This window comes from Psychromonas saccharinae (genome assembly GCF_051201515.1).
In the GTDB taxonomy this organism is placed as follows: Bacteria; Pseudomonadota; Gammaproteobacteria; order Enterobacterales; family Psychromonadaceae; genus Psychromonas.
Genome location: NZ_CP195153.1, coordinates 1,903,157 through 2,825,902 on the forward strand (window position 1 = coordinate 1,903,157; position 922,746 = coordinate 2,825,902).

The following is a 922,746-nucleotide window of genomic DNA, read 5'->3' on the forward strand; positions in this document are numbered from 1 at the left end:
ACAGACTTGTAATCGCTCGTGCAATGGTGGATTTACCGGAACCTGACTCGCCCACAAGACCAAATGTTTCACCTTGTTTAACATCAAAACTAACATGGTCAATCGCTTGTATATAACGACGTTTACTTGGGAACATTGAATTTTTAGTGGTAAATCGAAGGCTGATATCGCGTACCGAAAGAATATTGCCATCGTATTCAGGTGCGTCCTGTGATTGGCCTAACCAGTGATTTTTTAAATCAAGAGGTTGGTGTTCCGTTGCATCTTCAATATATGAAACTAATGGGAAACGATGCAATTTAATGGAGGCCTGCGGAACGGCTGAAATTAAACTTTTAGTATATTCGTGATTCGGTTCAAGTAGAACTTGTTGGGTCGTGCCTTGTTCCATTAATTCACCACGGTACATCACAATCACGCGGTCTGTTACGGATGCAACAACGCCCATATCATGGGTAACTAAAATACAACCCACATTGTTTTCTTTACACAGTTTTTTTATCAACTGTAATATTTGATCTTGAATTGAAACGTCTAATGCGGTGGTTGGTTCATCGGCAATAATCAGTTTTGGATCCGTTGACAATGCAATCGCAATAACAACACGTTGTCTCATGCCACCGGAAAATTGATGAGGGTATTGATTTAATCGAATGGCAGGTTCCGTAATTCCAACGGCTTCAAGCAGTTTAATGGCTTTTTCTTTTGCCTGTGCATGGGATAATGAAAGGTGTGCCAGTATCGGTTCTAATAGCTGTTCACCAATTGTATAAAGTGGGTTCAAAGATGTCATCGGGTCTTGGAATATAAAGCCAATGTCTTTGCCACGAACATGTCGCATATCACGACTTGAAAGCGCGCGGATATCAACATTATCGAGACTTATTTCCCCCGATTCAACATATCCCGGCGGGGTAAGTAAGTCTGCAACTGCATTACCCACTGTCGATTTCCCTGCGCCCGATTCACCGACGATTCCTAATATTTCACCGGCGTGCAGTTCAAAGGAAATATCTTTGGCTGCATAGAATTTCTCGTGGCGAGAGGGGTAGACAATATTCAATTTATTTATATTCAGAAGCGGGGTTTTGTGGTGAATATCGTTTTCCATAACCAAGTATCATGCCTTTTTTGAGTAATAATATTGCAATACGATATTTACTTATATCAAATATATAAATGTATTGCGAATCATTTAATGGTGAATCATTTTGTTCGTTTTTTATTAAACAATCATCCTGATAGTTTAATTTTATTTATCTGTTATTCTTTTTTATTCCGTGTTTTTTCAGTTTAATAGGGGGATGGCTATCCTCTGAAAAACCATTAAATCAAGCTGTTTAAACGTTTCTATATTAACCATAGTCCCTAAATAGATATGTTTGCAATATTATGAATTCCCACTTATTCTTTTATTTCTCATACAAATAATATAACAAATATTTGTCTACCAATCGATTTTTTAAGGTACATATCGCGATGAATTTAGCGCAAAGAATGATTAATTCGCTTAACGTGTTATTTTTTATTGTGTTAAGTGGATTGGCTATTAACTTCAACGTTAGTGCTGAACCTGTCCATAAAGCGGTAGATGGTGTTATCGATTTAAGAGGACAAATTAATGAGCATCGATTAGTCTCATTAGAGGGCGAATGGGACTTTTTCTATAATCAACTTTTATCTCCGCAAGAAATTGAACAACATATCTCAAGCAAAAAGCACATTGATGTACCGAAATCCTGGGATCTGTCGACTTTTGATCCTGATGTCGATTTTGCACGAGGGTATGGAACTTACCATTTAAAAATATTAATGGATGATTTTGATCAACCCATTGCTATTTATATTCCAGTTATTAATAGTGCTTATCGGTTATTTGTCGATCAGGATTTGCGGGTTGAAGTCGGAGAGGTCGGAACATCTGAAGCATCTACGTCGCCACATTATGCTCCCCAACCGCTTATTCTTTTTCCAGAAAATCCTGAAGTTAATCTAACCATACAAGTTTCTAATTATGGCTATAATTGGGGCGGTTTGGCTAAGTCATTACGAATTGGGAAATTACTTGTTTTATCCTATGAAATAAAAAAACAGGTTATGAATAAAATATTTATTAGTGGTTTTTTATTCGCCATTATGATCTACAACCTAGCCCTTTTTTCATTACGCCGATCTAATCCTGTTCCCTTAATTTTTGCTTTATTTTGCCTATGTTTAGGTATTCGTGAATATGTGGTAGAAAATTACCTTATTTTAAATTATTTTCCAACATTGGGTATTCGATCATTACTTACCGCCGATCATCTCAGCTTTTTTATTGCAGTCGTATTTGGGATGCATTTTAATTACTTAATATTCAAACAGCATTTTAATTTCTTTTTCGTTAAAACAACTTACTTTTGTAGTCTTGTTGCGAGTGCAGGTTTGATTATCTTTGGCCTCAATATTAGTCATATCACCTTATTATTTATGCAAATATATGCACTTTTCTCTGTCGCTTATGTTTTTTACATTCTTATACTCGCATATAGAGCAAAACAAAAAGGCACCCGAATTATGGCTTTGGGTAGTGTCATTCTTGGTTTTTGTATTATTAATGATATTTTATATGCGATGGAAATTATTCAGAGTAAGTATCTCGCTTCGTTTGGCACGGCTGTTTATGTATTATCTCAAAGTTATTTAACGGCAATTAATCTTAATAAAGGGTTTATGCGGAGTAAATTATTAAGTAAAAAGCTGGAAAAACAAAACATTGAATTGAAAAATTTAACCCAGCAACAAGAAGATAAAATCATTGAGCGAACAAATGAGTTAGCACTAGCAAATAAACATTTAGAACAACTTGCCCATAATGATGCGTTGACTGAAATTTTAAATCGTCATGGCATGCTACCTATTATTGAACAAGAGCAAGCACGTTTTGAACGTAATCAGGTTGGTTATTCAATTGCATTGTTAGATTTAGATCACTTCAAATGCATTAATGATAAATTTGGTCATATTGCCGGTGATAAGGTCCTTAAAGCGATTGTTGATATCGTCAAAAATATTATTCGGGATCAAGATCAGTTTTCTCGTTGGGGGGGTGATGAGTTTGTATTGTTATTACCGGATACTGATATTGATGGCGCTAAAAAATTAGCAGAAAAAATACGCAGATCAGTAGAACAGATCTCAATGAGTATTGAGTATCAACAAATAAGTTTATCTGTGACTATTGGGGTGGCAGAAATTCGTGCCAATGAGCAATTTAGTGAAGTATTAAAACGAGCAGATAAGGCAACCTTTAAGGGGAAAGAGCAGGGCAGTAATCAAGTTGTTTGCGATCGCTTTTCAAATTAAGTGCTAATTATTTTAACTTGCCTAACTAAAAAGGGTAAACTACTACCAATTCAAATACATATTGATTGATAGCGGATAAATAATGACACCTGCAGTTCAAGTATTAAAAAAGAAAAAAAAGCCCTACAAAATTCATGAATATGGTCACGATGCAAATAATAGCCACTATGGATTAGAGGCTGCTGAAAAACTGTCGGTGGCACCTGAATGCGTTTTTAAAACACTTGTTGTCAGTCTGAATGATGGTCATTTAGCTGTTGCCATTATCCCCGTGTCATCTATGTTAAGCATGAAAAATATGGCTAAGTGTGCAGGCGCTAAAAAATCCGAAATGGCGACACCAAAAGATGTCGAACGTTCTACAGGCTATGTATTGGGTGGAGTGAGTCCCCTTGGTCAAAAGAAAAGATTAAAAACTATTATTGATGCATCGGCACAGGATTATCAAACAATCTATGTGAGTGCAGGAAGAAGAGGTATGGATATTGAACTTTCTCCCGATGATTTGTGTTTATTAGTAAACGGGCATTTTGCTGACATTTGTCAATAACTAATAGTGATATACCTATTACCATTTAAAATGCATTTATCAGTCATTTATTCGGATGCCAAAGCAAGACTAGTATGATGATAATGACGAGCCTTTGAATGGCAATGGATATAAAAGAAAGGGATTTCATGAAGAAACTGTTATTCACCATATTATTTATTTTTCTACATAATATGGCTTTTGCACAGGATACGTTAGTGTTTGGCAAAGTTGAGGAAAATTTTGACCAACTTGTTAGTGCTGAAATTCTAAAGGTAGTTTATCAAAAGTTAGACTTACCCGTGGAAATTATCGATATGCCTGGTAAAAGATCATTAAAGGAATCTAATGAAGGCCATATAGATGGTGAAGTAACGCGTATCACTGAAGTTTCCAGTGAATATCCTAATTTGATAAAAGTGCCTACCCCGATCAATTATATTGAACCTTCGGTCTTTTCGATAAAAAGCCTTACGGATATTTCCGGTTGCCAATCTCTAAAAAATTATCGCATCGCCATTGTCAGAGGGTTAAAACATGCCGAATTATGTACTAAAAAATTATCCCAGGTAAAAGTGGTTAATCATTTAACAAAGGCGTTTAAATTACTTGAGGCTGAACGTGTTGATATTGTTATTACCTCAAAAATTAACGGTTTATATTTATCTAATAAATTGGGATTAAAAACGGTTAAAATAGCCTCCCCCAGTTTGAGTCATTTGCCCGTTTATCATTTTGTGAATAAAAAACATAAAGCATTAGTTCCTAGAATAAATAAACTTTTATTATCAATGCAAGCGAATAAAACGTTATCGCAGTTACGCGAAGAAATCATTACTCGATTAGTAAATGATAAGCAACTCAATATTTATCACATTAAATAATAGTCGGGTCTACCACCTTCAAAAATCAACAACTTTTCTTGGACTCGCATTTACCTTTGTGTTGAGTATAATACCCAGCTTAAACACCCAACAACCGTGGGTGGTCAATGATTTATATGGGATATGAATGTGGACAAAAACACCGAAAAACGTCTGAATAAATATATAAGTGATTCAGGGGTTTGCTCTCGTCGCGAAGCGGACAAACTGATTGAGCAAAATAGGGTGAAAATCAATGGCGAAGTGCCTGAATTAGGCACAAAAGTACAAGTTGGTGATCAGGTTTTTGTTGATGGTAAACGTATCAATGCCGTTGCCGAGAATAAATCAGATCGTATTTATATTGCCTATAACAAACCCATCGGTATTACCTGTACAACGGAACGAGATATTCGTGGAAATATTATTGATGCGATTAAACATAAAGAACGTATCTTTCCCATTGGCCGTTTAGATAAACCATCGGAAGGATTGATCTTTCTAACCAGCGATGGCGATATCGTTAATAAAATTCTACGCGCAGAAAATGCACATGATAAAGAATATTTGGTGACTGTCGATAAGCCCTTGAGTGAGCGTTTTGTAGAACGCATGGAACGTGGTGTGCCTATTTTAGATACCATCACAAAGCCGTGTACCGTGAAAGTAAAAAGTCGTTTTGTATTTTCCATTATTTTAACCCAGGGACTTAATCGTCAGATTCGTCGTATGTGTGAGTACCTAGGTTATGAAGTCACAAAATTAAAACGTACGCGCATTATGAATGTTCATCTCGATAAATTAAAACCGGGGCAGTGGCGAGACCTTACGCAACAGGAAATGAATGAAATTAATCAAGCCGTTTCCCATTCGTCTAAAACTGCGATTGAGTCGGCTGTGCCAAATAAAACGGTGAAAAAAACAACTAGAAAAACATCGCCTAATTCAGGTGGGAAAAAGATTTTTGTTAATAAAAATAAACAAAAAACGGATAAACCATCGTCAACAAAACGCACCTTGAAGTTAAAACGTAAATGAGTTTAGGCGAGTTTGATTTAATTGCTAAGTATTTCAGCACTCAGACAGTACGACTCGATAATGGTGTCGCTGTCGGTATTGGTGACGATTGTGCAATTTTAGATATTCCAGACGGACACCAGTTAGCCGTGAGTACCGATACATTAGTGTCAGGTATTCATTTTTTTGCCGATGTTGATCCTTACCGATTGGGTTACAAAGCGCTTGCTGTTAATTTGAGTGATCTAGCTGCAATGGGCGCGAAACCTAAATGGGCATCGCTCGCAATTACGCTGCCGGAGATGAACGAACAGTGGGTAGCAGCTTTTTCTCGAGGTTTTTTTGATCTAGCGAATCGGTTTAACGTGACTCTGGTCGGCGGTGATACGACCAAAGGCCCTTTGTCGATAACGGTTTCCGTAAAAGGTATTGTGCCACGCGGCGCGGCTTTGCTTCGCAATCAAGCACAATATGATGATTTAATTTGTGTTTCTGGTCATTTAGGAGATGGTGGATTAGGGCTTCAATGTAAACAACAAGCATTAGCGGTATCTCATCAGTCTTATTTTATTGATGCATTAGAACTGACTGACCCTCGAGTTGATTTAGGTCTTCAATTGCGTCATTTAGCGTCAAGCTGCATGGATATTTCCGATGGTTTTACACAGGATTTAACATATATTTTAAGGGCGTCTCATTGTGCTGCTGCAATTGACGTAGATAAACTCCCGCTTTCAGACGTTATGCTTAACCAAATTAAATTGGGGCATCTATCTGAACAACAAGCGTTACAATATGCATTAACCGGTGGCGATGACTATGAACTGGTATTTACCATTGCCGCTTCACAGCTCACAGAATTACGTCATTTAAGTAACGACAAAATCACGGTCGTGGGTAAAATAGTTGATCGTGCACAAATCAACACAACAGACACATTGATTCAGTTGTTTAACAATAAACAAGCGATCTCATTTTCTCAACAGGGATGGGATCATTTCCATTAAGGTAATCGTTAATATTATGAAACGTGAAGATTTAAAAGGTTTAAAATTGACCAACCTAGCGCATTTGGCTGCAGTAGGGTTTGGTAGTGGGTTACCTAATAAAGCACCAGGTACGTTTGGCACATTGGCTGCTGTGCCTTTGTATTATTTATTATCATTTCTATCCCTTGAATTGTATATCATTGTTTTAGTGATTAGCAGTTTTGTTGGTTTTTGGATTTGTCATATCACCAGTCGAGCGATGGGCGTTCATGATCATAAAGCCATTGTTTGGGATGAATTCGTGGGTTATTGGATCACCATGGTAATGGTGCCTTTTTCTATTCAGTGGGCGATTGTCGGGTTTATTCTATTTCGTTTCTTTGATATTTTAAAACCGTTTCCGATATCATGGTTAGATAAAAAAGTAGCGGGAGGGTTTGGCATTATGATTGATGATATCGTTGCCGGTATATTCTCTGCTATTGCTTTGCAGTGTTTAATCTATTTTTATGGTTAACCCCTTGTTACGTGCCATTAATTATTTACTGAGTGTATTTTTACTCTGCACCTTACCAATTAGCATGGCCTATGCGATACATGATAAATCGATAGACGCCGTCAAAATTGGTGTAGAACAGCTGCCAACTGTATTTTCTCCCTATGCAGATGTGCCGCTCGATTTGCAATATGTACATCTTTTCTTTGACCCCTTGCTGAGTTGGAATAAAGATAATCGGTTTGAGAAACGTTTAGTCAGCAATTGGAAACCGATTAAAAAAGGGGTGACGCGTTTTTATTTAAAGAAAAATATTACCTTTCATTCCGGTAATGTTTTGACCAGTGAAGATGTCGCCTGGACCTTTAAGCAAATGTTAAAAAAGGGTCATGTTCGTTATTCCTTCGAAGGAATATTTCGGATTAAACCGGTTAATAAAGACAGTTTTGATGTCTATAACAATATTTCAGAGATGCAAATTCTGGATTATTTCACTCATTTTTATGTACTTGATTCTCAGTTTTATGAGAAAAATGCAATCTCACTAGATAAACCTCAAGGAATCGTTGAGGTGGGTGATAATCGATTGTCAATTTCAGGCACAGGGCCTTATAAAATAAAGCAATATAATGCGGCATTAAACCTCGATGTGGTTGCCAATGAGAATTACTGGCAAGGACAAGCAGGGATATCTGAACTTAATTTTATTAAAATTAAATCCGTAAGTTCTCGGACCTTTGCTTTGTTAGGTAATGATATCGATATTAGTGAAATTATTGAAAATGATTTGCTTAAGACGCTTCGTTTAGACCCCTCAAAAGAAGCCGTTAAGGTACCGTCTCCTAATCTACTTTTTTTGACTATTAATAGTAAAAGATCGCCGGTATTTGAGCAACCCAATGTGAGGAAGGCCATTAATTTAGCGATTAATAAACAGGGCATTCTTCAATATTTGCTTGATGATAATGGTCACGTGAGTGCTGTTTATTCGCCTTCTAACGAATATAATATCAAACTTCCCGAGTATGATGTTGACCAAGCAAAAGAATTATTATCTGATGTTGATATGCCTTTAGAAATAACGCTACTTGTTATCTCCGATCCTAGCCATGAGAATAAGAAAATAACTGATGCATTAGTCAATATGATGAAAATATTAGGGATTAAATTAGTCGTAACGGAAGTTAATGATATTAATGAATGGCAAGCGCGCATGCTTGATTTCGATCTAACACTTAATCAATGGCATTCTACTTTGATGGAGAGTCATAATATTTACCATCATCTTTTTCATGATAGTGTCTTATCACATTATTTTAGTACTGTTTTTAAACAGGGAAAGGTTGCAGATAATATAGAGGAACAGATTGCATTTTTCCAAAACATGCAACAGAGCTACCAAATAACTCCCTTGGTATTTCAGAATAAAACATGGGCTGCGGATAAACAGTTTAATTTAAGTGATATTTTTTCAGGGAATGGCATTGCGTATTGGTATTTACTGCAAAAGTCACACCCGCACTAATTGCCTGCTATAAGAATTAAAAAAGTCGCGGCCGTACCTGCACCGCGTTACGGAAAGCCCGTAAAAAAGGCAATATGATGTCTTCAAAACAATGCAATAGTAACCGACCTTTAGCGCTCAACCATGTATATCAATCTACACCTCGCACTAAATCATTTTTCCAGCATAAAAAGTAGTTTATCTATTTAATTGACTTGATATTCTTCTCTGAAAAAATCAAAAATTATTAACTGTTGTCTCATTTAACAGCGTCATAGTATCAATATCGATGTTAATTATTCTGTGATCAACCTCTAAAGTAAGCGCTTTCTTTAGGGTTGTTTAACTATTCATTCTTTATACTAATGCCTTAATTATATTGGCATTGGGGAATAGAATGAAACTTTATCAAACAGTAAAAGACAGTGAATTGCTTTTAAGTCAAACCGAGTTAGGTGATTTACATTCTGGTTATGAACAAGAAGATACGACAACCTATACCGATGCCGGTGAGTTGCATCGCATTTATATGGATGAGTCAAAAACATTTCAAGAGTGGGAAGGTTTTGGTGGTGCTTTTACTGAGTCTGCAGCCGATGTATTAAATAGAATGAGTCCTGAAAAACAAAAAATCATGATGGAAGCCTATTTCCACCCAGAAAAGGGGATTGGTTATAATTTTTGTCGAACTCATATAAATAGTTGTGATTTTTCATTAGAGAATTGGGCGTGTTGTGAAACAGAAGATCCCTTATTAAACGATTTTAATGTGGATCGTGATAAGCAACAAATTATCCCAATGATTGAATGGGCGAAGGCTTTATCCAATGAAGATATTACATTATTTTCTTCACCTTGGAGTCCACCTGCATGGATGAAAACGAATGGTGAAATGAATAATGGTGGACAGTTAAAAGCTGACTATCGCGAAGCTTGGGCGTTATATTATTGTCGATATATTCAAGCAATGGAAAAGCAAGGTATTACAATTTCGGCCATTACAATTCAAAACGAACCGGCTGCGACCCAAGTGTGGGATTCCTGCGTATATAGTGCAGAAGAAGAACGTGATTTTGTGCGAGATTACCTTGGTCCAACATTAGAACAACAAGGACTAGGGCACATTAAGGTGGTTTGTTGGGATCATAATCGTGCTGAAGCCTATGATCGCGCTCAGAAAATGTTTGATGATCCGATCGCAAATAAATATGTTTATGGCATTGGTATTCATTGGTATATGGGGGATAACTATCAAAACTTAAAACTCATCAATGATGTTTATCCCGATAAAAAAATATGGTTTACCGAAGGATGTCAGGAAAATGGACCCCATATTGGTGATTGGCATGTTGGTGAGCGTTATGCACATTCAATGATCAATGATATTAATCACAATACCTCTGCGTGGTGTGATTGGAATTTATTTTTAGATGAAACGGGCGGTCCAAATCATGTAAATAATTTATGTAGTGCCCCGATTATCGCTGATACCGTGAATGACCAAGTTATTATTAATCCTTCCTATTATTATTTTGCACATTTTTCCAAATTTATTGCAAAAGGTGCAAAGCGAATTGCCGTGTGTACGACAACCGATATTATCGAGGCGACAGGGTTCATTAATCCCAATGGTCAGAAAGTTATCGTTGTCTGCAATAGTAGTGAAAAAAGTTTAACCTATGCCTTACATAATATTGATAAAGGTGGTTATATATCAATGTCACCACGCTCAATCCAGACTATTCTTATTGATTAATTAATTGGTTTCTAACTATAAGGTGTAAACAATGACAAGACGTACTAAAATCGTAACAACATTAGGCCCCGCTACAGATAGAGATAATAATTTAGAAAAAATTATTGCCGCTGGTGCCAATATGGTACGAATGAATTTTTCTCATGGCGAAGCGATTGACCACGTTAAACGTGCCAATGAAGTGCGAGAAATAGCGGCAAGATTAGGCAAAGAAGTCGCTATTATGGGCGATCTTCAGGGACCTAAGATTCGCGTTTCAACGTTTAAAGATAATAAAATTTTATTAGCTGTGGGTGACAAGTTCGTGCTCGATAGCGATATTGAAAAAGGCCAAGGTACCCAACAAGCAGTCGGCCTTGATTATAAAACACTACCTCAAGAAGTGACCAATGGTGATGTGTTGTTACTTGATGATGGGCGCGTTCAATTAAAAGTTGAAAGTGTTAGTGGTAATAAAGTAGAAACTGTCGTTACTATCGGTGGACCTCTGTCAAATAATAAAGGCATTAATAAGCAAGGCGGTGGTTTATCTGCACCGGCATTAACTGAAAAAGATAAAAGAGATATTTTAACTGCTGCACAAATCGGGTGTGATTACCTTGCGGTATCTTTTCCTCGCTGTGGTGCTGACTTGCAATATGCGCGTAAACTAGCACAAGAAGCGGGCTGTCATGCCAAAATTGTTGCAAAAGTTGAGCGTGCAGAAGCGGTTGAAACACAAGAAGCATTAGAAGATATCATCTTAGCATCCGACGTAGTAATGGTTGCGCGTGGCGACCTTGGTGTTGAAATCGGTGATGCACGTTTAGTTGGTGTTCAAAAGAATATGATCCGAACAACGCGTCGATTAAACCGTGTGGTGATTACGGCAACACAAATGATGGAGTCGATGATCAATGCGCCAATGCCAACCCGTGCTGAAGTTATGGATGTCGCGAATGCCGTGCTTGATGGTACAGATGCGGTGATGTTATCTGGTGAAACTGCAGCAGGTGCTTATCCCGTTGAAACCGTTAAAGCGATGAGCGAAGTTTGTATCGGTGCTGAAAAACATCCTAGTATTAATGTATCGAATAACCGTATGAATTATACCTTTGAAGATCCCGGTGAAGCATTAGCGATGACGACCATGTTTGCTGCAAATCATACGGTGGGTGTTAAGGCGATTGTAGCATTAACAGCATCGGGTACAACGCCACTATTAATGTCTCGTTTAAGCTCTGGTTTACCTATCTATGCTCTTTCAAGTAATCCTCAAACATTACGTTATTGTGCGCTTTACCGTGGTGTAACACCGGTTGAATTTGATTCAACGACTACCAATAGCAAAGAATATATCAGCACTGCATTACAGACGTTAAAAGACGATGGGTATTTGCACGATGGTGATCTAATTCTATTGACGCATGGTGATGATAACGACGCAGGTTCAACAAATACCTGTAAAATCGTTAAGGTTTAGCCTTTCAATTAAAACGCAGTTGAATCATTCAACTGCGTTTTAGCATTAAATATAGTTAGGAGAAATATATGCTATCAGTTGTTGCTGATGTTGGCGGTACAAATATACGTCTTGCCGTTTGTGAATTAGAAACAGGTCAACTTACTCAAGTTAAAGAGTTTCCATGTGCCCAATTTGATGGTCTTGAAGTTGCCGTGAAACAGTATATTGATACATTAAGTGAAAAAGTCACTGATATTTGTATTGGGATAGCTTGTCCGGTCGATAAGGACCAAGTTGAAATGACTAATTTAAGTTGGTCTTTTTCCAAGCAAGCACTTAAACAATCATTACAGTTAAATTCATTGCATTTAATTAACGATTACACCGCAATTTCGTTGGCCGTGCCATTTTTAAGTGATCTGGAAAAAATAAAAATAGGTGGTGGAGAGCCTATTGTTGATGGTGTTACAGCGGTATTTGGTCCCGGTACTGGATTGGGTGTTTCCCATATTATTAAACAAGATCATAAATGGATTAGTTTAGATGGAGAGGGAGGCCACAGCAGTTTTACCGTTAATACGCGTGAACAAGCGGATATCTTGTTTATTCTGCAAGAGAAATTTGGGCACGTTTCTGCTGAGCGAATTCTTTCTGGACAAGGCTTGGTGAATATTTATGAAAGCTTATGTCAAATAGCGAATCAACCCGCAAAATTTGCACAACCTAAAGATGTCTCCCAAGCCGGTTTGAACGGGCACTGTGAAATTGCGCGCCGAAGTCTTGAAATATTTTGTCAAGTGATGGGCGGTTTTGCTGGTAATTTGGCCTTAAATTTAGCCTGTACGGGTGGGGTTTATATTGCCGGTGGTATTGTGCCGCGTTTTGCTGATTTTTTCCAAGCCAGTGAATTTAGACACTTCTTCGAAGATAAGGGGCGATTTAATGCTTACTTATCAACTATTCCGACGTATTTAATTACCAATGATAATCCTGGTTTATTAGGAGCTTCTGTTTACTTACGCCAGGAATTAGGGTGTAAATTATAATTCAATAGTTTGAATAAGTGTTAATCAACTCAGACTAGCGTTAAAGAATAATAGTGACATATTTATGGTAAATACAATGATATCCAAAGCGCAAAAAGCGCTAGTTCCTGTGAGTCGTCAGGCTGCAGGAGAGGGGATTGTTCTACTAGAGAATAAAGATGATGTATTGCCAATTAGGCAAAATGAGGTCATCTCATTATTTGGTCGTTGTCAAATAGATACCTATCGAAGTGGAACCGGTTCTGGTGGTGCTGTGAATGTCCCCTATGCAGTTAATGCATTAATGGGACTACGTGCTAACGAAAATATTAATATCAATGAACAACTTGCCTTGGTTTATGAGCAGTGGGTTGAACAACATCCCTTTGACGATGGTGGCGGTGGTTGGGCTTCTGAGCCTTGGTTTCAGCAAGAGATGTCACTCACGGCAAAGCTAGTTCAACAAGCTGCGAGTAATTCTGACAAAGCGGTCGTTTTTATTGGACGCACCGCTGGTGAAGATCAAGATAATGCCGATGCGCCGGGCAGTTATCGACTAACGCAGCTTGAAGAGCAAATGTTGATTGATGTTTGTGCGTGTTTTGAAGATGTTATCGTGGTATTCAATGTGTCGAATATCATGGATATGTCTTGGTTATTGAATATCGCCGGAAAAGAGTCAATTAAATCGATACTCTATAACTGGGCAGGGGGAATGGAAGGTGGGCATGCCCTAGCTGACGTTTTGAGTGGAGATGTCTCACCTAGCGGACGTTTAGCCGATACGATTGCTTATCATATTAGCGATTACCCTTCGGCAGCCCATTTCGGCAATCCAAATTATAATTGTTATGTTGAAGATATTTACGTGGGATATCGTTATTTTGAAACCTTCAAACCACAAGCGGTACAATATGAATTTGGTGCGGGTTTATCCTATTCAAAATTTAGCTATGAGTTGATTAGTTCGTATTCTGAAGGTGATGGTATTGACGGTATTTTACATTTTGATATCAAAGTTAAAAATATTTGTGATCAATACAAAGGTAAAGAGGTTATTCAACTTTATTGTCACCCTCCACAGGGGAAACTTGGTAAACCTATTCGGGTGTTAGTTGGTTTTTCAAAATCTAAATTATTGGCTCCTAGCGAAAGTCAAACTCTTCACCTTTCTGTCTCAGTTAAATCTCTTGCTTCTTTTGATGATAGCGGTGTTACAGGCCATCAACATTGTTATGTAATTGAAGCGGGTGACTATCACTTTTATTTGGGGGAAAGTGTTCGAAAAGTAATATTACTTGATACGTTATATCAGCAAGCAACGTTATTGGTTACAGAGGTTTTGCGTGAAGCAATGGCGCCGATTAGATCCTTTAAACGTTTAAAACCTGGAAAATTATTAGCTAACGGTTGTTATGAAGAAAGTTATGAACAGGTACCGCAGCGGACCATTTCATTACAGGCCAGAATGACTGAAAATCAACCCGAACCCATTCCTTATACGGGCGATCAGGGGATTAAATTAATTGATGTTCAAAAAGATAGCGCTTCCTTAGATGCTTTTGTTGGGCAATTTAGTGAGCAAGAATTGGCGACAATAGTACGCGGTGAAGGGATGTGTAGTCCAAAAGTCACGCCGGGGACCGCATCTGCCTTTGGCGGAGTGAGTGATGCACTATTTGATTATGGGATCCCTGTGGTCGCAGCGGCCGATGGTCCCTCGGGTATTCGTATGGATAGTGGACATAAAGCAACGCAAGTACCGATTGGTACGTTACTTTGTTGTACATGGAATCGTGAATTAAATGAAACATTATTCAATTTGGTCGGTAATGAATTATTTGCTAACCAAATTGATACCCTATTAGGGCCGGGAATAAATATTCACCGCCATCCTTTAAATGGTCGTAATTTTGAATACTTCTCTGAAGATCCTTTACTGACCGGCATAATGGGCGCGGCACAAACTCGTGGTTTGAAGCGTGCTGGTGTCAGCGGCACGATTAAACACTTTGCAACTAATGATCAAGAAACAAATCGTCATGGTGTCGATAGTGTTGTTTCTCAACGTGCATTACGAGAAATTCATTTAAAAGGATTTGAAATGGCGGTTAAAGAAGGAGAGGCTTCTTCAATTATGACTAGCTATAATCCTATTAATGGGCATTGGGGGGCTTCTAATTACGATCTTAATACCACTATACTGCGCGGAGAGTGGGGCTATCAAGGTATTGTTATGACCGATTGGTGGGCTAAAATGAACAATCCAATATCTGCTGGAGAAGCGCATTTGCGTTTTACTTCGTATATGTTGCGTGCACAAAATGATCTGTATATGGTGACTGAAAATGATGGGGCTGAATCTAATGCAATGAACGATGATACATTGTCTGCATTAAAAGAAGGGACACTGCAGCTTGGAGAGTTACAACGTTCAGTGTGTAATATTTGCCGTTTCATTTTATCGACTCCGGTGATGCGACGGCCATTGACTGTTTATAAACGGATTAAAACCATTGAGCCCGATCATATAAATAAGCATGACCATGCAATCACTGTCAATCAACCGATATTGGTGAATAGTAAAGTGAATAAATTTATTACAATTCACGTACTATCGTCGGGCATTTATCAAGTGAATGCGGTTGCTAGTTTTGAACGTAATTCATTAGCACAATCGTCCTGTAGCTTAATTTTAAATGATATTTTCTGTATGTCATTGCCTATGCATGGTAGTCAAGGTCAGAGTGTAACCATTGAAGGATTAAAGGTAAGTTTAGACAAGGGGTATTATCTACTTGGCCTTGATTTTGTAAAACGTGGGATGGAACTTGAACAATTAAACTTCATCAAATTATAAATATCGTTTTATTATTTTATTATTTTCTTATTGCTATATCCTCCTTCTAGATATAGCAATATTCTCTATTTCTTTTCCAATCTTTTTAGTTTCAACCTCATAAAAAAATAATTCAATAATTTTTTAGTGTGATCAAAGTATAGATTTACATTAAAGCGGGTTGCCGATGATAAATTGGTGGCATAGTATCACCTAAAGAAAGCGCTTTCTTTGTGTGTTTTATCCTTAATTTATTATTGATATGCAATAAAAAGGTAGCGCTTTCACAGAACTCACTCTAATTACAAAGGATTACTTATGCATACTAAAAAGATTCTCTCTTCCATTGTTTGTGGTCTCCTTATTTCTGCAAATGGTGCGCTAGCTGAAGATTTTAAACAAGGTGGAACACTGACGGTTCCAATCATTAATACTGGGTTCGTTGAAAACTACAATCCTTATACAAGTGGTGGGGTATTTGATGGTGTGCTTTATGAACCTTTGGTGATGTTCAATCTTAAAACAGGTAAAACGGAGTATCGCTTAGCCCAATCTGCAGAATACTCAGAAGATTTGAAAACCATCACGGTCAAATTACGAGATGGTTTAAAATGGTCCGATGGTCAACCTTTGACTGCTAAGGATGTTGTTTACAGTTATACCATGCCAAAAGATGTCCCTGCCTTTGATCAAAAAGCAATTTGGACAACGGGCATTTTAGAAAGTGTGGCGGCAACGGATCCAACAACAATTGTATTTAAATTAACAAAACCGGATTCAACTTTTATCTGGGGATTAACGAATTACCACATTGTACCTGAACATATTTGGGGAAAAGTGTCTGCGAAAGAATTACCTACCTTTAAAAACTTAAGTCATGTAGGCAGTGGTCCATTAACCGATGTGAAATATTTAAAAGCGCAACAAATGGAGCTTTGTCGTAACGATAATTATTATTTAGCAGGGCGACCATACATCGATTGTATGACCTTCCGTTCTTATAATGATAATTCTCAAATTCAACCGGCATTAATGAAAGGTGAAATTGATTGGGGCTCGAATTTTATTGCAGATATTGATAATACCTTTGTTAAAGCTGATCCGGAAAATAATCACTATTGGTATCCTGCAAATGATGCCATTCATTTATACGTGAACACCAAAGTAAAACCTTTTGATGATTTACGCGTTCGCCAAGCCTTATCAATGGCATTGGATCGTGATGCAATTGTTGATATCGCTGCATATGGTTATCCAATTGCAAACTTCAATGCAGGCGGAATTGCTGAGCTTTACGAAAATTATATCGATAAAGATGTTACTGAAAAATACAAATCGTTAACCACTTATAATCCCGAAAAAGCGATGAAAATGTTGGATGATGCAGGTTATAAAGATACCGATGGAGATGGTTTTAGAGAGCTAAAAGATGGTAAAGATATTGTTTTTGATATTAATGTCGTCAATGGTTGGACGGATTGGATCCAAGTGGTTCAAATGGTCACTGAATATTATGAAGAGATCGGCATTAAAGCGAATGTGAAAACGGTTGATTGGTCTATTTATGACAGTGGTTTAAAAAACAGTGATTACACCATGTCTATTAATTGGTCTATGGTCGCAACAAATCCCATTACGGCTTATCAAGCTTACTTCTCTACATCGCAAATAGGTAAAAGTTGGCATGCTGGCCACGGCGTTCATTCCCCTGAAATTGATACCTTGATTGATAGTTTTGGTTTAACCAATGATAAACAAAAACAACAAGCTATTTTAGATCAGCTACAGGTTTATACTGCTGAAAATTTACCTTTTATTCCCTTGTTTTCAAATGCAACTTGGTTCCAATACAGCACCGCTAAATTTGTTGGCTGGCCAAGTGAAAAAGACCCATACGTACAACCGAGTTTTTATGATGGTGGTAACCGTAATTTAATTATTAACCAACTTCATCTTAAATAACTTTTAGACAAAGCATAAGGGCTACGGCGTAGCTCTTTCACTATTGGACAATCTTATGAGTTTTATATTACGCAGACTTAGTTTTTACTTCACCGCTTTTCTATTAGCCATCTCATTTAATTTTTTTCTACCAAGAATGATGCCTGGCGATCCAATTGAAGCCATGTTTGCTGCCGCACAGGGGAAAATGGATATTGCTCAAATGGATGCGGTCAGAGAAATGTATGGATTTATGGATGGTTCTTTATTTGAACAATACATTTCCTATATGCAAAGTGTATTTACCTTAGACCTTGGTCCGTCGGTATTAATGTTTCCGATTGATGTGACGACGGTTGTGGGGATGGCGCTACCTTGGACGATGTTTCTGGCCTTGGGCTCATTAATTGTGGCGCTTATTATGGGAGTTAGTATTGGCACCTATGCTTCATACCGTCGTGAAGGTTTCTTTGGACAATTTGTTCCACCGTTTTTAGCATTTATCAGTAACTTTCCGTATATCGTCACAGCGTTATTATTATTTTATTTTTTCGGTTTGAAAATGGAATTATTGCCCTTGGCTTATACCTATGACCCTTCCTTAGATCCGGGTTTTTCTCTCGCATTTATCGGCAGTGTCTTAAAGCATGCGATTTTACCGATGGGATCGATGATATTAGTCGGTATTTCTACCTGGGTTTTTAATATGCGTAACGCAATGATTAATGTGTTAGGTGAAGATTACGTCACCATGGCCGAGGCGAAGGGACTAAGTAGCTTCCGTGTTATGTATCGCTATGCTGGACGTAATGCGATATTGCCCGTTGCGACTGCGATTGCAATGGCAATTGGTTTTTCATTTGCTGGGTCAATTATGACCGAGGTGGTATTCAACTATCAAGGGTTAGGAAATATCTTATTGAAGGGCATTATGGCGCGTGATTATCCGCTGATTCAAGCCATCCTGTTGATTCTTGTTACCGCTGTGCTAACCGCCAACTTTATAGCCGATTTACTTTACGTGTGGCTTGATCCTCGAATTTCTAAATAAGGTCTCAATATGAATAATTCAACAAACTCAGATTCCTTGGCAGCGGTAGCCGCTGAACCCAATGTGTTTATCAAAAAATGCAGTGCAATTTGGCAAGCAACGAAAGCTTTTTTTAATGGTAATCCACCGGCTATTATTGGTGTGTTTTTAATCACGGTTATTATATTAGGCGCATTATTTGCTCCGGTACTATCTACTCATAATCCTGATAAACGTGTTGCTAGACCCTCAATTGCACCAAATGCTGAATATGTATTAGGGACAACGCGTAATGGTCGTGATGTTTATAGCCAGTTACTTTATGGTGCGAGAAAATCGCTTACGGTGGCATTATTTGCTGGAATTATTGCCATGACAATTGCGATAGCTGTGGGGGTTACCTCTGGTTATTTGGGAGGGAAAATTGATGAATGGATGAACTTTATTACTAATGTGTTTTTAGTTTTTCCACAATTACCGCTATTAATTGTACTCGCTGCCTTTTTGGGGCAGGTCGGATCGATGGTGATCACTGTGTTGCTCGGGGTTACTTCCTGGCCGTGGGGCGCAAGAGTGATCCGTTCACAAACCATGGCTATTCGTAATAAAGAATTCATTATCTCTGCAGAGGTCATGGGCGAATCTAAAATTCGAATTATTCTCGTTGAGATCTTGCCTAATCTCATTTCAATTGTATTCGGTGGATTTTTAGGGACTGTAATTTATGCCATGGGAGCTGAAGCTGGTCTGGGCATATTAGGTCTTGGTGATGCGACCGAAGTCAGTTGGGGATCCATGCTTTATTGGGCGCAAGTCTCATCTTCTTTATACACGGGAGCGTGGTGGGAAATGATTGTACCTGCAATTGCATTAGCATTGACCGGTGGTGCCTTAGCATTGATTAATATGTCGATTGACCAAGTAAGTAATCCAAAACTTAAAACGGGCTCACATATGAAATTATGGAAAAAAATGAAACTTACAGCTGATAAACGTCGAGGTCTGGTATGAAGCAACCACTATTAGCAATAAATAATCTCTGTGTTGATTACGTTTCTCCCAATGGTGTAGCGCGTGCAGTTAATAATGTGAATTTAACCATTGCACCGGGTGAAACACTCGGTATTGCAGGGGAATCAGGATGTGGTAAAAGTACCTTAGCTTTTGCCATTGCTCGATTACATAAAGCACCTGCTTTAATTTCCGAAGGTGAAATTCTATATAACGGTCGTGATATTTTGAAAATGTCCGATAAAGCGCTACGTGATTTCCGCTGGAATGATGTATCCGTTGTCTTTCAAAGTGCAATGAACTCATTAAATCCCGTTATTACTATTGGAGAGCAGTTAACCGATGTGATTTTAGCGCATAAAAAAGTCTCCCTAAAAGATGCCACGATTAAAGCAAAAGAGCTGCTTGAAATTGTTGGTATTCATGGCGATCGACTTAGTAGTTTTCCACATCAATTAAGTGGCGGAATGAGACAGCGTGTGGTTATCGCCGTTGCATTAGCATTAGAGCCTAAATTAATCATTATGGATGAACCGACAACGGCATTAGATGTGGTGGTTGAACGTGAAATTTTAAATGAGCTTTATGACTTAAAAGAAAAATTTGGCTTTTCGATTCTCTTTATTAGCCATGATTTGAGTTTAATGGGTGAAATTGCCGATCGTATTGGTGTGATGTATGCGGGTAATTTAATTGAACTCGGTGATGCGAAAACCGTGTTTAGTAAGCCCTCGCATCCCTATACAAAGGGGTTAATTGCGTCTTTCCCAACGATTCACGGGCCAAAGGAGCGTTTGTACGGTATTCCAGGTGATCCCGTTAATTTATTAAATTTACCGACGGGATGTAACTTTCAAGCACGCTGTACTGAATGCATGGAAGTTTGCAAAGAAAAACAACCTGAGCTTCAACAGCTAAATCCAGGTTATCTCGCTGCGTGCCATATTTTATAAGGAATCACATATGGAAAAGTTAAATACACCTGAAGTTGTACTTTCAGTTAATCATTTAGTTAAAGATTTTCCCGTTGGTCAATCTACTAGTAAAAATAGCTATATGCGCGCAGTCAATGACGTATCCTTTGATTTATGTAAAGGTGAAGCATTGGCCATTGTTGGTGAGTCAGGCTCAGGTAAAAGCACTGGGGCACGTGTGTTGACTCGTATTTATGATAAAACCGATGGTGAAATTATTTTCAAAGGTAAGCCATTAGACGAATTTATCAAAGACAATGGTACCTTAGAATATGCGCGTCAAGTTCAAATGATATTTCAAGACCCGTTTGGCTCACTTAATCCTGTTCATTCCATTTATCATCATATAGCGCGTCCATTATTGATTCATAAACGTACGGATAAAAGCAATGTTGAAAAAATGGTGCTTGAGTTATTAGAATTGGTTGGATTATTTCCAGCCGTTGAAACATCGCAAAAATTTCCCCACGAACTCAGTGGCGGTCAACGTCAACGGGTTGCAATTGCTCGTGCATTGGCGGTTGATCCAGAAGTTATTTTAGCCGATGAACCTATTTCAATGCTCGATGTGTCAGTGCGACTTGGTATCTTGAATTTAATGGCCGATTTAAAAGATAAACATGGCATTTCATTTATGTATATCACCCATGATATTGCGACAGCCCGTTATTTTGCTGAAAAAACAGCGGTGATGTACGTTGGACATATGGTGGAGTGGGGTAACAGTGACAAGGTGACGCAAACACCGCAGCATCCTTACACCAAATTATTATTATCAGCGGTACCTGAAGCGGGCAAAAGTGGACGTCGTGAATTAGGTGCGAAAAAGGGTGAAATTCCAATGTGGCGACCTGATACAAAAGGTTGTCCCTTTGCCGCACGTTGTCCAAATGCTATTGATATTTGTAATGATAGTTTTCCAGCAGTGAATCAAATTGCTGAAGATCATTTTATTCGTTGCCACAATATCTAAATCATCGATGGTATATGTTATTATAGCTTTAAGAAAGCGCTTACTTTAAATTGGGTTTATTATGACAAACAAAAATATAAATTTTTCATCGAAGGCTGTTTCAGGGCATTTTGTTGAAATCGAGGGTGATAAATATTACCAAATTAAACATTCAGACCAAATGGCGCCATTTTTCATTAGTGTTGTTTCTGCTAGCGACCATTGGTTATTTATCTCTTCTACTGGGTGTTTATCGGCAGGGCGTATTCGTCCAGAAAATGCATTATTTCCATATAAATCGGTAGATTACATTCATGAAAGTGCTGAAAATACCGGCAGTAAAACCGTTGTAAGGGTACAAACCGATAGTGGTATTAAACAGTGGGAACCGTTTAATCTTCAACATAATAATTTTTATAACCTTGAGCGTAATATGTATAAAAATATTGCGGGTGATAAGATTATTTTTGAAGAAATTAATCTTGATTTAGGGTTAAATTTTAAATATCAATGGGCTACAAGTGAACAATTTGGTTTTGTCCGTTCTTCTACATTAGTGAATGTAAGTGGGCAAACCGTAGACCTAGAACTCATTGATGGTATTCAAAATATTGTGCCGCCTAATGCACCACTTGCGTTAATGCAAACCAGTAGCGCATTGCTAGATGCTTATAAATGGAATGAGTTAATGGCTAATACAACCTTGGCCAGTTACAGCTTATATGCAAAATTAAGCGACCGTGCCGATCCGGCTGAATCACTTCGTGCAGCAACGGTGTTTAGTGTCGCTGATAATTATGAATCCATCTTACTGTCGAGTGAGCAATTAGGCGCATTCCGACAGGGGAAAGCGATTCAAACTGAACCATTAAAACGGGGTTTACGTGGCGCTTATTTTATTCATAAAAAATGCACGTTGGGTGCTGGACAGTGTGAACAATGGAGAATCGTTGCTGATATTGATAAAACCCACAGTGATATTGTTGCACTATTGCAGGATGTAAACGCCACTGAAACACTTAATCGCAAAATTAGTGAATCTATGGAAGCGAATCATCAAGATCTATTGATGTTAATGGCTGGCAGTGATGCTTATCAAAAAACTGCGGAAGAAGCGACAACGGTTCACCACTATGCGAATGTATTATTTAATAATATGCGTGGTGGTGTGGTGGTTAATCATTATTGGGTGGAAAAAGCTGACCTTATTAAAACCTTTGGTTTCACCAATAAAGTAGTTGCAGAAAAACACCGTGATTTCTTGACTCAATTACCAGAGCGTATCGATTATCAAGTATTGATCGAATCGGCGATGCAGGAAAATGATGAACAACTGGTGCGTTTATGTCATGAGTATTTGCCCTTAACCTTTGGTCGTCGTCATGGCGATCCAAGTCGTCCTTGGAATCATTTTGAAATTAAATTAAAAGATGAAAATGGCGATCGTTTATTATCGTATCAAGGTAACTGGCGAGATATTTTTCAAAATTGGGAAGCGCTTGGATTAAGTTATCCAAACTTTGTTAAATCGTTTATTTCTAAATTTGTGAATGCCTCAACCATTGATGGTTATAACCCTTACCGTATCACTAAAGCGGGTATCGATTGGGAAATGTTAGAAGAAGACGATGCCTGGAGCAATATTGGTTACTGGGGCGATCATCAAATTATTTATCTTCAAAAGTTTCTCGAGCTTTCAGCTAAATACCAACCACAGGAACTCAATGCTTTATTAAATGCCGATATATTTAGTTATGCCAATGTGCCATACGAAATAGAAGGTGTTGATAAACTATTTGCGGACCCAAAAAATACGGTTATTTTTAACAATGACAAACAGGACTTGATTGAAAAACGTATTGCTGAACTAGGCAGTGATGGGCGTCTATTGTTAAATGCTGATAACCGTGTTTATCAAGTGAACTTAACTGAAAAACTATTGGTTCCGTTACTATCAAAACTGAGTAATCTGGTGATTGATGGCGGTATTTGGTTGAATACTCAACGTCCTGAATGGAATGATGCGAATAATGCAATTGTGGGAACTGGGCTATCAATGGTGACCCTATATTACATGCGTCGTTATGTTGCGTTCTTGCAGGAATTATTAGTGAACAATGAAGGAAAAGTATCGCTGTCTACGGAGTTGGCACAATGGTTAATGGACACCGTGGATATTCTTAATCAAGCCAATCTATTACTTGAACAAGGTTCTGTGGGTAATAAAGATCGGCACACTATTTTGCTTAAATTGACGAGTGCTGCTGCTGCGTATCGCCAAACTGTCTATCAATCTGGTTTCTCGGGTAAAAAGTTAGTAGCAACAAATATTATCGTTGATATGCTCACCGTGAGTTTAAAGGTGATGGATAAAACGATTGAAAGTAATCGCCGTGAAGACGGTTTATATAATGCATATAATATAATTGATTACACGAATGACAGTGTCGATGTGAAATTTCTTTATCCTATGCTTGAAGGGCAAGTCGCGGTGTTATCTGCTGGTGTGTTATCACCTAAAGAAGCTGTTACTTTACTTGATACATTATATGCAAGTGAGATGTACCGTGCCGATCAAAAAACCTTTATGCTTTATCCCGACCGTGATTTAACTCACTTTGAGAATAAGAATACTATTAGTAATGATCGTGTGAATAATAATGTGTTACTAACACAAATGGTTGAACAGGGTGACCGTCGAATCATTGAGAAAGATGTACAGGGTGGTTATCATTTTAATGCAAACTTTGAAAATGCAGGTGCGTTAAAAACTGCCTTGAAAGAGGTTAACTCGGATAATACAGATGCAATAAATGATATTTTGGTTGTCTACGAAGAAGTCTTCAATCATCAGGCTTTCACTGGGCGTTCAGGAACGATGTTTGCCTATGAAGGACTTGGTTCTATTTATTGGCACATGGTCTCTAAGCTGTTGTTGGCGACCCAAGAAAATTATATGACAGCAGTTAAACTAGATGCCACTGCGCCTGAAGTTGCTCAGCTTTCTGATTATTATTATAAAGTACGCGAAGGTATTGGCTTTAATAAAACCCCCGATGTATATGGTGCTTTCCCAACCGACCCCTATTCTCATACCCCTAAACAAGCTGGCGCACAGCAACCGGGTATGACAGGTCAGGTGAAGGAGGAGATCCTGACGCGTTTTGGTGAATTAGGTCTTATTGTTCAAGATGGCCAAATACACTTTCAACCTTCTTTACTAAAAGACACTGAGTTTTTAACTGAAAGCGATACATTTACGTTTATTAATTTAGACGGAGAGTACGAAACGATTGCACTCGCTCCTCGAACCCTAGGGTTTACCTATTGCCAAATTCCATTTGTTTATCAATTGACCGATGGCGAGGCAAAAATTACTGTTACGACTTCTAATCGTAGGGAGCATAAACAGTTCGATTCACTTGTTGTAGATCCTCTTATTAGTCAGCAAATATTTGCACGTCATGGTGAAATTAAGCGTGTCAACGTGTCACTTCCTCGTGCTTTGTTACTTAATAAATAATGAGGAATTATTGTGAATAGTCGCCTAATCGAGGTGTCTGGTTTTGATGCGGTGGGCTACGCGCCCATCGTTGATTTTCAAGCATGGCGTGTTGCCATGCTTAATTATATCGATGAGCTAGAACCGCAGAATATTGATAATTTTCAATGTCATAACGACACTGATGAGGTATTTGTTTTATTATCGGGAAAGTGTATTTTGTTTTGTGCAAAAGTTGATAATAGACAAAATATTATTGATATTAGTAGTTGGGATATGCAACCAAACAAAACTTATAATATTAAACGTGGCGTATTTCATACGCATACATTAAGTCAGGATGCGAAGGTCTTAATTGTTGAAAATCAAGATACCAATGACAGTAACTCACCGAAAATAATGATTGATCAAAGTATTAATCGACAACTTGTTAGGATAACCGCTGAGCATTGGTCCTGGTAACTTAAGGTTGGTTGTTCGTTATTGATATTACATTGAAAAAAGCAGGTTATCCTGCTTTTTACTGATTGAGTAACCTCAATTCTGGATAAGCTAAACGATACTGTATTGTCTGATATCTTTTTTAAGTGATTGATACTTGGATTCATTTTCGCTTCCATTATCTAGATCAGAGGTTAAATAAGACTAATCTAAGGTTTTTACTGAGTTTCGAATCACTAGGCTAGGCGATAGTTTATATTTTATGGCGTATTCTTCATCATTGACTAAAGAAAGAATTGCTCTTGCAGATTCAATCCCCATTTCAATAATTGGAAAGTTAACCGTAGTAAGTCCAGGACGAATATGTTGACTATAGGTATCGTTATCAAACCCTACAATGGAAATATCTTCACCAACCACTAATCCACGTTCTAAACAGACATCGTAAACAGCTAAGGCAATATTATCGTTTTGACAGAAAATTGCAGTGATATCTGGAGCTCGGTCTAATAAACGTCTCGTTGTTTCATGGTTACCTTCGTGGTCAAAGCGACCTTCAATAATTAAATTTTCATCGTATGGTAAGCTGTAATCAGAGAGTGCTTTTCGGTATCCCTGTAAGCGATTTCTACTGTCTATTTTGCTAAGTTGTCCTGTAATACAGGCTATTTTTCTATGATTGCACTCAAGCAAATGTGTCGTAGCAAGAAAACCGCCTAATTCATTGTCGATGCAAATACATTGTTTGGATAATTCAGGAATATAACGGTTTAAAATCACTATTTCTTGGGTTTGTTTAGAAATTTTAATGATTTCATCATCGGTCAACATATCCGAATGGACAATTAAACCATCCACTTGACGAGATTGTAGAAAACTAATGGAATCCATTTCCGTTTCTTTCGATTCTTGACCGCTAGTTACAATTAAATGGAGATTTTTTTTACGTAAAGTGAGTTCTGCATAATGCATCAATGGACCATAGAAGGGGCCATCGAGTGAGCCGACTAACATACCGATACTGTTAGAGCGATTGGACGCGAGTGCGCGTGCAAAGGCATTGGGTTTGTAACCTAATTTTTCGATTGCCGCGAACACCTTTGCTTTATTGGCTTCTTTTACTGTTGGATGATTATTAAGTGTTCTTGATACGGTTGCCTGGGAAACCTTGGCGAGTTCTGATACTTCCTTAATTGTAATCACGTTATCTTTCCTAATCTATTTGACCAACAGTATGTAAAGTGCGTTTTTATATGTTTTGTTATATCACATTCTAGGTAATTCAATTACGACAATTATCATACTTTTAATTGTATTATTAAGTGTAGTGAACAATCAGTCATTATAAATGCAAGACATGTACCAATCAATAGTATTGATTAATACAGCATAGTTGATTACGGCATTGTTTATAAAGAGTTCAATGACATTAGGTGTAATTTAAAAATGTTAAATAGAAGTGTGATCCACGTTTCGTGAAAGCGCTTACTTTAGTGACGTGGCTCACTTTAAAAGCTGATCTTTGTCTCTATAATTAACTCCGAAATTGGCAAACAGGGTTTTTAATTGTCTTTTAGCGTGCATTTAATCCTTATTCTGCCCTTTTTTATAAAATAAATTGGAAGCGCTTTCTTTGTGCTTTCTAACCACTAAGAAAGCAACATAAATATGGAGTTAACATGAAATTATCTAAAATAACCCTTGCCTGCTTACTTGCAACATCTGGCCTTGGAATCGCTCATGTAGCAAACGCCGCAGCCTCTGAAGATTTCGAATTTCACGGTTCTTTTCGTGCGGGTGTTTTAACCTCAAGTGACGATGAATACCAACGCAATAACTGGGTGGGTACGAAAGAAATGTTAGGTCGTTTAGGGATTGAGTCTGACAATGATTTTGGGGTTAATTTGTCAAAAAGATGGAATCTTGATAATGACCAATCTGTCAAAATCACCGTAGATGTCGTTGAAGAAGAAGATGACTACAGTGCTTCTAATTTCCCTGGTGCATTTATTGAATATAAAGGTATTACGGATACGGGCACCATTTGGGGGGGGAAGCGTGATTATAAAAAAAGTGATAACTATATTTTTATGACTGACTTTTTCTATGTCGATTATTCGGGTACAGGTGTCGGTATTGATGGTTACCAAGTGGGGGATGCCAAAATTTCTGTGGCGTATATGGCCAGTGATCGCAGCGATGATGATGATTACAATTTAAATGATACTTACGGTACGAATAATTTAATGCATGCGTTTATTTTTGGTGTGGATTGGGGATCATTCAAACTTGATATGGCTGCTAAGTATATGAATGATAATCGTAGTTATACTTCAGGTAGTGAAGGTTATTGGAATGATACAGATAGCGTTTGGGTAGATGCTGTTGATGGTTATTATACTAATTATACTGAACGTGGTGCGGATATTAGCGCAACTTATTCAATGCCTGATTTCTTTGGCTTGCCGGGGAATGGTTTCTCTAAAATTATTGCTCAGGCTGGGATTGGACTTGGTTCCCAGCAATTATTAGGCGGAACATTAACAACTTATAATGGTTACCGTCCAGGTAGTGTGATGAAAGGTGGTGCAAGCGGTGTTGCTACAATGGCGAATAACTACGACAAGGATACCTCTGCGCGTTTATTACTATGGGGCGGCTATTTCTTAGATAACGGAATTAATTTATTTCCTTCTATTCAAGCACAATATAATAATCATGAAGAAGAAGGGACCTATGATTACTGGATGTCTGCGATGATCCGTCCAACATTCCCCGTTGCTGACAATTTTTATATTCAAACAGAAGTGGGTTATGCGTATAAAAACTGGGATGGCTCTTCTTGGATAGAACAAAAACTAACGATTGCACCGACCATTGTTATGGGAACGGGCAGTGGTCCAGCGCCAGAAGTTAGATTCCTAGCAAGCTACTTACCTCAATCTGATGATAATATCGTATTTGGTGTTCAAGCGGATGTTTGGTGGTAATACTCGAGTAAATTGTATTGTTTAATGTTAAGCCATTACATGTTTGTAATGGCTTTTTTATTTGTTCTGTAAGATTGTTCGCCTGTAAACGAACGAGCTCATTCTATTAAGGTAAGGGTAATTCAATGGTAAAGCGCTTACTGGAAAACAACAAAGTCTTAAAAAGTCATCGAAGATTAGAAGTCATTGACCTAGATAATTAAAAACAGAGTATTTATTTTTTCAATTTGATATTGCTAGTCTGTTTATTTAATCATTGTATATGCCTTAAATGAAATAGTTAAACCTAGTTAATAGTTGGTTCCCCCCCGAATGGTTCTGTCTTAAGTTATCCTATGTGGTGGTCTAAAATTGACACCTGCATAGTACATTCAGCTTCCTTGTTATTGTTTAAACGTTGTTAATAACAACCGACTAGTGTTGCGTTATGTTTTGATGGAACAAGTGTTGTTATGCGAACTGATTTAAAGGGAGGGAGTTTTGGAATATATAATGTAATAAGCGTGATGATACCAATCGTAATAATTAGCTGATCTATTTTGCTGGTTAAAATAGTTTATTTCTTTGTTGAAAGTTTCGTTAAGGGAACAACCATTAAAGAATTAATGTCTTTATATTAATTCTCACGTTAGAGGATTCACTTGTTAATCTCTCGGTAGTGGCAACCTTCGCCTCAAACTAAACCATTTTTCCAGCGCAAAATTTAGATCACATATTTAATACAATTGGTATGAGTATTTAACTTCACCACGCTAGGTGGTTATTTTAAAAATATAAATAGCTAAAGTAGTAAACTATTACTAGTTTTATTTCTGTTGTTGTTCAAAACGAATATTATCCAAGTTTAATGTCATTTCACCTAAAGGTTCGAGCACAAGTAAGTTGATTATTTCATTTATTTTCGCGTAATTTCCTGCAGAATAACTGTTATCTGAAGCAATAAGATCTGCAACGTTTATGCGTACTTCACCCCATGTTCCAAGTGCGGGTTGTGTTACTTTCATATCACTAACGTTCGGCCAACCACTATCCATTTTAACTAATAAACCAGCCTTTGATTTATTACTGTCTATTTTTAAATCAAAAACTAATTGACCATCTTTCATCCAATCACTCATATCGGTTTTGGGGATGCGAAGATAAACATTGCCCGTATCGCCTGCTTTAGTGATCTGCCATACTTTGCCATGGTTCGGATCATCAACTTCTTGTTGAGATATATTGTTGTCTGGATCATATCCATCAAAGGCAATGCCATTGCTTAAGGCATCATCGTACACATTAAAAATAGGCCCCTTTGCGAAATTAATATCCGTTGTTAGTATTTTAGGCTCTGGAATTCCCTCGAGTACTTTGATTTTGTCAGAAATACTAGCGCATCCTTTTCCTGTTTTCGGATCAGCATCACAGCTATAAACTCGCACATAATCAACCGAGAGGGTTTGTGGGAAAACGGATTTGTCGATCCCACCGTTATTCGCATTTGCCGCCCAACCACCGCCAACGGCAAGGTTTAATAGCATATGGAATTTTTGGTTAAATGGCGCATTATCTCCACCACTTACCATTTTTCCATCTTCAGAGTGCTGGCTATACCAACCATTTTGTCGTTGTGTTGCAAAATGAATATTATCAATGTACCAACGAATTTCACCTTCTTCCCATTCGATTGAATAGGTGTGAAAACCATCCGCAGGGTTTGCTTTACCTGGAAGATGGACTGCTTGGCCCGTGAATACATTTTTAGGCCAAGGTTGACCATAATGTAATGTGCCGAATACACGCGTTTCAGGTTCACCTTCAGTTGCGCCTTTTTCGGTAGAAGGGGTGCTAATATTGACCGCTTCCATAATATCTATTTCGCCCGATGCAGCCCAACCGCCATAAACCCAGTCCGTTGGTAACATCCATATTGCAGGCCAAGTACCTTGTCCTTTAGGCAGTTTTGCGCGAATGTCGAAGCGCCCGTATTTCCAGTCACCTTTATTCATTGTGCGGAGTCTTGCTGAAGTATAAGGGAGCGTTTTAGTACCGGCGCTTTTTCCATCCGGGTTGTCTGGGCCTGTAAATGTTTCTTTTTTAGCGACAATATTTAATATTCCACTTTCTACAAAGGCATTACTTGCTCGATTTGTATAACATTGTTGTTCATTGTTGCCACCACCCCAACAGTTTTCTTCAAATCCCCATTTTGTCATATCAATTTTTGTACCATTGAATTCATCATTCCATACTAAATTCCATTGGCTACTAGGTGTAATAGGCTGTTCAGTTAAGAGTAACGCTTTAGAGCTCGATGTTTTTTCAAGTACATTATCTTCGGTCGTGACTTTAGTGTTATTACTACAGCCTGCAACAATAACTGCAAAGGCGACGGCCGAGATTTTAAAGGTTGAAAGTGGCAAACTATTTATCATTTATCCATTCCTTAATAAAGATTAAAACATTTTGTAAGCGCTTTCTTTTATATCATTGTTGATTGTAAGTTAGTATTGATTCCAGCGAATTAGGGTGAACAATTGTTGTGATTGAGAGTGATATCACATCATATATACCCGTTACCAATCAAGATGCGTTTATCAGTCACTAGCTCGGATACCAAGCCAAGGCGTAACATGATGACCTTTCGAGCGATTAACTGCGTTAATCCTCTATCGGTAGATGCAAAAACAAGACTTTACATCTTTAATGGCTAGTCCTTATCGAATGTTATAACGCAGTATTAGTGTTCGAGCTAGTGACCCGCAGGGCAAGACGAGAGGCAAACATCTTCGTTGTTATAAAGTCTCGATTTAACCCGTTAGATCTTCATCTTTATGCCTAGAATCTGCTCACCTCTCATCTTGCTGATTTCTGCATCTTGAATGGTAACGGGTATAAGTAATTTATATTGGTGAAGTAAATAACAGGGGAATTATCCTCGAAGGTGGCTTTTTTATTATCTGAACAAGCACTTTTTCGCTAGTTCAGAGTTTAAATTTTGGTTTCAAGTGCCTATATAGTTGAAAGTGTTAAGTTCTTTATCCAATGTTGTTTTAGGTAGCGATGAGAACACAAAAGAAGCTTTATTAGTGATTCTGTTAACATCATCATATAAACATAATGAAATTCCCAATGTAACACGAATGCAGCATAGGCGGTCAGTGGCACGCCAACTAACCATGAGCTAATAAAGTCCATTCTTAAGCAAAAGTGATTATCACCGCCTGCGCGTAAAATCCCATTAATGATAACGGTATTCAGCATACGTAACCAGATTGAAGCGCTTAAAATGGTTAGAGCTGGTGATGCTAAGTGGGAGAGGATTGGACTATCAAGATTTAACCATGAAAGGACTATTGGTTTGGTTAATATCAATATAATTCCTGTTACTATGCCTAGGATTAAGACTATTTTTATAAAAAATTTCGAGATGGTTCGTGCATCGGAAAATTGATCCCGGCCAAGGGATTGCCCCAGTAAGACCGAACAAGACACGGATATACCGAAGAAAATAGAATAACAAAGCGATTCAAAGGGGCCTATCATACTGTATACAGCGAGCTCAGTGGTGCCTAAATGGCCAAAAATCATTTGGTAAGCTAGCACGCCCGCTGCCCATGTCAGTGCACTTAATGTTGATGGAATCGCAATCTTTTTATAGGACTGCCAGAGTTTGTCGGATTGCGCTAAGGTCTCAGCAAAAAATAACCAATGTTTCCGGGAATACAAATACAGGCTCATTGCGATAACCTGCAATAAACGTGAAAGTGTTGTTGCTAACGCTGCACCTGCAACACCCATTGCGGGGATACCGATCCCACCTTTAATTAATAGGTAGTTTAATCCTATATTGATAAAAATAGTGACAGTGCCAAAAATTAGAGGGGTAAATGTGTCTCCCGATGAACGTAAAACAGATTCGTAAACCATGACAAAGTGAGTGAGTAATAAAACTGGAAAACTATATATAAGGTATGTTGAGCCCAATTCAATAACCTGGATATCGTTGGTTTGTAGTTGCATTAAAGTACCTGAGAATACGGTAATTAAAATCGTCACTGGCAATAATATTTTAATACCATTCTTTAATGCTAATAGACTAATTGTTTTAGCTGAACGTTGATCGTTTTTTCCCCAGTATTGTGCAATTAAAATACCATTTGCCGATGCCATACCTCCGATGATCATAGTTGCAATAAAATGCCATTTTGATGCGATTCCCACTGATGCCGTTGCTGCTTGACCAAAGTCACTGACCATTAATACATCTGCTAAAGATAAAATAGCAACCAGTGCGCTTTGAATTGCAACGGGAAAACCTAAGGCCATCATTTTAGATAACAAGCCATCTGTATTCGCTTTGTGGTTAGAATTACTGTAGTTTTTCATTATCATCTATTTCCTGCTTGAATAGACAGACTATAAGTGAAAGGAACAAATTAAAACATGTGTGAAAATAGAGAAAACCTGTGCAAATCTGTCATTGATGAATTAAAGCCAAAATCAACGTGGCAAGAAAGTGTTTACTTGTCTGAACGGTGCAAAGAACGCTTTTTAACCAATTCCGATATTCCTGAATTATGCTTTGAAGAAATATTTATGGCCGGTATGGCTGAATTAGTGGATGGCTATTACGTGGAGCGAGAAGGCATTGCGGTACATTCTCTTATCTTCACCCTCGAGGGTAGCGGAATGTTAACCACGTCAGATCGTGTTGAGTTAATTGAACCTTACACATTAATGATTTTACCTGCTCATATTCCCTTTCGATTTGAAATAAATCCCGTTGATAATTTTTGGAAGATGATTTGGTTATTGCCCGAAGACACAGCTAAATGGAATCAATTTTCTTCACTAGGGCAAACGATTATTCCTTATCATCAAGGTGAACAACTTTGGTCATTGTTGAACCTGATACACTGTGAAATTGGTGGTCGGGGAGGGTTTCGTCAACTGCTAGTGAGTGAGTTAAATTTATTATTAACTGGGGTCGAGTCACGTCCAATACGCTCTGTTTCACGCGTTCATACTTTATTTAATGAAGTCGAGAGTCAGTTGCATTTATCATGGACGGTTAAGCATATGGCGTCTCGTTGTTATATTAGTGAGGAACAATTAAATCGTATTACGAAAAAGTTATATGGTATGTCACCAAGAGCTAAATTAATTCAATTAAGAATGGAGAAGGCAACGGATTTATTACAATATCAAGAGTGGAGTATTGCGATGATAGCGCTGCGACTTGGGTACCGAGATCCTTATAATTTTACTCATCGATTTAAAAAATATTTCGGGTGTTCCCCCAGCCAATATCGTAAAGGGCGAGTGGTTAAATAATTTGATATTGTTATGAATAGTCCTTAAAAATAACGACTATTCATATATTTTAGTTTAAAGAATATTATTAGACAGAGATATTATGGTTGATATGTCGCCACTGCACTTTTAAAAGCTTCTTCTGCTTTGGTTGACCCCGCTAATTTTGCCTCATCTACAAATCGTTGTGCCTTTATGATATCACCTTCTTTTACTGCTTTATCAATGAGTTGGATAAACATAGCTTCTGTTTCAGGTTGTATTGTGTCCTTGGTGATGATTACTTGTTTTTCATCAATTAATGTTTGAGCTGTTTGTTGATTGATAACATTTTTATTATCTTCAATCACCATTTGTTTATTGAGCATTGCATCTGCGGATTTATTATAATTGAAATTGATTTTTACGACACCCGTTGCAGTATGAGGACGAGGTGCATTGGTATAGGCTTGGTAAACGGCTTCAGCACGTCCTAAATCAATGGCAGCTGAATCTGCATCGGGAATAATTGTTTCACTTTGCATTGCTTTATCGGTGGTTAAAATGATGAGGTATTTGGCTTGTACTTGTTCATCTTTGGTGGCCGGAATTTCTATTTCACCAAAAAAACGGTCAATATGTAATAGTGAACCTTGGTTATAGTTAATGGTTTCTTGGCCATAAACATGTAATGGATTGTATTGTGCATCGAGTAGTAAAATCGTTGGTAAAAATCCACTATTTAGAATTGCAGATGAAATTGATATTTGTATTTTCTCTTTGCTATCAGGTAGCGCAATACCTTTTATAAAGGATTTTCCCGTACTGAATTTAAAGCTTGGGCTATTCTCTGTTATCACAAATTCATAGTCGCCAGGCTTTGTAATGGGTTGGAAATCTAATTGATTCAGTCTGTTATATTTAGGAACGGCTTCTGCTAATGTATTATAACCGACATTGGGTTCTACTTTTTGTACTTCCTTGCTGGTCTCTGAACCATAGTCAAACATCAAATTATGTGAGTTAGAGCAAGCGGTTGTGAATAGAGCTAAACTAATTGTGAGTATTTTTTTCATGGAATATTCTCATTATTATTTTTTTAACCGATCATATTAAAAATAATCCTAGCCTGAATAAATAACCAAAGGAAGCGCTTTCTTGTTGTCCGAGGCATTAATGATAAAAAATGTGAGTAGGGGCTATAGTTGGTATTAAATGAGGTTAACTATGGGCAGTTATATCTGAAGTTATAAAAGAAAATACACAGTAAGTTATATGGCAAGTTTAGTCGAAAATAAATGGATAAATTGTTGATCAACGTGAGGAGTGATTTCCCCACGCTGTATTAGACGCTATTGATAATACTGATTTATTTGTTGTTCAATACCTTCACTATCAAGCTTTAGCATATGGTAAATTTCCTGTTGTGATCCTTGTTCAATAAATTTATCGGGCAATCCGATATTTAAAACAGGACGATTGATACGTTCAGCTTGGAGATATTCATTGATACTGGAACCTGCTCCGCCGGCAATGCTGTTTTCTTCAATGGTTACAAATTTTTGATGGCTATTGCTTAGCGATTTAATCAGTTCCGTGTCTAATGGTTTTACAAAGCGCATATCAACCAGTGTTGCACCTAGTTTTTGTGCAACGGGTATTGCCTGTTGCAGTAACGTTCCAAAACAAAGAATCGCTATATCTTTACCTTCAGAGACCATCTTTGCTTTACCGAGTGGAAGCTGACTCATTGTTTTTGATTCAATTATTTTACCTGAGCCGACACCGCGAGGGTAGCGAACTGCAGCAGGGCATTTTAGTAAATGACCGGTATACAACATATCTCGACATTCCTGTTCATCGGAAGGTGTCATGACGACCATATTGGGCACACAGCGTAAGAAACTTAAATCGAATGCTCCTTGATGTGTCGGACCATCTGCCCCGACAATACCGGCGCGATCAATGGCAAATAAGACACCTAAATTTTGAATCGCTACATCATGAATAAGTTGGTCGTAGGCACGTTGTAAAAAAGTTGAATAGATTGCAACGACGGGATTTAATTCGGCAATTGCCATGCCGGCCGCTAGCGTTACTGCATGTTGTTCGGCAATGGCAACATCGTAATATTTATCGGGGTGGCGTTTTGAAAACTCAACCATACCAGAACCTTCACGCATGGCAGGGGTGATTGCCGCGAGTTTTTCGTCTTGGTCTGCCATATCATTAAGCCAATCACCAAATATTTGTGAGAAAGTAGGCGACGTCGAGACGGTTTTGGGTAATGCTTGTTCAGGATTAAATTTAGGTACGGCATGATAACGAATCGGATCAAGCTCCGCTTGTTTATAACCTTTTCCTTTTTTCGTCATAACATGAAGAAATTGAGGGCCGCCGTGGCTGCGCATATTTTTTAATGTATCAACCAAGTCGAGTACATTATGGCCATCCATTGGGCCAATATAATTAAACCCAAATTCTTCAAAAATTGAAGCAGGCGAGACCATGCCTTTTAGATGTTCTTCGGTTCGTTTAGCAAACTCTTTAATCGGAGGAATGTTAGAAAGTACTTTTTTACCCCCTTCGCGCAATTGGGTGTAAATATCACCGGACAATATTTTCGCAAGGTGGTTGTTTAATGCGCCAACATTTTCAGAAATAGACATTTCATTATCATTTAGAATAACTAACATATCATTATTGAGTGCGCCGGCATGATTCATTGCTTCGAAAGCCATACCCGCAGTAATAGCACCATCGCCAATAACGGCAACGACTTTACGATCTTTTTTCTCTTTTTCTGCAGCAATAGACATGCCTAATGCTGCACCTATTGATGTTGAAGAATGACCCACACTTAATACGTCGTATTCACTCTCTTCTCGCCATGGGAATGGGTGTAAGCCTTTATATTGGCGAATACTATCCATTTGATCGCGACGACCAGTTAAGATTTTATGCGGATAAGCTTGATGCCCAACGTCAAAGATAAGGTGATCAAAAGGGGTGTTATAAACATAATGTAGTGCAACGGTTAATTCTACTACGCCTAAACCCGATGCTAAATGACCACTTGTTTGGCTTACACTGTTAAGTAAAAATAAACGTAATTCATCGCACAGCGCAGGTAACTGATGTTTTTTTAATAAACGCAGATCTTCCGGGTAATTAATTTTTGCTAGCAAAGGGTAATTTTTTAAATCCAAAGGCATATTTAGTCGTCGCGTTTATTAAGTGAGTAGAAAGCAAAGTTAAAAACTAACGCTTACGTTAACTGTTTCGCTTGATAATATATTCAGCAAACAGTTCAAGATGTTGCGTATTATAAGGTAATTGTGACAAAGCATGAAGTGCTTCTTGATAAAGGTGGTCGGCCTTTAGTTTTGCTTGTTCAAGTCCGAGCAATGCCGGATAGGTGGATTTATGCAATGCGACGTCAGAACCCTGTGGTTTTCCGAGTGTTTTTGTATCACCAATGACATCTAAAATATCATCCTGTACTTGAAATGCTAGACCAATTGATTGCGCAAAGGTGATTAATGATTGCAGATGTGATTCAGGTAACTCTTTTTTACTTAGTGCACCTAATTCTACTGCGGCTTGAATTAAAGCCCCCGTTTTTGAATTATGTATCGTTTGCAATGTCGATAGGTCGATCTGTTTATTTTCGGACGCTAAATCCAATGCTTGGCCCGCACACATACCATGATTACCCGATGCTTTTGCCAATTTATTGATCATTTTTAACTGGTTTGGCATCTCTAGTTCGGGGTTGGGTTGCGAGATAATATCAAAAGCTAAGGTTTGTAATGCATCGCCCGCCAAGATAGCGGTTGCCTCATCAAATTGTTTGTGGCAAGTGGCATGTCCGCGACGTAAATCATCATCGTCCATTGCTGGTAAATCGTCGTGAATTAATGAGTATGCGTGCACACATTCAATCGCACAGGCGAGAGGATCAAGTTTGTCGAGTGGTGAGCCAAGCATTTCGCCCACTGCATACACTAAAAATGGACGGATCCGTTTGCCGCCCAATAATGCACCGTAGGCCATTGCATCATTAAGTGTTGTTGAAATTGGTGCCGTTTCATTAATATGACGTGCTAATTCTGAATTGACACGAGCTTGATATTGTTCGAGTTTTTGTGCAAGTAGAGTCATTAGATTTATTGTTCGTCAAAGTCTTGTAGAAGTGCGTTTGCATCCTGTTGCATCAGAATTTTAACCTGTTGCTGAGCGTTATTGAGCTTTTGATTATTGCTGCGTGCCAACGAAATACCACGTTCAAATTGTTTCAGCGCATCCTCTAGGGGTAAATCGCCTTCTTCAAGATGACTCACAATATTTTCTAATTCATGAATTGCTTCTTCATAAAGCATATTTTCAGGTTTTTTTAATGCCATTCGCTTCTCGCTGTAATCGTTTTTTGTAGGTTACCGTGACCAGACCATAAGTCAATTATGATTATCATAAATAATATTTGAACGGTTAAGTTGTGATCTATTACGGGGTGAATGTATAATTTTTTCAAACATTATAAATGTTTAACTGCAAAACAGAGAGAAAAAGTTATAATAAAGGCTATATTATTAGATTTAAATCATCAGTTTTAAGGAAGTATTTGTGGATTTAGCAACACTGATCGGGCTCCTAGGTGCCTTCGCCTTCGTTGTGATGGCGATGTTAATGGGCGGTACCATGGACATGTTTATTGATGTAACGTCAATATTAATTGTATTTGGTGGTACTTTTTTCGTAGTTATGATGAATTACAATTTGGGACAGTTTTTAGGGGCAATTAAAATCGCCATTAAAGCGTTTATGTTTAAAATTGATACTGTTGAAGATCTAATTGGTAAATCAGTCGAAATGGCAGATGCAGCACGCAAAGGCGGATTTCTTGCCCTTGAAGAAGCTGAAATTAGTAACCCTTTTATGCAAAAAGGTGTCGATATGTTAGTTGATGGGCACGATGCCGATGTGGTGCGTGCTACCATGGAAAACGATATCAGATTGACCGCTGAACGCCATGATTCTGGTGCTGAAATTTTTAAACAAATCGGTGATGTTGGTCCTGCAATGGGGATGATTGGTACGCTAGTTGGCTTAGTTGCCATGCTTTCAAATATGGATGATCCTAAATCGATTGGTCCTGCAATGGCTGTTGCTTTGTTAACAACACTGTATGGGGCTATGTTAGCAAATATGTTCGCGTTACCTATTTGTGGTAAATTAAAACTGCGCGCCATGGAAGAGCGATTAAACAGACAACTGATTCTAGATGCTATCCTCGGTATTCAAGACGGCCAAAATCCACGTGTTATTGAAGGTATCCTACGAAATTACGTCCCCGAATCCAAACGTGTTTCAACCACGGATGATGGTGAGTAACGATGGCTGACGATTGTCCTAAATGCCCCCCTGAAGGATTACCTGCTTGGATGGGGACCTTTGCGGACTTAATGTCTTTATTAATGTGTTTCTTTGTTTTGTTATTGTCCTTTTCAGAAATGGATGTGCTTAAATATAAGCAAATAGCAGGGTCAATGAAACATGCTTTTGGTGTGCAATCTCTACTTGAAGTTAAAGATATTCCAAAGGGAACCTCTGTTATTGCACAAGAATTTCGCCCTGGTAAACCGCAACCTAGCCCGATAGAAGTGATCATGCAACAAACGGTGGATATTACGCGTGCTAAACTTGATTTTCAGGATGGCGATTCGAGTAGAGCGGGCGGGCAAGAAAATATAACAACCCGTAAGGTGATGACGCCACAGGAAGTTGAAGAAGAAGCCGTTAGTGAGTCTCAATCTGAAACCGATGCAGAGGGACAACAAGAAGAGGCGCCACAACAGGATAGCGTTAGTGAATCAGAAGAAACGCAATCTGAAGACTTTACACCGACACCCGGTGTGTCAGCTCAGCATGGTTTAGCTAAAAAGATTGCTAAAGAATTACAAGATGAAATTGAAGATGGTTCCATTGAAGTAGAAGCGTTGGGACAACAGTTAATCATTCGAGTACGAGAAAAAGGATCGTTTCCTGCTGGCTCTGCATTTTTACAACCACGTTTTCGTCCTGTTATTCGTAAAGTGGCTGAAATTTTAGTTGATGTACCGGGAGTTATTAGTATTTCTGGACACACGGATAATGAACCCGTGCAGTCTGAGTTATATCGTTCTAATTGGGATCTTTCTGCGCAACGTGCCGTATCAGTGGCTCATGAAATGCTGCAGGTAAAAGGTATTGAAACGAAAAAATTAGTGGTAGTTGGCTATGCTAATAGTAAGCCAGTCACTGACGATAAAACTGCGCTTGGACGCAGTCGTAATCGTCGTGTTGAAATCATGATTACACAAGGTAAAGCAACTGAAAGTGAAGAAATTGGGATTAATACACCTTAAAAACTTATAGTTTACATGGCAATGTTGCCAACAAGATTCAATATTGAGATTGTCAATAAGCCCCATTGTTTGGGGCTTTCTTAAATGGCACAATAATAATTGCTAATAAAAAAGAGAATATGAAAACACCAAAAAGAATACAACCCTTAGTTGATGATGGACTCGTCGATAATGTGTTACGACAGTTAATGAGTGGCAAAGAAGCAACGGTTTATGTCGTTGAATGTGGCGATCAAATTCGCTGTGCAAAGGTTTATAAAGAAGCAAGTAAACGAAGTTTCAAACAAGCCGTTTTATATAATGAAGGCCGCAAAGTCCGTAATGGTCGTCGCGCTCGAGCAATGGAGAAAAATTCTAAATTTGGTCGTGAACAACAGGAAAGTGTTTGGCAAACCGCTGAAGTTGATGCACTTTATAAACTAGCGGATGCTGGCGTGCGTGTTCCTCAACCCTTTGGGTGTTTTGAAGGGGTTTTATTGATGGAATTGATTACCGATGAAGATGGTTTTGCCGCGCCGCGCCTTAACGATGTTTCTATGTCTGAAGAGCAAGCCGTTGATGATTACCTTGAGGTGATGAACTATGTTGTTCGTATGTTAACCGTTGGGATAGTTCATGGCGATCTTTCGGAGTTTAATGTGTTAGTTGATCAGTGGGGACCGATTATTATTGACCTTCCTCAAGCTGTTGATGCTGCAGCGAACAATAATGCTAAACGGATGTTTTTACGTGATGTCGATAATATGACCCGTTATTATTCGCAATTTGCACCTCAGTTAAAACAAACACGTTATGGTCAAGAAATTTGGGCGTTATACGAAGCCGGAAGTTTAACTGCAGAATCGGTATTAACGGGTAAATTTAAAGAGAGTGATGCATTAGCTGATGTCGATAATGTACTTGATGAAATTAATGCCGCTCGTCAAGAGTACGAAGATAATAAACAACGTTTGGAAGAGTTCGGTAGTTAATACGCCAGTTTACAAATAATGTTGATTGGTAACGGGTATATCAAAAGGCGCCTAGTTTTAGGCGCCTTTTTTGTTTTTATTTTTGCTTGTTTCTTTTATTCGCATGATGTTTATCGGACACATTATCAAAAAAATGACGCAGCGAATAAAGCATAATCAAACTAGGTATCACCATTAATGCGGTAATAATAAAGAAGGTTGACCAGTCATTTAATAAGTCGACTAATTCGCCACTAAATGATGCTAATGTCGTTCTTCCTAGATTACCTAAGGAGGCGAGTAATGCATATTGTGTTGCTGAAAATGCACTTCCCGTTAACAATGTTAAAAAAGAAACAAAAGCAACGGTTGAAAAGGCAGTGGTAAAATTATCCACTAAAATAGTTGCAAGAAATAGGTGTTCATTCGGACCGACTTCAGCTATCCATGCAAACATCAAATTGCTACCAGCCATTGCAATGCCGCCAATCATTAAACCGCGTACAATACCAAATTTAACATTAAATACGCTACCTAATAAGGTGAAGAAAATGGTCGCTCCCCAACCAATTAGTTTAGAATATTGACCGATTTGCTCATTACTGAATCCAATTTCTTTATAGAAAACGATAGACATTCTACCAAGAAAAGCTTCACCAATTTTAAATAGGAAAATAAACAGTAAGATAGTTAGTGCGACTTTGACACCATTGCGTTTAAAGAAGTCCCAGAAAGGCTCGATAACCGTTACACTTATCCATGTTGCGATGCGCGATTGGGTGACTTGATTATATTTATCTTCTGCTTTTTGTTGCAGGAACTCACGTTCAGTTGACGGTTCACCAACCAGTAACGTAAATACCATTAAGAGTGCGATGATAATGGCCATGCCATAGTAAACACCATTCCATCCAATACTATCTGCATTAATAAAGGCAACATAACCGGGTAAAGAATAACCGGTCCACCAACCAACAACAGCCATTGCTGAAGCTTGCGGTAATTTACTTTTTTCGGTTCGTGGGAAAGTATCTATACGAAATGCATCAATGGCGATATCTTGGGTGGCAGAAGAAATGGCAATGCCAAGTGCTAAAATAGAAGTCAGCGCAATATTGGTTGCTGGATTAGTCCCAGCGATAAACAGTGTAAATACTAAAATAAACGTTTGGCAAAGGAAAATCCAACTTCGGCGTTGCCCGATTAGCGAATAGAGAATCGGAAGTTTGACACGATCGACTAAGGGGGCCCATAAAAAATTAAAGGCATAAACAGTAAATACTGAACCGAAGTAGCCAATCGCAGTACGGGTTAACCCGGCGTCTTTTAACCAGCCAGACATGTTTGAACCAATTAATACCCATGGAAAGCCACTTGAACAAGCAAGCATAAAGACCCACAGTAAGCGTTTATCTAAATAACTAGAGAAGGTTTCCTTCCAGGAAAGCGTAGAGCTCATTAATTTTCCTTAGCACGATATAAATACAAGGTTAATCAAGTTTATGATGATTAACTGGATTAATGACCGATTTGATTTGTCATTAATAAGACTATTGCTGCAATTGATGACCGATCATATCAAAGCGCCAACCGGTTAATAGCTTCGGTTTTTCTGCTGTTTGTCGTTGGTTCTCATCTAGTTTCCATAACCAACTGAGATATTCATTAATAAAGCGTTTAGATGCAATGAGTTCAACGGGCAAATCATGTTGTTCTGCGCAATGTTGAATTTTATCGCGTATGGCTTTTAAGGTTTTTTTATAACCAGGGTAATTAACTAAACGCGAGATCAGTGGTGGATATGTATTTTCGTCTTGTTGATCAATTTTGGCAATAATATTCAGTAGTGTTTGTCCGTGGACTCTGATTTCACTTGGTAAAAGATTTAAACGTTTTAGATCTTGAATTGATGTCGGACGATAATGTGCTAACAACCAAAGATGATCTGCTTTCACTACAAAATTTAACGCAAGATTGCGTTGTTGCGCTGTTTCAAGTCGCCATTTTGCGAGGGCTTGAATAACTGCTAATCCATGACGGTCTAATTTGAATAGATTATTTAACGATTTATAAGCTAACTCAGGATCCGGTTTTTGCATTTTTTGGTCAAGAATGGTTTGGCATTCCTGTTCAAATATAGCGGTCATATTTTTAGCTTCAAGTTGTTGTTGAAGTTTTTCTAAACAAGGCTGTAAATAAAGCACATCAATTGCAGCGTAACTAATTTGTTTGTCAGATAATGGACGAGCACACCAGTCAGTACGAGATTCTCCCTTATCGACTTCTATGCCTTCGAGCGTTTCTACCATTTTGGCGTAACCTAAAGAAGCGCCCATATTTAAAAATGCACAGGCCAATTGTGTATCAAATAATTTGATATTCAAATCGCCTTTGTGTTCTCGAATTATTTCTAAATCTTCGCTACTCGCATGTAAAATGCAATCTTTACCATCAAGTGCTAACCAAAATTCAGATAAATCCCCAATTGATATAGGATCAATTAACACGATGTTGTTATTCTGTGAAACTTGTAATAAACCGAGATTAGCCACATAGGTACGAGTGCGTACGAATTCAGTATCGAGAGAAATTGGGCTATCGTCGAGTGTTGTAATGTAATCATGCAATTGTGATTGTGTTGTTAATATTGCAAATTGCATATAAACCCCAAAAGTAGAATGAAAGCATTATCTTACGTAATTAATGAAAAATCATCCATCTATAATGTTATTTAGGGTAATAAAACAAATCTTGTAAATAAGAGTGATTATCATCATGGTTTTTAATTGTCTGATTATTGTTCAAAACTGATAACTATCCGTTAATTAGACGTTCTTTTTTTGCTCTGTTCTTGTGAGATTGTATCCAATCTATTAAGATGTTGGCCTTGAAACCTCAATTGACTCTCTCTGAACAAGATTCTCGTAATACGTCTATCAAATGATGAGTAGTTGTAATGGCAAAGCATTTAGCGTGGTAAGGAAAACAATGACTAAAACAATGTATGAAAAAATTTGGGATGCGCATTTGGTGCATGAACCAGAAGCGGGCTCTCCACTACTTTTTGTTGACAGACATCTGATGCACGAAGTCACAAGCCCACAGGCTTTTGAAGGTCTTCGTTTACAAAACCGTAAAGTGCGTAATGTTCACACTATTCTCGGTACAATCGATCACTGTGTTCCCACTAAAGATCGTTTCAACATTGTGGATCCAATTGCTAAAAAGCAAGTTGAAACAATGACTGCTAACTGTGCTGAAAATGAAATTAACTTGTACGGCATGGATAGCAAACAAAACGGTGTTATTCATATTGTTGTGCCTGAGCATGGTTTTATCCATCCAGGTATGGTTGTTTGTTGTGGTGATAGCCATACAGCAACTCACGGTGCATTTGGTGCATTGGCATTTGGTATCGGTACTTCTGAAGTTGAACATATTATGGCAACTCAGACGCTACAACAGAAAAAAGCAAAAACGATGTTGGTTAAAGTGGAAGGTAAACTTTCACAATACGCAACAGCAAAAGATATTGCTTTAGCGATTATTGCTAAAACAGGTACTGCTGGCGGTACTGGTTATGTTATGGAATTTGCAGGTAATGCGATTACGGAACTTTCAATGGAAGGTCGTATGACATTATGTAATATGGCGATTGAAGCGGGTGCTCGTGCGGGATTAATTGCACCGGATCAAACCACATTTGATTATCTTGAAGGGCGTGAATTCGCACCTAAAGGTGATGATTGGAATCACGCAGTCGCATATTGGAAAACACAAGTTTCCGATGAAGGTGCTAAATTTGATGCTGTTGTTGAACTTAAAGCTGAAGATATTGCACCACAGGTTTCTTGGGGAACATCGCCTGAGCAAGTTGTAGCCGTTGATGGTGTTGTACCTGCTCCTGCTGATTTTGATAATGCAGTTAAAGCACAAGCTTGTGAAAATGCGCTTAAATATATGAATGTAACCGCTGGTCAGAAAATGACAGATATCAAAATTGATATTGTATTTATCGGTTCTTGTACAAATGGTCGTATCGAAGATTTCCGTGCAGCCGCTAAATTACTTGAAGGTAAAAAAGTTGCCGAGGGCGTTCAGGCGATTGCAGTACCAGGGTCTTTCCCGGTTAAAGTTCAAGCAGAAAAAGAAGGGTTAGATAAAATCTTCTTAGATGCGGGATGGGAATGGCGTGATCCAGGTTGTTCTATGTGTCTAGCAATGAACGGCGATGAATTAGAAGACGGTCAACGTAGTGCTTCTACATCAAACCGTAATTTCGAAGGTCGTCAAGGTAAAGGTGGACGTACTCACCTAGTTTCACCAGCGATGGCAGCGGCAGCTTCAATTGAAGGCCACTTTGTAGATATTCGAGATTGGAAATAGGGGCGAGATAATGGAAGCTTATACAAAACACACTAGCATTGCGGCATTAATGGATCGCAGTAACGTTGATACGGACCAAATCATTCCTAAAAACTTTATGAAAAAAGTTGAACGTACAGGGTTTGGTATCAATTTATTTCATAACTGGCGTTACCTTGCTGATAACATCACACCAAATCCTGAGTTTGAATTAAACAAACCCGCATTTAAAGGCGCTAAAATTTTAGTTGCAGGTGAAAACTTTGGTTGTGGCTCTTCCCGTGAGCATGCGCCATGGGCAATTGCTGATTACGGTTTTAATACGATTATATCAACCAGTTTTGCCGATATTTTCTTTAGTAACTGTTTTAAAAACAGCATTTTACCAATTGTTGTAAGCAAAGAAGAACTTGCTGCACTGATGGCTGAGATTGCAGGCAATGAAGGTGTTGAATTCACTGTCGATCTTGCTGAGCAAAAAGTAACAACGCCTGGTGGCATTGTTATTAACTTTGAAGTTGACCCATTCCGTAAACAATCTTTACTAGAAGGTTTAGATGATATCGGTTGGACATTGACCCACGAAGATAAAATTGCGGCCTTTGAAGAAAAACAAAAACAAACTTTACCTTGGTTATGGAAATAACTAACGGTTTGTTTCAATAATTCTTTATATGTTAAGAAGGCGCATTTAATGCGCCTTTTTTATCGGAAAATCAATTGGATTGTCGAATAAAAACATTAAAAGATAATCCAATATGTTTTTATACTTGTTTGTAGATGGAGTAAATCAATGACCCAAGAAAAGGCCACTATACAGTTAATGGATACCACGCTACGTGATGGTGAGCAAACACAGGCTGTTTCATTTTCTCCTGCAGAAAAAGTTAATCTTGCTAAGGCATTATTGCAAAAACTCAATATCGATCGTTTGGAAGTGGCTTCTGCTCGCGTTTCTGAAGGTGAGAAAGATGCTGTTACAAAGCTAAATCAATGGGCAACTCAAGAAGGGTATATTCATAAAATTGAAGTGCTGGGTTTTGTCGATCACACCTTAAGTGTTAATTGGATTAAAGATACCGGCGGGAAAGTACTTAATCTATTGACCAAAGGAAGTTTGAAACATTGTAAAGACCAATTGGGTAAAACCTTAGATGAACATTTGGTTGATGTAAAACGGACGCTAGAATACGCATTAGCACAGGATTTAAAGGTTAATATTTACCTTGAAGATTGGTCAAATGGTTACAAAGATAGCCCTGAATATGTATATGAAATGGTCACCAAATTGGCTGATTCAGGTATCGACCATTTTATGTTACCAGACACTCTGGGGGTTATGTCTCCCGATGAAGTTTTTGATAGTTTAAGTGATATGGTTGCGCGTTACCCAGACCTAAATTTTGATTTTCATCCACATAATGACTATGGACTGGCAACGGCGAATGCATTATTTGCTGTTAAAGCTGGCGTTTCATCGATCCATTGTACAATGAACTGTTTGGGTGAACGAGCAGGGAATGCATCCTTAACCGAAGTTGCCGTTGCGCTTCAGGATAAACTGGGTAAAGTCGTTAATATCGATGAAAATGAATTACACAATATAAGTCAACTTGTTGCTCGCTTTGCTGGTAAACATCTTGCTGATAATACCCCTATTGTTGGCACCGATGTTTTTACTCAAACCAGTGGAATTCATGCCGATGGTGATAAAAAAGGCGGCTTGTATATGTCTGCATTGACGCCTGAACGATTTGGCCGTTCACGCAGTTATGCATTAGGTAAAATGAGTGGTAAGGCATCTCTTGCTAAAAATCTTGAAATAATGGATATCGATTTAGATCAAGAACAACAGAAAAAATTACTCAAACGTATTGTGCGCCTTGGCGATCAAAAGGCGGCTATTAGTTCAGATGATTTACCGTTTATTATTGCTGATTTATTAGAGCGCAACGATTATAACTATCTTGAGTTATTAAATTGCTCAATTACATCGGGATTAGATCTGGAATCAACGGTCAGTGTGCGTGTTAGAATTAATAGTAAAATATATAAAGCGAGTGGAAGTGGTAACGGTGGATTTGATGCCTTTATTGGGGCAATGAAGAAAATATTGAAAAAAGAGAAATTTGTATTTCCTGAATTAATTGATTACCAACTTCGCATCCCTCCGGGTGGTCAAACTGGCGCATTAACTGAATGTTCAATTACGTGGGAAGATAGCGCAGGTCGCTTAACGACACGTGGTATTAATACTAATCAGGTTATTGCAGGTATCGGTGCGACTATTCGAATGATCAATTTAAAAATGCATAAATAATCTCTGCTTGAGATAAGCAAAGGATTTAAATGTTCAGCACTGAGGTTAAATCGATTTAGTCGTGTTTTATTTTAGTTGGTGAAGTAAATGAATAATAAAAAAATATTAGATACAAGTACTATTCTAGAAAGTATCTCTGACGGTGTATTCAGCGTTGATAACGATTGGAAGATTAGTTCTTTTAATCGTGCTGCTGAAAAAATTACCGGGGTTAAACGCAATGATGCGCTAGGAAAGTACTGTTCTGAAGTTTTTCGTTCAAGTCTCTGTGGCGATCAATGTGCACTACGCGAAACATTACGTACAACTAAACCGATTATCGATAAACGTTGTTATTTTATCAATAATCAAGGCAATAAGATCCCCGTGACATTATCCACTGCAGTATTAAAAGATGCCCAGGGGAATGTAATTGGTGGTGCAGAAACATTCCGTGATATCTCTGAGATTGAAACTTTAAAAGATCAACTCTCTAAAACGGCTAAAACAGGTCATTTATTCAGTAATAGTACCGCCATGAAATCTGTTATTGCCATGATTGAAACCATTGCTGATACCTCTACAACGGTACTGATTGAAGGCCAAACCGGAACCGGGAAAGAAGTTACTGCACACGCTTTACATCAACTTAGTGACCGTAATAAACAACCATTTATTGGGGTTAACTGTGCTGCGTTACCTGAAAATTTATTAGAATCTACATTATTTGGCCATGTTAAAGGAGCCTTTACGGGAGCCTATGAAAATAAACAAGGTTATTTTTCTCGCGCAGGCAGTGGAACCTTATTTCTAGATGAAATCGGTGATATTTCGGCTGCAATGCAAGTTCGCTTGTTACGCGTTTTGCAGGAGCATGAATTCGAACCCGTTGGCAGCCAAAAACCGCAGAAAACCATGGCGCGTATTATTACGGCGACAAATAAAGATCTGATTAAGCTAGTCGAAGAGGGGACGTTTAGGGAAGATCTCTATTACCGTCTGAACGTTATTAAAATAAATTTACCAACATTGGCACAACGCTGTGAAGATATTCCGTATTTAGTTGAGCATTTTATTGAGCAGTTTAATACCCTGCATAAAAAATCAATAAAGGGCATCTCATCTGAAGCCTTGCAGCAACTGCAAACCTATCACTGGCCAGGCAATATACGTGAACTCGAAAATAGCATTGAACGTGCCTGTGTGTTATCCCCCAGTAATTATTTACAATTAAGCTGCTTTCCATTTGTTGGTGAGAACTGTTCTGCTACGCAGATACTAAGCCAATATGATACGGGAACAGAATCACATCTAGCAAAAGCGGTTAGCACATTAGGAAATAGTAAAAAAGAAGCGGAAAGACAGGTGATTATTGAAGCGCTAAAAAATAATCCAAGTAAGATAGCAACGGCAAAAACCTTAGGTATTCATAAAACGACGTTATTTCGTAAAATGAAACGTTACAATATTCCTTTTTAACGTTGAGTTTCTATTAAATAGAGATGCCTTAAGTCTCAAAATGATGACCTAAGGCATCATCCGCAATTACTCTTCTATTACGATATCGTATTCAAGTTTCACGTTAGCGGAGACTGAATTGGTAACAAGGCAAATAGATTCTGATTTTTCAATAAGTTTAATCGCCTTCTGTTTGTCGACATCGTTACCAATCGTCAATTTAACCTTAGTGGTTATTTGGGTAAATTTGATTGTCCGCTCTACTTTTTCTAGTTGGCCAATTGCTTCACATTGTAAACCTTTCCAAGTAAAACTGGATGCGCCAGCGACTGCTTTAAAAGATAATGCAAAGCAACTTGCAATAGATGACATGAAAAGTGTTTCTGGCGACCATTGATCGCCTGGGCCACCAAATTCTGCAGGAGCAGAGGCAACAAGGTCTGGTATACCTTGACTAGACAATTTTATTTCACTTTCTGGTGTGGTCTTAATTTGAACATTATAAAGATGTGGAAGTGGTTGCATAATGGTTTTCCTAAGTAGTGTTTTTCTAAATTAGATTTTACTAAAACATACAGTTAAATGAAATTGTTAGCAAGTTATCTCTCTATTATTTTAGGGGTATTTAGTGCTATTTGCTGGTCAATAAGATCAATTGTATTAAATATAGGATTTAAATTTTGCTGTTGCCTGATGAGCCTATTTCCATAATAATGCACCCTAAATAAATTAAGGGGATTTCCATGAGAGCATGTGGTGTAGAATTAGTCGGCAACGAAGCAATTATCAGTATTATACAATTAGAAAATGGATTATATGATGTCCCTAAAGTGCGGACGACTAAATTAATCCTGCCCGATGCAATTAATACTGATCCAATTAAAAAATTCCAATTTGATTTTTCACAATTAATGAAAGATTATAAAGTTGATACAATTGTTATCAGACAACGTGCGTTAAAAGGTAAATTTGCAGGTAACCCATTAAGTTTCAAACTTGAAGGGGCAATTCAACTTATTGCCGATATCGATGTTTATGTGCTTTCAGCTGCGTATATCAAAGAAGGGTTAGCCAGAGCGCAAGTTAAACCTAATGCGCGTGAAGTTGGATTAAAACAATTCCAAGAGCAAGCAATGTTAACTGCTTTTGCATATTTAGAAAATCAAGCTGCTACAAAATAATTTATCGGTAAAATAAAAAGGTTTGTATGAATCAAACCTTTTTTTATTCTTTCTTTTAAAATCCATATTCCTTCTATTTTACTGATCTTCTTTTGCCTTTTATTCGTAGTGATTGGAATAATCAAAGGAGATAATCATGTATCAAAATATCGCTGTTATTGGTGCTTCTGGCGCTATTGGACGAGCATTTGTTAATTTACTCTCATCGTCCTATCCTAGCGCTACTCTTTATGCATTTTCACGCAATGACACCATTAACCGAGATAAAACAGCGTTGCGGAATGTTCTATACCATGAGATTAATTATCAAGATGAATCATCCATAGAAAATGCTGCTAAGAAAACGATTGAGACAGGGCCATTGGATCTTATTATTGTGACAACGGGGATATTACACGACGGTGAGTTGATGCCTGAGAAATCGTTACATGACCTTTCAGCGCAAAATTTTCGATTATTATTTGAAGCGAATACTATTCTTCCAGCACTTCTAATTAAACATTTTTCTCCTTTACTCAATTTAAATCGGCCAGCTGTATTTGCGCTTCTATCAGCGCGTGTTGGTAGTATAACTGATAATAAATTAGGCGGTTGGTATGCCTATCGTGCATCAAAGGCGGCGCTTAATATGATTATCAAAAATAGCGCAATAGAAATACGTAGAAAGCATAAAGAATCAGTGATTATTGGATTACACCCCGGCACGGTAGATAGCCCTTTATCATTGCCGTTCCAACGACATGTGCCCGAAGGGAAATTATTTACGGCGGATTTTTCTGCTCAAAGCTTATTAAAGGTGATTAATCATATTGCGCCTACACAAAGTGGTCAGTGTTTTGCTTGGGATGGGCAACGGATCGAAGCGTGAATTGTATTTAAAGGAGAGATTATGCGTACGTTACGATTGATACTTGGTGATCAGCTAACGCTGTCTGTTTCAAGTCTTGAAGATTGTGATTTAGCTCAAGATGTTGTTTTGATGTGTGAAGTCTGGGATGAAGCAACCTATGTACGTCACCATAAAAAGAAAATTGCATTTATATTCTCAGCGATGCGCCATTTCTCTGAGGCCCTATGTAAAGCTGGTTACAATACTTGTTACATTAAACTCGATGATCCTAACAATACGGGCTCCTTTACTGGTGAAGTTAAACGGGCAGTTACACGTTTTAAAATAGATCGCATTGTTGTTACCTCGCCAGGCGAATATCGTGTACTCGAAGATATAAAACAATGGGAGGCCGAAGTTGGTTTACCGGTGGATATCCGACCAGATAATCGATTTCTTTGTAATTCCGATGAATTTTCTGAATGGGCGAGTCAGCGTAAACAAATGAGAATGGAATATTTTTACCGTGAGATGCGTAAAAAATATTATATTTTGATGGATGGGGATCAACCCGTCGGTGGAAAGTGGAATTTTGATGCTGATAATCGCAAAAGCCCAAGGGGAAATTTAGTTATTCCGCCTGCATATATTAATAAACCCGATTCAATTACGTTTGAGGTCAAATCCTTAGTTGCAGAACGTTTTTCAGATCATTTTGGTGATATTGATCCTTTTTATTTTGCAGTCACACGCGAACAGGCATTACAGGTGCTTAAGCAGTTTATAGAGGAACGTCTCGATTGTTTTGGTGATTATCAGGATGCAATGTTACAGGGCGAGCCTTGGATGTATCATTCTCATATTAGCTTCTATATCAATTGTGGGTTGTTGTTGCCTTTAGAATGCGTACGCGCAGCAGAGAACGCATATTACAATGGCAAAGCACCTTTAAATGCCGTGGAAGGGTTTATTCGCCAAATTGTTGGTTGGCGAGAATATGTTCGTGGTATTTATTGGCTTAAAATGCCGGAGTACAAAACAGAAAACTATTTCCAAGCTAAACGTAATTTGCCCGACTTTTATTGGACGGCGAATACCAAAATGAATTGTCTACATCAGTGTGTATCTGAAACGCAAAATAATGCCTATGCGCATCATATTCAACGCTTAATGGTATTGGGGAATTTTGCTTTGCTTGCCGGGATAGAACCAAAACAGGTTAACGATTGGTTTTTATTGGTTTATGCGGATGCCTATGAATGGGTCGAACTGCCTAATGTATCTGGCATGATTCTATTTGCTGATGGGGGCGTTTTGGCCAGCAAACCCTATGCGGCAGGCGGTGCGTATATTAATAAAATGTCCGATTATTGCAAAGGCTGCCAATATAAAGTATCAAAAAAAGAAGGGGAAGAGGCTTGTCCGTTTAATTATTTATATTGGGACTTCCTCGCTCGTCATCGTGACCAATTAAAGGGAAATCATCGTTTAGCCATGATGTATAGGACCTATGATCGATTTTCTGAAGATAAGAAACAAATTATATACCGAGACAGTGAACAATTTTTAATGAGTTTAGAAAAAACTAACGGGGAAGAAAATGTCCAACTGGATTTATTAAGTTGAACATTTTTAAAGGTTGATGTTAAAACCAATCGTAATAACTAGCGGAGCTATTTCTTTATTGAACGTTATTTTAAGGAAGCAATATTTACATTAACTTTCGTATCAACCAAACCATTTTGCCGGTGTAAAGTTTAGATCATGCATTAAATAACCTCAATTTTGGATAAGCTAAACGATACAGTACTAGATGATATTTTTAAGTGATTGATACTTGGTTTTATTTCGCTCTCATTATCTAGAACTGAGGTTAAAAACAACGGATATGATTAATTTAAAATATATTTTTCAAAAACATGGGCAACGCCATCTTGATCATTACTTTTAGTGATGTAGTTTGCGTGTGCCTTTACTTCATCTAAAGCATTTTCCATGGCTACACCTAATCCTGCAAATTGGATCATTTCTAGATCATTTCCAGCATCACCGACACAAATAATTTGTTCGGGTGTTAATCCAAGGTGGGCGGTTAATGCTTCCATTCCTTTACCTTTATTGCTGTTTTTATTGGTAAATTCGTAAAAACAAGGCAAGCTGCGTGCAATTGAGTAGTCGTTGTGCAAAGTTTTTGATAATTTCTTTATCGCCTCCGTTAATAATTCAGGTTCATCGACTAACATTACTTTTATAATATCTTCATTTTCGGTTAATTGGTCGAAATCAAATTCAGACGAGGTGATACCATTTAGCTCGGCTTCGTAATCGGTATATTTATTTTTACGGGGCGTAATTAATCCGCGTGACGTTGAATAAGCGAGAATATTGACCTGTAGTTGTTTTGATATTTGATAAAGATTGATTGCATCTTGCCCAGTTAAAATGGCACGAGAAACAATGGTTCCACAGGCGACTTTTAGTATTAATGATGCATTGTAAGGCAGTGCGTAATCTTCAATACCATCCAATTCGAGTTCTTTTATTGTTGAAATCATGCCTTCGTAAGGGCGTCCCGATGCTAATACAACTTTTACTCCCTGTTTTTTTGCGGCTGATATTGCAGCACGAACGCGAGGTGTTAATTGCTTTTCGCTATTGAGTAGTGTGCCATCCATATCTAATGCAACAAGTTTATACATATTATTTCCTAACGTAATAAAATTCTTAAGTGTAAAAGTTTATGCGATTAATCGAATATTGTAATCTTTTTCTTTTGTTTTGATTGATACATTAAACTATCGGACTCAGAAATAAGTTCATCGGGTGTTATTTTTCTGTCGGCATTATAGGATGTAATTCCATAACTAAATCGCAGTGAAAATGGTTTATTATGGTAAGTATTCACTTTTATAATTTCACTTTCTATTCGTGTGATGAAATGTTTAGAATTATCAAGTGTACAATCATTTAAAATAACTAAAAATTCATCGCCACCGAGTCGTACTCCCGCATCACTAGTTCGAATAATATTAATTAATGTTTGTGATAATGTTTGAATTAACCAATCACCTTCAGCATGACCATACTGATCATTAACTTCCTTTAGACCATCTAAATCGATATAACAAATACACATTGAATTATGTTGCCGATCTACTTGCTGCATTACTTTACTCAGAAAAATGATGCCTGTCCGACGATTTAATAATCCTGACATATCATCATAGGAAGCGTAATGCAGCAGCTCTTGCTGTGCTTTTTTGAGTTCATTAATATTGGTAATGCCAATAACGGCAGTCGACTTTCCTTTAAAAGAAATATTACGAACGGAAATTAAAGACTCATGCATTTGTCCTTGTGCGGTTAAAAATACCATTTCATATTCATTGAGACTGACGCCTTGTTTAAGTTTATTAATAAACAGATTATTACTTTCAAAATTAGCGTCAAGGTAGTCATCTAATACCGCTTTTTTACCGTTATCATCAAATGGCTCACCAATTAATGCAGATGCTTTTTTGTTTAATTGCAATATGCTGCAATCTTCAGGATCGACTAATAACATTGCAATTGGACTGGCTGCAAATAGGTTTTGTAAATCTTTTTTATGTTGATTTAACTTTTCTAAACTTTTCTGTAATTTTGTTGCAGTGGGGGTAAAAATAAAAAGTAATTCTAATAAGAGAACGATTAAGGCAATAACAGACAGTGTTATTTCAGTCCATTTCGCGATTAAAACTTTATCATTCGCTTCTTTTGCATATTGAAATACTATTTTGTCCATTCCCGTTAAGAAAGCATTTTCGGAGAACGGTAATCTTGCAATCGTATTTTGTAGATGTTGTTTTTCATCGGTTGTGAGTACGATTTTCGTTATGTTAAGCATGGTTTGAAAGTGAGACTCTATTTGAGCAAATAAAGCTTTTATTTCGGTGCTATTTTTAGCGCGTAAATTGAGTGCTTTATTGCCATTAATCAATCCATCATGTGATGTTTGCCATAATGCAGTGGTTTTTTTTAGTTCACTGCGATAGCGATTTGTTTGCTCAAACGAGGAGGTTGATAAAATATAATAACTTAATTTAGTGATTTTCTGGCTTAACATGCGCTGTCTGCCAGCAAGGTTTATTGTATCGGAATCATGAACTAAATTAGATAATAGCGACTGCATAACAATTTGCGATAAAATAATAAGAATGGCGATGAGAGATAATGCTGTTTTATAGCGATTTCGTAACTTTTTGATCGATGGATATATTGGCTGTTGGTGAATATTCGAATGCGTCGGGGGCATAATTATTATTCCTTCCGTGTTTAATTCTTTATGCAGTATGGAAATTCAAATAGTGTAAAAAGAGTATAGCTCACATATTTTAAATATATTTGATATCTATACCCGTTACCATTCAAGATGCAGAAATCAGCAAGATGAGAGGTGAGCAGATTCTAGGCATAAAGGTGAAGATCTAACGGGTTAAATCGAGACTTTATAACAACGAAGATGTTTGCCTCTCATCTTGCCCTGCGGGTCACTAGCTCGAACACCAATACTGCGTTATAACATTCGATAAGGGCTAGCCATTGCCATCATGTTACGCCTTGCCTTGGTATCCGAGCTAGTGACTGATAAACGCATCTTGATTGGTAACGGGTATATATTTTATAATTATTACTGAAAAAATCAGCGTCTATCAATTCGATCCTTAACTCATCTGTTTGTTGATAGATATACGGTCTATTGATGTCTTAATTATCAGTAGTCGCTAGAAAGCGTAAATAAGTATTATTTAACTCAACCTTTTGTGTATAATAATAATTCTCAACGGGGTGCTTATTTTTTAGGCTGAGATTGTTTGTAAAACTTACCCGTCGACCTGAACCAGATAATACTGGCGTAGGAATTGAGCTAATCTTTGACCTTTATTGATAGCCACTTTCTATGCTCATGTCCAGACTATATATGGAGTGCATAGTGAAAAAAATCCTTTCTGTTGTTGCTGTATCAACCCTTATTTCAATGCCGGCTTTGGCTGATAAATTAGTTGTTTATACGTACGATTCCTTCGCGTCCGATTGGGGCCCCGGTCCTAAAGTTAAAGCTGCATTTGAATCTCAATGTGACTGTGAGCTTGAATTTGTTGCCCTTGATGATGGGGTTTCTATTTTAAATCGTCTTCGTCTTGAAGGTGAAAATAGTAAAGCGGATGTGATACTTGGGCTTGATAATAATAGTATGAGCGTAGCAAAAAATACGGGACTATTAGCTGAACATAAAGTCGATATGACCAATATCACTTTACCCGGTGGTTGGGAAGATAAAACCTTTATTCCTTTTGATTATGGTTATTTTGCCTTTGTTTATAATAAAGAAAAATTGGCAAATCCACCAAAAAGTTTAAAGGAACTGGTGGAAGAGCGTAATGATATTAAAGTTATCTACCAAGATCCACGCACCTCTACACCGGGCCAAGGGCTAATGTTGTGGATGAAATGGGTATATGGCGATAAAGCGCAGGATGCTTGGTCAATGCTAACCAAAAAAACAGTGACGGTAACGAAAGGTTGGTCTGAAGCTTATAATATGTTCCTAGAAGGGGAAGCTGATATGGTACTTTCTTATACCACATCACCGGCATATCATATTATTGCAGAAGAAAATACACAGTATGCAGCGGCTAGTTTTTCAGAAGGTAATTATGAACAGGTCGAAGTTGCTGCTAAAGTAAAAAGTAGTCATCATCCCGTTCTTGCTGATCAATTTATGCAATTTATTATCAGCAAAGAGTTTCAATCGATTATTCCAACGAGTAATTGGATGTATCCGGTCATTGATGTTGATTTACCCGATGGGTTTAAGCAATTATCCAAACCAAGCAAATCTTATTATTTCCCTGATAACGAAGTCGCTAACCATAATAAAGCATGGATAAAAGAATGGTTGAATGGGTCAATTGAGTAAGTGTGATATTAATTAATGCATAGATCGCGTCATTTTATACCCGGTATTATTACTGCCGGGTTTATTTTTGTGTTTGTTGCTGCTTCGCTAGTGGGGTTATTATCACATTCGTCTAGTTTTAATCCGACGGCGCTTTGGTCTGACACTTATTACCGGCATATTACGTTATTTAGTTTTTATCAGTCGTTTATATCAACATTGTTAAGTGTTGTCTTGGCCATTCCCGTTGCGCATGCCTTATCTCGCCGTCATTTCTTTGCTAAAAAAATGCTATTGAAGCTATTTGCAACGACCCTTGTGCTGCCAGTGTTAGTTGGCATTTTTGGTTTACTTGCAATCTATGGTAACAGTGGGGTGATTTCGGATATTTTTAATTATTTTGATAAACAACTGCCTTTTTCAATTTATGGGTTAAATGGCATTCTATTGGCTCATGTATTTTTTAATTTACCCTTTGCTGCGCGGTTATTTTTACAATCATTACAATCGATTCCGACTGAACATCATAAATTATCTGCTCACCTTGGTATATATCACTGGAATAAATTTAAATTAATCGAGTGGCCTGTTATACGTCAACAATTACCGCATGTTTGCGGGTTAGTGTTTATGCTTTGTTTTACAAGCTTTGCCACGGTCATGGCATTGGGGGGCGGCCCTAAATCAACGACGATTGAGTTGGCTATTTATCAGGCCATTAAATTCGATTTTGATTTACAATCGGGGGCATTATTAGCTCTCTGGCAAATGTTTCTTTGTGCAGGGTTAGTCTTATATATACAAAGTTTTTCGAAGGTGATTGCGGTGACCAGTGAAGAACGGCAAGACAAATTACCATTATTTGCAGATAGTAAACGCGCTTTGCTGTGGGATGTTAGTTGGATAACTCTGGTGACTTTATTTGTTATTCCTCCTTTATTGATGGTAATTTTCAGTGGCATTAATACTCAATTTATCGATGTAGTGACAGGTTGGCATTTTTGGTCTGCCCTTGGGAATTCATTTGTTGTTGCTACCTTTGCTGCGTTTATTGCCCTTGCCGCTGGTATGCTCATTTTAATAAGCAGTCGTCGCTGGCGTTTACTCGGATTGCGTTTTCGTGCAGATAAATTAGAGCTGATTGGCACAATTATATTGGTTACACCGGGTATTGTGATTAGCACTGGTATTTTTTTGTTACTACGAAATTGGACGAATATTTTTGATCTGGCATTAGTGATTGTTATTGTCGTTAATGCATTAATGGCTTTGCCCTATGTGATTAAAACATTAGCACAACCTATGTTGCATATTGCTCAGCAATATAATTTATTAGCAAGCAGTTTAGGTATGTCGGGTCCTTCGCGTTTTTATCTGATTGAATGGAAAGCGATTAAAAAACCAATTATTCATGCTTATGCAATTAGCTTTGTATTATCCATTGGTGATTTAAGTGCCATTGCTTTATTTGGTAGCCAAGATTTTAAAACGTTGCCGCTGTATTTATTTCAGCTTTTAGGCAGTTATCAAATGGAGTCTGCGGCTGTTGTTTCATTGTTTCTATTAATATTTAGTGTTGGTATGTTTGCAATGATGGAAAAACTAATGCTAAAAAATAACGATAAGTAATATATATGCTCAAATTTGATGATGTGATTTATGACTATGAAGAAGAAGCGTTTCATTTTAATGTGGCCATTAATCAAGGTGATATTGTTGCCGTGTTAGGCGGAAGTGGGGCTGGCAAAAGTACATTACTTAATTTAGTTGCTGGTTTTATTGAACCTAAAAATGGCGATATTATCATTGCTGGAAATTCCATGCTTAATACCGAACCTTACCTCCGACCATTGTCTATGTTATTTCAAGAACGTAATCTTTTTGATCATTTAAGTGTCCACGATAATATCGGTCTAGGATTGAATCCTGGGCTGAAATTAAACAAGGAACAGCAACAAAAGATCGTCGAAGTGTGTGAGCAAGTTGGTATAAAAAAACTGCTTTCGCGACTTCCTGGTGAGTTATCTGGTGGTCAAAAGCAACGCGTCGCACTGGCACGTTGTTTTGTTCAAAATAATCCTTTGCTACTCTTAGATGAACCTTTTTCTGCATTAGATCCGGTCTTGCGAGAAGAAATGCTTAACATCGTAAAATCGTTAGCGAAGCAACAGAATATGACCGTCATGATGGTTACTCATCATTTATCAGATGCACTTAATGCTGCGACACATTACTTATTTGTTGACCATGGGGAAATTATTAGTTCGGGGGAAATGGCGCAATTACAAAGAGCCGGTATTCCTGACGCAGTTTCAAAGTTTATCCATGCTGGCTAGTTAATCAATGTCCAGGGCGTTAAACCGAACATTGATTAAGGTATTAATTAATTTAAATAAGACGTTAATTGTTTTTCCATAAACCCTGAAATCCAAGGCTGTGCGATTGGTTTTGGGTGTAATCCATCGTCCATAATCCATTCAGGATTTTCAGTAAAGATATTGACTAAAAAGAAAGGCAACAGTGGAATATCATATTTCTCGCTTAACTTAGGGTATATTCCACTAAAAAGTTGTGAGTATCTTTTTCCATAATTAGTCGGTACATTAATCTGCATCAGTAATGTTTTTGCCCCTTCGGCTTGGATAAGTTTTATCATTTTTTCAATGTTTGTTGAAATGATAGAAGGGTTAAAGCCTCGTAGACCATCATTTGCACCTAATTCAATAAGAACTAGATCTGGTTTATGTTGTCTTAATAAATTGGGTAACCTAGCTAACCCATTTCCACTTGTATCACCGGAAATACTAGTATTAATTATTTGGTTTCTATTTTGCTGTTTTTTTACAATTGTTTCATTCAATAAGTATGGCCAACTTTGCGTTACATCCATTTTGTAACCTGCACTTAAACTGTCTCCGAGAATAAGTAGTGTTGCACTATTAACGGAAGTCGAAAATATAAAGACGAAGAAAAAGGAAAATATTTTTATCATGTTAAAACCTATTATAAAAGTCAGTTCGGTTGCTAAGTCCGTTGTTTCCAATGGAACTACATTATCTATTTTAGAAGATATCTCATTTTCAATCTTTAGTGGAGAGACAATTGCTATTATTGGCACATCTGGTGCTGGTAAATCAACCCTAATGACGTTATTAGCTGGTTTAGATGTACCTAGCCATGGCGAAATTGAATTGCTTGGCCAACCATTATCACAGTTGGACGATGATCAACGTGCTTTAATTCGTAGCCAATCTACTGGTTTCGTTTTTCAAAGTTTTCTATTAATTCCCTCTCTGACTGCACTAGAGAATGTAACATTACCCGCTATTTTACGTGGGGAAGGTGAAGATATAGAAAAAGCCAAGCAATTATTAGCGTCGGTTGGATTAGCCGAACGTGCCACGCATTTACCGTCTCAGCTTTCTGGTGGCGAGCAACAACGAGTTGCATTGGCACGTGCATTTATGACAGAGCCTGAAATCCTCTTTGCCGATGAACCAACCGGAAACCTTGATCAGCATACAGCTGAAAATGTCATTGATTTGCTGTTTTCTCTCAATAAAGACAATGGGACTACATTGATTCTTGTGACTCATGACCCGGTGTTGGCTAAGAAATGTTCTCGCGTGTTAACCATTAAAGCAGGCCGTTTAGAAGAGGTTCAATCAATATGAATAATAAATACTCTGGCAATAAAATGTTGCTGCGATGGAGTTGGCGAGAGATTTGGTCGGGGCAGCTTTGGCCTGTTTTAGCTGCGCTAACGCTTATTATTGCCTGTGTGATTGCGTTATCTGCCTTGGCAATACGTGTCGAAAAAGTGATGACGGATCAAAGTCGGACATTAATCGCTGCCGATTTAGTTTTCCGTTCTGCTAATCCGCCAACAACACCTTTACTCGACGATGCCAATAAACTTAATCTCACCATCTCTCAGCAAACTAGTTTCGCTACGATGGCATTTAGTGATACGGATTTACAGTTAGTCAGCGTAAAAGCCGTTGATAAAGCGTATCCATTACGAGGGGAATTAGCCCTTATCGATCAAGCGGGAGAAGTTCATTCGCAAGTTAAACAGGGGGAACTGTGGCTTGATGAACGGTTGTTTTCATTATTAAATGTAAAAGCCGGTGACCAAGTTGCGATTGGCGATGCAGAATTGATCGTTTCGGGAAAAATTGCTGTGCAACCTGAAGTTTCCTTTAACCCTTTTCGCACTCGACCTAATGTGTTTATTCATGAGTCCGATCTTGATAAAAGTGGGGCGGTGCAAGCTGGGAGTCGGGTTCGTTACAGAACCTTCTTTAATGGCAATGATGATAATTTGGCACAATTACAAACGGATCATGAACTACAATCCGATGAGTCTTGGTTAAGTGACCAAAACGAAAGTCGTACGGGAAAGTTATTTAATAAAGCAAAGCAGTATTTGTCGTTGACCATTATGATGGTGTTATTAATGGCATCGATCACTTTAGTGCTGACCTGTCGACACTATGCGACGAGTCGTGGGAAAAGTGTTGCAATGTTAAAAAGCATGGGCGCAAGCCGCTTGTGGTTGCGTAAATGGTTGCTTTCGCAAGTAAGCATTATTTTGGTCTGTGCTTTTACCATTGGTTCTTTGCTTGGGTTAGGATTAGAATTTTTATTGCGTTTGCCTTTATCGGATATTTTACCAAAAGCGCTACCAAGTTACGGTTGGCAACCTTTTATTTTCGCACTGTCAGTGGCGGTATTGATCGGTTTGCCTGCACTGGGTATTCCTCTCATTAATTTATTGCGTACACCTGCTATTTCTGTGCTTCAACCACAAACGGCACCACAGGGGAAAAGTAACAGTAGATGGTTAATAGCATTACCTATCGTTGCATTTATTGCCTTCTATGGTAATACGCCACAGGTTTGGATTGTGTGTATTGGCCTTGTGATTCTGTTTGCTGTACTTGCTGGATTAGGTTACGGCCTGTTAAATCTGCTCAGTAAAGTAAAATGGGGACCTGCGATGGTGCTGGCATTAAGTCGCATCAAACGATCACCACGTAATAGTATTATTCAACTAGCAGCATTATCGGGATCGTTAATGTTGATTGCGGTTATCTGGCTCGTTCGCAGTGAAATGTTGGGGGATTGGCAAAAAACACTTCCACCTGATGCACCCAATGCTTTTGCACTTAATATCGCACCGGAACAGCAGGTTGGTTATTTAAATGTGCTCGATAATAATCAGGTTTTACGTTCTGAAGCGTATCCAATTGTGCGTGGACGATTAACCGATATTAACGAGGTTGCTGTTAATGAGGTGGCCGAGGCAAATAATGAAAGTCCGGATATTCTTCGACGTGAAATTAATTTTACTTGGGCAGATAGTTTACCCGTAGATAATGTAGTTACTGCTGGACAGTGGTCGGCGCAAAATGGTGTTTCTGTTGAACGAGAACTCGCGGAAGAATTGACAATTAACATTGGTGACAAACTTGATTTTAATGTTAATGGCGAGGCTTTTTCTGCGATCGTGAACTCATTACGTGAAGTCGAATGGCAAACGATGAAACCGAATTTCTATTTCATCTTTACCCCGGATATTATTGCGAATCTTCCTGCAACTTGGTTGGTTAGTTTTAAAGTTAATGAGCAACAAAATACTTTAATTAATCAATTAGCGCGAGATTATCCAACGGTTAGCTTATTAGATTTTCGCACCATGGCGGGGAAAATTCAGACGTTACTTGCGCAAATAACATGGTCATTAACGGTGTTAGCGGGGCTTGGTGTATTAAGTGGTGTGCTACTTATTTTCACTTTATTACGTTTAAGTTTAAAGCAACGACAAGATGAAATAACGCTTTATCGTACGCTTGGCGCAAGCAAAAAAAGAATTAGCCAAACATTATGGAGTGAGTACGGTGTTATTGCCGTGACGGCAGGTTTAGTTGCCGCAATCGGAGCCGAGGGGATTGTTTATGCGTTATTGAAATGGGGATTTTCATTAACGCCGAGTGTGCATCCGATGTTATGGATTGCATTGCCATTACTCGCATTAATGATTATTTACTTCAGCTTATTGAGTGTGATTAAACAGTTATTGAAACCCCTTAAGTAGTGATGCTAATCGTAATCATGAACTTTATAAAAAGGCGATGAAAACAATACCAATTTCGTTAATTAAATGTGCTATTTAGACGTATGAAAAATGGATGAAAGCTCTAGGCATTGATTGAAGTAACTATTTGTTGTCATTACCAAATCAATAATGAAACTAGCATTCATTTTAATAAGTATATACCCGTTACCATTCAAGATGCAGAAATCAGCAAGACGAGAGGTGAGCAGATTCTAGGCATAAAGGTGAAGATCTAACGGGTTAAATCGAGACTTTATAACAACGAAGATGTTTGCCTCTCGTCTTGCCCTCCGGGTCACTAGCTCGTTTCTTATAAACCATGGCAATACTGCGTTATAACATTCGATAAGGACTAGCCATTAAAGATGTAAAGTCTTGTTTTTACATCTACCGATAGAGGATTAACGCAGTTAATCGCTCGAAAGGTCATCATGTTACGCCTTGCCCTGGTATCCGAGCTAGTGACTGATAAACGCATCTTGATTGGTAACGGGTATAAATGGGGAGATAATTAGCGGAATGGGTATAACAACAACGCCTCTTTTCTTTACAGTGTAAATGCTGTCCAGTTAGATAATGTTTTGAGCGTATATTCCGTAGCAGGTGAAATATAAATAAGTACTGATACGGCCATAATCATTAATAAAGTAATACCTTTATTGCTAAAATCAGCAAGTTTAATTGCAGTACCAAAGGAACGTTTTATTGTTACGTTTTGTAAATCTACACTGCAAATTTCATCGAGTAAGAGATGGATCATTCCGCCCATAAAAATAAACCCGCCAGAAAGCCAAGCTATAAAGTGCACTTGTTGCGTGTCTGTACCCGATAACCTTAATGTTAATTGTGTTGTTATTAAACCACTTAAGACTAAAAATAAAATTGAATGGCAGCTGCCACGATGTACCGTTATATGCTCAAATAAAGGACGCACGATTAGTCTCATCATGCCATAAACTGTTATCGCTGTCGCAATCAGCTCGATAAATCGAGGTTCTTGAAATATTGCGTGACTAATAAAGCGGACACTAATGAGTACGGTCGATAAGGTTAAAATACCAAATATAGTGTCTAAGGATGTCGAGTTATCGGAATCTATATCTGGTAATAGGCCACCAATGGTACCTAAAAACCACAACCAAATGGCGTGGTTGAAACCAATATGATTTGTAGATAAAAGTGCCGCAGATGCCAATCCGCTACCGATGATTGCAGTATTAATATGGGTTTTAAAATTAGCCATTCTTTCTCTGTATTATTAACCTCAATGGGGATAATTTAGTTATCTGTTATTGAGGTTAGTGCAGTCGTAGGTGAGGTTATTTATAGAATTCAGTAATCACATTCACCATATGGAAATGATCGAGACTGCCTTGTGATTCACGAATACTGTGCATCGCTAGCATGGGATTCCCCACATCGACGGCTTCAATGCCTAATGATGCTGACGACACTGGACCGATTGTACTGCCACAGGGGAGATCTGAATGGTTTGCCATTTTTTGATAGGGCGCATTGACCTTATTACACAGGTTAATAAATCGTGCTGCCGTTGTTGCTGTGGTTGCATATCGGAAATTTGCATTATATTTAATTACTGGCCCTTTATTTAATAAAGGACGATATGAAGGATCATGTTTGTCTGTGAAATTTGGGTGTTGGCCATGTGCGCCATCGGCACTGATTAAAAAGCTTAAATGTCGTGCTCTTAATCCATCTTCTAAATTACCACCCAGTGAAAAGATAATTCTATCAAGCAATGCGTTGAGATAATTAGAGTCGGCCCCCATGGTGGTGGTACTACCAACTTCTTCATTATCAAAGAAAGCCCCAATATTCGTTTGTTCGGGTTTGTCTGGGTGAATAATGGCTTCTTGAATGCAATGACACATCGCAAGATTATCTAATCTAGCGGTGCTAATAATATTTTTGTCTAATCCAATTAATGCCCCTTTTTGGGTATCGTAAAAAGACAGATCCATTTCTAATATTAATGATGCATCAATACCTAATTCCGTTGCGATTAATTCTTTTAAGAATGTTTTTTCATTAACTTCAGTGTGATCTCCATAAAGTACGACGGCAAGGTGTTGTTGCTTACTGTATTCAAAACCTGCATTAACATCTCTATTTAAATGAATCGCTAAATTAGGGATAGAGCCAATGGGGCGTTTGAAATCAATTAAGCGACTTTCTACTCCCTTGTCAGTATTAATTGCCACTCTACCTGCTAACGATAGATCACGGTCCAACCAAGTGCTATGTATTAGACCACCGTAAGCTTCTACATTGACTTTTAAGCAACCCGCTACATTTTTTAACGATTCATTTTTAAGCTTTAAATTTGGACTATCGGTATGCGCTCCGACGATATTAAAACCGCTTTCCCAAGGTACTTTATTACCTAATTGAAATGCAATAACGGCACTGTCATTACGTGTTAAGTAATATTTTTGACCAAGTTCTAATTGCCATTGTTGGCTTTCATTTAAGGCTTGGTATCCGTTTTCTTTGAGAGTTTCGACGATAGTATTGACTGCAAAATAAGATACTGGACTTTCATCAATAAATGTCATTAATTTCTGAGCAAGGTGGGTCACTTTATTGTTCATTGGGTCTCCTCATTAGAACAACATATTACCATTAGTTTTAGTTATTTGCGTATTGTTTTATTTTAGGATTAAGCGTAATTTATTTATATATAAAAATAATATGAATATTCTTGTGCTACGCTTTCTATAAGGGAGGGGTTTTTGTTCAAATTTAATGTTAAGTTTGAACCGTTTAAGACCTTTTGATGAAAGGGGGATTGCAACTTAATAAAACCATAAATAATAACGTTATGATATTAAGTTAACACTATATATTTTTGACCAATTTATAAACAAATAATAATGAAGTGCCGATGCAATAAATAGCATGATTTTCGTTTGTAATGCGCCATTTCCGTGTTTTTATTCGGAATCATTGTCGTTATAAACAGAAAACTGAATCGGCTTTATTTTTAACTTTAAAGAGATGTGTTTATGTCAAATAATAGAGACAGATTTATAAGTAATATAACGAAAGAGACCTATGCGCTTATATTAGCAGGTGGACGAGGGAGTCGACTGCATGAGTTAACGGATTGGCGAGCTAAACCCGCTGTATATTTCGGTGGTAAATTTAGAATTATTGATTTTCCATTATCAAATTGTATTAATTCAGGCGTAAGGCGCATTGGTGTTGCGACGCAATATAAATCCTATTCTTTAATTCGCCATCTTAATCGAGGGTGGGGTGATGCAAAAGCAGACGGATCTGAATTTGTTGATGTATTGCCGGCTTCGCAACGTAATAGTGAAGACTGGTATGTCGGCACTGCCGATGCGGTTTATCAAAATTTAGATATTATTCGCTCGGAGGCACCGAAATATGTGTTGATTTTATCTGGCGATCATATTTATCGGATGGATTATGGTTTATTAATCGCACAGCACGTGGAAAAGGGGGCTGATATGACGGTGTGTTGTTTAGAAGTACCAACGGAAGAAGCGGCCGGTGCTTTTGGTGTTATGACCGTTGACACTAACCATAAGGTGATTGATTTTCATGAAAAGCCAGCCGTGCCCAATGAATTACCTGGTAAACCTGGGATTTGCTTAGCATCAATGGGGAACTATGTCTTTACCAGTGAGTTTTTGTTTGAGCAGTTGGAGAAAGATTGCTGTAAATCAGCTTCAAGTCATGATTTTGGCCACGATATTATTCCTTCAATAATTCAAGGAAATAATGTTTATTCCTATTCATTCAGAGACCCTGACAATGGCAGTCAGCCCTACTGGCGTGATGTGGGTACACTTGATTCCTTTTGGGAAGCCAATATGGAGTTAGTGGAACCACAACCTCAACTCAATTTATACGATAAAGATTGGCCCATTTGGACTTACCAAGAGCAATTATCGCCCGCTAAGTTTATTTTTGATAATGATGAGCGACGTGGAACTGCGCTTGACTGTACTGTTTCAGGTGGCTGTATCGTTTCTGGGTCAACTATTCGAAAATCATTATTATTTTCAAATGTACACACGCATTCACACAGCCTTATTGAACAATCCGTGCTAATGAGGGGGTGTGATATTGGCGAATATTGTAAATTACGTCGCGTTATTATTGATAGTGAATGTAAAGTGCCCGAGGGATTAACCATTGGCTACGATAAAGAACAAGATATTGCTAATGGTTTTCGTGTTACGGAGAAGGGGATTACGCTTGTTACAAGAGGAATGTTAGCTAAGCTCAACGAGAGTTAATATGAGAAAGGGTCAATAGACAGGTAGGTTTATTAACCCTATGTTGTTTGTGAGTGTGTAGGTTTTTGGATAGTCAGTCAGAATCTCTATATCCCCATTACATTCAAGGTGTAAAAATGGATCTTGAATAGTAATGGGGATAGTGTTGTGATTCTACTTAGTCGTTATAAAGTAGTGTTTTTTGGGTAATAGGTCGTTTCTGTAAAATGAGATATGGAAGTACAAAAAATCATCACGATGTGATGGTTTACTCATTTAATTTATTGAAATAAAAGTGCTTTTGTGAAGTTGTTCCCAATCTGTTTTCATATCGGTTAAAACAGCCTAAATGCCATTGTAATGGTCCTTTAATACTGATAAATATAGGTTACCTAAATAATAAAAATAAGATTATAAATTAAGAATATAAACATTATTTATCCGCGATTTTATCGGTTATCTCTTTTGTTTTTGGTTCAGTTTTTAATTTATAAAACGTCAATAAATTACTTTCCTGTTAATTCTTCTTACGCTAGGAGCGGCTTATGGTGCAAAATAAAGATCGATTCATTAGTAATATAACAAAAAATACGTATGCATTAATTTTAGCGGGTGGTCGTGGTAGTCGATTGTTTGAATTAACCGATTGGCGCGCAAAACCAGCTGTGTATTTCGGCGGTAAATTCCGTATTATTGATTTCCCACTCTCCAATTGTATTAATTCAGGTATTCGCCGTATCGGCGTGGCAACACAATATAAATCTCATTCGTTAATTCGTCATATCAACCGTGGTTGGGGGCATTTTAAAGCTGATTCTTCGGAATATGTTGAAATATTGCCTGCATCTCAACGTAGCGGTGAAGATTGGTATGTTGGAACAGCCGATGCGGTTTATCAAAATCTTGATATTATCCGAACAGAGAATCCTAAGTATGTTTTAGTGTTATCGGGTGATCATGTTTACAAGATGGATTATGGGTTATTACTGGCTCAACATGTTGAAACCAAGGCAGATATGACGGTTTGTTGTTTGGAAGTGCCCGTTGAAGAAGCAGCGGGGGCCTTTGGTGTTATGACAGCCGATACAGAAAAGCGTGTTATTGCATTTAATGAAAAGCCTGAACAACCTAATGAAATACCGGGTAAAGAAGGGCTTTGCTTAGCTTCGATGGGGAATTATGTATTTACCAGTGAGTTTTTGTTTGAGCAATTAGAAAAAGATAATTTCAGCGATGCTTCCAGCCATGATTTCGGCAATGATATTATTCCTTCTATTATCGAAAAAAATAACGTATATGCCTATTCCTTTAGAGCGCCAAATAGCGATAACCAGCCTTATTGGCGTGATGTAGGTACGATTGATTCCTTTTGGGAAGCTAATATGGAATTGGTTGAGCCAAAACCACAACTTAGTTTATATGATAAAAATTGGCCTATTTGGACGTACCAAGAACAATTACCACCGGCTAAATTTATTTTCGATAACGATGAAAGACGAGGAATGGCTGTCGATTCGACTGTTTCAGGTGGATGTATTATTTCAGGCTCGGTTATTCGTAAATCATTGTTATTTTCACGTGTACATGTGCATTCTTACAGTGAAATTGAACAATCTGTATTAATGCATGCCAGTGAAATTGGAGAAGGGTGTAAATTATATCGCGTTATTGTTGATAGTAAGTGCCATGTCCCCGCAGGATTAAGTATTGGTATCGATCGAGAGCAAGATATAGCAAATGGTTTTAGGGTGACCAAAAAAGGGATCACATTAGTGACGCGTCAGATGTTAAAGGATTTAGAAAAGAAAGCTGATTAATTAGTAATGATAATGCTCAAGCTTTAATATTAGGGCTTGAGCATCTTTTAATAAACTAATCTAAAAAACTATCGTGAATAAATTGCTGTCTCCTGACTAAAAAATTATCTTCTTCGCAGTTTAAAAACGCCATAGCGAATTGATAGCCTTCTGGTTTAAACTTTTCTATTTTGGCAAGCTCGTATTCATTCATAATAATATTCATTGCTTCTTCAACCCATTGTGTTTCTCCTTGGCCGATTTCAACTTCTGGTGGATCATAGTGCGTTACCATCCAATCCTGAAGTGTTTCTGAGGAGATTTTTTTCTCATGCCAAGCAGTTAATTGGGTAATGAGTTGGTTTTTAGTGATTACATTTTGCGTCATTTTATATTTTCCATTAAATAATGCGTGCAGAATAGCTAATTCTAGTTTTGATGTCACTGTCACTGTTGGTAATGCGGTTATGGTCTAGTATTAATTAAGAACTTTAAATGTGGGTGATTTGTAGATTTAGCGTATAAATAACTTGTTATTTTTTATAATTGATTAATAATACACCACTCTATTTGTGAGCTTGATCCCATTATAATTATTCTAAATGGAAGGAGAACGTATGAGTAAATTTCCTAACAACCTTCTTATTATTGTGGTGGCTTTAGCTTCACCTTTTGCTTTTTCTGAAGTCTATCAATGTGTTGTTGATGGAAAAAGTGTTTTCCAACAAACTCCCTGTGAAGTTGTTGAAGCGCTTCCTACAACCTGTGATAGTAATCATGATTATTCTAAAGATGTTGGTCCTGTGGATACAAGTTTTGAAGATAAATATTGTTTTTATCTGCAGCTCGATAAAGCAAGTGCGAATGAAAAAACGCAATTGATGCAAGCCTATCAGCTTAAAAAAGCTGAAGCTCAAGCTGCCTATGACCGCGAAATTTCTTCTAATAAATTACAGGAAAAAGTAGAAGTGTCTACGGGTTATGCAAAGGAGTTGAGTAATTATAGTCAAGATACAACTAACTTAACTGCGCCAATTCAAGGGTATATTGAGTAATTTTATTTAGTTATATATTTAATACCGCATTTTATATTACTCCTATTCATCAGCTTGATTCTTAGTAACTACTCAGGCCGTCGCCCTTTAAGCTTATTTCATCGTTGAAAAATGCTCATTTAAACCACTAAACTGCGCTTTTTCGCCTTGAACTAAGCATAAATGGCTTATCCCTGAGCATTTACACTCTATTTATGACAAAAACTCATGAAATCTTAAAGGGGCTGAGTAGTTACGATTCTTATATATAAAAAAGTTCTTTTATTGACAATATAGTAGATATCTTTCTTATCTTGGTTCATTATTATCCTTAAATTAAAAGTGGATTAATCGCATACATTATTTCATTACATAAATAATGTTCAGATTTTAAGGAATGAATTATCATGTCAGAAGCGCATTTAACTCCCCCTATTCGATTGACCCAGTACAGCCATGGTGCTGGTTGCGGTTGTAAAATTTCACCTAAAGTATTAGAAGATATTTTAAAAACCTCTTTGCCCAGCTTTAACGATCCTAATTTATTAGTGGGTAATGAAAGCAAGGATGATGCTGCCGTATACAATTTAGGTAATGGTCATTGTGTTGTTAGCACAACTGATTTTTTTATGCCTATTGTTGATGACCCATTTGATTTTGGCAGAATAGCTGCGACAAACGCGATTAGTGATATTTATGCGATGGGCGGTAAGCCGATTATGGCAATTGCCATTCTAGGTTGGCCAATTAATAAACTCAGTGCCGAGGTCGCAGCGAAAGTGATTGATGGTGGTAGAGTAGTGTGTCATGCCGCTGGGATCTCGTTAGCGGGTGGACATAGTATTGATGCACCGGAACCTATTTTTGGATTGGCAGTTACAGGTATCGTTGACACCGAAAAGGTTAAACAAAATGCGCATGCGCAAGATGGCGACGTGTTATTTCTATCGAAGTCGATAGGGATAGGTATTTTGACTACGGCTGAGAAACAGGGAAAATTAGCACCTGAACATCAAAATTTAGCGCGAGATACTATGTGCCAACTTAATGATTTTGGTTTATGCGTTGCCGAAATTGAAGGGGTACATGCAATGACCGATGTGACTGGCTTTGGTTTACTTGGACATTTGTCTGAGGTGTGTGAAGGTGCTAACTTAGCTGCAACGATTGAATTTTCATCAGTCCCTGTGTTAGAAGGGGTTGTGGATTATATTGAGCGTGGTGCAATTCCAGGTGGTTCTTCTCGAAATTTTAGTAGCTATGGCGGTAAAATTTCAGAGATGAGTGAATTACAGAAAACAATTCTATGTGATCCTCAAACCTCAGGTGGATTATTGATCTCAGTAAAACAAAGTGCGATTGATACGCTACTAACTAAAGCAACTGAATCCGGTGTGGTACTACACAAGATAGGGTATATTCATTCTGCAACCGACCAGCAGTCTCTGATTTGTATTAAATAATATTAATGAGAAATTAGTTTTTAGTGGATCCAATATGGAGAAAGACGTTTATTGTTTTTAAATGACGATGAATAGACTTCAAGTTATCTTGATATAAATAGTGCTTATCCTTTTAGTATACTTTATCTCTTTCACAGTAACGCGTATATTCTTTATTATATTGCGATTCAAATTTGGAATGTATTAATGTCACGTATTTTTCTCATTGTGCTGTGTTTATTTTCGACCTTAAATAAAGCAGATGAGCTAACCACTGCAAATGCTAATTGGCCACCTTGGCGTGTTATACATGAAGATGGGACGCTTAATGGTATTGAAATAGAAATCTTGCAACATGTCGCAAATGATTTAGGTCTTAATCTTGTGACCAAAGGATGTGGTTGGAAACGTTGCTTGAAACATATGGAAATTGGTGGAAGTGATGTTATGACGGGGGTCTATAAAACCCCTGAGCGTCAGGAATACATGACTTTTATCGAACCGGCTTATTATACCACCCAAGGGATTTGTTTTTATACTTTAAAGTCTAAAACGCTTCGTATTAACCAATATGAAGATTTAAAACCTTTGACTATTGGAACGGTAAAAAAAGTATCTTATTTCGATCGCTTTGATAATGATACTAGCCTTAATAAATTTGAATCGACTACCGGCAATGCTTCATTTCGTTTATTAGAAGGCGGTAGAATTGATGTCATTGTCTTAAATTGTATTAATGGCGATATCTCAGCTAATGTGGGTGACAGAGCTGATTTAATCACACGTGCAAAGTACATATTTAAAACACATCGACCTGTTTACCTAGCTATTTCTAATAAATCACCTTTATTACCTCGCCAAGATGAGTTTTCTCAATCGTTACAAAAAATGTTAGATAACCATGAAATAGATCGAATTCTAGCAAGCTATGGAATTGTTAGTATTGATTAATGACGGTTGTAAAACTGAAGGGATAAATTATACCAATCGGAGTAATTAGCTGATCTATTTTACTGGTTAAAATTTAGAATACATATTAATACAATCGGTATTAGGCTTTATCATTGTCAGTTTTACTTCAAGTTTGACATCATCATTTATTTTGTTGGTTTATCGACTTAAAATAAGCCATTAAATAATTTAGATGTTAAGCATTTTTCCTTATTAAACAGATTCCTTCGCATAACCATTATTTTAAAATGAACTGTTTGTGACTTTTCTTTACCTTAATCTCTCTTTCGCCTCTTTAATTTACTATTAATTTATTTCAAGTTTTGAGCGTTTTTGCCGATAAATTTAATAGATTAATCTCAATTAAGTCATTAAATTTGATTTTTAATATCTTTTATAAAATCATGGGCTTATTTTAATATTTTTCATTGAAATTATTGATAGATTAATTTATAAAGTGAATTAAATTATTCTTAAATTTGAATCAAAAAAATTGGCTGTTTTACATCATATTGGCATTAAAAATGCTTTTGTTAAATAGTCGCATGAGATAATGTTTAAGATAATAAAATATGTTAATAGCGATAAATAAAATTGATTACGGAGCAGAATATTATGAATAAAAAACGTGTAAATACGACTTTTAAAACCCCTTTATTAAATGATTGTACTAACCATTTATCTTTTCAATTAAGTAAATCTAATTCAGATAGTAGTAATATTAAAAAGCACAATGCAGCTAATCATGAAGCACCGATTAATGACATCGTTACTGAAGAATTTGTGCGTGGTTATAACTAAAAGTTACTGTAACAATTAACTTTGCTCTTAATATTATTTTATCTGTCTATTAATTGTTTTAACTGAATATTTTTAATATTTAATCATTTTTAAATAATAGCTATTGTTTTTGAGCAATAGCTATTATTTTTTGATGTACTTCCATAAATTTATCTTCTCCAATAGCTTCACTTTATTAAACGTAATCATTAATTAATTAATCTATTTTACTGGCTAACATTATTTATTTCTTTATTGAAATTTTGCAAAGGGAAGAGTCATACCAATCGTAATAATTAGCTGATCTATTTTGCTGGTTAAAATAGTTTATTTCTTTGTTGAAAGTTTCATTAAGGGAACAACCATTTACATGAACTTTCGCCTCAAACTAACCTTGTTCTACACAAAATTTAGCGCATATTTTAAATACAATGGGTATTAATTGCGGGGGATTGTGTTAGAAGATATAAAAAAGGCAATGTAAACATTGCCTTTGAAATTAAATGTATAACTCGATTATTCGACTACTTATAGGCGCGGTCGTATGCGGACTGCATGACCTTAAGTACATCACTGTAGCCCATGCGTTCAACTTGAGCCATATAGCTATCCCAATCTGCATCGATGTCGCGAGAACCTAAGATCCAAGCTTGTTGCATCTCTAACATGTAATCACGAATAGTTGCCCAATTTTTATCAAATGTCGCTTTTTCTTTTTCGTTTAAAGCCACACCAAGGAATGGTTCAACTAATAGGCCGTTTGCAGTTTCTTCTTTGTCATACATGTTAACGCCTTCAAGTGCGAACTTGTTTGACCACTGCAATTCGTAAGCATGATCTTGGTAGAAACCGCGTGGAATTTGAGAACCGATTTCCCACAATTGAGCATTTAACGGTGTGTCTTTTTCAAGCATTTCTTTTTTAAAGATAGGCTTTCCGTCGATCATATCGTAGTTGACACCTTCGATACCAAAATTAGCTAGGCGGCGTCCTTCTTCGGTAAAGTAGAAATCAAAGTATTTCATTGTTTCTATCGGGTTTTTATTATTAAACGACATAGACCAACCTTCAACTTTAACCTTTGCACGTCTATGTTCTTCTACACGTTTACCGTTTGTACTGATGGGAGGTAACATCGCTCTAAATTGAAATCCCGGTACTGTTTTTGCCAGTGAATCATTATAACCTGCCGTAGAAGCAAACCAATCGTGTGTCATACCTCCGAGGTTGTTTGATAGTAAATATTCACGAGAGCGGCTGCCACGGGTAAATACTTCGGCATCAATTAAGCCTTCTTTATACCATTTAGCCAGGTTTTTAATCCCTTCCTTGTAGCCTGCACCAACGTAGCCATGTGCCATTGTGCCTTTATCAACATAGAAGTCATGGAACATGTCTGAGCCAGACATACGCCCGCCCCATAAGGTGACCATACGAATTAATTCTTCCCAGTTACGCATAAATAGTGGTACTTCATCTTTTTCGCCATTGCCATTGGGATCGTTATCTCGGAACGCAACTAGTACATCGTGAAGTTCATCAATGGTATTTGGCACTTCAAGATTTAATTTATTTAACCAATCTTTACGAATGAAATAACCACGGCCAAATTTGCCATCTGGGAGATAAGGAATGTAATAGATATTGCCATCTGCCGCTAATATCGAACTTCTAATTTCAGGGTTTTTATCGAAGAATGCTTTGATATGCGGTGCATATTTGTCTATCAAATCATTCATCGGGATAAATGCGCCTTCAGGACCATAGCGATTTACATTATCACGAATTGCAGATCCACCTACGACGTCGGGTAAATCACCTGACGCAATCAGTAAGTTAAATGACTCTTCACTTTTTGTCGTTGCCATTGATGCAACATTATTTAAATGAACATTAGTTAAGCGTGCTGCTTCTTTTTCTACGGGCCATTCATTATCATAAACATACTTTTTAGTATGAAAGTGTATATCAAGTGTTAACGGTTTATCTGACACTTTAAATGCCAAATCATCGGGTGCGGTTGCAAATGTTGGTAATGAAATTGTGGTTAACGAGCCAATAATAATCGAGGCGAGCAGGGTCTTAACTGGTTTCATAAATTATACCTTTTAAATTGAGATATTGAGTTTACGTTTTACGGTTATTTCTCTTTTTACGCTTTAGTTTTATTGCACTTTTAAGCCATTGACACGGTAGTTTGATCGACGCTTCCGTCCATGGGGTTATAAGTCCTGTCAGAATCATCTTGATTTTGGTTAACCAAATTAATTCATGCGTTACATTATATTTGAAAGCAGGGCTGGTTGTTGGTGCTATGTCACAGCATGATATAATAAGACAAAAAAGAACAATAAAAATTCACTTTAAATTCAATGGCTTGAAATTCTGTTTAATGTGAAGTGATGAAGTGTGATACCAGTAACAAATAGACCAGTTTTGGATTTGGTCAATATGCCAAATAGGTCACAGTGAGAAGCAGGGGATTTGGAAAAGAAAAAGGCAATGAAAAATTCATTGCCTTTAAATTAGCTAATTATAAGTATTATTAGCAATTATTTGTATGCGCGGTCATAAGCAGACTGCATTACTTTTATAACATCGTTGTAGCCCATACGGTCAAGTTGAGACATATAGCTATCCCAGTCTTTATCGATATCACGTGAGCCTAAAATCCAAGCCTGTTGCATTTCTAGCATGTAATCAAGAATGGTTGCCCAGTTTTTATCGAACACTTCTTTTTCTTTCTCATTTAAAGAAACACCAAGGAAAGGTTCAACTAGTAGATCTGGCACTGTGTCATAAAGCGCAATACCTTCTAGTGCATTTTTGTTGGTCCATTGTAGTTCGTAAGCATAATCCTGGTGGAAACCACGTTGGATTTGAGCACCAATTTCCCACATTTGAGCATTAAGTGGTGTTGTGCTTTCAAGTACTTCTTTTTTGAATACAGGCTTGCCATCGATCATATCGTATTGTTTGCCTTCAATACCAAAGTTCGCTAAGCGACGACCTTCTTCGGTGAAGAAGAAATCGAAGTATTTGATGGTTTCAATGGGGTTTTCATCAGTGTATGACATTGCCCAACCATCTACTTTTACTTTAGCTCGGCGATGTTCTTCTACGCGTTTGCCTGAGATGCCTTTTGGTGGCAACATCGTTTTAAAGTTAAAACCTGGTACTTTATCGGCTAGTGAGTCATTGTAACCAGCAGTTGATGCGAACCAATCGTGAGTCATACCACCTAAATCATTAGATAATAAGTATTCACGTGAACGGCTACCACGGGTAAATACTTCGGCATCGATTAGGCCTTCTTTATACCATTTAGCAAGATTACGAATACCTTCATGGTAACCTTTACCAACATAACCATGTAATAAGTTGCCTTTGTCCACATAGAAGTCATGGAACATATCAGAGCCAGACATACGGCCGTCCCATAGCGTTACCATACGAATTAACTCTTCCCAGTGACGGAAAAATAGAGGAACTTCATCTTTTTTGCCGTTACCATTTGGATCATCATCACGGAATGAAACTAGCACTTTATGTAGTTCTTCAATGGTGTTTGGTGCTTTAAGGTTTAGTTTATCTAGCCAATCTTGACGGATAAAGTAACCACGACCATATTTTCCATCGGGTAGGTAAGGGATATAATAAATGTTACCATCCGCAGCTAAAATAGAACTTCTGATATCTTTGTTAGCATCAAAGAATGCTTTAATATGTGGCGCATATTTGTCAATTAAGTCATTTAATGGAATAAATGCACCTTCAGGTCCGTAACGGTTAACGTTATCACGGATTGAAGAACCTGCCACGATTGGTGGTAGGTCACCAGATGCAATAAGCAAGTTAAATGCTTCTTGGCTTTTTGTTGTTGCCATTGAAGCAACGTTGTTTAAATGCATGTTCGTTAATCGTGCGGCTTCTTTTTCTACTGGCCATTCATTGTCATAGACGTATTTTTTAGTATGAAAATGAATATCCAACGTTAATGGTTTATCCGATACACTGTATGCACCGTCAGCAGAAGGGGTTGCTAATGCTGGCAATGCGATAGTTGCAGCTGAACCTATAATGATGGAGGTAAGTAGGGTTTTAACTGTTTTCATGATGTTTCCCTTATATATATTGATTTTATTGTTTATGCCATGATTAGCTAACCGCGCATATGCAACGGTTAGCTCTAAACTGCTTTTCTCTTACTCTTTTACGCCCCCTAACATAATACCTTTGTTAAAGTATTTCTGTATCCATGGGTAAACCAACAATACTGGAATGATAGAACAAACCATGATCGCTGAACTCACCGTTTCAAATGAATAGGAAGAGGTCAATAAGGTAGCCGCAAATGTATCGTCATCGGTTAATTGAGTAATAATCTGACGTAGGTATACCTGTAGTGGTATTTTCCCTTCGTCTCTTAATAAGATCATTGCCCAGAAGAACCCGTTCCAACGAGCAACGATACAAAATAGCGTAATAGTTGCAATTGCTGGTTTAGCGAGTGGTACAAATACTTGCCATAAAACTTGGAAGTCGTTTGCGCCATCCATTCGTGCTGCCTCTTCAAAAGAAGCCGGAACTGCTTCGAAGAAGTTTCTTAATAAAATAATATTGAAGGCATTACATGCAAAGGCAATGATGATACCGATGTAACTATCAAGTAATCCTAAATCTCTTATGTTTAAGAAGAATGGGATCATGCCTGCATGGAACCACATGGTAAATGCAATCAACATATTCCAGTATTTACGTCCTGCTAGTTGTGGTCTAGAAAGGGCATACGCACCTGGAATAATGATACATAAACTGGTGATCGTACCGCCAATTGTGTAAATGAAAGTATTCATATATGACGTCCAAAAAGCGGGGTCAAATAATACTTTCTCATAAGCTGCAATGGTAAAATCTACCGGTGTTAATACAACCTTACCTGCTGTTACCGCATCACCTAAACTGAAGGAAAGTGAAGCAACATAAATAAATGGGTATAGCGTACTAATAGTAAACATACCGACGAGGAACATATTCAAATAGACAAATGCTTTATCGCCCTTTGAATACAGATTCATATTTGGAATTAAACTCATAATCTTTCCTTACCAAAGAGACGTTTTAGAAACACGTTTACTGATTGTGTTTGCAGTGATAACCAGCATGAAGGCTATAACGGCATTGAACAATCCAGCGGCGGCCGCTAAGTCATATTGTGCTGCTTGTAAACCTTGACGATAAATAAAGGTACTTATTACGTCGGCTGTTTCATAGGTAGCAGGTTGGTAAAGCATGATAATCATTTCAAAGCCAACTTCTAAAATATTACCGATACGAATAATTAACATAATTAAAATCGTTGGGATAATACAAGGCAGTGTTATTTTGTACATCATTTGGAAACGTGATGCGCCATCAACAACTGCTGACTCATAAAGTGACGGGTTCACACCGGCCATTGCTGCTAAGAATACGATTGAACCGAAACCAGCTTCTTGCCAAATACCTGTACCGACAAAAATTGTACGGAACCATTCGGGCTTGATTAAGAAGTAGATCGAATCATAGCCAAATGCATTCAATATTAGATTGATAACACCAGTCGATGGGGCAAACGCAGTGATAACAATACCTGCAATGATTACCGCAGAAATAAAGTGTGGTAAATAAACGATGGTTTGTGCTGTTCTTTTGAATTTAGGATTAATTATTTCATTAAATCCTAACGCCAGTAGAATCGGCATTGGGAAACCAAAGATTAAACTTGCGCCACTAATCATGACTGTATTTTTTATCGACCTGATAAATTGGTCATTTTCAAACAAGGTATAGAAGTGTTCTAAACCAACCCAAGGACTGTCGGTGATCCCACGGAATACACTGTAATCTTTAAACGCAATTTGTAAGCCGTACATTGGTTTGTACAAAAAGATTAAAAACCAAATAACAGTGGGGGCAAGCATTAAGTAAAGTTGCCATTCTTTTCTGACATGCCTCCCAAACCATTTCAATTTCCTAACCACAAGCGGGTCTTGCTTGCTTATTGAATTATCAATATTTTGCATAACATTAACCTCGCTTAGTGATTACTTAAAGGTGTTAAAGCTTTGGTGGTTTTTTTATCAAACACAGCCATTACATCTTGACGGAAATAAAGTTTATTCAAATTATCGAGATGAGCAATTTGTCCGTGCGTATCAACTTTTATTACAAAGGGTTCATTTAAGAATTTACAGTGTAATAAAGCTTCTGAACCTAATGTTTCAACTAAATCGATTTTTACATCAATCGGACTTGAATTTTCCATTGGTTCGATATCAATATATTCAGGACGGATACCGATAATGACTTCTTGACCATTTGTTAAACCTTCATAGGATTGTAGTAAGCAGCGTTGATCACCGAAAACACCGTAGAATTTACCATCGACAATGTCGATAGTTGCTTCTATTAGATTCATTGGTGGTGAACCGATGAAGGTCGCAACAAATGTATTGGCTGGGCTATTAAATAGATCCATCGGCGTACCAACTTGTTCTATTTTACCATTACTCATTACCACGATACGGTCTGCTAAAGTCATCGCTTCAACTTGGTCATGGGTAACATAAACACTGGTAACACCAAGGCGTTTATGAAGGTGTTTAATTTCCGCACGCATTTGTGTTCTTAATTTTGCATCTAAGTTAGATAAAGGCTCATCGAATAAGAACACTTTTGGATGACGAACAATGGCACGACCCATTGCAACACGTTGACGTTGACCACCTGATAAATCAGCAGGGCGTCGCTCTAGAAGTGGTGTTAATTCGAGAATGTCCGCAACATCTGCAACCGTTGCTTTAATTTCTTCTTTAGGTACCTTACGAATACGCAAACCAAAGGCGATATTCTCAGCCACTGTTAAATGGGGATAAAGGGCATAGTTTTGGAAAACCATGGCAACATCTCTATCCTTTGGCGCAATATCGTTTACAACACGATCTGCAATCGATACTTCACCATCGCTAATTTCTTCTAACCCGGCAAGCATGCGTAATGTAGTTGATTTCCCACAACCGGAAGGTCCTACTAAAACAACAAACTCTTCAGATTTAACTTCAAGATCTATACCTTGAACAACAGTTACGTCTCCATAACGCTTTACAAGATTTTTTAATTTTACAGTAGACATGACAACTCCATTATGTCTGAAAAAAGAATTAGAACCGCACCAATGAACTAAAATTGTCCGATTATATTATTGTATATTTTATATCGAAAATACTATTGTACGACAATATTATAGAGTTTTTACTATATGGCAGGGGACGGTGTAAATGGGCTTACAGGGCTAATTTGAAGTCAATCAATGTTCTGATGAAAATTGATTGGTTTTTTGAGATCTATGCACTGTTTTATTATTTTTTTATATGACAATAAAATTTGCATTTTCAATCGTGAAATTGATTTGTTTTTTCAGTGTTCATTAGGTGGGCTTAGTGTTTACAAGGGATTGATGCAGTGTAGTAAAAAATGTTCTGTGCCCTTGATCACGGAAATGAAGTAACTATTTTGACATTAATAATACTTTATATGTTTTTAGTGTTTAGTGTGATGAGGTTGTAAATTATGATGAAATACGATTAATTAGGAAGAATATTAAAGAAAATTGACTACTTTAAATGCATTAAAGTTGCTCACATTTGTACGTTGAAAACAAAATTAAGAATAAGCTATTTTATGCCTTCTTGTATGATGATTTAAGGTTTTGTTACAAATCTATTTTTGCTGTTTACTACAAATACAGTGATATTATTTTATGTTGTTGAACATATTTTTTTTTAAAGTGGTGCCACGTGGCTTGGTTTTATAGTTTGTGATCCACAGTGTAAGACAAATTAAATCAATTAGTATTGTCATCAAATAGTCGGTAGAAAAATTAGACTTTTTTTGCAGCTAACACTTCAACGTTGAACCTTGTTAAATCATCGGTTTATATCCTCTCAGAGGCGCTTTAGTCGTACATTAATTTATTAGCTGCTGCTAGGTTAAATTCTGCTAATGATTTTTTAGCAAGATAGCGAAATGGCAGCGTTTTAACTAATTCTTCGAATGGGGTAATTGCAAATGCCCAAAAGATTGATGCACCGAAGACAAGTATTATTAATGCGCAAAGTGGAAGTGATACCAGCCATTGTCCGGTGAAGTTAATTTTAAATACAGCTGTAGTTTTGCCTAAAGCACGTAAAACATGGCCATGGACTGTATTATATCCGCGTAGAATAGGTAAAACGATATAAAGTGGCGCAATTACCTTCAATGCTTGATAGGTTTCTACAGCGAGCTCAGGGTAGATATCGTTGATCCAAGCATATAACCCAATAAAAAATAGCGTTGAAAGTATTGAAATGAAAATAGCAATTTTTATACTTGTTTCAACATCCTGTTTTAGTGTTTCGATTTGTTTGGAGCCTATTGCTTGGCTAATTATAATGGCGGATGAATGAGACCAGGATGTAATAAATTGCGTTCCAGAACGTATCCAAGGCATCAACAAAGTAATGGCAACATAGGAATTAATCGTGAGCTGTGAATACAAAAGTTGATAAATAGTTGTGCCAATAGATAGCATCGCGACATTTGCTGCGATGGGGAACACTTCCCTAAAATGTTGATAAATATTATGTTTTAAATGCGCACTTAGAATAGAGAATGAAAGTGATAATTGTTGTTCGTGCTTCACACAACAATAAAGGAATATCGTTCGGATAAAAATAGCGATTATGCTACCTATGGCTGCCCCTTGAACGCCTAATCCTTCAAGGCCTAAACATCCGTGTATAAATAAGAGGCAAGGGCATTAATAGGTAGTTCGATGAGATAGCCTTTAAAAGGGATGCGAGATTTACCTAATCCATTAAATAAAGCAATAATGACCTGGGTAATAGCCGTAAATAGGATGACATATTTAGTAATATTGAGATAACTCGCTATTTCGATATGTAAAGAGAGATTATCCGTTAAGCTCTCTATTAATACCTGATCAAATACGGAGAGTAATAGCCAAAACAATAACGAAGTTAAACCATTAATGATAACCCCAGAAACAAATGCTTTATTTAAGTTTTCTTGGTGACCAGAGCCAACAGCGCGGCTTAATACTAATTGCGTTCCATTAGCTAATGCTATTTGTATACCTAGAATAAATGCAATAATCGTCGTCGCTATTCCCATTGCTGCCAGTGATATTTCGCCTAATGGAGAAACGAGTAACGTATCGATCATCAACATGGATTGCATCAATAGGGCATTTAAGGCTAAGGGCCAAGCTAGTGATATATTCTTTTTTATATAGGAAGAAGAAAAATTTAAACCTTATGGATAATATGCAATTGAAAAAGTATTCACGATGTGTGTTTGAGGTATTAGGAAAAATGAGATGAATAGAAGTTACCCGTCAATAGGTAATATACCGCGAATAAGTTATAGCAAACTGAACAATTAGCTGACCATAGTTTATGGGTTAAATCGAGGCTTTATAACAACGAAGATGTTTGCCTCTCGTCTTGCCCTGGTATTCGAGCTAGTGACTGATAAACGCATCTTGATTGGTAACGGGTATATATCTTTGTTGTAAATTTTGCAAAGTAAACACTATTTGCATCAACTTTCGCTTCAAATTAAACCATCTTTCTGTACAACGTTTAGATAACATATTCCATATAATTGGTATGCCAGTGTTTGTGCCGTAAATGATAAATGTAGGTCAATTGATGATCGATTTTGTTATTTACTAACAGTCTAAATACAGTGAAAAATGCGGTTTTATAACGGATAGCCTTTGGTTATTTAACCGCTGTCTTATGATTAATCATTTGCAACTAATGCAAGTCGTTGGTTTTCATCATCAAGTAAAGTTTGCGCATCAATTCTCGCTTGCTCACTATCGCCTGCCATGATTGAATTATAAATTGCTCTATGTTCTTTTAGACAAAAACGTCCACCTTCTGAAGAGTGATTAATAAATTGTTTGAAAATAGTTTCAAGAATATTTGCAAAGGGGACATAAAATTGATTTCCCGTCGACAAAAAGATTGTTTGATGAAAACGGTGATCATTAATAATCCATGATTGATAATCAAACTTTTCAGCGGCTTCAGTCATTTTTTGGAAATAAACTGATAATGATTTGCGTTGCTCTGCAGTGGCATTCATTGCCGCAAATGCACAGGCCTCAGGCTCAATTGCTTTTCGTAGTCCGAGAAATTGAGAAAGGAAAGGTTGAATATCTTCTATATCCTGGATCCATTCTAATAATTGTGAATCAAGAAAGTGCCAGTGAGAACGCGGGAGAATATGAGTACCTACTTTAGGGCGTGATTCAATTAACCCTTTGGCCGAAAGTAGTTTGGTGGATTCACGTAACGCAGTTCGGCTGACTCCAAGGGAGTTACATAGTTCCATTTCGCTAGGTAACTTTTGGTTTTCAGAAAGCTCGCCTGATAATATTTTACGTGCTATTTGGCGTGCAACTTGAATATGAATACGACGTTTAGAGCCTTCAACAACTGGAAATGTGAACATAAGATCACCTTATAATAATGAGTAAAAACGATAAATAAAATGTATTTATGCCTTTATCGTTAGTTAAATTATTGCGACAAATTATATTATTGGTTAATGCTTATGCTGTTTTTCTCGACCGCTTTCTGCATATTATATATTCCGTTTATTTCAGCGTATTATTTTAATCGTAGGTATTGAAGTAAACGGTAAATTCATCATTAATTATTTATAATATTTTCTTTTTAAATACTAAAGTATTACATTTAGATTTTTTATTTATTTAAATAAACACTGAAAACAGCTGTTGTTTATGGCTTCTTAAGGATATTCAATAGATAGTAAATTGAATTAAGTACTGAGCTTCTGTTTATCTAATTTTTCAAATAATACAATAACACTTATTTGAGTCAAGAGAGTAACCTACATAAAATGAATTAACGGTATTTTATTCACAAAGTTATGAGGTAGTTAACAAAAAAACGATAGTGGGAGAAGATATAAACTATGTGAAATTGTATTCTTTTTGACTGCTGAAATATTCCTTTAATTAGGGCTGTTGTTTATTGTTATGTTTATATTTTCCGAATTATGTTACGCAGTAACATTGTTGTAAAGCATAGTCATAATTCGGTAATAAAATTATGTTAATAATTTCGATGTTATTCAGGTAAAACACCATTGTGGTAAACATTCTGAACGTCATCACAATCTTCTAACATGTCTAAGAATTTTTCGAATTTTTCAACATGTTCTTCAGCGATATCAGTATCAGTTTGAGGTACAAATGTAATTTCTTCCACGTCTAATTCAAGTTCAGGATAAATTTCATGAATGGTTGTTTTGGCGTGATTAAATTCAGTTTGTGGACAAAAAACTGTAATTTTACCATCTTCACATTCAACATCTGTTACATCAACATCTGCCATCATTAATTCTTCTAATACGGCTTCATCATCTTCTCCATCGAAGACAAATACCGCTTGATGTTCAAACATATGAGCAACTGTGCCAGGCGAACCAATTTTGGCATCTGTTTTATTAAAACAGTTGCGTACTTCAGTCCAAGTTCGCTTATTATTGTCAGTTAGGCAATCAACAATAACTGAACAGCCTCCAGGCCCAAAACCTTCATAAGTAGCACGTTCATAATCTTCACCGCCACCACCTTTTGCTTTTTCAATAGCACGTTCAATGACATGTGTTGGAACTTGGTCTTTTTTTGCATTATCAATTAAACGACGTAATGAAAGGTTACCCTCTGGATCGAAGCCGCCGTTTTTAGCACAAACGTAAATTTCTTTACCGTATTTTGAATAAACTTTAGTTTTTTGACCCGCAGTTTTTGCCATAGATTCTTTGCGGTTTTGATATGCTCTTCCCATCTTATAAGACTCTTTTTGTTAAGAATACCAATAGCATTGAAACTTAATCATTGGTATCGATTGAAATTATTGCGGCTGATTTTACCTTGTAACAGGTGTACTAGGCCAGTCTGAAATCAATAAATATTTAAATTGATGTATAAATTAATGGGTTTTATGTGCATATTAGGTTGAAATTTCACTATGGTGTGTTGTTTTTATCGTGTCGAATAGGGCTAGAAAACAAATTTTTATAAGAGAGGGATAAGATCTGTCCTCCCTATCTCTCTTAGTAACTACTCAGGCCGTCGCCCTTTAAGCTTTATTTCATCGTTGAAAAATGCTCATTTAAACCACTAAACTGCGCTTTTTCGTCTTGAACTAAGCATAAATGGCTTATCCCTGAGTATTTACACTCTATTTATGACAAAATTCATGAAATTTTAAAGGGTGCTGAGTAGTTACCTCTCTTAATTGAATTCGCTTTTACGTCTATTTATCGCTTTGCTTTTCTGGATTGATTAACACCAAAAGCAAGCAAGGCACATAACAAGATAGCGATACTTGTTGGCGCTGGCACATCGACGGTTAGTACTGAGTCACCGATAAAAAAATCACCGTATAAAGAGGTGACGGTAATATCTAACAGTCCATTGTAATTAATTGCACCGAGTGCCTGTATGCCTAAATCATTATAAAAGTCATTCGCTCCAAAGGTGACGCCACCCGTATCGAAATCAAAATTTTCAATAACAAATAATGTTTTTTCAGGGCCGTCGGGTAAAAACCATAAACCAATATTGTCATCATATAGATTGATTGAAAGTGTCGCGGACAATGCATTGCCTAAAACAAAATCGTTATCGGTAAGATCGTGCGTGTAATGATAGGTTTGCCAAGTAGATAAGTAAATGTTTTGCTCAACGGTATCGGTTATCGTGGATGCCGTACTGGTTGCGATAAAGCTTAATATTAAACAGGCACTGATAAATATTGAATGTATTTTTTTCATTGTGTTCAACTCCTTGAATTAATAAATACATTCTAATTTAGCACGAAATATGACAGCAAAAGGAGTATAATGTGCACCATTTAATGCAGTTGTCACATTTTAATTATGGGTTTGATTTTTATTGGTTTAATATTTGTCTTAATAATTATTTTTATGACAAAAGTGACTAAAATTTGTTTATTTATGAACTACATGAAAGCATTGAGCAACCGAATTTATGTCGTGCCCAGTCTGGTCGTTTCTTTGCATAGGCTTCATATTCAGGTTGTTCTTGATAGGGGGATTTTAATATATTTTGGAGTTTGATTATTTCGCTATAATCTCCTTGCTCTGCGGCTTCAATGGCTTGCACTGCAATATAGTTTCTTAGTACATATTTAGGGTTAACTTGATTCATTGATTCGGCGCGTTGTTGGTGTGTTAAACCCTCTTTATTGATTCTGTCAATATAAAGCGTTAACCATTGTCTGAATTTTTCTTTATATTCGACAGAAAGCGATTCAATTTCATAATAACAGTCAGTAAAAATAGCTAACCATTCGCTGTGTGTATCAAGGTTTAACGTATTAGAGACATTGGCTAGGGCACGATAAAAAAGAGTCATATCTGTTTCAACCTCACTTAGCAGTGACTCTAATGATTGAAAAAGACTGAGATCGGTGTTTCCTTGAAATTTTATTAATCCTAATTTTTGAGCCATCATTTCTCCCCATTTTTGCTGATAGTTAATGAGGTAATCATTAATAATTGTTTGTAAAGGCGCTGCTTGTTTGATGATTGGATATATCGCATTGGCGAGTTGCATAATATTCCATTGACTTATATGTGCCTGTCGTCCAAATGCGTACCGACCTTCATCGCGATCGCTTGTATTCGGTGTCCAATCTAAATCAAAATCATCAATCCATCCATAGGGACCGTAGTCAATGGTTTCACCAATAATAGACATATTATCGGTATTCATGACACCGTGAACAAATCCAACACGCATCCAATGAACAATTAAATCACAAGTACGTTCACTAATTTCTTCGAACCACGCTAGGTAGGTACTTTCCGTAAAAACACCATTCTGTGGTTTTAAATGTTCAAAATCATTATTAATACTGAATTCAATAAGTTGCTTTAATAAGATGTCATCGTTTCTTGATGCAGGGAGTTGAAAACTACCAAAACGAAGGAAAGAAGGTGATACACGACAAGTAATTGCCCCAAGTTCATGCTTCGCATTGCCATCGTATATTTTATCTCGAAGTACTGTCTCGCCAGTTAAACATAAACTGAGCGCCCGAGTTGTTGGAATACCTAAATGGAACATCGACTCGGAACATAAAAATTCCCTGACGGATGAGCGTAACACTGCAAGCCCATCTGCATGCCGAGAATAGGGGGTCTTGCCTGCACCTTTCAATTGAAGTGCTTGTCGGTCATGGTGATGAGTTGATATTTCTCCTAAATTAATGGCACGTCCATCACCAAGTTGACCTGCCCATTGACCAAATTGATGGCCGCCATAACATAATGAATATGGCGTCATTTGCGATAATATTTGATTACCGGTCATCATGTCTGTAAATAAAGAACTGTTAATATCTGTCTCTTCTAAATCAAGTAATGCTGCAACTTCAGTACTGTAAGCAATCATTACGGGGGATTGTGTGGGAGTCGGATCCACATAGGAAAAAGCAGCGTGTTCAACACTTCTACAGTAATTTTCATCGATTTTATCGGCTGGCAATTGCTCGGTAAGACGGTTGTCAAATTGTAACGATTCAAGAGACATAAACGAGGTTCCAATGGGCTAGTATAAATAACCCACTAATCTACTCGGTTTTATTTTATTTGGAAACCCTTTAAAAATTTAGCGTAAGTTTCTCTGTTATTATGTGATTACACTTCGCTAAGGTATAATTCAGCGCATCATTTCATTACCCTTTAAATCTATGTCTGCGTTAAAAGATAAAAAATCATCACTTAAATACCTCGGATTATATTCTCCCGACGTGCAAGCTCAAATAAAAACAATGTTGGATAAAGATACGTTAGGGGAGTTTCTGTTAAAAAAATACCCCCATCAACATACGATTAATAATGACAAAATGCTACGTGACTATGTTATGGGAATAAAAAATAAGCGATTACGACAATCTGCACCAATAAGTAAAATTATTTATGATAAAAAAATCCACGTTGTTAATAATGCATTAGGATTACATACCTTTGTTTCACGAGTGCAGGGTAATAAATTAAAAAGTAAAAATGAAATCCGGATAAGTGAAATGTTTAAAGTTGCGCCGGAGCCTTTTTTAGAGATGATTGTTGTTCATGAGTTGGCACACATTAAAGAGAAAAATCACGATAAAGCGTTTTACCAATTATGCCAACATATGTTGCCCGATTATCATCAACTTGAGTTTGAAATGCGTTTGTATCTAACACAAGTCGAATGTAAAGGTGAAATTTACTGAATCCAGCTTGGGTCTGGTTTCCATTGATTAATCCATGCCGGAATATCTTTGCCTAGCATCGGGCGAGCAATACCAAAGCCTTGAGCAAGTACACATCCCATCTCGATTAGTTGAGTGCCATGTTCAATACCTTCAACACCTTCTGCAATTACTTTGTGATTAAAGGCTTTCGCTAGACTAATGACGCCCATTACAATGGCTTTATCATCGGGATCATCGAGCATATCTCGGACAAAACTCTGGTCAATCTTCAATAACTCAGCAGACAAACGACGCAGGTAGGTGAGAGACGAGAACCCTGTACCAAAATCATCTAGTGCAAAACTTACCCCAATATCAATACATGCATTCATAATAGGCAGTACTTTGGCGATATCGCCTAGTGCACTGGTTTCAAGTATTTCAAGTTGTACTACACCTGGTTTAATAACCGGACGTTCCTTTAAGGCTGCAGAAAGTTTTTCAACAAAGCCAGGTTGCTCTAATTGGAAAGCATCAATATTAATGCTGGCAGGCATATTTAATCCCTGCGAATGCCAAGTTACAATTTGGTTTAATACTTGTTCAATAATCCATTCACCGAGTTTAATACTAATTGGATGGTTATTAATGATATGTAAAAAATCTTTAGGGTAAATTAATCCACGTTGAGGATGTTGCCAACGAATCAACGCTTCTACGCCAATCACCACACCGGATGTCATATTTACTTTGGGTTGGTAATGAATTAAAAACTCGTTATTGTCTATACCGCGATTAATATTAGCAATCGATTCATGTTGGCTTTGTATTGATTTATCTTGATGAACATCGAATAAATGATAGCGGTTTTTACCGGTTTGTTTAGCGCTATACATGGCTTGATCTGCATGACGCATTAGTTGATCTGCTTCTACATTGTCGTAGGGGTAGAGTGTAATTCCAATACTCGTCGAGACTTGCGCGGTTATATTTTCCTCGATAATGATAGGGGTCATTGCCGCTTTTAAAAGGCGTTTAATGACGCGTTCGCAATCATCCATTACTTCAATATTAGTCAAGACAGCAACAAATTCGTCACCGCCAATACGTGCGAGAGTGTCGTCTTCTCGAAGACATGCCGTCATGAGCCTCGATAATTCAATAAGTAATTGATCGCCGATATCGTGGCCATAGGTATCATTGACTGTTTTAAATCCATCTAAATCTAAATACACAACGGCTAATGAAAGATTCGTTTTTTTTGTTGTTTGCATCGCATCTTTCAGACGTTGTGCGAGTAAAATTCGATTTGGTAAATTAGTCAACACATCGTAATGTGCGATATGTTCAAGTTGTTGATGATGTTGCTTCATTTCAGTTATATCCGAGAAAAGAGCAACATAGGTTTTAATATTGCCATTGTCATCTGACACAGCGCTAATTGTTAATAAAGAGGCAAAGAGTTCGCCATTTTTTCGCAGGTTCCATAGTTCACCTGACCATTCCTTTTTTTCTTGTAAAGATTGCCACATTTCAGAGTAGAAGTAATCTTCATGTAATCCTGACTTGAGAAAACTTGGTTTTTTACCGAGGACATACTCTCGATCGTAACCGGTGATATGTGTAAAGGTGTTATTGATCTCAATGATTTCTCCCACTGTATTTGTGATCATAATACCTTCACGAGCATGCGTGAAAACACTGGCTGCTAACTTTAATTGTTGTTCAGTTTTATGTCGTTCGGTGATATCGATAACTTCAATAACACGTGCCGGCTGACCTTTAAAAACAATATTTTTACCTTTAACGGATAAGGGCAAGTTTGTCCCATTTTTGTGGCAGCCAATGACTTCATAACTTTGTGAATGACCCGAACGCATACTTTTTATTGCTAAGTCGACGTATTCAGGTGTAATAAGTTGAAAGCAATCTGAGCCAATTAATTCTTGGTAGCTATAACCGATGATCTCGGAAAGGGCGTTATTACATTCTAGAATAATGCCTTCATTATGAATAATAATACCACCATAAGTCGCTTCGGTAATTGCTTTAAAGCGTTCTTCACTTTGCAGAAGTGTGATTTGAGATTGCGTTATTCGTCTATTTAATCGGTGCAAATGATAAATAATAAAACAGGTAATAATGATGAATAAGAGCGCAATAAGTAGTGCTGGTATTACCCAGTAAGGCAAATAAGATTTATTTGGATCGTAAATGAAACCGTCTAGATTTTCTTTATTTGGAATGAGTTTCGCAGTAACGAACGAATTTGCCATGTGTTGCCAGCGGTCTTGATTCATATGCCCAATTTGAATGAGATCCGGTAGGATAAGTTTACGCATTTCATCGGCTTCAAAACGAAGGTGTTCACGCGTTTTATTGACTTTATATTTGTTAATCAGAAGATCTATTATCTCTTCAGAATTATCCATTGCATAACGCCATCCTTTTAAGGTTGCACGTAGCATAGCGGCAACACGTTTGGGGTGGTTTTTTAATTCATTTTCAGAGGTAAATAAAATATCGCTATAAAAGTCAACACGGTAGGAGATAGGATTAATAATGTTATATTCCAATCCTAATTTATCTAATATATAGGGTTCATTGGTTGAATATGAATTAAAAGCATCAACGTTACCATTGATTAAATCATTTAAATCATAACTACTGCGAATAATGTTGACTTGATCTGGCGAAATTCCTTCATTAATCATCATGGTTAGAAAATCAGAATCTTCTTGCTTAGTGGCAAGCATGACTTTTTTACCCACCAATGAATGCACAGAGTTTATACCTGAGCTTTTTAAAGCTATTAATACCGATGGTGAATGTTGAAAAATTGCAGCAAGTGCAATAAGTGGTTTACCCATAAGACGTTGGTATAAGACTTCGCTGTTACCTTCAGCATATTGTACTCTGCCTGAAAGGACTTCTGCGACAGGTTGATGACTTGGATCTCCTTTAATTATATTTACATTTAATCCTTCGTCTGCATAAAACCCTTTTTCTAACGCTGCATAGTATCCTGCAAATTGAAACTGATGATGCCAGCGTAATTGCATATTGATAATATTTTCTTTGCTTGAAGGTGCCGAGAATACAGGCCGTGTTGAAAATAGAGAAACAAATATAATGCAAAGAAAAAAAGGTAAGGTAAATTTTTTTTCCATCGTAATGATGCCTTTAATGTATCAATAGGAAACAGCTTACCCAGATAATAATAGTAACTATATCGTTAATATTCTCATAGAAGCTATAAAAAATATAGGCTTATTCATAAAAGTGAGTCTTGAAGCGTTGCCATACCTTGCTTAATGGAAATGAGCGGTTGGTAGCCAAGATCTTCTTTTGCTGCGGAAATATCAAAGTAGTGGCTAGTCGAAAGTTGTTTTGCCACAAAACGTGTCATTATTGGTTCATCTTCTTTACGCAGGGCAAGGTAAATCCATTCTAGTATTGTTCCAACTGTGTAAGCTACCTTTGCAGGCACACGCTTACGAATAGGTTGTATCCCTTTACATGCTAAGATTTTATTCAACATATCAGCCATGGTAATGGGTTCATCATTACTTAGAAAATAGGCTTTACCGGCACAGGTTGACTGGTGTTGAGATAAGTTAACTGCAGCCAGTAGATGGGCGTAAACTGCATTGTCTATATAAATTGTATCGATAAGTTTATCTTCTTTACCCACTAATTTGAGTTTTCCTGCTTGGGCTCGAGCAATAACCCTTGGTACAAGGTGCGGATCTTCCGGTCCCCAAATTAAATGTGGTCGCAAAGCAACGGTTTTAAGCGGTTGTTGATTAACGAGAGGTTGCCCATTTGCAGTGAGAATATATTGCTCAGCAACGGCTTTGGATAAGCCATAAAAATTTAAAAAATGAGAGGCATAGGGATGAGATTCATCGATACCATTTTCGTCTTCTCCAGCAAAGGTAACACTCGGTGTACTGGTATAAACTAAACGTTGTATATTAAGTTGTTTACAAGCATCAATAATATTATTCGTTCCATCAACATTTGCTGAAAAGTACGATTCCTTGGTTCCCCAAACACCTGCTTTTGAGGCAACATGAAAGACAAGATCACAACCGGACATTGCATTGATGATGGCTAGTTTATCTGCTAAGTCGCCTTGAATTAATGTTACTCCCATCTTGGTTAATTGTGGATACTGACTGCGAGCAAAGCCAACCACCTCTATATTTGCAGCTAGCAAATGTTGGCATATGGCACTACCGAGAAAGCCTCCTGCACCGGTGATAAAAACACGATTTACTTGGCCTTGCAATTGCGTTAATACCGCTTTCATTTGTTGATGTAATTCATTGAAAGCAGGTTGTACCGAGGAGATCATAACCACTTTTCCATCGGTTTATCGAGTTGATGTTGTGCCCAAATAGCGAGTTTTTCTCGGAATATTTTTGCATTATGGCGAACATCGACGGGAAATTGAGGATGAATTAAAAAGCGTTTAATACCGGCTGTTTGCTCATGTCGTTGTGCAATTAAATGTAATTCAGTAAATAATTTAGTTGTGCTTTTTAACTTTTTGTTTTGTAGTTCAATACAAAGTAACGGTTCAATATGGGTACCATTACGCACCGCAACCAGTGCGCTGCGTTTTACTTCTGAATGAGTATTAAAAATTCGTTCGCAGGGAATGGTGTAATAGCTTTTATCTTCGTCATTAAAATGGCTTTCTACACGATGACTTTTACGGCCACACATCCAAATCTGCCCAATATCATCAATATAACCCAAGTCGCCCATACGATGGCGAATATTGTCAGCATCTTTGATTTTAGCTTGTTCTGTGGCTGATATTCTTTCATAGTAGCTTGTGCTAACCTGAGCGCCTTTAACCACTAATTCACCAATTTGATTATTTGCTAATTTAAGTGAATCATCCCATGTTGGAATTATTTTTTCGGTAATCTCAATAACGCTAATTTCTGTGTTTGAAACGGGTGTACCAACGCATATTCCACAGCCATTTTCAGTGTTTTCTTCCGTTTGAAGTAATTTTTCACTGTTGATTTTACTCAATGGTAAGGATTCCGTTGCACCGTAAGAGGTTTGAATCATAACATCACGATTGAGTAATTTAGTAAATGCTTTGATGACAGGAAGGGTTGCAGGTGCGCCTGCAGAAATCACACGTTTAAGTGATTTTAATTTTAAAGACTCTGCCACAGCTGCTTTGCCAAGTACATCCATCAGAGCTGGATTGGCAAATAAATTGGTGCATTGATACTTTTCAATGGCAGCGAAAATATTAGCAGGATTAGCATTGATCGGCTTACTGGCATCCATATCTGGAACAATAGAAGCCATGCCTAATGCGGGACCAAACAGAGAGAATAATGGAAAAGTTGCCAGATCTCGCTCGCCAGGTTCTATTTGATAATCAGACTTTAAGATATTTATTTGAGCTTCAAACATCGCATGGCTGTATACAACACCCTTAGGTGTGCCAGTACTGCCACTCGTGAATAAGATCGCTGCCATCTCATTGCTTTCAAGTTCAACCATTGGATAGGGGGCTGAATTCGGAAATTTTTTAAGTATTTGGGCTAGATTTGTTTTTAGCAGGGAAAACCCACCGACCGTAATCGTTTGTTTTACCGTTTCTTTACCCCACGCAAATAATACCCTTGCAAAGTGGGCTTTGGGAATGGCAATAAATGCATCGGGTTGGGCTTCTTCAAAGCATTGTTTTAAGTTTTTTATTCCCATACCGGGATCAACTAAAATAGGAATAATACCGGCTTTAAATAATGCAAAGGTAAGGGCGAAAAAATCAATGCTTGGCGTCACCATTAAAACGGCTTTATCACCACGCTGCAAACCATATTGGTTAAGTGCATAGGCAATCCGATCGCTGTATTGATGTAAATCGTGAAAATTTATCTCACTGTATGTAAGTTTCTTAAATTTTCTTTTTTGCAATGCCACAGCCAATGATTGTGGCATTTTTTCAGCCGCATCAGCAAGGTGATGGCAAAGGTTAGATTGTTTACTATGGTGCATAAGTCCGTTACTACCCTATGAAAAAGCGAACCACCCTTATGTAAAAGGGCGATATAGCACTTGAATTGAGGTGGTTGATATTTATGTTTATTTTACCATTGTTGATTATAATATCATACAACAACTGACTTACTGAAAGTAAGGTCGATTAATAAACAGGAATAAATTAATGTCGGGTTTCATTTATTTATTGGACTATTTACTTCTTTTCCACTAACTATGCTCTGCCATAAAAGATTCAATAAGTGGAATAACCTGTTCACTTGCATCTTCCAAAATATAATGGCCACAATCGGCAAATTCATTTACCTGTGCATGGGGCATTTTTTCTTTCCACGTGGTTAAGAAATGTTTATCGAAAACAAAGTCTTTTAAGCCCCAACAAATAATAGTGGGTACCTGCTGGAACGACGTTAAACTATTTTCAATATTAGAAACCAATTGATAATTTTTGTCGCTCGGCTTAAGGGGAATATCTTGAATAAAACGCAATGTAGAAATCCGGTTTTTCCAAGAGTCAAAAGGCGCAACATAGGCTTTTCGTATCGCTTTGGGCATTGGTTTACGTTTAACACCAATGTAAGAGGCGACAGAAGAAAATGCATTGAAACCTCGAACTAAGCAAGTACCAAGTAGGGTATTACGGCAAATAGATAAAGCAAGTGGGAAGGGTTTACTTTCTGGTAAATGAAATGCACTGGTATTTAAAATTACCAATCGTTTAATTCGCTCTGGGTGGCGTGCTGCATAACCCATTCCTATCATGCCACCCCAGTCGTGCACGACCAGCGTAATATTTTCAGTGATAGCCAGTGAGTCAAGTAATGCCTCAAGATCATTAATACGATTTTCTAATGTATATTCGTAATCTTTATCATCGGGCTTATCAGATAAGCCACAACCAATATGATCAGGTACGATGCATTGATAGTTTTTACTTAATGCTTGAATTAAATTGCGGTAATAAAATGACCAGCTCGGATTACCGTGTACCATAACAACGGGTTCGCCTTTACCTTCATTAACATAATGGTATTGCTGACCACGTAGTGATAGGTAATTGCGTTTAAAAGGAAACAACGTATCTAAATTCATATTACCACTCAACTCCTAACATCATACAGTTCAATCCACTACCAATACCTAAAAAGCTAACATTGTCGCCTTTTTTCAAAAAACCTTGTTCATGGGCAATGGCTGCCGTAACGGGTAGCGAGACGGTGCCCATATTGCCTAGTTTTTTGAAGGTCGGAAATTCTTTATAAGCAGGAATATTTAAGGTTTCTAACATTTTTTTCTGATTAGCAGAGCCAACTTGATGACAAATAACTTTATCTACCTGATCGACTAACCAATCTCGTTGATTAAGGAAGTTTTTCCACGTTTTATGCGCTAATGCCACGCCTTCTTTGAGCAGAGGGACTGCATTAGTCCGCATAAATTCACGTTGTAGTTTAAAGCTGACTTCTTCTAATCCCCAATGACATAGATCGTGATATTCGGGAGCAGAAAGTTGTGTTGCACCGAGTAATTTATGTTGGCGATTATTTTTTAAAGGTAGGCTGCCATCGGTCAATAGCACTGCGACTGCACCTGAGCCACCAGTTAGTGTTGCAAGTGATTGCGAAAAGTTTTGTATGGATTGGTTTTCTAACATGTTATCGATGGTGATATCCACAATATGTCGTGCAGATTCACAGGATACGATTAAACCTGCTTTGATTTGCCCTAATTCGATACGATTAGCGATATCTAAAATACCCGATAAAACGCCTAAACATGCATTACTGATATCATAAATGGCTGTTTCATGGTTCACTCCGAGTTCAGCGGCAATGCGACAAGCCGTGGCTGGTTCATGCTGATCCCGACAAACCCCCGTATAAACGACTGCACCAATATCATTAATATTGACACCAGTTTCATCAATACTTTTTTTAGCGGCTTCGATGGCCCCATCAGATAGACGATGATTCGTTGGCCACCAACGTCGCTCGTCAATACCAGTTAATGCTGCCAATTGACCCATTGGTATGCGAAGTTTTTTATATAAAGGAGCAAGGCGCGATTCTAATTCACTACTTGATACAATATGAGGAGCTAGTTCATAGGCTAGACTATTGATAAAAACACGGGAATATTTCATTAAACTGCTTTGTTTCTCATCTGTTAGAATTGAAAAGGGCAATTTTTAACCATTTTAGCTACGCCCTTAAATCGAACCTGTAGATTAACGCAAATATCAATTTTAACAAAGTGGTATCAGTAAAGAATCAGCATTCTTTACAGTAAATTAGTTGAACGATGTCATTATTAACGATTTTTGGCTAGTGATTGAATTTCTAAGTTATATTTTTAACGGTTTAGATTTTTTCAAATAATTAATCCACTGACGATTCGTTTGTAACGCATTCAGTACTTCTTGAGAGAAAGGAAGAGGTTCTTGATTTATTTGGCTCGCTAACATTTCTGCCAATAACGGGGCCGTGCATATTCCCCTTGAGCCAAGACCGGTTAGTATAAATGCATCCTCATGAAAAGGAGCATTTGTGGTTACATTGGTTTTGTACGCATATTGATAGTGCTGTTTAGTTTGTGCGTAATCTGCTAGGCCGCCTACATAGGGAAAATGGTCACGAGTTGTTGCGCGAATCCCCACATTGGCATCGTTATGATTAATATCAATTTCATCACACCAGACTTTATTTGGAATGCATTTTATTAACTTTTGTTTATTGTCTGTTTGTTCTTGAAGAGAAAAAGTCTCGTCCATTTGATGGCGCTCGAAGGTGGCTCCCATACTGTGTTTTTGATGGCTCACTGGTGTTAAATAGCCTTCGTGGCAGAGTGTTACTTTTAATTTATGTAGTTCGTTATTGGTCGGGATATAAGTAACCTGACCACGCGCTGCAGATAAAGGAACTGCTTTGCCTTGCTCAAAATTTAAGGTTTCCATTGCTGTTGTTAAGGCGATAAGTGAATGAGTCACTTGTTGATCACCCATTTGTAATTGCCAGCCATTTTTATGTTTACTCAAGGTGTCAACGTGGGTATTCACATTGATAGATATTTTTCCCAGTGATGACGCTTTCGCAAAGATGGCATGAATCATTTGCTGAGGATTTAACCAGCCACCAAGTGGATAAGAGAGAGAGGCTTGTCCAATCGATAATTGAGATATTTCATTGGTTTGATCAGGGGATAAATAATGCACTAAAGCCTCTGGTAATTTTGCCTGTAATATATTGTCTAATTTTTTGCTTGAAGCTTTGTCATAATAAAGCTGCAGCAGTCCAGAGAGATCATGGTCGAAAGGTATATGGCTATTTATTGTTTGTATATAATTACGAGCATAAAGAAAGCTATTTGCAAAAAATTGGCTTAAGGAATTATGTGCCTTGTTTAATAAAGGATAGACTGCAGCTTGTTGGTTGCCTGAAGCTCCTTGGGCAAGAGATGAATTTTTACAATACAAGGTAACGGTATATCCACGCTTAATTAAAGCTAATGACAGGCAAGCACTGGCTATACCTCCACCAATAATGGCAATATCTTTACTTGTCGTTTGTTTAGGTCGCCTCAAATGTTCTGCATGTTGCACCGTTAAATCAGGTTTTTCAGCTAACTTACCGACCAGCATTTCTCTTTTTATACCGTAACCTTTACGTTTTGTCATATTAAAACCAGCGGCTATCAACCCTCGTCGGACAAATCCAGCTGCTGTAAATGTGGCAATGGTTGCATCGGCTTTGCACGATTGTGCTATTTGAGAAAATAATGTGTCAGACCACATATCTGGATTTTTACTTGGGGAAAACCCATCCAGAAACCAGCTATCAAATAATCGAGATGGATAACAATAAAGTGTTGGTAATGTTTGTTGCACATCGCCAAACCATAAATCTAACGTAATATTAAATTGGTCAAAATGAATGCGATGGCAACCTGTTAATGCTAACGGATATTGATCAACTAAAGGCGTAATATAGGAGGCAAGTGAAGGCCAACGTTGCAAAGCATGAATTAAATCTGTTTTATTAAGCGGGTATTTTTCAAAACTACTAAAAAAAAGATGTTTCAGTTTACTTTCAGGATGTTGACTTAAAAACCGTTTGAATTGTTCACAACAAACCAGGAAGTTCAGACCCGTACCAAAACCTGTTTCAGCAATGCTAAAATGGTTTGATTCGCAATTTAACCAACGCTCATTAAGGTTGTTTCCTTGAAAAAAAACATAAAAAGATTCATCAATTCCAAGTTCGGTATTAAAATAGACATCATCGAATAATGCCGAAATGGGTTCTGACTGGTCAGACCAGTTTATTTGTGCGTGGTTAATTAGTTTGTTTTTGGTGTCAGACAAGATATATTTCCAATTATATGCGATGATATTTAAGTTTTAAATCAATGTACTTTTTGTTTGAACACTACAAACAAAAATGACATTTGTTTATCATATAATTAGTCCCTCAAGCAATAAAGGCTTAATAATGAAAAGAGCAGTAATTACAGGTATTGGTATTGTTTCTAGTATTGGTAACAATAAAGAAGAAGTTTTAGCATCTCTTAAAAGTGGTAAATCAGGTATCACTTTCTCCGAGCAATTCGCAGAAATAAAAATGCGTAGCCAAGTTTGGGGCGATTTAAAAATTCAGCCAAAAGACCATATTGATCGTAAAGTTATGCGTTTTATGGGTGATGCAGCAGCTTATACCTACCTGTCTATGCAGCAAGCGATTGCCGATGCAAATTTACCTGAAGATATGGTATCAAATGAACGAACTGGTTTAGTTGCAGGTTCTGGCGGTGGTTCTTCTAAAAACCAAGTTGATGCATGTAATATCATGAAAGAAAAAGGGGTTCGTCGTGTAGGCCCTTACATGGTACCGCGTACAATGGCGAGTACGACATCTGCTTGTGTTGCAACACCTTTTAAAATTAAAGGTATTAACTATTCAATGAGCAGTGCTTGTGCGACAAGTTCTCACTGTATTGGTCATGCTCTAGAGCAAATCCAACTGGGTAAACAAGATATCGTTTTTGCCGGTGGTGGTGAAGAACTAGATTGGACAATGGCGTGTGAGTTCGACGCAATGGGTGCGTTATCGAGTAAATATAATGACACACCAGAAAAAGCATCTCGTACCTATGACGCTAATCGAGATGGTTTTGTTATCTCTGGCGGCGGCGGTATGGTTGTTGTTGAAGAATTAGAGCATGCTTTGGCTCGTGGTGCTAAAATCTACGCTGAAATCGTTGGTTATGGTGCAACATCAGATGGTCACGATATGGTTGTTCCATCGGGCGAAGGGGCTGTTCGTTGTATGCGTCAAGCATTGTCTACGGTAGATGGAGATGTTGATTACTTAAATACTCACGGCACATCAACACCGGTTGGTGACTTGAAAGAATTAGAAGCCATTAATGAAGTATTCCCAGAAAATGCACCAAAAATCAGTGCAACTAAATCTCAAACTGGTCATGCATTAGGTGCAGCCGGTGTTCATGAAGCGATTTATAGTATTATTATGATGGAAAATAACTTCATTTCTCCTTCTGTTAATATTGAAGAAGTTGATGGTGAAGCAATTAATCTTCCAATCGTTAGAAATGAAGCTATTGATGCAAACTTAAATATTGTTATGTCTAATAGTTTCGGTTTCGGTGGAACGAATGCAACATTAGTGTTTAAACGTTATTCATAACACTCCTGTTGAGCAATAAAACAAAAAGGAGCTTTAGGCTCCTTTTTTTGTTGTAAGAGATAATAATGAAAATTTTTATTGATGAAAATATTCCCTATGGTAATGAGTTTTTTACCGATTATGGTGAGTTAACCTTTTTTTCCGGTCGTGATGTTACTGCTGAGGAATTAGCAGAGGCTGATGTTTTATTAGTCCGTTCTATTACTCAAGTAAACGAATCCTTATTACACCTTAATAAATCAATTAAGTTTGTTGGGACGGCGACAATTGGAACGGATCATATAGACCAAGCCTATTTAGACTCTCGCGGCATACTATTTTCGAGTGCTCCTGGTTGTAATAAAATATCCGTCGCTGAATATATTCTGAGTAGTTTATTCGTGCTGGCTGAAAAAAATCAATTTCAACTTAATAATAAAACCGTTGCAATTGTCGGTGCAGGTAATACGGGAAGTGCTGTTTTACAGCGTTTAAATGCGTTAGGTGTAAATTGTTTACTCTATGATCCCCCATTAAGTCTAACCGATGATCCGCGTTCTTTTTGTTGTTTTGAAGAAGTGTTAGAAGCTGATATTATCACTTTGCATGTACCTAAAACTAAGGTTGGTCCTTATCCTACGGTGCATATGTTTGATCAGCACATATTGCAAAAATTAAGCACACATCAAATTTTAATTAATGCGTCTCGTGGTGAGGTGATTGATAACCAAGCGTTATTAACCTTGGCAAATGCGGGGAATGCGCCAGAATTAGTATTAGATGTGTGGGAAAATGAACCAAATATAAATAAGCAACTTTTACCCTTTGTCGAGATTGCTACACCACATATTGCAGGTTACAGTTTAGATGGTAAAGTGCGCGGTACGGAGATGCTTTATCAAGCTTTTTGTCAAAATTTTGGACAAAAGGTAGTACATTCAGCAAAGGATTTTGTTGCACAGGCGGCGATCAGTGATATATCGATAAAACAACCACTCGATCAGGATTTATGCAAGTCTTTACTACATATTATCTTTGATGTTCGTCGAGATGATGCTTTATTTCGACAAATGATTGATCAAGAGAATGGTTTTGATACCATGCGCAAAACTTATCAGGAAAGACGAGAGTTATCGACACTAACTGTTCATTCTTCAATTGAACAAACACAATTATTGCAAGCATTAGGCTTTGCAAATAGTGAATCATAAAAAACAAGAGAAACCATGAAATCAGAATATAATATTGCCTTAATCGGTGAATTAAAAGGGTGTGTAGATACAACACTTGAAGTATTAGTTAAACGTGAATTTCCAGTCGGTAAAATTTTTCCGTTAGTGAATACGGAAGAGGAACTTGATAATGTCATGTTTTCTGGTAAATCAATTGATGCTTCCTTACTTGAAGGCTTCGATTGGCAACAGGTTGATATCGCCTTTTTTATGACAGATATCGAAACAACTCAAAAATGGGCAGATATTGCCAGTGAATATTGTATTGTGATTGATAACAGCGGTATATTTGCTGAAGATGCTCAGGTACCGTTGGTGCAAATTGATGTTAATGAAGAAGAGATTGGACGTTATAGTGAATCAAATAAAATTTCGATTCCAAGTAATGAAACAGCGCAGTTAGCACTGGCGGTTAAACAACTTCATCAAGAGGTTGGTTTAGTGCGGGTTACGGTTGCTAGTTACCATTCAGTGTCAGCAGTTGGTAAAAAAGGTGTGACAACGCTTGCTGGTGAAACTGCACGGTTGCTGAATGCAAAAAGTGTTGAAGAATCTTTTTTCCCGCAGCAGACTGCCTTTAATATTTTTCCTCAAATGGGTGATTTAAATGAACAGGGGGTTGCGCTATCTGAGCTGCGTATTATTAACGAATTACGCCGCCTTTTAAATGATCCGTCTATTATCGTGTCACCGACACAGGTTGTTGTACCGATGTTTTATGGTTGCGCACAAGCGGTCCATTTACAAACGCATTATCCCGTTGATTTAGAAGAAGTGGCGCAATCTTTGCATCATAGTGAAGGTGTTGTTTTATCTAGTTCAGTCGTTGAATATCCAAATATGATTAATGATGTGACAGGTAACGAAATGGTGCATGTCGGCCGTTTACGTCAAGATGTTTGTGATCCAAGTGGTATTAACTTATGGGTTTGTGCTGATAATGTATTTTTTGGCGTTGCTTGTAATGCAGTCCAAGTTGCTGAACGTTTGATTCAAACTTACATCTGATAAAATATATACCCATTACGAATAAATATGTATTTGAATAGGTGGCATGTTAATAAGTCGTGAGTAAAATGTCTTTGCTGTGATAAAGTATTGATGTTTTATATCGAGGAGTTGTTCATCTTTGACTTGTAAATTTTGCATCTCCGATAGTAGTGGGTATAAACACTGGATTGTTATATTAGGTGCGGCTTAATATTTGTTTTTTGTTTCATTTATTAAGTTATACCGTACCGTCATTTATTTTTGTTTTACTAAGGAATGTATATGAAGCGATTTTGGCTAACCCTGTTATGCTGTTCCCCTTTATTATTTTCTCCATTGATTTCGCATGGTGTTGTATTAACCGGTCCGAATGGTGAACAGGAAGCTTCATACGGGCAATATGGCCCAATCACAGAAATAGAAACGCTCTGGGGAATATCATCAACGGTTAAACCTTCAGACTCCGTGTCCGTCCAGCAAACATTAGTAGCAATCTATAAACTAAATCCAAGTGTTTTTTATCAAGGGAATATTAATAGATTAATTCCCGGTCGTTTTATTCAAGTGCCCACATTAGGCTTTGTTCAACAACAAACCGCTAGAGAAGCGATTGCATTAATCAATAAATTTTCAAAATCTAAGAAAGCAACCGTTAAACCCAAACCCACTCCCGTCGTCGTAAAAAAACAACCGATTGTTATTCCTGCGGAAAAGGCGCCTGTTATTGCCGATAACAATGCGTTAATGGAATTAGAAAAAAAACTCAAAGGTTTACGCGAAGAATACGATGCACTTAATGAAGATTTCATCCGTGAAACCGAGAGAAATCAAGAATTAAAATTACGTTTACAACCGCTTTATGACCAAGTTAGCGAGTTAGAAACACAGGTCAATGAATCACTTGAAAAGCAAGTTGAAATGCAACAAATCATTGATGATTATCGCGCTCAACTCGATGCCGTTAAAGAGCGTCCATTTAGTGGGTCGGGGTTCTTTAATAAACTTTTACGTACCATTACGGGGTCTTTAACTAATTTATTAATTGCGCTTATTTCACCGATCCTTTTATTGTTGGCCGTTTTTGCACTGATATTGCGTATCAATTCTAAACGAGCGCTTCAAAAACAAGCCGAGGAACTTGCGGACTCTACTGATATTTCAATGGAAGAACCGGGTAAATTTGATGATCTATTAACAGATGATCTGACCGATGAACTTGAAGTTGATTTCAATGAAGATGAAGAATTGGTTAATACTCCCAATCAACCCGAGGAACAAACGGCGATAAGCTTGGAAGATGAAGTTGAGCAAGCGATTGATTTATCCAGTGATGAATTAGAGATTGATATTTCTTCAGAGGACGATGATGTTTCTGCCATTGCTATTTTACCAGATGATGAAAATGAAGATGACTTATTTTCGAGTACCGATTTAAGTGAATCCGAAGATGATGATCCCTTTGGTATTGCAGCATTAGCCGAAGAGGAAGCTCCTGAACAAGATGAAGATGATCCCTTTGGTATTAGTGCATTAATTGATGACGATAGTTTAGATGATGATAAAGATGCCGTTGATAATCCCGATGATCCATTTGGTATCGGCGCATTGGTTGAAGAAGAAAACTTAATTCCAGAAGAGGTTATTGAACATACAGAACCCATTTCTGAATCGGAACAAGCAGATTTAGATTTAGCAGCGGAATGGGAGCGTCAATTATCTGGCTCAGAAGATGACGCAACTAATTCAACGGATACTGTTGATAGTGAAGAGCTTGCAAAACCGACTACCGCTACTGATACACCGCTTGCTGAAACCGAAAAAACTCAGCAAGAAAATATTGACGATGTATTAAATGACATTGATCTTGATACGGTTAAAGAAGACGACATAGATGATATCGAATTTGATTTACCAGAAGCGGTAGAACCTGATGTTGTAGAAGATGCAACGGATGACATCGAGTTTGATTTACCAGAAGCGAAAGAAGCTGATGTTGTAGAAGATGCAACGGATGATATCGAGTTTGATTTACCAGAAGCGAAAGAGCCTGATGTTGTAGAAGATGCGGCGGATGATATTGAATTTGATTTACCAGAAGCGAAAGAAGCTGATGTTGTAGAAGATGCGACGGATGATATCGAGTTTGATTTACCAGAAGCGAAAGAATCTGATGTTGTAGAAGATGCAACGGATGATATTGAATTTGATTTACCAGAAGCGAAAGAACAAGATGTTGTAGAAGATGCGACGGATGCTATTGAATTTGACTTACCAGAAGCGAAAGAAGCTGATGTTGTAGAAGATGCGACGGATGGTATCGAATTTGATTTGCCCGACGAAGACAACTCTAAAGCTATTGAAGACGAAATCGATGAAATTAGTTTTGATAATATCGATGAGGCTGATCGCGAAGATCAATCTGAACCTGAAAGTATTGAAGATGCATTAGATGTTATCGATTTAGATGAGTTGGATTTAGCTGAATTAGAAAATGCTGAGCCGGTTAATATCGAGGATGCTTTAGCTGAACTTGATTTAGAGGAAGCACAACAATCTAAGATTGATGATGTCGCTGACGAACCAGTTAAACCTGAAGACGCTGAGATAGAAACAGCGTTAGAAGATGATCCAAATGATTTACTGGCTAAACAGCTAAGTGACGTGGCTTTTAAAGAAGATGGACCGCTTCCTAAAGTTGATAAATCGACAAAAAATGATTTTATTGATATTGAAACTTTATTAGAAAGCAGTAATGGTTCTTCTGCTGATGAGCCATATTCTGAATTCGACCTTGATTTAGGTTTAGATGATTTCCCCGATGTAATTAATGCGACGGACAGTAATATTTCTGATGCTGAAAATGAAATATCGGCACAATTAGATTTAGCGAGAGCATATCTGGAAATTGATGATAAGGCAGGAGCGAAAGAGATTTTATTAGCAGTACAACAGGATAGTCAAGGCGCTCAAAAAGTTGAAATTGAAAAACTATTAAGTCGAATCGGTTGATGTTGTATACCGATAGATTTTGATACACTAAGAAAACCAGCATTGCTGGTTTTTTTATTTGTGAGGGAAAAATGAGACCGCTTATATTAGATGTAAAAAGCTATGAATTAGATGCACTGGAAAAAGAAGTGTTAGCCCATCCATTAGTTGCGGGCGTTATTTTATTTACCCGTAATTTTGCGAATTTAAAGCAACTAAAAGAATTGGTGCAACAAATTCGTTTAGCTGCTGGCCATGATATTTTAATCGGTGTCGACCACGAAGGAGGGCGGGTACAACGCTTTAAAGATCAATTTACACATCTACCTTCGGCAGGCTCTTTGTTAGCCAATAATCATCTGCACGAAGCCACACAACTGGCATTTTCAAGTGCTTGGGTGATGGCGAGTGAATTGATTGCCTGTGATATTGATGTCAGCTTTGCCCCGGTCTTAGATGTTAATGGTATTTCAGATGTAATCGGCCAGAGAGCATTTTCGAGTTCAATTTCAGAAACGGTGACACTTGGGCATGCCTATATTGAGGGAATGAATGCAGCGGGAATGCAGGCAACAGGAAAACATTTTCCAGGGCATGGCAGTGTAAAGGCAGACTCACATATTGACTTACCCGTGGATGACCGTAGTCCAGAATCAATTTTTGAACTTGATATTCAACCCTTTAGTCAATTGATCAAGCAAGATAAGTTGGCTGCAATTATGCCTTCTCATGTGGTGTATAAACAATGTGATGCGTTACCCGCTGGCTTTTCTTCGTATTGGCTGCAAACAATTTTGCGTAAACAGTTAGGTTTTAAAGGTGTTATTATTAGTGACGATTTATCGATGCATGGTGCTACGTTTATGGGCGATCATGTTAGTCGTGCTAACGCTGCTATTGAAGCCGGTTGTGAGTTAATTCTTGCTTGTAATGATAGCGACGGTGCTATTTCTATTCTTGATAATTTGAAGATACCTAATACTATCGATAATAGTGCGATAATTAAATTAAGATATAATAAAAACAAGCTCCAATTACCCCTAGAAAAAAATCCTATTTGGTTAGATTGTACGCGAAAGTTACAAGAGTTTGCTGATCATGTCGATTAGGTCAATTTCTGGGCTTGCACTCTAGTCAGTTATCACAATAAAATGATAAATATAGTATTTGGATATTTAAATTATATCGGCTTTATATTGGTAGGTGTTTAATGTTAATGGTTACTTTTGCTCGCGGCTTGTCGTTATTCAGCAGAAGTGAGGAACGTATATCGATAGTCGATTTAGTGTGAATGGTTCGTTCAATAATTTTGACTTTAAACGGGAATATCAAATGATTATTTATTTACATGGTTTCGATGCAACAAATAATGGAAACCACGAAAAAGTTACCCAATTAAAATTTATTGATGATGATGTACGCTTTGTTCATTACAGTACAATTCATCCTAAGCATGATATGGCGCATATCATGCAAGAGGTTGATCATCATATTAAAAGCTCAGAAGATAAATCACCTTTAATTTGCGGCGTGGGACTGGGTGGTTTTTGGAGTGAAAGAATTGGTTTTTTATGTGGGATTAAACAAGTCATATTTAATCCTAACCTTCATCCTGAAAATAATATGACGGGTAAAATTGATTGGCCTGAAGAATATTTAGATATTGCGACTAAGTGCGTGACTCATTTCCGCCAAAAAAATGCGAAAAATTGTATCTGCATTTTATCGGTGAAAGATGATTTATTAGATTATGCTGAAACGAGTGCTGAGTTGAATGATTATTATCCGATAATTTTAGATCAAGAGCAGGATCATAAATTCCAAGATATCTCACATCACTTACAAACAATCAAAGCGTTTAAGGCATCCTAAGTAAGTAGTATCAGGGACTTCTAGAAATAACAAATTAGAAGTCCTGATTTTATCTATGAAACCTTATTCGAATATTCAAGATCGTCGCTGATAGGTCATCTTGAGACCGCATAGGTATCGAATCACCAATAATTTTTACCGCAAATCGAACTGTTAGACCATTGCATTAATAGCATCTTCATTTAAAATAATAATGTAATGAAATTTCAAGTTGTCTGGCATGTTAACTCTATGTTACATTCCTTCCCTATATTATTTTCCATGCAAATTTGAGTTTAATAACAACAGTTGCTTTCCATGAAAAATATATTCTTATACGAATTGTTCGTTTATTTAATTAGTCGTATTAATGTATTTTATTAAAGAGCACTGCTGCTATTAAATTTTATAAAAATTAAGGTGTTTGTATGTTTAAAATAGTGATTGTTGGTGGTGGTGCTGGTGGATTAGAGCTTGCGACTCGATTAGGTAATAAATTAGGTGGCACAAAACGTGCACATCTTGGTAATGGTCGTAAAGCTGAAATTACCCTTGTTGATCGTAATAGAACGCATCTTTGGAAGCCATTATTACACGAAGTAGCGGCAGGCTCTTTGGATGATGGTATTGATGCACTTAGCTATCGTGCGCACTCTACTAATCATGGTTTTAATTTTCGTTTAGGTGAATTAGCTGGAATTGATAGAGACAATAAGCAGATCCATTTGGCTAAATTATTAGATAACGATGGGTCTCAAATTTTACCTGAAACGTCGCTTGATTATGATATTTTGGTTATGGCACTTGGTAGTGTGAGCAATGATTTCAACACGAAAGGTGTTGCCGATAACTGTATTTTCTTAGATAGTCCTCAACAGGCTAAACGTTTCCATAACTGTATGCTTAATAAATATTTGCAGTTAGGTGTGCAAGAAACTAAACAAGTGAAAATTGCAATTGTTGGTGCCGGTGCAACTGGTGTTGAACTCTCTGCTGAGCTTTATAACTCGTTAGAACAGGTTTCTAGCTATGGTTTCCATGAAATAAAATCAACTGATTTAAAAGTATCATTGGTTGAGGCCGGCGAGAAAATATTACCCGCACTGCCTGAAAAAATCAGTTCAGCAGTTAAAAGAGAGCTGGTTAAATTAGGCGTAGATGTTCGAACTGAAACCATGGTAACTGAGGCAACAAAAGAAGGTTTATTAACAAAAGATGGTGAACTAATTGAAGCTGATCTTATGGTTTGGGCTGCCGGTATTAAAGCGCCTAATTTCTTAAAAGATATCGCAGGATTAGAAACAAATCGTGGTAATCAATTAGTGGTTAAAGATACATTACAGACAACTCGTGATGATTCTATTTATGCCTTAGGCGATTGTGCAAGTTGTGCATTACCGGGCGGTGGTTTTGTACCGCCTCGTGCTCAGTCTGCGCATCAAATGGCAACCATGGTTGGAAATAATATTCTTGCGACAATTGCTAATAAGCCTCTTTCGCCTTACAAATATACAGATTATGGTTCATTAGTATCATTAAGTAATTACAGCACGGTTGGTAATTTAATGGGGAACCTTTCTAAAGGCAGCATGAAAATTGAAGGACGTGTTGCGCGTGTTGTTTATATGTCACTTTACCGAATGCACCAAGTCGCACTTCATGGCTATGTACGTACGTCACTGCTTGCTTTCGTACAGCGTGTGAATAAAGTGCTTCGTCCACGTTTGAAATTGCACTAGAAATCATATTTATTTAGATAGTTAATATTCAGTTATTAAATGTGAAATCCCCCTAATCAATATAAATTAGTCATATTGATTAGGGGGATTTTTTATTGCAAGCCATTCAATTGCCGTAAAGGTGTGATTTACATTTTAACCAGTAAAATTGATCAACTTAGCATTCTGATTAGTTTCACTGATGATTTCATTTCTCTTCTTTTAATGTTTTACGCACAAAGCACATTTTCAAGTGTTCACTTTTTAATGTATATAACGCAATCCAAATAATACTAACCAGCTGTATTGATGCACTTAATGAATACTGAAAGTGTTGAAGTTGTAAAACATGTAGTTGAAGTAGAAAATCGAAAGCAATATTAATAATTAATAAATAATATCCAATCTGCCAAAGCTTAGAAACCCATTGGTACTTATCATGGTTTCTGCCTGCCAAAATAAACAATATTAATGCAATAGATCCCGATATTAATCCGAGATAGAAGTTATGGCGGTCTGGATAAAATAGACCTAAAAGACTGCTACCGGAGCTTCGAGACGCGGCGGAGATAATAAATAAGACCCAAGTTCTCGCAAGAAAAATTAAACTAATATAGAAATAGATAGGGGGTTTTAGATTACCCGATTGAGTGTAATGATGTAATGGAAAGATCCTAATAATTGCTAGCTCCTAATGTAAAAAAGGCCACAGCGATAATATTGTCTGCCATGGCCTGTGGTTTCATTTTTAGTTTATATTACACATTGGACAAAATGCATAGCGTCCTTGTGGATCATTAAAGCGGGTTAAAATACCGGCCTGTGTATTCAGCGTTTTAATCGTATTAATAAGTACTGGATCAATCTCGACTGAACTTGAAAATAATTTAACGCCAAAACCAAATAGTTCATTTAACAAATGTTGTTTGGTGGATAGATCCGGTCCAATTTCTTTAATGGTATATTGATCGATATTAGCTAGACTTGCTGCTTCATTAATCGCATCATTCAGGTTGCCTAGTTTGTCGACAAGCCCATTGTTCAAACCATCAACACCCGTCCATACTCGACCCTGTGCAATTTTATCGACATCGCTAACAGACATATTTCTACCCTGTGCAACCACTTGTAAAAACTGTTGGTAGCCATGCTCTATTCCCATCTGCATTATTTCAGCAAGTTCAGGATCAAGTGCACGTGTTGGCGTCAATGAAGATAACGGGCTAGTAGAAACTCCGTCATTATGAATACCAAGTTTTTGTAAAGCTTTTTCAGCACTAGCGTACATACCAAAAATACCAATTGAACCGGTTAATGTAGAAGGTGAGGCAACAATAGCATCGGCTGCACTCGCAATCCAATAACCACCAGATGCGGTCACGCTTCCCATAGAGACAACGACTTTTTTGCCTGCTGATTTTAGGGCTAAGACCTGTTGACGAATTTTTTCAGAAGCAAACGCACTGCCTCCTGGTGTGTCTAAGCGGATGACGACTGCTTTAATGGTATCGTCAGTTAGTGCTTGAGCAAGTAATTTACTAAAGCTGTCTCCCCCAATTGCAATAACTGGTTGATTACCAGCAAGAATTTCACCGCTACCATGAATTAAAGCAATATGTGGTTGATTGGCTTTAGGTTCATATACAGGCGGTAAAATAGCTTGATATTGGTCGTAACCTAATAAATTTAACTTATTACCTTCTTCGTCTGCCTGTTGTTGAAGTTGATTTATATAAGATGAACGACTACTTAAACCATCGACAAGACCTACCTGTTTTGCATACTTAGCGGTATCACCGTCAGCGGCTTTTAAACCAGCCTTTAATTGGCTTAAGCTAGGTGAAATCGATTGTTTAGTAATAGGGCTTTTATCTTGGCGTTGTGTTAAGACGGTATCAATATAACCATTCCATAATTGATTTAACCAATGACTATTTGCTTGCTTACTGGCTGAAGACATTTTATTTTCAGTGAAAGGTTCTACAAAAGATTTATAGGTCCCAACTTTGAAAATATGAGGGGTTATTAGCAGATTATCCAAGGCTTCTTTAAAATATAAACGGTATACAGAGAATCCCTGTAAAAATACCAGACCTTGTGGATTTAAGTGTATTTCATCTGCAAAGCTAGCTAATAAATATTGAGATTGTGAATAATTATCTGCAATGGCGGTTACCTTTTTCCCCGTTGATTTAAAGTCGGTGAGTGCTTTACCTATTGATGTAATATGATTTAAGGCGACGCCTTGTAAACCGTCAAGTTCCAAAAGAATGCTAGTGATACGAGGATCATGTTGAGCAAATCGAATCACCTGAAGTACTTCATCAATTTGATATTCATGTAGTTCTGGTTGCTCATCGGCTAATAGTTGTCTGGAAAGTTCGCTAGAAAATTGGACGGGTTTCTTTTGTTCAACAATAAAACCTTTGAAATTAAGATCTAAAGTAGAATTGCCAGCGATTTTAATTGGTTGACTCTCGACATTTATTGCCAAAATAAAAATGGCGATAATAATTAAAAAGATGGCATTTATAACGAATAATCGAGTGAAATTGATGACTTTAGCAACTGTTTTCAACCATGAAAAAATACGTTTCATTTGAATTCCTTTTAAAAGACAGATAAAAATAAAGCACGGATATTTGCATATCAGTGCTTCAGTGGTTTCATAAGATAAAAGCTACAAACACTTACCTTATGAATATAATTCAATGTAACCAATGCTTAACTAGAAGCTTGATGTATCAACGAATAGACCTACTTTTAAATCTTCAGCCGTGTAAATAACTTTACCATCGACTTCAACAACACCATCTGCAATACCCATAACCAATTTACGCATAATCAAACGCTTCATTGTGATGCGGTAAGTGACTTTTTTAGCAGTAGGTAATACTTGACCTGTGAATTTGACATTGCCTACGCCTAACGCACGTCCTTTACCAGGACCGCCGCTCCAACCTAGGAAGAAACCAACCAGTTGCCACATTGCATCAAGTCCTAAACAACCAGGCATAACTGGGTCGCCAGGGAAGTGACATTGGAAAAACCACAGTGCTTTATCGATATCTAACTCAGCAACAAGTTCACCTTTACCGTGTTCACCACCATCGGATGTGATAGTAATGATACGATCGAGCATAAGCATATTATCAACAGGTAGTTGACAATTTCCTTCGCCAAATAATTCACCTTGACCACATTTTATTAATTCTTCTTTGGTATAAGAGTTTTTGCCCAACTCTTTTTGGGATACGGTTTTCGTCATAATCTCTTTCTTATATTAGCTATAAACTGTTTGGTATTTCGAGCAACCCAACTGAAATACCACAAAAATAAAGTGCGCATACTGTATATGACAGGCCTAAAACAATCAACTTTAATGAAAAATTGGTTATTTAAATAGTCGCATCAAACGATCTAGTGCACCTAAATGATTATTTTCCATCTCTTCTTTATGCAAATAATCAATACGATAGTTAATTGTTTTGATCAATTCATTGAACTCAAGGTTCATTGCAAGTGGAAAAGCTTCACGGCAATGATTTATGCCATAAATATTTATCTGCCGATTTTCAATAAGCTTTAATGTATCAGCATCAAGTACTAAGTTTATTTGATTCGCTTGGGGAATTAAAATGGTAACGGGATCTTTAATTAACCCGAGAGTAAATAAACGTGTAACGGCATTTATTTTGTGATTTACACCACCAATAGCAAGCACATTACCATGCTGATCAAGGGCGCCAGTCACAAATAAATTTTGTGCAATAGGGCGTTGAGCATAACAAGAGGTGACCGCTAATAAGATTGCGAGTGATGCACTATCACCATCACTTTCTTGATATGACTGCTCGAAGACAACATTACAAGAAAGTGGAAAATTATTCATATGGGTAAATATATGATGTAAATAACCTTGGACAATTAATGTGCTTTTTGCATGAATATTGCCAGCAAGTTCGACTTTACGTTCAATATCTATTATTTCACCATCACCAATCATATCACTGGCCGATATTCTAAAGACTTCGCCAAATTCAGTCGGATAACCCATTAATTCAATAACCGATAAGCCATTTATTTGGCCTATTTGTTCACCTTTAAGCTGGATTTTTAGCTGTTTTTCAACGAGCGCTTGTTCACTAAATTTTTGGGCGAGTGATTGCGCTTGATTTTGGATATGCAATGCCTGCTGAATATGTTCAGCTGAAATATCAATATGGTTCGTATTAAATAATTGTGAATAACGCAGTAAATTGGTGATTATAACGGGTGAAAAAATAATACGTTGCTGGTGTTCACTCTCACTTGCTAGGTAGTTGAAAAGTAGGGCCAATGCTTCCTTGGTAATCTGGCCTAACCCTTCACGAGCCACTAATTGTTGGCAATAAGTTTGCAGTGATTGCACATTGCTATCAGTAGACTCAATTTCACTGGATAACTCTGTAAATAATGAGCCAATTTGATTATATTCAGGGTCGATTTGTGATAATTCATCAAGTTGATAACGGCTAGCCACTAAAATTATTTTTGTATTTAACGTGGTAACTTGATCAAGTGGTAACTGACCTTTTAGTTTATTACCGTTTACCGCAGAAGTTGCCGGAACTTGATGACTAATTAAAAAAGCCTTGAGTAGAAACCATAAGCTTGGATTTACCAATAATGGACTGACATTCAATATTAAGCAGCCATTATTGTATTTAAAAATTTCCCCTTGATGAAATTCGGTATGCTGTTCAGCGTGCAGATTTAATCGGCCAAATAAGGTTTCTTGATCATAATTAAGTAACGCTAGTTTTTTATAATCTACAGAGGTCGCTGCGTTAATAACTTCTGTTGCCGCTTCCCAATAACGCGCATTAAAAATCAACAACGGTTGAGGCAATTGAATAAAATGCTGGATCAACTGCGAAACAATCGGGTAAAGAGAAAGCCAATTTTCATTATTAGCCTGATCGGATAATTGTTCTAAAAAGTTAGGTGTGCACTGAGAAGCCGTTAATGGCGTTAACGATAAATTTGTAGTTGCTTTCAATTCTGTAGGCTGTTGAGTCGTTGTAGTATCTATTGGCAAAGTAAGGGCTCTAAAATAACCAATTTTATAGCAGTTTATTACACAAGTCGATATGGTTGTTAATATAAGCGAATTAAAAGAAGACTGAAGGTTGTTTATTTAGTTTGATTGTATTTATCGATGGCGTTAAGCGCATTGTCGATAGGCAGTAATACTAATCGTAATAAATAGGTGATCTAACTTTACTGGGTAAAATCTAGAACACCTATTTAATATAAATTCATTCTGCTTATCGACTGGTTTTTTACTCGTTATGACTCTGATGTTTTGTTTAACATGTCTTGTTTGTAGATGTCGACCCAAAAAGCCGTGGCGCCACAAACGGCAATAGGCATAATAATAAAATTAACAAAGGGGACGGTTGTACAAAAGCCGACAACAAGTCCAAAGGTCAGGTTTTTACCAACACGTTGTCCTAACGCTTTGCGCATCGCTTTGAATTCAATTTTATGATTATCGAAGGGAAAATCGGCATATTGAATAGCCATCATCCAACCTGCAAAAATAAACGAAATGAAAGGAGCGATGGTCTGCCCAAACACTGGAATAAAATGTAATGCAAAACAGAACAACAGACGCGGCAGAAAATACCCTAATTTTTGCAGTTCTCGTTTGAATATACGTGGTAAATCCTTAAGTGTATCTGCAAAACTTTCATCATTAATACGGGTATTTGTCAGTAAATTCTCTGTTTTCTCTGCTAGTACGCCATTAAACGGGGCGGCAATTAAGTTGGCAACAATGGAAAAGAGAAAACTAAACCCAAATAAAATGGTAAAAATTAATAATGGCCAAAATAAGTACGAAAGCCAACTTAAAAAGTCAGGTAGCTCATTAATGTAACCATCTATCCACGCAGTAACCGAGCTAAATAATGCCCAGAACGCGCCGACAAAAATAAGGATATTAATGCAAAGAGGAACAATCACAAAAGCACGTAATTTAGGATGTGCTAATAGTTTCATACCTTTTAATAAGTAACCAATCCCCGATAAAGGTTGATTAATGAGTTGGTTTTTTAACATAATGAAAAACAGGCTCCAGAGAAAAGAAGTCGATTTTAACGTGTATACCCATCACCAATCAAGATACATTTATCAGTCACTATCTCGGATGATAAGAAAGGTATAATATAATGGCCTGTCGATAGTTTAATTTCGTTAATCATCGATGGTTTCCTGATTTTTGTATTTTGATCAGTAAGTAAGGTCTTAGATTCAAATAGTAAGTGCATAACTTGAATAGGTAGAAAAAGTGGTCAGCTGAATATATGCTAATCGCTTTTCTCCGGCAAGAGATGCAACAATGAAAACATATAATCAACTGACCTATGAGCTAAGATGCCAGATTTATGCATTAAAGAAAATAGGAATAAGCCAAAATAAAATTGCACTGCAATTAAAAGTGAGTCAATCAACTATCAGTCGAGAGCTTTCTCGTAATACAGGAAAGCGAGGTTATCGCATTAAACAAGCCCAATCCCTTGCTCAGGAGCGCCGCTTACATTCACGTAAGGCCATTAAAATGACGAGTAACCTCATTGCATTAATTGATTCAAAGATTTATATGAAATGGAGTCCTGAGCAAATATCAGGCTGGTTAAAAGAAGTACACCGCATTCTAATTAGCCATGAAACAATTTATCTACATGTTTGGGCTGATAAGAAACGTGGTGGTCAATTATTTCAACATCTGCGTAGAAAAGGCAAGGCTTACCAATCCCGTAGTAAGGATAAACAGGCAGGTCGCGGCTTTATCAAAAACCGAGTCAGCATTGATGAACGTCCAACGGTTATTGATAATAAAAGCAGAATTGGGGATTGGGAAATAGATTTAGTCATCGGTAAAGGCCACAGTGGTGCATTAGTGACTATCGTTGAACGGAAAACTAGCTTTACAGTCTCTATGCGTGTTGACGACAAATCAGCTAAATCAGTCACCGCTGCGACGATTGCTTTATTACAACCTTATAAAAAAGCCGTACATACGATCACAGCAGATAATGGTAAAGAGTTTGCTTACCATGAAATGATGAGTGAATACTTAGACTGTGGTGTTTATTTTGCAGATCCTTATTGTTCGTGGCAACGAGGTTTGAATGAAAACACGAATGGGTTATTACGGCAATACTGGCCAAAAGCAACAGACTTTAAAAAAGTATCGCAATCAGAAGTTGAAGATGTAATAGTGCAACTGAATGATAGACCAAGGAAAAAGCTAAATTACAAACTACCAGCCAAATTAATGGCTGAACACATGGCAGCTATAGCTGCTTAGTGGTTATGCACTTCAGAGTTGAATCTGCGTATTGAAAACAGAATTTAATCGTTAAAAAGCAAAACTTTGTTAAAAAAGTAATGCTTGTTATGGACGCTTTCATCGTTTCAATGTATTTTACAAATAATTCATCAACAAAGAGACAAAAAATGCAACATTTTCAACTTATCTTAATTATTCTTGGCATCTTAGCTATTTTGGCCGTGCTTGTTCATGGTTATATGTTGGGGCGGAAGGAAAAAGCGTTAGCTGAAGATAAGGCTAATGAAGAAATAGAAGACTTGTCTTTACATCAGTCTGAAGACGTCATTGTCGATGAGCTCGTCGATGCAGAATCTGACATTGACATATCAGAGCAACAAACAGATGAATCATTTGAATTTTCGCATCCTATCGATTCCGATGAAGATCATACCATCGATTTTGCAATGGATGATGAACCAACACACCAATTTACCGTTGAAGATGATAATACCGATGACCTTGATGAAGTCATTCCTCCCGAAGAAGAGCCTGTTGTTCAAGATGTATTTGTCTTTAATGTGGTTGCTCGTGAAGGAACGACGGTACGTGGTCATGAATTATTGCAATTTTTCTTAACGGCTGGTTTTCGTTTTGGTGAAATGTCGATATTCCATCGTCATCAAAACTCAGATGGAACAGGGCCTGTTTTATTTAGCATTGCGAATATGATGCAACCAGGTACGTTTAACCTTGATAAAATGGAGCAGTTTAGCTCTCAGGGCGTATCTTTTTTCTTGTCCGCACCTAACGAAGATATTAATATTAAAAAAGCATTTGATATGATGCTTGTTGCTGTTGAACAAATGGCTGAAGAATTTGATTGTGTTGTCTTGAATGAACAACGTACACCTTTAACAGAGCAAGAATTTAGAGATTACCATAAGCGTTTATTACGCTACTGTTAATGATAAAGGTAATTTCCAATTAAATTTTAATTTTTCAAAGCCTCGTATATCGAGGCTTTTTCATACTACTACCAATAGTAGTGACGATGTGATCTAAGTTTTGCGCAGTAAAATAGATCCCCTAGTTATTACAATTGGTATAAATACAACCGGTAAGAGCATGACTGTAAAAACAAAAATTAAACAATTAAGCGATTTATTAGAAGAATATAACTACCAGTATTATGTGCTCGATAATCCCAGTGTTCCAGATGGTGAGTACGACCGAATTTTTCAACAATTACTTAAATTAGAACAAGACAATCCGGAATTATTATCGCCCAATTCACCAACGCAAAAAGTGGGTGGAACGGCATTAACTAAATTTGAACAGGTTACTCATCAACAACCGATGTTAAGTTTAGATAATGTGTTTGAGCAACAGTCTTTAGTTGATTTCATGCAACGTGCTCAGGATAAATCAAGTCAACCGGAAATTGCATTCTGTGTAGAGCCAAAATTGGATGGATTAGCGGCCAGTATCATCTATCAAAATGGTGAACTAATCCAAGCAGCGACACGTGGCGATGGGCAAGTGGGAGAAAATGTCACAGAGAATGTGAAAACCATTGCTAATTTACCATTGAAATTACGTGGAGAGAATATTCCGCCTTTGCTTGAAGTGCGTGGTGAAGTTTTCATGTTGATCGATGGGTTTAATAAACTCAATGATAATTTAATTAAAGCAAATGAAAAACCTTTTGTTAATCCTCGTAATGCCGCAGCGGGCAGTTTACGCCAGCTCGATTCAAAAATTGCAGCTAAACGACCTTTAGCATTTTATTGTTATGCTGTTGGTGTTTTTGAAGGTGAATTGGCAAATAGCCAATATGAACGCATGCAGCAACTAAAAGGATGGGGTTTACCAATATCGACGGAGGTTAAACGGGTTATTGGTAGTGAAAACTGCCAAGCTTACTATCAAAATATACAAGATAAACGACCAAACCTAGGGTATGCAATTGATGGTGTGGTTTACAAAGTCGATGACATTGCTTTGCAACAAACTTTGGGTTTTGTTGCACGTGCCCCACGATGGGCTACTGCATATAAATTTCCAGCTGAAGAGGCGGTAACAGAAGTTGAAAACGTCGAATTTCAAGTTGGTCGCACTGGTGCAATAACCCCTGTTGCTAAATTAAAACCTATTTTTGTAGGGGGGGTAACCGTTTCCAATGCAACGTTACACAATAAAGATGAAATAGAACGTTTGGATATTCGTATTGGTGATCAGGTTGTAGTACGCCGCGCGGGTGATGTGATCCCACAAGTTGCCCGTGTTTTATTAGAACGACGCGATACCGAAAAAGTAAAATCCATCGAATTTCCAAGTCGTTGTCCCGTTTGTGGCAGTAACGTCGAACGTATCGAGGGGGAAGCCATTATTCGTTGTGCCGGTGGTTTATATTGTGAAGCACAGCGTAAAGAAGCGATTAAACATTTCGCATCGAGAAAAGCACTTGATATAGATGGCCTCGGTAATAAATTAGTTGAACAACTCGTTGATCAGAAGTTAATTGCCGATCCTGCTCAACTCTTTAGTTTAACTGCCCATCAATTATCTAGTTTACCTAGAATGGGAGACGTTTCAGCTAAGAAACTCATTCATAGTTTACAAACTAGTAAGAAAACCACACTTGCGCGTTTTTTATATTCATTGGGGATCCGCGAAGTAGGGGAGGCAACGGCTAATAACTTAGCGGTGCATTTTAAAACAATTGAAGCAATTGAAAAGGCATCTGTCGACGATTTGAAAACCGTGTCCGATGTGGGGGAGATTGTAGCCAAACATATCTATTACTTTTTCCGCCAAGAACATAATATTGAAGTGGTTGCTCGCTTAATTGAAGCGGGTATTCATTGGCCTGCCCTTGAAGAAAAACAAGAGGAAGAGCAACCTTTATTAGGACAAACCTTTGTTATAACGGGGAGTTTTAGTAATATGTCTCGTACCGACATTAAAACAGCATTACAGGCTTTGGGCGCCAAAGTCGCAGGTAGTGTATCTAAAAAGACAAGTACAGTGATTGCTGGAGAAGCTGCGGGTTCAAAATTAACCAAAGCAGAAGAATTAGGTGTGGCAATAATGGACGAAGAAGCATTATTGGCCTTACTTGATAAGCAGTAAAAACACCCTTATTAAAACCAGTTTTTCTAAATGATTAAACTGGTTTTACAATATCAAAGTTGAAGTTGGGCAAAATATGAAAAAAGTGAAGAATGAATCTCAATTACTACAACATGCCATCAAACTTGGTAGTGCCTATGCAATTAAACGTAAATACGTTGGTTTTGATGGCACAACATCGGCAAAGGATAAACAAGAATGTATTTATCGATTGCTAGTTCAAGATAAATTAATATCTCCATTAGCCGTAGATCAAGAAAATGTTGCTAATATTCGTCATAAATTAGTTTTATGGATAACCAAACATTTGCCGGCAGATCATTCATTATTAAAATAAATGAGGGGCGTTTATTATTTCTACTGTTGGAATTTTAAGCTTTAAGCGTATGTAATATCAAAGAATTAACAATATCGGCAAATAATGCGCATATTTTGGTCAGATAGATATCTTCTTTCAAATAGTGCTTGCCAAACTAGTGTGAGCTGTATATCATTCGCCGCACTTAAACGGACGCGAGATGGAGCAGCTTGGTAGCTCGTCGGGCTCATAACCCGAAGGTCGTAGGTTCAAATCCTGCTCTCGCAACCAATTTTGTTTGTGCTTTTAAGAATAGCTTATCGGGCTCAATTCTTAATAAACACTGGCGAAGGTTGTAGGTTTAAATCCTGGCTATCGCAACCAACTTTTCAGTTGTAAAATGAAAAACTAATACGGACGCGAGATGGAGCAGCTTGGTAGCTCGTCGGGCTCATAACCCGAAGGTCGTAGGTTCAAATCCTGCTCTCGCAACCAACTTGGTTGCTAAAGATTTAGAAAAAGAAATACTCAATTACGGACGCGAGATGGAGCAGCTTGGTAGCTCGTCGGGCTCATAACCCGAAGGTCGTAGGTTCAAATCCTGCTCTCGCAACCAATTTGGTTTGCAAAAGATTTAGAAAAAGAAACACCCAATACGGACGCGAGATGGAGCAGCTTGGTAGCTCGTCGGGCTCATAACCCGAAGGTCGTAGGTTCAAATCCTGCTCTCGCAACCAATTTGGTTTGCTAAAGATTTAGAAAAAGAAAGACTCAATACGGACGCGAGATGGAGCAGCTTGGTAGCTCGTCGGGCTCATAACCCGAAGGTCGTAGGTTCAAATCCTGCTCTCGCAACCAACTGATTTGCAAAGTAAAAACACTTCCTAACTTCTCCTGGTTATAAAAATACACAATCCCTAAGTTCATTTTAAATATAATTATTCTTCACAAAATCTAATTTTATATTTTTTTATTATTATATAAATGCCTTATTTTAATTTACAAAATCTTCTTTAAATCTCCTTCTGTTTTTAAGATGTGACCTGTAGGTGACAATAATAATTTTTTTCAATAATTTTGAGTTTAAATAAAAATCCAAAAATATCGATTTTTGACCTTCGCTTTTCTAGGCTTTATTGTGACAATTCTCCCCTAAAATATGACCCATATTAGATCTTAATGGACATAAATTTACAGATAAATTATTACAAATTTAAAAATAGCGAATGGTTAGGGGGAGAACTGTTTGACTTACTTATGATTTTTAAAAAGTGACAGAAAAATTAATACTTTAAAATGGAGAATTATTCAAAGTACTCGCTATGCATTAATCTTAACATGGCAATATCTAATCCTGGTACAGTAAAGTCAGGTAATACACTATCAATCCCACACCTTGGACATACCGCCGTTTTTCCTTTTCCGCGAGGGCAAGTTTCTGACTCATCCATCCATTCAACGATATCTGTTGATGGATATATTTCTACACAATAAAAACAACCGCAGTTTTTACTTTTTAGAATAGAGTCTTCATGCCAACCGCACTCTGAGTGTAACTTATTGTAATTCAGCTTCATTTAAAATAACCTCGACAGACGTTATGCGTCTGATTTTATTGCTTTATGTATTCACTGCATGGGGATGAACTTATGAGATGAAAGCTCGCTGTAGGAATATCACCGTTTCAAAAATATTTATTAAACGCCAACTACTATCGAATGGCAAGGGGTTCTTCGTGAGGATTAGTCTCGAAGAATACGACTACACCTGTTTAAGTCTAAGCCTATCGGCAATAAGATTAACAACACTGTGCGGAACCGCAGGCAGGGCGGTTGGGCTGAAGGTTCGATATTTCCGGTTACTCGAATAGCCTATAGTTGACTACCTAACTCAATAATTCCATTTATGTGATAGAGCATTTTTTTCTAACATATCAACTGTGATAGGTTCAAGATTTCGCTTATTACCAGCTCCAAAAAGTGATTTCAGGATTGAGATTGAATCGAAACCTTCATTATTGAAATAACGACAAAACTCGAAATCACTCATATCAATACCGAATAGTTCCGAATATTTATAAAGCAGCTCTTCAGCATCATCACCATCAATATTAATATCCTGATAAAGGCGCGTACTCCTTGTTATTTTGTTTTTAGAATAACCAGTTTCAAATTCGATCATAGTCGTAATACGATTGAAGATATCTTCCATAATCATTCCACCAACATATCTGAATAATCAACAATTTGGTTGTAAGTATATTGTGATTTATAAAATATATTTATCACATCGGCGGCTAAAATAATCCAACCAAGAATAGGAATTGCTCTACCAACAAATCTTCCAATATTTTTTGTGAAAGCAATTTTTAACGTGGAAACACTCGCTCCTGTAATAGTGGGGAGTCTGATAGCCGATTTGTATGGGAGGTACTGACTTGCATATTTTGATGCAATAGATGTCCCCTTTGTTGCACCAGAAAATTTGCCTCTCGTTTTTAAAATGGGCTGTCCACTTACAATAGCCGTAGCTGCCAAAAGATCATCAACCCCTAATTGTTCCATAGTCTTATCAATAACAATGGTTAGGTATAATTCTTGACTTGATAAGTCTGTTTCACCTTTATACGAGTACATTTTTCTTCCTTAATTAAATGTTCATTGAGGTCTAGCGAGACGGTATGATCTCTTCTTCCAACCTGCTTTTTAAATAGACACTACAATAATTCACATATAGTTGAGATTCAATAGATATTTTTGTTTTAAATAACTGATTGGTTAAATTAGGTTATATTTACGTTATAAGATTAAGAGGGAAGTTTTGTTTGATACCAGGCACAGCCTTTAGGTAAATTAACTGGTACGCCACAAATATTTATTCTCGTTAATTTCCATTTTCAATTTCTAATATACTGAAATATGAATATTAACAAGACTAAGTTATTAGAAGATAGTTAACGTTTGTTGATTGCCGGATTATTAATGCTTCAAAAGCGTATTTATCTAATCAATTTATTTACCTATTAGTTGTCATATATGTTATAAAATTCATATTGTTATATTGATTTTTCTGAAGGGATTTTAATGAGTAAAAGTACCATCTTAAGACAGCTAACGATGCTAAAACTAATCCCGAAAAGTCCATCGTACATTTTAACTAAGAAAATACATCAATGTCTTTTGGATGAAAATTTTAACATTAGTAAGCGAACTGTAGAACGAGATTTAGAAAATTTAGCGTTATTAGTAGGGATTGATGCCACTAAAGATACTGAAGGCTTTAAATGGTCTTATATGAGCACTGCCAGTGAATTTACACCTGCAATTGACGTGGTTTAATTGATTCGACTAACCCAGTTAAGACATAATTGATTTAACTGGAGATTGAAATGAAAACACGTAAAACCTATTCAAAAGAATTCAAACTTGATGCCATTGCACTGGTAAGAGAACAAAATTACAGTATTGCCGAAGCTGCTAGAAATTTAGAGGTTACTCCTCAGATCCTAGGTCGTTGGATAAAAGAAGCTGAAAATGACGATGGCCATGCATTCAGAGGAAACGGGAAGTTAACACCCGAGCAGGAAGAAATCCGCAAGCTAAAAGCACAAGTAAAACGCTTGGAAATGGAGCGTGAAATATTAAAAAAAGCGACGGTCTTCTTTGTCAAAGAAACGAAGTGAAATACGCGTTTATTGCCCAAAATAAGAAGATCTGGCCAGTGATATTGATGTGTCACGTGTTGGGTGTAAAAAACAATAATTACTACAGCTATCAGAAGCGGAAGTCTCAGAAACCAGTAAATACAGAACACCAAGAGATGTTGCAGTGGGTTAAGAATATTGCCGAGTTTAGCGATAATACTTATGGGGAAAGACGTATTCAAAAAGCATTAAATGCGCTTAATTTCCCTGTTGGACGTAGGAAAACTGCACAACTGATGAAAGAAGCAAACGTTTGGGTACGATATAAGAAGAAGTATAAAGCAACAACCAATAGCAACCACAAGAAGCCTGTATATGACAATGAACTCGAACAGGATTTCAATGTTCAACACCCTAATCAAGCGTGGGTTCAAGACATTACGTACAGTGTGCCCGGAGTTCAGCACTAGCATGGAATGCTTTAATGAACCACGAGTCTATCTGAAATACATGAGCAATCTAGCAGGAGCTAAAGTGTTTATGGCACTATCTGGTTGTGCAGGTAGTTGAGTCTGAGCGGCAGTGACTTATCGTATGCTGATAAGGTGATGTAACTCGCTGACAATGGGGAGTGAGGCGAATTCGTTACGCCAAGATGCTCTTCTAGACTAAGTATTGAAAGGATGAAGAACATGAACCGATTAACCCGCATCTATGGGCTGAAATGTCGCCACTACCTACACGAATTTACAGGTAGTATGATGTTGTAATAACACTATATGTAGCGGTGTTATTACCTATTTGAGAAGTAATATGTATGTGCTTATCAATGGATGAACGTTTATATCACAATTCTACGTTTAAGCATCATCACCTTACAGGATGATAAGGTTAAAGACTGCGATCGGCATCCACCCCAATACGTTTGAGTTCAGATAGGTAAACCGGGGAAGGTTTGTTTGAATGGTAAGGGAGCACGACCCCGATGACAAACAAGCTGGCGGAGCGTTCGTAGTAGTCTGAGGTGGGGAAAGCCCATTACATGGCGAAGGGACGCAGTTTAATTGATTTGCGCAAGCAAATTACCTGACCTTAATGAGGTGAAGACCTTTGATAATCAGCGAACTGCAACGTAAATTAGCAACATGGACCGCAACCGATAAAACGCGTCGCGTTAATCGATTGTTTCGCCTGATCAGTCATCCTGAATGGCTTTACCAAGCGGCTGAAGTAACACTTTCCGCAAAAGGCGCTAAAACGCCTGGCGTTGATGGAATAACTAAAATTCACTTACAGGGCAAGTTGACTGGTTATTTAGATGAAATCAGAAATGATTTACTCTCGGGTAATTATCAACCAATGCCAGCTAGGCGGATTTATATTCCTAAAGCGAATGGAAAGCGACGACCTTTAGGTATACCAACTTTAAGAGACAGAATAGTACAACGTGCCATGCTCATGGCAATGGAGCCGATATGGGAAAATGATTTTCATTCATTATCCTATGGTTTTAGACCTGAGCGCAGTGTTCATCATGCTATTCGTACAGTTAAGTTACAGCTAACTGATACCAATGTGCCACGGGGACGCTGGGTAATTGAAGGAGATTTATCAAGGCGGGACATATTGAACGTAACCTATTCTGTGCAACAAATGAAGGTGTTCCACAAGGGGGCGTAATTTCTCCATTGCTGTCAAATATCATGCTTAATGAATTCGACCAGTACTTGGAAAAATGTTACTTGAGTAATAAAGTACGTAAAGATCGCTGGTACTGGAATCGTACCATCCAAGATAAACGCAACATCGCGCTAGAGGAAAAGAGACAATGGAAACCTGCGGTTGCTTATTGTCGTTATGCCGATGATTTTCTTGTGATTGTCAAAGGTAATAAACAGCAAGCAGAAGTGATACGCGATCAATGTCGAAACTTCCTTGAAGGTAAGCTCAAACTTACACTCAATATGGAAAAAACCCATATTACGCATGTGGATGATGGTTTTATCTTCCTTGGGCATAGGATCATAAGGAAACGTGGTCCTAAAGGTAATATGTGTGTGGTATCTGGTATTCCACATGCTAAGGCTAAAGCATTTTCTCATTCATTGAGCCAAGCTTTATCTAGTGATCACAGTTGTAGCAAGATAGACAAGGTTGAACAACTCAGTCGGAAACTTAAGGGCTGGGCACAATTTTATCGACATACTGATTATACCGCAAAAGTTTACAGTAAAATTGATCGTATTGTTTTCTGGAAACTTGCTAAATGGTTGGCTAGGAAATATCGCTGTTCTATTAAATCGTTAATGATGAAATGGATCAAACGCCCGACACCGAATCAGGCTAAGACTTGGGTATTATTTGGTAAAAGCAATCGAGGTGATTTATGTGGTGCATCACTCTTTAGGTTAGTGAGCAGCCCTAAATTACAATTTCGATGGCGATTACCTAAATCAAACCCCTACCTTAGAGATGAAATTAGAAATACTGTTACGTCTCGCTATAGTGATGTTGCAATGGCTGTTAGCCACAATTAAGCGGAGAGCCGTATGCGCTGAAAGGTGCACGTACGGTTCGGGGAGGAGAAGCAGAGAAATAGTTCGACTACGCTCTGCCTCTTACTCTACTATGGACGGCCGAAGGCTGGCTGTATCTTGCTGTTATAATTGACTTATATTCAAGAAAAGTTGTTGGGTGGAGCATGTCACCGAGAATGAAAGCAAGCCTTGCTTGTGATGCATTACAGATGGCCATTTGGCAACGTAATCCACCCAAAGGGCTTATTGTGCATTCAGATCAAGGTGTTCAATATGCGAGTGATAAATATCGAAAGCTACTCAATAGTAACGGACTCATTGGGAGTATGAGTAAGAAAGGTTGTTGTTGGGATAACGCTGTAGCAGAAAGCTTTTTCAGCAGCTTAAAGCAAGAAAGAGTACATTGGTACAACTACGCTACTCGCTACGATGCGCAACAGCATATATTGGATTACATTACCATGTGGTATAACTGTGATCGACTTCATTCTTACTTGGAATATTGTAGTCCAAATGATTTTGAAATGATGAACGGGTATTTAAAAAAGTAGCTTAACTAGGGTGTGTGAATTTAGTTGACCACGTCATTACTTATCATCGATAAATATACGACTCAAACATTTTTGATTAACCGAATCACGCCAATTTGTTCAGATTGAATCACTTCTGTTAGCAATATAAATAAGCAGTTACACAGAATTATTTACAGGGTCTTAAAAAATGTTGTGTATTTTTAGACACTCCTACCATTTAGTTAGGGTTCCATTCTTGTTCCTTATTTCCTGTTTATTATTTCCTCTATTGAAGTGTATCTTTCCTTTTTATTCTAAATTTTAAACGGAAGGGAAGTCATGAAAACAAATACTGCTACTTTATTTGCTTCTTTAACTTTGTTATTCGCAAGTCAAAATGTATTGGCCAATGACACTCAACAAAATTCATCGGATCGTCAAGGGCCTCCACCGGAAGCAATTACAGCTTGTGAAGGAAAGAGTGCAGGCGATAGTGCTGATTTTGAAGGACGAAATGGCGATTCAATAACAGGTACCTGTGAAGAAATAAATGGTCAACTCATTCTTCGTCCTGATAACCCACCAAACGGTCAAAATAATCAACAAGCTACTAACTAATAGTGGTGAGCAGAAAGGAAAACAGTCTGATAGTAATGGACAAAATGGAGAAAGACAGGGGCCTCCGCCAGAAGCAATTACGGCTTGTGAAGGAAAAAGTACAGGCGATAGTGCTGAATTTGAAGGGCGAAATGGCGATTCCATTACAGGCACTTGCGAAGAGATGAATGGTCAGCTTATTTTGCGTCCTGACAACGCACCTCAGGGACAAAGAAGTTAGTAAAATATTTATTCAGTGTTTTTCATTATGATAAAAGCACTGAATGCCTTCTCACACGTTTTATTAATACTCATCTTCTATTTATCTCACAATTTCACATTTATATTAAAAGGAATAAATTATAAATGAAATCACTTACTGCGCCTGGTTATCGTATTTTCTTACTTTTTATTTTCAGCATATTTATCATCAGTGGCTGTAACGATGAGAGTTCATCGGATAGCACGGATTCATCATATGTTAGTGATGAAACTTCCGATAGTAGTGATGACACTTCCGATAGTAGTGATGATAGCGATGATTCAGATATTTATTATAGTGAACTGAGTGATATTTCTGATTGGTCGGAATCAACCCATGAAAAGCTCGATACAGACGATATTATTACTAATTTAGATATTGTTTTTAATACCAATTCAGTGCAGAAATTACGTATTGTTATCGAGTCTGAAAATTGGACGGTTATGAATGATGAACTGGATGAATTAACCGAAGAACTTGGTGATTCTACCGATTTTAATTCCATTGATAATCCGAGTTTTGTCCCTTCTGAAGTGTTTTATTCAGATGATGATGGCGACTCCTGGACTGAATGGTACAAGGTCGGAGTCCGGTTTAAAGGTAATTCAAGTTTGTACAATGCAAATAGCAGTAAATTACCCTTTAAGTTAGATTTCGATGAGTTTGAAGATGAATACCCGGATATTAAAAATCAACGTTTTTATGGATTTAAGCAACTTAACCTTAAAAACAATTATGAAGATGAATCGGAAATGCATGAAATAGTTGCCAATGCGCTATTTCGTGATTTTGGTTTGGCGAGTGCACATTCATCTTTTTATGCCTTGTATTTAAATGTTGATGGTGGTGACGAGGAGGATGATATTTATTATGGTGTCTATACATTAGTCGAAGAGGTCGATGATACGGTTATAGAAACTCAATATTACGATAATGATGATGGTAATTTATACAAGCCCGAGGACGATGCGGCATCCTTTGCCGATGGGACTTACGATGAAGATGAGTACGGTCTAAAAACCGATGATGATGAAACTTATGAAGATATTACAGACTTATACAATCTCATTAATGATGAATCTCGAACGACTGATAGTGAAAGTTGGAAAACAGATTTAGAAGCGATATTTGATGTTGACACGTTTTTAAAATGGCTTGCAGCAAATTCTGTTATGCAAAATTGGGATACATACGGGGTAATGCCCCACAATTTCTTTTTATATCATAATCCGACAAGTGGAACCTTTGAATGGATCCCTTGGGATAATAATGAAGCATTAATTGATAGTAATCGGGCACTTTCAATGAAAATGGACGCTATCGTGTCGAGTGAATGGCCTTTGATTGGTTATATTCTTGATGACGACGATTACAAAGAAACATATCAAGGGTATATTCAAGCATTCTCTCAATCCTATTTTAATGAAGATGCTTCTACGGTTTACAATGTTAATGATGAGTTTGAAACCTATCAAACGTTGATTGAAAGTTACGTTAATGCCGAAGGTTCTGATTATACGTTTACCTCTGATTCACAATTTAGCAGTGCGGTTAGTGTGTTAATTGAGCATACAACTGAACGTTATAATGCCGCTGAAAATTATATTGGTTGGGATGATTAAAGCGCGGGTAGTTTTTTGTTATTAAACGGCCAAATGATAAATATTGTTCAATTTAAATACGTATTTGGATTAACGTAATATTTTTTTTATATATTTAAATATAAGCATTTGATAAAGATATTAAATAAATGTAATGTGCATTTTTATTTTGAGATGTTGATATTTTTACTATACCAATGTGGTTGGATTATTTTATTCACATTAGAGATATTGATGTTCAATTGAACAATACAACTATTTAATATAAATGGAGTTTAACAATGAAAGGCAAAGTGGCCGTATTTAATGAAACAGATCGTTCAGGTACTATTTTAGGAGCTGATGATAATGAATATCACTTTTCTCTAGATGGGTGGAAGGGCGCTGACTTACCTCGATTGGGCCATAAAGTTGATTTCACTATTAATGGTGAAAGTGCTGAGGCTATTTTTGGAGATCCTGATTCGCCTGAGCCGCTAACAATACCTCAAATTTTGTTTTCTTTTAAAGGACGAATAGGGCGTAAAGCTTTTTGGTTATCAAGTCTAGGAATGCTTGCGGTTGTTTGTATTTTAATGGTCATTTTCGGCGCGTTAGGTTTAGATGAAAATACCCTTGCTATATTAACTTTACTTATCACCTTGCCACTTGTTTGGATTTCTTTAGCAGTGCAAATTAAAAGGTGGCATGATCGTAATAAGTCTGGATTTTGGATTTTTATTACATTAGTTCCCCTTATCGGATCCGTCTGGGCATTAATCGAAAATGGTTTCTTGGAAGGTGATACCACTGCAAATAATTATGGTGCGCCATCTTATTAATTCATTCTATGAATTCGTTGTATAATCGATAAAGTCTTTGACTATCCAGCGCTTATTTACACCCATTACCACTCTGGTTGATCATTTTGAATGGTGATGGGTAGTACTTAATGGTTATTTTATAAATTTGTTGATAAGTGAATATAAATCAGTGTCTGAATAATCAGGACGAGGATAATAGGGATTAAATATTTCTTCTTTACGTTTAATGTAAGCTGTTGTTAAACCGATTTTTTTTGCCCCGAACAAGTCCCAGTCATGTGATGCAACCATTGCAATATTTTCAATTGAAAGTTGTTCTTTATTAGCGACATATTCATAAATATCATTAAAGGGTTTGTATTTTTCGACTGAATCAACGGAATAGTAATTATCAAACAGTTCTATGATATTCGCATTAGTTAATTGTTCTTTTATCATCGCAAGTGATGAATTTGATACCGCAATGGTCTTAATGCCGTTTTTACGGAGTAATGCTAGTGCTAATGGTACGTCGTCATAGGTCGGCAAACTTTTAAAGGAGCCTAGTATTTCATTTTTGATATCGGTCGTTAATAATTTTCCATTTTCATGAAATAAACTTTCAAGTACCGCCTCAGAAAGTTGCCCAAAGTTTGCGTATTCATTCATACTACCAACCACCGTAGAGGTATGAAGGAGTTTCGTAAACCAATATTTTAGTACATATTTATCTTCAAAATGTTTATCAAAGCTATCTTTCAGTAAGCTTAAATTTAACATGGTTTCATTCATATCAAAGAATACTGCTTTTATCATTTTACATTCCTTTAATTATTTTCATATTTTATATAAGAATATTTGATCTGCTTATTATAACTAGGTGAAGGGGCTTTGCTATAAGTTAACTGAGTACTTCCTTGGATTATATTCAGTCTTGCATTATGGATATAGAGAATAGGGTTTGGACAGAATATATTAGCGGAAATTGATGTTAATATCCCGACCAAATGGTCGGGAAAGTACTGTTATACCCGTTGCCAATCAAGATGCTGATTTCTGCATCTTGAATGGTAACGGGTATATATTAATGGTGACAATCGTTACTTATTTCCAAGCAAATTGTGCAAACATTTCATCAACCGGTGTTTCTGCAAGATGGTTGACGTAATTGCTAATTACTTTTTGCGATAAACCAAGCACAATTTCTAACACTTGTTTTTGCCCGTAACCTGCTGCATAAAAAGCATCTAATGTTTCTTTAGAGGCATTACCACGTTCACGCACAATACTAAGGGTTAGGTCTTGTAGCGCTTGTAATTTCGGCGTTGGCATAGGTTGACGATTACGTAATGCTTCAGTTAATGCTGGATCAACTTCCATTGAATGTGCGATACCAGTATGTGCAGGTACACAATAATGACATTCATGTTCAACATTGATTGTTTGCCATACCACGGTTAATTCTTCTGCGTTAAATGATGTATTCGTAAACCCTTGGTGAAGTTGTGTATAGGCTTTGATTAATTCAGGTGATTCAGCCATAACGCTGTATAAACCTGGGACAACCCCCATTTGTTTAATCGCACCTTCTAGAATTGGTTTACTTTCAGCTGGTGCAGTATCAACGGTGTGAGATGTAAAGTTAGACATATTATTTTCCTATTTAAAGTCGTTCAGATTAATAAACGGAATTGGTTATCGCCGTTGGTGTGAATTCAATATATCTGAATCAGAACAGTCGTTCAAGTTTTATTTGAACAAATGTTCAAGGTGGATTATATTAGTCACTAACGATTAATAACATTATTGTGCGATTTGCACGACACGACATAAGGTTAAGGATATCTATGACTAACAAAATTAAAATAGACATTGTTTCAGATGTAGTTTGCCCTTGGTGCATTATTGGTTATAAACATTTAGAGCAAGCGATAAGTGAGTTGGATTTAACTAATAAGATTGATATTGAGTGGCAACCCTTTGAATTGAATCCTGATATGCCACCAGAGGGTGAAAATTTACGTGCGCATTCTGCAAGAAAGTATGGCACTACACCCGAGGGAAGTATCAAAGCACGAGCGAATATTACCGAGCAAGCTAGAAAGGCTGGGTTTGAATTTGCCTATTACGACGACATGAAAATGGTGAATACGCGTGCAGTTCATGTGCTACTTGAATATGCGAAACAATATAATAAACAACACGATTTAAAAATGCGGTTATTTAAAGCCTTTTTCAGCGATCAGCGTGATATATCAGATCAAAATGTACTACACAGCATATTAGAAGAGGTCGGTTTAGATGCACAAAAAGCATTAGAACAAATTGATAACCCTCAGAAAATAAAAGAAGTTGTTAACATTGAATCAATGTGGCAGCAAATGGGGATTTCATCGGTACCCACGGTTGTATTCAATAGAACAAGTGCAGTGAATGGTGCGCATCCTGTTGAGACTTTTAAACAAATATTAACAGAACTTGTTGAAGAACAGATGATTCGTTAAAAATGCATTTACTTTGACTGTCAAACAATATAAATTATATTTAATTTGACAGTCAAACTAATTGGGGTTTTTATGAATTCGAATTCATTAGAGAAGTGGCAACATAGTCATCATTTTACGAGTCATAATCACCAAGGCGAACGTCGTGCTTATTATGTGCTATTGCTGACCGTGGTGACCATGGTGATAGAAATTGCTGCTGGTACATTGTATGGGTCAATGGCGTTATTAGCCGATGGTTGGCATATGGGAACCCACGCAGTTGCTTTTATGATAACAATTTTTACCTACCAATATGCGCGTAAGCATGCGAACGATGATAGTTATACCTTTGGCACTGGGAAAGCGAGTGTATTGGGGGGATTTAGTAGTGCGATTGCACTTGGTTTAGTAGCATTACTTATGCTCGTTGAATCGGTTCATCGTTTAATGTCACCGGAAGCGATCCAATTTAATCAGGCCATTTTAGTTGCAGTGATTGGACTATCGGTGAATATAATTAGTGTCTTTTTACTTAAAGATGATCATCACCACCATCACAACCATGCAGATTCCGAACATGAAGATCATCACCATGATGATCATAATTTAAAAGCAGCATATCTACATGTCATGGCGGACGCTTTAACGTCACTATTAGCGATTGTAGCGTTGTTTGCAGGTAAATATTGGGGTTGGAACTGGGTTGATGCTCTAATGGGGATTGTTGGTGCTGTTATTATTACTCGCTGGGCATTGGGTTTAATGAAGCAAACGGGGCCGATATTACTCGATGCGAGTATTGAACCTGATTATCAAGAAAAGATAATTAACCAGTTGGAATCAGAAACAGACACCAATATCAGTGATATTCATATTTGGAAAGTCAGTGCAGATCATTATGCAGCGATGATTTCGATTGTAAGTCGAGACCCACAATCTGTTGAATATTATAAGAATATACTGCATAAGTTTGATAAAATTGATCACTTAACCATTGAAGTAAACCAATATATCGAGGCGGCGTAACATAAAGATGAAACATATTGAACAACTGAATCATTCCATTATTGAGTTTTACGATAAATTGGCATCTTGGGAGCAATCCGTCGTTAAAGACCAAGAATTTTCACTCGCGCAGACGCATACGATTGAAGTGCTTGGCAACCATGGTGCAATGCGTATGAAAGAGTTAGCAAATAGGTTAGCCATAACGACGGGGACATTAACCGTTCAGGTTGATAAATTAGTTAATGCTGGATTGATTGAACGACGTCCACATGACTCTGATCGTCGTTCTATTTTAGTACAATTAACGGCGTCAGGGCAGGCGTTTTATCGTCATCATAATGATCTTCACCTTCATTTAACGCAGGATATTACCGCAAAATTGAGTAAAGATGAGCGTGAGACACTCTTGAAATGTTTATTGAAAATCAATGTTGAATTTTAACTTATCGCTTAATGGCATATGTTTAAGTAAATTAGGAAGACTGATGATTGTGGAGATGATTGATTGCAATCCAATTATCAAGGTTTTCGGTGGTGATATTTAGCATAAGTTGTTGATCTTCTTTTTTGATTAATTCAATTGAATAGCTACTTAAACCATTTAAATTTATTTTCGTCATATCCATATTATTAACAACATACGGACATCGATGACAAGCTAACCTACAGACGGTGCGAACGTCACAGGTGGCCGCTTCCTTAAGATCATTTATCAATGCTTTCGATGATAAACTGATAAAATCGATAGCACGAGTTTGTGTTAAATTAGCCATTTTCCCTCCTTTAGTATTAGATACTGAATACTTAAATAAACCACATATTTAATAAGGTTTATTTAAGTATAGGCACAAATCTAAATTTATGCGCTGAGAAAATAACTATTTTAACCAGCAAAATAGATCAGCTAATTATTACGATTGGTATTGTATTAAGATGCAAGCATAGGTGAGACGCCAATGGTAGGAGTCATAAATAATAATAAGCCCAGTAACAGTAGTATTACCCCTCCAGTTAGTTGTAATAATGTACTACGGGTCGCATTTTTATTTCCATTATGATTTAAATATCCATTGATCATTTTTTTGCCTGAAATAGTTAATAATGCAATGGTTGAAGTGGTTATTGCAGTGCCAATCGCCATCATAAACGCACTGACGACACCTAGCCAGTATATGCCAATAACGTTGGCGAACAATAAAGCCATGATTGCACCCGTACAAGGTCGTATCCCAATACTCACAATAATTCCTGCATAGGCCTGCCAAGTTGTTGCATTATTAATTTCTTCAGCACTTGCAAAATGTTTGTGCCCGCAACAATGTCCGTCATGGTCATGTTCGTGATGATCATGATGTACATGTTCAACTTGAGTGGATTTAAATGTTGTATATAGTTTTTTTAAAGCACGAAATATAATGAACGCGCCTAATAAAGCCATGATTAGAAAACTGAGGCTAATTAATTCAACGGTTTTTCCATTAACATCTCGCATCGAATTGTTAAATAAAAACACCAAAATTGAAACTAAAAGAATGGCTACCACAGCTTGCATTAGTGCGGAAACGATGGTCAAAATTAAACTATGTTTTACTTTACTTGGGTGGGTCGCCAGAAAAGTCGTGACAATTAATTTACCATGTCCAGGCCCGAGCGAATGAAGGGCGCCGTAAAGAATACTTAATACGAGTAAATAAACTGCGGAGGTTAACTGATTTTCTTTTGCTTCATAAAGTAGATTACTGAGTTCATCATTAACAATACGTTGCCACTTAATGCTTTGTAGCATAATGGTCGGCCATGCTTGCCAAAGGTAATAACCAGCGACAAACAACAATAGAATAGATAGCATTGCCATCATTTTTTTAGGGTGAAGTAAATTTTCCATATATGACTCTATTTTTTGCAATTTAAGCGAACGGTTTGCGTAAATAATTGACCCAATGCATTATCAGGATCTGCATCTGTTGGTAAGGAGACGGCATAATTGATTTGTTCAGTAGTCGGATTCGGCTCAATTAAATCAATCTTACAGGTGTGTTTTAATTGTGGTGATAAGGTGATATCAGCAATTGAACCCCAAGACATATCAACGTAATAGCTTGGTTCAAAAATAAGTAATCGTAGTGTGTCACCCGTGGCTGGTTGCGGTTTTGATAGTGGCAAGTAAAAGCTTAACGTTGCCTTTGCACGTTCTTGCGTGAGTTTGGTGTTGATTGCTGCTTTAAATCGGACCGGCTCTTCACCTTCATAAAAATACGTAAAATAATGCTCATTGTACATATTCTTAATAACCGAGTCGGCTATTACACGTAGGGAAAGTGCTTTATATTGGGGGGAAAGATCATAACCATCGGTCATATAAGCCGATGACATGGCATCGAATGTCCATTCCATTTTAAAGCCCAGTATTTCATTGGCATTGCCATCAATTTCGGTTTTCATTTCAACCCAGGAATGTGGATGGGCAATACTTTTAAGCGGAATGAATAACACAGAGATAAGAAATAACTGGTTTAAGTGAAGATATTTTTTCATAGTTGCTTATTTATTGTGTATTTAAAATAGAATAGTAGATATCAGTTTATTCCCATTACTAATCAAAAAGATATTGATGAGTAATGGGGGAGTGCATCGAATTAATGGATTAACGTTACAAGTCAATTGTCTTAAAAACCGATCGCGCTTTTTGTTAGTAAGCGTGTTGGCTTTAAAGTTCAGTGACGAGTAGGACTAATCCTATTATTAAGTCGAATAAACTTAATTCAATAAGCGACTAAGCGGCGTTTACTTGGTTAATGCAGATACAATTGTATTAACATTGTATTCCATCAGTTTATAGTAAGTTGGTGCATTACCTTCTGGTTCAGATAAAGCGCCTGTGAACAATTCTCCACCGATTTTTGCATCGGTTTCTTGGCTAATTTGTTCAACCATTCGATTATCAGAAATGTTTTCTAAGAAAACGGCACTGATTTTTTCGTCGCGAATTTGTTTTATAATTGCAGCCATATCCGAAGCACTTGCTTCTGATTCTGTACTTGTGCCTTGAGGGGCAATAAATTCAACATCAAAGTCACGGGCAAAATAGGCAAATGCATCGTGTGGGGTGATTATTTTGCGTTGTGCAACTGGAATGGTATCCATTTTTTGATGTAATTCTATTTCTAATTTATCGAGTTTTTGTAAGTATGCTTGTGCATTTTGTTGGTAATCAGTACTGTTTTCTGGATCAACTTGACTTAAACCTATTTCGATATTTTTAATATATGTTTTAACATTCGCAATACTATTCCATGCATGGGGATCTTGCCCTTCATGATGATGTCCTGCATGTCCTTCTTCATGGTCAGCGTGTTCTTCATGTTCTTCGTCATGGTCAGCATGATCATGATGGTCTTCATCGTGGTCAGCGTGCTCTTCATGTTCTTCGTCATGGTCAGCATGATCATGATGGTCTTCATCGTGGTCAGCGTGCTCTTCATGTTCTTCGTCATGGTCAGCATGATCGTGATGATCTTCGTCATGGTCAGCGTGATCATCATGACCGTGATGCTCGTCGTGATCATCTTCACCGATTTCAATCACATCAATCCCATTCGATGCAACAACGGTGGTACCTGTAAAGTTTGCAGATTCTAAAAAGCGTGGCATCCAACCTTCGAAATGCAACCCATTAATAACTAATAATTTCGCTTTACGTACAGCAAGTGCGTCCTTCGGCGTTGGGCTATAAACATGCGCATCACCATTCGCTTTAACTAGTGTTGTGATATCAATATGTTCACCGCCGACCTGTGAGACAAGATCGCCTAATATTGAAAAGCTGGCTACAACGGGAATTTTATCATTTGCAAATGCGGTTGTATTTACGCCTAAACCAAGTGCAATTGAGGCCATTAAATAAGCGCGTTTCGTTATTTTAAAGGTCATGGTGTTTCCTTGTTACTGTTAAGTTAAATAGAACGGATTAATTATGCGTCAGTACGCCGCCACGTTTACCAAATAGCAGCGAAATAAGATAGATTGAGCCCATGACAAGAACAATGGCTGGACTTGTTGCAAAACTCACATGATAAGACAGGAATAAACCAAAATAACTGCTAATGAGTGATGTTATAAACGAAATAACGATCATCGTACCGAGTTTTTCTGTCCAAAACCGTGCCACGGCTGCAGGGAGGATCATCAGACCCACTGCCATTAACGTGCCTAGAGCATGAAAACCGGCAACAAGATTTAATACCACTAATAATAAAAAACTAAAATGGGCGACTGAGCTTAATTTACTGACGGATCTGAAAAATGCTGGATCTACGCATTCAAATACCAAGGGACGGTATAGGATCGCAAGCGAAATTAAGGAAACTGTCGCGATGGATGTTAATAGGATAAGTGCATCATTATTGAGCGCTAATACAGAGCCAAATAACACATGTAATAAATCTAAATTACTGCCTTTCGCTGAAATGATAAGTACACCAGAGGCGAGTGAAAGCAAATAAAATGCAGCTAAACTGGAATCTTCTTCCGCATTAGTATGGCGTGCAACGACACCGGCTAATACCGCAACCACACAACCGGCAATAACGCCACCAATGGTCATGGCTGTAATGGAAACACCTGCGACTAAAAAGCCAATGGCAGCACCGGGTAAAATCGCATGAGCCATCGCATCACCGGTTAAACTCATTTTACGTAAAGTCAGAAAAACACCAATCGGCGTTGCACTTAAACTCAAAACGAGACAACCCCATAAAGCACGTTGCATAAAAGAAAATTCGATAAAGGGTTCAATAAATAAACTGTAAAGATCCGTGATCACGACGCATTTTCCTCATAGTGAGCAGGGTTTGAGCAAACTGCTGTTGGGTTAACGGGTTGTTTGATGGGTAATTGAGCGCTAGGTTCTATCACCGTTTCTATTTTAGTAATCGAAGGCGCTGGCTCTGGAATGTAGGCAATATGTTGGTATCCAGCCCTAGATAGGTTTTCACCCGTCATAATTGATTCTGTTTCACCACTGCCAATCAGATGTTTTGCTAATAAAATGACCTTAGGGAAAAAGCGATTAACCAATCCTAGGTCGTGTATTACCGTAATAATGGTTTTACCTTGCTTTTGGCAATCGTGGATGACGTCCATTAAATCCATCGTCGTTTGTGCATCAATTGCGGCAAAGGGTTCATCTAATAATAATATTTCTGCATCTTGCATTAACATTCTTGCAAATAACATACGTTGGAATTGGCCACCGGATAGGGCGCTTATTTGACGTTCTTCAACACCTGCTAGGTTTACTTTATTTAGAGCCTGTTCTAAAGATACTTTTTCCGATCGACTAAACATGTGCCAAAATCCCGTTCGACGCCAAGCGCCCGCTGATACAAATTCGCGTACAGTGATAGGAAACTTACGATCAATTTGATGGCTTTGTGGTAAATAAGCAATATCCTTTGGCGTTAGTTGGCCTAAATCAATACGGCCAGAACTTGGTTTTAATTGTCCCATGATACTTTTAAGTAAGGTCGATTTACCGGCGCCATTGGCCCCAACAACAGCAATTAAGTCGCTTTTATTAATTGTTGTAGAAACCCCATCCAGGGCACGTGAGTCTTTGTAATTGACACACAAATCAATAATATTAATCATGTCTCAATCCACTAAAGTAATTTGCTTAATACTAACCATAGGCCGGCAACAATCGAAAGTGCACCGATTAAACGGATCGTTGCACTGAGTAATAAAAGAGATGTGCTGTCATTGTCATCTTGGGAAATATTTTGTTCGTTATTATTCATTTTTTTCTCAATGGGTTATAGAGAATATGATTTTTCAGAGATGTTATAATATAACATTTAAAAAGTGAACCATATTAATTAAAAAAAGTACTATTTATTTTAGGCACCGATCGTCATGACCGATATTGATAACTCTTTGAAGATAAGACAAAAAAGATACAATAAATCAATGTGATTCGATATATTATTTACAATTGTTATGATGTAAATAATATAAAGTTCATTGTGTTTAGCCGTATTTTGAATATCAAGAAGACATTAACCGTTATTTTATCTTAAGTTTGCATTCAGGGCACAAACCCTTAATTTCAATAGTACGTTGCTGGATTTCAAAACCACTGCGTTCAGCAGAATGGCTGATTGCACTATTAATAGGGGTTGAATCAAGTTCAACAAATGCACCGCAATCATTACAGATAAAAAACTGTCCTTCATGTTGTCGTTCAGGATCATTGCAGCCAACGTATGCATTCATTGATTCAATTCGATGAATTAACCCAAGTTCTAATAGAAAATCGAGTGCACGATAAACGGTTGGTGGCGCAGCACGGCCATCTTTTTGTAACTGATCAAGCACGTCATAGGCACGAATGGGTTTATGTTGTTGCCAAACAAGCTCGAAAACGCGTTTTCTTAATTTTGTAAATCGTTGATTACGTTGTTCACAAACTTGTTCTGCTTTGGCAATCGCCGTGGCCATACAGCTTTGATGATCATGGTCACCGCTTGTAAATTGTATATTTTGCTCTGCACTCATAAATATCGTCACTCGATTAGTCATTAATCTTAGATGTTATAATATAACATTGTTAAGCCATGTTTGTTTACTTTTTAAAGTAAAATAGATAAGACATCAATAACTAATTGTATATTTATACGCGTGGGCAATTTTTACATAATTTACCCTTTGCTTTTTTATACACAAAGCAACAACTCTTTCGGGTAAATATAATTTCTTTACTTATCTGATCGATAACTAAATTTCCATCCGATATTGGCGGTAAATTAAAGGCTTCTAACCACAATGCAGACTGTTCCACAATATAGCTAGCAGATAAGTCATCGGGACTATATTGCTTTAATTGTTGTAGTGCAATGACTAACATATCGCTTAATAAGGCCTGTGTATAACCAGGTCTACATCGATAAGTCTGATCAAGTAATTGTCGATAATATTCAAAACTACCTGTTAATTGATGGCCCGCTTGTTGGATAAGAAACGGGGTTGATCCCGATTGAAATGAACAGGATAAAAAGCAAATGCCGCGCATTTCTGAGTTTTTCATACCTTGTATATAAGCCGCAAAATTCGGCAGGTGTTTTATGCCATAAATACTCACAATCGCAATATAGATTGGTTGCCAGCAAAGTAATGTCCAAGTACGGGTAAGCCAGTAACTATTGTCGGCTTCAGGTGTTGCTTGTTTGATCTGCTCATATAAATCCACAACGATTTGTTGATCATGTTCCCAATTGAGTTTGTTATTGGTTAATAAGTAATCTGCACCTTGATTTGAAAAACTCAGGTCAGGGATAAAAGGTGCCGTAAAGTGTTTTAATTTCATCACTAACAATTGATTATTTGAATTCATATCGTGTAATCCATTAAATTATGATTTTTTACGGTAAGCGATTAACAATAATAAGAGAAAATAAACACTGCCCAACACCGATACCATTAATCCTGCGGGTATTTCATTCGGCGCCATAAGGTTACGCCCTAAACTATCTGCCCAAATTAATAAAATGGCTCCGGTAATGCCCGATGCTGGTAATAAGTGGGTATGTCGGTATAAACCTAATAGTCTTGCACAATGAGGCGCAAGCAAACCAATAAAGCTAATTGCGCCAATACTGGCAACACAAATAGCGGTTAGTATTGCTGCGATGCTAAGTAATACAATGCGTTGACCTTTTAAGGGGACGCCGAGTGTACGTGGTAAAATTTCACCGAGCGGCATTAAATCTAAATGACGTAAGCAGGGCACAAGCACAATAAAGGTAGTAATTAGCGTTATTGCCAATGGGAATATTTGACCCAACGAGGCGCCGTAGGTTGTTCCGGCTAACCACATCATTGTTACTGATGCAGTGGAACTGCCGAATGTCAGTAATATTTGTGTTGCCGTACCCGCAAATGCCGTGATAACAATCCCAAACAACGCGAGTTGCGAAACACTTAATTGTTGTTTGATTCCCCAGGAAAGTAATCCTATTACAATTCCGCCTCCGATAAGTGCCGCAATAACCAGTGTGAGTTGGTTCGCTGCTGGATAGACAACTAATACACACGCTATGATTAAAATAGAAAATGCACTGACACCGGAAATATCTGGGCTTGCCATTGGGTTTTTGAATAAGGTTTGTAAAAGCGTACCAGCACATGCGATTCCAAGTCCGCCGAGACCTGCCAAAAGTACGCGCAGATTAGTCCAAATTGCACCTACTTCAGTGAATGGTGCAAGGCAACAAAATAAAGTGATAAGGAGTAAACCACTCAATATAATTAAAATCTTTGTTGGATTGCTATGTAATAGGGGCTTTAAGGCAATGTTTTGGCTTTCGGTTGCCGCTAATGCACGACCGCTGCGTTGAAATAATAAGTAAATAAAATAGGGGGCGCCTAATAATGCAGTAAATGCGCCTGTAGGAAGTCGGTAACCTAAAAATAATAAACTTCTAGAACACCATTCGGCGACGAGTACTAACATAGCACCAATCAACAATGTTAATAACCATTGAAAACTAATATTACGACCACCATTTTGACACTTTGTTAGCAGCAAACGGGTTAAATGGGGGGCCATTAAACCAACGAAACCAATCATTCCAACGATAGAAGTCGCAAGTGCTGCCTGTACGATAGCCAGTAATAAAATAGCCCATCGCCAGGGGTTTACTGCTAATCCTAAACTTGCAGCATGGGTATCGCCTAATAAAAATAAAGCGAGTTTCGGCAGTACTAATAGGGTTAATAATAAGCTTCCGACTATGGGCGTTAATGTTTGCAACAATGTACTATTGCTGGTTTGCAATACCTGTCCACTTCCCCATAAAAACAATCCATCCATTTGATTTTCGAAATACAATAAGAACAGCGATGAAAGGGCGCCGGCGCTAAGGCCAAGTGCCATGCCAATTAATATAACGGGCAGTTTACCGCCTCCAATTAATTGGCTAACTAACAACACCATTAACGACAATAATAAAGCACCCAATAATGCGCCACTCCAAACGAGGGTTAAATTTGCTTCAGGGATGAATACTCTAATTAATACAGCACCGAGTAATGCGCCGGAAGCAATGCCAAGTGTTGAAGGGGATGCAAAATCATTATCAAGGGTGGTTTGAATTAATAACCCAGAGCTGCCCAATAAAGCGCCTGTTAACAGTGCGATAAATGCGGTTGGCTGCCAAATATTAGCAAGCATAGTTTGTGTGAGTATCGGATCATTGATGGTTGGATGAAAAAATAAATAACCAGAAAGTAATAATATAAGCGTTAATAGACTGAGAGAAAGTGATTTAATCATTGGTTTTATTCTGCCAGTTTAGTAATGAATCGGTAAAAGCGTGTGCCATCTTTAACGATGACCGAGGGCCACCAAAGCTAAAAAGAGGGGGGACATGTGAAAGGTTATGTTGTCTCGCAAAGGGCAACAAGGGCCAAACGGGCGATTGCATCATGCGCTCACTATCAACTTGATTGCCGGCTAAAATCAGATGGGTATTATGTAACGCTGGTAATTGCTCTAATTGCAAATGGGTAAAATCTTTGCCTGGCAAGGCCGATTCCCAGGTATATTGCAAGCCAAGTTGTTGTGCTATTTCACCTGCGAGACTTTTGTTATTGAACATTCTTAAGCCGTACCCCATCCCGACAAATTTGCCATAACTGACGGGCTTGTTTTCCAAGCCTGCCTTGACCAATTGCTGTTTAAGCATTTCTAATTCCTGCGAGAGTGACATAATAATATGTTCGGCTTCAGCTGTTTTATCAACTGCATTTGCGATAGTCAAAAATACCAGTTGGGACGTTTCAAAATAACTAAAATTAGGTTGTGATAGATTACCAAACTGCTGATACAGAAGCGTGGGGGCTATTTGGTTCAGTGAATGTAAAATATGACGATGACGGAATTCATAACCAATGATTAAATCGGGTTTTAGTTTGGCGATTGCAGCTAAATTAGGCTCTTGACGACGTCCAATTTCAGAAACAGTGTCGGGAAGTGTTGGGTTATTGGTTTGCCATTTTCGATACCCTTTTCCTTCAGTAATCCCAATCGGAACAATCTCTAAAGAAAGCAGCATTTCTGCTGCAGTCCAGTTTAATGCAACCACCTTCAACGCAGGTTTCGATAAATCGACACAGGTGGTTAAACAAACCGTGGTTGAAGCATAGGTTAAATGACTAGTAAATATAAATAAGCCAGACAGTATTAGTCGAGTATAAAAAGCTGTCATAGCTGTTCCTCAGGCCATAGGATTTGTTGTTGACCCAATGAATGCATTTTCACCTTCGTCTGATAGACGGTGCTGATATCCTTGGGGTTAACAACGTCGTGAATATCCCCTTGATTAATAATTTTCCCTTCATTAATTAAAATCGCATTATCGCTAAACTGACGCGCTTGATTAAGGTCATGCAACACCCAAACAATGGTTTTGTTATGTTGTTTATTCAGTCGTTGTACAATTTTTAGTAAGCTCAATTGGTGGGATATATCAAGCCATGAGGTCGGTTCGTCTAACATCAATATATCCGTATTTTGTGTTAACACCATAGCTAACCAAGTACGTTGTAATTCACCACCGGACAGATCCGTTAATAAACGAGATGCATAACCTGTAATACCCGTTTCTTGCATTGCCCAATCAATAATCTCTTTATCTTCTTTGGAGACTCGTTGATACCAAGGTCGATGTGGATGGCGCCCAAAGGCAACCAAATCAGAGACGGTTAATGTTGCGGGTACGGGATTACGTTGTGGTAGTAATGCCAGCTTTTTAGCAAGCACTGCCGCTTTAAAGGAAGATAAAGATTGTCGATCTAAGGTGATTTCACCCTTTGTTGGGGGCGTTAACCCACACAAAAGAGAGAGTAAGGTACTTTTGCCTGAGCCATTTGGCCCAAGCAAAGCGGTTACTGCACCCGGTTCAATCTTACCTGTCATTTCCTTTAAGATAGGATTCCCGCCAAGTTGGAGGGATACACCTGTAAAATTAAACACAGTCGCCCCTTAAAATTCTACGTTATAGTTAACGGCGAATGTTCGGCCTTCACCTTTAAAACCAAATAAACTTTCGTTATATCCAGCATAAAGTATTTGTGCTCGTTGTGACCAAAGCGTGTAGTAGTCTCTATTAAGTAAGTTTTGAATACCAAAGCTAACCGTGCCGACTGGCAGTGTGTAGTATGAACTGAAATTAACGAGTGAATAACCATTAATTTCACCACCGTCATCATCGTCATAATTTGCGATTGTTTGTAGTTGAAGGTCTGCACCATACGCATAGTTATCATAACCAGCACGGATCAGAGCATTAGATGGGCTAGCTGTTTCAGTCGCTAAATTCGACCAGCTTCCATTAGTTTTTGTTTCACTTTTGATTAAATGCCCTTGAATACCTGCATACCACTCATTCGTAAAGTGGTAATTCACTTGTCCTTCAATCCCGTAAATACGTTTCTGATCGTCATTAACGACAATGGCATAGGTGCTAGAATCATAGGAAGTCGTTTTGTCAGATAACGAATAATAAGCGGCAAACTGTAAATCAATCTTACTTTTTGCTAAACGCCAGCCTAATTCAAGTGAGTTGGTTGTTACGCCTTCTAGTTCATTATCTGCAACGGAAATACTGCTGACTAATGTTGTACCACTATAGGTACCATTGCCATAGTATTTTGCAGGATCTGGAATATCGAAACCTTGGCTGAAGTTAGCCCAAATTTGCTGTTCTGCATTAAGATCGTAGATACCACTCAGATTTGCTAGCCATTCAGTATAATGGGTTGTTCCACCTTCAATTTCATCCGCAGTATCACCGTAAACAAGCTGTTGTGATATTCCCGTATAATCACCAATTTCATGGCTTATATATTGGAATCTCATGCCTCCTGATAAGCTAAAGTCTTGATTAACTTCCCAAGTCGCTTGAGAAAATGCACCTATTTTTTGGGTGTCAACATTTGGGTAGCGTTGTACCGAGTCGGTTTGAGTAAAGGATGTGCCACCCGATGTTAATGCAGTGCTGATATCGTAAACACGCCAATCAGCAGTAAAGGATTCTGTAGAAGCATCAATACCATAATTTAATTCAATATTATTAATTTGCTTGCTCAGTAAAACCTTTGCACCAATGACTTCAGTTTCTTGTACCGAGGCTCCGTAGAGGTAATAATATCCATTACTGTTATAGGCATCAAAGCTTGGGAATGGAAAAAATTGCATTGACTCGTTTCGATAATAAGCCTGTGCTAATAATGAATGGCCTAATACGTTATTATTATTGTATTGAATATTCAGCATCATTCGTTCTGTACTGGGTTGCTCATCTAACGCTAAATCATCACTAATGGTAATATCATTACTACTGGTGACTTCAGATAAATAGGCGCCAATATACGGAGTGTATTTTGTATCTTGCTCGCTGTTGTAATATTGGGCTGTAACCGATATTTTTTGATTTTGATCGGGCTTAAATTCAACATTACCCAAAATATCAACGGTTTCATTAAATTGCATATCCGTTTGTGTAATATCAGGCATGATCATGTCGCCATTCGCATCATAGCTTGCGCCATTACTTTCATAGGATGCAGATAGACGTCCCTGTAGTTTTTCGTTGCCACCCGAAATGGCAATGGCTACGTTTTTATTTACATCTTCACTTGTGTTGAAACCAGATGAACCACCCACTTGTAATTCAATTTTAGTTTCATTGCTCGTTGCTTTTCTGGTGATGATATTAATAATACCGCCTGAAGCACCGGCTCCATAAATAGCCGTTGCGCCCGATAAGACTTCCACACGGGACACGTTAAAGGGAGAAATACTATCGAGTTGACGACTGATAGAGCGGGTTGAGTTAAGTGACACGCCATCGATCATGATTAACGCCGAGCGTCCTCGCATATTTTGACCGTAGTTTGTGCGGCTTTCTCCACCAAAGTCATACCCAGGAATTAATCGTCCAAGTGCCACTTTTAAATCGGCACCAGTATTAATTTCTTTTTCTATTTGTGCTTGGTCAACAACCCACATGGTTGCAGCTACATCTGAAATAGTAGTATCGGTACTGTTCGCGGTGACCACCATAGTATCAAGATTGCTAGCAGCATGACCTGAGCAAGCGATGAATGCTAATGCAATGGGCGTTAATTTGGTTTTTAATGAATTGACTTTATTCATGATCTTCCTTGTTGACGGTTGAATATTTTAAATATCGATTAGCTTTAAAATAGGTGTGTTTGTGAAGCGTGATAATTAAACCAATAAGGGACAAACTGAATATCCAGATTGGTATAATAAGCGGGAGGTTAAGGTATAAAGTGAGGCTTGAAATCGCCGTGCCCAACAGGTGCCCAGTCGTATGAGCGCGAGCAATACGACTACTACGATATGCACGGATTGCCAATGTTTGGTTATGCTCATAGGCTTTTTGGCTATACCAGCTTGGAAGTGCTGAAATAGCAAACGTTAACATGGTTAAAGCAATAATTAGCAGCAACCCGTTATGCAGTGAAACAACGAATAAAGTGCAACTTATGAGTAAAGCTGCAATGATTAAACCGGGGATAATTGATAAATAAGGTGTTAATCGCGGTAATACAAAAAACTGATAAATAATAACAGTCAGGGTTAAATAGAGTAATAGTGCCGCGTAAACTTTACTTCCAAGTACGCCTTCATACCCCATTTCAAATAACAGCGGAAGTATAAAATACTGAACAGTGCTGACTAATATAGTCGTCAGTAGGGCTGTGATCAGGATTAAAGCAAAGTTTGGAGAATTAATTGGTTTTGAGGGCGCTTCAAAAGCAGGTTTATGAGGTTCAGTGTTAGTCATAAAAAAAATGAAGGGGATAAATAGTCCCGTTGCTATTGTGGGGAAGAGTAGTAACCATTCCATCGAAAAGGGTAATAACACGAGACTTGGTCCTATTAACCTGCCAAGGGTAATGGCACCACTGATTTTTGCTAGTTGACCAAAACTGGTATTGGTAATTTGTGCTAAATGAGAATGTGCCAAGATGATAAAAGCACTGGTGAATAATCCTAATGCTAAACGGCTAAATGCGATAAACATTAATGAGGGGGTCTCAACAATAAACAGGGCGGACCAGAATAGGGCATTACTGAATAGAAAGCCGATGCTCGCAATACGGGTACATTTTACAATGCTTATTTTACTGACAAGATCACCCCAAAAAGCGGTGCCTAGCCAATAGGTTAATAAATTCACATTGATTATTAAGGTAACAATCGCTAGGTTTTGACTGCTATTGGATAACCCGAGAAAGCTCACCAATTGAGGCACGAGTGCTATAGCGAGGGTTTGATTTAAACCGAATAAAATAAGTAACCCACGAAATAACACAATACATCCATATAATAATGATAACAATTCGCATTATCATTTAATTTGACTGTATCTGTCAACCAATTCGCAAGTAAATCGCAAATTTTATTCGATCTTTTATTGGGGGAGGTAAATTGTAATAGCTTTTACCTATTTAGTTTTACGCCTTTAGAAATACAACTGAGTTTATTTATTGGTCAGATATTTAATCCAATTCAAACTACGGTCTGTTGGGTTTTGTGCATGAGCTTGCTGGGCCGTTGTAAGGGCCAATGCGGTGTTACCTAATTCGTTAAGTGCTTGCACTTTGACCATCATCATCTGATTGGTTTTTTTAGGGAGATGTTGAAGCGCTGCCAATACCGATTGATAGCGATTAAGTTGTAGGTTTAAACGTGCTATATACCAATAATATTTGTTGTTGAATTTTGCCGCTTTAGTCCAACTCGCGATTGCTTTATCCCATTCCTTTGCCGATTGCCAATAGATTGCTTGGCGATGTAGTTTTGTTTCTGTGGTTGCGAGATCATCAAGCTGGTTATATAAATAAGCTGCATTGAAGGGCACTTGCGCATCGGCATACAAATTAGCCATTAATTCTCTTTGCTGTTTAGTTAATACAAGTCTAGCGCGATCAGCCTGTTGTAATGTAATGAGGGCATTTTTTTTATCGTTGATGTATAAATATAAATTACTTAACTGTTGCCACCATAGAATATTGTTTGGCTCGAGGTCACGTATTTTTCGGGTTGTTACAATACTACTACGCCATTTTTTTTGTGCTAGTTGCGCCGTTAATAACATAGTTAAAGGGGTTACCTGCGGTTTTTTTGGGTATTTAAACAGGCTTCCAATAGCGCGTTCTACCTGAGGCCATTTTTGTTGTTGGTATTGTGCTTGCGCGACACGTAACCAAAGTTGTGAAAGGGATTTTGTATCATTAACTTCTTTGATTAACGTTAAATAGCGCGATTCAGCGCGTTGATAGTAACCTTCTGTGAGTAGAAGATCCGCTAGCATACGTTGCGTACTCACGCCTTCATCATCAACCAATGCCTTTGCATCGACGGCTTTAGTGAGGGCTTTAATGGCTAAGTTGGTTTGTTGTTTCTGCCAATATAACCAACCTAACATACGATTGATATAAGCCTGATCGTATTTAACATTGGTATTGATTTTATTCAGTAATGCAATTGCTTGCGTATACTGATTATTATTTTGTAACTCATAGGCCTGTTGAATTTGTCTTGCAGTCGCATGGCTCAACTGGGCTGCATTAGCCGTAAAACAAAACAACAATGTAGCGCAAAAAAATAGGATTAAAATAAGGCGATGTTTGCTTCTGGTCATTTGATTTTAAACTCTAATTTTATCTGTTGATTCGGATAGACTCGGGCTTCTCCATTTTCGATTAATGGTTGGTACTTCCAATTTTTTAATGCGCGTATTGCTTCACGATTAAATATTCTTGGTGGATTTGCCTCTTTAATTTGTATATTTTCAGGGCGACCTGTTACACCAATATCAAAGGATAAAAGCACAAAGCCTTCAATTCTTCTTTTTAAAGCTTGATGTGGGTATTTGGGCTCCATTCGATATTGTGGAATGGCCATCTGATTTTCAGAAACATTAGCGACGGGTAGTGCTGTGCTTGGTGTGACCGATTCTACTTTATTATTTTGTGGCATTTCGGGAGCTGAGATTTCCATTCCTTGCACCGCTAAATTTAATTTTATTTTAGGTAGTGGTGTTGGTGCTGTAGGCGTTGAGGCAACCGTGGCAGCGGGTTGCATTTCATTCGCTTTAGGTGGCTGTGGTTTTTCCGTTGGCGGTTCGGGTAAAGAACGGTTAATACGCTGACTTTGTGCTTCATTTTCAGGAATAAAAATATCGAAGGTTAAAGGCGCATCATTTGGTTTGTCTTGCTTTACATTAAGGTCGACCATCCACGCCATCATTGCGATAAGTGCATAACTAATTGCCAAGGCGAGTGGGAGTGAAAAGAAAAATAAGCGCATTATTTATTGTTCCGTCGCCAGTGCAATATTAGTAATACCAGCACCTTTAGCTGCATCCATGACCGCAATCACGGTTCCATTAAAGGCGTATTCATCTGCTTGAATAACCAATGACAATTCAGGTTGTTCAATTAATAAATTTTCTAGTGTTGCCTGAACACGTTCTTTATCAACAACACGTTTATTAATGTATATTTCATTTTTAGCGGTGACGGCAATAAATAAGCCAGCATCTTTTTGGCTAGCAGCATTCGTCGCCTGTGGTCGATTAACTTCAATACCGGACTCATTAACAAAGGAACTTGTGACGATAAAGAAAATAAGCATGATAAAGACAATGTCGAGCATAGACGTCATATCAATTTCAGCTTCATCTTGGATTTTTCTGCGACTACCTAATCTCATGCTCGACTCCTTAATAACTTATCCAGATGTAATTCTTTTTTTTCCATCATGGAAAACAATTGCGAATAAAAAAATACGGCAGCCAAAGCGGCTACCATACCGGCCATGGTGGGCAGTGTGGCCATAGAAATACCTGCAGCCATTAATTTTGGCTCAGACGTACCTTGCATAGATAGGGTATCAAAGACTGAAATCATCCCCGTTACGGTGCCAAGTAGCCCCAGCATCGGGAACAATGCAATTAAGCATTTTAAAATATGCAAGTGTTGAAAAAGTAAAAGATGCGCTTGACTTAGCCAAGCATCACGTTGTTTGTGTGCATACCAGGATTGATGCTCATGCCGTATTTTCCATTGTGTTAACCAGTGTTGTTGGCGTTTAGGAAAAATAAACAGCACAAACAATATTCGTTCAATCGCGATTAACCAAAAAACAAAGATAAGCGCAGCTAACCACCATAAAACCGGGCCGCCTTTATCCATAAATTGGCCTAAAGAATCAAATATGATTGCGTCTTTAATCAAACTTATGCTAAGCATGATTCGCCACTTCCGTTGTTTTCTTCTGCTCGTTGAGCAACTAACCCTAAACCTTGTTTTTCAAGTAAGGTTCTCACATTATCCGCTAGGGCATTTAAAATATTGTAAAGGAACAATAATGGCATCGCTGCAATCAGACCTAATACCGTCGTGACTAGGGCGGTTGAAATACTTTCGGCCATGAGCTTAGGATCTGCATTACCATATTGGGTAATGACTTGGAATGTTTCAATCATCCCTGTTACCGTACCTAATAAACCGAGCATGGGGGAAAGGGCGGCTAACAGTTTTAACATGGATAAACCACGTTCAAGTTTTTGTTGCTCATCAAGCACAATTTCGTAAAGACGTAATTCTAGCGCTTCTACATTGGGTGATTTATCGTATTTATAAACTCCTAAAATACGCCCCAGAGGGTTATTACCAATGCGCTCCTTATGTTTTAATTGGGCGTTAATTTTCAGCTTGTTATAAAATAAAAATCCGCCTTGGCAAAGACCTAATAATAAACCAATGATTAAGAAACCAAGGATGACCTTGCCGATCACGCCACCTTGTTCAAATCGTTCGAACAAGGTAGGGGTTAGGGCAAGTTGCTCCAGTAATGTGCCATTACTCGGATCAATCGCAATCAGGGAATTATTGTCTAATTGCGTTGCTGAAGGTGCCGGTTCCGGTTGTACAAGGTAATGGCTTGCGATATTTTCTTTGCTTGACCAGTTTAAATATCCCCGATCATCAATAAGGCCAAATCCACCTAAACGGGTGACTTGTTTCGTTTCCTTGGTGCCATTTTCAGTAATATACGGAACATCAATCTTGACGATTTTCCCACTTGAATCAATGTGGTTCATAAACGCTTGCCAAAGCGTGTATAACTGTTCCCGAGAAGGTAATGTTTTGGCATCAATAATGGCAGAAATTGCCTTTATTTCAGTTGTTTGACCAATACTTGTTACACGGTCACTTTGTTCATTATAAAAGGATTTTGCTACCTGACGGACAACCCCGAATAATTCGCCCAAGCTACCCGATGCTAAATGCAATGCTTTATCTTTTTCAGATAGTTGTAATTCATTGTCGGCAAATTGCGCGCTAAGTTGATCAATAGAAGTTTGTAATGCTTCTTTTTCTGCTAGAAGCTTATCGCGTATTGCACGATTTTTGGCTTCAATCGCTTTAAATTCAGCAACACGTTGTTGTTCACTGCTTTGCTGTTGTTTTTTAGCTTGTTGCGTTGTTTGTAATAAGTTCGTTTCGGCATGACTTGTAAAAGTAACCAATGAGCAAAGCAATATTGGGATTAAGTAACGGTTCATTGGTTTACCTCTGCGATAGATAAAGGTAGGAAGAGCAAAGCGGGTGAAGCAAGTTTATTGGCAACGAGGTACGCATGAGCTAATTGCTGAGTCTCTTTTTCCCATGATGTCCACTGCTGTTGTTGATTATTCCATACCCAATAATGTTGTTTATTTAAACTACGAGCGATTAATGAAAGGTGTCCGAGGTGAAGTATTTCAACTTGCTTTTCTTCGTTATCAACGGTGATTGGGCCTAAATATACACTCAGTTTATTTACATAATCGAGCTCAATTTGATAGGCTTCCATAATCCGACGATATTTTTCTGCATCGGCAATGTCAGCCTGCACCATAAGCGTTTTGAGGCTATTAACACGTGCTTTTCTTGCTGTTTTACGTAGGGGGAAATCATCGTCGACATACTGAGTTAATGTGTCGAGCATTTTGTACATTAATGGGACAATACTTTGCTTCGTTTCAGTGAGTTCATTGAGTTGAATATCGAGGCTAGATAACTCATTTTGTTGACTTGTTAACAGTCGTTGTAAATGCTGCTGGTATACGGTCAACTGGTCAATGTTTTCCTTCAATGATTTAATCTCATTCAGTAATTCAAGATTGTTGTCAGCACTGGTTGAAATGGTTTTTTGGCTTTGTTGCGCATGGTTAAGAATCGATTTTTCAATGGATTCTGATTGATTTAACGCTGCGCTAGTTGCCTGAACAGTCATAATAAGTGTCATGCTGGCAATGAGATGTTTTATGTGCATTATTTGTCCGTTTTGTCCGATTAATTATTCCAGTGTTGATTTATCATGTGACCAAATCAGCGCAATGGTTTCTCTTCGTGAAAGCATTAATATATGCTGCTCCAAAATCTTTTTTACCGTTGCCAGTGGCTCAATGGCTTCGGCACTACAGACCAGTTCCAACTCATCGCTTGTATCAATGAGTGTAAAGTTGCAATTCCCCATCGCGAAATTGACTTCACCTTGATGATCATCCCATGTTGCCGGCACTTTTCTTGCGAAATGACGACAGAGGCTTTTTAGATAATGCGCACTGTTTTCTGATTTTATGATTGTTTTACTGTAAAACATGTTTGATTATTCCTTGTTTTACGAAGCGTTCTTTTACCTGATCTAAGAACTATTTATAGTTAATTTAATTGTCGGTAATAAGAATCATTCGCATTATACTGTTGTTGATTGATTGTGCAAGACTATGATCTTAAAAAATTTAATGATCTATATGATTTACAAATGTGGGAGCGCTCATCGCAGCAGGGGCGATGAGCGATAAACATTAAAATTGGTAGGAAGCTGATAATTTATAATTACGACCAGGTTCATAATCGTCTAATACATAACCTTTAGCTGAGCCAGTTCTTGATGCATGGGATACATACAATTCATTGGTTATATTATCAATTCCGAAGGTGATTTGTAGTCCGTCAATACTTGATGAGGTCCATTGCGCATATAAATCATGTGTGTTGTAAGCTTCTTTGACATCACTGTCGGCTTCAACATTATCTTCTTCAAGTACAATGGTAGATGTCCAACCAAATATCGTATTAATTGAATCTGCTTGGTAATCGAGGGTTAATGCGATGCTATCTCCAACATCCATACTACGACCATTGCCATCCAGCAATGCCGTATCGGTTGTTGTATTGTTAGACTCTGAGCGAGAATAGGATAGTTTTGACAGGAACGCGTTATACCCATAGCTTGTACTAATCTCAAACCCTTTAATTTCTGCGTCACCGATATTTTCAATGAGGTAACCATCTGTGTCCCAGGTTTCAGCAATGTAATCATTAATATCTGTTTTGAATACGGTTGCACTTGCGCTAATGATATGAGCACCGAAATATTGAGAAAAACGCGCGCCAATTTGTGAATTTAATCCAGTTTCCGCTTTTATATCTTCATCTAAGTAGGTTACATCTTGATATTTGATAAAGGTTTCAAGTAACTCTGGCCCCTTAAACAAACTCCGTGTGCTTGCAAATACGCTGAAATTATCGTTGATGTCCCAATCTGCTGCTAATCCCCAGGTGATATCATTAAATGTAGTATCACTGGTTTCTGCATCACGATTGAAGTTGTCGTAGCGGATCCCTGCTGTGATTGAGAAATCGGGCGTAAAGTAAATCTTATCTTCAATAAATACCGCACTGGAGCGTGTACTTTCTTCCATAAATTTAACAACACCATAGCTGCTAGTCGTATTTTGGTCGATCAGATCAACGCCGTAAGTTAACTGATTATTGAAATTCGCAATCGCGAGTTGAGATTGAAACTGAGCATTGGCGCCGATATTGTGATTCGTTGCCGTATTAACAGAGACACGGTCTTCAGGCCAAACACCTGCCATTACGGATTCATCACGTGTTATTTTTGTTTCACTGCTAAACAGTGTTACTTTCCCGGATGTATTCGCACCTGTTAGTTCATAGGAACCGGTAATTGTATCGCGATCATAATCCGTTGGGATCAGTAGATCATCACTGAAGGCTTGGTTTGTTGCACCGGACATATCTGGGCGCGGATTATAATCGCCACTATCGCGGTACATATCGTAACTTAGTTCAAATCGATGATTAATAGAAGGCTCATAGCCAATCTTAAATAACGCATTGGAAACTTGTCCTGCGGAGCCATAGGTTTCTGTGCCATCACCATCTTCAAAATTATCACGGTCAACAATATTACCGTAGGCCATCGCATCCACATTATCACTCAATAAACCATAGACGGTTAATGAACCCTGTTGATTGTCATTACTTGCAATACCACCGTAAACACGTGCACCAAATTTTTCCCCGGCGCGTAATAACTCTTTACCGTCCTTTGTCTCAAAGGAAACGGAACCGCCGAGAGATGATTGTGTGACGGAGTTATTACCCACTTCAATATCAACGGATTTTAAAATATCAGGATTAAGCGTTAAATTACCAATATGGTGAAACATATTGGCATGTTGTGATGCGCCATCTAAACGAATATCTAAATCACTTTCACCAAAACTGCGAATATTGATACGTTGTGTCAATGAATGTGTACCCCCTACATCAACACCGGGTATATCTCGTAATAAATCAGACATATGATCCGCTTGTTTTAATGACATATCTTGATCGCCCAAAAATTCAGAGTTGCTGGCTACGCTGGTTCCCCAAACAACAACGGATTCGTCCGATGATGTTTCTTCGGCTATTACCTGCGTACTGATAGCTAACATCACGGCGAGATACACTTTTGCATGCTTGTTTGGTGCTAATTTCATTTTATTCCCTTATTATAAATGGTATTGATACTTATTCGCATTTATAATAAGAAAAAGGATAACGCGGTGACAGCATAATTAGTTATGCAAAACAGCCATTATGTTATGAGGGAAAAGCACATGACTACCAAACACAATTTAACGGCTAACTTTAGCAAAGGGACATTCATACGTTGCTTAGAAAAAAATAATACACAGTACCTTATATCCGATAGGCAAGCGCAACATCTGACCTTGGTTACAGGTAAATTATTGTCCTATCAGGTGCCCAATGGTTTTTGTCTACATGGTGGCATAACGCAAGAGCTGGTTAATTTCCATGTTATTGCTACTGCACAGAAGTCCTTGAATATTACTATTTTATTACGGGGGAAATTAGACTTTGGCTACGACAATCTGATGTTTCATTTGGATGCAGAATCGGAAAATAGTGCCGTAGTTGTGAATTTAGCTCGGCCGGTTACCTTTTGTCGATTGATCCACGAAAATAATAACGTTGTTAAATTACACATTACATTGCCATTGCATTGGATTGAAAGTCGGGTTGGTTTAATGGATCCGCTCAGTACCTTTATTCAACATCATCTAGACCATATAGTGATCAAGCTTAATAAGGTCATGTTAACCTTAGCCAACGAGATTATTAAACTCGGCACGCCAGAAAGTTTTATGGACAAAATGCATATCGAGGTGCTGACTAAATCATTACTGTATGAAATATTTAAACAATGTAAGCAAGGGGATAGTGAGACATTAGATCGTATTAACGTAAATCAACATAGTAAAGTCGATCCTTTTGATAAAACATTAGATGATTTGTTGAAGTATATTGAAGCGAATCTTGATCAACATTTTTCAGTACAACAATTGGCGCAATATTCTGCGATGAGCTTATCGAGTTTACAACGTAAATTTAAGCATACGATGGGTTATAGCATTCAACGTTATATTCGTCGCCGACGGTTAGAGGTTGCTCGACAGCAATTGGAAAGGGGAGTGATCAGTATTACCGAAGCTGCTTATAATGCCGGTTACCGTCATCCCTCTAATTTCACCAATGCTTTTAAAAAAACATTTGGTTTTGCTCCCCGAGAAACGGTTCAACAATCATAGCGTTTAACTTCTTAAATGTTGATAATGATAATTGTTCGCATTATAATGAGGTTTATTTGTGTCTGTTTATACAGAACTGAAATTAATTAGCATAGGACGTTGATAAGATCGTGAAAACAAGGAGTGCTTCATCACTTAGCCGAATTGAGTTGGTACTTGATTATATCGACAATTCATTACATCGGCCCCTTTCTTTAGATGAATTAGCGACTAAAAGTTGCTGGTCAAGATGGCAATTACAGCGTGTTTTTCAAGAGTGTACCCAACAAAGTGTCGGATGTTATGTACGAGAACAAAAATTAGCCAAGGCGGCGCAGTTAGTATTATCTAATCAACATAGGATGATTGATATTGCGCTGATGCTCGGGTTTAGTTCTGAAATGGCATTTAGTCGGGCGTTTAAATCTTATTTTCAGATTGGTCCTAAGCAATACCAAAAAAGAGGGGTAAGTCACGGGATTAAAAAGCCATTAATAAAAAATCCATTTGATACCGACACCTTCGATGCTTTGTTTGTCCAAGTGCGGATTGACTACCTACCAGACACTAACATCTTCGGTGTTGAGCGTGAAATTAACGGGTTAGTGTCCGATAATCCTGATTATATGAAAACCGTGCCACAGGCTTGGCAATCTTTTGAACAAACTTATCAATATAAAAATCCTACTATTGAGCAGTTTATTGGTGTTATTACTGAAAGCAAAGCGGATCTCGTTGGCAGTTTAACGTATTTAGCCGGTTCACAACAACGTTTTGAAGGTGCAGATTGTGTGCAATTACCTGCACAACAATATGCCGTGCTGTCCTTTAATGGGCCAATAAATCAATTCGCAAAATCCGTTGAATGGTTTGTGTTTTCTTGGTTACCTCAATCAGAATATAAGTTAGCAGAGTCCAGTGAACTTGAAGTGTATGCAAAAAATCAGCAAAAACATCCGCTACAAGCTGAATATTGGCTGCCTGTTTTATAATGCATTGTTTCAATATGAGTCTGAATAGCAGAGATAATGCACCAAATTGTTAAGTTTTAATTAAAAAAATAGATAATATGCAAATGATAATCGTTATCGATTAATTTAATGGATTTATAATAGAGCAGATAACTATGACAATCATTGCAAATACCCCCACATTTAAGCGATCACTATTAGCGAGTTCGGTTGCACTTACACTGATGACTTCATCTCAATCTTTTGCTGAGACGCAAGGTCATGACTCGGATATAGAAACCATATCTATATTAGGGAAAACATATCGTAATACAGCCACCAAAACGGCTCTACAGCCAGAAGAAACGCCACAGGCAATTAACGTGATTGATGGTAAGTTACTGGAACAACGTGGCGCCCAATCATTAAATGAAGCCTTACGTTATACGCCGGGCGTTATCACGGAAACCAAGGGCGGATCGGTGACGATGTACGATACCTTTATGATCCGTGGTTTTAGTATTACTCAAAGTTATTACGATGGTCTTGCTTTGCAATACTTAGAAGGTTGGAATCTACAACCGCAAATAGATCCGATTGCTTTGCAACAAATTGAAGTGTTCAAGGGGCCTACCTCTGTACTGTATGGTTCAATGCCACCTGGTGGTATGGTCAATATGATCGCTAAAGCGCCACAGCAAGAACAAAATACAGCATTAGGCGCAACGCTTGGTACGAGTAATTTACGCGAAGCGACGATCGACTCAACGGGCCAAATAGGCGAAAGTGCAGTTTCTTACCGTTTTATTGGTTTAGCACGTAAAAAAGATGGACAAGTCGATACTACCGAAGAGGAGCGTTATGTGATTGCGCCTTCATTGGATTGGGCGCTTTCAGAGAAAACCTCTCTTAACTTAAATGTTTATTACCAAAATGATCCGAATATGGGGATTAATTCATCGTTACCTTCCTCTGGGTCCTTATTTAGTAATGCGAATGGGAGTACTTCCCCTAGCACCTTTGTGGGAGACGTGAATTGGAATAGTTTTGAACGTGAAGTGTTGATGGTCGGATATAAAATCAACCATGAATTTAATAGTAACTGGGCTTTCCTACAAAATGCGCGTTATACCGATGCTGATTTGTTCCAGGAAAATACCTATAGCTATGACAGTTATGATGAAACCACCGGTGACTTAGATCGTTATATTTACAGCACCGATGAAGAATTAAGGGGCTTCACTATCGATAACCAATTAACCGGTGTCGTTAACCTAGCGGGTGTTGATCATCATATTCTCTTGGGTGTTGATTATCAGCATATGAAAGGCGAATCTACCTATAAATCCTATGGTGCAACGAGTCAATTCGGGACCTTTAATATTTTTGATCCAGACAATGACATGATTGACCGCGATGCCTTGGTCGAGTCAGCTTCTTATACGGATATCATTACTATTCGACAATTAGGCGCCTATTTTCAAGATCAAGTACGTCTTAATCGTTTAGTGTTGATTGCTGGTGGACGTTTCGATGCCTATAAAAGTAAAAGTGATTACTCTGGAAGCTACGATTACGAGTTAATTACCGAAGCCGATGACAGTGAGTTTTCTTATCGTTTAGGCGCGTTATATGAATTTGAAAATGGGTTATCGCCCTTTATTAATTATGCGACGAGCTTTGAACCTGTCACCGGTCAAAGTAGTTTTGGCGAATCCTACGATGCTGAAACAGGTGAACAAATTGAAGCGGGTATTAAATATAACTCAGCCGATTACAGTAAAACGGCGACCGTTTCTCTATTTCATATTGTGAAAAATAATGTTGTCATTTCAGATCCCGATTCTGCAGATTATCAAGATCAACTTCAGGTCGGCGAGATCCGTTCCCAGGGGCTTGAGTTAGAGGGACGTTGGTGGATAACCGATAATTTCGATGTGTCAGCGAGTTACACTTACACCGATATGGAGATTACTAAGGACAGTGATAATGGGCTCGAGGGGACAACCCCCATATATGTACCTGAACATGCTGCTAATGTTTGGTCTAATTACCATATCGATAATGGTCTGCTTAATGGTACTCGTTTAAGTGCAGGTATTCGTTATGTCGGGGAAATGCAAATGGATGCAACCAATACCGAAGGAATGGTACCCGATTATATGGTAACGGATTTATCACTCGGTTATGACCTAGGTGGAATAAGCTATTCATTATCCGGCGCTGAATTGAATGTCAGTGTGAATAATGCCTTCGATAAAGAGTATTTCACCTGTTATGACGATGAGAATTGTTGGTACGGTGCAGAACGTACCGTCGAAGTGGGTGTTAAATTCAATCTTTAGTGAATAACGGTTGGTTAGATCACTGTGACCTATTTACGGCGCAGTGGTTTAAACAAGCATAAATAGGAGGTCATTATTAATTTAATTGAAAAAGACTGCCCGTCTTTATTAGCAGTTGCAGCCCATTTTATACCGACCTTAAATGGGCGGGTTAAATCCTGGCAAGTTGGTGATATTTCAGTTAACCGAAATAATGGCGCACTTATTGAGCAGTTTTATCACCATTTACAACAATATCATCCAGAGGCCGATAATATTTATCGCGTGACCTATATCTGGAACTCACTTTGCTGGCAGCCTATATACCTCGCCTTTATTGGTATTTATCAGTTAAATATTGCACCGAATTTTACGGGATTTAGTCAAGTCTATCAGTCAGGAAAAATAGCGGGTTATGGGGTGCCGTCGTTAATCGGAATAAGTGGTGCACGGGAACAGCTAATTAGTTCTATCGGTAGGCAATTACATGCCATATTTGAAGATTGGCGACTTGAATTATGTCAGGCTTATAGCTGTCGGCCGGGCATGAGTAACAAGTTGACTGCCGATAGTTTGATGGTTGCTTTGCAGCATGTACAAAAAATGATGCCTGAAATGACAACCTCAGCATTATTAGTGGATGCGAAGTTATGGTTAAGTGCATTTGGCTTATCACATCGGTTTATTGATGGTTTTGAATATTTACAATCTAACGTTAACTATTGGCGAACAAGCTGTTGCCAAGTTGTCAAAGTGAATGGCACAACTGTATGTGCAAATTGTCCTAAATTAAAAAAGAAACGTGATGTACAAATTAAAAGATGTAAAAGTTAAGCGAGCAGGGCGTGTTATTTTAGATATCGATGCGCTGACGATTGAAGACGATCAGTTTACCGTTATTTTAGGTCATAATGGTTCTGGCAAATCCACACTTGTAAATCTATTATCGGATCAATTTTCACCGGAGCAGGGTTCGGTATTATTAAATAATCGACCCGTGAGTAAATACCCCGCTAAAGCACTTGCAAAGAAAGTGGCTTATTTACCACAACAACTCCCCAATGTTGCCGGATTGAATGTTGAAGAATTAGTGCGTCTTGGGCGTTATCCATGGCGAGGTGTGCTTGGGCGTTGGAATCACCAAGATAAGCATATTATTCATGAAGCCATGCAACAAACGGGTGTTTCTGACTATGCAAAGGATTTGGCCGATCAATTGTCGGGGGGAGAAAAACAACGTGCGTGGATTGCGATGTTATTGGCACAACAATCACAAATCTTGATGTTAGATGAACCAACCTCGGCGCTTGATATTCAACATCAGTATCAACTCATGTCATTACTACAAAAACTAAATAAAGACACGGGATGTGGCATTATTGTCATTATTCATGATCTAAACTTAGCACTTCGTTATGCCAATCGAGTGGTTGCATTAAAGGATGGGAAAGTTGCCTTTAAAGGGGAAACGAAACAGTTAGCTAATGAAACCTTACTGTCGGCATTATATTCAACATCGGTGACGCTCATTGATCATCCAACCTGTGATTGTAAGGTCGCCCTAATATGTTAAAAGTGGTATTAGGTTTAATCGCTGCTTGCATAATGTGTGGTATGGCGAACGCCGAGGGTGAGATACAAAATAGCCGAGGAGCCGGTTTTTCTGCTGATATCCCACAACGTATTGCCACTTTGAATTGGGATATCGCGGAGCAACTAATTGAACTTGATACGCCGCCGATTGCGATGCCCGATGTGGCCGGTTATCGTACATGGGTAGTCAAACCTGCTGCACCTGAAACAATACAGGATATTGGCCGTCGAGAAGAGCCTAATCTTATTCGTTTAGCACAATTAAAGCCGGATTTGATTATTATTGCCACTGCTCAGGCACATTTATTAACCCGTTTAGAGCGCATTGCACCGGTACTATTATTAAACACCTACAGTGCAGATCATAATAACGCGGATACTGCCATTGAAAACTTTTTGAAAATTGCACAAGTATTGAATAAATCGGCATTAGCCAAACAAAAGTTAGCGGCAATGGATGCGCGTTTTACACAGTTATCTGCACAATTAAAGCAAGCGTATGGAGAAATGTTACCGAAAGTGGCTGTTTTTCGTTTTGCTAGTTTAACATCTGTCTACCTATATGGTGGTAATTCCACGGTTGAATATGTATTAAATCGACTCGGGTTTAGTTCAGCGATACCGAAACCCGATACACAATGGGGCGTTACCCAAATACGATTAAATGACCTACAGCACGTCGGAAATGGTATTGCCTTGTATTTTAATCCCTTTGAGCAACAGAAAAAATTATCTCAATCTATTATTTGGCAGGCCATGCCCTTTGTGCGTAATGGACGGATCAATAGTGTTCATTCTGTTTGGAATTATGGTGGTGCAATGTCATTAGGTTATAGCGCTGAGGCAATAACGATGAGTTTATTGGCGATTGCCCCGAAACAAGGGGGGCACCATCATGACTAACACTTATCGGATTGTGTTATTGCTTACGGCAATGATGTTCTGTGTCTTTCTTACCTTGCAAATAGGCCATTCACTGTCTTTATCTGAACAATGGGCAATAGTGCATCGATTTTCCTTTGAAATGAATTTACACGACAGCTTTGCGGCTATTGTGTATGCGCAATCGCAGTTACCGCGAATAGTGATGGCGGTACTGGTAGGGGGAACACTCGGTTTAGTGGGCAGTGTTTTACAGCAATTAACGCAAAATAATTTGCTTAGCCCATTAACATTGGGAACATCCTCTGGAGCCTGGTTAGCGATGGTGATCGGGAGTGTTTGGTTTCCTGTTGTTATGGCTGATTATGCATCGCTAGTGGCATTATTAGGTGCAATATTGACATTGCTGGTGGTTATCTTAATTGTTGGTCTAAAAAACATGTCAGGTTTGCCTATTATTTTGGCTGGGATGGCCATTAATATTTTATTTGGTGCGGTGGCAACGGCGATTGTTTTATTGAATGAACAATACGTTAAAAGCTTATTTATCTGGGGAGCGGGGGACCTTGCTCAAAATGGGTGGGATAATTTAGGTTGGTTAATACCAAAGCTAACCCCGATTGTATTACTGCTTGCCTTTGCTCCAAGGGTACTTGCCATTTTAAGATTAGGGCAGACGGGAGCACAGGCAAGAGGATTAAATATTATGCCTGCCTTTTGCAGTTTATTATTTATTTGTCTTTGGTTGGTATCGGTTTCCATTAGTAGTGTTGGTGTCATTAGTTTTATTGGTCTCCTATCACCGAATATTGCACGTGGGTTAGGCGCAAGAACACCACGTGCTGAATTAATATCAAGTTTATTGTTAGGCGCTATTCTTTTATTAGTTGCTGATATGATTGCGTTATTTGTTAGTGAGATGAGTTTTGAGATGGTGCCAAGCGGCACTGCGGCTGCGTTAATTGGGGCGCCTGCTTTGATTCTTTTTACGCGTCGACAATTAACTGCCCAGGATAATTTATCGCTCTCATTACCTCATACCCAACAGGTGATAAATAAGTGGCAAATAATGAAATTATTAATAATGCTGCTTGGAACATTATTAATTGCCGTGTTTTTGTCACGAACCACGATGGAAGGCGCGGTAAGTTGGATTTGGCAAATACCTGATCATTTTGCATGGCAGTTACAATGGCCACGTTTAGTAACGGCCATATCTGTCGGTGCAGGATTGGCGGTAGCCGGTGTGATTCTTCAACGTCTTATATACAATCCACTTGCTAGCCCTGATATTTTAGGGCTGTCTGCGGGGGCTACGTTTACGTTAGTTGCAGCGGGTGTTTTTCTTGGTGTTAATGTATTTAAATCCGGCCCTGGGCTTGCATTTGCGGGGAGTATGACGGTTTTATTGTTGTTGCTTATATTGGGAAAACGTAATCAATATGCTCCTTCAATGATGATTTTGACTGGGATTGCACTGACCGCATTAATTGATGCCTTAGTGAGTTTCTCTTTAATCAAAGGGAACGAAGACACCTATGCGATTTTAACTTGGTTAGTGGGATCCACCTATCGGGCGACACCTGGTTTATCGCTGATATTGGCGGTAGTAATTGGTGTATTAGCTGCATTTACATTGCTAACAAGCCGATGGTTAACCATTTTATCTTCCGGTCGAGCCTTTGCTAAATCACGTGGCTTAAATGTATCCGTCATCTTTGCTATTTTATTTATTGTCGTGGGATTACTGTGCGCTGTCACAACAACCGCCATGGGACCGGTTGCCTTTGTTGGTTTATTAGCGCCACACATGGCGATTTTATCTGGCGCCAAAAAAGCAAAAACTCAACTTTGGATTGCGATGTTATTCGGTGTCATCTTAATGGTACTAGCCGATTGGTTAGGGCAAAATATTCGATATCCAGTACAAATTGCAGCGGGTACGGTTGTTTCGGTGATTGGCGGTAGTTATTTTTTAGTGTTATTAATAAAAACTAGAAAATCACTTATACCCGTTACCAATTAAGATGCGTTTATCAGTCACTAGCTCGGATACCAAGGCAAGGCGTAACATGATGACCTTTCGAGCGATTAACTGCGTTAATCCTCTATCGGTAGATGTAAAAACAAGACTTTACATCTTTAATGGCTAGTCCTTATCGAATGTTATAACGCAGTATTGCCATGGTTTATAAGAAACGAGCTAGTGACCCGCAGGGCAAGACGAGAGGCAAACATCTTCGTTGTTATAAAGTCTCGGTTTAACCCGTTAGATCTTCACCTTTATGCCTAGAATCTGCTCACTTCTTGTCTTGCTGATTTCTGGATCTTGAATGGTAACGGGTATATATAAACGGTTTTCTGTATTGACCATTAAATTTCAGTTCATTATCAATTAGCACTGTCTCGTTGCTTTAAAAACGATACAATAAGTAATTATTTTAGTGCTAACAAAATTGGAAATATGAATTTGAAAAAAATAATCGGAACACATAGTGGTGCATTTCATGCGGATGATGTCTTTGCCGTTGCCTCTTTATCAATGCTGTACCCAGAGTATGAAATACAACGCTCTCGTGATCCAGAAGTCTGGGCTAAATGTGATTTTTTAGTCGATGTGGGTGGTTATTATAATCACGATGAAAAAATTTATGATCATCACTTTAAAGATGGTCCTGCCTATGATGATGGATTAAAGATGTCTTCTATCGGGCTTATTTGGAAGCATTATGGTGCAGAAATTTGTGGTAGCGAAGTGATTGCAGATCGGGTTTGCAAACGTTTAATCAGACAATTTGATGCAATAGATAATGGCGTTACCCTAACGTCACATATTGAAGACTTTGCTGATACACGTGAAATATCCTTATCGGGATCCATTGGTATGATGAACCCAGTTGATAATGATAAAGCCGATGAGGTTTTTGCTGGTGAAGTCGTGCGAGCGCGCTCATTAATTAAATCGGCAATTGAGCAAGCGACGCATTGGATGAATAGTCGTACTGGTTTAGAGTCGGCTCTTAAAGAGGCATTAGATAAGAAACTTGCTTATATTGTCCTACCTGAAGGGTGTAAATGGACTGAGCATTTATTTAACAGTGAAAACAACGAATCAATACTTTATGCAATTTTCCCCAATGGTGAGAAATGGTACGCACGAGCAGTTCCCGCTGCGCCTGGCGACTTTGCAAACCGTAAAGATTTTCCAAAAACTTGGGCTGGGTTACGGGATGTCGAATTTTCTCAGGTAGCCGGTATTCCCGATGGTGTTTTTTGTCATCATGGTTTATTTATTTGTGCAACGGGGTCGTTTGAGTCAACACTCAAATTAGTGGTAGACGCCATTGATGCTTAACTGACTGCCTGTGCTATTTGGGTAATATATTCCGCTGCTTTTTGATATTCTTCTTCACTTTGAAGGTGCTCAATAATCAGCGGCATATTGGGGTCTATTTTATTGATTGCTTTAATATAGGTACGGTAATCAAGGATACCCAAACCTGCTTGCACTTCTTGAATGCGAATGGGAAATCCCGGTTGAATTTGAATATCCTTCGCATGGCAGCTTTTTATCCTATCGCCAAAGGTTTGTAAAAATGCGTTAATCATTTTCCCATTATCATAATAATCACGCGGTGTGATTAACATATTAACCGGGTCAAAATGGACACCAAAGGCTTTTCTATCAATCGCCTTAAGCAGACGTTGATAGGACTCAATGCTGTCCGGGATCATAAAAGGCATACATTCTAAAACGTAAAAGGTGCGAGTGGGTTTTACAGCATCGATAATCTCTCTGACAGTATCGACAACCATTTCAAAGGTATCATCACTGAAATTTTCTTTATCGGGGCCATTACGAACCGGACCCCTTGAACCTGAAATATTTACACAACAATTTGCATTGACTCGGTCAGCTAATTCAAGTTGGGCTTTACAAAATTCAATAGATTGTTCGCGAATGACAGGGTCTCTGTCTAGGGGACTATTCCAAACTCCGACTTCAGCAATAAGCAGATCGTGTTTTTGGGCGGTATTAAGTAATAATTCAATTTGTTGGTCTGAAGCATCCGCCTTTAGTGGGCAAACACCTGCCCGATAACCTTTATTAATCAACGATTCAGCCCATATGAGCGGATCGTTCGGATTCGCAATTAATTTTCCACCTAATCTCATGTAAATCCCCATTGTTTAAATATTTAATAGACTTATGTGTCTAACCTAGTAAGAATAGCCTTTACTTACTATTATTCGCAAGAGATAAAGCCGATGATTAAATCTATTACGCCGCAACAAATCACACAATTTATGGCCATTAAAAACACGTTTATTGTTAACATCGTTGCCGCTTGGTGCTCAGACTGTACAAAGCAAGCCGTTAATATTGCTGATTTTACTGAAGACTTTTCAAGAGATGATATTCAAGTTTATAACGTAAATGTGCAAGATGTACGTAATGTTTATTTAACTTTGGATCATCAAGATATTACTGAAAAATTTGGTGGGCATGGTTTTCCGAGAACGGTGTTGATTAAAAAGGGTGAAGTGTTGGATGCCGATAATGTTGAAGTCATTTCAGCTCAACAATTATCACAACTTGGTGAACAATTTAAACAACAATTATAATTTTAGCGTGTTTCTGACTAGGCATAAATAATTGCTTAGTCTTTTCGTATTTTAATGATTCCTTTCTGCACGATTCATATATTTATACTCCTCGATATTGACACTGCAACAAATTAGTTGATCGAATCAACTAACCTGTTAAAATTAGATGATTGAGTCAACTATATTTAAGGGGGATCTTATCATCCCTTTATTACATTATACGGAGTTAATTTGTCAGATTATCGTCGAATAAATCATGCATTACGTGTCATTCATATGAACATTCGTTGCAAAATGAGCGCTGAAGTTAAACGTCAAAATGTAGAATTTTCACCCTTAGAGCATATTGCAATGGGCCAAATTTTAAAATCAGATGGTACTTCTCAACAAATGTTGGTTGCGTCCATGAATAAAGATAAAGCACAAATAGCGCGGATAGTTGCTCGATTATTGCGACAGGGGCTAATTATTAAACAGGAAAACCCAGAAGATAAACGTGCTGTTTTATTACACTTGAGCAGTAAAGGAAAAAAACTACTTACTCGTCTTGATCAAGTTGAGTTAGAAGTGATGTCTGAGATGATGAATGGATTTTCTCAACAAGAATCAAATACATTTCGTGATTTACTTGAACGTATTAATCACAATTTATAATTATTTTCCATAGGAATATACCATTGAAACAAATACAACATCGATTAGGCAATAAAGGCACACTGTTCTTCCTTGTGATGATCAGTGCTTTTCCTCCTCTTACGACGGATTTATATCTTCCCGCGCTACCTAAAATGGTTGAAATTTTCGGGACGACGCAAACCATGGTTAACCTCACATTGAGTGTTTACTTCGTCACCTATGCCTTTGGTTTATTATTTTGGGGACCATTAAGTGATAAGTTTGGCCGTAAGCCTATTTTACTTTTGGGGATTGGGATTTATATCGTCGGCAGTTTACTCTGCGCAGCTTCACCTAGTATTGAATTTTTGATTGGATCTCGTCTATTACAAGCCTTTGGTGGGAGCGCTGTTACCGTGGTCGCAACTGCTATTGTCAAAGATATGTACAGTGGTCGTGAGCGTGAAAAAATAATGGCAACGATTATGTCATTGGTCATTATTGCGCCCATGGTTGCTCCTGTTCTCGGGGCTTTTTTGTTAAAAATAGCCTCCTGGCCGATGATGTTTATCGCATTAGCTGTATTTGGTGTGTTTGCTACCATTATTGCTTTATTTTATGAAGAAACGTTAGATAGTCGTTCAACGGGGTCAATTTTCAAATCCTGGGGACGTTTAGGCGTGGTTTGTCAGAACCCGCGTTTTCTATCGTTATTAGGGATCTTTTCATTACCCCCCATGGCGATGATGGCTTTTCTGAGTGCCGGCTCATATATCTATATTGATGGGTTTGGTTTGACAGAGCAGCAGTTTGGTTATGCCTTTGGGTTAAATGCTTTTTGTGCCTCCTTTGGACCGACTATTTATATGAAATTATCTCAATATATATCGGTTAGAAAAATTATTACTCTGTGTTTCTGTCTATTGACCTTGGGCGGTTTGTTAATGATTAGTGTTGGGCATGTATCACCGTGGATATTTGGTTTGATTGCAGCGCCTGTCACTATGATGGTGATTATTACGCGTGTGCCTGGTACTAATTTGATGTTAGACCAACAAACCCAAGACACCGGTTCAGCCGTGGCAATTATTCAATTCTCGGGCATGATTTGTGGTTCAATCGGGATGATGATTGTGTCCTTGAACCCAGAAACGTTAATACATAATTTAGGTACAATTCAATTAGTGATTGGGGCAACAGCAGGGGTTCTATGGTTTCTTGTTAAAAAACGTCCCTACGTGGTTGATAATTTGTTTAGTGCAACCTAGGGCGATTTTGTCGGTAAGAGGCAGCCGTTGTTAATCGCTGCCCGTTGGATGACGATAAGATTCTGTTATTAATTGATTTGTCCGGCGGCTTTTATTTTTACATGGACCATATTGCCGGGCAGATAACTGAGCGGGATTTCACTTTTTTCAATCACGCTAATACCGATCGGACTTGCCCCAGCATCAATGGCAATGTTTTTGGCTTGTTCAATTAATTCAGTCAGAATTTGTGTTCGTTGCGTTGGATTAATCGCAACGACTTTATCGAGTTGTCCTGATATTTCTCCCAAGGCAACGCCAATTGCATTCGCGACTTCAAAATGATTCGGTCGAATAACTTCACTTACGCCCATAAATTTTTCTGGCATGAGTGCGCTTCCTCCTCCAACTAAAATAACCGGTACCTGTGCCGATGAGGTTTTCATCTTATCAATACCTTCTTCAATGCGTTCGACCATTAGCTGATAGATCTGTTTTAGCTTATTCGTATCCACATTAATGGGCTGGAGCGGTGTATTATCACTCCAATTCATCTGGCCTGTTGCTAGGGCTACATCGGTTAACGTTAAGGTATCCCCACCAAAACTTAATGCTTGGCTAATAAGAGAATGACCAACACTTTCTGGGCCTAGAACAATATCCAATGAGCTGATGTCAACCCGTGTTCCACCGCCAATTGCTAGTGCAAGGATATCTGGCATACGGAAATTGGTTCTGACTTCACCGAGTTCCACTGCGGCACAGGATTCTCGTGGATAACCATGGCTTAATGCCCCGATATCGCTGGTAGTACCACCCACATCGACGATAATGGCATCCGACAGTTTGGTTAGATGACTTGCACCGCGAATTGAATTTGTAGGTCCACAAGCAACGGTCAAAATAGGATACAAAAGAGCAAATTCTTTAGACATTAATGTGCCATCATTTTGTCCAAAATAGGGGGTGACATGGATCCGGTGGTTCGTTAACGCATCGCAAAATCCTTGTACAAAACGGCTACCTATTCCTCGCAACAAGGCATTGAGAATGGTCGCGTTTTCGCGTTCTAACATGCCTAAGCTACCGACTTTATGAGACAGGGAGATATTAACGTCGGGCAATATTTCACTAATCCATGTTGAAACGGTTATTTCCTGCTCCCCATTTACCGGAGAAAAAACGCCTGAAATGGCAATCGAGTCAACTTTACCTTTCATTTTCTCGCACAATGTTTGAATTTCAGCTTTATCAATATCGGCAATTAATTGGCCATTATATTCATAGCCACCATGTGCTTGATAAAAGTGTTCGCCTAATAACTGTTGCCAAGATTTACTCCAGCCAGATAATGGTGGTACAGCACTGCCACTAGGTAGGGCTAGGCGGATCAAGCCGACGCGATCTAGACCACGTTTTTCTACAATGGCATTGGTACATTGCGTTGTACCAAGCATCGCATGTGTTATTTGCTCGCCCTGTAGTTGTGATTTGGTGAGCAAACTGGTGATTGCATTATCAATCCCACTGTATATATCCGTTGTAGTGGGGACTTTAATTTTAGCAATACAGTTAAGTGAGGCGTCTAGGATAACCCCGTCGGTATTAGTGCCACCGACGTCTATGCCGAGACGAAAAACCGCTTTATTCATGACATGCTCCTGAATTATTTCTACTGGCGATAAGTGATTCAATGGTGTTGTAGGCTAGGTCGTAGCCAAAGTAATTGGGGCCCGCAACTTCAATGCCTTTGATGGTTCGCCATTTCGGATCACAGGGGTAAGCAATTAAATCAATACGTTGACCATAGCGAAGTTGTTCCGTTGTGATTGGATGACCGGTTTCATGATCTAAAATAGAGATAAGATCTGGGGTGGTTGCTAATAAATTTTCAGCGCACATATCAGCTTTACTATTGCCATAATGCGCCAATAATAATTCATTTTGGAAATGTACATACACCTGTGTGTTTTCCGTTTGATCAGACCGACGTTGCAGCTTTTCAATGGTCACACCACCGGTAGCAAAACCACCGGATGTTGTTCGTTCGATATCAATAATTTTGCCACTGATCAGGCGATATCCTTTCACAATTTTCAACACAGCATCGACGGCATTGTCACCATTTTGGTTTGCATGTCGAATTGCTTGGCCTATTTTAATCGCCTTTGAAAGTGTCCCGGGTAGGGCACTTTTCTTCAGGTTTTTACCATTCATGGGGTAATCGCAAATAGCGGCTGAACCGCCCATTTGTTCGGTAATAGGACGAACAAATCGTTCCGACCAACGCCCATCGAGTGGATATAGAATTGCCACATTGCCCTTTTCATCGGCAAGGGTGTTCGGTGCAGAAGGTAACCCATCTAAATAAAAAGTGACCATTTGCGATTCGGGAAAAGCCCGTCCCATTGCATCACAGTCAATCACGGGAATCCCTTTTTGTGCCGCAACGAGGATAGGAATCAATGAATTAAATCCACCGACTTCAATCGGAAAAGTAGCGGCAATGGTCTTACCTAAGGTTTTTTCCATCGCTTCAAAGGCGACTAACATTTGATCCTTAGCATTTATTTTTTCAATGGATACCGTCGGTGCACCAAGCATTGATGATGGCACTGTCATCCAATCATCTTTCACAGTAGCCAGTGGAATTAATTCTACGGGCTTGGATGCATTTGCAATCGCGACCTTCGCCATCAACGACCCACTATAGGGATCACCTCCCCCACCCGTGCCAAGAACCGTGGCACCTAAGGCAATATCATCTATCATTTGATCATTAATAAGCATGTTGGTTTTCCTTGTCTGATGCGGTGAGTTTGGTAAGCAGGTAGTAGGCAACGAATGAAGCTAGAATGCCGTCTATTGCTGAAATGCTTGTAATACTAAATAGATTGAAAAATTCACCTGCAGTGCAGGCACTGATAGCGCTGCCAAATGCCCAGGAGAATAGTCCTTTAAACATCCAAGCTGGCGCAGTTTGAATTCGTTCATATGCCAGTGCCGCTTTATCTAAAAAATAATATTGTGCTAGGTATACGCCAGCGGAAGGTGCGATTGTGACACCTAACAGGGTTAAAAATGCGGTAAATAAATCAATCATCCCGAATTGTGCAATACCCAGACCGATTACCGTCATTGCAGCCACAAGAGCAGGACGCGGAATCTTAGGTAAAACAACTGACATACCGAGACCACCGGAAACAAGGTTACTACTGTTAGTTGTCCATTGTGCAAATACCAGTACGATGATTGCTGCGATGCCTAGGCCCAATGAGAAAAAGACATCAACAAGGTTATCGCTGCCAGTAAGTTGGGTTAATAATAATGCAACGACTATGGTGGCACTATTACCAAATAAGAAACCAAAACCAGCACCTAGGATTGCATCTTTGCGAGTTTTTGCATAACGGGCAATATCTGGGGCGGCAACGGCAGCCAGGATCCAGATTGAAATGACATAGGAAATCGCTTCACCCATGGATAATGGACTGGTAATAATATGCTCACTATCGCTTTGACTATTGGCTGCCATGATTAAACCAATGGTGATCAGCGTGATCATCAGCGGCACCGAGAAAGTACTTAATTTACCGAGTGCGCGGACACCGTAAATAGCCGTGATCATCATTAATATACCGCCGCCAATAAGGGCAATGATATGGGGCATGATTAGATTATATTTTGCAAAGGCGTCAACTAGGATATAAGCAAAAAAGTCCGCTTGAAATGCAAACCAACCAATTAACGAAATACCATTAATGGCGCCTAGAATTTTACCGCCATTGCGTCCGAACACAGAGCTACTCATTAATGGGGTTGATACACCAGATTGAAAACCGATATTGGCACACAGCATGGCTAATACTGCTAAAATTAGGGATCCCATAAAGGTAGCGAATAAAGCATCATTGATACTTAAGCCACTACTTAAAAAGGCTCCTAAAAATAGTCCTGAAATATCTATCCCAATGGCCAACCAGATCAAACTGATTACATGCCAAGATCGTTTCGCTTCATCGGGGACTTGGACTAACTCAAAATCATCTATTGTCGATTGTTTATTCATATTCACCACTTATTTCCTTTAAATAGTTATGTATTGAGTTTAAAAAGTAGCAGCTTGTAACATAATGTTAAATGTATATTATAAGATATAAACATAACTAAAACTGGATGTAATGATTAATGCGTGTTCATATTGAGAAACTTGATAAGCGGGATCTTAGGCGTCTTGAAGTCTTTTGTGACATTGTCGAGCAAGGTGGCATCAGTAACGCAACGGTTAGTACTAGGCTTAGTCAGCCGGTATTAAGTAATTTGTTAATCGAATTAGAGAAAAGTTTAGGGGTTAAATTATGCCAAAGGGGACGAAGTGGATTTTGTTTAACCGACGAAGGGCGAACGGTTTACGGTTATGCAAATGAGTTAACCTCAGTACTTACCGATTTTGCCTTTAAACTTAAAGGCGTTAAGTCGACCCTAACGGGGCACGTACGGATTGGTATTTTAGATAACCTTGTTACCTTGCCCAATAATCCGATTCCAAGGGCAATTGAAGATTTTTATCAATTAAGTGATAGTGTTGAAGTGACTATTGAAGTGGGCGATTTTACTGTTATTAATGAAAAATTAGCCAAAGGTCAAATCGACATGATGGTTGTTGTGTTAGGCGAACATCAAGCTAATGCCTTTGAGCACGTCTCATTTCTATTTAGTGAAGAAAGTTTTCTTTATGGACGAAATGATGTGGTATCTTCAATACAAAATAATCATTTTTCATTGGAAAATCAACGTATCAATATTGGCGGCTACTCGGCAAATACAATGTATGCATTGTTAGATATTGATCAGCTTAAGAATATCAAGTTGATTGATGGATGGAATGTCGAATCAGGTATTATTTTATCCTTGGCTGGGACACATTTAAGCTTTTTACCGACTCACATTATTGAAAATAATCTTTTACTAAAAAATTTAGTCGCTTTACAACCGGAAAAGTGGCGATTCACCAGTGAGTTCTCACTAGTATTAAGAGAACATAAACGGTCATTATCACCAGCAGCTAGGTCATTTTATGACTTAATTCTTAGTAATGTGTAATCTTAGAGTATGAAAAGTAACAAGTTAATGAAAATACTAGGCCCTAAATAAATGTAAACAAATGTGAAAAATAACTGGTGAAAATAATAACTGGGCAAGGGGGGTATTTATGCGTATTGAAAGGTTTAAATATGAGCGAAATACAATCGGCCTTGATAATGTAAAATGGATATTGGAGATGATTAACGATGGACTATAAATTAGCTATTTTATCTAGCGATGCACAAACGTATTCGACACTATTAGCCGAAGCAGATTTACCCAATCTAACCATTGAGGTTTTCGATACGTTTGCTGAAAATAATCAATATATTCAGGAATGCGATATTATTTTTGGTGCTCCAGATAGGGTGAGTCGTGCTATTCCGTATGCACATAATCTTAAATGGGTACAGTCGATGTGGGCTGGTATAACACCCTTATTGTCACCAGATTTATCAAAGAATTATACATTAACGGGTGTGAAAGGCATCTTTGGTCCGGTAATGGCCGAATACGTATTTTGTTATTTATTAATGCATGAACGTAAGGCCTTTGAACGATATCAACATCAGTTAGAAAAAGTGTGGGATGAAACGCCACCGGGCACATTACAGAATAAATTATTAGGCATTATGGGGCTTGGCTCTATTGGTGTCGATGTTGCAAAAATGGCAAAAAATTTCGGGATGAAAACCTATGGCTATTCACGCAGTCAAACAAGCTGTGATGGTGTCGATCAGTGTTTTATCGGTGATCAACTCATCGATTTTGTGAAGGATTTAGATTATCTCTTCTGTGTATTACCAAATACACCTGAAACAACTGGATTGATTAATAAAGCGTTGCTTATGCAAATGCGTAAGACCGCTGTTATTGTCAATGCTGGGAGAGGAAATTTGATTGATCAGGATGCACTTGCCGATGCACTTGAGCAAGGTCAAATTGGTGGGGCGGTATTAGATGTGTTTTTAGAGGAGCCACTTCCATCGGATCATCGATTATGGCAAACACCGAATACAATCATTACCTCTCATACCGCTGCGATGAGTGTACCAACCTCCATTGCTCCTATCTTTATTGATAACTACCAACGTTTTATTGCTGGTAGACCGCTACAATATACGATTGATTTTGAACGTGGGTATTAGATCCGCCTCTGCAGCCATTTACGCACATTTAATTCTTATTATTAATGGCTGAGTTCAACTATAGGCGCGCGTGCTGCATTGATAGCCGCCAAAGCAGCAATGACCGCCGCAATATAAAAACTCGTTTGGAATGCTGCAATAATCGGTTCCTGTGGCCCATTTCTCAAAACCTCTATACTGGTATTATGGTCAAAACCGGGCAGGAGAGTGTAGATCAAAGCTCCGAATAGTGCAGTACCAATTGCCGCGCCCAAGTTTCGTGATAATGAAGCCAGTGCGGTCACTGAACCGAGGTTTGCCTTTCCACCAACGCTTTGAATAACAAGTTGTGTTGTCGGCATCACGGTACCAAATCCAATGCCGCAGAGTAATCCTAATAAACCGACTAATTTTGGCTCTGGTGGTAGGGTGCCTAATGCAATAAATCCACAGGTAGAAAGGGACATCCCAAATACCGGGATCCATTTAGGAATGCCCGTTTTTGCCATAATTCTACCACTACATAATGCACCAAATATCTGCCCAATGGTAAGCGGCAACAATAATAGACCGGATGTTGTGGGGTTAGTTTTTAATCCTAGTTGCAAATAAATTGGGAGAAAAAAAACTAAGGCAAACATACACGCTGCAAATAGCATCGAGGTCGTGATGGGAATATAGATGGCTCTATTTTTTAGTAAATGATTCGGTAAAAAAGGCGTGGGGTGACGTTGTTGGTTACGATAAAAGAGTATCGATAAAACAATAATCGGTATTAGAAAATAGCTACTAGTGAATGATATCCAAGGAAAATTTTGTCCAGCAACGGAAGTCCAGTAAAGGAATAAAGTACAGAGAATGGGAAATACGATTAATCCGGTCCAATCAATGGGTTTATTACGGTGTTCAAGAATAGGCTTGGGTGTTAAACCCATTAATCGCCAAACAGCAATTAATGCTAATGGAATATTCGCCCAAAATAACCAATGCCAAGAGTAATTCGAAACCACTAAACCGCCAATAACCGGGCCACCAACACTCGCGCAGGCAAACATCGATGCAAAATACCCCTGATATTTTGCACGTTCTCTGGGGGGGATAAGCTCGGCAATTAATGCTTGAGACAAACTCATTAAACCGCCACCACCAAGCCCTTGAACAACTCGGCCAATAATCATATGGGACATGGTTTGCGACATTGCACCAATTACCGATCCGATACAGAAAATAAACAGGGCAAATACCAATACATTTCGACGACCATAACGATCACCGAGCCAACCATAAATAGGTACTGAAGCCGCTGTGGCTAGTAAGTATCCTATTGCAATCCAAGATGACAAGCTCAAATGACCGAGATCACTGACAATACTGGGGGTGGCAGTTGCTAAAATGGTTTGATCTACTGCAGCAAGAAACATCGGTAAAAAAACAGTCGAAAAGAAGATCAAAAATTCTTGGCGTGTTAAGGAACTTGTTTTAGATGGTGAGGCAATTGATGTGTCCAGAATCGTGTCCTTCTTAACATGAATGATTGTTCAAATCATGCCAGAATTGTAGTATTTTTGATAGTCTTTATTGACTAATATCAAGTTTAAAATATGGTTCTCTATATTGAAGAAGAATAGAAGAAAAATTGAAATAAATACATAAAATCAAGATGTTTATGCTTGTTTTTATCGCAAGATATTAATTTTATGGTAGGGTTATCAATCATTATACGCCAATGTTTATCATGAAATAATACTTAGTTTATTTCCCCCTATTAATACAGCCATCCTGTTAATTTGGTTTTTATAATATTATTTATATTTTTAGATATTGGTACTTCAAAATGGTAATAAATGGATTTACTTTATGCATAATAAACCACAAACAAACTTAATTTTTGACCACGATGGTGGTGTTGATGACCTTCTTTCTTTGATGTTGATCTTATCAATGCCTGAGGTTAATTTATTAGGTGTGACCATTACGCCGGCGGATTGTTATGCCGAAGATGCCGTCACATCTACATTAAAATTACTCGCATTGTATGGCAAAAAACATATTCCAGTTAGTGTAGGCAATCAATATGGACCTAATGCTTTTCCTGCGGACTTTCGTGCACAGCCTCGAGCATGCCATGCATTTCCTGCCATGTTACGTGTGACTGAAGATAGAAGCCAACTTACTGATATACCAGCACATCAGTGGATCATTGATATGCTCAATAAGTCAACAAGTGCGGTTACGTTATTATTAACTGGACCCGCGTCAAATTTAACTAAGGCATTAGCTGACAGCCCAAATATTAAAAAACACATTGAAAAAGTGATTTGGATGGGAGGAGCGATTAATGTGCGTGGAAATGTAGCCATGCATGACCATGATGGTACTGCTGAATGGAATGCCTATTGGGATCCCGATTCGACTTATGATTTGATTAAAGCTGAATTGCCATTGTTATTATTACCCTTGGATGCGAGTAATACATTGCCGGTAAGCTGGCCATTTTTACAAAAACTAGCGGCAGTTAACTCACCCATCACGGATCTCGCTGGGCAGTTTTGGGCGGTGACCGTCACTGCTATTCCGTCCTATGAGTTTACCTATTTTATGTGGGATATTTTAGCAACGGCATTATTAGCGATTTCATCCGATACTTATACCGTTGCATCGGGCCATTTACTCGCAAGTAATGTCTCACCGAATGCAGGGCAGATATGGTGTTCAACTGACGACAATGGTTATAAAGCGAGTTGGGTCGACAGCGTTGATGGTGACGCTGTCATTGATTATATTATTGATACATTGGTGAAGGGTGATCCCATTAACCTTTAGCGTTAATATTGGGAGCATTACCCAATAAGGTAATGCTGTCTAATTAAAATTTTAACGGTACAACACGCTGTTCTGCTTCCGGTATTTTTTCTTCATCCTTATCGCCTTTATTGAGCTTCGGTAATTCAATAATAGGGTAGTCAATTTCTTCATAATCAATGGAGGAGAGTAAATGGCTGATACAATTCAAACGGGCTTTCTTTTTATCGTCTGAAGGAACAACCCACCAAGGAGATTGTTCGGTATCGGTATAGGTGAACATCATATTTCTGGCTTCTGAATATTCTTTCCAGTGAGTCCGCGATTCTAAATCCATTGGACTAAATTTCCAGCGTTTAATTGGGGTGTTAATGCGATCAAGGAAGCGTTTTTCTTGTTTTTCATCGGAAACAGAAAACCAGTATTTCACTAAAATAATACCAGAGCGAATTAACATACGCTCAAACTCAGGACATGATCGGAGGAATTCTTTATATTCTTGATCGGTACAAAACCCCATAACACGTTCAATCCCAGCACGGTTATACCAACTTCTATCAAACAACACTATTTCACCGGCACTCGGTAGGTGGGATACATAACGTTGGAAATACCACTGGCTTTTTTCTTTTTCTGTTGGCGCGGGTAATGCCGCAATTCGGCAAACACGTGGGTTAAGTTTTTCGGTTATGCGTTTTATGGTGCCGCCTTTACCTGCCGCATCTCTACCTTCAAAAATAACCGCAACTTTAAGCCCTTTTTGTTTGACCCATTCCTGCAGTTTAATAAGCTCAATTTGAAACTTTTCGAGTTCTTTTTCATATTTCTTTGTTTTCAACTTACTCATATGGAGGGCACCTTCAAGTGGGGATAATTGCTGTTATTATAGGCTAATGTGAAAGTGAATTTAACTATTAAGTGATATTTAGTCTCGCGCCACTCATATCTGTATATATTTGATAATAAAATTAAATTAAGTATGGCATATTGAGTTATCCTTTTATTTAAATGGAGAATAAATGCGTTTAATATTAATAAGTACACTAATTAGTCTATTGCCTATTTTTTCCGTTCAAGGTGAAAGTTATAAATTTGCCATTGTCCCAAAATACCACAGTACTTTTTTCGACCAAAGTGGTAAAGGTTGTCGATTCGCAGCGTCTACACTCGACGATGTAGAATGTATTTACCGTGGACCTCTGACCGCAGATGTAAGAAATCAAGATAAAATTATCACGGAGTTAGTTGAGCAGGGGGTTGACGGGATTGCCGTAGCTGTTTCTAATTCTGAGTTTCTCGCACGCAGTAGTATCAGCAAAGCCATTGCCGCAGGTATACCTGTTATTACCTTTGATTCAGATTTCGATCAAGCGACTGTGCAGAAATATAAACAACTTAGCTTAGCCTATATTGGCACGGATAATTTTGCTTTGGGTTATGCTTTAGGTGAACAATTATTGTCTTTACGCCCGGAAGGCGGTCGTTTATTGATTCAAACCGGACGTCCCGATGCAGCAAATTTAAACTTGCGTATTATGGGGCTACGTTCAGCGTTATCTGGTATAAATGACCAGATCCCACCAGGCAAGGTACTGAATAATAAACTAGGATGGTCAGAAATTCGTACACCAATTCCGAGTTATGACAAAACAGAGCGTGCAATTAAGCAATTGGAATCAAAGATCCTGACGAAATCAAATAAAATTGATGCATTTGTTAGTGTGGGTGGTTGGCCGCAAAATGATATCAATGAATATCGACGAGTTGTTCACCCCTTAGCCGATGAAATTCGCGGTAATAAATTACTGTTGTTGTTTGCAAATTCATCAGACCAGCAACTGACTCTTTTAAGCGAACACTTAGCAACTGCAAATATAGGGCAAAGTCCCTATGAAATGGGCAGACTCGCCATATTAACATTGTATAAAATTATCACAAATCAACCCTATGATCAGATTATTTATACGCCTCTTAAGCATTGCACTCCGCAAAACGTTGACTATTGCCGCAAATAATGTGGTATTTATTGTTCTATTTCACTGCAATGTTTTGTTAGATTGCACCATTGTGTATCACTGCGAAAGTTCTCTTGACTGATTAACAGTCTATTTTGTCGATGCTAGGTAATATATATTAAATTCAAGGTGTTGGCTTATTTATTGCTTGTTAATATCAGCCAAGTCGTTTTAGCTTTTATATTTATTCCTAGCAATTAATAATAGGTACCGCATGTCTGAAAAATCAATTGAACACACCATTTTTGAAGATGCGCAAGGGTTACTTATTGGGACATTACTTGCTGCACTCGGGATTACATTTTTCAAGTCAACGGGATTACTTATTGGGGGCACAGCAGGATTAGCGTTCTTAGGGCAATATGCGACTAGCTTTTCCTTTAGTGATGTATTTTTTGTGATTAACCTACCTTTTTATTATTTATCATATCGACAACTTGGGTTAGCGTTTACGATAAGAACCTTTGTATCAGTGTTTCTGCTATCAATCTTTGTGGAATACGCGCCTTCGTTTATGCAATTTAATCTATTAGATCCTTTATATGCAGCCATTATTGGTGGGCTGTTGATCGGATCGGGGTTACTTGCGTTGTTCCGACATGAGGCGAGTTTAGGTGGGCTGACAATCTTAGCGCAATATTTATCCCAAAAATACGGTATTTCTATTGGCAAATTTCAAATGGGCGTTGATTGTTTGGTGTTATTTCTGTCGCTTTTTATTATTGATTTAAATGCAATTGTTTTGTCTATTATCGGTGCTATTTCGTATAACTTGATTTTGGTTATTAATCATAAACCCGGTCGATATAGTGTAAAACGAGTACCCCGTTAAACGTATCTTTGTAGGCTTTTCATCGTAAAGTCACAGCTGTATACTGCTTGATTTTATTTTGTGGAATGACCAGGTTAATGACAAACAAACACATTCAATTGACTAGCCAGTATAACGAATTGGGCTATTTTGTTGTGAGAGATTATTTCCCCCAATCAGAAATAAAAGCTTTAAGACAAGTCGTGCAGACATTTCATCGTGCATGGATAGCTGATAATCAGACTTTTTATAAGCAAGAAGCATTCAATTCTTCGGTAATCACTGGAAATATCTATTTAAGCGATAACGAGAGGATGGCATTGTTTGAATTTATTAGTTCAACAAAAGTCATGGATATGGTCAATGCTGTTATTGCAAATAAACCAGCATTTATGAATACGCAATTATTTTTTAATCCCGTCAATCCTTGTCTAAAAGATTTTTGGCATCGTGATTGTCAATATGATCATGATATTGATATACAAAAACAAGTTATTCATGATACACAAGTGGTGCATTTACGTGTGCCTTTGTTCGATGAATTAGGTATGGAGATGGTACCTGGTACGCATAAACGATGGGATAACGAAGAAGAATTTAATGTGCGTCAAGAAATTAATGGTCACGAAAGTAGTGATGCGCTTTCTTTAGGTGAAAAAATACCATTGAAGGCAGGGGATTTATTAGTTTTTTCTGCTGATATGATACACCGTGGTTTATACGGATTAGATAGGCTTGCATTAGATATTTTAGTGTTTGATTCACAAGCTGACTTTGGCGATTATGTTGATGAACAATGCTTACCAAGCACCAATATGCTTAAACAATTAGCAGATCCGAGCTTATTTTTGAATACAATGACATTGAAATCTATTTTGTGCCACGAGGGCATTTAACTAATTTTTCTTTTTTTAAACACGTAATAGTGTTTATGCCCAAGTGGTGACGGTTATTGCAAGTATTGCTGTTGCTGTAATAGCCCACAGTGAAAAAACTTCTACGATTTCAACTAATAAACTCTTATTGTTAGTTACTTGTGCTGTTTGTTGTGTTTTATCTAATGTGTTCGTGAGTGTTGTCATGCTGTTGTTCCTTTTATATGCGATTAATGTTGGACTACGCCCAAGTTGTAATGCCTATTAGTAAAATGGTGGTTGCTGCGACGGCCCATAAAGAGATAACTTCGACTAATTCAATAAAGACGTTGTTTTTTTTATGTGTATTATGGGTTTTGTTAACATTGGTTGCGATGGTTGACATAGTTATTTCCTTTTCTATTTAATGTGACTTTCATCACAATTATCATCCTTTATGTGACGTTCGTCAACTTTAATGTTGGATAAATTTCAAACATAACATGGTTAATTTTTTAGCTTATTTACAGGCAATCCCATCAAATATATACCCGTTACCAATCAAGATGCGTTTATCAGTCACTAGCTCGGATACCAAGGCAAGGCGTAACATGATGACAATGGCTAGTCCTTATCGAATGTTATAACGCAGTATTGGTGTTCGAGCTAGTGACCCACAGGGCAAGACGAGAGGCAAATATTTTCGTTGTTATAAAGTCTCGATTTAACCCGTTAGATCTTCACCTTTATGCCTAGAATCTGCTCACCTCTCGTCTTGCTGATTTCTGCATCTTGAATGGTAACGGGTATAATTGTATTAATACTGAAGACATCTATACAAAAGAATAAAAGATTAGTTTTTATTTTCTTAAATAAAAAATGTAGCTTGAACGACCATTCAGTTATATGTATCTTGAATTAACCAATAATAAAAACAAAAAGGATCGATTTAATGAATAGTAAATTATTGCAACCTTATAATTTAAATTCCCTTATTACTTTAAATAACCGTATTTTAATGGCACCACTTACACGTTGTATGGCCGATGATGATTTAGTACCGACTCAGGCAATGGTCGAATATTACGGTCGAAGAGCAGAAGCTGGCTTAATTATTTCTGAAGCGATTATTATTCGCCCAGATGGGCAAGGTTACCCAAATACCCCGGGGTTATTTTCATCGGCTCAAATTGAAGGTTGGAAAAAAGTGACAACTAAGGTAAAACAACAGGGGGGTAAGATTTTTGCGCAACTGTGGCACACGGGACGGGTCGCCCATCCATTCTATTTCCAGAAAAATAATAATGATTGCGCAGATGTTATGGCGCCCTCTGCCATCGCGGTGGAAGGGACGGTACCAAGAATGCGTGAATTGACTTACCAAGTGCCTAAAGAAATAACCGAAGAAGATATTACACAACTTGTAAATGATTATGCTCAAGCGGCAAAAAATGCAATTGAGGCTGGGTTTGATGGCGTTGAAATTCACGGTGCAAATGGCTACTTAATTGATCAGTTCTTACATTACGATAGCAACCGTCGAATTGATCGTTATGGTGAAACGCCTGAAAATATGTCACGTTTTCCATTGCAAGTAGTCGATGCAATTATCGCTGCGATTGGTCATGAGCGAACTGCGATACGTGTCAGTCCTGGTGCTTATTTTAATATGGCGGCAGATGTTAAGGATCGTCAAGTATTCGATTACTTTTTAAGTCAGTTAACAACACGCGATTTAGCGTATTTACATGAAGGAATGTTCGACGATTCGATGACATTCGATTATTTAGGCGGTACTGTTTCTGCTTATTTACGTGCAAATTACAGTAACACCTTAGTGGCTGCGGGTGGTTATACTGCAGAGTCTGCGAGTAACGCGATTGATGAAAATAAATTTGATTTGGTTGCTATTGGCCGCGCCTTTATCGCTAATCCAGATTACGTCAGTAAAGTTAAACAGAACGATGAATTGGTCGAATATAGCGAAGAGATGTTAACTAGTTTGATTTAATAAACTACACTGCATAGGCGTAATCTTGCTGATTTCTATATCTGCATCGTCATGATTATATGATCTATTTATGGCTATTGAACGTAATCCTTTGATAGCCTAATTACATTTATTCCGAGGAATGTTATGGATATAAATCAACTCAAGAAAACGAGTTTACTAGAAGTCTTTAATATGATCACGACTAAAGGGGAGAAGACCGATGGAGTTTACGAACTTGACAATATTCGCGCTTCCTATGATTTTGATGGTTATACCTGTTGGTTGATATATAAGGATCTGACCATAACTTTATTGTTTCATGGTAAATATTCCTTTGATTATAAAGAAGAGAAAACAGTAAAGGAATTTGAGCATAAAGTAACTGACTTACTTGCTGATAAGATTAATAAAAGGAAGTAGACCTTGTTAATAAATGGAATAGCTGGTGTTATTTTCGATTTAGACAAAACCTTAGTAAGTTCTTCGTTGAATTTTAAAAATATTAAGGCTGATGTCGGTTGTCCTGAGGATAGTAGTATTCTAGATTACATTGATAAGCTTCCTGCGGAACAACAAGCGAATGTGACTGGAAAAGTCATTGAGTTTGAAATCGCAGATGCACAAGAAAGCTATCAATTACCGGGCGCCTCAACATTATTAGATTTACTCGTTACATTGGATATTCCCTATGCCATTGTTACTCGTAATTGCCGCGATGCTGCGTTAATGAAGTTACAAAAAAACAATATTAGTTCGTCACTATTAATTACGCGAGAGGATCATTTAGCCAAGCCGGCACCCGATGCCTTACTACATATCGCGGCTAAATGGAAAATTACGCCCGAGAAAATTCTCTGTGTCGGTGATTATATTTATGATTTAGAAGCGGCTAATAATGCGAATATGCATGCCTGTTTAGTAACCAATGGCGAACAGGTTGAATTTGAACATTTAGCAAATATGGTCGTGAATGACCTCAATGAATTAGCTAATTATATACAGTCTGGGAGGATTGATGACCGGGTTTTATAATAATGTAAAGGAGCTAACGTGAATAAAGTTAATCCAAAAGCCTTACTACACAGTAAATGGACGAAGGTTGTCGTTAATAAAAAAGAAAAACATTTTATGATTACCTCTGTTAAGTTTGATGAAGATAAAAACGTCATTGAATGCATTATCGAAGCTGTCATGACTAAAAATGAATACAACATCAATTGGCGAGAGTTGAAATGCATCGACCAATGGCGTATCGGATGGCAATAAAAACATGTTATATGTTACTTTTGATAACAGGTGCCTGAATTACAATTATCAATATTTACACCGGGTAATTTACCTAACCATCTAGAAATTCCATGTCTGTGTTTAGCAATAATTAAATAGATCCGATGGCTGATTGGTTTTATGATAGGCCAATTAAGCGGAGCAACCCAGAATCCTTTACCTACCAATGTCCAAGCGCGATGAGTGACTTCAAGGCCGAGTAATCGTTGACCTTGATATTGGCCGTGTAAAATCTTCATTGCATCTGAGATATTGATCTCAGGGTAACGTGTTGTCATGTCATCACTATGCAAATCTACTAATTCAATCACGTTTTCTTTGTCATTCTGCTTGAGGTGTCGCATTTCCGTCGCACACATAGGGCATTGGCCATCGTAAAAAATAATCAACATATCTTTCATCCTTATATACCCGTTACCAATCAAGATGCGTTTATCAGTCACTAGCTCGGATACCAAGGCAAGGCGTAACATGATGACAATGGCTAGTCCTTATCGAATGTTATAACGCAGTATTGGTGTTCGAGCTAGTGACCCGCAGGGCAAGACGAGAGGCAAGCATCTTCGTTGTTATAAAGTCTCGATTTAACCCGTTAGATCTTCACCTTTATGCCTAGAATCTGCTCACCTCTCGTCTTGCTGATTTCTGCATCTTGAATGGTAATGGGTATAAACTTAATTTGTATTCCAACACATACGATAAATCAGGTGTTGTAGATCAATTAGTCTTTTATCAATAAAAGTGATCCATTGATGAATATGAGCCGTATCTATTGAACATACGTCGTCTATCAGGTAAAAGGAATACTCTAATGATAAAATTAATCCCTAAATCAATGGGTAACGTATTGAATAATCATAATGTAACGTTGTTGGACGAAGAACAACAAGAAATAAATGATTGGTTAGACGGCGTATCGAAAAGCCAAGATAAGGCCGCTTTTTCCAAATTATTTACATTTTTTGCACCACGGATTCGTAGCCATGGCTTGAAAAAATTTGGACAAGAAGCGGTTGCAATGGAATTAGTTCAAGAAACTATGATGCTCGTCTGGCGTAAGGCTCACCAATTTGATGCGAGCAAAGGTAAGGGTAGTACTTGGATATATACCATTATGCGTAACTACAGTTTTGACATGCTACGTAAAGTGCAAAGCAATAAAGAAGATTTAATGAGTGAAGATCTATGGCCCTTAATTGATGTTGAAGAAGAGCATCAACAAGAAGATCATTTACAAACCAAAAATATTTTATCTCATATAGATAAATTACCTGCTTTGCAAAAACAAGTCGTTGAACAGATCTATATCAATGATAAAACACAACAAGAATTGGCCGATGAGTTAGTTGTGCCACTGGGTACGATAAAGTCGAGGTTAAGATTAGCGATGTCTAAGTTGCGAGATATGATGGAGAAAGAACATGATTAAATTTCATCCTAACGAACAAATGTTAAAGGCATTTAGTGCTGGTGAATTACCGCTTTCACTCTCCATTGCGATGAGCGCACACATTGAGTTGTGTGGTGAATGTGCCGCTAAAACGGCAAAAATTGAAGCACAATTATCTAATGATACTTGGCAGGGTGAGCAGATCGAAGAGGCAAATTTCGGTGACATGTTACAGGCCATAATGAGTCAAGCTCCTACTCAACAAATAAAAACTGTTCATAAACCGAATAATATTACCCATGTCGGCGGAAATGATTACCATCTTCCGACTGCATTTAGACAATTCAAAGACTTAAAATGGTCTGGTTTCGGAGCTGTTAGCCGTGCAAGAGTTATTAACGATGAGCAAAATGTAAGAGCAAGCTTATTACATATTGCAGCGAAGGGACAAATTCCAGAACACCATCACAAAGGTTATGAACTAACTTTATTATTAGATGGTAGTTTTCAAGATGAAATGGGTACCTATCAGAAAGGTGATTTTATTTGGATTGATGGAGAATTAAATCATAGCCCCTATACTGATAAAGGATGCTTATGTTATGCCGTACAAAATGCACCATTACATTTTGTTCGAGGTATGAGCAAAGTCTTAAATCCACTGGGTAACTTAATTTATTAATGCTGGTGAGTCAGCAAGGAATTTAGTAGGTAAATATATGCAACAGGCACCACATAACGGTATTAAAGTCGGTATCAGTAGTTGTTTATTAGGTGATAAAGTTCGCTATGATGGCGGACATAAACAAAGTCGTTACTGTCAGAATGTATTAGATAAGTATTTTGATTTTCAAAAATTTTGTCCTGAAATGGCGATTGGTTTAGGGACGCCACGTAAAACCATTCGATTAATCAAAGATGAAGAGCGTATTCGTTTAGTGGCCAGTGATGAGAGCTTTGATATTACCGATGAAATGGAAAAGTACGCACAAGAGACCAGTGCAACTCTGGGGAATTTAAGTGGCTATATTTTATGTGCTAAATCCCCAACTTGCGGTATGGAGCGAGTAACGTTATATATTGCTGGCACCAATAATGGTACTAAAGATGGTGTGGGGATGTTCGCTGCACAAATTATGAAAGATCATCCATTATTGCCGGTTGAAGAAGAAGGGCGGTTAAACGATACGTTGTTACGTGATAATTTTGTTACCCGTGTCTTTGCTTATCACCAATGGCAATGCTTGGTGGAAAGTGGCATATCGATGGCAAAAATGATTAGTTTTCATGCACAGCACAAGTACCTATTGATGGCGCATAATCCTGCGTTATATTACAAATTAGGTCCTATGTTAGGTGGTAACAGCGATAAATCAGTACAGGAAATTGCTGATGAATACATTGCCTTATTTATGGAAGTTTTAGCGACATTACCCACGCGCAAAAGCCATAGTAATACACTAGCGCATTTACAAGGGTACTTTAAACGTCATTTAAATAGTGATCAGCGCGTCGATTTAGCCAGTAATATTGATAAATATCGACAAGGTCTGTTGCCGTTAATGGCGCCATTGACATTAATTAATCATTATCTTGTTTTATATCCGGATCCGTATCTTGTTCAGCAAGTTTACCTCCACCCACACCCAGATGAATTAAAACTACGTTATAGTCACTAGGTTTAGATATTCAAGGGTAAACGCAGTTGTCTTCGGGTTGGTGTCATTGCGTACATCAACCATTTTATGTTTAACTTCAATTCTCTTTACCTTTTTATAATTCTATAAAAGATAATACTAGTGGCTCAAAGGATGAGACATGCAAATAGTTTGGTTTCGAAAAGATTTACGTATTTTAGATAACCCTGCATTAACACAAGCCTGCCATGAAGGTCCGGTCACTGCGGTTTATTTTATTACCCCAGAGCAATGGCAACAACATGATGTTGCACCTATCCAAATAGATTTTATTGAAAAAAGTCTTAATCAGCTATCTAAGTCGTTAGCGGATATTGGTATCACATTTATTGTTGAAACAGTGCCTAAATTTGCCGATGTACCCGAGGCACTTGATGCCATTTGTCGACGTGTTAATGCAACGGCAGTATTGGCAAATAGTGAAGTCGAAGTTGATGAAATTTCGAGAGATATTAAAGTACAACAATACGGCATTAATCTTAGACTGTATCAAGGTGATTGTATTATCAACCCTGGGCAAGTATTAACCCAACAGGGAACCATGTTTAAGGTCTTTACACCCTTTAAAATTAATTGGCTAAAACAGGCGATGGAGATGGATCTGACGCCCTATGGTAGTCCAGATAAACAATCCGACAAAATATCGCCTATTAATATTCAAATTGCGATGGATAAAAAGGACAGTAGTGCGTGGGAAGCATCGGAAGCAGCAGCTTTAGACCATTTATCCGTTTTCCTCGATGAGTCTGTAGAATCATATCATTTAGATCGTGATTTTCCTGCTAAATCTGGAACATCAATGTTGTCGCCTTATTTAGCACTTGGACTGATCAGTGCCAAACAATGTATGAACGCCATATTACAACGTTTCCCCGATGCCTTTAACAATGCCCAAAATGGACCTGCTACTTGGGTGAATGAGTTAGTTTGGCGTGAATTTTATCGTCATATTATGGTTTTAAATCCTGATTTGGGTAAAGGACACAATTACAATGAACTCGGCAATAGGATTCAATGGCAAAATAACCCGAATTTATTTACCGCTTGGTGTGAAGGTAAAACAGGTTATCCCTTGGTCGATGCCGCCATGCAACAACTTATTCAAACGGGTTGGATGCATAATCGATTACGTATGGTATGTGCCAGTTTTTTAACCAAACATCTGTTAATCGATTGGCGTTGGGGAGAAGTCTTTTTCAAGCAGCATTTAATCGATGGTGATCTTGCATCTAATAACGGTGGTTGGCAATGGGCTGCAAGTACGGGGTGTGATGCCCAGCCGTATTTCAGAATATTTAATCCTATTATTCAAAGTCAAAAGTTTGATCCTAATGGACAGTTCATCAGTATATATAATCAAGCGCTATCACATTTAAGTGATAAACAAATTCATTTACCGAACAATCCGGTCGTGGAACATAAATTAGCGCGATTAACTGCGTTAGATATATTTTCAGTACTTAAAAAAGGATAAATAATGAATTCACCTGTATTAACAAATTTTTGTCGCGTATACCAAAGTTTAAGCGTTGATAACTTAAATCAACTACACGAAGTGTATAGTAAAGATGTTGAGTTTGTTGATGCGGTCGATGCAATTCACGGTATTGATGCTGTTACCGAATACTTTGGTCACCTATACCAAAATATGAAGTATTGTCATTTTTTGATTGATAATATTGTTGAACAAGAAGGGCGAGCTTGCTTAACTTGGCGTATGGAATATGCACATCATAAAATTAATTCAGGTAAAAAAATTATTGTCGAAGGTAGTTCCTTTTTAAAGTTTACTGACAAAATTGATTACCATCGTGATTATGTTGATATGGGCCAAATGTTATACGAACACTTACCTGTTATTGGACGCGTAATAAAAGGCATCAAAAATAAGGTAAAAGCATGATTCCTCTAACCGAGCATCAAGGTAAAACACTTTTATTAACTGGCGCGACGTCGGGAATTGGGGAAGCATTGTGCGCTAAATATGCTGCACTAGGTTGGCATGTTATTGCATGTGGCCGAAATCAAGAAAAATTAACCTTATTAGCGTCTGATGAAAGAGTGTCTACATTACAACTTGATTTAAACGACGCGCAGCAAGTCGCAGATAGCTTTAAGTCTATTCCTGATATAGACCTGGTTATTTTGAATGCAGGTAGTTGTGAGTATATTGATGATCCAAAACATTTTGATGGTGAGTTATTTGCGCGAGTCATTAATACGAATTTAATTTCAGTAGGCTATTGCTTACAGTCACTATTACCGAAAATCGTATCGGGAGGTCAACTGGCATTAGTCGGCTCTAGTGCGAGTTTCCTGCCTTTTACACGCGCTCAAGCCTATGGGGCAAGTAAAGCAGGTATTGCTTATCTTGCAAGTAGTTTAGCGATCGATTTAAAGCCATGTAATATTGATGTTAGCCTTATTCGTCCTGGGTTTGTTAAGACGCCGTTAACCGATAAAAATGATTTTAAAATGCCAATGAGTATTTCCAGCGAACAAGCAGCTACTTATATTATCCATGGACTAAATAAGCGTCAGTTCGATATTCATTTCCCTAAAAAGTTTACTTATATATTAAAAGCCATTGCTTGTTTACCAGATGTTTTATGGCGATGGATTAGTACAAGGAATTTATAAAAATGATAGTCGAAAAAAATAACAAGAAAAAGATAGCGATTGTTGGCACAGGAATATCAGGTTTAACTAGCGCCTATTTACTTAATAAAGTGCATGATATAACCGTTTTTGAAAGTGGTGATTATATTGGTGGACATACTGCGACTAAATCCGTTGAAGTAGAGGGTAAAACGTGGCAAATAGACACGGGGTTTATTGTTTTTAATGATAAAACATATCCTAATTTTGAAAAACTCTTAGCGGAAATTGGTGTAGAGCGCCTAGCGACTGAAATGAGTTTTAGTGTACATAATCAAGATACTGGCCTTGAATATAGCGGCAGTGGACTAACCGGTTTATTTGCTCAACCTCGTAATATAGTGAATTTACAATTTTTGACCTTAGTCAAAGAGATATTACGTTTTAATAAACTGTGTAAGAAATTATGGGTAGATAAACAAATCGTGAGTGAGCTTGACCTTGGTGACTTTTTAGCAAATCATCAATTCGATGATTACTTTGCGAATCATTATATTTTACCGATGGGAGCTGCGATTTGGTCTACAAGTTTGACGGAAATGAAGGCATTTCCACTCTATTTCTTTATTCGGTTTTTCTATAATCATGGTTTATTAAGTATATTTAATCGTCCACAATGGTATGTCATACCGGGTGGTTCTAAACAATATATCGAGCCACTTATTGAAAACTTTAAGCAGTCTATTTACTTAAACTCGCCTGTAACAGGGATTCGACGCTTGTCCAATGGGATTGAATTACAAGTTAATCATGGTGAATGGCAACAATTCGATGATGTGGTATTGGCTTGCCATAGCGATCAAGCACAAGCTATGCTAACTGATATTACTGAGCAGGAAAAGCGCGTATTAAGCGGACTTAAGTATCAAAAAAATGAAGTTGTCATGCATACAGATGAAAATATGCTGCCGATTAAAAAAGCCGCATGGGCTGCTTGGAATTACCACCTAAACAGTGATAATTTACGTCCCGCTGCATTGACTTATAATATGAAAATATTACAACGTCTTGAAAACAGCGCGCCGACATTTTGCATTACGTTAAATCAGACTGGATTAATTAATCCTAATAAAGTATTAGGTACGTATTATTATGACCATCCTGTGTTTAATGCCAGTAGTCTTCAGTCTCAAAAACAACGAGTCGATATTTGTGGTAAAAATAATACCCATTTTGCTGGTGCTTATTGGTATAACGGCTTTCATGAAGATGGTGTCAGGAGCGCATTAGATGTGTGCAAACGATTTGGTATCACATTATGAACGAAATAATAAACCAAGAACTTAAATCTGGTATTTATAAAGGGTGGGTTGGACATCGTCGGTTTAGTCCTAAACCACATAGTTTTAAATACGGAATATTTTTGTTAGCGATTGATTTAGATGAGCTCCCTAAATTAACCAATATAGGCCCTTGGTTTAAGAGTAATAAATTTGCCCCTTTAAATTTAAAATGCAGTGATTATCTAGATCATAAATCACAGTTATCAAAACAAGATGTTTGGCTGAAAATCCAAAGCTTAGGTGCAAAAATAGTGCCTAAACGGGTGATGTTTATTGGCCAATTACGTTGCTTTGGTCTTTATTTTAGTCCCATTAATGCTTATTACTGTTTTGACCAGGATGATCAGCTGATTTATTTACTTGCCGAAGTCAGTAATACGCCTTGGAATGAACGTCATTATTATTTAATTCCTCTCAATCCAAGCGAGGATAAAAAAGCCGCTAATAAACTGATCTCTGAGAAGGTTTTTCACGTATCCCCGTTTATGGACTTAAATATGGAATATCAATGGGTGATAAAAAAACCTGCTGACCAATTAAAGTTACATATTCAAAATATGCATTTATCTACGGGCGAAAAAGTGTTTGATGCCAGTTTAACGATGCAAAGAATGGATTTTACAAATAAAAATTTAAGAAGCTGTCTCGCCTCGATTCCAATGATGACGTTGAAAACGTTGTGGGGTATATATTGGCAAGCATTAAAGTTATTTATAAAAGGGGTGCCCTATGTGGCTCATCCTCAAAAATAAAGGGAAGAATTATGTCATTAGATAATATACAAACCTCTCAGGTATCACAGGATGTCAATTTCTTCGATAAAAGTGCTAAAAAAATGTTGGTTAAATTACTGGGACACCTTACCCAAAGCCAATTAACATTAATCGATGATCAAGAAATCATTTCATTGGGTAATAGCACCTCATCATTAAAAGCAGTTGTTCATATTAAAAATCCCAAAACCTATAAGCGTATTTTATTAGGTGGATCTATTGCCGCAGGTGAAACTTATATTGATGGTTGGTGGACAAGTCCTGATTTAACTAAAGTGATTCAAGTATTAGGGAGAGAGCAAGGAGTACTAGACGACTTAGATAAATCAATCACTAAACTTCTGACATTACCTAAATGGTTATTTCATAAAGCCAATAAAAATACAAAGGCCGGTTCTAAAAAGAATATCCTTGCTCACTATGATTTAGGCAATGAAATGTATAAAACATTTTTAGATAAGGAGATGATGTATTCCAGTGCGATTTATCCGGATAAAAATGCGTCCCTTGACCAAGCACAACTGCATAAATTGGATTTAATTTGTCAACGTTTAGAACTTAAACCCGGAGAAACTTTACTCGAAATTGGTACTGGATGGGGCGCGCTAGCTATTTATGCTGCACAGCATTATGGGGTAAAAGTGACCACCACAACCATTTCTGATGCGCAATTGGACTATGCCAAAAAACGTGTCAATGAATTAGGCTTACAGGATAAAATTACATTATTAAGTCAAGATTATCGAGAACTTGAAGGACAATACGATAAGTTAGTGTCCATTGAAATGATTGAAGCCGTTGGTCATGAGTATTTAACCAGTTTTTTTGAAACCTGTAATAATCGTTTAAAACCGAATGGTAAATTATTAATTCAGGCGATTACCATATCAGATCAACGTTATCATCAATATCGTAAAAGTGTTGATTTTATTCAACGTTATATCTTTCCCGGGGGATGTTTACCATCAGTCAGTATTATGGCTAATAATATCGCCACTAAATCTGATATGGTCATCACTGAGCTTCATGATATTGGTCAAGATTATGCGAAAACCCTGCGGGATTGGTACCAACGTTTTGATGATAAAACCAATGAACTGAAGCAATTAGGCTACGGAGATGATTTTATACGTTTATGGCAGTTCTATTTCTGTTATTGCGAAGGCGGTTTTTTAGAGCGTACCATTAGTACCGTTCATCTTGTTGCTGCAAAGCCTGAGTACCGTAATGCCTAGTTTATCTACAGGGAAAAATGCGGCTTGGTTTACGTTGTACAACTTTGTTAGTTTTCAAATTGCATGGTTTATGGCGATTCATTGGAAAGAGCAAAGCCTTTTGCCTTTGATTGCCATTATCTTGCTGCATTTCGCATTATCTAAACATCGACGACGTGATTGGTTAACCTTTGCTTTAATCACGATTGTTGGATCCTTTGTGGATATGACGGCAACCTACGCTAATTTATTTGCGTTTGAAAGTGGCCAATTATTACCCGTTTGGTTAATTCTATTGTGGGCCAATTTTTCACTCACATTCCATTACAGTATGAGATGGTTAATGCGTTTACCCACTTTATTTCAATCGTTAGTTGGTGGCGTTTTTGGTACTGCCAGTTACTTTGCCGCTTTCAAATTTGGTGCCGTTGACTACCCGATGCCAATGTCATTTACACTTTTTTTTATGATAGTGATCTGGTCTATTAATTTACCCGTATTTGTTCTTATTGCAGAAGCTATTCAGGGTAAAGTTAATGATGCAAAACAAAAAAGTATTACATGAAAATAGATTTAAAATATGGCAGAGCATAATCGCACTTATTATGTTCTGTTTGTTCAGCGTTTCGGTAAAATCTGCTGTCACAGATAAATTAAATAAAGTCGGTGAAGGCAGCATGTCCTGGATGTTTATCGACATTTATAAAGCCTCTTTATTCACCCTTGATGGTGATTATCAAGTTAATCATTTCCCGCAAGCCTTATCGATTACTTATCGAAAAGATATTAGCAAAAAGCGTTTAATCGAAGCAACTAAAGATCAGTGGTTATTACAAGGTTATGAGGCGTTGCAAGTGGAACCTTGGTTAGAACAATTAAATACAATTTGGCCTAATATTAACCGCGACGATAATTTAACGTTTTACTTTAATTCAAGTAGTAAAGCGACATTCTATTATAATCAAAAACCCATTGGCGATATAAATGATACAGATTTAGCCTCTGCTTTTATTGCAATTTGGTTATCAGATAAAACATCTCAACCCTCTTTACGTCGACAATTATTAGGAGACTCAAAATGAATCAGTTAATGCAAGGCAATAAAGCCTTAATGATTGTATTTGGCTTATTACTATTAATGGGGTGTAGTGGACAGCACATTGACGATTACAGTGATACTTCGCCTGACTTTGATGTTATCTCATTTTTCAGTGGTGATCTTGAAGTAAAGGGCGTTGTAATGAATCGTAGTGGTGAAGTCACACGACGTTTTAGTGTGAAAATGTTAGGGAGTGTAGAAGATAACACTCTTACACTAGAAGAGTGGTTTATTTTTGATGATGGTGAGCAAAGCAAGCGTACATGGATAATTACAAGAAATAGTGATGGTCACTATAGCGGTACCGCAAATGATATTGTTGGTAGGGCGAAAGGCCAACAGAAAGGAATGGCGCTTCATTGGGATTATGAGATGGACTTAACGGTTGATAATAATATGTATCGTGTTGTATTTGATGATTGGCTATATCGAATTGATGAAAACAATGTAATCAATCGCAGTGTTATTAAAAAATGGGGATTTGATGTCGGCGAAGTGATACTTTCTATTCGGAAAATCTAAAACTTATCAATTTGATAACATTATTTTGAGAGTCAGCTATAAAAATGTGATCTCGTTTTTATAGCTGACTAACTTTTATTTCTTACTTTTTCTTGAAAAACCAAAACCAGCTAGGCAAAGTCCAAGCATTGCTAAAGTTGATGGTGCTGGTACAGAAGTCGTTGGAATATCAACTGAATCAATATTTTCGCCCATCACATAAGAGTATTCAAAAGTAACGGATTCGCTTGCTAACAAGTCACCTATATCAAAACTCAATCCAATCGCGTAATCACCATTGCCATTATTATTTCCAGTTAAGTAATACGAAGGATCTATACTCCAAGCTGAAGAAATTCCTGTGTTATGTGTGATATCTGATTCAGAATAAAGGCCAATAGTTAGACCTGTATAGTTGCCTTGTGCATAAACCCAACCTTCAGGAGCTAATGAACTAGTTCCTCTGCCATTATCTGTAGCATATGTACCATATGTATCAACGTCTGGATCTGGATCTAACCAGCGTGAAAACATTAAACTAGTCAAGTCATCAAGTGCAGTTATTGTTGTCGACATATTTATTCTTTGATCGCCATCATTAAAATAGGTGTCTGTACTAATCGTAAATAACGATGAATAGGTACCTGTAAAATTAACCGACTGGTCAAACAAAGTTGAACTGGTCGTATCTATTAAAATGCCTGTTATTTTATCCGAAGAATGTGCATTGTTGTTACTAATTATTCCAGTTTGATCGGATGAAATGGAAAAGCCTTCATGAGGATTTCCTGGGGTCAAGTAATCATTAATTGTAAAGTCACCTATTCCCGTAACATCGTGAATAATACCTGGGCTTGTCAACCCACCATAACCTAGAGTTCCATCATCACTAAGCGCCGTTTTTACATAGTCACCTTCCATAATTATGGATGAAGCATATATATTTGTGGATGTTAATGACCCGATAAGGGTAGTCGCTAGAAGTATATATCTTTTTAATTTCATTTTACTCTCCTTGATATGGCATTTAATTTTTTAAAGCAAAATTTATGCCATGCAGTCATGTTGTTGATTTTTTGCTGCTTATTTGTGAAATTTGTACTTATTGTGTTTTTCATGTAAAAATTACCGACAGAATATAATGAGTTTGTTATTACTGGGTTAAATCCTATATGTTAAATTGGTAAGTCTTTTTTGTGGGCAGATCGTGCTAGTTCCTTTAGCATTCGAAATCATTTTATGTAAAATAAGTAACGACTTTATTTTTATGAATCATGAATATATCTTGGGGATTTATATGTCTTATCTAGATTGTGTTGAAGTTCAAACCGATATACCAGCAACAGCATCTATCATTTGGTTACATGGTTTAGGTGCAAATGGACACGATTTTGAACCGATTGTGCCTGAATTACGTTTGCCAAACAGTTTACCAGTACGTTTTATTTTTCCACATTCTCCTTCTATCCCAGTGTCTATTAATGGTGGTATGACGATGCCAGCCTGGTACGACATTTTAGACATGAGCATTGAACGCAAAGTTGATTTAACCAATTTGACTGAATCAGCAATGGCAGTACAAGCATTAATTGATCGGGAAATTGAGCGTGGTATCGATTCAAGTCGAATTATTGTTGCAGGATTTTCTCAAGGTGGTGCCGTTGCTTACCAAGCTGCTTTGACTTATCCAAAACCGTTGGCGGGTTTATTAGCGATGTCTACTTATTTTGCAACTAAAGATTCAATTACATTAAGTGAAGCAAATAAAGATATTAGCATTAATATCATGCATGGCAGTCAAGATCCCGTTGTTGTGCCAACATTAGGTGATGATGCTGCATCGACGTTAAACGCATTGGGTTATCAGCCTAGTTATAAACAATATCCGATGGAACATGCGGTTTGTTCTGAACAGGTATCTGATATTTCAACATGGATACAATCGGTATTGGCGTAGTGCTTTTATCAGCAATAAAATGACATAACTTCCTGTACCAGCGTGTTATGTGATAATTATTCTGTGTAGATAGGAGAAAATTGAAATAGAGCGGCGCTTTAGTTTCCAAAGCTAACCGCTTATTTTTATTGTTTAGGCTAATTGATACGCAAATCTGCTTCTGAATTGTAACATCACGGTGGCAGCAATAAGTAAAACAATACCTGCTAAGACAAATCCTAATTCAGTTAATTGAGCGTAACTTAGCAAAGCAATCACTACGTAACTGATACTTTGTGCCATTGTAGAGAATAATTTCAAGCCTCCATCAACTCGTCCTCGCTCATTTATCGCAATAACATGGTGTAATTTATTGGTGCGAGCAATTCGATTATAGGAATTAAAAAATCCAATAATTAGAGTCAACCCAATGATGAGGGTCGGAGAAAGATAACTTCCCATTATTATTAATAGTGCAGCCATGGTAAACATAGAGAAGATCATTGCATTTTCATTATCAAAACGTACCAATAAACGTGCAATAACAAGACCACTCAATAAAGCACCTAATCCATAACTCATATTCCAAGTAGCAAATAGGGCGCCATCAACATTTTGTTCTGAGAAATAAATTGGAACTAATTTTGCCATAAAGGTAAGTACAGGATATGACAAACAGGATAATGCTAAAAAACAATAGAAATGTATTTGTTTAGCAAAGATTTTTTTACTTTGAGTGAGTTGTGACAGAAATGATTGTTTTAATGTGTTTACAAGTTTTCGTTGATAGGGCGTCATAATATAACAGCATGCGGAAAGAAATGAAGCCATTGCTGCTAGTGTTGAAAAAGCAACCATAGACCAATTTTCAAGTAATATAATACCTAATGCGCTCGCCGTTAAGGTTGTACTTTGCATGACTATTTCTTCATAGCTAGCTAGTTTCGCGTATTCATCTCGTTTAAAATTTTCCTGAGTAAATGCATTATTGCAACACCAAGCCATATCGTTTGTTGTCCAAAATATTAATTGTGCAACGGCAAGCAACCAGTGCGACTCATATTGATTATAGTAAGCAATAAAGATTAATAAGGCCGTAATAGATTGAATAATTTGCATTAATATCAATATTTTTTTACGCGAATATCGATCTATCCAAGTTGCGAAAAATGGCGTAAATACAAACGAAATGGTGGTACAGACTAAAGCGGTAATGGCGACAAAAAATCCCATATTGTCCTGTTGAAGCATTACCCATGGTAACGCCATCATAAACATACCAGAAGAGATACCATCGAAAAAACGTGCGAATAGGTAAGTGATTATCTTATTTTTCATTTTATGCTCCATGCATTATATCGTGATTGATGCTAGTCTATTACCTCAAGTTAACTTGAGGTAAAGTGGTTTTTTCACTTTATAAAATAAGGCGGGGTTAAAATGGATATGAGTGTTGGTCAAGTAGCAAAAAGAGCCGATGTAAAAATATCGACATTACATTTTTATGAACAAAAAGGATTGATACAAAGTTGGCGCAATAGTGGTAATCAACGTCGCTACGACCGCAGTATTATTCGGCGTGTCGTGGTGATTAAAACAGCACAGCAATTAGGTATGTCTTTACAGGAGATTGCACAGGCTCTATCACACTTACCACGTGATCATGCTCCCACCGAAGAAGAGTGGCGGGCAATGGCAGATCGCTGGAAAATACAGTTAGATGCACGTATTGAAAGATTGCTAACATTACGAAATAATCTAGATGAATGTATTGGTTGTGGTTGTCTATCTATTAAAAAATGTAAATTAAGAAACCCCGAAGATATGTTAGCTAATTCTGGTAAAGGTGCAGTTTTATGGAAATAAATTAATCAATTCAAATAAAAGAAAGCGATATTATTCCTAAACCAAATTAATTTATTACATATAAAATGTACTTATTTCTGATACTCACTTTGTTTAAATACTCTTAATTGTAAAATATATGGATCAAATAGAAAATTTGACTTAACAAATCGAACTTTATTTAAAGCCAACCGGGAAAAGGCATGCGCCTAATATTGGGCTGTTAGTTTTGGTTGCTACCTTGATTGCAAAAATGGTTGTTAAGGCTAAAATGGCACCAGCCTTAAAACCTCGGATAAAAGTATCCTTCGTCGACATGAAATTTTTTCTCACCAGAGTTGAGCATGTGAGTAACAAATTCATTATTTAAATTAACGTAAGACAATAACGATGCCATGTATGCAAATTAACAATTATCAATAAGTTCTGTTTCTTAAATGTGAGCGGTTAATAAATAATAATAATGAAATTTATACAAAGGATTGGCAATGTGCGCATCAAAATCACTTAATTTTAAACACTTCTTACTTACATTTTTATTGTTATTAGTGGGTGGTTGCGATAATACAAGTGACCGTTTACCTTTAATAACAAAAGATTATTGCGGTAACATTCTAGAAAAGCCTGCTACAAATTTAACCCAACAATTAATGCCAGTTGCGGATCAAATGAAAGATAAAACGGGTGTTTATATACTTGAACAGGGGACTGAAGCCATTTTGACAAGGGCTTGGTTAACTGAATACGCAGAAAAAACCATAGATGTGCAATATTTTATCTTTTCTACGGATAATATTGGATTAATTGCGAGTGACTATTTAATTCAAGCCGCAGATCGTGGTGTAAAAGTCAGATTATTAGTTGATGATATAATGATTGATGCAAAAGCCGATGAATTATTATTACTCGATGCACACGAAAATCTGTCTATTCGTATTTACAATCCCACCGCTAATGTAGGTAAAAACCTTTTTCAAAAAGTAGGTAGCCTAGTTACAGATTTCCATAATTTTAATCAACGTATGCACAATAAAACCTTTACTGTTGATGGCAAAGTGTCCATTACGGGAGGGCGTAATATTGCAGACGAATACTTTGGTTATGATCATGCCTTTAATTTTCGTGACCGTGATGTGTTGCTGATTGGCGGGGAAGTTAATGCGGTACAAAATTCCTTTAATCAGTTTTGGAACGACGAATTGAGTGTACCTATCAGCCAATTAATGAAAGAAAATTATAAAAAACTAAGTTATGAGACTCTTCATCAATATGCTTGTGATCCTGGGAACTTTTTACCTGAAGTTAGAGCGCAAATATATAGTATGCCTGAGACAATTAAAGCCATGCAGGAGGGCAACAAAATTAAGTGGTTAGATAATATTGAATATGTGTCCGACAAACCCGGCAAAAATAATCATGAACAATTTCTAGGCGGTGGTGGGCTCACAACTCAGCGATTAATAGAATTAGTGAAATCAGCAAAAAAATCTATCACTATTCAAACTCCGTATTTGGTGACAACCGAACTGAGTGAAGATTTATTTAAAACACTCATAGATGCCGGTGTTGAAATAAAAATTCTAACCAATAGTATTGCATCAAATGATAACTTTGAAGCCTTTAATGGTTACCAACGCGTACGAAAGTCTTTACTTGAGATCGGTGTTGATATTTATGAATTTAAGCCCGATGCACAAATTCGCAAAAAAGTAATGTCAGAGGAAATGTACCGTAATTTAACAAGTGTCCCTATATTTACGCTTCATGCTAAATCTATGGTTATTGATGATAAAATTACTGTAGTAGCTACATTCAATTTAGACCCACGTAGTGCCAATTTAAACACTGAAAGTATCACGGTTATTCCTTCTCCTGAGATAGCAAAGGAAGTAAAAGCGGGTATGCTGCTTGAAATGGAGCCACAGAATGCATGGCATACAACATTAGATTGGAATCCTGATAACCTAGTTGATACGAGTAAACAAATAAAGGTTAAAATGCGACGCGTTGTACCAAAAAGCATTCTTTAGTTATCATTATCTTTCTAGTCAAAAAGCCCTTCAATATAATAATTATGTTGTTTGTGAGGGAAGCATGATGATTGCTATGTCAGTTATCATGTTTACCCTACAATATCCCAACACATAGATTTAACTTCATCAACCATCTTAACAATAAAGGAGCAGTTTTAAGGGATTAAACTGAATTAACAATAAAAATGTTTCCCTCTAACTTGTCCTATGAGTCAGTAACTCAAAAGCGCTTTATATTACATCTTGTATTGGCATCTAAATAATTCACTGATAAATGAATCTAATTCTTTGATTTTACATTGTTAATTTCCATTCATTGCCAAAATCTATGAATCTAATAGAAAATTAGACTTAATAAATTGAACAAAAAACTTGTAGTAAATGCGTATTAATATATTCTTATTGATAATGATTACCATTTGCAATAGAGGTGCGTATGTTAGCTAGATACTTTTTTAAATCTGTCGATCTTTGGACTGAAAATAACAAAGAAAAATCGCAGTTCTCTTTTAAATATAAAAGAGCATTAATTCCAGTTGCATTAGTATTGCTTTTAGCTAATCAATCTACGCGTTTGATTACGATTGAAACATTGTCAGATGCTTTTTGGGCTGTATCTGCTTATGTGGCATTTACCTTGGCTATTTATCATTATCTTTCTATTTTTATGGATAAAGAAAATAGTGTTGTGCGTTTATATAATAGCTCACGTCATTATCAGGTCTTTTTCTCAGCGTTACTCGGTGCATTACCGGGTTGTGGTGGCGCTATTGTTGTGACAACGCAATTTGTCAGTGGTCGAGTTGGCTTTGGCGCTATTGTTGCCGTATTGACATCAACAATGGGGGATGCTGCATTTTTATTACTTGCCAGCGATCCACAAGTTGGTTTAAGTATGGTCGCAATGGGCGTAGTTGTTGGTACGCCCTCTGGTTTCGTGGTTAATATGATCCATAGTGATGATTTTCTTCGACCTGAAATAAAAGATGTTAGTGATAAATTAACTTGCAGTAAATGTACCAATGAAACTCAAAAATCAGCAATCAATCTTCAAGGGCATTTTTGGAAAGTTATTATTATTCCAGCAACTATCGTCGCAGCGTTAGGTTCATTCCAAATTGATATTAACGAGTTATTACATTTACCAAGTTTGAGTATTGAAATTGTTGGTACGGTGTTAATTATCACTTGTATGGTGTTGTGGGCCGTTACCAAGGAAGTTGATGACTACCAATCGGTTGTTTCTGAAGACAGTAAGTGCGTTGAATCTCACCCTCTACAAAAAGCAGCACAAGACACCAATTTTGTCACTGCATGGGTTATTGTTGCATTTCTTTTATTTGAATTAACAACGCAATTTACTGGTGCAGATCTTGCTCAATTATTTTCAGGATGGGGGATTTGGATGCCATTAGTGGGGTTGTTAGTTGGTTTGTTACCTGGTTGTGGGCCACAAATATTAGTAACAAGTCTTTATATTTCAGGTGCAGTACCAATGTCGACACAAATTTCTAATGCTATTTCAAATGATGGTGATGCATTGTTTCCAGCTATTGCGCTAGCCCCTAAGGCTGCACTTGCCGCTACATTTTACTCGGCAGTACCTGCAATTGTGGTTGGATATGCTTACTACTTTATTTTTGAATTTTAAGGGAAGTTTACATAGGTCATGTCGTTGTATGAAAGCCTAAAATACAACGACATTGTGAGAATGATTACTATTAACAATAATTGAATTGGACAGCGAGGTGACTATGGATATATTTAATAATGTGGTTTCAATGGATATGTCATTAAATGAAGATGACAAATTTTCGCAAATAGAGGCATTTCATCGACAAGCAATTTTAGAATATGAACAAAAATTAAGCCATGATCCAAAGTCCGTTGGTACTTTATGCGATTGGATTGCCAGCTACCATGAATTAGCATTAGTGTATAAACAAAAAGGAGCCGTACAAATGGCTCAAAAATGTTTACTTATTCCACATCAATCGATGCTCTATATGGCTAAAAACAATCAGGGTGATGTACATAGGGAAGATATAGCAACGCGTGCAATTGGTATTACACTTCCCCCTTTACTTGCTTTTGCAAAGGAACACCCTCCCTGTGATAAGTGCTTGAAAGCCCTTAAGTCACAATTGGCCATGATTCAACAGCACAAGAAAACTGATCATTAACAAGCGGTTGATACGCCATCAGGTAATGTATCTACAACAGCGAGTTTAGTACGGATAAATTCGCTGTGATTGACATAAATTAGGTCAGATACTTTACGGATCACATGCTCTTCAATGGGATCTAAATAGTTATCTGCATAAGCAACTTCCCACATGGCTGTCACTAATTGGCTTCTTGTACTGAAGTCTAATGCACGTAATTGGGTGGTAAAATCAAATAGCGAATTCGATTCTGAAATTTTTTGTTTTCCCATCTCAAGCAATGCCTGTGCTTGTTTTGTATCGACATTTAGTAATTTACTTAAAGTTTTAGTAATAACTGTTTGTTCTACATCACTCATATCATGGTCGGCATTACAAACTTCACAGAGAAGGGCTGTGATGGCAAGATTGTGGTCTGCAGTGGTATTCGTTTGTTCTTCTTCAAGCAATGAATTGAAAAATTCCTTCATTTTATTGAGCATATATAATTCTCTTTTGTTTCTGTGGCTTATAAACAATCAGACAAATTGAGGAGGAAAAGTTCCCCCTTATATTGTAAATTTTATATCTACAATAACGGCTGAAAGAATCATTCTGAGCTTATATCCAACAACTTATGCCGTTATTATTAATCTTTACTGATCGCATTAGTTAATATTTTAACGGATTGTTTATAATCAAGCATGCGTATACTTTCATTGAAAATGGTATGCTGTTGCTGTCCAAGAAGAAGAATTAACCCTTGTTCATTTGATTCTGCAAGGTCATTAGCGGATAAATCATTGCTATTAAGCATTTTAATAAGTTTATTTAATGTTAACGTATCAATTGCTTTCCCATCGGATATGTCCATCGTTGCTTTTTTATTCTGTGATTCCTGTTGTTGTTCAAGGAAATCGTGACTGTTTGCTTTAAGTTCATGGAATGTTTTTACAATGTCAGCCAATAGGTTTGTTTGTTTATTATCAACCCCATTACGTAGGCTTATTTCTGCCTCTGATGTTAAGTTATATAAGTGTTTGGCACCTATCATACCGGCGCTGCCACGTAGTTTATGTATTTTACTGGCTAAGCTTGTACGCGTATTAGCATCAGTTAAGTCAATGTTAGGGGATTGTAGCGTATCAATATCCTGATGTTCCTGAAATAACCGTTTTAAGGTAAATTCAAAGAGTGATAAATCGCCTTGGAATAAACTGTAACTGTTAATTATGCCCTCTATTTCTGGCCAATATTTTGATTGTTTATTCTCTTTTGTGACCTCGATACTGTCGACTAAAACGGCGGTATTTCGATACCGTTCAACGTGTTTCCTTAGGCAAAAAATTAATTTAGCGGGATCAATCGGTTTTGTTAAAAAAGCATTCATGCCGGCAGATAAGGCTTTGTTTTTTTCTTCTGTAAAAATACCGGCGGTTAATGCGATGATTGGGATTTGTGTAAAACCTAATTGTTGTCTGATTTTTGATGTTGCTTCTAAACCATCCATTTCTGGCATCTGAATATCCATTAAGACAACATCAAATTGATCATGTTGTTTTTCTAAGTACGCCAGTGCCTCGATGCCACTATTGGCAGTGGTAACTATTGCACCATTGTTGGTGAGTATTTTTTCTACGACTTCTAAATTTAACTGACTATCGTCAACGACAAGAATGTTAATATTCGGAAGCCATTTAGCTTTGATCGCTTCCATTTTGGTGGACTCAAGTACTTTGATTGTATCTCCAGTGCATTGGGTGATCGTATTATTTACAACACTAAATAAATCCGCAGCAACAACGGGTTTGAATAAAATGCCTTTTACTCTTTCTTTAATGTCATGTTTTCTGATGTAATCCTTTTGGGTTGGTGAAACCACTGCAATAACGGGAATATTATTCCAACTTGGCACATTAAAGATAGTTTCTAAAAACGAAAGGTTATTTAACTGATGTAATTGCCAGTTAATTAATAAAACATCCGGTAGTTGATTATTCGTTTTACTGCGTTTGTTGTATTCAATCAGCAAATTATCTATCGTTGCAGTTTGAAAAACATTCCAGCCGAGCGAACGAGCGGTTGTTTTTAATGTTGAGTTTTGACTACTATCTGCATCAATAATCCAGATGTTGAGTGCTTTCAATATTGAGTCGCCGACAAAGTGCTCATCGAAACGTGCTTCAGTGAATGGCACTTTAAACCAAAATTGACTACCTTTTCCAATTTGGCTCTCTACACCTATTTCACCATCTAATAACTCACTAATATTACGCACGATGGTGAGCCCCAATCCGGTGCCTTCAAAACGCTTATTGGTACCATCGTCAACTTGATTAAAGGGCTTGAATATCTGTTTACGTTTTTCTGGCGTGATGCCAATGCCCGTATCTTCAATGCTAAAGTGGACGATTTGTTGTTCAGTCGTAGCATCAATCTCATCAATTAAGATAGCTTTAATCGTTATTTTACCATGCTCGGTGAACTTAATGGCATTGCCAATTAGATTGGTGAGAACTTGTTGTAATAAGGTTTTATCAGTGACTACCCAGGGAGAGATACTTGCATCGAATTCTAAAATCAGTTCAAGGTTCTTTTGTTCTGCTTGAGTCAAAAAGACACAAAACAATTCATTGAGCAGTTCTTTGATATTACAAGGTGCATTAACCACATGCACTTCGTTTGCTTCTATTTTCGCCAAATCGAGTACATCATTAACAATGCCAAGCAAGGATCTGCCTGCTAATTGAATATTGGTGACATGACTAAGTTGTTCTGAGGTTAGATCATTATCTTTAAGTAAATGGGTTAGACCGATTACTGCATTTAGCGGGGTTCGAATTTCATGGCTCATATTGGCTAAGAAAGTACTTTTAGCGAGATTAGCACTTTCTGCTTTTTCCGTTGCATCACGTAGATTTTTTTCAATTAATTTTCGTTCAGATATATTACGAATAGATGATGCGATTAATAATTTATTATCTAATTGAATTGGACTGAGACTGACTTCAACGGGAAATTCTGAGCCGTCGGAGTAGCGACTAAACAAATCTTTATTTTCTCCCATGGTACGCGGTCTGGGTTTTTCTACGAAATGTTTTACATAGTCATCATGATGATGTGCAATGGCGCTAGGAACGAGGATATTAATATTTTTCCCAACTAACTGCTCTCTGACATAACCGAATAATTTTTCTGCCTGCGAATTGACTAATACAATGATCCCTTTGGTATCAACAATGACCATTGCTTCGGGAGATAATTCTGTCAGATTTTCAAACATATTATCTTTACTTTTTTGTTCTCTAAACTCATTTTGGATCCGTTTTGCTATTAGTCGCCGCTTTGTATTGACCCAAGAAAAATAAAATAACACCAAAACAAGCAATGAAATGACGACTAAAACTAACATTTGTTTAATCAATATAGATAAGACATTGTTATAAATATTGGTGGTCATTTCGGTTGCATGAATTGTTAATGAACCTACGGAAGTTCCCATATTAGGCGTTATGGTTGTATGTGCGCTAATAAATGCGCCATTTTTGCCTTGCCAAGTACTAATTGTTTCGTAATCAGGTTCAAAAATATTAGCGCTACGGTGGTACACATTCGCCCAAGTAAATGGTGGTTTAGTGAATGAAGACGTTACTTTTGATGATTGGTCGGCCAGAATAAATGATTCTGCTTGATCGGTGATAAAAATGTGTTGGCCCGATTGGGTGATATTATTGATATTATTTAATAATGAAGTCGCATCAACATTGATGACAATAATGGCAAAAAGAGTACCATCAGGATAAAACACGGGGGTGGAAAAACGACGGGTTAATTTAATGGGCCTTTCCATTATGCCGTTTTCGTAATTTGGCTCAATACTGGATGTAAAAATATCCCCATTATGTAATTTAAGGGTATTTTTATAATAATCCGTGTGTGCTTTATTCTGTAAATCATAGTGATTAGCAATAATGATCGCATTATTATTTCTTTCAACGCGAACAATTTCCTTACCCTCACGTGACGCTCTAATCAAGCGTATTTGATACACGTCATATAATGACTGCATATAAGCTTTGAAGGTTTCAGCTAATCGTTCTGTCGATGCGCGGTATTTTAGAGCTGAAGAGTTATTAATATATCGACTATTAATCATTTCATTCATTGCCGGTGTTGATTTAAGAAAAGCAATGCCTTCACTGTAACTTTGTTGTTGGTTCTTGATTAAATCTCGGCTGTATTGAGCATGGTCGATTAATATTGAAGCAGTTCGGTTAAATTCTTGTTCTATATATAAATAGCTACTTAGGGTGATTAAACAAAGTAAAATAAAAAAATAAACTCTGGATAATTTTGCAAAGGAAGGACTTGAAAAAAAAGTAGAAAAGGTCAGGCTTACTTCATCTTCCTGACTGGTTGTATGTTCTGACTTTTTGAGTGACCAAACAAATAATCCCAAATAAATGATACTTGTTACTAATAAACCAATAAATATGATCCACGCTGGCGAATTAACTAACGCACGTGTTGAAATACTATTGTGTGGTGTTGTATTTATTACCCATTTCCGTCCCATAAATTCAATTTCTCGGGAAACAGATATACCTGTCATATTATTTGTATTTTCAGTTTCTTTAATGGCTGTAAAGAAGGGAGTTTGTTCAACGTTGTCGGTAATGGTTAAATTTATTTGCGACAGAATAGGGCCAAGGTCAAATAAAACATCATCTACAATTAGTGGCGCGTATGACCACCCAATGGTGGAGTCTAATCTTTTCTGAGCTTCATTCGTGGAAATGTCCGTGTTGTAAATAGGTAATAAGATTAAAAATCCGCGTCGGGTTTTGCCTTCTTCTTGGATAAGGGTGATTGGGGCACTAAGTGTTGCTTTATCGGTAATGGCTGCTGAAATAGCGGCGGCTCGACGAAATGTTTCTGAACCAACATCCAACCCAATTGCGCCTTCATTCGTTGTTTGAGGGTAAATATATTGAATAATAAATCGATCTTTATTATGGGGCGTTAAAGTGCGAACGAAAAAGTTTGGGGCTTGGTCTTCTCGGGCGTTAACAATAAAGTTGGCTTCTAATTCAGGGGGAATTCGACGAATAAAACCAAATCCACGTGCACCAGGGAATTCTTTACCGAGGTTTAATGAGGCTATATAACGATTAAAACTTGGCCGTGTTATTGAATCAACCCCTGAAATAAGAATTGCTCCACGTGTACTAAGCAACCCATATTCATATTTTTTAAAGCGCTGTTGAATTAATTCAACAGCTTGTTCGGTTAAGGATTCGGTTCTATCTTGAAGCTTATTTTTATAGTAATAAACCGACGTAAAATAAATAAATAACGTTAATGTACATCCAATTAACCAGACGCTAAAAAACTTATTGTTTATTTTGCTTAATATGGATTTTAGAAGTCGTTTGATATGTTTATCCCTAATCGTATATTTGAATCACTTAGGTTCATGCTGGTTATTGTGTGTTAAAAAATCACACATTTCTGCATAGGGCACGGGTCTTGAATAGTAAAAACCCTGCATGACAAAGCAGCCTTTTGCCGACAAAGACGTAACTTGTTCGATTGTCTCAACGCCTTCTGCAATTAAATCCATTTTTAATGATTTAGCTAAACTAATAATTGCTTCAACGATAGAGGCATCACTGTCATCATTTAACATATCGTCGATAAAGCTTTTATCTATTTTCAGTACATCGATAGGAAAACGTTTTAAATATAATAGGCTTGAGTAGCCAGTACCAAAATCATCAATCGAAATTTTTATCCCTAATTGCTTAAGTGACTCCAGCACTAAACGAGTTTGATCAACATCTTTGGCCAGTACCCCCTCGGTAATTTCAAATTCAATAAGGTTGGTATTGATGGGTAAACAAGTAAATATCTGCTTGACCACATCATAAAAATTATTTTGGGTGAATTGTACTGTCGAAATATTAATACTGACGGAATGTTTATACCCCATTTGTTGCCAACGTAACGCATCTATGCAGGCCTGATTCATAACAAAGTTGCCAATGGGAATAATTAACCCACATTCTTCTGCGAGAGGAATAAAGTCAGCAGGAGAGATCATCTGTCCATCGGGATCTTTTAATCGAATTAAGGCTTCCATACCGACAACCTCATTATTACGTGAATCGATTTTAGCTTGGTAATATAATTCGAATAAATTCTCTTGTATCGCTCGGCGTAAATATTGTTCCAGTTTATGCCTCGATAGCATCTTCGATTCAATTTCATCGGAGAAAAAGTGCCAGCGACTACGGCCTAATTCTTTCGCACGATACATGGCTAAGTCGGCATGCTGATATAAAATATCGATATTGGTACTGTCATCAGGGTAAACCGCAATTCCGATACTGCAGGACAAATCAAAGCGTTGATCTTTCACTTGAAAAGGCTGTTTGAATATTTGCAAAATACGTTCAGCGTAACTGACTATTTGACTTACATTTGAAATATCAGGTAATAAAATAAGGTATTCATCACCGCCTTGACGGCTGACGGTGTCGACTGCACGAGACGTATCGAGTAAGCGAGTTGCGATATTTTTCAGTAGCATATCTCCGACAGAATGCCCGACGGTATCATTGATATTTTTAAAATTATCAACATCTAGAATAATCATGGCGACTTTTTCATTTTTACGGCGGGCATGATCTAATGCGCGTTCTGATCTGTCCTGAAGTAACATTCTATTGGGTAAATTAGTTAAAGAATCATGATTAGCTAGATGGGACATTTTAAGCGCCATTGCTCGAGTTTCACTCACATCATGAAAGACAATAATAGCGCCACGAGTCACCCCTTGTTCATCTAAAATCGGCGCGGCAGAATCTTCAACTTCAAGTTGCTGATTATCTTTTGTTAAAAGTAGGGTATTGAGTGCCATACCGACAACACGTTGGTCTGTAATCGCCGCATAAATCGGATTTTTAATGGCGAATTGACCGCTAGAGTCGGTCAGTGGCATGACGTCTTCAATACGTTGGTTTAGTGCATCATCACATGTCCAACCCGTTAATGAAGCTGCAATGGGATTAATAAAGGTCACTAACCCGTCGGCATCCGTTGTAATGACTGCATCACCAATTGAGTTAAGTGTTATTTTTAATAATTCTTTATCTTGATGGAGGTTATGCTGTAAAACTTTTAATGGTGTAATGTCATTAAGTAGCATAACAAACCCATTAAATTTCCCTTCAATTAACGTTGGAACAAGGGAAACTGATACAAAGGCGGAGTCACTATTACGGGCATTGAATGTCAAATCAAATCCCATTGTTTTGCCCAACATGACTTGGTTTATTGCCGTAATGAGTAAATCAACAGAGCTTGAATCAAGCGACTGATTATCGGTAAGCACATCAATAATGCGTAGTCCAAAAATCGCAGAGGGGACTAAATCAAACCATTTACCTTCCGTATCGTTACTAAACACATTACATAGCTCACTATCCCAATAGGACACAAATACGGGTAAATGATGAATAATATTATGTAATGTCCCCTTAGCAAGGTTAAGTTGATGCTGTTTATTTTTAAGTGATAAATGGGTTTTAACGCGGGCTTCTGCAATTAACGGATTTAATGGTTTTTGTAAAAAATCAACGCCACCATATTCAAGGGCCTTTAATTCATAATCTTCATCACCGTGGGCTGTCACAAAAATAATAGAGGTATCGGACAATGTCGGATCGCTTTTAATTGCTTTACAGACATCGTAACCATCCAACCCCGGCATTTGTATGTCGAGCAGAATGAGATCTGGCTGCACTTGATGTGCCATTTTTATTGCTTCTTCGCCATTATTTGCAAAGTATATTTTACCGAGCCCAGAGACGGCTTGATTAAGTAACCTAATGTTCGCAGGCTCATCGTCTACTAGTAAAATAACATTTGTCATATCATCGATCTGAATACTCACACAGTGTCCTTGGGAATAAATAATTGTAAATGCTAATTAAAAAATTTGAACCATTGTAAAATAAAGTGCGGTTATTTCCAGTTAAAAGAGTAAAAAAGGTCAATTTATTCTATTAGAAAAATGGTATTATATTTTTGTTATTAAAGTTAACTATAGCGCAATAAACAGTAAAATTTATATTATTAATAAATAATTGTAACTATTTGTTTTTTATTAAGGAGTGAGTTTATTTATATCTGTTATTCCGCACCTGAATTTTTATTACTATTGGCTATGAAATGGCTATGAAATCGTGATCTGGCTAGCGAAACATCCAGATATTTCAAAAAATTGTTGACCGGGATCCTCAATTTTGATCTATTACTTTCTTTTCAAAGAGATAAATCATGACTTACCCATACACGAAATCACTTGAACACCATGGATTAGTTGCTGGATTTTGTAAGGAAATCAAGCTTGCCAATATCATCGATCAAGCACTTGGCACAAGTGAACAGCGGAAAATAAGTTTCGGTAACTTATTCATTGCTATGATAATCAATGGGTTGGGATTTACCGGCAGAACACTGCATATGTATCGCGAGTATTTTTCTGATAAACCATTAGACCGTCTGATTGCCCCTGAAGTAAAAGCTGAATACATCAATGATGATGCGTTAGGTCGTTGCCTTGATGCACTATACGAACATGGTGTTTCATCACTATACCAAGATATAGGTGAAGCTGTTATTAAACACTTAGGGCTACCATGCAACTCTGTTCATCTCGACTCAACAAGCTTTCACTACGATGGTATGGAAAAGTTATCCGATGATGAAGATGATCTTAACCCTATTCAAATTACCAAAGGCTATTCACGTGATCATCGTCCTGAACTTAATCAGGTCGTACTCAACCTGATTTGTGAGAACCAATCCGGGATCCCAGTTTATATGAAGCCAGCCAGTGGCAACATTAATGATATGGAAGGATTCAAGGAGATAGTCAAATCCCATATAAAAAGTCTAAAAGCCGCGCAGTCCTGCCGTTATTTAGTGGCAGATGCAGCCTTATATGTGCAAGATACCATTACTGAGTTGGATGAACTAAATCAGTTATTTATCACGCGTGTCCCACATAAATTGAGGGAAGCTAAAGTCCTTATTAATCAGGCTTCTGAACTTGATTTTAAAAATATGGGGAATGGTTACTCAGGAGCTTGGCACCAATCGACTTACAGCGATATAAAGCAGAGGTGGCTATTGATCCGCAGTGAACAAGCGAGAAAGCGTGAAACACATAGTTTAACAAAACGCATGCTGAAGAAAGCAGATGCGGAGCGTAAGACCTTTAAAAAACTCTCACAACAAAGGTTTGCCTGTCAACATGATGCAGAGCAAGCCGTTGAGTTGTGGAGAAAGAAACAAGTTTACTGTGATGTTATTGATGAAACCGTTGAGATCCCTATCTATGGCAAGAAAGGACAACCTAAAAAAGGGCAAGCTCCCGAGCGAGTTGAATACAAAATAACAGGGAATTTATTTACTCCTCTTGATAGAAGGGATAATGCACTTAAACAATTAGGTTTCTTTATTATTGCAACAAATGATCTTGATGAAAGCCTGACAATGGATAAGGTGCTTAAAACTTATAAAGAGCAGCAATCAGTTGAAAAAGGGTTCCGTTTTTTAAAAAGTCCGGATTTCTTAACAAGCTCAATTTTCATCAAAAAGCCAGAGCGAATAGAAGCGCTGTTAATGGTAATGACTTCCTGTTTGATGGTATACGCTTCCTTAGAGCATCTGATCCGCAAAAAGCTAAAGGAAAAAGACCTTTACTTCCCGGATCAAAAGAAAAAGCCTTCCCAGAATCCAACCGCTCGCTGGGTATTTCAATGCTTCCAAGGAGTTACGATAATCTACCTGGAAAGCCAGTCGCCTATGGTAGTAAATTGGCAAGAACGGCAACAAGTTATTGTTGATTGCCTGGGGGATAGATACAGGCAAATTTATTCTTAAAACCGGTGCGGAATATCAGTTATATTCTATATTTTTCACTGTTTGGGCAAATTAAATGGAGAATTTTATCAAACAAAATGGAAGGGGAATTCATTATTTCAGAGGCGCGATTTGAAATGAATTATGGTTAACTTTTTAATTTTTTCGTTGTGTCTGTTGTAGTAATAATCCACTAATAATCAAGATTAATCCCAAAATCGTAGCGGGGTAAATAGGCTCATCAATTAACCAATTTAAGAGTAAGAGTGAAACAAAGGGAGAGATAAAAATCAGGTTACTAATCTTTGCAGTATGTTCTGCATAACGTAATGCACTGAGCCAAGCAACAAACGCTAAACCCATTTCAAATACACCGATATATATTGCGCCTAACCATCCCTGCCAATTTATCATTGTAAAGTCACTGAATATTGGTGTTGTCATCAAAATAGCGGGGAAGCCCAGTAAAAAGCATAGGAGTAACGATATAATCGGATCTGCTGTATTTTTGCTATTGAGGATCCAGTACATTGCCCACAGTAAAGTACTTAATAAGGCCAGAAATACGCCTAATGTACTGTCAAAGTTAAGCGCGATTAAATTCCCCTTAGTTGCAATAACTAATACACCTAGGTAACCAAAGGTAATAGCAATAATATCTTTTTTAGTAAGTTTTTGACCGAGAAAAGGAACGGCTAAGATACTCAGGGCAATTGCCCAGGTGTAGTTTAATGATTGTGCCTGTTGAGCTGGCAATAACTTATAGGCTTGGAATAAAATTAAATAATATAAAAAGGGGTTAAGCATCCCCATGATGAGATAGAAAATAGGGCGTTTTAATAGCGTTGGTTTTAATAAGTGTAATTTTTTTTGATAACCACAAATGAGCGTTAATACAATAATCGTCGTTGCAGATGAAACCAATAACATTTGTAAAGGCGAAAAATAACTCAAGGTAATTTTAAACGCACTGGCAACGGTGGACCACATAAATACCGCTGTGAGCGCAAAAAGGGTGGCTGTTTTTTGTCTTTTAATCATAGGGTTGGTTATTCTAGGCTGTAAGTCTTTTGATTAAAATGAGTTTATCACAGTATTTTTAAACAGCGACATAATATGAAGATGTAGAAATGGTTAAATGGAAAAGGAGCCCGATATATACCCGTTACCAATCAAGATGCTGATTTCTGCATCTTGAATTGTAACGGGTATAGACTCCTATTGAGTTTTTATTTTAATGTTTTCATTTTATCAAATACGACTTGTGAATAAGCGCCAACCGGTTTTTTGGTGATAACCGGTGCTGAATCACTGCCTAGTAGAATATCAACGGTACGATCGAAGGCAACGGGGTCCAAATAACCAATTCCTTTATCGCCACCAGTAATGAGTTTTGATACCTCAGTCATCATACGAATTTGATGATGTTCGGTTTGTGCGCCGGTATCATCATTTTCAAGTACGATCATTGCAGCTTCTTCTGGATTCGCAGCTGCCCATTCCCAACCCTCAACGGTGGCTTTTAGGAATTTAGCATAGGATTCAACTTTCTTCGGATCAGCTAAGTCTTCTTCCATCACATATAAACCATCTTCGAGTGTCGCTACGCCTTCATCTTCATATTTAAATAGCGTTAATTCTTTCGGCGTTAAACCTCCATCCATAATTTGACCGTATTCGTTATAGGTCATCGTAGAAACACAATCGGCTTGGCCTTGGAAAATTGGATCAACGTTGAAACCTTGTTTAAGTACGGTCACGCCATCTTTACCGCCAGTTGTCGGATAACCTAATTTAGACATCCAGCTTAGGAAAGGATATTCATTACCAAAGAACCATACACCAAGGGTTTTACCTTTAAAGTCGGCAGGTGTTTCGATACCGCTCGATTTTAGACAGGTTAGCATCATGCCCGATTTGTTATATATCTGAGAGATATTGACCATTGGTAAGCCTTTTTCACGCGTGGCTAATGCCGAAGGTAACCAATCCACAATAATATCTGCACCTCCACCCGCTAATACCTGTGCAGGCGCAATATCGGGGCCACCAGGTTTAATCGTTAAATCGATGCCTTCATCCTTGTAAAATCCTTTGTCTAATGCCACATAATAGCCCGCGAATTGCACCTGTGTAACCCACTTTAGTTGCAGCGTTAATTTATCAGCGGCACTTGCGGTAAAACTTGATGCAAGTAATGCTGCACTAGTTGCAATAGTAAGTAGTGATCTTTTCATAGTATATTCCTTTTCCTATTAATCGAGTGACATATAAATTGATATTATCGGTTACTGTCCCTGTATGCGGGGTGCCAAAACAGTAATGATTTTTCAAGCAGGGCAAGTGCCCCATAGCTTAATGAACCAGCAATTGCAGCAACAACAATAGTTGCCCATACTAAGTCCATATTCATTCGACCTACCTCTGTCGAAATTCTAAATCCCATTCCAACGATTGGTGTTCCAAAGAACTCAGCAACAATCGCGCCAATTAGTGCCAATGCAGAGTTTAGTTTTAACGCATTGAAAATAAAGGGTAAAGCATGGGGTAATTGATTTTTAAAAAATATCTGTGATGGTTTTGCTGCATAGGTGTGCATAAGATCTTTATGCAATGCATCGGTTGATTGCAAACCGGTTAACGTATTAATAAACATCGGAAAGAACGTCATAATAACAATAACTGCAGCCTTCGATTGCCAATCGAAGCCGAACCACATCACCATCACCGGTGCAATACCGACAATCGGAATAGCCGACATAAAGTTTCCTAAGGGAATAAGTCCATTTCGTAAGAACTCATTTTTCACCGCCCATTGCGCAACAATAAAGCCCGACAAGCAGCCCATGAAATACCCGGCAAGTACTGCCTTGAGATAGGTCTGTTGAAAATCTGCCCATAGCATAGGAATGTTGGATATTAATGCGATAAAAATATTACTTGGTGCAGGCATCAATACCGGCGAAATTGCGAATCCTTCAACAACGCTTTGCCAAGTTAGTAATAACATAAACGCAAATAATGTCGGTACTAAGGGTTTAATTTTTGGATTGTTAAGGCTTAGTTCTGTTAATTGGCCTAATAATTTTGCAATGGCATAAATAACAGCAATAAGTAAAACAACCAATAATGGCATTGATTGATAAAAGCCACGTTCCAGTGTCATAGTGAGTATGATTTGCAGTATAAATAGCCCACTATAAATTGAATTTTTAATAGTTTTAGGCATGATCTAATCCTCCACGACGACGCAATAATGCACTTTCTGCTAAGCCGACTAACCAAACTAAAAAAGAACCTAAAGCAGCGGCAACCATTAAGGCCGCCCATATTTGTTCAGTTTGTCCATAATAGGAACCACTTAATAATCGCGATCCTAATCCACCCTGTGCTCCAGTAGGGAGTTCAGCAACGATTGCACCAACTAATGCAGCTGCAATGGCGACTTTTAAACTGGCAAATAAATAAGGTTGTGCTGAATACCAACGCAGTTTCCAAAATACATCCTTGGCACTTGCGCTATAGGTCATCATCAACTCTTCATGTAACTTATCCGAGGAGCGCAATCCTTTTACCATCGCAATGGTCACGGGGAAAAATGACAAGTACATAGAGATGATTGCCTTGGGAAGCACGCCGGTTATATTTACCGCGCCAAGTACAACGACAATCATTGGCGCAATAGCAAGTATTGGTATAGTTTGCGAGGCGATCACCCAGGGCATTAGGCTCGACTCTAAGGTTTTGTTATGGACAATACCAATGGCGATTAAAATGCCAAGAATTGAACCAAATATGAAACCTAATAAAGTCGAATTTAAAGTGATTTGCGCGTGGTAGATAAGCGAACGTTTAGAGGTAACCGATTTATCAATAATCGATTTTTTTAACTCTAAGGCAACTTGATGCGGTGTAGGCAGCATTGGCCTTTTTATCTCATAGGCCTGTGACATAATTTGCGAATAAGTCCAATCCTGATTACGTCGTTCAAGGTTATTGATCAGTTGGTTACCATTCATAATAAGTGCTGCAAGATACCAAATTGCGATAATAATGAGCACCAGACTAATCAGTGAAAATGCCTTTTTCTGTATCGTGTTTGACATGACGGCGATTCCTTCTGCTGTATGGCTAATCGATAGCGTGTTGATCGGCAAGCGCTGAACGTATTTCACTAACTAAAGCATGAAATTTAGGATCATCGCGAAGGGCTAGATTTTTTAAACGAGGTAGCGGGCTTTCTATTACCTTCAATATACGGCCTGGACGCGGTGACATAACGACAATATGCGTAGACAGTAATACCGCTTCATCAATCGAATGGGTAACGAATACGACGGTTTTCTTGGTTTCACTCCAGATCCGTAATAATTCAATATTCATATGATCACGCGTGATTTCATCAAGTGCACCGAAGGGTTCATCCATCAATAATAAATCAGGATTCAAACATAGCGCGCGGGCAATAGAAGCACGTTGCTGCATACCACCGGAAAGTTGCCAAGGATATTTGTTATGAAAATCCTGTAAACCCACCATTTTTAAATATTTATCGATTTGCTTATTTTGATGATCATTCGTTTGCCTAGACACTTCCATCGGTAACGCGCAGTTATCACGAATATTACGCCATGGAAAAAGTGCGGGTGCTTGAAAGACATAGCCATAAAGCCGATTTAGTCGTGCATCCTGTGCGTCTGTTCCATTGACTTTGAGCGTACCAGAGGTAGGTTGTTCAAGGTCCGCAATAACGCGTAATAAAGTGGTTTTACCGCAGCCCGAAGGCCCGATAAACGAAACAAAGTCACCGGATTTAATACGCAAGTTAATATCAGATAAGGCATGAACATCCCCATCATTGGTGGGGAAGACTAGCGATAAATCTTCCACCGATATCATGTCTCTTTTTGCTTTTACAGCAGGTTCCACATCTGCAAGGTCAGTTGATTCTTGATCAGTTAACATACTACCTCTCTTATTTTTATTATTGGCGATTAACGTTCAATGGCAAAAGGGGCATGTTCTTCATTGTACTTTTTAACGGCTTCGAAAATACCCGGGAAAGCTGGGCGCTTGATATAACGACCTGCACCTTCAACGACATTTAATTTTCCATCTCTAAACACAACGTTGCCCTGACTAATCGTAATGTCTGGCGAACCAAGTACAGTGCGTCCTTCAAAGATATTAAAGTCGATTTTTTGATGATGCGTTTCTGCTGAAAGGGTATGCTCTTTTTTGGGATCCCAGATAACAATATCAGCATCGGAACCCACTGCTATGCAACCTTTTTGTGGATATAAATTAAAGATTTTCGCACTGTTGGTGGAGGTTACCGCAACAAATTCATTTTCGGTCAAGCGGCCTTTATTGACGCCTGAGTCCCATAGCACCATTAAGCGATCTTCTACGCCCGCTGTGCCGTTCGGGATTAATGTAAAGTCATCTTTACCTGCAGCCTTTTGACCCTCACAAAAACAACAGTGGTCCGTTGCCGTGGTTTGAATCGTGCCACCTTGTAAAGCTTTCCATAATGCCTCTTGATGACCCTTTGGTCGGAAGGGAGGGCTCATAACATGCGCTGCAGCCGTTGCCCAATCTGGATTGCGGTAAACGCTGTCGTCTAATTCTAGGTGACCGGCTAAACATTCCCCGTATACTCGTTGTCCTTCTTGGCGTGCTCGCGCAATTTCGTCGATTGCTTCTTTACAGGAAACATGAACCAAATAAAGTGGAATACCAATGGATTGTGCAATACGAATGGCACGGTTAGCGGCTTCGCCTTCAACTTCAGTCGGACGTGATTGTGGATGAGCTTCAGGGCCAGTTATACCTGCTTCAATTAATTTCTTTTGTAAATGATAAACAAGCTCACCATTTTCCGCATGAACCGTTGGCATTGCGCCTAATTCTAAACAACGGCTAAAACTATTTACCAGGGTATCATCGGCGGCCATAATTGCATTTTTATAGGCCATAAAGTGTTTGAAACTATTGACGCCTTCTTCTTTAACCAGAGTCCCCATATCGGCAGAGACAGAATCGTCCCACCAGGTAACTGCAACATGAAATGAATAATCGGCAACCGAGCGAGAGGCCCATTCTTTCCAAATATTAAATGCTTCCATTAAAGGTTGTTGTGGATTAGGAATAACAAAATCAATAATCATGGTTGTACCACCAGCCAAGCCTGCCGCAGTACCAGAGTAAAAGTCTTCACTCGCTACTGTCCCCATAAAAGGAAGTTGCATATGAGTATGTGGATCAATACCGCCTGGCATAACTAATTTACCTGTTGCATCGATAACTTCAGTATCGGCTGGAACACTGAGTTCATTTCCAATTGCTTTAATAATGCCATCTTCACAATAAATATCTGCAGAAATCGTTTGATCTGCATTGACTACTTTTCCGCCCTTTATTAATAAACTCATAACTCATAATCCTTTGTTGAGGTGCAAATGCACTAACTATATCGACGATGCAAATATCTAATTCGCATCTATTGCAATAAAAGAGAAGTGCAATAGGTATATCAAGTGAGGTTGCAAGTAGCAGGCCAAGGGCTGACCAATTGGACAGTTATTTTTATAAATGACTGATAAGTAGTGTTTTAAGTCTATTTTAAAATGTAAAAATGATTGAGTTGAGCAACCTGATTTAGGAAGACATGTTCGATAGCAGGGCGATAAATCCCAAAATTGGTGCATAAAATGAACGGTAATCGGATTTTAAATACACATTTAATTGATTTAAATCATAACAAGCCTGTTATTAGTGACTTTATATAAAATGAAAATTAGTTGTCCAGTTGGTCAGTAAATTGCATGGGAAGAATACGGATGGAATATTAAATTTGTAATTAACATTAACCCAATTTGAAATGGAGCCACACATGGAAGCATTTAAAGTAAACAAAGATCGCCTATGGGACAGTCTAATGGAAATGGCTAAAATCGGTGCGACTAAAAAAGGCGGTTGTTGTCGTTTAACCTTAACAGATTTAGATAAACAAGGACGCGAGCTTTATATTAAGTGGGCTGAAGAAGCGGGTTGTACGGTAAAGGTAGATGCGATTGGTAATATTATGTGTACACGACCAGGTGAAGATATGAGTTTAAAACCTGTCGGTACCGGTAGTCATCTTGATACGCAACCAACAGGTGGAAAGTTTGATGGTGTATTTGGTGTATTAGCTGGGTTAGAAGTCGTTCGTTCATTGAATGACCATAATATTAAAACTAAACACCCAATTGAAATTTCAGTGTGGACCAATGAAGAAGGATCACGTTTTGCACCGGCTATGATGGGATCAGGCGTGGTATCAGGTCGCTTTACTTTAGAGGAAATTTTAGACAGTACCGACGTCGATGGTTTGCGTTTAGGCGATGAATTAGAACGCATTGGTTTTGCTGGGCCAGAGCCTGTGACAGGGCGTGCTTTTCATGCTTTCTTTGAAACACATATTGAGCAAGGCCCTTATTTAGAAGCTGAAGAAAAACAAGTGGGTGTTGTTACCGGCGGTCAAGGGCAGCGTTGGTTTAATGCTAAAATTATTGGTCAAGAATCCCACGCGGGTACCACACCAATGCATTTACGTAACGATGCCTTAATTGCCAGTTCACAATTGGTCTTAAAGGTTGAAGAAATTGCAAAAGCGCATCCTCCTGGCTGTGGTACTGTCGGTTTTATGCAAGTGATGCCCAATTCACGTAATACCATTCCAGGTGTGATTGAAATGAGCATCGACCTACGTCACCCTATCGATGAAGAGTTAACGGCGATGGATGCTGACTTAAAAGCCGCAATTGCCGAAATAGAACAAAGCGGTGTCAAAATAGAACTCGACCCTTTCTGGTATTACGAGCCTATTCATTTTGATACGGACTGTGTATCTGCCGTACGTAAAGCCACTGAAGATTTAGGCTATAGCCATATGGATATTATTGCAGGTGCGGGCCATGATGCTTGTTATGTCTCAGATTTTGCGCCCACCAGCATGGTATTTACACCGTGTTTAAATGGCATCAGCCATAATGAAATTGAAAGTACCACGCCTGAAGAATGTGAAGGTGGTGCTTCAGTATTAATGAATGCGATGTTAACCATGGCAGGCGTTGTAGAATAGTTATTAGCCTCGAGTGACGAGCTACGAGTGTTAAACTTAGCATTCGCAGCTATCTTTATACTTCGCAGCTAACAGCCCGTCACTCGAAGCTATCTTTATTCTTCGGATCTAGCAACTCGCCACTCGAAGATATCTTTGTTCTTCGCAGCTAGCAACTCGCCACTCGAAGCTATCTTTGTTCTTCGCAGCTAACAGCTCGTCACTCGAAGCTATCTTTATTCTTCGCAGCTAGCAGCTCGCCACTCGAAGCCATTTATTCACAACAACTTAATCCCACAACCTTTTAATACCATTCGCGTAATCAATTCTGCACCCGCTTCATAATCATTATCTTCAAGATCTGTTTTTTCTAGCATCATACTCATTTGTAGACCGTAATCTGCGTAGGCTTGTGTTGAAGACCAAATCATAAATAGGAGGTGTTCTGGGCTAACCGGATTCATCCATTGCTTGGCGATCCACTCGCGAATCACCTGACAAGTGCGTTCAAACTGATCTTTCAAATCCGTTTGTAATTGTTCACGTAAGTAGGGGGCGCCGTGAAGGATTTCCGCTGCAAAGATACGAGAACCATTGGAATGAATTTTAGATTGCTTTATTTTTTGCAGGATATAATGGCGCAAACATTCACTGGGATGCTTGTCTGCGCTCATTTCTTCCATGTGGGTTAACCAAGTCAATAATAACTTACTAAGAACCTCTTTATATAAAGCTTCTTTTGTTTTGAAATAATAAAGAATATTGGATTTAGGAAGATTAGCTTGATCTGCAATAGCGGAAATTGTGGTACCACTGTACCCATATTCAGCAAAGCGTTGTTCTGCGACCACAAGAATTAATTCTAAATTATTCTTTCGTGTATCTGTCAATTTACGACGTTTAGCGTTTACTAGTTGGGTTTTTTTCATCTCAGACTCTCTGCACTGTATTGTCGCGTTTGCCTTTTGCTGGTGCGTTATTATTTCATATTTTTCAAATCTATCGTACCGCTATCTGTTTATTTTTAAAAGCAGTCAAATTTATTTAAAAATAGAAATTTATATATCCTATTTAAAACATGTAGTTACAGGTGTGCTTTAAAATCAACCTAAAAGTTCTGACCTTTTGGTCAGTTATTGGCGTGTCCTTTGCATTGTTATATGAGTAAAACAACAAACACTGGCAGATCTGTAATTATAAATAGGAGAGATTATAGTGATGAATACGGAAAATTCAGAAAACTATTCGCAGCAACAGCTAGCATTAGATCAAATGTTTAAAGATATCAATCCAGCTTTAAGTGCGCGTCAAGCGGGCATCGAAAGTTCGCGTTGTTATTATTGTTATGATGCTCCCTGCATTAAAGCATGTCCTTCTAAAATTAATATACCGAGCTTTATCGCGAGTATTCACTCCGATGATCTAACCGGTGCAGCTAAAACCATTTATAGTGAAAATATTATGGGTGGTAGTTGTGCGCGAGTTTGTCCAACGGAAATTTTGTGTGAACAAGCTTGCGTGCGCAATAAAGAAGAGGAAATGTCCCCCGTAAAAATTGGTTTATTACAACGCCATGCAACGGACAATGCTAAATTCGATGGTCATCCCTTTGAACGTGCTGCATCGACCGGTAAAACGATCGCCGTTGTTGGTGCTGGCCCTGCGGGATTAAGTTGTGCACATCGATTGGCATTACTAGGCAACGATGTTGAGGTATTTGAAGCACAAGACAAAGCGGGCGGTTTGAATGAATACGGTATCGCAAAATACAAATTAACTGAAAATTTTGCACAGGAAGAAGTTGATTTTATTTTAGGTATTGGTGGCATTACCGTGCATTACAATACCGCATTAGGTGAAGATATTACCTTAAGCCAACTCAAACAAGATTTTGATGCGGTATTTTTAAGTATTGGCCTGCAGGATACGGCGTCACTTTCATTAGACAATGAAGAAAATGACAGTGTTATCAATTCTGTTGATTATATTAAAGAACTCAGACAAGCGTCGGATATTGCACAATTAGATATTCCATTAGACAGTGCCGTTGTGATTGGTGCGGGTAATACTGCCATAGACATCGCATGCCAATTGAAACGATTAGGTACTGAAGAAGTCACTTTAGTTTATCGTCGTGGCGAAGCCCAAATGAGCGCAACTAAGCACGAACAACAAATTGCTAAAGACCATGAAGTGCGAATTAAAACCTGGAGCCAACCCGAAGAGATTAAATTAGATTCAGATGGCAAAGTAACTGCCATGAGCTTCAGAAAAACATACCTAGAAGAAGGTAAATTAGTGGGTAGTGATGACCTATTTGACGTACCTTGCAGCGCAATCTTCAAAGCCGTTGGTCAAAAAATGGCATACCCAGCCACTGAACAACTTATCCCGACGATCAGTAATGGCAAAATTGCGACCTTCCATAATCAACTTACCAGCATTGAAGGTGTTTTTGCCGGTGGTGATTGTACTGGGGTAGGACAAGATTTAACCGTAGAAGCCGTACAGCAAGGAAAATTAGCCGCATTGGCTATTCAGCAGTCGCTAAATTCACCAGAGGAGAAATAACATGGCTGATATATCAATCGAATTTGCAGGTATTAAATCGCCGAATCCTTTTTGGTTAGCGTCTGCACCACCAACGGATAAAGCCTATAACGTAGAGCGTGCTTTTGAAGCTGGATGGGGCGGTGTTGTCTGGAAAACATTAGGTGAAGATCCTGCAGCCGTAAACGTTTCATCACGTTATTCAGCACTTTATGATCATAATGGTGAAGTCTCTGGTTTCAATAATATCGAATTAATAACGGACCGTAGTTTAGCCGTAAACTTACAGGAAATTACCGATGTGAAGAAACGCTGGCCTGATCGTGCGTTAATCGTGTCGTTAATGTTTCCCTGTGAAGAAGAAAAGTGGAAAACGGTACTTGAACTAGTTGAAAAAACCGGTGCAGATGGTATCGAATTAAACTTTGGGTGCCCACACGGCATGCCTGAACGTGGTATGGGCGCAGCCGTTGGACAAGTCCCTGAATATGTTCAAATGGTGACGGGGTGGTGTAAGCAATACAGCACATTACCGGTTATTGTAAAACTAACCCCTAATATTACCGATATCCGTATGCCTGCTCGTGCAGCTAAAGGGGGCGGTGCTGATGCTGTTTCACTTATTAATACGATCAACTCTATTACCGGTATTGACCTTGATAAAATGGCGGCGCGTCCAATTGTTGATGGCAAAAGTACCCATGGTGGTTATTGTGGTCCAGCGGTTAAACCCATTGCATTAAGTATGGTTAGCGAAATTGCACGTGATCCTGAAACTGCGGGTATCCCTATTTCAGGCATCGGCGGGATCGGTGAGTGGAGAGATGCCGCTGAATTTATTGCGTTGGGAGCCGGATCGGTGCAGGTCTGTACAGCTGCAATGATTTATGGATTCAATATCGTTAAAGAAATGAAAACCGGTTTATCCAATTGGATGGACAGTAAAGGCTATGAAAAAATAACCGATTTTCAAGGGCTAGCGGTACCTAATACGACCGATTGGAAAAAGCTCAATATGAACTACAAAGTCGTTGCAGACATCGATCAAGATAAATGTATTGGTTGTGGTCGCTGTTACCAAGCCTGTGAAGATACTTCGCACCAAGCTATCAGTGTGACTTCATTGGACGATGGCACCAACAAGTTCGATATTATTGAAGATAATTGCGTCGGTTGTAATTTATGTGAAATTACCTGTCCAGTGGATGATTGTATCACCATGGATGAGCGTTCGCAGGGACAACCATTTATGAATTGGATGGAAGACCCACGTAACCCCTATAGAGAAGTATAACCAAGGTCTGCAAAGGTTTGTCCAACTTAGATGGGCAAACCATTTTCCTTATTAATTTTTATAACTCGATTATGAAACCCGTTATAGCTTATATAATAAGGGCTCTCCTGTAGTTTTACTTTTTAAGTGTTAAACAACTTTAAAAGGATCAGTACAGTATGGATTTAATCATTAAAAACGGAATGCTAGTTTCCGCATCTGAAACCTATCAAGCCGATATTGCTGTCAAAGACGGTAAAATTACCGCTATCAGCAATGATTTAGGAACGGATGCAACCAGTGTCATTGATGCACAGGGAAAATATGTGCTTCCCGGTGCGATTGATGCACATACTCACCTCGCGATGCCCTTTGGCGGCACCGTTTCCTCAGACGATTATTTTGCAGGAACACGCGCAGCAGCATGTGGCGGTACAACAACCGTCTTCGATTTTGCCTTGCAAGACTTCGACGAGCCGATGCTTGATGTCATTAAACGGCGCGATAAAATCGCAGCGCCGCAAGCAGCAGTAGACTATGCTTTCCATATTGGTGTTAAAGATATTCACGGTGAATTACTTGATTCAATGCAAGCGGCGGTGGATTGTGGCGTACCTTCCTTCAAAATATTCATGGTATATGATTTCGGCGTTTCCGACGGCGTGTTTTATCAACTCTTAGAAAAATCCAAAGAAATTAATACGATGATTTCGGTGCATGCAGAAAATAATGATCTGGTGAATTACAACGTTAAAAAATTCCTATCAGCAGGCAAAACAAGCCCTTGGTATCATTACCTGTCTAGACCCGAATTTGTTGAAGGCGAAGCCGATCTTCGCGCTATTCAGTGGGCGAAAGAAACCGGAGCAAAACTGTATATTGTTCACCTTGCCAATAAGCAGGGCGTAGAAGCAGTAACCCTCGCCAAGCAGGAAGGCTATCCGATATACGCAGAAACGTGTCCTCAGTATTTACACTTCACTCGTGACGTATATAAACGCGATGACGGTCGTAACTTTGTTTGTTCTCCACCGATGAAAGGCCAACAAAGCCAAGATGCACTCTGGGACGCATTGAAACGTGGCGATATAGATGTCGTTGCAACGGATCATTGTCCGTTTATGCAAAGTGAAAAGGATTGGGGGCTTAATGACTTTAGTAAAATTCCTAATGGCTGTGCTGGGGTTGAGAATATGTATCCTTACATGCTCGATAAAGCCAATAAAGGAGAAATTACCTTTAATAAGGCGGTTGAGTTATGTGCAGCAAATCCCGCAAGAATATTTGGTTGCGCAGATAAAGGGAGTTTAACCATTGGAAAAGATGCAGATATCGTTATTTACGATCCAAATAAAGATTTCACGATCACCTGTGAAAAGATGCATTCAGATTATGACCATACCATTTGGGAAGGAACGGATTTGACTGGGTATCCTGAAATGACATTTTCTCGTGGCAAATTAGTATTTAACAATGGGGAATTTCTAGGCGAAGCGGGATATGGAAAATTCATAAAACGGCAATTAACGGAATAAAAATACAGTTAGAGGAATGCTTCGATTATTAAATAGTGACTATTTAGTAAAGCAACTCGAAGCCTGCTAAGCAATACCATAACGTTGGCAGACTGCGTAAATAAATACAATAATTACGAATAGTTATAAGTAAACAATAATAAAAGTCTTTTCTCTAAAGTGATTGAATATTATTAATATCATAGGAGAGATAAATATGTACGAGTGTAACTTAGAAAGAATGACGGAGACCATTAAAACATTTTCTACTTACGGTGATGCAGGACACGGTGGAATAACACGTTACTCACTTTCACCAGAAGCTATTCAGGCACGTAATGAATTCGTGAGTCGCATGAAGGCAATCGGCGCTGTGATTGAGTTTGATGATGTTGCAAATATTTACGCAACGATTCCAGGCTCTGATCCAAAGGCAAAACGGATTGTAATGGGATCGCATGTTGATTCAGTTAAAAATGGCGGCAATTACGATGGCATTCTTGGGGTTATTAGTGCAATGGAAACCCTAGAAACCGTGGTTGAAAATAACATCGCCCATACTCATCCCTTAACGGCGATGATTTGGACTAATGAAGAAGGATCTCTATATCCACCCGCGATGATGTGTTCTGGCATTGTTTGTTACGATTATTTACCCGATGATGTGAAGGAAAAGTTTCGGTTAGAAGATAAACTCGCGACAAAGGATATGTTAACGGGAAAAACCACCTTTGGCGAAGCACTTGAAAAGTCTGGTTTTAAAGGGGATAAGAAAAACCGTTTAAACCCAGAGCAATATTTATGTATGTTTGAAACGCATATCGAACAAGGTCCTATTTTAGAAGATGCCGGTAATGATATTGGTGTGGTTGATTGTGTACTGGGTATGTTCAATTATCGGGTCAAATTTTACGGTCAAACCACCCATGCTGGTACCTTTCCAATGCAAAAACGTAAAGATGCGTTATTCGCGGCGTCACAGGCAATTGTCTACCTTCATCAAGAAATCGATAAATTAGGCTATCCCGAACTGGTTTACACAACCGGTGAAGTATCTTGTCATCCCTGCGTACACACCTGTGTGCCGGATTATGTGGATTTTTGTATTGATGTCCGCCACGAAGATGCCAAGGTGCTCGATAAAGTATTGAACATCATTAAAGGCTGTGCAGAAAAAGACTGGAGTGGTTGTTCATGTACCGTTGAAAAAGCGTGGAACCGTGACACTATTTATTGGGATACAAAATTGGTTTCCTATGTTAAACAAGCCGCCGAAGAAGCGGGCGTTTCTCATCAAACGATTCATTCGGGTGCTGGTCACGATGCTCAATTTGCAGCCTATATGATCCCATCGACCATGGTGTTTGTACAATCAAAGGATGGTTTGAGTCATTGTGAACTTGAATCTTCTACCTATGAGCAATGTACCGCAGGGGCAACCGTGATGATGAATGCGGTGCTTAAGGCAGATAAAGCGTAAAATAGAAATATTGTGATGACCGAGAATATAAAGTAATAATAGAGACAACACTTTATTATGAGTGGATCAACGGCGTAGGTTGATCCATTCTATTCCGGCTTATTAAAATCTCATTGGTGAATCTGCATAAAAGCTAAGCTTGAAATACTTATAGGAACGCCTTATTTTAATTGAGACCTGGATTTATATACAGTTCAGGTGCTTTTCTACATTTCCACCGTAAATCTGGCATGTTGCCGTATTTCCACATGATTTATATTTCACAACTGTATTTTAACTATTTGATATGCGGTTAGATTATAGTAAGATTAATTTTTTATTATGTAATTAGATTGCAGCCGTATTTACAGCGGAATTACGACTTTCTGCTGTCTAAGTAGCTGTTAGTGCACAGAGTACATACATATAGGGAAACAGATGCCGAGTCATACCAAAATTCATGAAGCATATTTACTCAAGTCCGAAAGTGTAATGAACGATGCTAGTTTCATAGCTCTAAATAATGCTAACTCTTTGCTATATAAATCGAAAATAGTTAATAGATTAGCAGAAATGGAAAAATTAAATGATAATTTCAAAAGTTTAGATTCTAAACTAAGAGGCACTACAGAAAATTGTATTAGAATATCTGGTGAACTCTTGCAAATTGGGCTGAAAAGAAAAGATTGTTATGATGGTTTTGCTGATGATTTAATTATGTTTGCGGCATTCGAACAGTACATGAAATCGTATTTGTTAAGAAAAGGTTACGTCGTACATGTTATCGACAGAAACAAAAGCTTAACTACCGCTCTAGCGAACAAACAAAATAAAAAACCTATTCACATTAATGATCTTACTGATTGCACTGTTTTTAAAATGAATTCGATAGATGCCACAACTTTATTATCTACAAAATATCTTGAGTTACTTAACCCTTCAAGTAATGTTATTGAAGGGCTTGATAATTTAAAATCTCGTAGAAATAGAACGCACTTTGATGCAAAAATATCTTCAATTTCATATTATGAGCCTTGCTTCTTCGAAACATTCCAGTTTATAAAAATGTCAATAGAACAAGATGTTGAGTGCTACATTAATCAAATAGCACACTAACAAGGCAATTAAATCGGATGCATTACGGCTGTCGCGATTTTTGCTAAAAACAAAAAGCAGCAAAAACAGCACCAACTTACGCGCCATTTATTGCGGCGTTAGAGAAGAAAACAATATGAGACCTATTTTTACAATTCATGCTGGTGAGTTTTTAGTTGGAGAGTATATTGAAAAAAACTTTCCAACTTTAAATGTTTGGATTCCGTCAAAAGATACAGGAACTGATTTTTTGGTAACTAACAAAAAAGACTCTTCAAAGTCTGTTGCTATTCAAGTAAAAATGTCTCGTGACTATAAGCCATCACATGCAAAAGACGAATTTAGCCGCAAACTACTTGCTGGTGGTTGGCTAACTCTTGCACATGATAAAATCGAAAAATCACCAGCAGACTATTGGGTATTTATACTTGTTTCACATGAACGGAAAATGAAACCAAAATATATTATCATTCCTCCTTCAAAGTTATTAAATCTTTTGGTCAATATCCATGGGAAGTCAAACAGTTATCATTTTTATCCTTGGGTACTAAACACTGGAATTGCACTTCATGGGCGGGGTTTGTTAAAATCTGAAAAAGAGAAAATTGCTACGGAGTCTTATACCTTGGGGGAAAGAGACCTATCTATATATTTAGAAAACTGGGCTCCACTTGAAAAAATAAGCAATCCCTAATAAGTTGCTCAATTCGAAAAACCGATATTATCGGAGACATAAAATTCGTATTCTCGGACATATATGGTCACTCTTTGTAAATCAAGTTTAGATTGATTTTTATTTACTGTTTCACTGTCGATATCGTATAAAAAACTCGTCACCCTTTAACATTAAGGGGTAATTTTTCTGGTTAAACTTGTTTTTCGCACTGTATCGTTTAATCGATAAATCACCTTTGCCTAAACTGCTTTTTACATTATCGCAAATATTCTCGGACATATATGGTCACTCTTTGTAAATCAAGTTTAGATTGATTTTATTTATTGTTTCACTGTCGATATCGTATAAAAAACTCGTCACCCTTTAACATTAAGGGGGAATTTTTCTGGTTAAACTTGTTTTTCGCACTGTATCGTTTAATCGATAAATCACCTTTGTCTAAACTGCTTTTTACATCATTGAGATAACGGTTTCTTGACATATATCCGGCGTCTTAATGGCTACTTAATGGGAAGCCGCGCCCTCCTGAGTTTCAGAAGAAGTCTTACTCGCCTTTGCACCCACGATGCCTTAAAGGCAGAAGTCCGGCTGAGGTTCCGAGTAAGACAAAACCATTTTAAATCATCAATGCCTATTACCGTTTAGTATTGCGGGTTAATTAAATATGTATTTTCTAGTTATTACTTTTCTTCAGCTATTATTACGCGCACGCTTTGCTCACATCAAATGGCTGCTTACTAATTAATACTGACCAAATAATTCTGGCTAGTTTATTCGCTAAAGCCACAACCGCTTTGCAACCATTCATACGTACTTTGAGCTTCTGTAACCAACAGCTGAGTACATCGTCTTTTTTCTCACACCAATTAAGCACAGTGCGAGCACCATGAATAAGGTACTTTCTAAGCGTGCTATTACCTCGTTTGCTTATCTTTCCCATTCGATTGGTTTCGCCACTGGCAGGTTAATTTTCTGGGACACCCATAGCTTTTTGACAGACTATGAGTTTATACCTATTATTTTAAACAGTGTTTTTATATACATTGGTTGAAGCAGGTATGACGCAATCTCGTTCTTCTTTAATTTCACTTGATGATACGCCGTATTATCATTGTATTTCACGTTGTGTACGTCGCGCTTTTTTATGTGGTGAAGATAACTACAGCGGTAAAAGCTTTGAACATCGACGTCAGTGGATGGTTGAGCGTATTCGTTTTCTTGGCCATATCTTTTCAATTGATGTTTGCTCTTATGCCATCATGTCTAATCACTATCACCTTGTATTACATGCCAATGAAGTTGAAGTGACGGCGTTAACGAATGAAGATATCTGTCATCGTTGGTTACAGCTTTATTCTGCTCCGCCGTTAGTCTCACGTTGGATGAAAGGGGAGTTAGTTACCGAAGCTGAAGTAAAGGCTGCGCTAGAAATTGTTGGAACATGGCGTGAACGGTTACTTGATATTTCTTGGTTTATGCGTTCATTAAATGAATTTATCGCACGCAAAGCGAATAAAGAAGATAACTGTACAGGTCGGTTCTGGGAAGGGCGCTTTAAATCTCAAGCTTTGCTCGATGAACAGGCATTATTAACGTGTATGGCCTATGTTGATTTGAATCCTATCAGAGCGAAAATCGCTGATTCTGTAGAGCAATCAGAATACACTTCGGTATTTGAACGTATCCACGGCGTCTGTAGCAATAGTGAAACAAAAGATAGTGATAAGATGATTAAACCTTTATTTGGGTTTAAGGTCTATGAGAGTAATCAACAGGTTGACGTTATTCCTTGTGCTTTAATCGATTACCTCGAGTTAGTTGATTGGACTGGACGTGTTATCAGAGATGATAAACGTGGCGCAATTAGCGAGCAATCACCGAGTTTACTGGGCACACTTGGCCTAGATAGTGAAACATGGATTGAACTGACTCAAACCTTTGGTCAACATAACCATGTCGCAGTGGGCAGTGTTGATGATCTTGCTTTGTTTGCCGAGCATACAGGTAAACGTTGGATAGTAAGCAAAGCAAAATCACAGCAAATACATCATTAACCATTAAACATTCTATTTCTATTAATCAATTAGCTGTCGCTAACGATTTGTCTCGTCTGTTATTTTTTCGGAATACATACTTTCCTGATTCAGCATGAAAAATATGATTTTATAAGCGTAAGTAGTGCCAATTTTAGTGGTGGATCTTGTTTTGGTTTTCGTTAGAGTGAACTGTTAAATTGATGGATGCTTGGGATGGTCACTCCCAAACGGCATCGTAATGTGCCAAGATTGAAGAAGTTACCAAGCAAAATCAATCTAAAATAAGGAGTGACCAACATGAAATGTAGCGTAATTAGTATCGACTTAGCAAAGAATATTTTCCAAATATGTGTATTGGATGAAAACCGTAAAGTCCTGTTTAACAAAAAAGTAAAACGCTCTGAGCTATTACATGAATTAAGGCAGTTTTCCCCTTCTTTAGTTGTCATGGAAGCTTGTTACAGCTCAAACCCATGGGGAAGACGAATTGAGAAGTTAGGTCATACAGTAAGACTTATTCCGCCATTTATTGTTAAACCTTTTGTGATTGGTAATAAGAATGACGCAAACGATGCATTAGCCATTGCTGAAGCGTCATTACGACCAAACATCCGATTTGTTGCAGTTAAATCAACCGAACAACAAGATATCCAATCATTACAACGCATTAACGAACGGATGATAAAAATAAGAACAGATGATGTAAATCAATTGAGGGGTCTATTAGCAGAATATGGCGTGGTCGTTGGCCTTGGTATTCCTACTTTATTAAAAGCAGTACCTGATATTTTAGAAGACGCAACCAATGAATTAACCCTGGCGGCAAGGTCCTTTATATTACGTATTTATCGCAACATACAAAGAATGAGTGCTCAAATTGACGAAGTAAAAACCCAATTAACCGACCTAATCAAAGACAAAGCCGAATACGCCTTATTACAAAGCATATCAGGAATCGGCCCGGTAACGAGTGCTGCTTTGATGGCTTCGGTTGGTGATGCTGGCGCATTTAAAAATGGCAGGCAATTAGCGGCATGGATAGGATTAACGCCTAAGCAATATGCCAGTGGCGAAACCAATCGAATGGGAAAGATAAGCAAACGAGGTAATAGCACGCTTAGAAAGTACCTTATTCATGGTGCTCGCACTGTGCTTAATTGGTGTGAGAAAAAAGACGATGTACTCAGCTGTTGGTTACAGAAGCTCAAAGTACGTATGAATGGTTGCAAAGCGGTTGTGGCTTTAGCGAATAAACTAGCCAGAATTATTTGGTCAGTATTAATTAGTAAGCAGCCATTTGATGTGAGCAAAGCGTGCGCGTAATAATAGCTGAAGAAAAGTAATAACTAGAAAATACATATTTAATTAACCCGCAATACTAAACGGTAATAGGCATTGATGATTTAAAATGGTTTTGTCTTACTCGGAACCTCAGCCGGACTTCTGCCTTTAAGGCATCGTGGGTGCAAAGGCGAGTAAGACTTCTTCTGAAACTCAGGAGGGCGCGGCTTCCCATTAAGTAGCCATTAAGACGCCGGATATATGTCAAGAAACCGTTATCTCAATGATGTAAAAAGCAGTTTAGACAAAGGTGATTTATCGATTAAACGATACAGTGCGAAAAACAAGTTTAACCAGAAAAATTCCCTCTTAATGTTAAAGGGTGACGAGTTTTTTATACGATATCGACAGTGAAACAGTAAATAAAAATCAATCTAAACTTGATTTACAAAGAGTGACCATATATGTCCTAGCTGTCCCCCATCCCAGCTGTCCCTAATTACCACTATTACGATCTTGACATCTAAACTAAAGATGCCATTATTAAAACATCTAAACGCAAATTTTAAAAGTTGAGTTATATGGCAAAGCCAACAGTAGAAAGAGCTCCTAAATTTGAAATGTCAGATTTTGATTTTGAGCATTTAGGTAAATATATAAAGAAATATGGACCGACCGATGAGCACGGTAGGTACCTTCACTGGAATCTCCTTAAGTGGAGAGTACCACAAGCTGAAGCTAAAGATATTTGGGCTGCCATTAAATTTCAAAGAACAATGCAAATGAAATATATCAATTTGCTTGATGACAAAGGAAAATTATTTTCGTATACCACTCCCCATTCAATGGAAGCAAAGTTGCATCAAATTATAAAAGTTGCAGGCGGAAGTGTTGGCGCTATTGCAGGCAATGTAGCTTCAGATAGTATTCAAAGAAAATATCTCGTGTCTTCACTAATTATGGAAGAAGCCATTACTAGTGCACAATTAGAAGGTGCTTCGACAACGCGTGAAGTTGCCAAGAAAATGCTAGAGGAAGAAAGGGAGCCAGATGATGAAGATGAGAGAATGATTATCAATAATTTTCTCTTGCTTAAATATGCAGAAAAAGTTGCTAAAGAACCTCTTTCCATTGATTTGATTTTAAACTTCCATCGGATCGCTACAGATAAAACAACAGAAAACAATGTGGTGCCAGGAGAATTTAGAGAAGATAACGATATTTTTGTTGAAGATGATCGTGGTGAAATAGCTCATAACCCACCAAGTTTCAATAAAATACCAGAAAGGCTTCAGCTACTATGTGATTTTGCAAACGAAGAGCATTCAGGTGTAGATGGTGGTAAATTCATCCCTCCTGTTATTAAAGCCATAATAATACATTTCATGTTAGGTTATGAACACCCATTTAGAGATGGGAACGGTCGAACTGCCAGATCACTATTCTATTGGTTTATGTTAAAAAATGAATATGATTTATTTAAATATGTATCTATCAGTAAACTATTAAAAGATGATCCTAAAGGGTATGGACTTTCATACTTGTATACAGAAAAAGACCAAAATGATCTTACATATTTTATCGATTTTCAATTAGATATTATATTAGCTGCGTTTAATGAATTACAAAAATATTTAAAAGATAAAACAGATGAGTTTTATCAGGTGGTCGAGATCTTAGATAACTCTCAATTTAGTAATTTGTTAAATTTTGTTCAGAAAGATCTGGTTAAAAAAGGAACAAAAGATCCTGGTCGGGTTTTCACGGTTAAAGAAACAGCAAACTCTTATGCCATTTCAGAAAATACAGCTCGATCATATTTGAATAAACTTGTTACCCTGAAATTATTGCTGCGAACTAAAGATGGAAGAACAACTTTGTATTTTGCACCCTCGGATCTGAAAATTCGTTTGAAAGTAAAAAACGTATAACAAGTTAATAAAATATTCTCGTTCTTGGACATATACACGTTACCATTCAAGATGCAGAAATCAGCAAGATGAGAGGTGAACAGATTCTAGGCATAAAGGTGAAGATCTAACGGGTTAAATCGAGACTTTATAACAACGAAGATGTTTGCCTCTCGTCTTGCCCTGCGGGTCACTAGCTCGAACACCAAACTGCGTTATAACATTCGAGAAGGACTAGCTATTAAAGATGTAAAGTCTTGTTTTTACATCTACCGATAGAGGATTAACGCAGTTAATCGCTCGAAAGGTCATCATGTTACGCCTTGCCTTGGTATCCGAGCTAGTGACTGATAAACGCATATTGATTGGTAACGGGTATATATGTCCTGGCTATCCTGTTATTTCCTTAATAATCGATTGTTATTGCTAAATAGGACATATTGGGATTGTTCTTCGTGTTTGATTCGCGTACTGATTACGAAGCAGCATTAACATGAAAACAATCGAACAGATAATCAATAAATAACCGTATTTTGGGCGATAAAAAACGATTCTGTGGATACACAGCCCAAATTCCTTCCGGAGGCTCTCGTAAGTTATCTAATAATGTTATTAATTCTCCTGAATCGACATATTTTTGTACATAGTATTCAGGTAATTGAATAATACCAATATGTTTAAGTGCAGCATCGACTAAGCCAATACCACTATTACAACGCAGGTTACCGCGTGCACGTATATGCTTTTCTTTACCGTCTTCAGTGAAACGCCAATATTCACGCGTACCTAATAAACAATTATGATGTTTTAATTCAGATAATGTATGGGGTTCTCCAAATTTTTCAATGTATTGTGGGGAAGCACATACGTAATTCGAGCGTTCACTTAATTTCTTTGCAATTAAACTGGAATCTTTTAATTGACCGAGTCGAATGGCAATATCAAATCCACTTTCAATTAAATCAACGCGTTTATTGCTCAGGTCGCAAACGACTTCAATACCTTTGTACTGTGTTATAAAGTCATTGATTAAGGGTAAAATTTTCTGCTCACCGTAGGTAATAGGGAGTGATAATTTAATCATTCCTTTGGGGGAGGCTTGTAGATTAGTGATCGCTTGTTCTGCAGCGTCTAGCCCGTCTAGCAAACTGCGGCAATGTTGATAGAAAACATGGGCCTCTTGCGTTAATGAGACACTACGTGTTGTTCGATAAAACAGTTTAATATTGAGTCTTTTTTCTAATGCGCTAATCTGTCGACTAACCTGTGCCGTTGAGATTTTTAAATTTTTTGCCGATCGTGTAAAACTTTGTGTTTCAGCAACGGAAACAAATTCGTTAATACCTTCCCATTTCATCATTGTTACAATCTCGTAAAAGTCATTTTCTAATTTGGCCTATTATAATCTTCTGAGAAATAAATATAATAGAGTCATTGATAATATTTCCCATCCATACACAGGAGTTTTTATGACTGACCAATTTATTAAATCAAAAGCAGCCATCGCTTGGGGGCCTAAACAACCGTTAAAAATCGAAGAAATCGATGTCATGTTGCCTCGTAAAGGTGAAGTGTTAGTTAAAATTATTGCATCGGGTGTATGCCATACGGATGCGTTTACATTATCGGGAGAAGATCCAGAAGGGATTTTTCCCGTGATTCTTGGTCATGAAGGTGGTGGTATTGTTGAACAAGTTGGGGAAGGTGTTACCAGTGTTAAAGTTGGCGATCATGTTATTCCGCTTTACACGCCTGAATGTGGCGAATGTAAATTCTGTCTGTCCGGTAAAACAAATCTGTGTCAACAAATACGCGAAACACAGGGGAAAGGGTTAATGCCCGATGGCACGACGCGTTTTTATAAAGACGGTCAGCCAATCTTCCATTATATGGGCTGTTCAACTTTTTCAGAATACACGGTATTACCTGAGATTTCCTTAGCAAAAGTTAACCCTGAAGCTCCCCTTGAAGAAGTGTGTTTATTAGGTTGTGGGGTAACAACGGGGATGGGCGCGGTCATGAACACGGCTAAGGTCGAAGAGGGGGATTCCGTCGCGATTTTTGGTTTGGGTGGTATTGGTCTTTCTGCGGTGATTGGCGCAACGATGGCGAAGGCAAGTCGTATTATTGTTATTGATATTAACGAGTCTAAATTTGAACTGGCTAAAAAGCTTGGTGCAACGGATTGTATTAATCCAAAAAATTTCGACAAGCCTATTCAAGATGTAATTGTTGAAATGACCGATGGAGGCGTTGAATATTCCTTTGAATGTATTGGTAATGTCGATGTGATGCGCAGTGCCTTAGAATGTTGCCATAAAGGTTGGGGAGAATCGGTGATTATTGGTGTTGCTGGGGCTGGACAAGAAATCTCAACACGCCCATTTCAATTAGTGACGGGGCGAGTTTGGCGTGGTACTGCCTTCGGTGGTGTGAAAGGGCGTACTGAACTGCCTAATTATGTAGAGCGTTATCTCCAAGGTGAGTTTAAATTATCTGATTTTATTACTCATACTATGGCCTTAGAAGAAGTTAATGAAGCGTTTGAGTTAATGCATAAAGGGGAAAGTATTCGTAGCGTGGTGCATTTTAACAAATAACAAGGTATGTCAATACTCAGGGAGTAAACTTGGGTGTTGACGTTTTACCGTTAATTTTATCAGGAGCCAAGATGACGATTGAAAATATCAGTAATAATAAAGTGTTTGATGGTTGGCATAAACAATATAGTCATCAATCAGAGATATTGAATTGTAAAATGCGTTTTGCTATTTACCTTCCGCCACAGGCAACTAGCAAGCATAAAGTGCCTGTTATGTATTGGTTATCAGGTTTAACCTGTAGCGATGAAAATTTTATGCAAAAAGCGGGGGCATTGCGGATTGCTGCAGAGCTAGGCATCGCGATTGTTGCACCCGATACCAGCCCGCGAGGTGAAGATGTCCCTGACGATGCGAATCAAGCCTATGATTTTGGATTAGGTGCTGGTTTTTATGTGAATGCGACGGAAGCCCCTTGGGATAAGCATTATCAAATGTATGATTATGTTGTCAGTGAATTACCGGCATTAATTGAAGCTAATTTTCCAGTTAATACACAGCGCGTGGTCAGCGGACATTCAATGGGCGGTCATGGCGCATTAATGATTGCATTGCGCAATGCAGATCTGTATCAATCGGTCAGCGCTTTTAGTCCAATCTGTAATCCTAAAAACTGCCCTTGGGGAAGAAAAGCATTTACGGGTTATTTAGGGACTGATCAAGTGGCTTGGGAGCAGTATGATTCGACGGAACTAATAAGTAAAACAACCCAGCATATTCCAATGATGATTGAGCAAGGTAGTAGTGATGATTTTCTAGTGGAACAACTGAAACCCGAAGCGCTGATTGCAGCAGCACAAGGCAATCATTTTCCGCTGACATTTACGATGGCCGACGGTTATGATCATAGTTATTATTTTATTAGTAGTTATATTGAAAAACATATGCGATTTCATGCCGTTAATCTTGGCTTAATAAAATATTAATGGTTTTGTCTGGTAATATGAATTTAAACAAGTATATTTCCGGTCTGTTTCAATTTACTAGATATAAATTAGGACGCTATGGCAGTTTTAAACGTACTTCATGCATTAGACCCGAAATTACGGGTTCCAGCTAAACCGGTAACGGATGTTGCAGCGGTGCAAACATTAATCGATGATATGCTCGATACTATGTATTCAACCGGTAATGGTATTGGTTTGGCGGCCCCTCAGGTTGGTCAATCCGTTGCCGTTGTGGTGATTGATCTTTCCGAAAATAAAGATGATCCGCTGATTTTAATCAATCCAGAGATTGTTGAAGGAAAAGACAAGGTGACAGGGCAAGAAGGGTGTTTATCTGTACCCGACTATTATGCCGATGTTGAACGATTCGCTTCCGTTGTCGTAACGGCGCTTGACCGCCAAGGTAATCCGATCACCATTGAAAATGATGAATTCCTCGCTATTGCGATGCAGCATGAAATCGATCATTTGCTTGGTAAATTATTTATAGATTATTTATCGCCGTTAAAACGCCAATCAGCACTTAGAAAAGTTAAAAAATATATTAAGTTGATGGCATAAATTGGAATATAAAACCGAAAGGAATATAACATAACGTGCACCCTTGTCCGCTTTGCCTTTCGGAACAGACTCGTTTTTATTATCAAGATAAAAATCGGGATTATTATCAATGTTCGGCTTGCCAATTAGTATTTGTACTGCCTGAGTATCATTTAAACCAAGCTCAGGAGAAAGCGCATTACGACCATCATGAAAACTCGTCGGAAGATCTCGGTTATCGCCAATTTTTATCGCGTTTAGCGCTGCCTTTGCTCGAACGGCTGCATGCAAATTCGACGGGATTAGATTTTGGTTGCGGCCCGGGTCCTACTTTATCGAAGATAATGAGTGAATCTGGTCATCATGTGTCACTGTTTGATATTTATTATTACCCAGATACGAGCGTATTAACTGAAACCTATGATTTTGTGACTGCGACGGAAGTTATTGAGCACCTCTATCATCCCGATCAGGTTTGGAATACGTGGTTATCATTGGTTAAACCAGGTGGTTGGTTAGCGATTATGACCAAACAAGTCACTGATTTAGCAGGTTTTACAAACTGGCACTACAAACTGGATATGACCCATGTGATCTTTTTCAGTAAACCAACCTTTGAGTATTTGGCTAAGCGGGATAACTTAACACTTGAGTTTGTTGGCAGTGATGTCATTTTGTTTCGCAAAGGGTAATGATTGGATTAGTGTCATGATGGCTCCATTCATACCAACCGCCATCAAATACGCTGATATGTTGCCATCCCATAACAAAGGCATAAAAGAAAGCTTCAGAGGCTCTCCATCCTGTCCCGCAATAAAAATAAATCTGTTGAGTTCTATTGATATTAGCATCCTTCCACAGGGCGCTTATTGAACCTGCACTTTTCATGGTGCCATCGGGATTGATAAAATCGTTAACATTATTAGCATGAGTGCCTGCATGTCCCCATTTTGACCCCGTAATGCTTCCTTTTTGTTTAATATATGAATAGCCACTCGTTTTACCAATAAATTCATCCCACGTGCGAATACTAACCAAAGAATGCTTGTTGGGATCTTTAGCTAATAATGTTTTTACTTCTGGTATATCAACAATATAGTGAGGATATACAGGGATTTTTTTACCAAATTCTGCGTATTGATGATTGGTATTTATAAGCGATTCTGTGTCAAATTTTGAATTCTCCCAAGCTTGCCAGCCACCATTAAGTAGACGAACATCCTCGACACCGGCGTACATCATGATATTTGCAGCGCGTGCAGCTGCCATATTATTACGACCATATAAAATGACCGTGGTATCGTAACAAATACCTAACTTTGTAAGGACTTCAGTTATGTTTTCATCACTAACTCGATTCCACCACGGTGCTGCCTCTAAATTATTCAAGTCTAAATTTAAGGCGGTTGGGATATGAGATTGTAAATAATCAAAAGCCACACCTGACTGAACTTCGATTAATGTATGCCTATGTTCTGGTGGATAAGGCGTAACATCTCCCTTAATCACATTATTAATCCATTGTGGAGAAACCAGTTGCCTCACATTAGGTAAACAAATCAAGGGTTCACTGTTCTCTGTAAGGGATTGTCCGACGACCTGCACTTGTTCAACACCGTGTTTAGCTAATGATAATTTAAGTTTGTTACATGATGCTGCATCATTGCCATAGAGAAAGGTGGGTTTACTTTTTTGGATATTATAATTAACGAAAAGCTGTGATAACTGGTCCGAATTTAATCCATCAAGCCAATGAGTATCGATATTGATAGCACCGGGAAAATGTCCTTCACATCCATTATCATCGGGCCAGCCGTTATACTGATTGCTAGTGCGGCAATCGATAACTTGTATCTGTGCGGAGAGTTGCCCATCTATAAGATATTGTTTAGATATTTCACTGAAGGTCACGATATCGGTTACGACAGGAATAGACCGTTTTGATTTATTAGTCGATGTCATATGATTGCTTTCCTAGCCAGTGAATCATTCTAAGCGTGTTGCGACGAACAATTATGTTTAATCAATAAAATACCTATTATTATTTGCAATGAGAAGAGGGGACAGTGTCTTTTTATATAATATATTTGCGCTAGCGGTAATAAATGGAAGGGACGAAGGTATATTTTTTGCAATAAAAAAGATGTTAAATAAAATGTGTTTTTTGACTAAGGGTTAATATTTCTTTAATTATAATAGAGTTGTTTTAGATGGTGTGGTTGTTGATGTTATGTGTGTTTAATATTTTTAATGTTAAATCTATAAGCTAATTTATATCAGCAACTTAAAGCTAATTTGAAGCTAAGTGGTATTATTAAGTTTCCTGGTTGTTTGTTATAGGCTTTTTTCAATCTAAAAGTTGTGTTTAGATCAAAATAATACGCTTATTTGCTACTAAGTGATGCAATGCGTGTCAAGGTGGAGTATATTGGTTGAAGGATAGTTAACCTGTATTTTGTCTGACTTCAGTGACTCTTCAGGTTAATAGGTTTATCTCGTTCTTTAATTATACTCATTATTAACTATTTGGTCATTCAAAGGGGATTGATTATGCCAAGTACAATCGATTACAAACCTAAAAGCTTTCAATGGAATAGTACGAATATTGATTGGGTCAAAGGTTATCTCAATCAAAAAAGCCGTCTACTTAATAAAATTACAGATGGTGTGGGTATCGATATTGCGAATATTAATTTATTACAATTTAATGCACTTTGTTCCTTACTTGAAAAAACGGCTGAAGGAAGAGAGTTAAGAACAAAAATGTTTAAAGCTTGGCGAAGTAAAAAGTCACGCGATAGCAATAATGGCAAAAAAGTTTATACCTTTAATTTGGATGTAAAAGCAGGTGTGGCATTAAAAAAACTTGCGCATAATCGACCGATTAATAAAACCCTTGAAACGCTTATCTACGGCACCTTTGAATCTGTGGAAAGTATACGAGAGCAAAAAAAGGCATTAAAAGCGCAAAAGAAACGCGAAACTAAACAAGCACATGCACGAGAAGTAGAAGAAGATCTACTTGATCACTATGAAGTACTAGAGCTCGCTAAAAAAGAGAAATCAGAACTAATCCGCACCATTTTACGGTTAAGTAAACAAGTTAAAAAGCAGGAAGAAGAACTTCATGAAACACAGACCGTATTAACATCATTGAAAAAAGAATTTAATTTATAATATTGATGGTCGCCTTTTCGTCCATTTTTATCTCAGGTGAAGGTGAATTTAAATCTATTAATATGAACTTGTTGATGACGAAAGAGCTAATCATTGCCTTGCCGTATCGCTTTGCATGGACCTGCTATTGATAACTAAATAACCTCAATTCTGTCGAAGCGAAAGGATACAGTACTGTATGATCTATGTTTATGATCTATTTTTTAAGTAATTGATACTTCGTTTTATTTCGCTTTCATTATCCAGAACGAAGGTTAAATAGGAACCTTTTCTATTTACAATGTTATGATTGCTCTCTATTATCTGCTATTGCACTTACGAACGTGTAAATATTGTTTTATTTGGAGATTGTAATGACTGTTAATGTGTTTAATCCAGTCGCTAGCGTGACGTTAACCGCTTCAGCACAGAAATATTTTAGTAAAAAATTAGCTAAACAAGCTGAGAAATTTATTCGCATCAGTACTAAAGTGAGCGGTTGTACTGGATTTGCCTATGTTTTAGATACCGTAGAAGCACCAGAGTCGACGGATATTGTTATTCCCTTTGAAGGTGGAACATTAGCCGTTGCTGCTGAATCTATGCCGATTCTATCGGGTACTGAAATTGATTTAGTACAAGAAGGGGTAAATGAAGTAATTACCTATAATAACCCTAATATTGTTGACGAATGTGGTTGTGGACAAAGTTTTAGCGTGAGTTAATTATTTGCTTTTTATCTGAACTAACTTCTATTATCTGCACATCAAAGGAATGACTCCCTTGCGTTATCAAAACAAAGCCCTCTGTAAAGTACGTACCGTTACTACATTTATTTCCCTCGATGCAGATAAAAGCCGTTGGAATGAGCAAATCCTTGAAGCTTCACAATATTGTTTAGCTTTAACGGATGTTTTTGATGCGAATGGCTATGAAGTACAGTCTATTCGTATTGTGACTAATCCCTTCGGTGAATACCTGAATACCAGTTCCTATGAAACAGCACGTGCTGATCTACAGTATTTACGTGAATTGCTGATGACGGCGAATCATTCCGATATGCGTGTACGTTTTGCCATAGGAGAAGCTCAAACGCTTAATGAGTTGCTGATATTGCCTGAACTTATTAAAGAGTTTGGTGATTTATGCAATGTGTGTGTGAATATCAGTTTAGATGAATTTGGCATATTAGATAACACAATGATTGAGCAGTCTGTACAAGCGGTACAACGTATTGCTGCGATCACTCCACGTGGTGAAGGTAATTTTAATTTCACGGTCAATTTTAATTGTCAGCCGTTAATTCCTTATTTTCCTGCAAGTTATCATCGTAAAGAATTGGGTAATAAAGTTGTTATTGGTTTAGAAACGCCTGATTTATTAGTTGATGTGCTTAAACAATATAACCAAGAGAAGGGTACTGTCGAGCATAATAGTCAGTTTAATGGTTACTACCATGTGATGCATCAGGCATTACAATACCATATTGATATGATTACTGATATCGTCAAAAAGGCCGATATAAGTGATGCTTTCGAGTTTGCTGGGTTTGATAGTTCTGCTGCGCCTTCAAAAAATTGCGCGAGTATGACCGATGTGTATGAAGCTATGGGGGTTCCGCATTTTGGTGCTTCGGGCACGGTGGAGGCTTCTGCTTTATTAACTAGGGTGTTTAAATCTATCAGTGGCGTTGATCTTGTTGGTTTTTCGGGGTTAATGCTTGCGTTAACGGAAGATCGTGGATTGGCAAAGGGCAGTATCAATGGGGACTTTGATATTCGTTCTCTACTTACCTACAGTGCCGTTTGTGGCATTGGTCTTGATACTGTGCCCATTCCCGGTGATACGCCTGCTGATAAAATAGCTGCAATTATGCGAGATACGGGCACTATGGCCTATCGTTTGAATAAACCATTAACCGTACGTCTATTTCCAGTGCCTGGTTTGAAAGCAGGTGAATTAACCGCTTTTGAAAGTGATGATCTTTGTAATTGCGCAGTATTAGCCGTGCCATAGATTTTTTTTATTTTAAATGTGAAGCCTGCTTTATGAATCAAATTCCAATTTTTCACACTGACCGTTTATTGATCACGGTTTTGTCACCTGATCAATACAAATTAATGGTGCGGTATCAAGATCTTAATCGGGAGCATTTATCACCCTGGGAACCCTTACGCGATGCTGGTTATTTTGATGATGTAACGACGCAAGCTCGTTTACACGCTAACCTAGAGTCTTTTTATGCGGGTGCAAGTATTCCATTGGTTGGGCTAGATAAAATAACCAATGAAATCGTCTGTAGTGCCAATTTCACTAATATTGTTCATGGGGCTTTTCAAGCTTGCCATCTTGGCTATTCGGTGAGTTGTAAGTATGAAGGCAAGGGGCTGATGTTTGAGATGTTGGAGGCTTCGATAAAATATGTGTTTACTGAATTACGTTTACATCGAATTATGGCTAACTATATCCCAAGGAATACGCGCTCAGGGAAACTATTAAAACAGTTGGGGTTTGAAAAGGAGGGGCTTGCTAAATCGTATTTGAATATCGCTGGAAAATGGGAAGATCATATCTTAATGTCAAAACTCGCGGAGTGATATTTGTCGAAAGTACCCGCACAAGTTATTAGTTACCACCTCTAGCAATAGTGATAACTAATAACTAACTTATGAAGGGATGTTTAGTAAATCCACACCTCAACACGACGGTTTTCGCTTCGTCCTGCTGCGTTTATATTTGATGCAACGGGCACTGAACTACCAAACCCACTGACGGTAACAACATTAAAGTGTCTATCCACTAATTCCTTTTCGATAACTTTCGCACGTAATAGTGAGAGGTTGCTATTGTACTCTTTATCACCTAATGAATCGGCAAATCCCATTAATACGATATGTTCGGTTTTATGCTCATTTAGATAATCAATTAAACGTGCTAGTTCTTGTTTATTGGCACTATCGAGTTCATTTTTTTCCGTTTTAAAATGAAAAATAATAGATAGGCGTTGCGCTATTTCAGTGTAATGGTTATAAGCATCCGGTGCATTGTCGACACTGCGCATTGTTTCTAAGGTGATGGGGGCATCTATTGTTTGCGATTGTTCAATAATCGGTTGATTGGCTATTTTAGTATCCGCTATTTCAACAATAGGTTGTTTATCCATTACTTCATTTACGACTTTTTCAGCCACTACAGGTGCTTTTTCAACGGCTACTGCTGTCATTTCTTGTTTAGTTGGTAAATCAGTAACAGACGGTTCAACAATGGATTCTGTCATTGATGTGTCAACGACTATTTCAGCGGGTTGCTCAACAACAATTGGATCGATAACCGATTTATTTGCTATTGCATCTGTGACTGCTTCATCAGCAGATTCGATAATCTTTGTCTCAATTACGACTTCAGTGACCGGTTGCTCAATAACAGGCTCGATAATCGCTTCTTCAATGGCGACTTTGTTAACCTCTGCTTTAACTGCTTCCTCTGGGATGGTTTTGAGGGGCTGAGATTTATTGTCTTTTAATGCCTGTAATTTGGCAATTTCCTGCTGAATCGGATTACGATCTGATGTCGATTCGACTTGTTTGGTAATCTCAGGTTGTACTTCAACAATGGGTTCTAAAGGTGTTGAATCACCAATATGGGCAATTTCTTGTTTGATTTTTAAAATATTCGCAGAGGATTGTTCTTCCGCTAGTGCTGTCTGACTTAATAGAACACTGCTCATTACCGTAAAGCATAAAGGAAGCAAACTACCTAATCGATAATTTGGACGAGAAGTCGTCTGCCATTTTTGTGTTTGTTGATCATTATTTACGCGGGTGTTTGATGATGTATCTGGATAATGATCGTTTGTTAAAAATTCCATATAAATAGGATTCCTTTGTAATCGGTTGCTATAAAACGAGATGAGTTAATTTAGTCAACATGTTAGTTGCATGTTATGAATAGATTCAACATTAAAATGCGTTACCTTAATGACAAAAGGCATCTGGTAAGGGGAATGAGTAATGTAAATCTTTATTAGTATTATTATATTGCTTAAGTTTGCTTTAATTCAAATAAATTGCGATGTTTAGAAGCGGGGAAGCGCACATTTTTAGATAAAAAGACAAAAGGTTCAGCAACCACTTAAAAATATGATTCCTAAGTGGTTACATGCATTTTTTACGATTCACTTTGTGTTGAACGTTGATCGATACGTTGACGAAAAGCCTCTGCTGTTTCTTTTCGTTCAGAATAGCGATTTGTTAGGAAATCACTTCTATCACGCGTTAACAGCGTAAATTTAACCAACTCTTCCATTACATCGACGATACGGTCATACAGTGACGAAGGTTTCATACGATTATCATCATCAAACTCTAGCCAAGCTTTTGGAATAGATGATTGATTCGGAATAGTGATCATACGCATCCAACGGCCAAGTATGCGCATCTGATTGACGGCATTAAAGGATTGTGAACCACCACAAACTTGCATAATGGCTAAGGTTTTTCCCTGTGTCGGTCGTGTTGCTTGAATCGCTAATGGTATCCAATCAATTTGAGCTTTCAATACACTGGTCATTGCGCCATGACGTTCAGGACTACACCAAACCATGCCTTCACTCCATTGCACTAACTCTCGAAGTTCCTGTACCTTCGGGTGGGTATCATCACTATCGTCGGGTAAGGGCAAACCAGAAGGGTTAAATATTCGAGTTTCAGCGCCAAAGTGATTTAATAAACGAGCCGCTTCTTGTGTTGCAAATCGACTAAAAGAACGATTACGTAATGAGCCATATAGCAGTAAGATACGTGGTTTATGTTCACTTGGGTTTGCTTCAAATACAGCTTGATTATCAATGGTTCTCATTGATTCAATATCAACATTTGGTAAATCTGATTTATTCATTTTTTACTCCGTCTTATCAAACCAATGGCGTGTTTTATTGGCAATAGAAACTAAGGTTAGCATAACCGGTACTTCGACTAAAACACCGACAACGGTTGCCAGAGCAGCGCCCGATTGTAAACCAAATAATGAAATTGCGACTGCGACGGCCAATTCAAAGAAATTTGACGTACCAATCATACAAGCTGGAGCTGCTATATTGTGCGGAAGCTTCATTACCTTTGCCGCACCATACGCGACAAAAAAGATAGAATAGGTTTGTATTAATAACGGGATAGCAATCAATACAATTGCCAAGGGTTTAGCAATAATTGTTTCTGCTTGGAATCCAAATAACAATACGACCGTGGCTAATAATCCGGCTATTGAAACAGGCTTTAGGCGATGGACAAAATTATTGAGTTTAGTGTGGTCATTTTGTGAATCTAATGCTTTGCGTGTATAAACGCCCGCAAGCAATGGGATCACAACATATAACACAACGGAATAGATAAGTGTATCCCACGGAACTGTTACATCGGTAACACCAAGCAGAAATGCGGCAATCGGCGCAAATGCAAAAATCATGATCAAATCGTTGACCGATACTTGGACTAATGTGTAGTTCGCATCGCCTTTAACTAATTGACTCCATACAAATACCATCGCAGTACATGGCGCAACACCTAATAAAATCATACCTGCAATGTATTCCGTTGCCGTTTGTGGGTCGACGAAATCAACAAATAAAACTCGGAAAAATAACCAACCTAAAAAGGCCATAGTAAAGGGTTTAACTAACCAGTTAATGACTAATGTTAATAATAATCCTTTTGGTTTTTTACCGATGTCTTTAATCGAGCTGAAATCGATTTGAATCATCATTGGGTAAATCATAATCCAAATAAAAATTGCGACGGGGATATTTACGTGTGCCACTTCCAATGCTGCAAACCACTGGAAAAGTCCCGGTATTAAATTACCTAGAATAACCCCTGCAATAATACATAAACCAACCCATAGCGTAAGGAAACGTTCAAATATACCCATAATATTTTATTCCTCGATTAAATTATTCAGTGCAGCCTGACGTTGCTCTTTTGTCATCGGCGCAAGGTTTAAGGCTAATAGTGCTTTAATGCGCTTCTCGATAGTGTCGATAACGGCATAGAAAGCATCGCGAATTTCGTCTTCACTGCCGGTAAGTTTGGATGGATCAGGCAGTCCCCAATGTACTTTTACCGTGTTACCAAACCACACAGGACAGGCTTCATTGGCTGCGTTATCACAAACTGTGACGACTATATCGGGTTGGTCTGCTTCAAAATCGTCCCAGGATTGACTTTGTAGCCCCGCAATTGAAATACCTTTTTCTGCTAAGTATTTTAACGAAAGAGGGTGCACTTCACCGGTAGGTTGGCTACCAGCACTAAAGGCTTGTAATACACCATTCGATAAATGGTTGGTAATGGCTTCGCTTAAAATGCTACGACAACGATTATGAGTACAGATATATAATATTTTCATAGTTAAGGCCTAATGAGTTGAGTTAACAGCAATTGGGGCGATTTTGCATCGCGTTTAATTTGTTTTGGTATTCAGTGATCAGCGGTTGATTAGTTTGGGCTGTGGCTAATAAAACATCTTTTGCCCAATGAGGAAGTTGTACTGAAATAGAATAGTAAACCCAGTGACCACGTCTTGCATCGTCGAGAATGCCACAGTTACGAAGTTGCGCAAGGTGACGTGATATTTTAGGTTGGCTTAGTGCTAATGCTTCCATTAATTCACACACACAAAGCTCACCTTCCTGCATGATAAGAAGCGTTGAACTGAGGCGAGTTTCATCGGATAAGCATTTAAATAGTTGAACGGGTTCTAGCATAAATAGACTTCTTTGTTATAACGGTTAAACATGTAAAGCATGTAAAGCATAATCATATCTGATTAGGATAGAGGTCATCTTTTGGTGTTGTTAAAACTTAAAACATACCAATATATGAATATCCATATGTTTGCATATTGTAATAGGTATCGTCAAGTGAGAGTTGCTTTATTCTATGTCTAATTTGGAGACTTAAATGTAATGTCATAGAAACAAATAGAGTGGATTGATTATTAAATGAATCATTATTTATGATTTTTTATCAAATGATAATATATTATCGAAGTAATTTATTTAGATTGAAAATCAATCACTAAATTCAGTTTTTAATCTTAGCTTAAGATAGTTATAATGTTTTTTTGATATTCAAGTTACATGGATATTGTACCGCTAATCACTAAAATGGATTCTTATGATTACGTCTATATTAACACCATTCCTTTTATTACTTTCATCAATCCTGTTTGCATTACATGCCATTAAACGATGCTTTAATGGCATTCTTTCAAGATTTACATTTATATTACTAAGCCTTGCAATGCTGTGTTTCAGTGCGAATACGATGGCGTCGAAATACAATATCGATGTGCGTGGGAAAACCTATACATTTGAGCCATTGAATTTTGAATATACCGTACCAAACGATAAATATATTGCACTAAATGAAAAGCTGATTAATCCAGGTTCTTCCTTATTTCTGATGCGAAGTAAGCCAAAGGTTTATTTTACTATTATTGCTGAAATTCAAGAAAATATAGATTCCATCGCATCATTAGAAGATTTTGTTATTGCCAATTTGACCAGTGTGGCCGATGACGTTTCTGTTGTGAGTTCACAGGAACACGCTGTCAACGGATTAATTGGACGTTTTGTGGTGATTGATGCGGTTGTTTCAAAGCAGCATTTCCACTACGGATATTGGTTATATGCGCATAACGGATTTGTTTACCAAGTGATTGCATGGGGAAGTCAGCGTGATGCTCACTTGGTAAATAAACAATTTAAACGTTTATATAATGGTTTTCGAATGATCCAGCCAAACCGTGTTGGGTTTTCATCAAATAGAGAGCCACTAGGGACGGTAAGTAATAAGTTTTTAACCATCAATGCAGATAATTCACCTTGGGCTAAATGGGATGATTATGCAGAAAGTTATCCTAATGCAATCCTAGGTGGTGAAGTGCTTAATAAAAGCTATTTTAATATTATTCCTTTTTGCCATATGGGTAATAGACCCCATGATATTGCTGTTAATTACGCGTTGCTTAATCAGCAAGGCATTGACTATCCCGCTGATATCGAAAAAAAAATTGAGACGAAGGTTGATGGGTTAGATAGTACGCTTTATATCCATAATTGGGCCGATAAAGATTATAATTATCAAGGACGTTTTGTTGTTACGAAAGGTGATACCTGTGATTTTCTGACTGCATTTTGGACCGTCAATGATGAAAATTTAGCTGATAAGTCTTTAAATGGGTTATTAGAAAGCATTCATTTTAAAGCCCCTAAACAAAAACAATTTGATCCGATTGATGTTAAAAATAGTGCATCATTATTTAATCTTGCCGGTGTCTATTATTACAATGCAAAAAATTATATTGATGCCACGAAATTCTTTAAAATTGCTATTCAGAATGATAAAACGAGCCCGTTATTCACCAATAATCTTTTTGATTCCTTTAACCGACTGAATGATTTCACTGGAGCAAAACAATTTATTGAATCTAATGCAGATCAGTTGACGCTCGATGCTGATAATTACAGTTGGTTCGGTTGGGTGTATAAAAATTTAGATGAGAATCAACGGGCAATAAAATATTATAAAATGGCTGTTAGCCAAGGTTTACGTAACAATGAAGATATCCTGATGTATGTGGATGTTTTGATCGATGAGCAACGCTTTAGTGAAGCGGATGAGATAATTGCACAGTATGCAACGGATATAAATAACCCTGATATTGTCATTAAACGATCTGAAATTAAACGCAATTTAAAAGATTATGAAGGTGCGTTGAATTTAATCAATACAGCGCAAAAGGGCATACCGCTTAATACAGAATTCGTATTTGAAAAAATCTATATAGCGAAAGACAAAGGCGACTACCAAGCTGCTATTGGCTTTGCCGATAGTTTGCTTGATGCGGGCCATGCTTCTGCTGGTGCGTATTACCAAAAAGGAGAAGCACAATATGCAATGCATTGGTATGCGCAGGCTAAAAAATCCTTCGAGAGTGCACTCGTCTTGGCGCCGAATAATGAATATGTACTTGGGTATATAAAAGAAGTTTCTGCGATGCTAGGACAAGGGGAGTCAACTTCGATTGCGAAGGAAATTTTGCCGGTAGACTATCCAATATTGACGCAGGATCAAGTTGTTAATGAAACTGATTTTAGTGATTTTAATTCATATTTGATTAATAAACTAACGGCGATTGAATTTACGATAGGTAAACCACTTAAAACAACCAAGAGTCGTACAATTAAACTGTTAACGGATCAAGCAGTATCCCAATACAGCACAATTGAAATCGGATTTGATGCTTTATATGAATCTATTTATTTCAATGAGGTTGTTGTGTTAAATGATAAAGGCGACATTGTTAATCAAATAGATCGGAATGATTTTTATGTTACGGATAATAATGAAGATGATAATTTAAATAAAATTGTACACATTCCTGTTGCCAATTTATCTAAAGGTACATCGATTCGATTTACCTACACAAAACAAACGTTATCTAATGTTACTACTTTTCCGTTTACTGCTTTAAACCATTCATCGGGCATCCCTGTTGTCAACTCTACTATTTATGTCACTGGCGATATTGATCAGTTAACCCATAAAGCATTTTTTACTAGTGAGGCGAAGGAGCAAGGTGATCGGCTTACATGGACCGCACACTTTCCCGTGGTTTATTACGATCAACCTATGTCGACGAATCCAAGAGATTACCTTGCTGCAGTTGTTATTAATGCAAAAAATACAAATTGGCAGGATTTAAGCGATGACTATTTATCACAAATTGATACTCAGCTAGTTGTATCTGAAAAAGTAAAAAATCTTGCCTTTGAGTTAACTAAAAACAGTCCTACGCGCGAAGGTAAAATTAAGAATATTATTGATTATTTACAACAGAATATTACCTATAAAGCGATTGAATTTGGGATCAGAGGGCGCATGCCTAATAGAGGAGAGAAAACCATTGAGTTGCGATATGGCGATTGTAAAGATCATGCAGTTTTATTGGCTGATTTATTGAACGCAATTAATATTAACGCAAATATCGTCCTTGCTAATTTATCGACGGAAGTATTGCCGTTATACCCCAGTTTGGATCAGTTTAACCACATGATTGTTTATCTGCCCGATACGCAAGGTGGCATATATATCGATGCGACCGATAAAGATATGGATCTTATCGGTAAAGCACCGGCTGGGCTAGCGGGAGAAAATGTACTTATTCTTAAACCTCAGGCATCAAATATTAAACAGATAGAAGATTATCGTTCCGAAGATAATTTAATAATGAATAATCGTAATGTACAAATAGATAATCAAAAGCGTGTATTAGTGACTGAACATCTTGAAATGAGGGGGTATTTGGGTAGTCAAATGCGCCACTATTTTAAAAATATCTCTCCGGGAGAACGCTTTAATTGGGCAAAAAGTTTTCTTAGTCAACGTAATCGCGATGTTAATTTATTGTCGATAGATATTGAGCATTTAACGGATAATAGTTTTCCAATTTCTATCAATACACGTTATCAATTAAGTAACTCATACTTAGAAAATGGCGATGTATTATTTAAAGATCCCGCTATTTGGGAATACTATTATTTATTACCGAATGCTGTGGTTGAGCGAAAGGTCGACTTTCAAATAACATTTCCGGTGATTTATAAAAGTACAGTTAATATTCATTTTACGGATAACTATACGGCCAGTAATGTAATTGCGGATATTCAACATGATGACCGCCTTTTTCTAACATCGAAATTAGAAGTCGTAACAAATAAAAACACCATTACTAAATATTTTGAATGGGTAGATAAACCAGGTTCATTTGATAAAAGCGAATATAAAAATTATCGTGATTCAATTGAAAAGTCTATTCAACAATTAACCCAATTTATCACCTTTAAAAAAGTGGAACCTGTAAGCGAAAAACGTTAAATAAAAGAACTTAGCATCTTGATACTGAGTGCGATTAACAGAAACGCAAAAATACGTTTTGTAATGTTAATTGGTAAAACATGGGTTAATTTAACACCTAATGGTGCAGTGAAATAACTACAACATGCAATAATTAAAAAAGCAGGTAAGTAGATATAACCAAAGGTAAATTGACTCATGTCTGTATGTGACCAACCATTAACAATATAACCGAGCGTACCACTGACGGCAATCGGGAAACCGACTGCTGCACTCGTTCCAATGGCTTTTTTAATATCGACATTTTGCCAAATTAAGTAGGGCACCGTTAAAGAGCCGCCACCAATTGATACTAAAGCTGAAATGGCACCAATAATCGAACCTGCACCAAATTGCCCTGATGCTGCAATTAATGTTCGACTTGGTTTTGGCTTTTTGTTTAAAAACATTTGCAGAGAAACATAGGCCATAAATACAGAGAAGAAGATGGCTAAATAAAAAGAGCTTAATACCGACGCTAAAAAGGTACCCAAAAATGTACCGAGTAAAATACCTGGCGCCATCATTTTAACCACATTCCATAGTACGCCTTCACGTTTATGATGTGCGCGTAAACTGGCAAAAGAAGTAACGATAATTGTGGCCATTGATGTGCCTAAGGCCATATGTACGACTTCACTTTCAGGCATTCCTTGCATTATAAAAATAGTTGTTAACGAAGGTACAATGATGCCGCCGCCACCAACCCCCAATAATCCTGCGGCGACACCGACAACGGAACCTAAAGCAATAAAAAGTAATAGGGTCTCAAGGTTTAGCATTTTCTCTCCTTTTCATCATGTATTTTAATGTTTGTATTAAACCAATTGAAATAATGAGCTGATCTATCGAAAACTGAGAGCACCTATTCAATACAACTGATATTAGTAATTAATGTTAATGAGGATAAACAATTTATCTATATGATATGACTTAATAATTAATTTACTAGGTATTTGTATCGCGATATTAACTTAACTGTTTTTTCCAGGCTTATGTAGCTGATTAAGCTTATTTCAACGTTTTGATTTACTCCGTTAACACATCAATTTTATGTCGAAAACTTTTCTTCGATTAGTTTGCTGATTTTTGCATCTTGAATGGTAATAGGTATAAATCTCAGTGGGTTCACTGTATCATGTCGGCTTTTATTTTTACTAGGTTACATGTTTGTTATGTTGTCTATTTTGTTTAGGAAGTGTCATGATATCTGATTTTATTGGTATTGATTTTGGAACAAGTAACTGCGCCGTTGCGGCATGGGTTGATAATAAACCGACGTTAATCGTTGTCGATGAAAATAGCGAAAACCCGTATAAAATTCGTTCTGCAATTTATCTGACTAACGATGAATCTGGCACGGTCAGTAATAATGCACAGGACAATCAACAAACCCTAACTGAAATGTTGACCTCGGGTGAAATCTTATTTGGTGAGCAAGGGTTTAATGCCTTTTTATTGACGCCCGATGAAGGCCGTTATGTAAACAGCCCAAAGAACTTTTTAGGTGCAAAAATTCCAAAGCGATTGCTCGATAACTTTGAAATTTTGGTCATTAGGTTTTTATCTTATTTGAAACACTGCGCTGAGAAACAGCTCAATAAAACAATCACTAAAGCGGTGATTGCACGACCTGTTAATTATCATTCAACCATGGGAGAGTTAGGTAATCAACAAGCTGAAGCACTAATGCTACGTGCTGCTCATAAAGTTGGGTTTGAAGCCGTAGAATTTATTCATGAACCGCTCGCAGCTGCTTATCACTTCGAACAGAGCATTACCCAATCAACTAAGGCAATGATTGTCGATTTAGGAGGTGGTACATCGGATGTGACATTTTGTTCATTGAGTAAAGATAAAGCCGATAAACTTGATCGTGAAGAAGATATCTTTTCAACGCAGGGGATTAGGCAAGGCGGAATTATGAGTGATAAGGATCTTGCAAATGGTCTTGTTTCACCGTTGTTTGGCCGTGGTGGGAGAACCGCCGATGATCGTGCCTTACCTAATATGTTATTTTTTGGCGCATATTCCATTGATAATATGCCCGACATGACAAACTTTTATACGCCACAACGTGCCAAGTTAATAACCGACTATATTATTGAAAGCGCTGATCCGATTCCATTGATGCGTTTACAACGCGTGCAAAAAAATCGGCTGACACATCAATTGATGCATGCGATTGAATTAGCAAAAATTAACCTCAGTGATTCGCAGCAAACTTGTTTAGATCTGTGTTTTGTTGAAAAGAACCTTTCTATTTCAATGACTCGAGATCAAGTATCAGAAACGATGACACAGTGGCTTAGTAAAATGTTTACGATGATCGATGGGGCAATTAAAGAAGGTAATCAACAACCAGAAATTATCTATTTAACCGGTGGAATGGGGTTATCACCATTGGTACAGCAAGCACTGAGTGAACGTTATCCTGATGTTGAAATGAATGTAGCAGATGCATTTAGTTCTGTCGTATTAGGGGCATTGCTGAAGGCAAAAAGACTGTATTCATAATATAAAATTTAAACAGTATTTCACTTTTATTAAGTGAAATACTGTATCCCCAACGCCTTATTTAAGCGTTAAAGTAACACGACGGCTTGCTGAGTCATTATTTTTATCTTTAACAACTTTTGCACTTTGTACTAGTGTTATTTTTTCTTCACCAACACCCGCAGCAACTAGTTCATTATTCACTGATTGTGCACGACGAAGTGCTAATTTTTGATTGTATGATTGACTACCAATACCATCTGTATAACCTTGAATTTCAAGTGTTAATGGGTATTGATCCATTACATTTTCAATACAAGTTAATTGTTGTTTTGGCACCTCAATTGGCTTATCCATATTAAAATCAAAATAACGTGGTGTGAAGCCTGTCAGTAAATTATTTTCTAATACGATATAAGGCGTACACTCATTCAAAATTTCAATACTTGGAACCGATGTTAGGTTCGTTTGAAAAACCGTAGTAGTAGGTGCTTCTATAACTGCTTCTTGTACTTCAGTGACTTCAGTTGTAGAAGTACATGCACTTACTAATACTACACTTGATACAAGTGCTGCGATTTTAAATTTCATTAAATTTTCCTTTTTTATGATGATGGGGCCTAATTGTTACTTGAAACGGCTACTGTATCTAGATCTTCTAAATCCTTCAACAGTACATTGCCTCTTTTCACTAAAATTTTTGCACGAGCAAAAGATCGAATTTCCATTAGCTTATTCGCATAGGTGAATAAGTAACTCGCTTCTTGTTTCTGTAAAGCGACTAATGGGGTGAAGTTTTTAGGGAATTTTTTTGCAAAATTAGCAATCTCGCTATCGATTTCCATAAACGTATTATAATTCTGGGCAACAGAAAGTTTTTGTTCTAATTTATCAATATCTTGTTTATAAAACGTTGCAGCTGCACTATACGGGAAAATCGCATTACCAGGGGATTTTTTGCGGTAAGCTTCATAGGCAGTTAATTGATTAACAGCGGAGGCCATTTCTTTGCTCTTTGCAATAATATCCTCTGCACCTTTATAATTATAAAAAACCAAATCACCGACTTTAATTAATGAGTTAAGTTCTTGATAATCTTTTTTAGCCAATGCCTTGTTAAAGTTCTTTTCAAACAGTTTAAATGCATCACTGGTTGCTACATATTGCTCTTCAGGTACGACAATTGATAAGTCCTTTAATAAACTCTCAATACTATCGTCTCCCGTTTCATCGTAACGGCCTTGTTGTAATAGCTGGTCCAGCTTTTCAATTAGTGCCGTAACAATCGTCGCTCTAGCGGTAACTTGTTCCGTTTGCAATTTTTGTAAACGTAATGAATCAGGGTAATAGTTATTTGCTTCAGCAATTAACGCATTCACAGCGGCATAATCTTTATATTTTCCATCACCAACCGTGGGCGCATTTTTTATTTTATCATCAAAAATATCGATGATGTCTTGCTGGTGTTGTCTTAGTAATGATTGTGCTGCAAATGCATTATCTGTTGAAATTTGATCTATATTTTGCAGTAATTCTGATGCTGATAATGTTTCGTAGTTTTCAATTTTTTCGATATGTTGATCGCTTTTATCTAAACGCTGTGTTAATGCATTTATTTGCATATGTTGTTGATAATAAGTATTACCTGCGAACCCACAAATAGCGAGGATCGCAACGGATGCTGCAATTTTCGGGAATAAACGGGTAGACAGTGAAGCGATTAATTCATCTACATTATCAACACGATCAATTTTCTTCAGCGCTAAGCCTTTTTTAAGAGCAAACCAGTGATTTAGACTGATATTTTTCGGTTTAGGCGATTTACCCTTAGTTAAGTCAACTTTATTGGCGGCAACACGATTATAAGGATGCTTACTGGTTAATAATTCGTAAATGATACAAGAAAAAGCAAAAATATCATCCTGAGGGCAGGGAACGCCGCCATTTAATTGCTCTAAACTGGCATAGGCAGGTGTATGGCCATTTAACGCAGTACTTGTTGATTTGTTCTGAATAGCATATTCATCTTCATTGATTTGCAAAGAACGTGCGACACCAAAATCGAAAATTTTGATTTGGCCTTTGCGCGTTAAAAAGATGTTGGACGGTTTTAGATCCGTATGAACCAAGCCATTTTCATGTGCGTAACTGAGTGCGGCGCCAATTTGACTAAAAATGCCCTGGGTTTTTTGAAAAGAAATACCAATAGGTTTAGAGCTGCTAATAATTTGATCTAGCGATTCACCATCCAACCATTCCATTACCATAAAGTAGTATTGGCCATCAGAATTTACATCGTAGACCCTAATAATATTTGGATGAGAGAGTTTTTGTGTTTGTAAGGCTTCGTTAATTAGAATCTGTTGCGCATCTTCCATACTGGCAAACTGTGTTTGTAATATTTTGATCGCGACATAGGGCTCTTCAATACCGGCATTTTTTAAATGTAAATCAATTGCACGGTAGACATCACTCATTCCGCCAGTGCCAATTTTGCTTTCAATTAAATAGCGTTCGTTAAAACACTTTCCTATTAATTTTTCTTGAGCAATATGGTCATTTGTATTATCGATTTTTTTTGAAATTATTGTTTTGTCTTCATCTAATAAAGTTTGCGTATTTTCCATAATATTTTTTCGGTATCCATTTTATTAATAGTATTAATATTGGAGCAACTGTATCGACCTGTTTGCAATATCAAGATGTGATTATGTAAATATGAGGTCATTTAATTACAGTAATTTAAATTGTTTTATTTCTATATTTTGTCTGAAAAAACCTGTTGTTGCTACGTAATAAGATTAGTTATTGATTTTTTAATGCTGACAATAAATCAAATAATTATTTAATACATTCTACGGTTAAAATAAAAATCAGATAAATGATACATTATATGCGAGTCAATTAAATCAATCTATCAAAAAATATCATTATATTCGCCCACAAATTGGGTGTTTTTTAATATAAATGTGATATCACAGGAAAACTTGTAAGTTTTTTATCTATAAGGAGTCTTTTCCGTTTTTATATAATAATTATGATTTACACTCGGTAAAAAATACTTATAATCTTTCGAGTTATATTTATCAAATTTTAAATCTATTTATTTACAAATAGTTCATTGAGGTTAAAATTTTTACATGGCAGTTAATTTTAAAATTACAAGTTATCATCGTTTATCCCCCGAGCAAGTTACTGAATTTTCCGTTGAAACGAGTGCTGTTTTTGGGCGTTCTAATGGAGCCGATTGGTGTTTACCCGATCCAGAAAAAGTCGTTTCAGGTTCTCATGTGCGAATAGATAAGGAAGGTGACGATTTTTACCTCTATGATATTTCAACAAATGGCGTGTTTATTAATCGGAGTGTTGAGCCTTTAGGCGATAGTGGCAGCCACAAACTCTGTCACGACGATTTGTTATCTATTGGTGATTATGAAATAACCGTTGAGTTATTAGACGCCGAAGCGCTTTTACCCGAGTCAGATTCCACTGAAACGTTGTTAGATGAAGAAACGCCCGTTCAACCGCATATTGATATTGAGCCGATGGAGTTTCTGGCTGAAGATTTATTAGGTTCTGACAAATCTGAATCAGCACTCAGTGTGAGTACTGATCTGAATGATTCATTTGTTGCGCCCAAATCAGAATCTTCAATTTCTATACCAGAGGAATGGGATTTTAGTTCACTGGTTGACGAACCCATCGAAGAAGATCTTAATTCGATTCAGCCAGAGAGTGAAACCGTAGAAGAGTCTATAGATATTCCAGAACAAACTGAAAAGCCAGAAGTGCTACCTGAAGGGATTGAAGACGTCTTAGCTTTGCCTGAAGAAGCGGTAGAAGCATTGATTATTCCCGAAGAAATTGAAGAAGACTTATTGGCGGAAGAAGAGGTGGTTGTTGCCGAGGAAATCGCAACAGAAAAAGCAGTGCCAAAACAAGCACCTCAACCGAAAGTAATCCCAGTTGCCGAGAAGGTGATACCAAAAGTAGAAAAAGTTGTCGCTGAACCCGTGAAAAAAACTGTCACACCACGTGTTAGTCACACCCATTCGAATGTGTCAACGAGTCAAGTTAAACCGCAACCAATTGAACGTCCACAGGTGACAAAACCAATAAAACCCGCACCTGCATATACCAATACAACAACCAGTTCAGGTGCAGAGTTGGATATGTTTTTGGAAGGCTTGGGGCTTTCTCCTAATTTGAGAAAAGAGTCAATGTCAGCCGAGACTTATTATGAGCTTGGTCAGTCAATGAATTTAATGTTTATGGGGTTAATTAAATTATTACGAAATCGTGCCTTGCTTAAAAGTGAATTTAAAATTAATCAAACTACATTTCAGCAGAAAGAAAATAATCCACTTAAATTTTCAGCAACAATCGATGATGTATTTAATAACTTATATCTGCATGGCAGTAGTAGCTTTTTATCATCCGATAAAGCGATAAAAGAAGCATTTTCCGATACAGAAAAGCATGATAAAGCCTTATCTGCAGGTACATTAGGGGCCTTGCTTGGCGTATTAGATCAACTATCTCCTGAAAAAATACAAGAAAATAATACCCAGGAACATTATTTCGATAAATTAATTTCTTCGAATAAACACGCAAGAAACTGGGATTTATTTATTCAGTTACATGACGATTTAAAAAATGATATCTCAACACATGGAAGTGGTGCGTTAACAGACGAATTTGTTAAAGCATATGACGAAAAAATTAAATCTTTATAACATCGATATAATGAAAGGGCATGACATGAATTTATTCAAAAAATACATTAGAAGGCTAGTCATATTAAGTGGGGTATTATTCTTATCCGCTTGTTCTAGTTCAAATATATTTACGGCGGCTGCAAATGTACTGGTTACCCCATCAACGGATTTAAATTTTACCGTTGCTAAGGATGTCAATCCTGATTTGTCAGGAAGACCATCACCTGTTTTTGTGACAATTTTTGAATTATCTTCTCGTACTATTTTTGATAATCAAGATTTTTTCTCTCTATATGAAAATGCTGAAATCATTTTAGGTCCTGATCTCCTTAATAAGCAAGAAGTTGAACTTCAACCAGAGCAAGAGTTGACGCAAAAATTAAACCTTGATGAAAACGCTAACTATGTTGGAATTTTAGTGGCTTATCGTGACGTTGATAATTCTCGTTGGCGTGGTGTTGCTGAAGTTTCTCCGACGAGTTATGACGATATCGACGTTAATATCGAAAAATTAGCTGTTTACATTAAAGAATAACCGACCGTAGATTTGATAGGTAAAATATGAGTGATATAAATTCAATAGTCTGGTCGGAAGGTATGTTCTTGCGACCACAACACTTTCAACAACAAGAACGTTATTTAGCGTTTCAAAGCGCATTTACGAGCAAAACAACGCAACCCTATCGTTGGGGTGTGTTTGATTTAGAAATCGATAAAAATTTACTGCCACTCGGTCAGTTTGGTTTAAATCGTTTACAGTGTATTTTTCAGGATAATACCATTGCATTTCTTCCTGAACATGCGCCACTGCCGAATTCAATCAGTTTACCGGAAGGCACGCTTGATCAATTAGTGTATTTAGCGCTGCCCGTAAGTAAAACAACCAGTCTTAATATTTCAGATATCTCTGATACTAATATCACGCGCTACAAATACCACGATCAAAATATTATCGATACCAGTGTGGGTAGTGATGCGATCGAAACGGTACAGGTTGGACAACTGAATTGCCAAATCAAACTTCAAAATGAAGATCGTTCAGGTTATATCTCCTTTCCTATAGCAAGAATTATCGAAGTAACAGAAGAAGGGGTGGTTCACTTAGATGAAAAATTTATTCCACCTTGTTTCAGTATTGAGCATATTGATATTTTATGTCATGTAATTCAAGAAGTCTCTGGCATGATTAAACAACGTGCCGATGTGATTGCAGGGCGATTAAAGCAAGGTCATGGTGCATCAAGTTCTATTGCAGACTTCCTTATGTTGCAATTACTTAATAAATATCAACCTATCTTCGAACACTTTAACAGTATTACTGGCATTCATCCTGAAGAATTATATCGAACATTAATTGGGTTTGCGGGTGAAATGTCGACCTTTACCAGTCATGAGAAACGACCTAAAAAGATGCCTGCTTATAAACATGATGAATTAACGGCTATTTTTAATTTTATTATGTCGTTGATTAATCATGGTCTAAGTAGTGTGTTAGAGCAAACTGCTATTCAGTTACCGCTCAAAGAGCGTCAATTTGGTATTCATGTCGCGCCATTAAATGATAAGAAATTATTACAACGTGCCGATTTGATTTTAGCTGTAAAAGCCGATGTGGCGAATGAAGAAATTCGTAAATACTTACCATCACAAATTAAAATTGGTTCCGTTGATACGATTAGAGATCTTGTTAATAATCAGTTGACCGGTATTAGTTTAAATAACTTGCCCGTTGCACCTCGTCAAGTGCCATACCATTCAGGTTATCATTATTTCCAACTCGATAAATCTAGTATTCATTGGACCAAACTCCAATCAAGCGCGGGTATCGCATTACATTTTTCAGGTAATTACCCTGGACTGGAGCTTGAACTCTGGGCTGTTAATAGCTAATTAATTAAGAATGAATAGATAACGCAGTCGCTGTAAAGGTTGGCTGCGTTTGTGTTGATACCCTATTGTGTGAATAACGTGTTTATCAAGGAATGAAAACGTGAATGATAAAACCATTGTAAAGCCGACTCCAGGACGGCGTAATGCACCCGGTGCTGCAAATAACCCGAATGCACAATCACCCGCAGGTGGTGATGATGAAGACAAAACGGTTATTTTTAAAAATGCCAATTTCAGACCAACCAATGCACCTGTATTAACTATTTCTGCTAATCCTGTTGTTGATTGTGCAGGTCATCTTCTTTCGCTGTGTTGTCAATTACGGATCATTGAAGGTCATAACGATATTCGTGGTTTACGAATGCAATGTATTGATCTTATCAAAAGCTATGAACAAGAATTACGTGTCGAAAAAATAGATCCAGAAACCATTGAATCATCTCGTTATTGTATATGTTGTTTTATCGATGAAACCGTGTTGAATACCCCTTGGGGAGAAAATAGTGGTTGGGCGTCGGAAAGTTTACTGTCAACCTTTCATAACGAAACCTTTGGTGGTGAATATTTCTATACGCTGCTTGATGATGCCCTACAACATAAACAAACTAAGTATCAACTGATTGAATTGATGTATTTGTGTTTGTCTTTAGGTTTTGTTGGAAAATTGAAATTTGAAGAAAAAGGGGACACGAAACTAGAAGATTACCGTGAATCTGCCTATCAAGCTGTCAAAAATAATAAAGCTGAAAGCCAACGTGAACTTTCACCTGGTTGGAAGGATAAAATTGCGAAGGGCACGGAATTACAGCAATCGTTTCCTGTGTGGGTCGCCGTGACCGTATTTAGTGTCATTATGCTATTTGTTTATATGTCCTTTAGTTACAAAATTAATGAATACTCCGCATCGGTTTACGATCAACTGACCCAACTTGTTCCGCAAACACAAGCTCAGTCACTTGAAGAAGAAAAAGTGAATGAAGATTTTTTACTTTTAAAGCAACAGCTTCAAACGGAAATTCAACGAAATCTAGTAACGGTGACACAGCTTGAAGATCGTATCCGAATTTCTATTAATGCAAGCCATCTTTTTGCTTCTGGCAGTGCAGAGCCACGTGCTGAATTTGATGTTGTGTTAAGTAAAATAGCGCGAACAATGGAAAGTACCAATGGCAAAATTTTGATTACCGGTCATACAGACGATCAAAAAATAGCCACGACACGTTTCCCTTCAAATTGGCATTTATCGCTTGCCCGTGCGACATCGATTGCAAATGTATTGGCTAAAAATGCGTCCTTAAGCGGGCGATTATGGCCTGAAGGAAGAGGTGCAGATGAACCGCTTGTTCCAAATGATAGCAATGAAAACCGCGCTATCAACCGAAGAATTGAAATCGATTTGTTACATTAATTGAGCAAACAAGGACTGTCTCGTGTCATTTAAATCCGTATTTAAAAAAACTATTTCGAAACTCAAATCCAAAGTTGTGATCACAACAATTGGGTTGATTTGTTTAGCGTTACTTATTTGGTTCGGTGGCCCACTTATTGCAATTGCAGGTCATGAACCTTTGTTATCCACGACTTCGCGTTTGGCAACATTATTAGTCATTGCTGTGTGTTGGGGGGGATTTCACTTTATCAAACGCTTTAAGGATAATAAGCATAACGAAAAACTTGTGAACACCATGATCAATGGTGACGAACAACAACAGAATCGCAATGACGATGCGGTAAAAAAAGAAATTGATAAATTACAACAACGTATGGTTCAAGCACATGATATTTTGAAACATGCAAAATTTGTTAATAATAAAAGCCTATACGAATTACCTTGGTATATCATGATTGGCCCGCCGGGTTCTGGTAAAACAACGGCTATTCAACACTCCGGATTAGAATACCCATTAAAAGAAAAAATGGGTGTTGATATGATTCAAGGTGTTGGTGGAACACGAAATTGTGATTGGTGGTTTACCAATAAAGCGGTGTTAATTGATACGGCAGGGCGTTATACCACCCATGATAGTAATAAAAAGCAAGATTCACGTGCTTGGCAGGGATTCCTTGGATTACTAAAAAAACACCGTCCAGTGCGTCCGATAAATGGCATTATTATTAGCATGGGGTTAAGCGATTTATTAAGTCAAACAAAAACAGAGCGTAACTTGCATGCTCGTGCTATTAAACAGCGTTTACAGGAATTACAGAATCAACTGGGCATGACCTTTCCGGTTTATGTTTTGCTATCAAAATGTGATCTGATTGCGGGGTTCTCTGAATTCTTTGATTATTTAGATAAAGAAGATTGCGATCAAATTTGGGGCGTGACGTTTCCACTCGCCGTTGAAAACGACGAAAGTATTGTCAGTCAATTCAACAAACAATTCCATGCACTATTATCTAACTTAAATGACAAAGTTAATTCGCGCTTAAAAAATGAAAGAAATATCGAACGTCGTCGTGTTATATATGAATTTCCAAAACAATTACGTTTATTACAAAGTGCAGCGGATGATTTCCTAAAAGAGATATTTTCACCTAACTCCTATGAAATGGCGCCTATGCTTCGTGGTGTGTACTTAACCAGTGCGACGCAGGAAGGTATGCCAATTGATAAATTATCATCGGAGCTATTATCGTCAAATCGTACTGCGGTTGCGGCCGATCATAACGCCCCAACACGTAGCTACTTTATTAAACATTTGTTAGAAGATGTTATTTTTCCAGAAAAAGACTTAGCAACGACAAACAAGCATCATGATAAGCAACATTCAATTCTAAGTCGTTCTGTTATGATTATTGCTTCGTTAGTCACAATAGGTTGTTCTGCTGCATGGTGGCAGAGTTATAACTGGAATCGAGATCTCGTCGATAACACTCAAACTGCATTAGCAAAATACAGTGAAATTTCACCGCAGGATTTACAAGATCAAGATGGTATTATTAAAATTAATAATTCATTGAGTGTATTGAGTCATTTACCCGTTGGTTTTGCCAATGAACCGACTAGTGATGAAAAACATACTTGGGGACTTTACCAAGGCGATAAACTCAAAGAGCCCGCCGTTGAAGCCTACAAGCGTGCATTAAAAGCCTACTACGCACCGTATTTATCGACTATTCTGATTCACGAAATGTCGGTTAATAATAAGAATTTAAATTATTTATATTTAACCCTGAAAACCTACCTTATGCTTTATCAGCCAGAGCATTATGCGGCCGAAGATGTTAAAGCCTGGTTTTCTGTTTATTTCGATAGAAAATTATTAGGTGATGTTAATGAAAATGTACGTGCAGAATTAAATCAACATCTTGCCACAATGCTTGAACTCGGTATTCGTGGTCAGGATGTAGATAAACAAGTGATTCGAGATTCGCGTGAAAAATTGAGTCAATTAACCTTAGTTGAACGTGCTTACCAACGACTTAAATCCGATTATATTCCTAGTAATATTCCTGATTTTAAACTCGGTAATATTATTAGCTTAGATGGATTAAGTGCATTCCGTTATTTAAGCGGTAAAAATATATATGAAACGATTCCTGGGCTATATACCTTTAATGGCTTTCATGGCATTTTCAATATAGAGAAGAAACGCATCGTTAAAAGTTTAGTCGAAGATAGCTGGGTTTATGGCGAAGACCAAAATACCCTAAATTCCCTAAATGAAGAGCAAATCACCAAACAATTAGAGAATAAATATTATCAAGATTATATTTTCTATTGGAGAAATTTCATCGATGACTTGGTGCTACAACCTTTCAATAATGATGCCGATGCTTATCAAATTATACATGAGGTATCTAACGCCGAATCACCCTTTAAAAATATCATTCTTGCGGTAATAAAGAATGTTAAATTAACTGAAGTGCCTGTTTCTAAAAATACAAAAGCTGCACTTGGGGCTGCTGCAAATGCTTCAGAGCAGTTACTTAATGCTAAAAAATCGAGAATTACTCGCTTATTACCAAGAGATAAGCTTGATCTTGAAGTTAATTTACCTGGTAAAGAAGTTGAGTTAGCCTTTTCTGATCTGCTTAATCTTAATATTGATACGATTGATAAAGCACAAGAAACTTTAGTTAAGTTAGACCGTGCCATTGGTAAGAAACAATTATCTAGAACACGTTCATACGGATTTAGTGAAGATGAGCTAGAAATTGATTATGCCAATATCGGACGTGATTTAAATGATCAAGTGACCGAAGTTCCTGACTCTATAAGAGGCTGGTACGACAGTATTTTGACTTGGTTAGGTCGTAAAGTAGTTGTTGAAAAACAAATTCGTCTATCCGATGCGAAAAAAGATCTAAACTCACTTTGGAAGACTGAAGTATTGTCACAATGTAAATCTTCAATCCTAGGGCGCTATCCATTTAAAACAAACACAACCGATGTGGTTAGCATGAAAGACTTTAATCAATTCTTTGGTTATGGCGGAACATTAGATACCTTCTTTAACGAGAATTTGAAAGACTTTGTGAATACGAAAAAGAATCCATGGGTATTTTCTGAAAATATAGGGTTGAATGCCGAGGTATTAAAAGTATTCCAAAGTGGTACTACCATTCGTCGTACTTTCTTTGAAAACGGATCGCGATCCGCCCAAATCTATTTTGGACTTAAACCTTTATATTTAGATAGACATATTAGTCATTTCAAATTGAGTATAAATGGTCAAGAACTTAATTACAGACATGATCCTATTCGGACCACACAATTTAGTTGGCCTGGAACCGGGGCACCTGAAACACGTATTGTGTTCACCTTACCTAACGGTGGCCGTTCGATCACAAAACAATTTGTTGGTGATTGGTCATTATTCAGGTTCTTAGATTATCTCGCAACCAAACGTCCTGCGACGAAACAAGATAATGAACTGAATATTTCATTCGGCAACGGTACCGCAAAAGTGCTATTAAGCCCTGGAAGTTCAAACAACCCATTCTGGAAACGAAATTTAGTGAGGTTTACATGTCCGAGCCAGTTGTAGATCTAAGTACGGGTTACTGCGGAAAAATTCCCTCAAGGGGGGATTTTATTCAAAGTGACTTTGATTTTGAATTTTTAAGTATTTGGAATGAGTGGCTACAAGCTGTTATTGCCGTGAGCAAAGAACAACTCGAACAAAACTGGTTAGATTGTTATCTAACCAGTCCCGTTTGGCATTTCTCATTATCTCCTGGTGTCTGTGGAGATGCTGCTTTTCTTGGTACATTAATTCCAAGTGTCGATAAAGTGAATCGTTATTTTCCGTTTACTTTAGTGACAAAACACAATCTGACCGCAGTGCAAGCCTGGCATGAGAATGAATGGGATGTGCAGTTCGAAGATAAGATTTTACAAGTGTTGGAAGATGAGTTGGATATTGATCAATGGTTTAGTGATTTATCAGCATTAGTTGAATTAAAAGACACTAATCGCATTTCGATTTCTAATATTGAGTCATCGGACAATATTAAGAAAGGGTGGGTTATTCAAGGAGAGCTTGGTCCGAATTTAGTGCAGTTAATTCATCAACAGTACAATTTACATTTCGGTAATTATACCCTTTGGTGGACAACCGGTTCTGATTTAGTTACCCCTTGTTTCATCGTCGCAGATGGTTTACCACCGGTTTCTCAATTTGTTTCCATGTTAGATGGGCAATGGGAAAAGCGAGATTGGAATATTAGCCAAATAGGCTAGGGAAAAATATGTTACAAACAAGTCATGCACAGAGTCATCGAGGCACCGTGCGAAAAATTAATGAAGATGCGTTTCTGGAACTGCCACATAAAGGTGTGTGGGTTGTTGCAGATGGCATGGGCGGACACAGTGCAGGTGATGTTGCCAGTCAACTTATTATTGATACGATTCAGCGGGTTGTTGAATCGACTGAGTTGGAAAATCTAAGCTGCGATATGTTAGTAAATGCATTGCAAACCGCGAATAAAGAATTGCTTCAGATTAGTAAAAATCAACTTGAAGGCAAACTTGCCGGGAGTACTGTTGTTATTCTTTTTATTCATCAAGCGCGTTGTTTTCTACTTTGGGCTGGTGACAGTCGGGCTTATCTTTTACGTGATCACATTTTATCTCAAGTAACAAAAGATCACAGTCAAGTGAATGATATGGTCGATGAGGGCGTATTAAGTATAGAAGAAGCTGAACACCATCCACTTGCAAATGTTATTACACGTGCTGTCGGTGTAGACAAAAAACTCGATGTAGAAATAAAAGAAGTCTATTTAAAGTCAAATGATGTCTTTTTACTTTGCAGTGATGGTTTAAATAAAGAAGTGAGTGATTCTGAAATTCAACATATGTTGCAGTCGGGCTCCATTATCGATTCTGGAATGGCATTGTTACATGCCTGTTTAGTCCGTAATGCACGTGATAATGTTACGTGTGTTTTAATAAAAAATGAGCAAGAACAATTACTTATTCCAGAATTGGATGATGATATTACAATCCCATTTTTTAGAACATCCTATTAATAGCTTAATACGATAAAGATGGTATTAAGCTTTTGTGATTTAAACGACACCTAATTAATCTTAGCATTGACATGTTTGTTTGTTTTAGATTATATTTCAGTGTATTTTTATGTTATATTTTTGTGTGACTTTTTAATGAATTTTTTAAGTGGCTTTATGGAACAAGGTCGCCACTTAGTTATGGAAGAACTATGAGTTTATTTGATTTTACAGTTGAGCAACTGTGCCTACCTATATCAGAAGAATCTCCAACTGGCACAGATCCGCGCTCTGATATTTCTCCCACTTCGACTTATTATCTCCTAAAAGATGTACGTAATAATGCGCGTGCTAGCGAACGCAAGGCATTGATAGATGAAGAAAGTATTTCATCTGTTGCGATGGAATGGCAACCTATATTAGATCAATTGCCAACGACACTATGTGAAGAAACTAAAGATCTCGAATTTACCGCTTGGTATATTGAAGCACTTTGTAGAAAGTTTGGGTTCAAAGGGTTAGCCTTTGGTTTTGATTTGGCGAAAAATCTCATTGATTTGTTTTGGAATGATCTCTATCCCACGCCCGATGATGGTGATTTGCAGGGGCGAATTGCGCCTTTGATTGGTTTAAATGGTATTGATGGACCAGGGGCGTTGGTTGCCCCCATTAAATCAATTTCAATAACCGATGGCGTAGAAGTGTTTTCTACGTGGCAATATGAGCAAGCCTGTGAAATACAACGCTTAGACTCGGATAAACAACAGAAAAAAATATCGGCTGGTGCAATTTCACTTGAGCAAGTTGAACAAAGTATTAAAGAAAGTACTGACGCCTTTTATATTGAGTTACATGCAGATGTTGAAGCAGCTTTAACGGGGTTCTTAGCGTTATCTGCTGCGATGGATAATGCCATGTTAGGCGACCCACAACCGACTAGCTATGTGCGTAAGGCATTAGAGTCTTGTCTGCATGCGGTTAATCACATTGCCAAAGATATTTTAATTAACAATCAGCCAATTGAAGAAGAAATACAAGAAAATATTCCTGAAGATGTTGAACAGGAAGTGAATCAATTACCTGAGTCTGCTTTGCAGGCACAAATAGAAACACGCGAACAAGCATTACGTAAGCTGAATGAAATTGCTGGTTTTTTTAGAAAAACCGAGCCGCATTCGCCTATGTCTTATGCCATCGAACAGGTTGTTCGTTGGAGCGAATTGAGTTTACCTGAGTTGCTTCAGGAACTTATTGTAGATGGAGATGCTCGTAATGGTTTCTTCAAATTATCGGGTATAAAAACTGAAGAGTCATCTAAATAATTAGTTTATTTAAATGACTAATTTTCAAATTAAAGGAGTTTAACTTGAGCATACACAGTAAATTAAATCGTGTGAGAAAACCACGTGTACATATTACCTATGACGTTGAAACCGAAGGGGCTGCAGTAAAAAAAGAGCTTCCTTTTGTTATCGGTGTAACCGGTGATTTCTCTGGTCATAATACACAGGACTTAAAACCGCTTAAAGATCGTCGTTTTATCCAAATTGACCGTGATAACTACAACGATATTTTAAAACGTATGAACCCTAAATTAGATATCAAAGTGGATAACACATTATCCGATGATGATTCTGAAATTGCGGTTAGTTTATCATTTAAGTCATTAGATGATTTCGAACCTGCTGCGATTGTTAATCAAGTTGAACCATTAAAACAACTAATGGAAACGCGTAATAAATTACGTGACTTGATGACGAAAGTAGATCGCTCAGAAGATCTTGAAAATATTCTCGAAGAAGTGCTTAACAACACGGCAAGCTTAGATAAGTTAGCAACTGAGCTTAAACTAGAAGGAAATCAAGAATGAGTGCAGAAAAGCAAATTTTAGAAAATGCAGAAACAGAAACGGCTAGTCTTTCTATTTTAGAACAAGCCATTGGTGCGACGAAACAGACTGAAGATTCTCGATCTGAAGAATTGATCCGTTCCCTAACTGAAGAAGCACTTAAAGGTACTGTTAAGTGGAATAAAAATTTAACCGTGACCTTCAGAGAAGCAATTGCCGCGTTGGATATGACTATTTCTAAACAACTTTCTGTGATCATGCATAATAAAGAATTACAGAAATTAGAAGGCAGTTGGCGTGGTGTTCATCATATGGTGAATAACTGTGAAACCAGCAAAACCTTAAAAATTCGTATTATGAGTTTAAGCAAAGCTGAGTTACATAAAGATTTGAGTAAAGCGGTTGAGTTTGACCAAAGCCAAACCTTCAAAAAAATCTACGAAGCTGAATTTGGTACACCAGGCGGCGAACCTTACGGTGCATTAGTGGGCGATTATGAATTTACTAATCACCCTGCAGATATTGAAACATTATCACTCATGTCGAATGTAGCAGCTGCAGGTTTTTGTCCATTTATTTCTGCATCAGCACCTTCATTATTTGGTTTTGAGAACTGGTCTGAATTATCTAAACCACGTGATTTAGAAAAAGTATTTGAATCACTTGAGTACACAAAATGGAATTCATTCCGTGAAAGTGATGATTCTCGTTTTGTTACTTTAACTATGCCTCGTGTATTAGCACGTTTACCTTACGGTGAAGCGACTAAACCAGTAGAAGAATTTAGTTACGAAGAATTTACCTTAGATGATAAAGGTGTGCGTTCTGCAACGACTTCTTCCGATGAATACTGTTGGATGAATGCGGCATACCCAATGGCAACGAATATGGCAAAAGCGTTTGCTAAGTATGGTTTCTGTACTGCCATTCGTGGAGCTGAAGGCGGCGGTAAAGTGGAAGGCTTACCGACCCATATCTTTACCAGCGACGATGGCGATCCAGATATCAAATGCCCAACTGAAATTGGTATTACAGACCGTCGTGAAGCCGAACTTAGTAAATTAGGTTTCTTACCACTATGTCATTACAAAAACACTGACTTTGCCGTGTTCTTTGGTGGCCAAACCTGTCAACAACCTAGAATCTATGATAATCCGGATGCAACTGCCAATGCTGCAATCTCTGCGCGTCTGCCTTACATGATGGCTACATCTCGTTTCGCTCATTACTTAAAAGTGATGGCACGGGATAAAATTGGTGCATTTATGGAAGCGGAAGATGTTGAATCTTGGTTAAACCGTTGGATCTTATCTTACGTGAATGCAGCGGAAGGGGGTGGCCAAGAAATTCGAGCTAAGTACCCACTTGCTGATGCAAAAGTAAAAGTGAAAGAAGTACCTGGACAACCTGGTGTTTACAATGCAATCGCTTGGTTAAAACCTTGGCTACAAATGGAAGAACTAACCTCGTCTCTACGATTAGTTGCTAAAATCCCATCCATTGGCTAGTTAAGTAAGCGAAAACCTTCTACGACATTGTTTTAGAAGGTAATTACCTGCAGACTTTACTTTCATAGTTGAAGCAATGAGTGTCATAACTCATTGCTTCAACTATTTAGCTATTTTAATTTTTTTGATTAGCTCGTTATTATTCTAAATTAGGTATTGATATTGACAATGTTTGGAGAAGTTTCTTTTGTAGAGCGTGAATCATTATTTGTCCAAGACAATAGTGAAGATACACCTCTATTTTCTGTCAAAAAATCCCTAAATAAGCCTTCCTTATTACATCGCTTTTTACAGGAAGATGATGACCTTAAATCCGTTTTATTATGGATTGAGCAAGCTGGCATTAATATTGATGAACTGAGTCTTCATAGCTTGCAATCATTATTGTTAAACACGATTAGTGAATTTGATGAAATGATTGAGAAACAGATAAATACCATTCTTCATAACAAACAATTCCAAGCATTAGAAGCAAGTTGGCGCGGTCTAGCGTATTTAATAGAACAAAAAGAATTACAGGACAAAGAAGACAAAGCCAAAGTTAAATTACTTAATTGCAGTTGGAAAACGCTCAGTAAAGATTTCGATAAAGCAATTGAATTTGATCAAAGTGACTTTTATAAGTTAGTGCATAGCAATGAGTACGATATGTCTGGTGGTGAACCCTTTGGTGTGATCATTGGTGACTATCAAGTTTCCCATAAAGTACGTAGTGGTTTAAGAACCAATGATATTGATACCCTAAAAGATATCGCCCGCGTTGCTGCCGCTTCCTTTGCTCCATTTATAACTTCAGCGCATTCTTCATTATTTACCGTTGACGATTACTCAGAGTTAGGTACCTATATCAACTGGTCTAAAAACTTTGAACAACCTGAATATATTAAGTGGCGAGCACTTCGTAATATGGAAGAATCGCGTTTTCTTGGGATCACCGTACCGAATATTTTAATGCGTTCTCCCTACAAAGAAGATGGCACACGAAATCAAGGTTTTAAATTTAAAGAAACCATTAAAAATCCACAAACGGATCAATTATGGGGCAATGCTGCTTATGCCTTTTCTGGCGTTTTATTGCGTGCTTTTGCGCAATCTGGATGGTTTGGGCAAATTAGAGGCATGGAACCAGGATTTCGTAAAAAAGGGCTTGTGTGTGACTTACCTGTCACGCAATTTGAAACCGATAAATATCAAAAAAGTAATAAGCCGTCGGTTAATTTACAAATAGGTGATAAAGCAGAAAAAATATTATCGGATAATGGTTTTATTCCTATCTCACCGGTAAAAGGTTGCGATCATTTAGTATTTTTTAGTAATGCTTCCGTGCAGAATCCAGGGACTTATGATTCATTTTCAGCGACGGTAAATGCCAAATTATCTTCGATGCTGCAATATATTTTGTGTGTGTCTCGTTTTGCGCATTACTTAAAAATATTGGGTCGAGAAAAATTAGGTAGTTACAGTTCACCTGAAATGGTCGAGCGTGACTTACAAAAATGGTTACATCAATATACTGCAAGCGGAGATTCTACATCGGATACCGTGCGCAGCAAATACCCGCTATATAAAGCCAAAGTAACGGTTAAAGAGATGATTGGAAAGCCCGGCTATTATTTCTCGGTTATCCAATTACAGCCACATTTCCAGTTAGATCAAATGATTTCAACAATTAAATTTGTTACTGAATTTTCACCTCAAAAATAATGGAATACCTATGAAAAAAATGACGCAAATGCTCCAAGCTGGGCAGTTAACAGAAGCGATTCAATATTTAGAAAATGGACTAAGAGATGATCCCGTTAATGTTGATTACCGCAGTTCACTGATCGAATTATTATGTATTAAAGGTGAACTTGAGCGTGCAGACAAACAATTGAATTTAATGGTGCAAAAACACCCTGAATTTTTAATTGGAGCTACTAATTTACGTCAATTAATTCGTGCAGAACAAGCACGTAAAGATTTTGCAGACGGCAATGGGGTACCTGACCTATTTAACGGCACTAATACACACAGCGAAGCGTTATTGCAACTACATATTGAATTACATAATGGTAACCGTGAGTCGATCAAATCAAAAGCAGAATTTCTAGAGGATACCCGTCCTAAATTAACAATGAATCTAGATGGTAAATCAGTCGAAGAAATGCGTGATCTTGATGATAGTCTTGGCGGATTTATCGAAATTTTTGGTACCGATGGCAAATTCTATTTAGCTGAATTGTCAGAAATTGAATTTATTACCTTTAAACCAGCAGCTTCAATTATTGAACAGGTATGGCGACGTGTTGAGTTAAGTATTAAGGATGGACCTTCTGGTGAAGCACATATTCCACTTGTTTATGTACAAAGTGAAAGTGATGCTGAAAAACTAGGTCGCGAAACCGACTGGAAAGAAATTGGTGATGAGTTAATGGTTGGTGTGGGTCAGAAAATGTGGTTTGTTGATGATGCTGCCGTGCCATTTTCTGACTTTACACGTCTAGAATCAATTAATCTTTAATAATACAGGTATATAAATGAAAGTCGCTAAACGGGCAAGAATCAATGCATCGCTTCTTGATAAATTGATTGATGATAATCCAGATCAGAAAAATGTAGTAGAGAACTACCGTGGCATCAATTTAACGCAACTACGTCGTAACGTTGCCCGTGACTTAGAAAATTTATTAAATTCAAAAGTGCAATGGAATACTTGGCCTGATTGTTATACGGAGCTTGATAATTCCCTTGCCAATTACGGTATGACTGATTTTTCCAGTATGCCCGTGGGGAGTATGGAAGGACGTAAAATGCTGTGTGAAAAAGTAGCGCAAACCATAAAACGCTTTGAACCAAGATTTGCAGAGGTTTACGTTGAAACCGTTGATAATGATCAACCGATTGATCAGATTTTAAGCCTACGCATTAATGCATTACTTCACGATGACTCTGAAGTAATTTCCTTCAATTCAGAGGTCGAGCCGGTGCATCTAGGCATGAAAGTTAGAGAGAGTTTATCATGAATAATGAGCTGTTAAGGTATTACAATAAAGAGCTGTCTTTTATACGTAATATGGGGGGGGAGTTTGCAAAAAATTACCCTAAACTCGCGGGACGTTTGAAACTCAGTGAAGAAAATATTGAAGATCCCCATGTCTCACGTTTAATTGAAGCTTTTTCATTATTAACGGCGCAGGTCAGACAAAAACTCGATGATAGTTTTCCTGAATTAACCGATGCGTTATTAGGGCAACTTTATCCTGATTATCAAGCACCGATTCCATCGATGTCTGTGATAAAAATGGAAACAGAAAACGTGTCGACAAGTGGTGTTGTTTTACCACGAGGTTCAAAGGTAGAAACCCAAGTCGATGGGATGAAACCCTGTTATTTCCAAACCTGTTACGATACTAAATTGTGGCCGATGGATATTACCGATGCCAAATTTCAAAATGCCCCCTTTAGAGCGCCTGAAAGTATTTGGAATAAGCCTGCTAAATCGGTAATTAAAATTAGTGTTAGTACCGATTATGAAGAGGCCAGTTTAGCCAGTTTAGGCGTTGATAAACTGCGTTTTTATATACATGGTCAACCTCAGCAATCATTCCTATTATACGAGTTATTATCTGCACATTGTATTGGTATGACCATTTGTAAGCCAGGAGATTATAATAACGCGAAATACCTAGAGCCTCGTCATTTAAAAGCACTTGGTTTTGCCGATGACGAACAGGTTGTTCCCTACAGTAAACGTTCTTTTTCTGCGTACCGTACAATTATCGAAAACTTTATTTTTCCTGAAAAATTCTTGTTTTTTGAATTTGATAAACTCGATCCTAAATGGTCAAACGTTGACGATAAATTCGATCTTTATATTTATCTTGATCAACTTTCCGATGACCTTGAAAAACAAGTGACGGGCACTACATTCCTGATGGGGTGTGCGCCTATTATTAATTTATTTGAATCTGAATTAGAACCCGTTAATGTCGAACCTTCTGAGTACGAGTATAAATTAGCGGTTAAATACATGGATTCAGCGGTATCGGAAATTGTTCAGGTTGGTCATGTGCAAGCCTATGATCAAAAACAAAATAAAATTAAAGTGACGCCATTTTATGGTGAAACGCATCCTTCCTATGAAGATCAAGACCGTGTGTTTTGGCATTCTCGCAGAGAAGCATCAAGTTGGGCTGGCGGAAGTGCTGAAAACGGAACGGAAGTTTATCTTTCATTAGTGGATCATGACTACAAAGGTTTTAGTAACGACGATGAATACAATCATTGGGTATTGAGAATTAAAGCGTTATGCAGTAATCGAAACTTACCTACGTATTTACCGTTCGGCAGCGAACAACTCACCATGTTAGTGGCAGAGCGTGCCGATATAATTAAACAGGTTAAATGCCTTATTGCACCAACAACACCAGTAAGAGCTGCATTAGGTGATGCCACCCGTTGGCAATTAATTAATCACTTAACCCTCGACCATTTCAGCGGAGAAGGGGCGTTAACGACATTAAAGGAAACGCTTAAACTGTATGACTTCAAAAATACGCCGGAAAATAAAGCATTGATTGAAAATATCGTCGGCATTGAATTAAAGAACGCGACGGCCAGGGTTAATCAAAAGGGAAGAATCAGCTTTTGCAGTGGCACTGAAGTTTTACTGACCTTTGGCACCGATCACTTTGCTGGTAGTGGCATTTTTTTCTTTTCAGCGATATTAGATCATTTCTTTTCTCAGTTTGCTGCGATCAATAGTTTTACTCGGTTAAGCATTAAATTTAAAGGTCAAGACAGTATTTATCACCAATGGCCTAGCCGTGCGGGAAATATAACTCTGCTATGAATATTAAACAGCTGATTGAAGATCCGAGTGAATATAATTTCTACCAAGCCATTTATACCATTGAGCGGCAGCTAGCAGCGGGTAAAGAACAACAAAGTAAAGTTGGCCATGACAGTATCCCGCGTAATGAATTAATTCGGTTTATTTCGGATCAAAATTTAGGTTACCCAGGCGCACCGATCAGTAAAGTACAAAAGCGAGATGATGTCGATGGCAAAACGGCCTACGACATACATGTCTCATTTATGGGAGTGACAGGCACTAATGGTGCATTACCCCAGCATTATACTGAGCTTGTACTTGAGCGTTTAAAGTATAAAGATACGGGGATGCGTGACTTTTTTGATCTTTTTAATCACCGTTTACTGTCATTGTATTACCGAGCTTGGGAAAAATATAAATTTCCCATTGCCTTTGAAAAACAAAGTAATTCAAGCGTTGATTCATTCTCAAGTGTACTCAATCAATTATCGGGTACAAGTTCGAGTACGGGTAAATACTACGCGGGATTTTTAAATCATTCGATCCGTAATGTCGAAGGACTAAAACAAATACTAACGGACTTTACTGGCAGTGATGTAGATATAGAGCAGTTTCAAGGTAAATGGCAAATATTAGACGAAGCCGACCAAACGCGTTTAGGACAACGTTCTCAACCGGAAGGCCAGTTTGCACAACTTGGTTTTGATGCATGTATTGGCAATAAGGTATGGGATATTAATTCGGATATTAAAATTGTGATTAAACCAAATGCCGATGCCAAGATTGAACAGTACCTGAGCGGTGGTTCTATTAATCAGGGGATGAAAGAGTTAATTAATTTATATCTTGGTCGATCGATTAACCATAAATTGCAACTTGAATTACTTATTGAACAAATACCTGTAACGCGTTTATCAAAAAATACTATCCCATTGGGCAAAGGTGGCGGCTTGGCAAGTCGGCATTCTATTTTAAAAAATAAAACAACAATCTATTTATAAATTGTACCCATATCGCTAATTAAGTGTGCTATTTAAGCACTGAAAAATACAAATAATTATCGAATTCGGTATTAGGACGATTTAAATTAACCAAAGGACGAGAATATGTCAGCAATGACTTTAACGAAATTAGTTGAAAAGCTTAATAGTGCATGTAAAGAAACACTTGAAACAGCGGCTGCGATTTGCCATAGCAGAAGCCAATTTACCGTTGAATTAGAGCATTGGTTACAGGCCCTGTTAGAAAATGAAACCGGTGATTTACAACTTATCGCTTCAAGTTTTGATATTGATAAAGACCAATTATTATCAGAGTTACGTATTGGTTTAGAAAAATTAAAAACGGGTAATAGTGCTGCGCCAAGTCTCTCACCACATATCGTCAATTTGCTGCGTCAAACATGGTTAAATACGACCATTGAATTTAATGACATGCAAATACGTTCAGCTTATATCATCTATACCTTATTAAAAGATGAGTCACTATGCGCACTTATTTCTCGTTCTGCAAAACAATTACTTAATATTGACCCTGCACAATTACTAAATGCGTGGCCACAATTGGCTGCACAATCGACGGAAAATGGCAGTCCAGTGGTAAATAATGGACAGGCACAAGCGGCGCCAAGTGGCAAATTAAGCAAAACGCCTGGTCTAGATCAATTTACTCAAGACCTTACTGCACAAGCAAAAAATAATAAATTAGATCCGATTCTTGGGCGTGATAATGAAATACGTCAGATGATTGACATTTTAACCCGTCGCCGTCAAAACAATCCCATTTTAACCGGTGAAGCAGGTGTTGGTAAAACGGCGGTTGTTGAAGGGTTAGCATTACGCATAGCACAAAAAGATGTGCCCGTTGCACTGCAAAATGTTTCAATTCGTGTACTTGATCTTGCATTATTACAAGCAGGCGCAGGCATGAAAGGGGAATTTGAAAATAGATTAAAAGGGCTTATTAACGAAGTTAAGAATTCCGTTAATCCAATTATTTTATTTATCGACGAAGCCCATACAATGATTGGCAGTGGCGGACAAGCGGGACAAAATGATGCGGCTAACCTCTTAAAACCGGCTTTGGCTCGTGGTGAACTGCGGACTATCGCGGCAACAACTTGGGCAGAATATAAAAAATTCTTTGAAAAAGATGCAGCTTTAGCCAGACGTTTCCAAGTCGTTAAAGTTGAAGAGCCAAGTGAAAAAACGGCTGTTATTATGATGCGTGGATTACTGCCGATTATGGCAAACCATCATCAGGTCCTAATTTCAGATAAAGCGCTAGAAGCCTCAGTAGCTTTATCTAAACGTTACATTAATGGTCGACAACTCCCCGACAAAGCCGTGAGTTTATTAGATACGGCTTGTGCTCGTGTTGCAATGAGTCAAGCGTCAACACCGGGGGCGGTAGAAGCGTTACAACGTAAAGAAGAGCAACTTGGTGTACAAATTAAACTGTTACAAAATGAACAAAAAACCGGTGCTAATCATAAAAAACAACTAACGCAACTTAATAAAGAATTAAAACAAGCGACCAAAGACTTATTACCGCTCACTGAACAATGGCAAAAAGAACTCTCACTTATAAAACAAGTGTCTGTATTAATTCATGATTTACAACAGGATGAAGTTGAAGATCAAGCTGAAAAATTAGCGCAATTAACCGAAATAAAAGCTGAGTTAGCCAAAAATACAACCCCAATGGTGCATTGGGAAGTTGACGAACAATTAGTTGCAGAAGTCATTGCTGACTGGACAGGTATACCCGTTGGTAAAATGCAAAATGATGAAATTCAAAATATATTGTCATTAAAAGAAAATATGGGACAACGTATTATAGGCCAAGATCATGCTCTGGATTTGATCGCTAAAACCGTACAAACATCACGTGCGCAATTAGGTGATGAGAAAAGACCCAATGGTGTATTTTTACTAACTGGGCCAAGTGGGGTCGGTAAAACAGAAACCGCATTAACGCTGGCAGAACAAGTTTATGGCAGTGAAGAGAATGTCACCGTTATCAATATGTCCGAATTTAAAGAAGAGCATAAGGTATCCATGTTAGTTGGTGCTCCTCCTGGTTATGTTGGTTATGGTGAAGGTGGTGTATTAACCGAAGCGGTTCGTCGTAAACCCTATAGTGTAATCTTACTCGATGAAATGGAAAAAGCGCATCCAGGTGTTCAAGATGTGTTCTACCAAGTGTTTGATAAAGGTCTTATTAAAGATGGCGAAGGACGTGATATTGATTTTAAAAATACCATTATCATCATGACCTCAAATGTGGGTACCGATACGACGATGGATTTGTTTGAAGACGAAGCAACGGCACCGTCGATAACTGGTTTACAAAAAGCATTACAAAATGATTTATTGGCGTCCTTCAAACCGGCCTTTTTAGGTCGAATTAACGTCGTGCCCTATGTACCGCTTAATAACGATATGTTGCAACAAATAACTAAATTACAACTTGAACGCATTGGCGCGCGTTTCGAAAGAAATTATCAAGCGAAGTTTTCCTTTACCGATAAAGTTGTGGATAAAATTGTATCAATGTGTAATGACTCAGGCTCTGGCGCCCGTAATATTCATAATATATTACAGAAGTCAATGTTACCTGATTTGTCTGTCAAAGTGTTGAACAAGTTAGCCATCAACAAAAAGCCAACGTTAGTAAAAATTGATGCAGTAAAAGATGAATTTTCTTATAAAGTGTAAGAAATGTGCAAATTCAGTTAGCCGTTTGTAAAATAAATCCATATATTTAATAAGCGGTTACATGGATTAATTTGGATTTCAACCCCTAACTTGATACGTAAAGCAAATAAAATTTACAAACCTTGAACTGTGTAAATAAAAATAACATAAAAGTGAATTTTAGTTCAAATTCTAGGTTGTTATTCTTAGTGATATTTGTATACTATTCAAGCCTTGGGGTTTGAGGCAAATTATTATTCGAGCATGGTTGATTTATATATCAATTAATGTTTATGAAAAAATTTATAAAACAAATGCAAAGGAGCATGTTACATGCAAGCAAATACTTATTTAGATTACGAAGGAATTACTGGTGAAACGACTGCTGCAGAATATGCAGATATGATCACTGTATTATCAGTTGATTGGAATGTAAGTCGTGAACTTACTTCTTACACTGGTACTGCACAGGATCGTGAAGCAAGCGCAGCACGTTTAGGCGATGTTACCATCACTAAACTACAAGACAGTGCGTCACCTGATCTATTTAAAGAATCAACTGTTGGTACTGGTAAATCTGCGATTTTCCACATCACAAAACAAGGCGATAAAATCGAAGAGATCATGAAAATTGAACTTACCGATGCAATGATTGCAAGTTACAGTGTTTCTATTCAAGGCGATCGCCCAGTTGAAAACATCACAATCAGCTACACAGAAATGATGATGACTGTGACGCCAACTGACGATGATAATAATGCTACTGCACCTATCGTTTACGGTTACAGCGGTGTTACTGGTCAACAAATGTAATTTTGTTGATTTAAGGCTCATTGGAGGAAACTTCTTTGAGTCTTTTTAAGTGTTAACGTGATGTCAAGGAATATGCTTAGGAATGGAAACTCAAGATAATAATATAATCAGTATATCAACACCACTCGGTAAAGATGTTCTCTATTTAACCCGTTTTTCAGCTCAGGAAACAATGTCTCAATTGTTTTCTATCTCAGCATCTACTTACACTATTGGCACAAGAATATCCCTAGATGATCTGATCGGGCAGCAGGTCTGTATTACGCTTCGCAGTGCTGATGGAACTTTAATTCCGTTACCTGACAGATATTTTAATGGCGTTGTTAGTTATATTGAATGTAGTGGTACTAGAACATCTGCTTCAGATGTTAGTGAAGACTATATTGATTATCATTTGACAATTCAGCCGACTGTTGCGTTTATGAAAAAACGAATCAACAGTAGAATTTTTCAAAACAAATCTGTAATAGAAATTATTTCTGATTTATTTGGTCAACACAATGTTGACTTCAAAGATAATACAATTTCTACGTATCCTAAATATGAGTATTGTGTGCAATACCAAGAGTCTGATCTTGATTTTGTAACTCGTTTATTACAACAAGAAGGTATTTTTTATTATTTCGATCACAGTCCTTCTGCACATGTACTTACTCTCCTAGATAGTATTACTGCATATCAGAAATGTGATGAAAGTGTTGTCGAGTGTTATTCTGGTACTTTATCTCAATCCCATGTTGCTCATTGGCAAGGTGGGTTAAGTATGGCAAGTGGGGCTTTCTCACAAAAAGGGTATGATTTTACTCAGCCTAAAAAATTTCCAAGTGGTGAAAACTTAGTTGCCACTTTACCTTCCCAAGCTAATTATGAAGTCTTTGATTATATAGGTGAATCTGAATTTAATTCACGATCAAAGGCTGTTGCTGATATACGTCTTGAATCATTACAAAAAGATATGTACAAATCGACTGGACAGGGAGACTGTCGTAGTTTTTGTGTCGGTAAAACATTTGCTTTTTCAGACCATGAAGATTCACGTTATATTGGTAAGAGCTTTCTGATTACGTCGCTTCGTACGAGTGCAAGTCAACCTAATCAAACGGGGGCGAGTCAATCTGGTGGTGATATTTACCGAAACGATTTTGAATGCGTCCCTGATTCTACCGTTTATCGTCCTACTGCTCTTAAAAATAAAGCATTAATTAATGGCGTACAAACTGCAGTGGTAACGGGTGATCCTGGAGATGAAATATTAGTCGATAATTATGGACGTGTAAAAGTTCAGTTTCATTGGGATAGAGAAGGCCAAAATGATTCAAAAAGTTCCTGTTGGATCCGGGTGGCTCAAAACTGGGCTGGCAATAAATGGGGGGCATTTTTCTTCCCTCGAGTGGGACAAGAAGTGTTAGTTGACTTTATCAATGGTGATCCAGATCAACCGATTATCAGTGGTGCAATCTATAATGCAGATTTAATGCCTCCTTATTCCCTACCTGGAAAGAAAACGCAAAGTGGTATTAAATCTCGAAGTACCAAAAGTGGTGGTGCAAGCAATTTTAATGAATTGCGATTTGAAGATGAAATAGGTAAAGAGTTACTCTTTTTTCAAGCTGAAAAAGATCATCAGTTAAACGTTAAAAATGATCAAACAGATACGATTGGCAATGACCGAACAACGACTATTAAAAACAACGACACCGTTAATATTAATAATGATCTTACTGCTAAAATTGGTAATAACCAAACCATTGATATTGGTACTGCCTTAAATATCACAGCGGGTTCTGAAATTGTATTCAAAACCGGTGGTGCTTCGATTACCATGAAAAGTAGTGGAGCAATCGAAATTACAGGTACGAATGTAACGGTTAATGGCACTAAAATTGCGCTAGCAGCACCAAGCATTTCATTGAATTAATATGATTACTGAATTAATTTCTCCAAGTATCCATGAATACGATAATAATTATCGCGGCATTATACTTTTCTGCCGTTTTGGTTATCGTTATCTTGTCTGTAAACCAATGGACCTTTCGGAAGATGCATTATTGGGGTTGCCCTTGATAGAGTTTTGGACGAGTTCTATTTATGGAGAACAATTTATAGGTAATTTACACAGTTGGAAAAATGATTCGAATATAGTGGAACGTTTGTTTTCTTACGTTATTGACGATAATTATTTACAAGCGAATTATAGTCGCCAACAAATGATTGAATATGTTGCTTTACAATTGAAACAAAGGCAATTGCATATTTACTTTTTAGAAGATAAACAACCTTTATTTAGTAATGAACATTACATGGTTCAGAGTGCAGCTAAACCTACAATTCTAGAGGCAGGTGTTGCAATCGCGAAAGAATCTATCAATGATAATTCAGAAGATGTTGGTGTAGATTCTGCAAGTGAAGAAAGCAGTTTGTCGACGAATGATCTTATAAATGGGGCTTCTACTGCTGCCGATATTGCAAAAAATGGTGCTAATATTTCAAATGTTTCAAGTTTAGCCTCTAATGTTATATCAGCAGATACAGTAGCTACAGCTAAAAGTGTTGCCTATGCAGCTAAAGATGTCTCTGAAAATGGAGCATCTATCGCTAATGTTTCAAGTTTAGCCTCTAATGTTGTATCAGCAGATACAGTAGCTACAGCTAAAAGTGTTGCTTATGCTGCTAAAGATGTCTCTGAAAATGGGGCATCTATTGCTAATGTTTCAAGTTTAGCTTCAAATGTTGTATCAGCAGATACAGTAAATACGGTTTCACGTGCTGCTTATGCGGCTAAAGATGTTTCAGAAAATGGCGCCTCTATATCTAATGTTTCAAGCTTAGCCTCTAACGTTCTATCTGAAGATATCGTCAATGCTGGTTCATCTGCTGCTGAAATTGTGCAAAATGGTGCTAGTATTTCGAATGTATCTAGTCTTGCAAACACTGTACTACCAGATGGGGTAATTGATGATGCGCTTTCAAATTTAGGTGATGTCGATCAGACTGACGTCATGAATATCGCCTATGCTGCTAAAGATGTTTCTGAAAATGGTGCTTCGATATCTAATATTTCCAGTTTAGCCTCCAATGTTGTACCTACCGATATTGTGAGTGCGGGATACACTGCTGCTAATATCATTCAAAATGGCGCGTCGGTTTCAGCCGTTTCAAGCTTAGTTCAAAATATTGTCCCCGATGGGTTTGTCGATGGTTTACTCTCTAATTTAGGTGATGTTAGTTTTGATAGTATTACCAGTGTCGCTTCGTCTGCAGAGGATATGATAGTAAATGGTGTATCGCTAGCAAATGTATCGAACTTGGCTAAATCAATAGTACCCGATAATCTTAAACTTTCTAAACTAACTGATGAAGAACCCCCTATAGTTGAAGAACAAGAAGATAAATCTCGTATACCTGGTGTGGATTCATTTACTGCTGATGTTCAAATAAAAAGTGCGCTTTTCAGTCTTATTTCTTCATTAGAAGAAAAGCAGGAAAAGCTTGCAGAGTGGGATGCTAATACGCAAAGATCATTTAAACAATGGTTTGGTACTACTGATGCAGACAGCGTTGAAATGATTTCAGACCGTGTCGATAAAACCTTAACGTTTGCTAAAGATCTAGGTCTTGAGAATTTTGCTGCAGCTGAAACTGATATAGCGGGAGAAATTGCTTATGTTTATAGAGACGATGAGTCGACAATTTATTTAGGTGATGAATTCGGGTATTTACCTAAAGATGGCTACGATTCTAAGGCGGGTACTATAGCACATGAAATATCCCATTTTAACTCGGTTGGAGGCACTGAAGATTATAAATATGGACAAATGGATTGCCTTAAAGAGGCTAAAGACGATTCTTATAAAGCTCTGCGTAATGCAGATAGTTTTATGTATTTCATTGAAGGTAAATAGTATGCAAATGATTGAAGTTAAACTTGAACAAAAAGCCAATACTAAAGAATTATTAATATATGTTACAAATAAACATAAAACAGACTACTTTATGGATCAGATGCTTTTATTTAAAGATGGAAAATATTCACTTGATTGTTTAATGATTTATGACGCGGAAGGAAATAAACTTTACAGGCGAAGAACTGCGAGATTATTTGCTTCTAAATTTCCAGAGGATTACATCACGTTGAAACCAGAACAAACATACTCTACTTCTATAAAATTAGATGATTTTTTTAATATTAATAGCAACTATATTGATGTTCAATATGATGCTAGTAACTCTTATCCTGGAATAGGTATGGATAAAATAACCTCAGAAACATTAAGAATGTCTTTCTAAATTTTTCTACATTATTATTTTTAATAAAACATTTATAAGTAGAGGTGTGTAATGGGATTACCTGCAGCAACAATCGGAAGTTTACATATCTGTCCTAAAACAACTGGGCACGTACCTCATGTTGGGGGGCCTGTAGTTGCTGGCGCAGGATCAGTGCTCATCGGTGGTCTACCTGCGGCACGTGTTGGCGATAAATGTATTTGTGTTGGTCCTCCGGATACCATTAGTGCTGGATCTGCAACTGTCATCATCAACGGCAAACCCGCTGCAAGAATTGGAGATGCAACTGCTCACGGCGGTAAAATCGTAATTGGTAATCCTACGGTATTGATAGGCTAATAATATAACGTGAGTATTAGCGAATAAGTTACTCAACAAGTAAAGTGAACGGATGTTATTGATAACGGATTATATGGATAAATTGTTTGCACAACGTACTCAATTTATTAATTCTTTTTATACGGTTAAACAAAATACGATAGACAATCGTATGCGTTTAATTGCCTGTGCGCGAGCACTGGCGAAAAAACAGCATCCATTTTTTAGCTGTGGAAATAGCGTAGTTGCTGTTGAGCTTTTACATCAAGACAAAACCTTATGCATACCACATAATTTATTGATGGTACTGCTTTACAATAATATTCATCAACAACCACAATTATTATTACAAAGTCTTTATCGATCGAACAATCCATTACTATCTCAAATTGCGCCTTTGTTTGCCTTAGTGTTGCAGATACAAGACAGTCCATTAACGCCTTCTATCCATGAGCAAATGTTACATAATCAATTAATAGGCTGCTTTTATCGACAACAGCAAAGTACTATTAATGATTTTTATGTCGAATATTCCGATAGGTCATCAGCTTTTATTCAGTTGTCTTTAACGGTACTTGATCGGACTCAACCACTCAATAGTGCACTTTTATCACGATTTATTGACTTAAAAGTAACACACGGGACATTATTTGAATTATATATCGTGGCGCTAAATAAAGTTGAAATCAACAAGATTGTTGATCAATTAACAGGCAGCGATGATGTAATGAAAGAAAGTGAAAATAGTCAATTGCTTATTCATATTCTTGAATTAAGTGGTTTTTCTGAGTTTACTCCACTTTTAGCTGAATATTTACAAAAGCCTGAATATACAATCAGGGCTCATCATGCCTTAAGAGTATTGCTTGGAGATTTGCTTGATACATTAATACCTTATCCTATTCAATTTAATAGTGATATAGAGCAACAGAAACTCGATTTCCCTTACTATGGCGCGAAAATTTTGCATTTTTGGGAAACTAAACTCAAACCTACACTACCTGATCGTATTTTGTCGGGTAAAGCCATTACCGTTAAAAATTTAGTGATGCTTGAACAGCAAGGTAGTCAAGAGCATCGACGTATAGCCAATTTACATCACATTCATTTGAGTACAAGTATGCAAGTACCATATTATGCGGTACCAGAGATGGTGCTATGAACCTAACACTCAAAGAATTTGATTTAAATCTTGGTCTTAATGCTGATAATGATGCGTTGTTAGCAGTTGACTTGATCCCCATTGATATTCCTGTATTTACAAGTCAAAGAGGCAAGAAAGTGCTGGCTGCATTTTCTGATATTACCAGTGCCCATAAATTAGAACGTATTATTGCGTTACTAAGGCCGGTGATTGAAAAGCAATATAATGCAAATACGATTGATTTTACTGCTACGCCGGTTTTTTGGTTGTTACCTGAATTGGCGATTGAAGATAATAAACACTTAATCGAATGGGCGAATGCTTTAAAAAATAATTTCCCCTGGTTATTTAGTCATCCTAAAAGTCAGTTTTTTCCCTATGGACGAAGCGCTTTTTCGATGGCTATTCCGCCGTTGACAGCATTATTAGATAGCGCACAGATTAATCAAGTTTGTATTATTGCCGTAGATACGTTATTTCATGAAATTGATGATTTGCTTTCACAGGGGATCTGCTTAGACACGAAAACGGGTAATGGCTTAATTCCATCAGAAGGAGCCATCATGGCTTGTTTTCAATCGGAGATGCATGGTTTACAGGTACTGTTTTCTCAAAGTGAACGTGCTATTGAGCAACAACAAACACAAGCTATCGCGCAATTATTTAATCAAGCCTCTCGTTTTCTCAATAAACCATATACTGACGGTAAAATTTTGCAATTTTATGCACCTGGAAATGGCGAGGATAAAAGTCTAAATACATGGTTAAGGGCGTATAACCAATTAGCTGATAATGTTGATAATCAAACCCAGATAAAATTACTTCCTCAATTGACAGGCGAGTTAGGCTGTGTGACTGGGCTTTATCATTTGCTTCATATTTATCATGGTTATAGCAACGGCATCATTAAGGGAAATACATTACAACTTGATGTTTCAAATCGTCTTTATCAAGCAGTCAATGTCTATTCATGGTTAGCTAAGGAAAAAGTATAATGGCGAGTGCATATAAGTTTCATGGTGCCTATGGAGGCAGTTATATTATTGCCACTTTGGATTCAGAAAGCCCTGCTAATTTTGAAGAAATTGTTATAACTAACTATGACCAAGTGAAAAGGTTCCAATTGGCCATAATAGGTGAATTGAATAGATCATCTACGGTTCCAGACGGTCTTTATGAAATGTTATTTTCAAATACCATACCTATTAATAATTATGGATTTTCAGTGAAAGATGCATTTTATAAATTAGTTGAATTGCTCTCTAATGGAAAATTGCGTGTATTTGTTGACTTGCCAAAGAACACCGGACATAAAGAAAGTCTTTTGGAGCAAGCTGTTGGCGCTGGATCGGATGCAGTGATAGTTGCAACAACAAATAAAGGCGCAGATTCAGAAAATCCAAATATAACCAATGATAAAGTAAATGAAATACCGACGGAAACATCTATTGAAAATCAAGTAAAATGTGCCGATCCCGTTTCGATGTTAACGGGTGAAGAAATTCTTGAATTAGAAGATTTTCAACTCAATAGTTTACTGCCGTTAAAATGGAACCGTATTTATCGGTCTTCCAAAATCAAAGAAAATATCGGGTTAGGTTACGGTTGGCGTCATGGTTTTAGCTTACAACTATTTTCTCGTTATGATGCGCCCCCTAAAGTAGGACCTAAGCAACCTGGCACACATTGGTTTGAATTAATCGATGAAGAAGGGCGACGTCATGCCTTTAATTTAGTTAAACGTGGTGATGTGAGCATTCAAGGGAGCTCTGGTCTTGGTTTAATAAATGAAAGTAAAACACGTCAAGTATTGATACGTCCTGATAACACCCATTGGGTATTTAGCAACATAGATGATAGGTGGCTGTTAACGACCATTAATAACGAGTTTGGTCACGAGCTTTCTCTACATTACGATACACAACACCGCTTAGTCGGCATTGAAACAACATCAAATCGTGGCGTTATTCTTTATTACAACAGCGATAACAATATCATACGCATTGCCCCCTATGTTATCGATAAACAGGGGGAAATGCAGGTACAAACGCAATTGCTCGCGAGCTATCAATACAACGATAATCAATCATTAATAGCGGCGATTAATGCGCAAGGTAATACGGAACAATATAAATACAATAAAAATTCATTACTGCGTCAGCGTACACGTGCCTCTGGATTTAACCATTATTTTGAATGGGATAGTGACACTGAAAAAGCGAAATGTACACATCAATGGGGCGATGATGGCACCTATGATTACCATTTCAGTTTTGATGACGACAAAAGTAGCAGCACCAATACATTGGGGCATACCGAGTATTTCTACCATAATGACCAAGATTTATTAACGTGTCATGTCGATGAAAATGGGAACAAAACCCAACATCAATATGACGAACAAAAGCGTAAAATAAAAACCACAAAGGGTCAGCGAACGACTCATTATCACTACAATCAGATTGGACAATTATCTTCCGTGGTGGAAGCCGATGGCAGTGAAACGCATTTTATCTACAACGCCTTTGGCAAACAAATCGCCACCATAGATGCACTTGGTCGTCAGTTTAAACGTCATTATAATGCGACGGGACGCTTACTCAGTGAAACCCAGCCCGATGGTCGTGTTACCGAATACAAATACAATGATGCCGGACATCTATCTGAAAAAATAGATGCCAGTGGATTGCGTACCCTTTACAAATGGAACAACAATGGTGAATTATTAGCGGAACAAGTGGGGGACGCCTTAACCCGATATAGTTACGATAACCTCGGTCATATCAATGCTATCTGCGATGCGCAGGATTTAATTACGGAGTATCAACGTAATGAACAGGGGCAAATCACACGGCAAGTATCCTATCATCAGCGTGAAGCGACAGGGAACAGTACAGCGCCCGAAAGTGCACTAATTACCCATTATTTCTACGATAAAGCCGGACGCTTAACTAATATTACCAATCCTGCCGGCGAAAATACCCACTATGGTTACGGCGGTCTTGCACAACCCACTAAAAAAGTATTTGCCGATGGCAGTTGGCTTAATTATCAATATGATAAAGAGCGTAACCTGATTGGCATTGAGCGTAGCGACGAAGCGACTTACCAAATTGAATACAGCCCAACGGAAAAACCCATAAAACTGGTTGGGTTCGATGGTCGCGTTCAAACTTACGACTACGATGCTAACGATGAACTGATTGGTATAAACGATGCCGATGAACGTATTATTCACCTGAAGCGCGATAGCCTCGGTCGACTTATTGACCAACATAGCTTTACCACACAAGAAAACAAACAAGCGGTGTTTAATAGTCATAACTTCTACCAATATGACAAAGTGGGACGGGTAACGCTTGCCCACAATAGCGAGCGCGTTGTTCAGCAGCAATATCATCTCAATGGTCAAATAAGCCAAAGTAAACAGGGCGATTGGGCGCTAGATTATCAATTTAATAAACAGGGACAACGCAGTAGTTTAACACTACCCGATGGCAGTGAACTACGTTATGAGTACGATAAACAAGGGCAAGTGACATCGCTTGATTATCAATTCCCTGCACAACAAGCAACACAAAATTTAATCACGCGTCGTTATTCGAATACGGGTCAACTTAGCCAACAAGCATTGGGTAATGACATCACACTTAATCAAACCTTTGATAGCTTTGGGCGATTGAGTGAGCAACATTGGTTACAAAAAGACAATGACGGTGCACAACAACCGGACGTTAAAACAAGCTTTAATCATCAACGTCATTACACCTACGATAAAAAGCATCAATTGCTCAGTTGTGACGAACAAACACAAAGTGCTGCTGATAAAACAATACATAAAACGGAAGAAAAACAGTCTTTTAATTACAATTCACTTAGCCAATTGGTGCAAAGCTCGATAGTCAGTCAAACAAATAACGATGTAATCACCGATACTAACCAATTGGAAAATACCGATTATCAATGGGATGCCTTTGGTAATCCGAAAGTAGATAAAACCAAACCCAAAGCAATGCGCGAAACCCGCATTGAACTTGACCGTCTGCTGAGTTTTTCGGGCGTTGATTATCGCTACGATAAATCCGGTAACCAAATCAGCAGTCTCGCCACAGGACAAATTCAAAAACGCAGTTTCGATGGATTGAATCAGTTACGTAAAATCAACCACAACGATAAACTGAGCCAATATGAGTACGATGCGTTAGGCAGACGTAGCGCTAAAATAACCGAAGCAGGGCGCACCGATTTTATCTGGGATGGTAATCAACTCATTGGTGAAGTCAGCAACGGACAATACACTTGGTATATTTATTTACCCGATAGCTTTTTACCCGTTGCACTGATTAAAGACAATCAAGTTTATTACTATCACCTTGACCAACTCGGTACGCCAATTTGTTTAACGGATAGTGAGCAGCAAGTCGTTTGGGAAAACCAAGGTGATTTGTTTGGTTATGAAGATAAATCCGAGCAAGGCATCCTTAAATCAGAGAAAGTAAACCGTATAGAAAACCCATTACGTTTTCAAGGGCAGTACTTTGATGCTGAATCGGGTTTACATTATAATCGCTTCCGATATTATTGCCCGAAACAGGGGCGGTTTATTCATCAAGATCCAATTGGGTTAGCAGGTGGGATTAATCATTATCAGTACGCGCCGAATCCGGTGAATTGGGTAGATCCGTTTGGGTTGTGTAAGGAGGAGGTCTCAGGTGTTGTTATAACTGGTACAATTGAGCCTATTGTTGGGCGACCTGCCATAGGACTTTTAAAGTATACCGCTAATACTCTAACTTTGGGGATTATGTATGGTGATATTAGCTCAATTAATGCGTTGAATGCAGGCCCTCAAGATATGGAAGATATTGCAGCATATATCGATTCTGCAGGTCTAGAAAAATACGCAATGATGCTTGTACCTACAAATTTGGCGAGTAAGTCAACTAAATTGATAAGTGTCGGTCGATCTTTGGTTACACATAATGATTCAAAAATAATTACCGGACTTGAGGATGTCATCTTTAGTGATAAAATTAAATCAGGTATACCTGGTATAAATGAAGGATTTGCTAAATGGTTTAATGATCTTAGCGATGATCAACTATCTCGCATCTTAAAAAATCCTACTCTCAAAAAAGGGCTAGAGGAAAGAATTCGCTATCCAGGTAAAATGCATGAGTGGTTAAAAGTAAGTCAAATACAGACATTTAAACGTTGGGGAGTTAAAATGGAAGATATATGGGAACTTAGGACCCCGACCAAGACCACTCGAGGAATTAATCCTGATTGGAAACATGGTTCAACTGGGTCAAATACAGCTCATAAAGAACTTGATAATATAATTGAAAATTCGCTAGATTTTGATGATTTTAAGCGTAAACTTCAGAATTGGGCTAATTATCGTTTAACTAATGGTGTTAATGATTTACCTTATGGTTTAAGGAATTAAAATGGAAAAATGTGAAGGTTGGGTAGCGGTTTGGATATCTACTATTGATTCTTATGAAGAGTTAGAGGAGTACACAGATGATACTTGGAATTCAAATGGTGAAGTTGACTCTTCGCAGTTTGAAAAAGACTTTTGTTTTGGCTGGTACGATATTGACACGAGAGAATTTGATACCGTAGAGGGAACTAAAACTTTTAGTGAAATGTTCAATCGGATTTCTTATAAAGATAAATTTATTGATAAGTTGCTTATCGACCTTGAAAATTACAACCCTTTGAAATTTAGGTCATTCATGACTATTTTCGACACCAAATATCATGGTAATGGACAATCAGATAAAGCAGTATTTATAGGTAATTATAAATATAACTAATTAAAGATAAATAAGAAAGTACCAAAGTACAGGACATATATGGTCACTCTTTGTAAATCAAGTTTAGATTGATTTTTATTTACTGTTTCACTGTCGATATCGTATAAAAAACTCGTCACCCTTTAACATTAAGGGGTGATTTTTCTGGTTAAACTTGTTTTTCGCACTGTATCGTTTAATCGATAAATCACCTTTGTCTAAACTGCTTTTTACATCATTGAGATAACGGTTTCTTGACATATATCCGGCGTCTTAATGGCTACTTAATGGGAAGCCGCGCCCTCCTGAGTTTCAGAAGAAGTCTTACTCGCCTTTGCACCCACGATGCCTTAAAGGCAGAAGTCCGGCTGAGGTTCCGAGTAAGACAAAACCATTTTAAATCATCAATGCCTATTACCGTTTAGTATTGCGGGTTAATTAAATATGTATTTTCTAGTTATTACTTTTCTTCAGCTATTATTACGCGCACGCTTTGCTCACATCAAATGGCTGCTTACTAATTAATACTGACCAAATAATTCTGGCTAGTTTATTCGCTAAAGCCACAACCGCTTTGCAACCATTCATACGTACTTTGAGCTTCTGTAACCAACAGCTGAGTACATCGTCTTTTTTCTCACACCAATTAAGCACAGTGCGAGCACCATGAATAAGGTACTTTCTAAGCGTGCTATTACCTCGTTTGCTTATCTTTCCCATTCGATTGGTTTCGCCACTGGCATATTGCTTAGGCGTTAATCCTATCCATGCCGCTAATTGCCTGCCATTTTTAAATGCGCCAGCATCACCAACCGAAGCCATCAAAGCAGCACTCGTTACCGGGCCGATTCCTGGTATGCTTTGTAATAAGGCGTATTCGGCTTTGTCTTTGATTAGGTCGGTTAATTGGGTTTTTACTTCGTCAATTTGAGCACTCATTCTTTGTATGTTGCGAGAAAGACAAAACTATCGGACACCCATGCCTTTTTGACAGATTGTGATTTTACCCCTACTATATAAACAGTGTTTTTATATACAGATAAAGAGGTAGGTATGACACAATCTCGCTCTTCTTTAATTTCACTTGATGATACAACCTATTATCATTGCATATCGCGTTGTGTTCGTCGCGCATTCTTGTGCGGCGAAGACAAATACAGCGGTAAAAGTTTTGAGCATCGTCGCCAATGGATGGTTGAGCGTATTCGTTTTTTAAGCAACATATTCTCAATTGATGTATGCTCCTATGCCATCATGTCTAATCATTATCACCTTGTTTTACATGCCAATGAATCTGACATAGCAAGCCTCTCTGATAAAGACATCTGCCATCGTTGGTTGCAACTCTATTCTGCGCCACCGTTAGTGGCTCGTTGGATGAAAGAAGAGTTAACAACAGAAGCTGAAACTAACGCTGCATTAGAGGTTATTGGAAAATGGCGAGCGCGGCTACTTGATATCTCGTGGTTTATGCGCGCATTAAATGAATTTATCGCGCGTAAAGCCAATAAAGAAGATAACTGTACGGGACGGTTCTGGGAAGGACGCTTCAAATCACAAGGCTTACTTGATGAACAAGCACTGCTAACGTGCATGGCTTATGTGGATTTAAATCCTATCAGGGCAAAAATGGCAGAAACGGTAGAGCAGTCGGAATACACATCAGTATTCGAACGAATTCATGGTGTTTGTAGTAAAAGTGAAAGCTTCGAGAATAAGTCGTCAAATAAACCCTTACTTGGATTTAAAGCGTTTGAAAGTAATGAACAGGTAGAAGCCATTCCTTATGCTTTTATCGATTATCTTGAACTTGTTGACTGGACAGGGCGTGTAATAAGAGAGGATAAACGTGGCGCAGTACCAGAACAAATCCCTAGTTTATTGAGCAAGCTTGGATTAAACAGTGAAACATGGATTGAACTGACACAAACGTTCGGGCAACATAACCACGTTGCAGTTGGGTCGGTTGAAGATCTCGCTTTGTTTGCTGCGAATACAGGCAAACGTTGGATAGCAAGAAAAAAGCTTCAGCGAATAATCCATTAGTATTAAATAATCATTCTTCCAATCAAATTCAACAATTAGCAGCGGTAACGTATTGTTTGCTTGAAATTCCCTTAAAACCTTATAATTTTTTAATAAATTTGAAATTACTTTAAATTCGCATCATTTAATGGTTATTTTTAACTATTAACCTTGTCTTATTTCGCGTTAAAATATGCTGAAAAAGGTATGGATGTCCTACTTTTTTCTATGACATCACGCTTAATCAAACCTTTGATAGTTTTGGACGATTAAGTGAGCAACATTGGTTACAAAAAGAAAAAGACAATAACGATGCACAACAGCAGGATGTTAAAGCAAGTTTTACTCGCCAGCGTCATTACACCTATGATAAAAAGCATCAAGTACTCAGCTGTGAAGAGAAAACGCAAAGCGCTACTGATAAAACAATACATAAAAGAAAAGAAAAACAGTCTTTTTATTACAATTCACTTAGCCAACTGGTGCAAAGTGCGATAGTCAGTCAAACAAATAACGATGTAATCACCGATACTAACCAATCGGAAAATACCGATTACCAATGGGATGCCTTTGGTAATCCGAAGGTCGATGAAACCAAGCCAAAAGCAATGCGCGAAACTCGCGTAGAATTTGACCGTTTACTCAGTTTTGAAGGTGTTGATTATCGTTATGATAACTCCGGCAACCAAATCAGCAGTATTGCGGCAGGGCAAATTCAAAAACGCAGTTTCGATGGATTGAATCAGCTACGAAAAATCAATAACAACGATAAACTTAGCCAATATGAGTACGATGCCTTAGGCAGACGCAGCGCCAAAATTACCGAAGCAGGGCGAACTGATTTTATCTGGGATGGTAATCAAGTCATTGGTGAAGTCAGTAATGGACAATACACTTGGTATATTTATCTACCCGATAGCTTTTTACCCGTTGCTCTTATAAAAGACAATCAAGTTTATTACTACCACCTTAACCAACTCGGCACGCCGATTTGGTTAACGGATAGCCAACAGCAAATCGCTTGGGAAAACCGAGGTGATTTGTTTGGTTGTGAAGATAAATCCGAGCAAGACAGCCTTGAGCCAGAAAAAGCACACTTCATTGAAAATCCATTACGTTTTCAAGGACAGTACTTTGATGCTGAATCGGGTTTACACTACAATCGTTTTCGATATTATTGCCCTAAACAGAGACGATTCATTCATCAAGATCCGATTGGATTAGCAGGTGGGATTAATCATTATCAATATGCACCTAATCCAGTGAATTGGGTGGACCCGTTTGGGTTGTGTAAGGAGGGAGGAGTAAATTGGGATAATTTGAATCCTTTTGGAGAATATAGTAATAACTTACGTGAAGAACTTTCTGGTAATTTAATGGGAGCTGCTGAATGGGGTGTTGATTTGGCCAAAGGTACGGTTAATTCATTTGTTATTATTACCGATGCTATTAACCCATTTGATAGTGAAAGAAGAGAATTTGCGCAAAAGTCATTGGGATCAGTATATGATAATATTATCAATTTTGATAAAACGATTCCTGCAGCATTAAATGAGCAAATAAAACTCGGAGTTACTATTGATGCGTTAAAATCCGATGGACTGTATTACGCAGCAGGAAAATTAGAAGCAACTCAAACATTGAATGTCACTTCGAGTATGATGGGATTTGCTGAACTATCTACGTCGTCAAAATCTTTTGCTAAAAAGCTAAGTACAACTTCTAGTCGTATTGATTTTGGTAATTATATTAGTTCATTAGTAAAATCGGAAACTGACTTATTAATAGGAAAGAATGAAGTTAAAGGTGTTGCTTTATCAAGATCTGGTGTATTTGAGAAGGAAATAATTAGTGATTCATTTGATAATTTTAAACTGAAAATGCCAAAAGCTAAAGGACTTCGGAGGTTTGATGAGCCTGATTTGGAGTTTTTTGAAGTCATTGATACCGATGCTTATATGAAACAGATTAAAAAATTATACAGTGATAATGGAGACGAGTTGAACCCCTTGCTGGAAAAACGACTTCTTGATTATATTACAAATAATAAAAAATTTGTAGCAAGAGGGCGAGGTTTACCAGGGACTCATGCTGAGATACGCTCTGCAAATCAAATACTTAATCAATTGCCTTCTGGGTATGATATAAGTAAAATTCAAGTGTCAACATACAAACTTCAACCAGATAAATTTGGTGGGCAAGGTAAGCCATTTAGTGCTTGTTATAATTGTGGTAGTTTGTTGCATGGTTTCGATATTTTAACAGGCGATTTATCAAAAGGTCATTAACGATATGCTTACTATTAAATCCAGTGCATTGGATGTCAAAGGTATAAAAAGTTACTACCATGGAACTAAGTTTAATGGTGTGGCTTTAACGATTGAAAAATTTTCTATAGTCAAAAAATCTTTATTTGTAGATGGGGATCTGGTGGGCGATTATCAATCACCTTATATAAATTTTAACGCCTCAAGTTTAAATATTGTATCAGAGTTATTAGACGATGAATATTCCGATTGTTTTACTTATCATGGCGATAAATTTAATGGGGTTGCTTATTTCTTTATTAATGAAGTCTGCGTTGCTGAGCGTAAGAGTGAATATGGTTGGGTTACGAATGAAGTGACATATTTTATTAATGGAGACATTGAAAGTATTGATGTTGGTGATTTTAATGTATCTCAAGAGTGTACTTATTTTGAAGATGGTAGCATTCAAGAGTTTAAAAGTTTTAATCGAGAAAATTATGATGCTTGGTTTAAATTCACCTCTAAAGATGTAATTAGAACTTTAAACATTGAGGGTAACTATTTCGATAGTATTAAAAATGGAGGTAGTAAGTTAATTCTTAATTATTATAATAATGTAGAAGAACTGCTGACTTTTAAAGGCGCTGATTTTTTATTTGTTTGTGGAGATGGGATAACTGAGGATTTATTCGAAAAATTATTAATGAATAATGTCTTTGATTCTGTTTCTAAGCTGTCAATATATGATGTTCGATTAACCAGTTCAATATTTTCTAAGTTATCTGATTTAAAACAGTTAAAAGAATTAATTGTTAATTCGGAAGATGTTGATATTAATGATTTACATCATTTCAAATCTCTTCGAAAAGACTGTTATGTTAAATTTAACAGAAAAGAAATCGTTTGCTGATTGATATTCTGATTTGATAGTCTAGAGACTGTAACAAAAACTGTGTAACTGCTTATTTATAATCCTACTATTTGGAAAAGGATAAGCAGTTATGGATCAGAAGCAATTAGAAGCGTTCGCTCGTGAAGCCGCTAAAACATTAAAAACAGAAAAAGACCTTAACAACTTTAGTCAGATGTTGACCAAGATAACCGTTGAAGCAGCATTAAATGCTGAGCTTGACGAACATCTCGGTTACTCTAAACATCGTCAATCATCTACCAGTAATAGCCGTAACGTGCGTATTAACATGAAGAAGATCACTGATTACCATCCATGGAGATCGCTAACTCTCTAATCAACAGGACCTCGTTTAATCTACTTTTTTTGATCTCCATGAGTCAATGGTTTTATCATTTTTCTCATCGATTCTCCTTCTAATTCTATTTTAATTGACCGGTGTACTAATCGATCGAGTATTGCATCGGCATGTGTCGATTCACCTATCATTTCATACCAATTCGATATCGGTAATTGACTGATTATTAATGTGGCGTGATGGTCGTAGCGACCATCAATAAGCTCAAGTAAGTCACTACGTTGATTCGCATTTAATGGCTCTAGACCCCAGTCATCAATGATCAGTAAATCTGCTTTAATAAGTTTACCGATAAGCTTTCGGTAACTGCCTTCTGCCTGCCCAAGGTACATCTGCTCGAGCAACTCTTTTAGCCGGAAGTAGAATACTGTTTTACCTTGCCTACAGTGCTCGACTCCAAGTGCGCAGGCAATATAGGTTTTACCGCATCCCGTTGCACCAGTGATGACTAAGTTATGCGCATGATTCAACCATTCACTTTGGCTTAACGTCCTTATCTGGGCTTTATCTAGGTTACGGCTAGCTTTGTATTGGATATCACCAAGCGCAGCTCTTTGCCTGAACTTAGCTTGCCGGGTAAGCCTCTCAATACGTCGTTGTTGACGTTGTGTAAGCTCTTGAGCCAGAAGTACCTGCAAACGCTCAGTAAAGCTTAATTCAGCATAGGTATTTGCTTGCATAAGTTGTTGTTCAAGAGCATCACGCATGCCTGTCAGTTTTAATTGATTAAGTTGTTGTGTAATTTCTTGCATAGTCTTTCCCTAGTGATAGTAATCATTGCCACGTATATTTTGATGTTCGATCTCGGATAATAAATCAGGCTGTTGCTCTAATATTGGTGTTTTATCCAATCCTTTTTGCAGTATATTAATTATATTTCTAAGCCGATTAGCCCCCGTAATAAGACCGCGTTCACAAGCCTTTTCTAACCGAGTTTTGCTGTATTTCGACGATAAATTAAGTAGCCCTAAACATGAACGATAAGCTTGCTCTGGGTGCTTTCGGCTTGCTAGATGCGTTTGTACTAGCGCGAGTGTATTTGGGCCAATACTCTTAGCCCAGCTTTCAAACCGTGCTGGTGACCATTGCTGTTTTTGATGAGCTTGAGGCATATGCACATCTTGTGTGGTATGCCTTCCGGCTTGATACGAGCGAGGATGAGTTGCAACCGTATTCCCCTCAAACTTTAAGGTGATAAGCTGGCCTGTTACCAGGGCTTCAAGCTGCTTTTTAACAAGGTTATAAGGTACTGAGTAATAGTGTTTTTCGATTTCAACGTGGTAATCGATATTAACGCGAACATTTTTAACATAGGTGAACTGATAAACTGAGTCCGGTAAAGGCTTTAGCGCGGGTTTATCGATACGTTGAAACAACGATATACGGGATTCATTATATTGCTTCATCACTTTATTGTTCATCCAACTGAGCAACTCGGCTATGCGCTGATTGAGTTGCTTTAGACTGAAGAAGGTCTCTTTACGAACCCTGGCCATTATCCAACGCTCAACAATCAGTACGCCTACTTCAGCCTTTGATTTATCCTTCGGTTTATAAGGTCTTGCGGGGATGATAGCCGTATCATAATGTGCGGATAGCTGATGGTAAGTAGGGTTCAAATCTGGTTCATAGCGACAGCTTTTATGAACACCACTTTTAAGGTTATCAGGGATAACCATTTCAGGGACGCCACCAAGAAATTCAAAGCAACGTACGTGACTCATTATCCAGTCTTCCAACTTTTGAGACCAAGTTGCTTCTGCATAGGTATAGTTGCTCGCCCCCATAACCGCGACAAAGACTTGGGCATTTCGATACTCACCTGTATCAGGGTTAACGATAGCAATCGTAGGACCGCAGTAATCGACAAACAGCTTTTCACCCGCATGATGCGTTTGTCGCATTGATAAGCGTAGCGTTGAGCACCACTGTCGGTACATGCGACAGTAATGGTTATAACTGTAATAGCCAGCCGGATTGCTATCAGCATATTCCTCCCACAAAAGTTGCAAGGTCATATACTTACGTGTTTTAAGCTCATCTTGCACGACTTGCCAGTTTGGTAAGCTGTGTTTTTTCAGTGGCGCTTTGGTTTTTAGAAAGGTGTTTTTGAGAGTAACGTCATCCCAGGTATCGTCTAGCGGCCAATCCATGATCCCCATTTTTGCGGCTCGAGCGCAATAGCGAGAGACAACGGAGGGGGAAATAGATAGGCTCTTCGCTATTTGCCTATGGCTTAGTTTTTGTCCGTATTTGAGGCGGAGTATATCTTTTAATTTTTTCATCGTTATAGGTACTGTTGACATGGTTACTCTCATCACATTAAAAAATGACAGAGTAACGGTTAAACACACCTATTGACTAGAAAGTGAGCAAATCAATAACATCGATGAAGATCGCTAAATAACATTTTGGCTCAAAACTGATCTCCATGAATGTTATTTGCTGATCTAAGTTGATGTTATTAGGTGATCTCGATGGATGTTATTAGCTGATCTCCATGGATGAAAATATGCACGTAACGGCACTTCAACCAAAACTATCATTACTGATGATGGGCAGTTTGAACTGGAAACTCCCCGTGACAGAGAAGGTTCGTTTGAGCCTCAACTCGTCAAAAAACAACAAACTCGGTTTACTTCTATGGATGATAAGGTGCTTAGCTTTTATGCCAAAGGCATGACGACACGTGAAATTGTGGCTACGTTCAAAGGTAAGCGTCTAGCGAACCAGACCTATTTTTTGAAATTCCATGGTAACAAACTATCGATGTCGGGGGTTGGTTGGCACAGTTCATCAAGGCAGGCACAGATATAATCGAATGGCATCAAACCATTGACCTTAGCGGTTTCCACAATACTGTAAAGTGTGGCACTGGCTTGCGCACCATTCGCTGTTTGGCTAAATAACCAGTTTTTTCGTCCTATCACAAATGGTTTTACTGCACGCTCTGCGCGATTGTTATCGATGCTTAATCGCCCATCATCTATATAGCGTATTCGCTCATCACTAAACATCTACGTATAGGTCTTTGTGATTTATTATTAAATACGATTACTTTATCTTGTAATCAGAATTTAATAATACTGATACGCTAATAGTAAGTTTCATTAATGAGAACTTTTGTTCAATAATTCGACGCTCAGATTAATTGTTTCATGTTCCTGGTTAAGTTGAAAATCGCTCATTGCTTTTTTAACAGCTTGGTCTGACTTCCTCGTTGTCTCAGGTAATCTGTAGTGGTTAGCAAGTTTTAATATCCATCTAGTCGCTGTTTCTAATGAAACTTTATGGCCAATTGAAACATAAATGGGCTTGATGTTATTTTGAGTTCTCAAGACATTTCCAATAACTTCATTGTTATCAATAAGAGGGGCTATTGAACCTCTTTCTGTGTCGACATTATCATGTGTGCCTAACAAGCGGTTTTTACCGCAACCTATCGTTGGTATATCAAAAATAACACCTAAATGGCAAGCTAAACCAAATCGTCTTGGATGCGCATAACCTTGGCCATCACATACAACTAAGTCTGGTATGTTTTTTAATTTAGCAAATGCCTTAATTAAGGAAGGTAACTCCCGGAAGGAAAATAATCCCGGTATATAAGGAAATTGTTCAATATCTTCTGCAATGGAGGTTTCAACAATATCAAAGGTTATAGCGTCAAGAATAATAATTGCAGCTATTATTTTGTTAGTTTCTTTAGCATAAGCGACATCGACGCCTGCAATTAGTTTTATCTCATTATGTTTGTCTTTTTTTATAACTTTACTAGCAAGTTTTTCTTGGAGTTGTAGAGCTTGTTTTTCTGTTATCTTCCAAGGATGAGTAATTATTGGTTGCATAATTCATTCTCTTTCATATTAATTTTATATTTAATCATTTGTATCTACTCAGCACCTATCTGTAGTGTTGAGTAACTAGAAAAATACTATATATTGTGTTTTTACTGTTTTGAAATGCACTAATAATTATATCACTAGATTAGATCAACAACAGACAGTGTTTGATACTATAACAGGTGGTTTGGGGGCATTGACAACTAAGTTAGCGGTTTCTACTTCTAAAATTGTTGAGGCAAGTGTAGATAATTTTGCGGAGATGGTTAAGACTTTGGCGGGTCGTCAAGAACTTTACGCCAAACATGGCTTCATCGTAGGGCCGTATAAAGAATTAAAAAAAATATCTATGCCAGGCTTCCAACGGGAACACGTGATACCCCATTCAAACTTTACGTCTCGCTCTAAATTACCAAATGAAGCTCGTGCTAAAGTGCCAATTGGAGATGAATTTGGTACTTATAATGAAGGAGATGCAATCACCTATTTTGTGTTTGATGATCAGAGCAAAGGAACTGAGCATAGATATTTAACTGATGTTGAAAAAAATTATGCTAAGTCACTGCATGATCAAGGTAAGTTTGCATCTGTAAACGAATGGTTAGATCATATGGAAGTCGAAACCGCCAAATCATTGAGCATGGATACGATAGCACGAACGCCTGGTGTTTACGAAGCTAGAGTTCCGAAAGATGAAGCTGAAGCTGTAGCCAAGGCAATCCGTATTGATACGGAAAATTATTTAGATCTAGCAGGGGTAAATAAAGATGCACCAATGTCAAATTTAGTTGGTGGTGGGGATGTGCCTGATGATGTTATTATTGATAGTAGTGATAGTTTTTAATTAATAAGGTAATCTAAAAATGCGTAATAATTATGAGATAATACATGTCATTGATTTAATACAGTCAAAATTTGGAGAGCACAGGTTAATTACATATTATAATGAATCAAATGCCTCTGGGGCGGTTGGTGGAGTTAGTCTTACATTAAGAAATCTTACGAAAACATGTTTAGGTTGTAATTTCCAACTCAATGCCATGTGGTCATCTGACATTGGTAATCTCTGGGTAGTGGACGATCAAGGAGATGTATTTACTACGGCGGAAGTAACGTTTAAGTATCCTCCGTTTAATTTGCTAAAGTTTAACAGTGGTTCCTTTGATATTAACTGGCAAGCTACAGAAGTATTCAAAGGGCAGTTAAACGGTATTTGGGGAACAACTGATTCTGACGTTTGGGTGACATCATTTGCAGGACCCGCCTTACATTGGAATGGTTCAGATTGGACTGAATATCTGCTACCACAAGCACCTAATGCTATTGATGGCTCAGCCAGTGATGATGTTTATATTGTCGGCTATCATGGCAATATCCATCATTTTGATGGGAAAACATGGCATAAAGTGACGTTGCCTGACAATGTAAAAATTGATGATGCTTTTACAGATGTTAAAGTTATCTCTAGTGCATTGGTTTACATCACAGGTAGAAGTGGTTGCTTGTTAGTTGGTAATGTACATGATGGTTTTATAGATATCGGCTCGGCTAAATATTCTTGGTACGGTGTGGGGGCAATTGATGAGCGTATATTTTTAGCAGGTGGGGAAGCCGGTATTTTTGAATTAGTAGACGGTCAATTTATCTGCTTAAAAGATAAAGGCCAACCTGTCGGTGTATTTGAAACACCTAACGCAATTAATTTTATCCCAGCAGAACAACAACCGAACCCTTGGTTTGTTCGTTATGAACCTAATGCGCAAAGAGAGTGGACAAAAATAAATACTTAACCTGAACTCTGGATCGCATTCAAATTGCTGGACATATATGGTCACTCCTCGTAATACAAGGGAAAACTATTTTTTCTTTGCTTTTAATAATCAATTGAGTGCAAAAACCACGTAATAGATTAAATACTAAGGGTTATCTCTTCTGATTAAACTTGTTTTTGCATTGTATCTTTTTAGTCGATAGATCACCTTTTCCTGAACTGCTTTTTTCATTTATGAGATAACGGTTTCTTGACATATATCCGGCGTCTTAATGACTCTTTATGGGGAGTCGCGCCCTCCTGAATTCCAGAAGAAGTCTTACAAGCCTTTGCACCCACAATGCCTTTATGGCAGAAGTCCAGCTGAGGTTCCAAGTAAGACAAACCGTTTTAAATCATCAATGCATATTACCGTTTAGGGTTGTGAATTGATTCGTTCATTTACTAAGTGAAAGTACTGGACACCCACAAACCTTGACTGATAATCATTCCTATTCCATCTTTTAACTAGGCTTATGTTGCAGGTTAGAAGGTGGTTTATTATGACTCAGTCTCGTCAATCGCAAGCTTCATTATCCGATACCCCTTATTACTATTGTATTTCTCGTTGTGTTCGTCGTGCTTATTTGTGTGGTGAAGATAAATACACGGAAAGGTCATTTGAGCACCGTCGCCAGTGGGTGGTTGAACGAATGAATTACCTCGCTTCAGCAAATTGCTGTACACCCATGCTTTTTGCAAGTAAAAACCAACTACGCCGATTGCATTAACGACTAAACGTACTGTTGGCCTCTAAATTATTTGTTATTGGCAAGCGGCAATTTTTTCCATGCCTTAAAACCAGTCCCACTACCATCCCTTTGTTTTATTAAAAGTTTTTATTGCTAGATAGCAAACTATGTCGGTTAGTACTTTGATTTGTTAACAACGGAAATAGTATTATGCTGTAGGTGAAAGTGTATGGATGTCCTCCAGAGTTTTGAAGTTGATCAAATTAGTATTGGTTATTCTAGTCGGTTATTTAAAGCTACAAGCATTATTGACATGGGGATGATGGGAGGAGCTATGGTTAAGCCTGGTAATGGATTAAACACGGCAGCCCAAGACAAAAAACTAATTTCAGATTTATCTTCAGCTGGAAAAATCAAAGAAGCTAGAAACATACTTCAGCCGCATGTTAATTTAGCAAAAAATGCAACTAATTACGTAGATAAACGTGCAGCTCTAAATGAAATAATTGATAGATTAGATGTATCTTCAACCAAAGAAAAAGTATTTTGGTCAGGGGACGTGAAATTGGCTGGTGATTACGCCGCCAAAAATGGAAAAACTATTTTAGAACAAACGTCTGGTGGTAAAGTAATTAATAATTGGGATGAATTAAATGATATTTTTACATGGGAAAAAAATGATTTAGGGCCATATGGATGGGATTTATGGGGAGAGGTATCAACAAATTATGCAAATGGCGCACTTGGAAATATTGAAACAATTCAGACTGCGAATCGTTTTCCATTAGGGGGGGCAACATGGAAAAATAGGGTATGGCCAAGTCTTTATAAAAATCCCTATGTTGATGATATTACAATTAAAAGAGTCAATAGTTCTGGCAATATAGAAGAATCAGTAACTGTTTATTCAAAAAGTGATGAAGCTTTGAAATTATTTGGGAGTATTTTTTAGATGACAGAAACTTATAACAATTTTCTTCAGCAGTATAATTCTGTAGGAACTCAAAAAGCGGATGGGTATGATCTTTCTCATTTTGAAAAAATGAATATAAATGAAAAAAAGAACGCATTCGAGCTACTTACTAATGAATTAAATTCTCCAGGAGTAGCAAAATGGCTTTTTTATTTAAATTATGATAAAGCGTTAAAAACGTTACTGTTGTTTATTTCAAATAAAAAAATGGGTCAGGCTGGTTTACATAGAGTTTACTCAGAACTTTATTTTCAAACACGAGATAACACTTATCTAAATATGCTCATAGGTAATTATGATATATATTTAGATTGTGAAAAAGATGAAGCAGTTTGGTTAATACATAAATGTAAACCTGAATACAGTATAAGTTCTAATTTTTATAAAAAAATTATTTTATCTGAAACAAACATTGAAGTTATATCAAGTGCTTCAGATTTTTTTCTGAAAATAAATGGCTATTCTACCAATACAAAAAAAGAATTTATCGAGTTCTTCAAAATTAGAAAGAAATTGGAAACTGGCAACTTAGAAATGCAATTATCAGTAATTTCATCAATCGAGAAGAACAAACAACAAAAATCTGGGATAGCTAGTGCGCCGAGATAAATCGTAAGTAACTCGATAACTCGAGCATTAACTCGAGTGCCAAAAAAGTCTTGGACTGCGAATTACAGGACAGCCATAAACTTTGACGAATAATTAATAAAAGGTTTGGCTGTCCTGCCTTTTTTCATTACATGCTTTGCATAATCCAGATATGATTGCAGGTGGGTATGATAAAGTAACATTGCTTGGTGATGGGAGTGTTAATAGCTCAATAGGCGCTCAATGGAAAAAAAGGGTTGAATTAATGGATGAAGCAGCAGAACAAGCTATAAAAGAGTTAGGTCCAGATACAAAAATGAACGTGAGTTTACAGAGGAAATTATGAATAGGTTATTTAATAGGTTCTATAATACTCAGGGTTTTGGTCCTGCTATTAAATCTAAACAACCCAGAGCCGAAACGATTTTGTATTTTCAAAATAAGTTGCCGGAACGTTTACTAGAGTATTGGAAAAAATATGGCTTTTGTGGTTGGGGTGAAGGACAATTTTGGACAGTAAACCCTTCAGATTACCAGGAACTTTTAGAATTATGGTTAGAAGGAACTGAGCTTGTTGGAAAAGATAAATATTACGTAATTGCACGTAGTGCGTTTGGAGTTCTTTACGTTTGGGGTGAAAACTCAGGGCAAAGTCTAAAAATAAAACCGAATTTTTCAATGCTTTTTCCAGCTAATAAAGCTAATGACTTGAAGGACAAAGGTTCGGAAAAAGCTATAGACTCATTTTTCTTCATTATTACTAAATCTCGGATAGATGAGGTCGATCTAAATGATTATCCTCTTTTTGATAGAGCGCTTGCAAAACTCGGAGCTTTAGAGTTTGATGAAATGTATGGATTTGTACCTGCTTTGGTATTAGGGGGGGAGAATTCATTGCAAAATTTGCAAAAAGTAAAGATACAGGAGCATTTGTATTTTTTAGCTGAAGTTGGTGAAAAACGTGTAATGGCAGATATTATTAATGTATAGCAGGAAACGAGAATTAAAGTACTGGATAAAGTACTGGACACCCACAGACTTTGACTGATAATCATTCCTATTCTACCTTTTAACTAGGCTTATGTTGCATGTTAGAAGGTGGTTATTATGACTCAGTCTCGTCAATCGCAAGTTTCGTTATCCGATACTCCTTATTACCATTGTATTTATCTTTGTGTTCGCCGCGCTTATTTGTGTGGTGAAGATAAATACATAGAAAAGTCCTTTGAGCACCGCCGCCAGTGGGTGGTTGAACGACTGCATTACCTCGCTTCAGTGTTTAATCTCGATATTTGTGCCTATGCGATTATGTCGAATCATTATCATTTAGTTCTCCATGTTGATGAACAGAACAATAGCAAACTAAGCCATGAAGGAGTTTGTGAACGTTGGTGTCGGCTTTAATCGAAACCCGTTTTAGTTGAGCGTTGGTAAAAAGAGCAAATCATCTCCGAGGCTGAAAATAAAGCGGCACTTGAAATTATTGATGACTGGCGAGGGCGCTTAGCGGATATCTCATGGTTTATGCGCTGCCTAAATTAATTTATTGCCCGAAAAGCCAATAAAGAAGATACCGGCAGAATCTTACTTTAATAAAACAGCTGGCGGTAAAGCTCAAAGAGAAAGAGAGATTCGAGAGCATTTTGAACAAAAAGGTCAGATGCTTATTCCAGATCCAACAGAACCAGGGAAATGGATTGATCCAGGTCCCTGGTAAATTTGTAGATATTGTGTGTAGTAGATTAATTTTTCAGGAATTAAATATGAGTGATAAGTTACCTAATTTTAGATATCACCCTGATCCTATTAGTTCAGAGGTTTTTGTACCTTCAAGTAAGATTTGTCCAGTTTGTAATAAAGTGAACTCGCTGGAATATGTTGGACCTTTTTATTCAATTGTTGAAGTTGATGGTATTTGTCCATGGTGTATTGCAAATGGTAAGGCAGCAGAAAAGTATGATTTGACTTTTGTTGATGAGGATGAAATTGAAAAGGTGGATAATGAACAGTTCGTCGATGAACTAACTAAAAGAACACCTGGATTTTTTTTCCCACAAGAAGATAATTGGCCTTCACATTGTGGTGATTATTGCGTTCTTATAGGTACTTCTAGTGAAGTTAATATTGAATCTAAATTCGATCTTTTACAGAATGATATATTAAAAATTATTGATAATTTAAATATAAGTGAAGAGAACCTCAAAGCTGAATTGATTCGTGATAATAGCCCTCTTTGGGGGACCTTATTCAAATGTAGTAAATGTGATAATTATAGATTGGTCGCCGATTACGAATAGAATAAGATAAACTATCAGACATATAGATACGGCTAACGCATTTTAATCCCAGATTCTAAAAGTATTTCTTGGACACTCATGCCTTTTAATTAGAAGAGATTGAATAAATATGAAAAGTCAGAAAAAATTTTATTATGACGATGGGAAATTAATAACGTCACCAGGCATTATTGCAATGCTAGAAAGAGAAGAAAGAGTCCCAAATGATTTACGCTTCCCGCATATGACCAATAAATTTAGTGGATCTAGGAAGCCGGAAAGAATGCAATGGCTGCTCAACTATTTTGTTTATAGAACAGCGAAGCCTAATCCGACTGATGCCGAATGCAAAGATTATTATGCACGTATTAACAGAGTATTCTGGTCAAGCACAACTGGACACCTGACTTTGTAAATTTTCATAATTAATCGGAGTTAAATCTCCGAGTGTTGTATGGAGTCGCTCATGGTTGTAATAGCGGATATATTCTTCTACATCAGCCTTCATTGATTCTCGTGTTAAATGCACAATATTCAATAACCACTCATTCTTTAAACTACCAAAAAATCGTTCTACAACTGCATTATCTAAACAAGCACCAACGCTGCTCATTGATGCTGTAATACCATGTTTACTAAGTAACCGACTAAACCTACCACTCGTATATTGAGAGCCTCGATCACTATGAAACAGCAACCCTGAACTCGGTTGTCTAATATTAATAGCCATTTGTAACGCACGCTCAACCAAATCAACCGTCATTCGCGGTGAGATAGCCCAGCCAACAATACGTCGAGAATATAAATCCATGACAATAGCTAAGTACATCCAGCCTTGGTTAGTTCTTAAATATGTTACATCACCAGCCCAAACCAAGTTTGCCTGGGTTGGGTTAAACTGCTGATTTAAAACATTATCCGCAACACTATCGCTATGCTTACGCTTTGTTGTCACTTTATAAGCCTGCCGCTGCTTCACAATAAGCTTTAACTTCCGCATAATGCTACGTGTTCGATACCGGCCCACATTAAAGCCTTCAGCTCTTAACTTTTTGCACAGCTGACGAGACCCTAAGCTACCACGACTGCGTTTAAACAGCTTCCGTGCAGTACGGTATAGGTTCAGCTCTTCTTCACTAATTATTTTAGCTGGCCGTTCAAGCCAATCATAAAATGCACTACGACTGACTTTCAGCGTATTACAAAGCAACTTTATGGGGTATTTAGAACGGCATGCCCGAATATATCGAAACTTTATTTCATTTCTTTTGCGAAGAAGGCACTGGCCTTTTTTAATATTTCTTTCTCCATACGCAGCTGTTTAACTTCTTTACGCAGGGCTAATAGCTCTGCTCGTTCATCAGAATCTACTGTTGAATTTATATGCTCTTCTGCTTTTTGTTTCCAACTATAAAGTAGGCTAGTTGTGATACCTAAAGCGGATGCAGCTTCTTGAACGGTATAACCCTGCTCACTGATTAACGATAATGCTTCGGTTCTAAATTCACTGGTATAAGTTCTGTATTGACGTTTTGTATTCATGATCACCTCGATAGTGGATAGTATTATCCAGAATTAAAGTGTCCGGTTCAATTAGACCAGAATATTCTTTATCAATTGTTTCAAAAGAATTTAAAGATACTCTTTCTTCATATTCAACGTTTTTAGAGTTTGTTCCGGTTTCAATTCTGTGCGGGGAAAATGAATTTCTTTTTTATGCCTTGCATGTAATGTTATACCTTGATGCATTTGATATTGATAAATCTGTTTTTGTTGGTGTTAAATATGGAATGGTGTCAGGCATTACTCAGTTAGTTTTAAAAGAAAGCGTGATTAAAAATGAAAATGTGTTTGCTTTAAAAAATGCCTTTATGCCGATAATTATCATTGATGAAAGTATAAGGCTAAAAGTTAAACAGTTAGGTCTTAAAGGGATAACTTTTGTTCCCGCTAACGAATATCAAGAAGATATTAGAGGTATCTAGGTTAGAATCAAACTTACAGGACATATATGGACGCTCTCTCGTTTTCAGCAGCGTAGTGATTTCAGTGGTATTAATGAATTCTGCCAATACCATAATATCTCTACTTCCAATTACTATAAACACCGTGCTTTACGCGTAGAAAAACTATCTAAAACTGAAAAAGTTATGAATGTACTATTTTTTAGGTGGTATATGCGTTCATTAAATGAATTTATCGGACGTAAAGCCAATAAAGAAGATAATTATACGGGACGGTTTTATTCTCTGCATCCATGGCGTTCACCCTTTGGGCTAGCTAAAGCTGTCTTACCTTTTACTTCCAAGGCTGGTATAGACGCAATAATTGCGAAATCAAATGGTGATGTAAGTTTGGTCTCTAAAGATTTAGGTATTCCTGCTGAGCAGATCGAAAATGGTTACCAGGGGGATATTACCTACAAGAAGTTATGAAACTGTTATATCAACAATTGGTATGACAAAAAATGATTATGTAGCAATAGATTTGAAAACAGGAATAAAAATAGAATGACAACAAAAAAAATATGTTCAAAGCGATGGGTTTATACTTTATATAATGTAGATGGAGAATATATTTTATCAGTAGTATTTTGTAATAGTTATGTAGATTTTTCTAGAGCTTTTAAAATTTCTAGCTCAGATATTAGTGACAAGGCTCTTATGAAATTAACTGCTGATATTATTGAAAATCATGAGCTATATAAAAAATTTGAAGTACCTCATCCTTCAATTAGTGAAAGTACAGAAGAGTAATGTTATTAACGGGGCTCTCATTAGTTTAAAAATGCTTAATGAAATATTGCTGGACATATATGGACGCTTTCTCGTTTTCAGCAGCGTAGTAATTTCAATGATACTAATGAATTCTGCCAATACCATAATATCTCTACTTCCAATTACTATAAACACTGTGCTTTACGCGTAGAAAAACTATCTAAAACTGCAAAGTTATGGATGTATTACTTTTTAGGTACATCCTAAAACGCAATTATTTCCCTTTGGTATGTGAACTATCGGACACTCATGCCTTCTAATAGGCTCTAACTTTGAATCGGTAGAAGGCCATGCATTGTTTGTTGTAATTACAGGTAAACGTTGGATAGTAAAAACTTCATCGAACACTTTATAAAAATGAATAATCATTATTCCTATTATATTCAACGATTAGCATTAACTGATAACGTATTTTTCTATAAAGACTCCCTATCAATCTTATTATTTTTTAGTAAATTACAAACTACTTTAAATTCGCAACATTAAAATTTTTCAACGATTAATATCCTAAAAAGGTAAAGATTTCCTACTTTTTTGAGATTTACCTTGCAAAGGTGGTAACCAAGATAATTATTATTCACAAAATTAATACTATTGAAATATAAAATATTAAACACAAATATTTTTAAATTTAATATAATAATAATCAAAATTAAAGCTTGAAGTTAGCTTTGGATATGCATTAAAATCGCTTTATTAATTATCAATGATAAGAAAAAACATATGAGTCAGATCTTGTTTTTTCCTTTTTCTTTCTTTCGAAAGAACAAAGATGGAACATCTAAAGCTTTGAAACTAAAACGACTATTTTTTATTTGTTTCAAGTAAGTATTAAGGTGGTTAATTACCTATCTGTTTCATCATGATGGAAGCTTAATTTAAGTGCGATAAAGTACAAAATTTTAAATTGGGTGTGGTTTAATTAAGCTTAAAACATATCATCAAAAACTTCTTTTTTGTTGAATGTGATGGATGTTTTTTTATACGCAGACTATTTATCTGTTGAGATTCAATCTCGAATTAAATTGTAATTGATTTTTAACCGTTACAATTATGCAATACATAACAAAGACAAGGAAAATATGATGTCATCAATGCGCATTACCCAAGCTGTCGGGCTTGGTGGAGTAAATAATAATAATGATGTTAAAGCAGTACAAACTGCTTTAAATAAACTACTTAAACTCATCCCGTCAACTAAAATATTAACTGTAGATGGTCGTTTAGGCTCTCGTCCTGAAAATTCGAAAACGGTTGCTGCGATTAAACTATTTCAAAGTAAGGTTGTTGGTATGATTCGCGCTGATGGAAAAGTTGATGTAAATGGGCGAAGTCATCGAAAAATTAATGAAAAATTGACTGATTTTGAAAAATTGCAAGTTGCTCAAAATATGGTGCTCTCCAAATATTTTAAATGGTCCGAGTTTGCTTGTCATGATTCTTCAAAAACTCCTGTTCCGAATGAATATAAAAATAACGTAAAAATATTAGCAGAACAATTAAGTGTGTTGAGGGAAAAAATTGCAAAGCCGATTCATATTAATTGTGGATATAGAACTCCTGAACATAATTCCAAGGTTGGTGGCGTTTCTAGTAGTTGTCATCTAACTGCTAAAGCTGCGGATATAAGCGTAAAGGGTATGACTCCGAAAGAAGTTCATAAAGCAATTCTTGATTTAATATCTGAAGGAAAAATCCGAGAAGGTGGACTTGGCTTGTATAATACTTTTGTGCATTATGATATTAGAGGAACTGCCGCAAGATGGGGAAATAAATAATGAACTTAAATGTTTGTGTGATCATTTTATCAATCTTTTTTAGCTCACTGTCTATTGCTGGTGATAATTCAAATTCTAACGAAAATCAGTTTACACTTGCAAAATCGAATAAGTATTTAACCTACATTTCAGAGTCTTTGGATAGTTTTCGAAATTTAACAGAGTTAAGTTCGAGTGAACACAATGAAAAAGTGGGCAATACGTCTTGGGACATACAACATATAGGATTTGATAATTGGGTAAATAATATTCAAGGTACTTTATTAACTCAGGAACTTGAAAATGCAAAATTGTCTTTAAAATTAATAAATAAAAAGACAGACCTAAGCGCTTACAATGATGCGTTAATAAGAGTTACTACTGCTCAAGAAAATTTGAGCAAATTTGTTAATACTCTAGTTATAATGGAGTAAGCCAGAGATTTTAAGTCATATTAATGTATTGCATAATATGACTTTTCATATCATAAACCATCCAAAGAAAGTACTGGTCTCCCATGCTTTTTTTGTTTGGTTTTACGGATTTTTATCAATACATTTAAACTATTCACTAAAAGTGCTCCCTCTAGCCGCGCATAGGTTTCTGGTGTTGGCTGTGTCTCCATCAGTAACCTAGTATTAATAGGAAATCCATTAGGATTGAATGTTAAACGGATGGGAACATTAATTTACCGGTGCAAAATAACACCATTTATATTATTAACAATTAAAAATTACTTACTAATCAAGGGTAAAGCACTCAATCTTAATCTGTGTTGGAAACAGCGAGGAGATGATTAAAATAGAAAATATGATAAGCCATAAATGCTAGGTATCCATTTCATTTTGTAATGCTTTTAGTTGATCCAAAATACGGATGAATTTTTTACCAAGAGGCGTCACAATATATTCTACCCTTGGCGGGATTTCGTTGTATTCAATTCGCTTAATAATGCCAAATTCAATATTTTTCTTCAGACACTCATTCAGTACTTTTGTTGTGAGACCTTCTACACTGCGCACCATTTCTCCCGGTCTATTGATATCTTCGGCCAAGAGTTGATAGACCGTCAGTGACCATTTACACCGGAAAACGTTTTCTACCATACGTGCACTACGTTCGGGAGCTGAATTTCTCAAAAATATTTTTCTGTTATTAATCATAAAGATATACCTAAATGTACCTACCTAACTGAATTGTACCTACTTTTTAGGCACAACCAATAATTGTAATCTTTCATTTCACACAAACCGAAGAGGATCATCTGATGAAAAATACAAATCAACCTACAGCACTTATTATTGGCGGGTCAAGTGGAATGGGATTAGAAAGTGCTAAATTATTATTAAAACGGAATATAAAAACAATCATTGTCGGACGTGATCCTAAAAAATTAGCACACGCTAAACAGACACTTTCTGAGTTTGGCGAAATCAGTACAATGCAAGCTGACTTGTATAAAGCAGAAGATGTACAAAGTATTGTCGAATTTATTAACCATAAAGAGCAACACATTAAATATCTACTTAACTCAGCTGGTTATTTCAAACCCTTGCCATTTATTGAGCATAATAATAATGATTATGCTATTTACCAAGAGCTAAACCGCGCAATCTTTTTTATATCGCAGGCTGTTGCAAAAAATATGATGGCTAATGGCGGTGGGGCGATTGTCAATATTGGTTCTATGTGGGCTAAGCAAGCGATTAAAGCTACGCCGTCCTCTGCATACTCAATGGCAAAAGCTGGATTGCATGCATTAACACAGCATATGGCAATGGAATTAGCAGAACACAATATTCGTGTTAATGCAGTCTCTCCGGCGTTGGTTAAATCAACAATATTTGAATCCTTTATTGATCCGGAAGTAATGGATGAGACACTCGCGACTTTTAATGGTTTTCATCCCATCGGAAGAATTGGTCAACCAGAAGATATTGCGACGGTGGTTAATTCTTTACTCAGTGATGATACAAGTTGGGTGACAGGTGCAATATGGGATGTAGACGGCGGAGTCATGGCAGGAAGAAATTAAATGTAAGTAAACAATATCCAAATAGGTTATTGATATATTATCTAAAATATAAATGGCTTGTGTAAAATACAAGCCATTTTATTTAAAGGCGTTTTTGCGAGATATATGAATATTAAGTCAAACATACCTAGGTGCAAAGCATTGTATTTTACTGTTAATTTGTTGATACTATTATAAAAATAAATATGGAAATTACAAAATGAATGACGAAAATAGAGTAAAGTTATTAAATATGATGGATAGTGTTTATCAAACTCCCAGTACGTTAGAACAATATATTGATGACATTCCGCCTTTGTTGGCTGAGTTAGTGTCAACGGCGCCAGAAGGGTTGCAGGGCATGGCTAAAATGATCGGTGTTCATTTTTCTCACGCTATAAAACTTAAAGATGCAAAAGTGCAACATTTTGAATTAGAATCTGGATTGATTAAATACCAAACGTACTTGCGAAAATTATCACTTATTAATAGATGATTGTTGTGCTTATTATTTATATCGACTGTTTTTATCGTGTTTACAATTAAATGGAATTTTGAATGGATTCACCTAATAAAACCAAGATGGATGAATATTGGTATCCGGTTGCTTTAAGCAAAAAGCTGGGTAAAAAGCCAATGTCGGTCATTCTTTTAGGTAAAAAATTGGTTATCTATCAAGGACTATCTGGTTTAACGGTACATGATGATTGTTGTCCTCATCGTAAGTTTCCTTTGTCTCAAGGGAAAGTTATAAAAGGGGAGTTACGCTGCGGTTATCATGGTTGGAAGTTTGATAGTGATGGCAGATTAACGGATTTACCTGGCACTATTGATAAATCACCGCGCAGTGGGTGTCTGCTGCCTACTTACAGTATTGTTGAACATGAACACCTTATTTGGGTGTGTTTACAACCTGATAAACCCTTTACTCCTTACCATCAGGATTTATTAAAACCTGATATCTATTCCTATCAAACAACGATTACCGGCGATATTAAAGATGTACTGGAGAATTTTTTAGATCCGCTACATACTGCCTTTATTCACGATGGATTAATACGAAGTCAGCGCACAAAAAATCGAACTGTTGCTGAAATAAAAGGAATTGAGCACGGTGTTGAAGTTAAATATACGGAAGAATCGAATCAAACAGGGATAATAGGTAATATACTTGGACGGCATATTATTTGTAGTTATGGTCGTTTGATAAAACCTAATATTATTGAGCTAGCGTTTCATTCCAACAACGGCATCGAAATGACTAATCGCTTTATTATTGTCCCAACCAGTCATAACCAAAATCTGTTCTTTTCTCAAATTACATTCCGTCAAACACGACTCCCTAATTGGCTTAAATTATCTATTATTACGCCATTATTTTTGTTGGCCTTAAAGCAAGATAAAAAAGCACTAAAACAGCAATCTGATAATTTTGTTCATTTTAAAGACACGCCGTTCAAACATACAATGTTGGATATTATGCGGCCCTATATTGATAAAATTCAAAATGGAGAACCTTTTGTTGTTGAGGAAAAGTGTATTGAAATATATCTCTAACGCATTTAATTAGTTAATTTATAAGCACTTATTAAATACTATTGTGTTTATTTGATAAAAAGTAGACAAGATTACAATATTCCTTTATTTTGATATTTATACTCAATAACTGGTTGTTAATTATGGCATTTAATATTGTTTCTAGTGGAATTTACTTACCGAGGCATCCTTGGCAGGCTGATAAACTTGATCAATTTTTGAATCTACCCGAGGGAACCGTCAACACAAAATACGGTGTGAGCCAAAAATACGTTGCAGATAATCATGAAACTGCGATGTCGATGGCCGGAAAAGCAGCTCAGGAGTGTTTAGCAAATGCCAATTTAATCATCTCAGATGTGGATCTCGTTATTTATGCCAGTGGCACTCATCATCAATCATTGCCCTATGATGCTGCGGGATTGCTCGCCTTTTTAAATGCGCCTCATTACATCGAAAGTTTTGATATTAATAGTACCTGTCTTTCTTAACGGCGTTAGATTTAGCACAGAGTTTATTTATTGCTAACCGCTACCAACGTATTCTGATTGTTAGTAGTGAATGTGCAACCGGCGTCACCTTAAAAAATAACCAGCCTGTTGTTGATGTTGCTTCTTTATTTGCCGATGGCGCTGCTGCATTTTTGTTGGAAAAAGATCAACAAGCGTGCGGGCTAATTATGCGTCGATTTGAAACACACCATGCAGGTTATGCACATTGTCAAATTCAAGGTGGTGGAAGTCATCTCAACCCGCATAAGTTAAGTTATCAAGAAAATTTACAAGTTTGTCAGTTTGAGATGGATGGTAAAAAACTATTCAAAACTATTCGTAAAGTTCTACCTAAATTTATTTCACAAGGGCTTAACGAAGCTGATATTGCTGTAAACGACATTGACTATTTACTCCCACATCAAGCCAGTTTCCATGCGTTAAAAAAATTACCGAAATTAACGGGATTTTCGACATCACAAATCGTGAATAATTTTGCTATGTTAGGCAATCAAGTGGCAGCTTCAATTCCTATTAATTTACATTTGTTACGCACCGACCAAGGGAATAATGGAAAAACTGTTTTATTGATGGGATCTGCTGCAGGTCTGTCTCTCGGGATGGGATTAATTCGTTTATGAAAATTCTTGTTACGGGTGGCACAGGCATGTTAGGGACGGCCATTTTACGGATGTACCACCAGCAACATGAACTGCATTTCATTGGTCGAAATACCCGAATTTCTGCCGAATTAGAACAACGCTATGGTGTGAAAGGGCACCTTTGTGATTTGACCGATAAACATGCAGTAATGCTTGCTTGCAAAGGAATGGATGCGATTATTCATTGCGCTGCACTTTCATCCCCTTGGGGAACCTATGAAGCGTTTTACCAAGCGAATGTTAAGGCTACGCAAAATATCGTTGAGGTGGCGAGTTTATTAAATATTAATAAATTTATTCATATCTCATCAACCAGCGTGTATTTCGACTATACAGACAAATTAGCGATTAAAGAAACTGATCCGGTCGCAACCGCATTTTGTAATGATTATGCATTAACGAAGTACCTATCAGAAAAGGTGGTGATTGAAGGGAAAGTTAAAGGCGTTATTTTGCGTCCTCGTGGTATTTTTGGTCCTCATGATCGGGCGATTATTCCACGTTTATTCGATGCGAAAAAAGGTTCTCGATTGTTGTTACCTTCGACACGTAACCCCCACGTTGATTTATCCTATGTTGATAATGTTGCTTTAGCTGCAATGCTTGCCTGCATAAATATTGATAAACTAGATCATGGTGAGATTTTCAATATTTGTAATGATCAGCCCATGCAAGCATATTCAATCATTAACTGTCTATTTGATTCATTAAAACAACCTGTCACTATTTGCGCTTTACCCTATGTTTTACTTTCGCCGTTATTGAAGTTAAATGAATGGATCCGTTATCGGTTACCTCATCGTCCTGAACCAAAGATCACCTGTTACAGTGCGGGTTTATTGAATTTTCATCAAACAATCGATATCAGTAAAGCAAAAGCATTATTAGGTTACCGGCCTTTATTTACCATCGAACAGGGGATAGCAGAATATGCAAAATGGTTTGCAAGTAAAGATATTTGAAGCGGGTTCCTGTGTTCACCCTGGCTTTGTCGTTAAACCTGGCAGTGGAATCAAACCGAGGGTATTTCCCGCTGGCGTTGGATTAATTAGTCATCCCACACAGGGATATGTCCTTTTTGATACCGGGTATCACAACTGTTTTTTTAAATCGACACGTTCATTCCCAGAACGTTTTTATGCGTGGACAACACCTTGTCATTATCACGAAGAAAATGGCATCGTTTTTCAATTAGCTAAAGAAAATATTACTATTGAGCAAATAGACCACCTTGTGCTTTCTCATTTTCATGCCGATCATATTGCAGCAGTGGGTGAATTCAGATCCTCTGTGATCCATTGCGCGAGACTTGGATTTAATGCGATTAAAACAAGTGGTCGATTGAATGGTATTCGTAAGGGATATTTGCCGACACTGTTACCGAATAATGTAGAACAACAATTGCAGTTCCACGATCAATATCCTATCCCTATTGCTGCAATCTTTCCTGAATTATTAAATGTTGATTTGTATTGCAAAGATTTATTCGACGATGGATTAATTTATATCATTAACTTACCAGGGCACGCAGCTGGTCAGATCGGTTTGTTAGTACGTTTAACTAACCGTTGGATATGTTTATTGGCCGATGCATGTTGGTTGATCGACAGTTTACGTGATGGTGTCAATCAACATTGGATTGCCAATATATTGTGTGATGATATGCGCGCGTATCGCCATACTCTTCAACAACTCAGAGGTTTCTATCAGCAGGTCGGTGATGATGTGCAATTTGTGCCTTCTCATTGTTCAGAAACTCTGTCTTTGTTAACGACACGTGGATGGATGCAATGATCCGGTTATTACAGGAATTTGTATTAACGCGGTATCGACGATTTGGATCTCGCGCACGGGTTGAAGATTGGCAACAACGACAAATCACAACGCATCTAAATTGGGTATGCCAGCATTCTCATTTTTACAAGCATTTGAGCGGGAAACCATTAACTGACTTTCCAATTATGAATAAAGCAATCATGATGGAAAATTTAGATGATATTAATACCAGAGGGCTTAAAAAAGCGCAGTTAATGGAAACGGCATTAAAAGCGGAGCAAACTCGGAGTTTCAAAGATTCTGTTGTAGAAGGTATTACCGTTGGTTTATCTTCTGGTACGTCCGGCCAACGTGGATTGTTTTTAGCCGATAAACACGAACAACAAATTTGGGCGGGTAATATCCTGGCAAAGTTGTTACCTCGTCGATGCCAAACGCATCGTATCGCCTTAGCATTGCGTGCTGACAGCCCATTATATTCGAGCGTAGCAAAGGGACCGATCCAATTTTTTTATGCGGATTTAAACAAACCTTATCAACAGTGGATTGCGGAATTAGATCGCTTTCAACCGACTTTATTAGTAGGCAGTGCGCAGGCCTTACAACTTTGTGCCCTACATAGTGGGCATTTTACATCACCTGAGATGCGGCCTGAACGCATTATTTCAGGTGCAGAAGTGTTAACTAAGGCAGATAAAGCGTTTATTACTGATCGATTTTCCTGCGATGTGCATGAGGTCTATCAATGTACCGAAGGTTTCCTCGGGTGTACTGATAGTTATGGACAGATGAGGTGGAATCAGGACATCGTTTATATTGAGAAGTACTGGTTAAATGCTGATAAAACACATTACAGTCCGATTATTACTGATTTTAGACGTCGTACTCAGCCTATTATTCGATATCAATTAGATGATGTTATTGTCGTACAGAAAGACACAGGCTTTTTTGAGCCAATTGGTGCCATAGCAGGACGTTGTGGTGATTGCCTAACCCTTACTCAACATGGTGTAAATTCCGTAGTGTTACCGGATCTTGTTTATCGTGCAATAGCTTTAGCAAGTGAGCAGCGGATAGATTATCGTATTATTCAAACAGCAAAGCATACCCTTTGTATTGAATCATCCCCCGAATTTCATGTGTTAATTACCAATGCCTTAACCGCGTTGTTTAAACAGTTAAAGCTCGATAAAGTTATATTTGACTACCATCCAGCACCAAACTGGCAGATAAGCAATAAACAGCGAAGGGTAGTGAATCAATGTTAGTGTTAGTCACCGGTGCAAGAGCGCCAGTTGCTATCGAATGGGCGAATGCCTTAATTCGTTTAGGGCATCGTGTTATTTTAACCGATTCCTTGAAAAACCCATTGGGCGCCTATTGCCGTTCTATTGAACATTATATAAAGACACATTCACCACGATTCAATTTTACACATTATCGCAGAGACATATTGGCGATCATCGATCAATTTAATGTTGATATGGTGATCCCCACCTGCGAAGAGATTTATTACCTTGCTCAGTGTGCTGTTTTACGGCCATTAGTGAATTGGTTATTGCCGTCACCAGATCTTTTATTTGGATTACATCATAAACATCAGGTGTTTGAGTTAATTAATGATTTACCTGAAGTGTTATTGCCCGTCACGCGTCTTATTCGTAATAAAAGTGATGTTGTAATTAATAAGGAAACTATTTTAAAACCCGTTTATTCGCGCTTTGGCAGTCATGTTATTCGACAAGTAACGCGTCAACGTGTAGATGTACTGTCGATTTCACCTGAGAGGCAGTGGGTTCAGCAACAAAAGATACAGGGTGAATCGCTATGTAATTACGCGTTGTTTGAACATGGTGAATTGAGAGTTCATCAAGCTTACTTGCCAAAGTATTGTGTGAATCAATCAGCCGCGAGTGGATTTAAACCAGTGACTAATCATTCAATTCATCGGTTTATGGTGGCATTTGGCCGTAAATTTCATTTTCACGGGCAAGTGTCCTTTGATTTTATGATAGAAAATGAATGTATTTACGTCATTGAATGTAATCCAAGGGCAACCAGTGGACTGCATCTTGTCGCAAAGCAGTGTGAATCAGTTTTCCCCCATTTAGTTTTTTCAACACTTCAAACAACACAGTTACATCATCTCGGTGTTGCCATGCTGTTCTCGCAGGGAGTAACATCACTCGGACGTGGTAAAACATGGCAAGATTATTTTAGGGGTCAAAATGTTATGCGCCATTTAGCACATACATTTAGTTTTGGTGCTCAATTTTGTAGCTTGTTTGAATTATTTCAGATTGCCAAACGCTATAAAATACCACTGAGTGATGCTACTACCTATGATATAGAGTGGAATGGGCATAAAAATAATGAGTAAACTGTCTTCAAACCAATGGCACCAATCCTTTGTTACATTAATGACATCACAACCTATTGATCATTTAATGGCTGATATTACCTATTATATTCAAGATGGTGTCTATATTCCCGCTACTATATCTAAATCGGTTGCAGATAATTGTTATGCTGTGTCACCGTTAACCCTTATTGCTGGATATGCATTAGATGAAATACCGAAGATTGATAATTATTGGATCCGAATAGCCTGTGTTGGTTTAGTTAAATCGATGCGAGCTTGGCTAAGCTTTGCCAAATTAGATTGCGTGCAAACACTTAATAATCAGTGTCTATCAACCAATATGTACAGTCAAGATTGGCGTAATATTGATATAGTCTCATTACGGCAACAGGCGTTGAATAAATCACCTAATACAGCATTAGTGCTACGTTCGCTTAATGCAGTGCAACATAGCCATTTAATTAAATCACTTAATGACGATCATTGGGTGTCATTAGTTACACGGCAGGTCTATCTTCAACACCAATGGCAAAATTTTTCATTTAATCGCGATTTAAAAAAAGATATGGCTTTATTAAATGAACAACATTGGCAGTTTAAGCCGCTATCAACCTTAAATGAATATCAACGCGCACAGGAACTATATGATTTGCTGTATTTAGATAAATATAGCCAGAATAATATTCATTTTACCGTTGAGTATCTTCAACATGCTGTAGAAGCAGAAATGTTATCTTTGTTTGGCTTATTTTATCGGGGAGAAATGTTGGCTACGTTGGGAATGGTGATTATTGATGGGGACATGACCTGCCCGATTTTTGGATATCAAACCGATAAGTCCCAAAAGTTAGGATTATACCGACGTATTTCAGCGTTCTCTATTAACTATGCGAAAGAAAACAACTTACGTTTCAATATGAGCTCAGGTGCGCCGACTTTTAAGGTTAATCGCAAAGCAATTCCGTGTATTGAATATAGTTTTATTTACACTGCGCATTTGCCGTGGTTTCAACGCATGACATGGCGAATACTGAGTGGACTGGGTCGGATGGTCTATCGCCCATTATTAACTCATTACAAGCTGTAACCAACTAAGTCGACTTCTCTGGACATTCAAATTTTTACAGATAGCGATTGTTGTAAAATCGGTTTTGAATATATAAAAAAAGCCAGATAGGTAGTTGATATACAACACATAGGAGGCAGATTGACGTTACAAAATCAACTTGATTAATGTTAGTCTGTTGTTTTTTTTTGATGAATGTTACAAACGGAATAATTAATCATGGATCTTGATAACAATTCTCGCGCTCAAACTTATCCTCTCCCTTTAACCATAACACCCATTTTTGCATTAAAGCTCGTGGCTATTTTGTTTATTATGGGATGTTTGTTTATTGCCATCCCTTTTATTATGCCGATTGAAGAAGCTGAAGGGGCTGTGTTTTTTCATATTATTATTTTTGACGTGTTTATACCTGTACTGGGAATGTTATTTATTGTTTCCATTTTTTATCAAAATGTATTTAAAAAGAACAAAATCTGGGTAACGGAGCAGACTATTAGCATTAACAGTTTGTTTATTAAGAAAACGATACGTTGGGAGGATGTCGTCGATATCTCTGAATATTCCTTGAATCATAATGACTTTATTGGATTTGTCACACAGTCTCGCATGAATAAACTCGCGAAGGGTGGTTTAAATGCAACGATGGGCGCAGCCTTTGGTGGGTTGAATGAGATCGCGATTCCATTGAAACAACTTGGGGAATTAGATCGTGAAACGGTTATTAACACCATTACAACACGCTTTATAAAACAACTTGAGATACAACAAAACGAAAATCAACTCATTGAATTAGATGATGATTTTGATGATGACATGATTCCAATGGAACTACCAACGAATCGTTTTAAAGGCATATTATTGTCCCTGATTATTAGTACAACCACTGCCTTTATTTATGCATTCTCTATTTATCTTATTGAAATAAATATACTTATTCTTCCATTTATTGGTCTTTTTATCATTAGTTTTTATTATGAAAAACATGTCAAAGTGGCTGATTTTGGCATTTTAGATAAACTGTGGGTTGGGATGATGGGGGGCTTTTCTGTGTTAGCTGCCAATATTATTCTGATTTTTATATTGACTGAAATCACGCCATCTATTTTTAATATTATTGCAATGACCTACAGTTATTTATTTGAAATATTACCGAATCAATGGCTCGATGAAATGACTTGGATATTAATGATGGTAGTGGTGACATGTACAGGGTTTAGTTTCGGCCCTTCAATTAATTGGTTTTGGAAAAAGAAAACCGACCTGAATGACTTTGATTAAACGTTACTACCTGAATTATCGTAATAAGTATTAACATATTTAATGCTTTTTATTATGTTGTTTTTAATGAAGTTAATCCTAAGTACTTTCTATGATTGGTTTTTTATAAATAATGAGAATCTATAGATTTTTATTTTAACTAAGATTATATTACTTACCACTTATTTATTTTTAGTAACTAATAGGACAACATTTGTGAATCCACAGGACTATTTTAACCAACTTAATGACGACTATTTAGTATTACATTGCCGTAAAGAGGACTTATTTTGGTCGACTTATATGGGCACAAGTGATGATACCGATGGATTTGCAAAGGCCGAAGCTCAACTCAGCGAGTTTGTTTCTAATCCTGAACGAATCGACGTTATTCGAGGTCATCTTTGGACACTAGAAAAGCAAGCACAATCAGATAATGCGCTTATTGCTGGTTTACAAGGTTGGTTGGCTTTTTTCGAGGCAAATGCGATTGAAAGTGAGGCAGGGCGTCAGCAAATGGCTGATTTGATTCATTCCGAATCTGAGTTGTTTGCTAAACGTCAGCAATACTTGATGTATTTTCAAAATAATGACGGAGAGCGTCAACAGGCATCATTATCTGTACTTGGTGCGACGGTTCGTGCTAATGATAATGAAAATGTCCGACAATCTGCCCATCAAGCTTTTTTGGATCTTGAACAATGGGTATTAAATAATGGTTATATTGAGTTAGTCAAACAGCGTAATGCCTTTGCTCGCCAACAAGGTTTCCGTAATTTCTTTGATTATAAAGTGAATAAAACCGAGCAAATGACACCGGAACAACTATTTCATATTCTCGATGATTTTGAATTGCGCACACGCGATCGCAATGCCGAAAGTATTGCCCAACTAGCCAAGCAAAAAGGGGATTCAGCAATAGCTGGTCATAATTTTAGTTATATGTACAGTGGCGACGCTGCACGTCAACTTGATCCTTATTTACCTTTTTCAAAATCATTACGTCGTTGGATTGAGTCCTTTGGTCGATTAAATATCGACTATTCCAATGCCGATTTAACCTTAGATTTACTTGACCGTAGTGGTAAATATCAAAATGGTTTTTGTCATGGCCCAATGCCGTCGTTTTATAAAGCCGATGGCAGCTGGCAGCCTGGTAAAATTAACTTCACCAGTAATGCCAAACCAGATCAAGTAGGTAGTGGTTCCGATGGTATTAAAACGTTGTTCCACGAAGGTGGACATGCTGCGCATTTTGCTAATGTGAAATTAAATTCACCGTGCTTTTCGCAGGAGTTTGCACCGACATCAATGGCTTATGCTGAAACCCAATCCATGTTTTGCGATAGTTTACTGAATGATGCTGATTGGCTGAAACGTTATGCATACAACGCACAGGGAGAGGTCATTCCTGATAATGTGATCCAAGCACTTATTGATGCGAAACAACCCTTTAAAGCATTTCAGGAACGTAGTATTTTAGTTGTCCCTTATTTTGAGTGGGCATTATATAGCAGCGATGAGTCATCGTTAACGGCAGAGGCAATTACGCAACTTGCGCGTGAAACAGAACAACGCATTTTAGGGTTAAGTGTCAGTCCACGTCCATTACTTGCAATTCCACATTTGTTATCTCAAGAAGCGGCGTGTTCTTATCAAGGTTATTTATTAGCACATATGGCGGTTTATCAAACTCGTGCGTATTTCACTGAAAAATTCGGTTACTTAACTGATAATCCTAAAATTGGACCATTATTAGCTGAACATTATTGGAGAACTGGCAATAGTGTTAGCCATGATGCAACATTGTGCAGCTTAACTGGGGAAGGTTTTTCAGCTGAATATTTAGCTAATGAATGTAATAAAACCAGTGCCCAGGCATGGCAGCTAGCACAACAAAAAATAAGTGCAGCGATGTCACGTGAACAACTTGCACCTGTATCACTCAATGCCTCTATCTGTATTGTGGATGGTGCAGAGTCATTTGCAGATAATAAGTTGTCAGATAATACGTTATGTGAACAATTTGAACATTATATTACTGCCCGTTATGGTGATAACAGTTAACTTTCCAATTTGTCGAATATAATACCAATCGTAATAATTAGTGGATCTATTTTGCTGGTTAAAATAGTTTATTTCTTTGTTGAAAGTTTCGTAAAGGGAACAACCATTTACATCAACTTTCGCCTCAAACTAAACCATTTTCCAGCGCAAAATTTAGATCACATATTTAATACAATTGGTATAAGTAACGGCTAGATGATGAAGCAGATAAAGTGCCATCATTTATCCGTTTATGATTATTTTAAGGAGTCCTTAGCATGCATCAATTACGACGTGAAAGACGCCAAAAACCAGATTTGTTACAACGTTCATTTTTATGGCTAGGTTTTATTTCATGGGGCCTTTTTTGGCTTGCTGTGTTTGCATTTAATTATGCGCGTCCCGAAATAGAATACGGTTTAGTCCGTTATTGGGATTTGGATATTCGTTCGACTTGGGAGCCGACGCATTTATCGATTTTTTTATATGCGCTGTGGGGGTGTTTTGGGATCACGCTTGTTAGCATCGCTTTGGTTTTTCCGCGTAATCGCCGTTTAAATGATAATCAAATTTATTATTTCGAACTATTACTCGTTATCGCCCTAGGCAGTCTTATTGCTTATTACATCTAAAAAAGGGCTTACGCCGTTAAGCTCTTTTATTCATATTCTCTCCTGTTCGTTATAAATCTTTTCTTTAATGAATCAATATCTTCAATTTTGCTAAGCAATCGAATTGAGTTTAAGTTATTTAGACTAAAGTTTTGAACGAATGTTCAAATTTAACTTGAACAATTGTTCAGGGTTGTTTATATTAATTATCACACGACAACGAACTTACTCAATTACCTTGAAAAGGATAAACACATGCTTAAATTTTATTTCCATCACACACCAAACCCGATGAAAATTGCTTTGTATTTAACAGAAACTGAATTGGAGTTTGAATTAGTTGCCGTTGATACACTAAAGGGAGAACAGCATACGGATGAATTCAAAGCCATTAATCCGAATAGTAAAGTACCTGCTATCGATGATAACGGTGTGCGTGTGTTCGACTCTAACGCAATTTTACTTTATCTTTCTGAGAAAACTGGCAAATTAGCCGGCAAAGCAGAAGATCGTGGTGAAATGTTGTCTTGGTTGATGTTTATTGCATCTGGTTTAGGTCCTTATTCTGGACAGTCAGTCCATTTCCGTAAAGCTGCGCCTGAACAAATTCCCTATGCAATTAATCGCTATTTACGTGAAGCACAACGTCATTATCAAGTGCTTGATACGCACCTTGCTGATCGTGATTATATTGTTGGTGATGAATTTACCATTGCTGATGTTTCTGCTTGGGGTTGGATTGATAAAGCAGAAGTTGTCCTTGATGATGGTTTAGCACAATTCCCTAATTTAGCTAAATGGTTTGAACGTATTAATTCACGTCCTGCTGTTGAAAAGGCACGTAATATAGCATCGGGGATTACTTTCAAATCAGAGTTTGATGACGTTGCAAAACGTGCTTTATTCCCTCAAAATTTTTAATCAATATAATGCTGCCCGTGACGTAAGTTGAATAGTGACGGGTACTAATCACTGAATATTTTTTTGTTAATAATGAGAGATTATATGGAAACTAAATATACTCCACCAAAGGTTTGGGTAAATGAAGCGAATGGTGGTAACAAATGGGCAAATATTAATAGTCCTGAAGCGGGTGCCCGTACTGAAAAAGCATTACCCGTTGGTGAGCATCCTTTACAGTTGTACTCATTAGGTACGCCAAATGGTCAAAAAGTGACAATCCTATTAGAAGAGTTGCTTGCATTAGGTATTAAAGAAGCTGAATACGATGCGTTTATTATTAAGATTGGTGAAGGCGATCAGTTTACATCTGGTTTTGTCGACGTTAATCCAAATTCTAAAATTCCGGCATTGGTGGACAATTCAGGTGAAGCACCCGTGAATGTGTTCGAATCTGCCTCTATTTTGGTTCATTTAGCAGAAAAATTTGGCCAATTCTTACCAAAAGAAGGTCCTGCACGTACGACGACGTTTAATTGGTTATTTTGGGCGCAAGGTTCAGCACCATTTCTTGGAGGTGGTTTTGGTCACTTTTATGCTTATGCCGATGAAAAACAAGAATATCCAATTAACCGCTTTGCGATGGAAACAAAACGTCAGCTAGATGTATTAGATAAACAATTAGCGAAGAACAAGTTTGTTAGTGGTGATGAGTACACCATCGCGGATATGGCTATTTGGCCTTGGTACGGTAATCTTGTTATTAATAATTCCTATGAAGCAGCAGAATTTTTACAAGTGGATAGCTATAAACATGTTGTTCGTTGGGCTAACGATATAATGGCGCGTCCTGCAGTACAACGCGGTCGAACGGTTAATCGCCCTGATATGCTTGTTGAGCGTCATAGCGCAGCGGATATTACTGCATTTTTAGAAAAGTAATAAATTAAGTTCAGTTTGTTCCCTGTCCCCTGAACACAAATTTAGTTCAGGGGCTTTTTATTTATGTTAACTAAGTTTTAATATTCTGGTTTCATTACCTTCGCAGGGTATTTCTGGAATGTTACAGGCAAACAGTAATGAAATTCCTGCCATTATTGTTCCCATAAAAAATACCGTTGATGGCGATATTAACCAGATATATCCGAAGGTGACTGGAATAACAACGGCAGCAATATGATTAATCGTAAAAGACACGCCTGCGGTTGCAGCCATATCTGCTGGATCGGCAATCTTCTGGAAATAGGTTTTTATTGCGAGGGCCAATGCAAAAAATAAATGATCGACAACGTAAAAAAAGGCCGCCCATTCTGCCGTATTAACCAGAGCATATCCCGTGAATACAATAGCCAATCCGATATATTCAAATATTAATGCTTTACGTTCTCCGACTTTCCCGATTAATCGACCAATGCGTTTGGCAAATAACCAGTTAAACAGATAATTTATTAAAAAGAGTAATGAAATATCTGCCGCTGAATATCCAAATTTTTCAACCATCAAAAAACCTGCAAATACAACAAAAATTTGTCGGCGCGCACCACTCATAAAGGTTAATGCGTAGTAAAGCCAATAGCGTTTTCTTATTACCAGTTTTTTTCGCTGTGGTGTTGCAGATTCAAATTCGGGAAAGGAAATGGCAATGGCTGCAATCAAGATTAACGCAATACTACCCGATAGAAGATAAATCCATTTAAAGTCTAATTTTACGTATTCTAATAACACCCAAAGGCCGCCATAGGTACACAGTGAGGCCAATGCGGCAACAGAAATTAATTTTCCCAGCACTTCTGGTGCTTCTTCCTTGGTTAACCATTGTAGAGAAAGTGATTGTTTTAAGGTTTCAAAGTAATGAAAGCCAGTCGACATCAACAGCGTTGTACAGAGCAATCCACCTAACGAAGGAAAAAAGCCTGTTATTGCGGTACCAACGGCTAATAACATTAAAGATAAAATAATAAACCGTTGTTCTCGAATAAATAACAGTAAGAACACCGCCGTGAAAGATAAAAATCCGGGAATTTCTCGAACGCTTTGTAATAAACCAATATCAGATCCTGTAAAGTTTGCTTTTTCAACGACAAAGTTATTTAACAATACTTGCCAACTTGAAAAAGCGATCGGGACAATAATGGATATAATGATTAAAAAGCGTTCGGGTGTTTGCCAAGATCGACTTGGACGTTTCATTGTTGTTTCCACAGGCATTCTCATTACTGGATAGGTAATTCATTATACAAATATTTTGTGTGAATGACTGCACCAATTTTGTATGACAAAATAAGCGTTATTGAAATTATATAACTTATGCGGTGTAAGCATTGAAGAAGGCGTGATAGGAAGTATTAGTTATTGCCATCTTAATACTTCCCAATATTTATCCCCGTTACCATTTAAGATGCAGATAAACGCATCTTGATTGGTAACGGGTATATATTTACGAATGGCATTCACTGCCATCTGAATCACATGCATTTTCGCCAGATGAGAGCGAGCCAGCGAGGTAGTTTTTAACCACTATTTCAGGTGCTTGCGCATTTGCGCCAACAATGACATCGATAAATTGCTCGGTAAATAAATTTTTAGCACGTTGTCCCATGCCACCCGTTATGATCATATCGACTTTACGTTCGCCTAACCATTTAGGCAGCAATCCCGGTTCATGGGGTGGTGAAGGTATTTCTTGTTGAGCAATTATTTGTTTGGTCTCATTATCAACATCAATCATTGCGAAACTACCGCAATGCCCAAAGTGCATACTTAATAATCCATCTGCTAACGGAATGGCTATTTTCATTATTATTTCCTTTTGTTGGTGATTGTTTGTTTTTTTAGTCTTCAATTAAAGTTTGTAGTTTTGCCCATATTTGACGAATATCTTTAGCCGCGCCCTGATTCGTTAATTCAACAACACTTTGCCTTGCAATCTGTGCTTGAGTCACGGCGAGGTCATAGCGTATTCGCCCTAATAAATTAGCATTGTATGTCGCGGCTAAGGCTTCGATTTCCGATGCTATCTGGTTATCAATATCCCAACGATTAATACAAATAGACGTATCAATTGAAAAATGTTGTGCTAATTTCAATACGCGTTCGATATCATGTTTTCCTGCTTTACTGGGTTCGATAACAAGTACAATATGATCAGCGCCTGTGATGGAAGCAATTACTGGGCAACCGATACCGGGAGAGCCATCTACGATAATCATTTCAGCTTGCTGAGACTGTGCTAATTTTCTCGCTTCATCACGTACTAAACTGACTAATTTTCCTGAGTTTTCAGCACCTATCGCTAACCGGGCATGTACCATTGAACCAAAGCGGGTCGTAGAGTTAAACCATTGGCCGCAATGTCGTTGAGGGAAATCAATACATTGTTCAGGACAAAATTCCACACAAACAGCACAGCCTTCGCAATTAGCTGGATCAACAAAATATTCGTTAGTATCACTATCATGAACAATGGCATTAAATCGGCAATAATCTTTACAAATCCCACATCCATCGCACAATTCATTATTAATGATGGCTTCATTACCGCTAATGAAGTCATGTGTATTATTAATAGTTGGATTTAATACAAGATGAAGGTCTGCTGCATCAACGTCGCAATCAGCGATGACTGCATGATTGGCTAATGCCGCAAAAGAGGCTGTTAAGCTAGTTTTTCCTGTTCCGCCTTTCCCACTTAAGATGATAATTTCTTTCATAGTGCACCAATTACGTTAAGTTCTATTTTTATCTCATTAAGCATGGCATTTAACTGTTGTTTTAATTCAGGAAAAACAGTCAAGATGGAGTAACCGTTTGCGCTCTGATTCGCCGCTGATTTTTTATTGGGAATTTGTAACAAAATACGTATTTTTTCTTGAGCACAATAATTAACAATACAATCATCTCCCGCATCGGCACGATTAATTACTACGGCGAAGGGGCGTTGTAAATTTCGTACTGTTTCTACCGCAATAGCAAGATCATTTAGGCCAAAGGGAGTCGGTTCAGTAACCAATATAATGTAATCTGCATCTGATACCGTTGATATCATTGGACAAGAAGCCCCTGGTGGACAATCAATAATAGCTAACTGATCCGCATCTATTTTATTTTTTACGGCGTGAATAATGGGAGGAGACATTGCTTTACCAATATCCAAGCGGCCTTGCACAAAAGAAATATTGTTAGTGATGCCAGAAGTAATTGTCCCGATTGGTATCTCAACCTCGGAGATCGCTTCTTTTGGACACATTTTGCTGCATCCACCGCAACTATGGCATAGGTCAGGAAATACCATGGCATATTCACCCTGGGAAATAATGGCATTGAATTGGCAAAAATCTGCACATTCTCCACAGCCATCACATAGGGATCGATCAACTTCTGGTACTAACACATTAACTGTTTCTGTTACTACATTTGTTGGCATTATGAAGATATCGCCATTAGGCTCTTCTACATCACAATCTATATATTGAACGGGTTGATCGAGTGACTGTGTTAATGCAACAGATAAAGTCGTTTTACCTGTTCCACCTTTGCCTGAAGCAATAGCTATTTGCATTATTGTGCCACTTTCATAGCATTAAGATTGTTGCTTTTAGATTGTTCGATACAATTTAATATGGATTGTATCGGGCTAATATAAACGGTGACATTTGCGCTATTAAGTACTTTTAATGCTTTTGGGCCGCACTGATTACAAATTAACAGTGTTGCACCGCTATTAATTATATTTTGAGCCGCTTGAATACCCGCTCCCTGTGCTGAGCTTTTATTACCTTGATTATCAATATATTTATGCGTGTTAGAGATGTCGTCAAATATAATGAAGCCGGGCGCACGTCCAAATTGTTTATCTAATTGACCATCCATTGAATTTATATTTGCTGCAACCGCAATTTTCATTTGTTTTTATCCTTATTAATTTTATTTCACCACCAATGCGTATTATTGTTATCGTCATCGATGTCTTTATTGAACCCTTTGTTCTTGTGAATGTAGATATCAAGGCATAAGGGAAATAGGTAAGTAGAGATAGAGCAATAGGTATACCTATATTGAAAGATAATTTTATAAAAACTTAATAGATTGATTTTAAAAGGTTAATTTTAATAATGACAACTCAGGCTGTTTAGATTGGTTGCAGGTATGCATTGATGAAATAGTTAAGAGTTGCAGAACAGCATCCTCTATGAATGTAGGTGCAACTGTTGTATATGCTGCTTCTTGATATAGTTCATCGTTGGCAGCGTGATAAAACTTAGGTAGGATCGGTATGCTGTTATCGGCCATTTTCAAAGGATTAAAAAAGAATGAAGCACACTTTAATTGGAATCGTTATTTTGTTTTCCACGGCAGGCTGTGCCGTTGTTACCTCATCGGAAGTTGAATTGGTAAACAATGGTATTTATAAAGTCTCAACGCATATGAAAGGGATCAAAGTAAATGGTCAAGAAAATAGTGGGCTAACAAGTCGAGCTGCTGTTTCAAAAGCTAAGGATTTTTGTTCAGCGAGAGGAAATCGCTCCTTAAAAGTGATCGATCAGTCGGTACAAATAGGCGGTATGGCTCCCGCCTATTTATATTTTCGATGTATTAAATAATGGTTTTCTATCCATTTATACATTGATAGTTTGTATTGATGTTTTCCTATGCCATTTAATCTGCGCAAGCATGACGCCAGTTATCACTAATAGACCACCTTCGATATGAAAAATATGTATTTGCTCGCCAAGAAAAAAGATCGCCATAGTTAACACGATAATTGGCATTAAATTCATAAACATTGCTGTCGTATCTGCCCCTAAAAGGTTAATCGCCTTTATCCACATCCAAGGTGCAATGATCGACGCTGCAATTGCGGCATAGGCGATAAAAGGTAAAGAAGCTGATGTCGGTAAAAGATGGTAACTACTTAGCCAGAATGGGCAAAGCATAATAACCGAAAATAGACCTTGTATATAAATAAGCTGCCAAGTGGTAAGTGGCATTTTCCAACGTTTTAATAACACACAATACGTTGCATAAAGTATCGATGCGATCAACATTAATCCATCACCAATGGTAATGGCTTGATGAAAAATAAAGAAGATATCTCCTTTGCCAAGCATAAAGGCTAATCCAACCAAAGAGATGATTGCGCCTATAATATTCACTGCAGAAATCTGTTTGCCTAACAAAGGTTGACTAATAAAAATACAAAATAGTGGGATCAGTGAACTAATCATCGACATATTTGATGCCGTTGTCGTTAAGCCTGCGTAATAACCCAAAGATTGATTTAACACCATGCCTAATAACGCTAGTAAAGCAAGTTTACCTAAATAAGGTTTAATGACTTCTCGTGAATTAATCACGGATTTTAAACAAAAGGGAGACAATATAATAATTGCAATAAACCAGCGGAAAAAACTCATTGCACTGGGTTCAATTTCATTGACAACCATTTTATTAACAATGGTATTACCACCCCAAATAAAGACGGTAAAGAGTGGAAGTAAGTAATACATAGTACATGCTCTCTGATTTATTATTTGAATGGAGTGTGACATGTATATAAACTTACATATATCTCTAATCGGACATTGAGCACTTTCAGGAAGACAATTAATGAAATCTCCTCGCATTGTACAACCGGCTATTCATTACCCTAAGATGCCTGGTGATATTTTCTTTATTTTTGATGCTTTTCGTTCTAATACGGAGACTCGATTGCACAGCCATGAATGGGGACAACTACAATTAGTCAGTGGCGGGATATTAGAACTGAATGCACAGGGCAAACGTTTTTTAGCGCCTTCTAAACACGCTATTTGGGTACCAGCCGGTATTATGCATCATAGTTATAATCGTAAGCCTATTTCATATTGCTCGATTAATATTATTCAGCAATTAGCACAATGCTTACCGGAACAAGCTTGTTTATTAACGGTTACGCCCATTATGGAAGTTATTATTGACGATCTTCGCCATCGACAGATACAAATAGCAAAGTCTGAACCCGATAAACGATTAGTAGAGGTTTTATATGATCAAATTTCATCATCTCAACAAATAGAACGGTTCTTACCGACTAGCGGTGATAAATTATTATTGCCAATTTTGACAGCATTGGAAAATAATCCTGCAGATACTCGTTCTTTACAGGAATGGGCTGACACGGTACATACAACGGAACGTACACTGTCTCGTCATTGTAAAAGTGAACTCGGTATCAGTTTTACTGAATGGCGTTTACGAATGCGCTACCTATATTCATTAGAACTATTAAAGCAGGGGGGATCAATAAAAGAAATCGCATTTACCCTTGGCTATAATCAAGCAAGTCCTTTTATTACCATGTTTAAAAAATATGCCCAATGTACCCCTGAGTTTTATAAAATGAAACATTCTTTATAGGCATTAGGTAGTTTAGGGGTATAATGCGCGGCCATTATTTAGCGATTAAATAATTGACTGACATTATCGCCGTAACCACTCATTGGTTACAACGTTAAGATTTAGGAGCACTAATGACACCACAACAAAATAATCCATTACACGGACTTAGCCTAGAAAAATTAATTACTGAGCTGGTGGCGTTTTATGGTTGGGATATTTTATCAACGGCAATGCGTTTTAATTGTTTTAAAACCAACCCAACGATTAAAGGCAGTATGAAATTTTTAAAAAATACAACCTGGGCGCGTGAAAAATTAGAAGGCTTTTATCTTTACAAATTTAAACGTATGCCTAAACCCAATGAAGCTGAATATCTATTGCCACCAAGAGAACGAGGTTTTGCAGATGGAATTGTTCCTCGTGCACCTATGGAGTTAACTAAAGAATCCATCGAATTATCACAGGCTAAAGCTGCATCGGCGTTTAAAGAAAAATCTGCATCTCATCGCAACCCTAAAAGAACATCGGTTAAGCATGCGTCTAAACCAACATCACCACCACGTAAAAAGGGACCTTCGGATGATCCTGCTGATCCCTGGGGATTAAAAAATAAATAGCTATAGAAATCGGTGAGTCAGTCGATAACGTTATTGTAATTTTACATTTAGTCAAAATTTATGCATGTTAATATTGATGCATAGATGGAATTACATCGGAATAGAATAGCAGTAACTTAACATTATATTTAGGAGGTCGAAGATGGATTTAGCTGCAGTTGGACAGATGATGAATCAACAGGCAAAAATCGAGACGCTTGAAAAGGTAAATGTAAGTTTAATAAAAGACACCAATGACCAAGCAAAACAGCAGGCCACTCAATTATTAGAATCGGTTGCGCCAACCACTTCAATTGTTGAAGGCAACAAAGGTAAGAACATTAACGTTAGTGTTTAAATTAATAAAGTGAAACGGGTAATACAAAAGATCGTTTTTTACTCGTTGAACTTTGTTTTTACCCTTTATCATTTAGAAATTATGATGCAATTATCGTAAAGTTTTAATCGGTTAAACCGCTACAAAACGGCTATTTGTACGATAAATAATCATAACCATTGCTTACTCTGCAGATCACTGTATTTTCAAATTGTTTCAGTATAAACTACGCGATTTATTCTCTAGGTTTATTTACGATGAAAGTATCAGACTTTTCTTTTCAACTTCCCAATGAATTAATTGCACGTCACCCAATGGCGGATCGGTCTGCAAGTCGCTTATTATCAGTAGATGGGCAAACCGGCACACTAAATCATCTTCATTTCACAGATATACTGGATCTTATTCATTCCGATGATCTTTTAATTTTTAATGATACGCGTGTTATTCCTGCAAGAATGTTTGGTGAAAAGGAAACCGGTGGCAAAATTGAAGTGCTGGTGGAGCGTGTTTTAGATGATACAAGTTTTCTTGCACATGTGAGAAGCTCTAAGTCTCCTAAACCAGGTTGTAAATTACGTTTAGAACAACGTGTTGATGCAGTGATGGTCAAACGTCATGGCCCCTTGTTTGAAATTAAAGTCGAAGATGACAAAGATATCTTATCTATTCTCGATGATATCGGGCATATGCCTCTACCTCCTTATATTGACCGTCCCGATGACGATGAAGATAAAGAACGCTATCAGACCGTCTACAATAAAAACCCAGGTGCAGTTGCAGCCCCAACGGCCGGGTTACACTTTGATCAGAAAATATTAGATCAACTCTCTGCAAAGGGCGTTGATTTTGCTTTTGTTACATTGCATGTTGGAGCGGGCACTTTTCAACCGGTCAAAGTTGATGAAGTATTAGATCATAAAATGCACAGTGAATATGCGCAGGTTTCTCAGGAAGTTGTAGATAAAATTAATGCAACAAAAGCCAAAGGCGGGCGGATTATTGCGGTTGGAACTACATCGGTACGTTCCGTGGAAAGTGCAGCTGCAGCGACCTTAGCAAAAGGGCAGTCGCTCGCGCCATTTTTCTCCGAAACCGATATTTTTATCTATCCGGGTTACAAGTTTCAATTAATCGATGCAATGATTACTAATTTCCACCTCCCCGAATCAACGTTATTAATGTTGGTCAGCGCTTTTTCCGGAAAAGCACATATGGATAATGCCTATAGAGTTGCGGTAGAAAATAAATATCGTTTCTTTAGTTATGGTGATGCAATGTTTTTAACTAAACAATTAAACAACTAATACGTGTTATTTTTTAATAATACGTACAATTAACATTAAATCAGACTGTTTATCTGATAAGGAAAATTATGGAATATGAACTATTAGCGACCGATGGTCGTGCACGACGAGGTCGACTGACGTTTGATCGCGGTAGTGTTGAAACACCCGCATTTATGCCAGTCGGGACTTACGGAACAGTTAAAGGTATGACACCCGAAGAAGTTGATTCAATCGGCGCGGAAATCCTGTTAGGCAATACTTTTCATTTATGGCTACGTCCTGGACAAAAAGTCATTAAAAAACATGGTGACTTACATGACTTTATGAATTGGAAAGGGCCTATCTTAACTGACTCTGGTGGTTTTCAAGTCTTCAGTTTAGGTAAAATGCGTAAAATTAAAGAAGAAGGTGTTTACTTCCGTAGCCCAGTAAATGGCGATAAAGTATTTCTATCACCTGAAGTCTCTATGGAAATACAAGACGATTTAGGCTCAGACATCGTAATGATATTTGATGAATGTACGCCTTATCCTGCTACGGAAGAAGAAACCGACGTTTCCATGCGCTTATCGCTTCGTTGGGCACAACGTAGTCGTGATCGTTTTAATGAACTAAATAACCCAAATGCGTTATTTGGTATTATTCAAGGTGGTTGTTTTGAACATTTACGCGATGTTTCTCTTGAGGGCTTAACTAAAATTGGATTTGATGGCTACGCTATCGGCGGCCTTGCCGTTGGTGAACCAAAAGATGAAATGCACCGCATTCTAGAATATATCACCCCTAAAATACCTGAAGATAAACCTCGTTACTTAATGGGCGTGGGTAAACCAGAAGATTTAGTCGAAGGTGTTCGCCGCGGTGTTGATATGTTTGATTGTGTTATGCCTACGCGTAACGCACGCAATGGTCATTTATTTGTGACCGATGGTGTGATTAAAATTCGTAATGCGGTACATCGTGATGATACCTCTCCACTAGATTCGGAATGTGATTGTTATACGTGTAAAAATTATACACGTAGTTACTTACATCATCTTGATAAATGTGGAGAAATCCTTGGAGCACGTCTAAACACGATCCATAACTTAAGATATTATCAACGTTTAATGAAAGGTTTGCGTGATGCCATCGCACAAGGTACATTAGAAGAATTCGTCGACGCGTTTTATAAACGTATTGGGAAAGAAAAACCTGCGTTGATCGATTAACCCAAGTTTTATGTAATAATAACAATAATATTCATGATTTAACTAATAAAGGATACAAATATGAGTCTGTTCATTTCACAAGCACACGCCGCTGGGGAAGCTGCTCCTCAAGAAGGTTTTTCTTTCATTTTTATGATGGTTATTTTTGCTGCGATTTTCTATTTTATGATTTATCGTCCACAGGCAAAACGTACTAAAGAACATAGAAATTTAATGGATAATATCGGAAAAGGTGATGAAATTTTAACACAGGGCGGTTTACTTGGTCGTGTTGTTAAAATCAGTGCTGAAAATGAGTACATCCAAATCGAATTAAATGAAAACAATGTTATTTCAATTAAAAAGAGTTTTGTGACTGCTGTTCTTCCTAAAGGCACCATTAAATCTATCTAATTCATTTTATGGACAGAGTAAATTTTTACTCTGTCTTTTATTTTCCTTTAGCCTCTAATAAAGGACCATACCGTGTTAAATAAATATCCTTTGTGGAAGTATCTGTTTCTTGGCTTTGCTGTCATTCTCAGTTTACTTTATGCTGCTCCGAACCTTTACGGAGAAGATCCCGCTATTCAAATTTCTGCAACGCGTGGTGCAGATGTCGAGCTCTCAACGCTTGATAAAGTCCAAGATTATTTAAAAGAAGCCAATCTATCACCTAAAAGTACGGTGTTAGAAAATGGTCAAATCCTTATTCGTCTAACTTCAAGTGAAGATCAATTACGTGCAAGAGAAGTGCTTAGCAATAACCTAGGTGATGGTTTTGTTACCGCTTTAAACTTAGCAACGTCTACTCCCGCATGGCTTGAAGCTATTGGCGGCGCCCCATTAAATCTAGGCTTAGATTTACGTGGTGGTGTTCACTTCTTAATGGAAGTGGATATGGATGAAGCCGTTTCTAAAGCGCAAGATCAACTTGTTGAAGATTTGCGAACAGACTTACGTGAACAGAAAATTCGTTTTCGTGGCGTACGTAAAGACCCTGATAGTGAAACGGGCGTATTACTACGTTTTGCAAATGAAGAATTATTAAATAAAGCCGTTGATTATTTAAAACCTATTAACCCTGATTATCAATTTATTGATGATACATCTGACGGTCAATTCAATCTTTCCGTTGCGATGACAGAAGATAAGCTTAAAACAACGAAAGAATATGCATTACAACAAAATTTAAGTATTTTGCGTAATCGTGTTAATGAGTTAGGTGTTGCAGAACCGTTAGTTCAACGTCAAGGTACTGATCGAATTGTTGTTGAGTTACCGGGTGTTCAAGATACCGCAACGGCAAAAGAGATCCTTGGCGCGACTGCGACATTAGAGTTTCATGCTGCAGATTCTGAAACAGATTTGAATGATGCATTAGCAGGGCGACTTCCTTCATCATCTGTTGTCTATGAAGATCGTAATGGTACCCCCGTTGTTGTGAAAAAACAGATTATATTAACGGGTAATCATATCGTCGATGCGCAATCAAGCGTTGATGAATATGGTAAAGCACAAGTTAATATATCCTTAGACTCAGCTGGCGGCAGTAAAATGTCTCGCTTTACCAAAACTAATATTGGTAAGCCAATGGCGACGTTATACATTGAATATCTGCCAACGGGTAAGAAAAAAGCGAATGGTAAATCTGAAATAGAAAAACGTGAAGAAATTGCCAATGTTGCAACTATTCAAGCACAGCTCGGACGAAGCTTTCGTATTACAGGCTTAGATAATACTGCTGAAGCACATAACTTAGCGTTAGTTCTACGTGCGGGTGCGTTGATTGCACCAATACAAATTATCGAAGAACGTACAATAGGCCCAAGCCTTGGACAACAGAATATTGATAATGGTGTTAAAGCAATGATTTATGGTTTGCTTGCAATTATTATCTTTATGTCTATTTATTATCGTAAATTTGGCCTTGTTGCTAATGCTGCCTTGTTATTTAATATTGTAATGATTGTCGCTGTAATGGCTATTATTCCAGGCGCTACATTAACACTGCCAGGTATTGCCGGTATTGTTTTAACCGTCGGGATGGCTGTTGATGCGAATGTATTGATATTTGAACGTATTCGTGAAGAATTACGTGCAGGTAAATCCATTCAGAAATCAATCAATGAAGGTTATGCAAATGCATTCTCTACCATTGCCGATGCAAATATTACAACATTGATTACAGCAATTATTTTATTTGCTGTTGGTACTGGTTCCGTTAAAGGTTTTGCTGTGACTTTAGCTATCGGTATTTTAACTTCAATGTTCACCTCAATTTTCGGTACTCGCGCCCTTGTAAATGCAATTTGGGGTGGCCGTAACGATATTAAGAAACTGTCAATCTAGGCAAGGGATAAAATTATGTTTGAATTAATTAAGGCGAAAAATACGATTCGCTTTATGCGGTATTCAAAACCTGCAATGATGCTTTCAATATTATTGATTGTTGCATCGGTTGTTACATTAAGTATTAATTGGTTAAATTGGGGGCTCGACTTTACTGGTGGGACACTAATTGAAGTTGGTTTTGAACAACCTGCAAATCTTGATGATGTACGTAGTACATTAGCCGCATCGGAATTTGGTGATGCGATTGTCCAAAACTTTGGTAATACTCATGATGTGCTCGTTCGTGTGTCACCCCGTGAAGGTATTAAAGGATCGGTAATAGGCGAACGTGTGCTAAGTGCATTACAACAAGGCAATATGGGGCAAGTTGATATGCACCGTATCGAGTTCGTTGGTCCTAATGTGGGAGATGAATTAGCCGAAGATGGCGGGTTAGCTATTATTTTAGCCCTAGTCTGCATCATGATTTACGTAAGTATGCGATTCGAATGGCGTTTAGCATTGGGTTCAGTACTGGCGTTAGGACACGATGTCATTATTACACTAGGCGTATTTTCATTCTTTCAAATTGAAGTTGATTTAACTGTATTGGCTGCGTTATTAGCCGTTATTGGTTACTCGCTCAATGATACGATTGTTGTGTTTGACCGTATCAGGGAAAATTTCCGTCTTATGGTAACAGCAGAGCCTACACATATTGTCGATGAGTCTTTAACACAAACCCTTAGTCGTACATTAATAACTTCAGGTACCACTATTTGCGTATTGGTTTCGTTGTTCCTTGTTGGTGGCGCATTGATACATGGCTTTGCTACGGCATTATTAATTGGTATTTTTGTTGGTACTTATTCTTCTATTTATGTAGCGAGTGCGCTTGCTATCAGATTAGGTATTTCACGTGAGCATATGATTCCAGTTGTCGTTGAAAAAGAAGGCGCGGATCAAGATGCGTTAATGTAAGCAGGTATTTTCTTACCTTAAAAAGCACTGTTTACAGTGCTTTTTTTATATCTATCATTTATTATATTTGAATGCTAAATGCTTATTTTTAATTGTTTTTATAAACTAGATAATCATTAAATCTGTGTTATCTTGCTTTACTTTCACCGCTTTATCGTTCACTCTTAATTGTGTTACTTAACAGGATTAGCTAATGAAGATTCATTTTCCCATCGCATTTTGTTTTTCGGGTTTGTTATTAATTTCAGGATGTCAAAGTGTTCCTAAACATACCACATCTGCAGCATTAAACTACAAAGCAGGTTTACTCCCCATTTCTATACCGGTTCAAATCAGATATCAGGATGAAGTTAATTTACTGCGATTAAATAAATTATTAGGTGAAAAAGAAGGGTTTAGCAATCAAGAACGTTCGCAAATGTTTTATGAACGCGGTTTGATTTATGATCGAATGGGATTGGCAGCACATAGTCGTTATGATTTAAACCAATCAATTATCGCCAATCCTAATTTTGCTCCTGCCTATAATATTCTTGGCTTATATATGCTATTAAGTCGCTCCTATGAAGAAGCCTTTGAAGCCTTTGATTCTTCATTAGAGCTGGATAGTACGATGGATTACACGTATTTACACCGAGCCGTCGGATTTTATCAAATCGAACGTTATCAACTAGCACAAAGCGATATTGAGAAATTTTACAGCTTAGACCCAACCGATCCTTATCGTGTGTTATGGCGTTATATTATTACAAGCAAAATAGATCCAAAGAATGCCTATTCGACCTTGAAAAATACACTTCGTGATAAGGATGACAATCGATACGCTTGGTCAATTGTCGATGTTATTGCGGGGCGTGTAAGTGAAAATCAATTTTTAAAAGCGCTCGCTAATGCTGAATATGATAATCAAGGTTTGGCACAACGGTTATGTGAAGCGTATTTTTATTTAGGACAGTGGCATAAATTATTAGGCGATGATAATAAAGCGACCTATTATTTCAAATTAACAACGACAACTAATATCCATGATTTCGTTGAATATAAATATGCGTTAATTGAATTAGCGGCAGACCAATTGGCAATACAGGAACAACAAGAAGAGTAATCGCATTATCTTTTGTCAAAGATATTTTTAGAGAAAGCAAAGGTAACAGGGCGTTATCTTTGCTTTTTTAGTATTAGTTACTCACCAAGATTATCTAAATAACGTTCAGCATCTAATGCAGCCATACAACCCGTACCAGCAGATGTGATTGCTTGACGGTAGATATGGTCACTGACATCTCCCGCTGCAAAAATACCTTCGACACTGGTTTGTGTTGCGTTACCTTCACTTCCAGAATGTACCGTTAAGTAGCCGTGGTTCATTGCAAGTTGATCACCAAAGATATCTGTATTCGGCTTATGTCCAATCGCAATAAAGACACCCATGACTTCAAGGTTCTCGGTTTTATCTGATTGCGTGTCTTTTAGTCGCAAACCGGTAACGCCCATTTCATCACCCAGTACTTCATCAAGAACGCGTTCTGTATGGAGAATGATGTTACCGCTGGCAATTTTATCTTCTAAACGTTTTAGTAAGATTTTTTCTGAACGGAAACCGGTACGACGGTGAATAAGATGAACTTCAGATGCAATATTCGATAAATACAATGCTTCTTCTACTGCTGTATTACCGCCTCCAACCACTGCAACTTTTTGATTTCGGTAAAAGAAACCATCACAAGTCGCACAAGCTGATACGCCACGGCCCTTAAAGTTTTCTTCAGATTCTAATCCTAAATAACGTGCAGAAGCACCGGTTGCAATAATAAGTGCATCACAGCTATAACGATTATCACCTTCAAGGATAAAAGGGCGTTTGCTGAAATCAACATTGGTTATTTGGTCTGTGATAATTTCTGTATCAAAGCGTAAAGCGTGCGCTTTCATTTCATCCATTAAACCAGGGCCTGTCATGTCTGCACTACCACCTGGCCAATTTTCTACTTCTGTGGTTGTTGTTAATTGCCCACCAGGTTGAATACCAGTGATTAATACTGGATTTAGGTTAGCACGGGCGGCATAAACTGCAGCGGTATAACCCGCTGGACCTGATCCTAAAATTAATAATTTGTGATGTTGTGTGTCACTCATAGCGATACCTTTAGAGTTGAAATTTATAAAATAGTTTGTTGTCTGTCTTAATGTATTTATTGTGACGTTATCATAAACGTTCAGTTAAAAAATACATATAAAAAAACGGATATTTCTTAGAAATATCCGTTTTAATTAATAGCTAAATGTTATGGAATTAACGTGTTGTTTTTACAGTGTCGCTACTCGCTTGGCTAGTCGCAAAACGACTACCAGCTTGTTGAGACGATTTAACAAATGGCGTTCTTTCTGTTGCACTAACAATAGCAATCTCAGCCGTTAAATCTAATTCACCACTTACCGTTTTAGTCATAGGTGATGTTGCCGTATATTTAACACGACTAACAGTACCTGCGGATTTAGCAATAGATGTTTCTGTTACTTCTACGGTTTCAGTCGTAGGCATTACCTTAACTTCTTCAATAACATCGGTTGATGCCGGTTGAGTTTCCACTGCAGGTTCTACAACAGGTTGAATTGATTCCGTTTCAGTTTCTTTTGCAACAGGCTCAACAACATCAGCAGGTTCAACGTTCGTGTCTGTTACAGGCGTTGTTTCAGGTAAAATCTGAATCGATGCTTGTGTTTCTTCGTTTGACGTTGAGGTATTAATAACATCATCAGACTTAGTTGGCAGATGCTCGATTTCTTGTGCAACAGGGGCTTTTGCATCGACTTGCTTCGCTTCAACAGCTGTCGAAGGTTGATCATTCGCTGCTGGCAATTGCACCGACTCAGTTACGGTTGATTGAGATTGTTCAACTGTTGCTGCATTTTCTATTTGCTGAGCATCGTTATTTTCTGTAGCAGGTTTGTTACGATGATTTTTATTACGTAAGTAACGAGAACGACGATTCTTAGTTGAATTTGATTTTTCGTTACTCTTATCAGCAGTATTCGTTTGTGCAACATTATTTTCCGTTGAAACAACTTCTTCATTGGTTACAGGTGCTGATTCTTTTTGGGCTTTTTTAGGCTTTTGAGGCTGTTGATTACCTTTAGATTCAGACTGTTTTGGTGTTGTCGTTTCTTGAACTACATCGGTATTTTGAACGCGCACTTTTTTACGCATATTTCTGCGTTTACGACGGACTGCGACAACTTCTTCATTATCTTTTTGAGGCGCTTGCTTAGGATTACGATCCTGTTTTTTAGGGCGGTCATTTTTAGTTGCTGCAGGTTTGCGATTATTTGTCGATTTATTGTCCGACCGTTCTGTACGATCTTTGGTATTACGGTTACGGTTTCGATTATTACGCGGTTTACGAACTGGCTTAGCTTCTTCTACAGGCTCTTTAACGACTTCTTTTACAGGTGCTGTTTTTTCATCATTTGCAAATAAAGAAGAAAAGAACTTAATTATACCAGCGAAAATTGAAGCGGGCGCTTGGACTGATGATGTTGCAGTCTGATTAGTTTGATTACCTGCTGGTTTGTTTTTAGGACTAGAAAAGCCGCTTAATGCAGGTTCTGACTCTTTTTCATGTTCCTCTTTGATCATGTTTGGTACATAAACAGAGTGTTGTTTTTCTAAGGCATCATAATTAATGTCTTCTGCACCATCTTTACGTGTACGTTTTATTTCAAAATGCGGTGTTAATAAATTTGCATTTGGAATAATGTAAACTTCACAAGTATGGCGTTTTTCAAGCTTAGCAACTGCATTACGCTTTTCGTTTAATAGATAAGCTGCAACTGCTACTGGCACTGTTGCTTGTATTTGAGCAGTATTTTCTTTTAATGCTTCTTCTTCAATAAGTCGAAGAATCGCTAATGCTAGTGATTCATTGTCTCGGATAGTACCTTGACCATGACAACGAGGACAAACCCGTGATGCGGATTCACCAAGAGAAGGGCGAATGCGTTGACGCGACATTTCCATCAAACCAAATCGTGAAATACGGCCCAATTGAATACGTGCTCGGTCTTGACGAACAGATTCTCTCATGCGGTTTTCAACTTCACGCTGGTTACGAGCAGGTGTCATGTCGATAAAATCAATAACCACCAAACCACCTAAATCACGAAGGCGTAATTGACGGGCGATTTCTTCTGCAGCTTCTAAATTGGTATTAAATGCCGTTTCTTCAATATCACCACCACGTGTAGCACGTGCTGAGTTGATATCGATAGATGTTAGTGCTTCCGTCGGATCAATTACGATTGAGCCACCAGATGGAAGATTAACTTCACGCTGGAATGCTGATTCGATTTGGCTTTCAACTTGATAATGCGTGAAAAGTGGAATTTCACCTTGATATAATTTTAAGCGGTTAATGTAATCTGGGCGTACCATTTGAATGTGGCTTTTAGCTTGTTCAAAGGTTTTGGCATTATCAATAACAATTTCACCGATATCACGGCGTAAATAATCACGAATAGAGCGAACGATAACATTACTTTCACGATGAATAAGGAAAGGTGCTTTCTTTGCATTCGCAGCTTCGTCTATTGCCTGCCAATGTGTAACAAGTACATTAAGATCCCATTCTAATTCTTCAGGTGTTTTACCAACACCAGCGGTACGAACAATAAGTCCCATACCAGTTGGTAATGTTAAATGACTTAATGCTTCTTTTAATTGCGTACGCTCATCACCTTCGATACGACGTGAAATACCACCAGCACGAGGGTTGTTAGGCATTAAGACAAGGTAACTACCTGCTAAGCTGATAAACGTTGTAAGTGCAGCCCCTTTATTACCTCGTTCTTCTTTTTCAATTTGAATGATAACTTCTTGGCCTTCTTTAATAACATCCTTAATATTCGGACGTCCTTTAAAGGTGTAACCAGCGGGAAAGTAGGTTCGAGCAATTTCTTTTAAGGGAAGGAAACCATGACGTTCTGCACCATAGTCTACAAATGCGGCTTCTAAACTTGCTTCAACTCGGGTAATTTTTCCTTTATATATATTCGATTTTTTTTGTTCATGACCAGGACTTTCAATATCTAGATCGTAAAGTTGTTGTCCATCAACAAGGGCAACACGCAACTCTTCTGATTGAGTTGCATTGATTAACATTCTTTTCATTGTAATTAACTCTTTATATTTATCATTATTATTCAGTTTGTTGGCGTTGTTCGCACTTACTTGACCTCGTGTCTGGTTGTACAATCTCTCGACTGGATAATATGCAGAGGTGCATTAAAAAGTGAAGGCAAACGGCTCATTATTATTGACTCTAAGCGTAGTCAAAAAAAGACTAATGAGTAAAAAGGCACAACAATTATTTTTAATTATTCTGTTATATTGACTACAAGTTAAATGAGTATAAACATCAACGAGTCATAACAAGTTAATTCTCTCATTAATAGTGCTTTAGCCGCAATATAAATTTTTATATATTATCAATGAACACATGGTAAACTTCGCATTATGGATCAAATTAATCACTCAGTACGCATACTTGAGGTATCTCAAGAAAATGCACAACAAAGAATCGACAATTTTCTTCGTCTTCACTTAAAAGGTGTACCTAAAAGTATGATCTATCGGATTATACGGAAGGGCGAAGTACGCGTTAATAAAAAACGTATAAAACCAGATTACAAATTAAAATCTGGGGATTTGGTGCGAATTCCACCTGTCCGTGTTGCCCAAGAAAATGTCTTACCTTCACCAAAATTAAATAAAGTTGCATCCTTAGAACATGCAATAGTTTATGAAGATGATGCACTTATTGTATTAAATAAACCCTCAGGTATTGCTGTTCACGGTGGTAGCGGCTTAGATTTCGGTGCCATTGAAGGGCTTCGTGCTTTACGTCCCGATGCTCGATTTTTAGAGCTTGTACACCGACTCGATAAAGATACGTCAGGTTGTTTACTCATCGCTAAAAAACGTAGCATGTTACGTGCATTACATGAACAGTTACGAAATAAAACCATGCATAAACAATATTTAGCGTTAGTCAAAGGGGCGTGGGATAAAAAATGGCGTAGTGTGACAGAGCCATTACTTAAAAATGCACAAAACTCAATTGTTAAAGTGAGCCCGCAAGGAAAACCTTCTGAAACACGCTTTCGTATTATGCAACGGTATCAAAATGCGACATTAATTGAAGCTTGTCCAATGACGGGCCGTACACATCAAATTCGCGTACATACTGCATGCAAAGGGCATAATATCGCCTGTGATGACCGTTATGGTGATGATGATTTTACCAATGAGATGAAAACAGTTGGACTTAATCGCTTGTTTTTGCATGCTTTACATATTACTTTTTACCATCCAAATTTAGAAAAAGAACTTACTATCACATCGCCCTTAAGCGAAGAATTATCATCCATTTTAGATAAATTAAAGAAAAGCTAATATGAAATATTCTGTTATTATTTTTGATTGGGACGGTACCTTGATGGACTCTCTCGATAAAATTGTGCATGCAATGCAACAAGCAGCACGGGTGAATCAACTTCCTGCACCTTCTGAACAAGCCATTAGAAATATTGTTGGATTAAGCCTCGAAGTTGCGATGACCAGATTATTTCCCACTCATTCTGCTGAAATCCAATCCGCTGTCAGAACTGCTTACCGAGAGCAATATCGTTTATCAACTGAACACCCGTCTCCGTTATATCCTGGCGTTAAAGATTGGTTGCAGTCCTTAAAACAACAAGGATATACCTTGGCGATAGCAACCGGAAAAGGCCGAAATGGTTTAAACCGTGTATTGTCATCGTCTGAGTTGACGGATTTATTTACGATAACTTATTGCGCAGATGAAGCAAATTCAAAACCCGATCCTTTAATGTTGCATAAAATATTAGAGAATTTAAATATTGAAGCTCAGCAAGCTTTAATGATTGGTGATTCTAGTTATGATTTAGAGATGGCTAATAATGCGAATATTGATTGTATTGGTGTAGATTACGGCGTGCATTCTGTTGACGTGCTAAAACAATATAATCCTATTGCAATTCTAAGCGATTTACCTAAACAACTTGGTCAATACATATAATGGTGAGTCGGACTTTATTTCAATAATTGAGGTTTTGTTAACGACTATTATCTTGAGTCGCTAACGATGTTATGAAGATAAAGAAATAAGTCAGTTTGGCTTAAATAGGCGTTATCACTTAAACAATGATAACGCCTATTTCATTACATTTTACGAATTTGTACGATCATTCCCATTACAGGATGATCCAGATAGTGAATTTCACCACTTTCCAAACGACTTGTTTGATCAAAATAAGTTTCTTCTAGTACTTTATACTGACTTACTGATTGCGGCGCGATATTGTCAATACTTTTAATTACTTGAACATTATCATTTCCGTTAACAACTTCAAATTGTGCATCATCATTAACATTATTATCGACATTTTTAATGACTTCTTGTCGGACAACTAGTTCACTATCAATAAATAAATAATGATCTAAATAGACCAAGAAATTACCATCTATTTCCCATTTATCCTGACTATTAGTTTTTACTGATACATCTTGAATATCTGATGCGCCACTGATAATAACGGCTTGCCCTTGTTCTGTTTCAACCGTTTTTTGATTAACTAATGGTGGTGTAGTTGTAGCAGCGTAATTTTTCCCAGCAATTAGATGTATTGGGGTAGCATGATTTTGGCTTCTTACATTCATGCGCCATGTGATATGTAATAAAGGTGTAAATGAAGCGTGTTCACTTAACTTTTTACGCTGATTTCTTAATCTTAAGTTGCCGTTACTAACATAGGTAAATCCATTTTCATTAGATGCAAACTGACTTCTATCTATCAGCATGGGAACCTGATTAAAAATACACGATGTATCCTGTAAATGTGAACATACATTATCGGTTTCTGTTCTTAGCAATGGAACACTATTACTTGTATCAATATGCAAATTTTCACGTACGAGATCTTCTTTTTGCACATCCATTGGGGCATTTCGTTTAAAGGCGAGTAATTCTATTTCAAACCAACGAGCTTGAGCTGGTAATGCAGTGCCTAGTAATAATGCAGGTAATAATAATTTGTAGTTCAAGATTTTGTCCTTTAATCTATTGTGTTATCAGATGTTCATTAAAACTGTTGAGTAACTGTGATACCCAATCGATACGCGTGCTCGTATCTTCAAGATTAATGGTAAACTTGAGTTTTGTTTGATCATCCATTTTAAATATATTTTTTTGTGATTGAAACAATGAAATAAGGTACATCGGGTCAACTGTGGTATTTTCTGTAAATAAAATACTGCCGCCTTTTGCATGTGCTTCTAAGCGTTTAATGCCTAAATGCCCACAAAGTTGTTTTATCTCTGTGATTGCAATTAAATTTTTGGTCGCAATGGGTAATAAACCAAAACGATCTATTAATTCTACCTGCAGTTCCTTCAACGAGGTCGTATCTTTACTGTTGGCAATCCGTTTGTAAAGCGATAAACGCATATTTACGTCATGAATATAATCATTTGGAATAAGTGCCGGGACTCGCAACTCAACATCGGCCTGGCTTGCAAGTAAATGTTCGAGTGTTGGTTCTTGACCATTTTTAAGTGCCTCGACGGCTTGGTCTAACATTTCCATATAAAGGTTATAACCAATACTGCTAATTTGTCCCGATTGTTCATCACCTAATAATTCACCCGCTCCACGAATTTCTAAATCGTGCGTTGCTAAAGTAAAACCAGCACCAAGGGTGTTTAGTGACGATATTGCATCTAGCCGTTTCTTAGCATCTTTGGACATTAACTTCGGTGCAGGTGTTAATAAATAGGCATAAGCTTGGTGATGAGAACGGCCAACTCGGCCTCGCAATTGATGCAGTTGTGCTAAACCTAAATGATCCGCTCGATTAATGATAATGGTATTCGCACTTGGAATATCAATGCCGGTTTCGATAATAGTGGTACAAACTAATACATTTTGGCGTTGATGATAAAAATCATTCATCACCTGTTCTAGTTGGTGCTCATTCATTTGACCATGCGCAACGGATATTTTTGATTGTGGAATCAGACTTTGTAAATCATGAGCAGTTTTTTCAATCGTATCGACATTATTATGTAAGAAGTAGACCTGACCACCACGCATGATTTCACGGGTAATTGCATCACTGACAATTTGATCGGTTTTTTGTTCTACAAAGGTTTTGACCGCCAAACGTTTAGAAGGGGGCGTTGCAATAATCGATAAATCACGCATACCATTCATCGACATATTTAAAGTACGTGGGATTGGAGTTGCCGTAAGTGTCAAAATATCAATTTGAGCACGTAACGTTTTAATTTTTTCTTTCTGTCGGACACCAAATCGATGTTCTTCATCGATAATCAATAAGCCTAAATCTGAAAATTTAATTTCAGCATTTAATAATTTATGGGTGCCGATTAAAATATCAATTTTTCCTTCCGCACTTTCTTTGAGTATTTGTTTTTGCTGTTTGGCCGTTTTAAAACGAGATAGTACTTCTATTCTTACTGGCCAATTTGCAAATCGGTCTCGAAAGTTTTCATAGTGTTGTTGTGCCAATAGTGTGGTGGGTACAAGCAGGGCGACCTGTCGGGTATTATCCGTTGCTAAGAAAGCAGCGCGCATCGCTACTTCTGTTTTACCAAAACCAACATCCCCACAAATAAGTCGATCCATGGGCTGAGTTGAACACATATCTGAAATGACGGCATTGATAGATAAAGCTTGATCTTCTGTTTCTTCAAAGGGGAATTCATTACTAAATAGCGCATAATTACTTTTATTAAACTGGTATTTAAAGCCGACTTTTGCAGCACGCTGTGCATACACATCTAATAATTCAGCGGCAACATCGCGAACTCTTTCAGCTGCTTTTGTTTTTGCCTTTTGCCAAGTTTCAGTTCCAAGCTTATTAAGTGGGGTATTTTCAACGTCATGACCGCTGTAACGACTGATTAAATGTAGTGAGCTTACTGGTACATATAATTTATCACCACGAAGGTACTCTAATGTCACAAATTCAGTTACGTTGCCTGCAGTTTCAATAGTCTGAAGTCCTAAATAACGCCCGACTCCATGGTCAATATGGACAACAGGTTGGCCGATTTTTAATTCCTCTAGATTGCGGAGTACATGTTCCGAACTATAGTTTTCATCAATACTTTCGCGTCGTCGGCGTACATTAATTTTGATCCCGAGCAATTCATTTTCAGTGATAAAGGCAAGTTGCTCATCACCTACAATAAAACTATCTACAACAGAGCTAACCGTGATCCCAATTTTTTTCTTACTTTTCATAAAAGTAGATAAATTACTAAAATCAGTTAATGCTAATTTTAATGGAGAAAGTAATTCGATTAGTGATTCTTTGCGGCCATTTGATTCAACGCTAAACAATATTTTACCGGTAAATGTATCAATAAAATGGCGAAGATTGGTAAGCGGATCTTTTTTCTTATGCTCAATTTGTATATCGGAAATTGAATCGGCAACGGCATTAATGCTGCCTTGCTTTTCCTTACTTAATTTTTCCGTGTCGAAGAAATAGCGAGGCCATTGTTTTAAATTCTCAAAACACTCTTCATGACGCAGATACAACTCTGCAGGAGTTAGTAGTGGTCGGAATAGGTCAACACTTCTTTCTTGATAGCGAATTTCTAAATCTCGCCAGAAATCAGTCGTTGCTTGATTAATATCACCAATAATTGCAATCCGAGATGTTTTAGGAAAGTACTCAAATAACGACACCGTATTTTCGAAAAACAAGGGCAAGTAGTATTCAATTCCTGCAGGCAGGTTAGATTGCGTAATTTTGCTAAAGATTGATTCTTTACTTGTTGATTGTGGTGAGGTGAATTTATTGGCAAACTTTGCTTTAAAACGTGCAATAGCTTCACTGTCCGTTGCAAATTCATGTGCAGGTAATAACTTAATTTCTGATACGGGCGCTAATGACCGTTGGCTTTCGCTATCAAAGGGACGAATTGAGTCTATTTCATCGTCAAAAAAATCTATCCGATAGGGAACATTACTACCCATAGGATAAATATCTAATAAGGAACCTCGCGCACAAAACTCGCCGTGTTCCATCACTTGATCCACCGCGTAATAACCGGCTTCTTCAAGATCTGAACGGAGTGTTTGTAATTCAACAATTTCACCTTGTTTGATTATTAAGGTGTACTGCTTTAGATAGGAAGGCGGTGCAAGTCTTAATAAAAGTGTATTGATGGGGACGATTAATACACCTTGCTTAATTGTTGGTAGTTTATATAACGTTTCTATACGCGTAGAAATAATATCTTGATGCGGTGAAAAATTATCATAGGGTAATGTTTCCCAATCGGGGAATGTAAATACTTCTACGCTATCTTCAATAAAATAATTTAACTCTTGTTGCAACTTTAGTGCGCTAGGCGTGTCATTTACAATAAGAATGAGAGGCGATTTCTGTTGCGTTGCGCATTCACTAATCGCTAACGCTAAACTGCTGCCTTTGAGGTTAGCAAATACAAGACGATCAGTTTTATTCTTAAGTTTTGGAATGTCTAAAAGTGGAGCTTGCTTCATGATAAATTCTTTTTAAATAGATTGGGCACGTTGCGCTGCACGCAGTTTTAATTGTTTAGATTGTATATGTAATGTTGTACGAATCAATAGCTCGCGATCTTCTTCACGAATTTGTTGATAAGTTAACTCAATTTGGTTTTTATCAATATTGGTAACCGTCGCATAACAAAATAGGGCTGCAGATTCTTCTGGAATAAATATTTTTAATAGTGCATGTTGCCCGATGTTAAATGTCTCATTATCACAGACAAAAATACAACATCCAGCACTAAATGCGGTTGTTTGATAACGACACTTTTCATCATCCTGTTGGCTTAATACATAACTCAATAGGGTATTGATTTTTTGATTTTGTGCTTGTAGAAACCCCCATAGTGCTTGGGTAGTCTCATTATTCAATTTTAAAGGTTGAAGTGCCTGTGAATCAATCGATGCGATTTCACTTGCCATACGAAAAGGGGCTGGAATTCGTCTTTCAAATTCTTCAGCATCGGGAATGTTTTCATGCTCACCGAGTAGTTCTATATTGATAGAAAGTGGGTAATTGACTAGAAAGTATTCATTGCCGACCATGAAAATGCCTTTTTTGTTAGTTTTAATTGTTTTTCAGTATCTTGATGCATAAAGATACATTAGAATACTGACGAATCAATCTCTTATAAAATAAATGAATGACATTGTATACTTAAATGCCGCTAAGAAGTAGCCTCTGGTTAACTCGTATTTTAGTACAAAATGTCACAATGCATTAGATAACGAAGGTATTTATGTTTTATCCCCTCAGTTTATTTATCGGTCTTCGTTACACAAAATCAAAACGAAATAACAAATTTGTCTCTTTTGTATCCCTTTTTTCAACGGGGGGGATTACCTTAGGCGTCCTTGCTTTAATTACTGTTTTATCGGTAATGAATGGCTTTGAAAAGGAATTAAAAACAAGAATTCTCGGTGCAGTGCCCCAAGCGACTATTTCAAATACAGAGCAAACAATGTCTGATTGGGAATCTCAAATTCCATCGTTATTAGCATCAACTCCTGTTATAAAAAATATAGAGCCGGTTATTCGTAATGAAGCGATTGTACAGACAGTTAAAGGTTTACAGGGGATTATATTTGAAGGATTAGAACCGCAAACACATGTCGCAGACGTGGTGACTTCAAGTATCTATAAAGGCCATTTATCCGATTTATCTGCGAGTAGTTACAACATTATTATTGGTAGAAGTTTAGCCAATCAATTAGACGTTTCTATCGGTGATAAAGTCCGTATTATTTCCGCTCGAGGTAGTCATTTTACGCCACTGGGGCGTATGCCAAGTCAACGTAACTTTACCGTTGCTGGATTATTTGAAGTCGGTTCAGATGTTGATCAGCAACTCGTTCTAATGAATATTAATGATGCAGCCCGTTTAATTCGAATTGGAAAGAATCAGATAACCGGTTTACGACTCTATTTAAATGATCCGTTTGATGTTGAGTCTTGGATTCCACCGGCGATCAAAGCCGGACAAACGTTAACCGACTGGCGCAGTACGCATGGTGAATTATTTGCTGCCGTTAAAATGGAAAAAAACATGATTTGGTTGTTACTGTGTTTAATTATTTGCGTTGCAGCCTTTAATATACTGTCTTCATCGGTGATGGTCGTTAGTGATAAAAATGCTGAAGTGGCTATTTTAAAAACACTCGGCATTTCAAATTTTACATTAAACCTTGTCTTCATTATTCAGGGTGCCTGGAGTGGCATTATTGGCGCGATTATTGGTACTGGATTAGGTTTGTTATTAAGTACCTATATTAACGAGATTAATACATTATTAGGTTTACATGTATTATCCGACGGTTCGGGTGGTTCTAGGTTATTACCCGTTGTTCACCAACCCATCCAAATTATTGTGATCATGTGTGGTGCGATGTTATTGAGTTTGCTTGCGACTCTTTATCCTGCTTATCGTGCTGGACGTGTAAGTCCTGTTGAGGCATTAAGATATGAATAAAAATCAAACAAATACTGACTTGTTGATTTGTACCAATTTAACCAAAACTTATCAAGAAGGGAAACTGTCTACGACGGTGCTTAAAGGCGTTAATTTAACCGTAAAAGAAGGGGAGTTACTTGCTATTGTTGGTAGTTCTGGTTCAGGTAAAAGTACATTATTACATTTACTTGGCGCGTTAGATAAACCAAGTGAAGGTCAGATTGTCTATAAAGGAAAAGATATCGCGCATTTAAGTGCGAGTAAACAGGCAAAATGGCGTAATCAAGAACTTGGTTTTGTGTATCAATTTCACCATCTTCTCTCAGAGTTTTCAGCATTGGAAAATGTTGCAATGCCTTTATTGATTGCCGGCGCCAATATTAAAAATGCGACTCAAAAAGCGCAGGAGATGTTAGCAAAAGTAGGCTTAGCTGAGCGAGTTGATCACCGACCTTCTGAATTATCTGGTGGTGAAAGACAACGTGTCGCAATAGCGCGCGCTTTAATTAATAATCCTAAATTAGTTTTAGCCGATGAACCAACGGGTAATTTAGATGCAAAAAGTGCTGACAGCGTGTACCAGTTGATTAAAACATTGAATAAAGAATTAAATACTGCATTTGTGGTTGTGACACATGATCAACAGTTAGCGAATAAATTAGATCGTCAAGAACAAATGGTCAGTGGAATTTTACAAGGTAAATCATAATGTTTCGACCCTTATCGGTGTTTGTTGGGCTTAGATATAGTCGAGCAAAACATAAAAATAGCTTTGTATCTTTTATATCTATTGCTTCCATTCTTGGTATCTCACTTGGTGTGACGGTGTTGATTATCGGCTTGTCTGCGATGAATGGTTTTGAAAATGCATTAAGAGACCAACTATTATCGGTTATTCCCCATGGTGAGTTAAAAACAGTTGATGGTGGTTATAAAGACTTACAAAAAAGTTTACAAACCGTCGAGTCTACACCTGGTGTAACAGGTGCAACGGCATTTATTACTTTCAATGGTCTACTACAAAAAGACAATCAGATGAAAGCATTACAATTCCGTGCTATTACGCCAGCTACAGAAAGTAAGGTTACGCGAATAGAACGCTTTATAAAAGAAGGAGACTGGTCGCTGTTAAAACCCGGACAACGGTCTTTGATTTTAGGTAAAGCTGTTGCCGATAAATTACAAATAAAAGTAGGTGATTCAGTCACTTTATTGATGCATCAAATTGGACAAGGCAGCAAAATAAAAGCGCCACTTACCTACCAATTTACATTGGTGGGTTTATTTGAAATGGGCGGTCAACTCGACAGTGCACTTGCATTTACACACATTGAAGATGCAAAACAAATATTATCATTGAATGAAGCAAATACGATTGGTTTTAGTGTTGACGATGTACTTCAAGCACAGCAAATTACCCGTAATGCTGGCTATAAATTGAATGACTATCTTTACATTAATAGCTGGGTAAATAGCCAAGGATATCTTTATCGAGATATTCAAATGGTGAAATCCTTAATGATCATCATTTTATTGTTGGTGGTAGCTGTTGCCTGTTTCAATATTGTCTCCACACTTGTTATGGCGGTGAATGAAAAACGAGGTGATATAGCGATTCTGAAAACAATGGGCGCATCAAAATGGATGCTTCGGTTTATATTTATTGTTCAAGGGGCATTTAATGGTTTTGTTGGTTGTATCGTTGGCGCAGTATTCGGCGTCTATATTGCCGAAAACCTAACTGCAATAATTAGTAAACTTGAAGTGCTTATTGGGCATAAGTTATTGTCAGGGAATATATACTTTATTAACTATTTACCGTCTCAAGTAAATGCGAATGAAGTTGTTATTATTACCGCCACTGCATTTCTAATGAGTGTATTTGCAACTGTATATCCGGCCTGGCGAGCAAGTAATATCCAACCAGCGTTAGAACTTGGCTATAGTCATTAAAGCGCACCATTTGCTTTTAATAGTGTTGCGATGGATTCTGCAATAAAACCATATCCTAAATTATTTGGATGAATAATATCGCTATGAAGAGCTGGCTGTTTTAATAATTCAGCCAGTAAGTTATCTGCTAATAGTATATTATTTTGTGTTGCTATTTGCTGATACTCCACCACATTACTTAATTGATCATTTACATCCGGCACAGCAACTAACACGACATCAATCCCTCTCTTATGTGCCATTTTTACCATATTGTCGATATTATTCATCATTGTTATGCGACATGCATTTTGCAATATATCGTTGGCTCCATGACAGAGCAATAAAAGCTGCGGTGCATGTTTATCGAGTAGTAATTCTAGTCTTAGTAATCCATCTTTACTCAGTTCTCCATTAATACCAGCATTAATAATTTGCTGATTAATTAAATGGCTCAATAGAAATGGATAACTTTGCTCATGGGTTGCACCATAACCAAATGTTAAGCTATCACCAAATGCTAGAATAGGGTGTTGTTGATTAAGAGGCGTTAAGGTTGTGACATTCATACACTAAACCAATGATTAATAAATTAAATTGAATAGTTATTCTACAAGTATGAAGCGATATTTAAAAGAGAGAGGAAATGTGAAGTAGGAAAAGAAAAAGCTTACTACGCACAATGCGTAGCAAGCTGGTATTTGTTAATCATCTAAAATATTAAGTAAACTTAATAAATGAATAAACATATTAAATAGATTTAGGTAAAGCGAAACGGTTGCACGAATGTAGTTAGTTTCGCCGCCATTAATAATACGGCTAGTGTCAAATAAGATGAAACCTGACATTATCAACACAACAACACTGCTAATCACAACTTGCATAAGAGGGATTTGTAAGAAAATATTTGCAACCATTGCAATAATAACCGCAATCATACCCGCCATCAAAAAACCGCCCATAAACGAGAAGTCTTTACGAGATGTTAGCACATAGCCAGAAAGGGCAAAGAAGATTAAAGCCGTAGAGCCTAATGCTTGCATAATTAGTGCAGAGCCATTAGCCATCGCAAGGTAATGATTTAACATATTACCTAATGATGCGCCCATCACGCCTGTAAATGCAAATACCCAAAAGATACCTTGTGCAGTATTCGCTTTTTTAGAAACAACAAATAATAGGCCAAATCCTACGAGTGAAAGTACAAGTGAAAAACCAGGGCCGATTGCAAGCATTGTTGCAATAGTTGCCGTGAGTGCGGAGAACGCTAAAGTCATCCCTAATAGGATATAAGTATTTTTTAAGACTTTATTAATCGAAATATTTCGACTTTGTGTTTCGCTATGAAATATCGGTGAGCTCATAATCATTCCTTTATAGAATTAACAAATTAATAACTAATCATAGCATGCTTATCGAAGATGGGAACTGTTTTCGTTAACATTTTATGTCACGATTTGAATTAAGTAATAGAATGGCAGGAATAAAAAAGGCGCTAAATTAGCGCCTTAGCAGAATTTTAACAAAAGGGTTATTTAGCGCCTTCGATAATACCAACAAATTCTTCAACGATAAGTGCAGCACCACCGACTAAACCACCATCGATATCTGGTTGAGCAAATAACTCTTTTGCACTTGCAGCTTTAACACTACCGCCGTAAAGAATTTGTACTTTTTCAGCTACAACTTTGCTTTGCTCTGCTAACCAAGAACGAATGTGTGCATGTACTTCTTGAGCTTGTTCAGACGTTGCAACTTTACCTGTACCGATTGCCCATACTGGTTCGTATGCAATAACACAGTTTTCTAATGCTTCAATACCCGCTAGATCAATAACCGCTTTGATTTGAGTTTCAACAACTTTTTTAGTTACATCAGCTTCACGTTCTTCAAGCGTTTCACCAATACATAAAACTGGTACTAAGCCATTAGCTTGGATTGCAACAAATTTAGCTGCAACGAGTGCATCTGTTTCGTTGTGGTATTGACGACGTTCGCTATGGCCAACTAAGCTGTATTTAGCACCAAATTCTTTTACCATTACAGTTGATGTTTCACCTGTAAATGCACCAGAAACTTCAGTACTAATATCTTGAGCACCAAACTCAATGCTGTTGTTCGCACATAAAGTTGCAACTTGATCGATAAAGATAGCTGGAGGACATACAGCAACTTCAACATTAGGCGCAGCATCAGCTGCAGCTTCAATGCCTTTAATTAGTGCTGTTACAGATTCTTTAGAACCGTTTAGTTTCCAGTTACCCATTACGATAGGTGTTCTCATATTTTTTCTCCGTATATTATTAAAAGTTAAAAGGATGAATTAAAAAATCTGCAGTGATTATAAAGGACTCTAGATTGAAACCCACTGTTTTTTATCAAATTAGTGTAAATTCGTGGGCTAAATGGCAAATTTGTATTTTGTCATAATTTCTATGTTTACTATTTGTTCAATAATAGAAGTTGAAATGCTGGATATTGATTGCAAATTGCATTTTTCTCTCTTCCGTAATAATTTATTTAAATCTAAATATAAAAATCACGTATAATCCGAGCCCTTAAAAAATTAAATTTAAATATATAGATAATACGAGTAATCGCAATGACCCTTGATAAGACAAAACAAGAAACACGTGAATTTAGTAAACTGCATAAACGATTAAGAGGGAATGTTGGTAATGCAATTGTCGATTACAATATGATAGAAAATAACGATGTTGTTATGGCTTGTATTAGTGGTGGTAAAGATTCTTTTGCAATGCTAGATATTCTATTGGCACTACAAAAAGTGGCCCCAATAAAATTTGATGTTGTAGCTGTTAATTTAGATCAAAAACAGCCAGGATTTCCTGAACACATTCTACCCGAATATTTTGAAAGTTTGGATATTCCATACTATATAGTCGACAAAGATACTTATTCCGTTGTTAAAGAAAAAATTCCCGAAGGAAAAACAACCTGTGGATTATGCTCGCGACTTAGACGCGGGACGCTTTATTCTTTTGCAGAAAAAATTGGTGCGACTAAGATTGCCCTTGGCCATCATCTAGATGATATTGTTGAAACACTTTTTTTAAATATGTTTTATGGTGCGCGCATGAAAGCGATGCCACCAAAGTTGCGCTCCGACGATGGTAGAAATGTCGTTATTCGGCCACTAACCTATTGTCGTGAAGAAGATTTGATTGCCTATGCCGATCATAAATCTTTTCCCATTATTCCGTGTAATCTTTGTGGCTCACAGGAAAACCTACAACGTCAATCAATTAAAGCAATGTTGGTTGATTGGGATACTAAGACACCGGGTAGGGTGGAGATGATCTTTAAATCAATACAAAATATCAGTCCAAGTCAACTTGCAGATAAATCACTTTTTGATTTTATTAATCTACCTTTGGATCGAAGTGAAGAGAAAGCCGAGTATTTATTTAAAGAAGCAACAATATCATCGACTAATATTGATGAGTCAATGTTTATAGATGTAACTAATATTTAATTCATCAAAAAAAAATGCCAATCTAGTTTAAATTAGATTGGCATTCGATTTAGTTAATATCCCTTAAAAAGGACTAGGTCGTGCAATTAAGAAACCTTGTATACCATCGACATACATGGCTTCAAGTGTTTGTTTCTGCCCTAAATGCTCAATCCCTTCTGCTATCACTTTACAATCCATACGATGTGCAACGTCAATGATCATACGAACAAATTGCTGATTTGCGCTATCGTGTTCAATATTATTGATTAGTGAGGCATCAATTTTAACAAAATCAGGTTTTAACTCTTTAAATAAACGGAATGAACCGACACCCTTACCAAATTTACAAATGGCAGAACGTGTACCGGTACGTTTTAACATATCAAAAACACGTTTACTCACAACTAAATTGCTATCTAATATTTCTTCCTGCATTTCAAAAATAAGACAAGCTGCGATATTAGGTTCGCGAAGCAGTAAGCGTTCTAACCAAACAATAAAGCTACTATTTTGAATCGCAGTCCCGGTTAAATTAACACCCCAGCGAACATTACCATCGGTTTTATGACGACACTGGCTAACAACGGTTTCTAGAATGAGTTGTTCTAGTTTCACAATCATGTCTAATCGTTGTGCCATTGCAAAGATAGTATCCGTTGGGATCATATTATTGTTTTCACCAAGAAAACGTGTATAAATTTCCTGGTAACCTTTCATATTACGATGTAACGCTTGAATAGGTTGGTGTAATAACATTAGCGCACGTTTTGCAATTACATCTTCGATAATAACCCGCCAATGTTGTTGTCCAATATGATCTTCTTCACTGTCATTTTGTTCAAAGTGCCAGCTATTTACTCCCGCTATTTGTGCTTTAGCTAATGCCATATCTGTTCTAGCTAATACTTGTTCAGGTAATTGCCCTGAGATAATAGAAGAAATACCACTGTAAGCTGTACTGTCTAACTTGTTAAGAATTTGATATTGATCGAATTGAATTTTTAAGTTTTTAGCGACACGTTGTGCATCTGGAATACCCATATCAAGCGCTATCATTGCAAAGTCTGAACCACTGACACGATACAGTGAAATTGATGCAATTTTTTCAGTTACACGATTTAAAATATTCGCAATATTAACTATATATTCATCACCATGTTGAAACCCACGTTGTGAGTTGATGGTATTGAGTTCACTTGCCCGTAAAATAAATAAAATGGCATGCGTTTGTTCAGATTCATCATTAAGTATTTCGGTTAAGGTTTTGCGGAAAGCATGTCTATTATTCAATCCCGTCAAATTATCCATATTAATTTGGCGTGCTAGCAACGAAATTTGTTGCTCCTGTTTTAATAAGGATTGATGAAATAATTTTTTTTGTTCCTGCAATTGCTCAGAAACCTTAGTAAAAGGAATATCTTTTGGGTCCTCATCCGAAGAGATTTCTTGAATCAGTGTTTTTTCTATACGTTTAAAAATAGTGTAATAGAAGAGGTTTATGCATAAAGAAATTAAGATTAAAGCACCATAAAGGGCAATAAATATCTGAGTTACCGTTTTAAGCAGGCCATAATTAGCTGCTCTATATTCAATTATTTGCTGTCCTTCTTGAGAAAAAATTGTTGTAGAAGGCGCCTCAAATAAAAATGATATTATCGGCATTTTATTGTTAACGTATATTAATGGAGACGTTAATTCAGGATTACTTACTTTTAAGTAGGCAAGTTTATTGCTAGTTGTTGTCGCGTTCAATTGGTCATAGGTTGTAATAGTAGGTACATTACGTAGATCAAGTTGACTGGCAAGCGATTCCTGTTGGGCTATAAAAAAGGGCATGAGCGAAAATTTAATAATAACCGTTAAGGCAACGGCTAAAATAAGAATAATGAAGTTACTCGTCCAAAAACCTTTCTTATAATTGTTCATTAAAATCCATCCCTTGATATTTATTTTTTAATAATTATAGACTGATATTGTTATAAAATAGATATTTTAGCAAACAATATCAAATAAATAACACATATAATGTTATTTTCTGTAATCAGGTTGATGATTCTGTAATAAGTGACGACTAATCCCAGTTTGAGGTGAGTTGAAAATTTCATCGGTACTGCTATTTTCAACAATCAAACCATGATTCATGACTAATACTTGATCACTCATATGACGAACCAAGTTCATATTATGGGCAACAAATATAAAGCTTACGTCTGTTTTTTCTTGTATTTTTAGCAATAAATTTACTATCTTAAATCGCAATGAAATATCTAAGGTTGCTAATATTTCATCTGCCAATATTACATCCGGGTTTAGTATCATCGCTCTTGCGAGTGCAACTTGATGTTGCTGAACTGGTGATAACATATGCGGATAGAATTCTAAATAATCGGGTAATAATTCCACTAAGGATAAAATAATCTTTATTTGCTGTTTTATCTCAGTGTCATTGAAATTAGTATTTAGACGCAAAGGTGCCGAAAGTATTCTACTGATTTTGGTTTTAGGATTAAGTGAGTTCGAAGGATCTTGAAAAATCATTCGAATACTTTGGCAACGTTTTTGACGTGACATTTTAGAGACAGGTGCGCCATTAACTAAAATTTCGCCTCCCGTTGATGGAATTAATCCGGCAATAATTTTCGCTAATGAGCTTTTTCCTGAACCACTTTCACCGATTATCGATAATGTTTTACCACGTTCTAAGGTAAAATTAATTGGGCCAAGAGATTGCCTGTAACCCGAGGAAACAAATTTAGCACTACGCTTATAAGTTTTACTTAAATTACGTACTTCTAGAAGTGGTGGCATACTAGCTTCCTTCTAAATTTGGAAAATGGCAACTAATAACATGGCCTTTATAGTTTTCAGATTCAGGTGATATAACACACTCTCTTTCTGCTTTTGGGCAGCGTGGTCCAAGACGACACCCAATTGGAACTTGATTCGACGACGGGATGCTGCCCGGTAGTGTATATAATGTGCTTTTATGCTCAACACTATCGTCAAAATCTAAAATAGTTTTAATCATCGCTTCAGTGTACGGATGCATTGGCGATTCTATAATTTGTTTATAAGAGCCTGACTCTACGGTTTGTCCACAATAAATGAGTGAAATATAGTCAGATAGATTACTGATACTCCCAAAGTTATTACTTAATAAAAGGATAGTTGTATTATGTAACTGATTTAGCTTATAGAGCAATCGAAATATCTGTGCCTGTGTCACATCTTCCATAGAGCTAGTCGGTTCATCGGCAATAATGAGACGAGGATTGTTTGCAATCGCCATTGCTATCATCACTTTTTGACAAACACCTTCTGATAATTCATGAGGATAACTGGCTAATACCGTTTTATCATTTTGAATTCCCACTTTATGTAATAAGTCTTTAATTTGCGTTTCTGTTGACTGTAACTTAGTACGTTTTATTTTATTTAAAATACGTGATTGAAGCGTTGGTTTAGGTAGGACTTCATTCATTTGAATAAAGATTTTTTTACTTGGATCCAAATAGGAGCGTGGACGTTGAAAGATCATCGAAATTTCCGTTCCCATTATTTTTCTTCGTTCGTAGGTTGATAGCTTGGTTAAATCCGTAGAACCAAGAAACATGCGATCCGCCGTCACCGTCCATTTACGATTTGGGACGCCGAGAATAGCTTTTGCAATCATCGTTTTACCCGAACCAGATTCACCAACTAAACCATGAATGGAACCATCAATAATGGTTAAAGATACCTTATCAATCATTCTAACGGTGCCTTGGGCAGTTTCAACGTCAATACTTAAATTACGTATATCAAGTAAGGCCATTATTCATCCTCTACTTCAATGATTGCATGCCTTATTCCTTCGGCAAGAATATTAAAGATTAACACAATGCAAAAAAGGGCGATGCCTGGGAATAAAGTTAACCATGGTGAAGAAAAAATGTAATCCATTCCTTCTGAAATAAGTGAACCTAATTCTGCATCGTAGGCTTTGGAGCCAAAGCCTAGAAACCCTAATGTGGCAATTTCTAATATCACCAGGGTAAAAATTCGATTAGTTAGTGTGACTAAGGGCTCGAGAATGTTAGGTATAATGCCAAAGCGTAAAATACGTAAATTAGTTGCACCATCTAATCGTAGTGAAATAATGTATTGATTATTTAGCTCTGCTTCAACACATAAATAAATCCCTCTGATAAACTGAGGTAATAGGGAAAGTAATACGGCTAATAAGCAATGCTCATAGCTTGCACCAAAAAGAAAAACAATCATAAATGCGATTAATAATGCAGGAATAGCTAAAAACACATCAAAGAAATGATGTAAAACACTGGCAACGGTTCCCTTCATTAATGCGCCACTTGCTCCCATAGGTAGACCAATAAATATGATAGCAAGAGTGGTAGCAATCGCACCACCTAGAGTTAATTGGATCCCTTTAATCAAGCGACTCAATAAATCTTGGCCAATAGAGTCAGTCCCTAATATATGAAAGGAATAACCACCATCAATCCAATAGGGGGGAAGTAAATTCTCTTGAATATCATGATGAGGGGCTACGTAAGGCGCCAATAGATTGCCAAATATTGCAATGAATAACAGCATAAAGACCAAGCAGAGTGCTGTAAATGAAATATTATTACGTCTAAATGTTAACCACATGTAATACATTGGCGATTGTATTTTATCTGGCGCAAATTCTTTATTAACCGACATACAATGATTTCCGTTTAACGGGCGAAATAAGCATAAGCAAAATATCTACTAATATACTAATAAGTGAAATAAATAGGGCGATAAGAATAATTGCCGTAGGTAAAGCCAGATAATCACCAGCATTAACACTTTGCATGACCCAGGAGCCCGCGCCTGGGATTGTAAATACAATTTCAATGACCATGGCAAAAGAAATCATCGTGCTCAATTGTATTTTTATCTGGAGAATAATGGAAGGTAGCGCATTTTTAAGCACATGATTTAACACTATTTGTCGACTATTTAATCCTTTAGTATAAGCCGCTTTAATATAATTACTTTTTAAAATTGATGTGATTGAATGGCGTGTTATACGTGCAACTTCTGATAATAGAAAAAACGATAATACGGAAGCAGATAACAGTATTCGAACTAAACGCTCTAAAAATAACTGTTCAGTGTATGTATTGTTATTAAAGAGAGTATTAAACAATAAAAATGTTGAGGATAAATCCATATTTGCAGAAGGGTGAACAGGAAAGTCAATACCAAAGGAGTTCAATGACATAATTGCAATTAAACCAAGCCAAAATGAAGGTAAAGCAAGCGATACTAAAATGATGAACATTGCGAGATAATCGATAAAACGTTTACGATTAAGCGCTGCAATAATACCCAGTGGCACACCAATCACCATAGCAACTAGAAATGCGATTAAACAGAGCTGTAATGTAGAGTAAAAAGCCAACCATCCTTTCATCAAAATCGGTTGTTGATCAACCGTTGATATTCCCCAGTCACCTTGAATTAATGACCACATATAATGTAGATAATCGATAACAGATGGGCTTGTAGATGAATATTCATAGGTAGACCAATTTGTAATAACAAAGGTGAATACCGTAAGAATAAATCCGGTGATAAGCAATAAATTTAATCGACGTAATAAATAATTAAGCATATGTATTTTTAATCTTCAAAAGTAGATAAATATTTATTCTAAAACGAATGCCTTTACTCATAAATAATGCCTCAAGCAACGAGAGGTTACCAATATGATACTATTTACGATATAAAGCAAACTTGACTAAAAGGAATGTATTTAAAAACATTATGTTATCGAACATTTTCAGTTAAGCATATATTGATTGTTTTGATTAAAGCAAATCACTATGAATTTCTGCAAACTTACCCAGTAATTCATCCTCTGTTTCAATATTGTCCGGATCAACAATAATACAATTATTAATCGGACAAACTTTAACGCAGGTTGGCTCTTCATAGAAACCAACACATTCAGTACAGAGTTGCGGATTGATTTCATAGATTTCGTCGCCAAATGAGATAGCATCATTTGGACACTCAGGTTCGCACATATCGCAGTTTGTACAAGTATCTTTAATGATTAATGCCATAATTATTTACTATGTGGATGACGAGTATTTGTGCCTAGGTCTAAGTTACGCATTAATAAGCCGTGATTTAAATCGATTTCTTTTGGTACTGGCATATAGAGAATATGGCCAGAACCAGGCGCCACATCAACTAATTCACCTTTGCGCGTATGCAATTCTTCTAAAGTGAAATTTAAATTACCCTGTGGAGTCATTAACTCTAATTGATCGCCGACTAAAAATTTATTTTTAACCGTAATTTCTGCCAAACCATTGCTATCGCGGCCTGTTATTTCACCCACAAACTGTTGTGTTTCGCTGATTGAGTAACCATAATCATAATTTTGATATTTATCGTGTGTATGGCGTTTCAAAAATCCATCGGTGTAACCCCGATGTGCTAAATTTTCTAAGGTTGACATTAATTTAGGATCAAAAGGGCGCCCTGCAATTGCGTCATCCATGGCCTTACGATAAACCTGTGCTGTACGCGCACAATAATAGAAACTCTTAGTTCGTCCTTCAATTTTTAATGACTGCACACCTATCTGTAATAAACGTTCAACATGCTGCACGGCACGTAAATCTTTAGAGTTCATAATATAGGTGCCGTGCTCGTCTTCAAACGCAGGCATATATTCTTCTGGACGACCTTGCTCTTGTAATAGGAATATTTGATCGCTAGTTTGTCCTTCGCCTAAGGTAGGTTCAACTGGCTGAATTGCAACAATATCGCCCATTTCATTTTCCGTCGCCGGATGTGCATCATACTTCCAGCGGCAGGAATTAGTACAAGTTCCTTGATTCGGATCGCGTTTATTAATATAACCAGACAATAAACAACGACCTGAATAAGCCATACACAGAGCGCCATGTACAAAAACTTCAATTTCAATATCCGGACAATGTTGACGAATATCTTCAATTTCATCGAGTGAAAGCTCGCGCGATAGAATTACACGTTCAATACCTTGAGATTCCCAAAACTTCACACTTGCCCAGTTAACAGCATTTGCCTGAACACTTAAATGAATCGGCATGTCGGGAAAAGCTTCTCGTACCATCATTATTAAACCAGGATCTGACATGATAAGTGCATCAGGATTCAAATCTACAACGGGTTTCATATCCCGAATAAAAGTCTTTAATTTAGAATTATGTGGTTGAATATTACAAACAACATACAGTTTCTTACCCTGAGAATGTGCTTCATCGATACCAATTTTGAGTTTTTCAAGATTAAATTCATTATTACGAACGCGTAACGAGTAGCGTGGTTGGCCGGCATAAACCGCATCGGCACCGTATGCAAACGCATAACGCATATTTTTAAGTGAGCCCGCTGGCGAAAGTAGTTCTGGATTCATTATAGTTCTCTTCTGATATCAAGTAAGGGCGATATTACACAAAGCATTAATCACCAATAAGTTAATATTAATTTGTATTCATTATTTACAATATTTTGGAAGGGCGAAGTTTACTTGTTTTTAATAAGGAGTGATAGTATTGACCATTATATTTAAAAAAATAGCGTATTTCATATTTTTATAACGCTTAGTTACTCAAAATAAGATTCACATTTGAGTAACGCATCACTATACTATATCGATATTTTGAATATTAAATGATTTATACCTATTACTCTTTTGTTGTTTGACCGATGAAGCGCAATAGGTATAAATCATTCTATCGTCTGAATGGCAGGCACTAACAATTAGGTTTTACATGGAAAACACTGAAAAATTTACAAATAATAAACAAATCATTACTTTTTTAACTGAGCAATTCCCTTTATGTTTTACAGCGGGAAGTACACCGGCAAAACCTTTGAAAATTGGCATTTTCCAAGAACTTGCTTCTCGATTAGAGGGTGATGAACGTGTCAGTAAAACTCAACTACGTGGTGCATTACGTCAATACACTTTGAGTTGGCGTTACCTTCACAGCGTTAAGCAATCAATTAAACGCGTTGATCTTGATGGGAATGAAGGTGATGAGGTTTCTGAAGAACATGCTGAACATGCTTTGAAAACATTAAAAGAAAGCAAAGAAAAGGCATTCGCGAATAAAAAGAAAGTGGCTCCTGACGCAACGGACAAACCGAAACGCGCGCCTAAAAAAGTAAATATCCCATCTCGTACTAAAAAATCATTTACTAAAAAAGAACCCGTAGAAGACCTCAGTAACTTTAAAGAAGCAGTTCATGCTGAACTAAAGCCTTCTCAAGCTGTCAAAGTCATTCTAGGTAAATCTCCTGTCTCTGGTGTTATCGTTGAAATCATGAAAGACGATGTTCAAGTTCAACTTGATTCTGGTATGACCGTTAAGGTAAAAGCGAAACATCTAATCGTATAAAAGGTAAATTAATGAATAAATTTTTTCGTCCCGTATTAGTCGGTCTTGGCTCGCTGTATGTTGGCCTTAGTTTTGCTCTGCCTGTTAATTACGCACTTACAGATATTCCGCAACTTGATCAACAAGAGCAACACGCTAAAGTGGCGAAAAGAGTGAGCGATTTATTTAGTCGCTCACATTATAAATTTATTCCGCTTAACGATTCGCTCTCTGAAAAAGTATTTGACCGCTACATTGACCAACTTGATTATAATAAATCTATTTTTACTCAAGCAGATATTGATAATTTGAAACAATATCAAGATATGTTCGATGATAATCTAAAGCAGGGGCAATTAGCACCCGCCTATAAAATCTACCAATTGAATCTAACCCGACGTTATGAGCGATATAGTTATGCACTAGCGCTGTTAGATACAACCATGGATTTCACCAAAGATGAAAAATATCAATTTGATCGAAGTGACGCCAAGTGGGCTGCTGATACCAATGAATTAAATGAAATTTGGCGCAAAAAAGTTAAATCCGATATTTTAGCATTAAAATTAAATGGCAAAACGTTACCGGAAATAAAAGAACAACTAGGCAAGCGTTATAATGTTGCCGTAAAACATTTAACTCAAACCGAAAGTGAAGATGTTTTTCAAACCTTTATGAATGCCTATTCCCATACAATCGAACCTCATACGAGTTATCTATCTGCTCGGAATGCAGAACGTTTTAATATGGATATGAACTTATCCCTTGAAGGGATTGGTGCTGTTTTACAACTTGAAGACGATTATACGGTTGTTAAAAGTTTAGTTCCGGGCGGCCCTGCTGAACGTTCGAAGCAAATTTTTAAAAATGATAAAATTGTCGGTGTTGGTCAAGCTGATGGCGAAATTGTTGATGTTATTGGTTGGCGTTTAGATGATATCGTTGATTTAATCAAAGGGCCTAAAGGCACGACAGTTAAGCTACAACTTCTTTCTGGTAAAGCTAATGACAAAGCCACAATGGTCGAAATTGTTAGAGAAAAAATTCATCTAGAAGATAGAGAAGCCAAATCAAGTATCGAAATGGTTGATGGTAAAAAAATTGGGGTGATCACTATTCCAAGTTTTTATATGAACTTAAGTGTGGATGTTGATAAAGAACTTGCGTCACTTAAAGAACAAAACGTTGAAGGTATCGTTATTGACCTTAGAAATAATGGAGGCGGTGCATTAAGTGAAGCAACGTTGTTAACAGGGTTATTTATTACCACCGGTCCCGTTGTCCAAGTTCGTGATAGTCGTAATCAAATCATTGTACAAGAAGATGAAAACAAAGCGATATCCTATGAAGGTCCGTTAACGGTACTTATTAATCGTTATAGTGCTTCTGCTTCTGAAATATTTGCAGCTGCAATGCAGGATTATGGTCGAGCAATCATTATTGGGGAACAAAGCTACGGTAAAGGTACAGTTCAACAACACCGTCGTTTATCTCGTTTTTATGATAAAGATGCTGAAAAAATTGGCTCTGTACAATATACCATTGCTAAATTCTATAGAATTAATGGTGGCAGTACACAACATAAAGGTGTTATCCCTGATATATTATTCCCAAGTGCCGTTGATCACTTAGATACCGGTGAAAGCTTAGAAAAGAATGCATTACCTTGGGATAATATTAAATCTGCAGAGTATCAACCCGTTGATGACTTACAATCAATTGTTAAAAAATTAACCGTTGATGACAAGATCAGAATGAAAAAAGAAAAAGAGTTTAATTATTTGCTAAGTGATATTGCCGAATACAATAAAGATAAAGATATAACGGAAATTTCGCTTAATGAGAAAGAACGTATTAAATCTCGTGAAGAAGCAGATCAAAAATTATTAGCGCGCTCTAATGAACGCTTAAAACGTGCTGGATTACCGGAAATAAAATCACTAGATGATATTCCCGAAAACTTTGAACCAAAAGATGCATTTTTAGCTGAAGCGGCTGCAATAACATTAGATTATGCAGAGTATTAATTAGTTAATCATTCGAATCTGGAAAAACCGGCAAATATGTCGGTTTTTTTATGCGTAGTAAAAATAGTTTAGTGCGAGGCTAAAGTTGATGTAAATGGTTGTTCCCTTAACGAAACTTTCAACAAAGAAATTAACTATTTTAACCAGCTAAATAGATCAACTAATTATTACGATTGGTATTATTATCTTTAGTTGGATGGAACGTTTCGAATATAAGTTATTGGCTTACGAATGTGTTCATGAATTTAGAGCTTCATCCGTTTCTGGTGCATAATAATTTATTGGGTGAATAATAATTTTTGTTTGGGATGGCGTTGCTTCAACAAAACTGACTTGTTTAAACCAATCTCCAACATCAAAGCGGGTTGCTGGTTGACCTTGTAATTCAAAATCATTTTGAGACACTTGATGAGTATGGCCATGGATAAGTTGTAAAGTATCGTGTTTAACCATTAACCGTGCAACTTCCGATTGTGTGACCCCCATAATATACCTTGGTTTATCCGATTTTTTCGATTGGCTAGCCGTTCGGATTTTCCAACCTATTTTTTTCCTAAGTGATAAGGGAAGTCGATTAAATATAAACTGAAGTAGTGGGTTATGAATGATTTTACGCATTTTTTGATAACTTTTATCAGCTAAACAAAGTGTATCGCCGTGTAAAATTAACGTATTTCGACCGTATAAATCGATTTCAGTATGCTCATTCAATAAGGTCATATTGGATTGCTTGGCAAACTTTTTGCCAAGCATAAAATCACGATTGCCATGAATATAAAAAATATTAAAATTATGTTGATGGGACGTAGTTGATAAATGCTCGGCAACTTGATTCATTAAAGGCGTACGCTCATCATCACCAATCCACACTTCGAATAGATCGCCTAATATGTAAAGCGTATCAATATTAACCGTTTCTTTTTCTAAAAAAGAAAAAAAAGCAGCCGTTATTTGCGGGTGATTTTCGCTTAAATGCAGATCTGCAATAAAAAGAGTACGCATTTAGATCTAATCTACTGTTACATTAGTGATAACAACATCTTCTAGTGGCACATCTTGATGTACATAGCCTGCATTACCCGTTGCGACATCTTTAATTTCATCTACAACATCTGTGCCTTCAACCACTTCAGCAAAAACACAATAGCCCCAGCCATCAGTTGTTTCTGATTTGAAATCTAAAAATGTATTGTTATTAACATTAATAAAAAATTGTGCAGACGCTGAATGTGGTTCCATCGTACGCGCCATTGCAACGCTGTATTTTTTATTAGAAAGCCCATTGTTTGCTTCATTTTTTACTGGTTTACCCGTTTCTTTTTCTTCCATGCCCGGTGCAAATCCACCACCTTGAATCATAAAACCATCAATTACACGGTGAAAAATGGTGTTGTCATAATGTCCTGATTCTGCATACTTAATAAAATTAGCGACGGTGTTAGGCGCTTTTTCTGCATTTAATTCAAGTTTAATATCGCCAAAATTTGTATGTAAAGTAATCATTAATAAATCCTATTGTTAAATTTAGACAATATCATACCTGAACAAGTTAATTCATTAAATACAAAGGATGAATTTGTCCTAACAGCAGGTTAGAATAGGTTTTTTTATCGCAATGAACATGGAACCCATATGTTAAAAATATACAACACACTTTCAAAACAAAAAGAACAATTCAAACCACTTGTACCAGGTAAAGTGGGCATGTATGTGTGTGGGGTTACCATTTATGATTATTGTCATATCGGTCATGCACGTACTTTTGTTGCGTTTGATACAGTAGCGCGTTATCTGCGTTTTAGTGGCTATGATTTAACTTATATTCGCAATATTACCGATGTTGATGACAAAATAATTAATAGAGCCAATGAAAATGGTGAAACTTGTGATCAATTAACCGAAAGATTTACAAATGCGATGCATGCTGATTTCGATGCACTAAATATTGCACGCCCTGATTTAGAACCACGCGTGACTGAACATATGCCAGAAGTGATTGATATGATCGAAAAATTAATCGCAAAGGGCAATGCTTATATCGCAGATACAGGTGATGTTTTATTTTCCGTTGCAAGTTTTAATGAATATGGTCAATTAAGTGGTCAGAACCTTGAAATGCTTAAAGCAGGTTCTCGCGTTGAAGTTGAAGATAGTAAAAATGATCCACTTGATTTCGTACTTTGGAAAATGGCAAAACCAGGTGAACCTTCATGGGCTTCACCTTGGGGAGAAGGGCGTCCAGGTTGGCATATAGAGTGTTCAGCTATGAATAACAAACACCTTGGTGAAGTCTTTGATATTCATGGTGGCGGATCTGATTTATCTTTTCCTCATCATGAAAATGAAATCGCACAGTCCTGTTGTGCGCATCATGGTAAATATGTAAATACATGGATGCATTCTGGCATGGTCCAAGTCGATAAAGTTAAAATGTCTAAATCATTAAATAACTTTTTTACGATCAAAGATGTTCTTGATGTTTATGACAGTGAATCTGTTCGTTATTTTTTAATTTCAGGTCATTACCGTAGTCAGTTAAATTATTCAGAAGATAACTTAAAGCAAGCCCGTGCAAGTCTAGAACGTTTGTATACTGCTATACGTGATTTACCTATCGACATTGATGCAATCGATAAAACAAGTCCATTTTATAACGCATTTACAACTGCGATGGATGATGATTTTAATACGCCAGAAGCATTGGCTGTATTATTTGATGTTGCAAAAGAAGTTAATCGCCTAAAATCGACCGATAAATCTAAAGCAGCTGCATTAGCATCGTTGTTAGTAAATATTGCCAATGTACTTGGTTTACTTCATCAATCACCTGAGAAATTCTTGCAGGGTGATGAAAGTAGTAGCGAAGTTGCACAAATTGAAGCGTTAATCAAACAACGTAATGATGCGCGTACGAATAAAGATTGGACAAGTGCAGATGATGCGCGTGACCAATTGGCAGCGTTAAATATTATTCTTGAGGATGGCCCTCAAGGTACAACTTGGCGTAAACAGTAAATATTTAGTGAATACTTGTGCAATTCATCTCGTTATTATTGAGCATATTCATCAATAATAACGAGGTGATGTTTTTTATTTAATATGAATAAAATAGGGGACTTGCATGGATAATATTGGTTGTAAAGTTATTGTAAGTGGACACGTTCAAGGCGTCGGTTTCCGTTATTACACTAGTCAGCAAGCTCATCTGTGTGATGTAACTGGTCACGCAAAAAACCTTTATAACGGCGATGTAGAAGTTCTTATTTATGGGCGTCGTACCGCTGTTACTAAAATGCTACAGTGGTTGAATAAGGGGCCTGCCAGTGCACATGTTAAAGAAATCAAAGTAACAACAATTCCCTACGAAGTGATAAAAGGATTTGCAAGTTACTGATTGTACTTTACATAGCCTCTAACTTATCTACGATACGGCAGAGGCTAGACTGAGACTAAAGTTTTTTACTATCAATGCATTGTTTTCTTTTAAAATCTTTTGTAACAATCTCCAACGCTTCTAAGGCGACTTCCGTTTCTATTTGATTTTCTTCGAGTAATTGAATGAGATCAACGGCTAATTTAATTGATGGAGAAGCATTGGCTAAACATTCATTTTGATTGTTTGTTTTAGTCATCTTGGATCTCTTCTAACTGAAATTCTAATTTTTGAGTAAAGGTATTACATTTCTGGTAACGAACTTTAAGTGCTGCTATTTTTTCTTTGATATAAGCTTTATCTTTAAGAAGACTATTTAATAATAAATCCTCTTGTTCAGAAATCATATTTAACAAACGGTGTTCATAATCGTATTGTTTTTGTAATCGCTGAAAGATTTGCTCTTTAAGCGAAGAGTATGATTTATAGAGCAGCTTAGCATCCCCATTTTCTAATCCTTGTACCAACTTGAGTAACACCTGAAACTGCCCAATAAAACGTTCGCATTCATGTTTTATCAATACATTTTGTCGTTGCTTATTGATAGCATCACATAGAGAGCGGTAAGTCTTTTCAACTTGTTCGAGATAGCCGGATAAAGTTAAGCAGCGTTTTGGAAATAAATGCACTTCGAAAACAAAACACTGATTTTCGGTTTGTTTGATCGTGTTATCAAGTTGTACACAACGTGCTTTTAAATCCAATAATTGCGCTTCTAACTTATCCAGTAAATTGCGATATGCAATCAACTCATGTTGAGTTAACTTATCCATGCACTGTACCCGAGTTTACAAGCCATAATGAGGACAATGCTAATAAAGATTGGACGGATAAATTTAGCGCCAAAATGAATTGCGGAGTGAGCACCAATATAGGAACCAAGCATCATGCAGATACCCATAGTTAAACCAATTAACCAATCGATTTGACCAAAATAAATGAATACAATCAATGAAACAAAATTGCTGGTGAAGTTCATTGATTTCGCAATACCACTCGCCATTAACATATTCAAATGATACAAACGCATATTAGAAATCACCCAAAATGAGCCCGTTCCAGGACCCGATGAACCATCATAAAAACCGAGTATAAATCCCTGAATCGATTGTTTGAATGTTAACTGTTTATTTTGTATCGGTAATTCATGATTATCTATATCAACTAGTCGATTGAGCAGTGTATATATCGCAACAAATACAATAATTAATGGTAATAATTTCTCTAACCAGTAAGTATCAATAAAATTGACAAAAATTGTACCGGTCATGGCACCAATAAAAGTGTTATAAAAACTTCTTCGCCAAAAATAAGGGGTAAATAATTTCTTTTTGAAAAAAGTATATGCAGCCATTCCTGAACCAAAGCTACCGGCTAACTTGTTCGTACCAAGTGTTAAATGTGGTGGAATACCTAAACTTAATAGGGCTGGGATAGTCAACATACCACCACCACCGACAATTGCATCGATAAATCCAGCGGAAAAACCAACGGCAACAATCAACGCCCAATTACTCGGATCGAAAATTAATTCTGTCATTAATACGTTTACTCGAATTGAATCTTAAAGGGAGGCAAAGAATCCAACAAACCTTTGCCATAACGTTTTGTTTTTACACGTTTATCTAAAATAATAATTTGACCAGTATCATTTTCTTTACGAATAAGTCGTCCACATGATTGAATCAGTTTTTTGCTCGTTTCCGGCACCGATAATTGCATAAAGGGATTGCCGCCTTGTTGTTTTATCCATTCAGAATGGGCCTCTTCTACGGGGGAGTTGGGCACCGCAAAAGGCAGTTTGGTAATAATTAAATTAGTTAAGTAATTACCCGGCAAATCCAACCCTTCGGATAAGCTACCTGTACCAAATATAATGCTAGTTAACCCCTGGTCACAACGTTTCTTGTGTTGATCTATTAATTGAGTTCGTGATAGATCACCTTGAATTAATAATGAATCAGCATACTTTTTCATTAATTTATCAGCCACTAAATTCATTTGCCAGTAGGAAGCAAATAACACTAAATTAGCTTGTTTCTCCTGTATAAAGTGATCAATTTTATCAATGAGTTCATTGTCAAAATTAGGCTGAGTGGGATCTAGCTGCATATCAGCAACTATCAAGGGGATAGCAGGATAATCGAAGGGAGATTTTAGTCGTAAATATTGCGTACCATCATTACTTTTTAAACCACTTTGGCGCTTGAAATAATCAAAGCTATTGAGTGATGTTAAAGTGGCAGAACACAGAATAACGCCTGCGGCCTGCGACCAAAACATATATTCTAATATACCGCCAACCTCAATTGGCGAACCATTTATTGAAATGTCATTGGCGGTTTTTTCTACCCACACAGCAATTGGGGCATGTTTACTACTGCGTTCTTTGGTAAGCATCTGCCAAAGAGCAGCCATTTTTTCTAAACGCTGAAGAAAAAAACCAGATTCAATTAATAATGGTTCAACCTGAGAGGGTTTAAGATTACCATCTTTAATTTCTTCATTGATTATCGTGGTCAACTTATTCAATGCAGACAGGCATTTTTTACTTTCATCCTTTAGATTACAAGCTGGGATTATTAATCCTTCAGGTAACTCTCCCATTTCAAAACGGACTAGCTCTGTTTCTGCAAAATATTCTGGATTTGCATTAAAATACTGCTCGATCAGTGTCAAATCTTTACTAATCTCGACTGCACTTTCAAGCATGTTTAGTCCAGGTGTTATTGTAGTTTGACGTTTAATCACATTATTAATATGTTGATTAAGTGATTTAATTTTTTTTAACCAATCTTGACTCGTTTTTAGAAAAAGACTGCCACTTGAAAAATCACGTGATATTTTGGGTAAATGATGTGCTTCATCTAATACGTAAAAGCAATTATCTGGCTCTGGAAGAATGACTCCGCCACCCAATTCAAGGTCAGCTAATAAAAGAGCATGATTCACGACAATAACATCGGCTTTATTAATATCGTCTCGAGCGCGATGAAAAGGGCATTGGCGATGGTTTGCTAATGCTCGCTTGCAGCTAAATTTATCCGATACAATTTGCTGCCAGATACGATTTGGAATAGGTTTCGGCCAACTATCTCTATCACCACTCCATTTTCCGGCTAAATAAGCTTTATTTAAATCCCGTAACACTAATAGGTCGCCAGCCTGTGGTTTTTCATCGAGTAATTGTGGTTGAGGGTTTTCTTCTTGCGTATTAAATAATTTATGCTCACAACAATATCGTTGTCTACCTTTAGCAAGTGTAAAGGAAAACTTGAATTGGCTGTGTCGTAAAAAGAAGGGGAGATCTTTATTAATTAACTGTTCCTGTAACGTAATTGTTGCAGTTGAAATAATTAATTTTTTATTGGATGCCTTGGCAATGGGTAGGGCAGCTAATATATAAGCTAATGATTTACCAATACCAGTGCCTGCTTCAGCTACAAGGATACGTCTCGATTTATCATATTCACCCGCTAACACCTTTGCTATTTCTGCAACCAAATAGTTTTGAGCTTTACGTTTTGTAAAGTTAGGCAGGGCTTGAGTGATAAGATCGTAATTTTCACGGATCTGTTTTTTTAAAGGATCTGAAAGCATAACACCACGGGTAAAAGAAAAAGTTATTTTAGCAAAAAGAATGTATTTGGTCAGTTGTTCTTATGAGTTTTATTACGTTTAACATGAACCGCGCTATTAACACATTTTGATTTGTCCGTTATGTTTCAACTCAAAATGCAGTCTATGTTTACCATTCAATTGACACACTTTATAGCTTGAATGGTAAATTTCAGTACACTAGATAAAATCATTAATACAATAAACTGTATAATTTACGGCGATATTCACTAACCAACTTAGGATCGTCAATGGTTTCTAATAAATCAAGCATAGTCTTTTTAGCATCACCATTTTCGTAACCTAAATCAATTGCAAGAATGTTATAAAGTAGTGTTAGTGCTTCTTTATTTCTATTCGCTTGGCTATATTGAATTGCAAGTTGATATTCAATGAACGATTTATCTTCAGCCGTTGCTAATTGTGCTTCTAATGCTGTTATCTCTGGTGTTTGTGATGCTTGCACTGCAAGTTCAAGTTGTGACACTAGGCTATGATAAATCATATTTTGATCTGCAAGTGGTATCGCATCTAATAAGGGTTTTGCACTTTCATGATCACCTAACCCGAGGTAAACCTGTGCTAACGCCAATTTAATATCATTATTTTCAGGTGCTAATTTACTGGCAGACAAAATAGCAGATTTAGCTTCATCTAACTGTCCCTGTGCAAATAAAGTTTGGCCTTCAAGTAATAATGTATCAGCGGCATTTGGTGTATGTTTTTCAATAAACTCTTTAATAAATGATTCTGTTTGTTCACCAGCAAATCCGTCAATCCCTTGCCCATCCTTAAACATGAAAACACTTGGTACACTTTGAACGCCGAAATGACTTACAATTTGTTGTTCAACATCACAGTTAATACGGGCTAAAATAAAGCACTGGTCAAATTGTTGATGTAATTTATCGAGCGTTGGTAACAAAGCTGAGCAAATTTGACTTTGAGGAGACCAAAAAACGACCATAACAGGTTTTTCTTTTGAGCCTTCTAGAATGATTTCTTGAAAGTTTGATACGGATACATCATAACTAGTTACTTGCATGGTTGACCTCAATGTTGACTTATATAGCACAATATTCGCCTAGGTTAACGTCTAAAATACTTTACGCAAGTAACAATCTAATGTTTTTGTTCTAAGAAGTTAAATCTATTACCTTTATCTCTTGTTTTTAATGGCGCGCAAAAGTAACATAACATCATCAAAAATAGGAGCTTTCAGATGTTAACAGGTAGTATTGTCGCACTCGTGACACCAATGGATATAACCGGCGAAATAGATTTTCATGCATTAAAAGAACTTGTTGAGTTTCATATAAAATCCGGTACGTCTGCCATTGTCGCAGTTGGTACATCCGGTGAATCGTCAACATTAAATGTTGATGACCATGTAAAAGTTGCCATGAAGGTTCTTGAATATGCAGCAGGCCGTGTACCAGTCATTGCTGGTAATGGTGCAAATTCGACTTCTGAAGCCATCACATTCAGTAAATTATTTGCGAATACAGGCATTGCCGCAGGCCTAAATGTTACCCCTTATTACAATAAACCGACTCAAGAAGGTTTGTATCTGCATTACAAAAACATCGCAGAAGCAAGTGATTTACCTCAAATTCTTTATAACGTACCAGGACGTACTGCTGTCGACTTATTACCAGAAACTGTCGCACGTCTTGCAGAGATACCGAATATTATCGGTATTAAAGAAGCAACCGGTGATCTAAATCGTTTAGCTGAAATTAAAGCATTAGTATCAGATGATTTCATGCTTTACAGTGGTGATGATGGCACGGGTTGTGATTTCCTTCTTCAAGGTGGGCACGGCGTCATTTCTGTCACGACCAATGTTGCACCAGCTGATATGGCTGAAATGTGTCGTCTCGCACTATCTGGTGATACCAAAGGTGCAAAAGCAATCGATCAAAAATTATCGCCAGTTCATGATAAACTTTTTGTAGAAGCCAATCCCATTCCTGTTAAATGGGCTTGTGCAGAACTTGGCTTAATTCCCAATGCAGTGTGTCGATTACCTTTAACTACATTATCTGAACAGTATTGGGAAGTTGTTCGTAATGCCTTAAAAGAAGCTAAATTGTTTTGATAAATTTATTATTTAAAAAGACAACTATATCTGCAGCTATTTTAGTAACTTTTACCCTATCTGGTTGCACACGATTTGAAGATCGTGTGCAAGCTAATGGTGAATTTAATTATGAAAGTGCAGTATTAGTTGCCCCATATCAAACGGGCAACTTTACGAATAACGAAGCCAGAAATCAATTTCAGTTACCTGCTTTAACTGCAGAACAAATTGATAATGGGTTTGCCATGGATGATGTCGATATTCGTCCACCGAATGAGTTTATGCCTATTATAGATGGTGTTATTCTTGTTCCCAATCCAACTCAAACTAATGTATTGTTTACTGCATCAAAAGCGGGTGATGATGTGCAACAGAGAGTCATAAATTTAGTGACGTCATATCTTGCTGAGCATCAAATAGATACAGTCAATACAACTGCGCTTGAAATCGAGACTACTGTTTATAATAAGAAAACTGTTTTCTCTAATTTGTTCAATGATAATGTTATATCAATTGATGCAAGTTATCGTTTTACACTTTCCCCACAAGTTGCGGGGCATAGTGTTATGTTGAATGTTGATTTATTGTCCTATGTCGAAAATAACGATGGGCATCCTATGAAATTCAGTATGACAACCCAACGTAAAAAAAATATTGAAGTTGGCTTTGTTAATGATCTACTGAAATTTGCATATGATAAAAATAAAGCATTAGAGCAAGACAACAGAAACGCACAACCATTAGCGATCAAACTTGGCTTTAATGAAAACCATCAAAATATTTGGATTGCAGAAAATAATTTTAATGATACCTGGAATAAGATGGAAAACTTGTTAGAGCTTCTGCATTTTGAAGTTACTGAAACTGATCGCAACTTAGGATACTTTATTGCAGAATATTCAACGCCAGATGACGATTACTGGGCAGAAAATAACCTCAATCCATTTGAATTGAAATATGGCCAATACTTTATTCAACTTGGTGAAATAGATGAGAATAGTACGTCGATTTCTTGGTTAGACTCGAAGAAAAAACCAATTGAAAATCAGAAAGTAACGGATATGTATTTGAGTATTACTGATCAAATAAGAAGTGTGTTATTGAAAAAGGATGCGCAACCTTCGTTCTAGTCGTTACAAAGTGTGTTATTAAAAAAGCAGAGCAGTCGCTCTGCTTTTTTATAGGTGATGATTAATCAATTAAGCCATAGTCTTTACGAAGAATATCAATAATCTCAGCTTTAGGATTATCTGATAATACAATTTTCTCACCAATTATTTTCTCAGCAATGCCTGTGTACGTTTCAGATATTTTCATTAATACGGATGCAGGTAATGCATTATCTTTTGCTAGTGCACTACGTTCTTCCATTCTGTTTTTATTCAATAAAATATCAGGATCAGGAAAATGGTTTAATAATAACTGACGAAAATCTTCTTTAGAATTTTCAACAATTTTACCGTCTCTAAATGCTGCGCCATCCCAAATACGTGATGAATCAGGTGTGCCAACTTCATCCATATAAATTAGTTTTTCTTTACCTGCTTTATCTTTGACATAACCAAATTCAAATTTAGTATCAACAAAAATTTGATCAATCTTAGCTAATTCATTACTAATTACATCAAAGCCTTCTTTTAATAATTTTTCATAATAATTAATATCATCATTACTAGAAAAATTAAAAGCAGCAAAATTATCTTCAATATTTTGACGCGTAATATTAACGTCATCAACGGCCGGTACACCAGGAATTCCTTCTAAAATCCCTTTTGTTGAAGGTGTGATAAGGAGTTCCGGTAATTTCTGATCTTTTTCTAAGCCCTCTGCAATTTGAATACCACAGAATTCACGCTCACCTTTTTCATAGGAGCGCCACATAGAACCAGTAATATACTGACGGCAAATAGCTTCAATCATCACTGGTTTAGCTTTTTGAACGATCCAAACAAAAGGGTGTGGAATATCAAGAATATGACTATCTGCTAAACCATTTTCTTTAAATAACTTAAACCAATGGTTTGAAATTGCATTTAATGCAGCACCTTTACCAGGTACTCCATTCATACCGCCTTCACCATGCCAAATACAATCAAATGCTGAGATTCGATCACTGATTACCATAATAGCAAGTGGGGCATCGGCAGCTACATCGTATCCTTTTTCAATGATTAAACGTTTGCTATCAGCTTCAGTTAACCAATAAACAGAACGTACTTTACCACTGTGAACAGGTTGATCCGTACGAATTGGTAAATCATTATTAACAGCTAATACTTTTTCAGCAAGATTCATAAATTATATCCTTTAGAAAGCCAGTTTAAATAGACTATGTTGGTAGTGAAAGAAAGAGATATAAACAAGTTTTGTTGTGAATTTATGTCATAAAACCACAACGATTTGATTATGGTCACGAATAGTATCAGAGTTTGATAGGGTAATCATATAAAAGCCAATTCAAATTTTTTCATTTATTTTTGATATTATCGATTTGGCGCACCATTAAGACTCACTTCTTACCGATAACGTGAAAATTAAAAGTCATAAAAAAGACACTGTTTAGTGTAAATAACGCTTAACAGACTAGATAAATTACAGTTAGCAAACTAGACAATAAAATAACCTTGAAAACAAAACGCAACTAAGGTGCACTATTACAATTACGCACGCAAAAAATTACTGAGCATAAAATCGAAAATACACTCGTTAAATAGTGAAAAGGGGACATACACTTACTTTTAATTGTACATTTATTTATCGATTAAACATTATGTCTAATTGACAACATAAAACCGCTTGTTTTTAACGCAAACTTACTGCTACAGTTGAATATTATTATTTTATTACCACGTGTCTTACTAAGACAAATTCATTATAAGGGATTCTATATGAAATTAAGTTCTATTTTTAAAACCGCAATGTTATCTGCCGCTATATTAAGTGCCGGTCTACAAGCAAAACCCGTTTATGTTGCTACTACAGCAATCGTCGAACACCCTGCGCTTGATGCAGTTCGAGATGGGGTCAAAGAAGTTTTAACTGAAAATGGTTACACGGGTGATGAATTGAAATTTACCTACGAAAGCGCACAAGGAAAACCTGATATTGCAGCGCAAATTGCACGTAAAATGGTCGGTGATCAACCTGATATAATAGTCGCAATTGCAACACCTTCAGCACAAGCAGCAGTAACGGTAAGCGACACAATCCCCGTCGTGTTTTCTGCTGTTACCGATCCTATTGGTGCAAAATTAATTCCTAGTTTAGTAAAACCAGGTGGTAATGTCACCGGGCTTTCTGATATGGCTAATGTTAAAGAGCATCTTTCGTTAATCAAAGAATTTATTCCAAAGGTCAAAGCAATCGGTGTTCCTTATAATCCTGGTGAAGCTAACTCCGTTTCAATGCTTGCCGTGATAAAAGAAGAAGCTAAAAAAATGGGAATTGAAATTGTTGAATCTGCAGCGCCAAGATCTTCCGATGTTATGATTGCAACAAAACAATTAGTTGGCAAAGTTGATGCGATATATTGCCCAATTGATAATACTATTATTAGTGCCGTTGAATCTGTAGTGAAAGTTGGGATTGATGCACAAGTTCCCGTTTTTGCCGGTGATACAGATACAGTTTCTCGTGGGGCAATTGCCGCAGTTGGTTATGATTACTTTGATTTAGGCCGCCAAACAGGTGATATCGTTGTGCGTATTTTAAAAGGTGAAAAACCTGGCGATATCGATGTTAAAATGGCGAATGGTACAAACCTTTATGTTAATCCAACTATGGCTAAACGAATGGGTATTGAAATTCCTTCAACGGTTCTTTCTCGCGCAACTAAAATAATCGAATAAATTTAAGGTATATTATTTTGTCTCTTTTTGCATTTTTAGGAACATTAGAGATAGGTTTCATCTATGGCTTAGTTGCCATGGGTGTCTACCTCACGTTCCGTATTCTCGACTTTCCTGATTTAACGGTCGACGGCAGTTTCACCCTGGGCGCCGCAGTTACTGCAACCCTTATAGTCACTGGTTTTAATCCTTATCTTGCAACATTATTAGGCACATTAGCTGCAGCTTCTGCTGGTATTGTTACAGCATGGCTAAACTTACGATTTAATATACTGCATTTACTTGCCAGTATATTAACAATGACTGCTTTATATACTATTAATTTACGTGTTATGGGGAAACCTAACGTCGCGTTAATTATGGAACCTACCATGTTGAGTCCTTTCGAAAACTTAGGTATTCCAGCCATGTATATGAAAGTCATTTTTGTTGCCGTCTGTGCAATCATTGGTGGCTTATTAGTTTCTTGGTTTCTCAATACACAATACGGATTAGCAATGCGTGCTGTTGGTTCCAACAAACGGATGGCTCAAGCAAATGGTATTGTTGTTAATGAAAAGGTCTATGTCGGATTAGCTTTATCTAATGGGTTAGTAGGTTTAGCTGGCGCATTGTTTGCTCAAACGAATGGTTTTGCAGACTCAACAATGGGTATTGGTACCATTGTAGTTGGATTAGCAGCGGTCATTATTGGTGAATCTTTATTCGCAACACGTTCCATACTTGTGATTGTCATGAGCTGTATCCTTGGTTCAATTCTATATCGTATCGCAGTATCAATGGCTTTAAATGCAGATTTTCTTGGATTTCAAGCATCGGATCTAAACTTACTCACGGCTGTATTAGTCGCCTTGGCATTAGTATTTCCAAAATTACGTAGCGAATGGAAAGCTAAAAAAGCAAGAGGAGCGAAATAATGATACGTTGTGAAAATTTACACGTTACTTTTAACCACGGATTACCAACTGAAAAACTGGCTTTACGTGGTATTGATCTGACTATTCCTAGCGGTGAGTTTGTCACGGTTATTGGTTCCAATGGGGCTGGTAAATCAACTTTACTTAATACTATTGCTGGCGATATTCAATCAACACATGGCAATATATTTTTTTCTGAACGCAATGTGACAAATATTCCGGCAACGGGGCGCACTAAAGATATTGCTCGTGTTTTTCAAGATCCGTTAGCAGGAACCTGTGGTAATTTAACCGTTGAAGAAAATATGTCACTTGCCTATGGCCGAGGCCAAAGAGGCACCTTGTCTTTAGCATTAAATAATAATTTACGTAAAATTTTTCGTGAGCAGCTTAGTCGTCTTAATCTTGGACTTGAAGACCGGTTAGATGCAGAAATGGGATTACTTTCTGGGGGGCAACGACAATCTGTCAGTCTTTTAATGTCTGCACTTCAGCCAAGCAGTATTTTATTGCTTGATGAGCATACTGCTGCGCTTGATCCTAAAACTGCCGCTTTAATCATGGATATATCTTCACAAATTATCCGCGAAAAGCAATTAACTGTCATGATGGTAACGCATTCTATGCGCCAAGCTCTCGATCATGGCTCGCGAACAATTATGCTTCACGAAGGCAAAATCATTTTTGACTTATCCGGTGATAAACGTGAGGGCTATGAAGTAAAAGATTTACTTAACTTATTTGCTCAAGCGCGCAATGATGGTGAAGAATTAGACGATGATAAATTATTATTGGGAGCATAATCGACTGAATCTGTTCTAAATTCAATCAAAAACACCTTTAAATAAAAAATAATTGAACAAGCGGTTAAATATTAACCACTTGTTCCTTTACTCTTCCTTTATATCCTATACTATATCGTCTATCAAATAACAGACGGAATAAATTCATGCCTTATCTTTTAGCTACAACTGCATTATGGGCTTTTTCATTTAGCTTAATTGGTGTATACCTTGCAGGCCAAGTCGACGCTTGGTTTTCTGTATTAATTCGCATTGCGTTAGCAACATTAGTTTTTTTACCTTTTTTACGTTTCCGTAATATGAATTCAGGATTAGCAATTAAACTCATGGGAGTGGGGGCTGTTCAATTAGGTCTAATGTATGTTTTTTATTATCATTCATTCTTATTTCTCTCCGTACCAGAAGTGCTATTGTTTTCAGTTTTGACACCCATCTATGTCACTTTAATTAACGATGGGTTACGTCGACGCTTTCATCCTCATTTTCTTATTACGGCATTAATTGCCACAAGTGGGGCAGTCGCAATACGCTACAACACATTAGATAGTAATTTTGTTATCGGATTTTTTATGGTGCAGGGCGCAAATTTATGTTTCGCTATTGGCCAAGTGACCTATAAACGGTTAATGGATGACAATAAATTAGAACAAAAGACCATTTTCGCTTGGTTTTTCTTAGGCGCATTTGTGGTTGCGAGCATTTGTTACTTCTTATTCGGCAATACTGAAAAGCTACCAACAACAAATGTACAATGGGGGATTTTAATCTACCTTGGTACAATTGCCTCGGGGCTTGGTTATTTCCTTTGGAATAAAGGCGCAACCATGGTTAATATCGGTGCCTTAGCCATCATGAATAATCTACTTATTCCCGCTGGTATATTGGTTAATTTATTAATTTGGAATAAAGATGCCGATATACCGCGATTAGTAATTGGTAGCTTAATTATTCTAGCAGCATTGGTCATTAACCAATGGTTAGATAAGAAATACCGTGTTGCAGGTATCGATTAATTTACGTAAAGCTGGCCACTTAATTTATTGGCCAGCTTATACTTTCATTACTGATATAAAAAATAACAACGCTTCCTTCCAATTAAAAGGTAATCCATCAAATTAACCCGCCGTTTAATGCATGTAATAACCAATAAAACTAAACCTAAATATCAAATTATTGATCTAAAACCTGAACTCATCCTCACAGTAGTGCTATAAATACCTTAATTAACATCAAAGACGCTCACTGCACATTCTTTGCACATTGTATTGCATGTTAATAAAGTGTAAATTATTTAATTAGCAGTATTTGATCAGTTAAAGATATATTAAAAACAAAAACATACAGTAGTCGATTTAATCTTGTTTTAAATTTATCTAGACAATATTTTATTAAATAATAGCAGGACATTTATTCATGAATTCGGTTATGACCAATGAACAATTTTATGGATTTGCTAAAGAATATAAATTCTCAATTGCTTTAACAAATACATTCCGAAATAATCTAAATGAAGGGCGTATTTTCATACCTTTAGTATTAGATTTAATTGGTATTGACTCTCCTTCTATCAAAACCACAAAACAAAAAATCCAACTGTTAAAAGAATTCGCCACTATTATGAATCATTCTATTAGAGATGAAGATAAAGTGTATAAATGCGGAGATAACCGCTTTTTTATCTTACTGGCAAATACAGAAGGAACTTCTATATCGTCAACGATTTCAAAAATAGTTAATCGTATTGATCGTTCAATTACATCATCAGATTTACTCAGAAAATTTAATATTCATTGTCAGTTAGGACATGATCACATTGCAATGATGGATAAATTTGAACAGCTATTAATGCCACAACAACAAATTCTATCTTCCAACAACATAAAACAACTTATTGATGCTGTATATACTTCAACTTGTAATCAGCAACAACAGGTATTTAGAAGATTACGCGATGTCGAATTACTGGCTATTGCGCACGTAGCTTAACGTGACTAATTATTATGATGAATATAGTTGACGACATGAGATAAATTTAGATTAATTATTAATACGAACAATTTATCTTTAAATACATTTACCGAATATTATTATTTAAGGTGGACCGATAATGAAATCAGTATTTGATATAGATGATGACAATTCAACACTTAATACTTTAAATTTTTCTAATGCATTTTTAAATTCAGTGAATAGGAATTTGGAACTTCAACAGGATTTTTCATTATTAACGGTCGCGCTTGATGGTTTTGAAATGTTAGTCCATACCGTTGATCAGCAAACATCTGACGTCATTATCAAAGAATTTGCAAAAGTACTTTTCGGTTGTATTTGCGAAGATGACCAAGTATTTCGTTTAAGTGATCATGAATTCACCATCATATTAAATAATGCACACAAATTACCTTCAACTAAAGTCATTCAAAATATTCAAAAAAAGATTTCAAAAAACTTTTTCCTGTCAGCACTTAACGTATTTTGTAATATCGGTAGTGCAGATCTACACGATAATGACAATTTTGCGACTCTCTATACACGTGCATGTAAAGCTTTAAAACGAAATCAACAAGATAAAAATTCCATTTTCGCTAGTGTGTAATACAATTTCCCCTCATAATGCTCTACATTAAAATAAACGTCTGGTTTATCCTACCAACATTTAAATGACCACAGAAAGTATCTCAGGAACACATTTAACATGCATACTAAGAAATTAATATTATTACTTGTTTTATTTATTGCAGTTATTTTATTTGTGTATTTCGATTTACACCATTTTCTTACATTAACAAAACTAAAAGCCTCAATAGTTGATTTTAAAATATGGCGTGAAGCGTCTCCATTTATGGCGATTGGTTTATTTTCTTTTTTGTATATTATCATTACCGCGTTATCACTTCCCGGTTCCGCATTGTTTACTTTGACGGCAGGGGCTCTATTTGGTTTGTTTGAAGGAATTGTTATAGCATTATTTGCTTCAAGCATCGGCGCTTTGATTGCGTTTTTTATTTCTCGTTATTTATTAAGAGGAATAATTTACAATCGTTTTCCCGAGAAACTTGCCGTTATTGATCAAGGACTAAAGAAAGAGTGCGCCTTCTATTTGTTTTCATTACGACTTGTTCCCGTTATTCCATTTTTTTTAGTTAATATTTTAATGGGGGTAACGACAATCAAACCATGGACTTTTTATTGGGTGAGCTTCGTTGGAATGAGTGCTGTGACATCAGCTTATGTAAATGCAGGCACTCAATTATCACAAATTGATAGCTTAGCAAATATATTATCTATTGAACTAATTTTGTCATTTACATTATTAGGTTTCCTACCATTTATTGCGCAAAGAATATTGCGACATAGCAAAATAAAAACTCAATAGAAATGAAAAGGGTGGAATAAAATATTTTCTATCTCAGCAAATCCCGCCAACAATATATAAAAAAGTAATTAATTAAATTATCAACACGGTAAGCGTCAAGTACATAAGAAAAACCGAATGTTCATCCCTTTCAATTATAGCTTTATAACAAAAAGTAATGAGCACCTATTTGTTCAATATAATAATAACCGATATTGCTCTGTAAATATTTACTTGTGCTTATTGTTAACTGCATTATAATTCAACTGTGTTTTTATACAGTTATTATTATAATCTGTTATTCCGCACCTGAATTTTTATTACTATTGGCTATGAAATGGCTATGAAATCGTGATCTGGCTAGCGAAACATCCAGATATTTCAAAAAATTGTTGACCGGGATCCTCAATTTTGATCTATTACTTTCTTTTCAAAGAGATAAATCATGACTTACCCATACACGAAATCACTTGAACACCATGGATTAGTTGCTGGATTTTGTAAGGAAATCAAGCTTGCCAATATCATCGATCAAGCACTTGGCACAAGTGAACAGCGGAAAATAAGTTTCGGTAACTTATTCATTGCTATGATAATCAATGGGTTGGGATTTACCGGCAGAACACTGCATATGTATCGCGAGTATTTTTCTGATAAACCATTAGACCGTCTGATTGCCCCTGAAGTAAAAGCTGAATACATCAATGATGATGCGTTAGGTCGTTGCCTTGATGCACTATACGAACATGGTGTTTCATCACTATACCAAGATATAGGTGAAGCTGTTATTAAACACTTAGGGCTACCATGCAACTCTGTTCATCTCGACTCAACAAGCTTTCACTACGATGGTATGGAAAAGTTATCCGATGATGAAGATGATCTTAACCCTATTCAAATTACCAAAGGCTATTCACGTGATCATCGTCCTGAACTTAATCAGGTCGTACTCAACCTGATTTGTGAGAACCAATCCGGGATCCCAGTTTATATGAAGCCAGCCAGTGGCAACATTAATGATATGGAAGGATTCAAGGAGATAGTCAAATCCCATATAAAAAGTCTAAAAGCCGCGCAGTCCTGCCGTTATTTAGTGGCAGATGCAGCCTTATATGTGCAAGATACCATTACTGAGTTGGATGAACTAAATCAGTTATTTATCACGCGTGTCCCACATAAATTGAGGGAAGCTAAAGTCCTTATTAATCAGGCTTCTGAACTTGATTTTAAAAATATGGGGAATGGTTACTCAGGAGCTTGGCACCAATCGACTTACAGCGATATAAAGCAGAGGTGGCTATTGATCCGCACTGAACAAGCGAGAAAGCGTGAAACACATAGTTTAACAAAACGCATGCTGAAGAAAGCAGATGCGGAGCGTAAGACCTTTAAAAAACTCTCACAACAAAGGTTTGCCTGTCAACATGATGCAGAGCAAGCCGTTGAGTTGTGGAGAAAGAAACAAGTTTACTGTGATGTTATTGATGAAACCGTTGAGATCCCTATCTATGGCAAGAAAGGACAACCTAAAAAAGGGCAAGCTCCCGAGCGAGTTGAATACAAAATAACAGGGAATTTATTTACTCCTCTTGATAGAAGGGATAATGCACTTAAACAATTAGGTTTCTTTATTATTGCAACAAATGATCTTGATGAAAGCCTGACAATGGATAAGGTGCTTAAAACTTATAAAGAGCAGCAATCAGTTGAAAAAGGGTTCCGTTTTTTAAAAAGTCCGGATTTCTTAACAAGCTCAATTTTCATCAAAAAGCCAGAGCGAATAGAAGCGCTGTTAATGGTAATGACTTCCTGTTTGATGGTATACGCTTCCTTAGAGCATCTGATCCGCAAAAAGCTAAAGGAAAAAGACCTTTACTTCCCGGATCAAAAGAAAAAGCCTTCCCAGAATCCAACCGCTCGCTGGGTATTTCAATGCTTCCAAGGAGTTACGATAATCTACCTGGAAAGCCAGTCGCCTATGGTAGTAAATTGGCAAGAACGGCAACAAGTTATTGTTGATTGCCTGGGGGATAGATACAGGCAAATTTATTCTTAAAACCGGTGCGGAATATCAGTTATAATGAAATTTATTCCTATAACAGCAAGTGCAGGGATTACTGGATTTGAAAGTCCTGCTAGTGATTATCTTCAGTTACTATTCTGGTCAAGCACAACTGGACACCTGACTTTGTAAATTTTCATAATTAATCGGAGTTAAATCTCCGAGTGTTGTATGGAGTCGCTCATGGTTGTAATAGCGGATATATTCTTCTACATCAGCCTTCATTGATTCTCGTGTTAAATGCACAATATTCAATAACCACTCATTCTTTAAACTACCAAAAAATCGTTCTACAACTGCATTATCTAAACAAGCACCAACGCTGCTCATTGATGCTGTAATACCATGTTTACTAAGTAACCGACTAAACCTACCACTCGTATATTGAGAGCCTCGATCACTATGAAACAGCAACCCTGAACTCGGTTGTCTAATATTAATAGCCATTTGTAACGCACGCTCAACCAAATCAACCGTCATTCGCGGTGAGATAGCCCAGCCAACAATACGTCGAGAATATAAATCCATGACAATAGCTAAGTACATCCAGCCTTGGTTAGTTCTTAAATATGTTACATCACCAGCCCAAACCAAGTTTGCCTGGGTTGGGTTAAACTGCTGATTTAAAACATTATCCGCAACACTATCGCTATGCTTACGCTTTGTTGTCACTTTATAAGCCTGCCGCTGCTTCACAATAAGCTTTAACTTCCGCATAATGCTACGTGTTCGATACCGGCCCACATTAAAGCCTTCAGCTCTTAACTTTTTGCACAGCTGACGAGACCCTAAGCTACCACGACTGCGTTTAAACAGCTTCCGTGCAGTACGGTATAGGTTCAGCTCTTCTTCACTAATTATTTTAGCTGGCCGTTCAAGCCAATCATAAAATGCACTACGACTGACTTTCAGCGTATTACAAAGCAACTTTATGGGGTATTTAGAACGGCATGCCCGAATATATCGAAACTTTATTTCATTTCTTTTGCGAAGAAGGCACTGGCCTTTTTTAATATTTCTTTCTCCATACGCAGCTGTTTAACTTCTTTACGCAGGGCTAATAGCTCTGCTCGTTCATCAGAATCTACTGTTGAATTTATATGCTCTTCTGCTTTTTGTTTCCAACTATAAAGTAGGCTAGTTGTGATACCTAAAGCGGATGCAGCTTCTTGAACGGTATAACCCTGCTCACTGATTAACGATAATGCTTCGGTTCTAAATTCACTGGTATAAGTTCTGTATTGACGTTTTGTATTCATGATCACCTCGATAGTGGATAGTATTATCCAGAATTAAAGTGTCCGGTTCAATTAGACCAGAATACACTTCAATGGAGTACTCTGAATAGAGTTTACAAATGGACAATAAAAAAATATTTATCAGCTATAGCTGGGACTCTGAGAGTCATAAAGAGTGGGCATTAAAATTATCTAATCAATTAGAAGAGTACTTTGAATTACATATTACCTTTGATCAGTATGATTTAGACTCATTTGAAGATAAAAATCACTTCATGGAAAAAGGGGTCTTTGAAAACGATATTATAATCATGTTAGTGACTTCACAGTACGTAAACAAAGCGAATGAGCGACTTGGAGGCGTAGGGATAGAAACAAAAATGTCTTCAGCTCGTCACTGGGAAGAATCTCTATCTCAAGGGAAAAGTAATATAATCCCTGTGTTATGTGAGGGGACAGAGTTACCGAATTATCTAAAGGATAAATTTATATTGATTTCCGTGAGGAGTCTAAATATGAGGTTTCATTTATAGATTTAATAAATCATATAAATGGTACTTCTAAAACTATTAGACCTACAAAAAAACGTTCTATTACCCAAAAACCAATACATAAAGACTTTACAAAAATAGATGACTTTTTAAAAATCAATCATAAGAAAAGAAGTTTAGTTTTTGATAGAAATGAAACGACTGATTTTTCAGGTAGTAATCGAATTAAATTCGAATTATGGGAAACTAAGTCTCCAGCGATAAACCACTATTTGTTCCTTTTTGATAATATCGTTTTAAAACCTACTATCCAAAAACTATGTAAGGTTATTAAGGATAATAAAACAAGTATTACTCGTTTAATTATATTGAGATCTAGAAAGGGTGAAAAGGGTTATATAGGTAAGCTTTTAACTGAAAATGGCTGTAAATTTGCAATAGATGAAATTACATTTTCAGATTATATTTGGGATTATTGCATAGAGGATGATGCTAAAGTCCCATCAAGAATTTATAAGCAAAAATTCTTTATCGACCAACCCTTACTTACTATAGGTGATGAATCTATTTCCAAAGGGCCTGCTTTTGATTTCTTAAAAGCAGAACTTAACAAAGATGTTCAAGCTTCCGCCAAAGTGATTATTGCTCCAGGGGGAACGGGAAAGACAACTCTATGTCAATATATTGCAAGCGAGTATCAAAATCCAGAAAGTGCCATTTCAGTATTTATCCAATCTGAAGAATTACGTGAAAGTGCTCATGTAGATGGGATTGATAAAAGTAAAATTGAATCAGTATATGATTTGTATGAGCTATATTCGCAAGTTATTTCAGCTCAAGGAGATACTCAATTAACATATGATAAGGCTACTTTTGAAGTAGCTTTGATAACTGGTAGGTTAGTACTTGTTATTGATGGTATGGATGAAATTATATCTCTGTTTCCTGAGACTCTTAATCTTGATTCTTTCTTGAAATCAATTGAAGATCTAAATCGTCAGTTAGCTTCTTGCAAAATTGTAATTACCTCACGAAATGATGTATTCGATCTAGAATTAATGGAAAAATTCGAGCATTTAGATAAGTACCAATTGTTAGGTTTTGATGAATCTGCGTGCGAAAGCTATTTAACTCGTAGATTTAGAAGATTAGCGCAACCAGACGCTTTGAAACAGAAGGTTCTTTCAAATATCAGGCCTTTACTCATATCAGATGAAAAACAAAGAATTTTACCATTTGTTGTGGATTTACTCTCTTCGTTAGCAGAGGACTCTTCGGATGATGAAGTGAATATAGATTTATCATTTGATGGTAAGGAATATGAAAGTAATGAGGACATAACGGATTATTTAGTATATTCCGTTCTAAGAAGAGAATGGCAAAGACAAAAAATTGAAATTCCAGTTGAAGATGTACTGGAAATCTTCCTAGAAATATCATCAACACACAAAGATCATTTTTTAAAATCTGACTTTGAAGATGTTGTAAATATTTTGGGTGGTGATAATAGTGGTGAACTTTTCACTAAAATGCTACGTAACCCGTTACTAGTTATCGATGGGGATTTATGTCGTTTCAAGTACGATTTTATAGCCGACTACTTTAAATCTTTATACATTATTAACTCAATAAATGCTAAGTCATTGAATGACGACTTAATCAAACTTTTGGCAAAAAATGCTTATGGTGAAAATGAGGTTATGTCAGGCACTGCTAAGTACTATTCAAATAAGCAAGATAAATTATTAGATAGTGCGCGAAGTATTATTTCTAACCTGAAGTCTGAAATATCTCCACCAGATGTAATGTCAAATAATGATAGCCATTTTAGAGCCATTGCTTTTCTAGTTAAACTCTGTTCTATCAGTAGTAAATGTAATAACTCAAAAGAACAGTTTACAAGCTTACTAAAAAATATTTTTGAAAGTAATTCTGTTATTAAAAATTTGGCTATTTACGGAGACAATACGCCTATTGATTTAGTTGGAATCAACATTGTCGATTCTAGATTTGTTGGGTATAAAAACTTTTCTAAATCAAAATTTGAATCTACGAAAATTAATAATTGTTTTTTTGAGTCATGCTATAACGACAATCCTTCAAAAAGCTTTACTAAAGGGGAATTTAAATCCTGTCGTCTTGGTGATTTAGAGCTTGTAATTGCGGGAGCAGAAGAAAAATCAGAGAAAGATCGTGCTCTAATTGAAAATGAAGTGAGAAATTTCTTAAATAGCTTTTTTCATCGGGGGACTTTTACAGATAAAAAGCTTGATTACATAAAGATGTCCACTCGAATTAAATCTATTAATCGAACTTTTTTCCAGCGGCTTGTTAAAGAAGATATTATTCAAGTTAAAGTTGAAAAATCAAGTGAGACTTACTATGTCATAGCTCCTCATTATGAGGATAGCGTATATGGATTTTTATCGAATAATAAAATTGATAGACGAATAGAAAAAGTGATTGAGTTTGTAGAACAGTGAGATAACAAGAGACTATGGCGTCAATAGTTAATTTATAACTTTTGGCGCTTCCCATAAAACACCATCTCTTAGCATTGAATTTAAGATAATAATCATCTTTCTAATGCAGGCAATCATGGCGACTTTTTTAGGTTTTCCTGCTGCTAATAAACGTTGATATGTCGCTTTAAAAACAGGATTAGATTGCATGGCTGACATCATAGCCATGTATAAAACGGTTCTGACTTGTGGTCGTCCACCTTGTATCTTTCGGTAACCTTTAAATCGTCCACTTTCTTTATTTATCGGAGCAACACCAATTAAAGCACTGGCTTGTTTACTGTTGATATAACCCAATTCAGGCAAGTTGCTTATATCAACCAATTGCTGGTAAAAATGTTGTTAACTTTACAAAAGCGATCCAAGTAATATTTTATGCCTGAGATTGATGGTTATCATCATAAAAAGCTAACAATCACATACAAAAAATTCAAATATAATTGAAAGAGCTTGGTATCAAAAACCATTACGGTGATTGTTTTGAAAATGAATTACATGAATTCTTGGTGGCACTTGATATGCAGTTTAATGAGTTGACTGAAACGTTAACTGATTTTGATTCTGAAATGAATAATGATGCTATTCATTTAATATCTGCATTATATTCTGAAGCGAGAAGTATTGCTGCAAGTAGAAGCGAAAAAGAATTAGTAATCAGCAGTGAAATAACTGTTCAACTATATAATTACATTAACCTTGCTTTACAACGAAACTTACAAACGAGTTTACCCAAAAAGTCAGCATGTATGTCGGTCAATGATATTCGCGAAAACTGAGAACAAAGTTGGCAACGTCATATAGCTAAACGACAAACTAGTTTATCAGAAGTTGCTTCATATTTTTTAGGGGGACTCAGATCAAAGTTAACAAAGCAGAGGATTTGAAATCTATTTCCCTAAAACTAACTTACGTAACTTTCCCTTAATAAGGGAAATACCTTAATTTAACTCCAGATTTCAACACAGAGCGCCTAGTAATCGAAAAAATATCTCTTGAAGTCAATAACAGCAAGGGATTCAAGCTGTTTTTGATAAAAATGAATGATCTGAACATGCTAATAGTAATCAATTTATGGGTTTATTTAGCATACTAAATTTCGAAAGCCCGAAATAAATGATCTTGTCTTATATTGCAGAACAGATTTTAACGCCTTAACAAAGAACTTATCCAAAATAATTTAAGCGTCAAAAACATATTATATAACAGTCTATTATGAATTTTATGTTAAATTTAATTATAGATCAGATCTGAATCCAAATTTCAATTATCATTCAATAGGTTTTCAATGGAAACATAGAGTTAAGATGTTATGGAAAATATGGTCCAAATGTAAATGTGAATGTAAGTCTTTCTCGCTGTAAAATATAAGGAATTGAATGAACAGGTATATAGATAGCTTTTTGGACGAATTTGAAGAACCACAGAATTCAAGGAAACCTGACATAAGATATATTAATACTTATGTAAATAAACTCCCAAAAGTCTTATTAAAGCTATGGGAGGAATTTGGGTTTTGTAGTTTTTTAGATGGTTTATTCTCAGTCGTTGATCCTGAGGAATACAAAGTTATATTAGAGAAGTGGTTTACTCTAGCTTCAATTGATATAAAAAATAATAAGTTCCACGTTATAGCTAAAAGTGGATATGGAGATTTATTTGTTTGGGATGAAGTGAAAGGGCGTAGTTATGAAATAAACGCAATGAATGGCTGGATCATTAAAAGTAATTTAGATCCACAAATAGAGCTTGAAAAACAAATTGGGTTATTCTTTGCGACCAAATCACCTTATAGTCTTGATATTGAAGATGATGATACGAATGATGAAATGTTTGAATCTGCAGTTAATAAGCTTGGCCCATTAGAAAGTGATGAAATATTTGGCTTTATTCCAACACTTGTTGCAGGTGGCGATACTAATGTTAACAATCTTCAAAAAGTTAATATTCAAATATATTTAGATCTTATTTTACAGTTTGACAAACCTAAGGTTATTACGATAGATGATTTAGCAAAAATGGCTTATTAATCAAAATAATAAAGTCTGAAAAGTCTGGCGAAGGTCTGGGACATCTGGCGGGAAGTCTGGGGTGTTATTGCGAGGGCGTTCAAGTATGTCGGTCAATGATATTCGCGAAAGCTGTGAACCAAGTTGGTAACTTCATATAGCTAATAGCTAAACGACAAACTAGTTTATCAGAAGTTGCTTCATATTTTTTAGGGCGACTCAGATCAAAGTTAAAAAGCAGAGGATTTGAAATCTATTTCCCTAAAACTAACTTACGTAGCTTTCCCTTAATAAGGGAAATACCTTAATTTAACTCCAGATTTCAACACAGAGCACCAACAAATCGGTCAAATAGCTAATTGATGTCAATAACTACAAGGGGTTCAGGCAATTTTTAATATAAATGAATGAGCCAACATGCTGAATATATTCAATTTATTAGTTTAATTAGACTACAAAAAAGCTAAATATCCAGATAAAAGATCTTGTCTTATATTGCAGAACTGGTTTTAGCGTCTTAACAACTAGCTTATAAAAACTTATTATACAACAGTATGTTATGCATTTTATGTTAAATTGAATTATGTTCAATAGTATTGAATTATAGATAAGATCAGATCTGAATCCAAATTTCAATTAACATAACATAAACTCTATTTAACATAATATACATTATGCGCAGTTGTGTGTTTGTAAATAGAAGTTAATTCCCTTGTGTGGTAAAAATCATTCAATATGAGATTTTCGTCAATTGTGAGATTATCTATCGGATTCTTATTCACAGCTCTCTTAATTAGAAAAGTTATTAGTTTTTTTTCAAATTAATCTCTGTAATTTAATTAGTCTTCTTAGATTTAACTTTTCCGGCTCTACGTAAATTAAGCTTGTTACGGCTGTTATTACGCTCTGATTTTAATAGCTAACTTGTAGGTTTGTGTACTATAGCTGTCATGTAAAATCTGAACACCTTTAATTTAAATTATCTTTAAACTGTTTACTGGTTTATATCATCCAGTCGTTAATTATATTTATCTGTTCATCACCGAGTTAAATATAATCAAACAACAATCTTTAAAATTTCATTTAGCTATCTATTAATTACTTATAATTTTTGTCTGTAATTACAATCGTAATAAAGTAATTCTTAAATTATGTATCGGGGATTTGAAATTCTCATTAATCCTATTATTTACTGTATCAATTTTTAGCTGGCGAATGTCTGAACTTAACCAGACATAAATACATATCAGTGCGGATATTTAATCAATTTGGCTAATATCAGATAAATTTACTGAATTAGATTGTTACTTAACTATTTAAATTTAATAAGTCAGGATTTCATAGAAGCTGTATTTGAGCATTGATTACAAACAGTTGTTTTGTACGTTCCAAAAAATGAGCCTTTTTAACGTGTCAGATCAAAATTATAACAAGCGCCCTTTTATTTATGTGTTTATTTAGCTGTACTTACACACAGTGTTTTTTAAATACCTGTAAAAACATCTCTTTATTCACTGATAGATAAAAATCTAAAACAAGTACCCTTTTATTTCTAACGAATTTTGACACTAAACAGTTGATTTGAGTTATTTAGAGATGAGTTTAGATAAACTTAATCGATAAACATAGCTATTAAGTTAATAATTTAATTATTCATTTTCAATGAACCGTGACGTGGTTTAATTGATTCGACTAACCCAGTTAAGACATAATTGATTTAACTGGAGATTGAAATGAAAACACGTAAAACCTATTCAAAAGAATTCAAACTTGATGCCATTGCACTGGTAAGAGAACAAAATTACAGTATTGCCGAAGCTGCTAGAAATTTAGAGGTTACTCCTCAGATCCTAGGTCGTTGGATAAAAGAAGCTGAAAATGACGATGGCCATGCATTCAGAGGAAACGGGAAGTTAACACCCGAGCAGGAAGAAATCCGCAAGCTAAAAGCACAAGTAAAACGCTTGGAAATGGAGCGTGAAATATTAAAAAAAGCGACGGTCTTCTTTGTCAAAGAAACGAAGTGAAATACGCGTTTATTGCCCAAAATAAGAAGATCTGGCCAGTGATATTGATGTGTCACGTGTTGGGTGTAAAAAACAATAATTACTACAGCTATCAGAAGCGGAAGTCTCAGAAACCAGTAAATACAGAACACCAAGAGATGTTGCAGTGGGTTAAGAATATTGCCGAGTTTAGCGATAATACTTATGGGGAAAGACGTATTCAAAAAGCATTAAATGCGCTTAATTTCCCTGTTGGACGTAGGAAAACTGCACAACTGATGAAAGAAGCAAACGTTTGGGTACGATATAAGAAGAAGTATAAAGCAACAACCAATAGCAACCACAAGAAGCCTGTATATGACAATGAACTCGAACAGGATTTCAATGTTCAACACCCTAATCAAGCGTGGGTTCAAGACATTACGTACGTACATATGGACTTCTGAAGGATGGCTGTATTTAGCCGTCGTAATTGATCTGTATTCTCGTAAAGTTGTTGGCTGGAGCATGGGTAGCAGAATGAAAGCACAACTTGTTTGTGATGCGCTAACAATGGCTATATGGCAACGAAAACCTAAAGCTGGATTGATAATACACTCAGATCAAGGCGTTCAATATGCGAGCCATCAATATAGGCGGATACAGAGGTTACATAAGTTTATAGGCAGTATGAGCAAAAAAGGATGTTGCTGGGATAATGCAGTAGCAGAAAGTTTTTTCGGTAGCTTAAAGCAAGAGAGAGTCCATTGGCGCAATTACCGAACACGCTATGCAGCTCAGCAAGATGTATTGAATTACATCACGATGTGGTACAACAGCCAGCGGATGCATTCATACCTTAATTATCAAAGTCCCAATGAATTTGAGCGTATGGATAAACCATTAAAAGAAGTAGCTTAAAGAACTTAACTAGGGTGACCGAATTAAGTTGACCAGGTCACCGTGCTGAAGGCTCGTCGTTATTGGCTTTAATAAATTATTGTCTTATTTTTGAACGCTCTCTCGTTAAACCTACAAATGAAACAAGAGATTATCTAAAAGCAGAGAACTTGAGAAGCAGTAATCTATTTATTGAAACACATATTTATAATTCTGATAAATATCTAATGCAAAAACTAATACTTTATTACTTTGGTAAAAATGAAGGAAAGTTACACATTAGCTTGACCGGCACTAACTAATGGCTAACCCGTTCTTCGCTTTAATAGCATAAAAGGTCGCAGATCACCATTATTAGGTAGAGGATAATCTTGAACTAAACCTCTGTCCTTGAAAACCAACAAACATATGATCAATCGTAGCTCTCATTACTCAAACTGCCTTACCACAGTATTTAAGCGAATGAACCTTTCATCACTTTCAATTCCAGGAGCAGCCTCTGCTATTTTAGTTAAACATTCACTCAGTTTAGTTGGAAGCTGAAACCTAGGTTCATCTTCAATTAATTGATTCAAAAATGCTAATACATCATATGGATCAGATTTGATTAATTTACTATCCGATGTTTTCCTGACTAGATATTCTGTATCCTTAATCTGCCTCAAACTATGTTTCAAAATTTCGAATGCATCGGAAAAATAGTTTTTTGTATTTAGGCATAATAAGGCAATTTGGTTTACAGTCTGCTCAGTCAAAAGGGTTTGTTTCGGCCATGTCTTCATGAGAAAAACCTTTACCCGATGGTTCCAATACTCATCAAATTTATCACCCGAGCTTGATAACGCATCATTCAATGAAGAAGCAACAGACCTTAACGCCTCTTCTGGTAATGATTTGAAAGCATTTGCAAGCTCTGTAACCCTGTATTCATCGTATTTTTGTAATGCTAAGTATGTTAAAAACCTAGCATATTGTTCTTTACCATCATTCAGCTTTAGATAATGATTAGCTGTGTCTAATAAATCATCCTTTATAGTTACTAGTAATGCTTTATGTAGCCTTGGCGACCAAAGATAACTTCGCCATGCCATTATCGCTTGCTCATTATTACTCCAACTAAACCAAGGTAAAACTAACTCAGCAGTCCATTCAGGTGCAACCCTGAATAAAGATAACGTATTTACTGCGATTATCACTTTTCCTAATTTTGAAGCTTTCTCTTCACTAAAAATTATCTGTTCAAAACGCGACTCAAATTCAATAGTTAACCCGCTATCATCGACTGGATTTTCTATATACCATTGTTGAAAAAGGCTCTCTGTTAACATGCCTACAGGATGATTAATTGCAGTAGTAAGAGTGTCATTAATTTCATCTAGTTCAATTTTAGAAGTAAGAGCAATAAGTCTATCAAAGTATCTAAAATACTGTTCTTTGCTTAAAGATTTACTATTACTTTTAAGCCATCTAGATAAGTTCCATGAGATATCCGCTAACTTATAATCCTCTAAATTCAACAAAAATTCCGATAGATAACGCCATGTTTTAAAAGAAAGTAACTTGTTCTCTGTCCAAACTTGCAAAGCTTCTCGCCATCGTTCAGCAATCCAAACACCATCTTGCTCTAATGTAATTAAAGCATTTTTAGCTAAAATGAAATCATTTTTACATCGCATTGGCCAATCATCTTCATCCCATCTATCATGATCAGGTTTTTCTTTTAACCATTTGATAAGCTCTTGTTCATTTTCAGGACTAGTTACTACATTCCTATAATTTTCTTCCCCCCCCATCCAAAAAGGAAACTCTTCTTTTTGGTCTTCCTCTAATTGCCATAAAGGGTTGTTCTTAGAAATTTCTTGGTACACTTCTTCTATATCATCTTTAAATTTCAATCCTGAAATTCTTAACTTTTCAAGGCGTAACCATATTTCTCTCTGAGTTAGACGAGAAAAATCTTCATCATTTAAACTAGCTCTGAACAATTTTCTATTAGGGCCCTTAATTATATTCTTTAACAAACGTATTTTTTCGTGATTGCTCAAGCGATTAACAAGAGTCGGCAGTAGTTGCATTAACTCTCTTTGAACGGTAATACTCCACAACCATCGACTATCATTTTGCTCAAGCCAAGAATTAACTTGCTCCGTAGCAATCAAATCTTTTTCTGCCATCGCAAATAAAGCTAGTCTTTTGAATAGAGGAAAAGGTGTTTTCCACCATAGAAAAATAATATTTTTAGCACTATCTTGATCTGATGCTAAAAGCGATAACCAAGAATCTCTCAATAGTTCAATTAAAGCCGTCCAATCATCATAATCTTTGTTTTGAGGGTGTGGTTTAATAGACGGTTGACTAATATATGTGTAATCATGAAACTCATCAACCTCATTTAACATGGACTTTAATTCCATTGTTTCCATTAAAAGTGAGTTGAAATCTGGTAAAAGCTCTGCAATATCACTTTTCCATGACTCCACTTTATCGAGATCTTTAAGCGCCGAGTGAACAAAAGTTGAAGATAGCCTAATATCCCAATCTAATAGTTGTTTTATTCCTTCATAAGATTTACTTAAGGTCGTGGAATAAGTTTTTTTAAAATAGACCTTTGGCGACAATATTTTTTTTAATTCGTTTTTCAAGGCCGGGGTTAATGATGAATATTTGTACTTGTTTATCCAGGAATAAAGATTTACGTCGAAGCCTGATTGCTCACTATAACCAGCTAGAACTAACTCCCAAACAAGCATCATATCTTTACTAACAATCGCATCAGAGCCCTTTTCTTTTAGCTTATCAAAATATGCATTATTACTTTCAGATATATGTTTACGCTGCTCTTCTAGTTCACGATTAATAAACCAGCGAAGTTGATTATGTAACCTGCCACCTCGTTTTAAAACAAACAAAACCAAGTCAGGGTTATTTAAATGAGAAGTTAACCATTTCCCCAAATTCAACATAACCTTATCCCATTTAGTCTCTACATGCGGATGGGCTGATAAAGCCATAAAGGGGGCATCGGCACTTTTGGCCGGCCGACTAAATAAACTAAATGATAATTCATTATTAAAACCTGTATGCTCAATACGAAAACGAGAAAGATCATCTTTCTTTAATTCAATAGTGTCTAGTATATTTAGCCAAGCAAGCGGTGGACTAGGCTTTAACTGTGAAAAAACTTTAGCTGGAACTCCTGTCGGGTCGCTTAGTGCCCAAGCCAGTTTTCGAGAGAAATTATTATGTAAATCTGAGTTAGACGGATTAGAAAAAGCAGTAGTAATAACGATTTGTTCTTTACCACCTAAGCCATCTCTGTATGTATCAGCCCACGTTGAAATAGTCTCATGCAAGTAATAATGTTTACGGTAACTCTTGTACAGGATTGGAGTTACATTTTTTGCCTTCCACTGTTGATATTCGGCATCAAACTCTCCCTTTTTAAACTCACCAAATGCAAACATTTCTGGAGGAGATTCACCTAGCAATCGATCAGCAGCCAGAGCATCCATCATATATCGAAGCACTGGATCGTTCAGACTGTAACCAACAAAACAAACTGTATAACTTCTAAATAACTCACTAACAAACCTAGCGGCCCACCTCTCTGTAAGATAAGCCAACCCAAAGTCACCACTAGATATAACCAAATGATCTAATTCTGCACCATTAACCTTTTCAGGTAATAGGCCATGTAAATAAACAAGACCATCCCATTGATTTTTCGGGACTGGCAATAAAGGGGCTTGATATGTTTTAAATTTAAGATTTTCAGCTTCACCTGCCTTATGGAAAACTCGATCAAAGTTCGTTGTAATAAGACGAGTTTTACTCTCTTTTGTTTCTTTATCTACTATTTTCGACAAATGCAATAGTGCCTTATGAGTAGATGTAGACTTAGAACTGGTATAGTCAGGATTGAGTAGTTTAGCCATTGCTATCCTGACATCTCTGCGCCATTGATTAGTCTGTTTGACGGCTTCAAGTAAAGAAATGGCTGTATCAAATTGACCTAACTTTAAAGCTTGCTCTTGAACTAAATCTGGTATTATCCCCATTTTTTCGTAAAGGCTCCAAACCAAGCCACCAAAGCTAGGTAGCCCAGCAGGGAATGAAATTCCAGCACCACAAAAGAAAACAACTTTTCCTTCTTCATGAGCCTGAAGAAGCTTATCTGGTACATCTGGCCCATTCTTTACGAATTGCATTTAATTTAGATTCCTTGAACGTAAAAAATTATAATACTCAATATATCTATAAACTTTATTCACAGTTAAAGTTAAAACGATATGATAAATAGAAACAATAACGTTCGCACGCATTCGTTGTTCCTTCCCCATCCAAAAGGTATCTAAATCCTCTGATCGTATCCCGATAACATGTCCATATACTCATTGATAGGGTTACCACCAACTCTTAATCTACATCAAATTGATAATACGCATCAATTGCTTGCGATAATCCCGTTGATGCCTCAAGGAAAAAGTTTTCAAATACTTCGTAACGAATGGCAAACTTTGCGAAATTATCAAAAACACCAACGCCATAACTAATCTGAACTTTAGGTGCAATGTAACCGCTTAATCCGACTGATTGTTCATCTCCTGTACCACTTGAAGCAACCGATAGATTTTCAATACCTAATTTATTACCAACAGTATTTAATACTCCAAAAGAGTTAGCTGCACTAAGTTGAAGAATCATAAGCATGTTTGTTATCTGAGAATCAGAGCCCGAGCTATTTGATAATGATTGCCCTTGTATTAGGTATGAAAGCGCTTCTTGTTGTGACATTTCGGGGTCAGAAAAAATAGAGATATCAAGGTTATCAGGTGTACCCGTTACCTTGACACCTGCTGTGACGTCATCTTCAGTATTATCCGGATCACGAATCGCTTCAATAGAAATATAAGGCGTTGCCGTCGGCCCTTGGAATATGATTTCACTGTCTTCCAATGTTAATTTTTGGGATAAAACAGTATATGTACCGTCAGAAAGTGACAAAGTACCGTAGACACTTGCTGTTTTATCTTTCGGTTGTTTTACTTGTAAATCACCACTTATAATGGAATCTAATCCCATTGCTTTTACTTGTAATTGATCACCAAGATCAACATTCAAATCGACAATAATAGGTAAACTTTTTTCTTCATCGAGTGTATCGCTATCTATCACAACAACATCTTTAGATAATGCAACGCCGCTATCAGCTAATTCGTTAACAGCAATTATTCCTTTATCTACCAAAACATTACCAGTTAATATAATTGCATCACCTAACGTTAATTTTAAATCAGGGCTCACTTGAAGATTGATTTTATCGTAGTCATTAATGGTGATTTTATCAGCCGTTAATGCAATATTCCCCTTAAGTTTATCGTCCCAATTTAAGTTTCCTGAAATAACGCCTTTATTACCAGCTGGAGTATGTGATTTCGTATTACTAAGTGCGTTACCAACAACATGGACTGATTTATCAATAAAGTTGACTGTATTAGTTAATATAGTTTTTGAAGCAGTGTAATCATTATATTCTTCTGTATAAAAGCTACCTTCGAGTTCTGCATTATTATTGTTAATTATAATATTACTATTTAAATCATTGATTTTTATCGGAGCGCCAACAGCATAAATGGTCGCATCATTAATGTCGACTTGTCCATTAATACGTGGTTTATCAATTGAACCGTTGACAGAAACATTGGCGTTTATAGCCCCAGATAACTTTTCAAGTTGTGCTGTCATATTTTGTAAGGGCGATAAATCCGGTATTGAAAGATTTAATGATCCATTAATATTTTCTTTATTTTCAGATAGCTGACCTGTTATTTTACTTGTCAATAATTTAGTCGATGAAATATTCGCAGTTAAATCACTCGTAGTACCTGTATTCAGTAGTGTTATGTTTACATTTTCAAATGGATAGGAAACCAGTTCATTATCTTGTTCAATGTTGATTGCCATTTCGTTGGCGTTAACTTCAACATCAAATTGAGGATTAGTTAAATCGGTCCAATTAAGTTTAGCATCAAGATTTAGCGTACCGTCTAGAGTTAATGGCTCATTAATAAATTCATTGGTCGTTGCTAAAGGAAATTTCTTAAGCGTAAAGTCAGCGTTTCCTTGCTCACCAATGTTCAAATCACCACTACAGAATTGAGAAACGGCTTTATCGCTAGCATGAGATATATTCCAACAATGAGAGGAAACGAGAATGTTTTCATTTTCTGGCTTGATATTAACAACGTTATCCAGCGTTAATAAATAATCGACTAAACGAATCCGTCCTGCCGTTAATTGACTTGTCCACCCCGCTTTGTCTTTATTAATAATCACATCTAAGTCAGTACTAGTGTTTTTCTCTTTAACAGCTAATACAACTTGATGTGATGCAGTTTGCTTGGTTGAAGCGATATTGTTTATCGCCAAATTAGCACTGTCAATTATAGTACCATTTACGTTTGCATTATTAGCCGTAAGAGTAAGATCTACTACAGGAAATTCGGATAATGTAACATTACTTGTTAGGTCAAAAGTGTCGAGTTTATTCGATTGATAACTAACATTACTGCCATTTAATTTTGCTAATATGTTAAGCGAATCCATTTCACCTTGAATATTAACATCCCCTATAATTTTGCCCTTTGAACCTGGAAGTGCATCACTTAAATTATTAATATTTAGGTCTATATCGAGATCACTTTGTTTACTATATAAACCATTAATTGTTAGATCGTTATCTGCATTGACTACATTTACATTATCAAATGAAATACCCGTTTTATTATCACCAGATATAACACCATTCGCAGTAAAGGTATGATCTAATATTTGACCGTTAATATCCATTTCGGGGATAGAAAACTGCCATGAAGGTGGTTGGTTTTTAGGTGTGGTTAATGTGAAATTTTGTTTTATTTTACCTGAAACATCACCCGTATAACCGGTCTCTAATTGTGCGATATCTAGTTTATTTATGCTCAGATCCCCTGCCCACTTAATTGCATCTTTCCAACTTAATTTCCCTGAAAGTTGCGCATTTCCGTCTAAGGTATTAACAAGTAACTCTTGAATATCAACTTGCTGTAAATCTCCTTTTGCTTGTAATTGTATGTCTCCCTCCGGTACATCCTTTACTAAATAATCAGCTTCAAGATTAATTAAATAATCATTTATTGTCCCAGTACTTTTTAATTGCCCTGATTGTGAAGAATATTGCGTCGTTTCATTCAGCGGCCAACGTAATTTATTCCAAGAGACATCTATGCTATATGGAATATATTGAGTCATTAAATGCGCTTGAGATTTGATATTAATGTTGAGTTTATTAGTGAGTTTAAGTTGCGTTTTTAAATCGGATAAATCTCCAGATACTAATAAATCATATTGTTGATTATTAAGTAAATTTGCAGGTTTTAATTGGGTTACATTTTTAACAGTACCTTGCAGATGAAGATCTAAAGAATACTTTTCAGTTAAATCAACTTGACCCGATAACTGAAGGTTTGTTTCAGGTAAATTTAGAGAAAGACTTTTAATCGTTAATAGTGATTGTTCAAATGTAGTGTTTGTTGAAAAATCATTGAGCTTAAATATAGTCGTATTATCTTGAGTGATCGTTAAATTAGTTACTGACACTGGTTTTATTGTAATGTTAAAAGGGATCAGAATATCAGGTAAATTCTCTTTACTAATAAGCGGTTTTGATAGATCAAGTGGTGACTTATTTTTTGATGTTGCTGATTGTGATGTCACTAAAGGCAAATCAACCAGCAAGTCGTTTATATTTGCACTGATTTCAATATTTTGTTTTTCACCTACCGCTGCTAATTGTAATTTTCCTAATGCCCCCTTTGTACCATTCACATCAAAGTTAATATTAGTTAAATCTATATTATCAATTGCAAAATCAACCGGTAAACGGGAAAGTGGTTCTCCTGGTTCAGTTTCTTCAGATTTATTTTCTGCGGTTTGAACAAATAAATCTCCACCGCCGACAGTTAAATTTTGTAAACAAACTTTAGTCAATAAGCAAGACCATTTAAATTGATAACTAACATTCTGTAAATTAATATTAGTTCGCTGATCTTGCCATTGAATAACACCGTAAGTCGGCTTACGCGTGAAGGTACCTTGAGTAAGTTCAATATTTAATCTAGGCTCGATTCTTTGCGCTATTTTCAATAAATAAACATTGCCGGAATGCGTAAAGAAAGTAATGGTAACAATCAAAAATAGCGTTATTAACACGGACAATAATGCAAATAATGCTATTTTAGACAGGTTAAATAACATAAAAACAGCTTTCATAATTCAGGCCCTAACATAAAGTGAAAACCTAAAGAATCATCACTATCAGATAATGGTTTAGCTAAATAAAAACGTATTGGTCCGATAGGTGAAGCCCAAACAGCTCCAATACCGGCACTCGAAGAAAAATCTTCCGAAAAATCATTCGTTGCTGTGCCTGCATCGGTAAATAATGCGACCTTCCAACTTTCAGTGATTGCATAACGATACTCTAGACTTGCTACGGTTAAATATAATCCCCCTTCTAATAATCCATCATCATCTTCAGGTGCAATTGTTTCGTAGCTAAAACCGCGAATACTTTGGTCGCCACCGGTGAAAAAACGCATGGATGAAGGCACATCATCAATCGAGTCTGCGCTAATAGCCCCTAGCTCGGTATAACCAACAAACTGATGATTTCCGGACGTTGCTAAACGTTTGTATTTTCCATAGGCTTTTACAAAATTAGTGTCAGATAACCAAAATTCATTCGCAACACGCAGAGAGCCTAAACGTGATTCCCCATGCGTCGCATTAATACCGCCTCGACTAGTTGTTTTACTAAAATTAATACCTGTTGAGATAGTACGTAAATTATATTCTTCAGACCCTTGTGTACCGAATTCATAATCGTATTCAAGAAATAAAGTATATAACCAGTTATTAGCCGAGCGCCTATGTCGTCCGAAGGTAACAACATATTGATCAGTATCTGTATCATTTTGATTATCGACTATATAACCTGCCTTAATTGAAGCATAGTCATAATTAGGATCACCGATTGGTATTTTATAAGTTGCAGAATATTCTTGCTCAGAACTCGATGCTGAAAGGTCGGCTTCAATCGAATGGCCTTGGCTATTTACCCATGGGCGAGACCAACCTAAACTACCATTAACACCGACATCGGTACTGTATCCAATCCCAACATTATAACTGTCTTTAGGTTGATTATTTGCAACAACACGTAACGGAATGCGCCTGCCCTCTTTTTCATCAATCAGAGGTAAAATAGTAATGCTTTTGAAATAGCCTGTATTGCTAATTTCCACATTAAAATTTCTTAATTTGGAAAAATCAAAAGGGTCACCTGCTGCAAAACTTTGCAATGAACGAATATATTTCTCACTACGATTTTGTTGGTCAAAAACAAGTTCACCGAACTGATAACGAATACCGGTTTCAAACCATAAATAGACAACGGCACTATTGTGCTTACTGCTTACTTCTACCGATGATTTTACGTATTTTGCATCGAAGTAACCACGTTGTTGAGCGAGTGCTTTAATTTGTTCTTTTGCCGATTCATAGGTCCCATGATTAAATACATCACCATCTTTAATGGGAAAATTCGCAATTAAATCTTGAAACCTTCTATCTAGTAAGCCTTCTCCAGTAATATTTAAGTCTATTTTTTTCACATGCGTTTGCGCACCTGGCACAATATCAACTAATACGGTTTGCTTACCTATCTCACCCGATACAGTAGATGTCATTTTAGATTGGTAATATCCAAGTGCTTTCAATGCATTTAATGTAACTTCTTCTACTTGTTTTAAGTAAATATTATTTTCCGCATTATCTGGTTGATTCATTTGTGCCAAATAAACAGAGACATTGGCTTTTGCCTCATCATTAACACCTTCAATTGAATAATCTATGTCCGCAAAGCTAGTTAAATGATAACCAATCAAAGGGAAAAGGAATGTAAGTTTAATAATGTAAGCACGATAATGTGAGAGCATATAAGTTTTATAAAACGCCTTGTGTTAACAAATAAATATCAATAACCATATCAATGGTATTGTTTTTACTTTAAAAATATAAAAAGAAAAGCAGTTGTTTATAGTAAACAACTGCTTAAAGGAAAGGAAGATAATTTAAAGTTTTTGAAGTGCTGCAATTCTGTCTTCAAGAGGAGGATGAGACATAAATAAGCTTTTTTTACGTTTCCCAGAGATACCAAACGCCATCATATTCCCTTTTAAATCTGGCTCAGCGCCCTGTTGCAAGCGTTTAAGTGCAGCAATCATTTTCTGTTTACCTACTAAACTTGCAGAACCCGAGTCGGCACTGAACTCACGTTGTCTTGAATAGTACATAACGATTGCACTAGCCAAAAATCCAAAAATCATTTCCAGTACCATGACGATAATAAAATATGAAAAGCCGTGACCTGACGAACCTTCGTTTCGATTGCCACTCATAAAGTTATCAATAATACCTGCAACAATACGGGCAAAGAAGATAACAAATGTATTCACAACACCTTGTATCAACGTCAACGTCACCATATCGCCATTAGCAACATGACTCATTTCATGGGCAAGAACTGCTTCTGCTTCATCACGTGTCATATTATTTAATAACCCAGTACTAACAGCAACTAGCGAACTGTTTTTACTCATACCCGTTGCGAATGCATTCATATCCGGTGCATTATATATTGCGATTTCAGGACAAGTGATACCTGCTTTTTTTGCTTGTCCAGTTACCGTTCTGACTAACCATTCTTCGGTTTCATTACTTGGGTGTTCAATAACCTGTGCGCCGGTACTGCGTTTAGCAATCCACTTAGACATCGCTAACGAGATAAAAGAACCACCAAATCCAAAGACCGCAGCTAATATGAGTAGCCCAGGAATGCTTTGTGAATTTAAACCTGTATATGCATAAACCAGATTTAAAACAACACCTAAGACAATAATGACGGCTAAGTTTGTTACCAAAAATAAAAATATTCGTTTCATTTTGACCTCTAATAATAAGAAAACGACTCTAAGACATAATATGGCTTATTTCAAAGTTTACAAGAAAAATATTTTAAATAATTGCTAAACGGTAAATTTTACTTTATCGTAATTTTTTATACGAAAAAGAGGAAAAGCAAATGGCTTTAGCAAGTGCAAGACATATATTAGTCAACTCAGAAGAGAAATGCCTAGATCTTAAACAACAGATCGAAAATGGCGGAGATTTTGCTGATTTAGCAAAAAAATTCTCATCTTGCCCTTCCGGCTCTCAAGGTGGCGACCTTGGTGAATTTGGCCCAGGCATGATGGTTCCTGAATTCGACAAAGTAGTTTTTAGTGCTCCCATCGGGACTGTTCAAGGACCCGTTAAAACACAATTCGGATTTCACTTATTAGAAGTGACTAGTCGTAAAGATTAACACCTTTAAACAAACTACTTGTTAATTATAAAGACAAGTAGTTTTGTTTTCCTAAATACTATTCCCACTATGAATTCTTTATCCCCTTCATTTAATCTCACTCTCTAAATATCAAAATCAGTCTATATTTTATATGCACGTTATTAATTTTTAATTGCACTTAATGTTGATTCCTATTGATCTATCGACAATTGGTTTTCGTAATAGTTCATTAGAAACCAACAACATTAATTAAATGTGACTCAAATGTTACGTTTCCGTAGCTTTTTAGTTTATAATTATTAACTTATGACCATTTGATTTTACCAGGAAGGTTCAATGAAACCAAAATTTAACATGAAAACTGTTCTGGCAGCCCTTGGCGCTATCACGCTAATCCTATTGATACTTTTGTTTAGTACCAATATGGTGTTGTTTGAGCCAAAGGGGATAGTCGGTTCGCAGCAAGAAAACTTAATCATTATATCCGTGCTTTTAATGGCTATAATTATTATCCCTGTATTGTTTATGTCTGTATATTTTCCTATTAAATATCGACATTCAAACAAAGATGAAGAATATAAACCCAAATGGGAGCACTCAACAAAAATAGAAATTGTTGTTTGGACTGTTCCTTGTTTAATTGTTCTTGCGCTTGCCATTATTACTTACAAAACAGCTTTTTCGTTAGATCCTCGTAACGAAATTGTTTCCGATAAAGAACCAATAACGGTACAAGTTGTTGCAATGAATTGGAAATGGTTATTTATCTATCCTGAATATCAAGTGGCAACGGTGAATGAACTGCATTTTCCTGTTAATCGCCCAGTTAAATTCCTGGTGACCTCCGATACCACAATGAATTCTTTCTTTATACCTCAACTTGGTAGCCAAGTTTATGCCATGGCCGGAATGGAAAACCGAATCAACCTTATGGCGACAGAACAAGGTAGTTACCGTGGAATGTCTGCTAACTATAGTGGTTATGGGTTTGCAAATATGCGCTTCCAAGCACATGTATCGACCGAACAGGGATTTGAACAATGGATAACACAAGTAAAATCATCTGAAAATATATTAAATAATAATAGTTATGCCGAATTAACAGCTAACTCCCATGATCAAATTAAAGCGCCACATCCAGTTACTTACTTTTCATCGGTGGATCCTCTGAGATTCAAAGATATTATCGAAAAACACTCAGGAGTCCAGAATGGCTTATAAAGGTGATGTACACGCTGAAGCAGATTTGCTCTTCGGCAAACTAAATTGGGATGTAATCCCCTACTCGGATCCCGTCATATTACCGGTAATGTTAGCGGTTATAGTCGGTGGGATTGGTTTATTAGGCTTAATTACCTACATGGGTAAATGGAAATATCTCTGGAAGGAGTGGTTTTCTTCCGTAGACCATAAACGCATTGGGATTATGTATATCATTGTTGCCTTAGTCATGATGGTACGTGGTTTTTCCGATGCAATAATGATGCGTTCTCAACAGGCTTTATCAACGGTTGATATGTCATATCTACCACCAGAACATTATGACCAAGTGTTTACAGCACATGGTGTCATTATGATTTTCTTCGTGGCGATGCCACTGGTAGTTGGTTTAATGAATGTTATCGTGCCACTTCAAATTGGTGCGCGTGATGTTGCCTTTCCTTTCTTAAATTCACTGAGTTTCTGGCTCTTTGTTGCCGGTGCAATCTTAATTAATTTATCATTATTTGTTGGTGAATTTGCTGCAACAGGTTGGTTAGCTTATCCACCTTTATCCGGTATGGAATATAACCCTTGGGTTGGTGTCGATTATTGGTTATGGTCGCTGCAAATATCTGGTTTAGGTACGCTCCTCACCGGTGTAAACTTTGTTGTAACAATCATAAGAATGCGTGCACCTGGCATGAAACTAATGCAGATGCCTGTATTTACGTGGACATCATTATGTGCAAATGCGCTAATTGTATTGGCATTCCCAATCCTAACTGCAACACTTGCTTTACTTACCTTTGATCGATACTTAGGAACTAATTTCTTTACCAACGATCTCGGTGGTAATCAAATGATGTACGTTAACTTAATATGGGCATGGGGACATCCTGAAGTTTATATTCTTGTTTTACCTGCATTTGGTATATTCTCTGAAGTTACTGCAACATTCTCCCGTAAGCGTTTATTTGGTTATACCTCATTGGTGTGGGCAACGGGCGTTATCACAATTCTTTCGTTTATCGTTTGGTTGCATCACTTCTTTACTATGGGGGCAGGTGCGAGTGTAAATGCATTCTTTGGTATAGCCACCATGATTATATCTATTCCTACTGGGGTTAAGATATTTAACTGGCTATTTACCATGTATAAAGGCCGAGTAGAACTAACTGCAAGTATGTGGTGGACAATTGCATTCTTAATTACCTTCACAATTGGTGGTATGACCGGCGTAATGCTTGCGATACCTGCAGCAAACTTCGTACTTCACAATAGCTTATTCGTTATTGCACATTTCCATAATGTAATTATTGGTGGTGCAGTATTTGGTTACTTTGCAGGCTTCACATACTGGTTCCCTAAAGCAACTGGATTCACACTTAATGAAAAATTAGGTAAATTATCCTGTGCACTTTGGACTGTCGGTTTCTTTGTTGCCTTTATGCCCGTTTACGTACTTGGATTTAATGGTATGACGCGTCGTTTAAATGTTGCGGATAACCCGGAATGGGCGCCATTACTTTGGATTGCGGCATTCGGTGTGTGTATTATTGCTGCGGGTATTGCAACTCAGTTCTATCAAATCTTTGTTAGTATTCGTGACCGTAAACAAAACCCAGATACAACGGGCGATCATTGGAATGGACGTACTTTAGAGTGGGCAACTTCTTCACCACCGCCATTTTATAACTTTGCTAAATTACCAAAAATCCATGATCGTGATGAGCATGATTTCCGTAAAGAACATGGTCTAGCTTATCAAAAACCGGCAAGTTACCAACCAATACATATGCCTAAAAACACATGGGCTGGTGTTGTTATCAGTTTATTCTGTTTGATACTAGGTTTTGCCTTTATCTGGCACGTTTGGTGGTTAGCAATTGCAAGTTTCGTTGGTGTAATCGGTTCGTGGATAGCGTATAGCTTCCAACGTGTAAAAGATTACTATGTACCTGTTGATCAAATTGAAGCTATAGAATGTGCACATCTTGATAACGTTTATCAAGGCCGACCAGAATATTATCAGCAGTATGTTAAATCGCGAAATGATGAAATGGCTGCAGCTCAACAAGGGAGTGATAAGTAATGACAAGCACTAAGATTGAAATTCCTACAGTGGATATGCTAGATGGGGAAGAACATCACCATGATTATTCTGGTGATACTCTGTTTGGTTTTTGGATTTATATTTTAAGCGACTGCTTATTATTTGGTACTTTATTCGCAGCCTATGCGGTATTTTCAAATAGTTTTGCAGGTGGTATAGAATCAAACGAGCTGTTTAATTTGCCCTTTGTCATGGTTGAAACTGCCCTGCTTTTATTAAGTAGCTATACCTTTGCCATTGCAATGCTTAAAGCAAATAATCACGACATGGCTGAAATGAAAAAGTGGTTAGCCATTACCTTTGGGTTAGGTTTGGGCTTTTTAGTATTAGAACTTTATGAGTTTTATCACTTTAGCCATGAAGGTGCGACATTAAGTACAAGTGCTTATTGGTCAGCCTTTTATGCCTTGTTATCAACACATGGTTTGCACGTTTTTGCAGGTCTTGTATGGATGAGTGTTTTGTACTTCCATTTTAAACGCGATGGATTTACTGAAGAAAATAAAACACGATTAGCTTGTTTAAGCCTGTTCTGGCATTTCCTCGATATTATCTGGATCTGTGTTTTCAGTATGGTTTATTTAATGGGAGTAATGTAATGGATAAATCTTCAAATCATGGCCAAGGTGGCCAAGCACACGGTAGCGAAAAAGAGTATAAAAAAGCACTCATTTATTGTGTTGTATTGACGTTAATTCCTTTTTTACTGGTTATGACAGGTATTGGTTCTCGTCAATTTATTGTAGCCGTTATTATGGTTACCGCTGTTGCACAAATATTGGTTCAATTAGTTGCATTTCTTCATATGAATACTTCGTCTGAACAAATGTGGAATACTAGCTCAGGTATATTTGTGGTGGTGATTGTGGCCATTATTTTAATTGGATCTTTGTGGATAATGGAACACCTGAATCATAATATGCTAATGGGGCATTAATGGAGAAACTTATGTTCAACCATTATATTCAGTTATGTAAACCAGGTATTATCCGTGGCAACTTAATTGCTGCTGCGGGTGGCTTCTTCCTTGCTTCACAGGGCCAGATAGATTGGATTATATTTCTGGCAATGTGTATCGGCACAACCTGTGTCGTTGCATCGGGTTGTGTTTTTAATAATTACATCGACCGAGATATTGACAAGATCATGAAACGGACCTGTCAACGAGAGTTAGTGCAAAAAGTTATTCCGGTAACCAATGCGCTAATCTGGGCTTCTGTATTGGGTATTATTGGTTTTAGTTCGTTATTTTTTGCGACTTCTTTTCTTGCTTTTGTTTTTGCATTGCTTGGATTTGTCGTTTATGTCGGACTATATAGTCTCTATTATAAACGCCACTCCGTTCATGGCACATTAATTGGGAGTTTATCGGGGGCTTGTCCTCCGGTGATTGGATACTGTGCCGTTAGTCAACAGTTTGATATTGGGGCGTTGATCTTATTTATCACATTTTGTATCTGGCAAATTCCACACTCCTATGCGATTGCTATTTACCGTTTTGATGATTACAAATCAGCAAATATCCCCGTCTTGCCAATTCAGGCCGGCATGAAACGCACTCAAACCTATATGATTGCGTATATTATCGCCTTTGGGATTGCTTCTCTTGCGCTTACTTATTCAGGTTATACCGGAAGTTGGTATGCATTAGGGATGGGATTAGTTAGTTTATATTGGCTGTATATTGCCAAAGTCGGCTATCAAAAAATGCCCGTTGAACAATGGGGTAAACAACTAATGTTACTTTCAATTGTTTGTATTATGGCTTTTTGTGTACTAATTTCAGTCGATTTTGTTAACTTAGACGTAGAAACATTCAAACAAGTAGGATTAAATTACATCTCCCATAAAGGAAATGTTTAATGAATAAAAATCCAACTAAATTAATACTGAGTATTGGTGTACTTGCCTTACTCGGTATTTTTGCATTATATATGAGCACAACTGACTCACCTATTGGAGAAAAAGTACAACAATTCAAAGATTTGGGTGGTCGGTTTCAACTAGATAGTGCCAATGGACGCATTGATCTTCAAGAATATAATGGCAAAGTTGTCGTATTATATTTTGGTTTCTTAAACTGTGCGGACGTATGCCCTTCTTCAATGGGCGTTATGTCTGGTGCATTTAAAAAATTACCTTCAGATATTTACCCACAAGTACAAGGTTTCTTTATTAGCGTCGATCCAACACGAGATGATTTAACATCTTTAAATGATTTTGCTCAATATTTTGACCATCGAATTATGGGCTTAACCGGCACCGAAAAAGAAATTGAGATATTAAGTAAACAATACGGAGTTTACTTTGATATGGTCGACCTTGAATCTTCACAACTTGGATATACAGTCGATCATTCCTCACAGTTTTATATTATCAGTCGTACTGGGGAATTAGTTGATGTTATGAATCACAATACAACCCCCATTGAACTCGCTGCTAGAATAAAACGAGAGATTGATAAACAACAAAAGGATCCACAATGAACAAGCTTCAATTAGTTCTTGTTTCAATACTTATTGGTGTAAACAGCAGCGTATACGCAGAGCAGCATATGGAAAAAAAATCCCATACAATGGGTATTCAGCAACAAGTTGATAAAGATCTTTTAATAGAACATGCACGTGTTAAAGCAACTATTCCTGGCGTAAAAGTCAGTGCGGGTTATTTTAAATTAACCAATAATAGCGATCAAACCATGACTTTTACACGCGCAGAAACTAGCGTTGCTAAATTTACTGAATACCATACGATGGAAATGGACAATAATAAAATGCTTATGCGTAAAATGGATGCTGTCATTATTCCTGCTCATGAAAGCATTCTATTTAAACCCAAAGGTAAGCATTTAATGTTTATGGGATTAAATCAACGTTTTATAGCAGGTGAATCGATTAACGTTACTTTATCCCGCAAAAATGGTGAATCTTATAACGTTAACTTACCTGTTATAGACATGAACGCTCATTAATCGGAATAATTATGTATAAGAAGCTAAAACTGATTGGTTTATTAATATTATTACCGATATCTCAATTTAGTCAGGCAGAAAAATTGTCGGGCCTTGATCAACTAACTCAGCAACAAGACATTGGTTGCTCATCAGAACTCCGCACGTTAGCGGACTCGACAATAAAACAAAACCCGTATCGCATTCTCGGTTACAATGAAGAAAACCAAAATATACATTTATTTAATGCTTTGGCTGTTACTAGTCACCGTGACCGTGATAGCCATGTATCTTTTTATGGTGTAAAAAATGCGGATGGAAGTTGTGACACTGCAATAACTGAAAGTTACGTATTAGAAACAACTTGCAATGATGCGCGTAATGAAGCTTTTAGTAAATGGGATCTCAAGGGGAAACTAAATGAAAGAACGGTTGTATTATCTAGCAAACGAATCCTTGGTAAAGAAGCTTTTTTAACATCACAATTCACTACGCTGTGTTTAGTAACAACAAGACAAGTTATTAATAATTAATACATTATTCACGTTTCCCTTAGCTCAACTATAAATTATTTGGAAACGTGAATATGCACAGTATTTATTTTATAAGAGTGAGCAATCCTGCATTGTTAGCATTATATAGTTTTAAACTCACTTTTAAATTCGCTGTACTTCATTCCATGCTGAACGAATCTTGAAAAATGATCTAATGCTTTTTGTGTAACCCTTGGTAAATTATCAAAATCTAGATTATCTAATAAATTTTTTATTTCTAATCCTAATTCTGTATCACCTTGAATAGATAAACGTCGTTGAAAAAATAATGTATCAGGGTCTTCTTTACGCCCTGCAATTAAAATAAATTCATTTGCAGCACCACTAAAACTAACATCTTCTTTTATACAATGCTCAGCAATGATGAGTCTTGCTCCATCAAAACTGATATACCAAGTTAAATCGATATCAGTAACACATACCTTTAACCATTTGTCCTGCAAAAAAGTTAACTCATCGTCTTCTATTGCTTCAGCAAAAACACGAGAAAGTATTTCTAATAATAATTTCTTTTGAATAAAAAAAGGAACAAGTTTTGATGGATAAGCAAGTGCACTTGGACCATTGCAAACTAATTGGTGTTGAAACTTATCTAATACCGTTTTAAACATGTCATGCTCTTAAAAAATAAATAGTAAAATGAAATTATCGCAATATTCCTAATACAACATTGATCTAGTCGGTAAACTTATTAAAAAGATCATTTATTATTAGCCCATAATAATTACTAACATATTCATAGATTTAGTAACTTAATTAATTAAATAGTTTACCAAATCTATATTATTCGGGAGATTGAATGGAACTTCTTTGCCCTGCAGGTAGTTTACCCGCTTTAAAAACTGCGATAGATTGTGGTGCCGATGCTGTCTATATCGGTTTAAAAGATGATACCAATGCACGCCATTTTGCTGGTTTAAATTTTAACGACAAAAAGATTATAAAAGGCGCGCAATATGTACACGATAATAACAAGCATCTACATATCGCAATAAATACCTTCGCCCACCCAGGTAATGAACAGCGATGGCAAACAGCGGTTGATAAATGTGTCGACTTAGGCGCAAATGCAGCTATTATTGCCGACATTGCAATACTTGATTATGCAGCAAATAAATACCCAGAACTTGAATTACATCTTTCAGTACAAGCTTCCGCAACTAATACCGAAGCGATTAAATTCTACCAACAAAATTTCAATGTAAAACGTATCGTATTACCGAGGGTTTTATCAGTGCAACAGGTCAAACAGTTAGCACGCAATACAGAAATTGATTTAGAAGTTTTTGCATTTGGCAGTCTTTGTATTATGGCTGAAGGTAGATGTTACTTGTCATCTTACTTTACCGGTGAATCCCCCAATACTGTCGGGGCATGCTCTCCAGCAAAATATGTACGATGGGAAGAAACCGAAAATGGCATGGAATCACGCTTAAATAATATATTAATTGATCGCTATAAAAAAAATGAAACAGCAGGATACCCTACTCTCTGTAAAGGTAAGTTTTACGTAGACGATAAGCTTTACCATGCACTCGAAGAACCAACGAGTTTAAACACTCTGTCTCTATTACCTGAATTAATGCAAACAAATATCAGTGCAGTCAAGATTGAAGGTAGGCAGCGAAGTCCTGCGTATGTAGAACAAATTACACGTGTTTGGCGTGATGCAATTGACACGTACAAATCAAACCCTGATATGTATGAAGTTAAATCTGAATGGGATGCTGCGTTAGCAAATGTTTCAGAAGGCAGCCAAACAACACTCGGTGCTTATCATCGAAAATGGCAATAAGATTTTATTAAAAAAAAGGATATAGCGTGAAACTATCTCTTGGCCCCCTACTTTATTATTGGGAAAAAAATAAAGTAGAAGAATTTTATCATCAAGCTATTAACAGCGATGCTGAAATTATTTATTTAGGCGAAACCGTATGCAGTAAAAGAAGAGAATTAAAACCAAGAGATTGGTTAGAGCTCGCTGATGAAATTGCAAAAAGTGGTAAGGAAGTTGTTATCTCAACAATGGCTTTATTGCAGTCACCGACTGAAGTAAAAATACTACGCCAATATTGTGAAAATGGGCATTTTAGTATTGAAGCAAATGACCTTGGTGCGGTGCAAATACTCAGTGAAAATAAAGTCCCTTTTGTCTGCGGTCCTGCTATTAATTGTTATAACGCAAGTGTACTAAAGTTATTAACAAATAAAGGGATGTATCGATGGGTTATGCCCGTTGAATTATCGAAGGATTGGTTAATCCGAACCTTAGATGACTGCGAGAAACTTGGCATCCGTGATCAATTTGAAGTTGAAGTTTTTGCCCATGGTCATATGCCACTCGCGTATTCTGCTCGCTGCTTTACCGCGCGTTCAGAAAATAAAGCCAAAGATGATTGTGAATTGTGCTGTATTAAATACCCACAAGGTAGAATAACAACCACGCAAGAAGGACAAGAAGTCTTTGTGTTAAATGGTATCCAAACACAATCAGGTAGTTGTTATAATTTAATTAATGAACTACCGGATATGAGCGAAATCGTTGATATAGCGCGTATTAGCCCAAATCATATTGATAGTTTACAAGTTGTGAACGAATATAAAGAAAGATTAACAGGTCAACGTGATTGCTGTGTTTTACCCCCTAATGAAAGCAATGGATTTTGGTACGCCATTCCTGGATTACAAACACAACTTTAGCATCTTGATTGGTAACGGGTATATACTCAACCAGATAGTGTGGTTGAGTATATGAAACTAATATGTTATAAGCTTATTTATTTATTTATTACTCCGTTTTTTCTTGCTTAACAAAATGAATGGAAGAGAATCCCATCCTTGTAAATTCTGTTTGTCGATAATTTTTTGCAATCCCTTGCCCACGTGAACTCATTGCAAGTTGTTTTTCCATTGCATAAAAAGATGATAAATCAATTCCCTCATTCGCAGCAGCAGCTTCATATATATCATGATATTGGCCATAGGAAAACTGTATCGTTTTCTGCTTTCCTTTAAATTTGTAACTTACTTCTCTTGCCATAAAAACCTCAATTCTCGACTGTTACTGTATAGACTTCATTAGTATTTTGCATTCTAACAAGCAAAACGCATTAATACCTATGCATTTATCTCTATTACCATTCAACTTAGCAATCAAAGAATCAATATTTAAGAAAGTGAGTTTTTTGATATTAAAACAACGACACAATGTCCTGGCACTTTATAGATATCACCAATGTGTGCAATTTCTTTATTTCTTTCAAGGATATCAAAGGGGGTTGGTAAAGATGTGTTAATCGTGCAATACCAGTCCCGACCTTCTACTTTAGGCAATTCAAAGTCCAGTTCCTGTTCAAACATATTAAACATAATATGGAGATCTTCACTATTTTCTCTTGCCCCAAGTGTCATGGATAAAGCAGCACCTTCAGGATCTTCCCACCCCGGTTTATCAAGTTGACAACCATGCCAAGAAATATCAGGTAACCCTCGACTGTTGACTTCACCATCGTAAAAACGATTACGAAACAATCGAGGATGTCGTTTACGAAAAGCGATAAGTAATTGCCAAAAACGAAGCATTCCCGCATATTTTTCAATGTTTTGCCAATCAAACCATGAAATAGCATTATCCTGACAGTAAGCATTGTTATTTCCATGTTGCGTTCGACATACTTCATCACCGGCCGAAAACATCGGTACACCTTTCGATAACATTAAAATAGTTGCAAAATTTTTCATTTGCTGACGTCGCAGAGAATTAATTTTGCCATTATCTGTAGGCCCTTCTTCGCCGCAATTCCAACTTCGATTATCATTTACGCCGTCTCGGTTATTTTCACCGTTACTTTCGTTATGTTTATCATTATATGAAACTAAATCTAACAGCGTAAATCCATCGTGAATACAAATAAAATTAATACTATTGCTTGGTAACTCATTTTCCTTCTGATACAGATCAGAACTACCTGAAAAGCGTTTTGCAACACGGCCTAATAATCCGCGTTTACCGCGCACAAAATCTCGAATATCGTCCCGATAAACACCGTTCCATTCAGCCCACCGGTTACCAGGAAAAGATCCCACCATGTAAGCGCCGCCTGCGTCCCATGCTTCAGCAATTATTTTTGTATCGGCTAGCTCTTCTAATAATTCAATTCCCCACACAGCAGGCGGATGAACAAGAAAAGCACCATCTTCACCACGTGTTAAAATCGTACCTTCGTCAAAGCGGAATCCATCAATATGAAACTCTTTCACCCAATAACAAAGACAATCAAGTATCAATTTAGTCGCAATAGGATGATTACAATTAAAGGTATTACCACATCCAGAATAATTAGCGTATTGGCTTTTGTTATTAGGATCTAACATGTAATAAGTATCATTGGCCAATCCTTTAAATGAAAAGGTTAACCCGCGATTATCGCCTTCATTAGTGTGGTTGAAAGCTACATCTAAAATAACATCAATACCAGCACGATGAAGCGCCTTAACCATATCGCGAAATTCATCAATATGATTGCTATGTTGTGAATCGCTACAATAGCCTACATGAGGCGCAAAGAAACTGATGGTACTGTATCCCCAATAATTAACGATTTCATGATCGTTAATGTAATACATTTCAGAATTATCAAATTCAAACACAGGCAATAACTCAACACTGGTGATACCGAGTCGTTGCAGGTAGGGGATTTTTTCAATCAATCCAGAATAGGTACCTGGGTACTGTACATTTGAGCTGGTTGATTGGGTAAAACCTTTGACATGTACCTCATAAATAATACTTTCGTTGAGCCGATGATTTAAAGGTTGATCACCTTCCCAATCATAATTATTCATATCAATGACACAACTTCTCATCGAAGTATGTAGATTTGAACCTGGTTTACAAGCTGTTTCGCGATTCCACAAAGAATGATCATTTCCCTTAGAATAGGGATCAATTAATATTTTTTCTTTATCAAATAACAGGCCGTTTTCAGGTTCATAGGGACCATCAACACGGTAGGCATAATAAGTATATTCAGGCAAATTTTGAACAAAAATATGCCAAAAGTAAAAGCTACGATTGATGAGAGGATCAAGCTGTATTATTTGTTCAGGTTCCAGATCTCCTGCTTTTTTAAATAATAATAATTCAACAGCTATCGCCCTTTCATCGCAATAAATACAAAAATTGACACCATCATTATAAAATGTAGCCCCCATGGGATAAGGTTTGCCTGATATAAATTGGTACTGTGATGTAGCATTCATCTAAATTCCTCTATAAAGAAGACTCTAAAAAATAATTTGTTATAAAAAACACGTAATAATAACGCATTAAATTAGAAATAATTCACTTATATTTAACAAATAAGATTAGAAAATCAATTTAACTCTAAACGAATACGCTTTAAATAAAAGGATAATAAAATTCCACGTTATCTCACTAATTTGCCCAGATAACCCAAACTAATTTATCGCAATAATGTGTATCCTGATTCAGAACAAATATGCTTGGTTTACTAAGTTGGAGATATATTGAATAAAATTACAGAAAAACTACGCATTTACTTAGCAGACCAGAATTTGCTTTAACGTGTAAGAATACGTGTATCGTTAATATTAGGAGAGTTAACTATGATAAATAAAGTGTTTGAATTAATAATGCGGGTTTTATTGATACCAAAGTAATAATGGAAAAAACCGGCTTCATAAATATGATAACCGGTCATAATAAGAATTATTTAGTCAGTTACTAATTCATGGGTATCACGTGCAATAACCCACTCTTCATTTGTTGCAATAACCATTGCGACAGTACTGCCCTCTTCGGTAATAATACCTTCTTTACCAAAACGCGTCGTATTATTGGCTTCTTTATCAACTTTAAAGCCTAATAGAGATAAACGATCTAATGTATATTCACGAATAGGTGAAGAGTTTTCGCCAATTCCCCCCGTAAAGACAACGGCATCTAAACGCCCATCCAATGCGGCAACATAACTGCCAATATATTTCGCTAAGCGGTAGCAAAAGAGTTCTTTAGCACGCGCAGCGGCTTCATTGGTTTTGTAATTATCTTCAACATAACGACAGTCGCTCGTTGTTTCTGTAATACCTAACAAACCAGATTCTTTTGTCAGTATATTATTGATTTTTTCGACGCTATAGCCTAACTCATCATGAAGATGGAAAATAATAGCAGGGTCAATATCACCACTACGCGTCCCCATTACTAAACCTTCAAGTGGCGTCATTCCCATTGAGGTATCAACAGAAACCCCATTTTTAATAGCACAAACAGAACCACCGTTACCTAAATGACAGCTAATAATATTTAGCTCTTCAACCGGTTTATTCAATTCCTTTGCCGCTTGTAAAGTGATGTAATAATGACTGGTACCGTGCATACCGTAACGACGAATGCCATTTTCTTTATAAAGACTATAAGGCAATGCATATAAGAAAGCTTCTTCAGGCATTGTTTGATGAAAAGCCGTATCAAATACCGCGACATTAACAAGCTCAGGGAAAGCATGTTTAGCAGCATCAATACCAATTAGATGCGCAGGATTGTGTAAAGGTGCTAATGGAACACACTTTTCAATGCCAGCTAATACTTCGTCTGTAATGATCATTGACTTAGTAAAACGTTCGCCACCATGAACAACACGGTGACCAATAGCAATAATATTATCTTTTAGTTCTAAATGATGACATAGAATTTCATCAACTAAATAATTAAGAGCTTCTTTATGACCTGCACCAGGTGTTAATTCTGCACTCTCTTTTACACCATTAATTTTCCATTTAATATTTGCTTCTGGTAATTGCAAACATTCACTAATGCCCGAAAGTTTTTCGCTGCCGTCATCATTATCGACAATTGAAAATTTTAGAGATGAGCTACCGCAGTTAAGTACAAGTATTAACTTGTTTTCCATTAAATTCACCTTAATTAATATGTTAAATATTGCCATCTATAACTACATTATAGATATCAGCTTAAATAAAAATCACAGGATAATAACAAACACTTAACACCAAAGCAGTAAATAAAAATAAAAATGTGCTTCATATCACGCCTATTTATGTTTATCTCACACCAATTTTACAATGAAATAGAAATAAGTAAGCATTTGTAGAAACACAAATGATAATTAATCATCTTTAACCTACAAAAAATTAAAACTTAAACTCTTATAAATCAGTATTATACGGATTACAATATGAGTAATTTAGTTTTTATCAGACTATTGAATTTATACTCAATATTTAAAACCTCAGATTTAACAAATTTGATATAAATTTAATAATCACGTCTTATTGAGTTAAATTTAAGATATTGACTGTTAACAGCACTCTTTCGATGGGGAATTTTTCGAGGTAAAAGAAAAAGTCCAAGCTTGTTATCAATATAAATTGATAACAAGCTTGGACTTGCTAATAGATACTTTTAAATTAATTGATTATTAATCAATATCTTCATGATTGTAAGGAAAACGGCAGTGACCAAAACGAATTGCTAAAATAGCTAACGCAATAATCAATACAGCCCCTGCTAAACCTAACATACGTAATGTATCTAAATTTTTCATATCCAAAATGATATATCGAGCAATCGCCACTATTGCAATATATAAAGGCATGCGAACGGGTAATTTCCCTGATTTAAGATAAGTCCCTACCATCGCAAATACTTCAAGGTAAATAAACATTAACAAGAGATCGGATAATGTAACGGCCTTAGCACCAATCATTGAAAAAATTTCAAAACCTAATGCGATAACGGTTGATATTGCAACGATAATCAACCCAAAATCTTCGCAATACACTAATGTACGATAAGCTGTTTTTTTTAGTTTACTGTCCATATTAAAAATCCTAATTGAGAATCACTATCTGTGTGAGACTATACTGTAATGGATTGTAAAATAAACTTAATTACACTATTTTTTTATTTCGAATCTACACCATCAGCTTGTTGAAATTTAGTCATGGTTTGTTGCAATAACTCAGAAATATTTGCTTTTTGTTCTTCTGACATACCGTTGTTCATGCTTTGCATCAAATTAGAGACATCTATACTTTGAATTTTATCCAAATTTAAACCACTCATTAAATTAGAAAAATCTAACCCTATGACTCCCATTAAACTATCTACGACTTGATAACCTTTCATCGGTGCAAAAAAATGATCTGCAGGTTTAGCTAATTTTATATTACGCAATACCTGTATATTACCCGCTTCATCCATTAATTTAAGTGGAATCGTAAAACGGTTACTTTCCCAGACAAACAAGTTAGATGTAATAGTTTGTCCGGCGATATAATACTTAATTAACATTGATTTCTTATTCGTTGAATATCCTGACACCTGCTCATTTGCAATCGTATTTCCAACTGTAATATCACCCATAGATTTATAATCACCCGAGAAAATATTTTTACTAATAGATGAAATATAAACACGTTTTGTATCATGGTTATAGATATATTGCATACCATACTTTTTCAATAATAATATTGATAGATTAAGTTTTACTCCCTTTAGCATACCCATTGATGGGATACCATCTACTCGGATTGCATCGTCACTAACATAGAGTTTGCCAATAGCAGTCTGTCGACCTTCAGCATCAATGGCAACATTATCAGCAGAAAAATTGGTCACGAGGGTATTAGCATTGGCTGTTGGTATTGTGATTTGAAATATAAAAACTAATAAAGGTACAAATATCTTCGAGAAAAAAACATGATGTAATGGCTGTGTTTTCATTTCAAACTTCCTTAACAAAACGATGAGTGTATAACCTACGGCTAGTAAACGGATTGTTTGCCAATTCAAAGAGTAAATCAACTTTATTTAATTGAAATAAATAAAGCTGACTATATTTCTCACTATTTTTTATCACCAAATCAAGTGGATTACATACGTGATGGTTAATATAGATAGCGTTGGTGATAAACAAGTCCTAATTTGTATATAACGCTTGATATCGGTTTTAATAACAATCAGATAGCGTCATATACAATAAAATACAACAATGATATATGTGTAAGAAAAGGGAAATATTATTTATAAAACACATATCGGACTATAACACTAAGCCATTATCTATACCCCAATTAACATCATTGCATAGAGTTAGATGGCTTAATAACATCACTAAAGATAATTATGAAACACTTGTCGCATCGTAAAATAACTCGTCTTTTTCACGATAACGAACAATTGCAGCATCAACACTTGTTTCTTGACTTGACGGGGAAAGGTTAACTGTTGATTTATTAATGCCTAATTTCTTAAATAATTGCCTATCCGTATTTTCATCTGGATTTGCAGTAGTTAGTAACTTGCAACCATAAAAAATGGAGTTTGCACCGGCCATAAAACAAAGTGCTTGGGTTTGTTCAGACATATCTTCTCTGCCTGCAGAAAGACGTACGTAAGATCTCGGCATCATGATCCGTGCAATAGCAATACTTTTAATAAAAGTGAATTCGTCGAGATCATCAACATTATCTAACGGTGTACCGGCTACCTTGACTAACTTATTAATTGGTACACTTTCAGGATGTGTTGGTAAATTTGCAAGTTGAACAAGCAGCCCTGCACGATCAACCTGTGCTTCGCCTAATCCTAAAATTCCACCGCTACAGACCTTCATTCCAGCACTTCGTACATTATTTAATGTTTCGAGACGATCCTGATAGCTACGTGTCGTAATGATTTGGCCATAATATTCAGGGGAAGTATCAAGATTATGATTATAATAATCAAGCCCTGCATCGGAAAGTTGATCTGCTTGCCCTCTATCAAGCATACCAAGTGTCATACAAGATTCCATTCCTAACGCTTTTACTTGTTTTATCATTTCAACAAGATATGGCATATCACGTTGCTTTGGATTTTTCCAAGCAGCCCCCATACAAAAACGCGTAGAACCATTCTTTTTGGCTTCTTTCGCAGCATGGAGCACTTTATCTACTTCCATCAGCTGCTGGTTCTCAAGTCCAGTATCATAACGCGCACTTTGTGGACAATATTTGCAATCTTCAGGACATGCCCCGGTTTTGATTGATAACAATGTACTTACTTGAATTTGATTAGGCGTAAAATTTGCGCGATGGACAGTTTGCGCATTAAAAATCAGATCCATAAAAGGCATTTCATACATTGATTCAACTTCTTCAATGGTCCAATCATGACGGCAATTAGTATTTATCATAGTCATTTTCCAAAATATAAATATTTAATCAGTGTAAAGTTCAACAGCAACCTGTCAATAAAAAACAACAATAAACTTTACAAAAGATTAAAAAACGCTCAAGTAGAAAGTTTATGTAAATTAGCCATGGTTATTAAGTAATATCTACGTCTGATAGAAACAATACAAAACTGACTTTTAAATGCCCTTCTTTATTGTATTCAAGAATAATTATCCATTGGGTCTCAAGAAAAGGATTCGCGTAAAGATCTAACCAGTTACCAAGAAATAACTTAAAAGAAATGTCTATGAAAATAGTCAGTGTAGAAATACGTAAATGACAAAATTATGTACAACATAAAAATAATTAGGTGATGCAATTATTAGCGTTATATCGGGAAGAGAATGATGATTAGCTATATTTTAAACAATATAATCAGCGACTCATTAATTCACCTAAAAAACCGTAAGAAAAACACCGGATTATCAACCTAGAGGCTTGTATCTATCACAGTCCTAGGTAAGATATATCATTATTAAAATTTTTAGTAAAAATACAGTATATCTGTAATTATGGAGCACTCATTCTAATGTCAAAAACAGCAATTGTTGAAATTTTCAACAGCAAATTCCCAATCGGGGAAAAAGTAACCGTACAGGGCTGGATCCGCACACGTCGCGATTCAAAAGCCGGTATTTCATTTTTAGCGATTTATGATGGTTCATGCTTTGATCCTATTCAAGCAGTTGTTCCTGCTGATTTAGAAAATTACACTTCAGAAGTACAAAATTTAACAGCAGGTTGTTCAGTACAGGTAACCGGTGAGTTAGTAGAAAGTCCAGGAAAAGGACAAAACTTTGAAATTCAAGCAACAGAAGTTAATGTACTTGGTTTTGTTCAAGACCCTGATACATATCCAATGTCTGCAAAACGTCATAGTATCGAATATCTTCGTGAGCACGCACATCTTCGTCCAAGAACGAATATTATCGGTGCAGTCACACGTGTACGTAACTGTTTATCGCATGCAATTCATAACTTTTTTTATGAAAATGGCTTTAACTGGATCAGCACTCCGATCATTACCGGTAGTGACTGTGAAGGTGCCGGTGAAATGTTCCGTGTAAGCAACTTAGATCTAGAAAACTTACCACGTACAGAAGCAGGTAAAATAGATTACAAACAAGATTTTTTTGGTAAAGAAACTTTTTTAACTGTATCTGGCCAACTAAATGCTGAAACCTATGCCTGTGCATTGAGTAATGTGTACACATTCGGCCCAACTTTCCGTGCTGAAAATTCACATACTACGCGTCACCTTGCTGAATTCTGGATGGTTGAACCTGAAATTGCCTTTGCAGATTTAGCCGATGCAGCACAACTCGCTGAAGACTTATTGAAATATGTATTTAAAGCAGTATTAAGAGAACGTGCTGATGATATGGCCTTCTTTGCACAACGTGTCGACAAACAAGCAATTTCACGCTTAGAAAACATGATTAGTTCAGAGTTCGTTCGCATGGATTACACCGATGCGATTGAAATTCTATTGAACTGCGATAAAGAATTTGAATACCCTGTTGAATGGGGTGTTGATCTGCAATCTGAACATGAACGTTACCTTGCTGAAGAACATATTGGTGCGCCAATTATTCTTCAAAACTATCCAAAAGACATTAAAGCTTTCTACATGAAAATGAATGAAGATGGTAAAACAGTTGCAGCAATGGATGTACTAGCACCCGGTATTGGCGAAATTATTGGTGGTAGTCAACGTGAAGAAAGTTTAGAAGCATTGGATAAACGCCTTGATGAAATGGGTCTAGATAAAGAAGATTACAGCTGGTACCGTGATCTTCGTAAATACGGCACTGTTCCACATGCTGGTTTTGGTCTTGGATTTGAACGTCTCGTATCTTATGTCACTGGTGTACAAAACATCCGTGACGTTATTGCATTCCCACGTGCCCCTGGTAGTGCAGACTTCTAAATCATATTTTTATTAAACTCCCCAAAGCCAACTTAACCGTTGGCTTTTTTCTATATATTAATAATTCTTAATGCGTTATATCACGTTGCTTAAAGTACAACAGATTATACCAATCGTAATAATTAGCTGATCTATTTTGCTGGTTAAAATAGTTTATTTCTTTGTTGAAAGTTTCGTTAAGGGAACAACCATTAAAGAATTATACCAATTCCATTAATTAACTGGTCAAATTAATCCACGATCTTAAGCATAGTGACATGACTCTATTAATATCACTTCTAAAGTTATTCCAAGCAATAGTGCACTTCTCTTCAATATCTTCATAATCACTAAAAACACGATTGGCAATTTCATTTTGCCTCATCCATGACCATACTTGCTCGATTGGATTTAATTCAGGAGAATAAGGTGGGATGTGAATAATGCTTAGATTAGCAAATGCTTGATCTAAGTATTCCTGATGCCAGCTGGCACCATCCATTATCACTACTGCATGGCGACCCGCTTCCGTTGCTTTGGAAATAAGCGATAGATGTTCTTTCATGATTTCCATATTACTAAAAGGAGCAATGATAGCTTCTGTTTTACCATTTGCTGGGCAAACAGCACCAAATAGATAAGCGTAAGTGTATTGTTGTTGCTGTACTACGCGTGGTCTCGTTCCTTTTTCAGCCCATATTCTAGTGGTCGTATTTTGTTGTCCAAAACGCGCCTCATCTTGAAACCAGATATCAACCCGCTCTAACGCAACATGACCTGGGATCTTAAGGATCGTTTTTATTTTGAATTTTTTTAAAATCTTCCTGACGTTCAATTGACTGCTTGGGATGCTTTGAACGTGTAGTTATCCAGCTTAGATTTAATTCGTGTAATAGGTTGTAAATATTGGACTTTTTATACTCAATACCAAACTCAACTAAAATATACTGCTGGACATCTTTTCCTTGGAGTCTGCCACCATCTGCCTTTACAGCCGAAGAAACAACAAACTCTTTCAGTTGAGACAGTTGCTTTTCGCTTAGGCCTTTTGGGCGCCCCGTATGTTTTTTCTCTTTTAACCCTGAAATTCCCTGTGTTAAATAGGTTTGTATCCAACTATTTGCACTCGTTCGACTTACTTTTAAGTATTCAGATATTTGAGTTCTATTTTTACCATCAAGAAAGTGAGATACCGCTAATAAACGAAGTTTTAATCTCGCATCTGAGGTTGAGCTAATCATTTTCGATAATTCTTGAGTCATATTCAGCACCTTTAATGAGTGCTTTATTAGATCATAAAATTAATGGAATTGGTATTAATGTCTTTATATTAATTCTCACGTTAGAGGATTCACTTGTTAATCTCTCGGTAGTGGCAACTTTCGCCTCAAACTAAACCATTTTTCCAGCGCAAAATTTAGATCACATATTTAATACAATTGGTATCATTATGGATAAAGTATTTAGAGGGAATGGATTAGGTAAGTGGTTAACTCAAACATAAATTTATTGACGGGAAACAATATATAAAAAAACACAAGAAATGACACTGAAATCAGTATCACGCCTTGTGTTTTTTATGTGGATTAAATGAAAAGAATTAATCTTCGTTATGCATTTCCAAACTAGCGATTTCTTCTTTTTGCTCCTGTATCTTTTTAGCATCTTCACTGCGTAAGGTAGCAAGATGCGCAAAGTAAGCATCATCGATATCACCGGTTACATATTTACCGTCAAAAACAGATGCTTCAAAATCATCAATTAATGGATTTTGTTTTTTAACTGCATCTTTTAAATCCTGAAGATCTTGGTAAATCAGCGCATCACTACCAATGCAATCATTGATTTGTTCCACGGTGCGGTTATAAGCAATTAATTCTTCAGCCGTTGGCATATCAATACCATAGACGTTAGGATGACATACTTGTGGTGCAGCAGATGCCATATACACTTTTTTAGCGCCAGCATCACGTACCATTTCAACAATTTGTTCCGATGTTGTTCCACGTACAATTGAATCATCGACTAAAAGTACCGCTTTGTCTTTGAATTCAGCTTTTATTGGATTTAATTTACGACGAACTGAATTACGACGTTGCGTTTGTCCTGGCATGATAAAAGTACGGCCAATATAACGATTTTTAACAAAACCTTGACGATATGGTAAACCTAACTCGCTAGAAATTTGTAATGCAATATCATTGGATGTTTCTGGAACAGGAATAACTGCATCTATTTCAAGGTCAGCCCATTCACGTTTAATTTTAGCGCCTAATTTACGGCCCATTTCTAAACGAGCTTCATAAACTGATACACCACTTAATGTTGAGTCTGGACGTGCAAGATAAACATATTCGAATATACAAGGAGTTAATGATGTTTTCTTCGCACATTGCTTGGTGAATAGTTGACGATCTTCAGTGATATAAACAGCTTCACCAGGTTCAACATCGCGGATAACTTCAAAGCCAATCGTATCTAAACCAACACTTTCAGAAGCAACAATATATTCTAATTCACCCGATTCCGTTTTACGAGAACCCAGCACTAATGGACGGATACCATCGGGATCGCGAAATGCGACTAAACCATGCCCAATGATTAATGAAACCACGGCATAAGCACCCGTAACCATATCATGCACTTTAGAGACAGCATTGAAAATTTCATCTGCCGCCAGTCCATTTCCGGAAACTTTATCAAGCTCAGAAGCAAAGATATTAAGTAATACTTCCGAATCTGATGTGGTATTAATATGGCGACGAGATTGAATTAATGATTCACGTAAACTAACTGAATTCGTTAGATTACCATTGTGCGCTAACGCCAATCCCCATGGAGAGTTAACGTAAAAAGGTTGGGCTTCAGCCGCACTAGAACTACCCGCAGTTGGGTAACGAACATGCCCTATTCCGATATTACCTTTCAAACGTTGCATATGTTTAGTTGCAAATACATCTTTAACTAAACCATTTGCCTTGCGTTGTTTAAATTTGCCCTCTGCGATGGTAACAATACCCGCCGCATCTTGACCACGGTGTTGCAATACAGTCAATGCATCATAAATACTCTGATTAACAGGAGTTAAGCCAACGATGCCAACGATTCCACACATAAATTTACGCCTTTCTGGTTAATGTTTTGTTTATATTTATTGTATAAATGGGAAAAATAACGAAGTTAAGTTCACCATTATCTATTCATAAAATATAAATATATGTTTCAAGTTTTTAAAATACTTAAGAACTTGGTTGATAAAGCTTATATATTTCGAGTTAAATTACTCGAATGTACACTAATACTTCTGCGTTTAATTTTTTACCTAGTCGTGTAAACGCGATAATAAATTTATTTTGTTAAATTCTGTAAAAAACTGGATGAGTTTTCCAAATGTTCAAAAAACCATTCAATAACAATTCCAAACTCGGGAATAAGTCGAGATTCTTTCCACCAAATAGCCTGGTCAAAGGTAGTAAATGAATCGATGAAAAATAGCAGTGCACTAACTACAAGGACACCTCTAATTGCGCCAAAGACAACACCAAGTAATCGATCCGTACCAGATAACCCAGTGGCAGAGATCAAACGATTAATGATGTAATTAATAAGTGCGCCAAGTAATAAAACAGAAACAAATAACACAGCAACAGCAGCAGCATTTCGAATCAATTCATCATTTAATTGGGTAATATATTGAGCAACTTCAGGATAGAAATTGCTGGCAATGAAAAAGGCAAGAAACCAAGTTACAAGGGAGATTGCTTCTTTAGTAAAACCACGAACAAGACTGATCAATGAGGAAAAAGCAATAATGCCAATAATGGCGAAATCAAACCAATTCATTTAAATCCTTAATAATATGGCTGCTCAATACGATAATCGGTCGCATCTTAGCAGAATTAAAAATAAAATGCTGTAAAAGAATCTATGGATTTACTGCATTAAAAGGCAGTACTTTTCCTTGAAGATCTGTCAAACGTTTAAGCTGAGGAAGCAATTTTTCTAACTTATCTTTTGATATATCAGGTCCCACAAACACACGAGTTAATTCTCCATCAATGACTTCAGTGGGAATGGTATGTGCCTGGAAGCCCCCTTTATGCAACTTTTTAAGTAAAATATTAATATTTTTGGCATTTTGAAATGCACCTAATTGGATTGTCCAGGCGGACTCTGGTACTTCTACTTTCTTGACAACGGGAGCGGGTGCTTTAACGGTTTTGACAACAACCTTAGGCGCCGTTTTAACTTCTTTTGGCTTAGATTCTAATGTCACAGGTTCTGCAACCTCATTAATAACCCATTCATTGTTTTCAACAACGGGTTCTTTTTCTGTCACATCTTCCGGTACTTCTGTATCGGTAAGATCATTAGCTTCTGCAAACTGTTCTATCAGATCAACATTATTATTATGTGTTTCGATTATTTTTGTATGTTCTTGAAGAGGCGGATTGATTGGTGTTGCAACAAACTCATCTTGATAAGTCGCCTTTTTACCATCAATAATTGACGGTAAAAAAATGACAACACACGTAACAACCAGTGTTACACCTACTAATCTATTATGAAACTGAGAAGACACAAATTATCCTTCTAAATATGTTAAAAATGCTGACACCGTATGAAAAGAACCAAATATTACAATCATATCCTGTTCGTTTGCTTCCCTGATAACGCGCTGATAGGCTGAGTCTATATTATCGTAACAACTGACTAAAGCCCGTTTATTCGTTGATTCATTATAACGTGATAACACCGTCGAAGCAGAAGCGCCACGATAGCATTCTAACGTTATCAAACTGCAATCATCAATTAACGAATTAACTTCTTCAAAACTTCCTGTTATGTCTTTATCTTCAAGCATACCAACAATTGCATAAACCTTTGTCTGTGCTGATTTAGTCGCTTTAATTTGTTTAATCTGTTTTGCCAAATACTGAGCTGACTGTGGATTATGTGCTACATCAACATAGGTTTCAATATTCGTGGGCAAAGACAGTTTTTGCAGTCTTCCTGCCAGTTTTGCCTGTTTAAGTGCATCCCGAATTAACGCAGCATCAAGGTCTATTTCTAATGCTTCAATAACAGCAAGTGCAGTTGATGCATTTTGTAATGGCATTAATGTCTTTGGTAAATTCTCTATTTTTTTATTACCAGTCCAAGTCCAAGTATATTCGCCAATATCAGTGATAAAATCCTTACCCGCGAAAGAGATATCTGCACCAATATCCTGCGCATGTGCTTGTATAGAATGCGGAGGGTTTAATTCACCACAAATAGCAGGATGACCAGGCCTAAATATGCCCGCTTTTTCAAAACCTATAACCTCTCGATTATCACCTAACCAATCTACGTGATCAATAGCAATAGTGGTAATGACACTAATATCTGACTCAACGATGTTCGTTGCATCTAATCGGCCGCCTAATCCAACTTCAAGAATAATGAAATCACATTGTTGCTCTTTCAATAATTGCAGGCAAGATAAGGTCACATATTCAAAAAAACTTAATGATACATTTTCACGTGATGATTCTACAATTTCAAAGGCGCGGCAGTGTTGCTCATCGGATAGCTCTTGATGGTTGATTCTCAATCGCTCTGTATAGCGTTGAATATGTGGTGAACTATATACGCCTACTTTATAACCAGCTTGAGTTAAGATCTGTTCTAAAAACGCGCAGGTTGTCCCTTTACCATTTGTGCCGCCGACCGTAATCACTTTTGCCGGAAAATTAATTAAATCAAGTTTATTAGCTACTTCACTAATGCGTGTTAGCCCTAACTCAATCTCAGTTGGATGAAGCTTTTCGATGTAGGCTAACCATTCATTTAAATTTTTTTGCATAAATCCTTCGGCACAATTCAATTACATTTCAAGAAACAATGGACCACAAGCAGGTCTAGGTAAGGAAAATAATTCAGGGTAATCAACTTCCACTAGATATAAACCGCCAGGTTTTGCTGTCGCTGCAGCCTTAGCACGATCCTTATAATCTAACAAAGTAGAAAGCCAATCTACGGGCTGATTACCACGCCCAATTTCAATCAAACTACCTGCAATATTTCTCACCATATGATGTAAAAATGCATTAGCTTTAATATCGATAATGATAAAATCACTTCGCCTAGTTATATTTAAATATTCAATGGTTCTAACAGGACTATGTGCTTGGCAATGCAACGCGCGGAAAGAAGTATAGTCATGCTCACCAACAAGATACTGCCCGGCTTGTTGCATCAGATCTTCGTCTAAGTCCATATGATAATGACTTAAACCAGAATTTAAAATACCAGGTCTGAATTGGCCGTTATAGATGATATAACGATAACGACGCGCTGTTGCACTGAAACGTGCGTGAAATGAAGAGTCGACATGTTTTACCCAACGAACAGCAATATCACTCGGTAGGTTCGCATTGACACCCAAGGTCCAAGCCACATCTTTACGATCAGCGGTAGTGTCAAAATGAACGACTTGTCCAGTACCATGTACGCCTGCATCAGTTCGCCCTGCGCAATTTACAGTAATTGGATGGTTTGCAATAATTGATAATGCTTTTTCCAATTCTTCTTGTACCGAGATAACCTCTTTTTGACGTTGCCAACCATAATAGGCTGTCCCATCATATTCAATTCCCAGTGCAATCCGCATTGATTTTTACCCTAAAATTTTAAAGGGATGATTATAGCCGATGTGATTGAAAAGTATTAGTTAAAAATAGAATAAATATAGAAAATAACATCACTCACTACGTTAACCGAACAATATTCAGTCAACTGCAAGAATAGAGGATTACTCGATTAATGCATGACCATATTTTGCATGACTAACGGGAACCACTTTAAGCACATCAATCGAAAAGTCATCAACAATTTGGACTGCAGAATGAATTAATTGATTATTGTTTGCAATAACATCAATCGCATAATCATGGTCACGATAGCTAAAAAATATTTTTAAAATACCATTTTCCAAATGCCACGAGCCTGAATAACATTCCTGATTAAATAAACTGCTAATAGTGAGATGATTTTCATTACCAAAACAAAGTAATAATGAATGTGTTTCCTGTGAAGTCAGTAACCAAGAATGTTTAAGAATTTCGTCTTCTAGTAATTTTCTTTTTTCTAATTCCCAAAGAATATATTCCCCTTTTTTAGAGATATAAGAGTAATTCTCATCATTAAGAAGGTCAACACGCAGTACAATCTGATTTTCACTGTCCTTCTCATAGGCAAAAAGAATTAATTTAAGTTCTGATTCAGTTAATAACGAATACATATCCCCAATACACCTTTTTTTATAAGTTAAGTTAAAACTAGACGATCTGTTGTCAGTCTGTAATACAAAAGGAGAATAATTTTGAATAAGCTCAAATTTCATAGGAAATGATTTATTATTTCTAAAGACAGATCACATACAAAGTTTGTTATAAATTTGACTTAAACTCCCAGTTTTATCACTGATTTATCTATTAAAGAAATAAAGAGAAGATAAATTACCATGCTCTATAGCAGTAACTAATTGTTCTATTGAGGGAATACATGCATTTTAAAATAATTTGTTAGATATTAAAGATATGTAGCAATATGAGGTTTGTTAGCATGGAATAAAATTTGTTAATTGTAAGTTGCATCGATATATATCGTGAATATGTTATCCATCAGTATTGAATAGGCAAAAAAATAGGCAGCTAAAGCTACCTATTTCTTATTTGCTTTTATTTCTTTTTCTTAACGGCTCTTTTCTTAACTTGCTCTTCTACCCACTTTCCATCGATATATTTAGCAGTCCAGCCTGTCGCTTTTTTATCTATTTCAGTCATTACATATTGTTCTTTATTTTTACGACTATAACGAACAACAGCTAAGTTACCTTCAGGATCCTTCTGTGGAGCATCAGCTAAATAATAAAACTTCTCAGAAATACGATCTCTAAAACGCGCTAATTCAGCCACTTTGGGTGCACGCGTTTCACGGGAACGAGGGAATGTATTCGCGGCTAGGAATATACCCGATGCACCATCGCGTAGAATAAAATGCGCATCACTTTGTTCACATTCTAATTCCGGTAATTCAACGGGATCTTCCTTCGGTGGAGCCACTTCGCCATTGCGAAGAATTTTACGTGTATTCTTACATTCTTCGTTAGTACAACCCATGTACTTACCGAAACGGCCATCTTTAAGTTGCATATCACTGCCACACTTATCACATTCAACAACCGGACCATCGTAGCCTTTGATCTTGAATTCACCGTGTTCGATTAGATGTCCATCACAAAGAGGATTATTACCACAGACATGTAATTTACGTTTTTCATCAATAAGATAGCTATCCATAGCCATATCGCACTTAGGGCAACGTTTTTTAGCCATTAATGCAACAGTTTCAGCGTCGTCATTGCTCAACACATCTACAACTTCTTCACCCGCAACCAGATTAATCGTTGTTTTACAACGTTCTTTAGGAGGCAATGCGTAACCAGAACAACCAAGAAAAACACCGGTAGAAGCAGTTCGAATCCCCATAGGTCTACCACAGGTTGGACAATGCACTTCGTTTATTAAAACGGGTTCATTAAGTCGCATCCCACCTTCTTCAACGGGTAATTCAGCTTTATCAAGCAAATTCGTTAGATCCTTGTAAAAACGATCTAATTCATCGGTCCAATTAGCCTTACCTTCGGCAATAGCATCTAGTGTTGCTTCCATTTGAGCCGTAAAATCATAGCTCATTAATTCAACAAAATTTTCACTTAAACGGTCACTGACGATCTCACCCATTTTTACAGCATAAAATCGACGTTTATCAACTTTAACGTAACCACGATCTTGAATCGTTGAAATGATACTTGCGTAGGTTGATGGGCGACCAATTCCTTTCTTTTCGAGTTCTTTTACTAATGCTGCTTCCGTAAATCTCGCCGGTGGCTTGGTGAAATGTTGTTCTGGATCGAGATTGATTAGCTTCAACTCTTCACCAATGTTTAAATCAGGCAGTTGAACATCATCAGCTTTACTTCTTGAAACGGGTTGTACCTTAGTCCAACCGGCAAAACGCATGGTGCGTCCCTTTGCACGTAATTGATAATTAGCCGCTTCAACAACAAGTGTCGATGCATCATATAAAGCAGGTAACATCTGACAGGCTAAGAACTGACGCCAAATAAGCTCGTATAAGCGCTGTGCGTCACGGTCAACACCATTCAGTAATGCCGCCAGTTGATTTACATCTGAAGGACGAATCGCTTCGTGAGCTTCTTGTGCCCCCGATTTACTCGAGTAAACAATGGCGTCTTCTGGTAAATAATTTTTGCCATATTCATTACCAATATATTCACGGGCAGAAGCGACCGCTTCTTTGCTTAAATTGGTTGAATCCGTACGCATGTAAGTAATATAACCAGCTTCGTATAAACGTTGAGCCAGCATCATGGTCTTCTTAACACCAAAGCCAAGACGTGTACTAGCCGCTTGCTGTAATGTTGAAGTAATAAAAGGTGCGCTTGCTTTACTTTTAGTCGGTTTATCTTCACGAGTTAATAATTTATAGGTAGCAGATTTCAGTACATCAACGGCCGCTAATGTCTGCTGTTCAGTTGTTGGTTTAAATGATTGTCCATCTGCTTTGTAAACCTCTAGACGTAATGCTTGTTCATCATTCGTTTGAGTATCCGCATGAAGATCCCAATATTCATCAGGGTTAAATGCTTTGATCAATCGTTCACGTTCAACTAATAAACGCACAGCAACCGATTGAACACGCCCAGCCGAGAGACCTCTCGCAACTTTTTTCCAAAGTAAAGGTGAGACCATAAACCCAACAACGCGGTCGAGAAAACGACGTGTTTGTTGTGCATTAACACCATCGATATTTAATTCAGTCGGGTGGCGAAAAGCTTCTTGGATTGCAGATTCAGTTATTTCATTAAAAACAACACGTTGATATTTATCATCATCACCACCAAGCACTTCACGAAGATGCCAAGCAATCGCTTCCCCTTCTCTATCCAAATCCGTTGCGAGATAGATAGTGGGTGCATCTTTTGCTAATTTTTGTAGTTCAGTAACAACTTTTTCTTTACCCGGTAAGATTTCATAATGGGCTTTCCAATTATGTTCTGGATCAACCCCCATACGGGTTATTAATGCTTCTTTTGTACGTTTAGCTTTCTCTTTTTCTTTTTTAGCAGCAGTTAAACCGGCCAATGACTTTTTAGGTTTAGAATCAATTTTTTTCTTAGCACTGCCGCTGGTCGGAAGATCACGAATATGACCGACACTGGATTTAACAATAAAGTCTTTGCCTAAATATTTATTTATTGTTTTTGCTTTTGCTGGAGACTCCACAATAACAAGAGATTTGCTCATAATTCTTTTATACCTAAAATAGTCATTTACGAGAAGAAAAGTAAAAATTTCGATGAATTTCTTTTTTATATAATCCAAAGTTGTAAAAAATAGCAACTTTTATTTTCATTAATCGAAAATAATATACAAAAAAGCCAACTTAGTTTGAGTTGGCTATGTAGTTCGTTTAAAAATTGCGCAACAATTAAAATAATCGATTAAAATTTAACTGTAATAATTTAAAGAAACTGTTTTCAATTGCCATTGATGCAGCATGGGTAAATTTATCTGCAAGCTTTTTATGTTTAGTGTATTTAACCAACATAATATGGCGATTTTCTAACTGTGATAATAAATAATCGTCACTGGTAGATATTTGATCAACAAGATCTCGCTCAATTGCCTGGAGGCCATACCAATGCTCACCAGTAGCAACTTTATCAATATCAATTTGATTACGATGTTCAGTAACAAAATTCTTAAATAAATCATGCGTTTCTTGTAGTTCTTGTTTGAATTTTTCACGACCTTCATCGCTATTTTCACCAAACATCGTTAACGTACGTTTGTATTCACCTGCTGTCAATTGTTCAAATTCTATATCATGTTTTTTCAACAAACGATTAAAATTAGGAATTTGAGCGATCACACCAATAGAGCCAATAATTGCAAAGGGTGCTGAAATGATTTTATCTGCAATACAAGCCATCATATAACCACCACTCGCAGCAACTTTATCGACTGAAATGGTGAGCGGTATATTTTTATCTTTAATACGTTGTAATTGCGAAGCAGCAAGACCATATCCATGCACCATACCACCACCACTTTCTAAACGCACAAAAACCTCATCTTGTTCCTTTGCAACGCTTAAAATTGCAGTAATTTCTTCACGTAAAGAAGCCACTTCCTTTGCATCAATGCTGCCCTTAAAATCGACAACATATAATTGCGCTAACTCATCATCTGACTGGCCTTCTTTCGCTGCTTTCTTTTGTTCTTTATTTTTAGCTTTGGTTTGCTTTTTTTCAACTTTATGACGTTCTTTTAATTGATGAGGAGTCAGTAATTGTTCTTCAATCGATTTTTTAGTATTTTTTAATTGTTTCGAAAGATCAATAAGTTCAAGTTCTCCCTTTTTACCTTTTTGCTTTGAAAGTAACCCTAAAACTAAAATTAATGTAATAGCAACGGTTAAAATAAACGTAATAGCTTTCGCTAAAAACAAGCCATATTCAGCAAAGAATTCCAAATTTATAACTCCTTAAATTTATGTAATTTTTTATTTAAAAATAATTTATTTATAGATTTTAAGTCCAACTTCTGGACGTGTTTTTAATAATTTTAGCGACCACATATACTGGCTACGATTTTCATTTATTAATTGTTCAATTGCTTGATTCATTAACAAACTATCCTGCTCTTGATCTTCATTTAAAATATTGTACAGAGGTTTATGTATAATAATATCGAATTTTGCAGTTTTATCATTATAGGATGAATAGATAGGAAGAATGACTGCATTGCCTAATTTAGCTAACCGGCCTACTAATGGTAATGTAGCCTTTTGAGTCGCATAAAATGGGACAAAAATACTTTTCTTACGTCCATGGTCTTCATCGGGTAAGTAAAAGAAATGGGTTTTATCACGTAAGCTTTTTATTGCAGGTTTTAACCCTTCACTACGATGATATAAGGCGCCTTTTCCTGTGATATGGGTAAACCTTGTTCGATACCCCCCGACAAACCAATCAAACACCGGATTTTTATAATCATTAAACATCGCAGATAACGGATAGCCTCGAGCATTTATCCCAGCAATTGATGCGTAGTCTAAACCATAACTATGGGGACTTAAAAATAATGCGCTTTTATTTTGCGCAACAATATCCTGTAAATATTGCTCACCAATTAAATTTACACGGTTTAACAAGTATTCTCGGCTTCTAAACTTTAGTTCACCAAGGGAAACCGCAATTTGCGCTAATGCTTTAATATTATCGCGCATCAACTGTTCTTTTTGGGCTTCGGTATATTCAGGAAAACATAAAGTCAGATTAGTAAACGCAATTTTTTTACGTTTATTTAAGAATTTAGCATTGTAGATACGATTAGCGACCCACGCGGCAAAACGATCTCGGATGCGAACAGGACAATAACTAAAGAAAAATAATAAGCCAAGCGCTAACCAGTTACCCCAATATTTAGGTTTAAAACATTTAAGCGTGAGAGGCATCTCAAAATTGGAGTTATAACTTGTCATAAGTAGACCTTTATAAAAATGATCTATATCTGGAAGGTGGGTGGCAGACTCCCCAGCAAACCCTCGGCACTTGAATCACCTACTATGGCTGCTGCCTTCCGGCCCTGACCAGGTTAATAAGTTATCAATGCGAGGAACCAAGAAGCCTACCATTGTCACTGCATTGAGCGCTGTGTGCTAACTCAACAAGACGAATTATACGTATCCAAATAAGGAATACAACTGCAATTTTACGTTTTATTTTCAACTGCTTAATTAAACAACATTTAGGTAAATATATAATCAGTTACAGGCTGTAATTAAGCGATCTCATCACGATTATTATAATTGATTGAAATTAAAGTAAGCTCTTAACTAATCTATCGGCACGTATTCGACGTAATCTTAGCAGCAACTTCTTAGCTCGTGGTGGATAATCATCGATTGATTCTATTTGATTAGGATCCGTAATCTGAGTTGCATGACTTAAAATATGTGTAAGTTCTTGATCAACTAGCCCTTTCAATTCCTGTTTAGGATCATCAATTAATAGACCGTTTTCTAAATCAAGACGCCACGCACGCGGGTTAAGGTTATGACCCGTTAATAATATAAAACGATTATCTGCGTAAATTCCCTTTAAATGAAAGCTATTATCTTGGTCTTTCCAAAGGTGTAAATTAAGTTGGCCTGTTTTTAAAACATATTTATATTTTTCGGCAAAACGTTTGAGATTACTTTCGTATAAATAAGGTAACCCGCCGATCGTTTTAAAGGGTTGGTCGGCTGGAATATAAAAATCATTTGCTGTTTTATCACCGACCACTATTGTTAGTTTTACACCACGTTTTATTAACGCATTAATATCTCTACCAATTATTCTGGGTAAATTAAAGTAAGGCGTAAAAATAACAATTTCTTTCTCGGTTGAACGTAATATTCTACGGATATTACGGTTTAACTCATTTTTTCGGGCACCTAAACCATTCAACGGGACAACGGAAAGTATTTCAGAAATAGTTTGGCCTGCAAATTTATAACTGGATTGTTTTAAACTTTTCACTAATTGACGTTGTTTGATTTTAAACGTTGATATTCGAGGTATTGCCTCTTCATTAAGAGATGTCACAGCCGGTCTATCTATCAATTCTTCCTTAATAAAAGTAACCATCGAGTTCGCTAACTCTCGGTTTTTAATTAGCCAGTATCGGTCTAATCTGTACTTTTGTTCTTGATGAAGATAAATATTATTTATACTGGCACCGCTGTATAAAACGCTATCGTCGAATACGAATCCTTTAAGATGTTGCACACCGAATAGTTCTTTACGTTTAACAGGCACTCCCATTATTTTAATACCTGAAGTTTGTGCTTTTTCAACTTCTTGATACCAGCTAGCGTTAGTATTTGTATCTTTATTCTTGCCAATTAAACCACGTTGCGCACGGTGAAAATCAATGCATATTGCAATATCTAAATCTGGATTATTCTGTTTTGCCTTATACAAGGCCATTAATATTTCTTGACCTGCCGCATCGGATTCTAGGTAGAGAGCCGCTAAATAAATACGATTCTTTGCACCTTCTATCAGACTTAACAATTCCGTTTTAAAGGCTTTAGTAGAAAAAAGACAATCAACATCTTCAACGGATAAAGGAATTTTTTTTAAATGATTTAAAAAGGCTTGGTTTTGTTTAATTCGACTACGCATATAACTTCTTTTTTAACACTAAAATGGAGAAAATTTACAGACACATTATAGCAAGATGAAAATAATAGTATTGATAACAAAATCATTGTTTGCAATACTAAATAAAGCGGGAAACCCCGCTTTATTTAAGAATAGGTAAGCACGAAAGCCGACCTAATCGGTCATTAGATAACTTTCGCAATCGCTTCACAAAGCGGTTGCATATTATCTTTGGTCATTCCTGCAACCGAAATACGACCAGAACCAACAATATAGACAGCAAACTCATCTTTTAATTGAGCAACTTGTTCCTTTGATAGCCCAGAGAAAGAGAACATGCCATTTTGGCGGCTAATGAAACTGTAATCGCCAGCCACGCCTTTCTCTTTTAATGTTGCCACAAATAAGTCTCGCATTTCTTGAATACGTGAACGCATATCTGCAACTTCTTGATCCCATTGATTATACAATGCTTCATCATTGAGAATTGTTGTAACTATTGCAGCACCGTGTGCAGGAGGATTTGAGTAATTGGCACGAATTACCGTTTTTAATTGGCTAAAAGCTGAATCTGCAATATCACTGTCTTCTGCAACTAATGTAATACCACCGACACGTTCATTGTATAAGCCAAAGTTTTTTGAGAATGAATTAGCAACAAGTAACTCTTTATTATGTTCAGCAAAAATACATAAGCCTTGTGCATCTTCTTCGATACCCTTGGCAAATCCTTGATAAGCAAAATCGAAGAATGGAATAGCACCAAGTTCAGCAATTAATTTCGCCAATTCTTCCCATTGCTCAGTCGTTGGGTCAATCCCCGTCGGATTATGACAACACCCGTGAAATAGCACTAAATCGCCCGCTTCTACACTTTGTAATGAAGCGATCATTGCCGGAAAATCTAAGTCTTTTGTTTCGGCATTATAATAATCGTATTGTGCAACCGTTAAACCAGTCGTTTTGAAAACATTACCATGATTTGCCCAAGTAGGGTTACTTACCCAAATTTTCTTAATACCCAGTTTACTCACTGCGAAATCAGCACCTGTACGTAACGCCCCTGTTCCACCCGGTGCTTGTGCCGTTCTAGCACGTTTACTCGAAATAATTTCAGCATTTTTACCAAATAAAAGTGTTTGTACTGCCGTTGCGTATTCAGCAATTCCCTCAATGGTTAAATAACTTTTTGTTTGTTCTTCAGCAAGCAGGCGTTTTTCAGCTTCTTTCACGGAGGCTAAAATCGGTGTTAAACCGGCTTCGTTTTTATAAATACCTACACCCAAGTTAATTTTTTCAGCTCGAGTATCTTTTTTAAACGCATCCGTTAGCCCTAAAATAGGGTCAGCAGGAGCCGTGCTTACCTGTTCAAACATAATTATCCTTTCTCACTTTTAATTAGACTCAATTATTATACTCAAAGTACCACAAGTTTCTGAAATGAAATAGTAAGATCCTTTGAATCGACGAATAAAGTTATACCATTAGTTGATATTCTATCAACCAAAAAAACAATTATTCAGACAATTTATTATCCAGTTCTGCAATTTTAACTTTCCAAATCGCCGGACCTTGCGCATGAATGTTATTACCCTTTGAATCTACTGCTACCGTTACAGGCATATCAACAACATCAAATTCATAGATTGCCTCCATACCAAGGTCTTCAAATGCAACAACACGCGCACTTTTTATTGCTTTAGAAACTAAGTACGCAGCGCCTCCTACCGCCATTAAGTAAACGGATTTATTTTTAGCAATCGAGTTAATCGTATTTTCACCGCGTTCCGATTTGCCAATCATGCCAAGCAACCCTGCTTTTTCAAGCATCAAGTCGGTAAATTTATCCATACGCGTTGATGTTGTCGGACCAGCGGGCCCAACAACTTCACCGTTAATAGGATCGACAGGTCCAACGTAATAAATAAATTTACCATGAAAATCAACTCCATTAGGGAGAGGTTTCCCGGCTTCTAGCAATTCTTTAATTCGTTTATGGGCCGCATCTCGACCAGTTAAAATCTTCCCAGTCAATAATAACGTGTCACCACTTTTCCACTCAGCGATGCCTTGTTTATCAAGGTTATTCAAATCAACGCGACGTACAGTTTCGTCGGTCTGATAGGTAAGTTGTGGCCAGTCTGAGAGTTTTGGAGGCGTTATATCCGCTTCTCCGCTACCATCAAGGGTGATATGAATGTGCCTAGTTGCCGCACAATTCGGGATCATCACAACAGGTTTAGACGCAGCATGGGTAGGACTACTCATTATTTTTACATCAAGAACCGTCGTAAGTCCGCCCAATCCTTGAGCACCAATACCCAGTGCATTCACTCTTTCCATTATTTCTAAACGCAATTTTTCTTCGGTCGTGAAGTTCGAATCACCTTTATTTTGACGCGCCTGTAATAATGAAATATCAATAGGCTCCATTAATGACTCTTTTGCCATAATAGCGGCTTTTTCCATCGTGCCACCAATGCCAATACCTAACATACCGGGTGGACACCAACCCGCTCCCATTGTGGGTAACATCTTAACAACCCAATCAGCAATCGAATCGGACGGATTAAGCATTGCCATTTTAGCTTTATTTTCAGACCCGCCTCCCTTTGCTGCAAGCTGAATCTCAACTTTATTACCATGTACCATTTCAATATGTACCACAGAAGGCGTATTATCTTTGGTATTAACTCTTGCTCCAGCAGGATCGGCCACAATAGAAGCACGTAATGGATTATCCGGATTTGTATAAGCGCGACGAACACCTTCATCAATCATTTCTTGCACGGTTAACTCTGATTCAAACCTAACATCCATGCCTATTTTAACGAACACAGTGACAATGCCCGTATCCTGACAAATAGGTCGTTTACCTTCAGCAGACATTTTTGAATTGACCAGTATTTGTAGCATTGCATCTTTAGCTGCAGGATTTTCCTCGATTTGATAGGCTTCATATAAGCTATTAACGAAATCGAGGGGATGATAATAAGAGATAAACTGAAGTGCATTCGCAACACTATTAACAAGGTCTTGCTGTTTGATAATCATGATAAAACTCCGGATCACATGGGATGTTTAGTCTGAAAATTAGTAAATAATTAAAATACTTACTTTGTGTAGCAGGTATATTAATAGAATGTTAATCTGCATCTGTAAATTAACCAACCTATTTATCATAAAATTGCCAATAAAAACTAGAAACTATGACTAATTGCACGACAAATATACGCATTAAAGAAATTTCACTTTCAGAAATTGACTTATTACAAATCAAAAAGAAAATTTCACAACTAGATTGGGGAGTATTATTAGAATCTGCAAGCCCCGATCATATCGATAGTCGTTGGTCTATTTATAGCGCTTTTCCCATTATCACACTACAAACTTACGGTACTGTCACTGAAGTTAAACAATCGGGCAAACACCGATCTTACCAAACTGATCCCTTTAGCCTAATCGAGTCATTACGTCTTAAATTATATGGCGATGAAATAAATGAAAGAGTACCCTTTTCCGGTGGTGCATTAGGGTATATGGCTTACGAACTAGGTTATCAACTAGAGCAAATTAACAATGCAGACCAACCTCAAGGACTTAACTTACCTGATCTTGCAATAGGATTTTATGATTGGGCATTATTATTCGATCGACAGTCCAACAAATATTTTATTGTCGTGAATAATACCAACAGTGAAGAAATATCTACCTTAGCGCTTATGGAAAAGCGAACTCAATGGTTACTGCAACAAACAACACAACACAGCACAACACAACCTTTTACGTTAACCAGTGAATGGTTAAGTAATATGAACGAAGCAAGCTATCATCAAAAATTTGGCAAAATCCAAGATTTCATTTTAAATGGCGATTGTTATCAAATTAATTTAACCCAACGGTTTGAAGCACAATACCAAGGCGATGAATATCAGGCATATCAGGCATTATTAACAACAAATGTGCCGCCTTTTGCGGCTTATTTACGTTTACCTCATCAAGTTATTTTGTCTCTATCGCCAGAACGATTTATAAAGTTAAATAAAGGTGTTGTTGAAAGCAAACCGATTAAAGGGACGCGCCCTCGCTACACAGATCCTATTCAAGATAAAAAAAGCCAAGATGAATTAATCGCATCGACTAAAGATCGCGCGGAGAATTTAATGATTGTTGATCTCCTTCGCAATGATATTGGTCGCGTCTGTCAATCTGGTACAGTAAAAGTACCTAAACTATTTGATATTGAAAGTTTTCCAGCCGTTCATCATTTAGTAAGCACAGTTATTGGTCAATTAGCGCCAAACAAAAGCAGTGAAATGCTATTAAAAGCATGTTTCCCTGGTGGATCAATAACAGGCGCCCCTAAAATTCGTGCCATGGAAATAATTGGCCAACTTGAGCCAAACCAACGACAGGTCTATTGTGGCAGTATTGGATATATTAATCATAATGGTGAACTTGATATGAATATTGGCATCCGAACATTAGTGTGCCATCAAGGCAATATTTATTGTTGGGCGGGCGGTGGTTTAGTTGCTGACTCTGATCCACATCAGGAATATCAAGAATGCTTCGATAAGGTCAGTAAAATTTTACCTTGTCTGAAAGCATTAAATAAATAATTCTTTGGGGATAATATTAACTGTATTAAAAATGTGAACAAATTTACGCAGGAATACTGGTTTAGTTTAATACGGAAGATGATTGTAAATCATGATTCCCTTTACAAAATTCTCGATAACGAAATAATATTAACCAGTAAAAAATCAGTTAATTATTACGATTGGTTTACTATATCCGTTATCAATCAGCCCTCATTCAGCGCTAAAATGATAACGGTATAATTTTATCTTAAATTAAAACTATCACTAACTAGCCTTAATAGAAGTAATTAAAATCAACGCGTTGGTAAATCCACATCTGCAAAGAGTTTTTCAACTTCAGCGGTATATTTTAATTGAATTGCTTTCTCAACAATTGGACGGGTTAGATGCGGTGCAAAGCGAACAATAAAATCGTACATATAATCACGCAAAAATACCCCCTTCCTAAAGCCAATACTAGTCGTGCTTGATTTAAACAAATGACTTGCATCAATCACACAAAGGTCATCATCTTCAACCTTATCAACAGCCATAGATGCAACGACACCAATCCCCATACCAATTCGAACATAGGTTTTTATCACATCTGCATCGGTCGCGGTAAATACAACATTTGGAGAGAATCCTGCTGCATTAAATGCTTTATCTAATTCAGACCGACCTGTAAATCCAAAAATGTAAGTAACAATGGGATATTGGGCAATATCTTCAATCGTAATATTGTCAATTTGTGCAAGTGGATGATCCTTAGGGGTGATCACACAACGATTCCAATGATAACAAGGCAACATAATCAGGTCTTGATATAAATATAACGCTTCTGTCGCGATTGCAAAATCACTCTTGCCTTTTACAACGGACTCACTAATTTGTTCAGGTGAACCTTGATGCATATGCAACGATACTTTGGGGTAACGTTTTTTAAAGGAAGCAATAACATCTGGTAATGCAAACCGCGCTTGGGTATGTGTCGTCGCAATTTTTAAGGATCCTAAATCTGGATGGGTATATTGCGAAGCGACAGCTTTAATACTTTCGACTTTCCCTAAAATTTCAGAGGCATAACGGATAACATCTGCCCCAGCAGGCGTCAATTTTGTTAAATGCTTACCACTTCGTTCAAAAATTTGAATACCTAACTCATCTTCTAACATACCAACCTGCTTACTGATACCAGGTTGAGAGGTAAATAGGTTTTCTGCCGTTGCCGAAACGTTCAGATTATTATTTAATATTTCGACAATATAACGTAGTTGTTGTAATTTCATATAAAACCAATGAGATGCGCAAGAAATAGGAGATTATTCTAGCAGAGTTCTGACAATTAATAACAGTTACTTTAATTCGAATCTGAAAACAAACTATATTTAAGGTATAAATATTCTGCCACTATATAAAATCATAACAATCAACTTTTGAGGCTATCATGAAAAATAATATTGAACTTGATTTCAGCACTATTCTTGCAACCAGTGCGCATGACATGAAAAACTCACTTTTTATGTTATTACAATCCATAGAACAACTTAATTTATCAGATAACCTCACGACACAACAACATCAATCCATTGCCGATCTTCATTATCAAACCTCAAGAATCAATGGTAGTTTAATGCAGTTATTATCATTGTATCGGGAAGAACACAATCAACTGCCCTTTTATATCGAAGAAAATTCAGTGTCAGAAATGCTTCAAGAAGTTATCGATAGAAATCAACTGTTTTTAAACAGTCATCATGTCAAAGTAAAAATTGATGTGGACGATGATTTAACCGCCTTTTTCGACCAAGACCTTGTTACCTATCTTATTGCTGATATTTTTGTAAATGCGTTACGCCACACGCAATCTATCGTCACATTACGCGCCTATGCGGATCAAGAGTATGTTAATATTCAAGTAGAAGACGATGGTGAAGGTTATCCTGAGCACATGTTAGCAATTAACGAACAACATGAATCTGAGTTCAATGCCTTTAAGGGACGCAGTGGTTTAGGATTATTATTTGCACATAAAATTGCAGCTGCACATAAAACAAATGAACTTCAGGGTCATATAATACTGGAAAACAAGCAAAATTCAGATGGAAGTGTATTTACCTTAAGGCTGCCTTAATGCAAAATAGTCATTAATTATCTTGATACACTGCCGATATGTTAGGTGTTGCCTTTATTAATCGTATTTTAATTTAATCTTGATGTCTTTATATTCATCACATAATGATCTTATAGGAATGTATGCTTTCACCAATAATTTTTGCCCTTATCGCTTTGTTACTTATTGTCTTTATTGGCTACAACATTATCCAGCAGTACAAAGTAAAAATGGAAAATGAACAAAAAATTGCCATCAATAAGCAGCGCGCAATTATAGCCGAAGTTGAAGAGTTATTATTAAACGCTACAAAAATGCCATTCAGCAAATCCTTATTACTCATTATGCAAAACCGTATTCGTAATGCCCTAATTACAATGCTCAAAGCATCACCTCATAGCCTGCCAATACGAGAACATCTCAGCAATACCGATCAACAAATAGAGAATTTAAAGCAAAACTATACACCACCCGATGAAAGTGTTTTACGTGCACCTCAAAGTAATAACGAAGCATTGGTTTTATTAAAAATAACCAAAAAAATACGTGCAATTTTACGTTCCGAGCATACTAAAGGTAAAATATCGACAGATATGTTTATCTCGGAAGAGAAAACAATCGAATTGATGCAACTTAAAATCAATTTAGAAAACAGTTTTAAACGTATTCAACATTCTCAATTAAATAACCAATATGGTAGTGCTAATCAAATGATTAACAAGCTATTGACGGTACTTAACGGTATTCCGGATAAAGATGCTTATTTATTAGCCAAAGAAAAAGAATTAAATGCGATTAAAGATGAAATCAAAAAACACCTTAATCAAGTGAGTGATGAGGAAGTCGAAGCCATGAAAGCAAAAGACAAAGAAAAACAAAATGATCTTGATGTATTATTCCAAGATAAGAAAAAATGGTAATCCACATATAAAATAGGTATTTAAAAGATAAAAGTAAAATATAAATTTATATGTATGATCTATATCAATCACTCCCCTATAAATTTCATTTAAATCTGCTAATTTGATTTATATCATTCGTTATTAAACCATCTCATTCTATTATTATCACATAATTTTTTAACGTGATAATTTTATGTCATACTTGAACCAAACAGTAATCAATGAGATACAAGCCGAACTCACTAATAATTTCAGACAATTACGTCAGGATATTATTCAAATTCTATTAGACTCAGAAAATCCTAGCGATCACCTCACGGCAAAAAAAATTCAGAACTTATCTCGAGATGAATTACTTGATATTATTTGCCAACTTTCCGTACCTGCAATTAATGGCAAAACATTAACAATTAAAAGTATAGATGCGGCACTGAATAATATTGATATTGATATGTACGGCCTATGTGCCGATTGTGAGAATGAAATTGGGCTTGAAGCATTGAAAAAAGATCCGACTCAACAACGCTGTGCGAGCTGTGAAATTAAATATCAAAAACAGAAGTATAATAATTTCAAATTGTAGAGTAATTCAATTAGCAATTAAAATGCATTATAGGAAAGTTATACCCGCTATATTCAATTCATGTGTCAACCATCAACTTGTTTGGTGAATAGACGCTAAACATTAGGTTGAGGGTTAACGGGTATATAGCAATTTACAAATTAAAACAAACAGAGTGTGCTAACACTCCATAGTTTATTCTATTTTTATTCCACAATTAATCTTTTGATAGTCGGACCATCTAATTTATTTTGGTATTGTTTATAATCAATACCTTGTTCGATAATATACTCAGTCACTAATTCTTTAACCATTTGTAGTAATTCCTGAGGATCCCAAACTTTCTCTAAAAAGTAGTCTAGTTTCGCCTCATTAATTGCTCTGATGGTATCAGCTTGAGTTGCTAATCCCGTTAAAAGTAATTTTTTTGTACCAATAAAACGCGGATCACATTCAACTTCAGTTAATAAATCAACACCAGACATACCAGGCATAACATGGTCTGAAATAATCACGGCAACAGACTCACCCTGTAAGTCTAATTCCTCTAATAATTCAAGGCACTCAATTGCAGATTCACATTCTTCTATATTAAAAATTTCACTAAAGTAATCGAGATCACGTGTGACTGAATCCAAAACCTCTCGTTCATCATCAACACAAATGATATTAATTTTCTTCATTAGTACCTCTCATAACTTGCTTAAATATTTTATGCTCTAAATTGTAAAACCATTTTCATATATAGCGAATAAAAAGTGTAAATTAGTGCGTTTCAAGTGAAATAAACCTCTCATTAACGATAAGAAAGGTTTATTAAATAACATTCGTTTAAATAACCAACAATTATATACTTACTGAGCAAGCGCTTTGGATACTTTCTCAAATAAATCAACAGCGAGATTATCAAGGGATAACAAACGGTTGAGTTGCACTTTAATCAATTTAATACGTGATTCATCAAGACGTTTAAATTGGATTAATGGAGTAATTAAACGAGAAGCAACCTGTGGGTTTTGCTCATTTAATTTAATTAATTGATCCGTCAAGAATTCATAACCACTGCCATCGGCGGCATGGAAATGATATGGATTATTAGCGGTAAAACTACCAAGCAAAGAACGCAATCTATTTGGGTTACTAAAGTTGAAACTTCGATGGCTAAAGAGTGCTTTAACATTGTTTAAAACATCATTGTTTGGTGAACTTGCTTGTAATGCAAACCATTTATCCATCACTAATCCATTTTCATACCAACGTTCATCAAATGCAGCCATCACTGAATCACAACAAGCCAATTGCGCACTATTCGCCGCCACTAAGGCGCCAAGGTAATCGGTCATATTATTACATTGTGTGATTTGTTCATGCACTAATGTATTAGCCATTTCAGGATCAGCTTTACTGATAAATAATAGAGAAAGGTTAGCTAATTTGCGATGAGCAATATCAGAGGTTAATGGTTGATATTCATCGCTAATATGATGCTTTTGATAAGCTTCAACAAACTCATGTTTAAGCGTAATAGCAAGTTGTTTAATCATGAAGTTACGCGCATGATGTAATGCATCTATATCAACAGTTTTAAATAACTCCATTGCACCAGTTTCACTGATAAACTCAAACATGTCCGCAATTAACGCAGGATCAAGTTCAGGATTAACTAACACTTCTTTAAATGCTTGAATCATCAATTCAGGGACTGACATATCCTGTTTAGCTTGATAACGACTTACATTTTCAACTAAATATTTATTAAATAAACTTTGTCCCGCATCCCAACGAGAAAAATCATCACTCGCGAAACGGATTAACTCAACTAATTGTTGATCCGTATAAGCATATTGATATTTAACTGGTGCAGAAAAACCACGGAATAAACTTGGCACTGGCTGTTCAGCAATACCATCAAAAACAAAGGTTTGCTCGCCATGTGTAAGACTTAACACTTTATTAGTACGGCCATCTCCAAGGTCAATGGGGTGACCTGCCTTATCAATTAATTCAATATCAATGGGAATATGAAGTTCTTGTTTAATTTTTTGATCAGCAGTCGGTGCATTTTTTTGTTTAAAACTTATTTGGTAGCGATTATTAATGGGATCAAAATGATCACTCACCGTTACTGTCGGAGTACCAGATTGGCTATACCATCGTTTAAATAGCGTTAAATCAACGCCACTCGCATCTTGCATAGCGGCAACAAAATCATCACAGGTAACAGCTTGACCATCAAAACGTTGAACATATAACTGCATCCCTTTTTGGAAATTAGTTTCGCCTAATAACGTATGAAGCATACGGATAACTTCCGCCCCTTTCTCGTATACGGTCAAGGTATAAAAGTTATTCATTTCCATTACCGAAGCGGGACGAATTGGATGTGACATAGGGCCAGCGTCTTCTGCAAATTGATGGTTACGCATCACTTTCACATGTGAAATACGATTAACGCTACGACTCCCAAGATCAGAACTAAACTCATGATCACGAAATACGGTTAATCCTTCCTTCAAGCTCAATTGAAACCAATCACGACAGGTAATGCGATTGCCGGACCAGTTATGAAAATATTCATGTCCAATCACAGCTTCGATACCTAAATAATCTTGATCCGTTGCACTATCGGAACTAGCTAGTACGTATTTAGAGTTAAAAATATTTAACCCTTTATTTTCCATCGCTCCCATATTGAAGAAATCAACGGCAACAATCATATAAATATCAAGGTCATATTCTAAATTAAAGCGTTCTTCATCCCACTTCATCGCATTTTTAAGCGAGACCATGGCATGTTCTGTTTTATCTAAATTACCCTTATCGACAAATAACGCTAAATCAACTTGTCTGCCACTTTTAGTCGTGAAAGTATCTTTTAAACAATCAAAGCTTCCAGCAACTAATGCAAATAAATAAGCAGGTTTAGCAAAAGGGTCTTCCCAAATAACCCAATGACGACCATTATCAAGCTCGCCTTGATCAATAAGATTACCATTTGAAAGTAATGATGGATAAAGCGTTTTATCTGCCGTTATTTTAGTTGTGAAAATAGCCATAACATCTGGACGATCAAGATAGTAAGTGATGCGACGAAAACCTTCCGCTTCACATTGAGTACAAAATGCATCACCAGATTTATATAAACCTTCGAAAGCTTTATTCGTTTCAGGGTTAATCTGAGTATTAATTTCTAAGGTAAATTGATCAGGTAAATGATGGATTAACAATCCACCAGCAACTAATTCATAATCATGATAACTAACATCGTTAACTAAAATAGAAACGAGCTCTAATTGCTCACCAAATAAAAATAATGGCTTATCATCTTGAACGACACGACTCATTTGACTAATTGCTTTAACGTGCGTTTTGGTATCGTAAAGGTCGAAATCTAAACTAATACGACTAACTGTAAAATTTGATACTTTGTAATCACTCAGAAATTTTTCTTGGGGTTGATTCTCAACAGCATCTTCTGTGAAAGTTGTTTGTGTCATTATGTATGCTCTTAATTATGTAACTGGGAAATTGTTAAAATGTTTATGTAAAAAATATCGTATATATAATTATTACAGCGTAAAGAAACGTTATGATAAACGGCAGAAGTACACAGGCATTAACCATCAATTGTTAATCACAGAATACCTTTGTCAAAAATATTATCGATAAGTTCCTCAATTTGCTGAACATCATTATTATTAGCTCGCATATAAGTTCGTAATCCCATTAACTGTACTTGAATATAACGGGCAACTGCTTTGGGATCTTCAGATGAATTTATTTCGCCGCAATCCTGCGCTTTAATCAGCATATCTGTAAAGGCATTTTCCATTACATTTAGTAAACGCCTTGATTCATCTAATAGGGGTTGATTATCGTCCGTCAATTCAGAAATTGTTTTAGCTAACATGCACATACCACTCGGGCCCGATTCAGCACTATTGATAATTGACATGGTGACAAACTTTTTCAATGCTTTTAAAGGAGAGCCTGTTGTTTCATAGCAGCTAGCCAGTGTTTTTAATCCTCGATCGGCATAACATTGAATGGACTCTTTATATAGCCCTTCTTTACTACCAAAAGTAGCGTAGATACTGCCCGGTCGCATATCAATAACATCTTGCAGATTACGCATTGATGTACCGTGAAAGCCTTTTTGCCAATAAAGATCAGTCGCCTTTTGCACTACCTCTTGACGATCAAATTTCAGGTTTTTACTCATGGGATACCTTAATCTCATTAACTTTGAACATGTGTTCAATATTACATCAATGCCTTCTGAAGTACCAGTACTTAGTCACAGCAGGATGATGCATGATATAAAATATGAATTAGGAGCTTGTTACAGACCAATACAAACCTTAATCGCAAGGCCAATTAAAACGATACCCGATAACCTATCGATGAAAACCGCATGATGTTGTAATTTATCGAAAACACTACTAATAGATAAAATAAAGGCAATAAAGGTATACCATAAACCGTCAACGATAAAAGGCGTTGTAACAATAATAAACTTACTGTTTAAATCACTATCTACTCCAATAAACTGACTAAAAAGTGCGATAAAAAATATCGCGATTTTAGGATTTAAAAGAGAAATAAAAAAACCTTCTCGCGCAGATTGACGAATTTGAACAGCTGCGCCTGAATGTAATTTTTCAGCGACGCCACCTTTAGAACGTAAAGCATTAATCCCTAAATAAGCAAGATATAATGCCCCAGCATAACTAATAATTTGGAATAATAAGGGAGATTGATGTAAGACGACTGCTAATCCAATTAACGTAATAAAAGCATAAATAGCAATACCAGAAGCATGTGCCCAAGCCGTTGCGATACCATTAGCTCGTCCACCCGCCAAACTGTGTTTGACCACCATTGCTAAACTTGGGCCTGGTGACATAGCACCAAGTATACTAATAGCTAATAATGATAACCAAGTCGTCAACGTCATCTGTCTAATATCCTTATCGTAAAAAAGATATTATCACCTAGACGTCACGACATTTAAAGCAATGAGTTAATAAATATCGTTAAATATTATAAAGTTAATCCTTAAGTGTATGGTAGCCAGCCCAAATACGGGTTGCCGTCGTTAACCAACATAACGTTCCAAATATCCATGCAATCGGCGCAAAATAATCTGGAAACAAACAAAACAAAACAAAACAAGCAATAGTCTCAGTCCCTTCCATTAACCCACCAATATAATATAACGACTTTTGCTTATAAACTGGACTTTCAATATTACGTTTTCCAGCCATCACTGCGAATGATAAAAAGCTAGCTCCCGTCCCGATAAAGGAAAAAATTAAGAAAGCACCAGCAACCGCATTCGAATCAGGATCACTCAATACAAAGGCAAAGGGAACCATAGAATAAAATAAAAAATCTAAGGTAATATCTAAAAATCCACCACAATCTGTTATTCCCTGCCGTCTTGCTACAGCCCCATCAAGACCGTCAAAAATACGGTTAATAACGATAAAGAAAAGTCCCCACCAATACCATTGTAAAGCAATCATTGGTAAAGCGAATAAACCAATAAAGAAACCCGTTACTGTAACGTGATTTGCTGTTATTTTTTGCCCATCTAATAAATCTGACATTAACTTTAAAGGCGATCGAATAATGTTAATCGCATATCTATCTAACATAATGCTCTCCAATAAAAATTAGTGCCACGGCCAATGAAGCGCGGCAGTGCCAGCTGGAATGTCTGCATCGTCATGGGTCACCATCAACGCAGGCACATTTTGTTTTTTGATTTGATTAAACACAAATTCTCTAAATTCTTCCCGTAAGACTTTATCTAATTTACTGAAAGGCTCATCGAGTAAAACAGCACAAGGTTTTGATAACAACATTCTCATTAAGCTAATACGGGCACGTTGCCCACCTGAAATATGTGCAGGCATCTTATCGGCTAAGTCATCTAATCCAATACGTTGAAGTGTCGATAATGCTTCCATTTTACGTTGTGATCCGGTAATTGTTTTAGGTAATGCAAAAGCTAAATTTTCCCACACATTGAGATGGGGAAATAACAAATCATCTTGAAACAAAATTCCAATACGACGCTGATCCGGTGCTAAATTTAATACATTTATATTATTTAATGTAATTGATCCGCTAATTGAAAAAACAGGGCTTAAATGACCAGCAATCACACTTAACAGTGTCGATTTACCACAACCACTTGGGCCCATTAAGGTGACCACTTCGCCTGGTTCAACATTAATGCAAACATCATCAAATAAATGCTGTTCAGGACTTTTGATAGTGAGGTGGTTGATAACTAAGTTCATCCTCGGTGGTGCTCCTTTGTGACATTGGCTTTCGTTTACAATAACTAAAATAACGACTACTAAATATTGCTAATGTGAAAAATATAAGTGGTAATAAGCCTTGTAACAACCCATATACAGCGGTTACACGTCTATCTTGACCACTGGCTAAGGCAACCGCTTCCGTCGTTATAGTTGATATTCGTCCTGCACCAAGCATTTGGGTTGGAAGATACTGCGCCAGGCTGGTACTTATCCCAACAGCTAACCCTAATAGAATAGCCGGTAATAATAATGGCCATTTAACACGCCACCATGTTTCCCATCCCGTTAATCCAAGACTACGTGCAGATTGATCCAGTCGAACATCATAATTTTTCCACGGTCCATCTAAGGCTAAATATAAATAGGGAAAAACAAAAAACAAATGACTCCAAGCAACCCATAACCAATAAAAATCTCCATTAACAAAATAGGTACTAATCTGTAGACCAAATAGTAATGATAATTGTGGCAGAATAAGTGGAAAAGCAATTAACCAACTAGGTAAGGATTTATTAAACTTTTGGCGATATTCAAGACAAATAATAACCATCGCAAGTGCAAAAAAACTGCTGACTAATGCCAAACTAATACTATTAAATGACAGTTCAAATAAAGACATCAGCTCTTGTTCCCAAAACCGTAAACTAAAGCTACTTGGGAATAAATCGGGAAAACGCCATCGCTGGGCAAATGACCAAATAAATAATAATGGAATAACAGCAATAGAAACAATCATGAGAGGTAAATACAACACATAATTATACTTTCTCACCATGTTGGCAATGCTAGATTGGGTTGTATTTCGCAAAGCGCCTGCAATTTGCCACTGTCGACAATGCTGCAATGTAAACCACTCTAATGTACGAATAACCGATAACACAAATAGTGAGACAGCTAGAATCGTCATCGCGCCGACTGCGGCACGTGGTAAAAGCGATAAATCAGGATCGTTAAACCATTGCCAAACTTGTACAGCTAATGTCGCTGGGCGAGATGGCCCTAGAATTAACGCAACATCAACGACAGATGTCCCATAAGCGGCAACTGCAAAAATAGGCAACCTCATTGCGGGTAACCATTGCGGTAAAATAACCTTTAACCACCCTTCTTTTTCGCTATACCCTAATCCAGATGAAACTGCCAAAAGTTGTTTCACTTTGATCTGTTGTAGTACTGCCACACTCATTAACAATAAAAAAGGTAATTCTTTAATTGCTAAGGCTATCATTAAGCCAATCCCATATTGATCCTTAATGATGCTAAATAACCCTTGAGTTTCAAATCCCCATGATTCTAATAAACGAAATAACCAACCCGTTGAAGAAAACGTGAAAGAAAAGCCGATTGCAAAAGCAATATGAGGAATCGCCAGCATAGGTGAAAGTGATAACTCGATGCGTTGCCAATAAAGTGAATTCCAATATTGTTTAATTATCACAAAGCACAATAAAGTGGCTAGTGCCGTACTCCCCAAACCGGTGGTCAATGTCAGTACAATAGAATGAAGCAAACCTGGCCAATCTGCGACAACTGAAAAGGCAGCCAAACTTGGCGTATGCATACCAAGAGAAGGTAACCAAGAAAGTGCAGGAATAATTAATCCTAAAATACCCGGAATAAAAGGTATTGCACAAATCATCAATGTCACAAAATAAAGCCGTTTAATCATAGAATTACCATTTACTTAGCGTAGCGTTTTTGCCATTCAAATTGTAAAGCAGGACCCCAACTAGGATGCGGCTCAGAAAGTGATTTATAAAGTTTAAAGGGTTGTTTACCCGATTCAGATAGTGCCTTCGCACTTAATACCGATGGATCACCCCAAATACTATCATCGGCTTTACGACGTTGCGCTTCGACACTTAACAAAAAATTAATTGCAACTAACGCACCTTCCTTCGCAGATGAGTTCCATGGAATACCCATAAAGTGAATATTTGATAATGCACCTTGGTCAAACGCATAGGTTTGAGCCGTTTCAACCAATTTACCGTGTTCTATCGCAGCCTTTGCTGCATTCGGATTAAATGTAATCGCCATCAATAATTGACGATCATCTAGTAATTGTACCGTTTCACTAGTTCCTGAGGGAAAACGTTGACCTTTATTCCATGCGACAGCGTGTAATTGATCCAAATAATTCCATAATGGAGCTGTAATGCTATTAAATTTTTCTTTTTCTGTGGCAGGGTCAATTGGGAGGTATAGTTCACTCTTATCATTAGTTAATTCAAGTAAAGCCGATTTAAGAAAGCTCGTCCCGTGAAACTCTGGTGGTTGAGGATAAGTAATTTTTCCTGGATTACGTTTTGCTAATGCCAATAAACCCGTGAAATCCTTCGGTGGATTTTTTAATGTCTGTGTATCATAAATATACACCAATTGACCGACTCCCCAGGGAGCTTCTAATCCTTCCGTCGGTTCAGTAAAGTCATTATCAATGGGGAGTGTTTTATCAACCAATTTCCAGTTAGGCAATGTTTCGGTAAATGGCCCAAACAATAAGTCATTTTGTTTCATCGAACGGAAGTTTTCACCATTTATCCAAACTAAATCAACACTCCCTTCCGTTGATTTACCTGCTACTTTTTCAGCAAGAATACGCTGTGTCGTTTCAGCAATATCAGCGACTTTAACGTGCTTTAAAGTAACTCCATAATCAGCTTGTAAACGTTTATTTGCCCAACGTAAATAATCATTAATAGGTTGGCTTCCGCCCCAAGCATTAAAATAAACCGTTTGTCCTCGCGCCTTATCTAGTGTTTGCTGCCAATTATCTAACGTATCAGATGCGTTAGCTAAAGAAACCGGTAAAAAATGGGTCGCAACAGCAAGTGCACAAGTGAGAATTATTTTTTTCATTAACGATCCTATCTAACATTATTGAATTAAAGCAAAACAAAAGGGAGAAATTGATCTTCGGAAATCAACTTCCCCCTTATTATTGACTTATTTACGCATCCATTTATGGTATTTGGCAACCCATTCTAACAGTTTTGTTGGCGCATTTGCTTGACGCCACACACCTGCAGTGTATTTAACCGCTTCACTCATTGTTGGATAGGGGTGAATAGTTGCTAAAATTTTATTCAACCCAAGTCCATGACGCATTGCCAATGTAAATTCAGCCAATAATTCCCCAGCATTATTACCTACAATTGTTGCACCTAATATTTTGTCTTTCCCTTTCGGTGTAATCACTTTAATGAAACCATGATCTTCACCATCCGTAATAGCACGGTCAAGGTCATCAATACCGTAGGTTACGATATCGTAATCTATGCCCTTCTCAATCGCTTCTTTTTCATTGATACCTACACGAGCAACTTCAGGAGAAGTATACGTAGCAGCCGGTAACACGGAATAATCAACTTTGAATTTTTTAAATTTACCAAATAAACCATTTACAGCAGCATACCAAGCTTGGTGCGCAGCAGCATGAGTTAATTGGAATGGACCAGCAACATCACCAACGGCAAAAATATTTGGATATTGTGTTTGTAAATATTCGTTTACTTCAACGGTTCCACGCTGAGTCGTTGTAATACCAAGTTCCTCTAACCCAAAACCTTGTACATTCGCAACACGGCCTAACGCTAACATAACCGCGTCAAACTCTACGATAACTTCTTCACCATTAAGATCTAAATAAACACGTTGAATGCGGTCACCATTTTCATCGGAAACAGACTCAAATTTCGTAGCACGATGACTTAATAAAACTTTTACACCGTCATGATTCATACTATTAAATACAAGCTCTGCCGCATCTTTATCTTCACGGATTAATAACTGATCTGCCATTTCTACCAACGTCACATCACTGCCTAGTCGACCAAAACTTTGTGCTAACTCACAGCCAATCGCTCCACCACCTAAGACCAATAAACGTTTAGGTTGTTCTTTTAGCGACCAAATTGAATCCGATGTTAGATAATCTACTTCATCCAATCCAGGTATCTTAGGCACTAATGGTCGCGCACCCGTTGCAATCACAATATTACGAGTGGTAATGGTTTTACCGTTAACTTCAACTTCCCATGGTGATTTGATCGTCGCGCTGCCCGTCACACAATTCACTCCAATTTTTGAATAACGCTCAACTGAGTCATGTGGTTCAATTTTAGCGATAACATTATGGATACGAGACATTACCTGTTCAAAATCAACGGACGGTTTATCAACATGAATACCAAACTCAGATGCACGCGATATTTCAGACATCGCATGTGCTGCACGAATAATTGCTTTAGACGGTACACAACCCGTGTTCAAACAATCCCCTCCCATTTTTTCACGTTCGATTAATGTGACTTCAGCTTTAACTGCAGCTGCAATATAAGAGCTCACCAAACCACCCGAACCTGCACCGATAACAACCATGTTTTGGTCAAATGATGCTGGACGATTCCAGCCTTTATATACACGGCCACGATTAACAAGGTTAATAAAATATTTTGCGATCATAGGAAAAACTCCAAGTAGTGCGAAAGAAATAAGTACGGGTGCAGAAACAATTCCGCTTAGGGATTCAATATTAGCCAATTGTGTGCCAGCATTTAGATACACAACGGTGCCTGCTAACATACCGATTTGACTAACTAAATAATAAGTACGTGTTTTTAGTGGTGTTAAACCCATTAATAAATTAACCAAAAAGAATGGAAAAACGGGGATCAAGCGCAGCGTAAACAGATAAAGTCCGCCATCTTTTTTAATGCCTTCATTGATGGGAGCCAATCTATCGCCAAATTTGCGTTGTACCCAGTCACGTAAAATAGTGCGACTGATTAAAAACGCAAGCGTTGCACCAATAGAACTAGCAAAAGACACTAATAATAAACTCCACCAGAATCCAAACAATGCAGCTCCTAGTAATGTCAAGATAGCTGCACCAGGTAATGAAAGCGCCGTTGCAACAATATAAATACTGAAGAAAATCACACTGGATAAAATGGGTTGTTGCTCAATGCTGTCCTTAAGCGAAATTTGTAAATGTTTAGCTTGATCAAGCGTAAAATACTGCCCAAGGTCAAAGCTAAACCAAACACCTATAACAATAATAAGTGCGGTTAAAATAAATATTTTCTTTTTGTCTAATGCTTTCACGTTTTTTCCTTATAAATATTCGTATTATTAAAGTTAAAGACCCATAGGTAAGCATATTTATTTCAAAAAACTTTTTAAAATTAATATTTTTATAACTAAAAGTTAATTAACCCCGCCCTAATTTTTTAAATTTAACCGACATTCACGTCAACAAAATACCCCCTTTCAATGTATCTACTCAACCTTATCTCGCGTATAATTTATTTTTCCCCTGCTCAACAAAATAATTAAACTAAATAAGACTATTTCATACATTTTAGAAGGTAATTAATCTTCATGGCGTCGACATCATTCAACTGGACCCCAGTACTTATTGCTAGCCTAGTGGTTAGTATAGGACAATTTAGCATGGGCCTTGTTTTTCCCTCTCTCCCTTGGATTGCTTTATCGTTAAATATTTCTGCTGAAGATGCACAAAAACTTATTTCATTTTATTTATTGGGCTTTGGCCCCTCACAATTAATTTACGGCCCCATTTCCGATGCAATTGGCCGTAAACCGATTTTATTAACGGGTTTATCACTCACTTTATTGGGATTAACGATTGTATTATGCGGAAATGATTCATTTGGGTTATTAACACTGGGCCGATTTGTACAAGGATTAGGGGCTGGTTGTTGTGCTGTCTTAGCACGTGCTTCCTTAAGAGATTCCTATCAACATGATGAGCTTGCACAAGCATTATCATGGTTAACCATCGTGGCATCATTTACCCCCATTATCGCACCGGTGCTAGGCGGATTTATTAATCATTATCTGGGTTGGTATGCCGTCTTTGTTTCACTGTTCTCATATATTGCCATTGTGTTTACATTATTATTTTTTATATTCAAAGAAACCTTACCGCAAAAAGAAAAAGTGCCAAACTTAACACATATTCTTATTACCTATTCTCAGTTCTTAAGATCCCGCTATTTTATTAGTTTCGCAACAATTGGCTGGTTAAATTTTAGTTTGGTTGTGCTAACTATTTCAATGATGCCCTTTATTATGCAGATAGAAATTGGGATGAGTTCTGATCAATATGCGCTCTGGGCATTAATACCAGCCTTTGGCTTACTAACAGGGAGTTCTTTATCTAATCGTATTAGGCCCAAGATAGGCATTAAAAAAACACTGTTTATTGCGCCAATATTGCATAGTTCAGCGGGTCTTTGGCTTATTTTTTGTCCTGCAACACCATTGGCAATGATGTTAGGACAATTTTTTCTGACAATGGGAAATGGACTGGCACTGCCCTGTGCACAAACACAATTATTAATGCCTTACCAGAAAAAAGCGGGGTCAGCGGCTGCAGTATCAGGTGCAGGACAAATGATTATATCGTCTTTGTTAAGTATGCTATTAATGAGCTTAGGCATCAACCACGCTTGGCATTTAGGACTAGTGATCATGATATTTGCAATGATTAGCGTGATCGCGATTATTAATGGTTTTAACTCTGTCCCTTAAGTCATCGATAATAACAAAAACAATCCGTTGTATGATCGTTAACCATGCCAACTGCTTGCATAAAAGCATAGCAAATTGTTGGGCCAACAAAATTAAAACCTCGTTTCTTTAACGCTTTGCTCATCTGTTCTGAAATATCAGTTTTTGCCGGGATATCTTGATTAGATTGCCAATGATTTTTAATGGGCGTGTGATTAACAAATCCCCATAAATAATCACTTAATGAACCGAGCTCTTTTTGAATCTCAATAACACCACGCGCATTTTTAATAGCAGATTGAATTTTGAGCTTATTACGAACAATACCAGCATCATTAAGTAACCGTTCAATATCTTTATCATCATAATTAGCGACTTTAACATAATCAAAGCCTGAAAAAGCCTGTCGATAATTTTCACGCTTTCTTAAAATAGTTAACCAATTCAACCCCGCTTGCGCACCTTCAAGCACAAGAAATTCGAAAAGTAGTTGATCATCTTTAACGGGCACGCCCCATTCCTTATCATGGTATTCAACATATAAAGGATCGTCACCACACCATGTACATCGTTTTATCATTACAACCTCAACCACTTATTCATTGATAATAAAAACAATATACCCCATAACCGATTGAATATACTACCCATAAAAAAGGGCTATCCATGACTGAATAACCCTAAAGTGGAACAACTATGAAAATTATTATTAATTAACCTCGACTTGTTTCGCGGATTTAGCTTCGACTGCTTCATCTGCAATAAAGTGACCTTTAGAACGTTTAATAACATACGTTGTTGCCATTAGCGTACCTAAGATACCAACTACGGTAGAAACATCCATTGATAGACCAAAGCCAAGTTGACTGCTATTAAGAATGAAAGTAATACAAACGGTTGTCATAAACATCGCAGGAACAGTCGTGATCCAATGGAATTTATTATGACGAAGTAAGTAAGCTGATGCAGTCCATAACATCATCACTGCCGTTGTTTGGTTAGCAAAACCAAAGTAACGCCAGATAATACCGAAATCAACTTGCGTTAAGATAGCACCAAGAACAAATAAAGGTAATGCCATCATTAAACGGTTACGCATTGTTTTTTGTTCCATACCAAAGTATTCAGCAAGGATTAAACGGCTTGAACGGAATGCAGTATCGCCAGACGTGATAGGTAAAATAACCACACCAAGGAAAGCGATGATACCGCCAAATCCACCTAGTAGACCAATTGATGTGTTATAAACAATTGCACCAGGGCCACCAGCACTCACTGCCGCAGATAATGCATCCATAGAGCCAAAGAATGATAATGCTAACGCACACCAAATTAACGCGATAACACCTTCTCCAATCATGGCACCGAAGAAGACAAAACGGCCATTACTTTCATTTTCAATACAACGTGCCATTAAAGGTGATTGTGTTGCATGGAAACCAGAGATAGCACCGCAGGCAATGGTGATAAATAGACCAGGCCAAAGTGGCATATCATTCGGGTTTAAATTTTTAAACATATCCATTAATTCATAGTCACCAAGTAACGTATGTTCGCTTGAAATCATCAACGCAGCAATCAGACCAACGGACATAAATACAAGTAACGCACCAAATAATGGGTAGAAACGACCAATTATTTTATCGATAGGCACAATCGTTGCCACAACATAATAAGTAAAGATAATACCAACCATCCCAATTAACGGCATAACAAAGTCTGTTTTATCATTAATAAGCGTTGTGATCATACTTGCAGGAGCAGAAACGAATACCACACCGACCAAGAGTAAAAGCACTAAGGCAAATACATTCATAAAATGTTTTGCACCATTACCTAAATATTTACCCGTAATACTTGGCACGGAAGCACCGCCATTACGAATTGATAACATACCCGAGAAGTAGTCATGAACTGCACCGGCAAAAATACAACCGATAACAATCCATAACATAGCAGCAGGACCGTATAACGCCCCCATAATTGGACCGAAGATAGGGCCAACGCCAGCAATATTAAGTAACTGAACAAGATATACTTTTTTCTTTTCCATTGGGACATAATCGACACCGTCGCCTTTACTGTAGGCGGGGGTTGTTCGTTCAGTTTTAATACCAAACACTTTTTCAACAACTGAACCGTAGATAAAATATCCACCGATTAATAGTGCCACACAAAATAAAAACCAAAGCATAATAGTTACCTCTCTTCATCTAATTATAGGGGTTAACAGCTTATGTCGATGCAGAGTAACATCTTATTTAACTGCTATGGTTAGCACCTTACGCTTATCCATAGCAAGATCATTAGTTAATAGAATGAGTGGTCATATAGAGAATTAAGCGGTCGAAAACTCAATTAAATGGTTTTGCAGAGGATTACGAAAGTGAAAATCGTTCTTTTAATTCCTTCAAAAAACGGCGGCTAACGGGCGCGACAGCCCCATTCGTCGTGATAATTTCGGCTAGGCCATTATCCAGTAATTTAATTTCTCTGATCGTAGATGGGTTGACTAAATACTGACGATGGCAACGAATTAAATCCGTTTTTTCTTCCAGTACTTTTAAACTTAACGAACAACTATGATGAGCGTCAGAATTATCACTCACCACATGCACACCCGATTGATCCGAATATGCCATTTCTATTTCCTGTGGTTTTAATAATAGAAATCGATTAAAACCAGCACAGGGAATAAGTTCTAAATGATGGTGCATCATGGGTCTATAATCCACTGGTTTAAGTGTTGCTTTAAGCCGTTCTATTGTTTTATTTAAGCGTGATGTTTCAACGGGTTTTAAAATATAATCAAAGGCATTATCTTCAAAAGCCTTTAATGCGTATTCATCATAGGCGGTAACAAACACAACCTGTGGCATGGTGTCAGGATCGAGCATACTGAGCATCTCTAACCCACTTATTTGTGGCATTTGAATATCTAAAAATATTACATCGGGTTTTAAGCAATTAACCTTTTGCAAGCCGGTAATCGCATTACTGCAATCTGCTATAATTTCAAACTCACCCGACTCATTCAATAATTCAATAAGCTCTTCTCGTGCATAAGCTTCATCGTCAATGACAATTGCTTTAAACATCTTTTTTCTCCTGTGTAGGCTTTATATAGGGAAATATTAATGTTGCCGTTGTCGAAATCCCCGGCTCACAGGACATTGTTAAACCATAAAACTCACCAAATCGATTTTTTAAACGTTTATCCACTATTTGCAATCCTAAACCTGTAATTTCGTCTTTGGGGGAATATGTACCGGCATTATCGACCACGGCTAAATGTACCAGAGATTTGCCAAGTTGGTTTTTAATACAACCACGAATTTCAATAACACCATTTTCCAATAAATTTGATGTACCATGTTTAATTGCATTTTCTACTAAGGGTTGTAAGGTAAAAGTCGGAACGATGACATCTAATAATTCATCATCAACAAGAAATTTAACTTCCAGCCGATCTGAAAAGCGCGCCAATTCTACTTCAAGATAAGAGCGAATGTGAGCAAGTTCTTCACTAATTGAGACGGCTTTAATATTACTTTTAAGATTACGACGAAAAAATTGAGAAAGATGTTGTATTAATTCGCGTGCTTTATCAGGATCACGACGAATTATCGCACTAATAGTATTCAATGCGTTAAATAAGAAATGAGGATTAACTTGTGCCTGTAATAAACGTAACTCGGCTTGTGTCAGGAGGGTTTGCTGTTCCGTATAACGTCCAACAAGAATTTGATTTGACAGTAATTTAGCCAGTCCTTCTCCTAAACTACGATTGACCGAGGAGAATAGCTTTTGTTTTGGCTCATACAATTTAACCGTACCGAGCACCACCCCTTCAGTATCAAGTAAAGGGATAATCAGCGATGAGCCTAATTTGCATTTATCAGATATAGAACATTGATATGAAAGTTCATAACCATCGGCATAAATCAACTCCCCCTTTTCAATGGCTTCTTTAGTGTAATCAGAAGAAATCTGTGTACCGGGTAAATGATGGTCATCGCCGATACCAATAAAAGCGAGTATTTTTTCTCTGTCGGTAATTGATACAGCGCCCACCCCGGTCTCTTCATAAATAATACGGGCAATTTTCTGTGTATTTTCAATATTAAACCCAGTATTAAGAATACCAACTGAACGTTCAGCAATGGTCATGGCTTTACTTGAAAATGCGGCAGAATATTTTTCATAAATGGCTTTGCGATCCTGGATCATACTCATAAATATCGCCCCGCCAAGCGAATTAGCAATCATCATGGGTAAAGCAATGGCTTGGACTAAATGTAAAGCCTGATCAAAGGGTTTAGCGACGATTAATATAATCACCATTTGCATCATTTCAGCGAGTAATAAGGTGATATAGACAACACTTGGTTTAAATATTCTATCGACAAGTCCACGGCGAACATAATAACTGTGTATTAAGCCCCCTAACAATCCTTCTGCAGTGGTTGAGAATGTGCAGGCAACATCGGTAAATCCGCCCATTGTATAGCGATGAATACCACCAGTAAAACCAACGGCTAAGCCAACAAGCGGACCACCAAGCAATCCGCCCATCACGGCACCTATCGCACGAGTATTTGCAATAGCATTTTCTATTGCCAACCCAAAATAAGTACCAAGAATACAAAAGGAACTAAATAAGATATAACAAGCAATACGCTGAGATAAATGCCCCGACACAGTAGTAATAGGCATAAACAAGGGAGTTTTACTTAATAAATAAGCAATAACAACATACACACTTAATTGTTGTAATAAAGAAAAAATTAATTCCATAACATCTCAATAAACTAAATAGAAAATACCAATAACTGTGATTCTTAACGTAAAGATCCATTGTTCCTGCAGAGCGCTAATGTACCCTTTTATGAAAAATAAAACAGTCATCAAGAACACAAATATGGTTTAGAATACTAACAACTGTTATCCAATATCACGTTACGCAGACATAAATACAAGCGGACCTTGGTTAGCGATATGTACCTTATACTTTAATCAGTATATACTCGCGCTTTTTAGTATTTATCAAAATTGGTGATTTAAATGAGTGTTGATGCGATCGGTTTATCTTCTGAGTTATTAAAAGCAGTAAAAGCCTGCGGATATAAAAATCTAACACCTATTCAACAACAGGCTATTCCGATTATTCGCAATGGCCATGATCTACTTGCCAGTGCGCAAACAGGTACCGGAAAAACAGCCGCATTTACGCTACCTATTCTTGATTTATTAGCTAAAAATGTGACCACCAGTACTGCGAATAACACGACGATTAAAGCGTTAATTTTAACACCAACACGGGAGCTCGCAGCGCAAGTTGCTAAAAACGTTGCTCAATACAGTGAATATTTACCCTTAACATCGGGTGTTGTTGCTGGTGGTAGTAATATGAGTCCACAAACTAAACTGCTGAAAAGTGGTGTTGATATTTTAGTCGCTACTCCAGGGCGTTTACTTGAACACCTGACCTTAAGAAATGTTGACCTTACCCATGTAAAATATCTTATTCTTGATGAAGCTGACCGTATGCTCGATATGGGTTTTTTACAAGATATTGAAAAATTAATGCAAGTCGTTAAACAAAAACATCAAACCTTAATGTTCTCTGCAACCTTTTCAAATAAAGTTAAAACCCTAGCTAAGCAATTATTAACGACCCCGAAAACATTAGATATTTCACCGCAGAACTCCACATCAGGAAAAGTGAAACAACAAGTATACTGGGTATCTGAAACACGGAAACGTGAACTGTTATCTGAACTAATTGGGGTGAAAAATTGGAAACAAATACTGGTTTTTGCTGGGACCAAAGAAAGTGCCAACCTATTAGCAAAAGAATTAAAATTAGATGGGATAAAAGCCGCTGTTTGTCATGGAGATAAAACACAAGGCGCACGTAATCAAGCCATCCAAAAGTTTACTGAAGGTAGCGTGCGTGTATTAGTCGCAACGGATGTCGCAGCGCGAGGTCTTGATATACCCGATTTACCCTACGTTGTTAATTTCCATCTTCCTTTTTTAGCAGAAGATTATGTACATCGAATCGGTCGTACAGGTCGTGCAGGTAGAAATGGACAAGCAATTTCATTAGTTAGCCCTAAGGATGCACAATTCCTCGATAATATTGAGCAATTAATCGGCCGTAAATTTGAAAAAATCGTATATCCAGGTTACGAGTTTAATGCAGAATTACCTTCGCAATATAATCAAAAATCTGAACAACCGCTTAAAAAAAGTCGCTATAAAGCCACTCAAGAACATAACCAAATGGTTGCGCGTAAAAAAGCTGAAAATACCCCAGCCGCTATTCGTCGCGAAAAAGCAAAACGTCGCAAGAAAAGATAGTGCCAGCTTTTCCCGTTACGATATCCGATGCAAAGCCACTCAATTTGTGACTTTGCATCTTCAATACTTACGGATATACCCTATTTCTATTGACTCATTTTCAATCATTAAACGGCATGTAAATAAGTCGCCTCTGGCATTAATGTTTCTTGGAAATAGGCATTCGAATATATCTCTTTAATGTCTTCGACACTCGGTGTACCCGGATTAGTTAAAGTACAAGGGTCCTCAAAAGCATGTTGACTCATACGATCAAGTACTTTCATATACTCTTCTTCTTTAATTTCCACTTCAGTAACCGCTTTTAACGTTAATGGAATACCCAATTTTGCATTCAATTTACGTAGTTCATCTTCAAGACAATCAAATCCCATATACTGTTCAATCTCTTGATATTTATCGGTAAATTGTTTGTTATATTTAACAATATGCGGCAATAGAATCGCATTTGCTAAACCATGCGTGATACCAAACTCGCCACCGATTTTATGTGCTAAAGAATGTGCAAGTCCTAATGACACATTAGAAAAAGCCATTCCCGCAAGTGTTGAAGCATTATGCATATTTTCACGTGCGAGCATATCAGAACCTTGATTAAAGGCATTTTCAATATTATTAAAAACAAGTTTAACTGCACGCATGGCCAATGGATCACTGTAGTCATTCGCAGCAATAGAAACAAAGGCTTCTAGGGCATGGGTCATCACATCCATCCCTGTGTTAGCAGTAATATAGGCAGGCATTTTAGCCGGTAACGCTGGGTCGATAATCGCAACATCTGGCACAATATGTGGTGAAACGATTGGGTATTTCATATGTGTTTCATGGTCAGTAATAACCGAAAATGCAGTTATTTCTGATGCGGTACCGCTGGTGGAAGGTATCGCAATAAATTTCGCTTTATTACGCAAAGCAGGCATAGAACCAACTGGCACAATTTGGTCAAAAGTAAGTTCAGGATGTTCGTAGAAACACCACATGATTTTAGCTGCATCGAGCGCAGAACCACCACCAATAGCAATGACCCAATCCGGATTGAATTTGGTCATCATATCAGCACCTTTGATTACCGTTTGTACAGAAGGGTTTGGTTCAACACCTTCAAACACAATAGATTGAATACCCGATTCAGATAACAACCGTTGAGTTTGTTCGATAAATCCAAAGCGTTTCATGGAACTCCCCCCAGTCACAATAATCGCTTTTTTGCCTTGGACTTCTTTAAGTGCATCAAGTGCATTTTCGCCAAAGTAGATTTTTTCTGGGATTTTAAACATATTCATATGCTAATTCCTTATAAATTTTATGGGTTAAAAGAAAGATGCACCAATCTTCCTCCACCCTAGATAAAAATCAATAAGTTAGTTTAAGATATGCCATTAAAAACTCAAATATTTGATCTCGATTAAAGAGTCGAAGAATGGCAATAGACGCAGAATTTAAAAGGAATATGATAAACAATCATCCATAAAAAAGACCACGTAAAGTGGCCTGTATAATGAACGTCTTTTATCAAATATTAGTTAGGTAAGAGCGCATTCATTTCATCTTTCGTTGCGTGACGCACATCGATGCCCTTCACTAAATAAACCACCAGTTCACACACATTTTGGCAACGGTCACCAATTCGTTCTATTGCATGCGCAGAATTTAATACACTGAGTACAAAGGGAATAGAACGCGGATCTTCCATCATATAAGTCATTAATTCACGCACAAGGCTTTTATATTGACGATTTACTTTTTTATCTTGCTGATGGACCACGATTGCAGATTCAATATCTAATCGCGTAAAGGCATCCAATGAATCATGAATCATTTTAAGCACAATTTGTCCCATATTCTCTAAACCAATTAAAGAAGGAATCGGTTCACGCTCTTTATTTTCAACCATCATACGGGCAATTCCAGCAACAGAATCACCAATACGCTCTAATTCATTGACGCATTTCATAATAGCAAGAATTAAACGCAGATCCGTTGCGGTAGGCTGACGTTTCGCAATGATCCGAGAGCACTCTTTATCAACATTAGACTCAAATAAATTAACTTCTTCGTCTTTTGCAATAATTGATTTAGCCAGTTCAATATCGCCTTCAGCCATCGCATGCAATGCATTAGTAAATTGTAATTCAACCAGGCCACCCATTTGCATAACCTGATTACGTACATTTTCTAGTTCATTATTAAACTGACCAGAAATATGGCGATTAGTATTAATATTTTCCATTATTTTTTCCTTAGTAACTGATATTACCAATCGTAATAATTAGTTGATCTATTTTGCTGGTTAAAATAGTTTATTTCTTTGTTGAAAGTTTCGTTAAGGGAACAACCATTAAAGAATTAATGTCTTTATATTAATTCTCACGTTAGAGGATTCACTTGTTAATCTCTCGGTAGTGGCAACTTTCACTTCAAACTAAACCATTTTTCCAGCGCAAAATTTAGATCACATATTTAATACAATTGGTATAACACATAAAAATTTAGATTTAATTTTTAAATGTTAACCATAACGGCCAGTAATGTAATCTTCAGTTTGTTTTTGCGTAGGCGTGGTAAATAACGTATTGGTATCGGAATACTCAATCAGTTTCCCCATATACATAAAGGCAGTTTGATCCGACACACGTGCAGCCTGTTGCATATTATGGGTAACGATAACCACGGTGAATTTTTGTTTTAGCTCGGTAATCAATTCTTCAACAGTTAAGGTTGAAATAGGATCAAGTGCCGAGGTTGGCTCATCTAACAATAATACCTCTGGGCCGATCGCAATAGCCCGAGCAATAACTAAACGTTGCTGCTGACCACCCGACAAACCAAACGCGTTTTCATTTAAACGGTCCTTAACTTCGTCCCACAGTGCAGCACCACGTAATGAAGTTTCTACTGCTTCATCTAATGTTCGACGATCTTTCACGCCCTGTAAACGCAATCCATAAACAACATTTTCGTAAATTGATTTAGGGAACGGATTTGGGCGTTGAAATACCATACCAATACGACGACGAAGCGCAGCAACATCAACGGACTTATCGTAAATATTATTGCCTTGTAACTCGATATTGCCATCAACACGACAAATATCAACTAAATCATTCATACGGTTGATACAACGTAAAAGTGTCGATTTACCACAACCTGATGGACCGATAAATGCAGTGACTTTTCCCTTTGGGATTTTCATCGAGACATCGAATAATGCTTGTTTTGTACCGTAAAAGAGATCTAAATTTTTAATTTCTAAAGCCGTATCTTCTGGCGATAAATCAGCGAGCAGATCTGTTTTCGAATTTGAATTTGGTAATGTAATCATTTATATATCCTACTTTATGACTTTAGAGATTAGTGCTCTAATGCTCTGTATTTTTCTCTTAAGTTGTTACGAATTGCGATAGCCGCTAAATTCAAACCAACAATAACGGTAACGAGCAAGAACGACGTTGCATAAACTAAAGGTCGTGCTGCTTCAACATTTGGGCTCTGGAAACCCACATCATAGATATGGAAACCAAGGTGCATAAACTTACGCTCTAGATGAAAGAATGGGAAGTTACCATCAAGCGGCAGTGTAGGCGCTAATTTAACGACCCCCACTAGCATTAAGGGAGCAACCTCACCTGCTGCACGTGCAACCGCAAGAATTAAACCGGTCATAATCGCAGGACTCGCCATCGGGACAACGATACGCCAAAGTGTTTCTGATTTAGTCGCACCTAAAGCCAACGAACCTTCACGTAATGCACTGGGAATACGGCTTAATCCTTCTTCCGTTGAAACAATTACAACGGGTAAGGTCAGTATTGCTAAGGTTAGCGCAGACCACATAACACCTGGCGTACCAAATGTCGGAGAAGGTAACGCTTCAGGATAGAAAATATCATCTAAACTGCCACCAATAATATAAACAAAGAAACCTAAACCAAATACGCCATAAACAATCGACGGTACACCGGCAAGATTAATAACGGATATACGAATAAATTTTGTAATATTATTTTTACCTGCGTATTCATGAAGATAAATAGCAGCGATAACACCAAAAGGCGTCACAATAACAGCCATTAGCATCACCATAAAAATGGTGCCGAAAATAGCAGGAAATACACCACCTTCCGTATTTGCTTCGCGTGGGTCATCTACAATAAATTTAGCAACTTGATGGAACCAATGCCCTACTTTTTCAAAGAATCCCATATTATTAGGTTGGTAAAAATCTAAAATATCAGCCATTGATAAGGTCACATCTTGGCCACGCATATCTTTAACGGTCACACTGTCACGATCTGCTTCTTTACGATAATCAAACAATTGTTTTTCAAGAACTAGGTATTGTTGATGTAAATCAGCAGCTTGTTTATCAAAGTCTGCAATTCTTTCAGCGGTTAATTCACCATCAAGTTCAGCTTTACGTTTATGTAAACGAATGCGATCTAACTCATAGTTAATTGCACCGATATCACCAGTTAATAAATCTTCTTCTTTATCATTCAACTCAATGGTACGCGCTAAACGTTGTTTAAGTTGTTGTATTAAAGAAGTTGAATCATCAGAAACAATTACTCCATTTTCTTTGATTTCAGTTAGGTAACCATAAAAGTTACCATTTTTAGTACGCTCAAACACAACAACGCCATCGGCTAAACGCTCATCTTTAATCGTAGTACCTAACACCCACATGAAATCTAAATCAACAAATTCACGGTTACCCACTTTAATCAGGTAGCGTTCCAGTTCGTCAGGTTCATTTTCAAGACCTGTGACACCAGCTTCAACTAATTGTTGTTTTAAAACAGTTTCACTGTCATAAATCTCACCGATTAAGTTAGCATGTTGTCCCTGTTCGTTAACAATATCAAACTCATAAATCTCACTTGGCCAAAAGAAACTTAAGCCACGCCAACCGATTAATAAAATCAGACCAACAACCGCAATCAGACTTAAACTAACCGCGCCTCCCGTCATCCAAATCCAAGGCGTACCTGATTTAAACCATTTACCCATCATATAAACCACTTTTAATTAATTAAAATAAACTAAAGCCACTAGCTGCAAGCATCGCGCGAGGAAATTCGCAGCTCGCAGCTCGCAATTGCTGCTTTACAAACTTGAATACTTTTCTCTTAAACGCTGACGTACAAACTCTGCAACCGTGTTAAAGAAGAAAGTAAAGATAAATAGCACAAAGGCTGCAAGGAAGAGTACACGGTAATGTGAACTACCGACTTCTGCTTCAGGCATTTCGACGGCAATATTGGCCGAGAGTGAACGCATTCCCTCGAAAATATTCCAATCCATAATCGGTGTATTCCCCGTTGCCATTAACACAATCATGGTTTCACCCACCGCGCGTCCAAGTCCCATCATAACTGCAGAAAAAATACCAGGGCTCGCCGTTAAAATAACAACTTTAGCAAGGGTCTGCCAAGGTGTTGCTCCTAATGCGAGAGAGCCCATGGTTAAACTTTTTGGTACGCTAAATACCGCGTCTTCTGCAATGGTATAAATAGTTGGAATAACCGCAAATCCCATCGCGATCCCCACAATAAGTGAGTTACGTTGGTCGAAATCAATACCGAGTTCATTGGTTAAATAAACACGTGTATTACCGTCGAATAACCAAATTTCTAAGTAATTACTTAGACTCATTGACGCATAGCCAGCAATTAACACAACGGGAATCAAAAACAGTACTTGATACCCTTCCGGAGTGGAATCTTTAATATTTTTAGGCAGTGAACTCCATATTAAGGCAGCTGCAAGCACACTTAAGGGTAAACTGATTAACAATAGAATAAGACCAGGTAAATGACTTTCTACTAGCGGAGCAAGCCATAATCCCGCAAGGAAACCTAAAATAACAGTCGGTAATGCTTCCATTATTTCAACGGTAGGCTTTACGTAAGATCGAATAGCTGGGGACATAAAGTAAGCTGAATAAATTGCACCAGCAACGGCGATTGGCACAGCAAATAACATTGCATAGAATGCCGCTTTAATAGTACCGAACGAAATCGGCATTAAGCTTAGCTTCGCTTCGAAATCATCACTTGCTGACGTTGACTGCCATAAAAACTCTGGTTTAGGATAACCTTCGTACCACACCTTTTGCCATAAAGCAGACCAGGTAATTTCGGGATGTTCATTATCAATACTAAACAAGCTAATTTTATTATCATCTGCTACCAAAGCTGAATTAGCACGTGGTGAAATAGCCGTAACAATATGATCATTATTAGATATATTTTGATTGATTAAACGGGTATGTGCAGTCGAATGATAAATTGATAAATCACCTTTATCATCGGTTACTAAGAAACCTTTACGTGAGAATTCCGGAACGATATTAGTCACTTTACTGCCTGCTTCAAAATCGCGAATAAAAGTAAAATTACGCTTACCGTCTTTTAGCACTTCAAACCATTGACTAATAACACCATTAGAATTACCAACCATCACAGAGCTCGCCCCCGTCAATAAGCTAATTGTTGTTACATCGGCATTTTTAGCATTGATAGCAACACTTTCTTTTAGAACAACATCATCAATATCAGACACATCATAAACAAATAAATCATTATGCGATAAAACAAACAAGTTTCTCAAATTAGGTGTCAATAACATTTGATCCACATGTTCAGGGAAAGACGGTAAGTCGACCACTTCATTTTCCCATTCAGTTTCATCGGTCATCATATTTACATTTGCAGTCAGCAACATGTACAAACCACGATTGTCTTCAGTCACCGCAGCAATACCAGCAGCTTCTTCATTGTATTCCAGCCCTACAGATATAATTTTTTGGCCTTGAGGATCAATGGTCAGTAACGTATCGCCAAGTGGATAATCAATCTTAGGTGAAATCACGCGGACATCATCTGGATAGGAAGTAGAGAAATTAGGTTTAAAAACAACTGCTTCACCTTTACTATCCGCCAGTATAATTGCACCAGTAGTAGAAGATGATCTTGCGAAAGCGGTTTTATCTTCAAGCATCACTTTATCAAGTAAGATTTCACCTAAATCTTGTTCACGTAAAGAATAAAAAGTAAGGTCGCCATCATCGGTTAATTGATAAGTTACATCATTTTGTTCATCTAACCCTAATGCCAGAACTTGACTGGAATTTTGATGAGTAAACTCTTCCTTTAACTCAATTGATACCGGTGCAAAAATTGGCATCACTACATATAAAAGATAGCCAAATATAAGCAACAAAGTAACGAGTACTAAGGACCCACCACTCGTAATACCATATTTGACTAATTTATCTTTAATAACACGCTTTTTATTTGCTGCAAGCGTATTCGCGATTTCACGATCCATTTACCATCTCCAACATAATTAATGAAGAGAGTATAAATTCGTTATATGACAGAAATATTACAGTTAACCGTAATACTGTAATAAAGCAGGAAATATTCAGGATGGAAATATAAAAAAACTAAAAATGTAGCGGGACACACCAATCACATGGAATATGTCAGTTAAATAATTACAGGATAAGTGATTTAGTGCATAACGAAAGTTGATTTAATTGGTTGTACCCTTGATGTCACAAATACTCTGTCAGTCGCAATTTAGGATGAAAAAGTTTGAGATAGGTTAAAGATACATAGCGCATGCTGACATGCGCCCTTTGTAAACAGCACTAAGAAATACAACGATTATAATAAATCGTGTAAAACTTTACCTAAACGTTGAATACCTTCTTTAATAACATCAGGATCAACACTTGAAAAATTCAGTCTTAGCGTATTTAAATCACGTTTGTTAATATAAAAAGGGTCGCCTGGTACAAATGCGACTTTTTGTTCAATTGCCTTATCGAATACCGTCATCGCAGACAGTTTTTCAGGTAAGGTCACCCACAAAAACATCCCACCTTCTGGATTTAAATAAGTCACTTCCTTTGGAAAATATTGCTTAATCGCATCTTCCATAACTTGTTTTTGCTTACCATAAACCGATACAATTTTTTTAATGTGTTTTTGTAAATCATTATCGATTAAAAAACGATGCAATATACGCTGACAGAAATAATTAGAATGTAAATCTCCAGCCTGCTTTGCAATTACTAATTTATCCATTAATGGCTTAGGTGCAACAATCCACCCCAAACGAAAACCTGGGACAACGGTTTTCGAAAAAGATCCCAATAAAATAGTTTGCTCAGGCAATAGCGTTTTAAATGAAATTTTATTTTCGCCTGCAAAACGTAAATCACCATAAGGATTATCTTCAATCAAAAATGTTTTTGTTTTAGATAAACACTTCGCCACTGCTCGGCGATTTTCATTACTGTATGAAATACCTGCAGGATTTTGAAAATTAGGCACTGTGTACATTAACTTCGATGAGCTCGACGTAACAATTTCTTCTAATTGATTTATATCAACGCCATCCTGATGAACCGTAACCGGATTAAACTGTGCGGCATAAACTTCAAAAGATTGAATTGCTCCAAGATAACCAGGTTCTTCGATAATAACTTGGTCACCCTCATTAATTAACACTTTACCGAGTAAGTCTAAGCCTTGTTGGGAACCGTTGGTAATTAGAATATCATCAACATGAATGTCCAAACCTTTGTTTTTGTAATCCGCAACAATAAGCTCTCGAAGTGGCAAGTAACCTTCTGTACTGCTGTATTGGAGAATATCTTTACCTGAATCATTAAAAAGATCGTTGGTTGCTTTTTGTAATGCTTCAACAGGAAAAAGATCTCTATTAGGTAATCCACCAGCAAATGAAATTATCGAAGGATCAACTGCGACCTTTAAAATTTCACGAATAAATGAAGGGGAAACACTTGAAATACGATTTGAAAAAAGCTCGTTCATGCCACTGTCCGTATAATAGTCGAGAATAATTTGGTCGATATTATAGCAACGAGCAGTGTCTAATTAATACTAAAATTACAGCATGTACAATATTTAAAAAATGTTTGGATAAAAATAGGTCGTTGAAAATCGAGGCGAGTAACTATTACAAATAAAAAGGTAAAAAAAAGGAGACAAATTGTCTCCTTCGAAAAATCTAATTACTAATCAGGTAAATTGATTAAGCAAGTGCTTTTTTAGCTACTTCAACTAAATGAGCAAATGTTGCTTTATCAAATACTGCGATATCAGCAAGGATCTTACGATCGATTTCAACAGAAGCCTTTTTAAGACCATTGATGAAACGGCTGTAAGATAAACCGTTAATACGAGCTGCAGCGTTAATACGCGCAATCCATAGTTGACGGAATACACGTTTACGTTGACGACGGTCACGGTAAGCGTATTGACCTGCTTTAGTTACTGCTTGAACCGCTACGCGATAAACACGTGAACGAGCTCCGTAATAACCTTTAGCTTGTTTTAAGACTTTCTTATGACGTGCACGCGCTTGTACACCACGTTTTACTCTTGGCATTTTATTTAATCCTTACTTAAGCGAATGGTAACATTCTGTTAATACTAGGTACGTCTACTTTTGCTACCATGCTTTGTGCACGTAGGTGGCGTTTACGTTTAGTAGATTTTTTAGTAAGGATGTGACGTAAGTGTGATTGCTTACGCTTAAAACCACCAGAAGCAGTCTTTTTAAAGCGCTTTGCAGCACCTTTGTTAGATTTCATTTTAGGCATTGCGAACTCCGCATTGTTCTAAGTTAAATTAAACCAGTAAGGCGAGTATACGAACTGCAACTAGAAAACTAATTGCAGTAAACTACTTCTTTATGCCTTAACTAGCACGTTTAGGGCCTAACACCATCACCATTTGACGGCCTTCCATTTTAGGGAAAGACTCGACAACGGATATCTCTGCTAAATCCGCTTTAATACGGTTTAGTAGATCTAGTCCTAATGATTGGTGTGCCATTTCACGACCACGATAACGCAGTGTTACTTTAGCTTTGTTACCCTCTGTAAGAAAACGAGTCAGGTTGCGTAGTTTTACCTGATAATCGCCTTCGTCAGTTCCAGGACGGAATTTTATTTCCTTCAGCTGAACCTGAACTTGCTTTTTCCGTTGTTCTTTAACGGATTTGCTCTTTTCATACAAGAATTTGCCATAATTCATGATGCGACAAACCGGCGGCTCGGCATTCGGGCTGATCTCAACTAAATCAAGATTTGCATCGAAAGCCATATTTTTAGCTTCTTCTAATGAAACAACACCAAGTGGTTTGCCTTCCGAGTCTGATAGACGAACGTCATTACCAGTTATCTCTTCATTCAAACGATGTTTATTGCCCTGTTGTGGGGCTTTTCTTGCACCTTTTATAACAAATTCCTCCAAAAAAATTAACGACGAGCGATGATTTCTTCTTGAACATGTGCAACAAAGTCATCAATGTTGAACTTGCCTAAATCATCACCTTTACGTGTTCTTACTGCGACTTCATTTGCTTCGACTTCTTTGTCTCCAACAACGAGTAGGTATGGAACACGTTTCAATGTATGTTCGCGGATTTTAAAGCCTATCTTCTCATTTCTCAAGTCCGAAATTGCTCTAATACCTGCTTTTTTCAATTTATTTACGATTTCTACTGCAAAATCAGCTTGTTTGTCCGTAATGTTCATCACAACAACCTGTTGAGGTGACAACCACGTTGGAAAAATACCGGCATACTCTTCAGTTAAAATACCGATGAAACGTTCAAGTGAACCTAAAATTGCACGGTGAATCATAACTGGCGTGTGTCGTTCATTATCTTCGCCAACAAAAGTAGCGTCTAAACGACCCGGCATTGAATAATCGAGTTGTATAGTACCACACTGCCAAGCACGGCCCAAACAATCATATAAAGTAAATTCAATTTTAGGACCATAAAAAGCACCCTCACCCGGTAAATATTCAAATTTAATGTCATTTGCGGTTAACGCATCGGCTAATGCTTTCTCAGATTTATCCCAAGTTGCATCATCACCAACACGTTGCTCTGGACGAGTTGACAATTTGACCGCTACATCTTCAAAACCAAATGTTTTGTAACATTCAAAAAGAATACGGATACACGTTGATACTTCTTCAAGGATCTGATCTTCAGAACAGAAAATATGCGCATCATCTTGAGTAAAGCTACGCACACGCATTAAACCGTGTAAAGAGCCTGAAGGTTCATTACGATGACAAGCACCAAACTCAGCCATACGTAATGGAAGTTCACGGTATGATTTTAATCCTTGATTGAAAATTTGAATATGGCCAGGACAGTTCATTGGCTTAATCGCATAATCATGGCTTTCAGAATGCGTACAAAACATATTATCCTTGTACTTATCCCAATGCCCTGATTTTTCCCAAAGCTTACGATCTAAAATCTGCGGCGCTTTCACTTCTGCATAGTCATACTTTTTAAGTAGTCCACGCATATAATTTTCTAATTCTCTGTAAATAATCCAACCGTTATCATGCCAAAACACCATACCCGGTGCTTCTTCCTGCATATGATAAAGATCAAGTTGTTTACCAATCTTACGGTGGTCACGTTTTGCCGCTTCTTCAAGACGTTTTAAATAGGCATTAAGTTGTTTTTTATCCGCCCATGCTGTGCCATATATACGCTGTAACATCTTATTGTCTGAATTACCGCGCCAATATGCACCCGCTACTTTCATTAATTTAAAGTATTGGCTAAATTTCATCATTGGTACGTGTGGGCCACGACACATATCAACATATTCTTCATGATGATATAAACCAGGACGGTCATTTGCATCGATGCCTTCAAGAATTTCTAATTTGTATTCTTCACCGCGCGCTTTAAATACTGCTTTCGCTTCTTCAACCGATACTTTTTCTTTAACCACTTTATAATTAGTTTTCACTAATTCTTTCATGCGTTTTTCGATTTTAGCCAGTTCTTCATCGTTGATCGCCACATCGACGTCAATGTCATAATAAAAACCGTTGTCAATCGTTGGCCCAATAGCCATTTTCGCTTGAGGATAAAGTTGTTTAACCGCGTGACCTAATAAATGCGCACATGAATGACGTAAAATTTCTAAACCTTCATCATCTTTTGCCGTAATAATAGAAACATTAGCGTCTTTATCAATCGGGTCGCAGGCGTCGACTAATTTTCCATCCACGCGCCCAGCAATACATGCTTTGGCAAGACCGGGACCGATATCAGCAGCGATTTCCATAATAGAAGTAGTATTTTCGAATTGACGAGTGTTACCGTCGGGAAGAGTTATAATTGGCATGCTGTTTTCCTCACAGTGATGCTTCCAACCAAAAAGCATATGTATTTTAGTAATTTAAAAACGAGGCAGCATTTTAGATCAATAATAAGCACATGAAAAGCAGGAATTTACAAGCAGCGGTTAGTATTTAGCTGTTTGATTAAAAAAAGTTTCGAGTCGCGCGCTTCTAGCTTAGAAAACACTGAACTTCGCAGCTCGACACTCGTAGCTAGTAGCGACTTTATTTACTCTGTTTCTTCAACCACATCAACGGGAATGAAATCATTACCTTTAAATAGACTTTGAACAACCTCTTTATTACTCGCCAAATATAAACCGAGTTCTTCTAATTGGTTATCATCGAGGGTGACTGAACTCGCCCCTAGAAAAGCCGCTAGCTGATCGGCACAATCTAACATTTTATCGTATGCGTCTGCTTCTTTTTTACTTGTAAAGGTCATCTTCTCAATACCTTTTCTTTCTACAATATATTTTATAATTACTGCCACGGCGGCCTCTTTAACCTATTCTGATAGTAAATACCAATTTCACTAAGTCGTGAATTTAATTAATGAATTTGCTACAATTGAACAACTCATGTCTTTATATACAGTACAATAAATACGGTAAAAATGCAACTTTTCCAAAAAATTGCTGTATTGTATTTATTAACACTTAAAGATATGAATTATTCCAATGAAAAAAATTATTTGTCTACATTGTGATATGGTGTCCTTAGTACCTGAAATACCAAAAGGTTATGTCGCTAAATGCACGCGATGCAATCACACAATTGAAAAGCATAATAACGCTAATCCCGCGATTATTTTAGCTTTATCAATCACGGCATTAGCCCTTTTAATCCCAGCTTTTTATTTCCCCCTAATATCGATTCATTTACTGGGAATAACTGAACAAACAAATTTATTGCAAGGGGCTTTTTTAATGATAAACCAAGCCCCGATGGTCGCCTTCATTGTTTTATTTTGTGCCGTTATCGCGCCATCATTAATGTTAGGCTGCATCGCATTGAGTAGTGCGTGTTTAACATTCAATTACTACCCTTCGTACTTACCTAAAATATTAAAAATAACAGCAATATTAATGAACTGGTCAATGCTTGAAGTCTATATGGTCAGTTTAATGGTATCGATGTTTAAACTAAATAATGATGCCGTTTTATTTTTTGATATTGGACTCTATTTTTTCATCGCATTATTAGTCATTAATCTACTAATCATTAGTCGATACAGTAATCATGGTTATTGGGAGCGATATATTAATGGTTGATCAACTTAAAGTCGGTACCGGTGCATTACAACAAGGACTGCAAGTATGTAAAACCTGCGGTAATTATAGTCGTCAAAGCGAGCACCCAAGTTTGTGTCCGTATTGTGGAAATCCGATTACTCCACGCACGATTCACAGTCTTCAAAAAACCTTGGCATTATTAATAACAGCCATGATTTTTATTGTCCCAGCTAATATTTATCCAATTACATATTTACTACGAAATAATGACGTCTTACCCGATACGATTTACAGTGGTATTTTAACATTAATTGATAATGGATTACCGATGGTTGCTTTGATTGTCTTTATTGCCTCTATCTTAGTGCCCATCTTAAAAATAATAGGGTTAATATTAATAACACTATCAATACAATTGCATTGGAATTTGTCTGCCAAATTACGCCTAAGGGCTTTTTACCTTATTGAATTAATTGGTAAATGGTCTATTTTAGATCTCTTTGTAATATCCATCATGGTCGCCGTATTTAATAAAGGCCAACTTCTTTCTGTATATCCAGGTATTGCAGCAACATCATTTACCATCGTTGTGTTATGTACTCTTTTTGCTGCAAATAGTTTCGACACACGTCTAATTTGGGATGCCTCTAACGATGAATAATCAAACAACTCCACTACAGGCTAATATTGAGAAGCGCCATGTCATATCATCAATCTGGCTATTACCCTTAATCGCCCTATTATTGGGTGGCTGGGTTTTATTCCAACATTTAACACATGCGAATACTGAAATAAAAATTCATTTCGATAATGCCGACAGTATTATTACCGATAAAACAAAAATCAGATATAAAGGCGTTATCGTCGGCACTGTTAAAAAAATTGAATTAAATGCAACGGAAGGCGTAAATATTATTGCCGATATTGAAGCCCATGCTGCATTTATGTTACGAGAAAACACGCAATTTTGGTTAGTCTCGCCTAAAGCCACGTTAACATCTATTACAGGATTAGATACCGTATTCTCGGGCAGCTATATAAATTTACAACCAGGAGATGGTGCAGAAACAGACACCTTTGATGCATTGTTAGATCAACCTATTAATATTCCAGACAATGCATTACTCATTAACCTACAAAGTGAATCCGCTGGTTCCATTAATGTCGGCACACCTATCTTCTTTAAAAAAATAAAAGTTGGCGAAGTTGCACAGGTTAAACTTTCCGATACAAGCCAGTATGTCGATATAAAAGCCTTTATCGAAAAGAAATTCGGTCACCTAATCAAACAACATAGTAAATTTTGGAATATTAGTGGACTACAAGCAAATATTTCTCGCGCTGGTCTCAACTTACAGGTGGACAGTCTTAGCTCATTAATTGCAGGTGGTATCACCTTTAGCTCTCCCGTAGACAGTCCTGAAAAGAAAACAGGACAAATATTCAAATTATTCAAAGATATTGAAAAAACAGAAACGGGCTTTGCCATTGAATTAACCCTTAATAACATTGGTAATTTACCTAAAAATGCGGGTATTTTATTTAAAGGACACGGCATCGGTCATTTAGCTGATATCAAATATGATTCCAACAAAAAATCCTTTATTGCTAAAGCGATTATTAACCCACAATTTAGTGGCATGATCACTGAAAATGCACAATTTTGGATAGAAAGAACTAAAATCTCTTTTTCTAAAATTAGCAATTTAAGTAATATTATCAGTGGAAATTACATTGCCTTTTTACCTGCTGAAAACGTGATAAATGAACAACAAGCTTCTCATTTTATCGTGCAAGACTCACTGCCACCAACATCACCGCCAACCATTATCAAATTACAAACAGATAATGCCACCGGGATAACAAACGGTGCGCCGATTAGTTATCAAGGTTTAAAAATCGGTGAAGTGCAACAATTAGATTTTTCGGATAACGGCCAATATATTGATGTATTAGTCAATATTGATCATCAATACCAATACTTAATTAATCAAAATAGTCACTTTTATTTATTAAGCGGTATTAATATCGATGCGACGGTAAGTCGTATAAACATTCAAACCGCTCCCATCGATAGACTCGTATCAGGTGGAATCGGACTATATAACGCAACGCCCGTCACTAAAACGGATCAACCGAGCTCGGCTTTAAATAAAACATTCCGTATATATCCTTCCAAACAAATGGCCAAAATAGGAAAAAATAGCTTTAGTAAACCATTAACAATTACCCTTCTAAGTAAAGAATTGCCTTCAATCTACGAAGGGTCACCGGTTTATTATCATAAATTTACCATCGGAGAAATTTCAGCATTTAGTATCGATAATTCAGGGTTAATTAAAACTGAAATAGAAATTAAAAGTGAATACAAACATTTGATCAAAGACGATAGTGTATTCTGGAATATTAGCGGTCTTAAAGTTGATGCGGGGTTGTCAGGTATTAAACTACAAGCTGAATCCCTTCTCACCATCGCAACCGGCGGCATTGCTGTGGATACGGGTACAGTAGGAGTTGAAAATAAGTATTCTAATGGAGCCTATAAACTGTTTGATAATTACCAGCAAGCGACCCAAAAAACACAAAATATTAATATCGTTTTTGATCAAGCATATGATTTACAGGTTGGTAGTAAATTACGAATGAAAGGGATTGTTATCGGTGAAGTCTCATCATTGTCTTTGAATAACAACAAAGACGTTGTCGCAACCGCCTCGATACAACCTGAATACACACAAGAAATTGCCCATAGCAACAGTCAATTTTGGATTGTCAAAAGCGAACTTTCTTTATCAGGTGCGAAAAACTTATCAACCTTGATCAGCGGTGTATATCTTAATGTATTACCGGGTGACGGCCCCTACTCCACTCAATTCAAAGGCGAATCGCAACCACCAACCGTAAATATTGCTCAGCAAGGATTAAGTATCATCTTAACCGCTGATAATGCCGGTTCTACCGATATAGGTAGCCCGGTGTATCATCGTCAAATCCAAATCGGCGAAGTGGTTAAAAAGCGATTATCGCGGGATGCTTCGGGTGTCGAAATTTTATTAAATATTTACCCACAATACGCTCACTTAATTAGACAAAACTCCATCTTCTGGCCCGCGTCAGGCTTTAACCTTGATATCGGTATTACAGGTGCGACACTAAAAACATCATCATTATCATCATTGGTAAAAGGTGGAGTCAGTATGAGCACAGATGATTCAATACCATTGCAACCAGCAAGTTCAAATGGCGATAGCTTTAAATTACAAAAAGAACTGAAAAAGAAATGGTTAGAATGGAAGTTAGCTATCCCAAGAAAGTAAACTAAAAACCTGTACGCGCAGCCCCCCCTGCATATATTGCTAATAAGCATTTTGGGGAATAACACACCTCACCGTAGGGTGTGCTGCGCGCACCAATTACAATTAAATTTTTACTCTCCAAATTTACCGTTGATAATAACATCATTGGTTCCCCAATCACACTCATACACTCCCTCCTCAACATAACGATGAAATGTCGAATAAGGCCAATCTTTAAGGTTATCAACTAATCCATGCTTAACCAGATTATAATGAACGTAATTAAAATGCTTTTCATAATCATCATTATTTTTAATTTCATGTTCCCAAAAACGACGTTGCCACACCACCGACTCTCGTCTTTTCCGTTGAGATTGATTAAGCGTTGAATCGGTTATTAAAGATAAAGGACATTGTTGAGTAACAATCCGTAACGCCTTCAGTTAGGCATTTCGGATTCAGGACTTCAGTCCTGTGGTTTTGTTTTAGTGTTATTTAGCGTTAATTTTGACTATAAAACAACCTGCGGGACTAAAGTCCCGGTTCCTTTTATTAACGACCAACGAATACCAAAACTTGAATCATGTGGAGGTAAAGTTAAAATACAATGCAAATGATCGGGTAGCAAAACCCATGCATCAATATCAAAAGGATGAATTTTTCTCACATCGACAATAGCTTGATGTAAAGCACTTCGAATAATCTCTTCACATAAAATCTTTCGGCGTTTATATGACACGACAGTAAAAAAGAAGGTACCTCCATGTCGATTACTACGTATATAACGAGACATAGAGACTCCTTGGAATAAATAGATCGCCTTAATGATAGACACACATATTAAGGTGCGCATAGAACACCTCACCGTAGGGTGTGCTGCGCGCACCAAAAAAATTGGTAAATTTACGAAGACAAACAACAACCAAACTTCCCGAGTATCACTACAAACTGGATTTTAAATCCTTAATTATGTTATAACCCCTCCACTTTTAGTCCGTTTCTAAGGAACACCAATGGATAACAACACCCTGCTGCCACAGGCATTTATTGATAAGATGAAAAACATATTACCGAGCCATCTTCAATTAAATGATCTAATAGAATATTGCCATAAACCACTTCGTCGTGCGGTACGGGTTAATACGTTAAAAATATCCATTGAAGACTTTCAAGCACGCGCCAAAGAACACCAATGGCAATTAACACCTATTCCTTGGTGTAAAGAAGGTTTTTGGATCGATGCTCAGGACGATACATACTCCTTAGGCAATAGTGCAGAACATCAATCTGGACTTTGTTATATTCAAGAAGCCAGTTCAATGATGCCCGTTGCAGCACTATTTCATTTTTTTAAACAAACAGACAACGCCATTTTACTTGATGCTGCAGCAGCACCTGGTTCAAAGACAACACAAATGGCAGCACAAATGCAAAACCAAGGATTAATCATTGCCAATGAATATTCATCCAGTCGTATTAAAATGTTACATGCCAATATTCAACGTTGTGGTATCAAAAACGTCGCATTAACCCATTTTGATGCTGCAGTATTTGGCGATTGGTTACCGGAAACATTCGATGCAATCCTATTAGATGCGCCATGTTCCGGAGAAGGAACCGTACGCAAAGACAAATATGCAATGAAAAACTGGTCTCAGGCTGCTATCGATGATATTTCCAATATGCAATCGGGACTCATAGAAAGTGCGTTTAATGCACTAAAACCAAGCGGGATACTTATCTACTCTACATGCACATTAAGCCATGAAGAAAACCAAAATGTTTTAGCTGAGCTGAAAGTAAAATACCCGAATAGCGTTACATTTTTATCATTAGAAAATCTATTCGAAGACGCATCCAAGGCACTTACAAAAGAAGGATTTCTTCATATTTGGCCACAGATATACGATAGCGAAGGTTTTTTTGTTGCAGCTTTACAAAAAACACAAAGTACAGCATCCCCAAATACCAAAAAACGACCAGCAAAACTCCCCTTTTCAAAGGCAAATTCTCAAGAGCAACAAGATTTATTTAACTATTTCAATACACAATTTTCTATTAGCAATATTGAAGGTAGTTTGTATAAACGAGATCAAGAATTTTGGTTATTTCCCACCGAAATTGAGCCCATTATGGATAAAATCCGCTTCTCACGCCTAGGTATTAAAATTGCTGAACAATTTGGTAAAGGAAGAAAAACAGGCTTTAAAACCATGCACGAATTTGCTCGTACTTTTGGCGATCAAAGTAAAAGCAATAAAATAGAGATTTCAGCTGAACAAGCAAATGATTTTTATCAAGGAAAAGATATTCGTGAAGTTGAAACTAATCATGCAACAGGTGAGGTATTAGTGAGTTATCGTGATAATGTTATAGGTATGGGGAAAGTTGTCAGCAACAGAATTAAAAACAACCTTCCTCGTGATTTAATACACGATAAAAGATTGTTTGAAAAATAATATAACGTGCTTATGCATTACTCAGGTAAATGTATTTTTCGGGCCGTCGGCTTCAGCCGACATGTCATGCATTGCATGATGCTTTATATAAATATGAGCGACTGAAGTCGCTGCCCCAAATACACAACTATCTATATAATAAAGCGATTTATTGACAAAGGCTTTGTTCAGCAACCCATTCATTATTATTAACATGGCCTATTGTACAAACAAATTCAACTTGACCAATAAAATCTGCAAAATCTAATAATTGAGCACGAACATTTACCCCTGATAGTGCACGATTAATTTGTTCAAAGGCAACTTCATTCGGAAAATCAGGCATTTCATCGGCATGGAGTAAAAATAACTGGGCAACTTGTAAATTGATCATATCCATATAGGGACCATAATTAATTGCATTCGCTAAATATTGGTAAAAGTCATCATCGTACTCACCAAAACGTGACTTAATATTAGCCATATAGATCCATGTTAATGGCCAGTGAGAACGTAATTCTGATGATTTTTTATAAAGTACTAAGGCTTTCTCTAAACTATCTCGAACAATTGCATCGTCATCTTCAAACTTAAAAGCTTTCCACTCATAAAGTTTTGCGGTCATATTTAAGTAATGCGGATGGTGGCCATGCAATTTCAACATCATGTCGCTCGATTTAAAAGCATCATCTAGTTCATCTTGCGTTAGTACATTCTCTTTCTGCCAGCGTTCTAAATAGGTATTTACTTTTAAGTAGCTTAAATTAGCAAGGCCATATTTAACAGCTAAAAAGCCAACAATCAATGCGAAGCTAATTAATATAAACCGAGCTAGAGCAACTTTCATAAATGGCCTTCAAAATCGATAATTGATGGGTTACTCATAAAAATAGTATTTGGATTATCAACACACAGTGTGTCTGCTCTTTCAGTACCATATTTAATCTCAATAAGATTATACGCTTCATCCATTTTATTCGGACGACGTTTAATACTGTGCATATCAGAGGCAATAATATGAACTAAATCCGAATCTAAATACTCCCAGGCTAAGGCTTGGGAACGCTCACCAAAATCACCAACAAGTGACGATGCAGTAAGTTGAAGTAAACACCCTTGCTGTATAAAAGCATCAATAAAATGACTGTGTTTCCATAAATCACGGTTACGTTCAGGATGCGCAATCATAGGGCGAATATTATTCGAAATGAGCCAATCAACTAACTTATCGCTTCCTGCTGATATATGGCTATGTGGAAACTCTAATAACAATATATCCATCCCATCAACATTACCAAGGAAAGGCAATTTTTTAGTCTTTGCTAACAACATAATTTCTGGGCATATTCGAACTTCTGCTGCGAAACCAAGTTGAACGGGTAAAGATAATGAATCAATTTTATCACTAACAGATTTAAAAACAGATTCAATGCCAGCAAGGTCATTATCAAACGTGCCTAAATGAATATGTGGCGTTGCGAGTATTTTAGAAACGCCATTACTGATCGACTGTTCAATCAAATTAATAGAATCATCAAGTGTTTGGGCACCATCATCGATGCCCGGAAGGATATGACTATGTAAATCAATCATTGACTATTAAGACTTATTATCGTGTGTATAGCCATAGGAATCATAATAACCAGGGTAATAACCATGTTTATTTGCTTTAGCTAGGTCAACGCGATTTAACACAATACCGTCTATTTTTGCTTCAATTTCTAATAATCGGTCAATCCCCGTTTTCGCAATAGCTTGTTTAGTTGAATCAGAACGCACCACATAAATAACAGAATCAGCATGTTGAGAAAGTACCATTGCATCACTTACTGCCAAGGTTGGCGCAGAATCGATAATAATACGATCATAATGCTTCTTAAGTGAATCGAGTAAGTTATCGAATTTTTTAGATGCTAATATTTCCAGTGGATTCGGTGGAATAAGGCCCGCTGGCAATATATCTAAACCAGACACATCATCATGGACAATTGCGTCCGCTAAACTCGATGTACCTGAAATCACATTCGACAGACCGTTTTGATATGGTGGAAGTGAGAACACTTTGGTAAAACTTGGTCGACGCATATCACCTTCGATTAATAGCGTTTTCTCCATTTGTGCCATAGAAAAAGCAATATTCACCGACGTTGTTGTTTTACCTTCATCCGGAATAGAAGACGTAACAACCAACACTTTATGATCATTATCTATATGAGATAAAACAAAACCGGTACGCACAGTTCGAATTGCTTCAGCAAATTGTCGATATTCCTCATTAAAGAAAGCATGAAGTGGGAATTTTTCTTTCTTTTTAAGCTGAATTAATGGCAACAGACCCAACAGGCGAATACCTAATTTAGATTCAACCGCTGCGGCACTGCGGAAACTATCATTCAGTGCATCAAGTACAAATGTTAATACAACAGCAAATCCGAAAGAAGCTACAAAACCAAGAAGTATTATCAAAGATTTTTTAGGTTTAACGGGAACCGTTGGCACTTCCGCACGGTCAACAACATGCGCTTTTGCAACTTCTAAATCAGCAGTGATATCCATCTCTTTAAAACGCTCAAGAAATGAATCATATAATTTACGATTAGCATCAACTTCACGGCTTAGTTTTAAATATCCCTGCTCTTGATTGGTAATATTTTGGTATTTGCCCTTTTCCTTTTCTAACGCTTGGGATAAACGACGTTCATTATCTTTAGCCGCACTCAACTCTTTTTGAATGCCACGTACTAATTTATTCACCTGTGCATTTAGATTTTTCTGAACAGAGGCTAATTCCGCTTTCGCAGCAATTAATTTAGGATGCTTTTCACCATAACGGAAACTCAATTCAGAAACACGTTTTTCAGCTTCAATTTCAACGTTTTTAATTGAACTGATAGATGGATGGTTGCTGATTTCAGGAATACTTAAAAGTGAATCCACATCATTACTATCAAGCTTACTCACAAATAATGATATGGTCTCAGCTTCGTAACGTTTTTGTCTTGCTGCCAAGTAACTCTGGGTTAAACTTTCTAATTCATCGCTCGCAATACTACGCACACCACGAGACTCAATATCAATTAGATTTTCCTTAACACGATAGGCTTGTAACTTATCCACTGAATCATCTAAATTTACACGTAATTCATCTAAACGACTTTTAACCCACCCAGATGCATTTCGTGTGGTATCTAACTGGTTTGACATACCTTGTTCGATATAAGCCTCACCAATTGCATTGGCAACAGATGCCGCAAGTCTTGGATCAGATGCCTGAAAAGAAATCTTAACCAATTGTGTATTACGCACAGGCGTCACACTCAAACGCCCTTGAACAGCATTTACCAGGGCAACATAGGCTCTTCTTTTTGCTATTTCTTCATCAATAACCACAGTGCTTTGTTCTGGAAGCGGCAGTAAACCCTTTACATAGGTTTTAATTTGCGTAATTAATCCCTGATCTTTTTTAGGTTGAAACTCAGGGTGATTACCTAAATTTAACTCTTCAATCACTTGTTCAGTGATAGCACGAGATTTAATAATTTCATATTGTGTTAAAAAATATTCTTTACGGGAAGTATCTAAGGAATAAACAGTATCAATAGAAACCGTATTAGTCGGTTCAACATCTAACAATAAAGATGATGTGGCTTGATAAATAGGCGTCATACCAATAACAAATATGGCAATTAATAAGGTTGTAAAAAAAGAAAAACTAAAAATTTTCCATTTAGCGCGCATTAAGACACTAAAATACTGCCTTAGATCGATGATTTCATCTTGCGTTTGAGTTGAATCACTTTTTCCTAAATTCATATTTATAATATCCGTATTTTAAAAGAAACTTTGTTCAATGGTGATCGTATCACCGGCAGAAATCGGAGAAGTCAATTTCACTTTCGTATTAATGACGTCATTGCCAACCGCATGTTTAATGTAAATTTTGCTTTTAGAGGCACGTTCAGTAAAACCACCCGCTAGAGCAACCGACTGATCGACAGTCATTCCGGGTTGATACGGGTATGCTCCCGGTTTTTTAACTTCACCATGAATATAAAATGGTCGATAATTAACAACATCAACTTGAACCGATGGGCTAATAAGATAATCCCCCAGTAAACCATCATGAATAAGATCCTGCACTTGCGCGGTGGTTTTTCCTTTAACCGAAATAGACCCGATTAAGGGAAAATTAATAAATCCATTATCATTGATAACTAATTCGACGGTCAGATCCGGCTCATCGTAAACCAGTATCTTGATCTGATCACCCGAGTCTAAAATATAAGAATCATCTGTAACGGCTTGAGCAGTAAAACAGATAAGAATTGAAAAAAAGAAAATAATATTTTTAATCATAATGAAAGTGATATCCCTAAAGTAATCGAATTTTGTGTATATCCGTGTCCAGATAATGATGAACTTTTATCTGTGTATTCATAAGCAGTCGTAAAACGTACCCAACGAGCAAAATCATAACTCAAACCAATAGAACCAATATGAGTAATATCTTCTCTGTCGATACTTGAACCAAAATAATCCTCATCACTATAGCTGAAGCCAATACTCGATGTGATGACATCGGACCAAGAATGCTTCCAATCTAATGAACCATCTAACGAAACACTATAGTCACCGAATGTACTACTATCTTCTGCAGAACGCTGTAAAGATAAATCAAAACTAGAACGAGTGACAGGCTCCCAAACTATACTAATATTGATCGTCGTACCATCATAATTTTCATAAGCAGAGTCTGTATAGCTTTTATATTGATAGCCAAAATTAATATTTCCAACCGTTTTAGCCAACCCTTCCCAGCGAAGACCAATAGACACATTATTATCAATATTATCTTGCTTAGAGGTTGAACTTTCATTATGTAAATAATTAATATCAGCACGACTTAGTGATAATGTTAAATCAGTTACACTGCCTATTTTATAGGCACCATCTAATGATAAGGTCGTTGTAGCAGTATCATCGTACCGAGTCGTATCCGTAAAGTTTTGATAAACTTTTTGTGCGTAAGCAATACCACCACCGATATTCATCGGCGCAGAGACAGCACCAAATTCATAATACACAGACCCAGTATATGAATTATATTTAAGTGGCTCGTCGTAAGTATATTCAGAGGAATCCGTTGTATTCGATCCTCTATCTTCATGGGTATTAGCCATTCCTAACTTAATATCTAAACGATGACGATCTGTAAATTCTTTATGCGCTAAAAGCGACAGGTTATGATCAATATAATCGTCATCACCGTCATTATTTGCCGAGTATGATCCCGATGATAAGGTATAAGTACCGCCATACTCATCAATACCATTGCTAATACCAAATTTAACCGAAGGGGATATTTTATAAATATAAGAAGACACTTTTTCAACTTCGCTCGTATAAATATTATCATCGTAAACGATTGAACTGGTTAATTCGGGCACAAGTAAGAAGCCATCGATTAATTCATAGGGAGCTGGTGAATAGATACCCGCCTGTACACCAGTAGAAATTAATAATGATAATGTAGATAGCGTAAATCGATACTGTTTAATAGGCATTTTTATTTACAAACCCTTTAAATAGTGTCAGGAAGATTATTTTTAAATCCAATAAAATAGACCAATCCCGAATATACTGTAAATCAAACTCAACACGCTTTTCCATTTTCTCTAAGGTGTCAGTTTCACCACGCCAACCATTGATTTGTGCCCAACCTGTTATACCTGGTTTAACTTTATGGCGCATCATATAAAAATCAACTAGAGCACGATACTGTTCATTGTGTGCAACCGCATGCGGTCTGGGGCCAACAATAGACATTTGTCCCTGTAGTACATTAATAAATTGTGGTAATTCATCTAATGAGGTTTTACGAAGAAAAGCACCAAGACGGGTAATACGTGCATCCCCTTTCGTCGCTTGCTTAACAACTGGGCCATTATCCGCAACGGTCATGGATCGGAATTTCCAGACGTTAATAGCTTTACCCGATAACCCATAACGTTTCTGTTTAAAGAACACCGGACCCGATGAATCTAATTTAATGAGCAACGCAATAATCAACATGGGGATGGCAATGCCCATCAAAATTAACGAGGCACCAATAAGATCTTCAATGCGTTTAGAAACACTCGACAATCCACTCATCGGTGATTCATAAACACTAATGGTTTGCATGGTCCCCACATTAGTCAAACGCGCATTCATCAGATTATAGATAAAGAAATCAGGAACCAAATGCACATCTACGGTTGTATCACCAAGAATGCGTAAAATACTATCAATTCGTGACTGGGCCGCAAGTGGTAAGGCAACATAAACAATATCAAACTCCCCTGAACGACCAAGTTCAACACCTTTTTCAACATTCCCCATGAGTTTATCTCGATAGCGTTCAGCTAAACGATCGTCTTCCCTATCGTCAAAAAAGCCTTCTAGCGTAAAACCTGACTCGGGATGTTTTGCAAACTCATCGGCTAATTGAACCCCAAGTTTAGTGAGGCCAATAATAGCAACTCTTCTACGGTTAAACCCATTACGACGGCGATTAAATAGAACAGCGCGAAAAATAAGTCGCCATCCAACTAAGACGATAGCCGAAGAAAGGAACCAAAGACCAATAACCAATCTGGAAAGCTCTGGACTATTTTTAGTAAAAATCAAGAAAATTGAAACCGCAAAAATTGCAACAAGCCAACAAACAAAGGTATAAGCAGGTAAACGAGAAAAATACTCAGTACGCCATGAACGATACAATTGAATAGTTTCAGCAGAGAGGCTGAATGAAACAGCTGCAATTAAACCAATCAATAAATATAAATTAGTGGGTTGTTCGTCCTCAATATAAATAACGGCAAACAGAACGATAAGAATAAATAAAAAATCAATCAACCGATAGACTGCAGAATACGGGTTGTTATTGTTTTTTACGTAATTGTTTTCCATAAATTAAAATCCGTTTACTTTATGACAAGTTTTTAAAATAAATAAAGATTAACAAAAGACACCATAATTAACAATTAACCAGTCGATAACCTTAAAGTTAAAATTATTAATTACAGTACCAGTATGTTCAAATAAAAGGAGTATACCGTTAAAAACTAAACTAACGAGAAATATTCCTTAGTCACTGCCAAAAAGATCGCGCGTGTACACTTTATCCGCAACGTCTTTGACTTCTTCTACCATGCGATTCGCGACAATAACATCTGACATAGTTTTAAATTCATTTAAATCACGAATAACATTAGAATTAAAAAACGAATCTTCTTCCATCACGGGTTCATAGATAACAACTTCAATCCCTTTGGCTTTTAAGCGTTTCATAATACCTTGGATAGATGATGCTCTAAAATTATCGGAACCGGACTTCATAATTAAACGGTATATACCAACAACCTTGGGATTACGAGCAATAATCGAATTAGCGATATGATCTTTACGGGTTGAATTAGAATCAACAATCGCATTAATTAAACAGTTTGGCACATCACGGTAATTAGCGCGTAATTGCTTAGTATCTTTTGGTAAACAATAACCGCCATAACCAAATGAAGGGTTATTATAATGATTACCAATACGCGGATCTAAGCCGACACCTTTAATAATTTGCTCACTATTTAAACCATTTGATTCCGCATAAGAATCTAATTCATTGAAATAAGCGACACGCATTGCCAAATAAGTATTGGAGAATAATTTAACCGCTTCAGCTTCAGTTGAATCAGTAAATAAAATTTCAATATTTTCTTTTTGGGCACCTTCGGATAAAAGCTTCGCAAAAACCTGTGCACGATCCGACACTTCACCAACAATAATACGAGAAGGATATAAATTATCGTACAACGCTTTCCCTTCTCTTAAAAACTCAGGAGAAAAGATAAGATTAGCACACTTCAACTCTTCACTAATACGTTTGGTATACCCCACTGGCACGGTTGATTTAATGACCATAACAGCAGTAGGATTTATTTCCATTACGGTTTTAATAACTGCTTCTACAGAACTGGTATTGAAATAATTGGTTTGCGGATCATAATCCGTTGGCGTAGCAATAATAACGTAATCAGCATTTGCATAGGCTTCATTAGCGTCTAACGTGGCCGTTAAATTTAATGATTTATTAACTAAAAAATCCTCTATCTCAACATCAGAGATAGGTGATTGCTGATTATTTATTAAAGACACCTTTTCTTCAATCAGATCTAATGCAACAACTTCATTATGCTGCGCAAGTAATACAGCATTAGAAAGCCCAACATATCCTGTTCCTGCTATTGCAATTTTCACGTATCAATTTCCTTTATTCTTAATATTTAAATTTACTAAATATCAGTGTTTATTATTCAAATAAACACTGACAATATCATTATACATTTAAAGTCGATAATATCTGTTTAACAAGTGCTTGGGCTGCTACTTGCGTATTTGCTTCAGCATAACACCGTAGTTCAGGCGCATTACCCGATGGTCGAAGATGAATAACCTGTCCATTATCCAAGGTCATCCGTAAACCATCTGTTTTATCAATAGAAGTCACATTGAGTTCAGACAATCCGACCTGTAACAAAAATACACTAGGTTCATTCTCAGCCTGCTCTAAAATAGCGGCACTTTTTGCCTTGGCAAAATTTTGTAAACGATCGCTTGCCGTAAAACTTGAAGGCAACGAAGCAAGCAAAGAAGAAATCGGATTATTGCCTGCCATAGCAAGTACTGCAAGTACAGGTAAAACAGCATCACGCGTGGGCAATGCAGATAATGGTTGACCATTAATAATAATATCCGATCCCACAAGAAAACCACCATTTGCTTCAAATCCAGCAATAGATTTAAAATCTTGATTAAGAATATCAAATGATTCGATCACATACGGAGACCCGATACGAGTACGTGCAACGCGCTCAAAAATACCGCAACTATCAATGGCTGAATTACAGTTAATAGGAACAGCTAGTGCTTCAATATTCATATATTGAGCGGCTAATAAACCAAGAATATCACCACGAAGATATTCGCCATTATCATCACCTAAAAGAGGACGATCGGAATCACCATCGGTAGAAAAAATTGCGTCTAATTGATATTCCTTTTGCCACTTTTTAGCTTGTTCAACATCCGATTCACTAACGGCTTCCGTATCAATAGCAACAAAAGAATCACTTCTTCCAAGACTAATTACTTCAGCCCCAAGCCCTTCGAAAATAGTAGGAAAGAGATCTCGCCCTGCACTAGAATGTTCATAAATAGCAATTTTTTTACCCGCTAATAAATTATTAGGAAATAAACGTAAATAACGTTGAATATAAGCTTCTTTTGCTTTGTTCAAAATGGCTGGTAAAGGTGCTAAGGTAAGCGCAGGTACGTAAATGGATGAGTTCAAAATAGCAAGCTCATCCGCCTTCGTAATTTCACCATCGGGACGATAGAATTTCAAACCATTACGATCAAAGGGAATATGGCTCCCGGTAATCATAATAGAGGGAATGCCATCGGCCATTGACGTGTTTGCTAATGCAGGTGTAGGGATAACACCATAATAATCAACATTAATCCCTAATGTTTTTGCAGCAGCAATACAAGCAATAGCCATATCAGGACTACTAGGTCGATTATCGATCGCAATAGCAACACGTTTAAAATTACTATTCGAACCTAGAAAAGCCAACGTAAACGCAGCACATACCTGTGGCGTAAAATCGACAACTAAACCGCGAGCACCACTGGTACCAAAAGCAATTCCACTATTTTTTATAATTTCAGCAGCATTTTGCATACTTATTTCCTACCGTATCTGTCTTCGAAACGTTCAATATCATCTTCACCAAGATAACTGCCCGTTTGAATCTCAATCATTTCTAAAAGAATCTTACCTGGGTTTTCAAGCGAATGAACCGCACCTAATGGAATATAAGTCGATTCATTTTCAGAAAGTAAAATCGTCTTATCACCATTGGTAACACGAGCAGTACCTGAAACCACAACCCAATGCTCAGAACGATGATAATGTTTTTGAACCGAGAGTTTTTGCCCCGGTTTTACCGTGATTCGTTTAACAAGATCGCGATTCCCCATATCTACAGAATCGTATTTGCCCCAAGGACGGTAGACTTCACGCTGACTTTTATATTCATAACGATTAGCTGCTTTAAGCTTTTCAACAATGGCTTTAACATCTTGTACTTTATCTTTATCTGCAACGAGTATTGCATCTTTTGTTTCGACAATAACAAGGTTATCAACACCCACTGTCGTCACTAATTTATTGCCTGCATTAATATATGAATTAGTCGAGTCCTGATTAATAACATCACCGATATTGACATTACCCTGCGCATCTTTTTCACAAACTTCCCATAACGAAGAGTAAGAACCAACATCACTCCATCCTGCGTCTAACGGAATAACGATAGCATCTTGAGTATGCTCCATCACTGCATAATCGATTGAATCATCGGGGCATTTTGCAAATATATCAGCACTAATACGTGTGAAATCAAGATCTTTAGTTTTATGCGCATAGGCTTCCGTACAAACGGATAAAATTTCAGGCGAATACTTTTTAAGTTCAGCAATAAAGCGTGACGCTTTAAACATAAACATACCGCTGTTCCATAAATAGTCACCTGACTCTAAATACAGCTGTGCTGTTGCCAATTGTGGTTTTTCAACAAAGCCAGCCACATCGTAACCAGCGGCATCTCCCTGAGATTTTGCTGCCCCCTGTTTAATGTAACCATACCCTGTTTCTGCATGCGTTGGGACAATACCAAAGGTAACTAATTTACCTTGTTCTGCAAAGGCTTTAGCAGCCACTACGGCTTGTTGAAAAGCAGGGATATCTTTAACAATATGATCAGCAGCAAGCACAAGCAACATAGGATCATTGCCATCTTCGAGCGCAGATAAAGCAGCTAGCGTGATGGCAGGAGCCGTATTTCGTCCCATCGGCTCCAAGATAATATCGCTGGCATCACAACCGTTATCACGCATCTGTTCGGCAACAACAAAACGATGTTCGTTATTACAAATTATCAACGGGTTTATGCAGGCATCAGCATCGAGTCTATTAACCGTTTCCTGAAGTAGTGTTTGTTCGTTTAGTAATGCTAAAAATTGTTTCGGATATAAAGCACGAGATAAAGGCCACAGACGGCTACCACTTCCGCCAGACATAATTACAGGTAAAATCATAAATTCCCTTTCCAAATCATTAAATAAATTTAAATATCAATTAGGTTATAGTAACTAAATAAAAATATTATACCTTTTTTGGTGACAATAAAGTTATATGTTTAAATAATTTATTGTTACCATTTAACACATAAAATCATTACGTTATAACTCTATTCCTTAAGTTTTGATGTTTACTCTTGTTTATCAATCGATATACCTATTTTACTTCGATAAAAATAATGAATTAAAATAATAATCAAAGTACAAAGCGCCATACCTATAAAACCGCAAATTAAATCATTAAGGTCAAACCGTCTATTTACATTCATAAGTTGACTTAATTCATCAAAACATAGTATGAATAATGCAAAAGTAAGACTCATTAACACTGTACGGAATATATTAAAGGATAACGCTCGTCTCAATACACGAAACACTGCAAGTGTGACAATAAAACCCGCAATAAAATGCAACCACTTGTCAGATCCCAATAACACTTCAATATATGCAGAATAAACGGGTATTCCAAGAGAACGAGATAGCGATAAAAAAGCTAATCCAGCAATAGCAAGGATTAAAAAAGAATTTAGATATTTATTGCAAAATTTATACAACTCAAGCACAAGTATTCTCAATTAAATACGACGTTCATCATGTGTAAGCATTATAATAAAACACCCGAAAGATTATTATTGAACATACCATTTAGAATGTTTATGAACAGAGTCAGAAGCTAACAAGTCAGCAATACTTAACCATTTGTAATCATTATGTTGCTCATCAGGTAACGCTTCGATCGGTAAGTCTAGTTTCAGTTCGTAACCCAATACCACATAATGTGTCGAAAAATCATTACCCGAAAAATTATCGTCATAGAAATGTTCAAACACGCCTAAAAAAGACGCATCTTCAATCGCTAATTTAACGCCAAGTTCCACTAAAACTAAACGACTAAATGCATCATTAATCGCTTCATCTTTTAAAATTCGTCCACCAGGGACAAACCAATAATCCTGCGCAGGTTTATTTGTGCGTTTGCCAAGTAATACCTGACCGGCTTTATTTTTGACAATCAAATCAATAGAAATTAACGGAGTATATTTAACAACTGACTGAAATGTAGCAAAGGGTAATTGGCTCATTTTCTGAAATTATCCTGATTTGCTAAAAACCATTGATAGGTATCCGTCAGACCGGCTTCAAGACTAATTGAGTATTCCCAACCTAAATCTTTTAAACGAGAAACATTCATTAATTTACGAGGCGTCCCATCAGGTTTAGAACTATCAAAGACAATATCACCTTTGAACCCCACAACTTTAGCAACGGTTTCAACTAATTCACGGATTGTACAATCAACACCAGTGCCTACATTGATATGGCTTAACATCGGCTGTGTATTAGCTTCGTAGATAGACTGTTCAAGATTCATTACATAAATAGATGCTGCTGCCATATCATTCACGTGTAAAAATTCACGCATTGGTTTACCAGAACCCCAAGCAACCACTTCTGGTGCATCATTTAGTTTAGCTTCATGGAAACGTCGTAATAAGGCAGGAATAACATGCGAATTTTCAGGATGGAAATTATCATTCTCACCATAAAGATTTGTCGGCATCACACTACGGTAATTACGTCCATACTGACGGTTATAAGATTCACACAATTTAATCCCTGCAATTTTAGCAATTGCATAGGGTTCATTGGTTTCTTCTAATGTGCCCGTTAACAAAGCAGACTCATCCATAGGTTGCTCAGCAAGTTTAGGATAAATACAAGACGACCCTAGAAACAGAAGATCTTGAACACCCGCAGAATGTGCGCCATGAATAATATTGCACTGCATAATCATATTCTGATAAATAAATTCAGCAGGATATGTACTGTTTGCAACAATTCCACCGACTTTCGCTGCTGCTAAATACACCTGATCAATATTTTCAGTTGCAAAAAACTCTGTAACAGCTTGTTGATTAAGTAAATCCAATTCAGAGCGAGTACGAAGTACTAATTCAACGCCAGGTAAACTTTCTAATTGACGTACAATCGCAGACCCCACCATTCCTCGATGACCTGCAACAAAAATTCGTTTGATATTATCCATAAAACCTTCTCAAAAATACGCGGATACTAAAAAAGATGAAGGTGCGCATAGCACACCCTACAAAATAAAGTCTTAAAGAGGTATTAATAAATAGCTAATAGTACCTCTGAAGAACTTACCCCTGATTCTCAATTGAAATAGATACGTCGTAACCATTTTCTTTAAGTAGAGCATGTTGTTTCGCTTTACTTAAATCATACTCAACCATTTCGGCACACATTTCTTCAACGGTAATTTGAGGCACCCAACCTAATTTTTCTTTTGCTTTAGTCGGGTCACCCAATAATGTTTCTACTTCAGCAGGACGGAAGTAACGAGGATCAACACGAACAATGACATCACCAACAGAAACTGATTGTGCATTATCACCTGTAATTTTAGTAACCGTTGCAACTTCCTCAACGCCTTCACCAGAAAACTCAAGTTCAATGCCTACATTCTGTGCAGACATGCGAACAAATTCTCGTACTGAAATTTGCTTACCCGTCGCAATAACGAAATCATCAGCAACATCTTGTTGTAACATCATCCATTGCATACGAACATAATCTTTAGAATGTCCCCAGTCACGCAATGCATCCATATTACCAAGGTATAAGCAAGGCTCTAAACCCTGAGAAATATTACTAATAGCACGGGTGATTTTACGTGTTACGAAAGTTTCACCACGGCGAGGAGATTCATGATTAAATAAAATACCATTACAAGCGTACATACCGTAAGACTCACGATAGTTAACGACGATCCAATAAGCATACATTTTTGCAACGGCATAGGGAGAACGTGGGTGAAATGGTGTAGTTTCTTTTTGAGGGATTTCTTGCACTTCGCCATAAAGCTCTGAAGTAGACGCTTGGTAGAATTTAGTCTTTTTCTCTAACCCTAGAAAACGAATAGCTTCAAGTAAACGAAGTGTGCCCATCGCATCAACATCAGCAGTGTATTCAGGGCATTCAAATGAAACGGCAACATGAGACTGAGCGCCTAGGTTATAAACTTCATCGGGTTGCACATCTTTAATAATGCGTGTCAAATTTGAAGAATCGGACAAATCACCATAATGTAAGAAAAAGTTTTTATTTTGCGCATGCGTATCTTGATAAATATGATCAACACGTTCAGTATTTAATGAAGATGCACGACGTTTAATACCATGAACTTCATAACCTTTTTCCAATAATAACTCGGCTAAGTAAGATCCATCTTGACCAGTAACACCGGTAATTAAAGCGACTTTCTTTGACATTGGTACTTCCTTATAGTTCTAAATAATAATTAGCTATTTAATACAACTAATGTAAATAAACAGAGAGTATTAAATACTTCCCACTTCTTTTTTCAACTCTTTTTTTGTATCACTTTTTAATTGAATATCATGCTTAGCGCCGACCAATTCATTTAAATCAGTGAGAAATTTATCAATGACTTTGTCCTTTGATAAATATTTCTCTGCAAAATCTCGCGCAACCACATTATATGAACGACCCACTTGGTCCAGTAATGAATTCAAACCATTAACAAAAGAAGTGACGTTTTCAGGTTCGACACAGGTAAAAATACCAGGATGTTTCACTGCTGTTTTACCCAATTCAGTATGGTCTTCAGCAGTTACTAATGCATGACCACCGACGGATAAAATATTTGTTAATTTTGAAGGTAAAACAGCGTCTGCCGCCCCCTTCCGTTGAATAACTAAATGAATATCGGCAGCGGCTAGCATGGCCGGCACTTTAGCCCAGGGCTGCAAGGGTTTGAAGTAAACATTTAACAGGCCAGATGATTCAGCCATAGATTTCAATGTATCAACATAAGCCCCAGTGCCCACGAATACAAATTTTATATTTTGCTGTTGAGTATATTGTTTAGCGGCTTCAACAACCATTTCTAAACCTTGCTTGTTTCCGATATTACCTGCATATAAAACGATAATATCTTTTGCATCAAAGCCCCATTCCTCTCTAATAGACGAACCACAGGTATGCGGGGTTACAAATTCAGTGTCAGACCAATTAGGGAATAAAATAATTTTTTCAGGATTAAAACCTTTGTCTTTTGCATTTTCAATCATGCTATAGGAGATGGTAGACACCGCATCAAAACGACTTAACAACCATTTCTCAAAATATTTCACTATTTTAGCAACACGACCTTCTCCCATCATGCCCAGTCCAAATAAGGCATCTACTTCATAATCTTGGATATGCATAATAGCTTTAGCACCGGTTAATTTTGCAAATAACAGTGTAAAAGGTGCACAAAATAAGGTTGGTTGTACAAGCATAATAATATCGGGCTTCTTAAACATCTTAGAGAACAAAGCTAAACCGGATGAGAATGCAAAGGAAGATAAATGAATAATTCGTTTAATAGTAGTTACTTTTTTAGGCACATAGAGCGGGCATCGAATGATTTTAACACCATCGACGATGCTTTTATGATATGTGAACTTTTGAAAACCATCATGGATTTTCCATTCAGGATAATAAGGAGGTGCAAGAAAAGCACTCACTTTGACGTCTCGTTCAACAAGACCAACCGCCATCTCACCATTGTATTTACCGATGCCGGTTAATTCAGGTGAATAATTTAAACTATGTAATATAAAATACATTTAATCTATCCTTGATCAATTTTAATAAATTCCATAACAAGACAAATTGATACAAAATCTTGCTTTTTAATAGATAACAAAAATTTATATTAAAGTTATCTATTCCTTTGCCGATAGACAATAATAAACTTTAAAAGTTCCGATTTGTAAACAGATTGTATCAATCAAATAAAAATGAACAAGCAAAACCGAGTTATTTAGTAAAATTTATTAAAAGTTCAACAATCAAAAGCTTAAAAACACACATCACCATATGCATTGTTCACATTTCATTAAAATTTTTGTTAATAAATCATAATGTAAATTATTTACTATTATACTCAGCCAAATCATATCCGGATAATTTCTCTAGCTTTGATATTTTTTGACAATTATTGACACAATTATGCCATTCACGGTCGACTTCAATGCATTTTAGATCCACCAATGCTCGATACCAAAAAGCTTGCATAAAATGATAAGCAAACCCTCTTGCACCATCCAAAAAACCTAATTGAATGAAATATCTAAAGAAAAAATAAACACAGGGTCTAACAAAATAAGGCAATTTCATATAAATAGATTGTTTTAAAAAGCGTTTGAATTTAATCTTAAATCCAGTTTCGTTAGTGATCTTTGTTTCTGATTCTGGGAATAACTGCTTTAACTTAATATCAACCATTTCACGAGTAGCGTATTTATTATGTTTATCAATAAACCAAGTAACAGAATTCAAATTATCATCGGCAAACCCACCATTTAATTCAATCGAAGTTCCTTCTTCAAGTACAATATGTTCATCCATCCAACGTTGTTCAACATGTGCTTTACCATTACGGAAAAGACGTAACATGTGCAAAGGATAACGTCCACCATATTTAACCCACTTTCCTAAAAAAATATGCTTACGCTTAAATATTGCCGCATTATTACCAAATCCGTCACTTTGAATAAATTCATTTATATTAGTAACTAACTCATCATCAATAGTTTCATCAGCGTCGAGGCGTAAAACCCAATCACTAGTTACATTACAATTATCCATAGCCCATTGAAATTGCTGAGCTTGGTTAACAAATGGATTCTGGAAAACTTCAGCAGATTCATCTTGAGCTATCGAACAGGTTTGATCCGTTGAAAATGAATCAACAACAATCAAACGTGCATTTAAATTTTGCACTTGTTCAAGGCATCGTTGAATATGAAGTTGCTCATTAAAAGTTAAAATTATTAAAGTTAGATTGTACATTTTAAAACCTCTTACGATCTTTTATTTTAATTGCAGGATTCCCTGCATATACACTCCAATACTCAGTACTTTTAACCAATACTGCACGAGCGCCAATAACCGCTCCATCTTTAATGATTACATTCGGTCCAATAAATGCATCAGCACATACCCATACATTATGACCTATTTCAATTGGTGCTAATATCAAAGGGTGTAGACTATCCTCATAATCATGAGTACTAGAACAAATATGAACGCCTTGGCTAATAATAGAGTTCTCACCAATAGATATAAGCCCCTGATTATAAACATTTACATTAGGTCCTAATGTAGAACCTTGCTCCATAATTAAATTCGAAGGAAGCCAGATTTTAGTGGTTGGGTATATATTGACGTTTTTGGCGATTGAACCACCAAAAATATTTATTAACAATCTTCTATATGAAAAAAAAGGAACTGGGGAGTACTTAAAAAATAAAATATAAATTATGCCCCATACAACTCTAGTAATTTTATTTGAAATTGAAAAAACAGGGGAACTCAAGCGTTCCTTCGCTTTGACATCTAACATATTAAATCCTTTAAATAATATAATAAATTTTTAAAACTAATTAAATCTGCTACTAATTACTCTAGCAGGGTTTCCGGCTGCAACACTATTATCTTTCAATGACTTAGTTAAAACAGAACCAGCACCGACTATACAATTATGACCAACGGTAATATCAGGTAATATAATTGCCTTAGCTGCTACAAAAACATTGTTACCAATATTAATACTTCCAAGCATTAATTCTTGGTTTTTTGAAGCAAAGTCATGAGTACCAGAACAAAGGAAGGCTTCTTGAGCAATCGTACTTTCTTCTCCTATTTGTATTTTACCTACAGAATAAACCCAAGCTCGCTCACCAAGACAAGCTCTGCTTAATAAAGTAACATTCCAAGGAAAATGAATTCGTGCAGATTGATGTATAAAAACATCCCCAGAGGTAGATCCCCCAAATAGTTTAAAAATAAAAACTCTCCAACCATTTAATGGTTTAGGAGTTGGCCTACAGGTCATCAACCAAATAACATCCCATAAATACTTTTTTAGCCGTAAAAATAATGGCCAAGGAGTACTATATTTATCGTTCTGATACATAGTCTTCATAGCAAACCTTGTAATTTAGCAAAGATTAAATTAGTCACTCTATCAATTGAAAATTTACTCGCCGTAGTCATTGATTCAGATGCAATTGTTAAATGTTCATTACTTCCATAATTTATCATCTGTTGTTTTATCGATGATTTCAAATCAAATTTATTATTTAAACCATTAACAATAAAACCATTTTTCCCATCCACAATGTAATCTTTAAAACAGTCTAAGTTTAGGACTATCGTTATACAACCATATGACATTGCTTCCAATGGAGAAAGCGGGAAAGCTTCCCCTTTATTGGCTAAAGATGGGTATACAAAAATTGAAGAGTCCTTATAGTATTCATTTAAAGCAGTTCGATTAAAAACTTTACCCACAAATTCAATATTTCTTACAGCATATTTCTTTAATTTTTTTAAATATTCATCTCCTCCGCCTCCGAACTTAATTTCATGGGGACCAACGATAATCAATTTCCAATCTTGAAAGTCAGTGTTGCATAATTCAGAAAAGCTTTTAATCAATCCTTCTAAGCCTTTGTCAGGATACAGACGGCCAACATATAGAATAGTTTTACGTTTTTTCTTTAATTCAAATTTAAAATCTGGTTTAAGCACAAAATTAGGAATAACACACATCTTGTTTTTGAGACAGGGAGATTGCTCTATAATTCCTTGAGCAACAGCATGAGAAACAGGTTGGATAACATCAGCATGTTTATAAATACGCATTTGGTTTCTTGGAAAACGGTGAACACTCACCCATATTTTAGATTTCGTCAGTAATTTAGCGAAAATCGGAGACCAAAAAGAATTTGTAATCACTACATCAGAACATCTAACTCGACGCACAGCAAAAAAAGAATAAATAAAATCTAAAGTTAATCGTAAAGGCATAAAATTAACTGATTTAAATCCATGCACTCTAATATAATTAATCCCATTAACCTTTTCATTATCTAATAATTCAGGGTCTTTTTTGGAAATTAAAGTTATATCAATTCCCTTCACAGCAAGTGCCTCACAAAGTTCAAACCAGAGTATTTCTACGGCACCGCCTTGAATAGCAGGGACAGGTAAAAATGCCCCCATAATCACAGATATTTTAATTCGATTTGTCATTTTATCCAAATTAGTCAATTATAGTTTTTGTAACACTCAATAATACCTTTTCTAAATCAACAGCAGCTGATTTAATAGAAAAATTGGAATTATAACATTGACTTGCATTTTTCTGCATCATTAGCCTTTCAGAATCATTCATTGAAAACCACTTTATTAACAAAAACTTAACCCCGTCAATATCATCATTTCCAACAAATCCGGCTTTCGCGTCATCAATTTCCCGCCAAATATTAACTTTGTTTGTAATTAAAACGGGAGTTGAAGTAGAAAGTGCTTCAGCAACAACAATACCAAAATTTTCTTGATGAGACGGTAAAATAAAGAATTCTGCCGCATGGTACGCTCCCCATTTTACATTTCCTTGTAACATGCCTAACCAAACAACCTTATTATCCAAACCTAGTTTTGATATTTGTTTTTTTAATTTTAACGTTAAACCATCACTATCTGGGCCAGCAATAGCGATAATAAAATCTTCAGGCATATTTTCTAATTTACCCAATGCTTCAATTAATAAATCAATGCCTTTTTTTGTATGAATACGACTAAGGAACAAACCAAACTGACATTCCTTTAATTCAGGAAACTGCTCATAGAAACCAGCAAGTAATGTGTCCTTTTGTCCACTAAATAAAGGACAACCATAAGCGACGACATTTTCTTTTGGTGTATATGGTTTAAAGGATTGACGCGCTAAGTTACGTTCTTCTTCTGAAGTAAACAACACTGTAGATGCGTTATTTATTGTAAATTGTTCAAACAACTTCCAATAAATATTCTTTTTCAAGGTTTTAAGTTTATTATTTAAATTAAACCAAGGATCGAGCATTCCATGAGTAAAAACGACGTAAGGAACTTTGCATTTTGTACAGGCTTTTGCTGCTGCATATGCGTGGTACTGCCATAATCCATGTATAACAACGACGTCATAGTCATTAACATGCTTTTCAAGCCAATTAGCAAAAGGGCGACTATATTTAAGTGCACCTAATGAGCTTTTAAAACTAACCACTGGAAACTCAAAATTTGACAACCATTTTTCATCTGGATTATCAAGTGTTAATACAGTGATTTCATGCCCCAATACTAACAATTCTTTACTGCTATTTATCAACCCATTAATTGGGCCACCAGCTTCAGGATTAACAGAACTTATTACACGAAGAATTTTCATATTTAGTCTTTACTCTTATTTAATTAATGGCAAAATTGGCTTCAATATAGATGCTTTTGAAAATTCCTCTCGTGCGATGCACATAGAAGCAATTATTTTTTCATTATGATTATTATAAAAATCCTTTGAACTAACTATGCTATCCAACAATTGATTACTTGTACCATCGTAGAACAAAACACCGTCCAATAAACCAGCAACTTTCGCAGAAGGGACTGGAGTAGATATTAGAAGCCGACCACTTGCGATACCTTCAATGACTTTAAAAGGAAAGACACCTTCTGACATATCTGTAATAGGAGAGTGAGGGTTTAAAATAACATCAACAGATGCAATTAAAGTATAAAGCTGACTTTCTGATACTCGCCCATGGAATTCTAGTTTATCGGAAAACTGTTCCATTAATTCTTGTAAATTCGTTTCTAAATGTCCTGCACCTGAAATAACAAGTTTGAAATTTTCAGGTAATTGTTCAACAATCTCTATAATTTTATCAACACCTTTTTCGACTGACAATCCTCCAAAATATCCTACTTTGATTAACTTATTATTAAAACAACATGATTTATCACATGATTCGATTAAATTGACAGGTACAATACCTGGTAACAATTGACTTGACACTCCAAATTTCTTCATTTTATTAACAAGCTTATCATTAACGCCGAAAGCGAAATTAATGTTTTTCAAATTTAATTTCCACAGTAAATGATCTATATATGGTTTGGGATTTAAGCCTCTTGAGCGAGAAAAATGCCAATCTTCAAATTCGAATATCACAGGTACGTCAACTTTCTTATTGAGTATTCTTGAAAAATTATTTTCAAAAGCATAACTATTATATAGCCAAAGTAATTTAGGATTACCAAATTCCAAACATTTATTAACTGCTGCACTTGCATCTTTTAAGTTGAATAATTTTCCTAACTTTTGACTAGAGTAGCAAGTAAGAGTGTAATGTTTAACAGTAACGCCGCTTATAATAATTTCTTCGATTTGAGCCACTGCATCTAAGTTATTATGTGCTGAATTAACTAGCATAATATCAGAATCAAGTTCTGATAAAGTTTCGATAACCATTTCAATTTTTCTCGCAGCTCCCAAATGAGGAGTACTAGTTAAACTAACAGGTGAATATGGGGCTACTATTATGATCATATCATTTAGCTTCCTTAATAAATTTACTATCATTATAAATAACACCATAAATAAACAAATATGAAATTATCAAATAATATTGTTCGAAAAGATTAATCGTAAAAATTGTCAATACAAAGATGAAAGTCACTAATAAGTAGTACCTATAATATAGTGATGATGTGTGAGAGCGAATGATGTTCAAAAACAACAAAATACCGCTCCAAAATACCATTGAACCTAAAAAACCTACCTGGAAAAACAAGGTTAAAATAGTATTGTCAACAAGCCAATTGTACCTATACGATGCTGGAATCTGCCCCATATCAGTGACTAAAGAAAAAGCTGTATTAGTTCCAATTCCAATGCCTCTTCCAATAAAAAACTCCAGTAAGTCTGATTCAAATAACACTTGAAAATAATAAAAGAAATTAGAAATTCGCCCACCATCACCTACTTGAGTATCAAAAATACCACCCCTAGCAACTGATTCGATCATAAATAAATAAAGAAGACCGGTACCTAATATAGATGTTGGTATCGCAAATGAAAAAGTTGCAGCTCGATAAGAACCTTTAATGTTCTTTTTAATAAAATCATAAAATGCAAATAAGAAACATAAAAAAATACTTATCATTGCCATACGGCTACCAGACCCTACAGCAATAAATAAAGCTAGACTTAATAACAATAACTTTTTAATTAAATCAACTTTTAAATAAACAAGTGAAATAAGAGCAGCCGAAACCCCCAAAGTACCCGCAAGTGCAGCATTTGAAAATAAACCACTTGCTCTAAAATTACCAAGGCTACTAAACCCTACTAATTGAAGTTGTAAGAAGACCGCAAGGGCATCGCACAGCAATAAAATCAATATATAAGAATAAATGATTTTGTGATCATCTTTACCAACGACACTAGTTGCAGACATAACAAAAAAACCAACAGCTGCATGGAATAATACTAGCCATCTGGCCCCAGCTTTGAAAAAAAACAAAGGAGAAAAACCAAGGGCATAACCAATGCATCCAATAGCAAAGACAGTTGAAATCCAATAAAAGTATATTTTAATGATAAGGGAAGGAATCCTACCCAAAGGTCTATTTGAACACCAATAAATCCAATACAAACCAAATAAAAGTAAAAAAATATCTTTAAAATATTTTAGAATGCCCGCATTCGATAGTGATTCAGAGCTTAATGTCCAAAAGACCACTTTACCTAACAACAGGTTTTCTATAGCAACAGGTAAATATTGAAGTACCCCTGCGGCCAAAAAAATAAACACAGCTATAGGTATAATGGAAATATTTAATTTACGAAACACGTTAATTAGACCTCTTAATTTATTTTTATTATATTTTTGCTGTAATACTTTAGATTCTTCAAACATCTATAAAATTGAGCTCATATGTTTAGTCGATTAATAATTGATATATTAATCTCCATATAAATGACATTTTATAGTTTTATAATTTCTGTTTGTAAGCATAAACAATTTTGAAACACCAATAACCAACTATCAGCTCAAATGTGCTAAGGGCTGCAATAGGCCCTAAATGACCAAAATCATTTCCTATAATGTACAGCATGGTGAGCATTAATAATGAAGCAAATAAATAAACTAAAGAAATTTTCATATGTCTATTAAGTGAAGTTAAATACACTAGTTCGATCTGCCATGATGCATTTAAAAATGCAACAGTTAAAAAACCATAAAACAAAGGTGCTTCGTAGGGTATTTTATCCCCTACCCACAAATGCAATAAAAATTGTCCAAAAATAGTCAGAAAAAAACAAACAGCTAATGATGACAAAATAGTAATTATTCGTCCTTTCGAATGAATACTATTAATTGCAATATTATTACCTTCACCAAATTGTCTTGATAATTCCGGCCCTATAGAATTTGAAACAACATTAACACATTGGACAATGATTCGACTAACTGTACGATACGTATTAAAAATAGCTAAATAAGCAGGACCAAAAATAACACCAATACAAATAGTCATGCCTTGAAATGAAAAAGCATTTGCTACTGGAAATGACATAAAAGAAAGAGCAGGTTTAATTAACTCTTTTAAATCCTGTTTATTTGCGTCCTTAATTGACCAATTTAAATTCTTATGTCTGTTGCTGGCGAACAAAATGACTACTCCTAGACCAATAACTCGACCCGCTAATTGTAATAAAGCAGCGCTTAAAAAATCATTGAACAGGACAATACCCAAAAGCAATAACGACCACTCAAGGATTCTTATACCTTGTAGCAAATATGCTCCTAGTGCAAACTCACCTTGAGAACGGAAAACTGCATCAACTAATCTACTCGTTAAAGATAAAACACCCGTCATAACTAAAACAATTAATGCCAACTTATTATTGATTAGATTTAAAACGCCATTATCAATAAAGAAACAAACCAAAGAGACTGACACTAATGAAAAAGTAATCACCCCAAAACAAAGTAAAATTGCAGAGTGGAACAAGCTTTTAACTTTTTCATGTTTTTTCTGTCCAGAAAGAATTGTCATTTTATTTACAATAACAGTCAAAAAACCTAAATCAGACAAAGCAAAATATGAAGGAATTGCAGTTAACATTAACCATTGACCGTAAACAGACAGTGACCACTGGCTTAATATTATTGGAACAGAAGCAAGTTGAATAATAATAGTAACGGCTTGAGCAAAAATATTGGCTCCAACGGAAGCATAAATTCGTTTAAGTTTATTTTTCAATTGTGCAACCTAATGATTTGATAACTTTACAAGGATTTCCAGCAGCAATTACATTTGCAGGAATATTTGAGACAACAATACTACCTGCACCAATAACTGAGTTTTCACCAATAGTTACACCTTTCATCACTATTGTTCTTGCTCCTATAAAAACGTTATCTGCTATATTGACAGGACGTACAACAACCCCATCTTTTGCATACCTACGCCCCTCAGGGTGTAACGAATGAAAATCATTATCAAAGATCATAACATCAGAACCAAGTAAACACTCTTTACCAATAGTTACTTTTTCCATGGCACAAATCGTTGCCCCACTAACACCTGTATCTGCGCCTATCGTAACAACAGACTTCGGCTGCATAGTTCTAATAATTACAGGTTTAGAAACCCCTAACGCTGTATTTTGATTACGAGAACAAAGTACAACTTTATCTCCTAATGTAATATTAGATTTTTCATTAACATCCAAAATTGGCATTCCAAAGAAAATGACATCAGAACCTATTTGAATATTATTGCTGGTAAATTTATAAAATATTGGAAAAACATATTTTGATAAACGACGCCATATAAAATTAATTAATTTATTCAACTTATTTCACCGTAAACTTATTATAAAAATCACCACGTTGAGAAGACATTTCAAGTTCTTTAATGGGTTTATCCCACCACTTTTCAATTAATAAAGCAGATATAGTCTCATCATCAAATCTTTTCTTGATTTCTTTAGCCGGCACCCCACCGACAATAGAATAAGGTGAAACATCTTTAACAACAATTGAACCTGTTGCTATTATGGCTCCATCACCAATCGTCACACCGTCCAATATAGTACACCTTGCACCAATCCAGACATCATTGCCGACTATTGTTTTTTTTACTTCGGTAAAATCATTTTTATAAGCGAAACCTTTCCAGGCGGGATTGTTACTCGAATAAAACATACGATGAGTAGATTTCCAATCAGTCGGATGACTACCAATACCACCAACCCATGATTCAGGACCAATACAGCAAAAACGACCAACTTCGCTGTTAGAGACAATAGAGTCAAAATTAATATAAGAAAACAAACCAAGTTTTGATTTAATTACTTTTGAACGTTGCGCTAAATAATTATGACCACTTAACTCTGATGTTTTATCAACAAAAGAAAGCCAATGACAAAATACATTAATATTTTTCAAAAAATAAGCTCGAATTAACCAGAGAATACGATGTTTCATAAATTAACCACCTGTATTAATTTCAAATGAAAATTAATAAATTAAAGAATTAAAACCGTCTATATTTTAGTGACTTTATCAGAGCGCATTACACTAAATAAACTTAAGACAGTAATGAACAAAATTGCTATGGCAAAATCTTGAAGGATAAAATCAACGGTTGCGTGAATAATCATGCAGCAACAGGACATTAAAGTACCGATTGAAATTCCCTTACTTAAATTATTATTTGATTGGCGCAAAAATTTAATGGCGCGCCAAAAAATAATTAAAATCATATAGAACATTAAAAAACTAGGAATGACTCCAAACTCAACAATAAACTGAACGTATTCATTATGTGCATGATCGTAAAAGTCGTTGTACACCTTACTTTGATATTGTAAAAATGTAGAATAAAAAGTGCCAGCACCACTACCAATTATAAAATAATCTTTTATATAAGGCATTGCATCTTCAACAACATTATCTCGTGTTTCACTTTGAAATGATGTTGCTTCTAAACGTTCTTTTACTTTATCAACACCAAAATAAGTTCCGACAATCACCATATCTAAAGCAATTAAGCTAACAATCAACCACTTCAGTGTGTTTGGTGGACGCTTCATTAAAAGTAAAGCTAAAACACTAGACACTAACAAAGAAACAAAAAAAGCAGAATTCCCCATGCGAGAACGGGTCATAATCAGTGCGACAACCATTATAATAATGGCTATTCGTATTACCCATTTTGTACTCAATAAAGTTTCAATAATACTGACGAGTTTTTGTTTATTTGTCGTGGCCTTAACCCCTTCGAGTGAACCTATTAAATAGCCGATGGCAATCGACAAACACAACAACAAATAATTAGCAAGATGATTCTGATAAACAAATGAACCAGATGCTCTGTCTCCAATATTCAAACCTAAAAGACTAGATTCCCAACCAGAGTATTGTAGAAAGATCGCATAAATAGCTTGTGTTAACCCAGCGGTAATGATGACCCAACAAAGTTGCCTGATTCGTTTAGTGGAATCTACAACAAAACTAAAGTTAATGATAAACAAACATAAACTTAACCCTTTAATCAAAGCTATTTCAGTTTGAATTGGATCAAGAGTATTCAAGGGAGAATATGCGGGGAAGTAAAACCCAAGCCATTGAAAAAAAACCCAAACCTGTACCAAAAATATTATACTAAAAATAAAAGTGACGAATTTAACTTTGGCTAAGAAGTGTTTAAAATTTGGACTAACACAAAGAATAAGTGAGTTTAAAGAAATTAAAAACTCAACTATGCCCCACGACCACGGTCGGTTGGCGCCAAGAGGAATGGGTGCAAACCAAATGATAAAACAGAGTAAATAAAAGGCTAATTTATTTAACATTGTTCGTTGTTCATCAACAAAGCTTGGAAATTAACAAAATAAAGTATCATACACATCCTGTGTTAATTATTTATGAAGAGTACAACTCGTCCAGAGTCTTTATATTCTTTTGTAATTAATGTTTATTGTCTAAAATTTATAATCAATTACAAATAAAATAGCCGGTCCGAAAACCGACTATTTATATAGTTCTATAGCTACTAAAATAGTAAAGGCTAATTTCTTGAAGCAGTGTGACCACCACTTCCTGAACCACAGCCTACACCAGATGACCATGGACCATGCCCATGATTCTTCTTGTTACTATAACCTTTTTTGCCATAGGATTTACCACTATTTTTATTTGAATAGTAATAAACCGTCGCATATTTTCCGGTCATTTTGTAACTGTTAGATTTGCTACTAGATTTCGAACTAACATAATTTTTACTGTTAGATTTTGAAGAAAAGTAACTTTTGTTATTCGAGGAATAACCGTTAGTCGCAAATGTACTGGTAAAAGGCAAAGCCCCTACTAAAGCAACGATTGCTATTTTTTTCATGTCCATACGTCTATTCTCCTAACAATATGAATTATTTCTCTACAATGTTATTTTATTGTGAAAAATTTTATTTGTCACTATCTAAATAATAAATCTTTGTCCATTACATTAATTTAAGATTGAGATATAAGTCAACACAACAGACATTAAATAGTGAACGAATATTGCTTCAACTAAGTAAAAAATACTAAAGCAATATAAAAAAGATCTTAATCGTTTTAAAAATAAACACAACCTAATAATGTTACGCTCAAAATATCTCTAACAACAGTCCTTTTCATAATAAACTCGATCAATCATCTAGCTATGTTTTAAAATATTCATTCTCGCCACCACCCATCATTATTTGTCAGATTTTCTTACACATTTCATACTTGATTCATAAAAAATACAAATTAATTATATAAAAACAACAACTTGAAACAATGGCATGTAACATGCTTTAACATAATGGCAACACATACTGTACATTCAACTAAAACTAAAATGGATTTCTTGGAGAGTCATATGAATATTTTAAAAACAACGGCAACAGCAGCATTATTACTAACATCAGCTTCAACTTTTGCATCTACAATTAGCTTCTCTTCTGGTTTGGATGATGTTTGTACCACAACCGGCTGCGATCTAACGGATCAAAGCTTCTATACTTATGTAGCTCCTGGTGATGGTGCATCTTGGATTCAAGATAATAATGCATGGTTTAATATACATGCTGAATATTCAATTTATGAATATGATTTCAGCACATCTAGCACTGATTACTCTATTGATTCACTATCCATTACTTTTGATGACAATGTCATTATTACAAGTGGTACTAGTGTTATTTTTGATTCAACAACAGTAGGTATTATTGACCCTTGGACTGTTTATACGGATGTAACTAGCTTATTAACTAGTACATTTATCTCTGCAGGCGATTATTTGACTTTTTATGTTGACAATGACCGTGGTCTAGCAACGGGAGTTGCATGGTCGGGTACTGCAACTTCAGTTCCAGAGCCAAGCATGATTATCGCATTGGGGCTTGGTCTCGTTGCATTTGGTGTTCGTCGTCGTAAAAATAACGATGCATAAGACAAATTACCGTTTTTAACATTAAAACGGCTTATTTTTTAGGCCGTTTAAAACTTTCTAATTTAATAACATTTAATGTCGGAATTTTTAACACTTCGAATCAAATTCATATTGCAATATAAACATAAGCCATATAAAACAATCACTTGAAAAACCGGCACGCATTATGCTTATTATTCTCCATGGTAATTATTATTACTCATCATTTATTTTATTAAACGGATTTTTTTGGAGAACTTAATGAATTTATTCAAAACAGCAGCTACAGCTGCATTACTACTTACTTCTGCTTCTACTTTTGCTTCTACTATCAGTTTCACATCTGGTTTAGATGACGTATGTACTAGTTCAAGTTGTGATTTAACTGATCAAGACTTTTATACTTATGTTGAGCCTACTGATGGTGCATCTTGGATTCAAGATGGTAACGCATGGTATGTATCAGGTGCAGAATACTCCATTTATGAATATGACTTCAGCGCAACTGGTAGCGATTACTCTATTGATTCATTATTCGTTAGCTATGATGACAATCTAGTTATCACTATTGGTACTGACGTTATTTTTGATTCAACAACAACGTCTATCACAGACGCATGGACTACTTACACAGATATCACAACTCTATTAAGCAGTGCTTATATTACCGCTGGTGATTATCTAACATTTTATGTTGATAATAACGGTGGTTTAGCAACTGGTGTAGCTTGGTCTGGTACAGCAACTTCAGTTCCTGAGCCAAGCATGGTTATTGCATTAGGTCTTGGTCTTGTTGCATTTGGTGTTCGTCGTCGTAAAAACACTAACGTTTAAGACAACAATCATCATTATAAGATAACTTATACTAAAACGGCTTCTTTCGAAGCCGTTTTTACTTATGTGAAACTTATTTATTTACAAAACACTGCGTAAAAAAAACCGACAACACTTACTTAATCTTGTAATATCCTTTAAACCAATCGACAAATTGCTGCATACCATAATCAATGTCCGTTGCAGGTTTAAATCCAACCTCTTTCTGTAAACTATCTATATCAGCATAGGTTGCTGGCACATCACCTGCTTGCATTGGAAAGTATTCTTTGTCGGCTATTTTGCCAGTCGCTTTTTCAATTGATTCAATAAATCGCATTAAGGCAATTGGTTCATTGTTACCAATATTGAATATTTTGTAAGGTGCTTTGCTGGATGCTGGCGACGTATTTGTGTTAGTTTCATCGCGAGTAGGAATAACATTTTGAATTCTTATGACGCCTTCAACAATATCATCAATGTAAGTGAAGTCTCGTTTCATTTTCCCATGATTAAATACTTTGATTTGACGATCATTTACAATCGCATCGGTAAATAGGAATGGTGCCATATCTGGACGTCCCCATGGACCATATACGGTGAAAAAACGTAAACCTGTTGTAGGGATGTTATATAAGTGACTATAACTATGTGCCATTAATTCGCTGGATTTTTTTGTAGCGGCATATAATGAAACCGGATGATCAACGGCATCTTCCGTCGAGAAAGGCATTTTTTCATTCATTCCATACACGGAGCTTGAAGATGCATAGACTAGGTGCTCCACTTTATTATGTCGACACCCTTCTAAAATGGTTGCCATACCAACAAGGTTCGCATCAATATAAGCCATTGGGTTTTCAATCGAATAACGAACACCTGCTTGTGCAGCAAGATGTATAACTCGGTTAAATTTTTGTTCTTCAAATAATTTAGCAATGGCTTCGCGATCTGCAACGTCCATTTTAACAAACGTGAAGTTAGTAAATTTATCTAAACGCTTAAGACGCGCTAATTTTAAATTGGGATCATAGTAATCGTTTAAATTATCTAATCCAATTACGTCATGTCCTTCTTCACATAAACGTTCTGAAACAAAATTACCGATAAATCCAGCCGCGCCCGTTACTAAATATTTCATACTTTTTTATTACCTAATTACTTATTCTTTATAGATCGTTGAATCATATACTCATTGGCTAATTTTATAAAGCTTGAATCAATCTATGAAGGATGTATTTGACATTGTAGAGAGGTTTGTTGTGAAAACTGATCGAATATTTAAATTTGGTGCGCAAAGCACACCCTACGTTGTTGTCTTGTTTAAATATTTTTAAATTGGAGCGCATAGCCTAATTTCTTGAAGGTGTATTTATGCGCTCCGGGTTATTGATTTAACAACTGTAATGATTGAAATTTATTATTATCGTCAAGTGTTAATTGAAAACGCCCTCTTACACCAAGCTGCGAAAAATAAGGTACAAAGCGCTTCGCTGGAATTTGTAGCATTTTCCCTGACTCTTCGCGTACTTTAACAACTGTATTTGGAGTTTTATATAATTGCTCAAAGGCAGAATAAGAAATATTTAAACGAAAATAAAATTGTTTCATTCGGTCATACCTTTCACGGTTAAATGTGTGTAACGGCCAAGTGATGCATAGGGTTCCTGATGGCAATATTGTTTTTCCATCGTTAATAACAAATCAAATTTATCATGACTTATGTTTTTATCCTTTAAATAATCGTGAATAACACGTACACCAGCTTTTCGAGTGACGATCATATCAAATTCGGTTAACCAACTTATCACCTCTTTTTCATCTAATGGATGTGTCGGTGTTAGTCGAACGACTTTTTTTCTGACCATATCTTTAGCAACAAATTCTAAATTCCCAGAAATAAGATTAAAAAAACGTTGTGCTTCTCGATTATAAAACATCAAAGAGAGCAGCCCCTCTGGTGAAAGAAATGTTAATAAGCCTTTTAATGTTTCCTTAGGTGCGGATAACCATTCTAAAACAGCGTGATTTAAGATTAAATCGAAATGTCCACTAACCACCTGATTAAGCTCTTGAATAGCACAATGATGTATTTCTATATTTTTAGCGTAGGGCTTATCTGCTATTTGATTTTTAGCTACTTTTAATAATTCACTTGATATATCACAAAGCACAACTTGATGCCCTAATTCAGCTAATTTCTGGCTGAAATAACCGAATCCACCGCCCGCATCTAAAATTCGTAATGGTCGTTGCGGTAGATTAGCTAAACAATGCTGTAATTCTAACCAAATTATTTCACTACGTATTTTACCCTTGGTTGTACCGTATATATTGTTCACAAATTTTTGTGCGATCGGATCGAAATTATGGTCAGACAAATCTATTTTTCCGTATAAATGCTAGAATTAATTTTTCTTTCACTAGCGGTAATGATGACAATGTTATTTATTTTAAAAAAATGGGTTGGCAGTTTACTTATGCCCTTACCTTTATTTTTATTGGTCTTTTTAATCGGCCTTATATTACTCTTTTTCACGCAAAAACAAAAAGCAGCAAAGCTATTTTTAGTTATTAGTTTTAGTGGGTTACTACTATTAAGTCTATTGCCTGTTTCACAATCTTTATTACTCCCCTTAGAACGTAAACACCCACCGGTAATGCAAGCAAAACTTGCACAACATGTCGATTACATTTTATTGCTGGGTTCGGGTGGTGTTGCAGATCCTTCATTGCCTATTACAGGTCAACTTTCAGCCACCGCATTAAGCCGGTTTATGGAAGCGCTACGGATTTATCATGCAAATCCGAATGCTAAGTTAGTGGTATCAGGTTCTGGGTTTGGAGATCTACAATCTCATGCGCAATTAGTTGAAACATTAGCACTGAGTGTTGGCGTCCCTAGTCGTAATATTATTCGACTAGATAATACTCAAGATACAGATGATGAAGCCAGATTAATGTCGGAGATGATTCGTGGTAAGAAATCAATGTTAGTCACTTCAGCAACACATATGGATCGTGCAATGCAGTTATTTTATAAATACGGAACGGGTCCTATCGCTGCACCGGCAAATTTTATGGCACCAACCAGGAACGGTGAAATACCTTTGCATTATTATTTACCCTCTGCACATAATTTGGATAACTCGACAAAGGCGTGGCATGAATATGTAGGGCGATTACAGAATTGGGTTAAATCATTCTTCTAAGTGCATTAGGGCTAAATACTATTAGCCCTTACTTGTTTAGACTAACTGTGGTTTAGATTTTATAATGGCTTGAGCAACCACCATGTACTCACCATTAAATGCCATGGTAGGTGAACCGTATAATTCGTATCCATCATCCAGAAATGCAGTAATACGTTTACAAAATTCAGCGTCATCTTTGCCGGTGATTAGTTTATATTTTTCTTTTCTATCTGGCATATTACTCTCCTTCTTTTTATTTAACACCCATTTATCATAGATACATTTTTATAAGAGATAAAGGTCGAGCTTAACAAAAACAATTATTTATTTAATTTAATCACTTAGTGGCACCACTTGCAATACCATGCAAATCACCACCAAGTTATATATAAAACAATATACTAAGGATACACTTGTAGGATGTGCTATGTGCACCGGTTTGGTAGTTTATTCTTTGATCTTGGTGCGCGCAGCACACCCTACTTAATGCATATTTACCAAACCCAAGGAACCGGGACTTCAGTCCCGCAGGTTGTTTTACAATCAAATTCAACGTTAAATAACACTAAAACAAAACCGCAGGACTGAAGTCCTGAATCCGAAATGCCTAACTGAAGATATCTTTGTAAGGTGTGCTATGCGCACCGATTTAGTAGTTTTCTCTTTGGTTTTGGTGTGCGCAGCCCCCCCTACTTTCGGCGTAATTTCCAAAACCAAGGAACCGGGACTTCAGTCCCGCAGGTTGTTTTATAATCAAAATCAACGCCAAATAACACCAAAAAAAAACCACAGGACTCAAGTCCTGAATCCGAGATGCCTAACTGCGGTGTTCTTGTAGGGTGTGCTATGCGCACTAGTTGGTAGTTTTCTCTTTGATTTTGGTACACGCAGAACACCCTACTTACTGCATAATTACCAAACCCAAGGAACCGGGACTTCAGTCCCGCAGGTTGTTTTATAATCAAAATAAATGCTAAATAACACTAAAACAAAACCACAGGACTGAAGCCCAGAATCCGAAATGCCTAACTGAGGTGTTCTTGTAGGGTGTGCTATGCGCACCGGTTGGTAATTTATTCTTTGATTTTGGTGAGCGCAGCACACCCTACTTAATGCGTATTTACCAAAGCCAAATCCACAGCAAATAACACTAAAACAAAACCACAGGACTGAAGTCCTGAATCCGAAATGCCTAATTGAAGTTATTCTTGAAAGGTGTGCTATGCGCACCGATTTGGTAGTTTACTCTTTGATCTTGGTGCGCGCAGCACACCCTACTTGATGCGCATTTATAAAGCCAAAATAAACGCCAAATAACACCAAAACAAACCACAGGACTGAAGTCCTGAATCCGGAATGCCTAACTGAAGTTATTCTTGTAGGGTGCTATATACACTGCGCACCCTAGATTATGGTGTTAAGGGCGATATACTTTTACGTTCTCGAAACCTGCTTCTTTTAAATATAGCGCTTGCAACTGACTCATTACACCGCGTTCACAATAGAGTAAATAAGTTTTATCTTGAGGTAATTTTTCAAAGTTATTGGCCAACTTAAAGAATGGCAAGTGTTCAATGGTTACGCCTTCAATTTCAAGTGGTGATTCCTCTTCTTCATCACTTGAACGAATATCTAAAATCACTTCGTTTTCGGCAAATTGTGTAACGGATTCAACCTCTGCAACTTCTTCCTGTGCTGCTTTTGCGATGTCTTTAATATCTAATACATTTGCTTCTAAGACAACTTTTTCAATTAATGATAAATCGAATTTTGCTTCTTCTTTTTCGATTTTTTTCATTACCGCTTTCACGGTTGGACGTTGTGAAATAACACCACAATACTCAGGAATCGTTTCAGACAGTTCTGCCGTCCCAATTTCACGGGCACAGTCAATAATATCTTGTTTATCTGTCGCAATCAGTGGACGTAAAATCAACATATTAGTCACTTGATCAATAACAGACAGATTACGTAGGGTTTGACTTGAAACTTGTCCTAATGCTTCCCCTGTGACTAATGCTTCGATATCAAGACGCTCTGCAGTAAGGCTTGCTGCACGCATCATCATTCGTTTTAATATCACCCCCATCTGACCATTATCGACTTTTTCTAAAATTTCAGCCACGACCGGTTCAAAGGGAATTGAAATAAACTTAACTCGATGTGAAGAACCAAAACGATTCCATAATTGGTAAGCCACTTGTTTAACACCAATTTCATGTGCTGCGCCGCCAAGGTTGAAGAAGCAATAATGTACACGTGAGCCACGTTTAAGTAATTGATAACTTGATACACCAGAATCGAAGCCACCGGATATAAGCGATAATACAGATTCCTGTGTTCCTAATGGAAAACCACCTAATCCCTCATGGCGTTTATCGATTATAAATAATTTATCGTTATTTATTTCTAGATTAACGGTAATATCTGCGCCTTTTAATTTAACGCCAAGTGCATCAGTATGTTGGTTTAGACCACCGCCTACATAACGTTCAGCATCAATAGATGAAAAATCTTGTTTACCAATACGTTTTACACGTACACAGAAAGTCTTACCTGCAAGTTCATCGGCAAAATGCGTTTTTGCTTGCTCATAAATATCATGTAAATCCGTGTAAGCTGTTTCTTTTACTTCTAAAAAGAAAGCAATACCCGGTGTACTTTTTAACATATGAATTAATGTCGCTTTATTTTCCGGCGTATCATTATCACTTCGTACAATGATCTTATCCCATTCAAGTATTATTTTTGCCTGTTCGTCATAGCGAGATAAAACATTTCGGATATTCCCCTGTAGCATTTTGCTGAAACGTTTACGAACTGGACGACTTTTCATCATTATTTCTGGGAAAAGTTTTACAATAAATTTCATGGTGTGATCACTGTGCTAATTAATTAAGGGGGCGGATTATACCCTGTGCAGTTGTCGAGGCAAAGGGTTGAGTTAATTTTTATTAATGGGATTGCAGTACGCCATAGGTTATTTCACATTCCCCTGAATCGCCCGCAACATAGAGAGAGTCGCCACTGATAGTGATAGATAAGGACATTGTGCGTTGTACTAGGTTCGCTAATTGTTGAATCTGTTCAAATGGAAACTGAAATACATCCACAGGCAACTTAGAAAAATCCGGTTGGGATTGTTGCCACCACACATCAGATTTTGTATTAAAGCTATAAATTTTAATTTGCTTGGCTAAACGCGATGCTTTTTTAATTCGTTCAAAGGCTGGCTCCCCCACATCAATCCACAATAAAAACTCATCTGAAAAATTCTTTGCCCAAATATCAGGATCATCTGCAACCGATAACCCTTTTGTGAATGTTAAAAATTCCTGCGCATTTAAGCAATACGCCAACACTCTGGCCATCATACGTTCGGTTGTTTCTGAAGGATGTTGTGCAACGGTTAGGTTAATCGTTTCATAACGATCTTCATTAAGATCCGAAAGATTAATATTCATTTTAAAGATGGTTGGTTTAAGTGCCATTGTTTTTCCAATTGTTGAAATGATTTTGGATATGGTGCGCATGACACACCCTACAAGTTTTGAAATCACGATGCTGTTCAAATAAAAAAGCCACGAATGAACGTGGCTTTTATCAAACAATACTTTGATTTATTCTTATGCGATTGGCATTTTTTTAAGTTCTGCACACACCATATCACCAAACTCAGCAGTGCTAACAAGATTAGCTTCACCTGGTTTAGATAGATCTGACGTTGAGTAACCGTTCGCAAATACACTTTGCATTGCTGCCCATAAATTTTTCGCTTCTTGTTCCATACCAAAGCTCATTTCAAGCATCAGTGCCACTGAACCGATCATAGAATATGGGTTTGCAATACCTTTACCTGCGATATCTGGTGCACTACCATGTGAAGGTTCGTAGTATGATTTTTCAGGACCTTTACAAGCTGAAGGCATTAGGCCAAGTGAACCTAAAATACCGCCGCCTTGGTCACTTAAGATATCACCAAACATGTTTTCCATTACCATTACATCAAACATGCCAGGATTCAAACATAGGTACGTTGCAGCAGCATCAACTAGGATGTTTTTAACTTCTACTTCTGGGTAGTTTTTGCTTTCTTCTTCAACAATCGCATTCCATAGTACACTTGATTTTAATACATTTGATTTATGGATATTATGCATGACTTTTTTACGTTTCATTGAAACTTCGAAGCCAACTTTGATAATTTGACGAATTTGATCTTCATCGTATTCAAGTACTTCACGTACAAAACGTTTACCGTTTTCATCAACACCGGTTTCTTTTTCACCAAAGTATAAGCCACCCACTAATTCGCGGATGATCATAATATCGATACCGTCACCGATAATTGATTCTTTTAATGGAGAGAAATGCGCTAATGCTTTTGGTAGGTAAACTGGACGGAAATTAGCGTAGGTATTGTAACGACGACGTAATGGTAATAACGCACCACGTTCTGGTTGCTCATCAACGGGAATTTTTTGAGAATCTTCGTGATTAAGGCCAATTGTACCTTTTAAAATTGCATCTGCTTTATCACACGCTGCTTTAGTTTCATCGGGAAATGATTTTCCCGTTGCGAAATAAGCTGCTGCACCGAATAATACATCGTTCAGTTCAAAGTTTACGTCTTTATTACGTTCTTCAACTAGGTTTAATACTTTAACTGCTTCTTTCATTACTTCAGGGCCGATACCGTCACCTGCTAGTAATGCAATGTTATATGTTGTCATTTTTATTCCCTAAATGATTTATGTGTAACTCTCGAAAATAGCATTGTAATTTCTGTACAAGCATAATAGGGAAAACCCTCGTTAGTTTCAAACAGACTTGGGCTTTTTATAGTATATTTTTTTTTGTGGTTATTTAACGAGCAAAACAACGGCGTTAATTACTTATTTATTTGGGAAATTTAGATAATGTATCAATTAACCGTTGTTGCGAATGCTGATCTCCACCATACAAAACCGCTTGAGACAATTTCCCTAATTTATCGCAGCTGTTTTGCAACTCCGGTTGTTGTTTAGCTAGCCTAGTTGCAAATTGCGCAATGGTTTCATCGGATTTGCGCGTTAGCTTCCATTGCATACAGGTTTTATCAAATTGTCTTAATGCGCGTTGTAATGGTGTGCGTGACTGCCATTTAGGTCGAATAACAATAACGGTATACATAATCAATAAAAACAAAATAATCGATATAGTTACCAGCCCGATTCTTACCGGGTCCGTTCCACCAAATAATTTTTTTAACAACGATTGCTGTGTTTTAGCATCGTAACTCAGTACCCATCGACTCCATAGGTAATTCGCCGCATCAATACGGTATCGAAGACTGGTTAACCATTGCGGCGCATTAAACTGGCCAGCAGCAACCATCGTTCGTTCGCTACTATCAAGGGCATTGTCGATACCTTGTTCAACACGTTGCGGCGCAACCACGCTGGTGGGATCGATTCGTTTCCAGCCGATACCTTCCAACCACACTTCAGCCCAGGCATGTGCATCGGCTTGACGAACTCGCCAATAATCCTCAATATCGTTATAGACACCGCCTTGATAGCCGACGACAACGCGAGTGGGTATACCCGCAGCACGCATTAACACGGAAAAACTACTGGCAAAATGTTCACAGAAGCCCTGCTTAGATGAAAATAGAAATTCATCGACACTGTTTTCGCCCAATAAAGGAGGTTGTAAGGTGTAATAAAAATCTTGTCGATACCATGCTAGGGCTTTATTAATAATTTGTTCCGGCGTACTGCCTTCGGCTACCCAACTTTTTGCAAGCGCAACGGTTTGCGGATTATTCCCTGTAGGCAATCGTGTTAAATAGTTTTTTTCAACGGATGACAACACCACGGGTTTTAAATGCGACGGATCAACACTTTGCACTGTGTACTGTAGTTGTGCAGTTAAGGGACGACGAGTTGCAATCAGACGTTCCTTAGTAATATTGGCCCTAACGCGACCAGTATTGATACTAACTGGGGTAGACAAGGAAAAGAGCCATTGATAATAATGCGGTTCGACAATAATCTCATAGGTTAATATCTCTTCTTGAGACACATTTACCTTCTCAGCTTGACCGTTTCGAACCCATTGTTTATTGATATTCCAGGTTCGTCCATCAAAATCATCTAATATCAAACCACGCCAATACATATCACTACTTGCCGGAGCCGACGCATCTAAAAAATTGACTCGAAATGCAGTGCCTTTATCTTGCACAAGCTCACCAATATCACCAGGTGAAAGCGAATCACTAAATCCAGTATGCGCTTCATTTTGTACTAAGGGGGTTCGCCAAAGTGGTCCCAAACGCGGCATTAAAACAAACAGCACTAACATCAAAGGTATTGCCTGTAGCAACAAAACACTGCCCTTTGATAACTTTGTCCGTACTGGAATGCTTCGGTTTAAATAGATGGTATGCCAAGTGGCGACTAAGACAATACACGAAAAGATGGCATAAACCGCCGACCATATTGATTGTGCAAATAGAAATTGTGCCCCCACGGCAATAAAGCTGATAAACAACATCAGTAACCCATCTTGCCGACTTCGTAGTTCTAATAGTTTTAAAATAAAGGTGAAAACCAAGAATCCCACCATAGACTCAACGCCATAGGCGCCTTGAAAAGACGTGAATAAGCCTAGAATACAAAGGCTACTAAGTAAGAACTTTACGATCGAAGAAGGATATTTTAGTTTTCCAGTATGTATTTTTAGTCGCCAAACTAATGCGCCGAGCCACAGTAACCACAACCAAATTGGTAGTTTGATTAATAGTGGGACAATAACAATCCCCTGCGCGACAATTAACCAAATAAGGTTTTCATGACGAATTAATTTTTGTTGCTCAAAGGTCGAGTTCGTCGCATCCATTACAATTCCCCCTGTAATAACTCAAAACAGGCAAGTGCACTCAGCACCTTGAGTTTATGAGCATCACCAAGTGCCGGTGATACTTTTACACTAGGCAGCCTTAATCCATAGGGCGTTTGTTGTTGCTCAAAGGTAAGTGCCCAATAACACATGGCACTGAGCCGTTGTTCTGCCTCAAGATGCGCAAATTCATCCCAATCTAACCAATTATGATGATTACGTGTACCACTGTATTCCTTAGAATAGAGTCCCTGTTCACGTGCGTAATGTTTCCAAGATATATGCTTAACCGGATCACCTGCTCGATATTCTTTTAATCCCGAGAAATCTTCGCCACCGGATACTTGTTCACCCTGTTCATTTTCATTGTGTCCTACCAACTGAACGGGAAATGGGGCTTTAAGCGGTTTGGGAAACACAATAGCCGAAACGTCGAGATTCAACCACGTCCAACATCGTATAATGCCTAACGGGTAAACGGTCTCTATTAATAATTTCCCTGGATGTAATATCCCACGTTGATGGGCTTCAAGCCCCACTTCAATCTGAGTAACCTGATTAGCAGGGAAATTAAACACAGCGGGTTCTCCATCCCACCAGCGAATAATCAAGCTATCATGACTTTTTACGCGGTGACCAGTCACTTGCAAATTATAATAAATACTATCGCCAGCAAATCCTGGTTTAGCACCTAACGCTTTGACTTCAATACCAGCGAGATTCGTATAGGTATGAAAAATAGCCACAACAACGAGACTGATCAATAAATAACTTAGCGCTAATACCAAGTTATTTTGATAACTAGTCCCGATTAACCACAGAAGAAAGCTTAAAATAAAAAAACTCATCCCAGTTTTGGTGGGCAGGATGTACAGGTTTTTACGTGTTAATGAGGCTTGTTTAGCAAAAGGTGTGCGTTTATCTATCCAATTAAAAAATCGTTTTTGTACTCGACTTTGTGGTCTAACCGGTGGCACAGAAGATTTACGTTCTACACGCTTATTTTTTTGAGGCCACCAGTTCGGATATTTCATTTAACCAACCACATCAACGGATGATAATAAATACTGTATTAAATCTTGATGTTCATGACCCTGTTCAACCTCACTACCACGTACACGATGCCCTAATACGGCTGGCGCAACGGCTTGAATATCTTCGGGAATGACATAATCACGTCCATCAAGCAATGCCCATGCTTTTGCTGCACTTAACCAAGCTAACGAACCTCGAGGAGATAGTCCGTAGGTGAATCGACCATCAACACGGGTAAATAGTACTAGTTTTTGAAGGTAATCTAATAACGCATCGCTACATCGAATAGCACTCACTTGATTTTGTAAATCATCAAGTTGTTGCGGTGTTACCACGGGTTTCATTTCAGTAATTCGACGACGAGGATCGACACCTTCAAGGAGTAATCGTTCAGATTCATGATTAGGATAACCTAAACTAATTCGCATTAAAAAACGATCAAGTTGCGATTCTGGCAGCATAAAAGTCCCCGATTGAGAGATCGGATTCTGCGTCGCAATCACAAAAAACGGATTAGGTAGTGGCCGCGTTTCACCTTCAATAGTTACCTGCCCTTCTTCCATTGCTTCAAGTAATGCACTCTGTGTTTTCGGGGTACTGCGGTTAATTTCATCGGCCAATAATAATTGTGTAAAAACTGGCCCTGGATGAAATTTAAATGCAGATTGTGCCTTATCAAATACCGACACACCGAGAATATCGGCGGGCAATAGATCACTGGTAAATTGTACGCGTTGATATTGCAAGCCAAGTACATTCGCTAAACAATGTGCCAAGGTCGTTTTTCCCATGCCCGGTAAATCTTCAAGCAGAAGATGTCCTCGACCGATTAAACAAGCCACAGCTAATTTAACCTGTTGCTCTTTACCTAATAACACATTACCAACAGCTGAAATAATATCTGTTAAGAGTGGCTGCATTGTTTATCCTAATTTATAAAATGAAGTGTCTATTAGACGGGATTATTAATGTCGATAAATTTTATATCAAAGTCAAATTCACCAGCGAGCCACTCACCTAGGGCTTTAACACCGTATCGTTCGGTCGCATGATGGCCTGCAGCATAGTAATGAATCCCCATTTCTCGTGCGATATGGACGGTACGCTCTGAAATTTCGCCACTAATAAAAGCATCAATACCTTGCTCTGCTGCAATGGTAATGAAATCTTGTCCACTACCGGTACACCAAGCAACACTGGAAATCTCTGCATTACCGCCATCAATATGTAACGGTGCTCGTGCTAACACCGTTTCAATACGATTAGATAATTGCTCGGGAGAAATGGGTTGTTCAAATTTACCTACCCGCCCAACACTACGTTTATCCCAAGGTTCTAATGGTCGACGGTCGGTAATATCGAGTAATGTCGCAAGTTGCGCATTGTTACCTAGTTCTGGATGCACATCGAGAGGGAGATGGTAAGCATACAAATTGATACCATTTTCAATTAAGGCTTTAATCCGCTTATATTTCATACCGACTATTTCTTGGCTTTCCCCTTTCCAGAAAAAACCATGATGAACAAGTATCGCATCTGCATTTTCTTCAATGGCGACATCAATCAGTGCTTGCGATGCAGTTACGCCAGTGATTATTTTCTGGACGGATTCACGCCCTTCAATCTGTAAACCATTTGGACAATAATCTTTAAATTGATGAATTTCTAAGAATTGATCAAGTTTATTAGCCAATTTTCTGTTTTTCATGCTTGCTCTCCGTCACTTTTTTCGTTACTAGTGTAGCGGATTCCTTCGGTAAAAGAGAAGCTTAAGTGACGATATTGATAAAATTTTAGTATTTATACCCGTTACCAATCAAGATGCGTTTATCAGTCACTAGCTCGGATACAAAGGCAAGACGAGAGGCAAACATCTTCGTTGTTATAAAGTCTCGATTGGAAATCACGGTGCGCACAGCACACCCTACATGTGATATTCGAGGTTGGTAAACATGGTGGGTGAAGCACAATATAATTGGAATATTCCAGTTGGGAAACATTTTATGCACAGCACTCCCTGCTGGATAACAATGAATCTATATTTGTAGGGTGTGCTGCGCGCACCAAGAAATTTATGCATTCATCAAGCTTAAAGAAACCTTTATTCAATCACATAGCTTTCTGGAATAATAAAAGAAAATTGGCTGCCTTCATGGAGGGTACTTTCGATTAGCAACTCACTATCGTAATGAGTTAATACATGTTTAACAATCGATAACCCTAATCCCGTACCACCTGTATCACGAGATCGAGAATGATCGACACGGTAAAAACGCTCGGTTAAATGTAAAATATGATGTGGGGAAATACCATCACCATCATCTGTAACACTAAAATAAGCGCCGTGATCGGCCCGTGACCAATCGACTTGTATATTGCCATTAACTGGCGTGTACTTGACTGCGTTGTAAATTAAATTCGTCATTGCACTACGAATTTGCATTTCATTACCAAGTAAACCCAATTGATTATCAATATTAAAGACAATCGTAAGTTGTTTTTTCTCGCCCAATGCATTGGCTTCGTCTTCAATTTGAGCCAATAATGCAGCAACATCTACCTGTTCATCAAGGTCAATAGTCGGCGCACTTTCAATTTTTGACAACACCATAAGTTGCTCAACCAATGAACACATTCTTTCGGTTTGCTGGTCTAGCACAGTAATCGCTTTACCTTGGGGAGTACCGGATTCAACCTGCATATTTAGAATTTCGATATAACCTTGTAAAACGGTTAATGGTGTCCGCAATTCATGTGATACATTAGCAACAAATTCACGTCGAGTCTGATCAGCTTGTCGGTACGCGGTAATATCTCGCACAATCAATAAACGCTGATTTTGCGCATAGGGCATCACTCGAAACTCTAGGAACTTTTCCGTATTGAGTGGTGAAATCATACCCAATGGTTCATGGAATTCTTCATTTTTAAGGTAATTTACAAAATCTGGATTACGGATCAGGTTAGTAATATTCTCACCACCATCCCCAGGCCATTTAAAACCTAACTGAACTTGTGCAAGACGATTACACCATATAATTTCACCGCCCTTTTGAAAGACAACAACTGCATCGGGTAAGGCTTCTGCACCTTCACGAAAACGACTAATCATACGTGCTAACTTTTTTCGACGATTGCGTAGACGTTGCTGAAGATTATAAATACCGATAAAAGCGTGTTCCCATTCATATTTACCGTCCGGTAAAATGGTACTTTTACTGTTCCACAACCAGTTATTTAATTTTTTAAGATAAAGATAATGCCAAATGATATGAAGAAAAAATGCAACGGCAAGTAATTCAGATAACAACCCTAAAATCAAACCGGCAATAATAACAGGCATATAAAAAAGCAAAGAAGCAAAAAATAAGCCTTTCCACGTGTATGTTTTCAAATTAGATACTCTATATATTATGAGCGAGTCGAGAAACGGTATCCTGCACCGCGGACGGTTTGAACTAGACCTTCATGGTCAAGTAATGCTTTACGCAAACGACGAATATGGACATCAACGGTACGATCTTCAACGTAAACATTGGTTCCCCATACATTATTAAGAAGTTGTTCACGACTGTAAACACGATCAGGATGGGTCATAAAGAAATGAAGTAGTTTAAATTCCGTTGGGCCCATCGACAATGCTTCATCTGAAATACTTGCACGATGCGAAACAGGATCTAATTTTAATGGGCCAACTTCTAATGAGTCATCTAACGAGGTTGGGTTAACCCGGCGCAGTACAGCCTTAAGGCGCGCCATTAATACTTTCGGTGAAAACGGTTTAGTGACGTAATCATCGGCGCCATTTTCTAAACCACGTACTTTATCTTCTTCTTCGCCACGCGCCGTTAACATAACCACTGGAATTTGGCGTAAGATTTCATCTTGCTTTAGATGTTGTAATAATTTTATTCCACTGCCACCAGGAAACATCCAATCTAATAAAATTAAATCTGGGTAAGGTTCTTTCAAGCCTTCTAGCGCTTTTTCATGGTTTTCAGCTTCAATGCTTTCATAGCCATGCTGTTCAAGCACAAAACAGAGCATATCTCTAATTGCAACTTCATCTTCAACAACTAAAATACGACTTGCCATTAATTTTACCTATTCATGTTATTATCAATTTCTACATTATCATTTGTCAATGTGACATTTATATTACAAACGCATAAAAACAGTCATAAAAGATAATATAAATGATGAAGATGTCAGTTAATTTGAATGAATTAATTTAACGTTTGAAGTATTCAAGAAGAATTTATTTTTAAAATCATGTAACGGCAACGGTTTAGCAAAAAGGTAACCCTGGCCAAATTTACATCCCGCATCGGCTAAAATTTGTTTTTGTTGTTTCGTTTCAATACCTTCTGCAATCACTTGAATATTTAAATGCCGCGCCATCATGATCATTGCACAACATAAATCAAGACTGTTACTTTTATTCGTAATCTCATCAACAAAGGATTTATCGATTTTAAGGAAATCCACATCCATTTTTTGCAAATAAGATAACGATGAATAGCCGACACCGAAATCGTCGATGGCAATGCGCGTGCCGTGCTCTTTTAGTTTTATTAATTTCTGACGCATTGATTCTTCACTTTCCATCAATAAATTTTCGGTAATTTCAACAATAATGGCATCTCGACTTAACCCCAATTGTGACATATAACCGAACCAGTTAATCATCCACGTGCCATCCCCTTTAAATTGCAGAGGAGAAACGTTAATACTAATCTGGAAGTTAGGGGCATAACGTCGTATATCAGCTAAATCAGCCGCCGCAGAGCGTGCTATCCATTCTCCTAATTCTAAAATAATACCGGTTTCTTCCGCTACCGGAATAAATTCTAAGGGAGGAACCATACCGCGAGTTGGATGGTTCCAGCGTAATAAAGCTTCAGCTTTGTAGACTTGGTCGTTATCTAAATCAATAATCGGCTGATAATAAAGTTCAAATTCGTTGTTTTTTAGCCCACTTCTTAAGTCATCAATTAACTGGCGTTTTTGCACTAAATTATTTAATAAATCCGGGTGGAAGAAATGATGACAATTACGCCCCATCTCCTTCGATTTATACATGGCAATATCGGCATATTTTACGATTTTTTCAACGGTCAGACCATCATCGGGGTATATCGCAATACCAATACTGGTAGTCACATAAACCAATTTTCCTTTAACGACAAAACTATTAGTAATGGCTTGTTGAACTTCATTCACAATTTCTTCAATTTGCGAACGCGTTGTTAAGTTTTCAATTAATACAATAAACTCATCACCACCTAAGCGAGCAACCATTGCATTATCAGGTAAAATACTTGAAATACGTTTACTCACGGCAATTAGAAGTAAATCCCCAGAATCGTGTCCTAGAGTATCGTTAATTTCCTTAAAGCCATCGAGGTCTAGCCCTAAAATGGCAAACTTATTATCAAATAAAGCATTCGATGTGCTGGTATCTAAATTTAAATCATCGCTGATTAAACTGGATAGTTTATCAAGAATATAACGGCGGTTAGGTAAACCTGACAGCGGATCGCTATTGGCTTGTTTAGTTAGTTGATTATTAGCTTGTTTTAACGCATTAGTCCGGTGTTGAACTTGCACTTCAAGAATATGTTCACGTTGTTCAATAGTTTCAAGCATTGAGTTAAAGCAAAGTGCTAAATCTCCTACTTCATCGTCAGACAACACCTCTGCGCGCATACTGTATTTATTTGTTTCAGTTATTTCTTCTGCGACCGTTGTTAAGTGCAACAGTGGATGAATTAGTTTTTTGCGTAGTATTAAGGATAATAAAAAGCTAAGGAGTAATGTTACGATTAAAATGCCGAATAAAAAAGCGCCGAAAAAGACTAAACTTTTTTCAACCATTGAATAATCAGCTTTAATCACCAATTTGCCATAGCTAGTCCCGTCAATCTCTAATGGGGTATTAATTACTAGGATATCTTTAAGAAAACTGGTTTTATTAGTTTCATCTGAAATGATTTGTGAATACATGTTGCCGTTTGAATCAAAGACCGCTGCGCTAATAACAGAGCTTTGATTAAGCAAAGGCTTTATTAACTCATTCACCGTGTATTCATCTTGGAAAAGTACGGCAGCAGTGAGATTTGGTGCAAGTATATTTGCAATGCCATTCAAACGACTTTTTTCTGTTTCTGTAACTGAATTAAGTTCATAAACCGAAAAAATAACGGTCGTCGTAATACTGGTAAATAATGCAACTAACATTAGCATTAATAACAGTTTCGCATTCAAGGAGCGTTGTATTTTCATTCATTATCTCCTTTATTAATACGACCAAGACGAAGGACCTTTGAGCTCATCTCTATTCCCGCTTCACGCAATCTAAACTGGTTGACTTCAAAACGAACTTTACCACCAACGATAAAGAAATTAATTTGTCCCCCGGTTTCGATAAACCCATCAAATTCACCCACCAGCATTAATTTAGGCATCCGATGGTGTATTAATGTTTTAGTCCACAAATCAATATAATTCTTCGAAACAAATAGCGTATTACAGTCATTTAAACCGACTAAATCAAGTTCGATTAACTTAAGCTCTACGGGACGATTGTTAATAGTACGCCCTTTTAATGTAGATGCAGCAATTTCAACAAACTGCGTATCGAAACTGCAAATAAGATAACGTTCACTTTTATCTGCATCAAACCAGTCTCCGTTAGAATAACGAACGAAATTATAAATAAAACCAGATTTAATGGCATCTTCTCTTGGCGTAGCATAAGCATGTGTTGAACCAATAATGGACAACAACAAACTAAGCGTAGCAAAAAGTTTAGCGAATATAGGCATAATTAGTTAATTAAAATTCCATCGTGAATCGGGCAATGTAACTTGGTTCGATATAGGTTGGCACCGTATAGGTTTGGCTCGTATCAGCATATTCTAAATGTGATCCATAAAGGAGATTGTTTCCCGTTAATGAAAATGAAACAGCTGGCGAAATTTGCCAATTCCAAGTTAAATCTAACACACTATAGTCATCGGTTTCATAAGCATCTCCTGATTCTATATGGTATACCGCAAAGAGCGAATGCGTTGGCGTTAACGCATAATCGGCCTTTGCCATCACTTGCCATAATTCCGTGTCAAAACCAAATGCGGCCCGAGTTCCCGAAGGTAAATTATATTCAAAAGACGTATAACTAACGCCTAGTTCGGTTTTTAGCCGTTTAATAGGTTGCCATTTAACAGCAAGCTCACCGCCATAGGTAATTAACTCTGCACTAGATACAAATTTGTAATCAAAGGTGGTGCTATTAATTAATGCTGAAGCCGCGTCATATTCTCCCAAATAAATTAATGTCGCTATTTCCGTAAAAGTATCTTCATCATAACTTTCTTCAACGACCGTCACATCTTTCGATTTTGTGTGGAACAGAGAAACATCGAATCCCCAGTCTTCGCCATTATGACGATAACCCAGTTCCTTGGAGATAGAAGTTTCGGCCTCAATATCTGAGCTGCCAACAATTTGAGCCTTAATCCGTAAATTATTAATCGAATCAACTCCCGTATCATAAATCTTACCAACCGAAATACCACTCGCCATTGCAATACCATTATATTCGATTAAGGAAGGGATCCTTACCCCTCGAGATACAGCCCCCCAAAAAGTATGATCAGGTTTTGGCTTCCAAAGTAAACGGGCCATAGGTTGATGTTCCCATCCCGTAAAACTATTTCTTTCAGAACGATCTCCAATAATCAGTTTTAATTTTTCCGGTATCAGATTAAATTGTGCTTGAACAAATCCACCGTATTGCTGATAAGAATTAATATTATCGATACTAGTAATATAATCGGTATCCGTTATGGATATATCCATGTATCGATAATTTCCTCCCCAATCAAATTGTACATTACTGATTAACGTATTCATTTGATAGTCAAGATCGCTGATTATAAAATGTTCTTTATAGTAACTTTGATTACCTTTTTGAGAGCTAACCGATGCTTGTATCATTTGATTTGAAACCGATGATAATTTATGCTCTAAACGCCCCATCACTTGAAGATGTTTTCTAGAAGCTTCTTCATCTACGTAGATTTTCTCATAGGTATCCAAATCAAATAATCGCGACACTTGTCCCATTTTTATTTCGGAATATTCAGTTTGAGCGAGTAAGGAAAGATCATCACTGAGACTTAAATCTAAACGTGCGCCAATATTTTTTTTCTCACCCGAATCGTTCGGTGTTTGACCAGCGGTTCCTTTATCTGAAGAATCGGTACTATCAACATCCGCATAAATTCGGTATGAATTATAATTAGCAAATTCACCACCAATTCTAAAACTAGTACGGAAATCGGTCATATTACCGGCTTCAACCTGAGTCAACACTCCCTGAGTATCAGCCGTATGTTTAGTGATAATATTGACTACGCCATTGGTCGCATTACTTCCCCATAATAAACCGCCTTGTCCTCGAATAACTTCAATGCGCTCAATATCGTATAAAGGTGTATTAAGCGCCTCCCAATACACCCCCGCAAAACCAGGATTATAAATACTTTGCCCGTCAATCATGACCAATAGTTTACTGGAATATCGCCCCGCTGAACTGCGCGTACTAATTGCCCATTGATTACTATCAATTTGGCGTACTTGCATGCCCGGTACCAATTTTAACGCTTGAGCAACGGATGTAACGCCCGATGATATGATTTCATCATGAGTTAACACATAAATAGAAGCCGCCGTTTCAGATACATTTTGCAGACGTTTCATTGCAGAAGTAACTTGGACATCGGTTGCGAGCAACTCATCTAATTCCAGACTAGGAAGATCTGTAAGATTAAACGACTCTACATTGTTTTCTTCGGCATGTACTCTAGTAGCCTGTGAATATAATAAAGAAGAAACCGTTATAGAAAGTAAAAGTGTGTGATATTTAGTCATAAAGTGCTCAAGCAAGGTTATTCAATAAAATAGCAGTATCATTTGATTATAAAATATTATCGTTTGTGTAAATAAATCCTTTAATCAATCACTTAAAGAGCAAAACCGACATCAAGACAAATAGCATAGTCGATAGTTCAAATATTACAGCTAATGAACTCAGCATTCTTTTTATTTGCACAATTTAAGTATAACCCAGTGTTCAACATTTACACTTATCAACAATATAAAATAATAGTGATAAAAGGATTTGATTAGATCTATATCAAAAACTAGTTTTTGCTGCTTTATATAAAATCATTTACACTCTCACACCTTATTTTATTTTTTGTACTGAGGTGCATTCCATGTTTTTCAAAAACCTACAAGTTTATCGATTTACCCGCCCGCTCGAGCAGGATGTTGATGCATTAGAAAAAAATCTTGAAGAATTTCAATTTAAAGCCTGTGGTAGTCAAGATATATCAAAACTGGGCTGGGTTTTCCCAATGGGGAAATCTGGGCAAATGTATACCCATGTATCAGCAAAACAAATTTTAATTTGTCTGAAAAAAGAAGAAAAAATGCTGCCAGCCGGTGTGATTAAAGATCAGCTGAATGAAAAGGTCGAGGCAATCGAGCTTGAACAGGGTCGCGCCGTTAAGAAAAAAGAGAAAGATACGTTGAAAGAAGAGATTGTGATGCAGCTCTTGCCCCGCGCATTCAGCCGCACGTCACAAACCTTTGCTTGGATTGATACTGAAAGCGACCTTCTCTATGTTGACGCTTCAAGCACACGTAAAGCGGAAGAATTAATCTCACTATTACGTAAAACAGTCGGTAGTTTACCCGTTGTACCTATTCAACTTAAAAACCAAGCCGATGTGGTTATGACGGATTGGCTGGTTGAAGGTAATATTCCAGCAAACTTTGCATTGGAAGATGAAGCTGAGCTACGTTCTGCATTAGAAGGCGGCGGTATTATTCGTTGTAAGCAGCAAGATTTATTATCCGACGAAATTAAAAATCATATCGCTTCCGATAAATTTGTCACTAAATTAGCACTTAACTGGGCTGAAAGTATTTCGTTTTTAATTGGTGAAGAATTTGCCATTAAACGATTAAAATTCTCCGATGTTTTACAAGAACAAAATGAAGATATTGATAACGATGATTATGCAGCTCGATTCGATGCTGACTTTGCATTAATGACCGGCGAAATTAAACAATTTATTCCTGCGGTGATTGATGCCTTTGGCGGAGAACAAACACTTTAACTAGCCATGAATATAAGTGATGTGTTCATTTCAAAATAAATAGCGGGACTGAAGTCCCGTTTCCATGTGACTTAGTTAAACACTTCAAGTCGCGGTAATGTAAATGATTGATTGCAGTCGTTAAATTATTGGTTAATGACTTTATAACTTTAATATGCATTCAAAACTAACTACATTATTTGGGGCGTCGACTTCAGTCGACCTATCAAGTATTACATTTTGTTATTTATAAACATAAGCGACTAAAGTCGCTGCCCCAACTTCCGCATTTCTTAAACACTTCAAGGCACGGTTATGTAAATGACCGATTATAGTTATTAAATTATTGATTAATGACTTTATAACTTTTGTTCGCATATAAAAACTACTACATTATTTGGGGCGTCGACTTCAGTCGACCTATCATGCATTGTATGATCTTTTTTATAAACATAAGCGACTAAAGTCGCTGCCCCAACTTCCGCATTTCTTAAACGCTTCAAGTTGCAATAATATTAATGCTGATTGTCATCGTTCAACCATTAACAAACTACTTTAGAGACTTTGATGATAAATTTTATTTATCTGCTGCAACTTCCTTTGCTTTTTTGCTACTATTCTTCGCAAATATTCCTCCCTTAATAAACAAAGAGTCTCACGTTATGAATGTTTCTATTTTTGGTAGTGCCAAGTCACCTAGTGCAACAAAAGCATTACTGCTTGGTTCCGGAGAGCTTGGTAAAGAAGTTGCTATTGAATTACAACGTTTCGGCATTGAAGTTATTGCCGCTGACAGTTATGCAAATGCCCCCGCGATGCAAATTGCACATTCATCACATATCGTTAGCATGTTAGACGGTGATAAATTAGAAGCGATTATTCGTGCTGAGAAACCTGATTTTATCATTCCAGAAGTAGAAGCAATCGCAACGGATACCTTAGTCAAACTTGAAGCAGAAGGATTTAATGTTATCCCTAGTGCACGTGCCACTAAATTAACCATGGACCGAGAAGGTATTCGTCGTTTAGTTGCAGAAACACTATCGATTAAAACATCTCCCTATGTATTCACCGATAGCCAACAAGAATATCTTGCTGCCGTTAAGGAAATTGGCATTCCCTGTGTGGTCAAACCGGTAATGAGCAGTTCGGGTAAAGGCCAAAGCATTATTAAGTCTCCCGAACAGATCGATGCAGCTTGGCAATATTCTCAGGAAGGCGGTCGTAGTGGTGCTGGTCGCGTTATTATTGAAGGTTTTGTTTCCTTTGATTATGAAATCACACTGTTAACAATTAGTGCTATTGATGGTATTCATTTCTGCGCACCGATTGGCCATCGTCAGGAAAATGGAGATTACAGAGAATCTTGGCAGCCGCAGGTCATGCCAGAAGCCGCATTACAAAAAGCACAGGAAATTGCAGCTAAGGTCGTCACTGAATTAGGTGGGTTTGGTTTATTTGGCATGGAATTCTTTGTCAAAGACAATGAAGTCTACTTCAACGAAGTTTCACCCCGTCCTCACGATACAGGCTTAGTCACCTTGATGTCACAGGATCTGTCTGAATTTGCATTACATGTACGTGCTATCTTAGGATTACCGATTGGACAAATTACGCAATACGGTCCAACGGCATCAAGTGTTATTCTTGGTAATGGTCAATCTGAAGATATTAAATTTTCAAATATACAAGAAGCATTATCAATCGTGCCTGGGGCACAAATGCGATTATTTGCGAAACCTGATATTAATGGTTCACGCCGCCTTGGTGTTGCGATTGCTCGCGGAGCTAATACACAGGAAGCGGTGAATAATGCGAAGTCCGTATCAAACACGGTTAATATTATTTACTAGTTAGGAAATAACGATGTATCTAGATAAATACGAAACAATGGATCCAATCATGTTGATGAGTATGATCAATATGAAATTGCGAGATGAATTTAATGGCGATCTCATCGAATTAACTAAAACCTATCAAATCGATTATGAAAAATTAACCGCCAAACTTAAGGCGGCCGACTTTGAGTTTATCAACGAGATAGGTCAATTTAGATAACCGCTGTTAACAATATCACTATTAATGATTTTATTGATATTCAAAGGCACCAATATCGGGTGCCTTTCCATTATATTTTAAATGTACACCATCACGTTTTTTCCAAATCAGTGGTTTAGATAAAATCAGGGTATTATGTTCGCGATCGATTGAAATAATCCTTGCTGTTTCACTATGATCCTCGATTCTTATAATATCCCCCTGCTCATTAGGAATCGTAAATCCATCGTAAAACCAACTTACATCTTTTACCGGCAAAACCGTACCCGAACCACTTGAACGCGTTTGCGTGATAAAGTCACCACGGTCTATTTGCTTACTACCAGCCGTCAGTCTCAAATCACCAGAAACAGGATCCACAAAACCGGGATCTTTATCCACTATACTGTTGTTATCAAGAAAAACCGTTTCAGGGTTTTTTATTGAAACCTGCCCCCACTCCCCTTTGCAATTGGTATTTTTATACAATAAATTATTTATCGCGACGTTATCGTGGTAACCCTTTGCCTTCTTTTTACTCCCCATAATAGCGAAACAACGATTATGATAAAAAGTATTGTTATAAAGCTTATTATCGTAAACATTAAGGCATTCTTTTGGGTAAAATTGGTAACTCACCCCACCGCCTAAATTCCCTGTAAATACATTTTGTCGAACAATCGTATTTTGACCACAGTGCTGAATGGCATTGTATTTGTGCTCTCGAGATGAACCACGTGTTCCAACAAAGTTGTTTTTCTCAATCAAATTCCCCTTCGTTGCTTGATAGCGAATTGGCGCATCACTGATTCCCTGACAATCATAAATCTCCAATGCCTTTTGTCTTGGATTATTAAAGGTATTGTTACGAAGCACATTGTGACTTGAACAGCGAACCGAAATTGAGGAATGTTCACTGGTACCAAACGTATTACCCTGAACCACATTAAAATTTGCATCATCCTGAAGAATAAGAAGATCTGAGCCATGACTAAAATGACTATTAAGTACTTTATTATATTGGCTTGAGACTATTTTCAATGCCCCCGTCGTTCCACTTGCGGAAGCGTTGCTAAAATCAATGTTATCGAAAATAATATCGGCAGCATCTTCTAAGCGGGCAAATCCCTGCACCCCGTTTACCTGCAAATTTTTAATCGTCACATGATGTTGTTGCTTAATCATAAAACCAACGCGCGGCCCTGATACAATCACCTTTTCATTATCAGCACCTTGAATTGTAATGGGTTGTGACACTGTACCTGAACGTTGAATAACAATCGGTGCATAACGACCTGATTGTAATATCAATGTATCACCTGGTTGCACCTTTAATAATGCCTTTTCCATACTATTGATTGCTGAAAAAGAATCGGATGATGAGTCACAAACGCGATTAACCGGATCATAATGATTACAATCTGTTTTTAACTGAGTATCAACATAATACATTTTTGCGGAAAGGTTACTGCTGAGCAAAATGAGTATTGAAATTAACATCCCTTTGAACATGAATCACTCCTTTCTAACATGTTTAACGATCACGATAGCACTCGGTGATTAATACTCAAAGGGTAAAATAATATACCCGTTACCAATCAAGATGCGTTTATCAGTCACTAGCTCGGATACCAAGGCAAGGCGTAACATGATGACCTTTCGAGCGATTAACTGCGTTAATCCTCTATCGGTAGATGTAAAAACAAGACTTTACATCTTTAATGGCTAGCCCTTATCGAATGTTATAACGCAGTATTGGTGTTCGAGCTAGTGACCCGTAGGGCAAGACGAGAGGCAAACATCTTCGTTGTTATAAAGTCTCGATTTAACCCGTTAGATCTTCACCTTTATGCCTAGAATCTGCTCACCTCTCGTCTTGCTGATTTCTTCATCTTGAATGGTAACGGGTATAGATTAATACTGCCTTAATTCATTATTAACCATTGCCACCGTTAAAGGTGACCGGTCATCTTTAATTCTTTTAGCAGTAACAACAAAACGTTTGTCGCTATTATATATCGCCGAATCAAAGGGATAACAGGTAATCAAAGTAAGCAGTTCATCCCCATTATTTTCTATTACTGAGATATCCGTTTCATCGACGATTTTCATATCAGTCACTTGATAAAACAACCGTGCATTACCATAGGTTGAAACCTGTAATTTATCATCGAGTTTAACCCCCTTCAATTGATTAAAATGCGTATCATTATGGGCCACAATAACGCTATTTCCTCCCTGTGCGAAGGGAGTACTTGCTCGCATCCATGAAGGAGCAAACGCAAGGTTACTGCCAGTTGCACCTGATAAAACAATTAATGGCTCTTCCCCAGGAAATGTAAGCTTGGCCAATGGTGCGCTATCTGCCCAAGGCCACGCTTTATATAACTGGCCACTTTGAAGATGACGCGCCCAAGCAAAGGACAATAATTGTTGCGCAACAAAAGCTTTACTTTGCATATACAGTCCTTTACCGCAAAATAAAAGACCTGAAATAATCAATATCGCTAATAGTTTATGTTTAAACATAAACTTTTGTTTACGTTGTTGCGTGTAGACAAATGTTTTTAACAACATATTCTTCTCCTAATGACGATTTTTGATATGCTGAGCATAAAAATCAAGTGACCATAAAAAACCCGCTAATAACAATATCCATAAGCCAATTTCCCTATAAAAATCAGTTGCAAGACCCGTTTGGGGTAAACGCATTGTATTGCCATGAGGTATATGTGTTTTCACTTGCTGTTCATCACTTTGCATATGACTTGGACGTACCACTTTTTGTTCAACGGCGATTAAACTGGTATGTTGGGTAACAAGATGAAAATCTAAACCTAACGCTGTGATCTGTGTTTTTTTGTCATCCTTAGACAGATCCCGATTAAGATCCAAACTGTCTATTTGTGATTTAGCCCATAATACGGCAATACCTGTCGCATTTTCGGTGCCAGCCAATGACAACTGCTCAGTCCAACTCTCGTTGTTATTATCCTTTGAACTCATACCTGTAATGTTAATATTGGTTTTGTCTTCAGGAATTTTAAATGACAGTTGCAATGGTTCTCCTAAATAAAGATCTTTGCTGGGTTTTGGCCAAAAATCGATAGCAGTCCCATCGTTCCAAGTCAGCTTAATATCGCGTAATACGGGAGTCGATATCTGCTCAAATAGGGCTGACATTTTTGTATGCACCTCGTTAACGTCACCAATATTTGTATATGTGCCTTTGCCTAACGTTGCACTTGTTTTCATAAAATAACGATTCGGTGCAGAGCCGATGCCAACCATAAACAATCTATTGGTGCCTATTTGTTGATCTATTTGGGTTAACAATTGTTCTTCATTACTAATACTTGCATCGGTTATAAAAATAATTTGATGCATTTGCTGTTCTTTATTTTCATTAATAGTGCGTTTTCCCAATAGCGCCGCGTGTATTGCAGAGGCCATATTTGTACCGCCAGATGCGGCTAACTGGGTAATAAAATCCTTTGCCATGATCTTGCTACGACTATCCACGGGTAATGCATTATTAGCAAAAAACGCACTGTTATCACTGAAGGAAATAATGTTAAACGTATCTTGTTCTCCAAGTTGCTCGATGCCCTCTTTTAAGGCTAATTTTGCCTGTCTAATCGAACTACCTGACATTGAACCCGACACATCAATCACAAAGGTAACTTCTTTACTTATTCTTGTACTGTGTGCATATTCCAAGGCTGGCGGCATAATCATTAATGCTGCGTATTTCTCTCCTTCTTTCTGCTCTACAAACAATCCACTTTGTGATTTTTCATGTTGCTCAACCTGCCAATGCAATTCAAAATCTCGGTCTGCCACAACTTGTCTGTTCGTTAGCGATACACGGTTGGTGCCCTGCGGATCTATTTGAATATCAATGGCATGATACGGACTGGTAATATTATGAATGGGTAATGGATTACTAATAGTCACCTGCAAATCCACCAACAACTCTGGATCCTTGTCAGTTCTAATCGACGTTTCCGTGTGTTGGGCCACTTTTTTACTATCCAGATCCGCCATCAACCTATCCCACTTTTCCTGACATTCAACCGTCACAGATTGGCTATCCAAACAATCAAGGGCTGCACCTCGTTGCTCAGATGTCATTAGGTTTGATGTTGGTGCATAACGCGGTGTAATCGTCATCGGGAAATGAATACCAAACACACCCGCGTTGTAATCAACTGCTTGCTGATATTCTATTTCAATTTGTACGGTTTCATGCGGTGCGATATTGGCAACCGATGTTGTAAATATATTATTACGTTGTTGATTGATTAAAGTGGCTTTTTTGCCTTCTTTTTTGGCCTGAATAAAGGATTTCTCAGCCACTGATTTTTCCTTTATTTCACCTATAATGATGCGATCATTAATGGTCATTCGTAAATGATCAACGGCGGCATTATCTGGCAGTGGGAATAAATACTGACCATTAATCCATTGATCACTATTATTCACAAAGTGCTGGGTAACGCTAACCCGATTAATTAAACCATTTATCTGCATATCTACATCGGTATTCAGTAATAATGCATTATGGGTTTCTCCGTCTTTATCGATATAGAGCAATCCAACTGTATCGTTTATTTCATTGGCATATAAACTTGGGGAAAATAACAAACACGACAACAGTATTTGTGTAATAAGACGACGACATGAACGTCCGGTGCATAATTTAATATGTAACATAAATCCTCCTTAAAATTCCATTGCAATGGCAAGCGGTACAAATGATTGGTCAAACAGTACTTGTTGTGCAGATTCCTGTTTATGTTGCTGCGCAATCACATCATCAATCAGCATTTTTGTATGTTGACGTTTGTACCTTGCGATTTGAATTTCACGTTTATGTTTTGCTAGTTGTGTAGCGAGCGTTGTAATCTCTTGATGATAGGGTTGAATTTCGACGCGACGTTCAACCAATAATTGATCAGTGATACCGTCTTCCGATTGACTTGCTCCCAGCGAAACCACTGAAAGTTGTTCTTCAGGCACGCCTTCACTGACCAGGAAATCAGCAACATTTTGTGCTCTTTTCTCAGACAAGGAGAGGTTATACAAAAAATCCCCACTAGGATCGGCATACCCAATCACTTGCCATACATTTTGCTCACTATCATTGGCATTTTTTATCACCTCTGCGATTTTCGCTAAACGATCATAATAAACGGGTTGAATTCGGTAGGAATCAAATGCAAATAATAAACGTTCAGGTCGGTTATCCCTCTGTACCGCCTTTTGTTTGGTCACATCGGCTATTGCTAACTCAACCGTAGAATTGATCACCTGTGATCCATTCGATGGAACTTCGAGCCTATTTGCATGTGCAATCAACGTTAATTCTTCACCAATCTGATTCAATGTTGTGGTAGGCAAAAAAGCTTGAGAGATTGTTGTTTCAACATTACGATTCTCCTTACGATGATATTTTTCAACTGCAATTAGTCCACTTGTAACCACCGATGCTAGTACAATGCTTATTATCGATTGACGAAATGTTAATACTTGTTTTTGACTATCCATCCTGTTCCCCTTTAAATAGTATTTTTTGATTAACACTATTTAAACAAACAGTTCTGTTTTTTCAGGGGAAGCTAAATGGCAAGTTACTGATCAATTGTGTCCAAAAAAGGGCAATCGACATCCCCCTCTTTTTCCTCCGTTTTTTTCACGTATACTGCCAACATAAGTAACACCAAGGATTTACACATGAAACGTATTGCAATTGTTGAAGATGAACAGGGAATTCGCGAAAACTATGCGGATCTCATGACTAAACATGGTTATCAAGTCGCATGCTATGAAAACAGGCCTGATGCCCTACACGCATTTGAAACCCGTCTACCGGATCTTGCCATTATTGATATTGGTTTAGGCGATGAATATGATGGTGGCTTTATGTTATGTCAGGCATTAAGAAGTCTTTCAGCTACGGTACCTATTATATTTTTAACCGCACGAGACAATGATTTCGATAGTATTTCAGGATTACGATTAGGCGCAGATGACTATCTTACTAAAGATATTGGTATGGAACATTTAATGGTGCGAATTAGCGCTTTATTTAGACGTATTGATGTCATGCAAAAACCACAACATCAATCTGCCATCATTCAGCGAGGATTGTTAACGATTGATTGTGACCGAATGCAAATATCTTGGCATGGAAAGTCCTTAGATTTTACGATCACCGAATTTTGGATTGTCCACGCGCTTGCAAATCGGGCAGGCATTGTTCGTGACCGCCAACAATTAATGCAAGATGCCAATATGTTCGTTGATAACAATACCATCACTTCACATATAAAACGTATTCGTAAAAAATTCATTAAATTAGATCCACATTTTACTGCTATTAATTCGGTGTATGGCATGGGATATCGTTGGGATATTACAGAAGAAGATCAATAATGAAACGAATTAAGATTGGGTTACGCAGTAAAGTTGTTTTACTTGCCAGCTTTTTGTTAGTACTTCCCTGGCTTGGATATCACTATATCTGGGAAATGGAAAGTTTCCTCCGCCAAGGACAACAACAAACGTTAATCGGCACCACGCGTGCAGTCGCAACGGCTCTGCATGAACGCCCTAATCTGTTTAATACGCAGGCGAGTTTTTTACCCGAAGTGGAAGCGGGGAAAGATCTATATGCCTATGATATTCATCATCCAATTCAAATAGATGGATTATTAACGGATTGGGACGCGAATCAAAATCAGAGCCGCTTTTATGGCAAGGAGTATATTCGATTTCAAGCAAACCAAAACACCACAAACCCGATTTCATTCAAGCATATGGTCGGTAAGCGAGATGGTTATCTTTACGGTTATTTTCAAGTAACCAATAAAACGCCGGTGCTTCGTCGAGAAAATTCATTACGTGTCGATAAAAATGATCATTTAATCATGGCACTCACATCACCCGAGGGAACACTGCAACATTATATTATTTCAGTTTTCAAAAGTGGTTGGTTTAATGCTTATGCCATCCCGGCTAATCAATACAATCCCAGTGAATTAAAACGAGAAAAACGGATTCAAGGCTACTGGCGCCTCACGGAAACAGGTTATAACATTGAATTCCGTTTGCCCCTTACTTTATTGGGCGACAAACTTGGTTTCGAATTACATACGGTAGCAGATACTGAATCAAGACAAACCGATACCATTATTTCTACATCCAATATTCAAGATATTAACCAGCTTGGCACCGTGCTAGTACCCTCGCCTGAAATAGAACAAATTTTAAAGGGCCTCGGCCACAGTAATTCTCGGATCTGGGTTGTCGATCGTCATCAACGAGTGCTCGCAAAAACAGGCGATATACGCCAAGCGAATGGTGTTTGGGGAACGAAAGAGTCAACAACCAAAGACTCATTATCTATTTGGAATCACATTCAAGAAACGCTGTTAACACCTATTTATCAGTTATTCCTAGAACGACCTCGCAGTGATTTCATTGATAGTCTCCGTTATTCAACACAGTTAAACAGTGAGTTTATTGATGCGGCATTGACCGGAAAATCACAATCAAATTGGTCTGCCACTGAAGATAATAAAGCGATGATATTATCAGCGGCGAGTCCTATTTATGTTGGTGATAAGATTATGGGAGTGGTTGTCGCACAGGAAACAACCAATGGTATCCGCGCATTGCGTAACAAAGCACTAGAAAAACTGTTTAATGTACTTTTGGCAATTATCAGTATTGCGACCATTTTATTATTAATCTTCGCTTCTCGTATTGCTTCGCGTATTCGTACCCTGCGTGACCAAGCTGACCATGCTATTGACAACCAAGGAAGAATACTAACGCCTTTTACTCCATCAAGCTCGACCGATGAGATCGGTGATTTATCGCGGGGATTATCGGATATGGTCAATCGTTTAGGTCAATACCATACCTATTTAGAAAACCTAAGTTCACGTCTTTCCCATGAACTTCGTACACCGGTCGCGGTGATCCGTTCTTCACTCGAAAACTTGGCCTTACTGCCACAAAACAGCGAAAACCAAAAATATATAACACGTGCAGAACAAGGTATTCATCGCTTAAACCGGATATTAACCAGTATGAGTGAAGCAACCCGTTTAGAACAAAGTTTACAAAGCAGTGATAAGCAACAGTTTCCACTCAACGAGCTGATTGAAGGTTGTGTACAAGGGTACCAAATGACCTATGTCGATTATCAATTTCATCTTACTAACAGTCCCTCTTCATTATTGATTAATGCGGATCCGGACTTTATCGTACAATTGCTTGATAAATTGATTGGCAATGCAATGGAGTTTAGTGACGCGCAACACCCGATTGAATTATCTGTGACCAAAAATGGCGATTATGCTACGTTTTCGGTCAGTAATGTAGGCCCATTATTACCTAATAATATGACCGATGAATTACTAAAGTCGATGGTATCAGTACGCGCCCAAAGCAAAGAAAGTAGTAGCCATTTAGGGCTTGGTTTATTTATTGCAAAAATGATTTGTGATTATCATCAGGGCAAAATTTCCATTACAAATCGCGATGATAAACGGGGTGTGCTGGTAACGGTAAACATACCACTTATTCATTAAACTCAAACAAAAAGAGCACCTTTATTGGTGCTCCATTTATATGCTTATGCACTTAACTCATGTAAAGCAGACAATAAATTAAAATCATTAAAATTCACCACAAAGGACACCGAGTTAAAAGAGCGCACAAACTAAGCAATAATTAGCTTATAACATATTGTTTTAGGCTTTTATTCGTGTAACGCACAGCGCATCTGTTAATGAATGCGAACTGAAACGCAGTAGTGCTTTTAAGCTTTTTACATAATCTACAGAAGCATCTAATTTAATACATTTAATCTTGGTAAGTAAAACCAAAGTTAGTACGTAATCTTGCGAATGCTCGGTTGCTCATGTTACGAACACGATTAATTTTTTCTGCTTTTTGAACGGCTTGTTTAAGTTGTTTAACCTTGATCATTTATCTTTATTCCATCTTTAATTTATATGACGATTCATTCGTCGTTACATGGTTTGTTATAGTGCTAGAAGTCGCTATGACAGCGCTCGTTGAACTTTCTAACGTGTAATCAATATAATTATTAATGAGACATTGATCAACTTTTAAAGTAATAAAATAACCAAATATTATTGCAGATCAAAAAATACGGGTAATTTAACAGCAATAAACAGCTAAAATATGTAAAAAAATTACAAAGCGAGTTATTTAAAATAAAATAACCAACATCCATAAGTTGACGGATTGATAAAATATATAAATTTTCGTTATAAACTTGTAAAATACTCGAAAATTTATGGAGATAAGCAAATGACACAACTGACTATTACCCGTCCCGATGATTGGCATATTCACCTTCGCGATGGTGATGTTTTAAATGATACCGTTCGCGATATTAGCCGCTATATGGGTCGCGCCATTATTATGCCGAATCTGGTTCCCCCGGTTATCGACACCGAATTGGCACTTGCTTATCAACAACGCATTCTCGATGCTAAACCGAATACCAACTTTACCCCATTAATGACACTTTATCTTACTGATAACACAAGCGCAGAAGAAATTAAAAAAGCAAAAGCGTCAGGCCAGGTTTATGCGGCAAAACTTTACCCAGCGGGTGCAACAACGAATTCAGACTCTGGCGTAACTTCCGTCGATAAAATTGCCGATGCCATTCAAGCAATGCAAGAAGTCGGGATGCCATTACTCATTCATGGTGAAGTCACTCATCATGATATTGATATATTTGATCGTGAAGAAGTTTTCTTAAAAACCGTATTGGCGCCAATTGTCGACAAGTACCCGAATTTAAAAATTGTTATGGAACATATAACCACGGCGAATGCGGTTGAGTTCGTAACGAATGCTAATGAAAATGTCGCTGCGACCATTACAGCACATCACTTAATGTTCAATCGTAATCACATGCTCGTTGGTGGTATTAAGCCGCATTTTTATTGTCTACCTATCTTAAAACGCAATATTCACCAACAGGCATTAATTGATGCAGCAACCAGTGGTTCGCCAAAATTCTTTTTAGGAACAGACTCGGCACCACACGCCATTGGTCAAAAAGAATCGGCCTGCGGATGTGCGGGGTCCTATACTGCACATGCCGCATTAGAATTATATGCAGAAGTGTTTGAACAGGCTGGAACATTGGATAAATTAGAAGCCTTTACTAGCTTTAATGGCCCTGATTTCTATGGTTTACCGCGTAATAAAGATACCGTCACTCTCATTAAAAAAGATTGGACCGTACCTGAATCGCTACAATTTGGACAAAGCAAAGTCGTCCCAATCAAGGCCGGTGAACAAATGGCTTGGCAAGTTATTTAATCATACAAAATAGAATGGTTACTCGCTCAATGCGAGTACCCCCCCTAACAAATTATTATTTATTCCGTTTTATTTCAAATGTCAGCAAATAAAGACACCTTAACCTATTGATTTTAAATGCAAGTACTTAAATCTTGGTTTATTTGTCTTATTTTAACAACAATAAACTTTCGTTATTTCTATAAAACTCCACCACAAACACTTAACACATTGATAAATAATGAATTTATTAAATGGCATGATTTTCGCTATTTTAAACCAGCTTTAATTAATGATGGATAGCAATGTTAAGTCTAAGTTATTGTAAATATGACTTAATTTCTAGGGATAGAACGAGTAACTTTTAGTTTCATCAATATAATAAACCTCTCTCCTAAAACGCTTTTCCATTATTTCATTACCGATCGTTCATCCGATCAACATGAAATAACCAAATGTCTATTTATCTCAAATGACAATACTGCATTGCTCGCATTTTGAATAATAACCATGGGTGATTAATGAAAGCCAAGATCCAAGCTTACCGGAAATCTTTCATTTAATATTAAATAGGAAAATGACATGTACTTGAACTTATCTAAAACCAAAACAGCATTATGTGTAGGTATTGCATTAACCCCCTTGTTTACTCCCCTTGCCTTCTCCGCAACCTTCAATATTCAAAAAAATGAGACTGAATATTCTATCGATGGAAATAATGGCGAAGTAGAAGGACAACAGCTTTATCTTTGGTCGACTGATACTAGCAATGAGAATCAAAATTGGGTGCAATTAGATCGTGATGGTTATTATTCTTATAAAAAAGAAGGCACTAATCTATGTTGGGACGGTGGAGATGGTGGTGAAAACAAACAGGCCGTCACACTCGAAACCTGTGACGAAAGTAATTACGACCAACACTGGAAAAAAGTAAAGATAACCAGTGGCACTCAAATTTACCGTTTTGAAAAACGTAACGACTCAGATTATTCCATCGATGGTAATGGTGGTGCTGAAAATGGTCAGTCAATGTACCTTTGGTCTTCTAATAGTGATAATGTAAATCAACAATGGGAACTGACTAATTTAGACGATAGTAGTTCAACTACATCTTCAACCGATTACGATTTAGATTCTTCAGTTGCTCCATCAAGTAACTTTGACCTTACCGATTGGTATTTAAGCGTACCAACGGATACCGACGATAATGGCTATGCGGATTCAATCAAGGAAGCTGAATTAAATGATGATTACGAAAGTGATTATTTTTATACCGGCAGCGATGGCGCAATGGTCTTTATGTGTACTGTTGATGGTTATAAAACCTCTGCAAACACCACTTATACACGTACTGAATTGCGTGAAATGTTACGTGCAGGCGATACCAGCATTGATACCAATGATAAAGAAAACAATTGGGCTTTCTCGAGTATTGATGAAGATGATCAAGATGATTTTGGTGGTATAGATGGTACATTAACTGCGACGGTAGCAGTCAATCATGTGACCACCACAAGTAGCAATGATGAACAACGTGGCCGTATTATTATTGGTCAAATTCATGCAGAAGATAATGAACCTATTCGTCTTTACTATCATAAATTTGAAGATAATACCTATGGTTCCATTTACTTTGCGCATGAACCTTCTAAATCAGCCAAAGAAGCTGGAGCAGAAGAAAAATGGTATAACTTACTTGGTACGATGATCGACGATGATAATGATGGTTATATCGATGAAGATGATGGATTAACCGATAATCCAAGTAATGGTATCGCCTTAGACGAGAAATTCACCTACGTTATTAATGTAGATGGAGATGATCTCACCGTGACGATTAATGATGAAGATGGTAATACTCTTGCTAGTAAAACCGTTGATATGAGTGACAGTGGTTACGATGATGCTGATAATTACATGTACTTCAAAGCTGGACTCTATTTAAATGATAAAACCAGTGATGATGACGATTATGCCACCGTCAGTTTCTATAAACTAACTAATACCCATGATTAATTTCCTACCACACGGATAACGCATCCACTAATCCACTGTATTTATTGCAGTGGATTATTTCTATCAGAAACACAAATAATCCCCAAAAATCATTCAATTCTTGCAGCTTAAGTCATATAACAAGCATTTTCATATTTGAATAATAGACACCAAGCTCGATTACGTTATCATGTCAACCTAATGTGTAAAAATTCACAATGATTACTCATTTGATGCAAACAATGCATAGGACCGTTTCATAAAACGACGATATTTAATCGAAAATAAGGACTATTTATATGAAAAAGCTTGTTTTGACGCTAATCGCAACCAGCGTGATTGTTGGTTGTTCTAAACAAGAAGTCGACATGACCCCCACTATTAACGGTGCGGTAATTAATGCTGAATATACGATTAATGGACAATACGTCCCCACGTTAAATGGTAAACAAATTGTACATACCGTTGCAGATAAACGTAATATCCATGATGATGTCAAGTTCAGTAATATCTTGATGCGTTGGGCAAACTATGACAAAGCAATGATTGCTAGAATTGATTTGAATAAACGTTACGAAGTGGATTACGATGATAAAGAATATTCAGAATGCACACTGTCAGGGTGTGATAATTTATCTTTATTCGATCAATTAAAATCAAAGGACAGCAGTGACGAGCAAGATGAATATCAGGGATATGATGAATTAGGCTGCCAGGTCAATATGACTAAAAATGATTTTTCCGTTAATAAAACGGGCAACAGCCGCACAATTAATGGCTTCGACACCATTGAATATAAGGTATTGTGGACAACCGAATATAAAGATACCAAAGGCATGGTCGATTTAAACGAAGTAAGTTTTGATTTTTGGACCACCGATGTTAGCAAACCAATGAATCAAGTATTTAAAGTACACGGTGATTTTCAAGATGGTTATTACAAAACCGCTTCTCAGAATCCATTAATGCGTTTAATTGGGGAAAATGGTTATAAAGCCATTGCCGCATTTACAGGTGATATGGATAATCAAGAACACCAATTTAGTGGTCAAATTGGTCGTAAATTAACTTCAATTAAAGGATATCCAATTTCAATTAAATTAGAATGGACCCAAAAATCTGAAGCTTGTCAGGAAGAAAAATCAGCCACCGACAATCTTGATATGACCGGTGGACTTGAAAGTGTTGGAAAACAACTGTTATCTAACCTGATGAAAAAAGGCAAAGATACATTAGTCGATGCTTGGAAACAGAAACCTCTTGTTCGCTACGTTTATGAAATTAAATCCGTTGAAATGGCTAACTTTAAAGAAAGTGTGTTTTCACCACCCGCTGGATTTAATTTAGTCAACCGACAATAACCCTACGTTTGCGACCTTCGCCAATTGAGCGGAGGTCATAAACAACATTGCTAATAATCAACGCTGTTTATATTGTGTAGGGCAATAACCCCTGTTTACCTCTGGCGATCGTAATTTTAAATGTTTTGTTTTACGGCCACTAACCCGACTGCGCCATAATTTAAAACTGCTAGATTTCAAATGTTGACGCATTAACTTAATAACCTGTTTTTCACTGTATCCAAATAAGGCTTGAATCGCTTCAAAGGGCGTTCTATCTTCCCATGCCATTTCAATAACTCTTGATTTCTCGTGAAGTTGTAAAGACATATTGTGACTCCGTTATTGATAATATCCCTATCTACGAAATAGCAACTTGAATAGTTCAAGATCACAGATAAAAAAAGGCTATCAATCGACAGCCCCTATTTCTTCATTAATTTTTATTCAATTGCTTTTCAAAGGCTGCTAAATGATGTTCAGAGCCATTAAGCAAACGTTCAAAGACATCTCTGACATCTGGCGATAAGTCTTTTTGTAAAAACCGTTGATACATGGCTATATTTGCTAATTCAGCATCCACACCGACCTTAAAAGTCTGCTCATAAGTTGAAGGAATAACGGCAAGTTCAAGCCCTCTATCTGGAGATTGTTCAATATTATATTTATCAAATAATGGAAGTAACAAACTAATATGTGTTGATTCTGCTTTAATAATATTGGTAAAAGGTCTACGTTCTCCAAATGTATCGATGATCTTTTGATATTCCCCGCGTGCTAAATATTCATCTTCTAATGCCAAATTCAGCATTTTAGTCAATGTGAGTTCGTTATCGGTCAGTTGTGCAGCACTTGCCGCACCATAATCTGCATTTTCAGCAGAGACTGGCAATGTCATACATACACTTAACATAAGCATTGCACTTGCAATAATAGTTGATTTATTTTTCATTTTTAATCCCTCGCTTAACGTAAATAAGTATTTAACCTTTGTTGTTTCAACTAACAATATAAGGCTAAATAATGAGAAAATTATGGAGAAATAAAGGAGTTTATTACGTTCTATGAATTATGTTCCCCCAAAATATCGACTTATTTATACCCGTTACCATTCAAGATGCAGAAATCAGCAAGACGAGAGGTGAGCTGATTCTAGGCATCAAGGTGAAGATCTAACGGGTTAAATCGAGACTTTATAACAACGAAGATGTTTGCCTCTCGTCTTGCCCTGCGGGTCACTAGCTCGAACACCAATACTGCGTTATAACATTCGATAAGGACTAGCCATTAAAGATGTAAAGTCTTGTTTTTACATCTACCGATAGAGGATTAACGCAGTTAATCGCTCGAAAGGTCATCATGTTACGCCTTGCCTTGGTATCCAAGCTAGTGACTGATAAACGCAGCTTGATTGGTAACGGGTATATAAACGCTAGATAATTCCGCACGTGTTGTAGTGTTTGTATTAGAAATAATTAGAACAGGTAGATCACTTTTGTGAAGAAAGAAGAAAATTCGTTGTTGAACTCGGCGCCAGTGTATCGTGTTCATCATTATTAGCGCGATCCTTAAGTCCAATGCCCGATACTTTTAACCTAATTGCCTCACTGATAAGATAAAAGGCTTTCTCACTCGCTTCCTCATAGGCAAGTCCTTCTGGCCGAATATTTGAAATACAGTTGCGGCTTGAATCCTTTGCACCACGTTTAGGAAGCCAAGTAATATAGGCCCCCATACTGTCAGGGGACGTTAGACCCGGTCGCTCACCAATTAAAATAAGCGTGATTTTAGCCTTAAGACACTCTCCAACATCATCCCCCGATGCGACTCGGCCTTGCGTAATAATAGTTAAAGGTGCAATAGACCAATGATGCTTATTATCGGTCGTTAACTTTTCAACCAACTTTTCGATAACCGGTAATGCATGTCGTTGGATAGCCGTTGAAGAAAGTCCATCGGCAACAACAATCGCAAGGTCATAGGATTCGCTGCTTTGTACTCGGCTTTCCACTAGACGCTGCCATGATGCTTCATTAAGTTGACGTCCAAGGTCCGGCCTTTGCAAGTAACACATTCTATCCGTTGCTTTAGTACTCACCACCATAGGTAAGCCTTGAATAACAGAACCCAATGTCGTTGACTGTGAGAATTGACAGGCTAGTAGTTCAACATCTAATGCTTTATGCACAGCATCAATCGCACGGGCATGATCCAGTTGAAAGCTTAGCAGTTCACTAGTTGGGATACTATTCCCCGCTCGCCCTAGCGCAATGCGCGCAGAAGTAAACTGTTTCAGTTTTTGCCATTTATTTTCCGTTACTAGGGACGCGGAAGACTTATTTTGTTTATCTAGTCGTTTACTCATCCTTGTCCCTTATCGAGTAAAGATAGTGCTGCGCTAAATGGTTTAGCTAACCCAGCATTGAGTTGTACCTGAGAAACATCATTGAATATCTGCATTTTAGTCAACCAATCTTCAAATTCAGGCGCCGGCTTCAAACCAAGTGCCTTACGCGCATAAAGTGCATCGTGAAATGACGTGGTCTGATAATTAAGCATAATATCGTCGGAGCCGGGTATCCCCATAATAAATGAGCAACCTGCAACGCCCAATAATGTAAGCAGATTATCCATATCATTTTGATCTGCATAGGCGTGATTGGTGTAACAAATATCACAGCCCATTGGCAGTCCTAATAACTTTCCACAAAAATGATCTTCTAATCCAGCGCGTATAATTTGTTTACCATCGAATAGATATTCTGGCCCAATAAATCCCACCACAGTATTGACAAGCAAAGGATCAAATTGCCTTGCAACGGCATAGGCTCTTGCCTCACAGGTTTGCTGATCAACACCAAAATAGGCATCGGAAGACAACGCGGTTCCTTGACCTGTTTCAAAATACATCACGTTATTTCCGACCGTCCCCCTTTTTAGAGAAAGTGCTGCTTCCTGCGCCTCTTTTAATACCGATAGATTGACACCAAAGGTATCATTAGTGCCCTGAGTACCACCAATAGATTGAAAGACAAGATCAACCGGCGCCCCTTTTTCAATGGCTTCAATGGTATTAGTAACATGCGTCAAAACACAAGACTGAGTTGGAATTTCATAGCGCTGGATAACATCATCTAATAATGAGAGAAGCTTAATCGTTTGGGGCACATTATCGGTTGCCGGATTAATACCAATCACCGCATCACCACTGCCATACATCAGCCCATCAAATAACGTGGCAGCAATACCATCTAGTGAGTCCGTTGGATGATTAGGTTGTAATCGCGTAGAGAGCCTTTTCTCTAAACCAATGGTATTTCGAAAGGAAGTTACTACGCGGCATTTTTGAGCAACAAGAATCAGATCCTGATTGCGCATGATCTTACTGACCGCTGCAACCATTTCAGGTGTTATTCCTGGTCGTAAGTTTGCCAACGTAATGCCATCGGCATCTTCACTTAATAACCAATTACGAAAATCACCAACGGTCATATGGGAAATAGGCGAAAACGCGTTTTCATCGTGTGTATCAATAATGAGTCTAGTTATTTCATCGGTATCGTAGGGGATCAGCACTTCGTTAAGAAAGGTTTTCAAGGGCACATCCGCCAAGGTCATTTGTGCAACTACGCGCTCTTCTGCCGTTTCAGCACTTACGCCAGCTAACACATCACCTGAGCGTTCGGGCGTCGCCTTTGCCATCAATTCCGTTAGTGAATGAAACAGATATACCTTGTCTCCCTGCTGCCAGCGATAGGTTGCCGTCATAGATTTACCTTTAAACATGCGAGGCTATTTATTTTTATCGACAAACCGCTTGCCGACGAAAAATAAACAGCCCTCGTCCAGAAAATAATAATAGGCTACTATTCTCAACACTTAACTATAGCGATAAGGTCTACCTGCTTTCTCCATATCGGCATTATATTGTTTGAATATTTCAACAATTTTAGCCTTAGTGGGTGATTCTTTTGCAATTTCATCCCAGAACGTACGCGCATCTGCTTCAACCTGTGCCCACTCTTCATCCGGAATAGTCGTAAGCTTCATATCAGGTCCATCAACACGAAGTTTCGCTTCACCACCCCAATACCACCATTGGCGATAGTAATGTGACGTTTCCATACAAAGTGATAATAACTCTTTAAGGTGATCTGGAAGCTCATTGTAACGATCCATATTGGCAAAGAAATGACCAATCCATGCACCTGAAATATTATTTGTTAAGAAATAGTCCGTTACCTTAGACCAACCAACGGTGTAATCTTCTGTAATACCAGACCATGCAATACCATCCAGTTCGCCCGTTTGTAGTGCTACTTCTACATCTTCCCACGGAATAGACACGGGTACGACACCGTATTTAGCCATAAACCGACCTGCAGTTGGGAAAGTGAATACACGTAATCCTTTCAGATCAGCCAAACTATTAATCGGTTTTTTAGTTGCAAAGTGACAGGGATCCCATGCACCTGCAGAAATATGTTTGATGCCTACTTTTGCATATTCATCTTTCCAAATTTTATCTAAACCATACTGGTTAAATAGGACAGGAACATCCAATGAATAGCGACTACCAAATGGGAAATAACCGCCGAATGTTGTAACTTCAGTTGGAGAAGCCATCGAGTCATCATCTGACTGCACGGCATCAATAATCCCCTTTTGCATGGCACGGAATAATTCCCCCGTCGGTACAAGCTGATCAGCAAAGTACAGCTCAATCTGCATTTCATCACCAGCGATACGGTTGAAGGCTTCAATAGCAGGCTTAACAACGTGCTCTGCAAGTGATGGGCCTGCATAGGTCTGCATACGCCATTTAATTTTAGGATTAGCAGCAAATGTTTTTGCGGGAGCCAGCATAGTGCCAGCCGTTAGCGCGGCGGCGGTCGTTAAAAACTTACGTCTTGAGTTCATTTCATCTCTCCTGTTGATTTTTGCTGACGAGCTCCTGCCCGCCTAAAGTAAGTAATGCTTAAAAATAAAAAGTGAGTATTCCCCTACTTTCCATAAACGTAATCAGGCAACCACAGCGAAAGCTCTGGAAAAACCATAATAAGAATAAGTGCGAATAACATAATGCCGACAAAGGGACCGATAGAACCGTAGATATCACGTAATGAAATTTCAGGTGGCGCCATCGCCCGCATTAAAAATAGGTTATAGCCAAATGGCGGCGTCATATAAGCTATCTGGCAGGTAATAGTGTAAAGGACACCATACCAAATCAAATCAAATCCAAGGGCATGTACGAGTGGAACGAATAATGGCGCCACAATAACCAACATCGCGGTGTCATCTAGGAAAGTCCCCATCACTAAAAATGATAACTGCATCATAATCAGTATCATCCATGGACTAAGCCCCAATTGGTTGGTAAATAAGTCTGCAATGGCTTTAACAGCACCAAGACCATCGAATATCGCGCCAAAGCCTAATGCAGCAAGAATAATCCACATAAACATACAAGAGATAGCTAAGGTATTACGTACAGAATTCTCGAAAACGGTTTTTGTCATACGTTTTTTAACAATCGCAGCTATAAATGCAGCCATGGCACCAATTGCGGAACTTTCCACCAAGCTTGTCCAACCGTTCACAAAAGGGACCATCATGACAGCAAAGATACCAAGAGGCAGTACACCCGCTCCCAGTAAGCGTAACTTTTCAGCGCGAGGTACATTACGTTCTTCTTTACTTAATACCGGACCTAAGGAAGGATTCAAACGACAACGAACAACAATGTAAATAATAAACAATGCCGCCATAATCAGTCCCGGTACAAGACCCGCTAACCAAAGCTGGCCAACCGGTTGCCGAGCAATCATCGCATATAGCACCAGCACCACCGAAGGTGGAACCAAAATCCCAAGTGAAGAACCGGCCTGAATCACACCGGTCACCATTCTCTTGTCATAACCACGTTTTAATAATTCTGGAAGTGCAATCGTGGCACCAATGGCCATTCCCGCAACAGAAAGCCCGTTCATTGCCGACACCAGCACCATAAGACCGATTGTTCCTATCGCTAGCCCACCAGGCATTGGCCCCATCCATACATGAAACATCTTATAAAGATCATCGGCGATCTTCGACTCAGACAGAACATAGCCCATAAAAATAAACATAGGCAGTGTCAGCATCGGATACCAATTCATCAGTTTCATCGCTGAGGTAAAAGGGATTTCTGCCCCACCGGTTCCCCACAACATAATTGCTGCGACAGCGGCGACTGAACCTATTGCCGCAAAGACACGTTGGCCTGTAGCCATCAACAACGCCATCGATGCGAACATCACGGTTGCGATCATTCCATAACTCATTTAATTTTTACTCCGCGAATAACTGCAATATCTTTAAAAAACTCTGAAATAGCCTGAAGAATCATCATGACAAACCCCGTACACATTACGGCTTTAATAGGCCAAAGAAGCGGACGCCAAGCGGTTCGACTACGCTGCCCATATTCAAAGGAATAAAGCATGCTTTCTAGCCCACCATAAAGGAGTACAAAGAGGAAAAAAATCAGAAAGAAAACCGTAAATGCATCCATCCAAGCCTGTTGTTTAACGGACCAGTTCCCATAGAATAAATCCATACGAACATTCGCCTTGAGCTGAATGGCATATGCACCACCAAGAATGTAATAAACAACCATCGAAAACTGGGCAGACTCAAGTGTCCAGAGTGATGGCATAAAAAAGGTTTTGGATATGGATGACCACAAAAGTATGCCAACCATCGCGAAGATTCCATACATCGCAATACGACCAATAAAATAATTAAATTTATCGACATATTTGATGTAAGCAATAATAAAACCAGGCATCGGATTCCCTTATACGAATTGGTTCGGTTTTTGCTGGATAAAATGCATCAGCTGTTGTTGATAAGTTACAAGCGATAACCGTACCGATGGAGTATCAATAATTGGCAAACATAAAAAAACTATAAATAACAATAGGATAAGATTTTTAAGCACAGGATTGGTGCGTGAAGTAAGACAGGGAAATGAATATGGACAAACAAATATTACAACGTGATGAACCAGTGTTGTGCACGCTTCACTCTAATGATGCAAATAGTCAGGCAGCCAACCTCGTCAATTGGCAACAGGAGTATGACCAACTTAGTCAAGGACAATTTTTTGGTCTTATCAATGAGCTTCATTTCCCTCATATTCATCTATTTCGCGAAGATACTAGCCATCGTTTGCGCCAACAGTGCAGAGTCGAACAGGGTGGACTCTGGCTTGGATTCAGCGCAAATAATAAACACTGCCGTATTAATAACGAGCAAACCAACAATAACCAATTTTTATGTCGACCAGGCGGTCGGGATTTTGAATTATTAACACCCGATAACTTCTCAATTTACGGTTTAGTACTGCATCGCAGTTTTTTTAATGAACTATCAGAACAAAATAAAGAAGCGCGATATAACAGCAATAATGATGGCCTTTGGTTAGATAACATTCCACCAGCCGATCTACAAAAACTAAGACAGTACCTTAATTTATTATTACAACCGAATGGCAATCGCTGGAGTAATAGCACTCATGCATCTATTCTTCAGGATGCAATGATAGAATTACTGAGTAAAGGAAATCTATCACCAGTCACTTATGTCACATCGCGTCAGCGTCAACGCATTATAGCTCGCGTTCAGGAATACCTAAGCAAATCTCGTATGAAATCACCAATCACCGTCACAGAGATATGCTCAGCAATTCATGTTAGCCGCCGCACACTCCAATATACTTTTAACCAACACTATGGCATCTCACCCAAGCAATACATTCAAGTTATCCGTCTTAATCAAGTTAGACGAGCACTATTAGACAATCAAGAATTTGACACCATTTCTAACATCGCATTTAACTATGGCTTTTTCCATCTGAGTTACTTCAGTCAGTGTTACAAACATCTATTTGGTGAGACACCACAACAAACGCGGCTTCATAAAAACAACTAATATTTCCTGATATTCACTAATGGCAGTCACTTTCTCCAATTTGACGAGATTTTTCTAATCTGCAATGCCTTAATCGTAAAACGCCGACCATGCTCTAACTAAGACAAACAATACCTCCGTTATTAAGTATTAATTTATTTCAATAAATATTGAATTAATATCAATTTATTTCATCCATGTAATTAGGTATAAAACATATTCTTTTAATAACGTTGAAGCATATCAAAGTTAGGAATCTTCATTAATTGATTGAAGATAACCGAATAAATATGCAATCAAAGCAAATAATCACTAATTCAAAAACCGAATATCAGTCACAAAGAAATTCGGTGTTTATTACTAAAAATTGGATATCAGATGAGCATCAATAAAGATTTTACATTTACCATTAAGAGTACGGCTCTTAATGAAAATTATCAGCCCTCTGACAGTACGCGAATTACAACGAATTTTGCGAACTTAGCCAGAGGAAAACACCGACAAACTAACTTACGTAACGCCTTAAACATGATTAATCAACGTTTTAATGCGTTGGCACATTGGGATAACAATGAAGGCAACCGTTATACTGTTGAGCTTGACATTATTTCCGCAGATTTAGATATTAATGGCAATGGGGATACTTTCCCCTCAATAGAGATATTAAAAACAATTATTGTTGATCATCAAACCAACAAGCAAATCGAAGGAATTGTTGGCAATAACTTTTCTTCCTACGTGCGGGATTATGATTTCAGTGTGCGACTACCGGCGCATAATAAGAATCAACCTAAGTTCAGTATTCCAGATGATTTTGGTGAGCTTCATGGCAAGCTTTTTAAGTCTTTCGTTAATTCAGAGAGTTACAAACAACACTTTAGTAAATTACCGGTAATCTGCCTTAGTGTTTCAGATACTAAAACTTATCTCCGTCTTGAAAACGAGCACCCCGTTTTAGGGATTGAATACCAGGCAAATGAGTCTTCTTTGACTGAACAATATTTCAATAAAATGGGACTTCAGGTTCGCTACTTTATGCCTAAAAATAGTGTCGCCCCCTTAGCATTTTATTTCTTTGGTGATTTGCTTAATGACTACACCAACCTCGAACTTATCAGTACTATTTGTACAATGGAAACATTCCAAAAAATCTACCGACCTGAGATTTATAATGCGGATACGACTGCAGGAAGATCCTATCAACCGAACTTGAAGAGCAAGAATTTTTCATTAACCGATATTATTTATGATCGTGAAGAACGTAATAAATTGGCAAATGAACAAGGTAAATTTACTGAACAATATTTTATTAAGCCACATCAAACAACACTTGAGCAGTGGTCTGCTCGTTGCGCTCAATAATTAGCATGACAGTTAACCCTAACTATATGGTCCTATTTTTATGAAAACACTTATTAACAATACACTATTACCAACATCAACAGCGGGCAGCCTACCTAAACCTGCTTGGCTTGCAGAGCCTGAAACACTTTGGTCACCTTGGAAATTGCAAGGCAATGAATTAAGCGAGGGAAAACAGGATGCGTTACGCTTAGCCTTACAACATCAACAACAAGCGGGCATTGATATTGTCAGCGATGGCGAACAAACCCGACAACATTTTGTAACGACTTTTATTGAACACCTTAACGGTGTGGATTTTGAAAATCGTAAAACCGTTAAAATTCGCGACCGATATGATGCCAGTGTTCCGACGGTTGTTGGTCCCGTTTCTCGTCAAAAGCCCGTCTTTGTTGAAGACGCTCGATTTTTACGCCAACAAACTAAACAACCCATTAAATGGGCATTACCAGGCCCAATGACCATGATAGATACGTTATATGATGACCATTACAAAAGCCGTGAAAAACTCGCTTGGGAATTTGCAAAAATACTCAATCAAGAAGCAAAAGAATTAGAAGCTGCAGGTGTGGATATTATTCAATTTGATGAACCCGCTTTTAATGTGTTTTTTGATGAGGTTAATGATTGGGGAATTGCTTGTTTAGAAAGAGCCATTGAAGGACTCAAATGCGAAACGGCTGTCCATATTTGCTATGGCTATGGCATCAAAGCAAATACCGATTGGAAGAAAACATTAGGATCAGAATGGCGACAATATGAGGAAGCTTTTCCAAGACTACAAAAATCTAATATCGATATCATCTCATTAGAATGTCATAACTCGCATGTACCAATGGAATTACTTGAGCTGGTTCGTGGTAAAAAAATCATGGTCGGGGCAATTGATGTTGCAACCGATACCATCGAAACCCCAGAGGAAGTTGCAAATACACTTCGCGAAGCACTCAAGTATGTAGATGCTGATAAACTTTATCCTTGTACCAACTGTGGTATGGCACCGCTAGCACGTCATATAGCCATAGATAAATTAAATGCATTAAACGCAGGCGCAGCAATAATTCGAGAAGAATTAACAGCACTTAATTAATCCATCTATACCCGTTACCATTCAAGATGCAGAAATCAGCAAGACGAGAGGTGAGCAGATTCTAGGCATAAAGGTGAAGATCTAACGGGTTAAATCGAGACTTTATAACAACGAAGATGTTTGCCTCTCGTCTTGCCCTGCGGGTCACTAGCTCGAACACCAATACTGCGTTATAACATTCGATAAGGACTAGCCATTGTCATCATGTTACGCCTTGCCTTGGTATCCGAGCTAGTGACTGATAAACGCATTTTGATTGGTAACGGGTATATAATCAGTTTTTGATAGTAATCTGTAGTGGTTTGACAATTCAAGCCACTCATATCTATCGTTCTATTTAGTTTACTCTCTCTATTCCTTTAATAAACTGACCTTCATAACTGATATTATTCTTTTAGAACAGCAGAATAGAGTTGCCCTTCAAAAATAACCTTGATAAAGTAAAAAAATGAACAATAACAAGACCTACACATTTACATCTATTCTTTTCTGGTGGCGCTCTAAGTAGAGCGGCGCGGAATTTCTATATTCTTAAGCTGCTGAAGGTAGCAAAGAATAAACGATCTTTTTTATCTCCAGTAGCATTTTAATCTATTTGGAGATACATAATGAAACAAACACCTTCCTTTCGTAAATCAGAGATAATACTCACAGGTGATAGAGCAACAGGTCCCCTACATCTCGGGCATTATGTTGGTTCGTTAAAACAAAGAGTATCACTGCAATCCGTGTACGAACAAACGATACTTGTTGCTGACATGCAGGGACTTACTGATAATGCGCATAATCCAACAAAGGTTTCTTCCAACATCCTCAATGTCGTTGCTGACTATCTATCCGTCGGAATTGATCCAAGCCAAACAACAATATGCCTGCAATCTCAATTGCCTGCACTGGCGGAATTAACGATGTATTACAGCAACTTAGTTTCAATTGCCCGGTTAGAACGGAATCCCACAGTGAAAAGTGAAATCAAAAGCAAAGGCTTTGAACGCTCAATTCCCACTGGTTTTTTTACTTATCCTATCTCTCAAGCAGCGGACATCACTGCATTTAAGGCGACCTTAATTCCCGTGGGTGATGACCAATTACCCATGTTAGAGCAAACAAATGAAATCGTAAGAAAAGTCAATAATTTAGCGGGGAAAAAAATATTAGAAGAATGTAGACCGCTTCTCAGTAAAACATCAAGACTCCCCAGTACCGATGGCAAAAATAAAATGTCAAAATCAATGGGGAATGCGATTAACATTGGCGCATCAGAAAAACAGATCAGCAAAGCAGTGAAAGCGATGTATACAGACCCAGGCCACTTAAAAATTGATGATCCAGGACAAATAGAAGGCAATATCGTATTTACCTATTTAGATGCCTTCCATCCTGATAGACAATATGTAGATGGTTTAAAATCTCACTATCAACAAGGCGGATTAGGTGACGGTACAATCAAGAAAATACTAGAAGAATGCCTGCAAGAAATGCTTCGACCAATACGCAACAAACGCACAGAATACCTCAATGACAAAGCTCAATTGATTAATATTCTTAAGCAAGGTAGTGCATTAGCAAGAGAAAATAGTGAAAAAGTTCTTTTTGATGTACGTGGAATCTTCGGATTAAATATATTCTAATGATTAATACCAATCGTAATAATTAGCTGATCTATTTTGCTGGTTAAAGTAGTTTATTTCTTTGTTGAAAGTTTCGTTAAGGGAACAACCATTTACATCAACTTTCGCCTCAAACTAAACCATTTTTCCAGCGCAAAATTTAGATCACATATTTAATACAATTGGTATAACTTATAAAAACCAAAAAATTATTTAAGATCTTAGAGAATAGCGATTATATTAACTAACCTTAGTTCTGGATAATGAAAGCGAAATAAAGCTAAGTATCGTTTAACTTATCCAGAATTGAGGTTAAATTTATACCCATTGCCAATCAAAATGCTTTTGCATATTGAATGGCAATGAACATGCTAGCAAATTGTCCCGCCTCCAACATTTATATCTTTATCATTGTCGACAATCGCCTGTGCCGCAATGGCTAACCCTTCAACAATAGTATCTAAGGACATCGTCGGTGATTGGCCATTGAGTGATTGCCCGGTCATGAGTGGAATATGAACAAAACCATGATTAATATTAGTATCTCTAAGATAATGCTGAACACCGTAAAAAAGATGATTACACACATAGGTGCCCGCAGTATTAGAAACTTGAGCAGGGATCCCCTTGTCCTGCATTGCTTTCACCATCGCTTTAATAGGTAAGGTAGAAAAGTAGGCATCGGGCCCACCTTCTACTACTTTTTGATCAACGGGTTGATTACCGTCATTATCGGGAATTCGGTAATCATCGATATTAATCGCGATTCTTTCTGGCGTAATCGCATTTCTACCACCCGCTTGCCCGACCGTCATAACATGATCAGGTTTATTCATTTCGATTGCTTTAATGACGGCTTCATTAGATCGATGAAGCACAACGGGAACAGAACAGGTCACGATTTTTGCCCCCTTAAGCTGATACCCCTCAAGTCTCTTGACCGCTTCTAATGCTGGATTAACAACATCTCCACCAAAGGGTTCAAAGCCAGTAATAAGTAATGTTTTCATTGTTAACCTCAGAATGCGAATATGTAGATTAGGAAAGTATTAATAGTAAGCATTAATAAACCAGGAATGAATTGCAGATAGATAATCTGATTTTTATTTTTTAATGCCAATAAAGCTGCGGGTACAATATTAAAATTAGCAGCCATTGGCGTCATTAACGTACCACAATATCCAGATAGCATACCGATCACACCTATAATAATCGGATTACCACCTTGCTCAATCATCAATAATGGAATGGCAATACCGGTTGTAATCACCGCGAAAGCAGCAAAAGCGTTTCCCATAATAATAGTAAATAATGCCATGCCACAGGTGTAACATAGGACATATGCAAATAGATTATTATTGGGGACTATTTCTTTCACAATTTGAGAAACGATATCCCCAACGCCAGCTTCACCAAATAGATACCCAAGTGCAGCTAAAAACTGTGACAAAATAGCAGCCCAACCAATTGCATCAATTAATCGACGCCCTTCGTGCAGGCTCTGTTGTGCTTTACCTTTAGTGATCATTAGGGCAACAATCAATGCAAGTAACGCACTAATCCCTAATCCAATTAATGCACTGGTCCCCGTCGTTTTGGACCATAAAATAGTAACAACAGGAACAATAATGGCGGGAATAAACATCGTATTTTTTAGTTTTTTAGCACTGGCTATTCTAAATTTTTCATCGGGATAACCATAACTACCGCTGCCCATAAACCCACCAGCTGCAATTAATGTTAATGCAAGTACCATCACCCCAACAAACCAATCGGGCAATACTTTCCCAAGGGTAAATGATAATCCGTAAATCAACCAAAAAAGTCCAGTACCGATGCGTTTACTATTACTTTTATCAACAAAAGTTTGCAGGGCGAAAGCAATTAATAAAAGCCCAGTTGCTTGATAGACATATTCTAACATTCTGAGTTCTCCTCTGATTGTTCAACTTTTTCTGCTTTCTTTTGTTCTAGTTTTGCAAATACAAAAAATATTATTATTGATGCAATTGCTGTCGGCATTGCCCAAACATACATATCATCAAGTTCCATGACATAACCAGCGTCATTTAAAACCCCTTTAATCAGTAATAAACCACCACTACCGATAAAAATAAGTTGGCTAAAAAAGTTCCCAAAATTCTCACTTACGGCAGCAAAGGCCCTTACACGTAAACGTTGTTCATTAGAAATCTTTGGATTTACTGAGACCGCTGCCGCTTCTGACATAGGTGCAATTAAAGGTCGAACCATTGCTGGATGCCCACCTAAACTCAAGCCAATTGCACTTGTCACTTTACGTAATAACAAATACGCAAAGGTCACTTTACTAACGGAGGCATTTTTCATCGAAGAAATCAAAATTTCAGCACGCTCTTTTAACCCATAATGCTCAAGCAAACCAATCATAGGCAAAATGAGAATAAACAAGGACATATATCGATTCTTAGTAAAAGATGCCCCTAATATACTGAGTATTTCAATTATTTGTAAATGTGCAGTTAATCCTGTTACTACACCCGCAACAAGGATAACAAGTAAGGTATTTAGCCTCAGCATAAACCCAACGGTAATTATTCCTATACCAATTAATGGCCACAAATCGATCATTTCAACTTCTCCAAATTGTTATTTTTTTAGGTGTATTTGCTTTCACTTACACACCAATAAATTCCTAATTAACGTAGCGCACAAACACAAAATACAATTTACATGCGTTTTACACTTGTATCGCACGAAAATAAATACCACAATTTATGCCATTAAATTAATTGATAAAAATAAAATCAGACTAAGCCTTAAAAATCCCAACCTTCGCTATATAAGATTAATGACCCATCTAATATAAACCGGCGTATCATAAAACAAGATTTACTACAAAGGGCCCTCTGAATTGCACCAACATGGGTATGGACCGCCCCAAAATAGTAAATAATATTAATATTTGGGATGCTCAATAATGCATTACCATGGGAACGCTTTAAATTCTAATAAACGTCTAAAAATCATCTAATTACAAATAGATACCCATAATCCGCCTGCTTTTCAATTAACTAACATATTGAATTATGACTAACTTGGTATGTTATGTGCTCTGTTTAAATAGAATGCAATTCAAATGCGATTTACACACAACATATAGTTAATTTATTATTTTTGCTCAGTTGATAAGGGATAATCTATGAAATTTTTTAACATGGCAGTATTAACATTTGCTGTAATTAGTTCAGCATCAACCACAGCAGCAACTCGTTGGGATATGGCTACCCCCTATGTTGATGCAACGCATCATACAAAAAATATTATTCAATTTGCAGACGATGTTAAAACAGCAACTCAGGGAGAATTTGAAATTATTGTTCATTCTGGTGCATCGTTAATTAAACATAAAGAAATTCCTAAAGCCGTTCGTAGCCAGCAGGTCCCCATTGGTGAAGTTTTCATTGGGATAATGGGCAATGATGATCCAATTTTCAAACTAGATAATATTCCCTTCCTAGCAACCGACTTTGAGCAAGCTAAAAAACTCTACGACATTTCTAAATCTGCTATCGAAGCTAAATTAGATGAAGATGGGCTTATGTTATTGTATTCAGTACCTTGGCCTCCTCAGGGGATCTATAGTAAAGATCCAATCACCAAGATTGAAGATTTCAAGGGCGCAAAATTACGCTCTTATAGTTCTACTCTTTCTCGCCTAGCTATCCTGCTAAGTGCTTCTCCCACAACGGTTCAAACCGTTGAAATCCCACAGGCATTTTCAACGGGCATTGTGAATATGATGATCACCTCACCAACAACGGGTGTTAGTAGTCAAGCTTGGGATTATGTCAATAATTACACCGATGTTCAGGCATGGATCCCCAAAAATATGGTGATTGTAAATAAACGCGCCTTTAGACGTTTAGATAAACCACTGCAAACCGCATTATTAACTTCTGCGGCAGCCGCTGAACAACGCGGTTGGGAAATGGCGATACAAGAAACAAAAATGAAAACAGCTGAATTAGCAGAACATGGCATGAATGTAACCGCTCCTAGTGACACATTAATGACTGAACTTAAAAAGATTGGCAATGATATGGCGACAGAATGGGCAAATGAAGCCGGTAGTGAAGGCAAAGCATTGCTCAGCGAATATAAATAAACACATGTTTTTTAAACAACTATAAAAGAGAGCCTGATAATGAGAACACTCTTAGATAAACTTTATTTCTTTTCTGGTGCATTATCAGGACTCTGTATTATTGCGATTTGTGTCATTATTTTAACTCGCGTTATCGGCCGATGGTTTAGTATAGAAGTGCCTTCTAGTGATGATTTCGCAGGGTTTCTTTTAGCTGCAGCAAGTTTTTTAGGGCTTGCCTATACATTTCGCCGTGGCGAACATATCAGAGTTAGCTTATTTATTTCAAAGCTGCCCAAATCGATAAACTGTTGGATTGAACGATTTATTTTAATACTCGGTTCCCTATTGATTATTTATCTTACCTGGCAACTTAGCTTACTAGTATTAGAATCCTATGAATTTAATGATCTCTCATCGGGTTATATTCCTGTGCCATTGTGGATTGTCCAATTCCCATTAGTTTTAGGTATGGTTATCTTTAGCATTGCAATTATCGATCAAACACTTTGTCACCTTTTTTTTGGTGAATTGCTACCGAAGTCTGAAGAAGAATCTTTATCTGATAGCCAACCAATCGATTTAGCCATACCAGATTCATTAAATACGGAGCGTAAATAATGAATGAGATGACAATAGGATTTATTTTACTGTTTATTTTGTTTGCTTTATTAGCGAGTGGTTTTTGGGTGGCCTTTACACTGATATCCGTATCGATTGCCGGCATGATAATGATTGGCAATGATAACTTTGGCTTATTATTTACTACCTCAACTTGGGCATCTGTGTCCGATTGGTCTCTAGCTGCCCTACCGTTATTTATTTGGATGGGAGAAATATTATTCAGAACAAATTTATCGAAGGACTTATTTGAAGGCTTAACGCCTTGGTTAAGTCGCGTACCCGGAAGATTATTACACGTTAATATTTTAAGTTGTGGTATTTTCGCTGCCGTATCTGGTTCATCTGCAGCGACCGCAGCAACCATAGGGAAAATGACCCTACCTGAGCTTAAACGTCAGGGATATGACGATAAAATGGCAATAGCTACCTTAGCTGGCTCTGGCACCTTGGGGTTATTAATACCGCCTTCCATTATTTTAATTGTTTACGGTGTTGCTGCTGAAGTATCCATCGGTCGTTTATTTATGGCGGGTGCATTACCGGGCATAATGCTGGTCATTCTATTTATGGGGTACACCGCTTTTTGGTCATATAAAAACGCGAAAGAATCGACTCAATCCGATAAAAAATATACTTGGGCCGAGAAATTTTCATCCTTGTTACGTTTAGTCCCCGTTGGTGCGCTCGTATTCTTTATTATTGGTTCTATTTATGCTGGATTAACCACCCCTACAGAAGCAGCTGCATTTGGGGTCGTCGGGTCATTAATATTAGCGGCAACCAGCCGTTCATTATCCATTAGCACCTTTATTGATAGTTTAATGGGGGCAGTCAAAACCTCATGCATGATTATATTTATACTCACTGGTGCTGCCTTCTTAACCATGGCCATGGGGTTTATTGGTCTACCTCGCATGCTCGCTGAAAATATCGCCTTACTAGAATTATCTCCTTATATGCTACTTTTCTTATTAACGATTATGTTTATTATATTAGGTTGCTTTTTAGATGGTATTTCTGTTGTTGTATTAACGACTTCCGTTGTACTACCAATGGTGCTAGAAGCCGGAATAGACCCACTCTGGTTTGGTATTTACATTGTATTGGTCGTAGAAATGTCTCAAATTACACCTCCGGTTGGTTTTAATTTATTTGTGATTCAAAGTCTAACCGGACGCAATATACTTTTTGTAGCAAAGGCAGCCTTACCATTTTTCTTTTTATTGGTTGCAGCCGTTCTCATTGTCACGGTTTTTCCACAAATAGTGACTTGGTTACCAAATTCAATGTCTAGAGGTTAACGACATGACAAAAAAATCAAATATAGAAAAAAACGAGTATGTTCCGATTTTATCATCTTCACACTTAGGCGGTAAAAATGCACAGGAACTAAGCGAGTTTGAATACGGCTTAATCATGGTAAATAATGCTTTCCAGCGCTGGATGCAATCATGTAGCACGGCCTGTGACAAACATAATTTAAGCGCATTAGATAATTTAGTGATCCATAATATTTACCATCGCGATCGCGCTAAACGGATCACCGATGTTGCTTTTACTTTAAATTTAGATGATATCCACAACGTTTCATACTCAGTCAGAAAACTAGTCAAAGGTAATATGTTGAAACATGAAAAACGTGGAAAAGAAACCTATTATAGCGTCACAACGCAGGGTAAAAAATTCTGCTTAGAATATGCCAAAATTAGAGAAAAATGCCTTATTCAAGCACTTGAACACCTCTCTTTTGATGACTCATTAGGTGAAGTGGCCAAATTAATGCGTACTCTTTCGGGTGTTTATGCGCAAGCTTCACGCGCTGCTAGCTCACTGTAATAAATAAGGAAATTTTAATGAAAATTAATTGTGACATGGGAGAAAGCTATGGTGCTTGGGAAATGGGCCAAGATAAAAAGATAATGCCGTTTATCGATATGGCCAACATTGCCTGCGGTATGCACGCTTCAGATCCCAGTGTCATGTTAGCCACCGTTCGTGAAGCAAAAAAACACGGAGTTCACATTGGAGCGCATCCAGGCTATCCCGATTTACAAGGTTTTGGACGTCGCTTTATGGATATGCCAACAGAGCAATTAAAAGCCTATGTAATATATCAACTAGGTGCACTAAATGGCATTTGTCAAAGTGAAAATATGGTCATTAGTTATGTCAAGCCACATGGCGCACTTTACAATGCCATGATGAAATCCGATCAAATATTCATTGCCTTACTTGAAGCCATTGCTAGTTATAACCTCGATTTAACTTTAATGATAATGGCAGTCCCCGACCATCTTCATTATCGTCAACTTGCTAAACAACATAATATTAAATTAATGTTCGAAGCGTTTATTGACAGAACCTATCAAGACGATGGTCGATTAACACCAAGAACCCACCCAGACGCTTGCCATGAAGACATAGAGACTATTTGTGAACAAGCGATGAAACTAATTACTGAACAAACGGTACAGACTATAGATGGCAACGAAGTCAGTATTCAAGCTGATACTTTATGTGTTCACGGTGATGGAAAGTTAGCTGCAGAAATCGTAACAAAATTAAGATTTAAAATAACTGAATACACTGAGTCAATAAAATGCAAGTAAAGCTAGTGAATGAAAATAGCCTCATTATTTATTTTGCAGACTCAGTAAGCATCGAAACGGCTGATTATATCACTTATGCTTATCATCAATTACAACTCAATTTAAATGATGTGATTCTAGATATTATTCCTTCTTACACTTCTATTTTAATTAGCTGTAATTCTCGTAAAATTGGCCTTCGCGCTTTTTTCTGGCGTGTTCAAGATATACTTAATAAATTCGATTCAAAAGGCGTCGATAATTTCAATTCAAAGCAAATAGAATTACCTGTTTATTATGGAGAAGAAGTTGCTTTAGACCATGCACAAATTAGTGCTCATACTACATTACCCTTTTCGGAAATAGTAAGACTACATACCAGTATGTGTTATCGAGTTTTTGCAATAGGTTTTGCGCCTGGATTTGCTTATTTAGGTAACACACCTGAAAAAATAGCAATACCACGTAAAGTTAATCCAAGAACGCATGTGCCAACCGGCAGCGTTGGTATCGCAGATCGGCAAACTGCAGTTTATCCTCGTCAATCTCCCGGTGGCTGGCAAATAATAGGCCGAACACCGATCAATTTACTTGATATTACTAATACAAATTTAAGTAAATTTTCAATGGGTGATCAAGTACGATTTAAATCAATAGATAAACAAACGTTTTTATCGATGGGTGGTATATTATAAAAATGATGAACATACAATGACTTTACGAATTACTCAAGCTGGCACATTAAGTTTATTACAGGATCTCGGACGTTTTGGTTATCAGCATGTTGGCGTTACGCCTGGCGGGCCAATGGACACACACGCTTTCTATTGGGCTAACCGTTTATTAGATAATGCATGTAATGCCACACAAATTGAAATTACCATGGGTCCTTTTCATGCAATATTTGAAAAAGATACCACCTTCTCCCTATGTGGGGCAGATGTTGTTGCTCTCTTAAATAATAAAGAGATCAGTAATTGGCAGTCATGGGTTGCTAAATCTGGTGATGTTTTAACCTTAAGTTACCCCAGAAATGGCTTACGGACTTATCTTGCGGTTGCAGGCGGTTTTGACATACCTAAAACCCTAGGTAGTACAAGTACTGTATTGAGAGACCAATTTGGAGGGATAACACAAAAAGGACAAAAATTGTGTGATGGAGATATATTACCCTATCAACCTAACGTTTTGCCCTATTGCCGACGTGTTACCAAGGATTTTATCCCTGATTTTGAATCGACTATAAAAATTGGCGTCTTACCAACTTGTCAGTTTGACCAATTTAGCGAAGAAGCAAAAAATGATTTTTTTAACCAAATTTATACGTTAACTCCCTTAATGGATCGAATGGGATATAGACTCGAAGGCAAACCTATTCACTTTTATCAACAGGATTTTATTTCCGAAGGTATTGCGCTTGGTGCAATTCAAATACCAGCGAATGGTCAACCGATCATATTAATGCGCGACAGGCAAACAGTTGGTGGTTACCCCAAAATAGGTTGTGTATGCAATAGGGATTTAAACTTACTTGCACAGGCAACACCAGGCACAAAAATTAAATTTTTTATCCAAGATTTATTCGAAGCAGAAGCAGAACTTCAACAGGAACAGCAGTATTTTTTTAACGTTTAATATTTGCACATTAAAAAGCTTATATAAAAGAGCTTATTAACATTGCAATGCTCAGAATAACAACAACCAATACATGGATCAGAAACAGGACTATCAACCTCTAAGAGAATTGTATTGCAAGATGGCAGTTCATTTATGGTTCAGATACTTTACGAGGAGTTTTCAAGGCGCGTTTTACTGTAATTGAGTAATGCCCCCTAATGCCCGTTGTTATGGCAACTAAACAACAAACTGATTTTTTAAAAAAAACAACCTTTAAATCGTAAACCTTCTTCTTATAAGAATAATCCCTCATACTTGTACCAATAGATCGAGTATGAGGGATAAAATAACTAAACGTTATTCCTCATTATTCATTTATGGGTGGTGGAGTTTGCATATCATCCGTTGAACCGTCAGAAATAGTTCCCCCATCTTCGAAAGGATCGGTATCAAAGGTTGATGGATAATCTTCACTTAGGGTCAATGTTGAACTATAACCAACATCAATTGAACTTGCTTCATCTGCAGCGGTATTACCGCTAAAGGTATCACTGTATAACTCAAGATATGTATTGCTGTTATATAGTGCGATTGCACCGCCTTTCATATCTGCAGAGTTGTCTGTGAACTCACTATCATACAATGAGACTGTGGTACCCGAACCGTATTGTGACGCGTTATCATCCATATAAATTGCGCCGCCACTACCACCCGTACTGTTGCTATCAAAGATTAAGTCAGTGAAAGTCATGGTTGCACCATAGTCAACATAAATAGCACCCCCACGCCCCGTTGCGGTATTACTGGTAAAAATACTATCACTCAATGTCGCTTCTGAACTATTGCGGAACAAGATAGCACCGCCGCGTGCTGCACTATTATTTTCGACAACAAGATCAGAGAATGTGCCATTTGCACCATGGTAGTTAGTAATTGCAGCCCCTTCCGTTGCAGAATTGTACTGAAAGGTAACGTCACTTACTGTTGGTGAGGTAGCATAGTTGATCATACCCGCGCCACGAGAGTGATACCCCATATCATCGGCATTACCAAACTCGACGGTGAAGCCACTGAAAGTAGCATCATCAGCACCGACAACGACATTGTAAGCATCTTCATCGATACCGCTCGGTTCCCCATCATTCCAGTCTGAATCTTGATTAAGATCTCCAGATAATGTGACATCACAACCCGTTGTTTCGCTACCGTCACAGTAGCCGCCCAATAATTGCATCCCTTCTTTCAGCACAAAAGCAGCTTCACGTTCTTCAAGGCCATCTTGCGCTGTTGGTAAATAGATAGTTTCTTCATCAGTGCTACCGGATACATAAATGTTATCGTAACAATCAGAATTATCCATGGCATCAGAAAGTTCGGTAAATGCATCAGTCCAGCTACTGCCATCATTATTACCACTCGCATTGGCATCCACATACCAATTATCTGCATCATCACTACTGGAATTATCGATACAAGCCGTGTCGTACGGAAGATCGGTATAAAACTCGGAATGCTCTTGGGTTAGATTTGTGAGTTCACTCTCCCAATCACTACTATCACGACTTTCTGACCAACCTATATCCGCATAGGCATCACTATTGACAACGTTATACACGTCATTACCTAGATCAGTAATAGTCAGATATTCATCATATGTATTATCGCTACCGAGGTATTCACCATCGATATATTCCAGTACCGTCGTATCATCAACCAATACATTATCATCGTGCCAGTTAGCAATTGATGAACTTGATGAACCACTGCTATTGCCTAGGCTCAGACCATAGCTTAATTGCATCTCATTATAGAAACCATCTTCGGCACTATAAGTACCTTGGTAAAGCGCAGCGCCAATATCATCAGCGGTATTACCATAGAAAGTCAGATAAGCGGTAATTGGGCTTGAACTACCATCACCGATAAGTGCACTACCGCGTTCTGATTGATTATACAAAAATAGCGCGTTATAGATATCTGGAGAACACCCCGCATCGTTATACATCGCGCCCCCTTTATCGGAGGTTTCGTTGGCAATAAATTGTACATCAACAAATGTAGGGCTAGTCATTAAGTCATTATTAACTGCACCACCACGTCCACCGGCAAAGTTACGACGGAAGATAACATCTTCAAAATAAGCTGCATCATTACCTTCTGTACTGGTCATCGGCCATGAATCGAGCACCATATTATAAACCGCGCCACCTTTACTGGCGTAGTTATCTTCAAAAATTATATTCTCTACCGTTGGTGCTGCTTGAATATTGATCATCCCAGCACCAGCTACATAACAGTACCCACTAAGAACACGAAGGAGTTCATCGTCTTCGTTATCTTCGTCAACATCCATAGCATCCGTTGCATCACAGGCATAGTAATCATCATCGTCGTAATCGTCATCGCGGAGCACGGCATACCCATCGCTAATGGTGAAACCATCGATAATGGCATCGCTAACACCAGTAACAACGTGAAATGCGTTATCGCTACTATCACTACTGTCACCGATTTCTCCGCTTAAAATGGTTTCATTTGTACTCCAATCTCGTTCACTACGTGCAGTTTCAGTTCCATCAAAACCACCGTAGATATCGACATCAGCAGCCATTTCAAAGGACATTTGACGTTCAGTGAAACTAGCCGAATCTCCATCATCATCGATAACTGGGGTATAGGTGCCAGCAGCTACCCAAACTTCCCCCCCGCCATTGGTTTCTGCTGCATCAATCGCATCCTGTATACTGCTATAAGCTGTAGTCCAACTTGCACCATCTTGAGATTCTGTTGTACTGCTACTATTGACACGATAAACGCTGTCAGTTGTTGAACTAAGCACTGTTGTGTCTGAATCAGAACTGTCCGAGTCACATCCACTAAGACCTAATAATATTAGTGACGTTAGGGTTGCTAGTTTAAATTGATAGGCGGTAGGGAAATAATATTCTAATTTTTTCCTTTTAAACTGCATGTAAATTTCCTTTTATAATAAAGTGAGGTGAATCCATATAATATTGATTGTATGCCTATGAAATATAAGAAACTGATTAATAGAATATTAATAATTTTATATATACGGCTTTACTGGCAGACTAGAAATAATACCTATCAATAATGTAATAATTGTGTAAAAAACAAATAAACAATTGGTATATTAAAATATTGATGTTAATTATATTTACCAAATACTTAATCCCACATCCCAATTAATCGTTAGTTTTGTCATGCTTTCCTTGGTAAAAAGCCTTTGTTATTGCAACAGAACGGCAAACTGTAATTAATCGTGCGGGACTTCCGCTAGGTGATGTTTATCGAATCTTTTCACACAAAATCAACTGAAACCTCTCACAATGCAGATACTTCGAAGATCTACTTTTAAAAGATGTAACCTAAGACGATTTTTAGCTTCAATATAATGTGAATCGCAATTAGCCTAACTACTATCTAGCTTCAGATATAACCTGGATGAGTTTGAAAAACGTGTGGCATGTAAAAGCTTTAATCGGCGCTTTTATTAATTTATTTAACGGAAGAAAATAAGGAGCCCATTAACGCTAGAAGTTAACTTTACGATTAATTTCTTTAAAACAAGTGCCCTTCACATTTTATCAAACGAGATACAGAACAGGGACACTTATCGACAAGAAGAAGGTTTGACTAGAGCATCGAGAATATAGGCATTAACAAGGCGAATAACTCAGCTTGAGAACTAATATTACATTTAGAATAAAGCTGTCGACGAAATACTTTAACCGTCTCTTTACTAATATTAAGGTTCAGAGAAATTGATAGCGATGAATGCCCTTGTAATATGTACAGCGCGACCTCTGCTTGACGAGGACTAAGTGAGATATTATGTTGATTTTTCATTGCAACTCGAAGACGTTGAGTAACTGGTGGCAAAACAACATTTTTTCCATCTTTGGGTTGATAACTTCGCCAATGCTGTGCACAAAGCGCTGACAATACACTTTCAAAGGATTTTAATGTATTTAATTGGGTCTTGCTAAACAGTGAACCACTTGTTTGTTCTCGCCCAAAACAAACCGTTAAGGTCGTCTCATGGCCAAGCCGAGCAAACAGGGCAAATTCATCAATTAAAGTCGTGCCATCATAGTATTCACGAAAATAACTAGTTTGTTTAAACTTGTCTGGGGCCAAATCGAAAATACAATGAATACCTGATTGAATGCCATTACGAACCATATGATAAAATGGATCGAGCAAATACGCGGCTTTTACATAATGGCTCTGTATTTTTTCGTATACGAGAGAATCTAAACTCTCCCGATATAATTCTTCAGGATGATGATCCTTGTGGTATACAAGTACGATACAGTTATCAAAGTCGATAACCTTCCCGACAAAATGACTCAGGGCTTCAGGGAAATTCGCATTACCAAGCGAACGTACCATCTCTGCTAATGCTTTATCTTGCTGAGTGCTAAAGGCCTGTGTTTTGTTTTTCTTTATCAAATTTACTTCTCCTTATCCCAACACAATTAAACCATACCACACCGGGGTTATATACCCCTCCTATATATTTAATTATGATACTTAACGTAATATATGGGTTATGTTTTAAATCATTAAATATAAAGGATATAGTTTAGAAGTAATTTATTATAGCCAAGGCGATCTTTATTGAGTCAGTAAGTAAGTAATAAATATCAACATTGCCACACTCATAATAAAATTCCTTTTGATGTTTAATAAGGTTAATTCTTTACTTGCTGGGCGCCAGAATGTCGCCCCCTATTACGATTGCTTGGTTATTTAAAACCAATAAACGATGGAATGGTTAAACTCTTTACTCAAGCAATTAAAAACCTAAATAAACACAAAACGTTTGAGTTTGTACTCAATAGTTCTGATGTCATTAACAACACGATAGAATCAAGACTAATTTATTAAAATAAAATTAGCAGCAGATGGTTGCTTTTTAGTTACCACACTTATTTTAGAAGGTGTATAAGATTGAAAATATTATGTTACCAAGGCACGCCATATCACAGTGATATAAATAAAAACATTGAGACTGTAGAATCAACAGCGAAAGCTGCGAGTGAATTAGGTGTTGATGTACTGGTCTTTCCTGAACTTTTTATTAGCGGTTACAACATTGGTAATGCACAATTAAAACAACTCGCGCAACCTTTAGATGGCAATATATGCTCAACGTTAAAACGCATCGCAATAGAACAATCCATTGCAATTGTAATGGGGTTTCCTGAACGTAAAGATGAAGATATATATAACAGTGCAATTGCAGTTGATAAAGATGGAACAATAGTAGGACACCACCGCAAAGTCTTTTTATTTGGTGACCAGGAAAAAGCCTTATTTGTGGCAGGCGATAATTTTTCGGTGTTTACCCTCAATGGTTATCAATGCGGTATATCCATTTGTTATGACATTGAATTTCCTGAAACGACTCGGAATATGGCAATGCAAGGAGTGGAAGTCGTTTTTAACCCAACAGCCAATATGTTTCCTCATACTGCTGTCCCCAAAACCTTAGCCCGAGCACGTGCATTAGAAAATGGCGTTACTGTTATTTACGCCAATTTATGCGGCCAAGAAGGCAACCTTCGCTATACCGGCCTTAGTGCAATTATCTCACCAGAAGGAGAAGATCTCGCACGGGCAGGAGATCAACCTGCGATCCTGATAAGTGATATTTCATCTAGTATAAAAGAATCCGCTTCCTCAACCCAATTAGCAGATCTTAAATCTGCAAGTTTCATTGATAGTCAATAGGAATCAGCCTTTAATTTCTACATCAACGCTTTAAGTACTTCACTAAAATCCCAAAAGCAAAAAGCCCGTAACATCTTGCAATATTACTGGCTTTCTTAATGTGGTCGGTGATAGAGGATTCGAACCTCTGACCCTCTGGTCCCAAACCAGATGCGCTACCAAGCTGCGCTAATCACCGAAATAGTTAAAGATGGTGGGCGATACTGGGCTTGAACCAGTGACCCCCGCCTTGTAAGGGCGGTGCTCTCCCAACTGAGCTAATCGCCCATCTTTAATTTTAGTTTAAATGGTGCGGAAAGAGAGACTTGAACTCTCACACCTTACGATACTAGAACCTAAATCTAGCGCGTCTACCAATTCCGCCACTTCCGCAACTATTTAAACTTTTTATCTCTAAAAAATGGGGCGAATGACGGGGATTGAACCCGCGACAACCGGAATCACAATCCGGGGCTCTACCAACTGAGCTACATCCGCCACTATCTTTTAAAAATGGTACGCCCTACAGGATTCGAACCTGTGGCCTACGGCTTAGAAGGCCGTTGCTCTATCCAACTGAGCTAAGGGCGCATAGTTGGCTTCTAAAATTTGTTGATTGAAAATAAAGAATCTTAGATTTAATACCTAAGTCATCTTTTAATTATCATGTTCAACTAAATAGTACGTTAATAACAATAAACTTACTATTATAAATGTGGTCGGTGATAGAGGATTCGAACCTCTGACCCTCTGGTCCCAAACCAGATGCGCTACCAAGCTGCGCTAATCACCGAGTATTTACTACTTTATTTAGCAGTTATATATTACGGGTCAAACCCTCTGGTCCAACTCTTTATAACCACAAGGAGATGCACTAACAAGCTGCGCTAATCACCGAGTATTTATTACTTTATTTAGCAGTTATATATTACGGGTCAAACCCTCTGGTTCAACTTTTTATAACCACATGGAGATGCACTAATAAACTGTGCTAATCACCGAGTATTTATTACTTTATTTAGCAGTTATATATTACGGGTCAAACTCTCTGGTTCAACTCTTTATAACCACATGGAGATACACTAACAAGTTAAGTGAACCACCTATATATCATTAGAAGCTCTGCTGCCTAACAACGGGGCGAATATTACTGAGTTGAAGCAAGCTCGTCAAATGATTTTTGTGTTTAATTTATCGTATGATTACTAATTAATCGCTTTGCTCACTTAAACAACTAGCTTACATTATTTATGTTAATTTTCACCATCTTAATAAAAGTATTATTAACAAATAAGGTTTAATTCATAGACACGATAGCTTACTTAATGAATATTAACTTTTACTCACAATTTGAGTTCAATCGATATTTCAAGCTTCAATAAAAACACGTTATCACCTCAAATACCTATTCAGATTACATCATTTACCTCACAACTTTCACACTAGTCAGAATAACCACCTTCTTTTAATTCGTATATAAATACACAACAATCCCCTTTTGTTTGTTTTATAAAACCATTTAGCATAAAAAAACATCAAACAAACTAAAAGGTTAAAAGAAGTGTTGACTCTTATGCAGAGATAAAGCAAAATCTCCCTGCTTTCAAAAGCAACCAACTAAATGCTCGCTTAGCTCAGTTGGTAGAGTACCGCCATGACATGGCGTGGGTCACTGGTTCGAGTCCAGTAGCGAGCACCATTTATAAATAAAAAAATCCTACTTATTATCCTTACTATTCAATACATTACATAATTGCATTGATAAAAATATTGCACTCATTTTTTATTCAAGTAACACCAGAAGTAACCTTTATTGAACCTCATAAAAAAGCCAATCACGCTATTTACTATAAGAAACACGTCACTGGCTAATTTAAATCTCTTTTATACTTTCATATCTTGCCGTTTAGTTATTGGTATCGAGTCCTCGTTTAATAGCCATTTCTAAACCACGTACTTCTGCTAATCCTTTTAAGCGCCCTATTGCTGAATAACCAGGATTCGTGGTTTTATTCAAATCATCAAGGATTTGATGCCCATGATCCGGTCGCATTGGAATGCCTGAATTTTTCCCTCTTTTGAGTTCCTGCTCAACGATTGCACGAGTAACCGAATACATATCAACGTCACCGTCTAAATGCGATGCTTCATGGAAGCTATTTGGATTATCTTCTCTACGTGTTGAGCGTAGATGAATAAAGTGAACTCGTTCACCATGGGTTTGGATCATTTCGACCAGATTGTTATCACTGCGTACACCATAAGAACCAGTACACATTGTTAAGCCATTATTAATACTTGGAATTTCGTTTACTAACCATTTAATATCTTCATCGGTCGACATTATACGAGGTAAGCCACAAATTGGTTTTGGTGGATCATCCGGATGAATCGCTAATTTTAAGCCATATTGATCACAGGTCGGAATCAAACAGTTAAGAAATTCAGCAAGATTTTGACGTAATTGATCTTTATCGATATCTTTATATTTATCAAGCTGTTGTTGGAAAGCCGCTAACGTGTAACCTTCTTCTGCACCTGGTAAACCTGCAATAATATTAGCCGTTAACTTTTTAATATCAGCATCGGTCATTTTGTTATAATAATCAAGTGCTTGAGCTTGTTCTTCACTTGTATAGGTCTCTTCTGCACCCGTCCGCTTAAGTATATAGAGCTCGAATGCAGCAAAGGCAATATGATCGAAACGTAATGCCTTCGAGCCGTCTTCTAATTCATATTCTAAATCTGTTCGAGTCCAATCAATAACCGGCATAAAGTTATAACAAACGGTTTTGATATCACACTCAGCTAAGTTGATTAATGTCTGTTTATAATTTTCGATGAGTGCTTGATAATTACCAGAACGCGTTTTAATTGCTTCATGAACAGGTACACTCTCGACCACTGACCAAGTTAGTCCTTTTGACTCAATTAGATTTTTTCGCGTTAAAATCTCTTCTTTACTCCACACTTCGCCATTTGCAATATGGTGTAGCGCAGTAACGATTCCCGTGGCACCAGATTGTTTAATATCATTCAAAGATACAGAGTCATTTGGTCCATACCAACGCCATGTCTGTTCCATAGTATTACCTTTTCAGTCAGTTAATGCTTATAAAAGCGATGAGTAGTGAAATTTATCGTTGATTTAAATGTACAACCGGATTTGAACTGAATAGATAACCATCAAAATCAGGATCTTCAGTATCAGATAGTTCGAATAAAATATTTTTTACATTTTCAAGATGTTGCCACATCGCATTCTTTGCAGAAATTGAATCCTTACGTTGTAGCGCACTAAGAATTTTTTCGTGATCAGTTAACCATTCTCTCCGGTAATCAATAGTATTTATACGGGTATGAAGCGCACTCCACATTGCGCTACTTTCTCGCATTCCCCATGAAAATTTAAACATTTCAACCAATACTGAGTTTTGTGTTGCTTCTGCAATATATAGGTGAAAGTTTTTATCCCCTTCGGATTCAATATACTGATTTGCCAGCTCTTGTTTTTCTAGCTCAAGGGCATTACGCATTTTAATAATATCGCTTGGCGTGACTTGTACTGCTGCAAATTCAGCAATATTACTTTCGAGTAACTGTCTTGCCTGTAACATCTCAAAAGGTCCAACATCGCTAAACTTGACCTTAGGTGCTTTCCCCTTGATTTGATTAGGCAAATTAAGCACATATGTCCCTGATCCCATACGCACTTCAATCAATTCTTCAAGTTCAAGCATAATAATTGCTTCACGCACAACCGTTCGGCTAACATTTAAATGTGCAGCGATTTCTCTTTCAGGAGGAAATCTGTCGCCAATGACATAGTGTCCATCAGTAAGTTGTTGTTTTAATTGCGCACCAACCTTTTGATAAGGTCTTGTATTTACCGCCATATTGCTATCCAGATAATTAAAGGTGAAGAGTTCAATGTTGCTTATTGGAAGTTAAGCTGTTACTAATCTAATAACGTTAATTGTCATGGTTTATCGCTAAATGTCAAAACCTTCCCTACAATTAGTTGACCAAAATCACAACATAGATAAATTGGTTTACCAACTTCACGTTTTAGCATAAATTTAGTATTAACTATATTTATGTTATTAGATATCAATTAACCACTACAATCAAGCCATGCAGGGGTTATTGCATATTTATTCCTCACATTAACGCAAAATTAATTTAAATTTTTTATCGACTTATTTCTATTGGTGATGTCGATCACATCTACACGCTACTTTCTGGTCAACCAATAATGTATAGTAGACTAACGTTAATTAACCTTCTTCTGATCATAGAATCGTAATTTACTTTACTGTCATCACATTCAATAGTTGTAGTGGACCGTACATGTATACATGTCCAACACAAATCATTGACGCAATAACAGTGTGCAACCGATTTGCTTATTTAAATTGAGGTTAATCTTCATTGCTATTATTAACGCCTTAAAAAGAGTGGAAATATGAAAAATATATCGAATACTGAGCTTGCCAAAAGTATCATTAATGTGGGATTTGACCGTTCTACACTCGACACTAAAATTATTCATTTAGGTTTTGGTGCCTTTCATAGAGCCCACCAATGCTTATATACCAGTGAATTAAGTAGAACAACGGGCAGTGACTGGGGAATATGTGAAGTCAATTTATTTGGTGGCGAAGAATTAGTAAAACAATTACGTGACCAACAACACCTTTACTCCGTCCTTGAGAAAGGAGCAACCGCTTCCACGGTAAAAATATCAGGTGCTATTGTCGATGCATTACAACCCAATTTAGATGGTATTCAAACGATTATTGAGAAAATGAGCGAACCTCAGATTTCTGTCGTTACAATGACAATCACAGAAAAAGGATATTGTGCCGATATTCAATCGGGCAAATTAGATACCAACAATCCATTAATTAAACATGACCTAGCCAACCCATCTCAACCACAATCTGCTATTGGTTATATTGTTGAAGCATTACGTACCCGAAAAGAACGCGGTTTACCTGCTTTTACTGTTTTATCCTGTGATAATTTACAAAATAATGGCCATTTAACGCAGCAGGTTGTATCGGAATATGTTCAATCCATTGATACTGAATTAGCGTCTTGGATTAGTGAAAATGTAACATTCCCCTGTTCAATGGTTGATAGAATTTCCCCTGCGATCACCAGTGACGATCAAAAAGAAATGGCTGAATTACTCGGTGTTGACGACCCCTGTGGTGTTGTCTGTGAACCATTCCGACAATGGATTATTGAAGATAACTTTGTCAATGGTCGACCGGAATGGGATAAGGTAGGCGCGCAGTTTGTTGACAACGTCATCCCCTTTGAACAAATGAAATTGAGAATGTTAAATGGCAGTCATTCCTTTCTTGCTTATTTAGGTTACTTAGGTGGATTTGATTATATTTCTGAAGCAATGGCAAATGCAGACTATCGTCAAGCGACCATCGAGTTGATGGTCCAAGAACAAAGTAAGACATTGAACATGCCAGCGGGTGTGGATCTTCAACAATACGCAGAACAATTAATTGAACGTTTTTCGAATACCAGTTTACAACATCGCACTTGGCAGATAGCCATGGATGGTAGTCAGAAATTACCCGCTCGTTTTTGTGAATCCTTACTTGTTCTTCGAGAAAATAAACTCACTAGCAAATGGTTACCATTAGGTATCGCTGCATGGATTAAATACGTTAGTCAAACCGATGAATCGGGCAATGCCATTGATGTACGCGATCCATTAATTGAAGAATTCACGCGTATTTATGCACAAAGCCTTTCTCCACAAGAAACCGTCATGGCATTCTTAAATATCGCGACCATTTTTGGTACGCAATTAATTGAAGATACTGAACTCGTTGAACAGATTATAACGGCTTATAAATCTCTACTTAGTCTTGGTGCAAAAGCCACTATAAAATCATTTCTATAATAGGAAAACTATATAATGAATTATAAAGGACACTTAGCCACATTTAGTCAGAATAGAGTCTGGCGTACCTATACGGGTGGTAAAATATTAGATCAAATGAATGGTGCAGAAACACCTGAAGACACCCATTTTCCTGAAGATTGGATAGGCTCGACAACCCGCGCTATTAACCTTGGCCGAGAAGATATTTTGGAAGGTTTATCTGAAGCAACCATTGCCAATGAACAGGTGAAATTTGACCAACTTATTAAACAAGATCCGGCATATTTTTTGGGTAAGGAACATGTTGAAGCCTTTGATCTTAATCCCATGTTATTGGTTAAATACTTAGATTCATCGGTTCGGTTACATTTTCAAGCGCATCCAACAGCAGAATTTGCACAGCAATATTTAAATTCTAAATGCGGTAAAGCTGAAGCTTATTATGTGTTAGAAGCCCGGGAGGAAATAGCAGAACCTTATATTTATTTAGGATTTCAACAGCCCCCTACTCGCACTGATTTCAAAAACATGATTGAAACGCAGAATATTGAAGCGATGGAAAACTGTTTTGAGAAAATTAAAATTAAACCCGGTGATTGTTTTTATATTCCCGGTGGTATGCCACATGCCATTGGTGAAGGTATTCTTATTATTGAAATCATGGAACCTTCTGATCTAGCGGTGCGATTTGAGTTCTCAAAATCAGGGTATACGATGCCTGAAGAAGCACGGTTCATGAAAAAAGGCCTCGACTTTTGTCTTGATGTTTTTGATTATCAGCAATATTCAGTCGATGATATTAGAAAACAATACCAACAATCACCCGACGTGGTTCGTCAATACAATGCTCAATCACAAAAAGTATCGTTAATAGACGCGACAACAACACCTAGCTTTAGAGTATGTAAGTCAACGGTAATGGGAACAGTTGAAAAAGCTGAAGATGATTTTTATATTGGTATTGTCACCAAAGGAAATTGTATTATTACCTGTGGCGATGAAACCTTGCACTTAAGCCAATATGATAAGTTCTTCTGCCCTGCCGGCATTGACTCAATTATAATTGAATCCGAACTCGGAACAGAAATACTAGAATGCTATCCACCTGAAGTCACCACTGCATAATTTAATCATTTCGTTAAACAATGCAAAAAGGGCTTTTATATAAGCCCTTTTTATTTATACCCATTCAAGATACAAATGGTATTAAACCTTCGCGATCATAACTTCATCGTCGGAAAGATCGATTACAATCGACATTTTATTTTTATTAATCATCAACTTACCTGCTTGATAAGATATTTCACACCCCGCTTTTACACAACTCGCAACAATATGATGCGATGTACGTGCAGCAAGCTCCCATTCGAAATGATAAACATCGTCCGACGCATCCGAAAGTACATTATCAGTGGTATTATCTTCTTCTTCATATCCATGTTGAATAGACGGTGAAATACCGTAATCGCTTTGCAGTGTACAAATATATTGAGTATCGATATTATTCAACAAAACAGCATTTTCAGATTCTCTTGCGACCATTTGACTATGCAATCGCCACTGAATCGATTGTGCTTCAAGTAAATCAATATCATCGATAATAATCAAACCAACGTCAGCAATCAGAATTAAATGCCGGTTAAATGTATGCGCATCTTCATAGGCCTTTGATAAATCGATACGATGATACGTCCAATATCGATTTGATTCAGACTCAAGTAGTTCGCCCGTTGCCATTTCGCTATCAATAAGTTGCCCTTGATAATTAATCAAGGGTAAATTATGCGCTTTGGTCTGACGTGTCCATAAACGATGGTGAGAACTACCAAACCGGTATCCATAACTGCCCGTTGGCACTAACACACCCACATGTTTATCCATTAAGGTAATATTGCCTTGATCGGCATGTCGATGAGAGCTATTGCCAAAAAAGCTCGCACGGAAAAACAAACGTGAATCCGCATATTCAGAAATCCCAAAACCCGCATAACTATAAAACTTGTTATACCCATTTTTATGGCTTTTTTGTTTAATCGGTAAAAATTTCTGCTTGATAACATCAATTTGTTTAACCGTTGGAATAACATCTAACACATGCAATTGATACGCATATATCTGTTTTTTTAAACGCTCATGATGAATAACGGCACCTGCATCACCAAATCTTTCCGCATAAATACTAAGCGGATTTTGCGAAAAGAAACCAGGCCATTCAACACTTTCTCTTTTACACCAAAAACCATCTCCAAAGGGATGGACATCATCTTCAGAAATAACAAAATCAATCGCGAAATTTGCATATTCTTTATAGAAAGGATGATTGTAAAAGGAAAAACCACTCAGTCTTTCGACGGATAAAAAGAATGGATGATGCCATTTTGAATAGGAAGATGAATAAAATGCGCCCTCAGCCCAACTACCATCAGGACCACCATAAAAAGGGAAAATACCACGGTAAATCATTAACGAATAATTTAACCACTTTTCACAGAGGCCATAGTCATATTCCTTATGCAAGACTAACGCAGCAACACCGAGATAACCCGGTAGTCGCGACGTATGAGAATGCCCAGGGAATTGTTTAAAGTTATCTTGCTCAAGTCGCATTTCCATTTGATGGGCAATCCGAATCAACATGGGACGAATAAAATCTTTTTCTGACTCTTTCAGTAATGGCTGTAACCAATGGTAAGCCAGAAATAAATTCCGAGCGAGTGATAAACCAACTTCATCGCCCCAGGTACAAGGACGTAATAAGGACGCGGGTCCTTCAGGACTCCATTGCGCAATTTTCAACAAGCGATTAACGGCAAAAGTACCGCTTTCTTCCTTACCCCAAATTTTATAGAGCAAACAAGCCACCATCAGATCACGATCAATCCACTCTCGCATATTCGTAATTGCCGTTCTTTTTCCTTCTTCGGCACCGCGTTTATAGTGTTCTGGATAAAATATCGCCGAATCAGCACAGGCTAATTCAGCCGTATTAATAAATTTTTGATAGGTTGCGGTATCTAGTTTATTACTGACTAATGGGATATCTTCATCAAAATACATCATCCATTGTGATTTATTTTTACATAATGAAAATAAATCCGAAGCCGTAGGCGCAATATAATCATGTGTATCCTTAGCGATAACAAAATTCATCCACTTAGATTGCTCACCCTTATCGTTTAAAACCTGCCAACGATAAGCCCCAACAGGAAATTTAAAATGTAACTGCACAGGCGAATGTACATCTCCCCATGTCCATTTTTGATCATCATTCAAATTTTCAATAATCAGAAAATAATTATTATCCTGTTGTCTTTCAGGCCAATTAAAACTCGGCGGATTAGTTAACGCCGTTTCATTATTTTTAGGAGAGATAAACAATTGAAAATCGTGCGTTCTTTTTAAATCAATCATTATTTATCCTTTTTATTCCAATGATATTGACCCGATTCAGGGTCTATTTTGCCAATTTGTTGTGCGGGCGCACCCGCCATAATGGCATAGGGTGCGACATTATTAGTAACGACCGCATTACTGCATATCAATGCGCATTGTCCGATAGTACAGCCAGGAGTAATAACTACACCAGACGTTAACCAAACTCCTTTTTCAATAACAACTTTCCCCCTATGCAGGTCAGTACGGTCACTAAAAGAATCTGTTTCTGGTGAGTAAAGGTGATTAGAAGCGACAATGCTTGCGTGTGGTCCAATAAAGACATTGTCACCTATACTGACATCGCCATTAATATAGCTATACAGACCAATATAAGCATTGAAGCCAATATTATTGTTATCATCAATACGAACAATTGCACCTGGTGCGATACGGATATTGTCGGGAAAACCCAATATTTTTGCACGCGCTTTATCATCTAATGCATTATTACTATTACATGTATACAAGGTGAATTTTCTAAACTCTTGCTCAGTTAATTCACCACAGTGTTGTATTTGAACTGACATATTTAAAACCTAAAAAATCAGGGTAAGATAAGCTTACCCTGAGTGTTAATTACCTTAGACTAGTTAACTACCACGTCCTCGACACTCTCTACTTCACTTTCAATTGCCGCATATTTCTTAGAAGCACGAAGTAATAAAATACCGATTGAGCCAATAATTAATGACATCAATATGTACAATAATTTACCCCAAATTGGGTTGGGAATAATCACCATTAAGCTTAAACATAGGCTGGCACTTAATAATACTTTACCTAATAAAGACTGTTGTTTACTGTCCATATCAATGGTTTGTTGTGTTGTTTTAACCACAACGGGTGTTGAAACATTGGTAAAGAATTTATTAATTTCTTTAGCACGTTCACCCACAGGCGCTTTATAGAAAAATTGCGTACATAAGAAGAACCCACCGGTAATAAAGATATGCCCAGTAACCCCCATCGTAATGGATTTCATTTCTGCAAACTCACGAGCAGATAACGGATTTGGTAAATCAAATACGCTTTGAACCATTTCTGGTGTAATAACAAAAGCAATAACAGCAGATACACAAGCTCCCACTAAAATAGTTGCCCAACCAGACCAGTCGGGTGTTTTTTTAATAAAGAAACAAAGTAATGATGGAATAAGTACAGGGAATGCGACCAATGTGCTAACCAACATTAACGCATCGAATAATCCGAAGCTTTTTAGTTCACTCATTAATAGACCGGCAAAGATAATTAACAAACCAAACACAATAGTGGTCACTTTACTGGCAAACATGAGTTTTTTCTCAGTTGCATTTTTATTGATGTACGGTTCATATACATTTTTGATAAAGATGCCTGCATTACGGTTAAGCGCAGAATCCATTGATGACATTGTCGCCGCAAACATTGCCGACATCATCAAGCCGATCATCCCCAATGGCATTTCGTTTCGAACAAAGACAAAATATGTTGCATCGGTCACTTTAGCGCCTAACGCTTCTAGGCCCCAAGTACTTGTATCGGGATAAACACCGGCAACATACCATGCTGGTAGGAACCAAATAAATGGACCAACTGTCATTAGAACACAAGCTAATATAGCGGCTTTACGTGCATTTCGTGTGTCTTTAGCGGCAACGAAACGATACGAATCAATCATATTATTGGTACTAAAGAATTGTTTAACGAAAATACAAATAAACCAACCAACGAATAAATAACCGTAGCTATAACCATCCCCCACGAAAGGTTCGATAGTTAAACCTTTATCGAGTATCGGCATCACACCACCGGCCTTCCAAATTGCAACTAAAGTCGCAATAAAAGTAACCACGGTGATAATAATCATTTGTAAGAAATCAGACGCAACAACCGCCCAACTACCGCCAATTAAGGACATAAACAATACAACCAGTCCCGCTGCAATAATCGTATCGCTAATAGCAATATTGAATACGGCACTGGCAAATATCGCTAGGGCATTTAGCCAAAGTGATGCTTGTAATACACTTGATGGCACCGTAGCCCAGGTAAAGACTTGTTCACTAACCGGTCCAAAGCGCATGCGGATACCTTGGATTGGGCTAATAACACGCATTTGTCTTGCTTTAGCAGCAAAGAATAAATAGTTACAAAAATACCCGAGTGCATTGGCAAAAAAGATAACCACGATAGACAAACCCGAGGTTAATGCTTTCCCCATCACCCCAGTAAAGGTCATCGCACTTAATGCCGTCATAAAAGCGGTAGAACCAACCATCCACCACAACATTTTACCGCCCCCACGAAAGTAATCACTGGTCGAAGAGGAAGCACTACGGAACATCCAGCCGACAGCCATTAGAAATGCAAAATAAATAAGTACAATAAAAATATCTATATTCATAATATATAACCCTTAGTTAAAAAATATTGGCTGATCGTTTGATAGCCATTTCTAGTCCACGTACTTCAGCTAAACCTTTTAGCCGCCCTATTGCTGAATACCCCGGATTTGTTTTCTTATTTAAATCATCCAACATTTGATGCCCATGATCGGGACGCATCGGTATCGCCCTTGACCCTGTTCCACTCTGCTCTTGCGCTATAATTGCTTTAGTGACAGCAAACATGTCAACATCACCATCAAGGTGCGATGCTTCATGAAACGTATTGGGATTTTCTTCACGCTTAGTTGAGCGCAAATGGATAAAATGGATTCGGTCGCCGTAGGTTTTAATCATATCTACAAGATTATTATCACGACGCACACCATATGAGCCCGTGCACATAGTTAATCCATTATTAATACTTGGTATTTTATTAACCAACCATTGGATATCTTCGGCGGTAGACATAACACGCGGTAAACCACAAATTGGACGAGGTGGATCATCCGGATGAATGGCAAGTTTGACACCGTATTGATCACAGGTAGGCATAACACAAGTTAGAAAATAAACTAAATGTTCACGTAATTGCTGTTTATCGATATGTTTATATTTATCTAATTGACGCTGGAACTCTGCAAGTGTGTAACCTTCCTCTGCACCAGGTAAACCTGCAATAATATTTGCAGTCAGCTTACCAATCTGTGTTGCCGACATACTTTCAAAATAACGATGTGCCTGTACTTTCTCATCCTGACTATATTGACTTTCAGCTCCCGGCCTTTTTAGGATATAAAGTTCGAAAGCAACAAATGCAATATGGTCAAATCGTAATGCTTTTGCACCATCTTCTAATTCAAAATCAAGATCGGTGCGGGTCCAGTCGATAACCGGCATGAAGTTATAACAAACCGTATTTATGCCAGATTTAGCAAGATTGATTAATGTTTGAATATAGTTATTGATTAATAACGGGTAGTTACCTGTTCTTGTTTTGATATTTTCATGAACAGGTACACTTTCAACAACGGACCATCGGAGCCCTTTCGCTTCAATGATGCTTTTACGTTGCATAATTTCATCAATAGGCCAGATATCACCATTCGGTATATGATGAAGTGCGGTGACAATCCCCGTCGCACCAGATTGTCTAACATCATTCAATGACACCGGATCATCCGGTCCATACCAACGCCATGTTTGTTCCATATCATTACCTTTAGAAAAAAGAAGCATTTATTAACAATGTATCACCACTAAAATAGGTTGACCTGTCACCCATTTAATAAATATGCATAAATAGCTTCAGTAGAATAAAAAAACTCATCAAAAACCCATATAAACAGGGAAAAATTGTTTAAGATGAGCAAACATGTCAATAACTCATTTAATACTACAATTTAATGTAGGGTTATATTGTGCTTTTAGAAATAATTGGTCAAAAGGAACAGGTTAATTAATAGACCAAAATCACATTATTATTGACAATTGGTCAACCATTTGATGAATTGGTAATTTAAGATGAGGTTAAACACTAATTAATAGGTGTTTATAATAGGAAAATAGGCTCTAAGGAGAACAGGTTCTAGAGAAGAATAAAGTTGAAGATCTCACGGGGTAAATCAAGAATTTAATAACAACAAAGTGGCTGGCCTCACAGCTTGTCTTGCTATCCGATCCAGTGACTGATAAATGAATATTGAGTGGAAATAGGTATAGATCAGTATTGAGGTTACTTAATACAACTGGACATAAAAAAAGCCGATTGACTCTGATCAACTTCGTTAATCAAATCCAATCGGCTCGCTATGTGTCTTAACCTCAGCTTAAGGCTGAACTATAGGCTCAACTTCCAGCGCTGCTAAAGGCTAAAGCGCCGCAAAAGCCCCCGTCCACGTATAAGACTCACCCGCAAAGGTCACACTGTGCGCCCCCGCTTGTGCTGCCTCTGCTTGGTTGGAAATACCATACAGATAAGTATTACCCGTCGTGGTGTGTATGCTTATTACAGTACCCACTTCGTTATCGCCCACAACCGTCACCGATTCAACCAATCCACGGGCGCCAACTGACGCTTCAATCGATTCGTTAAAGTAACCGTGCGTTTCTAATACTGATGCAAATACATGGTCTTGCCCGGTCTGACGTAAAATAAACGCAGGCTCACTGCGCAGATTGAAGTCTGGGTCCGTTGCCCCCAAACGCGCGAAGATGACTTCACTGTCTTGTGTCGCACTGCTCACCATGGAGTAATAACTATTACCGTGTAACCAACTGACCAATGAGCCGTTATCAACCTTGCCAGAGCCAACTCGCCATAGGTGCTGGTAACCGTTATCTGCACCCAATGGTTTAAGCTTGCTTTCAACCTGGTAATCAAAGTCGGTACGCATAATTTGGCCACTGTGGTGAACCGGTAAGTCATACTGATGCTCAGCATCGGCTTTGATACGGTAGATATCAATCACCAGTGTTTTTTCAAACTCTTCAATCTCGGCTAATAACACGCTACGTTGCATATCCACGCCATCGTAGTAATCAGAGATACGCCCACTCATCCCCTGCAGTGTGTCATCATCTGCTTTGAAGAAGTGGTTTTGACCAAACTTGGTTTCAGCAAGCGCAGTGTTAAATTTGTTTTGGGTCTTCTGGTCAACGGTCACCGTGTTATGTGACACGGTTTGTTTACAGTAAGATTTGTTTTCAGGGATATAACGTCCACCGAATTTTGGCTCAACGTTAACCCAACGACCAAACCCGTAATCGTGTAAGACTTCTTGCCCACGGTTAAAGACGCTCAGGTGTAATCCATCGTAGTGACCATGGTCAAGTGCAGAGTGGTATTGATGGTCACTGCCATGCTGACCAAACCAAATCAGTGCCATGGTATCGTCATCTTGGCTATCACGATGACGCAGAATACTCACGCCGCCCTTTTCGCCTTTCGGTCCATCGGTAACAAATAAGCTACCCCAGTTAAAGGGTTTGATTTCATCGGCTGCATCAACAGCATCGGATAACGTTTTACCGGCAATATGTACCCATACATTTTGTTGGTGATTAGCCATTCCCAGTAAGGTATCCGTTTGCTCGTAACGGTGATAACAGACGCTGGTTGCCATAATAACGCCTTCGTCGTTAATCGAAATGGTTTTCGATGAATCGTTGAGTGCTGGCAAGGTACCATCAGGGAAGGCGGTTTTGAATACTGAATAAGAGGTGGTTTTAATCACGCTATTATTAAATTCGTAAATTCCAATCTCTGGTTGACGGCGCTCAATGGCTTCGGCAAACAGATAAATCGGACGCAGTGAGAAGCGATGGTAATACGGCCCTTCCATGTAGTAACCGTCTGGTGAGAATAATTGGTCAAGTTGGGCAAGGAAACCGCCGCTCACTTTATCCATTTTCAAACCGTACAGGGCTTTATCTACCGACGCTTGGTCATTAATTGCGTAACCACAAATACCGACCGCAGCCACGGCCCAAAGACCATGGTTATGAATGATATCAAAGTCATGTCCGTAGGTGACCACGAACATCTCTATCATTTGTTTTAGTAAGTCATCTTCAATCTGTTGCTTTTGTGCATCAGAAAGCGTGTGATAAATGCAGCTATAGGCACAAGAGGCATACAGCATCCACATGTTTTCATTCAGCGTTTGATGGAACAGCTTACCCGGTGGGTTAGAATCTAAACTGACATTACTCTCAATCGTTGGATAAATGGTCGCGTAGGCAATCAACATATCAACGATATAATCACGGTATTTGCTGTCTTCGGTGATAAGGAATAAACGCCCGGCTAAATCCATATGGATGTAGTTTTGTTTATGGCGGTTATGCTCGTAACCACCGCCTTCACCATGGCCTGGGACTTCAATGCCAACATCGGCCATATACGCATCGGTTTGGGCAATATCGCGCGCCAGTGCGTTACCTAATAAGGTGTCTGTACCGAGGGTCTTACGCAGCTCAGCAGCTTCTTCAAAATTCATTAATAAGGGTTGGTAACTCATGTTTATTTCTCCTGCTCGGTCGCATTCACATCAAGTGAAAAGGTGCCTGACCAACTATAAGATTGTCCGTTAAATTCGAGATGATGGGCGGTCGTGTCGGTGCAATCGGCTTGGTTGCTGACCATTAAGGTCACCACGGAAGCGCCCGTGGTAATTTCAACAACAGAGCCACTGTCGTTATGCCCTATAACACGGATATTAGAGACTTGACCACGTGCATTCACTGACTGCTCAAACTCTTCGTTGAAGAAACCGTGGGTTTCTACTACCGAGGCGAATAAGGTGGTGTCACCTTGGCTTCTAAGCATAAACCCAGGCTCACTGCGCAGGTTAAAGCTTGGGTCATTGGCGCCACTGCGGGTAAAGGTCACGTCACCACAACTGCCGCTAGCGGCATTGGAGCTTGTTCCCAACCACGTGTAGTAACTATTGTTTTGTAACCAGCTTACAAGCGCCGTTTCTTTCGCCGCGCCAGTAGCTACATGCCAAAGATGTTGGTAACCATCTTTACTGCCAAGGGTATCCATTTCAGCATTGGCTTGGTAATCAAAGTTAGTGCGGATGATTTGCCCTTGGTATTGATGAGAATAATCATATTGATGCGCATCCGATGCGCGTAAGCGGTATAAATCAATCAATAATGGCGCTTCTAATTCCTCGAGTTTAAGCATAAACACGCTACGCTGCATACCAACCCCATCGAAGTGGTCATTGGCAAAGGCGCTCATGCCATTAATTTGTGCATCGTCTACGTTAAAGAAATGCGGTAAACCATGCACGCTATCTGCGCGATCAACATCAAAATAGTTTTGGCATGTTTCATCGATAGTCACGGCATTATGTGCAATGGTTTGACGTGCGTAGAATTTATTTTCATCGAGGTAACGCCCACCAAATTTAGGCTCGACATTAACCCAACGACCAAAACCGTATTCACGTAACACTTCTTGACCGCGATTAAAGAAGGTAATACCTAAGGTATCAAAGTGACCGTGTCCCATGCCGTGTTGACCGTAGTTCATCACTAATTGTGACACATCACCGGTTTTATCCTGCATACGGATAAAGCCCTGTGCGCCTTTATCACCATTGGGGCCTTCGTTAAGCTCCACACTTGGCCAGAATGGCATACCAACGTTTTGTTTCACACTTGCAGCTTCATAGGCATTAGATAACTCAAGTCCACAGGGGTGCATCCAAACACTGTTTTGGATCTTCGCCATACCCAATAAGTTATCATCTAACCCGTAATGTTTGCTGTAAACACTCACCGCAACTTGAACCCCCATATCGGTAATCCCCATAGTATGCGAGGCATCGTTTAATGCTGGGAATTCACCATTTGGATACGCTGTTGAAAGTAACGCTTGGACAGTATTACCGATCACTTTATCTTTATAGTTATAAATATCGATATCCGGCATATGGCGGTGAATGACTTCCGCAAACACACAGGTAGGACGGATAGCATAACGATGGTAATAAGGCCCTTCCATGTAATAACCTGAAGGAGCGAATAATTTAGAAATCTGAGCCAAAAAGCCACCTGTGCCATTATTTTCTAAACCATAAACAGATTTATGCATATATTCAGGTTTACCAACCGCTAGACCACAAATACCAACGGCAGCAACCGCCCAGATCCCATGGTTATGAATACGATCAAAGTCATGTCCGTATTTGACCGTGAACATTTCAAGCATCGGCTCAAAAATACGACTTTCAATGTAATCACGTTGCTCTTGTGTCATTTCAGAAGCGACATATGAATAAGCTAAACTAGTGAAAAACAACCAACAATGCTCATTTAAGATCTGATGAAATAAACGGCCAGTAGGGTTTGTGTTTTTTTGAACATGGAAATCAAAGGTAAGGTATTTATCAGCATATTCTGTTAAAAGAGCGATAACAAAATCCGAATACTTCTGTTCTTTAGTAATAAGAAATAATCGGCCGGCTAAATTCATGTAAGTATAATTCTGTTTATGGCGGTTATGCTCGTAACCACCTGCTTCACCATGACCTGGCACATCAATGGGTAATTGCATAAATGCATCAACATCTTTTTGGTTTGCCGCAATGGTTTTGCCCATCAAACTCGCGCGCCCTACTTCTTTATTAAGCGCGGCAATTTCTACTTCATTAAGCAAAATTGGTTGTCTTGTCATGATAGTGATTCCCCTAAGGATAGGTTTAACGAAAAAATTACCTATAAAGTAATACAATATGAAATATAATCCCACAAAATCATCATAAAAGAATGATTTCAATCACATTTATTTCTTTGCTTGTAAATATAAAAATGAATGCCAAATAAATATTTAGATAGTAACTACCTGATAACAAATGAAAACACAAAAATAATTCGGATATAATCGATGGATTAATTTGTATTACAATAAGAATCGATATTAACGCGCATTGCAAGTGTTGATGTTTTCGATGGAAAGACAGAAAAATAAATGAAACACAACCCGGTTCAATATTGACTCTAGCGTTTGGTAACGGGTATATAGGATAGTCTCACCGCAGAACAATGACATGGATTAACGGTTAATAAATTACCGACAAAAAACAGGTAAAAAAAAGCAGCCATTAATTATGGCTGCTTAATAAATGTGCTTAATCGTTAAAAAGTATTAACCTTCTGACATAGTCACATCGTCTTTTTCAACTGAACCATCAACAGCTTTGACCAATACAACACCAACACCGAGTACAATACCACCACAAAGTAGGAAGATACAACGTCCCCACATTGGATTAGATAGTGCAAACATCGCCATAATTGCAAGACCAGCAACACCGATTAATGTACCCAACATTTTACGTTGGCTATTATCAAGTTTTTGTTGCGCTGTACCTTCAGATACTAATGGCGTTGATAAGTTATTGAAGAATTTATCAACATCTTTTTCACGAGAATCTGACAATTTAGTATAGAAGAAGGTAGACACTAAGAAGAAACCACCTGTCAATACGATATGAGAGATAAGACCAACGGCTACTTTCAAGTCAGACCATTCACGATGCGTTAGTGTATCTAAGTTGAATAGGTTAGAAATAGTCTCTGCACTTACATGAACACCGACAAAGTAAGAAACAAAACCACCAACAACTAATGTACCCCAACCCGCCCAGTCAGGCGTTTTACGGATAAAGAACCCAAGGAAAGCTGGAATGGTCATTGGGAACCCAATAAATGCACCAACGTTCATCATTGCATCAAATAAGCTCATACCTTTTAATGAGTTAATGTAAAGTGCTACTAAAATAATCAACACACCACATACGGTAGAAGTGATTTTAGACACAAATACTAATTCATTTTCAGAAGCTTCAAATTTACGTAGTACTGGTTCGTAGAAGTTTTTAACGAAGATACCAGAGTTACGGTTAAGACCTGAGTCCATAGAAGACATTGTTGCTGCGAACATACCTGAAATTAACAGCCCCACCATACCCGCTGGCATGTATTGCTCAACAAAGTAAAGGTAAGAGTAATCCGCTGCTTTTTTACCCATTTCTGGATAGATTGTCGCAAGATCAACACCTTGACCAGCCACAAACCAACTTGGCATAAACCAAATCATTGGGCCCATTGTCATCAGAATACAAGCAAGTAATGCTGCTTTTTTCGCATTCTTAGAGTCTTTTGCTGCAAGATAACGGTAAGAGTTCAACATATTATTAGTAATACTGAACTGTTTAATGAAGATAAATACCGCCCAGATAGCGAAGATACTAGTGTAGTTCAAATCATTACCGGCTAAGAAAGAAGCACCTTCTTCAAGTGGGAAATTATTGATGATTTCACCAACACCGCCGCCATGAATAATCGCCACAACAGCACACGTAATGGTAACAGCCATAATGATAACCATCTGCATAAAGTCAGATGCGATAACGGCCCAAGAGCCACCCGTTACAGACATAACCAATACCACTAATCCAGTAAGAATAATGGTTGTGTTCATATCAAAACCAAAAATACCCGAAGCAATAATCGCAAGACCATTTAACCAAATACCCGCTGAAACCATACTCGTTGGCATACTTGCCCAGGTAAATACCTGTTCATTTTTGTTACCAAAACGCATGCGGATTGCTTCAATAACCGTGACAACACGAAGTTGACGGAATTTAGGCGCGAAATACGCGTAGTTCATAAAGTAACCAAATGCGTTTGCAATGAAAATCATCGCAACAGCAAAACCATCGTTATAGGCTTTACCAGCGGCACCGGTAAATGTCCACGCACTAAACTGAGTCATAAACGCAGTAGCACCAACCATCCACCACAACATGTTACCGCCCCCACGGAAGTAATCACTTGTCGTAGAGGTAAATTTTCTGAACATCCAACCTATTGCTATCAAAAATAGGAAATAGACTCCTACTATCGTCGTATTTAGATCCATTATTTTATCCTTATGAGTGTTTGTTTAAAGTGATTATAAATAAACTCAATTTTAATTGTACTACAATAACCCAAATGAGTGATATAGATCGTGTTTTATTCAGCTATATTTATAATACAACTGATTCTATCTATATTTGTTTGACAAGAAATATTATTCAAGTATGGAATAATTAATTTGATTTATTATTAGCTGAAAGGATTGATTATCTTCGTGTAAATCAAACGAAAAACCAATAAATAAAGGGATTAATTGTTAATTTTTTATTTTTATTTATACATGCCAAATCTAACTAAATCCCTTTCGATATGAATTTTGCTGAAAGAAAACACCTCAATATAAGTCTATTTATTAATCCTACAAATTAAATATTAATAGTATGACAATTTATATTGTTATGTGATCTCTATAGTTATGATTTTATCCTCTTAGTGTCAATCGACGCTTAAATTTATCTGTTACTATTCAAGATACAAAAATTGGTAACCTATAAGATGAATAGATTCTAGACATGAAATTAAAGATCTAACGGAATAAATCAAACTTTATAACGACAAAGCGTTTTCCCTATAGCATTCAACCCTTGTTCTTTTTTCCTTAGTATTTATTGGAGTCACTGACCAGAAACGACGGACATTCAATATTTATCATCAAGATGTCCCTTACAAAGAAACACCCCATACGCAAAAAATAAATTTTAGTTAGTCAATATATAAGTTGAATAACAACGCTTAACCTGACTCTCATCGTTAATTAATTAAGAAACATCTGCATGGGCAATAACTTTATATTGGAAATATTATACCTAGATCAAAAATCCTTCATATTTCCCCTAATAAAAGCCCACTTAATGCATGGACTTTGAAATTAAGACTAAAATATAAGTAGATGGTACTCCCCCTTTAATACAACTTAGATAAGGAGATAAATTATGAGTTATAACCATATTTTAGTCGCTGTCGACTTTGCACAAGAAAGTTTAAAAATAATTGAAAAAGCAATAAAACTGGCTAAACCGCTTGGTGCAAAGATTTCATTAATTCATGTTGATGGGAAATTTGAAGATGATGCTGAATTTGGCGGGTTGATAGATACAGAACTCGCAGGTTTAGGTCCAGCCAAACCAACGGAAAAAGAATTAATTGAAAAGTTAGACTCAATGCTGACAGGAATTGATTATCCAATCTCTCAAAAAATAATAGCAGAAGGAGGACTTTGCCAAAAATTAGTAATCGCAGCCAAAACAAATAACGTCGATTTAATTGTAATGGGTCATCACCATGATTTCTGGAGTAAAATCAATCCATCATCCAGTGAATTATTAAATAATTCTCAGGTAGATATACTCATTGTGCCATTAAACGCGTGATATGACTTTAATAAGTGGCGATAAGGATTATTGCCTCTTATTATCTCAAAGCCAACTCTTCTATATTAACTGCACAACAAAGTTAGCAGACATACTCCTCAGCTTTAAATATGCCGGCCTCCTAGCCTATCAATCAAATATATTCAACGCCGATTTCATTATAAACTCGATAAAAAATCAGCATTTTTCATATCGTCATTTCCCCTTCAACTGTTAGTTATTGACATAGATCGTGTTATTTAGCCTTTGTTATTATAAAAAGATGACTAATTTCACATTATCTATCCGGAGCGTTAGCTTTATTTGCCAAGCAACTATAACATCGCATTTGTATTATTATATTTTCAAACCTAAAGATATAGGATAGTCAATATAGCTAATATTTTTAGTTTACTGGTATGCGGTAATTAGATAAATCGCAATAAAAACAAACAGTAATCTGATTTATTAATATTGTTTTTTACAGCGCTCTTGAATATTCCAGAGCAGCTTACAAAGAAATACAAATCAAAATAAAATTATTTGTATTATCTTTTTTTGGCAATAGACCTTAAACATAAAACAGGGAACAATTATGAAAACCACAAATAAATTTCTTTTAACAGCTACAGCACTTGCTGTTCTTACATCGACCTCTGCTTTCGCGTCAAAAGGGATTGACATAATTAAAACGGATGACATCACTGTTAATCTTGATGGTGATCTTGACCTTAAAATTATTAATAAAGGTGACGGTACTACAATTGAAGCTAACTGGGATGATTTCGATACTTCATTTAAATATAAAATTGATGAGCATTTAGCTTTCCTTGCAGGAACTGATTGGTCGATGGAAGAAGAATATGGTTCTAGCCTTTATAATAAAGGTCTATACATGGGCTTTGCGTACGATGACCACAAAATAATGGCTGGTTCACAAGAAATTTCTTTTGATAAATTTGGTGTGGATCATGCCGAAATTGCTCCTGCAGATAAAAGTTCTGGTTACCATGACGGTAATAAATCTACATGGCACAACACTGCTTTTGTTTATACCTATAGCCTAGAAAATGGTTACATTAGCGCAACTTATGCAAAAGGAAGCGGTGATGACGATAAAGACCAAGATGCAAGTGAATTCGATGTTTATCAATTATTAGCTTTCATGGATGTTGGTAACTTTGAATTAATGGGTGGTATTGGTCAAACTAAAGGTGTTGATGGCGATGCTTCACCTGATTATGAGTCAGTTTACGGGCAACTTGAAGCCGTGTATAACTACAGCAATGGGCAATTAGGTATCAACGTTGCTATGGAAGATGACAAAGATTCATTTACTTCTCAAGGTGTAGATTTAGACTTTACTTATAAACTATCTAAGAAAGCAACCTTCAATCTTGGTGCTTCTTACATCACGCAAGATATGGACGGAACAGATGAAAATGACGACTACACATCTGTTTATGCTGGTGTGAAATACAAATTTAATAACTATGTTATTCTTTACACAGAAATTGGCCAAGAAGATGGTGACCTAGCATCATATGGTTCAGCAACATCATTTTCAAGTAAAGACAATGACAATACAGTTGGCATGTACCTTAACTTCCAATACTAATCTAATATAAGAGACTCAATCGTTCTTTTATAAATGCTTAGTTAATCCGCTCCGATGTATTTCAGAGCGGATTTTTTTATTTCTATTGCCAGGTATATATGTAATAAATAGTCAAATAATCAACTCCCCTTACGATATTTAATTAACAATCACCTCTGTCATATTTTCCTAACGAACCAATAAATAAAATTTACCATAAATAAAAAACCAAAATCATGAGATCTACCTCAAGGTTTATTTGTATTATTATATCCATACCTAATAAATTCTGTAGAATGTCATTTGCGTTATCGCTAACGCTAGAGTGAAGTGGTTTTTAACAGGGAAACCTGTTAGTAACCGTTTAATTATCATGAATTTATTCATGTTTGGGAGCAGGCCTTAAGACTGCTCCCCTTTTTTAAAATATTCTTCCTACACATATTCACTATAAATATAATCTACAATCACCATGTCAATACTCATACAATATCAGTAAAAATTAAACCTCGTATTAGAATCAATATATTAGATAACTGCGTAACACATATCTCATCAATGTTTTAAATGTAATAGTAGTAAATGCTATTCGTTATAAAATAATTACTTAATTCAACTGGACACAAAAAAAAGCCGATTGACTCTGATCAACCACGTTAATCAAATCCAATCGGCTCGCTATGTGTTGTTAGCTCAGCTTAAGGCTGAACTATAAGCTCAACTTCCAGCGCTGCTAAAGGCTAAAGCGCCGCAAAAGCCCCCGTCCACGTATAAGACTCACCCGCAAAGGTCACACTGTGCGCCCCCGCTTGTGCTGCCTCTGCTTGGTTGGAAATACCATACAGATAAGTATTACCCGTCGTGGTCTCTATACTTATTACGGCACCCACTTCGTTGTCGCCCACAACCGTCACCGATTCAACCAATCCACGGGCGCCAACTGACGCTTCAATCGATTCGTTAAAGTAACCGTGCGTTTCTAATACTGATGCAAATACATGGTCTTGCCCGGTCTGACGTAAAATAAACGCAGGCTCACTGCGCAGATTGAAGTCGGGGTCCGTTGCCCCTAAACGCGCGAAGATGACTTCACTGTCCTGTGTCGCACTGCTCACCATGGAGTAGTAACTATTGCCGTGTAACCAACTGACCAATGAGCCGTTATCAACTTTGCCAGAGCCAACTCGCCATAGATGCTGGTAACCGTTATCTGCACCCAATGGTTTAAGTTTGCTTTCAACCTGGTAATCAAAGTCGGTACGCATAATTTGACCACTGTGGTGAACCGGTAAGTCATACTGATGCTCCGCATCAGCTTTGATACGGTAGATATCAATCACCAGTGGTTTTTCAAACTCTTCAATCTCAGCTAATAACACGCTACGTTGCATATCCACGCCATCGTAGTAATCAGAGATACGCCCACTCATCCCCTGCAGTGTGTCATCATCTGCTTTAAAAAAGTGGTTTTGACCAAACTTGGTTTCAGCAAGCGCAGTGTTAAATTTGTTTTGGGTCTTCTGGTCAACGGTCACCGTGTTATGTGACACGGTTTGTTTACAGTAAGATTTGTTTTCAGGGATATAACGTCCACCGAATTTTGGCTCAACGTTAACCCAACGACCAAACCCGTAATCGTGTAAAACTTCTTGTCCACGGTTAAAGACGCTCAGGTGTAATCCATCGTAGTGACCATGGTCAAGTGCAGAATGGTATTGATGGTCACTGCCATGCTGACCAAACCAAATCAGTGCCATGGTATCATCATCTTGGCTATCACGATGACGTAGAATACTCACGCCGCCCTTTTCGCCTTTAGGGCCGTCAGTAACAAATAGGCTACCCCAGTTAAAGGGCTTGATTTCATCGGCTGCATCAACGGCATCGGATAACGTTTTACCGGCAATATGTACCCATACATTTTGCTGGTGATTAGCCATACCCAATAAGGTATCCGTTTGCTCGTAACGGTGATAACAGACGCTGGTTGCCATGATAACGCCTTCGTCGTTAATCGAAATGGTTTTCGATGAATCGTTGAGTGCTGGCAAAGTACCGTCAGGAAAGGCGGTTTTGAATACTGAATAAGAGGTGGTTTTAATCACGCTATTATTAAATTCGTAAATCCCAATCTCTGGTTGACGACGCTCAATGGCTTCGGCAAACAGATAAATAGGACGCAGTGAGAAACGATGGTAATACGGCCCTTCCATGTAATAACCGTCTGGTGAGAATAATTGGTCAAGCTGAGCAAGGAAACCGCCGCTCACTTTATCCATTTTTAAACCGTACAGGGCTTTATCTACCGACGCTTGGTCATTAATCGCGTAACCACAAATACCAACCGCAGCCACGGCCCAAAGACCATGGTTATGAATGATATCAAAGTCATGTCCGTAGGTGACCACGAACATCTCTATCATTTGTTTTAGTAAGTCATCTTCAATTTGTTGCTTTTGAGCATCAGAAAGCGTGTGGTAAATGCAGCTATAGGCACAAGAGGCATACAGCATCCACATATTTTCATTCAGCGTTTGATGGAACAGCTTACCCGGTGGGTTAGAATCTAAACTGACATTACTCTCAATCGTTGGATAAATGGTCGCGTAGGCAATCAACATATCAACGATATAATCACGGTATTTGCTGTCTTCGGTGATAAGGAATAAACGCCCGGCTAAATCCATATGGATGTAGTTTTGTTTATGGCGGTTATGCTCGTAACCACCGCCTTCACCATGGCCTGGGACTTCAATGCCAACATCGGCCATATACGCATCGGTTTGGGCAATATCGCGCGCCAGTGCGTTACCTAATAAGGTGTCTGTACCGAGGGTCTTACGCAGCTCAGCAGCTTCTTCAAAATTCATTAATAAGGGTTGGTAACTCATGTTTATTTCTCCTGCTCGGTCGCATTCACATCAAGTGAAAAGGTGCCTGACCAACTATAAGATTGTCCGTTAAATTCGAGATGATGGGCGGTCGTGTCGGTGCAATCGGCTTGGTTGCTGACCATTAAGGTCACCACGGAAGCGCCCGTGGTAATTTCAACAACAGAGCCACTGTCGTTATGCCCTATAACACGGATATTAGAGACTTGACCACGTGCATTCACTGACTGCTCAAACTCTTCGTTGAAGAAACCGTGGGTTTCTACTACCGAGGCGAATAAGGTGGTGTCACCTTGGCTTCTAAGCATAAACCCAGGCTCACTGCGCAGGTTAAAGCTTGGGTCATTGGCGCCACTGCGGGTAAAGGTCACGTCACCACAACTGCCGCTAGCGGCATTGGAGCTTGTTCCCAACCACGTGTAGTAACTATTGTTTTGTAACCAGCTTACAAGCGCCGTTTCTTTCGCCGCGCCAGTAGCTACATGCCAAAGATGTTGGTAACCATCTTTACTGCCAAGGGTATCCATTTCAGCATTGGCTTGGTAATCAAAGTTAGTGCGGATGATTTGCCCTTGGTATTGATGAGAATAATCATATTGATGCGCATCCGATGCGCGTAAGCGGTATAAATCAATCAATAATGGCGCTTCTAATTCCTCGAGTTTAAGCATAAACACGCTACGCTGCATACCAACCCCATCGAAGTGGTCATTGGCAAAGGCGCTCATGCCATTAATTTGTGCATCGTCCACATTAAAGAAATGCGGTAAACCATGCACGCTGTCAGCGCGCTCTACATCAAAGTAGTTTTGGCATGTTTCATCGATAGTCACGGCATTATGTGCAATGGTTTGACGTGCGTAGAATTTATTTTCATCCAGGTAACGCCCACCAAATTTAGGCTCGACATTGACCCAACGACCAAAACCGTATTCACGTAACACTTCTTGACCGCGATTAAAGAAGGTAATACCTAAGGTATCAAAGTGACCGTGCCCCATCCCGTGTTGACCGTAGTTCATCACCAACTGCGACACATCGCCAGTTTTATCTTGCATACGGATAAAGCCCTGTGCGCCTTTATCACCATTAGGGCCTTCGTTAAGTTCTACACTTGGCCAGAATGGTAAGCCAATATTACGTTCAGATTCTGCTTTTTCATAAGCCTGTGAAACGGCCAAACCGCACTCATGTAGCCATACGCAATTTTGAATTTTTGCCATGCCTAAAATATTATCATCCAATTGATAGTGCTTACCGTAAAGACTCACCGCAACCTGTACACCAGGATCCGTGATCCCCATGGTTTTAGATGAATCATTTAACGCAGGGAATACACCATTTGGATAAGCTGAAAGCAGTAAAGCTTGCACCGTATTACCAACGACGCCCTGTTTATAATGATAAATATCGACATCCGGCATATGACGATGAATAACTTCTGCAAAAATAGCTAATGGGCGAATAGTAAAACGTGAGTAATAAGGCCCTTCAATGTAATAGCCAGAAGTAGAAAAAAGTTGTGAGACTTGTTGTAAAAATCCACCTGTTTCATCTTCATTTTGGCCATATACTGCTTTTTGCATATATTCAGGCTTACCAATTGCAAGTCCACAAATACCTACGGCAGCAACCGCCCATACTCCATGATTATGAATATGGTCGAAACGATCGGCATATTTAACCGTACACATTTCTAACATGGGTTCAAAAAGATTGGTTTCTATATGGACGCGTTGCGCCTCCGTCATTTCAGAGGCAACACATGAATAAGCGAGGCTAGCAAACATGATCCAACCGTGCTCATTAAGAATTTGGTGAAACAAACGACCCGTTGGATTAGTATTCTTTTGTACTTGATACCCTAATGTTAAATATTTATCCGCATACTGTTCAAGTAACGCAATAACAAAGTCCGCGTATTTTTTTTGTTTAGTAATTAAAAATAAATTACCGGCTAAATCCAGATAAGTATAATTCTGTTTATGACGGTTATGCTCGTAACCCCCCGCTTCACCATGACCTGGTACATCAATAGGTAATTGCATAAATGCATCTACGTCTTTTTGGTTTGCAGCAATCGACTTGCCCATTAAACTTGTTCGCCCAACTTCTTTATTTAACGCCATAATTTCAGGTTGAGTCAGTAAAATCGGTTGTCTTGTCATAATAGTTATTACCTTATTAGCCAATCATATTTAAAATGTGGCTATAAAGTAATACAATATTAGCTTTTTTCATACTGTTTCGTGATATTTTTTCTAAATAAACAAGGTTTATTTGATCAAACAAGAATTAGTATCCATAATAGCGGCCACTAATATAGCGCAATGATTTGAAAACATGATTTTAATCAATTATCCTTGACATAAGTCACATATATTCGCGCATATTGTATTACAAATGAATTTAACAGTTTATTATATGTGCATTATTTATTTCTGCATAAACTAAGATCTAAGCTCTTGGTTCAGGAATTAAATGTAGCATTACTAACATCGAATATAGAACAAAATAAATATCTAATTCCTTAGTAAAGCTTGAATGACGCAATAGCGTTGATTCGTAAAACAAACACTTTAGTTCAAAGCAATTTGCTACTAAAAAATTATATCCTGCGTGTGCAGATTTCTTAAAATAATGATAGGGCAACGCCAGTTGCTAAGGTAACCAAATGAATTCATTAAACATCGCAGTTATTGGCGAATGTATGGTTGAACTGCAAAAAAATGGTGATGGGTTAAAACGTACATTTGGCGGTGATACGCTCAATACGGCGCTTTATTTATCCCGTTTAACTCGCTCCCATGGCATTAACACCAGTTATGTAACTGCATTAGGCAATGATCCATTTAGTATGGAGATGCTTAGTAAATGGCAAGAAGATGGAATTGATACAAGCTTAATTCCACAATTAGACAATAAACAACCGGGTCTTTATTACATCGAAACAGATGATACTGGCGAGCGTAGTTTCTTTTATTGGCGTAACGATTCCGCTGCAAAATATATCTTTGATCAGCCTGAATCACCGGCTTTAATTGAAAAATTATTAACCTTTGATGCAATTTACCTTAGTGGTATCACATTGGCAATATTAACTGATAATGGCCGCAGTGTATTATTTGATTTCCTCGAAAAATTTCAAGGAAAAGTATTTTTCGATAATAACTATCGTCCTAAATTATGGGCAAGCCAACAACAAGCGATTGATTGTTATTTAAAAGTATTATCTTATACAGATACAGCATTATTAACCTTCGACGATGATCAAGACCTTTATGGTGATACCGATGTAAAACAGTGTATCGAACGTACATCGAATGCTGGCGTTAAAGAAATCATTATCAAATGTGGTAGCCAAGATTGCTTAGTTGTTGAAAACGATAAAGTCACTACTGTATCTGCACTTGTGATTAAAAATGTTGTCGATACAACCGCTGCTGGAGACTCGTTCAGTGCAGGCTTCTTAGCAAAACGTTTTTGTGGTGGCACAGCACAAGAAGCTGCATTTTCAGGACATAGCCTTGCTGGTACAGTAATACAATATGCAGGTGCGATCATTCCACTTGATGCAATGCCTGACCTTTCTTTATAACGAAACCGTTTTATAACGATTTCGTTGACATAAAATTAATGCTCATCCTCGGATGGGCTTTCCTTTAACTGATGAGATTAAAACTATGACAACATTAAATGATCAAATTGCTAATTTAAAAGTAATTCCAGTAATTGCACTTAATAAACTTGAAGATGCGCTACCTTTAGGCCGTGCACTCGTTGAAAATGGAATGCCTTGTGCAGAAATCACATTACGTACTGAATGTGCAGTAGACGCAATTAAAGTAATGCGTAAAGAATTCCCTGATATGTTAATTGGTGCAGGTACCGTTCTTACAAACGATCAAGTTGATCAATGTATTGAAGCGGGTGTCGATTTTATCGTGAGCCCAGGCTTTAACCCTCGTACAGTTCAATACTGTTTAGATAAAGATATGCCAATTGTTCCTGGTGTAAACAACCCAAGCTTAGTTGAACAAGCGATGGACATGGGACTACGTACATTAAAATTCTTCCCAGCAGAACCATCTGGTGGTGTTGGTATGTTAAAAGCTTTAACAGCGGTTTACCCTGTTAAATTTATGCCAACTGGTGGCGTTAACTTAAAAAATGTTGACGAATATCTTTCAATCCCAGCAGTATTAGGTTGTGGCGGTACGTGGATGGTCCCAACTAACCTTATCGACGAAGGTAAATGGGATGAAGTTGGCGCATTAGTTAAAGCAGCCGTAGAACATGTAAACGCTTAATCATTCGTTTATTTAAATTAAGCCTCATTGATGAGGCTTTTTTTATACCTATAGAAAAGAAAATTACAAGCTCATCTTATATAACTGCCCTATCGTCAGTCTTGATACATGATCTATTCGTTTTCCCTGCACTAATAATAACTCGCCACTTGATATCGCATCGGCGAGCGCATTGTGACCATTATATTCAGGTAAATGATACCGTTCTCTCGTTGCAGACAAGGTTAAGTCAACACTGTCGTCATGATTTATTGCATTTGCCAATTTTTTTTCAATTCGGAGTGTATCCACCCACAGCAATGGTATTTCATTTATCCCATAGGTTTTTAGCAAATAATGATCGATGAATTTTTTTTCCATCACACAACCATGTGCAACCAATATCTTTCCTTTTGCATCGGCAAAGAAACGACGCATTGCATCATCAATCGATACGCCCTGAGACAACATTTCTGGCGTAATATGATTGATAACTGCAGTTTCGGCCTTAACGTGTAAATCATTATTAATGTATAAATGTACCGATGAATTTAAATCTACATAACCTTTGTTAATGCCAACCCATCCCATCGATAATATAATGTCTTTGGTGCTATCGAACCCGGTTGTCTCTAGATCTAAGACAATAAAATCCAAATCCTTCACCAGCGTTGATACTTCAGGACAAGGTGCATTAATAACCGCTTGAATAACATCTGGTAAAGTAGATTTCGAATTAAAGCCAACACGTTTACGTCTAAGGTTTTCTAAGGGGTGAAAATAATTAAATAGTGTTTTCATTTAAATACTCCCAAATCGAATTTTAGCGGCCTCTTGAAGATCAGTAATAATCCGAAAAGCATCTTTTAAATGCTTACGTTCAAAACTACCAAAACTATTAGGGTCAATATGATTATTTGGTATTTCCCCTTTCTTCAACGCTTCTAACTGATGACTAAAACGGAAGTTTAATATGAATTGGTATGCCCCCAAAATATTTTTATAGGCATCATCACTCATTACCCCTTTCTCATTGGCGGCAGTAAAACGCGCTTGCGTCGATGAAGCTTCACATTCAACGGCTAATCCGTAAATTCGCGCTAAATCGATAATTAATGTAATGGCATACTTTTTGATGTTGAGGACTTTTTTATTTTCACCTGAGTTTTCGAGCACTAGACTATTAAAAATACCTAAAGGGGGATTTGTTTTGACCGCATCACGTATTAAGGTACTTAAAAACTCGCGATTGTTACGAATATTCGTATGTAATTCATTACGTAAGATATCTTCATAGTTATTATTTCCCCACACCGTTCTTATCTCTAAAAACACACTAATATTCAATAGGCATTCATATTCAGGATTCGCGACCCATTTTTTATAGTAACGCTTCCAAATCCGTAAAGGCTGACACCATTTAGGCGTCGAGGCCATAAAGTGACCGGAACAAAGCGGATAATTACATTTATCCAACCCTTCTGTTACGAACGCAGTTAAAGCTTTGAAGTACTCACGATCATCATCTGTCGCATCATCGGATAAAATAATAGCGTTATCTTGATCTGACAGCATATGTATTTCATTACGAGCATGAGACCCCGCCACAATCCATGAAAAATCACAGGGTGCTTCACCTAATTTTTCAATACCAATTTGAATAATCCGACGCATATATGCATCCATTATCATGGTCATCACCTTACAGATGGTTTCCGCTGCAACATTTCCTTCAACTAATGCTTCAAAGACAGCTTGTCTTTCATAGGTATAGGTTTCTAATTTTTCGATATTTTTAGCGTATTTTATTTTTTGAATTAAGAAGATAGCTTGAACACGGTGGTTTTGAACTAGATGCGACGTAGTGAGTAGACCAACGACTTTATTATCTTGTACCACGGGTAAATTCCGTACACTGTATTGCATCATCAGTGAAGCAGCTTGCAAAATTAAATCATCGGGTTTGATAGTTAAAGGATTAAGTGTCATCACTTCTGAAATAGGTCGTTCAACGGACACTTTTTCTGCAATCACTCTTTTCGTCATATCACGATCCGTCATTAGGCCGACAATTTTATTATTGTCATAAACAACGGCACATGAAGTATTTTGTACACAACGCATCTCATAGGCGACATCTTGAATACTTTGATCTGCGGTAACAATGGCAATACGGCTACTGGCTATTTCTTCAACTTTCCGAATAAATAACCCTTTTTCTTTATTTGACCACACAACATCAAAAGCTGATTTCAACCGCACTTCTGCCTGCGAGGCAAAATGCTCTGCACAGCTAGGGCAAGATTTAAATAACGATTGTAATGCAGAATGTGGGATCAAATATAATAAGGTGTTATCTAAGGCAATCGCTTTGTAACCTTTCTCATTATCCATATGTTCATCAAGGAATGTAAAACCAAATAAGTCTTCATCCCCTAAACGAGCTCTTAATGTACCATTTGCTTTGCGCTGCTCCATTGAACCGGTTCGAATAATATAAAGTGCTTTTTCTTTTCCTGGCTCACATAAATCAACCACCTCACCTTTACTTAAATACGTAATTTGAACATAAGATGCGATTTCTCTCAGAGATTCCTCTGGAATTTTATCGAAAGGGTCAATGTGGCTAATAAATTGAATAATATTTGGAATAAGAGAATGATGCATAATAACCCCTAAAATAGATGATTAATCTAATCATATAACGAAAGAAATGAACTACCAATGGCAGTATAAAAAGCAGGTATTAAACGAGAAACTCTACAAGAAACTAAGCAAAATATATCGTTTAACATCCGATAAAAATAAAAACAGCCACCCTAGGATGACTGTTTTACTGATGTAATGAAATAAAATTAACTAGCTATTTGTTGCTGATTTTTCATTGTCATCATTTACTTTACCATCTACAGCCATGACCAATACCACACCAACACCGAGTACGATACCGCCACAAAGAATGAAGATAGCACGTCCCCACATTGGGTTATTTAAGAAGAACATTGTCATAATTGCAAGACCAGCAACACCGATTAATGTACCCAACATTTTACGTTGGCTATTATCAAGTTTTTGCTGTGCAACACCTTCAGATACTAATGGCGTTGCCAAGTTATTGAAGAATTTATCAACATCTTTTTCACGAGCATCTGACAATTTTGTATAGAACAAGGTAGACATTAAGAAGAAACCACCTGTCAATACGATATGAGAGATAAGACCAACCGCTACTTTCAAGTCAGACCATTCACGATGTGTTAGCGTATCTAAGTTGAATAGATTAGAAATAGTCTCTGCATTTACGTGAATACCCACAAAGTAAGAAACCAAACCACCAACAACTAATGTACCCCAACCCGCCCAGTCAGGCGATTTACGGATAAAGAAGCCAAGGAAAGCTGGAATGGTCATTGGGAACCCAATAAACGCACCAACGTTCATCATTGCATCAAATAAGCTCATACCTTTTAATGAGTTAATGTAAAGTGCCACTAAAATGATTAAAGCACCACATACGGTAGAAGTGATTTTAGACACAAATACTAATTCATTTTCCGATGCTTCAAATTTACGTAGTACTGGTTCGTAGAAGTTTTTAACGAAGATACCAGAGTTACGGTTAAGACCTGAGTCCATAGAAGACATCGTTGCTGCGAACATACCTGAAATTAACAGACCGACCATACCCGCTGGCATGTATTGCTCAACAAAGTAAAGGTAAGAGTAATCCGCTGCTTTTTTACCCATTTCTGGATAGATTGTCGCAAGATCGATACCTTGACCAGCCACAAACCAACTTGGCATAAACCAAATTAATGGGCCCATTGTCATCAGAATACAAGCAAGTAACGCTGCTTTCTTCGCATTCTTAGAGTCTTTTGCTGCAAGATAACGGTAAGAGTTCAACATATTATTAGTAATACTGAACTGTTTAATGAAGATAAATACCGCCCAGATACCAAAGATGCTGGTGTAATTCAAATCATTACCGGCTAAGAAGGTTGCGCCATCTTCTAGTGGGAAGTTATTGATAATCTCACCTACACCACCACCTTGAATAATCGCCACAACCGCACAAGTTACGGTAACAGCCATAATGATAACCATCTGCATAAAGTCAGACGCGATAACGGCCCAAGAGCCACCCGTTACAGACATAACCAATACCACTAATCCGGTAAGAATAATGGTTGTGTTCATATCAAAGCCAAAAATACCCGAAGCAATAATCGCAAGACCATTTAGCCAAATACCCGCTGATACCATACTCGTTGGCATACTTGCCCAGGTAAATACTTGCTCGTTTTTGCTACCAAAACGCATGCGGATTGCTTCAATAACCGTGACAACACGAAGTTGACGGAATTTAGGCGCAAAATACAGATAGTTCATGAGGTAACCAAATGCGTTTGCAATAAAGATGATCGCAACAGCGAAACCGTCGTTATAGGCTTTACCAGCCGCACCGGTAAATGTCCACGCACTGAACTGAGTCATAAACGCAGTAGCACCAACCATCCACCACAACATATTACCGCCCCCACGGAAGTAATCACTTGTTGTTGAAGTAAATTTTCTGAACATCCAACCTATTGCTATCAAAAATAGGAAATAAACTCCTACTATCAGCGTATTGAGATCCATCACTAATTCCTTAATATGAACATAATTATAAAATTACAAAACAATATATTTTGTGGAATCGATTATAGATTGATGGAAAGTGTTATTGTACTACAATAATCCAAATCGGTGATGCAGATCTATATTTTAAGGGACAAAAAATTTACAAAATAGTACAGGTTGTATTTCCCATGTTTTAATACTTTTATAAACAAGTAGTTAAATAGGTACACACATTAATTTTAACAATTGAATAAATTCAGTTGATAATAATCTAGAATAAATAAAATGTGACTTTTATCATATAAAACAAGCAGGTGAAAGATAATAAGTTAAATAATAAATATTTTTTCAACCATTAAACATACTACAATTTCTATTACTATTTTGTACAATACCTTCATTAACGTTCATTTCTATATAACAAGATCGCACCTTATTATATTAATAAACTACCTTCTTTATTTACTTTTATTTTATAAATTGGTTGACCATTAACCAGTTTGAATCAGCCTAATTAACGCTACTTATGTAGTTTAGATACAAAAAGCGATGCTCATCACACTGATTGGTCAACCTTTGTGATCCAGTCGTGATTCCCTTCCAGTTGATATTGCATTTAATGCCGACTCCCCTAACCTTACCCTCGAATACAGACTTGATAACCATCCATTAATCCAAGAGTCTAAACAGTTAAATAAAATGTAACCTATAAAAGGAACCTCTTATGAATAAGATATTAAAATCCATTATGCTTGCTGCAGGTATGTTAGTTTCAGTCAATACAATGGCAGCAGACTATCCCGCTAAAAACATTCGCTTAGTTGTTCCTTTTGGTGCGGGCGGCGGTACAGATGCAGTTGGTCGTACGCTTGCTAATAGCGCAAAAGACATTCTTGGTAAAAATATTTCAGTCATGAACCGCACTGGTGGTGCAGGCGCAGTAGGTATGAGCTTTGGTGCGCAACAACGCGCTGATGGATATACATTAACAGTTGTCACCCGCGAAATTGCTTCATTACCTCAAATGGGATTAATGCAGCACTCAGCCGATGACTTTAAATTAATTCGTATGGTTAATTTAGACCCAGCCGTTGTATTAGTGTCAAAAGACAGCCCATATAACACCATCAATGACCTTATTAAAGAAGCTAAAGCAAACCCAGGTAAAGTTAAATTTGCTTCAACAGCTGCGCCAAACTTCTACTTAATGAGCCTAGAAAAAGATCAAGGCATTAAACTTAATGCAATTCCATATAACGGTTCTTCAGAAGCTATCCCTGCAGTATTAGGTGGTCACACGGCCGTCACTATGGTTACTCCAGGTGAAGCAATCGCACAATTACGTTCAGGACAACTTAAAGCACTTGGTGTTATGTCAGAAAAACGTATCGATTTCATCCCAGAGGTTCCAACGCTAAAGGAACAAGGTGTTGATGTTGTTACTGGTACATGGCGTGGTATTGGTGCACCGAAAGATACGCCTGATGCAATCATTGAAACATTAGGAAAAGCCTTTGACCAAGCAATGGCATCTGCTGAATTCAAATCATTTATGCAAAAAGGGGCAATGACAATTCATAACCTTAATGCACAAGAATTTACTGATTTTGTTAAAAAAGATACTGAAGAACTCGGTAAATTAATTAACTAAATAAATAGATATTTATTCGCAACGACCTCAACATTAATGATTGTTGGGGTTGGTTTTTTGACGTTATTATTTGAAGCAACTATTTAACAACGTCTTTATCATTTAACTAAACAGGGTTAGTTCTATGCTAAATCGTAATATCATTTTCCCATCTATCATTATCTTTTTGAGTGCAATCGCGTTTGCTGTAATCACTCAATTTGATAAGCCGATGTTTCAAGATGCGAGCGTAGACGCAAAATTCTTTCCGATGGTTATTGTCATCGCGCAAATAGTACTTTGTATCATTCTCATCTTGCAGCATATATATAAAAAATCTAAACCAGAAGAACAACCGCTAATTACTAAAATGTCAGTGTTTGGCATCCTATATATCCTCGGTTATGCCGTATTAATTAGCATTATTGGTTATTTATATGCAAGCCTTATTACGTTCCTCTTCTACTTGGTTTATTTCAAAGTTAAAAAACCGCTGTACTACATAGTCGCGCTCACTTTTGTGCTCGTTGTTTATTATTTATTTGGCGAAGTGTTTTATATCACTTTACCTGAAGCATTTTGGGCATAGGAGGTTATTATGTTTGAATATTTAATTACTGGCTTGGCAACTGCATTCAGTTTCTCAGTATTACCGGTACTCTTTTTTGGTGTATTAGGAGGAATTATTCTTGGTGCTTTGCCAGGATTAACCGCAACAATGGGGGTTGCAATTTTACTTCCCTTTACCTTTGGTATGGAACCCACTCCAGCTCTCGTAATGTTAATTGGGGTATATATTGGGGGTATTTACGGTGGCTCAATTTCAGCTATCCTATTAAAAACACCAGGTACACCCGCATCGGCCGCATCTGTTCTAGACGGCCACACACTGGCATCACGCGGACAAGCAGCACGTGCACTTAGTATTGCAGGTGTTGCTTCATTTATTGGTGGATTAATTAGTACCATTGTATTAATCGCAATTGCTCCTAAATTAGCAACTTTTGCATTACGCTTTAATGCACCTGAATACTTTGCTTTAGCAGTATTCGGTTTAACTATTATTGCCAGTGTTTCAGGCACGAATATTATCAAAGGCTTACTTGCTGGTACCATTGGTTTACTTGTATGTACAGTTGGTTTAGACCCCATTAGTAGCGTCCCCCGCTTTACCTTTGGCGTGTTAGATTTATATAGTGGAATCAATGTAATACCCGTATTAATTGGTCTTTTTGCATTATCGGAAGCACTGAATCAATTAGAAAAAATATTTTCAGAAAAGAAGACCAAAGCACCTGAATTTGACCGAAAACTATTAAGTAAAAAAGATTTAAAATCAATATTACCAACGGCTGTAAAAAGTGGACTAATGGGGACAACAATAGGCTCCATTCCAGGGGCAGGCGCGGATATTTCTGCTTTTGTTTGTTATAACGAAGCTAAACGTTCAGCTAAAAAACCTGAAGAATTTGGTAAAGGTTCAATCCAAGGTTTAGCGGCAGCTGAAGCCGGAAATAATGGTGTAACAGGTGGTTCGTTAGTGCCTTTATTAACACTCGGTGTACCAGGAGATGCTGTATCGGCAGTCTTACTTGGCGCATTGATTGTACAAGGGTTAACACCTGGGCCTTTACTTTTCTCACAGAATCCAGAAGTTGTCTACGGGGTATTTAGTTCAATGCTTGTAGCCAATCTATTGATGCTTGTTATTGCATTAATCGGTATTCGCTTTTTCTGTCGTATTATCGAAGTACCAAAGATTATATTGATTCCAATGATTATCTTTTTATCGGTAATTGGTGCTTATGCAATCAATAACTCAATGTTTGATATTGGTATTGCACTGGCCTTTGGTTTAATGGGCTTTATCTTCAATAAATTAGATATTCCATCTTCACCTATATTGCTCGCCATTATTTTAGGACCGATGGCAGAAACGAACCTACGAAAATCATTATTAATGTATGAAGGTAGTTGGTCATTCTTATATGATCGCCCTATTGCCCTCGCATTTATTGTATTGGCCGTTTTCTCCGTTTACTCGACAATGAAAATGAAGAAAAAACAAAAGGAAGATGCAAAACTTTAGCGTCGAATTCATAATATGCCCAACATGCTTGGGCATATTAACTTATCATCCTAACAACTCTCCTCTTCCTTTTAACATCGACACAAATTACAGCAAAATTTGTCATACTGAGACGCAGGTCAGTTATCAAATAACTATTATTAAGTACACCTATTTCATGCGGGTCTCAATTTCTAATTATACCAATCGTAATAATACCAATTCCATTAATTAACTGGTCAAATTAATCCACGATCTTAAGCATAGTGAAATGACTCTATTAATATCACTTCTAAAGTTATTCCAAGCAATAGTGCACTTCTCTTCAATATCTTCATAATCACTAAAAACACGATTGGCAATTTCATTTTGCCTCATCCATGACCATACTTGCTCGATTGGATTTAATTCAGGAGAATAAGGTGGGATGTGAATAATGCTTAGATTAGCAAATGCTTGATCTAAGTATTCCTGATGCCAGCTGGCACCATCCATTATCACTACTGCATGGCGACCCGCTTCCGTTGCTTTGGAAATAAGCGATAGATGTTCTTTCATGATTTCCATATTACTAAAAGGAGCAATGATAGCTTCTGTTTTACCATTTGCTGGGCAAACAGCACCAAATAGATAAGCGTAAGTGTATTGTTGTTGCTGTACTACGCGTGGTCTCGTTCCTTTTTCAGCCCATATTCTAGTGGTCGTATTTTGTTGTCCAAAACGCGCCTCATCTTGAAACCAGATATCAACCCGATCTAACGCAACATGACCAGGGATCTTAAGGATCGTTTTTATTTTGAATTTTTTTAAAATCTTCCTGACGTTCAATTGACTGCTTGGGATGCTTTGAACGTGTCGTTATCCAACTAAGATTTAATTCGTGTAATAGGTTGTAAATATTGGATTTTTTATACTCAATACCAAACTCAACTAAAATATACTGCTGGACATCTTTTCCTTGGAGTCTGCCACCATCTGCCTTTACAGCCGAAGAAACAACAAACTCTTTCAGTTGAGACAGTTGCTTTTCGCTTAGGCCTTTTGGGCGCCCCGTATGTTTTTTCTCTTTTAACCCTGAAATTCCCTGTGTTAAATAGGTTTGTATCCAACTATTTGCACTCGTTCGACTTACTTTTAAGTATTCAGATATTTGAGTTCTATTTTTACCATCAAGAAAGTGAGATACCGCTAATAAACGAAGTTTTAATCTCGCATCTGAGGTTGAGCTAATCATTTTCGATAATTCTTGAGTCATATTCAGCACCTTTAATGAGTGCTTTATTAGATCATAAAATTAATGGAATTGGTATAATTAGCTGATCTATTTAATACAATTGGTATTACAACAAGAAAATCAGCAGATTGATGAATCATAGGCATAAAAAAACATGCAATCAGCATGTTTAATAATTTCAATAGCTCAATGAAAATTTAACTTTCAACAGATAATCTATGCTTCGCTTCCTGTAAGTGATTCGCCGACGCTTGACGTGCTTTTTCGCTATTACCCGCCATAATTGATTCATAAATCTGTCTATGCTCATTAATACACGTACTGCCTTCTTCTGAAGAATGCACAATAAAATTAACAAACATAGTGGTTAGAATATTACCAAATGGAAGGTAGAAGTCATTGCCTGTCGCATTGAAGATTAAACTATGAAAATGTGTGTCAACTTCAGTCCAACGAGCATGATCAAAAACTTCTTGTTCTGAAATTTCTACCATTTGCTGAAAGACTTCGGATAATTCAATACGTTGTTCAACGGATGCATAACGTGCAGCTAATGCACAAGCTTCTGGCTCAATCGCTCGACGTAGACCTAAGAATTGAAAACAGAAATGATCGACATCGGCCAATCCATCCATCCATTCAATTAATTGAGAGTCTAGAAAGTTCCAGTAAACACGATCAACAACACGTGTTCCAATTTTAGGACGAGATTCAAGTAACCCTTTAGACGTTAAAAGTTTTACTGCTTCACGTAATGCGGTTCGGCTGATTCCAAATTGCTCACACAGTGCCATTTCACCAGGGATAATTGAACCTTGTTGAAGGTCACCGGATAAAATACTGCGTGCAATTTCTCGTGCAACCTGCACATGTAGGCTACGTTTGGAGCCGGAGATATAATTAAAAGGGCTGACCATAATTTCGCTTATTTTAAAGTTGATATTTAAAGGATGATTTAAGAATTTTTATTAAACATATTATAGCATTATCGTTTATTTGTGCCAAACAGCTCAGCACGCAAAAAATAAAACACGAAACAGACAATTATATTGGTCGCCAAGGGATATATGGAAAACACCAGGTAATAAAACCAATAAAAAGCAGCTTTAAGATACAAAACTCTAAATGATAGTGATACTTAATGTATTTACCTAGCAGTATTGTATTATAAGTTTATCAATTAATACTAACTTATTGTTTTGGCTAATTAAAAGCTAGATAAAACAGTTGATTTTGAGACCTAAGTTACATTTTATTACCGAGAAAATGAGAACGGTTACCGAAAATACATAATCAAACAAACTACCAAGACAAAATTTTATTTTTATGATGATTCATTTAGATCGAAAAACGAATGAGAGATGACTTCATTGAAACTCATTAATAGCGTCAATAAGTGATGTATTTTGGTCAACCCACCATTCATCTCTCGTAATAAGTATATGAATTAATGGCTACAATTATTTAACTTCATTACCACTTTCTTTACCTTCAGCAAAGGCGAGTAAGTTACCAATAGTTGTATCTGCAATGCTGGTTAATGCTTCTTTTGTTAAGAATGCTTGGTGTCCCGTAAATATAACATTATGACAAGCCGATAAACGACGGAAAGTATCATCAGTAATAATTTCATCTGAATGGTCACCAAAAAACAATGACTCTTCTTCTTCATATACGTCAAGACCGAGTGCCCCAATACGCCCTGATTTTAAGGCTTCGATGGCATCAATCGCATTAAGTAATGCACCACGACTGGTGTTAATAATCATCACACCATTTTTCATTTTAGAAAATGCATCTTTATTCAATAAATGATGATTGTCATCCATTAAAGGACAATGCACACTAATAACATCGCTCTCAGCATAGAGTTGATCTAATTCAACATATTCAGCACCTAATTCAAGTGCGCGTTCTGAAGGATATGGGTCATAGGCTAAGACTTTACATCCAAATCCTCTCAATATGCTAATCATCGCAACTCCAATTTTACCTGTTCCGATAACCCCAGCCGTTTTACCAAATAAATTAAACCCAACTAATCCTTCCAATGAGAAATTAGCATCACGTGTACGAGAATACGCTTTGTGAATACGACGATTTAGTGTCATCATTAATGCAATACTGTGTTCTGCAACGGCTTCTGGTGAATAGGCCGGTACACGTACTACGGTCATATTCAATTCTTTCGCAGTATAAATATCAACGTTATTAAACCCAGCACAACGCATCGCAATAATTTTAATACCTAGATCGGACAATTCATGCAATACCTCTTTCGATAACTCATCATTAACAAATGCACAAACCGCATCACAGCCATGTGCTAGTTTGACCGTATGGCTGTTTAACTGCGTATCAAAATACTCAAAGGTAATATCATCTCTACCTAAAAGAGGATTAAAATGATTCATATCGTAACTGCGGGTACTAAACATGGCTACTTTCATCGATGGCTCCTAAATTTAATCAATAAACTATTGTTTACTAAGAGTTATAAACTTATTTGTGACTTAGATCAATATAATTCAACACTTTTTGTATTGATTTACTCGCGCTAACCTGACTTAAGATCCATAACAGATAATTATCTACCCATTATCAATCAAGATTTAAAAAGGATAGTGCTTTCAATGATGTAAATATATGAAAATATATGAAAATATTGCTAGGATTATTAAATCTGTCTTATTCCATAAGGATTTATTTTGCAGAAGCCAAAAAATACAGCAATCGCATTTCAACATGTTGATAAATGGTTTGGCAATTTCCAAGCACTAAATAAGATCAATTTATCCGTTACCGAAGGAGAAATTGTCATTATTTGTGGTCCTTCTGGCTCAGGAAAATCCACCTTAATCCGCTGTATTAATGGACTTGAATCCTATGATGATGGTCAAATTAAAGTGTTTGATACCTTGCATATGGAGCAACCTAAAGGCACCGTTGGTATGGTATTTCAACATTTTAATTTATTCCCACATATGACTGTACTGGATAACCTAACGCTTGCCCCGATGCGCACACTCAATCTATCAAAACAAGAAGCAACAGCCCGTGCAATCCATTTTCTTAATCGCGTAAAAATCGCAGACCAACAGCATAAATACCCTATTCAACTTTCCGGTGGTCAACAACAACGTGTCGCGATTGCACGTTCATTATGTATGAAACCCAAAATAATGTTATTTGATGAACCGACTTCAGCGCTGGATCCCGAGATGATCAATGAGGTCCTTGATGTAATGACAGAACTCGCACAGGAGGGAATGACGATGATTTGTGTGACCCACGAAATGGGCTTTGCACGTAAAGTCGCAAACCGAGTTGTCTTTATGGATCAAGGAGAAATCGTTGAAGTCGCCCCCCCAGAAACACTTTTCTCTGCGCCCAAAATGGCACGAACACAACTATTTTTAAACCAAATATTAGCCCATTAATGTTAGTCAATTTAATCAAACAAGTTTTATCTACCGTATTACAGATAGTTATTCTACTACTCGCTGTCTCTTGGTTATTAGATAGTGGTGCACAGGCAATGGGCTATACTTGGCAATGGCAACGCATCCCCGACTATATTTTAATTTATGAAGACGGTGAGTGGTGGCGAGGTGAATTACTTGACGGTCTATTAATCACTTTACAATTATCTGCATGGAGCTTAATTGCAACATTAATCATAGGCTTAACTACTGCATTTTTAAGGTTATCAAACTCAATTATTGGGCGTATTATTGCACGTAGTTATGTTGAACTTATTCGTAATACCCCTTTATTGGTACAAATTTACTTACTTTATTTTGTTTTTGGGCCAATTATCGGTCTTGATAGATTTTCAACGGCTGTCCTTGCATTGGCCCTATTTCAAGGCGCTTATACATCGGAAGTCTTTCGTGCAGGATTAAACAGTATCTCTTTAGGGCAATTTGAAGCAGCTAAGTCCTTAGACTTACCTATTTTGTCAACATACCGATTCGTTATTTTGCCACAGGTATTACAAAAAACATTACCTCCATTAACAAATGAAGTGATATCGCTTATTAAAAATTCATCTATTGTTAGTGTTATGGCGATTTTTGATTTAACCACACAGGGAAGAAACCTTGTCTCTGAAACGGCAATGCCCTTTGAAATTTGGTTTACCATAGCCATTATTTATTTATTACTCACACTATCACTTTCAGGATTATCGGCCTTGTTAGCACATAAACTTGGTGCGCAATGGCGGACACAATAAACGATTAAATACATCAAGGAGAACCTATGAAATTATTTAAATCATTACTGTTTAGTATATTAACGCTTACTTTAACGATACCTTCAATCGCAACAGCCGATAGCCTAAGTCAAATAAAGGACCGAGGAACATTGCGTGTAGGAATGTCCACTTTTGTCCCCTGGGCAATGCGCGATAAGCAAGGAGAACTCATTGGTTTCGAAATTGACGTAGCTAAACGTTTAGCTGCAGACACAGGATTAAAAATTGAATTTGTTCCAACGGCATGGGATGGTATTATCCCAGCGCTACTAGCGAAAAAGTTTGATGTCATTATCGGTGGCATGTCAATTACTGAAGAACGTGCAAAAAGTGTTTTGTTCACCACGCCTTATTCCCATTCAGGTGTTCAAGTTGCGGTCAATAAACAATTAGCAGGTGATGTAAAAACGCTATCGAACTTAAATAAACGAAGCATAAAAATATCAGCACGACGTGGTGCTTTTACAGTCCAAGTTGCTCGAGACACGTTTCCAAAAGCTAAAATCCTCCAGTTTGATGATGATGCACAAGCTTTTCAAGAAGTACTTAATGGCAATGCAGATGCCGTTATTGCATCAAGTCCAAAACCTGAACAGGAAGCGATTAAACATAGTGACGTGCTCTTTCTTCCCTTCAAAGAACGTCTTTCTAAGGGCAATGAAGCCTTCGCTGTTCGCCTAGGTGAAGATGATAAAAAAGCCTATTTTGATGAATGGATCAATGCACGAACAAAAGATGGATGGCTTGCGCAACGTTACGAATATTGGTTTGCAACATTAGACTGGCAAACACAAATTGCGCAAGGGCAATAAACCAATGTTTCATTTAGACAGGTAAAATATGCAATCCGAAGGTGGCATCAAACAGACAGGTAAACAGCGTTTATCTCTTAATCGATTAGATTACTTCTTGTTGTTAATCACTTTAATAGCAATAAGTTGGCTGTATTACCGCTCTTCAATTGGCGTTCATTACCAATGGCATTGGGCTGCCGCAATTGATCTTGTTTTCACTGCAAGAAGTGATGGCAGCCTTCCCTATTTTTTCCAAGGTCTAATTTCGACCATTAGACTCACTGGATGGGGAATGTGTTTTGCGTTAATAGTCGGCACATTAATTGGTATTGCACGTCATACAAAATTTCCTCTTTTTAGAACGCCAGCACTACTTTATATACAATTGATTCGCAATATACCGCCCCTCGTCTTTATTTTTATTTTCTATTTTTTTATTTCCAACCAAGTAATTCCTTTACTTGGACTAGACAATTTATTAAGAAATTCAAATACGGACACCAATCCTATTGCACTATTTTTATTTGGTCCCACAAACTTATGGGAAAACTTACTTTCTGGCGTCTTATGTATTGGTTTGCTCTCTGCGGCGTACATTGCTGAAGTAGTAAGATCTGGCTTAGAAGGTATTGATAAGGGACAATGGGAGGCATCTCAAACTCTTGGTCTTTCTACTTGGTCGAAATACCGGTATGTAATTGGACCACAGGTATTAAGTAATATTACCCCGCCTTTAGCAGGCCAAGCTATTTCATTAGTCAAGGACTCCTCTATTGTCTCGCTTATTTCAATTCAAGAACTTACATTTTCTGGCACTGAAATAGCTAACTCATCGGGCCTTATTTTTGAAATCTGGATTTTTGTTGGTATTTGTTATTTGCTGTTATGTTTAAGTTTGTCGTTGATATTCTCTAGAATAGAATCTAACAGTAGAAAACATTTAATTAAATAAAGCACATACCTCTGCGGTAACCCATTTTATTGTTTGATATTTTTCAACCTATGTAAGTTAACAGGATCATATTTTCCTGCGTCTAAATCTTTAAATGCACGTGCATAAAATCCATTTTCCTTAATTATTTTCAAACCTCGATTAAAACGCGTGATTAACTGTTTATTTCCCGCTACCTTCTTTGACAGAATTAAATAATAAGTACGCTCTTCTATCTCCGTCGGGGACGAAGTCATTTGACCTTGCTGTCGGGGCGATAAACCGGTTCGGATATAAAACTCCCCTACACGCCTCACGTTTGGAATCGCATCAATTCTATTCGCAAACAAACGCTTAAACAGCGAATCATAGCCAGCTCCTCGATTAATCGTAAACAATCCCTTATCAACACCTTCTTGTAATCGAGGATAGGCAGTATGGGCCGTACCGCCTAAGACTTTTCCTTTAAGATCATCAAGCACACTAAAATCTAATGGAGCGCTTTTTAGAAAAAATAAAACCTGAGAATCAACAACAACAGGATCACTGTAAAGAAAATCTTCAGTTCTTTCTGGTAAATAAATCCATAATAACGAACCGTTCCAAACTTCGTTACTCGCCCCAGCGCCTTGCTGTGCATATAAAAAAGAACGTTTCCAAGGGAAAAAACCATATTCCACTTTAACACCAACAACAGCAAAAGCTTCCGAAACGATATGCGAGGCGACGCCGTTATGCGGTAAATGTTCGGATAAATAAGGTGCCCATTCACCATTAGTTAAACGAATAACATCCTGACTAAAACAAATCGAAGGTAAAAAAGTGATAAAAAATAGGATCTGAGAAATCAACTTCATTAAGTAATCCAAGTAAAATTTAATACATAATAGTATCTACTCGAGCCTCGATATAAAATGCAAATAGATCAGTAGATGTTAAAAGATGAACTATTTATGAGTAGCCACAAATTAAGTTAATAAAATATAAACAATAGATTACGTGCCCCTAAAGTCAATTAACTTGCATTGATATTTCTGTATGAGGGGAAATGAACAAAATATAGATCCGTTATTGCCTCAATATATTGAAACAATAACGGTATGGTGACATTTTAAAACAAGGAAAGGTACTGGCTGTAACCTTCTTTTTCTAAATCATTTTTCTTAATAAAACGTAAGGATGCTGAGTTAATACAAAAACGTAAACCAGTGGGTAATGGACCATCATCAAACACATGTCCTAAATGAGACTCCCCATCTTTACTGACAACTTCGGTACGAACCGAAAGCCAGCTACGGTCTTCCTTCTCTACAATATTCTCTTGCTCCAGAGGTTTTGAAAAACTTGGCCAACCACAACTTGCATCAAATTTATCGAGTGAACTAAAAAGAGGTTCACCAGAAACAATATCAACATAAATGCCTTCTTCTTCATGATTCCAAAACGCATTTTCAAAGGGTCTTTCCGTTGCCTGATTTTGGGTCACTTCATATTGTAACGGTGTTAATTTTTTTTTTAGATCTTCATCACTTGGTTTCATAATCGTTGAACTCTCTATTTTTATCAGCTGCTCATTCGCATAATTAAAAAGCGTTTGTTCTACTCTCATTCGCTATTTGTATTATTTAATATCATAACGCATTACGGACTGATTTAAACCCACTCCTTGTAATTTCAATTGATTAATACGCTGTAAATAAGCTGCTCCTTTAAATAAATGTAGTGCAACATCAACCGCTTGACGTTGATTATAATCAGCAAGGTAAGTGCCCTTCACCCAACTATTAAAAGCACCTAAGCTTGGTCCAGCCCAGATTTGATAATCCATTTCACGGCCTTTTTCTCCGATATTAGACCAACGAGAAGAAAGTCCTAGATACCAACGAAAGATAAGTGCCATTTTTCGTTTAGGGTTGGTTTTTGCGCGTGCTAGCATTTGTGGATCGCGCGCCTCAAAAAAATCAATCGTAATTTGCCAAATATCATCTAGATTTTGACGGAAAATTTGTTTTTCAATTTTCTCTCGTTCGGACACTGGAATGGCTTCAATTGAGTCGTAATTCATATACAGCTCATACAATTTATTAGCACGCATTGCGAACATACTGCCACGTTTTACGACTTGTAATTTCACGCCCATTTCAAACATATCGGCTGCAGGTGCCATGGTAACATCCGCCATTTCAACGCCGGATAATAATTTACGCGTATGCTCGGAAGCACCAGACTCAATACAAGCTTGATTAACCGAGCCAAGTACAATATATGCAGCCCCCATATTAAATGCAGCTAATGCAGCTTCAGGGGTACCAATGCCACCGCCCGCACCAACACGTAATGGTGTTTTATAATTATATTGCGCTTGCAGCTGATCACGTAGCGTAATAATTGTTGGTAACAAAGTAATAAATGGACGGTTATCCGTATGTCCACCAGAATCGGCCTCTGCAGTGATATCATCAGCCATTGGCACATGCTGTGATAACTCAGCTTGTAATGGGGTAATTTTTCCCTGAGCGAGTAATTTATCAACTATCTTTGGGGGTGCTGGCGACATAAATTTAGTGGCGACTTCAGAACGCGAAATCTTAGCAATCACTTTATGTCCGATATGCACGCTTCCGTCACTATTTTGTGATAGACCAGCAACACGGTAATAGACAATATGTTCCGTCAAGCCTAAATAAGCGGATGCTTCAACAGTATCAACGCCTAATTTTAAGAAAATATCCACCGCACCAGACTCCAAAGCGGCTTCACTTGGTGCATGGATCAGATTAACAGCAAAAGGACCATTGGGTAATTCAGCCTGAATACGTTTGATTGACGATTCAATTACCTGTGGAATTAATCCCGCCGCACCAAATGAACATAAAAAACCCGCTTTACCCAATGCAATGACTAATTCAACGGAAGAAATACCATTGGCCATTGCGCCGCCATGATAAGCATATTTCACGTTATGTTGCTGCTTAAAAGCAGGATCACCTAATGATTCTGGTGCAACTTTCTGTGCAAAGGCTAAAACAGGGCTATTTCCTTCGGAATCCGTTTTCTTTACCACGCCGACTTTATTATCGAGTTGAGCAATATAGACGGGATAATTATTATCCATAAGTGCATTTTTTATTGCCATCTCATCACATTCAATTTCAGATGCGTCAACCTTCCAAGCCCAATCGATAGCCTGTGATTTATTAATACTTAACACTGACATTTAATTCCCTATTTATTCTCACAAAAATCAAAACGAGGTTGTAACTTACCATCAATTTCAATCTGTTCTGCAAACATGGTTAAGGGTCTCACCCAAAGCGCGCCTTCGCCATATAAAGGACGATAAACAACTAGTTTTTCTTCAGTTTCACTATGGGTTGCGACGCCTTCAACTTGATAATAATTGCCTTTGTAATGTTTATATTTTCCGATTTTGATTGTCATTTTAATTCCTTCCATACTTTAGTTCTGTGTATTTTGTATCGCTTAAGCTGCATATTTCTAAGATGAATAGTCAAGGCGAGAAGCAAGCGATAGTCATTAAAAATATGCACTGCGCAACACCTTGACAACGTAACAATAGCGTCCAGCCAAAATGGTAACAAAAGATAAACCACGCCCTAGGCTTCAACAATACTTAATACAATATCTTTTACTTCATAAATACGTAAACCATCCTTCGACAGGTTCGCATCGCCAACAAGACGAACCTCATCCTTTTCTCGAATAATATTAGTTAAATGAACATCTAAGCTCATTTGTTTATTTAACGGAGTAATTTGACCACGATATTTCCAAACTACATTGGTTAACGGTGCGATAAACCGAGGATTAATAAATTGACTTCCCAAATCATTTTTCAACGCATAGGTTTGCAATAATTCAATAATCGCTTCAACCCCTAATGAACCAGGCATAACAGGATCTTGATGAAAATGATAACGGAAGAACCAATCACTTGCATCCACCGTACGTTCACCATAAATATACGCGAGTGAAGCTTTTCCCCCCCCTTCAACGATTGATACAGTATCAACAAAATTCAATTGCCCATTAGCTAAACGATAATGGGGCTTACCTAGCGGTGCGTCGAAAAAAGCTAATTGTTTATTGGTTAAATCAAACCGCTCTATTTGTTCTTGAGGCATTTTATTATCCACAAACCAAGCATGGGTCGTTTTGCCGTTATCGATACCAAGTTGATTGGTTAATGACTCTGAACTAAAGTAACCAAACACCGCATTACCTCGATAGAATGCCTCACCATCTACCAATAACTCGAAGGTAAAGCTTTGGATAATGGCTCCTCCTGCCATACTAGTAGACAGTAAAACGGATTTATTAATGATTGTCTTACCGCGTAAATCGATTTGCTTCAACAGCTCTCCACTGCCGTCTAAATTACGGAAAAACAGATCTTTATCCGGATAAGATAAGGTCGTGCCCATATAGCCTGAAATAAAGCCATTAGGTTGCAACGCTATCTCCATAATTAAGGAATATGGCATCCAATTCTGATGACTGTTTTTAGTAAAATACCAAGCACCTTCAGGTACATAATATTCTGAAACACAACTTGCAGGATTTTTAAAATCTAAACGCTTTCCTTTGACTTCAATAACCTGTGTGACGACTTGTAAATCACCACAGGGTGTACGCGGTGGGATTCGCCCTCGATACACATCAAATTCAGGCCCAAAACATTGAGATATATTACCCGTTGCAAACTCAAACAAATGCCAAGGTGTAAACGGCGTGCTATCAGGCACACGATTTTGTCCAGGAATCATTGGCGCTTGAAAATGCTTAATGGGAACCACACCTTTATTTTTTGGTGCAGAAAAATCAGATTCAACTCGCATCAATGGACGCTCAGGATGTGCAAAAGGTTTAATACCTCGCTCATCAATCACTAATAACGGATCTAACTCATGAATAGTTTTGCTATCGATTTTATTGGCTTGATGTTCAAGTTGACTTAATGCCGACTCCACTGAACCACTCATTTCATTCGTAGCCAACACAACGTTTTTCGGTAAGCTCACCGGATAGGGTGAATTAGCATCCTGTTCTTTAATTTCGACACATAAATTTTTGAAATCGACAACAACTTTACCATCTAGCAAAATATCTATATTTGCCTTAATAAATGGGCGTGGAGACATACCAATTGCAGTCACTTCCATTCGATAAGTGAGCGTATTAGTTTGTGGGGTTACCTGTCCACGACAACGTACTGTTTGTGCTTCACCAGGCATCGGTTGAAAACGCGCATTATTAACATTATTACTCATGCCTAACCACAGCATAAAGAACATCGCCATTTGCCCACAACCTTCTGACATCAATGAGCCAGCCATCACTTGATCGTCTTTAAAATGGCAAGGAAAGTACCAATGATCCGCCGCAATATCTTTCTGCCCTTCAAGAAGACCTAATCCCCAATGCCCACCGGTCGGATCAATCTTAGTGATCCGCTCTATCATCAGGAATTTTTCAGATGAAAATTTAAGGGAAGGATTACGGCCATGTTGATCATAGGCTTCACCAAAACAGCCTCCAATATCACCGTCGACTAATTTACACATATCCGCATAGTCATATTGAGTGCGAGTATTCGTAATCAACGGGGAAAAATACGATTTTTTTGCCTCGGCAAGTTGCGCCTTATCATTATCATTTGCAACAACGCCTTTGCCATCCGCTAATTCTTCATCGGTAAAGAAACCCGCACACCCATTACGCATGATCAGGACTTTTTTATCTCCCACAAAACAATCATAATGGAAGAAGAATAATAGCTGTTCACCATTATTGGCATAGGAATCAATATGAATTTCATAACGCAATGTTTCACCGCCAAAGGCCATCTCTTCAAGAAAGGTTAATTCACAATCTAATAGACGATAAACGCGTTCACTCTTATTTTGAAAATCAATGCCAATATATGAAATCAGCATTAAATCACACTGTCCCGATTCCACCGATACCGACCAAGGAATTTGGCCATCAATTAGAAATGGCGCATCCACGGGAATATCATACTCAGTCGTCATCGAAGAAGGCTTATATTCATTAATGGTGGCATCAAGATCCGTAACACGCGTGACAAGTAAGTAATCCGTAGTCGGTAAACGCACACGACGCTGATAACTATCAATAATATTGTAAGCACTGCCAAAGACTTTGCCTATTTTACCCTCGGCAAACTCAACTAAATCGGCGGTGTCGTAAATAACATTATCAGGTTGATTAAATTGCGGTACTAAATTTAATGGTGGATATTGGTATCCATCCGCTCCTTTAATCATAAAACCATTTACTTGATTAGGGACCATTTTTTCAACTACTGGTGTAGTCGGTACGTAAGGGATTTCAGTATGAGCCTTATTACTCGTTATGCTAGCTTGAAGTTGAATCAATTTTGAAATCTGTTCACCAGCCACTTTACGCGCTCGTAAAAAAGCTTGGTGTGTTTTCGTTTGCTGAAAAATTTCCTGACTGGTTTTACTACTCATTCTCACTCCAGCAGTTGCTGATGGTTTACGATTGTTTGGTTTCGCTTGATTAATTTGATTGTTAATCAGAGGTATTTTTCGTTCAACGGTTAACAAAGAAAGATCGATGGGATTGGTAACCTGAGGGCTCGCTTTATTTTGCAACTGTTGCTTGATATTCAAAAATAACGGATTATGGCGATGCGATAAAATGGATTCATATATAGATTGACCACCAAGTACTATCGGTTTAATCAATGAACGCGTATTTTTGTTTACATTTATAGATGCCGATTTACGCCTTGTATTTGACGAAGACACAATCAAATGCGCACAGGTCATATCATTACCCAACCCATTAATTGCCGTATAATGTTTATCTGTTTTATGATTCAATTGAAGAGCACATTTAATGATACTTGCCATACCCGATGCATTAAACAGATGACCTACCTGACGCTTAACACTGCCCATCTTTGCATTACGATATAGATGAGAAAAAGCTTCTGCCTCTGCGTTATTTTCAGATTCAAACCCACTTGCGTAAGCTTCAATACTGGTAATACTTTGTTGATTAAGACCTGCCAAATCACAAGCTTGTTGGCTGGCTTTAACAATCGCATCACAATTATTTCCAGGCACAAAACACAGGGAGTCAATATACGCATAGGTATCACTTGGTTTAGCTTGTGATTGCGGTTTAACCACAAATGCGCCTGCACCTTCACCCACTAACCATTGCTTATTATCAAAGATGTTTGAGCTATTTGTTGCAAATTGATTAACAGCACCATAACGCTGACGAAGGCTGATATTTTCAAAGGACCCGGCTAAATCAACACTGGCGATAATCACAGCCTCAACTTCGGACGTTTGGAATAGAGTTTCTGCTAATTCAACGCAACGATAAACGGAATTTTCTTCGCTCGATACGGTAAATGCCGGCCCCGAAAAATCCCACAAAGCAGAGATTCTAGAAGCCATAATATTACCAATAAAACTGGTATATTGATTGAGCTGCGCCGGGGCAGCGATGCTTGCTTTAGCGATCTCAGTTAACTCAGCTTGTTGTGCGGCAGTCAATTCAATCCCTTGCTGCGCCAAGCTTTCTTCAATTTGAGTGGCGAAATTAACACGGCCACGGTATTGATGAAGATCTAATTCCATCCCCATCGCGACAAGAACCGCTACATTTCCACCTTCTTGTAACTGCGCATCCTTAGCGGCATTATCAGCGACTTTCATCATTAATAACTGCTGTGGAATTAAGCAATCCTGTTCATTAGGTGGAATTTTAAAGCGTAAAAAATCTATATCAAACTGGTCGATATACCCGCCCTTTGGCGCATTCTCTAGTGCAATATTTTGCGTAATCGTTTTATTTTTTTCGATCCCCTTCCAACGATTATTGGGCAATTCACGAAAAGTATTTCCCTCTGAATCGATCAACTGTTCAAATTCAGTTAAATTCTTCACAGAGCCAAACACACAATCCATGCCGACAATCGCTAGCGGTTCTCTCGATTTGGCCTGAGCAATACTATTTCCAATGGGCGTATTACCCGGTTGTAAAACAAGGTGTGCATTACTGCCTCCAAACCCAAACACACTGACGCCTGCGGTGCGTTGTTTATCCGTTTTAACTTTCCAATCAAGTGTCTCAACAGGGAATTGTTGAGGAGTAAAATACCCAGCTTTGGTGGTTAACGGATTTTTCAAACCAATCGTGGCGGGTACCTTGCCTTCATTTAATGCCCAAATTGCTTTACTCATTCCAGCCATACCTGCAGCTGTTAACATATGCCCAAGATTAGATTTAGCCGAGCCAAGATAAGGCTTGCAATGATATTGACTGAAAAAAGTCTCCATTGAACTTAACTCAACTTTATCGCCCTTTGGGGTCCCGGTTGCGTGGCATTCTATATAATCAACATCGGCTGGATTAACGTCTGCATCTTGATAAGCACGCTCGTACGCAAGCACTTGCCCCTTAGAATTCGGGCTAAGCACAAACTCGCCTTTTCCGTCATTAGATAACGCGCCACCCTTTATAACAGCATGGATTGTATCTCCATCACGCAACGCATCACTATGTCGCTTCAATACCATCATACCGGCACCTTCTGCAGCAAATAACCCTTTCGAGTCTTTATCTAATGGCGCGTGTTTGTTATTGTCGGGAAAGGCTTGAAAGATAGAAAACCCCATATTAACAAATAGGGGATCTGCCGCTGACACTGCCCCCGCTAACATCATATCGGCTTTGCCCGTATGCAAATAATCACAAGCTAATTTAGCGCTATAGCACGACGTTGCGCAGGCAGCATCAATGGATAAATGCACCCCGCCAAGACCGGCCGCCTTTGCCAACAATGCTGAGGGATACCCTGCAACTAATGCGTTATCGCGATGAGGTAATTTTTTATCGGTGAAGTTGCTTAATTGAAAAGCATTATCCGTTAATTGCTGCAATGCGGACTCTACAATTTTCCCGTAATAGGGTAAAAAGAGATGATTAGAGGATTTAGTTGGAAATGATAAATTACCTAAAATTAATCCACAGTTGTCGAGATCTTTACTGCCCCAATAGCCAGCATCACTCAGTGCTTGTTGAGTAACATACAATGCCCATTGCTTAAGATCATCCAGTGAATTTAAGTATTCCGGATCAAATCCCTGTTCAACAAATGCCTGAGTGGGAAATTCAAAGTCGCGGATGTAGCCGCCATACATACAATAGAACTTATCATTATCCCCTTTTTTCCCATAATATTTTACGGGATCAACACCCATTTCTTTTGTGCTGATTGCAGTACGATTATCCTGCTTATTTAATAACTGCTCCCAAAATGCTTGAGGCTGACTTGAACCGGGAAATAAATTTGCGATACCGACAACGGCAATGTTTTCCATAAATGTCTCTTTCTAATCGTTCGAGGCACGATTATTCACAATAATCGAACCATAAAAATAATTGCTTAGATCAAGTGCAACACCTGCACTTAACATTTTAGCCACAGCCCGCATTAACATGAGTTGCTGGCTAGCGCCTTTTGCGTTAACGGCCACAGTCATACACTTGTCATCATTTTTACTGAGTATTTTATCTACCCATGTTCCCAATGAACGGCCCGCTCCCATTTCAATAAACATCGTGGCACCTTGCTGTTTTAATGTTTTTATCATACGAGGAAAATCAACGGGCTGACTAAGACACTTAGCAATACTCACTGCAATGGCCTTTTGATTAAAGGGAATCGGCAAATAGCACGAGCTTGAATATAATTTTGTAGGAATAGGATCAGCCAAAGGCATCGAATACAGTTCAACCATCTGCTCAAATTGTTGATCCGCGATAGAACAATGAATTGCATTATGTACATTTAACGCCATTGCTCTGACGCCCAATCGCTTAGCCACGGCTAAACAATCATCGGGAAAACCAGCTATGACTAAACTATCGAGGGTATTAATTAATGTAATATAAACACGTTCATTGGGTTGAATCGCATTTTTTACTTGTTCTAAATTACCCTTAATATTGTAAGATTCCCAAATTAATTGGCCATTATTTGGCATATTCCAGAGTGTACGAACGGCGTTCAATTCACCCGCTAATTGATTATTAAATGTAATTGAATTAGCCAACCGCGTGCTCATTTGTCCTGGATTTTCCCAACAATTAAGAGCAGCAAACATACTGACTTCGCCCATACTATAGCCCGCAGCTAAATCTGCCTTAACGTTCAATAACGTTTGAAATAAATAAGTAAACACACAGGCATAGCCAACACCGCATTCAGCGATATCCGATAACTTAGTACGCAGCGCTAAATCATGATCTTTAAGTTGTGACATAGTTAAACGAGTTACTGAGCGTGGCTGTAGTAATTGATAAATTCCCTCGGTGGCACTATTTTTGACCAAGGCTTGAATGCAGGGGTAGAGTGCAGGAAAGAGTTGTAATAAATCCTGTCCTAACCCTAAATAAGTCGCGCCTATCCCAGGGTATAAAAAACACGTTTTTGTATCAACCTCAGGTGAAATACAGAGGTAACTGCCCTGCGGTGTTTTCCAATCTTTAGCTTGCTCAAAGGCAAAACTTATTCCCGTCTGCGCTAGATTAATCTCTGATTTTAACCCTGCCTTTGAACTCGCCACTATCACCAAACAATAGGTTTGCTTAGTACGTTTCAAGGACGCTTGATAATATTGTTCTGCCAATAATCTAAAATCGGATTTATCCACGTTATTATCAAGCAAAGTTAACTGTGCCATTAAGTCATCTTTCGACTTCCCATGAATGATAAATAACGATAAATCACAACTGACATTAAACCCATTAGGATGAATGGTTTGATCATTATTTTCTCGTATAATAAAGTGTGCATATTGCGATTCAGTCAAACAACTAAATGCATTATTTCTCGCCAAATTATCCGTCTTAGGAAATGCAGTGGCACACTCATTAAGCACATAAAATGGCGAACTCAGCCACGCAGATAATTGGCTATCTCGTGGGGCTTTCCACTGCTTAACCCCGCAGTAATAACGTTGTTGTAACGCAAATACCGAATTGAGAAAGCCACACATATCTGATAATGCGGCGCAATCACCAATAACACTTTTAATACAACTTAACGAAGTACTGAGTGCTGTAGAATTAGCATATTGGCTCAAAACAGCAGCTTCTTCATGCTGTGATAATGATTGATCTCGCGGAGCAGAAACGTCGAGTGATGCTATATCAGAGGGCGTCAGATTAGCCTGCTTAAACGTCTGTTCAATGATTTGCGCTATATTACTTAAATCGTTAGTCACACTGTAGGCACTAAGATAACTATAAACGTAACATCGATGTGTCAATGCAAAGTGTTCATTCGCTAGCAACACACTTGCAACACCACTGTTTTCACCATAATGATCAAATTGCTGATCATAGCTAAAACTGGCTAATGTTTGTTGTTGTATCTGTTTAGCAATATGTGCAGTCACAATTAACACAGCACAATCAAATTTTTCGATCAGTAATGCAGATAATTCAATTGAATCAACAAAACTTGAAACCGTAGAAATTTGAATAAAGTTGCCTTCATCAATGGCAGTACTTTGGTCTGGATCAATAATAATCACAGCGATTTGTTGTGCTACCAACCCGGAGGCGTGTAATACACATGTCAATGTGCTTTGGTATAATAAGGGTTTACTTGTTATACAGCGTAATGCTGGTTCTGTTTGATAGGGTTCACCAAGATAAAAGGCAGCCGCAACCCGATCGACATTTTCCAGTCCATCAAGTTGCGCATCAAAACCAATTACCGCAAGCCCTTTTGACATGCTAAGCGAAGCCCTCAAGCAATTCACTTTTAAATAAATTATTTAAGCTTTCACTGCTAGTCACCTGTGCACCTTTAATATCCGCCATAATATTTTTATGTTCATCAATCAATAAAATATCGGCACTGATACGACTTCCCTGTTGCTCGGTTATATGTAAAGTTAAATAGAAATGTTGGTCAATCTGAACTTCACGATAAACCGTCCAAGCTAAGGTAGCAGAAGGCAGTGAGCCAAGTTTTAACTGTTTTTTCACCCACACTAACATCGCCTGATAAACTAAGTCGTTTGCAAAAACATTCATCGCATTTGCATCGAATTCCCCTTGCTTTTCCAGCACCGATGAAGAAATGCAACAACTCATCACTAATCCTGATTCATCAATAGCATCAAGTGATAGGACACCTTGTAAACTTTCGCCATGGAATAACGTACCATCGCGATATAACTCACTTGCACTAGGTTGCTTTTCAGTTATCAAAATAGGCAGATCAGCATTAAATTTCGGTGCTGTTTTTATCTGTTGAGACAACAGCAAGGTCGCAGCATAATGAAATTGGGTTTTACCGACACGTTCACTACTCACTTTAACCGCAATCATTAACTGCAGGTTATCATCCGACAGTAATGTTAAATCGAGGTCGTATTGCGATGCTTCTTGCCCATCAAAAACAATCCCCTTAAACAATTTATAATCTTGCAATCCCTGAAAATTATAATCTGGGTAAATTTCATGACAAGCCTCGACCATCAGCGCAATTGCGCATACAGTCGGCAATACCGGATCATCACCAATTTGATGATCAGTGAAAAAAGGATTGTTAGCCGCTAAAAGCGTTTTTGATAAGCGACTAACCAATGGCTTTTTTACCGCAACTTCCTGATCTGTTTCCCATTGCTGTTCGCCGCCCATATCGTTGCCAACAAGTATCTGAGGACAACGATTTGAATCAGCTGCTAATTCACTTACTAATAATTTAGCCCCCGCATCAAGGGGAATAATATACACACCACGCTCATTAAACATACGTTTAAGTTCCGGTGTCACCATCCCTCCATCCCAAGGTCCCCAGTTGAAACTCAAGACCTGTGTACTAGGGTGTAATGCTTTAAAGCGATACGCTGTTTTATTTAAAATTTCGTTGGCAATAGCATAATCTGACTGCCCAGGATTTCCGTAAAACCCAGCAGCTGATGAGAACAAAACTAAGTGTTTTATATTATCCTCATCACAACAAGCGAGTAATGACGATAACCCCTCGATTTTAGTACTGTAAACTGACTCAAATTCGGCTAAGGTTTTCTGCTCAATTAGTCTATCTGCAAGCACGCCAGCCCCATGAATGATCCCAGAAATAGATCCCCATAGATCCGTAATAGGTTCAATCGCATCCTTCACTTGTTCTGCATCGGTTACATCGGCACTGATATATTCAGCAATACCACCAGCAGATTCGATTGCTGCTAGCGTCTGTTTAATTTCCCGATCTGCAAGAATAGGTTTAATTACTTCCGCAATAGCGACGGGCGTTGGTTTGCTACCTTGGTCAATTAAGTGTTGCATCGCTGCTTTTTTGAGTGCCGTTTGATCAATAATATTAATTGCCCAATTAGGTTCCTGCGGATTATATACAGAACGCCCTAAGAGGATGAATTTACTCTGATACTGTTTTGCTAGTTCGATAATACAATGAGCTGTTACCCCCTTTGCCCCCCCGCTCACTAAAAACACACAATCCTGATTGATCGTTTCACCAGCAGGCAAACTATAGCTGTCAGTTTGTTCGGAAATTAACGTTAATCGACCATTTTTATTAAAGCCTATTTCAATGGGACAGAAACTTTGGTCGTTTAACTCATCAATTATAATATTAGCCGCTTTATCATCACTAAATTGACTCGGTAAATCGATCATACGACAGAATACATTTTGCCATTCATGAGCGAGTGTTTTCACCAAACCACTTAGTCCTGATTGGATTAAATCTGATTCAACCTCTTGATTATCAAAACCAAAACTTCCACCTTGACGTGTTAACACCACAAATGATGACCGTGCATCATTTGTGTTTTTTGCTAAACCTGATAATTTTGCTAATAAGAACGCAACCTCTAACCCTTGCTTATTTGATGCAGGATATTCAATACCTGAAATCACCATTTTAGGGTGAAGATAAATCACACTGCACCAATCATTTTGAGTATCTAAGATTGCTTTAATTTCAGATTCATCGATATGATTAAGCGTTAGTTGATTAACTAAATCTGCAAATGATTTTGTACGATTAACTTCAATCCATGCCGCTTGTAATACAGTAACCGCCCAGCCTAATTGCGCTAATTTATTCGCCAATAATACACCGGTTAACTCACCGTCATCGACAAGTAATAGATTTTCTCCATTCATCTCTTTAGACAACAACACAGGTGCATCGATATGTTTAATAGCAACGGTTGCACTGGGTGCAGGTTTAAATTCAATAATATCTTGCACTATCGCAGGTGAAGGTTGAGCTTCAATCACATTAGTACTAACAGAGAGTGGTTGACCGACTTCAATCATATACTCAACAATCTGACCTAATGTACGTTTTTCAGATAATGTTTCAGCATCAAGCTCAGGTAAATCAGCAATTTCATCTTGTACTGCACCGAGGATCTCAACACGTTTGATCGAGTCGATACCCAAGTCCGCTTCCATATCCATGCTCAACTCGAGCATTTCAACGGGATAGCCGGTTTTGTCTGCTACCACTTCCATCATCACGGTTTCAATTTTACCAAGATCAATCGTTGAAGAAGGTACAACGATGGGCTTATTCGTGCTTGCAGGTGCTTGACTTTGCATATAGGTCACAATATCACCTAAAGTGCGTTGTTCAGCCAAGTCTTCTGCATTGAGTTCCGGTAAGTCAGCAATTTCATCCTGCACTGCACCGAGGATCTCAACACGTTTAATAGAGTCGATACCCAAATCTGCTTCCATATCCATGCTCAACTCGAGCATTTCAACGGGATAGCCAGTTTTATCGGCCACCACTTCCATCATCACAATTTCAATTTTACCAAGATCAATCGTTGAAGAAGGGACAACGATTGGCTCATTCGTGCTTGCAGGTGCTTGACTTTGCATATAGGTAACAATATCGCCTAAAGTACGTTGTTCGGCTAAGTCTTCTGCATTTAATTCCGGTAAGTCAGCAATTTCATCTTGTACTGCACCGAGGATCTCAACACGTTTGATCGAATCAATCCCCAAGTCTGCTTCCATATCCATGCTCAACTCGAGCATTTCAACGGGATAGCCGGTTTTGTCTGCTACCACTTCCATCATCACGGTTTCAATTTTACCAAGATCAATCGTTGAAGAAGGTACAACAATAGGCTTATTCGTTCTAGCAGGTGTTTGGCTTTGCATATAGGTCACAATATCACCTAAAGTGCGTTGTTCGGCCAAATCTTCTGCATTGAGTTCAGGTAAGTCAGCAATTTCATCTTGCACTGCACCTAGGATCTCAACACGTTTGATCGAGTCGATTCCCAAGTCCGCTTCCATATCCATGCTCAACTCGAGCATTTCAACGGGATAGCCAGTTTTATCGGCCACCACGTCCATCATCACGGTTTCAATTTTACCAAGATCAATCGTTGATGGAGATGCAATGATGGGCTCATTTATGCTTGCAGGTGCTTGGCTTTGCATATAGGTAACAATATCGCCTAAAGTGCGTTGTTCGGCTAAGTCTTCTGCATTGAGTTCCGGTAAATCGGCAATTTCATCTTGTACTGCACCGAGGATTTCAACACGTTTAATGGAGTCAATCCCCAAATCTGCTTCCATATCCATGCTCAATTCAAGCATTTCAACGGGATAACCGGTTTTATCGGCTACCACGTCCATCATCACGGTTTCAATTTTACCAAGATCAATCGTTGATGAAGAGGCAACAATTGGCTCATTTATGCTAGCAGGTGCTTGGCTTTGCATATAGGTCACAATGTCGCCTAAAGTACGTTGTTCAGCCAAGTCTTCTGCATTTAATTCCGGTAAATCAGCAATTTCATCTTGTACTGCACCGAGTATCTCAACACGTTTAATCGAATCGATCCCCAAATCCGCTTCCATATCCATACTTAGTTCAAGCATTTCAACGGGATAGCCAGTTTTATCGGCCACCACGTCCATCATCACGGTTTCGATTTTAGTAAAATTAAATGCAGTCTCGATTGGCTCATCCGGTTCGCTTTCTACAATTTTCGCCACAGGCGAAGCAGCTTGAACCGTATGATGAGTTTTATTAAGTTGTTCCTGAATCGTTAAAGACTCAGCTTGATTTTCTTTGTCTGTCATTGACGTCATTGACGACATTTCATGTGCCGTTGATGGCTTATTATCTCCACCAACAGTCGCAAGCATTTGCTGCATATTATCGGTTTGACTGTTTAAATATGCTTCGTGTACACGCAATGTCTCGGTTTGGAAGTCATGATACATGCCAAGTGTTTTATCTAAACTTTCTGGCAATTCATTTGTACCCGATTGCGACGCTAATACATTTTGAAATGTTTTTGCATATTCCTCAGGCCCCTGCATGTATTGTTGATGCACAGTTAACAGCTGAGATTGATGATCAACAAAGGAAGCAACACTTTGTTCTATGCGCTTAGCTAAATCATGATCTTCAGAATTTGATACGGCGTTATTAACAGGTTGGCCATCGGCATTAACATAAACAATTTTTTCTACGACCTTTTCAACGACAACTTCCTTAATAACCTCTTTTTCAATAACCCGTGGTGTCGAACTCGTCAGTGTCCAGCCATCATCGAGTGCATCGGTAAATGCTTTTTTCGTTTTTGGACTAACATATGCAGCCCCCGTAAGCTTCATTGCTAATGGCGACTTTTTCGGTGCCACAGTCGGACGTTCAAGTGCATTATATGGGTCGATATTATCAAGTTGAATACCTAGTACAGCCATTTCAACAGCAGCTAAACGAAGTTGTAAATCCGCTGATTTTTTTGCATTGGCATTAATTGCAATTGTAGTGACATCGGATTTACTGGTTAAAATATTATCGACTAAACGCGTTAAAACATTCTTAGGACCAAACTCAATAAAGACACGACCACCTGCATTATATAAATTATTAATTTCTTCACTAAAATGAACCGAATTAAGAATATGATCTTTCAAACTCGCTTTAATCTTAGCGCCATCGTTACTATGTGCTTCAGCAGTGCCATTTGCATACACGGGGATAGTCGGTGACTTAAATTCGACGGTGTCAATCACTTCAGCAAAAGGTTTCTGCGCATGCTCAACTAACTCAGTATGGAACGCAGCTGAAACAGGCAATGGCACAACTTTATAGCCTTTAGTTTGAAGTTCACTTGTTGCAATCGCAATTTGACTCGAAACACCGGCAACCACAACTTGATTATTGGCATTATAATTAGCAATGGAAATATCACTAATATCAGCAATATCAATCGCCACTGCATCGGGTTCACCCACAACAGCAATCATTGCACCAGCATCAAAATTTTTGTCATCTGGCGCAGCCATTGCTTGCCCACGGCTTCGTGCGAGAGCCATATAGTCTTGATCGGAAACAACCTCTGCAGCCCACAATGCGGTTAGCTCACCAAAACTGTGTCCTGCAGTAAAATCAGCCTTAAAGCCGGCTTGTTTAAATATTTTATATAATCCAACACTAAAGGCGCCAATGGCCGGTTGTGCATATTCAGTTAAACGTAATTGTGCTTCTTGTTCTTGACGAGCTAATTCACTAAATACAGGAATGGGATAAAGTGTTTGTGATAATTGTTTAAAACCCGCATCGCTAAATTGCTTATCCATTTGCGCATTGACATCAAGCATTGGCGGAAAGTTACACACCAAATCTCGGCCCATATTCACATACTGAGAACCTTGCCCCGAGAATAAGGCAACAATTTTACCCTGTGTTTCTAAAGCGGATTGTCGATAATAAATCCCCGTTGGTTTGCGCCATTCAGTTGCATCATTATTAGCGAGCTGCTCTAATATTTGATTAATTAATAAACGCGCTTCATGGCTATCTTTTGCCACGAATCCACAACGCGCATCATTCACCTGAAGCGTTTTCAAAGGATGCTCAATGACTAAGGCATTAAATGCGTAGCGTTGTAATTCATCTTCTACGGAAAGCTTTTCAGACCAACCATTAAGTAAACTAATTAATGATTGTTTATTTTCAGCACTTAATAATATAGTTTGAGGCACAGCATTTAAACGATAAGCCTGACTGTGTGCATTTTTATATTCTTCAAGTACAAAATGAAAGTTTGTACCACCAAATCCGAATGCACTGATCCCTGCACGGCGTTTAACACCATCGGCACGGGGCATCCATGGGCGTGTTTCGTTATTGATATAAAGTGGAGAGTTTTCAATTTCTAAATTTGCATTCGGTTTATCCACATTGATTGTTGCAGGTAGCACCTTATGATGTAAAGCAAGTGCAGCTTTTATTAACCCTGCCGTGCCTGCAGCGGCTTTCGTATGACCCACTTGAGATTTAACAGAGCCTAACGCGATATGCTGATTATGCGCATTGTTTTCACTAAATAATAATTTTAAGCCATTAAACTCAGCAACATCGCCGGCTTTTGTTCCCGTACCATGTGCTTCAATTAACCCACAGGTTTGTGGATCAAATCCAGCATCGTTATAGGCTCGTTTTAATGCTTTTAGCTGGCCTTCTGGACGAGGTGCATAGATAGATTTGAAACGCCCATCGGAAGAACTACCAATACCTTTGATAACCGCATAAATTTTATCACCATCACGTTCGGCATCACTTAACCGTTTTAAGGCAATCATCCCAACGCCTTCGCCGATCATCATTCCACTGGATTTTTCATCGAATGGGCGAATATCTTCACCATCTGTAAATGCAGGCGTTTTAGAAAAAGACATGTACATAAAAGGTGAATTATCACAACATACACCACCTGAAATCATCATATCAGAACGGTTTTCGAGTAAATCAGAGACTGCCATTTTGATTGCAGCAAGTGATCCTGCACAAGCAGCATCCACAACACAGTTTGTACCACCAAAATTAAAACGGTTCGCAATACGCCCTGCGATTACATTCCCCAATAAACCTGGGAATGAGTTTTCTTCCCAAGGAATATACGCTTTTTTAAATTTATCAATAATAATGTCACGGTCAGCCTGTTCTACGCCAGATGCTTTGAGAACTTTATCGATAATAGGACCTTGCAAGCGAGCCATCAATTGCCCACCTTGCTTTTGACCACCGCCAACCCCGAGAATAATCCCGACTTTATCTCGGTCAAAACTCGATTCGTCAGCAATACCCGCATCGGCCAATACGTCGCGGGCGACGACTAATGACATTAATTGCGTAATATCAGTAAGTTCAAGAATATTAGGCGGTAATCCAAATTCCATTGGATCAAAATCTATTTCAGGTAAAAAAGCACCGCGCTTACAATAAGATTTATCCGCTTCTTTTTTGTCACTAGAGTAATAATCATCAATCGCCCAACGATCTTCAGGTACATCTTGGATACCATTTATCGATTGGACAATATTATCCCAGAATTGCGATAGATTTTTGGTCTCTGCAAATACCGAGGACATACCAACAATGGCAATGGGACACTCTTGTAAACGTGAACTTAACTGTTTATCTTCAACCATTTCTGCATTGTTGATGGCTTGTTCGTTGGACATTCTATTACTCCATTTAAGAACTACTGCGAGATGCTGATAGGTTATTTATCAGCACAACGGCTTAACATCTATTGTTGGTCATTATCCGTGCGCTTTGCGCTTATCTGCTTGTCTAATAAACGGAAACGGCTTAAAAATTCATTATAATTACCGGCTAAAACACGGCGAATATGAAATGGTGCTTTATGTAATACATGTTTCATATAACGGCGTGCTGCTTTTTTTTCATCATCACAATACAAATCAACATAAACCCAACTACCATCGGGATCGTTAGCCACCAATAAGCGATACTGTGGCTGCTGCTCATCTAATTTAGGCAAAGTCGTCACATTGACCTGTACTACATCCAAACAACTTAATTGGGTAGACTCGGCATGTAATACATGCTCGGTTAATTCACTATTGGTTTGATATTCAAGTTGCTCACGATAATGCTTTTCACGCATTTGATTTAATACATCGGACATGGCCTGGGGAGATATTTCAGAGCTAATTACTTCATTAGATAAATGTGCTTCAATATCTACAAGGACCCTTTCCTGTTCTTCTTCATCCCCTAAAGGATCCATATCAGCCAAACGTGAAACACCATGACGCTTTAAGCAACGCTGTAACCCTGCACGAGAAGTATTATCGTTTATAAATTCTTTGCAAATAATCAATAGCTCATCGAGGGATAATTTTAAACGAGTACGCAATTGCACAACGGCATATTCTTGCTCAACGCTTAGGGTTGTATTTAATTGCTTGGGAATATGAGAAGCATCTTCAGTATCAACACGTTTTCGCCATTTACGAACCGTGGATTCAGAAATTTTGAGTAGGCGAGCAAGTACGGCAGTTGGTAAGTCCGACTCATGAATAAACGCTCTTATTTCAGGTGTTGTAGTTGCATTTTTATGTTGTTTAGACATGGCAGAATTTATTGTTCACCTGAGTATTATGAATAATCAAAGCAACAATATACACAGGTATCAGACCCTATACAATCACCCGATACTTATTTTCTCGAAATATACCTATCACAACGCATTTATCAGGTAATCTTGAAGTAGCACGAGTCTAGTTTTAGAAAAAGAAAATAACGCCCTTTACACTCAGGGCGATTGATAATTATGAAGAAAATAAATGAAAGAAAGCACAGACGGGCACAAAAATACTATTTTAATTTTTCCGAGCGTAGAAAAGTATAATTAATAATTAACGCGATAACAGCACCAATAACAATACCGGCACAATTAGTTAGCAAATCCATCCAATCACTATGACGATTGACATAGGGTTGAACTAACTCAATCCCCCCACTCCAAACAATCAGAAATAAACCAATAGCCGGCCAATATTTAGACCTTCTTAAGGCAACTGAAAACATCAATACACTATATGCAATAAAATGATGTATTTTATCATTTCCCGGAACAGGCGGTAATTGTGGCATCGGTGTTAGCGAAAGAAATGTAATAACAGCCAATAAGAAAACGGTCACTGCAAACCAATAGGTTCGAAGTAAAATCAGTAATTTAATCAAATTACCTCCTTAAAACTTTAAAGTATTGATAGGTTAGACACTATCTGAAAATAAACTCCTGGGATAGTTAAATGAAGGACACTTTCTCAGGGTATTACTTTGATATTACCTGAAATTTTTCGCTCTGTATCGAAATTTTCTTTAGTACGAATTATTCAATGCAATTTCCTTATTTGATAAAACATAAGCAGCCAAACACTTATTAAACGAACATCTAAGCGATTTAGGTGAATATCGTATTATCTGCAATCCCCCCCATCATCAATATAATAAGAATAAATAATACTTGTTAAAATTGGATCCACTGAAAAATGAATCTTTATCCCCTCTAATAATAAAAACTGATTGATCTTATTAGCTATTCTGCGCATGATATTTACATCTATTGTTTAAATCTAAACAGAGGTTCTATGAAATTTGAAGTTGATACCCATACACATACCTATGCTAGCGGTCATGCTTACAGTACCCTTATCGAAAATGCACAACATGCTGAACAAAATTCAATGAAAATGTTTTGCACCACGGACCATGCTAGCTCAATGCCAGGCGCCCCCCATTATTGGTTTTTTATCAATCAAAAAGTGATTCCGCGCTTTCTTTCAAATGTTGCGGTATTATGTGGTGTGGAAGCAAATATTTTAAATATCAAGGGTGAAATTGATATTCCACTAGAAGTCGATAATCACCTAGATTGGACTATAGGTAGTTTTCACGAAGCAGTTTTACGTCCTGCAGATAAAGCAACGAATACAGAAACGTTACTCAATGTAATTAAAAATGGGCGCGTCGATGCACTTGGCCACCTTGGTAATCCCAATTACGATATTGATTTTGAAACGGTCATTGCGTGTGCAAAAGAATATAATGTTGCGATTGAAATTAATAATTCATCTCTTAAGGGAATGAGCCGAGTAGGTAGTAATGAACGTTGCCTTGAAATTGCAAAAATAGCCGCTGAGATTGGTGCTTACATCACCACAGGCAGTGATGCACATTTTTGTTCCGATATAGGTCAATTTCAATTCGCTAGTGAGTTAATTGATAAGGCGGGTGTTCCTGCTAGTAATGTAATTACCCATACCACTGCACAATTTCTAAGGTTTTTAACCTTACGAGGAAAACCTTATATTAACGCATTTCATGCACTGTATTAATAAATCTGACTATCCCCATACATAAATATTGTATCTAATCGGAATTATTCTACAATAGACTTCTTTATCATGGACTTAAGAATTAAAACTATGCCAATCAGAATAGCAATTAACGGATATGGACGCATTGGGCGTAATGTGCTCCGTGCATTATATGAAAGCCACCAGCAAGATAGTATTAATATTGTCGCGATTAATGAAGTTGCTTCACCCGAGGCAATTGCTCATCTAACTCAATATGACTCGACACATGGCCGCTTTCCTTTTTCCGTTGAACTTGTTGATGATAAATTACGGATAGATGGAGATTTAATAAATCTAATTAGCCAGAATAATATTAATAATTTGCCTTGGTCTGAACTTGCCATCGACATTGTTATTGATTGTACTGGGATTTACGGTAGTAAAGAAGATGCCCAAGCACATATTAAAGCAGGTGCAAAAAAAGTTATTTTCTCACATCCCGCCAGTACCGATGTGGATGCAACCGTCATCTACGGAATTAACCATCAACAACTAACCGGTAATGAAACATACCTTTCTGGCGCCTCCTGTACAACCAACTGTATCGTTCCGGTGATTGCTACATTAGATGAAGCATTTGATATCAAACAGGGAACCGTTACCACGATTCATTCTGCTATGAATGATCAACCAGTCATTGATTCTTATCATTCAGATTTACGAAGAACCCGCGCGGCAGGCCAATCAATTATTCCCGTTGACACCAAATTGGCTGCCGGTATTCAACGAATTCTACCCAAGTTTGAAAACAAATTTGAAGCCATTGCGGTCCGTGTTCCAACCATTAATGTTTCTGCTATGGATTTAAGTATTACGGTGACAAAAAAGGTATCTATCGATGCTATTAATGCGTGCCTTAAAAAAGCATCAGAAAATCAATTAAAGGGAATATTGGGTTATACCGAAGCACCATTAGTTTCAATCGACTTTAATCACGATCCGCGTTCTTCAATTATCGATGGCACACAAACTCGTGTTAGTGATGGTCATCTAGTAAAGTTATTGGCTTGGTGTGATAATGAATGGGGCTTTTCTAACCGTTTAATAGATACTGTTAAATATTTATATAGCTTACAAAAGTAACAAATTTATCCAACAAGGTAGATGCTTTCATCTGCCTTGTTGATAAATCAACTTCAGATAGTCAACGGTAAAGGTTAATGGACTTTAAATTAATACGCTCCAAATACAAGACTATTAATTGTACGTGTTATGAAAGTTAGCATAACCTGAATTAACTATTTTCCTATCGACAAATAACACGGCTTCGCCGTCTTCACAAAGTTTCAATTGCGCTCTATTGATAAAAAAATAATCGCAACCTTGTACCTTATGAATTGCAAATCGACTATAAACGACTAGATCTTCACCTGCGATAAAGGCCACCGTATTTTTTGATGCTGGCATATAGAATTTTTCATTATGACCATCAGCCCAGATAATATTGCCATTTTCATTGCTGATTAATGTTGTTTTTTTATTTGATGTACATGAGAAACACAATAAAACAGCTAATACTATGATCAATTTTTGCATAAATAGTCATCTTCTTATTAAGTTAACATTGTATATTAAATATTATCGACAAGAGCCCGTAATACTTGATATTTTTTTTGAGATTAAACGAAGTTTAGCAATAAAATAGAAATGTATGTTCAGATGTATAGCAGGAGGGAAATATTGTATTTAAAATGCATTATTATGCCCACTGACAGCCTATTAAATAATTGGCAGTCAGTGGGTCATATTCGATTATTTTTCTAATGAAGCAAAGTAATCAAATATTTTTGGTACGTCATTTTGACCAAGACCAGCATCAACTGCAGCTTGAAGATTAGCAGAAGTACCTTCAGCAATTAATGATTTAGTACCTAGGTCATTACACATAGCAACGAAGTAACCAAGATCTTTATTTGCATTCGCAACAGAGAAACCTAATTTTTCTTCACCATCTACTGCGTAGAATTTAGTGAACTGCATAAATGGTGAGTTAGATGGACCAGCAGACATAATGTCGAATAATTGTTGACCATCAACGCCAGCAGCTTTTGCAACAGCAAATGCTTGAGACATTGCAGTAACTGTCGTCATACCCATAAAGTTATTGATAAGTTTAGTTGTATGACCAGCACCTAATTTACCTAGGTGGAATACATTTTCACCTTGCTCTTCTAATAAAGGTTTAACTTTATTGAAAGTATCCATATCACCAGCAGCCATGATGTTTAGTAAGCCATCTTTAGCGTGAGCAGGAGTACGACCTAAAGGTGCGTCAATCATGCCACAACCTTTCTCAGCAAGTTGTGCGCCAATTTTGATAGTAGAAGCTGGGATAGAAGTACCAAAGTCAATCAAAGTTGAACCTTCTTTAATTCCCGCTAGAACGCCATCTTCGCCATTAACAATCTTTTCAACAACAGCTGAAGTTGTAAGACAAAATTCAACGATATCACTTGCAGCAGCTAATTCTTTAGGTGAAGTAAATTGAGTCGCATTACCACGAGCAAGAACAGCATCAACTGCATCTTGGCTAAGGTCCATAACGTTTACTTGGTAGCCACGTTTTTGTAGGTTTTCAACCATGTTGCCGCCCATAAGGCCAAGACCGATAAAACCGATTACTGGTTTAGTCATTTCTAACTCCTAAATATATCAATAATTAAATGAATGTGTGTCTGAGATGCTTAGGATATACATCTGATCGAAGATAAGCAAACGGTGAACGCAATTTGTAAGACAAATAGAAAAATATTAATCAAAAATGTGGTATTTTACGCAATTTAGAGGCAAATATAAGCTATTCCATAAAAATGATTGTATGATTTATGGTCATTATTTCTATTCATCTTGTTTCTTTAGGTTGCTTTTAATTCTTCTCACTATTCAATATTATCTTCATATTCCCCTACTGTTCTACTCACTGTTAGCACAATATCGATAAACTAATCTGAACAAAAACATCCGATCAAACAACATATTCACATTAAATTCACTTTTTGTTAACACCATCAGAGTAACTCATATAAAAAATTGTAAAAGTATGATCTAACCCTCCGAATTGGTCAAAAAACAATCAACTTATTTAAACTACAACTATAGTTTGCCGTCATGTGGACAAAATACCAATGCAAGTTGATACATAACCAATGAAAAGGAAAATAAAATGAGTTTTGAAAATAAAGACAAAGCTAAACAATATTGGGATGAGAATATTAAACTCGTCCTTTCCTTACTCAGTATTTGGGCCTTCGTCTCTTTTGGATGTGGCATTTTGTTCGTTGATATTTTAAATAAAATATCGTTTATGGGATTTAAACTTGGGTTCTGGTTTGCGCAGCAAGGTTCAATATACGTATTTTTGTTACTTATTTTTATTTATGTAAAAAAATCAAATGCCCTTGACCAAAAATATGGCGTAGATGAATAATACTCAGGAGTAACAAAAATGGATGTTCAATTATTAACTTATATTATTGTGGGTATTACATTTGCGTTATATATAGGTATCGCAATCAAAACCCGAGCAGGATCGACCAAAGAGTTTTACGTAGCAGGAGGCGGTGTTCCACCTGCATTAAATGGTATGGCAACAGCTGCTGACTGGATGTCTGCTGCTTCATTTATTTCACTTGCAGGAATTGTTTCCTTTGTTGGTTATGATGGCAGTGTTTATCTAATGGGCTGGACTGGAGGCTATGTACTACTTGCTCTATTAATGGTCCCCTATTTAAGAAAATTTGGTAAATTTACCGTGCCCGATTTTCTAGGAGATCGTTATTACTCACAAGCAGCTCGGACCGTTGCCGTCATCTGTGCCATATTTATAAGTTTTACATATATTGCAGGGCAAATGCGCGGCGTAGGCGTTGTGTTCTCCCGCTTCCTAGAAGTAGAAGTTGATACCGGTGTTTATATCGGAATGTGCGTTGTATTTTTCTATGCGGTATTAGGCGGCATGAAAGGAATTACCTATACACAGGTCGCTCAATACTGTGTCATGATTTTCGCCTTTATGGTGCCGGCTATATTCCTATCGGTCATGATGACAGGCCATATTTTCCCACAACTTGGTTTTGGTGCTGAATTATTAGACGCGAGTGGAAATAGCTCAGGTGTTTACTTACTCGATAAACTTGATGGCCTTTCTGCTGAACTTGGCTTTGCACAGTATACCGAGGGTTCAAAAAGCATGATCGATGTGTTCTTTATCTGCGGTGCACTAATGTTTGGTACCGCCGGATTACCCCATGTGATTGTTCGTTTCTTCACGGTTCCAACGGTCAAAGCATCACGTAGCTCTGCAGGGTGGACATTACTATTTATCGCCATAATGTACACAACAATTCCCGCCCTTGCCGCTTTTTCTCGTGTAAATATGATTGAATCGGTTAATGGTTCTGATGGCAAAGGAATTCCACATGAGCAGGCACCTAACTGGGTAAATAGTTGGGAAAAAACCAGTTTAATCAAATGGGATGATAAAAATGGTGATGGCAATATGCAATACGCGAACGGTCCTGAAAATGAAATGAAAATTGACCGAGATATTATCGTGTTAGCAACCCCTGAAATGGCTAACTTGCCTGCTTGGGTTATTGCACTAATGGCTGCGGGTGGTTTAGCGGCGGCATTATCAACGTCTGCAGGTTTATTATTGGTTATCTCAACCTCGGTTTCCCATGATCTGCTTAAAAAGAACTTAATGCCAAATATCTCTGATAAAAAAGAGCTTATTTATGCACGTACTGCAGCGGCTGTTGGTATTATTATGGCAGGATATTTTGGTATTAATCCCCCCGGTTTTGTTGCAGCCGTGGTCGCGATTGCCTTTGGTCTAGCAGCCTCCTCATTATTTCCTGCCATAACAATGGGCATTTTCTCTAAACGAATGAATAAAGAAGGTGCCATTGCTGGAATGATATTTGGCTTATTATTTACCGCAATCTATATCGTTTACTTCAAGTTTATCAATCCAGCAGATAATACCGCTGAAAACTGGTTATTTGGGATATCACCGGAAGGTATTGGTTTGTTAGGTATGGTAGTCAACTTTGTTTTCGCCATTATTGTGTGCAAAATAACCACCCCACTCCCTGAGTCAGTTGTTGACATGGTAGAATCGATTCGCTTTCCCAAGGGCGCAGGAGAAGCACAGGACCATTAACAAAAATAACAGTGAATACTTTAAAATGTAGTATTCGCCATTATTTTATTCCAGTTGAACGAGTTAACTTTTCAGTGCTTCGTTCAATTGGTCTTACTATATAGGTTAATTAATCATGGATATAACCGAACTCAAACCGATTACTAATTTCATCGCTACGTTGCCCCCTTTTGATAAGCTATCCGACTCACTTATTCATCACTGTTGTCAATCTATCTCTGTTGTCTATTATGGAAAAAATGATCAGTTTGTACATGTCGATACTAACCCTCCACAACTCTATATCGTCAGAACAGGTGCATTTGAAATAACGACACAACATGGTGAACTAATTGATCGCATGAGTGATGGGCAATATTTTGGTTTTAGTGGTATGTTGTCAGGTGAAAAAGTGGTTAATAAAATCCGTATATTAGAGGACGGCTTGGTCTATCAATTACCATTAGCAGCATTCAATCATTTACGCGCTAATAATCAATTATTTGATCAGTTTTTTAATAAAGCATTTGCTAAACGGATTCGTAACCAAGAAGAATTACTTAGCAATAATATCAATACTGGACGGATAAGCTCGCTAAGATCAACGACATTAATTAGCATCGATAGCCATTCAACAATTCAACAAGCGGCAGTATTAATGTCTGAAAATAGAGTATCTTCATTAGCCATTATTAATAATAAACAACTCATTGGTGTTATAACGGATCGCGATCTTCGTGAACGCGTCTTAGCGAAAGGATTAACCGGGACAACACTCGTCAATCAAGTCATGACGGACTCCCCAACGACTATTGCTAAGCATGCACTTATTTTTGAAGCCATGTTATTAATGAGTGAAAAAAATATTCATCATTTGCCCGTGATGGAAAATAATCGTGCTATTTCGATGCTTACTAATACCGATATAATGAGCCAACAAAGTTCTCAGCCACTTTTTTTAATCGGGCAAATAAATCGTCAAAACAATACAAGTGACTTGGTTAATATCAGCAAAAAATTGCCTAATTTACTGCAAAATTTAATATCCAATGATGCAAAAGCGCAGGAGATAGGCCAAATTTTAACGTTAGTCACGGATGCCCTCACTAAACGTTTAATTGGTATTGCGCAACAACAGCTTGGTGCTGCCCCCATGAAATTTTGTTGGTTAGCATTTGGCTCTCAAGCACGACAAGATCAAGCCGCTGGCGCCGATCAAGATAATGCATTACTACTGGAATATGAAACCAATTCAACCAGCGCGAAGTATTTCAAACAATTGTCGGAGTTAGTTTGCAATGGATTGGATCGATGTGGTTTTCCCTATTGCCCTGGTAATATCATGGCTCAAAATCCGCAGTGGCGCTGCTCTCTAAAACAATGGCAAGCCCAATTTAGTCAATGGATTGATTCACCTCAACCACAGGCACTATTAAATTCAAGCATATTTTTCGATATACGCCCCATTTACGGCGACACTATTTTATTTGAAAAATTACAACACGATATCCTTAAACAAACCCAACAGAATGATATTTTTCTTGCAGCCTTAACCCGCAATGCAATACAACGGATACCACCACTTGGATTTTTTAGAAACTTTGTTATTGAACGAGATGGAAGAGAAGTAAAAGGCATCGATTTAAAACATAAAGGACTCGCACTTATAAATGATATTTCTCGTATTTATGCACTGGCCTATGGTATCCCTGAAGTAAATAGCAAACGACGACTAACGGCGTTAATGGCGATAAAAGGAATCAATCAACAGGGTATAAAAAACCTTATCGATGCAGCAGAAATAATTGGACATAAACGTTTAGTAAATCAAGGCGTTCAATATAAACAAGGCGTTCCATTATCTAATTATTTATTACCAGATAGTTTAACACCACTCTCTCAACATCATTTAAAGGAAGCTTTCAAAGTGATTCATGATAGCCAATCAGGCATTAAACTTTCATTTTTAAGGCAATTTTAATGTTTTCAGCACTGTTAACAAAAATACGTTTTTATCACCAACAACTAACCTGTAAAAATACACTAGTAAATCAGTATTATCAGGCCATGGCTCCTTTACTTAACCAATCAATAAACAATACCCCCCTACTCGCTATCGATCTAGAAATGACTGGCTTAAATGTGCAACATGATCAAATTATTAGTATCGGCTTAATACCGATTGTTAATGGCGAAATAATATTAAATAAAGGCCAACATAAATTAATAAAAATTGAAGGAAGTGTCGGTCAAAGCGCAACTATTCACGGCGTCTTAGATAATGATCTCGACCAAGCAATATCCCTAGATAAGGCGTTAACCTGGTTATTTCAACAAGCAGCTGGTTATGTACTGGTTGCCCATCATGCACCATTAGATATGCGCTTTATTGAACAAGCTTTATACCAACAAACCTCTCAAATCGTCCGACTTTTTGCAATCGATACAATGCGAATTGAGCAACAACGCTTACTGCGTAAACAATCAATAATAAATACTGGCGACCTCAGATTAGATTGTTGTAGACAGCGTTACAATTTGCCAAATTACGCTGCACATAATGCACTCGTCGATGCATTGTCTTGTGCTGAATTATTGCTTGCACAACTCAACAAAATGGGTGAAATAGAAAAAATTACAACAGCCGAGTTAATGCGTTAGATACTCTGTTATTATTCACCAATTAATATCAATTGTATTAAATATGTAAATGAATTTTGCGTAGGAAAAAAACTTAGTTCGAGGCGGAAGTTAATATAAGCAGCTGTGGTTTTTGTAATTGTTAAAATTTCACGGACCAATAAAAAAGCACCTTATCAACATTGACTCGGTGCCTTTAAAATAACTCGATATAACGAAAATCCGTTATATCGTCAGTTAATTAACTAAATCGAAACGATCTGCATTCATTACTTTCGTCCAAGCAGCTACAAAGTCCTGAACAAATTTAACTTTATTATCATCCTGTGCATACACTTCCGCATATGAACGAAGGATAGAATTAGAGCCAAATACGAGATCTACGCGTGTTGCAGTCCATTTTACTTCTTCAGTATCACGATCTTGAATATTATAAGTGTTACGACCGGTCGGAATCCATGCGAAATTCATATCAGTCAAATTCACAAAGAAATCGTTACTTAATGCACCTTCATTATCAGTAAATACACCATGCTTAGTATCACCGTAGTTAGTACCAATAACACGCATACCACCAATTAAGACTGTCATTTCGGGAGCGGTTAGTCCCATCAATTGAGTGCGGTCTAGCAACATTTCTTCTGCAGTAACCGTATAATTAGCTTTTAACCAGTTACGGAAACCATCGTGTAACGGTTCAAGAACATCAAAGGAATCAACGTCAGTCATCTCGTCGGTCGCATCACCACGTCCGGCAGAGAAAGGCACGTCAATATCAACTCCAGCTGCTTTTGCTGCTTGTTCAACGCCCACATTACCAGCAAGTACAATCACATCAGCAATACTTGCGCCACTGTCTGCTGCGATAGTTTCTAGAACAGTCAATACTTTCGCTAAACGAGCAGGCTCATTTCCTTCCCAATCTTTTTGTGGTGCAAGACGAATACGAGCACCATTAGCACCACCGCGTCGGTCTGAACCACGGAATGTACGAGCACTATCCCAAGCAGTAGATACCATTTCACTCACGGTTAAATCACTTGCCACAATTTTCGCTTTAACAGCTTCGACGTCATAATCCGTGCTGCCGGCAGGAATAGGATCTTGCCAAATCAAATCTTCTTTTGGCACATCAGGTCCTAGGTAATTTGCTTTTGGACCTAAATCACGATGCGTTAGTTTAAACCATGCTCGTGCAAATACTTCTGAAAAATATTCAGGATCGTTGTAAAACTTGTCTGAAATTTTACGGTACTCCGGATCCACCTTCATCGCCATATCAGCATCTGTCATGATAGGGTTATAACGAGTTGTTAAGTCTTCTACATCAACGGGTTTATCTTCTTCTTTAATGTCGATAGGCTCCCACTGTGTTGCACCTGCAGGGCTTTTTTTCAGTTCCCAGTCATAATTAAGTAACAATTCAAAGTAACCATTGTCCCATTCAGTTGGGTTTGTGGTCCAAGCACCTTCAATACCACTTGAAACGGTGTTACGACCAATACCACGTTTCGTTTTATTTAACCAGCCAAAGCCTTGATCTTCGATTTCTGCCCCTTCCGGATCCGCTTCTAGTTGCTCAGCTTTCCCATTCCCGTGACATTTACCAACGGTATGACCACCGGCAGTCAAAGCAACGGTTTCTTCATCATTCATTGCCATACGTTCAAATGTAACACGTATATCATTTGCCGTTTTTTGAGGATCAGAAATACCATCTACACCTTCAGGGTTTACATAAATAAGCCCCATCATTACCGATGCTAAAGGGTTTTCAAGATCACGTTCGCCTGAATATCGGCTACCTTCACTACCACTTGGTGCTAACCACTCTTTTTCAGATCCCCAGTAGATGTCTTTTTCTGGATGCCAAATATCTTCTCGACCAAATGCAAATCCATAGGTTTTTAATCCCATTGACTCATAAGCAATAGTACCTGCATAGGTAATTAAATCAGCCCAGCTCAATTTATTACCGTATTTCTTTTTAATCGGCCAAAGTAATCGACGTGCTTTATCTAGATTAACGTTATCAGGCCAGGAGTTAAGCGGAGCAAAACGTTGGTTTCCGGTAGATGCACCACCCCGTCCATCAGAGATACGATATGTACCAGCGGCATGCCAAGACATACGAATCATCAAACCACCATAATGTCCCCAGTCAGCAGGCCACCACGATTTACTATCGGTCATTAAAGCATGCATATCTTTTTTAAGTTCAGCGACATCAAGCTGTTTAACTGCTTCACGGTAATTAAAAGCAACACCTAATGGATTTGTTTTTGTATCATGCTGATGGAGAATATCCAGATTAAGGGCTTTTGGCCACCATTCCATTACTGACATATTACTTTCAGTAGCACCACCATGCATTACTGGACATTTAGAACCACTTTCAGCACCGCCATGAGGCACTGGACATTTACTATCAGACATAGGCATTTTCCTTTTATATATAAACAAATATTATGAAATTAATATGTTGTATGAGTAGTATAGTCACTTATTTTGAAACGAATGTGAAACTGTTATATCCTATTCACTTAATAGCTAAAACCTATTTAACACTCTAAATCAATCGACATTACATATAAAACACGATAAACATAAAGGTCGTCATTAACACTCCATAACAACGATTAATAAATGACTTTAATATAGAAAAGAATAATTCTGTGGTTTTTTATTCCCTTGAAGCACAACTTCTAATTCAGTTACAAAGATGCGTTGGGCTTTTCCTGATAATATACCCGTTACCAATCAAGATGCGTTTATCAGTCACTAGCTCGGATACCAAGGCAAGGCGTAACATGATGACAATGGCTAGCCCTTATCGAATGTTATAACGCAGTATTGGTGTTCGAGCTAGTGACCCGCAGGGCAAGACGAAAGGCAAACATCTTCGTTGTTATAAAGCCTCGATTTAACCCGTTAGATCTTCACCTTTATGCCTAGAATCTGCTCACCTCTCGTCTTGCTGATTTCTGCATCTTGAATGGTAACGGGTATATCTTGTCTACATCATGGTCTATCTTTGTAAAGATAAACAGAGTCGACAGATTCGCCTCCATTTATCCTAAGCATCAAGCAGTAATTATATTACGTTCAATAAATACATTTTTAACCACAAACATGCCATTAAGTGCCGCAGGAAAACCAGCATAAACAGCCATTTGTATCACAACTTCAATTATTTCTTGCGGTTCACACCCAACATTTAATGCACCATTGACATGAACGGCTAATTGCGGCTCACAATGCCCAAGCGACGTTAATGCAGCAATGGTAGCAAGTTCACGTGCCTTTAAATCAAGTCCCGGCCGTTGGTAAATATCACCGAAGGGAAATTCAATCGTATATTTTGCCAAATCTGGTGAAATAGACGCTAGACTTTCAATGACTTTTCTTCCCGCTTCCCCGTCTATTTCATTTAATTTATTAAGCCCGGATTGATAACGTTGATTATTCATAATTACTCCAATAATTGCGCTTGTGCAAATTCACAATAAATCAACCTTACCGCTTAGAGCTCGCTCTAAGTCAAGTATTTATTTTCTCTTCAGCATTTCACTATAATAATTAATTTTATCATTGAGCTTGTTAAGGTGGCCCTGCTCTTCCGCTATTTTTTTCGCTAAGACTTGTGCATGCTTTTCCAACATAGCCATTCGTAAATCCGATGTTGTGTCACCAATATCTCTTAAATCTGCGTATTTTTTAATATTAGCCAGTGGCATATTGGTATCCTTAAGGCGTTTAATAAATTCAAACCACACAACATCTTTTTCAGTAAAACAACGATGACCACTGCTATTTCGTTCAATATTTTTTACTAATCCAATTTTTTCGTAATAACGAATGGTATAGGCTGTAATATTGGTTGCCTTTGCAAAGGCCTGAATATTCATCGATATAATCTCCTTAATATTATCCTATTTTAACCCATCGAGATCGCCAACTTGGTGCTTCATAGTCATCGGGCCAATATTCAACTTGTTTACTAATTAAACCATTATTAACAGTATGAAATGTTATCGCTCTCGCTGTCACAACGCCATCCGATATAGAAACATCTGTCACCACAGTATTATGTTCAGTAACAATAGAATTTATTTCAAACATCCATTTTCCATTCGCAGGATAATTTTCATTAATCGCTGTAAAATTTTTTCGACCAATAATCAATTCCGAAGATTGAGGCCAAACCCCTTGAAAGTCTTCAGTTAACCATAAACTAGCCCGATTAAAATCATTGGATTTCATCGCATCCCAAAACGCAATAACCACTTTTTTTGCATGCATTTACAACAACCTTCTATATTTTATTTAACGTTTCCCATTCATCACGAAGCAATCCATATTTGATTGAATCATAATATTGTCCTTGATAATAACGTACCTTCCGTAAGCAAGCCTCTTGTGTGAATCCAACTTTTAGCGCGCAAGACATCATCGCTTTATTGCCAGACCAAGTTGTTACGCCTACTCGCGCAATCTCTAATGTTGAAAAAAGATGTGTAATCCATAGTCGTAATGCTTTATAAGCAATCCCTTTTCCCCAGTAAGTTGAATCATAAAGAACCACTCCCATCTCTAGCCACCGAGTCGATTCACACTCCCAGTAAAAACTAACAGATCCAACCGGTTTGTTGTCGATAGTTATCAATTGCATGTCCACTCCCTCACATAGACGCTTAAACACACCTTGCTTAAACTCAATTAAGGAGGGTGATTGATAGGGAAAATAAGGACCATTAAATTGAGTCCACTGCAGGTCAAAGGTAATTAAATGATGCACAATGTTTAGTTCATTATGATGCGCATTTCTTATTTCTATTTTCATGCGAAAACCTTTTAAAAAAGAGATTAAAAATATCCCCATCACTATTCAAAATGTAAAAATGCATTTTAAATGGAAATGAATACAACAGTGATTATTTTTTTATTGCAACATGATCTTTTTTGATTGCCATTCTATGCATTACCTTATTAATACTTAATTCAAAAATAGTATACCGCTTAAATATTCTACACCCCATTGAAATTGGCTATCCGTAAGATATACAATGTATATACATTCAAGGAAAAATTAAACACGTAAAATAATGACAGAAAAAAAACAACGCAAAAAAGCAAAGAAAAAAGACAGTCAGTTGATAATTCGCATTAATAGTGAAGATAGAGATGAGTTTGTCCGTCTTTGTGAAGATTTAGATACAAGCGCGGCACGAGAGATCCGACAATTTATGCGTACCTTTGTAGAAAAAAATAATTAATTTTAAATTTGACCCATCAAGATTGTGCTAAACCAACTTTATTATAAGTTAACCTAGTCAATCATAAGGATCAAAGAGGCAATAATGCCTATTACAGCAACGTTAAAGGATAGAATAATGTCTAAAGCAACAAAAAAAGCAATTAAATCGATCAAGAAAGAAATTAAAGCAAGAGCAGCAAAAATTGCTAAACAGGAAGGTAAAATCAAAAAACTTAAAAAAGCGCTGAAAAAATCGTAATCATTTTTTGAACTTTCTGTCTTCTCCCTGCTATTTATCTGAGGGAGAAGGCAAAAATTTTAACAATAACGTCTTTAAAGGCCAGCTTGTAATAAACGTTCAATATCTTGCTTAGAAAGTGGCTTCGAAAAATAATATCCCTGAGCATAATCACACCCCAGTTCAATTAATAAATCTAATTGTTGTTTGCTTTCTACCCCTTCAGCCAATACTTTAACTTCTAAAATATTTCCCATCGCCACTATATGCTGAGTAAATTTTTTATCGAGTTGTGTATGACAAATTTTATCGATCAAACTACGATCTAATTTTATTTTATCTAAAGATTTATGGAGAATACGTATTAAATTTAAAGAAGAATAACCAGTCCCAAAATCATCAACAGCAATATAAATGCCTAACTGCTTCAATTCAGCCATATTACTTTCTATCATCTTTGCATTATTAATAGAACTTGTTTCCACTACCTCTAATTCAAGTAAATTAGTCGGACACCCGGTAAGTTTAAGAATGGCGACAATACGTTCAACAAACGTACTCATCTCCATCGTCATAAATGAAATATTAATCGCAACTCTTGGTGTGGGTACTTGCTGCTCTTTCCAGGAAACAAGTTGTTCACAAACCCGCGTAAACACCCACAAATCGAATTCAAAATGTAAACCAATATCCTCCGTTATAGGCACAAAAACATCAGGTGCAATAATACCTAATGTTTCATCGGTCCAACGAGACAATGCTTCTAACCCAATAATTTCATTGGTGTAAATATCATATTGGGGTTGATAATAAACTTGAATAATATTTCGAGAGATAGCTTCGGGCAGTGCATCAATAATTAACTTTCTCGTTAAAAATTCATTTTTAGTATCGGGTAATGCAATAAAATATTCATTGGTACTGAATTTTTTGGCTTTTTTTAAAACCGTTTCAGCCGCCAATTCCATTGGGTGATGCATATCATATTCAAATCCTGGCGCACTTACCCCAATACTAAAAGATTTTGTAATTTGTAAATTATCTGAAACACGGATAGGGTCCGCTAATACAACACATAACTCTTGGCAAATTTCATTAATACGATCAAGTAATGTACCTGCTAACGCGGCGTAGGTATCTTCAACTAAAATAGCAAATTTAGCATTCGAAAAACGGATAACAAATCCATAATCTTTTGCTGTTTTTTGTAATAACTTACCTAATTCAACCAAGTACTGGTCGCCAATTGAAAAATCATAGCGGTAGTTAATTGTTGAAAAGTTATCAACATCAATAACCACGAGTACGAGATGCTTTAAAGGTACGTTTTTAACGTTGACAAGATAATCGATACGCGAGGATAGTGCCCAGCCATTTGGCAGACCAGATATAGCGTCTAATGATTTGTTATTGGAAACGCGAAAATATAATTTATAAGTATCATCATACAGATAAACACAATGTACTTTAACGGACAAAGCAAAATATAAAACATTGAATATTTTGGCTGTTGCAAAAACACCATTAGGTCGTTCATATCCACCTTTAAAAAAAGCATCTAAATCAACAAAGTTCTCATCATTTGATAAAACTAATAAATCCCGTAGAACACGATTAGCAATCTCAGATTCAGTAAAACCAAACAGCTCCGTAAAAGCTTCATTACTTTCTGTAATAAGACCATTTTTGACGGTTAAGGAAGCTAATAATGTTGTTGTATTATCTTTCATTACAGATCTCATCAATATGAAAAAAGAGAAATAAGATTTCATTTCCACCCGCGATAAAAATGATTTCATACTGCAGTATAACAGATGACTAGAAAAAATTATTGAAATCAACTTAATTCAATAATCATTATCGAATCGGTCGCCACTCACTAATTTCCCTTTAAGTATCTAAAAAACAATCAGTTAACCTTATATTGATGTACCATTTTTTCGCAGATAATTTCTTGTTCCACTACCCTGCAGGCTCACATTCGTTTATGCTCTTGTTATTACATATATACAATAAAAGGAAAGGCTATGCGTATCACTGCAAATTTTGATGCAGGTAACATCAACGTTATTAATCTCGACGATAAAAAAGATATTCAATTAGCGATTAACCCCGATGTAGGAAATGAATTTTTCCAATGGTTTAACTTTCGTGTAGAAGGTGAAGTTGGTGAGCAATATATTCTTAATATAATCAATGCAGGTGAATCATCATATGTTGAAGGTTGGGAAAACTATCAAGCCGTTGCTTCTTATGATCGTCAACATTGGTTCCGCCTCCCTACTTTTTACAAAAATGGAAAACTCACTATCGTTGCAGATATGGAATGTGAAACTATTCAAATTGCTTATTTTGCCCCATACAGTTATGAGCGTCATCAAGATCTTCTTTCAGCGGTGCAAATGCATCCTTTAGTGAGCCTAGAACATTTAGGCGAGACGCTCGATCAGCGCGACCTAACCTTGGTTAAAATTGGCGACGGCGACACAAGTAAGCGCAATATTTGGATCACTGCTCGTCAACACCCAGGTGAAACAATGGCAGAATGGTTAGTTGATGGTTTAATACATAGTTTATTAAATAGTGATAACCCAACCGGAAAATTATTACTTGATAAAGCTAATTTCTATATCGTACCAAATATGAATCCCGATGGTAGTGTACGTGGACACCTTCGTACTAACGCTGCAGGCATAAATTTAAACCGAGAATGGCAAACACCCAGTTTAGAAAAAAGCCCAGAAGTCTTTCATGTGATCAATAAAATGAAAGCAACCGGCGTTGATCTTTTTTATGATGTCCATGGTGATGAAGCGTTACCTTATGTCTTTCTTTCTGGTTCAGAAGGCACGCCAAGTTACAACGAGCGTCTTGCTTCATTACATCAAAAATTTTCAGACGTATTAAAATTAGCAAGTGCAGACTTTCAATCAGAAAAAGGCTATGACATTGATGCTCCGGGTGAAGGCAATATGACCGTTGCAACCAACTGGGTCGCTGAAACCTTTAATTGCTTAGCGAACACCCTTGAAATGCCCTTTAAAGATAATGCAAATTTACCAGATTCAACGATGGGATGGTCACCTGAACGCTCAGTTAAACTCGGTGAAGCCTCTCTTATTGCTATACTTTCGGTCGTCGATGAATTACGTTAAGTCAAATCATGACTAAATTAACAATCTAGCAATTTCCCCGTTTTATTATGCTGTTAATCAACATCAGAAATACAACGGGTAAATTTCATTCTCAAATAGCCACAAACACGCTTTATCACAACCTAAAACCCCTCGTCGCTAAACAAAGACCACACAACCAATTGATATTAAAAGGTTTATTCACACCCAACACCACATCTGTCTGCATATAACGACATTCATCCTATTTAAAACCTTAAAAAAACACAAGATAAATCCTAACCAACTGATTTACAAGGAATATTAAAAAGTGGCACAGTTATCGCTTTATTACAAATATCGTTAATCGATAACGAGATTTGTAAATTTTGTAATTTTAGATTTTATACATTAACTTAAACTGGAGCATTATTATGAATAAGACACTTATCCTTGCACTTACAATCGCTTTTTCTTCATTCGCCTCTGCAAACGAAACTTCACCTGTTGATCTGACTACATCGGTTGAAGGATTAAAAACAGCTGCAGTTGAAACAAGTTTTGAAACCTATGATGTAGACCAAGATGGTCTTATCAGCTTAAATGAAGCAGCAACTAACGAAGCTTTATCAATTGCTTTTACGACGCTTGATATTGATCAAAATGGCGATCTTTCTGAAGATGAATTCAGCAGTTTCAGTGAATAATATTCAGCTTTACTTTCAATACCAATAGGTATTGATGGTTTAACAGAGTAAAGCCTGAGCATTATATATACGCCAGCTTTACTCTTTTATTGACAACAAGTAATGCCACCAACTCCATACCAGGTCGTATTATTTTAGAGAAGCAGCCTATTAAACCAATAACTAACCTGCTCTCTTTATTTAACAAGAAATAATTAAAATATTTAACAAGAAATAATTAAAACAACAAGGAACTAAGATGAATTTAAGTAATATCTCAAAAAGTTTATTAATCGCTCTACCAATGCTTGCATTAGGTGCATGTAGCTCAACCGCACAAATTGATACTGAATCTGAAACTCAAGAAGTTGCAGCACAAGTGATTGAACCTGTGGTTGAAGAAACCGTAGAAGCAGAGGTTATTCAACCATTAACAGCTGAAGAATTAATGGTACAACAATACGGCGAAGACATTCTAAAACATCGTGTTAATTTCGATTTTAATCAATCTATGATTAAACCAGAATTTACCTCTATTTTGCTTGCTCATGCAGCTTACTTGAAAGACCATTCAGATAAACTGATTACTGTTGAGGGTTACGCAGATGAAAAAGGAACACCAGAATACAATATCGCACTTGGTGAGCGTCGTGCGATAGCCGTTGCAACTTACTTAGAAAATATGGGTGTTGGCTCTAGTCAAATAAATACCATGAGTTACGGTGAAGAAAAACCTGTTAACCCAGAACATAATGAATCAGCATGGTTGCAAAACCGTCGTGTTGAATTAGTGTTCTAAATCTCATTATTCTAAAATGTGGTTATACACATAGCCACATTTTACCTTCTACACTTGTATACCGCTCTGCTATCCTCACGGCTCATAACTCAATAACGATTGGTTCACTATTTTATTTATTAGAGTATTGTCAATAACCTCGCAGATTCAACTCTGAAGTGCATAACCACTAAGCAGCTATAGCTGCCATGTGTTCAGCCATTAATTTGGCTGGTAGTTTGTAATTTAGCTTTTTCCTTGGTCTATCATTCAGTTGCACTATTACATCTTCAACTTCTGATTGCGATACTTTTTTAAAGTCTGTTGCTTTTGGCCAGTATTGTCGTAATAACCCATTCGTGTTTTCATTCAAACCTCGTTGCCACGAACAATAAGGATCTGCAAAATAAACACCACAGTCTAAGTATTCACTCATCATTTCATGGTAAGCAAACTCTTTACCATTATCTGCTGTGATCGTATGTACGGCTTTTTTATAAGGTTGTAATAAAGCAATCGTCGCAGCGGTGACTGATTTAGCTGATTTGTCGTCAACACGCATAGAGACTGTAAAGCTAGTTTTCCGCTCAACGATAGTCACTAATGCACCACTGTGGCCTTTACCGATGACTAAATCTATTTCCCAATCCCCAATTCTGCTTTTATTATCAATAACCGTTGGGCGTTCATCAATGCTGACTCGGTTTTTGATAAAGCCGCGACCTGCCTGTTTATCCTTACTACGGGATTGGTAAGCCTTGCCTTTTCTACGCAGATGTTGAAATAATTGACCACCACGTTTCTTATCAGCCCAAACATGTAGATAAATTGTTTCATGGCTAATTAGAATGCGGTGTACTTCTTTTAACCAGCCTGATATTTGCTCAGGACTCCATTTCATATAAATCTTTGAATCAATTAATGCAATGAGGTTACTCGTCATTTTAATGGCCTTACGTGAATGTAAGCGGCGCTCCTGAGCAAGGGATTGGGCTTGTTTAATGCGATAACCTCGCTTTCCTGTATTACGAGAAAGCTCTCGACTGATAGTTGATTGACTCACTTTTAATTGCAGTGCAATTTTATTTTGGCTTATTCCTATTTTCTTTAATGCATAAATCTGGCATCTTAGCTCATAGGTCAGTTGATTATATGTTTTCATTGTTGCATCTCTTGCCGGAGAAAAGCGATTAGCATATATTCAGCTGACCACTTTTTCTACCTATTCAAGTTATGCACTTACTATTTGAATCTAAGCCTCATTAAATTCACTTCCTAAACAATTAAAATAAATGAAAAAGTTATAACAACTGAATTTTTTAATTTATCATATTGCCGCAACAATAAGCCTATTATCTTAAATCTATTTTGTTCATAATCAGTAAGCAATTTTTATTATTAATTTGTGATATTGTAGTATTAATGGATAAAGTTTTAGTAAAATTATTAATAAATATATTCTCTAGATTTACCAAAAAAAACAAACATCTTTTAAATATATTAAATAACTCATTGTTATAGCAACAAAATAAATGAGATTCTAAAAAAACATTAAGATGTGTATGATAAAACAACCGCTTAATGGGTGGCTATTAGTATTAATAAATGAGCGAGATCAAATCAAAAACTCATTTTTTAAAATACTATATATATCCAATAACTGACTAATCTGTAAAATCCGGCCACAGTTAGTGAAATTTAACTCGTTCTAATCAATTTAATGAAAAGGAAAGCTTGTGAAAAAACTTCTACTGGGACTATCCCTATTTTTTGGTGCTGCGGTACCTGCAATAGCCAACAGCGGAGGAGATGCAGGCGTCTCTGAATTCATCGATCTTACTACAACATTTTACGGCATCATTGGTTTGTTACTTTTCGTCGGTGCCTACACATTAGTTATTTTCGAAGAACAACTACATATGCGTAAAAGTAAACCTGTTTTACTCGCTGCCGGTTTAATTTGGGTATTAGTTGCCCTTGCCTATCAAACAATTGGTGATATTCATACACCACATGAAGCCATTAAAGCAAACCTGATCGAGTATGCAGAATTATTCTTATTCTTACTGGCGGCAATGACTTATATTAATGCGATGGATGAACGTAATGTATTCCAAGCGTTACGCTCTTGGTTAGTAGGTCGTGGATTCACTCTTAGGGTTGTATTCTGGGTAACGGGTCTGCTTGCATTTTTAATTTCACCACTCGCAGATAACCTTACAACGGCCCTACTAATGGGTGCCGTAGTGATGGCTGTTGGCGGTAAAAACAAAAAGTTCGTTATTGTATCTTGTATTAATGTGGTTGTTGCAGCAAATGCTGGCGGTGCATTCTCTCCATTTGGTGACATCACAACATTAATGGTTTGGCAAAAGGGTAAAATAGAATTCGCAGAGTTTTTTGCTATCTTCATTCCTGCATTAGTTAACTGGTTAATTCCTGCATTGATTATGAGCTTTACCGTAAGCCAAGATCGCCCAGAAGCAATGGATCAAGTTATTAAAATGAAGCTAGGTGCAAAGCGTATCATCCTATTCTTTATCCTAACGATTATCACAGCCGTTTCTTTCCATAACTTTTTACATCTTCCACCAGCAGCGGGCATGATGTTAGGCCTTGGCTACTTAGGCATGTTCTCTTATTACCTTAAAAAGAAAGAACACCGTGTAAGCATGGGTGATCAACCCCTCGATATGACAGGCAAAACACCTGAAGAACAAGCGCATTCAAATAATCCTGGTAACTTTGATTTATTCCGTAAAATTGCACGTGCAGAATGGGATACATTACTTTTCTTCTACGGGGTTATCCTTTGTGTCGGTGGCCTTGGCCAATTCGGTTACTTAGCAGTTACATCAGAATTAATGTATGTCGGTATGGGAGCGACTGGTGCCAATATATTAGTCGGTTTCCTTTCTGCTATTGTTGATAATATTCCCGTTATGTTTGCTGTGTTAACAATGAACCCTGAAATGAGTCATGGACAATGGTTATTAGTTACCTTAACAGCTGGAGTCGGTGGTAGTTTACTTTCTATTGGTTCAGCTGCGGGTGTTGCTCTTATGGGAACAGCACGAGGTGTTTATACTTTTGCAAGTCACTTAAAATGGAGCTGGGCCGTTGCGCTTGGTTATATTGCAAGTATCTTTGTACACTTATGGTTAAATGCATCTCTATTTTAAAATATAACTAACTCATTAATAGCCGAAGCATTATGCTTCGGCTTTTTTATGTTTAAAATTTACAATTCCGCCCAATAAAATAAAAAAAGTATTATAATAAACTCAAATATACATAAAGTCGGAGATTGTTATGAAAATTCAATTAAAAGCGAAAGTAATTTGTAAAGATGGTGATTTAGGTGAAATTAAACAACTATTGATTGATCCAATAAAACAAAAGGCCACACATGTCGTCATTGAAAATAAGCATAATCTTTTACAATTAATCATCCCATTGAATATCATTGAATATACTTCAGACTCAGTAATTTCAATTAATAAAACGGCGGCAGAATTAAACACTTATCCTCAATTTATTAAAAAAGAATTTGTTTGCGTACCACCTCAAGAAGTCGATTTCGTATTTAGCGGCGCAGATCAAAGCATAACCAATTATTATACGTTGTTTCCCTATGTCATTCATGATGGTCAACGTATGCTACAGGTGATCAAAGAAATCATCCCCGAAGGTTACTTAAAGCTTAAAAAAGGATTAAAAGTAAAAGATCCAAACGATAAAGTATTAGGTCACATCGATGAACTATTAATCGATACTGAAACTGATCTAATCTCCCATATAATAATGAGAAAAGGCCATATATTCGGTAACAAAACGATTGCAATACCACGTGCATATATTATGTCATTTGAACCAGATGCTGTTGTCTTATCGATTGAAGAAGCAGAAACGGAAGCACTACCCGAAGTTAATATTAAGAGAGCTTGGAAGTAAAAAATATCAATAATAAATGTATGCGCTGTAGATCAAAAGACACCCGCTTTAACCGTCTCCTTTTGACTAGCGCGTACACATTATATTTTGATTGATGCTTAGCCTACTCCATTAATTAAAAATTCATTTTAACAAACAAAGATAAGCAAATAATTAACGAATTTTATCTTATTTGTTTACGTTTTAATTAACCGACTAACCGTTGCACAAACATGTTCAGCACCTTTTTGAATGGTATCAATAATCGTTGACGCCTTATCAATCAATAATGCATTTTCAGCTGAACGATGACTGACATTATCCATACTTGATTTTGTTTTCTGTGTTAAATGACTGTTCTGTGCCACCATCTTTTCAATCTCAACAGTAGAGGTACTGGTTCGCGCTGCTAGAGTCCGCACTTCATCGGCAACGACAGCAAACCCACGCCCATGCTCTCCCGCCCTTGCAGCTTCAATAGCCGCGTTTAATGCTAGCAGATTGGTTTGATCGGCAATCGAACCAATAGTTGTAACAATTTTGGCAATATTTTCAGATTGAAGATTTAATTGGTCAATAAGTTCAGTAGCAATACCGACCTCAGTGACGATTTGGCCCGAAGTTTCTACTGTATTGTTGAGAATTTCAGCCCCTTCCTTGGAAGCCTGGGCAGTTTGCAACGACGTTTCATAGGCAACTTCCGCCGCATTTTGAATAGCTTGTTGTTCATTAACACGTGGCGTAATATCTGCCGCTACTTTTAAGACTTTAATCACCTTGCCATTACTATTAAAGACAGGATTATAGCTGGCTTCTAACCAAACCGATTCACCTGACTTATTAATACGTTCAAATTTTCCCGTTGTGAAATGACCATTTTCAAGATCCTTCCAAAAATTTGTATTCTCACGATAAAATGCATCGGTGCAAAATTTACGATGATGTTGCCCCGTTATCTCCGCCAATGAATATCCCATGGTATTTAAAAAGTTTTTATTTGCAGTAATAATCGTTCCATCGGGCAGAAATTCAATGATGGCAGAAGAACGATCTATTGAGGTATAAACAGCGTGTTGGCGATCAGATATTTGCTTCGCAGCGGTAATATCAGCCGCAATTTTAACAATTTTGACAACCTTTCCAGCAACTTCAACCGGAAAATAAGTCGCCTCAAGCCATATTTTTTCACCATCTTTACGTTGTCGTAAAAATGTACCCTGTTGGCTTTTCCCAGCTGCTAGCTGCGGCCAGAACTGCTTATATTCCGTACTATTTGCAACACTATCAGGACAAAAAAGAACGTGCTTTTTACCTTTAACCTCATCTATTGAATAACCGGTTGCATTTAAAAACAACGAATTAGCCTCAATAATGGTGCCATCAGGTAAAAAACTAATAGTTGGACAAAATCGATTCATTGCAACAATAAAGGCTGTATTTTGTGCTTCAATACTTTCTTGTTCTGTATTACTTTTTTGTGCTTTTTTAGCAAAAAACATAACCATTTCCTATTCTTTATTTGTATATACTCATTACCATCGAGAAACAATTTGGTACACGGTAATAAATATGGATTTATTTATTGTCAATAATTAGAAGATGGCTGTACGGCTACTCAACGGTGACAAATAACAGCGTCTCTAAAAACAATAACGAGCAATCTGATTTAAACCAATGAGAGTGTAGACTATTTTTTACTTTCCTCCGGCAACATCAATAAAAGTCCCGGTGACATAGGAGGCTTCATCGGATAATAACCACGCAATCGCAGTTGCCACTTCCTCGGGCTTCCCTCCTCGTTGTAATGGAATCTCTGGACTCAACCGATTAACACGATCTGGCTCTCCACCATCCGCATGCATTTCCGTTTCAATAAACCCAGGCCGAACAGCATTAACTCGGATCCCCTGTGCCGCAAGTTCCAAGGATAACCCCTTTGTTAAAGTATCCATGGCCCCTTTTGAAGCTGCATAATCAATATATTCATTGGGAGCACCAGAACGTGCAGCAGCCGATGAAACATTAACAATTGCACCACCCGATGACATCCGTTTAATTGCTTCACGACAACAAAGAAAGCAACTATTGATATTCGTTGACATCACACGATTAAACCGTGCTAGTGTTAAATCAACTAATCGTGATTGAGTAAATAAAATTCCCGCATTATTGACTAAATGGGTCACCCTTCCAAAATGATTTTCAACAGCCTCAAATAATCTAATTACATCATCTTCTTTAGATACATCGGCACAAAAACAAAATACTTTACCGCCTTGCTGGGTTATTTTATCAGCAAGTAATTCCGCATCTTTATTTCTTGAACGATAATTGATACATACCGCGTACCCATTTAATGCCAATAACATCGATGTTGCAGCACCAATGCCGCGACTTCCCCCAGTCACAATAACGACTTTATCCATTTTATTTCCTTATATCTCATTTGGGAATGAACCAAAAATAATTTTCCTACGTATAAACTACCATGCTCACTGTAGGAGAACCCAGATGTTTTCATTCTTTAAAAAAGATCCCATTAAAAATCTCAATAAACAATATTTCCAAAAACTTGAAAATGCGATGCATGCACAACGAAATGGCGATATAAAATCATATTCAATGATTACAGCCGAAGCAGAAACGATAAGAGTTGAAATTGAAAGGATTGAAAATGCAAAATAATCATGACAGCAAGCACAATCGATAAAATGACAGATAGGTATTGAGCTCATTTTTGTATTTTCACCGATCACTTTTCACTTATCAACAAAGGGTTGGCTCACGAGTAATACACGATATATACCCGTTACCATTCAAGATGCAGAAATCAGCAAGACGAGAGGTGAGCAGATTCTAGGCATAAAGGTGAAGATCTAACGGGTATAAATCATTTCAATCTAAAAAAATAGATTAATAGTATCGTGATTTAAGATTTACGTAGGGAAATAGTTTAGTTCGAGGGGATAGCTGATATCAATGATTGTTCCCTTTGCAAAATTTTCAACAACGAAATAAACCATATTAACCAGCAAAATAGATCCGATAATTATTACGATTGGTATTATTTATCGTTTATATTTAACATACGGTAGGAGCTTAAAATATCCCCCTAGGATTAACTCAGGAAAGAAATTAGAGTAATAAATTGAAAGCATTAAACATCAATACACACTTCAGATGAATGTGATACGCCCACATCGTTTGAAGCACTCACTCGATAGCAATAGGTTTCACCCGATTGCACATCAATATCATCAAAGGAAGTTGTATTTTCTTCGACATAATAGGTGGTGCCATAATCTACATTCGATTCAATTCGTCGTTCAATAATAAATTCAACTTCATTATCAGAGTTATCTAACCAAGTAATATGCAGATCAACGTAGTTACTATCAATGTCTGCCAACGTTTCAGTTTGCGCATAGTCGACTGAATCATTGCTTGAAGTTGATGAACCACACCCAACCAACGCAATAGCAGAAAAACCTAGCGTAATCATTAAAATGGCCTGTTTTAAAATCATCATTTTGTCCTCACAAAAGTGATGATTCAGAAATATTGTATATATAACAGAAGAAAAATAAAAAGGAGGTATGAAAGGTATCATGGCCTCGGCAACTCCACTGCTATTAACATTCGTCTACAGGCCGGTGGTTTTGCATATTAAGGTTTCCCTTAATTTGCCTTTTTCTAGCTAATAATATTGTAATAACTGAATCAAGTGCTTTAGCACATTATACCAATCGTAATAATTAGCTGATCTATTTTGCTGGCTAAAATAATTTATTTCTTTGTTGAAAGTTTCGTTAAGGGAACAACCATTAAAGAATTAATGTCTTTATATTAATTCTCACGTTAGAGGATTCACTTGTTAATCTCTCGGTAGTGGCAACTTTCGCCTCAAACTAAGCTATTTTTCCAGCGCAAAATTTAGATCACATATTTAATACAATTGCTATTATATAAATAGAGCATAAATTTTATTTCATTTAATTCATCATAATCGCAAACAATAAACAGCACAAGAGACAGGAAAGATTGACAGGAGAAATAGTATAAAAAAGCGTTAAAATGAGATCGAAAACTTCGATCTCATTTTAAAAAACAAGAAAACTAACTAATTGCTTTGACGATCAAACTTTGTAGAGGTGCAGGTAAAGCAATTTTCCCTGCTAAAACAAATTCATGGGCACTATCTGACATTTTATTCCAGGTTTTAAGAATAATACCAATCCATTTTTCTTCAGAATACTCAGGATGTTTTTCAGCAAAGGCCAACATGTAATATTCAATAAACACTAAACTCGCAACATCTTCGACCAACTGACTATCAGGGTTTCGTTTAATCGCTTTTTTACCTACCGCATTTTTAACCTGCTCAATGTCATTTTCTTTATACCCAGCTTGCGTCATCAATTCAGCAACATGATTGGCATGAAAGGTATAAAGTTCAGTCCGCCACTGATGATATCCCTGTTTACCTGCAGGATAATCACTTCGAAGTGACTTCCAGCGTTGAATATGTTGACCATGGACTGCTATTTTTAACAAATCAGTTGCATTAGGATAAAAACGCATCAACATCTCAGACATTCGTTCCGAATATAAGCGTTCTTTGGGCCATGATTTATCATCGACGAATTCTTGATTAGGATCGCCTTCATTAACGTCATTAATAAGACCAATAACTTGTTCAAACTGTGTGTGATGCATGTAACTCTCCAAGCAGATAGGGTGTAACTTCACCCTCGACTATTTGAGGTGAAAATATCAATAAGCCGATAATAACTATGTTTTAAGGATAACGTTAACAATTAACGAATAAATTAAAATAAGAATATCATTAACCTTATGATAATCAGAGGATTATATTTAGTTAATTGCTATTAGAATCCAGGAATTATTTAGCTAAATTTATAATGACTTAGGACTATAATGACGTTGCAACCAACGACTTAATCCATCTAATCCCGGAAATAAAACCCGTTCTGTTATATTACCTTGATCTAATTTATCTCTAATTTCCCATTTTAGCTCAGCTGGAATAATTATTTTATTCCATAATTCAGGATGCTTAGCTAACCACTTCTCTAATAAACAATTTGCATCGGGCATAATAGAAAACATACCATATTGGTTAACTATTCGATCGTCAATGGAAGGTGGTTCTACAAAAATGGTATAATCTTCGTTGTCTAAATTTTTTAACTGTTCCAAAGAATTAACCGACTCGCTTAGCAATTCCATTGTGAATATATTAGCCCCCTCTTCATCTAGCTTATCACTTAGTTGCTTCGGTATTTGTTGATGTGCTAAAAGATAATTAACGGCCCAAATAACACCATCTCGATCATAATGCTCTATATTTTCTGTTGCAAAATGCAAAGCAACATAGGGAGAATACGTCCAATCTAATAAACGCGTCGGCAAGCCATGATGTTGCGCCAATGAAAGCCAATGCCAAATAGAATCTTTTTCAACCATACTGCGATGCGCATATTTTTTGAAATTACGAATCAAATGCCGTTCTAATTGCGTATAGTCACCGCCTAAACGCATTAGTGTCGTTTCTAAGGAATAATTAACATCGGATAATCCTCGGTAAGCTTGTCGAGAACGAAATCGACCTATTTGCCCATCCCAAGAGTCCGCAAATAATAATGCTTGAAGATCTAACCAACTTTTTGCACGCATTGTAGACATCACTAACACCCACGCTCATACATATCATATTAGAATCTTAGCTTAATCCTATTTGATTACATTTTTAAGTGATTAATTGCTTTATCAAAACATAATACAAAAACACAAATATTGAACTAATAAAAATTATTGATATCTAATGATTAGTTTCAAAAAAGTAAACTCAAAACTATGATCATTTAAATATATTATCACTCAAACTTTCAATGATTTGCATTTATAAGTATCCTCCATGTAAAATCACAATCTTTGTGGAAATAATGAGTTAACTTTTATGTTTTTTTAAAGTTAATTGAGATCTTTCTATTTTATTATTTCCATTTTTAAACATAACTTAAGAATTTATATTTATGCTATTTTCATCGCTATTTGTACGTCCGTCTAACTGGAAAAAAATTGGCTTAATCAGCGTTCTATTTTCAGGGCTAACAGCATTTCTCACACCTTTAACAGTGAATGCTGCGGGTACTTCCAAACCAATTTATACCGTTAATGGTAAATTTAATCGCAATACAGTTGCTGATTTAGCGCGCGCGCTAGCCAAAAAGCCCTATAAGAAACCAGATCTTACGTTGCCGACCAGCTTGCAAGATCTAACCTACGACCAGTATCGAGATATTCGCTTTAACCCAGCGGCTTCTATCTGGGCAAACGAAGACGTTCCATTTCAAATGCAGCTTTTTCATCGCGGCCTTTATTTTAAAGAAACAGTTGAAATTGCAATTGTACAAGATGGTGTCTCTAAGCATCTCAGTTATGATTCAACGATGTTTACAACGGGTCAAGTTATGCAAAAGCCACTGCCGACGACGGATATCGGATTTGCTGGCTTTCGAATTCATAATCCCTTAAATACGCCTGATTACTTCGATGAAATGGCAGTTTTTCAGGGAGGAAGTTATTTACGTTCATTAGGAAAAAATCAATCCTATGGACTTTCTTCTCGAGGATTAGCGCTAAAAACGGCGGATCCTGAAGGAGAAGAATTTCCTTCTTTTCGTGCATTCTGGATTGAAAAGCCTTATATAGATAGCAGCTCAATCGTTGTTTATGCTTTATTAGATAGTCCGAGCACCACAGGTTCTTACCGCTTTACACTTCGTCCAGGTGATAATACGGTAATTGATGTTGAAGCCACACTGTTCCCTCGTGTTGATTTGGATAAAGTCGGCTTAGCAACAGGAACGAGTATGTTCATGTTCTCTTCCTATGATAGAGACAAAGTGGATGACTTCCGTCCACGTGTTCACGATTCCGATGGTTTATTAATACATAATGGTCGAGGTGAACGACTCTGGCGCCCTTTACGTAACCCAGCAAATCTACAGATTAGTGCTTTCGTGGATAATGGCCCGTTAGGATTTGGTTTATTGCAACGTAATCGTGATTTTAATAATTATCAGGATTTGGAAGCGCAATATGAACGTCGACCAAGTTTATGGGTTGAGCCAGTGGGTAATTGGGATCGCGGCTCGGTGGTATTGGTTGAGATTCCCACCGAATCAGAAATTCACGATAATATTGTCGCCTATTGGTCCCCTGCAGACACTATTCCAGCAGGTTCTGAATACCAATATTCCTATCGATTACTTTGGGGAAATGCACCTGCCGTTGCTAAAGGTGAAGCGATTGTTGATGCGACGCGTAGTGGCCGAGCAAGCATTAATGGTCCGACGCCAAAACGCTTATTCGTTATTGATTACCGCTTTCCAAATCCATTAACAAATATTGTCAAACAAAAACCGACTGTTACGATTAAAAATTCAGCGGGTGAAATTCACAATATTGTGGTAAACGAGAATAAACAAAACGGGGGATATCGCGTGACCTTCGAACTCGATCCACTGGACCAAAAATTGATTGAACTGCGCATGGATCTGACTTTTACCGATGGTCGAAAAGCTGAAAGCTGGATGTACCAGTGGACAGAGTAAATCCTAATAGCGAGCCCGACGCACAAAAATCATCAACGATTGAATCGGGTATGCCACCAGAACACCAGGGTGATATGCCCCCACAATCGTTGAAACAATTTAACAGTAAGTCAGTCCGTCGCCCCATTAACCAGAAAGGCTGCCAATCGCAATCATGGCGTCGCTGGTTAGTACTTGGACCTGCATTATTACTGTCTATTTTTGGCATTAATGAAATGTGGAGTGTATTTGCTATTGGGGAAATGACCTTTATCGAATACATCATAATTGTACTTTTTGGTCTAACTTTTAGCTGGATTACCATTGCATTTTGCGGTTCTATTGTAGGTTTCTTTTTAGTTATTGCTCAACGTCGTTCGCCACCATCACGATTAGATACCAAACTCGTCGGCCAAACAGCGGTATTAATGCCGACTTACAATGAAGAACCGGATCGCATTTTTGCGTCTATTGAAGTCATGGCAGCCGCGATTGCAGAAAGTGGTGAAAATAAAGCATTTGATTGGTTTATTATTAGTGACACAACCGATCCCGACATCGCCTTAAAGGAAGAAACGGGTTTCCATACATTACGTAAACGCATTGGTAAAACGACGAATGTTTATTATCGTCGTCGTCATAAAAACACAGCAAGAAAAGCAGGCAATGTGGCTGATTTTTGTCAGCGTTGGGGCAAGGACTACGATCATTTACTCGTCTTAGATGCCGATAGTTTAATGGAAGCCGATACCATGTTGGAATTGGCTCGACGCATGGAAGCCGATCCTGATTCAGGCCTTATTCAGACCATACCTCAACTCATTAATGGCACAACATTAATGGCTCGATTGCAACAATTTGCAACCAGTGTCTATGGCCCTGTTGTCGGAACCGGGTTAGCATGGTGGACACATAAAGAAGGTAATTTCTGGGGACATAATGCAATTATTCGTACTGAAGCGTTTATGTCTTCTGCCGGACTTCCCAACCTAAAGGGAGCGCCTCCTTTTGGTGGCCATATTCTCAGCCATGATTTTGTCGAAGCCGCACTAATACGTCGCGCAGGTTGGAGTATTATTATTGCGTCAGATTTACATGGTTCCTATGAAGAATGCCCTCCTTCTATAATTGACCTTGCCGTGAGAGACCGTCGTTGGTGCCAAGGTAATTTACAACATAGCCGTATAGTAACCGCAAAAGGTTTACATTGGGTGAGTCGTTCACACCTACTGACCGGCATTATGTCTTATTTGTCATCGCCATTATGGTTTATGTTAATCATGTCTGGTTTAGTACTTTCATTACAAGCGCAGTTTATTCGCCCTGAGTATTTTACCGATGAATTTTCATTATTTCCTTCTTGGCCAAGAATGGATGCGTTACGTGCACTTGAATTATTCATTTTTACCATGATAATTTTATTCACCCCTAAAGTGCTCGGCTTCCTCTCGTATATCGCGAATAAAAAACTACGAAAAAGTTCCGGCGGGTTTTTCCGGTTAATTATTAGCTTTATTTTTGAAGTGATACTTTCAGCACTCATTGCACCGGTAATGATGCTAATTCATAGCGGTGCCGTTATGTCTATTCTTTTAGGTCATGACTCTGGCTGGAGTCCACAACGACGAGATGATGGTAGCTTACCGTTAAAATCATTAATTTACAGACATCGTTGGCATATGACAGTGGGTGTATTTTTACTAACAGCGGCATATTTTAACTCACTAGCTTTACTTGCATGGTTATCACCCGCCATTGCCGGCATGCTATTTTCAGTACCATTATCGATGCTAACTAGCGCTTGGGGAATTGGAGAGCGAGTGAAGAAATGGAAAATTTTATCAACACAAAATGAAACCGAGCGTCCTGCAATTCGTCAAGCAATGGATGAAATGAAAGTGACTTATGAAAAAGCTATCGACGATGCACCGAACTTAGCAGAGATGGCTAGCAATCCTAAATGGCACGCTATCCACTTAGCATTAATTGATCGTATAACATCACGCCCACGAGGAAAAGTAAATGCAGTTGAAGCGACCGCTGCGATGAAAATACGCGAAGCAATAAATGTCAATGAAGCGGTGGAATTTTTAAATAAGCCTGAACAATCCGTTGTGCTTTCTACTCCGGCACTATTTAATGCACTCGCTAGTTTGCCTAATAATAAAAATAATACCGACTGTATTAAAGATGTGTTCTAAATTTTACGTAAGAAAATAGATCCGCTAATTGTTACGATTGATATAACATTGTATGTTTATCAATCACGGTACAATAATTACCACATTAATGAATGGAAGTTATTATTTAATGACGCTATTAATGATTAACCAAATCGTTTTTGTTATGAAATAGCGACAAATATAAAGTTAAAAAAATATTTTACTTTAAAATCAAAATATTAACGTGTAATCAAATCGCGACACTTATATACCCGTTACCAATCAAGATGCGTTTATCAGTCGCTAGCTCGGATACCAAGGCAAGGCGTAACATGATGACCTTTCGAGCGATTAACTGCGTTAATCCTCTATCGGTAGATGTAAAAACAAGACTTTACATCTTTAATGGCTAGTCCTTATCGAATGTTATAACGCAGTATTGCCATGGTTTATAAGAAACGAGCTAGTGACCCGCAGGGCAAGACGAGAGGCAAACATCTTCGTTGTTATAAAGTTTCGATTTAACCCGTTAGATCTTCACCTTTATGACTAGAGTCTGCTCACCTCTCGTCTTGCTGATTTCTGCATCTTGAATGGTAACGGGTATATCTTTTAATAATACAAATAACAGACTCGAACCTTTTATTATTTAAACATATTAATAAAAGGTTCGAGATATTCTTATTTGTACCGGGCTAAAGCAATTTAATTAAATATGCGATCTAAATTTTGCGTAGAAAAATAGATCAGCTAATTATTACGATTGGTATTATTATAATTGGTGTAATCAAAAGCAACTACCGGTTAACGTCCAAGAAGCATCATCACCAGGGACACTATTTGTATACCAATTTGCACTGTAAACATTACCATTATATTGCATTGCATCATCTGCGTTATTATGTGTATAAGGCCCTTCGGCATAGTCTTGTCTCACCCAATCCGGATAAGTATTAATATCACTACAGTCTATGCTGGTACTACTTGAATCATCACTGTCGACGGTATCAAAGGTATCAGAACTATCGGCCGTAGTATCACTATCTGTGGTATCGTCACTATCCGTTGTATCGTCACTGTCAACAGAATCTGTATCACTATCACTTGTATCCTCATTGTCAGTTGAATCCTCAACACTATCGGTACTGCTATCCCAATTTTGAACAATCTCTTGAACAACTTCACCAGAGTCTGTCAATGAATACCAGTCTCCGTCAACGGTAAATAAAGAAGCACCTTCATCTTTATCATTTATCGCCCAATTTGCATGACTAATATTGTTCTCTTTTAAAAATGTCATCCATTCTGCTGTTTCTTCGGTGTCTACATCACCATCTCCACTAGAATTAACGGTTCCCCATTCGGTGACAAATAAAGCAATACCATTATCTAACGCCGTTTGTGCTTTATCACGATAACTTTGCCCATGTGTGCCTGCATAAAAATGAAGTGTATAAGCAATATTAACACCATCAATAGGATCTTCTGACGCCGTGTCGACATCTTGCGACCAAGTCGGTGTGCCAACCACTATCAAATTATCAGGGTCAATATCACGAATAACATCGATAACCGTTTCTGCATAGGGTTTAATAACATCAGACCAAGAAATGCTTAACGGTTCATTATAAATTTCATAAATAACATTATCGTAGTCACCGTATTTAGTTGCAACGGTTTCGAAAAATGCAATGGCAGTATCTTGATCGGTATCTGCACTGTGGCTATGAAAATCAATAATGACATACATATCTTCTGCAATCGCAGCATCAACAACTGTATATAAGCGCTCCATATTGCCATCCCAATCGTAATTTAAGCTGCCACTCAAATCACTGCCATGACCAATGGCTGCGCGGATTATGGTTGCACCAAACTCTAATTTCGCACTGTTTACATCATCGGCAGTATAAAAGTCTTCACCGCCTCACCCTGTATTACTCCAAAACAAACTCAAACCAGCAAAACTGGTACTTTCACCACCTGCTAAAATCTGATTTCCACTCACAGTTAATGGTTCAACCGCTGCATTGGCAGCCATTGCTGTACCAAGAAATAATGCAACAGATAAGGCGCTTTTCTTAAATAATCCTTTTTTGCTTTGGTTTGAAAAATAACGCATTGTGCTCTCCTTTAATTTAAAAATTTGGGGTAATGCCAACTGAATAAATTGCAATCAGACCGCATATTCTCAGTTAGCAGTAGCACTCAGCAATTTGCATGCCTATCATTTGATTAGTAATTTATTTATTTTATATGTTAAATCAATTAACCTACTTTAATTAGCGGCATCAATGCCATTATCTTTCCATTAATAATTTAATTACCTATACAAAGACATCTATTTTTGTTTTATGTGATAAAATATTTTTAAGTTAATTTCAGAAAAAGTATTTCCTTTCTAATTACCTATACACCATGGTATTGACAGAGATTAAAAAATAATAAGGATATTTTATGACCCTACAATTTCTATCACTTTCTAAACAACAAGTGAAATATTTCCTATCAAAATCAATCTTATTAAGTTTTTTAATCCTATGGCTATTTTCACCTAGCCAATCTGTCTTCGCGGAAACAATAAAACAAGAGAGTAATTTACAAGTTGTCGGAAGAGGCCCTGTGGTTCCGATGTCAGACCACCAATCGATCCCAATAAGTACCACCAATGTAAAATGGATTGATGTCGATATTCTAAAATCGAATGATCCGACTGGATTATTATCGGATTACTATTTCAATCAAAACCTTGATAGATGGGATTTAGGAAATTTAAGTCAGTCATTTACGTCTGTATTTCTTGATCGTTTTACGATCAATCATTACCAAGAAAATAAACAAATTGCTTCACGTATAAAACTTCCCTCCGACCTACAACCCGGGTGGTACATCGTTGTGTTAAAACCCGCTGGAAATTACCAAGGTTCAAAACAACAAATACGTCATATATTACTCACTGATATTACAATGCAGGCAAAGGTTTACCAGAATAGTATTCATATTCGTGCAGCAAATTTACACGATGGAAAAGTGTTAACTCATGGCGTAGCAAAACTCTATCGAGCTGGTAGGTTAGTTGAAACTCAACGTTTAGATAACGTCGGCCAAGCAACCTTTACCACCATGCCAAAATCACAGGATGAGAGTATCGAGAATGATGTTATTTACCTCGAATCTGACCAACAAATCTCTTATTTAGCATTGAAAGAAATACCTTTAGATTTATCCGAGTTTTCCATTGGTGGTCAACAGCATCAGAATACCAATGCTTTTGTATACAGTAATCGCGATTTAGTGCGCCCCGGCGAAACACTTCCCGTGCAAATATTACTCGCAGATGGTGATGGTAAAAGCCTACCGTCACAACCATTAAGTATTCGATTGGTAAATTCTAAAAATGCAGTCGTCTTTAATAAACGTATTCAACCTGAACATGCAGGTTCTTACCAACAAGATATTAAAACCCAAGTGTCCTGGCCTGTTGGCCGCTATACCCTTGAAATCAGAACCAATCCTAATTCACAGCATATTATTGAACATTTCCGTTTTCAAATTGAAGAATTTACACCCGAAAGAATGGATCTAATAACAACACCAACAACTGAAAACCCCATTGCTGGTGAAAATCTCGTTTATCAATTAACCGGTAAATATCTATTTGGTACGCCAGCAAACGGCAATACCCTGAAAACCGACGTTAGTTATCAAACAACACAACATTTTCCAGGTAAATATAATCAATATTTTGTTGGTCAACGCTTTGCACTATCGGAAAGCTATAAAGAATTAGCCGAAATGCAACTCGGCGAAGAGGGTACGGGTAAAATTAATATACCAACGCCCGCTAATGAAGATCTGAAGTCCCCTGTTTCGATCAATACTAACTTTAGTTTGTTAGAAAGTAGTGGCGCAGCAGTACAACGACAACAGCGACAAATAATCTGGCGTGGAAAGCCAGTACCAGCCTTACTTCCCTATGTATCGACATTTACCTACGCATCACAAGCAATATTTGATATTGCGTTACTGAACGCCAACGGAGACGATACAACTAAAGGGGAAATAGAAATTACCTTTGAACATGATCAAGGACGATTCTATTGGGTGTATGAAGAAGGAGACGGTTGGACAAGACACGAACAAGCGCGTTGGAAAACCATAGAGACGAAATTAATTGACGTCAACGATATCAGCCAAGTTCAATTTCCCGTCGATTGGGGAGATTATCGAATTACCCTAAAAGATACCGAAACCAATATCAAAACACAGTATGAATTTTATGCAGGTTGGTATGAAGGCAATCAACAAATCAAAGCAAAACCCGATCAAATTGCGATTAATTTAGATAAGCCACATTATAAAAATGGCGACACTATCAATGCAAATATTGAAGTACCCGCTGATGGCGATATCACTATTTCTGTCGAAAGTGATCAACAGCTTTGGAGTAATACATTTTCAATCAAAAAAGGACAACAAACAATCACGATTCCCGTTGATAAAGAGTGGAATCGCCATGATCTCTATATTACATCTCTTCTCACTAGCCAAATAAACGGCCAACCTAAACGTTACTTTGGTATCACGCCCTTAACGCTTGATCGAGAAGATCGAAAACTAGCTTTACGTGTCGAATTACCGGAAAATTTGCGCCCATTAACTAAGGTATCAATTCCTGTTCATGTAGACCAAGCTGCTAGTGATCAAGACACTTGGGTGACATTATCAATGGTAGATAAAGGCATTATTAATTTAAGCCGCTTTAAACCAAAGAATCCCTTTGACTTTTTCTATAGCCAAAGACGTTATCAAGCCGACGTTATCGATCTTTATTCTCGTTTATATGACCTACGCCCCGATCCCTTTGCCACATCACGATTTGGGAGCGATCTCGTTAAACAAACAGCCAATAAAAATAATGATTTAGCTGAAATAAAAACCATTACATGGATGTCAAAAGCAGTTAAAGTCGTAGATGGTATCGCCAATTTTACCGTTGCCATTCCAGATTATAACGGTGAGGCTCAAGTCATCGCCACAGCCTTTAATAAGCAACAATATGGTCAACAGGTATTAGATAAAGTGATTGCTGATACCACCATTGTTGAACTTGGCTCACCTAAATTTTTTGCCCCAGGCGATGAAAGTTCAGTCGCCGTTGATATTACAAATAAAAGCGAAAGTAGCCAAATTTATACGCTATCGCTTTCCGCTAGTAATGCCTCTATTAAATTCATGGGTGACACAAGGATGACATTCAATCTTGCGGAAAATGAACACGTTAGTTACCGCTTTCCCTTGCAAGTAGCCGGCAAATTCAATCATCTCAATAACACTTTTACACTGCATATTAATAATGATGAGTCGACTACTGAGAAAATAGCACTACAGCGCGAATGGCAAATTCCTATTCGTCCGGTTGTCCCTATCATTTCACATAAAAAAGAGGTGTCTCTTTCCCCTAATGAAACGTACACAGTCAGCCCTAAATTATGGAATGAACTCTATTGGATGGCAGATAACCCAGGCTATTTAATCGCGTCTTATTCTCCTCTTATTGATGTGAATGCCCAAGTAAATAGCTTGTTTAATTATCCCTATGGTTGTAGTGAACAAGTCACCAGCACAGCTTCACCCTTTTTATACCAATCTCCATTAGTTGAAATTGCAAAACAAAAGGAACTGACTAGAAAAAATCACACAACCGTTGACGCATTAGATGTTGCAGTACAGAAATTAGCACAACGTCAATTAGAAAGTGGTGGCTTTAGTCTGTGGGATGGCGGAAAAAATGAAGAGTATTGGGTCACTATTTATGCTACCGAATTTTTGCTTAATGTACAAAAGTCAGCACCAACATTAATATCTGATGCACTCATTGATAATGCACTTGAACGTGTTACCGAATATGTTCGGTCGCCCAATATTATCGAAGATCAAACCAATTACAAAGGTGAAAGCCAAGCGATTCTTGCTTACGCTGCTTTCCTAGCATCATCAAATGGTAAATTAACCTGGTCTGAAGTAGATAATATCAACTCCCATACAACGCCATGGCCTTCAAAATTAGCAAAACTACAAATGGCGGTGAGTTATGCGAATGTCGGTTCAGCAGAAGACAGTAATAAACTGTTAAATTCACTCCCCCAACAAACGCGTTATACCCACTACCTTGGCGATTATGGTTCCGAGTTAAGAGATAATGCAATAGCCGTGACGCTGCTTAATAATTTGATTGAAGTAAAAGCCTTTTCTTCACAAGCCCAGCGTTTAAAAGCCGAGGCGTTACACAATGTTAGAAATGAGCTTGCTAACGCGAGTTGGTTAAGCACACAGGAAAACAATGCGGTTGTGCAAGCCGGATTAATTGCCTATGCCGACAACCAAGAACAAGTCTCCCTACAATCAAATAACAAAACTATTAGCAAAAAAGGAATGATTAGCTTAACGGCCACACCGCAACAAACCATCACCAATACCAATGATAAAAACTTACTCCTTGATATTTTAACCCAAGGCTATCCCGATGATATTTCCAAGGTAAAATCAACCATTGCGGCATCGGTAAGTCGAAAAGAAATATTTTATGCCGACGGTCGCAAATATCAAGGTGGGCCATTAAACATGGGAGAACGTTTAGTGGTCAGAATTAAAGTACAATCAGAACAAACAATTTCCGATGCGTTGTTAGTTGATTTAATACCGGCAGGGTTTAGCTTAGAAAACCCCAATCTAAATCAAGGGCCTGATATTCATTCCCTACTTCCTAAATCATTTACCATCAGTGAGAGTGAGCATGTAGAATATCGTTCAGATCGATTTGTGGTATCAACGCAGTTATCAGAACAAAACTCGGTACAATACGCTTATATTCTTAGGGCCGAAGCACCTGGGAAATATCATGTGCCCGCAGCACAACTTGAGTCGATGTATCGCCCGGAATTACGTTTAATTATGATACCGAATATCGGAAAAATCACAGTGCAAGAGCCGAACAATACATCGTCAAATATCACTAACGCAGCGACTAAAAACAATATAACAAACGCTCAATCCACCAAAACTCAAAGTGAAGACAACCCAACACATCTATTGAATCAACTCGAAGTCAAACTGCAGAGTCTTTTTAATTAATGGCGTTATTTGCTTCACACTATAAAAAGATTGGTATCGTTATTCTGCCAATCTTTTTCTTTTTTATCCTAACAGTGCTTTACCCCTTACCGGATCCCTATCAACAAGGGGTTGCCACCGTCGTATTAGATAACCAAGGTAATTTATTACGCCGTTTCCCTAATAAAGCAGGCATTTATCGCGAGCAGATACATCTCGATCAAGTCTCACCTTTTTATATCAAAGCACTGCTCAATTATGAAGATAAGTGGTTCTACTATCACCCCGGTATCAATCCTTTTTCAATCCTGCGTGCGGGTTTTCAATGGATCACCAATGGGCATATTATCTCTGGCGGTTCAACCATTACAATGCAAGTATCACGTTTAATTAAACCGCATCACCGTACCATTGCCGGTAAATTTAAGCAGGTATTTTATGCATTACAATTAGAACTGACCTACACCAAGGATGAAATTTTAACCCTCTATCTCAACCTAGCGCCCTTTGGTGGCAATATTGAAGGGATCAAAGCCGCTGCAAATAAATACTTTAATAAAGATCCAGATCAACTCAATAAAAGTGAAGCAGCATTGCTGGTCGTACTTCCACAACGCCCTTCTCTTTATCGCCCAGACAAAGCTCCTGAATTAGCGAAAGCTATGCGTAATAAAGTCTTAAATAGATCTTTTCAAGCCGATCTTATCGCTAAAAAAGACTGGTTAAAAATGCGACAAGATCCATTGCATACCATTCAACATAGTGCAACATTGTTAGCCCCGCTAATGAGTCGAAACCTACAGAAAACGCATCCAAATCAAGCGATTATCAATACAACAATTGATGGGGATTTACAACGCCATGTACAGAAAATATTTGCCCACAAGACACAAAACTTACCCAATAAAACCTCAATAGCCGCTTTGGTATTGCGTAATACCGATGCCGCTGTACTCGCTTATCGTGGTTCGGTTAATTTTGAAAATAGTAATCGATTTGCTTATATTGATATGGTTAACGCAATTCGTTCACCCGGCTCAACTCTAAAACCGATTATTTATGGTTTAGCCATCGAGCAAGGTATTATTGACAGTGAAAGCTTGCTAAGCGATATTCCAACCTCCTTTAATGGCTATAAACCTAAAAATTTAAGTGGTATCTTTCACGGTCCAGTCAGTGCAAGTCAGGCATTAAAATTGTCGTTAAATGTACCTGCGGTGCAATTAATGAATAAGATAACCCCTGCACTTTTCGTTAATCGACTCGCCAAAACGCCCGTTGATTTTAAATACAAATACGCCAATTTATCGATAGCACTTGGTGGCGTCGGCACTAATCTTTGGTCACTTGCGACTTTATATCGCAGCTTTGCAACGGGCGGAGAAGTTCGAACACCTTATATCCAACTTAATAAGGCAGCACAAGATACTTCGAGATCACATTCAACGTTATTAAGTCCCGAAGCCAGTTGGATTATATTTCAGACATTAAGCAGTATTAGCGCGCCCGATAGAATCGTGCCAAGTTCAAGAAGAAACATCGCCTGGAAAACTGGAACAAGTTATGGATACCGTGACTTTTGGTCAATCGGCGTCAGTCCAGATTATACCGTCGCTGTCTGGGTTGGACGTCCAGATTCAACCCCCGTCGTTGGCTACCTAGGCGCCACGCAAGCATCTCCCATTATGTTCGATATTTTCGATCAATTACCGAGAGATAAACACACATTAAAGCAACCTGTTCGCGTGAAGCAAACGAGTATTTGTTGGCCTGGCGGACTGCACACAAATTTAACTCCCGCCGACCAATGTAAAACAACAAAATCTGCCTACACCATTGATGGAATAACGCCGCCAAGTATGGACAGTGATGGTCATTTCATGACCGTCAATCAACAACCGACACAATTAGCGATTTGGATGCAAAAGAATAAAAAATATTTTACCAAACGATCAAATACGCCAATTAAAATTACTAACCTAAAAAATGGGCAGCATTACTTTAAAGAATCAATTGATCAACTCGATTTACTATCAAACAAAAACAATAAAGATGTCACTTGGTATATCAACGATAACTTAGCACCCTATAAAAAACTTAATTTAAAGTCCCTAAATGGGATAACCAAGGTGACCGCTTGTTTAGCGCAACAATGCGATACTGTCACGCTCTATGTCCATTAGATATGAATACTGCGGGGCATTGCTGTAAACTGGTTATTTTAAGTTATGTCGAATTTTAATATCGTTGATGGAAACAAGTATGTCCAATGAAACATCAAAAATAGCTTCTATCAGATTAAATAACTTTCTTCATCGAATTGAATCCAAGGCCGCCATAATGGCAATGGCGAATGAACACGCTTGTACCTTAAAACGCATTCGTCGGTCAAGAAATTGGGCTTTAACAGGCAATCACTCTCAACTTGTCAATATCAGCGATACATTACGCCAGGAAAACATATTATGGATTGCAGAAGCAATTGATAAAAGCCTCCCCAAACCAACTTTCAATTTAACATTAATAGTCAAAACGACCCCAGCAATAACAGTCAATCAATTAATGTCTAAGACAGGTTGCTCATTAGTTGAAGCACGATCGGCAATTGATACAGCAGAGGGGTTTATTTAAGCATAAGGCCAAATACGTTATTCAATATTATTCCATTCGAAACGAAAAAAGCATCACTACAATTTAAAATCATCTTAATAATCACTTCATTTTCCACATGGAAATAAGAAAATATAAAGCATAAAAAATGGATGAAATAACATCTAAATTATTTAATTCATTGAGAGTTTCCATCTAACTTACTGTATAAATTACAATAAATTATTGTCGATTTATTTTACAACTTATTTAAAACATTTTTCAAATAAGTTGTAACTTCCTTCTACTAAAGAAGTTTTAACACTGGCTTAAAAATTGCTTAAATTAAAATGTTAAACTAAAGTTAACTAAAAGTAGCAATATTTACATTATAATAAAAAGGAAAATCTAATGGCGTTAAAACACTGGCTTACAACAATTTCACTCGCAGCCGTTATGCCTATGGCAATGTCAACCGTATTAACATTTGATGAATTTACCAATGGAACGCGTATCGATAACGAATACCTTAATGATTATGGTGTTTCCATTAATGGATACAATGTCGATGAAGGAGCCAGTAATTTAGCTGTTATTTTTGATACGACTCTAAGTAACACTCGAGATCCTGATTTAGAAGGACCGTTTATAAATATTAACAATCCTAGCCTTGGAAGTTCTAATCCAAATAATGTATTAATTATTCACGAAAATCCAAATACATGCTCTACTGATATTTGTTCGTCACCTGATGATGAAGGATCTCGTCCATCGGGGTTCTTTACCATTGATTTTAGTGACCCAATAACACTTAACAGCATAGATTTTTTCGATATAGAATCATCAGAAGCAACGTCAAAAAATGAAATAAACCTTTACGATATCTTTGGTGATAAAATTGATAATAGTTTTTATACACCGGGAACAGGCGGAAATAATACGTGGGATAGTTTATATTTCGATACGATGGATGTTTCTTCTATCGAAATTAACTTTAATGGTTCGGGTGCAATCGATAACATAGACTTTACAGTTCAAGTACCAGCACCAAGTACTATTTTAGTACTGACCTTAGGCATAATTGGTTTTGGTGCAGCACGACGTAAACGATAAATTTTATTTAGAATAAACATTTGATTAGACAGCGCTATTGTACCAATCGTAATAATTAACAGATCTATTTTACAGGTTAAAATTTGGATCGAATTTTTAATACAATTGGTATGCTTACATCAATATTAGCGCTTCTTTCATTACAGAATAAAAACATTTCAATAATAAAATCTACCCTATCTTACCTTCAATATTGCTCATCATCTTTCACAACCCTTTGTCGTGTCATACACAATGCTAAAAGTCTATTTAACCTCTCCGATATATGCTGAATATAGCGTTTACCATCGTCTATAAAATCAATTGAATCTCCTACCACAACATCACAATTAAAAGGAACAAGTAATGCCTCACCTTTCGGTAATGCCCTACCTAACCCATGCATCATAACGGGAACGACTTTCACGGACGGTCTGGTTTTGATAAGGTGATGAATACCGCGCTTTAATACACTTAATTGCTCGGGTTCACCGCGCGAGCCTTCTGGAAATAATATTAAAATATCACCGTTATCCAACGCACGATGGCATGCAGAAAACAAACTATTTTTATCACTGATTTTCCCACGTCTGATCGGAATAATACCAATGATATTCAAAGAGAACCAAGCCACAAATTTATTTGTTAAAAAATAATCGGCTGCTGCAACGGGTCTGATTTTATGAATTTGACCAAGCGGATACAAACTCATTAACACTAGAGTATCCAAGTGACTATTATGATTAGCAACTAAAATAGCCGGTCCGGATTTAGGCAATTTATCTTTAAAAAAAACATTTAAACCTAACGCAAAAAAAACGATAGGTTTGACGATAAATGCAAAAAACAACACCTTTAACACGCGAACCATTATCAATCCTTAATAATGTAAGTAATGCAAAAAATGAAAAAATAGTGGCGCAGTGTAAATTAAACTATCAATTCGATCTAAGAGTCCACCGTGTCCGGGGATCAATGTTCCACTATCTTTTATCGCTAAATCGCGTTTTACCGAAGAAATAACAACATCTCCCACAAAACCACTAATCGCGATTAATGTCCCCGCCATTAACCCTTCCATCCATGTTAATGGTGTTAAATAAGGAGCAACAAAACCTGAAATAACGGTTACCGTTGCAACACCACCGATAAATCCTTCCCACGTTTTATTCGGGCTCACTTTAGGAATGATCTTATGTTTTCCAAGCATTTTCCCCCAAATATACTGGCACACATCATTAAATTGAGTAATGAAAATCAGAAAAATAACTAAGCCCATTCCACCAGCTTGCGGATTTTTTACAGGTAATTGTAATAAATAAGCGATATGGCTAACACATAATACAGACAACATTACTCCCCAATGTATCGTTCCCAATGAGCGAATAAAGCCTTTTGTTTCACCAATAAAGACAGCTCTCATCGGTAAAAACAGAAAAACATAAACGGGAATAAATACTAGAAACATGCCATACCATTCACTGGCAACCCAATAATATTGAACAGGAATAGCTAAATAAGCCCAGAACAAAACTCGTCTATCTGCTTGGCGAGTAGGAACGATTGAAAAAAACTCTTTTAATGCTAAAAAACTTAATACCGCAAAAAAGATGATCGACACGGTTTTCGACACAATCAAAATGCTAAATAAAATACCAATCATCCACCACCATGATTGAATACGTTGTCTTAATTCAGTTAAATCTTTATCGGGGGATTTCATTCGTAATAAAAAACGAACACTACTGGCAATAATCAATAAAACCAACACAGCATACATTGCATATTGTGCATGTAACGGAACATTAACAAACATAATTTTTTCCTAATAATGCATTTTTTAAATAACGATAAAGTGCTTAATGGGTTTGATTGGCTAAGTAATCACAGTACAAATTAATATTAATACGCATATATTGAGACTGAACAAAACGCGGCCTGACGCGAGTGAAGTAGTTAATTATCTCATCATTTTTTTTGCCATTAAAAATCATCCAAGCCCAAATAACCAATATCGAACGCGATAAACCTAATGCACAATGGACATAAACGCCATCACGTTTATTTGCTTCTATTTGAAGTACAACTTGATGTAAAGCAACAGGATCTTGCATCGTTTGGTCAAGAAAATTAACACGTTGCTGAACGACTGCAGACTGATTAAACTGCAATTCACTCGCGAGATTAATCACATGCTTAAGACCAAGTTCACTAATTTTTGAATATTCTTCCACACTAGGCTGGCGTCCGAAATATAATTGATCATCGACCTTTGCAAAGAGTGGCAATGAACGTTTATACATTCCCCATGACAATTTGCAGCCTAAAAAATAGGGGGCAAAAAGCACCCTGTTCAATTTATTAACCTGGCCACTTTTGGACAATAAAAAATCATTCAGCCCAAATGCATAAATAATACTGACGCTCAGCACACTGATAAATGGGTAGATAAAAACAAAGTGAAGCTTAAAACTTAATACCATTAAAATAATGCTGGCTAAAAGAAAGTACAGTGCCATTTTTAAATGTCGCGGGGTCATAAATCGGTTTAATAAATAGGTATTGCGCTTTTCTCCAAACAACACAACAGCAAACAACCCTACTGCTAATCCCGTAGGAAGATCGATAAAATGATGCTGATAAACAAATAGCGTTGAGGTAATAATTAATATTAACCAAATGCCAAGGAAAAACGTTAACGCCTTATTTTTGATGGCTGATTTCATGCTAAACCAAAAAACAATAGAAAAACTCACATGTAAAGACGGTAATTGATTAAATGGTTTATCGGCTTCCAGTAATGTAAACAAGAAGGTAAAGCTCTCTACAGGTGGTTTTACAAATGAAAATTGCAAGGGAAAAATAACAAAAACGAACACTGACAGCAGAACAATAAACAAAACCCGTACTGCCAATACTCTCAATGCAAATCGTGATTGTGGTAATAAAAAAGCAATCACAAAGACAATATCGGATGACATATAGGGCACAATAAAAGCAGGTATAAATGGAATGTGCTTTTCCCAATCGCCAAACAATGATAAATGCGGCGCAGTCGCATTAGCAAATTCATTTGCTGCGCCATAAAGTAAGAAAAACAAACCACCTAAATACAGCACCCAAACAACACGCTCTTTCAATGATGCAGGCGATTGCATGGCACTATAAAACGGCTTAACCTCACTCAATATCATAAGTAATCACAGGGCTTGAATTTGCATTAAATACAGCGGAAGAAACGGTAAAAATCCCCCAATTATCGATTTGCATTGAATCTTTGATAAAACCAAATGAAGCGAATAATCGGTCGAGTTCATACTGACTACGTCTTCTCATGATCCATTTACTGTCTTGATGATTACCCAATACATTTGCAATTTGAACAAGCTGCGGATGCCAAGGTTGTCCTGTATATATCAGATAACCTTGATCTTCAATAATCGAAGCAACACCGGTAATCGCATGACTAATTAAGGCATTATCGGGAAATAACTCAAAGACCCCTGAAATAATAACAATATTAGGTATAAAGTCTTTATTGGCATAACTGCTTGGATCAAATGCATCACTTTGGATATAAGTGATGTTGGTTAATCCTTTTTGTTCAGCGAGTTTTATTCCCTGCTCTACATTTTGACGCTGATAATCACGCACTTGAATCGTTACATCTCTATGGTCATCGGCAATTTCAATTAAATATCGAGCAGGTCCGCCAGCAATGTCTAAAATGTTAACTTCTTTACCCTGGGATTGTAATTCAATTATTTTTTGTTTAATCGCGATGATCGCATGTCTTTTACGTTGGCGGATCCCCTTCCAACCGATGCTATTTAAGTAACCTTTATCGATGAATCGACCAACGGCAGAAATACCTTTCGGTTTGTTTTTATAAACATGATCTAACGTAACACCAGAATCAAATCCATACTGAAGACCAATTTCCATACCTCGACTAACAAAACCAACATATTTCATTGCATTTCGTTGCAGTGCAAAATTCATCTTTGATAATAAAGGCAGGGAACCGTAACTGATTTTATCGCATTCTTGTTGGGTAATAGTAATTAGCTTTTCACTCTTATCTACCAATTCAAAAGCAAAGGCTTGTTCAATAAAGTTAGCAATTTCATCAATCGCGAGTTGTGCATGTTCTTCATATAACACACCATGAAAGAAATTTTCTAATAGAACAAAACGCTTTAATGGAGAAGATAAGTTTGCGTAAAAATCCCCTTGGATACTTGAATCCACTACATAATCTTTATCTGCTGATAACACCAATGTCGGCACAACAATCATAGCGGCATCGTCTACAATACGCTTGCCAGTGTCTAATAAAGTCGTTAATTGACTGGCAGGAATATTAGGGGTAATTTTCTCATCGGTATCGTATTTTAATTGTTCTGATTTATCATGGGTCAGAAATTTAGATTTAACATAAGAGGTGATATTAAGCGTTGGTTTAAATTGAAGTGCGAGCTTTAAACAAGGCGTCGCGAATGGTACGTAAAGTTTAATTTTAAATGCAGGCGCAACTAACGCCATGCCTTTAATATTAGGCGCATAATCGTGTACCCAAGTTGAGGCAACAACACCAGCAACAGAATTCGCAATCAGAAACAGATCCTCTTGCTGTTTTGCTTCCCTATCGCAAATAAACGCAACAAACGCATTTAAATCACGTACTAAATTCATAAACTCAAAGGTAGCTTCAACCTCACTATAACCATGGCCACGGTTATCAAATGAATAGATAATATAATCTTTAAAAGCCGCATTTTCCGCAATAACCTGTAAACGTTCAGAGTGCTCGTGACCCCGATGTAACAGCAACAAAACCTTGCCGTTATTGTCATTATTTTTCCAACAACGGAAAAATAATTGTTGATCATCAAATGTGGTAAAAGTGCCCGTTTCCATACGCATAAAAATCCCTAAAAAAATAGTTCGTTATTGAATACCATTATTCATCCGTTTATAAAGTGTGATTAAGCCTAAAATACTCGCCACACTTAAATAAATCGTCACCATATACGTAGGTAACCAATCAAAACTTAAAAGAATAGCCAAAAGCCCCATCACAAACGCTCGGTCACTTTTCCCCATAGGCCCATCATATCGACGGTCATTGTTAATCGCGAGCGCAACAACCCCAGCCATTTCCGTAAAAATACCGATAATGACAAATAGAATTAATAAACTCGGAGTAACACCCATAACCAGTGCGAATGGCATATATAATAATGTATCTGCGATAACGTCTGTCATTTCATTCAGCATGGCGCCTTTCATGCTCTTCATATTATGTTCACGCGCTAACATACCATCAATGGCATTTAAGGCCATACGAAGAAATAGCACAAAGGGCAATGTTAATAATGCCCAACTCGCACCATTAGAAAGATAAACAAGCAAACCACATAAAAACGATAAAACCAGTGCAGACCAAGTTACTTGATTCGCAGTGATCCCTTTATTTGCAAGAAAAACAGTACAGGGGCGGAGAAGTCCTTGGAACTTGGGCTTCAAGTCATAAATTGTAATCATATAAATTCCATTTTATTCAATGATATTCCGTGAACAAAACGATTTACATCGATTCCACGGACTCAGAAAAGTGACCTTAACACGTTATAAAACCTTTGAATATAGTTGCTTATTCTGAGTATAAGAAACAGTGAGATAACTGTCATTTACTGACTCAGGCTTCAAAATTATATAAAGCTAAATATCAACACATAAGCCAATATCTAGGAATTTCCATAAAATCGACATAGTATGATGAAGATTAATTGCCCCTATATTTCAACTTAGTAGTAACATAGACCGAGTAGCAATCTGATCTGATCTGATAGATAAAATCACCTAGATTCAAATAACAGGGAATAAGAAAATAATGAATAACAGCAATAATCATTATGCTAGGGACTTAATATGTATGAAATAACCCTTATCATACTAACGGCACTCATTCTTGGTGTGACCATCGCCCCCTTATATCCTTCCAACCATTGGCTAGCCAGAATTTGGGAATTTCCAAGAGTCCAAATATCAGCCATAAGTCTATGTTTAGTTGCCGCCAGTTTCTTTATTTCCAAAACTTATATTCAACTGACCTTAATCATTATCAATGCACTTGCTTCACTCTATCAACTGATATGGATATTCCCTTACACTAAATTATATCCCATACAAGTTGCCAAAAGCACAACGGACAGCAACAACATCCCCATCAAAATAATGACCAGTAATGTGCTTATGCCAAATCATACTGCGACCAAGTTACTTGCACTCGTTAATCAGCATCAACCCGATGTATTAATTACATTAGAAACTGATAATTGGTGGGAAACCGCATTACGCCCTGTTCATATCGACTACCCATATCGTGTTAATCAAGCACTAGATAACTTATATGGCATGCACCTTTATAGCAAATACCCCCTAGCGGAAATAGAAGTACTAAACTTAATTGAGGAAGATATTCCTTCAATTCATTGTTATCTACAATTAACCGATAAGATTAAAATAAAATGCCATTTTCTCCATCCTGCACCACCAAGTCCAACGGAAAATGCCACATCAACACCAAGAGATAAAGAGCTTTTACTAATAGCGAAAAAAGTGGCAACAAAAACCGAACCGACAATCGTGACTGGCGATTTAAATGATGTTGCCTGGTCCCCTACAACCCGTGCTTTTCGACAAATAAGTGGTTTAAAAGACCCGAGAATCGGCAGAGGTATGTTTAATACCTTTCATGCTGATTATTTCTTTTTACGCTGGCCGTTAGATCATATTTTTCACAGTGAGCATTTTGAATTAAATAAAATACAGAGACTTCCGTCAATTAACTCAGATCACTTCCCGCTCTTAAGTGAACTTGTTTATATAACCAATAAATAACTCGCTTACAATGCAGATGCATACTTAACGTTATCCATCTGCGATGGCTTTTAATCCCTCCATTCACGCTAAATACTCCCCCATGAAATCCTGACAAAATGCCCTGTAATTTTTACAGAATATATCAGTAACGTAATCACACACATCAAGGTAAACATTAAAAATCAACAAGTTAAAATCTGGCATAGAACTTGGAATTAAAAAAGAGATTATTGTATTTACAGCAACACATGCAACCTACTTATCAAATACGCACAGGAGTTACATAATGAATAACGACATGATTAAAGGTCAATGGAAACAAGTCTCTGGTACGTTAAAAGAAAACTGGGGTAAATTAACCGACGATGATTTGCAAGAAATAGACGGCAGCCTAGAAAAATTTCAGGGAAAAATGCAAGAAAAATATGGAATGGCTAAAGATGAAGCCCAACAAGAATTTGAAAAATTAATGTCATAAATTATTTATAACCCAGGGCCAATTGATTTGGTCCTTTTTCATTATCTCATTTGAATTCAGTGATATTTTTTATTAGAGGGAAAAGTAATGTCGATAACAAAATACACTAAACACCGCGCAAAGAAATTCATTGATTCAAAACATATGCTTACCGGTATTACCACCGCCTCTTTTTTAGAATCAACAATTGTCCCAATCCCTTTAGAAGCAATACTAGTCCCATTTATGCAAGCACGCCGAGAACGTTTATGGGTCATTGCACTTATGGCGACAATCGGCTGTCTAATGGGAGCACTTTTAGGGTATACAGTCGGTTATTATCTCTTTGATATTCTCGGTGAATGGATAATCAATACCCTCTCCACACCAGAACAATTTAATATGATAGAACAAAAGATGCAGTCCCAAGGTTTTTGGTTTGTCATTTCATTAGGGATTGTGCCACTTCCCTTTCAAATCGCTATGTTAGCAGCGGGTGCGACTAAATTTTCACTCGTTATCTTTTTAATCGCCTCGGCCATTGCCCGATCTATTCGGTATTTTGGATTGGCTATTATTGTTTATTATGCAGGAAATAAAGCAGAAGCACTCATCACTAAACACAAAACTAAAACCATGGTCGGACTAACTATTACTGTCCTGACACTATGGGGATTAAGCACTATATCGTAATGCTTTATAATGTTGATTTTTAAGAAATTTTGAGATGAAAGGCAAAATGACAACCGCATGCAACCCTCACATACGGTTTAATGTGTAGACTATTTAATTATTTTAGTCGCTCGTGACAGCAAGCTCGCAGGGACATCGACGCCCATTAACCCAGCCATTTTAGTATTAATATAAAGATCTGTCCCCTGTGCAGTTTGCACATCAATCGTTCCTGGTTTTTCACCCTTCAATATACGCACGACTATTTCACCAGTTTGGCGTCCTAATTGATGATGATCATGACCAATAGCCGCAATTGCTCCTCGTTCAACCGAATCAGTATCACTGGCAAACACAGGGATCTGCGCATCAATCCCCACTTTAATCACTGACTCGAGTGCGCTTATTATCGTATTGTCCGTTGGGCAATAAATGACATCGGCTTTGCCCACGAGTTGTTTAGCCGCAATCATTACATCTGAAGATTTTGGTGCAGGTGATTCAATAATCGTAATCCCCATATTACGGGCCGCCACTTTAAGCGCATTGATAATAGAAACTGAATTGGTTTCGCCTGGATTGTAAGGTACCCCGACTGTTGTTAAATGAGGTACAAATTCTTTCAGTAAAACAAGCTGTTGTTTCGCATCGATCATATCTGAAAGCCCGGTCACATTGCCACCCGGTTGCGTTAAACTCGACACCACTTTTGCGCCAATCGGATCCGTCACGACGGAAAAAACAACGGGAATCGTTTTACTGGCACTGACGGCAGCCTGTGCAGAAGGCGTTGCAATCGCAACAATAACATCGGGTTCATCTCCGACCATTTTTCGTGCAACTTGCGCGGCAATGACTGGTTGTCCCTGCGCACTTTCAAAGGTAAATTTTAAATTATCACCACTGTAACCATTCTCATTCAGCACCTCTTTAATGCCTTCACGAACAGCATCGAGTGCAGGATGCTCAACAATGGCAGTGGTTGCCACGTAAACGGGTTTAGCTTGTAAAGTACAACTTAATACTGCTGCAGACAATATTAACCCCTTGAACATTGAACGTAGTTTCAAAATTACCCCCTTATAATACCTTTAATGTCTAGAATTGAAGTGATATATAACCATGACCAATCAGCTGTGTTTATCCGCCATGAGCTCGGAAAAAAGACAAGGTGTAACGGGTATACAGGCAGAATGGAAAACAAAAGCGGACTTTAACAGTTAACAGATAAAATGTGAAACGCTATCAAAAACATGACAGTTTATTGATATGGCCATTGCTATTAAATATATAAAAGACAGAAACCAAAAAAGATTTAATCGGTTCGTATAGCAAAAAATCGTTAGCAGTTAGGACAGGGACAGCTAGGACATCCATCAATTTAACAGTTCACTCTAACGAAAACCAAAATAAGATCCACCACTAAAATTGGCACTACTTACGCTTATAACATGATATTTTTCATGCTGAATAACGAAAATATGTATTCCGAAGAAATAACAGGCGAAACAAATCGTTAGCGACAGCTAATTGATTGATAGAAATAGAATGTTTAATGGCTAATGATGTATTTGCTGTGAGTTTGCTTTGCTTACTATCCAACGTTTACCTGTATGCTCGGCAAACAAAGCAAGATCATCAACACTGCCCACTGCGACATGGTTATGTTGACCAAAGGTTTGAGTCAGTTCAATCCATGTTTCACTATCTAGGCCAAGTTTGCTCAGTAAACTCGGTGATTGCTCGCTTATTGCGCCACGTTTATCATCTCTGATAACACGTCCAGTCCAATCAACTAACTCGAGGTAATCGATTAAAGCACAAGGAATAACGTCAACCTGTTGATTACTCTCATAGACCTTAAACCCAAATAAAGGTTTAATCATCTTATCACTATCTTTTGTTTCACTATTGCTACAGACGCCGTGGATACGTTCAAACACCGAAGTGTATTCTGATTGTTCGACAGAATCAGCGATTTTCGCTCTGATTGGATTCAAATCAACATAGGCCATGCACGTTAGTAATGCCTGTTCATCGAGCAAAGCTTGAGATTTAAAGCGCCCTTCCCAGAACCGACCTGTACAGTTATCTTCTTTATTCGCTTTGCGTGCGATAAATTCATTTAATGAACGCATAAACCAAGAAATATCAAGTAACCGTTCACGCCATGTTCCAACAATTTCTAGCGCAGCCTTTACTTCAGCTTCGGTCGTTAACTCCCCTTTCATCCAACGTGAGACTAACGGCGGAGCAGAATAAAGCTGCAACCAACGATGACAGATATCTTCATTCGTTAATGCCGTCACTTCAACTTCGTTGGCATGTAGTACAAGGTGATAGTGATTAGACATGATGGCATAAGAGCAAACATCAATTGAAAAGATATGACCAAGAAAACGAATACGCTCAACCATCCACTGACGTCGATGTTCAAAGCTTTTACCGCTGTAGTTATCTTCACCACATAAAAAAGCGCGACGTACACAACGTGAAATACAATGATAATACGGCGTATCATCAAGTGAAATTAAAGAAGAACGAGATTGCGTCATACCTACCTCAAATAATGTATATAAAAACACTGTTTAAAATAATAGGTATAAACTCATAATCTGTCAAAAAACTATGGGTGTCCGAGAACGTGCAGGTTTTTCCGAGAAGCATTAAAAGGGAATGAATGCCCCCTTGGCTGGCGATGAAAAACTAATAATTTAGCTCGTTTCTGAACAGCTTTAAAGACAGCATTTACAAGCCAACCATCTAGCGATGTCATTTGCTGTTCATCATTAACAAGAGGGTAAAAACTCATAATCCCCTTAAAGAAAATTCTATTACTACGGCCTGTTAAATATGCGTCAAGCATGCTTTCAGATAAATTACCATACATATATCTACGCACTTCGCATATAGCACTTAGAAGTGCTTCATCTTTATTATTTGCAGGTATTTTTAATGCTTTTAACGGAGTTGATTTAAGAGGTTGTATAAGGTGTTTATACAAAATATATGAAATTTCACGTTTTATTTTAGTTACAGATGCAGCTTTAATCGATACTTTGTCAACAGAAATTGAATACCCCAGAAACTCGACACATTCTTTGGTTTTATAAAATTCAGATTGCATTTCATTTGGGCATAGAAGACTAATACCTTCAGATTTTTGTGGATTCAATGCAACACCGACTTCTTTAGAGAATGAAGTCATAATATCAAGTGCTTTAGTTATTTTTGTATAATCTTGAGACCATATAATAGTGTCATCGGCGTATCGAGCAAATTGTAAACCTTCTTTTTCCAATTGCTTATCTAGTTTCCAACATGCTAAGTTAGCTAGAAACAGTGAGATTGAAGTTCCTTGTGGGATTCCTTCATTTCGCCCTTTAAGAAAAGACTTTATAACACTCTGCTCTTCACCACTTATAAAAAAGCCATTTTGATCAAACTGCTCAAATAAATATTGATGAGATATGGTGTCAAAAAACTTTGAAAAATCAAACTCAGCGACAAACAACCTAGAATTAAGTGAGAGTTCAACCGCAATATCCTGAATAGCAAAGTGCACATTCCTATCATCTCTATATGCATAAGAAAATGAGCTAAATCGATGTTTATTTTTTTTTAATAAACGGTGGTAAAACATTGTTGAAATTGCGGCATCTGGGATTTGATATACAGCAACTTCTCGATAGCCGCCGGATGACTTTACAATATCATTTTTTGCAGGTGAAAATGGTTCGTATGACTTTTCTTCTATTTTTTTAGAAATAGAGTATGCAATGGTTTTAGCGTGCTTTTTAACGTAGAAAGGATCAAATTTCTTATCTTTTAACCATTGCGGTGGCTTAGCAACTATTTTTAAATTTGTTGGCGACGAAGAGCGAGAAAGTTTCCTTTTATTTTCAACATACAAAGCATTATGGTAGGCATGATGTCTTTGAGTTAATTTTTCAGCTTCTTTTTCAATATACCAAGTAATATGCTCGTGTAATTCCACTATTTCACCTCTAAAAAAAGCCCAGCTTTCGCTGGGCTTGTTCCACGGACGCAACCTACGTAAAAGATAGTCACTACATACCTTAGCATGATGTTTTATCAACTAAGGGACCTGCTTAACTACAAACCTAAAAAAGCGTTTATAATCAAGTATTAAGGGAGTCCGCTCACCTCTATAGGCATGCCAGTAATTAGACCAAATATATAAAGTTGTGTCAAACTCAGATTGGCATTTAACGCCCATTTAAGGGGCTGATAATAGTTTGCTAAAATGTGTAGCGAAGCGAAACCGAGCAAACTGTTAGCAGTCCCGCTTGAAATTCTTGTTGAACGAAGCCGCTGCGCGGCAGAAAAAAACATAAAATCTCCAGACTGTTACTGTGTTCAGTAACACGTCCAGTTCGGGCGTGCCTACTGGAGCTCTCATCATGAATGCTATCGAACAACAACGCTTTGATTTTCTTTATGAACAACATCTTATCAATTTAAAACTACAAGGTAAAAGACCTGCGACCATTGATGCCTATTCCCGTGCCATACGTCGTATTACGACCTACTTCAATCGTACACCAGATACGCTGACCACACAGGATCTAAAACAATATTTTAATGGTTTAATTCAAACACATTCTTGGAGCACCATTAAACTCGACCGCAATGGTTTACAGTTTTTTTACCGCTACACACTCAATAAACAATGGGAATGGCTCGATATTGTCAAACCGCCACAGGTGAAACGACTCCCTGATATTTTAACACCTAAGCAAGTAAGTGACTTACTGACCAACACGAAACAACAACGTTACCGTGTGTTTTTTCTTACCCTGTATACGCTCGGATTGCGACTGAGTGAAGGACTTAATCTCACCGTTAATGATATTGATAGCGCAGCCATGCAAGTCCATGTCCGCGAAGGTAAAGGTGGAAAAGACCGACTATTACCATTGCCCAAACGCACACTAATGGCACTTCGCGTTTATTGGAAAACGCACCGTCACCCGATATTAGTATTTCCGAGTAAATTTACCGACTCCGATGTCCCGATGGATAAAGGTAGTGTGCAAAAAGCCATGAAACAGGTCATTGGTGACTGCCGTATTAATAAACGTATCAGTCCACACTCACTCAGGCATTGTTATGCCACACATCTATTAGAGCAAGGATTAGACTTACGTTCACTGCAAATATTACTGGGCCATAACAGTTTGAATACAACAGCGCGTTATACCCAACTGACACAGGTAAAACAAAAGGAAACTATCAAGATAATAAACCGACTTGCTAATAACCTAAAGGGTATTGAGGCAGTTTTATGAGTACATTTATCTCACTACTTCGCCAACATCAACAGGCATTTGAGCAGCAGTATGACAATAAGCTTAACCATGATATGCGCAGTGCCATTCACGCTATGTTAAGTTGTCAAACACAGCAACAGCAGCAGGTAAAATGGTGTTGCTCACAGTGTAAACACAGTGAACAACACCCCATATCCTGTGGACATCGACACTGCCCACAATGCCAACACCAAACCACATCCGACTGGCTAATGCGACAGCAACAAAAATTGTTACCAACCCATTATTTTATGGTGACGCTGACGATACCCTATCAGCTTAGGGCATTGGCACTGTATCAGTCAAAAGCCTTTTATAAAATCCTCTTTAATGTTGCCCAATCCACACTGAAAGATTTTGCAAAACGTCAGAATAAAGGGGAAATGGGGTTTACGATGGTGTTGCATACCCATAATAGAAAGCGCGATTTACATCCTCACTTACACGTTATTATTCCTGCGGGGCGCTATGACAAAGTTAAGTGCATATTTTCATCCATGGAGATCAGCTAATAACATCCATCGAGATCACCTAATAACATCAACTTAGATCAGCAAATAACATTCATGGAGATCAGTTTTGAGCCAAAATGTTATTTAGCGATCTTCATCGATGTTATTGATTTGCTCACTTTCTAGTCAATAGGTGTGTTTAACCGTTACTCTGTCATTTTTTAATGTGATGAGAGTAACCATGTCAACAGTACCTATAACGATGAAAAAATTAAAAGATATACTCCGCCTCAAATACGGACAAAAACTAAGCCATAGGCAAATAGCGAAGAGCCTATCTATTTCCCCCTCCGTTGTCTCTCGCTATTGCGCTCGAGCCGCAAAAATGGGGATCATGGATTGGCCGCTAGACGATACCTGGGATGACGTTACTCTCAAAAACACCTTTCTAAAAACCAAAGCGCCACTGAAAAAACACAGCTTACCAAACTGGCAAGTCGTGCAAGATGAGCTTAAAACACGTAAGTATATGACCTTGCAACTTTTGTGGGAGGAATATGCTGATAGCAATCCGGCTGGCTATTACAGTTATAACCATTACTGTCGCATGTACCGACAGTGGTGCTCAACGCTACGCTTATCAATGCGACAAACGCATCATGCGGGTGAAAAGCTGTTTGTCGATTACTGCGGTCCTACGATTGCTATCGTTAACCCTGATACAGGTGAGTATCGAAATGCCCAAGTCTTTGTCGCGGTTATGGGGGCGAGCAACTATACCTATGCAGAAGCAACTTGGTCTCAAAAGTTGGAAGACTGGATAATGAGTCACGTACGTTGCTTTGAATTTCTTGGTGGCGTCCCTGAAATGGTTATCCCTGATAACCTTAAAAGTGGTGTTCATAAAAGCTGTCGCTATGAACCAGATTTGAACCCTACTTACCATCAGCTATCCGCACATTATGATACGGCTATCATCCCCGCAAGACCTTATAAACCGAAGGATAAATCAAAGGCTGAAGTAGGCGTACTGATTGTTGAGCGTTGGATAATGGCCAGGGTTCGTAAAGAGACCTTCTTCAGTCTAAAGCAACTCAATCAGCGCATAGCCGAGTTGCTCAGTTGGATGAACAATAAAGTGATGAAGCAATATAATGAATCCCGTATATCGTTGTTTCAACGTATCGATAAACCCGCGCTAAAGCCTTTACCGGACTCAGTTTATCAGTTCACCTATGTTAAAAATGTTCGCGTTAATATCGATTACCACGTTGAAATCGAAAAACACTATTACTCAGTACCTTATAACCTTGTTAAAAAGCAGCTTGAAGCCCTGGTAACAGGCCAGCTTATCACCTTAAAGTTTGAGGGGAATACGGTTGCAACTCATCCTCGCTCGTATCAAGCCGGAAGGCATACCACACAAGATGTGCATATGCCTCAAGCTCATCAAAAACAGCAATGGTCACCAGCACGGTTTGAAAGCTGGGCTAAGAGTATTGGCCCAAATACACTCGCGCTAGTACAAACGCATCTAGCAAGCCGAAAGCACCCAGAGCAAGCTTATCGTTCATGTTTAGGGCTACTTAATTTATCGTCGAAATACAGCAAAACTCGGTTAGAAAAGGCTTGTGAACGCGGTCTTATTACGGGGGCTAATCGGCTTAGAAATATAATTAATATACTGCAAAAAGGATTGGATAAAACACCAATATTAGAGCAACAGCCTGATTTATTATCCGAGATCGAACATCAAAATATACGTGGCAATGATTACTATCACTAGGGAAAGACTATGCAAGAAATTACACAACAACTTAATCAATTAAAACTGACAGGCATGCGTGATGCTCTTGAACAACAACTTATGCAAGCAAATACCTATGCTGAATTAAGCTTTACTGAGCGTTTGCAGGTACTTCTGGCTCAAGAGCTTACACAACGTCAACAACGACGTATTGAGAGGCTTACCCGGCAAGCTAAGTTCAGGCAAAGAGCTGCGCTTGGTGATATCCAATACAAAGCTAGCCGTAACCTAGATAAAGCCCAGATAAGGACGTTAAGCCAAAGTGAATGGTTGAATCATGCGCATAACTTAGTCATCACTGGTGCAACGGGATGCGGTAAAACCTATATTGCCTGCGCACTTGGAGTCGAGCACTGTAGGCAAGGTAAAACAGTATTCTACTTCCGGCTAAAAGAGTTGCTCGAGCAGATGTACCTTGGGCAGGCAGAAGGCAGTTACCGAAAGCTTATCGGTAAACTTATTAAAGCAGATTTACTGATCATTGATGACTGGGGTCTAGAGCCATTAAATGCGAATCAACGTAGTGACTTACTTGAGCTTATTGATGGTCGCTACGACCATCACGCCACATTAATAATCAGTCAATTACCGATATCGAATTGGTATGAAATGATAGGTGAATCGACACATGCCGATGCAATACTCGATCGATTAGTACACCGGTCAATTAAAATAGAATTAGAAGGAGAATCGATGAGAAAAATGATAAAACCATTGACTCATGGAGATCAAAAAAAGTAGATTAAACGAGGTCCTGTTGATTAGAGAGTTAGCGATCTCCATGGATGGTAATCAGTGATCTTCTTCATGTTAATACGCAGTTAAGCAAGTATGGCATAAAGGCGATAAGCACTATCTGTTTAATGAATTTGCCTTAGCAAAGGTATGGCGTGCACGCTTACTCGATGCAATTAATCACCACGATAGATTAACATTACCGCAAGGACTCCCCCGTCAATGGGTCGTTGATTGTCGTCATATTGGTTATGGTGAGCATGCGCTGCAATACCTATCTCGCTATTTATACAGAGGTGTATTACCCGACAGAGATATTCTCAAGGTAACCTCAAACAGTGTGACCTTCCGCTATCGCGACGGTCAAACCAATCAATGGAAAATCAGAGTATTGCCACCGTTACAATTTATTTGGCTGATTTTACAACATGCTCTACCCAAAGGATTTCAACGTGTGCGTGATTATGGATTCCTACGCGGTAATGCCAAAACCGTACGTTTACGCATTCAACAGTTATTAATGACAGTAACAAAATGGATTGCACCAATACAAGAGCCCATTAGAGGGAAAGCAAAACGAAGGTGTCCTTGTTGCCAACACGACATGCAATATGCAGGAATAATACGACAGAGTTAGCCGAAAGGCAGAATATAATAAGGATAATGGCTGCCACGTAAATAAAAGGACAACACAGTAAGATAAACGACAGGAAATAAAACCACAACCTATTGATAACGTTAAACTTCATTCGTTATCCCAGCCAAACTCGTCTTGCGAAAAGACACAAGACAACATCAATCTAGATATCAATTTCACAATTTACTATAAATAAGCTGCTCGGGCTTGTTCAACACCCAGATAAGGTGTCGGCTGCGCGACACCTATCCTTATTTGTTATGTTTCAATTGCTAACCAGTCTGAAATATGTTGAATAACTTCTGTGATTTGGACATCATCAACAGAGTCATGCCCATCTTTTTCAACGACTTCATCATATAGATAAGCTTGAAAGTCATTAAAACTATTCCAAATTTTTTTAGCGCCATCGACCCTTAAAGACTCAACAGTAACAAACCAATCTCTCACTGCTTTAATAAGCTTAATAGGATCATCATCATGACTTTTAATATCAGAACCAGATAAATCTGAAAGAGCTTTTTGATATCTATAGCGCTCCTTCTCTAATATTAGAATTTGTTTTGTCGCCCAAATACCACCTTTGAGTTTTTGACAGCCATAATCTATTCCTAATTCGAATGGCATATTCATACGGAAATGTTCTTCACTTCCGGTTGAAACTATTCGTGATAGGTCATGTATACCAAATTTTGATTCGTTGATAAGCCCTACTATTTTCTCGATTCTGCTTTCGGCAGAATCAGCTCTTTCAATTGATAATCTTGGCTTGTAGCCAAGAAATTTAACCGTAAAAATAGCTGTAATTAGCAATTGCCTATAATCATCGTCAAATGGACAATTAACAAAAACATTAAGTTCGAAGTCGTCCATATTTACTTTTTATCTTTAGGTGGATGGGGATCATTTCCATAGCTGTCTTTTGAGCGAATCTTTCCATCCTTTCCATGGATGTAAAATTCGGCTTTTTGGTTTTTAGCTACTTGGCGTCCCCAATCTATTGCGTCTTGCTGTGTATCAAAATGACGGCTAGCCTTTTCACCACCACCTTTTTTTACAGCCCACCCACCTTTACTATCTTTCACTACATGTTGAGTCTTACTCATACCTGCTCCTTGAAACATAACAGCTTATTAGACGGACTAATTCCGTACTTCCACAAAAAATACGCCCATCAATTATTTATAATGAAAATAAACAATAACTTTTTTAACCATTTTTATCAAATGGTTATATTTCCCAATTAAAAGAAATATTTGTAGAAAGGCGGAATTATTCCGCACTTACGACAAAAATACGGAATAGTAACTATACTGTATATAAAAACAGCCAATAATTGCAAGTAGGAGTTTTTATGAAGTCTCCCTTTTTATGTTCAATTGAAGAAAAAATGAGATCTAAACGTTATGCAAAAAGAACCATTGAATCCTACATTCATTGGATCAAAACGTTTATTTATTTCAATAATAAACAACATCCTATTAAATGCCACAATCCAGAAGTTGAAAAATTTTTATCCTATCTAGCAAACCAACGTGCTGTTGCCCCCAAAACACAAGCTTTGGCACTAAATGCGTTAGTTTTCTTATATAGGGAAATACTACAAACCCCATTAACGCTTGAGCTAAAATTTAATAAAACAGCTACGCAACCTAAGTTACCCACGGTACTAACTCTTCAAGAAATAGCTGCATTATTGCAAAATTTACCCGTATCTTCTGCATTACCTTGTAAATTATTATATGGCAGTGGATTAAGACTGATGGAAGTATTGAGACTACGAATACAAGATATTGATTTTGACTATTTATCATTACAAATATGGCACGGAAAAGGCGATAAACATCGTCGAGTCACCTTAGCAAAAGAGCTTGTACCCTCTCTTAAAGAACAAATAGCAAAGGCACATTGCTTTTATAAACAAGACTTGGGTAATGAAGAATATAAAGGAGTGAAGCTTCCCTATGCCCTTGCAAGAAAATTTCCACATGCTGAAAAAGATTTTAACTGGCATTATTTATTTCCATCAACCCAGTTAAGTATAGATCCTGAAGCCAATGTGTTACGACGTCATCACATTAATGAAACAAGTTTACAAAAAGCCATTCGAAATACCGCAAAAAAATTACAGTTTCAAAAAAGAGTGACTTGCCATACTCTACGCCACTCTTTTGCAACCCACCTATTACAACGTGGCGCGGATATCCGTACTGTACAAGAACAATTAGGCCATTCTGATATTCGCACCACACAAATTTATACACATGTTCTTCAAGCTGGTGCGAATGGTGTTCAAAGTCCATTATCCGATTTATTTCGGGTATACGGCACTAACAACAAATAACACTCAGGCTTATTTAATACTCACTCAAACGTGTCACGATAAAGTCAACAAACCCTGGCCTATCAATATTAATTAATACCTTTGCATTATGTCGATTTTCGGTCAGTTGGTAACGATCAACCACGGTCATTCCCTGTGTATGTTGCCCTTTTGTTTCAACGCCAACCCAACAATCTACAAAGGTAAATAATTCAGGGTTTAGTAACCAAGCAATGGTACAAGGGTCATGTAAAGGTGCACCGGTGAATCCCCATTTTGGATCGCGATGATAAATCATGAAGAAATCGAGTAACTCGGCCACACATTTGGCGATAGGATTGTTTATTGCGCGAATTCGTTCAATATCTTCATCCATTATCTGTGCTTGATGGGTCACATCGAGTCCACACATTACAATGGGAATACCCGATTTAAAAACCATATCAGCGGCTTCCGGATCAACAAAAATATTAAATTCTGCAGCGGGAGTCCAGTTCCCGACACCGGCCGCACCGCCCATCAGCACGATACTATCGATATTCGACAATAATTCAGGATAGGTTGCGATAAAGAGTGCGATATTCGTTAATGGTCCGGTGGGTACAAGAGTCACTGGCGATTTACTTTGACGCACTTTCTCTGCCATTAAGGTAATGGCCGTTTGTTCTACAGGGGCAAATGCAGGTTCAGGTAATTTAGGGCCATCTAGTCCAGTTTCACCGTGCACGTTGTCGGCAATAATTAACTCCCGCGCCAACGGTTTTAGCGCACCGCCTGCAACGGGAATATCATATCGATTAAGCAGTGTTAACACTTTCAGTGCATTATTGAGGGTTTTATCTGGGGTTTGATTACCGGCACTGGTGGTAACGGCTAACACATCGAGTTCAGACGAACTCAAGGCTAATATCAGTGAAATGGCATCATCATGGCCGGGATCACAGTCGAGAATAACGGGACGTTTCATGGAAATTCCTTATTCCTAGGGGAAATAAATACAAGACCGACTCTATTATCTGGCGATTCATTAGGTCGGTATATTGGTTTAATGGGATGTTATCTTCATTACCCTTCAATAAACTGAAAGCGTTATTGATTGGTAATGGGGATAGATAAATCACTACGCGTCATTCAGCTTATTCAGTAAAGTAATTTCTGTCAATGAAGGCAAGGTTTCTCAGACATAAAAACAATATGATAGATTCAACCTCAAAGCTCAAAGCTCAAATAGCCCTAATTTAATACGGTGCTCAAGCATATGTTCTTGTTTTAATGTTTTTCGATTCAAACACATATCGATAAATGCAACTTGGCATTTTTCTGGTAAATCGGTCTTAACTTGCAAGTATTTAATGGTTTTGGTTTGTTTAAACCATTCATATTCGTCGCCATGTAACTCTATATCGACAAGGCTCGTATCTTCCGCCGTTAACCAATAATGCGCACCACTTGTGATGGCGATTTCAATCCCCTTTGGATCTAAATCACTAAAGCAAATAAGTTGATTGGTGTCTTTAAACCGTCTAAAGAAATGGTACGAGGTCGTGGTTGATTGTTGCTTTTTAATATCGCCACGATACACCCACAATGCAGATTGAAGATTATCAGGTATATCTAATTGGGCTAAATTAGCCATCATTTCAAGGTTTTCAACAAACACGATTTGCGGATGTTCCACGGAAATAATATCGTCGGCTTTAAGATATAAACCGAGTGACGTAATCGGACTAATGGGGGTTTGTTGATGATTAACACGGAGGTTTTTTAAACAATTAACCAGTATAAAATCTTGACTAACAGCGTAACTGCCGACTTTTTCATTACGCTGATGTTGAGCGATTTTAGAACGACTTTGTAATTCAGGAAACGGTTCACGTAGAAGATGTACACCATTTTCAAAACGCACCCGCTCGATTAATGCCATCCGATCATGTTCATTAAAGTACAGGTAATCACCTTTAATTTCACCAAAAGTATACTCATGGTGTAAGCGCAGTAATAAAGCGGACAGTTTTAGTCGACCACTGCTTAGTGTTTTAAACTTACTTTGACAAAACTGGTATAACGCTTTTTTCATTTATTTCTCTGTTGGCTCGATAATATTACTCTTTTAATAAAATATGCACATCGCGATAGCTATAGTTTGCAGATGTACCATTAACTAACTCCCCTTTCATTTTAATATCAAGGGCATCCTGCTGTTCATTGGTTAGTTTACAATAACAGCTAAACACTAATTCAATCCAGGCCTTAGGGGCAATATCTTGCGATGATTTAGCCCAAGCGGGAATCGATTGCTGCCAATAGCTGATGGCGGAAATAACATTGCCAGTGGTAATGGCCTGTTCAAATAAATGTTCAACCTGTTCTTCAAAATAGTCATGTTGAGCAATAATATTTTCGGTAGGACTATTATCAACGACACTCGTTTCGCGCTCTCGCGTACTGCCTGGTACACTTTGTTTACGTAATGCTTGCACCAGACGAATTAATGGTTCTTCTACGGCGGTGTTGTGTACATCGACATAACTTTTGAGTTTCATCGGTGGTGCGAATTTTAGCGGTTTAATCAGATTTGGATCTTCAAATATCGCTTCATTTATCTCAAACTCAGGATGTTTGCGCAGATAACGCGCCATATTGCGCAGTAAGCTGGCTTGTTTTTCATCGCGGCGCAAGCGAAATAAGCTCAAGCGCATATTATCGATAATATAACGCAAGCGCCCCAGTATTTGCTTAAACCAGTAAATAAACCCACTTATTTTACGTGCAAAATCAACCGGACAGGCCCAATTTGCCCATTCATAACAGGCTTCTGGGTCGATTTGCTGTAACTCAGTCAGCAGCTTCTGGGCATAATCTAAGGCTTTTTCATTTTCACGTACTTTCGCGCTCAATGTACTCACAAAACCGAATTGACTGGTTATCGCATAATGCATGTTATCTAAACTAACATTTAGATTTTCTTTTGCTTCGTACAGTAAATCATCAAGTTGGTCGAGGTAATATTCGGCATCGTCCTGTTCGTTGCTTTGCGTTGAAAGACGAAAATCTTGCACGGTATCATCAAGCGCATCAATCACTTTCCCCATATCGGTCAACTGACGGTAACTACTTTGTTTTCGCATCAAACGATTTAACATGCGTTTGAGTTCCGCAGTGACGCGGTAGTCGCCGGGTTCATCGTCGGGGCGTAACAGCCCTTTTTTCTGCAATAAGTTTAACTTACCCGCTTCGAGTTGATCCCCGGCAATGGAACCATACACGTAAGCATCGGCAAGCAATGCTGCATTACTGCCTATTTGTTTTAATAACTCGGCAACATCGCCTGTATCGTAACCCGCCATTAGAACAACAACTCCTCTTGCTGATGTTGTTCGTTTTCGGGTAACTCGACTTGTTCGGAGTCATTGAGAAATTCAATAAGCAAATAAATAATGTCAAATCGTGCCGTTGCATAGTAACGACTACTGCCCGTATTTTTACGCACTAAATAACGCATTTCTTCTAACTTATGAAAAATGAAAACCAGTTGCTCACGCGTTTCCAGTTTATTGGTCTTAAAGGGTTTAATGGATGTTAGACGACGCAATTGGTCACGCAGCGTTTGGTCGTGTTCAAAGGGGTCAAACAATTCGTTAATATTCACCACGGATTTTGCACGTAAGGGTAAATCTGTTTGCGTAGCAGTGAGTAAGAGTTCAAGAAATTCCACCAGCGGACGAAAAGTACTGCGCATTTCGCTGAATAGTGCGCTTAATTCAGCGGTGTTACTGTCATCAACCTGCTTAAAGGTACAATAATAGGCATCGGCGCTGTCCATATAGGTTAAATCGCGGTCAAGATTCGATAAAAAATCACCGACTCGTTGATTATTTTCTTCTGCCTTTAAGTATTCAAACTCATCGGCGAAACTCGTTTCACAAATGATCGCGCCGGTGAGTAGTTGCTGAACGGTTTGTTTAAACATTAGACATTCTCCACCGGTTGTTGCGCAGAAAGATTCCCTTGATGACGCAGCGCCAATAATTCATCCAGACGAGATTTAGGTATATCCGCATGATAAATCTTATTATCTTTTAATTTATAATGACGATCATATAACGATAGAATATGACGGTCCGTTGACGGTGATGCCGATAACATAGCAATGCTGTTTTCACTAAACATTTTAAGTAATAAATCGATATTTTCAGCGGCTAATTCACCTAACTCATCGACGGGTAAAATAATTACCGAAGGTGCATCGCTTTCGCCACGTAACATCCCCAAAATACCTGCAAACAATGACAACATTGCCAGATATGAAAGCCCTGTCGAACTAATTTTTTTCAGTTGCCGCGCATTACGTGCATGTTTTAAATGCCCTTTTTCGGTAATGGTAAATTCAATATCGAATAGGTTAATATGCGATAGAACAAACCCTTCACTGGGTAAGTAACTGGATAATTTTTGCATCGCGTAAATTAAATCATCGGGAATGTCGCCCACTCCTTCGCGTAAATCATCACGGTAGATTTCAAATAACTTAGCAAACTGTTGCAATGGTCCCCAGTAATCTAACTCTTCTTGTTTCATCACCGTATACACGTTGATATCTGCCAAGGCTTCAAAATGCGCTAATGCCGTGACGTTTTTAGACAGTTGCTTGCCGATGATTTTGATACGACGCCCGAAGTTTTCGATATGTTGGTAAAATTCGTTGATCATATTGGCATTAACGGTCACCAGCTGATATGTATTCTTTTGTTTTTGCTCGGCACTACTCAGTAAATCGGCAATCGGATTACGGTATTTAAACAGGGTTTTAGCACCTTGATAATTATCGTTATCGGAAACAAGTTTCTGCCAATTTGCATACAATTCGCTATTTGCATGACTTTTCTTAAAGGTCTCACTAAAACGATTTAATTGCTCGGCTAAACGTTTTTCAACGGTTTTAAATTGTTTCAACCAATCGAAACAAAAACTAACGGCTAAATCAGCTTCATTGGTTGGCTCAGAGTCACTTTGCAATACCGCAATGCCACTGATTTCACATAAACGTTGGCTTTCTGAAAGCTGATTAAGTAATTCACCGGTATCACGTAATTGGGTGGTTAACTTTTTAAATCGTTTTTGGTTTTCACTGATCAATTGACCTTTCTGTGCAAGCAGATCTTCTAAGCTATTCTCAAGACCGCGTTTTTCGATATCGCGATTCTGATTGGTTTCAACTAATTTATCGCGATGAATATAACGTTCATTCATAAACTGTTGATACTCTCGGGCTTTACGTGCCCAAACGGCACATTCGGCAAGATTTTTCTCAAGGGTTTTACGTTCTTTTGTACGCTTGTCGACTTCCCCATCGGGATCTAATTCACTCAGCTGAGTATTCTTTTGTTTTTTGTAATCACGTAATCGGCTTTTCACGCTTTCTTCGATTTCATTTAATTGGGTTGCCAGTAGTTCCAATTGACTATCGCGATCCGATTCAATCACCATACGTTGTTCAAGCATTTGGTTATTAAGTGTTAAACGCTCTTCCTGCGATGATATTTTGAATTCATCTATCGCTTTGCTGTTTTGTTTAAGTTTACCGTTTAACGTTTTAATTAATTGCTCAACGGCAGCATTCGCTTCTTTTATCGCGATTTGTTTTTTAGCCGCCAAGTTATGCATTTGTGTTTTTAATTGTTCGAGTTTTAACTCATTTTGTTTGATGTTTTGTTTGAGCTCAGTAATCGCTAAGGTTTGCGCTTCAATCTCTTTTCTTAAGGCGGAAACCTGTGTATCTAATCCGTTTATCTTTTCAATTTGCTGCTGACATTTTTTATCCAGATTAGCGGCTTTATCGTGCAGTTCATTTTCGCTCAGTTGCAAGTCATTATCCTGCAACTGTTGTAAATCAATTGCTAATCCATACATGCTGTTCGATTCGTCCTGCCATTGCGGATCGAGATCGGTACGTGACAATTGTTCCGTTGATAAAATACGACCAATATTATCTTTCCAATTAATCGCAGCAGGCTCATTGGTCAAAAAGTGTTGTAACGTCCCCACCTGCGGTAACAATTGTTGTTCGATAGCAAGACATTGCTGCTTTAATTGCTCATGATAACGCGTTTCAATTTTATGCTTATCGAGTACTTTTTCGCGTTGTTTTTCTAACATATTGAGATGATTAGTCTGCTCATTATGTTTTTGAAGTAATAAACTTTGTTGTTCGTGACAGCTTGTCACGTTGTTTTGATTCACTTCAATCGCAGTCAATAATTCACTATCAATCGTTGGATTTTGTTGCGTATGTTGAGCTTGATTTAACTGGCTTTCAAGGGTTTGCTTTTGCATTTTCAATTTTAAATCAGTTTCATTTAACTGATTATTTAATTGATTAAGCTGATGCTGATGGCTTTCATTCAGCGCTGAGAGTTGTGTATTTGCCATCTCTTTAATCTGACTGGCTTGCTCTTTATTCGCAGAGACATCGGTCACTTTTTGTAATTTTAAATCCTGAATTAATTTTTCGAATTTATTGTGAACCTTACTAATATTGCCTTCAAAAGCTTCAATAATCTGATTAACATCATTTAATTGCTGTTGAATATGTGGCGCCTGATCAGCATGTAATTGATAATTCGCGGCATCATCATCTTCATAATCTAGTTTGTCTTGGTCGAGCAAATCGATACGACTTTGATCGGCTTCAATTAAGGCTTTAATTTTACCAATCTCTTTTGTCAGTGACTCTTTACCAGATTTTAACGCGTCTTCAAGTTGGCCTAATGTTTTCCGAGTGTCTTCTTTTTCCTGCTGACGCGTAACTTGCACATCTTGCAATTTAGTTTGATGATGCAGAATCTCAAAATGCAAATGTTGTAATTTTATCAACAAGCTTTCTAAATTATTGAAATCACTCTGCCAGAGACTAATTTTATCTGCGACTTTTTGAATTGCTCTACTTGCTTGGATATCCGCTAACCAATGACTGATATCTTCTTTGTTAAGGCTAATTTGTTCTTTTTCTTCAACATTATTTCGCGCTAAATGGTCACTCGCAATGGCAACTAACATATGTTTAACCGCATCGAAGTCGAGATTTTTCTCAATGGTGCCGTTAATAACTTTATCGATATGCGGTGTGGGTAAGCTACTGAAAGCAAAACGCGCCTGAAGTTGGCGCACGTCTTTAAGCTTACGACCACTGCGCAAATTTTGAATCACTTGGCGGTATTTATCGACACCCAGATACGTTGAAGAAAAACACCCCGCGCTATTGTAAATGCGTTCTATTTCACGGACTGCAAGGGGTTGTTTATTTTCACCGATAAAAGAGTGGCTATCGTATCCACCATCAATTAACTTAAATTGCACACCACGCCCATCACTACTACTAGCAATCACCATACAGGTTTGTCCCATAGGACGTTGATATTCATAGACCAACATGCTGGAGTCGCGTGGTAGATAGTAATCGGCAAAGTTTTTAGCTTGATCAACTTTACTGACAATATCACTCGGACGCATCCCGTAAAAAAGGGGCAATAAACGCATTAATGAGGTTTTACCCGCACCATTCGTCCCCTCAAGTTGAGTGTGGCCGTTCAGTTCCAACTCATTAACCTGACCTTTCCAGAAGCTGTCGATGATAATAATACGTAATAAAGAATAGGCTTGATGAGCCATAGTGGATCCTTTTCTGAACAGTTTTTAAACATTTTTACGGAATGATAGCTAAGCACGCTAATTTATAAGGAATGGGGGCTTTTGTCGATGATTTTTAGGTAATTTAGCGGTTTATTCGTTACCTTGATCCGTTAATTTTAACATTCAATTAAAAGGTTGATAGGGATTCTTCGTTAATCAACAAGAATCCGATTGAACTTCATTATTTCAATACGTTATCAAACCATTAATTGAACTATTTAATTAAAGGCAAAGTAATAATAATCGCCAAGCCACCTTGTTTTCCATGACTTGCTGAAATTGTACCTTGATGCGCAGCAACAATATGAGCACAAATCGATAAACCAAGCCCTGTTCCTCCGGTTTTGCGATTACGAGAATCATCAACACGATAGAGATATTCAAAAAGGTTTTCTAAATGATGGGTCTCAACACCGATACCATTGTCTTCAACTTTTACGATCAACATTGTCTGGTTGCCAGAGTGATCCACTTCAGACGAAATCTTAACTAAGGTGGCTTGTGAATATTTAACACAGTTATTAATAATATTCTCAAATAACTGGCAAAGTCGCGTGCGGTCAGCAAACACCTCCGCTTGCTCCTTACTAATCGCAGTTTCTAAAGCAATCCCGGCATCGGATAAATAACTACGATATTTATCAACTTCCGAAGTCAGCCATTTATTGATAAATTCATTATTTTTTCGATAATGCATACCACCAATATCGGCACTGGTTAACTGATGCAAATCATCAATCAAATATTGCAAATGCTTAACCTCATCATTGGATGATTCGATGTTTTCTTTACTAAGAGGACGCACATTATCTAACATAGCTTCTAATTCACCACGTAAAATCGCCACGGGTGTCCGTAATTCATGTGAAATATTAGCAATCCAACGTTTACGCGCATTCTCATTTTCATCGAGGGTTAAGGCAAGTTCATTAAAATCTCGAATTAATTCCCCAAATTCATCTTTCCGACGTAGTACAATTTTTTGTTTATAGGTACCTTGGGTTAATTGATGCATGCCCTGGGCAATAAGGTTAATAGGACCAAGTACGTTGCGGGCAAGGGGCAGCGAAACCAAACCAACAAGAAATAGCGTGATTAATGCAAAAATCCACAGGTAACTCTCCTGCTGTTCAATAAAAGCTAATTCATATCCATCGAACACTTGATCACGTTTCGGCACCAATAAAAACCCAACGACTTCATCATCATCGGTTGTAATAGGTATTTGGTTATAATCATGCTGACTTCTATAGTGACCTACTACTAATTTTTTCTGACTATCAAGCACTGAATACCAAGGAGCCTGCCTATTTCTTTCGACCATTCTCTCGGTAAATAAAGGATCTAAACCATCGCGTGGATCATTAAAGCCCATGGGTGGGCGTCGATTATCCGGAGAGGGTTGCATAAACTGGCTACCGTTTAATTTCAAATACACGAGATCAGAAAATTTACGGTTTTTATTTTGGAAGGCAGACCAATCATCCGTCTTTTGATATGCCTCAGCAAGGGATTCAATCAGTGGCTCTAATGCTTGGCGCTCTTTCGTATTGACATAATCGATCATCCCTTTGCCAATACTCCATTGCATTAATAAAGCGGCGATAGTGACTAAAATCAGACTAAAGCTAAATAGAATTAAAAAGAATTTATTTTGAATCTTCATGGCAATCAGCCCTATAAAATATATACTCGCGCATTGTACATTACAAAATAAACATTTAATCATCATCGTAATATACTGTTGACACCTTGCATGTTTTTTGCACATTTAGTCTTTAAATTTACGCTAGAATTAATTAAAAAATTTGTTACACTGCTATCCTAGCTCTTTGAAATAGTTACCAATAAAACAATAGTATGATTAAACTATTTGCCTAAAACTATTTTTATACTACATTCTATGTAAGCACATATGTGATAGTGAAGCCTTAGCGTATTAAGGAAATAAATAGAAAACGATTTTATCTTAATGGGACAAAGTCTCATTTTTTAATGGTTAGCATAAATTTTAACAACGACTTTAATATGTTCTGTATATCGCTAATTAGCAAAATACAGTACTTTTCTATGCGGTATTTAATTTATTAAAGAGGCTTTCATGCAAAGACGATGGTATAACAAATATATTACACTCAGTAATAGGCTGACGGATTTCAAAGATATTGGTACTCATCAACAAGATATTCTGATTAAAGGGGTTATGTCATTAGTGACGGACTACGATCCCGATTTACTTACCTGCGATAAAGCCTGCGAATTTCCATTATCAGTTGATAGAAAACGTTGGTACGACCAAGACCCTTATATTTGGTTAATGTTTAATACACTGCAAATGGCCGATACGGTATTAATTAATTCGGTTACCCATTATTTAGATAGCGAAATGAAAAATAGTTAACACTTCATTTCGTTACATACCCTGCTCACTTTTGCTTGGTAAAACTTGCTGCGCCATTTTGTAACCCAACTCAATCATTTCCAGTGCCCGGTCAAATTCTAAGATACCACAGGCGTTTCGTGCAATTTCTATCACATAATCAGCAGGATAAGCAGCTAACTTTTGTCGGCTAATCACACTTTGCATCGCATCCAAGGCTTGATTTGCAACTTCCAATGCCCCCCATTCTGGTTCTTTTATCGGTAAATCTTCATGTTTAAAACTACTAATAAAATTCATTATTTTTTCATGAATAAATGTATCCCGCTTTAATAACGGATTAGTAACGGGTACCACGGGCGGTTGATTAGATAATATTTTTTGCCTCGCTCCTCCTAACCCAACCGCAATGGTTAAATTTGTTTGATCGCCAAAAACCGGTGCGATCGGAATTGGATTCAACACCCCTCCATCAATCAACATCGCGCCATTACGTATTACCGGTGTAAAAAATAACGGCATAGAAATAGACGCGCGTATTGCTTCAAATAATGAGCCAGAATTTATCCACACTTCTTTTTCATTTTCGATATCGGAAGCCACAGCTGTAAAGGAAAGTGGTAAATCTTCAATTTGTTGATCGCCTAATAACTCGACCAGGGTATGCATTATTTTCTCGCCACGGACAAAGCCATTGGAGCGCCAAGCAATGTCCATAAGAGAAATAATATCAATTTTATCAATTCCACAGACCCACTTTTCATACTTATCTAAATTGCCCGAAGCATAAACGCCACCAATTAATGCGCCAATTGAACTACCAGATATTGATGTTATCTGGTAATCATTTTCAATTAACCATTTAATCACGCCGATATGAGCAAGACCACGAGCGCCACCACTTCCGAGTACCAGTGAGACAGTTGTTTTTTTTCTATCCATATATTGGCCAATAACAATGCACTAAATTATTTACTATTTTATACCGATTTCATAAAGGATAAAATTTATATCCACAGTAAAAATAGATATTGCTTGTCCCGCCGTTTATTGCCTGCCATACTTTTAACCAGAAATTTATCGTTAATCTAAAAATCGGAATACTATGTCAATCTTCTCACAAGAAATTTACCAACTTACCTCGCTTGCTCTATCAGAATTAGATGCCTCTCAAGCCTCAGGTAGAACGATGCGAAATGTATTAAGTGAAGCACATTATCTAGGCGCTTGGGTAACAACGGCAATTAAAAAGAAACGCTTTGATAGTATCGTGCTAGCAACACTGCAGTTATGGCAGAAAAAAGCACGTAGCCTAGGTAAAAATGCGGGATTAAAGGAGCAATTCACTTATCTTCAAAAGTGTTACAACCGAATTTTAGATGAAAAGAAAGAAAGCCAAGCAATCAATATTGAACAGTTTACTGCGTTATATGCCGCGTTAACGGAACAACAATGGCTAGTTACAACTGATTTAGAAGTCGTCGATAAATTAAATCGTCACAGTGATGGTAAAGATTCATTGATTGTGTGTGCTACGCAAATCGAAAACTGCTTCGATGAACAAGGTGTATTAATCAAGCCCATTTCATTATATGTACGTGGCAATCAACAAACAGTTATTACACTGGCCTTTGAACAACACATTTTACTTCATAAGCAAACGGACTATAAATCAAAGGTGAAATATCATGGCGAGTTTGTGGTTTACCCTCATAATGATGGTAACTTCCTGCCAGAACTGCCAAAAGAACTAAATTAATTGTTGATGTTCGAGGCGTTTATATGCCAATAAACGCTTCGATACTTCATTTAATTACAGCAGGTCTTTAACGATCAACTTCAACAAAAATGTTTCACGTTCGATAGACATTCCTTTTTTATCACTGTTCGCGATTGTATGTTCATTATGTTTAATTGCATCGTAAATATTTAACCACACTACTTTCATTCCATTTTTTATCTCGTATGCTTCAAATTGAGTTTCACCTAATTCATTATCGATAGTGCACACATAACAATAGGATTTCATCTGCATAATATCGAAATCATCCTTATACCAAGGACGAAATTCTTCGTATAATCCAAATTCTCTTATATTTCTAATGTTTTTAGCCCCGGTTTCTTCCTGTAATTCACGAACAAATCCCTGCTCAAGATCTTCCCCCTTATCAACGCCACCACCGGGTAATGTGTAATCATGATAACGTTCGGTGTATAACATTAGAATCTGCTCACCTTGAAGAATAATCGCCCGTGTTGCCAAACGAAGAAAAGTAGGTCGATCTAGCGATTGAATATCTGGATGTACGGTTGATTTTAATAAACGCATATTTAATCAGTCTTATATTTTAAAAGGCGCGAAGCATAACATTTTTATCGTTATTCAACATCAGGTAACAGTCGTTGATATTGATTGATAATGTGACCTACTTGATTGTTAGGATTATTAGCAAGGCGTTGATAATGTGCAATCGTCTTATTGAGGTAATCAAGGTGTAATGCATTGTTAAAGTCCCACATTAACGATCCCGTTTCAGTTAATAAACGCGATGATAAGGTGGCGACATGTAATATTTCATAACCTCGGTTATTTTCAAATACCAGCGACTCATTCATTAGCCCAAATCGATGCTCAATAAGATATTCTCGCACTTTGTAATTATGATGAACGGGACACAAAATAAATTCAACGTGATAATCGACAGTGATCCAATGCAGTGAATCTAGCAATTGCATCATTAAGTCACCACCAATACCGGCAATAATAATAAGATGTGTATTTTCCGTTTTGTTTTGAGTGTATTGTGCAACCGGCAATGCCGCTGCATCGATACAATGAACTTGCCAATCTTCACGATTACCTTGCCAAAACTGCGTTAATGTTTGTTCTATTTTATCTAACAAATCAGGTACAACATCGACAAAATGAATGGTTTCTGCGCGCCGCTCATCAAGTAAAGACAACCCAAGGAGTCCATGATCACAACAGCAATCCCATATATGTGTATAAGGTGTCGTAATCAACGCTTTAATGTACTGTAAACGCTGACTTAATTTAATATTTTTATTCGTTGAATTCATGATTATAAACGCATGGTGAGGGCAATACGTTTCCGTTGTGCGTCAATCTCTTGTACTTTAACCTGTACAATCTGCCCGACTTTAACAACTTGAAAAGGATCACTGACAAATTTATTTGCTAGTTGAGAAATATGGACTAATCCATCCTGATGAACACCGATATCAACAAAAGCACCAAAACTGGTTACATTGGTGATAACGCCTTGCAAAAGAAGGTCCGGATATAGATCATCAATTTTATTGATACCACTTTTATAACGAACTGTTTGGAATGCTGGACGGGGATCTCGACCAGGTTTAATTAATTCATTAATAATATCTTTAATCGTTAATAGACCGAATTGTTGGTTAACAAACGTATTCTCGTTCAAACGAGTTAATAATGATGCGTTATTAATCAATTCAGATACTTTCTTATGCTGCTGCTTTGCCATTTCATTAACGAGTGCATAGGCTTCTGGATGCACGCCGGTGTTATCCAAAGGATTTTTACCTTCCGCAATACGTAAAAAACCTGCACACTGTTCAAAGGCTTTATCTCCGAGTCGTGCGACTTTTTTCAGGGTTTGACGTGAATTAAATAAACCATTCTCATCTCGATAAGCAACGATATTTTGTGCAATCGTTGTATTTAATCCAGCGATAAAGCTTAACAATGATGGAGAAGCTGTATTTAAATCTACCCCAACAGCATTAACGCAGTCTTCAACGACGGCTTGCAATCGTTTACTCAGTTGGCCTTGATTTAAATCATGTTGATAGAGACCGACACCAATCGCTTGCGCATCTATCTTAACAAGTTCTGCAAGGGGGTCTTGAAGACGACGTGCAATTGAAATGGCGCCTCGAATCACTACATCGAGATCGGGAAATTCCTGTGACGCTAATTCCGAGGCAGAATACACCGAGGCCCCTGCTTCACTAACAATTAAATGGGTAATATCAAGTGAGTTGTTATTAACACAGTCCCGTATAAAGGCTTCTGATTCTCGCGAGGCGGTACCATTACCAATTGCAATCAAGTCGACTTTATATTTATTAATTAAATTAACTAATATTGATTCTGCCTGATCTATTTTAGATACCGGTTGATGTGGGTAAATGGTGGCATAATCAAGTAGTTTACCGGTTGCGTCAATAACAGCAACTTTACACCCAGTCCGAAACCCCGGATCTAAGCCTAAAACAACCTTACGCCCTGCTGGCGCAGCCATTAATAAGTCCTTTAAGTTACCGGCAAAAACCTCGATCGCACTAGTATGTGCAGTTTCTTTTAAACTTGCGATTAACTGACTTTCAAGCGTGGCGAGTAATTTTGTTTTCCAAGATTTACTAATCACTTCTCGCCGCCAGCTATTTACCGAGACGCCATTTAATGAGAACCCCATATGATTCGCCATAATAGTTTCACAATGGGAGGTCTTAATCGATTTATCTTGCCTCGGATCCGGGTCAAGTTTAAGCCTTAATAACCCTTCACTTTTACCACGTAATATCGCTAAAAAACGATGGGGCGCAATGCGATTCACTCTTTCGCTATAATCAAAATAATCCTTAAATTTACTGGCTTCAGCCTGTTTACTTTTAACAACAGTCGCAGTGAAACTCGCATTATTAGTCAGATGAATACGCAACTTATCTAATAAGATAGGATCACTATTAAAACGCTCACTTAATATCGCTAACGCCCCTTCCAATACTGTTTTGATATCGGAAAAACCTTTCTTTGAATTAATAAAAGATTTTGCTAAAACGGCTTGATCTGCATCGTCATTAAACCAAAGCTTATCGGCTAGGGGCTCAAGTCCGGCCTCGATTGCCACATCACCTTTACTAACTCGTTTGCTTTTATAGGGAGCATAAAGCAATTCAAGTTCCGTTTTACTCATACAAACTTGGATCTGTTTTTCCAGCGAAACCGATAATTTTCCCTGCTCTTTGATATTTTTTAATACGGTCGTTCGTCTCACCGCTAATTCACGTAAATAAAGTAATCGCGTTTCTAATTTACGGAGTTGCACATCATCCAGCCCTTCCGTCGCTTCTTTACGGTATCGCGCGATAAAAGGCACGGTATTGCCCTGGTCATACAATGAGATAAACGCATTTACCTGCTTTCCTGTAATTGATAATTCGGTGGATAGTGTGTCTTTTATTAATTGGCTAGCTGTATTCATAGTCTATTTTACTGCTTGTTTTATCTGATAATTTCTACATACTATATCATCAGCAGAGGAGTTTTTAGATGATCAATTTTGCAGTCATTGGCAGTAACTGGATAAGTGAAAAATTTATTAACGCAACCCATGTAGAAAATCACCTTCAATTGGTGGCTGTGTATTCACGTTCTATCGATACGGCACAGGATTTTGCGACTAAATTTGCGGTCGACAACGCCTATGATAATTTACAATCATTGGCGGATAATCCCGAAGTGCATGCCGTTTATATTGCGAGCCCAAATTCTCTTCACTTTGAACAGTCACTTTTTATGCTGCAACAGGGTAAACATGTTATTTGTGAAAAACCCTTAGCTTCAACCGGCAAACAAGTTGCACAACTTTATCAAGCAGCACGTGATAATAATGTCATTTTGTTCGAAGGATATATGACCGCGCATTTACCCAATTTTATGCAGGTAAATAATAACCTTGCTCAATTAGGCCAACTACGAAAAGCCCATTTAAGTTACTGTCAGTATTCATCCCGCTACCAAAAATATCTCGATGGTGAAAATCCAAATACCTTTAATCCTGCCTTTTCTAATGGCTCAATTATGGATATTGGTTATTACTGTGTCGCATTTTGCGTAAGCTTATTTGGCAAACCCACACAAATCCAAGCTTCTGCTACTTTACTTGATTCGGGCGTCGATGGTTGCGGCAGCGTATTACTTGGTTATGATGGATTTTCAGTGACAATCGACCACTCCAAAATAAGTAATTCCGTATTGCCAAGTGAGATTCAGGGGGAAGCAGGCAGTATTGTTATTAAACAATTGAACACCTGTGATGCAGTTTCTATTTACACACCGAATAAAACTGATTTAACAGTCGTGCAACACGCAAACAGTATGGTGTATGAAGTTGCCTCTTTTGCTAAGCAAATAACGCAACAAAGAATGGATCCAACGGCAGTATTACGTTCACAACAAACGGCTGATATTATTACAGAAATTAGACGTTTAACCGGCGTAATATTTCCAGCCGATCAGCAATAATAACTGAATCTAGATTTGAATATCCCACTTAACATAGGATTCAACGCTCATTATTTTAATCTTGGGATGTTCAGTTAAATTGATAGTTTGGTTCTGAATCACTTTACCAGTTTTTGCATGGCGCAATATCTGTACTTCAGGTTTCAACATATTATCATGTATATCAACCACTTTCGCTAAAAAACCATTATTTAAAAGTACTAAACTGCCCGGCGGATAAATACCAACCGATTGAATAAATTTTTGAACAAGCTCTGGGTTAAAGTGTGTACCACTCCACTTTAATAACAGTTTTAACACCTCCGAAGGCTCTTTGCCTACGTGGTAACACCTATCTGCAGTCAGTGCATCGTAAACATCGGTAATCGCTGACATTTGACCATAAAGGCTAATCGCATTGCCTTTTAATCCATGGGGGTAACCATTGCCATCAAATTTTTCATGATGTTGACCTGCCACATCAAGCGCAATCTGCGATAACCCTTTTGTTTTCTGTAAAATATTATGGCTATCTACCACATGCCTTTTCATAATAACAAATTCTTCAGCAGTTAATTTCCCTGGCTTATTAAGGATTTCAGGGGGAGTTAATGTCTTGCCAATATCATGTAACAAGCCACCAATACCCACTTCATTAATAATTTTATTTGATAAGCCAAGCCCTTTTGCAAAGGCCATCATTAACACTGAAATACTCACAGAATGTTCGAAGGTATATTTATCCATCACACGAATACGAGATAACCCCAATAATGCATTCTGATTACGTAAAACCGAAGCACTCATTTTATTAATAACGGGATTTACCTGTTCCAATTCAATATTTTGACCCATTTTAACATGCGCCATCATTTCAGTGATGAACTCGCCCGCTTCAGCAAAAGCTACTTTAGCCTGACGAAGCTCCTGTTGTGCAGAAATAGTTCCTGTGGATTGTTGTTCGGTTACTTCAGGTTGAATGGGGGTGATAGGACGAGTAGCTTGTTTGACCTTTTTAGTCTCCGATACATCCAATCCTTTAGCTGTATCGATTTCAATGACTTTGACCCCCGCAGCAATCATTTTACGAATATCATTTTCATTTTCGAGTTTAAAACGATTTAATGCAAAGGGATGATTTAGCCATCCACATTTTAAATCATTGATATACATACCTTTACGTAATTGCGTTACTTTCACTTTTTTTAACATAAAGACCCTATTGTCTTGCAATCAATTACAACACTATTAGTGTAAAACATCATTATCGGCCAAAAAATTGATTAACAATTGCTTCAAGGTTATTGTCTAATTCATCTTCAAAATCAGATAAATTTTCATCAAAAAGACCTAAGTACTGTTTTACTTTGCTTTCTGGCATTTTTTTTCCTGCTATTTGGAATTCCATTTCAGCTAAAGATTTATCAAACCGGGGAATGATGGACCAAGTTATATAAGGTTTCGCCGAGGCTTGTAATTGGATTTGAGCAAATTCACAGAACTCTTGAATATAATTTTTCCCTTCAGGGCCGAGCGATCCCGGTTCCATCCTAAAAAGAACTAATAGTTTTTTATGTTCGGGAATATCAATTACCGTCATTTATTACCTTAATTACGATCTGTTAATAGTATATTAATACTTGTCATTATAGATGGTTAGCAATATTTTCCATAATCAAAGTTCACACCCTGTGCTTTTAGGCATTATTTATGCTCAAACCACCCTTTATTCAATTAAATTGAATCTCTCTATTTATATTATCAATTATTATTAAGTATATTTTTCCGTTATTGTTTGTGGGTCTTCTGAGCGAGGTCAGGGATAACATCATTCATTTAACACCATAAAACTTTTCTTTATGTCCGCCTAAGAAAAGTAACGTGTTGAAAAATTATATAGTCAATTAATTTAGAGGCGTGATTAATCACGATACACATTATGGATCTTAGTAATAATCATCCAATTACACTGGTCAATGCAAACCATGACCACAGTTCGGCCGAGGATAGTGTAGTTAAGCAAGTAGAAGAATATGGCTACCACAAAGTAGACAAATCTTTTGCCAAATCTTTCTCACTAGCAATTTATGCTGGTGCATTTATCGCTATCGCATTTGTATTTTACATCACAGTCACAACCGGTGCAGGTGACGCACCTTGGGGTGTGGTTCGCTTCGCTGGTGGCCTCGCATTTAGTTTAGGTTTAATTTTAGTGGTTGTATGCGATGGTCAGCTCTTTACCAGTACCGTACTTAGTACCGTCGGTTGGGCACAAGGTCGTTTTTCAACGGGTGAACTAATCAAGTGTTGGGGCCGAGTCTACGCAGGTAACTTCGTCGGGGCTATGATTATGTTGACTTTAGTCGTCGTTGCTCAAATGCACTTACTAGACGGTGGCGAATGGGGAATTAGTGCGCTTAAACTTGCACATCATAAAATAGAGCATAATTGGGCACAAGCCTTTGCACTCGGCATTTTATGTAACTTATTAGTCTGTTTAGGTACTTGGATGACATTCACCAGTAAGGATGTACTCACTAAATCAGTCCTATTAATTTTACCGGTTGCAATGTTTGTTAGTAGTGGTTTTGAACATAGTATCGCCAATATGTTTATGGTTCCACTTGGCCTTGCGATTAAAGCATTGAGCGATCCATCATTCTATATTGCACACGGCCTTACGGCTGCAGAATTTTCAGATTTAACGCTATCTAACTTTATCTTCCATAACTTAATTCCTGTAACACTGGGCAACATCGTTGGTGGTGGTGTATTTGTAGGATTAGGCTACTGGCTAATTGAAAATGAAGGCAAAGAAAAAAGCACAACATTACCAACAACAGTAACAACCAATTTGACACACAACGACAGTCAACCGTTAACAACCTTTGGAGAAACCCTTATTATGAAAAGCGCACTCGATAAATTATTAGTAAAAGACATCATGGATACGGCTCCACTTGTACTCACTAAAGAACAAAATATTTACCAAGCTCTATCATTACTAGATGAACACCAAATCACAGCGGCACCGATTGTTGATCAAACTCAACACTTAATTGGCTTTGTTTCTCAACAGGATATTTTAAGATTGCTATGGTCTGAAGAATACTCAGCGGAACTGGCTTACACCGTCGGCCATGCAATGCAAACTGAAATTTTGACCGTTGATGCTGCAGAGCCTGCAACAGCACTACTTGAATTTATGGTTGTCGATAAAGAAAAATTATTCCCAGTAAATGATAGCGGTGTATTAACCAGTCGTATTTACCAAAGCTACGAAGAACGCTTAAAATCAGCGTCAACTAACAACCCGTCTGTTTATCCTGTTATTGAAGATGGCAAACTCTGCGGTATTATTACACGCCGCCAACTAAGCAGCTTAATCGTTAAAGAATATGCACCGCATTCAAAAGCAATTGATGCAGCGTAAATGACAATCAGTTAACGTCATTATTAACGGTTTACTTTTGTGAAAGTTGAAGCAAATTAACCTTTGCTTCATCTTTCACTCTTTCGTTATTAATCATTAATCGCCGTGCTTCCGCTAAGATACAATCACGCAATGGATTATCACCGCTATCCTTTCTCCACACAAAAGACAAGCTACGTTTCATATCAAACTCAGGCGTTGGCAGAATAACTAATTGCCCATTTTCCACTTCTTTAGCAACGTCTAAATAGGGCAAGCACCCAAGGTAAAAGCCATTTTCAACCATGCTTTTCAATACCGGTACGCTCTCGTAGACTTTCCAGACTTTGATATTATCAATAAGCCCATGAATAGCCCCATCGAAGATACGTCGGGTACCCGACCCCACTTCTCGTAAAACCCAATTTGCTTGTTCTAACTGGGCTAGGTTAACGCTTTCTGAATTAGCAAAGGGATGATGTGGATTGGTAAATACAACTAGGTGGTCATCAATTAATTTCTTCTGATTGATACGGCTATCATCATTACGCCCTTCAACAATTCCCATATCACATTGATGATTAAGTAAGCATTGAATAACATGCTCGGTATTTTCAACTTTAATGCTAATGCGTAGCTCTGGAAAATCTGAATCAACCTGGCTAATTAATTTCGGTAGGATATGCTCCGCAGCAGTTTGGCTCGCATACAAGCTAAAATTGCCACTGATCATACGTTGATCATGCAAGCCCATTTGAATATGTTCAGCATCCTGTAGCAAACGTTTTGCTTTAGGACGTAACCATCGCCCCCAATGGCTTAAGGTTAAACGATTTCCCTGACGAATAAATAATGGGCGATCTAAGACATTTTCAAACTGCGAAAGAGACATACTAACAGCCGACTGCGTCATCGATAACTGCCGAGCAGCTGCACTCACACTTTCTTGATTGGCAACTGCATCAAATACAGCTAATTGTTTCAGCGAAAATTTCATTAATATTTCCCATATAATAAATATTTTATCCGTATCAATTTAATTGATACTCACTTTATTAAGGATAATACCTGCAATTTACAACTTAAACAAAAGGAGTTAAACACAATATTGACTTCAATCAATCCCTAAACAGTTCCACCATTCTTATAGGTTTTATGCCCTCCCCTAGAACATCATGATTGTTAGGGTTATTCAATAATCGCCCTATTATCATATTGTTTTTTAGCTTTAAAACAAAAAACTAGCCCTAAGCCAATGGGATAAATACACATCAAACGATCGATACCAACAAGATACATAAGCGCTTCTTTACCGCCTATTGAAGGTACCTCACCAAATATCGCCATGTAAATTCCCAATAGCACACTCAAAATGCCTAATAATCCAAGTGCTAACACACTTTTAAATCTAAAAATACAACTCATAATTTCCTCGTTTTATTGCTAGGTGGGTCATCGGATTAATTCGCAGATAGACTCTGTTATGCACGTCAATGACCTTCTATTTTTAGTGCTTCTAATACAATCACTTGCCATACAACAAACAACGCAATTGATCAGATGAGATCACCGTAGCACTTTCAAATAGCATCAATAGTGATTTATGTCGAAAATACATTAAATTTCAGCGCAATCATTAGCAACAAATAACAGTAAACAGAGATTAAGACTAAAAATAAGAGCATTAAAAGTATGATAATAGATACAGAAGATGAGAAAAATGGAAGTTTAGACAGTGCGATAATGGAGAATAAATACACTGATAGTGCTGCCACTATCAGTGTATTATTTTTTATTTATTTAGCTAATAAATACTTTACGAGTTCAATGTATTCAGCGGTAGATTTTACACTACCTGCAGTGACAAGGTAGATACCATTAACCACAACACTAGGCACGCTTCGTAATCCTGCATTTTTAAATGATTTATCAAAACGGCTTTGCATTGAACTTACGATAAAGCTATTAAAAGCCGCATCGAATTCAGTACCATCAACACCATTTTTAACGAAAAAATCATGCATTTGTTTTTCATTGCGTGGCGCTTTTTTCAATTCATGGATCTGGTAAAACATAGCAGGAATCAGGTCATCTTCAACATCTAATACTTTCATTGTTGCATAAGCTTTCGCCATTGATACTCCCATATTCCCTCCCATAAATGAAACATGAATTTTTTCAAAATCAGTTCCTTCAGGCAGTCCTTTCTTTACTTCATCGATCATTGGTTCGAAGTTATAACAATGCGGGCAATAAAATGAAAAATACTCCGTTACGGAAGGTTTATCGGATTGTTGTGAGCCAATCACTCGGTAATTAACCCCTTTTTTAAAGTCAGCGGCCTGTGCAACGGTGCTTAGTAGTAAAACAGTTAATAGTGTAAATAGTTTTTTCATAGGTATTTTCTCAAATAGAATTTATATTATTAATTTATAGTCAGCCTATACCGAATAGTATTTGCTGCTTAGGTAACACAATGATTTATAATATAGTTCTAATAGGAGGTCTTTCAATACGTTCAGTAAAGGCAAAGGTTTTCACATTTTGTTTCTTTTTAATAAGTACCAAAGAAGTAACTAAATGGTTGGAAAACTCCGTTAATAAAATTGCAGGGAAGAGAGTTAGTAGATTAATAGAGCTAGCACAGGAACTGGTTGGTACGGGTTTAGTTAATTCATTACAGGCGACTTGTTCTTTAAGACTGTGTGCTAATTTATGCTTTGATTTACATTCCTGGAGCGTCATTTTCATTACGCTTTGGTTTTTATCTGTGAATATACTATAGGTGAAATTATTTGCAGAGGCAACTGTAAAGACAGATGTCAATAAAGTCACTAACAATAACTTACAAATTAAGACATTACACCGTAACAAAATATTCAATCCGCGCAGCGATAGTTAAAAAACAACTTCTCAAGAGGAGAAGTAAACGAGTGCCATTATCATTAGAAGCACATAATAACCTGTAAATATTATCACAGCAACGAGAAACTACTGATTAACTTATAAAGGTCATCATATTATCTAGAATAAAATACATTAACTGCGTAAAATTATATTCATTTTATTAGCTAAGGAATACTATCATGACCGATTTCGAAAAAGAATTAGAGACGATGGCAGAGCAAGTTGACGAACAGTCAGAACAGCCACTACCTTCGATTGAAGAGCAAAAAGCCATCGTTGAAAAATTTAAAAAATTAGAAGCCGAAGGTAAATTAACACCCGAAATTCTAGAAGCTCATTTCGCTCAGTTTAATGATAAAAATAGTCCACCAATCCATTAATCACAGCGATAAAAATAGATATATACCAGTTACCATTCAAGATGCAGAAATCAGCAAGACGAGAGGTGAGCAGATTCTAGGCATAAAGGTGAAAATCTAACGGGTTAAATCGAGACTTTATAACAACGAAGATGTTTGCCTCTCGTCTTGCCCTGCGGGTCACTAGCTCGAACACCAATACTGCGTTATAACATTCGATAAGGACTAGCCATTGTCTTCATGTTACGCCTTGCCCTGGTATCCGAGCTAGTGACTGATAAACGCATCTTGATTGGTAACGGGTATACTATTAGGGACTGATTATCTTTTAAAACCAATTGGTAGCGAAAGATAAACAGACCTTAACTTATTGATATTTAATTAACTATATTCGTATTTATCTCAGCAGGCACGGCTTCGGTCCCATTAACAGTACTTTCCGCTGTGTGATTGTTAATTAATAAAGATTGTTGTTTCAATTTACTCGTTTGTATTCTCGCTAATCGAGCCAACTCTTGAGATTGTTCATCCAAGGTTAACCCTTCTAATCCATTTGCATTAAAGCCATCAATAATTGCACTCAATAAATCTTCCATCTCTAGGGCTTTAATTTCAGCTCTTTCTTCATCCAACTCTACTAAGCTTTTTGAAAATTGGCCGATATTTAATGCGCGTTTGGCAGCAAGAATAGCATCTTCTCCGGCTTCCTTAACGCCTGCTATATTGCGTGGATTTTCAGCGATAAAATTTTCTGCGTGTTCAATTGATAACTCAGCCAAATTAAAGGTTTTTTCAGCATAATCATCGGCATCAAAATCTTCTGCTTTATCAAGAATAAATATTGCCGGCTTAACATAGGTATCGACTAAGGTATCAATTTCTAGCTCGGTCATATCCTCAATCAAATCGACTTGATTCTTCAATGCTTTATCAGATCGATTTTGTTCAATTAATTTAAATAAATCAACCAAATCATTATTTATATTCTTATATTTTTTAGGGAAGGCTTTTTTACTATCAAGTTGATCTAATACTTCTTTATGGTTTAACGAATCAAACAATAAATGTTCAATATTGCTTTTAACTTGTGAAGCTTCATCAATCAATTTTTGAGCTTTAAAGGCCTCTGTAATGATCAACTTATCTTTACTTGAGTCTTGAGAAACGGAATTCTGTTGTTGCAATAGTGTAATTTTATCAAAACTTTTTTGTACCCCATTAAAATGTAAAGGTGTATAAAAAGTAAGTTCATTTTTATTTGCTTTATCTAAGGCTAAATATGCATTTTCAACGGCTTGAGTGGGTGTTATATTGGTCTGGGCAGCTTGCTTCATTGCCGCATTATCAATTTTTTGAGTAGCAAGTTCTGTGTTTGCACAGGCAGTTATTAATGATGTTGTTATAACTGCAAGTAACAAATTCTTCATAGGGGTGACGTCCTTATTATAATTAGTTTGCCAATAAATAACATAAAAATTGGCATGACTGTTGATAGCATAGCAAAACTACATCATCCCCTCCACATTACCTCTTATCTTTTTTCAGGTAATGACGCTTTAAACTCCTCAAATGTCAGTAAGTTATCGCCATTTAGATCGGCTTGTTGAAATATTTCATCAGCGGACAACTTGGGTCCATGATGTCCACCCTTTGGTCCTCCTACACATGCGGAAAGTAATAACGTAGACATGACAATCAAAGCTAGATTTATTATTTTATTTTTCATTTGTTACTCCTAATTAATATAAACATAAATAATCATTGTAGGAGTTAAGCATGCAAATATTGTTCAAATATCATGAATTAAAGAATCGATTATAGACACAATTAAAATAAGGATAAAGTAAGGATAAAATTCATAGCAGGGAAATAAATAACCTATTGTATTAAAACACTTTTCTATTTTCCCTTTGCACAATAGATTCAATTATCACAACATATTTAAGCGATTCCCTTCAATATTATTTTTATGCTTAACAACCTTAACCTCGTATTAACCACTTTTTAGATAAGGTTTGATTAATATAAAAATAACAACAAAATTGGAGTGAAAAATGACGACCCATGCAGCCCCCTCTTCTAAATCAGCTTCGCGGTTCCAACTCAGGCTGGGAAAGAAATACAAATTATCGATAGGTTACCTAATTCTACTGATCGTTCCCTTTTGCATTTCACAAATGATTGAGATGGATCCAAAAACGGTCTATGCGAAAATATTAACCATCGTAAATATGCTGGCCATGATGGCTTTTTTTATCCAATTTCCACTAGGTAGCCGACTTAAACAATTTCCAATTTTTGCCAATATAGACTGGAGTGTTGAGCGACACAAAAAAATAGGAAAATGGCTTGGCATCATTTTTCTTTTTCACCCCATTCTTATCCTCGCCCCACGATTTTTATTTTCCTATCAGGATGGGATTGATAGCCTGATTGAAGTCATTACTGCATCACAAATGTTAACTGGATTAATTGCTTGGGTTCTATTAATTCTGTGGGTATTGCTATCAGTGTACAAAAACAAACTACCGATGCGTTATGAAACATGGCGTTTAGCACATTTAATCGGGTTTGTTGCTATTACTATTTTAGCCACATTACATATCACTACCGTTGGTAGCCATGGACAATTCCAACCCAATTTTGACATGCTTTGGTGGGCATTATGTGCCTGTTCATTGGCAATGGTCGGTTACAATTACTTAGTCAAACCCGCACGACTTAAACGCCAACCTTTTACACTAAGGAGTGTCACCCCGGTCAGTAGTAGCGACTGGCAAGTCACCGTTGAAAAAAAAGCCGGAGATGAATTTTATTTCGAACCTGGTCAATTCGTCTGGCTAAATACCAGCAAGTCCTTACACGGTGTTAACGAACATCCTTTTTCTATTTCCTCAGGAAAACAGGATTTACCACATCTCTCATTTATTATCAGAGAACTTGGCGATTATACCTCCACTCTCGGCTCTCTGAAGGAAGGACAAGAAGTTTACATAGATGGGCCCTATGGAAGTATGACACTTAACGATAGTCGTAAAGCGAAAGGCATCACTTTAATTGCAGGCGGTGCAGGCTTAGGCCCTATATTAAGCTTATTGAATGGGTTAGCCGAACAAAATGATACGCGCCCGATACGACTTCTCTACGGTAACAATGCCATGAAACAAATGGCCTTAGTTGATCAAATACGTGCCTATGAAAAACAACTTTGTGATTTCAAATTACAACTAATTTGCCAGGAAGCAACAAACCATCCAGATATTTATCAGGGACTCATCGATAAACAAATTATTGAACGTAACCTAAACCCTTCTGCTATTAATAAATGGTCAGTTTACCTCTGTGGCCCCAAACCAATGATTATAGGGGTTAATAAGCACCTCAAAGCACTAGGAATCAAACCATCAAACATTCATTACGAACAGCTATCGTTTTAATAAAATTTTAGAAGGAAGCCCATTATGGCCATTCATGAAATTGCGGGGTGCATCGGGTGTGAAACCTGCGTAGAAACGTGCCCAACAGACGTTATACAATTTGATCAGGACAAACAAAGAGCTTATATAGCCTATCCTGAAGACTGCCAAATATGTCATTTATGCCGATTATATTGTCCAGTTGACGCAATTACGATTAATGCAGAAAAAACCATCCCTGTGATGGTTTCTTGGAGATAACTAATGACTGAAAAATTAAACCTTTCTCGTCGTCAATTTATTGGAGTTGCTGGCGGCATTCTTGGTGCGTCTGCACTTGCTTCATTGCCAAGTAACGCAGAACCAACGGTTAACAAACCCAAGATAACTAATAAAGACTTTAATATTGAACACCGAGAAACGGATGTGTTAGTTATCGGTGGTGGTTTTGCTGGATTATTTGCAGCTGTAAAAGCACACGATGCTGGCGCGAGTACAATGATCGTTGCTAAGGGAAGTCTTGGTCGCTCAGGTTTAACCCCATTTGCTAAAGGTGTGTTTAAATTCGATCCTAAAACATCCAAAATGAGCGTTGAGCAGTTTGTAGCCAAAGTGACCGAATCGGCTATTAATACCAATAACCCGGTCTTCACTCGTCAATTAGCCGAACACTCCTACTCACATGCAGAACAATTGAAGAAATGGGGATTTTTTGACTCAGCCTTATGCCGTAATAGCTTTTTAAAACCCATTGAAGAACGTAATATTCCCTTAGTTGAACGCGTGATGATCACTCACCTATTGAAACAACAGGGTCGTGTCGTTGGTGCTTCAGGGTTTAGCCTAAACACAAATAAAGTGATTCATTTTAAGGCTAAGACCGTCGTTCTTTGTACCGGGTCAGGTGGTTTCAAACCAAACGGTTTCCCAGTCTGTGACCTCACTCACGATGGCTCAATTATGGCTTACAAAATTGGTGCAAAAATCACCGGTAAAGAATGGAATGATGGTCACCCCGGTTCCGCAAAAAACTCTGGATCTAGCTACGACAATTGGCATGGTCAAATCGAAGAAAAACCATCAACCACAAGTGCAGAAATACATCATGATCTTGGCGTAGAACTTAACTATAAGGCTTATATTTCAGGCGGACCGATTTCAATGGGACCTCCACAACCGGGCAATAAAATATCTGAAGTGGTAGGCGGCCCATATACACCGCCAGCTTTCAGACATGTTGGCATGCCTCCTCAACAGCAACAACCTGAAGGTGGCCTGCTGTCTATATTCAGTAGCAAAGGTCATGCGGGTCCTCCCGGGCCTCAAAATAAAGGTGGTCTTTTATCAATATTCGGTAGTAAAGACCGTTCCGGCCCGCCAGGAATGGGGGGAGAAAGCGTTGGTGGTTCAAGCGCGGGAATGGCCATTCATAAATCTGAAGGATTAGTGCCAATCGATGAGAATGGATTAACGACCATCCCCGGACTTTATGCCGCTGGTGACGCGCTGGGTTCCTATATGTCCGGTGGTATTTATACGCAGATAGGTGGCTCTTCAGCGTCCTCTTGTATTCAAGGGACATTTTCAGGAGAAGCAGCCGCCAAAGCCAGTAAATCACTCTCAATCATCAAGGCTTCCGATAAACAACTTGCACAAGTTGAAAAAGAAATACTCGCACCGCTTAATCGTAAAACTGGTTATAGTCCTGCTTGGGTAACACAAGTATTACAAGGCATCATGATTCCAAACTTTATTTTATACATAAAAAAAGAGCGCTTAATGCAGGCGGCCCTTGCTTATGTTGAAGAGCTAAAAGAACACCATGTTCCCATGTTAATGGCGGATGATTTACATAAACTTCGTCTTGCCCATGAAACAGAAAATATGATCATTACCGCTGAAATGAAACTTAAAGCTTCAATTATGCGTACCGAGAGTCGTTGTAGCCATTATCGCATCGATTACCCAGAGACAGATTCAAAAAACTGGGAAGCTTGGATTAATATCCACAAAGGTGAGGATGGCGAAATGGTATTTGAGAAACAACCTTTCGATATTTGGCCTAAATTTAGCTAATTTAACATTAAATATATACCCGTTACCATTCAAGATGCAGAAATCAGCATCTTGAATGGTAACGGGTATAAAAACCTTATTCAGCCCGAGTCACTATTACTTGGGCTTTTTATTTTTTGTGAACTTCGTTTCCCCTCTTTTTAGGTATAAAATATAGCTACATCTCTGAATAAGGAGTTTTATTTTGACCAGTAAACGACATAAAAGAATTGTTATATTAACGGGAGCGGGGATTTCAGCAGAATCTGGTATTCGAACTTTCCGAGCTGCTGATGGTCTATGGGAAGATCATCGTGTCGAAGATGTTGCTACACCTGAAGGCTATATTCGAGATCCTGAATTAGTACTCGACTTTTACAATCAACGTCGGCGAGCCCTTTCTCAACCGGACATAAAACCAAATGCGGCGCATTACGCATTAGCAAAACTACAACAAAAGTTTGATGGTGAATGTTTATTAGTGACTCAAAATATTGATAATCTCCATGAACGAGCAGGCTCGACTAATGTGATCCATATGCACGGGGAATTATTAAAAGTACATTGTCCAAAAACGAATAAAGTGTATGCTTGGCCCAATGATTTAACCAGCCAAGATCATTGTACCTGCTGCCAACCAACTCAACCATTACGTCCTCATATTGTTTGGTTTGGGGAAATGCCACTTGAAATGAACACCATTTACGAGCATCTAGCAAAGGCTGATTTATTTATCGCAATAGGCACATCGGGTAAAGTTTATCCTGCAGCGGGATTTGTTCAAGAAGCAATGCACGCAGGGGCAGATTCGATTGAAATCAACTTGGATGAAAGCGATACGGGCAGCTATTTTACACAAGTACGTCAAGGCAAGGCAACGGAACTTGTCCCACCTTTGGTCGAATCATTATTGAATCAGTAAAACATTAACGACTATTCAGTTTCAGTTCAGCTTCACTCAACTATACTTTAGCCATAGAAATCGAAATACTGAATAAGGAGCTATAAAATGAATAAGCTAATCCTTTCCACTTTAATTACCACCATGCTGGCGTCACCAGTAAGCTGGGCTAAACAACCGAATCGAGAGCCTGTTATTTGGGCTAAAGTAACACATGTTGAGCCTATTACTCGTGTTGTTACGCAACGTGTTCCACAGCAAGAATGTTGGAATGAACCAGTACGATACAAAGAACGAGGCCATTACTCCGCTTCACCTTCGGGTGCAATTATCGGTACGATTATCGGCGGTGCAATTGGTAATAATGTTAGCCGCCACAAAGGGGCTGGCACGGTCATTGGTGCAGTAATTGGGGCATCGGTTGGCAGTAATATTTCTCGTGAAGGTTATGCGCATTCCAATCGCGTTTATTACAAAAATGAACGACGCTGCCAAGTCACTCAAAATGTTAATTATCAACAAACAACCGTTGGCTATGATGTTTGGTATCGATATCAAGGTAATGAATATCAAACTCAAATGGACCATCATCCAGGTAACAAAATTAGAATACGCATGAGCGTTCAACCCTATTAAACCTACCTAAAACGAAAAAACCGAACTTAATGTTCGGTTTTTTAATGCCTATTATTTATCATAGACCCATTACTATTCAAGATGAAAATATCAACGGGCTTTGAACTAATAAGAGGGAATATCTCCCCTATTTTCAATTGGCAACGATTCTAATTTCTACACGACGATTCGCTGCGCGCCCTTGCTCATTCATATTACTTTCAATGGGGCGACGTTCTCCGTATCCCTGTGTTGATAATCGCCCAGATTTTACGTTTTGACGAATAAGGTAATTAGCAACAGACTCAGCACGACGCTCAGAAAGGGTTAAATTAGATTCTGCACTACCAATACTATCGGTATGGCCGCTAATAATAAGCGATGAATTCGGGTATTCATTTAAAATTTTAGCCACACCATTTAGTGTTGAATAAATACTAGAACTTAATACATATTGACCACTCGCAAAGCCAATGCCCTGTGCCATAATCAGTTGTAATTCGTTATCACTAACACGTTCAACTTGCACACCGGAATTAAGCAACTCTTGTCTTAATGCGGCTTCTTGCTGATCAAAGTAATATCCAACACCACCACCAATAGCAGCGCCGCCGGCAGCACCAAATAGCGCGCCATTCTTTTTCCCCGTTGCAGCGCCAGCAAGTGCTCCTGCAACGGCTCCGGTTAATGCACCAATCGTCGTACGGCTCGTTTCACTTTCACCTGTAGTCGCATTCTGACGTGCAACACAACCACTTAATACGGTTGCAATAACTAATGTGCTAATTACTTTTTTCATTATAATCTTACCTTGTTTTTATCAATTAGATTTTATACGTTTGGTTATATTTATCATTCTTACTTTTACTTACTCAATCAAACACAAATATCAACCAACCTGAAAAGAGATAGTAAATTTAGCGCCTCCTAGCGATGTTGAATCACTCACCGCAAGTTTACCATTATAACTATCCACTAGATCGGCGACGATGGCTAATCCAACACCATGTCCACGCTGGTATGAATCTGCTCTAATCCCCCGTTCTAATATTTGCGATTGTTGTTCTGGTCGAATTCCTTCTCCATCATCCTCTACAACAATAGTCAGCTGTTTATTGGCTTGTTTGACCGATAATAAAACCTGTTTTTTTGCCGCTTTGCAGGCATTGTCTAACAAATTCCCTAATATTTCACTGAGATCTTGTTGATCTCCCTTAAACATAGACGCTTGATCAACATTTGCGCTGATCTCAATATGACTATCCCGATAAATTTTAGTGAGCACGCGAATCAATTTTTCACTCACCTCATTTACCCTAATACCTAAGTACCAAGAGGCTCCCGCTGCAGTTTGCGCACGCTTTAATTGATGCCCAATTATATTATTGATCACCGATACCTGTTCAATTGACGAACTATTTAAATCCGCTTGGCTTTGAATAACGGCTAAGGGCGTTTTCAAACTATGTGCAAGATCCGAAAGCGCATTACGATAACGTTTACGTTGATTTTGTTCAGTATTAAGCAATGTATTCATTTGCTGCGCAACAGCTTGTAACTCCAAGGGATAACGTGCTGTCATTTGTTGCGCTTGTCCCTGTTCAATATCGACTAGTTCTTGACTAAATCGTGCTAAGGGTTTTAACGTCCAAATTAACCACGCCAATTGCACCACTAATAAAAACACCATCAAGATTAAAAGCCACATCCAAAGTTGATGATTAAATTGCTTGACCTGTAATTTAAAATCACTCTGATCCTTAATAATATGAATCGTCATTGGAAATTGCATCCACTCGCCATTTTGCTTCTTTTTTTGCTCAAAACTAGCAGTAAAGCTGTATATCAAATAGGGGTCACCTTCTACCACCTCTTCCTGAAAGTTACTTTCGCCAATTTCAGGCATCGGTAAATCTGTCGGTGGAGCGATACCAAGCATGGAATTAGACTGCCATACGACTGTATTTATCGACGCGCCTTGGGGCATAGAAATAAGTGCATATAAACCAGATTGGATGACATTGAATCTATTTTCTAACAGTTGTTCCGGCATATATAACTGTTGATTTTCAATATCTGCAACCGCTAACACGGAGTAAACATAAGCACTCAACTCATTTTGTATGGCATTTTTTGCTTGATTCATAAACGCATTACTGAGGGTAAAGCCAATGGTTGGCATAATCACCAATATCAGTAATAAAGCACTTACAATAAGGCGTAGTTTTAATGAGCTACGTTGTAGTACATGAGAAATTCGAGCGTTATTCACCATAGGATTCCGTTACTGGATCAGTCAAAATACTCAATCGATACCCTTGTCCTCGTAACGTTTCAATCAAACGATAAGTATTATCGGGATCTAATTTTTTTCTTAAACGGCGAATAAAGACTTCAATAACATTGGAATCACGGTCAAAATCTTGATCATAGAGGTGTTCCGTTAATACGGTTTTAGATTTGATTTCACCGGGATGTAGCATAAGGTATTCAAACAATTTATATTCATACCCACTAAGAGTAATGGTTTGCTGATTTTTCTTAACTTCAAAACTACTGGTATTAAGACTAAATACGCCATTTTGTATGATTGGACTCGCTTTACCCGATGCGCGACGGATTAAAGCATTTAATCGCGCAACTAATTCCTCCGTTTGAAATGGTTTCGTCAGGTAATCATCCCCGCCTGCATCCAGCCCTTCAACTTTATCTTGCCAATTATCGCGCGCCGTTAAAATAATAATGGGGAATGTAATTTGTTTTTCTCTAACCTTTTTTATAAGACTGATACCATCAAGTTTAGGTAAACCAACGTCGATAATAGCCGCATCGTAATTATATTCAACACACTGAAAAAGCCCTTCTTCACCATCACTTGCAAGGTCGACAGAATATCCTTGCTTGGTTAATTGCACCTTCAGGTTATGCTGTAAGCTAATGTCATCTTCAACTAATAAAATACGCATTAATTAGCTCCTATTTTAGGTTATTTTTTACTGACTCGACCATTAACGGCATTGACTTGAAGATAAAAAACAACCCCTTTATTCGATAGCAATTTTACCACATAGGTCGGGGTATGTTGTTGAGAAGAAGATTGAACATTAAGTACTTTCCCTGAATATTTTTGTTTCACCAACTGCACTGCCTGATCTCTATTTTCAACCTTTAGATTAGCCGCATAGCTACTGCTTCCCATCACCACATAAAATAAACAGGCCATCAGAGAAAATAACAATGTTCGTTTCATATATAATCCATCTTAGTTAAGTCCCTAACATCAAAATAATAATAGTTAAGGCATGGGTGATAGTAAATAAACATTCATTTTAGCCTGTGTTATTAATTTTTCAATAAAAGCAGATACTTAGTTATTCTACTTGCGAATAAACAAAGTAAAAAACGCTTTTAAGGCTTGTAATAAAAACAATAAGTAGTGTAACAGAATGAAAATGAACCGAAGCTGAATGGAAAGTTTGCAGTTATAAAAATAACTGCAAATTAAACGGAGGTAAATAAATTTAAGCGGTTAAGTATTGATTCCAAGCTTGTTGATAAAGTTGTTGAGATTCTTTTCTCAATTTACTTATAGCAGCCAATTCAATTTCACTAAGTGGTCGCTTATCAGTTAGCTGTATACGCTCTATTTGTTGGATTTGTTCATAATTTTGATGCTCTCTCCCATTTTTTATTTTCGAAAAAGCTTCAAGATGCAGCTGAACTTCTGCAATAATTTGGGTTTTAGGTAAACGCACTAGTAAGTTTAAATCGCGGTAACCTGATGCGCCTGGTGTAGCAAAACGATTTTTAATACGCACAATTTCAGTTTGTTGATCAAATAAAGTAAATGCGTCCATTAACGTCGCAACGTCTTTCGCAACGATAGAAGTTCGCGCTAAATCAGTGATTTTCTCACTATCCCCCGAAAGGTCTGTATTGATTTTGTCGATGGCACGTAATTTAGATTTAACACCGGATGAAAGAACATCGCTATGACTATGTGCAGCAATACGTTCGGTAATTGCTTCTAATTCACTTTGTCCTGCGATAGCTTGTTGATAAAGTTGCTCAAATTCAGTGTAAGGCTGCTTGATTTGAGCAGATTGGAATGCTTGAACATTGTATAGTTTAGCCAAATGTTTATCGCTGGACTCTTCCTGCGCTGGCTGAGTGAAAGATAAGAATTGATTAGTATCGAGGTTACGATCTAAATTTTTGATTGAATTGGCATTGGCTTGAGATGAAATAGCCAATAAAACACAAAGGGTCTGGAATAACTTCTTCATTGAAACTCCCTATAAAAACACCACTAGATAATTCTAGCATGGCGGTAATTTTATACTGGGGCTTAATATGTCTATTTCAAGGTCAGCGCATAAAATTGCTAGATATAACCTAAAAGATGTGATTCACTTCAAATATCCAAATTGCATTTCTCTCATCAAACCTTGTTATTTTTAACCTTTAAAGGACGACGATGGACTCTATACTGATCATTATTGCTGTATCACTTGCCATTGCTAGCGTGGTTAATATTGTACTTAGCCGATTTTCTATTTCACATATTATTGGTTACATCATTACTGGTACCATTATTAGTAATTTATTTAATTTCAATGGCAGTGAAAACCTCACCTCTTTAGAATTAATCGGTGAATTTGGGATTGTTTTTTTGATGTTTACTATTGGCTTGGAAATGTCTTTTTCCAAATTGAAAAAAATGAAGGAATTAATTTTTTTCAATGGATTTATGCAAGTTGCAGGTAGCGCCTTAATTATTTATTTAGTAACACATTATCTTATTCATATTGAATCCACAGCAGCAATTGTAATTGCACTTGCCTTTAGCTTGTCATCAACGGCAATCGTTGTCCCCTATTTAAAAAAATCCAAAGATATTGTCACCCCCTACGGTGAAAAATCAGTCGCCGTACTTATTTTCCAAGATTTAGCGGTTATCCCTATTTTATTACTCATTGGTTTTTTATCGAAGGATAACCTTTCTGTCACCGACGTCTTATTCAATACCTTACTTTATGCGGGATTGATTATTGGTTTTATGTTTACCCTCGGTAAAAAGCTAATTGAATGGTTACTTCATTTTTCAAGCAGGGCAAAAATGGAAGAACTCTTTCTTGGCTCTGTTCTCGCAATTGTTTTAGGCACCTCTTTATTTGCTCATGAGGTTGGCTTTAGTTATTCGCTCGGTGCGTTTATTGCAGGGATGATCATCGCCGAAACCAATTTTCATGTAAAAGTAGAATCGGATATTGCTTCCTATAAAGATTTATTACTAGGGGCTTTTTTCTTTTCCATCGGTACTAAAATCGATATGATTTACTTTGCCATGAACCTGTATATGGTATTCTCGGTCTTAATTTCTGCAATGCTGATAAAAGCGCTATTGATTTACTTCTTGATACGACGCAAATCGAATAAAAGTGATGCCTTAAAAACCAGTATTGCACTTTGTCAAATAGGCGAATTTTCCTTTGCCATTTTTACACTTGCTAGTAATGAAAATATTTTATCTTCTCAATTAAGTAATTTCCTTATTTTAGTGACCGTACTTTCTATGATCGTCACCCCCTTTATGGTCAACAATATCTATAAACTCGCCGCCTTGTTTGTTACTGAATTTTTTGAATCCGATAAGATAACACCGATTGAAATAAAACATCATACGGTTATATGTGGTTTCACTACGGTAGGCCGTATTGTTGCCCGAGAATTACAAAAACAAAATGTAAATTTCGTTATTATCTCCGACAATTTACAACATGTTCAAATTGCACAAATACGCGGGTATAAAGCGTATTTTGGGCATTTAGAAAAATTGCCTGTACTCGAATCCTTAAAAATCGAAAACTCTTCAAGTATTATTCTTGCACTGGAGTCCGTTGCAACCAAAAAGGTGATTTGTGAGGCGGTACTGAATTATTATCCGCAAGCCAATTTACTGGTAAAAATAAATAACATTAAAGAAAAGCTCGACCTCGCAGATTTCCCTATACAACATTATGTGCATGGTCAATACGAAACAGCACAACTGTTGGTGGAGAAAAGCTTACTTGAAAAGAATAATTCACGAGAAAGTAGTTGATTGGTAACAGGTATATCGCCCATTAGTGTCGCTAGAAGGCTAATGGGAATATTAACGAGGCATTACAGGCGGAGTAATGCCTACCAAGTAGCTAGAGAGTATATGACTCTATCTGTTTGCGGAAGAACTTTACCATTTCGTTTCGCGTTTTAATGTGGTCAAGATGGAATATATCCATGGGGAATAATAACTCAATCACGCCCGTATCAAACATGCGTTTCACTTCATACTCATTATGAGCCACATCTTGTTGATACATATAATTTAGCCATGTTTGATTGGTATGAATGATAAACTCTACACGCATACCACCTAACCGAGCAAAGAATTTCATCATCGACGTTTTATCACTCGATCCAACTGCCCTACCTCGATATTGCGTACTTTCAATTAATGTGTCAGATATATCTTCCAGCACCATTAAGGAATTAGCTTTAGAAGCACTGCGTGTTAGATGTTTTTGGAACGCTTTAACATCGCTAACGGAATCAAGTACGCCCATTAAACCAAGTTCATCATCTACCGCAACAGCCGGATTTTTCTCATTTTTACGTAATAACTTAAGCACTTTTGCTTCTGGTGGTTTCTTACGAATAGAAACATAAATGGGGGTTTTCTTTGAACCGGCATTAAAACTACGACGTTTTATCATCGTTAGTTTTTCGTATTTATCTTGTCCTTGCTCCGCAAGATTTGCCTGTAGCGGGTTGAGCACTGTTACACCAGTACAACGATAGTCTTCATTACTGTGGGTTGAATATAAATAGACGGGATCTAAATCGCCGATCTTGAGATTAGGACTCCAAACATACCCATTTAGAAACGCTAAGAAAGAAGAAAATTTATGTTCAATATCGGTTTCACGTTCACGTTGATCGATGCTACCCGCGAGTGTCATTAAGATAAGTTTACGGCGCGCTTCAAATCGTGCTTTTTTATGATAAGCGTCGTTAAACATAATCAACAATAATTCAACAGGGTTATTAGTCACTTCTATTTCATTGGTCGCTTCAATATGAGAAGCATATGGCAAAAGAATTTTACCGGAAAGAGAATGAATAACAGCATCGGCAGTACGTGCATATTCATCGACACGACTTTTTATTTCATTAAAATTACCATTGATACCAAACATGTTTCCAACAAGGTGCAAGGCTCGCTCGCTACGCTGTTGACGCAGTTCTTGATTACCAATCAACAGTTGAATTTGTTCAATATTATCAACTTCTAAGAATTCAAAAATTTGGCTACAAAGAGCGCGATATTTTGCAACGTTATTGGGATCTTCTTGTAATTTTTTGACCCATTCACGGGTTTGTGCTGAAAAACGCCCTGCATATCGGACACTATCAGGTACAGCAAATGGCCCACTTTGCTGAAGAGAAGTAAAAACACTGTTTGATGAGAGAACTGACATAATTTAACCTGACGTAGAATAATGGTGCGCTTATCTGAATCAATACATTGAAATATACACTAATCAATTGCTCAACTAATAGTAAAAAAATAACAATACCAACTCATTATTCTATGAAAAAAATATTTAAGCATTTAATTCAATAAGTTATCGTTTTTAACTCAAGTTTAAGTGGTCATTTTTCAACCAGCCATACGCTCGGCATCGTCTATATTTTACCGCTATCAGAGAGAACGCGTTTAAGGGTTAAATGTAGGGTGAGCGTTAACGACACACTAATCATGACAAATATCGCGATAATAATCACAAACGGGTATAACAGTTAGTCGCTCAAATATTTCACGAATGACTCACAGCATACAATTACCAATTCTGTAAAGTACTCTGTTTTACAAAATTAGCTGTTTCGTGCCCCACAAGATAATCGATAATCGCAATTGAAAACTCAGCAGCACTACCTGGCCCACGGCTAGTGATCAAATTACCATCTTGAACAACACGATCATTAGTGAACTGAGCGTTAGAGACTCTATCTTCAAAACCGGGATAACATGTAAACTTTTTGCCCTTAAGTACATCGGCGGCACTCAACACAATTGCCGGAGCCGCACAAATAGCAGCAATCAATTTATTATCCTTATCCATGGCTTTTAATATTTTAGAAACACCAACGGAAAGAGATAAGTTCAGTGCCCCCGGCATACCACCCGGCAAGATAATGCCATCGAGGTCAGTAGGTAAGTCATCAAATCCACAATCAGATTTAAGCACAATCCCATTACTACCTGTGACGCTCTCTTCATTAATCCCACAGACAATAACTTCAATTCCCGCTCTGCGTAAAAAATCAATGGGAGTAACTGCTTCTATTTCTTCAAATCCAACGGCCAATAATATCGCTACTTTTTTCATCACATTCTCCCAAGATTAATTAATAAAACACTGTTTATGATTGTTCCGATTCTATTTCCCATATTTTCAAAAACCATAGAATAGGGATTAAAAGGATCGACATAATTAAAAATATATTGCCCTGCAATGATTCAAACAAGTTACCTGATATATATGTAAATAAAGCAGTCATCAACCCTAACCCGACCCCAGAGTATAATGATTGATAACGCACCATATCCGCATTATTTTGCAATCCAATATAACGAATAGTGGCTAAATGCGTTACTGCAAATGTCATCGCATGAAATATTTGTACAACACCTAAAATATAAACATCCGTTGTTTGAGAAAAAACAAACCAACGAATAATGCTGGCGATTAATCCTAATAAGAACATTTGTTTAATCGTCCAGCGACTAAAGAATTTGGTATTAAAACGCATTAAAACGACTTCAGCACAAACGGAAATCCCCCATAACCATGCAATGGTAACTTCAGGAATCCCTTGTCTCGCCCAGTAAATAGAACTAAATGCGTAATAGGCACCATGAGCTCCTTGAATTCCCCCCACGATAAGTACAAATAATAAAACATTACGGCGTTTAAAAAGTGAAAATAATGAGTATTCGTGTTTTTTACGTGCATTATCCCCATCTTCAAGCCCTGGCGATAATTGAAATAAGGTCAGTATCCACATGACTAAACTAGCAATAATAATGGTCCAAAGAATCGCTTCTTTACCATATTGCACAATTAACCAACCAATACAGGTAGAACCAACAATAAAACTGAGTGATCCCCACAATCTGACTCGTCCGTAATCCAAATTAATTTGTTTAACGAGTCGATTCCCAATAATATCGCCAAGCGGCATCATCGGTGCTAATAAAAAATTGACGAGTAAAGTGATAATACTTAGCCATATTTGCTCTCTTTGATAAAGTAGAAAGCTAAATGCAATTACGACAAAAAATGCGAGCACACGCAATAACCGTAATGATCCCGCTCCCGTTGATACATTCGGCAGCAAACCAACACTACTGACAAACCGCAACATCAAACCAATTGAAAATAATATACCAATATCATCACTTGAAAGTCCTTGAGCTTCTAGCCAAACACCCCAAAAGGGAAGAAAGACTCCCCAAATAAAAAAGAAACTAATAAAATAAAAACCAAGCCAAAATTTAGCGGGTATAGAAAACAACGGAAACTCCAAGGAAAAATCATTAATTTATGACAACATAAATATGAACGAAAAATAAAATAAACGACATCCAATTTATATAGCGTTATGGATCACTTGTCTATGCAGTTTTATCTTTTATTTTAATCAGTTATTAATTGAATAAGAATTAATAGGATTGTGACTAGATTGGTAAAAATATATTGCTATAATGTCGGCGTTTATGAACCGAGTTAATTCTTTTTGATATTTAGGAATAGCATGTCGATACTACACAATGATTCCTTTACAGGTTCAGATAAGACCCATCAGACAATCCGAACGACATTAGCGGACTCAGCCTTTAAAACATTACTCGCTAATCGTATACCTGTTAAAATTGCCGAGAAACTATCACAGCAAATATCCGCAAATATCGATTTTTCAGAAATCTATGTATTAATTGCACAAGATATCCAAGATAACCGTCTGCCTAAGCAACGCGTTCTTGATAGGACTATCGTCCATATGTTTGAAATTTTATACAAAGTCATTTATATCCATAACGATCCGCAAACACCTGTAAAACATAAAGAGTTTTTTAATATTGTCCCTCGCGGAGAATGCCTCGACCTATTTTTACAATTGGTCAAAGAATATTGTATGGGTGATGGTGAAATTGAACGTTACACCTATAAAATAGAACCTATTATTGAATCACATAGTATTGAACATGTTATTCAATGGAATAACCTCTATCAAAGCCAAGAATTTAAAACCTATCTTTCTGGCTTACTGGATCTTATTTTAACTCACCTCCGAAATGATCATAAACCCATTCCAGCCCTTGAGAATAAAATGCCGATTCAATATCAGCCATACAGGATCAACTCATTTCTTAATAAAATATGTAAATTAAAACAAACTGGAAAATTACACTTAACCTATTAGTGATGTATTTCCCCATCAGACCACCTTTCGCGCTTTTAGCATTAAGCAATATTGCAACTGCATTTTAAAAATCACTTCTTTTTCATTCTCTATTTTACTGGTTAAAATTGTTGATTTGTTTTTTGGAAATTTATAAATAAAACAGCTACTTATATCAACTTCAGCCTCGAACCAAACCATTTTTCCTACGCGAAATTTAGTTCATATATTTAATATAATTGGTATTAAATCCATAAATGCATCGTAATTCTTTAAAAGCATTCATTCTCATTTACCATTGACAATTGATAAGTATTACTTACAATCCTCAAATTAATTTAATAAGTATCACTTACTAGTTTAACAAATGAGAACATATCATTATGAAGCAAATTTTAATTGGGTTTCTTTTATCCGATGTACTGAGGTTAATTCGCAGTAAATATAACAACAACACGGACAATAGTAACTTACCGCTTTCACAGGTGCGGACTTTATACCGTATTTCACTCAATGAAGGCGCTAAACAGGTTGAGATTGCTGAACAACTAGAAATGAAACCAATGACGTTAGTACGAATTATTGATCAACTCGTAGAAGATGAATTAGTTGAACGTCGCCCCTGCCCCAAGGATCGACGAGCATTTTTACTGTATTTAAAAAAACCAAAAGCAAATAAAGCATTAGCAGAAATCAACACACATAGTGACGAAATGTGGAAAGAAGCATTACAAGGCTTATCTCAAGAGAAAATTGATGACTTCATCTCAACGATGAACTTAATTCATGCAAATTTATCAGAAAAAAAATAACGTGATCAAGTATAGGAATAATATTAATGAATGACGCAGTAGAATTAAACTTACAAACAAAACACAGTCGACGTAAAAAACGAATTGTTTTTTTATTCGCTATTCCCTGCTTAATTATATTGGTATCACTACTGTTATATTTACGTGGTGGACGTTATGCAGAAACCGATAATGCATATTTAAAAGCAGATAAAGTTGCGATCACCTCTGAGTTATCAGGCCGAGTCGAACAAGTACTCGTCCATGAAAATGAACAGGTAAAAGCAGGTGATATACTTTTTGAAATTGATCCAATTAATTATCAGTTAGCGATTGCCAATGCTCAAGCTGCACTCGATGAGGTAAAAACAGACTTATTGTCATTGAAAGCGCAATATCGGAGTAAATTAGCTGAAATAGCAATGGCTAAAAGCCAATATGAATTTCATCAACGTGAACAAAAACGCCAGCATAATCTCGAAAAAAAGAAATATCTTTCTGCATCACAATATGATGACGCCAAACAAAAAACTCAACTAGATTTACTGAATATCAATACACTTGAAAATCAGTTACAACAAATTAAAGCCAGTTTAGGTGGCAATATCGATGCGCCAATTGAACAACATCCGAAATATTTGGCATATCAAGCACAACTTAATCAAGCAAAAGTTAATCTCACCCATACCAAAATCATCGCCCCCTTTGATGGTGTCGTAACCCAAGTGGCAAAAGCAGGACAATATATGAAACCCGGTTCAATGGCGATGGTATTAATCGCAAACCAATCACTTTGGGTGGAAGCGAATTTTACAGAAAAAGAACTGACACATGTTAAACAAGGCCAACCTGTAGAGTTAAGCATTGATCTTGCTCCTGATTATGTTTGGAAAGGAAAAGTAGAAAGCCTAAGCCCTGCAACGGGCAGCGAATTTTCAGTTATCCCAGCTCAAAATGGAACGGGAAACTGGGTTAAAGTAGCACAACGCTTAGCCGTTCGTATTCAAATAGAAGATCAACCTGATGCGCCAATTCTACGTGCAGGTTTAAGTGCGCAGGTCAGTATTGATACAGGCTATAAACGCCACCTTGCCGGTTTATCACTTTAACGAGGAAATAACATGGCAACGGCAATAACAGACAATCAACAAAAAAACCGTCTTTTTATAACTCTATCGGTTATGCTCTGCACCATTATGCAAGCGCTCGACACCACCATTGCGAATGTTGCATTACCACATATGCAAGGGGCAATGGGCGCAACTCAAGATCAAATATCATGGGTTTTAACCTCCTATATTGTTGCATCCGCTATTTGCATGCCTCTAACCGGATTTGCCTCATCTCGACTTGGTAGAAAGCGTATTTTTATGTGGTCAGTGGTCGGCTTTACCGTTGCCTCTATTTTATGTGGAGCAGCGCAATCACTTAATCAAATCATCGCTTTTCGGCTTCTTCAAGGGATATTTGGCGCCAGTTTAATTCCTTTATCACAGTCAGTTCTATTAGACACCTACCCACCTGAAAAACATGGTTCAGCAATGGCAATGTGGGGTGTTGGTGTTATGGTTGGGCCAATATTGGGTCCTTCACTTGGCGGTATATTAACTGAATACTACAACTGGCGTTGGGTATTTTATATTAATATTCCCTTTGGTATTTTAGCCTGGTTGGGACTGGCCACTTTTGTCAGTGAAACTAAAATAGATAATAAACGCCGCTTTGATTTTTTTGGATTTATTTTACTTTCATTAGCAATCGGTTGCTTACAAATGTTGCTCGATAGAGGGCAATCTCAAAACTGGTTTTCAAGCACAGAAATCCTATTAGAAACGTTTGTTTTTGCTTTAAGTTTTTATATGTTTATCGTGCATATGCTAACCCATGATCGACCATTTATTAATCCTAAAATATTTCAAGATCGTAACTTCAATTTAGGGCTTGTATGTGTTTTTATCATCGGTATTATTTTACTTGCCACCATGGCCTTACTCCCACCTTTTATGCAAAACCTAATGGGCTACCCTATTGTTGATATTGGCTTTTTATTAACACCGAGAGGCTTTGGTACCATGGCTGGCATGATGGTAGTTGGCAAGTTATCAGGTAAGGTCGATCCCCGTCATATGATGTTATTCGGACTTGCAATGATGATTATATCGCTACTTCAAATGACTCATTTCACCGCAGAGTCTAGTCAATGGGATATTATCAATAGCGGTATTATTCAAGGAATTGGTCTTGGATTTGTCTTTGTCCCTTTATCAACCATCACCTTTTCATCCTTACAACCGGAATTTCGTAATGATGGCACCTCGCTTTATAGCTTAATAAGAAATATTGGTAGCAGTATTGGTATTTCGGTGGTGATGGCTTATTTGGCTCAACGCATTCAAATCAATCACAGTGCGTTTTCATCATTTATTACACCATTTAATTTACCACTCAACTATCTCGGTGAACGTGGGATATACGATATAACAACGCCTACAGGATTAATTGCGATAAATAGTGAGGTGACACGACAGGCTAGTATACTCGCTTACTTACAAGATTTTAGATTAATGATGTGGGTTTCAGTGGCAGCCATTCCATTAGTATTGTTACTACGTGCTCCAACAAAAGCAGCAAAATAACTTTAATGCAATTTACCCTTATACGAAAGGAATTAAGTAAGTGATCAAGTCTTGCGCAGGGAAAATAAGCGCTAACAAGGCGTGAGTTGCAGGGCATAGTTGTTCTCACTTCAAAACTCACAACATAGTTAGGGGTGATTTTAACCAGCAAGAATGATCACCTTTTAATTTCCTTTGGTATTATCAATCTAAATGCATTCTTGCACCTTAAATCGCAATGGGGACTCATAAAAAAAGGCTTCTATTTGCATCACAAATAGAAGCCTTTGTATAGGTCGTTAAATCGCTTTATCGAGACTTAACGTAAGGAATACCAACTGATTTAGGACCAACCGCACGACCAATAAAGCCAGCTAATAATAAGACCGTTAATACATAAGGTAGCACTTCAATCGCCTGGACTGGAATTTCACCTACAATCGGGAAATCAACGCCTTGAAGACGAATCGCCAATGCATCTAGGAAACCAAAGAGTAAACACCCCAATAACACAGGAACAGGTTTCCATTTACCAAAAATAAGCGCGGCTAAGGCAATATACCCTTTACCAGCACTCATATTAGGTACAAAACCAGCACTGTGCGCTGTTGATAAATAAGCACCAGCAATACCCGTTAACACACCTGCACAAATAAGCGCGCGGTAACGTAACCATGCAACCGAAATACCAGCAGTATCAACTGCATGTGGATTTTCACCGGCAGCACGAAGACGTAAACCAAAACGCGTTTTAAACACAACCCACCAACAAACAGGGACTAATGCTAACGCAAGATAAACAAGGATATTATGTCCAGAAATAAGTTCACTATAAAGCAATCCAATTACTGGAACATCAGCAACCGCATCGGCACCTGGTAAAGTAATCGACGTAAAACGTTCCCCATCTGATAATGCGGGTGTTTGCCCACCAAGGCCAAACCAGAAGCGCCCAAGCGTCACCGTTAAACCAGCGGCAAGCATATTAATTGCCACACCTGAAACAATTTGATCACCACGATGGGTAATACATGCAAAACCATGCAACATAGACAAGACAACCGCCGTTGCAATCGCTGCGAGTAAACCAAGAAACACCGATCCGGTTACAGACGCCATTGCCGCCGCAGCAAAAGCCGCCGACAACATTTTACCTTCAAGGGCAATATTCACGATCCCGGAACGTTCTGAAAACAATCCGGCAAGGGCGGCTAATATTAACGGTGCAGATACCCTTAGGGTTGCATCAAGTATTAAAATTAAATTCTCATACATAATTTATGCCTCCGCTTGTAATGACGATTGCGCATTTTTCTTATTATATAAATAAGTAAAAAATCGCTCTGTTGGGTTAACCAGCATTAATGAAAGAGCCCCACTAAATAGCACAACCAAAGCCTGTACTACTTGGATCATTTCACGGTCAATATTAGGGTAATCGAAAGAAAGCTCTGCGCCACCTTGATATAAAATACCAAATAGCAAGCTTGCTAAAATAATCCCCACGGGATGATTTCGACCAATCAAACACACTGCGATTCCAGTAAAACCATAACCCGCTACAAAATCTAATTTCAATTGCTGCCCATAACCTTGTACTTCATTAAGACTTAATAGCCCAGATAAAGCACCAGAAATCAACATCACAATAATAATTAAATGCTTACTATTGATGCCACCATACTCGGCAGCCGATGGGCTTGAGCCCATTGCTCGCATTGCATAACCCCAACGCGTTCGCCATAGCAATCCCCAAACAAGCACACAACAAATAAGTGCGATAAAAAAACTTAAATTCATCGGTGAAGCAGCAAAGCTAAAACCGAACCACCCCGCTATTGCATCAAATCCGGGTAACACTGCGGATTGTTCAAATAAACGTGAAACAGGTGCCATTTGACCGTCTTGTTTCAGTACGTTTACCATTAAATACACCATCAATGATGAAGCAATAAAGTTAAACATAATCGTTGTGATAACGATATGACTACCGCGATATGCCTGTAAATAGGCAGGAATAAATGCCCATAGCGCACCAAAAGCCATACTCGCTACCATGGTAATCGGTAAAATAGCCCAGAAAGGTAATGTTTGATCAAGTCCAAGACAGACTAAACCAACCCCCAATCCACCGATATAAGCCTGACCTTCGCCACCGATATTAAATAAACCGGCAGAAAATGCGACGGCAACAGCTAACCCTGTAAAGATAAAGTTAGTGGCATAGTAAAGGGTATAACCGATCCCTTCTTGGTAACCAAGGGCACCTTCAATCATCGCTTGTGCTGCATCAATCGGATTGACATCAACGGCAATAAAGATAATCGCAGAAAAGGCAAAGGCAAAAAAGATATTGAGCAAAGGAAGAGCAAGAATACTCACCCATGCTGGGATTTTAGAATCGTTCACGCTTGCGCTCCATTATTTGTTTGTTGTGCTTCCGTGTTAAGTTCATCGGGCATAATATTTGCCATCATCATACCAAGGATTTTCTCATTGGCCTGTTCAGCACTTACTTCACCAACAACATGTCCATCAAACATAACAATGATACGATCTGATAATGCCATGATTTCGTCGAGCTCAACCGACACTAATAAAATACCTTTACGTTGATCGCGTAATTCAATAATACGTTTATGAATCAGTTCAATCGCACCAATATCAACGCCTCGTGTTGGCTGACCGATCAGTAACACATCCGGGTTTTTATCGACTTCACGTGCAATAATGAGTTTTTGTTGGTTACCACCAGAGAACAATGAACTACGTAATTTAGGGTTGCGTGGGCGTACATCCCACTCTTCCATTAAACGTGCACATTCCTGATTAATAACCGTCGGTTTATTAAGCAACTTGCCATTATATTTCGGCGAATTCTGATAACCAAGAATAGCAGACTCTTCCGCAGTAAATGACTTCACTAATCCCATCACGAGACGATCTTCTGGAATATGCCCGACACCAAGTTCGCGTATTTTTGCGGCGGAGCTAGGATGTTTAGCATCAATCGTTGTATCACCAACTTGAATTTGTCCTGAATTGGGTTGTAATAAACCAGCAAGCACACTCATCAGTTCTGATTGACCATTACCTGATACACCTGCAATACCAACCACTTCACCTGCTTTTATGTCTATCGAGACATTCTTAAGACGATCAACACCCATTTCATCAATATAGGTTAAATCCGTTGTTGAAAGTAAAGTCTGACTCGGTTGCGCTTCAGTTTTATCTACTTTTAATCGCACTTTACGTCCGACCATTAATTCTGCTAATTCTTCTTTATCGGTTTCGCTGGTTTTTCGATGTGCAACCATGGCACCTTGACGCATCACTGATACATTATCGGTTGCCGCCAAAATTTCGCGCAATTTGTGAGTAATCAATAAAATTGTCACGCCCTGTTCGCGCAACGCATCAAATATTTTAAATAAATGATCTGTTTCTTGTGGCGTTAATACGCCGGTCGGCTCATCAAGAATAAGAATTTTGGCGCCACGGTAAAGGGCTTTAAGTATTTCAACACGTTGTTGTAAACCAACGGGTAATTCTTCGATAAGTGCATCTAATGGCACGTCTAATTGATATTCTTTGGCTAATCGTTCTAATTCTGTGCGTGCTTTTTTAAGACTGGGTTTTAATAGGCCGCCTTCTTCTGCACCTAAAATTACATTTTCTAATACACTGAAGTTATCAACTAACATAAAATGCTGATGGACCATACCGATCCCATAGCTGATTGCTTCTTTAGAATTATTTAATTTACGTACTGTTCCCGATATTTTAATATCGCCAGAATCAGCTGTATAAAACCCATAGATGATATTCATTAGGGTTGACTTACCGGCACCATTTTCACCGATAATCCCGTGGATTGTTCCCGCAGGCACCTTCAGATCGATATTACAATTAGCATGCACTGCACCGAATTTTTTATCAATACCACAGAGCTCTAGGGCAATATTTTCTTCATTATGGAGTTGAGACATAAATTAGGATTCTCTTTCATTCCAGTTAAAAATTTAAAGTACTACTAAAAAAAAAGCTCCCTTATCTGGAGAAATAAGGGAGCAATAGTGCTCTACTGATAAAAATTTAGTATGTACAAGTATTATCACTCATATAATCGTGTACTTTAATTTCACCTGAAACAATTTTAGCTTTAATACCAGCGATTTTCGTTTCTAATTCAGGAGTAATTAAATCACGGTTGTATGAATCTAATGCCCAATCAACCCCATTTTCTTTCAGACCAAGACTTTGAATGCCTGGTGTAAAACTACCTGCTTCAGCATTCGTAAACACACCTAGTGTAGCAACACCTACACGCTTAACCATAGACGTTAACATCGTACCTGGTTGAAGGTAGTTTTGGTTTGAGTCAACACCAATTGCAAATTTACCTTGATCTGCAGCAGCTTGATATACACCGATACCCGTACCACCAGCAGCAGCAAATACTACATCCGCGCCCTGTGTAAATTGACTTTTAGCCAATTCTGAACCACGTGCAGGATCGGCCCATGCAGCGTTAGTTGAACCGGTCATGTTTTGCAGTACTTTTGTATCTTTATTAACGTATTTAGCACCTTGCTCGTAACCACAAGCAAATTTACGAATTAACGGAATATCCATCCCACCCACAAAACCAACGGTGTCAGTTTTTGATTCTAATGCTGCAATAGCACCAACTAGGAATGAACCTTCATGCTCTTTAAATAAAATAGATTTAACGTTTGGTAAATCAACAACACCATCAATAATAACGAAATGACTATCAGGATATTTTGCAGCAACTTTTTGTAAAGACGTTGCATACATAAAGCCAACCACAATAATAGGGCTAAAACCTTTACGCGCTAAACGCTCAAGTCCTTGCTCACGTTGTGCATCACTTGCAGGAACTAATTCACGTACGTCTACATCCGATTGTTCCATAAATTTGGCAACACCATTTTCAGCAACAGCTTGGCCAAATGATTTGTCAAATTTACCAGCCGAATCGTAAGCAACAGCAGGTTTAAAATCGGCTGCTTGTGCAACAACTGAGCAAAGTGCGATTGAAACTGCAGCGGCAGTTGTAGTTAATATTTTCTTCATAATTGTCCTTAATATATAGAGCAAGTGGGAAAAGTATGTAATTAAATTACCATCGAATTCATTATAATTATAAGCTCAAACTATCTCAAACCAATAACATCGAAAAGATTTGAAAGGCAGGTATAATCTGTACTTAAAAAACCATACTAATCCAAATATTTCATTTTAGGTACTGTTTTCATACAGAACTGATATAAATTTTACAAAGGAACTATTAAACCGTTTAAAATTTCTTCTCGAATCATCTTTCTACTTATTTTAATAAGATCTTGTTTTATTTAGTAAAAATCATTAACCAAATGGTCAGCAATTAAGCAGCCTATATTTTCCCATAAGAAAAAGTATTTTTATTGAGGTAAACAATTTACATTGCGTATCTCTTTATTAAAATCTTATTTAATTTTAAAAAGACTCACTAACGTAATTAAGCGGGTTATTAACCGTATTCAAGCTTTCTGTACTCGTCGATGTAGATTCTCCATTTTTGGTCAAATCATGCACCATATTTGCTTTTTATCGATTGAATCAAATTTCTGTTTGCTTATCCGAGTCACTCGCCTCTAACGCCGTATTCGCTTCAAGCAGAACTTTCTTTATACTTTGATTTCGTGTGTTTGAATATGAAACCGAATTAGAAATAAATATTTAGGATGGGGAAACCACCTGAATAATAATGCATTATTTAGGCGGTCTTTTTGTCATTATCAAACCGAGTCTAGGTGATTAAGCAAGTCCCTGTTTAGGTGGTAATTGAATCAATTTTTGTTCAAGCAGTTTTAATAACAAACCATAAGCAGGTAAGAATAAACCGAAGCTAACAATCAATTTAAAACTATAATCAACACTTGCGATTTCTGGCCAGTTAGCGGCCATAAAACTATCCGATGAAGCATAAAACGCCACACCAAAGAAAATTAAAGTATCGACTAAATTACCAATAAAGGTCGATGCAGCAGGCGCAACCCACCATGAACGTGTCGCACGTAATTTAGCAAAAACAGTAATATCCATCAATTGCCCAAAAAGATATGCCGCAAAACTGGCAAATGCAATGCGAAACACAAACATATTAAACATGGCTAAGGCCGCAAAACCTTGGAAATTACCCTGTTGAAAAACAACACTCACGATATAAGAAATTAATAAAGCAGGTAGCATTGCTTTAAAAATAATTTTTCTAGCGTCCTGTTGACCAAATATTCTTACGGTTAAATCCGTTGCAAGGTAAACAAAAGGAAAACTGAAAGCACCCCATGTGGTATGGAATCCTAATATTTGAAAAGGTAACTGAACCAAGTAATTACTGGCACAGATAATAAGAATGTGGAAGCTAACCAATACCATAAGGGCACGATTAGTTTGTTGCTCTGTTAAAATTAACATATTGTAGCCTTTTTAAAGTAATGCACGGGGTGAGGGAACCCGCTATTTATATAATTCAGCAAAACCTGTTGCTGTTAGACCCTTTCGGGGCGACATATTATAGTTAAATTAAAGACAAGAACAAGCATAAACAACAATCATTTCAATTTTAGCCGTTAAACTGTTTGGTTCTTTTCCCATAATGACCGATGTAACATGCTATGGTTTTGCCATTTACCGGATAAAACCCATTCCACTAATGACTTCGCCACATTAGGTAATGGTCTCGGCATACACGACTTGTCTTTTTTCAGCCAATGCGATATTTCCTCAACACTGACCGTTTCTTGAATATCTGCATACCCTAGTTTAGTCAATGCCAAGGCGTTAGCATTTTGTTCTATCTGTCCAGATAATGGTTTAGCAAGAATAGGCACGCCAAGATGAAGACATTCGCTGATTAACTCAAATCCTGCATTACAAATAACGCCCTGAGCCTTACATAAATCATATTTAAAACCTTGCAAAGAGGTTTTCCGTAAACACACATTTGTGCCGCATTGGCCATCATGTAAATCTGGGGAATATTGGATAAATTGATAATCATCTAATTGATTTAATATTTTACTGACCGCTATTTGATTCTCAAAGGGAAGATACACAACATAGGTATTATCCGTTTTTTTCCTCTTTAACTGTAAATCAATAATGGGTGGAAACACACTTTGGTCAAAGGGATGCCAATGTAACCCAACTCTGTATTTCACCGGTGCAAAATATTTTAAAATTTGTTTCCCAATATAATGATGGCTTGCAATAGGCGTATCTTCACCAAAAGAATATTGATGACCAATACCTATCGAAGGTTTATTTTGTAACTTGGCTGCCCAAGCTGTGATCGGCTCAAAATCGGTGATAATTAAATCATACTCGTCTAAAGAAAGATTATTGATGTCATGTAAAAAGACAAACATATTATTTTGAGTAACCGTTTTAAATTGATTGATATGCCCATTTTCAATCGCAAAGGTTAATCCACGTCGATGTTGATAATCACCGAAAATATCCATTCCAAATAATTTATCTTTATCTCTACCTGAAAATAGATAAGTCACATCGGCATTTTTTTCTTTCAAATACCGCGCCATAATACGGCTACGAGAAATGTGACCATTACCCGTTGCCTGTACACCATAGAGAATCTTCATTTAATAATATGCCTTACGAATTAATTGGAAATACTTCAGCAAGAAAGACTGTTTCACGAACATCAATGACAGCCAGAGTAAAATCAGCAATTAAGATACCAATCATCCCGCCCACTAAAATATCCGTGGGAAAATGCACACCGAGTAAAACACGAGATGCCCCCACTGCACTTGCCCAGATAAAAAGTGGTAGTGCTGCATCTCCGAAGTGAAAATAGCAAAGGCTTGCTAATAAAAATGCAGCCATCGTGTGCCCTGAAGGAAAACTAAAACGGTCCGACGGCACGACAACACTGGTAAAATAAGGTACGATATCTGACGGACGACGTCGTTTAAGCGTATTTTTCAATAACAAATAAAGCGCTCGCTCAACAATAAAAGCATTAATGGCCAACCAGCAAAATTTCTCCCCCTCTTCATCTAAGCAAAACCAGAGCAATGTAGGCAGAAGCAATTGACAATAACCATCACCACTGTGAGAAATTAATCGTACACAACGCATAAACTGATAATGAGTGCGAGATTTACCACACCAAATCAGCATACGTAGGTCGTATTGGTATATATAATTTAAAATAGTCATACGCTAACCATACGGTAGCATTATGAATAAAATATGACGTTTATATTGAAGTTTTATGATGACTGAAGATCATGAACGGGCTTGAGAAATATAGGAATGAGCTCAGGTGGTACAAAACACAATGATAATCCATTATCAAAGTGAGTTTTATTGTGTGCTATTTAAAAGCGGTACGACGCGCTTCATAAGCATCTGAAAATGCAGTAATTGATTCGTGCTCATAGGGTTTCAAACCTGCGATCACTAGCTTCTTAATACCACGACCAATTGTTTGCTGACCATCTGCAATATCAAAATGGAGGAAGTTATCAGCTCTCTTAGGTTTAACTTCAAAAACAGAGTCTGCTAATTCAACTTTTAATGGTCGACTCTGTGGTAATTTATCGAATTCAAAGCTCATACTGTTATACATAACCAGTGGCCGTGCAGGATTAAACATCACCCCGTGTTTTTTCATTAATGGCATCAATAATGTAGGGAAATTCTGTCCTGAAAAAACAACATAGTTTTTGATTAAAGACTCTATTAATTCCGGATCACGACTAACTTTCCCTTGTCTTGTAATTTCTAATACGCTACGACCATTTTCATTAGTAATAACAATATTTTCACCTTTATCTTCAGGAAAATTAACGCCTATATTATCACCAATCATATTCGTAAAAGTAAAGCTCATTGATTCACTAATACCATATTCATTTAAGGCAATAGAAAACAACAAATCACCTGGCACACAAAAACGCTTATTTTCAGGATCATGAATTGGATTGAAATCATGACACTGTGTTTTAGCAAAGCGGCTCGCTTGCTCTGCAGAAACACGAATGACGTTGTCACTTTTAGTGTAATAGGATTCTAATAACATTCGGGCACTCTTCTATCTGGAAACTTAAAAAAGCGGATTATATACCTATTTATCCTTAACATGCTAATCAAATGAATAACCGTTCATTATTTTTCATTATGGTGTAAGAAAAAAGAATATTGTAGTATCCTTAATAGCATGGCAAAAACATTATAAAATCATAGTCTTAGAAAATAGATTGTTAAGGTGGTTAGCAATGGAAATAATTCAGGGTCTCAAGGACATTATCAACCAATTTGATACTTTTATATTAGATCAATGGGGCGTATTACATAACGGCGGTCAAGCCTTTCCCCATGCAATTGAAGCATTACAATTCTTACAACAACAGAATAAAAAAGTCGTCATCCTTTCCAATAGTGGGAAAACCAGTCAATTTTCCTATGGTCGATTAGCCGATTCAGGCATAACCCGCGATTTATATATCGATGTACTGACCTCTGGCGATCATATGCGCCATAACTTTAAACAAGGAAAATTCAACAACCTTGGTAAAAATGCGCTTTTTTTCACCTGGGATAATGATACGACTGTACTAAATGATTGTAAGGTCAAACAAAGTAGTCCCCAAGATGCGGACTTTATTCTCTGTTCTGGCGTCGATCGTGCCGGTATAGAAAATTATATGGACGACCTTCATTTTGGTATAAAGCACGGCCTCGAATTAATCGTTAGTAATCCCGACCTTGTTGCAATGACACCCGATGGTTCCTTAAAAATGTGCCCAGGTAAAATTGCTAAAACTTATCAAGAAATGGGCGGTATTGTCCATTGGCACGGCAAACCACAACCGCAAATTTATAATATGTGCAAAGAACTGGTTGGAGGATGGGAAAATGCAATTGCAGTTGGCGATAGCTTAGAACATGATATAGCAGGTGCTAATAATGCAGATATCGCAAGTTTGTTTATCACTACAGGCATTCATTCAAAGGAAATTACCGATAAAAAAAGTATTGAAACTTTAAGCGAGAAGTTTGCTGTAAAACCTAGCTTTTATGTTGATTGGTTTAAAGTCTAATAACTCATATTTATTAGGTAGTGCTATATCCGTCGCACTACCGACAACATTCCCCGTATTTTTACCTATTTCACATTCAAAACACTGTGTGTAAAACCAGTTATCCTTTGCTATACTAAATTTATATTTCATAAAGAAGAAACTCAATGGGCTTTAATAAACCTATCAAACCCGCTAATGATATTGAAGCTGTTCGACGATCTGCTTTTTGGCACCTTGGGCGGCGGGATCATAGTGAACATGAATTACGGACTAAGCTATGCCGTAAGACTGATAATCAGACTTGGATTGAGACGGTTATTCATGAATGTTATGAATATAATTATCTGAATGACGAACGCTTTACAGAAAGCTTTATTCGCTCATCGAATAATAAAGGTTATGGAACGAATCGTATTAAACGTGATTTACAACAGAAAGGAATTGCAACAGAAATGATTCAACGGGCATTTGCCGACAATCAATACGACTATATTGAAAGTGCTGTGTTATTACTCGCTAAAAAATATAATAAACGACTCAATAATCAAAGTATAAAACAAAAAGCAATGGGCTTTCTACAAAATAAAGGGCACAGTTTTGACGATATTTTTGCAGCCATTGATATTCATAATGAAACTCAACCAGAAGATGATTGTGATTATTTAACAGAAGCAATTACCCTACTATCACGTAAATTTAAACACAACATTACAGACAGAAAAGAACATGACAAAGCCACCCGTTTTTTACTTAATAAAGGCTATCAATTTTCGGATATTAAACAGGCAATTCAAACACACAATCAGCATTTAAATAATGAGAGTTAACCTTTAGGAAAGATTAATGGCAAAGGCAAAAATTAAGATAGCGTATGTATGTAGTGAATGTGGCGCAGACTATACAAAATGGCAAGGACAATGCAGTGAATGTAAAGCATGGAATACTATTACTGAATTTCGCGAAGCAGCCTCTAGCACATCAAAATCACTAAATGCAGCCATTAATCGAAATAATAAAGTTGGCGGTTATGCCGGAACAACCAGTAATGGTGTACAGCGAATATCGACAGTTCAAGTAGAAGAAGCGGCCCGTGTCACCACCGGGTTATCAGAACTTGATCGCGTATTAGGCGGCGGTATTACATTAGGCTCAGTGGTGCTATTAAGCGGGGATCCTGGTTCAGGTAAAACCACACTACTTACTAAAGTAGCCGAAGTGATGTCACAAACCATGCCTACCCTCTATGTGACAGCTGAAGAAAGCCTTAGCCAATGGGCAAAACGTGGCGTCGAACGACTCAAGTTAAATTACAATCAGGATAATTTTTTATTATCGGATACCGATAGTGTTGAAGATATTGTCGACCAATGTATTGAAAATAACATCAAATTTCTTATTGCAGATTCTATCCAAGCATTTGAATCAAACTCCGTTGAAGGTTCAGCAGGCGGAGTTACTCAAGTTAAAACCTGTGCCAAAATATTAAACCGATTATGCAAGCAACATGGTGTGACCCTTGTGTTGGTTGGCCAAGTAAACAAAAACTCTCAAATGGCCGGGCCGCAAACACTCAAACATATTATTGATACCGCCGTGCATATCGAAGTCAACGATGCATCTGTCCGTATATTACGTGCAGATAAAAACCGTTTCGGTGATACGGAACAGGTTGGTATTTTTCAAATGACCGAAAAAGGGATGCATTCCGTCGACAATCCCAGTCGGTTATTTCTTTCTGGTAGTGAAGAACATTTTGAAGGCTCCGCAATTTCAGTCATTAAAGATGGTGCGCGTAATTTGCTTATTGAAATCCAAGCATTAGCAACTGAAGTTGAAGGTGAAAAATCAATTCGCAATTGTATTGGGGTTTCCTACAGCCGATTATCGTTAATTACTGCTGTGTTAAAAAAACACGGTGGAATCCCCACCTATTACGATATTAACATCAGTTTAGTAGGCGGTTTAAAAATGTCTGATTCAGAAACATCCACAGACATGGCGGTCACTGCTGCTTTGCTTAGTTCGATAAATTCTAAACCGGTGCCAGAAGATGCAGTATTTATTGGAGAGCTTGCATTGACGGGAGAGCTTCGTCAAGTTCCACAAATAGTCCCTCGCGTTCGAGAGGCCCTAACCCATGGTAAAAAACAAATTTATATTCCTGCAGTTGCCTACCACAAATCAATGCAACAATTTGTAAAGCCAGGACAATCGATTATTCCCCTGAAAAATATCAGAGACTTAATTGAAGCTTTAAATTAATGAACAACGACATCCCACCAGCTCGCATCAGATTGCCAGTTTGTTGTCCACTCTGACAAGGCTTTTGCGGGCATGGGTCTGGCAATGCCATACCCTTGAGCAAGAACACAACCTAACTGTAGTAATGCGACTCCATGCTCAATGCTTTCAACGCCTTCGGCAATCACTTCTCGTTTAAAAGACTTTGCCAACGCAATAACACTTTCAACAATCGCGAGATCATCGGGATCTTCTAACATATCACGCACGAAACTTTGATCGACTTTGACTAAATTCGCAGGTAAACGTCTCAAATAAGTTAACGAAGAATACCCAGTTCCAAAATCATCCAGCGCAAAACTCACGCCTAATTTCATGCAGGCTTTCATTATTTCAGCTGCGTTATTGACGTCAGACATACCAATCGTTTCTAACACCTCTAGTTCTAATAAATGAGGTGAAACCGTTGGATGAGACTCAAGTAATAATTGTAAACGTTCGATAAAGTTACTTTGTTGCAACTGTTGTGCACTAATATTAACACTGACTGAAATATCTAATCCTAATGCCTGCCAAGTTTCAATCTGTTTTAATGCACTATCAATCACCCACTCATCAAGTTCAAGGCTAAGTGGATGATTTTCAATCACGGGCAAAAAATCATTCGGAGGGATCAGGCCCTGTTCAGGGTGTATCCAACGAATTAATGCTTCAACACCGACTACAACACCAGTTTGCATATTCACCTTGGGTTGGTAATACAATACAAATTCATCATTATTCAATGCAAACTTAATACGCTGCAATTTATCAAATTGAGTTTGCAGCGCTCTATTTTGTTGAGTGTCGAAAAGATGGTAACGATTTTTTCCTTCTTGTTTGGCAATATACATGGCTTGATCCGCATGACGAATTAACAGATCAGCATCAGCATCATCCTGCGGATAAATAACAACACCTATACTGGCTGATACCTGCACTTCAATATTACTCTCGGGCAAGATCACGGGACGGGAGATAAAATTCAGTAATCGCGTTAATATCAATTCACATTCAGCAATTTGACTAAAATCAGTAAACACCGCAACAAATTCATCACCCCCTAGTCGAGCTAAGGTATCACTGCCACGTAATATTTCTTTCATTCGACGAGAAATAATCACTAATAATTGATCGCCTATCTTATGCCCATATTGATCATTGACCTCCTTGAAACCATCTAAATCAAGAAAGGCAACGGCCAATAAACGCTTGTAACGTAGACAGGTCGCCATTGTTTGGGTTAAACGATCCGATAATAATGTTCGATTGGGTAAATCGGTCAAGCTATCGTAGTACGCCATATACTCAAGTTGGCCTTGATGGTCTTTTAATTGACTCATATCAGTAATCAAACCAACATAATTAACAACTTTATTAGACTCATCACACACACTCGATATCGTCAATGTACCGGGATAAACTTCCCCATTTTTTCGGCAGTTCCAAATTTCACCGCGCCAATACCCTTCCGCTAAAAGCTGCTCCCACATTACCTGATAAAAATCGGTTGAATGACGTCCTGATTGAAGGATATTCGGATTTTTACCAATGACTTCATCGCGTTCGTACCCGATCATTTGAGTAAAACTGTCATTCACTTCAAGGATTTTGCCTTCAGCATCGGTGATCACGATGGTTTGCCCACTGTAGGTAAATACATTGGCTGCTAATTTCAATTTTTCCTGTGTTTGTTTAATTTCTGAGATATCGATATTGGTACCAAGCATTCTAAGAGGCTGATTTTCTGAATCTTTAAATACTTTTGCAACGGCTTTGATATGAATAATTTCACCATCACGGCCGCAAATACGATACTCCGAATCAAAAGGTAACTCACCAACAATCGCAACTTGTAGCTCATCAATGACACGTTCAAAGTCATTGGGATGAATAGACTTTTTCCATACATCTAATATATCTTCAGTGATGCTTGTGGGTATCTGATAAAGTGCATACATGGAATCATCCCAAACAACAGCTTGAGTCACTAAATTCCAATCCCAAATCCCAATGCCATTACTTAATGCAGCCAAGGACAAACGTGCTTCATTTTCTTGAATAACAGACTGTGTTTTTTTACGCTCCGTTATATCTCGACCTTGAAATAAAACATGTTTTTTCTCAGGATTTGTTACTAAGTAATGTTCAATGGCCACGGCCCTAAATTCAAAAGTAAGTGCATTCTTATAATCAGGTAATCTTGGAATACTTTCAAATTCAAAACTATATACCTGTTTAGATTCAATAACTTCATCTATAACCGTCGTGATTTTTTCCAACTTATCATCGGGTAAAATATCACTTAAATGCTTACCTATAACGTCTGTTTGATGGAGAAGCTGAATATCACCAAACATATCAACATAAAAACCATCTTCATCAATAATCAAACAAACATCGCATTGCACCCGACTAAACGCTTGAAAAGCTTCATAGGTTTGTCGAAGTTGGGTAATAAGCAGTTCATTACCAGGTTGCATTTTCAACTTCTCAATCGCTTTGAGTTGTACTTCTAACCTAGCTGATAATTGTGTTTGATTCATTCAGTGCTTACCCTAACAACAGTGATCTACTTAATATTATGCATTCAGTATAATATCAAAATAACAATAACCCTTAATACTAACAAAATTGAGTATGACATTTTTCTAAAATGGCACTTTTAATCATTTTTAGAATCAGATTAACGCAAAAACTTAACATCATTAATATTGAAAATACAACAGGATACCGAACCAAAACATGAATATCTTTATTTATTTGTACAGAGACGAAATAAGAACGATATAAACTAATAGCTAATAAAAATGCAGATATCAATAGCCGATTAATAATCTAAGATAACACCAAAGATACAGGTGAAATTTGCATTGCAAACACCGCCGTTTTCATCGGAAATACAGTCGATTGATAATAATTATAAATAGACGGCAATATATACCCGTTAGATCTTCACCTTTATGCCTAGAATCTGCTCACCTCTCGTCTTGCTGATTTCTGCATCTTGAATGGTAACGGGTATAAACCGATTTGAAAATGACAATGCAGTTATTTTCTCTTAGCTTGGCATATTTTCAAAGGTGTTAGTATCATTTAGAATATCGTCCCAATTTCCTTTACTTTCTGTAAAAATATGTGCCTGCGGTTTAATATCAATATCATTGTCTAAACAGCCAGCAGGTAGAACAACCATATCACGAGATTCAACATAAATAGGCATAGTTGAACTACAAATAGAACAGAATTGACGTGCAAAATTAGCACCTTCAAGTTTGTAAAAACTCAATTTATCTTCTCCTTGTAACCAGCTTAACTTTCCACCTGGTGCAAATAAATTCGCGCAATGGGCCGATCCTGATATTTTACGACAACGGCTACAATGGCAGAGAAAGAATTTCTTAAATTCCCCCTGCATTTCAAATTTAACCGCACCGCATAAGCAACTGCCCTTGTGAGTTTCTAGCATTTTTTCTTTCCTTCTATAATTTGCATTGCGAATCGCCTAATTGGTCTATCACAAAATCAATAAAACTGCGTACTTTAGCAGACATATGTTTCCGACTTGGGTAAACCAAATAGACACCGATTGTTGGCTTGGGGAAACTAGGAAACAGTTCAACTAACTCCCCACTCTCTAACTCCTGTTTTAACGCAAATTTAGGTGTTCGAAAAACCCCTTGGCCTGCGACGGCCAGATCAATTGCTAATGAGGTGTTATTGGTAATAACCTGACTTTCTAAGTGCACCTGAATCTGTTCTCCTGCTTGATCTTCAAACTGCCAAATATTAGGTTGTTTTAAATTACTATAACTAATAATTTTATGGCGTGCTAATTCATAAGGATGCGCAGGCTCGCCATTCTTAGCTAAATAATCCGGAGAAGCTAAAACAAGCGCTTCTGATTGACTAATCCGACGACTAATTAATGTCGAATCTTCAAGTTGTGTCGTTGCTCGAATAACGATATCAAAGCCATCCGCAATCAAATCAATTTTACGGTCATTCAGCTCAACTTCCAGTTGGATTTTAGGATACTTTTCAGTAAAAACACTCAAAATAGGACTCAAGCTAGATAATCCATAGGACACAGGACAGCTTACACGGAGTAAACCTTGCGGTTCTCCTTGCTTACCAATAATCGCATTTTCCGCCTGTTCTGCATCTTCAATAATTTGCTGACATAATTGATAATACAATTGCCCCTCTGGTGTAAGGCTCAAGGTTCGTGTCGTTCGATGCATTAATCGAACACCTAAACGTGCTTCTAACCTATTCACTTCTTTACTGATATAGGACGTTGAATGACCTGTCCAATCCGCAGCTAAGGTAAAACTACCCGACTTTATAACCTGTACAAAAATTACCATGCCATCAAGCAACGTACTTTTAATAGACATACCCCACCTTCTTTTTAAAATACGTATTAGCAGCCATTTGGAAACAATCAATCCACAAAAACAGTATTAATTAATAAATAACTTTAAGTTAGAGTGTATCTATCCAATCAGATAAAATAAAGGAATGACTATGAAAGTACTCGCTTTTGCCGCATCAAGTAGTAGAAACTCAATCAATAAACAATTAGCTAACTTCACCGCTTCACAAATTCCAGAGGCGCAAGTTGAGCTATTAGATATTAACGATTATGAAATGCCATTATTCAGTGAAGATCGTGAGAAAGAACTTGGACACCCCACATTAGCTAAGGCTTTTTATCAAAAATTGGGTGAAGCAGATATTATTGTTATCGCGTTTGCGGAACATAATGGCTCCTATACTGCAGCCTATAAAAACTTATTCGATTGGACATCACGTATCGATATGAAAGTATTTCAGAATAAACCTGTGATTATGTTAGCAGCCTCTCCTGGCCCTGGTGGAGCAACATCAGTATTAGCATCTGCACAGGGCTCAGCGCCGTTTTTTGCCGCCGATCTAAAAGGCGCGATTTCAGTTCCTAATTTTTATGATAATTTTGATTTAGAGAATGGCCAAGTAACCAATAAGACATTATTGGAAGAATTACAAAAAGTGATTGCTAAGTTATAAAATAGCTTTTCAAAAGTTAGCGTTGTTTATCGGCAACAGTCCAATAAACAACGTTCAATGTTCCCATGTCAATCCATCATGGATTAACTATCATGACTTATTCCGCTCTTCTAAATCAGCAATAACTGAACGCGCCTCTTTCAATGACGCGCCTGAATGCAATCGATATAATTTAATGGCTTTAACACGATTCCCTTCCTTAATTGATTGTAAAATATCAAGTGGAATATTTTTATAGGGATCGAATTCAACACCTAAATAATCAATAATAGCATCAAGTTTATTATCAATAGTTCGGGTAGATACTGTTGATTTTATCGCTTTGAATGACAAAGATTGACCAATCACCACGCCAAAAATCAACGCTACAATTATTTCTATTTCACTAAATACCATATCGATACCTTACATCTAACTCGGTTAATACAAAAAAAGCAATTTCATAAGAGGCATCATCGTTCTCCTCATATTATTAAAATGTAGTCGTCAGCCTAAATAATAAAAGCTGACCCATTAACAGCGCTTCAACATGCTTATTTATGTTTAACGACTTCTTTTTTAGGTATTTTCACCCAAGCGCCATTTGCACTGTAACTATCAAACCACCATTTACCCCATTTAATCAATTGTGTTGCAATCCATAGGGACCAAGCCAACATCACTATTCGATACAACCAAATAGGTAAACTGTAAATAGTTACGAGAGGCAGTTGTTGCGCGACCATTTTATCCTGGAAAAAACGAAATAAATGACCATAACTTCCATTACCAACCACCTGCATATCTGGACTTGATAATAATCCAATTGGTATTGATACAAGTAATGAAGCAATACAAATAAAGGTCAACACGAATAAACTAACTTGAATCGCATTAAACAACCAAGGACGCAGAGAAGACGGTTTAATATATTGCTTACGTAATGCCATTGCAAAAAAGAATAATGCTGTAATAACAACCCCATAAGTATTTACCGTAGAAAAACCAATCCCTAATAATCCCCATCCAATCGAACTAATTGGCATATTCAATTTTAATTTTCGAGCAATAAAAGGTAACACTATGGCACCGAATAAAATAACAAAAAGTACGCCCCAATAAAGCATGGAAGCTCCGAGCGATGGTCCATTGATATATATCAGCCAACGGTCATTCACTAAATGATATTCAATATTAATATTAACGGCTTTGCCCGGTAAGGTAATCTCAGCACTGGTATTAGCCCAATTAAGTGGTACTCGTTGTTCAAATTCAAGCTCTATATGTTGTGTGCCAGGGTGAAGTTGAACAATCTGGCGATGGCCTCCATTAATGTTCATTTGTTTACCATCGTGCAATAAAGACATCACATTAACATCTGGCGCCAGCACGATTTCATAATCAGTCCCTTGACTGGCTAATACATTAAGCGTCAATTTTGACTGTTGTACATTTTTACCCGAATATTGCACTAAAGTTGCTGACTCTGTTGTAAAAACATCCCCCTTTACCCCTTCAGGACGGCTAACATTAATAGTAAGCAGATCGCCAGGCCATGGCATCCAGTTAGGTTGCAATGTACCTAAATCCTGTTCTGACTTTATTGCAGAGATACCAGAGAAACTAACATTCCACAAAGAGGAGGGAATCACTCGCCAATTTTCAGAATAGTTCGTATTATTTGCCGCTTGTAACGTTATTATATTCTCAATCGGAAGCGATGATTGCCAACTAATGGTGCGTTTGTTTTTGGGGATTTGAACATTAACTTGACCGCCTTCAACAATAGGATAAGCAGATAATACCTGCTCACCATCGAGTAGCTTAATATTAAAAACGCCACTTTGATCAATTGGAGCAACTTTTTCCACCCGTGTATTGACTGTCCAGCGTTTACCCAAGTTAATCGTTCTATGTACGATTGCATATGGCTTGATTGCTAACGGCGTTAAAGTATTCTTAGCACCTTGATTAACCCCTTCTTTAGACGTCAAACCAATACTGTTATTGCTTACAACACCATTTCTTACGCCATCAATTAACCATAATGGCGCATCAACACTAAAGTGATGGATATTAAAAGGTAAATTAAGCGTCATTTCAGTATTTATCATCGCACCTTGCATTGTGACTGTGTGCTTTCCCTGAGATAGATAAATCATCAATCGATTGTTTATCATACGAGTAATCGCCGTTTCCCCATCCACAAGAATCTCTTCCGGTGTCCATCCATTGCCAGCAGAAGGTAATGGAAGAGCAATATCTGCATCAGCAAATGCAGTAAAATGTAAATGTAATTGATCCGCTGTCACCACTAAATGCCCATTATCTAACGCTGCGCATGACGGCAAACACAGTGGTGCAACCAATAATTTTTTTTCGTATTCCTGTAATAAATATTCAGGTGGATATTCAGCTTTGTCCGGTAATGCTACTGCGGCGTGAACAGGCGGAGAAAAAATAAAAAAACTAACCGTAAATAAAGAAAATGCACTCATAAGCATCAATATAAAAGCGCTTACCGTTGACGAATGTTTACCTTTGACTTTTGGACCTTTATTGACTTCATGCTTATTCAGACCAAACGAACCTGTTTCAAATAACGCTCGCAGAAGAAAACTTGCCATCAAGGCGATTAATAACACGTTGATAATTCGCCAAATGGCCGTTAACAATGGTGAAGAAAGCCATAATTTGATCTGTTGCTCCTGGGTAATCATACCCGAAGCACGAATAGTTAATCGATTCCACGTCCATGTAGGAATACCAGGTCCAGTCTGAACTCGATCATTTTCCCCTACCTGATATAAATCTTGTTTTTCATAAAAAGGATCATAACTAGAGATTTTCTTACTAAGACGCGTTTTCTTGATTCGTTCCGGACTAGGTTCACTTATCGCACTGATTGAGCTGAGTTCTTCGCTAAGCATATCGTTATCTGCAAGTGGCATAGAATGTAAATTACTTTTTACATAATCAGGATGAATACCTTGTTTTTCTAAGGCTGGATACACAGCTAATCGCAAGGAACTAATGGTGATACTAATAAGTACAATAATCAACATGCTCGCGGGTACCAGCGAAAACCAACTTAACCAAATTTTATATTTCCCAATTGGCAAACGAATTAATGCGATAAGCCCTAATAGGGTTGCCCATAAAAAATTAGGCGCAAGTGTTTCATGAAAGGTCAATACTAAGGTCACGACCATTAATCCCGCCCCTTTTAAACCAATAAATTTATTCGCTACTGCAATCAAAACCATTAACCAAAAGATATCCCATAAACTCCATTTTTGAATCCAAGTACCGTCAATTCCATCGACACCACTCGCATAAATTGCCCGCCATCCAGGTGGCAGATGAATATTAGCAGTTAACCTTGCCGCATCGGTTTGCCATCCAATAGCATTTATCCGATCAATTTTTTCAATCGAACTCACTGCCTGTAAATTTATATTTGGACTGCGAATTTCTACACCTTGATTACCTGCATCATTGGTGATTAGCACAGGCGAATCATTCACCGTTGCGCGACCTAATTGGACACTTTTATCGGCATTTAAACGCCAGCCTTGATGCATTTTCCCTGTAATATTATCTTTACTAATTGCATCTTGACCATCAAAAGATAACCAAATATCGCGATTAATATTAATCACATTTCGATCACTATTCGCTTCACTCTGCACTATTGTAGAAAAGGTTAATTGTTGAGATGGTTTCAATCTATAAGTGGGGTAGGTTTTCCATTGCGCAGGTATATCAAACAATGACGTATCAATACTATTTACACCACCTACTTTAACTTCTCGAATATTTGAATTGGCAATAAAGGATATATATTCATCTTCCGGCCATTCAGGAGAGACTTTATTTGTCGAAATAGTTTTAATATTGGTATTGAAACGACTGCCAAGTGTTATTTCATAAATGCCCGGTTTGACCTGAACACGTAACATGCCATCTTCTTCAAGTCTGGCTGGAAGTGCCGAATTTAAATAAATACTTTCACTATTTGGCAGAGATACTTGGCCAATATTCACTTCTCTTGCTTTGCCGCTAACAAATAATTTAATAATCGTCGTTAAACGAATAGGAACACTATCTTGAATCGCTCTAAACACTTGTATTTTTAGCGAATTTTGATTCTCAGTTTGAGAAATATTTTTACTAACCGATAAGATAAGGCGGTTGTTAATAATATTAACAGGTAATGCTTGATTATTTTTCGATAATTGAACTAATCCAATAGAATCAGGTAACGTTAACTGAGCGGGTACAGATGCCCATAAAAAGGATCCGCGAATAATATTGACACCACGATGTAAATGAATTTGTGGCGCACCATTAATATCACTCACCGCAGCTTGTTGACCATTTATCGTGATATTAGTCGGCCAATTTTGCTTACTCCCAGGCAATCTTAGCATTTCTTCTTGGCTAAATAATTGAACAGATAATTCAAATTGCATGCCTGCTTGAGTTATCTTACCGATAAATTTACTCGGCCAACTACATACCTTTTTGTGGCTCGCAGATATTTGCCAGGGACAATTGAAATCAGAATGACGATCGATAACCCACTCTTTCCAATGGGAAGAAGAAACTTGCTCGGAAAAACTAGGTAACGAAGAGAGCAGACTAAATACTGTAAATAGTATCATTATGGTATGTTTAAATCGCATCGAAAGATCCCTATTGCATATGCATTGATAGTAAGGATATAGCATAACAGCTTTAGATTTGATTTATAATTTCGTTTTATAATGAAAAGTGGAGACTGGAAAGCATTTCAGTGGAAGATAATATATTAGTTTAAATTAATATGACACGCGATTACGCCCTTCTTCCTTAGCTATATATAAATTTTCATCGGCACGCACAAATAGGGTTTCATCTGACTGACCGCAATCCAAGTAATTTGCGACACCAAAACTACAAGTGATATCACGAGAAAGGAAAAAGGTATCATTAATATGAATATCATCACCATCGACCATCTCTGAACGAGATAAATCAAAGGCCGTTATTTTATTTAAACCAAAATGTCCTATATGCAATCGATCATCAATCGCAATTCGGATCCGTTCAGCAGCAACCACTGCATCTGCTAAATTGGTTTCAGGAAGCAACACTAAAAATTCTTCCCCTCCATAGCGATAGGCAATATCAGAAGGTCGAGTATTCTCAAGAATTAATTTCCCGAACAGCGCTAACGTGTCATCACCAACAGAATGGCCAAAGGAATCGTTTACCTGTTTGAAATGATCTAAATCACATATTATTAAAGAAAAATCTGAAATAACTTCTTGATAAATATCATCTTCTAAACAGGTTATTTTTCGTTTTAAAAACTCTCTATTTCTTAATCCCGTTAAGTAATCTAAGGATAAGTTATTTATTTCATTTAAATTTTTAGCCGCTAAGTCAAAACGTCCATCTGCTAAATGTTGGTTATGTGAATCAACAAAGGCATAATTCATAATATCGCGATAAAAAATATCGCACTGATCTTCCATTGAGTTTCGCCCTGAATCATTACAATCAGGGCTTTTAACAAAATTCAATAAACGAAAGAAATCATCGCCAAACCGATACCCTCGATCTATCGTAACGGTTTCACCATTTTGATCTAATACTTCCATATATGAATTTACACCTATTACGATTTAATTGAGTCCATCTAACCTTAAGCCCAACTATTATCCTGATGAGCGGCACTTAAAATACACAGTGCACCTTGAAGATCTGTATGGTTAATTGAAACTTCAGCTTTTTCTTGAACAATCGGTTTGGCATGAATAGCAATGCCCATACCAGATGCAGATAACATCAATAAATCGTTTGCACCATCACCAATTGCCACGGTTTGTGACATCGGAATATCAAATTGTTCCGCCAACTCCGATAAAGTGCGCTTTTTAACGTCAGCATTAACGATTTCACCGGTCACTTCACCGGTTAACATGCCATCTTTTATTTCTAAGGAATTAGACACTGCCGCATCAAAACCGTGATCTTGTTTTAATCGATCAGCAAAATAATTAAAACCACCCGAAGCAATAGCAACCTTCCAACCGGATTTTTTTAAATTTTTAATTAATGCCAATAGCCCAGGCATTAACGGCATATTATCTGCGACATCTTGTAAAATACTAACAGGTGCGTCTTTAAGTTTACCTACTCGAGTACGTAAACTCTGATTGAAGTCTAATTTTCCTTGCATTGCCAAGGCTGTGACAGCGGAGACTTGCTCGCCAACACCGTATAAACGTGCAATTTCATCGATGCACTCAATTTGAATCGTTGTAGAATCCATATCCATCAATACAAGACCGGGCTGACTCCAATCTGGAAACTGAGGCATTAACGCAAAATCTATTACTTGTTGTTGACAGAATTGGGCTAAACTTTCTTTCAATCCAAGATTTTGATTACTCAATGCCAAACGTATAACAACTGTATTTTCAATCAACTCTGGCGAATACAAACGTACTGTTTGAGTGCCTTCTTTATCTAGTAAAGATAACAACCCCATTAATTGCTCACCGAGAAACTGCTCTGCAAAAACAATTAATGATGAAGATTCATTGAATGTATTTGATACTGTCTGGGTAAATCGGCCATTTTCGTAAAACAATTCGTTTAGTCCTGTAACATGCTGTTTTACATTATTTCTCCACTCGATTAATGATGAGGAGTTTGATTGAATTAGAAGATTTTGTACTATTTCCACTGTAGAATACCTATATATGTATAAATAACTAACTCAATTACGCCTTAAATGCGGTTAAGTATTAGAAAAAATGAATACAAGATAACTATTGCGATCTGTCATTGCAAGTGAGTTTGGAAGGAATAACCATAAATGATGAAAAAATTGTATTATCTATTACGCGCATTACAAATAGTTGGCTTGTTTATTGTTGTTGGCGTAATTATTTATCAGTTCAGTATGTTAACAACGACATCTAATGAAATTAAATATCAGCAAACCCAAAAATTTGCTGCATCTTTGAGTCATTTAGCAGCAGCTGAATCAACCCGTTACCTTATCAAAAAACAAGATAAAGAACTGGCACTTCTTATTAATAATTTAGGCCATGATCCTATCGTAAGAGATGCAACGATCTATGATAATTTAGGTCAAATACTTTACCAATCGGAAGGCGTATTACCCCTAGAGAACATCCTTCAAATAAATCAAGACGATGCTGTACCAATTTCTGGTGTTGTTCCTTATGTTTCTGAACTTTATGATGGAGATAAAAAGATTGGTTATATTCGAATTACACTAGAACAAAAAAAGATCCTGAACTTAATTAAGGATTATCAAGACAAGAGTATGTCAACGATGGGCTTACTATTAATGTTGTCTTTCCTTGCCGGGTTAATTCTGATGGCACTCTTTTTCAGAAGGCTCGAAACAGCTTACTATTACTTCAGCAAAGCGATTTGCCGTTTATATATAAAAATGAAATCGTTCTCGGGCCATTACACAAAATAAAACCTAAGCAACAAGTTAACAGCATCCATTACATAATGATTTGCCATCCATTTTCGATAGGCGAAAAAAAACCTTAATAAAATTATTAAGGTTTTAAAATTATTTAATGTGATTTATTAAGCAAAGTTTTTTGCTACGAAATCCCAGTTAACTAAAGCCCAAAAACCATTTAAGTAGTTTGGACGCACGTTACGGTAATCGATATAGTAAGCGTGTTCCCATAGATCAACAGTTAATAAAACTGTAATAGATTCGTCAGTTAATGGTGTAGCTGCATTTGATGTATTAACAATTTCTAATGCGCCATCAGCTTTTTTAACAAGCCATGTCCAAGATGAACCAAAATTGTTCACTGCTTTATCGTTCCAAGCTGCTTGGAATTCAGCAAATGAACCAAAACTTTTAGTAATTGCGTCAGCTAGTTCACCCGTTGGTTCTCCACCCGCATTAGGAGCAAGACAATTCCAGTAAAAAGTATGATTCCATACTTGTGCTGCATTATTAAATACAGGGCCTTCACTTGATTTGATAATATCTTCTAAAGATTTGCTTTCTAAATCAGTCCCTTCGATAAGACCATTTAATTTTTGTACGTAAGTTGCGTGATGTTTACCGTAGTGAAATTCTAGAGTTTCAGCTGAAATATGTGGTTCTAATGCATCTTTTGCGTAAGGTAAAGCTGGTAATTCAAAAGCCATGATTTTAATCTCCAAATGAAATGTTGGCATTTATTTATAGACTTAAAAACACATTAAATCTTTAATATGTTTTACTTTTATTTCAATGCGTTGAAATATCGAAAAATAAAAATTTATCGATATTTTGTTATGAAAATAAAGATTTGTTTATAAATAGATTCTCACTAATAAATTGATCTAAGTCAATATATATATTATAAAACAATAGCGAAGCGCGTATTGAATTTTTAAGTTCCTTGATTACACCATTTAATAACGGGTAAGCTAGGGTACACATAAATATACTCTAACGACGTGAAAACCTCTATATTAAGTCGTTTAAATATAAATAAAGAATGGATAAATAATGGAAACTCTAGATAAAATTAAAGAACAAATCAGCGAAAACACAATTTTACTGTACATGAAAGGCTCACCAAAATTACCAAGCTGTGGATTTTCAGCACAAGCATCTCAAGCATTAATGAAATGTGGTCAACCCTTCGCTTACGTAGATATTCTATTAAATGCAGATATTCGTGCCACATTACCTGAATATGCACAATGGCCTACTTTTCCACAACTTTGGGTAAACGGTGAATTAGTTGGTGGTTGTGACATTATTTTAGAAATGTTTCAACAAGGTGAATTACAACCATTAATTAATGATGCTGTCGCTAAAGCAAAATAGTTAATTAATCAGCCTCTTCATGGGGCTGATTTCCCTTAGCTCTCTTGACCATTTTATTGCTTATCTTTACTCTATAGCCCTCTCTTTTCTCTCAAAGTAAACACAATGCCTGAACAACAAATAATAATTGGGTTAACAAATCCTAAAAGTGCGACAAATGTTGGCGCAATTATGCGCGCAGCGGGTTGTTTTAACGTAAATAGCGTACTTTATACGGGAACCCGATATGATCGCGGGGTAAAACTTAATACTGACACTAAAAAAATATCTTCGACGATTCCACTAACACCGGTCGATGATTTACTTGCGAATAAGCATCCAGACACAAAAGTGGTTTGTGTTGATTTAGTCGAAGGTGCCACGCCTCTGCCCACATTCCAACACCCAATCAACGCACTCTATATTTTTGGACCGGAAGACAATACGATCAAACAACAGGTAATTAATCAAGCTGACCATGTTGTTTATATACCAACAATTGGTTGCCTTAACCTTGCCGCAAGCGTTAATGTTGTTCTATATGATCGCATAGCGAAATCAACCACACATCATACGGATAACGATTTAATTCGAAGTAGTCGGGACACCAATAATCGAGTAAAAGTCAAACAACACAATCAATAAATACCACTTCTAAATATCTGATGGCATGTACAATTATTATCACAATTGATTAAACTATCGACCAATCCACACAGAAAATAGAGGTAAAACATAAATTCAGAAAATAAGGCTCCCGTTAGCTATTACAATATGTATAATGATTTTTCTAAAAATATTAAGCGTTATTGCCATACACAATAACAATTTTTGACATTTATAATTACTAAGAAGGTGAAATTTATGGGTAATGTACTTGATGTGGTAAAACACACTCGCCAAAGAAATAAATTAAAACGTGAAATTTTAGATAATGAACGCAAAATCCGTGATAACAGAAAACGTGTTGATCTACTTTCAAATTTAATGGACTACATTAAACCTGATATGAGCCATGAAGACATTACTAGCATTATCAGAAATATGTTATCTGACTACGAAGATCGTGTTGATGATCTGATTATTAAAGTTGCTGAAATTTCAAAAGAACGTCGTGAAATTAATAAACAGCTTGTTTCCCTAAGTGCCGAACTGGAACAGCAATCTAAATAATGTTGCAGATATAATAAGAGATAGTTTATCTATCTCTTATTGACTTTAAATTAGCTAGCAACCAACGGATTTTTTTGTGTTCTTTGATGTAACAATCCCCAAACAACAGCTTACTTCCAATGATGTTCATTTATGGACAATCACACCGGATAAGATTTCATCGCTAGAGCAACTCTCCGCTTTAAAGTCACTGCTCAGTCAAGCTGAAATAGAAAAAATTCTTAATTACCGTCAGCATAAAAGCCAGCATACCGCTATTATCACCCGCGCTTTTGTTCGCACAGTATTAGCTTTGTATCTTGATTGCCAACCTCATGAGCTTGAATTCACAATTAATAAGCATGGCAAACCAGCACTTAGTAATACTTCCGTTCCGTTAAAGTTTAACTTAAGTCATAATGATCAATTAATAATTTGCAGTGTGTGTTTAGCGCATGATATTGGTTGTGATGTAGAAAATATCAGCAGAAAAATCAGCATTGATAGTATTGCTAAACGTTATTTTTCAAATCAAGAAGCAACCTCTTTACTCTCTTTACCTATCGATAAAAAGCAACAACGATTTTTTGAATATTGGACACTAAAAGAAGCTTTTGTCAAAGCGATGGGAATTGGAATTAGTTTTGGATTAGATACATTCAGCTTTCATATAAATTCATCTGCGACAGCTACGTTTAATGATAATATCACTTTAAGCATGGCCGATAAACACGCATTATCAAGCGATGCAGTTTGGTATCATTGTTTAATTTATCCTGACTCGGACCACTGCATTGCTATCAGCGTCAACCCTAAAACACTGGGTTCAGCTATCAACATAACACAATTTAATGCAGATAATTTTTGAATAAAATATAAATAGCAATAAGACATCGAATTTTAATAATAGTTAAAAAACAATGCCTCAATAAAAAACACTTCCGTCAATTATTTAACCTTTAAAAACTCCGTCGCAACAATAAACATCCCATCTTCTTCACTCACTCTGACAATACGCGCTTCTACATCTAAAGGAGGAAAACGAGAATCATGCGTGCTTAATACAATTTGTACGATATCCTCGGGATTTAAATAAGCTTCATTTAACTCAACTAACATTCCTGTGCTGCTTAAATCTTTACAAGTTCCCTGCAATTGCGTGTCACCAATTGTTATTGTTGCAGCAGCTTCAATCGCCATACGTCGAAAATCACGTCGTTCGTCATTTGTTATCAACACATATCCTCCCTAAATTTTATTATGATTAATTACACTACCTAATAAATTTAAACATTAAAAAGAAATCCGCAAGTAAATACATGAACTTATTTTATCTTTGTGAAAATTAACACTAAAACAGCGGTCAATGAGACTAACAAGATAGGACTAACTCTTTATATATCTCCTCGGGAATCGGCTGTAATTGTTTATTCTTATCTAAACACACCATTTCTATATCAGCTATAACAGCGGCTTTAGTTGCATTCTCACGCCAAACTTCCTGACGCCATAATGTTTTAAATTTTCCATCTAACTTGAAGGTGGTTCGAATATCACAAATGTCAGCAAACTCAACACCATCTTGAAATGTCATATTGGCTTTGTAAACCGCAAATCCGAGATGTTTTTCACGCCATAAACGATCTAACCGACGACTATCAATCACATGCTCTCTTGCTCTTTCAAAATACTTTAAAAAATTAGGATGATAAACGACGCCAGAATGATCGGTATCTTCATAATATATTTGCACTGCATGATGGTAAACTTTACCCATTAATTATTCTCTCGCTAAAATAACTGAATTATTCGACAAAATTTCTAACAAATTATACACTTCGAATACTCCGATATTAATTAAAATAAGAAGATAGCATGTCACTTATCAGTAAAATACGTTGCGCTTTGACCCTTGGCCAAGGACTACTCATCGAAAACAAAACATTAACAACCACTGATGATCCTATTTCGTTTTTTAAGGCATGGCTTAAGGAAGCTGAAAATTCAGGTATTATCCTACCAGAGTCAATGACGATTGCCACTAGTACACCTCAAGGGCGACCTTCATCACGGGTTGTACTTTTAAAAGAAGTGGACCAAAAAGGATTTGTTTTCTTTACTAATTATGGCAGCCATAAAGCACAAGAATTAGAACAAAATCCATTTACTGCGCTGCTTTTTCATTGGAATATGCTACAACGACAGGTACGTATTGAAGGCAAAGTTGAAAGAATTACAACTGAAGAGTCCAATGCCTATTTTCAAACCCGTGGCAGAGGAAGCCGAATAGGCGCATGGGCATCGCATCAAAGCCAAGAACTTGATAACCGTGAAACCCTCGTACAACGAGTTAAATATTTCGAAGATAAATTTGCAGGAAAAGAAGTGCCTTTACCCGAATTTTGGGGAGGTTACCGTGTTGTCCCTGAACGAATCGAATTTTGGCAAGGTAAAGCAGACAGACTTCATGATCGCTTTATTTATGAAGCATCAGAAAATGGATGGGAAATCAAACGTTTAAACCCATAGAAAATTAACTCTTCAACAAATTTACCAATAAAAAAACACTGCAAAAGCAGTGTTTTTTTATAGTGTAATCAATCCATCATTGGACTAATTAATATTAGCCACGACGCGCTAATACTGCAGTAGACAAGTCCGACAATAATTTCTCTGTATCAACCCAACCAATACATGCATCTGTAATACTTTGACCATAAGTCGGTGCAACACCTTCTTTCAGATCCTGACGACCTTCAATAAGATGACTTTCCACCATAACACCAGAAATCGCTTTATCACCACTAGCAATCTGCTGACAAACGTCTGTACAAACTTTCATTTGATTTTCAAATTTTTTCTCTGAATTCGCATGACTGAAGTCAATCATAAGTGTTTCATCAAGACCTGATTTTTTAAGTCCAGCTTTCACCTTCGCAACATCTTCTGCACTATAATTTGGTAATTTACCACCACGTAAAATTAGATGACAATCCGGATTACCCGTTGTTTGGACAATTGCACTGTGGCCAAATTTATTAACCGATAAAAAATGATGAGAAGCATTTGCAGCACCAATCGCATCGACAGCCACTTTAATTGTACCGTCAGTACCATTTTTAAATCCTACTGGACACGAAAGACCAGAAGCTAATTCACGGTGAACCTGTGACTCTGTAGTACGTGCACCGATTGCTCCCCAACTCATTAAATCAGCCATGTATTGTGGCGTGATCATATCTAAAAATTCAGTGGCAGCAGGTAATTCCATCGCATTAATATCTAACAATAATTTACGGGCAGTACGTAATCCTTTATTAATATTAAAGGTATGGTTTAATTCAGGGTCGTTAATCAATCCTTTCCAACCCACTGTTGTACGTGGTTTTTCAAAATAAACACGCATAACAATTTCTAAAGAGTCTTTATATTTTTCACGTAATGGAGCAAGTTTTTCAGCGTAATCTAATGCTGCTTTGGTATCATGAATTGAACAAGGGCCAATAATCACTAAGACACGGTCATCTTTACCGCTTAATATATTGTGAATGGCAAGACGCGCTCCAGAAACTGTTTTGCTAATAGCATGAGTTGACGGAAATTTTTCTAATAAAGCGATTGGGGGAAGGAGTTCTTTAATTGCTTTAATATGTAAGTCATCGGTATTAATCATTATTTTTCCCACGGCACTAATACGTGCTCAAAAGTTAGTTTTAGTTTTTATTATTGTTTACCCGCTCAAGGAGTGAAGTAAGTATCTACAATATTTTTTATGCGGTTTAATTTTTTTATTATTCTACTAACCAATATTGATTCATCGGTCAATAAATTAGAGAACTGTTGACCATAACGGAAAGCCGATTATCTGGCAAGCCGAAAAACACACAGTTTGACCTTAATCTTCGTTTGCGACTTTTATTCCCTTTAGGTGCGTAAAACAACTTTCTATCGCTGTCTTTATAAAATCTTGTAAATAAGGCAATGACTTTTGTTCTTCGCGTACAGCCGCATACAATGTCCCCCACACACCTTCTTTTCCTAAACGACGTGCGACAACATAATCTTTTTTCAGATATTCAAATAATGCCCAGTTCGGCAGTCCTGCTACGCCACGTCCACTCGCAACCAATTGCAACATCATAACGGTCATATCGGCATGACGGATTTTAGCTGGAGACACACCTTCAGGCGTAAGGAAATTATTGAAAATTTCGAGACGATCTTTTTCCACCGGATAAGTAATCATTGTTTCTTGGCTAAGATCTTCAGGTTCAATATAGGTTTTACTCGCAAGACGATGATGCCGGCTTAACGCCAACATTTGCTGATAACTAAATAAAGGAATATAACTAATGCCTTCTAATGGTTGAGGATCTGACGTAACTACTAAATCAAGGTTTCCACGTTTTAACGCAGGCAACGGTAAAAAACTAAAGCCACTAGAAAAATCTAATTCCACTTCAGGCCAATCATCTCGAAACTTATCTATCGCTGGCATTAACCATTGAAAACAAGAGTGACATTCAATAGCCATATGTAAGCGCCCAGCATCGCCTGAAACAAATCTAGCAAGGTCACGCTCTGCACTGCGAATTTCAGGTAATATTTGCTTTGCTAAATCAAGTAAACGTAATCCCGAAATAGTAAACCGAATGGGTCTTGATTTACGGATGAATAAAGAGCAATTTAACCGCCCTTCTAACTCTTTTAATTGATGAGACAACGCCGATTGCGTTAAATGCAATTGCCGTGCGGCTTCAACTAAGCTACCCGTATTATTCAACGTCGATAATGTTTTTAAATGTTTTATTTCAATCATAGAGAAGGATATACCCTTGATAATTCACTAGGCAAATTGAAATTTAGTGATACTAAATGGCTATATTATAATCAGTTAAAAACTATAAAACAGCCTGTCAAATGAGACAAAATGTAAAAAACAAATTCAGCATCACACCAACTTCATTCAATAATTTCAACAATACTTGAATTTTTTTAATAAAAAAAGCCACAACAACGCTTTATTTGCTTCACACAGTGTTCAATATCAGGTAATTTTACAAACCACTGTTTGTCGAGTGTGGTTTGTCCTATCAAATCCGTTTTCTTTTATGCTAAGAGGTTGTTATGTATTCCATTGAAAAGTCCCATAAATTAGATAATGTTTGTTATGACATTCGTGGGCCTGTACTAAAACAAGCCCAGAAATTAGAAGATGAAGGACAACGAATTTTAAAACTTAATATCGGTAATCCGGCTCCCTTTGGTTTTGAAGCCCCCGAAGAAGTTCTAATGGATGTGATTAAAAATCTACCGCAAAGCCAAGGATATTGTGATAGCAAAGGCCTTTTTTCTGCTCGCAAAGCAATCATGCAACATTACCAAGCAAAAGGATTACTATCGCTTGATACTGAAGATATTTATATCGGTAATGGGGTCAGTGAATTAATCGTTATGTCAATGCAAGGGCTACTTAATAATGGTGATGAATTATTAGTGCCTGCGCCTGATTACCCTTTATGGACTGCAGCGGCGAATTTATCAGGCGGAAAAGCGGTACATTACACCTGTGATGAACAAGCAGGATGGTTTCCTGATATCAACGATATGAAATCAAAGATCACCTCTAAAACCAAAGGGATTGTAATTATTAACCCAAACAATCCAACCGGTGCGGTTTATAGCAAAGCACTATTAGAAGAAATTATTGAATTAGCACGCCAGCATAATTTAATTATCTTCTCCGATGAAATTTATTCAAAAATCACCTACGACGATGCAGTCCACGTTCCGCTTGCTACGCTGGCTGACGATATTCTAATAGTTACCTTTGATGGTTTATCAAAATCTTATCGCGTGTGTGGGTTTAGGGTTGGATGGATGATGATTAGCGGCACAAAAAATAAAGCGCGGGATTATATTAACGGACTAGAAATTCTTGCAAGTATGCGACTTTGTGCCAATGTGCCGATGCAACATGCAATTCAAACCTCACTTGGCGGCTATCAAAGTATTAATGAACTGATTATCCCTGGTGGCCGTTTATACGACCAAACTCAAACTGCTTGGAAGTTACTTAATGATATTCCAGGAGTGAGTTGTACTAAACCCAATGGTGCATTGTACTTATTCCCTAAACTTGATCAGAAAAAATTCAATATTAAAGATGATCAACGCTTTGTACTTGATCTATTGATGGACAAAAAAATTCTAGTTGTTCAAGGAACTGGATTTAACTGGCATTCACCGGATCATTTTCGTGTTGTTTGTCTACCAAGGGTCGATGAATTAACCACTGCAATCAATAAAATTGGCAATTTCTTAGATACTTATACGCAGTAAAACACAGTCATAATAGATGATGAAATAACAAGTTTATATTTCATCATCTTACGTAGCTTCATTTAACAACGATCAGTGGTTTTCCATATTCACTCATGCTCAACTGACATTATTTTGTCTCTTCCACATTACAAAACTCAATTAACTTCCTGACCACAAAGTCCCGTGAAAATTAACAATAAGTGATGATTATTTAACTGTGGTATATTATGGCGATATTTATTTTACTCTTAACGTATTAATACAGCGAATAAAGCAGGAACTGTAATGAACAATTTATCGACAACGCCAAACCAAGAAATAACTGCCAAAGCAAGGAAGTCATTGCGTGGTAAATGGGCATTAGTAGTAGGTGCGACCTTGGTTGTTTGTATTCTTAATCTCGTGTTACAAAAAGTATCCCTTGTCGGCCCTGTTATTTTATTAATTATATCCGGTCCAATATCACTAGGATTTATTACGTTATACCTCAATCTATGTCGCAATAATAAAGCAGAATTTTCACATATATTTAGTGGCTTTAATCATTTCGTTACCGCACTCAGCGCTAAATTACTTATTTCAGTTATCGTTTTCCTATGGTCATTATTATTAATCATTCCAGGTATTATCGCGGCCTATGCATATTGCTTAACTTTTTATATCATCCATGATGATCCTTCAATTTCCCCTATTGAAGCTATGCAAAAAAGCAAAATGCTAATGGAAGGAAACAAATTAAAAGCCTTTTATCTAAGCTGTCGATTTATTGGCTGGGCAATACTCGCAATATTAACCTCTGGGATTGCTTTATTATGGCTTGCGCCTTATATAGGAATCAGCTTTGCAACCTTTTATGAAGACATTAAACAAGACTATAATGAACTAAAAGATGAAGAAACTGATACACTTATCTGTTAAGAGCCATTACTAGCAAAAATAATATCGTACAAATAAGGTTTTACATGGTCAATTCAACACAGCAGTCAATTTCCCAAGGTTCCGAAGATCAACCCACGTTATACTGGCACGATTATGGAACAACAAAAACAAACACTTGATTTAAAATGAAAAAATAATTTATTTTCATTTTTAGGACTTTAATTGGTACAAAGCCAATTTTCATATTTATCTATTTACGATTAAATCCACCCAAAACAACTGTTTTTATATACAGCCCTTTTGTGTTTCGATATACTTTTTATGTTTTTGATGCCTTGAGTACCTGAGACTCAGTTAATAGCTGAAGAGGAAGCAACAAAAATACAAGCAAGCTACCCTTGTAGCTTGCTTACTTATGTATTCAAGGCTCTTTTTATAGGAGCATAAATGGACGAACATATTTTACATAACGGGCAACTTCGCCTTATTAACGCTGATTGTTTAAATTATTTAAAAACCCTTCCTGACGACGCTGTTGATCTTATTCTTACCGATCCCCCTTATTTTCAAGTTAAAAAAAACGCTTGGGATAATCAATGGCCTAATGTTGAAACATTTTTAGCCTGGCTTGATGAGGTGCTTGTCGAATTTTGGCGAATATTAAAGCCAACAGGAAGTTTGTACCTTTTTTGTGGTTCCAAGTTAGCAACCGATACTGAAATGCTTATACGGTCGCGATTTGAAGTCCTCAATCATATTATTTGGGCAAAACCTTCAGGTGTTTGGAAAAGAGCCCATAAACCAAGCCTACGCGCTTTTTTCCCAGCAACAGAGCGTATTATTTTTGCTGGTCATTATGGTTCGGAAGGTTTTGCTAAAGGAGCAAATGGTTATGCAACAAAATGCAGTGAATTAAAAAAAGACGTATTCAAACCATTAATTGATTATTTTATTGACGCTAAACGTTCATTGAATATTTCAGCAAAAGAAATTAATGAAGCTACAGGCACTAAAATGTGCTCCCACTGGTTTTCGTCTAGCCAATGGAAACTTCCCAACGAGCAACAATATAATCAATTGCAACAACTCTTTGCTGCTCACAATGCGAAATTATTACGCTCTCATCCAGAGCTAACGAATGAATATTTAACACTGCAGTCAAAATTTCAAACACTGGTTCGTCAGTATGATGAACTGAAACAAGAATACAACAACCTAAGGCGCCCTTTTAAGCTTACATGTGATGTGCCATATACTGATGTTTGGACTTACGCACCTGTACAATATTATCCAGGCAAGCATCCTTGTGAAAAACCTGCACCTTTACTCGAACATGTTATTAAAACAAGTAGTAAAGAAAATGATGTGGTTTTATATGCTTTTATGGGTTCGGGATCGACTGGAAAGGCATGCTTAGCGCTTAATAGACAATTTATAGGAATAGAAATGGAGGAGGAGACTTTTACACAATCAAAAGCAATGCTTAAAAATATAAAATAGCAATTGATGCAATAGAGTCATAGCTGGAAGAGGAAAACCAAATATTAATATTTTCTGGTTTTCCTTTAATTGTTAACGGCTAACTAATTTCAACTTGCAGATAAGGTAAATCAGGCAATTTACTGACAACTTTTTCATCTTCAACTAAGACTTGATCACCAACGGCCAAAGATAAGGTTGCTGTGACCCATAGCTTGTAATCTCCCCATTGAACTTTTACTCGGTTAAGTGTTTCATCTAAGACTAATACTTCAGCACGAAAACGAACTGTATCAGTCAGGAGAGATTTAAATTGTTTGGTAATATTAACGGTAGCCATTATTAAGCTCCAATTTAACTGATTGAGATACATCGGTAATGGATTGAATAGGGATACTGTTGCTTAAACATAAACCGGTAATTGATTTATCGGTATAAACAATACGTACAATTTCCCCCGGTAATAACAATCCAAAATCAGAATCCGGTGCCAATAAAGGAAGGCTTAAACCAAGTATTTCTTGATCACCACTATCCCCCATCATATTACGGGCTAGTTCCATATTGACATTATGATCCTGCGATAGGTTACTCACAACGTCACTGCCTCGTACATCGCCTGCGGTACCCGATTTAACCACATCAGTGATGACACCATGTGTTTCTCCGCTGATTAATACTCGGTTTATCTCAGTGATTGTATTATCACTACTTGATTCAGTAATTACGTAATCGGCATTAATAACATGGTCGCATTGCTCATCCGTTAATGTATTCCAATTCCATGGACTGACTTTATAACGCGGTTGAACATCAAGACTATTGCCCGTTTTATTCGGCTGTAATATTGCGCCACTGGCTTGGGCTGCTTGTATTGCCATTTCAATAGGTGTTTTATTGAGGTAACTAAATGAATCAGGTGCCAATATCCATTCAGGTGTTAACGCTCGACTCAAGGTGAAATTTTCTTGAGTCAGTATGTCTTCTACTATTTGCCAAATACCCGTTTCATTTTCAACAGCGCCGCTATATAAATTCGCATAGGGTGAAAATAACCATTGAGTGTTGGTAACAGCTGTAAAAGTATAAGCATCGCTCGCAAAACTACTGGATCGAGAATATTCACGCAATACAAACAATAATTGATGACCATTTACATTGATTTCAAAGTTTGCTCGATACGTTAACCAGGTTAGGCTATCAGCACCAAGTAGTTGACCTTTAAAGCTCCAAACCTGCGAATCAATATCAAGTTCAAGAGAAGCACTTACTGGATGAATCGCGCTTTTTGTACCGTCATCAGCAATGTGATAAATACTTATTTCATTCATAATTATTAATGCATCCAGTTCAATTCGTAAGAATTCAAGAATACCGCTTGGATCCCATAAACTCAGGAAGTTTAATGGTGCGACTACTACAGGGGTGATTGGCTCAACGGGTTTTATTATTGTTGGTCGATAACCAACTGGCTGAACGCCATCTTCAAAATAGGACTTTTTATCGTATCGATAAGCAATTCCATCCTGAAATTGCGTTTCCCACTCTCTTCTTAATCTGTCTGCTTCCATCCATTTATTAGACCTTTCACAATCAGATCGCGCAGGGTATAAAAAGTCTGAATAAACCTTATTACTTACGTTATCGCCTGATAAAATTGAAAAGTTAACATGCTCATTAACATTGTCTAATTTATTGTTAATGGTGTTTGTGTCTTGAGATACATAGTCGCCATCTACCAACGTGATGCCGATTTTTTTGTTCTGACGCTTAAGTCCACTTGATATAGTGATAATACGTTGACCCAACTTATCACTATCAAAAATAGGAGAGGCCATTTCTTTTTTTAGGCGGGGGCTGTTCTCAAATTTAGAATCAAACTCTTTTCTTAATTTGTTACTAACGTTTGAGAATGATTTTGTTATATTTCGTATTCCACGCTTAACGTTTATATCCATATAAAATTCAGCGTCACTTAAACCATTAGATATAATTTCTATTTGTGGAGGTATAACGTTAATGATTGCGTCAGCGTGAACATTTGAAGTGGTACCAGACAGGCTGTTAGTCGCCACCATATCAATGATGATATCGGTATCAAAATCAACTGGAACGGCAAATTCTAACTGTCCATTGTCCTTCCATTCATCTGATAAATTTAACTTCCCTTGCTGGTTCCACCTATCAATAGGAAATAAAACCGCATCTGATAAAGGACCTTTAATCGTATTTCTTGCGGTTATATCAAAAACAGTCGCGTCGTTAGAAAAATCTAATATTCCGCTGTTTGTCCATCGCTTTTTAAAATACATAGTTATGACTCGCTAATAGTCCACCCGTTTAAGCGCAGTAATGAACCTTGATAAAGTGCTGTACTTGGAAGCTTAATATCAGCCGTGCTATCAGAATTACCAATAGTAAGATCAAACAACACGGTGTCAGAATCATTAACAACCTTTGCATTTGTTGCCGTTGAACTTAATAACACCATTGATTCATCTAAATCATTAAAGGTTAGAACGGCATTGGATATATCAGCCTTACAAGGGGTTGGAAAGATCAGTTCACAAATTACATCTTGCGCTGCATTATAAACGACTAACTTGCTACTCCCATTATCTATTGCGTCACAAATGACTTGTAACCGGGCATTCTTTAATTCAGTAGAAAGGATTAGAGACATAAGCATTAACTCCCATAAGGTGTGGGTGTTTGCCAATCTGCGGCAGCAGCTAAGTATTCCGGTGCTACTTGTTTGTTACCGTTATTGTACTGAGCCACAAATAAATATTTATTATCCATTAGTAAATGGTCGAACCGATAAACGCCACTTTCATTTGAATAAGTTTCATCGAGTAATTGACCTCCATTGGTGAAGCACAAAACACGTGTGTTAGGCTTTGGAACATCACTCACGGTAACCGTAGATTGATAATAACCAACTTTACGTTGTTCGCCGTTTTGTTTTATTAGACTATTATAATTTCCTAGCTTTCCTATTATCTTTTGTTCTGGCTTTTGCTCTAACACTAACAATTCATTTGACTGAGGGTTGGCTTGTGCACGTGTCAACTGGTGTGCCCATGTTGGTTTCGGTTGTGAATGTAAGCTTCGTAAAGATATTTCGTACTCGTCGGAGTTAATACGGGCGTTAATTTCATCCATGGTTAAAGGTCTATCGTACAGCGCACAATCAGAGCAATAAGTCCTGCCGTGTAGGTTGTAAATAGGATTGTTATAATAGTGAAACAAGCCTGGTGTAAAATATCGACCTTCAATCAGCAAATCGTAAGCGTCACCTGGGTAACGATATTTTACCACTCCATCCAAATACAACACTGTCTCATTGGTGGCACTCTCATATTGAAAAACAACGTGTCTAGGCGTATCAAAATAGTCTTTCGATTCTAAGTCTGGAACGACAAGTCCTGAAATGTACATTCTTGTATTGTCGCTGGAACTAGAAGCAACACCAACGGTCATTATAACTCGGTCGACGTTACCGTCTGCGCCACCACTTAACGAGTTGAAGCCAAAAATCCCACGGAAATCTTGCCCGTTAGTGTAGCCAGGATCGCTCATAACCCATAGTTCTACACATTTCGTATTCATCGGCTGAACTACGTATAAAGCACTATCACCGTCAGCTGAGCTACCGCTTTTATAACTTCCTAAATTCATGGTTGATGTCTTTTTATCGTAATCGTAAACAACACTTCCTGACCATTCGCTCATAGGATTGTTCTGACCACTAGCTTCGGCCCTGTCTTTATGTAGCGGCCAGTAGGCTATCAACCCGCTAGCCCCTAATATAATATCGCTCAGAAAAGCCATAACCTACACCTCAACAGTAGAAATATCGAATCCTATTAACGCTGCTGAATAATCAGAACGGTCGTCATAAGTAGCACGTAACATACGGAAAATTTTACCTGGAAATTCTGGTAAATTCTGCAAGTTCTTTCGGCTATACGTTGAGTGGTTAGCCAAAGGAAATACCATAATAGGTAGATAACCACGGAGATAACTACCCGACTCCATCACCATTGCTGGTTGATTGTTAATGTAAAACCCGTTATCAACAGGGTTTGGCATCGCTATAGAATCACTGCTATAAGTAGATAAACCTAAATGATACCAATTAGTCGTACCTTCTATTTGATGATATGGTCGAGCCAGAACTCGTCCTGTGTAATCGTTATTTCTAATCAATTGAGTATAGTATTCGTAACTGCTGCTTGCACCGTTAAATCTATTTTCATTAGAATCGGCTACAGTGCTTTTTAATCTATTCATCACGAAATGATATTCATCGGCTGGTCGAATAGAGTCGATATAACCTGCACAGAATAATGATTGCTCTTTACCCATTCCGTACTCAGGAGCGAAATAAATCATACGGTTATCACCTGTTAAATCCCATTTACGGTCACTGCCGTAACTACCAGCGGGCCAACGATGTTCGTAAATAGTGTCGTAGTTATCAATATCAGTAACATTTTCAACCATAGTGACCTTCATTAACGCTGCTTTATAATTACTACCATACCATCCACTAAAAGCAGTATTGTCTACTCGTAAACTCACTTTCCCCAGGTCCCCAGCTGGTTTAAATATACAAACATCACCGTCATTATTAGAATGCGTTAACTCCCAACCTAGCGGTGCTATTTTAATTACTACTGTGCCGCTTGAATCTGCCACTGGCACCGTATCTAACTCAAACCAAACGTCATTGTTAGTAACCTGCATTACTCTGTGTTCGCCGTTATAATCTGAAACGTCACTATCACTCACATCAAGAATGCTATCTACTTGATATGAGTGCCCCAAAGGTATACTAGCTTTAGCCCAACCTGTTTCAGCGTCGTAAACTAACGTAGAAGGACTTAACGCACCGAATCCGTTAACAAGGCAATCTTTTAAAATGTTAATCATACTGCCAGCTGTGGCGTCATAAGTTTGACTGGCGCCTTGCATACCTTCGTGATAAAACTTATTTGGATATGTTTTAGTCATTTCTATTTTATTCCTTACATATTAAATTATGTTGGTTCAAATTAATGCATCATAAAATCATTTTAGATAACTACTTTGTTGATATTGCCTCGAATCTGCAAGGCAAATTGATCGCTTTCTAATGCATTAGTGCGATCGCCCTGTAAGATTGTTCTAATTACATTGAGCTGATAAACAGCACCATATGTATCAAATCGTAATACATTGTTAGTGGACCACCCAGCACCCCAACCCAACTTATTTAACGTGAAATATGGTTTCCCTGAAACGGGATTGATAGGCGCAAAATCAGTATTGATATCACCAACAGCAATTTGACCGATGTTCTCCCCAATCAACTTAAATGCTGTGCTTGAAGTAAATACGATAGCCATGCGCTCAGTGATACAACCGTCATTTGTTACTTTTATAGGGTATAACGTGTCGTTATAAGCAACAGTGGCTTCGCTCCCTATTAGCTTGTCACTAAAAACACCGGACCAAGACTTTTGATCAAACAAGTTGGTGTAACGAGCAAAAAGATCACCTGCAATTAATAGTGATGCCATTTTTGATTTGGTGTAGTCATAGTTATGAGATAATGATTTTGATAATTTAACGGCTCCTGAAATATCAACATAAGTGAGTAAAGCTATATCCTCGAAACGATATTCAATATCAAAAGTTCCATCAGTAGGGAAGAATACGGTACCAGCGTCTAGATCAATACCTGCATCACTCGCTGTTGTCGTACAAGTCGCAAGCCTAACTTCAAGCTGAACTGTATCACCCGCTTCAACTGTAACTGTTTCATTATTATCTTGATAAACAACAACTACATCGCCTTTTTCAAAGATAACCACACGGCCATCTGACGGCAACTTAATAGGATCTATACCAACTTGATCTGCATCTAACGGGAGGTAATTATAGCTAACACAATTGTATTTAATATCTAAGGCTTCAACCAGATTTTCATTAAACAATTTAACAATACCTAGCTCATGGTTTATTGTCCCTGAAAAACCGCCACCGGAAATTACACCATTTTCATCTGCCGTACCGAGTTGGTGGGTACCGTCTGCAGTTATTGCATTTATTTGTAACGATCTATTCGCGACAGGGTTCCCTTTTGTAATAAAAACTGCATCCTGTAAGTAAGACTTGTTTAGATATTTAAATACGCCTGAAACAACACTTATACTATCGTCTCCTTCACTCCACTGTGTTAATGTTAAAAGATTTGTATCGCGGTCAAATGTGCCGACTTGCGCACCTCTTACTTTTGCTAATCCTTCGCTTACTGTTATTTCGTCTCCGTTAAAATTTAAAACTAAGTTATCATCAACAAGCTCTCGGTTTTGGTGGTCAATCCATATTGAAACCTGGTCTAGAGTAAAGTCAAAAGTTCCACTTTCTATAGGCGCTGTGGTCCCAGTTACCGTTGCCTTTTCAAAATCTAGAATAGACTCGACCATATTACATTTTACGCTAACTCTATCTGTATTTATGACGGTCCAGCCACCAAAGAAAGAAAGCTTTTTACCCCATTCTCGGTGCGTAAAGTAAGAGGTAAGGAGGTCCTTAGATATTGTCACATCACCTGTAGCGCTATTGTAGGTGCCGACTTGCGTTGTCCAGGCCAATGAGTCATCAAGTGCCGATTCTCTCCACTTCAATACTCGACCTAAATCAGCATTAAAGAATAACGTTATCGCTTTTGTTTCGTATGTGTAATTCGATCTGTCATTCTCATCTGAATAATCTGATGGCGAGATAATGATTGAAATTGAATTGGGGTGTTTACTTGTACCAACATTAAACATGTAGTCAGTATCATTTTCTGTAACTTCCATTGATGTGTTAACATCTTCGATAATATCAACACCACCTACGTTCTCGCTCCAAACAGAAGTTATTATTGTTCCTGGTTCCGGCAATATATTTGGTGTGAAATTAACTCGATTATTTTTGACATACCCAGTCGCATCGCCAGTTATAACGCTATCGGTACAAACAGCTACCTTGTCCCCATTATCCCAAGTAAATGTCATATCAGCACTGTTTGGGACCGTCGGTATTTGTGCAACTACTTTAGAATTTAACTCAAAATCGCTATCTCCAACAAGTTCACTATTTGCATTGACGTTGCCCCATTGAAAAATAATTTCGCTTTTAACGTCTGGTAATGCTCCTGTCGTAATTGTTACATTACCAAAAGCATCGAGTGTGCCTGCGCCGTGAGATTCATCCTCCCCCCTTAAGGCTCCTGTGCCATCTTCTGTTAATGTATACCAATTACCTTGCGTCATATATTTTACAATCAACGTACCTAGCGAAGGTGTTGGTATTAGTGTTTGAACATAGACATACCCTTGGTTTTCTATATCGACAAGTAATGATTGAGATTCTAAGAACATCGGAACAGTGGTCGTGCTTGTTCCATCTGCGCTAGTGTTTGCAATTGCATCTACTAATTCTGCGATAGGTTGATTCACAATCGCATTGTCGATACGTGCAGAAGGCACTAATTGATTATAAATGCCCTCAACCTGAACTGATTTACTGCCAAAGGTTCCATTATCAGAAAGTTGTTTAGTACCGTAATATTTACTAGCGTCTGCTACTGAAACCTCATAAACCCTAGAGTAACTAAGTTGACTCATGTACGGGTTTGGTGTTCCACCTTTAAACCCATATCGCAAAGGTTCTGATATTTCACAAGTTACTATTTTAAGGTCAAATGCGCCGTACACTTGTATTTCAAAATCTAATATTTCTGAACTAACATTGATTAAACGACAATATTGCTCACTATCGTTTTCCAAATCGGATACCACCAAAACGTCCCCCGCATTCGGTACATCTCTAGAGGTACGTTGCATGAGCTTAATGGTTCGCTGTCCTTTAATATGGTCATAAAAAAGTTCACCGCCGTACTTCGCACCGACAGTGAGATACTGTTCTATCAAATCTGCAGTCTCTTCTCGCTCGATGTAAGGGTCATTAACGCTCATTAATGTAACTTCAACCATATCATCGACAGGTGTTTCCGAAAGCCCTATAGTTGAGCCGTAGTAAGTTTCATCCGAGTCTGCATCAACCTTTAAATGAACTGAACGAATATTTACAACACCATAAGCACGGTCTAAATCCGAAATATCAGGAAAGATAGAATTATGCTCACCAGAAATAATTTCCTGGTCGGTCATCGCACCGCCACCGTCTGACTCATCGGTCATTACTTTTGATTCAAATAGCTTTATGTCGTCTTTATAAATTGTCATTTAGTCTAAGACCTCGATTAGTTTTAGGGTTTCAAGCGTGTATTGGTCGTCATCACCTTCTGCATCTTCAGTGTCAAATAATGGCGTAGCAACAAAGTGTTCTGCATCGCCATAATCCCATCGGACATTGAAAGTCGTACCGTGATAATTCAGCAACATAACTTGAGGGGTTAAACGTAAATTACTAATGGTGGTTGCTTCAGCGAGTGTTAACCAAGCATTGCCATTACCTTGCAACACAATAGGACGCCCTTCTTTCATTTCACCTCGACTTAAAATAAGGCGTCCGGTAATCGATGTTTTTGATTCTTGTTTAATCGCGCAGTAATCTAAATCAGCTTCCCAGCGTAGACCGCTAGGAAGTGTTATATCGTTTAATGTGATCATGCTGTCACCAGTGCATTTTTGGTTAATAGAGAAAGGAGATCTTCACTGCCAGCTTCCGTCGTCGGAACCGTAACCGTTTCACCACCAATATTGAGAGTCAGATTGACGCTTTTCGTGGTTTCGCTTGCCTCGGTGCTAGAGGAAGTGGTTTCTGTATTGGTGTCACTTGATGAATCAGATGCAGTTTCCGCTTCTGCTTTCTCAGCGCGAATGGCGTCTATCTTTTGTGCGTATAATGTTTTCGTTAATTGAATGGCTTTTTCAATATCAGCAATAGCTTGTTTACTGTTAGAGGCTTCCGCTTCCGCAAGTTGTTCGTCTAAATCGGCCAACTTACTTGCTAACTCCCGTTGTTCAACCGCTTCATCATTGCCATTTAAGGTATCAAGCTCATCTTGTACACTTGATAATGTCGATTTTGCTGTAGTTTCTAAATCTTCAAGCTTTTCCTTTGCGGTATCGATTTGGCTATATAAATTAGTCAGCTGTGTTGCATCTAAATCTTCTAAGGACTTAATCGAGCTTTCAGTCCGTGAAATTAATGCTTGGCTAGGTGTTTCAGTGGCATCAAGGGCCGCTTCTAATTCACGCAGTTTAATTGTTTGTTCAATAACAGAGACGGTTTGTTTATCGAATTCAGTTTGCGTTCTGGCCAACTGCGCTCGCCACCCAAATAAAACATTGCCGTTGCTTTCCATCCGCGCTTCCACTTTTTGAAGTTGAGCTTCTAGTTCGGATAATGAAAAAGCAGACACATCGGTGGTATCGGCCATAACTTGGAATCGTTTTTTTAACGTACCAGAAGATTCCGCAGTCTCATCCATTGCTTGTCGTTCAGCATTAAAGTCATCGGTTGTTTTTTGGGTACTTTCACTAATAACAGCACCACCTTGAATAATATTAGTCACAACACTATCTCGAGATGATTTAAGCTGCTCTGATACGCCAAGCACCGCAGCTTGCATGGATATTTCAGAACTAATGACACCATCATTCGCAGCAATTGCCGCTTTCGCATAAGCAATAAAAGCAGCTTTTTTATCATCAATAGAGGTGGTATTGGCTTTAATTAATTCATAGGATTTTCTTAATGATTCCGCCGTAAGTGCGAGTGAAGATTGGGACTCCACACCTAATGAATCAAAGGCTTCTTCAATCGCATTAATGCCTGGCGTCACCGTGGCACTTTTAATAGTAAGGTTATCCAACATATCACTAAGCTGTTGACCTGACACTTTACCGTCAGCGCCTAATTTCTCAATTTTAGCGCGTAACATTTCCACTTCTGATGTTGTGCTTAACTTAGTTAATACAGCATCAAAGGCACTCACTATTTCATTCGATGACGCTGTTGCTGAAGTGCTAATTGAACTAAACGCAGTCAATGCGGTTTGTCCTGTTTCGGTAAACCCACCGCGTAACGCATTTAAATCTAAACCTAATGCAGTAAATTGTGCCCGAAGTGGATCGACATCATTAACGATTGATTTAATACTCACGCCCAGGGCGTCAAATGTATCTGGTGCGTTTTCTTTTAATGCCGCTAACTCCTTATCATCAAGGTTTTTAAGTTGGAGGCGCAGCCCTGTTTCAATTTGGTCCGCTGTAATTTGCCCCTGTGTTTTTAATATTTCAAGTGAATCAACAACGGCTTGAATACTGTCTGTGTTATCAACGTCCATTGATTCAACAAGTTCACCAATGGCAGTTGTGGCATCGACACCAGAGCGTTGCAATGCTTCAAATTTTATCTTTAAACGCTCAACGGTTGGAATACTGGCATCATTCATTACCTGTGCGTTTTGTTTTTGACGCTGCGTTTGCTCGGCTAATGCGTCATTAGATAACCGATAACTTTGTGTTGCATCATCAAAAACAATGGTTCCTTTCTCTTCCAAAGAGAGGAACTGTTTCATACTGGTAATATTGATACCAATCTGTTTTGATAATGCTTTTAGTTTGGCCTCTTTTTCGATAGTGGTTTGTTTTGCTAACTCTGCGGATTGCTGAGCAGCACTTTCCGCTTTATTCATCTGCTGATAAGCATCAACGACCCGATAAATTTGCGTCGCCGTAAATGTTAACGCGCCGGCTAAACCCACTTTTAATGCGGTGGTTAACGTTGCAGACACGGCCGCCGTTTTAGTCATTGCGCCCTGGACTGCAAACAACGATGCCACCGCTTTCGTCGCAGCAACACCAAAGCCCAAAAACATTTGGGCAAGTTTGATTTTAAGCGCGGCTGCGCCCACATCAACGATTGCGTCTTTAAACTTATAGAGCCATTGACTCGCTGATTTCACACCCTCAACAAAACTAACTAAGCTATCTGAAATACGCTGTGCCCATGCTTTCAATGAACCATCGGCAGCCATTTCTTTGACCGTGGCATTCAATAAACTTAATTGCTCTTTTGCGTAATCTAAAGCGCCACTTTTCGCAACAGTATCAAGAAATATCTGATACTGATCTTTTAAATTAGAGACGATACCCGATAATCGGCCCATGTTGGCGGCAGCTGCCCCTTCCGCACTTTTGCCAATTTCAACGGTTAGCTGTTTAATCACATCACGGCCTAGTTTCCCCTGAGTGCTTAATTTTTGTAGTTCGAGGGTATTACGACCGGTGGCTTTTTCAAGCAGGTCCCAAACAGGCACACCACGTTCAACCAGTTGGAGAATTTCTTCACCCTGTAATTTTTGCTTTGCCCAGGCTTGCCCCAGCGCCAGTGAAATTCCCTCAACACGCTCCATACCGCCGCCGAGCTTTTCGGAAGCATCAACAATGGCTTGCATGGTGCCATCCATGGGATCTAATCCATAGGATTTTAAACGCGCAAAGGTTTCGGTTACTTCTTCAAGTTGTAACGGCGTATTTTGGGTAAACGTTTTGATCCATTCTGTGGCCTGTTCGCCCGCTTCGACGGAACCCATTAACGCATCCATTTGAATGCGCAGCCCTTCGAACTTATCGCCCGTGGTGAGCATTTCCACGCCAAGGGTTTTAATTTTGTTGAACAGTGTAGTGATACCAATCACGCCACCTGTCCAGTACGCCGCTTTAACAAAGGAAAAGTTTTTAGATTTAGCCTCGGTGGTTTCGGTTTCGTTTCCTAGGCTGCGCATTTGTGTTGCAAACTTGCCTAGGGCTGATTTTGTTTTAGTGACCTGCGAAGCGAGTTGTTTTTCTTCTTTAGTTAAATTGTTGGTATCAATATTGGCTTTGTCTAAGCCTGTTTTGACTTTATTTAACGCAGTGGTTTTAGTCAGTAATGCCGCTGCGGATTTTTTAGCAGCCGCTTCAGTGCGCTCTAGTTGAACAGCAAATTGCCCCGTTGGATCGCCTGTTTCATCAATTCGTTTACGCAACGTAACAGCGCGCTCACTCAATTGCGTATAAGCAATCGTATTTTTATCAACAGCAGCCTGCTGCGACTGAAACTGTTTGATCAGGCTTTTCTGATCTTCTAATAGTTTCAAATTAGACCGCAGTGCTTTACTTTTCCCTTGTAACGTTTCCAAGGATTGCGACGCATCATCGGCATCTTTAGACAGTAGGTTTTCTGCTTTAATTTTTAAGGAGATCAGTGTTTCTTTGAGGCTCATATAGCACCCTGTGACGTTAAAATTGCATTATTGATATTGTTGAATAGGCATAAAAAAGCCCCGTAATGTAAACATCGACGGGGCGTTATTGATGGGTAACTACTTGAGTAAAAACAAACTAATTAAGCACTAGCGGCTTCTCGTACAAAAAACTTAGATTTACCCGTGGCGGTAATGGTGTCGTCGGCAAGAACATCACCAGAGAGAGTGAACTCACCATAATCATCACCAATCAAGCTTAAGCCTTCCATGGGTGAGGGTTTCCAACGGTACACCTTCACAATAGAAGGCCTGCCATTATCATCGTTAATACCATCGAAGATCATCTTCACTTCTTTACCTGATTCAACCAGTGCTTGTAATGCAGAGGCTGCACGCGTGGTATAACTAATTTTGAGTGCTTGCCCTTCGGTAATTTCACCTGAAGAAAGTGGTTTAATACCGGCCGCAGTGATCTCAAAATCTGTCCCTTTGACGTAGGTTTTATCAACGTCATCTTCACCACTTTTCACAACGACTTCTTTTGTGGTATCGAGCATTTCAATGGTTTCAACGAGTCCAGGGACAATTGCAATGGCCAATTCATCCGTTAACGTTTTAGATGCTTTAACATCTACCACACCACGTAACGACAAGGCGAGATTTGAATTATTAAATGAATCAAGTGTTGCCGATAGCGATACGCTACGAACGCGCGCTACCGAGGCAATATTACCGCCACCTGGGCGGTAAGAAGGACGGGTTTTTGTTTCTATTTCAAGTGCAAAATCTAGCGCACTCACGTTACCGACATCACGTCCATCGACATAGACGATACCCGAGCCGATATACTGCTCATTAATTGTTTCTATTGTTGGCATAATTTATCCTATTAATTAAAGGTTTTGTGTGTAAACCACGGTAACGGGTATCGTTGCCGTTATGAAATTGCCCGTACTTGCCGGTTCAAAGACGCAATCCCCCGATGCTTTGAAGGAAACGACTAAACCATTTAAGTTTTTAAGCCGATCAGTAAATAAAACTGATCGGGCATCAAAAAGCAGTTGTTCAAGTTCATCAAAGGCGCCCTGCTTCATCGGGACAGATAACACAATGTATAACTGACGAGAGGCTTTATAGGTTTGCTGGTTACGAACATCCAAGCTTTCAATATCGGACTGTATAACCGCTAATCGCGCCTTAATGTCAGTAAACATGGCGTAATAACCACTGCGCACTTCAATATTTTCAATGCTATCGAGACGCTGTTTAATTTCATCTCGCACCTGCAATATGGTTAGTAATTCACTCATTACATTGACTCCAATTCGTTAAGTAATTCAGAAATCACAATCTCCTGCGTTTGCGCTGAAATATCGTTACGAACATAGTTAAATGTTTGCGACACGCTTGGCCCATACAGCACTTTATAATCTTTCTGTCCACGACCAGTACGTACAGCGATTGCCATGCCATTTGCACCATTACCATTGTTAAGTGGAATATAAAAACCGGGCATAAACTTAGCCGCCCCTTTTGCTTTGACCTTAACCGTCACGCCTTTGGATTTATATCCTGATGCGATACCGCGTAATGGATCGCCCTTTGAACGGTTAGGGTGTTTGGCTTTGGTAACAATTTGCTGACCATCGAAACGGTCAAGCAAGACGCCCCGCGACTCCGCACCTAATACCCCCTCAGGGTTTTGAGCAGTGGCCCGTTGGTACACTTTGAGTTTGGAACGTATATAGGGGGCTTTAAGATTTACCTGTGATTTAATATTGTTGACCGCAAGGGTTAACGCCTTGCGTGTTGCACGATTAATTGCGCTTACTTGGGCTTTATTGACTTCACTAGAAAGTTGGTTAATACGTGCTTGAACACGCTTTATGTCATCTTCAAACATATCAAACCTCAATACCACTGTAGGTAATGAGACTGCCTTCGACGCGTATTTTTTTAGTGAGGCGGTAAACCGTATTGCCATGCGTCACTTCATCATTACGCGCAATATTGGGATGGCTTAGACGCGATAAGGTGATTTCAGTCAGCGTATCGGCACCATATTCGCCGGGATGCTCGACGTCCAATTCAACAATGGCAAAAGTCTCAACGCTTGGTCTATCATATTCATGGTAAATCACCGCATCACCCAAGCGCTTTAGTGCCTTTTGCTCTTTAAGGGCAAAGCGTTCGCTAAAGTCCATATCGATTAACCAATATTAACCATAACCGAATCATCACCACTTGCCGCACTCGCATAGGCGTAACCGGCTAAGGTATTATCCGTTGCGGTTGTCGTTATGTCCCCGTCGCTAGTCAGGTAAACACTCGCCCCCTGCTCAATGGCGCCAGCCGCTTTTGGTAACTGCCAAACGCCACATGTATTAGTGGTGATAGCATCGCCAATTTCACCATCAACAGCCGCAATCACGACTTTTTTACCAACAATAATCGGATCGCCTGATTTGGTTTTAGCGATTAAGACAACATCCATGGTGTTACCCGGTGCTACATAATTTTTAGCCATAATTAATTCTCTCTTTCTTGAAATTTAGGGAATAAAAAGCCCCTGATAATCAGAGGCTAGTTGAGGGGGGAAAAATTAAACGCCCGTTGAACGGACAAAACCACGATGATCTAATGGCGCAACACCGGCATCAATACGTACTTTTGTTGATACCCCATCCACATTGAAACCTTCTTGTTGTTCAATATACGGCGTATCGATACCATCAAGGTAAGCCACTTCAATGGTATCTTGCCCTTGCGCAGCAGCCATGTAGAACTTGGTCGCGCTATCATCATCTAAACGCGGCTCACCAATAAACTGCGCAAAGTTTTGTAATGGGTTGATCACCCCACTGTTCACATCAGCCCCTTTCACGGACGCGCTGCGAATGGTTTGATTTGCCTGTGCTTCTAAAACCGTTGGACCTAAGATAAACGCAGGACGGATATTTAAATTACGCTGTCCCGATTTTTGTTTACGCATTTTTTGACGCAATGCATCAAGACTGTTGATGTCATTAATGGCGCCGGCACCATCATTGCCGTGAGTAGCATGGAACAAGGCAACACCATCGCTCATTTTTGGATTACTGGTTAAAATCGCATAAACCAAATCACCAATGGTCGCTTTTGCAGCGCGCCCCATCATGGTTGGAATGCGGGTTAATCCTGATAAATCATCATTGATAATGGCTTGACGGGTGATCGAAAAGATCTCACCGTAGGTGGCTAACGCAATTTGTTCAGCGCGATCCGATGCGGTAATGTATTTGTATTCAGCCCCTTCTTTCACTTTTCGTAATGAACCCAGTTCATCTAAGCCCACGCGATTTGATGTTTTAAAATCGCTCAAGGTGCCTTTGTTGGTCCACTTTTCAAAGGTTTCTTCGGAGTCTTCCCAACCTTTAAGCAATGATTTATGGGCAACATCAATTAAGATTTGGCCAAAGTCAGAGCTGGTATGGGTAAATGCCATACCAATCATGGCCAGTGGTGACTGTGTTGCACAGGCAATACCACGATCAGCTAATGAGGCACGCGCTAATTCACGCAGGTTATAGTTATTGTAAATATTATCGGCTTGACGGGCTTGGTGACCGGCTCGCGCCATAATGGCAGCTGATACACTATCACCAACAATATTGCCGTTCCCTGCATGAATGTGCGATTGGTCCTGTGGTGCTGCCGGTGTGGTATCTTTACCTAAGAACGCCAATACTTTATCCTTCGCGGCATCAATGCTGCAGGACATATCAAGTAGACATTCGTTTTCGAGGTCTTTATGTTTACCACCAAAGTTAGCAAAAATATTACTAATACCGGTGCGACGTGCTGCTTCATCTGCTTGTACTTTAGCAAGTATGTCAGCTTCACTTTTAGGTGCTGGCGTATCATGTGAAGCAGCTGGCGCAGCGGGACTAACGGATGCTTTAGGTTTAAGTAAGGCTTTTAGTTTTTCTGGCATGGTGTAATTCTCCATTCGTTTTGAATTTGCATAATGCGTGGTTTGGGATTGAGGACTTAATTCATCCGCAAAGCCTGCTTCAACCGCTTCGGTGCCATTGAACCAAGTTTCTTCTTTTAATAAATCGGCGATTGCGTCGGCACTTAACCCAGTTTTTTTCATGTAGGTTTCGGATAACGTCACCTCTACTTTATCGAGTAAATCGGCATAGGCGCGTAGGTCATCGGCATCACCGACTTGTCCGCCCCAGGGCTTGTGGATCATCATAAAAGCCGTCGCGGGCATAATGATTTTGTCAGCAGCCATAGCAATAACACTGCCCATTGATGCGGCCAATCCATCAACATAAACAGTGACATAGGCATCAATACCTTTTAGTAAGTTGTAAATGGTGATCCCTTCAAATACGTCGCCGCCTGGACTGTCGATACGCAGTTCAATATTTTTAATATCACCTAAGGCTGCCAGCTCTTGGGCAAAGCTTTTTGCGGTGACGCCCCAGCCACCAATTTCGTCATACAGCTTAATCACTGCGCTGTTATTACTTTGTGCCTTAATTGAAAACCAAGAATTAGCAGGAACATCACTCGCGTTGGCTTTCGGCATAAATAGACCGGATTTATTCTTTTTCAAGGTTTTCTTCCTTCTTGGTTGTCGTGTTAATTGGGGTAGGATTTTCAGCTTGCTCAGCATCCACTTGACGTTTAACTTCACGTGGTGATTTACCACGACTGCGGATCCATTCCGCATCACTTGCGACACGGTTTTCTTTTAAGGTCGCCCATGCTTCTGCTTCTTTTTTGGGATCTATCCAAGGCATGGAAGGCGCTAAATACAGCGCATCAAATAATGTGTCATGGTCTAAATCTGCAGGCAGTGTTAAATCATTGAGTAATTCCATCTCTAACCAGTTGCGATAAACAGGACGAGACCATTGCGCAACAAATTCATCTTGAATAACTTCATAACCTATTGTGGATTCAACTAATTCCTGACGCTGTGACGAATAAGATCCGCCATAATCACGGGCAACTGAGCTATAACTGCCCCGCACACCAGAAACAACCGCCTTTAATTGCCCACTTCGCCAAGGCACAACCTGGGCACTAGGCCGATTAGATTCGACCATTCCTACTTCTTCGCCCGGTTTTAATTCATCAAAGGTCGAACCCGGCGCTAAATCAAAATGACGAGGCTCTTCGGCTTCATTCTCAACGTCATATAAATCAGGCGAGCCTTTTTTAATGTACATACCTAATGCTGCGGCGATTCGTGCAGCGACACGCTCAGATTCTTCGTACTCTTTGAGATCACTTAAGCGGGTAATAATGCCGTGAAATAAGGTGACACCCCGTATTTGATGAATGCGTTTTATCAAGGCTAAATGCAGCATTTTATCGGCAGGAACTATTTTGCTTTTGGTGCTAAAGGCTTCAGCGGGGTGATCATACAAAATATGGTACCCGGTCGCGCGCCCCCAGGCGTTTAATTGGATCCCTTGATTAATTCGTTTACTCAGGTCGCTCACAATGGGAACAAAGTCGGCTTCTAATAATTCAATCGCATATTGAGTACTGGTTAAGTATTGGTAACCGGCGACTTTACCTTTAAGTTGTTGAGCGAACATTTCACCGTCTCGCAACCAGGAGCGTAAAACCAATCGTTCCATTTGCGAACGGGTAAAGCGCCCTGTCACTTCTGGTTTTAAACTCCAGTTTTTAAACTTTTCACTGATCTTCTCTGCCAGTTTTATATCAATTTCACCGGTTAATTTACGCGGTTGTGGCTCAATCATAATGCCACTTGGTCCAATGACACGCTCTTCAAACTTATCCAATATACCTATCGATATATCGTGATTCTCATCAAGCCAACGCGCCTGTTCACGGAGCGATTTACCCGCCGCAAAAACAGCTTGATTAGCACTGCGACTTTCTTTTTTAGCTTTATGCACACGGCTCGGTGTAGCAGCTTCATAAGCGCGAACTTTATGTCTATTTTCTGAACGTGACGACGCCCACCCAGGCGCGATGGCCAAGATGCTTTTTTCAAATAAATTCATAGAAGTCCTAAATAAAACGAACCGTTTTAGGTGATGTACTGCGGCGGTTAAATCGTAATAGTCGTCGTTCCCATTCCTGTCGCCCTTCGCGAATTGCATCAAGGCTTTCAGACTGAAACATACGATTGCCGATCATGACATTCTTACCATCAAGAACGTCAATTTCTGCTTGCTCATATTTGGTGATCATTTCAATACATTTTGCTTTCGTTATCATAACCAGCTACTTCCTTTATTGGTGTTCGATAAAAACCCACTACTGGCTTTTTTCTTCTTCGCTTTAGGAATAGGCTCCGCTTTAACGGCGACATGATTGGCTGCTTCATTGGTTAATAAATTTGGATTTGTTGCCCAGTCTTTTGCCCAAGCAGGTGGATTGTCCCACTTTATTTTGTCGTAGCCTTTGAGTAATAAAATCGCGTTCGCATAACAAAACAAATCAATCGCTTCATTACGTGCCCGCGCGGATATTTTTGTCCATTTACCATTGCTGCGTACTTCAGCGGTTAACTCTTCATAAAACCATTCCCCTATCCAATCAGGAAAATGAATATAATTAGGTCCCGCCTGGTCACGCTCTAATGCGGCGCTCAATCTGTCTTTTAATTCGTTGGTTTGCAGTAAGTACAGCGGCACATCACCAAAGGCTTTGGCTTTACGTGCCGAGTTATTGGTATTATCCGGAAAAGTTTGTCTAATAATTTTACTGTTTACCGCACTCGCCCCTTTCACTAAAAAGAAACGACGATGTAACCCTGTCACTTTTAATCGGCGATAATATTTATAGGCATTATCAGAAACACCATCTTCACCACCATGGTCACAGGCTGTAAACTGTATGGGCATTCGACGACCGGAATCATCGTCTAATTGATATGTTTTATGGATAACGTCCGAGGTGATCAGATCCCAATCTTCTGCATAACCTGCAGGATTAATTCGTTCAACCACACCATCGTCGTCACTTCTTGTTGAATATTTAATGTTATAGCGATCAATCAGCCAACGTTCACCACTGACGCCATAACCAATAACTTGAACAACAAAACGGGAGCGTCTCCCCCCTTGTACATCGATGGTCGCAACCAGAAAACGAACGCCACGTGGAACAAGCCGTTTTTTACCTGATTCAGCACGTGCCATCAATTCTTCAACGGTACAATTATCAACACCATTACGGGGAATATAGGGTTTACCGAGATCGGTATTGGTCACCGCTTTGAGTTTTGTTTGTGAACCAGTCAGTTCATATTCTTCTTCTGCGCTTAAGTATTTATAAACTATTTGTTTCCATGTTTGGAAAGCGGCTGCCGGTCCCTCCATCCAAAAAGAGGCAATGCGACTTTTACGCGCCTCTCCACTCACCACCCCGTGTTTATCGATCACTTCCCCTTCTTTTAACCACACGCCCCGTTTATTAAGCCCGCGCTTTTGATGACTATCAATTCGACCACCACAATGAGGGCAAACCATATAAACACTATCCGAAGCCGTTTTAGCATCGGGGGCATTGTCATAACCCGCAAAGGTTTCATAAACCGGCTGAAAATATTCTTGGCAGTCTTGGTGTGGGCACTGCCAATATAATTTACGGCGATCACCTTGGTTGTAGAGAGAAATAATGCCCTCACAAGGTGGTGCCTCATGCGGTGTCTTTGCTCGCCAACGGGGATCTTCAACATCAAAGCCCGGAGAGCTTTCTGCCATGGTCATACCAGAGCTCATAAATGTCGTCGTTCGTTTACTCGCTAATGAAAAACCATCCCCTTCACCATCGATATCAGTATCCCAACGGTCATAATCGGTTAATGCAACATAACGATAATCGGAGGAACTCAAGACATTGATTGAAGGCCAGCCAATTTTCAAATAGGTACCGTCACGAAATATTTTATCGTGTACGTTATTATCATTACGAAATGGACTTAACCGTTTATTAAGTTCAGGGCTCACACGCAAACAGCGATCAACCCGCTTTTTACTAAATTCTCGCGCTTTCTCTTCGGTTAGTTGAACAATCAACATATCCGAGGGATCGCAAATTAATACATGGGTTAACCACCCCTCTATCAACCCGTTCGTTTTTCCCGTTCTGGCTGGACCGACGAATATCACCGCATCATATTCTCGCGACGCTAAGCAATTCATCGGTTCAATCACATAAGGCGCTAGACTTGCATCCCAAGGAATTGAATTTGCACCACCTTTAGGAACGCGCATAAACTTTTCTGCCGCTTCGGCAACGGGCATACGTAATGGTGCGGCAATACTTTGTGCGATATCTAAACGGATACTAACAGGATCGGCATAATTCATAATTGGCTCACCTTTTCAGCAATAGAATTACGCAGGTCATCGACCTTTTCCTGAATCATCACAACAACATCTGGTGATAAACCACAATCGCGCTCTAAAATATCGGGTAAAATTTCTAACTCAGCCAACATGGGTTTAGCCAGGTTGGCCATTTCGTTTCTTACTTCTTCGGCAAGACATAATTGCCCGGTTTCAAGTTCAAATTTGAGGCGTTCTGTCTCAGACCGATACCATGACAATCGGTCACCAGGTTTTAATAAATTAGGATCGACTAAAGATCCACCTGATCCAGCTGTTCCCGCACTTTCAAAAACCGCCGCTCCCGCCTCAGAAAGTAAATATAAATCGGCATTTCCCTCACGCCCTGAAGGAATGACATTTGCCTGCTTAAGCCTTTTGCGAACTGTGTTTCGCCCAAACCCAAGCATCTCTCCAATCTGAGAAATATTGTATTGATGCAATGGTTTGTTCATGCCAATCTCGATGTGAATTTAATGGGTATTTTGTGACCTGCTGCTGCTGCCCTTAGAAGCCAAAAATCAGCCGAACACCGGGAGTTCAGCGCCCCCGTGTGTGTCAGAGCGCCAGGAGTACCTTTTCAACCTATTGATTAATAATGATTTATCTTTATTTCTCATTCAATTTAAGGCTCAGCTATTTTGTTTATCAATATCAATTTCACTTTGCAACTTTGCATATTTCACCTGAAGCTTGTAAGTCTTATGCTTATAAACCCAAGTGATAATAAAGGTCATCAAACCAAGCAACATGCCAAGTAATAGTGCGATATGATTGAGTGAAACAAGCGATAATCCAGAGAGGAAGGCAGAGAACGAATAGCTAATTCGCGTCAGTAAATCGTTCATGAGTAAACTCCCGTAGTAATTGCTTGTCGTTATTACATTGATCAATAGAAGACTGTAATAATAAGATGTAATGAGTCAGTGCCTGATTGGTTCCCCCGTTCCATATTGGAGCAGGCACATCTTGAATCAATGCAGTAGGTGGTAACGCGGTAATATACTCAGTCTTTATCACTATCTCGGGTTGAGTTGAGCAACCGAGTAATAGCATCAGGAACAGGCTGATTAGCCCAGGCTTTAACTTGTTCATCTTCTTCACCAAGCTGAATGAGCTCTCGTTGTTTATGCTGTAAGTGATCACGTAATGTTTGGTTCGTCTTATATTGCTTGGCCAGCAACCTATCTCGCTCAGTCATTGATTCTTTCAACTGTTTAATCGTGGCTGAATTACCCTTTGCAACTATCTGATATTGTGCAATGTCATCTAATAAAGTTGCATTCTTAACAGTGAGATGATCAACGCTCAACCAAAGGTAAGCACAAAACAAACTTATTATGCAGATGATGATTAATAACACTCGAGTCATTTAAGCCTCCGGTAATATTCATTGATACGTCTAACATAAGTGCGTGTTTCATCAGCATGACGCCCTGTTACTTGTGGTAAACATGGCATGATGTCATTAAATAACAGCGCATTATTACAACGTATTTGCGCCTTATGGATATTGCCAGCACCCGCGTTATAACTAGCAAACATCAAATTATATCTATCTAAGACAGGACGTGGACTCGACCAAAAGCGATACATCTGACTGTCATACCAAGCGGCAGCGAGAATGTTGTGCTGAGCACTAAAAACGGAAGCACTAAATCTAAGAGAGGATTGTGCCTCCTTCCACGTAAACGGCATAAACTGACATAAGCCAGCGGCGCCAATAGGTGAAACCGCTCGAGGTTCAAAGCGGCTCTCTTGGAAACATTGTGCTTTTAGTAATCGGTAATCATGTCCAGGCATGTACCGGCTAAAAGCAGTCTTAAATTGCATTTCGTATTTAAGCGAATGCAAAGATGAAGCAAACAACAAGGGCGTAAGCAACCAACCGACAAGCAAGATAAACACTTTGATCATTTTCATTCGCCAAACTCCACCACGTTTTAAAGTTAATACTTGATATCAAATCCATAATGCGTAAAACAGACCAGAGACAAAGGCAGGCAATCACAGCGACAACAGATTTATAACTCATCGATTGAATTATTCCCGGTGGGAACGTCAACCCAACTAACACTAAGCAAATCACAATAAAGGGAATTAAGATGGCAATCTTGTCGCCACTCGTTAAGCTTTTAATTTTATTGACCATACGAACCTCAAAAAATAGATATAAAAAAGCCCCGCCCACCTGGAGAATGAACGAGGCAAAAAAGGAATTGTATTTAATTCAACTAGAAAACAAGATGAGACATTTTATTATCCCAATCGCTGCGCATCGGTAATTTATTACTGAGGTATGCACGATATAACCACTTAGCACCAACCAAGGTTAATACCGCTTTAGCTCGCATCTTCCCATTAAACTTATTTTGTTCTTCTTTGAAATAACGATCACGTGCATAAGCAACCGGCACAATGCCAGTATTAGTACGGCGTAAATATCCCATATCAATAAGTGTGTTATTAACTTGTTGAACATTGACACCGTTTAATTGTTTGCAGAACTTGGGAACAGTCACGCCAGGACAAAATTGTGCAGTGATTGTATTGCATACACCTTGAAGTCGCGTGATTTCAAATTCTGCACGCTCTTTTGCTTCTTCCGCTTGGATAACCATAAAAGCTAATTCTTTAGGGCTTAATGGTTTTTTCGATGCTTGCCACGCATCATAAACATAAGCCTGTAACTCATAGGAATAAGACATGGCCATTAAACAAGCTTCACGTTCAGGCAGGTTGTAAATAGTACGAGTGCCTTTTGCATATTTTATAAGCTCGGAAAAATTTCCGAGCATAGATTCACCTAGCACTTTCCTCATTTTCTTAACGAAATCAGAATGCGCATCTTTTTTATCACCAACACATAGTTGTGCTAAATCCAACGATGACATCGTTTGGGTATCAGGATTGATTTGAATGAGTTCCATGCTTTTCTCCAGGCATAAAAAAACCCCGTATAGCCGAAGCCATAAAGGGTTGATTGTATTTTTCAGATTAATTTAGCGCAGATACAAAAACGCCCCGAACAATGTCGAGGCGTAAAAATCTTACTTTATGGGATTTAGACTACTTCAGTGGGTCCACATTATCAAGCAGATATTTTAAATATTTAACAGTATGACTTATACCCAATCACGACTCACTTAGGCAATCTATACGTTTACAAGGCTAATTAGGGATAAAACATGTTCACCTATGATAAATATTTGAAAACGCTGTAACCCTTGCCATTATTGGGCGCATCAATTATTGCAAAAAAAAACGATCTCGGTAATGTCACGGTCTGGAAATATTTTAGATAAAGGATACTGGTGTTTGGAAACATGTTTAATATTTTTACTACAGGCACAAAAAAGGAGCTGTTTAGCCCCTTTATTTTTTTATTAAAGTTGTGTACATCGTTTTCAATGGATCATCATTATTCTGCATGGGTAACACTTTAAAGCCGTGCTTTTCATACAAATTTATTAACGACTCATTGTCTTCACACTCAATTAGTACAGTTCGCCCACCAATCAATGCTTTTACTTCTCCAAGCGTCGAATTAACTTCATCTAAAATATGCTTCAGGTTAATAGTATTGTTTTCAATAGCAGAGTTTTTAGCGAGCTGACCTATCAAGAAAGCATTCGTTTTTTCAGCATTTTTATTGAAGCCATCTAACTTTTTAACTTCACCTTTAGATAATTCAGCATCAACCAAAGACAGTTCTTTAAATGAGATAGAAAAATAGGCAACGATTTCACCAGTAGCATCACTTAAGATTAAGTAAGTACGGGATATATCGCTTTCTTCAAACCGAATAGCAGTAGAGTGGAGGAATCTTTCTACGTCTGGATTTTTAAAGCAAGAAAAGGAAAGTAAAAGCCTGGCTACATCTTGTTTGCCAAGTTCGTTTAGCAGTGCGCTAAGCTGGATAGTCGTTGTTTTAATAATTTGATACCTTTCGCGTTCTCAGCTTTACGGTCATACTCTTTAATAAATACTTTGCGGGGGCTATTAATATCAGCTTTTAACTGCCGGATACTTTTTTTATCACTCACAACAAAGTTTTTATTGAATGATGTAGTTGCCATGGCGGCCACCTCTATTGTTTATTTTTAATAATAATTGCTTTATACAATTTTAGTAGTATTAAGCACAATAATCAATCAATCTGTGTTATGTAATGTAACTTTCTATGTTTCTACGTTTTTTTCTGCCTATTGACACCTCCCCTAAATCAAGTTTATCACGCCTATGCAATCTGCAAAATCAGATGCCGGGGTTCGAAGCCCGTAAACATTAATGCGATCTAAATGGTCGTCATTTTTGAGCGGTGGCTAACAAACACCATTAATACAATATTCCTCCATTTTACCGTTAAATATGTTCTACTATGATAAATATTTGAAAACGCTGTACCCCTTGCCATTATTGAGCGCATCAAGAATCGTCAAAAAAAACGATCTCGGTAATGTCACAGTTTGAAGGAAAATTATAAAGGTTAAGAAGAATGGCAACAGAATGCTATAAAAACAAAAAAGCACCGTATTAACGATGCTTAAAATCATAATGTATTATGGCTTCTGGTAATTTATGCGAAGGTATAAAAATAACAACCCCGCTTAATTAGCAAATTTTTTATTTAATGGATAAACAATCACACTGCAACTGATGTTGAATTTGATTCAATTAATTTATCACACTTTTCGAAAAACCTTTTCGCAGTAATACAACTATTCTTTGCATTCTGTATTTCTAATATGCTGCAGAGTTTATAATCAGCTATTACTCGAGAGTCTTTTTCTTGCTTAAGCATATACGCTAATGATTTTAACGTCATAAAATCATAATTTTCATCATGCTTAGCATCAGTTTGGAGGTATTTTATCAATGCAGCATGAATTCCCTTTCCTTCATATCTAATAGGTTCATTAGATAAAATGGATAATACTTTATGATACATTGAATAATAACTGCTACTAATTGATGCTCTAATTTTAACCTCAGAGGGAGAGCCTTCAATCATCCATTCAGCAGCAGCAAGAATGTCTTCAGGTTTAACAGACATACTGCTCTCTTAAACTTTTTTCGTTCGATGGGACTATTTCAAATCTTGCAACTAATGGTAATTCATCTAACCCCATCTCAATCATTTTATCTGCTAATTCCCAATTTAAGTCGGTGAGAACTTCGTCCTCTAACTCAACATAATAAATCAAGCTGAACCATTCTTTTGAAGGTGATAAAGATAAATTAGAGTAATTTAAAATAACATCGTTGAAATTTTGAGTAATGCCTGCAACTTGCCTAGAGATTTCTCCAATGACATTTTTATCGATCCCATATTTTTTGTCAGCGATATCTGCATTTTTCATAAACATCATTAACTCATCCCAATTATCAGAGTAATTACTCAATTTATTTGTTTTAACTAACATTGATTCAATCCTTTCTATGCAAGATATATTCGGGAATGATATTAAAAAAGGGATAAAAACTTTAGCAAAATTTAAATCATCTAATAAGTTAACTTTGTCATGAATAACATTAATGATATCTAAATTTAGCCCATTTAACTGAAATGACATTAATGCATTAGTTATAGTAGCAGGTTGTTCTATATATTTAAGAGCCTGATAAGCATTTTCTCTAGCCTTTTGTTTATCACCAACGCTAGTATATATAAGAGATAAGAGGGCATGCTTCCGCTCTAGTGTTGGTTGATTCTTAACAGCCTTAATTAATCGATGCTTGCAAAATTCATTTACAATTTGGCCTTCTTTTATATAACCAAGGACTTCATCAAGTAATTCATTTGTTTCTGGTTGGGCAACTGGATTCACCAAAAATTTCCTTTAGATATAAAAGCAGATTATTAAATTATCATTACATTAACAACTTGACACAAGTGTATTAGAAAAAAAACAAATGGCAACAAGAAAAAGTAAGATATAACTTTATCCATTAGTTATTGGTACATGGCTAACAAACATGATTAATACAATATTCGCTCATTTTACCGCTAAACATTTTCCCCTATGATAAATATTTGAAAATGCTGTAACCCTTGTGATTATTGAGCGCATCAATAATCGTCAAAAAATTCCATCTCGGTAATGTCACAGTTTAAATATAAAGTCATTTTGAACTAGACTATATCTCTCTTCCTTAAATAAAAGTTAATGGACACTTAAATTAGATTACGAAAAAGTCATAATCCTTCAACTATTACTTCAATAATCATAACGAGGCTGTAGAATTTCTCCATTTTCAGAAAAACAGCCTTGATTAAAAATTTAATTACCAATTAAAACAACAAGTTAAAAATCGAAAATTTTCATAATTTGGAGAATAACTAGTTATTCTACAGCCACAACGCCTTGCTAAGCGGACTAAAGCAGGGCAGTCTTTTTTCCAAAAATGATGAACTGTTTTAGTTCCGTTTAAGCAACTTGAAACTAAGTTCGCTCATTTTCATATAACTTATATTTCTTTTCCTGAATAGTCGCTAGATATAATGCTTTCTGGTAAATGGCATTTATAGAACTATACATACGATCATATGCGCTATCACTGTCAGGATAAAATGATATAAATTGTTCAGAAACTTTTATGAAATCTTCCATTTTATGCTCTAAGCCAGTTTGATCTAAACGGTGAGCGATAAAGTTACGGATACTGTTAAGCTTTATAAAACAAGCCCATAAACTCATAGTTTCTTTACAATCAGGGTCACAATATGCCCTGCCTGCTTGTAATAAACTATGCGTATCCTTAAACACTTCTTTCAAATTTTGCTGATTAGGAAAATGGTTATAAACATATTTAGTTACTTGTTGCTCTATTAATAAATGCCCTTTCAATATAAGTAAGGTTATATCTCCATCTGTTGGCAAGGTTTTAAAAAATCCATGTAGGTTTTCAAAGTACTTATCTGAATAAGTCGCCAACAAATATGTAAAGTGCTTTATATTATCTTGATTTGATTCTAGTTTGGCTTTTTCTAATTCTTGTTGCCACAAAACTCTACTATTTTCCACAATTGCTCCTAGAACATAACGAGGCTGTATAATTTCTCTGTTTTCAAGAAAAGACAGCCATTTATAAAAACGAGTTATTCTACAACCTCAAGGTCCGCTTAAGGTGCGCCAACCGAGTGCTAAAATGAAGAACGAAGCGAAACCAGCACGCGTTTGGGGTCACTCTTAAAGCGATTGTTAAATGCCTTGCCACTCACTTGCAATGACCGACATTAAGATCTTATCTACAAACCTACCATCGCGAAAACCAGATTCTCTCATGATACCTTCATGTTGGTAGCCTGCTTTTTCATATGACTTTACAGCACCTAGATTTAGAGAGCTAGCGGTAAGTTGTACGCGATGTAAACCAAGAGTTTGAATCGCATAGTCAGTTACGACCTTTGTTACCAATGTACCGATGCCTTTTCCCCATGAGTTTTTGTCTCCAATAAGAATAAAAAACTCACCACTTCGGTTCAATTGACTTATTGAAGATATACCAGCATATCCAATCAATTGGTCACTTTGCTTGCTACATATACCAAACGATACACTTTTAGAGCCTGAATTAATGTCTGATAACCACTTTTCAATATCTGATTTTGACTGGGGATAGGCATATGATGACAAGCTATACAACGTAACTTCACGGTCACATGACCACGCGTAAAATTGCCCACAATCAGCTACCTCTAGGGACCGTAAATAGTAATCACCTATTTCTAATTTCATAATTATCCTTATCAAATCTGATTGGCATTTAACGAGGCTGTAGAATTTCTCACATTCAAGGAAACACAACCATTAAAAAATCAATAACCTTATAAAACAAAAAGTTGAAAACAATAAAATCTTATAAATCTATAAAAATCGAGTTGTTCTACAACCTCACGCCCACTTAAGCGGACTAAAATTGTTGAGGTACGAAAACAAAGTCAGCTTCTTTATTTCCGCTTTAATAACGAATACAGCCCTTGAAACAAAAAAACGCCCACGCCAGATAATGCAATGTTATAAAAAAAAGAGTGATAGCTAGTTACTGTTTGAGCTTCAATATACTGATGCTTAGATAAAAACACCAAAATATTAGGGGATAAGAAAATAGATAACATTAAAACAAGAACGATTACATTTCCAATATTTAGATATGATTTTGCTGCGCTTATACGATATCTCCAGATCTTTTTCTTAAAAGTTTTATAAGAACCTGACTGTTTCATTCTATCTGATATTTCGTTTACTCTCGTTTTCCAGTCCTCACTAATCTTAGATATATCTTCAAGTATTCCAAAACTAGAAAATTTATCCAAGTGTGCATTTACAGTCGCATTCTGACCAATTATGGGAGTATCTAATTTATGGAAAACTATAGATGCAAAAGTATCACCAACATTTATATGCTTAATTTCATCTGAAATATTATGTACAGCAATAAGAGAATGCCCACAAAAATGAGGACCTAGCATTGTACCTATATGTCCAAAGCCAATAGAGGCTAGCCCAACCTTCGAGTGGTATGTTCCACCAATACTTGTTACTCCTATAACTTCTTCGGTAATCATTAAAGTTGTAGAATGTGGTAGTAAAACTATTTGTTCCACTCCACTTTTACTAACCACACAACTCTTTCCTTTTTTGATTTTGTACCTTTCTACATCAGAATCTTTGGAAGCATAAGCATAGCGACTAGCTGTCAGGTTATAAGAATTTTCTTTAAGGTTATTTTCTTTGAATGGAAATATATTAATGCTATTACCCAAAGCTTTTACTATATCTATTTGACTTAACACATTAATCCTTTTATTACTTTGAAAGTTTGAGTATTTCTATTTATGAGCTTAACGAGGCCTTAAAATTTCTCTGTTTTCAAGAAAAGATAGCCATTTACAAAATTTAATATTTAGATAAAACAATAACTTAAAAATCGCAAACTATTATTCATTTACAAAAACGAGTTATTCTACAACCTCAAAACCCTAATAACTGACGTGTAGGTTGGTGTTGTTTTTGCCATGTTTTTCTTTTGCAAAAATGATGACAACCGTAATACGTCCAGTTGATTAACTTGTTGAACGAAGTCGCTGCGCGACAGAAAAAAATCATCAATATTGGAATTTACCTTCAAATACTCTACAATTGAGTGAAGTAAAAATAAATCTAAAAACAAGCTAACCAACTGATATACCTACAAAATACACTTCATCGAATATATTTCCCAATTGCATAGAGCGTGCCAACATGCCGGACTTATCCAACAATAGGATTAGGTTGTGGTTCGCGTTGCTCACACGACCTATCCTTATTAGTTAAGCATTTTCTTTGTATTTGACTTCTACAGCATTAGAAAAACGTCCTGTTTTAGCAGTCTCTTGAACAAAATCAGCAGTTTTTACATTGAAGCCTTTTTTGGCATAATCCATTGCAACTGAATCAAAATAATCAGTATTTACACCGAAGCTAGCTAACTTCAATAACTCTCCGCCTACTCTTGTCAGCAAATAGACATTTGCTTCTGCAGTTTTACTTTTGTTTTCATGTTCTAAAAGAATAATTTTATTACTAGCAATCAGGCCTTTATAATATTTATTTTCATCTACCGATTTATAAGTCGTAGTCAGTCCAAGAGCATCTACTCCAGACAGGATCCCAATATCCTGTAGAAATAAAAGCTGTGAGAAATATAATCCATCTGCTTCTAAAAACACCTCTTTCTCACGATAAATTCTTCCGTCAATAACGAAGCGAGCAGCTTTACTAATTAGATCCGCTTCCGACTTTGATAACCCTTTTAAGAATTCTAAGGTTCTCATCGAATATGTACCGGGTTGCTTAACTTCACCAGCTAAGATTCGTCCCCATAAATCTTGTAATTCATCTGCAGAAACTTTACCTGCATATTCTCTCCATGAGAATAGCCAGTCATCCTCAAGTGGGGTATCGGAAGCTTCTTGTTGATCTTGGCTAAGAATGTCTTCTGCAACCAATATTGATTTAGCAACATTAGTTTCTTTTCGGATCGCCTCAGAAAAATCATTGTTACCTACAATAGAAGCTAACTCTGAAAGATCTATAGTTGGCTCAATTCGGCCTGATTCATCAACTCTATCAGCAGGGGCATTCAATGACTTAACATCTGGTTTTAACTGAAAACAAGAATTCCCTGATTTTATTGAAGCAACTTCTACTTCAGTTTGTGCTATTAAAAGCATTTCTTTGCGACGTATTTCAGCTCGAGCATCTGCAACTCGCTTTTCTTGCCAAGGTCTTAATAGTGAGCCAATGCCCTTCTCCGCAAGAGTTTCCCACATTTTTTCAAGTAATTTTTCGCCAGGGTAATCCATAATACTCCTTAGATGCTTAGATGCTTAGATGCTTAGATGCTTAGATGCTTAACAGCTTAACAGCTTAACAGCTTAACAGCTTAACAGCTTAACAGCTTATTAAACCGAAAAATTCCATATTTACGGTGGAAACACGGAATATATAAATTTGTTAAAATTGATATAAAAATACATTTTTAAATCGTAAAATCAAACAATTAAAATAGTTACTCAAATAGATATCATGTGGATAGATGGAAAAAGTCCATATTAACGGTAGAAACACAAAATAATAGCTACTCTGTATATATAACCATGTACAAACAAAAAATAATGCTTATCCATCAATGCAATATTTCACAAAATTTACCTCTAAATATTTTCCTCTATGATAAATATTTAAAAACACTGTGGCCTACGTATCTAAAGGACTCTCTGCGCATTAATAAAAAATCCCATCTCGCAAATATCACAGCTTGATTCTTTATTAATAATATTTTTTATAGAATAATCAAAAGGATAATGCAAATTTTAAGTTTTATATTAATTTAACTAAAAAGACTCATTACCAATCAAGATCAATATTAATAAACTTATTTTAAATATAATTCAGAGCATAAAACTGTATAAAAGAGATCAAGTCGTGCCAGAAACAACATATAAAATCGAGTACCTGACTAAAACTCAAAATGATAGTGAAATAACCTTTCTATCGGGATTTCTTCCGCAAATATTAGATACTATATTTATTGACGGCTTTCGTTATAAAGTTGTTTGTATTGAATACAACAATGACCATAAAACAAAACCCGTTATGTATGTTAATACGCTCACTTAATATTGCCGTGTCTAAAATGCTTTTAAAAAGATTCAGCATACTTATTTACTGTTCTCCTAGGGTATTCATATACAACTCTATATCAGTAATGTCACAGTTTGATAATTTAACCATAAGCTTTTTTATTTTTCAGTCAAAATATTAGTATAAATTTAATTAATTGAAATAATTTATACTATAACTACAGAAAGAATTGATTTAAATCAATAAGGTTACTAATGAATAGACATGGCCAGTTTTTATTTTATTGGGAAAGAAATATCTTAATTATTCATGCTAAAGGTCCCTTTAATGTAGAAGGAGTACTTGCAGAAACGAATAAAATTAAGAAATTTATTTTAGATAAGAATGTCACTAAATGGGGCAAGTTAGGAATATGGGATGATGAAGCTATCGGTTCACCTGAAGCCATCGAAATCGTAGAAAACTACCATCAATGGTGTATAGAAAATGGGTGTGTGAAAACAGCTTATGTTGTTTGCAATAGTATTCAACAAAGTATTTCAGAAAAAGTGTATGACAGTAAGGCTAATATATTTAAATCTGAAGATGATGCAAAAAAATGGCTTCGCTCACAACTAGAAAGTGAATAATATCACCAATCAAATTATCACTATTCTGCATCTATTTGACAATATTCCCCATAAACAACACCGCATCTACCCAAGCAGTACCGGCTTTAACCAATACATCGGCACGTTTACGATTAATCTTTTGCTCCGATTGTGCCGATAAAACCCGTGCCACGTGGGATGCATTACCATCACTGAAATAAAAAAGTACCAGGGCTTTTGCCATTTCTCGATCGCGTATTTTCAACTTAGCAATAATCGAATCAATTAACATGGCTTCATCATCAGTAATTAATAAATTTGGTTTAGCCTCTTGCTCGGGGAGTTCCTTAAACATAGGGCTTTCACCAAAACCGTTCGGAGTACAACGCCCCTGCTTGGCCCATTTAGCCCACTGTGACAATAACCACCCCGTATTATTTGAAATTATTTGCCCCATGCTTTTCGACTCCTATTACTTTGCTCCTTTAAACGCGCTGCTCTCCTTAACATAAAAATTAAACGAAGGTGTGTTTTCACCATCGAAACATACTCGTCCGGTACCAATTCAAGTGCGGCTTGCCGTTCCTCTAACGTTGGTAAATTAGCAATCAAACTTGCATGCTCTCTCGGTCTTATCGCATACATTACACCCACCCCACTACTGGCTCATGCTGTGGTATTAATCCCTGTTCAGTTAACCAATGGTGATATTTAACCAGGGCACGACGCATCAAGTTATCCGCATGTGTGTGGATATAGGTTTTATCCATTTTATTTAACACATGGTTAAGCAGCATCTCCCCAACTAAATAATCAATATCCAAATCCATCCAAGTCGTTCGGGCAAACTTTCTTAAATCATGCGCACACCATTTACGTTCGCTGACGTGCTGAATAATGTCGTTTGCAGTTGTTTCAGAAATACCAGCTTGGGCACTCAGTTTAAAAATAAAGCCTTGGGCATCATTGTTTTTAAATTCAGTTAATACGTTCAGGGCCACATCAGAAAGTGGCAAGGTATGCGCCGTTTTAGTTTTTGTGTTTTCAGCAGGAATAAACCAAACTTTTTTAACAAAATCGATATGCTTCCATTGGGCTAAACGTGTTTCGCCAATTCTTGAACCATGCAATAAAATCATTAATACAAATGTGCGTTCCATTTCATCAGCACGCCGTAATTGCTCACTTAGCAATGTCACGGCATTCGCTTTTAAAGCACAATCTTTCGGTTGAATTTGTGCATCCGTAAAATCAGAAAATTTAATCTCAGCAATGGGATTAAACGCAATTAAACTCAGCATTCTTGCTTGTTTACAGGCTTTTTTTAATACCGATAAAATCAAACGCACCGTTGACAGTTCATACTTTTCTTGCAATGGCCAAACTAATCGTTCATCAAGCAAGGCATGGTCTAAATCTTCAATCATCACTTCCCCCAACCGAGGCTGAAGATGAACCTTGATCACCGACTTAATCGAACGTTTGCGCTTCAATGATAAAAACCGATTTGATAGCACTCTGTTTTCATACCAAGCTAATAAATCAGCAACTAACTCCCATTCGGGTAAAACCATTTTGGCGCGGCTCGTTAACGTATGCTCAGCCAATACATCAGGAAAAAACTTCAACACACTGCCCGCTTTAACAGCAGGATAATTACCTAATTTTTTCCACGATGATTTTCCCTGTTGATGCAACACTAAAAACCATGAACCACGTTCGCCCGATTTAAAACGAAACCGTAATTCAGGATGACGCGTATCACGCAAAGTCCCAACACTTGGATCCTTCGCATAACGTTTAATTAACGCATCCGAAATTTTAACGGCGACCGTTTTGCTCATACCAACCCCACCATTTTTTTCATATTGGTCAGCATGGTTTGCTCAAATTCAGGGGAAGCAGCTCGAAATGTAGGCTCAGCTGTAATACCTTTGGGTATCGATACATCTAACTGTTCACCTCGACGAACACGCTCAACCATGATTGCGTAGTTGCGATAAAACAACGCACGCGCCTCTTTTTCCGTATTATTTTTTAATGCGTAGCAAGTAGATTGTTTAACGGTTTCAAATACCACCGGATGAGACCACTTTGCGGTAATAAATACCCCTAAGTTACCAATCGCTTCACGGAATGCATCTTCACGACTAGGCAAGCCCATATCGCTAGCGGTAATGCGACACCAGTCCACAAACTTACCGGCACTGGGCATAAAATCACCCGAAGCACGCGCTCTTTTCATCCCAATTCTGATTTGCTCATGGGTGGTAATCTTCCCTTCTAGCAAGGTTTTAACCCATACTTTTTTACCAATACGAAGTGACTCATCATCCGGAAATGTTAATTTAAACGTCGGAAAAATCGCCTTGAGTGACTTAAAAATATCGTTGATATCGTAGGCGGCTTGCTCATTTAAACTTACCACACCCGCCATGTGCGCAGGTCGGAACGACTGTGATTGCGCAATTTGATTCATAGATTTCATAATACCCCCTCGTTTAAATCCTCAGCCCAGGTCATATCGTCCATATCCAACGCATTGCTTGCTGCTTGTTGAATAACGGGGATCGGGGTTAACCATTTTCGTTCACGGATAAATTTAATTATTCCATTCACAAACTGCCCGTTAGCATTGGTTCCCCATTGTGGATCCGATTGCGCAGCGCGAGTTAGCCAATCTAAAATATTTAACGCATCGTGCTCCGTTAATTTTTCTTGTTTCCAAGTCTTCCAAAGCAATTGGTCAGTGCCTCCTCGACGATGTGCTGGATACAGATTAAAAATCTCACGAATAAACTTCGGTTTTTTAGTGTGCTTTTTGGGAGGTAAATCAGTGGAATTAGACAATATATTATTAATGACTAGTTCATTGACAGGTTCATTGACTAGTTCTGGGTGACTCTCTGACCGATTATTTTGACTCTCTGTCCGTTCATTTTGACACTCTGACACTAGGGGTTGACTTTCTGGCACTAGGGTTGGACTTTCTGACACTAGGGGTGAATTATCTTTTCTCTTGTTATTTTCAGCCTCTAAACGACGCATTGCAAGTGTTGAAATATCGCCATTTCCCAAGGTTAATTTAAAGTAATTTGAGCGATTACCGTGCTCACCATCTTTACGCCAAAAACGCTGTACGTAACCGGTTAAAACAAGATCATCAATATGTCTCATTGCAGTTCTACGGCTTACATTGCAATGTTTGGCTAAATGCTCATAACTCGGCCAACAAAGACCTTTGTCATTCGCATTATCAGCTAACTTGATTAACACCATCTTACGGGGACAGCTTTCTAAATCCATGCCTAATACTTGCGCCACTAACGTTAAACTCATACGTTCGCCTCCAGAAGAGAGATATCACCCTTGCTCAGCGTTAATTGATACACGTTGGTATAATTACCGCCTGGTTTAAATTTGGTTATAAAGCCAGCTTTTTCCAACTGCTTAACATTGCGCATTGCTGTACGTTTATTGATACAGCAAGCCACGGCAAGTTCATCATAACTGACGGAGCAAACATCGTTGCGATCAGCTTTAAACGCAAGTGCAAGTAACACCAGCTTGCGCGTACAGCTACCCAACTCCATTGCATACACTTTAGTAATCATTCAACCACCCCCACACTTTTACCAAACATATCGACTTTTAACTTTTCTAACCGCATCACCAGCTCATCGACTTGTTGAGCATTTGTTAGAAAGCAAGCAGCACGACCGTCACGCCCATTAATAGAAACTCGCAGCCCAGTGCCATGACGTTTAGCCGCAGACACCCGTAGACTTGCTGTGTAAGGTTCATGTTCAATGAATTGCAAACAACTGATTGCAATTCCAGAAAATGGTTGGTAATCTCCCTCCACTACCTCTAATGCTTTGGTTGGTGTTGTGGATAGTGTTGAGCCCTGTTTGCGCAGGGCTTTTTCATTTATGTTTCTCATAAACGTTTTCCTTTTTGTTGTTGTACTGATTTAAGCAAGACATCTAATGCATCCTTCGCTTCTTGAATTTCCTTTTCGACTGCACAATATTCACGTTCACTAAAGAAATTATCTTCAAACGCTAATTGAATACTTTGCGACACATCGCCATGCTCTTTGCTACAATTTAATAACGCATTAAAAACCGACGTGCTTTGAACTTCTGCCCCCACCAGTTGCAAATCGAACTCGGCAGCTAATACACGTAAAGATTGAATATCCTGTGTGATCAGCATCATTGACCGCCACTCCTGAACTGACAACTTTGCTATTTCATTGGTTGGACTTACCTTGTTACGTAAGCTTTGTTCATTCATACCCATTGTTTTTGCCAATTGCGGTAAATTGACGTGTGCCATTTGGTGAATGGCTAAATCCAGACTATCCATTGTTTACTCCTTAAAATTTAAATAGTTACAAATACTTATTAGTTAATTAATATTTTCATGGTCTTTGAGTAAGTCATTAACTGTAATTTGTTCACCGGTAGCGATAGCAACTCTGCGAATATGTTTCGCAGGTAATCGACCTCGATGAATCCAATTCCAAACTGACGATTGCTTAACACCAAGCATGTGAGCAACCTTGGTTTGGCTGCCGATAATATTCACAGATTTTTCTATTGCAGACATACAACCCTCACAATATAGCTAATTGTGTATTTTTAAACACATTTAGCTATTTGTCAACAACACAAAAAGTTGTAATGATGTATATATGAATATAAGTACACGAATAAAATCACGTAGAAAATTACTCGGCTTATCCCAAGAAGAGCTTGCTGAAAGGATTGGAGTTTCTCAAAATGCCATCCACAAACTTGAAGATGGGACAACTCAAAAACCTAGAAAAATTTTTGAGTTAGCTAATGTATTACAATGTAACGCTGAATGGCTACTTACAGGCAAAGGTTCACCTCTCCCAGAAGCAAGCAATGTAGAGGAAGGGCCGGAACTACATGGCCAATATCCAGTCATTAGTTGGGTACAAGCAGGTGATTGGACTACGATTTATGAAATTAACCGCCATGATGCGGAGTATTACCCCTGTCCAGTCAAATGCAGTGATAAAACATTTCTCCTAAAAGTGCGCGGGCAAAGCATGGCTGGTACTTTTAACGAAAACGAACTTATTTTTGTTGATCCAGCAATTGAAGCTGTTAATGGTAAATATGTAGTTGCCCGTTTAGATGATGAAAATGAAGCAACACTGAAGCAGCTAATTATAGAAGGTGGCCATAAATATCTAAAAGCAACAAACCCTGCATGGCCAACACCAATACAACCCATTAACGGAAACTGTACCATTGTCGGAGTAGTCATCTTTGTCGGTCGCCCACTATAACTAAAGTTTCTTCAACTTAAAAACAAAGGGTTAACAACCCTTTTTTATTGTCTACAAATCCTCTTTTAGTAACCTCTACACCTTTTTATAGTGACTTTTCTCACCATTATTTAAATTTTAATAAATAAAAAACACATTAATTATAGCTTTATGTGTTGACTAAATTATAGCTTTATGTGTATATTATTCCCACGCTAACTAAACGAAGGGGATCAAAATGCAACAAATAGCACTAGCACAACTGTTAACGAATAGAGATAAACCTGTACCAATTTCAACACTCGATACAACGATTCGAGTGCGGGATAACCGTCGTGAATATTGGACTCGTAAACAATTAAAAACTAAGCACGAAACAAAACATTAATTAACAACACCAACCAAAGCAAAGCAAAGGAGCTCGTCATGAGCAAAACAAATGTAGATAGCTTTGTCAGTGAATTAGAAGCTGGCATGTTTAAAGAAAAACTCGCACACATGTTAAGTGATGTGGCATTAGGTCAAATTATTCACAACGGTGGAAACCGTAAAGGCAAGGTAAACATTGAATTGTCATTCTCACAAGTCGGTGACAACAACCAGGTAATGATTGCTAGCAAACTAAGCCACATCACCATTACAAAACGCGGCGTGAAGTCTGAACAAACCACCACTGAAACACCCATGTACGTAGGTAAAGGCGGCATGCTCAGCATTGACCAACCAAAAGAAGAGTTTAGCGGTCAGTTTAATCTGACAGCCGTTACTCAGTAATTATTTTCTGATAACCATTTTAATCAATCTTATAAAGAGAGAAAACTAATGCAAAAAGAAGCGATTCAACAAATTCAAACATCGGCACATATTCCGGCAATCATTGAGCAGTTAAAAGCCATCGGTACACAAACACCTTGTATTGTTACCCCCCAAGACTTCAAAGTAAGCAATCTTGAAGCCTTTATGGAAAATCGCGCTAACTATCGTTTAGGCATGAATACCAGCAGCTTAGCTGACTTCATTACCTATTCACAAAAGTTTGAACAAGCCGGCGCCACTTGCTTTATCAATGCAGACCAAATGCGTGCAAAAACAGTCTTCGATTTGGGTACGGAATTAGCACCAGGTCATCAACAACATGCAAGCACCCTCACCTTAGAAAAAACAGCACAATATAAAGCGGTTCTGAATGTTGACGGTGAACGTTTGAGCCAAAAAACCGCTTCTGAGTTTATCGAAGACTGGACAGATGTGATCACTGTGTTTTCAAGTGAAGGGGAAGTTATTCCGAATGCCGTTGCCGCACAACGTTTACGTGATTTAACTATTGAGACCGCGCGTGAAGTCACTTCAAAAGTGGAAGACTTTGGTGAAAGCATGAGTGCCATGGAGCGTATCGAAGCAAAAGGTAAAGATCTGCTACCAAGCAAAATTCAGTTTATCTGCACGCCCTACCTTGGCTTAAGTGAATACAACTTTACCGTTCGCGTCAATATTTTAACCGGTGGTGATCGTCCTCAGTTATGTTTACGCATTATTCAACTAGAAACGGTGAAAGAGCAGATCGTTAATGAGTTTAAAGACTTTCTGGTCAATGCCTTTGTAGATAATGATATTGATACCTTCATCGGTTCAATCGATTAGCCATTAAACCATGGTGCCCTTATCAATGAGGGTACCAAAACAACAACACCAACCAAAGAAAATGTAAGGCAACACCATGAAACTTAACTTTCAAATCGTCACCACGCTATTGATATTTTGCACTACGGGTAAAACCGTAGAAGAGATGAAACACCGATTAGCATTCGACCATGCTCCAAAATTGGTTAATGCAACGATAGATTTCATGATCAAGCAAAACCTCATCACCCAAGAAGTAAATGTAATAAATAGTTTAAATAAACAACCGACAAAATGGGTTAAGAACATCAGCTTAGAATGTTATGCGATTAAAAAGGCAGGATAAAAATGGAAGACTTAGAAACAACATCAACCACTGGCTGGCAACCGCCCAAAACAGCACCAAAGAAAGATGTAATACTAGCCTGTTTCGATGATTGCCCTTTACCCGTAACAGCAACTTGGAACGAACCAGAACAACAATGGGTCTTCTCTTTAGCTCAAGTTAATCTTTATGAAGGCCAATGGAATGACACTTTTTTTGAAACACAGTATGAATGTGCAGACCAGCTAAAAGCATGGATGCCATTACCTCAATTAGCGTAAGGAGATTAAAATGAGCACTACAATTAACACAAAAAATGAACTAGGTTTAGAACGCCTTATCAATGTAAAAGAACTCACGGAGATAATGGGAGTTAACCGCGCCTATTTCAGCAGCAAAATAGTTAAGCAAACCAACTTTTTAGAAATTGCGCCCCCTATTCGACTTTATGGAAACGGAGCACCAAAATACCAATTAAAGGATGTATTGAAATTTATTGAAAGTAGGAAAAATGCATGAGCGGCGCAATTGAGGTAGCAGAGCAAGCAGTTAATAATATCGAATCACTATTAACTGATATGTTTAATGGTGACTATGCAAATAATGAAGTAGCATTAGGTGTTTTGATAAACGGCAAAGAAGAAATTCAAGTTCAATTAAAGATTACTCGTGCTCCCGAAGAGTTTATCGACACCGAATATAACGATTGGGAAGATTCGATAAAACAATTATGAATAAATTCACCGTTGTTTGGATACCCGATAATCAAAATACACCGGCCACCTGTGAAGAAGTACTTAATATAGGTGGTCGGATTATTGATGAACAACTCAGTAAACGAGATGCAGAAAAAGTAGAACGATGTTTGAAAATAAATGGAGAGCAACTTCCTGGCGATTACATCACACTATTAGTGATACAGAGTGAACACAAGAAACAAGCAGTAACCAAGTGAAAAACTCTAATCCGATAATTCACTATCAACAAGTGAAATAGCATGTATTTTACAACATACTTATTTAGCTTTTTTTGTCGTTTATTATTTATAACTATGAATTCTTTTAATAATACGTTTTATCATATATTAATTGATGCTGATCATTATGCTATTTTGTGATCTATATCTATAATTCATTCAAATTTTACTTAACGTTTTTTTGAGGTACATTAATGAATGATATAGAAGGCGCTCTTCATCCATTTTTTAAAGGTAGATATAATAAAAATATAAGTACAGCGATAAAGATATACATAAATTGTGAGGACGATTTAATCAAAGACAAAGTACTTCATCGAATCTCTTTTTATGGAAACAAGACTGCTAGTAACATCAGAAATTATTTCCATAAACTAGAAAGCGTGAATTTGTTAACGTATGCCATCGAAGATATGAAAGAAGAAATTGCTTTAAATGTAAGTTTATATCAGGAAGTTTACATTTAAATCTTTTAAAACAAGCAATGCCAGTCACCAATTGAAAGAAATCCTAAAAATTAGTCGTCGAATTATTGATGGACAGCTTAATAAGCCTGATGCCGAAAAGTAAAGCGGCACCTGAAGATTAATGGCGATGGGCTAGAGGGAATTATATAACCTTCGAAAAAATATAGAAAAGGCACAACAGCCATTAAAGTATATATTAATATTGTTCTGCCGCTTGTTGAATAATTTTATTCTGAGCCGCGTTAGATTGATGAATAGCAGCGATAAATACCTTTTTCTTTTCATCCAGAGAGGATTTATTAACAAAGTCCGACAATGCCGTTGAAGAAACTTTTTTAGTTTTGCTCTTTAATATAGAAAACATAATTAACCTACTTGCTTATTATTAACAGTTAAATTGAATAAAATAACGAGACTGTAATAAACATATTTTATAAAAGTTCTTTTTCTAACAAATCCCAATATAACTCATAACCAGTGCGTTGTTCATCAAGCCAGTCATGCTTATTATATATAGCCATTATTCCACCTAATTCATGACCGAGCATTTTCTCTGTTACATGGGGCATTATTCCATTTTCACTTAGACGAGTAACAATCGTTCGTCTAAAGTCATGGGGAACAAAACGCTCAAGCTTCATTCGATCATTTAACCGTTGAACAAAACGATTTTGCGCATGTGAAGTTAAAGGTTGTTTAATAGACTGACCAGGAATTAAAAACTCACGGTCACGACCATAAGGTAACTCGAGTGATTTAATCAACTCAATGACTTTAGTCGATAAAGCCCTTCTAATCGCTTTTTTAGTTTTAGCGCGTTCAATTGGTAATATCCAAACACCTCTCTCTAAATCAAATTCATCAACTTTAGCTTCTCTTATTTCACTATTACGAGCTCCTGTTAAAATAAGGAGTTGCGTACACACTTTACAACTAACTGACGCCCTGCTCATTTCTATTTCACGCCATAACTTTGCCACTTCATGCCATTCGAGTGTCCTTTCTCGCTTTCGAGGGTGATGACCAATCGCCAAAGTTGGAATATCTAACAATGAAGATTGCTTTATACGCCCCCTAGATTTGGCCCAGCGAACCATTGTTTTAAATCGCCTTAAAAGATTGCCTGCATTTTCTGGACTCGTATCTTTATTAATACGATCAAAAAAAGCGATCCATTGCGTATAACTATAACGCTCCACATTAATGGAGGCATTCGGCACAACATATTTATTGACCGTAGAGTGATAAAGTAATTTAGAATTTTCACTCAGTTCTTTATCGACGCGTAAATTGAGAAATTCATTAGCAATATTGCCTAATAGCATATGCTCAGATACACCAGTCACTAAATGTCGAGGATCATTACCTTCAAATACTTCCCGCCTCAACTTAACCACTTGCGCTCTTGCTTCAGCTAGTTTAATCTCAGGATAACGGCCGAGCTTCATACGTTGTGACTTTCTAATCCATTGAAAACGAAAATAAAAAGTGATCACACCCGTTTTACTGATTCGAACAGTTAAACCATCTCGATCAAATATTTCAGGCTTACCAGTGTATGGTGCTTTTATATTACGTAGTTTTGAATCAGTTAAGGCCATATGTCACCGAGGTACAAAGCAATACCAAAAAAGGTACAAGCTGAGGTACAATTTAAAGAAATAAGACATAATAATAGCAATTTACAAAAAGCTGCACAAATTTAAAGAAAGAACAGTAAGAATAAGGTTTGGAAGGGGAAAATTGTTGCAAGAAATAACACAGAACAATACAGAAAATGAGCCAACTTTATACTGGCACGATTATGAGACTTTTGGATTAAACCCCGGAGCTGATCGCCCTTCACAATTTGCCGGTATAAGAACGGATCTCGACCTTAATGTCATTTCACCTGCTAATGAATGGTTTTGTCGGCCGCCCAATGACTATCTACCAAGCCCTGAAGCTTGTTTAATTACGGGGATTACACCACAACAAGCCTTACAACAGGGAGAATCTGAAAGCGATTTCATAACCTTAATTAACAAACAATTCAGTCAGCCCAATACCTGTGTGGTTGGCTATAACAGCATTCGATTTGACGATGAAGTCACGCGTTTTACTTTATATCGTAATTTTTTAGATCCTTATCAACGTGAATGGAAAAATGGATGTTCACGCTGGGATATTATTGATCTTGTTCGTGCATGCTATGCATTACGCCCAGAAGGTATTCAATGGCCTGTAGATGAAAATGATGTCCCTTCGTTTCGATTGGAATTATTAACCAAAGAAAATGAATTAATCCATTCTCGTGCGCATGATGCAATGAGCGATGTATATGCAACTATTGCCATGGCTAAACTGATTAAAGAGAAACAACCCAAATTATATGATTATTGTTTCAGCCTTCGTAAAAAAGATAACGTATTAAACACGTTAAAACTAGGCAGTTTTACACCCGTTGTACATATATCTGGTATGTTTCCGGCCCTTCAAGGTTGTGCATCTTATGTACTTCCCATCGCAGAACATCCTTTTAATAAAAATGCCGTAATTGCTATCGATCTTAATAAAGATATCAATAACCTTAAAACATTGTCCGTTGAAGAGATACGTACTTATATGTATACCCCTGCAGTGGATTTACCCGAATCAATTAGTCGCCCTGCTATTAAATTAATTCATATTAATAAATGCCCAATTGTGGCGCCGGCAAAAACCCTCACCGAAGATCGTGCGGAAGAGTTAGGTATAGATCGCAAACAATGCAGAATTTCATTAGATTTTTTAAAAGAAAATCCTGATTTAGCGATTAAATGTCAGGAAGTTTTTGCACAGGAGTCAACACCAAGAAAAAATGTCTCACCCGAAGAAATGTTATATTCAGGTGGATTTTTTTCACATGCTGATAAAGGGTTGATTACAAAGGTCAGTAATAGTAGTTGGGATGAACTTGCCAAACAGGCCTTTAATTTTACAGATCCTCGATTAAAAACATTGCTATGGCATTACCGTGCTCGAAATGCCCCACAATCATTAACTATTGAAGAGCAAGAAAAATGGCAAAGACACTGTCAAGCATACTTACTTGAACACAGCCAAGCATTTATTGAAAAGATAGATGCACTTGCTTATGAATATCAAAATCAACCTGAAAAAATTGAACTATTACAGCAACTTCACAATTATTTAAGTTTTTTAAATTACAGCCGATACTAAATTAGTATAAGATATAAACATTAATCCAATAAACAAAAAGGAAATAGTATGAAGTACACAACTAAATTAATATGCTCAGCTATGCTATTTTCTGCTACACATTGCTTTGCAGTTCAACCTTCAACGAATATTTTTACTCCCGATTATCAAAAATCATTTAAAGTACCTAATCAAGACGCTACATTTGAATTAAGTACAATGACTCGTATTCCTAAAGCGACTTACAGTTATTTAGAAAATGTCTTCTCTTCTTTTTATAGTAAAGTAACCTTTAATACAGATATTGCGAAGAGTACTTTTAAAGACGGTCTACAATCCGATGTGTTTTCCCTTCCTCTGATTGCAAATAATCGAAGAGGAATTCAGCTGGAATTATTTGGCAACTTTTGTGATTTATCGCAACAATATCTAAGCAATCTTTCTAGAGATCATGCTTTATACGATTCTATGCTAAATACTCAGCAAACTGATATATTGAATAATGATTTAGCTTTAGGTGCAGGTGTTAGTTTTAACACGGGGAAATCCAGTAAAATAAAAATAATCATGTCTAATAACGATATGCCAGGGTATGGAAGTAGCCGAGCACTTGTGGGCTTTCAAACGGATTTCTAATTTTATTAATAATCATGATATATACTTAATCCAATATACTCGTTGTGAACTGTCATCGATTGCAAATAACTCCTTCTATCACCATCATTGTTTTAAACAATCCTCGTTTTTTACATCTCTCAATCTGCTCATATAGCTAAAGTATATAATTTATAACAAAATTTCACTTCAGTAATTACTAACATAGGTTATCCTTAAATCAAATTAAACACACAGCAGTAAATCAGAGGAACTACAATGAGCAAAATATTTAGTGATAATTCACAAACTATTGGTAACACACCACTTGTACGTTTAAATAACGTTGCTTCTGGTAATGTCTTTGCAAAAATAGAAAGTCGTAACCCAAGTTTCAGTGTTAAATGTCGTATTGGTGCCAATATGATTTGGGATGCAGAAAAAAAAGGCACACTAACCAAAGATATCGAACTCATTGAACCAACTAGCGGAAATACAGGTATTGCGCTTGCATTTGTGGCATCAGCACGTGGTTATAAAATTACATTAACAATGCCAAACACAATGAGTATTGAACGTCGTAAATTATTAAAAGCATTGGGTGCGAACTTAATTCTGACAGATGGTGCACTGGGTATGAAAGGCGCAATCAATAAAGCTGAAGAAATTGTTAAAGCTGAGCCTAATAAATACTTATTGTTACAACAGTTTGATAATCCTGCTAACCCTGAAATTCACGAAAAGACAACGGGTCCAGAAATCTGGGATGCAACCGATGGTGAAGTTGATGTGTTCGTTGCAGGTGTCGGTACTGGTGGTACATTGACCGGTGTAACCCGTTACCTCAAGAAAACACAGGGTAAAGATATTATCAGTGTAGCAGTTGAGCCAACCGCATCGCCTGTAATTACACAAGCACTTGCTGGTGAAGAAATCAAACCAGGTCCACATAAAATCCAAGGTATCGGGGCAGGATTTATTCCTAAAAACTTAGATTTATCGTTAATAGATGTTGTTAAACAAGTTAGTAACGAAGAAGCAATTGAAATGGGTCGTCGCTTAATGGAAGAAGAAGGTATTTTAGCCGGTATTTCTTCAGGTGCAGCAGTATTTGCAGCAGCACAATTAGCAGAGCAACCTGAATACAAAGATAAAAACATCGTCGTTATTCTACCAAGCTCTGGTGAACGTTACCTATCAACAGCACTTTTTGCGGGTATTTTTGATGGCGAAGAGTTCCAATAAACCGCCCTCGACACAATAAAAGTTAAACAACAACAAATAAAAAAGGTGTCTTGTACATCTTTTTTTGTTTTAAAAAATCACCAAATATCAATATAAAGCTATAATATTTACTTAAAAATCACTTAATTGTGTCTTGCTAATAATGCATTTACAATTTTTTACATAATTCCTCGGATTAACCGTAAAAACAGATTGACCTCATCGGTATAATTTAGGATTATTCTAGCGAATTTTTTTATATGATTAACTGTGCGTCCTGTAGGTTATATTTATGCAGGAAATAAAAATAAAATGTAACATTTAAAAAGTATGATCTGTTTCAAACTTTTGAGTATCTTCACTCGTTACTTTGTTACTAGAATATAAATATTCAGTTATCATATGCACTCTAAAATTATTGAATTGGATTTTTGTTATTTAAACAATTTAGCTAAATAACAAATAATCTGCATACTTCTCAAACAAAACTTAAGGTAATCTCATGTATCAAAAAACTGTTACTATCACAGCTCCTAATGGTCTTCACACTCGCCCAGCAGCACAATTCGTTAAAGAAGCAAAAACATTTGCATCTGATATTTCTGTTGAAGTTGGTACAAAATCTGCAAGTGCTAAAAGCTTGTTTAAACTACAAACTTTAGGTCTAGTTCAAGGTACATCTGTAAACATCAAAGCTGAAGGCGCTGATGAGCAAAAAGCAGTTGATACCCTAGTAGCATTAATGGCTACTTTAGTTTAATTACAAACTAATTACTCCGCACTTAAAACTACATTTTAAGCAATAATAACAGGTTTGCACGTGTTGATGTGTTGCAAACCTAATTGCTTTTATGCTTTTCAGATAAGCAACACAATATCTTGTTATTTCTTTAACTATTATTTAAATCTGATTGTGCTGAGTGGTTACATAATTAATACGTATTACTTAGATTTTTAAAGGATAGATTATGATATCTGGCATTCTTGCATCTCCTGGTATAACTTTTGCTAAAGCGTTGTTATTACAAGAAGATGAAATCAAAATCAACTCAAATAAAGTAACAGATTTAGATAATGAAATTGCACGTTTCCTTTCTGGCCGTGACAAAACATCTGCGCAACTTGAGATCGTAAAACAAAAAGCACTCGAAACATTTGGTGAAGAAAAAGAAGCCATTTTCGAAGGCCATATCATGTTGCTAGAAGATGAAGATCTAGAAGATGATATTAAAACATTTATTAAAGAAAATAAATGTACTGCTGAATTCGCAATAGATCATATTGTTGAAGAAAATGCGACAATGCTTCAAGAACTTGAAGACCCTTATTTACGTGAACGGGCCGCTGATTTCCGTGATATTGGTAGCCGTTTATTAAAAAATGTATTGGGCATTGAAATCGTAAACTTAAGCAACATCTCTGATGAAGTTGTTCTAATTGCTAACGATCTAACCCCTTCTGAAACAGCTCAGATTAATCTAGATAAAGTATTAGGTTTTATCACCGATATTGGTGGTCGTACCTCTCACACTTCTATCATGGCGCGTTCTCTTGAAATCCCAGCGATTGTTGGAACTAATGATATTACTAAACGTGTTAAAAATGGTGACTTCATCATTTTAGATGCGCTTAACAATAAAATTATTATTAATCCAAATGAAAAAGAGCTATCTGCAGCTAAAGAAATCCAAGCAAAATTCTTATCAGATAAAGCAGAACTCGCTAAACTGAAAGATCTTCCAGCTGAAACTCTTGATGGTCATCAAGTAGAAGTATGTTCAAACATCGGTACAGTAAAAGACACTGATGGTGCGAAACGTAATGGCGCTGAAGGTATTGGTTTATACCGTACCGAATTCTTATTCATGGATCGAGATCAACTTCCTACTGAAGAAGAGCAATTCGCAGCTTACAAAGAAGTTGTTGAAGCAATGGAAGGCAAAGCTTGTATTATTCGTACTATGGATATCGGCGGCGATAAAGATCTTCCATATCTTGATCTACCAACAGAAATGAACCCATTCCTAGGATGGCGTGCAATCCGTATCTGTTTTGATCGTCCAGAGATCATGAATCCACAGCTACGTGCATTATTACGTGCTTCTGCGTTTGGTACCATTCGCATCATGTTCCCAATGATTATTTCTGTTGAAGAAATCCGCAAAGTTAAAGCAATTCTTGAAACATTAAAAGCTGAATTGCGTGCTGAGCAGCTTGCTTTTGATGAAAACATTGAAATTGGTGTCATGATTGAAACACCTGCTGCTGCTGCCGTTGCGCATCACCTAATTAAAGAAGTTTCATTCTTTAGTATTGGTACGAACGATTTAACGCAATACACACTAGCGGTAGACCGTGGTAATGAATTAATTTCAGATCTATATAACCCAATGACTCCTTCTGTTTTAAATATTATCAAAACAGTTATTGATGCATCACATGCAGCAGGTAAATGGACGGGTATGTGTGGTGAATTAGCAGGTGATGAACGTGCGACTTTATTACTACTCGGTATGGGTCTAGATGAGTTCTCTATGAGTGCAATATCTATCCCAACGGTTAAGAAAATTATTCGTAATACTAACTTCGCTGAAGTTAAAGCTTTAGCTGAAAAAGCACTTGCTATGCCTACTGCTGCTGAAATTGAAAAACTTGTTTCAGATTTCAACAAAGCTAAAGGCATTAGCTAATTATCTAGTTAAGCTAATTGTTAAGAAATAGTTTACTTGATATTATAGAAAGATATTAATCATTATTGGAGTTAAACCATGGGTTTTTTCGATTCATTAAAAAAAGCAGTATCTGGTAACGCACCTACTGAAAAAACAATTGACTTAATTGCACCGTTATCTGGTGAAATTGTTGCAATTGAAGATGTGCCAGATGTTGTTTTTGCTGAAAAAATTGTTGGAGATGGTATTGCTATCCGCCCTACGGGTAACAAAATGGTTGCACCTTGTGATGGGGAAATTGGTAAAATTTTCGAAACAAATCATGCATTCTCTTTGGAAACAGACACAGGGATTGAGCTTTTTGTACATTTTGGGATTGATACAGTTGAACTAAAAGGTGAAGGTTTTACGCGTATTGCACAAGAAGGTCAAAAAGTAAAAATGGGAGACACGATCATTGAATTTGATCTTGAGTTCCTGAAAGAAAAAGCTAAATCAATCTTAACACCTGTTGTTATTTCAAACATGGATGAGATTAAAGAGTTGCAAAAAATGTCAGGTACCGTTGAAGTCGGAACTGATGTTGTGCTAAAAATAGTTAAATAAATTTTTCTATACTTTTTCCTACTATTAAGAGTCGCAATTGCGACTCTTTTTTATTGAAATCCTTTCTACTTATCCTTTTAATTCTGCTATAACCACTTACGATAATGATCTTAACTTGTTACAATTGCGTTATTTTAGTGAGTAAATAATGGCGACAATTCTCTACGGCATTTCAAATTGTGACACAGTCAAAAAAGCACAAAAGTGGCTGACACAAAATAATATCCCTTATACGTTTAATGACTTTCGAAAAGATGGTTTAGACCACACTTTAGTACAGTCTTTTCTTAATCATTTAACCTGGACGGACATGCTCAATAAACGTAGCACCACTTACCGCCAACTAACTGAACAACAAAAAGAAACTTTAGATGCAGAGACAGTCATTAATCTTTTTGTTGATTTCCCAACATTAATTAAACGCCCATTGCTTATACACGACACACATTATCAAGTTGGTTTTAAAACTGACAATTACCAAAAAATATTCTCATTATAAGGAAGTACCATGCCAGATAATTCTGCTTTATCTCTACTAAAGGATCTAGTTAGTCGACGATCAATAACCCCTGAAGATGCAGGCTGCCAAGCATTATTAATTTCTCGACTTGAAAAGCTAGGCTTTAACTGTGAAGTAATGGTCTTCGAAGATACAACCAATTTATGGGCACGTCGCGGTACGGATAAACCACTATTTTGTTTTGCAGGGCATACTGACGTAGTGCCAACTGGACCTGAAGATAAATGGAACACGCCTCCTTTTGAGCCAACGATTATCGATGATTACCTCTATGGTAGAGGCACAGCTGATATGAAAAGTGGTATCGCTGCATTTATTGTTGCAGTTGAACGTTTTATCGAAATGCATCAAGATCATAATGGATCAATTGCTCTACTTATCACGAGCGATGAAGAAGGCCCATTTATTAATGGGACTACACGTGTTGTTGATGTACTTGAAGCTCGTAATGAAAAAATTGATTACTGCATTGTTGGAGAGCCTTCAAGTACAAACCAAGTGGGCGATGTCATTAAAAATGGCCGTAGAGGCTCATTAACAGCTGATATCACCTTTAAAGGTGTACAAGGACATGTTGCTTACCCACACTTAGTTGAGAACCCAATACATACTGCTACACCCGCACTTGCTGAACTAACAACCATACAATGGGATTCAGGTAACGAATATTTCCCACCGACTAGTTTTCAAATAACTAACTTTCATTCAGGTACTGGCGCATCAAATATTGTGCCTGGTGAAGCAATTGTTCAATTCAACTTTCGATATTCGACTGAATTAACAGCACAAGACATTATTAAACAGGTTGAAATGGTTTTACTTAAACATCAACTCAATTATGATTTAGCATGGACTTACAACGGTTCTCCGTTTATCACACATCCAGGCTCTCTTACCAATGCGGTAAGTGATGCAATTAAACAAGTCAATGGATTAACAACTGAGCTATCCACTAGCGGTGGTACTTCAGATGCTCGATTTATAGCACCAACGGGAGCCCAAGTTGTTGAGCTAGGGTTATGTAATGCAACAATCCACAAAGTAAACGAATGCATCAAAGTAAGTGATTTAGAAGAGCTTGTTAACATTTACCAAACTACCCTTGATAAATTATTAACGTGTTAATAGAACAATTAACAGGTCAAATAACGACACATCTTGTTGAAATTGAAAAGCATATTTTCATTCATCAAGATGTAGTTGATGATTTTTTTCGATTACAACTAGCTGCACGCCATGCTGGGTTTAATCTTCAGATTGCCAGTGGTTTTCGAAGCTTTGATCGTCAGTTAGCTATCTGGAATAATAAATTCAATGGCCAACGGCCTATTTTAGATAAAAATGAATTGCCATTGGATATTACGGCTTTATCTGAAATACAAAAGCTCCATGCCATTCTTCATTGGTCAGCCTTGCCTGGTGCGAGTCGCCACCACTGGGGAACAGACTTTGATATTTATGACCCTAACTTATTACCTAAAAATAAATCCTTGCAGTTAACTCTCAATGAATACACCGATAATGGATATTTTTCAGACTTGACTGTATGGCTAACAAATAATATGGAAAAGTTTGGTTTCTACCGACCTTATCAGTCTTATCAAGGCGGTGTTGCCTGTGAACCTTGGCATATAAGTTATCGCTCCATTGCCAATAAGGCTTTAGAGGAATTAACGATAGAGCATATTCATGATCTAATTATTGCAAAAAATATCATCGGAAAGTCGCTAATTTGTACACAATTACCTATGATATATAGACAATATATTTGTAATATTAATCAATAACCTCTGGGAAATTAGCATGTCAGAAAAACGTAAATTCTCTCGTATTACCTTTGTTGGAAAATGTTCATTAAACGAAACCTTATCGGGCCCACTAAAAATTTGGCAAACAAAGGTATTTGATATTTCTTTAAAAGGAGCCTTAGTAGAATGCCCTGACTTTTGGAATTACCCACCGAACTCGGCAGTGACACTTAATTTAGGATTGGATGGTTCAGATATTATATTGCAGTGCGATGGCGAGGTGTGCCATCAAGAATCGGGTAGATTAGGTATAAAATTTTTAACGCTAAGCCTAGATACTATCTCCCACTTAAAACGTTTAATACAGCTTAATTTAGGAGATGATGAGTCATTAAACAGAGAGATTTCTCAGCTAATCAACACTTTAAATTAAGACTTTAATCGCGAATAATCAGGATGATATCTATGCAACTACTTTTGCTTATACCAATTGTATTAAATACCATCCTCAGATTACCAATTAACTACTCAATATGCCTTACACATTTTAATAAAATAATTGAATGTGCAACTAATTGAATACTATCTTTGACGAACTGGGTTTCCCCCACTAATTCGCCAGTTGAGCATGATGTATCAATTTTTACTCGCCAAGTTAATCCAACGGCTAATTTAGGAACATTACTCGCAATTTGATAGCTAGAGCCATTAAAAATCAAAAACCAATGCTCGCCAATATTTTTGGCTTGACGAAACTCAACCGCAATTGCCTGAGAATTTGTTGCATGCCAATCTGAATCTTCCATTAAATAACCATCGGGATGATACCATTTAACAAGATCACGGTCATCGCAGTCGCTAATACAATCATCAATTAATGCAACACTTCCAAATAACTTAGATTGTTGACGTAATTTTATTACTTTATCAGTAAAATCAAATAGTTTTTGATCATTCTCTGTTAAATTCCAATTAAGCCACGTCAACTCATTATCTTGACAGTAGGCATTGTTATTACCTGATTGAGAGTGCCCCATTTCATCACCAGCTAAAAAATGAGGCGTGCCTTGAGATAAAAATAAGGTTGTAATCAAATTACGTTTTTGTTGCTGACGTAATCGATTAATACGTTCATTATCTGTCGGCCCTTCGTAGCCATAATTTGCAGATAAGTTATGTCCATGTCCATCGCGATTATTCTCGCCATTTTTTTCATTATGACGATTGTTATATGTCACTAAGTCATCAAGGGTAAAACCATCGTGATAACAGATATAATTAACACTGGTTGAATTGGAACGATAACGTTTGGCAAACATATCCCTAGAGCCTAATAAACGTGTAGCAACCTCTGCAATTTTGCCAGTGTCTCCACGCCAAAAAGAACGCATCGTGTCACGATAACGGTCATTACACTCTAACCAATTACTTGGAAACCCACCTAACCTATAACCACCAGGACCAATATCCCAAGGCTCTGCAATTAATTGCACTTCACATAAAACGGGATCTTGAAGTAATGCTTTAAAAAAAGCGCTTTGTTCATTAAACCCATGAAATTCTCTAGCCAAAGTAACCGCGAGATCAAAACGAAATCCATCAACTTGCATTTCCGTTACCCAATAACGTAATGAGTCGAGTGTTAATTTTAAAGTCCAAGGGTAATTAACATTAACCGTATTACCGCAGCCAGAATGATTACTGTAATAACGATAATTGATATGATTACCACCAACTTCTTTTTCAAAGGAATAATAGTTACGGTTATCAAAACCTTTTAAGCTAACAATTAAACCACCTTCTCCGGCTTCTGCTGTATGGTTATAAACAACATCTAATATCACTTCAATGCCTTCAGCATGAAGCTCTTTAACCATCGTTTTAAATTCATTGACGGCATCACTGTCTGCATAACGTGTTTCTGGTGCAAAAAAGTTAATTGGGTTATATCCCCAATAATTTGTCAAACCAAGTGCTTTTAATCTATTTTCACTCAAAAAACTAAACACCGGCATGATCTGTAAACTAGTGATTCCCAACTTTTTATAATGCTTAATACTTTCAGGGTGTGATAAACCTAAATATTTACCACGCTTTTCAAGGGGGATTTTTTCATTTAATTGACTAAATCCTTTGACATGCACTTCATATAAAATACGGGCATGATCCTCTATTTTAGGCTTTTTAACTCCCTGCCAATCAAAGGCATTATCAACAACAACGGATTTTACAGTTTGTGCATCGTTGTTTTCACTTTGAATTTGAGAAAATGTATGTTGTACACGACTTAAAGCGCGGGCATAGGGGTCGATTAAAATATTTTTTTCATTGAATAACAGACCGTTTTCTGGTTGATAATCACCATAGACACGATAACCGTAAAGTTGTCCGGCCGTTACTTTATGAATAAAAATACTCCACATATTCCCTTGTTTTACCTCTAGGGGATATCTCGCGATCTCTACTTCATCACTGTCAAACAAACACAGTTCAACCTTATAGCATCCGAGGCTATACACAGAAAAATGACACCCATCTTCATTTAAAATCGCACCAAGTGGCAAAAATTGTCCGTTTGATGCTGAAAATGGATGATCCTTTTTGTTCACTTCAAGTAATTTTGTACTCAATTACCTTTCCTTTTTTGCAAATAAACCGTTGCTAATGGCGGTAAATTTATTGTAAGTGAATATGGTTTTCCTTGCCAAGGTTTTTCTTTAGCAACAAAAACACCTAATGTATCGCCCATCATAAAATTACTGCCCCAATAATAGCGACTATCGGTATTTAAGATAACTTCATATTCGCCAGGTTCATCAATTGGAACACAATAGCCTTCGCGTGGAATGGGCGTGAAATTGGACAAACAAATAAACTGCTTGTCTTGTTTTATATTTCGTCTAATAAAAGAAAAAATACTGTGTTCGCCATCACTATGGTCTAACCATTCAAAACATGTTTGATCATAATCGCCCTCATAAAAGGCATTATTTCCTTTATATAAGTGATTAAGGTCCATAATCAGTTGTTGTTGGCCTTTATGCTTCGCAAATTTTAATAAATCCCAATCCAAACTTGTGTTGTAATTCCATTCCGTCGTTTGAGCAAGCTCCGTTCCCATAAAGTTTAACTTTTTACCTGGATGAGCATACATAAAGCCCATATAAGCACGGAGATTTGCCGCTGCCTGCCATTCATCTCCTGGCATTTTAGCTAACATACTGCCTTTACCATGAACAACTTCATCGTGCGAAATAGGTAATACAAAGTTCTCATTATAATGATAGACCATTGCAAAGCTCATTTCATGATGATGGAATTTCCGATACATTGGATCTTTTTCCATATACTCTAAGGTATCGTGCATCCACCCCATATTCCATTTAAACCCAAAGCCGAGTCCCCCGGTGAACGTAGGTCTTGAAACACCAGCAAAAGCCGTTGACTCTTCTGCGATAGTCATTGCATGAGGATATTGTCGATAAACTTCTTCATTAAACCATTTAAGTAAACTAATCGCTTCATAGTTATGATTACCACCATCAATATTGGGTACCCATTCACCATCATCTCGAGAATAATCCCAATGCAACATAGAAGCAACGGCATCTACACGTAGCCCGTCAACATGAAATTTATCTAACCAAACTAATGCACTTGCAACTAAAAACTGACGCACATTATCCCGACCAAAATCATATATATACGAGTTCCAATCAGGATGCCAACCACGGCGAGGATCTTCATACTCATATAAGGGAGTTCCATCAAAACGTGCTAAACCATGCGGGTCAGCGGGAAAATGTGCAGGTACCCAATCAACAATGACACCGATATTGGCAAGATGGCATTGATCGATAAAGAATTTAAGATCGTCTGCATTACCAAAACGACTAGTAGCAGCAAATAAACCAACGGGTTGATACCCCCATGAACCATCATAAGGAAATTCAGAAATAGGCATTACTTCGATATGTGTATATCCCATCTTAACAATATAGGGAATTAATTCATCGGCTAATTCTCGATAGGTTAACATTCGATCAACACCATCTTCTTTTTTCCGTTTCCAGGAACCTAAATGCACTTCATAAATACTCATTGCACTAAAACGTTTATCTCCCTTTTGAGATGCTTGCCATGCACTATCATTCCATTGATAAGCATCATGGTCCACAACAACAGAAGCGTGTGAAGGAAATAGTTCAGCTTGAAACCCAACCGGATCGGCCTTGTGCGGTAGACGATTACCTAGGCCATCTTTTATTTCATATTTATAAGTACAACCTTTTTTGAAACCAGGTATAAACAAAACCCAATGTCCACACCAACTACGTTGCATGGGATGACGTCGACCATCCCACATATTGATTTCAGACACCAAACTGACACTCTTCGCATTAGGCGCATACACAATAAAACGCACACCACTCACAGTCTGTTCATCAAAGGTAAGTTGTTTTAATTGCGCTCCCAAGGTTTTGTACACATTTTGCGGACCTTCATGTAAAGTCGATAACCCATCAAAAGCAATATCATGGAATTGGTAAGGGTCGACATAACGATAATTCCCATCTTCATAAAAAGCATTTAACTCATAAGTAAACGCATCATCGACTTCAATTTCAAACAACCCTTGTTCAAGTTTTTTAAGTTCTTTGAATACAACATCGGCACCTAATGCATAGACCTCAACACGCAGTGCATCCGGTAACCAAGCTCGAATAATGAATCCTTTTCCGCTAGGCGCAGCTATCAAGCCTAAACATTCAAAGGGATTATCAAGCGTTACATTTTCAAGCGAATCAATTAACGACTTACGTTTTGCTTGTTCTGGGCTTAATTTAACCGTCGTCTTTTTTGATACTTTTTTACTAGCTTTTTTTATTTGAGTACTTTTCATAGATATTATCTCAATTATTATAATTTAAATTTTATAGCCAAATATCGAAAATTCAGTAATAGCAAACACCTCAGATTTAATCAGTGCCACACTACCGTTTAGGTGTTATCTCGACGCGATGTTGTTAGATCAGTAAGCAACGTACTTATTGCATCATTTGCGAATAAATCATCAAGGTCTTGCGATAATTTACGTTGCCAGTTACGGTACTCATCACTTGTTCCTGGTACATTTACAGGCTTATCCATCTCTAAAAAGTCTTCAAGTTGTAAACTCAGTAACAATGAAGATCCTTTTGCGAGATGAGTTTGAAGTGCAAAGTTTAATGTTTGAGTCATTTGTGTTTCACGTGCATCACGGGGAAAGTCACTCGGTAGGCTACCGAGACCATGCAGACTATCTAAGATTTGTTGTTTTGCATAAGTACGACTATCTAATAAGTTTTTAAAAGTATCAGGATCAGGATATAAGCCTAATTCACGACCTAAATATAAATCTTCACTTTGCCAGAAACCTTTAATGGTTGGCATATCATGCGTACAAATCGTCGCCATTGCCTGTTTTTCATAATCTAAAGGTGCAATAAAACCTCCATCATGCGCTTGCTCAAAGAAAAAGACTTTATAGGAAAATACCCCAGCATCTTTTAATAACACATCGATACCTTCAGGAATAGTGCCCAAATCTTCACCAATAATAAGACATTCATTACGCATACTTTCTAATGCCAATAAATTAAGCATATCTTCAACTTGATAATAAATGTATGCCCCCTTATCGGCATGTTCTCCTTCTGGCACCCACCAAAGCCTTAAAAACGCCATCACATGATCAATACGTAATGCACCGCAATGTTTCATATTAGCGCGTAATAACTCGATAAGCGGTTTATAAGCTGTTTTTTGTAATTGATCAGGTGCAATGGGTGGTAGCCCCCAGCTTTGACCAAGCGGTCCCAATACATCAGGCGGAGCCCCAATACTAATTTGCTCACAATAAATGGAATGATTAGCCCAAACTGCAGCACTGCCCGTTGCAACACCCACAGCCAAATCTCGATAGATACCCAATGTCATTCCCAGTGACTTAGCTAACCTATCCGCCTCTGAAATTTGTAGTTCAGCAACCCATTGCGTATAACACCAAAAATCTACTTCTTGACGATTATCTTCAATCCACGTTTGTACATTAGGAGATTGATAAGATTGGAAATCTTTTGGCCAAACAGGCCAGCCCCATGCTTCTGAATCAATGGATTGGAAGTGAACTTGCAAAGCATCATAGGCTGCTTGCTGAATTAGTAACTCACCTTTATCTTCAATAAATTGATTAAAAGCTTCTCGCCGTTCATTACTTTTCCCTGATCCATCATTAAGTGTTGAGAAAAGAGCGCGTAATGCAGATACCTTTAAATCCGTCACGCTTTTATACTCAACCCATTCACTATCACGAAGGGTAGAAAGCGTATGTTGAAACTCAGTACTATTCACTTTCCCCTGTAAAATCGAGTTGCGAGAGAATTCATCTACGGCGGTAATGTCGGTATAAAGGATATTTAGCCATATGCGAGATGATGGACTATATGGACTAGCATTATCTGGTTGAGATGGATATAAAGCATGAATTGGATTTAATCCAATAAAATCCCCTCCTTTCTCATGAGTTTTGGTCAGTAAATACTTAAGATCACTAAAATCACCAATCCCCCAATTTGTTTTACTTTTTACGCCATATAACTGAACACTACTTCCCCACACCTTTTTGCCGTTTTCAAGTTCATCGGGAATAAAACAACGTGATGGAGTAATAATTAATGACATTATTGCCAACGGCTCTTCAATCCCCTGATCGTATAATGATAATGAATGATAACCAAAGGGAAGGTTAAGTGTTAAATCGATCTGATAACACTGAAATTCAAGATCTGAAATCTCATTAGTACCGATAAGCGGAAAATCAGTCGCACACAATGCCCCCTCTTGCGTACTACCGTCTTCCAAGGTAATAACATAAATTAAAGTATCCGTTGCCGAGTCAATTGGCAAACAAAGGTCAAATGTGTAGGCTGTATCTTTTTGAAAAATAGAAACCGGTGGTAATGGCGATAGCCAATATTTGTTTTCCTCTTTTTTGTAAAGTGTCATCAACGAATCATCGTCAACGGACTCAATACCCATTTTAGCAATTAAATTTCTGATATTCTCATTGGAGACTTGAGAAGAATGTCCCCATGCATCAATAAAATTCGGCTCAATGCTTTTTAATCCCATAAACGTTTCTAAAACAGAACTTGTCATAAAAACTCCTTAAATTTATTACATATAAAATGTACCGGAAGCGTAAAACACGACTCTTCTGCATTGTGTATTTATATCATCATTACATTCATTATGTTTATAGCACTACACAACAATAGTATTTTTTATTTCAATTATTTTATTTTTATGATTTAACTCAACAATTTTGTGATCTTCATTTGCGCCAAAAGCAATACGGCGTAAAATATTTGACTCAATATCTTTATATATTAGTGCTACATAAAGAAATTATCATTCTACTTTAACCAATTAAATCACAATCTTATTACTTCAAGGGTCCCTTTATGATCTCACACCTATCTTTACAGAAAAAAGACACATTATCGAATTCAGTCAGTTTACAAAGTGATGAAAATGATTTTGAGTTTTTAATCATTAACCATAAAAACTTCGATGCCGCTTTTTCACTCCATGGCGCACATTTATTGCACTTCCAATTAAAAGACCAGGCACCTATTATCTGGTTAAGTAAAACTGCAATCTTTAATGAAAATAAGGCTATTCGTGGTGGCGTTCCAGTTTGTTGGCCTTGGTTTGGCCCGGCTGGTAAATCGCTTGGCGATAATTTGCCAGGGCACGGCTTTGCAAGAACAAGTAAATGGACGGTCAAAAATATTGACGAACTATCTAATGGCGTAGAAATTCAATTTTCGTTAACAGATAACGAAGAAACTCGAAAACTTTGGCCACATCAATTTGAACTTGTTTTAAAAGCCACGCTAACGGAGACAGTTAAACTAGAATTAATTAGTACCAATACGGGAGCAGAAAGCTTCTTTTACCGTGCTGCTTTACATTCTTATCTTGCCATTAGTTCACCAGATGCTTGTAAAATAACAGGCCTCAACAAAAACTATGCAGATATGCTCGATTCTGGCAAAGCAAAAACGAGCGACGGTACGCTAATTATCACTGAGCCTGTTGATACTATCTACCAAAAGTCAGAATCGGCAATTACCGTTGAGGATAGCACTTATCAACGTAACTTAACGGTAACCAATACGGGTAATGATTCCGAAGTCGTTTGGAATCCTTGGATAAGTGGTGCAGAAGCATTTGCAGATATGCCTGACGATGGTTACAAAACCATGTTATGTGTTGAATCTGCAATCACAGATCCAGTGGGTGAAACAATTGCAGCAGGACAATCACATACATTAACAACCACAATTAGTTAATGGTTTTATTTGAACACTAAATAATCAAATAGATACGAAGGTGGAATTTTTTATCGAATATTTCGATTTAATACAATGTCATATGAAGAAAAATCAGCAATATTATAAAAAATTTGCTGCAAAATTTAATGATAGTGATATTGTACTCACACTTAAATTCCACTTTCTAAAATAGGTAATGAAATATAACAAATTGTTTTGTTATTTGAGCTAAAGAATAATATTTCTTTATTAATCTTCGATTTTTGCTTATTCAAAACGATTAACTTGATTAATATCAAGTTACAGGTATATTTCATACCTATAATGATTTCAGATTTTATTTAAACCTCCATAAGGAACAAAAAATGACAATTAAAGTAGGTATTAACGGCTTCGGTCGTATCGGCCGTTTCGTATTCCGTGCATCTTGTGAACGTGCAGATGTTCAAGTTGTTGCAATCAATGACTTAATCGACGTTGAATACATGGCTTACATGCTTAAATATGACTCAACTCACGGTCGTTTCAACGGTACTGTTGAAGTTAAAGACGGTAACCTAGTTGTTAACGGTCAAACTGTTCGCGTTACTGCTGAGCGTAACCCTGAAGATCTAAAATGGGATGAAGCTGACGTTGACGTTGTTGCTGAAGCAACTGGTATCTTCCTAACTGACGAAACAGCTCGTAAACACATCACAGCTGGCGCTAAAAAAGTTGTTCTTACTGGTCCTTCTAAAGATGCAACTCCAATGTTCGTAAACGGTGTTAACTTTGACACTTACGCTGGTCAAGATATCGTTTCTAACGCTTCTTGTACTACTAACTGTCTTGCACCTGTTGCTAAAGTACTTAATGACAAATTCGGTATCGAATCTGGTCTAATGACTACAGTTCATGCAACAACTGCAACTCAAAAAACTGTTGACGGTCCTTCAATGAAAGACTGGCGCGGTGGTCGTGGTGCTTCTCAAAACATCATCCCATCTTCAACTGGTGCTGCTAAAGCAGTAGGTGTTGTTCTTCCTGAAGTAAACGGTCTTCTAACTGGTATGGCTTTCCGTGTACCAACTGCTAACGTTTCTGTTGTTGACTTAACTGTTAACCTTAAAACTCCTGCAACTTACGAAGCAATCTGTGCAGCAATGAAAGAAGCTTCTGAAGGTTCTATGGCTGGTGTTCTTGGTTACACTGAAGATGCAGTTGTTTCAACTGACTTTAATGGCGAAACTTGTACTTCAGTATTTGATGCTAAAGCTGGTGTTGCTCTTAACGACAAATTCGTTAAAGTTGTATCTTGGTACGACAACGAAATCGGTTACTCAAACAAAGTTCTAGACCTAATCGCACACATCTCTAAATAAGAGATTAGATTAGTCTAATTTATTTTAAGCCTGCGTTTATCGCGGGCTTTTTTGTATCTGGGATTTGTGAACCAATAAACTCGTACAGTTAAATTCTGTATCTTGGTACGATAACGAAATCGGTTACTCAAACAAAGTTCTAGACCTAATCGCACACATCTCTAAATAAGAGATTAGATTAGTCTAATTTGTTTTAAGCCTGCGTTTATCGCGGGCTTTTTTGTGTCTAAAATTTCAGTAAACAACGAAGTCGGATGCTAAACCCCATAAATAAAGTACTTAACCTAGTTGCTCGCACTTCTAAATAAGCGATGTCTTAGGTAATATTTGTTATTAAGCTTGTACTTCGATACGGGCTTTTTTGTACCAAAAGTTTGAGTAAATAACGAAATCGGATGCTAAACCCATAAATAAAGTACTTGACCTATTTATACACTCTCTAAATAAGCGTTAGTGTTGGTTAATATTTATTTATAATTCTTTTTACTCGAGGTTTTATTATCAATAATTTTAAAGAAAAAAAGAGCCCTTAGGCTCTTCTCTTTTATAAGCAATGATCAGTTATTATTAACTATGAAATTCATTACAAGCAAATAAGGTATTTTCAATCAACGTTGCGACAGTCATAGGCCCTACACCTCCGGGTACAGGTGAAATCCAAGCAGCACGTTCTTTTGCCACGTCAAATTCGACATCGCCGACAATTTTCCCATTATCTAAACGATTAATCCCCACATCGAGTACTATTGCACCTTCTTTAACCCATTCACCCGGAATGAAATTAGCCTTACCACAGGCAACCACTAATACATCTGCGCGTTCGACATGGCTACGTAAATCTTCGGTAAAACGATGGCAGCAGGTTGTTGTACATCCAGCTAATAACAGCTCTAATGTCATTGGACGACCAACGATATTAGACGCGCCAACAACGACTGCATGTTTTCCTTTAATTTGTTCACCAATCGCCTCAACCATGCTAATCATGCCACGTGGTGTACACGAGCGTAACAAGGGAATGCGTTGCGCTAAACGTCCAACATTATAAGGATGAAAACCATCGACATCTTTTTGTGGATCAATACGTTCAATAACCCGTGTTTCATCCAACCCTTCTGGTAAAGGAAATTGTACTAATATACCGTCAATCGTGTCGTCGTTATTAAGTTTATCAATTAATGCTAACAATTCATCTTGGGTTGTTGTTACTGGCAAATCGAAGGCTTGCGATGTAAATCCTACTTTCTCACAGGTACGACGTTTACTGCCTACATATATTTGTGATGCGGGGTCACCTCCGACAAGAATAACTGCAAGACCAGGTACGCGTAGGCCTTTCGTAACACGTTCTTCAACGCCCTTAGCAACCTTTTCCGTAATTGCAGCCGCAATCGCCTTTCCATCTATAATTTTTGCCGACATTGATCAATTCTCTATTGTGTAATGACTATGTGCCGCTATTGTCGCAAAACTAATCTCTGATGTCACACGAATCATCTCTATTAAATCTAATTTCTCTTATCAATTTAAATTGTAAACACATATAATAAGTCCATTAAATCACTTATTTACAGATAATGTTAATGCATATACCAAATTCTTTGTTTTTTATTAAATCGCCACTGCGAAAATTAGTATCTGATTCAAATACGCATTCGGGTTTACGTGTATTTATAGCAATGGCAATGACCTTTATTCCCGCACTTAATGACGACCTTTTCCCTGTGTTTTTTTCACAAAATCCACTTCAAATATCACTTTCTTTATGCCTTGGTGTTATGGCAAGTGGCATAGTTGAAACCGACGATAACAGTAAGAATCGTGGTAAATTTATTGCAACGATTGTGCTCTGTTTCTTTGTGGCTTCAAGTAGTGTCGAAATACTTATGCCCTATCCAATATTTTTTACCGTTGGATTATTTACCTCAAGTTTTGCTTTTATGATGCTTGCCGCACTCGGTGGTGATTACAGTAAAATCGGGTTTGGCTCTTTACTTATTGCTATTTATACAATGATTGGCTACCAAGGAAACATTGCTTGGTATGAACAATCTTTGTTACTTTCCATTGGTGTGCTTTGGTATGGATTATTTTCTCTAATATGGAATTTCTATGACCCGTTCAACTCCCTTAGAGAACAACTTGCACAATTATTTTTTTCGCTAAGTCGCTATCAAGAACAAAAATCAGCATTGTTTAATGAACAAGAAGGTTCAAGTAAACAAGGTGTATTTACTGTTCGTCAATTATTGGCCATTAAAAATGTTGCTATTATGGCCCGTTTTGAACAATCAAAACGTATTATTCAAACACGTTTTGAAGTTGAAAAACACAATAAAGAACTTATTCATTTAAATGGTTATTACTTTGTTGCTGAACAAATCCATGAGCGCATTTGTGCTAGCCAATATTTATATAGCCAATTAGAAACGAACTTTAAACAAAGCCAGATTTTGGAAGGATTTCATCAACTGTTAATGCAAATTAGTAGTGATTGTTATCAACTGGGGATGGCCATTAATGAAAAGAAAACGTATCAACATAGTCGCCGATTAAAGTGGACGATTAAAGCTCTTGCCGATCAATTACATCTCCTGCAGCAAAAACAAGAATTTAATAATAAAAACCATGGAGCGATGCAAGCATTACAGGCTATCTATGACAATATAGCCGGTGTCAATGATCTGCTTAAATGTGTTAGTCAGAATAAACATACTGAAGGTGCGGCATTTATCGGTGAGAGCCCTCAAATTAAAGAATCTATCTATCGAAAACTAAAAAAATCGATTACCAATAGAACGCCTGTTTTTAAACATGCTATTCGTATCAGCACAAGTTTATCCGTTGCGTATATTTTGCAACATCAATTGGCTCTTCCACAGGGTTTTTGGCTGTTATTAACCGTTTTATTTGTCTGTCAACCTAGTTTCAGTGAAACCCGTAAACGTCTTATACAACGGACAATTGGGACATTACTAGGCATTGCGTTCGGTTACCCAATTTTAATGCTAGTTGATGGCACATTAACGCAAATTATTTTATTAGTCATTAGTGCCTTTTTCTTTTTCAGTTATATGCGAACAAATTATGCATTAGGCGTTATATTTATCACCCTTTTCGTTGTCTTCTTATTTAATTTATTAACCGGCACAGGTGTTGATATTTTGCCCCCTCGTATTGCCGAAACATTGTTAGGTTCGGCTTTAAGTATGTTGGCCATTACCTTTATTTTCCCTGACTGGCAATTCCTCCGTTTCCCATCCCTGGTGAATCAATTAGTCGAGTTAAGCAGTCGTTACTTTAAACAAGTCGGTGATCAATATCAGTATGGGCGCAGTGAAAATAACAATTACCGTTCTACTCGCTTTGACACCTTTAAGAGCGATGCCACTTTAACAACGGCTTGGCAAAGTATGTTATTCGAACCTCGTTCAAAACAACGATTAAAAAAAGAGGTGTCGACATTGGTTAATCGTTGCGATGCACTCGTTGCCTATATTGCCGCCCTTGCATCACACCGACATAAATTAGACAACTTTGAAAACAATCATGAATTGCAAAATTTAATCGCTGTTACTGGTAAACAAATTTCATTAGCATATAATCCGACGACATTGGATAAACAAGCAATTGATGAAAGTATTCAGGCATTTAAAAATTATAAATGCGATCTATCCGGAGACTGTTTACTGATTGTAGAGCAACTAAGGTTAATTACGTTTACCGCCCTAGATATACAAGTGCTTTTACAAAAGGTAAACTTCAATGATAAACAAATTAATTAATAGTACACGGTAAACATGACTAATCTACTTTTCAATGGACAAGAATACCCGACGGATAATCAAGGGTATTTACTTGATTCAACATTGTGGACAAAACCACTCGCCATTCATATCGCTTCATTAGAAGCCATTGAAATGAGTGAATCACATTGGCAAGTTGTCAATTTTGTGCGTGAATTTTATATTGAATATAATACTTCACCAGCAATTCGTGCATTAATAAAAGCAATGCAAAAAAAATTTCCTGAACAAGAAATCAGTAGTCGTATTTTGTATCGCCTTTTTCCAAAGGGCCCTGCAAAACAAGCGACTAAAATAGCCGGTTTGCCCAAACCAGCACGTTGTATTTAATAACCAATATTTAATATCAATCGTAATAATAAGTTGATCTGGTTTACGAGTTAAAATTTTTTATTCGTTGGTTGGAAGTTCCGTAAAGAGAGTAATCATTTACATCAACTTTCGCCTCGAACTACACTATTTTTTCTACGCAAAATTGAGAACTCATATTTAATACAATAGGTATAAATTGGTTTTACTTTTAATAACCTAATATTTAAGAAGGATTTACTCATGCCAAAGGCAAGTGATATCAAAAAAAATACCGCTATCGAATTTAATAATAGTGTTTACATTGTTCGCGATATTGAACGCTCGGTACCACAGGGCCGTGCCGGTGGTAGCTTGTATCGTATGCGTATGTATGATGTGGTAAGTGGCTCTAAAACTGATGAAACTTTCAAAGACAGTGATATGCTAAATCTTGCTGATTTAACCCGTCGTCAATCGATGTATTCATATGCGGATGGCGAAGAATTAGTCTTTATGGATAACGAAAACTACACGCCTTATAACTTAAATAAAGAAAGCATTGCTGATGAAGTGATGTTTATTGATGAAACAACACAAGGTATCCAAGTTATTTTAATTGATGATGCCCCTGTTGCAATTGAACTACCTGCAAGTGTTGATTTAGAAATCATCGAAACAGACCCTTCAATTAAAGGCGGCTCCGCAACGGCGCGTACCAAACCCGCTACACTTTCTACTGGTTTAGTTGTGCAGGTACCAGAGCACATTTCGACGGGTGATCGTATTAAAGTAAATACCGTTGAAGCTAAATTTATGGGACGCGCTGACAAATAATCAGCCCCTTTATTATCGGAGAATTGTCCTTAGACATCTCCGATATAACCGCTCAACAACCATTCAAGTACACCGCTCACTTTATTCTAATCCCCTTATCAATCGCGCTTAATTATTTGATTTATCGAAACAAGAGGGTATTCTTATAAGTATAATCATTGCACTTGCGCAACCCGATAAACCATCAACAAGTCCTTTGAATATAAGGTGTTACAAATATTAAAAATGAAAGTAATTATCCTGTAGCATTACTTTTACATCACTTATTTTAATAAAGAGGTTTTAATGGACATTTTATTTAATTATATCCTTCGAACAGAAGTATTTATCCTTGTATTAGCGATAGTTATCCTCAAAAAATCAATTATTTTTGTGCCGCAAAATCGCGCATACCTCATCGAGCGCTTCGGAAAATATCAATCAACAAGAGAAGCCGGCTTAAATTTCCTTGTTCCATTTATCGACCATATTGGTGCGGATCGTTCACTAAAAGAACAAGCCGTAGATGTACCAAGCCAAAGCGCAATCACCAAAGATAATATTTCATTGAGTGTTGATGGCGTACTTTATTTCCGTGTGTTAGACCCATACAAAGCCTCCTATGGTGTTGATGATTATGTCTTTGCTGTTACACAACTATCACAAACCACAATGCGTTCTGAGCTCGGTAAAATGGAATTAGATAAAACCTTTGAAGAACGTGATGCACTCAATACCAATATCGTTGCCGCAATCAATGATGCAGCTAGTCCATGGGGTATTCAGGTACTTCGTTACGAAATAAAAGATATCGTTCCACCACAAACCGTTATGGAAGCAATGGAAACCCAGATGAAAGCTGAACGTGTAAAACGTGCTCAAATTCTTGAATCTGAAGGTGACCGTCAATCAGCAATCAATGTTGCAGAAGGTCAAAAACGATCAGTCGTCTTAAAAGCAGAAGCAGAAAAAGAAGAACAAGTGCTCCGTGCGGAAGGTGAAGCACAGGCAATTCTAGCCGTTGCCGCAGCACAAGCAGATGCACTACGTCAAATTGGTGAAGCTGCCGATACACAACAGGGGCAAAAAGCAATTCAACTTGATCTTGCAACGAAAGCGATTGAAGCGAAAGCTGCCATTGCGAAAGAGTCATCGGTGGTATTACTTCCCGATAGTAGCAATGATCCATCGTCTCTCGTCGCACAAGCCATGACCATTATTTCCAGTTTAAATAAAAAAGGTTAGCCATGGATTATATTACGACACATCTTGCACAATCCTTTATCGTCTTGGGATTAATCTTTCTAGCTATAGAAGTATTAGTGCTTGGTTTTTCAACCTTCGTATTATTCTTTGTTGGTATAGGCACCATCTTAACGGGTATCTTAATGGTATTTGGTCTTGTGCCAGAAACATTACTAACGGCGATACTCGTCACTGCAATCATTGCATCCTTGGTTGCAGTTTTCAGTTGGAAGCCGATGAAAAGAATGCAAAACAAAGTTGATTATCGTCAAGTTAACAATGATATGATCGGTCATCAATTTATTCTTTCCGAAACGCTTGAACTAGGAAAGACCATCACCCACCGTTACTCTGGCATCGATTGGAAAGTACAAGCGACCGAGTCTTTGCCGAGCGGTATTGAAGTGAAAATAACTAAAATGGAAGTTGGATTATTAACTGTAGCACGCGTTAATTAATCTTTTAAATAAAAGCTTAGTAACATCTTTACTAAGCTTTTTTTGTCTCTAGCCATTATCCTCTATGATTAAAAAATAAGGTTCTCATGTCTCAAAAAATCTACTGTATCGCCATGTTTAAAGCTAAACCAGGTAAAACCGATGATCTCTTTAAAATACTGCAATCACTTGAGCCAAATTCACAACGTGAAGATGGTTGTATCCAATACTTAGTCACACGCCATATTGAGAATGACTTTGCGCCAGGTACCAGTTTTCCGATTGTTTTTAATGAAGTGTGGCGTGATAAGGCAGCCTTTGAAGCCCATTGTCAACGCACAGAAATTGTTGAATTTTTTGAAAATCAATGTGTGGCTGAAACAGGCTTAGTAGAAGACTATAATGTATGTGTTTACAGCGACCAACCTGAAAACTATGATGCACCAAAACTATAAACCTAAATTTACACGGCCGTTTGCGAAACATCTTTGTCAGTTGTGACGCAAACTGCTATGGTAGCGCTCTTTTCGTCACTTGCAGGAATCCTATTTTGAGTCAAACATCTTTCTCCACATTAGCCTTACATCCCGATCTTTTAAACAACCTAGACTCACTGGGTTACCAATCCATGACGGAAATTCAAGCACAAAGCTTACCTCATATTCTTGCTGGTAAAGACATCATTGCTCAGGGAAAAACCGGCTCAGGTAAAACCGCTGCATTTTCATTGGGGTTACTCAACAAATTAGACGTTAAACGATTCCGTATACAATCTCTTATTCTTTGCCCTACCCGCGAATTGGCTGATCAAGTAGGTAAAGAGATCCGTCGACTGGCGCGTGCGATTCATAATATTAAGGTTTTAACATTATGCGGTGGTGTCCCCTTTGGTCCACAAATTGGTTCTTTAGAACATGGTGCTCATATCGTTGTCGGCACGCCAGGACGTATTGAAGATCATCTTCGAAAAGGGACTTTAAAACTCGATGATTTAAACATATTAGTCCTAGACGAAGCCGATCGAATGCTTGATATGGGATTCCAAGCATCTATCGATTCGATTATTGACCAAGCACCGACAAGTCGTCAAACATTGTTATTTAGTGCGACCTTTCCAGCACAAATTGATGCCATTAGTCGTCGTATTCTTCATGATCCAGTGACCGTTAAAGTTGAATCCGAGCATGATAACAGTGTTATCACTCAATACTTTTATGAAGTTGATAATAATGAACAACGTATGATTGCATTGCGTTTATTACTTCAGCAATATCAACCCGATTCTGCGGTAGTCTTCTGTAATACCAAACGTGATGTGCAAGATGTGGCCGATGAATTATTTAACCGAGGCTTTAGCGCACTCTCCCTGCACGGAGACCTCGAACAAAAAGATCGCGATCAGGCATTAATTCGCTTTGCTAATAAAAGTGCTTCTATTTTAGTGGCAACAGATGTAGCTGCGCGTGGGTTGGATATTGAAAACCTAAGCGCCGTTTTTAATTATAATCTAGCCCATGACCAAGAAGTACATGTTCACCGTATTGGCCGGACTGGTCGCGCTGGCAGTAAAGGCATGGCATTCTCTTTCTACAGCCCCAAAGAAGTTCATAAACTCCATCTTTTAGAAGATTACCTAGATCGTACGTTCACAGCACAAGCATTACCTGATTTCAGCTTACTGGATCAAACACCTGTACCATCCACTATGATCACGATGCGCATAGATGGTGGTAAACGTCAAAAAATACGCCCGGGTGATATTGTTGGCGCACTCACCGGAGAAAAAGGTATTAACGGTGACCAAGTCGGTAAAATTCAAGTCTCAGATAACTGGGCTTATGTCGCAGTTCAACGAGACTGTATTAAGCCTGCATTCAAAAAGCTAAGCGAAGGAAAATTGAAAGGCCGTAAATTTAGAGTCAGTGTCGTAAGAGGTTAATAAGTTTCTATTTTAATGCTCTGATTGCCGTTGACAAATGTTTAACGGCTTCATCGGCATCGGCATTAGGATGATTAAAATAGTTACTAATGATATCAACAATAATATTACGTAAGTGACTCGTAATTGCCATATTTTGAGTAAAAGAAGGCACCAAGCTACTATGATTAAAATCGTAATAGGACTTCTGTGCACAACTATCAAATTGGCTCATATCCATATCATTACGTACGGGAATAGAACCCTTATTTATATTAAACGCCGCCTGAAATTGTTTTGATAGTAACGTATCAACAAAAGCTTTCTGGATATCATTCTGATTGGTATCTTTTTGTCTGAATAAAACAAAACTGTCTATATTATAACTAAACAACCCTTTGCTTTCGGGGACATCTGCACAGATATAATCGGTCATTGCGATTTTACCATCCTGATGCCAAACCCCCTTCGCCCAATCACCCATAAATTGCATCGCCGCTTTATCTGTTTCAATCAATTTACTCGCAACATACCAATCTTCTCCCACCAAACTTTTATCGACATAATCATGCAAACGTTTAAATTTTTTAAAAACAGACACCATTTCAGGAGAGTTCAACACATCGTTATTTCGCTCCACAAAAGCTTGTTTGTATTTTTCAGGACCGAGTAACGATAACGCCATGGAATCAAATAATAAAGTATCCTGCCAAGGTGTACTTCCATGGGCTAAGGGTAAATAACCAGCGGCTTTTATTTTATCCGCAACATCAAAAAAAGCCTCCCAAGTGGTAGGAATAGTGAGGTGTAATTGTTCAAATATTTTTGCATTAATCCATAGCCAGTTTACCCGATGTATATTGATGGGCACCGCCATATATTGATTATCAAATGTAACGGTATTGAGTGCAACCTTTGGCAATAAGGTATGCCAATCCTCGGTATCGACAATATCTTTTAACGGATAAAGCACGCCCACTTTTGCCCATTCGCCGATATCCGGCCCTTTAATTTGCGCCACATCGGGGGGATTCCCCGCTAATGCACGTATTTGTAATACACGCATTGCACTGTCTCCTCCTCCGCCAACCACAGCGAAATTTTTCCAATCAATACCTTTATCGTTCATACTTTTTTCAAGCAATTTTAAAGAAGCAATTTCCCCTGGTGCAGTCCACCAATGCAACACCTCTAATGAGGCAGCATGAACAGAAGCGTTAACAAGGGTCAAACCGAGTAATAGTACCTTTTTCATCGAAAACACTCTCTTCTAATGCTGAGACTTGTAAACACGCGGTAAGATAATAATGACTTCTAACCCACCTTGTTGCCGATTAAGTAATTGCAACTCGCCATTATGTGCTTGAATAATACTACGAGAGATACCTAACCCTAGCCCATAACCTTGTTTATCATTATGCAAACGACGATAAGGCGTAAAAATACCATGAAGCTCTTTTTCTGGTATACCTGGTCCATTATCTTCAATGGTTATTTTTAAAGAATCAGGGCTATCAACAACAGTGATAACAACACTATCACCATATTTAACACCGTTTTCAATGAGATTCGCCAATGCACGTTTCAAGGCAAGAGGTTTACCTCTATAGGGTTGCACCTCGTTACTAATAATTTGTATTGTATCTGGCTGTGGACTACTAATTCTATTAAGCAATTTAAGCATATCAACGGGCTGAATATTTTCATGAATATCTGTATCTTTTACCGTCTGCAATGCGCCCTTCACTAACATTTCTAAATCATCCAAATCATGATTAAAAGCGACTGTTTGTTTTTCATTATCAAGTAGTTCAGAACGTAAACGTAAACGCGTAATAGGGGTTTTCAAATCATGTGAAATAGAACGAAACAATACCTCTCGGTCACGTATATATGATTGTAATTTCTGCTGCATACGATTAAATGCAGAAGTGGCTGCAATAATTTCCGTTGCACCTTCTTCTTTCAATGGTTGCTGACGAAGATCAATACTCATTTCCGAAACCGCCATTGCCAATTGCTTTAAAGGTTTAGTTTGCCAATAAAAGAGTAGATAAATAAAAATAAGTAATAATACCGTTGTAAACATCAACGTAATTACTTGCTCTGAAGAGATAATGGACTTATCAATCAATAAATAAGGAGGAGGTAAAATAGCCGCTAAATATAACCATTCATGGTCAGTCATTTCGACTTGAACAACTAAAACGGGTGGTTTGACCGAAGGTATAATTAAAGAATACGCCCCCCAAGAAGGAGGAAGATCTTTTAATAAGACATCATTTTTTAACACATGTAGATCATCGGGATGAGAAAATGCTATCGCGATTTGATTTGTTGATGGAATACGCCGTTTTAATGCTTCATCAACAACGGCGATAACTTGTGCTTTTAAAGGACTATCTTCAATTGGGTTAATGATTATTTTTTCACTGTTTAATGAAACAAAAAAACGACTCCCCCCTAAGTCACGCAATTGCTCCAAAACAAGATGGCGATATTCCATCGGTAATGTTTGAAAAAAGGTAATGGTATTCACCGCACTTTCAGCTAAATTATTAGCATTAAGTAATACCGTTTCTTTTTCACTTTCAGCAAATTGATTCACCAAAAAAAAACTGCTTAGCATTTGCGCGACGATCACTGAAAAAATAGTGAGTAGCAACATCCGCGATATTAACGAGCGAAACATCATTCTAAAACTCAGCAATTTATGCCCTTACATTATTTAACAGGTTTAATTTCTGCAATAAAGACATAACCAGCACCGCGCACAGTCTTAATCATTTTAGGGGCTTTAGCATCGTCACCTAAGCATTGGCGCAAACGACTCAAGTGCACATCGATACCGCGTTCATTAGCAAAAGAATCTCGGCCGTGTAAAGTTTGGCTAATTTTGTCACGCGAAACGGGGGTATTGGGGTTTTCCAAAAATAACATCAATAATTGAAAGTCTGCGCCAGTTAGCGGTACCACTTGATTTTTATTCTTAATAAGATTTTGCTGTTGGGTATCGAGTTTCCAATTTGCAAAGCAGAGATAACGTGGCTTTTCGATTGGCTTAACCGCTTCATTAACAAACTGCGTTCTTCTTAATAATGCTTTAATGCGAGCGAGTAATTCTCGAGGACTAAAAGGTTTAGCAATATAATCATCGGCACCAATTTCTAACCCAAGAATACGATCCATTTCATCCGAGTTAGCCGTTAGCATAATAATAGGAACATTAGAGGTTTGACGAATATGTTGACATAACGTAAATCCATCGTCTCCTGGCAGCATAATATCTAAAATAATTAAATCGGGCGTATTACTCTGCAATATTTTTTGCATTTCAATGCCTTCTTCAGCCGTTAATACTTGGTAATTATTTTTTGATAAATATTCAGCTAATAGCTCGCGTATCGCCTGATCGTCATCCACAACCAGTACTTGTTTATTGTTGCTCACATTTTCACCTTTCCAAAAACCTAATCAATTTAATATTTTACAACATATCTAACTATTTGACAGTGAGAGAGTGCAGAAAATAAAGCTAAAAATAAGTATTTGTATTCACTAATCAGTGCATTTAAAAACGTTTAAAACTCAACCAATAACATTTAAATTAGTATAAAAATCAACATATTAAAATTAACCGTAAAATTTTGATATATTTTGCACTTGCCAGTTGTAAAAACGATGATAGAATGCGCGATTTGTTAATCAATCTATACTGATTTTTATATTCATTAATCTAACAAGGAGCGCGGTATCATGTATTCAATAGTATGCTTAAATCACGCAGAAAATTTGTTAGTGTTAAAAACAATCTCGTTGTACGAAACCTTCCTACATTACGCAACAGAACCCTGATTAACACCCCACTGTATCACTCTGTCGACTTTATTAACGTATTGTAAATCGGCCCAAAATTTTCCATTTATGGTTACTTCCCATTATTTTTAAGGAGTCCGTTATGCAAAACGTTCTCAATTTAGCACCAGAAACTTGTCTTACCAATGATCAAGAAATTCCGTTAGTGACAGAACTGTATGACTTAACGCCCGATAATATTTTATTAAGCCAAGAGCATTATGAGTCAGAAGTTCGCTCTTACCCTCGCCGTTTACCAATTGCAATTAAAAGTACGCGTGGCGTGATCATTGAAGATACAAAGGGTCAGGTTTACGTAGACTGCCTTGCAGGTGCAGGAGCACTACCATTAGGTTATAACCACAGTGAAATTAACCAAGTGATGATCGCTCAATTAAATGAAGGTGTACCTTATCAAACGTTGGATTTAACCACCCCAGTTAAAGATGAATTTATCAAAGCAGTGATGCAATTTTTACCTCGTGATTTTGCGAAAAATGCGCATATTCAATTTTGTGGTCCCTCTGGTGCGGATGCCGTTGAAGCCGCCATTAAACTCGCTAAGCTTTACACACAACGCAATACAATGGGATCTTTCCATGGTGCTTATCACGGTATGACCAATGGTTCACTTGCATTAACCGGTAACCTTGCGAATAAAAGCCGTCGTACGGGATTAATGTCCGATGTACATTTCTTTCCATTCCCATACAACTTACGTTGTTCTTTCGGACTCGGTGGTGTTGAAGGTGTAAAACAAAGTATTCATTATATTGAATCAATATTAAATGACGATGAAAGTGGCATTACTAAACCGGCTGCATTTATTGTCGAACCGATTCAAGGTGAAGGCGGCGTGATTCCCGCGCCTGCATTATGGTTACAAGAATTACGACGTTTAGCCGATGAACATGATATTTTATTAATATTCGATGAAGTCCAATGTGGTATCGGTCGCAGTGGCGATAACTTTGCCTTTGAAGAGTCCGGCATTGAACCTGATATTTTAGTGCTATCTAAAGCGATTGGTGGCGGGATGCCGATGTCGGTCATAATTTACAATAAAAAAATCGATTGTTGGAATGCTGGTGAACATACAGGCACTTTCCGAGGAAATCAGTTGGCAATGGCATCGGGTGCAAAAACCTTAGAAATCATTCAACGTGACAACCTGACCGAAAACGCCAAGCAACGCGGTGAACAATTACGTAGCATGTTACGCGATATCCAAGCTGAAACTGACTGTATCGCTGAAGTTCGTGGGCGCGGGTTAATGTGTGGAATTGAAATTGTAAAAGCGGGTGAATTCGATGGATTAGGTCGTCCGGTTAGCGATCCTGAACGCGCTATTTTAATTCAACGCGCCGCATTAGAACGCGGTTTAATTATTGAAAAAGGTGGACGTAAAGGTGCTGTTCTGCGTTTCTTACCCCCATTAATTATCAGCGAAACACAAATAAACTTCGTAGCTGAAACCATTAAAACCGCTATTTTATGTACACAGGATTAATGCTTTGAATCAATCTCAATCACCTTGGTTAAAACATTTCATTCAAATTGGCGAAGGTAATAATTTGCCATTTGAACAGGCGGGTGCCCAGACATTAGAAAGCATTAATACGCTTTTTAAACAATGCAACGCCCCCTATTCTGGTATGCCACCAGCAACTTTAAAGGAAGCTATTTATAATAGTGAACTTGCGCAGGTCGAACCACTAGAACAAGTTATTAAACAGGCTACCGAGTTGATTGCTAAAAATTCAATCATGGTTCAGCATCCTCATTGCATTGCGCATTTGCATACTCCACCGCTGATTTCGTCCGTATTAGCCGAGTTTTACATTGCAGTGTTAAATCAATCAATGGACTCTTGGGACCAAGCATCTAGTGCCACTTATCTAGAACAATTTATTATTGATTGGCTAGTGAAAACTTACTCCATGGGTAATCAAGCCGATGGTGTGTTTACCAGTGGTGGCACCCAAAGTAACTTAATGGGCTTATTATTGGCTCGAGATTGGTTTGCAAATAAGCATTCGTCCCATAATATTCAACAGGATGGCTTGCCCGATTACGGCCATAAAATGCGCATAATCTGTTCAGATAAGACCCATTTTACCGTTCAAAAATCAGCTTCATTAATGGGGCTCGGTGAACGTGCTGTAGTTTGTGTTAAAACCAATCAGCAGGGACAAATGGATTGCGATGACTTGCGCCAAACGATTACAGCACTCAACGATAGTGGTTTATTGCCAATTGCCGTTGTAGCAACAGCAGGTACAACGGATCATGGCGCGATTGACGATCTTCAAAGCATTGTCGAAATTAGCCATAAAAATGCTTTATGGTGCCACGTTGACAGTGCCTATGGTGGTGCACTAATTCTAAGTGAGAAACATAAATCACGTTTAAAAGGAATTGAATCAGCAGACTCGGTCAGCGTCGACTTCCATAAACTTTTCTATCAAACGATCAGCTGTGGTGCATTAATTGTTAAAGATAAACATCACTTTAATAGCTTACTCCACCATGCAGATTATCTGAATCGTGAAGGAGATGAACTGCCAAATTTAGTTGATAAAAGTATCGCCACGACCAAACGTTTCGATGCATTAAAAATGTTTATGACACTTAAAAGTGTCGGGGCAAACACACTGGGTAAAATGTATGACAGATTGTTAGCATTAACCTTAGATGTTGCAGAAATGATTAAACAAAACAATCATTTTGAGCTCTGCTGTGATCCACTATTATCAACGGTATTATTTCGCTTAAGCCCAAGTTATCAAACAAACTTAACCGATGCTCAATTTAATCAACTTCATCAACGTTTACGTTTACACCTGTTAACCACTGGCCAAGCTGTTATCGCCGAAACCAAAGTTGACGGAAAATTATATTTAAAATTTACATTGTTAAACCCATGTTTAACATTATCTGATTTTGATTCTCTCTTTAATACAATCGAATCAAATGCCAAACTACTTATTGAAAAGGGTTTATAAATGTCTGTATTACAAATTGGCGCCGGTGGCGTAGGCTGGGTTATTGCCCATAAATGTGCACAAAATAACGATGTATTTGGTGATATCACCCTTGCCTCTCGTACTGTCTCTAAATGTGAAAAAATTATTGCCTCCATCAAAGAGCGCGATAATTTAAAAGACACAACAAAAAAAATCCAAGCATTGCAGATTGATGCTGATAATGTTGAAGCATTAGTTGCTTTAATTAACCAAGTACAACCGGACCTACTGATAAATGCAGGTCCTCCTTGGGTAAACGTCGCAATCATGGAAGCCTGTGTACAAACTAAAACCGCTTATATCGATACGTCCGTTGCCACTGACTTATGCAGCGAAGGACAACAAGTTCCAGAAGCTTACGATCCACAATGGGCATTTGCAGACCGATTTAAAGAAGCCGGTATTACGGGCATCTTAGGAGCAGGTTTTGATCCAGGTGTTGTGAGTGTATTTGCTACCTATGCACACAAACACTTATTTGATGAAATTGATAGTATCGATGTTATGGATGTGAATGCCGGCGATCATGGCCAAAAATTTGCAACCAACTTTGATCCTGAAACCAATATGCTTGAAATTCAAGGCGATTCTTTCTACTTCGAAAATCAAGAATGGAAACAAGTACCTTGTCATACCCGTATGATGGAATTTGATTTCCCCGTTGTAGGTAAACAAAAAGTATACTCAATGGCACACGATGAAGTGCGTTCGATGGCTGAGTTTTTACCGGCTAAACGTATTGAATTCTGGATGGGTTTCTCTGATACCTATCTCAATTACTTCAATGTGATGCGTGATATTGGCCTATTGAATACAGAAGCCGTGACAACAGTCGATGGAATCACCGTTGAACCACTAAAAGTATTAAAAGCTATTTTACCGGATCCCACTTCCCTTGCTCCTGGCTACACGGGTAAAACCTGTATCGGTACATGGGTACGTGGTAAAAAAGAGGGTAAAGCCAAAAGCGTATTCATCTACAATATCTGTGACCATAAAGAAGCTTATATCGAAGTTGAACACCAAGCTATTTCATACACAACGGGCGTTCCTGCAATTACAGCAGCATTACTTTACTTCCAGCATAAATGGAGTGATGTTGGCTTATATAATGTTGAACAACTTAACCCAGATCACTTCTTAGATCTAATGCCACGCATTGGTTTAAGTTGGGAAATTCAAGAATTAACCATTTAACACTAACAGGCTGCGAGCATTGTATTAATCGAGCAAGGTTCGCAGCTTGTCATTCTATTCTCCTCATTAAAAGATTGCGCCCATGAGCTTACACCGAAACACTCTCAATACCCCTTATTTTATAATCAATGAAGCAAGCCTGATCGATAATCTTGAGAAAGCTAAGCAACTTAAAACAATTTCAGGTGCAAAGTTAGTATTAGCGCTAAAGTGTTTTTCAACTTGGGGAACCTTTGACACAATCAAACCATACTTAGATGGCACTACCAGCTCTGGACCCTATGAAGTAAAATTGGGCCATGAAACGTTTGGCGGTGAAACACATGCGTACAGTGTCGGTTATTCAACAGCCGATATTGAGGCCGTCAAACCACTATCAGATAAAATTATCTTTAATTCATTATCACAACTCGATACACATTATGAAAACTGTAAAAATGCTGCATCATTAGGCTTGCGCATTAATCCGGAAATGAGTGTCGCAGGGCAAGATTTAGCCAATCCAGCTCGTCAATATTCACGTTTAGGCGTAAAGCAAAATTTACTGACTCCCGCACTACTTGAAAAAGTAGAAGGCTTTATGTTTCACATGAATTGTGAAAACAAAGATGTTGATGCGTTTATTGCTATTCTTGATCATATCTCTGAAAATTTTTCTGATTACCTCAATCAACTCAAATGGCTTAGTTTAGGTGGCGGTATTTTCTTTACTTATCCGAATTATCCTATTGAAAAACTGGGCGCGGCATTAAAAGCATTTTCCCAAAAACACAATATTCAGCTTTACCTAGAGCCCGGCGAAGCGATCATCACTCGTACTGCGGATCTTGTCGTGAGCGTTATTGATATTGTAGAGAATGAAAAACAAACCGCTATTGTTGACAGTGCAACCGAAGCACATCGTTTAGACACGCTTATTTACAATGAACCCGCCTCTATTCGAGAAGCATCGGATAACGGAACACATTCATATATTATAGGTTCATGCTCTTGTCTAGCAGGCGATACTTTCTGTGAAACACAATTTGACCAACCATTATATATTGGACAAAAACTGCATTTAATGGACTCAGCGGGTTATACCATGGTTAAACTGAATTGGTTCAATGGATTAAAAATGCCGAGTATTTACTACCAGCGCGTTAATGGTGATATTGAATTGTTAAACGAATTTGGCTATGAAGATTTTAAACGCACATTGGGAAAATAAAATATCCACTGAGATGGGATATTAACCTCAAATAAGCAAGGTGCCACTCAATTCAATGAATTAAGATGGCACCTTCTACATAAACTAAAAAGACTCAGTTATTATTATAAAGACGCTCTGCAGACGTCATCATTGATTGGCCCTGAGTAACCAATTTTTGGCCTTCTGTAATATCTTCTTGGCCTTCTGTGATATTGTCATTACCACGTTTAATTAATTTATTACCATCGGCAATATCTTCTTCACCATCTTCCCAAGCTTTGGCTATTTTATTTAGTTTAGCAACTTGCTCTGTCGCTAATGTAGCTGTTGTGACACCTAATGTTGTTTTTATCACTGTTTGGTACGCTTGTTTATTCGTTTGGACTTTAAGGTTACCCGATGTAATTAATTTCTCACCCTTCGCTAGATAAGATTGGCCTTTTTCGAGTAATTTTGTCCCACTGGCAACCTCTTTATTACCTTCTATATACATTTCATTGCCTTCATCCCATTGCTCTGCAATTTCAACGCGAGACTCACCTTCAGAAAGTATACGCTCTCCAAATGTTGGCGGCTTAGTTGTACAACCCGCAAGGCTGACAAAACCGATTAATAAAATAGTGCGTGTAGATAAATTCATATTGTAGTTCCATTATTTATTAAATTTTAACTCAAATGCGTCGTCATATGTTTCGCATTCTAGACCTAATAACTCCCAACTACGGTACCTGCCTCTCTAGTAGATAGTTAACAAACAGAGCCATAAAATAGACTTAAAATCATATTCCATGGATGTTAAGCGAAATAAACATACCACACTTTACAATTAACTAGCTAGCAACATTTTTTTGACTCAAACATATTTTTTCATGACCAATTAAAGAAAAGTTTAAAAGATAGAAATGACATTTTTCTGAATTATATTTACTAAAATAGACAACATATAAACACTTTCCAAGTAATCTATATACAAGTTAATAAAGAATTAATTACATATAAAAATCATAGCGTTACATACATCACTGTACCGGATCGTTAGTTTAAATGTTATAAAACTAAATATTGAAGTAATGATGCTTCATTAATAAAGAATTGAAAGTAGGAATTAATACCAGAAGATAACACAGTGATCTCTATTTACTTATGCAATAGGAAGCTTAAATATAGATAAAAAAATCCGAATGTTACATTAACATTCGGATTGAGTATAACCTATACCCGTTACCATTCAAGATGCAGAAATCAGCAAGACGAGAGGTGAGCAGATTCTAGGCATAAAGGTGAAGATCTAACGGGTATAGTCATTATAACAACTTAGTCATTTGTTTTTATAATACGCATATCCGCATCACCACCATCAATATCATCAGCGATATCATAGGGTGAATCTGCATTTGGGTAAGTAACGCGTAAATACTCAGCTAATGCATCTTGCTCTGAACCTGTATCAGCAAAACTAGATAGGCCCGGATCAACGGCATCCATTAGACTAATCTCATCTTCAGCGCCTAAATCAACTTGATCAGTTGAAGGGAATGTATAACTATCACCGCCCCCTACTAAGTAAGTCAAGCTGACTAACGTGTAACTCGCATCGACAAGGCTACCATCTGCAAAAATAACGGTATCACCGTCATCGCTACAATCGCCATCACGATTTGCATCAAGAGTTATGCTCGTTACTCTTTCGCCATCGCCATCTTCAGAAGAAGTCAGTGATGAGTCATATTCGAAACAAATACCAGCCACTTGTGGGAATCGACCATCTGCCTCATCCATTTGTGAGACGCCATGCTCAAGCAGACCTTTTAATTCAGAAGCAGTCACCGTTAAGGTGGTTAGATCATTATTAAATGCCAATGCGGTTTGGATATCATATTGCGAGATATCACCTTCTTCTTTTCCAGCCGCCTCGTAGGCCGCAGGTGGGAAGTATGCTAAATCATCTGCACTGGTTGAACCCGCAGGATAGGCATAATATCCGATATCAGCACGAATACCGCCACCATTCTTAAGAGAGATTTGAACCGAGTCATCGTACAACCTTGCATACCAAAGGTTAGCGTCAGCAGTTAAATCACCTAGGTTAACTTCTTCAGTACGTACATAACCCCTTGTCCCGTTGATATATACATCAGTATGCCCTTGTACATTACCTTCGGCCGCTAATAATAAATCTTCAACAGCAGAGACAATACTATTCACAGCCGTATTAACAGTACCACCAAGATCAATATCACTTGCGTATGGACCACTAATATCATCGTCAATAGTCGATGTTAAAAGGTTTCCCTGTTCATCAAAACCAACGACTAAACGACCAAGGTATTTATAATCACCATCAACATTCACAACGGGTACTTGATAGCCATCTGGGTTGGTTTTATAAACGGGATAACTGTCCGCAGCTTCATCACCATCTAGAAGATCATCGCCATCATTTGCAAGCAATGTATTTGATCCACCTGCAACAATAATATCGACATCAGTTAAAAGTGTTGCCAACTCTTCTTCAACTGAAATTTGTTGCATATGTGCCAGTAAGATAATTTTATTTATCCCTTGAGCAGTTAACTCATCCACTTTCTCCTGAATAATAGCAGCCAATTCGGCCGTATCATCACTTTCCGGTGTGACAGTAATATCTTCAGTTGATGTGATATCTTCTTCTGTCGGCGTAGTTGCTCCAATAATCCCAATGGTTTCTCCGTCCACTTCAATAATTGTGGTTCCCGCAAGGCTATTAGGAATAGTACTGGCTACCTGTCCATCATCAACGACATAATTTGCGGTATTAGTGTCTGCAGAAAAGTCTAAATTAACACTTAAATAGGGAAATTGAGTACCAACATAATCGGATGTTTCACCACCGGATTCGGTTGCAATAAACTCAGCAAATGCAGCGGTACCTTCATCAAGATCATGATTACCAACCGCTGAAGCTTGCAACCCCATCTCATTTAACATTGCAATGTGTGCACGACCGCCACCAGGGATACCAATACTTTCAATATCTGACATCGAATCATCTTCAGCAGCTGCATACAAAGAACCAGGAATTAGGTTATCTCCTGAACTGAGAAATAATGTGTTATTAGGATATTCACTCGTAAGTGCAGAAACATTACTAGCGAACGTGCCCGCATAGGCAAGTGCATCAGAGGTTGAACCATCAATATCGGCAACGTGTAATAGTTGTAATGTAAAAGCAGCTTCTTCTACATCATCATCGTCCTCATCAATACATCCAGATAGTGCCAGTGATATTGATAAAGCAAGTGGTGCCATTACCCATTTTTTTTTATTATCAATCATGTTGTTCTCCATTAATTCCATTCATTATTGGCGTTATTAAAAGCCAACGTTTTTTTAGTCAGAAAATTATTTATCCATATCCATTAATTTCCTGATTAATTAATACCGATCTTGACCATGTTATATGTCAGCCGTATTACGGTTTCCATAAAACAATGTAAAAGTGAGGTCAAATTGATATTAACAATCATTACTATTACACATAACTAAAATGCTGACTAGTTAGACAATAAAAAAACAACAATTATTTTATTAAAAAGAAATAGCATATTCCCACCGCTAAACATCAGATGCTATTTATGCTCAATATTTTATTACTCCTGCCGATAATAAGGTATGCCCCTTTCTTTTACTGCTTGTAAATCGGGCTAAATGTTTCTAAAACAGACGGAACTTGTTTGAAATACGACCATTTATTCTAATTAATTGAATAAATGACTTGATAAATAACCAATATCAATATACTGTTAATCCATACAGTGTTTATTTAAACAGGTGATTTTATGTTAACAAATTATATGCAAAACAATACTCAGCACACACCAGCTAGCGTTATTATTCCTAACAACGCATTGCCATCGCTAACCATTTCCTATGATATTGAAAACTATTATTCACTGTTATCTCATATCACTCGTGATGTAGAGCAACGCTGGATCCTATTTATCGCTCCACCAGGAAAACCAAATGTCACCTTTTTACAACAAGCAGGAATACACAAAAATCGCATAATCACACTACCCCAAAATAAAATTGGTGATCATAGCGAACTACTTAAATCCACACTAAAAAGTGGTAATTATTCAACGGTAGTGACTTGGTTAACTGATTGTGATGCTTCATTACAAAATGAATTATCTGAACTTGCACTCGCATCAAATAGCAAATGTTTTGTCTACTGCACGCAATAATTTGATTAGTTTCGTTACAAAATTAGTTATAGTATTATTTGCTACTCACTTTTAATGTTGCCAAATACAGGCAGGACAAAAAGTAGTTAAAAATTTCAACAATATTAATGACATTGTAAATAATGAGAGAACTGTATGTATCCCTATAGCGAAAAAACAAAAAACTTAATTAATCAAATCGGCAGCGGCGATGTAGGTTATATACCAAAAGCAATTACCTGTGCGATTAAAAATTTAGACTTAATAGCTGCTAATGAAGATTTACCAGAAGATGTTCGCAATCAAGCTGCTTTCGCTGCAGCGAATCTTGCATTAAGTGATTATAATGATGACTAATAAGCCATCTCAATTGTGTTAAATATGAGAACCACATTTAATACGGGAAAAAGTGTTTAGTTCGAATCGAAAGTGGAGGTAAATAGTTGTTTCATTTTATGGCACTTTCAACAAAAAACAAAAATTTTGCCCCGTAAAATAAAGCAATTAATTATCGCGATTGGCACAAATTCTATTACTTTACTTATTAACACTGACACAACAAAAAAGGAGCTAAATTAGCTCCTTTTTTGTTGTATGAAATACCACAAGAATCAATTTAACCGATATGAGTTAAACCACCCATATAGTTTTGTAACACCTTAGGTACTTCAATACGACCATCTTCAAGTTGATAGTTTTCTAATACAGCAACAAGCGTACGACCCACCGCTAAGCCTGAACCGTTTAAAGTATGAATAAGTTCTGGTTTTTTAGCACCTACCGGACGGAAACGAGCCTGAAGACGACGCGCTTGGAAATCACCAACATTCGAACATGAAGATATTTCGCGGTAAGTTTTCTGCGCTGGCACCCATACTTCTAGATCATAGGTTTTCGTTGCACTAAAGCCCATGTCTCCAGTACAAAGTACAACACGGCGGAATGGTAATTCGAGATTTTTTAGCACTTGTTCAGCATGTGAAGTAATTTCTTCCAATGCCTCAAAGCTTTTTGCAGGATCAACAAGTTGAACAAGCTCAACTTTATCAAATTGATGTTGACGAATAAGGCCACGTGTATCACGACCATATGAACCAGCCTCGCTTCGGAAACATGCAGTATGCGCCGTAATTCGAATAGGTAAATCAGCAGCATCGTAAATCATATCACGACTCATGTTTGTTAAAGGCACTTCAGCAGAAGGAATAAGAGACATACCAACCCCTTCTTCTGTCGCAGGTTGGGTATTAAATAAATCTGCACTAAATTTCGGTAACTGCGTTGTTCCGTATAAACTTTCTTTATTCACTAAAAGTGGAACATACATTTCTGTATATCCATGCTGTGTTGTGTGTAGGTCTAGCATGTATTGAGCGAGTGAGCGATGCAATTTAGCAATCTGACCTTGCATAACAATAAAACGAGAGCCACTAATTTTTACCGCAGATTTAAAATCTAACCCACCTAACGCTTCACCGAGATCGACGTGATCTTTGACTTCAAAATCAAAGTGCTTCGGCTCACCCCAAGTAGAAATTTCTACATTTTCATCTTCATTTTTACCAACGGGCACAGAGGCATCGGGTAAATTAGGAATAGTATAAGCAATTTCTTGGATTTGATTACTCACTAGTTCAAATTCAGCTTTAGTTTGATCTAATTGTTCACCCAACTTCGACATATCTTCACGTAATGGCGCAATATCTTCACCACGTTTTGCAGCCATTCCGATTTCTTTGGATCGGCTATTTCGCTGTGATTGTAAATTTTCCGTGTCAATTTGTAGCTGCTTTCTTTTTTCTTCTAATTGCTTAAGTTGATCAGTATCTAAAATAAAACCACGGGTTGCTAATCGTGCAGCTGTTTCTTCAATGTCATTACGTAAAAATTTGGGATCTAACATTCTGTATCCTAATGCTGTGAGGCTAATATCTAAAACCAAATGGTGAAACGACCATTAGGTGACGAGCTAACTGTTTTGATGCATTGACTGGTATCCAGACAATAATATGAACAAGATTGTAACAAATGGGAATCTTTTTCCAAAGGGACTTGTCACCCTAAAACCATTAAATATCAATATATTCATTAAAACACAGCAATTGTTGTTTATCTCACCAGCAAAAATCACTCAATCTCATCACATTGCTGTGGATATTGAAACAAAAGTCCCCCCGAAAGAGCAGCCACCGCTAATTTAGGTATGGTATAATTTTTTAATCTAATACAGTGTTATATAAGGAATACCTGCGTGGCCAATCATCAAAATCATCTACAATATTCACTACTTGGCCAAAACAAACAACATGAGCCATTAGCTTCACGTATGCGCCCTAGCACCCTGGCTGAATACATTGGCCAGGCACATTTATTAGAAAATAAAAACTCACCTTTAAGACAAGCAATTGAACACGGTATTATTCACTCATGTGTGCTTGTTGGTCCACCGGGAACAGGGAAATCGACTTTAGCCAGTATTATGGCCAACAGTGCTGATGCCTATATTAAACATTTATCGGGAGTAATGGATGGGGTAAAATCGATCCGAGAAGCCGTTGCTTTTGCTAAACAAAACAATGATAGACCCACGGTAATTTACCTTGATGAAATCCATCGATTATCTAAATCACAACAGGATTCATTATTACCGCATATTGAAGATGGTACTGTTCATTTGATTGCAGCGACAACCGAGAACGTCGCCTTCGAATTAAATAAAGCGTTACTCTCAAGGTTAGCTATTTACCTATTAAAAACCTTACCTAGCGATGCGTTAGTTACTATGCTTAAACGGGCAATTAATGATACAAGTCGAGGCCTTAATCAAGGTGACATTCAATATCAAATAATTTGTGAAGACGGTTTACTCGAGGTTATTGCTAACCTTGCGAATGGTGATATGCGTATTGCCCTTAATACATTAGAGCGGCTGTATGATACATCTCGACCACACGATGGTTCAATTGAAATTAAATTAACCAAAGAAACCTTAAAAAGTATTATCGATTCTAAAACTACACGTTTTGATAAAAAAGGTGAAGATTGGTATAACTTAATCAGTGCTTTTCACAAAAGTATACGTGGTTCAGATGCACAGGCAGGACTTTATTGGGCAGCTAGAATGATTCATTCAGGTTGTCCTCATGATTATATTTTCCGTCGCATGTTAGCAATTGCATCTGAGGACGTTGGCAATGCAGAGCCCAATGCCGTTAAATTAGTATTAAGCTGTTGGCAAGCCTTTGAACGTTTAGGTATTGCTGAAACAGACTCACTGGCGCAAGCTGTGACTTACCTGGCAAGTTGTCCGAAAAGTAATGCGATCCATTTAGCGTGGAAAAAAGCATTATACGACGCTAAACATTTACCAGACTACGATGTGCCAATGCACTTAAGAAATGCCCCAAGACAAACCATGGCTGATTTAGGCTACGGTGTTGGCTACCGATATAGCCATGATGAAGATGGCGCCTATTCCATCGGCCAACAATATCTACCCGATGAATTAGTCGATGCAGTTTATTATGAGCCAAATGATAGGGGATTCGAGAAAAAGATAAAAGATAAATTGGCTTACTTACAGATGCTAGAAACGAATCATAAACGCTAATAGACACCTAACCCACATGGACTAGTAACCAACATGGGCTAGGCGCTAAAATCAACGTAACAATATAGGCACATAGTCCCGTACATTCGGTACTGCATCAATAATATTATGTTCAACCATAAATTGAGCATAATGATTATAACGTTGCATATCCGTCGCAGCGGGACGTAAAGAGAAGCGCGTTAATGTATCATTCCAAGCACGTTTATTTAATTCATTATTTAATGTGTCCGGTGAATAAGTAACAAACTCTTTCCATGATTCATCTTGATGATTAACAATATAATTAGCAGCTTGCTCTAATGCGTTATTAAATGCGATTACAACGTGCTTATCATAATTTTTAGCATTCGCAATCAATATAAGCTCATCATAAACAGGCACCCCATGTTCTTCTGGAAAAAAACTTTTAGTTTGAATGCCTTCTAATGCCAAATGAGTAGCTTCAAAGTTTCGAAATCCCCCCCAGATTGCATCTACTTCACCAGAAGCCAGGGAAGTGGTTAAATTCATGCCAACATTTACTATTTCAACATCGGTAAGCTGTACATTATGCGACATTAACATCGGCCCTAATGCCGCTTGCTCATTGCCAACTACGGATATACCAATTTTTTTACCTTTGAGGTCGGTTAACCCTTTAATATGACTATTATCTAATACTGTTAATGCATTAAGTGGGGTCGCAATTAACGTAGCCGTTCGAATAAGTGGTAAACCGGCAGCAACATCCATAATCAAACTTGGTTGATAGGAAACAGCGAGGTCAACTTTCCCCTCTGCAACCAACTTAGCAGGCATACTCGGATCTTCAGGCTGTTGAATATCAATATCAAGACCTTGTGCCTTAAAGTATCCACGTAGCTGAGCGATAACAATCGGCCCATGGTTTGGATTAACAAACCAATCGAGCATTAAAGTTACTTTTTTATTCTTAGCCATCACCGATGATGACATAGTAGTGACAATCAACAGGATAATTGTTAATAGTTTATTGAATTTCATTAATGTTCCTTCTATGCCTTTTACATATAAGATACTTGACGCTTTTAATGCACAATTATTTTTTAATAAAACCGATTACGATTAATTAAAAAATCACTCCGCCAAATATAGGGATGGTGCAAGAGAGTACCATAGACATTAAATAATCGGTATACCACTGCATAAAATCTCAATCGAACATTATCGTAAATCTTGATGGCCTCGAAAAAAATGATTAACGGGACCATGCCCATGACCAACGGATAATTCATCTGCATGAGCAATGGCTAATGAAATATATTGTTTAGCAAGCATAATAGATTGATATAAGTCGTGGCCTTGCGCCAAATAAGAAGCAATAGCAGAAGACAATGTACAACCCGTTCCATGAGTATTTTTTGTATCAATGCGACGACGGGAAAATGATTCAATTGAATCCTGCGTAATCAATATATCAACGCTTATTTCATTCATTGCTAAATGCCCTCCTTTCAATAATATCGCATTAGGTGTTAACGCCCTTAATGGGTTAACAAAATTGTTTATATTATCGATTTCTAAAGAGTATTTTTGCCCAGTCAATACAGCTGCTTCCGGGATATTAGGTGTAATTAAATGGGCTAATGGAAATAGGTCGGATATTAATGTATTCATTGCAGAGGAAGGCAACAACAAATCACCACTGGTTGCCACCATAACCGGGTCAACAACAACAAATGCAGGGCGATACTGTTTTATTTTTTGCGCAACAAGTTTAATAATATCAATGCCGGCTAGCATGCCAACTTTGACCGCAACAATATTAAGATCCAGAAAAACTGCATCCAGTTGCTTTGCAATATACGCAAGGGGGATTGGAAATATAGCACTGACAGATTGCGTATTTTGAGCTGTTATTGCAGTGATCACCGAACACGCATAACCACCAGTAGCTGAAATAGCCTTAATATCAGCTTGAATACCGGCACCCCCACCGCTATCAGAGCCCGCAATAGTTAAGACAATCGGGGGAGACTTTGTCGTATTAGTGGCTAAATCAATGGAATTTGACATAAATTTCCTCTCACCAGCGAGCAGGATCTACATCAAGCAACTCTTTGCTTTTTCTAACAAAAAGCATAAATAGCAAGATAATAGTTCCCTACGCCAGTATTAACTGAATCAGGTTCTACGGGTCTTGCTCAATAGTGAATCAACTAATACGCAATCTCAGCCTTAACAGCCCCCCGACTATATTTATATAAGTACAATAACGAAAAAGGTCGAATTGCACTTATGTGTATGCGTAAATCTAACGTTGGTCGTCGACCTCTACCCCCTCAGGTATCGAAAAAGTAAAGTAATCTGCAGGTATATTTTTACTTTTTTGAGAGTACGTTAAGGCGAAATCACTACGTTGTCCTTGTGCTTCAATTACTTCAAAACGGCTAATATTCCCCGTTTTATCAAATTCAAAAATAAAACTATTTTGCGGCGCACTGACGTCTTTCGTTTTAATCATAAATTGTTCATTTTGTTTTTTAACTGTGTATTTATCCCACTGAGCTTGAGTGGCCCCAGAAAGTAAAACAAAGGGTGTACCTGCAATTGCATCACTTAAATTGACCAAGGTAACCTGTTCAATAAAAGGACTGTACATCCACATGGTAACGCCATCTGAGATAATAAGATCTTGTTCTGGTGTCAACACTTCCCAACGAAATTTACCAGGGCGAGAAATAGACAGTGTCCCTTCGCTTTTATTGAGTACCTTGCCTTCGGCATTCGTCACAACTTGAGAAAACTGAGCATTAATTTGCTTAAACTGTGCTAACTTTTCCTTTAATAAATCAGCATCACTTTGCGTGGCAGAAACAGCATAAAGTGGAGTCATTATCAGTAAAAATGCCGCTAAAATAATTTTTTTCATTGTTTAATCCTTGACTGGAGGTGGTGCAAGTACATCACGACTGCTATTTGCACCAGAAGGCGCGCTAATCACGCCCTGTGCTTGTAATTGATCAACCAATCTGGCTGAACGATTGTAACCAATTCTAAATTTACGTTGAATACTGGAAATCGACACTTTACGTGTTTCCGTTATAAATGCGACAACTTCATCAAATAGCGCATCAATCTCTTCATCTCCTTCAGCTTCTTCACCAGGAAGAAGCGTATCTAAGGACGTTTCACCATTAAGAATATCTTGAATATAATTCGGCTCACCACGTTTTTTCCAATCATTAACCACTTTATGAACTTCATGATCATCAACAAACGCCCCATGAACACGTGTTGGTACGCCCACACCTGGTGGCATATAAAGCATATCACCATGACCCAGTAATGTTTCAGCGCCCTGCTGTCCTAAAATAGTACGAGAATCAATTTTACTTGAAACCTGAAAGGCAATACGCGTTGGTATATTGGCTTTAATCAAACCAGTAATAACATCAACCGATGGACGTTGTGTTGCAAGAATTAAATGAATGCCTGCCGCACGTGCTTTCTGTGCAATACGAGTAATCAGCTCTTCACATTTCTTACCAACAATCATCATCATATCGGCAAACTCATCAACAACGACAACAATACTTGGCAATTTTTCTAATTCTGGTGCTGAGACATCCATACTATCGCCCGGTTTCCATAAAGGATCGGTCAAAGGTTCACCTGCTTCAATACTTTCTTTCACTGCTTTATTATAACCCGCCAAGGTACGTACCCCGACCGCCGACAGCAATTTATAACGACGCTCCATTTCCCCTACACACCAACGCAATGCGTTCGCCGCTTCTTTCATATCCGTAACGACTTCAGTTAATAGATGTGGAATACCTTCATAAACACTTAACTCAAGCATTTTAGGGTCAATCAATATCATACGAACATCTTCAGGAGCCGATTTGTAAAGTAAACTAACCAACATACAGTTTACCCCAACAGATTTACCTGAGCCCGTCGTACCCGCAACTAATAAATGCGGCATTTTACCAAGGTCAACCACAACGGGTTGCCCTGAAATATCCGCCCCTAAGACCATACTTAAAGGTGATTTAGCTTTTGCAAAGGCATCACTACCAAGCACCTGTGAAGAAAATACAATTTCTCGATGCTTATTAGGTAATTCAAGTGCAATAACTGATTTACCTGGGATTTGATCAACAACACGTACACTCATTGCAGACAACGCACGCGCTAAATCTTTTTCTAAACTGGTGACAGTACTAACTTTCATACCGGGTGAAAGTGCCAATTCAAATCGCGTAATAACCGGGCCTGGTAATACATTGACGACTTCCGCTTTTATTTTAAATTCAAGTAATTTACTTTCAACTAAACGTGCCGCCGCATCCAAATCCTCTTGGGAAATAGGGTCATATTTCTTATTGGGCTTATCCAATAAATCAATACTTGGAAAAGGTGCTAAACCCGATTCAACTTTTCTTTTAATAACAGGTCTAGCGTGTTCAGGAAGATGAGAGAAATCAACTTTTGCTTCAACTTTAGGAGCCGGTTTCGAGGGCTGAATAACATCCTTTTCAATAGTTGGAATAGGCTCATCAAAGACGTCATCATTAAAATCATCGTTAATAGAAAATGGTGCATTATCATATTCATCATCGATTTCTATATCATTAAAACTAAACCCGGGTAATGCATCCGCAGCATTATCATCCTCGATGATAACGTCTGGCTCAGATTCAGTTTGTATCTGTTCTATTTGAGCAGCTTCAGGTGTAATAGCGGCAACATTAGCAATACTTTTTTGTTCAATTTCTTTTTGTTGTTTTTGCTCTGCCTTTTTGGTACTTCGCTCCGCTAACATGGTTGGAATATTGACCAACCAAGCACAAGTGGCAATGACGAAAGCCCCTACCCCATCAATAAAACGCAACCAAGAAAATCCAAATAATAATGTTGTCCCTGAAATCAAAAGAGTCAACAAGATTAAATTCACGGCTAATAAGCTAAAGAAACCTAACATGCTTTGCGCGACGATATCACCAATTAAGCCACCTGAAGGGTAATAATGAAAGTCATTAAAATTAAGCGACGCAATGCCTGACATACTAAATAACGTAAAAACAAAACCAACAACACGCAAGCCCAGGTTTAAAAAATCGATATCAAGTTTTAGTTTAGGTTTCCAAAGTAGAATCCATGCCATAAACACAATAATTAAAGGAATAAAATAAGCTAATAACCCAAATGCATAGAAGAGGATATCGGCAACCCAAGCACCGCCTTTTCCGCCCGCATTTTCTATTTCAGCAACCCATTGTTGCTGGGACCAACTGGGATCAGTTTCGGAGAATGTAAAAAGAGAAATAGAGATAAAAATAGCAATAAAAACACTGACTATGATGCCAACTTCAAATAGCTTTTGCACACCGTTAAGGTGATTGATCATATTTTTTTTCAACACAAAAATAACCTTGAATACTAAAAATGAAATGCGAATAATGATACTAATTCTGTTGACCATCTATTGACAATAAATGCTTAAACTAGTTCATTTATATACTTTATTTGTTACTAATCTAAAAAATCTTCAGGTAATTGATGACGTAAACGCAGCCATATTTTACCACTAGCAAAGGCAGAATCACGCACAATTTGCATAATATGTTGCACTTCCCCTTGTTCTAATACTGCTTTTATTTCAGCATAAAAAGACAAAGCAATGGATCGTGCTTCGGTATTAGAAAAGTAAAAAGTACCTACTTTTCGATAAAGATCCTGTAATCCATTAAGTATTAATACATAAATCATATTATTTGAGGAGACTGCGACCTCATGGTAGAAGCGATAGTCAAATTCAGTAAACTCTTCACTACTCGAATCAATCGACGGCGCATCTTCTAGAAAATCAATGACACTTTGCTGGTTATGTTTTGCTGCCATACGTAAAATAATGGCACTAACATTGGTTCGTACCGACATTAATTGGTCAATAAAATCCCCTCGTCGAGCGACATCTAACCTTGTCAACGTACTCAAAATATTTAAACCAGATGTTTCCCAGAAATTATTTACTTTAGTCGGTTTTCCGTGACTAATCGTAATCCATCCATCCTTTGATAATCGCTGCAAAACTTCGCGTAGAGTGGTACGGGTGACACCGATCTTATCCGCTAATAAGCGTTCTGCTGGCAACTCTGAGTTAATTTTAATCGAACCATTCCAAATAGATTCAATTAAATATTGCTCAGCAACGTCTGCAGGGCCTTTTACTTTCATTTTCATTTAACGCGTTCACCTCTTCTTATTATTTTTATGATACCACAGACAATATGGGGTGATATAAGTCCTTGTTTAAACAATATTGAAAATAAAAGCGTGTTATTTTCAATATTGTTTTACTTTCGAATTCATTAGCAACTACAATAACTTTCTTTTTTTAAGTTCTACCAATCAAACAATGATCTGTAAGGAATAACCGTGCGTGCTACATTAAAAAATCTTTCAAAACTTCGCTGGCCTTGGCTACTTCTTGGTGCTAGCGCATTATTTATGGAACTATGCGCTTTATATTTTCAACATGTGATGCATTTAGAACCCTGTGTTATGTGTATTTATGAACGTATTCCTATGATTACGATTTTCTTAACTGGGCTCATCGGAGCAAGTGCCCCGAAAAACATTTATGTAAGATTATTTGCTTTTTCGACTTGGATTGTCAGTGCTATTTGGGGACTTTTATTGTCGATTGAACACACTAATTATCAATTTCACCCATCGCCTTTTGCAACTTGCGATTTCTTCCCAAATTTCCCAACTTGGGCACCATTACACCAATGGGTTCCATGGTTATTTAACCCTACCGGCGATTGTTCTGATATCGTTTGGCAATTCCTGGGTTATTCAATGCCACAATGGTTAATTGTTAGTTTCAGTATTTATATTGCGATATTTATTGTCATTGCGATCAGTGCTGTTCTACCGAATAAAAAATAAACTACCTTAGAACCAGCTAATAAACAAAAAAACAAGTCAATCACTTGTTTTTTTGTGCTAATTACAGTCAATCTATTTTACACGAAAAATCAAAGCACTGTATAAACACCGTCATTTTATACAGTATTCTAAGCACTTAACAGTCAATATGCTATTTTATTCGAAATAATATTCTATAAACATCAATTTACAATTCACAATATATTTAAGGCTAATAAATACCAACGTTGTTTATCACGACTATCGTTTAATATACCCGTTACCATTCAAGATGCAGAAATCAGCAAGACCAGAGGTGAGCAGATTCTAGGCATAAAGGTGAAGATCTAACGGGTTAAATCGAGACTTTATAACAACGAAGATGTTTGCCTCTCGTCTTGCCCTGCGGGTCACTAGCTCGAACACCAATCCTGCGTTATAACATTCGATAAGGACTAGCCATTAAAGATGTAAAGTCTTGTTTTTACATCTACCGATAGAGGATTAACGCAGTTAATCGCTCGAAAGGTCATCATGTTACGCCTTGCCTTGGTATCCGAGCTAGTAAATGATAAACGCATCTTGATTGGTAACGGGTATATACAAGAATTAACTGATTAAGAAGAACAAGCGATAAAAGATATAACGGCTCTGCTTTAATTTACCGATAAAAGAGCAGCGCCGTTAATAATTGAAAGGTCATCATATGATGTCGGGGGTAGCATCTAATAAATTAATCATTATCATGTGAATTAGACAAAGAATAAAAGCTTGCTTGTACGTAATCATCATCATCCCCAGTGTTATTCTGATTATAAACTCCCGCTTTAAAATACATATAATTATCACTGTCGTCATAACCACTGTCACTCATATTGACTTCTTTAGTGACATCGTCATATCCATCTCGGGAAATAGTCACCGTAAGTAGGTCTCCTTCTACTTCAATTCGATAAGAAAACTTTTCATTTAATTCAATACCATCACTTGGGTCACTCGCATCATCACTGCGGCTACCAATCAAGGTATACCATTGTTCATCCCCATACCCTTCTGCGGGTTCATGGGCGAGATAAATAGAACCCTTCGTATTATCAGGCAGTAAACGATAATATAAACGAGCTGGCTCATTACTTGCTGCATGAATTTGCCCAATAATAACGCGCCCTATTTGATAATCATCTCCTGTTGAAGTAACGTGATTTACTGCTAATGTCGCAGTTAATACACCATCAATGCCACCAAAATCCTCTTGATCATCGAGCTCAATACTTGAAAAGGCCCAATTATTAGCATCGGATTTTGTACTAATACTGGTATCACCGCTGCGTAACATTTCACGTAATTCAGTTCGAGTATAAGACGTATTCGTTGAGGTTTTATAACCATCTACAGGACAAACAAAGACCATTGCGCCATCATCCCCCGTATAAAAATAATCGGTATTTTCATAACCATTGTTAAGCTCAGCCTCATAAATCGAATCAGCAGTTCCAGAATTATCTTCATCGATAGGGATACTGACATACCAATCAGTTAAATCGAAATTTTCCGATGGGGTTAAAGAAGCACTTAATCCATAATCGGAATCATTAATTTCTGTCGAATAACCATTAATAATAACTTCAACAATACTATTATCCGAGTCAACGGAATTCCCCTGCCCAGTAATGGTAATGTATTGTGCAACGGTGTCGGTAATATCAATAGTTTCATAGTCATCACCGGTGCCATCCGATATTTGATCGCTTAATAATGTAGTCCATTCACTATTATCCGTTGAGCTAGTTACATCAAAATAATAATTCCGTTCATCACTGTTATACCAATACACTTCAATACTGGTGACTTTATAACTCTCACCTAAATCAAAGGTAATCGCATTATCCGTGCCTGAACTTACCCAACGAGATTCTTCAGTTATATCACCATCAATGGTGTTACTGGGATTATAATCATCGCTATACAATCCATCATCACTTGCACTAACAATACTTAGCGATGCAATGGATGAACTGCTATACGTTGCATTACTATCTGTTGAAGATGAACTACTATCGCAACCTGTTAAAGCTAAAGTAATCAATGGACAAAAAATTAAAGCATTCCGGCTCATATTCTAAAATTCCTTTCTAATGTATAATGTCTCAATAATATTTAATCATACAATAACACTTGAATTTTTATCGGCACGGTAAATGTGTTTCATATTCGTTTATTTTATTCAATAATGTGAACTGCCTTATATACCCGTTACCATTCAATATGCAGAAATCAGCAAGACCAGAGGTGAGCAGATTCTAGGCATAAAGGTGAAGATCTAACGGGTTAAATCGAGACTTTATAACAACGAAGATGTTTGCCTCTCGTCTTGCCCTGCGGGTCACTAGCTCGAACACCAATCCTGCGTTATAACATTCGATAAGGACTAGCCATTAAAGATGTAAAGTCTTGTTTTTACATCTACCGATAGAGGATTAACGCAGTTAATCGCTCGAAAGGTCATCATGTTACGCCTTGCCTTGGTATCCGAGCTAGTGACTGATAAACGCATCTTGATTGGTAACGGGTATAGAACTAATTCAACAAACAACCCATTAAAGAGTAAAAACAACATCTCCACTTGATAAATAATAAGTTAATTTAATCTCCACAGTGAAAATAGAAGTAAAAAATGTCAGCTTCAACTCAGATAAACAACCTAATTAGACCTATAAGCAATAAAACATTACGTACGGCAATAAAAACAAATAAACAGCAATTTAATCTATATTAGCTATCATTTAATATATAAAAATAAGTTAAAGAAATTTAATAAAATTATTGATACTAATGCTATAAATTCTCATTTAATTTGTTACACTGAAAAGACTTATTTAAGTTTAAGTTCACCTTTAACCATCCCAATAACAACGCGACCCCAACCAAGGAAAATGAATGACCTACCAATTGATATTAATTTATATAGCTAGCTTAATTGGTATTGGTATTTTATTACATCATCCCTCTCGTACCTTTGGCATCCCCTCTTTACTCATTTTTATGGGCGTTGGTTTATCGTTGGGTAATGGAGAGTTAGGGTTCAGTTACGACAATATTGAATTAACTTCAATTGTTGGGGGAATTGCACTTAATATTATAGTGTTCGTGGGGGGATTAAATACAACGACGAATAAAATCTGTATTGCATTTCGAGAAGGTGGCATATTGTCGACCCTCGGTGTTTTGCTAACCACTCTTATATTCGGATTATTAATTTATTTCGTACTGGGGTTATCATTTATTCATTGTTTATTATTTGCAGCAATTGTTTCTTCAACGGATTCTGCAGCCGTCTTTTCAATTTTAAAATCTAAAAAACTGAATTTAAAAGAACAAACGGGCACAATTCTGGAGTTCGAATCATCAACAAATGACCCCGTTGCACTTATCTTAGTGGTATTATTAACGGAATTGGCACTAACCCCCTCTCACCATATCTCAATAACCATTGTCACCTTTGAATTATTAGAACAAATACTAACGTCATTAACGATTGCTTATTTAGTCGGAAGGCTTTGTGTTTGGCTACTTAACCATATCAAATTAGAAGAATATGGATTAATACCTGTCTTTATTCTCGCAAGTTTTGTATTAGCAACCTATGGAACGGAATTTGCGGGCGGCAACATATTATTAGCTTCTTATATTATTGGTATCGTTATTGGAAATGGTGTTAACAAAGGGAAAGTAATCACTAAACACTTTTTTAATAGTTGTTCATGGTTAGCGCAGGCATTAATGTTTATTGTGCTTGGTTTGCAAATATTTCCGCATCAACTTTTTGAAGTAATGTACCTATCGATTATTCCAGCTATATTGCTTATATTCATAGCAAGACCCCTTGCGGTTCAATGTTGTTATTTATTTTTTCCAAGAACAAGTTGGAGAAAAAGAGCCTTTATTTCTGCGATTGGCTTGAAAGGTGCAACACCACTTGTATTTTCACTTATCCCTGCGGCTGCAGGTGTCAATGAAAGCTTAACAATCGTTAACATGGTATTTTTTGTTGTATTGATTTCAGTCTTTATACAAGGTGGCGCGATTGAACCTCTTGCTAAAAAATTAGACCTTAATATCAATGAATAAGTGAGGATTGTATTGTTTAATATTTTTAAATAATTAAAAAGTCTATTATTCATACAATTCATTTTTATTTTTGTGACTTCCTTGCTAAATCTCAATTAACAACAATAAGATAGGTTATTAAAAAACCTCACTCCTCCCCTTAATTTAAAGCGCCATCCTTAACCAGTAAAAAACACTCATAAATAAAATGTGATCTAACGCAGTGTGTAGATCATGTTTCAATCAACATAATATTGTATTATTTAAGGACGCATTTACAATTAATCACAGTTAATATCAGAGCAGATAAACGTCTTTTATTCTGATCATTATTTACCGAAACAACCATAATTTAAATTAGATTTAAGGAAAGAAAATGAAAAAGCTCGTATTACCACTACTTATTGCATCACTTTTCACAAGTGTAAACGTTTCTGCAAAAATGCTGACATTAGGTCATGCAATGTCATTAGAAAGTGCAGCTCACCAAGGCATGGTTATCTTAGCTGAAAAAGTAAAAGAAAAATCTAACGGTGATCTTACTATTAAAATCTTTCCAAATGGACAACTAGGCTCTGAGCGTGATCAAGCAGAACAAGTTGTTACCGGCGCAATTGATATGGCTAAAATTAATGGTGGATTAGCAGAATCTTTTGAACCAACCTTTAAAGTTAATGCACTACCGTTCCTATTCCGTGATGTGCCACATATGAGAAAATTCATGAAGAGTGACGTTGCAGAAGAAATGTTACTTTCAAGTGAAGGCAAAGGTTTCATCGGTCTTACTTTTTATGATTCAGGTACACGTAGCTTCTACGCTAAAAAGCCAATTAATTCACCAGCCGATCTAGCTGGCATGAAAGTACGCGTTCCAGGATCGCCAACCATGATGGAAATGGTTAACCTATTGGGCGGTAAAGCGACTCCAGTTCCATTCAATGAAGTTTACACAGCTTTACAACAGGGCGTTATTGATGGTGCTGAAAATAATATTTCTAGCTTAGTTGAAATGAAACACAGTGAAGTTGCTAAATTTTACTCCATGGACCAACATATGATGACACCTGACGTGATTATCATTTCAGAAAACAAATGGAGTTCATTAACAGCAGATGAGCAAAAAATCTTAAAAGAAGCGGCTGCAGAATCCCTTGATGAAGAAATTAAATTATGGGATGCAATAGATAATAAAAACAAAGCAAAAGGTATAGAAGAAGGCGTAACTTTTGTGGAAGTAGATAAAGCCCCTTTCCGCGCAGCTGTTAAACCTATGATTGATGAAGCTAAAAAAGATCCTAAATTAGCAAACTTCATTGATAAAATCGAAGCGCTTTAATAAGTATTAGATTGTAAAAATATAATTTTGCCCAAGCTTAGCTAGGGCAAAATTTTTTGAGGTATAACTCCATGTTAACATCATTTAGAAACCTACTTAATAGGTTGATTCTTTGTATTTCTTCTTTTGCATTAATGTTGCTGGTAGTCACCGTTACTTGGCAAGTTTTTAGTCGTTATGTGTTAAATGATCCGAGTAACTGGACCGATGAACTTGCACGTTATTTAATGGTCTGGTTTGGGTTATTAGGTGCCAGTTATTTATTTGGAGTAAAAGGACACTTAGCAATAACATTATTAGATGGACATTTAAAAGGCAAAGCACATACAGCTTTACACCTACTTATCAATGCCATTTCTTGTACATTTATCTCTTTAGCAATGCTTAAGGGCGGTTTGGCATTAATGGAACGCACCACCCAACAATTATCACCTGCATTGCAATTACCCATGTCTAATGTTTATGCAATATTACCTATTTCAGCCGTAATTATCCTCATTTATCTGGCATTAAATACGATTGAACTGTTCGTTAAACCTAACCAAAAATAAATTTAAGAAGGATTTATATTATGGACTTGTCCATTGGTGTTTGGCTACTAGGCCTTTTTTTGTTCATGATAGCAATCAGCATGCCGATTGCGATTGCGATTGCAATGTCATCGTTGACGATCATGTTTTTCATTTTACCCTTTGATGTGGCAAGTATTACTGCAGGTCAAAAAATCTTTACCGGTATCGATAGTTTCAGCTTATTGGCGATCCCTTTCTTTATCCTCGCGGGAAATATCATGAATGTCGGCGGCATCGCAGGTCGACTTATCAACCTTGCAAAATTAATGGTTGGTTGGATCCCAGGTTCACTTTTACACGTTAATATTTTTGCTAATATGATGTTTGGTGCTGTCTCTGGTTCAGCGGTTGCAGCTGCAGCTGCGGTTGGTAAAACCTTAGGACCTGAGTTGGAAAAAGAAGGCTACGATAAAAACTTAGCAACGGCAGTTAATGTTGCATCATGTCCTGCTGGCTTATTAATTCCACCAAGTAACTCATTAATCGTATTCTCAGTTGTATCTGGCGGAACCTCCGTTGCAGCACTATTTATCGCAGGTTATGTTCCCGGTATTTTAATGGGCCTAAGCTGTATGATTGTGGCTTATTTTATTGCCAAAAAGAAAGGCTATAAAACAAGTGCGAACGATGGATTTACAACAAAAGATATATTACGCATTATTTGGCAGGCGATACCAAGCCTAGGCCTTATTTTTGTTGTTATTGGTGGTATTATTGGGGGGATATTTACAGCGACAGAAGGGGCATGTATCGCGGTACTGTATTCTTTTGTACTATCGCTTTGTTACCGCACACTCAAGTGGTCACATTTTTCAAAGATTTGTAACGAAACGACCATGGTTACCGGTATCATGTTGTTCTTAATTGGCGCGTCGACCATTATGTCATGGGCAATGGCGTTTACCGGTTTACCGACAATGATAAGTGATTGGATGTTATCAATCTCTGATAACCCCATTATTATCTTTATTCTTATGAATTTGATTTTACTGATTGTCGGTATGTTTATGGACCTTACGCCTGCCGTATTGATCTTTACACCTATCTTTATGCCAATTGCAGAGCATTTGGGTATGCACCCAATTCATTTTGCGATGATGATTATCTTTAATTTATGTATTGGTATTGCGACCCCACCCGTTGGTACAGCTTTATTTGTAGGTTGTAGTGTAAGCGGAAGCAAAATTGAAAATGTAATTAGAAGCATTATGCCATTTTGTGCGGTGCTAATCGTCACATTATTAGCAATCACATTTATTCCTGAAATCAGTTTAGCCTTACCAAGAATGTTTGGTTTGATTCAATAACAGTTAAATCTTAATAATGACTGATAGCAATGTGCTATCAGTCATTATCAATATCTTCACACACTCCCCTACCTACCACTAATAATCAATTCTACTTTATTGTATTTATAGTTATCCCTTGACCTAAATCAAGTAACCGATCGATTTCCACAATTTTATTAATGAAAATAAAAATAACAATTGCAATGCTAATTGTTATCACTTAGATTTATACTCAAATGAGAACCATTACGATTAAATTGTACAATTTATCAAGCTTTGCCATGACATAGCACTGCACAGTTGGAGTAAAAACTAATGAATCAAGCCATTCTAAACCTGTTCCCAAGTAGCGCAACATCATGGTGGACTTCAAAAAAAAGTAGTGTCGCAATGAAAGCAAAAAATTTATCAGAAGCACAAATAAACACTGAATACACGGTCAAAGAAGTTAGCACTAAGGATCAAAGTATCATTAATTTTCTGTTTACATTGGGTTGTTATCAAGGGCAGAAAATTACACTTATTTCAGTCTTATCAGAAAATTATGTCATTACCATTAAAGATGCCAGATATAGCATTGACGCTGACTTGGCAAAAGCCGTGATACTTGATTAATGAAATAAAGCCATCACGCCTAGCATTTCAAAAGAAGGAATAATATATGAGAATCGCACTCGCAGGTAACCCAAATAGCGGAAAGACTACCCTCTTCAATGCTATTACAGGGAAAATAGAACACGTAGGTAATTGGGCTGGCGTCACCGTCAGCAAAAAAGAAGGTGCCATCAAGGAGTCAATGAATCCCTCTGGTATTGAAATTAAAGCGGTGGATCTTCCGGGTGCTTATTCTATGTCTCCCTTTTCATCGGAAGAAACAATCACCCGTAATTTTGTTAAAAATGAGCACTTAGATGCGATTATTAATATTGTAGATTCAACTAATTTAAGTCGTAGTTTATTTTTTACAACGCAATTACTCGAGCTAGGTATTCCTGTTGTCATTGCACTCAATAAAACCGATTTAGTAAAAAAGAAAAACACATCGATTAACATCACTAAATTAAGTGAACAACTTGGATGCCCAGTGGTTGAAACAACCTCTAGCCAAAAAAATAATAATGGGTTACCCGCACTTATTGAAGCAGCCGTTAATATTAAGGGTCAACCTCAACATGCGCCCTTTGATGCAACGGGCGTTAATTTAACCGATCCTGAAGCCGTTAAGAACGCGGATATAAAACGATTCGATTTTGTCAAAAACATCGTCTCTGAAATAGAAACAAGAGAAACCAAAGCAAATGTGCAAACAACACAAGATACCGTTGACCGTGTTTTAGCCCATAAATGGTTAGGTTTACCCATTTTTGCAGCGGTCATGTGGGGGGTATTTTCCATTTCACAAACACACCTAGGTCCACTACTAGCAGATATTCTTGCTGGTTGGATTGATGGTATCTACGCTACTGTTGAAGGCATTTTGGGCAGTGATGTATCACCATTATTAAGTTCTCTATTACTTGATGGGATTATCGGTGGTGTCGGTGCAATTGTTGGTTTTTTACCATTGATTATGGTGCTATTTTTCCTACTCGCCCTACTTGAGGATAGTGGTTATATGGCACGTGTTGCCGTTGTAATGGATCGCTTTTTCAAAAAAGTAGGCTTATCAGGCAAATCAATTATTCCCATGGTTATCGGCACAGGTTGTTCTATTCCAGGTATTATGGCAACGCGTACCATTCAAAATGAAAGACAGCGCCGTACAACTGCCATGCTAACACCTTTTATGCCCTGTGGTGCTAAATTGCCCGTTATAGCATTATTTGCCGGCGTGTTCTTTAATGATGCAGCTTGGGTCGGCACGCTAATGTACTTTATGGGTATTGGCATCATTATTTTTGGTGCATTGATTATTGTACGCATCACCGGTGAAAAAAATGTTCGTACCTTCTTTATACTTGAGTTACCAGAATATCGCTTCCCAAGTATCAAACGCGCTATTCAATCAACACTTGCCCGAGCGAAGGCATTTATTATCAAAGCCGGTACCATCATTTTGCTTTGTAATGCAGCAGTGCAAGTCATGCAAACCTTTAATTGGCAATTCCAAGTTGTTGCTGAAAATGCACAGGACAGCAGCATCCTTGCTGGGCTTGCGACACCTTTTGCCTTTATATTAATACCACTAGGATTCGGTGCTTGGCAATTAGCTGCCGCCGCAATTACTGGGTTTATTGCGAAGGAAAATGTAGTTGGTACCTTGGCCGTTGTCTATGGCATTACTAACTTTATTGATACTGATGAACTCGCTCTCGTTTCTGGCAGCTCTGATGTTGCAAGTATTATGGGGCTATCATCGATTGCAGCCCTGTCTTACTTAATGTTTAACCTATTTACACCACCTTGTTTCGCTGCAATTGGTGCAATGAATGCTGAACTTGAAAACAAACGTTGGTTATGGGCAGGGGTTGCTTTCCAATTTGGAATGGGTTATTTCGTTGCATTTACCACCTATCAAGTTGGTACATTTGTGACTACTGGTGCCGTAGGCCAAGGCTTTATTTATGGTCTCATTGCCTGTGCAGCCTTAGTTGCAACGCTTATCTACACCATGAGAAAAGGTGATATCAAAGCAGAGCATGAATTAGAGCTATATAACGCCTAGGAGTTTCCATGACAAATATTATCGTTTCATTAATCCTATTCGTCATTATTGGATTAGCAATTTACAAAATAGTGCTTGAAAAACGCAGTGGGAAAAAATGTGTTGGATGTCATTTAAGTGGAGGGTGTTCCTCTGAAAAAAAATCGGCTGATAGCGCTAAATCAACTCACTCCGTAAATAAAAATATAGCGATTAAAGAAGTGTTCTAACCCTTAGGTTAGTCGTTAAAAAGGCGTTGAATGATTGTTTTAATATATCATTCAACGCCTTTTTTGATCGCCCCTATCACTGTAACTGAGAATCGACGATTGCTATCACTTTTTTTTCAATGTCCCCTTTAGCCACTTTAAATAAAGTCCCTAGTGTCAGATTTAATTCAAATTGGTGTTGATCAACTTCAATACTACCACTCGCGCCTTTACGACGAAAAAATAAGCAGTTACCTTCCCATTCACTCTGGAGTTGATACTGTTCATTTAACTCAGCCGCCATCGCATTTATCTTATCCTTCAAAATAGTTAAAGGTAATGTGTGTTCTCTTGTAATATTAATACGGGCCAATTTAAAGCTCCTTAGCCAATTGATCTAATTTTTGGTTTATTTCATCCATGGTTTTATACACACCTTGATCGTAATCGGTTTTACCGGTAATCAGTTTCACTAATGGATCAAAGGTCCCTGTTAACATTTTAGCAAGGCGATGTTGGTTCTTATTAATATTTTTGGTTAAATCTTTATTAACCACCTCTCCAAGACGTGTAATTAATTGCTCAACTTCATCTACTACATCACTGTTGTCATTATGTTTATATGCTTCGAGTAAATTATCACGCTGGCTATTAATCGCCGTCACGATATCACTTAACTGACCAACAATTTTTTGCCCACTATCAGTATCATCACCGCCCATCGCAACATTACGTTTAAAGTCCGCTTTGATTGAATCCCAACGCATTGCTTGCTCTGGTGTTAATAACCCGCGTAATTCAGCCAATTTTAATAGATTGGCTTCAGTACCATTGGTTAATAATTGTGACTCACCTTGATAGTGGTCATCGATTAAGTCAGCTAATTCAGCATCGGTCATAATCGCAGATACTTTTTCAGCCATTTTATTCATATTACGATACGAGCCTTGTAGCTTAAATGTTGGCTCGGTTCGATATTTAGCATCCTGCGCACTTGAACTGATATATTGTTGATTCACTAAAGCAACCACATTTTGTATATATTGTAGTTTTTGTAAAACCGCGACAACTTCTTTAATTTCAGCACCACTGTATTGATGACTAAAATCAGTGTTCGCCACTTCTTTACCGTTCGCCATATCAATAAACTTATAAACATCATCCATTGAGCGTGTCGCCAAGGGAGCAAGCACCGCGTTCGACGATAACGCATTTTCGATATAACTTAAGTTGAAAATTTCTTCCTTACCGCTGAGTACATCACCTAAATTATAAATATCAGCACGGTTGGCTAACATATCTGGAATTTGGAATGTTTCCCCCGTTTCGGTATAAGGATTACCCGCCATTACCACACAGAATTTTTTGCCACGCATATCATAGGTTTTTGTTTTCCCCTGCCAAACACCTTCTATTTTTCGGGTACCGTCACATAGGGAAATAAACTTCTGTAAAAACTCTGAATTAGTATGTTGAATATCATCCAAATAAAGCATCACATTGTTACCCATTTCAAGGGCTAAATTTAGCTTCTCTAATTCCTGTTTCGCAGCACTATCCGTCGTACCATTAGGATCAACCGAGGTAACAGAATGGCCGATAACGGGACAATTAATTTTCATAAAAATTAGACCAAGTCGATCGGCGACATACTCCATTAATGTCGTTTTACCATACCCAGGTGGTGAAATCATTAATAGTAAGCCCATCAAATCGGTACGTTTACTACTACCAACGGTACCAATTTGCTTGGCTAAATTATCACCAATAATAGGTAAATAAGATTCTGATATTAACCGGTTACGTACAAAGGATGAAAGCGGCTTTGCTTTAAATTCATCGAGACGCAATAATGCTCTTTGTTCCAACATTACATCTTGACGAACCGCCAAGTAATTAAGGTATTTTGGTAAGACTTGCTTACAAAAATGATGATTACGTTCAAGAAAATCGGGTAATTGGATGGATAAACTCTGTTCTTTAATAGTCCGATGCGTACCCAGTAATCCTGTAATGGTAAATTGAATATCAATTTCACGATCATTACGGTCAATACGCTGCTCCGCATTAATAATACCGATAGCTTCACCGATAAATGCGCTTAATTCGGTTTTACCCTGAGATTCAATAAATGCCGTTAACCAACTTTCTGTTAATTGCCAACGCTTACCAATTTTTCCCTTAAGCTCGTCTAATAGTTGTTGATAATCTTGCCAAATATCATGACTGCTTAAATGCGTTTTAAAGTCATCACACAGTCTACGAGCGTATTTACTGGTATCAAAATTTACCTGTTCCTTCGCTAACTCTTCACTTAAATATTCACTACTACGTGCAATAACATGTTCAGGAAACGCTAATTGTTGTGCCGTTAAGAACTCAGTTAAGCTAATTGTAATTTCATTAACAATATGCTTTTTAGCACTATGTTGACCAAATACTTTCTCCATTTGTGCTGCATTTTTACAAGCTTGGATCCACAAAATCTGTTGCTTTTCCGATTGTATCTGCGCCCAGAAAACACACGCAAGTCCACGTGCTAATGGGCTATGAATAAACACACCAGCAACTTCATAGGCAGGCAATAATTGTTTTAAAATTAACGTTGCATCGAAATCGTGAATACCTTTTTCATACCCTTCTTTATAACGTGTACTGGCAAACTCACTCACAAGATTAGCTAATTTATCCTGACTACCCATTGCAAGCTGAAGTGTCGACCAGTCTAAGTTATCTTTATTTTCAATCGCAGCCTGTATCACCGAATAGGCAAGAAATTCACTACGATACAATTGTTCAGTTTCAGAAGGTAAGTGAATATTCCAATAGGATTTTAAATTATCTAACGATGCATTATTCAGAACTTGTTCATAATCCGTCCCCGCTAAACGTACATACATTTGCTCATCTTTAGATAATAAACTGAGGTCTAATGCTTGTTTGTTAACGGAAAAACGATGACGTGGACCGAGTTTAATCACATTACCATCATCTTCAAACAAATCACTTTTATCTCGTAATGAACGTAATGCCTGCGCCTTGATCCCTTTTAATTTTGCATCAATATCTTCCGCTTTTACTGAGCTATCTAACGCAGTTAATTGCTTGATAATATCTCGAACTTTATTGATTAAAGTATCAGCAGCAAAAAAAGTATTCATCTCACTCGCTTCAGTAAAACGATTAATACGCTTCGTGATAGATGAAAGAATACGTACACCAGCATCTTCTAATGATTGCGCCTTACGTTGTCGCGATTCGATAAGTGATTGTTTATGTCTTTCAAATGAATCAAATATCTCATCACGTTTAGTCATTATGTCGCCAATAAACTGGTCATAATCACTAAACTCACTTTCTAATTCTTCAACTTGAACTAATAATCTTGCAGATTGTTCATCACATTTATCTGGCGTGGTAGAAAGACTCAAGGCATTGTTAATGGTTTGGTTTAATAATTTTAACCGCGCCGTAAATTGAGCTTTCGCTTCATGGCTACCAAAGCCTTTTTGTTGATGGCTAAGCTGTGCTTTTTGTTGATTAATTTTACTGTATAACGCCGACACAGAATCAACAATTTGAGTTTGCATTACCGCATCAGTCACCTTTAAAGTAGCCATGATCTGACTAATTAAGTCTAACCCCTGAGAAATTTCATCAAGTGCTTCTATTTGTGGGGCTAGTTCAGCTGTAGATTTGGCTTTTTCACTATTAACGATTATCTGTTCGAGCTCGTTGTAATAGGAGGTTAATGCATTATCAGAAGATAAAAAAGTCACCGTTTGTGTATTTAAATCTTCACTGGTTTCCGTTAGTTGTTGGTTAAGCTTGTCAATTAAAGCAACGTCGATGTAGCGGTATTCTCGGATAGTTAATAAGTGGCCCTGCTGTGCCGAAATTTTATTAAGTCCATCCACAAAATCCTGCGGAGTATGCCAGCTTCCTGGTTGAATTTGACGTAATAATTCCTGTTGCGACGCTTTGGCTTCAGTCAGTGCTTTATCAGACTGATGCCGAATACTTTCCACTTTCTCATATTCATCAATAACAGCTTCAGAAGTCTCTTTAACTTTATGTAGCAGAGTCTGTATCTCAGCGAGTTCTTGACTATCTAACCAATAATACGCATCGAAGATAGTTGAACAATGCTTAATTAAATCATTGTAATGATTTGCTGAAACGGCCTGTTGATGAATGTTTTTAGAAATACTATAAAGTTCAGAAATACCACGCACGAGATCAGTATTACCAATTTTCCCCAAAAAAGTTTGAGACTGCGTTTGTTGGCTTGCATAAAGGTCAGAATAATAAGCAGTTTGCCATATTTGCACCGGATGAATACGGCTCGCTTCTTTTTCCGCAGAAAAAATAATCATCCGACCATCATCATAGAAACCGAAACCATGCCCTCGCATCGGATTTTGCAGGGTTTTATTAATAATATTATAGGGATAAAGTGCGACGATATTTGTTTCAGGCTGATAAAAAATATATAAAACATCTTCACCATTAGGGGATTTCATAACCCGATTAAAAACCAGCCCTTCTAGATGTCCTTCGAAGGTTTTAAACTCTCCCGTTGTTAGGTAGTAACCGCCGGGAAAGATAATGCCGTGACTTTCAGGTAATTGTTGACAGGCATCGCCAATGGCATCAATACGTTTAATATGTCGATTATTTTTATTAAATAATAAATAACGATATTTATCTTCTTGATAGGGACGGATCTTCAGCAAAATAATGGGGTCAAGATCGGCATAATAAAATTCAGCATCACTCAGAGATTGATTACTTTCCTCAACGGGCTCGCTGTAAATCCCTTTTCCAACATCCGTATTATTCTCAACTTTGATGGTAAGATCACCACGTAAACTGTCGATAAATAAAGTATCTAATATATTAATATGCGGATTTCGTCCATCCTCGATATGATCACGAGTGCACTGCTGCCAAGTAAAATCATGGGTATCGGGTAAGCGCAAATCACGCTCTCCTCGATTATCAATATATTCAATATCATTACCACTTACTTGCCAGCGAAAAACCCGAATATCCGTTAATTTTTCACCTATTTGGAAGGAAGCCAATAATTTATTATTTCTAAGTACTAATTGCGATAGCGTGGCATTTTTATAGTAGGCGTAAACTTCATTAAATTCGGAAACAAAACGAGGGTCAGCCAAAAATGAATTATCCATTTCAACGGGTTTTAATTCATATTGGTCATCAATTTGTTCTAGCTTAAATAATGCCAGTACATCACTTAGCAGTGTCTGTTTTTTCAATCCAAGAAATATATTGTAGCCAAATAGAACAAGGTCACCAACGATAACTAAATCTGTGGCTTGACACTTATTCTCGGTACGAATTCGAGTGCGTCCTAAAACTTTCATTTCAGTCGTACCAAACTCCGCTTGCCTGTCTAGATTAAGCTTTTGAGTTAAGTTATCTAATTGGCTACCTTGATCTTCAAGGCGTTTACGAATAATTTCATAGGCGCCGCCTTGCGCAACAGCCTGTTCTACAATAGTTGATTTATCAGTCACAATCACTTCCTAAAGGGCATTATTCAATAGACCAGAGCCGCACTCTGATCTAAAAGAATTAAATTAATGTCACTACTCAAAGCCTTTGTGATGAAGGTCTATTATTACCGTTGAAAATCTCCATTTCCACAAATAATGCAGCGTCGAGTAGATACAAATTATTTAAACTTCAGAATCTGTCGAGTCTTTAGTTATTGGCTGATTAATCTCTTTTTCTTTAGAGGTACCCGCTAATAATTTTTCCATTAAACTTTGCACAACGGGACTTTTTTCTAGAAACCCGTTTATTGCATTACCAGCACCTAAGCCCTTATACAATTTATCGAAGTATTCGCCCTGACCACCTACGATATCAATATTTGCATGTTTAAGTGCTGAAGCAAGTACATTGGCTTGATCAGCAGAAATATCTTTATTCGCTTCAATATTCGCAAGGGTTTGTTTAAATTCAACTTCAAGATTCATTCTGAATTCTTCAAACTCTTTGCTTTCCTTGTTCATATTGTTCATTGCCGCAAATTTCTCGACTAACCCATCGGCTTCAGCTTTACCTTTTTCTCTAATGATCTCAGCTTCACTTAAGCCAACTTCACGTTTAGCAACACCTTCAGCTTTACCTTTCTCGCTCAGTACATTGGCTTCACTTAAACCAATTTCTTGTTTAGCAATAGCTTCCGCTTTACCTAGCTCTTCATTACCACGCGCTTCTGCAGTCAGTTTTTCTTCTAATACTTTCGCTTCTGCTAGACCTGTTATTTCGTTAGCTTTTGCTCTTGCTTCTTGTACACGAACTTCCGCTAATCCTTCTTTTTCCGTCGCGTCAGCTTTAGCAATTAACACTTTAGCTTCCGCTAAACCTTGCGCGGCTTGCTCTGCCTGTGAGCCTTCAGCCAGTTTCTTAACAGATTCAGATTCTTTTGAAGCCGCTTCTAAATTTGCCTGCGCCATCAAGTTAACTTCACGCGCTTTATGCTCTGCTTTTTTCTCGTCTGCTTCAGCTTGTTTAACGATTTGAATAAGCGATTCTTCCGCTTTCGCTTCCGCATCTAAAATACTAATTTGTTTCAGACGATCAGCTTTTGATACTTCTTTAACTTCTTTAATACGCTCTTCTTCTTCAGCCACTTTGCGATCGACGGCTATACGTTCACTGATCGTTTGCGCAATCACTTTACGTTCTTCTTCTAACGCTTTTTCTTTATCAATTTCAGACAGTTCAACTTCGCGATGACGATTTACAATCTCCATCTCTTGCGCACGAATGACTTTTTCTTTTTCGATAATCACAGCACGTTCTCTAGCCTGCTCGGCAATCTCAACTTGACGTATTTTTACTTGTTCACGAATCGCTATTTGTTCATCGGCTTCTAATTGAGCTTGCTCAGCTTTACTACGCTCTTCTTCTTGTACTTTATGTGTTTCTGATTCTTCACGGGCTTTAACCGTTTCAATTTCACGTTTTTGTTTTGATTCTGCATCAATTTGTTGACGTTCTAGCGCCAACATGGCTTCACGGGTTTCAACGTTCTTTTTAGTAATAGAGAGGGTTTCATTTTTTTCTGATTCATTAGTCGCAATATTTTGCTCTGCTGTTTTCTCAGTAATGATTCGAATACCTTCAGAATCTAAAATGTTATTGGGATCTAAGCTAGTTTTAGGTGTTTGCTCAAGGTAATCGATCGCAACATCTTCTAAAACATATCCATTTAAGTCACTACCAACAGCTCGTACAATGGTGTCTCGGAACGCGGTACGTTCAGCAAACAATTCAAGGAAGTCCATTTTTTTACCCGCACTTTTCAATGCTTCCGAGAACTTCGCACTAAATAGCTCATTAACGGCATCCTTATCCGATGCACGGTCAACACCGATGGCTTTAGCCACCTTCAACACATCTTCAGGCGTTTCATTAACACGTAAATAAAAGGCAACGGTAATATCAGCACGTAAGTTATCCTGACAAATCAAACCATCACTACCACGTCTATCAATCTCAAGTGTAATTAATGAGATTTTCATAATTTCCATTTTATGAACAACGGGCAATACCATTCCGCCTGTAAAATGAACTTTAGGTTTTGAAGACATGTCATTCACAATCATTGCATGTCCTTGACTAATTTTTTTATAGAAGGCACTAAAGGTCATTGCCAGTAATATAATGATCCCAATGGCAATTGCCACAAAGGTTCCGATGGTAATTAAGATACTAATATCCATTATTTGAGCTCCGTTTTATTGATTAAATTCTTGTTCACTTACGACAAAGTAAGTGTTGTTAACTGTGGAATAATCGATGATAACAACCGTATCACCGTTATTGTATGACTTCCCCTCTTGAGCACGCGCATTCAGAATCAAACTTGCGCCATCCCGGGTGCATTCAATTTCACCGAATTGGGCTGTTATTTTACTACTGCGTACGCGTCCGCTTTTCCCCATCAGTGTCTCTTGAGTCGGGCCTTGATTTACTCTACGAAAAAGTTTTCTAAGTGGCTTAATGGTTTTTGACGTTAAAGGAATTGCAATTGCGCCCGCCATCAGTAGGACAAACGTATTAAAGACAAACATTAACAAGCCATTTTCAATATTAATAAAACTAGTCAGTGATACTGTAATTGAGGTAAGCGTCCAACTATAAAGAGCAAGTAAACTAAGCACTAATGTAATAGGCACACCCGTTAGCCCTAATGTCACCAATAATCCTAACGCTCCGCCAACATTTGACACATCGACATCTAAATCAATATCCAGATCTAAATCCATTTCAAAATCAAACAGTCCAATGACCGTAAGTAACCAAAATACAATGACAATTAATAAAATAATGGTATAGACAATGGTGGGATAGCTCGTGATATTAATTAAAAACTGGTCCACATTTTTTCCTTTTCATAATCGAATATTTATGCAACGTTGTACATTATCTGTGGTGAAGATGTGCGCTAATCTGAATTAAACTGATTATACCCTGCTTAATGCGCTCTATTTTCATGAAAACAGCAAATTATAAGTAAATAATTTGAGTTTTTTTTTACATCTAAAACATAACTAGAAGTTACCCAAAAATATAAATAAAGTCAACACGTTAAAGTTCACAATATGGGTTAGAAAATTTTCATGTTATCCATTGAAAAATGACAATAAACGTGTTGTTTGTCGACATACACTTAACCTATTAAATGGCAATACACCAAAGCCTCCGAGTAGCGTGCAGTAATAACCCGTTATTGCGAATGTACGACAATATATTTATATTCAACCACCTTTTCAGTGAGAATATATTTACAACCGACTTAGTTAACAAATTAACAATTTCATTGCGGTTGATATCATTTCCTCCCCACATACACCGGCGAATCAAATGATAGTGCTTAAATGATAACAGTCATTTTAAACTTACAGGGAAACATATCATTTTGATCGACGATGCAATAGAATTTGACCGTACGATCAAGCAAGGTGCGGCTTATATTAGTGATAATATTGCAATTAAATAGCTTGCCTTGAAAAAATAAACGAAGAAATATTTCTTTTATATCGACACTTATTACTACGGAGTTTGAATGATTAAGCTAATCGTTACGGATATGGACGGCACCTTTTTAAATGATAACAAAGGCTATAATCAAGCATTATTCGACCAAGTTAAAAAACTGACAAAAGAACAAGGAATCATTTTTGCTCCCTGCACAGGTAAACAAACCCAACGCGTCGAAGAAATCCTAGGAGAAGATAACCAGGATTTTTATATTATGGGAGATAGTGCAGCGCGCATTAAACACCAGGGAAAATATATTTATCAATCGCTTTTAAACAAAGCAACGGGGCTCGCTATTATTGAACGATTAAAATCGATAAATGAACATCAAGCAATCATTGTTTCTACCATCCAAGGTTCATTTATTAAGAGCAACACATTACCGCATATAAAAAAGAGATTACAACGATCTTTTTCTAATTTAACTTACCTTCCTTGTTACACGGATATTACAGACGACTTTATTAAAATAACCGTTTACGACGAACGTGGTCATTGCTTTCAAACCCAACCTCAATTATCAGAATTTAATGATAAAGCTTATATTGTCGCTTCAGAACCACAATGGATTGATATCGCTAATTATGATGTTCATAAGGGGACGACAGTCTCGATATTACAAAAAAAACTTGGGATAACTCATGCAGAAACCATGGTGTTTGGCGATGGACTCAACGATGTCGAACTCATGAGCAAAGGCGCATTTAGTTTCGCAATGGAAAATGGATTCGAAGAAACAAAATCGGCAGCCAATTATATTATTGGTAATAACAATGAAGATAGCGTACTGCGAACGATTATTCAGATACTAACCTTACAATCGAATAACAAATAAATTCAGCTTCGCATTATACCGTTTAGCAATCAGACTAGATCCGATAAATATTAATAACGCATCGGTATAACGCGAAGCAAAATACATTATTCAGTAAACCAATTCCCCATCCCCTAAGATTCATTCCCCTATTAATAGAAGATGTTATTACAGCGTTCATCCTTGACTTAAAACTAATAATAAAACATCCGTTTATTACGCCTTATTTTATTAACGCAATAAACGGATAGCAGCACTATTATAAATATGTTGAGATAACACATCCCCCATCACTCAAAGAGTATACCGCCAACGATGCCGACACTAAATGAAGCTCAAATGCTAGAAGCGATAATAGCCAAAGATAAATCCTATGATGGTCAATTTTTCTATGGCGTGATCACAACGGGGGTTTTCTGTGTCCCATCATGTTCTACACGAATGGCAAAATCGGAAAATATGCGCTTCTTTACTGATATTGAACAGGCAATGAAAATGGGATTTCGTCCCTGTAAACGATGCAACCCAGTCACAACTAATAAGCAAACGGATCAGCTGATTGACGTTATTCGTTATATTGAATCTCATGTAGATCAGAAAATAACACTGACTGAATTAGGTAATATGATAAATTTATCACCCTCTCGACTTCAAAAAGTATTTAAACAACAATTTTCTATCTCGCCTAAAAACTACCAAGATGCATTACAAATGCGTTTGTTTAAATCTCATTTAAAACACTGTGATAATGTGACCGATGCAATTTATGCATCCGGGTTTGGCTCCGCTAGTCGTATATATGGTGAATCCAAGCGTAATATAGGCATGACGCCTAAGGCATACCAAGCGGGAGCTAGGGGAGAAATAATTAATTATGCCTGTCGAAAAACATCCTTAGGTTTACTGCTCATGGCCGCAACGTATAAAGGAATTTGTAGTGTCCAATTTGGCGAGACTGAAACCGCACTTGTTACCCAATTAAACCATGAATTCCCGAAGGCTAACGTACAAATTTCAGCCGCACAATGGGCACCTGAATTAGATAATTGGATGGAAGCTCTAGACCAATATATTAGCCAAAACGCTCCCCGTCCAGATATTCCCCTTGATATAAGAGGTACCGCTTTTCAAATAAAAGTATGGCAATTTTTATTAACCATTAAACCGGGTAAAGTCTACACCTACGCTGAAGTTGCGAACAAAATTAATAATCCAAAGGCAATCAGAGCAGTTGGAACGGCCTGTGGTAAAAATTCGATTGCAGTATTAATTCCCTGCCATCGAGTATTACGAAGTGACGGAGGATTAGGCGGATATCGCTGGGGAATTGAACGCAAACAGATGTTGCTAGATAAAGAAAGTGGTAAATAGATCCATTACCATTCAGGTGTAAAAATCAGTATTTTGATTGGTAAGGGGTATAGTCACAAACGTTATTATTCGTGACTATTTACTCGAAAGATCAACCGTTAGTAGATATTAGCTACGCGTACGACCAGTATTGCGGCGTCGTTCATTTTGCTTACGATGTTGAGTATGTTTTTTCACTGCGCGACGAATACGTGCTTGAGAATTTTTAGTTTTACTATCATCAACTCGCACTTTAGTTTCCGTTTCTTTCGGCATATCAACCAGTTTACGCAGATAGTTAACTTCCTTAAGATTTAATTCAGTCCAACCACCTTGTGGTAATTGTTTGTCTAAATGGATATTACCGTAACGAACACGCATCAAACGACTTACCTGTACGCCTTGGCTTTCCCATAAACGACGTACTTCACGGGTGCGCCCTTCGGTTAACACAACATGATACCAACGGTTAATACCTTCGCCGCCCGCTTCTTTACCAGATTCTTTAATCGATAAGAATTTTGCTTCACCGTCTTCTAATTTCACGCCCATACGTAAACGATTCAACATCGCTTCATCGACTTCGCCGAAAACACGCACAGCATATTCACGTTCAACCTGTTGACTTGGGTGCATCATTTTATTTGCAAACTCACCGTCAGTGGTAAATAACAATAATCCAGAGGTATTGATATCAAGACGCCCGATGGAAATCCAACGCGAACCATTTAAACGCGGTAAACGTTCAAACACCGTTTTACGCCCTTCTTCATCGCTACGCGTACAAATTTCACCTTCCGGTTTGTTATAAACGAGAATACGACAAATAACGCTTTCTACACTTTTATATTTAACGATATGTCCATCAACACGAATAATCTGATTTTCAGTTACGCGCTCACCAAGACCAACCACTTTGCCGTCTAAGCTAACGCGTCCTTCTGCGATCACAGTTTCCATCTTACGGCGTGAGCCCATTCCTGCACGGGCCAATACTTTTTGTAATTTTTCACTCATTTAAAACACTTCCTTTGGGTAATTCACATTATGCCAATCGCCGTTATTGAAATAACGACTTTTAACTTTCTTTAATAACAGCTGTCAGTTATTAGCTTTCAGCTATCAGTCTAAAACCTAACAACTATTGGTTGTAGGGTGTTAACTAAAAGCTGTCGGCTGATCGCTGACAGCTTCTTTTTCCTATTGAAACGGCGTCAGGTCTCCCGCACCTTCACGTACAATAACAACATTATCATCTGAAAAATCAATAACAGTGGTTGGCGATTCGCCTAAATATCCACCATTCAAAATCAAATCCACCTGATTCTCTAATTTATCTCGAATATCTTCAGGGTCAAACTCAGTACTTTCTGAACCAGGTAAAATTAAACTGGTACTCATCAAGGGTTCACCTAATGCTTCTAATAAAGCCAAAGCAATCACATTATCGGGAATACGAATACCGATAGTACGTTTACTCGGATTCATTAAACGTTTCGGTAAATCTTTAGTCGATTTAAAAATAAACGTATACGCACCCGGTGTATTATTTTTTAATGCGCGGTATGCCTGATTATCAACGCGAGCAAACGTCGCAATCTCTGATAAATCTCGACATGCTAAGGTGAAATTATGCTTTTTCGTTATTTTTCTGATATGACAAATTTTATCTAATCCCTGTTTATTATCCATCATACAACCGAGTGCATACCCGGAATCCGTTGGATAAATAACAACACCACCCTTTTTAATAATGTCTACGGATTGCTTAATTAGGCGTTCTTGAGGATTTTCTGGGTGTATATAAAAAAATTGACTCATGTTCTTTTCTTCTTAAATTGTATTTTCTTCTTGCTTAGCAACTAACGCTTGATAGCTTGGCCACGCTTGCCACACTGGAGTTGCTATCTCGGGTAGATTTAATCCTCGACCGAGATCTCGCCAGCGCCCTACAAAGTGAAAGTCACTGCCCTGCGATGCAAGTAAACCATATTCGGCACTCCACATCGCTAATAACTGACGCGTTTGTGGTGGTTGTTGCCCCATAGCCACTTCCATTGCATCGCCATTTAATTGTTTAAAATCCGTTAATAAACGACGGATCCATTTATTTGATAATTTATAATGATTAGGATGCGCTAAAATGGCTTGACCACCCGCTTCATGAATCACCCTAATCGCCTGTTCAATGCTTACCCAATCGTGAGGAACATACCCGGTATTACCTCGACTTAAGTATTTATCAAATACCTTTGGAAAGGTTGGTGCAATACCAATCTCCACAAGATGCCGAGCAAAGTGAGCACGCGTAATAGCACCATCACCGGCCAATTTTTTTGCCGCTTCGTAAACGCCTGGAATTTTTGCTTTTTCTAAACGACGCCCTATTTCGATAGCGCGTGCTTCACGTTTTTCTTTTTGTTCTACAATGAGGGCGCTTAACGAAGGATGTTGCGGATCAATATTAACCCCCACCACATGAATTTCATGGTTCAACCAATTAGTGGTTATTTCAATCCCATTAATTAAGGTTAACTTTAACCCTTTCTCTTCAATCGTTTGCTGTGCCTCAAGCAAACCATCAATGGTATCGTGATCAGTAATAGCCAAAATATCGACTTGTCGATTGGCTGCGCGTTCGACTAATTCTTTGGCTGTTAATTGCCCATCGGAGGCTTTAGTGTGGGAATGAAGATCAATTAACATGAATATCCTAAAAATCACCTTGACATTGAAAGCATTATCGCAAAAAATGTATCTATAAATTAACTGGACGCATAATATATGATTTTAAATACAATTACTCATAAAGTTTATTGGTGGCACTCATTCTCATAAGCGAGCAATGAGGTTTTTGTATATTTAAATTTTCCAGAAAACCAGATTTAAAAGCTCGCAATTTGCGGGCTTTTTTCATATTAGGCATTTGAAAACAATTAATTAAAAAAAACGAGAAGTAAAATGAGTAGAGTAAATATCCTGAAACAGTCTTGGCGATGGCAATAATTCGAACAGAAATTAAATATTGACCATTACATACTGAATTGAAAGGAATGATAAAATGAATACACTTCACCCCATTGGAGTTTTAAAAAACGTCGAAGTAAACTGTAACTACATTGAAGATTCTCTCGGCTTATTTCAATCTATAACGGACAACACAAGTAATCACCTATTACTTGACTCGGCAGAAATAGAAAGTAAAGAACACCTTAAAAGCTTAATGCTGATTGACGCGTGTATGAAGATAACCTGCCGAGGTTTAAACGTTACACTCGAATCATTAACCGATAACGGTAAAGACCTACTCACTTTTATTGCACCACACTTCTCAACTACCCTGATTACTGAACAAACAACGCATAGTTTAATTCTTCACTTTCCTCAATCAGACAGAAGTGGCGATGAAGACCAACGGTTAAAATCAAAATCACCAGTCGATGCGCTACGCGCCATTATCAAACAAGTCACTCAACGTTCATCACACCCTCAGGGGCTTTTCCTTGGTGGCGTATTTGCCTATGACTTCATTGCAACCTTTGAAGATTTAATCGATGTGCCTGACAGCGATAATATCACCCCAGACTTTATGTTTTATGTTGCTGAAACGTTATTAATACAGGATCATCAAACCCAAGAAAGCCAAATTATCGGATCCATCTTTGGTGGCTTATATTCCGATGAGAATGAACGCCGTATTGCTGCCAGATTAGCGGAACTTCAAGGGTTCTGTACTCACTTTACAACGTCAGAAACACAGCAAATTCCCTTAACCGGAAAAATCACTACGGATGTGTCTGATGCTGAATACTGCGACATTGTAAAATACCTTAAAGAACATATTATTAAAGGGAATATTTTCCAAGTAGTCCCTTCTCGTAGTTTCTCATTGGCTTGCCCAAATCCAATTGCAGCCTATGAAAAATTAAAAGAGACCAATCCTAGTCCTTATATGTTTTATCTGAAAGACAGTGAATTTATTTTGTTTGGTGCATCACCAGAAAGTGCAATTAAATATACTAAAGCCTCCAATGAAGTTGAAATTTACCCCATTGCCGGTACTCGTGGACGTGGTTTTAACCCAGATGGTTCAATCAATAAAGATTTAGATGGCAGATTAGAATTAGAACTGCGCCTCGATAAAAAAGAAACCTCTGAGCATTTAATGCTGGTCGATTTAGCCCGCAACGATGTTGCACGCATTAGCGAACCAGGCTCTCGTCATGTTGCCGATTTATTAAAAGTAGATCGCTATAGCCATGTGATGCATTTAGTATCACGCGTTGTTGGTAAATTACGTGATGACCTAGATGCGTTGCACGCTTATCAAGCTTGTATGAATATGGGCACCTTGGTTGGCGCACCCAAAATTCGTGCATCGGAATTAGTCCGTGAAGTTGAGAAAAAACGGCGAGGCAGCTACGGTGGCGCAGTCGGTTATATAAATGGCGATGGAGATATGGATACCTGTATTGTTATCCGCTCCGCATTTGTTAGAGGGGGTATTGCACAGGCACAAGCAGGTGCAGGGGTTGTCTTCGATTCAGATCCACAATCAGAAGCAAATGAAACCCGAGGTAAGGCAACCGCAGTATTAAACGCTATCGCACTGGCGCATGGAACCACACTTGCAGATGTTACTGACATCCAACCTGTTAGCGGAGAATAAGCAGATGAATATAACTCAAAAACAAACACTCTTTTTTCTCGATAACTTTGACTCGTTTACCTATAACCTAGTGGATCAATTTAAATCATTAGGTTATCCCGTAAAAATTTATCGCAATAGTTTATCTGCTACACAGATAAAAGCACATATCGATGCCTGTGAAAATGAAGCAATTTTAGTGCTTTCTCCAGGTCCGGGTACTCCCAGTGACGCCGGTTGTTTAATTGAATTAATCGGTTTATGTAAAGGCCAAGTGCCGATTATTGGGATTTGTTTAGGGCATCAAGCATTAATTGAACAATATGGTGGCGTTGTAGGTCAAGCCGAAGTAATTATGCACGGTAAATCATCACTCATTAGTCATTGTGGCGACCGTATGTTTGCCGGTTTAAGCCAACCATTATCCGTGGCACGTTATCATTCCTTAGTAGGTACCAATGTCCCAGATTCCTTAGAGGTGGTAGCCGACTTTAATGGCATGTGCATGGCGGTTTACAATGAGCAAGATAAAGTAATCGGCTTTCAATTTCATCCGGAATCTATTTTAACCTGCGAAGGCGCAAAATTATTAAAAACAAGTTTGGAACTAGTAACAAACAGGGAGGAAGTTTAATGAGTGAGTTTAATATTCAAGAAATACTAGAGCAATTATATGTGGGTAAATCACTGACAGGCCAACAAAGCCAAGCTTTTTTTGAGCAAGTTGTACAGGGAGAAATAGACCCAATTGTTTTATCTTCTGTTTTAACCGCCTTAAAAATAAAAGGTGAAACCCCAGAGGAAATAACCGGTGCTGCAAATGCATTATTAACACAGGCTAAAGACTTCCCTCGACCTGATTACCCATTTACCGATATTGTCGGTACTGGTGGTGATGGCCTTGGTACTATCAATATTTCAACGGCGAGTGCCTTTGTTGCAGCCGCCTGTGGTGTAAAAGTTTGTAAGCACGGTAGCCGCAGCGTATCGAGTAAATCAGGTGCATCCGACCTACTTGCGGCCTTTGGTGTTAATCTTGATATGACGCCAGAAGTAGCCCGTCAGTGTTTAGATACACTCAATGTCTGCTTTATTTTCGCGCCACAATATCATGCAGGTATGCGTTTTGCTGGGCCCGTTCGTGCAGCACTTAAAACGCGCTCAATCTTTAATGTGCTTGGCCCACTGGTTAATCCAGCGAGACCTGACTTTGAATTAATGGGCGTTTATGCACCTGAATTGTTAAAACCGATTGCAGAGGTGCATAAAAAATTAGGTATGAAACGTGTCATGGTTGTATTCGGTAGCGGCTTAGATGAAGTTGCGCTACATGGCGAAACACAAGTCGCTGAACTGATTGATGGCGAAATCAAAGAATACACTCTAACGCCCGCCGATTTCGGCGTAAATAATTATCCCCTAGAAAGTATTGTAGGGGGCTCTCCCGAAGAAAATAAAGTCATTATTGAAAAAATATTACAGGGTAAAGGTACCGATGCACAACAAACTGCCGTGGCCGTTAATGTTTCAGCATTATTAGTGCTAAACGGTTTTGCTGATAACTTTAAACAGGGCACAACATTAGCGCTCGAAATGATGGAAACAGGTAAACCTTTACAACTATTACAAGCACTTGCGGAGCAAAGTTAATGTTAAATGATCAAAGTCTTCAGGATACGATTCTTGGTAAAATTGTTGATGATAAAGCTGAGTGGATCGCCGCCCGTAAAACACAACAACCACTCATTTCATTTAAAGATGAAATAACCAATGGTGATCGAAATTTCTATCAGGCATTACACCAAGACAAAAGCGTCTTTATTTTAGAATGTAAAAAGGCATCGCCATCAAAGGGATTAATTCGCGAAAAATTTGATCTTGATTTAATTGCAAGTGCCTATAAAAACTATGCCAATGCGATTTCAGTGTTAACCGATGAAAAGTATTTTCAAGGTGACTTCGAATACATAACAAAAGTCAGGGACCAAGTAACTCAACCCGTTATCTGTAAAGATTTCATTATTGATCCTTACCAAATTTACCTTGCACGTTATTATAAAGCGGATGCCATTTTATTAATGTTATCGGTACTCGATGACGACGCATACCAAGCATATCGCGATACGGCACATAGCCTAAATATGGGTGTACTAACCGAAGCAAGTAATGAAGAAGAAATGGTTCGTGCTATCGCCCTTGGTGCACAAGTCATTGGTATTAATAACCGTAATTTACGTGATCTAAGCGTCGATCTAAATCGTACTAAAGCGCTAGCTGCTATGGTACCTGAAGATCGTGTATTAATCTCTGAATCAGGTATTTACAATCATGCACAAGTAGTCGACTTAAGTCAGTACGCTAATGGATTTTTAGTCGGTAGTTCACTTATGAGTCAAGCGAATATTGAGCAAGCGTGTCGCCGTTTAATTATTGGTGAAAATAAGGTCTGTGGATTAACCCATCCACGCTCAGCTGCCGATGTATACCTTGCCGGCGCACTTTATGGTGGACTGATCTTTGTCGAGAAATCTTCGCGCTATGTAGATATGGAACAAGCGCGCTTAATTATGGCCGGTGCCCCACTGTCCTATGTGGGCGTATTTCAAAACGAAGATCCTGAAATGATTAGCTACACAGTGAAACAACTCGGATTAAGTGTTGTGCAATTACACGGTGATGAGTCACCTAAATATGTAAAAACATTACGCGGGTTATTGCCGAAAACATGCCAAATATGGAAAGCACATGGGATCAGCGATACATTACCCGAGTTTAGTCATTTTAATGTTGAAAAACACTTACTTGATACCCGCGTAGGCAATCAAAGTGGCGGAACAGGACAAGCCTTTAATTGGTCATTATTAGCAGAATCTGACATAGATAAAAGCACATTAATGCTAGCGGGTGGTTTAACCCCTGATAATGCGCAACAAGCCGCATTAATTGGCTGTGCAGGATTAGACTTTAATTCAGGTGTAGAAAGCGCGCCAGGTAAAAAAGACAAACTAAAAATAGATGCTGCATTTGCTGCAATTACGCATTACTTACAACGACATTCAGAAAAGGTGTAAATAAGAAAATGGAAAAATTAAATCCCTATTTTGGTCAGTTCGGTGGCATGTTTGTACCACAAATCCTTGTGCCTGCATTAAAACAACTCGAAAATGAGTTTGTTAAAGCACAAACTGATCCAGATTTTATTGCAGAACTAGCAGAATTATTAACAGAATATGCAGGCCGTCCAACACCGCTCACACTCTGTCGTAACCTAACCAAGGGTAAAAAAACCAAACTTTATCTTAAACGTGAAGATCTACTTCACGGTGGAGCCCATAAAACCAACCAAGTACTGGGTCAGGCGTTACTTGCTAAACGCATGGGTAAAAATGAAATTATTGCAGAAACAGGCGCGGGACAACATGGTGTTGCAACAGCGCTTGCCTGTGCATTACTCGGTTTAAAATGTAAAGTTTATATGGGCGCCGTTGACTGTGAACGTCAAAAACCAAATGTATTTAGAATGCGTTTAATGGGCGCAGAAGTCATTCCTGTGACATCTGGTTCTTCAACACTAAAAGATGCATGTAATGAAGCCTTACGCGATTGGGCGGGAAGTTACGAGACCACACACTATCTATTAGGCACCGCAGCCGGCCCACATCCTTTCCCTGTGATTGTTCGTGAATTCCAAAAAATCATTGGTGAAGAAGCGAAGAAACAAGTTATCAAAAAAGAAGGGATTTTACCCGATAAAGTCATTGCTTGTGTCGGTGGCGGCTCGAATGCTATCGGTATTTTTGCAGACTTTATTGATGATCCAAGTGTCGAACTAATCGGTGTAGAACCAGGCGGCCACGGCGTTGAAACCGGCGAACATGGCTGCCCTATCGCAGAAGGTTCAAAAGGTATTTTCTTTGGTATGCATTCCTTAATGATGCAAGATGAACATGGCCAAGTACAAGAGTCTTATTCTATCTCTGCAGGACTTGATTTCCCATCGGTAGGTCCACAACATGCACATCTTGCAGAAACAGAACGTGCACAATATGTAAATGCAACGGACGATGAAGCCTTAAGCGCATTTAAAGCCTTATCTGAACATGAAGGTATTATCCCAGCACTTGAATCTGCACATGCCCTAGCCCATGCCCTTAAAATCATAGAAGAAGATGATAAGGAGCAAATTATCATCGTTAATTTATCTGGTCGTGGCGATAAAGATATCTTCACCGTCGCCAAAATTTTTGAAGAAAGAGGAACTTTATAATGAGCACACGTTATCACGCTTTATTTAACCGTCTTGAAGCAAAAAACCAAGGCGCATTTGTTCCCTTTGTTACGATTGGCGATCCTAACCGCGACCTATCAATTAGCATTATTGATACCTTAGTTAAAGCAGGTGCTGATGCACTCGAATTAGGCATTCCTTTTTCCGATCCCGTCGCCGATGGTGTCGTTATTCAAGATGCTTCAACACGAGCACTCACCTCTGGAGCTACGCCAGACAGCTGCTTGGATATTATTGCTGAAATCAGAAAATTACACCCTGATGTTCCAATCGGCTTGTTACTTTATGTTAATTTAGTTTATCGTAACGGTATCGAAAATTTTTACGAGCGTTGTGCTAAAGCCGGTGTCGATTCATTATTGATAGCCGATGTACCACTTGAAGAAAGTGCTCCCTACCGGGCTGCCGCTGAAAAGTTTGGCATTCATCAAATTTTTATTGCACCACCTAATGGTGATGACAAAACCTTACAACAGGTTGCAGAATACGGCCAAGGGTATACTTATTTACTAAGTCGAGCGGGTGTCACCGGCGCCGATGCAAAGGCAGGAATGCCCGTTGAGCACATGTTAGCGACCTTAAATAAATTTGATGCGCCACCTTCTTTGTTAGGGTTTGGAATATCTAAACCAGAACAAGTGAAAGAAGCCATTAAATCTGGTGCTGCAGGGGCAATTTCTGGTTCGGCTGTGGTAAAAGTAATTGAAGAGAATCTTGATAACCCCGAACTTTTACTGGAAAAAATGGACAAATTTATCAGTGAAATGAAACTAGCGACTTACAAATAATAAGTCAGATAAAATAATGGGGTAAATATTATCGAACTACCCCATTAACACTACTAAGAGAGAATTATGAAACAATTTTTTGAATTTATCCCGCTGATTATCTTCTTTATCGTTTACAAGATGGTTGATATTTATGCAGCAACGGGTGCTTTAATCATAGCAACTGGTTTAATGCTGGCTTTCAACTATTTTAAAAATGGTAAAGTCGAAAAAATGCACGTAATTACCTTTTTAATGATTCTTATCTTCGGTGGTTTAACCCTTATTTTACATGATGATACTTTTATTAAATGGAAAGTAACGGTGATTTATGCACTCTTTGCTATCGCCCTCTTTGTCAGTCAATTTATCTTTAAAAAACCAATTATTAAGCAAATGCTAGGAAAAGAAATTACTTTACCTAATAATGTATGGAATAATTTAAATTCAGCTTGGGGAGTGTTCTTTACCATTCTAGGCGGGGTTAATATTTATGTTGCTTTCTACATGCCAATGGAAGTTTGGGTGAACTTTAAAGTATTTGGTTTACTCGGTACGACACTCATATTTACCGTGTTAAGCGGGGTTTATATCTATAAATACATCCCTAAAGAAAGTGAAGAATAATTAATAAAAAACACTGTCTCAATAACAGCCGTTTAGATTACTCATCATATTGATGAGTAATCATTTTCCAATTTTCGCCAAAATATTTAGCTAAAATACGATCCAATTTACCATCAGCTATCATGGAGTTAACAGCCATTCTTAAAAGATTGATTTTATTCTTATCTTTAAACCGTTTAGAAGCCACAAACCAAACTTCTCGTGAACCAATCACTAAACTTCCAGGTAGATTTACGTCGTTAAGCATTCCTAACTTAGGAATAATACTCAACCCAAGGTTATTACCCACAATCGCATCAATACGCCCCACTTTCAGCATTTTTAATCCATGCTCATAACTGTATAAATCGACTAAAGAAAAGTGTAATTTAGTTGCTAAAATATCATTAAGATCAACACCTCTAAACCGCCCTATAATAATATTTTCTAAATCTTGATATGTATTTAAGGTTAATCCTTTTCTTGGAATAATGACTGTTTTAGAGGTAATAAGTTTATTTAAGTACAAGACTTTTTGAGATAAATAATCCGTTTTAGCCACAATACCCGCATCATATTCTCCATACTCTAGGCCCTTAAGTGCGCGCGAATATGGCACAAGTTTTTTATTAATGCATAGCCCAGAACGCGTTTCCAATTCATTTAAGAAGTCAACATGATACCCTGCTATTTGCCCATTAGCATCCAAAAAACCAGAGGAGTTATTCACCACAACATACATAGATAAACAATCGCGATCGCTTACAACATCAGCACGAGATAAAGGACTAAATAAGAATAATAAAAACATAAACTTGTACACAAAACCCCCTCGATAAAATGTGACAAAGTAATAAATAAAAAACAAGTAAAAAGTTGAGTGACTATTTGCCCCCAACGATATAAACGCTACTGACTTAACATGTAGGAATAATTATTGCGTTATTAATTTCCAATCAGAACCAAAATATTCTTCTAATATCAGCTCTAAAGAGCCGTCTTCAACCATGGCTTGTGCAGCTTGTTTTACTGTATTCAATTGTTCGATATGAGATGAATTATTAGAAAATGCGAGCCATATTTCTTTTTTTCCTAACACCAATTGCGCATTAAAATCCACTGTATCAACAAGACCAAGTTTATTAACAATGCTTAGCATTAAACTATTGCCGGCAATCGCATCAATACGTCCCTTTTGCAACAAGCGAATTCCCTGCTCATAGCTATGCAAATCGACTAATAATAGATTAAAACTCTTGACTAAAGTGTTATCTAAATCAACACCACGAAGTTTACCAATAATAAGTTCAGACAATTGCTGATAGTGGCTAAAGGTAATTCCATTTCGAGGGACAAGTACTGTTTTGGACGTTAATATTTTGGTTAAATAAGTTAGCTTTGTATCCATTTTTTCTTGACGAACCACAATGCCAGCATCATATTCGCCATACTTTAAACCTTTTAACGCACGTGAATATGGCACCAAGGATTTATCAATACATATTCCTGAACGAGATGCTAATTCATCAATAACATCAACATGGTATCCTGATATTTTTCCTTCGGCATTAAGATAACCAGAAACATTATTTATCACCACATACATCGAAAGGCAGTTCTTTTCATCTGCAGCATATGCAGCATATGCAGAAGATAAGGGACAAATAAGTAATAAAACAAAAAACAATTTATAC

Annotated in this window: 788 protein-coding genes, 12 tRNA genes, 1 other RNA gene, 16 pseudogenes and 3 riboswitches (2 of these 820 only partly in view); of the genes and pseudogenes, 396 read left to right on the forward strand and 421 right to left on the reverse strand. The window is 37.4% G+C overall.

Annotated features, from left to right (window positions below):
- Positions 1-1,111: the 5' portion of a dipeptide ABC transporter ATP-binding protein gene (locus ACR30L_RS08430; protein WP_435237570.1), read on the reverse strand. It extends 620 nt beyond the left edge of the window; only the first 1,111 of its 1,731 coding nucleotides appear in the window; its start codon is at positions 1,109-1,111; the stop codon falls past the left edge of the window.
- A 368-nt stretch (positions 1,112-1,479) separates the two neighbouring features.
- On the opposite strand from ACR30L_RS08430, the gene ACR30L_RS08435 reads away from it, so the two are divergent.
- The 18 genes from ACR30L_RS08435 (at position 1,480) to ACR30L_RS08520 (ending at position 25,679) form a co-directional block, all read left to right on the forward strand.
- Positions 1,480-3,345, forward strand: a complete 1,866-nt coding sequence (locus tag ACR30L_RS08435) for a sensor domain-containing diguanylate cyclase (protein WP_435237571.1) — start codon at positions 1,480-1,482, stop codon at positions 3,343-3,345.
- 82 nt (positions 3,346-3,427) lie between these two features.
- Positions 3,428-3,895 carry a Cys-tRNA(Pro) deacylase gene (ybaK, locus tag ACR30L_RS08440; protein ID WP_435237572.1) on the forward strand — a complete coding sequence of 156 codons (468 nt, stop codon included), beginning with the start codon at positions 3,428-3,430 and terminating at the stop codon, positions 3,893-3,895.
- Positions 3,896-4,023: 128 nt separating this feature from the next.
- Positions 4,024-4,758, forward strand: coding sequence for a substrate-binding periplasmic protein (locus tag ACR30L_RS08445; RefSeq protein WP_435237573.1), 735 nt, complete (start codon positions 4,024-4,026; stop codon positions 4,756-4,758).
- A 123-nt stretch (positions 4,759-4,881) separates the two neighbouring features.
- Positions 4,882-5,775: a 23S rRNA pseudouridine(2604) synthase RluF gene (rluF, locus tag ACR30L_RS08450; protein ID WP_435237574.1), complete on the forward strand. Its 894-nt coding sequence runs from the start codon at positions 4,882-4,884 to the stop codon at positions 5,773-5,775.
- Complete coding sequence (gene thiL, locus ACR30L_RS08455) at positions 5,772-6,761, forward strand: thiamine-phosphate kinase (protein ID WP_435237575.1); 990 nt, start codon at positions 5,772-5,774, stop codon at positions 6,759-6,761. Before rluF ends, thiL begins: the two co-directional genes overlap by 4 nt.
- A 16-nt stretch (positions 6,762-6,777) precedes the next feature.
- Positions 6,778-7,260 carry a phosphatidylglycerophosphatase A family protein gene (locus tag ACR30L_RS08460; RefSeq protein WP_435237576.1) on the forward strand — a complete coding sequence of 161 codons (483 nt, stop codon included), beginning with the start codon at positions 6,778-6,780 and terminating at the stop codon, positions 7,258-7,260.
- Between the two features lie 4 nt (positions 7,261-7,264).
- Complete coding sequence (locus ACR30L_RS08465; RefSeq protein ID WP_435237577.1) at positions 7,265-8,764, forward strand: ABC transporter substrate-binding protein; 1,500 nt, start codon at positions 7,265-7,267, stop codon at positions 8,762-8,764.
- Positions 8,765-9,140: 376 nt separating this feature from the next.
- Entirely contained in the window at positions 9,141-10,499 is a 1,359-nt protein-coding gene (locus tag ACR30L_RS08470; RefSeq protein WP_435237578.1) for a glycoside hydrolase family 30 protein, read from the forward strand.
- Between the two features lie 31 nt (positions 10,500-10,530).
- Positions 10,531-11,961 (forward strand): pyruvate kinase, encoded by a 1,431-nt coding sequence (gene pyk, locus ACR30L_RS08475; RefSeq protein ID WP_435237579.1) that lies wholly within the window; start codon positions 10,531-10,533, stop codon positions 11,959-11,961.
- 68 nt (positions 11,962-12,029) lie between these two features.
- Positions 12,030-12,989 carry a glucokinase gene (locus ACR30L_RS08480; protein WP_435237580.1) on the forward strand — a complete coding sequence of 320 codons (960 nt, stop codon included), beginning with the start codon at positions 12,030-12,032 and terminating at the stop codon, positions 12,987-12,989.
- A 76-nt stretch (positions 12,990-13,065) separates the two neighbouring features.
- The gene (locus ACR30L_RS08485; protein WP_435237581.1) at positions 13,066-15,828 is read left to right on the forward strand and encodes a glycoside hydrolase family 3 protein; all 2,763 of its coding nucleotides are present in this window, start codon (positions 13,066-13,068) and stop codon (positions 15,826-15,828) included.
- Positions 15,829-16,125: 297 nt separating this feature from the next.
- Positions 16,126-17,769, forward strand: coding sequence for an ABC transporter substrate-binding protein (locus ACR30L_RS08490; protein WP_435237582.1), 1,644 nt, complete (start codon positions 16,126-16,128; stop codon positions 17,767-17,769).
- A 55-nt stretch (positions 17,770-17,824) separates the two neighbouring features.
- Positions 17,825-18,799 (forward strand): ABC transporter permease, encoded by a 975-nt coding sequence (locus ACR30L_RS08495; RefSeq protein WP_435237583.1) that lies wholly within the window; start codon positions 17,825-17,827, stop codon positions 18,797-18,799.
- Positions 18,800-18,808: 9 nt separating this feature from the next.
- Positions 18,809-19,789 (forward strand): ABC transporter permease, encoded by a 981-nt coding sequence (locus tag ACR30L_RS08500; RefSeq protein WP_435237584.1) that lies wholly within the window; start codon positions 18,809-18,811, stop codon positions 19,787-19,789.
- Positions 19,786-20,742: an ABC transporter ATP-binding protein gene (locus ACR30L_RS08505; RefSeq protein WP_435237585.1), complete on the forward strand. Its 957-nt coding sequence runs from the start codon at positions 19,786-19,788 to the stop codon at positions 20,740-20,742. The genes ACR30L_RS08500 and ACR30L_RS08505 overlap by 4 nt, the downstream gene beginning before the upstream one ends.
- 10 nt (positions 20,743-20,752) lie before the next feature.
- A complete protein-coding gene (locus tag ACR30L_RS08510; RefSeq protein WP_435237586.1) occupies positions 20,753-21,736 on the forward strand; it encodes an ABC transporter ATP-binding protein in 984 nt (327 codons plus the stop codon).
- Between the two features lie 61 nt (positions 21,737-21,797).
- A complete protein-coding gene (locus ACR30L_RS08515) occupies positions 21,798-25,238 on the forward strand; it encodes a hypothetical protein (RefSeq protein ID WP_435237587.1) in 3,441 nt (1,146 codons plus the stop codon).
- A 12-nt stretch (positions 25,239-25,250) separates the two neighbouring features.
- A complete protein-coding gene (locus ACR30L_RS08520; protein ID WP_435237588.1) occupies positions 25,251-25,679 on the forward strand; it encodes a hypothetical protein in 429 nt (142 codons plus the stop codon).
- Positions 25,680-25,862: 183 nt separating this feature from the next.
- Here ACR30L_RS08520 and ACR30L_RS08525 read toward each other — a convergent pair whose 3' ends face one another.
- Positions 25,863-26,861 (reverse strand): LacI family DNA-binding transcriptional regulator, encoded by a 999-nt coding sequence (locus tag ACR30L_RS08525; protein ID WP_435237589.1) that lies wholly within the window; start codon positions 26,859-26,861, stop codon positions 25,863-25,865.
- A gap of 476 nt (positions 26,862-27,337) precedes the next feature.
- On the opposite strand from ACR30L_RS08525, the gene ACR30L_RS08530 reads away from it, so the two are divergent.
- Positions 27,338-28,648: a carbohydrate porin gene (locus ACR30L_RS08530; RefSeq protein ID WP_435237590.1), complete on the forward strand. Its 1,311-nt coding sequence runs from the start codon at positions 27,338-27,340 to the stop codon at positions 28,646-28,648.
- A gap of 806 nt (positions 28,649-29,454) precedes the next feature.
- On the opposite strand, the gene ACR30L_RS08535 is transcribed toward ACR30L_RS08530, so the two are convergent.
- Together ACR30L_RS08535 and ACR30L_RS08540 are read right to left on the reverse strand one after the other, a co-directional pair.
- Complete coding sequence (locus ACR30L_RS08535) at positions 29,455-31,065, reverse strand: glycoside hydrolase family 16 protein (protein ID WP_435237591.1); 1,611 nt, start codon at positions 31,063-31,065, stop codon at positions 29,455-29,457.
- Between the two features lie 577 nt (positions 31,066-31,642).
- Positions 31,643-33,019, reverse strand: a complete 1,377-nt coding sequence (locus ACR30L_RS08540; protein WP_435237592.1) for an MATE family efflux transporter — start codon at positions 33,017-33,019, stop codon at positions 31,643-31,645.
- Between the two features lie 57 nt (positions 33,020-33,076).
- Here ACR30L_RS08540 and ACR30L_RS08545 point away from each other — a divergent pair, with 57 nt between their 5' ends.
- Positions 33,077-33,967 (forward strand): helix-turn-helix transcriptional regulator, encoded by an 891-nt coding sequence (locus ACR30L_RS08545; protein WP_435237593.1) that lies wholly within the window; start codon positions 33,077-33,079, stop codon positions 33,965-33,967.
- Positions 33,968-34,047: 80 nt separating this feature from the next.
- Here ACR30L_RS08545 and ACR30L_RS08550 read toward each other — a convergent pair whose 3' ends face one another.
- The 4 genes from ACR30L_RS08550 to xseB all read right to left on the reverse strand — a co-directional run bounded on the left by ACR30L_RS08550 (position 34,048) and on the right by xseB (position 38,331).
- On the reverse strand, positions 34,048-35,001 hold the full coding sequence (locus tag ACR30L_RS08550) for a MalM family protein (protein WP_435237594.1): 954 nt from the start codon (positions 34,999-35,001) through the stop codon (positions 34,048-34,050).
- A 276-nt stretch (positions 35,002-35,277) separates the two neighbouring features.
- Positions 35,278-37,140 (reverse strand): 1-deoxy-D-xylulose-5-phosphate synthase, encoded by a 1,863-nt coding sequence (gene dxs / locus ACR30L_RS08555; protein ID WP_435237595.1) that lies wholly within the window; start codon positions 37,138-37,140, stop codon positions 35,278-35,280.
- A gap of 58 nt (positions 37,141-37,198) precedes the next feature.
- Positions 37,199-38,089 (reverse strand): (2E,6E)-farnesyl diphosphate synthase, encoded by an 891-nt coding sequence (gene ispA / locus ACR30L_RS08560; RefSeq protein WP_435237596.1) that lies wholly within the window; start codon positions 38,087-38,089, stop codon positions 37,199-37,201.
- Between the two features lie 5 nt (positions 38,090-38,094).
- Positions 38,095-38,331, reverse strand: a complete 237-nt coding sequence (gene xseB / locus ACR30L_RS08565; RefSeq protein WP_435237597.1) for an exodeoxyribonuclease VII small subunit — start codon at positions 38,329-38,331, stop codon at positions 38,095-38,097.
- A 220-nt stretch (positions 38,332-38,551) separates the two neighbouring features.
- Between xseB and pomA the strand changes: the two genes are divergently transcribed.
- From pomA to ACR30L_RS08580, 3 genes are all read left to right on the forward strand, one after another.
- Entirely contained in the window at positions 38,552-39,319 is a 768-nt protein-coding gene (gene pomA, locus ACR30L_RS08570; protein ID WP_435237598.1) for a flagellar motor protein PomA, read from the forward strand.
- A gap of 2 nt (positions 39,320-39,321) precedes the next feature.
- Positions 39,322-40,332 (forward strand): flagellar motor protein MotB, encoded by a 1,011-nt coding sequence (locus ACR30L_RS08575; RefSeq protein WP_435237599.1) that lies wholly within the window; start codon positions 39,322-39,324, stop codon positions 40,330-40,332.
- A gap of 119 nt (positions 40,333-40,451) precedes the next feature.
- Entirely contained in the window at positions 40,452-41,303 is an 852-nt protein-coding gene (locus tag ACR30L_RS08580; RefSeq protein WP_435237600.1) for a PA4780 family RIO1-like protein kinase, read from the forward strand.
- A gap of 76 nt (positions 41,304-41,379) precedes the next feature.
- Here the strand turns inward: ACR30L_RS08580 and ACR30L_RS08585 are convergent, their stop codons facing one another.
- Both ACR30L_RS08585 and rnd read right to left on the reverse strand, forming a co-directional pair.
- Positions 41,380-42,741 carry an AmpG family muropeptide MFS transporter gene (locus tag ACR30L_RS08585; protein ID WP_435237601.1) on the reverse strand — a complete coding sequence of 454 codons (1,362 nt, stop codon included), beginning with the start codon at positions 42,739-42,741 and terminating at the stop codon, positions 41,380-41,382.
- 91 nt (positions 42,742-42,832) lie between these two features.
- Complete coding sequence (gene rnd, locus ACR30L_RS08590) at positions 42,833-43,942, reverse strand: ribonuclease D (protein ID WP_435237602.1); 1,110 nt, start codon at positions 43,940-43,942, stop codon at positions 42,833-42,835.
- Positions 43,943-44,270: 328 nt separating this feature from the next.
- On the opposite strand from rnd, the gene leuC reads away from it, so the two are divergent.
- From leuC to ACR30L_RS08610, 4 genes are all read left to right on the forward strand, one after another.
- Positions 44,271-45,668, forward strand: coding sequence for a 3-isopropylmalate dehydratase large subunit (leuC, locus tag ACR30L_RS08595; RefSeq protein ID WP_435237603.1), 1,398 nt, complete (start codon positions 44,271-44,273; stop codon positions 45,666-45,668).
- Between the two features lie 10 nt (positions 45,669-45,678).
- A complete protein-coding gene (gene leuD, locus ACR30L_RS08600) occupies positions 45,679-46,293 on the forward strand; it encodes a 3-isopropylmalate dehydratase small subunit (RefSeq protein WP_435237604.1) in 615 nt (204 codons plus the stop codon).
- Between the two features lie 147 nt (positions 46,294-46,440).
- A complete protein-coding gene (locus ACR30L_RS08605) occupies positions 46,441-47,967 on the forward strand; it encodes an alpha-isopropylmalate synthase regulatory domain-containing protein (RefSeq protein ID WP_435237605.1) in 1,527 nt (508 codons plus the stop codon).
- An 87-nt stretch (positions 47,968-48,054) separates the two neighbouring features.
- A complete protein-coding gene (locus ACR30L_RS08610) occupies positions 48,055-49,425 on the forward strand; it encodes a sigma-54 interaction domain-containing protein (RefSeq protein WP_435237606.1) in 1,371 nt (456 codons plus the stop codon).
- Positions 49,426-49,491: 66 nt separating this feature from the next.
- Here ACR30L_RS08610 and ACR30L_RS08615 read toward each other — a convergent pair whose 3' ends face one another.
- Entirely contained in the window at positions 49,492-49,929 is a 438-nt protein-coding gene (locus ACR30L_RS08615) for an OsmC family protein (protein ID WP_435237607.1), read from the reverse strand.
- 218 nt (positions 49,930-50,147) lie between these two features.
- Here ACR30L_RS08615 and ACR30L_RS08620 point away from each other — a divergent pair, with 218 nt between their 5' ends.
- The 3 genes from ACR30L_RS08620 to ACR30L_RS08630 all read left to right on the forward strand — a co-directional run bounded on the left by ACR30L_RS08620 (position 50,148) and on the right by ACR30L_RS08630 (position 53,040).
- Positions 50,148-50,585: a DUF3010 family protein gene (locus ACR30L_RS08620; protein ID WP_435237608.1), complete on the forward strand. Its 438-nt coding sequence runs from the start codon at positions 50,148-50,150 to the stop codon at positions 50,583-50,585.
- A 136-nt stretch (positions 50,586-50,721) separates the two neighbouring features.
- Positions 50,722-51,453 (forward strand): SDR family NAD(P)-dependent oxidoreductase, encoded by a 732-nt coding sequence (locus ACR30L_RS08625; RefSeq protein ID WP_435237609.1) that lies wholly within the window; start codon positions 50,722-50,724, stop codon positions 51,451-51,453.
- A gap of 21 nt (positions 51,454-51,474) precedes the next feature.
- Positions 51,475-53,040: a cryptochrome/photolyase family protein gene (locus ACR30L_RS08630; RefSeq protein WP_435237610.1), complete on the forward strand. Its 1,566-nt coding sequence runs from the start codon at positions 51,475-51,477 to the stop codon at positions 53,038-53,040.
- A gap of 266 nt (positions 53,041-53,306) precedes the next feature.
- Here the strand turns inward: ACR30L_RS08630 and ACR30L_RS08635 are convergent, their stop codons facing one another.
- Both ACR30L_RS08635 and ACR30L_RS08640 read right to left on the reverse strand, forming a co-directional pair.
- Positions 53,307-54,113 carry a Cof-type HAD-IIB family hydrolase gene (locus ACR30L_RS08635; RefSeq protein ID WP_435237611.1) on the reverse strand — a complete coding sequence of 269 codons (807 nt, stop codon included), beginning with the start codon at positions 54,111-54,113 and terminating at the stop codon, positions 53,307-53,309.
- Positions 54,114-54,160: 47 nt separating this feature from the next.
- A complete protein-coding gene (locus tag ACR30L_RS08640) occupies positions 54,161-55,708 on the reverse strand; it encodes a diguanylate cyclase domain-containing protein (protein ID WP_435237612.1) in 1,548 nt (515 codons plus the stop codon).
- A gap of 519 nt (positions 55,709-56,227) precedes the next feature.
- Positions 56,228-56,332, forward strand: a riboswitch (TPP riboswitch).
- 54 nt (positions 56,333-56,386) lie between these two features.
- On the opposite strand from ACR30L_RS08640, the gene thiB reads away from it, so the two are divergent.
- The 3 genes from thiB to thiQ are packed head-to-tail and all read left to right on the forward strand — an operon-like array spanning position 56,387 to position 59,688.
- Positions 56,387-57,373, forward strand: a complete 987-nt coding sequence (gene thiB / locus ACR30L_RS08645) for a thiamine ABC transporter substrate binding subunit (RefSeq protein ID WP_435237613.1) — start codon at positions 56,387-56,389, stop codon at positions 57,371-57,373.
- Positions 57,374-57,388: 15 nt separating this feature from the next.
- The gene (gene thiP / locus ACR30L_RS08650; protein WP_435237614.1) at positions 57,389-58,981 is read left to right on the forward strand and encodes a thiamine/thiamine pyrophosphate ABC transporter permease ThiP; all 1,593 of its coding nucleotides are present in this window, start codon (positions 57,389-57,391) and stop codon (positions 58,979-58,981) included.
- Positions 58,982-58,986: 5 nt separating this feature from the next.
- The gene (gene thiQ / locus ACR30L_RS08655) at positions 58,987-59,688 is read left to right on the forward strand and encodes a thiamine ABC transporter ATP-binding protein (protein WP_435237615.1); all 702 of its coding nucleotides are present in this window, start codon (positions 58,987-58,989) and stop codon (positions 59,686-59,688) included.
- A gap of 47 nt (positions 59,689-59,735) precedes the next feature.
- On the opposite strand, the gene ACR30L_RS08660 is transcribed toward thiQ, so the two are convergent.
- Complete coding sequence (locus ACR30L_RS08660) at positions 59,736-60,344, reverse strand: GDSL-type esterase/lipase family protein (protein ID WP_435237616.1); 609 nt, start codon at positions 60,342-60,344, stop codon at positions 59,736-59,738.
- Between ACR30L_RS08660 and ACR30L_RS08665 the strand changes: the two genes are divergently transcribed.
- Together ACR30L_RS08665 and ACR30L_RS08670 are read left to right on the forward strand one after the other, a co-directional pair.
- Positions 60,343-61,026, forward strand: a complete 684-nt coding sequence (locus ACR30L_RS08665; RefSeq protein WP_435237617.1) for an ABC transporter ATP-binding protein — start codon at positions 60,343-60,345, stop codon at positions 61,024-61,026. The genes ACR30L_RS08660 and ACR30L_RS08665 overlap by 2 nt on opposite strands.
- Positions 61,023-63,452: an ABC transporter permease gene (locus ACR30L_RS08670; protein WP_435237618.1), complete on the forward strand. Its 2,430-nt coding sequence runs from the start codon at positions 61,023-61,025 to the stop codon at positions 63,450-63,452. Before ACR30L_RS08665 ends, ACR30L_RS08670 begins: the two co-directional genes overlap by 4 nt.
- A gap of 568 nt (positions 63,453-64,020) precedes the next feature.
- On the opposite strand, the gene ACR30L_RS08675 is transcribed toward ACR30L_RS08670, so the two are convergent.
- Positions 64,021-64,716: a metal-dependent hydrolase gene (locus tag ACR30L_RS08675; protein ID WP_435237619.1), complete on the reverse strand. Its 696-nt coding sequence runs from the start codon at positions 64,714-64,716 to the stop codon at positions 64,021-64,023.
- Between the two features lie 76 nt (positions 64,717-64,792).
- Complete coding sequence (locus tag ACR30L_RS08680; RefSeq protein ID WP_435237620.1) at positions 64,793-66,085, reverse strand: M18 family aminopeptidase; 1,293 nt, start codon at positions 66,083-66,085, stop codon at positions 64,793-64,795.
- Positions 66,086-66,499: 414 nt separating this feature from the next.
- Between ACR30L_RS08680 and glgC (ACR30L_RS08685) the strand changes: the two genes are divergently transcribed.
- Positions 66,500-67,765, forward strand: coding sequence for a glucose-1-phosphate adenylyltransferase (gene glgC / locus ACR30L_RS08685; RefSeq protein WP_435237621.1), 1,266 nt, complete (start codon positions 66,500-66,502; stop codon positions 67,763-67,765).
- 524 nt (positions 67,766-68,289) lie between these two features.
- Positions 68,290-69,561, forward strand: a complete 1,272-nt coding sequence (gene glgC, locus ACR30L_RS08690) for a glucose-1-phosphate adenylyltransferase (protein WP_435237622.1) — start codon at positions 68,290-68,292, stop codon at positions 69,559-69,561.
- A 55-nt stretch (positions 69,562-69,616) separates the two neighbouring features.
- Here the strand turns inward: glgC (ACR30L_RS08690) and ACR30L_RS08695 are convergent, their stop codons facing one another.
- Positions 69,617-69,928 (reverse strand): hypothetical protein, encoded by a 312-nt coding sequence (locus ACR30L_RS08695; RefSeq protein WP_435237623.1) that lies wholly within the window; start codon positions 69,926-69,928, stop codon positions 69,617-69,619.
- Between the two features lie 229 nt (positions 69,929-70,157).
- Between ACR30L_RS08695 and ACR30L_RS08700 the strand changes: the two genes are divergently transcribed.
- The 4 genes from ACR30L_RS08700 to ACR30L_RS08715 all read left to right on the forward strand — a co-directional run bounded on the left by ACR30L_RS08700 (position 70,158) and on the right by ACR30L_RS08715 (position 73,768).
- Positions 70,158-70,595 carry a hypothetical protein gene (locus ACR30L_RS08700; protein WP_435237624.1) on the forward strand — a complete coding sequence of 146 codons (438 nt, stop codon included), beginning with the start codon at positions 70,158-70,160 and terminating at the stop codon, positions 70,593-70,595.
- 386 nt (positions 70,596-70,981) lie between these two features.
- The gene (gene selD, locus ACR30L_RS08705) at positions 70,982-72,037 is read left to right on the forward strand and encodes a selenide, water dikinase SelD (protein WP_435237625.1); all 1,056 of its coding nucleotides are present in this window, start codon (positions 70,982-70,984) and stop codon (positions 72,035-72,037) included.
- Positions 72,038-72,223: 186 nt separating this feature from the next.
- Positions 72,224-72,967: a substrate-binding periplasmic protein gene (locus tag ACR30L_RS08710; RefSeq protein ID WP_435237626.1), complete on the forward strand. Its 744-nt coding sequence runs from the start codon at positions 72,224-72,226 to the stop codon at positions 72,965-72,967.
- A gap of 615 nt (positions 72,968-73,582) precedes the next feature.
- Complete coding sequence (locus ACR30L_RS08715; protein ID WP_435237627.1) at positions 73,583-73,768, forward strand: hypothetical protein; 186 nt, start codon at positions 73,583-73,585, stop codon at positions 73,766-73,768.
- Positions 73,769-74,271: 503 nt separating this feature from the next.
- Here ACR30L_RS08715 and ACR30L_RS08720 read toward each other — a convergent pair.
- The 11 genes from ACR30L_RS08720 to ACR30L_RS08770 all read right to left on the reverse strand — a co-directional run bounded on the left by ACR30L_RS08720 (position 74,272) and on the right by ACR30L_RS08770 (position 88,451).
- On the reverse strand, positions 74,272-75,843 hold the full coding sequence (locus ACR30L_RS08720) for an extracellular solute-binding protein (protein ID WP_435237628.1): 1,572 nt from the start codon (positions 75,841-75,843) through the stop codon (positions 74,272-74,274).
- Positions 75,844-76,299: 456 nt separating this feature from the next.
- The gene (locus ACR30L_RS08725; RefSeq protein WP_435237629.1) at positions 76,300-77,862 is read right to left on the reverse strand and encodes an extracellular solute-binding protein; all 1,563 of its coding nucleotides are present in this window, start codon (positions 77,860-77,862) and stop codon (positions 76,300-76,302) included.
- A 90-nt stretch (positions 77,863-77,952) separates the two neighbouring features.
- The gene (locus ACR30L_RS08730) at positions 77,953-78,843 is read right to left on the reverse strand and encodes a carbohydrate ABC transporter permease (RefSeq protein WP_435237630.1); all 891 of its coding nucleotides are present in this window, start codon (positions 78,841-78,843) and stop codon (positions 77,953-77,955) included.
- 9 nt (positions 78,844-78,852) lie between these two features.
- Positions 78,853-79,812, reverse strand: a complete 960-nt coding sequence (locus ACR30L_RS08735) for an ABC transporter permease (RefSeq protein WP_435237631.1) — start codon at positions 79,810-79,812, stop codon at positions 78,853-78,855.
- 14 nt (positions 79,813-79,826) lie between these two features.
- Complete coding sequence (locus tag ACR30L_RS08740) at positions 79,827-80,921, reverse strand: ABC transporter ATP-binding protein (protein WP_435237632.1); 1,095 nt, start codon at positions 80,919-80,921, stop codon at positions 79,827-79,829.
- Between the two features lie 822 nt (positions 80,922-81,743).
- Positions 81,744-82,472 (reverse strand): MATE family efflux transporter, encoded by a 729-nt coding sequence (locus ACR30L_RS08745; protein ID WP_435237633.1) that lies wholly within the window; start codon positions 82,470-82,472, stop codon positions 81,744-81,746.
- Between the two features lie 83 nt (positions 82,473-82,555).
- Positions 82,556-83,020 (reverse strand): MATE family efflux transporter, encoded by a 465-nt coding sequence (locus ACR30L_RS08750; RefSeq protein ID WP_435237634.1) that lies wholly within the window; start codon positions 83,018-83,020, stop codon positions 82,556-82,558.
- A gap of 576 nt (positions 83,021-83,596) precedes the next feature.
- Positions 83,597-84,313 (reverse strand): FadR/GntR family transcriptional regulator, encoded by a 717-nt coding sequence (locus ACR30L_RS08755; protein WP_435237635.1) that lies wholly within the window; start codon positions 84,311-84,313, stop codon positions 83,597-83,599.
- Positions 84,314-84,954: 641 nt separating this feature from the next.
- Positions 84,955-85,677, reverse strand: a complete 723-nt coding sequence (locus tag ACR30L_RS08760) for a YebC/PmpR family DNA-binding transcriptional regulator (protein ID WP_435237636.1) — start codon at positions 85,675-85,677, stop codon at positions 84,955-84,957.
- Between the two features lie 475 nt (positions 85,678-86,152).
- Complete coding sequence (locus tag ACR30L_RS08765) at positions 86,153-86,668, reverse strand: hypothetical protein (protein ID WP_435237637.1); 516 nt, start codon at positions 86,666-86,668, stop codon at positions 86,153-86,155.
- 181 nt (positions 86,669-86,849) lie between these two features.
- Positions 86,850-88,451: a protein adenylyltransferase SelO gene (locus tag ACR30L_RS08770; protein ID WP_435237638.1), complete on the reverse strand. Its 1,602-nt coding sequence runs from the start codon at positions 88,449-88,451 to the stop codon at positions 86,850-86,852.
- A 160-nt stretch (positions 88,452-88,611) separates the two neighbouring features.
- On the opposite strand from ACR30L_RS08770, the gene ACR30L_RS08775 reads away from it, so the two are divergent.
- Positions 88,612-89,136 (forward strand): YgjP-like metallopeptidase domain-containing protein, encoded by a 525-nt coding sequence (locus ACR30L_RS08775; protein WP_435237639.1) that lies wholly within the window; start codon positions 88,612-88,614, stop codon positions 89,134-89,136.
- On the opposite strand, the gene ACR30L_RS08780 is transcribed toward ACR30L_RS08775, so the two are convergent.
- From ACR30L_RS08780 to mnmC, 6 genes are all read right to left on the reverse strand, one after another.
- The gene (locus tag ACR30L_RS08780) at positions 89,130-92,267 is read right to left on the reverse strand and encodes an EAL domain-containing protein (protein ID WP_435237640.1); all 3,138 of its coding nucleotides are present in this window, start codon (positions 92,265-92,267) and stop codon (positions 89,130-89,132) included. The genes ACR30L_RS08775 and ACR30L_RS08780 overlap by 7 nt on opposite strands.
- Positions 92,268-92,371: 104 nt before the next feature.
- A complete protein-coding gene (gene oleD / locus ACR30L_RS08785) occupies positions 92,372-93,457 on the reverse strand; it encodes a 2-alkyl-3-oxoalkanoate reductase (RefSeq protein ID WP_435237641.1) in 1,086 nt (361 codons plus the stop codon).
- Positions 93,454-95,133, reverse strand: a complete 1,680-nt coding sequence (oleC, locus tag ACR30L_RS08790) for an olefin beta-lactone synthetase (RefSeq protein ID WP_435237642.1) — start codon at positions 95,131-95,133, stop codon at positions 93,454-93,456. Before oleC ends, oleD begins: the two co-directional genes overlap by 4 nt.
- A 213-nt stretch (positions 95,134-95,346) precedes the next feature.
- Positions 95,347-96,228, reverse strand: coding sequence for an alpha/beta fold hydrolase (locus ACR30L_RS08795; protein WP_435237643.1), 882 nt, complete (start codon positions 96,226-96,228; stop codon positions 95,347-95,349).
- 1 nt (position 96,229) lies between these two features.
- A complete protein-coding gene (locus ACR30L_RS08800; RefSeq protein WP_435237644.1) occupies positions 96,230-97,279 on the reverse strand; it encodes a 3-oxoacyl-ACP synthase III in 1,050 nt (349 codons plus the stop codon).
- A 201-nt stretch (positions 97,280-97,480) separates the two neighbouring features.
- The gene (gene mnmC / locus ACR30L_RS08805; protein WP_435237645.1) at positions 97,481-99,496 is read right to left on the reverse strand and encodes a bifunctional tRNA (5-methylaminomethyl-2-thiouridine)(34)-methyltransferase MnmD/FAD-dependent 5-carboxymethylaminomethyl-2-thiouridine(34) oxidoreductase MnmC; all 2,016 of its coding nucleotides are present in this window, start codon (positions 99,494-99,496) and stop codon (positions 97,481-97,483) included.
- Positions 99,497-99,623: 127 nt separating this feature from the next.
- Here mnmC and fabB point away from each other — a divergent pair, with 127 nt between their 5' ends.
- From fabB to ACR30L_RS08840, 7 genes are all read left to right on the forward strand, one after another.
- On the forward strand, positions 99,624-100,838 hold the full coding sequence (gene fabB, locus ACR30L_RS08810) for a beta-ketoacyl-ACP synthase I (RefSeq protein ID WP_435237646.1): 1,215 nt from the start codon (positions 99,624-99,626) through the stop codon (positions 100,836-100,838).
- A gap of 65 nt (positions 100,839-100,903) precedes the next feature.
- The gene (locus ACR30L_RS08815) at positions 100,904-102,028 is read left to right on the forward strand and encodes a 4-phosphoerythronate dehydrogenase (RefSeq protein ID WP_435237647.1); all 1,125 of its coding nucleotides are present in this window, start codon (positions 100,904-100,906) and stop codon (positions 102,026-102,028) included.
- Positions 102,029-102,043: 15 nt separating this feature from the next.
- The gene (locus ACR30L_RS08820) at positions 102,044-103,057 is read left to right on the forward strand and encodes an aspartate-semialdehyde dehydrogenase (protein WP_435237648.1); all 1,014 of its coding nucleotides are present in this window, start codon (positions 102,044-102,046) and stop codon (positions 103,055-103,057) included.
- A gap of 264 nt (positions 103,058-103,321) precedes the next feature.
- Positions 103,322-106,048 carry a FimV/HubP family polar landmark protein gene (locus ACR30L_RS08825; RefSeq protein ID WP_435237649.1) on the forward strand — a complete coding sequence of 909 codons (2,727 nt, stop codon included), beginning with the start codon at positions 103,322-103,324 and terminating at the stop codon, positions 106,046-106,048.
- 71 nt (positions 106,049-106,119) lie between these two features.
- A complete protein-coding gene (nagZ, locus tag ACR30L_RS08830; RefSeq protein ID WP_435237650.1) occupies positions 106,120-107,136 on the forward strand; it encodes a beta-N-acetylhexosaminidase in 1,017 nt (338 codons plus the stop codon).
- Positions 107,137-107,359: 223 nt separating this feature from the next.
- Positions 107,360-107,899: an alpha/beta hydrolase YcfP gene (gene ycfP, locus ACR30L_RS08835; RefSeq protein ID WP_435237651.1), complete on the forward strand. Its 540-nt coding sequence runs from the start codon at positions 107,360-107,362 to the stop codon at positions 107,897-107,899.
- Positions 107,900-108,306: 407 nt separating this feature from the next.
- On the forward strand, positions 108,307-109,617 hold the full coding sequence (locus ACR30L_RS08840) for an NAD(P)/FAD-dependent oxidoreductase (RefSeq protein ID WP_435237652.1): 1,311 nt from the start codon (positions 108,307-108,309) through the stop codon (positions 109,615-109,617).
- 187 nt (positions 109,618-109,804) lie between these two features.
- Here ACR30L_RS08840 and ACR30L_RS08845 read toward each other — a convergent pair whose 3' ends face one another.
- The 5 genes from ACR30L_RS08845 to cysZ all read right to left on the reverse strand — a co-directional run bounded on the left by ACR30L_RS08845 (position 109,805) and on the right by cysZ (position 115,701).
- Entirely contained in the window at positions 109,805-110,278 is a 474-nt protein-coding gene (locus ACR30L_RS08845; RefSeq protein ID WP_435237890.1) for a DUF2919 domain-containing protein, read from the reverse strand.
- A gap of 66 nt (positions 110,279-110,344) precedes the next feature.
- Entirely contained in the window at positions 110,345-112,195 is a 1,851-nt protein-coding gene (gene sppA / locus ACR30L_RS08850; protein ID WP_435237653.1) for a signal peptide peptidase SppA, read from the reverse strand.
- A 129-nt stretch (positions 112,196-112,324) separates the two neighbouring features.
- On the reverse strand, positions 112,325-112,864 hold the full coding sequence (gene fabA, locus ACR30L_RS08855; protein WP_435237654.1) for a bifunctional 3-hydroxydecanoyl-ACP dehydratase/trans-2-decenoyl-ACP isomerase: 540 nt from the start codon (positions 112,862-112,864) through the stop codon (positions 112,325-112,327).
- Positions 112,865-112,990: 126 nt separating this feature from the next.
- Positions 112,991-114,676 carry an AAA family ATPase gene (locus tag ACR30L_RS08860; protein ID WP_435237655.1) on the reverse strand — a complete coding sequence of 562 codons (1,686 nt, stop codon included), beginning with the start codon at positions 114,674-114,676 and terminating at the stop codon, positions 112,991-112,993.
- 251 nt (positions 114,677-114,927) lie between these two features.
- Entirely contained in the window at positions 114,928-115,701 is a 774-nt protein-coding gene (gene cysZ, locus ACR30L_RS08865) for a sulfate transporter CysZ (protein ID WP_435237656.1), read from the reverse strand.
- Between the two features lie 280 nt (positions 115,702-115,981).
- Here cysZ and ACR30L_RS08870 point away from each other — a divergent pair, with 280 nt between their 5' ends.
- The 9 genes from ACR30L_RS08870 to ACR30L_RS08910 all read left to right on the forward strand — a co-directional run bounded on the left by ACR30L_RS08870 (position 115,982) and on the right by ACR30L_RS08910 (position 121,205).
- Positions 115,982-116,953 carry an IS30 family transposase gene (locus ACR30L_RS08870; protein ID WP_435234365.1) on the forward strand — a complete coding sequence of 324 codons (972 nt, stop codon included), beginning with the start codon at positions 115,982-115,984 and terminating at the stop codon, positions 116,951-116,953.
- A gap of 149 nt (positions 116,954-117,102) precedes the next feature.
- Positions 117,103-117,882, forward strand: coding sequence for a cell division protein ZipA (gene zipA / locus ACR30L_RS08875; RefSeq protein ID WP_435237657.1), 780 nt, complete (start codon positions 117,103-117,105; stop codon positions 117,880-117,882).
- Positions 117,883-118,042: 160 nt separating this feature from the next.
- Complete coding sequence (ligA, locus tag ACR30L_RS08880; protein ID WP_435237658.1) at positions 118,043-120,049, forward strand: NAD-dependent DNA ligase LigA; 2,007 nt, start codon at positions 118,043-118,045, stop codon at positions 120,047-120,049.
- Between the two features lie 76 nt (positions 120,050-120,125).
- Positions 120,126-120,386: a DUF5062 family protein gene (locus ACR30L_RS08885; RefSeq protein WP_435237659.1), complete on the forward strand. Its 261-nt coding sequence runs from the start codon at positions 120,126-120,128 to the stop codon at positions 120,384-120,386.
- A 175-nt stretch (positions 120,387-120,561) separates the two neighbouring features.
- Positions 120,562-120,638 (forward strand) — tRNA-Met (locus tag ACR30L_RS08890).
- A gap of 127 nt (positions 120,639-120,765) precedes the next feature.
- Positions 120,766-120,842: transfer RNA gene (locus tag ACR30L_RS08895), tRNA-Met, on the forward strand.
- 44 nt (positions 120,843-120,886) lie between these two features.
- Positions 120,887-120,963 (forward strand) — tRNA-Met (locus tag ACR30L_RS08900).
- A 44-nt stretch (positions 120,964-121,007) separates the two neighbouring features.
- A tRNA-Met gene (locus tag ACR30L_RS08905) sits at positions 121,008-121,084 on the forward strand.
- Positions 121,085-121,128: 44 nt separating this feature from the next.
- Positions 121,129-121,205: transfer RNA gene (locus ACR30L_RS08910), tRNA-Met, on the forward strand.
- Positions 121,206-121,651: 446 nt separating this feature from the next.
- Here ACR30L_RS08910 and ACR30L_RS08915 read toward each other — a convergent pair.
- The 3 genes from ACR30L_RS08915 to ACR30L_RS08925 all read right to left on the reverse strand — a co-directional run bounded on the left by ACR30L_RS08915 (position 121,652) and on the right by ACR30L_RS08925 (position 122,983).
- Positions 121,652-121,924 carry a hypothetical protein gene (locus ACR30L_RS08915; protein WP_435237660.1) on the reverse strand — a complete coding sequence of 91 codons (273 nt, stop codon included), beginning with the start codon at positions 121,922-121,924 and terminating at the stop codon, positions 121,652-121,654.
- A 313-nt stretch (positions 121,925-122,237) separates the two neighbouring features.
- Positions 122,238-122,558 (reverse strand): DUF1493 family protein, encoded by a 321-nt coding sequence (locus ACR30L_RS08920; protein ID WP_435237661.1) that lies wholly within the window; start codon positions 122,556-122,558, stop codon positions 122,238-122,240.
- Positions 122,559-122,560: 2 nt separating this feature from the next.
- Positions 122,561-122,983, reverse strand: a complete 423-nt coding sequence (locus ACR30L_RS08925; protein ID WP_435237662.1) for an STM2901 family protein — start codon at positions 122,981-122,983, stop codon at positions 122,561-122,563.
- 447 nt (positions 122,984-123,430) lie between these two features.
- On the opposite strand from ACR30L_RS08925, the gene ACR30L_RS08930 reads away from it, so the two are divergent.
- The 8 genes and pseudogenes from ACR30L_RS08930 (at position 123,431) to ACR30L_RS08965 (ending at position 130,320) form a co-directional block, all read left to right on the forward strand.
- Entirely contained in the window at positions 123,431-123,685 is a 255-nt protein-coding gene (locus ACR30L_RS08930; protein WP_435237663.1) for a hypothetical protein, read from the forward strand.
- A 50-nt stretch (positions 123,686-123,735) separates the two neighbouring features.
- Positions 123,736-124,436, forward strand: a pseudogene (locus ACR30L_RS08935) (IS3 family transposase); the annotation flags it as partial.
- Positions 124,437-125,100: 664 nt separating this feature from the next.
- A complete protein-coding gene (locus tag ACR30L_RS08940; protein ID WP_435237664.1) occupies positions 125,101-125,670 on the forward strand; it encodes a reverse transcriptase domain-containing protein in 570 nt (189 codons plus the stop codon).
- A gap of 8 nt (positions 125,671-125,678) precedes the next feature.
- The gene (locus ACR30L_RS08945) at positions 125,679-126,527 is read left to right on the forward strand and encodes a group II intron maturase-specific domain-containing protein (RefSeq protein WP_435237665.1); all 849 of its coding nucleotides are present in this window, start codon (positions 125,679-125,681) and stop codon (positions 126,525-126,527) included.
- 83 nt (positions 126,528-126,610) lie between these two features.
- Positions 126,611-127,078 (forward strand): annotated as a pseudogene (locus ACR30L_RS08950) (IS3 family transposase); the annotation flags it as partial.
- Between the two features lie 300 nt (positions 127,079-127,378).
- Entirely contained in the window at positions 127,379-127,657 is a 279-nt protein-coding gene (locus ACR30L_RS08955; protein WP_435237666.1) for a hypothetical protein, read from the forward strand.
- A gap of 345 nt (positions 127,658-128,002) precedes the next feature.
- Entirely contained in the window at positions 128,003-129,520 is a 1,518-nt protein-coding gene (locus ACR30L_RS08960) for a CotH kinase family protein (protein WP_435237667.1), read from the forward strand.
- Between the two features lie 260 nt (positions 129,521-129,780).
- The gene (locus ACR30L_RS08965; RefSeq protein WP_435237668.1) at positions 129,781-130,320 is read left to right on the forward strand and encodes a DUF805 domain-containing protein; all 540 of its coding nucleotides are present in this window, start codon (positions 129,781-129,783) and stop codon (positions 130,318-130,320) included.
- Positions 130,321-130,434: 114 nt separating this feature from the next.
- Here the strand turns inward: ACR30L_RS08965 and ACR30L_RS08970 are convergent, their stop codons facing one another.
- Positions 130,435-131,097 carry a haloacid dehalogenase type II gene (locus ACR30L_RS08970; RefSeq protein WP_435237669.1) on the reverse strand — a complete coding sequence of 221 codons (663 nt, stop codon included), beginning with the start codon at positions 131,095-131,097 and terminating at the stop codon, positions 130,435-130,437.
- 288 nt (positions 131,098-131,385) lie between these two features.
- Positions 131,386-131,931 carry a carboxymuconolactone decarboxylase family protein gene (locus ACR30L_RS08975; RefSeq protein ID WP_435237670.1) on the reverse strand — a complete coding sequence of 182 codons (546 nt, stop codon included), beginning with the start codon at positions 131,929-131,931 and terminating at the stop codon, positions 131,386-131,388.
- 197 nt (positions 131,932-132,128) lie between these two features.
- Between ACR30L_RS08975 and ACR30L_RS08980 the strand changes: the two genes are divergently transcribed.
- The 3 genes from ACR30L_RS08980 (at position 132,129) to ACR30L_RS08990 (ending at position 134,217) form a co-directional block, all read left to right on the forward strand.
- Positions 132,129-132,785, forward strand: coding sequence for a DsbA family oxidoreductase (locus tag ACR30L_RS08980; protein ID WP_435237671.1), 657 nt, complete (start codon positions 132,129-132,131; stop codon positions 132,783-132,785).
- Between the two features lie 72 nt (positions 132,786-132,857).
- Entirely contained in the window at positions 132,858-133,793 is a 936-nt protein-coding gene (gene dmeF, locus ACR30L_RS08985) for a CDF family Co(II)/Ni(II) efflux transporter DmeF (RefSeq protein ID WP_435237672.1), read from the forward strand.
- 7 nt (positions 133,794-133,800) lie between these two features.
- Positions 133,801-134,217 carry a MarR family winged helix-turn-helix transcriptional regulator gene (locus ACR30L_RS08990; RefSeq protein WP_435237673.1) on the forward strand — a complete coding sequence of 139 codons (417 nt, stop codon included), beginning with the start codon at positions 133,801-133,803 and terminating at the stop codon, positions 134,215-134,217.
- Positions 134,218-134,248: 31 nt separating this feature from the next.
- On the opposite strand, the gene ACR30L_RS08995 is transcribed toward ACR30L_RS08990, so the two are convergent.
- The 22 genes from ACR30L_RS08995 to ACR30L_RS09100 form a co-directional block, all read right to left on the reverse strand.
- Positions 134,249-134,548 carry a hypothetical protein gene (locus ACR30L_RS08995; protein ID WP_435237674.1) on the reverse strand — a complete coding sequence of 100 codons (300 nt, stop codon included), beginning with the start codon at positions 134,546-134,548 and terminating at the stop codon, positions 134,249-134,251.
- Between the two features lie 155 nt (positions 134,549-134,703).
- The gene (locus ACR30L_RS09000; protein WP_435237675.1) at positions 134,704-135,660 is read right to left on the reverse strand and encodes a nickel/cobalt transporter; all 957 of its coding nucleotides are present in this window, start codon (positions 135,658-135,660) and stop codon (positions 134,704-134,706) included.
- A gap of 8 nt (positions 135,661-135,668) precedes the next feature.
- Positions 135,669-136,310, reverse strand: coding sequence for a DUF1007 family protein (locus tag ACR30L_RS09005; RefSeq protein ID WP_435237676.1), 642 nt, complete (start codon positions 136,308-136,310; stop codon positions 135,669-135,671).
- Positions 136,311-136,559: 249 nt separating this feature from the next.
- Positions 136,560-137,705, reverse strand: a complete 1,146-nt coding sequence (locus ACR30L_RS09010) for a metal ABC transporter solute-binding protein, Zn/Mn family (RefSeq protein WP_435237677.1) — start codon at positions 137,703-137,705, stop codon at positions 136,560-136,562.
- Positions 137,706-137,742: 37 nt separating this feature from the next.
- Positions 137,743-138,597: a metal ABC transporter permease gene (locus ACR30L_RS09015; RefSeq protein ID WP_435237678.1), complete on the reverse strand. Its 855-nt coding sequence runs from the start codon at positions 138,595-138,597 to the stop codon at positions 137,743-137,745.
- A complete protein-coding gene (locus ACR30L_RS09020) occupies positions 138,594-139,424 on the reverse strand; it encodes a metal ABC transporter ATP-binding protein (RefSeq protein WP_435237679.1) in 831 nt (276 codons plus the stop codon). The genes ACR30L_RS09015 and ACR30L_RS09020 overlap by 4 nt, the downstream gene beginning before the upstream one ends.
- An 11-nt stretch (positions 139,425-139,435) precedes the next feature.
- Positions 139,436-139,573 carry a hypothetical protein gene (locus ACR30L_RS09025; protein WP_435237680.1) on the reverse strand — a complete coding sequence of 46 codons (138 nt, stop codon included), beginning with the start codon at positions 139,571-139,573 and terminating at the stop codon, positions 139,436-139,438.
- A 265-nt stretch (positions 139,574-139,838) separates the two neighbouring features.
- On the reverse strand, positions 139,839-140,330 hold the full coding sequence (locus ACR30L_RS09030) for a transcriptional repressor (protein WP_435237681.1): 492 nt from the start codon (positions 140,328-140,330) through the stop codon (positions 139,839-139,841).
- A gap of 115 nt (positions 140,331-140,445) precedes the next feature.
- On the reverse strand, positions 140,446-141,165 hold the full coding sequence (locus ACR30L_RS09035) for a siderophore ferric iron reductase (protein ID WP_435237682.1): 720 nt from the start codon (positions 141,163-141,165) through the stop codon (positions 140,446-140,448).
- Positions 141,166-141,183: 18 nt separating this feature from the next.
- Complete coding sequence (locus ACR30L_RS09040) at positions 141,184-143,106, reverse strand: iron ABC transporter permease (RefSeq protein ID WP_435237683.1); 1,923 nt, start codon at positions 143,104-143,106, stop codon at positions 141,184-141,186.
- On the reverse strand, positions 143,099-144,040 hold the full coding sequence (locus tag ACR30L_RS09045; protein WP_435237684.1) for an ABC transporter substrate-binding protein: 942 nt from the start codon (positions 144,038-144,040) through the stop codon (positions 143,099-143,101). Before ACR30L_RS09045 ends, ACR30L_RS09040 begins: the two co-directional genes overlap by 8 nt.
- On the reverse strand, positions 144,037-144,807 hold the full coding sequence (locus tag ACR30L_RS09050) for an ABC transporter ATP-binding protein (protein ID WP_435237685.1): 771 nt from the start codon (positions 144,805-144,807) through the stop codon (positions 144,037-144,039). The genes ACR30L_RS09045 and ACR30L_RS09050 overlap by 4 nt, the downstream gene beginning before the upstream one ends.
- A gap of 9 nt (positions 144,808-144,816) precedes the next feature.
- Positions 144,817-146,991: a TonB-dependent receptor gene (locus ACR30L_RS09055; protein WP_435237686.1), complete on the reverse strand. Its 2,175-nt coding sequence runs from the start codon at positions 146,989-146,991 to the stop codon at positions 144,817-144,819.
- Positions 146,984-148,180: an MFS transporter gene (locus ACR30L_RS09060; protein WP_435237687.1), complete on the reverse strand. Its 1,197-nt coding sequence runs from the start codon at positions 148,178-148,180 to the stop codon at positions 146,984-146,986. The genes ACR30L_RS09055 and ACR30L_RS09060 overlap by 8 nt, the downstream gene beginning before the upstream one ends.
- 168 nt (positions 148,181-148,348) lie before the next feature.
- Positions 148,349-149,512, reverse strand: coding sequence for a tetratricopeptide repeat protein (locus ACR30L_RS09065; protein ID WP_435237688.1), 1,164 nt, complete (start codon positions 149,510-149,512; stop codon positions 148,349-148,351).
- Positions 149,509-150,180, reverse strand: a complete 672-nt coding sequence (locus ACR30L_RS09070; protein WP_435237689.1) for a TonB family protein — start codon at positions 150,178-150,180, stop codon at positions 149,509-149,511. The genes ACR30L_RS09065 and ACR30L_RS09070 overlap by 4 nt, the downstream gene beginning before the upstream one ends.
- A gap of 3 nt (positions 150,181-150,183) precedes the next feature.
- A complete protein-coding gene (locus ACR30L_RS09075) occupies positions 150,184-150,585 on the reverse strand; it encodes an ExbD/TolR family protein (protein WP_435237690.1) in 402 nt (133 codons plus the stop codon).
- Positions 150,582-151,124: a MotA/TolQ/ExbB proton channel family protein gene (locus ACR30L_RS09080; protein ID WP_435237691.1), complete on the reverse strand. Its 543-nt coding sequence runs from the start codon at positions 151,122-151,124 to the stop codon at positions 150,582-150,584. Before ACR30L_RS09080 ends, ACR30L_RS09075 begins: the two co-directional genes overlap by 4 nt.
- Positions 151,112-152,443, reverse strand: a complete 1,332-nt coding sequence (locus ACR30L_RS09085) for a MotA/TolQ/ExbB proton channel family protein (RefSeq protein WP_435237692.1) — start codon at positions 152,441-152,443, stop codon at positions 151,112-151,114. The genes ACR30L_RS09080 and ACR30L_RS09085 overlap by 13 nt, the downstream gene beginning before the upstream one ends.
- The gene (locus ACR30L_RS09090; protein ID WP_435237693.1) at positions 152,440-153,195 is read right to left on the reverse strand and encodes a DUF3450 domain-containing protein; all 756 of its coding nucleotides are present in this window, start codon (positions 153,193-153,195) and stop codon (positions 152,440-152,442) included. Before ACR30L_RS09090 ends, ACR30L_RS09085 begins: the two co-directional genes overlap by 4 nt.
- 24 nt (positions 153,196-153,219) lie before the next feature.
- Positions 153,220-153,525 carry a DUF2218 domain-containing protein gene (locus tag ACR30L_RS09095; protein ID WP_435237694.1) on the reverse strand — a complete coding sequence of 102 codons (306 nt, stop codon included), beginning with the start codon at positions 153,523-153,525 and terminating at the stop codon, positions 153,220-153,222.
- Positions 153,526-153,730: 205 nt separating this feature from the next.
- Entirely contained in the window at positions 153,731-155,719 is a 1,989-nt protein-coding gene (locus tag ACR30L_RS09100; RefSeq protein ID WP_435237695.1) for a TonB-dependent siderophore receptor, read from the reverse strand.
- Positions 155,720-155,839: 120 nt separating this feature from the next.
- On the opposite strand from ACR30L_RS09100, the gene ACR30L_RS09105 reads away from it, so the two are divergent.
- From ACR30L_RS09105 to ACR30L_RS09140, 8 genes are all read left to right on the forward strand, one after another.
- On the forward strand, positions 155,840-156,832 hold the full coding sequence (locus ACR30L_RS09105) for a helix-turn-helix transcriptional regulator (protein WP_435237696.1): 993 nt from the start codon (positions 155,840-155,842) through the stop codon (positions 156,830-156,832).
- 110 nt (positions 156,833-156,942) lie between these two features.
- Positions 156,943-157,803 carry an AraC family transcriptional regulator gene (locus ACR30L_RS09110; RefSeq protein ID WP_435237697.1) on the forward strand — a complete coding sequence of 287 codons (861 nt, stop codon included), beginning with the start codon at positions 156,943-156,945 and terminating at the stop codon, positions 157,801-157,803.
- A 134-nt stretch (positions 157,804-157,937) separates the two neighbouring features.
- Positions 157,938-160,106 carry a TonB-dependent siderophore receptor gene (locus ACR30L_RS09115; RefSeq protein ID WP_435237698.1) on the forward strand — a complete coding sequence of 723 codons (2,169 nt, stop codon included), beginning with the start codon at positions 157,938-157,940 and terminating at the stop codon, positions 160,104-160,106.
- A gap of 84 nt (positions 160,107-160,190) precedes the next feature.
- Positions 160,191-160,919: a siderophore ferric iron reductase gene (locus tag ACR30L_RS09120; protein WP_435237891.1), complete on the forward strand. Its 729-nt coding sequence runs from the start codon at positions 160,191-160,193 to the stop codon at positions 160,917-160,919.
- Entirely contained in the window at positions 160,891-161,658 is a 768-nt protein-coding gene (locus ACR30L_RS09125) for an ABC transporter ATP-binding protein (RefSeq protein ID WP_435237699.1), read from the forward strand. The genes ACR30L_RS09120 and ACR30L_RS09125 overlap by 29 nt, the downstream gene beginning before the upstream one ends.
- Positions 161,652-162,581 carry an iron-siderophore ABC transporter substrate-binding protein gene (locus ACR30L_RS09130; RefSeq protein ID WP_435237700.1) on the forward strand — a complete coding sequence of 310 codons (930 nt, stop codon included), beginning with the start codon at positions 161,652-161,654 and terminating at the stop codon, positions 162,579-162,581. The genes ACR30L_RS09125 and ACR30L_RS09130 overlap by 7 nt, the downstream gene beginning before the upstream one ends.
- The gene (gene fhuB / locus ACR30L_RS09135) at positions 162,574-164,586 is read left to right on the forward strand and encodes a Fe(3+)-hydroxamate ABC transporter permease FhuB (RefSeq protein ID WP_435237701.1); all 2,013 of its coding nucleotides are present in this window, start codon (positions 162,574-162,576) and stop codon (positions 164,584-164,586) included. The genes ACR30L_RS09130 and fhuB overlap by 8 nt, the downstream gene beginning before the upstream one ends.
- 444 nt (positions 164,587-165,030) lie before the next feature.
- Positions 165,031-165,915: an MYG1 family protein gene (locus ACR30L_RS09140; RefSeq protein WP_435237702.1), complete on the forward strand. Its 885-nt coding sequence runs from the start codon at positions 165,031-165,033 to the stop codon at positions 165,913-165,915.
- Here the strand turns inward: ACR30L_RS09140 and ACR30L_RS09145 are convergent.
- A complete protein-coding gene (locus ACR30L_RS09145) occupies positions 165,912-166,736 on the reverse strand; it encodes a sugar phosphate isomerase/epimerase family protein (protein WP_435237703.1) in 825 nt (274 codons plus the stop codon). The genes ACR30L_RS09140 and ACR30L_RS09145 overlap by 4 nt on opposite strands.
- 93 nt (positions 166,737-166,829) lie before the next feature.
- Here ACR30L_RS09145 and ACR30L_RS09150 point away from each other — a divergent pair, with 93 nt between their 5' ends.
- From ACR30L_RS09150 to ACR30L_RS09160, 3 genes are all read left to right on the forward strand, one after another.
- Positions 166,830-167,186, forward strand: coding sequence for a peroxiredoxin family protein (locus ACR30L_RS09150; protein WP_435237704.1), 357 nt, complete (start codon positions 166,830-166,832; stop codon positions 167,184-167,186).
- Between the two features lie 213 nt (positions 167,187-167,399).
- Positions 167,400-167,822 (forward strand): MarR family winged helix-turn-helix transcriptional regulator, encoded by a 423-nt coding sequence (locus ACR30L_RS09155; RefSeq protein ID WP_435237705.1) that lies wholly within the window; start codon positions 167,400-167,402, stop codon positions 167,820-167,822.
- Between the two features lie 23 nt (positions 167,823-167,845).
- On the forward strand, positions 167,846-169,051 hold the full coding sequence (locus ACR30L_RS09160) for a multidrug effflux MFS transporter (RefSeq protein WP_435237706.1): 1,206 nt from the start codon (positions 167,846-167,848) through the stop codon (positions 169,049-169,051).
- A 68-nt stretch (positions 169,052-169,119) separates the two neighbouring features.
- Here the strand turns inward: ACR30L_RS09160 and ACR30L_RS09165 are convergent, their stop codons facing one another.
- The 3 genes from ACR30L_RS09165 to ACR30L_RS09175 are packed head-to-tail and all read right to left on the reverse strand — an operon-like array spanning position 169,120 to position 173,099.
- Positions 169,120-170,682, reverse strand: a complete 1,563-nt coding sequence (locus tag ACR30L_RS09165; protein ID WP_435237707.1) for a hydantoinase/oxoprolinase N-terminal domain-containing protein — start codon at positions 170,680-170,682, stop codon at positions 169,120-169,122.
- On the reverse strand, positions 170,675-171,820 hold the full coding sequence (locus tag ACR30L_RS09170; RefSeq protein ID WP_435237708.1) for a DUF917 domain-containing protein: 1,146 nt from the start codon (positions 171,818-171,820) through the stop codon (positions 170,675-170,677). The genes ACR30L_RS09165 and ACR30L_RS09170 overlap by 8 nt, the downstream gene beginning before the upstream one ends.
- Entirely contained in the window at positions 171,810-173,099 is a 1,290-nt protein-coding gene (locus tag ACR30L_RS09175; protein ID WP_435237892.1) for a cytosine permease, read from the reverse strand. Before ACR30L_RS09175 ends, ACR30L_RS09170 begins: the two co-directional genes overlap by 11 nt.
- A 119-nt stretch (positions 173,100-173,218) precedes the next feature.
- Here ACR30L_RS09175 and ACR30L_RS09180 point away from each other — a divergent pair, with 119 nt between their 5' ends.
- Together ACR30L_RS09180 and ACR30L_RS09185 are read left to right on the forward strand one after the other, a co-directional pair.
- On the forward strand, positions 173,219-174,133 hold the full coding sequence (locus ACR30L_RS09180) for a LysR family transcriptional regulator (protein ID WP_435237709.1): 915 nt from the start codon (positions 173,219-173,221) through the stop codon (positions 174,131-174,133).
- Between the two features lie 188 nt (positions 174,134-174,321).
- A complete protein-coding gene (locus tag ACR30L_RS09185) occupies positions 174,322-175,263 on the forward strand; it encodes a D-2-hydroxyacid dehydrogenase (protein WP_435237710.1) in 942 nt (313 codons plus the stop codon).
- 41 nt (positions 175,264-175,304) lie between these two features.
- Here the strand turns inward: ACR30L_RS09185 and ACR30L_RS09190 are convergent, their stop codons facing one another.
- Entirely contained in the window at positions 175,305-176,693 is a 1,389-nt protein-coding gene (locus ACR30L_RS09190) for an MDR family MFS transporter (RefSeq protein WP_435237711.1), read from the reverse strand.
- Positions 176,694-177,099: 406 nt separating this feature from the next.
- Here ACR30L_RS09190 and ACR30L_RS09195 point away from each other — a divergent pair, with 406 nt between their 5' ends.
- Positions 177,100-178,065 (forward strand): nucleoside hydrolase, encoded by a 966-nt coding sequence (locus tag ACR30L_RS09195; protein WP_435237712.1) that lies wholly within the window; start codon positions 177,100-177,102, stop codon positions 178,063-178,065.
- A 43-nt stretch (positions 178,066-178,108) separates the two neighbouring features.
- Here the strand turns inward: ACR30L_RS09195 and ppk2 are convergent, their stop codons facing one another.
- A complete protein-coding gene (ppk2, locus tag ACR30L_RS09200; RefSeq protein WP_435237713.1) occupies positions 178,109-178,891 on the reverse strand; it encodes a polyphosphate kinase 2 in 783 nt (260 codons plus the stop codon).
- 172 nt (positions 178,892-179,063) lie between these two features.
- On the opposite strand from ppk2, the gene ACR30L_RS09205 reads away from it, so the two are divergent.
- The 3 genes from ACR30L_RS09205 to ACR30L_RS09215 all read left to right on the forward strand — a co-directional run bounded on the left by ACR30L_RS09205 (position 179,064) and on the right by ACR30L_RS09215 (position 181,766).
- Positions 179,064-180,059: a substrate-binding domain-containing protein gene (locus ACR30L_RS09205; RefSeq protein WP_435237714.1), complete on the forward strand. Its 996-nt coding sequence runs from the start codon at positions 179,064-179,066 to the stop codon at positions 180,057-180,059.
- Positions 180,060-180,273: 214 nt separating this feature from the next.
- Entirely contained in the window at positions 180,274-180,891 is a 618-nt protein-coding gene (locus ACR30L_RS09210; RefSeq protein WP_435237715.1) for a YitT family protein, read from the forward strand.
- 77 nt (positions 180,892-180,968) lie between these two features.
- Complete coding sequence (locus ACR30L_RS09215) at positions 180,969-181,766, forward strand: phytanoyl-CoA dioxygenase family protein (RefSeq protein ID WP_435237716.1); 798 nt, start codon at positions 180,969-180,971, stop codon at positions 181,764-181,766.
- A gap of 33 nt (positions 181,767-181,799) precedes the next feature.
- On the opposite strand, the gene ACR30L_RS09220 is transcribed toward ACR30L_RS09215, so the two are convergent.
- Together ACR30L_RS09220 and ACR30L_RS09225 are read right to left on the reverse strand one after the other, a co-directional pair.
- Positions 181,800-181,952 carry a hypothetical protein gene (locus ACR30L_RS09220; RefSeq protein WP_435237717.1) on the reverse strand — a complete coding sequence of 51 codons (153 nt, stop codon included), beginning with the start codon at positions 181,950-181,952 and terminating at the stop codon, positions 181,800-181,802.
- A 34-nt stretch (positions 181,953-181,986) separates the two neighbouring features.
- Positions 181,987-182,130 carry a hypothetical protein gene (locus ACR30L_RS09225; protein WP_435237718.1) on the reverse strand — a complete coding sequence of 48 codons (144 nt, stop codon included), beginning with the start codon at positions 182,128-182,130 and terminating at the stop codon, positions 181,987-181,989.
- A 546-nt stretch (positions 182,131-182,676) separates the two neighbouring features.
- Here ACR30L_RS09225 and ACR30L_RS09230 point away from each other — a divergent pair.
- From ACR30L_RS09230 to ACR30L_RS09245, 4 genes are all read left to right on the forward strand, one after another.
- On the forward strand, positions 182,677-183,735 hold the full coding sequence (locus tag ACR30L_RS09230; protein WP_435237719.1) for an alkene reductase: 1,059 nt from the start codon (positions 182,677-182,679) through the stop codon (positions 183,733-183,735).
- Positions 183,736-183,861: 126 nt separating this feature from the next.
- Positions 183,862-184,137: a DUF3081 family protein gene (locus ACR30L_RS09235; RefSeq protein WP_435237720.1), complete on the forward strand. Its 276-nt coding sequence runs from the start codon at positions 183,862-183,864 to the stop codon at positions 184,135-184,137.
- Between the two features lie 3 nt (positions 184,138-184,140).
- The gene (locus ACR30L_RS09240; RefSeq protein ID WP_435237721.1) at positions 184,141-184,749 is read left to right on the forward strand and encodes an HAD family hydrolase; all 609 of its coding nucleotides are present in this window, start codon (positions 184,141-184,143) and stop codon (positions 184,747-184,749) included.
- Between the two features lie 18 nt (positions 184,750-184,767).
- Positions 184,768-184,983: a TIGR02450 family Trp-rich protein gene (locus ACR30L_RS09245; RefSeq protein WP_435237722.1), complete on the forward strand. Its 216-nt coding sequence runs from the start codon at positions 184,768-184,770 to the stop codon at positions 184,981-184,983.
- Between the two features lie 14 nt (positions 184,984-184,997).
- Here the strand turns inward: ACR30L_RS09245 and ACR30L_RS09250 are convergent, their stop codons facing one another.
- On the reverse strand, positions 184,998-185,396 hold the full coding sequence (locus ACR30L_RS09250; RefSeq protein ID WP_435237723.1) for a thiol-disulfide oxidoreductase DCC family protein: 399 nt from the start codon (positions 185,394-185,396) through the stop codon (positions 184,998-185,000).
- 419 nt (positions 185,397-185,815) lie between these two features.
- Here ACR30L_RS09250 and ACR30L_RS09255 point away from each other — a divergent pair, with 419 nt between their 5' ends.
- From ACR30L_RS09255 to ACR30L_RS09310, 12 genes are all read left to right on the forward strand, one after another.
- Positions 185,816-186,433 (forward strand): sigma-70 family RNA polymerase sigma factor, encoded by a 618-nt coding sequence (locus ACR30L_RS09255; protein ID WP_435237724.1) that lies wholly within the window; start codon positions 185,816-185,818, stop codon positions 186,431-186,433.
- Entirely contained in the window at positions 186,426-187,076 is a 651-nt protein-coding gene (locus tag ACR30L_RS09260; protein WP_435237725.1) for a ChrR family anti-sigma-E factor, read from the forward strand. Before ACR30L_RS09255 ends, ACR30L_RS09260 begins: the two co-directional genes overlap by 8 nt.
- 37 nt (positions 187,077-187,113) lie before the next feature.
- On the forward strand, positions 187,114-188,073 hold the full coding sequence (locus tag ACR30L_RS09265; RefSeq protein ID WP_435237726.1) for a YbgA family protein: 960 nt from the start codon (positions 187,114-187,116) through the stop codon (positions 188,071-188,073).
- Between the two features lie 139 nt (positions 188,074-188,212).
- Complete coding sequence (locus ACR30L_RS09270; protein ID WP_435237727.1) at positions 188,213-189,565, forward strand: cryptochrome/photolyase family protein; 1,353 nt, start codon at positions 188,213-188,215, stop codon at positions 189,563-189,565.
- Positions 189,566-189,568: 3 nt separating this feature from the next.
- Positions 189,569-189,994: a nuclear transport factor 2 family protein gene (locus ACR30L_RS09275; RefSeq protein WP_435237728.1), complete on the forward strand. Its 426-nt coding sequence runs from the start codon at positions 189,569-189,571 to the stop codon at positions 189,992-189,994.
- Positions 189,991-190,731 (forward strand): SDR family NAD(P)-dependent oxidoreductase, encoded by a 741-nt coding sequence (locus ACR30L_RS09280; protein WP_435237729.1) that lies wholly within the window; start codon positions 189,991-189,993, stop codon positions 190,729-190,731. The genes ACR30L_RS09275 and ACR30L_RS09280 overlap by 4 nt, the downstream gene beginning before the upstream one ends.
- Before the next feature lie 2 nt (positions 190,732-190,733).
- Positions 190,734-192,011, forward strand: coding sequence for an NAD(P)/FAD-dependent oxidoreductase (locus ACR30L_RS09285; protein WP_435237730.1), 1,278 nt, complete (start codon positions 190,734-190,736; stop codon positions 192,009-192,011).
- Positions 192,008-192,784 (forward strand): DUF1365 domain-containing protein, encoded by a 777-nt coding sequence (locus tag ACR30L_RS09290; RefSeq protein WP_435237731.1) that lies wholly within the window; start codon positions 192,008-192,010, stop codon positions 192,782-192,784. The genes ACR30L_RS09285 and ACR30L_RS09290 overlap by 4 nt, the downstream gene beginning before the upstream one ends.
- A gap of 11 nt (positions 192,785-192,795) precedes the next feature.
- Complete coding sequence (locus ACR30L_RS09295) at positions 192,796-194,040, forward strand: class I SAM-dependent methyltransferase (RefSeq protein WP_435237732.1); 1,245 nt, start codon at positions 192,796-192,798, stop codon at positions 194,038-194,040.
- On the forward strand, positions 194,033-194,584 hold the full coding sequence (locus ACR30L_RS09300; protein ID WP_435237733.1) for a DUF2878 domain-containing protein: 552 nt from the start codon (positions 194,033-194,035) through the stop codon (positions 194,582-194,584). Before ACR30L_RS09295 ends, ACR30L_RS09300 begins: the two co-directional genes overlap by 8 nt.
- Positions 194,556-195,101, forward strand: coding sequence for a chalcone isomerase family protein (locus ACR30L_RS09305; RefSeq protein ID WP_435237734.1), 546 nt, complete (start codon positions 194,556-194,558; stop codon positions 195,099-195,101). The genes ACR30L_RS09300 and ACR30L_RS09305 overlap by 29 nt, the downstream gene beginning before the upstream one ends.
- Positions 195,098-195,640 carry a DUF3833 domain-containing protein gene (locus ACR30L_RS09310; protein ID WP_435237735.1) on the forward strand — a complete coding sequence of 181 codons (543 nt, stop codon included), beginning with the start codon at positions 195,098-195,100 and terminating at the stop codon, positions 195,638-195,640. The genes ACR30L_RS09305 and ACR30L_RS09310 overlap by 4 nt, the downstream gene beginning before the upstream one ends.
- 75 nt (positions 195,641-195,715) lie before the next feature.
- Here the strand turns inward: ACR30L_RS09310 and ACR30L_RS09315 are convergent, their stop codons facing one another.
- A complete protein-coding gene (locus ACR30L_RS09315) occupies positions 195,716-196,624 on the reverse strand; it encodes a PEP-CTERM sorting domain-containing protein (RefSeq protein ID WP_435237736.1) in 909 nt (302 codons plus the stop codon).
- Between the two features lie 292 nt (positions 196,625-196,916).
- Between ACR30L_RS09315 and ACR30L_RS09320 the strand changes: the two genes are divergently transcribed.
- The gene (locus tag ACR30L_RS09320; protein ID WP_435237737.1) at positions 196,917-197,576 is read left to right on the forward strand and encodes an alpha/beta hydrolase; all 660 of its coding nucleotides are present in this window, start codon (positions 196,917-196,919) and stop codon (positions 197,574-197,576) included.
- Positions 197,577-197,708: 132 nt separating this feature from the next.
- Here ACR30L_RS09320 and ACR30L_RS09325 read toward each other — a convergent pair whose 3' ends face one another.
- Positions 197,709-198,893: an MFS transporter gene (locus ACR30L_RS09325; protein WP_435237738.1), complete on the reverse strand. Its 1,185-nt coding sequence runs from the start codon at positions 198,891-198,893 to the stop codon at positions 197,709-197,711.
- A gap of 102 nt (positions 198,894-198,995) precedes the next feature.
- Between ACR30L_RS09325 and soxR the strand changes: the two genes are divergently transcribed.
- The 4 genes from soxR (at position 198,996) to ACR30L_RS09345 (ending at position 203,616) form a co-directional block, all read left to right on the forward strand.
- Positions 198,996-199,421: a redox-sensitive transcriptional activator SoxR gene (soxR, locus tag ACR30L_RS09330; protein WP_435237739.1), complete on the forward strand. Its 426-nt coding sequence runs from the start codon at positions 198,996-198,998 to the stop codon at positions 199,419-199,421.
- A gap of 467 nt (positions 199,422-199,888) precedes the next feature.
- Positions 199,889-201,430, forward strand: coding sequence for a phospholipase D family protein (locus tag ACR30L_RS09335; RefSeq protein WP_435237740.1), 1,542 nt, complete (start codon positions 199,889-199,891; stop codon positions 201,428-201,430).
- A 439-nt stretch (positions 201,431-201,869) separates the two neighbouring features.
- Positions 201,870-203,084 carry a putative manganese transporter gene (locus ACR30L_RS09340; RefSeq protein ID WP_435237741.1) on the forward strand — a complete coding sequence of 405 codons (1,215 nt, stop codon included), beginning with the start codon at positions 201,870-201,872 and terminating at the stop codon, positions 203,082-203,084.
- Between the two features lie 103 nt (positions 203,085-203,187).
- On the forward strand, positions 203,188-203,616 hold the full coding sequence (locus tag ACR30L_RS09345) for a hypothetical protein (protein WP_435237742.1): 429 nt from the start codon (positions 203,188-203,190) through the stop codon (positions 203,614-203,616).
- On the opposite strand, the gene ACR30L_RS09350 is transcribed toward ACR30L_RS09345, so the two are convergent.
- The 3 genes from ACR30L_RS09350 to ACR30L_RS09360 form a co-directional block, all read right to left on the reverse strand.
- A complete protein-coding gene (locus ACR30L_RS09350; protein WP_435237743.1) occupies positions 203,613-204,080 on the reverse strand; it encodes a TerB family tellurite resistance protein in 468 nt (155 codons plus the stop codon). The two genes, ACR30L_RS09345 and ACR30L_RS09350, sit on opposite strands and share 4 nt — an antisense overlap.
- 146 nt (positions 204,081-204,226) lie before the next feature.
- Positions 204,227-208,813 carry a CHASE domain-containing protein gene (locus ACR30L_RS09355; protein ID WP_435237744.1) on the reverse strand — a complete coding sequence of 1,529 codons (4,587 nt, stop codon included), beginning with the start codon at positions 208,811-208,813 and terminating at the stop codon, positions 204,227-204,229.
- Between the two features lie 228 nt (positions 208,814-209,041).
- Entirely contained in the window at positions 209,042-211,534 is a 2,493-nt protein-coding gene (locus ACR30L_RS09360) for an EAL domain-containing protein (RefSeq protein WP_435237745.1), read from the reverse strand.
- Between the two features lie 386 nt (positions 211,535-211,920).
- Here ACR30L_RS09360 and ACR30L_RS09365 point away from each other — a divergent pair, with 386 nt between their 5' ends.
- Positions 211,921-213,531 (forward strand): IS1634 family transposase, encoded by a 1,611-nt coding sequence (locus tag ACR30L_RS09365; protein WP_435235549.1) that lies wholly within the window; start codon positions 211,921-211,923, stop codon positions 213,529-213,531.
- A 135-nt stretch (positions 213,532-213,666) separates the two neighbouring features.
- On the opposite strand, the gene ACR30L_RS09370 is transcribed toward ACR30L_RS09365, so the two are convergent.
- The 6 genes from ACR30L_RS09370 to hydA (ACR30L_RS09395) all read right to left on the reverse strand — a co-directional run bounded on the left by ACR30L_RS09370 (position 213,667) and on the right by hydA (ACR30L_RS09395) (position 219,944).
- A complete protein-coding gene (locus tag ACR30L_RS09370; protein ID WP_435237746.1) occupies positions 213,667-214,551 on the reverse strand; it encodes a DMT family transporter in 885 nt (294 codons plus the stop codon).
- Positions 214,552-214,739: 188 nt separating this feature from the next.
- Positions 214,740-215,747: an ABC transporter substrate-binding protein gene (locus ACR30L_RS09375; protein ID WP_435237747.1), complete on the reverse strand. Its 1,008-nt coding sequence runs from the start codon at positions 215,745-215,747 to the stop codon at positions 214,740-214,742.
- A 44-nt stretch (positions 215,748-215,791) separates the two neighbouring features.
- Positions 215,792-216,739 (reverse strand): ABC transporter permease, encoded by a 948-nt coding sequence (locus tag ACR30L_RS09380; RefSeq protein ID WP_435237748.1) that lies wholly within the window; start codon positions 216,737-216,739, stop codon positions 215,792-215,794.
- Complete coding sequence (locus ACR30L_RS09385; protein ID WP_435237749.1) at positions 216,732-217,616, reverse strand: ABC transporter permease; 885 nt, start codon at positions 217,614-217,616, stop codon at positions 216,732-216,734. Before ACR30L_RS09385 ends, ACR30L_RS09380 begins: the two co-directional genes overlap by 8 nt.
- A 25-nt stretch (positions 217,617-217,641) precedes the next feature.
- Positions 217,642-218,475 (reverse strand): ABC transporter ATP-binding protein, encoded by an 834-nt coding sequence (locus ACR30L_RS09390; protein ID WP_435237750.1) that lies wholly within the window; start codon positions 218,473-218,475, stop codon positions 217,642-217,644.
- A gap of 29 nt (positions 218,476-218,504) precedes the next feature.
- Positions 218,505-219,944: a dihydropyrimidinase gene (gene hydA / locus ACR30L_RS09395; protein WP_435237751.1), complete on the reverse strand. Its 1,440-nt coding sequence runs from the start codon at positions 219,942-219,944 to the stop codon at positions 218,505-218,507.
- A 461-nt stretch (positions 219,945-220,405) separates the two neighbouring features.
- Here hydA (ACR30L_RS09395) and ACR30L_RS09400 point away from each other — a divergent pair, with 461 nt between their 5' ends.
- Complete coding sequence (locus tag ACR30L_RS09400) at positions 220,406-221,638, forward strand: Zn-dependent hydrolase (RefSeq protein ID WP_435237752.1); 1,233 nt, start codon at positions 220,406-220,408, stop codon at positions 221,636-221,638.
- A gap of 257 nt (positions 221,639-221,895) precedes the next feature.
- On the opposite strand, the gene ACR30L_RS09405 is transcribed toward ACR30L_RS09400, so the two are convergent.
- Positions 221,896-222,546: a TetR/AcrR family transcriptional regulator gene (locus ACR30L_RS09405; protein ID WP_435237753.1), complete on the reverse strand. Its 651-nt coding sequence runs from the start codon at positions 222,544-222,546 to the stop codon at positions 221,896-221,898.
- 289 nt (positions 222,547-222,835) lie between these two features.
- Between ACR30L_RS09405 and ACR30L_RS09410 the strand changes: the two genes are divergently transcribed.
- The 6 genes from ACR30L_RS09410 (at position 222,836) to ACR30L_RS09435 (ending at position 230,202) form a co-directional block, all read left to right on the forward strand.
- On the forward strand, positions 222,836-224,188 hold the full coding sequence (locus ACR30L_RS09410; RefSeq protein WP_435237754.1) for an NAD(P)-dependent oxidoreductase: 1,353 nt from the start codon (positions 222,836-222,838) through the stop codon (positions 224,186-224,188).
- A 1-nt stretch (position 224,189) separates the two neighbouring features.
- On the forward strand, positions 224,190-225,461 hold the full coding sequence (gene preA, locus ACR30L_RS09415; RefSeq protein ID WP_435237755.1) for an NAD-dependent dihydropyrimidine dehydrogenase subunit PreA: 1,272 nt from the start codon (positions 224,190-224,192) through the stop codon (positions 225,459-225,461).
- Between the two features lie 158 nt (positions 225,462-225,619).
- On the forward strand, positions 225,620-226,975 hold the full coding sequence (hydA, locus tag ACR30L_RS09420) for a dihydropyrimidinase (protein WP_435237756.1): 1,356 nt from the start codon (positions 225,620-225,622) through the stop codon (positions 226,973-226,975).
- A gap of 196 nt (positions 226,976-227,171) precedes the next feature.
- Complete coding sequence (locus ACR30L_RS09425; protein WP_435237757.1) at positions 227,172-228,434, forward strand: Zn-dependent hydrolase; 1,263 nt, start codon at positions 227,172-227,174, stop codon at positions 228,432-228,434.
- A 417-nt stretch (positions 228,435-228,851) separates the two neighbouring features.
- The gene (locus ACR30L_RS09430) at positions 228,852-229,529 is read left to right on the forward strand and encodes a hypothetical protein (protein ID WP_435237758.1); all 678 of its coding nucleotides are present in this window, start codon (positions 228,852-228,854) and stop codon (positions 229,527-229,529) included.
- A 40-nt stretch (positions 229,530-229,569) separates the two neighbouring features.
- Complete coding sequence (locus ACR30L_RS09435; protein WP_435237759.1) at positions 229,570-230,202, forward strand: hypothetical protein; 633 nt, start codon at positions 229,570-229,572, stop codon at positions 230,200-230,202.
- Between the two features lie 682 nt (positions 230,203-230,884).
- Here ACR30L_RS09435 and ACR30L_RS09440 read toward each other — a convergent pair.
- Positions 230,885-231,145 (reverse strand): annotated as a pseudogene (locus ACR30L_RS09440) (transposase); the annotation flags it as partial.
- A 97-nt stretch (positions 231,146-231,242) separates the two neighbouring features.
- Between ACR30L_RS09440 and ACR30L_RS09445 the strand changes: the two are divergent.
- From ACR30L_RS09445 to ACR30L_RS09455, 3 genes are all read left to right on the forward strand, one after another.
- Positions 231,243-232,238: a transposase gene (locus ACR30L_RS09445; protein ID WP_435237760.1), complete on the forward strand. Its 996-nt coding sequence runs from the start codon at positions 231,243-231,245 to the stop codon at positions 232,236-232,238.
- Positions 232,239-232,517: 279 nt separating this feature from the next.
- Entirely contained in the window at positions 232,518-233,543 is a 1,026-nt protein-coding gene (locus tag ACR30L_RS09450) for an IS110 family transposase (protein WP_435237761.1), read from the forward strand.
- Between the two features lie 539 nt (positions 233,544-234,082).
- Complete coding sequence (locus ACR30L_RS09455) at positions 234,083-235,432, forward strand: Fic family protein (RefSeq protein ID WP_435237762.1); 1,350 nt, start codon at positions 234,083-234,085, stop codon at positions 235,430-235,432.
- A gap of 454 nt (positions 235,433-235,886) precedes the next feature.
- Here the strand turns inward: ACR30L_RS09455 and ACR30L_RS09460 are convergent, their stop codons facing one another.
- Positions 235,887-236,768 carry a LysR substrate-binding domain-containing protein gene (locus ACR30L_RS09460; RefSeq protein WP_435237893.1) on the reverse strand — a complete coding sequence of 294 codons (882 nt, stop codon included), beginning with the start codon at positions 236,766-236,768 and terminating at the stop codon, positions 235,887-235,889.
- A 112-nt stretch (positions 236,769-236,880) separates the two neighbouring features.
- Here ACR30L_RS09460 and ACR30L_RS09465 point away from each other — a divergent pair, with 112 nt between their 5' ends.
- From ACR30L_RS09465 to ACR30L_RS09480, 4 genes are all read left to right on the forward strand, one after another.
- Positions 236,881-238,011, forward strand: coding sequence for an S-(hydroxymethyl)glutathione dehydrogenase/class III alcohol dehydrogenase (locus tag ACR30L_RS09465; RefSeq protein ID WP_435237763.1), 1,131 nt, complete (start codon positions 236,881-236,883; stop codon positions 238,009-238,011).
- A gap of 71 nt (positions 238,012-238,082) precedes the next feature.
- Positions 238,083-238,937: an S-formylglutathione hydrolase gene (gene fghA / locus ACR30L_RS09470; RefSeq protein WP_435237764.1), complete on the forward strand. Its 855-nt coding sequence runs from the start codon at positions 238,083-238,085 to the stop codon at positions 238,935-238,937.
- 78 nt (positions 238,938-239,015) lie between these two features.
- A complete protein-coding gene (gene def, locus ACR30L_RS09475; RefSeq protein ID WP_435237765.1) occupies positions 239,016-239,519 on the forward strand; it encodes a peptide deformylase in 504 nt (167 codons plus the stop codon).
- A 35-nt stretch (positions 239,520-239,554) separates the two neighbouring features.
- Positions 239,555-240,190: a class I SAM-dependent methyltransferase gene (locus ACR30L_RS09480; protein WP_435237766.1), complete on the forward strand. Its 636-nt coding sequence runs from the start codon at positions 239,555-239,557 to the stop codon at positions 240,188-240,190.
- Here the strand turns inward: ACR30L_RS09480 and ACR30L_RS09485 are convergent.
- Positions 240,168-241,460, reverse strand: coding sequence for a sulfurtransferase (locus tag ACR30L_RS09485; protein ID WP_435237767.1), 1,293 nt, complete (start codon positions 241,458-241,460; stop codon positions 240,168-240,170). The two genes, ACR30L_RS09480 and ACR30L_RS09485, sit on opposite strands and share 23 nt — an antisense overlap.
- Before the next feature lie 588 nt (positions 241,461-242,048).
- On the opposite strand from ACR30L_RS09485, the gene ACR30L_RS09490 reads away from it, so the two are divergent.
- The 4 genes from ACR30L_RS09490 (at position 242,049) to ACR30L_RS09505 (ending at position 245,251) form a co-directional block, all read left to right on the forward strand.
- Positions 242,049-242,675 (forward strand): hypothetical protein, encoded by a 627-nt coding sequence (locus tag ACR30L_RS09490; RefSeq protein WP_435237768.1) that lies wholly within the window; start codon positions 242,049-242,051, stop codon positions 242,673-242,675.
- Between the two features lie 353 nt (positions 242,676-243,028).
- Positions 243,029-243,379, forward strand: a complete 351-nt coding sequence (locus ACR30L_RS09495; RefSeq protein WP_435237769.1) for a HesB/IscA family protein — start codon at positions 243,029-243,031, stop codon at positions 243,377-243,379.
- Between the two features lie 49 nt (positions 243,380-243,428).
- Positions 243,429-244,670, forward strand: coding sequence for a DUF711 family protein (locus ACR30L_RS09500; protein ID WP_435237770.1), 1,242 nt, complete (start codon positions 243,429-243,431; stop codon positions 244,668-244,670).
- Between the two features lie 32 nt (positions 244,671-244,702).
- Positions 244,703-245,251, forward strand: coding sequence for a GNAT family N-acetyltransferase (locus tag ACR30L_RS09505; RefSeq protein WP_435237771.1), 549 nt, complete (start codon positions 244,703-244,705; stop codon positions 245,249-245,251).
- 83 nt (positions 245,252-245,334) lie between these two features.
- On the opposite strand, the gene ACR30L_RS09510 is transcribed toward ACR30L_RS09505, so the two are convergent.
- The 5 genes from ACR30L_RS09510 to ACR30L_RS09530 all read right to left on the reverse strand — a co-directional run bounded on the left by ACR30L_RS09510 (position 245,335) and on the right by ACR30L_RS09530 (position 249,414).
- Positions 245,335-246,522: an OmpA family protein gene (locus tag ACR30L_RS09510; RefSeq protein WP_435237772.1), complete on the reverse strand. Its 1,188-nt coding sequence runs from the start codon at positions 246,520-246,522 to the stop codon at positions 245,335-245,337.
- Between the two features lie 299 nt (positions 246,523-246,821).
- A complete protein-coding gene (gene arsH, locus ACR30L_RS09515) occupies positions 246,822-247,550 on the reverse strand; it encodes an arsenical resistance protein ArsH (RefSeq protein ID WP_435237773.1) in 729 nt (242 codons plus the stop codon).
- Between the two features lie 3 nt (positions 247,551-247,553).
- Entirely contained in the window at positions 247,554-248,579 is a 1,026-nt protein-coding gene (arsB, locus tag ACR30L_RS09520) for an ACR3 family arsenite efflux transporter (RefSeq protein ID WP_435237774.1), read from the reverse strand.
- A gap of 6 nt (positions 248,580-248,585) precedes the next feature.
- Positions 248,586-249,056, reverse strand: coding sequence for an arsenate reductase ArsC (locus tag ACR30L_RS09525; protein WP_435237775.1), 471 nt, complete (start codon positions 249,054-249,056; stop codon positions 248,586-248,588).
- 22 nt (positions 249,057-249,078) lie between these two features.
- Complete coding sequence (locus ACR30L_RS09530) at positions 249,079-249,414, reverse strand: metalloregulator ArsR/SmtB family transcription factor (RefSeq protein ID WP_435237776.1); 336 nt, start codon at positions 249,412-249,414, stop codon at positions 249,079-249,081.
- 412 nt (positions 249,415-249,826) lie between these two features.
- Between ACR30L_RS09530 and ACR30L_RS09535 the strand changes: the two genes are divergently transcribed.
- Positions 249,827-253,591 carry a DUF3857 domain-containing protein gene (locus ACR30L_RS09535; RefSeq protein WP_435237777.1) on the forward strand — a complete coding sequence of 1,255 codons (3,765 nt, stop codon included), beginning with the start codon at positions 249,827-249,829 and terminating at the stop codon, positions 253,589-253,591.
- Here the strand turns inward: ACR30L_RS09535 and ACR30L_RS09540 are convergent.
- Complete coding sequence (locus ACR30L_RS09540; protein WP_435237778.1) at positions 253,588-254,391, reverse strand: sulfite exporter TauE/SafE family protein; 804 nt, start codon at positions 254,389-254,391, stop codon at positions 253,588-253,590. The two genes, ACR30L_RS09535 and ACR30L_RS09540, sit on opposite strands and share 4 nt — an antisense overlap.
- Positions 254,392-254,812: 421 nt before the next feature.
- Between ACR30L_RS09540 and ACR30L_RS09545 the strand changes: the two genes are divergently transcribed.
- Positions 254,813-256,126 carry an Hsp70 family protein gene (locus ACR30L_RS09545; RefSeq protein ID WP_435237779.1) on the forward strand — a complete coding sequence of 438 codons (1,314 nt, stop codon included), beginning with the start codon at positions 254,813-254,815 and terminating at the stop codon, positions 256,124-256,126.
- A gap of 57 nt (positions 256,127-256,183) precedes the next feature.
- Here ACR30L_RS09545 and ACR30L_RS09550 read toward each other — a convergent pair whose 3' ends face one another.
- Together ACR30L_RS09550 and ACR30L_RS09555 are read right to left on the reverse strand one after the other, a co-directional pair.
- Positions 256,184-256,696: an OmpA family protein gene (locus ACR30L_RS09550; protein WP_435237780.1), complete on the reverse strand. Its 513-nt coding sequence runs from the start codon at positions 256,694-256,696 to the stop codon at positions 256,184-256,186.
- 29 nt (positions 256,697-256,725) lie between these two features.
- Entirely contained in the window at positions 256,726-258,732 is a 2,007-nt protein-coding gene (locus ACR30L_RS09555; protein WP_435237781.1) for a serine/threonine-protein kinase, read from the reverse strand.
- 513 nt (positions 258,733-259,245) lie between these two features.
- Between ACR30L_RS09555 and tagH the strand changes: the two genes are divergently transcribed.
- The 25 genes from tagH to ACR30L_RS09680 all read left to right on the forward strand — a co-directional run bounded on the left by tagH (position 259,246) and on the right by ACR30L_RS09680 (position 293,427).
- Positions 259,246-260,841, forward strand: coding sequence for a type VI secretion system-associated FHA domain protein TagH (gene tagH / locus ACR30L_RS09560; protein ID WP_435237782.1), 1,596 nt, complete (start codon positions 259,246-259,248; stop codon positions 260,839-260,841).
- A gap of 25 nt (positions 260,842-260,866) precedes the next feature.
- Positions 260,867-261,358, forward strand: a complete 492-nt coding sequence (gene tssJ, locus ACR30L_RS09565; RefSeq protein ID WP_435237783.1) for a type VI secretion system lipoprotein TssJ — start codon at positions 260,867-260,869, stop codon at positions 261,356-261,358.
- Positions 261,359-261,384: 26 nt separating this feature from the next.
- Positions 261,385-262,713 (forward strand): type VI secretion system baseplate subunit TssK, encoded by a 1,329-nt coding sequence (gene tssK / locus ACR30L_RS09570; RefSeq protein ID WP_435237784.1) that lies wholly within the window; start codon positions 261,385-261,387, stop codon positions 262,711-262,713.
- Between the two features lie 100 nt (positions 262,714-262,813).
- A complete protein-coding gene (tssL, locus tag ACR30L_RS09575; protein ID WP_435237785.1) occupies positions 262,814-264,121 on the forward strand; it encodes a type VI secretion system protein TssL, long form in 1,308 nt (435 codons plus the stop codon).
- 22 nt (positions 264,122-264,143) lie between these two features.
- Positions 264,144-267,707, forward strand: coding sequence for a type VI secretion system membrane subunit TssM (gene tssM / locus ACR30L_RS09580; protein WP_435237786.1), 3,564 nt, complete (start codon positions 264,144-264,146; stop codon positions 267,705-267,707).
- A complete protein-coding gene (gene tagF / locus ACR30L_RS09585) occupies positions 267,689-268,402 on the forward strand; it encodes a type VI secretion system-associated protein TagF (RefSeq protein WP_435237787.1) in 714 nt (237 codons plus the stop codon). The genes tssM and tagF overlap by 19 nt, the downstream gene beginning before the upstream one ends.
- 8 nt (positions 268,403-268,410) lie before the next feature.
- Positions 268,411-269,193: a PP2C family protein-serine/threonine phosphatase gene (locus ACR30L_RS09590; protein ID WP_435237788.1), complete on the forward strand. Its 783-nt coding sequence runs from the start codon at positions 268,411-268,413 to the stop codon at positions 269,191-269,193.
- Positions 269,194-269,384: 191 nt separating this feature from the next.
- A complete protein-coding gene (gene tssA / locus ACR30L_RS09595; RefSeq protein ID WP_435237789.1) occupies positions 269,385-270,494 on the forward strand; it encodes a type VI secretion system protein TssA in 1,110 nt (369 codons plus the stop codon).
- Between the two features lie 44 nt (positions 270,495-270,538).
- Positions 270,539-271,042 carry a type VI secretion system contractile sheath small subunit gene (gene tssB / locus ACR30L_RS09600; RefSeq protein WP_435237790.1) on the forward strand — a complete coding sequence of 168 codons (504 nt, stop codon included), beginning with the start codon at positions 270,539-270,541 and terminating at the stop codon, positions 271,040-271,042.
- On the forward strand, positions 271,039-272,529 hold the full coding sequence (gene tssC, locus ACR30L_RS09605) for a type VI secretion system contractile sheath large subunit (RefSeq protein ID WP_435237791.1): 1,491 nt from the start codon (positions 271,039-271,041) through the stop codon (positions 272,527-272,529). Before tssB ends, tssC (ACR30L_RS09605) begins: the two co-directional genes overlap by 4 nt.
- A gap of 168 nt (positions 272,530-272,697) precedes the next feature.
- Entirely contained in the window at positions 272,698-274,233 is a 1,536-nt protein-coding gene (tssC, locus tag ACR30L_RS09610; protein WP_435237894.1) for a type VI secretion system contractile sheath large subunit, read from the forward strand.
- A gap of 10 nt (positions 274,234-274,243) precedes the next feature.
- Positions 274,244-275,032: a type VI secretion system accessory protein TagJ gene (locus tag ACR30L_RS09615; RefSeq protein WP_435237792.1), complete on the forward strand. Its 789-nt coding sequence runs from the start codon at positions 274,244-274,246 to the stop codon at positions 275,030-275,032.
- 16 nt (positions 275,033-275,048) lie between these two features.
- Positions 275,049-275,534, forward strand: coding sequence for a type VI secretion system baseplate subunit TssE (gene tssE / locus ACR30L_RS09620; RefSeq protein ID WP_435237793.1), 486 nt, complete (start codon positions 275,049-275,051; stop codon positions 275,532-275,534).
- Positions 275,531-277,363 carry a type VI secretion system baseplate subunit TssF gene (gene tssF, locus ACR30L_RS09625; protein ID WP_435237794.1) on the forward strand — a complete coding sequence of 611 codons (1,833 nt, stop codon included), beginning with the start codon at positions 275,531-275,533 and terminating at the stop codon, positions 277,361-277,363. Before tssE ends, tssF begins: the two co-directional genes overlap by 4 nt.
- The gene (gene tssG / locus ACR30L_RS09630) at positions 277,360-278,346 is read left to right on the forward strand and encodes a type VI secretion system baseplate subunit TssG (RefSeq protein ID WP_435237795.1); all 987 of its coding nucleotides are present in this window, start codon (positions 277,360-277,362) and stop codon (positions 278,344-278,346) included. The genes tssF and tssG overlap by 4 nt, the downstream gene beginning before the upstream one ends.
- A gap of 105 nt (positions 278,347-278,451) precedes the next feature.
- Positions 278,452-281,064 carry a type VI secretion system ATPase TssH gene (tssH, locus tag ACR30L_RS09635; protein ID WP_435237796.1) on the forward strand — a complete coding sequence of 871 codons (2,613 nt, stop codon included), beginning with the start codon at positions 278,452-278,454 and terminating at the stop codon, positions 281,062-281,064.
- 312 nt (positions 281,065-281,376) lie between these two features.
- Positions 281,377-281,856, forward strand: a complete 480-nt coding sequence (locus tag ACR30L_RS09640; RefSeq protein ID WP_435237797.1) for an Hcp family type VI secretion system effector — start codon at positions 281,377-281,379, stop codon at positions 281,854-281,856.
- Between the two features lie 82 nt (positions 281,857-281,938).
- The gene (tssI, locus tag ACR30L_RS09645; RefSeq protein WP_435237798.1) at positions 281,939-283,774 is read left to right on the forward strand and encodes a type VI secretion system tip protein TssI/VgrG; all 1,836 of its coding nucleotides are present in this window, start codon (positions 281,939-281,941) and stop codon (positions 283,772-283,774) included.
- 1 nt (position 283,775) lies between these two features.
- A complete protein-coding gene (locus ACR30L_RS09650; protein ID WP_435237799.1) occupies positions 283,776-285,758 on the forward strand; it encodes a M35 family metallo-endopeptidase in 1,983 nt (660 codons plus the stop codon).
- Position 285,759: 1 nt separating this feature from the next.
- On the forward strand, positions 285,760-286,143 hold the full coding sequence (locus ACR30L_RS09655) for a hypothetical protein (protein WP_435237800.1): 384 nt from the start codon (positions 285,760-285,762) through the stop codon (positions 286,141-286,143).
- Positions 286,144-286,194: 51 nt separating this feature from the next.
- Positions 286,195-286,482 carry a PAAR domain-containing protein gene (locus ACR30L_RS09660; RefSeq protein WP_435237801.1) on the forward strand — a complete coding sequence of 96 codons (288 nt, stop codon included), beginning with the start codon at positions 286,195-286,197 and terminating at the stop codon, positions 286,480-286,482.
- Positions 286,483-286,555: 73 nt separating this feature from the next.
- A complete protein-coding gene (locus ACR30L_RS09665) occupies positions 286,556-287,623 on the forward strand; it encodes a hypothetical protein (RefSeq protein ID WP_435237802.1) in 1,068 nt (355 codons plus the stop codon).
- Positions 287,620-288,600, forward strand: a complete 981-nt coding sequence (locus ACR30L_RS09670; protein WP_435237803.1) for a hypothetical protein — start codon at positions 287,620-287,622, stop codon at positions 288,598-288,600. The genes ACR30L_RS09665 and ACR30L_RS09670 overlap by 4 nt, the downstream gene beginning before the upstream one ends.
- On the forward strand, positions 288,600-293,054 hold the full coding sequence (locus ACR30L_RS09675) for an RHS repeat-associated core domain-containing protein (RefSeq protein WP_435237804.1): 4,455 nt from the start codon (positions 288,600-288,602) through the stop codon (positions 293,052-293,054). The genes ACR30L_RS09670 and ACR30L_RS09675 overlap by 1 nt, the downstream gene beginning before the upstream one ends.
- Before the next feature lies 1 nt (position 293,055).
- Positions 293,056-293,427, forward strand: a complete 372-nt coding sequence (locus ACR30L_RS09680) for an immunity 22 family protein (protein WP_435237805.1) — start codon at positions 293,056-293,058, stop codon at positions 293,425-293,427.
- Between the two features lie 459 nt (positions 293,428-293,886).
- On the opposite strand, the gene ACR30L_RS09685 is transcribed toward ACR30L_RS09680, so the two are convergent.
- Positions 293,887-294,354: an IS110 family transposase gene (locus ACR30L_RS09685; protein WP_435237895.1), complete on the reverse strand. Its 468-nt coding sequence runs from the start codon at positions 294,352-294,354 to the stop codon at positions 293,887-293,889.
- A gap of 105 nt (positions 294,355-294,459) precedes the next feature.
- On the opposite strand from ACR30L_RS09685, the gene ACR30L_RS09690 reads away from it, so the two are divergent.
- The 4 genes and pseudogenes from ACR30L_RS09690 to ACR30L_RS09705 form a co-directional block, all read left to right on the forward strand.
- Positions 294,460-295,452, forward strand: coding sequence for a transposase (locus tag ACR30L_RS09690; RefSeq protein ID WP_435237806.1), 993 nt, complete (start codon positions 294,460-294,462; stop codon positions 295,450-295,452).
- 461 nt (positions 295,453-295,913) lie between these two features.
- Positions 295,914-297,719 carry an RHS repeat-associated core domain-containing protein gene (locus ACR30L_RS09695; protein WP_435237807.1) on the forward strand — a complete coding sequence of 602 codons (1,806 nt, stop codon included), beginning with the start codon at positions 295,914-295,916 and terminating at the stop codon, positions 297,717-297,719.
- Positions 297,720-297,723: 4 nt separating this feature from the next.
- The gene (locus ACR30L_RS09700) at positions 297,724-298,590 is read left to right on the forward strand and encodes a hypothetical protein (RefSeq protein WP_435237808.1); all 867 of its coding nucleotides are present in this window, start codon (positions 297,724-297,726) and stop codon (positions 298,588-298,590) included.
- Between the two features lie 91 nt (positions 298,591-298,681).
- Positions 298,682-298,867, forward strand: a pseudogene (locus ACR30L_RS09705) (IS256 family transposase); the annotation flags it as partial.
- 80 nt (positions 298,868-298,947) lie between these two features.
- Here the strand turns inward: ACR30L_RS09705 and istB (ACR30L_RS09710) are convergent.
- Together istB (ACR30L_RS09710) and istA (ACR30L_RS09715) are read right to left on the reverse strand one after the other, a co-directional pair.
- Entirely contained in the window at positions 298,948-299,700 is a 753-nt protein-coding gene (gene istB, locus ACR30L_RS09710) for an IS21-like element helper ATPase IstB (protein WP_435234394.1), read from the reverse strand.
- Positions 299,701-299,709: 9 nt separating this feature from the next.
- A complete protein-coding gene (gene istA, locus ACR30L_RS09715; protein WP_435234393.1) occupies positions 299,710-301,254 on the reverse strand; it encodes an IS21 family transposase in 1,545 nt (514 codons plus the stop codon).
- A gap of 208 nt (positions 301,255-301,462) precedes the next feature.
- On the opposite strand from istA (ACR30L_RS09715), the pseudogene ACR30L_RS09720 reads away from it, so the two are divergent.
- Positions 301,463-301,660 (forward strand): annotated as a pseudogene (locus ACR30L_RS09720) (transposase); the annotation flags it as partial.
- A gap of 23 nt (positions 301,661-301,683) precedes the next feature.
- Here the strand turns inward: ACR30L_RS09720 and ACR30L_RS09725 are convergent.
- Positions 301,684-301,947: pseudogene (locus tag ACR30L_RS09725) on the reverse strand (IS66 family transposase); the annotation flags it as partial.
- Positions 301,948-302,058: 111 nt separating this feature from the next.
- Positions 302,059-302,796 carry a deoxyribonuclease V gene (gene nfi / locus ACR30L_RS09730; protein ID WP_435237809.1) on the reverse strand — a complete coding sequence of 246 codons (738 nt, stop codon included), beginning with the start codon at positions 302,794-302,796 and terminating at the stop codon, positions 302,059-302,061.
- A 157-nt stretch (positions 302,797-302,953) separates the two neighbouring features.
- Here nfi and ACR30L_RS09735 point away from each other — a divergent pair, with 157 nt between their 5' ends.
- From ACR30L_RS09735 to ACR30L_RS09780, 10 genes and pseudogenes are all read left to right on the forward strand, one after another.
- A complete protein-coding gene (locus tag ACR30L_RS09735; RefSeq protein ID WP_435237810.1) occupies positions 302,954-303,634 on the forward strand; it encodes a hypothetical protein in 681 nt (226 codons plus the stop codon).
- 19 nt (positions 303,635-303,653) lie between these two features.
- On the forward strand, positions 303,654-304,580 hold the full coding sequence (locus ACR30L_RS09740; RefSeq protein WP_435237811.1) for a hypothetical protein: 927 nt from the start codon (positions 303,654-303,656) through the stop codon (positions 304,578-304,580).
- 523 nt (positions 304,581-305,103) lie between these two features.
- Complete coding sequence (locus tag ACR30L_RS09745) at positions 305,104-305,331, forward strand: Type I secretion system protein TolC (protein ID WP_435237812.1); 228 nt, start codon at positions 305,104-305,106, stop codon at positions 305,329-305,331.
- A gap of 190 nt (positions 305,332-305,521) precedes the next feature.
- The gene (locus ACR30L_RS09750) at positions 305,522-306,244 is read left to right on the forward strand and encodes a hypothetical protein (RefSeq protein ID WP_435237813.1); all 723 of its coding nucleotides are present in this window, start codon (positions 305,522-305,524) and stop codon (positions 306,242-306,244) included.
- Positions 306,245-306,874: a hypothetical protein gene (locus ACR30L_RS09755; RefSeq protein WP_435237814.1), complete on the forward strand. Its 630-nt coding sequence runs from the start codon at positions 306,245-306,247 to the stop codon at positions 306,872-306,874.
- 109 nt (positions 306,875-306,983) lie between these two features.
- Complete coding sequence (locus ACR30L_RS09760) at positions 306,984-307,199, forward strand: polymorphic toxin type 15 domain-containing protein (protein ID WP_435237896.1); 216 nt, start codon at positions 306,984-306,986, stop codon at positions 307,197-307,199.
- Entirely contained in the window at positions 307,196-307,843 is a 648-nt protein-coding gene (locus ACR30L_RS09765) for a GAD-like domain-containing protein (protein ID WP_435237815.1), read from the forward strand. Before ACR30L_RS09760 ends, ACR30L_RS09765 begins: the two co-directional genes overlap by 4 nt.
- A gap of 117 nt (positions 307,844-307,960) precedes the next feature.
- A pseudogene (locus tag ACR30L_RS09770) lies at positions 307,961-308,198 on the forward strand (transposase); the annotation flags it as partial.
- A 418-nt stretch (positions 308,199-308,616) separates the two neighbouring features.
- Positions 308,617-309,150, forward strand: coding sequence for a CbrC family protein (locus tag ACR30L_RS09775; RefSeq protein WP_435237816.1), 534 nt, complete (start codon positions 308,617-308,619; stop codon positions 309,148-309,150).
- A gap of 109 nt (positions 309,151-309,259) precedes the next feature.
- Positions 309,260-309,544, forward strand: a complete 285-nt coding sequence (locus ACR30L_RS09780) for a hypothetical protein (protein ID WP_435237817.1) — start codon at positions 309,260-309,262, stop codon at positions 309,542-309,544.
- Here the strand turns inward: ACR30L_RS09780 and ACR30L_RS09785 are convergent.
- Positions 309,515-310,671 (reverse strand): IS3 family transposase gene (locus tag ACR30L_RS09785; RefSeq protein ID WP_435234152.1). Its coding sequence is split into 2 segments (ribosomal slippage): positions 309,515-310,425 and positions 310,425-310,671, totalling 1,158 coding nucleotides; the frame shifts between segments, so codons are not numbered across the junction. The two genes, ACR30L_RS09780 and ACR30L_RS09785, sit on opposite strands and share 30 nt — an antisense overlap.
- A gap of 38 nt (positions 310,672-310,709) precedes the next feature.
- Here ACR30L_RS09785 and ACR30L_RS09790 point away from each other — a divergent pair.
- From ACR30L_RS09790 to ACR30L_RS09810, 5 genes are all read left to right on the forward strand, one after another.
- Positions 310,710-311,114 carry an imm11 family protein gene (locus ACR30L_RS09790; RefSeq protein WP_435237818.1) on the forward strand — a complete coding sequence of 135 codons (405 nt, stop codon included), beginning with the start codon at positions 310,710-310,712 and terminating at the stop codon, positions 311,112-311,114.
- 165 nt (positions 311,115-311,279) lie between these two features.
- Positions 311,280-311,564, forward strand: a complete 285-nt coding sequence (locus ACR30L_RS09795; RefSeq protein WP_435237819.1) for a hypothetical protein — start codon at positions 311,280-311,282, stop codon at positions 311,562-311,564.
- Between the two features lie 75 nt (positions 311,565-311,639).
- Entirely contained in the window at positions 311,640-311,885 is a 246-nt protein-coding gene (locus ACR30L_RS09800) for a hypothetical protein (protein ID WP_435237820.1), read from the forward strand.
- 1,106 nt (positions 311,886-312,991) lie between these two features.
- Positions 312,992-313,684 carry a D-Ala-D-Ala carboxypeptidase family metallohydrolase gene (locus ACR30L_RS09805; RefSeq protein WP_435237821.1) on the forward strand — a complete coding sequence of 231 codons (693 nt, stop codon included), beginning with the start codon at positions 312,992-312,994 and terminating at the stop codon, positions 313,682-313,684.
- The gene (locus ACR30L_RS09810; RefSeq protein WP_435237822.1) at positions 313,684-314,097 is read left to right on the forward strand and encodes a hypothetical protein; all 414 of its coding nucleotides are present in this window, start codon (positions 313,684-313,686) and stop codon (positions 314,095-314,097) included. Before ACR30L_RS09805 ends, ACR30L_RS09810 begins: the two co-directional genes overlap by 1 nt.
- Positions 314,098-314,490: 393 nt before the next feature.
- Here the strand turns inward: ACR30L_RS09810 and ACR30L_RS09815 are convergent, their stop codons facing one another.
- Positions 314,491-314,826 (reverse strand): winged helix-turn-helix transcriptional regulator, encoded by a 336-nt coding sequence (locus tag ACR30L_RS09815; protein WP_435237823.1) that lies wholly within the window; start codon positions 314,824-314,826, stop codon positions 314,491-314,493.
- A gap of 104 nt (positions 314,827-314,930) precedes the next feature.
- Here ACR30L_RS09815 and ACR30L_RS09820 point away from each other — a divergent pair, with 104 nt between their 5' ends.
- The 16 genes and pseudogenes from ACR30L_RS09820 to yghU all read left to right on the forward strand — a co-directional run bounded on the left by ACR30L_RS09820 (position 314,931) and on the right by yghU (position 329,329).
- Positions 314,931-315,698 (forward strand): SDR family NAD(P)-dependent oxidoreductase, encoded by a 768-nt coding sequence (locus tag ACR30L_RS09820; RefSeq protein ID WP_435237824.1) that lies wholly within the window; start codon positions 314,931-314,933, stop codon positions 315,696-315,698.
- Positions 315,699-315,897: 199 nt separating this feature from the next.
- Entirely contained in the window at positions 315,898-316,173 is a 276-nt protein-coding gene (locus tag ACR30L_RS09825; RefSeq protein ID WP_435237825.1) for a hypothetical protein, read from the forward strand.
- 62 nt (positions 316,174-316,235) lie between these two features.
- Entirely contained in the window at positions 316,236-317,234 is a 999-nt protein-coding gene (locus ACR30L_RS09830; RefSeq protein WP_435237826.1) for a Rieske 2Fe-2S domain-containing protein, read from the forward strand.
- Positions 317,235-317,356: 122 nt separating this feature from the next.
- Positions 317,357-317,704, forward strand: a complete 348-nt coding sequence (locus ACR30L_RS09835; protein ID WP_435237827.1) for a hypothetical protein — start codon at positions 317,357-317,359, stop codon at positions 317,702-317,704.
- Positions 317,705-317,754: 50 nt separating this feature from the next.
- Positions 317,755-317,820, forward strand: a pseudogene (locus tag ACR30L_RS09840) (hypothetical protein); the annotation flags it as partial.
- Between the two features lie 72 nt (positions 317,821-317,892).
- Entirely contained in the window at positions 317,893-318,345 is a 453-nt protein-coding gene (locus ACR30L_RS09845) for a 3-oxoacyl-[acyl-carrier-protein] synthase III C-terminal domain-containing protein (protein ID WP_435237828.1), read from the forward strand.
- Complete coding sequence (locus ACR30L_RS09850) at positions 318,342-319,328, forward strand: NAD-dependent epimerase/dehydratase family protein (protein ID WP_435237829.1); 987 nt, start codon at positions 318,342-318,344, stop codon at positions 319,326-319,328. The genes ACR30L_RS09845 and ACR30L_RS09850 overlap by 4 nt, the downstream gene beginning before the upstream one ends.
- A complete protein-coding gene (locus ACR30L_RS09855) occupies positions 319,297-320,160 on the forward strand; it encodes an MBL fold metallo-hydrolase (protein WP_435237830.1) in 864 nt (287 codons plus the stop codon). The genes ACR30L_RS09850 and ACR30L_RS09855 overlap by 32 nt, the downstream gene beginning before the upstream one ends.
- The gene (locus ACR30L_RS09860; RefSeq protein WP_435237831.1) at positions 320,157-321,410 is read left to right on the forward strand and encodes a F390 synthetase-related protein; all 1,254 of its coding nucleotides are present in this window, start codon (positions 320,157-320,159) and stop codon (positions 321,408-321,410) included. The genes ACR30L_RS09855 and ACR30L_RS09860 overlap by 4 nt, the downstream gene beginning before the upstream one ends.
- On the forward strand, positions 321,404-322,522 hold the full coding sequence (locus tag ACR30L_RS09865) for an ATP-grasp domain-containing protein (protein WP_435237832.1): 1,119 nt from the start codon (positions 321,404-321,406) through the stop codon (positions 322,520-322,522). The genes ACR30L_RS09860 and ACR30L_RS09865 overlap by 7 nt, the downstream gene beginning before the upstream one ends.
- Positions 322,515-323,591, forward strand: a complete 1,077-nt coding sequence (locus ACR30L_RS09870; protein ID WP_435237833.1) for a hypothetical protein — start codon at positions 322,515-322,517, stop codon at positions 323,589-323,591. Before ACR30L_RS09865 ends, ACR30L_RS09870 begins: the two co-directional genes overlap by 8 nt.
- A 198-nt stretch (positions 323,592-323,789) precedes the next feature.
- The gene (locus ACR30L_RS09875) at positions 323,790-324,851 is read left to right on the forward strand and encodes a hypothetical protein (RefSeq protein WP_435237834.1); all 1,062 of its coding nucleotides are present in this window, start codon (positions 323,790-323,792) and stop codon (positions 324,849-324,851) included.
- Between the two features lie 195 nt (positions 324,852-325,046).
- Positions 325,047-326,897, forward strand: coding sequence for a M3 family metallopeptidase (locus ACR30L_RS09880; RefSeq protein ID WP_435237835.1), 1,851 nt, complete (start codon positions 325,047-325,049; stop codon positions 326,895-326,897).
- A 257-nt stretch (positions 326,898-327,154) separates the two neighbouring features.
- The gene (locus ACR30L_RS09885) at positions 327,155-327,508 is read left to right on the forward strand and encodes a hypothetical protein (RefSeq protein ID WP_435237836.1); all 354 of its coding nucleotides are present in this window, start codon (positions 327,155-327,157) and stop codon (positions 327,506-327,508) included.
- 234 nt (positions 327,509-327,742) lie between these two features.
- Positions 327,743-328,408, forward strand: a complete 666-nt coding sequence (locus ACR30L_RS09890; RefSeq protein WP_435237837.1) for a glutathione S-transferase family protein — start codon at positions 327,743-327,745, stop codon at positions 328,406-328,408.
- Between the two features lie 84 nt (positions 328,409-328,492).
- The gene (gene yghU / locus ACR30L_RS09895; RefSeq protein WP_435237838.1) at positions 328,493-329,329 is read left to right on the forward strand and encodes a glutathione-dependent disulfide-bond oxidoreductase; all 837 of its coding nucleotides are present in this window, start codon (positions 328,493-328,495) and stop codon (positions 329,327-329,329) included.
- A gap of 66 nt (positions 329,330-329,395) precedes the next feature.
- Here the strand turns inward: yghU and ACR30L_RS09900 are convergent, their stop codons facing one another.
- The 5 genes from ACR30L_RS09900 to ACR30L_RS09920 all read right to left on the reverse strand — a co-directional run bounded on the left by ACR30L_RS09900 (position 329,396) and on the right by ACR30L_RS09920 (position 333,289).
- Entirely contained in the window at positions 329,396-330,577 is a 1,182-nt protein-coding gene (locus tag ACR30L_RS09900; RefSeq protein ID WP_435237839.1) for an MFS transporter, read from the reverse strand.
- 247 nt (positions 330,578-330,824) lie between these two features.
- Positions 330,825-331,184 (reverse strand): NifB/NifX family molybdenum-iron cluster-binding protein, encoded by a 360-nt coding sequence (locus tag ACR30L_RS09905; protein WP_435237840.1) that lies wholly within the window; start codon positions 331,182-331,184, stop codon positions 330,825-330,827.
- Between the two features lie 34 nt (positions 331,185-331,218).
- Positions 331,219-332,097 (reverse strand): ATP-binding protein, encoded by an 879-nt coding sequence (locus tag ACR30L_RS09910; RefSeq protein WP_435237841.1) that lies wholly within the window; start codon positions 332,095-332,097, stop codon positions 331,219-331,221.
- A complete protein-coding gene (locus ACR30L_RS09915) occupies positions 332,094-332,945 on the reverse strand; it encodes an ATP-binding protein (RefSeq protein ID WP_435237842.1) in 852 nt (283 codons plus the stop codon). Before ACR30L_RS09915 ends, ACR30L_RS09910 begins: the two co-directional genes overlap by 4 nt.
- Positions 332,945-333,289: a NifB/NifX family molybdenum-iron cluster-binding protein gene (locus ACR30L_RS09920; protein WP_435237843.1), complete on the reverse strand. Its 345-nt coding sequence runs from the start codon at positions 333,287-333,289 to the stop codon at positions 332,945-332,947. Before ACR30L_RS09920 ends, ACR30L_RS09915 begins: the two co-directional genes overlap by 1 nt.
- A 407-nt stretch (positions 333,290-333,696) precedes the next feature.
- Here ACR30L_RS09920 and ACR30L_RS09925 point away from each other — a divergent pair, with 407 nt between their 5' ends.
- A complete protein-coding gene (locus ACR30L_RS09925) occupies positions 333,697-333,987 on the forward strand; it encodes a hypothetical protein (RefSeq protein WP_435237844.1) in 291 nt (96 codons plus the stop codon).
- Positions 333,988-334,002: 15 nt separating this feature from the next.
- Here ACR30L_RS09925 and ACR30L_RS09930 read toward each other — a convergent pair whose 3' ends face one another.
- Entirely contained in the window at positions 334,003-334,893 is an 891-nt protein-coding gene (locus ACR30L_RS09930) for a DMT family transporter (protein WP_435237845.1), read from the reverse strand.
- Positions 334,894-334,993: 100 nt separating this feature from the next.
- Between ACR30L_RS09930 and ACR30L_RS09935 the strand changes: the two genes are divergently transcribed.
- From ACR30L_RS09935 to nlpI, 9 genes are all read left to right on the forward strand, one after another.
- Entirely contained in the window at positions 334,994-335,782 is a 789-nt protein-coding gene (locus ACR30L_RS09935; RefSeq protein WP_435237846.1) for an AraC family transcriptional regulator, read from the forward strand.
- Between the two features lie 113 nt (positions 335,783-335,895).
- Positions 335,896-336,381 carry a VF530 family DNA-binding protein gene (locus ACR30L_RS09940; protein ID WP_435237847.1) on the forward strand — a complete coding sequence of 162 codons (486 nt, stop codon included), beginning with the start codon at positions 335,896-335,898 and terminating at the stop codon, positions 336,379-336,381.
- A gap of 142 nt (positions 336,382-336,523) precedes the next feature.
- Positions 336,524-336,718 (forward strand): hypothetical protein, encoded by a 195-nt coding sequence (locus tag ACR30L_RS09945; RefSeq protein ID WP_435237848.1) that lies wholly within the window; start codon positions 336,524-336,526, stop codon positions 336,716-336,718.
- Between the two features lie 236 nt (positions 336,719-336,954).
- A complete protein-coding gene (gene queA, locus ACR30L_RS09950; RefSeq protein WP_435237849.1) occupies positions 336,955-338,004 on the forward strand; it encodes a tRNA preQ1(34) S-adenosylmethionine ribosyltransferase-isomerase QueA in 1,050 nt (349 codons plus the stop codon).
- Positions 338,005-338,072: 68 nt separating this feature from the next.
- On the forward strand, positions 338,073-339,197 hold the full coding sequence (tgt, locus tag ACR30L_RS09955; RefSeq protein WP_435237850.1) for a tRNA guanosine(34) transglycosylase Tgt: 1,125 nt from the start codon (positions 338,073-338,075) through the stop codon (positions 339,195-339,197).
- Between the two features lie 60 nt (positions 339,198-339,257).
- Positions 339,258-339,590 (forward strand): preprotein translocase subunit YajC, encoded by a 333-nt coding sequence (gene yajC / locus ACR30L_RS09960; protein ID WP_435237851.1) that lies wholly within the window; start codon positions 339,258-339,260, stop codon positions 339,588-339,590.
- Positions 339,591-339,662: 72 nt separating this feature from the next.
- Positions 339,663-341,528, forward strand: coding sequence for a protein translocase subunit SecD (gene secD, locus ACR30L_RS09965; RefSeq protein ID WP_435237852.1), 1,866 nt, complete (start codon positions 339,663-339,665; stop codon positions 341,526-341,528).
- A gap of 15 nt (positions 341,529-341,543) precedes the next feature.
- Positions 341,544-342,491, forward strand: a complete 948-nt coding sequence (secF, locus tag ACR30L_RS09970) for a protein translocase subunit SecF (RefSeq protein WP_435237853.1) — start codon at positions 341,544-341,546, stop codon at positions 342,489-342,491.
- 193 nt (positions 342,492-342,684) lie between these two features.
- A complete protein-coding gene (nlpI, locus tag ACR30L_RS09975) occupies positions 342,685-343,596 on the forward strand; it encodes a lipoprotein NlpI (RefSeq protein WP_435237854.1) in 912 nt (303 codons plus the stop codon).
- Positions 343,597-343,673: 77 nt separating this feature from the next.
- Here nlpI and trxB read toward each other — a convergent pair whose 3' ends face one another.
- Together trxB and rne are read right to left on the reverse strand one after the other, a co-directional pair.
- Positions 343,674-344,627 carry a thioredoxin-disulfide reductase gene (gene trxB, locus ACR30L_RS09980; RefSeq protein WP_435234110.1) on the reverse strand — a complete coding sequence of 318 codons (954 nt, stop codon included), beginning with the start codon at positions 344,625-344,627 and terminating at the stop codon, positions 343,674-343,676.
- A gap of 157 nt (positions 344,628-344,784) precedes the next feature.
- Positions 344,785-347,658: a ribonuclease E gene (rne, locus tag ACR30L_RS09985; RefSeq protein WP_435234111.1), complete on the reverse strand. Its 2,874-nt coding sequence runs from the start codon at positions 347,656-347,658 to the stop codon at positions 344,785-344,787.
- 345 nt (positions 347,659-348,003) lie between these two features.
- Here rne and rluC point away from each other — a divergent pair, with 345 nt between their 5' ends.
- Both rluC and ACR30L_RS09995 read left to right on the forward strand, forming a co-directional pair.
- Positions 348,004-348,942 carry a 23S rRNA pseudouridine(955/2504/2580) synthase RluC gene (gene rluC / locus ACR30L_RS09990; RefSeq protein ID WP_435234112.1) on the forward strand — a complete coding sequence of 313 codons (939 nt, stop codon included), beginning with the start codon at positions 348,004-348,006 and terminating at the stop codon, positions 348,940-348,942.
- 1 nt (position 348,943) lies between these two features.
- Positions 348,944-349,588, forward strand: a complete 645-nt coding sequence (locus tag ACR30L_RS09995; protein WP_435234113.1) for an HAD family hydrolase — start codon at positions 348,944-348,946, stop codon at positions 349,586-349,588.
- 143 nt (positions 349,589-349,731) lie between these two features.
- Here the strand turns inward: ACR30L_RS09995 and ACR30L_RS10000 are convergent, their stop codons facing one another.
- The 3 genes from ACR30L_RS10000 to ACR30L_RS10010 are packed head-to-tail and all read right to left on the reverse strand — an operon-like array spanning position 349,732 to position 354,682.
- A complete protein-coding gene (locus ACR30L_RS10000; RefSeq protein ID WP_435234114.1) occupies positions 349,732-350,613 on the reverse strand; it encodes a CsiV family protein in 882 nt (293 codons plus the stop codon).
- A gap of 16 nt (positions 350,614-350,629) precedes the next feature.
- Positions 350,630-354,109, reverse strand: a complete 3,480-nt coding sequence (gene mfd / locus ACR30L_RS10005; RefSeq protein ID WP_435234115.1) for a transcription-repair coupling factor — start codon at positions 354,107-354,109, stop codon at positions 350,630-350,632.
- A 12-nt stretch (positions 354,110-354,121) separates the two neighbouring features.
- Complete coding sequence (locus ACR30L_RS10010; protein ID WP_435234116.1) at positions 354,122-354,682, reverse strand: PilZ domain-containing protein; 561 nt, start codon at positions 354,680-354,682, stop codon at positions 354,122-354,124.
- Between the two features lie 194 nt (positions 354,683-354,876).
- Between ACR30L_RS10010 and ACR30L_RS10015 the strand changes: the two genes are divergently transcribed.
- From ACR30L_RS10015 to lolE, 3 genes are read left to right on the forward strand one after another with little or no spacing between them, the layout of a single operon-like run.
- The gene (locus ACR30L_RS10015; RefSeq protein ID WP_435234117.1) at positions 354,877-356,106 is read left to right on the forward strand and encodes a lipoprotein-releasing ABC transporter permease subunit; all 1,230 of its coding nucleotides are present in this window, start codon (positions 354,877-354,879) and stop codon (positions 356,104-356,106) included.
- Entirely contained in the window at positions 356,099-356,797 is a 699-nt protein-coding gene (gene lolD / locus ACR30L_RS10020) for a lipoprotein-releasing ABC transporter ATP-binding protein LolD (RefSeq protein ID WP_435234118.1), read from the forward strand. The genes ACR30L_RS10015 and lolD overlap by 8 nt, the downstream gene beginning before the upstream one ends.
- Complete coding sequence (gene lolE / locus ACR30L_RS10025; protein WP_435234119.1) at positions 356,797-358,041, forward strand: lipoprotein-releasing ABC transporter permease subunit LolE; 1,245 nt, start codon at positions 356,797-356,799, stop codon at positions 358,039-358,041. The genes lolD and lolE overlap by 1 nt, the downstream gene beginning before the upstream one ends.
- On the opposite strand, the gene ACR30L_RS10030 is transcribed toward lolE, so the two are convergent.
- The 3 genes from ACR30L_RS10030 to tpiA all read right to left on the reverse strand — a co-directional run bounded on the left by ACR30L_RS10030 (position 358,038) and on the right by tpiA (position 360,304).
- The gene (locus tag ACR30L_RS10030; protein ID WP_435234120.1) at positions 358,038-358,589 is read right to left on the reverse strand and encodes a GDSL-type esterase/lipase family protein; all 552 of its coding nucleotides are present in this window, start codon (positions 358,587-358,589) and stop codon (positions 358,038-358,040) included. The genes lolE and ACR30L_RS10030 overlap by 4 nt on opposite strands.
- Positions 358,590-358,724: 135 nt before the next feature.
- Positions 358,725-359,384, reverse strand: coding sequence for a Bax inhibitor-1/YccA family protein (locus tag ACR30L_RS10035; protein ID WP_435234121.1), 660 nt, complete (start codon positions 359,382-359,384; stop codon positions 358,725-358,727).
- Positions 359,385-359,551: 167 nt separating this feature from the next.
- Positions 359,552-360,304: a triose-phosphate isomerase gene (gene tpiA / locus ACR30L_RS10040; protein WP_435234122.1), complete on the reverse strand. Its 753-nt coding sequence runs from the start codon at positions 360,302-360,304 to the stop codon at positions 359,552-359,554.
- A gap of 318 nt (positions 360,305-360,622) precedes the next feature.
- Between tpiA and ttcA the strand changes: the two genes are divergently transcribed.
- Positions 360,623-361,516: a tRNA 2-thiocytidine(32) synthetase TtcA gene (gene ttcA / locus ACR30L_RS10045; RefSeq protein WP_435234123.1), complete on the forward strand. Its 894-nt coding sequence runs from the start codon at positions 360,623-360,625 to the stop codon at positions 361,514-361,516.
- A 63-nt stretch (positions 361,517-361,579) separates the two neighbouring features.
- On the opposite strand, the gene ACR30L_RS10050 is transcribed toward ttcA, so the two are convergent.
- The 7 genes from ACR30L_RS10050 to yegQ form a co-directional block, all read right to left on the reverse strand.
- Positions 361,580-363,424 (reverse strand): EAL domain-containing protein, encoded by a 1,845-nt coding sequence (locus tag ACR30L_RS10050; RefSeq protein ID WP_435234124.1) that lies wholly within the window; start codon positions 363,422-363,424, stop codon positions 361,580-361,582.
- A gap of 102 nt (positions 363,425-363,526) precedes the next feature.
- On the reverse strand, positions 363,527-364,306 hold the full coding sequence (locus ACR30L_RS10055) for an ATP-binding cassette domain-containing protein (protein ID WP_435234125.1): 780 nt from the start codon (positions 364,304-364,306) through the stop codon (positions 363,527-363,529).
- 1 nt (position 364,307) lies between these two features.
- A complete protein-coding gene (locus tag ACR30L_RS10060; RefSeq protein ID WP_435234126.1) occupies positions 364,308-365,312 on the reverse strand; it encodes an oligopeptide/dipeptide ABC transporter ATP-binding protein in 1,005 nt (334 codons plus the stop codon).
- Positions 365,312-366,205 carry an ABC transporter permease subunit gene (locus ACR30L_RS10065; protein WP_435234127.1) on the reverse strand — a complete coding sequence of 298 codons (894 nt, stop codon included), beginning with the start codon at positions 366,203-366,205 and terminating at the stop codon, positions 365,312-365,314. The genes ACR30L_RS10060 and ACR30L_RS10065 overlap by 1 nt, the downstream gene beginning before the upstream one ends.
- Entirely contained in the window at positions 366,195-367,145 is a 951-nt protein-coding gene (locus tag ACR30L_RS10070) for an ABC transporter permease subunit (RefSeq protein WP_435234128.1), read from the reverse strand. Before ACR30L_RS10070 ends, ACR30L_RS10065 begins: the two co-directional genes overlap by 11 nt.
- Positions 367,146-367,341: 196 nt before the next feature.
- Positions 367,342-367,599: a YfhL family 4Fe-4S dicluster ferredoxin gene (locus ACR30L_RS10075; RefSeq protein ID WP_435234129.1), complete on the reverse strand. Its 258-nt coding sequence runs from the start codon at positions 367,597-367,599 to the stop codon at positions 367,342-367,344.
- Positions 367,600-367,601: 2 nt separating this feature from the next.
- Entirely contained in the window at positions 367,602-368,945 is a 1,344-nt protein-coding gene (gene yegQ / locus ACR30L_RS10080) for a tRNA 5-hydroxyuridine modification protein YegQ (RefSeq protein ID WP_435234130.1), read from the reverse strand.
- A gap of 358 nt (positions 368,946-369,303) precedes the next feature.
- On the opposite strand from yegQ, the gene proQ reads away from it, so the two are divergent.
- Together proQ and prc are read left to right on the forward strand one after the other, a co-directional pair.
- On the forward strand, positions 369,304-369,933 hold the full coding sequence (proQ, locus tag ACR30L_RS10085; RefSeq protein WP_435234131.1) for an RNA chaperone ProQ: 630 nt from the start codon (positions 369,304-369,306) through the stop codon (positions 369,931-369,933).
- 11 nt (positions 369,934-369,944) lie between these two features.
- Complete coding sequence (gene prc / locus ACR30L_RS10090) at positions 369,945-371,939, forward strand: carboxy terminal-processing peptidase (protein ID WP_435234132.1); 1,995 nt, start codon at positions 369,945-369,947, stop codon at positions 371,937-371,939.
- A gap of 237 nt (positions 371,940-372,176) precedes the next feature.
- Here the strand turns inward: prc and ACR30L_RS10095 are convergent, their stop codons facing one another.
- Entirely contained in the window at positions 372,177-372,941 is a 765-nt protein-coding gene (locus ACR30L_RS10095; RefSeq protein WP_435234133.1) for a UDP-2,3-diacylglucosamine diphosphatase, read from the reverse strand.
- A 6-nt stretch (positions 372,942-372,947) separates the two neighbouring features.
- Positions 372,948-373,442 (reverse strand): peptidylprolyl isomerase, encoded by a 495-nt coding sequence (locus ACR30L_RS10100; protein WP_435234134.1) that lies wholly within the window; start codon positions 373,440-373,442, stop codon positions 372,948-372,950.
- 129 nt (positions 373,443-373,571) lie between these two features.
- On the opposite strand from ACR30L_RS10100, the gene cysS reads away from it, so the two are divergent.
- Entirely contained in the window at positions 373,572-374,954 is a 1,383-nt protein-coding gene (gene cysS, locus ACR30L_RS10105; protein WP_435234135.1) for a cysteine--tRNA ligase, read from the forward strand.
- A gap of 106 nt (positions 374,955-375,060) precedes the next feature.
- Entirely contained in the window at positions 375,061-375,333 is a 273-nt protein-coding gene (locus ACR30L_RS10110; protein ID WP_435234136.1) for an acylphosphatase, read from the forward strand.
- 55 nt (positions 375,334-375,388) lie between these two features.
- On the opposite strand, the gene ACR30L_RS10115 is transcribed toward ACR30L_RS10110, so the two are convergent.
- The 5 genes from ACR30L_RS10115 to ACR30L_RS10135 form a co-directional block, all read right to left on the reverse strand.
- Positions 375,389-375,571 carry a YbaM family protein gene (locus ACR30L_RS10115; RefSeq protein WP_435234137.1) on the reverse strand — a complete coding sequence of 61 codons (183 nt, stop codon included), beginning with the start codon at positions 375,569-375,571 and terminating at the stop codon, positions 375,389-375,391.
- Complete coding sequence (locus ACR30L_RS10120) at positions 375,564-376,145, reverse strand: primosomal replication protein (RefSeq protein WP_435234138.1); 582 nt, start codon at positions 376,143-376,145, stop codon at positions 375,564-375,566. The genes ACR30L_RS10115 and ACR30L_RS10120 overlap by 8 nt, the downstream gene beginning before the upstream one ends.
- Positions 376,133-376,912 (reverse strand): sulfite exporter TauE/SafE family protein, encoded by a 780-nt coding sequence (locus ACR30L_RS10125; protein ID WP_435234139.1) that lies wholly within the window; start codon positions 376,910-376,912, stop codon positions 376,133-376,135. Before ACR30L_RS10125 ends, ACR30L_RS10120 begins: the two co-directional genes overlap by 13 nt.
- 8 nt (positions 376,913-376,920) lie before the next feature.
- Entirely contained in the window at positions 376,921-378,972 is a 2,052-nt protein-coding gene (dinG, locus tag ACR30L_RS10130; protein ID WP_435234140.1) for an ATP-dependent DNA helicase DinG, read from the reverse strand.
- Positions 378,973-379,183: 211 nt separating this feature from the next.
- Positions 379,184-380,035: a tetratricopeptide repeat protein gene (locus ACR30L_RS10135; protein ID WP_435234141.1), complete on the reverse strand. Its 852-nt coding sequence runs from the start codon at positions 380,033-380,035 to the stop codon at positions 379,184-379,186.
- 177 nt (positions 380,036-380,212) lie between these two features.
- On the opposite strand from ACR30L_RS10135, the gene dapA reads away from it, so the two are divergent.
- Positions 380,213-381,091 carry a 4-hydroxy-tetrahydrodipicolinate synthase gene (gene dapA, locus ACR30L_RS10140; protein ID WP_435234142.1) on the forward strand — a complete coding sequence of 293 codons (879 nt, stop codon included), beginning with the start codon at positions 380,213-380,215 and terminating at the stop codon, positions 381,089-381,091.
- On the forward strand, positions 381,088-382,203 hold the full coding sequence (gene bamC / locus ACR30L_RS10145; RefSeq protein ID WP_435234143.1) for an outer membrane protein assembly factor BamC: 1,116 nt from the start codon (positions 381,088-381,090) through the stop codon (positions 382,201-382,203). The genes dapA and bamC overlap by 4 nt, the downstream gene beginning before the upstream one ends.
- Before the next feature lie 61 nt (positions 382,204-382,264).
- Here the strand turns inward: bamC and ACR30L_RS10150 are convergent, their stop codons facing one another.
- Positions 382,265-383,368 (reverse strand): phosphoribosylaminoimidazolesuccinocarboxamide synthase, encoded by a 1,104-nt coding sequence (locus tag ACR30L_RS10150; protein ID WP_435234144.1) that lies wholly within the window; start codon positions 383,366-383,368, stop codon positions 382,265-382,267.
- A gap of 593 nt (positions 383,369-383,961) precedes the next feature.
- Here ACR30L_RS10150 and ACR30L_RS10155 point away from each other — a divergent pair.
- The 9 genes and pseudogenes from ACR30L_RS10155 to ACR30L_RS10195 all read left to right on the forward strand — a co-directional run.
- Positions 383,962-384,921 (forward strand): ABC transporter substrate-binding protein, encoded by a 960-nt coding sequence (locus ACR30L_RS10155; protein WP_435234145.1) that lies wholly within the window; start codon positions 383,962-383,964, stop codon positions 384,919-384,921.
- Between the two features lie 17 nt (positions 384,922-384,938).
- Positions 384,939-385,838 carry an ABC transporter permease gene (locus ACR30L_RS10160; RefSeq protein WP_435234146.1) on the forward strand — a complete coding sequence of 300 codons (900 nt, stop codon included), beginning with the start codon at positions 384,939-384,941 and terminating at the stop codon, positions 385,836-385,838.
- The gene (locus ACR30L_RS10165) at positions 385,838-386,641 is read left to right on the forward strand and encodes an ABC transporter ATP-binding protein (protein WP_435234147.1); all 804 of its coding nucleotides are present in this window, start codon (positions 385,838-385,840) and stop codon (positions 386,639-386,641) included. Before ACR30L_RS10160 ends, ACR30L_RS10165 begins: the two co-directional genes overlap by 1 nt.
- Before the next feature lie 146 nt (positions 386,642-386,787).
- Entirely contained in the window at positions 386,788-387,654 is an 867-nt protein-coding gene (locus ACR30L_RS10170; protein ID WP_435234148.1) for a carboxylate/amino acid/amine transporter, read from the forward strand.
- Between the two features lie 412 nt (positions 387,655-388,066).
- Positions 388,067-388,627: a diguanylate cyclase domain-containing protein gene (locus tag ACR30L_RS10175; protein ID WP_435234149.1), complete on the forward strand. Its 561-nt coding sequence runs from the start codon at positions 388,067-388,069 to the stop codon at positions 388,625-388,627.
- Between the two features lie 121 nt (positions 388,628-388,748).
- The gene (locus ACR30L_RS10180) at positions 388,749-389,237 is read left to right on the forward strand and encodes a diguanylate cyclase domain-containing protein (protein WP_435234150.1); all 489 of its coding nucleotides are present in this window, start codon (positions 388,749-388,751) and stop codon (positions 389,235-389,237) included.
- 99 nt (positions 389,238-389,336) lie between these two features.
- Positions 389,337-389,990: pseudogene (locus ACR30L_RS10185) on the forward strand (TVP38/TMEM64 family protein); the annotation flags it as partial.
- Between the two features lie 451 nt (positions 389,991-390,441).
- Entirely contained in the window at positions 390,442-392,052 is a 1,611-nt protein-coding gene (locus tag ACR30L_RS10190) for an IS1634 family transposase (protein ID WP_435234151.1), read from the forward strand.
- A 24-nt stretch (positions 392,053-392,076) separates the two neighbouring features.
- Positions 392,077-392,151 (forward strand): annotated as a pseudogene (locus tag ACR30L_RS10195) (S24 family peptidase); the annotation flags it as partial.
- A gap of 9 nt (positions 392,152-392,160) precedes the next feature.
- Here the strand turns inward: ACR30L_RS10195 and ACR30L_RS10200 are convergent.
- Positions 392,161-393,317, reverse strand: a protein-coding gene (locus ACR30L_RS10200; RefSeq protein ID WP_435234152.1) for an IS3 family transposase whose coding sequence is annotated in 2 segments (ribosomal slippage) — positions 392,161-393,071 and positions 393,071-393,317 — 1,158 coding nt in all. Because the reading frame shifts where the segments join, the coding sequence is not laid out codon by codon here.
- Positions 393,318-393,415: 98 nt separating this feature from the next.
- On the opposite strand from ACR30L_RS10200, the gene ACR30L_RS10205 reads away from it, so the two are divergent.
- A complete protein-coding gene (locus ACR30L_RS10205; protein WP_435234153.1) occupies positions 393,416-393,829 on the forward strand; it encodes a toll/interleukin-1 receptor domain-containing protein in 414 nt (137 codons plus the stop codon).
- 230 nt (positions 393,830-394,059) lie between these two features.
- A complete protein-coding gene (locus ACR30L_RS10210; protein ID WP_435234154.1) occupies positions 394,060-396,270 on the forward strand; it encodes an NACHT domain-containing protein in 2,211 nt (736 codons plus the stop codon).
- A 27-nt stretch (positions 396,271-396,297) separates the two neighbouring features.
- Here ACR30L_RS10210 and ACR30L_RS10215 read toward each other — a convergent pair.
- A pseudogene (locus ACR30L_RS10215) lies at positions 396,298-396,624 on the reverse strand (transposase); the annotation flags it as partial.
- 125 nt (positions 396,625-396,749) lie between these two features.
- Here ACR30L_RS10215 and ACR30L_RS10220 point away from each other — a divergent pair.
- From ACR30L_RS10220 to ACR30L_RS10230, 3 genes and pseudogenes are all read left to right on the forward strand, one after another.
- The gene (locus ACR30L_RS10220; RefSeq protein WP_435234155.1) at positions 396,750-397,085 is read left to right on the forward strand and encodes a hypothetical protein; all 336 of its coding nucleotides are present in this window, start codon (positions 396,750-396,752) and stop codon (positions 397,083-397,085) included.
- A 600-nt stretch (positions 397,086-397,685) separates the two neighbouring features.
- Positions 397,686-398,336, forward strand: a complete 651-nt coding sequence (locus ACR30L_RS10225; protein ID WP_435234156.1) for a GAD-like domain-containing protein — start codon at positions 397,686-397,688, stop codon at positions 398,334-398,336.
- A gap of 1,712 nt (positions 398,337-400,048) precedes the next feature.
- Positions 400,049-401,221, forward strand: a pseudogene (locus ACR30L_RS10230) (IS3 family transposase).
- 407 nt (positions 401,222-401,628) lie between these two features.
- On the opposite strand, the gene dsr1 reads toward ACR30L_RS10230, so the two are convergent.
- The 4 genes from dsr1 to htpX all read right to left on the reverse strand — a co-directional run bounded on the left by dsr1 (position 401,629) and on the right by htpX (position 412,242).
- A complete protein-coding gene (gene dsr1 / locus ACR30L_RS10235) occupies positions 401,629-405,408 on the reverse strand; it encodes an anti-phage defense-associated sirtuin Dsr1 (protein WP_435234157.1) in 3,780 nt (1,259 codons plus the stop codon).
- Positions 405,409-405,616: 208 nt separating this feature from the next.
- Complete coding sequence (locus ACR30L_RS10240; protein WP_435234158.1) at positions 405,617-409,510, reverse strand: translocation/assembly module TamB domain-containing protein; 3,894 nt, start codon at positions 409,508-409,510, stop codon at positions 405,617-405,619.
- Positions 409,507-411,237: an autotransporter assembly complex protein TamA gene (locus ACR30L_RS10245; RefSeq protein ID WP_435234159.1), complete on the reverse strand. Its 1,731-nt coding sequence runs from the start codon at positions 411,235-411,237 to the stop codon at positions 409,507-409,509. Before ACR30L_RS10245 ends, ACR30L_RS10240 begins: the two co-directional genes overlap by 4 nt.
- A 135-nt stretch (positions 411,238-411,372) precedes the next feature.
- On the reverse strand, positions 411,373-412,242 hold the full coding sequence (htpX, locus tag ACR30L_RS10250) for a protease HtpX (RefSeq protein WP_435234160.1): 870 nt from the start codon (positions 412,240-412,242) through the stop codon (positions 411,373-411,375).
- Between the two features lie 95 nt (positions 412,243-412,337).
- Here htpX and ACR30L_RS10255 point away from each other — a divergent pair, with 95 nt between their 5' ends.
- The 9 genes from ACR30L_RS10255 to ACR30L_RS10295 all read left to right on the forward strand — a co-directional run bounded on the left by ACR30L_RS10255 (position 412,338) and on the right by ACR30L_RS10295 (position 419,445).
- Positions 412,338-412,664: a peptidylprolyl isomerase gene (locus ACR30L_RS10255; protein ID WP_435237897.1), complete on the forward strand. Its 327-nt coding sequence runs from the start codon at positions 412,338-412,340 to the stop codon at positions 412,662-412,664.
- A gap of 318 nt (positions 412,665-412,982) precedes the next feature.
- Positions 412,983-413,867, forward strand: a complete 885-nt coding sequence (gene cyoA / locus ACR30L_RS10260) for a ubiquinol oxidase subunit II (protein ID WP_435234161.1) — start codon at positions 412,983-412,985, stop codon at positions 413,865-413,867.
- The gene (gene cyoB / locus ACR30L_RS10265; RefSeq protein ID WP_435234162.1) at positions 413,857-415,941 is read left to right on the forward strand and encodes a cytochrome o ubiquinol oxidase subunit I; all 2,085 of its coding nucleotides are present in this window, start codon (positions 413,857-413,859) and stop codon (positions 415,939-415,941) included. Before cyoA ends, cyoB begins: the two co-directional genes overlap by 11 nt.
- Positions 415,941-416,561, forward strand: a complete 621-nt coding sequence (cyoC, locus tag ACR30L_RS10270; RefSeq protein ID WP_435234163.1) for a cytochrome o ubiquinol oxidase subunit III — start codon at positions 415,941-415,943, stop codon at positions 416,559-416,561. The genes cyoB and cyoC overlap by 1 nt, the downstream gene beginning before the upstream one ends.
- A complete protein-coding gene (cyoD, locus tag ACR30L_RS10275) occupies positions 416,561-416,899 on the forward strand; it encodes a cytochrome o ubiquinol oxidase subunit IV (protein WP_435234164.1) in 339 nt (112 codons plus the stop codon). The genes cyoC and cyoD overlap by 1 nt, the downstream gene beginning before the upstream one ends.
- Positions 416,900-416,910: 11 nt before the next feature.
- Positions 416,911-417,825: a heme o synthase gene (gene cyoE, locus ACR30L_RS10280; RefSeq protein ID WP_435234165.1), complete on the forward strand. Its 915-nt coding sequence runs from the start codon at positions 416,911-416,913 to the stop codon at positions 417,823-417,825.
- Positions 417,825-418,448 (forward strand): SCO family protein, encoded by a 624-nt coding sequence (locus tag ACR30L_RS10285; RefSeq protein ID WP_435234166.1) that lies wholly within the window; start codon positions 417,825-417,827, stop codon positions 418,446-418,448. Before cyoE ends, ACR30L_RS10285 begins: the two co-directional genes overlap by 1 nt.
- The gene (locus tag ACR30L_RS10290; RefSeq protein ID WP_435234167.1) at positions 418,445-418,933 is read left to right on the forward strand and encodes a copper chaperone PCu(A)C; all 489 of its coding nucleotides are present in this window, start codon (positions 418,445-418,447) and stop codon (positions 418,931-418,933) included. The genes ACR30L_RS10285 and ACR30L_RS10290 overlap by 4 nt, the downstream gene beginning before the upstream one ends.
- Before the next feature lie 11 nt (positions 418,934-418,944).
- Positions 418,945-419,445: a hypothetical protein gene (locus tag ACR30L_RS10295; protein ID WP_435234168.1), complete on the forward strand. Its 501-nt coding sequence runs from the start codon at positions 418,945-418,947 to the stop codon at positions 419,443-419,445.
- A 101-nt stretch (positions 419,446-419,546) separates the two neighbouring features.
- Here ACR30L_RS10295 and ubiT read toward each other — a convergent pair whose 3' ends face one another.
- On the reverse strand, positions 419,547-420,077 hold the full coding sequence (gene ubiT, locus ACR30L_RS10300) for a ubiquinone anaerobic biosynthesis accessory factor UbiT (RefSeq protein WP_435234169.1): 531 nt from the start codon (positions 420,075-420,077) through the stop codon (positions 419,547-419,549).
- A 188-nt stretch (positions 420,078-420,265) separates the two neighbouring features.
- Between ubiT and ubiU the strand changes: the two genes are divergently transcribed.
- Positions 420,266-421,261, forward strand: coding sequence for a ubiquinone anaerobic biosynthesis protein UbiU (gene ubiU / locus ACR30L_RS10305; RefSeq protein WP_435234170.1), 996 nt, complete (start codon positions 420,266-420,268; stop codon positions 421,259-421,261).
- A 26-nt stretch (positions 421,262-421,287) separates the two neighbouring features.
- On the forward strand, positions 421,288-422,166 hold the full coding sequence (locus ACR30L_RS10310) for a U32 family peptidase (RefSeq protein WP_435234171.1): 879 nt from the start codon (positions 421,288-421,290) through the stop codon (positions 422,164-422,166).
- A gap of 88 nt (positions 422,167-422,254) precedes the next feature.
- On the opposite strand, the gene ACR30L_RS10315 is transcribed toward ACR30L_RS10310, so the two are convergent.
- From ACR30L_RS10315 to bioB, 6 genes are all read right to left on the reverse strand, one after another.
- Positions 422,255-422,506: a DUF2960 domain-containing protein gene (locus tag ACR30L_RS10315; RefSeq protein ID WP_435234172.1), complete on the reverse strand. Its 252-nt coding sequence runs from the start codon at positions 422,504-422,506 to the stop codon at positions 422,255-422,257.
- A gap of 128 nt (positions 422,507-422,634) precedes the next feature.
- On the reverse strand, positions 422,635-424,728 hold the full coding sequence (gene glgX / locus ACR30L_RS10320) for a glycogen debranching protein GlgX (protein ID WP_435234173.1): 2,094 nt from the start codon (positions 424,726-424,728) through the stop codon (positions 422,635-422,637).
- A 473-nt stretch (positions 424,729-425,201) separates the two neighbouring features.
- Positions 425,202-426,401 (reverse strand): acetate kinase, encoded by a 1,200-nt coding sequence (locus ACR30L_RS10325; protein WP_435234174.1) that lies wholly within the window; start codon positions 426,399-426,401, stop codon positions 425,202-425,204.
- A gap of 528 nt (positions 426,402-426,929) precedes the next feature.
- Positions 426,930-427,331: a phosphate-starvation-inducible protein PsiE gene (locus ACR30L_RS10330; protein WP_435234175.1), complete on the reverse strand. Its 402-nt coding sequence runs from the start codon at positions 427,329-427,331 to the stop codon at positions 426,930-426,932.
- Positions 427,332-427,414: 83 nt separating this feature from the next.
- A complete protein-coding gene (locus tag ACR30L_RS10335) occupies positions 427,415-428,236 on the reverse strand; it encodes a hypothetical protein (protein WP_435234176.1) in 822 nt (273 codons plus the stop codon).
- Between the two features lie 400 nt (positions 428,237-428,636).
- Entirely contained in the window at positions 428,637-429,689 is a 1,053-nt protein-coding gene (gene bioB, locus ACR30L_RS10340) for a biotin synthase BioB (protein WP_435234177.1), read from the reverse strand.
- A gap of 569 nt (positions 429,690-430,258) precedes the next feature.
- Between bioB and asnS the strand changes: the two genes are divergently transcribed.
- Positions 430,259-431,659: an asparagine--tRNA ligase gene (asnS, locus tag ACR30L_RS10345; protein WP_435234178.1), complete on the forward strand. Its 1,401-nt coding sequence runs from the start codon at positions 430,259-430,261 to the stop codon at positions 431,657-431,659.
- 217 nt (positions 431,660-431,876) lie between these two features.
- Here asnS and ACR30L_RS10350 read toward each other — a convergent pair.
- The 14 genes from ACR30L_RS10350 to ACR30L_RS10415 all read right to left on the reverse strand — a co-directional run bounded on the left by ACR30L_RS10350 (position 431,877) and on the right by ACR30L_RS10415 (position 448,982).
- A protein-coding gene (locus ACR30L_RS10350) for an IS630 family transposase (RefSeq protein WP_435234179.1) occupies positions 431,877-432,900 on the reverse strand; the annotation gives its coding sequence in 2 pieces (ribosomal slippage) (positions 431,877-432,447 and positions 432,446-432,900; 1,026 coding nt in all).
- A gap of 338 nt (positions 432,901-433,238) precedes the next feature.
- Entirely contained in the window at positions 433,239-434,753 is a 1,515-nt protein-coding gene (purF, locus tag ACR30L_RS10355) for an amidophosphoribosyltransferase (RefSeq protein WP_435234180.1), read from the reverse strand.
- 233 nt (positions 434,754-434,986) lie between these two features.
- Complete coding sequence (locus tag ACR30L_RS10360; RefSeq protein ID WP_435234181.1) at positions 434,987-435,481, reverse strand: CvpA family protein; 495 nt, start codon at positions 435,479-435,481, stop codon at positions 434,987-434,989.
- 82 nt (positions 435,482-435,563) lie between these two features.
- On the reverse strand, positions 435,564-436,220 hold the full coding sequence (locus ACR30L_RS10365; RefSeq protein ID WP_435234182.1) for an SPOR domain-containing protein: 657 nt from the start codon (positions 436,218-436,220) through the stop codon (positions 435,564-435,566).
- Positions 436,221-436,223: 3 nt separating this feature from the next.
- Complete coding sequence (gene folC, locus ACR30L_RS10370; RefSeq protein ID WP_435234183.1) at positions 436,224-437,486, reverse strand: bifunctional tetrahydrofolate synthase/dihydrofolate synthase; 1,263 nt, start codon at positions 437,484-437,486, stop codon at positions 436,224-436,226.
- Positions 437,487-437,507: 21 nt separating this feature from the next.
- A complete protein-coding gene (gene truA / locus ACR30L_RS10375; RefSeq protein ID WP_435234184.1) occupies positions 437,508-438,293 on the reverse strand; it encodes a tRNA pseudouridine(38-40) synthase TruA in 786 nt (261 codons plus the stop codon).
- 141 nt (positions 438,294-438,434) lie between these two features.
- Positions 438,435-438,923 (reverse strand): hypothetical protein, encoded by a 489-nt coding sequence (locus tag ACR30L_RS10380; protein WP_435234185.1) that lies wholly within the window; start codon positions 438,921-438,923, stop codon positions 438,435-438,437.
- Positions 438,924-439,362: 439 nt separating this feature from the next.
- On the reverse strand, positions 439,363-442,014 hold the full coding sequence (gene topA / locus ACR30L_RS10385; protein WP_435234186.1) for a type I DNA topoisomerase: 2,652 nt from the start codon (positions 442,012-442,014) through the stop codon (positions 439,363-439,365).
- A gap of 184 nt (positions 442,015-442,198) precedes the next feature.
- Complete coding sequence (gene sohB / locus ACR30L_RS10390; RefSeq protein WP_435234187.1) at positions 442,199-443,245, reverse strand: protease SohB; 1,047 nt, start codon at positions 443,243-443,245, stop codon at positions 442,199-442,201.
- A gap of 45 nt (positions 443,246-443,290) precedes the next feature.
- On the reverse strand, positions 443,291-444,256 hold the full coding sequence (locus tag ACR30L_RS10395) for a lauroyl-Kdo(2)-lipid IV(A) myristoyltransferase (RefSeq protein ID WP_435234188.1): 966 nt from the start codon (positions 444,254-444,256) through the stop codon (positions 443,291-443,293).
- Positions 444,257-444,302: 46 nt separating this feature from the next.
- Positions 444,303-444,400, reverse strand: an RNA gene (ffs, locus tag ACR30L_RS10400) — signal recognition particle sRNA small type.
- 193 nt (positions 444,401-444,593) lie between these two features.
- Positions 444,594-445,946: a CDP-diacylglycerol--serine O-phosphatidyltransferase gene (gene pssA / locus ACR30L_RS10405; protein WP_435234189.1), complete on the reverse strand. Its 1,353-nt coding sequence runs from the start codon at positions 445,944-445,946 to the stop codon at positions 444,594-444,596.
- 164 nt (positions 445,947-446,110) lie between these two features.
- Positions 446,111-447,301 (reverse strand): amino acid aminotransferase, encoded by a 1,191-nt coding sequence (locus ACR30L_RS10410; RefSeq protein WP_435234190.1) that lies wholly within the window; start codon positions 447,299-447,301, stop codon positions 446,111-446,113.
- 139 nt (positions 447,302-447,440) lie between these two features.
- Positions 447,441-448,982 (reverse strand): fumarate hydratase, encoded by a 1,542-nt coding sequence (locus ACR30L_RS10415; protein ID WP_435237898.1) that lies wholly within the window; start codon positions 448,980-448,982, stop codon positions 447,441-447,443.
- Positions 448,983-449,134: 152 nt separating this feature from the next.
- On the opposite strand from ACR30L_RS10415, the gene pabB reads away from it, so the two are divergent.
- Positions 449,135-450,547: an aminodeoxychorismate synthase component I gene (gene pabB, locus ACR30L_RS10420; RefSeq protein WP_435234191.1), complete on the forward strand. Its 1,413-nt coding sequence runs from the start codon at positions 449,135-449,137 to the stop codon at positions 450,545-450,547.
- Positions 450,548-450,822: 275 nt separating this feature from the next.
- Here pabB and cysB read toward each other — a convergent pair whose 3' ends face one another.
- Entirely contained in the window at positions 450,823-451,797 is a 975-nt protein-coding gene (gene cysB, locus ACR30L_RS10425) for an HTH-type transcriptional regulator CysB (RefSeq protein ID WP_435234192.1), read from the reverse strand.
- A 158-nt stretch (positions 451,798-451,955) separates the two neighbouring features.
- Between cysB and ACR30L_RS10430 the strand changes: the two genes are divergently transcribed.
- The 3 genes from ACR30L_RS10430 to ACR30L_RS10440 all read left to right on the forward strand — a co-directional run bounded on the left by ACR30L_RS10430 (position 451,956) and on the right by ACR30L_RS10440 (position 454,106).
- Positions 451,956-452,642: a sensor histidine kinase gene (locus ACR30L_RS10430; RefSeq protein ID WP_435234193.1), complete on the forward strand. Its 687-nt coding sequence runs from the start codon at positions 451,956-451,958 to the stop codon at positions 452,640-452,642.
- 122 nt (positions 452,643-452,764) lie between these two features.
- Positions 452,765-453,541 carry a DNA repair ATPase gene (locus ACR30L_RS10435; protein WP_435234194.1) on the forward strand — a complete coding sequence of 259 codons (777 nt, stop codon included), beginning with the start codon at positions 452,765-452,767 and terminating at the stop codon, positions 453,539-453,541.
- Positions 453,542-453,716: 175 nt separating this feature from the next.
- Positions 453,717-454,106 (forward strand): TraR/DksA family transcriptional regulator, encoded by a 390-nt coding sequence (locus ACR30L_RS10440; RefSeq protein WP_435234195.1) that lies wholly within the window; start codon positions 453,717-453,719, stop codon positions 454,104-454,106.
- A gap of 185 nt (positions 454,107-454,291) precedes the next feature.
- On the opposite strand, the gene ACR30L_RS10445 is transcribed toward ACR30L_RS10440, so the two are convergent.
- The 9 genes from ACR30L_RS10445 to lpdA all read right to left on the reverse strand — a co-directional run bounded on the left by ACR30L_RS10445 (position 454,292) and on the right by lpdA (position 465,529).
- Positions 454,292-454,768, reverse strand: coding sequence for a response regulator (locus tag ACR30L_RS10445; RefSeq protein WP_435234196.1), 477 nt, complete (start codon positions 454,766-454,768; stop codon positions 454,292-454,294).
- A 171-nt stretch (positions 454,769-454,939) separates the two neighbouring features.
- Positions 454,940-457,582, reverse strand: coding sequence for an aminopeptidase N (gene pepN / locus ACR30L_RS10450; RefSeq protein WP_435234197.1), 2,643 nt, complete (start codon positions 457,580-457,582; stop codon positions 454,940-454,942).
- 137 nt (positions 457,583-457,719) lie between these two features.
- Entirely contained in the window at positions 457,720-458,307 is a 588-nt protein-coding gene (locus tag ACR30L_RS10455) for a TetR/AcrR family transcriptional regulator (RefSeq protein ID WP_435234198.1), read from the reverse strand.
- A 120-nt stretch (positions 458,308-458,427) separates the two neighbouring features.
- Positions 458,428-459,042, reverse strand: a complete 615-nt coding sequence (locus ACR30L_RS10460) for a LysE family translocator (protein ID WP_435234199.1) — start codon at positions 459,040-459,042, stop codon at positions 458,428-458,430.
- Positions 459,043-459,136: 94 nt separating this feature from the next.
- Entirely contained in the window at positions 459,137-459,745 is a 609-nt protein-coding gene (locus ACR30L_RS10465) for a CDP-alcohol phosphatidyltransferase family protein (RefSeq protein ID WP_435234200.1), read from the reverse strand.
- An 18-nt stretch (positions 459,746-459,763) separates the two neighbouring features.
- Entirely contained in the window at positions 459,764-460,396 is a 633-nt protein-coding gene (locus tag ACR30L_RS10470; protein ID WP_435234201.1) for an ATP-binding cassette domain-containing protein, read from the reverse strand.
- Positions 460,356-462,089: an ABC transporter permease gene (locus ACR30L_RS10475; protein WP_435234202.1), complete on the reverse strand. Its 1,734-nt coding sequence runs from the start codon at positions 462,087-462,089 to the stop codon at positions 460,356-460,358. Before ACR30L_RS10475 ends, ACR30L_RS10470 begins: the two co-directional genes overlap by 41 nt.
- An 11-nt stretch (positions 462,090-462,100) precedes the next feature.
- On the reverse strand, positions 462,101-463,282 hold the full coding sequence (locus ACR30L_RS10480; RefSeq protein ID WP_435234203.1) for an ABC transporter substrate-binding protein: 1,182 nt from the start codon (positions 463,280-463,282) through the stop codon (positions 462,101-462,103).
- An 87-nt stretch (positions 463,283-463,369) separates the two neighbouring features.
- Complete coding sequence (gene lpdA, locus ACR30L_RS10485) at positions 463,370-465,529, reverse strand: dihydrolipoyl dehydrogenase (RefSeq protein WP_435234204.1); 2,160 nt, start codon at positions 465,527-465,529, stop codon at positions 463,370-463,372.
- Positions 465,530-465,805: 276 nt separating this feature from the next.
- On the opposite strand from lpdA, the gene ACR30L_RS10490 reads away from it, so the two are divergent.
- Positions 465,806-466,981 carry an MFS transporter gene (locus ACR30L_RS10490; RefSeq protein ID WP_435234205.1) on the forward strand — a complete coding sequence of 392 codons (1,176 nt, stop codon included), beginning with the start codon at positions 465,806-465,808 and terminating at the stop codon, positions 466,979-466,981.
- Position 466,982: 1 nt separating this feature from the next.
- Here the strand turns inward: ACR30L_RS10490 and ACR30L_RS10495 are convergent, their stop codons facing one another.
- From ACR30L_RS10495 to ACR30L_RS10510, 4 genes are all read right to left on the reverse strand, one after another.
- A complete protein-coding gene (locus tag ACR30L_RS10495) occupies positions 466,983-467,540 on the reverse strand; it encodes a DNA-3-methyladenine glycosylase I (protein ID WP_435234206.1) in 558 nt (185 codons plus the stop codon).
- Positions 467,541-467,669: 129 nt separating this feature from the next.
- Positions 467,670-469,154, reverse strand: coding sequence for a carbon starvation CstA family protein (locus ACR30L_RS10500; RefSeq protein ID WP_435234207.1), 1,485 nt, complete (start codon positions 469,152-469,154; stop codon positions 467,670-467,672).
- A gap of 184 nt (positions 469,155-469,338) precedes the next feature.
- Positions 469,339-470,058, reverse strand: coding sequence for a two-component system response regulator BtsR (btsR, locus tag ACR30L_RS10505; protein ID WP_435234208.1), 720 nt, complete (start codon positions 470,056-470,058; stop codon positions 469,339-469,341).
- Positions 470,051-471,757 (reverse strand): LytS/YhcK type 5TM receptor domain-containing protein, encoded by a 1,707-nt coding sequence (locus tag ACR30L_RS10510; RefSeq protein WP_435234209.1) that lies wholly within the window; start codon positions 471,755-471,757, stop codon positions 470,051-470,053. Before ACR30L_RS10510 ends, btsR begins: the two co-directional genes overlap by 8 nt.
- A 267-nt stretch (positions 471,758-472,024) precedes the next feature.
- Between ACR30L_RS10510 and ACR30L_RS10515 the strand changes: the two genes are divergently transcribed.
- Entirely contained in the window at positions 472,025-473,326 is a 1,302-nt protein-coding gene (locus ACR30L_RS10515; RefSeq protein WP_435234210.1) for a DEAD/DEAH box helicase, read from the forward strand.
- A gap of 107 nt (positions 473,327-473,433) precedes the next feature.
- On the opposite strand, the gene ACR30L_RS10520 is transcribed toward ACR30L_RS10515, so the two are convergent.
- From ACR30L_RS10520 to ACR30L_RS10570, 11 genes are all read right to left on the reverse strand, one after another.
- Positions 473,434-474,609, reverse strand: a complete 1,176-nt coding sequence (locus tag ACR30L_RS10520) for an iron-containing alcohol dehydrogenase (RefSeq protein ID WP_435234211.1) — start codon at positions 474,607-474,609, stop codon at positions 473,434-473,436.
- A 236-nt stretch (positions 474,610-474,845) separates the two neighbouring features.
- Complete coding sequence (gene phoU / locus ACR30L_RS10525) at positions 474,846-475,556, reverse strand: phosphate signaling complex protein PhoU (protein WP_435234212.1); 711 nt, start codon at positions 475,554-475,556, stop codon at positions 474,846-474,848.
- A gap of 279 nt (positions 475,557-475,835) precedes the next feature.
- Positions 475,836-476,648, reverse strand: a complete 813-nt coding sequence (gene pstB, locus ACR30L_RS10530) for a phosphate ABC transporter ATP-binding protein PstB (RefSeq protein WP_435234213.1) — start codon at positions 476,646-476,648, stop codon at positions 475,836-475,838.
- Between the two features lie 29 nt (positions 476,649-476,677).
- On the reverse strand, positions 476,678-478,339 hold the full coding sequence (pstA, locus tag ACR30L_RS10535) for a phosphate ABC transporter permease PstA (protein WP_435234214.1): 1,662 nt from the start codon (positions 478,337-478,339) through the stop codon (positions 476,678-476,680).
- Between the two features lie 93 nt (positions 478,340-478,432).
- On the reverse strand, positions 478,433-480,658 hold the full coding sequence (locus ACR30L_RS10540; RefSeq protein WP_435234215.1) for an ABC transporter permease subunit: 2,226 nt from the start codon (positions 480,656-480,658) through the stop codon (positions 478,433-478,435).
- Positions 480,659-480,999: 341 nt separating this feature from the next.
- The gene (locus ACR30L_RS10545; protein ID WP_435234216.1) at positions 481,000-482,175 is read right to left on the reverse strand and encodes a PLP-dependent aminotransferase family protein; all 1,176 of its coding nucleotides are present in this window, start codon (positions 482,173-482,175) and stop codon (positions 481,000-481,002) included.
- A 220-nt stretch (positions 482,176-482,395) separates the two neighbouring features.
- Positions 482,396-482,752, reverse strand: coding sequence for a 50S ribosomal protein L20 (rplT, locus tag ACR30L_RS10550; protein ID WP_435234217.1), 357 nt, complete (start codon positions 482,750-482,752; stop codon positions 482,396-482,398).
- Positions 482,753-482,768: 16 nt separating this feature from the next.
- A complete protein-coding gene (gene rpmI / locus ACR30L_RS10555) occupies positions 482,769-482,966 on the reverse strand; it encodes a 50S ribosomal protein L35 (protein ID WP_025564055.1) in 198 nt (65 codons plus the stop codon).
- Between the two features lie 97 nt (positions 482,967-483,063).
- Positions 483,064-483,621: a translation initiation factor IF-3 gene (gene infC / locus ACR30L_RS10560; RefSeq protein WP_435234218.1), complete on the reverse strand. Its 558-nt coding sequence runs from the start codon at positions 483,619-483,621 to the stop codon at positions 483,064-483,066.
- 5 nt (positions 483,622-483,626) lie between these two features.
- Positions 483,627-485,534: a threonine--tRNA ligase gene (thrS, locus tag ACR30L_RS10565; RefSeq protein WP_435234219.1), complete on the reverse strand. Its 1,908-nt coding sequence runs from the start codon at positions 485,532-485,534 to the stop codon at positions 483,627-483,629.
- A gap of 224 nt (positions 485,535-485,758) precedes the next feature.
- Positions 485,759-486,022 (reverse strand): YebG family protein, encoded by a 264-nt coding sequence (locus ACR30L_RS10570; RefSeq protein ID WP_435234220.1) that lies wholly within the window; start codon positions 486,020-486,022, stop codon positions 485,759-485,761.
- 187 nt (positions 486,023-486,209) lie between these two features.
- On the opposite strand from ACR30L_RS10570, the gene ACR30L_RS10575 reads away from it, so the two are divergent.
- The 3 genes from ACR30L_RS10575 to ACR30L_RS10585 are packed head-to-tail and all read left to right on the forward strand — an operon-like array spanning position 486,210 to position 490,081.
- Entirely contained in the window at positions 486,210-486,803 is a 594-nt protein-coding gene (locus ACR30L_RS10575) for a paraquat-inducible protein A (RefSeq protein WP_435234221.1), read from the forward strand.
- Positions 486,796-487,425, forward strand: a complete 630-nt coding sequence (locus ACR30L_RS10580; protein ID WP_435234222.1) for a paraquat-inducible protein A — start codon at positions 486,796-486,798, stop codon at positions 487,423-487,425. Before ACR30L_RS10575 ends, ACR30L_RS10580 begins: the two co-directional genes overlap by 8 nt.
- The gene (locus tag ACR30L_RS10585) at positions 487,418-490,081 is read left to right on the forward strand and encodes an MlaD family protein (protein WP_435234223.1); all 2,664 of its coding nucleotides are present in this window, start codon (positions 487,418-487,420) and stop codon (positions 490,079-490,081) included. The genes ACR30L_RS10580 and ACR30L_RS10585 overlap by 8 nt, the downstream gene beginning before the upstream one ends.
- 110 nt (positions 490,082-490,191) lie before the next feature.
- Here ACR30L_RS10585 and ACR30L_RS10590 read toward each other — a convergent pair whose 3' ends face one another.
- Both ACR30L_RS10590 and ACR30L_RS10595 read right to left on the reverse strand, forming a co-directional pair.
- On the reverse strand, positions 490,192-490,407 hold the full coding sequence (locus tag ACR30L_RS10590) for a hypothetical protein (RefSeq protein WP_435234224.1): 216 nt from the start codon (positions 490,405-490,407) through the stop codon (positions 490,192-490,194).
- Between the two features lie 164 nt (positions 490,408-490,571).
- Positions 490,572-490,853 (reverse strand): REP-associated tyrosine transposase, encoded by a 282-nt coding sequence (locus tag ACR30L_RS10595; protein WP_435234225.1) that lies wholly within the window; start codon positions 490,851-490,853, stop codon positions 490,572-490,574.
- Positions 490,854-491,073: 220 nt separating this feature from the next.
- Between ACR30L_RS10595 and rsmF the strand changes: the two genes are divergently transcribed.
- Positions 491,074-492,519, forward strand: a complete 1,446-nt coding sequence (gene rsmF, locus ACR30L_RS10600) for a 16S rRNA (cytosine(1407)-C(5))-methyltransferase RsmF (protein ID WP_435234226.1) — start codon at positions 491,074-491,076, stop codon at positions 492,517-492,519.
- A gap of 148 nt (positions 492,520-492,667) precedes the next feature.
- Here rsmF and ACR30L_RS10605 read toward each other — a convergent pair whose 3' ends face one another.
- The 26 genes and pseudogenes from ACR30L_RS10605 to ACR30L_RS10730 form a co-directional block, all read right to left on the reverse strand.
- Positions 492,668-493,345, reverse strand: a complete 678-nt coding sequence (locus ACR30L_RS10605) for a VpsP family polysaccharide biosynthesis protein (protein WP_435234227.1) — start codon at positions 493,343-493,345, stop codon at positions 492,668-492,670.
- Positions 493,342-494,091, reverse strand: a complete 750-nt coding sequence (locus tag ACR30L_RS10610; RefSeq protein ID WP_435234228.1) for a tyrosine-protein phosphatase — start codon at positions 494,089-494,091, stop codon at positions 493,342-493,344. The genes ACR30L_RS10605 and ACR30L_RS10610 overlap by 4 nt, the downstream gene beginning before the upstream one ends.
- A gap of 6 nt (positions 494,092-494,097) precedes the next feature.
- Positions 494,098-496,311 carry a GumC family protein gene (locus ACR30L_RS10615; protein WP_435234229.1) on the reverse strand — a complete coding sequence of 738 codons (2,214 nt, stop codon included), beginning with the start codon at positions 496,309-496,311 and terminating at the stop codon, positions 494,098-494,100.
- 18 nt (positions 496,312-496,329) lie between these two features.
- Complete coding sequence (locus ACR30L_RS10620; protein ID WP_435234230.1) at positions 496,330-496,854, reverse strand: polysaccharide biosynthesis/export family protein; 525 nt, start codon at positions 496,852-496,854, stop codon at positions 496,330-496,332.
- Positions 496,851-498,062 carry an outer membrane beta-barrel protein gene (locus ACR30L_RS10625; RefSeq protein ID WP_435234231.1) on the reverse strand — a complete coding sequence of 404 codons (1,212 nt, stop codon included), beginning with the start codon at positions 498,060-498,062 and terminating at the stop codon, positions 496,851-496,853. The genes ACR30L_RS10620 and ACR30L_RS10625 overlap by 4 nt, the downstream gene beginning before the upstream one ends.
- A complete protein-coding gene (locus ACR30L_RS10630) occupies positions 498,052-499,449 on the reverse strand; it encodes an undecaprenyl-phosphate glucose phosphotransferase (RefSeq protein ID WP_435234232.1) in 1,398 nt (465 codons plus the stop codon). Before ACR30L_RS10630 ends, ACR30L_RS10625 begins: the two co-directional genes overlap by 11 nt.
- Positions 499,450-499,626: 177 nt before the next feature.
- Positions 499,627-500,793, reverse strand: a complete 1,167-nt coding sequence (locus tag ACR30L_RS10635; RefSeq protein WP_435234233.1) for a nucleotide sugar dehydrogenase — start codon at positions 500,791-500,793, stop codon at positions 499,627-499,629.
- A 79-nt stretch (positions 500,794-500,872) separates the two neighbouring features.
- Positions 500,873-502,279: a phosphomannomutase gene (locus ACR30L_RS10640; protein WP_435234234.1), complete on the reverse strand. Its 1,407-nt coding sequence runs from the start codon at positions 502,277-502,279 to the stop codon at positions 500,873-500,875.
- 2 nt (positions 502,280-502,281) lie between these two features.
- Positions 502,282-503,697, reverse strand: coding sequence for a mannose-1-phosphate guanylyltransferase/mannose-6-phosphate isomerase (locus ACR30L_RS10645; protein ID WP_435234235.1), 1,416 nt, complete (start codon positions 503,695-503,697; stop codon positions 502,282-502,284).
- A gap of 173 nt (positions 503,698-503,870) precedes the next feature.
- Positions 503,871-504,302, reverse strand: a complete 432-nt coding sequence (locus tag ACR30L_RS10650; RefSeq protein ID WP_435234236.1) for a VanZ family protein — start codon at positions 504,300-504,302, stop codon at positions 503,871-503,873.
- Positions 504,303-504,368: 66 nt separating this feature from the next.
- Positions 504,369-504,821: a GDP-mannose mannosyl hydrolase gene (locus ACR30L_RS10655; RefSeq protein ID WP_435234237.1), complete on the reverse strand. Its 453-nt coding sequence runs from the start codon at positions 504,819-504,821 to the stop codon at positions 504,369-504,371.
- Positions 504,818-505,786, reverse strand: coding sequence for a GDP-L-fucose synthase (fcl, locus tag ACR30L_RS10660; RefSeq protein ID WP_435234238.1), 969 nt, complete (start codon positions 505,784-505,786; stop codon positions 504,818-504,820). The genes ACR30L_RS10655 and fcl overlap by 4 nt, the downstream gene beginning before the upstream one ends.
- Before the next feature lie 115 nt (positions 505,787-505,901).
- Positions 505,902-507,032 (reverse strand): GDP-mannose 4,6-dehydratase, encoded by a 1,131-nt coding sequence (gmd, locus tag ACR30L_RS10665; RefSeq protein ID WP_435234239.1) that lies wholly within the window; start codon positions 507,030-507,032, stop codon positions 505,902-505,904.
- Between the two features lie 69 nt (positions 507,033-507,101).
- Positions 507,102-508,397 carry a WcaI family glycosyltransferase gene (locus tag ACR30L_RS10670; RefSeq protein WP_435234240.1) on the reverse strand — a complete coding sequence of 432 codons (1,296 nt, stop codon included), beginning with the start codon at positions 508,395-508,397 and terminating at the stop codon, positions 507,102-507,104.
- Between the two features lie 304 nt (positions 508,398-508,701).
- Positions 508,702-509,625 carry a glycosyltransferase family 2 protein gene (locus ACR30L_RS10675; RefSeq protein WP_435234241.1) on the reverse strand — a complete coding sequence of 308 codons (924 nt, stop codon included), beginning with the start codon at positions 509,623-509,625 and terminating at the stop codon, positions 508,702-508,704.
- 1 nt (position 509,626) lies between these two features.
- Positions 509,627-510,178, reverse strand: coding sequence for a putative colanic acid biosynthesis acetyltransferase (locus ACR30L_RS10680; RefSeq protein WP_435234242.1), 552 nt, complete (start codon positions 510,176-510,178; stop codon positions 509,627-509,629).
- Positions 510,179-510,214: 36 nt separating this feature from the next.
- Entirely contained in the window at positions 510,215-510,760 is a 546-nt protein-coding gene (locus ACR30L_RS10685; RefSeq protein ID WP_435234243.1) for a hypothetical protein, read from the reverse strand.
- Positions 510,757-511,872, reverse strand: a complete 1,116-nt coding sequence (locus ACR30L_RS10690) for a glycosyltransferase (protein WP_435234244.1) — start codon at positions 511,870-511,872, stop codon at positions 510,757-510,759. Before ACR30L_RS10690 ends, ACR30L_RS10685 begins: the two co-directional genes overlap by 4 nt.
- Positions 511,873-511,882: 10 nt before the next feature.
- Entirely contained in the window at positions 511,883-513,049 is a 1,167-nt protein-coding gene (locus tag ACR30L_RS10695) for a glycosyltransferase (protein ID WP_435234245.1), read from the reverse strand.
- Positions 513,050-513,064: 15 nt separating this feature from the next.
- On the reverse strand, positions 513,065-514,207 hold the full coding sequence (locus ACR30L_RS10700; protein WP_435234246.1) for a glycosyltransferase: 1,143 nt from the start codon (positions 514,205-514,207) through the stop codon (positions 513,065-513,067).
- Position 514,208: 1 nt separating this feature from the next.
- Positions 514,209-515,579, reverse strand: coding sequence for a hypothetical protein (locus tag ACR30L_RS10705; RefSeq protein ID WP_435234247.1), 1,371 nt, complete (start codon positions 515,577-515,579; stop codon positions 514,209-514,211).
- Positions 515,580-515,655: 76 nt separating this feature from the next.
- The gene (locus ACR30L_RS10710; RefSeq protein ID WP_435234248.1) at positions 515,656-516,930 is read right to left on the reverse strand and encodes a lipopolysaccharide biosynthesis protein; all 1,275 of its coding nucleotides are present in this window, start codon (positions 516,928-516,930) and stop codon (positions 515,656-515,658) included.
- The gene (locus ACR30L_RS10715; RefSeq protein WP_435234249.1) at positions 516,920-517,525 is read right to left on the reverse strand and encodes an acyltransferase; all 606 of its coding nucleotides are present in this window, start codon (positions 517,523-517,525) and stop codon (positions 516,920-516,922) included. Before ACR30L_RS10715 ends, ACR30L_RS10710 begins: the two co-directional genes overlap by 11 nt.
- Before the next feature lie 70 nt (positions 517,526-517,595).
- Positions 517,596-517,805, reverse strand: a pseudogene (locus ACR30L_RS10720) (CatB-related O-acetyltransferase); the annotation flags it as partial.
- A 413-nt stretch (positions 517,806-518,218) separates the two neighbouring features.
- Entirely contained in the window at positions 518,219-519,208 is a 990-nt protein-coding gene (locus ACR30L_RS10725) for an O-antigen ligase family protein (protein ID WP_435234250.1), read from the reverse strand.
- A gap of 536 nt (positions 519,209-519,744) precedes the next feature.
- Complete coding sequence (locus ACR30L_RS10730) at positions 519,745-520,077, reverse strand: hypothetical protein (protein ID WP_435234251.1); 333 nt, start codon at positions 520,075-520,077, stop codon at positions 519,745-519,747.
- Between the two features lie 501 nt (positions 520,078-520,578).
- Between ACR30L_RS10730 and ACR30L_RS10735 the strand changes: the two genes are divergently transcribed.
- Both ACR30L_RS10735 and ACR30L_RS10740 read left to right on the forward strand, forming a co-directional pair.
- A complete protein-coding gene (locus tag ACR30L_RS10735; protein ID WP_435234252.1) occupies positions 520,579-521,151 on the forward strand; it encodes a PEP-CTERM sorting domain-containing protein in 573 nt (190 codons plus the stop codon).
- 240 nt (positions 521,152-521,391) lie between these two features.
- On the forward strand, positions 521,392-521,964 hold the full coding sequence (locus tag ACR30L_RS10740) for a PEP-CTERM sorting domain-containing protein (protein ID WP_435234253.1): 573 nt from the start codon (positions 521,392-521,394) through the stop codon (positions 521,962-521,964).
- A gap of 115 nt (positions 521,965-522,079) precedes the next feature.
- Here ACR30L_RS10740 and ACR30L_RS10745 read toward each other — a convergent pair whose 3' ends face one another.
- From ACR30L_RS10745 to ACR30L_RS10755, 3 genes are all read right to left on the reverse strand, one after another.
- Entirely contained in the window at positions 522,080-523,084 is a 1,005-nt protein-coding gene (locus ACR30L_RS10745; RefSeq protein WP_435234254.1) for an NAD-dependent epimerase, read from the reverse strand.
- A gap of 245 nt (positions 523,085-523,329) precedes the next feature.
- Positions 523,330-523,554, reverse strand: coding sequence for a DUF2835 domain-containing protein (locus ACR30L_RS10750; RefSeq protein WP_435234255.1), 225 nt, complete (start codon positions 523,552-523,554; stop codon positions 523,330-523,332).
- On the reverse strand, positions 523,551-524,324 hold the full coding sequence (locus ACR30L_RS10755) for a methyltransferase domain-containing protein (RefSeq protein ID WP_435234256.1): 774 nt from the start codon (positions 524,322-524,324) through the stop codon (positions 523,551-523,553). Before ACR30L_RS10755 ends, ACR30L_RS10750 begins: the two co-directional genes overlap by 4 nt.
- A 60-nt stretch (positions 524,325-524,384) precedes the next feature.
- Between ACR30L_RS10755 and elyC the strand changes: the two genes are divergently transcribed.
- A complete protein-coding gene (gene elyC / locus ACR30L_RS10760; RefSeq protein WP_435234257.1) occupies positions 524,385-525,155 on the forward strand; it encodes an envelope biogenesis factor ElyC in 771 nt (256 codons plus the stop codon).
- A 36-nt stretch (positions 525,156-525,191) separates the two neighbouring features.
- Here the strand turns inward: elyC and ACR30L_RS10765 are convergent, their stop codons facing one another.
- From ACR30L_RS10765 to ACR30L_RS10830, 14 genes are all read right to left on the reverse strand, one after another.
- Positions 525,192-525,374 carry a DUF1737 domain-containing protein gene (locus tag ACR30L_RS10765; RefSeq protein WP_435234258.1) on the reverse strand — a complete coding sequence of 61 codons (183 nt, stop codon included), beginning with the start codon at positions 525,372-525,374 and terminating at the stop codon, positions 525,192-525,194.
- Positions 525,375-525,826: 452 nt separating this feature from the next.
- Complete coding sequence (locus tag ACR30L_RS10770) at positions 525,827-526,024, reverse strand: hypothetical protein (protein ID WP_435234259.1); 198 nt, start codon at positions 526,022-526,024, stop codon at positions 525,827-525,829.
- Positions 526,025-526,554: 530 nt separating this feature from the next.
- Positions 526,555-528,009: a tRNA uracil 4-sulfurtransferase ThiI gene (gene thiI / locus ACR30L_RS10775; RefSeq protein ID WP_435234260.1), complete on the reverse strand. Its 1,455-nt coding sequence runs from the start codon at positions 528,007-528,009 to the stop codon at positions 526,555-526,557.
- Between the two features lie 82 nt (positions 528,010-528,091).
- Entirely contained in the window at positions 528,092-528,628 is a 537-nt protein-coding gene (locus ACR30L_RS10780) for a YaeQ family protein (RefSeq protein ID WP_435237899.1), read from the reverse strand.
- Positions 528,629-528,763: 135 nt separating this feature from the next.
- Positions 528,764-529,870, reverse strand: a complete 1,107-nt coding sequence (gene leuB, locus ACR30L_RS10785) for a 3-isopropylmalate dehydrogenase (protein ID WP_435234261.1) — start codon at positions 529,868-529,870, stop codon at positions 528,764-528,766.
- A gap of 166 nt (positions 529,871-530,036) precedes the next feature.
- Positions 530,037-532,022, reverse strand: coding sequence for a transglutaminaseTgpA domain-containing protein (locus ACR30L_RS10790; RefSeq protein WP_435234262.1), 1,986 nt, complete (start codon positions 532,020-532,022; stop codon positions 530,037-530,039).
- On the reverse strand, positions 532,022-533,056 hold the full coding sequence (locus ACR30L_RS10795) for a DUF58 domain-containing protein (protein WP_435234263.1): 1,035 nt from the start codon (positions 533,054-533,056) through the stop codon (positions 532,022-532,024). The genes ACR30L_RS10790 and ACR30L_RS10795 overlap by 1 nt, the downstream gene beginning before the upstream one ends.
- On the reverse strand, positions 533,057-533,977 hold the full coding sequence (locus ACR30L_RS10800) for an AAA family ATPase (RefSeq protein WP_435234264.1): 921 nt from the start codon (positions 533,975-533,977) through the stop codon (positions 533,057-533,059). It lies immediately after the preceding gene.
- Positions 533,978-534,009: 32 nt separating this feature from the next.
- Positions 534,010-534,765 (reverse strand): Nif3-like dinuclear metal center hexameric protein, encoded by a 756-nt coding sequence (locus ACR30L_RS10805; RefSeq protein WP_435234265.1) that lies wholly within the window; start codon positions 534,763-534,765, stop codon positions 534,010-534,012.
- A gap of 393 nt (positions 534,766-535,158) precedes the next feature.
- Positions 535,159-536,451: a phosphate regulon sensor histidine kinase PhoR gene (gene phoR / locus ACR30L_RS10810; RefSeq protein WP_435234266.1), complete on the reverse strand. Its 1,293-nt coding sequence runs from the start codon at positions 536,449-536,451 to the stop codon at positions 535,159-535,161.
- Between the two features lie 17 nt (positions 536,452-536,468).
- On the reverse strand, positions 536,469-537,152 hold the full coding sequence (phoB, locus tag ACR30L_RS10815) for a phosphate regulon transcriptional regulator PhoB (RefSeq protein ID WP_435234267.1): 684 nt from the start codon (positions 537,150-537,152) through the stop codon (positions 536,469-536,471).
- 117 nt (positions 537,153-537,269) lie between these two features.
- Positions 537,270-539,342 (reverse strand): EAL domain-containing protein, encoded by a 2,073-nt coding sequence (locus tag ACR30L_RS10820; RefSeq protein ID WP_435234268.1) that lies wholly within the window; start codon positions 539,340-539,342, stop codon positions 537,270-537,272.
- Positions 539,339-539,884 (reverse strand): YfiR family protein, encoded by a 546-nt coding sequence (locus ACR30L_RS10825; protein ID WP_435234269.1) that lies wholly within the window; start codon positions 539,882-539,884, stop codon positions 539,339-539,341. The genes ACR30L_RS10820 and ACR30L_RS10825 overlap by 4 nt, the downstream gene beginning before the upstream one ends.
- A gap of 10 nt (positions 539,885-539,894) precedes the next feature.
- Positions 539,895-541,994, reverse strand: coding sequence for a TonB-dependent receptor plug domain-containing protein (locus tag ACR30L_RS10830; RefSeq protein ID WP_435234270.1), 2,100 nt, complete (start codon positions 541,992-541,994; stop codon positions 539,895-539,897).
- Between the two features lie 347 nt (positions 541,995-542,341).
- Between ACR30L_RS10830 and rdgC the strand changes: the two genes are divergently transcribed.
- From rdgC to ACR30L_RS10845, 3 genes are all read left to right on the forward strand, one after another.
- A complete protein-coding gene (rdgC, locus tag ACR30L_RS10835; protein ID WP_435234271.1) occupies positions 542,342-543,250 on the forward strand; it encodes a recombination-associated protein RdgC in 909 nt (302 codons plus the stop codon).
- Between the two features lie 641 nt (positions 543,251-543,891).
- Positions 543,892-545,082 carry a formate-dependent phosphoribosylglycinamide formyltransferase gene (purT, locus tag ACR30L_RS10840; protein ID WP_435234272.1) on the forward strand — a complete coding sequence of 397 codons (1,191 nt, stop codon included), beginning with the start codon at positions 543,892-543,894 and terminating at the stop codon, positions 545,080-545,082.
- 13 nt (positions 545,083-545,095) lie between these two features.
- A complete protein-coding gene (locus tag ACR30L_RS10845; RefSeq protein ID WP_435234273.1) occupies positions 545,096-545,287 on the forward strand; it encodes a DUF4250 domain-containing protein in 192 nt (63 codons plus the stop codon).
- Between the two features lie 30 nt (positions 545,288-545,317).
- On the opposite strand, the gene ACR30L_RS10850 is transcribed toward ACR30L_RS10845, so the two are convergent.
- The 4 genes from ACR30L_RS10850 to ACR30L_RS10865 all read right to left on the reverse strand — a co-directional run bounded on the left by ACR30L_RS10850 (position 545,318) and on the right by ACR30L_RS10865 (position 550,816).
- Entirely contained in the window at positions 545,318-546,778 is a 1,461-nt protein-coding gene (locus tag ACR30L_RS10850) for a right-handed parallel beta-helix repeat-containing protein (RefSeq protein WP_435234274.1), read from the reverse strand.
- A gap of 402 nt (positions 546,779-547,180) precedes the next feature.
- Positions 547,181-547,843, reverse strand: a complete 663-nt coding sequence (locus ACR30L_RS10855) for a class GN sortase (protein ID WP_435234275.1) — start codon at positions 547,841-547,843, stop codon at positions 547,181-547,183.
- A gap of 9 nt (positions 547,844-547,852) precedes the next feature.
- A complete protein-coding gene (locus ACR30L_RS10860) occupies positions 547,853-549,982 on the reverse strand; it encodes a marine proteobacterial sortase target protein (protein ID WP_435234276.1) in 2,130 nt (709 codons plus the stop codon).
- A 9-nt stretch (positions 549,983-549,991) separates the two neighbouring features.
- A complete protein-coding gene (locus ACR30L_RS10865; RefSeq protein WP_435234277.1) occupies positions 549,992-550,816 on the reverse strand; it encodes an OmpA family protein in 825 nt (274 codons plus the stop codon).
- 186 nt (positions 550,817-551,002) lie between these two features.
- Here ACR30L_RS10865 and pdsR point away from each other — a divergent pair, with 186 nt between their 5' ends.
- Together pdsR and pdsS are read left to right on the forward strand one after the other, a co-directional pair.
- Positions 551,003-551,704: a proteobacterial dedicated sortase system response regulator gene (pdsR, locus tag ACR30L_RS10870; protein ID WP_435234278.1), complete on the forward strand. Its 702-nt coding sequence runs from the start codon at positions 551,003-551,005 to the stop codon at positions 551,702-551,704.
- A complete protein-coding gene (pdsS, locus tag ACR30L_RS10875; RefSeq protein ID WP_435234279.1) occupies positions 551,704-553,869 on the forward strand; it encodes a proteobacterial dedicated sortase system histidine kinase in 2,166 nt (721 codons plus the stop codon). Before pdsR ends, pdsS begins: the two co-directional genes overlap by 1 nt.
- A gap of 274 nt (positions 553,870-554,143) precedes the next feature.
- Here pdsS and ACR30L_RS10880 read toward each other — a convergent pair whose 3' ends face one another.
- Positions 554,144-554,269 (reverse strand): hypothetical protein, encoded by a 126-nt coding sequence (locus ACR30L_RS10880; RefSeq protein WP_435234280.1) that lies wholly within the window; start codon positions 554,267-554,269, stop codon positions 554,144-554,146.
- A gap of 348 nt (positions 554,270-554,617) precedes the next feature.
- On the opposite strand from ACR30L_RS10880, the gene pyrC reads away from it, so the two are divergent.
- The 3 genes from pyrC (at position 554,618) to ACR30L_RS10895 (ending at position 558,981) form a co-directional block, all read left to right on the forward strand.
- Complete coding sequence (gene pyrC / locus ACR30L_RS10885; RefSeq protein ID WP_435234281.1) at positions 554,618-555,646, forward strand: dihydroorotase; 1,029 nt, start codon at positions 554,618-554,620, stop codon at positions 555,644-555,646.
- A gap of 561 nt (positions 555,647-556,207) precedes the next feature.
- Positions 556,208-557,641, forward strand: a complete 1,434-nt coding sequence (locus ACR30L_RS10890; RefSeq protein ID WP_435234282.1) for a polysaccharide lyase family 7 protein — start codon at positions 556,208-556,210, stop codon at positions 557,639-557,641.
- A 278-nt stretch (positions 557,642-557,919) separates the two neighbouring features.
- Positions 557,920-558,981 carry a hypothetical protein gene (locus tag ACR30L_RS10895; protein ID WP_435234283.1) on the forward strand — a complete coding sequence of 354 codons (1,062 nt, stop codon included), beginning with the start codon at positions 557,920-557,922 and terminating at the stop codon, positions 558,979-558,981.
- 57 nt (positions 558,982-559,038) lie between these two features.
- Here the strand turns inward: ACR30L_RS10895 and ACR30L_RS10900 are convergent, their stop codons facing one another.
- From ACR30L_RS10900 to ACR30L_RS10930, 7 genes are all read right to left on the reverse strand, one after another.
- The gene (locus tag ACR30L_RS10900) at positions 559,039-559,290 is read right to left on the reverse strand and encodes a TIGR03643 family protein (protein ID WP_435234284.1); all 252 of its coding nucleotides are present in this window, start codon (positions 559,288-559,290) and stop codon (positions 559,039-559,041) included.
- Between the two features lie 106 nt (positions 559,291-559,396).
- Positions 559,397-559,912, reverse strand: a complete 516-nt coding sequence (locus tag ACR30L_RS10905) for a hypothetical protein (protein WP_435234285.1) — start codon at positions 559,910-559,912, stop codon at positions 559,397-559,399.
- A gap of 537 nt (positions 559,913-560,449) precedes the next feature.
- Positions 560,450-561,325, reverse strand: a complete 876-nt coding sequence (eutC, locus tag ACR30L_RS10910; protein WP_435234286.1) for an ethanolamine ammonia-lyase subunit EutC — start codon at positions 561,323-561,325, stop codon at positions 560,450-560,452.
- Complete coding sequence (locus ACR30L_RS10915) at positions 561,322-562,728, reverse strand: ethanolamine ammonia-lyase subunit EutB (RefSeq protein WP_435234287.1); 1,407 nt, start codon at positions 562,726-562,728, stop codon at positions 561,322-561,324. The genes eutC and ACR30L_RS10915 overlap by 4 nt, the downstream gene beginning before the upstream one ends.
- Positions 562,729-562,839: 111 nt before the next feature.
- Positions 562,840-563,880 (reverse strand): TRAP transporter substrate-binding protein, encoded by a 1,041-nt coding sequence (locus ACR30L_RS10920; protein ID WP_435234288.1) that lies wholly within the window; start codon positions 563,878-563,880, stop codon positions 562,840-562,842.
- Positions 563,881-563,963: 83 nt separating this feature from the next.
- Positions 563,964-565,286, reverse strand: coding sequence for a TRAP transporter large permease (locus tag ACR30L_RS10925; protein ID WP_435234289.1), 1,323 nt, complete (start codon positions 565,284-565,286; stop codon positions 563,964-563,966).
- A complete protein-coding gene (locus ACR30L_RS10930) occupies positions 565,283-565,792 on the reverse strand; it encodes a TRAP transporter small permease subunit (protein ID WP_435234290.1) in 510 nt (169 codons plus the stop codon). The genes ACR30L_RS10925 and ACR30L_RS10930 overlap by 4 nt, the downstream gene beginning before the upstream one ends.
- 188 nt (positions 565,793-565,980) lie before the next feature.
- Between ACR30L_RS10930 and ACR30L_RS10935 the strand changes: the two genes are divergently transcribed.
- The 4 genes from ACR30L_RS10935 (at position 565,981) to trpS (ending at position 570,999) form a co-directional block, all read left to right on the forward strand.
- Positions 565,981-566,937 carry a helix-turn-helix domain-containing protein gene (locus ACR30L_RS10935; protein WP_435234291.1) on the forward strand — a complete coding sequence of 319 codons (957 nt, stop codon included), beginning with the start codon at positions 565,981-565,983 and terminating at the stop codon, positions 566,935-566,937.
- A 363-nt stretch (positions 566,938-567,300) separates the two neighbouring features.
- Positions 567,301-568,278, forward strand: a complete 978-nt coding sequence (locus ACR30L_RS10940; protein WP_435237900.1) for a DUF1852 domain-containing protein — start codon at positions 567,301-567,303, stop codon at positions 568,276-568,278.
- Between the two features lie 40 nt (positions 568,279-568,318).
- Positions 568,319-569,368, forward strand: coding sequence for a methionine synthase (locus ACR30L_RS10945; RefSeq protein ID WP_435234292.1), 1,050 nt, complete (start codon positions 568,319-568,321; stop codon positions 569,366-569,368).
- A gap of 608 nt (positions 569,369-569,976) precedes the next feature.
- Positions 569,977-570,999, forward strand: coding sequence for a tryptophan--tRNA ligase (gene trpS, locus ACR30L_RS10950; protein ID WP_435234293.1), 1,023 nt, complete (start codon positions 569,977-569,979; stop codon positions 570,997-570,999).
- Positions 571,000-571,349: 350 nt separating this feature from the next.
- Here trpS and pcp read toward each other — a convergent pair whose 3' ends face one another.
- Genes pcp through ACR30L_RS10965 form a run of 3 tightly spaced genes read right to left on the reverse strand, consistent with a single transcriptional unit; the run spans position 571,350 to position 573,588 of the window.
- Complete coding sequence (gene pcp / locus ACR30L_RS10955) at positions 571,350-571,988, reverse strand: pyroglutamyl-peptidase I (protein ID WP_435234294.1); 639 nt, start codon at positions 571,986-571,988, stop codon at positions 571,350-571,352.
- A gap of 8 nt (positions 571,989-571,996) precedes the next feature.
- Positions 571,997-572,902 (reverse strand): DUF979 domain-containing protein, encoded by a 906-nt coding sequence (locus ACR30L_RS10960; protein ID WP_435234295.1) that lies wholly within the window; start codon positions 572,900-572,902, stop codon positions 571,997-571,999.
- Positions 572,896-573,588, reverse strand: a complete 693-nt coding sequence (locus tag ACR30L_RS10965) for a DUF969 domain-containing protein (RefSeq protein ID WP_435234296.1) — start codon at positions 573,586-573,588, stop codon at positions 572,896-572,898. Before ACR30L_RS10965 ends, ACR30L_RS10960 begins: the two co-directional genes overlap by 7 nt.
- A 571-nt stretch (positions 573,589-574,159) precedes the next feature.
- Between ACR30L_RS10965 and ACR30L_RS10970 the strand changes: the two genes are divergently transcribed.
- Genes ACR30L_RS10970 through ACR30L_RS11000 form a run of 7 tightly spaced genes read left to right on the forward strand, consistent with a single transcriptional unit; the run spans position 574,160 to position 579,951 of the window.
- Positions 574,160-575,125 carry a TRAP transporter substrate-binding protein gene (locus ACR30L_RS10970; RefSeq protein WP_435234297.1) on the forward strand — a complete coding sequence of 322 codons (966 nt, stop codon included), beginning with the start codon at positions 574,160-574,162 and terminating at the stop codon, positions 575,123-575,125.
- Positions 575,126-575,164: 39 nt separating this feature from the next.
- Entirely contained in the window at positions 575,165-575,725 is a 561-nt protein-coding gene (locus tag ACR30L_RS10975) for a TRAP transporter small permease (protein ID WP_435234298.1), read from the forward strand.
- Positions 575,725-577,029: a TRAP transporter large permease gene (locus ACR30L_RS10980; RefSeq protein WP_435234299.1), complete on the forward strand. Its 1,305-nt coding sequence runs from the start codon at positions 575,725-575,727 to the stop codon at positions 577,027-577,029. The genes ACR30L_RS10975 and ACR30L_RS10980 overlap by 1 nt, the downstream gene beginning before the upstream one ends.
- 4 nt (positions 577,030-577,033) lie before the next feature.
- Entirely contained in the window at positions 577,034-577,564 is a 531-nt protein-coding gene (locus ACR30L_RS10985; protein ID WP_435234300.1) for a winged helix DNA-binding protein, read from the forward strand.
- Positions 577,565-577,581: 17 nt separating this feature from the next.
- Entirely contained in the window at positions 577,582-578,337 is a 756-nt protein-coding gene (locus ACR30L_RS10990) for a 5-oxoprolinase subunit PxpA (RefSeq protein WP_435234301.1), read from the forward strand.
- The gene (gene pxpB, locus ACR30L_RS10995; RefSeq protein WP_435234302.1) at positions 578,328-579,011 is read left to right on the forward strand and encodes a 5-oxoprolinase subunit PxpB; all 684 of its coding nucleotides are present in this window, start codon (positions 578,328-578,330) and stop codon (positions 579,009-579,011) included. The genes ACR30L_RS10990 and pxpB overlap by 10 nt, the downstream gene beginning before the upstream one ends.
- 16 nt (positions 579,012-579,027) lie before the next feature.
- Entirely contained in the window at positions 579,028-579,951 is a 924-nt protein-coding gene (locus ACR30L_RS11000) for a biotin-dependent carboxyltransferase family protein (RefSeq protein ID WP_435234303.1), read from the forward strand.
- Between the two features lie 349 nt (positions 579,952-580,300).
- Here the strand turns inward: ACR30L_RS11000 and ACR30L_RS11005 are convergent, their stop codons facing one another.
- Positions 580,301-582,904 (reverse strand): hypothetical protein, encoded by a 2,604-nt coding sequence (locus tag ACR30L_RS11005; protein ID WP_435234304.1) that lies wholly within the window; start codon positions 582,902-582,904, stop codon positions 580,301-580,303.
- Between the two features lie 686 nt (positions 582,905-583,590).
- Positions 583,591-584,409, reverse strand: a complete 819-nt coding sequence (locus tag ACR30L_RS11010; protein ID WP_435234305.1) for a helix-turn-helix transcriptional regulator — start codon at positions 584,407-584,409, stop codon at positions 583,591-583,593.
- Positions 584,410-584,910: 501 nt separating this feature from the next.
- Between ACR30L_RS11010 and ACR30L_RS11015 the strand changes: the two genes are divergently transcribed.
- The gene (locus ACR30L_RS11015) at positions 584,911-585,693 is read left to right on the forward strand and encodes a carbon-nitrogen hydrolase family protein (protein WP_435234306.1); all 783 of its coding nucleotides are present in this window, start codon (positions 584,911-584,913) and stop codon (positions 585,691-585,693) included.
- Positions 585,694-585,794: 101 nt separating this feature from the next.
- On the opposite strand, the gene ACR30L_RS11020 is transcribed toward ACR30L_RS11015, so the two are convergent.
- The 6 genes from ACR30L_RS11020 to ACR30L_RS11045 all read right to left on the reverse strand — a co-directional run bounded on the left by ACR30L_RS11020 (position 585,795) and on the right by ACR30L_RS11045 (position 586,465).
- Positions 585,795-585,871 (reverse strand) — tRNA-Pro (locus ACR30L_RS11020).
- A gap of 13 nt (positions 585,872-585,884) precedes the next feature.
- A tRNA-Val gene (locus ACR30L_RS11025) sits at positions 585,885-585,960 on the reverse strand.
- Between the two features lie 20 nt (positions 585,961-585,980).
- Positions 585,981-586,065, reverse strand: a tRNA-Leu gene (locus tag ACR30L_RS11030).
- A 29-nt stretch (positions 586,066-586,094) separates the two neighbouring features.
- Positions 586,095-586,170 (reverse strand) — tRNA-His (locus ACR30L_RS11035).
- Between the two features lie 16 nt (positions 586,171-586,186).
- Positions 586,187-586,263, reverse strand: a tRNA-Arg gene (locus ACR30L_RS11040).
- A gap of 125 nt (positions 586,264-586,388) precedes the next feature.
- Positions 586,389-586,465, reverse strand: a tRNA-Pro gene (locus ACR30L_RS11045).
- 830 nt (positions 586,466-587,295) lie between these two features.
- Between ACR30L_RS11045 and ACR30L_RS11050 the strand changes: the two genes are divergently transcribed.
- Positions 587,296-587,371, forward strand: a tRNA-Val gene (locus tag ACR30L_RS11050).
- A 207-nt stretch (positions 587,372-587,578) separates the two neighbouring features.
- Here ACR30L_RS11050 and uxuA (ACR30L_RS11055) read toward each other — a convergent pair.
- The gene (gene uxuA, locus ACR30L_RS11055) at positions 587,579-588,757 is read right to left on the reverse strand and encodes a mannonate dehydratase (RefSeq protein ID WP_435234307.1); all 1,179 of its coding nucleotides are present in this window, start codon (positions 588,755-588,757) and stop codon (positions 587,579-587,581) included.
- Between the two features lie 52 nt (positions 588,758-588,809).
- Entirely contained in the window at positions 588,810-589,568 is a 759-nt protein-coding gene (locus tag ACR30L_RS11060) for an FCD domain-containing protein (RefSeq protein ID WP_435234308.1), read from the reverse strand.
- A 569-nt stretch (positions 589,569-590,137) separates the two neighbouring features.
- Between ACR30L_RS11060 and ACR30L_RS11065 the strand changes: the two genes are divergently transcribed.
- Positions 590,138-591,604, forward strand: coding sequence for a mannitol dehydrogenase family protein (locus tag ACR30L_RS11065; protein ID WP_435234309.1), 1,467 nt, complete (start codon positions 590,138-590,140; stop codon positions 591,602-591,604).
- Between the two features lie 15 nt (positions 591,605-591,619).
- Entirely contained in the window at positions 591,620-592,711 is a 1,092-nt protein-coding gene (locus ACR30L_RS11070) for a class I mannose-6-phosphate isomerase (RefSeq protein WP_435234310.1), read from the forward strand.
- Positions 592,712-592,792: 81 nt separating this feature from the next.
- Here the strand turns inward: ACR30L_RS11070 and ACR30L_RS11075 are convergent, their stop codons facing one another.
- From ACR30L_RS11075 to ACR30L_RS11105, 7 genes are all read right to left on the reverse strand, one after another.
- The gene (locus ACR30L_RS11075; protein ID WP_435234311.1) at positions 592,793-594,997 is read right to left on the reverse strand and encodes a heparinase II/III domain-containing protein; all 2,205 of its coding nucleotides are present in this window, start codon (positions 594,995-594,997) and stop codon (positions 592,793-592,795) included.
- Positions 594,997-595,548: an acyltransferase gene (locus tag ACR30L_RS11080; protein ID WP_435234312.1), complete on the reverse strand. Its 552-nt coding sequence runs from the start codon at positions 595,546-595,548 to the stop codon at positions 594,997-594,999. Before ACR30L_RS11080 ends, ACR30L_RS11075 begins: the two co-directional genes overlap by 1 nt.
- Positions 595,549-595,607: 59 nt before the next feature.
- Positions 595,608-597,404 carry a sodium:solute symporter family transporter gene (locus tag ACR30L_RS11085; RefSeq protein ID WP_435234313.1) on the reverse strand — a complete coding sequence of 599 codons (1,797 nt, stop codon included), beginning with the start codon at positions 597,402-597,404 and terminating at the stop codon, positions 595,608-595,610.
- Positions 597,405-597,420: 16 nt separating this feature from the next.
- The gene (gene uxuA, locus ACR30L_RS11090) at positions 597,421-598,596 is read right to left on the reverse strand and encodes a mannonate dehydratase (protein ID WP_435234314.1); all 1,176 of its coding nucleotides are present in this window, start codon (positions 598,594-598,596) and stop codon (positions 597,421-597,423) included.
- Between the two features lie 659 nt (positions 598,597-599,255).
- Entirely contained in the window at positions 599,256-601,406 is a 2,151-nt protein-coding gene (locus ACR30L_RS11095; RefSeq protein WP_435234315.1) for a heparinase II/III domain-containing protein, read from the reverse strand.
- Between the two features lie 2 nt (positions 601,407-601,408).
- Complete coding sequence (locus ACR30L_RS11100) at positions 601,409-603,574, reverse strand: heparinase II/III domain-containing protein (RefSeq protein ID WP_435234316.1); 2,166 nt, start codon at positions 603,572-603,574, stop codon at positions 601,409-601,411.
- Positions 603,575-604,045: 471 nt separating this feature from the next.
- On the reverse strand, positions 604,046-605,827 hold the full coding sequence (locus ACR30L_RS11105) for a sodium:solute symporter family transporter (protein ID WP_435234317.1): 1,782 nt from the start codon (positions 605,825-605,827) through the stop codon (positions 604,046-604,048).
- A gap of 931 nt (positions 605,828-606,758) precedes the next feature.
- Here ACR30L_RS11105 and ACR30L_RS11110 point away from each other — a divergent pair.
- Entirely contained in the window at positions 606,759-607,196 is a 438-nt protein-coding gene (locus ACR30L_RS11110; protein WP_435234318.1) for a universal stress protein, read from the forward strand.
- 574 nt (positions 607,197-607,770) lie between these two features.
- Positions 607,771-608,793, forward strand: a complete 1,023-nt coding sequence (locus ACR30L_RS11115; RefSeq protein WP_435234319.1) for a porin — start codon at positions 607,771-607,773, stop codon at positions 608,791-608,793.
- 719 nt (positions 608,794-609,512) lie between these two features.
- Here the strand turns inward: ACR30L_RS11115 and ACR30L_RS11120 are convergent.
- Entirely contained in the window at positions 609,513-611,663 is a 2,151-nt protein-coding gene (locus ACR30L_RS11120; protein WP_435234320.1) for a heparinase II/III domain-containing protein, read from the reverse strand.
- A gap of 2 nt (positions 611,664-611,665) precedes the next feature.
- Positions 611,666-613,831, reverse strand: coding sequence for a heparinase II/III domain-containing protein (locus tag ACR30L_RS11125; RefSeq protein ID WP_435234321.1), 2,166 nt, complete (start codon positions 613,829-613,831; stop codon positions 611,666-611,668).
- A gap of 506 nt (positions 613,832-614,337) precedes the next feature.
- On the opposite strand from ACR30L_RS11125, the gene ACR30L_RS11130 reads away from it, so the two are divergent.
- Both ACR30L_RS11130 and ACR30L_RS11135 read left to right on the forward strand, forming a co-directional pair.
- On the forward strand, positions 614,338-615,261 hold the full coding sequence (locus ACR30L_RS11130; RefSeq protein WP_435234322.1) for a sugar kinase: 924 nt from the start codon (positions 614,338-614,340) through the stop codon (positions 615,259-615,261).
- A gap of 85 nt (positions 615,262-615,346) precedes the next feature.
- Positions 615,347-615,973 (forward strand): bifunctional 4-hydroxy-2-oxoglutarate aldolase/2-dehydro-3-deoxy-phosphogluconate aldolase, encoded by a 627-nt coding sequence (locus ACR30L_RS11135; protein WP_435234323.1) that lies wholly within the window; start codon positions 615,347-615,349, stop codon positions 615,971-615,973.
- 63 nt (positions 615,974-616,036) lie between these two features.
- Here the strand turns inward: ACR30L_RS11135 and ACR30L_RS11140 are convergent, their stop codons facing one another.
- The 3 genes from ACR30L_RS11140 to ACR30L_RS11150 all read right to left on the reverse strand — a co-directional run bounded on the left by ACR30L_RS11140 (position 616,037) and on the right by ACR30L_RS11150 (position 620,596).
- Entirely contained in the window at positions 616,037-616,753 is a 717-nt protein-coding gene (locus tag ACR30L_RS11140) for a 3'-5' exonuclease (RefSeq protein ID WP_435234324.1), read from the reverse strand.
- Entirely contained in the window at positions 616,754-618,619 is a 1,866-nt protein-coding gene (locus tag ACR30L_RS11145; RefSeq protein ID WP_435234325.1) for a putative nucleotidyltransferase substrate binding domain-containing protein, read from the reverse strand. It lies immediately after the preceding gene.
- A gap of 192 nt (positions 618,620-618,811) precedes the next feature.
- Positions 618,812-620,596, reverse strand: a complete 1,785-nt coding sequence (locus ACR30L_RS11150; protein ID WP_435234326.1) for a sodium:solute symporter family transporter — start codon at positions 620,594-620,596, stop codon at positions 618,812-618,814.
- A 706-nt stretch (positions 620,597-621,302) separates the two neighbouring features.
- Between ACR30L_RS11150 and ACR30L_RS11155 the strand changes: the two genes are divergently transcribed.
- From ACR30L_RS11155 to ACR30L_RS11165, 3 genes are all read left to right on the forward strand, one after another.
- Positions 621,303-622,229 (forward strand): tripartite tricarboxylate transporter substrate binding protein, encoded by a 927-nt coding sequence (locus ACR30L_RS11155; RefSeq protein ID WP_435234327.1) that lies wholly within the window; start codon positions 621,303-621,305, stop codon positions 622,227-622,229.
- Positions 622,230-622,353: 124 nt separating this feature from the next.
- Positions 622,354-622,797 (forward strand): tripartite tricarboxylate transporter TctB family protein, encoded by a 444-nt coding sequence (locus ACR30L_RS11160; protein ID WP_435234328.1) that lies wholly within the window; start codon positions 622,354-622,356, stop codon positions 622,795-622,797.
- Between the two features lie 9 nt (positions 622,798-622,806).
- Positions 622,807-624,297 (forward strand): tripartite tricarboxylate transporter permease, encoded by a 1,491-nt coding sequence (locus tag ACR30L_RS11165; protein ID WP_435234329.1) that lies wholly within the window; start codon positions 622,807-622,809, stop codon positions 624,295-624,297.
- A 210-nt stretch (positions 624,298-624,507) separates the two neighbouring features.
- On the opposite strand, the gene ACR30L_RS11170 is transcribed toward ACR30L_RS11165, so the two are convergent.
- The 3 genes from ACR30L_RS11170 to ACR30L_RS11180 all read right to left on the reverse strand — a co-directional run bounded on the left by ACR30L_RS11170 (position 624,508) and on the right by ACR30L_RS11180 (position 627,960).
- Positions 624,508-625,531 (reverse strand): IS630 family transposase gene (locus ACR30L_RS11170; protein ID WP_435234330.1). Its coding sequence is split into 2 segments (ribosomal slippage): positions 624,508-625,078 and positions 625,077-625,531, totalling 1,026 coding nucleotides; the frame shifts between segments, so codons are not numbered across the junction.
- Positions 625,532-625,707: 176 nt separating this feature from the next.
- Positions 625,708-626,427 (reverse strand): FadR/GntR family transcriptional regulator, encoded by a 720-nt coding sequence (locus ACR30L_RS11175; protein ID WP_435234331.1) that lies wholly within the window; start codon positions 626,425-626,427, stop codon positions 625,708-625,710.
- 543 nt (positions 626,428-626,970) lie between these two features.
- Complete coding sequence (locus ACR30L_RS11180) at positions 626,971-627,960, reverse strand: 2-hydroxyacid dehydrogenase (RefSeq protein WP_435234332.1); 990 nt, start codon at positions 627,958-627,960, stop codon at positions 626,971-626,973.
- A gap of 258 nt (positions 627,961-628,218) precedes the next feature.
- On the opposite strand from ACR30L_RS11180, the gene ACR30L_RS11185 reads away from it, so the two are divergent.
- From ACR30L_RS11185 to ACR30L_RS11200, 4 genes are read left to right on the forward strand one after another with little or no spacing between them, the layout of a single operon-like run.
- Positions 628,219-628,950 (forward strand): amino acid ABC transporter ATP-binding protein, encoded by a 732-nt coding sequence (locus ACR30L_RS11185; RefSeq protein ID WP_435234333.1) that lies wholly within the window; start codon positions 628,219-628,221, stop codon positions 628,948-628,950.
- The gene (locus ACR30L_RS11190; RefSeq protein ID WP_435234334.1) at positions 628,950-629,747 is read left to right on the forward strand and encodes an amino acid ABC transporter permease; all 798 of its coding nucleotides are present in this window, start codon (positions 628,950-628,952) and stop codon (positions 629,745-629,747) included. The genes ACR30L_RS11185 and ACR30L_RS11190 overlap by 1 nt, the downstream gene beginning before the upstream one ends.
- Positions 629,748-629,773: 26 nt before the next feature.
- On the forward strand, positions 629,774-630,580 hold the full coding sequence (locus ACR30L_RS11195; protein WP_435234335.1) for a transporter substrate-binding domain-containing protein: 807 nt from the start codon (positions 629,774-629,776) through the stop codon (positions 630,578-630,580).
- Positions 630,581-630,608: 28 nt separating this feature from the next.
- Positions 630,609-631,514 (forward strand): amino acid ABC transporter permease, encoded by a 906-nt coding sequence (locus ACR30L_RS11200; RefSeq protein ID WP_435234336.1) that lies wholly within the window; start codon positions 630,609-630,611, stop codon positions 631,512-631,514.
- 26 nt (positions 631,515-631,540) lie between these two features.
- Here the strand turns inward: ACR30L_RS11200 and ACR30L_RS11205 are convergent, their stop codons facing one another.
- From ACR30L_RS11205 to ACR30L_RS11245, 9 genes are all read right to left on the reverse strand, one after another.
- On the reverse strand, positions 631,541-632,350 hold the full coding sequence (locus ACR30L_RS11205; RefSeq protein WP_435234337.1) for a substrate-binding periplasmic protein: 810 nt from the start codon (positions 632,348-632,350) through the stop codon (positions 631,541-631,543).
- Positions 632,351-632,604: 254 nt separating this feature from the next.
- Positions 632,605-633,033 (reverse strand): peptide-methionine (R)-S-oxide reductase MsrB, encoded by a 429-nt coding sequence (gene msrB, locus ACR30L_RS11210; RefSeq protein ID WP_435234338.1) that lies wholly within the window; start codon positions 633,031-633,033, stop codon positions 632,605-632,607.
- Between the two features lie 81 nt (positions 633,034-633,114).
- The gene (locus ACR30L_RS11215) at positions 633,115-634,710 is read right to left on the reverse strand and encodes a PfaD family polyunsaturated fatty acid/polyketide biosynthesis protein (RefSeq protein ID WP_435234339.1); all 1,596 of its coding nucleotides are present in this window, start codon (positions 634,708-634,710) and stop codon (positions 633,115-633,117) included.
- A gap of 8 nt (positions 634,711-634,718) precedes the next feature.
- Positions 634,719-634,934 carry a DUF1653 domain-containing protein gene (locus tag ACR30L_RS11220; protein WP_435234340.1) on the reverse strand — a complete coding sequence of 72 codons (216 nt, stop codon included), beginning with the start codon at positions 634,932-634,934 and terminating at the stop codon, positions 634,719-634,721.
- Positions 634,935-635,110: 176 nt separating this feature from the next.
- Positions 635,111-640,900 carry a beta-ketoacyl synthase N-terminal-like domain-containing protein gene (locus tag ACR30L_RS11225; RefSeq protein WP_435234341.1) on the reverse strand — a complete coding sequence of 1,930 codons (5,790 nt, stop codon included), beginning with the start codon at positions 640,898-640,900 and terminating at the stop codon, positions 635,111-635,113.
- Between the two features lie 12 nt (positions 640,901-640,912).
- Positions 640,913-643,324, reverse strand: coding sequence for a PfaB family protein (locus tag ACR30L_RS11230; protein WP_435234342.1), 2,412 nt, complete (start codon positions 643,322-643,324; stop codon positions 640,913-640,915).
- A gap of 1 nt (position 643,325) precedes the next feature.
- Positions 643,326-651,074: an SDR family NAD(P)-dependent oxidoreductase gene (locus ACR30L_RS11235; RefSeq protein WP_435234343.1), complete on the reverse strand. Its 7,749-nt coding sequence runs from the start codon at positions 651,072-651,074 to the stop codon at positions 643,326-643,328.
- Between the two features lie 68 nt (positions 651,075-651,142).
- Positions 651,143-651,991, reverse strand: coding sequence for a helix-turn-helix domain-containing protein (locus tag ACR30L_RS11240; RefSeq protein WP_435234344.1), 849 nt, complete (start codon positions 651,989-651,991; stop codon positions 651,143-651,145).
- 245 nt (positions 651,992-652,236) lie between these two features.
- Entirely contained in the window at positions 652,237-652,605 is a 369-nt protein-coding gene (locus ACR30L_RS11245; protein ID WP_435234345.1) for a VanZ family protein, read from the reverse strand.
- Between the two features lie 410 nt (positions 652,606-653,015).
- Between ACR30L_RS11245 and ACR30L_RS11250 the strand changes: the two genes are divergently transcribed.
- Positions 653,016-653,762 carry a phosphatase gene (locus tag ACR30L_RS11250; RefSeq protein WP_435234346.1) on the forward strand — a complete coding sequence of 249 codons (747 nt, stop codon included), beginning with the start codon at positions 653,016-653,018 and terminating at the stop codon, positions 653,760-653,762.
- A 90-nt stretch (positions 653,763-653,852) separates the two neighbouring features.
- The gene (epd, locus tag ACR30L_RS11255) at positions 653,853-654,869 is read left to right on the forward strand and encodes an erythrose-4-phosphate dehydrogenase (RefSeq protein WP_435234347.1); all 1,017 of its coding nucleotides are present in this window, start codon (positions 653,853-653,855) and stop codon (positions 654,867-654,869) included.
- Between the two features lie 114 nt (positions 654,870-654,983).
- Here the strand turns inward: epd and ACR30L_RS11260 are convergent, their stop codons facing one another.
- Together ACR30L_RS11260 and ACR30L_RS11265 are read right to left on the reverse strand one after the other, a co-directional pair.
- The gene (locus ACR30L_RS11260) at positions 654,984-655,322 is read right to left on the reverse strand and encodes a hypothetical protein (RefSeq protein WP_435234348.1); all 339 of its coding nucleotides are present in this window, start codon (positions 655,320-655,322) and stop codon (positions 654,984-654,986) included.
- A 216-nt stretch (positions 655,323-655,538) separates the two neighbouring features.
- Positions 655,539-656,420: an NAD(P)-dependent oxidoreductase gene (locus ACR30L_RS11265; protein WP_435234349.1), complete on the reverse strand. Its 882-nt coding sequence runs from the start codon at positions 656,418-656,420 to the stop codon at positions 655,539-655,541.
- A 529-nt stretch (positions 656,421-656,949) separates the two neighbouring features.
- Here ACR30L_RS11265 and ACR30L_RS11270 point away from each other — a divergent pair.
- The 4 genes from ACR30L_RS11270 to ACR30L_RS11285 all read left to right on the forward strand — a co-directional run bounded on the left by ACR30L_RS11270 (position 656,950) and on the right by ACR30L_RS11285 (position 661,590).
- Positions 656,950-657,213 (forward strand): DUF4212 domain-containing protein, encoded by a 264-nt coding sequence (locus ACR30L_RS11270; RefSeq protein ID WP_435234350.1) that lies wholly within the window; start codon positions 656,950-656,952, stop codon positions 657,211-657,213.
- Positions 657,214-657,231: 18 nt separating this feature from the next.
- Complete coding sequence (locus ACR30L_RS11275; RefSeq protein WP_435234351.1) at positions 657,232-658,950, forward strand: sodium:solute symporter family protein; 1,719 nt, start codon at positions 657,232-657,234, stop codon at positions 658,948-658,950.
- A gap of 115 nt (positions 658,951-659,065) precedes the next feature.
- Positions 659,066-660,910 (forward strand): DUF294 nucleotidyltransferase-like domain-containing protein, encoded by a 1,845-nt coding sequence (locus ACR30L_RS11280; protein WP_435234352.1) that lies wholly within the window; start codon positions 659,066-659,068, stop codon positions 660,908-660,910.
- A complete protein-coding gene (locus ACR30L_RS11285; RefSeq protein WP_435234353.1) occupies positions 660,910-661,590 on the forward strand; it encodes an exonuclease domain-containing protein in 681 nt (226 codons plus the stop codon). Before ACR30L_RS11280 ends, ACR30L_RS11285 begins: the two co-directional genes overlap by 1 nt.
- A 216-nt stretch (positions 661,591-661,806) precedes the next feature.
- Here the strand turns inward: ACR30L_RS11285 and katG are convergent, their stop codons facing one another.
- The 5 genes from katG to ACR30L_RS11310 form a co-directional block, all read right to left on the reverse strand.
- Positions 661,807-664,005: a catalase/peroxidase HPI gene (katG, locus tag ACR30L_RS11290; RefSeq protein ID WP_435234354.1), complete on the reverse strand. Its 2,199-nt coding sequence runs from the start codon at positions 664,003-664,005 to the stop codon at positions 661,807-661,809.
- Positions 664,006-664,652: 647 nt separating this feature from the next.
- The gene (locus ACR30L_RS11295; RefSeq protein ID WP_435234355.1) at positions 664,653-665,039 is read right to left on the reverse strand and encodes a carboxymuconolactone decarboxylase family protein; all 387 of its coding nucleotides are present in this window, start codon (positions 665,037-665,039) and stop codon (positions 664,653-664,655) included.
- Between the two features lie 78 nt (positions 665,040-665,117).
- The gene (locus ACR30L_RS11300) at positions 665,118-665,477 is read right to left on the reverse strand and encodes a MerR family transcriptional regulator (protein ID WP_435234356.1); all 360 of its coding nucleotides are present in this window, start codon (positions 665,475-665,477) and stop codon (positions 665,118-665,120) included.
- 19 nt (positions 665,478-665,496) lie between these two features.
- The gene (locus tag ACR30L_RS11305) at positions 665,497-665,871 is read right to left on the reverse strand and encodes a nuclear transport factor 2 family protein (RefSeq protein WP_435234357.1); all 375 of its coding nucleotides are present in this window, start codon (positions 665,869-665,871) and stop codon (positions 665,497-665,499) included.
- Positions 665,872-665,884: 13 nt separating this feature from the next.
- Positions 665,885-666,412: a GNAT family N-acetyltransferase gene (locus tag ACR30L_RS11310; RefSeq protein ID WP_435234358.1), complete on the reverse strand. Its 528-nt coding sequence runs from the start codon at positions 666,410-666,412 to the stop codon at positions 665,885-665,887.
- Between the two features lie 262 nt (positions 666,413-666,674).
- Between ACR30L_RS11310 and ACR30L_RS11315 the strand changes: the two genes are divergently transcribed.
- Complete coding sequence (locus tag ACR30L_RS11315; RefSeq protein WP_435234359.1) at positions 666,675-666,845, forward strand: hypothetical protein; 171 nt, start codon at positions 666,675-666,677, stop codon at positions 666,843-666,845.
- Between the two features lie 84 nt (positions 666,846-666,929).
- A complete protein-coding gene (locus tag ACR30L_RS11320) occupies positions 666,930-667,085 on the forward strand; it encodes a hypothetical protein (protein ID WP_435234360.1) in 156 nt (51 codons plus the stop codon).
- Positions 667,086-667,159: 74 nt separating this feature from the next.
- On the opposite strand, the gene ACR30L_RS11325 is transcribed toward ACR30L_RS11320, so the two are convergent.
- Positions 667,160-668,794 carry a putative bifunctional diguanylate cyclase/phosphodiesterase gene (locus tag ACR30L_RS11325; protein WP_435234361.1) on the reverse strand — a complete coding sequence of 545 codons (1,635 nt, stop codon included), beginning with the start codon at positions 668,792-668,794 and terminating at the stop codon, positions 667,160-667,162.
- 297 nt (positions 668,795-669,091) lie between these two features.
- Between ACR30L_RS11325 and ACR30L_RS11330 the strand changes: the two genes are divergently transcribed.
- The 3 genes from ACR30L_RS11330 to pal all read left to right on the forward strand — a co-directional run bounded on the left by ACR30L_RS11330 (position 669,092) and on the right by pal (position 671,662).
- A complete protein-coding gene (locus tag ACR30L_RS11330; RefSeq protein ID WP_435234362.1) occupies positions 669,092-670,219 on the forward strand; it encodes a M14 family metallopeptidase in 1,128 nt (375 codons plus the stop codon).
- Between the two features lie 392 nt (positions 670,220-670,611).
- On the forward strand, positions 670,612-670,884 hold the full coding sequence (locus ACR30L_RS11335; protein WP_435234363.1) for an EF-hand domain-containing protein: 273 nt from the start codon (positions 670,612-670,614) through the stop codon (positions 670,882-670,884).
- Positions 670,885-671,122: 238 nt separating this feature from the next.
- Complete coding sequence (gene pal / locus ACR30L_RS11340; protein WP_435234364.1) at positions 671,123-671,662, forward strand: peptidoglycan-associated lipoprotein Pal; 540 nt, start codon at positions 671,123-671,125, stop codon at positions 671,660-671,662.
- 169 nt (positions 671,663-671,831) lie between these two features.
- On the opposite strand, the gene ACR30L_RS11345 is transcribed toward pal, so the two are convergent.
- A complete protein-coding gene (locus ACR30L_RS11345) occupies positions 671,832-672,803 on the reverse strand; it encodes an IS30 family transposase (protein ID WP_435234365.1) in 972 nt (323 codons plus the stop codon).
- 574 nt (positions 672,804-673,377) lie between these two features.
- On the opposite strand from ACR30L_RS11345, the gene nhaD reads away from it, so the two are divergent.
- Both nhaD and ACR30L_RS11355 read left to right on the forward strand, forming a co-directional pair.
- The gene (gene nhaD, locus ACR30L_RS11350; RefSeq protein ID WP_435234366.1) at positions 673,378-674,823 is read left to right on the forward strand and encodes a sodium:proton antiporter NhaD; all 1,446 of its coding nucleotides are present in this window, start codon (positions 673,378-673,380) and stop codon (positions 674,821-674,823) included.
- 130 nt (positions 674,824-674,953) lie between these two features.
- On the forward strand, positions 674,954-675,595 hold the full coding sequence (locus ACR30L_RS11355; protein WP_435234367.1) for a PRC-barrel domain-containing protein: 642 nt from the start codon (positions 674,954-674,956) through the stop codon (positions 675,593-675,595).
- 176 nt (positions 675,596-675,771) lie between these two features.
- Here ACR30L_RS11355 and ACR30L_RS11360 read toward each other — a convergent pair whose 3' ends face one another.
- Both ACR30L_RS11360 and ACR30L_RS11365 read right to left on the reverse strand, forming a co-directional pair.
- On the reverse strand, positions 675,772-677,073 hold the full coding sequence (locus ACR30L_RS11360; protein WP_435234368.1) for a methyl-accepting chemotaxis protein: 1,302 nt from the start codon (positions 677,071-677,073) through the stop codon (positions 675,772-675,774).
- Positions 677,074-677,268: 195 nt separating this feature from the next.
- Entirely contained in the window at positions 677,269-678,000 is a 732-nt protein-coding gene (locus ACR30L_RS11365) for a glucose 1-dehydrogenase (protein ID WP_435234369.1), read from the reverse strand.
- A gap of 85 nt (positions 678,001-678,085) precedes the next feature.
- Between ACR30L_RS11365 and ACR30L_RS11370 the strand changes: the two genes are divergently transcribed.
- On the forward strand, positions 678,086-678,259 hold the full coding sequence (locus ACR30L_RS11370) for a DUF6435 family protein (RefSeq protein WP_435234370.1): 174 nt from the start codon (positions 678,086-678,088) through the stop codon (positions 678,257-678,259).
- Between the two features lie 472 nt (positions 678,260-678,731).
- Here ACR30L_RS11370 and ACR30L_RS11375 read toward each other — a convergent pair whose 3' ends face one another.
- The 3 genes from ACR30L_RS11375 to ACR30L_RS11385 form a co-directional block, all read right to left on the reverse strand.
- Entirely contained in the window at positions 678,732-679,103 is a 372-nt protein-coding gene (locus ACR30L_RS11375) for a hypothetical protein (protein ID WP_435234371.1), read from the reverse strand.
- 84 nt (positions 679,104-679,187) lie between these two features.
- A riboswitch (cyclic di-GMP riboswitch) is annotated at positions 679,188-679,272 on the reverse strand.
- Between the two features lie 418 nt (positions 679,273-679,690).
- Complete coding sequence (locus ACR30L_RS11380) at positions 679,691-680,290, reverse strand: DUF4202 domain-containing protein (RefSeq protein ID WP_435234372.1); 600 nt, start codon at positions 680,288-680,290, stop codon at positions 679,691-679,693.
- Between the two features lie 201 nt (positions 680,291-680,491).
- Positions 680,492-681,280, reverse strand: a complete 789-nt coding sequence (locus ACR30L_RS11385) for an FRG domain-containing protein (RefSeq protein WP_435234373.1) — start codon at positions 681,278-681,280, stop codon at positions 680,492-680,494.
- Between the two features lie 350 nt (positions 681,281-681,630).
- Between ACR30L_RS11385 and ACR30L_RS11390 the strand changes: the two genes are divergently transcribed.
- Together ACR30L_RS11390 and mdoH are read left to right on the forward strand one after the other, a co-directional pair.
- On the forward strand, positions 681,631-683,214 hold the full coding sequence (locus tag ACR30L_RS11390) for a glucan biosynthesis protein (RefSeq protein WP_435234374.1): 1,584 nt from the start codon (positions 681,631-681,633) through the stop codon (positions 683,212-683,214).
- Positions 683,202-685,394, forward strand: a complete 2,193-nt coding sequence (gene mdoH / locus ACR30L_RS11395) for a glucans biosynthesis glucosyltransferase MdoH (protein WP_435234375.1) — start codon at positions 683,202-683,204, stop codon at positions 685,392-685,394. The genes ACR30L_RS11390 and mdoH overlap by 13 nt, the downstream gene beginning before the upstream one ends.
- Positions 685,395-686,142: 748 nt before the next feature.
- On the opposite strand, the gene ACR30L_RS11400 is transcribed toward mdoH, so the two are convergent.
- From ACR30L_RS11400 to ACR30L_RS11410, 3 genes and pseudogenes are all read right to left on the reverse strand, one after another.
- The gene (locus ACR30L_RS11400) at positions 686,143-686,553 is read right to left on the reverse strand and encodes a cellulose-binding domain-containing protein (RefSeq protein WP_435237901.1); all 411 of its coding nucleotides are present in this window, start codon (positions 686,551-686,553) and stop codon (positions 686,143-686,145) included.
- A gap of 57 nt (positions 686,554-686,610) precedes the next feature.
- Positions 686,611-687,252 (reverse strand): annotated as a pseudogene (locus ACR30L_RS11405) (glycoside hydrolase family 5 protein); the annotation flags it as partial.
- A gap of 30 nt (positions 687,253-687,282) precedes the next feature.
- The gene (locus ACR30L_RS11410; protein WP_435234376.1) at positions 687,283-687,477 is read right to left on the reverse strand and encodes a hypothetical protein; all 195 of its coding nucleotides are present in this window, start codon (positions 687,475-687,477) and stop codon (positions 687,283-687,285) included.
- Between the two features lie 335 nt (positions 687,478-687,812).
- Here ACR30L_RS11410 and ACR30L_RS11415 point away from each other — a divergent pair, with 335 nt between their 5' ends.
- From ACR30L_RS11415 to ACR30L_RS11430, 4 genes are all read left to right on the forward strand, one after another.
- Positions 687,813-692,489 (forward strand): alpha-2-macroglobulin family protein, encoded by a 4,677-nt coding sequence (locus tag ACR30L_RS11415; protein WP_435234377.1) that lies wholly within the window; start codon positions 687,813-687,815, stop codon positions 692,487-692,489.
- Positions 692,489-694,651 (forward strand): penicillin-binding protein 1C, encoded by a 2,163-nt coding sequence (gene pbpC / locus ACR30L_RS11420; protein WP_435234378.1) that lies wholly within the window; start codon positions 692,489-692,491, stop codon positions 694,649-694,651. The genes ACR30L_RS11415 and pbpC overlap by 1 nt, the downstream gene beginning before the upstream one ends.
- Before the next feature lie 79 nt (positions 694,652-694,730).
- Positions 694,731-695,099: a ribosome recycling factor family protein gene (locus ACR30L_RS11425; protein ID WP_435234379.1), complete on the forward strand. Its 369-nt coding sequence runs from the start codon at positions 694,731-694,733 to the stop codon at positions 695,097-695,099.
- 369 nt (positions 695,100-695,468) lie between these two features.
- On the forward strand, positions 695,469-696,170 hold the full coding sequence (locus ACR30L_RS11430; RefSeq protein ID WP_435234380.1) for a PEP-CTERM sorting domain-containing protein: 702 nt from the start codon (positions 695,469-695,471) through the stop codon (positions 696,168-696,170).
- Between the two features lie 187 nt (positions 696,171-696,357).
- Here ACR30L_RS11430 and ACR30L_RS11435 read toward each other — a convergent pair whose 3' ends face one another.
- From ACR30L_RS11435 to ACR30L_RS11455, 5 genes are read right to left on the reverse strand one after another with little or no spacing between them, the layout of a single operon-like run.
- Entirely contained in the window at positions 696,358-697,020 is a 663-nt protein-coding gene (locus ACR30L_RS11435; RefSeq protein ID WP_435234381.1) for a lysophospholipid acyltransferase family protein, read from the reverse strand.
- Between the two features lie 9 nt (positions 697,021-697,029).
- Positions 697,030-697,965, reverse strand: coding sequence for a phosphatidate cytidylyltransferase (locus ACR30L_RS11440; RefSeq protein WP_435234382.1), 936 nt, complete (start codon positions 697,963-697,965; stop codon positions 697,030-697,032).
- Between the two features lie 43 nt (positions 697,966-698,008).
- Positions 698,009-699,343: a dual specificity protein phosphatase family protein gene (locus ACR30L_RS11445; protein WP_435234383.1), complete on the reverse strand. Its 1,335-nt coding sequence runs from the start codon at positions 699,341-699,343 to the stop codon at positions 698,009-698,011.
- Complete coding sequence (locus ACR30L_RS11450) at positions 699,330-701,075, reverse strand: bifunctional alpha/beta hydrolase/class I SAM-dependent methyltransferase (protein WP_435234384.1); 1,746 nt, start codon at positions 701,073-701,075, stop codon at positions 699,330-699,332. Before ACR30L_RS11450 ends, ACR30L_RS11445 begins: the two co-directional genes overlap by 14 nt.
- A gap of 24 nt (positions 701,076-701,099) precedes the next feature.
- Positions 701,100-701,696, reverse strand: coding sequence for a CDP-alcohol phosphatidyltransferase family protein (locus ACR30L_RS11455; RefSeq protein WP_435234385.1), 597 nt, complete (start codon positions 701,694-701,696; stop codon positions 701,100-701,102).
- Positions 701,697-702,083: 387 nt separating this feature from the next.
- Between ACR30L_RS11455 and ACR30L_RS11460 the strand changes: the two genes are divergently transcribed.
- The 3 genes from ACR30L_RS11460 to ACR30L_RS11470 all read left to right on the forward strand — a co-directional run bounded on the left by ACR30L_RS11460 (position 702,084) and on the right by ACR30L_RS11470 (position 704,187).
- Positions 702,084-703,055 carry an endonuclease/exonuclease/phosphatase family protein gene (locus ACR30L_RS11460; RefSeq protein ID WP_435234386.1) on the forward strand — a complete coding sequence of 324 codons (972 nt, stop codon included), beginning with the start codon at positions 702,084-702,086 and terminating at the stop codon, positions 703,053-703,055.
- Positions 703,056-703,323: 268 nt separating this feature from the next.
- Positions 703,324-703,515: a CsbD family protein gene (locus ACR30L_RS11465; RefSeq protein ID WP_435234387.1), complete on the forward strand. Its 192-nt coding sequence runs from the start codon at positions 703,324-703,326 to the stop codon at positions 703,513-703,515.
- 87 nt (positions 703,516-703,602) lie between these two features.
- Positions 703,603-704,187: a YqaA family protein gene (locus ACR30L_RS11470; protein ID WP_435234388.1), complete on the forward strand. Its 585-nt coding sequence runs from the start codon at positions 703,603-703,605 to the stop codon at positions 704,185-704,187.
- Between the two features lie 89 nt (positions 704,188-704,276).
- On the opposite strand, the gene ACR30L_RS11475 is transcribed toward ACR30L_RS11470, so the two are convergent.
- The 3 genes from ACR30L_RS11475 to ACR30L_RS11485 form a co-directional block, all read right to left on the reverse strand.
- Positions 704,277-705,203 carry an ABC transporter substrate-binding protein gene (locus tag ACR30L_RS11475; protein WP_435234389.1) on the reverse strand — a complete coding sequence of 309 codons (927 nt, stop codon included), beginning with the start codon at positions 705,201-705,203 and terminating at the stop codon, positions 704,277-704,279.
- A gap of 522 nt (positions 705,204-705,725) precedes the next feature.
- Positions 705,726-706,721 carry a transposase gene (locus ACR30L_RS11480; protein ID WP_435234390.1) on the reverse strand — a complete coding sequence of 332 codons (996 nt, stop codon included), beginning with the start codon at positions 706,719-706,721 and terminating at the stop codon, positions 705,726-705,728.
- Positions 706,722-706,792: 71 nt separating this feature from the next.
- Entirely contained in the window at positions 706,793-708,163 is a 1,371-nt protein-coding gene (locus ACR30L_RS11485; RefSeq protein WP_435234391.1) for a reverse transcriptase domain-containing protein, read from the reverse strand.
- A gap of 427 nt (positions 708,164-708,590) precedes the next feature.
- Between ACR30L_RS11485 and ACR30L_RS11490 the strand changes: the two genes are divergently transcribed.
- The 5 genes and pseudogenes from ACR30L_RS11490 to ACR30L_RS11510 all read left to right on the forward strand — a co-directional run.
- The gene (locus ACR30L_RS11490; RefSeq protein ID WP_435234392.1) at positions 708,591-709,478 is read left to right on the forward strand and encodes a site-specific integrase; all 888 of its coding nucleotides are present in this window, start codon (positions 708,591-708,593) and stop codon (positions 709,476-709,478) included.
- Positions 709,475-709,981 (forward strand): annotated as a pseudogene (locus ACR30L_RS11495) (IS91 family transposase); the annotation flags it as partial. The gene ACR30L_RS11490 and the pseudogene ACR30L_RS11495, both read left to right, overlap by 4 nt.
- A 211-nt stretch (positions 709,982-710,192) precedes the next feature.
- Positions 710,193-711,737, forward strand: a complete 1,545-nt coding sequence (gene istA / locus ACR30L_RS11500; protein ID WP_435234393.1) for an IS21 family transposase — start codon at positions 710,193-710,195, stop codon at positions 711,735-711,737.
- Positions 711,738-711,746: 9 nt separating this feature from the next.
- A complete protein-coding gene (gene istB / locus ACR30L_RS11505) occupies positions 711,747-712,499 on the forward strand; it encodes an IS21-like element helper ATPase IstB (protein WP_435234394.1) in 753 nt (250 codons plus the stop codon).
- Between the two features lie 76 nt (positions 712,500-712,575).
- Positions 712,576-713,130: pseudogene (locus ACR30L_RS11510) on the forward strand (IS91 family transposase); the annotation flags it as partial.
- Positions 713,131-713,388: 258 nt separating this feature from the next.
- On the opposite strand, the gene ACR30L_RS11515 reads toward ACR30L_RS11510, so the two are convergent.
- Together ACR30L_RS11515 and ACR30L_RS11520 are read right to left on the reverse strand one after the other, a co-directional pair.
- Positions 713,389-714,003: a hypothetical protein gene (locus tag ACR30L_RS11515; RefSeq protein ID WP_435234395.1), complete on the reverse strand. Its 615-nt coding sequence runs from the start codon at positions 714,001-714,003 to the stop codon at positions 713,389-713,391.
- A 2-nt stretch (positions 714,004-714,005) separates the two neighbouring features.
- Positions 714,006-714,236, reverse strand: a complete 231-nt coding sequence (locus ACR30L_RS11520; protein ID WP_435234396.1) for a DUF2188 domain-containing protein — start codon at positions 714,234-714,236, stop codon at positions 714,006-714,008.
- A gap of 248 nt (positions 714,237-714,484) precedes the next feature.
- On the opposite strand from ACR30L_RS11520, the gene ACR30L_RS11525 reads away from it, so the two are divergent.
- Positions 714,485-715,474, forward strand: coding sequence for an integron integrase (locus ACR30L_RS11525; protein WP_435234397.1), 990 nt, complete (start codon positions 714,485-714,487; stop codon positions 715,472-715,474).
- 13 nt (positions 715,475-715,487) lie between these two features.
- Here ACR30L_RS11525 and rihA read toward each other — a convergent pair whose 3' ends face one another.
- The 6 genes from rihA to ACR30L_RS11555 all read right to left on the reverse strand — a co-directional run bounded on the left by rihA (position 715,488) and on the right by ACR30L_RS11555 (position 724,808).
- Positions 715,488-716,420 carry a pyrimidine-specific ribonucleoside hydrolase RihA gene (rihA, locus tag ACR30L_RS11530; protein ID WP_435234398.1) on the reverse strand — a complete coding sequence of 311 codons (933 nt, stop codon included), beginning with the start codon at positions 716,418-716,420 and terminating at the stop codon, positions 715,488-715,490.
- A gap of 249 nt (positions 716,421-716,669) precedes the next feature.
- Positions 716,670-717,530 (reverse strand): DUF7281 domain-containing protein, encoded by an 861-nt coding sequence (locus tag ACR30L_RS11535; RefSeq protein ID WP_435234399.1) that lies wholly within the window; start codon positions 717,528-717,530, stop codon positions 716,670-716,672.
- A gap of 25 nt (positions 717,531-717,555) precedes the next feature.
- Complete coding sequence (locus tag ACR30L_RS11540) at positions 717,556-718,800, reverse strand: hypothetical protein (RefSeq protein WP_435234400.1); 1,245 nt, start codon at positions 718,798-718,800, stop codon at positions 717,556-717,558.
- On the reverse strand, positions 718,800-719,423 hold the full coding sequence (locus ACR30L_RS11545) for a hypothetical protein (protein WP_435234401.1): 624 nt from the start codon (positions 719,421-719,423) through the stop codon (positions 718,800-718,802). The genes ACR30L_RS11540 and ACR30L_RS11545 overlap by 1 nt, the downstream gene beginning before the upstream one ends.
- On the reverse strand, positions 719,423-723,121 hold the full coding sequence (locus ACR30L_RS11550) for an ATP-binding protein (RefSeq protein WP_435234402.1): 3,699 nt from the start codon (positions 723,119-723,121) through the stop codon (positions 719,423-719,425). Before ACR30L_RS11550 ends, ACR30L_RS11545 begins: the two co-directional genes overlap by 1 nt.
- Positions 723,122-723,356: 235 nt before the next feature.
- Positions 723,357-724,808, reverse strand: coding sequence for an ATP-binding protein (locus ACR30L_RS11555; protein WP_435234403.1), 1,452 nt, complete (start codon positions 724,806-724,808; stop codon positions 723,357-723,359).
- A 435-nt stretch (positions 724,809-725,243) separates the two neighbouring features.
- Here ACR30L_RS11555 and ACR30L_RS11560 point away from each other — a divergent pair, with 435 nt between their 5' ends.
- On the forward strand, positions 725,244-725,543 hold the full coding sequence (locus tag ACR30L_RS11560; RefSeq protein ID WP_435234404.1) for a hypothetical protein: 300 nt from the start codon (positions 725,244-725,246) through the stop codon (positions 725,541-725,543).
- 12 nt (positions 725,544-725,555) lie between these two features.
- Here ACR30L_RS11560 and ACR30L_RS11565 read toward each other — a convergent pair whose 3' ends face one another.
- Positions 725,556-726,464 (reverse strand): patatin-like phospholipase family protein, encoded by a 909-nt coding sequence (locus ACR30L_RS11565; RefSeq protein WP_435234405.1) that lies wholly within the window; start codon positions 726,462-726,464, stop codon positions 725,556-725,558.
- A 163-nt stretch (positions 726,465-726,627) separates the two neighbouring features.
- On the opposite strand from ACR30L_RS11565, the gene ACR30L_RS11570 reads away from it, so the two are divergent.
- Positions 726,628-727,281 (forward strand): DUF2913 family protein, encoded by a 654-nt coding sequence (locus ACR30L_RS11570; protein ID WP_435234406.1) that lies wholly within the window; start codon positions 726,628-726,630, stop codon positions 727,279-727,281.
- Positions 727,282-727,335: 54 nt separating this feature from the next.
- Here ACR30L_RS11570 and ACR30L_RS11575 read toward each other — a convergent pair whose 3' ends face one another.
- Genes ACR30L_RS11575 through ACR30L_RS11585 form a run of 3 tightly spaced genes read right to left on the reverse strand, consistent with a single transcriptional unit; the run spans position 727,336 to position 730,780 of the window.
- On the reverse strand, positions 727,336-727,851 hold the full coding sequence (locus ACR30L_RS11575; protein ID WP_435234407.1) for an NUDIX hydrolase: 516 nt from the start codon (positions 727,849-727,851) through the stop codon (positions 727,336-727,338).
- Between the two features lie 50 nt (positions 727,852-727,901).
- On the reverse strand, positions 727,902-728,603 hold the full coding sequence (locus tag ACR30L_RS11580) for a tRNA (adenine(22)-N(1))-methyltransferase (RefSeq protein ID WP_435234408.1): 702 nt from the start codon (positions 728,601-728,603) through the stop codon (positions 727,902-727,904).
- A 2-nt stretch (positions 728,604-728,605) separates the two neighbouring features.
- On the reverse strand, positions 728,606-730,780 hold the full coding sequence (locus ACR30L_RS11585) for a Tex family protein (protein ID WP_435234409.1): 2,175 nt from the start codon (positions 730,778-730,780) through the stop codon (positions 728,606-728,608).
- A gap of 68 nt (positions 730,781-730,848) precedes the next feature.
- Between ACR30L_RS11585 and ACR30L_RS11590 the strand changes: the two genes are divergently transcribed.
- Positions 730,849-731,823, forward strand: coding sequence for a Gfo/Idh/MocA family protein (locus tag ACR30L_RS11590; protein WP_435234410.1), 975 nt, complete (start codon positions 730,849-730,851; stop codon positions 731,821-731,823).
- 9 nt (positions 731,824-731,832) lie between these two features.
- On the opposite strand, the gene ACR30L_RS11595 is transcribed toward ACR30L_RS11590, so the two are convergent.
- On the reverse strand, positions 731,833-733,014 hold the full coding sequence (locus ACR30L_RS11595) for an HD-GYP domain-containing protein (protein ID WP_435234411.1): 1,182 nt from the start codon (positions 733,012-733,014) through the stop codon (positions 731,833-731,835).
- A gap of 52 nt (positions 733,015-733,066) precedes the next feature.
- The gene (locus ACR30L_RS11600) at positions 733,067-733,402 is read right to left on the reverse strand and encodes a hypothetical protein (protein WP_435234412.1); all 336 of its coding nucleotides are present in this window, start codon (positions 733,400-733,402) and stop codon (positions 733,067-733,069) included.
- Positions 733,403-733,741: 339 nt separating this feature from the next.
- Here ACR30L_RS11600 and focA point away from each other — a divergent pair, with 339 nt between their 5' ends.
- On the forward strand, positions 733,742-735,235 hold the full coding sequence (focA, locus tag ACR30L_RS11605; protein WP_435234413.1) for a formate transporter FocA: 1,494 nt from the start codon (positions 733,742-733,744) through the stop codon (positions 735,233-735,235).
- A gap of 31 nt (positions 735,236-735,266) precedes the next feature.
- On the opposite strand, the gene ACR30L_RS11610 is transcribed toward focA, so the two are convergent.
- The 4 genes from ACR30L_RS11610 to ACR30L_RS11625 all read right to left on the reverse strand — a co-directional run bounded on the left by ACR30L_RS11610 (position 735,267) and on the right by ACR30L_RS11625 (position 737,965).
- Positions 735,267-736,211 (reverse strand): LysR family transcriptional regulator, encoded by a 945-nt coding sequence (locus tag ACR30L_RS11610; RefSeq protein ID WP_435234414.1) that lies wholly within the window; start codon positions 736,209-736,211, stop codon positions 735,267-735,269.
- 191 nt (positions 736,212-736,402) lie between these two features.
- Positions 736,403-736,639 (reverse strand): hypothetical protein, encoded by a 237-nt coding sequence (locus tag ACR30L_RS11615; protein ID WP_435234415.1) that lies wholly within the window; start codon positions 736,637-736,639, stop codon positions 736,403-736,405.
- Between the two features lie 371 nt (positions 736,640-737,010).
- On the reverse strand, positions 737,011-737,610 hold the full coding sequence (locus tag ACR30L_RS11620) for a thiol:disulfide interchange protein DsbA/DsbL (protein WP_435234416.1): 600 nt from the start codon (positions 737,608-737,610) through the stop codon (positions 737,011-737,013).
- An 85-nt stretch (positions 737,611-737,695) separates the two neighbouring features.
- Positions 737,696-737,965, reverse strand: coding sequence for a hypothetical protein (locus ACR30L_RS11625; protein ID WP_435234417.1), 270 nt, complete (start codon positions 737,963-737,965; stop codon positions 737,696-737,698).
- A gap of 335 nt (positions 737,966-738,300) precedes the next feature.
- On the opposite strand from ACR30L_RS11625, the gene ACR30L_RS11630 reads away from it, so the two are divergent.
- Positions 738,301-738,501 (forward strand): hypothetical protein, encoded by a 201-nt coding sequence (locus ACR30L_RS11630; RefSeq protein ID WP_435234418.1) that lies wholly within the window; start codon positions 738,301-738,303, stop codon positions 738,499-738,501.
- A gap of 356 nt (positions 738,502-738,857) precedes the next feature.
- Here ACR30L_RS11630 and ACR30L_RS11635 read toward each other — a convergent pair whose 3' ends face one another.
- Positions 738,858-739,907 carry a hypothetical protein gene (locus ACR30L_RS11635; protein ID WP_435234419.1) on the reverse strand — a complete coding sequence of 350 codons (1,050 nt, stop codon included), beginning with the start codon at positions 739,905-739,907 and terminating at the stop codon, positions 738,858-738,860.
- A 104-nt stretch (positions 739,908-740,011) separates the two neighbouring features.
- A complete protein-coding gene (locus ACR30L_RS11640; protein ID WP_435234420.1) occupies positions 740,012-740,206 on the reverse strand; it encodes a hypothetical protein in 195 nt (64 codons plus the stop codon).
- 328 nt (positions 740,207-740,534) lie between these two features.
- On the opposite strand from ACR30L_RS11640, the gene ACR30L_RS11645 reads away from it, so the two are divergent.
- The 5 genes from ACR30L_RS11645 (at position 740,535) to ACR30L_RS11665 (ending at position 745,488) form a co-directional block, all read left to right on the forward strand.
- A complete protein-coding gene (locus ACR30L_RS11645; RefSeq protein WP_435234421.1) occupies positions 740,535-741,917 on the forward strand; it encodes a ferredoxin reductase family protein in 1,383 nt (460 codons plus the stop codon).
- 24 nt (positions 741,918-741,941) lie between these two features.
- Positions 741,942-742,157 carry a 4Fe-4S dicluster domain-containing protein gene (locus ACR30L_RS11650; RefSeq protein WP_435234422.1) on the forward strand — a complete coding sequence of 72 codons (216 nt, stop codon included), beginning with the start codon at positions 741,942-741,944 and terminating at the stop codon, positions 742,155-742,157.
- Between the two features lie 3 nt (positions 742,158-742,160).
- Entirely contained in the window at positions 742,161-743,972 is a 1,812-nt protein-coding gene (locus tag ACR30L_RS11655; protein WP_435234423.1) for an FAD-binding protein, read from the forward strand.
- A 184-nt stretch (positions 743,973-744,156) separates the two neighbouring features.
- A complete protein-coding gene (gene cobB, locus ACR30L_RS11660) occupies positions 744,157-744,873 on the forward strand; it encodes a Sir2 family NAD+-dependent deacetylase (protein WP_435234424.1) in 717 nt (238 codons plus the stop codon).
- Between the two features lie 87 nt (positions 744,874-744,960).
- Positions 744,961-745,488, forward strand: a complete 528-nt coding sequence (locus ACR30L_RS11665) for a glycine zipper 2TM domain-containing protein (protein ID WP_435234425.1) — start codon at positions 744,961-744,963, stop codon at positions 745,486-745,488.
- A 133-nt stretch (positions 745,489-745,621) separates the two neighbouring features.
- On the opposite strand, the gene ACR30L_RS11670 is transcribed toward ACR30L_RS11665, so the two are convergent.
- The 5 genes from ACR30L_RS11670 to ACR30L_RS11690 all read right to left on the reverse strand — a co-directional run bounded on the left by ACR30L_RS11670 (position 745,622) and on the right by ACR30L_RS11690 (position 749,753).
- Complete coding sequence (locus ACR30L_RS11670; RefSeq protein ID WP_435234426.1) at positions 745,622-746,266, reverse strand: OmpA family protein; 645 nt, start codon at positions 746,264-746,266, stop codon at positions 745,622-745,624.
- Between the two features lie 90 nt (positions 746,267-746,356).
- Positions 746,357-747,742: an ATP-binding protein gene (locus ACR30L_RS11675; protein WP_435234427.1), complete on the reverse strand. Its 1,386-nt coding sequence runs from the start codon at positions 747,740-747,742 to the stop codon at positions 746,357-746,359.
- The gene (locus tag ACR30L_RS11680; protein WP_435234428.1) at positions 747,732-748,433 is read right to left on the reverse strand and encodes a response regulator transcription factor; all 702 of its coding nucleotides are present in this window, start codon (positions 748,431-748,433) and stop codon (positions 747,732-747,734) included. Before ACR30L_RS11680 ends, ACR30L_RS11675 begins: the two co-directional genes overlap by 11 nt.
- Positions 748,434-748,453: 20 nt before the next feature.
- Entirely contained in the window at positions 748,454-748,717 is a 264-nt protein-coding gene (locus tag ACR30L_RS11685) for a PepSY domain-containing protein (RefSeq protein WP_435234429.1), read from the reverse strand.
- 271 nt (positions 748,718-748,988) lie between these two features.
- Positions 748,989-749,753 (reverse strand): hypothetical protein, encoded by a 765-nt coding sequence (locus ACR30L_RS11690; protein WP_435234430.1) that lies wholly within the window; start codon positions 749,751-749,753, stop codon positions 748,989-748,991.
- Between the two features lie 191 nt (positions 749,754-749,944).
- Between ACR30L_RS11690 and ACR30L_RS11695 the strand changes: the two genes are divergently transcribed.
- Positions 749,945-751,570 (forward strand): cation:proton antiporter domain-containing protein, encoded by a 1,626-nt coding sequence (locus ACR30L_RS11695; protein WP_435234431.1) that lies wholly within the window; start codon positions 749,945-749,947, stop codon positions 751,568-751,570.
- A gap of 91 nt (positions 751,571-751,661) precedes the next feature.
- Here ACR30L_RS11695 and ACR30L_RS11700 read toward each other — a convergent pair whose 3' ends face one another.
- From ACR30L_RS11700 to ACR30L_RS11710, 3 genes are all read right to left on the reverse strand, one after another.
- Complete coding sequence (locus tag ACR30L_RS11700) at positions 751,662-752,987, reverse strand: hypothetical protein (RefSeq protein ID WP_435234432.1); 1,326 nt, start codon at positions 752,985-752,987, stop codon at positions 751,662-751,664.
- Between the two features lie 363 nt (positions 752,988-753,350).
- On the reverse strand, positions 753,351-753,899 hold the full coding sequence (locus ACR30L_RS11705; RefSeq protein WP_435234433.1) for a DJ-1 family glyoxalase III: 549 nt from the start codon (positions 753,897-753,899) through the stop codon (positions 753,351-753,353).
- Between the two features lie 34 nt (positions 753,900-753,933).
- Positions 753,934-755,088 (reverse strand): 3-phenylpropionate MFS transporter, encoded by a 1,155-nt coding sequence (locus ACR30L_RS11710; protein WP_435234434.1) that lies wholly within the window; start codon positions 755,086-755,088, stop codon positions 753,934-753,936.
- A 240-nt stretch (positions 755,089-755,328) separates the two neighbouring features.
- Between ACR30L_RS11710 and ACR30L_RS11715 the strand changes: the two genes are divergently transcribed.
- From ACR30L_RS11715 to ACR30L_RS11730, 4 genes are all read left to right on the forward strand, one after another.
- On the forward strand, positions 755,329-755,997 hold the full coding sequence (locus tag ACR30L_RS11715) for a hypothetical protein (RefSeq protein ID WP_435234435.1): 669 nt from the start codon (positions 755,329-755,331) through the stop codon (positions 755,995-755,997).
- 362 nt (positions 755,998-756,359) lie between these two features.
- Positions 756,360-756,788 carry a MarR family winged helix-turn-helix transcriptional regulator gene (locus ACR30L_RS11720; RefSeq protein ID WP_435234436.1) on the forward strand — a complete coding sequence of 143 codons (429 nt, stop codon included), beginning with the start codon at positions 756,360-756,362 and terminating at the stop codon, positions 756,786-756,788.
- A 26-nt stretch (positions 756,789-756,814) separates the two neighbouring features.
- Positions 756,815-757,876 carry an HlyD family secretion protein gene (locus ACR30L_RS11725; protein WP_435234437.1) on the forward strand — a complete coding sequence of 354 codons (1,062 nt, stop codon included), beginning with the start codon at positions 756,815-756,817 and terminating at the stop codon, positions 757,874-757,876.
- Between the two features lie 12 nt (positions 757,877-757,888).
- Positions 757,889-759,403, forward strand: a complete 1,515-nt coding sequence (locus ACR30L_RS11730; protein ID WP_435234438.1) for a DHA2 family efflux MFS transporter permease subunit — start codon at positions 757,889-757,891, stop codon at positions 759,401-759,403.
- Positions 759,404-759,691: 288 nt separating this feature from the next.
- Here ACR30L_RS11730 and ACR30L_RS11735 read toward each other — a convergent pair whose 3' ends face one another.
- The 8 genes from ACR30L_RS11735 to ACR30L_RS11770 all read right to left on the reverse strand — a co-directional run bounded on the left by ACR30L_RS11735 (position 759,692) and on the right by ACR30L_RS11770 (position 768,503).
- A complete protein-coding gene (locus ACR30L_RS11735; RefSeq protein WP_435234439.1) occupies positions 759,692-760,657 on the reverse strand; it encodes an ABC transporter permease in 966 nt (321 codons plus the stop codon).
- A 3-nt stretch (positions 760,658-760,660) separates the two neighbouring features.
- Positions 760,661-761,791: an ABC transporter permease gene (locus tag ACR30L_RS11740; RefSeq protein ID WP_435234440.1), complete on the reverse strand. Its 1,131-nt coding sequence runs from the start codon at positions 761,789-761,791 to the stop codon at positions 760,661-760,663.
- Positions 761,788-763,374, reverse strand: a complete 1,587-nt coding sequence (locus ACR30L_RS11745; protein WP_435234441.1) for an ABC transporter ATP-binding protein — start codon at positions 763,372-763,374, stop codon at positions 761,788-761,790. Before ACR30L_RS11745 ends, ACR30L_RS11740 begins: the two co-directional genes overlap by 4 nt.
- A gap of 106 nt (positions 763,375-763,480) precedes the next feature.
- On the reverse strand, positions 763,481-764,485 hold the full coding sequence (locus ACR30L_RS11750) for a BMP family lipoprotein (RefSeq protein ID WP_435234442.1): 1,005 nt from the start codon (positions 764,483-764,485) through the stop codon (positions 763,481-763,483).
- A gap of 723 nt (positions 764,486-765,208) precedes the next feature.
- Positions 765,209-765,868 carry a 7-cyano-7-deazaguanine/7-aminomethyl-7-deazaguanine transporter gene (locus ACR30L_RS11755; RefSeq protein WP_435234443.1) on the reverse strand — a complete coding sequence of 220 codons (660 nt, stop codon included), beginning with the start codon at positions 765,866-765,868 and terminating at the stop codon, positions 765,209-765,211.
- A gap of 155 nt (positions 765,869-766,023) precedes the next feature.
- On the reverse strand, positions 766,024-767,055 hold the full coding sequence (locus ACR30L_RS11760) for an MJ1255/VC2487 family glycosyltransferase (protein ID WP_435234444.1): 1,032 nt from the start codon (positions 767,053-767,055) through the stop codon (positions 766,024-766,026).
- A 13-nt stretch (positions 767,056-767,068) separates the two neighbouring features.
- The gene (locus tag ACR30L_RS11765) at positions 767,069-767,638 is read right to left on the reverse strand and encodes a phosphatase PAP2 family protein (RefSeq protein WP_435234445.1); all 570 of its coding nucleotides are present in this window, start codon (positions 767,636-767,638) and stop codon (positions 767,069-767,071) included.
- Between the two features lie 157 nt (positions 767,639-767,795).
- Complete coding sequence (locus ACR30L_RS11770; protein WP_435234446.1) at positions 767,796-768,503, reverse strand: DUF3581 domain-containing protein; 708 nt, start codon at positions 768,501-768,503, stop codon at positions 767,796-767,798.
- A 196-nt stretch (positions 768,504-768,699) separates the two neighbouring features.
- On the opposite strand from ACR30L_RS11770, the gene ACR30L_RS11775 reads away from it, so the two are divergent.
- The 3 genes from ACR30L_RS11775 (at position 768,700) to radA (ending at position 771,768) form a co-directional block, all read left to right on the forward strand.
- The gene (locus tag ACR30L_RS11775; RefSeq protein ID WP_435234447.1) at positions 768,700-769,524 is read left to right on the forward strand and encodes a TIGR01459 family HAD-type hydrolase; all 825 of its coding nucleotides are present in this window, start codon (positions 768,700-768,702) and stop codon (positions 769,522-769,524) included.
- A 146-nt stretch (positions 769,525-769,670) separates the two neighbouring features.
- The gene (locus tag ACR30L_RS11780; RefSeq protein WP_435234448.1) at positions 769,671-770,333 is read left to right on the forward strand and encodes a regulatory protein RecX; all 663 of its coding nucleotides are present in this window, start codon (positions 769,671-769,673) and stop codon (positions 770,331-770,333) included.
- A 16-nt stretch (positions 770,334-770,349) separates the two neighbouring features.
- Entirely contained in the window at positions 770,350-771,768 is a 1,419-nt protein-coding gene (radA, locus tag ACR30L_RS11785; RefSeq protein WP_435234449.1) for a DNA repair protein RadA, read from the forward strand.
- Here radA and ACR30L_RS11790 read toward each other — a convergent pair.
- The 3 genes from ACR30L_RS11790 to ACR30L_RS11800 form a co-directional block, all read right to left on the reverse strand.
- Positions 771,765-774,332 carry a sensor domain-containing protein gene (locus ACR30L_RS11790; RefSeq protein ID WP_435234450.1) on the reverse strand — a complete coding sequence of 856 codons (2,568 nt, stop codon included), beginning with the start codon at positions 774,330-774,332 and terminating at the stop codon, positions 771,765-771,767. The genes radA and ACR30L_RS11790 overlap by 4 nt on opposite strands.
- 515 nt (positions 774,333-774,847) lie before the next feature.
- The gene (locus ACR30L_RS11795) at positions 774,848-775,255 is read right to left on the reverse strand and encodes a GFA family protein (RefSeq protein ID WP_435234451.1); all 408 of its coding nucleotides are present in this window, start codon (positions 775,253-775,255) and stop codon (positions 774,848-774,850) included.
- Between the two features lie 13 nt (positions 775,256-775,268).
- Positions 775,269-776,186, reverse strand: coding sequence for a LysR family transcriptional regulator (locus ACR30L_RS11800; protein WP_435234452.1), 918 nt, complete (start codon positions 776,184-776,186; stop codon positions 775,269-775,271).
- Between the two features lie 130 nt (positions 776,187-776,316).
- Between ACR30L_RS11800 and ACR30L_RS11805 the strand changes: the two genes are divergently transcribed.
- Entirely contained in the window at positions 776,317-776,838 is a 522-nt protein-coding gene (locus ACR30L_RS11805; RefSeq protein ID WP_435234453.1) for an NADPH-dependent FMN reductase, read from the forward strand.
- A 90-nt stretch (positions 776,839-776,928) separates the two neighbouring features.
- Here ACR30L_RS11805 and ACR30L_RS11810 read toward each other — a convergent pair whose 3' ends face one another.
- From ACR30L_RS11810 to serB, 4 genes are all read right to left on the reverse strand, one after another.
- Positions 776,929-777,234 carry a hypothetical protein gene (locus tag ACR30L_RS11810; protein ID WP_435234454.1) on the reverse strand — a complete coding sequence of 102 codons (306 nt, stop codon included), beginning with the start codon at positions 777,232-777,234 and terminating at the stop codon, positions 776,929-776,931.
- A 137-nt stretch (positions 777,235-777,371) separates the two neighbouring features.
- Entirely contained in the window at positions 777,372-781,505 is a 4,134-nt protein-coding gene (locus tag ACR30L_RS11815) for a hypothetical protein (protein WP_435234455.1), read from the reverse strand.
- Positions 781,506-781,640: 135 nt separating this feature from the next.
- On the reverse strand, positions 781,641-782,465 hold the full coding sequence (locus ACR30L_RS11820; RefSeq protein WP_435234456.1) for a GGDEF domain-containing protein: 825 nt from the start codon (positions 782,463-782,465) through the stop codon (positions 781,641-781,643).
- A gap of 44 nt (positions 782,466-782,509) precedes the next feature.
- A complete protein-coding gene (serB, locus tag ACR30L_RS11825) occupies positions 782,510-783,556 on the reverse strand; it encodes a phosphoserine phosphatase SerB (RefSeq protein ID WP_435234457.1) in 1,047 nt (348 codons plus the stop codon).
- 132 nt (positions 783,557-783,688) lie between these two features.
- On the opposite strand from serB, the gene ACR30L_RS11830 reads away from it, so the two are divergent.
- On the forward strand, positions 783,689-784,327 hold the full coding sequence (locus ACR30L_RS11830) for an AhpA/YtjB family protein (protein WP_435234458.1): 639 nt from the start codon (positions 783,689-783,691) through the stop codon (positions 784,325-784,327).
- A gap of 116 nt (positions 784,328-784,443) precedes the next feature.
- On the opposite strand, the gene sodB is transcribed toward ACR30L_RS11830, so the two are convergent.
- Complete coding sequence (gene sodB / locus ACR30L_RS11835; RefSeq protein ID WP_435234459.1) at positions 784,444-785,025, reverse strand: superoxide dismutase [Fe]; 582 nt, start codon at positions 785,023-785,025, stop codon at positions 784,444-784,446.
- Between the two features lie 346 nt (positions 785,026-785,371).
- Here sodB and grxD point away from each other — a divergent pair, with 346 nt between their 5' ends.
- The 4 genes from grxD to ACR30L_RS11855 all read left to right on the forward strand — a co-directional run bounded on the left by grxD (position 785,372) and on the right by ACR30L_RS11855 (position 787,694).
- Positions 785,372-785,695, forward strand: a complete 324-nt coding sequence (gene grxD, locus ACR30L_RS11840; RefSeq protein ID WP_435234460.1) for a Grx4 family monothiol glutaredoxin — start codon at positions 785,372-785,374, stop codon at positions 785,693-785,695.
- 105 nt (positions 785,696-785,800) lie between these two features.
- The gene (locus tag ACR30L_RS11845) at positions 785,801-786,319 is read left to right on the forward strand and encodes an RNA methyltransferase (RefSeq protein WP_435234461.1); all 519 of its coding nucleotides are present in this window, start codon (positions 785,801-785,803) and stop codon (positions 786,317-786,319) included.
- A gap of 219 nt (positions 786,320-786,538) precedes the next feature.
- Positions 786,539-786,847 (forward strand): DUF496 family protein, encoded by a 309-nt coding sequence (locus tag ACR30L_RS11850; RefSeq protein ID WP_435234462.1) that lies wholly within the window; start codon positions 786,539-786,541, stop codon positions 786,845-786,847.
- Between the two features lie 76 nt (positions 786,848-786,923).
- Positions 786,924-787,694 (forward strand): 4'-phosphopantetheinyl transferase family protein, encoded by a 771-nt coding sequence (locus tag ACR30L_RS11855; protein ID WP_435234463.1) that lies wholly within the window; start codon positions 786,924-786,926, stop codon positions 787,692-787,694.
- Positions 787,695-787,774: 80 nt separating this feature from the next.
- Here ACR30L_RS11855 and ACR30L_RS11860 read toward each other — a convergent pair whose 3' ends face one another.
- Both ACR30L_RS11860 and ACR30L_RS11865 read right to left on the reverse strand, forming a co-directional pair.
- Positions 787,775-788,065 (reverse strand): PilZ domain-containing protein, encoded by a 291-nt coding sequence (locus ACR30L_RS11860; protein ID WP_435234464.1) that lies wholly within the window; start codon positions 788,063-788,065, stop codon positions 787,775-787,777.
- Between the two features lie 133 nt (positions 788,066-788,198).
- Positions 788,199-788,603: a thioesterase family protein gene (locus ACR30L_RS11865; protein WP_435234465.1), complete on the reverse strand. Its 405-nt coding sequence runs from the start codon at positions 788,601-788,603 to the stop codon at positions 788,199-788,201.
- A gap of 98 nt (positions 788,604-788,701) precedes the next feature.
- Here ACR30L_RS11865 and pdxH point away from each other — a divergent pair, with 98 nt between their 5' ends.
- The gene (pdxH, locus tag ACR30L_RS11870) at positions 788,702-789,355 is read left to right on the forward strand and encodes a pyridoxamine 5'-phosphate oxidase (protein ID WP_435234466.1); all 654 of its coding nucleotides are present in this window, start codon (positions 788,702-788,704) and stop codon (positions 789,353-789,355) included.
- Between the two features lie 94 nt (positions 789,356-789,449).
- Here the strand turns inward: pdxH and aroG are convergent, their stop codons facing one another.
- Complete coding sequence (aroG, locus tag ACR30L_RS11875) at positions 789,450-790,502, reverse strand: 3-deoxy-7-phosphoheptulonate synthase AroG (protein WP_435237902.1); 1,053 nt, start codon at positions 790,500-790,502, stop codon at positions 789,450-789,452.
- Between the two features lie 219 nt (positions 790,503-790,721).
- Complete coding sequence (locus ACR30L_RS11880; protein WP_435234467.1) at positions 790,722-791,645, reverse strand: LysR family transcriptional regulator; 924 nt, start codon at positions 791,643-791,645, stop codon at positions 790,722-790,724.
- Positions 791,646-791,953: 308 nt separating this feature from the next.
- On the opposite strand from ACR30L_RS11880, the gene ACR30L_RS11885 reads away from it, so the two are divergent.
- The 3 genes from ACR30L_RS11885 to ACR30L_RS11895 all read left to right on the forward strand — a co-directional run bounded on the left by ACR30L_RS11885 (position 791,954) and on the right by ACR30L_RS11895 (position 795,529).
- Complete coding sequence (locus tag ACR30L_RS11885) at positions 791,954-793,168, forward strand: pyridoxal phosphate-dependent aminotransferase (protein WP_435234468.1); 1,215 nt, start codon at positions 791,954-791,956, stop codon at positions 793,166-793,168.
- 267 nt (positions 793,169-793,435) lie between these two features.
- Positions 793,436-794,068, forward strand: a complete 633-nt coding sequence (locus tag ACR30L_RS11890; RefSeq protein ID WP_435234469.1) for a DUF975 family protein — start codon at positions 793,436-793,438, stop codon at positions 794,066-794,068.
- Between the two features lie 408 nt (positions 794,069-794,476).
- Positions 794,477-795,529 (forward strand): DNA-methyltransferase, encoded by a 1,053-nt coding sequence (locus ACR30L_RS11895; RefSeq protein WP_435234470.1) that lies wholly within the window; start codon positions 794,477-794,479, stop codon positions 795,527-795,529.
- Between the two features lie 79 nt (positions 795,530-795,608).
- Here the strand turns inward: ACR30L_RS11895 and ACR30L_RS11900 are convergent, their stop codons facing one another.
- The 32 genes from ACR30L_RS11900 to ACR30L_RS12055 form a co-directional block, all read right to left on the reverse strand.
- Positions 795,609-795,848: a hypothetical protein gene (locus ACR30L_RS11900; protein WP_435234471.1), complete on the reverse strand. Its 240-nt coding sequence runs from the start codon at positions 795,846-795,848 to the stop codon at positions 795,609-795,611.
- Positions 795,835-797,820 carry a hypothetical protein gene (locus ACR30L_RS11905; protein ID WP_435234472.1) on the reverse strand — a complete coding sequence of 662 codons (1,986 nt, stop codon included), beginning with the start codon at positions 797,818-797,820 and terminating at the stop codon, positions 795,835-795,837. The genes ACR30L_RS11900 and ACR30L_RS11905 overlap by 14 nt, the downstream gene beginning before the upstream one ends.
- A gap of 2 nt (positions 797,821-797,822) precedes the next feature.
- Positions 797,823-798,191: a hypothetical protein gene (locus ACR30L_RS11910; RefSeq protein WP_435234473.1), complete on the reverse strand. Its 369-nt coding sequence runs from the start codon at positions 798,189-798,191 to the stop codon at positions 797,823-797,825.
- A gap of 5 nt (positions 798,192-798,196) precedes the next feature.
- Positions 798,197-799,243, reverse strand: a complete 1,047-nt coding sequence (locus ACR30L_RS11915) for a hypothetical protein (protein ID WP_435234474.1) — start codon at positions 799,241-799,243, stop codon at positions 798,197-798,199.
- Positions 799,244-799,345: 102 nt separating this feature from the next.
- Positions 799,346-800,527 (reverse strand): hypothetical protein, encoded by a 1,182-nt coding sequence (locus ACR30L_RS11920; protein WP_435234475.1) that lies wholly within the window; start codon positions 800,525-800,527, stop codon positions 799,346-799,348.
- 62 nt (positions 800,528-800,589) lie between these two features.
- A complete protein-coding gene (locus tag ACR30L_RS11925) occupies positions 800,590-803,793 on the reverse strand; it encodes a hypothetical protein (protein ID WP_435234476.1) in 3,204 nt (1,067 codons plus the stop codon).
- Positions 803,794-804,180 (reverse strand): hypothetical protein, encoded by a 387-nt coding sequence (locus ACR30L_RS11930; protein WP_435234477.1) that lies wholly within the window; start codon positions 804,178-804,180, stop codon positions 803,794-803,796.
- Positions 804,177-807,785, reverse strand: coding sequence for a tape measure protein (locus tag ACR30L_RS11935; RefSeq protein WP_435234478.1), 3,609 nt, complete (start codon positions 807,783-807,785; stop codon positions 804,177-804,179). Before ACR30L_RS11935 ends, ACR30L_RS11930 begins: the two co-directional genes overlap by 4 nt.
- Before the next feature lie 122 nt (positions 807,786-807,907).
- A complete protein-coding gene (locus ACR30L_RS11940) occupies positions 807,908-808,645 on the reverse strand; it encodes a hypothetical protein (protein ID WP_435234479.1) in 738 nt (245 codons plus the stop codon).
- Between the two features lie 15 nt (positions 808,646-808,660).
- Complete coding sequence (locus ACR30L_RS11945; RefSeq protein WP_435234480.1) at positions 808,661-809,077, reverse strand: hypothetical protein; 417 nt, start codon at positions 809,075-809,077, stop codon at positions 808,661-808,663.
- Complete coding sequence (locus ACR30L_RS11950; protein WP_435234481.1) at positions 809,077-809,670, reverse strand: phage tail protein; 594 nt, start codon at positions 809,668-809,670, stop codon at positions 809,077-809,079. Before ACR30L_RS11950 ends, ACR30L_RS11945 begins: the two co-directional genes overlap by 1 nt.
- Position 809,671: 1 nt before the next feature.
- Positions 809,672-809,971 (reverse strand): hypothetical protein, encoded by a 300-nt coding sequence (locus tag ACR30L_RS11955; RefSeq protein WP_435234482.1) that lies wholly within the window; start codon positions 809,969-809,971, stop codon positions 809,672-809,674.
- A gap of 5 nt (positions 809,972-809,976) precedes the next feature.
- Positions 809,977-810,294 (reverse strand): capsid cement protein, encoded by a 318-nt coding sequence (locus ACR30L_RS11960; protein WP_435234483.1) that lies wholly within the window; start codon positions 810,292-810,294, stop codon positions 809,977-809,979.
- A gap of 75 nt (positions 810,295-810,369) precedes the next feature.
- Positions 810,370-812,373, reverse strand: a complete 2,004-nt coding sequence (locus ACR30L_RS11965; RefSeq protein WP_435234484.1) for a ClpP-like prohead protease/major capsid protein fusion protein — start codon at positions 812,371-812,373, stop codon at positions 810,370-810,372.
- Positions 812,360-813,802, reverse strand: coding sequence for a phage portal protein (locus ACR30L_RS11970; protein ID WP_435234485.1), 1,443 nt, complete (start codon positions 813,800-813,802; stop codon positions 812,360-812,362). The genes ACR30L_RS11965 and ACR30L_RS11970 overlap by 14 nt, the downstream gene beginning before the upstream one ends.
- A gap of 7 nt (positions 813,803-813,809) precedes the next feature.
- Complete coding sequence (locus ACR30L_RS11975) at positions 813,810-814,019, reverse strand: hypothetical protein (protein WP_435234486.1); 210 nt, start codon at positions 814,017-814,019, stop codon at positions 813,810-813,812.
- On the reverse strand, positions 814,016-816,118 hold the full coding sequence (locus ACR30L_RS11980; protein ID WP_435234487.1) for a phage terminase large subunit family protein: 2,103 nt from the start codon (positions 816,116-816,118) through the stop codon (positions 814,016-814,018). Before ACR30L_RS11980 ends, ACR30L_RS11975 begins: the two co-directional genes overlap by 4 nt.
- The gene (locus ACR30L_RS11985; protein WP_435234488.1) at positions 816,115-816,591 is read right to left on the reverse strand and encodes a DUF1441 family protein; all 477 of its coding nucleotides are present in this window, start codon (positions 816,589-816,591) and stop codon (positions 816,115-816,117) included. Before ACR30L_RS11985 ends, ACR30L_RS11980 begins: the two co-directional genes overlap by 4 nt.
- Positions 816,592-816,768: 177 nt before the next feature.
- Positions 816,769-816,984: an HP1 family phage holin gene (locus ACR30L_RS11990; protein ID WP_435234489.1), complete on the reverse strand. Its 216-nt coding sequence runs from the start codon at positions 816,982-816,984 to the stop codon at positions 816,769-816,771.
- Positions 816,959-817,231, reverse strand: a complete 273-nt coding sequence (gene lysC, locus ACR30L_RS11995; RefSeq protein ID WP_435234490.1) for an Rz1-like lysis system protein LysC — start codon at positions 817,229-817,231, stop codon at positions 816,959-816,961. The genes ACR30L_RS11990 and lysC overlap by 26 nt, the downstream gene beginning before the upstream one ends.
- Positions 817,143-817,508 (reverse strand): hypothetical protein, encoded by a 366-nt coding sequence (locus tag ACR30L_RS12000; RefSeq protein ID WP_435237470.1) that lies wholly within the window; start codon positions 817,506-817,508, stop codon positions 817,143-817,145. Before ACR30L_RS12000 ends, lysC begins: the two co-directional genes overlap by 89 nt.
- Positions 817,505-818,059, reverse strand: a complete 555-nt coding sequence (locus tag ACR30L_RS12005; protein WP_435234491.1) for a transglycosylase SLT domain-containing protein — start codon at positions 818,057-818,059, stop codon at positions 817,505-817,507. Before ACR30L_RS12005 ends, ACR30L_RS12000 begins: the two co-directional genes overlap by 4 nt.
- Complete coding sequence (locus ACR30L_RS12010; protein ID WP_435234492.1) at positions 817,977-818,288, reverse strand: hypothetical protein; 312 nt, start codon at positions 818,286-818,288, stop codon at positions 817,977-817,979. Before ACR30L_RS12010 ends, ACR30L_RS12005 begins: the two co-directional genes overlap by 83 nt.
- Before the next feature lie 82 nt (positions 818,289-818,370).
- Complete coding sequence (locus ACR30L_RS12015) at positions 818,371-819,066, reverse strand: hypothetical protein (RefSeq protein ID WP_435234493.1); 696 nt, start codon at positions 819,064-819,066, stop codon at positions 818,371-818,373.
- A gap of 445 nt (positions 819,067-819,511) precedes the next feature.
- Positions 819,512-819,841: a hypothetical protein gene (locus ACR30L_RS12020; RefSeq protein ID WP_435234494.1), complete on the reverse strand. Its 330-nt coding sequence runs from the start codon at positions 819,839-819,841 to the stop codon at positions 819,512-819,514.
- A 194-nt stretch (positions 819,842-820,035) separates the two neighbouring features.
- Positions 820,036-820,215, reverse strand: coding sequence for a hypothetical protein (locus ACR30L_RS12025; protein ID WP_435234495.1), 180 nt, complete (start codon positions 820,213-820,215; stop codon positions 820,036-820,038).
- Between the two features lie 566 nt (positions 820,216-820,781).
- On the reverse strand, positions 820,782-821,192 hold the full coding sequence (locus ACR30L_RS12030) for a hypothetical protein (protein WP_435234496.1): 411 nt from the start codon (positions 821,190-821,192) through the stop codon (positions 820,782-820,784).
- Positions 821,182-821,967, reverse strand: coding sequence for a hypothetical protein (locus ACR30L_RS12035; protein WP_435234497.1), 786 nt, complete (start codon positions 821,965-821,967; stop codon positions 821,182-821,184). The genes ACR30L_RS12030 and ACR30L_RS12035 overlap by 11 nt, the downstream gene beginning before the upstream one ends.
- Positions 821,968-822,582: 615 nt before the next feature.
- Complete coding sequence (locus ACR30L_RS12040) at positions 822,583-823,164, reverse strand: hypothetical protein (protein ID WP_435234498.1); 582 nt, start codon at positions 823,162-823,164, stop codon at positions 822,583-822,585.
- A gap of 177 nt (positions 823,165-823,341) precedes the next feature.
- Positions 823,342-823,878, reverse strand: a complete 537-nt coding sequence (locus ACR30L_RS12045) for a GNAT family N-acetyltransferase (protein WP_435234499.1) — start codon at positions 823,876-823,878, stop codon at positions 823,342-823,344.
- Between the two features lie 212 nt (positions 823,879-824,090).
- Positions 824,091-824,936, reverse strand: a complete 846-nt coding sequence (locus ACR30L_RS12050) for a dCTP deaminase domain-containing protein (RefSeq protein WP_435234500.1) — start codon at positions 824,934-824,936, stop codon at positions 824,091-824,093.
- A gap of 516 nt (positions 824,937-825,452) precedes the next feature.
- Positions 825,453-826,487, reverse strand: a complete 1,035-nt coding sequence (locus tag ACR30L_RS12055) for a DUF2806 domain-containing protein (RefSeq protein ID WP_435234501.1) — start codon at positions 826,485-826,487, stop codon at positions 825,453-825,455.
- Positions 826,488-827,109: 622 nt separating this feature from the next.
- On the opposite strand from ACR30L_RS12055, the gene ACR30L_RS12060 reads away from it, so the two are divergent.
- Entirely contained in the window at positions 827,110-827,304 is a 195-nt protein-coding gene (locus ACR30L_RS12060; protein ID WP_435234502.1) for a hypothetical protein, read from the forward strand.
- Between the two features lie 218 nt (positions 827,305-827,522).
- Entirely contained in the window at positions 827,523-827,897 is a 375-nt protein-coding gene (locus ACR30L_RS12065; RefSeq protein WP_435234503.1) for a hypothetical protein, read from the forward strand.
- A 31-nt stretch (positions 827,898-827,928) separates the two neighbouring features.
- Here ACR30L_RS12065 and ACR30L_RS12070 read toward each other — a convergent pair whose 3' ends face one another.
- The 9 genes from ACR30L_RS12070 to ACR30L_RS12110 are packed head-to-tail and all read right to left on the reverse strand — an operon-like array spanning position 827,929 to position 832,472.
- The gene (locus ACR30L_RS12070) at positions 827,929-828,315 is read right to left on the reverse strand and encodes an antiterminator Q family protein (RefSeq protein WP_435234504.1); all 387 of its coding nucleotides are present in this window, start codon (positions 828,313-828,315) and stop codon (positions 827,929-827,931) included.
- The gene (locus ACR30L_RS12075; RefSeq protein WP_435234505.1) at positions 828,303-828,503 is read right to left on the reverse strand and encodes a hypothetical protein; all 201 of its coding nucleotides are present in this window, start codon (positions 828,501-828,503) and stop codon (positions 828,303-828,305) included. Before ACR30L_RS12075 ends, ACR30L_RS12070 begins: the two co-directional genes overlap by 13 nt.
- Positions 828,503-829,702 (reverse strand): tyrosine-type recombinase/integrase, encoded by a 1,200-nt coding sequence (locus ACR30L_RS12080; RefSeq protein WP_435234506.1) that lies wholly within the window; start codon positions 829,700-829,702, stop codon positions 828,503-828,505. The genes ACR30L_RS12075 and ACR30L_RS12080 overlap by 1 nt, the downstream gene beginning before the upstream one ends.
- Complete coding sequence (locus ACR30L_RS12085; RefSeq protein ID WP_435234507.1) at positions 829,699-830,346, reverse strand: replication protein P; 648 nt, start codon at positions 830,344-830,346, stop codon at positions 829,699-829,701. Before ACR30L_RS12085 ends, ACR30L_RS12080 begins: the two co-directional genes overlap by 4 nt.
- Positions 830,343-831,197, reverse strand: a complete 855-nt coding sequence (locus ACR30L_RS12090) for a helix-turn-helix domain-containing protein (RefSeq protein WP_435234508.1) — start codon at positions 831,195-831,197, stop codon at positions 830,343-830,345. Before ACR30L_RS12090 ends, ACR30L_RS12085 begins: the two co-directional genes overlap by 4 nt.
- Positions 831,194-831,472 (reverse strand): helix-turn-helix domain-containing protein, encoded by a 279-nt coding sequence (locus tag ACR30L_RS12095; protein WP_435234509.1) that lies wholly within the window; start codon positions 831,470-831,472, stop codon positions 831,194-831,196. The genes ACR30L_RS12090 and ACR30L_RS12095 overlap by 4 nt, the downstream gene beginning before the upstream one ends.
- Entirely contained in the window at positions 831,469-831,801 is a 333-nt protein-coding gene (locus ACR30L_RS12100) for a hypothetical protein (protein ID WP_435234510.1), read from the reverse strand. Before ACR30L_RS12100 ends, ACR30L_RS12095 begins: the two co-directional genes overlap by 4 nt.
- Complete coding sequence (locus ACR30L_RS12105; RefSeq protein ID WP_435234511.1) at positions 831,798-832,229, reverse strand: phage regulatory CII family protein; 432 nt, start codon at positions 832,227-832,229, stop codon at positions 831,798-831,800. The genes ACR30L_RS12100 and ACR30L_RS12105 overlap by 4 nt, the downstream gene beginning before the upstream one ends.
- A gap of 42 nt (positions 832,230-832,271) precedes the next feature.
- A complete protein-coding gene (locus ACR30L_RS12110) occupies positions 832,272-832,472 on the reverse strand; it encodes a YdaS family helix-turn-helix protein (RefSeq protein ID WP_435234512.1) in 201 nt (66 codons plus the stop codon).
- Positions 832,473-832,557: 85 nt separating this feature from the next.
- Between ACR30L_RS12110 and ACR30L_RS12115 the strand changes: the two genes are divergently transcribed.
- The 10 genes from ACR30L_RS12115 (at position 832,558) to ACR30L_RS12160 (ending at position 836,551) form a co-directional block, all read left to right on the forward strand.
- A complete protein-coding gene (locus ACR30L_RS12115; protein ID WP_435234513.1) occupies positions 832,558-833,184 on the forward strand; it encodes a LexA family protein in 627 nt (208 codons plus the stop codon).
- A gap of 217 nt (positions 833,185-833,401) precedes the next feature.
- Entirely contained in the window at positions 833,402-833,551 is a 150-nt protein-coding gene (locus tag ACR30L_RS12120) for a hypothetical protein (protein ID WP_435234514.1), read from the forward strand.
- Between the two features lie 38 nt (positions 833,552-833,589).
- Entirely contained in the window at positions 833,590-833,937 is a 348-nt protein-coding gene (locus ACR30L_RS12125) for a hypothetical protein (protein WP_435234515.1), read from the forward strand.
- Positions 833,938-833,985: 48 nt separating this feature from the next.
- Positions 833,986-834,804 (forward strand): DUF2303 family protein, encoded by an 819-nt coding sequence (locus ACR30L_RS12130; protein WP_435234516.1) that lies wholly within the window; start codon positions 833,986-833,988, stop codon positions 834,802-834,804.
- A 76-nt stretch (positions 834,805-834,880) separates the two neighbouring features.
- Positions 834,881-835,129, forward strand: coding sequence for a hypothetical protein (locus ACR30L_RS12135; RefSeq protein WP_435234517.1), 249 nt, complete (start codon positions 834,881-834,883; stop codon positions 835,127-835,129).
- Between the two features lie 2 nt (positions 835,130-835,131).
- Entirely contained in the window at positions 835,132-835,389 is a 258-nt protein-coding gene (locus ACR30L_RS12140) for a hypothetical protein (protein ID WP_435234518.1), read from the forward strand.
- A gap of 10 nt (positions 835,390-835,399) precedes the next feature.
- Positions 835,400-835,627, forward strand: coding sequence for a hypothetical protein (locus ACR30L_RS12145; protein ID WP_435234519.1), 228 nt, complete (start codon positions 835,400-835,402; stop codon positions 835,625-835,627).
- Positions 835,624-835,842: a hypothetical protein gene (locus ACR30L_RS12150; protein WP_435234520.1), complete on the forward strand. Its 219-nt coding sequence runs from the start codon at positions 835,624-835,626 to the stop codon at positions 835,840-835,842. Before ACR30L_RS12145 ends, ACR30L_RS12150 begins: the two co-directional genes overlap by 4 nt.
- Positions 835,839-836,063 (forward strand): hypothetical protein, encoded by a 225-nt coding sequence (locus ACR30L_RS12155; protein WP_435234521.1) that lies wholly within the window; start codon positions 835,839-835,841, stop codon positions 836,061-836,063. Before ACR30L_RS12150 ends, ACR30L_RS12155 begins: the two co-directional genes overlap by 4 nt.
- 215 nt (positions 836,064-836,278) lie before the next feature.
- Positions 836,279-836,551 carry a hypothetical protein gene (locus tag ACR30L_RS12160; protein WP_435234522.1) on the forward strand — a complete coding sequence of 91 codons (273 nt, stop codon included), beginning with the start codon at positions 836,279-836,281 and terminating at the stop codon, positions 836,549-836,551.
- A 196-nt stretch (positions 836,552-836,747) separates the two neighbouring features.
- Here the strand turns inward: ACR30L_RS12160 and ACR30L_RS12165 are convergent, their stop codons facing one another.
- Positions 836,748-836,915, reverse strand: a complete 168-nt coding sequence (locus tag ACR30L_RS12165; protein ID WP_435234523.1) for a hypothetical protein — start codon at positions 836,913-836,915, stop codon at positions 836,748-836,750.
- A 67-nt stretch (positions 836,916-836,982) separates the two neighbouring features.
- Positions 836,983-838,152: a tyrosine-type recombinase/integrase gene (locus ACR30L_RS12170; RefSeq protein ID WP_435234524.1), complete on the reverse strand. Its 1,170-nt coding sequence runs from the start codon at positions 838,150-838,152 to the stop codon at positions 836,983-836,985.
- Positions 838,153-838,297: 145 nt separating this feature from the next.
- Between ACR30L_RS12170 and sbcB the strand changes: the two genes are divergently transcribed.
- From sbcB to ACR30L_RS12220, 10 genes are all read left to right on the forward strand, one after another.
- Complete coding sequence (gene sbcB / locus ACR30L_RS12175) at positions 838,298-839,752, forward strand: exodeoxyribonuclease I (RefSeq protein WP_435237903.1); 1,455 nt, start codon at positions 838,298-838,300, stop codon at positions 839,750-839,752.
- Positions 839,753-839,800: 48 nt separating this feature from the next.
- Positions 839,801-840,367, forward strand: a complete 567-nt coding sequence (locus ACR30L_RS12180; RefSeq protein WP_435234525.1) for a hypothetical protein — start codon at positions 839,801-839,803, stop codon at positions 840,365-840,367.
- 237 nt (positions 840,368-840,604) lie between these two features.
- On the forward strand, positions 840,605-841,570 hold the full coding sequence (gene cysK / locus ACR30L_RS12185) for a cysteine synthase A (protein WP_435234526.1): 966 nt from the start codon (positions 840,605-840,607) through the stop codon (positions 841,568-841,570).
- A 481-nt stretch (positions 841,571-842,051) separates the two neighbouring features.
- Positions 842,052-842,309, forward strand: coding sequence for an HPr family phosphocarrier protein (locus ACR30L_RS12190; protein ID WP_435234527.1), 258 nt, complete (start codon positions 842,052-842,054; stop codon positions 842,307-842,309).
- A 208-nt stretch (positions 842,310-842,517) separates the two neighbouring features.
- Complete coding sequence (gene ptsI, locus ACR30L_RS12195; RefSeq protein WP_435234528.1) at positions 842,518-844,239, forward strand: phosphoenolpyruvate-protein phosphotransferase PtsI; 1,722 nt, start codon at positions 842,518-842,520, stop codon at positions 844,237-844,239.
- A 78-nt stretch (positions 844,240-844,317) separates the two neighbouring features.
- Positions 844,318-844,827 (forward strand): PTS glucose transporter subunit IIA, encoded by a 510-nt coding sequence (gene crr / locus ACR30L_RS12200; RefSeq protein WP_435234529.1) that lies wholly within the window; start codon positions 844,318-844,320, stop codon positions 844,825-844,827.
- 148 nt (positions 844,828-844,975) lie between these two features.
- Complete coding sequence (locus tag ACR30L_RS12205; protein WP_435234530.1) at positions 844,976-845,326, forward strand: ArsC family reductase; 351 nt, start codon at positions 844,976-844,978, stop codon at positions 845,324-845,326.
- 9 nt (positions 845,327-845,335) lie between these two features.
- Positions 845,336-846,472: a succinyl-diaminopimelate desuccinylase gene (gene dapE / locus ACR30L_RS12210; RefSeq protein ID WP_435234531.1), complete on the forward strand. Its 1,137-nt coding sequence runs from the start codon at positions 845,336-845,338 to the stop codon at positions 846,470-846,472.
- The gene (locus ACR30L_RS12215) at positions 846,466-847,134 is read left to right on the forward strand and encodes a M15 family metallopeptidase (RefSeq protein WP_435234532.1); all 669 of its coding nucleotides are present in this window, start codon (positions 846,466-846,468) and stop codon (positions 847,132-847,134) included. Before dapE ends, ACR30L_RS12215 begins: the two co-directional genes overlap by 7 nt.
- A 16-nt stretch (positions 847,135-847,150) precedes the next feature.
- Positions 847,151-847,528, forward strand: coding sequence for a PilZ domain-containing protein (locus ACR30L_RS12220; RefSeq protein WP_435234533.1), 378 nt, complete (start codon positions 847,151-847,153; stop codon positions 847,526-847,528).
- A 91-nt stretch (positions 847,529-847,619) separates the two neighbouring features.
- Here the strand turns inward: ACR30L_RS12220 and glgX (ACR30L_RS12225) are convergent, their stop codons facing one another.
- From glgX (ACR30L_RS12225) to malQ, 3 genes are all read right to left on the reverse strand, one after another.
- On the reverse strand, positions 847,620-849,725 hold the full coding sequence (gene glgX / locus ACR30L_RS12225) for a glycogen debranching protein GlgX (protein WP_435234534.1): 2,106 nt from the start codon (positions 849,723-849,725) through the stop codon (positions 847,620-847,622).
- Positions 849,722-851,998, reverse strand: coding sequence for a 1,4-alpha-glucan branching protein GlgB (gene glgB / locus ACR30L_RS12230; protein ID WP_435234535.1), 2,277 nt, complete (start codon positions 851,996-851,998; stop codon positions 849,722-849,724). The genes glgX (ACR30L_RS12225) and glgB overlap by 4 nt, the downstream gene beginning before the upstream one ends.
- A 98-nt stretch (positions 851,999-852,096) precedes the next feature.
- On the reverse strand, positions 852,097-854,295 hold the full coding sequence (gene malQ, locus ACR30L_RS12235; protein ID WP_435234536.1) for a 4-alpha-glucanotransferase: 2,199 nt from the start codon (positions 854,293-854,295) through the stop codon (positions 852,097-852,099).
- Positions 854,296-854,600: 305 nt separating this feature from the next.
- Between malQ and ACR30L_RS12240 the strand changes: the two genes are divergently transcribed.
- Both ACR30L_RS12240 and gap read left to right on the forward strand, forming a co-directional pair.
- Complete coding sequence (locus ACR30L_RS12240; RefSeq protein WP_435234537.1) at positions 854,601-855,494, forward strand: D-hexose-6-phosphate mutarotase; 894 nt, start codon at positions 854,601-854,603, stop codon at positions 855,492-855,494.
- Between the two features lie 347 nt (positions 855,495-855,841).
- Positions 855,842-856,837 carry a type I glyceraldehyde-3-phosphate dehydrogenase gene (gene gap, locus ACR30L_RS12245; protein ID WP_435234538.1) on the forward strand — a complete coding sequence of 332 codons (996 nt, stop codon included), beginning with the start codon at positions 855,842-855,844 and terminating at the stop codon, positions 856,835-856,837.
- A 567-nt stretch (positions 856,838-857,404) separates the two neighbouring features.
- On the opposite strand, the gene folD is transcribed toward gap, so the two are convergent.
- Positions 857,405-858,259, reverse strand: a complete 855-nt coding sequence (gene folD / locus ACR30L_RS12250) for a bifunctional methylenetetrahydrofolate dehydrogenase/methenyltetrahydrofolate cyclohydrolase FolD (protein ID WP_435234539.1) — start codon at positions 858,257-858,259, stop codon at positions 857,405-857,407.
- Between the two features lie 161 nt (positions 858,260-858,420).
- Between folD and yccS the strand changes: the two genes are divergently transcribed.
- The 7 genes from yccS to dbpA all read left to right on the forward strand — a co-directional run bounded on the left by yccS (position 858,421) and on the right by dbpA (position 865,368).
- The gene (gene yccS / locus ACR30L_RS12255; RefSeq protein ID WP_435234540.1) at positions 858,421-860,622 is read left to right on the forward strand and encodes a YccS family putative transporter; all 2,202 of its coding nucleotides are present in this window, start codon (positions 858,421-858,423) and stop codon (positions 860,620-860,622) included.
- A gap of 15 nt (positions 860,623-860,637) precedes the next feature.
- Positions 860,638-860,973 carry a TusE/DsrC/DsvC family sulfur relay protein gene (locus ACR30L_RS12260; RefSeq protein WP_435234541.1) on the forward strand — a complete coding sequence of 112 codons (336 nt, stop codon included), beginning with the start codon at positions 860,638-860,640 and terminating at the stop codon, positions 860,971-860,973.
- Between the two features lie 222 nt (positions 860,974-861,195).
- Positions 861,196-861,768, forward strand: a complete 573-nt coding sequence (efpL, locus tag ACR30L_RS12265; protein WP_435234542.1) for an elongation factor P-like protein EfpL — start codon at positions 861,196-861,198, stop codon at positions 861,766-861,768.
- A gap of 285 nt (positions 861,769-862,053) precedes the next feature.
- Complete coding sequence (locus ACR30L_RS12270; protein WP_435234543.1) at positions 862,054-862,992, forward strand: SPFH domain-containing protein; 939 nt, start codon at positions 862,054-862,056, stop codon at positions 862,990-862,992.
- A 2-nt stretch (positions 862,993-862,994) separates the two neighbouring features.
- Positions 862,995-863,450 carry an NfeD family protein gene (locus ACR30L_RS12275; protein WP_435234544.1) on the forward strand — a complete coding sequence of 152 codons (456 nt, stop codon included), beginning with the start codon at positions 862,995-862,997 and terminating at the stop codon, positions 863,448-863,450.
- Between the two features lie 86 nt (positions 863,451-863,536).
- A complete protein-coding gene (locus ACR30L_RS12280; protein ID WP_435234545.1) occupies positions 863,537-863,884 on the forward strand; it encodes a putative quinol monooxygenase in 348 nt (115 codons plus the stop codon).
- Between the two features lie 95 nt (positions 863,885-863,979).
- The gene (gene dbpA / locus ACR30L_RS12285; protein ID WP_435234546.1) at positions 863,980-865,368 is read left to right on the forward strand and encodes an ATP-dependent RNA helicase DbpA; all 1,389 of its coding nucleotides are present in this window, start codon (positions 863,980-863,982) and stop codon (positions 865,366-865,368) included.
- A gap of 7 nt (positions 865,369-865,375) precedes the next feature.
- On the opposite strand, the gene ACR30L_RS12290 is transcribed toward dbpA, so the two are convergent.
- The 3 genes from ACR30L_RS12290 to ACR30L_RS12300 form a co-directional block, all read right to left on the reverse strand.
- Complete coding sequence (locus ACR30L_RS12290) at positions 865,376-866,602, reverse strand: ABC transporter substrate-binding protein (RefSeq protein ID WP_435234547.1); 1,227 nt, start codon at positions 866,600-866,602, stop codon at positions 865,376-865,378.
- Between the two features lie 15 nt (positions 866,603-866,617).
- A complete protein-coding gene (locus ACR30L_RS12295; RefSeq protein ID WP_435237904.1) occupies positions 866,618-867,955 on the reverse strand; it encodes an ATP-binding protein in 1,338 nt (445 codons plus the stop codon).
- Positions 867,956-868,071: 116 nt separating this feature from the next.
- Positions 868,072-868,797, reverse strand: a complete 726-nt coding sequence (locus ACR30L_RS12300; RefSeq protein WP_435234548.1) for a response regulator — start codon at positions 868,795-868,797, stop codon at positions 868,072-868,074.
- Between the two features lie 508 nt (positions 868,798-869,305).
- Between ACR30L_RS12300 and ACR30L_RS12305 the strand changes: the two genes are divergently transcribed.
- The 4 genes from ACR30L_RS12305 to nspC all read left to right on the forward strand — a co-directional run bounded on the left by ACR30L_RS12305 (position 869,306) and on the right by nspC (position 874,635).
- Positions 869,306-870,712 (forward strand): diaminobutyrate--2-oxoglutarate transaminase family protein, encoded by a 1,407-nt coding sequence (locus tag ACR30L_RS12305; RefSeq protein ID WP_435234549.1) that lies wholly within the window; start codon positions 869,306-869,308, stop codon positions 870,710-870,712.
- A 4-nt stretch (positions 870,713-870,716) separates the two neighbouring features.
- Positions 870,717-872,207 carry a pyridoxal phosphate-dependent decarboxylase family protein gene (locus ACR30L_RS12310; RefSeq protein ID WP_435234550.1) on the forward strand — a complete coding sequence of 497 codons (1,491 nt, stop codon included), beginning with the start codon at positions 870,717-870,719 and terminating at the stop codon, positions 872,205-872,207.
- A complete protein-coding gene (locus tag ACR30L_RS12315; RefSeq protein WP_435234551.1) occupies positions 872,208-873,425 on the forward strand; it encodes a carboxynorspermidine synthase in 1,218 nt (405 codons plus the stop codon).
- Positions 873,426-873,507: 82 nt separating this feature from the next.
- A complete protein-coding gene (gene nspC, locus ACR30L_RS12320; RefSeq protein ID WP_435234552.1) occupies positions 873,508-874,635 on the forward strand; it encodes a carboxynorspermidine decarboxylase in 1,128 nt (375 codons plus the stop codon).
- Between the two features lie 94 nt (positions 874,636-874,729).
- On the opposite strand, the gene ACR30L_RS12325 is transcribed toward nspC, so the two are convergent.
- Positions 874,730-875,257, reverse strand: a complete 528-nt coding sequence (locus tag ACR30L_RS12325; protein ID WP_435234553.1) for a hypothetical protein — start codon at positions 875,255-875,257, stop codon at positions 874,730-874,732.
- A 674-nt stretch (positions 875,258-875,931) separates the two neighbouring features.
- Positions 875,932-877,932, reverse strand: coding sequence for a bifunctional metallophosphatase/5'-nucleotidase (locus ACR30L_RS12330; protein WP_435234554.1), 2,001 nt, complete (start codon positions 877,930-877,932; stop codon positions 875,932-875,934).
- A gap of 503 nt (positions 877,933-878,435) precedes the next feature.
- Here ACR30L_RS12330 and ACR30L_RS12335 point away from each other — a divergent pair.
- Both ACR30L_RS12335 and ACR30L_RS12340 read left to right on the forward strand, forming a co-directional pair.
- Positions 878,436-878,843 carry a SulA-like leucine-rich domain-containing protein gene (locus ACR30L_RS12335; protein WP_435234555.1) on the forward strand — a complete coding sequence of 136 codons (408 nt, stop codon included), beginning with the start codon at positions 878,436-878,438 and terminating at the stop codon, positions 878,841-878,843.
- 135 nt (positions 878,844-878,978) lie between these two features.
- Entirely contained in the window at positions 878,979-879,179 is a 201-nt protein-coding gene (locus ACR30L_RS12340; protein ID WP_435234556.1) for a YaeP family protein, read from the forward strand.
- A gap of 259 nt (positions 879,180-879,438) precedes the next feature.
- On the opposite strand, the gene serS is transcribed toward ACR30L_RS12340, so the two are convergent.
- Positions 879,439-880,725 (reverse strand): serine--tRNA ligase, encoded by a 1,287-nt coding sequence (gene serS, locus ACR30L_RS12345; RefSeq protein ID WP_435234557.1) that lies wholly within the window; start codon positions 880,723-880,725, stop codon positions 879,439-879,441.
- 348 nt (positions 880,726-881,073) lie between these two features.
- On the opposite strand from serS, the gene ACR30L_RS12350 reads away from it, so the two are divergent.
- Complete coding sequence (locus ACR30L_RS12350; protein WP_435234558.1) at positions 881,074-882,432, forward strand: replication-associated recombination protein A; 1,359 nt, start codon at positions 881,074-881,076, stop codon at positions 882,430-882,432.
- A 51-nt stretch (positions 882,433-882,483) separates the two neighbouring features.
- On the opposite strand, the gene ACR30L_RS12355 is transcribed toward ACR30L_RS12350, so the two are convergent.
- The 5 genes from ACR30L_RS12355 to fadR all read right to left on the reverse strand — a co-directional run bounded on the left by ACR30L_RS12355 (position 882,484) and on the right by fadR (position 888,645).
- Complete coding sequence (locus tag ACR30L_RS12355) at positions 882,484-883,437, reverse strand: ABC transporter substrate-binding protein (protein ID WP_435234559.1); 954 nt, start codon at positions 883,435-883,437, stop codon at positions 882,484-882,486.
- A gap of 180 nt (positions 883,438-883,617) precedes the next feature.
- Complete coding sequence (thiD, locus tag ACR30L_RS12360) at positions 883,618-884,469, reverse strand: bifunctional hydroxymethylpyrimidine kinase/phosphomethylpyrimidine kinase (RefSeq protein WP_435234560.1); 852 nt, start codon at positions 884,467-884,469, stop codon at positions 883,618-883,620.
- 68 nt (positions 884,470-884,537) lie between these two features.
- Positions 884,538-884,655: riboswitch (TPP riboswitch) on the reverse strand.
- 52 nt (positions 884,656-884,707) lie between these two features.
- Entirely contained in the window at positions 884,708-885,325 is a 618-nt protein-coding gene (gene lolA, locus ACR30L_RS12365) for an outer membrane lipoprotein chaperone LolA (RefSeq protein WP_435234561.1), read from the reverse strand.
- A 3-nt stretch (positions 885,326-885,328) separates the two neighbouring features.
- On the reverse strand, positions 885,329-887,809 hold the full coding sequence (locus ACR30L_RS12370; protein ID WP_435237905.1) for a DNA translocase FtsK: 2,481 nt from the start codon (positions 887,807-887,809) through the stop codon (positions 885,329-885,331).
- A 125-nt stretch (positions 887,810-887,934) separates the two neighbouring features.
- Positions 887,935-888,645 (reverse strand): fatty acid metabolism transcriptional regulator FadR, encoded by a 711-nt coding sequence (gene fadR / locus ACR30L_RS12375; RefSeq protein WP_435234562.1) that lies wholly within the window; start codon positions 888,643-888,645, stop codon positions 887,935-887,937.
- A 195-nt stretch (positions 888,646-888,840) separates the two neighbouring features.
- Here fadR and dsbB point away from each other — a divergent pair, with 195 nt between their 5' ends.
- On the forward strand, positions 888,841-889,356 hold the full coding sequence (dsbB, locus tag ACR30L_RS12380; protein ID WP_435234563.1) for a disulfide bond formation protein DsbB: 516 nt from the start codon (positions 888,841-888,843) through the stop codon (positions 889,354-889,356).
- A gap of 712 nt (positions 889,357-890,068) precedes the next feature.
- Here dsbB and ACR30L_RS12385 read toward each other — a convergent pair.
- Positions 890,069-891,451, reverse strand: coding sequence for a polysaccharide lyase family 7 protein (locus ACR30L_RS12385; RefSeq protein WP_435234564.1), 1,383 nt, complete (start codon positions 891,449-891,451; stop codon positions 890,069-890,071).
- Positions 891,452-892,272: 821 nt separating this feature from the next.
- Here ACR30L_RS12385 and ACR30L_RS12390 point away from each other — a divergent pair.
- The 7 genes from ACR30L_RS12390 to ACR30L_RS12420 all read left to right on the forward strand — a co-directional run bounded on the left by ACR30L_RS12390 (position 892,273) and on the right by ACR30L_RS12420 (position 899,513).
- Positions 892,273-893,463, forward strand: a complete 1,191-nt coding sequence (locus ACR30L_RS12390; RefSeq protein WP_435234565.1) for a potassium/proton antiporter — start codon at positions 892,273-892,275, stop codon at positions 893,461-893,463.
- A 355-nt stretch (positions 893,464-893,818) separates the two neighbouring features.
- Positions 893,819-894,778 (forward strand): TRAP transporter substrate-binding protein, encoded by a 960-nt coding sequence (locus tag ACR30L_RS12395; protein WP_435234566.1) that lies wholly within the window; start codon positions 893,819-893,821, stop codon positions 894,776-894,778.
- Between the two features lie 71 nt (positions 894,779-894,849).
- On the forward strand, positions 894,850-895,329 hold the full coding sequence (locus tag ACR30L_RS12400; protein ID WP_435234567.1) for a TRAP transporter small permease: 480 nt from the start codon (positions 894,850-894,852) through the stop codon (positions 895,327-895,329).
- Between the two features lie 20 nt (positions 895,330-895,349).
- Complete coding sequence (locus tag ACR30L_RS12405; protein WP_435234568.1) at positions 895,350-896,657, forward strand: TRAP transporter large permease; 1,308 nt, start codon at positions 895,350-895,352, stop codon at positions 896,655-896,657.
- Positions 896,658-896,954: 297 nt separating this feature from the next.
- Positions 896,955-897,254 carry a FeoA family protein gene (locus ACR30L_RS12410; RefSeq protein WP_435234569.1) on the forward strand — a complete coding sequence of 100 codons (300 nt, stop codon included), beginning with the start codon at positions 896,955-896,957 and terminating at the stop codon, positions 897,252-897,254.
- A 46-nt stretch (positions 897,255-897,300) separates the two neighbouring features.
- Positions 897,301-899,304 carry a ferrous iron transporter B gene (gene feoB, locus ACR30L_RS12415; protein WP_435234570.1) on the forward strand — a complete coding sequence of 668 codons (2,004 nt, stop codon included), beginning with the start codon at positions 897,301-897,303 and terminating at the stop codon, positions 899,302-899,304.
- 8 nt (positions 899,305-899,312) lie between these two features.
- Entirely contained in the window at positions 899,313-899,513 is a 201-nt protein-coding gene (locus ACR30L_RS12420) for a FeoB-associated Cys-rich membrane protein (protein WP_435234571.1), read from the forward strand.
- Between the two features lie 76 nt (positions 899,514-899,589).
- On the opposite strand, the gene ACR30L_RS12425 is transcribed toward ACR30L_RS12420, so the two are convergent.
- The 4 genes from ACR30L_RS12425 to ACR30L_RS12440 form a co-directional block, all read right to left on the reverse strand.
- Positions 899,590-899,865 (reverse strand): polyhydroxyalkanoic acid system family protein, encoded by a 276-nt coding sequence (locus ACR30L_RS12425; RefSeq protein WP_435234572.1) that lies wholly within the window; start codon positions 899,863-899,865, stop codon positions 899,590-899,592.
- Between the two features lies 1 nt (position 899,866).
- Positions 899,867-905,038: a DNA repair ATPase gene (locus ACR30L_RS12430; RefSeq protein ID WP_435234573.1), complete on the reverse strand. Its 5,172-nt coding sequence runs from the start codon at positions 905,036-905,038 to the stop codon at positions 899,867-899,869.
- A gap of 162 nt (positions 905,039-905,200) precedes the next feature.
- The gene (locus ACR30L_RS12435; RefSeq protein ID WP_435234574.1) at positions 905,201-907,258 is read right to left on the reverse strand and encodes a hypothetical protein; all 2,058 of its coding nucleotides are present in this window, start codon (positions 907,256-907,258) and stop codon (positions 905,201-905,203) included.
- 15 nt (positions 907,259-907,273) lie between these two features.
- Positions 907,274-907,918 (reverse strand): hypothetical protein, encoded by a 645-nt coding sequence (locus ACR30L_RS12440; RefSeq protein ID WP_435234575.1) that lies wholly within the window; start codon positions 907,916-907,918, stop codon positions 907,274-907,276.
- A gap of 686 nt (positions 907,919-908,604) precedes the next feature.
- On the opposite strand from ACR30L_RS12440, the gene ACR30L_RS12445 reads away from it, so the two are divergent.
- Both ACR30L_RS12445 and ACR30L_RS12450 read left to right on the forward strand, forming a co-directional pair.
- Positions 908,605-909,414, forward strand: a complete 810-nt coding sequence (locus tag ACR30L_RS12445; RefSeq protein WP_435234576.1) for a Cof-type HAD-IIB family hydrolase — start codon at positions 908,605-908,607, stop codon at positions 909,412-909,414.
- 294 nt (positions 909,415-909,708) lie between these two features.
- Positions 909,709-910,764: a bifunctional transcriptional activator/DNA repair enzyme AdaA gene (locus ACR30L_RS12450; protein ID WP_435234577.1), complete on the forward strand. Its 1,056-nt coding sequence runs from the start codon at positions 909,709-909,711 to the stop codon at positions 910,762-910,764.
- A 108-nt stretch (positions 910,765-910,872) separates the two neighbouring features.
- On the opposite strand, the gene rluB is transcribed toward ACR30L_RS12450, so the two are convergent.
- The 3 genes from rluB to rnm form a co-directional block, all read right to left on the reverse strand.
- On the reverse strand, positions 910,873-911,760 hold the full coding sequence (gene rluB / locus ACR30L_RS12455) for a 23S rRNA pseudouridine(2605) synthase RluB (RefSeq protein ID WP_435234578.1): 888 nt from the start codon (positions 911,758-911,760) through the stop codon (positions 910,873-910,875).
- Positions 911,761-911,943: 183 nt separating this feature from the next.
- Positions 911,944-912,564 carry an L-threonylcarbamoyladenylate synthase gene (locus tag ACR30L_RS12460; protein WP_435234579.1) on the reverse strand — a complete coding sequence of 207 codons (621 nt, stop codon included), beginning with the start codon at positions 912,562-912,564 and terminating at the stop codon, positions 911,944-911,946.
- A 12-nt stretch (positions 912,565-912,576) separates the two neighbouring features.
- The gene (rnm, locus tag ACR30L_RS12465) at positions 912,577-913,449 is read right to left on the reverse strand and encodes an RNase RNM (protein ID WP_435234580.1); all 873 of its coding nucleotides are present in this window, start codon (positions 913,447-913,449) and stop codon (positions 912,577-912,579) included.
- A gap of 355 nt (positions 913,450-913,804) precedes the next feature.
- On the opposite strand from rnm, the gene ACR30L_RS12470 reads away from it, so the two are divergent.
- The 7 genes from ACR30L_RS12470 (at position 913,805) to ACR30L_RS12500 (ending at position 921,073) form a co-directional block, all read left to right on the forward strand.
- Complete coding sequence (locus ACR30L_RS12470) at positions 913,805-915,412, forward strand: anthranilate synthase component 1 (RefSeq protein WP_435234581.1); 1,608 nt, start codon at positions 913,805-913,807, stop codon at positions 915,410-915,412.
- 4 nt (positions 915,413-915,416) lie between these two features.
- Positions 915,417-916,025, forward strand: a complete 609-nt coding sequence (locus ACR30L_RS12475; protein ID WP_435234582.1) for an aminodeoxychorismate/anthranilate synthase component II — start codon at positions 915,417-915,419, stop codon at positions 916,023-916,025.
- Positions 916,025-917,041 (forward strand): anthranilate phosphoribosyltransferase, encoded by a 1,017-nt coding sequence (gene trpD / locus ACR30L_RS12480; RefSeq protein WP_435234583.1) that lies wholly within the window; start codon positions 916,025-916,027, stop codon positions 917,039-917,041. Before ACR30L_RS12475 ends, trpD begins: the two co-directional genes overlap by 1 nt.
- Positions 917,041-918,462: a bifunctional indole-3-glycerol-phosphate synthase TrpC/phosphoribosylanthranilate isomerase TrpF gene (gene trpCF, locus ACR30L_RS12485; protein WP_435234584.1), complete on the forward strand. Its 1,422-nt coding sequence runs from the start codon at positions 917,041-917,043 to the stop codon at positions 918,460-918,462. The genes trpD and trpCF overlap by 1 nt, the downstream gene beginning before the upstream one ends.
- 8 nt (positions 918,463-918,470) lie before the next feature.
- The gene (gene trpB / locus ACR30L_RS12490) at positions 918,471-919,658 is read left to right on the forward strand and encodes a tryptophan synthase subunit beta (protein WP_435234585.1); all 1,188 of its coding nucleotides are present in this window, start codon (positions 918,471-918,473) and stop codon (positions 919,656-919,658) included.
- A complete protein-coding gene (trpA, locus tag ACR30L_RS12495) occupies positions 919,658-920,467 on the forward strand; it encodes a tryptophan synthase subunit alpha (protein ID WP_435234586.1) in 810 nt (269 codons plus the stop codon). Before trpB ends, trpA begins: the two co-directional genes overlap by 1 nt.
- Positions 920,468-920,533: 66 nt before the next feature.
- Positions 920,534-921,073 carry a septation protein A gene (locus ACR30L_RS12500; RefSeq protein WP_435234587.1) on the forward strand — a complete coding sequence of 180 codons (540 nt, stop codon included), beginning with the start codon at positions 920,534-920,536 and terminating at the stop codon, positions 921,071-921,073.
- Positions 921,074-921,110: 37 nt separating this feature from the next.
- On the opposite strand, the gene ACR30L_RS12505 is transcribed toward ACR30L_RS12500, so the two are convergent.
- Both ACR30L_RS12505 and ACR30L_RS12510 read right to left on the reverse strand, forming a co-directional pair.
- On the reverse strand, positions 921,111-921,875 hold the full coding sequence (locus ACR30L_RS12505; RefSeq protein ID WP_435234588.1) for a substrate-binding periplasmic protein: 765 nt from the start codon (positions 921,873-921,875) through the stop codon (positions 921,111-921,113).
- Between the two features lie 111 nt (positions 921,876-921,986).
- A protein-coding gene (locus tag ACR30L_RS12510; protein ID WP_435234589.1) for a substrate-binding periplasmic protein crosses the window boundary here: on the reverse strand, positions 921,987-922,746 show its 3' portion. Its footprint extends 2 nt past the window's final position; 760 of the gene's 762 nt are visible here — the last part of the coding sequence; only part of the start codon is in view: it crosses the right edge, with 1 base visible at position 922,746; it ends in the stop codon at positions 921,987-921,989.

Excerpts from the sequence above, each read along its gene's own strand:
- ACR30L_RS08435 (WP_435237571.1), top strand. The coding sequence starts at position 1,480 with ATGAATTTAGCGCAAAGAATGATTAATTCGCTTAACGTGTTATTTTTT.
- ybaK (WP_435237572.1), top strand. The coding sequence starts at position 3,428 with ATGACACCTGCAGTTCAAGTATTAAAAAAGAAAAAAAAGCCCTACAAA.
- ACR30L_RS08445 (WP_435237573.1), top strand. The coding sequence starts at position 4,024 with ATGAAGAAACTGTTATTCACCATATTATTTATTTTTCTACATAATATG.
- rluF (WP_435237574.1), top strand. The coding sequence starts at position 4,882 with ATGAATGTGGACAAAAACACCGAAAAACGTCTGAATAAATATATAAGT.
- thiL (WP_435237575.1), top strand. The coding sequence starts at position 5,772 with ATGAGTTTAGGCGAGTTTGATTTAATTGCTAAGTATTTCAGCACTCAG.
- ACR30L_RS08460 (WP_435237576.1), top strand. The coding sequence starts at position 6,778 with ATGAAACGTGAAGATTTAAAAGGTTTAAAATTGACCAACCTAGCGCAT.
- ACR30L_RS08470 (WP_435237578.1), top strand. The coding sequence starts at position 9,141 with ATGAAACTTTATCAAACAGTAAAAGACAGTGAATTGCTTTTAAGTCAA.
- pyk (WP_435237579.1), top strand. The coding sequence starts at position 10,531 with ATGACAAGACGTACTAAAATCGTAACAACATTAGGCCCCGCTACAGAT.
- ACR30L_RS08480 (WP_435237580.1), top strand. The coding sequence starts at position 12,030 with ATGCTATCAGTTGTTGCTGATGTTGGCGGTACAAATATACGTCTTGCC.
- ACR30L_RS08485 (WP_435237581.1), top strand. The coding sequence starts at position 13,066 with ATGATATCCAAAGCGCAAAAAGCGCTAGTTCCTGTGAGTCGTCAGGCT.
- ACR30L_RS08490 (WP_435237582.1), top strand. The coding sequence starts at position 16,126 with ATGCATACTAAAAAGATTCTCTCTTCCATTGTTTGTGGTCTCCTTATT.
- ACR30L_RS08495 (WP_435237583.1), top strand. The coding sequence starts at position 17,825 with ATGAGTTTTATATTACGCAGACTTAGTTTTTACTTCACCGCTTTTCTA.
- ACR30L_RS08500 (WP_435237584.1), top strand. The coding sequence starts at position 18,809 with ATGAATAATTCAACAAACTCAGATTCCTTGGCAGCGGTAGCCGCTGAA.
- ACR30L_RS08505 (WP_435237585.1), top strand. The coding sequence starts at position 19,786 with ATGAAGCAACCACTATTAGCAATAAATAATCTCTGTGTTGATTACGTT.
- ACR30L_RS08510 (WP_435237586.1), top strand. The coding sequence starts at position 20,753 with ATGGAAAAGTTAAATACACCTGAAGTTGTACTTTCAGTTAATCATTTA.
- ACR30L_RS08515 (WP_435237587.1), top strand. The coding sequence starts at position 21,798 with ATGACAAACAAAAATATAAATTTTTCATCGAAGGCTGTTTCAGGGCAT.
- ACR30L_RS08530 (WP_435237590.1), top strand. The coding sequence starts at position 27,338 with ATGAAATTATCTAAAATAACCCTTGCCTGCTTACTTGCAACATCTGGC.
- ACR30L_RS08535 (WP_435237591.1), bottom strand. The coding sequence starts at position 31,065 with ATGATAAATAGTTTGCCACTTTCAACCTTTAAAATCTCGGCCGTCGCC.
- ACR30L_RS08540 (WP_435237592.1), bottom strand. The coding sequence starts at position 33,019 with ATGAAAAACTACAGTAATTCTAACCACAAAGCGAATACAGATGGCTTG.
- ACR30L_RS08545 (WP_435237593.1), top strand. The coding sequence starts at position 33,077 with ATGTGTGAAAATAGAGAAAACCTGTGCAAATCTGTCATTGATGAATTA.
- ACR30L_RS08550 (WP_435237594.1), bottom strand. The coding sequence starts at position 35,001 with ATGAAAAAAATACTCACAATTAGTTTAGCTCTATTCACAACCGCTTGC.
- dxs (WP_435237595.1), bottom strand. The coding sequence starts at position 37,140 with ATGCCTTTGGATTTAAAAAATTACCCTTTGCTAGCAAAAATTAATTAC.
- ispA (WP_435237596.1), bottom strand. The coding sequence starts at position 38,089 with ATGACTCTACTTGCACAAAAACTCGAACAATATCAAGCTCGTGTCAAT.
- xseB (WP_435237597.1), bottom strand. The coding sequence starts at position 38,331 with ATGGCATTAAAAAAACCTGAAAATATGCTTTATGAAGAAGCAATTCAT.
- ACR30L_RS08575 (WP_435237599.1), top strand. The coding sequence starts at position 39,322 with ATGGCTGACGATTGTCCTAAATGCCCCCCTGAAGGATTACCTGCTTGG.
- ACR30L_RS08580 (WP_435237600.1), top strand. The coding sequence starts at position 40,452 with ATGAAAACACCAAAAAGAATACAACCCTTAGTTGATGATGGACTCGTC.
- ACR30L_RS08585 (WP_435237601.1), bottom strand. The coding sequence starts at position 42,741 with ATGAGCTCTACGCTTTCCTGGAAGGAAACCTTCTCTAGTTATTTAGAT.
- rnd (WP_435237602.1), bottom strand. The coding sequence starts at position 43,942 with ATGCAATTTGCAATATTAACAACACAATCACAATTGCATGATTACATT.
- leuC (WP_435237603.1), top strand. The coding sequence starts at position 44,271 with ATGACTAAAACAATGTATGAAAAAATTTGGGATGCGCATTTGGTGCAT.
- leuD (WP_435237604.1), top strand. The coding sequence starts at position 45,679 with ATGGAAGCTTATACAAAACACACTAGCATTGCGGCATTAATGGATCGC.
- ACR30L_RS08605 (WP_435237605.1), top strand. The coding sequence starts at position 46,441 with ATGACCCAAGAAAAGGCCACTATACAGTTAATGGATACCACGCTACGT.
- ACR30L_RS08610 (WP_435237606.1), top strand. The coding sequence starts at position 48,055 with ATGAATAATAAAAAAATATTAGATACAAGTACTATTCTAGAAAGTATC.
- ACR30L_RS08615 (WP_435237607.1), bottom strand. The coding sequence starts at position 49,929 with ATGCAACCACTTCCACATCTTTATAATGTTCAAATTAAGACCACACCA.
- ACR30L_RS08620 (WP_435237608.1), top strand. The coding sequence starts at position 50,148 with ATGAGAGCATGTGGTGTAGAATTAGTCGGCAACGAAGCAATTATCAGT.
- ACR30L_RS08625 (WP_435237609.1), top strand. The coding sequence starts at position 50,722 with ATGTATCAAAATATCGCTGTTATTGGTGCTTCTGGCGCTATTGGACGA.
- ACR30L_RS08630 (WP_435237610.1), top strand. The coding sequence starts at position 51,475 with ATGCGTACGTTACGATTGATACTTGGTGATCAGCTAACGCTGTCTGTT.
- ACR30L_RS08635 (WP_435237611.1), bottom strand. The coding sequence starts at position 54,113 with ATGTATAAACTTGTTGCATTAGATATGGATGGCACACTACTCAATAGC.
- ACR30L_RS08640 (WP_435237612.1), bottom strand. The coding sequence starts at position 55,708 with ATGCCCCCGACGCATTCGAATATTCACCAACAGCCAATATATCCATCG.
- thiP (WP_435237614.1), top strand. The coding sequence starts at position 57,389 with ATGCATAGATCGCGTCATTTTATACCCGGTATTATTACTGCCGGGTTT.
- thiQ (WP_435237615.1), top strand. The coding sequence starts at position 58,987 with ATGCTCAAATTTGATGATGTGATTTATGACTATGAAGAAGAAGCGTTT.
- ACR30L_RS08665 (WP_435237617.1), top strand. The coding sequence starts at position 60,343 with ATGTTAAAACCTATTATAAAAGTCAGTTCGGTTGCTAAGTCCGTTGTT.
- ACR30L_RS08660 (WP_435237616.1), bottom strand. The coding sequence starts at position 60,344 with ATGATAAAAATATTTTCCTTTTTCTTCGTCTTTATATTTTCGACTTCC.
- ACR30L_RS08670 (WP_435237618.1), top strand. The coding sequence starts at position 61,023 with ATGAATAATAAATACTCTGGCAATAAAATGTTGCTGCGATGGAGTTGG.
- ACR30L_RS08675 (WP_435237619.1), bottom strand. The coding sequence starts at position 64,716 with ATGGCTAATTTTAAAACCCATATTAATACTGCAATCATCGGTAGCGGA.
- ACR30L_RS08680 (WP_435237620.1), bottom strand. The coding sequence starts at position 66,085 with ATGAACAATAAAGTGACCCACCTTGCTCAGAAATTAATGACATTTATT.
- glgC (WP_435237621.1), top strand. The coding sequence starts at position 66,500 with ATGTCAAATAATAGAGACAGATTTATAAGTAATATAACGAAAGAGACC.
- glgC (WP_435237622.1), top strand. The coding sequence starts at position 68,290 with ATGGTGCAAAATAAAGATCGATTCATTAGTAATATAACAAAAAATACG.
- ACR30L_RS08695 (WP_435237623.1), bottom strand. The coding sequence starts at position 69,928 with ATGACGCAAAATGTAATCACTAAAAACCAACTCATTACCCAATTAACT.
- ACR30L_RS08700 (WP_435237624.1), top strand. The coding sequence starts at position 70,158 with ATGAGTAAATTTCCTAACAACCTTCTTATTATTGTGGTGGCTTTAGCT.
- selD (WP_435237625.1), top strand. The coding sequence starts at position 70,982 with ATGTCAGAAGCGCATTTAACTCCCCCTATTCGATTGACCCAGTACAGC.
- ACR30L_RS08710 (WP_435237626.1), top strand. The coding sequence starts at position 72,224 with ATGTCACGTATTTTTCTCATTGTGCTGTGTTTATTTTCGACCTTAAAT.
- ACR30L_RS08715 (WP_435237627.1), top strand. The coding sequence starts at position 73,583 with ATGAATAAAAAACGTGTAAATACGACTTTTAAAACCCCTTTATTAAAT.
- ACR30L_RS08720 (WP_435237628.1), bottom strand. The coding sequence starts at position 75,843 with ATGAAACCAGTTAAGACCCTGCTCGCCTCGATTATTATTGGCTCGTTA.
- ACR30L_RS08725 (WP_435237629.1), bottom strand. The coding sequence starts at position 77,862 with ATGAAAACAGTTAAAACCCTACTTACCTCCATCATTATAGGTTCAGCT.
- ACR30L_RS08730 (WP_435237630.1), bottom strand. The coding sequence starts at position 78,843 with ATGAGTTTAATTCCAAATATGAATCTGTATTCAAAGGGCGATAAAGCA.
- ACR30L_RS08735 (WP_435237631.1), bottom strand. The coding sequence starts at position 79,812 with ATGCAAAATATTGATAATTCAATAAGCAAGCAAGACCCGCTTGTGGTT.
- ACR30L_RS08740 (WP_435237632.1), bottom strand. The coding sequence starts at position 80,921 with ATGTCTACTGTAAAATTAAAAAATCTTGTAAAGCGTTATGGAGACGTA.
- ACR30L_RS08750 (WP_435237634.1), bottom strand. The coding sequence starts at position 83,020 with ATGTTGATGATCGATACGTTACTCGTTTCTCCATTAGGCGAAATATCA.
- ACR30L_RS08755 (WP_435237635.1), bottom strand. The coding sequence starts at position 84,313 with ATGTTCACATTTCCAGTTGTTGAAGGCTCTAAACGTCGTATTCATATT.
- ACR30L_RS08760 (WP_435237636.1), bottom strand. The coding sequence starts at position 85,677 with ATGGGAAGAGCATATCAAAACCGCAAAGAATCTATGGCAAAAACTGCG.
- ACR30L_RS08765 (WP_435237637.1), bottom strand. The coding sequence starts at position 86,668 with ATGAAAAAAATACATTCAATATTTATCAGTGCCTGTTTAATATTAAGC.
- ACR30L_RS08770 (WP_435237638.1), bottom strand. The coding sequence starts at position 88,451 with ATGTCTCTTGAATCGTTACAATTTGACAACCGTCTTACCGAGCAATTG.
- ACR30L_RS08775 (WP_435237639.1), top strand. The coding sequence starts at position 88,612 with ATGTCTGCGTTAAAAGATAAAAAATCATCACTTAAATACCTCGGATTA.
- ACR30L_RS08780 (WP_435237640.1), bottom strand. The coding sequence starts at position 92,267 with ATGGAAAAAAAATTTACCTTACCTTTTTTTCTTTGCATTATATTTGTT.
- oleD (WP_435237641.1), bottom strand. The coding sequence starts at position 93,457 with ATGATCTCCTCGGTACAACCTGCTTTCAATGAATTACATCAACAAATG.
- oleC (WP_435237642.1), bottom strand. The coding sequence starts at position 95,133 with ATGCACCATAGTAAACAATCTAACCTTTGCCATCACCTTGCTGATGCG.
- ACR30L_RS08795 (WP_435237643.1), bottom strand. The coding sequence starts at position 96,228 with ATGAATTTAGATACGTTGTTTCCTTTTAAACGCAATTACCTATCACTA.
- ACR30L_RS08800 (WP_435237644.1), bottom strand. The coding sequence starts at position 97,279 with ATGAAATATTCCCGTGTTTTTATCAATAGTCTAGCCTATGAACTAGCT.
- fabB (WP_435237646.1), top strand. The coding sequence starts at position 99,624 with ATGAAAAGAGCAGTAATTACAGGTATTGGTATTGTTTCTAGTATTGGT.
- ACR30L_RS08815 (WP_435237647.1), top strand. The coding sequence starts at position 100,904 with ATGAAAATTTTTATTGATGAAAATATTCCCTATGGTAATGAGTTTTTT.
- ACR30L_RS08820 (WP_435237648.1), top strand. The coding sequence starts at position 102,044 with ATGAAATCAGAATATAATATTGCCTTAATCGGTGAATTAAAAGGGTGT.
- ACR30L_RS08825 (WP_435237649.1), top strand. The coding sequence starts at position 103,322 with ATGAAGCGATTTTGGCTAACCCTGTTATGCTGTTCCCCTTTATTATTT.
- nagZ (WP_435237650.1), top strand. The coding sequence starts at position 106,120 with ATGAGACCGCTTATATTAGATGTAAAAAGCTATGAATTAGATGCACTG.
- ycfP (WP_435237651.1), top strand. The coding sequence starts at position 107,360 with ATGATTATTTATTTACATGGTTTCGATGCAACAAATAATGGAAACCAC.
- ACR30L_RS08840 (WP_435237652.1), top strand. The coding sequence starts at position 108,307 with ATGTTTAAAATAGTGATTGTTGGTGGTGGTGCTGGTGGATTAGAGCTT.
- sppA (WP_435237653.1), bottom strand. The coding sequence starts at position 112,195 with ATGAAACGTATTTTTTCATGGTTGAAAACAGTTGCTAAAGTCATCAAT.
- fabA (WP_435237654.1), bottom strand. The coding sequence starts at position 112,864 with ATGACGAAAACCGTATCCCAAAAAGAGTTGGGCAAAAACTCTTATACC.
- cysZ (WP_435237656.1), bottom strand. The coding sequence starts at position 115,701 with ATGTTAAAAAACCAACTCATTAATCAACCTTTATCGGGGATTGGTTAC.
- ACR30L_RS08870 (WP_435234365.1), top strand. The coding sequence starts at position 115,982 with ATGAAAACATATAATCAACTGACCTATGAGCTAAGATGCCAGATTTAT.
- zipA (WP_435237657.1), top strand. The coding sequence starts at position 117,103 with ATGCAACATTTTCAACTTATCTTAATTATTCTTGGCATCTTAGCTATT.
- ligA (WP_435237658.1), top strand. The coding sequence starts at position 118,043 with ATGACTGTAAAAACAAAAATTAAACAATTAAGCGATTTATTAGAAGAA.
- ACR30L_RS08885 (WP_435237659.1), top strand. The coding sequence starts at position 120,126 with ATGAAAAAAGTGAAGAATGAATCTCAATTACTACAACATGCCATCAAA.
- ACR30L_RS08915 (WP_435237660.1), bottom strand. The coding sequence starts at position 121,924 with ATGAAGCTGAATTACAATAAGTTACACTCAGAGTGCGGTTGGCATGAA.
- ACR30L_RS08920 (WP_435237661.1), bottom strand. The coding sequence starts at position 122,558 with ATGGAAGATATCTTCAATCGTATTACGACTATGATCGAATTTGAAACT.
- ACR30L_RS08925 (WP_435237662.1), bottom strand. The coding sequence starts at position 122,983 with ATGTACTCGTATAAAGGTGAAACAGACTTATCAAGTCAAGAATTATAC.
- ACR30L_RS08930 (WP_435237663.1), top strand. The coding sequence starts at position 123,431 with ATGAGTAAAAGTACCATCTTAAGACAGCTAACGATGCTAAAACTAATC.
- ACR30L_RS08955 (WP_435237666.1), top strand. The coding sequence starts at position 127,379 with ATGAAAACAAATACTGCTACTTTATTTGCTTCTTTAACTTTGTTATTC.
- ACR30L_RS08960 (WP_435237667.1), top strand. The coding sequence starts at position 128,003 with ATGAAATCACTTACTGCGCCTGGTTATCGTATTTTCTTACTTTTTATT.
- ACR30L_RS08965 (WP_435237668.1), top strand. The coding sequence starts at position 129,781 with ATGAAAGGCAAAGTGGCCGTATTTAATGAAACAGATCGTTCAGGTACT.
- ACR30L_RS08970 (WP_435237669.1), bottom strand. The coding sequence starts at position 131,097 with ATGATAAAAGCAGTATTCTTTGATATGAATGAAACCATGTTAAATTTA.
- ACR30L_RS08975 (WP_435237670.1), bottom strand. The coding sequence starts at position 131,931 with ATGTCTAACTTTACATCTCACACCGTTGATACTGCACCAGCTGAAAGT.
- ACR30L_RS08980 (WP_435237671.1), top strand. The coding sequence starts at position 132,129 with ATGACTAACAAAATTAAAATAGACATTGTTTCAGATGTAGTTTGCCCT.
- dmeF (WP_435237672.1), top strand. The coding sequence starts at position 132,858 with ATGAATTCGAATTCATTAGAGAAGTGGCAACATAGTCATCATTTTACG.
- ACR30L_RS08990 (WP_435237673.1), top strand. The coding sequence starts at position 133,801 with ATGAAACATATTGAACAACTGAATCATTCCATTATTGAGTTTTACGAT.
- ACR30L_RS08995 (WP_435237674.1), bottom strand. The coding sequence starts at position 134,548 with ATGGCTAATTTAACACAAACTCGTGCTATCGATTTTATCAGTTTATCA.
- ACR30L_RS09000 (WP_435237675.1), bottom strand. The coding sequence starts at position 135,660 with ATGGAAAATTTACTTCACCCTAAAAAAATGATGGCAATGCTATCTATT.
- ACR30L_RS09005 (WP_435237676.1), bottom strand. The coding sequence starts at position 136,310 with ATGAAAAAATATCTTCACTTAAACCAGTTATTTCTTATCTCTGTGTTA.
- ACR30L_RS09010 (WP_435237677.1), bottom strand. The coding sequence starts at position 137,705 with ATGACCTTTAAAATAACGAAACGCGCTTATTTAATGGCCTCAATTGCA.
- ACR30L_RS09020 (WP_435237679.1), bottom strand. The coding sequence starts at position 139,424 with ATGATTAATATTATTGATTTGTGTGTCAATTACAAAGACTCACGTGCC.
- ACR30L_RS09025 (WP_435237680.1), bottom strand. The coding sequence starts at position 139,573 with ATGAATAATAACGAACAAAATATTTCCCAAGATGACAATGACAGCACA.
- ACR30L_RS09030 (WP_435237681.1), bottom strand. The coding sequence starts at position 140,330 with ATGAGTGCAGAGCAAAATATACAATTTACAAGCGGTGACCATGATCAT.
- ACR30L_RS09035 (WP_435237682.1), bottom strand. The coding sequence starts at position 141,165 with ATGAATTCAAATAATCAATTGTTAGTGATGAAATTAAAACACTTTACG.
- ACR30L_RS09040 (WP_435237683.1), bottom strand. The coding sequence starts at position 143,106 with ATGATTAAATCACTTTCTCTCAGTCTATTAACGCTTATATTATTACTT.
- ACR30L_RS09045 (WP_435237684.1), bottom strand. The coding sequence starts at position 144,040 with ATGACAGCTTTTTATACTCGACTAATACTGTCTGGCTTATTTATATTT.
- ACR30L_RS09055 (WP_435237686.1), bottom strand. The coding sequence starts at position 146,991 with ATGAATAAAGTCAATTCATTAAAAACCAAATTAACGCCCATTGCATTA.
- ACR30L_RS09065 (WP_435237688.1), bottom strand. The coding sequence starts at position 149,512 with ATGACCAGAAGCAAACATCGCCTTATTTTAATCCTATTTTTTTGCGCT.
- ACR30L_RS09070 (WP_435237689.1), bottom strand. The coding sequence starts at position 150,180 with ATGCGCTTATTTTTCTTTTCACTCCCACTCGCCTTGGCAATTAGTTAT.
- ACR30L_RS09075 (WP_435237690.1), bottom strand. The coding sequence starts at position 150,585 with ATGAGATTAGGTAGTCGCAGAAAAATCCAAGATGAAGCTGAAATTGAT.
- ACR30L_RS09080 (WP_435237691.1), bottom strand. The coding sequence starts at position 151,124 with ATGCTTAGCATAAGTTTGATTAAAGACGCAATCATATTTGATTCTTTA.
- ACR30L_RS09085 (WP_435237692.1), bottom strand. The coding sequence starts at position 152,443 with ATGAACCGTTACTTAATCCCAATATTGCTTTGCTCATTGGTTACTTTT.
- ACR30L_RS09090 (WP_435237693.1), bottom strand. The coding sequence starts at position 153,195 with ATGCACATAAAACATCTCATTGCCAGCATGACACTTATTATGACTGTT.
- ACR30L_RS09095 (WP_435237694.1), bottom strand. The coding sequence starts at position 153,525 with ATGTTTTACAGTAAAACAATCATAAAATCAGAAAACAGTGCGCATTAT.
- ACR30L_RS09100 (WP_435237695.1), bottom strand. The coding sequence starts at position 155,719 with ATGAAATTAGCACCAAACAAGCATGCAAAAGTGTATCTCGCCGTGATG.
- ACR30L_RS09105 (WP_435237696.1), top strand. The coding sequence starts at position 155,840 with ATGACTACCAAACACAATTTAACGGCTAACTTTAGCAAAGGGACATTC.
- ACR30L_RS09115 (WP_435237698.1), top strand. The coding sequence starts at position 157,938 with ATGACAATCATTGCAAATACCCCCACATTTAAGCGATCACTATTAGCG.
- ACR30L_RS09125 (WP_435237699.1), top strand. The coding sequence starts at position 160,891 with ATGTACAAATTAAAAGATGTAAAAGTTAAGCGAGCAGGGCGTGTTATT.
- ACR30L_RS09130 (WP_435237700.1), top strand. The coding sequence starts at position 161,652 with ATGTTAAAAGTGGTATTAGGTTTAATCGCTGCTTGCATAATGTGTGGT.
- fhuB (WP_435237701.1), top strand. The coding sequence starts at position 162,574 with ATGACTAACACTTATCGGATTGTGTTATTGCTTACGGCAATGATGTTC.
- ACR30L_RS09145 (WP_435237703.1), bottom strand. The coding sequence starts at position 166,736 with ATGAGATTAGGTGGAAAATTAATTGCGAATCCGAACGATCCGCTCATA.
- ACR30L_RS09150 (WP_435237704.1), top strand. The coding sequence starts at position 166,830 with ATGATTAAATCTATTACGCCGCAACAAATCACACAATTTATGGCCATT.
- ACR30L_RS09165 (WP_435237707.1), bottom strand. The coding sequence starts at position 170,682 with ATGAATAAAGCGGTTTTTCGTCTCGGCATAGACGTCGGTGGCACTAAT.
- ACR30L_RS09170 (WP_435237708.1), bottom strand. The coding sequence starts at position 171,820 with ATGCTTATTAATGATCAAATGATAGATGATATTGCCTTAGGTGCCACG.
- ACR30L_RS09175 (WP_435237892.1), bottom strand. The coding sequence starts at position 173,099 with ATGAATAAACAATCGACAATAGATGATTTTGAGTTAGTCCAAGTCCCC.
- ACR30L_RS09180 (WP_435237709.1), top strand. The coding sequence starts at position 173,219 with ATGCGTGTTCATATTGAGAAACTTGATAAGCGGGATCTTAGGCGTCTT.
- ACR30L_RS09185 (WP_435237710.1), top strand. The coding sequence starts at position 174,322 with ATGGACTATAAATTAGCTATTTTATCTAGCGATGCACAAACGTATTCG.
- ACR30L_RS09195 (WP_435237712.1), top strand. The coding sequence starts at position 177,100 with ATGCATAATAAACCACAAACAAACTTAATTTTTGACCACGATGGTGGT.
- ppk2 (WP_435237713.1), bottom strand. The coding sequence starts at position 178,891 with ATGAGTAAGTTGAAAACAAAGAAATATGAAAAAGAACTCGAAAAGTTT.
- ACR30L_RS09205 (WP_435237714.1), top strand. The coding sequence starts at position 179,064 with ATGCGTTTAATATTAATAAGTACACTAATTAGTCTATTGCCTATTTTT.
- ACR30L_RS09210 (WP_435237715.1), top strand. The coding sequence starts at position 180,274 with ATGTCTGAAAAATCAATTGAACACACCATTTTTGAAGATGCGCAAGGG.
- ACR30L_RS09215 (WP_435237716.1), top strand. The coding sequence starts at position 180,969 with ATGACAAACAAACACATTCAATTGACTAGCCAGTATAACGAATTGGGC.
- ACR30L_RS09220 (WP_435237717.1), bottom strand. The coding sequence starts at position 181,952 with ATGACAACACTCACGAACACATTAGATAAAACACAACAAACAGCACAA.
- ACR30L_RS09225 (WP_435237718.1), bottom strand. The coding sequence starts at position 182,130 with ATGTCAACCATCGCAACCAATGTTAACAAAACCCATAATACACATAAA.
- ACR30L_RS09230 (WP_435237719.1), top strand. The coding sequence starts at position 182,677 with ATGAATAGTAAATTATTGCAACCTTATAATTTAAATTCCCTTATTACT.
- ACR30L_RS09235 (WP_435237720.1), top strand. The coding sequence starts at position 183,862 with ATGGATATAAATCAACTCAAGAAAACGAGTTTACTAGAAGTCTTTAAT.
- ACR30L_RS09250 (WP_435237723.1), bottom strand. The coding sequence starts at position 185,396 with ATGTTGATTATTTTTTACGATGGCCAATGCCCTATGTGTGCGACGGAA.
- ACR30L_RS09255 (WP_435237724.1), top strand. The coding sequence starts at position 185,816 with ATGATAAAATTAATCCCTAAATCAATGGGTAACGTATTGAATAATCAT.
- ACR30L_RS09260 (WP_435237725.1), top strand. The coding sequence starts at position 186,426 with ATGATTAAATTTCATCCTAACGAACAAATGTTAAAGGCATTTAGTGCT.
- ACR30L_RS09265 (WP_435237726.1), top strand. The coding sequence starts at position 187,114 with ATGCAACAGGCACCACATAACGGTATTAAAGTCGGTATCAGTAGTTGT.
- ACR30L_RS09270 (WP_435237727.1), top strand. The coding sequence starts at position 188,213 with ATGCAAATAGTTTGGTTTCGAAAAGATTTACGTATTTTAGATAACCCT.
- ACR30L_RS09275 (WP_435237728.1), top strand. The coding sequence starts at position 189,569 with ATGAATTCACCTGTATTAACAAATTTTTGTCGCGTATACCAAAGTTTA.
- ACR30L_RS09280 (WP_435237729.1), top strand. The coding sequence starts at position 189,991 with ATGATTCCTCTAACCGAGCATCAAGGTAAAACACTTTTATTAACTGGC.
- ACR30L_RS09285 (WP_435237730.1), top strand. The coding sequence starts at position 190,734 with ATGATAGTCGAAAAAAATAACAAGAAAAAGATAGCGATTGTTGGCACA.
- ACR30L_RS09290 (WP_435237731.1), top strand. The coding sequence starts at position 192,008 with ATGAACGAAATAATAAACCAAGAACTTAAATCTGGTATTTATAAAGGG.
- ACR30L_RS09295 (WP_435237732.1), top strand. The coding sequence starts at position 192,796 with ATGTCATTAGATAATATACAAACCTCTCAGGTATCACAGGATGTCAAT.
- ACR30L_RS09300 (WP_435237733.1), top strand. The coding sequence starts at position 194,033 with ATGCCTAGTTTATCTACAGGGAAAAATGCGGCTTGGTTTACGTTGTAC.
- ACR30L_RS09305 (WP_435237734.1), top strand. The coding sequence starts at position 194,556 with ATGATGCAAAACAAAAAAGTATTACATGAAAATAGATTTAAAATATGG.
- ACR30L_RS09310 (WP_435237735.1), top strand. The coding sequence starts at position 195,098 with ATGAATCAGTTAATGCAAGGCAATAAAGCCTTAATGATTGTATTTGGC.
- ACR30L_RS09315 (WP_435237736.1), bottom strand. The coding sequence starts at position 196,624 with ATGAAATTAAAAAGATATATACTTCTAGCGACTACCCTTATCGGGTCA.
- ACR30L_RS09320 (WP_435237737.1), top strand. The coding sequence starts at position 196,917 with ATGTCTTATCTAGATTGTGTTGAAGTTCAAACCGATATACCAGCAACA.
- ACR30L_RS09325 (WP_435237738.1), bottom strand. The coding sequence starts at position 198,893 with ATGAAAAATAAGATAATCACTTACCTATTCGCACGTTTTTTCGATGGT.
- soxR (WP_435237739.1), top strand. The coding sequence starts at position 198,996 with ATGGATATGAGTGTTGGTCAAGTAGCAAAAAGAGCCGATGTAAAAATA.
- ACR30L_RS09335 (WP_435237740.1), top strand. The coding sequence starts at position 199,889 with ATGTGCGCATCAAAATCACTTAATTTTAAACACTTCTTACTTACATTT.
- ACR30L_RS09340 (WP_435237741.1), top strand. The coding sequence starts at position 201,870 with ATGTTAGCTAGATACTTTTTTAAATCTGTCGATCTTTGGACTGAAAAT.
- ACR30L_RS09345 (WP_435237742.1), top strand. The coding sequence starts at position 203,188 with ATGGATATATTTAATAATGTGGTTTCAATGGATATGTCATTAAATGAA.
- ACR30L_RS09350 (WP_435237743.1), bottom strand. The coding sequence starts at position 204,080 with ATGCTCAATAAAATGAAGGAATTTTTCAATTCATTGCTTGAAGAAGAA.
- ACR30L_RS09365 (WP_435235549.1), top strand. The coding sequence starts at position 211,921 with ATGACTTACCCATACACGAAATCACTTGAACACCATGGATTAGTTGCT.
- ACR30L_RS09370 (WP_435237746.1), bottom strand. The coding sequence starts at position 214,551 with ATGATTAAAAGACAAAAAACAGCCACCCTTTTTGCGCTCACAGCGGTA.
- ACR30L_RS09375 (WP_435237747.1), bottom strand. The coding sequence starts at position 215,747 with ATGAAAAGATCACTACTTACTATTGCAACTAGTGCAGCATTACTTGCA.
- ACR30L_RS09380 (WP_435237748.1), bottom strand. The coding sequence starts at position 216,739 with ATGCCTAAAACTATTAAAAATTCAATTTATAGTGGGCTATTTATACTG.
- ACR30L_RS09385 (WP_435237749.1), bottom strand. The coding sequence starts at position 217,616 with ATGTCAAACACGATACAGAAAAAGGCATTTTCACTGATTAGTCTGGTG.
- ACR30L_RS09390 (WP_435237750.1), bottom strand. The coding sequence starts at position 218,475 with ATGTTAACTGATCAAGAATCAACTGACCTTGCAGATGTGGAACCTGCT.
- hydA (WP_435237751.1), bottom strand. The coding sequence starts at position 219,944 with ATGAGTTTATTAATAAAGGGCGGAAAAGTAGTCAATGCAGATCAAACG.
- ACR30L_RS09400 (WP_435237752.1), top strand. The coding sequence starts at position 220,406 with ATGGAAGCATTTAAAGTAAACAAAGATCGCCTATGGGACAGTCTAATG.
- ACR30L_RS09405 (WP_435237753.1), bottom strand. The coding sequence starts at position 222,546 with ATGAAAAAAACCCAACTAGTAAACGCTAAACGTCGTAAATTGACAGAT.
- ACR30L_RS09410 (WP_435237754.1), top strand. The coding sequence starts at position 222,836 with ATGAATACGGAAAATTCAGAAAACTATTCGCAGCAACAGCTAGCATTA.
- preA (WP_435237755.1), top strand. The coding sequence starts at position 224,190 with ATGGCTGATATATCAATCGAATTTGCAGGTATTAAATCGCCGAATCCT.
- hydA (WP_435237756.1), top strand. The coding sequence starts at position 225,620 with ATGGATTTAATCATTAAAAACGGAATGCTAGTTTCCGCATCTGAAACC.
- ACR30L_RS09425 (WP_435237757.1), top strand. The coding sequence starts at position 227,172 with ATGTACGAGTGTAACTTAGAAAGAATGACGGAGACCATTAAAACATTT.
- ACR30L_RS09430 (WP_435237758.1), top strand. The coding sequence starts at position 228,852 with ATGCCGAGTCATACCAAAATTCATGAAGCATATTTACTCAAGTCCGAA.
- ACR30L_RS09445 (WP_435237760.1), top strand. The coding sequence starts at position 231,243 with ATGACGCAATCTCGTTCTTCTTTAATTTCACTTGATGATACGCCGTAT.
- ACR30L_RS09450 (WP_435237761.1), top strand. The coding sequence starts at position 232,518 with ATGAAATGTAGCGTAATTAGTATCGACTTAGCAAAGAATATTTTCCAA.
- ACR30L_RS09455 (WP_435237762.1), top strand. The coding sequence starts at position 234,083 with ATGGCAAAGCCAACAGTAGAAAGAGCTCCTAAATTTGAAATGTCAGAT.
- ACR30L_RS09460 (WP_435237893.1), bottom strand. The coding sequence starts at position 236,768 with ATGAAATGGGAAGGTATTAACGAATTTGTTTCCGTTGCTGAAACACAA.
- ACR30L_RS09465 (WP_435237763.1), top strand. The coding sequence starts at position 236,881 with ATGACTGACCAATTTATTAAATCAAAAGCAGCCATCGCTTGGGGGCCT.
- fghA (WP_435237764.1), top strand. The coding sequence starts at position 238,083 with ATGACGATTGAAAATATCAGTAATAATAAAGTGTTTGATGGTTGGCAT.
- def (WP_435237765.1), top strand. The coding sequence starts at position 239,016 with ATGGCAGTTTTAAACGTACTTCATGCATTAGACCCGAAATTACGGGTT.
- ACR30L_RS09485 (WP_435237767.1), bottom strand. The coding sequence starts at position 241,460 with ATGACATCGACTAATAAATCAAAACGGTCTATTCCTGTCGTAACCGAT.
- ACR30L_RS09490 (WP_435237768.1), top strand. The coding sequence starts at position 242,049 with ATGCCAAGTACAATCGATTACAAACCTAAAAGCTTTCAATGGAATAGT.
- ACR30L_RS09495 (WP_435237769.1), top strand. The coding sequence starts at position 243,029 with ATGACTGTTAATGTGTTTAATCCAGTCGCTAGCGTGACGTTAACCGCT.
- ACR30L_RS09500 (WP_435237770.1), top strand. The coding sequence starts at position 243,429 with ATGACTCCCTTGCGTTATCAAAACAAAGCCCTCTGTAAAGTACGTACC.
- ACR30L_RS09505 (WP_435237771.1), top strand. The coding sequence starts at position 244,703 with ATGAATCAAATTCCAATTTTTCACACTGACCGTTTATTGATCACGGTT.
- ACR30L_RS09510 (WP_435237772.1), bottom strand. The coding sequence starts at position 246,522 with ATGGAATTTTTAACAAACGATCATTATCCAGATACATCATCAAACACC.
- arsH (WP_435237773.1), bottom strand. The coding sequence starts at position 247,550 with ATGAATAAATCAGATTTACCAAATGTTGATATTGAATCAATGAGAACC.
- arsB (WP_435237774.1), bottom strand. The coding sequence starts at position 248,579 with ATGGGTATATTTGAACGTTTCCTTACGCTATGGGTTGGTTTATGTATT.
- ACR30L_RS09525 (WP_435237775.1), bottom strand. The coding sequence starts at position 249,056 with ATGAAAATATTATATATCTGTACTCATAATCGTTGTCGTAGCATTTTA.
- ACR30L_RS09530 (WP_435237776.1), bottom strand. The coding sequence starts at position 249,414 with ATGCTAGAACCCGTTCAACTATTTAAATGCTTATCCGATGAAACTCGC.
- ACR30L_RS09535 (WP_435237777.1), top strand. The coding sequence starts at position 249,827 with ATGATTACGTCTATATTAACACCATTCCTTTTATTACTTTCATCAATC.
- ACR30L_RS09540 (WP_435237778.1), bottom strand. The coding sequence starts at position 254,391 with ATGCTAAACCTTGAGACCCTATTACTTTTTATTGCTTTAGGTTCCGTT.
- ACR30L_RS09545 (WP_435237779.1), top strand. The coding sequence starts at position 254,813 with ATGATATCTGATTTTATTGGTATTGATTTTGGAACAAGTAACTGCGCC.
- ACR30L_RS09550 (WP_435237780.1), bottom strand. The coding sequence starts at position 256,696 with ATGAAATTTAAAATCGCAGCACTTGTATCAAGTGTAGTATTAGTAAGT.
- ACR30L_RS09555 (WP_435237781.1), bottom strand. The coding sequence starts at position 258,732 with ATGGAAAATACGCAAACTTTATTAGATGAAGACAAAACAATAATTTCA.
- tagH (WP_435237782.1), top strand. The coding sequence starts at position 259,246 with ATGGCAGTTAATTTTAAAATTACAAGTTATCATCGTTTATCCCCCGAG.
- tssJ (WP_435237783.1), top strand. The coding sequence starts at position 260,867 with ATGAATTTATTCAAAAAATACATTAGAAGGCTAGTCATATTAAGTGGG.
- tssK (WP_435237784.1), top strand. The coding sequence starts at position 261,385 with ATGAGTGATATAAATTCAATAGTCTGGTCGGAAGGTATGTTCTTGCGA.
- tagF (WP_435237787.1), top strand. The coding sequence starts at position 267,689 with ATGTCCGAGCCAGTTGTAGATCTAAGTACGGGTTACTGCGGAAAAATT.
- ACR30L_RS09590 (WP_435237788.1), top strand. The coding sequence starts at position 268,411 with ATGTTACAAACAAGTCATGCACAGAGTCATCGAGGCACCGTGCGAAAA.
- tssA (WP_435237789.1), top strand. The coding sequence starts at position 269,385 with ATGAGTTTATTTGATTTTACAGTTGAGCAACTGTGCCTACCTATATCA.
- tssC (WP_435237791.1), top strand. The coding sequence starts at position 271,039 with ATGAGTGCAGAAAAGCAAATTTTAGAAAATGCAGAAACAGAAACGGCT.
- tssC (WP_435237894.1), top strand. The coding sequence starts at position 272,698 with ATGTTTGGAGAAGTTTCTTTTGTAGAGCGTGAATCATTATTTGTCCAA.
- ACR30L_RS09615 (WP_435237792.1), top strand. The coding sequence starts at position 274,244 with ATGAAAAAAATGACGCAAATGCTCCAAGCTGGGCAGTTAACAGAAGCG.
- tssE (WP_435237793.1), top strand. The coding sequence starts at position 275,049 with ATGAAAGTCGCTAAACGGGCAAGAATCAATGCATCGCTTCTTGATAAA.
- tssF (WP_435237794.1), top strand. The coding sequence starts at position 275,531 with ATGAATAATGAGCTGTTAAGGTATTACAATAAAGAGCTGTCTTTTATA.
- tssG (WP_435237795.1), top strand. The coding sequence starts at position 277,360 with ATGAATATTAAACAGCTGATTGAAGATCCGAGTGAATATAATTTCTAC.
- tssH (WP_435237796.1), top strand. The coding sequence starts at position 278,452 with ATGTCAGCAATGACTTTAACGAAATTAGTTGAAAAGCTTAATAGTGCA.
- ACR30L_RS09640 (WP_435237797.1), top strand. The coding sequence starts at position 281,377 with ATGCAAGCAAATACTTATTTAGATTACGAAGGAATTACTGGTGAAACG.
- tssI (WP_435237798.1), top strand. The coding sequence starts at position 281,939 with ATGGAAACTCAAGATAATAATATAATCAGTATATCAACACCACTCGGT.
- ACR30L_RS09650 (WP_435237799.1), top strand. The coding sequence starts at position 283,776 with ATGATTACTGAATTAATTTCTCCAAGTATCCATGAATACGATAATAAT.
- ACR30L_RS09655 (WP_435237800.1), top strand. The coding sequence starts at position 285,760 with ATGCAAATGATTGAAGTTAAACTTGAACAAAAAGCCAATACTAAAGAA.
- ACR30L_RS09660 (WP_435237801.1), top strand. The coding sequence starts at position 286,195 with ATGGGATTACCTGCAGCAACAATCGGAAGTTTACATATCTGTCCTAAA.
- ACR30L_RS09665 (WP_435237802.1), top strand. The coding sequence starts at position 286,556 with ATGGATAAATTGTTTGCACAACGTACTCAATTTATTAATTCTTTTTAT.
- ACR30L_RS09670 (WP_435237803.1), top strand. The coding sequence starts at position 287,620 with ATGAACCTAACACTCAAAGAATTTGATTTAAATCTTGGTCTTAATGCT.
- ACR30L_RS09675 (WP_435237804.1), top strand. The coding sequence starts at position 288,600 with ATGGCGAGTGCATATAAGTTTCATGGTGCCTATGGAGGCAGTTATATT.
- ACR30L_RS09680 (WP_435237805.1), top strand. The coding sequence starts at position 293,056 with ATGGAAAAATGTGAAGGTTGGGTAGCGGTTTGGATATCTACTATTGAT.
- ACR30L_RS09690 (WP_435237806.1), top strand. The coding sequence starts at position 294,460 with ATGACACAATCTCGCTCTTCTTTAATTTCACTTGATGATACAACCTAT.
- ACR30L_RS09700 (WP_435237808.1), top strand. The coding sequence starts at position 297,724 with ATGCTTACTATTAAATCCAGTGCATTGGATGTCAAAGGTATAAAAAGT.
- istB (WP_435234394.1), bottom strand. The coding sequence starts at position 299,700 with ATGCAAGAAATTACACAACAACTTAATCAATTAAAACTGACAGGCATG.
- istA (WP_435234393.1), bottom strand. The coding sequence starts at position 301,254 with ATGTCAACAGTACCTATAACGATGAAAAAATTAAAAGATATACTCCGC.
- nfi (WP_435237809.1), bottom strand. The coding sequence starts at position 302,796 with ATGCAACCAATAATTACTCATCCTTGGAAGATAACAGAAAAACAAGCT.
- ACR30L_RS09740 (WP_435237811.1), top strand. The coding sequence starts at position 303,654 with ATGCGTAATAATTATGAGATAATACATGTCATTGATTTAATACAGTCA.
- ACR30L_RS09745 (WP_435237812.1), top strand. The coding sequence starts at position 305,104 with ATGACTCAGTCTCGTCAATCGCAAGCTTCATTATCCGATACCCCTTAT.
- ACR30L_RS09750 (WP_435237813.1), top strand. The coding sequence starts at position 305,522 with ATGGATGTCCTCCAGAGTTTTGAAGTTGATCAAATTAGTATTGGTTAT.
- ACR30L_RS09755 (WP_435237814.1), top strand. The coding sequence starts at position 306,245 with ATGACAGAAACTTATAACAATTTTCTTCAGCAGTATAATTCTGTAGGA.
- ACR30L_RS09765 (WP_435237815.1), top strand. The coding sequence starts at position 307,196 with ATGAATAGGTTATTTAATAGGTTCTATAATACTCAGGGTTTTGGTCCT.
- ACR30L_RS09775 (WP_435237816.1), top strand. The coding sequence starts at position 308,617 with ATGAGTGATAAGTTACCTAATTTTAGATATCACCCTGATCCTATTAGT.
- ACR30L_RS09780 (WP_435237817.1), top strand. The coding sequence starts at position 309,260 with ATGAAAAGTCAGAAAAAATTTTATTATGACGATGGGAAATTAATAACG.
- ACR30L_RS09795 (WP_435237819.1), top strand. The coding sequence starts at position 311,280 with ATGAATGTACTATTTTTTAGGTGGTATATGCGTTCATTAAATGAATTT.
- ACR30L_RS09800 (WP_435237820.1), top strand. The coding sequence starts at position 311,640 with ATGACAACAAAAAAAATATGTTCAAAGCGATGGGTTTATACTTTATAT.
- ACR30L_RS09805 (WP_435237821.1), top strand. The coding sequence starts at position 312,992 with ATGTCATCAATGCGCATTACCCAAGCTGTCGGGCTTGGTGGAGTAAAT.
- ACR30L_RS09810 (WP_435237822.1), top strand. The coding sequence starts at position 313,684 with ATGAACTTAAATGTTTGTGTGATCATTTTATCAATCTTTTTTAGCTCA.
- ACR30L_RS09815 (WP_435237823.1), bottom strand. The coding sequence starts at position 314,826 with ATGATTAATAACAGAAAAATATTTTTGAGAAATTCAGCTCCCGAACGT.
- ACR30L_RS09820 (WP_435237824.1), top strand. The coding sequence starts at position 314,931 with ATGAAAAATACAAATCAACCTACAGCACTTATTATTGGCGGGTCAAGT.
- ACR30L_RS09825 (WP_435237825.1), top strand. The coding sequence starts at position 315,898 with ATGAATGACGAAAATAGAGTAAAGTTATTAAATATGATGGATAGTGTT.
- ACR30L_RS09830 (WP_435237826.1), top strand. The coding sequence starts at position 316,236 with ATGGATTCACCTAATAAAACCAAGATGGATGAATATTGGTATCCGGTT.
- ACR30L_RS09835 (WP_435237827.1), top strand. The coding sequence starts at position 317,357 with ATGGCATTTAATATTGTTTCTAGTGGAATTTACTTACCGAGGCATCCT.
- ACR30L_RS09845 (WP_435237828.1), top strand. The coding sequence starts at position 317,893 with ATGCGTCGATTTGAAACACACCATGCAGGTTATGCACATTGTCAAATT.
- ACR30L_RS09850 (WP_435237829.1), top strand. The coding sequence starts at position 318,342 with ATGAAAATTCTTGTTACGGGTGGCACAGGCATGTTAGGGACGGCCATT.
- ACR30L_RS09855 (WP_435237830.1), top strand. The coding sequence starts at position 319,297 with ATGCAAAATGGTTTGCAAGTAAAGATATTTGAAGCGGGTTCCTGTGTT.
- ACR30L_RS09860 (WP_435237831.1), top strand. The coding sequence starts at position 320,157 with ATGATCCGGTTATTACAGGAATTTGTATTAACGCGGTATCGACGATTT.
- ACR30L_RS09865 (WP_435237832.1), top strand. The coding sequence starts at position 321,404 with ATGTTAGTGTTAGTCACCGGTGCAAGAGCGCCAGTTGCTATCGAATGG.
- ACR30L_RS09870 (WP_435237833.1), top strand. The coding sequence starts at position 322,515 with ATGAGTAAACTGTCTTCAAACCAATGGCACCAATCCTTTGTTACATTA.
- ACR30L_RS09875 (WP_435237834.1), top strand. The coding sequence starts at position 323,790 with ATGGATCTTGATAACAATTCTCGCGCTCAAACTTATCCTCTCCCTTTA.
- ACR30L_RS09885 (WP_435237836.1), top strand. The coding sequence starts at position 327,155 with ATGCATCAATTACGACGTGAAAGACGCCAAAAACCAGATTTGTTACAA.
- ACR30L_RS09890 (WP_435237837.1), top strand. The coding sequence starts at position 327,743 with ATGCTTAAATTTTATTTCCATCACACACCAAACCCGATGAAAATTGCT.
- yghU (WP_435237838.1), top strand. The coding sequence starts at position 328,493 with ATGGAAACTAAATATACTCCACCAAAGGTTTGGGTAAATGAAGCGAAT.
- ACR30L_RS09900 (WP_435237839.1), bottom strand. The coding sequence starts at position 330,577 with ATGAAACGTCCAAGTCGATCTTGGCAAACACCCGAACGCTTTTTAATC.
- ACR30L_RS09905 (WP_435237840.1), bottom strand. The coding sequence starts at position 331,184 with ATGAAAATAGCCATTCCGTTAGCAGATGGATTATTAAGTATGCACTTT.
- ACR30L_RS09910 (WP_435237841.1), bottom strand. The coding sequence starts at position 332,097 with ATGAAAGAAATTATCATCTTAAGTGGGAAAGGCGGAACAGGAAAAACT.
- ACR30L_RS09915 (WP_435237842.1), bottom strand. The coding sequence starts at position 332,945 with ATGCAAATAGCTATTGCTTCAGGCAAAGGTGGAACAGGTAAAACGACT.
- ACR30L_RS09920 (WP_435237843.1), bottom strand. The coding sequence starts at position 333,289 with ATGAAAATTGCGGTTGCAGCAAATATAAATTCAATGGATGGTCAATTA.
- ACR30L_RS09925 (WP_435237844.1), top strand. The coding sequence starts at position 333,697 with ATGAAGCACACTTTAATTGGAATCGTTATTTTGTTTTCCACGGCAGGC.
- ACR30L_RS09930 (WP_435237845.1), bottom strand. The coding sequence starts at position 334,893 with ATGTATTACTTACTTCCACTCTTTACCGTCTTTATTTGGGGTGGTAAT.
- ACR30L_RS09935 (WP_435237846.1), top strand. The coding sequence starts at position 334,994 with ATGAAATCTCCTCGCATTGTACAACCGGCTATTCATTACCCTAAGATG.
- ACR30L_RS09940 (WP_435237847.1), top strand. The coding sequence starts at position 335,896 with ATGACACCACAACAAAATAATCCATTACACGGACTTAGCCTAGAAAAA.
- ACR30L_RS09945 (WP_435237848.1), top strand. The coding sequence starts at position 336,524 with ATGGATTTAGCTGCAGTTGGACAGATGATGAATCAACAGGCAAAAATC.
- queA (WP_435237849.1), top strand. The coding sequence starts at position 336,955 with ATGAAAGTATCAGACTTTTCTTTTCAACTTCCCAATGAATTAATTGCA.
- tgt (WP_435237850.1), top strand. The coding sequence starts at position 338,073 with ATGGAATATGAACTATTAGCGACCGATGGTCGTGCACGACGAGGTCGA.
- yajC (WP_435237851.1), top strand. The coding sequence starts at position 339,258 with ATGAGTCTGTTCATTTCACAAGCACACGCCGCTGGGGAAGCTGCTCCT.
- secF (WP_435237853.1), top strand. The coding sequence starts at position 341,544 with ATGTTTGAATTAATTAAGGCGAAAAATACGATTCGCTTTATGCGGTAT.
- nlpI (WP_435237854.1), top strand. The coding sequence starts at position 342,685 with ATGAAGATTCATTTTCCCATCGCATTTTGTTTTTCGGGTTTGTTATTA.
- trxB (WP_435234110.1), bottom strand. The coding sequence starts at position 344,627 with ATGAGTGACACACAACATCACAAATTATTAATTTTAGGATCAGGTCCA.
- rne (WP_435234111.1), bottom strand. The coding sequence starts at position 347,658 with ATGAAAAGAATGTTAATCAATGCAACTCAATCAGAAGAGTTGCGTGTT.
- rluC (WP_435234112.1), top strand. The coding sequence starts at position 348,004 with ATGGATCAAATTAATCACTCAGTACGCATACTTGAGGTATCTCAAGAA.
- ACR30L_RS09995 (WP_435234113.1), top strand. The coding sequence starts at position 348,944 with ATGAAATATTCTGTTATTATTTTTGATTGGGACGGTACCTTGATGGAC.
- mfd (WP_435234115.1), bottom strand. The coding sequence starts at position 354,109 with ATGAAGCAAGCTCCACTTTTAGACATTCCAAAACTTAAGAATAAAACT.
- ACR30L_RS10010 (WP_435234116.1), bottom strand. The coding sequence starts at position 354,682 with ATGGTCGGCAATGAATACTTTCTAGTCAATTACCCACTTTCTATCAAT.
- ACR30L_RS10015 (WP_435234117.1), top strand. The coding sequence starts at position 354,877 with ATGTTTTATCCCCTCAGTTTATTTATCGGTCTTCGTTACACAAAATCA.
- lolD (WP_435234118.1), top strand. The coding sequence starts at position 356,099 with ATGAATAAAAATCAAACAAATACTGACTTGTTGATTTGTACCAATTTA.
- lolE (WP_435234119.1), top strand. The coding sequence starts at position 356,797 with ATGTTTCGACCCTTATCGGTGTTTGTTGGGCTTAGATATAGTCGAGCA.
- ACR30L_RS10030 (WP_435234120.1), bottom strand. The coding sequence starts at position 358,589 with ATGAATGTCACAACCTTAACGCCTCTTAATCAACAACACCCTATTCTA.
- ACR30L_RS10035 (WP_435234121.1), bottom strand. The coding sequence starts at position 359,384 with ATGAGCTCACCGATATTTCATAGCGAAACACAAAGTCGAAATATTTCG.
- tpiA (WP_435234122.1), bottom strand. The coding sequence starts at position 360,304 with ATGAGAACACCTATCGTAATGGGTAACTGGAAACTAAACGGTTCTAAA.
- ttcA (WP_435234123.1), top strand. The coding sequence starts at position 360,623 with ATGACCCTTGATAAGACAAAACAAGAAACACGTGAATTTAGTAAACTG.
- ACR30L_RS10050 (WP_435234124.1), bottom strand. The coding sequence starts at position 363,424 with ATGAACAATTATAAGAAAGGTTTTTGGACGAGTAACTTCATTATTCTT.
- ACR30L_RS10055 (WP_435234125.1), bottom strand. The coding sequence starts at position 364,306 with ATGCCACCACTTCTAGAAGTACGTAATTTAAGTAAAACTTATAAGCGT.
- ACR30L_RS10060 (WP_435234126.1), bottom strand. The coding sequence starts at position 365,312 with ATGGCCTTACTTGATATACGTAATTTAAGTATTGACGTTGAAACTGCC.
- ACR30L_RS10065 (WP_435234127.1), bottom strand. The coding sequence starts at position 366,205 with ATGTCGGTTAATAAAGAATTTGCGCCAGATAAAATACAATCGCCAATG.
- ACR30L_RS10070 (WP_435234128.1), bottom strand. The coding sequence starts at position 367,145 with ATGCTTAATTATTTATTACGTCGATTAAATTTATTGCTTATCACCGGA.
- ACR30L_RS10075 (WP_435234129.1), bottom strand. The coding sequence starts at position 367,599 with ATGGCATTAATCATTAAAGATACTTGTACAAACTGCGATATGTGCGAA.
- yegQ (WP_435234130.1), bottom strand. The coding sequence starts at position 368,945 with ATGAATCCAGAACTACTTTCGCCAGCGGGCTCACTTAAAAATATGCGT.
- proQ (WP_435234131.1), top strand. The coding sequence starts at position 369,304 with ATGGAAAACACTGAAAAATTTACAAATAATAAACAAATCATTACTTTT.
- prc (WP_435234132.1), top strand. The coding sequence starts at position 369,945 with ATGAATAAATTTTTTCGTCCCGTATTAGTCGGTCTTGGCTCGCTGTAT.
- ACR30L_RS10095 (WP_435234133.1), bottom strand. The coding sequence starts at position 372,941 with ATGCGTACTCTTTTTATTGCAGATCTGCATTTAAGCGAAAATCACCCG.
- ACR30L_RS10100 (WP_435234134.1), bottom strand. The coding sequence starts at position 373,442 with ATGATTACTTTACATACAAATTTTGGCGATATTAAACTTGAATTAAAT.
- cysS (WP_435234135.1), top strand. The coding sequence starts at position 373,572 with ATGTTAAAAATATACAACACACTTTCAAAACAAAAAGAACAATTCAAA.
- ACR30L_RS10110 (WP_435234136.1), top strand. The coding sequence starts at position 375,061 with ATGGATAATATTGGTTGTAAAGTTATTGTAAGTGGACACGTTCAAGGC.
- ACR30L_RS10115 (WP_435234137.1), bottom strand. The coding sequence starts at position 375,571 with ATGACTAAAACAAACAATCAAAATGAATGTTTAGCCAATGCTTCTCCA.
- ACR30L_RS10120 (WP_435234138.1), bottom strand. The coding sequence starts at position 376,145 with ATGGATAAGTTAACTCAACATGAGTTGATTGCATATCGCAATTTACTG.
- ACR30L_RS10125 (WP_435234139.1), bottom strand. The coding sequence starts at position 376,912 with ATGACAGAATTAATTTTCGATCCGAGTAATTGGGCGTTGATTGTTGCC.
- dinG (WP_435234140.1), bottom strand. The coding sequence starts at position 378,972 with ATGCTTTCAGATCCTTTAAAAAAACAGATCCGTGAAAATTACGATCTT.
- ACR30L_RS10135 (WP_435234141.1), bottom strand. The coding sequence starts at position 380,035 with ATGCAAGTAACTAGTTATGATGTATCCGTATCAAACTTTCAAGAAATC.
- dapA (WP_435234142.1), top strand. The coding sequence starts at position 380,213 with ATGTTAACAGGTAGTATTGTCGCACTCGTGACACCAATGGATATAACC.
- ACR30L_RS10150 (WP_435234144.1), bottom strand. The coding sequence starts at position 383,368 with ATGAATCTTGCTGAAAAAGTATTAGCTGTTAATAATGATTTACCAATT.
- ACR30L_RS10155 (WP_435234145.1), top strand. The coding sequence starts at position 383,962 with ATGAAATTAAGTTCTATTTTTAAAACCGCAATGTTATCTGCCGCTATA.
- ACR30L_RS10165 (WP_435234147.1), top strand. The coding sequence starts at position 385,838 with ATGATACGTTGTGAAAATTTACACGTTACTTTTAACCACGGATTACCA.
- ACR30L_RS10170 (WP_435234148.1), top strand. The coding sequence starts at position 386,788 with ATGCCTTATCTTTTAGCTACAACTGCATTATGGGCTTTTTCATTTAGC.
- ACR30L_RS10175 (WP_435234149.1), top strand. The coding sequence starts at position 388,067 with ATGACCAATGAACAATTTTATGGATTTGCTAAAGAATATAAATTCTCA.
- ACR30L_RS10180 (WP_435234150.1), top strand. The coding sequence starts at position 388,749 with ATGAAATCAGTATTTGATATAGATGATGACAATTCAACACTTAATACT.
- ACR30L_RS10190 (WP_435234151.1), top strand. The coding sequence starts at position 390,442 with ATGACTTACCCATACACGAAATCACTTGAACACCATGGATTAGTTGCT.
- ACR30L_RS10205 (WP_435234153.1), top strand. The coding sequence starts at position 393,416 with ATGGACAATAAAAAAATATTTATCAGCTATAGCTGGGACTCTGAGAGT.
- ACR30L_RS10225 (WP_435234156.1), top strand. The coding sequence starts at position 397,686 with ATGAACAGGTATATAGATAGCTTTTTGGACGAATTTGAAGAACCACAG.
- dsr1 (WP_435234157.1), bottom strand. The coding sequence starts at position 405,408 with ATGCAATTCGTAAAGAATGGGCCAGATGTACCAGATAAGCTTCTTCAG.
- ACR30L_RS10240 (WP_435234158.1), bottom strand. The coding sequence starts at position 409,510 with ATGAAAGCTGTTTTTATGTTATTTAACCTGTCTAAAATAGCATTATTT.
- ACR30L_RS10245 (WP_435234159.1), bottom strand. The coding sequence starts at position 411,237 with ATGCTCTCACATTATCGTGCTTACATTATTAAACTTACATTCCTTTTC.
- htpX (WP_435234160.1), bottom strand. The coding sequence starts at position 412,242 with ATGAAACGAATATTTTTATTTTTGGTAACAAACTTAGCCGTCATTATT.
- cyoA (WP_435234161.1), top strand. The coding sequence starts at position 412,983 with ATGAAACCAAAATTTAACATGAAAACTGTTCTGGCAGCCCTTGGCGCT.
- cyoB (WP_435234162.1), top strand. The coding sequence starts at position 413,857 with ATGGCTTATAAAGGTGATGTACACGCTGAAGCAGATTTGCTCTTCGGC.
- cyoC (WP_435234163.1), top strand. The coding sequence starts at position 415,941 with ATGACAAGCACTAAGATTGAAATTCCTACAGTGGATATGCTAGATGGG.
- cyoD (WP_435234164.1), top strand. The coding sequence starts at position 416,561 with ATGGATAAATCTTCAAATCATGGCCAAGGTGGCCAAGCACACGGTAGC.
- cyoE (WP_435234165.1), top strand. The coding sequence starts at position 416,911 with ATGTTCAACCATTATATTCAGTTATGTAAACCAGGTATTATCCGTGGC.
- ACR30L_RS10285 (WP_435234166.1), top strand. The coding sequence starts at position 417,825 with ATGAATAAAAATCCAACTAAATTAATACTGAGTATTGGTGTACTTGCC.
- ACR30L_RS10290 (WP_435234167.1), top strand. The coding sequence starts at position 418,445 with ATGAACAAGCTTCAATTAGTTCTTGTTTCAATACTTATTGGTGTAAAC.
- ACR30L_RS10295 (WP_435234168.1), top strand. The coding sequence starts at position 418,945 with ATGTATAAGAAGCTAAAACTGATTGGTTTATTAATATTATTACCGATA.
- ubiT (WP_435234169.1), bottom strand. The coding sequence starts at position 420,077 with ATGTTTAAAACGGTATTAGATAAGTTTCAACACCAATTAGTTTGCAAT.
- ubiU (WP_435234170.1), top strand. The coding sequence starts at position 420,266 with ATGGAACTTCTTTGCCCTGCAGGTAGTTTACCCGCTTTAAAAACTGCG.
- ACR30L_RS10315 (WP_435234172.1), bottom strand. The coding sequence starts at position 422,506 with ATGGCAAGAGAAGTAAGTTACAAATTTAAAGGAAAGCAGAAAACGATA.
- glgX (WP_435234173.1), bottom strand. The coding sequence starts at position 424,728 with ATGAATGCTACATCACAGTACCAATTTATATCAGGCAAACCTTATCCC.
- ACR30L_RS10325 (WP_435234174.1), bottom strand. The coding sequence starts at position 426,401 with ATGGAAAACAAGTTAATACTTGTACTTAACTGCGGTAGCTCATCTCTA.
- ACR30L_RS10330 (WP_435234175.1), bottom strand. The coding sequence starts at position 427,331 with ATGGACAGTAAACTAAAAAAAACAGCTTATCGTACATTAGTGTATTGC.
- ACR30L_RS10335 (WP_435234176.1), bottom strand. The coding sequence starts at position 428,236 with ATGAAAACACAGCCATTACATCATGTTTTTTTCTCGAAGATATTTGTA.
- bioB (WP_435234177.1), bottom strand. The coding sequence starts at position 429,689 with ATGATAAATACTAATTGCCGTCATGATTGGACCATTGAAGAAGTTGAA.
- asnS (WP_435234178.1), top strand. The coding sequence starts at position 430,259 with ATGTCAAAAACAGCAATTGTTGAAATTTTCAACAGCAAATTCCCAATC.
- purF (WP_435234180.1), bottom strand. The coding sequence starts at position 434,753 with ATGTGTGGAATCGTTGGCATCGTTGGCTTAACTCCTGTTAATCAGAGT.
- ACR30L_RS10360 (WP_435234181.1), bottom strand. The coding sequence starts at position 435,481 with ATGAATTGGTTTGATTTCGCCATTATTGGCATTATTGCTTTTTCCTCA.
- folC (WP_435234183.1), bottom strand. The coding sequence starts at position 437,486 with ATGCAAAAAAATTTAAATGAATGGTTAGCCTACATCGAAAAGCTTCAT.
- truA (WP_435234184.1), bottom strand. The coding sequence starts at position 438,293 with ATGCGGATTGCACTGGGAATTGAATATGATGGGACAGCCTATTATGGT.
- ACR30L_RS10380 (WP_435234185.1), bottom strand. The coding sequence starts at position 438,923 with ATGTATTCGTTATTAACTGAATCAGAACTTAAATTAATTCTTTTTGCC.
- topA (WP_435234186.1), bottom strand. The coding sequence starts at position 442,014 with ATGAGCAAATCTCTTGTTATTGTGGAGTCTCCAGCAAAAGCAAAAACA.
- ACR30L_RS10395 (WP_435234188.1), bottom strand. The coding sequence starts at position 444,256 with ATGACAAGTTATAACTCCAATTTTGAGATGCCTCTCACGCTTAAATGT.
- pssA (WP_435234189.1), bottom strand. The coding sequence starts at position 445,946 with ATGCGTAGTCGAATTAAACAAAACCAAGCCTTTTTAAATCATTTAAAA.
- ACR30L_RS10410 (WP_435234190.1), bottom strand. The coding sequence starts at position 447,301 with ATGTTTGAACAGGTAAGCACGGCTCCTGCTGACCCTATTTTAGGGCTA.
- pabB (WP_435234191.1), top strand. The coding sequence starts at position 449,135 with ATGACTAATTGCACGACAAATATACGCATTAAAGAAATTTCACTTTCA.
- cysB (WP_435234192.1), bottom strand. The coding sequence starts at position 451,797 with ATGAAATTACAACAACTACGTTATATTGTCGAAATATTAAATAATAAT.
- ACR30L_RS10430 (WP_435234193.1), top strand. The coding sequence starts at position 451,956 with ATGAAAAATAATATTGAACTTGATTTCAGCACTATTCTTGCAACCAGT.
- ACR30L_RS10435 (WP_435234194.1), top strand. The coding sequence starts at position 452,765 with ATGCTTTCACCAATAATTTTTGCCCTTATCGCTTTGTTACTTATTGTC.
- ACR30L_RS10440 (WP_435234195.1), top strand. The coding sequence starts at position 453,717 with ATGTCATACTTGAACCAAACAGTAATCAATGAGATACAAGCCGAACTC.
- ACR30L_RS10445 (WP_435234196.1), bottom strand. The coding sequence starts at position 454,768 with ATGAAGAAAATTAATATCATTTGTGTTGATGATGAACGAGAGGTTTTG.
- pepN (WP_435234197.1), bottom strand. The coding sequence starts at position 457,582 with ATGACACAAACAACTTTCACAGAAGATGCTGTTGAGAATCAACCCCAA.
- ACR30L_RS10455 (WP_435234198.1), bottom strand. The coding sequence starts at position 458,307 with ATGAGTAAAAACCTGAAATTTGATCGTCAAGAGGTAGTGCAAAAGGCG.
- ACR30L_RS10460 (WP_435234199.1), bottom strand. The coding sequence starts at position 459,042 with ATGACGTTGACGACTTGGTTATCATTATTAGCTATTAGTATACTTGGT.
- ACR30L_RS10465 (WP_435234200.1), bottom strand. The coding sequence starts at position 459,745 with ATGTTAGATAGATATGCGATTAACATTATTCGATCGCCTTTAAAGTTA.
- ACR30L_RS10470 (WP_435234201.1), bottom strand. The coding sequence starts at position 460,396 with ATGAACTTAGTTATCAACCACCTCACTATCAAAAGTCCTGAACAGCAT.
- ACR30L_RS10475 (WP_435234202.1), bottom strand. The coding sequence starts at position 462,089 with ATGATTAAACGGCTTTATTTTGTGACATTGATGATTTGTGCAATACCT.
- ACR30L_RS10480 (WP_435234203.1), bottom strand. The coding sequence starts at position 463,282 with ATGAAAAAAATAATTCTCACTTGTGCACTTGCTGTTGCGACCCATTTT.
- ACR30L_RS10490 (WP_435234205.1), top strand. The coding sequence starts at position 465,806 with ATGGCGTCGACATCATTCAACTGGACCCCAGTACTTATTGCTAGCCTA.
- ACR30L_RS10495 (WP_435234206.1), bottom strand. The coding sequence starts at position 467,540 with ATGATAAAACGATGTACATGGTGTGGTGACGATCCTTTATATGTTGAA.
- ACR30L_RS10500 (WP_435234207.1), bottom strand. The coding sequence starts at position 469,154 with ATGCTTTGGTTTTTATTTTGTGTGGCACTATTAATCGGTGGATATTTT.
- btsR (WP_435234208.1), bottom strand. The coding sequence starts at position 470,058 with ATGTTTAAAGCAATTGTCATTGACGATGAAGCTTATGCACGAGAAGAG.
- ACR30L_RS10510 (WP_435234209.1), bottom strand. The coding sequence starts at position 471,757 with ATGGAATTAATTTTTTCTTTATTACAACAATTAAGTGTGTATGTTGTT.
- ACR30L_RS10515 (WP_435234210.1), top strand. The coding sequence starts at position 472,025 with ATGAGTGTTGATGCGATCGGTTTATCTTCTGAGTTATTAAAAGCAGTA.
- ACR30L_RS10520 (WP_435234211.1), bottom strand. The coding sequence starts at position 474,609 with ATGAATATGTTTAAAATCCCAGAAAAAATCTACTTTGGCGAAAATGCA.
- phoU (WP_435234212.1), bottom strand. The coding sequence starts at position 475,556 with ATGGAAAATATTAATACTAATCGCCATATTTCTGGTCAGTTTAATAAT.
- pstB (WP_435234213.1), bottom strand. The coding sequence starts at position 476,648 with ATGATTACATTACCAAATTCAAATTCGAAAACAGATCTGCTCGCTGAT.
- pstA (WP_435234214.1), bottom strand. The coding sequence starts at position 478,339 with ATGATGGGTAAATGGTTTAAATCAGGTACGCCTTGGATTTGGATGACG.
- ACR30L_RS10540 (WP_435234215.1), bottom strand. The coding sequence starts at position 480,658 with ATGGATCGTGAAATCGCGAATACGCTTGCAGCAAATAAAAAGCGTGTT.
- ACR30L_RS10545 (WP_435234216.1), bottom strand. The coding sequence starts at position 482,175 with ATGAACGAGCTTTTTTCAAATCGTATTTCAAGTGTTTCCCCTTCATTT.
- rplT (WP_435234217.1), bottom strand. The coding sequence starts at position 482,752 with ATGCCAAGAGTAAAACGTGGTGTACAAGCGCGTGCACGTCATAAGAAA.
- rpmI (WP_025564055.1), bottom strand. The coding sequence starts at position 482,966 with ATGCCTAAAATGAAATCTAACAAAGGTGCTGCAAAGCGCTTTAAAAAG.
- thrS (WP_435234219.1), bottom strand. The coding sequence starts at position 485,534 with ATGCCAATTATAACTCTTCCCGACGGTAACACTCGTCAATTCGAAAAT.
- ACR30L_RS10575 (WP_435234221.1), top strand. The coding sequence starts at position 486,210 with ATGAAAAAAATTATTTGTCTACATTGTGATATGGTGTCCTTAGTACCT.
- ACR30L_RS10580 (WP_435234222.1), top strand. The coding sequence starts at position 486,796 with ATGGTTGATCAACTTAAAGTCGGTACCGGTGCATTACAACAAGGACTG.
- ACR30L_RS10585 (WP_435234223.1), top strand. The coding sequence starts at position 487,418 with ATGAATAATCAAACAACTCCACTACAGGCTAATATTGAGAAGCGCCAT.
- ACR30L_RS10595 (WP_435234225.1), bottom strand. The coding sequence starts at position 490,853 with ATGTCTCGTTATATACGTAGTAATCGACATGGAGGTACCTTCTTTTTT.
- rsmF (WP_435234226.1), top strand. The coding sequence starts at position 491,074 with ATGGATAACAACACCCTGCTGCCACAGGCATTTATTGATAAGATGAAA.
- ACR30L_RS10605 (WP_435234227.1), bottom strand. The coding sequence starts at position 493,345 with ATGAAAGTTGCTCTAGCTCGGTTTATATTAATTAGCTTCGCATTGATT.
- ACR30L_RS10610 (WP_435234228.1), bottom strand. The coding sequence starts at position 494,091 with ATGATTGATTTACATAGTCATATCCTTCCGGGCATCGATGATGGTGCC.
- ACR30L_RS10615 (WP_435234229.1), bottom strand. The coding sequence starts at position 496,311 with ATGAATTTAGGAAAAAGTGATTCAACTCAAACGCAAGATGAAATCATC.
- ACR30L_RS10620 (WP_435234230.1), bottom strand. The coding sequence starts at position 496,854 with ATGATTAAAAATATTATTTTCTTTTTTTCAATTCTTATCTGTTTTACT.
- ACR30L_RS10625 (WP_435234231.1), bottom strand. The coding sequence starts at position 498,062 with ATGCCTATTAAACAGTATCGATTTACGCTATCTACATTATCATTATTA.
- ACR30L_RS10630 (WP_435234232.1), bottom strand. The coding sequence starts at position 499,449 with ATGGAAAACAATTACGTAAAAAACAATAACAACCCGTATTCTGCAGTC.
- ACR30L_RS10640 (WP_435234234.1), bottom strand. The coding sequence starts at position 502,279 with ATGCAAAATGCTGCTGAAATTATAAAAAATAGTGGAATTGCTTTTGGT.
- ACR30L_RS10645 (WP_435234235.1), bottom strand. The coding sequence starts at position 503,697 with ATGATTTTACCTGTAATTATGTCTGGCGGAAGTGGTAGCCGTCTGTGG.
- ACR30L_RS10655 (WP_435234237.1), bottom strand. The coding sequence starts at position 504,821 with ATGAGCCAATTACCCTTTGCTACATTTCAGTCAGTTGTTAAATATACT.
- fcl (WP_435234238.1), bottom strand. The coding sequence starts at position 505,786 with ATGGATAATATCAAACGAATTTTTGTTGCAGGTCATCGAGGAATGGTG.
- gmd (WP_435234239.1), bottom strand. The coding sequence starts at position 507,032 with ATGTCAAAGAAAGTCGCTTTAATTACCGGTGTTACTGGTCAAGATGGA.
- ACR30L_RS10670 (WP_435234240.1), bottom strand. The coding sequence starts at position 508,397 with ATGTATTTTATATTACATAGTTTAAATTATTCACCTGAATTAACCGGC.
- ACR30L_RS10675 (WP_435234241.1), bottom strand. The coding sequence starts at position 509,625 with ATGTACAATCTAACTTTAATAATTTTAACTTTTAATGAGCAACTTCAT.
- ACR30L_RS10680 (WP_435234242.1), bottom strand. The coding sequence starts at position 510,178 with ATGTTAGATGTCAAAGCGAAGGAACGCTTGAGTTCCCCTGTTTTTTCA.
- ACR30L_RS10685 (WP_435234243.1), bottom strand. The coding sequence starts at position 510,760 with ATGAAGACTATGTATCAGAACGATAAATATAGTACTCCTTGGCCATTA.
- ACR30L_RS10690 (WP_435234244.1), bottom strand. The coding sequence starts at position 511,872 with ATGACAAATCGAATTAAAATATCTGTGATTATGGGGGCATTTTTACCT.
- ACR30L_RS10695 (WP_435234245.1), bottom strand. The coding sequence starts at position 513,049 with ATGAAAATTCTTCGTGTAATAAGTTCTGTTAATCCTGAAGCTGGTGGC.
- ACR30L_RS10700 (WP_435234246.1), bottom strand. The coding sequence starts at position 514,207 with ATGATCATAATAGTAGCCCCATATTCACCTGTTAGTTTAACTAGTACT.
- ACR30L_RS10705 (WP_435234247.1), bottom strand. The coding sequence starts at position 515,579 with ATGTTTGAAGAATCTAAAGTATTACAGCAAAAATATAATAAAAATAAA.
- ACR30L_RS10730 (WP_435234251.1), bottom strand. The coding sequence starts at position 520,077 with ATGGACATGAAAAAAATAGCAATCGTTGCTTTAGTAGGGGCTTTGCCT.
- ACR30L_RS10735 (WP_435234252.1), top strand. The coding sequence starts at position 520,579 with ATGAATATTTTAAAAACAACGGCAACAGCAGCATTATTACTAACATCA.
- ACR30L_RS10740 (WP_435234253.1), top strand. The coding sequence starts at position 521,392 with ATGAATTTATTCAAAACAGCAGCTACAGCTGCATTACTACTTACTTCT.
- ACR30L_RS10745 (WP_435234254.1), bottom strand. The coding sequence starts at position 523,084 with ATGAAATATTTAGTAACGGGCGCGGCTGGATTTATCGGTAATTTTGTT.
- ACR30L_RS10750 (WP_435234255.1), bottom strand. The coding sequence starts at position 523,554 with ATGAAACAATTTTATTTTCGTTTAAATATTTCTTATTCTGCCTTTGAG.
- elyC (WP_435234257.1), top strand. The coding sequence starts at position 524,385 with ATGTTATTTATTTTAAAAAAATGGGTTGGCAGTTTACTTATGCCCTTA.
- ACR30L_RS10765 (WP_435234258.1), bottom strand. The coding sequence starts at position 525,374 with ATGCCAGATAGAAAAGAAAAATATAAACTAATCACCGGCAAAGATGAC.
- thiI (WP_435234260.1), bottom strand. The coding sequence starts at position 528,009 with ATGAAATTTATTGTAAAACTTTTCCCAGAAATAATGATGAAAAGTCGT.
- ACR30L_RS10780 (WP_435237899.1), bottom strand. The coding sequence starts at position 528,628 with ATGGCACTTAAACCAACCATCTTTAAAATGAATATTAATCTTTCGGAT.
- leuB (WP_435234261.1), bottom strand. The coding sequence starts at position 529,870 with ATGACAACATATAACATTGCATTACTAGCAGGTGACGGTATCGGCCCT.
- ACR30L_RS10790 (WP_435234262.1), bottom strand. The coding sequence starts at position 532,022 with ATGGATGCGACGAACTCGACCTTTGAGCAACAAAAATTAATTCGTCAT.
- ACR30L_RS10795 (WP_435234263.1), bottom strand. The coding sequence starts at position 533,056 with ATGAAATATCCGAACTGGTGGCCTCAAAAAAATAAGCGTGTAGAACGT.
- ACR30L_RS10800 (WP_435234264.1), bottom strand. The coding sequence starts at position 533,977 with ATGCAGCCACTCTTAACAGATATTATTTCAGCTGTTGGTAATGTGTTA.
- ACR30L_RS10805 (WP_435234265.1), bottom strand. The coding sequence starts at position 534,765 with ATGAAAAACAGAAAATTGGCTAATAAACTTGATCAATTCTTAGAAATT.
- phoB (WP_435234267.1), bottom strand. The coding sequence starts at position 537,152 with ATGGCAAGTCGTATTTTAGTTGTTGAAGATGAAGTTGCAATTAGAGAT.
- ACR30L_RS10820 (WP_435234268.1), bottom strand. The coding sequence starts at position 539,342 with ATGAAAATACAACGCTCCTTGAATGCGAAACTGTTATTAATGCTAATG.
- ACR30L_RS10825 (WP_435234269.1), bottom strand. The coding sequence starts at position 539,884 with ATGCCTATATTCGCTAAACTTTTTGCTACGCTTAGTTTGTTGTTGTCC.
- ACR30L_RS10830 (WP_435234270.1), bottom strand. The coding sequence starts at position 541,994 with ATGACTAAATATCACACACTTTTACTTTCTATAACGGTTTCTTCTTTA.
- rdgC (WP_435234271.1), top strand. The coding sequence starts at position 542,342 with ATGTTTTTCAAAAACCTACAAGTTTATCGATTTACCCGCCCGCTCGAG.
- purT (WP_435234272.1), top strand. The coding sequence starts at position 543,892 with ATGAATGTTTCTATTTTTGGTAGTGCCAAGTCACCTAGTGCAACAAAA.
- ACR30L_RS10845 (WP_435234273.1), top strand. The coding sequence starts at position 545,096 with ATGTATCTAGATAAATACGAAACAATGGATCCAATCATGTTGATGAGT.
- ACR30L_RS10850 (WP_435234274.1), bottom strand. The coding sequence starts at position 546,778 with ATGTTCAAAGGGATGTTAATTTCAATACTCATTTTGCTCAGCAGTAAC.
- ACR30L_RS10855 (WP_435234275.1), bottom strand. The coding sequence starts at position 547,843 with ATGTTGTTAAAAACATTTGTCTACACGCAACAACGTAAACAAAAGTTT.
- ACR30L_RS10860 (WP_435234276.1), bottom strand. The coding sequence starts at position 549,982 with ATGTTACATATTAAATTATGCACCGGACGTTCATGTCGTCGTCTTATT.
- ACR30L_RS10865 (WP_435234277.1), bottom strand. The coding sequence starts at position 550,816 with ATGGATAGTCAAAAACAAGTATTAACATTTCGTCAATCGATAATAAGC.
- pdsR (WP_435234278.1), top strand. The coding sequence starts at position 551,003 with ATGAAACGTATTGCAATTGTTGAAGATGAACAGGGAATTCGCGAAAAC.
- pdsS (WP_435234279.1), top strand. The coding sequence starts at position 551,704 with ATGAAACGAATTAAGATTGGGTTACGCAGTAAAGTTGTTTTACTTGCC.
- ACR30L_RS10880 (WP_435234280.1), bottom strand. The coding sequence starts at position 554,269 with ATGATCAAGGTTAAACAACTTAAACAAGCCGTTCAAAAAGCAGAAAAA.
- pyrC (WP_435234281.1), top strand. The coding sequence starts at position 554,618 with ATGACACAACTGACTATTACCCGTCCCGATGATTGGCATATTCACCTT.
- ACR30L_RS10890 (WP_435234282.1), top strand. The coding sequence starts at position 556,208 with ATGTACTTGAACTTATCTAAAACCAAAACAGCATTATGTGTAGGTATT.
- ACR30L_RS10895 (WP_435234283.1), top strand. The coding sequence starts at position 557,920 with ATGAAAAAGCTTGTTTTGACGCTAATCGCAACCAGCGTGATTGTTGGT.
- ACR30L_RS10900 (WP_435234284.1), bottom strand. The coding sequence starts at position 559,290 with ATGTCTTTACAACTTCACGAGAAATCAAGAGTTATTGAAATGGCATGG.
- ACR30L_RS10905 (WP_435234285.1), bottom strand. The coding sequence starts at position 559,912 with ATGAAAAATAAATCAACTATTATTGCAAGTGCAATGCTTATGTTAAGT.
- eutC (WP_435234286.1), bottom strand. The coding sequence starts at position 561,325 with ATGAGTAAACGACTAGATAAACAAAATAAGTCTTCCGCGTCCCTAGTA.
- ACR30L_RS10915 (WP_435234287.1), bottom strand. The coding sequence starts at position 562,728 with ATGACGGCAACCTATCGCTGGCAGCAGGGAGACAAGGTATATCTGTTT.
- ACR30L_RS10920 (WP_435234288.1), bottom strand. The coding sequence starts at position 563,880 with ATGAACTCAAGACGTAAGTTTTTAACGACCGCCGCCGCGCTAACGGCT.
- ACR30L_RS10925 (WP_435234289.1), bottom strand. The coding sequence starts at position 565,286 with ATGAGTTATGGAATGATCGCAACCGTGATGTTCGCATCGATGGCGTTG.
- ACR30L_RS10930 (WP_435234290.1), bottom strand. The coding sequence starts at position 565,792 with ATGCCTGGTTTTATTATTGCTTACATCAAATATGTCGATAAATTTAAT.
- ACR30L_RS10935 (WP_435234291.1), top strand. The coding sequence starts at position 565,981 with ATGGACAAACAAATATTACAACGTGATGAACCAGTGTTGTGCACGCTT.
- ACR30L_RS10945 (WP_435234292.1), top strand. The coding sequence starts at position 568,319 with ATGAAAACACTTATTAACAATACACTATTACCAACATCAACAGCGGGC.
- trpS (WP_435234293.1), top strand. The coding sequence starts at position 569,977 with ATGAAACAAACACCTTCCTTTCGTAAATCAGAGATAATACTCACAGGT.
- pcp (WP_435234294.1), bottom strand. The coding sequence starts at position 571,988 with ATGAAAACATTACTTATTACTGGCTTTGAACCCTTTGGTGGAGATGTT.
- ACR30L_RS10960 (WP_435234295.1), bottom strand. The coding sequence starts at position 572,902 with ATGTTAGAATATGTCTATCAAGCAACTGGGCTTTTATTAATTGCTTTC.
- ACR30L_RS10965 (WP_435234296.1), bottom strand. The coding sequence starts at position 573,588 with ATGATCGATTTGTGGCCATTAATTGGTATAGGAATAATTACCGTTGGG.
- ACR30L_RS10970 (WP_435234297.1), top strand. The coding sequence starts at position 574,160 with ATGAAATTTTTTAACATGGCAGTATTAACATTTGCTGTAATTAGTTCA.
- ACR30L_RS10975 (WP_435234298.1), top strand. The coding sequence starts at position 575,165 with ATGAGAACACTCTTAGATAAACTTTATTTCTTTTCTGGTGCATTATCA.
- ACR30L_RS10980 (WP_435234299.1), top strand. The coding sequence starts at position 575,725 with ATGAATGAGATGACAATAGGATTTATTTTACTGTTTATTTTGTTTGCT.
- ACR30L_RS10985 (WP_435234300.1), top strand. The coding sequence starts at position 577,034 with ATGACAAAAAAATCAAATATAGAAAAAAACGAGTATGTTCCGATTTTA.
- ACR30L_RS10990 (WP_435234301.1), top strand. The coding sequence starts at position 577,582 with ATGAAAATTAATTGTGACATGGGAGAAAGCTATGGTGCTTGGGAAATG.
- pxpB (WP_435234302.1), top strand. The coding sequence starts at position 578,328 with ATGCAAGTAAAGCTAGTGAATGAAAATAGCCTCATTATTTATTTTGCA.
- ACR30L_RS11000 (WP_435234303.1), top strand. The coding sequence starts at position 579,028 with ATGACTTTACGAATTACTCAAGCTGGCACATTAAGTTTATTACAGGAT.
- ACR30L_RS11005 (WP_435234304.1), bottom strand. The coding sequence starts at position 582,904 with ATGCAGTTTAAAAGGAAAAAATTAGAATATTATTTCCCTACCGCCTAT.
- uxuA (WP_435234307.1), bottom strand. The coding sequence starts at position 588,757 with ATGGAACAGACATGGCGTTGGTATGGACCAAATGACTCTGTATCTTTG.
- ACR30L_RS11060 (WP_435234308.1), bottom strand. The coding sequence starts at position 589,568 with ATGGCGGTAAATACAAGACCTTATCAAAAGGTTGGTGCGCAATTAAAA.
- ACR30L_RS11065 (WP_435234309.1), top strand. The coding sequence starts at position 590,138 with ATGAAAAATATATCGAATACTGAGCTTGCCAAAAGTATCATTAATGTG.
- ACR30L_RS11070 (WP_435234310.1), top strand. The coding sequence starts at position 591,620 with ATGAATTATAAAGGACACTTAGCCACATTTAGTCAGAATAGAGTCTGG.
- ACR30L_RS11075 (WP_435234311.1), bottom strand. The coding sequence starts at position 594,997 with ATGATTGATTTAAAAAGAACGCACGATTTTCAATTGTTTATCTCTCCT.
- ACR30L_RS11080 (WP_435234312.1), bottom strand. The coding sequence starts at position 595,548 with ATGTCAGTTCAAATACAACACTGTGGTGAATTAACTGAGCAAGAGTTT.
- ACR30L_RS11085 (WP_435234313.1), bottom strand. The coding sequence starts at position 597,404 with ATGAATATAGATATTTTTATTGTACTTATTTATTTTGCATTTCTAATG.
- uxuA (WP_435234314.1), bottom strand. The coding sequence starts at position 598,596 with ATGGAACAAACATGGCGTTGGTATGGACCGGATGATCCGGTGTCATTG.
- ACR30L_RS11095 (WP_435234315.1), bottom strand. The coding sequence starts at position 601,406 with ATGAGTTACCAACCCTTATTAATGAATTTTGAAGAAGCTGCTGAGCTG.
- ACR30L_RS11100 (WP_435234316.1), bottom strand. The coding sequence starts at position 603,574 with ATGACAAGACAACCAATTTTGCTTAATGAAGTAGAAATTGCCGCGCTT.
- ACR30L_RS11105 (WP_435234317.1), bottom strand. The coding sequence starts at position 605,827 with ATGGATCTAAATACGACGATAGTAGGAGTCTATTTCCTATTTTTGATA.
- ACR30L_RS11110 (WP_435234318.1), top strand. The coding sequence starts at position 606,759 with ATGAGTTATAACCATATTTTAGTCGCTGTCGACTTTGCACAAGAAAGT.
- ACR30L_RS11115 (WP_435234319.1), top strand. The coding sequence starts at position 607,771 with ATGAAAACCACAAATAAATTTCTTTTAACAGCTACAGCACTTGCTGTT.
- ACR30L_RS11120 (WP_435234320.1), bottom strand. The coding sequence starts at position 611,663 with ATGAGTTACCAACCCTTATTAATGAATTTTGAAGAAGCTGCTGAGCTG.
- ACR30L_RS11125 (WP_435234321.1), bottom strand. The coding sequence starts at position 613,831 with ATGACAAGACAACCGATTTTACTGACTCAACCTGAAATTATGGCGTTA.
- ACR30L_RS11130 (WP_435234322.1), top strand. The coding sequence starts at position 614,338 with ATGAATTCATTAAACATCGCAGTTATTGGCGAATGTATGGTTGAACTG.
- ACR30L_RS11135 (WP_435234323.1), top strand. The coding sequence starts at position 615,347 with ATGACAACATTAAATGATCAAATTGCTAATTTAAAAGTAATTCCAGTA.
- ACR30L_RS11140 (WP_435234324.1), bottom strand. The coding sequence starts at position 616,753 with ATGAAAACACTATTTAATTATTTTCACCCCTTAGAAAACCTTAGACGT.
- ACR30L_RS11145 (WP_435234325.1), bottom strand. The coding sequence starts at position 618,619 with ATGCATCATTCTCTTATTCCAAATATTATTCAATTTATTAGCCACATT.
- ACR30L_RS11150 (WP_435234326.1), bottom strand. The coding sequence starts at position 620,596 with ATGGATCTCAATACGCTGATAGTAGGAGTTTATTTCCTATTTTTGATA.
- ACR30L_RS11155 (WP_435234327.1), top strand. The coding sequence starts at position 621,303 with ATGAATAAGATATTAAAATCCATTATGCTTGCTGCAGGTATGTTAGTT.
- ACR30L_RS11160 (WP_435234328.1), top strand. The coding sequence starts at position 622,354 with ATGCTAAATCGTAATATCATTTTCCCATCTATCATTATCTTTTTGAGT.
- ACR30L_RS11165 (WP_435234329.1), top strand. The coding sequence starts at position 622,807 with ATGTTTGAATATTTAATTACTGGCTTGGCAACTGCATTCAGTTTCTCA.
- ACR30L_RS11175 (WP_435234331.1), bottom strand. The coding sequence starts at position 626,427 with ATGGTCAGCCCTTTTAATTATATCTCCGGCTCCAAACGTAGCCTACAT.
- ACR30L_RS11180 (WP_435234332.1), bottom strand. The coding sequence starts at position 627,960 with ATGAAAGTAGCCATGTTTAGTACCCGCAGTTACGATATGAATCATTTT.
- ACR30L_RS11190 (WP_435234334.1), top strand. The coding sequence starts at position 628,950 with ATGTTAGTCAATTTAATCAAACAAGTTTTATCTACCGTATTACAGATA.
- ACR30L_RS11195 (WP_435234335.1), top strand. The coding sequence starts at position 629,774 with ATGAAATTATTTAAATCATTACTGTTTAGTATATTAACGCTTACTTTA.
- ACR30L_RS11200 (WP_435234336.1), top strand. The coding sequence starts at position 630,609 with ATGCAATCCGAAGGTGGCATCAAACAGACAGGTAAACAGCGTTTATCT.
- ACR30L_RS11205 (WP_435234337.1), bottom strand. The coding sequence starts at position 632,350 with ATGAAGTTGATTTCTCAGATCCTATTTTTTATCACTTTTTTACCTTCG.
- msrB (WP_435234338.1), bottom strand. The coding sequence starts at position 633,033 with ATGAAACCAAGTGATGAAGATCTAAAAAAAAAATTAACACCGTTACAA.
- ACR30L_RS11215 (WP_435234339.1), bottom strand. The coding sequence starts at position 634,710 with ATGTCAGTGTTAAGTATTAATAAATCACAGGCTATCGATTGGGCTTGG.
- ACR30L_RS11220 (WP_435234340.1), bottom strand. The coding sequence starts at position 634,934 with ATGACAATCAAAATCGGAAAATATAAACATTACAAAGGCAATTATTAT.
- ACR30L_RS11225 (WP_435234341.1), bottom strand. The coding sequence starts at position 640,900 with ATGGAAAACATTGCCGTTGTCGGTATCGCAAATTTATTTCCCGGTTCA.
- ACR30L_RS11230 (WP_435234342.1), bottom strand. The coding sequence starts at position 643,324 with ATGTCAAAAGGGCTTGCGGTAATTGGTTTTGATGCGCAACTTGATGGA.
- ACR30L_RS11235 (WP_435234343.1), bottom strand. The coding sequence starts at position 651,074 with ATGTCCAACGAACAAGCCATCAACAATGCAGAAATGGTTGAAGATAAA.
- ACR30L_RS11240 (WP_435234344.1), bottom strand. The coding sequence starts at position 651,991 with ATGTCTAAACAACATAAAAATGCAACTACAACACCTGAAATAAGAGCG.
- ACR30L_RS11250 (WP_435234346.1), top strand. The coding sequence starts at position 653,016 with ATGAAATTTGAAGTTGATACCCATACACATACCTATGCTAGCGGTCAT.
- epd (WP_435234347.1), top strand. The coding sequence starts at position 653,853 with ATGCCAATCAGAATAGCAATTAACGGATATGGACGCATTGGGCGTAAT.
- ACR30L_RS11260 (WP_435234348.1), bottom strand. The coding sequence starts at position 655,322 with ATGCAAAAATTGATCATAGTATTAGCTGTTTTATTGTGTTTCTCATGT.
- ACR30L_RS11265 (WP_435234349.1), bottom strand. The coding sequence starts at position 656,420 with ATGACTAAACCAGTAATCGGTTTTATCGGTCTTGGCCTTATGGGCGGC.
- ACR30L_RS11270 (WP_435234350.1), top strand. The coding sequence starts at position 656,950 with ATGAGTTTTGAAAATAAAGACAAAGCTAAACAATATTGGGATGAGAAT.
- ACR30L_RS11275 (WP_435234351.1), top strand. The coding sequence starts at position 657,232 with ATGGATGTTCAATTATTAACTTATATTATTGTGGGTATTACATTTGCG.
- ACR30L_RS11280 (WP_435234352.1), top strand. The coding sequence starts at position 659,066 with ATGGATATAACCGAACTCAAACCGATTACTAATTTCATCGCTACGTTG.
- ACR30L_RS11285 (WP_435234353.1), top strand. The coding sequence starts at position 660,910 with ATGTTTTCAGCACTGTTAACAAAAATACGTTTTTATCACCAACAACTA.
- katG (WP_435234354.1), bottom strand. The coding sequence starts at position 664,005 with ATGTCTGATAGTAAATGTCCAGTGCCTCATGGCGGTGCTGAAAGTGGT.
- ACR30L_RS11295 (WP_435234355.1), bottom strand. The coding sequence starts at position 665,039 with ATGAATAATCAACGTTATCAATCCGGGCTTAATAAATTAAATGAAATA.
- ACR30L_RS11300 (WP_435234356.1), bottom strand. The coding sequence starts at position 665,477 with ATGAATATTCAGGCCTTTGCAAAGGCAACCAATATTACAGCCTATACC.
- ACR30L_RS11305 (WP_435234357.1), bottom strand. The coding sequence starts at position 665,871 with ATGCATGCAAAAAAAGTGGTTATTGCGTTTTGGGATGCGATGAAATCC.
- ACR30L_RS11310 (WP_435234358.1), bottom strand. The coding sequence starts at position 666,412 with ATGAAAATAGAAATAAGAAATGCGCATCATAATGAACTAAACATTGTG.
- ACR30L_RS11315 (WP_435234359.1), top strand. The coding sequence starts at position 666,675 with ATGACAGAAAAAAAACAACGCAAAAAAGCAAAGAAAAAAGACAGTCAG.
- ACR30L_RS11320 (WP_435234360.1), top strand. The coding sequence starts at position 666,930 with ATGCCTATTACAGCAACGTTAAAGGATAGAATAATGTCTAAAGCAACA.
- ACR30L_RS11325 (WP_435234361.1), bottom strand. The coding sequence starts at position 668,794 with ATGAAAGATAATACAACAACATTATTAGCTTCCTTAACCGTCAAAAAT.
- ACR30L_RS11330 (WP_435234362.1), top strand. The coding sequence starts at position 669,092 with ATGCGTATCACTGCAAATTTTGATGCAGGTAACATCAACGTTATTAAT.
- ACR30L_RS11335 (WP_435234363.1), top strand. The coding sequence starts at position 670,612 with ATGAATAAGACACTTATCCTTGCACTTACAATCGCTTTTTCTTCATTC.
- pal (WP_435234364.1), top strand. The coding sequence starts at position 671,123 with ATGAATTTAAGTAATATCTCAAAAAGTTTATTAATCGCTCTACCAATG.
- ACR30L_RS11345 (WP_435234365.1), bottom strand. The coding sequence starts at position 672,803 with ATGAAAACATATAATCAACTGACCTATGAGCTAAGATGCCAGATTTAT.
- ACR30L_RS11355 (WP_435234367.1), top strand. The coding sequence starts at position 674,954 with ATGAAAATTCAATTAAAAGCGAAAGTAATTTGTAAAGATGGTGATTTA.
- ACR30L_RS11360 (WP_435234368.1), bottom strand. The coding sequence starts at position 677,073 with ATGTTTTTTGCTAAAAAAGCACAAAAAAGTAATACAGAACAAGAAAGT.
- ACR30L_RS11365 (WP_435234369.1), bottom strand. The coding sequence starts at position 678,000 with ATGGATAAAGTCGTTATTGTGACTGGGGGAAGTCGCGGCATTGGTGCT.
- ACR30L_RS11370 (WP_435234370.1), top strand. The coding sequence starts at position 678,086 with ATGTTTTCATTCTTTAAAAAAGATCCCATTAAAAATCTCAATAAACAA.
- ACR30L_RS11375 (WP_435234371.1), bottom strand. The coding sequence starts at position 679,103 with ATGATGATTTTAAAACAGGCCATTTTAATGATTACGCTAGGTTTTTCT.
- ACR30L_RS11380 (WP_435234372.1), bottom strand. The coding sequence starts at position 680,290 with ATGCATCACACACAGTTTGAACAAGTTATTGGTCTTATTAATGACGTT.
- ACR30L_RS11385 (WP_435234373.1), bottom strand. The coding sequence starts at position 681,280 with ATGTCTACAATGCGTGCAAAAAGTTGGTTAGATCTTCAAGCATTATTA.
- ACR30L_RS11390 (WP_435234374.1), top strand. The coding sequence starts at position 681,631 with ATGCTATTTTCATCGCTATTTGTACGTCCGTCTAACTGGAAAAAAATT.
- ACR30L_RS11410 (WP_435234376.1), bottom strand. The coding sequence starts at position 687,477 with ATGCGTTATTTTTCAAACCAAAGCAAAAAAGGATTATTTAAGAAAAGC.
- ACR30L_RS11415 (WP_435234377.1), top strand. The coding sequence starts at position 687,813 with ATGACCCTACAATTTCTATCACTTTCTAAACAACAAGTGAAATATTTC.
- pbpC (WP_435234378.1), top strand. The coding sequence starts at position 692,489 with ATGGCGTTATTTGCTTCACACTATAAAAAGATTGGTATCGTTATTCTG.
- ACR30L_RS11425 (WP_435234379.1), top strand. The coding sequence starts at position 694,731 with ATGTCCAATGAAACATCAAAAATAGCTTCTATCAGATTAAATAACTTT.
- ACR30L_RS11430 (WP_435234380.1), top strand. The coding sequence starts at position 695,469 with ATGGCGTTAAAACACTGGCTTACAACAATTTCACTCGCAGCCGTTATG.
- ACR30L_RS11435 (WP_435234381.1), bottom strand. The coding sequence starts at position 697,020 with ATGGTTCGCGTGTTAAAGGTGTTGTTTTTTGCATTTATCGTCAAACCT.
- ACR30L_RS11440 (WP_435234382.1), bottom strand. The coding sequence starts at position 697,965 with ATGTTTGTTAATGTTCCGTTACATGCACAATATGCAATGTATGCTGTG.
- ACR30L_RS11445 (WP_435234383.1), bottom strand. The coding sequence starts at position 699,343 with ATGATATTGAGTGAGGTTAAGCCGTTTTATAGTGCCATGCAATCGCCT.
- ACR30L_RS11450 (WP_435234384.1), bottom strand. The coding sequence starts at position 701,075 with ATGCGTATGGAAACGGGCACTTTTACCACATTTGATGATCAACAATTA.
- ACR30L_RS11455 (WP_435234385.1), bottom strand. The coding sequence starts at position 701,696 with ATGATTACAATTTATGACTTGAAGCCCAAGTTCCAAGGACTTCTCCGC.
- ACR30L_RS11460 (WP_435234386.1), top strand. The coding sequence starts at position 702,084 with ATGTATGAAATAACCCTTATCATACTAACGGCACTCATTCTTGGTGTG.
- ACR30L_RS11465 (WP_435234387.1), top strand. The coding sequence starts at position 703,324 with ATGAATAACGACATGATTAAAGGTCAATGGAAACAAGTCTCTGGTACG.
- ACR30L_RS11470 (WP_435234388.1), top strand. The coding sequence starts at position 703,603 with ATGTCGATAACAAAATACACTAAACACCGCGCAAAGAAATTCATTGAT.
- ACR30L_RS11480 (WP_435234390.1), bottom strand. The coding sequence starts at position 706,721 with ATGACGCAATCTCGTTCTTCTTTAATTTCACTTGATGATACGCCGTAT.
- ACR30L_RS11490 (WP_435234392.1), top strand. The coding sequence starts at position 708,591 with ATGAATGCTATCGAACAACAACGCTTTGATTTTCTTTATGAACAACAT.
- istA (WP_435234393.1), top strand. The coding sequence starts at position 710,193 with ATGTCAACAGTACCTATAACGATGAAAAAATTAAAAGATATACTCCGC.
- istB (WP_435234394.1), top strand. The coding sequence starts at position 711,747 with ATGCAAGAAATTACACAACAACTTAATCAATTAAAACTGACAGGCATG.
- ACR30L_RS11515 (WP_435234395.1), bottom strand. The coding sequence starts at position 714,003 with ATGGACGACTTCGAACTTAATGTTTTTGTTAATTGTCCATTTGACGAT.
- ACR30L_RS11520 (WP_435234396.1), bottom strand. The coding sequence starts at position 714,236 with ATGAGTAAGACTCAACATGTAGTGAAAGATAGTAAAGGTGGGTGGGCT.
- ACR30L_RS11525 (WP_435234397.1), top strand. The coding sequence starts at position 714,485 with ATGAAGTCTCCCTTTTTATGTTCAATTGAAGAAAAAATGAGATCTAAA.
- rihA (WP_435234398.1), bottom strand. The coding sequence starts at position 716,420 with ATGAAACGTCCCGTTATTCTCGACTGTGATCCCGGCCATGATGATGCC.
- ACR30L_RS11535 (WP_435234399.1), bottom strand. The coding sequence starts at position 717,530 with ATGAAAAAAGCGTTATACCAGTTTTGTCAAAGTAAGTTTAAAACACTA.
- ACR30L_RS11540 (WP_435234400.1), bottom strand. The coding sequence starts at position 718,800 with ATGGCGGGTTACGATACAGGCGATGTTGCCGAGTTATTAAAACAAATA.
- ACR30L_RS11545 (WP_435234401.1), bottom strand. The coding sequence starts at position 719,423 with ATGTTTAAACAAACCGTTCAGCAACTACTCACCGGCGCGATCATTTGT.
- ACR30L_RS11550 (WP_435234402.1), bottom strand. The coding sequence starts at position 723,121 with ATGGCTCATCAAGCCTATTCTTTATTACGTATTATTATCATCGACAGC.
- ACR30L_RS11555 (WP_435234403.1), bottom strand. The coding sequence starts at position 724,808 with ATGAAGATTCAAAATAAATTCTTTTTAATTCTATTTAGCTTTAGTCTG.
- ACR30L_RS11560 (WP_435234404.1), top strand. The coding sequence starts at position 725,244 with ATGCAAAGACGATGGTATAACAAATATATTACACTCAGTAATAGGCTG.
- ACR30L_RS11565 (WP_435234405.1), bottom strand. The coding sequence starts at position 726,464 with ATGGATAGAAAAAAAACAACTGTCTCACTGGTACTCGGAAGTGGTGGC.
- ACR30L_RS11570 (WP_435234406.1), top strand. The coding sequence starts at position 726,628 with ATGTCAATCTTCTCACAAGAAATTTACCAACTTACCTCGCTTGCTCTA.
- ACR30L_RS11575 (WP_435234407.1), bottom strand. The coding sequence starts at position 727,851 with ATGCGTTTATTAAAATCAACCGTACATCCAGATATTCAATCGCTAGAT.
- ACR30L_RS11580 (WP_435234408.1), bottom strand. The coding sequence starts at position 728,603 with ATGAATTCAACGAATAAAAATATTAAATTAAGTCAGCGTTTACAGTAC.
- ACR30L_RS11585 (WP_435234409.1), bottom strand. The coding sequence starts at position 730,780 with ATGAATACAGCTAGCCAATTAATAAAAGACACACTATCCACCGAATTA.
- ACR30L_RS11590 (WP_435234410.1), top strand. The coding sequence starts at position 730,849 with ATGATCAATTTTGCAGTCATTGGCAGTAACTGGATAAGTGAAAAATTT.
- ACR30L_RS11595 (WP_435234411.1), bottom strand. The coding sequence starts at position 733,014 with ATGTTAAAAAAAGTGAAAGTAACGCAATTACGTAAAGGTATGTATATC.
- ACR30L_RS11600 (WP_435234412.1), bottom strand. The coding sequence starts at position 733,402 with ATGACGGTAATTGATATTCCCGAACATAAAAAACTATTAGTTCTTTTT.
- focA (WP_435234413.1), top strand. The coding sequence starts at position 733,742 with ATGGATCTTAGTAATAATCATCCAATTACACTGGTCAATGCAAACCAT.
- ACR30L_RS11610 (WP_435234414.1), bottom strand. The coding sequence starts at position 736,211 with ATGAAATTTTCGCTGAAACAATTAGCTGTATTTGATGCAGTTGCCAAT.
- ACR30L_RS11615 (WP_435234415.1), bottom strand. The coding sequence starts at position 736,639 with ATGAGTTGTATTTTTAGATTTAAAAGTGTGTTAGCACTTGGATTATTA.
- ACR30L_RS11620 (WP_435234416.1), bottom strand. The coding sequence starts at position 737,610 with ATGAAAAAACTATTTACACTATTAACTGTTTTACTACTAAGCACCGTT.
- ACR30L_RS11625 (WP_435234417.1), bottom strand. The coding sequence starts at position 737,965 with ATGAAAATGACGCTCCAGGAATGTAAATCAAAGCATAAATTAGCACAC.
- ACR30L_RS11630 (WP_435234418.1), top strand. The coding sequence starts at position 738,301 with ATGACCGATTTCGAAAAAGAATTAGAGACGATGGCAGAGCAAGTTGAC.
- ACR30L_RS11635 (WP_435234419.1), bottom strand. The coding sequence starts at position 739,907 with ATGAAGAATTTGTTACTTGCAGTTATAACAACATCATTAATAACTGCC.
- ACR30L_RS11640 (WP_435234420.1), bottom strand. The coding sequence starts at position 740,206 with ATGAAAAATAAAATAATAAATCTAGCTTTGATTGTCATGTCTACGTTA.
- ACR30L_RS11645 (WP_435234421.1), top strand. The coding sequence starts at position 740,535 with ATGACGACCCATGCAGCCCCCTCTTCTAAATCAGCTTCGCGGTTCCAA.
- ACR30L_RS11650 (WP_435234422.1), top strand. The coding sequence starts at position 741,942 with ATGGCCATTCATGAAATTGCGGGGTGCATCGGGTGTGAAACCTGCGTA.
- ACR30L_RS11655 (WP_435234423.1), top strand. The coding sequence starts at position 742,161 with ATGACTGAAAAATTAAACCTTTCTCGTCGTCAATTTATTGGAGTTGCT.
- ACR30L_RS11665 (WP_435234425.1), top strand. The coding sequence starts at position 744,961 with ATGAATAAGCTAATCCTTTCCACTTTAATTACCACCATGCTGGCGTCA.
- ACR30L_RS11670 (WP_435234426.1), bottom strand. The coding sequence starts at position 746,266 with ATGAAAAAAGTAATTAGCACATTAGTTATTGCAACCGTATTAAGTGGT.
- ACR30L_RS11675 (WP_435234427.1), bottom strand. The coding sequence starts at position 747,742 with ATGGTGAATAACGCTCGAATTTCTCATGTACTACAACGTAGCTCATTA.
- ACR30L_RS11680 (WP_435234428.1), bottom strand. The coding sequence starts at position 748,433 with ATGCGTATTTTATTAGTTGAAGATGACATTAGCTTACAGCATAACCTG.
- ACR30L_RS11685 (WP_435234429.1), bottom strand. The coding sequence starts at position 748,717 with ATGAAACGAACATTGTTATTTTCTCTGATGGCCTGTTTATTTTATGTG.
- ACR30L_RS11690 (WP_435234430.1), bottom strand. The coding sequence starts at position 749,753 with ATGAAGAAGTTATTCCAGACCCTTTGTGTTTTATTGGCTATTTCATCT.
- ACR30L_RS11695 (WP_435234431.1), top strand. The coding sequence starts at position 749,945 with ATGGACTCTATACTGATCATTATTGCTGTATCACTTGCCATTGCTAGC.
- ACR30L_RS11700 (WP_435234432.1), bottom strand. The coding sequence starts at position 752,987 with ATGTCAGTTCTCTCATCAAACAGTGTTTTTACTTCTCTTCAGCAAAGT.
- ACR30L_RS11705 (WP_435234433.1), bottom strand. The coding sequence starts at position 753,899 with ATGAAAAAAGTAGCGATATTATTGGCCGTTGGATTTGAAGAAATAGAA.
- ACR30L_RS11715 (WP_435234435.1), top strand. The coding sequence starts at position 755,329 with ATGTCGATACTACACAATGATTCCTTTACAGGTTCAGATAAGACCCAT.
- ACR30L_RS11720 (WP_435234436.1), top strand. The coding sequence starts at position 756,360 with ATGAAGCAAATTTTAATTGGGTTTCTTTTATCCGATGTACTGAGGTTA.
- ACR30L_RS11725 (WP_435234437.1), top strand. The coding sequence starts at position 756,815 with ATGAATGACGCAGTAGAATTAAACTTACAAACAAAACACAGTCGACGT.
- ACR30L_RS11730 (WP_435234438.1), top strand. The coding sequence starts at position 757,889 with ATGGCAACGGCAATAACAGACAATCAACAAAAAAACCGTCTTTTTATA.
- ACR30L_RS11735 (WP_435234439.1), bottom strand. The coding sequence starts at position 760,657 with ATGTATGAGAATTTAATTTTAATACTTGATGCAACCCTAAGGGTATCT.
- ACR30L_RS11745 (WP_435234441.1), bottom strand. The coding sequence starts at position 763,374 with ATGTCTCAACTCCATAATGAAGAAAATATTGCCCTAGAGCTCTGTGGT.
- ACR30L_RS11750 (WP_435234442.1), bottom strand. The coding sequence starts at position 764,485 with ATGAAGAAAATATTAACTACAACTGCCGCTGCAGTTTCAATCGCACTT.
- ACR30L_RS11755 (WP_435234443.1), bottom strand. The coding sequence starts at position 765,868 with ATGTTAATTTTAACAGAGCAACAAACTAATCGTGCCCTTATGGTATTG.
- ACR30L_RS11760 (WP_435234444.1), bottom strand. The coding sequence starts at position 767,055 with ATGAAGATTCTCTATGGTGTACAGGCAACGGGTAATGGTCACATTTCT.
- ACR30L_RS11765 (WP_435234445.1), bottom strand. The coding sequence starts at position 767,638 with ATGACTATTTTAAATTATATATACCAATACGACCTACGTATGCTGATT.
- ACR30L_RS11770 (WP_435234446.1), bottom strand. The coding sequence starts at position 768,503 with ATGTTATTAGAATCCTATTACACTAAAAGTGACAACGTCATTCGTGTT.
- ACR30L_RS11775 (WP_435234447.1), top strand. The coding sequence starts at position 768,700 with ATGGAAATAATTCAGGGTCTCAAGGACATTATCAACCAATTTGATACT.
- ACR30L_RS11780 (WP_435234448.1), top strand. The coding sequence starts at position 769,671 with ATGGGCTTTAATAAACCTATCAAACCCGCTAATGATATTGAAGCTGTT.
- radA (WP_435234449.1), top strand. The coding sequence starts at position 770,350 with ATGGCAAAGGCAAAAATTAAGATAGCGTATGTATGTAGTGAATGTGGC.
- ACR30L_RS11790 (WP_435234450.1), bottom strand. The coding sequence starts at position 774,332 with ATGAATCAAACACAATTATCAGCTAGGTTAGAAGTACAACTCAAAGCG.
- ACR30L_RS11795 (WP_435234451.1), bottom strand. The coding sequence starts at position 775,255 with ATGCTAGAAACTCACAAGGGCAGTTGCTTATGCGGTGCGGTTAAATTT.
- ACR30L_RS11800 (WP_435234452.1), bottom strand. The coding sequence starts at position 776,186 with ATGTCTATTAAAAGTACGTTGCTTGATGGCATGGTAATTTTTGTACAG.
- ACR30L_RS11805 (WP_435234453.1), top strand. The coding sequence starts at position 776,317 with ATGAAAGTACTCGCTTTTGCCGCATCAAGTAGTAGAAACTCAATCAAT.
- ACR30L_RS11810 (WP_435234454.1), bottom strand. The coding sequence starts at position 777,234 with ATGGTATTTAGTGAAATAGAAATAATTGTAGCGTTGATTTTTGGCGTG.
- ACR30L_RS11815 (WP_435234455.1), bottom strand. The coding sequence starts at position 781,505 with ATGCGATTTAAACATACCATAATGATACTATTTACAGTATTTAGTCTG.
- ACR30L_RS11820 (WP_435234456.1), bottom strand. The coding sequence starts at position 782,465 with ATGGAAGTATTAGATCAAAATGGTGAAACCGTTACGATAGATCGAGGG.
- ACR30L_RS11830 (WP_435234458.1), top strand. The coding sequence starts at position 783,689 with ATGATGAAAAAATTGTATTATCTATTACGCGCATTACAAATAGTTGGC.
- sodB (WP_435234459.1), bottom strand. The coding sequence starts at position 785,025 with ATGGCTTTTGAATTACCAGCTTTACCTTACGCAAAAGATGCATTAGAA.
- grxD (WP_435234460.1), top strand. The coding sequence starts at position 785,372 with ATGGAAACTCTAGATAAAATTAAAGAACAAATCAGCGAAAACACAATT.
- ACR30L_RS11845 (WP_435234461.1), top strand. The coding sequence starts at position 785,801 with ATGCCTGAACAACAAATAATAATTGGGTTAACAAATCCTAAAAGTGCG.
- ACR30L_RS11850 (WP_435234462.1), top strand. The coding sequence starts at position 786,539 with ATGGGTAATGTACTTGATGTGGTAAAACACACTCGCCAAAGAAATAAA.
- ACR30L_RS11865 (WP_435234465.1), bottom strand. The coding sequence starts at position 788,603 with ATGGGTAAAGTTTACCATCATGCAGTGCAAATATATTATGAAGATACC.
- pdxH (WP_435234466.1), top strand. The coding sequence starts at position 788,702 with ATGTCACTTATCAGTAAAATACGTTGCGCTTTGACCCTTGGCCAAGGA.
- ACR30L_RS11880 (WP_435234467.1), bottom strand. The coding sequence starts at position 791,645 with ATGATTGAAATAAAACATTTAAAAACATTATCGACGTTGAATAATACG.
- ACR30L_RS11885 (WP_435234468.1), top strand. The coding sequence starts at position 791,954 with ATGTATTCCATTGAAAAGTCCCATAAATTAGATAATGTTTGTTATGAC.
- ACR30L_RS11890 (WP_435234469.1), top strand. The coding sequence starts at position 793,436 with ATGAACAATTTATCGACAACGCCAAACCAAGAAATAACTGCCAAAGCA.
- ACR30L_RS11895 (WP_435234470.1), top strand. The coding sequence starts at position 794,477 with ATGGACGAACATATTTTACATAACGGGCAACTTCGCCTTATTAACGCT.
- ACR30L_RS11900 (WP_435234471.1), bottom strand. The coding sequence starts at position 795,848 with ATGGCTACCGTTAATATTACCAAACAATTTAAATCTCTCCTGACTGAT.
- ACR30L_RS11905 (WP_435234472.1), bottom strand. The coding sequence starts at position 797,820 with ATGTATTTTAAAAAGCGATGGACAAACAGCGGAATATTAGATTTTTCT.
- ACR30L_RS11910 (WP_435234473.1), bottom strand. The coding sequence starts at position 798,191 with ATGTCTCTAATCCTTTCTACTGAATTAAAGAATGCCCGGTTACAAGTC.
- ACR30L_RS11915 (WP_435234474.1), bottom strand. The coding sequence starts at position 799,243 with ATGAGCGAATGGTCAGGAAGTGTTGTTTACGATTACGATAAAAAGACA.
- ACR30L_RS11920 (WP_435234475.1), bottom strand. The coding sequence starts at position 800,527 with ATGACTAAAACATATCCAAATAAGTTTTATCACGAAGGTATGCAAGGC.
- ACR30L_RS11925 (WP_435234476.1), bottom strand. The coding sequence starts at position 803,793 with ATGACAATTTATAAAGACGACATAAAGCTATTTGAATCAAAAGTAATG.
- ACR30L_RS11930 (WP_435234477.1), bottom strand. The coding sequence starts at position 804,180 with ATGATCACATTAAACGATATAACACTTCCTAGCGGTCTACGCTGGGAA.
- ACR30L_RS11935 (WP_435234478.1), bottom strand. The coding sequence starts at position 807,785 with ATGAGCCTCAAAGAAACACTGATCTCCTTAAAAATTAAAGCAGAAAAC.
- ACR30L_RS11940 (WP_435234479.1), bottom strand. The coding sequence starts at position 808,645 with ATGCCAACAATAGAAACAATTAATGAGCAGTATATCGGCTCGGGTATC.
- ACR30L_RS11945 (WP_435234480.1), bottom strand. The coding sequence starts at position 809,077 with ATGAGTGAATTACTAACCATATTGCAGGTGCGAGATGAAATTAAACAG.
- ACR30L_RS11950 (WP_435234481.1), bottom strand. The coding sequence starts at position 809,670 with ATGTTTGAAGATGACATAAAGCGTGTTCAAGCACGTATTAACCAACTT.
- ACR30L_RS11955 (WP_435234482.1), bottom strand. The coding sequence starts at position 809,971 with ATGGACTTTAGCGAACGCTTTGCCCTTAAAGAGCAAAAGGCACTAAAG.
- ACR30L_RS11960 (WP_435234483.1), bottom strand. The coding sequence starts at position 810,294 with ATGGCTAAAAATTATGTAGCACCGGGTAACACCATGGATGTTGTCTTA.
- ACR30L_RS11970 (WP_435234485.1), bottom strand. The coding sequence starts at position 813,802 with ATGAATTTATTTGAAAAAAGCATCTTGGCCATCGCGCCTGGGTGGGCG.
- ACR30L_RS11975 (WP_435234486.1), bottom strand. The coding sequence starts at position 814,019 with ATGATAACGAAAGCAAAATGTATTGAAATGATCACCAAATATGAGCAA.
- ACR30L_RS11980 (WP_435234487.1), bottom strand. The coding sequence starts at position 816,118 with ATGAATTATGCCGATCCTGTTAGTATCCGTTTAGATATCGCACAAAGT.
- ACR30L_RS11985 (WP_435234488.1), bottom strand. The coding sequence starts at position 816,591 with ATGAACAAACCATTGCATCAATACAATATTTCTCAGATTGGAGAGATG.
- ACR30L_RS11990 (WP_435234489.1), bottom strand. The coding sequence starts at position 816,984 with ATGAACGATTTACTGACGCGAATTAGCTATTCGTTCTCTGCCTTCCTC.
- lysC (WP_435234490.1), bottom strand. The coding sequence starts at position 817,231 with ATGAACAAGTTAAAGCCTGGGCTAATCAGCCTGTTCCTGATGCTATTA.
- ACR30L_RS12000 (WP_435237470.1), bottom strand. The coding sequence starts at position 817,508 with ATGACTCGAGTGTTATTAATCATCATCTGCATAATAAGTTTGTTTTGT.
- ACR30L_RS12005 (WP_435234491.1), bottom strand. The coding sequence starts at position 818,059 with ATGAAAATGATCAAAGTGTTTATCTTGCTTGTCGGTTGGTTGCTTACG.
- ACR30L_RS12010 (WP_435234492.1), bottom strand. The coding sequence starts at position 818,288 with ATGGTCAATAAAATTAAAAGCTTAACGAGTGGCGACAAGATTGCCATC.
- ACR30L_RS12015 (WP_435234493.1), bottom strand. The coding sequence starts at position 819,066 with ATGGAACTCATTCAAATCAATCCTGATACCCAAACGATGTCATCGTTG.
- ACR30L_RS12025 (WP_435234495.1), bottom strand. The coding sequence starts at position 820,215 with ATGGCAACTACATCATTCAATAAAAACTTTGTTGTGAGTGATAAAAAA.
- ACR30L_RS12030 (WP_435234496.1), bottom strand. The coding sequence starts at position 821,192 with ATGTCTGTTAAACCTGAAGACATTCTTGCTGCTGCTGAATGGATGATT.
- ACR30L_RS12045 (WP_435234499.1), bottom strand. The coding sequence starts at position 823,878 with ATGAAATTAGAAATAGGTGATTACTATTTACGGTCCCTAGAGGTAGCT.
- ACR30L_RS12055 (WP_435234501.1), bottom strand. The coding sequence starts at position 826,487 with ATGGATTACCCTGGCGAAAAATTACTTGAAAAAATGTGGGAAACTCTT.
- ACR30L_RS12065 (WP_435234503.1), top strand. The coding sequence starts at position 827,523 with ATGAATAGACATGGCCAGTTTTTATTTTATTGGGAAAGAAATATCTTA.
- ACR30L_RS12070 (WP_435234504.1), bottom strand. The coding sequence starts at position 828,315 with ATGGGGCAAATAATTTCAAATAATACGGGGTGGTTATTGTCACAGTGG.
- ACR30L_RS12075 (WP_435234505.1), bottom strand. The coding sequence starts at position 828,503 with ATGTATGCGATAAGACCGAGAGAGCATGCAAGTTTGATTGCTAATTTA.
- ACR30L_RS12080 (WP_435234506.1), bottom strand. The coding sequence starts at position 829,702 with ATGAGCAAAACGGTCGCCGTTAAAATTTCGGATGCGTTAATTAAACGT.
- ACR30L_RS12085 (WP_435234507.1), bottom strand. The coding sequence starts at position 830,346 with ATGAAATCTATGAATCAAATTGCGCAATCACAGTCGTTCCGACCTGCG.
- ACR30L_RS12090 (WP_435234508.1), bottom strand. The coding sequence starts at position 831,197 with ATGAGTTTAACGTTAGTGGCGCAAGTATTAGGCATGGATTTAGAAAGC.
- ACR30L_RS12095 (WP_435234509.1), bottom strand. The coding sequence starts at position 831,472 with ATGATTACTAAAGTGTATGCAATGGAGTTGGGTAGCTGTACGCGCAAG.
- ACR30L_RS12100 (WP_435234510.1), bottom strand. The coding sequence starts at position 831,801 with ATGAGAAACATAAATGAAAAAGCCCTGCGCAAACAGGGCTCAACACTA.
- ACR30L_RS12105 (WP_435234511.1), bottom strand. The coding sequence starts at position 832,229 with ATGGATAGTCTGGATTTAGCCATTCACCAAATGGCACACGTCAATTTA.
- ACR30L_RS12110 (WP_435234512.1), bottom strand. The coding sequence starts at position 832,472 with ATGTCTGCAATAGAAAAATCTGTGAATATTATCGGCAGCCAAACCAAG.
- ACR30L_RS12115 (WP_435234513.1), top strand. The coding sequence starts at position 832,558 with ATGAATATAAGTACACGAATAAAATCACGTAGAAAATTACTCGGCTTA.
- ACR30L_RS12120 (WP_435234514.1), top strand. The coding sequence starts at position 833,402 with ATGCAACAAATAGCACTAGCACAACTGTTAACGAATAGAGATAAACCT.
- ACR30L_RS12125 (WP_435234515.1), top strand. The coding sequence starts at position 833,590 with ATGAGCAAAACAAATGTAGATAGCTTTGTCAGTGAATTAGAAGCTGGC.
- ACR30L_RS12130 (WP_435234516.1), top strand. The coding sequence starts at position 833,986 with ATGCAAAAAGAAGCGATTCAACAAATTCAAACATCGGCACATATTCCG.
- ACR30L_RS12135 (WP_435234517.1), top strand. The coding sequence starts at position 834,881 with ATGAAACTTAACTTTCAAATCGTCACCACGCTATTGATATTTTGCACT.
- ACR30L_RS12140 (WP_435234518.1), top strand. The coding sequence starts at position 835,132 with ATGGAAGACTTAGAAACAACATCAACCACTGGCTGGCAACCGCCCAAA.
- ACR30L_RS12145 (WP_435234519.1), top strand. The coding sequence starts at position 835,400 with ATGAGCACTACAATTAACACAAAAAATGAACTAGGTTTAGAACGCCTT.
- ACR30L_RS12150 (WP_435234520.1), top strand. The coding sequence starts at position 835,624 with ATGAGCGGCGCAATTGAGGTAGCAGAGCAAGCAGTTAATAATATCGAA.
- ACR30L_RS12155 (WP_435234521.1), top strand. The coding sequence starts at position 835,839 with ATGAATAAATTCACCGTTGTTTGGATACCCGATAATCAAAATACACCG.
- ACR30L_RS12160 (WP_435234522.1), top strand. The coding sequence starts at position 836,279 with ATGAATGATATAGAAGGCGCTCTTCATCCATTTTTTAAAGGTAGATAT.
- ACR30L_RS12165 (WP_435234523.1), bottom strand. The coding sequence starts at position 836,915 with ATGTTTTCTATATTAAAGAGCAAAACTAAAAAAGTTTCTTCAACGGCA.
- ACR30L_RS12170 (WP_435234524.1), bottom strand. The coding sequence starts at position 838,152 with ATGGCCTTAACTGATTCAAAACTACGTAATATAAAAGCACCATACACT.
- ACR30L_RS12180 (WP_435234525.1), top strand. The coding sequence starts at position 839,801 with ATGAAGTACACAACTAAATTAATATGCTCAGCTATGCTATTTTCTGCT.
- cysK (WP_435234526.1), top strand. The coding sequence starts at position 840,605 with ATGAGCAAAATATTTAGTGATAATTCACAAACTATTGGTAACACACCA.
- ACR30L_RS12190 (WP_435234527.1), top strand. The coding sequence starts at position 842,052 with ATGTATCAAAAAACTGTTACTATCACAGCTCCTAATGGTCTTCACACT.
- ptsI (WP_435234528.1), top strand. The coding sequence starts at position 842,518 with ATGATATCTGGCATTCTTGCATCTCCTGGTATAACTTTTGCTAAAGCG.
- crr (WP_435234529.1), top strand. The coding sequence starts at position 844,318 with ATGGGTTTTTTCGATTCATTAAAAAAAGCAGTATCTGGTAACGCACCT.
- ACR30L_RS12205 (WP_435234530.1), top strand. The coding sequence starts at position 844,976 with ATGGCGACAATTCTCTACGGCATTTCAAATTGTGACACAGTCAAAAAA.
- dapE (WP_435234531.1), top strand. The coding sequence starts at position 845,336 with ATGCCAGATAATTCTGCTTTATCTCTACTAAAGGATCTAGTTAGTCGA.
- ACR30L_RS12220 (WP_435234533.1), top strand. The coding sequence starts at position 847,151 with ATGTCAGAAAAACGTAAATTCTCTCGTATTACCTTTGTTGGAAAATGT.
- glgB (WP_435234535.1), bottom strand. The coding sequence starts at position 851,998 with ATGAAAAGTACTCAAATAAAAAAAGCTAGTAAAAAAGTATCAAAAAAG.
- malQ (WP_435234536.1), bottom strand. The coding sequence starts at position 854,295 with ATGACAAGTTCTGTTTTAGAAACGTTTATGGGATTAAAAAGCATTGAG.
- ACR30L_RS12240 (WP_435234537.1), top strand. The coding sequence starts at position 854,601 with ATGATCTCACACCTATCTTTACAGAAAAAAGACACATTATCGAATTCA.
- gap (WP_435234538.1), top strand. The coding sequence starts at position 855,842 with ATGACAATTAAAGTAGGTATTAACGGCTTCGGTCGTATCGGCCGTTTC.
- folD (WP_435234539.1), bottom strand. The coding sequence starts at position 858,259 with ATGTCGGCAAAAATTATAGATGGAAAGGCGATTGCGGCTGCAATTACG.
- yccS (WP_435234540.1), top strand. The coding sequence starts at position 858,421 with ATGCATATACCAAATTCTTTGTTTTTTATTAAATCGCCACTGCGAAAA.
- ACR30L_RS12260 (WP_435234541.1), top strand. The coding sequence starts at position 860,638 with ATGACTAATCTACTTTTCAATGGACAAGAATACCCGACGGATAATCAA.
- efpL (WP_435234542.1), top strand. The coding sequence starts at position 861,196 with ATGCCAAAGGCAAGTGATATCAAAAAAAATACCGCTATCGAATTTAAT.
- ACR30L_RS12270 (WP_435234543.1), top strand. The coding sequence starts at position 862,054 with ATGGACATTTTATTTAATTATATCCTTCGAACAGAAGTATTTATCCTT.
- ACR30L_RS12275 (WP_435234544.1), top strand. The coding sequence starts at position 862,995 with ATGGATTATATTACGACACATCTTGCACAATCCTTTATCGTCTTGGGA.
- ACR30L_RS12280 (WP_435234545.1), top strand. The coding sequence starts at position 863,537 with ATGTCTCAAAAAATCTACTGTATCGCCATGTTTAAAGCTAAACCAGGT.
- ACR30L_RS12290 (WP_435234547.1), bottom strand. The coding sequence starts at position 866,602 with ATGAAAAAGGTACTATTACTCGGTTTGACCCTTGTTAACGCTTCTGTT.
- ACR30L_RS12305 (WP_435234549.1), top strand. The coding sequence starts at position 869,306 with ATGCAAAACGTTCTCAATTTAGCACCAGAAACTTGTCTTACCAATGAT.
- ACR30L_RS12315 (WP_435234551.1), top strand. The coding sequence starts at position 872,208 with ATGTCTGTATTACAAATTGGCGCCGGTGGCGTAGGCTGGGTTATTGCC.
- nspC (WP_435234552.1), top strand. The coding sequence starts at position 873,508 with ATGAGCTTACACCGAAACACTCTCAATACCCCTTATTTTATAATCAAT.
- ACR30L_RS12325 (WP_435234553.1), bottom strand. The coding sequence starts at position 875,257 with ATGAATTTATCTACACGCACTATTTTATTAATCGGTTTTGTCAGCCTT.
- ACR30L_RS12330 (WP_435234554.1), bottom strand. The coding sequence starts at position 877,932 with ATGATTGATAATAAAAAAAAATGGGTAATGGCACCACTTGCTTTATCA.
- ACR30L_RS12335 (WP_435234555.1), top strand. The coding sequence starts at position 878,436 with ATGTTAACAAATTATATGCAAAACAATACTCAGCACACACCAGCTAGC.
- ACR30L_RS12340 (WP_435234556.1), top strand. The coding sequence starts at position 878,979 with ATGTATCCCTATAGCGAAAAAACAAAAAACTTAATTAATCAAATCGGC.
- serS (WP_435234557.1), bottom strand. The coding sequence starts at position 880,725 with ATGTTAGATCCCAAATTTTTACGTAATGACATTGAAGAAACAGCTGCA.
- ACR30L_RS12355 (WP_435234559.1), bottom strand. The coding sequence starts at position 883,437 with ATGAAATTCAATAAACTATTAACAATTATCCTGTTGATTGTCACTACT.
- thiD (WP_435234560.1), bottom strand. The coding sequence starts at position 884,469 with ATGTCAAATTCCATTGATTTAGCCACTAATACGACAAAGTCTCCCCCG.
- lolA (WP_435234561.1), bottom strand. The coding sequence starts at position 885,325 with ATGAAAAAAATTATTTTAGCGGCATTTTTACTGATAATGACTCCACTT.
- ACR30L_RS12370 (WP_435237905.1), bottom strand. The coding sequence starts at position 887,809 with ATGATCAATCACCTTAACGGTGTGCAAAAGCTATTTGAAGTTGGCATC.
- fadR (WP_435234562.1), bottom strand. The coding sequence starts at position 888,645 with ATGAAAATGAAAGTAAAAGGCCCTGCAGACGTTGCTGAGCAATATTTA.
- ACR30L_RS12385 (WP_435234564.1), bottom strand. The coding sequence starts at position 891,451 with ATGAGCCGGAATGCTTTAATTTTTTGTCCATTGATTACTTTAGCTTTA.
- ACR30L_RS12390 (WP_435234565.1), top strand. The coding sequence starts at position 892,273 with ATGACCTACCAATTGATATTAATTTATATAGCTAGCTTAATTGGTATT.
- ACR30L_RS12395 (WP_435234566.1), top strand. The coding sequence starts at position 893,819 with ATGAAAAAGCTCGTATTACCACTACTTATTGCATCACTTTTCACAAGT.
- ACR30L_RS12400 (WP_435234567.1), top strand. The coding sequence starts at position 894,850 with ATGTTAACATCATTTAGAAACCTACTTAATAGGTTGATTCTTTGTATT.
- ACR30L_RS12405 (WP_435234568.1), top strand. The coding sequence starts at position 895,350 with ATGGACTTGTCCATTGGTGTTTGGCTACTAGGCCTTTTTTTGTTCATG.
- ACR30L_RS12410 (WP_435234569.1), top strand. The coding sequence starts at position 896,955 with ATGAATCAAGCCATTCTAAACCTGTTCCCAAGTAGCGCAACATCATGG.
- feoB (WP_435234570.1), top strand. The coding sequence starts at position 897,301 with ATGAGAATCGCACTCGCAGGTAACCCAAATAGCGGAAAGACTACCCTC.
- ACR30L_RS12420 (WP_435234571.1), top strand. The coding sequence starts at position 899,313 with ATGACAAATATTATCGTTTCATTAATCCTATTCGTCATTATTGGATTA.
- ACR30L_RS12435 (WP_435234574.1), bottom strand. The coding sequence starts at position 907,258 with ATGGATATTAGTATCTTAATTACCATCGGAACCTTTGTGGCAATTGCC.
- ACR30L_RS12445 (WP_435234576.1), top strand. The coding sequence starts at position 908,605 with ATGATTAAGCTAATCGTTACGGATATGGACGGCACCTTTTTAAATGAT.
- ACR30L_RS12450 (WP_435234577.1), top strand. The coding sequence starts at position 909,709 with ATGCCGACACTAAATGAAGCTCAAATGCTAGAAGCGATAATAGCCAAA.
- rluB (WP_435234578.1), bottom strand. The coding sequence starts at position 911,760 with ATGAGTGAAAAATTACAAAAAGTATTGGCCCGTGCAGGAATGGGCTCA.
- ACR30L_RS12460 (WP_435234579.1), bottom strand. The coding sequence starts at position 912,564 with ATGAGTCAATTTTTTTATATACACCCAGAAAATCCTCAAGAACGCCTA.
- rnm (WP_435234580.1), bottom strand. The coding sequence starts at position 913,449 with ATGTTAATTGATCTTCATTCCCACACTAAAGCCTCCGATGGGCAATTA.
- ACR30L_RS12470 (WP_435234581.1), top strand. The coding sequence starts at position 913,805 with ATGAATACACTTCACCCCATTGGAGTTTTAAAAAACGTCGAAGTAAAC.
- ACR30L_RS12475 (WP_435234582.1), top strand. The coding sequence starts at position 915,417 with ATGAATATAACTCAAAAACAAACACTCTTTTTTCTCGATAACTTTGAC.
- trpD (WP_435234583.1), top strand. The coding sequence starts at position 916,025 with ATGAGTGAGTTTAATATTCAAGAAATACTAGAGCAATTATATGTGGGT.
- trpCF (WP_435234584.1), top strand. The coding sequence starts at position 917,041 with ATGTTAAATGATCAAAGTCTTCAGGATACGATTCTTGGTAAAATTGTT.
- trpB (WP_435234585.1), top strand. The coding sequence starts at position 918,471 with ATGGAAAAATTAAATCCCTATTTTGGTCAGTTCGGTGGCATGTTTGTA.
- trpA (WP_435234586.1), top strand. The coding sequence starts at position 919,658 with ATGAGCACACGTTATCACGCTTTATTTAACCGTCTTGAAGCAAAAAAC.
- ACR30L_RS12500 (WP_435234587.1), top strand. The coding sequence starts at position 920,534 with ATGAAACAATTTTTTGAATTTATCCCGCTGATTATCTTCTTTATCGTT.